The sequence below is a fragment of the Lysinibacillus sp. EB106-09-02-XG168 genome (assembly GCF_058791475.1).
The window spans coordinates 2,593,994-3,516,739 of sequence record NZ_JBYTDN010000003.1 but is presented as its reverse complement, the minus strand read 5'-3'; the positions used below and the strand labels follow the sequence as shown (position 1 = coordinate 3,516,739).

Here is a 922,746-nt window from a genome sequence, read left to right as displayed (position 1 = left end):
TCAATACCTTGCTCTGGATAGCTAAAATGCCATTTCCAGTTAGAAGATGATGCGTAAATAACAAGTGGCTCTTTATTGTCATAACCTTCTGGTGTTTTCTCGACTGTACTTGTTGTTCTTACAGTAACCACTGCCAAGAATGCCACTATGATAATAGGGATAACTGTCCATATTATTTCAAGTAGATGACTACCCTCTTCGTGAGGAGGCTCATAATCTGCAGATGCTTTTGAAGCACGATACTTAGTTAGCATAAATGCTAAAAGCATATACACGACTAGTAATATAAAGGCCATTGTAATAATGGATAAAATAATTGTGTCTGATAATGTTTTGGCATTTGGCCCTTTAGGATCAAAAATTGTTAGGGGTTCACAGCCAGCAAGAATTGCTAGCGCACTAAATGCAACAAACATTAAGCTTAACTTTTTCTTCATGTTTGACTCCTTTCTATAAAACGGCTATTCATAAATTTCATATGCTTATATATAGATTCGAATTTATAAATAGTGGGTAATACGGTCACCTCTTTTAATTGTTGTACCAATCAAATAATCAGAAATACTTACAATGGCATGGTTCACTATGAAACATTGAATTTAGTATTTGATTGGTCTAATGCAAGCGTTCGCAAAGTCATTAATCTGTGTAATCGATTTTCAAACAATGTGTCATAATCGATTGACACAAATGTCGTTGTTTGCATATAGGATTATACGCCCGTTTGATAGAAAAAAAATTATTTTTTTATATTTTTAATAGTAAACAGGGGATAAATATGAACATTTTTTGAACAAAAATCGTTATTTCAATATTAGTATTTTTGTGTTTAATATAATAAACACTGTTTGAACGTTGAAAACACTGAGTTTCTTATTCTTAACTAAGTAAATAGTTTTTTTTGTGAAAATGTCATTTCACATTTTAGACTTCATTTTGTAATAAAATCGCCGTTAAATTAGGCTATTGAATGCTTTATTGTTGCGTTTTTAAAAAATATAAGGAAACAAAAAACAGGGATGTGGATATATCAGGATAAACTTTAAATGTAAGGAATGATTGGAAGGGGGTATTTCGGAAATGGATATAAATTATGTTAATATAATTAACAACTTCCGTTTATTGTATTCTTGATATTTTACTTAAAAAGTAAAAAAAGCAAACTAAGGGGATCCTTAGTTTGCTAAATTTGGTACGGGAACGAAATTAAATGTTTGAAGCAGAAAGAAAGTGAAATTCGCTTTAGCTCGTTTAATTACGCCATACATTTTATGCGCCTAGTTTTAGCCATTTTGCAACTTGTCCATAAATAGTATTTTGCAGATTTGGGGCTAGGTTTTGCATCTTTAAAGCAAAATACAATGTTTTCATTAAATTTAATGTACATGTTCGTCCGCTGAAAAAGGCTTCGTTATAACCTTGAGTCACTAAATGCATTTCAAATTTATCGAATACCTGTTCTGTAAATTCTATTAATGCTTCCTCAGAGTAGTCACGATCTAGTAACGCTTCAATAATATTAACTAAGCGTTCCTCCTCGTCGTTGACAAAAATAGTACCTTTCCAAGTAACAAGTTTTAAGGCGTGCAAGATTAAAGGTGCATGTTGTAAATCAAATTTAGGGTGTTTAATTGTCATAGCCGCTAAATCTGCACCATGTGCAATGCTATGTGCCCAACCTTTATCTTGGACATGTCCTCGCGTATCTTTTTCTAATAATAAATAACGACCGATTTTTTTAAAGAAAATTTGTAAACGGTCATCATTTAAAATTAGTAGTTCAGCATCTTTTGCGAGAATACTGGCTACAAGTAAAGCAGAAAACGAACGAGTGAAGACACTATCCGTCATTTCTTCGCCTATGTTTAAAAATAAATAATCGTCGCCTATTACAGTATCAAATAAATATTGTAGCTGTTCATTGCTCAGTAAATTGTCACTAAGTAGATCAATAAAAGTTCGATAAATTAATTTGTCTCGTAATTTGGCATCTGGTGAACCAATGTGCGTTAACATTTCTTGTAACAACCAATCGCCCTTTTGTAACATAAGTTCTTGTCGTTCTGAAGATGTCATGGTTGAGAATGATTGTAATGTATTTTTGATATCCATATGTAATTCCCCCGAGGTTAAGTTAATTCTCTATAAGAGCATTCTTTTCGAAGTGATTAGTAGAACATAGTAAAAATGCTTATATGGAGCTAGTCTTTTTATTATAACGCTTCAACGACGAATTTGTTGATTTGTAAAGTTTTCTAGTGATATAGAAGTATATTCGCAATGGGAATTCCAGAATCAACAAAAAGTTGATATGATAGACAAGCAACCAAAAGGGAAAGAATTATTCAAGGAGTACACAAAAAAAGACATACCTATTTAAGTATGTCTCTCATCCTAGTTATGATATAAGGGCTGACTTTATACCGAGCGGCCATTCGGTATAAGTATTTTGATTGGTTTTTAGTTCAACAAGAATATTTGCATTTTTAATGGTTTCGATTAGCCATTCGCTATAATGAAGATTCGGTTCATCATGCTGTAAGATTCGTTGCATATCTTTTTGGTCGATACTTAGAAGCTTATAGTTGCATTCAATGTGTACACTTTGGGGAATAATAAAAAGTGACTCATGTTGGTGTCCGATTGAAATAGAACCAGGAATGTAACCTTGGATACTTATAATATGTGTATTTGCTTCTTGCGTGTATATATCAATCTTTGTCCGTGTGAGTATTTCAAATTCAATTGGGTAATCCTTCTGATAAGGATTGTCCGCTGTAGAAAATGAAATAACTTTAATTGGTAGTGCCTCAAACATAGGAGAGATGCTACTACCAAATTCACTAACTGTATCTATTAATTGCATGTATTCCACTCCTTGTGAAGAACTTTTGCCATCAATTATGCTATGGCATAATTGCGTCAGCCTGCAGATGTTTTTTGCGCGAAAGCGAAGCGACAGCAGCACATGTTTTTTTGCGCGAAAGCGAAGCGACAGCAGCACATCTTTTTGTCTGTAGTTAGCTGAAGGCTGAATGCCTGTAAATAGTAATAAATGAAAGGTATTATAATTATAATACAATTTATTACAAAATATGTAATGCTAAAGCAATGATTTTTTTAATAAGCAGGAAGTAAATTTATATTGTCATCGTTGAAAGTTAAAAATGACATATGTTAAAACGTATACTACTATCTAATGAGATTGAATTGGAGTGAATGAGGGGAGCATTACAGATGAGACACTGTTGGGAATCAATAGAGGAACGCACAAGTACAAAGATAACGCTTTTGTGACTAACCCCCAGTAGTTCATCATAATTTCTTGTAAAGCCCTCGTTCAAATTCGTAAATCACCTCCATGATATTGTGATGATTCATATAGAAACTAATGAGTAAAATAGTCGTAAAGAGGTGAGAAAAATGACAAAGCGAAAACGACATGTTATAAAACATGACAATATTGTTGTTTTTCCTGGTGCTGTTCAGACATTAATACGTGAAGGACATATGTATGCGGAAAATTATCAATATGAAGAGGCAGTGGCCAGCTTTGAAAAAGCTTTTTTATATGAAGATGGAGACGAAATGGCATTAAGTGCATACGCGTATGCTTTATATGAATTAAAAGCATACGATAAAGTTAAAAATATTTGTGAGCAATTGTTTGGTATGGGTACGACTTTATATGTGGAAGTAATGGAGCTGTATGTTACTGTATGTATGCAATTAAAGGAATACCATCAAGTAGAGTCGTTAATTTCGACATTAATAGAAGAAAATGTACTTCCATTAGATAAACTTGAGAAATTCGAACGCTTAAGAAGCTTGAATCAAGATGTTGCAAGGAATCTCCAAAAAAAAGAAGATGCAAAACGATTGTTAGAAGAGCAAGAATATGAACTTTCGGAATTTAGTGCCTTAACGGCAAATGAACAATCTATTCGACTGCATCGTTTAATGGAGACGAATGTAAGGCAATTAAAGATAGCATTGAAAGATATTATTGAATGTCCTACAATCCATCCATTTGTTCAGAGTTTAGCATTGATTCTATTAGTGGAACAAGAAGTGTCAATTGAGATTACGGTCTCAAAATTTAATGGAACAAAGATTATTAACCCTATCAATTTAGTCTTGCCAAATCAGTTGCCTCAGTATAGGGAAGTAAAAAAAATAATCGAAAATAAATTAGAGCAAGACCCATCGACGTTGGAAATGGTACAATATTTAATGGCGAAGCATGCCATTGTGACGTATCCGTTTGAATGGCACCAGTATGAAGCAGATGATATTGCCTATAGTTATATTGACTTTGTACAATCTATGCTCGGAAAAGTACAGGAAATGAACTATGAAATCATCGACTTTTTACAAATGTTAGAAAAATTGACTGAACTACATGAAGTATGAAATAAGTTGAAACTATACGCATCTATGTTATACTAAAATGGTTGTCAAAATCGTAGTTACGAATGAATTGTCTAACATTAAACTTGATTATTTATTTGGAGGTATTTATACATGTCAGCTAAATGGGAAAAACAAGAAGGTAATATCGGTACTCTAACAATTGAAGTACCAGCTGTAGAAGTAGACGCAGCAATGGACCAAGCGTTCAAAAAAGTTGTAAAACAAATTAACGTACCAGGTTTCCGTAAAGGTAAAATGCCTCGTAAAATGTTTGAACAACGTTTTGGTATTGAATCTTTATACCAAGATGCATTAGAAATCATCGTTCCTGAATCTTATTCAAAAGCTATCGATGAAGCTGGTATTATGCCAGTAGATTACCCAGAAATTTCTGGTACAGAAAACTTCGCACATGGTAAAGATTTCACATTTACTGCTCAAGTAACAGTGAAACCAGAGCCAAAACTTGGTGAGTACAAAGGTTTAGAAGTTACAAAACTTCCAGTAGAAGTTACTGATGAAGAAGTAGAAGCACAAATTCAAGAACAATTAGCTCGTAAAGCAGAGTTAGAAATTAAAGAAGACGAAGCAATCGTAGAAGGCGATACAGCTGTTATCGACTTTGAAGGTTTCGTAGGTGAAGAAGCGTTTGAAGGTGGCAAAGGTGAAGACTACCCACTAGAAATCGGTTCAGGTTCATTCATCCCTGGCTTCGAAGAGCAACTTGTAGGTATTAAAACTGGCGAATCTAAAGACGTAGTTGTTACTTTCCCAGAAGAATACCATGCAGCTGAATTAGCTGGTAAAGAAGCTACTTTCAAAGTAACAGTAAAAGAAGTTAAAACAAAAGTTCTTCCAGAACTAAACGATGAATTCGCTAAAGAATTAGACCCAGAAGTTGAGGGTGTAGAAGCTTTACGCGCTAAAATCAAAGAGCAAGCTGCTGAACAAAAACTAGCTGAATCAAATGCAGCACTTCGTGACGAATTAGTTGAAAAAGCAGCTGGAAATGCTGATTTTGAAGTACCTGCTGGTATGATTAACTCTGAAACTGATCGTATGTTACAAGAATTTGGTCAACGTTTACAAATGCAAGGTATGAACTTAGACCTTTACTATCAATTCTCAGGTCAATCAGAAGAAGATTTACGCGGACAAATGAAAGAAGAAGCAGAAAGCCGTGTACGTGTATCTTTAACTCTTGAAGCAATTGCAGAAGCTGAAAAAGTTGAAGCTACTGAAGCTGATATCGAAGCTGAATTAGAAAAAATGGCTGCTCAATTTAACATGACAAAAGAGCAAATTACTGGTGCTTTAGGTGGCACAGCAGTTCTTGAAAACGACATTAAAATTCAAAAAACAGTTGAATTTTTAGTAGAAAACGCTAAAATTACTGAATAGGATTTTTTTGTAACTGGATAGAAAAATGAAAACAAGGTACGGCATTAAACCGTGCCTTGTTTTATCACATATTGTGTGTTTAGGTGTAGCTAGATTCCACGTTAGGTTTAGTTTTACGACTACTTTCACCGCAAAAGTATCCTGAAGAGGGGATAGGCAAAGCCTTTACATTTCTCTAATTTTCTCTAATACATAGTGTTGTTTGACTTATCACACGATGCTAAAATTTGACTTTATTCAGCAGAGATAGGGTTTAACTTGACTGATGTCTCAATTCTTTCGAATGAGGAACAACGAAATACATCCTCTTCTGAATGAAGTTAAGCCTCTGGCGAATGTAATAGATTTAAAAAAATGTAACTTGTACTACCGCGTATGAACGTGAAGTCACGAGTCAATACCAACTGAAGAAGGTCAGGTAGTTTGGCTAAACGTAAGGTCTCTGGTCGCTAGAGCTTTCTGAAGAATCAGTTACTTACACTTATATGGTAATAAAAGGTACAATAAGTAGAATTTAGACTCATCCCAAGTAGTGGATAATATTTGTTAAACTACTCGCTATGATGATGGTGAGCTGGAATTTATTAAGTTAATGCAATGGAAACTTTGTGGCAATATTCATGTTTTTGTGCAATGAGTGTCAAAAATCTTGAACCATAAACGCCGTGGTGTAAATGGATGCAGACAATTTATTTGATAATGATTCAATAATCTTGTAAGATTGTTGCTTGAATAGGGGTGAAACATATTGTTCAAATTTAATGATGAAAAAGGCAATTTAAAATGCTCATTCTGTGGGAAACCACAAGAACAGGTACGTAAACTAGTTGCGGGTCCTGGTGTTTATATTTGTGATGAATGTATCGAACTTTGTTCAGAAATCGTTGTAGAGGAACTGGGCGTTGAAGAAGAAATTGAATTCCAAGATATCCCAAAACCGAAAGAAATCTTAACGATTTTAGATGAGTATGTAATAGGTCAAGAACGTGCTAAAAAAGCTTTAGCAGTTGCGGTTTACAATCACTACAAACGCATTAATACGAATAGTAAAATTGATGATGTAGAATTAGCGAAATCGAACATTGTGTTAATCGGCCCAACTGGTAGCGGTAAAACTTTATTAGCCCAAACATTGGCGCGTATTTTAAACGTTCCTTTTGCTATTGCAGACGCTACTTCACTAACTGAAGCTGGCTATGTTGGTGAGGACGTTGAGAATATTTTATTAAAATTAATTCAATCAGCAGATTATGATATTGAGCGTGCTGAAAAAGGGATCATCTATATTGATGAAATCGATAAAGTTGCACGTAAATCTGAAAATCCATCCATTACACGTGATGTATCTGGTGAAGGTGTACAACAAGCACTTCTTAAAATCTTAGAAGGTACAGTTGCGAGTGTCCCACCACAAGGTGGCCGTAAGCATCCTCATCAGGAGTTCTTACAAATCGATACTACGAACATCTTATTTATTGTGGGTGGAGCGTTTGATGGAATAGAATCCATTATTAAACGTCGTCAGGGTGAAAAAGTAATTGGCTTCGGTTCAGATCCTAACAAAATTGATATGGAAGAAAGCTCAATTATGGCAAAGCTGATTCCAGAGGATTTATTGAAATTTGGCTTAATTCCAGAGTTCATCGGTCGATTACCGGTACTTGCAAGCCTAGAGCAATTAAACGAGGCTGCACTTGTACAAATTTTAACAGAGCCTAAAAATGCACTAGCTAAGCAATATCAAAAAATGCTTGAATTAGATGGTGTTGAGCTTGAGTTTGATGAAGGTGCCCTTTCTGAAATTGCAAAAGAAGCAATTGAGCGAAAAACAGGTGCACGCGGTCTTCGTTCAATTATTGAGTCAACAATGCTTGATGTAATGTACGAACTACCTTCACGTGAAGACGTGAAAAAATGTATCATTACGGCAAAAACAATTACGGATAAAGAAAAACCGAAATTGCTTCTTGAAGATGGCACTGAACTCGATGAAGGTAGCGACACTAAAACTTCAGCATAACGAACAGACGTGGCTGTCTATTGTTGTGAGATAAAGAGTAATTTAGCTGACTTCGATTGTGCAATATTCGCACATTCGACAGTCAGCTTTTTATTCATTCATACATAAAGCCAACTGTAATTAAATGAAATTTTTGGCTCAATTGATTAACTAGTGTGAATCAGCTTTTTAGACACATACTAGTAGCGTGGGAGTGAATAAGAAAATTTTGACGGAGGTGAATACCCGCATGGTGACAATACAAAAAACAACAAATGTACCATTATTGCCTTTACGTGGACTTTTAGTATACCCGTCGATGGTGTTACATATTGATGTGGGTAGAAATCGTTCTGTAGCGGCGCTAGAACAAGCGATGTTAGAGGACCAACTGATATTATTAGTAACACAAAAAGAAATGCATGATGAACAGCCTGATGAGCAAGATCTCTACACAGTTGGTACGATGGCATATGTTAAACAGATGCTTAAATTACCAAATGGAACATTGCGTGTTTTAGTGGAAGGTGTAGCGCGTGCAACATGGTCTAATTATCGTGCGTTAGAAAAATATACGGTTGTTGACATCGATGATAAGGAAGAAACAATCGATAAGGATATTGAAACACAGGCTTTAATGCGGACGCTGTTAACGTATTTTGAAAAATACGCGAAAGCTTCCAATAAGATTACTTCCGAAACCATCAGTACTGTAGCAGACATTGAAGAGCCAGGTCGTTTAGCGGACATTATTGCTTCACACTTGCCATTCAAGATTGCTGATAAACAAGAAGTATTAGAAATGCTCAGTGTAAAAAAGCGTTTAGACCATTTAATTATTCGTTTACATGATGAACAAGAAGTACTTGATCTAGAGAAGAAAATTAATACAAAAGTTAAGCAATCGATGGAGCGCACTCAAAAAGAATATTATTTACGTGAACAAATGAAAGCTATTCAAACTGAGCTAGGGGACCGTGAAGGGAAAACTGGCGAAGTCGCTGAATTACGTAAACGTATTGACGCAACGGGAATGCCTGAATCCACTAAAGAAGTAGTGCTTAAAGAGTTGGATCGCTATGAGAAGCTACCGGCAGCTAGTGCAGAGAGTGGCGTAATTCGAAACTATATTGATTGGATTGTAGCACTACCATGGACAAATGCGACAGAAGATCGCATGAATATCGCACTTGCAGAGAATATTTTAAATCGTGATCATGATGGATTAGAAAAAGTAAAAGAACGTATATTAGAATATTTAGCTGTACGTCAATTGAAAGCATCATTACGTGGACCCATTTTATGTTTGGCTGGCCCTCCAGGTGTAGGTAAAACGTCATTAGCACGATCGATTGCAGAAAGCTTGGATCGTAAATTTATACGTATTTCGTTAGGTGGGGTACGAGACGAGTCAGAAATTCGTGGTCATCGTCGTACGTATGTTGGGGCAATGCCAGGGCGTATTATCCAAGGGATGAAAAAGGCAGGGACAATTAATCCTGTGTTCCTTCTAGATGAAATTGATAAAATGTCTAATGACTTCAGGGGGGATCCAGCAGCAGCAATGCTTGAAGTTTTAGATCCGGCTCAAAATAATACATTTAGTGATCATTACATCGAAGAGCCTTATGATTTATCAAATGTATTATTTATAGCAACGGCCAATGATTTAAGTACAATTCCCGGACCGTTACTAGATCGTATGGAAGTGATTTCAATTGCTGGTTATACAGAAATTGAAAAAGAGCAAATTACGAAAAATCATTTAATACCAAAACAGTTAAAAGAACATGGCTTGAAAAAAACGCAAGTTATTATGAAAGACGAAGCAGTAGTGGATATCATCCGTTATTATACTCGTGAAGCGGGCGTTCGAGGACTAGAGCGTCAAATCGCAACCCTATGTCGTAAAATCGCTAAGATCATTGTCTCTGGTGAGAAAAAACGAATAACAGTAAGCTCGAAATCGTTAGAGGAATTACTCGGTAAACATCGTTTCCGATATGGACAAGCTGAGGAAGAAAATCAAATCGGTGTAGCTACTGGACTTGCTTATACAACTGTGGGTGGTGATACATTACAAATTGAGGTATCATTAACACCTGGTAAAGGGAAATTGCAGCTAACTGGGAAGCTAGGCGATGTCATGAAGGAATCTGCTCAAACCGCCTTATCGTATGTCCGCTCAAAAATGGAAGAGCTAAAAGTGGATGCAGAATATTTTGAAACACATGATATTCATATTCACGTTCCTGAAGGAGCAGTGCCGAAAGACGGACCTTCCGCAGGTATTACAATGGCAACCGCAATTGTTTCTGCAATTTTACACCGTCCAATACGCCGTGAGGTCGGCATGACAGGTGAAATTACTTTACGTGGGCGTGTACTCCCAATTGGGGGCTTAAAGGAAAAGACACTCAGTGCGCATCGAGCGGGCTTAACGACAATTATTTGTCCGAAAGATAATGAGCGAGATATTGAGGATATTCCTGGAAGTGTACGCGAACAACTAACATTTAAACTAGTGTCATCGGCTGATGAAGTATTAGCCATTGCACTGGACGGAGGTATTTAAGAAAATGAAAGTCCATAACGTCGAAATGGTCATAAGTGCTGTAAGACCAGACCAATATCCAGAAGATGGACTGCCAGAATTTGCACTAGCCGGTCGTTCAAATGTGGGGAAATCCTCATTTATTAACCGAATGATCGGTCGTAAAGCTTTAGCACGTATTTCTTCTAAGCCCGGAAAAACACAAACGCTTAATTTTTACAAAATTGAAGAGCAATTGTTTTTTGTAGATGTTCCGGGTTATGGTTATGCAAAGGTTTCAAAGACTGAGCGTGAAGCATGGGGGAAAATGATTGAGCGTTACTTAACTGGGCGTCAGGAATTAAAGGCAGTCGTTCAAATTATTGACTTACGTCATCCACCTACAGCTGATGATCGCATGATGTATGATTTTTTAAAGCATTACAATATTCCTTGTATTGTCATTGCAACAAAAGCAGATAAAATTCCAAAAGGTAAATGGGATAAGCACAAAAAAATCGTGAAAGAAACGCTAGACATGGATAAAAATGACCCTATTATTGTCTTTTCTTCAGAAACAGGACTTGGTTTTGAAGAAGCTTGGCGTACTATCGAAAATAAAATGTAATAAGAAAACATCTATTGCGACTATTATTTAGGACAGTAGATGTTTTTTTTATTAAAATGGATGGAATTGCTTGATGAATGAAATAACTGACCGATAAATTAAATAGGAGGTGGACTTAATGGATATAGCAGCTTTATCAATGGCAATGAATCAAGCAACATTAATGCAAAATGTATCTCTAGCTGTAACAAAACAGGCTATGGAGATGCAACAGCAAAATTCAGAACAATTAGTTGAAATGTTAGATGCTCCACATCCAACAGCTGGACATACAATTGACGTTCAAGTTTGATGAAGGAAGGTAGCTTGGAATTGGAAGCTACCTCTATCTTTGCGGTCTAATGGTAGATTTAACTTCTTTCAGCAATCTCTGTTGCAACGATAGTTACAGAAGACACTCACCTCTATAGGTGGTGAGATGAATGTGGTCTTTAAGTCACCTTTCGGCGGGGGTCCAAGCATCCATTGAAAGAAGTTAAGCCTCCGGCGGAAATCGGAAAGGAGTTTACATAGGATGTTAGCCTAAAATCATCGCATCTATGCGATAATGGCTAACTGACCTGCATCGGTAAAAACGCCACGTCCTGTGGCATTATAGAGATGACCGACATCGTGTCGGCCCTCGTGCAGGCCTAAGCGCAAAATTAATTTCGGACGCAATTATGCCCAGGGATAATTGATAAAGTAAGTAAAAGCACTAAAATGTAACTTTTTGAATAGGAAAAACTACCAATAATAAGATATACTATTTATTAATGACATTTTTAAGGAGGCGGGATTTGTTGAAGAAGATTCCATACATACTAATGTTTATGTTACTAGCGGTTCTCGGATTTTCGTCAAATCAAACAGCCCATGCGGCCCAGATGGTGACAGGAACCTTTGTTGATGTAACATTTTCAGAATATGCAAATTCAAACGGAATGATAGAAAAAAAACTTAGTAAAATTACTTTGCAAAATGATAGCGGTCGTGAAGTTACATACAATATAAATGATAATGCCCGTCTGTATATTAATAATACAGTAACAACAATCGAAGGCTTTAAGATGGGGATGAAAGTAGAAGCGGAAATTTCGCTTCGAAGTGTTGTTGAGCTTCGAGGTACTTCTAATTCTACAATAGAAGTAGAATCTCCAACAGTTGCACAAAATACTAAAATACTTGCGGGAGTAGTGACAAGTATTGATCCAAATGGCCTGTTCATTATGCTGAAGCCAGATATTGGAGAGGAAACAACCTACTACATAAATAAAGATACAAGCTATCAAAAAGGCTCCTCTGCAGTCGATATTAGCGCATTATATGTGGGGGATCGTGTTAAGCTTAGCCTTAAAAATCGAAACACATCCATTGTCACAAAAATAGAAATTAGTGAGACAGGTACATTAGTTGAAAACCTATATAAAGGTGAGATTCAAGCGGTTAATGCCAATGCCAATAAATTAACTGTCAAAAACCAACATGCTTTTATAAATTGGCAGTTTGGATCTAATACAACAACGGATTTATCAACGATGAATTTTTCATCTAAGGTTCCGATATATGTTGGAAATACAAAAATTGATAAAGGTCAGTTGAAGAATTACATTGGCAGTGAAGCATATTATGCGACAGTTAAACAATTTGGCAAAGAAGTGATTGAAAAGGTTGTTGTACTAAAAAACAATGAGCGAACTTACTATGAGCCTATGCTTTCTGTGGATACTAAATATCAATTATTAAAACTTAAATCTGCTGGTACATTATACTTCCATGATGGAACGATTTTAATTCGAAATGGTCGTTTAATTGAACCTACTGGCTTATTAGCTTACGGTACAGCTTTTGTTATTTCGGACGGTGCTGCACGTGATCATTATGCCCAAGTTGTGCAAGTAACAGGTGATAGTTTTATGTCGCCAAACTTAGCGGGTCATGAGTTATATTATGGGCGCTTATCACAAGCAGATGGCTATTTAATCGAAATTGATGATGCAATGAAAATCGAGTCAAATGTCTTCAAGAAAACGGAACGTACTGTACTATCTGTTAGTAATTCAACAAAGGCAATAGTAGATGATGGTAAAAAAACATTTAGTGTTATTCCGGATATTGAACTTCATTTATATGAAGGTGAATATGGTTACTTCTATGTGAAAGATGGCCATGTGCAGGCTGTTCATATTCTTAATAAAGCTAAGCCAGTTGCACCATTAATGTTAACGGGTAAATTACAGTCAGTTAAATCGAAATATCCAGCTGTAATTAATGTGAAGAGCGTTAGTCAATGGCAAAATGGCCATTGGTATGAAGCTGGTGAAATGATTGATATGAATATTGACCAAGCTACGCTTATTAAAGCGGGTAAAGTAATTCAAGCATCTGATTTAAAACCTTCAGATCGTTTAGTTGTACTATCAGATCGTTTTGTCAAAGCTCATTTAATATTAGTTGATTAACATATATCTATAAGCTTCTATAAGTATATTTTCAACGAAGATATTTAGACTAAGTGAAGGTAGAGCTTGCTTATAATGAAAAAATTTGTGTTGTACTACGATAGTGGAAGCAAATTTTTACTTTAAATTTCTCAGGTGTGTTGGTTAAGATGGTTAATCAACATACCTGATTATATTGTAATCTTGAAGAAATTATTGACAGCTCCATATGCGGATATGCATGGATTGAAAGAGAGGAACAAAGAAAGAATGCGAAAACATTTATCTAAAATAATGTTAGTGGTTCTTGCTGTATTTGTTATTGGAGCTACTATCCCAGAAAATGCATTAGCGGCTTCATTAGAAACAACAGGTGCTGTAAAAAATGAATATACATATGAGGAAGCTGTTTTCATTACAGGAACACCTATTATATTTAAAGGCACTAGTAAAGACATTAAAATCACACAAAAAGAATCTAAAGGAAAGTTAACGGAAACACATAGTTTGAAGCTGACAGCAAGTAACGGTGCTACACTGACACGAAATATTGCCTATGAATCAGACGTTATGGATTATGCTACGATTGGTCAAAAAACATCGAATGGTGTAGTCAAAAAGTATTCGGAGAAAATTGTTGTCGGAAAAATAACATATACATTGGTAGATTACCAATTTTCACAAGGGACTGTAACAGACAATCGTGCAGCCTCGGATTACTATTCAGGTAATGTTATTTCGAGAAAAACTTATTCCTATCAGACTGGAACTGGAAAAAATGTAGTCAAAAATACGGTAACAATTGATACGGATAGTCGCCTTGCAGGCTATGAAAACTTCTGGGGAGCAACAGAAACACAAATTACAGAAGCTGTTTATAATTATAGCGACGGTAAGACAAGCCATGTGAAAAATCGTTTATCTAAAAGCAAATCACGTGTACTAAACTATGAAGAAAACCTTGGAAGTTTAGGGAGCTTTGATGGTGGGTATGCGGTAGTGAGTGAAAAGGATGTTATTTCTGAATATACGTATGATTTAGCTTCTGGACAAAAAGGTACTATTGATTTAGATAAAGAATACATGCCGACAATTGAACGTTTAATCATTCCGAAGTTCCGTGATTTATCAAATCACTATGCGAAACAAGCAATTGAAAAATTATACTCTTTAGGTATTTACTCAGATGCAAGTAACTTCTTCTCACCAAATACACCTATGAAGCGTATTGATTTTACAACGGCGATTGGTAAGGCAGTTGACTTACGTGTTATGGAAGAACCAAAAAGCAAAAAATCGACATCAAGTACTAGTATTTTTAAAGATGTCAAGCGTACGGTAAAAGATTATGCCTATATTGAGTCTGCATTTAAAAAAGGAATCATTAAAGGTGTAACTCCAGAGTATTTTAAACCGGATAATCAAATTACTCGAGCTCAAGCAGCTACGATTTTTGTACGTGCATTAGGGCTAGAAAATAAGGCGCCAGATCCAGGCTATATGACAAAGTTTAAGGATGATGCGCAAATTCCAGACTATTCAAAAGACGGTATATATATTGCAAATGAGCTAGGCTTAATGTCTGGTGATCCTGTAACAGGTCGATTTAATCCAAATCAACCATTAACGCGAGCACAAGCATCAGTAGTGTTAGAGCGGTTCTTGAATTACTTGGAAAGTGATTTAAAACAAAACTATCGAGATGACATATTGTTCTTTAATTAAAGAAAGGACGGATCAATAAATGACGTATGCTAAAAAAGCATTTCTATCCCTGCTTTGTTTCGTACTAGTCCTAATGACAGCAACTCCAGCTGTGACTCAGGCAGCTACGACAATTAATGATGTACCAACAAATGATAGTAAATACAAAGCTATTTCATGGGCAGTCGATAATGATTTATTCTCATTGAATAGCGCTAATAACTTTTTACCTAATGAACAAATTACTGAGCGAGAGCTTGTTGTCATGTTTGCAAAGCTTGATCGAAACTTTGCATTAACATATAACGACAGTATAGCTTATAACTTCTATAGTGATTTTTATTTACCGTTTAATGGTATCTTTACAACAGCCAATCGTTCAAAAGCTGTTACACGTGGACAATTTGCACGTATATATGCTGCATTTAGAGGTTTAGATTTAGATGAGCCTCAGGCGGTTCAATATTTATACACGAACGATATTTCAACAGGAAATACTGGTAAAAAAACATTTGCTGATTTCCAACCTTCTACAAAGCTAACTCGAGGAGATAGTGCTGAATTATTATACCGCAGTGTACAAAACGGTAATTTTGCTGTACTAGGATTAAAACGTAAGTCTGCAGGACGTGATAACGACAAAATTACATTACCTCCTGGCTTCATGGGCTCAAGCAATACAGAATTTGAAGAGCCAAAGGATAATAACAACGATTTTACTGGACCGGAATATGTTAATAATGCTCTACAAAGTATTGATGTTGAAAAACCAGATTTAATCGCAAATGACCAAGATTCAACGCTCATTACTGTATCTTTAAAAGCTTGTAATGGTGATCCAATACCTGATGATAAATCTTATACATTCCGTGTAACTTCATCATATGGTGCCAAAATCGTTGACACATCAGGTGAAGCTGTTCGAAATGTACAGTCAGATGGCTCTACTGTCTCTGCGATTGTTATAGCACCAAAATTAACAAAATCTGTCCGTGATACAATTTCATTTGAGCTTATTAATAACACGGATCCTGGTATGAAATGTCTTGTAGGTGAAAAACTGAATGCACATGTCCGTTACTCACCTCAGCCGGAAATGCGCATTGATTATCAAGTGTATGATCCAGCGAATACGGATGATGAAAATGGAAATGTAACACCTCCATATGTACCGTATGAAAAATTACCAGAGTACTTTAAAGAAAATATTGTGAACGTCCATTGGATTGATAGAGAAGAAAAGCTATTTAGTATTGGACAACAAACAAATGTAACAAATGCTCTAGGAAATGTTGAAAATATTTATTTACAATATGGTGGCAATGATAAAAAATACCCTGCATTAGGATATGAAAATGCCATTTTACAATTTGAAAACTATAATATTTCCGTTTGGTTGTTCGAAGAGATTATTGAAAAACGTTTGAAGGATTCAATTAATGATAAGATTGAAATTATGTATATGATTTCAGATGATGGGCGTCCAATTTATCGTATTCAAGGAATTGATGATGCGATCGCCTCACAGGTTGAGAATATTAACCCTGTCGGTGCTATTATTCAACTTATGAGCTATATGCCAGATGAAAAAAAACTGACACTCGAGCATTATGATAGTGTCATGAAAATTTATGCTATTTTCACAAGCTTGAGTAACTATGATCGAACAGTATTATTAAAATACCAAGGTGGTAAACTACTAGGTCAAGTAGAAGCTTATAAAAAACGAGTTGAAGCATTAAAGGAAAGCGCAGATGCGGCATCAAGACCATCTGGTAAAGATCGTTACACAAAAGTAATGGTTACTTTAGTGAGACCTGGTGGAGAAATTATTACTGACTATCAAGGAACAGTAAAAATTAAATTTGATGGTGTTGAGAAAACAGCTTCATTTGTAACAAATACTTCGGATTACTTAAATAATACAGGAAGCCCAGGGACAGCCGTTGCGTACTTTGACACTGTTATTTATGGGAAATCAAAAGCTGAAGCAACATTAGTAAATAAAATAGATCCTCGCTATGCAACAATATTGAAGGATCTAAAAGATAAAACATTAACGAAGGAAATTTTTACAAATCCTTACTTTAGTAAAAATTCTTGTTCTTTAGCAACAGAAGTCGCTTACGTAGTTGATTACTCTGCTTCGATGAAAGCTTCTGACCAAACAAATTACCGTGGTAAGAAAATGATGGAAGTCATCAATCAAATTAAGGCAAAAAATAATATTGTGATTGAAACAAATACAAAAGCTTCTGTTCTTGGAGAGGGTACGACAGACAATGTATTGAAAAAAGACCTGTATAAAGCATCGAAAGAGAAAGGTGCCACAGATATTTTTGCAGGTATTGAAATGGCACTGTCTAAATTCTCAAATGACTCAAAAACGTCAAAAGCTATTATTGTCGTGTCAGATGGTAAAACAAGTAAATCTAAGATGACAAAAGTGTTAAACGAAGCGAAAAATAAAGGGGTTAAGGTTTACACTGTAAGTATGGGTAAAAAATCACAAGTCAATGATGCAATTTTAACGCAATTGGCTTCTGAAACGGGTGGTATTTACTACCACGCAATTGATAACTTACAATTACATCAAGTTTTCCAAAAAATTATTGATGCAATTTTATGTAAAACTTCGCCTTCAAGTTGCGTGAATCCAGAAGATATATTTGAAGAAGCGACAGTAACTCTACGCAAAGGCAATATTACTATGAATGCAAGAATCGATGGTAATTGCTCAAATGTTGCAAAGGTTAATGTACGATTCCTTTCTTTAAGTGGAGATGCGCAGTTCGAATTGAAAAAGCGTAGTGATAATGTCTACATGCTAACAAAAACAGTGCAAACAATGCAGGACTTCAAAGTTAATAATGAGATTGAATTTATAGCGTATGATAAAGACGGTAAAATCATAGCTACAAAAACAACGACAATTACAAATTAATAGATTAATACTCAAAATTAAGCTGAACTAATAGACAAAATTAGTTCAGCTTTTTTTGATTTTATATACTTATTAATATAAAGTGGGGTTGATTTCTGTTCCACCTTTAATCCAATCAATTTATCAAAAAAATTAGATCCTAACCTTCGAAATGAAGCGTTATTTAATTAATTTATTAAATATGGCAATAATACACCTAAAGAAATTTTGAGGTGATGACAAATGTACAGAAATATATACTTAGGAAACATATAGTAGAAAGTGAATTTTTCCTTGTTAAAAATAATAAAAATGCAATTTTTTTATACCTCAATAATAATTAAATGAACAATAGAGTTGTAAGATTTGGTTTAACACTATTATTTAATTCGAAAGACATATTTACCTGAAAAAATAAAAAATGATCATCCTTATTCAACGTGAAAGTAATAGTTTGTATGTATAAATAATTAGGAATTGCCTTTAGGAGTCTTCAATATCAATCATCTTTTATTTATTCATCATCGGAAGAAAGGAATGCCTATAATAAAACGTATATCATGTGAAAAGTTGATCTTCGTTACGACTGGGCGACTCCTCGGGGATCAGCAATAGAGGAACGAAGGCTAAAACCATCACATCCTGTGATAACGCCTTCGTGACCAACAAAGCGCCAGTCGGAACGGAAATCAACCACACGGTTGGTAATGAGCCATTAAAGAACATGTTCTGGAAAACATTAAATTTGAAACAGAACGTATAATTTGTTACACTTAGTTTATAATAATTCTAATGTAGATGACGAATTTCAGTTCTTCATGACATGTTCACAAATTATTGATGAACTCTTGTCGAACTGTGCTATAATGAGATTTGTTAATTAGAACGTGAGAGGTGTTATTCATGCATACCATCGTAGTAGGCTTGAATTATAAAACGGCGCCAGTTGAGATTCGTGAAAAGTTATCATTCATAGAGAGTGAACTACCACAGGCAATGGAAGCGCTGCAAAAGGAAAAAAGTATATTAGAAAACGTTATTGTTTCGACATGTAACCGTACAGAAATATATGCAGTAGTTGACCAATTGCATACTGGACGTCATTTTGTTAAACAATTTTTAGCAAATTGGTTCGACCTGCCTGTGGAGACATTTTCTACGTATTTAACAATTCGTGAAGAAGATGAGGCAATCGAGCATTTATTCAAAGTGACAGCTGGTATTGATTCGATGGTACTTGGCGAAACTCAAATTTTAGGACAAGTTAGAAAAAGCTTCTTAAATGGACAAGAGATTGGAACGACAGGAACGGTATACAATCAGCTATTTAAACAAGCAGTGACATTTGCGAAGCGAGCACATAATGAAACGGCTATCGGTGAGAACGCGGTATCTGTTTCTTATGCAGCAGTTGAATTAGCAAAGAAAATATTCGGATCTTTACAACGTAAGCATGTAGCCATTTTAGGTGCAGGAAAAATGGGGGAGCTTGCTATTGAGAACCTTTACGGTAGCGGTGTAGGAAAAGTAACCGTAATTAACCGTACGTTCGAAAAAGCAGAAAGCCTAGCAGCTAAATTTGATGGTGAAGCAAAATCCATGAAGGAGCTACAATGTTCGTTACTGGAAGCGGATATTTTAATTACGTCTACAGGTGCAACAGATTATGTGATTGACTATGAATTGATGCAATTTGTTGAACGTTTGCGTAAAGGTAAACCATTATTTATGGTAGATATTGCGGTTCCACGTGATATTGATCCACGTGTTGGAGATTTACCTAATGTTTTCTTATATGATATAGATGATTTACAAGGCATCGTCGAAGCAAACTTAGCAGAACGTGAACGTGCTGCTGCCGATATTTCTTCGATGATTGGCAAAGAGATTGTGCAATTTAAAGATTGGGTTGCGACTCTTGGCGTTGTCCCTGTCATCTCGGCTTTACGTAAAAAAGCAAATCATATTCAAGAAGAGACAATGATTAGTATCGAAAATAAAATGCCAGATTTAACGGATCGAGAACGTAAAATTTTAAGTAAGCATACAAAGTCTATTATTAATCAATTGTTAAAAGAACCAATTTTACAAGCTAAAGAAATGGCAAATTCACCAAAAGCAAATGAACAGTTACGTTTATTCCAACAAATTTTCGGTATTGAGGATGCTGTGGAAGCTGAAGTTACTGCGATGACAGAACTAGAGCTTGAACGCAAAGAACGCTTACAGTCGTCACAATCTTCCACTGAACCAAAGTATTCTTTCTAAAGTCGCGGTGCAACTTTAGATAAGTTGTCCTTCGAGCTTTTCCCGCGAGCGAGATTTTCTACTGATATTAAATGAGGCGTTTTCGTATCTGTATGGTAAACTAAGGATACGAAAACGTTTTTTTTCTAGGCTAAAGTACACTACTTTAGTACTTTCAATATAAAGAAGGGATGTCTATTGGCTGATTTGACGATGACAAGGCTCTATGAAGTAATGATCGTCTTGTATGCGATCAGTCTAGTATTTTACTTTACTGATTACTTTTATAAGCAAATACGAGCAAGGCGAGTTGCTTTTTGGCTTGTTTCATTCGTATGGGTAATTCAAAGTGCCATTATTTTATTAACTTTTGTGGAAACGAAGCGTTTTCCGATTTTATCCTTGTCAGAAGGGATTCTCTTTTATTCCTGGCTGCTTGTGACACTATCTATTATTTTGCACTGTATTGCACGAGTTGATTTACCGGTATTTATTATTAATATACTAGGGTTTTTATTCGCTAGTATCTTTACTTTTATGCCGAAACGGCCGACAGGAATAGTAAGTGATACTTTAATTTCGGAATTGCTTTTTATTCATATATCATTTGCCATTTTATCGTACGCAGCATTTTCTTTAACATTTGTTTTTGCGATATTGTACTTAGTATTATATCGTTTGCTGAAAAAGAAAAAATGGTCACATGTATGGACAAGGTTGCCATCACTACAGCAGACGAGCAACTGGATGAATGTTTCATTTTACATTGGTATTCCAGTGTTGTCTGTAAGTTTAGTTTTAGGGTTTGAATGGGCACTACTAACGCTAGAGAGTCTTTCGATTTTTGATGCGAAGATTATTGGGTCCTTTATTATTTTAATATTGTATTGCTTTATATTGTATGCGAATCGTAAAAGTAAGCTGACAGGGACAACTTATGCGTGGGTACATATATACGCTTATCTATTAGTTGTTGTTAACTTCTTTTTAGGAAGCAGTTTATCACGATTCCATTTATGGTATTAGAAGAGAGGTTGGAGACTGTTGAGAAAAATTATTGTAGGTTCTAGGAGAAGTAAGCTAGCTTTAACACAAACAAATTGGTTTATCAATGAGTTAAAAGCAGCTGGTGTACCATTTGAATTTGAAGTGAAGGAAATTGTCACGAAAGGTGACCAAATTTTGGACGTGCAACTATCTAAAGTTGGTGGTAAAGGGCTTTTCGTAAAAGAAATTGAACAAGCGCTTTACGACAAAGAAATTGACTTTGCTGTCCATTCTATGAAGGATATGCCTGCAGTATTACCTGAAGGATTAGTCATTGGTTGTATTCCACCACGTGAAGATGCGCGTGATGCTTTTATTTCAAAAGGACATGTGAAATTTGCCGATCTTCCATCAGGAGCTGTTGTTGGGACAAGTTCTCTTCGTCGCAGTGCTCAACTTTTAACTGTCCGTCCAGATATTGAAATTAAATGGATTCGTGGAAATGTAGATACACGCTTAGCTAAACTTGAAACTGAAGAATACGATGCAATTATTTTAGCTGCAGCTGGTCTAAAACGCCTTGGCTGGAGCGATGATGTAGTTACTGAGTTTTTATCTGTTGAGGATTGTCTACCAGCAGTAGCACAAGGATCTCTAGGTATTGAATGCCGTGGAGACGATACAGAACTATTAACGGAATTAGGCAAATTAACAGATAACATTACATGGCAAGAAGCGCATGCAGAACGTGCTTTCCTAGCAGCTATGGATGGCGGCTGTCAAGTGCCTATCGCAGGATATGCAAAGTCTAACGGGGAAGAAATTACATTAACTGGCCTTGTTGCTGCACCAGATGCTTCAGTTGTTTATAAAGAAACAGTTGTGGGCTCTGATGCGGAAGCAGTAGGGAAAGAGCTTGCTGAGATTTTAACGAAGCAAGGTGCTTTTGAATTAATTCAACGAGTAAAGGCAGAGCAAGATGCAAAATAATTTACCTTTAGAAGGTAAAACTATTATTTTGACAGGTACATCTAAGACGACAACTATAATAGATGACATTACAGCATTAGGTGGCCAAGCAGTAATTGCCCCATTGATTGAAACTTGCGAGCTGATCGATAAAAACGATGATGTGCAATTAAAGTTTGCACGTGAATTTGAATGGCTCATTTTTACGAGTCAAAATGCGGTAGAAGCTTTTGCTAACAAGATGCAACGCTTTAATGTAAGCGCAGCGTATTTTCAAAGCAAAATTGCTTCTATCGGTACTAAAACTACTACAGCCTTAGAAAAGCTAGGATTCCATGTGAGCTTTATGCCTTCTATATTTAGTGCAGATGTATTTGTTCAAGAATTTCCTGATGTGGTAGCAGGGAGCAAACCTACTTGTCTATTTATTCGTGGAGAAAAAGCGAAAAATACATTAAAGGAAGGTCTGCCCTTTACATTGAAGGAATGGACAGTTTATGAAACGATTGAGCGACATGATCAAAAACAATTATTGATTGAATGTATCCGTACGAATAGCGATGTCACAGTGATTTTTGCTAGTCCTTCTGCTGTTGATGTATACGCAAAGGATATAGCTTCGGTAGTTGGTTGGGAGGCAGTACATGTAGCAGTAATCGGTCATATTACAGAAGCAGCTATTGTAAATCACGGTGCTATTGTAGATATTATGCCGAGCGTATATACAATGCAAGCAGTCATCGAGGAAATAACGAAAGTAGGAGAAAGAAAATGACAAAATTACAATTCCAAAGACATCGTCGTTTGCGTGCAAATGCTGCTATACGATCAATGGTAAAAGAAACATACTTACACAAAGAGGATTTAATTTATCCGATTTTTGTTATGGAAGGCGAAAATATTAAAAATGAAGTCCCTTCTATGCCAGGAGTTTTTCAATTTTCATTAGATAAACTTGAAGCTGAGATTGATGAAGTTGTTGCTTTAGGTATTCCTGCTGTTATTTTATTTGGCTTACCTGCAGAAAAAGATGCAGTTGGAACTGGTGCTTTCCATGATCATGGTATTGTGCAAGAAGCAACACGACTTATTAAAGCTCGTTACCCGGAACTATTAGTCATAGCGGATACATGCTTATGTGAATTTACAGATCATGGCCATTGTGGCTTAATTGAAGGTGATCAAATTTTAAACGATCCTTCATTAGATGTCTTAGCACGTACAGCAGTATCACAAGCGAAAGCAGGGGCGGATATCATCGCTCCATCTAATATGATGGATGGATTTGTAGCAGCCATTCGTGCGGGCCTAGATGAAGCAGGCTTCGAAAATGTTCCAATCATGTCATATGCCGTAAAATATGCATCAAGCTATTATGGTCCATTCCGAGATGCAGCTGATGGTGCACCTCAATTTGGTGATCGCAAATCATACCAAATGGATCCATCGAATCGTATGGAGGCATTCCGTGAAGCGGAATCAGATATTGAAGAAGGTGCAGATTTCTTAATCGTTAAACCAGCTCTAAGTTATTTAGACATTATTCGTGATGTGAAAAATAATTATACATTACCGATTGTTGCATACAACGTTTCTGGTGAATATGCAATGATTAAAGCAGCGGCTATTAATGGCTGGATTGAAGAAAAAAATGTAGTGCTTGAAACGTTACTTAGCATGAAACGTGCAGGCTCAGATTTAATCATTACGTATCATGCAAAAGATGTTGCACGTTGGTTGGAGGAGAAATAAATGACGCGTTCTTATGAAAAATCAAAACAAGCATATGCTGAAGCAATTAACATAATGCCAGGTGGTGTTAGTAGCCCAGTACGTGCATTCAAATCCGTAAATATGGATCCAATCTTCATGGAATCTGGTCACGGTGCAATTATTAAAGACATTGATGGCAATGAATATATTGACTATGTATTATCATGGGGACCACTAATTTTAGGTCATTCGCATCCAGAAGTTGTACAAGCAATTGCAGAAACAGCAGCGAAAGGCTCCTCGTTTGGAGCACCTAGCTACACAGAAAACCAATTAGCCAAATTAGTATTAGATCGACTACCTGGAATGGAAATGATTCGTTTCGTTTCTTCTGGGACAGAGGCTACGATGTCAGCTTTACGAGTAGCTCGTGGTGTTACAGGGCGCGATAAAATTTTAAAATTTGAGGGCTCTTATCATGGTCATGGAGATTCCTTGCTTATTAAGGCTGGCTCTGGGGTAGCTACATTAGGCTTACCTGATAGCCCTGGTGTCCCAGCAGATATTGCACGCAATACTTTAACAGTAGCGTACAATGACTTAGAAGGGGCGAAACTAGTTTTCGAAAAGTTTGGTTCAGAGCTTGCGGCAGTAATTGTTGAGCCAGTCGCAGGGAATATGGGCGTTGTCCCTCCAAAAACAGGCTTCCTACAAGGCTTACGTGAATTAACAAAGGAACATGGAACATTGTTAATTTTTGATGAAGTTATGACAGGCTTCCGTGTTGATTATGGCTGTGCACAAGGTTATTTTGATGTATCACCAGATATGACAACATTAGGTAAAGTTATTGGTGGTGGACTTCCTGTTGGAGCATTTGCAGGGAAAAAAGAAATTATGGAGCAGGTAGCACCGGCTGGTCCAATCTATCAAGCTGGGACATTGTCAGGGAATCCATTAGCGATGACAGCTGGCTATGAAACATTAACTCGCTTAGATCATAGCTCTTATGAATACTTCAAAAAGCTAGGAGATCAATTAGAAGCTGGTTTCCGTGAAGCAGCAACGAAATACAATATTCCACATACTGTAAATCGTGCTGGTTCAATGATAGGTTTCTTCTTTACGAACGAAGATGTTATTGATTTTGATTCAGCAAAAACATCAGATTTACAATTGTTTGCTGAATACTTCCGTCTAATGGCAGAGGAAGGTATTTTCCTACCGCCATCTCAATTTGAAGGTTTATTTATTTCTACTGCACATACGGAGGAGCATATCGCAAAAACAGTTGATGCTTTCCATAAAGTATTTGCACAATTAGCAAGATAATAGGCTGTTACAAAATAGCATGCTAGAAGTATTTTCTGGCATGTTATTTTTTGTTGTTTACTAATGTAATTTGCCTTTGTCTCAATGGCTTATATTTTTGCGATTCATCACCAAAGTTGTGGATGACTTTTGTTAAAACGTCTACTATGTAAATAAGTTGATCTTCGTTCCGACTGGGCGACTCCTTGGGGATTAGCAATAGAGGAACGAAGGCTAAAACCATCACATCTTGTGATAACGCCTTCGTGACCAACGTCGTGTTGGCCCGAGACCCTGCAGCGAAGCGGATGTTTTCTGTGCGAAAGCGATGCGTCAGCAACACCAAAAGCGGCTCAGCGGACGCCTCCAGCAAAGCGTCCAGTCGGAACGGAAATCAATCACACGTTTTGGTGATAATCCATTTTTACCCGTTAAATGGCAAATGTGTATGATCGTTACCGCTGAAAAAATTTTTATTAAAATTATAACTTTCAGCATAGCCAAATTGTGGGCTAAATCGTATATAATAGAGCTATTCGTAAAAGAAAGTAGTGAATTGATATGGCAACTGGCACACATATGGTCGAAGTACCTGTAGGAATTGAAAATGTATGGGATTTCGTCAGTGATATGGAAAAATGGGCAAAGCTTGTCCCAGGTTATAATGCACATGAAATGATGGATGAAAAACATTCAACATGGACGTTTAAAGGTAATGTTGGTGTTCTGAAAAAAACAGTACAAGTAGAGATTACTATTTTAGAATGGACAGCGCCTTCTAAAGTAACATTCGAATTAAAAGGAATTTCTGATAACTTTTCAGGAAACGGTTATTTCCTAGCAGAAAGTATTGATGCAGAAAATACAAAAATGACAGGCTTCTTGGAAGTAACAGCAGGAGGATTAGCTGGTCCTGTTTTAAATCCAATCTTTAAGCCAATCGTACCAAAAGCAACACAAATGTTAACAGACCGTGTAGCAAATAAAATTAAATTGGTGAATGTATAATAACCGATTGCACCACAAGTAAAAGGCATGCTAGAAAACTTTTTCTAGCATGCCTTTTTTCTGTTACGGCAGGCGCTTTCTTAGAGGCGTCCGATGTGCCGCTTCCTTTGGGCACTATACAAAATCCGAACGCATTGTCTCTTTGCGCGAGATCAAAGAGACAGCTCCATAATATACACCAAGACGAAATTGATTAATCATCCTATAGCATACTATCCTTCGAAGCTTCATATGATGCAAGAGGAGGGATTATTATCGAACACAAAACTTGGAATATGAGTGAAACTTTTTGTTTTCCTGGTTATGGCTGCCCAACAGAAATAGCAGCTGTACAAATTAAGCCACGGTGGCAGACAACGCAGCTAGAAGATTCTCTACGATTAATGGGTATTTATCATATCACAGCACATGTTCGCTTTGATTTTCAAGACATGCAAGCTTACATGGGTGATGATGAATTAGTACAAATCGATACGCTAGATATTCAAGGAGATACTGGTTATTTTGAGTATGCAGTTCCTTTAAATGTAGATTTACCAAAGGATGCAACTATTGAAGATTTAATGGTAAAGGATATTCGACCTGTTCTGACGAATCAGATGTGTCAACTTGAGTGGACGGTTACAAGTGTTTTTAATGAGCCTGAGCTTGCGTTAGAAAAAGCGCACGTTTTTGAAAAACAGTCTGTCAATGCCTCAGCTCAAATTGAGAACGGGGACCTTGCAAAAGAAACGGCACAAGTAAAACAACCTACAACTGCAGTAGCTTCGAATCAAGAAGAAAAAACCATAGCTGCAGTAGCTTCAGCACAAGAGGAAAAATCAAAGACTGTTTCATTTGCAGTTCAAAAGGAAAAGTCTGAAGCAATAGTTGCTTCAGACAAAAAAGAAAAGCCTGCATCAAAAATAATGTTGAGGGAGTCCTCAAGTAATATTGTAGTCCGTGAATCTAGTTCCTGGCATGAAGTGCCATCGATGATCTGGGATTTAACCGAAGACTATACACCGCTAAAGGTTCGTGTTTCAAATGATTTCATTCAAAAGTAAATAGCATATAAGTAAAAGGAGCAATAAGATGATGAAATCCCCAGATGTTGGAATGATGATGACACGTATAAACTGAAAAGCACAAATTGGAACAATTATCGTTTTGCAATAAAAACGAAATTGTCGTAGCCATGGTGGTAAAAGCCAAGGATTATACTTACGTCGTCGCATTTGAATTTTCACTTCCTTTTCTAGTAGTGCTTCCTAAAAAATGACTAAATCACTTGAAAAATTGCACGATTTTGGGGTACAATGTGAAAAAGTTGAATATAAATGCAAATGCTATGACAGGGAAGAGTAAATTATTTGTACATTTTAAGAGAGGAAACGGTAGCTGAAAAGTTTCTATTTGTACCTAGTTGAATGTAGCCCTCGAGCAGCTTTAGTGAACTAACAGTAGTTAAAGCCGGTTAAACACCGTTACCGAATTGAGAGCCAGTAGTAAAGGCTTAAGCAAGTAGTACATTTTTCTGATGAAACGTATGATAGCTTAACTCGCCTCTGCTGGAATTAAAGGTGGTACCGCGAACTTAAACTCCTTCGTCCTTTTTGACGTTAGGAGTTTTTTTATTTTTATTAATCTTTTTGTAAATGTCCTTTTACATGAGACATAAAAACAGAATGATTGGTACTATCTCACCCAAAAAAATTATTAAGTTAACAGGAGGAGTCAAAATGACAGAAAACATTTCAATGCCAACAAAATATGATCCACAGTCCATTGAAGCAGGTCGTTATGAATGGTGGTTACAAGGGAAATTTTTTGAGGCGCAGCCTACAAGTGAAAAGGAGCCTTATTCTATCGTTATTCCACCACCGAATGTAACAGGTAGACTACACCTTGGCCATGCTTGGGATACAACATTACAAGATATTTTAATTCGTATGAAGCGTATGCAAGGTTATGATGCACTTTGGTTACCAGGAATGGACCATGCAGGTATTGCGACACAAGCAAAAGTAGAAGCTAAATTACGAGAAGAAAATATTACACGTTATGATTTAGGTCGTGAAAAATTCCTCGAAAAAACATGGGAATGGAAAGAAGAATATGCTGGGCATATTCGTGATCAATGGGCGAAGCTTGGTCTTGGATTAGATTACTCTCGCGAGCGTTTCACACTTGATGAAGGTCTTTCTGATGCAGTTAAAACTGTTTTCGTTCAATTATATGAAAAAGGCCTAATCTATCGTGGCGAACGCATTATTAACTGGGACCCAGCTGCAAAAACAGCATTATCAGATATTGAAGTTATCTATAAAGATATTCAAGGTGCATTCTATCATATGAAATATCCATTAGCTGATGGATCAGGATATGTGGAAGTAGCAACTACACGTCCCGAAACAATGCTAGGTGACTCTGGGGTAGCTGTTCACCCGAATGATGAGCGCTATCAACACTTAATCGGTAAAACAGTTATTTTACCAATCGTAGGTCGTGAAATTCCAATCGTAGCAGATGACTACGTAGATTTGGAATTCGGTACTGGGGTTGTAAAAATGACACCAGCACACGATCCTAATGACTTTGAGGTTGGTAACCGCCACAACTTAGAACGCATTCTTGTTATGAATGAAGATGGTACTATGAACGAGCTTGCTGGCAAGTATAACGGTATGGATCGTTTTGAATGTCGTAAGCAAATCGTAGCTGATTTACAAGAAGCTGGTGTGCTTATTCGTATTGAAGAGCATACACATTCTGTAGGGCACTCTGAGCGTTCTGGTGCTGTTGTAGAGCCATATCTTTCTGCACAATGGTTCGTAAAAATGCAACCACTTGCTGATGCTTCACTTACTCTTCAAAAAGATGAAGAAGGGCAAGTAAACTTTGTACCATCTCGTTTTGAAAACACATATTCTCGCTGGATGGAAAACATTCGTGACTGGTGTATCTCTCGTCAATTATGGTGGGGTCATCAAATCCCTGCTTGGTATCACAATGAAACAGGTGAAGTTTACGTAGGTAAAGAAGCACCAGTAGATGCAGAAAATTGGACGCAAGATGAAGACGTATTAGATACATGGTTCTCGTCAGCACTATGGCCATTTTCTACAATGGGTTGGCCAGATGAGACTAACGAAGAATTTAAGCGTTACTATCCAACAAGCACACTTGTAACTGGTTATGATATTATTTTCTTCTGGGTTTCTCGCATGATCTTCCAAGGTCTTGAATTTACAGGTCAGCGCCCATTCAAAGATGTATTAATTCACGGTTTAGTACGTGATGGGGAAGGACGCAAGATGAGTAAATCACTTGGCAATGGTGTAGACCCTATGGACGTTATTGATCAGTATGGTGCTGATTCATTACGTTACTTCTTAGCTACTGGATCTTCTCCTGGTCAAGATTTACGCTATACAACTGAAAAAGTAGAGTCAGTATGGAACTTTGCAAATAAAATTTGGAATGCCTCTCGTTTTGCTTTAATGAATATGGAAGGTATGACATATGATGAAATCGACTTAACTGGTGAAAAATCAGTTGCCGATAAATGGATTCTTACTCGCTTAAATGAAACAATTGAACGTGTAACATCTCTTGCAGAACGTTATGAATTTGGTGAAGTAGGCCGTGAGCTATATAACTTTATTTGGGATGATTTCTGTTCTTGGTACATTGAAATGGCTAAATTACCGTTATATGGTGATGACGAAGCAGCTAAGAAAACGACTCGTTCTATTTTAGCTTACGTTTTAGACCAAACTATGCGTCTATTACATCCATTCATGCCATTCATTACAGAAGAAATCTGGCAGCACTTACCTCATGAAGGTGAATCAATTACAGTGGCAGCATGGCCAACTGTTCGTGCGGATCTTCATTTTGCAGAGGAAGCAGACAATATGAAGCTCCTAATGGATATTATACGTTCAGTACGTAATATTCGTGCGGAAGTAAATACACCGATGAGCAAAAAAGTGCCACTATATATTTCAGCGAAGGATGCTACAACGGTTACAGTACTAGAAGCGAATAAAGCATATTTAGAAAAATTCTGTAATCCAGAATCACTAACAATTGGAGAAAACTTAGAAGCACCTGGTCAGTCAATGACAGCAGTAGTAACTGGGGCAGAACTATTCCTACCACTTGTTGGACTTATTAATCTAGAAGAAGAAATTGCTCGACTTGAAAAAGAATTAGAAAAATGGGCAAAAGAAGTAAAGCTTGTGAATGGTAAGTTATCGAATGAAAAATTCGTGTCTAAAGCGCCGGAAGCATTAGTTAATGCGGAGCGTGAGAAATTAGCCGATTACGAAAGTAAACATGCGGTTGTATTAAAACGTTTAGAAGAACTAAAAAATATGTAAGATTGAGACAGCGGATGGCAATTGTCATCCGCTGTTTTTTCTTTCATGCAAGTGTAAGTTTTTACGAAAAGTATGTGTATTAGGCGTTATTTATACTAAAATAGAGATAATGTAGTAAGAGGGAGTGTTTCTTTTGTTTAAAACGATGAAAGAATGTACAGATTATATTTTTACGTTAAAGGCAGTTGATCATAAACGTGCTCCGCTCGTATTGATGCGAGAGATATTAGCTTTTCTTAATAACCCACAGGACAAGCTACGTGTTATCCATTTAGCAGGCTCAAATGGTAAGGGGTCAACAGTGAATGCGCTAAGAGAAATGTTACAACTTACTGGCTACAAAGTAGGCGCCTTTACTTCACCTCATTTAGAGCGTGTTAATGAACGTATGACTATTAATGGTATGCAAATTAATGATGCGCAATTTTTACACTATATGAACAAAGTTGCTGAGATTATAGAGACACATTATGAAGGTGAATTTCCGAGCTTTTTTGAAGTGGTAACACTTATTATGTACCAATATTTTGCGGATGAAGAAGTGGATTTTGCGCTGATTGAAACGGGACTTGGTGGACGTTTAGATGCTACGAATGTCGTTACGCCTCAAATTTCAATTATTACAACGATTTCATTAGAACATACTGCGTTTTTAGGAGATACAATAGCTAAAGTAGCGTTTGAGAAAGCGGGAATTATTAAAGAAAATGTACCTGTTGTAGTGGGCGTTAAAAGTGAAGAGGCAATTTCTGTTATTCGTGAGGTAGCAAATGAGCGTCATGCCCCATGCTTTGTTTTAGGGAAGGATTTTACGGTTGAAAATATTGAACAAGGAACTGATATGCAATATTTTAATTACCGTAAAGCAAATGTGGAGGTGGAAGCTATCCCATTAAAAATGGCTGGTCAGCATCAAATAAATAATGCAAGCGTTGCGATTACGGCGATCTTAATGTTAAGAGAGAATGGGGCCGTTGATATTTCAGATGCATCAATCCGTCAAGCTTTGGCAAAAGCTCAATGGGCAGGCCGTTTTGAGCAATTACCTGGCGCTTTAATATTAGATGGGGCACATAATTCTGAAGGAACTGCGGCATTAATTCAAACTCTTAAAACGGTTTATCCGCACCAAAACTATCGATTTATATATGCAGCATTATCGGATAAAGATCATGCGAAAAGTATTGCTTTAATGGACAGTATTGCTACATCAATTGCATTTACTCAAATTAAGCTTCCAAATGCTATGCCTGCTGATCAATTAGCAGCATTATCTACAAATACGAATAAAATATATAATGCGAATTGGTGTGAAATGGTTCAAATGATGCTAAATCAAAGAAATGATGAGGATGTTATCGTCATTACAGGGTCCTTGTATTTTATAGCTGAAGTTCGACAATGGCTACAGGGGGAACAAAGATGATCCCTAAATGGAATAGCTATAAGGAAAAATGGAATGTTCAAAGTGATGATGTTATTAAACCTGGTTTAACTGCGATTGAAGAAGCATTGGTGCGAGTAGGTAATCCAGAAAACAAATTGCAAGTCGTACATTTAGCAGGGACTAACGGTAAAGGCTCGACACTTACTTTTCTAGAATCAATCGCCAAGGAACATGGGTTACGTGTTGGTAAATTTATGTCTCCTTGTATTTTGGACGTGCATGATCAAATTCAAGTAGACGGTCAAGCTATTACAGAAGCTGAAATGAATCTTGTATTCCAACAAATGCAGGTAGCCGGACTTAGTGGGAAACTAACAGATTTTGAACTTTTAACGGTTGCAACATTTTTACATTTTGTTGCTAGTAATGTTGATATCGCCCTTATTGAAGCTGGGATGGGTGGCTTACTTGATAGTACGAATGTGGTCACACCAATTGCCTCTATCATACCGAGTATCGCATTAGAGCATACGAATTTTTTAGGAGATACGATTGAAAGTATTGCCTACCATAAAGCCGGAATAATTAAGCCGTATTATCCAGTTGTTATCGGCGATTTACCGATAGAAGCGAAAAATATAGTCTACCAGGAAGCTAGCAAAAAACATGCATCTGTTTTTGAGCTAAATCACCAGTTTTATGTGGAGCAAGAGAAAGATGGAGAGAGTTATGTGCATAATGACAAGGGCCTCCGTATTACAAAGCTTACACGTACTATAAAGGGAGCACATCAGGCGAATAATATGGCACTTGCTATTACAGCCTTTTTTGAAGTAGCGACCGCATTGGAGTTACAAGTTAGTGAAGAAGCTATTCAAAAGGCTGTAAAAAACGCAACCATTTTAGGCCGTTTTGAAGAAATTATGCCTTATATTGTTTTAGACGGTGCGCATAATCCAGCGAGTGCTGAGAAATTAGTAGAAACGATTAAGCAGGAGTTCCCAGATGAGCAGATTACTTTTGTAATTGGAATACTTGCAGATAAGGCTGTAAAAGAGATTTTGCAACTATTTGAGCAAGCATGTGATTGTTTTTACTTTGTTGATTTTGATAATCCCCGTGCGATGGCTGCTCACGACATGTTTGAGCTGTCCAACGCCTCACATAAGGCAGTTTTAGAAGATTATGTGCAATTTTTAAAACGACAGTCAGCAAGTAAATCGAGGACGATTGTATCGGGTTCATTGTATTTATTAACGGAAGTACGTAGTAGATTAAAAACAATTAACATGTAGTTAGTATATTTCCAGTATAAATCAGGTACTCATCAAAAAATGAGTACCTGATTTTTTTATTTGGGTATCCTCCCTTTAAGTTCCTTAAGTACTTTTTCCCAATATTTTTTCATTTCTTCTCGTACATTTTGATCAGAAAGTTTTTCTTGATGAAAGCTAATAATAGTTTTATTGCTTGCACCCGGTATAATACGAACTTGTACGGTTGATGCCTTTTCCCATCCTACCTTTTGCCAAGTTAGGCGAAGTTGTTGTAACGGTTTGACTACGCGTATTTCTCCTGACCCTAATTTCGTAATATAATTCTGTCCTGGTTCAAGGATAATGAACATACTCTCTCCTAACCATACGTTTAATCCATCTTGTGAAGTAACTAGCTTCCAAGCTTCCTCTTGAGAAATCGGGAACATCCTTCTAACACCTACTTGAAACCCTACTGTTTTTGTTTGTCCAACAATTTTCGGATTATCCAACTTCTTACCTCTATTTCTAATATTTGTCTGTAAATAATATTATTTCTAGTTCTACTTTCTATTTCCTTGCACACCCTCAAAATTTTTGGATGATATTTTGTTAAACAGTAGAATACTCCTTTGAAAGAGGTACAAAAGTGTAGCATAAAAAATCCACCTCTTTTTTAGTAAATCTTGATACAAAAATATTTAATTTTGCAGTAAAACCTCGAAAATAACTAGTAAATCAAAATGTAGTAAATTCGCATTTACACATCCTTTTGTACATATACTTATATATCAAATTGGTCTTTTCTAAATTTACTTTGATACGTTAAAGAAAGAGGTGATGGTCGAATGAAAATTGTCAGTCAAGTGATGAGAAAACAAATATTTCGAGCGATGATTATTGGAGGAGTAGTAGGACTTTTTGGTGTAGGTATTTTTTTAGGTATTCTTCAAGCAAGCACTCAATTTTCTATAAAAAATGATAGTAATGAGGTAGCTAATAAAAGTAATAGTAATACCAAAGGTGAAACCATTACGACAGCGGGAGGAGCAACGAACGGTCCCATGCTTTTTGCTAGTCAAGCAGGGGTCTACTCAAATTATGAAAGTGCAAGCGCATTTGTATCTGAACACCCTTCATTAAAAGAAAGTGCCATTGTCGAGGTCGATGGAAAATTTCACATTTGGACAAGTGTGGTAACAGATGAAAGTCAACTTGTTTTCTTAAAAGATCCTGCAACATTTAAAAAAGCATTCACTTTGACTGGCGACAGTTGTAAGGAGGCAACTCTTGCAGAGCTTCCGTCTGTGCTAGCTGACAAAAATTCAACAAAATTAAATTTTAAGGATAATTCGAAAGATTCTACGCTACCTGCTGATTGGCAATCTATTGGAGCAGCAGCCTCGTCTATATCAAGCGATACCAGCATCATTCGATTACAAGTTTTGGCCCATTACAAATCGAAAAATGCTTGTCTTCAAGTGAAATTTTAAGCAGAAAAGATAGTGAAATAAGCATTATCTTGATTTTTAGAAAATTTTCAAATGCCAAATTCTCCGTTATGATAACTAATAAGGAGGAATGGTCAGACAATGTTTAAAACAAATCACAAGATAGTGCTTGCTTCTGCTTCACCACGACGAAAGGAATTACTTACTATGATATCCCTTCCGTTCGACATAATAACTAGTGAAGTAGAAGAGACAAGCGTTCAGGTAACTACAATGCAAGATTATGTAAAAGGTGTAGCTCTATTAAAAACACGTGATGTGGCAAAAAAAGCTCCAGATGCAACGGTTATTGGAGCGGATACGATTGTTGTTTATGATGATGAGCTACTCCATAAACCAAAAAATCGTGAGGAGGCAATTTCCCACTTATTGCGCTTATCGGGGAAGTGTCATGCAGTCATGACAGCTGTAGCCATTATTGAGCCTGATGGTCATGAAACTACATTTGTGGAAGAGACAAATGTTGTCTTTCATCATTTATCGCAGGAGCTCATCGAAGCATATGTAGATTCTGGAGATCCATTTGATAAAGCAGGCGGTTATGGCATTCAAACTGCTGGAACCCTCCTAGTGAAACGAATTGAAGGAGATTATAACAATGTTGTCGGTTTACCACTTGCAGCGTTGTTTACGCAATTGGTAGCACGCAATATTATCCAATTTGCGAAGGAGTGAGGCTTTTTTGACGAATGATGTTTTACAAAGGACGATGATACGGGACGTTCATATAGAAGATCGCCCCCGTGAAAGACTACGTAGACAAGGAGCTATGAGTTTATCGAATCAGGAGCTACTGGCTATTTTACTAAGGACAGGCACTAAAGAAGAGTCTGTCCTTGTACTTGCAAATCGCGTACTAACCGTTTTTGAGCGTTTACATCATTTGAAACATGCAACAATAGAAGAAATGGTTGCTATTAGAGGGATTGGTGAGGTTAAAGCGATTCAGTTATTAGCAGCAATTGAACTCGGTAGACGTCTAGCGCAGAAACATAGCGATGAAAAATATACGATTCGTTCTCCACAAGATGCCGCTACCTATTTAATGCCTGATATGACCTCACTGAATCAGGAGCATTTCGTCGTTCTTTTTTTGAATGTGAAAAATCAAATTATTCATAAAAAGACAATTTTTATAGGCAGTCTAAATGCTTCAATTGTCCATCCGCGCGAGATTTTTCGCGAGGCTGTAAAGAGATCTGCTGCTTCTATAATTTGTGCGCATAATCATCCTAGTGGCGTACCAACACCTAGTGATGAGGATATTGAAGTGACGAGAAGAATTATAGAGGCTGGTTATATTATAGGCATTGATTTAATCGATCATCTCATCATCGGTGATCATCAGTTTATTAGTTTGAAAGAAAAAGGATATTTTTAACTCTGCAATACTTTTTGCAGAGTTTTTTTATTTAGTTTAAAGATGACAATCTCTAGCTAAATAAGATTTGTTGAGGTATATAATTAAGATTGTAGAGTGGTCACCGAATCATTTCGTGAAGCCTCACAGTGTTCCTTGTTTCTGAAATTTAGTGAAAATTAAATCTCTCTATTTTTTCACAAAAAAATTTTTTGTATTTTTTTGCGAAAAGCTAATAATGAAAATGAACCTTTTCTTATAGAATACGTTATTGTATTCGTAGAAATGTCTATAATATTCACAAAAATTGGTAGCCTATTACACGTTGTCTTACAAGAATAAAAATTATATGCTAATCTATACGTACTGTTTTTGTTTGGGAGGGAATTAAAATAGTATCTTTTCCGCGAGAAGAGGTATGTGGCACTACAAATTCTTGCGTTTTTCCGTTATAATGAACGGTATGATTTTATTTTTATTCAGAAAAAGACTCTCATTCCAACAGGTGTGAGATAATTGAGTGTGTAGTTTTTTTCAGTAGGTGTCTAACACCGAGTGAATGAAGATAAAGCCTCGGGGTGTAAACGCGCCGGGGTGTAAGTTGATGTCAACGAAAGTATGGCTTAAATAGAAAGGGAGTACACAAATTGTTTGGATTAGGAAGTAAAGATGTCGGGATTGACCTTGGCACAGCGAATACATTAGTGTTTATTAAAGGGAAGGGAATCGTTTTACGCGAACCTTCAGTCGTAGCGAAAAATACAAAAACTGGAGATATCGTTGCAGTAGGTAACGATGCAAAAAATATGATTGGTCGTACACCTGGCTCAATCGTAGCAATCCGTCCTATGAAAGATGGCGTTATTGCTGATTTTGATATTACTACAGCAATGATAGAATACTATTTAAAAGAAGCTTGTAAAAATTCTGGTGGTAATTGGAAAAAACCAAATGTTATGATTTGTGTGCCTTACGGTATTACATCGGTTGAACAACGTGCGGTTATTGATGCTGCTCGCCAAGCAGGTGCTAAAGAAGCATTTACAATTGAAGAGCCATTTGCAGCAGCGATCGGTTCAAACTTACCAGTATGGGATCCAACAGGGTCAATGGTCGTTGATATCGGTGGTGGTACAACAGAGGTAGCGGTTATTTCATTAGGTGGTATTGTAACAAGTGAATCTGTGCGTGTCGGCGGGGATGCAATGGACCAATCCATTATTTCGTATATTCGTAAAACATATAACTTAACAATCGGTGAACGTACTGCAGAAGCAGTGAAAATGGAAATTGGTACAGCATTGGCTGAAGGTCCAGAAGAAAAAATGGAAATTAGAGGACGCGATCTTTTAACAGGTTTACCGAAAACGATCGAAATTTCATCACAGGAAATTTCTGAATCTTTACGTGAAGCGGTAGCATCTATTATTGATGGAGTTCGAAAAACGCTTGAACAAACACCTCCTGAATTATCTGCAGACGTAATGGAACGCGGAATTGTTCTAACAGGTGGTGGTGCGCTATTAACAAACTTAGACAAAGTTATTAGCCAAGAAACTAATATGCCAGTATTTATCGCAGAAGATCCACTAGACTGTGTTGCTATTGGTACAGGTAAAGCTCTAGAACATATTGACTTAATTCGTCAACAACAAGTTAAAGGGTAAGGAGGTTTAGGCAATGCCACACTTTTTTTTCAATAAGAAATTAATTTTGCTGCTCGTGGGCATGGTTTTTCTTGTGGCATTGATTAGCTTCTCATTACGTGAACGGACGAATGCAACTTTACCAGAGCAAATTATTAAAGACACTGTCGGCGTCGCACAATCTATTGTTGCGAAGCCGGCGAATTATATTGCTGGTGTTTTTGATAGTATTGATTCCCTCTTAAACACGTACGAAGAAAATAAACGTTTAAAAGCACGCTTAGATGAATTTGTTGCTGTACAAGCTGAGGCATCGGACTTGAAATCTGATATTAAAAAGTTTCAAGAGCTTATGGACAAATCGGAAAGCTTAAAAGCATATGATCCGATTCATGCCACAGTTATTGCTAGAAATCCTGACCAGTGGGAAGAAAAAATTATTTTAGATAAAGGATCTTCACACGGTGTAGAAAAAAATATGGCAGTTATGACAGCGAAAGGTTTAATCGGTAAAGTTACTTTAGTAACGCCTTTTACCTCTGAGGTAGAGCTTTTATATACAAATAATCCAAACTATCGTGTTTCTGCGATGGTTCCAGGAGATAAACAAGCATACGGTTTAATTGAGGGCTATGATAAAGAGCGTAATGAACTCATCATGAAGCGAATCGATTCAAGTTTAACAGTTAAAAAAGGTCAACAAGTAGTTTCATCGGGGCTTGGCGGTGTTTTCCCAAAGAATGTGCCAATCGGTGAAATAACTGAAGTAAGTACAGATGATTTTGGCTTAACGAAAATGGCTTATGTAAAACCATCTGCTGATTTTTCAATTTTAGATTATGTTGTTATTGCTAAACGTTCATCTACGGTGATAGATGGATCTGATGGCAATGCATCGAACGGAGATTTAACACATCCACCACAGGGTAACGAGGAGGTTGAATAATGGTTCGATTTCTCATTCCCTCTGTGGCAGTTTTACTATTTTTACTAGAACCAGAGTTTGCTATGCTTTCACCGATTGAAGTGAAAGGGCAAATCTATTATTTGGTCCCTAGATTTTTAATCTTATATTTAATATTTATATCCATCTATTACAGCCGTCAACGAGCGGTAATGTATGGACTTTTTTTTGGTGTCTTGTATGATGTGTTTTACATTGATATTATTGGATTATATTCAGTACTGTTTCCGTTAGTATGTTTTTTAGCAGGGTCAATTGTGAAAGTTATTCATCAGCACTTAGTTGTGACAACGACGATTTCAGTTGTGTTAGTAGCAATTTTAGAATTTATACTCTATCAATTCTTCTATCTTATCGACTTTACAACGATTCCATTTTCGGATTTCTTACGTTCACGACTACTGCCAACGATCATTGCTAATGCACTATTTTTAGTGATTCTTGGTTGGGCCTTCAAGTATCTGATTAATGCGCGTGTCTTACAGAGAGCACGTGAAGTTTCTTAACAAAGAGCAACGTGGGGTGAGGCATTCATGAAAAAACAGTTAGTTAATATGAAGGGAACAAAGGATGGATTTGTTCTTCATTTAGACGATCAATGTGCGTATGTCGATTTAGTAGAAGAGCTTAAAAAGAAAGTTTCAGAGAGCGGTATCGATAGTAAAGTAGATGTACAATTATACTTGGGCTATCGATACTGTTCTGATGAACAAATCAAAGAGCTTATTAAAATTGTTCAGGAAACAGAGCAACTAATCGTTTCAAAGGTGCAAAGTGAAGTACTGACTGTCCATGAGAGCAACCAGAAAAGGATTGAAAGTCAACAAGATACATATTTAGGTGTGGTCAGATCGGGTCAAGTTCTTCGTTCGCCAGGCGATATTATTATCGTAGGGAATGTCAATCCGAATGGGCGTGTAGAAGCAGCTGGCAATGTGTATGTCCTAGGTAAACTTAAAGGAATTGCACATGCTGGTGTTCATGGTAATAAGGAAGCAATTATTGCAGCATCTTGTTTTGAAGCCACACATATCATGATTGCTGATCAGGTTCAGGCAATGTCAGACGAACATGTAAAAACGATTAATCAAGAAGAGATGGCTTGTGCATTTATTGGCTATGATGGGCGCATTACGTACGATCAAATTCACGCGTTAAAAAATATTCGACCATTGTTAAATGTGTCTAAGGGAGGAAGCTAGTGTGGGAGAAGCGATCGTCATAACTTCAGGTAAAGGCGGTGTCGGAAAAACGACGACAACGGCTAACCTTGGGACTGCATTGGCTCTACAAGGTAAAAAAGTATGTTTAGTAGATACAGATATTGGCTTACGTAATTTGGACGTGATTTTAGGTCTTGAGAATCGAATTATTTATGACTTAGTAGATGTTGTTGAAGGGCGCTGTAAGATTCATCAAGCGCTAATAAAAGATAAACGTGTAGATGAAAAACTATTTTTATTACCTGCTGCTCAAACGACAGATAAAAATGCTGTTAAACCTGAGCAAATGAAGAGCTTAGTAGAAGAATTAAAAAGAGATTATGATTATGTTTTAATAGATTGTCCAGCGGGCATTGAACAAGGCTATCGCAATGCGGTTGCTGGTGCTGATCATGCAATTGTAGTAACAACGCCAGAGATTTCTGCTGTGCGTGATGCAGATCGAATTATTGGCTTACTCGAACAGGAAGAAATTACAGCACCTAAACTAATTATTAACCGTATTCGCCAGCATATGATGAAAAGCGGTGATACTTTGGATGTGAATGAAATTACAACACATTTGTCTATAGATTTATTAGGAATCATTGTAGATAATGAAGGGGTTATTTCATCGTCCAATAAAGGTGAACCAGTAGTAATGGATCCTGCTAATAAAGCATCTCTTGGCTACCGTAATATTGCTCGAAGAATACTTGGAGAGTCTGTACCACTTATGGCCATTGAAGAAGAACATAAAGGTGTATTTTCAAAACTAAAAGCGTTATTTTCAAAATAATTATCAACCTTTTCGTGCATTTGTACGAGAAGGTTTTTTCTTTGTGCATGAATGGACATGCAAGCTCATATAGTGTGAAAAAAGGATGAGGGCTTGTTTAAAAAATGGAAATGGTTGGTCGCGATATTACTTGTGGCAGCAACTCTGCTAGTAATTCGTTTAGAGGATCAAGGTATATTGGAAACACCGGTGCGAAAACTTGTTACAACATCAGCTGATTTGACTTATTTAAGCGAGCTCGGACAAAGCTGGCTAAATAAAGATGATGCAACAATTTTAGTATCGAGTGATGTTGGACAAACTGAACTATTAACATTTGCCAATGCGGAAGTTTTTAAGGAAGGCTTTTTATTGCAATATGACATGGGCTTACCGGTTTATGCTGGAAAGAGTGGTCTTGTCGTTTTTACCGGCCATACAAAATATACTGGTAAAACAATGACAATCAGTTATGACGATGGTACAACTGTATCCTATGGTATGCTAGATAGTTTAGCACAACTTCCATACACAACAGTGCAGGCAAACGATTTAATCGGCATGAAAGAGACGGGGCAACTCTATATCTCAATTGAGAAAGATAAGGCACAATATAATTTGGAGCAGATTGTACAGTGGCTTGAAACAGCGGAGTCCAATGAAAATTAAACTGCATCTTCTATGTATCCCTCTCGTATTTTTAATGATTTTTACTGGTCAAATTGCTTATTACGCTATTATTTTATCTTCATTATTATGGCATGAAGCAGGTCATTTGTTAATGGCGATGCTTTGTGGCGTTAGTGTAAAATCATGCGTTATTACACCTTACGGAGGGGAAATAGAATTTGAAAATCCAGCGGCTGTGCCAGCAACGTCACTCCTTTGGATTGCCTTAGGGGGACCAATCGCTACAATATTAGGGATTGGCCTCGCTTTTTTTATGCCAGAACTGCTTGCGACCAAGCTTATTAATGTGCAACTTGTGCTATTAGCAATCAATGTTATACCGATTATTCCGTTGGACGGTGGCAGAATATTTTTAGCGTGCTTATTTTTATTCAATCCAAGTGTTCGTGCGTTTGAATGTTACTACTGGCTTTCTCTTATAATTGCCTTTATACTATTCATGATAACTTTATGTTACCTCCCACAATCTATTTTTATAGCAATTTTATGTTTATTTATATGGCTTCAAGTGTTAAAGGAATGGAATTATCGAAAATATCGTTTAGCATTTGAGAAATATGTAATGAAAAGATTGACTTGATAGAAATCGTGTGGTAATATTTTAATGTTATTGTTTGTAGCACCTGTGCTACTACAACCGCACTGGAAAGGTTTAAGTATCGTATGATCACCTTTATAAACAGGCGAGTCTGAGTCTATGAGGAGGTGCAGTAAAATGTACGCAATTATTGAAACTGGTGGTAAACAAATCAAAGTAGAAGCTGGTCAAGAAATCTATGTTGAAAAATTAGGTGTAGAAGCTGACGAGGTTGTAACTTTTGATAAAGTTTTATTCGTAGGTGGCGAAAACGTTAAAGTTGGAGCTCCATTCGTAGAAGGCGCTACTGTAACAGCGAAAGTTGTGAAAGAAGGCCGTGCGAAAAAAATCGTTGTTTTCAAATTGAAAGCTAAAAAGAACTACCGTCGTAAACAAGGTCACCGTCAACCTTACACAAAATTAGTTGTTGAAGCTATCAACGCTTAATTATGAGGTGTAGCGAATGATACAAGTTACGATTCATCACAATGAAAATAGACATGTGTCAGCATTTGAATTTTCAGGACATGCGGAATACGATGAATCTGGTAAGGATTTAGTATGTGCAGGAGCATCTACCATTGCCATAGGTACGGTGAATGCTATTTATGCACTATTACAATTACAGCCAGAAGTCGAACAAGCTGCTGAAGGTGGAGGCTATCTTAAAGTAGACTTACCATCAGATTTAGAGCCTGAGATTGATGCAAAACTACAGTTAATTGTCCAAGTAATGACAGCCCAAGTGTATTCTATGGTGCAAAATTACGGACAATATATCCAAATCAACTACAACCAAGTAGGAGGTGGAACACAATGAAATTATTATTAACTTTAGACTTACAATTTTTCGCATCTAAAAAAGGTGTAGGTTCTACTAAAAACGGACGTGACTCTGAGTCTAAACGACTTGGTGCTAAACGTGCTGATGGCCAATTCGTAACTGGTGGTTCAATTCTTTACCGTCAACGCGGTACAAAAATTTACCCAGGTACAAACGTAGGTCGTGGTGGTGACGATACACTATTTGCTAAAGTTGACGGCGTTGTAAAATTCGAACGTTTAGGTCGCGATCGCAAACAAGTATCTGTATACCCAGCAACACAAGAAGCTTAATCTTTTATAAGATAACATAAAGCGGAGGACTGCATTTATTGCAGTCCTTTTTTTGGCTAAATTTCGATGAAGATTTAAGGGAAAAATACAGCAAAACTTGTTATACTAGTAAGGATAACTTTATTGGAGTGAATGGGATGAACAATCAATCACTAACCATTAGTGAAGTAATACGTTTTGCAAATCATGATTATGTGAATCAGCTTCAGCTTATTCGCATGAATTTAGATTTAGGTAGAATTGATGAATCAAAAAAACTTATTCAAAATTATTCAGAACAGTTACAAGTACTTTCTATCCTTAATCGAATACAATTACCGCAAACAATCGAATGGCTGCAAACGGCAGGTTGGCGCTATCCTTCATTGCCAATGAAGCTTAGTGGTGATATAAAAATGCCTGTCACAAATGCGATTGATTCGGAAGTTGTAGATTACTTAAACAAAACAGTTATGCATGTTTATGATACATTAGATCCATTTACAGAGCAGAGCTTAGCGCTCGATGTACGTGTTGACGATCATACATTTGCCGTGACATTCACGCTAAATGGGCAATGGAGTGCTGATGCATTCACCGAAAAAGGTTTGAAACAATTAGACATTCAGACAATTGAACAGACGAATACGTGCTGGCAATATGTGTTGAAAGCAAATAGGGAGTGAACTAAATGTTTGTCGATCACGTTAAGATTTATGTAAAAGGTGGCGACGGTGGGGATGGAATGGTAGCCTTCCGCCGAGAAAAATATGTACCGAATGGTGGTCCAGCTGGTGGTGATGGTGGACATGGTGGTAACGTAGTGTTTGAAGTTGAAGAGGGCTTACGAACATTAATGGATTTCCGCTACAAACGCCACTTCAAGGCTGACCGTGGTGAGCACGGTATGAGTAAAGGAATGCATGGTAAACGTGCAGACGATTTAATCGTTAAAGTACCACCAGGTACAGTCGTAATGAACGAAGAAACAGGTGCTGTTATTGCAGATTTAGTTGAGCATGGTCAACAAGCGATTATCGCTAAATCTGGCCGTGGCGGACGTGGGAATTCACGCTTTGCAACACCTGCAAATCCAGCGCCAGAACTTTCTGAAAAAGGTGAGCCAGGACAAGAATTAAATGTTATATTAGAGTTAAAAGTTTTAGCAGATGTAGGACTAGTAGGTTTCCCAAGTGTTGGTAAATCAACGCTTTTATCAGTTGTTTCTGCTGCGAAACCAAAAATTGGTGCATATCATTTTACAACAATTGTCCCGAATTTAGGGATGATTGAAACAGACGATCATCGAAGCTTTGCGATGGCAGATTTACCTGGTCTTATTGAAGGAGCGCATGAAGGGGTAGGGTTAGGTCATCAGTTTTTACGACATATCGAACGTACACGTGTTATTGTCCATGTTATTGATATGTCAGGAATGGAAGGCCGCGATCCGTACGAGGATTATTTAACGATTAATGAAGAGCTTAAACAATATAATCTTCGTTTAACTGAGCGTCCACAAATTATTGTTGCTAACAAAATGGATATGCCAGATGCAGAAGAAAACCTAGAGGAGTTCCGCAAAAAAGTGGGAGAAGACGTTCAAATTTTCCCTATTTCAGCTGTTTCACGTCAAGGTTTAAAAGAGTTATTATTTGCTATTGCTGATTTACTTGAAGTAACGCCTGAATTCCCACTATACGAAGATATAGAGGAACAATCTGATGCAACAGTAATGTATAAACACGAAGCAAAAGGTGAAGATTTCGATATTACTCGTGATGATGATGGTGCATTTATCATTAGTGGTTACGCAATTGAACGCCTATTTAAAATGACGGACTTTAGCCGTGAAGATGGTATTCGTCGTTTTGCTCGTCAATTACGTGCAATGGGTGTGGATGAAGCTCTACGCGAACGCGGTGCTCAAGATGGCGACACTGTTCGTCTGCAAGAGTTTGAATTTGAATTTATCGATTAAGACAAGAGTTTTAGGGGGAAGCGTATGAAGAATGTTGCGAATCAGCGATATTATTTAGTTCGTGAAGATGTTTTAACGGATGCTATGCAAAAAACTTTGGAGGCGAAACACTTACTTTCAAGTGGTACGGTAACTTCCATTTGGGATGCGGTAAAGCAGGTGGATTTATCGCGTAGTGCGTTTTACAAATATCGTGATGCTGTATTTCCTTTTCACTCAATTGTGCAGGAACGCATTTTAACAGTCTTTGTACAGCTTCAGGACCGTAAAGGAACACTTGCAAAGCTTTTAGAAACAGTGACAATTACGCATTGCAATATACTGACTATCCATCAAACGATACCGATTCAAGGACGTGCTAATGTTACGTTGTCGCTAGATGTCACTAGTATGACATGTGAACTTGATGATTTAATACAGCAACTTAAACGTTTGGATTTTGTAGAGTCAGCGGAAGTAATTAGTTCGGGTGCATTGTAATGACTGACAGTATGTTTGAATTTTTGACAAAATGTAAATAAGCTGAAAAGGAGCAGTCCCTTGTGAAGTAATTATCACTTCATGGGACAGCTCCTTATTCTATATCGGTAGAGAAAATTCATAGAGAAGAGTAGTAGGATAGACCAAAGAGGCTCCGGAGGGTTTGTGAAGCTTCATATTATGCCTTACCTAATATTTGATGTAGAATAAAAGAAGTTTTTCAGGAATTAAAAATTCCGAATTTTTACATTAGTGAAATTTAAAAGGCTTGTCGCCAAAATCTAGGGATGACATTTGTTAAAACGAATGTCATGTATATATAAGTTGATTTCCGTTCCGTCTGGATGCCCCTAGGAAAGCGCCCGGTCGGAATGGAAATCAACCATACGTTTTGGTGGTGAGCTAATTAAATAAAACCATGAACAGGAGGAAATGTAATGACAGAGCAACAATGGGAAAAGCGAATAGGATATTTAGGACCTGAGGCATCATTTACATACTTAGCAACAAAAGCAACTTTTCCGAATGAGTGGCTTGTCCCTTGTTCTACAATTCCAGAATGTATTGAGGCGGTAGCAAAGGGAAAGGTAGATTTAGCAGTTGTACCACTGGAAAATGCTTTAGAAGGATCTGTATCGTTAACGCTTGATTATTTATTTCATGAGGCGACCTTATATGTTACAGGTGAGCTTCAGTTAAAAATACAGCAGCATTTAATGGTCAATAAAGCGCAGAAGGACAATTGGGAATCAATCATAGGAGTTTATTCACATCCACATGCTCTAGCCCAATGTCATAAATATTTATTTTATCGTTTCAGCCATGCTCCGTTACATCAAACGACATCAACGGCAGCAGCGGCAAAATTTGTATCCGAAAATCCTAACGAGTGTATTGCCGCAGTAGGAAATGCAGCGGCAGCAGAAAAATATGGCTTAGAAATCGTTCAATCTAATATTCATGATTTCCATTTTAACCATACACGTTTCTTCGTATTATCTAAACAAAATAAACGATTACCTGAAGAATTATCAGATGGACAGGCAAAGACAACTTTCATGATTACATTACCAATAGATCGTTCAGGGGCGTTACATCAAGTATTATCAGTTTTCGCATGGCGACAGCTAAATTTAAGTAAAATCGAATCACGCCCATTAAAAACGGGCTTAGGCGATTATTTCTTTATGATTGACGTTTTAGCAGATGAAAAGGAGCCTATGATGCGTGGGGCTATGGAAGAACTAGCTGCACTTGGTTGCAAAGTGAAGTCGCTTGGGACATACTTTACTTATCGAACATCAGACGAGTAATCAATGTCGTCTTCGCTAGGAGGAAATTGTATGGGCGGTATTATTTTATTTGATGGAGTATGCAATTTTTGTGATAGCAGTGTGCAATTTATTATCAAATATGATCATGCAGCATATTTTCAATTTGCATCCTTCCAGAGTGATGCAGGGCAGGCGTTACTTGCTCAATACGAAATACCAGAAAATATAGATAGTGTCATATTAATTGAGCATGGGAAGGTCTATTTTGAATCTACTGCAGCACTTAAAATTTGTAGGAGATTAAATAGTTTTTGGCCTGTCTGCTATGTTTTCATTCTTATTCCACCATTTATACGAAATATAATGTACCGACTATTTGCTAAAAATAGATATCGTCTCTTTGGACGAAAAGAAAGTTGTTTATTGCCAACGCCTTCACAACGAAAAAGATTTCTTTAACTTTGAAGCTATCCAATTTATGTGGATAGCTCTTTTTTTAGAAATTACAATAATAATTTTCACATGAATATTGAACAAATGAAATTTATATGATTTACTACCAGGCGTATTGATTAACCATTTCTATACATTCTAATTCGAAGAGGCTGATTTCCGCTACGGGCTACTCGCTTTCTTGCGGGCGAGTGGGAGTCGAGTACCTTACGCTACAATCAGTTAAAAGGGAGATATATTAGCAAAATTGCAACCAAAAAACCCTTATATATCGCCCAATAAAATTCATTTAAATAGAAAGCTGCTAGTCTTCGTGGAGGCTAGCAGCTTTGAATCAATTATTTGATTTTATACAATATGGAAGGGAAAGTTGTTGACTTATTGGTCGACAACTAAATAGCCCTTTTTTTGTAAAGTAAGCTCAATTAAATCTAAAATTTCCACAGAAGGAGCGGAAATAACATGAAGATGTGTGCCACCTGTTAGTTCGGATAAATAACTTGCTTGTGTTTCGTTGACACGTTGAATAAATTTTTTTACCTCATGACGGTTAGAGACCATAATGGATGCAGTAATTTCTCCATAAATAGGATGTTCAACAATAACATTTTTTACTGTCCCACCGCAATCAACTATTGTTATCAGTTCATCTTCTGCATTTTCTGCTGTATGGAAGCAAGGAATTGTCCGTTCAACGGTCTGCTGTATTTGTTCCTGATGCATATAAAGATATCCTTGGCTAGTAGCAATAATAGGCTCATTCCTAGCCTTTAATAATGTCATATCATTGACAATGACTTGTCTAGAAACATTAGCGAATTTAGCTAGGTCTGTCCCTGTTATAGGTGCTGTGCTGTTTTTTAGTTGTGCTAGAAGTTGCAGTCGGCGTTCTTCGCCTAACATTTTTTTCATAAGAGATCACCTCTGCTTGTAATAAAGGAAGCAGTTTTCCTTAAAACTTAGTGTACCATGAAGCCTTTCTAACATGGGTGAATTTTTTGTATCCAAATGGAACATTGAACATATGATACGAAGAGAGGAAGGGAGGAAAAAATTGCGTATTCATATTGTCCAAAAGGGAGACACGTTGTGGAAGATTGCGAAAGAGTACGGAGTTTCATTTGAAGATTTGAAGCGGCTTAATGCCCATCTCGCTAACCCAGACTATATAGTACCGGGCATGGAAATTATCCTACCTGAAAAAATAAACAAAGAACCACATAGAGAACATCATCGAGAAACAGATCGTGGAATGCATAGAGATGGACATAGAGAGGAGGGACATAGAGACGGACATAGGGAATCACATAAAGAGGGGCATAAGGAACATATGCACAAAGAACATATGCACAAGGAGTCACCTACAAAGCACTTTAAAGAAAAAGAAGTACAGCGACCAATGCCACCACCAATTATTGCACCACCACCACCAATGCCAGAACCACAGATGATTCCAATTCCTTATCCAATGCCGATGCCGATGCCTCAGCCAGCGCCAGTTGAGCTTAGCTGGAATCAACAAGTTGTCATGCCAAGTGTAGAGCAAACTGTATCACCAATTCAAATTCAACCACCACCACAACCTGTAGCCCAACCGACGCCAGCACCAATGCCAATGCCAATGCCGCAACCGATTTTTATCATGCCACAAATGCCAGCAGTACCACATTGTGCAAGCTGTCATCAGCCAGTGCATCATCATATGTATTGGCCAATGCCGATGCCAATGCCAATGGAGCCGCAAGTTGAGGCGTATACAATGCCAGAGCAACCATCATGTGAAATGGGATGCGAAAAAGTTGCTGGGGTAGGGGATTTCTTAGAATCTAGTACATCTCCATTCTTCCCTATGAAACCAGAATTTAAAGCTATGCCGGAAATGGAACAGCCTTGTGGTTGTCATGCTCAGCCAGCCATGATGCCAAATTGGCAAATGGACCCATGTTTCTGTCAACCACCATGTCCGCCACCATGCCCACCGCCATGTCCATCACATTGCCCAATGCCGTATTCGTCAGTAGGACCATGGATGTCACCGCACTTTTTCCCAGGCGGGATGACGCCTTATCGATGGTGAAAAAGCGTATATCATTGAAGAAGTAAAGCCGAATATTTGGAAGTATAAATATCAATCCAATAATTATTTTGTGAAACGGGCAAAGCAGATAGAAATAGCAGAAAAGGTGAGGGCCATTCATCGACAGCTTGGATATCTAGAACCCTCGTTGATTTTGCCTTTAATGAAAAGTGATGACGAGTATTTAATCGTGCAAGATTGGCAAGAGGGAAGTCATGGTGCTAATTTTGCTCGTAAAAAAGATCGGAAGGAATCACTGAAGTTATTAAATTTGTTACATGATACACATAAAAAAATTGCTTGGCAACGTGTACCAGGCTTGCACACCTATTCACAGCTTTTAAAATGGCAAATGCGTTTTATGCGTTTTAAAAGCAGACGGAAAGAGTTTCGTCCATTTTTAACAAAAGAAGAAATCGATCAAATTTTACATTATAGTGAGAAATCATTACAGCTAATCGCACAGGAAGATGTACCTGAAAAAGAAATAACGCTTTTACATGGAGATGTCGTACATCATAATTTTTTATGGTGCTCAGATGGCGAATTACGTTTAATCGATTTTGATCTGGCTCACCTTGGAGAAGCGGATGATGAATATATTTTATGGTTGCATCGTGTACTGCCAGCTGTAAATTATGACCTTGGTAAAATATTTGCAGAGCTACCAGAGATGAAACGATTAGATAAAAAAAAGCTACATCGTTTAAAATATCCAAATGAGCTATTACGTGAATGGCTTTTTGCAGTAGATTTACCATTAGATCAAAAGCTGGTATTTTTAGATTATTTAGTGCCATTTACAAAACGAGCTCTCACATATTGGCCAAAACTGTGGTACGATATTGATAAAATGATAAAGAAATGACCGTCTTTCGGCGGTCATTTTTGTCTGTGAACGACTACTTGTGCTATTTGTTAATGTTTAGATTCTTAATTGTGTATAACCTAGAGCATAGTTTTCGTCTAGGCTAAAGTGCTACATCCTCGAGGTCGCTTCAATCCTTCGGGCAAAAGTGGTGGATCGCTTATTTTTGCCTCGGGCTCTCCAGCGCTTGTCGGATGTAAACGAGCGCTTTAGCGCATTTGTTATAGTCGAGCATTCGTTCGCAATATGCTATAATCGAAGACGATGATTGTGAGGGATTATAGAATGTATGATTATTTAAACGGACAAATAAAGCGTATAACTCCTGAGTATATCGTCCTTGAACAACAAGGGATAGGCTGGCAGCTGAATACACCTAATCCATTTGCGTTCAGGACATCAGCACTTGAACAACAAATATATGTACATTTACATGTACGCGAGGACGCACAAGTGTTATATGGCTTTCCGAATTTAGACCAACGAGAGCTGTTTCGTAAACTTATTTTAGTGTCAGGGATTGGACCAAAGGGTGCGCTTGCTATTTTAGCTACTGGGAATCCACAACAGGTTATCAGTGCTATTGAACGAGAGGATGAATCATTTTTAGTAAAGTTTCCTGGTGTGGGTAAGAAAACGGCACGTCAAATGATTCTAGATTTAAAAGGTAAACTTGGCGGATTGTTAGATACTATTGAGCTACCAAGTACAGAAGATGAGCTACCGTTATTTGGTGTAAATCCATATAAACATGAGCTTGAAGAAGCTATTCTTGCCTTAATGGCACTAGGTTATTCTGAAAAAGAACTAGAAAAAATACGTCCACAGCTCGAAGATAACGACAAGCTTGAAACAACAGATGCATTTATGAAACAAGCTTTACAATTGCTATTAAAGTTAAAATAGTGAAAGGGGGGAAAGTACATGTCTGAACGTATGATGGCTAGTGAGGCAGGTAGCTATGATGAACATTTTGAATTATCTTTACGCCCACAAAGATTAGCACAATATATTGGTCAACATAAGGTGAAGGAGAATTTACAAATTTTCATTGAAGCGGCAAAGCTTCGTCAGGAAAGTTTAGATCATGTGCTGTTATATGGACCACCCGGACTTGGGAAAACTACATTAGCTGCTGTCATTGCTAATGAAATGAATGTCAATGTGCGCATGACTAGCGGCCCTGCAATCGAACGTCCTGGCGATTTAGCAGCTATTTTAAGCTCACTGGAGCCAGGGGATGTGCTTTTTATTGATGAAATACATCGCCTGCCTCGTGCAATTGAAGAGGTGCTTTATCCTGCCATGGAGGATTTTTGTTTAGATATTGTCGTTGGTAAAGGCCCTGAAGCGCGCTCTGTACGACTTGATTTACCGCCATTTACACTTGTGGGTGCAACAACAAGAGCAGGTGCATTATCAGCACCTTTAAGGGATCGCTTTGGGGTATTATTAAGATTGGAGTATTATGATAATACTTCACTTGCAGAAATTGTTGTACGTAGTGCGCATTTATTTGATGTTGATATTGAACAAATAGCAGCTCTTGAAATGGCAACACGCTCACGTGGTACACCTCGGATTGCTAACCGTCTGCTAAAACGAGTACGTGATTATGCACAGGTGCTTGGAGATGGTATGATAACGGAAGGACTTGCTAAGCAAGCACTTGAACTATTACAAGTCGATCCTAGAGGGCTTGACCATATTGACCATAAACTTGTGACCAATATGATTGAGCGCTTCCGAGGTGGCCCAGTAGGATTAGATACGTTGGCAGCATCTATTGGTGAAGAACGCGTTACGATTGAGGATGTGTACGAGCCATATTTGATGCAAATCGGCTTTATACAACGGACGCCGCGTGGACGTGTGGCAACACATTCAGCCTACGAACATTTTGGATATGAATATCCCCAACAAACCTAGAAGAAGGAAGTATTTTTCATGCGTGTAGAAGATTTTGATTTTGAATTGCCAGAAGAGCTTATTGCACAAACTCCACTTTTGGACCGTACAGCTAGTCGATTAATGGTAGTGACGCCAGGCTCAACAAATGTAGAGCATCACCATTTTGCTCATATTTTAGATGAGTTACAAACTGGAGACTGTCTTGTGTTAAATGATACAAGAGTCTTACCAGCACGTTTAATGGGTGTTAAAGAGGAAACAGGTGCTCATATAGAGGTACTGCTATTAAAGCAAATGGCGGGTACGGATGAATGGGAAACACTTGTCAAACCAGCTAAGCGTGTAAAAGTTGGCACAGTTGTAACATTTGGAGATGGCTTACTGACAGCTACTTGTACAGGAGAGCTTGCTCATGGTGGACGTACATTTGAGTTTAAATATAACGGCATTTTTTATGAAATTTTAGAACAACTTGGTGAGATGCCACTACCTCCATATATTCGCGAAAAGTTAGAGGACAAGGATCGCTACCAAACTGTTTATGCAAAAGAGCGAGGTTCAGCAGCAGCACCAACTGCAGGCCTGCATTTTACAGAAGAATTACTAGAGCAGGTGAAAGCAAAAGGGGTAGAAGTTGTTTTTATCACTTTACATGTGGGACTTGGAACTTTCCGTCCTGTAAGTGTAGATTCAATTGAAAATCACGAAATGCATTCTGAATTTTATAGTGTAACGGAAGAAACTGCATCAATCATTAACCGAGTTAAGAGTAATGGTGGTAAAGTGATTGCAGTTGGTACAACCTCTACACGTACTTTAGAAACGATCGGCTCTAAATATGGTGGAGAAGTACGAGCAGAACAAGGTTGGACGTCTATTTTCATTTATCCGGGATATGAATTTACTGTTGTGGATGGTTTAATCACAAACTTCCATTTACCAAAGTCTACCCTCGTAATGCTTGTTAGTACGCTTGCAACAAAAGAAACAATTTTAAGTGCATATCAACAAGCTGTAGAAGAAAATTATCGTTTCTTTAGCTTTGGAGATGCTATGTTTATTCGTCCAAAAGGCGAATAAAGAAAAAATCGGAGTACTGTTTTTACTTTAGATAAGAGAGGAATTTTTATAATATGACACAACCAGCAATTCGTTATGAGCTACTTCATACTTGTAAACAAACTGGAGCACGACTTGGTATCGTGCATACACCGCATGGCTCTTTCGAAACGCCAGCATTTATGCCTGTTGGGACACAAGCAACTGTTAAAACAATGTCACCTGAGGAATTAAAGGAAATGAATGCAGGCATTATTCTGTCAAATACGTATCATTTATGGCTACGACCTGGTAATGATATTGTTAAGGAAGCAGGGGGCTTGCATAAATTTATGAACTGGGATCGCCCGATTTTAACAGATTCAGGTGGTTTCCAAGTGTTCTCACTTAGTCAATTCCGTAAAATCGAAGAAGAAGGGGTTCATTTCCGCAATCATTTAAATGGGGACAAATTATTTTTAAGTCCAGAAAAGGCGATGGAAATTCAAAATGATTTAGGTTCGGATATTATGATGGCTTTTGATGAATGTCCACCTTTCCCTGCGACATATGACTATATGCTGCAATCAGTAGACCGTACTACACGTTGGGCTAAACGTTGTAAAGAGGCACATAAACGTCCAGAAGACCAAGGTCTATTCGGTATTATTCAAGGGGGAGAATTCGAGGATTTACGTCGTCGTTCTGCAGAAGCATTGGTAGAGCTTGATTTCCCTGGTTATGCAATTGGAGGCTTATCTGTTGGTGAACCTAAGGACATTATGAACCGAGTATTAGAGTTTACAACACCATTAATGCCAGCAAATAAACCACGTTATTTAATGGGTGTAGGTTCACCTGACTCATTAATTGATGGTGCTATTCGAGGTATTGATATGTTTGACTGCGTATTACCAACACGTATTGCCCGTAACGGCACATTAATGACATCTGAAGGCCGTTTAGTAGTTAAAAATGCAAAGTATGCACGTGACTTCGGACCAATTGATCCAAATTGCGATTGCTATACTTGTAAAAACTATTCACGCGCTTATATTCGTCATCTAATTCGTACGGAAGAAACGTTTGGTATTCGTTTAACAACTTACCATAACTTACACTTCCTATTGAAACTAATGGAGCAAGTACGTGAGGCAATCCGAGAAGACCGTCTTGGTGATTTCCGAGAAGAATTTTTCGAGAAATACGGCTTTAATGGACCAAATGCAAAGAACTTCTAATATTTAGTAAAAAGAGCATGCAAATTTGTGAGAAATGAGAATGTTTTTAGCAAAAAAATGTCTATCGTAGAAAAAATATTAGTAATATAGAAAAATTTTGGGCTTGTCCATCGCTTTTTTATGGTGGAATAGTCTATACTAAAGTAGAATTGGAAAGGGGGCAAGAATGATGGAACAATATTCTGGCTTAATCATGATTTTAATCATGTTCGTTGCAATGTGGTTTATTTTAATCCGCCCTGCTAAAAAGAGACAGCAGGAAACACAAAATATGCAGGGTAGTTTGCAACGTGGAGATAAAGTTATTACAATCGGTGGCTTACATGGCGAGATTGACTCAATTGAGGACACAGCTGTGACATTAAAAATTGCAGACAATGTGCGCGTTAAATTTGACCGTCAAGCAATTGGACGAGTAGTAAATGGCGACCAATTAAAATAATAATGAGAAAAAGACTTACATTAGTTGTAAGTCTTTTTTTACTTCTTTCTGTAAGGGTTTTTGTAGCGATAGCAAAGCGATAAATACAGAAGTCTCCTCCACGTCTTATGGCATTACCGAAACATAGCGCAAAGCGGATTCAGGACGTAACGCCGCCGGGAAATAATGACGATGTTCTTTTTATTTTAGCTAAGTGCCACCATTTTTAATTTCTTAATTAATTCTGCTCCAGTGTCATTGCCATTTACCGTTATTCTGCTTAAAGCAAATATATTATCGCCAGTAGTGACACCTTTATTTTTAATAACAAAAGCCATTTTAAATCCAGCATTTTTCGCCAATTTCATAGTTGCTAAAATAACCATCGTCAAAAGTTATTAACACAGGATTATAGGTATTCTGTTTTACCGTTCAAGTAATCATATAATTTCTTGGACTGTCATCGAGTTGTACCCATTTTCTTTAAGCGAATTAATTTGTTTATCAAAATTCTCTGGGGAAATGACTGTATTATTATTTATGTGTTTATCTAAATGGTGGTACATTAGAACAGGAATCTGTTTTCATGTTTGTTAAAACGGATCATGATGGATCATTTACTTAATAAGAAAGTGTAAGAAGGACCTTTTAAACAATACCTACATTATTATTGGGTGAGCATTGTGAAACGTCCTGTTTTTTCTACTTGAAAAGCAGGAATTATAGCTCCTTTTATTGTAAACAAACAACTGAGGTTTATTGTTTTGATTTGGTGTCATTTCCTGATTAAAGAGTTGTTGTTTTTTATGTTATTCGTACGTTTTTAGATTTAGCCTTAATTGAAAACACGATTTTCTTATAGGGTAGATGCAAAATAAAGTTAAATCATCAGGGAAATTTCCGAAGACGATAAGTGTTAAAAAATCAAAGCTAAGATATAACATCATCCTGTATAAAAAAAGATAAGTAAGGTCACCTTGAATAGTATGGGGGTGACGATATGGAAGAATATTTAACGATTGTTTTAAGAACCTGCTTTTTATATGTGTTTATCCTAGTCATTTTTCGTTTAATGGGTAAACGTGAGGTCGGCGAGTTATCTGTAATCGATTTAGTTGTATCCATTTTAATGGCTGAGGTGGCTGCCTTTGCACTTGATGATTTCGAAAGTCCTTTATTTAATGTGATTTTACCAATCATCGTGTTGTTTTTCATTCAAATAATAACTGCATATTTGTCACTCAAAAATAAAAAATTCCGTGATCTAGTTGATGGTGATCCAGTATTACTTATAAAAGACGGTGTCATTTTAGAAAGTGAAATGCGCAAGCAACGCTATAACCTAGATGATTTATGTCAACAATTACGCGAAAACGGGAATGCTTCCGTTACAGATATTGCATATGCTTATTTAGAGCCATCTGGAAATTTGTCCGTTTACCAAAAAGATGAAAAGGCATTTGTTTACCCCTTGATTATCGACGGTGATATTCAGGAGAGGCATTTAAAGGTATTGCATAAAGATGCTGATTGGTTAATGGCAGAGCTTGCTAAAAATAATATTACAGATAGTAACACTGTATTTTTTTGTGTTTGGGAGGAAGATCGGCTGCATATTCAACTGAAAGAATCTTAAACTTTCTTGGCCAATTTACGAATGTAGCGCAAATCAGTTATACGTAGTTGATTGGAAACTAGTAAGAATGTAAATAGTAAAAACAAAGTTACACAGCTACTTAAAATAAATGGTAGTGGCATTATTTGAATCAGAAAATACTGGGTACCACAAACAGCAATAAAACAGCCATATGGAACAACAAACATTCTAAAACCAGCACGTAAATTTTTACGTTGCCTTACTGTTGCAATATGCAAAAACGAAGTTAGTAAAACGCCAAAGCCAATCGCCACAACGGCACCTTTTTCTTGTATACCCGGTTGAGAAGCAAGTACGAACATGACAAAGAGCTTACCAAGACCACCGTAAATGGAGTTCATCATTGCTGCGCGTGCTTCACCAATTGCTTGTAAGATAGAGTGCAATGGACTTTGTATATAATAAAAATAAAAAATAGGAGCTAATATTTTCACATAACCACGATTTTCTTGTAAGTGAAAGAGCTTCACAGCTAATTCGTCTCCATGAACGAAAAAGTACGTAGCGGCAACACAGCCCACTAAGGAAGACAGTCGCAATGAAACAGAGATACGTTCCTGTAGGAGCGGTATATGCTGACGTGCAACCGCGTCACTAACAGCTGGTATAAGAACAATTGAAAGTGCTGCAGACACAAAAGCAGGGAATAATAATAGGGGGACTAGTACACCCGAAATAACCCCATATAAAATTGTTGCAGAGGAGGCTGTTAAACCAGCCATAGTTAACGCCTTTAAAAAAATGATAGGCTCTAAAAACCAAGTAAAAGATCCGAATAGCTTGCTTCCAGCAGAAGGAAGGGCAATTCGTAACATTGGGGAGGCAGGATAAGCCTCGATTTTGTTTTTTCGTGTCAATAATTTTTTCTTTGAAACTATATAATGCAACCACAAATACAAGAAAGCAACGACTTCTGCTAGTAGCGTAATACCCATAGCAGCGGCTGCTGTAACGGCAGCATTATTATAGGCAGCCACATAAGGCAGCGTCAAAGTGATAAAGCTAATACGGATAATTTGTTCAATCATTTGAGCCCAAGCTGTTGGTGTGATTTTCGCAACACCTTGTAAATAAGCGCGTAATAACCCTGAGCCAACTGACACTGGTACAGCAAAGAGTGCAATCCAAAGAGTAAAAGTTGTATGTTCATTATGTAAAAGAGTAGTCGATATATAAGGTATAGTTAGTGCAACGATTGGCATAAAGACGATCATTCCAATAAATGACCAAAAAATAGCCGTACGCATAACACCATAGATGCTTTCGCGTTTGTTTTTTGCTAATAACTCTGCTACAATTTTTGCCACAGCAATAGGTAGTCCAAGTTGAATGAGTGAGATGAAGAAAATGAACGCCGGATAGACGGTCATATAAATGCCGACTGCCTCTTCACCAGCGATCCGCATAAATTGCATTCTATAAAAGAAGCCAAAGAGTTTCGATAAAAAAATCACGAACATTAAAAATAGTGTTCCCCGTACAAAAGAACTCATGCCATCCGTCCCTTCTCAAGCCACAAAAATTCATTTACACTATTTGTATGCAAACTTGTCTTACGATACGACTTTGATTGGAGATGATTCAAAATGAGTATGCAGCATGAGCAACTATTTGAAAAAATCCGTCCTGCAATTGATAGTAAGATGGAAGAGTTTAAATATTATCAATACAATGCGATTACAGCAGAAGAACTATGGCGCTATTGTGTAGAGAAAAAATGGCGCAGAAAAAATATTGAACAATTACGCATACATGAAATTATCGCCACTATTTTTGCAGTATCACCGTCCGATATCGTATCTTTTAATCAAGTAGAATTCTTACAAAGCAATGATTGGTTTACAGAATTGAATACGGAAGAGTTAAAAATGCTGCTTGGCCCGGTGAAAACTTAAGAAGAATGTGTGAAATTTGTCAAATAATAATAGAATACTAAAAGTGTTGAATTGACACCAAGCGCAACGTGTTTCATAATGAGTGTGTTGCGCTTTTTTTTATTTGTATAAGTATTTTTACCAAAACCCTCCTAATAGTTCTTTTCCAAATTTGGAGGCAAAAATACAGGGATAAATTTGCGCGTTATGAACGATCGAAATAAGTAGAGCAATCTTTTTTGAAGCACAGGCAACATTATTCTAAAGGAAAAGGAGGAATAAACGCTTCAAAAGGACTTGCTATTATACTTGTTTGTAGTGTAAGGAATTGCCTTACACCAATTCGAGGAGGATTTATAAATGAAACTTAAAAGTCGTATAGTTGCATTCGTACTACTAATGGTTATTTTTGCAGCAACCATCGGTACGACTGTAGGCGACGTCTTAAAGGACATTAAGCTAGGCCTTGACTTACAAGGCGGGTTTGAGGTTCTTTATGAGGTTAATGAATTAAAAAAAGGACAGGAAATTACACCGGAAGTTGTATCCGCAACTGCGAAGGCACTCGATAAACGTATTAATGAAATTGGTGTAAGTGAGCCAAGCATTGAAATTGAAGGTGAAAATCGTATTCGTGTGCAATTAGCAGGTGTTGAAGATCAAGAATCAGCACGTAAATTATTGTCTACGTCTGCGAATTTAACATTCCGTGATGTTGATGACAATTTACTATTAGATGGTGACGACTTAAAACCAGGTGGCGCTAAAGATTCCTTTGACCAACAAAATCGTCCAATTGTTTCACTAACATTAAAGGATGCGCAAAAATTTGCTGATATTACAAGTAAAATTGCCGCTAAACCAGCAGGTCAAAATTTACTCGTTGTATGGTTAGACTTTGAAGAAGGTGTTGATTCATATAAAACTGAATCTCAAAAAGCGAAGCCTCGCTATGCATCTGCAGCAACAGTTAACCAAAGATTAGATACAACAGATGTAATGATTAGTGGTAATTTCTCAGTTGAAGAAACAAAAAATTTATCAGGTATTTTAAATGCTGGGGCACTTCCAGTAAAGCTTAATGAAACTTATTCTACTTCAGTAGGTGCACAGTTCGGTGATGATGCATTGAAAAGCACGGTATTCGCAGGCATTGTGGGTGTAGTAATAATTTTCTTATTTATGCTATTCTACTATCGTTTACCTGGTTTCATTTCCATTATTACACTAGCCATTTTTACTTTCCTAGTACTCGTTGTATTTGACTGGATTAATGCGGTGTTAACACTTCCAGGTATCGCAGCTATTGTGCTTGGTATAGGGATGGCGGTAGACGCGAATATTCTTGCCGCAGAACGTATTCGTGAGGAATTACGTGTCGGTTATTCGGTTAAACAAGCTTTCCAAATTGGCTCGAAGGAGTCTTTATCAGCGATTGTCGATGCACAGCTAACTACATTATTAGCAGCTGCTGTATTATTCCAATGGGGTACAAGCTCTGTTAAAGGGTTTGCCACAACATTAATTATTAGTATTTTACTAAGCTTCTTAACAGCTGTTTGGGGCTCTCGTGTATTACAAGGAATACTTGTAAATAGTGGCTACTTCAACAATCCAGCATGGTTTGGTATTTCAAAATCTAAACAGCATAGCCTGGATGAAAAAATCGGAACATTAGATTTATCAACGAAATTTGATCGTTTTGATTTTGTACACAACCGTAAGAAATTTTATGCATTCTCATTAGCTATTCTAGTAGCTGGTTTAGTAGTTCTTGGTATATTCCGACTAAACCTTGGTGTTGATTTCTCAAGTGGTACCCGTGTTCAAATTGAAGCAGATCAAACGTTGAATAAAGAAGAGGTATCCAAATACTTAGATAGCATTGACCTATCATCGGAAGATATCGTTCTTTCTGGTGAAAAAAGTAACAATGCAGTAATTCGCTATAAAGATGATTTATCTCAAGCGGATATTTTAAAATTACAAAAAGATGCTACTGAAAAGTATGGGCATAAGCCTACAGTAAGTACAGTATCTGACACAGTTGGTAAAGAACTTGTGAAAAATGCGATTAAAGCATTATCTTTTGCGGCTATCGGTATCATTATCTATGTAGCGATTCGTTTCGAGTGGCGCATGGGTATTGGGGCAATTGTTTCGTTACTACATGACGTATTCTTAATTGTTGCCGTATTTAGTTTTATGCGCTTAGAAGTTGACATTACGTTCATTGCAGCTGTACTGACAATTGTCGGTTATTCTATTAATGATACGATTGTTACGTTTGACCGTATGCGTGAAAACTTAGATCGTTATGATACGATTAAAGACCGTGAAGTGTTAGCGGATATCGTTAACAAATCACTGCGTCAAACAATGGGTCGATCTGTTAACACAGTGTTAACGGTTATTATCGTTACAGTGGCACTTCTTATTTTAGGTGCACCATCGATTCAAAACTTCTCAATCGCGTTATTAGTTGGTTTAATCACAGGTATGTATTCTTCAATTTGTATTGCTGCACAAATCTGGTATTCACTTAAAGTTCGTGAAATGAAAAAATCAGATGGTCAAATACACAAAAAAGAGAAAAAACAATGGGGTACTGACGAACCTACTGTTTAACATAAGCATTAAAATGAAGCAGGGAAGGAAATATTTCTTTCCCTGTTTTTGATGAAAAAAGAATCTTCTGGCTTTCATGAGAAAGCTGAAGATTCTTTTTGTTTTTAAGTTTAAATGGCCGTAGTAAGATTGAGGTTGTAGAGCATAGTTACTTAATTCCACAGCTGCCTCATTCACCTGCAGCATTGTTACAGTTTGCTCTTCTACTGCTTCAGTAATAATTTGTGAGCTGCTCGCTGAAATACTCGTAACATTTGATATTTCTGTTACAGAGGCAGTGACTTCTTTCACACTTGCTGAAATTTGTTCTGAAGTGGCTGAAATATCTTCAATTAGCTTAATGAATACTTGTACAAACTCTTTGATAGAATTAATTGCAACACTGTGTTTACCTTCCTTAAATTTTTTTAACACTTTTCTTTTTCTCTGAATTGATTGACAATTATCGTAGTTTAGCATAGAATAAGGCTAACTTTTTTGTTCGGTACAAGGTAGTTGGTCTCGGGAGCGAGGCCAGCCTTAGAACAGATGAGCTGAGTTTAGTTTAGATGAGAATAGCTGAGAAATTGTTGAATAAGAGTAGTAGCATAAGTGTGCAATTTAGAGAGTCAGTGGATGGTGTGAACTGATTTGCAGCTTATGTGAATGGACTTATGAGAGTCGCTAATTATAATAGCGAACGGATTCCCCACGTTAAAGGGGTGCTTTGACTTAGATAAGACAAATCTTTTTGACATAAATTCAAATGATTTGTCAATTTAACTTCTTTCAGCGAGTGTCCAATCATCTGCTGAAAGATCACGAAATCGGAATGGAGTTCTTTGTGCAAACACAAAGCCGATTCCGGACACAATTGTGCCTAGGCATAATTGATCTGGCGAACTAAGCTTAGCATTTAAGGGAGAGCAAATATGCTCTAATATGAGGTGGCAACGCGGTCATGATCGTCCTCTGCAATTAGGAAAAATCCTTTTTGCAGAGGACTTTTTTTGTTTTCAGGGAGATGAATGCTTCGCTTTCGCATAGAAAGCAATTGCCACTAATGCTTTGCTTTCGCGCAAATAACATCTGCCGCTTTGTTGTACTGCGCTATGCACAGAAAACATTTTGTTGCCCCGACGTCCCCAGGAAAGCACCCAGCCGGAATGGAGATCAACCCTACGCTATGATGATCTTTTTTCAACAAGAACTGATTTAGTAACTAAACATTTGTAAGTCTAAAGGTAGTGGATTTTTAAGAAAAGGAGCTTGGTCATTATGCTATCAACGAGTTCAAGAACAAAAATGAAAACTATTAATGCCGATTCATTAACACCGATTTTAATTTTTAGACGACTTCAAGGGAAACATAAATTTTTGCTGGAAAGTTCAGCACAGCATGAAGGAGCAGGACGCTTTTCTTTTATCGGCGCTAATCCAAGAAAAACATATAAAGGCTTTGGAGATGAGATTCAGGAATATTCGTATAAGACTGGACACACCTATACACATAAGGGCGACATGTTTGTTTTATTGAAAAGATTAATGCCACGTATATCCAATACGACACAATTCCCATTTTCAGGCGGAGCTGTTGGCTACGTTGGCCAAGGTACAACAACAAGATTTTCGACAGCACAGGATAAAGCGGAGTTACCAGATGTGCTTTTCCATGTGTATGAGACAGTTATTGTGTTTGATCATGTAACAGATGAGGTTACTTTAATTTATACGAATATTGATGCGGAAAAAAAAGAACCAAATTTAGAAGAGTTGGCAGAGCAGCTTTTAAAAGGTAGAGAGAATGAGGATACGGCTTGTAGCTTTGAACCTTTCGAATCGACTAAGAATGAACAGTTTGCAACATCCCTTGCATCAATCAAATCTACTTTAGATGAAGATATTACTAGGGTTATGTTATCAAAGTGCGTTTTAGCAAATTTACAAGGAGATGCTTTCGCTTTATATCGTCAATTGCGTAAAAAACATCCCGCTCCCTATATGTATTATGTAGAATTTGACGACCATATTGTCTTAGGGACATCTCCTGAAAGTCTAATTCGAGTAAAAGGTGAGCGTGTGATTGCCACACCAACAGAGGGGGCATTTCCTAGAGGGTCCACAAAAGGTGAAGATTTAGAGCAGGAACGCAAGCTACATGAAAACACAAATATTAGGGAGTCGCATGCTGTACTTGTTTCTGGCGTGCAACAAGAGCTACAGTCTGTGTGCTTCCGAGATTCCATTCAAGTCATTGAGGCGATGAGAATTGAGCGTTCCAAGCATGCATTACACATGACATCGAGAGTCGAGGGACAAATACTACCGATGCTTCATGCACTTGATGTATTAGCTACGACATTACCATCCTTTGCATCAACAGGTGTTCCAAAGGGTCAGGTAAAGGATTATTTAGAGGAATCTAATCAAACTACTGGGATATTTAGAGGTGCTCTTGGATTTCTTGGTTTTAACGGTCATCTTGATTTTGCCTTAACAGGGAAATCCATTGTCATAGAAAATGAAACGATGCATATGCAATCGACTGTAATGGTGACCAAATATACAAATGTTGAAGAAGTTTTGAATCAAGTAGAAGAGGATGAACAGGAATTTTTACAGCTACTTGAAAAAGAAGGAGGTTCACACTAGTGGATTGTATTCGTGAAAAAGTACAACGCCGAGAGCATTTAATGTATGAGGAAATGCTACAGGCAGCAAAATGGATGTTTCAAGATGACACGCCAAAGGATCAAATCGCAAGCTTTTTAACGGCATTATCTGTCAAAGGTGAAACTGCACATGAAGTAGCTGCATTAGCCACAATTATGCGTTCATTTGCATTAGACGTACCAGCAAACGAAGGGGGCTATATGGATAATTGCGGTACTGGTGGCGATGGACTTAATACATTCAATATTAGTACAACTTGCGCCTTTGTACTAGCGGGGGCCGGTGTCAAAATGGCGAAGCACGGCAATCGCAAAATATCTTCGGCATCAGGAAGCTCTGATGTTTTGGAAGCACTCGGTATTCATACGAATATTTCTATTGAACAAACTGTCGATCTGTTAGAGAAAGAAGGAATAGCTTTTTTATATGCTCCGAATGTTCATCCGAAATTAAAGCGAATTGGCGAGGTTCGTCGTGCACTTGGCAAGCCAACAATTTTTAATCTTGTCGGTCCTCTTACGAATCCAGTGCCTTTATCGACGCAATTTACAGGTATAAATCGTCCTAATTTTGTCATGGAGTATGCATCCGTATTACAGATGCTCGGGCGAGAACGTGCAATGGTCGTTTCTGGGCCACTAGGTTTAGATGAGGCGTCATTAGCTGGTCAAAATACTTTTGTTTTAATAGATAAGGGAGACTTAATTCCATTTACGTTAACTGCAGAGGAAGCGGGTCTCAGCTATGCCCCAATAGAGGCTATTCGTGGAGGTAATGCAGATGAAAACGCGGCAATTATGCGTACATTATTAGCCGGTGAACAAAGTGCTTATTTTGACACCGTTTTATTGAATGCTGGTATTGGGTTGTTCAGCTACGGAATTGCTGAAACCGTTAAAGAAGGTGTAGAAATAGCGAAAGATAGTATTTTTAGCGGGCGTGCCCTTCAAAAATTAGAGGCAGTCGTTGCTTATAGTGAGCATATTAAAAGAGTGGAGGTTCAACAATGAATATCTTAAATAAAATTCTCGACCAAAAAAAGATAGAAGTTAGTGCTTTACTTGAACAGCCCGACCCGTTAGCTAATTTTACAGAAAAGCTGCGACCGTCATTATTTGAACGATTGAGAAAGGCTGAAACATTACAGGTTATTTCTGAAATGAAGCGTGCTTCCCCGTCAAAGGGGCTAATCGCAGAAGGGGCAGATCCAGTGTCGCAGGCAAAAACTTATGCAGAAGCTGGAGCAGCAGCTATTTCTGTTTTAACAGATAAAAAGTTTTTTAAAGGCTCCTTTGATGATTTAACCGCAGTTGCAAATGCTGTTCAAATGCCACTTCTTTGTAAGGACTTTATGATCGATCGTGTTCAAATTCGTTTTGCAAAGGCATCAGGTGCATCTATTATTTTGCTAATTGTAGCTGCGTTAACAGATGAGGTATTACGCGATTTATATTGCTATGCAACAAGCTTAAATCTGGAGGTCTTAGTGGAGGTGCATGATTTAGAGGAGCTTGAACGTGCTATTGCAGTAGGTGCCAAGCTAATTGGTGTCAATAACCGTGATTTACGTACGTTTGAAGTGAGCTTAGAACGGACACGTGAAATTGCTGAAGCCTTTCCGTTCGAAGAAGAGAAAGTATTAATAAGTGAAAGTGGGATTTGGACGCAAGAAGACGCTAAAGTGGTGGCAGCCATGGGAGCTAGTGGCGTTCTTGTCGGTGAGTCATTAATGCGCAGTGGTGATGCGGGTACTGCGCTAAAAAGTTTACAGGTCAATAAGATGGGGGAATCTGTATGACGAAGGTAAAAATTTGTGGACTGAAGGAACAACAGCATGTGCAGGCAGCAGTAGAGGCAGGAGCGGATGCAATTGGTTTTGTCTTTGCGCCAAGTAAACGACGGGTGACGGTTGAACAGGCACAGCAATTAGCCAAGCATGTGCCAGAGAGCGTTTTAAAAATTGGTGTTTTTGTTAATCCAAATGCAGAGGAATTACGCACAGCGGTAGAAAGCGTGCCATTAGATTATGTGCAATACCACGGGGAAGAATCTCCGGAGTTTATTCGTCAGCAAGGCTATCCAGCTATTAAAGCTTTGACTGTAAGAGGTGTTGAAGATGTTCAAGTTGCTGCCAAATATGATGCAGACTATTACTTATTTGATGCACCGGGGACAGATTTTAAAGGAGGTAGTGGTCATACGTTTGATTGGATCCTCTTAGAGAAAGTAGGGATTCCGCGAGAAAAGTTAATGCTAGCAGGTGGTTTGCAAGCTGAAAATATAGGAGAAGCAGTATCATTTGTGTCGCCATTTATGGTAGATGTATCAAGTGGTGTGGAGACAGACGGTGTAAAAGATATAGCTAAAATAACTGCATTTATACAGGCAGTAAAGAAGGAGAGAGCATAATGGCAAATTCAATTGCAAATAGTGTACCAACAAAGGAAGGGCGTTACGGGAAATTTGGTGGACAATTTGTTCCGGAAACATTAATGACAGCTTTGTTGGAATTAGAGATGGCCTATGACGAGGCAATGAATGATCAAGCGTTTACAGAGGAATTAGCTTATTATTTACAGCAATATGTTGGCCGTGAGACGCCGTTGTATTACGCAGAAAATTTAACAAAAGAGCTAGAGGGTGCGAAAGTTTATTTAAAGCGTGAAGATTTGAATCATACGGGAGCTCATAAGATTAATAATGCCATTGGTCAAGCGCTTCTTGCTAAACGAATGGGTAAAAAGAAAATAGTCGCAGAAACAGGTGCTGGACAGCATGGAGTGGCCACGGCAACTGTATGCGCATTATTGAATCTTGAATGTGTAGTATTTATGGGAGAAGAGGATATAAAACGCCAACAGTTGAATGTGTTCCGCATGGAGTTACTCGGCACCAAAGTAGAGTCTGTGGAAACTGGTTCAAAAACATTAAAGGATGCTGTCAATGCAGCGCTGCGCTATTGGGTGACAAATGTTGAGGATACTCATTATATTTTAGGCTCGGCTTTAGGGCCACATCCATTCCCAAAAATAGTAAGGGATTTCCAGCGTGTAATTGGTGTTGAAACTAGAGAGCAGATTTTAGCTAAGGAAGGACGTTTACCAGATGCAGTCGTTGCTTGTATAGGTGGTGGTAGTAATGCAATTGGTATGTTCCAGCCTTTTGTTGACGACGAGACTGTAGCGCTATACGGGGTAGAGGCAGCGGGCGGTGGTATTGAGACAGGGAAGCATGCAGCAGCAATTTCCGGTGGACAGCTAGGCGTTTTACATGGAGCATACATGTATTTATTACAAGATGAAAATGGCTTTGTACAAGAAGCACATTCTATTTCAGCTGGTCTAGATTATCCAGGGAAGGGCCCGGAACATTGTTATTTACATGATATTGGGCGAGTTCAATTTGATTCGATTACAGATAGTGAAGCACTTGAGGGCTTGCAGTTACTGTGTAGAACAGAAGCTATACTACCTGCACTAGAAAGCTCTCATGCCATTGCCTATACAGCAAAACTCGCGAAGACAATGTCTACAGATGACATCATTGTTGTGTGCCTATCTGGCCGAGGAGATAAGGATGTCCATACTGTCCGAAAAGCATTAGGAGGAGAAGTGTAATGACAACACTACAGCAGGCAATTGAACAAACGAAAATCGCTGGTATTAAAGCATTTATACCTTATATTATGGCGGGGGATGGGGGTCTTGAAACTTTGAAGCCAACGATCCTGAAGCTACAGGAAATGGGTGTAACGGCAATTGAAATTGGTATACCTTTTACAGATCCTGTAGCGGATGGGCCGACGATAGAGCAAGCAGGAGAACGGGCTTTAGAAGAAGGTGTGACATTACGTAAAGTGCTAGAAGTATTAGCTTCATTTAGAGGAGAAATTAAAGTTCCGTTAGTTGTCATGACTTATTTTAATCCTGTTTTAGCTTTTGGATTAGAGGCTTTTGCTAAAGCTTGTATAGCAGGGGGTATTAAAGGGTTAATCGTACCTGATGTACCGCTTGAAGAAAGTGCGATTTTACGTGACACTTTAAATCCTCATGGTATCGACATCGTTCAGCTTGTATCGTTAACAAGTCCTCCTGAGCGAATTGCACGTATCGCGGCTGCTAGTCAAGGGTTTATCTATGCTGTGACAGTCAATGGAATTACAGGGGCACGTACAAGTTTTGCAAATGATTTACAAGATCATTTTGCACGCTTACGTGAAGCAAGCCAAATACCAGTACTAGCTGGCTTTGGAATTTCAACTCCTGAGCAGGTGGTAAGCATGGGGGCACTTAGTGATGGTGTAATCGTTGGCAGTGCAATCGTGACAGCATTGCATGAAGGTAATTTGGAGAAGGTTGAGGCATTAGTATCTGCTTCAAAAGGTGTGTTTCAGAAGTCTACTCTTTAAACGGAGTAGGCTTTTTTCTTTTTTGATTGGTATTGAAGGCTTGGATGGTTCTATCCACGACTCTGAGGGTTCTATCTACGACTTTGGCTGTTCTATCCACGGCTTCGGCTGTTCTATCCACGACTTCGACTCATTTATCCGTCACTCTGACTTCTATCCTTCGGGTAGTTTAGTAAAACGAACGAACGGATTGAACTAACGTTTTGATGGATAAAACTATCATTCTAGCAGATAGTGCGGATAGGCAAGATTTTCGGTATAATAGCTTTCGTGAGGAAGTGAAAAGATGATTCTATCGAAAAAGAGATGGCAAGTAGAGCGTCCAGACGCGAAGCTTGTCCAAACATTACAAAATGACCTACAACTATCTGCGATTGCAGCAAAAATTTTAGCAGCAAGAGGCTGCGAAACAACTGCTGACGCAGAGGGCTTATTAAATATGACAGAAGCAAGTATCCATGATCCGTTTTTAATGCACGGTATGGCAGAAGCTGTAGCACGTATTGAGCAAGCGCTTGATAATGGTGAAAAGATATTAGTATATGGAGATTACGATGCCGATGGTGTCTCAAGCACGACAGTCATGCTGAATGTGTTGCTTGATCTAGGTGCCGATGTATCGTTTAAAATACCGAATCGTTTTATTCATGGCTATGGCCCGAATGAGGCGCTATTTCGTGAAGCACATGATGAGGGTGTTCAGCTAATTATAACAGTTGATAATGGTATTTCAGGCATGGAACCGATTCGTATTGCGAAGGAACTAGGTATGGATGTTATCGTTACAGATCACCATGAACCAGGCGATGAATTACCACCAGCAGATATTATTCTACATCCTCGTATACCAGAAGGACATTATCCATTTGGCGAGCTTGCAGGTGTAGGTGTAGCGTTTAAGTTAGCTCATGCTTTATATGGGGAACTGCCAACACATTTATTCGAATATGTAGCTGTTGGAACAGTAGCGGATTTAGTACCATTAGTTGATGAAAACCGCTATCTAGTAAAACGCGGAATAGAAGAAATGCGTCGTTCACTCAGCCCCTGGGTACAAGCGATGTGTGAAGTAGCAAGTGCAGAGCAAGCTAAAATCAGTGAAGAAACAATCGGCTTTTACTTTGGACCGCGTTTAAATGCAGTTGGTCGACTTGGAGAAGCGGCACCAGGTGTAGAGCTATTAATGGCTGAGGATAATGCTAAAGCAACAGCATTGGCGAAACAGCTTAATACATGTAATAGTGAACGCAAAGATATTGTAAAGAGTATTACAGATGAGGCCATTGCTCTCATCGAATCAGATAAAAAAATAGGGGATTCACTCGTTTTAGTGATCGCTGGAGAAGGCTGGAATGCTGGAGTAGTAGGGATTGTCGCGTCTCGTCTTGTAGAGCTTTATTATCGTCCAACCATTGTATTGTCACTAGACAATGAAAAAGGAACAGCTAAAGGTTCAGCCCGTAGTATTGAAGGATTCCATTTATTTAATGAACTTGCGAAAAATCGAGATATATTACCTCATTTTGGTGGGCACCCTATGGCAGCGGGGATGACGTTACCCATTGAGCATGTTGATGAATTAAGAGCACGCTTAGATATTCAAGCAAGATCATGTTTATCAGAAGAGCAATTAACTCCTGTTCTCAATATTGATATACCACTAAAAATGGATGAGATTTCAGCAGATGCTATTGAAGAAATTTTAACGCTCGGTCCATATGGTACTGATTTTCCGAAGCCTGTTTATGTGCTCGAAGATGTGGAAATATCCTCCATGCGGAAAATTGGAGCAGCAGAAAATCATATAAAAATGGAATTGACGGATGGCTATGAAAAATTGGATAGCGTCGGTTTCAATAAAGGACATTTACACGACGAGTTAACATATGGAATAAAAGTGTCATTTACTGGAGATTTACAAATTAACGAGTGGCAAGGACGTAAAAAAGCACAATTTATGATAGAGGATGTTCAAACGACTGAATGGCAATTATTTGATATTCGTGGTATTCGACAAACATCACGCTGGTTAAATACGGTCCCAAAAGATGAGGCAACATTCATCGCCTTCCGTCCAGAGACGGTGACCTATTACCAGTCGTTAATTGGTGTGCCAATCCTAGCAGTGGATCCTACGCTTTCAAATGTAGAACAAACTAATTATATCGTCCTACTGGATTTGCCACAAAATGTTCAAATGTTAGAAAATGTCTTACGAAAAACAGCACCTTCCCGTATTTATGCACATTTTTACATGCCTGATTCTCAGTATTTTAGTGGATTGCCTACACGTGAGCAATTCTCCTGGTATTATAAGCTTTTGAAAAATCGTCCTGCTTTTCCATTGAATATGCATTTGTCTGAATTAGCGAAGCATACAGGTTGGCCGTTAGATGCATTAAAATTTATGACACAGGTGTTTTTTGAGCTTGATTTTGTTAAAATGGAGAGTGGACTGACGACTGTCAACGTGAATGCACCAAAACAGGCACTTACAGAGGCACCGTCTTACAAACAGCGTTCAGAACAGATTGAAATGGAGCAAAAGCTAGTATATGCCCCTTATATAGAATTAAAACAATGGTTTGATGAACGATTACATTAATATGCGAAAAAGTTTCGTAGGAGGAGCAATAACATGGATTTAAAGCAATACGTAACAACGGTTGAGAACTGGCCGAAAGAAGGTATCAGCTTCAAAGATATTACGACAATTATGGATAACGGTGCTGCATACAAATATGCAACAGATCAAATCGTAAGTTACGCAAAAGAATTAGGTGCTGAAATTGTGGTAGGTCCTGAGGCTCGTGGCTTCATTATCGGATGCCCAGTTGCTTATGCGCTTGAAATTGGTTTTGCACCTGTTCGTAAGCCAGGAAAATTACCACGTGAAGTGATTAGTGCTGACTACGGCCTTGAGTACGGTAAAGATACGTTAACGATGCACAAAGATGCGATTAAACCAGGTCAAAAAGTATTAATCTGTGATGACTTACTTGCGACTGGTGGTACAGTTGAAGCAACAGTACGTTTAGTAGAACAATTAGGTGGTCAAGTTGTTGGCTGCGCATTCCTTATCGAATTAACAGATCTAAATGGTCGTGCAAAACTTGGTGACCTAGACATTAAAACACTTATTCAATATTAATAAATAATTGGATACTAGCTAAATGAATTGGTTGATTGTAATGGAGACTGGATGCCCAGGAAATCTCTTGTCCAGAACGAAAAAACTACTCATTTTGCAGAAAAGCGTCACATTTTTGTGGCGTTTTTTTATTTAGAAAAGATTGTTGCTATTCTACTAACGGTGCAGCATTCCTGTTTGAAGGATGTTCGAGGTCTTGAAAGAAAAGGAGCCCTCTAGTATGATGCATGAGTGTCAACGACCATTGACCCATCATCAAACAAGGAGGACTCCTTTATGCATTTTAAATGGAATAATAAAATTAATCAAGTTACTGAAAATACACTCGTCGTTGGCATGGATATTGCCAAGCATATTCATTACGCATGCTTTGTCGATGAACGCGGGCGAGTAATAGAAAAGACTTTTGCCGTACATCAATCGAAAGAAGGCTTTGAAAACTTGTATGGAAAGATCCTTCAAACGATGAAGGAAGCTAATAAAACTGAAGTAATAATAGGGATTGAGCCTACAGGCCACTACTGGATGAACTTAGCCTATTTCTTAGATCAATACGGAATCCCACTTGTCATGGTGAATCCAATGCACGTAAGACGTTCGAAAGAACTAGATGATAACTTACCGACAAAGCACGATAAAAAAGATGCACTAGTCATCGCTCGCTTATTAAAGGATGGACGTTTCAGCTATCCACGTATATTGAAAGACATTGAAGCTGAGCTTCGTATTGGTTCTACTCTTCGTTCAAAATTGACGGAGGATTTGGCTAGTATCAAAAACCGAATCATTCGTTGGCTTGATCGCTACTTTCCTGAGTTTACTCAAGTTTTTCCTAATTTCGGGAAGATGGCACTTGCAACACTAGAAATGACGCCATTACCAAAAGATATTAAAGAGAAAACAGCTGACGAGCTGGTCTTTCTTTACCGACAGGTAAAGGGAATGAGAGCCCCACAGTTACCGAAAGCCAAGCTTCTTATTGAAGCCGCGAAAAACTCTATCGGACTGACAGAAGGAACACAGATGGCCCAACATGAAATCGCCACGCTCTTACGTCAGTATCGGTTATTAGAAGCCGAAATTGAAACTATAAATAATCAATTAGCAGAAATGGTACAAACGACAATGGAATATGAAATACTGGCTTCAGTTCCTGGTTTAGGAGATGCGACAATAGTTGATTTACTATCAGAAGTAGGAAGTTTCTCACTTTATGAAAATCCACGCCAACTTATTAAACTAGCGGGATTAACATTACGTGAAAGCTCGTCTGGTCAACATAAGGGACAAAAACATATCTCTAAACGAGGACGAAAGAAGCTTAGAAACACTTTATTTAAAGTAATAGTACCGCTAATTCGTCATAATGAAGCATTCAAACAGCTTCATAAATACTACACAACGCGACAACAAAATCCCTTAAGGGGAAATCAGTCAATGGTGATACTCTGTGGTAAATTACTGAAGGTATTACATGGCATATGCAAAAAGAAAGTCTTTTTTAACGAGCAACATATGATGAATGACCTCTACTGTCTCGCAGAGGCAGCGTAATCAATTCTTTCATCGAACTATAAAAAAAGGATGACACGGAGAAGCCAGCAAAATAACTAAACTCAGACTATGAGTCTCCGGTGCAGCATAGCAGGCCTCTGCCTTATGAATAGACCGAACGAAGGAATGTAAGCGCAAATGACGCTAAGAGATATGGGAGGGTACGTCGTCATAAGTATCGCAGAGATCCATTGTGCATCACATAGTGGATTAAAAAGCTAATGATTTCCATTAGTTTTAGCGAAGCGTACACTCGGATTGTAAATTATAACTATAAATTAAAAATACTGTTCATAAATCAAGTGGAAAAATATTTTTTCTTCATCACGAAATGGTGGAAACCGTTGATACATCAATATTTATAGAGGGAGTTTAGTTGAAGAGTGTTGTTTAACTTGTTGTTCAACAATCGGGCAATTTTATTGAATAACATTCTTTTATTATGTTACCAACGAAGGTTTGGGAACAATTTAATTACAATTTATGTCTATATTGAAAAAGGGAGGTGTCATTATGTGGTTAATATTAGGTTTTATTGCTATAGTAGCAACTTTTATAAATCTTTATATGTATACAACAGGTAAAGATTATAAACTTGCGATGGCAATGGGGTTATCATTTACAGCATTGACACTCTGTGCAGAACATAGCCTTGTATCTAATTGGGTAAAAGTTGAAGATTGGGCGGCTTTATTGGATGTTGTACCTACTATGGAAAAGGCGTTATGGTTTCTGACAATTGTTTCTATCTTACTAAATATAGTACCTATACTTTTAGAATTAAAAAATAAAAAATAATTTCTTATTGGGATTCATACGGCATTTCAACATTAAGAGCAAAAAGTCCTCAAATCTCGCTTTGGGGACTTTGAGTTTCAGCATTTTAATATGTGATTGTGTAAAATTTTGGATTATTTATTATTTTCACAGGGTATTTTATATACTAAAACGCACTTGAATTAACACAAGGTTTATTGTTATCTTTGTAGAATCTAATTACTATAATAAATTGCGGTGAAATTCAATTATATAAAGGGAGTGTAAAGGTGGACCTATTACTTTGGATAACTATTGGTTTCATAATAATTGGATTTGTTGTTCTCACTTCTATGAAAAAAGATATGGAAAGTAAGGTCGCTTTTATAAAATCAAATATGGAAGACGAGGAAAATTCATCAAAAGCTAAATCTGTAATTTGGTGGATATGGAGTACCACTGCTTGGGGGATAGTGAGTATGTTTCTTGTTGTTTGGTGTTTTCATAATCACTTTGGATAACTGTTGGCTTCAAATGTGCTTAAAAAAACAGGTACATTTGTATTAATTGTCTGAAGTATTACTGTAATGTCTATTCTTGAATAATAAATACTATATACATTATAAATTCAATAAACGTTCCCAAATGAAAGTTTTGGGACGAAATAAAACACTTAAAACGTTGTCATACCAATGTATTAAGTGTTTTTCTGTATTTCATTCATATACACCTTTTTATGCACTATCGTTTGAACTTAGATACAACAAAGCTTTGAATGCTGTTCAAAAGTCAGCGGATTCCTTAATGTTATAAATCAACCTTTTCTTTTAACATAGCCTTTTTCTTTATTCAACTAAACCAGCTAATAGATTGTCAATAAAAATCTTTTAAATTAAAAAACACTTCATGCTATACTAAAAAGCGCAACCCAAATAACCCTCCGAATTCAATTTGGAAGGTTATTGTTGTATTTGAAAATACTGTCACTACATGATTTCTTGGAATGGTGTTTTCGTTTTCAAAATCGCATAAATCCAATGTAAAAGCTTATTTGCACAAGCAATAATGGCTACTTTATATGGCTTTCCTTCCTCACGTTTTAAATCGTAGAAGGCTCGTAATCGCTTATTTCGTGCGATAGTTTCAGGTGTTGTTTTCTTTTTCCGACTATCTCGAATAGAACAACGAACAGCTGTATAAAGCATGTGGCGAAGCCGAGCCGCGTTTAGTAATGTGATTTTTCGTGCCTTTAAAGCGACCGGATTCAAACACACTGGGATCTAGTCCTGCAAATGCTACTAATTTTTTCGGATGATTAAACCGATCAATTTCTCCGATTTCTGAAATAATCGTTGCAGCGATTTTTTCACCAATACCGGGAATTGATTGGAGTAATTCATATTCTTCAAGTTGTGCCGCTAACTCATCAATCTCACGCTCCAACGTAGAAAGTTGTTGGTGGTACACTTGAAGTAAATCAATATAGATATTCAAACTGACTAGAAGACTTTGATAAAGAGTTGATTGAAATGGATTGCGTTCTGCAGCTCCGATTAATTTTTCCGATCTTTCAAGCGCCCAATTAAACGAACGTGCTTTGCAATGTGTATCAATGAATTGTGCGATCTCTTCTACACCTGCTTCTTTAACTGATTCAGAAGTAGGGTAAGCTTGTAAAGTTTTTATGGAAATCTCAGCGTATAAATCGCCAAAAACTCCTTTATACTCTGGGAATATTTGATCTAATACGGCTTGAAATTGAAGCTTTGTTTGAATCATAATTCCCGTCATATTTTCATGTTGCCTTGTTAGATGCCGAAGGTTTAATAATTGAACACCACGCTTTTTCTGAGGCGCTAAATCCTCTTTGTAATACAGTTCGCCTAAGTGATAAGCATCAATGGCATCTGTTTTGGTTTTTCGCAAGCTAGAACTTTTTGCTCGGTAAGATACCAGTGGATTTACGATAATGGCAATGTATTCTCTTGCTTCTAAAAACTGTACAACTGGGGCATGATAGTGACCCGTTGATTCCAAAACAACAGGTGGCTTCATTCCTGTTTGACGCTCTAAATCTAATAAATAAGAGTGTAACTCTTCCAATCCATCCACCGTATGATCAACTTTCACGCTGCTTTTATAGGGCATTTTTTTTATCCAAGAACATTTGAACCTGACTTTCACCTTTTGCGACATCCAGACCAACTACTGGATTCATAGTTTATCTCCTCCTCAGGTAGTGTATTGACCGGTAACCTCTATCTAGCTTGTTATTCATATCTTCGCTTGTTATACGAGATCGTAATGTCCCAACCAGCCTAATCATGTGTTAACAAGTAGAGGGCGAACAGTTTAGTTGTCGGGATCTAGTCCCACGGGTGCTTCCGTTCGACCCCGGCTACTATCAATCTATAAATTGAATAAAAAATAGTCAACCAGATTTACTCTGGCTGACCTTATAATACGAATGGGTGCTTTAGTTGAATAAGATAGACAATCCAGAAGCAACAATCTTTGAGAAAACAGCCATTTATAAAAAGATTATTTGATAAAGTAAGTATTACAAACATTAATGCTTGTGAAATGGATGATTGTAGTGGAGACGGAGCGGCTCCTTGGGGATCAGCAATCGAGGAACGAAGGCTAAAACCATCACATTCTGTGATAACGCCTTCATGACCAACATCGTGTTGGCTCGAGACCCTGCAGCGAAACGGCTTATATGACGCCCCCAGGAAGCTCTGCCCTGTGCGAAAGCGAAGCGTCAGCAACAAAGCGCTCAGTCGGAACGGAAATCAACTTCTCATTTTGCCGATGAGCCATATTTTAATTAATACGACACCTTAATTTCATTTAAGTACTAGTTATCACAACATGAAGTTGAAGCCAATATTATAACGGCTTCAACTTTTTTGTTTAAATCTAAAATGGTAAATTTTTTTTGACATTGTTCAAACAAAAGTTTATAATGTAAACAAATATAATAAAAGGTGATGCTATGAATGAAAGGGAACAGGCGGTCCTTGCTTTAATTCGCCAGAATCCGTTTATGTCTCAGCAAGAGATGGCAGATAAGATGAAACTATCTCGACCAGTCCTTGCTAATTTAGTGTCGAGCTTAACGAAGCAGGGGAAAATTGTAGGTCGTGCATATATTTTGCCTGAGGAAAATGAAGTTATTTGTATCGGTGGAGCTAATCTCGACCGAAAGTTTCATGTCAAAGGGAATGTCCAATTCGGTACGTCCAATCCTGCTAGCTCTTCATTTAGTGTAGGTGGTGTTGGACGAAACATTGCTGAAAACTTAGGCAGATTAAATCATCAAGTAACATTGCTAACTACCGCTGGCAAAGATGCTGATTGGCAAGTAATCCATGAAGCGTCAGAGCCATTTATGAATTTACGTTATGTAGAGCAGTTACCTGACGCTTCGACGGGTTCCTATACTGCGGTCATGGATGAGCAGGGCGAGCTAGCATTAGCGGTAGCAAACATGGAAGTATATGATCTTTTATTGCCAAGTTTGCTAAAAAAACATGAGGCAATGCTAATGAATGCGGGTTGCTTTATTATGGACTTAAACTGTCCAAAGGAAACAGTGGCTTACATACAGCAGGTTGCGATTGCTCGTGATATTCCATTTGTCATCGTACCGGTATCTTCGCCAAAAATGAATCGATTACCGGATACGTTGCAAGGTGTAACATGGTTTATTTGTAACACAGATGAAGCAGAGACGATCGTAGGTCATAAAATCGGAAACTCTGCACACTACGAAAAGGCTTTACAGCAACTTCTTAAATTAGGTGCAGAGCATGTCATTATTACAGCTGGTAGTAAGGGTGTGTATGCAGCTTCTACTACAACGAAGCCAAGTCATTTCGCAGCTAAAGTTATAGAAAAAATTGAAGATGTGACAGGTGCAGGTGATGCCTTTGTCAGTGCAGTAATCCATAGCTGGCTTACTGGCAAATCCTTTGCAACATGTATTGATGCAGGCTTAACGAATGCCAAAAATACACTTGCATCGCCATATACCGTAAGACCTGAGCTATCAGTTGATTTGTTAAACAGTGAAATGGAGGAATAACAACATGAAAGAATTCATCGTATTATCAGAAGAAGTAAAAGCAGGACAAGCGAAAGGTTTACCAATCGTAGCATTAGAATCAACAATTATTTCTCACGGAATGCCATATCCACAAAATGTAAAAACTGCACGAGAAGTAGAACAAATTATTCGTGATAATGGTGCAGTACCTGCAACTATTGCGTTAATTGATGGGAAAATCAAAATCGGTTTATCAGATGAAGAACTTGAAATGTTCGGTAATTCACAAGGTGTAGCAAAAGCATCTCGTCGTGACTTGGGCTATCTTTTAGCAACAAAAAAATTAGGAGCGACAACTGTAGCTGCAACAATGATTTGTGCGGAGCTAGCTGATATCGAAATTTTTGTAACTGGCGGTATCGGTGGCGTACACCGTGGTGCTGAAACAACAATGGATATTTCAGCGGATTTAGAAGAGTTAGCACAAACAAATGTTGCTGTAATTTGTGCGGGTGCTAAGTCCATTTTAGATATTGGTTTAACTTTAGAATACCTTGAAACAAAAGGTGTGCCAGTCGTTGGATACGGTACTGATGAACTGCCAGCATTCTACACACGTCAAAGCGGATTTGATGTAAACTTCAAGATTGATACGCCAGAGGAAGTGGCAGAAATGCTACGTGCAAAATGGCAATTAGGCTTAAAAGGTGGAGCAGTCATTGCTAACCCAATCCCAGAGTCTGAAGCACTTGAACATTCATTCATTACAGAAATCATTGAAAAAGCTCTAGTAGAAGCAGAAGAAAACGGAATTCAAGGTAAAAACGTAACACCATTCTTACTTGGAAAAGTTAAAGAATTAACAGAAGGTAAAAGCCTTGATGCCAATATTGCATTAGTAAAAAATAATGCAGTAGTTGGGTCGAAAATTGCTGTAGCGTATAATAAATTAAACTCATAAACTTTTGTACAGAAAAAGAGACTTTTTGCGAAATATAAAATTCGCAAAGGGTCTTTTTATTCATTTGAGGGGATATTTTCCCAGTTTTCACATTGTTCACGAGAATAACTAAACAAAATGACACAGTTACTTTACAATAGCCCATTAAATTTTATACAATTAAGTTTATATCTAATCTGAAAAATTTGACGAGCAAGGTGGACATGTTATGGCGAAAGAGCAAATTTTGACTCCCGAGGACGTTTTTGAGTTAGTCAAATCCTACATGAATGATGAAAATGTCGCATTCGTGAAAAAAGCATATGAATTAGCAAGGGATGCCCATATTGAGCAATTCCGAAGCTCAGGTGAACCGTATATTATTCACCCAGTGCAAGTAGCTGGTATTTTAGCTGAATTACAAATGGATCCAGAAACAGTTGCGGCTGGTTTTTTACATGATGTTGTCGAGGATACGGATTTTACGCGCGACGACTTAGTTCGTGAATTCGGCGAAGAGGTTGCAATACTTGTAGACGGTGTAACAAAGCTTGGGAAAATTAAATATTTATCTAAAGAAGCGCAACAAGCAGAAAATCATCGAAAAATGTTTGTAGCGATGGCGCAGGATATTCGTGTCATTTTAATTAAACTGGCAGACCGACTACATAATATGCGCACATTAAAGCATTTACCTGCAGAAAAACAACGCCGTATTTCTAAAGAAACACTTGAAATTTTTGCACCACTTGCGCATCGTCTTGGGATTTCGACTGTTAAATGGGAGCTTGAGGATACAGCACTTCGTTATTTAAACCCCCAACAATATTATCGCATTGTCAGTCTTATGAAGAAAAAACGTGATGAGCGTGAAGCATATTTAGACAATGTCATGACTGAAATGAAGTCGCAGCTTACAGAGGTTGAAATTGAAGCGGATATTTATGGTCGCCCAAAACATATTTACAGTATTTATCGTAAAATGGTGTTACAAAAGAAACAATTCAACGAGATTTATGATTTATTAGCCATTCGTGTACTTGTCGATAGTATTAAAGATTGCTATGCCGTACTTGGGATTGTGCATACATTATGGAAGCCGATGCCTGGCCGTTTTAAAGATTATATTGCGATGCCAAAACAAAACCTATACCAATCACTGCATACGACAGTAATCGGTCCTTATGGTGATCCATTAGAAGTACAAATTCGTACGAAGGAAATGCATAAAATTGCAGAGTACGGGATTGCGGCACATTGGGCATATAAAGAAGGTAAAAAAGTTGATAATGAAAAACAAAATGTCGACCAAAAACTAACATGGTTCCGAGAAATTTTAGAATTCCAAAACGAATCATCGAATGCTGAAGAATTTATGGAATCTTTAAAATTTGATTTATTCTCTGATATGGTCTATGTATTCACACCTGAAGGAGATGTCATTGAATTACCGGCGGGCTCTGTACCTATCGACTTCGCATATCGTGTGCATTCAGAAGTCGGAAATCGTACAATTGGCGCGAAAATCAATGGTAAAATGGTGCCGCTTGATACACCGTTAAAAACGGGAGATATTATTGAAATTTTAACTTCAAAGCAATCATTTGGTCCGAGCCGTGATTGGCTGAAAATAGCCCAATCCTCACAGGCCAAAAATAAAATAAAGCAGTTTTTCAAACGACATCTTCGTGAGGAAAATATCATCAAGGGCAAAGAGATGATAGAAAAGGAAATCCGTGCACAAGATTTTGACGTGAAAGAAACAATGTCAGCGGAAAATTTGAAGCGTGTATGCGAAAAATTTAATTATACAAATGAAGAAGATTTATATGCTGCTGTCGGCGTAAATGGTATTACAGCTCAGCAAGTTGCTAATCGTCTAGCGGAAAAGCGCCGCAAAGAGCGTGAACAAGAAGAAGCTCTTGAGAAAATTGAACAAAAAATGAAAAATCCTATTCCTCAAAAACGGACGGAATCGGGCGTTATCGTAAAAGATATAGACAATATGCTTATTCGACTTTCTCGTTGTTGTACGCCAGTTCCTGGAGATGAAATTGTAGGCTTCATTACAAAAGGTAGAGGTGTTTCAGTACACCGTGCAGACTGCCCAAATATCCAAGTAGAAGATGAGCAGGAGCGTTTAATAGAAGTAGAGTGGGAACATGGACTTACTCCAGAGAGAAAAGAATACCCTGTCGATATTGAGGTTTCAGCTTTCGATCGACCAGGTATTTTAAATGAAATCATGCAAATTGTAAGCGAAACGAAAACGAATATTTTAGCAGTAAGTGGTCGTGCAGATCGCGATAAAATGGCAACGATTCATTTAACGATTTCGATTTCAAATATTTCGCATTTGCATAAAGTAGTGGAGCGTATTAAGCAAACACCTGATATATATTCAGTACAACGTGTTATTAACTAATTGATTTCTATATTAAATATGAATAGCTGGGCAGTAGCAACTTTGTTATGTACCGAAAAATGATACTTCTGGTGCATATAATGAGGAATTGAGGTTTTAAAAAATGAAATTAGTTTTACAACGTAGTAAAGCAGCCTCTGTTACGGTTGACGGAAAAGTAACGGGAGCTATTGATAGTGGCTATGTTCTTCTAGTGGGAATTACACACGAGGACACGCAAGAAAATGTTGAATATTTAGCAAAAAAAGTAGCTAATCTCCGCCTATGGGAAGATATTGATGGAAAAATGAATCATTCCATTTTAGAGCATGGAGGGGCTATTTTGTCCGTCTCACAATTTACATTGTATGGGGATGCAAAAAAGGGGAATCGTCCAAGTTTTACAAATGCAGCAAGACCAGAAGTTGCGGAACCGTTATGGGAGGCTTTTAATAATGCCTTACGCGAACACGGTTTACATGTGGAAACAGGAATATTTGGTGCAATGATGGACGTTGCACTTACAAATGATGGGCCAATTACGATACTTCTAGAGTCTAAATAAATGGTACATTTCCTATAATTCCTTCATACATTTAATAGTATGGTTAGTTTTGTAGGAGGGAAGTGTGTTAATGGTGACTCAGGGAGAACGCATATCAAATCCATATTTATACGAAACGCTAAATATGATGATTGGTCAGGCAATAATAGTGCAAACAGATAAAAATATCCATCAAGGGAAATTAATCTCTGTATTACCTGAAAACATTGTTGTAGAGATTAGTCGCACTCCATTGTTCATTCATATGAAGGAAATTGTATGGGTTACGTTGCCAAAGAGGAAAAAATAAGCGCATTAAGGTCTCTATACTCAGAAAATATGAGTTGGAGGCCCTTTTTGTTTTAGTGTGTAACTAGTAGTAAGTGAATGTCGATATTTATTTACAATATAGTGCCAAAACACCGTGTTTTTAGCTGATTTCAGTTCCATCAGCTTATTTACACTTCTAAAAAGAAAACGTCATATTTGTTTGATAATCAAAAATAAGCTGCAAAGGAATGATAACTTTAGGTTCCTTAGCAGCTTATTTATATTGCCTAACGGACAGTAATTTAGTCGCACCGAAAGCGATACGTCATGCAGTCCCAATAATTCAAGTTTCACTTTATTGATTTTCGTTAAAGTAATCTAAAACGCCTTGGTAGATGCCGAGAGTAGCTTGTTCTCGGTATTTAGCGGTTGTAATAACACGTTCCTCACTACCATTACTTAAGTAGCCCAGCTCAATAAGGACAGCTTTTTGACGATTTTCTCGTAGAACTAAATAATTTCCTTGTTGGGTACCACGATTTTTTAAATCGATTTTATTTAAGAGTCCATTATTTATTGCCTCTGCAAGACCTTGTTGATTACTATTCATATAATATGAGGTGAAACCATTAATGGAGCTATCGTCAGTTGCATCATAATGTATACTGATAAAAGCATCTGCCTCATATTGGTGTGCAATTGATACGCGTTTTCGGAGGTCAACATATTCATCTGATTCTCTTGTCATGACAACATTTGCTCCAGCAGCACTCAACTTTGAAGCAAGAAGAGACGCAGTTTTCAACGTAATTTCTTTTTCGTCGGTTCCACGTTGTCCAGTAGTACCGTGATCATTTCCACCATGTCCAGCATCTACAATAATCGTTAACCCATTTAAAGTACCTTTCTTGCGTGGTTTCGATTTTTCCTTTTTTGTAGGAGTAGCAGCTTTGCTTGAAGAAGAAGTCGTAACGACCCAGTTCGCTACAAAAGCAGTTTTGTCATCTATTTGTATTTCATAAAAATCATTTTTAGCGCCTACAATAGGGTAGGTTTCACCGGCGTCTACGCGTTCAACAACATCAGCAACTGTTGATGCATCTGTCCGTAAGTTTGTCCCATTATAAATGATTGTGACAGATTCAAGCTCTGAGGAAGCTGAAGAAGTTTTTGATGCCTTACTTTTTATATTTGAAAAAGTACCATAAAAGCTATAAACCCAACCTGTTTTTTTATTGTTATATTGAATTTGTACCCAGTTATGTTCTTGAGCTAGCACCTTAAAGTCTTGGCCATTTGAAACAGTTCCTATTTTGCTAGCATTTAAGTCTGGTTTTTGGCGCACATTAAGAGCATCCACTAAAACTGTAAATGTTGTATCTTTGTTGACTTTTTTTGTGGATACTTCGACTTTAGGTTCATCAGTTTCAGCGTTTACCTTTTTTTCAGGTAGATCATTTATTGTCACATAGTCAGTGGATACCCAACCAACTAGCCCATTCCAATCTATTTTCGCCCATTCCCCATTTTTTTCAATAAGGTTAGCTTGGTAGCCTGTTGATAATTGTCCAAGAACTGCTGAAGATATGTCAGGCTCAGTACGGATATTTAGACGATCGACTTGTGAAATCAACGTTTGATCAGCCACTTGCTTATCGTCTATCGAAGCGGTTAGCCAGGATGCTACCCAACCTTCGTACTTGCCTACTTTTACTTGTATCCAATCGCCCTCACGACTAATAGAGGTTAATGGGTCACCCTCATCTAATGTCGTAATAATTGGATAAGACAGTCCAGGTCCCTCACGTAAATGAAGAATCGTTCCAGTTACTTTTAAATCACTGGAGTCGGCTAGTGCTCTTTGAACAGAGTGACTTGGAAATGCAAACGTTAGCACTAGTACGAAGATGATTAGAATATGTAAAAGTTTTGTCCTCATCAGATTCCTCCTATTCTTGTTCTATTTTACCATGCTTTTGTAATAGAATTCGTGGGAAAAAGGTAACGGAATTTGTTATTTTAACGAATGTAGTGTAAAAAAAACAAAAACAGTTGACATTGCCTTTTGTAGTGACTAACATAAAGGGTAATCAAAAAATGATTAACCGCTTATGACCAAGCAAGTAGCGAATACCTCTATTGGAGAAGAGAGGGAAAGACCTAGGCTGAAATCTTTCCTACAAAAATGTATAACGTGAATAACACTTGAGAGGCTTTTTTCTGAAAAGTAGTGCTTAGTAGGAAAAAACGGAATCGGCCGTTATCCGATCAGGAGGAGGACGCATGTATTTGATGCGTCAACTAGGGTGGAACCGCGGAAGCTTGTACAGCTCTCGTCCCTTGCATTACGCAAGGAGGCGAGGGCTTTTTTATTGGACAAATTTTAAGGAATTCATACTTAAAATGACAGAAGTTCAGAAGACAGCTTGCTCATAAGCAATTTACAAAGGAGGTATTTCTATGAGTTTTAAAGTGCCACGAGGGACGCAAGATATTTTGCCTGGTCAATCTGAAAAATGGCAGAAGGTAGAAGCGGTTATCCGTGATATTTGCCGTGTCTATCGTTACAACGAAATTCGCACACCAATTTTTGAACAAACAGATTTATTTGCACGTGGTGTAGGTGAAACAACAGATGTTGTTCAAAAGGAAATGTATACATTTGAAGATCGCGGTGGCCGTTCGTTAACATTACGTCCGGAAAATACAGCTGGAGTAGTTCGTTCTTATGTTGAGCATAAAATGTTTGGTGCACCTGATCAGCCAGTAAAGCTTTCATATTTAGGGCCTATGTTCCGCTATGAACGTCAACAAGCAGGGCGCTACCGTCAATTTGTTCAATTTGGAGTAGAGGCCATTGGTTCAGCGGATCCAGCTATCGATGCAGAAGTAATCGCGCTAGCAATGGATGTCTATGGTTCAGCTGGTTTAAAAGATTTACAATTAGTCATTAATTCACTTGGTGACAAAGATACACGTGATACGCACCGTACAGCACTACTACAACACTTCGAACCACATATTCATGAGTTTTGTTCGGATTGCCAAAATCGTCTGCAAAAAAATCCACTACGAATTTTGGACTGTAAGGTAGACCGTGAGCACCCATTAATGAAATCTGCACCAGCACTAACTGATTTCTTAACAGAAGAATCAGCAGCATATTTCGCACAAGTTAAAACGTATTTAGATACGCTGGGAATTTCATATGAGGTTGATCCAAACCTTGTAAGGGGTCTTGATTATTACAATCATACAACTTTTGAAATTATGTCAACGGCTTCTGGCTTTGGAGCGATTACTACACTTTGTGGTGGTGGGCGCTACAATGGCCTTGTACAAGAAATTGGTGGACCAGAAGTACCAGGTATCGGGTTCGCATTAAGTATTGAACGCTTGTTGCTAGCACTTGAAGCAGAAGGTGTTGAATTAGACACAGCATCAGGACTTGATGTCTACATGATTGCTATGGGCGAAGAGGCGAAGCTAAAAACAGTAGAATTAACAAGTACCTTCCGTGCAAAGGGCATTTCTGCTGAGATGGATTATTTAGATCGCAAAATGAAAGCTCAAATGAAATCTGCAGATCGTTTAGGTGCAAAATATACGATTGTTTTAGGTGAAACAGAGCTTGAAGAGCAAGTAGCTACTGTTAAGCATATGGAATCAGGAGAACAACAAAAAGTAGCGTTCTCAGAATTAGTAAATTACCTTTTAAAACAATAAACGAACACAAACTGTTAAAACATAAATTGATTTAATCATTACAGGATTAACTGTCCAAATGATTCAAATATCTACGTCGTTTTGGACAGTTAATTCATTTAACAATGAACGGATATCTAATTTTCCATGGCATCCAATCTCTACTTAGTAGGAAGTGTATGCTACATATTTAAAATAAACGATTCATCATCATAAGTTAGGGATGACATATTGTAAAAACATATGTCAAGTGGATAAGTTGAAACTGGACGCCCGAGTAAAGCGCCAGTCTGAACGGAAATCAACTTTAAGTTATGGTGATGAGCAAATAAATTTTGGAGGAATTTAATAAATGGCAACAAGAACACATGCTAGTAACGAGCTTTCAGAAGCATTACAAGGTGAAAAAGTCGTATTAAAAGGTTGGGTACAACGTCGTCGCGACCTAGGTGGTTTAATTTTCATTGATTTACGTGACCGTACTGGAATCACACAGGTAGTGTTTAGCCCTGATGTAGCAGAAGCACATGCTTTAGCTGATAAAGTACGTAGTGAATATGTAATTGAAGTAGAAGGAACAGTGATCCTTCGTTCAGAAGACCAAATCAACCCAAATGTACCGAACGGTAAAATTGAAGTAGAAGCAACAAAATTAATCGTCATTAATACAGCAAAAACAACACCATTCCAAATTGAAGATCGCACAGACGTATCTGAAGATTTACGTTTAAAATATCGTTATCTTGACCTACGTCGTCCGGTTATGTTTGATACATTCAAAATGCGTTCTGACGTTACGCGTACAATTCGAAATTTCTTACAAAACGAAGGCTTCTTAGAAGTAGAAACACCAATTTTAACAAAATCATCTCCAGAAGGGGCTCGTGACTATTTAGTACCATCACGTGTTCATGAAGGTGAATTTTATGCATTACCACAATCACCACAGCTATTTAAGCAATTATTAATGGTATCAGGTTTTGAAAAATACTTCCAAATCGCACGTTGCTTCCGTGATGAAGACCTACGTGCTGACCGTCAACCAGAGTTTACACAAGTTGACATTGAAACAAGCTTTTTAACGCAAGAAGAAATTATTGAAATGAACGAACGCTTAATCCAAGCGGTTATGAAAGAAGTAAAAGGAATTGATATCCCTGCTCCATTCCAACAAATGAAATATCAAGAAGCAATGGATCGTTACGGTTCTGATAAACCAGACGTACGTTTTGGTTTAGAGCTTGTTGATTTAAATGCCATTTTTGATGGCTGTGATTTCAAAGTATTTGCTGATACAGTGGCACAAGGCAAACAAGTAAAGAGTATTAACATTAAAGGTGCAGCAGATAAATACTCCCGTAAAGACATGGACGAGCTAACAAAATTTGTTGGGATTTACGGAGCAAAAGGTCTTGCTTGGTTAAAAGTAACCGAAGAAGGCTTAAACGGACCGATTGCAAAATTCTTTGACGATGGATTAGCAGCTGCTTTAATCGAACGTATGAAAGCGGAAGTGGGCGATATTTTAGTATTTGTAGCTGATCAAGCGTCTGTTGTAGCAGCTTCATTAGGTGCCCTTCGTACGAGATTAGGTCAAGAATTAGGCTTAATAGATGAATCACAATTTGCGTTCCTATGGATTACAGATTGGCCATTATTAGAGTACTCTGAAGAAGATGGTCGCTATAAAGCAGCACACCATCCATTCACACGTCCATTTGACGAAGATATTCAATTAATGGAAACTGATCCTTCTGCAGTCCGCGCACAAGCATACGATATCGTATTAAATGGTTATGAGCTTGGTGGAGGTTCATTACGTATTTATGAGCGTGAATTACAAGAAAAAATGTTTAATTTACTTGGTTTCACAGAAGAAGAAGCAAGAGCTCAATTTGGCTACTTATTAGAAGCATTTGAATATGGTGTACCACCACATGGAGGTCTTGCATTTGGTCTTGACCGCTTCGTAATGCTACTTGCTGGCCGCACTAACTTACGTGACACAATTGCATTCCCGAAAACGGCAAGTGCTAGCTGCTTAATGACAAACGCACCTAGTGAAGTGTCTCCTGATCAATTGAGCGAGCTAAGCTTAGCCATCAAACCATTCAGAAAATAATTTGTACTTCTAAATACCTGGATTCCCTAGCGAAATTTGTTGGGAATCTAGGTATTTTTTGCGTTTTCACAAGAATACAGATTTTTTTAAAGAAAATAGTTTGAATTATCAGAAATATAATGTTATTATAACTGTAATACGAATCCTGATGTGTTTGTCTAATTGCTAGCTCTACTTAACAGTTTTGACCGAACACTATAGAATCGGGAGCCTTCATTTTGTAGTCGCAAACAAGCCCCATGCGGAGCGGGACGTTTAAAGCTGCAAAGCGGGCACCCCCCTGCGAAATGCGGGTTCAAAACGAATGTTTCTTGGCATAACGGCACAATCGGGATTCGTCATACATAGTTATTAAGCAAAAAAGGAGCATTTAAATAGCTCCTTTTTTAGTGTTATTCAAAAACACTAGAAGCAGAACAAAAAAATTAGAGGAGTACTGGCGATGATCCTTGGCTTAAAAAAGAATGAAGTGAAAATCGTACCATATAATAGTGAATGGAAAAATGAATTTATGCGAACTCGTTCCGAGATTATCAAACATACAAATGTCCATTTTGATCGTATTCAACATATTGGTAGTACATCGATTGAGGGAATTCAGGCAAAGCCAGTCATTGATATTGTAATGGGCGTGGATGATATTAATAATATTTCAGATCCATTTTTAAAAGCAATGAAAAAAGCTGGTTTTTATAGACTGCGTGTAGAAAGACCAGCAGAAATTGTATTTGCAAAATTTACAGACGATACATTCGAAATCAAAACACATTTTGTACACTTAGTAAATTATGAAGGAGAAAAATGGAGTGATTTACTGTTTTTTAAAGATTATTTAAATGAAAATGAATCAATTAAAAGACAGTATGAAAAGTTAAAATTAAATTTCCTTAACAGCAATTTACAAGGAATAGATAAATATACATCGTATAAAGAGCAATTTGTACAATCGGTTTGTTCAATTAATGAAAGGAAAATTGAATGATATTTATAAAGACATATGCTTTTGTATAAGTTGATCTTCGTTCCGGACGGGCGACTCCGGGGCTCATCGGACGCCCCCAGCCGGAACGGAAGTCACCCCCACGCTACAATGATTTAGCTTAAAAATTTAGAAAATACGAAAAAATCACTTTTTATTTTTGGTAAAGCGTCATATAATTGGTATAGACAACTATACCGAATAAAAAAGTTGCCTGTAGCTTCAGTCAAGCTCCTCAAAAAACGCTAGGGGTGATCTATTGAAGGATACACTTTTAATTTCCAACGTTACGATCGTCAATTATGATGAAGCGCCGTTTAAGGGAGACATTCACATTGATGATGGTAAGATTATTAACATAAGTCATAACTTATCTGATAAAGCTGAGCAGTATATAGATGGCAAAGATAATAATTGGTTCCTGTTACCTGGCTATATTGATATGCACATACATGGCTCTGCCGGGCATGACGTGATGGATGCTACGCAATTAGCACTGCATCAAATGGCACGCTCTTTAGTTCAGGAAGGCGTGACAGGCTTCCTTGCTACTACAATGACGCAATCTATAGAAGCAATTGAAAGCGCTTTAGCGAATGTTGGTCAATTTGAAAATAATGAGGATGAGGCAAGCTTATTAGGTATACATGTTGAGGGACCATATATATCAAAAAAACGGGCAGGCGCACAACTAATAGAATACATTATTTTACCGTCTACGGAGCAATTTGCATACTGGCATAAAGTAAGTAAGCAACGCATTAAACAAGTTACCTTTGCCCCTGAGGTAGAAGGCGGTTTTCCGTTTATTGAATCGTTAAAGGATTTAAATGTTATTGCTTCGATTGGCCATTCTGACGCTTCCATGGAAGAGGTGGATCGGGCAGTAGTATTGGGAGTAAGGCAAGCTACACATTTATATAACCAAATGCGCCCTTTCCATCATCGCAATCCAGGTGTCGTTGGTGCAGTTCTTTTAGATGATCTAGTAAAGACTGAAATTATTGCAGATTTCGTGCATAGTCATCCTCAAGCTATTAAGCTAGCGTATCGTATAAAAGGCGCGAAAGGTATTATTTTAATTACCGATGCGATACGGGCAAAGGGCTTACATCACGGTGATTATGATTTAGGTGGTCAAACCGTTCATGTTTCTAAGGCTGGCGCCCATTTATCTAATGGGGCTTTAGCTGGGAGTGTACTAACGATGGAACAAGCAGTGAAAAATATGAAAGCAATCACCAATTGCTCATTGCAGGAAATTGTCGCAATGTCCTCTACGAATGCTGCTAAGCAATTACAACTTGCAACGAAAGGTCGTATTGCAGAAGGCTATGATGCAGATTTTGTATTACTTGATGAAAATTTAAATGTACAAAAAACTATTTGTCGGGGTAAAGTTGTATTTGAGAAATGAAAGTAAAGAGGCGATAAGGATGGTACAAGGTTTGTTAGATAAAAATTCTCATATACCTATTTATATACAAATAGAAGAGATCATTAAACAACGTATTTATTTAGAAGAATACAAAATCGGTGAAAATATACCTTCTGAGCGAGAGCTTTCTACGCAGTTTGATGTTAGTAGAATGACTGTGCGTCAATCTATCACAAATTTAGTCAATAGCGGATTGCTGTATCGTGAAAAAGGTAGAGGTACGTATGTCGCTAATCCAAAATTAGAACAACCGTTAAAAGGATTAACAAGTTTCACAGAAGATATGCGGGCTAGAGGGATGGAACCAAGCAGTAAAGTTTTACGCTTTGAGAAAATCGTACCACCAGTTGATATTGCTAGAGATCTCATGTTAGAGCCTGGTGAAGAGGTATTCTTCGTTGTACGAATTCGTAGTGCTGATGCCAAGCCAATGGCCATTGAAAGAACATATATTCCAGTAAAAATATATCCTGAATTAGATGAAAAGAAAATAATGGGGTCATTATACGCGTTAATTGAGGCAAAGTTCCATCAGAAAATTGGAAACGCTATTCAGCAAATGGAGGCAGCCATTGTACTAAAAGAAGATAGTAAATTTTTACAAATTAATCATACTGCACCGGTGTTAATTATTAAACGTACAAGTTATTTATCTGATGGAGTTCCGTTTGAGCTTGTGCGAAGTACTTACCGAGCTGATCGATACAAATTCATTAGTGAAATTAAAAGGTGATCTTATGGATGCATATTTTCTAGAAATTCAAAAGATAATGCAGGTCGTCAAAGAGCAAGAATATCCACAAATAAAAGAAGCCGCACAATTAATTGTACAAAGGCTTCAACGCGGAGGAATCGTCCAATTATTTGGTTGTGGCCATTCGCATCTTTTAGCGCAGGACGCATTTTATCGCGCGGGAGGGCTTGTACCTGTACGCCCTATAATTATTGAACCTTTAACATTGCATGCAGGAGCAATGACATCATCAAAAAATGAAAAGGACCCGACGATCATTGAACAGTATAAAGATCATTTTGATTTTCATGAAAATGATGTTTGCATTGTTATTTCAACATCTGGGAGAAATCAAGCACCTATAGATGTAGCATTTTTAGCGAAAGAAGCGGGAGTACTTGTCATGTCTCTGCAATCTCTTACTTATTTCGAACAACCGACACGTCATCAAAGTGGGAAGCGCTTAGAGGATGTTGTAGATAGAGTGATCAATACGCATATACCAATAGGAGATGGTTTACTGCATCTTAACGACATACAGTATGCCCCATCCTCTACAGTTATTGGTTCAATTATATTAAATATATTATTTAGTGAAGTCATTGAGATCATAGCTATATCTGACGAAGTATTACCCGTTTTTAAAAGCAATAATGTTGACTCGGATTCGTCTCATAATGAGTCTATGATTGCCTATTATCAACATCGAATTAAATTTAAATGACAAGCGGAGGGATATCTATGAAGAAAACATATAAAATAACAGCGCCGGAAGGACTACATGCTAGACCGGCAGCTTTACTTGTAACAGCAGTCACACCATTTGAGTGTGATGTACAGTTAACTTATAAAGAGAAATCAGTCAATTTAAAATCAATTATGGGTGTTATGGCACAAGGAGTAGCACCCGGAAGCATTGTAGAAATTTCAGCAGATGGGCCTGATGCTGAGAAACTTTTTCAAACAGTAACAGAATTAATTGTTTCTAAAGGAATTGGAGAAGAATACTAAACATAAAAGGCATTGTTGTCTCTCAGGGCAAACTATAAAGATTCAAGATAATTGTTAAGTGTAACTTTAATTGCAGGAATATTCAGTTTGGAAAGGGGGCTTTTTTCTATGGAAATAAAAATAATCCCACCAAAAGATTATTTACAGGTACATCAATTAAGAGATTATTGTTTTCCTAATAAGTATACTGGTGCGCGTCGAGATGATTTTCATTATTGGGTTGAGCATAGCACAACATTAGGGGCTTACGATGAACATAAAGTAGTTGGACAGCTCCTAATATTGCCACTTAATATGACAATTCATGGTGAAAATTATGATATGGGCGGAATTGGCTTTGTTGCAACTTATCCTGAGTATCGACAGCAGGGGATTATCAAAAAGCTTATGACAGAGGCACTGAAAAAAATGCATGAGAATGGGCAAAGCATTTCTGTGTTAGCACCATTTTCTGTATCCTTTTATCGTTATTTTGGATGGGAATTATTTTTTGAGAAGCTACATTATACGATTCCGCAATCGATGTTTCCTGCTTTTGGAAAGCAATTGGACGTTGTAAAACGTATGAGCTTTGAATGGCCAGAGCGTGATCTTTTTCAGGTGATTAAGGATTTTCATAATGCACAAGCGCTTTTCAATAATGGAAGTATGCTTCGAGATGATGCGTGGTGGAAAAGAATAGAGAGAAGGATGCCTGATAGTCATTTTGCGGCATATTTTAACGATGATAAAATTGCAGGTTATATTCGTTATAAAATTAAGGATGAGACGTTTGAGATTCATGATTTTATTGCTGAGGACTTACTTGCAGAAAAAGCGATATGGCGTTTTATAACGTCGCATGCGGCGAGTGTAAGTAACATTGAGGGAGTTACCTCTAACAACCATCAATTTGGCTTCTATTTTAAAGAATCACAGTTTAAAAAGGAAGTCGTCCAAGATGTGTTGGTAAGGATCGTTGACGCTTTAAGGTTTATGCGACATTATCCGTGGGGTGATATTCAGGAGCCGCTATATATTCAAATTGAAGATACGTTTTGTAGTTGGAATGAACACGTATTTCAAATAAATAAAAGTGGAGATGTCTCGATAATCGAGACTAATTCTATCCCAGAAATGCATATGTTAACATTACCAATTAATCTTTTTTCAGCAATGATGGTTGGCTATTTAACTGTAAAGGATGCGGTTATGTATGCAAATAAACATTTGACTGAAGACATGATTGGTCGATGGCAGCTTGCATTGCCCTCTAATAAACCAGCATTTTATGAGTACTTTTAAGAAAAGCGTTCATGAATGAATAACTATTGGACAATTGGTTCTGAAAATTTAAACTTTTTTCTGGACTATACCACTTAAATGAAACCTTTCAGTAGTCTAGAACAACGATATAGCCCAGTTTTCAAAACCATTTCTTAAGGAAAAAAATAGTGTAAAAAGGATATTGTGGTATATACCAATAGGTGCTATTCTCAACTTAAGAAAGCGATTTCATACGTCTTTCAGCAAATGTCACGGAATTATGCCAAGGTAAAATTGATAAATATAATCGCTAGAAAGACGAACTTAAATCACGAAGAGGAGTGTTTAGATGAAAAACATTATGCTAGTGTGTGTAGCGGGAATGAGTACTAGTTTGCTAGTGTCGAAAATGCAGAAAGCAGCGCAAGAACAAAATATCGAGGCTGATATTTATGCAATTGCTGAAAGTGAGGTCGACAAAGTATTAGCTACTAAAATGGCGGACGTGTTGCTACTAGGTCCGCAAGTCCGTTACTTAAAAGGAACATTTGAAACGAAATATAAGGAAAATTTTCCGATTGATGTTATTAACATGATGGATTACGGCATGATGAATGGCGAAAATGTTTTAAATCAGGCGTTAAAGTTGATTGGTTAAGGGGCTACGGCAATGGAAGAAACAATTTTGATGGAATCTATTATGGGACTGATTGTGCACAGTGGTAATACGAAAAGTGAATGTATGGAGGCGATCCAGCTAGCAAAAAAAGGACAGATTCAGGAAGCAAAGGAAAAAATACAGCTAGCCAATGATTCATTGATTGAAGCGCATCATTCTCAGACGGCTTTACTGTCACAAGAGGCAAGGGGAGAAAAAGTAGAAGTGTCAATGCTGTTAATTCATGCGCAAGATCATTTAATGAATGCCATTACGTTTCGTGATTTAGCAACTGAAATGATTGAATTGTATGAACGAATCAAAGGGGAATAGGGGAATAGCATCAAACCTTGATGTCACAATAAAAAGTAAAGGGAGTGTGTGAAATGTTCCGTTTTTTAGAAGAAAAATTTGTACCAGTAGCGGCTAGAGTAGGAAATCAGCGTCATTTAGTTGCCATTCGAGATGGATTTATTACAATCATGCCATTGACAATTGTTGGATCACTTGCAGTTCTTGTCAATAATTTGCCTATCAAATTCTATCAAAATGCGCTCGATGCCATCTGGAAGCATGAAACTTGGACACAGTGGGGCGGCAATGTTTGGGGAGCAACATTTGGAATCATTTCTCTGTTATTAGCTTTCACAATTGCTTATAATCTTGCGAAAAGCTACGACAAGGATGGACTTTCTGCCGGTGTAATTAGCTTTTCAACTTATTTGACGTTTGGTACATTCGGTGAAGGTGGATTAACAGGGTTAACGACAGGTACAGGTGGTATATTTATTGCCATTATTATTGCGTTGCTGTCAACTGAATTATTTTGTAAATTGACTGGCAATCCTAAGCTGCTAATTAAAATGCCAAATGGAGTACCACCGGCTGTTTCAAAATCTTTCGCCGCATTATTACCTGCAATTATTACAATTGGTTTATTTGCTCTAGTTCGTACAATTATTTCGGCAGGCTTTGATATTCCTGATATTGTCGGTTCATTCTACTCAGCAGTTCAAGAGCCGTTTATGGGCTTAACAAATTCATGGATTGCGGCTTTACTTTTAGCATTCATTCCTACGTTTTTATGGACATTAGGTGTTCATGGTGCCAACATTATTGAACCATTTATGCAAACTATAAATTTACCAGCTATTGAAGCTAATGTAAAAGCGATTTCATCTGGTGAAATAGCACCATACATCGTAAATAAACCATTCTTTGATGCCTTCATTAATATGGGTGGTTCCGGTACGACAATAGCACTTATTATTGCCATTTTCATTTTCGCTAGAAAGAATAAGCAATATAATACCGTAGGGAAATTATCGGCGGCACCAGGGCTTTTCAATATTAATGAACCATTACTTTTCGGTCTTCCAATCGTATTAAATCCAGTGTTATTTGTACCGTTTATTTTGACACCAATGATTAACGTAACTATTGCTTTCTTTGCAACGAAGTGGGGCTTTGTGCCAGCAGCTACGGTTTCACCGCCATGGACAACGCCACCGATTATTAATGGATTCTTAGCAACTCAATCTTGGCAAGGAGCTGCCCTTAGTATTGTCTTAATTGTAATAGCGGTATGTATTTATTTACCGTTCATTTCAATGGCAAATCGTATGGCAAAGCAGAATGAACTACGAGCTGCTGAAGCAGAGTCTCAAAATGAACAGCAAGTTATAAAATTAGAGAATCAAAAAGTAGAAGTGTAATTGTGAACTAATGGAGGTATTTGGATTGAGAAGATTAGGGATTTCACTATATCCTCAGCATAGTACACTAGAAGATATGAAGCGGTATGTTCAGCTCGCTCATGACAATGGATTTGATCGAATATTTACATGTCTTATGTCGTTAAATAACGATCAGGAACGACAAAAATTACAGCAAATAAATAAATTTGCGCAGCAGCTTGGCTTTGAAATTTCTGCTGATATTGCACCAGCTGTTTTTGAAGATTTAGGCTTAACGTATAAAGATATTGGTTACTTTAAAGAACATTATCATTTAGCGGCATTACGCTTAGATATGGGTTTTTCTGGCCAGGAAGAAGCGTTTATGTCGCTCGATGCAAGTAATTTAAAAATAGAATTAAATATTAGTAACGGTACTAAATATGTAGAAAATATTTTATCTTATCAACCGAATAAAGATAATATTATTGGCTGCCATAATTTTTATCCGAGACGTTTCACAGGTTTATCACGTCAACATTTCTTACAAACATCTCAACAATTTAAAGCAAATCATATTCGTACAGCAGCCATGATTTCATCACAGCATGCGATGTTCGGACCTTGGGAAGAAACAGAGCATGGATTACCTACATTAGAAGAGCATCGTCATCTGCCAATTACTGTGCAAGCAAAGGATTTATGGCACACTGGCTTAATAGATGATTGTATAATCGGCAATATGTATGCTTCTGAGGAAGAAATACGTGCGTTAGGTCAATTAAATCGCCATAAGCTAGAGCTGAAAGTTAAGCAGTCTATTGAAACATCTATTTTAGAAGAAGCCATCCTTTTTAAAGAGCCACATTTTAATCGTGGCGATGTTTCGGATTATGTGATTCGTAGTACGCAATCTCGTGTTAAATATAAAAATGGTGACTTCCCTGCACATGATAGCCACCCATTAAAATTGGGGGATGTGACAATCGATAATAATTTAGATGTACGTTATAAGGGTGAGCTCCAAATTGTTTTAAAGGAAATGCCGAATGCCGGATCAACAAATGTTGTGGCAAGAGTTGTAGAAGAAGAGCGATTTTTATTAGCACATATTCAGCCTTGGGCATCATTTGGCTTTACGAAATGATTACAGAAGAAGGGATTAAGCCATTCGTTAATAGTGCTTAATCCCTTTTTTTATGGTTCATCACCTAAAGTCGTGGATGACATTTGTTATAACATATACTATGCAAATAAGTTGATTGGAGTGGAGACAGGGCGACTCCTAGGGGATTAGCGATAGGGGAACGAAGGCTAAGAGCATCACATCCTGTGATAACGCCTTCGTGACCAACATCCTGTTGCCCCGACGCCCCCAGGAAGCTCTGCTCTGCGCGAAAGCGAAGCGACAGCAACAAATGTTTTAACTGTGCGAAAGCGAAGCGACAGCAACAAATGTTTTAACTGTGCGAAAGCGAAGCGACAGCAACAAATGTTTTAACTGTGCGAAAGCGAAGCGACAGCAACAAATGTTTTAACTGTGCGAAAGCGAAGCGACAGCAACAAATGTTTTAACTGTGCGAAAGCGAAGCGACAGCAACAAATGTTTTAACTGTGCGAAAGCGAAGCGACAGCAACAAATGTTTTAACTGTGCGAAAGCGAAGCGACAGCAACAAATGTTTTAACTGTGCGAAAGCGAAGCGACAGCAACAAATGTTTTAACTGCGCGAAAGCGAAGCGTCAGCGGCAAAGCGCCCAGTTGGAACGGAAATCAACCACACGTTTTGGTATGATCCTTTTTTATTTTGATTAACAATGTTTTCGATAGTTACAACTACAATTAAGCCAGGGCGAAATTGAAAGAGAAGAAAGGAGCAAAGAGATATGTATGTATTAGGGATTGACGGTGGAGGAACGAAAACGTCAGCAGTGATTTGTGATGAGCTGGGCAATATTTATGCCAAAGTGGTAACGACTCGCAGTAATCCAACAGCAATGGATGTTCAATATTTTCAGTCAACGATTCATACTATACTGCAAAATTTACAACAACAAAATTCGCAAGTTTTTGCAGCCATCGATAGTTGTTTTGCTGGCATGGCTGGGGTCAAGGAGCTACAGGCTGAAGATGTTGTAGAATCGATAGTACGTCAATACGTTCCTAAAACAACAAATGTTTTTGTTGATAATGATGCTCTAATTGCACTTTATGCAGGCACACTTGGGCAGGCTGGTATTGTGCAAATTGCAGGGACAGGCGCTATTACGATGGGCTATGATCGTGAGCAACATTTTCATAGAGTTGGCGGCTGGGGTTATCTTTTTGATGATGAAGGCAGTGGCTATGATCTAGGTGTTCAAGTGCTGAAGGCTATTTTTCAAAGCTATGATGGACGAGGAGACCCAACAGCATTGACAGATGTAGTATTACGTTATTTTTCTGTAGAAAATGTACCACAATTAATAGAGCGTATATATGGAGAAGAGCATCCTCGGACAGTGATCGCACCGTTAAGTAAATATGTTTTTGACGTGGCAGCAAAAGGTGATCCTGTTGCTATTAAAATCATTGAGGATGCAAGTAAGAAGTATTATGTGGCGATTAAAGCATGTTACGCTCATATGACTTGGGAGGAAGGGAAAGTACTTGTTGTATTAGTGGGGGGCGTTTTTAATAATGAAGCATATTTTTTACCGAAATTACAGCAATTTGCACAAGCTGATGAGATATCATTGCAATTTATGACCCCAGTTTTACAACCAATCGGCGGGGCGGTAATTGCAGCTTTCAAGCAAGTAAATATTCAAATTGCTTCAGATTTTGTAGGGGATTTCCAGAGAAATTATGAACGCTGGAAATAACGAATTCTATTTGAAATACAGAAACCTAGAACATAAATCCATTTTGAAAAATATCAAAATGGATTTATGTTGTTATTTTAATTAATCTAGTATTAGTTTGTCTTTATTAAGTTTACTGCTAATACCATTAAGCCTCCAAGCCATATTTAGAGACTAAAGTATTTTGTTAGGATTACATTATAATTTTCACTTGATGAATATCGTGATAAAATGTAATATAGTTTTGATTTTCTTAGTATATGACTAGGTTTACTAATAAAAAATTCAATAGACGGAGAGTGTAAGGATGTTACATCAATTTTCACGTAATGAGCTCGCAATAGGAACAGAGGGACTCGAAAAATTAAAAAATACAACGGTAGCCATTCTTGGTGTAGGCGGTGTAGGTTCATTTGCTGCAGAGGCATGTGCACGAAGTGGTATTGGTCGCATTATTTTGGTAGATAAGGATAATGTAGATATTACAAATGTTAATCGTCAATTAGTTGCCTACCTTTCAACGGTCGGAAAATCTAAGTCAGGTGTCATGAAAGAGCGTATTGCTGATATTAATCCAGAATGTGAAGTAATTGATATGCATATGTTTTACACAGAAGAAACATATGAGCAATTTTTCGCACAAGGCATAGATTATGTCATTGATGCAAGTGACACAGTGATGTATAAAATTCATCTTATGAAGGAATGTTTAAAACGAAATATACCGATTATTTCTAGTATGGGTGCGGCCAATAAAATGGATCCTACTCGTTTCCAAATTGCGGATATTTCAAAAACGCATACGGACCCATTGGCTAAAGTAATCCGTACAAAATTACGGAAGGACGGTATTCATAAAGGAGTAACGGTTGTTTTCTCGGATGAGAGTCCAATTGTAGTTCGTCCAGATGTTGTAGAGCATGTCGGAAAACCGGATGCAGCTATCCGTAAAGCAAAAATGCCGCCATCTTCCAATGCCTTTGTTCCTTCAGTGGCAGGTTTAATTGCAGCAAGCTGGGTAGTGAATGCAATCGTAAAGGATGTAAAAATTACACGTGTACAAGGCTAATGCACTTTTGATAGAGTTGGTCGATAAATTCAATGATCATCGGTAAAATTAACAATATATATCGATAAAATTAAATAATTTCTCGATAAAAATAAAAATGGTATCTCATTAAGCATCAGTGGAAGAACGAAAATCATTATTAGTTATGGCGATGAACCATTTTATGGAAGCGGCTGTCTCGTTGAAGACAGCTGCTTTTTATATGTTACAATAAGAACATTGTAAAAAAGAGGTCTAAGATATTTGTTAGGTAGTTAATGAGGGAGAGACGGTCGCCTGAACGTTAGGCAGCTTCACATTAGGATTCCTCCAATATTTGCTGTAGAACCTATAAAAGGAGGCATTTTATGATGGAGCAAATCTATCAAATGGAATATAGAGGCTTAAATCTATTCGATGAAATTAGCACAGTTGAATTAGCTATAGATGAAGAAGGGCAAACAATACACATTTTTGATGCTGGACAGGTTGTTAGCCCTATTTTTAATTTTGATGTTTCGGCTTACGAGCTATCAGATGGTTTTTACAAAATGGCGGATATACTTCGGCATAAACGTATATTGACTAATCAGCAACCGGGTAATGAACTAACACTTAGTGAGTGGTTAATTACAAACACTGCCTATTTTTATATACCACAAAAAAGAATAAAAAAATATGCGCAAGGAAGTATAAAAGAAATAATTGATCGAACGAAAGAGCAATCTTTATTTGATGATTATGTTCAAAGAACATAATTTTACCAGAATAGTTCTCCTAACGTGCTCAAAATGCTATTAATTCACGAAATTGTCTTATTTTTTTCATGTGACCACTTCTCTATTTGGTTTATTGCTATAATTTGAATAAATTCCAATAGATAATAGATCAGTTTGTTTGGGATGTACACGACTGCTTAGGGAAGTAGAAATGGCGTTTAGAAAACAAATGAGAACATAGGAGAGTGGTAAAATGGAGATTCAAGTAATTCGTGATCATTTAGATATTGTAAAACTTCAGCAGAAAATGAATGATATTGTATTTGACTATTTGGATACATCTAATAATTATCCAAAGGCTATGAGAGAGCTAAATCCTTTATATACACAAGTTATAACATATTATAAAGAGTATTTAGACAATAGGGCAGGAGAATTACCAAGTGCAAATACATATTGGCATTTATTTATAGATTGCTGTGCAAAGCTTTGCTACTTTTTAGCGGCATCAACTTATTATTCATCCAATGAATTACAAAAAACACCTGAAAAAGTCGAGCAATTATTAACAATTGCAGCCTATTCTTTGCCTAGTATTGATCAGGAGGAGAATGAACAATTATTATCAGCGATTTTCGAACTTTATAGTGAAGTCGTAAAAGATGAAGAGAAAACTGTATCACTGCGAAATGCAGTACTTGAACAAAAAGGTGCAGTCAAACAATGTATGCAGCAATTTAAACTATTTGTTGAGCATGAATTTACGGAATAATGTAGGAGAGAGTTATTATCACTTATAGAAAATAGAATAACTGTTTAGAATCTGCTTACTTTTTGCGGTTAATCCAGCAATCCTTACAGCACGCTACTTTGCGAGGGATGATTGGGTTTTCTGATTGTTAAAGTTTTGCAGATTTTTTTGTTGCTGTTATTAGATTATTGAGAGAAGAACCGAATACTAGTGTTAAAATTTTGTTGTACGAAAATTAAAAAAAGGACTTTTTTCTTAAAAGGTATTTATAAATTTTTGTCGAAATATAGTTAAAAATTGAAAATCTATGCGTAAGATTTTTCATCATTGTTTTGTTAAAAGAAGTGGCGGCACAATTATGCCCCGAGGCATAATTGATTGGAAGGGGGCTGTTCAATGTTAATAAACGGTATTGAAATCGATTTAGCAAAATTAGAGAATCCACTCTTATTAGTAAGTGAGGATGAGGAATTATTATTTCTACGGCTTATACAACAAACACTCGAACATGAGCTTATTCAATGTGAATTAGCTCTCGCTACAAGAAAATCCATCTCATTAGTTAGAGATTTTTGGTTTGCATTGTATAAAGGTGGAGAAAAATTATATATCAACAGTGAACATGCGCTCCTATATCCAATTCGTTTAATCATATTCGAACTTGTTACACAAGCTGAGTACTTTAAACATTTGTCGAAAAAATCTATTGGCGATGAAAGTTTGTCACTTATTGATGCCATTATCCTAGTACAATTTGTCTTACGGTGGATAAAGGAACGGTTTAGTGAAAACAAGGAAGTGAATGAGGCATTAAAATTATTATATAGAACTACAGATGAAAATGCGGAGGAACAACTCTCTCCTTCAAGGGAGCAATCGATCGGTCAAGCGATTGCTGTAAAAGCAATTCGCTTTGAAGTACGGGAGAACTCTCAGGAATTTGCTAGTCTACTTTATCAAACATATAATTTTCTTCATTATTTACATGGTGAGCAGAAAGAGACGACTAAATTATCTGCAATTAGAGATATGGAAGATATATTGAACCGATTTTACAATAACCGTTACACAACAAATAAGGAGACTTTTACAGGATGATTGCTTAGAATCCTCTTGTTTTTGGAAAGTAAGGGAATGAAAAAAGGCACTTCTAGTTCAGATTGAAGCGCCTACTTTCATGAAAAAATAGTATATTATGATTTTCAGTTATGCTAATCAAGTAAAGATATTACTTTTCATCCTTATGAAAAGATTTAAGCTTTTCGTAGATTCCTGCCATTCGTTTTTCTTCACCTGCAATAACAGGTTTATAAAATTCTGTGCCTACTAGATTATCAGGTAAATATTGCTGGTCAACCCAGCCACCAAATGTGCCAATAGGGTTGTTGTGGGGATATTGATAGCCTACATGACCTAAATCTTTTGCTCCCTCATAATGAGCATCGCGTAGATGATGCGGAATATCGCCAGTTTTTCCTTTATGAATGCTGGCAATAGCGGCATCGATGGCTGCGATTGCAGAATTGGATTTGGATGCAAGGCACATTTCAATAACAGCACTTGCAAGCGGGATACGTGCCTCGGGTAGCCCTAAACGCTCTGCCGCTTGTACAGCCGCAAGCATATGTGGTCCTACATCAGGATTGGCAAGGCCTATATCTTCATAAGCCATCACAAGTAAGCGTCGACTAACAGCTACTAAATCACCTATTTCTAATAAATGAGCTAAATAAAACAATGCTGCATTCGTATCACTTCCGCGAACCGATTTTTGCAATGCAGATAGCAAATTATAAAAATGAGATCCCTTTTTATCACCATAAACACCAATTCTCCCGATAAGATGTTTAAGAATATGATCAGCAGCAATTGTTCGACCGTCGACTTCATCACTTGCATAATAAAGCGATTCAAGCAAAGTTAATGCCTTCCGAGCGTCACTATTAGCTGCTTCAGCAATTTGTTCAATTTGAGGATCTGTTAAGACAAATTGATGTTTACCTAGCCCGCGTTTCTCATCAGAAAGTGCATTTTTTATAAGTTCGATGATATTTTCTATCGTTAAACGTTGTAGTTGGTAAATTTCTCCGCAACGTGAGCGGATAGCGGGATTTACATCATGGTATGGATTTTCCGTCGTAGCTCCAATTAACACGATTGAGCCGTTTTCCACATGTGGCAACAAAGCATCCTGCTGTAATTTATTAAAACGATGAATTTCATCTAAAAAAAGAAGGACTTTTCCTGAGATTCTAGCTTCTTGTACAATATCCTCGACATCCTTTTTACCAGCGCGAGTAGCATTAAGCGCGAAAAAGGGAAGGTTCGAGCTTCCAGCTATGGCATTCGCTATTGACGTTTTGCCGATACCTGGCTCACCAAATAGTAGCATGGATGGGACATGCTCATTTTGAATCATTTTATAAAGAGCGGTATTAGGACCGATAAAATCTTGGTGTCCTACAATTTCATCAAGGGTTAAAGGACGCATGCGATAAGCGAGTGGTTCATTATGCATTGAAAATTCCCCCTTTCAACTGTTTTTATTGATTTTCAACTTATTTCAGCGGGTGTCATGTAATCGTGGCATAGTTGATTTGCTGAATGTTTTTTTCCTTAAAATAAAACGATAATAGTATTTTGCCTAACTATACTAAGGCGCAATTAATAGTATATCATAACCTCCTGAGAGTATTTCCGAGTTATACGAGAGGAGATTATGATATACTGTTTGTAGTATTTTTGACTAGACTATTTGAGGGTGATAAAATGAAAATTTCTACAAAGGGCCGTTATGGTCTAACGATTATGATTGAATTAGCAAAGCATTATGGAGAAGGACCTATTCCACTGCGAAAAATTGCTGCAGAAAAGGAGCTTTCTGAGGCATATTTAGAGCAATTAGTTTCACCATTACGTAATTCAGGCTTAGTGAAAAGTGTGCGCGGAGCATATGGTGGATATATGCTAGCAAATCCACCAAGTGAAATTTCTGCGGCTAATGTAATTAGTGTGTTAGAGGGTCCTATTCAACCAGTAGAAGGTATTGAAAATGAAGAAGCTCCTCAGCGAGAATTATGGCTTCGTATTCGTGATGCTGTGAAAAATGTATTAGATACAACGACAATTGAAGATTTAGCACAATATACAGAGGAAAATGTAGCGGAAGGCTATATGTTCTACATTTAAAATATCTAGGCTAAAGAACAGCTCCTTGCTCAATGGAATGGAGATGAATCTTTAGCGCTTTTCGTACAAAGGAGTTTTCAACATGAATTCATATATTTATCTCGATCATGCTGCGTCTTCACCAATGAATGACGACGTAATAAACGCTATGACTACAGCAATGCAACAAGTCTATGGGAATGCATCAAGTATTCATGGGATCGGTCGAGAGGCGCGCAAATATTTAGATGATGCACGTGAAATACTTGCCAAATCTATTGGTGCTCAACCTGGGGAAATTATTATAACAAGTGGTGGAACAGAGGCGGATAATACGGCTATCTTTGGCACTGTTTATGCACAGGCTGCTGAAGGGAAGCACATCATTACTACACAAATTGAACATCACGCGGTGTTACATACTTGTGAAAAGCTTGAGCGAGATGGCTTTGATGTGACATATTTACCGGTAGATGAAAATGGACGTGTTTCTGTAGAAGACGTTCAAAATGCATTGCGTGAGGATACAATTTTAGTAACGATCATGTACGGTAATAATGAAGTCGGTACAATTCAACCAATTGTTGAAATTGGTAATTTGCTACGCGAGCATAAGGCTGTTTTCCATACAGATGCTGTTCAAGCATATGGTTTAGAGTCAATTAATGTTGCTGATTTACATGTTGATTTACTAAGTGTTTCCGCACATAAAATTAATGGGCCTAAAGGTATTGGTTTTCTATACCAAAAAGCCGGAATACCATTCACTAGCTATGCATTAGGTGGCGCACATGAGAAAAAACGTCGTGCAGGTACTGAAAATGTGCCCGCTGTGATTGGCTTTGCAACTGCAGTGCAAATTGCAAATGAGTTGCGAGAAGAGAAGCGTGCGCTATACAATCGCTTTAAGCAAATTATGCTGGATGTTTTCACGAAGGAAAATCTAGCATTTCATGTGAATGGCGAGTTAGAAAATACGCTCCCACACGTTTTAAATGTAAGTTTTTCTGGTATGGAAGTAGAGTCATTCCTTGTAAATCTGGATATGGCAGGTATTTGCGTTTCTAGTGGTTCTGCATGTACTGCTGGCTCCATTGATCCATCACACGTATTAGTTGCGATGTTTGGTCAAGATACAGAGGAGTTACGTAACTCAATTCGTTTTAGCTTCGGTCAAGGTTTAACAGAAGCTGATGCACAACATGCGGCAGAAAAAACAGCAGCGATTGTGAAAAGACTCTCGAAAAAGTAGTTTGCTGAAAAATTCAGGCGTGTTGATTAGGAAAAAACATGTTTATTATTGAGTGATAAAAGGATTTTATTATTGCCAATTTAACTGATTGTAACGTAGGGCTACTCGAATGCTCCTGTCGCTTCGTATTCGTCGCAGAGCAAAGCTTCCCACGGGAAAGCGAATAACCCGTAGCGGAAATCAGATGATCTGAATGGTTAATCAACACACTGTTAATGGAATTTAAATAAAAGAAAAGGTGACCATAATGAAAGAAACACGTGACCCCTCACAAATTCGTGTTGTTGTCGGCATGTCGGGTGGGGTAGATTCTTCGGTTGCTGCATATTTATTGAAACAACAAGGATATGAAGTAATCGGGATATTTATGAAAAACTGGGATGATACAGACGAAAATGGCGTTTGTACAGCTACAGAAGACTATGATGATGTTATTAAAGTATGTAATCAAATCGGTATTCCTTATTATGCTGTGAATTTTGAAAAGCAATATTGGGATAAGGTTTTCACTTACTTTTTAGAAGAATATAAAGCAGGACGTACACCAAATCCTGATGTTATGTGTAATAAGGAAATTAAATTTAAAGCGTTTTTAGAGCACGCGATGGATCTTGGAGCTGATTATTTAGCGACCGGTCACTATGCTCGAGTTGATCGAAGTGGTGATGGCGAAGTAAAAATGCTTCGTGGTATTGATAATAATAAAGATCAAACGTATTTCTTAAACCAATTATCACAGGAACAATTGTCACATGTAATGTTCCCAATTGGACATATTGAGAAAAAGGAAGTCCGTAAAATTGCGGAGGAAGCTGGGTTAGCTACAGCGAAGAAAAAAGATTCAACAGGAATTTGCTTTATTGGAGAGCGTAATTTTAAAGAATTCTTAAGTCAATATTTACCAGCGCAACCTGGTAAAATGGAGACGATGGATGGCGTTGTAATGGGCCAGCATGATGGATTAATGTACTATACGCTTGGTCAACGTCATGGTCTTGGAATTGGTGGCGACGGTGAACCTTGGTTCGTGTTAGGAAAAGATTTGGAGCGCAATGTGCTGCTAGTTGGACAAGGTTTCAATAATGATTCATTATTTTCTACTTCACTTACTGCTGTGAAAATGAGCTATACTTCGACAAAAAAATTGCCCGGGAAATTTTCATGCACAGCAAAATTCCGTTATCGTCAAACAGATACACCAGTAGAAGTGGAAATTTTAGAAGATGGACGTACACATATTACGTTTGCTGAGCCAGTACGTGCGATTACACCTGGACAAGCTGTAGTACTATACGACGGTGAAGAATGTTTAGGTGGCGGTACAATCGACGAAGTCTTTAAAAATAACGAAAAACTAACATATGTAGGTTAATTAGCGAAAAGACTGCTTATACTACTTTTTCTGAAGCCTATAGAAATAAAGCAGTCTTTCGCTACATAGAGGTGAAGAAAAACAATGAATTTTAACGAGCAGGGCATTCAAGCCTTTCAAGAAAAGCGCTACGAGGATGCTGCACAACTTTTTACACAAGCAATTGAAGCAGAACCAGGAAACCCAATTGGTTATGTGAATTTTGGAAATCTCTTAGCGGTTTTAGAGGATACTGAACGTGCAGAACGCTTCTTTCAAAAAGCTATCACTGTTGATGAAACGGCAGCAACTGCTTATTATGGTTTAGCAAATTTATATTATAACGCTGAACGATATGCGGAGGCAGTAAAGCTTTATGAACAAGCGCTAAAGCATAAAATTGAAGGCGCAGATGTGTATTATATGATGGGCAAATGCTTTGAGCGAATGGAAAATCCGAAGCTTGCACTGCCATATTTACAACGAGCTTCAGAGCTTGCACCAGAAGACACACAAATTCGTCTAGCATATGCAATCGTGCTATGTGCGCTAGAAATGTTCGTAGAAGGTAAAAAAGAATTAGATGATTTGATCGAGCAGGATTGGAATAACGCAGATGCACATTATAATTTGGGTGTACTATATGCGGTATCTACTGAGCAAACAGAAGATGCTATGTACCACCTAAAACAAGCCTTTACGTTACAGCCAGAATACGACCAAGCACGTTATCTTTATGATATGATTGCACAACGCTTTAATTAAAATATTAAAAGCTCTTAAAACACGAAAAGGATGCCGAAAATACGTTGGCATCCTTTTGTGTTGCTGAAAAATGAGACAAGGCTGTTTTCAACTAACGCCTCTAAACGTATAAGTACATTTTTTCACAAATCTACCCTATTAATTTCTTTACACCTGTTATTAAAATTGCAATTAACAATACAATCAGGCCATTAATCATCAGAATGTACCCTATTTGCAAACCATAAAAAATTGCAAAGGAATCATTAATAATAGCTATTGCTAATAAACTTCCTGCTCCCCCAAATGCTATAGCTAAACCTAATATAGTTAAGGCGGCAGAATATACACTTTTCTTCTTTAAAAACACAAAGAATCCTATTATGTTAGCAACAATTGTAAGTATAAATATGAGAATTGTGAAGAAATCCATTATTTCACTCCTTTAATAAACTATGTTAATTCCTGTTTAAATTATATAATAATTACAATTTTTTTATAAGAAGCTACGAAATAAAGAAGCCAAGCCCGAGGAAAGCTCCAATGCGGAGTGGTCATGTAGACAAATTGAAAGGATGCCAAAATTATTTCAGCATCCTTGTTGATTTTAGTCTTTATTGTCCTTAGAAGGATAATCAAATGGTAGTTGATAAATATATTGTGCTAAATGTGCAATTGGAGCAGCATCTAACAATGAAGGTTCTGCTTCGTTCGCTTTTAAAATATTAATTTCTTTATTTAGTCGTTCCATCTTTCGATCCAGCTTAGCTACTTGAATAGCAGCTTCCTTCAATTCAAAACGGATATGTTCAGGTACTTCTTTGTTGTATTTGTAATAGATTTTATGTTCAAGACTAGCCCAGAAGTCCATTGCAATGGTACGAATTTGTATTTCTGCATATACCTTCTCCATATGATCAGACATAAAAATAGGGATTTTTATTATAAGATGCAAGCTTTGGTAACCATTTCCTTTTGGCGATGCAATATAATCTTTTACCTCTACAACTTCAATATCATTTTGTGCCTGTATCATCGCACTCACTTTATAAATATCTTCTACAAAAGAGCATGTAATTCTGATACCTGCAATATCACGAATGTTATCACGAATCGTTTCAATAGATGGCTCAAGGTTATTTTTCTTCATTTTCAATAATATACTTTTAGGTGATTTTACTCGAGTTGTTAAATGCTCGATCGGATTATATTCATGAATTAGCTGAAATTCTTCTTGTAAAATATTTATTTTTGTTTCTATTTCCTGCAAGGCGAATTTATAAACTAAAAAGAAGCGTGTTAAATCTGTTTGTAAAGTTTTTAGAGTAGTTGCTTCAAGTTCATTTTTCATATTTTGTTAAATCCTTTCTTAATATTATGCGCTAACGAAGTAATAATATTATTTAACATTTTCAATACTAGCTTATCAAAAATAGCTACTAAATAGAAATAAGTGCTCTGAATCTATGTATAGTATCCTAATTTCATAAATTTACATTGGAAAATTAAAAAAGGGGGATGTTTAGTCCCCTTAGTTAAGCGATAATTTCAATATGCAACGGAAGAGAATGGTCATCCGTATTTACTATCTATAATGCGTTCTAAATTTATTTTTTGAAAAGAAAAACGGTATCCTTTTATATTAACTTCATAATACCCCGTCTCTTTTGCAATAATCCATCACGTCTGAATAAGGTAAATTTCCACCAAAAATTGAAAGAGCGCTACCTATCGTAACGTGAAGCTTACCATTTGAAATATTTTCAAATCTCTTTAAGTCGTCTAAAGATCGAACGCCACCAGCATATGTTGTTGGAATCGTTGTCCAAGTAGTTAAATCATGCACTAAACTTTCCTGCATACCGCCTTTTTTTCCTTCCACATCAACAGCATGAATAAGTAGTTCATCACAGAAATTTTCGATAAATGCAATAGACTCAGCATTTACTTCAAAATCACTAAACTTTGTCCATTTATCAGTAACAACAAACCATTTTCCATCGCGCATACGGCAGCTTAAGTCGATGACAAGATGTTTCATACCAATATTTTGTACTAATTGCTTGAGTCGATCTAAATGGAGCTTACCATCATTGAATATAAATGATGTAACAATAACATGAGTAGCGCCTGCATCGATAAACTTTTTTGCATTTTCTGTCGTGATGCCGCCGCCAACCTGCAATCCTTGAGGATATGCTGCTAATGCTGCTAATGCTGCCTCTTCGTTTCCATCACCTAGCATAATGACGTGACCACCTGTTAATTGATCCTTGGCAAACATTTTTGCATAATAACTAGAGTCATGATCGGAAATAAAGTTCTCGATAACTTCTTGATCTATATGACCTAGTGTGCTGCCAACAATTTGTTTTACTTTGCCATCGTGTAAATCGATGCAAGGTCTAAATTCCATTAGCTTCACAATCCTTCCGTGCAATAACTTCACCTCTATCATAGCATGGAAAGGGTGATAATAACTGTGAATTGTCAGTTATCAGAATATTCTTCCGGCAAGTGTTTTTGTAGCGAACGATAATGGTCCACTAACAGAAGTATCCTGTTGTATCCAAACATTCGCAACTTAGGATAGAACTTCACATCCAGTAAAAACGCCAAGTCCTTTGGCTTTACCGAAATGACCGCATTGTGTCTGCCCTCATGCAAATCAACACAAAGACGCTTTCGGGCACATTGTTTATCTGTGCGAAAGCGAAGCGACAGCAACAATTATGTCGAGGCATACATGATTAAAATTAAGTGAATTCTCTTTTTAAACGATTTTTCACGTTATGGTGTGGTAAAATATATTGATTGAAATGAACACGAAAGGACGAACCGAAAATGGCAGAGAATCTTGATTTATTTGAACTAAATAAATTTTTTATACTCGGACGCCCAATCGTCTCTATCTTCCATAATGCACAAAATATGTATTCGATAGTTCGTGTGAAAATTCAAGAGACTAACTTACAATATGAAGATAAGGAAATAATAGTTGTTGGATATTTTCCGCCGTTACAGATGGATGAACAATATCGTTTTACAGGTTTGTTGAGACAACATCCAAAATATGGTGTGCAATTTCAAATTGAAACATTTACAAAGGAAGTGCCAGCAACAGAGCAAGGAATTATTCATTACTTATCGAGTGATTTGTTTGTTGGAATCGGAAAAAAAACTGCTGAAACAATTGTAGAGAAACTAGGAGCAAATGCGTTACGTCTTATTTTAGAAGACCCTAATGCACTTGATGCTGTACCTCGTTTATCTGCTGAAAAAAAAGAGGTTATCCATCGTACGATTGAACAAAATCTAGGCTTAGAACGAGTGATGATACAACTTAATGAATGGGGTTTCGGACCACAGCTCGGTATGAAGATTTACCAAACATACCGAACAGAGGCCGTTGAATTATTAACTGAAAATCCATACCGCCTGATTGAAGATATAGAGGGCGTTGGTTTCTTTCGTGCCGACGAGCTAGGTGCTAAATTAGGGATTACTGGCAATCATCCAGACCGTATTAAGGCGGCGATTTTACATACTCTAAATACAGCAGCTTTATCAGATGGGCATGTGTATTTAGATGCAGAAAATGTTTTACCACTAGTAAAAGATATGCTTGAGCAAAGCCAACGAGAGGAAATTCCTTTTGAGATCATTTCTAAAGCTTGCATCGAATTGCGCGAGGAAAGTAAAATTTGTGGGGAAGAAACAAGACTATATTTACCATCCCTATATTTCTCAGAAGTAGGAATTGCATCAAAAATATTAGCTTTAATCGAACGAAACAATAAGGCTGATCATTTTAGTAAGGACGAAATACGTAAAGCGATTGGTGAAACAGAAGAGTTTCTTAATGTCACATATGCTGAAACGCAAGCGAATGCGATCGAACAAGCGCTAAACTCCGCCGTTATGATTTTAACTGGTGGACCTGGGACAGGTAAAACAACTGTTGTTCGGGGTGTAGTAGAAGTGTATGCAAAGCTACACGGATTATCATTGAACCCGAAGGAGTATGCACAAAAAGAAGAACCTTTTCCGATTATTTTGTGTGCTCCAACAGGTCGTGCTGCAAAGCGTTTATCGGAATCAACAGAACTTCCAGCGATGACAATTCATCGATTGCTTGGCTTTACTGGTCAGGAGAAGGAAGAAGAAACTGAGCGTGAGGTAACAGGGAAACTTATTATTGTAGACGAAATGTCGATGGTCGATACTTGGCTCGCGCATCAGTTATTAAAATCCTTACATGAGGATGTACAAGTCGTTTTTGTGGGTGATCAAGATCAGCTTCCGCCAGTAGGACCAGGTCAGGTGTTAAAGGATTTGTTAGCTTCAGGGCAAATACCTACTGTAGAATTAACAGAGGTTTATCGACAAGCAGAGGGTTCAACGATTATTGAGCTTGCGCATCAAATTAAACGCGGTAATATCACCAATGATCTAACGTTAAAAACGTCTGACCGTTCATTTATTAAAGCCTCTTCAGATCAGGTAGCAAACGTTGTCACACAAGTTGTGAAAAGTGCGGTTACGAAAGGTCAAGAAATCCGTAATATCCAAGTGTTAGCACCAATGTACAAAGGTCCAGCAGGAATAGACAATTTAAATAAAATGATTCAGGAACTTATTAATCCAAACGATACGGGTACTAGAAAAGAGCTTGTCTTTGGTGATGTCACATATCGCATAAAGGACAAAGTTTTACAACTTGTCAATCAACCTGAAAGCAATGTTTTTAATGGTGATATGGGTGAGGTTATTAGTATTATCAAGGCAAAGGAAACTATTGAGAAACAAGATTTGCTTGTTGTGTCATTCGACGGTATTGAAGTAACTTATCAACGTAGTGACCTCAATCAATTGACACTTGCCTACTGTTGTTCTATTCATAAGTCGCAAGGCTCTGAGTTCCAAACAGTTATTATGCCGGTTGTACGAGGATATTCTAAAATGCTGCGTCGTAATTTGTTATATACTGGTATTACGCGTGCGAAAAATTTCTTGATTTTATGTGGTGAGCCTGATGTGCTAGCAGATGGCTTACAGCGTACAGATGATTTACAGCGCTTTACATCTCTACGTGCAAGGCTCAATCCAATGGAAATTACAGAGGAAATTGTAGAAGTAGAAACGATTCCATTAAACGAAGATTTACAAAATGAAAAACAATCCATTGATTTCAAGCTAACGGTAGAAACAGAACCATATATCCATCCTTTGATTGGAATGGATGGTGTCTCACCGTATGATTATTTAGATGAGTGAGTTAATTTCATGAATTTAAACCCTTTAGTATCGAGGGTTCTGAAACAATAAAACGGGCACCTCCCCAATAAGCTCTTGGAAAATATAATTTATGTAATTAATTCAGCCAATGTAAACTTTTAATGGTTGGAAAATCGTCTAATGATTGAAGTAAAAGAGAATAAAAATTTTTTGAGGTGAATAAAGAGTGAAACGCTTATTAATATTGCTTCTATTCATGATGTTAATACCTTTTGCAGAAAAAGCATATGCAAAAGATACTGTCATCCAGGTGAATGAGGAAGCAACTGTCTTTGATAATCGTTCAGGCTCACTAGTGCAGGTGGGGACATTATCAGCAGGGCAAACTTTTGAAGTAACAAAAGATTATGGAGCCAATTGGTGGCAAATTCGTTGGGGTGGTTATTATGGTTATGTTGAAAAAAGTTATACAACCGTTGTTCCAGCAACAACTTATAAAAACACAGTCCCAACTGTTGCTAAAATAACTGATTATATAGTTGCAACACAGGTTGCACCAATTTACGATAATACTGGCAATAAACTTGTTCAATTTGCTTCATTGTCAGAGGGAGTTCGCTTCCCTATATATAGCGGAATGGGTAATTGGTATGGAATTGCTGTGAACGGACGCTTAGGATTTGTGCATAGTAATTTTGTAGTGAAAGAAAAAGGTCAAAATTCAACAAATACAAATACCTCAACGCCTTCTGAAAAACCAACTACAACTCCTCCTAGTAAACAAAATGGCTATATAGAGGCGTTAGAAAACGTCATTCTTTATGATTTCCGCCGTGACAAAGAGATGGCTATTGCTACGTTAATGAAAGGGCAACAGCTAGAGGTTGTAGATTCAATGGACCCAACATATGTTCAAGTTCGTTGGGGGAAAGCATATGTTTATGCAGAAAAATCAAAGGTGAAATTTTTAAATACTCCTTCATATAAAAATGTTGGTAAGGATAATGCCATGAAAAATGAGTATTTCATCCCTGTATCTGCAAACAGTGAAATTTATGATAAATCATCAAAAATGTTACAGCCATTTGCCAAACTAGATACAAATCGCCGTTATCCGATATTACGGAAAGAAGGGACTTGGTACGTTACAGTACTTGGCGGCCGGGAAGGATATATCCATAGCACTAAAGTAGCGATTGATCGTGGTGTCCCTGTAATGATGTATCATCATTTTCTAAAAGAGCATGAGCTTGGTCGTTTCAAAAATGTAAGTACTACGATGACAGATGTTCAATTTACAAATGAAATGCAGTATTTAAAAAGTAAAAACTACGAAACTATTACTGTAGACGAATTATCGCGTTTCATGCGTAATGAAATTACACTGCCTGCCTATTCAATTGTTTTAACTTTTGATGATGGGCTATTATCGACACGTGAATATGCGTATCCAGTACTGAAAAATAATGGCTTTAAAGCTACACAATTTTTAATTACGTACCGTAATGAAAATTCGAAAGATGGGCAAATTTTTAACTATAATGATTTACAGGCAATTTCGCATCAGGATATGACAAATATGCAAGATGTATTCGCCTATGGATCACACACATACAATTTACACGACTTAGTAGGGAATAAAGGGAAAATGCTTCTAATCCCATACCATGAAGTTGTTCAGGATTTACAACGTAGTATAACAAATATTCAAAATACTAAAGCTTTTGCTTATCCGTTTGGACAATATAATGCAAACATCATTAATGCGGTAAAGGAAACTGGATTCACAATGGCATTTTCAACGAAGTTTGGTTATAACAATCCGTACGATGATGTATATCAAATTAAACGCTTGTCCAGTAATCAGCAAACAACATTCGAACAGTTTCAAAAAATGGTTCTACCATATGCGCAGTAAAATAAGAAACCCGATCAAATCGAATTGATCGGGTTTTTTGTGTTTTAATGACATTTTTTGGAATGTGTGCTGTGTATAGGGCTATGGACCCCTAGGAAAGAATCTAGTCGGAAAGGAAATTCCTCCGGCGGATAGCGAGGAAATCGGAAAGGAGTTCAATATAGGATGTTAGACTAAAATCATCGCATCCATGGGATAATGGCAAACTGACCTGCATCGGTAAAAACCCACGTTCTGTGGCATTACCGAAATAATCGATATCGTGTCTGCACTCAGGCAGGACTAAGCACAAAGCCGATTCCGGACGGATAATTGATCAATATTTAAGTTTAGTGGATACCAACCAGATGATGTTTAACTACTTCATATGCTTGGCAAACATTTTTCAATTGATCCTTTTCTTTGGCGATCATATCTAAAGCGATAGAATATAAAAGATTTTCTTCATTATGGTCTTCCATTTTGTTCATTATAGCAGCTTCCATTTGCGATACGTACGAGATGATTTGTTTATTCATTTATATTCTCCCTTAATAATAAGATGTATTTTGTGTTGGTTACGAAGCAATCTTACACCTACATATATAAAAAAATCTAGCAAATCTGTACTAGTCAAAGGGGACTTTTTTGTGAATGTGTCGCTAAAATGAACTCGTTAAAAAAGTGCTTAATGAAAACGTTTTTATCTAAAATAACTGAAAACTCGTGCAATGGTTGCGGACTTTCAACTGTATTTATAAAGTAATACAGTTTAGGTGGTTTAAGGGTTTTCTATAATACAGTTGGGTGAATCGTAACCTAATATTAGGAAATCTCATATACTAATCAAGTATAAAAACATATGTAACGTTTAGGGGTGACTGCATGCCAGTAATTACAGGACAGCAATATATTGACCGTATTGACGCTTTACAAACCTATATTTCGATTGATGGGAAAGTTGTCACAGGGAAAGTGTCGGAGCATCCAGCATTTAAGGGAGTTATGAAGAGTCAGGCAAGGCTTTTTGATATACAAAATGAAGATGCATTGTTCGAGGAGATGACATATGTTTCGCCAACGAGTAATAACCGTGTAGGTATGTCTTTTCTTCAGGCGGTGGCAGTCGAAGATCTCGTAAAAAGACGCAATGCTGTACGACAATGGGCATTATCCAATAATGGCCTTATGGGTAGAAGTCCGGATTACATGAATACAACATTAATGGCTTTAGCATCGGCTGCGGAGTATTTAAAAGATAAGCAAAATTGTTTTCCTCAGCATTTATTAAATTTTTATGAGTTTGCCCGTGAGAACGATTTAACAATGACACATACATTCATCGAGCCACAAGTAAATCGCCGAAAATTTTATTTTGAAGATGAAGATGTTATTATTGCTGCTAAAGTTGTAGATAAGACGACCGAGGGGTTAGTAATTAAAGGTGCGAGATTACTAGCGACACAGGGAGGAATTACAGATGAACTCCTTGTTATATCAACAAATGGCTATGATGAAGGTAAAGGCTTTGCTTTCTCAATACCAAGTAATGCAAAAGGTTTAAAGTTCTTATGTAGGCAATCATTTGTCGGAGGGGAATCGGCTTTTGATTATCCATTGAGTAGTCGTTACGAGGAAATGGATGCAATCGTTGTATTTGATAATGTTGTAGTACCGTGGGAACGTGTCTTCTATTATGAGAATATGGAAGTTGCCAATAACTTTTTGAACGTAAGTGGTTTTCAAACATATGGTTTACATCAAGTTCTTACACGTCAAATTGTCAAAACAGAATTTGTCTTAGGAGTTGTACAGTCAATTGTAAATACGATAAATATCGGCGAATATCAACATGTACAGCAAAAGGTTGTTGATATTATCGTGACACTAGAAACGATGAAGGCCTTACTGATAAAGTCTGAAGTAGAGGCAAAAAGAGATGATTTTGGTTTTATAAGACCTGACTTTCCTACAGTACAAGTAGCTATTCAGCTGTTCCCTAAAGTGTATCCGATCTTTACAGAAATTATTCAGCTACTTGGCGCAAGCGGATTAATGTCCATTCCAAGTGAAAAGGCATTTACTGCGGATGACGGGGACCTTAAGCATTATTTACAGTCTTTTCAAGATGGTGGAGAGGAGCGCGTCAAAAAATTCCGCTTAGCTTGGGATTTAACGATGAGTAGCTTTGGTACACGACAAACACTGTATGAGCGCTTTTTCTTTGGAGACCCTGTCCGTTTAGCTAGCGCGCTTTATAATTCTTACAATAGGGAAGAGTTAGTTAGTCGTGTAGATAATTTTTTAAAAAATAACAATTAGTTTTCTAGAAGTCAGATTTATCGACACTCTATATTTATCTTATTTGTTTGACAATTGCTTTACTTTACACTATGATTTACAGGAACTATAAAATAACTAAATAACAATCCCTTCGTTAGGTGAGGCTCCTATGCTGGAGATACGCTACTGCCCAAAAATGTCGAGAGACGCCAATGGGTCAACAGAAATCATCGAAATAAGGTGTTTTTTAACGTAGCTGGTGTAATTCCTATGCCGCATAGTGCTAAAACTCAACGTTTGAAGGAAGAAAGCAGAGTAGTGTTTTTAACGATACTGTTCTTTGTTATGTGTATTCAACACGCCTTCATTCGTCGAAGGCGTGTTTTTGTTATTTAAGGAAGGTGATGAGAATTGGATAGTAGCCCTGAACCGAATACGAAAATGTTAAGTAGTAAACAAGTAAGGATTGTCGATTTCTTATCGCCAAAACAAATGGGTATTGATGAGAAATGCTTCTAAAACAAGCTAAATACCAATCAATAACGTCACCTGTTTGTTTTCCTTAAATAATAAAACATGAGGTGAAGAACAATGATTAAAATCAATTATTTAAAAAAAGGAAATAACACAGTACAACATGATTTCGATATTAAAAAATTTAATCATACCCTTCATACAGACGATTTGTTATGGGTTGATTTATATGTATACAACTACAATGAATTGAATGATATAGCCGAAATATTTGGTTTCCACCCATTAGCAGTTGAGGATTGTCTTCATGAAGGCTCACGTCCTAAAATGGATAATTACGGAGAATATAAATTTTTCGTTTTCCATGCACCAATTTATAACGAAAAAAGCAGCAATGAAATAACAACAGTAGAATTAAATATTTTTATGGGTCCTAACTATGTTGTAACGGTTCATAAACAGAAACTTAAATGGCTAGGTCACATAGAGAATGTTTGCTTAAACAGTACAAAGTATTTAGATAAGGGTACCGATTTTCTATTGCATACTATTATCGATGGAATAACGGATGAATACTTCCCTGTTTTAGAAAGAATTAGAGCGCGGATAGATGAGCTTGAAGAAGAAATATATGAGTATGAACCTAAAGAAGTTACGGAAGAATTCCTTGCATTAAAACGAACTATTATTTTAATTCGACAAGCAATTATGCCGCAAAAAAGAATTTTTTCAAATAGTAATGGTCAGTGGAAATTTGAGATTCGTGAGGGAAATATACCTTTCTATAAAGATTTAAATGATCATCTAGAACGAATTGTAGAATCAACAGAAACTTATAGAGATTTGGTTAACAGTACGCTAGATACGTATTTTTCTATTATAAGTGGTAAATCGATTGAAAAGCTCAATTTATTAACTGTCATCTCGACTATTATGTTGCCTTTATCGGTAATTACAAGCTTTTTCGGAATGAATGTTCCGTTGCCATATCAAGATTCCCCAATAGCAACAATAACAATTAGTGTGTTCCTTGTCGTTTTTACTTGGGGAATGTGGGCTTATTTTAAAAAAATGATTGCTTAGTTATGATTAGCAATTATAGTTCCAATTGACAGAAGAACATATTTTTTTTATAATTCTCGTTAGAAAATTGTAAAAAACGATGATGGAATAAGTACGTATTTGTGCGTGTAAAAGAAAGGGATTTCTTGGCTGAAAAAATCCTCACTATAGCGAATACCGAAAGCTACTCCAGAGTGCAGTTAATCCCTGCCGTTCACTTACGTTACAAGTGCTAAAGAGGTAAGTATACTTTTACTTACAACTAGGGTGGTACCGCGAGACAAATTACAAGTCCTCGTCCCTTTTTTGGGATGAGGGCTTTTTTATGTATATTTGCGGATTCATCTCGTAATTTTACAAAACATATAGGGAGGAACTTTTTAAATGAAAGCAGTAGAAATTCGCCGCATGTATCTAGAATTCTTTAAAGAAAAAGGCCATCATCATGAGCCATCAGCACCACTTGTGCCGATCAATGACCCATCATTACTTTGGATTAACTCAGGTGTTGCAACACTTAAACCATATTTCGATGGTCGTATCATTCCTGAAAATCCACGTATCACAAATGCCCAAAAATCAATTCGTACAAACGATATTGAAAACGTAGGTAAAACAGCTCGTCACCATACGTTTTTTGAAATGTTAGGTAACTTCTCGATTGGTGATTACTTTAAAAAAGAAGCTATTCATTATGCTTGGGAATTCTTAACGGATAAAAAATGGATGGGCTTTGATCCAGAACTTTTATCGATTACGATCCATCCTGAAGACCAAGAAGCGTATGACGTTTGGCATAACGAAATTGGTATTCCTGAGGAGCGTTTAATCCGTCTAGAGGGGAACTTCTGGGATATCGGTGAAGGTCCATCAGGTCCTAACTCAGAAATTTTTTATGACCGTGGGGAAGAATATGGTTCAGATGAAACTGATCCAGAAATGTATCCAGGTGGTGAGAATGAACGCTATCTAGAAATTTGGAACTTAGTGTTCTCTCAATTCAACCATAATCCTGATGGCACATATACACCACTTCCAAAGCAAAATATTGATACTGGTATGGGTCTAGAGCGTATCGTATCGGTAGTTCAAAATGTTCCAACGAACTTTGATACTGATTTATTCATGCCTATTATTGAAAAAATCGAGCAGTTAGCAAATCGCAAATACAAACGTCCAGGTGAAGTAGCACTAAGTGAAATCTTCGATTCAGAAGAAGATATCAATACACCATTTAAAGTAATCGCTGACCATATTCGTACAGTGGCGTTTGCTATTGGTGATGGTGCTCTTCCTTCAAATGAAGGTCGTGGATATGTATTACGTCGTTTACTACGTCGTGCTGTACGCTATGCAAAACAAATCGGCATTGAAAAGCCATTTATGTTTGAATTAGTACCAACTGTTGGTGAAATTATGAATGATTTCTACCCAGAAGTAACGGAAAAATGCGAGTTTATCCAACGTGTTATTAAAAATGAAGAACTTCGCTTCCATGAAACATTGGACGGTGGTCTTGCTATCTTTAACGAAGTGGTAGAAGCTCAAAAAGTAGCAGGCCATGACTATATTCCAGGTGCAGATGCATTCCGGTTATATGATACTTACGGTTTCCCAATTGAATTAACAGAAGAATATGCGGAAGAAGTAGGCATGAAGGTAGATCATGAAGGCTTTGAAGTAGCAATGGAAGAACAACGTGAACGCGCACGTGCAGCTCGTCAAGATGTAGATTCTATGCAAGTACAAAACGAAGTGCTAGCAAACTTGACGGTTGCAAGTGAATTTGTGGGCTATGATACATTAACGACAGACACAGAAGTTGCAGCGATCATTGTCAACGGCCAAGTGTCAAAAGTAGCATCTGAAGGGCAAGAAGCATTAGTTATTTTAGCTAAAACACCATTCTATGCTGAAATGGGTGGTCAAATTGCAGATAGCGGTGTGATTGCTAATGATAGTTTTACTGCCATTGTAAAAGATGTACAAAAAGCTCCAAATGGTCAGCCGCTTCATACTGTACTTGTAGAATCTGGAGAAATGCATGTTGAAGATGCTGTAAAAGCGGTAGTTAACCGTGATGAACGTAATTTAATTATTAAAAACCATACAGCAACACATATTATGCAACGTGCATTAAAAGATGTACTAGGCGACCATGTTAGCCAAGCTGGGTCATATGTAGGACCTGACCGTTTACGCTTTGACTTCTCTCACTTTGGACAAGTAACAAAAGAGGAATTACAACAAATTGAACGTATCGTAAATGAAAAAGTGTGGGATGATATAGAAGTCGTTATTGAAGAAAAAGGCATCGATGAAGCGAAAGCTATGGGAGCGATGGCACTATTCGGTGAGAAATATGGCGATATCGTTCGCGTCGTTTCAATTGGTGATTACTCTATTGAACTTTGCGGTGGTTTACACGTAAAACGCTCTTCTGAAATTGGATTCTTCAAAATTGTTTCAGAAGGTGGTATCGGTGCAGGTACTCGTCGTATCGAGGCTGTGACAGGTAAAGTTGCCTATGAAGCCGTAAAAGAGGAAGAAGCTTTATTAAACGAAGCGGCAGCATTATTAAAAGCAAATCCAAAAGATCTTGTGACAAAAGTACAATCGTTGCAAGCTGAATACAAAGATTTACAACGCGAAAATGAAGCATTATCACAAAAAATCGCTAATGCACAAGCAGGAGCTATTGTGGACGCGGCGCAAACTTTTGGGGATGTAACTGTTCTTTCTACTAAAGTTGAGGCGAAGGACAACAATCAACTACGTCAAATGATGGATGACTTGAAGGCTAAAATGCCTAAGGCTGTTATCGTTCTTGGTGCTGTAGATGGCGAAAAGGTTATGCTATGTGCTGGAGTAACAAAAGATTTAGTTGGTGGCAATTACCATGCCGGAAATATCGTAAAAATGGTAGCAGAAGCATGTGGTGGTAAAGGTGGCGGTCGTCCAGATATGGCGATGGCAGGTGCAAAAGAAGCATCAAAACTTGATGAAGCACTACTTTCTGTGTATGATTATGTTAAATCCATTTAACTTCTTTTAGTGAAAAGAAGTTAAAGCCTCCGGCAGATGTCACGGAATCGGAATATAGGATGTTAGCCTAAAGTCATCGCATCCATGCGATAACGGCTAACTGACCTGCATCACGCAGGCCTAAACACAAAGCCGATTTCGGACGCAATTATGCCGAGGCATAATTGATAATACGCCAAAACATGTTATAATAAAGAGAAATTGGAGATGAGCTTTTTTGCACATCTCCTTATTTCTGAAAGCGAGGTGCTGGTCATGAGTTCATTTGATCAAACTATGAAATTTAATTTTCCAGAAGAATCAATGGAACAGGAAGTCAAGCAGGTAATGTTGAAGGTACATTCTTCATTAGAGGAAAAGGGATATAACCCTATCAATCAGATTGTCGGTTATTTACTTTCTGGTGATCCGGCGTATATTCCTCGCCATCAGGATGCTCGTAATTTAATTCGCAAGCTAGAGCGTGACGAAATTCTAGAAGAGCTTGTTAAGTTTTATATTAAAAAGAATAACGAGGACTAGAAATGAGAATTATGGGATTAGACGTTGGGTCAAAAACCGTAGGCGTTGCTGTAAGTGATGCTTTAGGATGGACGGCTCAAGGTATTGAAACCGTAAAGATTGATGAAGCTAACGGTGAGTTCGGCATTGAGCGAATAGCTGAGCTAGTAAAGGAGTATGCAATAACAGAATTTGTTGTAGGATACCCGAAAAACATGAATAATACGGTTGGACCGCGTGGGGAGGCTTCTGAAAACTATAAAAAGCTTTTAGAAGAAACATTTTCACTACCGGTCAAGCTTTGGGATGAGCGTTTAACAACGATGGCTGCTGAGCGTATGCTAATCGAAGCAGACGTGAGTCGCAAAAAGCGTAAGCAAGTCATTGATAAAATGGCTGCTGTGATGATTTTACAAGGCTACTTGGATAGCAAAAATTAATTGATGAGGTGACAATCCATGGCACAAGAGCATAACCATGAAGAAGAACTACACGTACAACACATTACAGTAATTGACGAGAACGGAAATGAACAGCTTTGTGAAGTAATTCACGTACATGAATCAGCTGAATTTGGCAAATCATACGTATTTTACTCTATGGTAGGCGCAGAAGAAGATGAGGATGGCTCTGTTGAAATCTTCGTATCTTCATTCGTTCCATCTGAAAATGGTGAAGATGGTGAGTTAACACCAATCGAAACTGAAGCAGAGTGGGATATGGTAGAAGACGTATTAAACGCTTTAGAGGATGAAAACGAAGAATAATCATCATCGTAGTCTTTAAAAGTGTGGAACAAGGATGGCAACAAGCACTCCTTGTTCCTTTTTTACTTTTGAAAGAATAAAGCTATGTGGTTATAATGACTCGAATCAATATTTGAACCATAGTTAAAAGGAGGAAATTAAATGAACGAAGAAACGCAAGAATTTCTGATTATTGGAGAGAATGGCAAAGAGCAAAAGTGTCGTGTTGTTTTCACCTTCGATGCAGAAGAAAAATCATATGTATTGTTTTCGTTAATCGACGAAGATGGTAATGAAATTCCTGGTGACATTTCTGCTATGACATTTGATTATGATGATAACAATGGAGAAATGATAAATTTACAGCCTGTTGAAACAGAGGCAGAATGGGAAATGATTAATGAAGTAGTCCTGACACTTCTAGACGAGTTTGAAGAAGGGCCACAGCAATTTACAATTACAGATGAGCATGGGGCAGATCAAGTATGTGAGGTTATTCATACATTTTCATCAGAACAATTTGGCAAATCTTATGTACTTTATGTTCTAGCAACGGACGAGCCAATAGAAGATCGAGATATTTTTGCTTCTCAATACGTATCTGGAAATGACGGAACGATTGAAGATTTATTACCGATTGAAACAGATGAAGAATGGGCATTTGTTGAAGATGTATTAAATGAATTGTAATTAGAGCTCTGAGTAGTAACTTGCTACTCAGAGTTTTTTTATTGAATAACGAGTGACGGCCTTTAGAAATATTAATAGAAAATTTCTATCTATTATGCAAAAACATTCTATATAAAAATGATATTTATGTATTTTCGAGCAAATTCATGTGTTTTTCTAGAGATAATTAAATTTCTTGTATTTTATTTTATCTGAATTTTTAAATATCTATAAATAAAACGAGATATCGAACGTTGACCAATCATAAGTAAACAGATAAGATTTGTTTTACATTAAACCAAGTAAGTTTATTTACAAAGGAGGAAATTGAACGTGAGGACACTATGGGGACTGCTAGTCGGTGTATTAGTGATAGGTTTGTTGGTAGGCTGCACAAACAAAGGAGAAGCGAGTAAAGACGAAACAGTAACATTAAAGGTAGGGGCAGCCAATGTACCACATGCGGAAGTATTAGAGTATTTAGCAAAGGATCTTGAAAAAGATGGCGTGAAATTAGATATTTCCATTTTAAAAGATGCTGTTCAAACAAATCAGCAAACGGCAGATGGTGAACTAGACTTCAATTACTTTCAACACATTCCGTTTTTAGAACAAACAAATAAAGAAAGCCATTTAGATTTAGTGAGTGTAAAAGGAATTCATATCGAACCATTTGGTGTGTACTCTAAAAAAATCAAAAATATAAATGATTTACCGCAAAACGCAAAGGTTTCCGTTCCAAATGATGTCGTCAATTTTTCTCGGGCTTTACTACTATTTCAGAATAATGGACTAATCGAATTGAATAAAACAAAGGAAAATGATTTTACAATCGAGGATATTACAAAAAACGAAAAAAATATTCAATTTATCGGTGTTGATTCTCAGTTATTAACTCGTTCACTAGATGATGTAGACGCATCGGCAATTAATACGAACTACGCCTTAGAAGGGGGCTATAACCCTGTGGAAGATGCACTTATTATCGAAGGATCAGAATCGCCATATGCCAATATTATTGCGACGACAAAAGAAAAGCAAAATGATCCAGCAATTCAAACAGTCGTTAAATGGCTGACAAGCGAAAAGGCACGTACCTTTTTTGAAGATCAGTATAAGGGGGCTGTCGTTCCAGCATTTTAAGTCTGGCATATCAAAAATATATGAAATGCTAAGGAGGTAGACGTGAAATGATTGAATTTATCGAAACTACAAAGGAATTTCAGGTAGGAACAACCGTTGTAACGGCATTAAATCATATTAATTTAACGATTCAAAAGGGTGATGTTTTTGGTGTTATCGGCTTTAGCGGTGCTGGCAAAAGTACATTAATACGGACAGTGAACTTACTGGAGGAACCAACGTCTGGTCGCGTTCTTGTGAATGGCAAAGAGCTGACAACATTAAGTAAAAAACAGCTTCGCGAGGAAAAGAAAAATATCGGTATGATTTTCCAACACTTCAATCTTCTTCGTTCTAAAACCGTCTTTGAAAATGTTGCGATGCCATTAGTATTAAGTGGTGTAAAAAAATCAAAGATTGAAGATCAAGTAAGTGAAGTTTTGGCATTTGTCGGTTTACAGGACAAAGCCGAGCGTTATATCGATGAACTGTCAGGTGGACAAAAGCAGAGAGTGGGCATTGCTCGTGCACTTGTCACAAAGCCAACAATTTTATTATGTGATGAGGCGACTTCCGCTCTAGATCCACAAACGACTAAATCTATATTGGAGCTACTCAAGCGAGTCAATATTGAGTACGGCATTACCATTTTAATGATTACACATGAAATGGAAGTCATAAGGGACATTTGCAATCGAGTAGCTGTGATGGAAAACGGAAGAGTTATTGAAACAGGCAATGTACTTAAAATATTTTCTGCACCGCAAAAGGAGACGACTAAAAACTTTGTACAATCTGTAGTTCGAGATGACATTCCACAATCTGTCTACGAGCAACTTAAAACGATAGATCATTCTAAAAAAATTTATAATCTGAAATTTATAGGTGTAGACGTTGGGCAACCAGTTGTCTCTCAAGTAGCAAAAAAATTTGATGTTGATGTCAATGTATTGTTTGGCAATATTACAGAGCTTCAAGGGATTCCCTTTGGTAATTTAATCGTTGAATTAGTTGGCGTAGACAAAGAAATAGAAAAGGCATACCAATTTATTCGAACGAAAGATATTCAAATAGAGGAGGTTAGTGCACATGAAGGTGAGCTCACAAATCATTATCGACGCAGTGTTAGACACGCTGTACATGGTTAGTATTTCGTTATTTTTTGGTGCGATTTTAGGCTTTATTTTAGGGATTACTTTAGTTGTGACGAGAAAAGGGCATATTCTTGAAAATACAATAATTTTCTCAATCATCAATCCCGTCGTTAATACCTTGCGCTCCATTCCGTTCATTATTCTGCTTGTTGCTATCATTCCATTTACACGCTTGCTCGTTGGAACGGCAATAGGTACGACAGCTGCCCTTGTGCCACTCGTCTTGCATATCGGTCCATATATATCAAGATTAATAGAAAATTCATTATTGGAAGTGGATGAAGGCATTATTGAAGCAGCAAAGGCAATGGGTGCATCTCCACTTCAAATTATTCAAAAGTTTTTACTACCTGAAGCTTTCCCCTCTTTAATATTAAGTGTTACGACGGCAACAATTGGGCTTATTGGGGCGACTGCAATGGCAGGGGCAGTTGGAGGAGGTGGCCTTGGTGATGTAGCCATTACTTACGGCTATCAACGCTTTGACAATGTCACGATTTTAGTTACAGTGGTGATTCTAGTAGTACTCGTACAAATCATTCAAAGTATTGGAAATAGTCTTGAACGAAAATTACGCAGAGTGTCATAAAGGAGAATTAATATGAGGAAACTAAATTATTTTTTCGGTTTAATCGCATTACTATTCCTACTAGTTGCTTGTGCAAAAGCAGATGAAAAAGATGCTGTGAAGGTTGGAATCCGTAGCTCGGAATTGAAAACATGGGAGTATATAAAAAAACAGGCTGCTAAGGAAGATATAAATCTCGATTTAGTGACATTCTCAGCACAATATGACCCGAACCAAGCATTGGCGGAGGGGGAGGTTGATATGAATGCATTTCAGCATGTCGCTTACTTAAATTTATTTAATACGAGTAACGATACAGATTTACAGGCAATTGGCACAACGATCATGGCTCCGATAGGCTTATATTCTAACAAATATAAATCCTTGGATGATATGAAAGAGGGCGCCAAAATTGCTGTACCAAATGATCCTTCTAACTGGGGTAGAGCGTTACTGCTATTACAGGAAAATGGATTACTGACGGTTACGGATAATTTTGATGGCAACGGTGGAGAGGATCGGATTAAAGATAATCCGAAAAAATTAAACATTTTACCAGTAGATGGTGCGACGACACCGAGGGTTATGGAGGATGCCGATTTTGCGATCATTAATAATGGGGTTGCTGTCGAAGCAGGACTACTATTGAAAGATGCCATCATTCATGAGAATGAAACGGCGAAACCTTTTATTAATGTCATTGTTGCAAGGTCTGAAGATAAGGACAATGAGACATTGAAAAAAATTATTGACATTTATCAGCGTGAAGAGACAGCTAAATTCATTAAAGATATTTCCAAAGGGAATTATATTCCTGTGAAAATGCCTTTAGATGAATTAGCTACATGGAAGGAATTTTACCTTCATTGACCAACACTATATTGACCTAATGCCTTTGTTTATATATGGATAGTGAAATTGATTCATATGAAAGGAAGATGACGACAAAATGACTAAGAAAAAAGAGTTAAAGCTTGCATTATATTTAATTGGGGCAGGTATGCATGTTGCAGCTTGGAAACATCCTTCAGCAAAAGTTAATGCAAGTATCGATATTAAAGCTTTACAAAAGGTGGCGCAAATAGCTGAAAAGGGTAAGTTTGATATTGCTTTTGTTGCGGATAGTTTAGCAATCAATCATGAATCACATCCACATATTTTAAATCGCTTTGATCCTCTTATACAGATTACAGCTTTGGCAGCTGCGACAACAAAAATTGGCCTTGGTGCCACTGCATCAACCACTTATAGTGAGCCATATGTATTAGCGCGACAGCTAATGTCCGTAGACCATATTAGTGATGGGAGAGTCGGTTGGAATCTAGTGACAACAGCAGATGCCACGGGAGAGACGGCTTTAAACTTTAGCCGTGACAAGCATTGGGAGCACGATCATCGTTACGAACGTGCGGAGGAATTTATCGATGTAGTTCAATCATTATGGGATTCATGGGAGGACGATGCTTTTGTTTACGAACGTGATAATAATATTTTTTATGACCGCAATAAAGTGCATGAGACCGATTTTAAAGGCGAATATTTATCAGTGAAAGGTCCATTGAATATTGCACGTTCCGTTCAGGGGCAGCCTGTTATTATTCAGGCTGGTGCTTCAAAACCAGGGCAAAAATTAGCAGCACGAACAGCGGAGGTCGTTTTTGTGCATTGGGATGATATTGAGAAGTCCAAGGAGCATTATCGCCATTTAAAGGCACAGCTTGCTCCATTTGGACGCACTGAGGAGGAGCTTCTTGTGTTCCAAGGGATATCGCCAATTGTGGGGGATACTGAGGAAGAGGCTATCCATAAGTATAATGAATTACAGGCGTTGATTGACCCATATGAGAGTTTAAAATTTGTTTCGGGCTATATGGGAAATGTAGATTTTTCTAAATACTCGTTAGATACACCTGCAATCGAAGTGGATTTTCCTAAAGTCAACAGTATTCAAAGTCATTTCTATGAGCATTTAGAAATTATCAAAAAAGAAAATTTAAAGGTGGGCGAATTATATGCACGCCTATTTGGTCCTGCGAAGCGCGATGCCTTTGTTGGAACACCAACACAAATTGCTGATGAGATGGAGCGCTGGATTACAGAGGAAGCGGCAGATGGCTTTATGTTAATGTTTCCGTTATTACCACGTGATTTAGAAGACTTTGTGAACAAGGTCGTGCCTATTTTACAAGAGCGGGGTATTTATCGAAAAGAATATACCGGTTCAACACTGAGGGAACATTTAGGACTCAAAAAACCACAAAATCGATTTACGAAAAGTAGGGTGACTCATTGATGAGTGATGTTTATATTCGTAACGATCGTGAGCAAAAGCTAGTTCAATATGCTAGTGAATTGGCACAACAAATTGACAAGACTGCTGATAAATATGATGAGAGTGGAGAATTTCCGTTTGAGCAATTTAAAATTTTAGAGGATGCTGGCTATTTTAAATTAACCGTGCCGAAAAAATACGGCGGTGAGGAAATTTCGCTTTATGAAATGTTATTAGTACAGGAACAATTAGCAAAAGGCGATGGTTCTACTGCATTGTCTGTTGGTTGGCACTTATTAACCTTTTTGAACGTTCGTGAGGCAAAGACGTGGCCCGAGCCAATATTTGCAGAATTAAGTCGTAAAGCAGTTAAAGAAGGTTCTCTATTAAATATTATCAATAGCGAACGAGGGAAAGGTAATATTTCTCGTGGAAGTTTACCTGGCACAATTGCAAAAAAAGTGCCTGGAGGCTATCTCATTACAGGTGAAAAGGCTTTTGCTTCCCTAGCCCCCATTTTAAAACAATTTACGATTATCGCCTATATAGAAGAAGAGAATTTAACGGCTGAATTTTTAGTAACTAAAAATGATCAGGTAGAGGTTGTTAATACTTGGGATGCAATGGGAATGCGTGCAACAGGTAGTCATGATATTATTTTTCATGACACATTTGTTCCGGAGGAGGCATTGCTATACAAGCATCGTCCAAATGAAATAAACCGTTTTTTAGCTGATGGTCGTATCTATTCATTAGAAATTCCAGCTGTTTACTTAGGGGTTGCAGGGGCTGCTAGGGATTATGCAATAGAATTTGCTAAAAATACTTATTCATACAGTTTAGAAAATACAATCGCACACGCAAGTCATGTCCAACAAAAAATTGGTGAAATAGAAATACTTTATCAAACGGCACGTCGAACATTGTATAGTATTGCAGCGCAAGTAGAGCAAAATCCTGCGATAAAGGATCAACTTTCTGAAGATGTTAGCATTGCAAAGTATGTCATTAGTAACAATGCCATTGATATCGTAACAAAAGCAATGCAAGTTGTTGGTGGACGAAGTCTGTCTAAGACTAGTAAATTACAGCGACTATTTCGAGATGTTCAATGTAGCCGCTTTAATCCTCCGGCAGATGATGTAGTTATAACACAGCTTGCAAAGGGATTATTAGTCGATGTCAAACAAGGAGCTTTTCAATTATAGGTATCACTTTATCTTGATGTTTTTCCAACCGTTTTTGTGGAAAAAATATTATTGAGTCTGCTAACAATATTGTTGGCAGATTTTTGTTTTCTATGAAGGGGCTTTCCATACCAAATAATCAAAACGACCCATTATTATCTATCTAGTTTTCTCTAATATGTTATCAATGCTTTAAAACTGTTTTTGTCTCAGCTTTTTTTACTAATTCTAGGGAATCAACTTTTATTAATTATACTCATTCTATTGTCGCAAGCTATTTTTTTATGTGTGCTTTTTCTACTGAATTATCTATTTCTGTTTGTCGTGAAAGTTGATTTCTAGTATGATAATGGAGTGATAGGGGGGAAACCCGTGAATAACGGTTCAAAAAAACAAGAAATGTTTTCAAAAATGCAAGAAAGAAAATCCGAGGTAAAAATTGTGAGAAAAATCGTTGCTATTGTTGCAATTGCTTTGGTCCTAATTTTAGGGATAGTCGGTTTATTTGGCTATAATTATGTGAAGAGCGCATTAAAACCAGTAGATCCAGATGCGACTAAAACAATAGCAGTTGAAGTACCAATTGGTTCAGGTTTAAGCTCTATTTCGACTCTATTAGAGGAAAAAGGGTTAATTAAAGATGCTCGTGTTTTTAAATACTATGCCAAATTTAAAAATGAATCTCAGTTCCAAGCAGGCAAATATGATTTATCACAGTCAATGACATTAGACGAACTAATCAAAAGTTTAAAAACCGGAAAGGTCTACCGTACGCCAGTCTTTGCAATGACCATTCCTGAAGGCTTAACACTTGAACAAATCGGTAATATTGTGGAAAAGAAAACACCTTACACTCAAAAGGAATTTATGGACTTAGTAACAAGCGACACATTTGTTCAACAAATGAAGGCTAAATATCCTGAGCTTGTAACGGATGCGGTTTTAGCCGATAATATTCGTTATGATTTAGAGGGCTATTTATTCCCTGCAACGTATTCTTATTTTGAAGAAAAACCAACATTGGAATCGATTGTAGACGAAATGGTAGGGGCAATGGACAAGGTTTTGAAAAATTACAGCGATGCTCTTACTGAAAAACAAATGTCAGTACATCAATTAATAACATTTGCTTCATTATTGGAAGAAGAAGCTACTGCTCAAACAGATCGAGAAACAATTGCGAGCGTATTCTATAACCGTATCAATCAAGGAATGCCTCTACAAACAGACCCAACTGTTTTATATGCACTAGGATCTCATAAAGATCGTGTACTTTACAAAGATTTAGAAGTAGATAATGCCTATAATACCTACAAAAATAAAGGCTTACCACCAGGTCCTATTGCGGGTGCTGGGAAAACTTCAATTGAAGCAGCGCTTAATCCAAGTGAAACAGATTATCTCTTCTTCTTAGCGGATAAACAGGGTGTCAATCACTTCTCGAAAACATATGATGAACACTTACAGAAAGAACAAAAATATTTGCGCAATGCAGAGTAATTTCTGTTAACTTGTGAGATGTTAAGTTACTTTTCAGCTGGTGTCCATACATCTGCGAAAGCCGAGATATACTGGATATTATTAAAAAATAAATAGTAATAATGTGGATAGAAGGAAAGAAAAATAGCTTTCCTTCTATTTTCATGCTATTATAAGTTGTGATTTTTAATCGATCCGCATGGGAAAAATTCAATCAGTCCGTTAATGCGGAAAAATATACGTGGTGGCAATTGTTTAAAGCTTATAAAAACAATTGCTCATTTTTGTATGACGAAGTACCAAGACATCACGTTTGGTCTTTTTCTTTTTGTTGTTAAATGATGAAGTACAGACAACGAGGATTACTCGTTGCCTTTTAACTTTTTTCAGCAGATGTCTTTTGTAGCGATAGATACAGATGTCCAAGCATCCACTGAAAGAAGTTAAAGCCTCTGGCGTATGTCACGAAATCGGCTGTGTGCTGGCACAAAGCCGATTCCAGACGCAATTATGCCGAGGCATAATTGATATGAGGGTGAACTTAAAAATGGAATTATCAGATGCATATATTCAATCATTTATTCAACCACGTAATGAATTGCTTTTAGAAATGGAAGCATTTGCGGAGGAGAATCATGTACCGATTATGCAGCTTGCAGGCATTGATGCACTAAATCAACTGCTACGTATTCAAAATCCGTCAAAAATTTTAGAGATTGGTACAGCAATTGGTTATTCTGCAATAAGAATGGCTGACGCTTTACCTAACGTGCATATTGTTACAGTTGAGCGAGATACTGAGCGTGTTGCGAGAGCAAAGGCTTATATTGAACGTTCTACAGTTTCAGATCGTATTACGGTTATTGAAGGTGACGCCTTAGAGGTGAATGATGAAGCAATTCATACAACCTTCGATGCAGTTTTTATCGATGCTGCAAAGGGACAATATCAACGCTTTTTTGAAAAGTATGCGCCTCTTGTAAAATCTGGCGGAGTTCTATATATCGATAATATGTATATGCATGGCTTATCAGATTTGGATTTAAAAGATGTACCGCGTCGCAAGCGTACAATGATTCGAAATTTAAAAAACTTTACCGATTGGATTATGGAGCACCCTGATTATACTAGTGCATTTTTACCGGTCGGTGATGGTTTATTACTATGTTTGAAGAGGTGACTATTATGAAAAAACCTGAATTGCTTGTTACACCGCAATCAGTGGACCATGTAAAAGCACTTTTACAGGCTGGAGCAGATGCTTTTGTCATTGGTGAACAACAATTTGGTCTTCGTCTAGCAGGGGAATTTTCTGTTAGTGAAGTGGAAGAAGCTACAAAGTTGATTCATGCAGCGGGTAAAAAGGTTTATGTTGCGGTAAATGCACTATTCCATAATGAAAAAATGGATGCGCTTGCCGAATATTTAAAAGAAATGCAACGTATTGGTGTTGACCGTTTAATTTATGGGGATCCAGCAGTATTAATCATCCGTCGTGAACAAGGTGTTACAATACCGCTACACTGGAATCCAGAAACGACTGCAACGAACTGGTTTACAGCAAATTATTGGGGGAAACGCGGAGCAACTCGAACAGTACTTTCACGAGAACTTTCTTTAGATGAAGTGCTAGAAATTAAAAAAAATGTAGAAATAGAGGTCGAGGTTCAAGTACATGGAATGACATGTATGTTCCAATCAAAACGCCCATTACTAGGCCATTATTTCTTATATCAAGATAAAGCAATGGAAATTGAAAATCGTAAGGAAAATCGCAATATGTTCCTTCATGATGATGAGCGTAATAATAAATATCCAATTTATGAAGATGCTAACGGTACGCATATTTTCAGTCCGAATGATATGTGTATTATTGATGAGCTTGGCGAATTATTCGAAGGTGGCATAGATGCATTAAAAATTGAAGGTGTTCTTCAAACATCAGATTATGTAGTCACAGTAACAGAAGCTTATCGTCAAGCAATTGACACATATTTTGACGAATCAGAAGATGCGTATGAAGATATTAAAGATGATTTACTAGCTAAAATTGAAGAAATTCAGCCTGCCATCAGACCTCTTGATACTGGCTTTATCTTCAAGGAAACAGTTTACTAGGAGGTGGCAAGAACATGGCATTAGCATTAGAACAAAATGACAAAATTCGTGAGAATGTAGACGGGAAACGTGTCATTACAAAAAAACCAGAGCTACTTGCCCCTGCAGGTAGTTTAGAAAAATTAAAAGTAGCAGTTCATTATGGAGCAGATGCTGTATTTATCGGTGGACAAGAGTTCGGTTTACGTTCAAACGCAGATAACTTCTCAATTGAACAAATGCGCGAAGGTGTTGAATTCGCCAATAAATATGGTGCGAAAATCTATGTTACGACAAATATTTTCGCCCATAATGAAAATATGGATGGCTTAGAGCAGTATTTAAAAGATATTGAATCTGCAGGTGTTACAGGCATTATTGTAGCGGATCCACTGATCATTGAAACTTGCCGTACAGCTGCACCAAAGCTTGAAATTCATCTTTCTACACAGCAATCTTTATCAAACTGGAAGGCTGTCCAGTATTGGAAAGAAGAAGGCTTACATCGTGTAGTATTAGCACGTGAAGTAGGCGGCGAAGAAATGAAGCTGATGAAGGAAAAAGTCGATATTGAAATTGAAGCTTTCGTTCATGGAGCGATGTGTATCGCTTATTCTGGTCGCTGTGTACTTTCAAATCATATGACTGCTCGTGACTCTAACCGTGGTGGTTGCTGTCAATCTTGTCGCTGGGACTATGATTTATATGAGCTAGAGGCTGGCGAAGAAAAGGCACTTTTCGATGATAATCACGCACCTTTCGCAATGAGTCCGAAAGACTTAAAGCTAATTGAAGCAATTCCACATATGATTGAGCTTGGTATTGATTCATTAAAAGTAGAAGGCCGTATGAAATCGATTCACTATGTTGCTACAGTTGTTTCAGTGTACCGCAAAGTGATTGACGCTTATTGTGCGGACCCTGACAATTTCAAAATTAAACGTGAATGGCTTGAGGAATTAGACAAATGTGCTAACCGTGACACTGCAGAAGCATTCTTCCACGATGCACCTGGTCACGAGGAGCAAATGTTTGGTGTACATGGCCGTAAAACAACTTATGAGTTTGCTGGTTTAATTTTAGAGCATGACCCAGAAACGAAAATGGTAACAATGCAACAACGTAACTATTTTAAACCTGGCGATGAGGTAGAATTCTTTGGACCGGAAATCGAAAATTTCCGTCTTACAATGGGTGAAATTTGGGATGAGGATGGCAATAGCTTAGATGCTGCACGTCACCCACTACAAATTGTTAAATTTAAATGTGATACACCATTAAAACCACATAACATGATGCGAAAGGGGAATATTTAATGGCAGCAAAGCGTCCAGTCGTCATCGGAATCGCTGGTGGCTCGTGCTCGGGAAAGACGAGTGTGACCCGTGCTATTTATGATGTTTTTCGCGATCATTCAGTAGTTGTTATTGAACAAGATTTTTATTATAAAGATCAAAGTCATTTAACGTTTGAGGAGCGTTTAGGTACAAACTATGACCATCCGTTAGCGTTTGATAATGATTTGTTAATTGAACACATAAAAAAATTATTGGTCCGTCAACCAATTGAAAAGCCAGTATATGATTATGTGCAGCATACAAGAGCTCAAGAAGTTATTCATGTAGAGCCTGTAGATGTTATTATACTTGAAGGTATTTTGGTGTTAGAAGATGCAGATTTACGTGATTTAATGGATATTAAATTATTTGTAGATACGGACTCAGATTTACGTATTATTCGTCGTATAATGCGTGATATAAAAGAGCGTGGACGTACAACAGATTCTGTAATCGACCAATATTTATCGGCAGTGCGTCCAATGCATAATTTATTTATTGAACCGACGAAACGTTATGCTGATATTATTATTCCTGAAGGCGGGGACAATGAGGTTGCAATTGATTTAATGGTAACTAAGATTAAAACTATCCTTGAAACCGACAACGTATTGTAATAAGATAGAGTGGTATTGACAATATTTACATGCATATCTGTACATATTTCAGAAAGGCATGCATACTATTAGGTCAAAGCGTAATTTGAAACCGTTTAAAAATAATAAAATTCGATTAAGTGAATCCTACTAGGCACTTAATCGAGTTTTATGTTTTTATATTGACGAAAACAAGGAGTGAAGAACTTTGGCAAACGAAAAACAGTACCCAATGACAGCTGAAGGTAAAAGAAAATTAGAAGAAGAATTAGTGAAATTAGAAACGGAAACACGTAAGGAAATCGTAGAACGTATTAAAATCGCTCGTGATTTCGGGGATCTTTCTGAAAACGCTGAGTATGACTCTGCAAAAGAAGAACAAGCCTTTTTAGAAGGTCGAATTTCTACATTAAAATCAATGATTCGTAACGCAGTTATTATTTCTGAGGATGAAACAGACAACAGTGTAGTATCACTAGGGAAAACGGTTACATTTGTAGAAGTAATTAATGGAAAACCATCAACTGATGAGGAATCGTATACAATTGTTGGTTCGGCTGAGGCAGATCCAATGGAATTCCGTATTTCAAATGAATCACCAATTGCTAAAGGCTTGCTAGGTCGTGCTGAAGGCGAAGAGGTTGTCGTACAAACACCTGGTGGAGAAATGAAAGTTAAAATTATTTCAATAAAATAATTTTGTACAAGCAGTTAGCTTTCTTTATAAAAGAGAGCTAGCTGCTTTTATCTTATTCAGCACAATGTATTGTATCTACAGCACCGCCAAGGCGATACTGTTCTTGATTCTATCATCTATGTGAGTTTTTACACTTCTTTTAGCAAAAGGCATTTGTAGCGACAGATACAGGAGTATCCCACTTTTATAGGTTGTGAGATGAATGCGGAGTATTGTAGCAATTTAACTGTGCGAATGCGAAGCGACAACAACATATGACTGAATAACCAACGTCGTGTTGGCATAAAGCCGATTCTGTACACAATTACGCCGTTGCATAATTGATTCAATAGCCAAAATCCAATAAATACCTTAAGAGGTCTTTGGTTTTGTCTATGATATAATAGGAGCACAATTATTTTGCAAGTGCTGTTGAACTTGATAAAATATTGGCTAGAGAGGGGGAGACTTCATGAGTGAACGAAAAACTCGAAGCAGTCGTCATTTGCAGCCATCTCATAATAAAAAGCTAGATAAACTATTGAATGTATTAATTGGTATTGTCGTGATATTAATTATTATAGTAGCCACATTTGTGTTTAAATGGCAGGATGATGCAGGGCAAGTTGAGAAAGACGAGCCAATACAGGAGCAGAAGAACGATAAAGAAGACGTGAAGGAAGAGCCTTCTAAAGAGAAAAATAATGATGTAACTGCTAAAGAGGAAACAGAGGGAGAGCCTACAGATGAAACTCAAACATCTGAACAGGATACTACTACTGAAACCACGTCCGACAACCCAATTGTTGATAAGGTTGTAACCAATAAAAGCTGGAAGCCTACACCTACAACACAAACAGGTCAGCATGTGTCTTCTTACGATGATAAATCTGTAGACTGGGCTGAAAAGGTGGCCACAGTTACAGCCGCTACTGGCATCGAAAAGGACAATATGATTATTTGGCGTATACAAAATAACGGTGGCGCTAATTCGGCTATTGCAACAGTTTCAACTAATGATAAGACACAAATGTACCGTGTCAGCATGGAATGGGTCGACAACGAAGGCTGGTTACCAGTCAAACTTGAGCAACTAAATACATTAAATGGTGCCTATTGACGAAAGTAACTCGTTTGATTATTTTTAACTTATATCAGCAGATGTACAAACATCCGCTGATATAAGTTAAAGCCTCCGGCGGATGTCACGGTAATCGGAAAGGAGTTCTTTGTGCAAGCACAAAGCCGATTCCCGGACGCAATTATGCCGAGGCATAATTGATTTGAAGTGCATAAAGAAGGGAAGTAACGAAGATATGAAAATCGCAGTAATCGGGGCAATGGAAGAAGAAGTAGAGCTTTTACGAGCATCTATAGAGAATGCAAAAAGCACAACAATTGCAGGAAGTGAATATACAACAGGAACTTACAAAGGGAACGAGGTAGTTTTATTAAAAAGCGGTATTGGTAAAGTGAATGCTGCAATGTCAACTACTATTCTATTACATGAATTCAAACCTGATGTGGTCATTAATACGGGTTCTGCAGGAGGCTATGATGAAAAGCTTGAAGTAGGCGCAATCGTTATTTCAGATGAAGTCCGTCATCATGATGTAGATGTAACGATTTTCGGTTATGAAATGGGGCAAATGGCAGGTATGCCAGCAGCTTATAAATCAGATGAAAAACTTATGAAAGTAGCTGAAGAGGCAGTAGAGGCTGTTGGAGAGCACCAATATGGTATTGGTTTAATTTGTTCAGGTGATGCTTTTATGAATGATCCTGTTCGTGTAGAAGCAGTCCGTCGCCATTTCCCGCAAATGAAGGCAGTAGAGATGGAAGCAGCAGCAGTTGCACAAGTATGTTACCAATTTGGTACTCCGTTTGTTGTTATTCGTGCTTTATCAGATATTGCTGGAAAAGAATCGAATATTAGCTTCGATGAGTTTTTACCAGTAGCTGCAAAGCATTCAACACAAATAGTACTAAAAGCTATCGAATCGTTATAAAGTCTATTATCCCACTGAGTATTAGTTTTCACCAATCTGCGGAATAAACTACACAAAAAAGTCAAAATGAGTGCCTTTTAGTGTGAGAAAAATCACAGTTTAAAAGTCGCACGAATGCTAAACTGTTGTTAATGAAATCTCTTCATATTCAGATGGGAGGCATGCATAATGCTATTTTTAACAGCAGGTGTAGTCATTATAACAATGTTACTCGGTACACTTATTTCAGCAGAACTTTCAGAATCTGTTGAAATTCATTAAGAGAAAAAGCTCTCTTGCGACATTTTAATGACGCAAGAGGGCTTTCTTTATTTTAGCAAATGTTTTCGTAGCGAAAACGAAACGTCAGCTACAAATGTCTTCTTTTGTACCGATAAAAATACAAGATTCATTGTGGAATATTGTCATAGATTTATTGAATTATTATTATTATCAATTTACAATATATTACTCAATAATTTTTTGATCTCGTTTATATAATTGATAGAGTTTAATAAGTGCTCGCTTTTCAATGCGTGATACATAGCTACGAGAAATATTTAAACGTGCAGCGATTTCCTTTTGTGTGAGTGCATCCTGCTGGTTAAGACCATAGCGAAGTGTAACGATTTCGAGCTCACGTTCATCGAGCATATGCAAATAGTGATATAGTTGTGCAACATGCTCTTTATGTTCAATTTTTTCTGTTGCACTTTCTTCATCGCATTGTAAGAGATCTCGAATTTGTAGGGCGTTACCATCCTTATCTGTACCGATTGGCTCAAATAAGGAAACATCTTTTTGTACTTTTTTCTGTGTACGCAGATGCATTAAAATTTCATTTTCGATACAGCGGGCGGCATAAGTGGCAAGACGAGTTTTTTTGTCAGGCGTATAACTTTCTACGGCTTTCATCAGACCAATCGTACCGATGGAAATATAATCATCAAGTTGTTCATGCTTTGGGTGGAATTTTTTCACAACGTGTGCGACAAGTCTCATATTACGTTCAATTAGGTCAAGACGCGCTTGCTCATCACCGCCTAAAAATCGTTCAATACAAGCAGCTTCCTCTTCTTTTGAAAAGGGTTTATGGAAAGTTTGCCCCTTTAAATAGCCAAGTAATGCTGGGATCTCAAGCCATAACTGCAACATAGATGTAAAAATTCCGCTCATTGAATGATTTCATCCTTTCCCCATTTTTCGACAGTATATGTTTTAAAGCTGTGTTAAATGAAAAAAAGTGCAACAGCAAATGTGCTGTTACACTTTTTTTAACGTGATTGTACTAATCATTAGTAATGCTAGTATAGGGAATAAGAAAAGATAAAATACTGGGTGGAACGTATTAGATGCGAAATACGTTAAAGTTAAGACTGTACCTGCCGCAGTAATCGGTAGCCCTGTAAAATAGCCGTTTGCATCTGAAATGTTGAAGCGAGCTAATCTCATCGCACCGCAGACGATATATAGTACTGTCATTGTCATACCGACAAAACCAAAGTCGACTAAGACAACTTTATACATTAATAATGCAGGTGCCACACCAAATGATATAATATCACTCATAGAATCTAATTGTTTGCCTAAATCAGACACTTGTCCAAGTGCTCTAGCCACCTTCCCGTCATAGCGATCAAGAAGGGCTGCGATAAAGATAAACAAGACACTGTAGCTATAGTATTCGTGTAGTGTAGCCATTATGGCCGCGCCGCCGAAGGACATATTACTGATTGTGATAAAATTTGCTGCTTGCGATTTCATTTTCTTAACCGTGGTATCCACCAACTTGTGATAAAAAAACAAGGGGGATCACTCCTTTGCACTTAAGATATTGTACCATTATACTTCGAATGCGAAAAAATTGACAGTCTAAATTAATCGATAGGGGTTTTGTTTTATGAAAGAAAAACTATATCAACGCTTAATTGAATTAACAAACGGAAAGCAATCTTCCCATCTTTTGCAATCTATTGCAAAAGCAAAGTGGAGTAAACGTATTATCCCTAGTTACATGAAAGTATACGATATTAAACTTGAAGAGGTTGCGAAAAAACAACAACAATTTTCAAGTTTACATGACTTTTTTACAAGAGAGCTTTTAGAAGATGCACGTCCAATTGAACAAAATCCTAGTACTTATGTGAGTCCAGTGGATGCCAAAGTAGAATCATTTGGGCGTATCGAATGGGATATGACATTTCTTGTAAAGGGTAAACCTTATTCATTACAAGATTTACTTGGCAATACAGAACGTGCTTCACAATATGCAGATGGGCATTTTATCGTGTTTTACTTGAGTCCGGCAGATTATCACCGAATTCATAGCCCGATTGATGGAGAGGTGCTACGACAGTATACACTTGGTCAAAAATCCTATCCTGTTAATCAGCTCGGTCTTACATACGGTAAAAAGCCAATATCGCACAATTATCGTTCGGTAACGGAGCTGACAGTGGCAAATAAACAACAGATAGCGTTTATTAAAGTTGGTGCTACCTTTGTAAACTCTATTGTGCTCACTAATACAACAACTCAGTGGCATAAGGGTCAAGAAGTCGGATATTTTTCATTTGGCTCTACAGTAGTTATGCTGTTTGAAAAGGATGCAATAGAATTTACGGAAAATGTTGTACAAGGAAGCCCAATTCAAATGGGTGAAGCCTTCGCAAATATGCTATAATGGTCGAATAATACGTTTAGATTAGGGGTCGCTATTTTGTATAATTTTTTATTACCAAATGAATTTGTCACGAGTATTTATGAAATTACACCGGAAAAGCTTCAAAACTTAGGTATTAAAGGGATTATTACGGATTTAGATAATACGCTTGTGGAATGGGACCGTGCAGATGCAACGGAAGAGCTTATTATTTGGCTTCGTATTATGAAAGAATCTGGCATTCGTGTTATTATTGCGTCGAATAACAAAGAAGCGCGTGTTAAGCAGTTTGCTGAGCCATTAGGTATTCCTTATATTCATAAGGCAAGAAAGCCACTTCGTAATGCCTTTTATAGCGCCATTATTCAATTGGGGCTACGACCGCAGGAAGTAGTAATGGTAGGAGACCAACTACTAACAGATGTAATGGGCGCAAATCGTCTAGGCTTGCATACGGTACTAGTAAAGCCGGTTGCACAATCAGATGGGCTCGTAACAAAATTCAATCGATTTATTGAACGCCGTGTGTTCAATACTTTAAAACGAAAAGGAATCAGTACTTGGGAGGAAAAAGAATGAACGAAATGCCAAATTGTATTGGCTGTGGTACAACAATTCAAACAGAAGATAAAACAGCAGTTGGGTATGCACCCCCATCATCATTAGAAAAAGACGTGGTCATTTGCCAACGTTGCTTCCGTTTGAAAAATTATAATGAAATTCAACCAGTGTCATTAACAGATGACGACTTTTTACGTATTTTAAACGGTCTTGGAACTCAGCAAGGCTTAATCGTAAAAATTGTTGATATATTCGACTTCAACGGGAGCTGGCTACCAGGACTGCACCGCTTCGTAGGAAAAAATCCAGTGTTATTAATCGCCAATAAAGCCGATTTATTACCGAAATCTGTGAAACCGAAAAAAGTGATTAATTGGTTAAAACGAGAAGCGAAGGCTCTAGGTCTACAACCTATTGATGTACTTTTAGTAAGTGCTCATAAAGGAAAAGGGATGGCTGAAGCGATGGAAGCCATTGATGAGTACCGAAATGGACAAAATGTTTACGTTGTAGGCTGTACAAATGTTGGGAAATCCACGTTCATTAATCGCATTATCAAGCAGGCTACGGGTGAAGGTGAAGTAATTACAACTTCTCATTTCCCAGGTACAACTTTAGATATGATTGAAATTCCACTAGATGATGGTAGCTCATTATATGATACACCAGGAATTATTAATCATCATCAGATGGCACACCATATTGACGCTAGCGAATTAAAATATATTATGCCTAAAAAAGAAATAAAACCAAAAGTATATCAACAAAATGCAGGACAAACATTATTTATTGGTGCCCTTGCTCGTTTTGACTTTATTCAAGGAGATCGTTCCGCATTTACGGTTCATGTGGCAAATGACTTACCAATTCACCGTACAAAGCTTGAGAAGGCAGATACATTGTATGCAGAACATAAGGGTGAGTTGCTTGCACCTCCAACTGTTGAATTTATAGAACAACTACCGCCATTAGTGCGTCATGAGTTCTCAATCAAAGAAGCGAAAACAGATGTTGTATTCTCAGGTCTTGGGTGGATTACTGTACAGCATGCTGATGTAGTTGTAGCAGCTTATGCACCAAAGGGTGTACAAGTTTCAATTCGCCCATCACTAATTTAAGTTGTACAAGTAGAGAAGAGGGACTAGGAAATGAAGAAATGGTTTGCGGTTATTGGTGATCCGATCGAGCATTCAAAATCCCCAGCGATGCATAATGCTTGGTTCGAGGAACTGTCGATAGATGCAACGTATATTCCGATTCGTGTATCTTCTGAAAGTTTGGAGTCAGCGGTTGCTGGTCTAAAAACATTAGGTGCAAGTGGTTGGAATGTTACAATTCCACATAAAACAGCGATCATTCCTTATTTAGATGAGTTAGATGAGTTGGCAGAAAAAATGGGAGCTGTCAATACGGTTGTCCGTACAAAAGAAGGAAAATTAAAGGGATACAATACAGACGGTGTTGGTTTTGTGCGCTCGCTTGAAGAGGCTGTTGGCAAGTCACATAAAGACAAGCCAGTTCTTCTGATTGGTGCGGGCGGTGCTGCTCGTGGCATTGCTTTTGCTATGCAGCAGCAAGGTTATACGAATTTAACCATTGCCAATCGCACAGTGGCAAACGCAAAGGCAATTGTCGATGAAATGGGTATAGGTAATGCTATTTCTCTAGCAGATGCAGAAGAATCATTAGCTGATTTCGGCATTTTAGTGCAAATGACATCGGCTGGCCTTGCTACGGGCAATTTTTCAATGCCATTTTCATTAGTACGACTTGCAGAAGGCGCAATTGTGGCCGATATTGTGTATAATCCATTAATGACGCCTTTTTTAAAAGCGGCTGATGAAAAAGGAGCAACCGTCGTTGCGGGTCTTGGAATGTTTGTTCATCAAGGGGCTATTGCTTTTGAGCATTGGCTTGGTGAATACCCGAATACAAATTCAGTGATTGCCCAACTAAAGGTGCAATTAGGAGGATATTAATTTTTATGTTAACAGGTAAACAAAAACGTTTTTTACGTGCAGAAGCACATCATTTAACACCAATTTTCCAAGTAGGAAAAGGCGGCGTTAATGACGAAATGACAAAGCAAATTCGTGAAGCATTAGAAGTAAGAGAGTTGATTAAGGTACGTATTTTAGATAACTGTGAAGAAGACAAGCATGAAGTGGCAGAAGCACTTGCTAAAGGTGCTCATGCAGAGCTTGTACAATTAATTGGACTAACAGTTGTTTTATATAAAGAGTCACGTAATAATAAAAAGCTTGCATTACCAAAAGTAACGAAATAAGGTGAAACGATGAAAAAGGTCGGTTTACTGGGAGGTACATTTAATCCACCACATATTGGACATTTAATGATGGCTAATGAAGTACTTCATGCTTTAGATCTTGATGAAGTTCGCTTTATGCCCAATGCGCTACCACCACATAAGTTTGCACGTCATGATGCTAGTGATGTGGAGCGCCTTGAAATGGTAAGGCGTGCAATAAGTCCATATCCGTATTTTTCTGTGGAGTCGTATGAGGTGGATAAGGGTGGCGTATCCTATTCATATAAGACACTTTCTGCGATGTGTATAAGAGAGCCTAATGTGAAATTTTACTTTATCATTGGCGGCGACATGATTGATTCGCTTCATACATGGTACTGTATTGATGAATTAGTGAAGCTTGTGCAATTTGTAGGAGTAAAGCGTCCAGGAACAGAGGCCACAACAGAGTATCCTATACTAATGGTGGAAGCTCCCCAAATCGATTTATCGTCCACACTGCTTCGTGAACGCCTTGCTACTGGAGGAACGGTTACTTTTTTACTGCCAGAAGCAGTAGAGACGTTCATACGAGAGGAAGGTCTTTATGGAACGCGAACAGTATCTAGCGGCGATTAAGCCACGCATGCCTGAGAAGCGCTATATTCATACCATTGGTGTAATGGAAACTGCCATTGAGCTAGCAAAATTTTATGGTGAGGATGAAAAAAAGGCTGAAATTGCAGCCATCCTTCACGATATTGCGAAATATGCAAATATTGAATGGATGGAGCAAATCATCCTTGCTGAAAAATTAGATGCTCGCCTTATTGGCTGGGGTAGTGAATTACTACATGGTCCAGTAGGTGCTTATATTGCAGAAAGCGAATTTGGCATTGTTGATGAGGATATGTTAAATGCTATCCGTTTTCATACAACAGGACGCGTAGGCATGAGCCGTTTAGAAAAAATTATTTTTGTTGCAGATATGATTGAACCGAATCGTAAATTTGATGGTGTTGATCGTCTGCGAAAAAAAGCAAAGAAAAGTTTGGATAAAGTGATGAGCGCTTGTGTACGCCATACATTGGCATTTTTAATTGACACAAAACAACCAATTTATCCATTATCAATAGAATGTTACAACGATATGATAAAAAGAGAGGACAGTGAAGGATGACTTCAACTTTATTACAATCAGCTTACAAAGCAATTGACGACAAACACGGTGAGGATATTGTCGTTTTAAATATGGAGGGCATTTCACTTTTAGCAGATTACTTTATTATTGCCCATGGTAATTCTGACCGCCAAGTGCAAGCCATCGCACGTGAATTACAAGAGGTAGCAGTAAAAGAGGGCTATGAAATTCGTCGTGTAGAAGGTTTCGATGCAGCACGCTGGGTTCTTGTGGATCTTGGAGATGTTGTAGCGCATGTATTCCACAAAGATGAACGTGCTTATTATAATTTAGAACGTCTATGGGGCGATGCACCGCAATTAGACATGCCAGAGGCTTAAGTGTGAGTAGCTACGAACGATTTGCACACGTGTATGACGAGTTGCAAACGGATATCCCTTATGAACGTTATGTAGGATGGGTTTTGCAGTATGCACCGAGCATTCAATACCCAAATCTTTTAGATATCGGCTGCGGTACAGGCGTGCTTAGCCTGTTGTTTGCGCAGGCAGGCTACAGGGTGAGTGGGGTTGATTTATCGGAAAGTATGCTCTCCATTGCTGCAGAGCGCTTTGCTGATGCAGGATTACATGTGCCTCTCTATTGTATGTCGATGGATGAATTAGATGGCTTTGAGGCGCTTGACGTTGTAACGATTGCTATTGATTCGCTGAATTATGTAATGGACGAAAAAGCTGTTTATTCAACATTAGAACGTATTCATGCTGCTTTACGAGATGAAGGCCAACTGTTTTTTGATGTGCATTCGCTATTTAAAATGAATGATATATTTTTAGACGGTCCGTTTACGTATGACGATGGTGACATTAGCTATGTATGGCATACGGAACCTGGCGATTTTGAACACTCCGTCGTCCACCAAATGACGTTTTATGTGCGTGATGCTGCGAGTGATTTGTATGAACGCTTTGACGAAGAGCATAATCAGCGCACGTTCTCAATCGATCAGTATATGGCATGGCTTCAGGCAATTGGCTTTAAACATGTAGAAGTAACAGCTGATTTTACTGATGAAGGTCCTGAATATGAAAGTGAACGCATTTTTATCCGTGCGGTGAAATAGAAGAACAGCTTGCTGGTAAACTGACCAGCGAGCTGTTTTTACTTTCAGGAGTTTATTTTGTTTTCGCAAATAACACTTTTTTTAAAAATATTTCTGTTATCTTACAACCCAAATAAAGGAGCTGAAATTATGTGGCATTTATCATTGCGTGAAAAAAGAATGTATGAAAATGCGATGAAACTATTTATTTACGAATCTGATGAAGAGTGGACAGAGTATCTTGCCTATACAAAGGAAAATGATATTGATCCATATAAGGAAAAGAAGCAAGAGTTAGATGTAATACGCGATAGTTTAATGAACTATTTACCACTGCGATTTCATACATATATTTTAGATAGTACGTTGAATACACCAGATGTTCCTAAACATGTACGAGAAGATTTTTTAGGATGGAGAAATGAACAGGAGCAGCTATTTGAAAATATTCTCGATGCGGCATATGAAGAAAAGCAGAAAACGTTAGTTTATATGAAACCGAAGGAGAGAGAGGTCTTTGAGCAAAGCCTTCATGATGCAACAATAGTTAGTATTCGCCGTAATTCTACTCAAGTAGAATTAATATTTGATATGGCAGGAGGCTTTACTGCAAAATCAATCATCTCTCTAACGTTTAACAATATTTTAAGTGAAGTAGGCCAATTAGAACCAGAGCAGTTTTATATTTATGATGAGCTCAGAAAAACAGCGAATGGAATTGCACTACGTGTTATTTTTGATTGTCCAGAAGAGGAATGGACGATTGAAGCAGAGGAGTTAGATGCTGAATATTATTATCGCCCAAAAACATATAGTGATTTTGCTGAAAACGGTAATTTCTCTACATACGTTCAAACATTGCAGCTAGACCAAGGTTTAATCTTTATTACACCTCAATTAAAAAAACGAGTAATCGGGATTCAGCAACAAGCACCGTTTTTAATTTTAGAAAATAGCAATCTGTATGAAAATGATCAAGGCGTTTTTGTAGATTCAATATGTGTGACAGAAAAATTAGAAGATTGTATTCATTTTTTACATACAGATACATATGAAGACCCGTATGCACATTTTAGTGAGCCAGTACCAATACAGGATTTGGAGGAGGCTGCCCTCGGTACAGATTTAGAGTTAAAGGTTCGTGCATGGAATACGATGTATGCTAATCCAGTACAGCTCGCGGAGAAGATAAATCATATATTAATGCAGATATAACCCGCTCAAGAGGAAGATATGATGCATTATGTGTTTATTCGCCATTTTTACAATGAGGGAATCTTAACGACTGAGCTCCAAGCGAAATTTAATGACATCTTAGCAGAATAACGCATGTAGACAGTAATGCTGAAAAGATGACAAAACTGGTCGAAACCTTAAAAAGTGCGAGAAATCAATTTAGAAACGTTGAGTTCTCGCGCTTTTTTGATGTGAAATTATACGCAAATTATTAGTGCGGCCAGATAGTGTTGCATGAAGGTAGATGTCGATACTTTTCGAAAGTTGGTAGATAAATTAAAAAAGTTGGTCGATAAACAATCAAAAGTTCTCGATAAAATCTCAAAAGTGACGGATAGAACGTCAGAAAATGAGTTCTTCACCAAAATGTTTGAGAAAGCAACACATTGTGCTCACCTCCACATTTTGATGCATGGCGATCTTACTAAAGTCTAGGGTCGACAGGATCACTTTCGAGTGCTAATGTCCCGAGTACACATTCATGAATACGGGCAGTCGATTCACCTTTAACAAAACGTTCTATTCCTTCTAGTCCGAGTGCGAATTCACGCAATGCATGCTTCATTTTTTTACTTGGATTACGTTCCTTCAGTTTCATTAAATGTGAAGGCTCTAAATAGTCCATACCATAAATAATTCGTAAATACTCACGGCCACGTACTTTAATTGCGGGCTGAATGAGCTTGCCATTATATTTTGTGACAAATATTTCAGGTTTAATAACAATACCTTCATGACCAGCAGCAGTCATTTCCTCCCACCAAGTAATGATCTCTTGTTCAGAAGCTTCATCCGTAATGACTTTAAACTCTGTTTCAATAAATAGCGTTGAATTTTTGGCAAATAGTCGATTCATTTCCATATGCCATATATGCGGTTTATGGAAAAACGTTTCCGAACTATGAGCTAATACATGGAAGGGTGCAATTTGAATAGATGAAGCATCCTGCACATCCCAACAATAATTTTTATAAACAGTTGAAAATCGTTGTGCATTTTCAAGTAACCCCTTATACTCCTGAAGCCATTCTGAAACATCGATTTGTACTGTGTCACGTAGTTTATCCATAAGCTTTGTGCGGTCCATTAGTGCTTGCTCAGCAACATGTGCATACTGTTGATCGATTAGTTGTTGCGCTTTTAAGTTCCAAGGTAAAATTTCTGCATCGAGTAGTACGAAATTTGTATTAAACTGTTCGAAATAATTTTTCTCTATTAATTCTGTATGAAGTTGTTGCAAAATTTTTTGTTCCGTCTCTTTATCGAAAAACCGTCTACCTGCTCTAGTTGTAATTATACCAAGTGTTTCTGTATCAACATATTCCTTTGCAATAAGCGCATCTTTAAACAGCAAAAGAACAGCGCGACTGCCCATATGTTTTTTCTCGGCAATCATTGTCTGGACACCGTGCTTTTTATAATAAGCAAATGCCTCAGAAGGGTGTTCCAATGTATCTGCTAACGAAGATGTTTGTGGTGTTGGGCTCATCGTTGGTGGAATATAAACTAGTTGTTCTAACGGCAGTGCATAATGAGAAACACTGTCGATCGCTGCCTTTGCATGAGCACCGCCTATTTGTACATTGTTAAAGTAGGCGGTTTCCACTGTGAATCCTTCTAAAAATGCCCCTATATTTGGTGGTGCAAAACGTTGAGCTTTTGCCTCGAGTAGGGGATTTCGTTCGATACCAGCATAGTTTTTATACGCCTTCACAAACTCAAATGTCTTTTCAGGATAGCGAAAGGCAGTTAGCTGCCCCCCAAAAACAACTCCTTGATCAATATTCAACGTATTATTTTGCTTTAACGGCTGAATTTTAGGATCATGCCCCCAAATAATAAGCTGTGATGTTTGATGCTCTATAAACCAATCATTACGAATAGGTTTTCCAGATTTATCTTGCCCCTGAACATCACCGTAACGACAGAAATCAGAAATTCTTGTCGATTGTTTGCCTATATAACGGTCACGGATACCTGCGTGTGTAACTACAGCTGAAGAAATGCCATTATTCACTAACAAATAGTGAGAGGGAGCAGCAAGTAAACATTTTGCGAAACGAGCTTTTAAGGCATTTGTTTGCTCCGCTCCGTAATCTTCTTCATAAGTGTTAAATTCAGCTTCAACTAGCTCATCCCCATGATGTAATGTTACTTTGCGTCCATCTAACCAACGAGCGATTTTCCAGCCATGATTACTGTCAGTCATATAGGCAAGCCCACGCTCTATATGGCGATCAAAAAAGTCCATCGTTGCGATTGATTTTGGTCCTCGGCTCATAATATCTCCAACTGAAACAAAGCGTCGACCTTGTGGATGAATATAGTAACCTTCCTCATTTTCTTCGTAGCCTAGCTTACCAAGTAATTCGATAAATTCATCAAAGCAGGCATGAATATCACCAATAATATCAAGTCCAGACTCAACATTTAACAGTAGCGTCGACTTTTGTTTTGATAATGTTAGTCCATCTGTCTCTGTTACAATATAGGTTTTAGTAAACGACTCTTTTTTAATAAATCGTTTTTCTGCTTTTAATAAGCGTACCTGCTGTTTAATACGTTTACTACCTCTTGGGTCTTTGCGCAAAGTATCTCGATGTAACAATTCATCAAGAGGAATGTCCAATACAATTGCACTAACAGGGACATGTAGTTTTTTTCCAAGCGAAATATATTTTTGACGTTCCTCTGATTGTAAATGTGTAGCATCAACAAAGGTACATTTATTTAATGAGCTTCTAGCCTCTAATACGCGTTCCATAACTGCAAAGGCTTGTGCTGAAATAGCGAAATATTCATCATATAATAAATCTGTTTCTTCCTTCGAATGATGTTGAAAATCGATATAATCCGTATCTGAAACAAGTGTCCGATAAGCATCAGAGCTAATAATTTCAGAAGGAGAAAGCATATCTGTATTAACCCATTGTTGTAAAAGAGTAGATTTGCCACTATTGGATGGACCAATTAGCAGAACAATCCCTGCATGTGGAATCTTGATGTTCATACATTCTCCTCCTTGTTCGTATAAATGCACATTTGGGTAGGTTGTCCGTAAATATCATGTTGATCGCCGATGCCAGTAAATGAAAGCTCATATTGTTCATTGCGATTCATCGCATGACACCACTCTTGAAATTGTTGGCGTGTCCATTCAAATCGGTGATCATCATGACGCATTTCATCTAATTTGTAAACAGCATTGTATTCAGCATTTGGTGTTGTCACAATTAATGATTTAGGACTATATTGAGTTAAAAGCAACTCCATTATTTTAGGTAATCGTTCCTCATTAATATGTTCAATGACTTCACATAAAACAATGATGTCTTTATGTTGTAATCGAGCATCGTAATAAAATAGCGAGCCCCATGTAGGTTTTGGGGTTACAAATGCATCCTCTAAGCCTTCAAAACGCTTTATTGCTTTTTTCATTGCAGCTTCACTTGGTTCAACCGCAAGCAACTCGTCTATTCCTTTAACATAGGCAAGTAAACTCGAAAGCTTTCCTTCACCAGAACCAAAGTCAACGATTGAAGATTTTCGAGGCAGAATTTTAATGGTTTCAACAATTTTTTCGTAGCGTAATGTATTGAGTGACCGCGTTACATTTTGTGGTGCTGTGTTACCATCATATAAATGGGAGAAGCGTAGAGCTTTTTTATAAATAAATTCTTTCATTGGATGTGTATCTAACCAGCCTTCTCCGTAGCGTTTAAGCTTATCAACTTCCAAGTCATCGATAAAGTAGTGCTTATAATCATCTAAAACGGGGATCAATACAAAGAGATGTTGTAGTGCTTGTTGTAGCATTATGTCTGCAGATAATGTGAGAAAACGCGCGCGATGGTCGTTATTCAAAGCTTCGATCTTTACAGTGTATCCAAGAGGCTGAAACAATTCTTTTATAGCTTCATTTGTCATAGCTGAAGCGATTGGACCGAATTCAAATGAAAATGAAAATGCTTGAGCTACCCATTCAATATATTGTTCTTTTGGTTTGCCATTTAACGCAGTACCTAAAGCAGAACGGATAAGGGATAAAAAAATACTACTAGCGGCGAATTCACGGTCATTAATATAATGTGTAATATCAAGTGCATTGTCATTTTGAACAAGTGCGAGTGCATTTGGTGTAACAAATATTGTCACAACAAGGCTTGTTTCAGAAAGCTCGTGATAAACAAGTCGAACTAAATGATCCTTTACACGCCGTTCATATAAATTATTCGGATTTTTTGATAGTAAGTAGGAGATAGCATTCACATTTTCTCCCTTTGCCTGTATTGTTAGCTGCATATTCTTCCTCCATTCAGTACGCAAAGGCATAATGTGTCTTTTTTATTGTGGCGCATCACCAAAAGTGATAGATGACATTCTAGTCGATCTCCGTTCCGGCTGGACGCTCCTAGGAAAGCTCTCAGCCGGAATGGAGATCAACCACACGTTTTGGTGGTGAGCCTTTATGATTCCAATAATAACATGATTTAACATCATTATGTCAGTGTCATAATAAGCAAAGGGCAGGGATACCTTCGTATTTGTCTTAATAGATAAATTATCTTTTCAACGCATGAATGATATTGTAAGATGAAATAGACTCCATATGATTACCTTTTGCAAAGGAAAGGATGTTAGTTGATGATCCAATCTTTTTGGCAAAAGTATAAAAAAAGTATGTTGATCCCCGGCATACTTGTTATCAGTGGACTTAGTTACTTCTTTTTTTCGAGTTCTGACTCTTCACCTCCCCAAGAAGAGCTCATCGAAACAATCCAACCTATTGAACAACATGAAATAAAAGAATCTGTTGATGAAGCGGTCATACAGCAGGTATTTGTTGATATAAAAGGTGCTGTTATGTATCCTGGTGTTTATGAGTTACAGCCCGATAAACGCATTATAGATGCCGTACAGCTTGCGGGTGGCTATACCCAGGATGCTGATACGCAACTCATTAATCATGCTCAAAAAGTTGAGGATGAGATGGTTATTTACATTCCTCAAAAGGGTGAAAAGCTAGACGAAATTACCTCCTCTATTTTGGAGATGCCTACTAGCGGAACTTCACAAGGCGACAACGGTATAAAAGATCAAAAGGTCAATTTAAATAAAGCAGATGAAGCGATGCTTACGACATTATCAGGTATTGGTCCATCAAAGGCGCAAAGCATTATTTCGTACCGTGAGGAAAATGGTGGCTTTAAAACAATTGAGGATTTAAAAAAAGTGAGCGGCATTGGCGACAAAACATTTGAGAAGCTAAAAGATTTTATTACAGTTAAGTAATGGTAGCAGGCGTGTTGATTAGGAAAAATAGGTTTATTATTGAGCGATAAAAAGATTTTATGTTGCTATTTTGCTAATATATGCTCATTTTTAACTGATTGTAGCATAGGGCTACTCGACTCCCGCGGGAAAGCGAGACAGACGAGACCCTCCACGGAGCGGATGTTTTCTTTGCGAAAGCGAAGCGACAGCAACAAAGCGGAGGAAGCGGCTCGACGCTCGCCCGCAGCGGAAATCAGTGCCTTCTAATTAGAGTGGATAAAAATGGTTAACCAATACATCTGTAATGGCAGTAAGTTTTGAGATATTGACGACTCTTTTCAAAAAGGGCTACACTATAGTAGAAAAGGACTGTTGCAATAAAAGCACAGCGTAAATAATCAATATAAGTAAATTTTCGGAGGTAGTCATATGGAGCGAATTACTTGGGATCAATTTTTCATGGCGCAAAGCCATTTACTCGCATTACGTAGTACATGTACAAGGCTTGCAGTAGGAGCAACTGTCGTTAGAGATAAGCGAATTATTGCAGGTGGCTATAATGGCTCAATTACAGGTGATGAACATTGTATAGAAAATGGTTGCTATGTTGTTGATAACCATTGTGTGCGCACAGTGCATGCTGAAATGAACGCACTACTACAATGTGCTAAATATGGGACGCCTACAAAAGGTGCAGACTTATACGTTACACATTTCCCATGTCTACCATGTACGAAATCTATTATTCAAGCAGGTATTGAACGTGTGTATTACGCTACGGATTATAAAAATAACCCTTATGCACAAGAGTTATTTGAAAAAGCAGGTGTAGAGATAGTACACGTTCCGTTTGATGAACGTAAAATCGACTTCTTAAGCGACGAAAAATTAGCCTTGTACATAGACATGCTAAACGAACTTCGTGAGAGTGGTATGCCAGCAGAAAAATTGCTTCCATATGAACAGAAGGTGAGTTCATTATTTGGCAAAAAACTTTAAAGCATAAATGGATTTACGTAGCACTAGCTGTACTTGTTGCTTCAATAGCGGCACACAAGTCAGCTTGGCTACTTGCCGTTCTTCTACTTTTCGCATTCTGGCTTAAATGGAAAGGTGAAATACGTTTAATTTCAGCGCTTGTGATTGTCTTTGGATTTCTTTCCTATTTCTTCATCGTTACATTCCAACTGACGGATTCTTCCCCTCTACCGTCAACATTCCCTATAACTTGGTCGAGCGAATATAAAATAAATGGTCAAAAGCTCAGAGGCTTTGTAAAAACTGAAACAGATGAGAAGCTATATGTCGTCTATACTTTTTCGTCAGAAGAAGAGAAAAACTTTTATGAAACTATGTCATTGACAGGTAGGACCTATCTAGTTCAAGGAGAACTAATAGCACCCCTTCCACCCGCACATGAGTATGCATTTTCTATGGAAAAATATTTAATCAGTAAAGGTGCTAGGGGAATATATGAAGTTTCAACCTGGACCTTTATAGAAGAGAAAAAATCCATTCGTTCGTTTCTTGCTAAACAGAGACACTATATGAAAAAACATATTGAAATAACATTCCCGAAGTCGCTAGTTGCAGAGGCACAAGCACTTCTAATAGGATTGCAGGATCAAGTCGACCATAATCTTCAAAAAGCCTATCAAAAGCTTGGCATCACACATATATTTGCTATCTCTGGCTTACATGTGGCGTTCGTCTCATGGTTGTTTTTTGAAGGTCTTCTACGTATAGGTGTAAGGAAGGAAATAGCGACCTCAGTGTTACTCATCATCTTACCTATATATGGGGTGATAGCTGGAGGTGCTCCTTCTGTATGGCGAGCAATATCTGTCGTAGAATTAATCATGTTATTGCGGTACTTTCGGTGGCACGTATCTATTGATGATGCACTAGCCATTAGCTTTGCTTGTTTTGTTCTTCTTGAGCCAGGTGTCATTTATCAGATTGGCTTTCAATTGTCATATTTAGCAGCGGTTAGTCTCGTCTATTCAGCTGTCATTTTTAGACGTTTTGCGAACTGGTTAGCCCGCTCATTTTTCATTACATTCGTGTGCCAGCTACTTGTTTATCCATTATTGCTCCATCATTTTTATGAAATTTCTATTTCTTCATTTTTAGCAAATATTATTTTCGTACCACTGTTTTCCTTTGTTATTCTGCCTTTTAATATGACTATGTTTGTTATAACAATACTATCAAAGCCAGTAGCAAAAGCTTTATTTGATGTGTACGAGCCGCTCCGTGTTTGGCTTACGGAGTTTATTTTATATCTACAGGATTTGCCGTTTCAGCTGTGGTCGCCAGGGAAGCCTGCTATATGGCTTATTTGCGTGGCGTTAATAAGTGTCTTAGCAGGCCTCTATTTTATCGAGATAAAACAGTATGATAAATTTGCAGTTGTGATCTTCATTCCTGCATTATGTATTCATTTTTTGCCGATGCTGTTTAGCGAAACTAAACTGACATTTTTAAATGTTGGCCAAGGTGATTGTACAGTTATTGAATTACCGTTTAGAAGGGCTGTGTATGTTATTGATTCAGGTGGCTTACTAAGCTTTGAGCAGCAGGATATATGGAAGACGTCAGAAAGTCCATATGAGGTCGGGAGACAGGTTGTTGTACCGTTTTTGAAAGGAAAAGGGATACGAAACATTGATATTTTTATCGCCACTCATGCGGATGCCGATCACGTAGAGGGCGCTGAAGAGATTTTGCAAGAGATTAACATGCATGAAATTCACCTCACCCCTGGTTCAATGGACAAGGCAGTAATGGGGGATTTACTGATGGAAGCCAAAAAGAAAAGAGTTCCTGTGAAAGAAAAAATGCAGGGAACAGCGTGGCGCATAGGAAACACTAGTTTTCATTATTTATGGCCCCAAGACACTCTTTATGAAGGCAATGACGATTCAATCGTTTTATATATGCAACAGGGCTCATTTCGGGCATTGTTAACGGGTGACTTAGAGGAGCATGGCGAACAGGAGCTTCTTCATCTATACAATAAGCAGTTAGCGGATATGACATTGTTGAAGGCCGGCCACCACGGTAGTAAAACATCAAGTATTGAGCCGTTTGTAGAGCTGTTACGGCCTGAACTAACCATTTTCAGCGCTGGGCTCAATAATCGCTACCGTCATCCACATGAAGAGGTTGTGGAGCGTTTTACAAGTCGACATTTATCTACATTAACAACAGGAATAGATGGGACGATTGAAGTAAGAATTCGTAAAAATAGTTGGTCTGTGCAATAGGAAAAAGACCTTGTCCAATGAGCAAGGTCTTTTTCCTAGACATAAAATTAATTATCTAGATGCTACTTCTACTATAATTGCGATAAGAAACATAAGCGTAAACATTCCAAATGATACACCGAAGCCAACTGCAGAATCGGTTGCATCGTTACGGCGACATTGTATGTTTTTTCCTTCAAATGGATTCATTGTTATCCCTCCAATTCTGTTATTTATTATAAGACATCAATTTCATAAAAGCTATAAAGAAACGGAGAATTTGCCATATGGCAAGGAATCGACACAATTCGGTCAAAGTCACAAAGGAATATAAATCATGTATACTAGTAGTATTGCTACATGGAGGGAAAATTATGATTTCAACGGTTTGGAATAATATTAAAAAAGGACAGCTCTCACCAGTTTATTTACTCGTTGGTGAAGAAAGCTATTTTATAGACGAAACAGTTAAACGGCTAAAAGAAGTGATAGGACCCGAAGAAGAGATTGAAATGTCAACATTTGATTTGGAAGAAATGCCAGTGGATGCCGTTATAGATGAAGCAGATACAATTCCTTTTTTCTCTGAGCGCAAGCTTATTATTGCTAAAAACGCATCTTTTTTAAAGGCGACAGAAAAGGGAAAAGAAAAAATTGACCATGATATAAAACGTATAGAATCATGGCTCGCTAACCCTTCTGATTTTTCAGTAACCGTTTTTATTGCGCCATATGAGAAATTGGATGAACGTAAAAAAGTGACAAAGATGATGAAGGAGCATGCGTTATTAGTCCAAGCTGAAACACCAAAGGAGCAGGACTTAGCTGTGTGGATACAAAGTCTAGTGAAAGCAGAAGGCAACAGCATAAAACAAAATGCGATTGAGCAGCTTGTCGCAATGGTTGGACCAAATATGCTACAGTTGCAAATGGAAATTGAGAAGCTAACTATTTATGTAGGAGATGGTGGTGAAATAACTGCCACTTTAGTCGAGGATTTAGTAGCAAAAACATTAGAGCAGGATGCATTTAAAATGTTAAATGCTTACTTTGCAAACGATTCTGTTGGAGCATTATCTATTTATCACGATTTATTGCGTCAAAAGCAAGAGCCTATCATGCTTGTTGGATTACTTGCATCAAATGTGCGTACGATGTCCAATGTCTTTTATTTATTAAAAAAGGGTTATCATCCACAGCAAATCGCAAAAAATTTAAAAATACATCCTTATCGTGTCAAGTTAATGGTTGAGCAGCGTAATCGTCCGTCAGAGGAAAGCTTATTGAAGGCTTTATATCAATTAGCAGAGGTCGATTTACAACTGAAATCAACAGGAGGCAATCGTGAGCGTTATTTAGAACTCTTCTTACTGCGCCGACTTTAAGAGGATAACGGTTGTGTAAAATGAAAACAACTATTGATGAGCTGTCCGAAGCAATATGGGCAGCTCTTTTAGGCGTAATTGATTTTTCTTATAAATTAAAAAGATCAGCAACTCTAAATAGAGTATACTGATCTTTTACAACAATTACGCTTTTTTAGCAAGGCGAGACTTTTTACGAGCCGCCGCGTTTTTGTGGATAAGTCCTTTTGAAGCTGCTTTATCTAAAGATTTGTAAGCTGCTTGTAAAAGTTCTTGTGTGTTTTCAGCTTTAGCAGCAACAGCGTTTTCAGCTTTTTTCACTGTAGTACGCATTGCAGATTTAGCTTTAGTGTTAGCAGCGTTAGCTTTTTCGTTAACTTTTACGCGTTTAATCGCAGATTTAATGTTTGGCATATGTTTCACCTCCTAAAATAGGTACGAGATGATATCTTCTCATTAATTTCTTGTGTCAATACAACAAAAATCATTTTAACAAACGCTTGGCCAAATTGCAATAGATAAATGCAAAGAATATTTACTTGACAGTTTGAACAAACTACAGTTGAGGTGAACTGTATGCAAAATTTTAATTGGCAACGTACAGATTTAATCGATGAATCTGAAGAGGTTGTCTTACATCAAACGAAAGAACAAAAAGAAACGCTTGAAGAGTCGAGTGGTGTTCAAATTGAAGATCGGAATGCTGGTCGGGTAAAAATCACTGATGTAGTTGTGAATGCAGAAGGCGAGCAGCAAATTGGGAAAAAGAAGGGGCAGTATATTACCCTCTCTGTGCCTACTTTGACGTTAGAAGATCGAGAAGGTTTTGAGCAGCTTGAGAAAGAATTACTTGTGAATTTTAAAAAAATGCATGAATTCATGTCATGGAAAGAAGATGACAAAATATTAATTATTGGTCTAGGTAATCGTACAATTACACCAGATGCTATAGGACCATATCTTATTGATCATTTGCATAGTTTAGATGTAATTGATGAAAAATTCGTCATGTATGCGCCTGGTGTAACGGGGCAAACAGGATATGAAACTGGTGAATTTGTAGCGGCGATAGCTGAACGATTAAAACCAAAATTAATTATTGTTGTAGACGCACTTGCAACAAGAGCTAGTGACCGCTTATGTAAAACAATTCAATTAACGAATACGGGGATACACCCTGGTTCAGGGGTAGGAAATAAGCGTAAGGAGATCTCATATGAGATGCTTGGCATTCCTGTTACTGCAATTGGTATCCCAACAGTAGTTGATGCGCCTGTACTAATTGCCGATGCTGTAGAGGTAATGCTACGTTCTATAGCTGCAAGAGTGTCAGAGCGGAGTAAACCTTCATCAAAATTGTCATTGTCTTCTTGGCAACCAGATATAAATAAAGAACTAGACATGTCTTTAGTACAGCCGATTTTTGGTGAATGGGCTACGTGGTCTAAAGAAGAGCGTCAGCAATTGTTTGCAGAGACTTTCGCAGGCTCTCATACACAGCTGATGGTTACTCCAAAAGAAGCCGATTATTGGATAGATAATTATGCAAAACTCGTATCATCTATGCTTATGAATTGGGCAAATAATCTATAATTTTTTCCGTTCTAAAAGGCACATCCTCTCCATACGATAAGGGGAGGAGGGTGTGACTTTGCTAAAAAAACTACAGTGGTCATTTGGTTTATTATTGTTCTTCTTCGTATTACCTGTCATTGCTGGGCAACTTCCGTTCAACAAGCAAGCATCGACTCCGATTAAAGAGCCAGAGGATAAACCAGTCGTGTTTGCCGCTACTAATTTACCTGAACAAAGTGTCCTTGAGGAGACAAAAGAGGAAATAAAAGAGGAAATAAAAGATCCATTTAAAGTATTGTTAGTATTTACGCATTCAGAGGAAGCATATCAACCAATAGTGCAAGCTGTTAGCGGGAAAGCGGCAGTTTATGATGACAAAACAAATATTTTTAGTTTAAAAGATACTATTTCTAAGCATTTTAGTATGAATGGTATACAAACGGACGTTTTAGATGTTGATGTGATGAAGGAATTAAAACGTCAGAAAAAGCTTTTTCCGGCAGCTTACAACGTCGTACGTCCTTATCTAGCAAAACGTTTACAAGAGCAATCCTACGATTTAGTGATTGATTTACATCGAGATTCTGCTAGGAAAAATGCGACAACGATAACTCATAATAACGAATCATATGCACGGATTGCAATTGTCATTGGTGCAGAGCATAAAAATTATAGATGGAATACTGCGTATGCAGAAAGTTTATCAGCTACAATGAATGAAATTGTGCCGAAAATTTCTAGAGGTGTTATATCAAAAAGTGGTGATACTGTGGATGGACGTTATAATCAAGATTTAACAAAAGAAATGATCTTAATCGAAATAGGTGGAATTGACAATACAGAAGAAGAATTGAATCGTACAATTGCTGTAATAGGAAAAGCTATAGCAAAATCTTTCGTTACAGAAAAACAATAGTATTAGAGATTATCATAATAGTCTCTCTTTTTGCCAATTAAGCGTTGCATTTACTATTTTTTAAAAAGAATAGTTGTTTGCAAAAATGCTAGAAATTTTTTTTGAAAAAATAGAAGTTAAGCCTTTTAATTATTCGTTTCTTGCCTTATAATTTTCGAGTCAGCACATAAAGATTTGACTTTGAGTTGTAAAAGTTTTGAGGCATATGCAATAGGCGAAATACGCTTTTGAAGCATCTACCATTTTTGGAGATGCTTTTTTGATGGGTAAAATGAACCTTTATCCCAAAAAGGATAAAAGGTAACTATACATAAGAGAAGGATTTCGTGGTGTTTATGTGATAAAATGTAAACTTTTTTAAATACTCATCCGTCAATTATATAAGTGAATGCACTGATTCGATCGTTAAAAGGGGACGATGTAGCTTAAAACTAACGTTTACACTATAAAAATGTCGCAAAGGTTTATGGATTATCGGAAGAAGAGGACGGAATATTATGTCAGGCAAGGCAGTCAATCATCGTTATATCCCTGGGTTAGACGGGATTCGAGCTTTAGCAGTACTAGCTGTGATAGCTTATCATTTTAACTTCAAATGGGCCAGTGGTGGGTTCCTAGGAGTAGATATCTTTTTTGTTTTATCGGGTTACTTAATTACTTCTACTGTTTTACCCTTAAAAGGAAATCAGTTAACGGTAGGATTGGGGGCATTTTGGATTGGGCGATTTCGACGCCTACTACCTGCTGCATACGTAATGATTATTACTTCATTCGCTTGGGCTACCTTATTTCATAAGGAACTTCTAGATACATTGCGTGGAGATGCAATATCCTCTATTTTTTATTCAAGTAATTGGTGGTTCATTTTTCACAAACTCTCTTATTTTGATAGTTTTGGATCTCCTTCACCTATAAAAAATTTATGGTCTTTAGCCATTGAGGAACAATTTTATCTGATTTGGCCAATTGTGTTAATCCTAGGGCTTTATCTTGTTAAAAAGCAAGCTAAATTAGCCATTTTTATCTTTATCGCTGCAATATGCTCAGCTGTGTTAATGGGCATAATGTATGAACCAGGAGCGGATCCAAGTCGAGTATATTACGGGACAGATACGCGTTCTTTTGAATTACTTATAGGCTGCTGGCTAGCGCTCGTTTGGCCGATGAAAAGACTATCTTCTCAAAAATTATCTACTGATCATGTCAATAAACTAAATGCAATAAGTTTGGTTGCTTTTAGTATTTTCATTTTAAGTATTATTTTTGTAGATGAATATCAAACTTTCTTATATAGAGGAGGTATGTTCCTGTTCTGTTTGAATGCAGCTATATTAATAGCCTGTGTTTGTCATCCAATTAGCATTTTAGGAAAAATACTTTCGTTGAAGCCCTTGCGTTGGATAGGTTCAAGATCGTATGGAATTTATCTATGGCATTATCCGATTATGGTATTGGGTACGCCAGTTCATGAGATAGGTAATCCTGCGTATTGGCGAGTTGCATTACAATTAGTTCTTATTTTAATGATTGCTGAATTATCGTATCGATTTATCGAAATGCCAATACGGAAGGAAGGATTCCGCGCCTACTATCGACAGCACCTTGTCATTAATAAAAATAAGTGGAGCAGCCTAACGATTGCTAGAAAAGTTTCAACGGTGCTCGTTCCACTATTCCTGTTAGTATTTTTTACTGGGATGACAGGTGTAGTAGGTGAAGAAAAAACGGAGTCAAAAGAGTCTCAACCAACAGAAATTAAAATCGATGGTGGAGAACAACAACCGTCTAAGCAGAATGATGCCGTAACGGAAAAAGAAGCACCAGAAAGCGACTCAGGGAATGGTGAGAATGAAAAAGCTGAAGCTAGCCCTCCTGACAAAGAAGAGCCTGAGCAAGGAGAAAATGATGCTACTGCTAACCCTGAAAATGAATCCTATAATGGAATATTAGCAATTGGCGATTCTTTAATGATAGATATCGCCTCAAGTTTGCATAATATCTATCCAAACATTACGATTGATGCAAAAATTGGACGCCAAGTTTCACAAGCGATCCAATTGGCACCTAATTATGCTAGTTTTAATCAGCCAAATAAAGCTGTTATTATTCAACTTGGCACAAATGGTTTCTTTACGAATGATCAGATTGATGCACTACTTGAAGCTTTCTCCAATGCCGATATTTATTTAGTGAATACACGGGTACCTCGTGCTTGGGAAGGTAAAGTGAATTATTCATTACAACAAAAAGCTCAAGAGCACGATAATATTACATTGATTGATTGGCATTCGACTGCTATCAATCATCCAGAATTTTTTGCTCCGGATGGCGTTCATTTAGTACAAAAAGGTATTACTACGTTAACGAGCCTCATTCAACAATCAGTCAATATATAATCCAATATTAAAATAGCCAGCAGGCACCATGCTATAGGTGTAGCTGGCTATTTTTTTTTTGTAGGAAAATCTTAAGCACTCTGGCACGCTATTTAGAAGAACCATTGATTTAACAGCATTTATGCCGTTCTAATGTTGTGGGGTTTATAAGGTTCATAGTATAATTCAAAATAATTTGAAGTTTCAAGAAATACCTTTATATCAAGGGTTCAGAGCGTGTGGGACTAGTTGCTAGCCCTAAAATTTGCCCCACTTGCCAATAACTTTGACTAAACAGTGTTACAGACTGCTTCTCTAATTCCTTCAATACATGGTCGTAAATCTTATAGACACAGCCTCCAGTCCAGATACGAAATTTACATTCTACATTGGCGTTCCAATATACTGTACTTTATTGTCAATACATATTTGCATAAAAAAAGATTAATGAGCCTAGTTACAAACCAATTTTAGATGCACAATAAATGACAAAGAAAGTAAATAATACAACTTTATATAAATAGTTGTTTATATCTATTTTTTGGTTAAGGTTCAGAATATTTGGTGAATTACGATTAGGTGAGGGGGATACTGAATGTGTGAGATTTTAGAAATAATCCATTTGACTGCCCTCAATTTATTCTAGTTTGTTTCTTAATAGGAGGTTGAATATTCTGAATAATTTGACATTTATATTTATCTTTGATAATATGAAATCGCATACACCACTTACATAGAAACTGGGGGGGAGTAAATCAAATGGTGAAAACTCTGTACAAACTAGATTTAAGCAAATCAATGGAAGAACAGGCGCATCCTGGTCACAATCGATGGCACCCAGACATACCAGCAGCATTTTCAGTAGATCCAGGCACTTCTTTTAGAATGGAATGTAAAGACTGGACAGATGGACAAATTAAAAATGATGATAGTCCAAATGATATTCGAGATGTGAATCTTGCACGTGTTCATGTGTTGAGTGGACCGGTCTATGTGAATGGCGTTGAACCTGGAGATTTACTTGTGGTAGATATTTTAGATATTGGTACTTTTCAAGATTCGGCGTGGGGGTTTAACGGCATTTTCGCAAGAGAGAATGGGGGGAGTTTCTTAGTTGACGAATTTCCAGAAGCAGCTAAATCAATCTGGGATTTTGAAGGCATTTATACGACTTCGAGACATGTACCTGGTGTGAAGTTTGCTGGAATTATCCATCCTGGCTTAATAGGCGTTGCTCCCTCTATGGAACTTTTGCAAAAATGGAATGAACGAGAAAAAGAACTCATCATGACCAACCCGGCCCGGGTTCCAACATTGGCCAATGCACCTACTCCGGAGAGGGCAGTGCTCGGAACATTAAAAGGGGCTGAGTTTGATCGAGTGGCTAAGGAAGGAGCTCGAACAGTACCACCAAGGGAAAATGGCGGGAACTGTGATATTAAAAATCTATCTAAAGGGTCGAAAATCTTCTTCCCAGTATTTGTGGAGGGGGCGAAGTTATCGGTAGGAGATCTTCATTTTTCACAAGGGGATGGAGAAATCACATTTTGTGGTGGTATCGAGATGGCAGGATGGATTGATTTAAAGGTGGATGTCATTAAAGGTGGCATGGAAATCTATAAAATTTACGAGAATCCTGTATTCCAACCGGGCCCAGTAGATCCAAACTATAATGATTTCCTCGTTTTCCAAGGGATTTCAGTAGATAATAAGGATGGGAAACAACATTATTTAGATGCTAATCTTGCGTTTCGTCGGGCATGCTTGAATGCCATTGAGTATTTAAAAACGCTGGGTTATACAGGTGAACAAGCCTATATGTTGCTGAGTACAGCACCAGTTGAAAGTCGAATCAATGGCATAGTCGATGTTCCAAATGCTTGTTGTACCATTGCAATCCCTACAAAAATATTCGATAAAAATATTATGCCAAAGTGATAGGATAAGGAGGTTTATTCTTGCCTAGTTACACATTTCGTTGCAATGATTGTGGAGATTTTACGTTATTTTTTAAATCAATGGCAGGGAATAAAGACAAATCAACTTGTCCTATTTGCCAATTAGAGTCAAATCGGGTCTATTTTGCACCTAATGTGTATACACTTTCGAGAGCACTTAGTTCGCAAATTGAAAAGGGAATGGAACCGCAAATTATGAGTCGAGAAGAATTAGGGACCAATAAGCCAAGAAAAAAGGCGGGCGCGAATCGTCCGTGGCAATTCGGATAAGCACTTATTGCTTTACTGGATATATTGGATAAAGATGCTATTCTATCATCTAGCCAAGGCGCCTACTGTGATAGGTGAAAATAATAAGACTGACAGTAGTTTTCTGTCTAGTTTATTGAGGGTGGTATTCCCGAGCGCCGAGTAGTTTTTATTTCAACGTATATTAATCATCTCTAAACGACACAAAAAGCTGATTGCCCGTTGTAAAATGGCCAATCAGCTTTTTGTGGAGTCTTGAAGTGCATTATCAAAGCGCCAAGTGGTTTAACAGCTGGATTGGACATAACTTAGACACAATTCTGACAAACGGAAAGGCATAACATTGTTATTTAAAGTAATTTGTTCGATTTCTAATAATAAGTTAGAAGCGTAACATAATCCACGAATATCTTCATCAATCAAAAGTGTATGGATCTTTAACCAATTCCAACAAATTTCACCTAATATGCCGCCGAGGATTTGTTCATTTCTATCTGTTAGGTAGCGGTCCATTTCTGTCTCGTAAATCTTCGGGAAATGTTTTGAATTATACTCGTAAATTTTATTATTAATCGGACAAATATGTGCAGTGCTATTTTTTTATGTAAGTGAGATATACTTATAATTTACCAACAAAAAGGTCGAAGGAATTAGCCTCAATCTTTTTTACTCACGCATTCCTTTACACACGCTCGCCATATTTTATTAGTCCCAATCTAGCCCCGAATATCCTCTAAATCATGCTGTAATATACATTAACCTGCAAAATCTAAAAACCGCATAAAACACTTACAAGTATTGATGTAACAGGCTTTCTAGACTAGTTGTTGTTGTACTTTGCATATCTTTCATAGTATAATTCATTATAGTTTAATTAGGAGTGGAAAAGATGAACCGAGAAGCACGTTTAAAAAGACAAGAGAATATTCGAAATTTCTCTATTATTGCACATATTGACCACGGGAAATCAACGCTTGCTGACCGTATTTTAGAGCAAACGAAATCATTAACATCTCGTGAAATGAAGGCACAGCTGCTCGACTCAATGGATTTAGAGCGTGAGCGAGGCATTACGATTAAATTAAATGCGGTACAATTAAAGTACGAAGCAAAAGATGGCGAAGTGTATACATTCCATTTAATCGACACACCAGGGCACGTCGATTTCACATATGAAGTATCACGTAGTTTAGCTGCTTGTGAAGGTGCTATTTTAGTTGTAGATGCAGCACAAGGTATTGAAGCACAAACACTAGCAAATGTTTATTTAGCTCTTGATAATGACTTAGAAATTTTACCAGTTATCAATAAAATCGATTTACCAGCTGCAGACCCAGAACGCGTTCGTCAAGAAGTTGAAGACGTAATCGGATTAGATGCTTCAGAAGCAGTTTTAGCTTCTGCTAAAGCCGGTATCGGAATTGAAGATATTTTAGAACAAATTGTAGAGAAAGTGCCTGCACCAACTGGTGATCCAGATGCACCTTTACAAGCCCTTATTTTTGACTCTGTTTATGATGCTTATAAAGGTGTTATTATTTCCATTCGAATCATGAATGGTACAGTAAAACCTGGCGATAAAATTCGAATGATGGCTACTGGAGCAGAATTTGAAGTTATTGAAGTTGGTGTACATACACCGAAAGTTGTATCACAGTCTGAATTAACAGTTGGTGACGTAGGCTATTTAACAGCCTCCATTAAAAATGTAGGTGATACTCGTGTCGGGGATACAGTTACATTTGCTAATCGCCCAGCAGCTGAGCCATTAGCAGGTTATCGTCGTTTAAATCCAATGGTATACTGCGGATTATATCCAATCGATACAGCGAGATATAATGACTTACGTGAAGCGTTAGAAAAGTTAGAGCTTAATGACTCTGCACTTCAATATGAGCCAGAGACATCGCAAGCACTAGGATTTGGTTTCCGCTGTGGCTTCTTAGGGCTTTTACACATGGAAATCATTCAAGAGCGTATTGAGCGTGAGTTTAATATTGATCTAATCACAACAGCGCCTTCTGTAATTTACAATGTTCACATGACAGATGGATCTACAGTTAAGGTTGACAACCCGTCATTTATGCCGGATCCTCAAAAAATTGATCGAGTGGAAGAACCATATGTAAAAGCTACAATTATGGTACCGAACGATTATGTAGGAGCTGTTATGGAGCTTTGTCAATTAAAACGCGGTAACTTCATGACAATGGATTATATCGATACTACACGTGTCAGCATTATTTATGAAATGCCGTTATCAGAAATCGTTTATGATTTCTTTGATTATTTAAAATCAAATACGAAGGGCTATGCGTCATTTGACTATGAACTCATTGGTTATCAGACTTCAAAACTAGTGAAGATGGATATCTTATTAAATGGCGAGCAAGTCGATGCACTAAGCTTTATCGTGCACCGTGACTTTGCGTACGAGCGAGGTAAAGTCATCGTTGAAAAATTAAAAGAATTAATCCCACGCCAACAATTTGAAGTACCAATTCAAGCAGCTGTTGGACAAAAAATTGTCGCTCGTTCAACAATTAAAGCTATGCGTAAAAACGTTTTAGCAAAATGTTACGGTGGGGATATTTCTCGTAAACGAAAACTTCTTGATAAACAAAAAGAAGGTAAAAAACGTATGAAACAAGTAGGTTCAGTCGAAGTGCCACAAGAAGCATTCATGGCTGTTCTGAAGATGGATGATTCGAAGTAATTCAGTAATGATAAGGGTTTGTGACGTACTTAGTTAATTTATAAAAGGGTTAAATGGTGGGGTTCCCCACCATAAAAAAATACGTTAGCAATTTTTATATATCTTGAGCGAATGAATCAAAGATGTTTGCAGCATCTCTGGCCATTTTCTCAGTGAGGTGGACATAGCGATCTTCTGTGACGGCAGCTCTGCTATGTCCCAATCTTTTTTGTACAGTTTCAACAGGTTTACCATTTTCTGTTAATGTTGTTGCGTGTGTGTGGCGTAAGGAATGATAGTTAAAACTGATATTTAATTTTTCACTAATTTTTCTGGTATTATATTTGATGACACTTGGCGTACAATGTTCACCATTTTCTTTTTTACATACATAATCATGTTCTGGATCCTGTTTATAAAGCTCACCGCACTTTAAACGATTTTCTAGTTGTCTTTTTTTAGCTCGTCTTAAGATTTCGGTTAGAGCATTACCAAAGGGAATTGTTCGATAACCAGCCTTTGATTTTGGAGGTCTAGGTTGCCACTGTATTTTTCCGTTGCCACCTTTGATACCGATTAGTTGCTGCTCAATTTTCAATGTCATTTCCTCGAAATTTATATGTTTCCATCCAAGCCCACAAACTTCTCCTACACGTACTCCACAATGTAAGCCGATATGAAATGGTAAATAAAAAGGATGATCCTCATTTATAATGTTATTAATACGTCTTAAGTTATCTTTTGTTTGAATTTTTAAATCTTCACGAGTAGGTTTTCTACTTTTATCCTTCATGAGCTCTACATAAAGCATAGGATTTTCTTTGATGTATTTATAAGGATACACTGCGTGATTTAAAGATTTACTTAATATACCTACAATTATGCTTAATGTTTGACGAGCGAAACCTTCACGTGTTTTCAAATTAATAAACTGTTGTAAGATATGAGTGGTTAAAGATTTTACTTTATACTTACCTAGGTGAGGTAAGATGTGATTATTTATTACACCTTCATAATTGTAGTACGTATTCGGTTCTAGTTTAAGGTCAATATATTCCTCCATCCAAAAACTTAAAAAGTCCTGTAATGTAATTTCTTGTGGTTTAAATACAGTTCCAGCATTTTCGTATTCAAATATCTCTCTTCGTAATATCGCTTCTGCTTCTGCTTTTGTATGGGCTCCTTCGGCTGTTGTTGAATACTCTGGGCGAATACGTTTGCCATCCACAGTTCCCATATCAAAGTAGTAGTACCACGTGTTTCCGCGTTTGCGAACTCAGCCTTTCATAAGTTATCTCCTTTTATATTTAGTTTTTTAGATAATTTCACATAACAATCACTACCTTTAATAAGAATGAATGTTCGGTTTGTGATTAAAATTTTTTACCATCTACGCTCTTTAAAGATAATAGTTCAATTGGAACACCATTTTCTTTAATCGCATCATAGATGGTAAAGATAGAATAATCTTGTTCAGAAAATAATTCATCTGGCAACAATAATTCGACAGCAAATGTATTAGTTTCTATTTCTAATTTATCTGTAGAAAAAAGAGTATGTTTTTTCAAAAACGAAGTATTAGTATCAGGATGTTGAACAGCATGTCCTAATTCATGGCCACAAATAAAAAACTGAGAAGCTTTGTCTTTATCTTGATTAATATGAATAATAGGCACTCTGAAATGCTTGCTGTAATATCCTAATGCGTTGCCTAACGGTTCAAATACAATGAGTATCCCCATGCATTTGGCAATTTTGAAAGGATTGTTTGTCCCATATTTTTTAACTAACTGATTAACAATTGACTTTATTGACATCGCATCCAACACTCCCGTTAATCTCTATATTTTTTAGGGGTGAATTTCTGTTTTGCTACACGCTTAGCAAGTCTCAGTGAGTTTTCTAAACTTGATAATAACAATTCTCTATCTTCGATCCTTCTTCATTTAATTCGTCTAGGGTTCTACCATCAAAAGCAGCATGTCCACTTTCAGATAAACCTTCAATCATTCTATAGAGTTCTTTTTGTATATCTTGTTCATCTTTTTCAGTTAAATCGTAATAACGTTTTTTATCAGTGCGGCCTAATAGATAATCAGTACTAACATCGAAATAGTCTGCTACCTTCTCCAAGGTTTCTGATTTTGGACTTTGAGTTTTCCATTTATAAAAAGTGTTTTCGCTAAAAAGGCAACAGGTATTGTACGTAATGTCGATGATTTAGGTCGTGTGGCCAAAAGAGTTACGTCGCACATTAGGGATTAAAGAAAGAGATTCTTTAGAAATCTATACAGATGGTGACAAGGTTATCTTAAAGAAATACAAGTCAAACATGGAATGTGCTGTAACTGGCGAGGTATCTGATGATAATCACATTTTGCTGGGTGGCGGATTAATTCTAAGTCCAGAGGGTGCTAAAAAGTTAATTGCTGAAATTGAACGATTGAAGAAGTAGGTGATTCCATGCGTATAGGCTACACTCACGCTGATGTTTACGAGCGTGAATCGGATTACTGGCAAGACATTGAAGAAGCACAGAATGCACAAATAGAGGCACGAAAAAACTCATCAAAGGGTGCAACCAATGGCGAGCGTGAAAATTTTAAAAATGACAATGGTATTGTACCACAGGAGGATTAGTAATGCGAACTGCTAACCAACTGGAATATCTAGAAGAACAATTGCAAGAAGAAACTGTTGAATTAACAACCGAGTAAATTTCTGACCAATACAAGATTGATAATTTAGATAGTCTTGATTGGGCATTTCGTAAAATCGCTTCATATCAGGATGATTTATCAGAACAAGAAGCATTAGCAAAATCACAAATCGAAAAAATAACAAAATGGATTGAAGGGGAACGGGCTAAAGCTGAACGAAACATCGGTTTCTTTGAGTATCTTATAACAGAGTATCACTCTAGCATTCTAGCCGAAAACTCTAAAAAGAAATCGATCAGTACACCAAATGGTAAAGTGCAGTCGACAACTCGAAACCCTTCAATCGTTAAACCTGAAAATGATGGCCTTCCACAGTTGATTGAGTACGCAGAACAAAATGACTTCAATAAATTTGTGGAAGTTAACAAGGACCTGAAATGGAGTGAATTTAAAAAAGAACTACAACTCAAAGAGTTAAATGGCAAACAGGTTGTAGTTGATAGAATTGTTCCGAATGTACCGATTTCTGAAGGTGGTACAACATTTAAAGTCACAACATAGGAGGCAACTATGAATCGTTACGCAAAAGGCATCATTGAAATTCAACAAAAAATATTCACTCTAACAAATCAACGTACAGACGCTCATTTTGAAATTGACCAAGGCGCACTATTCGTTCCGGAATTTGCGGAATTGAAACAAGAAAACATCATTTACAATGCATCAATCATGGAGTTGCATATGCGTTCATTATAAGGAGGAAACACATTAAATAGATAAGTAGTGTGGAGGGCATGCAAGTAACCGATAGTGTTAGGGAAAAACAAAAATCGTTAGTAGGGTTCATTGGTCCATCGGGTGCCGGGAAAACAGTTGGCGCTATCCTAACTTCTTATGGAATGATGCGTGAAGCGCATCCTGACCTATCCGAACAAGAAGTTTGGAAGAAAATCGGTGTAGCAGATACAGAACACAAACGCTCAATGTTGTATGTAGACCAATAATTTAGTGGTGTTAGCATCGGTTCATTCAAGCATATAAATTTCGAACCACCTTATACAACAGAACGCTATTTACAAGCTCTGTTAATGCTTAAAAATTCAGGTGTAGAAGTGGTAGTATTCGATAGTCTTTCTCATAATTGGAATGGTGATGGTGGCATTTTAGAGCAGCATGGCAATATGTCGGATAATAGTTTTCAGAACTGGAACAAATGAACAAACACGTAACAGATATGATTAAAACTTTATCAAGCAACGACATTCATATTCTAGCAACTATGCGTACCAAGAATGAATATGTCATGGAATTGAATGATAAAGGCAAACACCAACCAAGAAAAGTGGGAACAAAACCTGTTCAGAAAGATGATATGGAATATGAGTTTATGTTGAATTTCAGTGTTGACATGGACCATGTTGCAGTCGCAACAAAAGAAAACACTAACTTGTTCAAAGATGATGAAATTCAGCTTAATGAAGAAGTAGGGCGTAAATTATATCGCTATCTTGAATTAGGTGTCGATGTACAAGCAGAGAAACGAGCTAGACGTGAAGAGGAAGAAGCAAATCGTATGAGCAATGTAGCTAAAATTCGTGAGTTGTCTTCCACAGATTCTGATGTAGCAAAGATCGTTTCAGATTGTGAATTTAAAGAAAATCAACAGTTAGAGCAATTCAATACAAAATTTTTAGAAGCAGTAATTCAAAAATTAGGAGGAAAATTAAATGTTCAAAATTAATCATGAAGAAGAGCAAAAGGCGGATTTGAATTAATAGCAATGGGAGACTACGAAGTAACTGTAGTTAATTATGAAATGGGTAAATCAACAAATGGTAACAACAAAATTACAGTAGATTATGAAATTCGTTCAGATGTTCCACAAAATCATCAAGGGCAGAAAATTTTATACGATAATTTCACAATTACTGAAAAAGCAATGTGGCGTTTACAAGCTATTTCGAAGGCAGCTAAATTTCCTAATGGTATATCGTTCAATTCTTATAAAGAATGGGCAGATACATTATTACACAAAAATTTAGTTGTTACAGTTGGTCATATTGAACGCAACGGCAATAAATATCCGGAGGTAAAAGGATTCAAGGAATCACAAGTAGAAGCTCCAGCACCACAAGGTGGCCCGATTGACGTTTCGGAAGACGAAGTACCATTCTAATAAAAACTTAATAGAGAGGTCTGTTTTTGCGGACTTCTCTTTTTTATACCAAAATTTTGTGGAGAAGATAGGAAAAATGGAAAATCCATCATGAAATTCAATAAGGAGAACGAGGGTGGGAAAGCACTCCCATTAGGGAAAACTAAGCAAATAAAAAAACTGAACGGTCTTTAAGACCGTTCAGTTTCTGTAGTAGTGCTACTACCGTGGAGGACAAATTCACCACTAAAGATAGGCTAGTATTACCCCCACGAGAACACTACTTATATAAGTATATATCAATTTGTTGGAAAATCAATACTATTTTGGAGGGAACTATGAAAGAACATTATGACTTTAACAGCATACCGTCAGAGCTTAAAGCCCTTCCTCAATGGATCCTGTGGAAAGCGGAAGAAAAAGGGGGACGCTATACAAAAATACCCTATCAAGTAAATGGGAATGAAGCACGTTCAAATGACCGTCGTACATGGTCCACATTTGCGACAGCAGCTAAGTTTTATACCGAATCAGATGCAAACGGCATTGGCTTTGTATTCAGTAGGCAAGGCAAGTATATCGGCATTGATATTGATAAATGTATTACGTACAGCGCTGATGATACGGAAAAAATGAATCCGATTATTAACAACTTCGCTCAGGAAGTTATAGATACGTTAGATAGTTATACTGAGTTTTCTGTGGGTGGTACAGGCATTCACATCATCATCAAAGGTAGCCTTCCACAGTCTGTTGTTGGTACTGGACGTAAAAGTGCAAAACACGGATTAGAAATTTTTCAATATGGACGCTACTTCACGATGACAGGTAACCGTGATAGTAAGATTTTGGAGGATATTATAACGAAGGATAAACAAGATTTTATTTTACCTATTGAGATCATGTTTAAAACATATCAAAAGTTAATAGGAATAGGACTATCCAAAGAAATGCTGTTATTGGATTTTGCAGATTATTTAAGAATATATGGACCTGATTGGGAAGATGAAGCAAATAGAATATTTGAGAACGTAGATAAAAAGCAATTAGATCAAGCAATTAAAGCAGCTGAAACAGTTGATTATAATAAATATCAAAACATGTAAAAAAATTAATCTTTTTAAGCCAAAAAGATCACCCCATTATGGGTGGTCTTAATGCTTTTTTTGCACCTTCATGCCACCGCGTTTAGCAAATAAACGTGATATACAAACAGTTATAGAAAAATAAAATAGGGTAAAAATAAACCGACAATCCCTTGATATTAAAAGGATTGCCGGATATAAAATGATATAGAAAAATCAACTGAAATATAGCAAAACTTCAAGAAGAATTCATGGCTGTTCTGAAGATGGATGATTCGAAGTAATTCAGTAATGATAAAGGTTTGTGACGTATTTAGTTAATTTATAAAAGGGTTAAATGGTGGGTTCTCCACCAATTCCCCACCATAAAAAATACGGTAGCAATTTTTATATACCTTGAGCGAATGAATCAAAGATGTTTGCGGCATCTCTGGCTAATTTCTCAGTGAGGTGGACATAGCGATCTTCTGTTACGGTAGCTCTGCTATGTCCTAATTTTTTTTGTACAGTTTTAACGGGTGAGCCATTTTCAATTAATGTTGTTGCATCTGTGACGCGATGAATAATAGTTAAAAAATGGTTAATAGTTCACTGATTTTTCTAGTATACTATTTGATGGAACTTGGCGTACAATGTTCGACCATTTTCTTTTTTACATATATATTCATGTTCTGGATTCTGTTTATAAAACTCACCGTAATTCAAGTTGTCTTTTTTTAGTGGAACTTAAGATTTCAGCAAGAGCAATACCGAATGGAAAAGTTCGATAACCAGTTTTTGATTTTGGAGGTCTAGGTTGCCACTGTATTTTTCCGTTGACATCTTTAATACCGACTAATTATTGTTCAACTTCTAAAGTCATTTCCTCGAAATTTATATGTTTCCATTCAAGCCCACAAACTTCTCCTACACGTACTCCACAATGTAAAATGGCCGATGCACACGCACACGCACGTTTTCAATACAACGGTAATAGCCGTTCAGCTACGGTCACAAAGATTGATTTGCCGTTTTTTAGAGTATGAAAATGTTGGCACTGTATTTAAACCGCATTAAATTGTAGAGCTAATGAAAGATAAAAATAGAAAACCTACTAGTGAAACAAATATAATAGCCGCTGAATAATTTCAAAGCCCAGGTACTCAATTAATTTTGAGCATGTGGTTTTAGTATTTATTCATCATATGGGCAATTTTTTCTTTGAAGAACTTTAGCTACTTCTTTTTCAACTTTGTATTTCCATAGTGGTGAAATTATGTTAATGCAATACAATTTATTTTTGTTAAATTTATCTTGCGTTACGACGTTTTTATTGGTAGAATATTGAAATGTTGGTATGTAATACTAGGGAACTAGTTAAATTTGAGTGGGGGAGAATAATGAAAAAATTATTTATTGTGTTACTAGCAGCATTTGTGTTTGCAGTAGTAAATCCAACAAAATCAGAAGCGAAAGTAATGTATGATGGAGCAGAGGTTGTAAAAGAACAAACAGGAAAAATGACCTTTAAAAAAGACATCAAGGTATACAAGAAAAATCCAAATGGTACATTTGATTCGTTAGTGGTAAAGCGAAATAACTTCTTTAGAACGTATGATATTGAAAAATATGATGGTAAAACGTTCTACCAGATGGGGCAATATCGAGTACAAGCAACGGATTTGGTAGTTTTCAAAGAAGTGCCATTAAAAATTCGTTCATCTTTCTATAACAATCCAACTTATATCTTTATTAATCGTGATAGTATTTATGGTGCCTCATTCTACGGAACGTGGTTAACAGGAAGCGCGCCGGGCATTTCTATTACAAATAATGGACAACAACTTTCTGCTTGCGGTGGTAATGATGTTGGTACTATAGAGTGTTCACAGTACCCTGGTATAGATCTTAAAATCGCTGAGACAAAAATAAGCGAAATAGGCGTGCGTTTTGAGCTAACAAAAGATGCAGATTTTAAACAAAGTCCAATAAAAAGATCTTCAACTTTAAGAACATTGAAAAAGGGAAGTATTTTATATTCAGAAGGTTACGAAATTAATGGTTATCTATACGTAACTTGGAAAAGCGATGACAAAAACGAGTCTACATTTTGGATTCCGGTGAATTTATTAAAGCCAGTTGTTGATAAGTGATAGATTAGGAATTATATAAAGCCCTCTTATTTATTTGATAGGGGGCTATTTTTTATGGTTTGTTTACATACAGATAGGATGTTTGTCGATGTCTTGGGTTTAGCTGAATAAACTATATAATGACCACTCCGTGCAGGGTGGTCTTAATGTTTTTTTGCCACCTTCATGCCACCGTGTTTAGAAATTAAACGTGATATATTAACGGTTAAAGAAAAATATATTATGGTAAAAATAATCCGATCATGTTACAGAAACGAGTAAACGCAGCATAGGCTAGCGTTATTTTTATACCTTCATCCACCTTTTTGTTATGATTAAGTAACATCAAGGAGGGAACAAAATGAAAATATATAAAAGTGATGACGAAATGATTGATGAATTATATACAATCATTCGGTACATTCAATCGAATCACCGTGAGAATTCTGAGGTACTTGAAACATCTTATGAAATAGAAGATGCAGTAATCAAAATAAGAGAATCTTTAGGCGTTTAATTCGTAGCCCCCACAATCATCTGTGGAGGGCTTTTATTTTATGCAAAAAAGGAAAGTGTCAGATGAAAATAGACACATTAAGTACATCGTTTATTGGCGGTATTGCCCACTAAATTAAAGCGTTAGTTATATTCATGACTATCGATTATGTACTAGGATTTATGGTTAGTTTAGTATTCAAGAAAACTGAAAGTAAAAAAATGGTAAAGGGCTAGTAGGGGCATATAGCAAGGCTGTAGAACGATTAAGTAATAAATCGGATAATTCATCATATATAGAAGAAACAGTGAATAGAGAAAGACCTGTACCGTTTTATAACTAGTTAGAAGAACGAGATGATCGTACACAAATTAATAGTAGAACAAACTTAGAAAATTGGCTGGAATGGTAGAGCGGGGAATATAGGGTATGAAAGAACAAAAACAAATTACTATGTATGATTTTATAGAACAACAAATTAAAAAACCTTCCACAGATGTTAATAAAGCTGTTGATGGAAAGAACGTAATAACACCTCGTGTAATAGGGTATATTGTGCGGAGATAAGGCAGAGACCACTCCTGGTGGGTGGTCTTAAAGTTACTTATAATAAACTGTGTAAAATTACCTATTATAAAATAAATCATTGAAGAAGTTGTAAAATTCCTTCTGGTTGTTTATTTGATTGAGCAAGCATTGATTGAGTAGTTTGTAATAAAATATTATTTTTTGTGAATATCATCATTTCTTTAGCTATATCAGTGTCACGGATACGTGATTCAGCAGATTGGAGATTTTCAGAAGTATTTATAACCGACTGTTGGGCATGTTCAAGGCGATTTTGATATGCACCCAGTTTGCTTCGAAAGGCAGAAACAAATTGTATAGCTTTATCAAATATTGAAATGGCAGATTCTGCACTAAGTTTGTTTGAAAGATTAATAGTATTTATATTAAGTGAATTAGTAGTTATTGATTGTAATTGGATACTAAAAGACTGATTTGAATTAGCGCCTACTTGTAATATCAATTCTTTTGTTTTTATATTTGATTGATCATCTGCTAAATAATCGACTAAAACGTTTGTTGATTCTCCGTATGCCATTGCCGTAATGGATCCGTTAGAATGAATAATCATTTCAGAAATAGCTCCATTTAAAGTAGAGTCTTTGAGAGGGATATTTAATTTTTGATTACCATCTGCACCGAAAATATAAATTGTCGAAGTGCCATTGAGGCTTCCACCTACTAAATAATCTCCTTGCAATGATCGTGAAATTGTATCGAATGAAAAACTCGATTCTACTTTTTGTTCCCAAAGTTTATTGCCATTCGAATCTAATTTATATATTAAACCTGAAGATGTTCCATTTTCATTATAGTTACCAACGACAATTACTCCTCCATCGTTAGTAGCTATCACATCTTCTGCTGAGTCATGATCGGAACCACCAATTCTAAAATCCCACAATAGATTTAAATTTTTATCGTATTTTACGACTCAGTTATCTTTATCTGTGTAGCTATTGTTTATTTTTAAACTACCCTTTCCAACCCCTATAAAGTCTCCATTTAAGGTTTCCACTACTTTTAATAAGACATCTTCCCCATAAGCATATTTGTCAGATTGTGGAGAGCCCGAAACGGTAGCTATTAATTGAGTACCTGTAGAACTAAAAACAGCGGTCAAAGCATCTGCATTTTGGATTCCTGAGCCTATGCCTGCTACTAAAAATGACCCATCTTTTGTTTCAATTACTTCTTTTCCCTCAATTGAATATAAACCGGACACAGATGATCTCCACTGTTCGTTTCTATTAGCATCTAATTTAACAAGGATGATTTTATTATTATCTGTTGCATTCGAATCTATATTATTAACTAACATCACATAGCCACCGTCAGTTGTTTCTATTATATCTGCTGTTCGGAGGTTTTCACCTGGAGTAACTGACCATTCTTCTAAACCATCAGTATGAAGTTTGTAAGCCGAACCACTAGCTACACCAAGTATACCTCCATCTCTTGATTCAGTTATGTTAGTTAGTGCATAATTCTGCTCCCATTTAACTTTGTAATTATCATTTAATTGAGTATTGTCTAATATTTCTTCTGGCAACACATTAAGTAAAGGTATACCGTTAAAATGAGTATTACTTGAAATTCGATTAATCTCATTATTAAGTTGGGTTATCTCTAGTTGTAGTTGTGATCGGTCAGAGTTTGTTAAGGTATCGTTACTTCCTTGAATAGATAATTGCCGTCCTCTTTGTAAGATTGAATGAACTTCATTTAATGCACCTTCAGTAGTTTGTATGAGTGAAATACCATCCTGAATGTTTTTTCCTGCCATATTTAAACCACGAATTTGCCCACGCATTTTTTCGGAGATTGCCAGTCCAGCTGCATCATCTCCTGCACGATTGATTTTATATCCAGAAGATAGCTTTTCTAATATACTATCAACCTTTTTTTTATTTTAGGTTAATCTATTATTTATATTTAAAGATGGAATGTTATGCTTTACTATCACAAATATTTTACTCCTTTAAACTACTATGAAATATGATTTCTTTAAGATTATTTTACCATTTTAAACTTAATTTTGTAAATGTTGGGAATGATATCCATTTATATATTAAGACCACCCCGTGAAGGGTGGCCTATTGAAATGCCCATTATAAGGATTTGAGTTGTGTGTTTTTATATTAGTATGGTGGAGATAGCCACCGCCTTAAAATTGTGTCGGCAATTTATAAATCTTTTGTGATGGAATAAAAAAATCGATAGAACCTCTTGCCATTTCATGAGTTAAATGGACATAGCTGTCTTCAGTAGTTTCTGATCTGCTGTGTCCTAATTTTTTTGGACAGTTTTTAAGGGTTGTCCACTTTCAATCAGCATTGTAGCGTGCGTATGACGTAATGAATGCTAGTTATGATATAAATTCCTAATAAAAAAGCCACTCATTTGAGTGACCTAGATCCCTAACAGTTGCTTTTTCTTCGTGTCAAATTCTTCTTGTGTTAATATACCTGCATCTAATAGCTCTTTCATTTTAATAATTTCATCAGAAGCACTTAAAGCTGAAGTTTGAGCAGGAGATGAATTAGCATGACGTTTCAATTCAATCAAATCTACCATTTCGCGTGCTTGTTTTAATTCTTTTTTTATAAACGTGATTGAATTTTCGTCTTTTACAGCTGCCATTGTTCCGCCTTTTGTTTCACTAGACCCTGAATAAGCAAATTGAATATATCCAGTAGTAAGTCCAGGCTCTTTGAATTGAATAGCGGTTATAGATTTAATAGGTATAGATTTCTCACCTTTTGAACCACCTTTGTTAATGAAGTTTGAAAAACCTTTTGGCTTAATTTTTACATTGTAATCATCTACCGTCACTATAAATTTACCATTGGATTTAAACTCAAATATTTGTGTCATAACTAAACTTCCTCCCTTGAAATATATGCCTTTGTAATAAACTATATCAAATCATCCAAAATGTGTCAGTATTAAAAACAGACAACTAATTAGTAATCAAAAAAATTCTTTGTTCGTTTTTATTGCTATTAAGCCAATAAACAACTATTGACCAGGCGCTCATACAATGTAAGTACCTGGTCAATAGTTGTTATCCATCAGACGGAATAAACTTTTTTTGGAGCGATGTAAGTTTATCATTTTTCTCTAGCAGCATGCCTTAAAGTAAGAGATGTTGTTTTTAAACAATATTAATTCCTGCACTCGCATTACCAAGAATAATGTCAACTGTAATTTCTCCTGGTAACGATGAAATATAAAATACCATTAATAAACGATCACCTGCAGTTACTGGTACTGGTGGGATAGTAGCCGATGCAAAAACTAAAAGGCCTACGGGTATAGGTCCTGTAATAGATGGAACTAAATCAACGCTAGCACTTGTACCAGTAAAAGTATTACTACCTACAGGTGCATGAAAAATTTGAGCACGGATTGTCACAGATCCTGATTCCACCTGCCCCGCGAGTGCATTATATGAGGCTGAAATAGCAGTTATCTTCCCGTCACGTGGGACGGTGAAGGCTTCACTTAAAAGTCCGGTTAAATTAATCGTATTATTTGCAAGAGGTACAAGGTCTACAGCAGAACCAAACCCTATGAGACTAGCAAGTCTATTGCCAAGTATATTTTCAACGACTGTTTGTCTTCCAGAGGAGAAGGGAATTATTGAACCACCTTGATTTTCTCCGCCATTCCCAATTTCTGAATTAATACAATTGATATTTGTGGCCACAAATGGTCCTAAGTTATTACAGTCTTTTCTTGCTGATGTACTATTACAATTATTTTTACACACAAATTTCCCTCCTTTCATCGCTAGGATATGTGGAAGAAGGGAAATGAAAAGGGCTATAAACTGGATAAATATTATTTCTTTGTTTTTAAACGATGAAAAAAGCCACTCATTTTGGGGGCCAGGTGTATGCTATCAAAAAGATATCTACATGTCGTAAACGCTACTTGGTAACATTTTTTTATTTATTACCATTTTTCTCTAGACTTTAATGATTAATAGCGCCGAATTTAACTTGCACATTAGCATCCCCACATTCTTTTATTACCAGATAGATAATTTCATTTGCGGAATATTTCGATAGTTCTTTTGCCATCACTGTTACAGAAACTTCTTTGCCTTCTATTCTAACTAAAGTATCAGGATAACCTAGTGACTTAATTTGCATCTCAAGCATTGTTTCTGTAGATTCTACTTTATTGAGAGTATCAATTTCAATAGCTGCCTTATTTTTTTCTTCAGCAAAATACCCATCTGATGTAATTTTTTGAGTTAATTTTTGGCGAAGTTGATTTCGTTCGTTACTAACTTGTAGGCGCGTTTCTTCAAATAAAGAGCTTGGAGAGGAAACTTCCTTTGTCACATTCTGTAAAGTTTCTTTTTGATCTGTATCGTCTGTGAATGTAATCTCCTCTTTTGATTGTTTTGATGAATCTATCAAAAAATAGACTGAAATAACCGCTACTAGAGTTAACAATATAAGTAACCAAGACGATTTATTTTGTAGGTTCATACACTTTCCCTCCATCAAAAGATATAGTGAAATACCATTAAGCATCTTTTCAATGTCTGTTTAATGAGAAATTTATGTAATAGTATCATTTATTATTTTAATGGTAAGAAATACGTAATTAATGAGCCCTCACTTGAAAGAGAGTTAGTAGAGTATTGTCTTCTTACCTTAAATATATTCCTAAGAAGCTCAATTCTTACATAAACCTGGAAAATAAATAAATTAAGTCCACAGATTTGTACAAGTCTGTTATGGAGTGTTGTAAACTTAGAATAAGAAAAAACGATTTAAGGAGGGCACTATTTTGATAATTATGGAAACAGAAAGGTTAGAATTACGAGAATTTAATGATGAGGATATTTCTGTCCTTTACTCAATTTTTTCAGATGCTGAAACAATGAAATATTATCCGGCACCATTTAACTTCTTTCAGCAGAAGTATCCCACCTTTATAGGTAGTAGATGAATGCGGTACCCTTTTTAGGGTGTCCGTATATCAGCTGAAAGAAGTTAAAGCCTCCGGCGGATGTCACGGAATCGGAAAGGAGTTCTTTGTGCAAGCACAAAGTCGATTCCGGACGCAATTATGCCGAGGCATAATTGATTTTAAACTAAAAATTGGATTGAGAAAAATAAACAAAGATATCAAGAAGATGGTTATGGTTTATGGGCTGTCTGTTTAAAAGAATCAAAAGAATTAATTGGAGATTGTGGCCTCGTTAAACAAATAGTTGATGGAAAAAATGAAGTTGAAGTGGGTTACCATATTCATAAAAAATATTGGTCTAAAGGATATGCAACTGAAGCAGCTAAAGGTTGTCTAGAATATGGATTTGCACATTTAGGACAAGAAAAATTAATAAGTATTATTGACCCCAAAAATAGACCTTCTATTCGTGTGGCTGAAAAAAATGGTTTAATGAAGGAAAAGGAATCGTTTATTTTTAATAAAACTCACGATATATATGCATTAAATAAGTTGTAACTGTAAAACATAAGACTAAGTGTTTACAACTACAACTTTTTGATACTTTATATAGAGGATTATTGAATAAAGCACAATATATTATTTTAGTTAGATAGGAAGTTCCTTTAGGAGATTTTTATGAAAGATCCTTTTTTAAATAGTAGTGCTTATAATCCCGTCCAACATTGTCCAATGTACCGTAAACTTGATATCCATGATCTTCGTAAAAATCTAAAGCCTGAAAACTTAAAGTATCGACCTTTATGAAATCACAGTTGTTATTCAAAGCTATTTGTTCGATTTCTACTAATAATTTAGAGCCATAACCTAATCCGCGAATTTCCTCATCGATCATAAGTGTATGTATCTCTAACCAATTCCAACAAATTTCCCCCAATATGCCACCACGGACTAGGTCATTTTCATCTGTAAGGAAGAGGTTGATTTCTTGATACCGACCTCTTAAATCTTTTGGAAAGTGTTTTAAATTGTATTCGTAAAGCTTTTTATTAATTAAAGATTTTTTATGTTCATTTTGCTCCTGTAAGATTTTATATTGCATAAATTTTTCCTCCTCTTTAACTTTCGAATTATATGGTGGCTACTCTCATTCTAATAATGTTCCGTTTTCGATTGTTCACATTTGCGGTGAATTTTAGGTGATAGTAAAAAAGAAAAGAAATTACTATCCGTTATCTATCTTCGATATAATAAAATAGGGTCATCATAAAAAGTTTGGGAAGGCATTCGTTTTGTCACGTATATAAGTTTTGATGATGAACTATACAAGAGCAGGGTAATTTGATAGGTAACGAGGCGGATGGTAAAGTGAATTATATTCAAATGTATGTTGGCCCAATGTCCATTTGCAGTAGGTGTTATAGATGATTTGAAAAATATAGCAGAGAAAAGGGGCATTCCTTTTCATGCATATCAACAATGACGAAAGATAAAGCACAGAATGCACCTATCATATGGACAACCTTTGGACTATTTTACAATGGTCAGCTTATTTCACATGAAATTATGAGCGCAAACAAATTCGAAAAAGTTAAATTACATTATGAGTTGGGAATTTATCACCTTTTGATGAACATTAAAATTAGAGCAAATAAACAAATACCTATAAAAGAACCTAGAGTAAACGACCAAGAAAAATAATCGAAAAAGATGTATGCAATTACGATTGCAAGCATATAACCGAGAACAGTGCCCAACAATTGTTTTTGGATATTCAACGTTCTCACTCCTTACAGCTTAGGATTTTTAAAAGTTATTACTCTTATTTGTATTTTATAGAATTATCAGGTAAATTTCCATAAGAATTAACAATTCAGGTAGATCAGCTTTGGAAATTAGCAAACAGTATACAGAACATTAAATATGGGAGATTAATATGATGGATGGCATTTAATGAAAAATAATGATCTCAGTATTATTTTTGAGCGTGGCTGCTAAAACAGTTTAGGTTAATCATTATCCCCATCATGCACAACAATTTTTCTTTGTGCTATTTGCAACAGCAACAATCGATATTGCTGGAGAACGAATTGTGTTACAAAAAAACGTACCAGATGATAGTAAGTAATGTAAGGCTAACAAGTGCAAAGGAGATGTTTTACGACCGAATCTACTTAAGTGAAGCAAATCCAACAATAGAGGGATATATAGGATTACATCAAACAACTGGCTGGAACGCTCGGTGAGGATGGAGAAAGCTCACCGGAAGGTTTCATTTGGAGTAGTCACAATATATAAAGGAGTTAATTTTTTGAAAGCAAAAAGCATTAAATTATATGAATTTGGAAGCCCTAGGGAAGTTTTGAAGTTTGAAAATAAAATGATTCAACCTCCTCAAGAACAAGAAATTCTTGTTCGAATGCTAGCACGACCTATTAACCCTTCTGATTTAATCCCAATATGGGGGAGTTATGCTCATCGAATTTCTTTGCCAAATATTCCTGGCTATGAAGGAGTAGGTATTGTAGAAGATGTAGGCCAGTGTGTTTCTCAAAATCTTATCGGAAAGCGTGTATTACCTTTGCGAGGGGAGGGAACTTGGCAGGAAATTGTAAAAACAAGCGCAGAATTCGCAGTGCCCATTCCAGATACTATAGATGATTTTACTGCAGCACAAATGTATATTAACCCAATGACAGCTTGGGTAACATGTACAGACATATTAAAATTGCAGCCAAATGATGTTTTAATAGTCAATGCTTGCGGTTCCGCAATTGGACACATATTTGCTCAGCTAGCAAAATTGTTAGGTTTTCAATTAATAGCGGTTACGAGAAATAATAGTCATACTGACGATTTAATTCAGCTTGGCGCTTCCTATGTAATAGATACTTCAAAAGCACCGCTTTATGAGACAGTAATGGAACTAACAAATGGTCGAGGCGCTGATGCTGCTATTGATTCTATTGGAGGACAAGCGGGCAATGATCTTGCTTTTTGTCTGAAATCTGGTGGGAATTTTTTAGCCATTGGTCTTTTATCAGGTGTGCAAGTGAATTGGCAGAGAATCGTTAAAGAGGCAAATGTAAATGCGAATATGTTCCATTTGCGTCATTGGAATAAGCAAGTAACGGTAGAAAGGTGGCAACATACATTTCATCATTTAATCCATCTGGTTAATAGTGGTAAATTAAAGATGATGACGGTGGATTCTCATTATGATTTGTTAGACCTTAATAAGGCGATAACGGCTGTTGAATCGTCTAAAACTACTAAAGGAAAGATTTTTTTAACAAGTTATAAATAAATAGAAAAACCGAACTATTTCGAAACACTTCATGAGCGTTTCATAGGGATAGTTCGGTATGGCTAGCTTAAAAAATCTAAGCTTCTGTAATTCTAGAATAAATCAGTTGATAAATATCGCAGACCAGTATCAGGTAGGATAACGACAATTCGTTTTCCTTTGTTCTCTGCACGTTTTGCAAGAGCTGTGGCGGCAAATATAGCAGCGCCTGATGAAGTACCTACTAATATACCATCTGATTTCGCAACTGCGCGTGCAGCCTCATAAGCTTGTGTAGTTTCTACCTCGAGTACTTCATCAATTATATCTAAATGAACATTCGATGGTACACGGACCTCGTCAGCATCGGAGAAGCGGTGAACACCTGTGATTTCAATGATATCTGGTTTATTAACGGTTGCAATGGAATTAACAGCAGGCTCTACACCAATGATCTGAATAGCTGGATTTTGAGATTTTAAGTATGCACCAGCACCACTTATCGTACCACCTGTACCGATTGCTGCCACAAAGATATCAATTTGACCTTCTGTATCCTCCCAAATTTCAGGACCAGTAGTTAACTTATGAACATTTGGGTTGGCAACATTATTTAGCTGATTTAAAAACACAACATTTTCTTCGTGTTCAACGACCGTTTCTCGAAATACTTTATTCGTTTCAACAAAGTCACCCTCTGTTTCCTCAAAAGCAGCTACCATTTCTGGGACATCTGAAAATGGTACAACCTCCGCTCCGTATGCCTTTACAACCTTTGTGCGCTCTTCACTAACACCATCTTGCATGTAAATTCGAAGCTTATAGCCTTTTGCTGCTGCAATTGCTGCTAGACCAATACCAGTATTGCCACTTGTTGTTTCGATTATTGTTTTATCTTTCGTTAATACACCACGAGCTTCAGCATCTTCAATCATCGCTTTAGCAACACGGTCCTTCACACTATTAGCAGGATTAAAATACTCTAGCTTTACGATAATTTCGGCTTCTAGCTGTTGTTCTTTTATATACTGATTTAATGCTAATAGTGGTGTATGACCGATTAATTCTGTAATAGATTGTTTGATCTTTTTCGTTACAATTTGATTCATCACAATCAACCCCTTTAATTTAACCTACTTAACTTACTTGTTTTGTAGGAATTAATGGAATTTTATCATGATAAATCCATATAAGCAATAAAGCACCTGATAGAAAGATTGAATCTAATGATAGAAAAAAATAATGAATCATTATTGACAATGCTTCTATGCGAAAGTGAGTCGAGTGTGACAAAAATTGACGTCTTATCAGAAAGAAATTCCTGCATTATTTTTAATTAACTATACTTTTTTAATCCAGATGAACTAATAGTGGATATAAAGTAATCTTTAAAGTGCATAAATATATGTTTATTTGGAGGAATTTACTTTAAATTTGCTAATTAATGATATTTTGGAATAATATTTGTTAAAATGTAGCCTTGTATAAAAGTTGGTTAGAGTGGTAACTAGGTGACTACTTGAGATCAACGGTAAAAAAGAGCTATTAAGTTAGCTTGATGTTATTTGGGAGATGAAAGTATGAAAGAAACAATTTCTTCAGTTTGTATAACTGCTGAAACAAAAATTAACATGATGAAGCATAAGTCTGTTAATTATTTATTGTTAGCTATTTTTGGCGGACTTTTTATCGGATTTGGAATTTTGCTCATCACTACAATTGGCGGCTTATTAAGCCCAGCTGAGGTACCAAGTATGAAAATCTTACAAGGATTAGCATTTGGTGTGGCGCTTAGTATGGTTATGATGGCTGGGGCAAATTTATTTACAGGTGATAATCTAGTTTTAACGGTTAGTACACTATCAAAAAAATCATCGCCATTAGAGATGTTTGGCATTTGGTCGTTTAGTTACATAGGAAATTTCTTTGGTTCTCTTTTAGCAGCCGTATTATTTTTTTACTCGGGGTTAGCAGTTGGAGACACAGCAGCTTACATTGAAAAACTTGCTACAGCTAAGATGAATGCTAGTTTCGTTGAGCTTTTATTGCGAGGTATTTTATGTAATTTACTTGTATGCTTGGCCGTATGGTGTACGTATAAATTGAAAACAGAGGCAGGGAAATTAGCGATGATATTCTGCTGTATTTTCCCTTTTGTCACAATTGGATTTGAGCACTGTATAGCAAATATGACATTGTTTTCTCTTGCTCTTTTCATACCTCATGGTGAACTAGTATCGTTTGGTGGAGCCATTTCAAATTTATTGCCTGTAACACTAGGGAATATTATTGGTGGAGCTGTTATTGGTTTTGTTTATTGGGTAAATGGCAGAGATTAATAAATAGCTAAATATTTCTAATGTAGTCAGTTTAAGTAGAGTGAAATACTTCGTGCCATGGCAATTTGAGAAGTGATTGTAAATATCTGTTGACATATACAGGAATTATAAAGCGATGCGATTATATCAAGTGAATTTAACGGATGAATACTTGACAATTTCTCTCTCTTAAAACTTTGACTTTTAGATAAATCGTAGATAGAATGACAGGTAGAGTTGCTTATGTAACTCTACCTATTTTTATTGTGATTAATGCGTGAAATTAATAGATAATGTAATAAATATAAAAGAGCGGAGGAACTCAAAAATGGAACAAGAAGTCAACCAACATACGATTCTTCAAGCAATTTTAGAGCTTTCAAAGCAAATGCAAGACATGAAATCGGATCTTCAACAACAAATCGAGGCAGTTGAGAATAGATTAGAAGAAAAGCTCGAAGCAGTTGAGAATAGATTAGTAGAAAAGCTCGAAGTAGTTGAGAAGAGATTAGAAGAAAAAAACGAAGCGTTGGAAAAAAGATTAGACAAAGTTGAACAAAATTTAATTCGAAAAATTGATCTTGTAGATGCAAAATTTGATATTTTATCATCGGATTTAATAACGACAAAAGCTGAAGTATCTATGCTTAAACAAGTAAAATAGTATCAATTATGCTTCGGCATAATTCTGTGACACATGCTACCGTATCCCTTAAGGTTACGGTATTTTTTTATGGTATAATAAATGTCACAAAGGAGTGAAAATATTGTTAAAAACAGAGGTATTTGAACATTTAAAAAAGGCAATGAAAGAAAAGGATGCATTAGCAAAAGGCGTATTATCGCTTTTAAAATCTGCTCTAGATTTAGCTGAAAAAGAAAAGGGAGAAGCTTTATCGCCAGAAGAGGAAATAGCTATTGTAAATCGTGAAGTAAAGCAAACAAATCAGGCTCTTGAGGGTGCTCAAAATGCAGGTCGAGCTGACTTAATTGAAAAAGAGGAAGCAAAATTAGTTCTGTTAAAATCATTTTTACCGGAGCAATTAACTGAAGAAGAAATTGCAGAAAAACTTGTGGGAGCTGGCGTAGTAAAAGGAATGAACATGGGTGAAGCGATGAAAATTGCAAAACCTTTATTAAATGGTCAAGCTGAAGGCGCTGTTATTTCAAAAGTTGTGAAGGGCCTTATTTAATATCGTTAGAAACAGCCCCTTACACTTAATTTTATTAAAAGTCAAGTTATAAGCTGAAACTATTTTAATTAGTGAATTCTTATTTAATGTCACACATTATATGTATAGGAATTTAAAGGATAGAAGAGCTAAAATGAATTCGCTCCATCTATCCTCTTTTTTATCTCAGATGACTCTATTTACTACAATAATTAAATCAATAATCAATCTAATGTTGCAGTAATTTAAAAGGAGCTTATATCAATTACTAATTGTACATTAAAGCCTATTTCTTAAACTTATAAGTAATAGAAAATATAAATTGTTTTCTAAAAGATTGTTGCAACTAAACTAGCTAATAGTTTGTCAATAATTTTCTGTTAAAAGTTTAATAGGCACGTGCTATACTAAAAAGTGCATGACAAATAACCGTCCTAAAGTTTGTTTTTGGAAGGTTTTGTTTGATTTAGTTGTACCTACTTATCAAGCTAAATCTTGGTACGTAGTTCTGTTTTTTAACAAGGCAAAAATCCAATGTAATAGTTTATTAACACAAGCTATTATCGCTACTTTAAAAGGTTTTCCTTCTTCACGTTTTTTATCATAAAATTCACGTATTTTCTTGTTTCGAGGAATGATTGTATCGTCTGTTTTAGTTTTTCTGCAATCTCGTATTGCACAACGAACAGCCATAAACAAGGCATGACGAAGTCTACTTGAACCTCGTTTTGTAATTCGATTCTTGGTCGCTGAAAATTTACCTGATTCGAAAACACTTGGGTCAACTCCAGCGAAAGCCACAAGCTTTTTAGGGTTGTTAAATCGATCTATTTCACCAATCTCAGAAATAATCGTTGCAGCGATCTTTTCACCGATGCCTGGGATAGATTTGATAATACTATATTCTTCAATTTCTTTAGCGAGGGCATCTATTTCTGACTCTAACTTTGATAGATGCTCTTTGTACTGAAGAAGGATCTTTATATACATATCCAGACTTAAAATATGACTCTGGTAAACTGTTTTTTCAAAAGGATTACGAGCTGCAGCGGCTTTAAGATGTAAGGCTTTTTCATTTGCCCATCTAATGGACCTACTCTTACATAGTTCATATATTTTGTCTGTAATGGATTCCTCACTTGCTTTCAAAATATCTTCTGAAGAAGGGAACTCTGAAAGAGTTAATAGTGAAACATTAGAATATAAATCTCCGAATACCCCTTTATATTCAGGAAATACCTGTTCAAGGACTGCCTGAAATTGCAACTTAGTTTGAATCATTACGCCAGTTATATTTTCATGTTGTCTTGTAAGGTTACGAAGATTTAATAACTGCACACCACGCTTTTTATATGGCTCTAATTCCTCTTTATAGAACAATTCACAAAGTAGATAGGCATCAATGGCATCCGTTTTTACTTTTCTCAAACTCGATCCTCTTGCCTTATAAGAAATTAACGGATTAATAATAATCAATAAATACCCTCGTTCTTCTAAATGATGTATGAAAGGAGCACCATAATGTCCTGTGGCTTCTAAAATGATTGTAGGCTTCATACCAGCCAATATAACAAGGTCATTAAGACCTTCTAAAGTATGAGTCACCTTAAAACTTTTACGATATGGTTTGCCTTTATCTAAGAATGCTTGAATCTGGCTTTCTCCTTTTGAAATATCCAGACCAACGATTGGATTCATTATTAATCTCCTCCTAAATCATAGTTTGCCAGTTACCCCTAATCCTCCATGCAGTGTCATAGCTTCGCTTGTTATACGAGATCTAAGTCCCAACCAGCCTCAAACATGTTTCTGCAAGTAGGGGGCGAACGGTTTAGTTGACGGGGTCAAGCCCCACGAGCAGATACGTTCTACCCTGGCTACTGCTATAATAAAACCATATAAAAAATGGTCAACCAGAAATATCTGGCTGACCTTATAATACGAACGAAGCAGGTTAGTGTAGAGTTAACTCTTTATTTATTGGCTATGTTATTCAAAACGGTTGTTATTTGAATTTAACGAACGATTATTCTACAGAAATCTTAGATGAAGAAGTATAACTGCTTGTTACTCAATTAAAGGGCGGCTTTTTCGTGGGAGGATAAAATGATGATTTTAAGGGATATGGATTTATATAACGCTGACAACAGGGCCTATATAAAGAAAGGACTTTTTTTAGTTTTCAATGTCGGGGAATTGTGAAATTATTTTTACTGCATCTATCGAAATATGTAACAAAAGATGTGAAAAAAATTAATTTTCATTGTGATGAGAACGCCTCACAATATAAAATCACTTTACACGTCGACGGATTTTTAGACGTAACAGTTCCTTATGATGTACCAGCATTTTTTAAGTTACAGGAACAACAGAAAAAGGAAGAAGCGCTCGAGCTTTTACTGCAATCACTTCTATTTGTTGCTAGAGAAAAAGAGTGGAATCCGCAGCCATTTTATCAAGCATATGAAGAAGTTAAAAAGCAGAATTATCGTTGTTTATATACGTGGAAAAAGACGAAAGCAAGTCCAAATCGAAAATACAAGGCGAAGGTCGAATGTGAACTTACAACAACAGAGGCGGTTGTAAAATTAGTTGTTTTAAACAAGGAGCAGACACAGACTTTAAAAGAAGTTATTGTCACGACTACTGAATCAGATGAAGCCTTATTTGATATGTATTTAGGCGAAATAAAGTGGGTTAGTTCCTCTGAGGTATGATTATATCGAAAATACACGCGCAATCCAGAATCGAATTATGCGTATATTCAATTATCGCAAGAATAAAACGACGAATTTAATAAAACGACTCGTTTATTTAATTTCGTATTTCGGAACAATAGAAAAAGTAAGAGTTGACCTATAAATTAGGTACAACTCTATTTTTTACGAAAAGACAACATTATAATTGTAAACATTTGTCTTGTTCAACCCCCATGAAAGAAAGTAATCATCTTTCAAAGGGTTCAATTTATCCCCTGATTCAGGTAGTTTATAAGATCTAATAAAAAAAAGTAAATCACAATATGTATAGTGATTTACTTTTTATTTATTATAATGTGTAACATTAAAGTTAACCTATTGATATTACCAATTTATAATACATTCACTTGTCTTTAATTTTACAGAGTAGTAGTAAGGGGGTGTTTTTTGAATTACTATATTTTTGTGTAGTATTGCCAAAACATGAAAATGCTTTTATACTTATTGTTAACCACTGGTCAATAAGGAGGGTACTATGTCACCACGTAAGCCATCAACAAAAGATTTGACGAAAGAAATGATTATAAATGAGGCTCATAAGCAATTTATCACGAAGGATTTTCAGCAAATATCAATGCGTAGTATTGCTAAAGAGCTTGGTTGTAGTCATGGGGCTATTTATTATCATTTTAAAAATAAAGCCGAAATATTTTATGCAATATTAAGTGACTATTTTTCTGTACTAAATAATACTTTAGATGAAAATATGAACGGTCCTGAAGATCATAACACTAAACTGCTGAATGTTTTTGTAGGCTTTATGGCGTTTGGTTTAAATAATCAAAGTCAATATGAATTAATGTTTATCATGAGGGATAGCGAAATTGATGGGCTATCGCAAGAGGCAGCAAACCTTAGCTATGAAAAATTTGCACAATCTGTACGTTCCTTATCAAAGACAGAACTGTTGATTTCAGATATACATTCTACATTTATTGCTCTTCATGGATTTGTAGCACATTATCGTCATTATGTGAAAAATTATGAGGAAGCGAAAGAAGCAGTAGATGTACATGCAAAATTTCTTATGAAGGCTCTAACATTTAGAGAGTAGCTCTAGAAAAAAATCTAGAGCCTTCTTTTAGCAATTATTTGACCAGTGGTTAATTAAAGGGGGAATATAGTTTGCAAAAAGCATTAGTTATTGGGGCATCTGGTGGTATGGGGTATGCGCTAGTAAATGAACTAGTTAGTAGAAATATACAGGTGAAGGCATTTGCTAGGAATGAAAAAAAGTTAGTTGCACTTTTTCGGCAGCACAAAAATGTCGAAATCATTTCAGGTGATGTATTTAATGAACAGGACATGATGAGAGCATCAAACGGTGTGGATATTATTTTTCATGCTATTAGTTTTCCGTATCAGGATTGGGAAAAGCTCCATTTGCGATGCTTAGATATGGTGATTAACGTAGCCGAGAGGCGAGGAGCGAAGATTGCATTTGTAGATAATATTTATGCATATGGAAGGCAATCGACAAATCCTGTAATTGAGCAAGCTAGAAAAGAACCACAGACGAAAAAAGGAAAAATTCGCTTATCGATGGAAAATAAATTGAAAAATAGTAATGCACCCTCGTTAATTGTACATTTTCCTGATTTATTCGGACCAAATGCAGAGAATACAATACTCTATGAAACGTTAAAAAATGTTGCGCAAGATAAAAAAGCTAATTTTGTAGGGAATATGCAAGTGAAGAGGGAATTTCTTTATACAATTGATGGCGCAAAGGCGATGGTAGAGCTTGCTTTGCGAGACGACACATATAATCAAAATTGGAATGTGCCAGCTGTTCACCCAATTGCAGGGGAAGAACTAGTGAAAATTTTACGTGACATTACTGGCTACAAAAAGGGTATTCGTACAGTTTCTAAAGGCATGATCTGGCTGATTGGAATATTTGTTCCTTCTATGAAAGAAGTAGTTGAAATTTTGTACTTAACAGAAGAACCGATCATTTTAAGTGGGGAAAAATATGAAAAGGAAATAGGTGCTTTACCAAGTACTTCATATAGAGTAGGGCTTGAAGAAACGCTTGCATGGATGAACAAGAGAGCATAAAAAGACTGTTAAGAGTCAATGAAAAAATCCGCATAAACTTCTGTTGGTAGAAACGCACCTACAGAAAGCATAGCGGATTTTTTATTAGTATTTCTTACAGCTGAAATTTTTGTATGATATTACGAAGTTGTTGTGCCATCTCAGCTAAATTATTTGAAGATGCCGTAATCTCCTCAATACTAGCTGATTGTTCCTCAGAAGCAGCAGCCACATTTTGAATGTTTCCAGACGCTTGAACGGCAATTACACCAACTTCCTCTACTGAAAATGCAATGTTGTTAACCCCGTCATTAATGTTAGAAATGATATTATTGACATAATCCATTTCTTGAGTTAATGAAGTAATGTTCGAATATATTTCTTTAAAGGCTACACCTGATTCATTAAAGCTAGTAGAGCTTTCTGCAAGATTATTACTGCTAATCTCCATAGATTTCACAGCTTGAGTAGATTCTTCTTTAATCGTCTCAATACGTGTTCGAATACTATTCGTCGCTGCTAAAGATTGGTCAGCTAATTTACGCACTTCTTCAGCTACAACTGCAAAGCCTTTACCATGCTCACCAGCACGTGCTGCTTCAATAGATGCATTTAAAGCGAGTAAATTTGTTTGATCAGTAATCTCGTTAATTAAAGTGACAATGTCGCCAATCTCATTTGAATAAGTGCTTAAACGTTTCACAACATCTGAAGTCTCTTGAATAGCATTAGATGTTAAGGCCATTTTTTCTGTAGCACTTTGAATCGTTGTATTACCTTTTTCTGAAATAGAAGATGCATTAGATGCTTTAGTAGTGACATCATTTACGCTCGATACAACTTCTGACATCTTTGTGGAGATTGTCGTAATATGAGTTTCTACGTCTTCGATAGAGGAAGTTTGTTTTTCTGATCCTGCAGCTACCTCTTGCATTGAAGATGTAATTTGTTGAATTGATGCACTTGTTTGCTCAGAGCCTGCCGACAACTCTTCGGACATAGCAGCTACTTGCTCAGCATTTTCAGCAATTTGCTGAATTAGTGAGCGTAAGTCTTCTGTCATATTTTCAATGCCATCTGAGAGCTGTGCAATTTCATTAGAACCCTTTATGTTAAGTGATTCAACAGCTAAGTCACCTTGTGCCACCTTACCAACATAACTAGTCATATTTTTAATTGGTTTAATAATGCCTTTACTTATGACATAAGCCACAATGATACCGAATATCAAAAACATCACGGTCATGATGATACAAATCCAAAGAGTTTCTGTTTGAAGCTTAGAAATAAAGGAAGCGTCCATATCTAAACCAAAAAGAATATCAGTATCTTTAAATGGTATGAAAATCGATTTATGAATTCCATATTCATCTTCATAAATATCACTCGATTGAACGGTTTCATTCTTTAGTGCTTTTTTCATGTCCTCACTAAACACATAGTCCTCTTGATAATTATCTTTTTTGCTTAATGCCACAATATGTTCTTTACCATTTGCACGTGAAAGAATGTAAGCATTTTCGATATCATATTCTTTAAGTGTTTCATTTAATTCATTTAATATTTCATTATATTTATCCTTATCGCCGTCATCTGCAGCTTTAACGTCATTTTTGTCTAAATCATCAAAAATTGTATTAGATATTACTTCTAATTCTGACTCAAATTGTGTAATAACAAAATCATCGATGATCCGATAAGATGTAATAAATAATACGATACTAAATATTACAGAAATAATAGCAATTGGAATAGTAAAACTTGCAATATATTTATAGAGTAAAGAGCTTTTAAATTTTTTGACTATACTCAATTTTAGCAGCCTCCAATACTTTCACCTTTTTTTGTAAGAAATGAACCATATCACTAATATGCTCTGTCTCAGTATAAGGAGATATTGAAAAGAATTTTGCAGCAGCGACTGGAATTAGTTGTTTTGTATCGCTAGTGTTGACAGTGCAAACACGTGTTGTATCTCCGAAAAATACTTCGTCGCGACCTTCTCCTATAATTTCAAATAAAGAAGCATTTAGGCCATTAATATATTCAATTTGATCTTGTGTATAGCCACCTGACTGTTCAGAACTCCAATTCAAACCTTCTGGATATAAACGGAAGGCTGTGACTGGTCCAATATTAGACTCATTGACTACTTGTAACATTGGCGTTTTCTCTGCTAACTGCGCACGGAACGCTAAATTTACACGCACATAATTAGCTAATATTTGTTGGTAGCCTTCTTTACCAAACGCCTGTAATGCAGCATAAATAGCAATTGAACTACCCATACGAGAGCACTCTAATGTATAGCCTGTATGATAAGAACCATAGCCTCGATTACCTACATATGGTGTGTCAAAGTCCTCGATATCTAATAGCTGCAAATGTTTCCCTTCTTTTATTAAGAATAAGCTTGTTAAATACGGTGTTTGACCAAGCTTTTGGAAGTCGAAGCAAAGGCTATCTGCAATAGGTAGATATTGCATACGTTCTCTAATTTGTTCAAGTCCTTGTAAAACATCAGTCTCGAACTGAAGTGGGTTTGCCTTAAAATCATAATCGTTGAAAAATGCGTAAAAACCACCTAAAGCTGAATCAGCGTGTATATGTATAGGTTTTAAGGAATGTTTTTGTTCTAGCTCAGTTGTAACATTTTTGATTGCTCGTACATCATCAATAGCAAATTGATCTGTAGCGCCTGTTGTAGCAACTACATACACTGGAATGCCACCATTTTCGATAACCTCAATCATACGTAGGCGTAAGTCTTCGATATCCATAGAATGATCTTGTCCAGCTTTTACACGAATTAAATGCTTGCTACCGATGCCGACTGCTTCAATTGATTTTAATAAGCTGTAATGAGCATTTTCTGAAGCGAAGCAGTATAAATTATTAGGTACGCCATCTTCCTTTGCGTTAGGGAATTGTTTAGCGATTGCAAGACGTAGCCCACTGAAAACAGCCCCTTGTCCACCCCAAGTTGTGTAACCAAAGCTTTGTGTATAGTCGTAGCCAACTAACTTCGACATCATTGCTACTACTTTTACCTCACATTCTGCGGCAGCAGGTCCGTAAACATCCCATAGATTGTTACCATTAAGTAAAGCATTTGTGAATTGGCCCAATATGCCTGGAATGCTTGCCATTGGCAAAACATTTGTTACAAAGTTGCGTGTATGGTAAGGATGTCCTTGCATCAATTTCGTTAATTCATTTACAACTTGATCTAGCCCGACACCTGAAACTGGTACTTGATTTTCTTGCATTAACTCTTTATAAAAATTGTCAGAGCGTTCTTTCATCGGTCCAAGTGTCGTTGTTTGTGGATCTTTTAATTCATCTAATGATGTAACAATTTTCTCTAATAGGGTTAAAAAGTTCTCTCTTTGTTCGATATTTCCATCTTCGCTTTGGAATAATTGCTGGATTTTTTTCATGTTCATCATCCTTTGTAGTTCGTTTTTCCTCTATTTTTTTATTTCATAAAAATAGGTCGTTTTACTAAAATAATGATAACATATTATAACAAAAAATGAATTTATATTTTATTGGAAAATTAATTTTAGACATTTCTAAATAGTCTAATTTGTTTTTTGTGAAACATTTAGAAAAAAATGTAGTGGATTATTTCTGTAAATGGTGATTTTAAAGGGTTTTTATGACGTTTTTTTATGATTTCTTGCAAAGTTTGTGAAGGGGAAATGCTATGAGGAAAATAAACTTTTTATGGTGAATACTATGCAAATAATAATTTTATTTTAATAAATAAATGCGGATTTTTTAATGCTTTATGACTATTAATGAGAAGCGGGTATGCGTTTTATTGTGATAATACAGTTCCTTCATTGAATTAATTAGAAAGGCACATCATACTAGATTATCTGATGTGCCTTTCTAATTTCTTAAGCTCTTCAATAGTGACAAATGTATAACTTATGCAATAAGTGTTTTTGTAAGATCCCTTCAATTACTTGTAATTCATTCCCAGTATCATCATACATAGGATGCATCAAAATTATAGAGCCTGGTTGAATTTTTTCTTTAACATCTTTCATCGGGTGTCCAAACACCCGATGAAAGATGTTAAAGCCTCCGGCGGATGTCACTGAATCGAAATGGATTTCACATAGGATGTTAGCCTAAAATCATCGCATCCGTACGATAACGGCTAACTGACCTGCGTCACGCAGGCCTAAGCACAAAGCCGATTCCGGGCGCAATTATGCCGGGGCATAATTGCGCATACTTGATTTTTTCCTCGACCGATGAGAAATACGAATCAGGCTCCAAATTCCACGTAATGGTATCGCGATTATTTTTACTTAAGGAATAAGGTAAACCAATTAGTTTTTTACCATACCTAAATAAGTAATTCTCTTTTTCAGCATAAACACTCCTAACAATACCGATAATTTTTTAATGTTAAACCATACTAATCGGGAGGTGAAAAAATGTATAAATTGCTATCGCATAATGATTTAGATGGAATAGGTTGCGGAATTTTAGCCAAACTTGCTTTTCAAGATCAAGTGAAGGTAAGGTACAATTCGATTTCATCGCTGGATCGCGAGATTGAATTTTTTTTAGACACGAAAGAACAAGGTACATTTTTATTTATTACAGACTTATCTCCAAACGAGGAAAATGAAAAGAGATTAGATGATTATTATACAGCAACTGGCAATGTTCAACTGCTTGATCATCATAAAACAGCTTATCATTTGAACGATTATGAATGGGGAAAAGTAATAGTAGAAGATGAAAATGGATATTTAACATCAGCAACGTCCTTATTTTATCAGTACCTTGTTTCACATGGATTTTTAGAACAAACAAATGCCATCACAGAATTTGTAGAGTTAGTGAGACAGTACGATACATGGGAATGGGAAAAGAATGATAATCAACAAGCACGTCAGCTAAACACTCTCTTTTTTTTAGTATCAATCGATGACTTTGAAGAAAAAATGCTTGAACGCTTAAAGACAAGCGAACACTTTGACTTTGATGAATTTGAAAAGAAAATGTTGCGTATGGAAGAAGAGAAAATAGAACGGTACATCCGCCGAAAAAAACGGGAGCTAGTACAAACATCGATAGGAGAATACTTTACAGGTGTAGTGTATGCAGAATCTTATCACTCAGAGCTTGGGAATGAATTGGGGAAAGAAAATGTACACCTTGATTTTATAGCTATATTAAATATGGGTGGCAAAAGAATTTCATTTCGTACGATTCATGATCACGTAGATGTTTCGGCTATTGCAGCAGAATTCGGAGGGGGAGGGCATCAAAAAGCAGCTGGTTGCTCTTTAACAGATGAAGCTTATGAGCAGTATGTAACACAAACATTTCATATAGCACCAATACCGGAAGACGCCAAACGAAATCGCTATAATTTAAGGTTTTCTTCGTTTGGGACAATGTATAAAAATCTTGAAGAAGACAATTTTCTCCTATATTCAATAAGTGATTTTGATTGGATAATTGAAAAAAATAAACTTCCATTAGATCAAATCTTTACAAGTTTTTATGAAGCGGAATGGTTTTTAAAAAGAAATTATCAAGCATGGTTAGTGAAAGATGAGTTGTTTGTAGATTATTTAATGGAAGAAGCCAAAAAGGTTCGTCATCAAGAGTAAGGGATATGGACTATTCCTAAAGTAGTGTTAAAAAAATGGTCAAGGGAGTCTTTTAGATTGTGCTACGATTTAAATGAAAGGGTTTCCTCTTACTATCAGTGACGATACTAAGCTGTGTGGTTGATTGAAGTGGAGACTGGGCGACTCCTTGGGGATCAGCGTCACAGATGAGACCCTGCAGCGAAGCGAAGCGGCTCATCGGACGCCCCCAGGAAAGTGCCCAGTCGGAACGGAAACCAACCCCTCGTTTTGCCGAATAGCAATAATACTTTATGTTCATTCAGAATAAAGGAATATACACTATTCCTTTAGAGTACATAGCGAAATCAGCCAAATCAAGACAACGTTAGAGGTTATATAATGTTCAACTGAAAACTACAATAAATAAAAAGCTTTTGTGCAGACATACTTTCTTAAAATGAGGTGTAATGATGTCCGATATGCTTCTAGTTGAGAATCAGCCAAAGGAAAATCGAGGACGTAAAATATGGTTTATTGTAGTATTGCTTTTATTGGTAGCTACTTGTGTCATTGTTTATTATTTTTTATTTAAGAAAGATTTGAATTTTGAAGCATACAAAACAGTTGTCGACAAAACTACTGAAAATGCTCTCGGACGTCTAACGTTAAATGAAATAATCATTGATGATAACCAAATATTATTGAACGCTACTTTTAAGCCAGTTAAGGACTTAAATTTCGACAATCAAATCTTTTTCTTTCCACAAATTTTTGTGAATGGAAAAGAGCTCACGGTTAGAAATGGAGGACAGACAATCCAACTATCCGATAAAAATTATACAATTTATAGTAGTGTGAAATTAAGAGAACTACCAGAAGATAAAATATTAAGTTTAGATATTCGTTATAACGACTGGAATGGGGAAAAAAAGATTGCCGTGCCATGGGAATTTCAAGTGGAAGCTTCGCAAGAGCAATTACAAGAAGATAGAAATACCTTCTCTGTTGAGAAAAAAGTAAAGCTGCTAGATAGTCAGGAAATAACGATAGAAAAGGTTGTTTCGACACCAATATCTACAACGGTTTACTTTCATTCCGAGAAAAGCTTATTAAATGAAGCAATACATTTTAAAATCCAATCATCATCAGGGGAAACTTGGCACATTAACTCTCCGTATCCTTTAAATGAAGATTATACGAAATGGGGTGTCCGCCTCGATGCATTATACTTAACCGGTAATAGCTATGAGCTAATTCCGGTTGCTAAAAATGGAAGTGAACTGGGCTCTGCTATTAAAATTGAAGATAAATAACGAAACCTACATCAGTAAATTTTTAAATTTTACAATATCTTAAACTAAAAAGATGATTACTCAAAGTAATATGAATATATATGACATTGAAAGTAGTTGAAGATATTGCGAAGGTTATGGGGGATTTTTTTAGTTTCACTAAAATTAGGTTGTACATCCTTTGGGGGTCCTACTGCTCATTTAGGGTATTTTCAAAATGAATATGTTCAGAAGCGTAAATGGTTATCTGATAAAGAATACAGTCAACTAGTTGCGCTCAGTCAATTTTTACCTGGGCCAGCATCGAGTCAGGTAGGGATGGGTGTTGGCTTATTAAGAGTTGGTTTATTGGGGAGTGTTGTGTCATTTCTTGGTTTTACATTGCCATCGGCTTTGCTCCTTATGGCATTTGCGTATTTTTCTGCACATATCGGGATGGATATGGGCTGGGTTCATGGCTTAAAATTAGTGGCTGTTGCGATTGTTGCACAAGCGATTTTTGAAATGTCCAAAAAATTAATTCCTAGTATTCGCCATTTTTTAATCGCTTTGTTAGCACTTGTAGTAGTGCTTTTGTGGGTACATCCACTTGCTCAAGTAAGTACTATTATTGTTGCTTCTTTTGTAGGCTATCTCTTTTTTAAGATGACTAATCAAAAAGAAGACCTAAAAGAAACGATTGTGCCGATTTCAAAAATGACTGGTGTATGTTTTTTAGCGATGTTTGTTTTATTACTTATTGGTTTACCAATCGCTAGTCCATTTATTCAATATGAATGGTTTTCGATAATTGAAAAGTTTTATTTATCTGGTGCATTAGTATTTGGTGGGGGCCATGTCGTATTACCTTTACTAGAGGCGCAGTTTGTCCAAAGTGGATTAATGAGTTCTTCCGATTTTTTAGCAGGATACGGAATGACGCAGGCAGTCCCGGGTCCATTATTTACGTTTGCTTCTTATATAGGTATGATCATTGCTGGGGTGCCTGGGGCTATTATAGCGACGCTAGCCATTTTTTTACCGGCATTTTTACTAATAGTAGGGGCAATGCCTTTTTGGCTAACTCTTAATCGTATTGCCGGATTAAGAGGAGCGATGGCTGGTGCAAATGCAGCAGTTGTTGGCATATTAGCTGCAGCTTTTATTCATCCGATTGTTACTCAGACAATTCAAAATGGACTAGACATCATAATCGCAGCCTCTTTTTTATGGTGCTTGATACGTTGGAAAGTCCAACCTTATTTGCTCGTTCTAATTGGCATTTGTGTAGGATTTTTATGTTATTAAGGACAACAAAAATATATTGATTTGCATTTATTACTTTCTCGATGAATCAAACCCACTTGTTGCAGTGGGTTTGATTTTTTTGTGAAAGTTGGTTTTTGAATAAAGTACGTATAACTTTTTAACAATATTTTCCTTTTAAAACATATCCAACAGGATTGGTGTCATGTAATTGTTATAGATAAATAATGTCCATACCATTTAGTTTTGAATTAGTTATTTTAACTGGTTGGATTCATGGCGTTCCATGTCACGATTGTTTATAATGAGGAAATGGAAAAAGACTAACGAGAAAGAAGGGATAGCTATGGCACGAGGTGTTTACATTCATATTCCTTTTTGTCATCAAATTTGCAACTATTGCGATTTCAATAAATTTTATTTTAAAAATCAACCAGTTGATGAATATATAGAAATGCTTGGCAAGGAGATGGAGCTTGCGACTAAAAAATATCCTGAAAGTTTTAAAAAAATCGAAACGATATTTCTTGGTGGTGGTACACCAACAGCATTAAGACCGCAACAAATAGAGAGACTTCTTGAACTTATCCGTACGTACATTCCAATGGGCAGTGTGACGGAGTTTACGTCAGAGGCCAATCCGGACGAGCTATCAGAAGCAAAATTACAGGCATTATTTGCTGGCGGTGTAAATCGCATAAGCATGGGTGTGCAATCCTTTGATCAAGAGTTGTTAAAAAAAATTGGCCGTACACATAGCAACAATCATGTTTATGAAACAATTGACTTAGCGAAAAAGGTAGGCTTTAGAAACATTAGTTTGGATTTAATGTACGGTTTGCCGGGGCAGACGATGGCACAATGGAAGGATACTTTAGAAAAAGCGTTCGCGCTGGATATACCTCATTATTCCGCTTATTCACTGATTGTTGAGCCAAAAACGATTTTTTATAATCAATACACAAAAGGTAAGCTTCATTTACCAACAGAAGATCTTGAAGCGGATATGTACGAGGTGTTAATGCACCAGATGGAGGCACATGGACTTCATCAATATGAAATTAGTAACTTTGCTCAATCTGGTTTCAGTTCTACTCATAACAAAATATACTGGGAAAACGATGAATATGCAGGCTTTGGTGCGGGTGCTCATGGATATTTAGCTGGTTTGCGATATTCAAATCATGGACCATTGAAAAAATATATGGATGCAGTAAATGCAGGAGAACTTCCAATTGTACATGAACATGTTGTAACGAAGAAAGAAAAATGTGAAGAGCAAATGTTTTTAGGATTGCGTAAAACGGAAGGAATTACACACACTGTATATGAAGAAAAATTTAATGAATCCATGCATAGGCATTACTCACATATCATAGAAAAATTAGTTTCAGAAGGTCTATTGGAGCATGATACTAAAGGAATTCGCCTTACTCGAAAAGGTCGTTTTGTAGGGAATGAAGTATTTCAACAATTTTTACTAGAAGATTGAGCGATATCGTTGACATAAAATGTAGGATTTGATAACTTAATAATAGTATTAGCACTCCTCTTAGTTGAGTGCTAACAGAGGTGATGATCATGCTAACAAATCGGCAATTACAAATATTGCAAGCTATAGTAGACGACTTTATTATGTTTGCACAGCCGGTAGGTTCTCGCCAAATCTCCAAAAAGCAAGAGATTACATTTAGTCCAGCCACAATTCGAAATGAAATGGCGGATTTAGAGGAATTAGGCTTCTTGGAAAAAACGCACACTTCCTCTGGTCGAGTGCCTTCGGAAAAGGGTTATAGATTTTATGTAGATCATTTGTTGAGCCCGCAAGGCATTAATTCAAGGGACATTCAGCAAATCCAATCAATTTTCAATGATCGCTTAGTAGAAGTAGAGCATATTATCCGAAAGTCAGCCAATATTTTATCGGAGCTGACATCGTATACATCGATTCTTTTAGGACCAGATGTCCAAAGACATCGTGTTAAACGATTTTCAATTGTGCCACTCTCTAGCGATTCAGCAGTAGCGATTATCGTAACGAATAATGGACATGTTGAAAATCGCATGTTTAGTTTACCTCCTAATTTTACCGCTTCTGATTTAGAGAAAATGGTTAATATCTTAAATGATCGTCTAGTTGGTGAGTCATTAGAGGATATTCATAAAAAACTAGAAGCTGAAGTGCTAACAGTATTACAACAGCATGTTCAATCAGCGGATGATTTTATTCGCTCTCTCGTGACAGCGACGATGCATAATTCGGAAAGTAAAATTTTTTATGGTGGTAAAACAAATATGTTCAACCAACCGGAATTCCACGATTTAAATAAAGTCCGTATGATTTTGGACTTAATGGAAACGACTAGCCAAGTGCAATCGCTTTTCCATCCTAATGAATCGGGCATTCATATTCGTATAGGCTCGGAAAATAAACAACTAGAAATGGAAAACTGTAGTGTCATTACGACCACTTATTCTATTGGTGAAGAACAGCAAGGGGCTATAGCAATTATTGGTCCAACACGAATGGATTATAAACGTGTTGTTGCTTTACTAGATGTAATGCGCATGGATTTAACACAAGCCTTTACGAAGAATCGTAGTGATTGATAATGAGGAGGATTTCAAGTGACGGAAACAACTGAAAACAAAGACCTTGTACAAGAAGATGTACAAGCTGAAAATGAAGTAGAAGAAACAGAAGTTAAAGTAGAAGAACAAGAAGTCGAATTAACGATCGAAGAACAGTACGAAGCAAAACTAGCTGAGTTACAAGCTAAGCTAGACGATGAGGAAAGCCGTCATCTACGTTTGCGTGCTGACTTCGATAATATTCGTCGTCGCAACCAACTTGATCGTGAGGCTGCTGAAAAGTATCGCGCTCAAACTTTACTGTCAGATTTACTGCCAGTCATCGATAATTTCGAGCGTGCCTTACAAGTTGAAGCGACTTCAGAAGAAACAGCTTCTATCGTAAAAGGTATTGAAATGGTGTACCGTTCTCTGATCGAAGCAACTGAGAAGGAAGGCTTGCAAATTATTAAAGCTGAAGGTGAGCAATTTGATCCAAATGTTCACCAAGCTGTTATGCAGGAGCAAGATAGTGAAAAAGAGACTGGTGTTGTCTTACGCGAGCTTCAAAAAGGTTATATGTTAAAGGATCGCGTATTACGCCCAACGATGGTATCTGTGAACGAATAGACTTAGTACTATTTAGTTAATTACAATTATTAGTTAGAAAACGCATCATTCGCGTTTCAATAATAGGAGGAAAATTTAATGAGCAAAATTATCGGTATTGACTTAGGAACAACAAACTCATGTGTCTCTGTACTTGAAGGCGGAGAACCAAAAGTAATTCCAAACCCAGAAGGAAACCGTACAACACCATCTGTTGTTGCATTTAAAGGCGGCGAACGTCAAGTTGGTGAAGTAGCGAAACGTCAATCAGTAACAAACCCTAACACAATTATTTCTATTAAATCTAAAATGGGTACATCTGATAAAGTTCAAGTGGAAGATAAAGAATATACGCCACAAGAAGTTTCTGCAATGATTCTTCAATACTTAAAAGGTTATGCTGAAGACTACTTAGGTGAAAAAGTAACAAAAGCAGTTATTACTGTACCTGCTTACTTCAACGATGCTCAACGCCAAGCTACAAAAGACGCTGGTAAAATTGCTGGTTTAGAAGTAGAGCGTATTATCAACGAACCAACAGCTGCTGCACTTGCTTATGGTTTAGACAAACAAGATACAGATCAAAAAGTATTAGTATTTGACCTTGGTGGCGGTACATTTGACGTATCTATTCTTGAATTAGGTGACGGTGTATTTGAAGTATTAGCAACAGCTGGTGACAACAAACTAGGTGGGGACGATTTCGACGATGCTATCATCGAGTATCTTGTAGCAGAATTCAAAAAAGAAAATGCAATTGACCTTTCAAAAGATAAAATGGCTATGCAACGTCTAAAAGACGCAGCTGAAAAAGCGAAAAAAGACTTATCAGGTGTAACATCTACTCAAATTTCTTTACCATTCATCACTGCTGGTGAAGCGGGTCCATTACACTTAGAAATTTCTTTAACTCGTGCTAAATTTGACGAAATTACATTGCCATTAGTAAACCGTACAGTAGGTCCAGTACGTCAAGCATTATCTGATGCAGGTCTTTCAACATCTGAAATTGATCAAGTAATCTTAGTTGGTGGTTCTACTCGTATTCCAGCTGTACAAGAAGCTGTACGTAAAGAAACTAATAAAGAACCACACCGCGGCGTAAACCCTGACGAAGTTGTAGCAATGGGTGCTGCAGTTCAAGGTGGCGTATTAACTGGTGATGTTAAAGACGTAGTTCTACTTGACGTAACTCCACTTTCATTAGGTATCGAAACTATGGGTGGCGTATTCACAAAATTAATTGACCGTAATACTACGATCCCAACATCTAAATCACAAGTATTCTCAACTGCAGCTGACAACCAACCAGCAGTAGATATTCACGTACTACAAGGTGAACGTTCAATGGCAGCTGACAACAAAACATTAGGTCGCTTCCAATTATCGGATATTCCGCCAGCACCACGTGGTGTACCACAAATCGAAGTAACATTCGATATTGATAAAAATGGTATCGTATCTGTTAAAGCGAAAGACCTTGGTACAAACAAAGAGCAAACAATTGTTATCCAATCTGATTCTGGTTTATCTGAGGAAGAAATCGAACGTATGGTAAAAGATGCTGAGGCAAATGCTGAAGCGGATTCTAAACGTAAAGAGGAAGCAGATCTTCGCAACGAAGCTGACCAATTAGTGTTCCAAGTTGACAAAACAATTGCTGATTTAGGCGAACAAATTACAGAAGACGAGAAAAAATCTGTAGAAGATGCTCGTGATGAGCTGAAAAAAGCGCTTGAAGCTGGCGAATTAGAAGGCATTAAATCTGCTAAAGAAAAACTAGAAGGTGTATTACAACCACTAGTAATGAAAGTATATGAACAAGCTGCAGCAGCTGCTCAAGCAGCTCAAGGTGGCGAAGCAGGTGCAGAAGCTGGCGATGGTAAAAAAGACGACATCGTAGATGCTGACTTTGAAGAAGTAAAAGACGATAAATAATAGTAAGTAATACAGTTAAGTGAAGAAGCCAAAGACCGCTTGCGGCTTTGGCTTTTCTCTTTATATACTGCTATAAGCTATGCACATTTAATTATGTCTAGTGGCGTAGGTTATTTGAGAGAAAAGAGAAAAAACATGTGATGCAACATTTTTAATGAATAATTAGTAATAAAATAGAGGCAGTTTTTTTAACTGCATGATACAATAGATTTTATGCAAAAAGAGCGGAGTGTGAATCATGGAGAAACGCGATTACTACGAGGTGCTTGGTTTAACGAAATCGGCTTCTAAAGATGAAATTAAAAAAGCATACCGTAAATTATCAAAGCAATACCATCCTGACCTTAATAAAGAGCCAGGTGCAGATGAAAAATTCAAAGAAATCGCTGAAGCTTATGAAGTATTAAGTGACGATCAGAAAAAAGCACGCTATGATCAATTTGGCCACGAGGATCCAAATGCAGGCTTTGGTGGTGGCTTCGGAGGCGGCGGCTTTGGCGGCTTCGAGGATATTTTCAGCTCATTCTTTGGTGGTGGCGGTCGCCGTCAGGACCCGAATGCACCACGCAAAGGTGATGACCTTCAATATCGTATGAATATTACGTTTGAGGAAGCAATTTTCGGAAAAGAAACTGAAATCGAAATTCCTAAAGATGAAGTATGTAATACTTGCCAAGGTTCAGGTGCAAAACCAGGTACTAATCCAGAGACATGTTCAACATGTCAAGGAGCTGGTCAAGTAAATCAGGCAGTAGATACACCATTTGGCCGTATGATGAACCGTCGTACTTGTTCAACATGTCAAGGTGCAGGTAAAATCATTAAAGAAAAATGTTCTACTTGTCGTGGTGAAGGAAAAGTTCAACAACGTAAGAAAATCAAAGTTAACATTCCAGCAGGTGTTGACGATGGTCAGCAAATTCGTGTGTCTGGTCAAGGTGAGCCAGGTATAAATGGAGGACCTGCGGGGGATTTATATATTATGTTCCGCGTTCAAGGACATAAAGAGTTTGAGCGTGATGGCGATGATATTTATTTCGAACTAAAACTGACATTCCCACAAGCAGCTCTTGGTGATGAAATTGAAGTTCCGACTGTTCATGGGAAAGTAAAACTACGTATTCCAGCGGGAACACAGTCAGGTGCACAATTCCGTCTAAAAGACAAAGGTGTCAAAAACGTCCATGGCTATGGCACAGGGAATCAATATGTAACAGTAAAAGTTGTAACGCCAGAAAAATTAACAGAAAAACAAAAGCAATTACTACGTGAATTTGCGGAAATCAGTGGTGATATTCCTGAAGAACAAGGAAGCACACTATTCGATAAAATTAAGAAAAAATTCCAAGGTGAATAATTAGAGGAGCTGAAGAGCTACGTGAAGTGGTCAGAATTATCCATTCATACAAAAAATGAAGCGGTAGAAGCAATTTCGAATATTTTGCATGAAGCAGGGGCAAGTGGTGTGGTTATTGAGGATTCTGCAGAATTTGCGAAGCCACGAGAAGATCAGTATGGTGAAATTTATGCGCTAAATGAAGCGGATTTTCCGAAAGATGGTGTTATTGTTAAGGCTTACTTATCCGAGTCTAGTTTTTTAAATGAAACAGTCGAAGAAATTAAGGCGGCTATAACGAATCTAACGAACTTCAACATCGATATTGGTGAAAATCTTGTTTCGATTGTGGAAGTTAATGAGGAAGACTGGGCAACAGCATGGAAGCAATACTATCATCCTGTAAAAATTTCTGAACGCTTTACAATCGTACCAACATGGGAAGAATATGTACCAGTATCAACAGATGAACTAATTATTGAATTAGATCCTGGTATGGCTTTCGGTACAGGAACACACCCTACAACTGTTATGTGTTTACAGGGACTTGAGAAGGTTGTAAAAGAGGAAGATATGGTTATCGATATCGGAACGGGTTCGGGCGTTCTATCTATCGGTGCAGCCTTACTAGGTGCTAAGAGCGTGCATGCACTTGATTTAGACGAAGTAGCTGTACGTTCAGCACAAGAAAATGTTGCATTAAATAAAGTGGATGATAAAGTATCAGTATTCCATGGGAACTTATTGGATACTGTAAAGGAACCAGCTGATGTCGTTGTGGCTAATATTTTAGCAGAAATTATTATGTCCTTTACTGACGATGCATTTTCAATTGTTAAACCGGGTGGATTATATGTCACTTCAGGCATCATTGCCGCAAAACGTGATGATGTAAAAGCAGCACTAGAAGCTTCAGGCTTTGTAATCGAAGAAGTATTATTAATGGAAGATTGGGTAGCAATCATTGCCCGTCGACCACAATAAGTGGACTGAGGAAGCGCCAAATCGGGAGCCGAGTGCTTGTGATTTGGCGTTTTCTCTTCTTTCTAGAAAGGAGTACGGTTAAATGCAGCGATATTTTATTGAGACAGCCATAGAGGAAGCACGAATTAGCGGAGAAGATGCCCGACATATTGAACGGGTAATGCGTATGAAAGAGGGCGACAAAATCGTAGTTGTCGCACAAAATACTGCTCATATTTGTGAAATTTCAGCCTTTGAAGGGGATGAGGTACACGTTCAAGCTACCGGTGAGATCGTTCCTTCACCAGAGTTACCTGTCCATGTAATAGTGGCATGTGGGTTGCCGAAGGGCGATAAGTTAGAACTGATTACACAAAAGGCGACAGAGCTTGGAATGTTTGCCTTGTTGCCATTTGAAGCGGAGCGTTCCATCGTTAAATGGGATAAAAAGAAAGGTGCCAAAAAGCAAGAGCGTCTACAAAAAATTGCAAAAGAGGCAGCTGAGCAATCCCATCGTACACATATCCCAGAAATATATGAACCAATCTCTTTTAAACAGCTAGTAGAACAAGTAGGCAATTTCGACGCCGTTTTTATAGCGGATGAAGAGGATGCAAAAGCAGAACAACGTACAAGGTTTGCAGAGAAGCTAAAAAACGTGTATGACAAGAAGTCGAAATCTATTCTTATTATTTTTGGTCCTGAAGGTGGCATTGCACGAAAAGAAGTGGATGCCCTGCTTCAAGCGGGTGCTCAAACGATGTCTTTAGGACCCCGAATTTTACGAGCAGAAACGGCACCACTCTATGCACTATCTGCAATATCTTATGAATTTGAATGAGACAGCGTTTAACCTTGTTAAAAGAGTTTTTCACACATTGTATGAGTAAACATCATTTAAATTGCGTCTATATGCAGTCGTGCAAAGGTTTAGAAACTAAAAATTCAATGACTATTTTTATAGGTAATCCTATAAGTAGAACCGATTCAAAAAACTTTGAATCGGTTTTTTAGTAAAATCCTATATTGAAGGAACATTGTTAAATCAGTGAGTAGCTGGTATTGTGTCCATTTTAATCCCTGAGCTCAAAAATCCCCTTTATTTAAATGAGTAAAAAACTAGTATACACGTCCATTCATAGATTTAATTGCTACATATTCTTATACAGAGAGCTCTCAAATACTACAAAATGAAAGAGGGGAATTTTTTGAGTGGTCAATCTGAAAATCAAAATCAAATGCCACCTTGTCCAGTAACATCAACTGAACAAATACCATTAAATAGTGAGGCTACTATACTAGCCGCTACACCGGTTACAGCTCCAACTATTAAAATTCCAGTTGTACTTGCAGAACCAACACTTCAAATAGTTGTGGAATCAGATATTACGCTGGATCCTGCTGCAACTGAAATCAAAAGAGTGAAAAAAAATGTTTTCCTAAATCAAGTTAAATTAGTGCCGGTTAGATTTGCGCGTATTGATAACACTGACTTTTTTAGGGTAACAAGAGCTAAATTATTTGTAGCAGGACATATTCGTAAAAATATTGAATATGCTTCAGCAGCATGTAATGGAGCGCTACAAGATAGAATTGCTGATGTTCCGTTTTCTGGTTTTACAGAACTTATTTTCCCACAAACAACTGGAGGCCCTACTCCAATCTTAGGAATTTCTGAGTTTGCCGAAGCGAACTTCCTGAATGAAAGAACTCAAATGGATGCTAGATTAGATAAGGCTTTCTTCCAAAATCTTGTAAAATACAATGAGCAACCATTTGGCGAGTTAGTCGCTGCAAACTTCTTTGAACTTGATTTTTCACCAATTATGGCATCACCTGAAGGTACTTTCAGCACATTGCGTGAAAAAATTGTTCTGGATCTTACAGTAAAAGTACTACAAATTCAACAAGTCCGCCTTGGAGCTGGTAGTGCTGTAATAACTCCTGTTTTACCAGGATTGACTCCACCGGTTAGTCCTCCTGATCCACCAGTTAGACCTGATCCTCCTTCTAATCCTTGTTAATTCATTAGTTTTTAGAGGAGCGAGTAGAGAAAAACAGGTATTTCGAGGGATATTGAAAATCCAATATTTGAGTTTTGGCAGTTGACAGTTTGATTAAATAGAACTGTTAACTGCCTTTTTGCTATATATTATCGCGCTGAAAATAAAATAAAATAATGTAAAGATAGATATTTTCTATTTATGTAATCGTCTTAAATGCATTAATATCGAATTTTCTACTGAGATTTGGAAAGTACTGAGTGGCAAAAGTAAAAGTAATGCATAAAATGAATTGTAATTATAAGTGCAGCACTTAGATCAAAATAAAAGAAAAAGAGTTAAGCTGTTATCAGACATTAGAAAAAGAAAATGATAATCGCTGTCTTTAACCGATCAATATTCATTAAGGTAACGTGGAAATAATAAAAATGAAAAAGGGTTATAGTGTGAGTTTTTCTTGAAGAAACGGATTTCAAACATGTCTCTCAAGAATAACGCATAAAGTCTGACCATTGACCAAAAAGCTGTCGTGGCTGGAAAAATGCTTAGAAGTTTTTTACAGATCAACTGTTGCACGTTATTTGTCAATACATTATTTAGGAGTGAACTAATGAAAACTCCATGGATTAATTTTAGAAAAATGAAAGAAATAAGTTCCAAACAAAAAGTTTTCATCAATTATAATTATCAAATTAAACCCAAGAAAAAGATAGATCATACACCTCAACTAGATACTACATCTGACACTTCATATTCTTTAAATGACGATTTTATAAATAATGACCTTGCTATGGAAAAAGATGAAACCAGCCTTGCGACGCATCTAAATCCCGATAGTGAGCTACTCATTCCTCCTGAAGCTGATGTAGAGGAAGAAATGAACGATCCCCTTAATAAAGAAGAGGCGGATGAAACCAGTCCTGTAGAAGAAGAGATTCTTGCGGCACATTTAGATTCTAATGGCGAGCTACACAACCCTCCTGAAGTTGATGTAGAGGAAGAAATGAATGATCTCCGTGATAAAGAAGAGGCGGATGAAACCGGTCCTGTAGAAGAAGAGGATCTTGCAGCGCATATAGATCCTAATAGTGAGCTACACATCCCTTCTAAAGTTGATGTAGAGATTGATACAGAAGAGGTGGAGAAAAACAATTCTACAGGTGATATTAGTGTATCTACTAGTTCAGCGCAAGGACAAATATGTTCTATTACCAAAAAAAGTCTAATTTCTACTCATATAGAAATTGATAATTTTCTTCATGCTCCTATTTGTGGTGACGTTGTTAAAAATACATTTGATTTTCTTGATTTAAACAATCAACTTACCCCTCAACTTGAAACCAAACTATTTAATACTTCAACGGATTATCCTGAACAGCCTGATTGTCGTTTAGTTCACTCAAAAATTAATGAAATAATATTTTTAATGAAAAATGATACTTATGAAAAAAATATTCAGACGAATAATCCGTCTAAATCAGTTGTAGTTCCTTTACATAACACACAATCAATTAAAAAAGGAGAAACAAATAATCACTCTTACGCTTCCGATGATGTTATGCATATTAGAGTTCCGGTTGTAGTAGGGGAATATAAAATTGAAATATGTCTTGAAGAATTTATTCAATTTGACAAAGGAATTGGGGGAGTAAAAGATATCTCGAATGAGGTAGTACTAACCAATTGTAGATTCGTACCTAGTCAGTTTTCCCAATCATTAAATAATGGGACATGTACAGCGTTAAAGGGAAAATTATTTATTGAAGGCTTTCTAAATCAAAATATTGAATATACTACATTTCAGACTACGAATGCAGTACCTGCACAAGATGAATCATTAATTCATTCAAACCAATTGTGCCAAAATATAGTATTAGAATTAATCATTCATATGCTACAAGTACAGAAAATTCGAGTCCGTTATGACAGTCAAGAGTCTAGAGGGTAATTAAAACTTTTCTCTCAGCTCAAAAATCCCTTTTTTTAATATCAGAAAAAACTAGTATATACGTCCATGCATAGATTTAATAGCTACATATTCTAGCAATATAGAGAGCGCTCTCTAATGAAAAAATGAAAAGAGGGAATTTTTTGAGTGATCAATTAGAAAATCAAATGCTACCTTGCCCTGTAGCATCAACTGAACAAATACCTTTAAATAGTGAGGCTACTCCACTAATCGCTACACCAGTTACAGCTCCGACTATTAAAGTTCCAGTTGTACTTGCAGAACCAACACTTCAAATAGTTGTGGAGTCAGATATTACGCTTACTCCTGCAGCAACTGAAATTAAAAGAGTGAAAAAAAATGTATTCCTAAATCAGGTTAAATTAGTGCCGGTTAGATTTGCACGTATTGATAACACTGACTTTTTTAGAGTAACAAGAGCTAAATTATTTGTAGCAGGACATATTCGTAAAAATATTGAATATGCTTCATCAGCATGTAATGGCGCACTTCGTGATAGAATTGCAGACGTTCCGTTTTCTGGTTTTACAGAACTTATTTTCCCACAAACACCTGGGGGCACTACTCCAATCATAGGAATTTCTGAGTTTGCCGAAGCGAACTTCCTGAATGAAAGAACTCAAATGGATGCTCGATTGGATAAGGCTTTCTTCCAAAATCTTGTGAAATACAATGAACAACCATTCGGCGAGTTAGTTGCTGCAAACTTCTTTGAACTTGATTTTTCACCAATTATGGCAGCACCAGAAGGTACTTTCAGCACATTACGTGAAAAAATTGTTCTGGATCTTACAGTAAAAGTACTGCAAGTTCAACAAGTTCGCCTTGGAACTGGTAGTACTGTAGTAACTCCTGTTCTTTTAGGACTTACTCCTCCTGTTAGTCCTTAATCTAGTTTTTAGTGGTGCAGAACGAACAGTACAAATTAAAGGGTTGTTCTAAGAAAATGTAATTGAAAACACTGCCCAAAACTATTTATAGGCACTGATAAAAATTTACTATCTGAGTTGGCAGTTGAAAGTTAGAGTGAATCTAATTTTTAACTGCCTTTTTGCAATTTATTTTGAGATTGGACTTTTTTTCTTTTATATTATTTGTATTTTTAGTAGAGGAACTCTTATTAGTAAATACTTTTCATTTATATATTTTTTGAAGCCTAGCCAAAAAGCTAGGCTCATTATATTTATTTGTGCTATTATAAGACACGTTGATAATTTAATTTATTGTAGTGTACTCTTGAAAGGATGATATATATTATGAGTAACGAGCGACCAAAAATCGTGAGTTTCCATACTCTAGGTTGTAAAGTAAATCATTATGAAACAGAAGCAATTTGGCAGTTATTTAAAGAAGAAGGCTATGATCGTACGGAGTTTGATCGCCAAGCAGACGTCTATGTCATTAATACATGTACAGTAACAAATACAGGGGATAAAAAATCACGTCAAGTTATTCGTCGAGCTATTCGTCAAAACCCAGACGCTGTCATTTGTGTTACAGGATGTTACGCTCAAACATCTCCAGCTGAAATTATGGCGATTCCTGGTGTTGACATTGTTGTAGGAACACAGGATCGTACAAAATTACTTGGCTACATAGATCAATATCTTACTGAACGCCAACCAATTAATGCTGTGCGTAACATTATGAAAAATCGTGTGTATGAGGAATTAGACGTGCCTGCATTTACAGACCGTACACGCGCATCTTTAAAAATACAAGAAGGCTGTAATAACTTCTGTACGTTTTGTATTATTCCATGGGCACGTGGGTTAATGCGCTCTCGAGATCCTCAAGAAGTATTGAGCCAAGCCCAACAACTAGTGGATGCAGGTTATCTTGAAATTGTTCTAACTGGTATTCATACTGGAGGCTATGGACAAGACTTAAAAGATTACAATTTAGCCCAGCTTCTACGTGATTTAGAGGCAAATGTAAAAGGTTTAAAACGCCTTCGTATTTCTTCGATTGAGGCAAGTCAATTAACAGATGAAGTGATTGAAGTTTTACGTGAATCAAAAATCGTTGTTAACCACTTACACATTCCGATCCAATCTGGCTCTGATACAGTTTTAAAACGTATGCGTCGTAAGTATACAATGGAGTTCTTCGGTGAACGTTTAACTAAACTACATGAAGCTTTACCAGACTTGGCTGTCACTTCTGACGTAATCGTAGGTTTCCCAGGTGAAACTGAGGAAGAGTTCATGGAAACATATAACTTTATTCGTGACCATAAGTTTTCTGAATTACACGTATTCCCGTTCTCTCCACGTACAGGTACACCAGCTGCGCGCATGGAGGACCAAATTGACGAAAACATTAAAAACGAACGTGTTCACCGATTAATCGCTTTAAATGATCAATTAGCGAAGGAATATTCATCTCGCTTTGAAGATCAAGTGTTAGAGGTAATTCCTGAAGAATTCGTGCATGATGAAAGCGGTGAGGCAGGGCTTTTAACAGGTTATACTGATAATTACTTAAAAGTAGTATTTGAAGGTCCTGAAAGCCTAATCGGTCAGCTTGTAAAAGTGAAAATTACGCAAGCTGGATATCCTCATTCTAAAGGACAATTTGTTCGTGTATTAGAAACTATAAAATAACAAAAGAGTACCTATGAATAGAAACACCGTTCAAACTTTGAACGGTGTTTTGCTATATTTTAACTTCTTTCAGTGGATGTCTAAATACCCGCGAAAGCGGAGTCGCGGAGTCGAATGTGCAAGCACAAACTCGATTCCGGATGTAATTATGTTGAGGCATAATGGGTTTGTTTCTAAAATAATTTGAATTCATCTAATTTCATTCAAAATTAGACGGAAACGTTAAAAAATGTTATGATTCCAGAGAGGTACGTACAACTTGTTGATAGAAGGAGAGTCTAATAAAATGGAACAAAATTTCACACGTATGATTGATCATACATTATTAAAGGCTGAAGCTTCAAAAGAGCAAATCGAAAAATTGTGTGCAGAGGCAAAACAATTTAACTTTGCTTCTGTTTGTGTAAATCCAACTTGGGTGAAATATAGCAGCGAGCTTTTACAAGGCTCAGATGTATTAGTTTGTACAGTAATTGGCTTCCCTTTAGGTGCTAACACACCAGCTGTTAAAGCATTCGAAGCAAAAGATGCGATAGCTAACGGTGCAAAAGAGGTAGACATGGTTATCAATATCGGTGCATTAAAGGATAAAAACTATGACCTTGTGCAAGCAGATATTGCTGCAGTTGTTGAAGCGGCAAAAGGTAGCGCACTTGTAAAAGTAATTATTGAATCTTGCCTTCTAACTGATGAAGAAAAAGTAAAAGCATGTGAACTAGCTGTGGCAGCAGGTACTGACTATGTGAAAACATCAACAGGTTTTTCTACTGGAGGCGCAACTGCAGAAGATATTGCTTTAATGCGTAAAACAGTAGGCCCAGATTTAGGTGTAAAAGCTTCTGGCGGTGTACGAAGCTTGGAAGATATGCAAAAAATGGTTGAGGCTGGAGCTACTCGTATTGGAGCAAGTTCTGGTGTTGCTATTATGAACGGATTAATTGCAGATTCTAATTATTAATAGTAATGAAAATCCTTATATAGTAAGGGATACGGGGCTGTTCGTTATGAACTAGCCCCACTTTTAGCCCCAATTTCATTTAAACTTTGACTAAATGCCGCTACGGATGCCTCTTCCATTTCTTTAAGAACATGACCATATATTTCGTAAATCATTTTAGGAGTGTTTCCTAAACGTTCTGCAATGACCTTCACATTCAGACCACGATTCAATAAAATAGTGCAATGCGTGTGTCTTAAACCATGTAAAGTTATTTTGGGAAGCTTGGTACTTTGGATAATCTTATACATGATTTTAGCTGTGTTGTTCGGTGCTATAGGCTCCCCTGACAAATGTGAGATAAATACAAATGTATCATCATTCTCGTATTCATCTTCATCCATCAGTTTTAGTCCATACGACAACAATTTTTGCTTACACCATCTTTTATAGGTTTCTAATTGCTTCATAACAGCTTCTTCCACTAGAATGGTTCTATAGCTGTTAAGTGTTTTAGGCTTATGGGTGCCACCATAATCCCTAGACCGTTCAATTGTTATTGTATTTTCTTTAAAATTAATATTCTTCCACTGTAATCCGCATGCTTCACCGCAGCGCATTCCTGTATATGCAATTGTGAGTAAAAAAGTAAAATTTGTGATGTTTTCATTTTTTTTAGCATCATTCAAAAAAGTTACTAGTTCTGCAGGGGTGAGATAATTTTCTTGTTTTTGTCCCTTTTGTTATTAACTGGTAGTACGATATCAACAAGAGGATTGTGGAGCAATATTCTTTCTTTAATAGCGGCATTAATAATTGTTTTAAAGACATTATGAGCTTGATGTACTGTACTAGGCTTGTACTGTTTCGCTAACACGTCAATAAAGTTTTCTTGATAGATAACATCATCAAGACTTTGGAGCTTATAGCGTCCTAGCAGTGGCTTAAAATAAAGACGTATAGCTTTCTCACGAATCAGAACTGAATTAGCGCTCCATTTTTTCTTTTTACAGTTCTTCTCAAACCATAGATCTACATAATTATTAATAGTTAAATTTTCATTTTCAATATGTTTTGTTTCACCACGCAGCGTTGCAGCCTTCACTTCCAGAAGGGCTTTCAATGCTGCTTTTTCTGTTTTAAAGCCACTTTTCTTCTTTTCTCTCCGCTTTCCGGCAGCATCATAATACTTATGTCGAAACATCCGTGCGATACACTCAATAATAATTTGTGCAGATTAAGATTTCCTATACATTTATGACAAAGAAAAAGCCCCAGATTAAAACTAGGGAAACGGTTTGTCAGGTAAAAATATTATTTTTCTGGATAATCTATATGTAATGGTGGTGGAACTAACCAACCTTTATTTTTATTAAGACGTAGTAGTTTAGCACCGATTAGAGCTTTCGCTGCATGGAATTGACCATACATTAAAGCGATATCTTCTCGAGTAGAAGTTCCCAATGCTTGACTGCATGCAACTAACCCAGCAGCTAGTTCGGCACTAAGAGCAGCACTAATTTCCGGATCATTAAATTTAGCGCCTGCAGGGATATCTTCCATTCTTGCTACTGGTCTTTCAGGTGAGGCAGGAGGTAAACCAATACCATTAGTTTTTAGAATTTTTTCTAATTGTTTTACTTCATCTCTACAAAGTTCGATTATATCTTCAATAATTTTTTTAGATCTTTATCACCGGCATGATTATAAAACGTTTGATAGCCAGAAATTATACCATAATCTGTGATCAAACTTGTCCAAACACTAAATACTTCACCATAATGTAACGGTTCGTCTTTTGGATTTCCACCAAGAATACCCATACTTACACATCCTTTTCTTATTTGTGGCTAAAGCATGGTTAGTATGGATGGAAACAGAAAAAACATTCATTTTTATAATTTTTTTACCAAAATAAAAAAGGACCACTTCCAATTAAGAAAGTGATCACAGTTTTTATTATCCCTAAGGAACATTAGGATTGATGTTCTCAAGGAATAATAGGAGTAACAGGAATAACATTTCGATAGGTCACTTTTATTTTATGTATCAATTTTAAATCAAGTTAGGCGTTCCGGAGTAAAAAAAGCCACAGCGATAAAATCCCTGCAGCTCTTTAAGTAGTTCGCCACTACACATTATAATTTGTTCGGTTTTTATCTATTTATACATTAAAAAAGCCGCAGCGTTTGCAGACGCTACAGCCTAGATTGGTTCATGCCCAGAGTTTGGAGGGGATATGCGATTTTAAAAGAAATAGATTCAAATCATTTACCTTTAACGGAAAATGATTTTGGTGTATCAGAAGATGATTTTGAGCATCCCTAGGTTTTTTGTCTAGAGAAAATTATCTATCCGGATTTTTTAGGGAAGATGATAGAGCTCATTTACACAAGATGGGACCTTCTCTAACTGAAAATTCAATCCCGACCCTGTTTTTTTTTTGCAAATAACCTTTGCGAAATTGGGGTCTTTTTATATGGAATATAATTGGGGAATATCTCGTATTCAGCATATATGATTAGTACACGGATTAATCTATCCATTTCTTTTCTAGGAAAGAAATTACTTGTATTGGTTTTATATCATGAAGCCCTCCTATGCTTATCACCGGTAATCAAGTGGTTAATTTATAGGGCGCTTTCCAGAAGTTTCGCGACTTTTTGGAGGCCTTTATTTCATAGCTATTTCAAGGGGATTTAGAGAACAAATAATCATTTTACTTCATGATAAATTATGTTGTCAATAATAAATTTGTAAATTTATAAAAAAATGTTATAATAGTCTTACAATTATTTTTTTAAAATCGTATTTCGAATTCCGCTGTCCTTTTTGCAGATAGAATTTGGATACGTTTTTTTAATATCCTTTTTAAGCCGAAGAAAAAGTTAAAACAGTTATGTGAGCTTTAAAGGAAGTTAGTTGAATAAAATTATTAATTTACTATCTAATAGTAACCGATTTTTTATTTCATAAGGAGGACTAGAATAATGAATCTAATCAATAAGAAAGTTACACACAAGCGTTTTGGCATGGGTAGTATAGTTAAACATAATGATTCTCGTATTGAAATACATTTCGCATCGGAAAATAAAATGTTTGTTTTCCCGGATGTATTTGTAAAGCACCTAAAATTACATGATAAAAGTGATGCTAAGTCACTTGAAGAAATTTTGCAAAAAAAGGAAAATGGGCGAAAAGAGGAAGAATGGAAGAAGGAAGAGGAAAAAAAACTACAACGAAAAAAACTGGTACTTCGCTTGGAACACGAAAAACTTATGAAAAACCATAAACTTCATCCCGAATCACAAATGGTATTTTGGTGTGACACAGAAGAACAGAATAGTTCTTTTTCAGAGTGGAAAGTTTTTTCAGGCGTATTAAAAAGTGGTAATAACAAAGGAAAGCCAAATAAGCCGAGCCGCTTGCACCAAAATAGCGCTGTCCTATTAACAGCAATAGATTCCGGCATGCCTGAAAAAGACAGACGTATCTTAGGTGTCTATATGGTGAATGAAGATTTTGTCGGTAAGCTTTGTGAAGATGGATATATTCCTGCTCATTCAAAATACAGAATTCAACTTACAGAACAGGAGTCGGATCAGCTGCTTTTCTGGCAATATTATATAAATGAAAAATTCCCCGAAAAAATGACATGGAATACAGGTAAATATCGTTATTTTGAAAATTTATGGATGGCTCAAATTTTGCTTGATATAGTTTCGTTGAAAAGTGACCCAAATGAACGAGAGCTGGCACAACAATTTTTTGAACATTTTTGTAAAATGAATCTGATAACAGCTCAAGAGTTACCAAAGCCTAATGGTGCATTAATGCGTATTTAGACGTTAACCCAATTAAGAATGACTAACACCTACTTTCTTTTTAGCAGTATGTTTGATTGTAACTGCTGGGATTGTTCGTGTCATAGCTAACCTGATTTGGAATTAAAATATAAGGTATGCTGTTGTTTCAAAGGCACCAATTTTATCAAACTTAGATTCAATTGTAGCCATGTTTATGGGGTGGCCATATAATACAAATTATTTTGAGGGTGTAAAATGGGTTGTCCACTTGAGGTAGGGCATTACCAAAGATTAAAGTACCTAGATTAACCAGAAGGTAATACGGGAACAGTCATCCTTTTTAGATGTTGTAAATTTACACTTTTATGGAAGCGTTATATAAAACCTTAATAACAGATAAAGATTGATCAAAATATTCATCTTGCAGATGTAGTAAATTAGGATTTAAAACAGGAAAGACACTAACATTATTTTAGCCATTTCTCAATTGAGATATGGCTTTTATTTGTGCGCCCGGCATGCATATGAACTATAGGGTGTAAGTCCCGAACCCCGAAGACAGAAGTAGAGGTTAGCCAAGAGCAAGGGTGTCCGTGGCGACGCGGAATCTGAAGGAAGCTGGAGGCAAAACACCGGTCCGAGGAACACGAACCTCATAGAAGGCTAGGTATGATTGGATGAGTTTGCAAATCAAAACAAAGTCCTTTCTGTCGAAGGTCATATCGAGTAAATGAGGCGGATAGATGGTGTGAAAGTGCACGTGCTTACCCGGGGAGGTCTGATGGAAACGTGAAGTACCCTTCATAAATTACTTGGTGACAAGTAGCTGAACCATCAGAAGTCAGCAGAGGTCATAGTACGATTGGGTCTAGAACTAATCGGAAGGACCGAACAACTAAGAGAGAATAGCCCTTGGCATTCCATCTTGAATGAATAAACACAGAAAACAGAGAAACCTCACGCTTAGAAAGTAATGGTGAAGTCCATGAGGGTATTTGCGGAGGGTGTAGTTCAGGTGGGCATAAGAAGACAAGCTATTCACGGAAAGGAACGAAATGGTGATGTTGAATCAAATTCTAGCACGTCCGAATATGATACAAGCATTAAAGCGAGTGGAAGCGAATAAAGGAAGCCAGGGAGTAGACATGATGCCCGTACAAACTTTACGTCAGCACATCCTCGAAAACTGGGAATCCATTAAAGCGCAAATTCTAATGGGAACTTATGAACCGCAACCAGTACTTCGTGTCGAAATCCCGAAACCAGACGGCGGTGTGCGTCTATTAGGAATCCCAACCGTGACAGACCGTTTGATTCAACAAGCCATATCGCAGATATTATCAAAAGAATATGACCAAACTTTCTCGGACAACAGTTATGGGTTCCGACCAAAACGGAGTGCTCATGACGCAGTCCGAAAGGCGAAGGGTTATATGAAGGAAGGATATCGTTGGGTTGTGGATATGGATTTAGAGAAATTCTTTGATAAGGTCAACCACGACCGATTAATGGCAACATTAGCGAAAAGAATTCATGATAAATCATTATTAAAACTTATCCGTAAATATCTCCAAGCAGGTGTCATGATAAATGGAGTTGTTTCAAGTACAGAGGAAGGAACACCGCAAGGTGGACCATTAAGTCCACTTCTTTCTAATATCGTGTTAGATGAGTTGGATAAAGAATTAGAGAAACGTGGTCATAAATTCGTTCGCTACGCAGATGACTGCAATATCTATGTGAAGAGTAAACGTGCAGGAGAGCGTACAATAGCAAGTGTACAGCGATTCGTCGAAGGTACATTACGCTTGAAAGTGAATGAGTCCAAATCAGCGGTAGACCGACCGTGGAATCGAAAATTCTTGGGTTTTAGTTTTTCACACCATAAAGAACCAAAAGTTCGGGTGGCGAAAACAAGCCTTCAACGAATGAAGAAGAAAATACGAGAAATTACCTCTAGAAAGATGCCATTTCCAATGGAATATCGTATCGAGAAATTAAACCAATATCTAATTGGATGGTGTGGATATTTTGCGCTCGCAGATACACCTTCAGTATTCAGTAAATTAGACAGTTGGATTAAGAGAAGGTTGCGAATGTGTCTTTGGAAGAATTGGAAGAAACCCCGAACCAGAGTCAGAAATCTCATTCGTTTAAAAGTTCCGTACGGAAAAGCATACGAATGGGGAAATACCCGAAAAGGGTACTGGCGCATTTCAAAAAGCCCCATATTGCACAGAACCCTCGGCAATTCCTATTGGGAAAGCCAAGGGCTGAAAAGTCTGCAAGTTCGTTACGAAACTTTGCGTTATTCATCTTAATTGAACCGCCGTATACGGATCCGTACGTACGGTGGTGTGAGAGGTCGGGAGTTAATCACTCCCTCCTACTCGAATTTAACTTGTATGGAAGAATATTAAAATTCATGTTGTTGTTGTAAGTAATTCGTTCAATTATTGGCCCGATTCTTTATAGGAAAAAGCAAATAACTCCTGAAGAGCCTTAAATGGTCTATTTACATAACAAAAAAAGATTGAAGCCAATGTTTGCTCCAATCTTTCATACTCACCCATTCCTGTACACACGCTCGCCGATTTTTTATTAGCCCCAATCTAGCCCCACTTAGCCCCAAAGCAATACAATTTTATGCTTTACTTTGCATTATTAAAAAATACATAAAGAAGGTATAAAGCTTTGAAATAAAGGGATTACAACCCATTATCTATTGAGTTTGCAATGAAGCAAAACTACAGTCTAATTATTAATAGTAATGAAAATCCTTATATAGTAAGGGATACGGGGCTGTTCGTTATGAACTAGCCCCGTTTTCATTGAAAATTTGATTGAGAGTCTAATAATGGAATATATTTATTTCCTGAAATGATACTTCCATACAAAAAAATGAGCAAATTGATAAATTTCATTACTATTTATGGATGATGATTATCAAAAGTTAACCTATTGAACGATTGTTGTTGTTTTATTCACAATACACCTCTTTTTAATTCATAGTAGATGATGTATTATGAAGAGTACTTGTAAAAATGTGCAGAGAGAAATATTATCATTTTTATGGATTAGCATCAAGAATCTTATAAAAATTTTGATGTTTGGATCATTTTACAAGAACTTTGTATAGATACGAACCGAATTTTTACATAACTTAGTAACATCGATAACATAGGTATTTAAGATTGAAGTGTAGACCATTAGCAGGTCAGTCAAATACTATTATTTAATCTTAATTCCCTCTCTGTTTTTAATAATCCTTCGAGTGTTTTAAATGAAAAAATGGGGGAATATATGATGTTTAATGATATAGGTAACGATTTGTATTAAAAAAGGAGAAACTATTCGTGGAATTCATAAGCAGTTTTATAAGTCAATATGGATATCTGGCTATATTTTTAATCTTATCTTTAGGAATAATTGGCTTACCCATTCCCGATGAGATCTTAATGACGTTTGTGGGATTTTTGTGTCATGAGGGACATTTAAACTTTCTATTGAGTATTATCTTAAGCTTTTTAGGCGCATCCACTGGTATGGTATTTAGCTATGCAATTGGAAATAAATTAGGAACACCATTAATAATAAAATATGGAAAGTGGTTTGGACTAAATAATAGACGGTTTACTAAAGTTGAACGTTGGTTCCATCGTTTTGGACCGTGGACAATAATTATAGGATATTTTGTTCCGGGGATTAGACATGTTACAAGTTACATGTCTGGAATCACACAGATGAAGTTTAGTACTTATCTGGCTTTTGCTTGTTTTGGTGCGATGGTATGGGTAATTATTTTTATTTCTATAGGATATTTTCTTGGAGTAACATTTTAAAAATAATACGCAGTAATTTTATCTGTGCGTATGATGGGTAAAGTGACCCTACCAAACTAAATAATACGAAATAAAACTCGCATTTAAAAAAATGTGAGTTTTATTTCGTGTTCTACATGATACGCGAATTATTTCCTATGATAATAAGGGACTACAGATAAAACAGTTTTCCAACATCCTTTATTTTAGATTAGATCAAGTTTTTACTTGCTAGTTTGAAAACAAATTCGATACATAGTTCCATAACAATGTGACTTTTTCCATATCGTAACAGGTCTGAATAAAAATTAAATCTACCTCATATACTCCACTGATGTAATTGATACAGAAGGGAGGATACAATGTTTACTCAATATAAGTATTGGAAGCCTTATGTTAGTCCATTCGACCCATGTCCACCTATAAGGGTTAAAAGCTTTTCAACACCGCCTCAATTATATATGGGTTTTCAACCGCCTGGGCTACCGCAATACCCAACCCCTAGAGAAGCTCTCAGATCTGGCACGTTATGGCCTCAATTATTTAGCCCCTATCCAAATCCCCAACAAGGAGGGATAAAGAATGAGTAAGGAGATGCCACCTGAATTTTATACGCTACTTGAAGAAATACAAGCCATTGATTTTGTACTAGTGGAATTAAATCTTTATTTAGATACTCATCCTCACGATTTTGATGCTATTCAGCAATTTAACGAAAACACTGAAATCAGTATGCGACTTAAGGTTGAATTTGAACAGAAATTTGGTCCGCTTATGAATTTTGGGAGAAGTTATTCAAATTATCCATTTAATTGGATAGATACACCTTGGCCATGGCAAGTTTAACTTTTTATTAAGAGTGAAACGTCGGCTGCCAAATGTATTAGGAGTTTTTTGTGCACGTCCAAAGCCGATTCTGAATTGCATTTATGCCGAGGTATAATTGATTATGAGTAACTAGGAGGAACTATTTTTGTGGTACTATGAAAAAAAGCTCCAGTATCCAGTAAGAGTTAGTACATGCAACCCTATGCTGGCAAAGTATTTAATTGAGCAGTATGGAGGTGCAGACGGGGAATTAGCAGCGGCACTTCGATATATGAATCAGCGCTATACGATTCCCGATAAAGTAGTTGGACTGTTAACTGATATAGCGACAGAAGAGTTTTCTCACTTAGAAATGATTGCCACGATGATTTATAAACTGACGAAGGATGCTACTCCAGAGATGCTAAAAGAGGCAGGTTTGGGAGAACACTATGTCAATCATGACAGGGCATTATTTTATCAGAATGCAGCTGGATCACCGTTTACGGCAACTTATATTCAGGCTAAAGGGGATCCGATTGCTGATTTATATGAGGATATTGCAGCTGAAGAAAAAGCAAGGGCGACATATCAGTGGATTATTGATTTATCAGATGACACTGATTTAAATGATAGCTTGAAATTTTTACGTGAACGAGAAGTCGTTCATTCTCAACGTTTCAGAGAAGCTGTAGAGATTTTAAAAGACGATAGGGATAGCAAGAAAATCTTCTGAAAAATAACGAAGGCTGTTTCAAGGAGAAAATCATCCTTGGACACAACCTTCGATATTTTGCCTTTTATCTATTCAACATTTGAAAATAGAGTAAGATCCTTTCTATGGCCAATCATAACTAATAGATCGCTTTCTTCAATAATCTGATCAGGAGGGGGTAAGATGGTAATGTTACCATCCCGAACTATGGCAATAACACTGACATTATATTTCGAACGAATGTCTAAATCCCGTAAACTGTGTCCGGCCATTTTAGAAGGAATCATAATTTCCTCTATGCTGTACTCCTTTGATAATTCAATATAATTCAGCAAGTTGGGTGAAAGAAGCTGATTTGCTACCCGCTCACCCATATCTCTTTCAGGGTAAATAACCAAATCAGCTCCAACCTTTTCTAAAACCTGTCCATGTCTTTTTCCGAGAGCCTTTGCAATTATTTTTTTTATGCCTATCTCCTTTAATAATGAGACCGTTAAAATACTTGATTGCATATCAATGCCTATAGCGACAATGACACAATCGAAATTTCTAATTCCAATGGAGTTAAGTGCTTTTTCTTCTGTCGTATCAGCAACTACTGCGTGTGTAACATAAGATTCAGCATCTTCGACTTTTTCCTCATTAATATCGATTCCTAAAACTTCACTCCCAGATTCATATAATTTGCGGGCTACGCTTACACCAAACCTACCTAGACCTATAACTGCATATTGTTTGATCGTCATTGTATGCATCGCTCCTTTATCATAGTTAGCCAATCATAATCTTTCCTTTTGGATGACGGAAAGCCTCCGTTTTTCGACGACTTGTAATGGCAAAAGCAATTGTTAAGGGGCCTAATCTTCCTACAAACATTGTTAATATAATCAGAAGACGGCCGCTGGTTGATAGCTCGGGAGTTAGCCCCATTGTAAGTCCAGCTGTTCCGAATGCAGAGGTAGCCTCAAATAAATACATCATAAAACTATGACGTTGTTCAATAAGACTTAAGACGATGGTAACAAGTACGACAATCATCATTCCACACATTGTAACTGTTAATGCTTTCAAAATCGTTTCATTAACAATTCTACGCCTAAAAAGCACCACATCTTCTTTCCCTTTCATTTGACACCACATCGCAGCAACTAAAACAGCGAAAGTTGTTATTTTAATACCTCCAGCAGTTGATCCAGAACCTCCTCCGATGAACATTAACCAAATGATTAAAAATAATGTTGAATGTGTTAAATCACCAATAGGGAGGGTATTAGAGCCAGCAGTTCTAGGTGTAACGGCTTGGTATAATGAACCAAGAATTTTGCCCCATTCAGATAGTGGGCCAATGGTTTTACTATTGTTGTATTCAAATAAGAAAATTAATAGCGTCGAGCCGATTGTTAAAATAAATGTTGTAGTTAAAACAATTTTTGTATGCACTGAAAGTCGTTTTGTTCCACGGTATTCAAATAGTTCATTAATAACAATAAATCCTAAGCCCCCAATCGTAATAAGTGCACAAATAGTGAATACGACGAAAGGATCATCTGCATACTCTGTTAAGCTCTTAAAGTTACCCATTATATCGAACCCAGCATTATTAAAGTTCGAGATGGCATGGAAAAATCCGAAGTAAAAGGCTTTACCTACAGGCATATCGAACGAAAAACGAATAGATAGAATGAAGCCACCTATTAATTCAATTAAAGCAGTAAATAACAGGATCCTTTTAACTAATTTAACTAGGCCAGCAATTGTAACGTTATTAAATGCCTCTTTTAACAAAAGTCGTTCTTTTAAAGAAATTTTTTTTCCTAATAGTAAAAATAATAACGTCGCAAATGTCATAAAGCCCAATCCGCCAATTTGAATAAGAAAAAGAATAACTAATTCTCCAAATATCGAAAATGTATCGCCGGTATCTACAACAACCAGTCCTGTTACACAAGTAGCAGAGGTAGCGGTAAATAGAGCATCTAAAAATGAAAGACCATTAGCATCGACCGTTGCAACGGGGAGCGTTAAGAAAAATGTTCCGATTAAAATGATGATGGCGAAGCCCAAAACAAGTGCTTTTGGAGGATTTAATTTATTGATAATTATTTTCATTTTATTCTCCTCATTGAACCTATAATTAATAAAATTTATTTGTTTATTGTTGTCCAAAAGTGAGCTAAAAATTCTTAAGGGAATAAAACCAAAAATTCACCAGATTAATTCGTACACTTTCTATTGACCATTTTTAGACAATACGTTATAATTCTTTAGTACACAGCAAATGGTTATTAGCCTATTTGTGTATTGACGTGTGTTCGGAGGGAGGGAAAGAGAGATGTCAAAAACTGTCGTTCGCAAAAACGAATCGCTTGAAGATGCTCTTCGCCGCTTCAAACGTACTGTATCAAAAAGTGGTACAATTCAAGAAGTTAGAAAGCGCGAGTTCTACGAAAAACCTAGCGTAAAACGTAAAAAGAAATCAGAAGCTGCACGTAAACGTAAGTGGTAATTTAATTTCCCATTAAAAATCCCTACGTTCATAACACGCAATTGTATGATTCACTGAGCAGACAAAAATATACCTGAAATTAATCGCATGTCGATTAGTTTCAGGTATTTTACTTTAGCTCAAATTTACGTACATATTGGAGAAGCCGAATGTGATCTTTGTGATTCATTCGGCTTTTATGTTACATACTTATTGTAGAAGTTATATCCGGTTATTAGGGCCACATAAGTTAATAATTCAATGTATAATAAAATTATTAGGATTTATGAAACTTTTTGCATGGTCGGTCGTATATACAGAAGAGAAGCATGTTAGAAGGGAGGGAAAAAGATGCGAAGACGAAGAATCCTCAGCTACTTACTAGTTATTTGGATGACATTTTTGTTAGCGTTTCCATTAACGTCTGCTTTTGCAAGTAGCAAGGTCTACCACATACCAATTCATAATGAAGTAGAAAGAGGACTTCACGCATTTTTAGAACGAGCTTTTAAAGAGGCGGAAGAAAACAATGCAGAAGCGATTATTTTGGACATTCACACACCTGGTGGTTTTGTGAATGCAGCAGGTGATATTGCGTTGCTTATGGATGCAACCGATATACGTAAAATTGCGTACATTAACAAAGATGCTCATTCTGCAGGTGCCTTTTTAGCCTTACATGCGGATGAAATCTACATGGTGCCAAATGGAACGATCGGGGCGGCTGCAGTTATTGATTCAGCAGGAAATGCAGCAGATTTAAAGGCTCATAGTGCATGGGTTGCTCAAATGGAGGCAGCTGCTGAATCAAAAAATCGCAATCCAAAATATGCACGAGCAATGGCTGATGTATCTGTTGATATACCAGAATTTCGAGCAGGAGAAGGGAATTTATTAACGTTATCAGCTTCTGAGGCAGAAAAAGTTGGTTATTCAAATGGAACGGTTACAAATTTCCAGGATCTTTTAAAAGCAACGCAAATAGATGAGCGTGACATCGTTCCGATTGAACCTACTTTTGCTGAAAAACTTGCGCGTTTTATTACCAATCCGATTATCGTTCCGATTTTATTGTCGATTGCAAGCTTGGGGCTTGTAGTTGAGCTATATTCGCCAGGTTTTGGTGTTCCGGGTATAATGGGATTGTCAGCGCTAGGATTATTTTTCTTCGGTCATATGGTGGCGGGCTTGGCAGGTTATGAGACATTACTTTTATTTATTGTAGGTTTAGCGCTTATTATAGCGGAGTTTTTTGTCCCAGGTGGTATTGTTGGTATTTTAGGTGGTGCGCTAATATTACTAAGTCTAATACTGGCAGGTGCAAACATGATGCAAATGATTATAGCGATTTTCATTGCATTTGTTGTAGCGATAATAGGAATGGTGATCTTGATGAAATTTTTCGGTAAAAAATTGCATGTTTTTAACAAGCTTGTCTTGAAGGATGCGACAACGACGGAAGAGGGCTATGTATCTAACGTGAATCGCACAGAGCTGCTTGGAAAAGTGGGTAAAGCGATTACACCACTTCGTCCTGCGGGTACAATGTTATTTGGTAGTGAACGCATTGACGTAGTATCGGAAGGTGGCTATGTTGATGCTAGTAATCATGTAGAAGTTATTAAAGTAGAGGGCTCACGAATTGTTGTGAGACGAACAGAAAAAGAGATGGAGGAATAGCAAATGGGTATTGATTTAGGTTTAATAGGTCCAATTGCAGGGCTAGTCTTATTATTCATTGTAGTCGCGGTATTCTTTACCTTTGTACCAGTGGCGCTATGGATTTCTGCACTTGCTGCAGGTGTCCGTGTTAGTATTTTCACATTAATCGGTATGCGTTTACGTCGTGTAATCCCATCACGAATCGTGAACCCATTAATAAAAGCACATAAAGCAGGATTACCTGTTACAATCAATCAACTTGAAAGTCACTATTTAGCAGGTGGTAATGTTGACCGTGTAGTAAATGCGTTAATCGCGGCTCATCGTGCAAATATTGAGTTATCATTTGAACGTTGTGCAGCTATTGATTTAGCGGGACGTGACGTATTAGAAGCGGTACAAATGTCTGTTAACCCGAAAGTCATTGAAACACCATTTATTTCAGGTGTTGCGATGAACGGGATTGAAGTAAAAGCGAAGGCACGTATTACTGTACGAGCAAACATTGAGCGTTTAGTCGGTGGTGCTGGTGAAGAAACGGTTATTGCTCGTGTAGGTGAGGGGATCGTTTCGACAATTGGTTCGGCTGAGCATCATACAGAAGTTTTAGAAAACCCTGATATGATTTCTCAAACTGTTTTATCAAAAGGTCTAGATTCAGGTACAGCATTTGAAATCCTATCGATCGATATTGCTGATGTTGACATCGGCAAAAACATCGGTGCTGAATTACAAATTGAACAAGCGCAGGCTGATAAAAATATTGCCCAAGCGAAGGCTGAAGAACGTCGTGCAATGGCTGTAGCGAACGAGCAAGAAATGATTGCACGCGTACAAGAGATGAAAGCGAAAGTAGTAGAAGCTGAAGCTGAAGTACCACAGGCAATGGCAGAGGCTCTACGCTCGGGTAATCTTGGTATTATGGATTACATGAACTACCGCAACATTCAAGCAGATACAGCGATGCGAGACTCTATTTCTAAAGTAGGCTCAGATAAATCAGAAACTAATGAATCTAACCAATAAAAAAACTGAAAGGAGCGGTGCTAATAAATGGAACAATTAATTATATTTGTGATCATTGCCATAGTCAGCTCTATTTTCGGTAAATCAAAAAAGAAAGAACAAAAGCCAATGCCTCCTTTTAACAAGGATTCACAAGTAGAGCCTCCTGTTATAAAAAGAGCAGAGGTGACGCAACAGCAACAATCTAAACCACAGAGTTTTGAGGATTTTGCACGTGGATTTTTAGGTGAATGGGAAAATGAACAGCCCCAATTCGAAGAGCCGAAAAAAAATGTCGAAAAAACAGTAATTGAAAAAACACCGAGCTATGTAGCTCCTTCTTTAGTCCCGACTGAGAAAATGGGTCGTACTTCGAATAGAGAAAGTATTGGCCGTTTGGCAGCTGGAAAAAAAGTCGAGGGAGTAGCTGAGCCACAATTGGCTTTTCAATTACCGACATCAAAAAAATCATTCATGCAGGCTGTTGTAATGGCAGAAGTTTTAGGTCCTCCAAAAGCAAAAAGAAAATAACTAGCATGTCCTCCTTTTTCGATGCATATATTGCCGAAGAAGGAGGCATTTTTTTATGAGAAAACTATTTCAATTAACGCCACTACTTGAATTATTACAATATGAAACATTAAAAATCATTGGCCCATATCGTTTTCTACATGCTGATGCTTCATCGTGCTCTTTTATCTATGCAGACTATCATATTACTGTGCGTGGAAAATCAGTGGAAATAAATGCTCTTAAAGAAGATATGCTACATCTTTCTGTAGAGGATTTACAGGAGCTTCAGATGAAAATGACAAAGAATATGGGTGTGAGCGATAATGTGGAATAATCGGCCAATTATCATACGTATAAAGCGCCATGAAAATGTTCATCCTTTTATTCAAGCATTGCATGCGCAACATGTACCATTAAAGCGTGTCGTTTTTCGTGAGCAAGAGGTTGTCTTTGAAACAACTATGCATTATCTACCAAAGATTCGCCGTGTGCGTAGTCGTTACCGACTTAAAATGGCAATCTATTATGCAGATGAACTTCAAGTTTTTCGAGCGCAGCTTTGGACTTTGCTTGGCCTAGCGTTGATGATATTAATACCATTACTATGTGCGCAGGTTATTTGGCGGATTGATATTAAAGCTGCGACACCGGAGTTAGAGGAACGTCTAGGAAAGACCTTTCAAGATACATTTCAATTAGAAACACCCATTTCTAAAAAAAACTTACCCTCAGATGCTGTCATGCGACAGAAGCTATTAGAAGGGCATCGAGACCTTTCGTGGGTGCATATTGAAAAGTACGGTGGACGTGTAATTTTACGACCTCAGGAGTCCCCAAAACAAACTAAACAAACGAATGAAAAGTTAGCGGAGCATTTAGTAGCAACAAAAAGCGGTGTAATTACTCACTTTAATATTCAAAATGGAGAACGGAAAATTTCAGTTAACGATACGGCTTACGAAGGTGATGTTCTCGTAAGTGGCGTTATTGAAAGTGGTGAAGATCAAGTCTTTGTTGGGGCTAAGGGAGAAGTTTACGCAGATTATTGGCTTGAATGTTCATTTAAAATTCCAACAAAACTAACGATGGAAACGCTACAACAAAAGCAGTGGCGTGTATTAGTGAGAGGCATTCATGAAGAAAAAGATAAAGTTGACTATGTGCAAAAGAAAGATTTACCTGATTGGCTCAATCCATATGTTTCGGTTGTTGAGGAGCAGTACACAAAAAAAGTACAAGTAGAGCTTAATGAATCCAAAATAGATTCATTGCTCATACCATTGCTTCATGAAAAGGTAATTCGTTCACTACCTGCGAAAACGGTTATAAAAAAAGAAAACCTTTTACAGGTAAAGTGGGGGAATGGTACAGTTGAAGGGAAAGTTCTATTTTTAGTCAATGAAAACATTGCCAGTCCAATACAAGGCCTACAAGGAGAATGATTATGTCAGAACATTTAACTGTATTACAAGTGGATAATCCAAACGAAGCGGTCATGCTACTCGGAATTTCCGATGCAAATATGAAATTAATCGAAGAGGCTCTAAAAGTCCACATTATTACACGTGGTGAACAAATTCAGCTTGCTGGTGAAGAGGATGCAAAGGAACAAGCAACATTCCTTTTACATGCTCTTTTAAAGGTCATTCGTAAAGGGATTAATATTGATCAGCGGGATGTTGCAACAGCAATTGAAATGACACAAAAAGGAACGATTGAATACTTTGCAGAACTTTATGATGAAGAAATAGCTCGCACGACGAAAGGTAAGCCTATTCGTGCAAAGACAATAGGTCAACGGGAATACATACAAGCAATCCGTCATAAGGACGTTGTTTTTGGTATCGGACCAGCTGGTACTGGGAAAACGTATTTAGCGGTAGTCATGGCAACACAGGCGCTAAAAAACGGGCACGTTAAGCGTATTATTTTAACACGCCCTGCAGTAGAGGCAGGAGAGTCTCTAGGCTTTCTTCCGGGGGATTTGAAGGAAAAGGTTGATCCTTATTTACGCCCTCTTTATGATGCTTTAAACGATATTTACGGATCAGAACAAACACAAAGGCTTATTGAAAGAGGCACAATAGAAATTGCACCTTTAGCATATATGCGTGGCCGCACATTAGATGATGCCTTTGTTATTTTAGATGAAGCTCAAAATACGACACATCAGCAAATGAAAATGTTTTTAACGCGACTAGGATTTGGCTCAAAAATGGTCATTACCGGCGACAAAACACAAATTGACCTACCAAAGAATATGGAATCTGGATTAATCGTAGCAGAACGAACATTAAAGTACGTAAAATCTATACATTTCCAAATTTTAGAACAAGGTGATGTAGTACGCCACCCAATCGTAGCGAAAATCATCCAAGCCTACGAAGAGCAGCAACTCTAGTATAACTGCTAAGCGGCCATATTAAAGTCTGCACCGAAAGTGTAGTGAAACGTAACGACAGGAGCAACAGGCTTTAAAAAGTCTGCGTTAAAAGCTTAGTCACGGATATAAAAGATAGAACAAATAGAATATGGTTTAAAAATGGAAAAATTTGTGACGGCTATACGATGTGTATAGCTGTTTTTTTACTTTCTTATACATTTTTCGGGAAAAATGTTTTTTGAATTGGTATGATAGAAGGTAGATAGAGGAGGTGCAAGATGGAGAAACAATTAAAAAAAATTACAGAACTTATTGGCTTTCGCTACTTTTTAATTGTCGTTCTCATCTTAACAGGAGCCCTACAATTTACTTTTATGTATGGCAATGTTAAAGGTGTTACATATGATTTTAAACCATTACAGTTAGCGCCTGAAACAGTACGATCTACTAAAACGCTAGAAGATACTTATAAAACGCAACAGGAACGAGAAAAAGCAACAAATGCAGTTGCACCAGTCTATCAATTTTCTGCGGATGTTGCTAAACAGCGAGCTTCGATTGTAACGTCTTTATTCGACTATGTTCTTGAGGTAAAGGCAGATGTTGAGAGTAGCAAAGAACCTATTCCTGTTGTCGATCAAGTGGCGCAGCTTCGTAAAAAACTTGAATCTATAGATTCAGAGCAAATGCCCATTGTCTTCACTGATTCACAACTAGAAGGATTGTTAGTACAAAGTGAAGCGGATTTAAAAAGAACAAGTACCCAACTATCAAAACTCGTACAGGAATACTTACAAAAATCCATTCGATCTGAAAATGTGTTTGCGTCTCAAAATGATTTTGAGACAAAAATTCGTGGACAACGAGGATATCCTGATAAAATATTTAATACGGTAGTTTTAATTGGTCGTACGAGTATTATTGAAAACGAGACGATAAACGAGGAACAAACGAAAATTCGAAAGGAACAAGTGAAGGAATCAGTTGAACCAACTCGAATTCTTCAAGGACAAATCATCGTACAGGAAGGGCAAATTATTGATAATGAGGCGTTCCGTCAATTAGAGCTTCTAGGTATGGTAAGTAATAAGGCATCGATGAAACCGATTGCAGGGCTGATTATTTTAATACTTCTTGAAATGATGTTCATGTTTGTTTTATTCGAACGCTGGCATATAGATGAATACAAAAAACGTAATGCCCTGTTGGTGACAGTAATTGTTTATAGTTTATCGATCTTGCTGATGAAATTTATTAGCCTAGTCTCAGGAGGTTTCGATGTTACGATTGCCTTCCTTTTCCCAACAGCTTTGGCAACAATGTTAGTACGGTTATTAGCAGATGACCGTGCTGCAGTTCTTATTACGGTTATGACAGCAGCATCTGCGGGTGTTATATTCCAAGAGGGTTATTCATCTGTTATGCAGATGGAAATTACACTGTATATAATTTTTGGAGGATTTGCGAGTTTGTTCTTTTTGCAAAGTATGGAAAAGCGTTCGCATATTCTACATACTGTAGGTATTATAGGGCTCGTAAATATGTTATTCATTGCATTTTATTTACTGATGACACAATCTTCCTACGGCTTGTCAGAGTTAGTGTTTTACTTTATCGCGGCAATGATATCGGCTTTATTATCAGGAGCTCTTACAATGGGTCTCTTACCATTCTTTGAATCAGCATTTAGCTTATTGTCGTCGTTGCGTTTAATTGAATTATCGAACCCGAACCATCCATTGCTGAAAAAATTACTAATGGAGGCTCCGGGAACATATCATCATAGTGTTATGGTGGCGAACTTAGCGGAGGCTGCATGTGAGGAAATTGGAGCAGATGGATTACTAGCTCGTGTAGGATGCTATTATCATGATATTGGCAAAACGAAGCGTCCTGCCTTTTTCATCGAGAATCAAATGTCTGGTATTAATCCCCATGATTCATTGTCTCCGGAAAAAAGCGCGGAAATTATTATTGCGCATACTACTGATGGGGCTGAAATGCTAAAACGCTATAAGATGCCGCAGGAAATTATTGATATTGCCTTGCAGCATCACGGATCTAGTCTGCTAAAATACTTCTACTTTAAAGCGAAGGAAGAAGGAAAATGCTTAGATGATACAACGTACAGATATCCAGGTCCGAAACCACAAACGAAGGAAGCGGCAGTTATTAGTGTTGCAGATAGCGTTGAGGCAGCGGTTCGGTCGATGAAGGAACCGAATGCAGAGAAAATTCAAAAGTTGGTACGAGCAATTATTGATGATCGAGTACAAGACAGTCAGTTTGATGAATGCGATATTTCGATAAAAGAGTTAAAATGTATAGAGAAAGTACTTTGTGAAACGTTGAATGGAATTTTCCACTCACGAATTGAATATCCAAAGGCAGATAAGTAGGAGGATCTATGATTTTAACAATTGATTTTACAGATGAAACAAATGAAGTGGCTACTGAGCATATGGAGCTTGTTGAAAAGCTTTTGCAGCTAGCTGCGAAACTAGAGAATATTGAGCCGGAAACGGAAGTGTCAGTGACGTTCGTTACAAATGAAGCGATTCAAGAAATAAACCGAGAATATCGTGACAAGGATCAACCGACAGATGTTATCTCATTTGCCCTGGAGGAATTAGGTGAGGGAGAAATGGAAGTAACATTTGAAGGGATGCCTCGTATATTAGGAGATATTATTATTTCGACAGATCGTACAAAAGAACAGGCAGCGGAATATGGGCATACATTCGAGCGAGAATTAGGCTTTTTAGCAGTCCACGGTTTCTTACATTTACTTGGCTATGATCATATGGTGCCAGAAGATGAAAAGGTGATGTTCGGTAAGCAGGATGAGATTTTACAATCTTTCGGCTTAGGACGAGAATAGATGAATGTTCGCAAATTTGTACGCTCTTTTGGGTATGCCTTTAAAGGTATTATTACAGCCTGTGCGGAGCAAAATTTTAAATCCCACTTACTTAGTGCGGTAATAGTTTTGATTGCTGGCTATTATACGGGTTTATCACGTATAGAATGGTATATTATATTGTTATTAATTGCTCTTATGTTTGCACTTGAAATGATTAATACAGCGATTGAACGAGTAGTTGATATAGCTTCACCTACGATCCATCCGCTTGCTAAGCAGGCGAAAGATCTTGCTGCAGGTGCAGTACTTGTATTTGCGATATTCAGTGCTATAATCGGATTACTCATATTTATACCTAAATGGTTTTAATACTACTATTCGGTCATGAAGTAGTAGCAATTGTGCTAAAGAATTTATGATTTATTAGACTCACCAAAAGTTTGGGATGTCATTTGTATGAATTATAATTTGATTGGAGTGGAGGTTGGGCAACTCCTTGGGGCTCATCTGACGCTCTTAGGACATTGCCCAGCCGAAACGGATATCAACCAAGCTTTAAGGTGATGAGCTATTTATCTTCATTAATGAAGATAAAGCCTCCGGCGGATGTCACGGATTTTGAAAGGAATGTACAAAGGATGTTAGCCTAACAACTTTGCATCCTGCGAAAACGGCTAACTGACCTGCATCGGTAAAAACGCCACTTCCTGTGGCATTACCGAAATGACCGACCTCGTATAGGTTTAGGCACAATTCAAAATCCGGACGAAATTACGCCGAGGCGAAATTGATTATGTAGAGGTGAACATTGATGACAATTGATATGCATGCATTACTAGAAGAATCAAAAAAAGCGCGTGAAAAGGCTTATGTACCTTACTCAAAATTTAAAGTTGGCGCGGCAATTTTAACGAAAAATGGAGAGGTCATTCATGGCTGCAATATTGAAAATGCAGGCTATAGTATGACAAATTGTGCTGAGCGTACAGCATTTTTCAAAGCTGTGTCAGAAGGTATTTATGATTTTGAGGCGATTGCTATTGTAGCTGATACGGATGGACCATGTGCGCCATGCGGAGCTTGTCGTCAAGTGATGATGGAGTTTTGCAAGCCGTCTATGCCTGTATATTTAACAAATTTAAAAGGTGATGTCACGGTAACGTCTGTAGGCGAATTACTACCGTTTGCATTTACAACGGAGGATTTAGAGAATGCTGGGAAATAATAATGGCTATAAGTCAGGTTTTATCTCCATAATCGGTCGACCGAATGTTGGGAAATCAACATTTTTAAACCGTGTTATTGGTCAAAAAATTGCGATTATGAGTGATAAGCCACAAACAACACGAAATAAAGTACAAGGTGTACTAACATCAAATGATAGCCAAATGATTTTTATAGATACGCCAGGAATCCACAAGCCGAAGCATAAGCTAGGGGATTTTATGTTAAAGGTTTCTAAAAATACATTGCGTGAAGTGGATGTTATTATGTTCATGGTTAATGCAGAGCAGAAACTTGGAAAGGGTGACGAATTTATCCTTGAAATGCTGGCGGGTAATCCAACGCCTGTATTCTTGGTAATCAATAAAATCGATCAAATTCATCCCGATGAATTAATAGGGATTATTGAAAGTTACAAAGACCGTTATGACTTTGCTGAAATAGTACCGATTTCAGCATTACAAGGGAATAATGTAGAAGATTTATTAACGACAATAACGAAATATTTACCTGAGGGTCCGCAATATTATCCAGCAGATCAAGTAACGGATCATCCTGAACGTTTCATTATTTCAGAGTTAATTCGTGAAAAGGTGTTACATTTAACACGCGAAGAAATACCTCATTCCATTGCTGTTGTGATTGATAAAATTCGTCGTGATGAAGAAAATGAAGATAAAATTCGTGTAGCAGCAACGATTATCGTGGAAAGAGATTCGCAAAAAGGGATTGTCATTGGTAAACGTGGTGCGCTATTAAAAGAAGTAGGGATACGTGCAAGAAAAGATATTGAGATGCTTCTTGGTTCAAAAGTGTATTTAGAGCTTTGGGTAAAGGTGCAAAAGGATTGGCGAAATAAATCAACGCATTTACGTGACTTCGGTTTCCGTGATGATGAATATTAATAGGATATGCTGTTAAGCTATACCTATTTGTCGCTGTAGTTTTAACTTCTTTCAGCTTTTGTACTGAAAGCTAAGCAGCAGGTGATGTTTTATGTAGCGAAAGCAATGCGCCAGCTACAGATGTCTTTTGTAAGGTAAGTGAAACGACAGTTACAGATGTCTCCCACCTCTATAGGTGGTGAGATGAATGCGAATTTAAGCGCAGTGGGTGCCAAGACCCCCGCTGAAATAGAGGAGCTCAGTCTAAGAACGCTACGTCCTGTGGCAACGACTGAGTGACAACATCATGTTGCTGCCGCTACGTTAGCACTGCGCTTTCGCACAAAAAACATCATGTTGCTGCCGCTACGCATTCGCGCAAACAACATCGTGTTGGCCTAAAGCCTCCGGAAGCAGTTATGCCGAGGCATAATTGATATGGAGCTGTCCAATAGCATATTGGACAGCTCTATTTTCATGCGAAGCTTGTAGAAAGGAGGGGAATCTATGCTTCATAAATGGGAAGGGATTGTCCTAAAGGTGCGTGCCTATGGAGAATCAAATAAAATTGTAACATTACTAACAAGAGAAGCAGGGAAGGTTGCAACGATGGCTCGAGGAGCGAAGAAGCCTTCTAGTAGACTAGCGTCTGTGACACAGCCATTTACATATGGCATGTTTATGGTACAACATCATACTGGTATGGGTACGTTGCAACAAGGTGAGCACCTAAATTCAATGCGTCATATTCGTGAGGATATAATGGCAACGGCATATGCAAGTTATATAATGGAACTTATCGAGCGTGTAGTAGAAGAGGGGAAACCTGAGCCACTTGCATTTGATGTGCTCCTTCAAGCATTACAAGCAATTGAGGAAGGTTATGACCCGGAGGCCATTACATTGTTCGTTGAATGGAAAATGCTACCCTATACAGGTGTACAACCTATATTACATGCTTGTGCTGCTTGTAGTGCAGTGGACGGTGAATTTGCATTTTCTTTTGTACAGGGAGGCTTTTTATGTCATCGTTGTTATCAGCATGATCCATATATCATTCGATTAACACCAACCCAACTTAAACTTATCCGAATGTTCTATACTGTACCTATCGACCAGATTGGGAAATTAGAATTAAAAAAGGAAACAAAATATTTTATAAAAAAAATAATTACTACAATTTATGAGGAACAAACAGGAATTCGTTTTAAGACTAAAAAATTTATCGAACAGCTTGAAAGAACGCCTGAATTTCAGTTAAGAACAAGTACTGATCAAGAAAAAACGCCAGAAGACCATTAACAATGATCTTCTGGCATTTTTACTTTTTAATATTCTTCTTCTTCATCATCCATGAATTCGTAATGAACAGCCCATTTATTAGCGATTTTTAGAAACTCAATATATAGGTAAGAAGTTTCGCCATTTTTACCTGAAATATGTAAAATAGCAGGTCCCTCAGTTAATGGTGTAACAATTACTTTCTTGTCCTTTATTGAAGCTTTCACAGCTGCTGGCCCAGGATTTAATTTTTCCAAGGCAACACTTGTTGGCTCGAATGATAGATCGCTACTTGAAAACGTTAACTCATCTGTAACTTGATACAAATCAATACTACGTACGAAATCATACGTATCAACATCAGCAGCCATCGTTTGTTGTTGTGTACCATTAGTGAAAGTTAGGATATATTGCCCGTTTTTATGAATAGAAAGTGTAGCTGAGTTATTGCTTGATTTAAAACTATATAATTCAGGAGATAATGTTTGACCATCTGCAGTTTGAATACTTACCCCAGTAGGAACAAATTTTAAATTGTTTTCCATTAAATTAAGCGGTAAGTTTTCTACATAATCCTCTTCTTTCACCTTTTCAAGTGTAGTTTGTAGCTTTCCATTTACTTTCTTTACATGAACTAAGTAAAAGAAATCCGTGAATTCTTCAGTATCATCCATATAACCTGAAATAACTAATTTTCCTGTGCCTTCTTTTAACGGTTTAATTGTAATGGACTCAGTCATAAAATCTTCTTCATCTTCAACCCATGTAAAGATATCATCTGCTGGATTTATACCGCCATAAGAAGCGAAGATATAGTCTTGCTTATATTGACTAGCATAAACGGTAGCGTTTCCTAAAGCATTTTCAGCACGTACAACAAAAGTTGCTAGCTGGGAACGTTTTACATTCGTTTGTGTTCCAAAGGTAGTTGGAGTCGTACCTTTTGTGATGCTGTTGGCAAATAGTGTTTTTATATATGGTTCATATTCACTGCCTTCATTGACATCATCGAAAGGAATGTTAATGCCGTTTGTGATTGGTAATTTGAAGCCTTTAACAATCATTTTTGACATTTGTCCACGTGTAATATTTTTAGTTGGGTAGAAATAGCCATTAGAACCACTAATAATACCTGCATTTGCTAAAGCAGCAATCGCACCGTAATTTGCATCGCCAGGTTTTATATCCTTAAAATTAGGGTTTTTTACATGAACCGTATCTAGCTTTAAAATACCAGCTAAAATTTTGGCTGCTTGTGTGCGAGTGATTGGATTCGCAGGTTTAAATGTGCCATCTGGGTAGCCTGATATAATGCCGCGTTGAGTCAAGTTAATAATAGCTTTGCCTTCCTCAGTTGACGCATTTATATCGGGGAACACCGATGCTGCATGTGCTTGTGGGGCAATTACAATAGCGCTTGTTGCTAGTGCTGATGCCATTGCAATTTGATAAAAACGATTGGTCTTCAAACTATTTCCTCCAAAGTAAATAAAAAATTTTATAGCTAGGACATTCCTATTACAATCCAGTTGAATGTAATAGGTTGGAACCTCTATGGAATGTTAAATTATTGTTATTTTAACATTTGGGATTAACTATAATACTTTATTTATATCAAAAAGATGAAGATGAGAATAGAGGGAATTTTATACTGTTAAAAATTAACATGGCAAAAGTCTTGTTCATCACATGCAAAGAGATTATTTTAGTTCCAACTGAGCACTTTTAGGGGTGTGTGATGAGCTGATTGGGAATAGGGGTGGATATTTGATAAATACATATTAAACAAATGCCTTACCTGATTTTTAATAGTGATACAAAAGTTGGGTAAAATACATAAAAATAATTAATTACCTTCTAAATTGAAAAATGAGTAGTGATTTTGTCAAAATATTAATGCTATATATTAGTTTAGATTTTTTGCCAATAGCCTTTGGTCGAATTGATTAAACCTTTATAATTTACAGAAATATTATATTTAAGATAAATTCAACAACGAGTTATAAAAATGCCCTTTTTTGTTATTTTATTTAGGTCTTTATAACTTTTATATTAAAAATTAATAGCTGTTCTCGAAATATGATATTAGATATAAAATACCAATTTAGAAATAGTTTTTAACATAAACATAGTATTAACGATTCATTCACGTTCCATATACTAGTTGAAAAGGTATTTTAATCTATGATATTGTAAATAATATAGGTGAAGATGTTTACACTAATATTTATTATTTATACGTTTCGTACCTATTGAAACTAGGCCGATTGATTTATATAAATCTGACATCCATATAAAACACGCCTCTATCAGCAAAAGCGGTTTAACTTCTTTCAGCAGATATTTTATGGAGCGAAAGCAAAGCGTCAGCTACAGATGTTTTATGTAACGTAAGTGAAGCGTCAGCTATAAATGTGAAAAAAATTAAGGCCTCCGGCGGATGTCACAGAAGTGGAATGGAGCTAATAAGGATGTTAGGTTAAAATCATCGCATCCATGCGATAATGGCTACCTGACCTGCATCGCTAAAAACGCACGTCCTGTGATATTACCGAATATGACCTACATCCTGTCGGCACTCATAAAGGCCCAAGTACAAAGCCGATTCCAGACGAATTATGCCGAGGCATAATTGAAGAATAACACAGTCTTATGGGAGAAGGAGGGAGTCACATTATGCTTGAATACTGTGTATGTGGCAAAAAATATGCTAAGAAAAGTGACGTTAAGTATTGATGAAATTGAAGCTAATGATGTTTTAGCTGAAGATATTTTTTCTGAGTATCGTTTACTAGCTAAAAAAGATCTAGTTTTAACGGAACGAATTATTGCCTTACTAAAACTTAGAAAAGTAGATGAAGTATCTGTATATTTACCAACTAATTCAGTCCGAATTGTTCATGATTTAAGTGTTCAACGTACAAGGGATTACGAGGATATATTTGCACCACTAATGGATAAAAACGATGAGGTAGATGAGTATAAAGAAACAGTAAGTAACCTTTTTATGACTACACTAGAGAATGTTGTGCATGAATTGCGCTATGGTCAAATTTTAAAAAGCATCCAAGATACTGCTTATGTTCGAGGTGTGTTTGAAAAAATTCTAGAAAAAAAACATCGCTATGAATTACTCATGAGATTAAAAGAATTGGATGAGTATTCTTTTGTTCATTCATTTGATGTTTTTGTATTAGGTACAATCTTTGCACGTTATTTAGGTTTAACGGATATTGAAATGCTAGCAAGAGGCTATTTGTTCCACGATATTGGTAAGATATTTATTCCACAAGAAATCTTAAATTTAAAACGAAAATTATCGGAAGATGAGTTTGACATTGTTAAAACTCATACAACTAAAGGTTATGAGCTACTCATAGAGAATGGGGAAGAGGATATTGCCTATTTAGCTCGTGATCATCATGAGCGCTTTGCGGGTAAAGGTTATCCGAACCAGCTTTGTGAGGATGATATGTGTAAGGGAGTTCAATTACTGCAAATTATTGATGTTTATTCAGCGATGACATCAAAGCGTGTATATCATTCGGGGTATGCTGCAACAGATGCATTAGCTGTTTTATATCGTGATCGACATTTATATAACGAGAAATTTATGCACAAGTTTGTAGAGTGCTTAGGGATTTATCCTGTCAACTCAGTCGTTCAATTATCTGATAATCGAAGTGCGCGAGTAGAACTTGTCTACGATTTATTCCCGACGTTACCTAAAGTTAAGCTGTTGGATGAACAAAAGTCTTTGATTTTACCTTTAAACTATAGTTTGAAAATTGCGAAAATGATTGATTATCGTGCAAACAGCTTTGAAGAAATTTTTAACTTATTTATAGAGCAATTAATTCGCTGTGACGAAAATAGCTTAAGAGTCTATTTTAATAAATTAATAGATCATTTACATCCTAAAGAAATTGTTTTGAAAATATTTTTACCTGCCTTTCGAATTTTACGTTTATTAACAAGAGAAATTCAAACGGATATTACAAAATATAGGAATTCTATTAATATATTAAAGAAACTATTAGAAGAGCAATTAAACGTATTGTATATGGATTATCAGCATGAGAAAACGACTATATTAGTTGTGGAAACTTCACTTCGTGAAAATTTTTTCATAAAACTTGTGCAAAGTATTTTGTATATTGATAAAATTGTGCCGTTTTTTATTAATCCAGATGATGACCAGCGTATTACACAATTAATGGAACATTGTAACGTAAATGTAGCTTACTTTATTGAGGATGAATTAACAGTCGATAAGAGAGTTCGCCCAATGCGAGAAGGAACGTTTCTTTTTTATTCTCTTGTAGATATTGAGGATTTACTGATTAGCTTAGTAGGCATGAATATGAAAAGGTTTTCATTTGAGGAGAAGATGCAAGAGCGTTTGTTTTCATCATTAAAGATATAAACTAGAGGGAGTCGCTTATAAGCGACCCCCTCTTTAAATACTTATGAATTTAGAATTGAAGATGTTTTTCAATGTATGCTTTAACATCTGTAATTGGCATACGAACTTGAGACATTGAGTCGCGGTGACGTACTGTAACTTGACCATCCTCTTTTGAGTCAAAGTCGTAAGTGATACAGAATGGTGTACCAATTTCATCTTGACGACGGTAACGTTTACCGATTGATTGTGACTCGTCAAAGTCAACTGGGAATGACTTACGAAGCTCTGCCCAAACATCAGTAGCCTCATCCGATAGCTTTTTAGAAAGTGGTAGGACCGCAGCTTTAAATGGCGCTAGAGCAGGGTGGAAGCGTAAAACTGTACGTTTATCGTCGCCTTCAAGCTCTTCCTCGTCATAAGCATCGCAAAGGAATGCTAATGTCACACGGTCTGCACCTAAAGATGGCTCGATGCAATATGGTACATAACGTTCGTTTGATACTGGATCGATGTAAGTGAAATCTTCACCAGAATGCTCCATATGCTGTTTTAAATCGTAATCTGTACGATCCGCTACGCCCCAAAGCTCGCCCCAGCCGAATGGGAATTTGAATTCGATATCAGTTGTAGCATTTGAGTAGTGAGATAATTCGTCTTCTTCATGATCGCGAAGGCGCATAGACTCTTCCTTCATGCCTAAATTTAATAACCAATTTTTACAAAACTCTTTCCAGTATGCGTGCCATTCAAGATCTTCGCCTGGCTTACAGAAAAATTCAAGTTCCATTTGTTCAAATTCACGTGTACGGAAAGTGAAGTTACCTGGCGTAATTTCGTTACGGAAAGACTTACCGATTTGTGCAATACCGAATGGTGTACGTTTACGCATAGAACGTTGTACATTTTTAAAGTTCACGAAAATACCTTGTGCTGTTTCTGGGCGTAAATAAATTTCGTTAGTAGAAGATTCTGTTACACCTTGGAATGTTTTAAACATTAAATTAAATTGACGAATATCTGTAAAATCAGCTTTACCGCAATCCGGGCAAACTACGTCATATTTAACCATTGTTTCTTTCATTTGATCAAATGTCATACCATCGACAATGATTTCATCGCCTTTAGCTAGCGCAGCATCCTCGATGATTTTGTCAGCACGATGACGCGCTTTACATGCCTTACAATCGACCATTGGATCATTAAAGTTACCAACGTGACCAGAAGCAACCCAAGCTTTTGGATTCATTAAAATTGCAGCATCGATCCCAACGTTGTGCTCTGATTCTTGGACAAATTTTTGCCACCATGCTTTTTTAACATTGTTTTTTAATTCAACACCTAGTGGACCGTAATCCCAAGTGTTTGCTAAGCCTCCGTAGATTTCAGAACCTGGGAAGACAAAGCCGCGATGCTTCGCTAATGATACAATTGTTTCCATTGATTTGTTAGCCATAAAAATAGCCTCCTTTATAGTTTTCAAAGTGTGAACTTTGATTTTGTTTTAGCGTATTTATACAATTGATAAATTCGCTAAATATTTTTAATTTAGGTAGGACTAAATTAAAAATAGCACCCGTCTCCGGGCACAATAAATGCCCAGGGACGAGTGCTAAAACCCGCGGTTCCACCCTGATTGTTTTAAACGAATAGTTTAAAACCTCTTTTCAAAAAGTTAGCTCAAGGAGTGCCTTTTCTCTGTTGCTGTGTAGACTTTCACCATCTTCTACTCGCTTTAAAATGGAACAGATACTTTTTTCCCGTCATCGCCTATATAACGCAAATCACTCGAAAATACATCGAGAGCAAGCGTATGTGTCAATATTGTAGCATGTAGTTCTTTTCTTCGCAATAATTATTAAAATAGTATATAATAATTGAGCATAAGTATAACACTATTAGATTTGAGGCGGTGAGTCCAATCGAACTCAATAAACGTCAGGAAGACATTTTACAAATTGTGAAAGAAAACGGCCCTATAACAGGCGAACATATTGCAGAACGTCTCAATCTGACAAGAGCAACTTTAAGACCAGATTTAGCAATACTCACAATGGCAGGCTTTTTAGATGCTAGACCTCGTGTTGGCTATTTCTATTCAGGTAAAAAAACATCCGTTACATTGACGGATAGTATTAACAATTTAAAAGTGAAAGATTTTCATTCAGGACCTGTTGTTGTACCAGAAACAATGACTGTTTATGATGCGATTTGTTTCATGTTTTCTGAGGATGTTGGTACACTATTTGTCGTAGATAAGAATGAATTTTTGACAGGGGTACTTTCTCGTAAAGATTTACTACGTACAAGTATTGGCACGCAGGATTTAAACAAAATTCCTGTACATATAATTATGACACGCATGCCAAATATATCGTACTGTGAAAGATCAGATTCTTTAGTCGTCGCAGCGAATAAACTAATTGATCGAGAAGTTGATTCGCTACCAGTAGTCGAACCACAAGAAGGTGGATTGACGATTGTTGGGCGTCTAACAAAAACGACGATTACACGAGCTTTCTTATCACTTGCACAAAATGACTAAATAGTTGAAGGAGAGCAGTATGAAAAGACTACGGGTTTTTGTTGTATCTGATTCAGTCGGTGAAACTGGTGACCAAGTAGCGAAAGCGGTTATTAGTCAGTTTCGACCTGGTTTGGAAAACACGATAATTCGTCGTTTTCCTCACATACAATCAGAGGAGCTCATTCGTAAAATTGTATCCCTCGCAGCGAAACAGAAGGCATTTATTGTATATACACTAGTTCGACAGGAGATGCGATCGTTATTATGTGAACTGTGTGAGCAAGAAAATGTATATGCCGTCGATATTTTAGGGCCTGCTTTAAAAACAATGGCAACCTTTGTGGAAGAATTCCCATTAGAGGCTCCAGGAATTGTTCACCAGCTAGATGATGATTATTTTAAAAAAATAGAGGCTATTGAATTTGCAGTAAAATATGATGATGGTAGAGATCCACGTGGTCTTTTACAGGCTGATATCGTGCTAGTTGGTGTTTCCCGTACCTCTAAAACACCGCTATCACAATATTTAGCACATAAACGCTATAAGGTGGCGAACGTGCCCTTAGTACCAGAAGTGGAGCCACCTGAAGAACTTTTAAAAATTGATCCAAAAAAATGTTTTGGTTTAATTATTTCTCCTGATAAATTAAACTCAATTCGAAAAGAGAGATTGATGTCTCTAGGATTGAATGATGATGCTATCTATGCGCAGCATAATCGAATATTAGATGAAATCCAGCATTTTGAAAAAATTGTCTCTAAAATTGGTTGTAAAGTTATTGATGTGACAAACAAAGCTGTTGAAGAAACAGCAAACGTCATTATTGAACATATTTTAAACTGTAAATAAGAAACGATGATGATAAACCACCTCGGTTATAAGAGGCGGTTTTTTTGAGTCGGGTTTGAAAATAGTATAGATAAAAATTAATTTATGTTTTATAATAATAAAATTGTGGTAAAAATATTTATTAAGAGAAAAATCCTATTTTTTTGTCGAGAAATAAAGGATTTTTAAATCGGATAGCGAATTGTGTTTTAGAACGTAATTTAAAGATGGTGATGAATTTGGCAGGGAAGATTCCTGAAGAAGTGATTGAACAGATTCGCACACAATCGGATATTATTGATGTCATAAGCGAATACATGCAGCTTACTAAGCGTGGGCGCAATTGGTTTGGACTCTGTCCTTTTCATGGAGAACAAACGCCATCTTTTTCTGTGTCATCAGACAAACAAATTTTTCATTGCTTCGGTTGTGGTGCGGGTGGTAATGCTGTTACTTTTGTCATGGATATAGAAGGTATTTCTTTTCCTGACGCTGTTGTGAAACTTGGTGAACGTATTGGCATACATTTAGATGTTGGGCCAAGTTTACCAGAAGTAACGAAAAAGGTATCTAAAGCAGAAGAAAGGATGAAAGAAGCACACGCTTTTGCAGCAGATTTTTTTCATCATTTACTGTTAAATACGGAAGATGGTGAAGAACCTTTAAATTATTTGCTAGAAAGAGGATTTACAAGGGAACTTATAGAATCTAATAGCATTGGATGGTCTCTTCCAAGCTTTGATGCATTAACGATATTGCTTGAAAGAAAAGGTTATAACTTACAAGAAATCGCGGAAAGTGGTTTAGTGATTAAGCGTGAAGGGGAAGAGCGCTATTTTGATCGTTTTAGAGGGCGTATTATGTTTCCCATCCGTGATGAGAACGGTAAGATTATAGCATTCTCAGGACGAATTCTTACATCGACTGGTGAAGAGGCAAAATATTTAAATAGTCCAGAATCACCGATTTTTCAAAAGAGTGAAGTGCTATATAACCTAGATAAAGCACGAACCTCCATTAGAAAAAATCGTCAAGTAGTATTGATGGAAGGGTTTATGGATGTTTTGGCAGCAACTTCTGTTGGTGTAACGAATGCTGTAGCAACAATGGGCACTTCGCTTACGAATCAGCATATCACAAAGCTAAAGCGCTTAGTAGAGCAGGTTACGGTTTGCTATGACGGTGATAATGCAGGTTTTGATGCGGCAAAAAGAGCGGCACAGTTACTTCAAGTAGAACGTATGAAAGTCAATATTGCGGTGTTACCAGATAAGCTAGATCCCGATGAATACATTCGTAGTTTAGGTGGACAAGCATTTAAAGAACAAATTTTGGAAAACCCTCATGCGTATATTGCTTTTATGATGATGCATGCTAGACGAAATAAGAACTTTCAGTTTGAAAATGATACGCTTCAATATATTCAAGAAGTTCTTGAGCAATTGGTAGGTAGATCGTCACCAGTTGAACGAGATTTGTATATAAGACAGCTATCGAATGAGACAAATATCTCGGAAGAAGCGATTTATGCTCAATTCCGAAAGCTAGAGGCAAATCAGGTGCGTTCTACAAAAGTAGAAATGCCAGTTCAGGCGCCTTCGATGCCGGTCACTCAGCAACATAAGCCTATGGACGCAGCAGAACGTGCAGAACGTTTATTACTGGCTCATATGCTTCATAATATAGATGTAGTGGACAGGGTATTACGTAGTGAGCAAAAAGAACCTTTTGTACGAGATGCCTATTTGGCTGTTTTTGTTCGCTTAGTAGGATTTTATGAGGAATATGGTCATCCTGATTATCAGCGTTTTGTTGAAATATTAGATGACTCTGAATTACGCAAGATAGTAATGGAAGCGGCTTTAACGGAACGGGATCCCGACCAAGCAGAGGCAGAGGTCACAGACTCAATACGTCAGCTGCAAAAATATAGAATTGAGCAAGAAATTCAACAAAAGATGCATGAGTCAAAGGAAGCGGAGAAGATGCACGAGTATGCGCGTGCGCTTGAAATCGCCCAACAGATTATTCATTTAAGAAAATCGTTATCGGCGATTTAACCCGATTCGGTTGTTTAGAAGGAGGAAGGTTTATGGCGGACAAGTCAGAACGTTCAAAAGAGGTAGAAGTAGAAATTACATTAGATGAAGCAAAAAAGCTACTACAAGAAAAAGCAAAAACAGAAGGTGAAATTTCAATGAAAGAAATTTCAGAGAAACTTGCGCCTTATGAATTGGAGAACGAAGAGATTTTCCACTTTGCTGAGGATCTTGAAAAGGCAAAAGACATTCAAATCATTGGAAAAGAAGAGTTTGAAGAAGAAAGCTTAATGAAAGAAGAAGCAAACGAAGAGACTTTCGATTTAAATGATTTGAGTGTACCACCAGGTGTTAAAATAAATGACCCTGTACGTATGTATTTAAAAGAAATTGGTCGAGTTGATTTACTTTCTGCCGAGCAAGAAATTGCTCTAGCTGAGCGTATTGAGCAAGGTGATGAAGAAGCACGTAAACGTCTAGCGGAAGCAAACTTACGTCTTGTTGTATCGATTGCAAAGCGATATGTTGGCCGTGGAATGCTATTCCTTGATTTAATTCAAGAGGGGAATATGGGGCTTATCAAGGCTGTTGAGAAGTTTGACTACCGTAAAGGCTTTAAATTCTCTACTTATGCGACATGGTGGATCCGCCAAGCAATTACACGTGCTATTGCGGACCAAGCACGTACAATTCGTATTCCAGTGCATATGGTCGAAACAATTAATAAATTAATTCGAGTACAACGCCAATTACTACAAGACTTAGGTCGCGAACCATCTCCAGAAGAAATTGGGGAAGAAATGGATTTAACACCTGAAAAAGTACGTGAAATTTTAAAAATTGCGCAAGAACCAGTATCTCTTGAAACACCAATTGGAGAAGAAGATGATTCACATTTAGGAGACTTTATTGAGGATTCTGAAGCTCAATCTCCATCTGACCATGCAGCTTATGAATTGTTAAAAGAGCAATTAGAGGATGTGTTAGATACATTAACTGATCGTGAAGAAAATGTACTTCGCTTACGTTTCGGTCTAGATGATGGTCGCACACGTACGTTAGAAGAGGTAGGAAAAGTATTTGGTGTAACACGTGAACGTATTCGCCAAATTGAGGCTAAGGCACTTAGAAAGCTACGCCACCCTTCTCGTAGCAAACGTTTAAAAGATTTCTTAGAATAAGGTTATACAGGCTGGGGCTATCTAATTAGTGATGACTAATTGGATAGCCCTTTTTATGCTACTATTGAATCAGGAGAATACTCGTATAAACAAAGTCTATCAAAAGAAAATATTGTTTTGAAAATGTTTATATCATGTACTAGAATGTGACAAACTAAATATTTTTGCTACTTTATATAGATGTGTTCGGCAATGTTTTGAGATAAAATTGGAATAACAACCATATAAAGCAATGTTTGGAGCAAAAATTATGACAAATCCTCGAAAAAAAATAATCTTGAATGAGATTTTGTTTTGGAAGCAAAATAAGCTATTACCAGAACATTACTGTGACTTTTTAGCCGCTCTTTATGCAGAGGGGGAAAATTTAGAGGAGTTAGAACCAGTACATCATAAACAAGCTATTTTGCCTTCTGAAAAGAGAAAGCTGCTACTTGTAATTGCAGGTATATGTATTGCGATGATTACTCTGCTTACTTTTTATTTTACAATACCATCTTTCATGATCATATTAACGGTTGTTGTTGGAATAGCTGCTGTAGCGTTATTTCTGACGGCATTTCGAATGGCACGAAAGAATGATTTATTAGCGCCTGTTTTCCATTTGCTAGCCGCTGTTTTATTGTTCAGTATGTCTATACGAATTTACACTACATATTTTAACGGAAATAATATCGCGTTGTTTTGCTTGATTGCAGCGAACTGTGGGGTTTGGCTTTGGTCAGGTGTAAAAATGAAGCTACTTTATTTCACGGTCTCAGGTGTCCTAGGGTTACTAGCACTGATCAGCTATTATATCATAAACTTATTATAAGAACTCATTTTGCAAATTAGTTCGCCGACTAATGACAAGGATCTGTACGCTATTATATAGCTTACAGATTCTTTTGGTATCAAAATGTAATCTCGAAATTTATCCCATGTAAATTGCTGACGATTAAAAATAATAATCTGAGTATTATGTTAACTGTGCAAAAGCAAAGCGGCAGCAACAACAAAGCGCCCAGCCGGAACAGAAATCAACCATACGTTATGATGATGAACCATGATAATAGGACTTATTGCTATGGCTTTTTCTAATAGCAAATATCTATAAGTTATTTTATTTTTCTTGGTATATGAATGAGTAAATAGAGGAAAGATAACAACGTGTAAAGAATCTAAGTTAAACTTCTTCAAGCCGATTATGGAAGCAATTTGGAAAGGCATAATTGATTGCTAAAAAGATAATAGATAGTCCAAATATTGGCGATTTCAAGACATATTTTATCCAATAGATACAGAAATGTCGAATTTGTTACAAACAAAGGAAAACTTAGCGAATGGTCTTTTCGTTTCACGGTTAATGAAGTACAATATTAGATGTTGACTGATTCTATATTATAATAGAAGTAGATTTACAATGAGGAGGGGAAACATATGAAAAACAATCCAGTCGTTCCTTACATCTTAATTCTTGCATTTGGTATTGGTCTTATTTTCTTTATGTCTTTAACAGGTGCAGATAACAAAAAAGAAATTGCTGCTGAAAAAGAGGGCGGTGGCGAAAAGACAGAAGCTACTGATGACGGCTCAGCTTTAGTACAATCTTGTATTGGCTGTCACGCTGCTGACTTAACTGGTTCTGTAGGGCCAAACTTACATGGTTTAGATGAGGCTCATATCGTAGACGTTTTAACTAACGGTATCGAAGGCACACCAATGACACCTGGAATGAAAACTGAAGCGGAAGCAAAAGAAATCGCTAAGTACATTTCAACTCTAAAATAGTTTAACTTCTTTCAGCGGATGTCCAAACAAACATCCGCTGAAATATAGGAACTCAGTCTAAGAACGCCACCTCTTGTGGCAGCGACTGAGTGACCAACATCGTGTTGGCCTAAGCACAAAGCCGATTCTGGACGCAATTATGCCGAGGCATAATTGATAAAAGTAGCTGCACTGAAAGCGTTTAATCGTAATTGGTGCAGCTACAATTTATTTATCTTCAGTAAAATGGAGTTGCTCAAAATTTTTGAGACAACTCCATTTGTTTTTTTTCTCGACATCATACATACTAAGAATGGACACTATTGAAGACAGGCGGTAAAAAAATGAATGCACAAAAATTATCAAAACGATTAGAAACAGTAGCAAGCTTTGTTCCCTCAGGCGCAGTTGTAGCTGATATTGGAAGCGACCATGCATATTTACCTTGCTACTTAATTCATAAAGGTATTGCTTCTTATGCAGTAGCAGGAGAAGTTGTGAAAGGGCCATTTGAATCAGCAGTAGGACAAGTGCAAAAAGAAGGCTTAACAGAAAAAATTACAGTACGACTTGCGAATGGTTTAGCGGCAGTGGAAGAAACGGACCATGTTGATACTGTTACTATTGCTGGAATGGGCGGTCCTTTAATTGTCTCCATTTTAGAGAAGCATCCTGAAAAATTAAATGGAGTAACAAGGCTTATTTTGCAGCCAAATATTCATGCTAAAGTGATTCGAGAATGGGCATTAGCACATAATTGGGCAATCCAGGACGAAGAGATTTTAGAGGAAGACGAGAAAATTTATGAAATTCTTGTATTGCAAAGAAGCACCATGACGTTAACGGAACCGGAAATTTTATTTGGTCCGAGATTAATGCAACGAAAATCACCAGCATTTATTAGAAAATGGGCGCGTGAAAAAGAAAATTGGCAGCGTGTATTACAGTCTATTGAAGGGGCAGATCAAACACCTGAAATTGAAGAAAAACGTGCAGAGTTAGTGGCTCTACTCAATTTAGTGGAAGGGGTTCTGTGAGATGAAAACAGTAAACGGTCAGGAAATTATCCAATTATTCGAATCATGGTCGCCTAAAAAGCTAGCCTGCATGGAAAATGACCCTATTGGTCTTGCGATTGGCACATTAAACAAACCTGTAAGTAAAGTATTAGTCACGTTAGATGTGAATGAAGAAGTAGCAGATGAGGCTATTGCTCAAGGATGCGAACTAATAATTGCACATCATCCACCGATTTTTAGACGACTTTCGAATATTCGTACTGACAATCCGGCTGGGCGTTTATATGAAAAGCTTATAAAAAATGATATTGCTGTTTATGCAGCACATACGAATCTAGATGTGGCTGAAGGCGGTGTTAACGATTTACTAGCAGATGCTCTACAGCTTGAAAACCGTTTTATTCTCGAAGAAACATATGCAGAAAATATGATGAAGCTGGCTGTTTTTATACCGACTGCAAATGCCACTAATTTACGTGAGGCATTGGCAAAGGCAGGAGCTGGTCGAATTGGAGATTATGAAGCGTGTAGTTATACTACAATGGGGGAAGGGCGTTTCCGTCCACTAGAAGGTGCAAATCCACATGTAGGAGCTATCGGTGAATTACATGTTGAAGAAGAAGTGAAAATAGAAGTGGTATTTCCTGAGTCTGTAAAAAATCGTGTGTTAAAGGCAATGTTAAATGCACATCCATATGAAGAACCTGCCTATGATCTCATTCGTTTAGACCAGCAAACAAATGTCATGGGCTTAGGGCGAGTTGGTTATTTACCACAAGAAATGACTCTTCACGAATTCACACAATTTGTCAAGGAGCAGTTAGACGTACCTGCTGTACGAGTTGTTGGAGACCTACAGTCGAAGGTGAAAAAAATTGCGCTTGTTGGAGGGGATGGCAATAAATATATCTATTCTGCGAAACGTGCCGGGGCAGATGTATTTTTAACAGGTGATATGTATTTCCATACTGCCCAGGACGCTCAAGCAATTGGTCTGCAAATCGTAGATCCAGGTCATCATGTAGAGAAAGTGATGATTACCGGAGTAGCTAGAAAGATGGCAAGAATGTGTGAGGATAAAAAATATTCTGTTGAATTTGTACAATCTACTATTCATACAGAACCGTTTTTATTCGTGTAAGAGAGGGGAATATCTATGGCGAATGAAAGACCTGCTGGCAATAAAAGCGGCAAAGTATGGATTATGATTGGTTTACTAATTGCTGTGTTTGGGGTAGGCATGACAGTTATGACAAATACGATGAATGCAAAAAAAATTGATGCGATGACTGAGCAATGTGAATCAGACGGTGGAGAAGCCATAGTGTCAAAAGAAAAGAGCTTTCTATCAACAAACTATTCATTTAAATGTAAACAATAATAATAAAAAGGGCTGAATTATAGAATTAAATATAATTCAGTCTTTTTAATGTAAAAAAACAATATGTTCAAGGGAATCTAGGCGAATGTTGTGCCTTTAAATAAGAGTGATTTCTGTTCTGGGCTACTCACTTTCCTGTGAGCGAGCGTGGAGTTGCTTCCTTTGCTTTTTTTGCTGTTGTCGCTGCTCTTTCGCACAGATATAACCCTATTGCTAAGGTTTAGTTTTATCAGTATAAATAAAAGAGACTTTCTAGAAAATTTATGCTATGCGAAGTAGTTGATTGGAGTGGAGGCTTGGCGACTCCTTGGGGATTAGCGTCACAGATGAGACCCCGGGGCGAGCAACGCGAGTGAAGCGGCTCATCGGACGCCCCCAGGAAAGCGCCAAGACGGAACGGAAATCAACCCCACATTTTTGCCATTGAGCTATATATAATAGACACCTTAACTTCATTGACATATTAGTTTTTCAACATAGTGAATGCTGAATTATAAAATTTAATATAATTCAGTCTCTTTGTGTATGCATGGATTAATTTTAGAGTGTTATGATAGGTGAGTATAAATTGCAATGAGAGGAGATTTTTGGATTGTTTATTCGTTTAACAAAAGAACAACAAGAAACAATAATAGCTGATATTCAACAATTTTTCTACAATAATCGAGATGAGGATATTTCAGAATTTGAAGCAGAAAGAGTATTTGATTTTATAAAGGAAAATATTGCTCCGCATATTTATAATGCAGCTATTTCGGATACAAAATATGTTGTAGAAAGACAATATGCATCGATTGAGGATGAACTTGCAGCATTAGAAAGACCTATTAAATTAAAATAATTTAGTTCAGATGAAATAATTGGAAATTTTCATAAATATATGTTATTTTTATCTTGGATTAAAGATAATTTAAAATGGTTTAATTAACCATATGTGTATTGAATAAAGAAATGGATTCCTGTACAACATGGCTAAGAGAACCGTTTTTTGTAAGTGAATGATTCGGTCACAATTTGAGGGATGAATGAAGGAGGAGTCATATGTTGAAAATTGGGGTTATTTTAGGGAGTACTCGTGAAGGGCGTTTAAGCCCACAAGTTGGCGAATGGGTAAAGGCAGTAGCAGAAAAGCGTCGTGATGCGGAATATGAAATAATTGATATCGCTAACTTTAAATTACCACTGCTAGGTGAGCCAGGAGCAGATACTTCTGGAGTAGCTGCGTGGTCACAAAGTGTTGGTGCATGTGATGGGTTCGTTTTTATCGTTGGAGAATATAACCATTCCATTACCGGTGCACTAAAAAATGCATTAGACTACTTACGCGTGGAATGGAATAATAAGGCCGCAGGTATTGTTTCTTACGGTTCTGTCGGTGGTGCAAGAGCGGCTGAACATTTACGTGGAATTCTTGGTGAATTATTAGTAGCAGATGTTCGCGTACATCCCGCTCTATCCTTATTTACTGACTTCGAAAACGGCACGGTCTTTAAACCGAAGGATGTCCAAGCAGATTCAGTAAATCAAATGCTAGATCAGCTTGTTCCTTGGGCAACAGCATTAAAAACAATTCGATAAGGATCTTTAGCAGTATGTACAGTAAAAGTACATATTGCTTTTTTAATTTGGACTCTGTTTAACTTGATTGTTGTTTTTCTCAAATTAAAAGCGTATTCAAGAATTTTCGAATACGCTGGTTTTCGAGTGGCAAATATAAAAAAATCTACCTTTATAACGTTTCAATCTTTTGAAAAATCTCTTTGTATAAGATATCTAAATCTTTTTCATCTTTTAAATAGAAATACCAAGCATCCTCGCGATTTGCATCTATATCAGATATATAAATTGTCGTATGCGAATCATTATTTAATGCTTCCAAATGAGCTGTTTCATAGGTAAGCTCTTCGTTTGTAAATGGCAAATTACGTTTTCTTGAATCAAAAAAAATAATAGGCATTTTAGAGTTTTTATAAACATTAACAAATCTATCATCTGATGCTTTTTCAAACATCATTGGTGTTATCATAACAGCATCAAAATTTGTTGAAATAGTCAATGTATCTTCAGTAAATTCATCTAATGAAATTGGTTCGAAATGAATTTTTTCGTTATGTTCCTCAGGAATATCACCAACTACTGCAATTTTTAAAGGAGCTCCATCATATTTAACTTCATTATTTGAACACGCAACTAATAAAAACAAACTTACTATAAATAAAATTTTTTTCAAATTTATTAATGCCCCTTTTTTCGTAATTTATTGCTTTTATTAACTGGTATTGCTTATGTTTCTTTCATTATATATTATCATACTACAAATATTACCAAAAGCTTTGTTGAGCTAATATTTTTCTTAATGGTGTCGTTGCGGTAAAAGATTCTGTGCCAATCCTTTTTATTAAAAGTGGAATATTTCATAAACAATCTATGGTTTATAGAATTATGAAACTTTTCTGAATGGTATTCGTCTCCAGTAATGTAATTGAATTAGATTTGAAGGAAAAAGGATTGGGGTGTAAAGTGTGACACAAAAACAAACTAAGAATGATTTTTGGTCATGGTTTAAAGTGATTGGAATAGCAATCATTTTTACAATGAGTATACGTTATTTTATTCTATCTCCTGTAGTTGTAAAAGGTGCTTCAATGGAGCCGACTTTTGAAACTGGAGATAAAGTTATTGTTAATAAAGTGGGACCACGAATTACCAATTATGACCGCTTCGATGTTATTGTCTTTGAAATAAAAGAAGATAAGCATTATATTAAAAGAATTATCGGTTTACCAGGAGATCATGTAGCCTACAAAGATGACGTTTTATTTATAAACGGGGAGGCCTTTGATGAGCCCTATTTAACAGAATATAAAGAAGGTTTACTAGATAAAGGTGATTTTACATATGATTTCACCCTTGAGGAACAATTAGGGGAAATGACTGTACCAGAGGGTCATTTTTTCGTACTTGGGGATAATCGGCGACAAAGCATAGATAGTCGGAGTTTGGATATCGGATTCGTGTCGCAGGATAAAATTTTAGGAACTGCAGGCTTTGTATTGTGGCCGTTTGAAAGGCTTGGTAATACACGGTAGTTAGTGCGGAGTCAAGCTTTGTTGTAAAACATAAATAAAGAAAAGAATATGAAAATGGTGACCGTCCATATTAACAAAGTTAGGAACTTTGGAAGGATGGAAACTGAATATTTCGATTACAGGAACTGCTGTACAAGTGGAGGAACTACATGTGCATATTTAAAAAGGGGCCGCTTACTGTATTTTTACTCCGTAGGAAGTGGCCCTTTTTGATATGCATCCACTTCATTAATGTTTTATTTCTTCAATAACTTGTTCTTTTAAGTCTGCATCCATAGAGGAAAGTTTAACGTTATTTGTAAGACGTTCTTTTAACTCTCTATCTGTCATAATCCCGCGTTCTTCTAGAATCTGAACAAGTAGATTTAATGTCATTAAATTTTTAATTTCTGCTGCTTTTGTATCCATGTTAATGCCTCCGAATGTATAGTATAGTATTTCTACCTCTTTAGTGTACGCCTTTTTTAGAAGGACGGCATAAAATGGTCAAAACAAAGCGAATTTATTTCGTGTCCCGGAATATATTGAATGATTCTAGCAGTAGTGGAAGACGTACACTGGCTTTTATGAGAAATCAACGACAAGTAGTTGTACATGTAATGAAGCTACTTATATATAATTTCTACCCAAAAAACTCCTAGCAATAGGAGTTTTATCGTACATATCTATTTAAACCGAAATTTTATGTATATAAATTGGTGCGAGTCACCGTTTGAGCCTACTTACTACTCATTGAAAATAAAGCCTGATACAGAGTTGCTAGTAAAGCAACAAAGAGCGTATCGTCTGAGTTAAAAAGTTTAAAAGTTATCCCAATACGCACAAGTTCAGTTTCTATAGTACTAGCACTTGCGATTTTTTCATCATTACAATATAAATAGGCGGTTGAAGTAAAATCTTTTTCAAAGCGAAAAACGAGTCCATTCATTGTAAAGGAATAGGAAGATTCAAGTAATTGAACCGTCTTACGTTGTATCGGTAAAATGGATCCATCTGGCATAATAAGCTGATGGCTAACACCCTTTGTTAATGGTGTAAATTGCACTTGAAAAAGCGGTGCCCCTAAAGTAGTACGGGTTTCATAGCGATGTGGCAATGTCTGCTGTGCAGCAACTAGCATTACAGCGTTGATTACTTTTCCAACGGGTGAACGTTCAACCTTTTGTAGTACACAAACCGTCTCATTTTGTTCATTCACAATAGGGATATTTGCAAAGCTTTCGAAAGCTTTAGGGTAGGTAAGGGTAAATGTAGTCATATAAAAAGCCTCCAATCTACTTACTATACGGGGAAGCTTTACTATGGGTTTCACTTTTTTATATTATTATTCCCGTGGTCAACAATAAATTTGAAATACCGTTACGAGAAGGTAGGTTACCATGAACAATAAATTTATAATGACATAGGAAGAAGCAGAAGAGATCGTCTTTAATTTGCATTTGTATATGAAATTGCTGATTAATTTATTTAAAAAACCTTGCATAGACAGCTTGAATTCCTTAATCCATTTCTCTTTCGATAAATGGGATATCATTATCATTTGCAATACGGTAAATAGCACTCTTTTCATCTAAGCCAAATCTCTCAGTCTCATTAATAGAAAATTGATAGTCATCTTGCATTGTAAAAGTGTATTTTCCTAATGCACCATATTCATATAAAACCTCTTGTATTTCGCTCCATGGATATATAGTTTCTTTACTGAAATTTTTAACTACTATTTGTTTTTCCTGAATTGCTGTATAGCTGATAAGTGAAAAATATCCTCCTACTAATGAAAGTATTATAATGAAACTTGCAATGCAATATGTTAAATTTGTTCTTTTGAAACCGAGTAAAACTAATGTTAAAAAAATAATGGCAAGAGAAATTGTAAATAAGTATAAATTTTTAACTGGTGTCAATAATACGACATTATCTCTATTAAAATAAAATGTTTCCGATATAGTTATTGGTAGAAAAAGCACTAATAATATCGATAATAAGAAAAATACAATTGCACTGACAAAAAATTTCCCTTGAATAGATAATGTATTGTTCAATTTTACTCCCTCCTTTTTTAAAAATATAAAAAGTATTAATTTTCAGATATATAATTAATTAAATTAAACAATATTTGATTTTCTTTTTCTCTGTTTATAATCATGAGCCTGTTCACATTCATATGAATAATAGACAAGATAATTTCATCTTTTTAAATTCGGATAATTGAGCGATCTCGAGTTCTTTTGAATACTTTTTTAATATAGACGTTCTGGAATTTGAGATTATTTGTAACTCAAGGATAGCTTTAAATTCATAAATTCTAAATCATACATATACATAATTAAATAAGAATTGAATGATCTACTTTTATTCTAAGTCTGATATGGGGACGTGAATCAATATATCAAATTTAGAAATAAGATGAAATTTTATCTTTCTGTAATAATTCCTTCATTGCTGAGAAAATAACATTTATTAAAATTTATCTTGATAGCATTCTTTAATATATATTTTATAATAAATATACAGCCTACTTCAAATTTAGGCTCTATTTCTGAGGATATAATTCAACAATCCCTAAATAAGAGAAAAAATAATCAAACAGTTATTTTAATTGCTCATAGAATTTCTACTATTTTAAACGCAGACCAAATAGTAGTTTTAAATAAAGGTAGAATAGAAGCTGTAGGAAAGCATAATGAGTTATTGAAGTGTAGCAAAACCTCAGCATAAAGATAAAAAATTTTCTGTGAATTTAAAACTTTCATAAAACTGATAGATGAACTTTAAATTCAAAGGACAATAAACTTGTATCGAAAAGTTGGATTTAAAGATTCAGCTACTTTTATGTGGTAGTGTATTTGATTTTGAAAAAATAGAATGTGACGTTTAACACTGAAAAAGGCTGGTCGATAATGTGAATTTCACACTACCGGCCAGCCTTTCATTTTATTGTTGAATTGTGACTTCTCCTGCAAGGGCACGTTTTTCTTGTTCTGGATCGAATTCTTTTTCCATTTTTGACACGACAACAGTTGCTACACCATTACCAATTAAGTTTGTCACGGCGCGAGCCTCAGACATAAAGCGGTCGACCCCGATTAAAAGTGCGATCCCTTCCACTGGAATCATAGGGAATGCTGCTAATGTTGCTGCGAGCGTAATAAAGCCTGAGCCTGTTACACCAGCTGCACCTTTAGATGTTAGCATTAAAATAGCAAGCAATGTAATTTGATGCCAAACGTCTAAATCAACTCCATAAGCTTGTGCGATAAAAATAGCCGCCATGGATAAGTAAATGGACGTGCCATCAAGGTTAAAGGAGTACCCTGTTGGAATGACAAGACCAACGACCTGTTTTGAGCAACCATAGTTTTCTAATTTTCGCATCATCGAAGGCAGTGCAGATTCTGATGATGATGTCCCAATAACGATAAAAATTTCATCTTTAATATATTTAATAAACTTAAAAATACTAAACCCGAAGTAACGTGAAATAAGACCAATGATTACTACGATAAAGATAAACATTGTAATATACACGGATAACATTAAAAATCCTAAGTTTCCAAGTGATTTAAGACCAAAATTTCCGATTGTGTAGCTCATTGCACCAAATGCGCCAATCGGGGAAACCTTCATGACCATATTAACAATTTTAAAGAATATATCTGCTACTCGTTCGAAAAATGTAATAACCGGTTTAGCTGGTTCACCAATAGCAGCAGCTGCTACGCCAAATAAAACAGCTGAGAATAAAACAGGTAATAACTCTCCATTTGCAAGTGCACCTACAACATTATCAGGTATAATTTGCATTATGAAGGCACCAATACCATGTTCTGTAGCGGCTGCCGCCTCTGTATATTGAGAAACATCTGCACCGTTAGCAGCTGCTGTATTAAATCCTTTTCCAGGTTGTACAATATTGACAACGATTAGGCCGATCGCTAGTGCGAAAGTAGAGACAATTTCAAAATAAATTAATGCCTTCCCGCCAATTTTACCAACTTTTTTTACATCACCCATACTACCAATTCCAATAACAACTGTTAAGAAAATGATAGGAGCTATTAACATCTTGATTAATTTAATAAAAATATCTGCTAATATTTTTAACTTCGCTCCGAACTCTGGGAACATAGCACCTACAATAATACCTAGCACAATAGCAATCAGTACTTGTACAGTTAAATTTTTAAAATTTATACGCATAAAGTTCTCCCCTTACACTACTTATGAATATTATGTGAACGCTTTCATGTGGTTATCATAGCTGAAATTTTCCGACAATAGTTTTTATGACCGTAATGTTTCTATTGTTCATTTTGTTCATTTTTAGTCGAAAGGTTGATAAAACTAGTCATAGTAAGGGTTTGTAGCTGTTTTATAGTAGATTTGCAATTTAGGTATCTATTATAATACAAAAGAAAAAAATCCCCACGTTAGTGAGGATTTCGTCATTAATGAACAAAAGTATTCCCGCATTAAACGATCTGTGAAGAAAAAGACTTCTGAATCAATAATGCGTCGGCAAAAAAATTAAAATTTTATTCTAATTGGAAATAACTTTTTCAATTTCCGATAAAACATCGTTATTTTGTACATTGTTTCTATAAAAATCATAGACAGGTGCTAGTTTTTCTTTAAAACGTTTTCGTTCCTCATTACTCATCGTATAAATCTCAAAATTATCTTGCTGCTCAAGTTTTTGTAAATCTTCTTTGTTCATTTCTACAGCTTGTTCAAATTGCCAGTCTGTTGTTTCTTTCATAGCCTCCATAATCTGTTTTTGGATTTTTGGAGGTAAAGATTTCCAAAATTTATCATTGATTAAAACAGCGTATCCTAAAATGCCATGCTTAGTTAATGTCATATGCTGTTGCACCTTATAGAAACCTTTAGAATAAATGTTTGACGCTGTGTTTTCCTGAGCATCAATAGTATTCGATTCTAAATCAGTAAAAACCTCGCTAAAGGAAATTGGAGTTGGGGTAGCCCCAACAGCCTCGAATTGCTTTTCAAGCGTTTTACTTGGCATTGTACGGACTCGTAGGCCTTTTAAGTCTTCAAATGTATGGATAGGGTGATTAATAGTAGTTAAATGTTTAAAGCCATTATGCCAAAAACCTAGTCCTTTTATATGAAAAGGTTCAAGCTCATTTAACAATTCTTCACCAATCGAACCTGTAAGAACTTCGTGGACCTCATCATCCGTATTGAAAAGATAAGGTAAATCAAGAACCTGCAAATTTGGTATATAGGATGTCATCTTTGAAAAAGTAGGGATAATCATTTCTACTTCTCCATTTTCTAAAGCCTGAAACTCATTTTCATCATTAAACAAAGAAGAGTTTGGGTAGACGTGTACCTTCACCTCACCATTTGTTTTTTCCTGAACAAGCTCAGCGAATTTACTTGCCGCCTGTCCTTTTGGGGTATTCTCAGCTACCACATGACTTAAATGAATCGTAATTTGTGTATCCAAGCCTTTTTGCTCATCATCATAGGGAAGAGGCTTGGCGAATAGTAAGCCTTGTTGAACACCAATCGCTATCGTTAATAGTAAAACGGTTACTATTGTTCCAATAATAAATTTTTTCATCTATTACACCCAATTTATTCGTATTTTCTGATGTTTTTGTTATTCTAACATATGGAGTAAGCTAAAATATAGTAAGAGGGAGGCGTACATCTTGAAATTTCAAAAATTATCGATGAAGAGAAAAATTATGTCTCTAACTTTTTTTATTCTCATGCTCTCCTTTAGTATAGGTGGTACATTTTTGCTAGGGTATGTCATGAATGAACAAAAGGATAAGCTTGGAAATCAGGCTCTGCTTGTCGCAAAAACTGTATCACAGCTTCCTGAGCTAAAAACGTACATTGCAAATAATAATTTTAACGAGGCTACAGAACACATTAATCCTGTAGTGGAAGAAATACGTGATATAAATGGAGCGCAGTATATTGTTGTCCTTGATATGCAAAGGCGCAAGTACTCACATCCAAAAACAGAAGAAATCGGTCAAGTTTCGCAATCAGGTGATCTAAATGCAGCGTTTTCTGAGCATTATTATACATCTATTGCACATGGTGAACATGGAGATATGGTACGAGCATTCGTCCCGATTATGAGTAAAGAAGGAAGACAAATTGGTGTAGTAGTAGTAGGCTATAGTGTTTTAACTATTGCGGAGTTACTACAATCGATTCAAACAGAATTAATCATTACGATCTTATTGTCTCTTTTCTTTAGTGCATGGGGGGCTCATACGTTAGGCCTTCATATGAAAAAGCAAATGTTTGGATTAGAGCCGCATGAAATTGCTAAAATGTATGTAGAACGAACAGAAACCTTTAACGCAATGCATGAAGGGATTATTGCTATAGATAATGAATTGACAATCACAATATTTAATGAAAAAGCATGTGAAATATTAGGTGTACATAAACAACCATCAACATTAATAGGGAAGAAAATTTTTGATATATTACCGGATACACGACTACCGGAAATTTTGGAGCTAGATCAACCTATTTTCAATCGTGAGCTCTATATTAATGATCACAGTATTATGAGTAATCGTATTCCTATACAAGTAAATGGAAAAACGGTTGGCGCAGTGGCCATGTTTAAGGATCGTACAGAAGTAAAAAAGCTTGCAGAGGAATTAACGGGTGTTAAGGCATTTGTACAAGCATTACGCGTACAAACACATGAGCATAAAAATAAATTGCACACAATTGCTGGTCTTTTGCAGCTTGGACATCATGAACAAGCACTTACTTACTTAACGCAAGTAAAAGAAGAGCACGATGAAATTACAAATTTTTTAAATGAACGGATTAAAAATGAAAATATTTCAGGGCTTCTCCTTAGTAAAATTTCCTATGCGAAAGAGCAGGGAATTCTACTGGAAATTGATAGAGAAAGCCGTTTGACAACATTTCCAAACAATTTAGATCATCATGATTTCGTTATTTTATTTGGTAACTTAATTGAAAATGCTTTTGATGCATTAAAGGATGTACAAATTGAAGAAAAAATAATCCATGTTTCTGTTGATGAGGACGAGGATGTGCTTGCAATCCTAGTAACAGATAATGGTACAGGCATGACAAATGAAGTAAAGTCACATATTTTTGATAACGGTTATTCAACAAAAGAGAAAAAAGGTCGAGGCATTGGACTTTATTTAATAAAAGAAATTGTACAAAAAGGAAAGGGAGAAATAGAAGTCATAAGTGAGCCAAATAAGGGAACAAGCTTTTTAATAACTTTTTACCATACTTAATATAGGCGTAGTAGTAAGACGTTCTAGGAAGTGGAAGGTTAAGGGATTTAAGTATTTATAATTGAAGTAGAAGCGAGAAATTCTATGGGAACAGTGCGACTCTCTTAGATTGCTTACTTTAGTGGAAATTTACACATATAGAGATAGAAAAAAGTGTATGGAGGGCTAACAGTGACACAAACAAAGGTTTTATTAATAGAGGACGATCCAATGGTGCGAGAAGTTAATCGCCAATTTATTGAAAAGATATCTGGATTTGAAGTAATTGGACAAGCCTCAAATGGAGTAGAGGGGATTGCTCAAATTCGAAAACTTAAACCGGAATTAGTATTTATGGATATTTTCATGCCAGAGCAGGATGGAGTGACAAGCTTACGGAAAATTCGTGAACTTGAATTACCAGTAGATGTAATTACGGTAACCGCTGCTAATGATATGGAAACTGTCAAACAAGTCCTGCATCTTGGTGTCTTTGATTATATTATGAAACCTTTTTCATTTGAACGAGTGCAAGGCACGCTTGAAAATTATTTGCGCTTCAAAAAGCAAATACAAACAGAGCGTGAGTTAACACAGGGGGAGCTCGATCAATTATTCCATTATCATGATGGGCATAATGAGGTGCAGCAAACAAATGTCGAACGCCCGGAAAAAAGTTTACCTAAAGGTTTTAATCGTGCAACACTAGAGAAAGTTGTGCACTATTTGCAATCTGTAGAAGGAGCATCGGCCGAAGAAGTTGCCAGTGGTGTAGGTATTGCACGCGTAACAGCAAGACGATACTTAGATTATTTAGAAAAGCAAAAGGAAATTACGATGGATGTACATTATGGTGGCATTGGACGTCCGGTCAACTATTATTTTAGTAAATAATGAAAAATCCTGATTGTCGAAACAGACAATCAGGATTTTTCAATTAGTACGGCATAATTTTATCAACAGGCTTTGGCGTTTTAATTTTAGGTAAAATTTTATCTAATGTAACTGTACGCTTAATGTTATGTGTTGATTCATCATTTTCATCGAATTGCTCAAGGAATGAAATAACCTCTTTTACAATTGGTGTTGGCGTTGACGCCCCTGCAGTGACAGCGACGGAATTAATGCCTTTTAACCATTCAATTTTCAGCTCAGAAACGTCTGCAATTCGATAAGATGGCGTACCTGCTATTTCAACAGAAACTTGTGTTAAACGATTTGAGTTATTGGATTTTGGGTCACCAACAACAATAAGTAATTCTGCTTCCCCGGCTTGCTGAGCAACTGCCTCTTGACGTACTTGAGTTGCCAAACAAATCTCCTTATGCACTTCAATATGTGGGAATTTCTCTTTTAAACTATCCATTAAATGAGCGACGTCCCATTGACTCATCGTCGTTTGATTCGTTACTAGTAATTTATCATTCGTTAAATTTAATGCGTCAATATCAGTGGAGGATTGCACTAAATGCACGTGATCTGGTGCAACGCCAATAGCTCCTTCTGGCTCAGGATGGCCTTTTTTACCGATATAAATAATATCATAGCCATTTGATGATTTTTCACGAATTAAATCGTGTGTAACTGTTACGTCAGGGCATGTAGCATCAATGGATACTAAGCCTTTTCGCTTCGCAATTTCACGAATTTCAGGTGAAACACCGTGGGCTGTGAAAATAACAGTGCCAGTTTCAACTTGTTCAATAATTTCTAAACGATTCTCGCCATCTAATGTGATGATGCCATCTTCTTCAAAGGCATCCGTGACATGTTTATTATGCACAATCATACCTAAAATGTAGATAGGTCTTGGTAATGTTTTATCTAATGCGGCGTTTCGAGCGATGACCATCGCATCAACAACACCGTAGCAATAGCCACGTGGATTAATTTTTAATACTTGCATGGTTGTGACTCCTTTCAAGCTTACCTATCTACATTATAACGGACAGGAACGGCGAATACAAAGAAACCTTCATCTACATAGGTGGCTGGAAAATACGAGGCTTAGACGGAAGTGGATTAGCTGGCGTATATGATGTATTTTCTCGAGACGCTTTTCGACTTTTGCTAGAACCACCTCCTCCGCTAGCTGCTGCTTCAGCTGCTACTGCTCCAGCCCCTGCGGCAGCTCCAGCAGAAGGAAGCCCTTGAAATCCTTTATACAATTTTAAAAGTGACGGAATATTTTTCACCATTGGCATTGCTTGCTGAATGTAAGGCGTATATGTTTTCGCTGAGTTAAATAAGTTATTCGCCTGTTGTAGAAATGAACCAACTTTTGACGGCTCCTGCATAGATGGCATTGGCATTTGTCCTCCAAATGATCCTATTCCACTAGACATTGGAAAGCCACCCGGCATTCGTGCTTGATTTGGGAAGCCTCCGGGTGGGAAAAAGGACTGTGGTGACATCTGTGGAGGCATTTGCATGGGCATTTGCATCGGCATTTGCATGGGCATTCTTGGCATCCCCATGCCACCAGGATACATTGGGTACTGATAAGGTGGTCTAAATACCATAACGATCTCCTTTCAATAGTGATTTATCATTGATGACATACCTGATTATAATTATGATATGCAGAAGGGTAAGTTAGCGTTCGACGCACAAACAAATAACTAGGGCGATTGTAAATTTGCGGCCATCAAAAAATTAATGCTGTTGCAAAGTCATTAAATGAAGAAGCGGTGTTTGTACAGGAAGAAATGAATAAAATTAAAGGTTCATCACTGTTTTAAAGCTCACAAAAAAGCAAGGTAGTTCCAATGGAATTTTTACATTTGGAATTACCTCGCTACATTCTCGACAAATTCATTTATGAGAATTATTTCTCAGCTAGAAGGAGAGACACAAGCGTTACAGGAACAATTTTTCTATATTGGACATTACTTCTTTGTAAATGTTAGAAATATATAAATTACAATTTTTAGCAATAGCTTTATTTAATGATTCATCTATTTGCTTCTTTATAGCATCACGTATTGTAGCTAATTGTTCAAAGTATATTCCTTGTCTTCCGAATAAGCATTAACAGCTACATTTCCCAGTTAAAATTGAATGATACATTATCTTATTTGTACTTCAATAATATGCAATAATAATAAGTACCCTATTTAAAACAATAGTGATTAGCAAAGTTAAAGGAAGGTCAAATTTTATTCTTCTTCATGACAACGAAGCATTCTGTAACCAACGCGGACATGTGTTTGGATTAACTTTGAGTTAGTTGGATTATCCTCTATTTTCTTTCGAAGAGTAGCCATGAAAACTCGTAGACTTGGAACATCCGATTGAAGTACATTGTGCCAAATTTCCTTTAAAATAAAATTATGCGTTAATACTTTGCCGACATGCTTTGATAAAACAACCAAGAGCTTATACTCAATAGGCGTCAAATGTACTTCTTTACCGTTTACAAACACAGTATTTGCCGCGTAGTTTATTTGTAACTGACCATTTACAAAGACAGAGGGTTCGTTTTCTAGCTGATGCTCGAACGATACTCTTCTCAAAGCTACTCGAATTCGGGCTAAAAGCTCTTCAACACTGAAAGGCTTTGTAACATAATCGTCTGCTCCAGCATCTAAAGCATTGATTTTATCGTGCTCTTCGTCACGTGCACTAACTACGATAATAGGTGTTTGAGTCCAGCTTCTAATCTTTGTTATTAGCTCAACACCGTCTATGTCTGGTAGTCCTAAATCCAATATAAATACGTCTGGATTCATGGCAAGAGCCTTTTGTAGAGCGCTATTACCATCTCGTGCAATGTCGAATTCATACTGCTGAGTAGCTAATGTCATTTTAATTAGATTTCCAATGGCTACATCGTCTTCTACTACTAGAATTCGTTTATTCATCGAATTTCATTACTCCTTTTTCGGCTCTTCCCCATAACGCGGATGGGAGTTATTTCTGTTGCAATTGGGCGCTTACTAAGGGGGTTAATCAGAATCCCGCCTATGACGCTGATCTTAAGAAGTCGCCCCAATTAATAAATGTTATCCTTAACTTTTGGTAATGAACTTTTTTTCAGTGAAAAATTAAAAATCGTTCCGTTAGGTTTATTATCTGCAACTGTTATTTCGCTTTCGTGTAATTTTAAAATAGTTTGACATAGAGCTAAGCCTAAACCCAGGCCTCTTCGACTATCACTACGCTGTACTTTTCCAGTTGTAAATGGCTCAAAAAGGCTGCTTTTTATAGCATCATCAATGCCAGGTCCATCATCAGAAATGCTGAAATGTACTAAATGTTCAGATTCTTTTACCTGTATAGTAATAACACTACCTGATGGTGTGTAAGTCAATGCATTATCGATAATATTAATTAGAACTTGAATAATAAGCCGCGCATCCATTAAAGCAAATACAAATTCAGGTTCAATATGATAGGTTATTTTATGCGTATTATTTAGACGAACGACATGTGTTAGTGCCTCTTGAATAATTTCTTCTACAAGTTCCATTTGTAATTCTAAAGCAAATTGTCCATCTTCTAACTTAGACACAGCAAGTAAGTTTTCAACCATTTGTACAAGCCATTTTGAATTTTTATAAATATCCTCATATATTTTGATTTTTTCATCCTCTCGAATTTGGGATGCATTCGATAGTAATATATCTGCATTACCAGAAATAGCAGTTAGCGGTGTTCTTAAATCATGAGAAACTGCACGCAAAAGGTTTGCTCGTATTTGTTCCATTTCAGCTTCTCTAGCCACTTCTTCATTGAGTTTTTGTAAATACCATTTATCAAGAGCGAATGAAAAATCATTGATAATGGCATGCAAAATATTTCGCTCAAATGCAGGTAATGGTGATTGCTTTGACAGTGCAATGCCAATAACCCCCTTAACACTCCTGTTGGAAATAACCGGTAAATAATAGGCATTTACTTCAGGGAATATATCAGTGGAAACCCCTGCTACATGCTTGTTATTGATAACCCAGCTTACTACACCATGTTCATTCGGATTCTCAAAGAAGGAAGCTATTTTATTATTTTCAATACTAGATATGATCTCAGTACGGAAAAAAATTGAGTTCGCAATTAAATTGTTTTCTATTTCAAAAAATTGTACGGGTCTTTCTACTAACTTAACGATTTGTGACATGCCTTCTGTAATGATTTCTTCTATAGATTTAGCATGTTGAAGCCTACGATTCGTATCAAGGAGCACTTCCATTCGATAAGATTTACGAACAGCTACAATAGTTTGTTCCTTTATTTTTTTTGTTAAGCTACTTGTAATCACTCCTGAAAGGAACATGATAACAAAGGTCATCGGATAGTCGCGATGATAGGCGTTAAATGAAAAGCGTGGTTCTGTAAAAAAGTAATTAAAAAGCAGTACGGCTATGATGGAGCTAATAATGCTCATCATCCATCCTGATGACCAAATGGCAAGAATTAAGACACCTAAAATGTATATAGTGATGATGTTCGAGTCGCTTACACCAATTTTGTTAAAATATAGCCCAACAACTGATACGATGCCAAATACTACAGCCATTTTTAATAAGTCAAGCCATTCAAATGACAACTTATTTTTTACAGTAGGGAAGTAGAATTGTTCGTTTTCCTGATCAGGCACTATGTGTATTGCTAAATTCGGTACAAATTCGTTGAGTCGATCACTAATTTTCGTACTTGGTCGCCACCATTTTTTTCTCATACTAGTTCTACCGATGACTAATTTGGTAACACCACTAATTTGTGCATAGTTGGCAAGGGCAGCAGCTACATCATCTTCCTGAACTATTACGACATGACCGCCAAGCTGTTCAACAAGCTTTAGATGTTGCTGAAGTCGTTCAGCATTCGCGTTATTTTTATCATGCTCCTGTACATTTTGTACATAAAGAGCGGTGAATTTTCCATGTAATGCCTGTGCAAGTCGAGCGGCAGTTCGAATAACCTTGGCATTGGTAGGAGAGCTGCTAATACCAACTAGTAAATGCTCCTCGATTTGTACAGGATTTTTCATAGATTCACAGCTGTTTACCTGCTTATAGTTAATTGTATCGGCAGCTCTTCGTAGTGCAATTTCTCGAAGTGAGACTAAATTTTGTTTACGAAAAAAAGCTTGCAATGCTTTTTCAGCTTGTTGTTTTACATAAATTTTACCTTCTTGTAGGCGCTGAATTAACTCATCTGGTTCAATATCGACAATTTTTATTTGTGCAGCTTGATCAATTAAATAATCTGGAATACGCTCCCGTACTTTTATTCCTGTTATTTCCTCTACAATATCTTGTAGGCTTTCAATATGTTGAATGTTTACTGTTGTATAGACATGTATACCCTTTGCAAGTAATTCCTCTACATCTCCAAAACGTTTCTTATGACGCATCGTTGGAACATTGGTATGTGCTAATTCATCAATAAGGACAATTTCCGGTTTACGCTTCAGTACTTCATCAATATCTAATTCCTGAAAAGGTTTCCCATTATAAATTATTTTTTTGGTAGGGATTTGCTCAAGTCCCTCAAGTAAAGCTAACGTATCTGGACGAGGATGTGGTTCTACATAGCCAACTACCACATCTTTACCAAGTTTTTGTGCATGATGTGCTGCATCAAGCATTGCATAAGTTTTACCTACTCCAGCAGCATAACCAAGAAAGATCTTTAATTTCCCTACAAATTGTTCTTCCTGTTGAATCCTCGCTAAAAACGTCTCTGGAGTTGGACGTGTATTTTCCATCCTCTTTCACCTCAATTGTATTATAGCGCTATCTTCCATTAAGAAAGTATTAAGATTTTCCTTCTTTATAGTTTCTTAATAGAAAAAGCGATTTCCTAACACTACATTAATTTGAAAGCCAGTATGATGAGAGCATCCAAAAGAGAGAAGGGGTGTTTCGAATTGACGGATTTTTATATGATTGGCTTACTCATCATAAGCTTTGTATGTCTTTATGCGTTAACCGCATGGTGCTTTAAGCTAGTCGAAGAGAAGTAAGGGGTAATAACAGGCGTATTGATTAAGAAAATGTAGGTTTAATTATTGGCTGATAAAAGAATTTTTTGATGATATTTTGCTAGTGTATACCTATTTTAACTGATTGTAGCGTAGGGCTACTCGACTCCCGCTGGAAAGCGAGACAGATGAGACCCTGCAAGGAGCGAATGTTTTCTGTGCGAAAGCGAAGCGTCAGCGACAAAGCGAGTAGCCCGTAGCGGAAATCAGAGCCTTCTAAATAATTAGAGGGATAAAAATGGTTAATCAACACATTAGGGGGAATAAAAATGTGGATTATTATGGGGATTGTACTTGTGTTCCTTTTCGGTTATTTAGGGCATGCATTACTTTATCCTGAAAACTATTAATAGGCTTGTAGGAGGTATTGCGGTATGTGGCAAATCGCCATCGTATTAATTATTTATTTACCGATCGTTATTTTAACTGGGCACTATCTATTTCGGGTAACGATGCAACAAAAAACATGGTTTGATCCAATAATGGATAGATTTGATGCCGTTATTTATAAATTAAGTGGCATTAAGCAAGTGGATATGACTGGAAAACAGTATATACTTTCATTAATTTTGTCGAATGCCTTTATGGTGTTTATTGGATATATTCTATTACGCATTCAAGCTATGCTGTTTTTAAACCCAAATGATATTGACAATATGGAAGCAACACTTTCTTTTAATACTATTATTTCCTTTATGACGAATACGAATCTTCAACATTATAGTGGCGAATCAGGACTTAGCTATTTATCACAAATGTTAATCATTATCTTTATGATGTTTACATCTGCAGCTACTGGATATGCCGCTTGTATGGCGTTCTGCCGTCGCCTTGTTGCTAAAACAGATACTATAGGGAATTTCTTTGTAGATTTTGTTCGTGTTATTACTCGTGTGTTAATGCCTTTATCTATTGTTATTGCCATTATTTTAGTATCTCAAGGTTCTCCGCAAACCTTAAGTGCGAATCAAACTGTTCAAACAATAGAAGGTAAAGTTCAAGATATTGCACTTGGGCCTGTGGCTTCTCTTGAATCCATTAAGCATATAGGCACTAATGGTGGTGGTTTTAATGGCGCGAATTCAACGACGCCTTTTGAAAATCCAACGGTCATTTCTAATATTGTGGAAATGCTATCTATGATGTTATTACCTGGTGCTTGTGTAGTTGCATTTAGTTTAATGGTCGCACATAGAAAAGAGAAAACGATATTTGGCAAACAAGGGCTATCTATTTTTGCGGCGATGAGTGTGCTGTTCCTAGTTGGATTGGTTACTGTGTATGTGGCTGAGAGAGCGGGTAATCCAATCATTAGTGAGCTCGGAATTTCGCAGGAGCTTGGGAGTATGGAAGGAAAAGAGATGCGCTTTGGGGTAGCGCAATCAGCGTTGTTTACAACAGTGACTACAGCTTTTACAACGGGATCTGTTAATAATATGCATGATACATTAACACCGCTTGGTGGTCTTATCCCGATGTTTAATATGATGCTGAATGTTGTGTTTGGAGGCAAAGGAGTCGGCCTGATGAACATAATGATGTATGTGCTACTGACAATTTTCATCGCCTGTTTAATGATTGGTCGAACACCTCAGTTTTTAGGCAAGAAAATCGAAGAGAAGGAAATGAAGTTAATTGCCCTTTGTATATTAATCCACCCTGCTATTATCCTACTATTTTCAGCACTTGCAGTTACAACACCAGCAGGGGTAGCGGGCATAACGAACCCAGGTGCACATGGGTTATCGCAAGTTTTATATGAGTTTGCATCGGCCTCTGCGAACAACGGGTCAGGTTTTGAAGGATTAGCCGACAACTCAACATTTTGGAATGTGACGACAGGGCTTGCAATGTTCTTTGGACGTTATTTGACGATTATTATTCAACTAGCTATAGCGTCTTTACTTGCTAAAAAAATGTTTCATAGGGATTCGGTGGGAACATTGAAAACGGATAATACAACCTTTACATTTTTACTTGTTGCTATCGTTTTAATGATTGGTGCTCTTACGTTTTTACCAGCATTAGCTCTTGGGCCAATTACAGAGCACTTACAACTTTATCTTTATTCAGCTTAAGACTCCTACCTTTAATGTGGTGAGATGAATGTGGATGTGGCTCCTTTTCAGTGGAATACCTACTGAAATAGAGGAACTCAGTCTAAGAACGCCACGTCCTGTGACGACGACTGAGTGACCAACATCGTGTTGGCCTCCGGCGGATGTCAAGGATTTTGAAAGGAATAAATTGTGCGTGCACAATTCAAAATCCGGACGCATTGTTTATCTGCGCGAAAGCGAAGCGTCAGCGGCAATTACGCCAAGGCGAAATTGATTTTTAATAAGGAGAGACACTTATGGAAACAGCAAGAAAAAGTTTTATTACGGGCACTATGTTTAAAAGCTCTATGAGAGACGCTTTAAAGAAGTTTAGCCCAGCATATATGGTGAAAAATCCTGTTATGTTTGTAGTAGAAATAGGATTTATGTTCGTACTGTTATTAACACTTTTTCCGAATATGTTTGGTAACGAGGTAGGAGACCATGACCGATTGTATAATGCGATCGTCGCTGTCATTCTTTTTGTTACCATTCTATTTGCTAATTTTGCTGAGTCGATTGCAGAAGGACGGGGGAAGGCACAGGTTCAAACATTAAAAAAGACGAAAACAGTGACACAGGCTCGTGTTTTGCTTAGTGATGGCTCTGAAATACTTAAACAGGCGCATGAGTTAAAAAAGGGCGATATCGTTTTAGTTCAGGCAGGAGAGGTTATTCCAAACGATGGTGAAGTCATTGATGGAATTGCAACAGTAGATGAATCGGCAATAACGGGTGAATCTGCTCCTGTTGTAAAGGAGCGAGGTGGTGATTTTTCATCAGTGACAGGTGGCACGACGGTTACGAGTGATTGGCTGATGATCGAAATTACCTCGATGCCAGGGGAATCATTTTTAGATAAAATGATTACGCTCATCGAGGGAGCCAGTCGTAAAAAAACGCCAAATGAGGTAGCGCTAAACACACTTTTAGTAAGCTTAACAATTATTTTCTTATTAGTTGTTGTGACACTCTATCCAATGACAACTTATTTAAATGTTCCGATTTCTATCGCAACATTAATAGCCCTGACTGTTTGTTTAATTCCTACAACAATTGGAGGATTATTGTCGGCAATTGGTATTGCAGGAATGGATAGGGTAACACAGTTTAACGTTATTGCGATGTCTGGAAGAGCCGTAGAGGCGTGTGGAGATGTAGATACTTTAATATTAGATAAAACTGGAACGATTACTTATGGCAATCGCATGGCAGCTGAATTTCTTCCAGTAAAAGGGGTGGAAAGTAAAGATTTGATTCAAGCTGCATGGCTTAGTTCTTTAACAGATGATACACCTGAAGGAAAATCAATTTTGTCACTTGCTTGTGAATTAGGAGTGAATACTGACGATGAAGAAAACATTATCAAGTCAAGTGAACATATTCCATTTACCGCACAGACACGCATGAGCGGATTGGATATGAAGGATGGTACAAAAATTCGAAAAGGAGCCTACGATACGATAAAAAAAGAAAGCATGAATGCAGGTCATAACATTCCTACAAATATGGAACAGCTGATTCAGCAAGTATCTTCTGTTGGTGGAACACCGCTTGTAGTAGCGTTAAACGATAAAATTTTGGGGGTTATTTACTTAAAGGATGTCGTAAAGGCTGGACTCAGGGAACGCTTTGATCAGCTTCGTGCAATGGGTATTAAAACGATCATGTGTACAGGAGATAATCCACTAACTGCAGCAGCTATCGCAAAGGAAGCTGGCGTAGATAGCTTTATTGCAGAAAGTAAGCCAGAAGATAAAATTCAAGTTATTAAAGATGAGCAGGCACAAGGTAAAGTTGTAGCTATGACTGGTGACGGTACGAATGATGCGCCAGCACTGGCACAGGCGAATGTAGGGCTAGCCATGAATTCAGGAACGAATGCAGCGAAGGAAGCTGCTAATATGGTCGACTTAGATTCAAATCCAACTAAAATTATAGAAGTTGTAGAAATTGGGAAGCAATTGCTGATGACTCGAGGTGCCTTAACAACATTTAGTATTGCAAACGATATCGCAAAATATTTTGCCATTATCCCAGCTATGTTAATGGTTGCTGTACCTGAGATGAGTGCATTAAACATAATGAATCTCAATTCACCTACAAGTGCGATTATTTCTGCTTTGATTTTTAATGCGGTCATAATTCCATTGTTAATACCAATTGCAATGAAAGGCGTCAAGTATAAGCCAATGAGTGCTGCAAAATTATTAAATAAAAATTTACTTATTTATGGCGTAGGCGGTATTATCGCTCCCTTTATTGGTATTAAGTTGATTGATTTATTAGTTGGACCACTATTTCATACGTTTGGGTTATAGGAGGAAGCTACATGCGAAAATTTTTTGAAAACTCAAAACAAGCATTACTTATCACACTAACAATGTTCGTTTTATGTGGTTTTATATACCCGTTTGCAGTGACTGCATTAGCCCAAGGGTTGTTTCATCACAAAGCAAATGGCAGTTTAATAGAGACGGATGGTGAAACTGTTGGCTCAGAATTAATCGGTCAAGCTTTTACGGCACCAGAATACTTCTGGGGGCGTGTCTCAGCTGTTAATTATAATGTTTATATGAGAGAGGATACGATACCAGACGAAAAGGGTCGGGTGAATTATAGTGGTGTTAGCTCTGGAACGTTTAACTATGCACCATCTAATCCAGAATTGAAAAAACGGATAGAAGCAGATATCGAGAAGTTTTTACTAGCAAACCCATCCGTAAAACGACAAGATATACCGGCTGATTTAATGACCGCTTCAGGTTCAGGATTGGATCCACATATCAGTGTGAAGGCTGCAGAAATACAAGTCGAACGTATTGCCCAAGCAAGTGGGCTCTCGGAGGGGGAGATTGAAAAAATTATAGAAACTAATACGGAAGAACGTGCATTTGGGATATTTGGGGAGAATAAGGTGAACTACCTTATGGCCAATCTGGATATTATGAAAAAAATAGAGGGAAAAGAGGCTCATAAATATAAGTTGGGATGACTTATGTGAAAACGTATGCCATGAAAAGTGATCTTCGTTACAACTGGGCGACACCTATATAGGGGGGAAACAATTTTAATAAATCAAAAACAGGTAGAGAAACTATTTTCTCTACCTGTTTCACTAAATAAATTAAGCTTGTGAATTTACAAGGATTTTAATATGGTTTCGCTCTTTCATTAGTGCTTCAAAGCCTTCTGTTACGACTTCCTCAAGAGCAATTCGTTTTGTCACAAGTTTTTCAGCAGGGAAGTAACCTTGTTTCATTAATTCCATAACTGCTGGGAAAATATCGCGATAAGCAATAATACCTTTTACAGAACGCTCTGTTAGTACGATATTATTAGGTAGAATAGAAGCGTCTGTTTCCCAAATAGAAACGATAATTGTTTCACCTTCAAATGTTGTTGAATCAATCGCTTGTTGCAATACGACAGGAACACCTGTAACTTCAAATGCAACATCTACGCCACCATTTGTTAAATCATGTAGACGAGCTACTGCATCCTCATCTTTAGGGTTAATAACGGCTGTAGCGCCAAGCTCTAATGCTTTAGCAGCACGCTCTGCTGAAAGTTCTACCGCATAAATTTCCGCTGCTCCAGCTGCTCGTAATGCCTCGATAACTAGAAGACCGATTGGTCCAGTACCAAAGACTGCTGCTGTATCGCCAGCTTTTAGTTTACTTTGACGAACTGCATGTAATGCTACTGCTGCTGGTTCAACAAGTGCACCTTGTTCATAGGAAAGACCCTCGGGCATTTTGTGTACCATTTTTTCTTCAACCATTGTATATTCAGAGAAACCTCCGCCACCGCCAGAAAGACCGTGGAATCCTAAATGCTTACAAATATTATATTTTCCTTTTTTACAAGCGGCACATTCGCCACACGCAAGTATAGGTTCTACAACGACAGGATCTCCAACTTGTACCTTTGTAACACCTTCGCCAATTTCTATTACTTCACCAGAAAACTCATGGCCCATAACAATTGGCGCAATATCTTTACTTACATAGTGAGGTTGTTCCACTGGAATGAAAATTGGGCCAGCTGCGTATTCATGTAAATCACTACCACAAATCCCTGTCCAATGTACTTTAATTTTTACTTTTCCAGGTGCGATTACTGGTTCTTCAATATTTTCTACACGGATGTCTTTTGCTTTATACCATCTTGCTGCTTTCATGATAAGTCAACCTCCTCTAATATCTTACATTTTTATCGTAACATATGGTAATTCTTCAAAGCATTAGTTAACAATGAATTGACATAAAAAATACTTATTCATAGCTTCTTTCAACAGCATTATGGTGCTTTCAGCTTGTCGACAAAATAATAAATATAAAATAAAGTGTCAGATGTGTTGATTAACCATTTTTATACATTCCAATTAATTTGAGGAGGCTGATTTCCGTTACGGGCTACTCGCTTCTCCACTACAATCAGTTGAAATGAGGGAATATTAGCAAAATAGCAATGAAAAAATCCTTTTATCGCTTAGTGATAAAAGGATTTTTCCAAAAGTCAGCACAAGTGCCTAAAAAATGTTATTTAAATTCAAGTGATGCATTTTGTAGCATCCACCACTCTTCATGAAAAATCAATGGTTCCTCATCATTAATATGATTAGTTCGAATCAAAATAGTATTAACATTATGTTTAACTGCTAAATAATCTAGACTAAATTGTGATAGAAGCTCACCGTAGAGGAAATGAGACAGTTTTGAAACTCCTCACAAAATGGGGCTTTTGTCTACGAGTTTGAGCGCTTTTTTTATTGCATATTTACTGCATTTCGAGTAACTTTGATAAGGGCTTTGCTACAGCCATGATAAAAATATAAAATGATGTTCATGCTTGAGATAAAAGGACGTTAATATACCTGGAGTTCGAATCATGATACAATGTGAAAGATGTTAGGAGGAACGAATTATGTCAAAATATACTGATTATAATTTTCAGCCATTTTTGCAGGACGCAATTGCAAAACTTGGCTTTACAGAACCAACGCCGATTCAAAAGGAAATCATTCCGCTATTATTAAAAGGAAAAAGTGCAATCGGACAAGCGCATACAGGAACAGGAAAAACACATAGTTTTTTAATTCCAATAGTGCAACGAATTAATGCTGATAAGCAGGAAGTACAAGCTGTTATTACATCACCTACACGTGAGCTTGCACAACAAATTTTTGATGCGTTAAATCAATTAATAGAAGGAACAACAATTCAAGCGAAATTATTTATTGGAGGTACGGACAAACAACGCTCCATTGATAAGTTAAAAACACAACCACAAATTGTTGTCGGAACGCCAGGACGTATTCGTGATCTCGTTTCAGCGCAAGCGTTATTTGTGCATACGGCGCCAATTTTAGTTGTCGATGAGGCAGATTTAGCCTTCGATATGGGCTTTATAGAGGAAATCGATGGTTTTGCTTCCCAAATGCCAGAAAACCTTGAAATGTTTGTATTCTCAGCAACAATTCCAGAAAAGCTTCAGCCTTTCTTAAAAAAATATATGGAAGCACCTGTTCATATCCATATGAACGATAAACGCCCGGTAGCAGAAGGAATTGACTTTGTGCTTGTACCAGTGCGTTCTAAATCACGTAACAAACGTTTGTTGGAAGTTATTGAAGGAATCAATCCATTTTTAGCTGTCATTTTCACTAACACACGTAAAACTGCAGAGCAAGTTGCAGGCTATTTAAATGAAAATGGGATTCGCTGTGGTCAAATACATGGTGATTTAAGTCCGCGTGATCGTAAGAAGATGATGAAGCAAATTCGAGAGTTGGACTATCAATATATCGTTGCAACAGATCTTGCAGCGCGTGGTATCGATATTCAAGGAATTTCACATGTCATTAACTACGAAATTCCAGAGGACTTAGAATTCTTTGTTCACCGTGTGGGACGTACAGCACGTGCAGGTAATAAAGGAACTGCTATCACATTGTTTGAGCCATCAGATGAGGATGCAGTAGTACGTGTTGAGAAAATGGGCATTCCATTTGTTCAAAAAGACGTAAAAAATGGCGAATGGTCTGAATTAAAAGAGCGTCATGCACGTAAAAATCGTGTGAAGCATGAAAATGAAATCGATGCGAAAGCTAAATCATTAGTACGTAAGCCGAAAAAAGTAAAACCAGGCTATAAACGTAATATGAAATGGGAAATGGAAAAAATTAAAAAGCGTGAACGTCGCTTAAAAGCTCGCGGTAAAAAATAAGGAGGCTTTCAAATGCTACTTGGATCACATGTTTCAATGAGTGGAAAAGAAATGCTGCTCGGCTCAAGTAAAGAGGCACTTTCGTATGGGGCAAATACCTTTATGATTTATACAGGAGCACCTCAAAACACTCGTCGTAAGTCAATTGCTGACCTTAATATTATGAACGGTTTACTACACATGAAAGAGCATGGCATGACAAATATTGTTGTTCATGCTCCATACATTATTAATATTGCGAACACAGAAAAACCTGAAACGTTCCGTCTAGGTGTAGATTTTTTACAAACTGAAATCGAACGAACAGCGGCGTTGGAAGCAACACAAATTGTGTTGCATCCGGGTGCCCATGTCGGCGCGGGAGCAGACGCAGGGATTGCCAAGATTATTGAAGGTTTAAATGAAGTACTGTCACAGGATTACCCGGTACAAATCGCATTAGAGACGATGGCAGGTAAAGGGACTGAATGTGGTCGTTCCTTTGAGGAACTTGCAAAAATTATAGATGGTGTAACACATAATGAACGTCTTTCAGTATGCTTTGATACGTGCCATACGCATGACGCTGGTTATAATATTGTAGAAGATTTTGATGGCGTTTTAAATGAGTTTGATAAATTAATAGGTGTTGACCGTATCAAAGTCCTGCATATCAATGATTCTAAAAATGTTCGAGGTGCAGGAAAAGACCGTCACGAAAATATTGGCTTCGGTCATATTGGCTTTGATGCATTAAAGTATATTGTCCATCATCCGCAATTAATGGAGATTCCAAAAATTCTAGAAACACCATTTGTTGCATTAAATAGTGATGCCAAATCAAAATCGGCTCCTTATAAACATGAAATTGAAATGCTTCGTAATGGAGAATTTAAACCAGAGTTAATCGACGCTCTAAGAGGATAGCATAAAGAAGCCCGAAATCAGCTGCATGAGTACTGATTTTCGGGCTTCTTTTATCTTTATACAGCAAATGTAATTATAGCGAGGACAAAAGACAGCTACAATTCTAGCCTAGTCGAAAACGATTATTTCGTAAACAATGCAATTAGTTGTCTGGAACGCTTTCTACCTAAAACAGCTTCAACCTCTACAAGAATATCTTTTGGAATACCTAAAAAGAGCCATGAAAATGAGAATTGCTCCAAATAAGGCCGGAGTTTTTTTACTTCAGAAGTAGTAATTTCAAACCCTTCAGAACGTGCAATCGCAACAATTTCCTTATCACTACTTTGTGTTAATTGCTGTAAAAATTGAATACTCAAAGCTAATCCTCCTTTTAAAGTTGTTTATTTAAAAAAAAAAAATTCTTGTGAACGTCGTGAAAGCTATGAAATCCTTCACAATAAAAATCTTATTATCTGGCCATCACCAAAAGTTGTGGATACCATTTGTTAAAACGTATGCTAAGTATTTAAGTTGATTGGAGTGGAGACTGACGCGCTCAGTAGGGACGAAAATCAACCACACGTTAGGATGATCTTATTTTCTTTACAAAAACTGTACTTTCATTTATACTTACAACTTGTTAAATCGTAATGATTTTGAATTAGAAAGAAGAGAATATACATGAAAGAATCATTAATTGATATTGAAAACGTGTCATTTCAATATGACTATACACAAGTATTAAAAAATATCACTTTCCGTGTGGAAGAGGGAGATTTTTTAGCGCTTCTAGGTCCGAACGGTTCTGGGAAATCTACATTATTAAAAATTATTTTAGGGTTACTCAAACCAATGTCTGGAGAAATTAAACTGTTTGGTGAACCAAGTACGACTTTTAAGCATCGTGAATGGATTGGCTATGTGTCACAAAAATCGAATGCCTTCAATTCAGGGTTTCCAGCAACCGTACAAGAGGTTGTGAAAAGTGGATTATCCAAAAAATTAGGCTTATTTAAAAGACCTGGACGAGATGCAAAGGAAAACGTCTTAGAAGCATTAAAAGCTGTTGGAATGGAAGCATTTATGAATCGTAATATTGGAGAGTTATCTGGTGGGCAACAGCAACGTGTCTTTATTGCAAGAGCATTAGTTAGTGAACCGAAGCTATTAATATTAGATGAACCAACTGTCGGCATTGATCATGAGAATGTGCAGTCCTTTTATGATATGCTGGCGAAATTGAATCGGGAACAGGGAATTACAATGATTCTTGTTACACACGATGTGGATACAGTGTCCAACCGTATCAGTCATGTAGCATGTTTAAATCAAACTATCCACTTCCACGGTTACAAAAATGAATTTGATACAATTTCTCACGATGCGCTTGATGCTTGGTACGGTCATTCCGTGAGAAAGATTCACTAGAAGGAGAAGGCTAATGATTGAAGCAATATTTAACTATGAATTTTTACAAAATGCCTTTTTCTCTGGGCTAGTTATTGGCATTTTGGCACCGCTGCTAGGTGTTTTTATTGTCGTTCGAAGGCTCTCACTTATTGCTGATGCCTTGTCACATGTGACACTGGCGGGTATAGCAGGAAGCTTATATATCAGTCAATCTGTCACAGCCTTGGCAATGCTAAATCCAATTTACTTAGGTATACTGGCCTCTGTCAGCGGTTCCATTTTAATTGAGCGTCTAAGACGTGTATATAAGCACTATGAAGAGCTTGCTATTCCCATTATTATGTCAGGTGGCATTGGTATTAGTGCAATCTTTATCTCGCTTGCAAGCGGCTTTAGCACGGATTTAATGAGCTATTTATTTGGTTCAGTGTCAGCTGTATCACGTCAGGATTTATGGGTAGTAGTAGGAATTGCTGTTGTTGTCGTTATCTTTTTGTTTATATTTTTCAAGGAACTCTTTGTTTTATCTTTTGACGAGGAATATGCAAAAGCTAGCGGTCTTCCAGCACGTTGGATCCATCTCTTATTTATGATTATTACAGCACTTGTTATTGCTGCAAGTATGCGCATCGTTGGCATTTTACTTGTATCTTCACTTATGACGTTACCAGTGGCTGCTGCGATGCGACTTGCAAAGGGCTTTAAGCAAACAATCATCTATGCAATTGTCTTTGGCGAAGCGGCTGTGTTAATCGGTTTAGTTAGTGCTTTCTATTTAGATTTAGCACCTGGTGGTACGATTGTCGTTACTTCTATCTTAATTTTGTTACTTGTTATCCTAGTGAAGAAAATAGTATTTAAAATGGCTGCAAAACAGGAGGAGGTAGCGCAGTGAACGTTTCTAAAGCGTGGGAAATTTTAAAAGAAAACGGCTATAAAAAAACAGATAAGCGGGAGTTAATATTAGATATGTTTGCTGCAACAGATAAATATTTAACTGCTCGAGATTTATTAGGTGTTTTGAAAAAAGATTTTCCGGGTATGAGTTTCGATACGATTTATCGCAACCTTTCAACGTTTGTGAAGCTAGGAATACTGGATGAAACTGAGTTATCAGGGGAGCGGAATTTTCGTATGCATTGTGAGTCTGAACATCATCACCATCATTTTATTTGTATGGATTGTGGCAATGTTAAGGAACTAAATCTCTGCCCTATGGAGATGCTTGGAGAAAAGCTGCCAAACTATGAAATTGAAAACCATAAATTTGAGATTTACGGTAAATGTCCCGAGTGTAAACCTGAAGCTTTGTAAAATTTGAGATGATAATACTTAAAGAAAGGGGTAATTCCAAGTGAGTTTCACTAGGAATTACCCCTTTTATCGTAACTATGTTGTTCTACTAGGAGCTTCAATATCTCTTGACTATTATTGCCCTTATCCTATAAAAAGATATATCATTAGAATTTGACTTCTATTGCAAATATTAAAAAAGACGAATGATTTTTAAATAAATCATTCGTCGATTTTTTTATTATTGATGTTTTTGTTGGAATTCTACCATAAAGTCACGTAATGCTTCACAAGCCTCTAACGGTACAGCATTATAAGTAGAAGCACGGCAGCCTCCTACAGAACGGTGTCCATTAAGTCCAACAAAGCCTGCTGCTTTTGCTTCAGCAAGGAATTGTTTTTCTAGCTCCTCGTCAGCAACACGGAAAGTGATATTCATTAAAGAACGGCTTTCTGGTGTTGCATGGCCTTTATAGAATCCGTTGCTATTGTCAATGGCATTATAAATGACTTTTGCCTTTAACTCATTGTGCTTCTCAATTTCTGCAACGCCACCTTTTGATTCTACCCATTTTAATACTTCACCTAACATATAGATACCAAAAGTTGGTGGTGTATTGTATAAAGAGTTGCTGTCAGCATGCGTTGAATACTTTAAAATTGTAGGTATGTTTTTATTCGCTTTCTCTAACAAATCTTTGCGAATAATAACTACTGTTACCCCAGATGGACCAAGATTTTTTTGTGCCCCTGCATAAATAAGACCAAATTTACTTACATCAACTGGTTTAGAAAGAATATCACTAGACATATCCGCGATTAAAGGTACATTTCCTGTTTCAGGGAATTCCTTCCATTGTGTACCGTAAATCGTATTGTTTGAAGTAATATGCAAATATGCATCCTCTTCATTGAATTGAATATCTGCTAAAGCGGGGATATTACGGTATTTATTTTCTTTTGTACTCGCAGCTTCTACAGGACTACCAAATATTTTAGCCTCTTTGATTGCTTTTTCAGACCATGAGCCTGATAATACGTAGCTTGCTTTTTGATCTGCTTGAAGGAAGTTCATTGGAATCATCGTAAATTGAAGACTAGCGCCACCTTGTAGGAAAAGGACTTCATAGTTTTCTGGGATAGCATAAAGCTTTTTCAATAAAGCAATTGCTTCATTATGTACTTCATCAAAAATGGCACTACGGTGGCTCATTTCCATAATAGACATGCCTGAGTCACGGAAGTTTACTAATTGTTGTTGGGCTTTTTCTAATACTTCTAGTGGTAGGGCAGATGGTCCTGCGTTAAAATTGTATGCACGTTGTGTCAAAGTGGTACACTCCTTGTTTTGTTTTATAAGGTTAAACCTTATTCATAGGTTATTTAGTTCCTACTAATTGGTTGTTGAATCTATCATGCTTTGACAGTCAGTTCTATATCATCTAGCAAACTTTTTCATTTAAGAACTTAGAAATATATACCGACCGTTAAAGCGGATAAAAGCACTTTACTGGATTATAACTCAATTTTCAAGAGAAAAAATAAAATTCTCACTATTCGAGCAAAATAATGACAGGCTCGCAACAAAATGTACAAAATTGAGTTAAATTTATAATAGATATGGAAGATTAAACACGAACAAATAGACATTTAGATATGTTAATATGAGTTAATACTTCGTGATTTAATGCATTGCCTAATCGTTGGAATTACAAAATGTTCGTGTTTGTTTTGTGTGGATTAACTCTTCCCCAAATATGTACTCACTTGCATATTCCTCCTCAGAAGAACACATTTCGTGGGTGAGGTCTGAGCCCAGAGATGGTGTAGATGAAACATCGTGAAGGGGGGCTACTGACAGGACGATATTTTTCTAACCTTTCACAAAACCCAGTAACTTTCGGTATAATGAACTATGAATACGGATATAAGGGGTGTTTTAATGTTTACAATAGAAGAGGTGTGTTTAGTTGTCGTTGATGTACAAGGGAAGTTAGCGACAATTGTTGATGAAAGTGAAGCGGTGATTGAAAATGTGGCCAAGCTGGTACAAGCTATGGAAGCATTGAAGATACCGATTTTATGGCTTGAACAAAATCCTAGTCGTTTAGGTGGGACAGCGTTAGAGATTGCTCAGCATATTAAAGAGCAACAACCTATCGCTAAATTGGCTTTTAGTGCGTGCCAGGAACAAGATTTTGTAGATGCATTGAAGGCAAGTGGTCGTTCTCAATTTATCGTGACAGGTATCGAGACACATATTTGCGTCTACCAAACAGCTCGACAGCTAAAAGAGCAAGGGTTTGAGGTTGAAGTGGTTGCAGATGCAGTGTCGTCTCGTACAAAGGCCAATAAAGAGGTAGGCCTTGAGAAGATGAAGGCTCTTGGAATTTTACCAACAAGCGTGGAAATGATTTTATACGAGTTATTACAGCGTGCAGATCATCCACAATTTAAAACAGTGTTACAACTCGTTAAATAACAAAAAAACTCATCATAACGATGAGTTTTTTTGTTATTAAGCAGGCATGTCAGTCGGTGTTGGTTTTGCGTAGCCTTCTTGATAGTTATTATCAATTGTTTGACGAATTTCTTTGAGGTCCATACCATCTTTATGCATTTTTGCAGACTGTACAGCAATTTCTAGGCAAACGAGACAACGGGTACCGTGATCATCCCAGACAATTGTTCCATCCTCTCGTTTTTCTTCAATAAAGCAGTTTAAATTGCTTTTATGTCCAGCTGATTCGCCACAGCCACAATAGCAGGGCATCCACTCTAAAATTTCTGTAGATTGTCCAGCGATTTGATACACTAAGCGAATATCTTCTGATTTATTGTTTAAAAATGATGGTAAAACATCCGCTGATGCAGTTTCCTCCTGAATATCTCCAGAAGCATGTGCATGTTCTTCGTGTGAAGCTTCTTTTTGTGCTTCACTCGGATTTTTTTCAACAGCTTGTTTATCTTCACCACAAGCACTTAACACTAATAACGACAAAGCAAAAATAGAAAGAAGTTTTTTCAACAAAAGCGCCTCCTATATGTTTACAATACTCCCATTATAACATTGTTCGTTGAAATATTTACAAGGAGGCAAGTGGAAATCAATGAAATATATCTGATCCGCGTGTTTTGTTCATGAAATGTTCCATTTTCTCACTCAGTAATTTTTTCAAGAAGAAACCAAATAGAATGAAAATGAGCCAGAAGAAAGATAAAAAGGCTAGATCAACCCATACCTTTGACCAAATAATACCACCAACTGCCTCGCGCATCATTTCAATTGCATAAGTGAAAGGAAGAAATGGATTTATAATTTGGAAAAAACCGGGTAGTAATTCTACTGGATATGTGCCACCAGAACCTGCAATTTGCAGTACTAACATGACAATGGCTAAAGCCTTTCCGACATTTCCGAATACGGATACTAGTGTATAGACAATTGTAACGAACACTAAACTAATAAATAGCCCAAATGGAATAAAGAAGTAAGGGGCACTAATGGACCCGTTTAACATAACAATATCTCCAATTGTAATAATGAGCGTTTGAATAAATGAAAAAGTTGCAAATGTTAATAAACGTCCAAAGTATACTTGGCGAATACTGTATTGATCATTATTGTGAATATTTACAGATAGAAGAGAAATTAATAATAAACAACCAACCCAGATGGAAAGTACAGTGTAAAACGGTGTCATAGCTGTTCCATAATTAGCAATTGGAAACATTCTATGTTCCTGAAGCTTAATAGGCTCCTCAAAGAAATCTCGTTCTGCATTAACGTCGTTTTTCAATAATTGAACGATTTCTGAAATATCAGCTTCACTTTCTAATGTTCTCAGCTTGTCTGCAAGGTCCTTAATTTTTGTACTTAAAGCAGGGAAATTCGTTTGTACTGTACCAAGCGTCTTATTAGCCGTTGCTAACATATTTTTAGCATTTGTTAAACGATCTGTCGCTTGAGGCAGAAAACGTTTTACATTCGTAAGCATTGTTGATGCATTTGTTAATGTATTTTTGGCAGAAGCTAACGTCGTATGAATTTGTGGCTCTAACTGATCGTTATAATGAGTAAGAAATTGCTGCAGATTGTTAGAAACATTTTGCGCAACGCTTTGCACATCAGCAAGGTCTTTTTTTATCGTTTCGACATCTATCGTATTTAACTGTTGTACTTTACTTGAGATATCCGTTAGTAATGTATTCAGCTGATTTAAAGCGGTTAGAGAGCTAAAAGAATAATCAGTAAAACTAGGATTTGCCTGTAAATCTCCACGTATAGTTTCAAGTTGTTCAATTATTTTATTGTTAGATAGTAAAGTCTTCACATCTTCAGAATTACTTTGCTGTAGTGCGGTCTGGATATTTAGAATCTTGTTTTCAAGCTGTTTACGAGTCGAAGCATCAGCTTGTGTTAATTTTTGAAGTGCTTCAATTGTTTGGATACTAGTAGTTACTTTCTCACGTGATGCATCTAGCTGGTTTTTAATTGTATCTTTTATTTGCGCAATGGTAGCTGAATCTACATTCGCATTTTGAAGCTTCCCTATTAAATCTGTAAATCGTTGAGCAATATTTTGTACTGCTTCTAGATCTTTTTTGATGATAGGGGATAGCTCATTGAACAATGTATCAGCTTCATTAATCAAATTTAAACCTCGATGGATCGTTGTTAGACCATCATTCGTTAATTTCTCAACTTCAGGAACTTGGGTAATTGTGTGGTTTAGTAATGTCTCAGCTTCTTTTCCACCTTTAGCAGCTTGCGCTAAATATGTTTCGATATCTGGGAGATGATGTTCGATTGTAAAAATATAATTTTCAAATTTTCTAAAGTCGGGAATTTCCCGCTCCATTTCAACACCGACCGTATTAAAAATAGAGAAAAGTGTTCCGCTGACAGTTGAAATAAACTCATTAGATACTTGTTGCGTTAGGCCACTTGCACCTTTACTCGTGATTTTAGGAGCGATTGGATTGATTTTTTCATTTACATAATAATCGATATGTGCTTTTGTAGGTACATTTGACAGTATGGAGGTCAACTTTTGTGAAAAATCATTAGGGACAACGATAACCGCAAAATAGTCCCCATTTTTTAAGTTATTTATAGCTTGTTCATGAGAAGTAAACTCCCAAGTAAAGTTTTGATTAGTACTTAAATTGTCTACTACCTCGTTACCAACATTAATATCTTCTCCTCTAACATTCGCGCCTGTGTCTTCGTTGACAACAGCAATTTTCATGTTGGCAGTATGGGCATAGGGATCCATAGAGGCGTAGATATTAAGCCACGCATAAAGAGAAGGTAAAAAAATGAGCCCACCAATAATGACAGCAACTACCCAGTTTGTTAATATATTATGGATATCACTTTTATAAATTTGAAAAATATTTCGGATAGTGTGTTTCATTTTATTTATCCACTCCACATTCGTATTGAGCATTATAGATGTTATATGTATGTTTCCAAATTTAGAGCGAATTATGTTTGAATTATAAAAAAACTCATTTTGAAAGACTAATTAGTTTACTAGGATTTAAAAACCATTTATAATCAAACGCGAATACACTAAAAATAGGGTTTTTTAGTGTGGAAAGGGAGGAATACATTCTCGTGAAAAAATTACTAATTATTGGCTCGGTAATTGTTTTGTTATTTGCAGCAATTATTGTGCTAACTAAAGTCTCGAACAATAGCAAATTAGCAGGTGCAGAGGAACTTTATGGCGACAAAGATCTAAAACAAGAAACAATTGATCAATTGGATGATAAAAATTACCAAAATATTATGTTACCAGACGAACTTGAAAAAAAATTAAAAGCTGGTGAAGATGTAAATGCTTATTTCTTCAGTCCGACATGTGTGCACTGTAAAGCTTTTACACCAGTGTTAATGCCTATTGCTAAGAAGCTTGGTGTTGATATTGCTCAATTAAATGTTTGGGAATACGAAGATTTATGGAATAAATATCATATTAAGGCGACACCAACTTTTATTCGCTTTGAAGGTGGTAAAGAGGTAAATCGTTTTGAAGGTGCATTACCTGAAAAAGATTTACGTACATTTTTAAATAAAGAAGTATTAAAAAAATAAGCAAAGCTGAGACTGTATCAAAAGTTATTTTTGATCAGTCTTTTTTAACTTCTTTATGGAAGTTTTTTTTTTAGCGAAAGTGAAGCGGCAGTTACTGAAGTCTTCCACCTCTATTGTTGAAAGAAGTTAAAGCCTCAACCGATTATGGAAGCAATTATGTCGAGGCATAATTGATTTTGTAGTGTATACTAAATATACTGAAGAGTTGTACATTGGAGGAATAATGAATGACAATGGATGATTATTTTTATAATGGTGAGCTAATGAAGTGCTATGAGGTGGCTAAGCAAGTTACTGATGAAAATGAGAAAAAGTTGGCAAATAAATATATTAAATTATTAGAAGAGTATGATTTTTTGAACTATCCAAAACCTACGCTGTCTGTGGAAACCCAACATGCAGAACGAGCAGATGAAAGCTATCCTGAATCGGATACCGTAGTCGAAATTCGTGCGATAAAAGATGAAAGAGAGTTTTCAAATCGTATTAAAGAACTAGAGGGTATAGCGGCAACAGGCACTCCAAATGAAAGAGCCCATTCATTTTTTTCACAGGGTGAACTGTTTTTGTTTGCACATCATTACAACGAGAGTGTTCATTGTTTTAAACAAGCAGTAAAAGAAAACCCTAACAAGGGGTTATATTGGGGGATCACAGGTCAAACAATGCACCGTTTTGGATGGATGCCATTTGATGCACTTGGCTACTTAGAGCAAGCTATTAACTTAGATCCAAATAATGCGCGGTGGAAATGGAATAAAGCACTTGTTCTTATTCAATTAGCGAAGGATTTGCAGATGGCACCGTTTATGGCAAATGCTGCGATTACATTGGAGGAGTCACTAGCAGCGTGTGCTGAGCATCAACGGTCCTTGAAAGATGCTATCCAAAATACAATAGATAATATGGATAGTTATGTATTTTCGTAGCAAATAGAAGATGTCTCAAAAGCTGAGGCATCTTTTTTATCTTTATTCAGCACATGTTTTTTGTAGCGATACTTTTCGAAAAAAAACCAATTAGTAAAGATTTATAATCAGTGTAGGATGAAGAACCCTTTTTACTGATTAAAATTTCACTTTATTTTATTATTTAGTCCTGAATTTTTATTCTTATTTTGGTTAAAAAGTAGATTTTTCATAATAATTTTATAGTATAATTATCCTAAAACCATCAAATGAAACAGTAGATGGAGGAAATTATTTAGAGCTTAAGAAGGGAGTTATGATGTGGAAATATAATGAGGATTTTTCATTTGTGAAGCAAGGCATTCAATTCATCCTATTATCACTGATTTTATTTATTGTAATTGTTTTGGGCAGTGATAAATTTTATTGGATATTTGCAGAGAACAATTATGTAACGATTCATTTAATGATGGAAATGCTTATTACTGTAGTGACAATGTCTATTTCAATTCAGACATGGTTAATTACACCTTATATTTTATCAAATAGAGTCCTCTATGTTGGGGCATTATTTTTAACAATTAGCTTATTAGAAATGGCTCACGCACTTTCCTATAAAGGAATGCCATTTTTCATTACTGAAAGTACGCCGTATGCATCAACATGGTTTTACATGTTTTGTCGATTACTATTATCGATTGGTTTTCTCATCATTATTTTTATAAAGGAGAGAGAAATAAAATCAATTTATCGTTGGTTTATTTATAGCTTGCCGTTTCTAATCATCACTGGTTGTTTTGTCGTCATCTATGCCCCAACGCCTATATTGCCACCACTTTTAATAGAAAGTGAAGGTCCTACTGTTTTAAAAAATACTTTGCAATATATAGCTGTAGCGATACATTTAGTGGTTATGGTCCTGTTGCTTAAAAGTTTTAAAAAAGCACCTAAAATCGTATTTTTATTATTTGGTAGTTCGATTTATTTAATAATGAGCGATTTTCTTTATACAATTTATCAAGATGTTTATGATATTAAAAACTTCATTGGACATATTTTTGAGTTAGGTGCATCTTATCTTTTATTTAGAGCAATTTATTTTTCATCGATCGAAAAACCTTTTCAGCAGTTAGTTGATACACAAGAGCATTTAGAAAAATCTCGTGAAAAAATGCATTTCATGGCTTACCATAATGAGATTACAAATTTGCCAAATGAACGTTTTTTAATGGAAACTTTAAAAAAAGATTTATACATATCTAAATCACAAAAGGCAATACTTGCGATCGGTATAGAAAGAATATCTGCGATTAAAGCGTCATTAGGTAGTAAATATGCAGACCAAATGATAGGCTTAATCGCGCAAAGATTGAAAAATGTTTTACCGGAGAAGCATTTACTTTGCATGCTGAGAGAAGACTATTTCGTCGTGTATATTGATGAGGTGAGCAATACCCATCAATTGACGCAGCTTAGTCAACAACTTCAAGTTGTCATGGAAGAATCATTCCAAATTCAACATTTTTCTTTAAATAGTCAATTAAATATTGGTATCGCTTTATTTCCAACAGATTCTTATAAAGAAGAGGATCTTATTAGATTTGCACTTTATGCTATGCATGAAGCGCAGAAAACACCAACTCGTATACGATTTTATGAGTCTTCAATCTCTAAAGAAACGACTGAACGTCTTTTATTAGAAAATGATTTACATGATGCTCTAGCAAATCAAGAGCTTTTTTTAGAATATCAACCGCAACTTGATTTACGTACGGGTCAAATTAAGTCGGTAGAGGCTTTAGTTAGGTGGCAGCATCCAAATAAGGGGTGGATTTCGCCGGGAGTCTTTATTCCAATTGCAGAGGAATCGGGATTAATTATTCCTATCGGACAATGGGTACTAGAAACAGCCTGCCAACAAGTAAAGAGGTGGGAAGCAGCTGGATTGCCACCGATTAAAGTAGCGGTCAATCTGTCGTTAGGGCAACTTTTTCAGCAAAATTTAGTTGAAATAATTCATAATGTTCTTGAGAAAACACAATTAGAGCCCCAATATTTGCAACTCGAAATAACAGAAAGTATGACGATCAATATCGATCATATGACGACGATTTTACACAAATTGAAGGCACTAGGGGTTACGATCGCGGTAGATGATTTTGGGACAGGCTATTCATCATTATCTTATTTAAAGGATTTCCCTATAGATTGCTTAAAAATTGACAGGTCTTTCGTTCAGAAAATACAATCGAACTCTACAGATAAAGCATTAGTTGACATGATTCTCTCTATGGCCAAGCATCTACAGTTAAAGGTAGTCGCAGAAGGAATAGAAGAGATAGAACAGCTATCATATCTAGTAGCAAGCCAGTGTGATACTATACAAGGCTTCTTATTTAGTAAACCTGTACCTCCAAGAACATTACAGGAGAACTACCAAACGCTTCACAATGATGCAAAGTATATTTTAGATTCAATTTCTGCGTCTAAAGTACAAGGTGAGCATACATTGGAGACTTAAACGTTAACCGTTTCTTTATATTCTACAATCATGGTATGATAGGAAGGAATTGATTTGTAGATATAAAGGACGGGTTTTTTGATGGCACAAGAAACAGCAAATAAATTTATTGAAAATGTATGTAATCATTTAGTGCGCAACATGAATATTACAAAAGTAGAAGAGCACTTTAAAGCGGCAATAGAGATGCAACGTAAATCAGCACAATCTCAAGTTGATTTTTGGGATATGTTAATGATGAATATGCTGTATTTTACAGAAAATGAGCAAGTTTGGGAAAAAGAATTTTTGAAGATGCTCGAAAAGAAAGAGTGGTTAAAGACCACGGTACTTGAGGAAGAGCTATTGATGCATCAAATGCGTATTCGTCAGCAGGTCGCGGAACAAATGGATGCAGCTAAGGAATTGTTTCATAAACAGTATGTGACAGAAAATATGACAGAGGAAGATATTGTTTACGATTATGCATATAGCTCTGCAGGACATTCCATGCGTGTTGATTTACTAACAGTACTTGTCTCAACACCAGAGCAATCAAAAGTGCTATTTAACGCAGATCCACAAGAAACGATTCGCATAATTAACGGCTATATTGCTTATCACACTGATGGGATTATTAATAAAGTAAAACTTTAAAACGCATTCGTGACCATCATGTGCTTTTGTTGAGTTTTTGTACATAAAAGCATCGTATCTCAAGCGGCTTACCGGACAGGCTCATTCTGTCGTTATGGTGATAAGTCTATTGAAAAAGCTATTTATGATAACCGAGCAATCCTGTTTTTGTCTAGATATATTATGCAGTATAATAAGGTGACACTAAGTTCACCTGAAAGGAATTTTAAAATGAATACACCGTTTACATTTAAACATACACAACCAACAAATATGGATCCAAATAAAAAATATCCAGCGATTTTTTTATTACATGGAATGGGTAGTAATGAAGACGATTTACCACAATTAGTACAGGACTATAAAGAGCAATGCCATGTATTTAGCTTACGTGGCCCTATTACGCAAAAGCCTGGCTATGCTTTTTTCACAATCCAGGAGGTCGGTAAACCAGACCGCGAAGTTTTCGATAAAGTATTAGTGGCGCTACAGCAATTTGTTCTAGAGGCTATTGCTGAATATCAAATTGATCCACATAAAGTGTATGTACTTGGATTCAGTCAAGGGGCAGTTTTGGCACAGTCACTTGCCTTTGCAATGGGGAATTTAATTACAGGAATAGTAGCATTAAGTGGCTACACACCAAAATTCGTTACAGAGGAATATGCAATTCGCCCAGTCAATCATTTACATGCATTTATTTCTCACGGCGATTATGATTATGTCATCCCGTCACAATGGGGCGTAGAAAGTAAAGAAAAGTTTGAGCAATTTGGTGCTACTGTGACATTTAAACAATATCCAGATGGTCACGGTGTTACACCAGAAAATTTACGTGATCTAACTGCATTTTTAGCACAGGAATTACAAGATAATACTCAATAACATTAAAGCCGAGACACGAAGGATGTCTCGGCTACTATATTATTGAAAACAATTATGTGTTAAGTCACCATAATTAATAAAGTGTGGTTCTTCTGCAAAACAACCTCTTTGCATAACAAGTGATTTCTAGCGATTTATTCTCATTAATAGTGATAAAACAAAAATTCAGTAACAAGAGTAGCAACGTAGCGATTCGATGCTTAATCAGGATATCTGGAACGGAACACACCATCGTGAAAAGCCATAAGGTTTACACAATTCTCTTGACAATATTGTTTACGACTACTTAAAAACCGAGACAGTGTATGATGTCTCGGTTTCATTTTATATAATAACCCAATATTATTTTGATAAGCTTCGATCTTTGTTAGTCACGGCAGTTACTGCATCGTGAATCGTTGTTTCAAAATGATTGCTTTGTAATGAAGATACACCTTGGATAGTTGTCCCACCTGGAGAGCATACTCGATCTACAAGTGCCCAAGGATGTTCTTGTGATTGTAAAATCATTTTTGCACTGCCGAGAACTGCATTTGCCGCAATATCAAGCGCCATGTCTTTTGGCATCCCTTCACGTACAGCAGCACGTGCTAAAGCGTCAATATACATATAGGTGAATGCTGGTGAAGCACCACCAATCGTTGTGAATATAGAAAATAAGTTTTCAGGCACCTCGATAATTGTCCCAACTGTTTCAAATAGGGAATTGACAAGCTGAAGCTGCACATCTGATACTTGTTCACTCGCTGTAAAGCAGCTTGTAGATGCACCAATAAGCGCATTAATATTTGGCATTACACGAACAATAGGGGTAACTTCAGATAGGTAACCTTGTAAATATGGTATATTTTTACCAGCAGCGATGGATACAATTACGTGGTTATCTTGTAAATGCTTTTTCACCTCTGGTAAAACATCTGGTAACATTTGGGGCTTGACACCGAGGATAATAACGTCACATTTTGACATAATATCTTCAATAGAGCTTGCGGCTTGAATACCGTAAGAAGTAGTTAATTTTGTTGTTTTTGCTTTGGTACGATTATAGCCATAAATAAAAGTAGGATCAAAATCACCGCTTTTACACATTCCTTTAATAATAGCTGTAGTCATATTTCCAAGGCCGATAAATCCGTATTTCACGTGTTAGACACTCCTTCATATAGTTAAAACATACACCTTAGTATAGAGTAGATTGTTTTACTTGAATAGTAATATGCTAAGAATCAAGTCAATTAGGTTCAAATTCATGTCAGTCGGTGGTATCATAGAAGATGCTGTGAATGAATGTATATCTCTATGTGAAAATATAAAGAGTAAAGAAAATCATGTACTTTATGTGAACATTGAGACAGACTTTATCAAAAGAGGTAGAATAATATTTTGATATGTTTGCTTTTTTCAGCACATATTTTTCGTAACGAAAGTGAAACGTAAGTTACAAGTGTTTTAGGTAAACTAAGCAAAGCACCTGCTAAAAATCTACTACCACTAGTTGGTGAGATGAATGTGGTTTTAAGTTACTTTGCGAAGGGGTCTAGGCATCCGTTGAAATAGAGGAACTTAGGCTAAGAACTTCAGATCCTTTGAAATCGCCTAAGTGCCCCAACATCAATTGGCTTAAAGCCTCTGGAGCAATTAGGACGAGGTATAATTGATTTAATAATGTGTCGCTTTCTATTGGTAAAGCGTGAGAAATTAAGAGAGAAAAGGAATTAAGATGAATGGAACAAAATCTAAAAATGGAGCCTAAACTAAAGTCTTCCAAGAAGTCACTGGAGAAGTCCAAACGCTCTACTATTTTAGCGCAGACAGTGAAAACGGGAATCATTAAATCTAATTTAATTCCTATGTGGGCTGGACTAACGCTAGGTATGTACAAAAATAAAATGACTTTTGTAGAAAATATACCTGAGATTATTTTCGCGACAATTGGCTCTGCGCTTGTTATTGGTGCCGCTGGAGCATTTAATAATGTGTATGATCGCGACATCGATGCTGTAATGCCTCGTACGCAAAGTCGACCAACTGTAACAGGCGAAATGTCAGCTAAATCAGCGTTAATTTTAGCTTTTGCCATGCTCATTATCGGGGCATTTGTGTTGGCACTTGCTTCACCACTAGCTGCAGCATTTGGTCTCTTAGGGGTGTTTTTATATGTAGTACCCTATACAATGTGGACAAAACGACATACGATTTATAACACGGAAGTTGGGAGTATAGGAGGGGCAATTCCAGCGTACATTGGCTGGGCGGCTGTTTCTTCTGATATTACACATCCTGCGATACTTGGCCTATTTTTAGTTATGGTCATTTGGCAGATGCCACACTTCTATGCCATTGCTATTCGTAAGCACGCTGATTATGAAGCGGCCAACGTTCCAATGCTTCCAGTTGCGAAAGGGATGCGCCGTACTTACTATCAAACGAACTTTTATTTAATTTTATTGATTTTATCAAGCTTCTTATTTGGCACCTTAAGTGTTGGCATTATGCTTGTTGCACTATTGTTAAGCATCGCATGGCTTGTTATGAGTATTTACGGTTATCGCAGTAATAAAGATCAAACAAAGTGGGCAACAAAAATGTTTGTTTTCTCACTTATTCATATGACAATTTTATTTACAACAGTAATTGTCTACTCTTTAGTAGGTGTTATTTTTAAATTATATTAAAGCTTTCAATTAGCAAAAAAAGCCAACAGGTTAATCTAACTTGTTGGCTTTTCCTTTTCCACCGAGATTATTTGACGACTTGGCCATTCTAATGCATGTAACTGCCCATCAAAAACTGCTCCACCATCAATGCCAATTATATTGTTTTCTCCAAAGTAGACATTGTAATCTGTTGGATTTTGGTGAAGTTTATAAGTAGGTGTATGGCCAAAGATTACAGTTTTCATCCCTTGATAACCTGCATGAAATTCTTCACGTATCCATAAAAACTCCATAGGATCTGTCTCTGCCATAGCTACTCCCGGTACGACACCGCCATGTACAAAAATGGCATCTTCTAATTCGATGTAAATATCAAAGGTTTCGATAAGTTGTAAATGTTCTTCGAGCTTTGGTAAGGTTTGAATAAAGCTAGGTAATGTATCGTTTTCAATGGCTTCCTTAAAATCGCCTAATTGATAGCCATAGCTTGCAAGTGTTGCATCGCCACCGCAAAGTCCAACCCAATGATTCCACGACTTAAGGTGACCAGAGCGACAAGCTTTAAGCATGATGGCTTCATGATTTCCTAATAGAACACGTGCACCTTTTGTCTGTAATTCCGCCACTAAGTTTAAAACGCCACAAGATGCTGGTCCTCTGTCAATATAGTCTCCAAGTAAAAATAACCGATCTTGCAAAGTATCATAATTAGCTTTCAATAATAATTCCTCAAAAAGTTCTAATTCCCCATGTATATCACTAATTGCTAGTATTCGATCCATAAAAAAGCATCCTTTCCAGTATTAGAGAAGCTACTATTAAGTATAGATAGTGGTGTTGTGAAATTCTACTAATGTAACTTTCAGCCAAAAGATTGATTGTAAAGATATCACTTTAAACGATTGTTTTCTAGTTACCTTTTATCATATGACGAAGTGAATTCATTATCTTATTCGTTCGTCTATCTTGTTGAAAAATAGCTAGGGGAGAGTAATGGCTATAGTCGGTTAACTTTTTTTGTGAAAAATATAGGGCTATCCTTTTCCAGTTATGAAAAGGGTGAGAGGTGAGGGGAAAGCTAGTAAAGAAAGTAATCCAACAAATGCAAAAGGAACATACAAATGAAGAAAATGAGCGAATGGAGAAGGTTAGTAGCGCAAGTATAGCAGCAACTACACTTGTTCTCGCAACTTTCTATACTCCTCGCGCGTAACGTAGGAGTATTTGGTACGTATGCGCGAGTACAGTATTTGATTATTCTTGGAGATTTTTCCATGCTTGATTTGCTACTGACTCGTCGAATGTTGAAAGTAGTCGATAGTTGTCTGTATTTAAAATTCGAAAATGCTGACTAATGACATTTTGTTGTAGACAATAACCGTTATACTCGCTAAGATTTTTCCACCATATGTATCCTCCCATTGTTTTTTCCTTAGGTTGTAAGGTTCCATTATTAGCGATTAAATCGACAACTTCAAGTGGATCTCCGCCAAGCTCATGCTGTAAAATCGAGCTATCTCGACATAATGCACAAACCGCAATCGTTGTAGTCCAGCCAGTTTGAATACGGCCCTTTTCAATTTGAACAAGTGTTTTTTTAGAAAGTCCAAGTAAATCGCTCATCTGATCCTGTGTTAAATCTTTTTCGGTCCGGATTAATTTCAGTTTTTCTGAAATAAGTGTGGTTAATTGTTCACGATCCAAATCCAAAACCCCTTTCTTTCAGATAGTTAATACTATTATACATGAAAGTAGTAAGAGATGTTTTGTTTCGCTGGTGACTGTGATTAAAATTAGCGTTACCTAATTAACAATTGAAACATAAAAAAACAGACTGTCCTAATCGATTCATTGGACAGCCTGTTAGTTGTTTAAATCTCGTATTTTTTCGTGTCAGTAATAACACGGAAATGGATACCTTTAATTTGAGCACTTACTTTATGACGAAGTGTATCAATATCTACTAACTCATCATTATCATTGACACATTCTGCAATCTCTTGTAATAGCTTTGTAAATGCCTCTTTAAAGAGTGTACGCATATTATCAAAATCTAGGCTACGGAAGTTTCCGTCAATATCAAATGCCTCCACGGAATTTAATTGCTTTGAAGCACCAGCAAAACGATCATCGTACACCGTGTAGTTTTCATCCGTTACTACGATGATATATAATACTTCACCTGTAATTGTTTTTAATTCAATATTCGTTTTGTGTTTTTTGACGTCGGTAATAATATGAATACCGTCCGAATGATATAGTTTAAACAATTTCATATGTAATGCCCCCTGAAAATAGAATCATATCCATATATTTATTATATATGGATATGCCTAATAATGGTATGAGACAAAAGTATTTGGAAAAACTAGAAAAGCCCTGTTGAATGTTAATTTTATAGCTAATTTGTTATAAACTATTAATAAAATCGTATTATCAGTATTACGCTTCTAATACGGTAGGTAAAATATTACGAAGGGGACGAACCTCGATGTAATGAATACGATGACCTTGCTGCTCATATATGCTAAATATATAAGGGGTTAGTTCAATGTTTTTAGTTGCTTTAATACCATTATTCACTGTTAAAAACCAACCGCCCAATGTTTCGACTTCTTCTGCTTCAAGCGTTACTTTTAATAGTTTTTCAACATCTTCAATAAGCATTTTTGCATTTAATATATAGTGATTGTCATTTACTTTCCGGATTTCTGCAATTTCATCATCGTCGAATTCATCGCGAATCTCACCTACAATTTCTTCTAAAATATCCTCGACTGTTACAAGCCCAGATGTCCCACCATATTCATCCATTAAAATGGCCATATGAATGCGCTCTTTTTGCATACGCACAAGTAACTCTTGAATAGGGATCGTTTCAATAACTCGTATAACAGGATTAATGAAATCTTCAAGGATTAATGAATCGTCTGTAAGTTGCTCCAGCAAACCGTGTGTAAACAATTCCTTGGCATTGATGAATCCTAAAATATTATCACGATCACCATCATAAATAGGATAACGAGTATATTTTTCAGCTGCGATGAAATGAATCATATTTGTAAAAGTTTCATTTTTTTCAATTCCAGCAATTTCTGTTCGAGGAACCATAATTTCACGAGCAATACGCTCATCAAATTCAAAGACATTATTCACAAATTTTAGCTCTGTTTTATTGATTTCACCATTTTTAAAGCTTTCAGATAGTAGTAATCTTATTTCTTCCTCTGTATGTGATAGCTCATGCTCAGAAGCGGGCTTCATACCAAATATACCAACTAATACTCGTGCTGAGCCGTTCAAGAACCAAATAAAGGGATACATCATTTTATAAAATATCATAATGGGGTTGGCAAAATGAAGTGTAATCGTTTCGGCCTTTTGAATGGCAGCGGTTTTAGGTGCCAACTCCCCGACAACAACGTGTAAAAATGTTGCAATTGCAAAGGCACTACCAATTGTAAATATCGTCATATATTTATCTGAAATACCAACCAAATCAAAAAGAGGATGTAGTATAAATTCAAAGGTTTTTTCACCGACCATCCCGATACCAAGTGCTGTTACAGTTATACCAAGCTGACATGCAGATAAGTACTCGTCTAAATGATTGACAACATACTTTGCAGAAATGGCTTTTTTATTGCCCTCTGCAATCAATTGATCAAGCCTTGAGGCACGTACTTTTACAATGGCAAACTCTGTTGCCACGAAAAACCCAGTTAAAGCTAATAAAATGGTGAAAATCGATAAGTTGAGTATGGTCTCCAAATAGTCGTTCTGTATGAACAGAACGTCACCTCCTAATTATGAATAAGTAAAAGTAAAGACTGCATGAGTGCAATACTTTCGGGGGAAACATTTTTTTTAATCTTTTCGATATCTTTATTGTCTTGTTTGTTTATTTGTTCAAGTAGAGTAGTTACATCCTGCTCTAAGTCCTGCATTTTTACACGTAGCATCTGCACATCGATTTCTTCGTGCGGAGTGATGTTTAGTTCATGTTGTATTTCTATGAGTGAAAGACCATGCTGTTTGCGTTGTTCAATATAGTGAAGTCGTTCAATCATTGTAGGGGCATAGTAGCGATAATTGGATGCAGAACGTTCAGCCTTTAATAAGCCGATGTTTGTGTAATAATCGATTGTTCTTTTTGTAATGCCAGTTTTTTCTGCAAGCTCGCCAATTTTTAATTTCTCTGTCCCAATATAAACACCTCCAAACCATCACGTGATACTTTATTATAACTTGCTCGTATCGTTGTTTTCAAATAGAAGAGCCTAATATTTCTAAATTGTAAGATTTCTTATTGGGAGGATTATTATTATAATGAACGTAAAAAAACTTTTCTAACGACTAAATGTTAGAAAAGTTATATGTTCTTGAAAAACTAATAAGTTAATGAAATTGTCATGTTAAACAAAATACGGCTCTTCGGCAGTGCGAGGTGAGGGGGGTGATTTCCGTTCCAACCGGGCGCTTTTTTTGTTGCTGTCGCTACACTTTCGCACAGATAAAACATTTGTTGCTGCCGCTTCGCTTTCGCTACAGGGTCTCATCTGTGACGCTGATCCCTAAGGAGTCGCCCAGTCGGAACGGAAATCAATCACTTTTACACAACATGTATCTTCAGCCAAGTCACTTAAATTTATAGTGAAAATGAAACAGTAAGTTGTTTTTATGCGAAAAAGCAGCTGACAGTAGATGAATAATCGCTTCATACATAAAATTTATAAATGCTCTATGCTATTGTTGATTGGAGTGGAAGGCTACTCGACTCCCGTGGGAAAGCGAGACAGACGAGACCCTGCACGGAGCGAAGCGAAGGAAGCGGCTCGTCGCTCGCCCACAGGAAAGCGAGTAGCCTGGAATGGAAATCAACCCCCTCGTTTTGCAGAAGAGCCACTATATATAAATTTTTATAATAGGAAAGCTACGAGGTTTATTTTTGTAAATATGTATCATATAGGTGTTGAAGTGCATCTTCACCAGCCATTTCTACAATTGTTTTGTCATTGAAAATGAGTGTTACATTTGTGCTTGCGCTATCAATTTTATCGTTCTTTATAGTGCACGTAACCTTTACTACACCTGTTTCTGCTAATTGTTTTTTCATTGCATCTTCCCATGGTTGCTCAGAAAATAGTGGTGCTAACCATGTGCCTCTCACATGAAGCTCATTTTTTTCAGCGTCATAATCCCAGCGCACGTCACGTAAAATAGTTTTAAATAGGTCATTAACTGTAAAGGATGTATCTTTATAGTCAATGGCAATTGCTCGTATAGCATGTACATCACGACCAACTGCACCGGCTGCAGTTTCGGCTGCTGAATTGATGCCTGAAACCGCTTCTTTAATATCAGATAATCGATCACTACAGCCAGCTAGCAGCGCGCAAAGACATGTTATACAAGTTACCTTTGTCATCCATCTCACATGTAGTCCCTCCAGTATTGCAAGTTGATACTACTATAGTAACGAAAAGAAAACTATGAAAAAAGGGCATGAAAGCTGGAGATTGTGACGGTTTTGCAACGATGCAACCTCCACTAGAATGAACGAGAAACTGGAAGTTTATATATCTGAAAATTCGGTGGATAAATCGACGAAAAGGAGCGGTTTGTGATGAAGATTAATGATGAATTACTTGAGAGATTAGGAACTTATTTCGTGTACCATGCTGTTTATGAAAATTATGGTATTACCTTTGAAAATTTTGTAGAGCGTTGGTTACGGGGGATACTTGTGATATAAAAGAAGAAGAGTCGTGTTCAATGTAAGAACACGACTCTTTTAACTTATTTCAGAAGAAGTTCTACCACTTCAATAATGGTTGAGTTGAATGCGATTATTCGTCAATTTTCAAACATCTACTGAAAGAAGTTAAAGCCCCCGGCGGATGTCACGGAAATCGGAAAGGAGTGCTTTGTGTAAGCACAAAGGCGATTCCGGACGAAATTATGCCGAGGCATAATTGATTTATTTGAAGTAGTTAGTAATAAATTGGTTGGCTTCTTGCCAGTTATAAACGCGTACGACATTGTCAGGAACAGCAAGGCGGTTATATGGAGTGTCAAATAATACGACAGGTATTTTTAATTCCTCCGCAAGCATAACCGCATTATCATGCTTATCCTCAAAAAATGCCTCAACGCCATACTTTTTCGCTGCAGAAATCTTATCGTGACTGCCAATCAGCTCAATATGGTCGTATGGAATAGACTGTGATTTAAACCAATTTGCCGTAACATCTGATACATTCTCACCACGAGCAGAAATGTAATAAAGTTCATAGTTTTCTTTCCATGTATTTAAAATATCTTTTGCATCTTTAGCTGCTTCAGATACTTCGTACATAAACGGCTCATTTTCTTTAAACCATGTATTAAATGCTACACGATCAACGGGATGTGGAAATGCTGATAAAAAATCATATTCGCACACATCGTCAAGCGCAATGTTAACATTATATTGTTTATTGATATGTGGGATGAGTGTACTAGGACATGTTACTGTCCCATCGATATCAATCCCAAAGCGGGGCTTTTTCATGCTAGCACCTCCTTAGGCGTTCGCTTTTTCTGCTTCTTCAGCTGCGCGTTTTTCTGCCATTTCAGCAGCTAATTTATCGATTTCTTTTTTCAACTCTTCTACCATTGTTTCTTCAGGCACTTTACGAACTGTTTTACCCTTCATAAATAGTAAACCTTCGCCACGAGCACCAGCAATACCGATGTCGGCTTCACGTGCTTCACCAGGACCATTTACCGCACAACCAAGCACAGCTACTTTTAACGGTACATTAAGTTTAGAAATATATTCTTCTACTTCATTGGCAATTGAAATTAAATCAATTTCGATACGACCACATGTTGGGCAAGAAATAAGGGTTGCCATATTAGAAGCAAGACCAAATGATTTTAATAGCTCACGTGCTACTTTTACTTCTTCAACAGGGTCTGCAGATAGTGAAATACGTAATGTATTACCAATACCTTTTGATAAAATTGCACCAAGGCCAGCTGCTGATTTTACTGTACCAGCAAATAATGTACCTGATTCAGTAATACCTAAGTGTAGAGGGTAATCAAATGCTTTAGCTGCTTTTTCATAGGCTTCAATTGCTAGATTTACATCTGATGCCTTCATGGAAACAATAATGTCGTGGAAGTCCAAGTCCTCCAAAATTTTAATATGGTGAAGTGCAGATTCTACCATACCGTCTGCAGTAGGGTAACCGTATTTTTCTAAAATATGACGCTCTAATGAACCAGCGTTTACCCCAATACGGATAGGAATACCTTTTGCTTTTGCCGCGTTAACAACAGCCTCTACTTTTTCTTTACGCCCAATATTACCTGGGTTAATACGAACTTTATCGATACCATTTTCAATTGCTTTTAATGCTAATTTATAGTCAAAGTGAATATCAGCTACTAATGGAATATTGATACGTTTTTTAATATCTGCAATCGCATCAGCTGCACGCTCATCTGGTACTGCGACACGAACAATTTGACAACCTGCTTCCTCAAGACGAAGAATTTCAGCTACTGTTGCTTCGACATCATGTGTTTTTGTTGTACACATACTTTGAATGAATAATTCATTACTACCACCTATTGTTAAGTTACCGACACGTACGGGACGTGTATTTGTACGGTGACAAATTTCACTCATTAACTTTCTCTCCTTTTCGGGCCATACTTTCGACCGTCACTGACATTTATTTTAGCAGTGTAAGAAAATAAGGACAAGGAAGAAACGCTAACTTTTCATTTTCCACATTTATTTTCAATTTCAAATGATAGCGGAAGCTTAATTTTTTCACCCGGAACAGGAGCCTGTAATTGTAAGTGTGGATTCAATTCATAAAAAAGCTGTAAACGTTCAGGAAAGGTCATGGGTACTTTTGCAGGATGAAGTGCAAATAAACTGTGAATGCTATCGCCTTGAATAGTCTGTACAGTGATATAATTTGGGTCTCGCTCCTTCTCACACAGGGCGTTTTCTGTTTTTTTCTGAGAAAAGGCAGCAAGTTGTAATGATCCCTCTGTTAAATCTACTTTAATAACAAAAGCAAAAATAATAATGATAGCGGTTAACACTAAAGCACGCAAAAAATCCCCTCCTTTTCTACACTATATTTAGAAGAGAGGGGAATCATGCATATTATTTTGTAATTGGTTGTTTTGGATATTTTGTGATGGCTACGATAAGTAGAGTTACTGTTAAAAGTACAGAAAAAGCAGAGATAATCGTACTGTTGATCGGTAGATAATCTGATAGCATACTTAGTAGAGTTGCCCAAGTCATGGCAAATGTTGTAGTACGCCAAATGTGACGGTATTCTCCGCGACGCTTCATGACGTTCAAAATCAGCAGACCCGCAAAGGCATAGAGAGCAATTTGTGCAAAAATAAGCATCGTTGTAAAAACAAAAAGCATGATGAATGTCACGGGATATAAAACCCATTTAACATCTTCTATGTATTCAGTTATTCCATTTAAACTATTCATATCAAATGTATCAACAGACATACCAGCCGTAAAACGGCCAAAAGAGTAAACTGTAACAACAGTAATTAGCAGAAAAGTATATTGAATGACTTTCCCAATAGGTAATAATCGATAGGCAGCAAGTTTTTTGGGATGAATTAAGCTATCGATAAATAGTTGTGAGTGTTTCATAAGCATATCTCCTCCAATCGCTATTTTATCATGTTCAACTTTGACAAGATATGAAAATAGAAATAATAACTGAGAGTACGATATTGAAATGGTTCATCACCAAAAGTTGTGGATGACTCTTGTTAAAACATATACTATGTAAATAAGTTGATCTTCGTTCTGACTGGGCGACTCCAGGAAGCTTTGCTCTGTGCGAAAGCGAAGCGGCAGCAACAAATGTTTTAACTGTGCGAAAGCGAAGCGACAGCAACAAAGCGCCCAGTCGGAACGGAAATCAACCACACGTTTTGGTGATGATTTATTGAAATGTTAATATTGTGTAAAGAAGTTAAAGGTTATCTTTACTTTTTCTTTATTATCATTTAAAGATTAGAAATAGAGTAGTAGAGATGTAGGAATTGGAGCGAATACAATTGACAATAGATTGGCAAAGTATACTATTTCAATTTTTAGGCGGTTTAGGAGTCTTTTTATTTTCCATTAAATTTATGGGGGAGGGGCTCCAAAAATCGGCAGATGATCGACTGCGTGAATGGTTGAATCGATTTACAACAAATCCTCTAATGGGTGTGTTAGTGGGTATAGTTGTAACGATTTGCATCCAGTCGAGCTCTGCAACGACGGTTATTACGGTTGGGCTAGTGAGTGCAGGGTTTTTAACATTACGACAAGCAATCGGCGTCATTATGGGAGCCAATATTGGCACGACAATTACCGCATTTATTATTGGTATAAATATCGGTATTTATTTTTATCCGTTATTAGCGATTGGTGCAGGGTTGTTATTTTTCTTTAAGAAAGCTACCTATCAGCATATCGGACAAATATTATTTGGCTTCGGGGGATTATTTTTAGGATTAGAGTTAATGAGTGCAAGCATGCAGTCACTTCATCAATTAGCTGATTTTAAATCATTAACGCTTCAGCTAAGCAATCTGCCCGTTGTAGGAATTTTTCTAGGGGCAATTTTTACATTGCTTGTTCAAAGCTCAACAGCGACTGTTGGTGTGCTACAAGGCTTATACGCTGAGCATTTAATTGGCTTAGAGAGTGCTCTACCTATTTTATTTGGTGAAAATATAGGCACGACTATTACAGCAGTATTAGCTTCACTAGGTGCTTCTATATATGCTAAACGTGCGGCAGCGGCACATGTGTTATTTAATATTATAGGTACAATCATTTTCATGATGTTCTTTACACCTTTTACGCAGTACGTTCTATGGATTAGTGGGCTATTCCATTTAGAGCCGAAAATGCAAATAGCGATAGCGCATGGCTCATTCAACATTATTAATATGATGATCCAGCTGCCATTTATCGGAGGATTGGCTGCGCTTGTCACGAAGATAGTACCTGGGCGTGATGGCAATATTGATGTTACAACGAAACATTTAGATCCGTCTTTCATCGATTCCTCTCCAGCGATTGCACTTGGGCAAGCAAAGGAGGAAGTACTGCGAATGGGGGAGCACGCGCTTCGTGGTTTAGAAGAAACATTTTTATATATGAAAACAGGTGAGGCTACTTATATTCCTACAGTTTTACAACTAGAAGTAGCGCTCAATCATTTAGACATGGAAATTACAAATTATTTAGTAATGGTGTCTAAGCAACCACTTTCTCGTGCAGACTCAGTAAGACACCATACACTTCTAACAAATGTACGGGACATTGAGCGTATTGGCGATCATTTTGAAAATATTTTAGAGCTTTTACAATATAAAGATCATCATGAGGTAACCTTAAGTAAGTCAGCACGACAAGATTTAATAGGGATGTTTAGCTTAGCAATTGAAGCTGTACGAAAGAGTATTGCGGCACTGGATACAGCTAGTTTGAGCTTGGCGCAGGAAGTAACTGAGCTCGAAAGTTTGATAGATGATATGGAAGATAAGCTTAGACAAAAGCATATTGCACGCTTAAATACAAATGAGTGTAATGGGGCTGCGGGAATCGTCTATACGGATATCGTTAGCAATCTAGAGCGTATAGGAGATCATGCTGTAAATATAGCTGACTCTATTTTAGGAATTAGAAATTAAGGAAATGAAACCTTCAGCTTTGTAAATCCGTATGAAAGGAACAGCGCGATCAGGCGGGGTAAATAGAAATATTGAGGATTTATTTGTTTGGAATGAGCTATCTATGCCTTGAATAGTTACGAGGAAATAGCTCTACTCTCGCACATAGAGGAAATCAGGACTTCTAATTATCTAACTTGATGCACGACAAAAGGGGAGGTTTTTTATGGAAGTTGTAGGCTGGATATTAGTGATTGCCTGCTTTATCATTTCATTTGTTGGATTGGTATACCCAATCATTCCAGGGGTGCTTTTTTTACTTGGTGGTTTTTTAGTATATGGATTATTTTTTTCATTTGCAGAGTTAAGCTGGTTGTTCTGGGCGAGTGAAATTATTTTTGTTGTCATATTATTTGTTGCTGATTCTGTAGCAAATGCTTTTGGTATTAAGAAATTCGGTGGCTCCACTGCAGGTATGTGGGGCAGTACTATTGGTTTATTAATCGGCCCGTTCGTCATTCCGGTTCTGGGAATAATAGTAGGTCCATTTTTAGGAGCGGTAATTGCAGAGTTAATGATAGAGCGTCGTACATTTGGAGAGGCTGTAAAAAGCGGTGTTGGCTCTCTCATTGGCTTCTTAACATCGACACTTGCAAAAGCTGTGATTCAAATCGTCATGATTGTTGTGTTCTTTATAGCGATATGATTTTCTTCCCTAAGACGTTTAACAATTAATGAAACAGGTTAGGATAGTAATCGTATTGGCTTTTCAGTCAAAAGGCTGAAATCTTTAATTTGAAGTATTTTTCGTTGAATGGTTTGACCAATTTTGATAATCTAAGAATGTATTAATTATTTCTTTACTTTAGGAGGAACTTAACAATGGCTTATGTATTACCACAATTAACTTACGCTTATGACGCATTAGAACCACATATCGATGCAAAAACAATGGAAATTCACCATTCAAAACACCACAATACTTATGTAACAAACTTAAACGCAGCAGTAGAAGGCACTGAATTTGCTGAAAAAGACATTAACGAACTTATCGCAAACATGGATGCTCTTCCAGCTGACAAACAAACTGCTGTTCGTAACAATGGTGGAGGACATGCTAACCATACATTATTCTGGGAAGTAATCGCTCCAGGCGGTTCAAACACTCCAGTTGGCGAAGTAGCAAAAGCAATCGATGCTAAATTCGGTTCTTTCGATGCATTCAAAGAAGAATTTGCAAAAGCTGCTACAACTCGCTTCGGTTCAGGTTGGGCTTGGTTAATCGTTGATGGTGACTCAGTTGCTGTTACATCTACTCCAAACCAAGACTCTCCAGTTATGGAAGGTAAAAAGCCAGTCCTAGGTTTAGACGTTTGGGAGCATGCTTACTACTTAAACTACCAAAACCGTCGTCCAGATTACATCGGCGCATTCTGGAACGTAGTAAACTGGGATGTAGTAGAAGCTAAATTCCAAGCTGCAAAATAATCTCTATATTAGATAGAAGGCTATGCCTCGGTGATGTATCACGGAGACATAGTCTTTTTTGCTGTCTTTTTAGGTTCTATACTTTTCTAGGTATCCTATAAATGGTTGGGGATGTTCCAATACGCCCGCTAAAAAATTGGCAGTCAGTCGGTTAATTGAAAGAGGCTTTCGCCGGACTGTTTGAAGAGGTTTTATATTGTGTCTCCCCCTTCCAATAATTTATGTAAAAACATTTTTCAAGTAATCAATAAAAAACAGAAACTTTTCATCTTAAAATGCCGTCAAAATAAATGATGTTTTCAAACATAAATTCACAAGTACATGCTTTCCTGACGTACCTTCGAATGGTATACTAGGTATCGTGTATTTGAATTGTAACTAGATGAGGAGGGGAATACATATGCGCAAAGTACCGGGAAAAAACCGCGCGACGAATGTTAAAGCAAAACATCACTCTAATTTAACATTTCGTATGAATGTCCTTTTCTTTGCTATATTTATCGTATTTTCGTTGCTAATTTTTAGGCTTGGCTATATGCAGATTGTAAAAGGGGAAGATTATGTACGCGAATTAGAGCGTAAAGAAGAAGTACCTGTTAATACAAGTGTGCCAAGGGGACGTATGTATGATCGATACGGACGTATTTTAGTGGATAACCAACCAGAAAATGCTATTACGTATACGAAAATGCCGACGACAAAAACTGATGAAATGCTGGAAATAGCGGAAAAGCTGGCACAATTGATTGAGCAGCCTATAAACCGTGTCACTTTACGTGATAAGCAGGATTTTTGGATTATTAAAAATCATGACGCTGCCTATGAAAAAGTAACAGAGGCAGAAAAAAAGAAAATTGGAAACCAAGAAAATGTGACGACAAGTCAAATCAATGGACAGATAGATAAACTTGTTCGTGAACGAATTACAAACGAAGAATTATTACAACTGACAGACAAGGATATGGAAGTATTAGCAATTTTCCGAGAGATGGTATCAGGCTACAATTTATCACCGCAAATTATTAAGAGTGAAAATGTATCAGATAGTGAATTTGCACTTGTCTCTGAGCGATTAACTGAACTACCAGGCGTTAATACAACAACGGACTGGAAGCGTTTGAAATTATCATCACTCGCTATTTTAGGACGCACAACCGTGCCAGCAAAAGGGATTCCGAAAGAAAAGCTAAATTATTATTTAGCCCGAGATTATTCACGAAATGACCGTGTTGGTGAAAGTTATATTGAAGCGCAATATGAAGAATTATTGCAAGGACAAAAAACTGTTGTTAAAAATATTACGAATAAAAAAGGTCAAGTAGTCGATACCGTTACGACTTTTGAGGGTAAACCTGGTAATGATTTAGTCTTAACACTGGATAGCGAGTTAACAGCTGAAACTGAAAAAATTGTCGAGGAAGCATTGCTTCAAGCAAAATCACAAGGGGCTTCAGCTTTACTTGACCGTGCATTTTTAGTCATGATGGACCCAAATACAGGTGATGTTCTATCAATGGTTGGTAAAAAAATCGAAAAAAATCCTGAAACAGGAAAGAATGAAGTCGTTGATTACTCGTATGGAACCTTTACAACAGCTTATGAGGCTGGTTCTGCAGTTAAGGCAGCAACATTGCTAACTGGATATAAATTAGGAGCCATTACGCCAAGTACTGTATTAGGGGATGAACCAATCACGTTAGCGGGTACTAAAGCAAAAAAATCAGTTTTTAATCAGTCTGGCTATATTTCAATGGATGGTTTAAGGGCTCTAGAGCAATCTTCAAACGTTTATATGTTTAAAACTGCTTTACTTATTAACGGAACACCATATAGCTATAAGATGCCACTTCGTTTAAATGACGATACATTCCCAAAAATGCGTAATTCTTATGCACAATTCGGGTTAGGTGTAAATACAGGGATTGATTTACCAAATGAAGTTAGCGGCGTGCAAGGTCCTTCTGGTCCAACCTATGGGGGTAAAGCACTCGACTTAGCGATTGGACAGTATGATACGTATACACCGTTACAATTGGCACAGTATATCTCGACAATTGCAAATGGTGGCTATCGCATTCAGCCACATGTTGTGAAGGAGGTACGTGAACCATCAAGTGATGGGCAATCGCTAGGCCAATTAGTAACAGAAATAGGACCAACAATTTTAAATCAGATTAGTAATTCACCAGATGAAATTAACTATGTAAAACAAGGGTTACGTCGTGTTTATACTGGCGCAAATGGTACAGCAAAAAGACATTTTGCAAATGCACCTTATACGGCCGCAGGAAAAACAGGAACAGCTGAAGTAATGTATTACGGGGATTTACGACAGTATTGGGGTCAGTATTCACTTACTTATACACATGTAGGCTATGCCCCTTCTGAAAATCCTGAAATTGCCTATGCCGTAGTTATTCCTTGGGCATCAACAAACCCTAGACAACCTTTTTCGGCTAATAGTGAGATTGCAAGAAAAGCTGTAGATAAATATTTTGAGTTAAAAGCAAAATATAACACTGAAAAAGTGACAGATAGTAATGTAAAACAACCGATTTTACCAGCTACTACACAAGACAAAATTGGTGAAAATGAGCAAAAATAAGAAAAACCGCTAGTGCATTTCAATGCCTAGCGGTTTTTTTACAGTTTCAGAGTATTATTGAATACCTACGAAAAAACCACGGTATGAAAAAATCATAATTTTCATACCGTGGTTTATTTATTCTCCAATAGAAGACCTATTGTACAGATAATTGTTGAATAGCTATTTCAAATTGTTGTTTCGGTTTTATCCCGTAAAGCTCTATATTATTACAAAAATAAGACTCTACCATAAAATCAACGGCTTCCTGTAGAGTATATTCTCGATGATCCATAATAAGTGTTAAATATGTTTTAAAGTAATTGGCATTTTGTACTTTTGCATGTTTAATCACAAAGTCAAACTCCTCTTAGATTATTTCCTGACACAATTGCTTATTATAGCATCTTTCCATTAGGAAGCAAGTTTATCTTCACTTTGAAGAATGCTCCTACCTATGAAGGTAGTGAGAACCATGCAGCTGTGGTCCATTTCAGAGGGGGAGGCACCTAAGTAAATAGAGTCTAAGTAAGTCCCACCCCGTGGCGATTTATTTATAGCGACAGCAACAAAATGTTTTTCTGTGCGACAGCAGCAAATAAGTCAATTGTAAATCCATCTTTACAATCATTTACAAAGCATTACATTCCTTTACATCTCTTTTACGAACTGTTTATACGACTTCAACATTTAGTCATTATAGTAAAGATTGTAAGACAAACAACTATAAAAATGTTAGTGACGGAGGCAAATGAGATGAAAAAGTGGAAGTACTTAACGATGACAGCGGTAATGGGTTCAGCATTAATGCTTGGTGCATGTGGTAGCGACTCTGCACAAAAAGGTAACAATACAGAAACAAACGCACCGGCGAGTTCAGGGCAAGATGCTGCTGACAAAAAACTTCAAGGAGCTGTTTCTGGAGATGGTTCATCAACAGTCGCACCTATTATTGAAGCAGTTGTTGAAGAATATGCAGGGACTCAACCAAATGTCAAAGTATCGGTAGGTGTTTCGGGTACTGGTGGTGGCTTTGAAAAATTCATCGCAGGTGAGACAGACTTTTCAAATGCATCTCGTCCAGTAAAAGATGAAGAGAAAGCAAAACTAGAGAAAGCAGGAATTGCTTTTACAGAGCTTCCTGTAGCATATGATGGTTTATCAGTAGTCGTGAATCCTGAAAATGATTGGGCAAAGGATTTAACAGTAGAACAATTAAAGAAAATTTGGGTTGAGGATGGTAAAGAGAAAAAATGGTCTGATATCGATCCATCGTGGCCAAATGAAAAAATCGTCTACTACTCACCTGGTACTGACTCAGGGACGTACGATTATTTTGATGAAGTCATTTTAGATGGCGCTGATCTAGCAAAATCAGCAACATTATCAGAGGATGATAACATGCTAGTTCAAGGTGTAGCGGGTGACAAAAACGCAATCGGCTTCTTTGGATACGCTTATTACCTAGAAAATAAAGATAAATTAGGCATTGTAAATATAAATGGTGTTGAGCCAACAAATGAAACAATTGAATCTGGTGAATACGAACCGCTTTCACGACCATTATTTGTATATGTGAAAAATAGCGCGATGAAAGATAACGAAGCAGCATACGATTTCGTCAAATTTACACTTGAAAACGCAGGAGATATGGCAGAAGCAGTAGGTTATGTCAGTCTACCAGAAGATAAATATAGTGAAGCTTTAAAAACATTAGAAAGCTTAAAATAAGTAGACATGCAGAGAGGGAAAGAGATGTATGCTCTTTCCCTCTCTTATTTGAAAGGAGCACCCAATGGTTTCTCAAAAAGAAAACAAGACATCATCTGTGCAGCAATTAATTGCAAATTCGCGCAATCAAAAAACGAAGAAAATAGTGGAAAAAGCAATGCCGGCACTATTATTTTCTGCAGCTCTTATCTCAATATTGACGACATTTGGCATTGTTTTCACCCTTATTTTTGAAACGTTTGAATTCTTTAAACGTGTTTCGATTACGGATTTCCTATTTGGTACACAGTGGCTACCGTTTTCAGGAAAAGAACCGTTATTTGGGATTTTACCTTTAATAGCTGGAACATTGAAAGTTACGATAATTGCAGTTGTCGTAGCAGTTCCGTTTGGCATAGCTTCAGCCATTTATTTAAGTGAATATGCAAGTGAAAAAGTAAGACGTACAGTTAAGCCTATTTTAGAAGTGTTAGCGGGTGTACCAACAATCGTTTATGGCTTCTTTGCATTAACATTTGTCACGCCGATGTTACAACAAATTATTCCAGGATTAAAACTTTTTAATGCACTTAGTCCAGGGATTGTTGTTGGGATTATGATTTTGCCAATGATTACGTCACTTTCTGAGGATGCGATGTCATCGGTCCCAAAAAGTATGCGTGAAGGTGCTTTAGCTCTTGGAGCAACAAAGTTTGAAGTAGCTATAAAAGTAGTATTACCTGCAGCATTATCAGGCATTGTAGCTTCAGTTGTTCTCGCCATTTCCCGGGCAATTGGAGAAACTATGATTGTGTCGCTAGCGGGTGGATCAACGCCTAAATTCGATTTAAATGTGACAGACTCGATTCAAACGATGACTGCGTATATTGTACAAGTTGCAACGGGAGACGCTGGTTATGGTACGACAATTTATTATTCTATTTATTCAGTCGGATTCACATTATTTATTTTTACTTTAGTGATGAATTTACTAGCCCACTATATTTCGAAACGCTTCAGGGAGGTTTACTAGCATGCGCTATATGGATGACACGGCCGTCATGAAACGAATGACAAAGCGTATTACATTCAATAAAGTTTGGAAGTCATTTTTTTTCTTAGCAACAACCTTTGCTTTAGTGACACTTGTTATTTTGCTTTACCGTATAGTTACACAAGGTGTCGACTATTTATCCATTGATTTTTTAGCAAATTTTGCTTCACGTTTTGCAGATAAAGCGGGTATTAAGGCAGCTTTAATAGGATCACTTTGGCTGATGGCAGTCGTTGCTCCAGTATCGATACTATTAGGTGTAGGGACTGCGATTTATTTAGAGGAGTATGCAAAGAAAAATAGACTAAATGATTTTATTCGTATGAATATCTCGAACTTAGCGGGTGTTCCTTCTATTGTTTTTGGTTTACTTGGGTTAACAATTTTTGTTCGAATGCTGGGACTAGGAAAAAGTGTTTTAGCAGCCGGCTTAACAATGAGTTTATTAATTTTACCAGTGATCATAGTTGCCGCGCAGGAGGCAATTCGTGCAGTACCGAATGAACAACGAGAAGCTTCTTATGGTATGGGTGCGACAAAGTGGCAAACGATATTGCATGTTGTGCTACCAGCAGCTATCCCTGGGATTTTAACGGGAAGTATATTAGCGATGTCTCGTGCGATTGGTGAAACAGCACCACTAGTAGTTATAGGTATTCCAGTTATTTTACAATTTTTACCTAATGGCTTATTGAGCCAATTCACAGCTTTGCCAATGCAAATATATGATTGGGCAAAACGTCCGCAAGAGGCATTTCAATATGTAGCGGCAGCAGGTATTTTAGTACTTATGACAGTGCTTTTACTGATGAACTCTATAGCCATCTTTATTCGAAATAAATTCCAAAAACGTTATTAATGAGGTGACCTTATGGTACTGGATATTAAAGAGGAAAAAACAATTGTTAAATCCATTCATACGGCTACAAAGCCATCTGCTGATGTTGCCAAAAAAATAGTATATGATACACGTAATTTGAATTTGTGGTATGGTGATCATCATGGTTTAAAAGACATTAACTTAAGCATCTATGAAAATGAAGTAACAGCTATAATTGGGCCTTCTGGCTGTGGGAAATCTACTTATTTAAAAACTTTAAATCGAATGGTAGAGCTTGTACCGAGTGTTCGAACATCAGGAGAAATAGTCTATCGTGAGCGCAATATTTTAGACAAAAGCTATACGGTCGAGGAATTACGTACCCGAGTAGGTATGGTATTCCAGAAGCCAAATCCATTCCCAAAGTCTATCTACGATAATATTGCATATGGTCCACGTATTCATGGTATTAAAAATAAGAAGATTCTTGATGAGATTGTCGAAAAGTCTTTACGAGGTGCGGCAATTTGGGATGAAGTAAAGGATCGTTTAAATCAAAATGCATATGGTCTATCAGGTGGTCAGCAACAACGAATCTGTATTGCACGCTGTTTAGCGATTGAACCAGATGTTATTTTAATGGATGAGCCAACATCCGCACTTGATCCGATTTCTACATTAAAAGTCGAGGAGCTTGTACAAGAACTGAAAAAAGATTATTCAATTATTATTGTGACACATAATATGCAACAAGCAGCGCGTATTTCCGATCGTACAGCATTTTTCCTAAGTGGAGAGGTTGTTGAATACGATAAAACAGACGTTATCTTCCAAACACCAGCAGATCAACGTACTGAAGATTATATTTCAGGTCGATTCGGCTAAGGAGGAGCAGTAAATGGTAGTACGTGAACGTTTTGAACAGGAATTAAAAGAAGTCCAAGAACAATTTATTGAGATTGCTAATAGTAGTGTCAATGCTCTTAAATTAGCATTTGAAGCATTATTAAATCAGGATTTAGAGGCATCTTTAAAAATTCTTGAGGATGACTTAATCATCAATCGTCTTGAAGAAGACATCAATGATCATGTTATTTTAATGATTGCGAAGCAGCAGCCTGTAGCTACTGATTTACGTCGTCTCATGGTGCTTGTCAAAGCGGCATCTGATATGGAAAGAGTAGGGGACTATGCAGTTAATATTGCAAAAGAAACGATTCGTATAGGAAAAGAGCCCCTAGTCTTTCCAACAACAAATTTGCAAACGATGTGTAATAAGACTGTAGAAATGCTAGAAAATATTATTAAAGCTTTTACAGAGGAAGATACTTCTCATGCCAAGGAAATTGCTGAGCTAGATGATTACGTAGATGATTTATATGGAGCGACAGTAACGCTATTGCTACGTGCCGGAGCTGAAAATCCAGCACATATTTCTCAAATCACTCACTTAACATTTGTTTGCCGATATTTAGAGCGCTCAGCTGACCATGCAACAAATATTGCTGAACATTTATTTTACTTAGTCAAAGGTAAACATTATGAATTAAATAATTAGTAACCGGAGAGCCAATTATAGGCTCTTTTTTTCATGTTGTTGGAATACAAATGTTGAGGGAATTTTTGTAAATGTGGTTGCCGAAATAAATAAGGGTGATTCCATGCTTCTAACTTTCCTGTGGGCAAGTGTCGAGCCGCTTTGATAATACTCCGCTTTTGCACAAGTAACCAATGCTTTTGACGCTTCATTTTCACACATAAAAATATCTTGTTGCTGACACTCCGCTTTCGCAGATAAAAAACATTGCTGGAGTTTTGTTTTATCACTATAAATTAGTGTCATGCTAGAAGATACATACTAAGTGAATTAGTTGATTGGAGTGGAAGCTGGGCGACTCCTTCGGGGATCAGCGATATAGAGGAACGAAGGCTAAAAGCATCACGTCCTGTGATAAGGCCTTCGTGACCAACATCGTGTTGGCCCGAGACCTGCAGCGAAGCGGATGTTTTCTGTGCGAAAGCATAGCGACAGCAACAACGAAGCGGCTCATCAGACTCTACCAGGAAAGCGCCCAGCCGGAATGGAAATCAACCACAAGTTCTGCCAAAGAGCCATATTTTATTAATACAAAATAACAGCAACATTTTATTAAAAATAGCGTCAAAATACTACAAGCGTTATTGTATTGTCAAAAAATTATTTTGGTTATACTATAGACATTATCCGAAAAAATGTGCTGAGGTGGTGCTGTTTCGTGAAAGACGCTGTAGAATCACTCATAGAGAAATTTGATCTGGAATTCACACCAGAACAACGAGACTTTTTACGTTTTCTATATGAAAACTTACATCTTGAGGAATTAAGTGACAAAGAACAAAGTTTTTTTATTGACTATTTTTACAAGAGTGAAACATTACGAAATATGGCGGTATTTGCACTTGAATTGGCAGATATCATGCGTGAAATTTGCGAACTTATACCAGCTATTGAGAAAGCCGAACGATTGAACAATGGAAAAGAGCAACGTTTGTATAATGAGCGAAAGTGGCAGATAGCTAGGCGTCAAAAGCTAAGTCGCCAAACAATAAAAAAAGGAAATATTCTATATGTTCCTTTTGATGAATACAAAGAAGAAACAGGTCCGATTATTATCTGTCTTGAACAAACAACAGGTATGGCTGCATATTCTGAGCTTTGTAAAAGCATAATTTTACCGTTATTTATGAATGCGCACCGTGAACGTCGCGATTTATATATCGTTCCATATGACTGTCAAATTCATGTGCATTATCGATTCGAAAACGGTCATTTAAATTTATCCGATTTTAAGGATTTTATTGAATATAAGGCAAAGGGAGAAGCTGCAATTTTGCCAGTACTTCATTTTGTAAAAGGCTTGCTTCAAGAAAATCAGCATAGTACAGAAGCGGATATAATCATTTTTACAGAAGGTACACCAATCGATGGAAAGCATCTCGTTGGAAAACAAGCGAAAGCTTTACTTGAGGAAATGAAGCGTAAGTACCACGCTGAATTTTCGGTTATCGCTATGCATGAACATAAATTTAACGAGCAGCAATTTTGGTTCGCCAACAAGGCTTTTTTTGCGGATGACGCTATTCAATAAAAAGGAGCTGATCGTAGTGTTGATTGGCCTTTTTTTTGTGGTAAAGGAAACTAGAGATTTTTTATCTTGGATAACCTAAGCATAGTCGGCGTCTAGGCTAAAGTGCTACATCTTCGAGGTCGCTCCGATCCCTCGGGCAAAAGTGATGGAGCGTTTCCTTTTGCTTCGGGCTCTCCAGCGCTTGTCGGATGTAAACGAGCGCTTTAGCGCATTTGTTTTGAATATACATAGTAGTTAGAGGAGAATGATATGGATTCATTGAAGTGGTTATTACCTGAGATTACAGCACCAACATGGATGGACGTTATTATGGCCATCGCTCTTTGTGTCGTTGGTTGGCTTTTTCAGCATTTTGTTATAAAGAAAATGATTAATCGCACTGTTACATTTTTGGAAAATCGTCAGCGTAACTTTCAGGCAACAGTGCTCGCGCAATTTAATAAAGCGATTCGCTATGCTTTCATGTTTGCAGTGATTGTACTCAGCTTAACGATATTATTAAAAGAAAATTTATTTACAAATGCAGTCACAAAGAATTTTGTTTTGTCCATAATTGTTTTTTTCCCCTTTAAAGGCGTATATGATGTATTACATTTTTATACAAAGCAGCCATTAACATTGCATAATGATGAAGAACCGAATGTCCTTTTACCGTTTTTTCTTCGTATAGGAAAAGTACTTATCATGATATTGGCAATGTTTACGATTGCTTCATTTTGGCATTTTAACTTGAATGGTTTTTTTACGGGGATTGGTTTAACGGGTGTGGCGATTGCCTTTGGTATTCGAGATACACTAGCCCATGTTTTTGGTGGGATGTCAGTCGCATTAGATAACCCGTTTCAAATTGGTGATTGGGTAGCAACAGAGGACCAAAAAATTGAAGGAACAATTGAGGATATTAATCTTCGAAGTACATTAATTCAAACGGGTGATAAAGGGCTTGTTTATGTACCTAACTCTTATTTGGTAAATCGACCAATCTATAATTTATCAAAAAGGGAAAAACGAAAATGTGAGCAATTTTTATTTGTAGCTGCGGAAAATGAAGAAGAAACATTACGCAGTGCTTTAAGCGCCATTCAAAAGGAAATTTATTTGCATGCTCAAACAGAAAAAGATATGATTCATGTATTTATCGATGAGTTTTATCCAACTTCCTATCGAGTCCTTGTACGTTTCTTTGTGGCAACAAATGATACGGCAGTAATGTTAAATGTGCGACAGGATATTTTGTTTGTTATTCGTCAAATCTTTCAAGAACTAAATATTATAGTAGCTAATCCGGCTGAAGATGAATGGGTTAGCAATAAAAAATAATTTGAATTGTTAGTTTTCTTGTTTTACAATGAATATATGTAATCAGCTTTGATGAAGAGTAGTAGCCATTATTATTTGTTATAGAGAGCTAGTGGTCGGTGGAAACTAGTACAAAAACTTGGCGAATGGACTTCGGAGCTCTAATCCTGAATAAAGTATGGATTAGCGTCTGCCTACGTTATAGGGCATAGAGAGGGTCTTTAAATCTTTCAGCGGCTACCAAAGCATCAGCTGAATGTAATTATGTCGAGGCATAATTGATTAAGACCAATGAAGGTGGCACCACGGCTTTTCCGTCCTTTGTGATGGAAAGGCCTTTTTATATGTTTTGGTGGAACTGAACAGTGTTATACAGTTCAAATTCCTGACACAATGTTTAGTTAAACGAAAGCGAAACGCTAACGAAAGACAGTGTCAAAATGCCAGTGCATAATTGATAGATTTTGGTGTAGAAGAGCAGAGCATAGAGAAGGAGAGAAAGAGTATGACAGTTGAGCTTAGAAAGTTTGCCATGAAGGCATTGCAGGGTGATATGATGACGCCAATTTCCGTTTATCAATCACTTGAAGGGAAGCATAAAATGCTTTTCGAATCGTCTGCCAAGCATGAAGAAAGCGGGCGTTACTCGTTTATCGCCGTCAACCCAATTGCAGAACTGATTGGAGATAGGGATGGTTATTCTTTTACAAAAGAAGGAGAAACAGAAAAATCGAATGATAATGTATTGCTAAAATTACAGCAAGTTATGCCATTTCATAAGACAAAATATCCTTTCGCCTTTTTTGGAGGAGCAATCGGGTTCTTTGGTTATGAAACAGCATTTTATACAGAAAAAATAGGTGAATACTTGCAGGATGATCTAGAAATGCCCGATGTTCATGTCTTTTTTTATGATACATTTATTGTTTTGGATCATTTAAAGCAAGAGGTTACATTAGCAGCAATTGATTTATTTAATGAAGGGCGTTCTCTTGAATCGATGGAATTGGCTATTTCTACAATGCAGAAGCAGCTTCATGCTGGAACAACATTTGACGCCACGACGTTAGGAGAGCTAAATTTCAGACCAATGATTGCCAAAGAAAATTTTGTAGCAATGGTTGATCGCGCTAAGCAGCATATTCGTAAGGGTGATATTTTCCAAATGGTCTTATCACAACGCTTCACTTCACCATATACAGGGAATCCTTTTGCTTTATATCGTCAGTTACGTACTTCTAACCCGTCACCATATATGTTCTATATGGATTTTGGTAAGTATACGATTTTAGGAACATCTCCTGAAAGTCTCGTTAAGGTGAAGGATCGAAAGGTCACGACAAATCCAATAGCAGGAACGAAGCCTAGAGGTAAAACCGTGGAGCAGGATAACGCCATTGCGGAAGTGTTATTAAATGATGAAAAAGAAATTGCTGAACATCGTATGCTCGTAGATTTAGGTCGTAATGATCTTGGGCGTATTGCTAAAGTCGGTTCAGTGAAGCTTATAAAATATATGAATATTGAGCGTTATAAACATGTTATGCATATTGTATCGGAGGTTATCGGTGAATTACGTGAGGATGTACATGTTTTGGATGTTCTTAGAGCTTGCCTTCCTGCTGGTACAGTTTCAGGTGCGCCGAAAATTCGCGCTTTGCAGCTAATCAATGAGCTAGAGCCTGTGAAGCGTGGTGTCTACGCTGGCGCAGTAGGTTATATTTCCACTACAGGTGATATGGATTTAGCTCTAGCCATTCGGACAATGATCATCAAGGATTGTCGTGCGCATGTTCAGGCAGGGGCCGGTATTGTGTATGATTCAGTGCCTTTGTCAGAATACGAAGAAACACTAAATAAAGCTCGCGCACTCTTGGAGGTAAAACAATGATTTTACTAATCGATAATTATGATTCATTCACATATAATTTATTTCAGCAAATAAGTATGCTTGGGAAAGATGTTAAAGTAGTACGAAATGATGAAGTGACAATCGAAGAAATTAAGAAAATGCAACCAGAAGCTATTATTTTATCGCCTGGACCGGGTGAGCCAATAGATGCGGGAATAACAGTGGATGTTGTCAGCGAGCTTTATACGAAATTTCCAATTTTGGGTATTTGCCTTGGACATCAATCGATAGGGCAGGCTTTTGGGGGGAGCATCGTTCAAGCTAAAAATATAATGCATGGAAAATTATCGGCGATTCAATACGAAAAAACAGGCTTATTTTCTCAGTTAGACGGTAAAATAGAAGTAATGCGCTATCATTCCCTCGTTATTGAGCCAAGTACGTTACATGATGATTTTAATATTTTAGCAAAGTCCAGTGTTGATGGGGAAATAATGGCGATTCAACATAAGGAGTACCCACTTTATGGGCTACAATTTCACCCAGAATCCATTGGAACACAAGAGGGTAGCATAATGATGCAAACCTTTATAGAACATATTTCTTAAACGAAATAAAACAGGCTGCCATCAAAAATCAGAAGTTGTGATTTTTGGTGACAGCCATTTTTGTTATATTATTGCTTTTTCCCTGTAATCAATTTCGCAATTTCCTCTAATGACATTGAAGAATTGACATCGTAGGCACCAATTTGTAAGCTTCGGGCGTATTTAGGATTAGCAAGTAAAAGTTCCATTTCAACACTATTTTCGATGACGCCACCATCTTCAAGCTTTTGCGCTACAGTATATGGTTCCATACCGCTATAGATTTGAAGTGTCATAGTGGTAACGTTTCCTTGAGACGCCGATTCATGTTTATCTTTAGCCGTTGTTTTAGGTGCATCTGTTTTCTGTGTGTTTTCCTTCGGTGCTTGTTTAACTTGTTCCTTTAACAATGCAATTTCTTTATTTGCGTGATCGAGCTTTTTTTGCAGCTGCTCTACATTTTCTGTGTTGCTGGAAGCTTTCGTCGGAAGACCGATATTGAGATCAAAACGAACTGCTAAAGCTAGCAATGCTCCGACAAGAAAAAGTGCAATGCCAAATGCGCGGATAGCGGAATTATTCATAGATTACCGACCTCCGTTTGCAATCACTTGGCGGACTTGCTCTTCAGATAAATTGGAACGAATACTTATATCAGCTACAGAAAGACCCTGCTTATTAAGTTCAAGTACTTGACTTATAATAATTTGATGGATAGGTTTCGTTTTAGAAGCAGCTTGTCCTGTTTTCGTTGTCTGAGCAGCCTGTTGAACAGTTTGTATGACCTGTTGGATGTTCGGATTTGGTACCATGTTATTTTGCGCAGATGATGATTTAACTTGAAACTCTGGCTCTAATAACAGCTCCTCCTCAACAATTTTCAGACGACGTTTTAAATTATTTGTTTCTTGAAAAATAGAGATGGATAGCTCCTCTACATCTTGTTCGACCTTTTTCGAGTTATTTTTGAAAAAGAACGACACGATAATTAGGAGAATTCCCACAATCATAAGTATGATGGATAAATCCACTAGTTTCACCTCATTAAGTATGTAATTATAAGGTATTTTACCATATGCAAACTTAATATGAAATGAAGGTAGATTTTTTTTCAGTTTATGTTATAATAGGTTAGTCGTATAAATCATGCTCAAAATTTAAATTCTTGATATAGAGTGGGAGGGTTAATAATGCGCGTAAACATTACTTTAGCTTGCACAGATTGCGGCGAACGTAACTACATTTCTAAAAAGAACAAGCGTAACAATCCAGAGCGTCTTGAACTTAAAAAATATTGCTCTCGCGAGAAGAAATACACTCTTCACCGTGAAACTAAGTAATCGCTCATTAAGCCAAAACCACACGTGGTTTTGGCTTTCTACATTTTATCTTCATTCAGCAAATGTTTTCTGTAGCGAAAGCAAAGCGTCAGCTACAGCGGACTGCCACCTCTGAAGGTGGAGAGATGATGAGGATAAATTTTCTTTTTAATGGGTATCCAAATCACCAACTGAAATAGAGGAACTCAGTCTAAGAACGCCAGGTCCAGTGGCAACGACTGAGTGACCAACATCGTGTTGGCCTATAGCCTCCGGCGGATGTCACGGATTTTCAAAGGAATGAATTGTGTAAGCACAATTCAAAAGCCGGACGCAATTACACCAAGGCGAAATTGTTTAGGAGGTAGCTTAACATGGATAAAACAACTTTACGGAACGAGGTAAAGGAAGCTCTTGGCGAAATGAGCGAAGTAGCTTACCACGATCAATCATTTGCTGTATTAAAAAAAGTGTTACAGGAACCATATATAATAGAAGCAACTACAATCGGTATTACTATTTCCACTAAGCCAGAAATCGACACAATTCAATTAATAGAAGAACTGTGGCAACTTGGTAAAAAAGTGGCAGTACCTAAATGTAATCCAAAGACAAGGGAAATGTCATTTTATGCCATTGAATCATTTGACCAACTTGAAACTGTTTATATGCATTTGCGTGAGCCAATTCCAGAAAAGTGTGAGTTTGTTGACGCAAATGAAATGGATGTCATCCTTGTTCCAGGAGTTGTTTTTGATCCGTTCGGCTATCGAATCGGCTACGGCGGTGGTTATTATGATCGCTATGTATTAAACTATAAAAAGGGTAAGCTTATGTCTCTCATTTTTAACGAGCAGCTATATGAACATATCCCAAGAGAAGCGCACGACTGCCCAGTAGATATCATTGTGACACCGACAAAACGTCTTGACTGTGTAACACAACGAGGAGCGAACTAAAAATGGACAAAATGTTAGATATTTATGAATTACTAAAAACATATGGCACTTATATTTACACACGAGATCCAATCGGTGATTTGATGTTAATGGAGGATGAAATTCGCGAGTTGTATAAAGCGAATGTACTAGATATTAAAGATTACCAAATGGCATTGTTACTAATTCGACAAGAGACAACAAAACTTCGTATGAAAGAAAATAGCCAGTAAGGTTTTAAAATAAATCATTTGGGGTATTGTAAAAATAATGTAACATGTATGTAATAATCATAAAACAGTGGTTTTCCACTGTTTTTATGATTTGTGAAACTTTTTACAATTAAAAACGTATATATTATTGTCCAGAGCGAACAAGGAGAACAGTTTTCCATAAATATATCTATTGATTATCTGTAAAAAATGGATTAAGATATATTTTGTTTCAGTAACAAATTGTAAAAATTATTATTTTTTTTTGTAAGAAAGTAAGGAGGATGTTAGGAATGAAATCAATTAAGTGGCCTAAACATTCATTTATGATACTAGCAATTGTGGCAACTTGGATAAAAACGGTCATTGTTTATCACACAAGCTTTGAGATGAAAATTGAAAATGCAATGCAACAATTTATTTTGCTTATTAATCCATTGAGCTTCGTGCTATTTGCTTATGGTATTTCGTTATTCTTTAAATCACCGAAAGTTAAAAGTCGTTATATTATTACGATTAGTGTTATTTTATCGATTGTCTTATATGGAAATGTGGCATTCTATCGTTTCTACAACGACTTTATTACACTACCGGTATTATTCCAAACAAGTAACTTTGGCGATCTAGGAACTTCAGTAGCGGCGATTGTCAGCCCTTGGGATTTATTATATTTTATCGACGTGCTGATTTTAATTTTAGCGAACAAATATTTGCCAAAGATGAAGGAAGCAGTAAAAGTCAACGTAGAATTCCGTCGCGCGTACTTCGTATTAGCGATTGCGATGACATTTTTAAACTTAGGATTAGCTGAAACTGAGCGTCCACAATTGTTAACACGTAGTTTTGACCGTGAATTACTTGTGAAAAACATTGGTACGTATAACTACCATTTGTATGATATTTATATTCAATCAAAATCTTCTGCACAACGTGCATTAGCGGATGGCAGTGAATTAGTAGAAGTGAACAACTATATTCGTTCTAACCAAGCTGCAATCAACCCTGAAATGTTTGGTAAATACAAGGGGCGTAATTTGATCCTTGTTTCGATGGAGTCTTTACAAAACTTTGTTATTAATAATCAAATGGATGGTCATGAAATTACACCATTCTTAAACTCTTTAACAAAAGATAAAGATACGTTTTATTTTAGTAACTTCTATCACCAAACTGGATTAGGGAAAACTTCTGACTCAGAGTTTATTACAGAGAACTCATTGTTCGGCTTAGGTCGAGGTGCCGTATTCTTCACGCATGGTGGAAATACGTATAACTCAATGGCTGAGCGCCTTGGAGATAATGGCTACTTTACAAATGTCATGCACCCGAATAATAAATCATTCTGGAATCGTGACATGATGTATCAATCATTACACATTAATAAATTCTATGATATAGATTCATATAAGATTGGCGAAGGAGAAGCAGTTAACTGGGGTATGAAAGATGTTCCATTCCTAGAGCAATCTGCAGCTTTAATGAAAGATATGCAACAGCCATTCTATTCCCGACTAATTACTTTAACGAACCACTATCCTTTCACATTGGACCCAGAAGATGTAATGATTCCTGAATATACGTCAAACTCAGGTACATTAAATCGTTATTTCCAAACAGTTCGTTATATGGATGAAGCTCTTAAAGACTTCTTCCAAAGTTTAAAAGATCAAGGTGTATATGATAACTCTATTATTGTAATGTATGGTGACCATTACGGTATTTCAGAAAACCATAACAAAGCGATGGCTCAATATTTAGGAAAAGAAAGCATTACATCATTTGATAATGCAATGCTACAAGAAGTACCATTATTTATCCATATCCCTAACTCAGGTGATGGTAAAGAAATGACAGAGATTGCAGGACAAATGGATTTACGTCCAACAATTTTACACCTTCTTGGTATTGAAACCTCAAAAGATATGCAACTTGGTGCAGACCTATTCTCACCAGAGCATGAAGATTTCGTTGTTTTCCGTGACGGTCGTTTTGTAACAGATAAATATTTATACGTTGGTGAAGCTTGCTATGACAAAGCAACTGGTGAAGAAATTGATGGTGAGCCATGTGAGCCATACGCTGAACGAGCTACGAAAGAACTAGAAAATTCTGATGCCATCATTAACGGTGATTTACTCCGCTTCTATGATCAAAAGACAGGTAATTTGAAGCAAGGGGCAGTTAAGTAAATAAAGAAAGAGATCTCATGTTTAGTGAGATCTCTTTTTTGTTGTATAGTAAGCGTCCATAAGCGAGTTTATTTCTGTATAGTCTGGAAACTTCATTTAACCCTTAAATGGGAGTGTTTGGAAGGGTTTTTGTAAATCCCATCAACTGAAAATGTAAAACGTTCTGGAAGCCATGTAAGCAGCTTAGAGGAGAGGGGGGCATTATCGTGTTAGAATGGGTGAACAATTAATCGTCACTGCTCAAAAGGTCAAAAAGAACAGCTCAAATAGGAAGTAAATAAAAAAAAGAGCAGCCTCGCTATGGAGACCGCTCTTTTTTTGTCTGAATTTTAGTGTAATGTTGGTGGGTATCCGCTGTGAATTACAGTCATAATTACGAACCAACCGAATACTACTGCACTTAATAAGTTGAAAACAACGCTTAAAAGGTTCTTTTCTTTAAGTGCTTGGAATGTACCAACTACAGCTAAAATTGAAACTAGACCAAAAATAACCATTAATAAGTTCATTAAAAATTGACACTCCTTTCGACATCAGAAAATGAATGTCGTCAACAATATTCCTCCTTAATTGTAAACGTTCTACCTGTTTTTGTCGAGAACTAAAATAGCTTAAACTATGAACATTTATCGTCAAATTGTGGTAAAGGCTGTATAATTGATATTGAGGTGATAGTAATGATGAACGTACGAAGTTATTCTCTTGGACCTGTCCAAACGAATTGTTATATCGTATCGAATAAAATTAAAGAATGCATAATTTTTGATCCAGGTGAAGAAGCGGATCGAATTATCAAGGTAATACGTAGTAACGGCTTAAAACCATTAGCCATTTTTTTAACACATGCACATTTCGATCATATCGGTGCCGTAAACGCTGTCCGCGAAGCTTTTAATGTGCCATTATGGATTCATGAAAAAGAAGTAAGCTGGTTAGGAGATCCAACAAAAAATGGCTCTAGTAAATACGCAGCATTACCAGATTATATTGTCGATGCCCCAGCTGAAGAAAATATAATTAAAAAGGAACAGCTATTTAAATTAAGCGATTTTGGTTTTAAAGCAGTTTTTACGCCAGGACACTCACCAGGTAGTATTTCATATATATTTGAAAAGGATGGCTTCGCTATTGTTGGAGATACACTCTTTGAACAAGGTGTCGGTCGTACGGACTTACTAGGCGGATCATCAAAAATATTACTTGCATCTATTCATGATAAGCTGTTGACATTACCTGAAGATACTATTATCTACCCTGGCCATGGTAATTATACAACAGTCGGTGCAGAAATGGAGTCAAATCCTTTCTTGAATGGTTTTTAATAAATGACATCCTAAAATTTTTGGCGATGAACTTGGAGAATGTATCCTATAAAAATTCCCCTGGCATTTTCGTAATGCGAAGGGGGATTTTACTATGCTTTGATTATATTTTATGATTCTAATGAATAAATTTACATAAAAAAAGCATGTCTCATATTGGATGAGACACGCGTTTTTCTTTGTATTAATGACCGCCACCAGGTACGTGAATGAATGTTGTATAGTACGTGAAGCCAGCAAAGAATACAGTTAAATATGCTCCGAAAATGTACATGTACATACGTTCTGAAAGGTTTAAGAAGCCTAATAATAAGAATAAACCTGTATTACCTACGAATAATAGCGATACTTCGTTCATACCACCAAGGTAGAACATGACTGCAAAAATACCTGTCCAGAATGCCATAACTTTATACATATTATCCATGAAGATTTCCCCTCCTTTTGCCCACGACACAATAATCTCTTACTCATTATAAATGATATGAAAGGTATCTGTAAACTGGAACTTCTTCTTCTTTGTGACAAACCATTGGATTTTAAAAGTTAGTTATCAATTTCTGTCACGTTTATTTCATATTTACATAAATCGCAATTATGTACCATGCTATCAATTTGTATAAAATCATTGCTCGAAAATAGTGCGTCAACCTGTCCTTTTAAATACGATTCATGTAAAGAACAAACAAGTTCTGAATGAGTAGTAAGCTGTCCTTGGAATGGACAATTAAAAATGGAGAACGTCACTTTTTTACCGTTTTCTGTTTGTTGAACTTGCGGAATATAGCCAATTAAAGCTGCATTATCAGTTAATAGCTGAAGCTTCTGTTCGAAGGGAAGGTTATTATTTAATTGTAATTCAGCATTTACATAATTCTTCATTTGCTGATAACCATCTTGGTAGCTTATATCTTGGCATCTTTCTAGTGCAGATGGTCCGAATTCTTGAATTAATTGGATTGTCCACTTCAATAGTCGCTCCTCATCACGTCTCGGGAACGTTAGTGATACACCTTTATCCGAAGCTTTATAAACTCGACCAGGTCTGCCGCCTTTCCCAGTTTTAGCAAAATCAGCTGTGATGATATTGATTTCTGATAGCTTTGTTAGGTGTAAACGTGCAACGTTTGGATGTATGCCGAACTTATCAGCGATGTTTTGGACCGTTACAGTTTTCTTCTCTTGCAGGATGTACTCATAAATAGAGTATCTAGTCTCATCGGCTAATGTACTAGTAATTTTTAATGGATGGATCATTTACTTCACCTCTATGTATTTTTGAATGTTATTTAGTTTTACCAAGTGTTAGAAAAAAACCATGTTAATTCTATTATATTGTATTATTTAAAAAGATACAGTTCCTTTAGGCATAAATATTAACTTTTTCATAAGATACAGTTCATTTTTAGTGAAAATTTGCATGTTATTCGCATTTTTATAGCAAAAAACATGTTTGATAGGAAATTTTATAGCAAATTTTTATTTTACGAAATGGGCTTTTTTCGTAATTGGTTATTATCTATACTAGGAAATAACGAATAGAACGGATATTTTCGAATGAACTAGAAGAGGGAAAATAATTTACGGAATTTTTAAATAAATAAGTGTTCCAAGTCTTTCGAGGGATATAGGAATATATTTGAATTATGGGGGATGGGGTTAGTTATGAATCAAAAAGATGAGAATAATGATTATATTCTAGAAGCTTCATAATGTACGCTCGCTTTTGTACTCGCAACTTTATTAATTTGGGGATTCTTTGATGTTTTCAATGCGCAAAATACTGGGTTTGGTTTTCGGTGGTGGTTAATAATTCAAATAGTTTTTGTTTATACTGTCTCAAAATACTACTTTATATTCAAAAACAAAAAAATACTAAAGCTAAAGATGCTATAACCCATATCAGGCTTGAATCTGCAGTAGCGCTATTACAATGTTAGGTTCTACACATATGATTTAAATCAATATAAAATTCTGGTATCAAGATACGTCAGTCAAGGCTACGCAAATCTATGAACATAAATTAAGCGTATTAATTATGAAACGTAGCGAGCGGCAAGCTGATTTTACATGTTTGGTCGATTGATATAATGAACAAATTGTACTACCACTTTACTCCTTTATTTTAAAAATAGTTGCAATGTATATTGCAATGTGTAAAATGTGTATAAAGTGTATATATATTGTGTTATATTGAGGGTTTTACTAGTATGTTCTCAATCAACAAATGAAGAAGAGGGATTAGCATGCAAATCATCATTTCAAATAGTTCAAAGGAACCGATTTATGAACAAATTACAAATCAAATTAAGTCATTGATTTTAACAGGTGACCTCTTGGAAGGGACAGCATTACCCTCTATGCGTCAATTAGCAAAGGATCTACAGATTAGTGTAATCACAACCAAGCGTGCTTATGAAGAATTAGAGAAAGCGGGCTTTATTTATTCCATTGTAGGTAAGGGCTCTTTTATTGCGGAGCAAAATTTAGAGGTAATCAAAGAGAAAAAACTAAAAGTCATTGAAGAGCAGTTGAGTGCAGTCATTAAAAATAGTAGAGAAATAGGAATGTCACTTAATGAATTGCAAGAACTATTGAGTATTTTGAATGAGGAGTGAAGCAATGGAAAATGTCATTGAAATAAGTAATATAAGCAAAAAATTCAAAAGTTTTTCTATTGATAATCTTGACTTGCAAGTGAAGAAAGGATACATAACAGGGTTTATCGGGGCAAATGGTGCCGGAAAGTCGACAACAATAAAAATGATAATGAATTTATTGAAGCCAGATACTGGAGAGGTTAAACTTTTTGGATTGGACTACAAAACACATGAAAAAGAGATTAAAGAGCGTATTGGGTTTGTATATGATGAGAGTGTATTTTTTGAAGGGTTGAACTTAAAGGATATAAGGAAAATTGTTGGTCCAGCCTATAGAAGCTGGGATGATGCACTGTTTTATCAATATGTAAAAAAATTCGATTTACCATTAAATAAACCTATAAAAACTTTCTCAAAAGGGATGCAAATGAAGGTATCTTTAGCGATAGCCTTGTCACACCATGCAGAGCTGGTTATTATGGATGAGCCGACAGCAGGTTTAGACCCCATTTTTAGACGAGAGTTCTTAAATATATTGCAAGAGTTAATGCTTGATGGTAGTCGTACTATCTTTATCTCTACACATATTACAACCGATTTAGATCGTATTGCAGATTATATAGCTTTTATGCAGGATGGAGAATTAGTATTTAATCATTCGGGTCATGATTTAGTCGGAAATTATGCCTTAGTGAAAGGAGGACTAGATCTTCTAGATAGAGATACTGAAAAAGCGTTCGTGGGTGTTCATCGTGCATCAACGGGTTTTGAAGCTTTAACGAAAGATAGAAGAACTGTCAGTGAAACTTTCGGAGACAGTGTTGTAATTGAACGTGCCTCTTTAGAAGATATCATGTACTATTTTAAGGAGCTGAACCATGCTTAACTTAATCAGACGTGATGTTATATTACAGAAGAAGTATTTACTGGTATTTATCCCCTTTATTTTAGTCTTTGTTATTTTTGACACATCACCAGTTTTGGTATTTCTAGTCGCTAGTATTTTTATACCCTTTAATACGTATGGATACGATGAGAAAGTAAAAACGGATATTCTATTAAATTCCTTACCATATACTCGTAAAGAAATTATCTCATCACGTTATATAGGTGCTATTGTTTATATGTTTTTATCTATTGTAGTAACGAGTTTTATTCTGTTTGTTTTTAATAAACCTTTTACAATTGTTGATATTGTAATCAGTAGCGGATTATTTTTATTATTTGTTGCTTTTTCTTTTCCGTTATTCCAACTATTCAAGACAGGCTACCTTACAGTAGTAGTTCTCATTAGCTTTGTTATTCTAACTAGAGTAACAGGGTCTATTGTGCCGTTTATTAGTGATTTTATTATCAATATACCTTTACAAATTTTATATGTAAGCGCGGTAATTACAATCATCACAATCTATGCTATTTCATGGGGAATTACTACGGCTATTTATCAACGAAAAATATTCTAAATATAGTCTTTATTATCAAACATTTTTTTAAAATAAAGGAGCAAATTAACATTGAAAAAATATCGTGGGAAAAAGCGTTATTTTCATAATTTATCGAGAGAACTGGACGTAGCCCACTATGATTTAGATTTTGGGGAAGAAGGATGGTTTAATATTTGGCATACTCATCTTGATTATTATGGACTTGGAGATAATAGTATGAAATTAAGAAGAGAGCATATAAAGGCGCATATAATTTTATACAAAAGCTTATTAGAAAATCTTCAAGTATTTGAAAAACCTTATCAATCTTGGATAGAAGTAGTTGATGAAGACGCAGGATCAGATGCTGTTTATATCCATACCCCTAACCCTAATGATAACAACTTCCCACTTAAGTTAGAAATTATAAAGTGGGATTGTCCTATTCCAAAAGAGTACAAGGATTTAATAAATCTAAATGAGTTTAATGTAGGTCTTTATACTGGAGAATCGAATAATGTCCTCATAATTCAATCAAAAAATAGTAGGGTAAGATTATAGGATTTTATTTAACGAGTGACTACCAATAAAATTTCATGAGAAGAATAAAGAGGCTGCCGTATTATTTCGGTAGCCTCTTTTATTTTATTGAAAACTAAGTCGTGTTGGTAATCATCTTACAGGATGTTTTGATGTGTTTGGATCGGTGAATATAAGGTAGTAATTATAGAGAGAAAATTACTGACTTAGTTTATCATCCTGAATGAACCGTTAGTGGAAATTAGCACGTTATCCACATTTGTATAGCAAAAAACATGTTTGATAGGAAATTTTATAGCAAATTTTTAATTTAAGAAAAGGGCTTTTCTTCCGATAGGTTCCTATCTATACTAGGACATAACGAATAGAGCGGTCATATTCGAATAAACCAGAAGAGTGGTGCGAATATGCAAAATTTTGAAATGGTTGTTGAACGAAAGTGTGAGCAACTTTTACTTAAAGCCTATCATTTCGGTGCATCAGATTTACTTTTAGTTCCGGAAAGTGAGCGGTATCGTATTTATTTTCGCAAATATGATAAGCTACTCCAAGCAGGTGAGTTACCAAACAATCTTGCGGAACGAATGATTTCCTTTTATAAATTTTCAGCTGCATTAGATATTAGCGAGCGGCGAAAACCCCAAAGCGGCTCCTTCCAAAAAGCTATGGAACAAGATCAATATGCCTTTCGTGTCTCGACACTTCCCTCCGTATTTTTAAAAGAAAGCCTAATTATCCGTTTACTTCTACAAAATCATGCATTCCCACTTACTTCCTTATCTTATTCCGAATATGCAGCAAACATGTTGATGGAGCTAGTGAAACATCAACAGGGACTTTTATGTTTCACAGGTGCGACTGGCTCTGGCAAGTCAACATCCTTGTATTCACTAATCCATTACTGTTCGACAGAGCTAAATCGTCATGTCATTTCTTTAGAAGACCCTGTAGAAAATAATCAAGCTAATCTTTTACAGATTCAAGTAAACGAACGAGCTGGCGTTACATATGCTACAGGTTTAAAGGCTATTTTACGCCACTCACCTGACGTTATTATGATTGGTGAAATACGCGATAAAGAAACTGCAAAAATCGCAATCGAAGCTTCTTTAACAGGTCATTTGGTAGTCTCGACCATTCATGCTAAGGATTCGGTAAACTGCCTTTATCGTTTTATGGACTTGGGTGTATCAATAGAAGAACTTCGTCAAACTGTGGTAGGTATAGTCGCTCAAACACTTTTCCAATTACCCATAATACAGGAAGAACGCCGTGCATTGTTTGAAATATTAAGCGATGTTCAACTTCAAATGGCCATTACAGCAATTATGCAAAAAACTAGCTATGAACTGCCACATGATTTAACACTTGTAGGTCAAAAAGAAATGATAGAGAGTCATCACTATGCGAATACGAACGTTTATTGAAAGATTTCGATTGGCTTACAATAAGGCAACAAAATGGCGCGTGAGGGAGCAAGCTCATTTTTTTAGTCGCTTAAGTGTGTTAATGCAGGAAGGTTATTTATTCCCGCAGGCTATTTCCATTTTATTACCTCATCATATTGAAGCGTATGAAGACATGCAAAAGCTAATCGATGAAAAGCTGAGACAAGGAGTCGGTGTTTTAGGAGTTTTTGAAGCATTGCAACTTCCAAAACAGCATTTAATAGCCATTACAATTGCAGAAAACAATGGGCATATGATTGAGACGTTAAAAGGCGTGGCAAAGCAAATGGCTTTGAGTGAAGCGACGAAGAAAAAATTAATGAAGCTACTCCTATATCCTGTAGTACTTATTTTATTTTTGTTGCTGTTGTTTTTAGTGTTTCGTACCATATTCTTTCCTAATATTGAAAAAATGGTGACTAGCCGAACTACCGGCACTGAGGGGACAAGCATTGCTTTGTCAAAGGTATTATTGCATCTTCCTGATGCTTTAATGTTTATAGGAATTGCAGTATTTTGTAGTATTTTCATTTTTTTCCTTACTCTCAAACGACGACCGATTGCTCGCCAGTTAAATATTGTTCTAAAAACACCTTTGATTCGGATATATATACGAATGTCTTTGACGAGACAATTTGCTGCTTATTTAGGGAGTCTGCTACAAAGTGGGTTTTCTTTACAGGCAAGTCTGCAAATTTTAGAAGAGCAGCGGCTTCAACTGTTTCTACAATATCTGGCGCGATGCATTAAGGATCGCGTTGTATTGGGCGATTCGCTAACACAAGCAGTTAAGTTGATGTCAGTTTGGCAGAAGGATTTCTCGACATTTGTTGAACATGGAGAGCAAAGTGGCTATTTAGGAAAAGAGCTAGTATTGTACAGCGAATTATTGACGGAAAAGCAAGAGCAACTATTGCAAAAAATCCTTGCGTTTGTGCAGCCTACCTTCTTTATCATAATTGCGATGTGCATAGTTGCCGCATATGTAAGTTTATTATTGCCAATATATCACATGATTGAACTAGTATAGGAGGTTAATAATGAAACGTATAAAGCAGCAAGCAGGTTTTACTTTGATTGAAATGTTAATAGTTCTCCTAATTATTTCTATATTAATTTTAATTACAATCCCGAATGTTACGAAACATTTTGCCACCGTCGATGAGAAGGGGTGTAAAGCGTATGTGAGCATGGTGCAAGGTCAGGTGGAGGCATATCGAGTAGATTTTATGGATTATCCAACAATTCAAGATTTGGTAGCGAAAGGCTATTTAAAGAAGGATGAAACGACCTGCCCTAATAAAGAAGAGATTATGATCACTAAGGATGGGGAGGTACGATTGAAGAAAACCTCTACCGATACTGGTTCTAGTAATTGATGAATATTAATAAAAATGAGCGTGGTTATACATTTGTTGAAATGCTAATTGTATTGTTTATCGTTATGTGTTTGTCAGCGATTGTCGTCAAGTATTCGTTAAAAGCAGCGGAGACTAGGGAGCTTGAGCAATTTTTCAAACAAATTCAATTAGATATTCAATATATACAAACTTATAGTATGCATCAAAGAGAGTATATCTCGATGAAGTTTGAGAGTTCATCAAAGCGATACATTATTAAAAAGAATATTTTTACAGAATTATATGAACGCCCTTTTCCGAAAGGGGTTGAGTTTATGCCAGCATCAAGCTCAATTTACACGATTATATACAACTATAATGGAAACGTCATGACGCCAGGGACTGTTTATTTTAAAACGCCTCAAGGTATTAAAAAGGTTGTAATTACATTAGGACGAGGGAGATCGAGGGTTGAATGAATCGGGTTATTCATTTGTGGAAACGATATTATCAGTAGTCATTGTCATGTTAGTATGCACGACATTAATACCAATTAGCTATACGATGAAAACGACTCTTTATAACAAGAGGTTAGAGGTTATCGCAGCTGAAACGGCCTATGAAGGCTTAAAGCATTACCGCTATTTACAGCAAACAAAAGGCACTAAAACAATTGATGATATAGAATTTCAGTGGTTTATGAATGGACAAGGGATATGCGTAAGTTTTCAAAATACGCGTGAATTACGTAAAAAATGTATACAACTGACAGGTGAAGTTGATGAATGAGCGAGGCTACACATTATTAGAAGCGATGTTTCAATTAGTTGTTTTTGTGCTTATTGCCCATTTTGTTGTGTTCATTATGGTTTGGTTTGCAGAAATGAAAACAACGATGCTATCTGATGAACAATCAAAGTGGGAGCTTTTTGTTTATGATTTGAATATGTATGTAAATGATATTTCATCTTTTTCAATTCGAAATGATCAAAAGAGAATAACCTTCCAGGCAGCAGATACCATTCATAATATTGATTGTTACAACAATATAATTCGTGATCAAGTAAATGGTGGTCATGTACCAATGCTAGTTGGTATTACAAAATGCCAGTTCCGATATGAAAAAGATATGTTAACAGTAGCTGTTGAACTTCCAAGTGGTAGTATAAAGGAGCGAACTTTCTATGTTCCAGTTTTTGAAAAATGACAGAGGGGCTATTTTTTTAATCGCAATTGGATTATTATTTTTTGTAACTACTTTTGTTCTTACGTATTGTACGTCTTATGAGGTTCAGTTTCGAACATATGATGGCCTAGAAAAGCTGAATGTTCGAGCTACGATAAATTTATTAGGACAAATTTTGTCAGACAGTGTAGAATCGTAGTTATAAGAAGGTGATTCGAATGCGAAAAATATATTTAGTTGGTTTTATGGGCTCCGGGAAAAGTGCGTTAGGAAGACGTTTAAGCTATTTGTTAAAGATGCCCTATTACGATATGGATCATGAGATTGTTCGACAGCAGGGTATGACAATTCCGCAAATATTTGAAAAATATGGAGAAGCACGTTTTCGGGAAATAGAAACAGAATTTTTGAAAAACTTCCGAGACGAAGCTTGTATAATTTCAACAGGTGGTGGAGTCGCAATTAATACTGAAAATCGAAAAATAATGAGACGCAGTGGGCTCGTGTTTTTTTTAGATGCGACATTCGAAGATATATATAAACGAATACAGCATGATCCGAACAGACCGATTGTACAGAGCTCGACGAAAGAGGAGTTAGAGCAGCTGTATCATTACAGAAGAAAGTTCTATCGTGAAGTAGGACATATACAAGTGTTAACCGAGGGGAGAACAATCCGCCAAATTCTTGAGTATTTAGTATTCCAAGTTAAAAGGCTAAAAGGCGAACTATGATTATTTTTCAGTGTTTGAACGTTCGTGTTTTAATATAAAATAAAAAATGATTGCCTTTTCAATGCAATTAATGTTAGGATATAGACAAATAAGTTACTTAATGTTCATTGAATACTAAATAGTACCAAGTTGAAACTTGGGCGGATGATTGTACGGGGAGAGAACGTGTAGACGTCACCGAAGGAGCAAGTAGCAAAGTGTTATGAATCTCTCAGGTAAAAGGACTCGTATAAGACGCAACTCTGGAGAGTGCTGTAGTACTACAGCCACCAAAGGGGAAAGCCGGCTGATTGGCATTGTAGGTATGCGAGCCAGTCTGGTGTAACTTTCAGGTGCAAGGACAGAGAATCCCGAAAAGGGGTTCGTCTGTCTTTTTTTATGTCTAAATGTTTTACCTAATGTTGTTCGTTCTTCTTTATTCGGATGAACAAAAAAGGGAAGCATGACTGTAAAAAAAATAGACGAACTACTACAAGTAAATATGTAACGAACAATAAGGGGGCAAAAACAATGACAGAATTAAAACGCACACCTCTATTTGATGAATATGCAAAACATGGTGGTAAAACAATTGACTTCGGTGGATGGGAATTACCAGTACAGTTCTCTTCTATTAAAGAAGAGCATGATGCAGTACGTAATCGTGCTGGTTTATTTGATGTATCACATATGGGTGAGATTTTAGTAACTGGACCTAATTCACTAGAGTTTTTACAAAATCTTTTGACAAATGATATTTCTAAAATTGCAGTAGGTCAAGCGCAATATAATGCAATGTGCTATGAAGATGGTGGTGTTGTCGATGATTTATTAACGTATAAATTAGCAGACAATCATTATTTATTATGCGTGAACGCGGCAAATATTGAAAAAGATTATGATTGGATGATGGAAAATCAACATCAATATGATGTGACGATCGACAACCAATCAGACGCTTATGCACAAATTGCCCTTCAAGGTCCATTAGCAGAAGAAGTTCTTCAAACATTAACAGATACTGATTTACAAACGATTAAATACTTCCGTTTCCAAGAAGATGTTGAAGTTGCTGGTCATAAAGCATTAGTATCTCGTAGCGGATACACAGGAGAAGATGGTTTTGAACTATACGGCTCTCCAGAAGATATTAAAGTGTTATGGGGCAAAATCTTAGAGGCTGGAAAAGACAAAGGTGTAGTTCCTGCAGGTTTAGGCTGCCGTGATACACTTCGTTTTGAAGCAGGTCTTCCATTATACGGGCAAGAGCTATCAGCGACAATTTCACCTCTTGAGGCTGGTATTGGTTTTGCTGTGAAGTTAAATAAAGAGGGCTTTAATGGTCATGAGGCATTAGTGGCACAAAAAGAAAATGGGTTGTCACGTAAAATTGTGGGTATTGAAATGATTGATAAAGGAATTCCTCGCCATGGCTACAAAGTGTTGAAAGATGGTAAAGAAATCGGTGAAGTGACAACAGGTACACAGCTTCCTTCTTCTAAACGTAATGTTGGTCATGCATTAATTGACAGTCAATTCACAACTATCGGAACTGAATTGGAAATCGAAATTCGTGGTAAGCACTTAAAAGTAGTAACAGTTGAAACACCGTTTTACAAGCGTTCAAAATAAAAGTTGAAAAGAGGGACCTACATTTATGAAACATCGTTATTTACCAATGACGGAGCAAGATAAACAAGAAATGTTAGACGTAATCGGTGTATCCTCAGTTGATGCGTTATTTGAGGATATTCCAGAAAAAGTACGTTTTAAAGGCCTATATGATATTAAAGAAGCAAAATCTGAATCAGCTTTATTAAAAGAATTAACGGCAATGGCTGCGAAAAATAAAGATACAAATGCTAACGTATCGTTTTTAGGTGCAGGCGTATACAACCACTATAAACCGGTTATCGTGGACCATGTTATTTCTCGTTCAGAGTTTTACACAGCGTATACTCCATATCAACCAGAAATTTCACAAGGGGAATTACAAGCAATATTTGAATTCCAAACGATGATTGCAGAGCTTACAGGTATGGATCTTGCAAACTCTTCTATGTACGATGGAGGAACAGCATTAGCTGAAGCAGGTATGCTTGCAGCTGGCCATACACGCCGTAAGAAAATTTTAGTATCTGAAGCGGTTCATCCTGAGTATCGTGATGTCGTTGCTACATATGCATATGGTCAATCCATTGAAATTGTTACTGTTCCACAAAAAGATGGTGTGACAGATGTAGAAGCTTTAAAGGAATTAATAGATGATAATACGGCAGCTGTTATTGCACAATATCCTAACTTCTTTGGTCAAATAGAGGACTTGCAAGTAATTGGCGATATTGCGCATGAGGCAAAAAGTTTATTTGTTGTCTCTTCAAATCCACTTTCACTCGGAATTTTAACACCACCTGGTAAGCTAGGTGCTGATATTTGTGTAGGGGATGCACAGGTTTTCGGTATTTCTGAAGCATTCGGTGGTCCACACTGTGGTTTCTTTGCAGTAACTACGAAGTTAATGCGTAAAGTTCCTGGTCGTCTTGTAGGTGAAACAGTTGATGGTGAAGGTCGTCGTGGTTATGTTTTAACATTACAAGCACGTGAACAACATATCCGTCGTGATAAAGCAACGTCTAATATTTGTTCGAACCAAGCGCTTCTTGCACTTGCTGCTTCTGTAGCAATGACTGCTCTAGGTAAAGAAGGCGTTCGTGAAATGGCAATGCAAAATATTGCGAAAACTCGCTATGCTAAAAATGCCTTTGAAGCGGCTGGCTTCACAGTAGCATTCCAAGGTGCACACTTTAACGAAATCGTTGTGAAGACAAATAAATGTGTGAAAGAAATTAATAAAGGCTTAATTGAAAAAGGTATCATCGGTGGCTATCCTTTAGGTCAAACATATGACTCTCTAAAAAATCACGTGCTAATCGCAGTAACAGAATTACGCACGAAGGAAGAAATTGATGCACTTGTTGCAGAAATGGGGGCTCTTAATGCATAACGAAAATCAATCACTCATTTTTGAAATTTCCAAAGAAGGTCGCGTAGGTTACAGCTTAGAAGCACTTGATGTACCAGAGGTTGATCTTGCCGATTTACTTCCTGGAAACTTAGTACGCGCTGAGGCAGCAGAATTACCAGAAGTATCTGAGCTTGATATTATGCGTCATTATACAGCACTTTCTCGTCGTAACCACGGTGTAGACTCTGGCTTCTATCCGCTTGGCTCTTGTACGATGAAATATAATCCAAAAATTAACGAGGCCGTTGCACGAATTTCAGGCTTTGCCAATGTTCACCCATTACAGGATGAATCAACAACTCAAGGTGCGATGGAGCTTCTTTACGACCTACAAACTTCATTAGTTGAAATTACAGGTATGGATGAAGTGACATTACAACCTGCAGCAGGTGCTCATGGTGAATGGACTGCATTAATGATGATTCGCGCATTCCATGAAGCAAATGGTGAAGGTCACCGTAATAAAGTTATTGTTCCTGACTCTGCTCACGGTACAAACCCAGCATCGGCAACAGTTGCAGGCTTTGAAACTATTACTGTTAAATCAGATGAAGATGGTTTAGTAGATATTGAGGATTTACGCAAAGTAGTTGGTCCTGATACAGCTGCATTAATGCTAACAAATCCAAATACACTTGGTCTATTTGAAGAAAACATTATCGAAATGGCAGAGCTTATTCACTCTGTTGGCGGTAAAGTATACTATGACGGTGCAAACTTAAATGCAGTTATGAGTAAAGCACGTCCTGGTGATATGGGCTTTGACTGCGTACACTTAAACTTACACAAAACATTTACAGGTCCTCACGGTGGCGGTGGCCCAGGTTCTGGTCCAGTAGGAGTGAAAGCTGATTTAATTCCATTCCTGCCAAAACCAGTTTTAGTAAGAACAGAAGAAGGAACATATCACTTCGATTACGAGCGTCCACAATCAATCGGACGTGTTAAACCTTACTATGGTAACTTTGGTATCAACGTACGTGCATATACTTATATCCGTACAATGGGTCCAGATGGCTTAAAAGCTGTAACAGAATACGCTGTACTAAATGCAAACTACATGATGCGTCGATTAGAGCCGTTCTACGATCTACCATATAACCGTCATTGTAAACATGAATTTGTATTATCAGGACGTCGTCAAAAGAAACTTGGCGTTCGTACTTTAGACATCGCAAAACGTCTGTTAGACTTTGGCTACCATCCACCAACAACTTACTTCCCATTAAATGTGGAAGAAGCATTAATGATCGAGCCAACAGAAACAGAATCTAAAGAAACATTAGATGCATTCTGCGATGTGATGATTCAAATTGCAAAAGAAACGGAAGAAAACCCATCAATCGTACAAGAAGCACCACATACAACAGTCGTAACTCGTCTAGACGAAACACGCGCTGCTCGTACACCTGTGCTTCGCTATCAAAAAGCATAATTAACTGCTAAAAAGCGTCCGATAAGTATTTAGATACTTATTGGGCGCTTTTTTAGGGAGATTATAAGCGAAATAGACGAATGGACGGATAGAACGGGCGAAGCGATGGCTAGAACAGGAGAAGCGACGAATAGAACCTCAAAATATGGATAGAATCCTCAAAAAGATGGATAGGACCATCAAAAAGGTGGATAGAATCACCAAAAAGATGGATAGAACCTCAAAGATGGATAGAACCACCAAAGTGATGGATAGAACCATCAAAATGATGAATAGAACGATTAAATCGACCCCACCAAATTGCGCCTAACCCCACCATTCAACGTAGGACCACTAACTACTATAAGATATCTATTTAATATAAAGGTGTATATTGATATACTTACATTAATTTGTATTTTAGTTAAAATAATTACATATTTCGCGTTAAATATGAAACAGGTTGTTTATAGTTTATGTGTTGAAAGGGATGATTGATCGAAAATGCAAGCGACTCAAGTTGAATTGAGCTTACCGATAAACAGTGTTTTGAAAGATACATATAAAATAAAAGAAGTACTTGCTACCAGTAAATTGTCCTTTGTTTATATTGTGGAGAATATTAATGAAGGGAATCAGCTAATTATTAAAGAATTCTTTCCAAATGACTTAGCTTTACGGGATTTAGATAATAAAACAGTTGTTAATCGTGTGCCTTTAACGAAGCAGAAGTTCGAGGATTTAAAAGCTATTTTTCTAAATGAAGCGTTAATTATGCAGCAAATAAATCATCAAAATATAGTCAAGTATATGCACCACTTTGAAGAAAATGAGTCGATTTATATCGTGATGGAGTATTATGAAGGAACTTTATTTGATCAATATTTAAAGGATTTTCCTATTAATGATAGGGAGCATTTGTACACTAGTATATTCCTTCCTCTAATTGGTGCTTTAAGCTATTTACATAAAAAAGGCATACTCCATCGTGATATTAAACCAAATAATATAATGTTAGATCCTGAAGGTAATCCATATCTACTAGATTTTGGGTCCGCGATTTATTATAAAACGGCTAAAGATTATCAAATATTTACGAGTTCAGGATATTCTCCTCTTGAGCAATATTCGACTATATCTGAGCAAGGTGTATATACGGATATTTATAGTTTAGCAGCAACATTTTATTTTTCTTTGACAGATGTTATTCCACCTGATGTGTCGCAGCGGTTAATAGAGGATAAAATTGGAGATGTAAGAACGTATAATAAAAACGTGAGTATACTTTTGTCCAAAACCATTTTGTGGGGTCTAGAAGTTCAAGCAAAAAAACGTTGTTCTTCACTAAAATATATGAAATTGGTAATTACTATTGAAAATATTGTCAATAGGATAATGAACTATTTTAAGGTAAATAATTCTAAATGACCAATAATTTAGGTAAAGTAATTCTTTGTTATCATTTTACAGTTAAAGGTGAAAGCTAATAAGCAGCTTTATAGTGTATAAAAAAATACACTACAAGCTGTTTTTTAATAAATACAAATGAAAAGATACACACTTACTAAAGAAAATGGCATAAAATTCTTAATGTTTATTTTTTACTATAAATACATCTTGATACATATTATTTACATAATGTTCCAATGTAAATATTGACAATGAATTTAGATATTGTATAGTTACTTTGTGATACATAATGTCATCAGTGATGTAGAAGTAGGAGGCTTAGAATATACTCACTAAAAATTTCTTTGCTTTTTATTTACAGTTTATTACTTAAAAGTAAATTTATATTTACTGCACACTTATGACTATGCTTACTCGAAATTCGTTACAAAAAGGAGGGATGGCTGTATAATCATACGGCCGACTGAATGGAGATTATTAGTCAAACAAACAGAACCATGCTTTTTGAGGAAATTAATCCAGAAAAAATGGATTTAATTACGCTTGTTGGAGATGTAAAAGGGATTGACAGCCTTAGCGATGAAAAAATTAAAGAAATGAATGAATATCTTCTTGTTAAAAGCTTCGACGAGTTTTTAGATAAGTTTTCTCCGACGGTTTACTCATTCTATAATGCTGCTAACCAAAAGGTTATGTATACATTAAAAAAACCTGAAGGAATTCAAGATGACTGTATTTCTGAAATAGCAATTGACCAAAATAATGATTTTTTAAAGATGTTATTTACCCTCATTGATACGAAAAGAAGTCAGGGCATTGCGAATGTTGATTTTAAGTTTGAAAATTTGCTCGACATGATCTCTCCTAAAAAGGTTATGGACGACATTCGACAAGTCCGAAAAGAAATCCATTACCTATATGGTGAATATGACAAATTAGATGAAGGCGATCCAAAAAAATTGGATACAGGGGACAAGCTAAACCTGATGTTTGAAGTGGCAAGTAGAAATTACAATAATGTCATGGCGATGCTTCCTTTAGCAATTGAAGATATTAAAACGAGACTACTGTTAGGTGCTAATCAGGATGAAGATGAGTCCGAAAAATTACAAATTGGGACACTTTCTATTGGCGACAATGGTGAATTAAAAATCATTGAGGCACCACAAAATAATAGCTCGGAACTGATGGTTATTGAAGAAAATAGTAACTATGGTTTAAGCACAGTTTTTGAAGAGGACTATGAGGCGATTACAGAATCACCATCCTCTTATGTCAAAGATTTAGTCGTAAGAACGTTCTCTCCATTGCCAGCTGTGAGAGCTGAATTTGATGTAGAGACAGAGGTACAAAACTACAATACTTACTTAGAATTCTATAAGGATGCTAAGGATGAATTTGTAAAAACAGTGAAGCCGTTAGTTGAAAAACTATTAGGCGTAAAAATGTACTTTGATCAGTATGCAACTAAAAACAAAGGTATGCAGCCTTCGTTACTTGTAACGAACACAAAGTTAGATATGCTCGTTAAAAGTAATAATCTACCACGATTACGCACGTATTTAAACACGGTAAACTCCAAAAATGACTTTACAGATACGGTATGGTATGGAATTGTCCCTGCACTAGAACTAGAAGCTTCCGGAAAAATGAAAGTAAGTAGAGCTAGATTTAAAGGAAACGATAAGGTTGCCAAGCAAGATGGCAATACAATGGAATCATTATCCATCCTTCTTGATACTGTGAAAGATTATAAAGTTCAGATTTTCTTCAACTTCATGGCAGAAGAAGAAACGACATTCAATGGAATTGCTACTGCAGGTATTGATCGCTTGATCGATAAATGCTCAGTGCTTATTCGAAAAGATTATAGTGAGTTTGCGATACCATGTTTACCAAACTTCACGATTATTCCTAAAGATAAATCAGGAGTAATCATTGATACAAGAATGCAGACAACAGAAAATGGAGCGAGATTATCTAAAGAAAAAGAAGATATTTTAAAACTTTGGATAGAGGGCGTTTATGTTGGTGCTAGCTATGTAGCGGCAGGTATTGTTTCAGCTTATCAATGTCCGGAATATTTGAAAGATTCTTTCAGAAATGTTCAGAGAAATTATCCTGGTGTACGCTTCGATATTGAAGCGGGTGATAACTCACTAAGAGCCGTTACAACAATGGCGAAAGAAATCTCAGGATTTACTAATAATATTAAAGATGCTATTAACAGTAGAAGCTTTGGCTTTGTATTCTCATCTGAAAATGCACAGCTTCAAGATAAAGAAATTAAACGTATTACAGTGTATAAAGCTAGAAGTCTAGCGATGGAAGAAGATGGATTCGATTCGATTTACAAAACTCAAGTTAGTACGTATATTGAAAGAATTTTACGATTCCAATCAGGTGACTTTAAACATGAAAATATCGTTCGATTCTTTAGTAATAATCCAAGTAGCCAAAAAAGCAAATGGGTTCAAGATAAAGGCTATGTAAACTCCATTATTCACGATGGAGATGACATCGGCTACATTATTGATGAAAAAACAAGCACATGTCAAATTGACCTAGTGTTTAACGGTAATGTGAAAAATCTTGAAGTCATGATTACAAAGGCAAGTAGTGCTGTTAAGGCCTAACAAGTTTACACATACACTAAAAAAAATTTTAAGTCGTATGTTTAAGATTTTTTCATAAATCTTTTAACATAAATAGAATCCTCCATTAATTGTAAGGTGAAAACATTACATATTTCTCCATGCTCCATGTATTTGCATTAGGCGTGGAGGAATGTATACAACTAGTTATACACTTCACCTAAGACGATTTTTTGAGACGATTCAAACAAATTTTAGGAGGTACTGAGAATGGGTTTTGTATTAAAAGTAGAAGGATCAGAAGCAATTGAATTAGGGTTAGATAGCATTATGGCTGTTGAGTATGAAACAGATACTCCAAATGACTCTAACGCACGTTCAACAGATGTAGGAGCAACTTTAAAAGTAAGAGGTAAAATTCTTACTGCAACTGATGGTGATAATTCTGATGATACGATGAAATTAGGATTATGGTCATTAGTACCAGCTGAAAAGGCTGACTGTTACCGTAAAGTAACTTTAGAAGTTGTTTCAGCTGATCAAGTAGTAAGAAAAATTCATTTCCCAAATGCTTTTGTTGTTGACTATACAGAAAAGTATGGTGACACAGAAGGTATTGGTGAATTTTACTTATTCGTTAAGCAAAAGAAAGACAAAACAGACTTGGCGAAAATCGAAGGCGGCTACGCTGTCTAAGATTGCAGCTTGATAGCTACTCCACATTATCTAAGGGACTTTCATAGTTCCTTAGATAATTTTGAATAATCCTAATATTGGGGATGAAAAATATGAAAACGCATTATGAAACTTTAGGTGTCAGTAGAGACGCCACGCAAGCACAAATAAAACTAGCTTACAGAAAACTATCCAAAAAACATCATCCAGACGTGAGCGGTGGAAACAAAGAATCAGAAAAGATTTTTTTAGAAGTGACAGAGGCATACAAAGTACTAAAGGATCCAGATTCAAGAGAAGCATATGATGCTCGACTAGATGGAGCTAGTCAAAGTTGGGGCAAGGGACAGACATCTGAAAAACAGTCTTCACGTCAACAGTCTACTGAAAAAAAGCCAGATTTTAATATGAACAATATTGAAAAGAACTTTGAGCATTTTTTTGGTTTTAATCCTAAAACAAAGGAAACGGGATCAACGCTTAATAAGAATGCAAAGAAGAATCCACTAGATACAACTGATTTATTTGAACGTTTTTTTAACAAGTAAAACGAAGCCATAGCTAGTATGGAGGAGTGTGATACCATGTATGGTCAAAATTCAATGGATGCATACACTGAAGATGCAAAGAAACAAATGATTATAAAAATTATCGATATCATTATTGTCACAATCGCCTTCTTTTTCATTCTATACGTATTTGTCATGAATCAGGATTTTATTTTAAAAACAATTATTGGACTAATGCTGGTCATACTAGCAATAATTTATGGCTCTATCAAGTATGAAGCTAAAGATAAAAATTACAATGTGACAAACAAGAAAATTCGAAAACTAGTTCTCCTCAATGATCGAGGAGCTGAAATAGATGAATGGGAAATCGGTGATCAAACGTCATTACTTATTGGGAAAAGTTCCGCTGACAATAAGGCAGATATCGATTTAAATGGTACTGAATATGAATCGCTTATCAATTATGAACATGCCGTATTAAATAATGTTTCAGGAGTATGGTACATAGAGGATATTGATTCAGTAAATGGTGTTGGTATAAAAAAGGCTAGTAAGCGTGTTAAAAACAGAATAAAACACGAAAATCCTTACCCGATAGGTAATGGAGACACGATATACATAGCAAATACACGGATTTTAGTGAAATAGAGACAAGTAAATTCGTAAACATAGACGGGGGATAGCGAAAATGAGTTTAATTAGATGCACAAATGGTCACATGTTTAGTTCCAGAAGACATAGAAATGTATGTCCGTATTGCAATGTAATGGTGGAACAGGAGCAAAGACCAAGCAGTCAGCAAACAGCTGTAGCAGAACTAGATGATAAAACAATGCCATATCTCGGAGAAATGGATGGCATTGATCCGGTAACAGGATGGCTAGTTTGTATTGAAGGACCTCAAATGGGTCGAGATTATCGAATTTTATCGGAAAAAAACTTTATTGGTCGAGCTGAGGATATGCACATTCGTATTGTTGGAGACAATTCGATTTCTCAACGTAATCATGCTGTGATTGTTTACGATCCTAAAAAAAGGAATTTCTATCTGCTGCCTGGAGATGCATCAGGCTTAGCTTATCTTAACAATGAAGCGGTTTATACGCCAACAGAGCTAGCAGCGTATGATGTGATTCAGTTAGGCGGAAGTATGTTTCTCTTTATTCCCTTATGTGGTGTTCATTTTGAATGGGAAAACAACAACAGTGAGGGATGATGACGGATGGATCAGAAACTACTGCCATACATAATTGCACTTATTTTTATCGTTGTACTCTTTGCATTATTAATCGTTAGAAACATGCTTGCGCAACAAAATGAAAAAACAAAAATAGCAATCGGAAATGGTCAAACGATTGGCAGACGTGATGAGCAGGATGATTATTTCTCTACAGCAGAAACGAAAGATGGAACAATTGCTGTTCTAGGAGATGGCATCAGTGGTTTAGCAAACGGTAGGATGGCAAGTACGGTTGCTGTCAATACATTTATTGAAGAATTTAAAAAGCTGAGCGGACTAAATAATTTAGAAAAATTTTTTAAGGAGGCCGCTTTTACAAGTAATCATATGATTGTCGAAAATTTAAATGGCTCGAATGGCGGTACTACATTAGTGGCAGCCGTTATTGATGATAACGGATTTCTTCACTGGGGAGCCGTTGGAGATAGTGTCATTACCATTTTTCGAAATGGAGAATTTAAGGCCATCAATCAAAAGCATATTTTTGAATCAGTGTTAACTGAGCGATATATATCTGGTGAAATATCTCAGCTTGAGGTGCAGGAAAATCCTTTGAAAAAGAGACTTATCAATTATTTAGGGTATGAAGGCTTTAAAAATATGGATATCGGAAAAAGTCCAATCCAGCTAAATAGAGGGGATAAAGTATGTCTATTTAGTGATGGCGTCTATGATACTTTAACAGAGGTAGAAATGGAGAAAATTCTCTCTCAGCAAGCTACTCCCTATGATATTGCTCAAGACATGATAAAAGCCGTTGAACAAAAACGCTTAAAAAATCAAGATAATGCGACCATCGTTATTTTAGAAAAAACATGGTAATAAATTTTACGTATGTCTATAAATGAGTCAGTAAATGAGGAGGAGTAATCATGAGAAAGGAAAATAGCAGCTTTAAAACAAGCTTTTTATCCGAAGCGGGCTCATTTTTGCAAAATAAAGATTACTTTGCCTATACAGAGCTGGACGATGTTGCCTGCTGGGTAGCTGTAAAAGGGTTAGATTCTGATCAGGAAATTAGTAGTGCAGAGCTTGCTGTAAAGGCAATTTTAGAAAAATTCATGGAAAAGCCATCCATGTCCAGACGTAAAATTAAACATTACTTAAAATATGCACAAGATATTCTTCAAGCTCAAAGCTTAAGGGTGAGATTAAAGGCTAGTATTGTCATAGTCGTCTCGGATTACTCAAAGATGATTGTTGCCGTTGCGGGAAATTCGAGATTATATCATTTCCGTAATGGGACTTTGACGTTTAAAAGCACGGATCAAAGTTTAGCACAAGAGATAGTGAATGATAGGAATCGTTCGCTCGATATTAGCCAGCACGAGGAAAGAACTAATTTACTAAACTATTTGGGCAAACCAAAAGAGTTCCAGCCTTTTGTTTCAAAGAAAATGAAGTTAATGGATGACGATGTTCTGGTGCTTTGTACAGCCGGCTTTTGGGAAGATGTCAATGAAATTGAAATGGCGGATGCGTTGGAAGATGCAAAAGAGCCTGAGAAATACATTGATGTATTAGAAGAGGTCCTGTTAAGCAGGCAAAAGAAAGTGGTCAATAATTACACAGTCGCAGCTATATTTGTGAACAAGGTTTACCAGGAAACAAATAAGAAAAAAATGAAGTACATCAAAATGATTGTAGCTGCATTAATCCTAGCTTTAGTCGTAGGTGGAGGCACGATTTTTTATCAGGCAAAGCAAGCTAAAAAAATGGCTGAATTAACCGTCGAGATGAAAGATCATGAAAAGAGCGGAAACCAATATTTTCAAGATGGAACTTATGATAAGGCACTGCTGGAATATAGTGAGGGCAGAAATGCTGCTAAAAAATTGAAGGATCCAATACATAGAAATGTACTAGCGAGAAAATTAAGAGTTACCGATCTGATTATTAGTGGAGATAAAGCAGCGGAAGAAGGTAAATTTAACGATGCCCTTGAGCATTATGAAAAGGCTAAAAAAGAAGGAAAGCTTATAAAAGACTTTGGGAAAGCAGTAGTTGAACAAAGAATCGCTAATATGGATACCATTGTACAAATCGCTGAAGCTGTAAAAGATGGAGATTTCCGATTTGAGGCAGAAGATTACAATGGGGCTCTTGAAACGTATCAAAAGGCAAGAAAAAAAGCGCTGACAATTGCCTATACTGGCGAACCTGAAATAAAGACAAAAATAGAAGAAACAGAGGCTAAAATTACTGAATTGAAAAAGGCCCAGAAAGAATTAAAGGCTGAAGGCTTAGAAAAAAGCGGAGATCAGAGCTATGCACGCCAAGAGTTTGGGAAAGCAATTGAATATTATACACTTGCACAGGAAATTTATCAGGAGACAGAGCTGCTGTCCAAGGTTTTAGGTCTTGAGCGAAAGGTTATGAACGCCAATGATAAATTAAATCCGCCTCCTCAAGCACAAGCCGCCGATACAGCGCCATCTGATCAGGCAGCGCCACCTACGAATGAAGGGACAGCTGCTAGTGAGCCATCTGATGCTGAAGTGATGAAAGAGGGAAAATAAATTGATAAAAGAGCTCATGATTGAACGGTTACGCAAAATAGAGGATTTAGAGCAACGTCAACTGCTAAAGGATATTGTAAGTGGCGTTTTTGTAAATTTAATCGACTATCAGGATGAAATGAACAAAAGTCTTGAAGACCGCGTATTCAATGAAATAGATGATGCTGAGAATAGGTTTGATATTTATGTGACGTTAAGTTCAAGGGAGGATGTTGACCCTATTCATGAATGCTTATTCCCGATGCGACCAGCTGATTTAGAAAGTAAATCAATCCATATAAAAAAACTGCTTGAAACACTTAAATACAATGAACCTGCAATACTGTTCACTTTATTTTTAGCGTGTGATTCCATACAAATTCAACCGTTACTCGCTGAGCAGAGACTCTTTAATGGAAGGCTAGTAACGACAGAAGGGCAAGTAGAGATTAAGGTCAGCCTTACTCAAAATCTGGACTATTTACAAGAGATGAACAAGCTATATCCGCTCTTCCAAATAAACGGCTTACCGTGGAAAACTATTAATCATCCATTCGTCTATAAATTTTTTAATGTCAATTTAGTAAATTGCCCACCTTTAAATGAGGATGCTGAAATTACTGAAATAATCGTTGATTTAGAAGAGTATGAGGACAAGAAACGTATGAATATGGTTCCACTATGGAACATTGAACGTCATGAGGTCAAAAATGTCGGTTTTCCCGTCCCTGCTATCGATAAGGTAAATTATGAGCATGTCCTTTCTATACGTAAAATCGGAAACCAGCATGGCTATCTTGTTGAGGCCGAAGAGGATAATGTTCGTTACGTAAAACATTCAGACAATGAATTAACCATTGTTTCACCCCAGGATAAATCAGGGATTTGGCAGCTAATCAAAATTGCAAAGATGGAAGAAGAGAAGATCGGGAAATTAAATTACGAGCTTGTATCAAATCGAAGAATTGAGCATTTTATACACAAATTCGCTAACAAGTATACGGCTACTGTTAAAACGAAGGGTGAAATTACTCGTATGATTAACTCCTTTGAGGCAGCTAATCGATTTGAGCTTGTTGATGTGGAAATAGTGGAATCTTTCTCAGGAACAAGCTTTACGCACTCCGCCAACACTTTCTTAACGGAAATGATAGGAGAAAACAATCATAGAAAAACGATGCTGTTAAAGTTTAAGGCGAAAGAGGAAAGAAACTTTATCGCAAACGATATTTTAAGCTTCCTCGTATCAGAAGTGCAACGACATTTCTTCGAATATGAATGTGTAGGTGTGTGGCTATGAACTATATTTGGGATTTGCTCATTAAAGCTGAGGATGAAGGACTTTCTAAAAAGGATATTTATTTTCATCTTGCAGAGGCCTATTCACCTTATATGGAACTAAGTCCACAACTATTAAATGCACAGAATGTTGACCAGCACGTAGAAGTAAATCCGTATTATCGCTATTACGGAATTTTTAATGGTCTTTTCCATCCTGATCATACTTCAGATATAGAGTTTAGGAATTATCTTTTAGATACTGTATTGCATTTTTTAGCTGAAATTGATCGTATGCAGGGCATGAATAAGAGAGAGTTCTATATTCGCTTTATCTTAAGGGAAATCGAGGCCGATGTATTTGGTAAATTGGTACGTGACAATATTCATGCTTTTACGAAAAAGGAGCAAGAAATAGTTGCACTCAACATGCTAAGACTGTACAGGACTGGTGAAGAAATTTACTTATTAAAGGATACGCTGAAAAGGCTCTTTAAAAATTGCATGATTTATGTGAAATCGGAGGACCAGGATGAGCTGCTTTTATACATCCGTCAAAAGCAGACAGAACAGAATGAACGAAAGGTACAGCTTGTACAAGAAATTTTTCTGCCAATAGGCTTTCATATGGAGGTTTATTGGCAATATCACTTTGGCATTATCGATGCAGAGGAAACGATGAAGCTAGATCGAATAGCTCTTTACTAAATAGGGGAAGAGGAGGGATTCCAATGACAACTAAATATTCATATAAGCTGTATGCCAATAAGCGTAATACAGAAAAGAAATATATGACCTATACACGAGTAGAATTAATGGAAATGACAACCTTCCAGCTTAGAAATATTTGCTATAAGGAAAAGCTTGTGACTGGGCTTATTAATACACTGACAAGAGACGAGTTAATTGACAAGATTTTAAGATACCGTGGCTCTGAAGAAAACCCTCTTATTAGAGAAAAAAAGGATGGGGGCTTTGAACGAGTAGAAGCGGCTATGCAAGAGTATTTAAAAACACCGATGTCTGACAATGGTGACATTAAAATTCCTGCCAAAATGAGCTTATATAGCGGGATGAAGATTGATAAACCCGATCAGTATTTCGTGGAAACAGGTGGTTTTCTTGTTGAATCTAACGTACTGCTAGTCAATGAGCAGCTGGAACTTTGTGGTATCCTTAATATCCTTAAAGACGACGAAGTCCCAAATCAATACTATTTCGCTGCTGACCAAGCAATTGGAATTCGGAAGACAAACAATAAAAACTACAGCTTTATTTTTTTAAGAAAGCAAGATTCTGAGTATATCTATAAGACGTATTATCAGGAGACCCCACTTCCGCCAACAAATCTTCATTATTATAAAGTTCCAATACCAGATTTAGAGATGAAACAGCTGGAAACAACGAATGCCATTCTTGCGATTGACTTTGGTACAACCAATACAACGGCTGGAGTTTATTTAGAGAGTGATTATGTGTCCTCTCCTTGCAGTCATGATTTATTAAATGACAGAATCCAGCTAAATAGCATCAATTTTGTCCAATTTCCAGATCCACTTCATCAAAATGAATGGATCGAAGTAGTGCCGACGGTCATGACTGTCGCAGATTGCTCAAATGCTGACCAAGTAAGCTATCACTACGGCTATGAAGCGTTAAAAATGATGAAAAAAAATAGCTATACATCATTGGCTACAAAATTCCAAGGTATTAAGCGATGGGTTAGTAACTATGCCAAGTTGGAAGAGGTGATGGATGCTAACGGGAATACTGCACTTGTTCCACGTAGCCAAATTTTAAGAGAGTTTATGCTTTATATTATTCGAATGGCGGAGCATCAATTTAAATGTCGCTTCAAGCATTTACATATTTCCAGTCCTGTTAAGCTGAAAACACAATTTTTAGATATGTTTCGTGCGATTTTACCCGAATACCAAATCGAAACTGAGCATGCTCTCGATGAAGGGATGTCGGTTCTTTATAATACAATCGCCAATCAAATAGAGAATGATAGTTTTCTAGATGGCAAGGAATATAAAGCGCTCGTGATCGATTGTGGAGGAGGAACAACAGACCTTTCTTCTTGTAAGTTTCGCATAGAGGACGGCCATATTTCTTACAAAATTGATATTCATACTACTTATGAAAATGGAGATACGAATTTTGGTGGCAACAATATTACGTATCGTATTTTCCAATTTATGAAAATCGTTTTTGCCAACTATTATAGTCGAGGAAAAAATGATTATGATATCGATGCATTAATCGATATTCCTGGTAAGGATATTTATCGATATGTCGACGATCATGGCGTCGAAGCGGTGTATGAGCAATTCGAAAAAGCCTTTGTAGATGCCGAATATATTATCCCTACACGCTTTAAGGAATATGAAAATCGCACACGTGATGAGTACCTACGTGTTCGCAATAATTATTATTTCTTATGGGAAATGGCAGAAGAGATGAAGAAGGAATTTTTCCGCAAAACAGGTATATTAAGAAGTCGTTTCTATGCGGATAACGATATGCAGCACGATAGTGATTTAAATGTCACAGCGGTAGATCGCTGGTGCCTGTCGTTGGTAGAAAACAATCAATTTAAAGAAGTTTATGACTTCCCGAATGTCTTTTTTAACATTAAAGAAATCAATCATCTCATAAAGGCGGATATTTATGATATCGTACGAGAGTTTTTAGAGGAATTTTATGAGAGTGGCATACTGAGTGACTATTCCATCATTAAATTGACGGGACAATCATGTAAAATAGACGCATTTCGCGAAGCTTTAAAGGAATTTGTACCAGGACGCAGCATTGAGTTTAGACAAAAGGCTGAAAACATCGGTAAAGTTCCAGAGTTAAAGCTTGCTTGTTTAAGGGGAGCGCTTCGTTATTTAAATGCCAAGAAAATCGGCATGATTGAAACAGAAGTGACGAACCATGCGCCAGTTGTCCCTTATGCTGTCAGTGCCTTTACACATAATCGTCAGGAAAAATTACTGATTAGTAGCTTAGAAAGACTAAATCAAATTCACGGTACGATTTCTCGCCCATGGGGTGTAAAAGAGGTGGAGTTTTTCCTCACAGGCAACGACAATCAAACATCGTATAAATACACTTACTTTAACCGTCAGGAAGATTATGCACCTGTTCTTTATGAGAATATTGCCATGCAATACCAAGATAAAATTCCGCAGGACGAAACGGATTCCATCACGAATGGAGAAGTGAAATTCTTTGTCTTTGCAGGCGAAGATCATTGGGGCTTCCATGTAGTTCCGGTAGCAAGAAAAGACGAGCAGCTGTTTATCGGAAGCAAGGAATTCTTTGCCTTTGAAACCGATTTATCTGAGCTGGATTTCTTTGATGGATTAAAGTAAACAGTGAAAAACAGGAAAAGAGGTGAGTGACAGCTTGTTTGCCAATCAATATCCACATTTTACAAAGGGCCGCATTTTAAAGCGAGAAATGCTGGAAAATTTGCGAGATTACCCAAGAGAATTTTTAGATTTATACTTCCAAAATTATTCGAATGGCATTATTGCTGGTGCCAATATTATCGTAGCAGATACAAGCCTCATCGTAGAGAAAGGCATTATCAAGCATAACGGAAAGCTCTATATGCTACATAGTAGCTACGAGCTTCCTTATGAGGCGACAGGAAGCGAAACGATACTAAAAGTACGATTTGCTGAAGAAGCGAATGAATTAGATTTTAGAAACTTCGCGACAGAAATAGTCCTAGATGATTCATTAGAGCTTGCACATAATGAGCTAGAGTTGGCGCGCTTTAAATTAAAATCGGGTGCAAAACTGCGCTCGGAGTATATTGATTTTTCCGATATTGCGACTGAATACAATACGGTTAATTATCTTCACAGTCAGTATGCAGGTTTTCAAAAAAGCACTTATCATCCAATCATTTTGCACTATTTTGCACGAGAGCTGTTAAAAAATCGACCAGCGAATCCTTATGATATCGCTTTTACTTTAGAGTGCTTAAATCAGGAGCGTGTTCAACGAGATGCAATCGATTTCTATATTTGCAATCGACTAGAGCTTGATTACCAAACATTTTCTAATAGTCAAATTCATAAATACTTGAACCGTATTTTATTGGAATCAAAACGTGGTGGTCGTATGACAGGTCACAGTCAAGGACGACCAAAGCGCATGATTGTTGACTAGCTGATAGTCTGCTGATGAAGAAATGTTCAAGAACGGACAACGTGAAATAGCTCAAAAGGAAGCGGCTTTATAAGAAAGATAAACACCGTATGAGGAGCATCTCCTAGGACTTTGTCAATATAGATGAGCAGTATATGCCGGTCATTGATTCAGCATGTCATGGAAGGAAAAATTTAGTTCCGAATGGCCGAGGCTATTTTCGATCATGACAGCTGAGTTAACCTTTAAAAGGATAGCGAAAAAATACAAGGTCATGAGATAGAAAGACTAATCGAAACAAAGGAGCGAAAACAATGAATTTCATGGATGAAGAAGTTATCGAGATGACGAAACATGCAAGGCAGAAAAAACGGATGGAGAATATCGAAAACCAATTATTAAATACGGATATTGTGAAAGCGATTAAAGATGGTCAGCTCATGATTGAAGATGAAACGATTGAGTTTAAAGAAATGAGTTTTTATGAGGGTCAAATCCGGATGTGTATGCCTGCAGCCTTTGACGTGATGGAGCCAGAATTAATGGATATTAAATATCCATCCAGTCGTAGACCCGATTATATTTATACAAGCGAAAGTACGTCCATTAATGTCACGCTGAAAATCATGGAACAACAGGTAAAAGAAGAGGAATTAGAAGACTTCACAGAGGCCATGAGGAACATCCTTCAAAAAACGCAGCCAACTACAAAAATGTTGGATACCGGCATGAATGAAGTTAACGGTTTACAAATTGGTTACTTTGATTTCATTTCGCCAGCACTAGATAACAAGATTTATAATTTAATGTTTTTGTTTATAGTAGGCGGGAATGTGACGATGGGCTCGGTTAATTGTTTGAAAAAAGAGATGGATATTTGGAAGCCCATTGCTTACGGCATGATGGAATCTATCTTTGTTGAAAACAAATTATTAGATGGAGAAGGTGTTGTTGAATGAGTAAGGAAACAGCCTTGACGTATAAAGATATCATCGTGATGCCCTATAATATTCGCGTTAATCAAATCGAAATTACACAACAAATGAATGAGCATGCTACATTGCATTTAACAGGCGTGATTCCAGATGAATTCGAAGATTCCTATGTGTATATGACGGATGCCGAAACGGCTATTGAAGTCGTGCAAATCGGCAGTGGTGGACAAACTATTCCTATTTTCAATGGGCTGGCGTTAGATGTACAGGTGAAATCGGTTTTGGGCACCTATTATTTGGAGGTTAAAGCAGTTTCGCATTCGTATGTGTTAGATGTGAAGAAGAAAAATCAAACTTATCAAAATGCGAGTATGCCCTATAGTGAATTAATAAATGCTTGTATTGCCGATCAAAAAGGTGCAGATTTCATGGATTATGCCTCAAAGGGCTCTACTATTGGACGCTTTACAATGCAATATATAGAGACAGATTGGGAGTTTCTTAAACGAATGGCATCGCGATTCCATACAGGCCTGGTGCCAGATACGGTTCATCCAGCCGCTAAGTTTTACTTTGGTGTACCGTTTCAAGCTGGGGGCACGACGAAAATGGAGGCCATTAATTATCGAGTTAAAAAAGCAATTGGAAATTTCCTTGTGTCCAGTAAAAATCATCTCGACGGTATTACTGATAGTGACTATATGTACTATGAAGTAGAATCGTTTCAACCATTCAAAATAGGCAATGAAGTGACATTCCAATCAAAAAAATTGTATGTCTATAAAATCTTCTCAACTTTAAAAGATGGCTTGTTCAAGCATATTTATACGTTAACACCTCAGAACGGCTTCAGTGTCCACACTACTTATAATCAAGCTATTATTGGCGCCTCCATTCAAGGGAAAGTAATTGATGTTGCGGGGGACAAAATTCGTATTCATGTCAATTTTGACGAGGGTCAAGATAAAGATACAGCGTATTGGTTTCCGTATTCAACGATCTATGCATCAGAAGATAATACAGGATGGTATTTCATGCCTGAGCTATCTGATAACGTGAGAATTTATTTCCCAGGCAATCGTGAGGATGAAGGAATTGCGATTAGTTCCGTATCAAAAGCACCACCACAATCTAGTTCGATGTTAGCAGCAACAAATCCACCTAGTCCAAGCGGTGGTGGAAGTGCCAGTGCTAGTGGCGGTGGCGGATCTAGACCTGCACCACCTGAGGATAGTCGCCAAGACCCAGCGCGGATGGCGGATCCAGATGTCAAAACACTCAGAACGAAGCACGGTAAACAAATTTTACTTGCACCCGATCGGATTGTCATATCTGGTGGAGGATTGATGATTTCGCTTATGGATGATAATGGGATTTCTATCATAAGTGATAAAAATATTACCTTACAAGCAACAGATAAAGTCGCCATCAATGCGAAGCAAATTATGATTAATGCGAGCGAGAAAATAGAAATGACTTGTAAAGACAGTTCAATCAAGATGGAAGACAAAATGGAGATTAAAGGAACAGAAGTACGAGCAAATTAGTGAGGATGTGAACGCATGAAACGAGAAGAAGCATTACAGCATTTTATGGATGAATGCGTGTCAGTTCATGTCAGCCGATTACAAGAGAAGGTTGATCGACAGTTTCGCCAAGAGAAGGAAGTCTTATTAAAACCAATCATTCACTCGCTTGAACAGCTGTTTGCAAATATTAGAAATCAGCAAGAGCAAGGGAAGTTAGAACCAGTTGCCTTTATTCATTTTTCAATGCTACGAACATCGTTACTAGATAACAAGTGTACGTATTTGCTAGAAGCGTATGGAGAAAAATGGTACTACGATTGGGGAGAATGTACCGCACAGTATGAAGCGGAATGGCTTAGTGAGGCGATTATAGATTTACACAAAACACTTGAAAAAGAAAGAAAGCCATATCTCGCTATCCAAGCGGCTGACGTTCGAGGAATTATTCAACAAACTGTGATTCTGTATCATCAGTATATTATTCAATTGGTGCGTTATCTCTTCCGTTATCAAAAAGAAAGCGTACCTGAAATAGACTTTCAACGAGCTGATTGCTTGCGATTTCGTGTCGGGGAATATAAAGGATTTAGTGAAGATGTTGCGATGCTGGACGAACGGGAACGGGTGGAACAAAATCTTCTCTCGTGGTTAGGGAAAAACGAGATGGATAAATCATATACATTTGAAAATTTCTCAAGCCTACCATTACAGCAAAAACTTTTCGACCAAATGGACTTTTCCTATGCGAATTTCAATGGCAGTGACTTAGAAGGGGCTTCCATGAAACAAAGTGTTTGCGTCGGTACTAGTTTTGTAGATTGTAGCTTAGCGAATGTTGATTTTTCATATGCAGCCATTCAAGATGCAGATTTTCGAAATGCCAATTTAGCAGGCGCTAATTTTACACATGCACAAGGAAAAACGCTAATGCTTCCCGATGACGAAGTTGCGTGTTACCTAGGTACTGATTTCAGTCATGCGAATTTGGAAAATGCGAAATTTGAGTTTGCGCAGATTGCAGGCGCTAATTTTACAGGTGCTAATTTAAAAGGGGCTTCCTTCTTTAAACGCGATCAAGAGAAATGTCTATTTAGCCCAGACCAGATAAAAGACATTCATTGGATTCATTAAAAATCAACAGAAATGAAAGTTACAGGAGGAAAAGATGGAGTATTTTATTGTTCGCCAAGATCAAAGCATTACAAATCCAATTATTCCTTTCAAGACAGACCTCGATGATAACTTTATCTGTTCATCTGTATTCGGGGAAGTAATAGAAAAAGAGAATGCGGTTTATCTCGATTATTTAGAGAAGCCTAGAAGAATCGTGTCCGATGATTTAAAAGGGTTATTGGTGAAATATGAGGATAACTTAGAATTTACAGCCATTGTCTTTACGGATGTGAAGAAAGGAACACAGCGTGTGCATTGGCTTATGGACATTGTCAAGAAGGACTGTATTTCCGAGGAGACGGCTTATTATCCAGACGGACAAATAAAGGAGCTCGTAATTGACCCGAAGAAGGTGGAACTGGATTGTATTTTTCAAGTCGACGGCAAAAAGGAATCGTTCACCATCGTCAATTTAGACGTGGCAGAAAGTATGCTACGACGACCATATCTCGGGATTCAGTTGCAGCGAGTAAAACTACAAGGACGATAGATCATTCTAATAAATCATTCCAAAACACTGTCGTAGTTTGAGACAGTGTTCAATCGATACGAAAGGAAGGATAGTTAATGGCTCAAGTTGTAGAAAGTTTGGAAACAGAAGGTTCGGAACAGGAACAATTTAGTTATGTCGTACATGGAGCAATCATTTCATGTGAACATGGTAGCCACCTCAATTATTTAAATTTACCGCAAGACCATGGTGTTTATATTAAAGAGAAAGCCGTCATGAATGTAGGGGATCGAAACCCTGACAACATCCCAACTTTTGGTGTTTGTTTACAGTTGCAAAAGCCATGTACACCCACATGTTCCATTGATTGGATGGAAGGGATGGAAAATGTCAATATCGAGGGGAAGCAAGCGTTATTAAGCCGCTGCCATACCCAATGCTCAGCAGGTGGAGGCAAAATCGAAATTATTCATGACGGTCAAGAGGAAGTAGAAATACCGAAACAAGGTTTTTAAAAGACGAGGTTGATGGAAAGGAGGTAAGTAATGAAATCGCTAGAAGAAAAAGAAGTACACTTGGTTAGTACGTATGAGGATCTTGTGCTCGAATGGCCGTATCCACTTATACATTTAGATAAACTAACTATCAAACATAAGGCCAATGACCATGCGAGGTTGTACTTTACAGGAATGATTGCTGAAGAGCAAGCGCAAAAGTATATTCAGCGGGTCAATCAAACAGATGAAGTTGTTGTGAAATTTGGGCGAGACAGTGCCATTTTGTTCTCAGGAAGAATTGATAATGCGGAGTTGCAGGCATCACAAGGAGTGCATTATGTTTCCGTTGAGGCTGTATCATTTACGGCAAATATGGATATTGCAAAGCGCTCACGTTCTTTTCAAGATGCGAACATGACGTATGTGCAATTAATAAATAACATTGTGAAAGCCTATCCTAATGGGGATTACATCGACCAAGCTTCTAACGGTCAAGCCATTGGTAGTATCGCGATTCAATACTTAGAAACAGATTGGGAATTTATTAAAAGAATGGCCTCCCGTTTGCACGCCGTTGTTTTTCCTGATTTAAAAGGAAAAGGTGCTCGATTCTGGCTTGGTACACCTCAAAGTAGGAAAAGTATAACGATCGACCATCTGCCTTCTATAGTACGTATGGACGTCGATGCGTACCGATTGATTACTGAAAACGATGGTACGGATGTAAGTGAAGCCGATTATACTTTTTGTGAGTTTGAAAGCACAGAGGCCCATGAGTTGGGCACGTCGGTGCAATTCAAGGGAAGCTCCTATATCGTAACGGCTAGGGAAACCCATCTTGATGATGGCGTGTTGAAGTTTCAATATACTGCCCAACCAGAGAAAAGCATTCGTCAGCGATTAGTACGCAATTTAGACCTCATTGGCGCAGCGTTTACAGGAAAGATCATTGATGTTACACAAAACACCGTTAAAATTCATTTAGATATAGATAAAAGCCAGGATCAAGCAAAAGCACATTGGTTTGCATATTCTGCAGATGCCAACGGTGTTATGTATTTAATGCCTCAAATAGGTGCGCGTGCCCAATTGCATTTTCCAAGTGCAGTTGAAGAAGAAGCCATCGTTATCAGCTCGGTGCGTGTCAGTCCAGCCACACCAGAGGGTGGACAAAAGCAAGCGAAGAAAATGGCGGACACTACCGTTAAATCATTGGCGACCAATGTAGGGAAAGATGTGACATTAGGCGTTGGTGATATTACCTTTAGTGCAGTAGATGGTGTCTTGGACTTAAAGATGGATGATGGAGATGGCGTAACATTTCAAAGTAACAGTACCATCATGCTGGCGGCCGATGAAACACTCGAAATTAGTGGCATGAAAGAGCTAGCCGTAGAGGCGGAAGAATGGATTGCGATATCAGCGAAGGAACAAAGTCATGTGATTATGGCCGCTGACACACAATTAATTAGTACGCTCATTGATCAAGAAGGTATAGAGAAGCAAAGCCAGCCACCGAAATTAAATGAAGAAGCGATTGAAGCTACTAGTAAAGTTGACTTGATTTTCCCACAAAAGGCAGAAGAGAAAAAAGAGAAAAAAGGCTGGTTTAGTAGTGTACTTGATGGCGTAAGTGCAGCACTGGATGTTGCTGGGTTTATTCCTGTCATCGGTACATTTGCAGATATTGCGAATGCAGGAATTAGCTTGGCAAGAGGGAATTACATGGATGCAGCCATGAACTTAGTAGGTGCGATTCCAGTAGTTGGTGATGCCGCCAAGGGAGCCTACAAGGTCAAAAAAGGGGCGAAACTTTTAGATAAAGCTGCTGATGCCGCAAAAGGTGCTGATAAGGCAATAGATGCTTCAAAAGCTTTAGCAAAAGGGATGAAGGCAGCTTATCCGAAAGTATCTAAAACGTTAGATGCAGTAAAGGGACTAGCGGAACTAGCTAACAAAGCATCTAAGGCTGTGAAGACGGCCGCAGATAAAGTCATTTCGTCGATGGATGAATTGCTCGCTGCGTCGAAGGCAGTAGACGGTATGAAAGCTATGGCCAAAGCCGGGCTAACGAAATTTAATCATGGGGTATTAAAGAAATTTAATTGTACAAAAGGGTTAAGTGAAAAATTCTGTAAAAGAGGTTTTGAACCCGTTGATTTAATCACAGGGCGTATGATTTATGAAGGCGTCGACTTTGAACTACCTGGACCTATCCCCCTTTCTTGGGAACGCGCTTGGTACAGTGATAGTAGTCGCATTGGCTTGTCAGGTCATGGTATGCACTTTACATACGATCTAGCCTTAGAGATATTTGAAGAAGATGACCTGATTGGGATTGTTGTGACGGATGGTCGTGCAGTTGGGTTTCCAATTTTACCAATAAACTTGCCGTATTTTAACAAACGAGAAAGAATGACTTTAACAAATACAGGCGAGGAGTATCATTTGTTTGAGCATGATACACGATTGATTTATGTATTTGAACAAACAACAGAAACAAAATATCGATTAAAAGAAGTAAGAAATGAGCAAGACCATCATATTCAATTTGCGTATAACCTTAAAGGGTTCCTATCTCAAGTAACAGACAGTGTTGGAAGAGTGCTCGATGTTACGACTAATGAGGTAGGCAGAATGACAGAAGTTGCCCTACGTAACCAGATGAGTCGTGAAGTCTTAGTTCGCTATGTTTACAATGATGGCCAAGATTTAATTGAAATCCAAGATGCATTAGGGCAAAGTACGCATATTAATTATATTAATCACTTAATGATGCAAAAAACGGATCGCAATAAAAATAGCTTCTTCTGGCGCTATGATGGTCCAACTACAGGTGCAAGAGTCATCAAAACATGGGGAGATGGCAATGTCCTTGCAGGGGAGCTTGCATATCACGATGGCTATAACGAAATTACGAATAGTTTAGGCCATAAGAGTTATTATTATTTCAATGAAGATAAACTATGTACGAAAATTGTTCACCCAGATGGTGGTGAAGTTAATTATCAATATAATGAGGACTTTGAATTACTCCAAACAGTAGATGAAGATGGACGTGTCACGGCATATAGCTATGATGAGTGGGCAAATCCAGTAACGACTACTTTTGCAGATGGCAGTACCGTATCCTCTCAGTATGATGAGAAAGATAGGTTGGTTCAAGTTGTAAACGCAGAGGGCGGAAGTCGTCAATGGATTTATAATGAAGATAGTACATTACAGGCAAATGTTTTAGAAGACGGCACAAAAACTGAATTTTCCTATAATGAGAAATGTTTAATTAAAACGGTGACAAATGCGCAAGACCATGTGGTAAGCTTAGCTTATGATGCTGATCTAAACCTGAGTCAGGTGACATTGCCAGACGGGACGAGTTCCACATGGACATATGACCGTCGTGGTAACTGTACATCAACGACCAATCCGCTAGGGGCTACAGAAAAATTCCGTTACGATAACTTGAATCGCCTTGTACGGGCAAATCTTTCAGATGGAAACGACGTTCAATTAAAGTACAATGCCTATGACGATATTGTTATTGCAAGGGATAACCATACGCAAGTAGCCTTTGATTACACCATTCTTGGCAGTTTAATTTCTCGAGAACAGGGTGGGAAGAAAGTCAAATTCACCTATGATACAGAGGAGCAGTTAAACGCTGTGATCAACGAAAGAGGCGAAACGTATCAGTTTGAACGTGATGCGAAAGGGAATATCATCAAGGAAATTGGCTTTGATGAGGTTGAAAGAACGTATGAGCGAAGTCCAGCAGGATTGGTTCAAAGGATTCAACGTCCAGGTAATCGTTGGACAGCGTATCAGCATGACGGCCTAGGAAATATAATTCGTGCTGATTATTACGATGACACTTGGGAAACGTTTGGCTATGACAAAAATGGTTCGTTAATTGAGACTGAAAATGAACATGTGACTGTAAAGTTTGAGCGAGACCAATCTGGACAAGTAATCAAGGAGTGGCAAAATGACCATTGGATTGGAAGTAGCTATGATGAAATAGGTAATCGCTCACAAATTACAAGTAGCTTAGGTGCAAACATCGATGTCGCTCGTAATGAAATTGGAAATGTGTCGCAAATTACAGCTTCTCGCTCAGCTCAAGACCATTGGACAGCAACGATTCAGTACAATGCTCTTGGACAAGAGATTGAGAAAATCCTACCAGGGGATGTCGTTAGTAAATGGAAATATGATGTAACTGGTAGACCGACACAGCATCGAATATGTAGTCAAAATCGTCAAACACGAAGACGAGTGTACAATTGGGATGCCAATAATCGCTTACGAAGCAAGGTAAATGAGTTAACGGGTGTACAAATGACCTATGGTTACGATGAATTCAGTAACCTAGTTTGGTCCAATCAGGGCGGTCAATTTGACTTCTTACACCGCAGTGTCGATGATGTCGGGAATCTGTATGAAACAAAAGAAAAGACAGATCGTGTCTATGGTGTCGGAAGTAGATTGCTTGAAACGAAAGAGGCAACATTCTCTTATGATGATGAAGGTAATCTGATTCAGAAAGTTGAAAGAACTGGTGATGCGTGGGAGTACGAATACGATGGTAATGGGATGATGTCAAAGGTTGTGTTCTTATCAAAGAACAATTCAACTTTAAACAAAGTGATTACTTTCAAATACGATCCACTTGGTAGACGTGTGGAAAAAAATTGTGAAGGAAAAGCGACTCACTTTGTCTGGGATGGCAATACGACTTTACATGAGTGGGTAGTAAAGGCAAGTACGATAAGTACCCAAGATGCGAATACAAACCAACAGGGAAATCTCGTAACATGGGTGTATGAAGATAATTCACTTACACCATCAGCTAAAATTACCAATGAAGGTAACTTTAGTATTATCAGTGATTATCAAGGTACTCCTGTAGAGGCGTACGATGAGGAAGGAAACCAAGTCTGGTCTATAGAACTTAACATCTATGGACAAGGTAAGGAACTTACAGGATATAAAGGTTTCATTCCATTCCGTTTTCAGGGACAGTATATGGATGAGGAAACAGACTTGTACTACAACCGATTCCGATATTACTCGCCGAACGAAGGGGTTTATATCCAACAAGACCCTATAGGACTTGCAGGAAACAATCCTACACTATATGGATATGTAAGTGATACAAATAGTTGTATTGATCCATTTGGATTATCGAGAGCGCCAAGTACAATACTCTCAGGTAATGTTCAAAAAGGTTTTAAAGGGAGAAACTTTACAGGTTTTCAGGCTCATCATGTGATTCCGACAAATGTTTGGAAGCAATATCAAACATTTTTCAATGATATTGGTATTGGAGGTTTAAGAGATCAAGCTTTTAATGGTATGATGATTCCTAGTAATCCGGATACTTTAAAAGGTAGTACATTTGATTTTATTCATAATACTTCTCATAGTGCTTATAATAAGAATGTAATGAACAGAGTAGCCACTATATATGAAGAATTTGATGATGGTTTTATAAATGAAAAACAAGCTAGAACAAAAGTACGTAAACTGCAAATGCAACTTAAAAATCAACTGCAAACAGGACATTTTAGTAAAGATTATGTACCATCAAAAAAATATCCAACTTGTAAACGATTGGGGTAATTTTATGAAATATTTTATGTTAGTCAATGATAGTGCAAATTCCCCCATCTATTTAGATGGTGTTTTGCACGAAAGCTATACTGATGAGAAATATGACGAAGGAATGAGCTATAATTGGAATCGACCTTTTATTGAACAAATGGATTTCCCAAAAGAACTTTGGTTAATAACGAGAAGCAAAGTTCAATTTGACTACTACGAAAATTTCTTTGGTCATGTAATCTCTGAAAAATTTTTATCTTCAATGGATCAAGTAAATATATTACAGGATTATGGTATAGCTAATTTACATGTTGTTAGTACAAAAGGTAAACCAAAAGTAAAAGATTTATTTTTCTTTATTAAATGTATTAAAAGACATTCATTAGTTGATTATGATAAATCTGAGTACCTTACAAGAGAAGTTCCAAGTAATGCAAAATTAAAAGTTGGTGGAAGTTTCGTTGATAAGTATATAAAGTTGGTGATAAAAGACACTGATCTTGATTTATTTCAATTAAGCGATTTAAAACTGGGAAGGTACCTGTTTTGTTCAGAGAGATTTAAATCATTGTGTGAAAAAGATAATCTTAAAGGGATTCAATTTATGGACTTAGATTCAGTGCCTAACTATCTACAATCTATATTGTAAATAAACACTATTTTTTATTATTTCGATTCGGAAAATAGAAATTATTGATATAAACAAACTATAAAACGGTCTGCATTATATTGAATTATTCGATAGCGACTTTTAGTTCAGTAAGCATAGCAAAAAAATAGTAAAATTCCCCATGGTAATGAAGTGACCTTCAAATGTTAGACAGAGTTATTTCATTATGTAGAGGTTTGGGCATGAGTTCGATATTTTGTATCGGACTCATGTCTTTTAACGTGGCCCTTAATTCGTTTTGTATTCTAATATGTTATGTATTTTTCTAATTCAATTTTAAAATGTGCTACACTTTCAAGCTTTGTAAGGTATAGAAATTCTAACTTCAAAATGCCAAAGAAATTAGATGGTAACGACGTACAATTGAAGTACAATGCCTATGAAGATATTGTTTTTGCGAAAGATAACCATACGCAAGTAGCCTTTGATTACACCATTCTCGGCAGTTTGAAGGCTCGAGAACAAGGTGGGAAGAAAGTCAATTTCACCTATGATACAGAAGAGCAGTTAAACGCTGTCATCAATGAAAAAGGCGAAGCGTATCAGTTTGAACGCGATACGAAAGGGAATATCATCAAGGAAATCGGCTTTGATGAGATGGAAAGAACGTATGAACGAAGTCTGGCAGGGTTGGTTCAGAGAATTCAACGACCTGGTGATCGTTGGACAGCATATCAACATGATAATCTAGGAAATGTGATTCGGGCTGATTACTATGATGACACTTGGGAAACGTTTGGTTATGACAAAAATGGTTCGTTAATTCAGACTGAAAATGAGCATGTGACCGTAAAGCTAGAGCGAGACCCATCTGGACAAGTGATCAAGGAGTGGCAAAATGACCATTGGATTGCAAGTAGCTACGATGAATTAGGCAGCCGTTCACAGATTACGAGTAGCCTAGGTGCAAAAATCGATGTCGCTCGTAATGAAATGGGCAATGTGTCACAAATCACAGCCTCTCGCTCAGAGCAAGAACAATGGACAGCATCCATGCAGTACAATGAACTCGGTCAAGAAATTGAGAGAATCTTACCAGGGGATGTCATCAGCAAATGGCAGTATGACGTAGCGGGTAGACTAACACACCATCGAGTAAGTAGTCAAAACCGCGATACAAGAAGACGCGCTTATAATTGGGACGCCAATCATCGCTTACGAAGCATGGTAAATGAGTTAACAGGTGTAAAGGTTACCTATGGTTACGATGAATTCAGTAACCTCGTGTGGTCCAATCAAAGCGGTCAATTTGAGTTTTTACACCGTAGTGCCGATGATGTCGGGAATTTGTATGAAACAAAAGAAAAGACAGATCGTGTTTATGGTGCCGGAAGTAGATTGCTTAAAACGAGAGAGGCAACATTCTCTTATGATAAAGAAGGTAATCTTGTTCAAAAGGTTGAGAAGAACGGTGATACTTGGAAGTACGAATACTATGGCAATGGCATGATGTCGAAGGTCATCAAACCAGATAATGAAGAAGTTACTTTCAAGTATGATTCGCTCGGTAGAAGAATCGAGAAGTGTTCTGTCGAGAAAACAATGAAATTCATATGGGATGGAAATACTATCCTTCATGAGTATTTCTCACAGTACAATTCATATGTGTTTGAAAATCAAGTTGAATATTCCTCGTCGAATAAGTCTGAAACAGCAGATAATCTAGTCACATGGGTGTTTAATGATGGTTTTGTCCCGTCAGCTAAAATTACGAATGAAGGTAATTTTAGTATTATTAGTGACTATCTAGGAACGCCTGTTGAAGCCTATGATGAAGAAGGTAATAGAGTTTGGTCAGCAGAACTTGATATCTTCGGTAGAGTGAATGAATTTACAGGTGAGAAAGACTTTATTCCATTCCGTTATCAAGGGCAGTATGAAGATGTAGAAATAGGTTTGTACTATAACCGATTCCGATACTACTCCCCAAGTGAGGCGATTTATACTCAACGAGATCCGATTGGGCTGGCGGGAAATAATCCAAACTTGTATGGATACGTAAATGACACAAATAGTTGGGTTGATTTATTCGGATTAAGTGGTGAAATAGTATACCAGTTACTTAATAAGCAAAAAGAAGTCGTCTATTACGGAATAACTAAAAGAGATGCCTTGATCAGGATGGCAGAACACAAGGGGAATGGTAATATTTTTGCAAATATGGAAATATTGGCAGAAAACCTTACGCATGATCAAGCAAGGTCAATAGAAGGTGCCCTAATTAGAAAGAGATGGGTAGAGAATATAGGAAAATATAACTTCGATGACACTATTGAAGAGCAGCTTAATAAATCTGGTTTATCAAATAAGAACAGAGGAAGGGTTAAAGAAAGATGGATTTCAGATGATCCATTAAAAGATCTTGCAGATAAAATGTTTGATAAACCTAAAAAAATTAAATGTACTACTTAGGAGATGATGAAATTGAGAATTTTTGGAATAAAACCTGAAGATAATGATGCGGCGGAAAAAGAAAATGCACGTTATATTATTCTGGCAATTGAAGAAATAAATAAAAGTAATGAATGGTTAAAGAATACGGATAAACCATATCAAGTAATGTTAACACATATTGATATTTTATTAATGCTCGCAAGAAAATTTCCTGTTAATGCAAATTTATTGATTAAACAATATCAGACAAAGGAATGGAGAGAAACATTTAACGAATGGTTTAATAGGTGTGAAAAAAAAATACCATCTAAATATAGAGAAGGCATCAAAGAAAATGCTGATGAACTCTTTATCGAATTGGAGGGATATGGTAATAATCTGCGTTATTAATGCTATTACTAATAAAATAGTATTACTAAAATATATTGATGGGCGAGGTACATCGTGAGCATAAAGAGATGAAAAAATTTTTTGGGGGTGGTGCGTTAAGATGAATTTTGATAATGATAAGCAGGTATTAGCCCCGTTTATTTGGGTGGAACATGATGGAGGCTCTGCGTCCTTATGTTTAGATGTTAGTGAATATAAGCAAGAGCTTTTTGATATACGATCTGAAGAGGGATTTGAGGGGAATGGCTATGATTGGAATTCTCTAGCAGTTGTTTTTCTTGAAGAAAAAATGCCCTATTTAGAAGAGATTGTCAACTTTGATTCCGAAGCCGGTATGTTTTGTGCTTATTCCTCAGATAAAAAAGCGTTAGAGGAGTTTGCTATTTCATTTAAAAATACATGTGAAGATGAATCTATTATTAGGGATTTATTTTCTCGTGCAGAATTGGATTGAAGCTTTTTGTTCAGACTGTTTAAAATTTTCTCAGGCAATTATTGGCTTCAAGAGGACATACACCAATTGCAAATTAGTATACATTACTTTGGTCCTGCATGATGAAGAAAAAAGTAAATAAATGTTTATTCTGTTTCAGAAGAGAAAACAAAGGTAAACATTGTCTTAAAGTTCTAAAAGATAATCATATTAAACAATTAATTAAAATCAAAGTTAAGTGATTAAATTCTTAAAACTAAAATTTATGTAGAGTGTTTTATATATAACAAATTTTTAATTCTCTAAATGGTTGAAAGTTAAATTTAAAAAGGGCAATAAATCCATTTAATGAACTGAACCCGGAATAGTGGACACTTAAAAAAAGTGGACCTATTGAAGTGACCCCTAAAAGTTAGACACGGTTATTTCATTAGGCAGTTTAGGTAAAATGAGTTCGGTATTGCACGAGGTCACTGAAAAAGTCCAACATAATATTAAAACGATTGGAGAAACAGAATTTTTTCTCCAATCGTTTTTTCTTTTCGTTCAATTTCCTCTCAATAGTATAATAAAGAAAAACCAACTCGTGGTGGTGCGACTATTATTTCTAAACAAGAAACATTGAACTTAAGTCCGTATATGGCATTATATAATTTAATCATTCCAAAAGATAATATGCTTCGCCGAATCAATGAACTGGTTGATTTTTCATTTATATTAGACGAACTAAAATCAAAGTACTGTTTGGATAATGGTCGAAATGCGATTCCACCCATTCGTATGTTCAAATATTTACTCCTGAAAGCCATTTATGATTTATCAGATGTCGATTTAGTTGAACGTTCAAAATATGATATGTCTTTTAAATATTTCTTAGAGATGGCACCAGAAGATGATGTGATTGATTCTAGTTCGCTCACAAAATTCCGTCGTCTTCGTTTACAAGATATAAATTTACTTGATTTATTGATTGGAAAAACAGTTGAAATTGCATTAAAAAAAGGAATTATCACAAGTAAAATAATTATCGTCGATTCCACACATATAAAAGCACGTTACAATCAAAAATCACCGAAGGAATTTTTACAGGAAAAATCCGAAAATGTGCGAAAAGCCGTCTATCAACTGGATGAAAAAATGAAAGAGAAATTCCCACCAAAACCAACATCGAATGAAATGATGGAAGAATTAAATTACTGTCGTCAAGTTGTAGAAATTGTGGAAACACAATCTAAAGTTGCACAAATTCCCGCTGTAAAAGAAAAGTTAAATGTTTTAAAAGAAGTAATGGAGGACTACGATTTACAACTAAGCTATTCACCTGATCCGGACGCTCGTGTAGGACATAAATCTGTGGACTCGGCCTTTTTTGGTTTCAAAACCCATATTGCGATGAGTGATGAACGAATCATTACAGCTGCCATTGTCACAATAGGTGAAAAAAGTGACGGACACTATCTTCAAGAATTAATCGAAAAAAGTAAAGAGACAGGGATGGAAATTGATACGGTCATTGGGATATCTCTGGGAAAAATAATTTACAATATGCCAAAGCAGAAGCATTTCAATTAATTTCGAAGTTAAACCCAAACATTAGCGGAGAAACTTCGCATCGAAAAGTAATCTTTGATTTTAATAAAGACACAGGCATGTATGTATGTCCAGCAGGGCACATGGCTATTCGAAAAGTCCGAACAGGAAAGAAAAATCAGGGCGCTAATCAAGCAGAAACATACTCCTTTGACATAGAAAAATGTAAGGTTTGTTCATTACGTGAAGGGTGCTATAAAGAAGGCTCCAAAAGTGAAACATACTCTATCAGAATAAAATCTATGGAACATAAAGACCAAATTATTTTTCAAGAAACAGATGAATTTAAAATACTTGCGAAAAAACGATATAAAATTGAAGCGAAAAATAGTGAATTAAAAAATCCGCATAGCTATAATACGGCTAAAACAGCGGGCTTATTTGGCATGGAAATACAAGGAGCCACAACAATATTCGCCGTCAATCTGAAACGAATATTGAAACTTCTAAGTGAAAAAAAGAAGAAATAGACAAAAAAAACAAGGTGCATTCTGTTCGATTCGAACAAAATGCACCTTATTTTTATCTAAAAAAGTTAAGCCGTCATAAAAAAGTAAGTTTTTCAGTGACCTCCTGTTGCACAGATGAAAGCACATGGAATTGATCCGGATGGAAAATATAATGGTATTTGGTTGCCAGTACGAGATAGTGATAAAGTAATCAATGGACCAGATACCTCTCATCAACAAGATGGGCTACATGGAAAAGATTACAAAAACGAACTATTCAGTAGATTAGATGGAAAGGATAAAGAAACGTTTGAAAATGAACTGCAGAAAATAAAGGAAGAACTAAATAAAGGGCGAACTTGGGAAACAAGAATAACTAAAAAATTAGGGAAGTGTACAAGATGATAGAAAAAGATTACGAGATGATTGTAAAAATATTCGAGGAGTATAGTTCCTCATACAATGTGTTGTATCATCAAGTTGAAGACGTTGAAAATGAAACGATTATTTGGAGCAATTCTTTTCTAGAAATATACCCATATCAATATGAATTAGATCAATTACCAAAACCAAAAATTTATAAAAAGGAACCGAAATCTAAGGAAGGAATTATAGTGAATAAGTTGAAAAACAATGAACTGTATTTTTCTTATGACGCTGAAAATAAAGGGTGGGGAAGTTCTTTCATAATAAATGAAACTGAAAAGAAAATCTGTCTTAGATTTCGTAGTAATAGGACTGGTGAAATGGTTTTAAGCCAAGTACATTGTAGCGAAAAGTAACTATATTCTACTAAATGAATAGAAGAAAGTAAGTAAAAGGGGATTAGATTTCAAAAGAAAAAGCAAAAGATATACTACATCTAATTGTTTTACACGAAACAATTAATCAAATTAACAATACATGTATGAGCTCTAAAATTATCATTCGAAGTATAACGGCTGAGGTCTATTGGAACAACAAGTATTAGTGATGGGAGAATAAACGATCTAATGAATCATAAGACTCTGAAATATTTATTTTTACCTATTAAGAGAGATTACGATATCAAACTAGCTGACTTAGATAGTTTTAACAATAACTAGAAGATTAGTTACTTAATCAGCATACGTATAGTTTAAAAATGTTTAACTAGGAAAGATAAACACTAATAATTGTGATGATTGCAAAATATGTAAAGAAGACTCAAAAGCTCTTCTTTACCCCGTCCCGTATAATTAATGTCTATCCAGGTAAGCCTCTTGGAAATCCAACATATAAGTTTGCAACGCAAGATGCTGAAGTTCTCATACAGGTGAAAAACCTAAAAGTGCTTATACTATTTATAAAAAAGGAGGGTGTCGTTAAATTATTTGTTATGAAAATAGATTATCCAAGTGAAATCGACAAAATTAGAAATTCTTTAAAGGACTACTACAATATGCAATTCAAAAGTGAAGAGGAAGATTACGTTGAAAACAAAAAGAGCAAAGAACAAATAAAAAAATTAATGATTCAAGTTTATAATGATAGTACTCTGTCTAAAGCAGACCAAGGGTATATAATAAAAGTAGGGTTAGAACTTCTGGCAAAAAATACAGGTAGTGCAGAAGATGGAGAGATTGCTGAAGATATTCTTGATAGTCTTTTTTACGATATGAAAATACTAAGTCAGGAAGATATTGATAATTATTACGAGCAATTTTCAAACAGAAGATGGGATTAAAATACGTTTATAGAAGATGGAAAAGTGTCACGGTTGTTTTGATAAGGAAAGTATGAAATATATACTCCAATAGAAGATCACTATGATATTAGCCTTGAAGCCCTTAGCGAATTTGATACTTTTGGGACAATTGACAATTGTTAACTTATATAGAGAGAAAGTATAAAAGTATAATAGAAACTAGTTGAATTTTCGGAAGATACTTATACGCTAATAGTTTTTCATTCTGGATCGTAATTTAAATTCTTACACTGTTGTGGTAAATCAGCAATGAAATGTTACATGTTTTAAACACCACAATATGGTTCGTACAAATTAAAACCTTAGTGACTATAGTAAAAAAATTTATATTTACATCTAAAGAGTAGCATAAATCCTGACGGGTTTATTGCTACTCTTTTTTTAAAATGAATATTAGGAAATGATTGATGAAATATTTAGCATTTGAACGAATAAGTAAGAGCAAAAAAAAGTTAAAGAATACAGGCCACAGAAACCTGGGAAACGTTTAGCTATGTCAAAAATGGTTCATTAATGGAGACTGAAAATGAGCATGTAACAGTAAAGTTCGAGCGAGACCCATCTGGACAAGTAATCAAGGAGTGGCAAAATGACCATTGGATTTCAAGCAGTTATGATGAATTAGGCAACCGCTCACAAATTACGAGTAGCTTAGGGGCAAAAGTCGATGTCGCTCGTAATGAAATGGGCAATGTGTCACGAATCATGGTCTCGTCTAGAGCAAGAATATTGGGCAGCATCCATGCAGTACAATGAACTTGGCCAAGAAATTGAAAGAATCTTACCAGGGGATGTCATTAGTAAATGGCAGTATGATGTAGCAGGTAGACCAACACACCATCGAATAAGTAGTCAAAACCGCGATACACGAAGACGTGTGTATAATTGGGATGTCAACCATCGATTACGAAGCATGGTAAACGAGTTAACAGGTGTAAAAGTTACCTATGGATACGATGAATTCAGTAACCTCGTCTGGTCCAATCAAGGCGATCAATTTGATTTCTTACACCGTAGTGTCGATGATGTCGGGAATTTGTATGAAACGAAAGAAAAGACAGATCGTGTATATGGCGCCGGAAGCAGATTGCTTGAAACGAGAGATGCAACATTTTCTTATGATGATGAAGGGAATCTCGTTCAGAAAGTCGAAAAGAACGGTGATACGTGGAAGTATGAATATAACGGCAATGGCATGATGTCGAAGGTCATTAAACCAGACAACACAGAAGTTACTTTCAAGTATGACTCGCTAGGTAGACGGATAGAGAAGTGTTCTAACGAGAAAACTATGAGATTCATATGGGATGGGGATACTATCCTACATGAATATTTCACGCAGAATGATTCAGATGAATTTGAAAAAGTTGAGAGTTCTTCACAGTCTAACTCCGAAATAACAGATAATCTAGTCACATGGGTGTTTAATGATGGATTCATTCCTTCTGCTAAAATCACGAATGAAGGTAACTATAGCATTATTAGTGATTATCTTGGAACGCCTGTTAAACCATTTCCCTGTGTTCTTAAAATGTTAAGTGAGTTTGGTGGACTAAAATGTAATTTCCAACGTCAAAATGGAAATAAGGATTCATTTCATATAATTCCAGAAGAGGCTTATGGTGATTATTATGAAAAAGAGGATTTTGAAGAAATTGAAATGCGATTAAATGAACCGATAATAGCAATTGGGGAAGCAAGAAATACTTATATGTTGATGTTTATGTCTAAATCGGGGAAAGTATTTGGAGAAATGAATTATTGCTTAGTGAAATATGGTGATAATATTTTCGAAGCATTAGAATTATTGTGCCAAGCCCTACCTGGAGAAGAGATAGAATAGTTCTATGAAAATAATTTTAATAGAAAGGAGTTAATATGAAAAATCTTAAGAAAGTCGAACTCTCTCAATTAAGTGATATTCAAGTTGATTATTATTTTGGGGTTTCAGAAGAAATAGAAATATTAGTAATAAAGTATTCTGGTAAATACGGGTTCGGATCTGCTGGAAATACTGATGCTATTTATATGAATGCTATGGGAAAGGCTGCAATGGAGGCATGGGATCCTGATGCCATTATTATTGATCTACAAGATTTAAATTATGAATGGGGAGATATGCTAGAATTTGTGTTTAATATTAGTGCAGATAAATACCCAAATGACGCATTACCAGTAGCTGTTATCGTTGGAATGGGCTGTGAAGAGGCAGTAAGAACATTATTATTAGGAATTGATAGTAAAGAACCTATAGATAAGATTGGATGGATATATAAAGATCTCAAGTCGGCTTGTAATTATATTAATAAGAAATTCGAGGAGAATTTATATATGCAAAGCTATCCAGAGTAAAGCAAAACTGTGAGAATGTATCCTGTTTTCTGTAAAGGAGTGAGTAGAGTGATTGATAACAATTTACCTATTGTTCCTTGGGTAGGACTTGGAGGGGTTAAGCTTTATAGTCATATAAGCCAGTTCTACGATTTAATCGCTAATATGGATGAGAAGTCAAGGTTGGTTACGAAATTTTTTATTAGATATGAAATTAAAGATTCTGTAGAGCTGTGGTTTAATTTGATGAATGGGAAGCTCTTTAAGATAACGGCATTGAAAGATTATAGAGGGTTATTATTTAACAAGATACAAATACCGTATTGTGGATATCGGTATTTGTTAAAGAAATAGATAATGATGATTTTGAGAGAGGGAATTGGTAAAAAGTGCTTTTGGAGAATTTGTCGGTAAAAACGAGAGACATACTATTACAGGCAGGCTGGAATCCAAATAATAATATTGACGTAACTAAAACCGTAATGTTTTTGGAAGCGATGGGATATCAAGTGTATGATTCTGTGATTGATGTATTAACCGTTTTTGGTGGGATGACATATAAATTTAAACACGCTGACGGAAGTATAGAAACATTTCATTTTAGTCCTGAAGAAACTGTAGGGGATTATTATGAAAAAGAAGACTTTGAGGAATTTGAAGCACGGATAAATGAGCCTCTTGTTGTAGTGGGTGAAGCACATCGGGGTTATTTAATTATGCTTATCTCTCAATCGGGTAAGGTGTTTGGAAAAAATGCAAGCTCATTATATAAATTCGGCGACAATATTTTTGAAGCATTAGATACTCTTTGTTTATTTAAAATACCGGAAGAAATCAATTAAAATAGGTGATATTTTCAACTTGGTCTAATCGTGTTTGCGGTCTTTATTTCAGGATGAAAGTAGTGTATTGAAGATATATGGAATCTTTATAATCATAAACAATAGTCAAAGGAGTATTAATACAAATGGCCAAAGAGTGGTATGAAGAAACAGTAATTCTAAAAAAGATTCCCAATTTCACTTCAACGAATGTTAACTATATTAAAGGTTTCAATTATTATATAGGATACAATCCATATTATGATGAAGTTTCCTATTTAGAAGTAGATTTTTTAGTAGTAGTGGATAAAAGAAAGTATATGTTGAGGATGAAATTTAATGAAGTTTCTGTCCTTGATTTAATAGGATTTGGAAATAGTTACAACCAATTAATGGGCTTTACAATTCATAATTTAAGTAAAAATGGTTTTGAATTAGATAATAAATATTTAGTAGAAGATTATGAAGATAACATCATTAAATTTTACTGTGCTAGTTTTGAAGTGCTGTCTTTAGTTGAAATTTAGGTGGAAACAATATAGAAGGTACTATAGGAGAAATTAGATGATTAACTATGGAACTCTTTACTTCGATCATTACACAAAATTTTTAGGAAGTCCAATCGATCGGGAGGTGTATAAATATAGTGAAGAAATGCCAAGTATCCAAATTTTGAAGTATGAAAATGTCTTTGAAGAATGTTTGGTTTATACTACACTTGGTTTGAGTAAATATTCAGAAGTAGTGGGCGATTATTTTGAGATTTCTATGGTAGTTGATGGAGCGTTTAGTAGTTCGGGCTATATTCTTGCAAATACGTTATTTTACTGTGTCCAAAATCAAATGCAGATAGGGAGAGGCTTAGCGATCAGTGTAATAGAGAACATTGATGCTGCTTTTGTTCATAAATATAATAAAAGTGCTGTCTATTTTACTGAGCTGTATGCTTTTCCAGAAGAATATAGTACAGCCCATACAGACTCTTACGAAAGGGATGGGAAACTGCTGTTAGCATTTTTCATTTCGCAGTCTGAATATGATTATTTTGCAAAACATGGGGCAGAGAAATTTGAGGATCAGTTAGAAGAAGGGAACGTGGATCCATTTAACGTTAAAAGAGCTTCAGAGGTGTAATAGGGAGTGTCTGCCTATTACATAGATTAATAACAAAAGTATATACATAAAAAGGTAAATGAATAGATGAATCTAAAAGAAGTTGGAAATTTACCAGACAGATTAGCAACAGAAACGATAGCATTGATTTTTCAAAAAACTTTAATTGAATTTGGAGAAGGAAAAATTGCAAAGGGTGAGTTTTTGCTTATCATTAGTCAATTAACTGATCGACAAGTTATGACATACGAATTATTAGAAAATACTATAAGAAATAAATTGGATTTAACGATTTTGAAAATATGGAATACTAATTCTTATGAAGAGGTTGATATCATACTTTCTATAGTTGTAAATCTTGGACTGGTAAAAAGTTACCGAAAAATAAGAGACACTATAAATATGAATAAACAGATAAATCAAATAATACTCACTGAAATAATAGAGACAGTTGAAGAAGTAGGGGATACTATTTCGAATCCATATTATAGTTTAGAAAAGTTTAAATAGCTGTGTAACTTTAACAAGAAAGATTCAATCGGGATTCTAAAGGGGAATTGTTATGATTAATATCGAACAATTTAGACAGATCTCCTTCAGAGGGAGAGTAGCTTTTGGTGTTAGTTGTTTTGAGAACGCACTAATAGCATTAAAATATGATAGTAACGATTGGAAAATAGTTTTAAACTATTTATGGGAATTTACAAGCATAAAGTATTTAGATGATTGGAATGATGTAGTAGTCGAATTAATTCCAAAAAATTTATTGGAATTTAAAACATACGAAGAAGAAGAGTTTGAGCGTTTAAGTAAAGATGAATATCAAGTTGTTGAGGACTCTATCAATGTGTTATTTCGACATATCTATAATCTAGGAATCAGTCATGTGTATACAATCATTGAGGAATACGGTGAAGACAGTCTTTTATCCTTGGAAGTACTCATAAATTTTATGATTGAAAATAAATTCCCGTTGCCAAACATTGAACCGTATCTAAAATTCTCTATAGTAGAAAATAGAGGATGGAGGAATAAATTTATTGGTACAGAACTATCAAAAATTCTATAATCCAGCAGATAATTTAGATTATAAGGTGGTGAATAATGTTTCATTTAAATAATATTTCCGATTTAATTAAAAATGCCCCGGCAAGTGAGAAGGAAATCGGTCGTCTAGAAGAAAAAATGAACATTAGACTACCTGCTCCATATAGAAGCTTACTAAAAAACACTAATGGCTGTTCCAATGCAGGTGGTGTATTGATTTATGGTACTGAGGATCTTTTAGAGCGAAACGAAACTTGGGAAGTAAATGAGTATGCAAATGGTTATGTTGCTATTGGCGATGATGGTGGCGGCAATGTCTTTTTGATGGAACTAAATGCTGAAGAGAGTAAGATATTTGTCTTGGATTGCGGAGATATGAATCCACAAAATGCAACTATTATTGCCTTAGACTTTCACAGTTAGATTGGTAGCGGTTGTGCTAGTGAGATAGAGGAGTTAGATGACTCTATTGAAACTTGTAGCATCGTGTTAACAGCTTCACCCATTGGGGGATTAAAAGATTTGGTCAAAATAAAAAATGTTTTGCACTTAAAAATATCTGCTTTAGATATACTAAAATGTTCTAAAACAATTCCATGTGAACTTGTTAATGAATACCCTTACTATCAAGCTATAGGGCAAATTGAATTATTGGGGAAAATTGGACAAGTACTAAAAGTAGTTCCTTTTAAAAAAGATAAATTATAAATGGCTTATTCCATCTTTAAAAGAGTAGAGGAATAAGCTTTTTTATTTTTGAAATGATATCAAGTTATGGAAGGTTAAAATAGTGTTAAAACAAAATATTTAGAAAATTAGTACATTTCGTGAAAATAATACATAATCTATCTTTTATTTATCGAATTGTAGAAAATATTGTTGATTAAAAGTAAAACAATAGTATAATGGAGGAGTAGTTACATTTATGGTTATTAATTCCTTGGTAATTTATTGGTAAAAATCATTAGACTCAGGATGATGGATATTCCATAAAATGTAACTATAAAAACTAATGAAATGAGGAGATTTTATGATTAACATGATTCAATATTTGGAGCAAAATCCGTCGATGGTAACTTTGTTAAAAGAAAAAAAAGCTTCTCTGCTTGGTGTTACAGAAACTGAACAAAAGGCAATTCTGGATTCTTTTGACGAAGATATTTGCTTGGAAAACGGAATTTGGTACTAAAATTTATTAGAGACAAATGGTTTTGGCTTGCTATAAGTATTTATTTAACTCTCGGTATTATTGTGCTTTTCATTACTTACAGCAAGCCATTTATTAGTATTCAAGTACATGAAGAAAATGAACAATGGGTAATAAAACAACCTTATTATAAAGATTGGGCAACAAAGCAAGGAATCTCAAACGGAGACATTATTCTATATGTCGATGATATTCAAATTGATCAAGTCCCTAGTATTACTTATGACTCATTTATCCGAGCAGCAAATAAATTGACAATATTAAAGCAAAATGGTGAGAAAATTGATGTTCAAATAAATCACTTAGATATTCCTCAACAATTTTATTATTTATTGATAGTCCCTGCATGTTATTTTTTACTTACCTTAGTTATCACTTTATATCTATATTATAATCAAAATAAAACGCCTCTTTTTAATTTGCTAATCTTATTTATATTAGCTATATCATTAGCTTATGTAAGTAGTGGAGCATCTGGACGATTGAATAGTATGGGGCTAATTATAAACCGTAGTAGTATGTTATTATGTCTAGTGTTATTATTACATTTTTTGAAGAGTTATTTCTCCTTTTTACATTTAAAATGGCTCTTTATTAAAAATACGAATTTTTTATATTTTTTACCCGTTATCGCAATTTTATTAAGTGTTTTCAGCACTTTTTATCCATTGATTAATCCACTAATTTCAAATGTGGTTTTGTGGATGTTTTTTTTACTATTAATTTTAAATTTAGGGATTTTGATAACAGGCTATTATAAATATCACTCATCACAGTTAAAGATATTATTAATAAGTATTTTAATCCCATTCCTACCATTTCTTTTTCTTTACGCATTGCCAGTAATTTTGTTTAAGCAATATATACTCTCAGCGGATGTATGTTCCTCTTTTTTAATGCTAATACCATACAGTTTTATTTGCACACAGCTCACTGAACGTATATTTGATATGGAGTACTTTATTACCCGTTTACGCCATTATTTTAATTTTTCATTTGTTTTTACTAGTTGGCTGTTAATGGGGCTTTATTGGCTTACTGATTTGTCTATTTCAAGAATGACGGAAATTTTCTTTTTTACGTTCTTTTCTTTAATAGCACTTTTCTACATTAAAGAGAAAATAGATTATCATAAGCGAAAGATTCTTTTTTCAACAAAAGGGGATTATATCCATCGATTGTATACGACAGTTGATAGTATCGGAAGGGTCGTAAAGATTGAAGACTTGCTTGAGAAATTTGTTCGAGAAATTGCGTTACACCTTGAGATTAAACATGTTTACATATTAACCTACGATTTTCAAACACATCAAATTACTTCCACAAGGACATCCAAAGAATATACTCAAAATCAAATGAACGAAATAGAGCTTGAGCAACTCCGTTTGGGAGATATAAAGAAGACAGAGCATTTTTATATTGCTTTTATTCACCAAGATATGAAATATAAAAGAATACTAGTCATAGACCACAATAAATCTATTCATCTAAAGGATGAGGAATTATTATGGCTTGAATTATTGCTTTTATATGTAAATAATTTTATAGAAAATACGAAAATGGTGGAAGATTTATTAGAGCAGTTAAAGCATATGAAAGAGGCTGATAAAAGTCAGTTACCGTGGCTTAATAAGCTACTTTGGCTACGGTTTGAACAAGAAAAATATCAATTAGCACAAGAGCTTCATGATACGGTTTTACAAGAGCAACTCCATATTGCTAGGGAGATGGATGTATTTATCCACGCGAAGAAAAAGTCGGATATTCAATCGGGTCTTGCTAAGATTCATGAACACATGATTACATCTTTAAATGATTTAAGAGGCTACTGTGAAAATTTGAAGCCACCATTATTAGATACATTAGGCTTAAATGCTGCGCTAGAGAAGCTTATACAAAAAGTTCATAAGCGTGCTGATTTTGGTTTAATTTACACAATTGATCGACTATATTTAGAGGATGAGCGTTTAAACTTGATGATTTATCGGCTTTTCCAAGAGTTAATGAACAATGCCTTGAAGCATTCACATGCCAATACTGTCGAAATTCACCTATTAGAAACAGAAGACGGTTTTGAAATCAATTATTCTGATGATGGTGTAGGATGTAAAATAGATGAAATCATTCTTGCTGATTCAATGGGTATCAGGGGGATGCAAGATAGAGTACAGGCCTTTAACGGACAGTTTTCTATCAATACCAATGTGGGAGAAGGAATGTCTGTTCGAATTAAAGTAATTGAAGGAAATCATACCCATTCCTATGACTACGACATGTATTATAAAAGGCCAACTCATAGTAGAGGATAATATATGAATAGAAAGAAAGACATGAGCTATTTTCGTACCTCCTAATCTTTTCGTATTGTGTAAAATTCACAGTATGAGTATGGATTGGGAGGTTTTGCTTTGAAGTACATTTATATAGAGAGGATATAATATCTTCACGGATTTAGAAGAAATGATCCTATGGTATATATCACAACAAATCAAATTGATTGAAAAGGCTTTGGCTACTCAAATTCGGCGTATGCGTTGTTAACGGCTATTATTGAAAAAGTTTCAGACATGTCTTATGCGGATTATATACAGCAGCATATATGTCATCCATTAGGTATGTATCATACAGGCTGTGATGATGGGGTGAAGCTTGTTTCAGGTTTAGCTTCTGGTTATTCATTTTGGGAAGAACCCATTCATTCAGCTTATGCAGATATGTCATTCCCATTAGGTTCCTACGGTTTATATTCAACAACGGAGGACTTATTTATTTGGGATCAGGCATTAACATTATCCAAAATCCTTCGCAAGGAATTAACGGAGAAAATGTTGACTCCAAATCTTGGCTCCTACGCGTGTGGCTGGATGGTCTCTGAAGTAATGGGGAAAAAATGTGTGCATCATTTTGGAGATATTAGCGGTTATTCAAGTGATCTCCTTAGATTTGTTGATGACCAAGTTACGATTATCTTTTTAAGTAATATGAATGTTACACCTGTCATGTACTTAAGTAGAGAGATTGCAAAGATTGTTTTTGCTAAAAATGTATCTTCACCGGCAGCTGCAGTTCCGAAAACGTTCACAAAGAAAGAATCCATCTTGGGAAAATATTTAATGGAAAATAAAGTACTTACAATTTCTATTAAAAATGAAGAGCTTTATCTAACGGTCCCTAAGATGTATGGAGCAGTATATAAATTTAAACTTATACCAATTAGTAATGACGCCGTGAAAAGCGTTTTTTTAACAGAGATGATTTATGAACGATTGATATTTTATTATTCATTATCAGGAGAAATAGAGCGAGTGCAATACATCGATTGTTATGAAAAATCTTATAAGCTTCATAAGCAATAGATGGAGCATCAATAAACTTAGAAAGAGGCAACTCGTAGTTGAGATGCCTCTTTGATTTTATTCATTAAATGCGCTTTCTGTGAATACGAAGATCTTTTCAACATCATTGTAAAGTCATGCTTGGTTTGCGTATTTCATGTGTTTTTTGCGGTATGCAGCCACTCTAAAGGTTGATAAAGAAGCTCTATACTACCTTATTAAATATGGTTATTTATGTAACGTGATAGTATATTTATATAGAGAGGAGATGATATCTTCATGAAAATGGAAGAAATGATCTTGAATTATACATCGCAACAAAATGAATTAAGGAAGCGTATTTCACTAAAAAATAATTTTTCAACTGATCAAATTAAACTCGTTGCAGGGGTAGATATTGCCTATTGGGGTGAAAATAATAAAGAATATGGAGCTTGTTGCATTCAAGTTATTGATTTTAATTCCAAAAAGATAATTGAACAAATTGAGTACATAAATGAAATTACAATTCCATATATTTCTGGGTTTTTAGCCTTTCGTGAATTGCCTCTTGTATTAGAGGCTGTTAAAAAGGTGAGAACGAATCCAGACCTTTATATGTTTGATGGAAATGGGTATTTGCATAGTCGTCATATGGGCATTGCTACCCATGCCTCATTCTTCTTGGAAAAACCTACAATTGGAGTTGCCAAAACTTATTATAAAATAGAGAACACAGATTTTAAAATGCCGGAAAATATAGCTGGAGCGTTTACTGATATTGTGATTGATGGGGTAGTGTATGGCCGTGCTCTAAGAAGTAGAAAGGATGTTAAACCGATATTTGTTTCATGTGGTAACGAAATTGATTTAGATACGGCAACCAATATAACGATGCATTTTATTGAAAAAGATAGCCGTTTACCAATCCCCACAAGATATGCGGATTTAGCAACTCATCAGGCAAGAAAATTACAACGAGATTATTAAAATGAGAGGGATAAAATTGAAAAGTGAAGCTGAAATTCTATGGAATCGTATCATTGAAAAAAATTCGAAGTTAGAAATGAATGGTAGAGAACTATTAAATCTTCAGCCTGGCGCAACAGCTAAAGAATTTCAACTAATCGAAACTACATTAGGTATTGCTCTCCCAGAAGAGATGAAAAGTTTTTATCGTATATTTAATGGGCAAGACTGGTCGCAAGGAGTACAGCCCTTTGTTAGAAATTTAACCCTTTCTCCTATTTCTGAAATTATTGATAATTGGGAGTTTCTACAGGAGGAGATTGATCCAGATGATTTGCTTCCAGATTTAGAGTATGGTGTTGAGGTTAAATCAACTCTTTGGAATAAAAAATGGATTCCGATTGCTGAAAATGGTGGAGGCGATTATCTTTGTCTTGATACAGATCCAACAGAAGAAGGAGTAGTGGGTCAGGTGTTGTATTTTTGGCATGATTGGGGAAATCGAACAATTGATGCAAAGGGTCTTTTTGAATTTATAGAAATCTGTTTAAATGAAAAAAATGATTCTGATATTTAAATAAGGAGATAAACGACGATGATTCAGTTGATAATGAACAAATTAAAGGTTCAATTAGACCAATTATTTTCACCTTTTTTAAATCCACCAGCGTCTGAGGAAGAGATACAGAAGGCTGAAATTGAGATGGGTATTAAATTTCCTGATGAATTAAGGGTGCTTTATCTTTTGCATGATGGAGAAAAGGAAGACGGGCCAGGTTTATTTTTTGGCATGCCGTTTTTACCATTAAATTCCGTTTTGCAGGAATGGCATGTATGGGCACAGCTAGAAGAGAAATTTGCATTGGAAGGTGCTTCTTATTCAGTCCCAACTGGATACATAAAAGAGAGGGGTATCAATCGTTATTGGATACCTATTAGTAAAGATTTTGGTGGCAATAATATCGGCATAGATGTCGATCCAGATAAGAAAGGGCGAATAGGGCAAGTTATAAATTTTGGGCGTGATGAGGAAATAAAGTATGTGATAGCAAATCAATTATCAGAATTTCTACTATTTATTTCTGAAACGATATTACAGGGTAATTATCAAATTGAACAAGAAGAAGATTATATCTACTGGAATTATGAAAATAGCACCCATTTTTTAGATATACTTAAAGCCATTGAATTGCCTGTTCTAGACCCTGTGCCGAGGCAAAATTGATATTGACATAATAGTCAAAGAGGCAAATCAATCTATGGAGATGCCTCTTTGATGTCATTCTTTAAATGCGTTTAGCATGGGCACGTAGATATTTTTCAACATCATTGTATAACCCTGATTGGTTTGCGTACTTTACGTAGTTTTTTGCGGTACGCAGCCATTCTAATGTTGATGGTTGAGCCTCTTCTAAAACGTGTAATAAGTCATTAGTTGTGATTGGACGCTCGTTACCAGTTGTTAAAATTTCTTCAAGGACATTTTCAGTAGCTAATTCAATTACATTTTCAATGTCTGCCCCTGAGAAAAATTCTGTTTGAGCAGCTAGCATTGCTACATCTATTTCTTCAGCATATCTTCCTACTAGCTTCAATTTAAAAATTTGCTCTCTTGCTTTCTTATCTGGTGGAGCGACAAAAATGAGACGATCGAATCGACCAGGACGCTTTAAGGCATTATCAACATCCCATGGTGTATTCGTCGCAGCCATTACAAGAACTTCATCTGTGCTAGTATCGATCCCTTCCATCTCAGTAAGAAATGTATTGATTAAGCTTCTAGAGTTTGCTGAAGAATGGGAACGACTATATCCAAGGGTGTCTACTTCATCAAAGAACATAATACTTGGTCTTTGAAAACGTGCTTTATCAAAAAAGCTTTTTAAATTTTGTTCACTTTCTCCCGTATAGGAGGCCAAAATATCTGTAATATGGACAGGGTAGAAATTAGCCTTACATTCACCAGCGGTTGCCTTGGCAATAAATGTCTTACCGCAACCAGGGGGACCATAGAGAAGAACGCCGCCGCCTACTTTTTTTCGAAACTTAGCAAAAAGTCCTTTGTTATAAAATGGGCTAATAATACGTAAATTAATGGTCTTTTTTAAGTCATCAAGGCCAGCAACATCCGCAAAAGTGATTTGCTCCTTACCTTTTTCACCTGTTTTTTTAGGGGCTTCACCATCTAAAACTTTTAACCTAGGTGTAAAATCTATTAATTGACCCGACTCGGCTTCTTCACTATCGACTACTTTTTCTAGCAATTCTTCTGCTGAAGCGGCAATGGCTTCTTCAGTCTCGATCCTTCCATCTATGTCATGACTTTCCTGCTCAATAGCTGGTGAATGGAAGTCCATTGAATTTGTTTGCTGAATTTGTACACTCGCTTTTGTTAATTCATGAATGATTTCCATACGTAGAGTATCATCTGTACAGAGTGAAATTCCTGTTGAATACGCTTGCACAGCTTCTAGCCAACGACCGTTTTCAGTAAGCTCTTTTCCAAGCCAGTAGTGTGCCTGAGGGTCGGTTGGGCTTTGTTCCACCATTTGCTGTAACCATTTAATTTTATCCATATCGATAACCCCTTATTTTTCTTAGTCCCTTTGCTAATGGAACTGATATCCATGTATAAAGTGCAAGTACTACATAGAATTTTAAAAACAGCATGGCTATAGTATCAAACCCTAATGCTAGTAACAAAAAGGTTAGCCCAATCCCCACGAGCCAAATGATAGATGGCCCCCCTAAACGCTCAATAAAACGATTAGGCGCTAACAGAGGGTGGGTTGTTATTTCCATCTCTTCTAAAATAGATAGCAATGTTTGATCCTCGGGATTTAAAAGAAAGGCTTGTCTGTAATATTCTTTCGCCTCTTTTTCATTATTTCGGAAGGAGGCATTTATTCCAAGGTGCAACAATTTTGCCACTTCGCTATCTGCTGAATTCATATATTGTTCTAATGCAAGGATTTGTTGTTCTTTATTTCCATGTACACCTTGCAAAATAAAGTTTTTACGTAACACATATGAATTTTCTGGATCTAATTCTAATGCTTTATTGATTAATAACTTTGATTTTTTTCGATATCCCGTTTGTTTCATTAAAACAGCATAGCCTGCATGTGTTGCTGCATTATTTGGATTTAAACGAAGTGATTCAAGAAAGGCTTCTTCTGCTTCGTGCCATCGCTCGGTTTCCATGTATAAATGGCCGAGAAAATATAATATGATTTCCTCAGCATATCCTAATCTCATGGCTTCATGAAATTGTTCTTCAGCATCATCAAATTCGTTTATTGTATAGTTACTATAAGCTAACATATACCAAAGCCGACTATTTTCAATATTGTCATGTAGTTCCTCATTAATAAGGTCAATAACTTGTGGATATTTCCCTATATCAAAATAATGCTCGATAACTTCAAAAGATGGTTCTTCATATTCTTCGAATTCACTCATAATATATCTCCTTTCCTAAAGTGCTAGTAAGAACAACGTAGCTAAAGCATCGATAAAGCCATAGAAGATAATTGCGATAAACCCTGGCTTCCATAATGATTCAGCAACACCGTCTACTGCTAAATGTTCTTTATATGGCTCGTCTAAAAATGCGAAGAAAATGAAAAAACAAGCAACCCCAAATAGTCGGCTGACAAATTTAATATACTTTTCATCTAAAGGGATTAGTTGTTGACCAATTGCGTAAACGACCGCAAGCTTCACAATAATAAGTACAATACTAATAATCGTTAACAACTGTATGTATTTCTTTTCAATTTTTAGCCATTTAGCGTTTTGTATTCCTAGTATGGCAATGGCAAAAATACCACCAAGCATAGCAACAAAAAATAGACTACTAATCTCGTAGCTTCTTGTCCTGTCTACGTCATGGCTTGTTAAACTAGGTTTATAAATATTTTCCATAATTCGATTAAGCTCCTTGTATCCTATTAATATCCTAATAACAGTTGTATTATACATATATTTCATTAAACTGGAAACATCTTCTTTTGAAGACTAATAATGCAGTTATTATAATCCTTAGTTCTCATTAATAAAATGCTTACTGTTGCTCAGGTAAATATTTGAATTAAATTCATTAGATGACGTCTTTTGTGTGTCGTTTAGGAGCTCATTAACTCAAGTAAATGATATTTACTGTAACAATACGAAAGGGGGAATGAGTAATTAATCAACGTAAAATCAAAATAGTATTATTTTTTATTTTGGAATAGGAGGAAATACACTTTTTAGAATTAATCTATAAAATAAAGCGAATTATTAAGAATGTAGCCGATATAATCCAATAGATGATAGAGGAGGTATGGAAATTTGAATAAAAAATTACTTTTCACAGCAGCAGCTATTCCAGCAGCTCTATTTGTACCAACGGTTGCAGGGGCGGTGGGAGCTGATACCGTTACAGTCACAGGGAAAAATACAGTAAATGAAACGTTAAAAGCTTCTATCGAAAACTTACCAGCAAACTCAATTGTTAAAGGTTATCAATGGTACTATGTAGGTGGTTCTAATGATCCAACGAATAAACCAATCTCTGGTGCCACAACAGCGTCATTTACAGTACCAGTAGAAGCGGCAGGCAAAGCAGTTTTCGTGGAAGCGACTACAACAAAAGGCGATAAGTATAAGAGTGAACCCTTTTCGATTAATGAACTAAAACTTTCAATAACTAAGCCAAGAATTGATAGTAGTTCAAATTATGCAGTACCCGGTGAATCGGTACAAGTAGGAGGAGCAATTGTAACCGATGATGCTGGGGCGAAATTACAAAGCAATCAAATTACATATAGCTATCAATGGTTTTATAAAGTTGGTGAATCTTTCACAATAATTGATGGAGCTACTAAAGATACATACAGAATCCCTAATAATGCTTTAACAGATGGCGTTACAGATATAATGGTCAAAGTACAGGCAAAGGTAGGAATTTCTTTGGCAGAATCTGTTGAGTCTGATGTGATAACAGTATCTAATGAACCATCCGAGTCGATGATTGAAGAAATTAAAACTTTATTAATAAATGACAACAAATATAATGTAACAAGTTTAGAATCTTTTAAGGCAAAAGTAAAGGAATTAGAAAGTAAATATGAGGCACTGTCTGCTGCAGCGAAGGCGAATGTGAAAAATTATGATGTATTAAAGCGAGCAGCTGCGGATGTAGATTTAATAAGCAAGTTAAATGAGAAAGTAGATAAGGTAAAAGAGATTAATGAAAAAGACCTACCGAAATATTTAAAAGAAATCGATGAGACCTATGACAAGTTGGATTTATTACAACGTAGCTTAGATCTAAACGATGCCTTATACAATAGCATTAAAAACATTTTGAAAGATCCGACAGATATCGAAGACTTTAAGGAAGTAAGAAGAATAAATCAGGCAATTGTTGCATTATTAGACTATAAAAGTTCTTTTGTTACGTATGTACCTACTAGCATCGAATCCTTACAATCAGCAATAGAAACGATAGAAAAGGATATAGCAAAATTATCTCAAAGTTACCGAGCGACGGTTCAAAATCAAGTAATTTTAAGTGATGCTAAATCGGATATCAAAAAGGTCGAACAATTTATTAAACTTTTCGATAAGCTGTCACCTAAAGATTTACCTAGCAAACAGGTGACTACAGCAAAATCGATACGTACGGCTTATGAAAAGTTAACTTATAAACAACTTAAGCTTGTACCAGCGAAATCTATGAGTACATTACTTCAAGCTGAAAACGCAGAAAACAATCAAATAGACAACTTAAATAGAGAGATTGAAAGTTATGTCGGCGATGTTGATGACACTTACCCTATAGATCCATCAAAAGATTCTTGGCAAGGGCATGTCAATAATGTAAACCGTATTATTAATGAATATAAGGGTTTAACGAAAAATTCAGCGGCTAAAATTGTCGGATATAATAGCATACTAACTTTACAAAAGGATTTTAAAGCAGCAGAAAAAATTGTTAAGGACATGGACGCTTATCAAAAGCTTTCAGAAACGCCAGGAGTAGCTGAGAGCAAGTTAAAAACGAACTACACAAATGTATTGAAAGCATATAATAAGTTAACTAGTTTACAACAATCACTTGTTTATAATGCAAACGATTTTTTATTGAATCCACCGACTATTACAGTTGATGTAAATGGTAAGGAACCTGCTGATAAAGCGGCTGCATTGGCTTTAAAAGCCGATGTTGAGAAGCTTGCTAATGTAACGAAATATACATTTGAACAATTCGAAAGTGCTGTAAATGCGGCAACAACAAAATATAAAAACCTATCTTCAGGTGGACGAAAATATGTTACAAACTATTATTTATTAACAGCTGCGAGTAAAGATCTTTCTGGTGTTAAGTCATTCCATAAAAAAGTACAAACTGCACGACAAGAAACAGATGCTACGAAACAAGCAAAAAAAATTCAAACCGTACAAACTGCATATGCTAAGCTACCAGCAAATCAACAGCATTTAGCCAAACAGCAATATGAAGATTTGCTCAATAATCGTCTAGAAGACGGTAATGCACCAAATATCACAACATTAAATAATGAAATTGCAAAAATTGTCTCAAATGATACGTATACAGTTTCAATAGAAAAAATTAATGAGCTTTCAACTCAATATAAAAAGCTAAGCTCTAGTGATAAAAAACGTATTACAAATGCGTCGATCTTAACAACAGCGGTTTCCGATGCTAAAAAAGTAGAATCATTTATGAAGACGTATGAAAAATCATTTATTAGTAACCCAACAACTGTTATTAAAGCTTTTAATAAGCTAACTTCAAAACAAATGAGTTTAGTTAGCCCAGAAATACGACAATCCATTATCGATAAGGATAAAGGTCAACAACAGTCTAATGAAAGTGCTTTGAAATTAGTTGAATCAATTAATTCATTGCTCGTAAATGGTGAATATATTGATGACTTGGAAACGAAAGTAAAAGAAATTCGTACAGCATATGATGGCCTTAGTGCTTCAGAAAAGAGCGTCGTAAAAAATTATTCTAAACTAACACAGGCCGAGAGTGACTTGAAGAAGGTAGCTGATGTACATGCGCTTTACGTACCTTCGACAGACGATAATGCAGCAGCTCGTAAAGCTTGGCAAACTGCTTATGGTAAGCTCTCGAAAAAATTAGAAATTTTATATAAGAAAATGTATGCAAACGATTTATAAATAATTGTTTAACCAAAGCCCCGAATAAAGAAAATTTATTCGGGGTTTTCATGTTGTTGAAAAACAAAATGGTCAAGGGAAACTGCAATTTAAATGAGAGGGATTTCTGTCTAGATCGGGAGTCGAGTTGCTTTCTTCGCCGCTTAGCTTTTATTTAGATACAATGCTAAACATATAAATTTGAGTGATATGTAAGAATATACATGCTATGTGGAGTGGTTGATAGAAGTGGAGACCGGACGCCCCTAGGAAGCTCTGCTCTGCGCGTCAGCGGCAAAGCGCCCGGTCGGAACTGAAATCAACCTCTCGTTTTGCGTAAAAGCTATACTTTATTCATAAATCACCCTTAATTTCATAGATATAATTGTTCTTCGGTAGAAAAAGGTACAGGTTAAATGTATCTTTTTTATTTGTGTAGAATATCAACTCTTAGATATACTATTTATAGTTAATCTGCATAATAATTGAGAATTTTTTGTCATAACCAAAGTAGTTTGACATAGAAGGTAGGAACTAAAGATGTATAAAATAGGTGTTGTTGGCCCAATAAAATCCGTAAAAAAAATTATCAAATTAGCACATGAAATCGAACAGGATATGGAGTTTATCCCATATATTTATTCGATTGCTACAGAAACGAAACATCTTGTGGAAACCTACAATCGAGATGTTGATTTTTGGCTATTTTCGGGATACATACCTTATAAAATTGCTAGTCAGGCAAGTGTCTCACAGGATAAGCTGGCACATATCATCTTTTCTGAGGCGGCCATTTACAAAGGTTTTTTTGAGCAATCCTATAAAATAGGGAAAGTTATTGAGAATGTCAGTATTGATATTATTTCATCACCTGCACAAATGGCATCAGAAGGATTGGCGGAAATCGAGAAGAATGTAAGGAACATGTATGTAAAGGAATTTGATGTGGCCATTGATCCGAAAGAATTATTTGATTTCCATTATGACCTATGGCTGAAGGGGAAAATCGATTTTGCGATCACATGTTACCCATCTGTCGATGAAGAGCTGAAAAAGAGAGGGGTTCCCTCCTATTGGGTGTCGCCTACAAAAACAGAAATTTACCATACCGTTCAGCTATTTACCGAAAAAATTAAAACTTCGTATTATAAAGAAACGCAAATAGGTGCTGTCATGCTCGAAATAAAAGAATTCGATTCATTGAAGGAAAGAATGAAACAAGGATATCGTATTCAATATTTAGAATTGCGCATGAAGGAAAACTTACTGCAATTATGCGAACAGATTGATGGCTCCTTAATAGAGGAAGGGAATGGGAGATATACTGTTTTCAGTACGAGGGGAGCAATCGAAGGGCAGATTCAATTCATCAAGGAAAAGATGTACCAGCTGTCCATTGAGATGGAGGCAAAGGTTACAGCAGGAATAGGCTTTGCGCAAACGGTATTTAATGCCGAATTAAATGCGCATAGGGCTTTACGTCAAACGAAAGAACATGAATCGATTGATATTGTCATGATTCAAGATGATGGTACAATGATTGAATCTCTCGGAAATAGCGAGGAGCTAACATATTCCTACCGAGCTGATGATCCTACTATCCTTGAAAAATTAAAAAAAGGCAATGTTAGCATTAAAAACTATACAAGAATACAAGCGCTAGTTCAAAAAATGAGCTGGAAGCACTTTACGACAAAAGATTTAGCCGCACAGCTTCAAATGAGTGAACGAAATGCACAGCGCATCGTGGCTGATTTATGTAGTGTAGGTTTAGCGGAAATTTGTGGAGAAGAATTACAGCATACACGTGGTAGACCAATAAAAATATACCAGCTTGTGATGTAGGTCAAGCATTTGAAATATAAAATGCCCTAAACCAATGAATGGTTTTTAGGGCATTTTTTGTTTGGCGGAAATTTTCGTAAATAGAAAAATACAAGTTTTTTAGTTATTATTCGTTTTCGATGAATATTTAACAAGTGTAGATAAATCAACGGTTTCCTAGTTTTAACGACGTATGATAGATACCATTTTTCATGCGATTATCTATTAAAAATTTTCAAAATAATATTGTCAATTCATAAAAAGTCTATTATTATACGAATATATAACGAAATCGTCGCTATATAGGGGTCTATTTTAATAAATAGGGAGAGATGAAAAATAGTATAGAAAAGTTGTAAAAGATAACGAGATGGAAGAATAAGAGTTTTAGTTGTCGCAATATTCGAGTAACTGGATGTCTTTTTCCTTTAATACTATCAATTGCAGCAACGCAGTTTAAACATGGGAGGGATAGTAATGACAACGAATGAAGTAACAAAAAAATCCAGAAATTTAATCCTTGCACTCTTATTTTTAGGATGGTCATTAGGAAATCTAGATCGTTACATCATGAACTATGCAGTAGTATCAATTACGGGTGATTTAAATTTAGATGCTTCTTCTACTGGAATTATTTTAAGCGCTTTCTTTTTAGGCTATGCAATTATGCAAATACCTGGCGGTTGGTTGGCTGATAAATTTGGCGCTAAAAAAATCTTACTTTTTTCAGTAATCATGTGGTCGATATTTACAGGTTTAACGGCAATAGCTTGGTCTTTAGTTGCGATGATTGTCATTCGATTTTTATTTGGCATTGGGGAAGGTGGGTTCCAACCATCGAGCTCTAAAATTATTGCGACGATTTTTCCGAGGGAGGAACGAGGGCGAGCGATGTCAATTATGCTTTCCTCTGGCGGCATTGTTTCGTTAATCGTACCTTTACTCGCAGCTTATTTGTTAGGAACAATTGGCTGGCGTACGATGTTTGTTGTAATTGGTGCGATCGGAGCCATTATTGCATTTTTATATTGGAAATATATCAAACTTCCACAAGAGGAAGTAGTGGAAAGTAGTAATGGTAAAGAAAATACTTCTACGAAAGTAAACTTTAAGGAACTTTTTAAGACACCGCTTATGTGGAATTTAATGATTGCATATTTCTGTATTTATGCGGTGAACTGGGGATTAGTTTCTTGGATTCCGACATACCTTCAAAAAAATCGTGGACTCGATTTAATGTCGATTGGTTGGGCGCAAACAATCCCAGCTATCACTACTATTATCGGTATTTATGGAAGTGGTTATCTCATTGATAAGTTGCCGCGAGGAATGGACAAAATCTTAGGTTCAATTTCATGTGGAGTAATTGGTATTTTATTGTACTTCATGTTTACAGCGGAATCGGTAACGATGTTTATTGCTTATCAAACGGTTGTTACTTTATTTATTGCATTTGTTATTACATTATTACCTGCCATTGTGTTAAAGAAATTACCTTCTTCTATTACAGGTTCCGCAATGGGAGTTGCTAATACAGGCGGGCAATTAGCTGGATTTGTAACGCCAATGGCAATCGGCTTTATGGTAGATGCTTTTAACGGTTCGTTCGATGCAGCATTTTGGATGTTGATTGGATTTGCAGTTATTTGTATTATTTCGCTTTTAACGTTAAATGATCAAAAAGGAAGTCTTTTGAATTCATAATAGGGGGTATAAAAAGATGAATGTACATGAAAAAATTTCTTCATTAGTTGAGTCAAAAAGGGATGCTTTTATTCAATTAAGTGATGCTATCTGGGCAGTACCTGAACTTCACTTTCAAGAAAAGAAATCTGTTCAATATATGAGGGACGCTTTAGAAAAAGAGGGCTTTACAACAGAACTTGGCATCGCAGGACTTGATACAGCACTAGTAGGAACGTATGGATCGGGAAAGCCGGTTATTGCCTTTCTCGGTGAATATGATGCACTCCCTGGCTTGAGTCAAAAAGGTGGGGCTACTCATTTCGAACCATTAGAGGACGGAGAAAGTGGCCATGGTTGTGGGCATAACTTATTAGGTACAGGAGCATTCTCCGCTGCTGTTGCGGTGAAAGACTATTTAGAGCAAAATAATCAATCAGCGACAATTCGTTTCTACGGTTGTCCAGCAGAGGAGAATGGTTCAGGAAAAGCTTATATGGCGAAGGCTGGTATTTTTGATGATGTCGATATTGCAATATCTTGGCATCCTGGTACTTTTACAACTGTAATGACTTGCAGCTCTCTAGCAAACTATGCTGTTACGTTTAAGTTTACGGGAAAAAGTGCACATGCAGCAGCAGCTCCACATTTGGGTCGGAGTGCATTAGATGCAGTTGAACTCATGAATGTTGGGGTAAACTATTTACGCGAACATATTATTCCAGAAGCGCGTGTGCATTATGCAGTTACAAACACAGGTGGATCATCACCAAATGTCGTTCAACCATATGCAGAGGTGACATACTTAATCAGAGCACCTAAAAAGCATCAAGTACAAGAGATTTATCAACGTGTTGAAAATATTGCTAAAGGTGCAACTTTGATGACTGAAACATCGTTAGAAATCGCCTTTGAGGGAGCAGCGTCCAATCTTATCCCAAATAAAACACTTTATGATGCGATGCAAAAACAAATAATTGATCTAGGAATGCCTACTTATACAAGAGAAGATGAACAGCATGCCCAAGCTATTTTTAATACATTTACGCCTGAAATCCAGGCATCAGCATTAGTAGGTCTAAAAAAAGATGATGCTATGCGGTTACAAGGTAAAGTTATTGCTGACCACATTCCAAGTGTCCTACCTGAATTTATATTAGGCGGATCAACGGATGTTGGAGATGTAAGCTGGAATGTCCCGACTGTTCAATGTACAACTGTATGTATGGCACTAGGTACACCGCTTCATACTTGGCAGGTTGTATCACAGGGGGTTATGCCAATAGCACATAAGGGAATGTTACAGGCAGCAAAAATAATGGCTTGCACTGCTGTGGGTCTAATTGATAATCCATCACTGATTGAAGAAGCTAAAAAAGAATGGAAGGAACGTCTGGACGGGGAGACTTATGCTTCGCTAATTCCAGAAGGTACTAAGCCTCCGAAATTTTAAAAAAGTATACCAAAAAGAGTCTTCGTAGGGTAAACTATGGAGGCTCTGTTTTTGCCTATTATTAAGTTTTTTCTTAGTTAAGTGTACTTATTGAGTAGTTATGGCGTAAAATGCCGTTTTTTGAAAGGAGATTACAAAATGCCGACAGAACATAACAATCATAATAATAATCAACTTGCGGCAGAATGGGTGGAACAGTTTCGTCCTTTTGCTAAAGAGGGGCAATGCGCAAGTTATATTCCTGCTTTAGCTGAAAAAGATCCAAATCAATTAGCGATTTCGATTATCGGCACTAATAATGACGAAATGAAAGCCGGAGAGACAACTGAACTATTTACGCTGCAGAGTGTTTCAAAGGTCGTTACATTTATTTTAGCGTGTATGGAACGAGGATTACCTTATGTTTTAGAACGAGTAGATGTTGAACCTACAGGTGACACCTTCAATTCAATCATTCGTCTAGAAAGTCATCAGCCTGGAAAACCGTTTAATCCAATGATTAATGCAGGAGCCATTACAGTATCCTCTATGCTTGACGGAAATTCGCCGCAAGAAAAGGTTTCAAAAATCCTTTGTTTTTTAGAGCAAATGGTTGGCAAGAAATTAAAAGTGAATGAAGAGGTTTATCAATCTGAATGGCAAACTGCAAATCGAAATCGTTCATTAGCCTATTATTTAATGGATTCTGGCTTTTTAGACTGTCCTGTAGAGGAGGCATTGGAGGTTTATTTAAAACAATGTGCGATTGAAGTAAATGTTTCAGATTTAGCGATGATTGGTTTAGTAATCGCCAATGATGGTTATCATCCACTAACAAAAACACAGCTTTTTCCTAAGCAAGTAGCAAAATTAGCAAAGGCATTGATGGTTACTTGTGGTATGTATAATGCTTCTGGCAAATTTGCTGCATTTATCGGGTTACCCGCTAAAAGTGGTGTTTCCGGAGCGATTTTGGCGGCAGTGCCAAGTCATGCAGGCTTAGATTCGCCTTTTCCAGCTGGGTGTGGTATTGGCATTTATGGACCAGCAATTGATGACATCGGGAACAGCGTAGCTGGCGTGAATTTACTTAAGCATATCGCTACCGAATGGAATATGAATATTTTTTAACCAATGAAAGATGACTTCAGTATATGGAGTCATCTTTTTTACTTCTTTCAGCGGATTTTTAAACATTCGCCAAGATTATACCGGTTAATTTGTAATAAAAAAAGCCCTGAATAGCTTCACTTTGCTTAAAGTGTCACTATCCAGGACAATATAATTTAGCGTATTACTTTCTTTTTTTCTTATAAAGAATCAGCAGCAATATAAACCAAATTGGTGTCAATAGTAATGCGGTACGAGTTGCTTCTGAAATGAACATCACTACTAATAGAAATGCAAAGAAGGCAAGTACTAAATAGTTCACGAACGGAGTAAAAGGTGCTTTGAAAATTGATGCTTCATGAAGTGCACGATTTTTACGTTTATAGATGATATGAGAGATTAATATAATACTCCACACCCAGATAAAACAAATGGCACTAATCGTTGTCACAACACTAAAGGCGTTTTCAGGCATTAATTTACTTAGTAATGCACCAACAGATACAACAATTGCAGATACAACAAGTGCGTTGCTTGGTACACTGTTTTTATTTAGCTTTGCAAACGTTGGCGAAGCTTGCTTATTGTTTCCAAGATTAAAGAGCATCCGACTTGTAGAAAATAAACCACTATTACCAGCCGAAGCAGCAGATGTTAGAACGACAAAATTAATAATCCCTGCAGCAATTGGAATACCGGCTAGTGTAAATACTTGTACAAATGGACTACTAGATGCAGACATTTCATGCCAAGGATTAATGCATAAAATAACAAATAACGCCCCTACGTAGAATAATAAAATGCGTAATGGAATTTTGTTAATGGCAGAAGGAATATTTTTTTTAGGATCGGCCGTTTCAGCAGCAGAAACCCCTACTAATTCGACACCAACAAAAGCGAAAACAACCATTTGGAATGCCATTAAGAACCCATGTAGACCATTCGGGAATAACCCGCCATGTGCCCAAAGATTTTCAACAGAAACTGTGCCAGAGCTAGTTTGAAAGCCTGTAAATAACATGAATAATCCAATCACAATCAGTGCAACAATTGTAATGACTTTTATAAGTGCAAACCAAAATTCTAGTTCGCCAAATAGTTTTACAGTTAATAGATTCAACATTAGCAACAGGACTAAACAGCCAATTGCAGGCACCCATTGTGGAATATCAAACCAATATTGTACATAAACGCCGACAGCGATAATATCTGCCATAGCGGTCATAATCCAGCAGAACCAGTATGTCCAGCCAGTAATGTAACCTGCCCAAGGTCCTATATATTCGGACGCAAAATCAGTAAATGATGTATAGCCAGCATTCGATAATAACAGTTCACCTAAAGCCCGCATAACGAAAAATAAGGCGGTTCCGACAATTAGATAGGCGAAGATGATGGAAGGTCCTGCTAAAGCAATGGCTTTTCCGGAGCCTAAAAATAAACCAGTACCGATTGTTCCGCCAATCGCAATGAGCTGCACATGGCGATTTTTTAATTCACGTTTTAATTGTTGTTGTTCCACGTTGCTCCCCCTCAAAGATACGTAAAAACTATGACTGGAAATAAAAAAGAGACTAGTAGTGACACTAGTCTCGTAAACGACAGAATAACAAATACCGATCGTGAATGTTGTATGTAAAAAAGAAAACATTCGCGTGGTATAGCTTTCATGATGAAAGTTAATATTACTCCTCTGTCCTTTTGCCTGAGATAGTGAACCCTTCGGCGACGCAAAATGCGCTCTCTCCAGAACTGCTCCTGCTATAGTTTTATCCATAGCATTCATAGCTTGTATTGTATGTCTTGATGACATTATTTTAAGATATTATACATCCTATCAGTGCTACCATAATTATTCAAGGGTAAATTTCAGTCTTTTTCAGAAAAAAAGAAGATTGGAGTTCGTCTAGGGAAAAATTATACGAAACATAGTATTTTTAGACATACGTTAAAATATGGATGATGTTTAATGTTTAGTATAAGGGGGTAAACAGGCTAGGCACGAGTGGGGAAGGAGCTAGAATTTAGGTAAAGGAAGTTGAATGTGATGTGAGCAGTATATTGCAACACACTCTACTTTTTTCTGTTCAATAAGTTGTCAGACGTTAAACAATAAATATAATATAGTAGAAACTCAGAATTTTTTGCAAAAAGTAAACCATCTCATAGTCATTTGAGATGGTTTCTTCCTGTTGAAAACAAAGTGAGATAGGTATATAAATAAATTTACTTAGATTTCACGAGATATTTATTTAGAGTAGTCACTTATGCCTTAACGATATTTTGAGATTATTTTTTAGACTTTATTTTACCTGTCCAAGTACGGAAGCCACCTTGAAGTTGGTAAATTTGGTTGTAGCCACGTTTTGTAAGAAATAGAGCAGCACGTGAGCTACGGCCTGTATTTTGACAGTATAAATATACTGGTAAATCTGGGCGAATTTCTTTATGACGTTGACGTAGAGTTGTTGAAGGAACATTACGTGCACCAAGAATGTGACCTGCATCAAATTCTTTTTGCTCACGTACGTCGATAAGCTGCGCTTTACGATAGCCTTCAATAAATTGTTCTTGTGTTAGGTTTGTTACGGCTTTTTTTAGTCGTAGGGCATTGATGCCGATATATGCAATTACGACTACTAAAATAACACCGATTGTGATAAGTATGTTTAACAAAATTTCTTACCCCTTTCTATCTTCTTTATTATTATAAAAGATGCGCTAGCGATAGTCCAATGAGTTTGATAAAATTAATTAGATTGTGGCTAGAATTAATCTATCTTTTGTATATGAATGTTTTAGTGAAAGGCCACAGAATCATCCACTACTTTCTTGGTTTAGTGTGGGATTACTTAAATATAGAAAAAAAATTAAACGAAAAGTGTCAAAATTTGAGAAGCACTATTTTTGGCTCATCATTTGGAGTAGGATGAAATTTGTTAAAATGTATGCCCTATATAAGCTGATTGGAGTGAAGGCTGGGCCACTCCACGGGGATTAGCCTCACAGATGAGACCCTGTAGCGAAGCGAATGTTTTCTGTGCGAAATTGTAGTACTAATGCAGCGGTAGCAAATGTTTTATCTGTGCGAAAGCGAAGCGACAGCAACAAAAATGTTTTATCTGTGCGAAAGCGAAGCGACAGCAATAACATAGCGCCCAGCCATAACGGAAGCAACCAGGATGAGCCTTATTTTGTACACGTTCGCAAAAGTTTAATTTAATATTTGTAGGAGATGAAAATATGACAACTTGGTATTTTCTAAATTCAGGGAAATGTAGCCCATCTTTCAATATGGCATTAGACGAAGCATTACTTGATTGGCATAGTGAAGGTTTAATTCCACCGGTTATTCGTTTTTATGAGTGGGAGCCAGCAACTCTTTCGATTGGCTATTTTCAACAAGCGAAAAGAGATATTAATCTAGAAGCGGTGCGAGAACAAGGGTTAGGCTTTGTTCGTCGTCCAACAGGTGGTAGAGCCGTTTTACATGAACATGAATTGACATATAGTGTCATTGTTTCAGAAAGCTATCCCGATATGCCTGAATCAGTGACAGAGGCATATAGAGTGTTAAGTGAAGGGATATTGCAAGGGTTTCATAATCTAGGTATGGATGCTTATTTTAGTGTGCCTAATACTGAAGAACAAAGAGCGGACCTAAAGAAACCTAAAAGTGCAGTTTGCTTTGATGCACCAAGCTGGTATGAGCTTGTAGTAGAAGGTAAAAAAGTGGCAGGTAGTGCACAAACTCGTCAAAAAGGTGTTATTTTACAGCACGGAGCTATTTTACTTGATTTAGATCAAGAAAAATTATTATCTGTCTTCAATTTTTCAAGTGAAGAGGCGAAGGCACGCATGCGTAGAAAGATGCCTGAAAAAGCGGTTGCTATCAATAACCTTGTTAAAGAACCTGTGACTATTGAACAATGTGTGACAGCTTTTAGAGATGGTTTTGCAAAATCGTTGCAAATTGATTTAAAACCATTTACACTTTCTGAGGAGCAATTAGAATATGTACATGCACTAGAAGAAAAAAAATATGCATGTGATGATTGGAACTTCAAAAAATAAAAAGAAATAGTATTAAATATTGTTTTGTTATTAAGCGGTAAAAAGATTTTTTGTTGATATATTGCTTATAAATGACCATTTTTAGCTGATTGTAGTGAAGGGCTACTTGACTCCCGCGGGAAAGCGAGACAGACGAGACCCTGCACGGAGCGGATGTTTTCTGTGCGAAAGAGAAGCGTCAGCGAAAAGCAAGTAGCCCGTAACGGAAATCGACGTCTTCTAACTAAAAGTTGAGTGGATAAAAATGGTTGTTTGACATAGCTGAAAAGTATAAGAAAAATATTTTTTTATCGTTCGACCCTTGTGATAACAAGCAGTTCGCATTCTGTTCGAAATTGCAAGAGTTGAATTAAAAAACTATATATAGTATCTTTTTAAAAGCAACATACACAATATGTAGTGTTTGACGACACATGATATTGTGTATTTATATTTGTAAAGCAGAAAATAAGGGAGGCAAAACGATGGTACTCACAAATCATCAACCCGAAGTAAACAAATTTGAACAGTTAAACAAAGATATTGAACAATTTCCACAGGTTCATCCTGTAACACCTGATATGCACATTACGCATAAAGGTGTATCAAGACTTGTAATGATCGATCGCTACTCGTTTAAAGATACGGAAAAGAAAACGTTAAAAGCCGGTGATTTCGTCGTATTAACAGTAAAGTCAGATCCAAAATTCCCTGCACGTGGTTTAGGGACAATCCAAAAGCTTGATATGTCTACAAAAACAGCAGAAATTTTGATTGAGGAAGATTACCGTAGTGCTATAGATGATCCGAAAGAGCAAGAAACGGGTGTGATTACGCGTTCAATTGACGTGCTAGAAAAGCCTCTTGAAATATTTTATGAACAAATCGCAAAACGAAATGCAACAGGGCTTGCTGCTGTTGAAAAAACACAAGAGAAACGCCAAGAATGGTTTGATAAGTTTTATGAGCAGCTAGTCTCATTAAAGTTCATCCCAGCTGGACGAGTTATTTACGGAGCTGGATCTGAAACGGATGTAACTTTCTTCAATTGTTACGTAATGCCATTTGTAGCAGATTCACGTGAAGGAATAAGTGATCACCGTAAGCAAGTGATGGAAATTATGAGCCGCGGTGGTGGTGTAGGGACAAATGGTTCGACATTGCGTCCACGTAACACTTTAGCACGTGGTGTAAATGGTAAATCATCAGGCTCTGTATCATGGTTAGATGATATTGCGAAGCTGACTCATCTTGTCGAACAAGGTGGTAGCCGCAGAGGTAAGCATAATCTAGGTGCTTCTGCGTAAACAAACCTCGTGAATTGCTGGGAACTCTTTAACGGAAATATTGTCACTTTAATCGAGGTGGGAATTATGGATGTTTATGATGCGAAACAGCCACAAACTTGTTAATATGTGGTTTTACAATAGATCATAATAAACAAGGAAGGTTTACGTCTCATTTGAAAAATGAGCATAACTTAAAAAACGCATTATAAATGCATTGCTAGCTACAACGTAACTGGAAACGGTAAGCGTGAATGCTTGAAAATAGCAGTGGGATAAAGACAATCAGCAGCCAAGCCTCTTTCAAAGGGGAAGGTTCAACGACCATCGAAAACACGCTAGTTCGCGGAAGTGAGTAGAGTAGGAGTGAAGCCACTCCGAAGTGCGAGGACATCTAAATAAGATGTAAGATATGGTCTCAACTTCTATGGTGACATAGAGAGTGGGTATAGCGAACCCGCGTAAGAAATAGGCACAAATGATTATGCTGGCAGATTGGCATCCTGATATCGTGGAATTTATTATTTCGAAAATGCAAAATCCACGTATTCTACGATACCTAATCGAAAATACAACGGATAAAACGATTATTCGTCTAGCAAAAGAAAAATTAAACTTTAAACCTCTTTCAACTCAAGAGGAAGCTATGTACCAAGGTATTGTTAACTATAAAGGTATTGAAGGCTTAGGTGGTTTTGATACAGTTATTATTCGCGAAGCGGAAAACAAACTACGCGATGGCGGTACTTATACAGTTCACAATCCAGAGTTTTTAACTGGTGCAAATATTTCTGTAACATTAACAAAAGAATTTATGGAAGCAGTTGAAAGTGACGCTGAATTCGAGCTTCGTTTCCCAGCTGTTGAAGAATATACAAAAGAAGAAATGGCTATTTACAACAGTGAGTGGCATAAAGTTGGAGATGTGCGCGAATGGGAGAAAATGGGCTATAAAGTACGCACTTACCGCACGATTAAAGCGAAGGAATTATGGAATTTAATCAATGTTTGTGCAACGTACTCTGCAGAACCAGGTATTTTCTTCATCGACAACGCCAATGACATGACTAACGCAAAAGCTTATGGTCAAAGCGTTGTAGCGACTAACCCATGTGGGGAACAACCACTTGCACCATATTCTGTGTGTAACTTAGCAGCTGTCAACTTAGCACAGTTTGCGAATAAAGAAGATCAAACAATTGATTACGAAGCATTACGTGAAACAGTTCGTGTTGGTGTCCGTATGCAAGATAATGTTATTGATGCTACACCATACTTCTTAGAAGAAAATCGTGTACAAGCTCTAGGAGAGCGTCGTGTTGGCTTAGGCGTAATGGGCTTAGCGGACTTACTCATTTATTGTGAGAAAGAATATGGTTCAGAAGCGGGTAATGAGCTAGTTGATGAAATCTTTAAAACGATTGCAGAGACTGCTTATGAAGCGTCAACAGAACTTGCAAAAGAACGCGGCAGCTTCCCATTCCTTGTAGGAGCAACAGAGGAAGAAACAGCCCGTTTACGTAAAGCATTCACTGAAACTGGCTTTATGCAAAAAATGCCTGCGCATATTAAAGAGCAAATTTTAGCAACGGGTATTCGCAACTCACATTTACTAACAGTAGCTCCGACTGGTTCGACTGGTACGATGGTTGGCGTGGCAACGGGTCTTGAGCCATACTTCTCATTCACATATTACCGTTCTGGTCGCCTAGGAAAATTCATCGAGGTAAAAGCAGAAATCGTACAAGAATATTTAGAACGTCATCCGGAAGTAGATGAGAATAATCTTCCTGATTGGTTCGTTACGGCGATGGAATTAAAACCAGAAGCACATGCTGATGTACAATGTATCATCCAAAAATGGATTGATTCATCTATTTCAAAAACTGTAAACGCACCAAAAGGGTATACAGTACAACAAGTTGAAAAAGTATACGAGCGTTTATATAAAGGTGGCGCTAAAGGTGGTACGGTCTATGTAGATGGTAGCCGTGATTCACAAGTACTAACACTAAAGGCTGAAGAAAATGATATGGATCAACTGTCATTTGAGGAAGATTTAGTAGAAGTACCAACGAAGCGTCCAGTTGTATTAGTAGATACGATTCAAGCATTAGAATCGACAACAGTTATTGGTTCGGATGTAGGGAATACTTGTCCTGTATGCCGCAAAGGAACTGTAGAAGAAATCGGTGGCTGTAATACATGTATAAACTGTGCAGCACAGTTAAAATGTGGCCTATAAACCGTTTATAAAAAAGATGCGGTGTTTAAAATAAACTCCCGAAGCTTTGCCCCTTTGGATATGATTATCTAAAGGGGTGTTTTTGTGTTGAGTTGGTTTAAAGAGGGGCAAGGAACAGGGCAGTGGGGCAGATTATCCGCCTTGGTTTAAAATTAAAGATCAGTAAAGGACACGCCATAAATAAAAGGTAGCATATGATTCCCAGTTTTCCCATGGAAGCGATAATTCTAAGATTTCATCTTTCGTAGGCTTTCGGTCCATATTACGTACTATTTTTATCGAATTAATAAGACCTACATCATCAATTGGAAAAGCTGTCTGGAACCTGAGGCAGCGCATTAAAACATAATTGGCTGTCCAAGGACCGATTCCTCGTATTTTAATTAATTTTTTTTCAGCATCTTTAAAGTTCATTTTTATTAGTTTTTCCCTCGATAATTCTCCGCTTGCCATTAATTTAGCTATTCCAATAATGTATTCACTTTTTTTTATCGTCATTTTAATATCAGCTAGGTCGATAGGCGTTAACTGTGCAATTCGTTCGTACGTTGGGAACACCCAATACTTTTTACCATTCCATTCGATGGAATCGCCAAATTTTTCTACAAATTGCTTCTTTAAGGAGTACGCGAAGGTTAAGTTAATTTGTTGCCCTAAAATTCCCCAACATAAAGCTTCAAATAAATCGGGAATGCCGATAACTCGCAATCCATAAAATTTTTGGGCAGGCATTTTAAGTAATGGGTCTGCTTTTGCCATTTCATAAAATGACGTTAAATCATTATCAAGATCAAACCATTCATAAATGTATTTTACAATTTCTTCCCGTTTCCACTTTTCAATAGGTCTCGTATCATTTAGGAATTGAACAACCATTTGTTTATTGATTACGCTTACCTGTACTAAGGACCGAATTTCCTCAATGGCTATAACTATTGTAATGGTATCATTCTCTATTTCATACATGCATTCATTTTTTTCCCTTGTCAAATAGCCTAGGTTTGCATTCATGTCGAAATTTTCAGGTAATGTGATTGCAATAACTTCATTGACTTCATGCCATGTCATTTTTTCATTCTCCTCATCTATTCCGATTTTTTATACGATTGAAAACTTACACTAACTGTAATTTTACTTTATCACAAAATAATCTTACCTAATTTTGTTATCTTGCTATTACATTCTAAACACCTTATTTTTTTTTATTTATGCGGTTATAGTGTTAGTTATCAAGAATGCAAAATAGGAGTTGATAAAAATGGTCCAAAATATAAAAACACGTGTCGAGAGCTTAAATTGGGATTCAATTCAACATGAATTAGATGAGCAAGGATTCGCAAAGCTTCCAGTGATTTTAACAATAGAGGAATGTGAATTCATCAAAGAATTGTATTGTGAGGAAGAGCCATACAGAGCGACAATCAATATGACGAGATATCGCTTTGGAAATGGGGAGTACAAATATTTTTCCTATCCATTACCTGAAATCATCCAAAGTTTAAGGGAGTCCTTTTATGTAGAGTTGGCCAAAACAGCTAATCGATGGTTGGGTTATTTAAAGAAAACAGCACAGTTTCCAGATCACCTACAAGATTTTTTGAACACCTGTGAAAAATATGATCAAACAAGACCGACACCTTTACTATTAACGTATGAAACAGGCGGGTTTAATTGTTTGCATCAAGATGTATATGGGGACATATTTTTCCCGTTTCAAGTAGTATTTGTATTAAATGAACGAGAAAAAGACTTTTGCGGTGGAGAATTTCTATTAGTGGAACAAATTCCTCGTGCTCAGAGTAGGGGACATGTAATTACTTTAGAACAAGGTAGTGCGCTGATTTTTCCTACTAACTATAGACCTGTTCTAGGTAAAAAAGGATATTATAAAAATACGGTACGTCACGGAGTAAGCACGGTTACTTCTGGAGAACGATACGGTCTTGGGATTATTTTTCACGATTCTAAGTGAAACTTTGATCAGTGGGAATTTTCTTCATCCCCTACTGTTAGGTAAACCAATAGGGCTTTCACGGGCTGTATATTTCCCACCTTAACTTCTCGGATTTCTCTAAGTGTTAGAGGGGGAGTCTTACAGCCCGTTATGCGGGATAAAAAATTAGCTTCAATATATTGCTATTCCATTCCCAGAACTATACATATTGAATTTAAAGGGAGTATATTGTAAGGAGAGGTGAGGTCAATGCCAGATAGTATTAATAACGGACATAGAATTTCAAATGATGTAGAGATGATACCAGATGAAAAGTGGCAAGCAATTATAAATAATGATGCAGCGTTCAATAATCAATTTTTCTACGCTGTAAAGTCGACAGGGATATTTTGTAAACCATCCTGTAAATCTCGCGTTCCGAAAAAAGAAAATGTATGCATTTTTCCAAACGCAGAACAAGCTCTCCGCGCAAATTTTCGTCCTTGTAAACGTTGCAAGCCCACTAATGAAAATCTACCTGATAGCGAGTGGGTTGATTTAATTACGGAATACATTGATAAAAATTTCACAGAAAAATTAACGCTAGAATCTTTGGCAACTATTTGTCATGGGAGTCCGTATCATTTGCATCGAACATTTAAAAGGATTAAAGGCATTACGCCGGTTGAGTATATACAACAAGTTAGAGTACACGCGGCTAAAAAGTATTTGATTCAAACGAATAAAGCGATTGGAGATATCGCCATATGTGTGGGTATGACTAACACACCTTATTTTATTACTTTATTTAAAAAGAAAACTGGACAGACACCAGCGCAATTTCGTCAAATGAGTAAAATGGAGGAAAAGTACTATGGAAACAAAGAATAAACCAACTCTTTATTGGTCTTTACTAAAGTCTAAGGATTGGAATTTTTATATTGCTTCAACTTCAAAGGGGCTTGTGTTTGTAGGTTCACAGAACAAACCATTCGAGGAATTGTTCGAATGGGCTAAGAAACGCTATCCAGGAAGTCCTCTTGTCGAAGATGATGAAAAGCTTGAACCCTATGTTGTTGAAATCACTCAGTACCTAGAAGGGAAGCGGAAAACCTTTACTGTTCCATTTGAGTACGTAGGTACGCAATTTCAGCTAGCAGTTTGGAATGCACTTTGTGAAATTCCTTATGGGCAGACGAAATCCTATTCAGACATTGCAAATGATATAAATAAACCAGCAGCCGTTCGTGCTGTAGGAGCGGCTATTGGGGCTAATCCGGTATTAATTACTGTACCGTGCCATCGTGTAATAGGGAAGAGTGGCTCATTAACTGGCTATCGGGGTGGATTAGAAATGAAGACATTGCTACTGGATCTAGAAAAGCAAGCTTCATCAAGCAATGAGTAATTATTGCCGTACAATGAATGGAGGTTTTGTCATGACAAGTGAATTATTTTATAAAAATCCGAAAACGATTCTGAATAAAGGGACGGGCTTCCTTTCTGGTTATACGCATTCACTAAATCCTTATACAGGCTGTTCATTTGGGTGTTCCTATTGTTATGTACGCGAAATGCCTGTATCTCTTTTTCGAGAAGGGGAATGGGGAAATTGGATCGATGTTAAAAATGGAGCTGCGAATTTATTAAAAAAGGAGCTTCGGCGCGCCAAAGCCAAAGGAAATGTAACCATTTTTATGTCATCAAGTACTGATCCGTATCAACCAATAGAGCATAAGGAAAAAGTGACGCGATCTTTACTAGAAGTTATGGTAGAAGATCCTCCTGACTTCCTATTAGTACAGACTAGAAGCCCACTTGTCAGTCAAGATATCGATTTGCTGCAACATTTTAAAGATAAAGTTCGAGTAAGTATGACGATTGAGACAGATTCGGAAACAATCCGTAAACATTTTACGCCAAAGGCACCTCCAATCCAGGCGCGCTTTAAGACATTGGAACAATTAGCGGCTGCTGAAATACCAACTCAAGTTGCTATAGCCCCCATTTTACCGAGTGGAGAATATTTCCCTATGAAATTGAAGCCATTCGTTGAACGGATTTGTATTGATGACTACTTCATGGGTGATGGCAGTGGTGGAAAACGCACAAGAAAACTTGGTATTGAGAAAAAGTATGCCCAACTTGGTTTAGAAGAATGGTATGGACCACATGTAATTAAAGAAGTATATAACCGATTCATTGAAATCTTTCCAGAAAATCACGTTTATGTGAGTCAGGCTGGGTTTGAGCCGTAAAAAAATAGGAAGTGATTACATGTATAAAGATAATGAGAAAAGTGCTGAAAGTAGAAAAAAGACATTCACCCTGTTGGGTGCCGATATGCATCCATATCAAAGTGATACACCGGGTATTTTGGGTGGGTATCGACCGAGTAAATTATATGGAAGATTAGATTGTCCCTCAGCACTAAGAGCTATAGCAAAAGGGGGATACATTAAACATCGCGTGTTTTTTGCCGATGAACAGACGGCTATATCAGCAGGTTTTAGGTCATGTGCAGTTTGCATGTCTGAAAAATATGCACAATGGAAGAAAAAGAAAAGAGGGAAAAAGAAAATGTATAAAATGCATGATGAAATTTCTGAATATTATGATATTTTGTTAGTTCTGTATTTTTATAAATATGAATTAATGGAGGTGTATTATGAAAAATAAAAAACATTTTAATTTTTACAAGCTTTGGCTAGGACAGTCTATAAGTTTGTTAGGTACCCAGTTTACAGTAGTGGCTTTGCCTCTTTTTGCATTAGAGGTACTAGAAACAAGTGAGGCAAATGCTGCCATGCTTCGTGGGATTATATTTATACCCTACCTACTTTTTGGATTAGTAGCCGGTGCTTTGATAGATATCCTTCATAGAAAAAAGGTTTTGCTAATTTGTAGTATATGTCAAGGCGTTTTATTTTTATTAGTTTTCATACTGACTGGAACAAATATACTAACGTTCCCATTATTGGTTTTTCTCATGTTTCTAAATGGAATATTTACTACGTTTTACAACATTGCCATTCCTTCTTTCTTACCCGAAATAGTAACAGATAAAGACAACTTAAAAAAAGGGAATGCTCAACTTGCCCTTTCGGAGTCTCTTTCTATAGTAATTGGTCCTATGCTGGCAGGAATCGTTATTACTCTAATTGGATTAACAGGCTCATTCACTGTTGACGCTGTAACGTACTTTGTTTGTTTTTTGTGTGTATTATTTATTTCAAGGTTTGAACCGCATACAGAAGGCACTTTAAAAAACGTAAATCTAAAATCGCTATATAAAAACATATATGAAGGTTTGATATTTTTTAAAAACCACCCTGTATTGGAACCAATTGTAAGCTGTGGCGCTGTTTATGGTTTTTTTAAATACATATTAAATAGCATTTTAGTAATATTCCTTTTTAAGGTAATGGGTCTATCTGAACTTGAAATAGGCTTTGTTGTAGGTTCGGCAGCGATAGGATTTTTGATAGGCAATACGATACTCGTCAAAAAAAGCCAACAAATTAATAATACAAAAATGCTTATTTATAGCGCTACTGTATCAGTTATCGGTCTGTGCTTAATACCGATAATGGGATATTTGGGAACCGTATCCGGTATAGTAGCTGCAAGTATCATACATGGTATGGGAGAAGGTGTATTCGGTCCTTACGCTGCAACCATACGACAACTTGCCTCACCAAATCACATGCTGGGCAGAGTAAATGCTGTACAGCGTACCCTTAATTGGGGAGCTTGGGCATTGGGAAGTTTTGCTAGTGCTTTTTTAGTTTCTATATTTGGGCTTCAAACAACGTTATTTATAGGGGGCTTCGGAACAACATTGTGTTTAATAGTGTTGTTAAGGCGAGGCATATCAAAAGGAGTCAACATTGAATATACGAGTTCAATTTAGAGGAGATGATTATAATGTTTAAGATATCAAAAGGAACTGTCATAGAAAAAACACCACACGTTTTATTTATAGGGGGATGGACAAAGCCTATACAGGATGCTTTAGATAGGGGGTATACTGTTTCGTATATAGGGTCTTACACTAAACACATATATTTCGATGGAACTATCTTAGAAAAGTGTTTCTATAAAAAAGAAATAGACACAACAAACATACCTGTCTGTGTGTACTATGCTGAAGAATTGTACAAAGAGAAACCGTTTGATGTGGTTGTATCTTTTAACGAAGTAGCCCTAGATACGGCTTGCATAATTGCAAAGATTTTTAATGTTAAAGGAGTTTCTTACAACGCTAATATGATAACCCGTAATAAAGACATGATGCGTGAAATTCTAGCAGGCAAAGACTTTTCGATAGATTCGATAGTTTGCAACAACATAAAAGACATTGATGAATTTTTAAACAAAAAAGGTAGTATTATAGTAAAGCCCCCGATTGGCGCAGGTGGTCAAGGAGTATCTAAGCTAGACATAGGAGATGACGTAGAGCTATTTATTAAAGATAACGGTATTCAATTACCAATTTTAGTGGAAGAGTACGTGGAAGGTGACGTAGTTTATACGGTCGAAGCCGTTTCTTATAACAAAAAACACTCTATACTAGCTCTATCAGCTGAAATATTTAAAGAAGATACATTTTTAATAAACTATACTATTATGCCGGCACCTATAGATGAATATCAAAAAAAATTAATCATTGAGAAAGTAATGCTATTTTTGGACGACATGCAACTGGAAGCCGGTATTACTCATACAGAGGTAAAGATAGACAAACAAAATAAGCCAATAATCATAGAGTCTCAAGTGAGGATAGGTGGCGGTAACATTTGGAAAATGGTAGAACTAACAACCGGCATATCTCAATTTGGATACTATTATGATGCGTTAGCTACTAATACTATAGATGAATTTAGATGTGTACCTTCAAATTGTCAAGCTATGTCTTTAAGCTTGATTCCCAAACCAGGTAGCTTAAAAGAAATCAAGTATAAAGGGTTAGCTAACATATCCGAGATCGTTTTAATTGATCTATTAGTAAAAGAGGGCGACACTATACCAAATATTGTAGACGGTACAGGGCGCAAAGGATATATATTGTTTACGGCTAATGATATTAAACATATGTACGAAGTTGCAGATAAAATATGTGACAATATAACGTTTGTTTATCAGGATTTGTCAGAATGGAAACCTTCTTTTAAAAAAATTTTTAAAAATGTGGCACATGACTGGTCTATATCAAAAAAAGGACAATTATAACCCCATGTGTCTAACAGTATATATTGAATTAGCGGAATTCATAGTACTACTGGACTTTATGTCTAGTAGTTTTTTTCGTTCTTCACAGGATTAAGAAAGTGAATTATTAGAAACTGTGTTTTTGAAAATCTTACGGATTATAAAAGAGGAATCGTTAAGCTAACAGTACACAATAGAAGAAAAAGAAAAGATAAGGAATAAAAAATGTATAAAAAGCATGACAAATTCATGCAAACTTTTTTCAAGTTGTTCCAATTTCATTAACCTTTTTACTTCTCCTTATACTGCGGATAAGACTTTATGTTTCTTTATCCACACGATTAGATTCTGTTATTCTTTGCAAGGCTTTAACATTATCCAGAGGTTAAGCACCCTTTTGAAGCAGTCTGCCTGTTCAAATTAGCTGAACTTGTAAAACAAGTGCTGCCACAGGGAATCTTGTTGACAGTTAGGAATAAAAATAGAACACCTAAATCAAATACTTTGGACATCTAAGTATAGAGGAGCACATTGTATGCATGGAATGAAAAACAGTAGAATTCTCGAGTTATAGTATGTATGTAAATTAGGAGGGTGAACCATGCAGGATTACAATGTAAAGGTAGAAAAATTAACTAAGAACTATGGGAAAAAAGCTGTTCTAAAAGGGATAGACTTTACTGCTAAAAAAGGTGAAATTATTGGTGTAATCGGTAAAAATGGTGCTGGGAAATCTACATTCTTGGAAATTTTAATGACGATTAAAGATTATAATGACGGCAAGGTAGCTGTTTTTGGTAATAACTTAAAGGAAATTGATCAAGCTCAGCTGGAAGAAATCAAAAGTAATATATCTGCTGTACTTCAGCCTACACAGTTTTATAAAAAATTAAAAGTAAAAGAATTATTAAATCTTTTTCGTGCCTATTATGGTAGCAAAGTAGATTTGAATGAAATTATCGAAGAGTTTGAATTGTCGGAGCATCTAAATACGTTTTTTGATAGTTTATCTGGAGGCTGGAAGCAAAAGGTTAGCCTAGCAATTGCTTTTTCTTCAAAACCGCGTTTGATTATTTTGGATGAACCGACTACTGGTCTGGATCCCCATATGCGGAACGTATTATGGGAAAGTATCACAGGATATATTGAAAAAAATGACAGTACAGTGATTTTATCGACTCATTACATGGACGAAATCGAACTCTACTGTGATAAAGTTCTATTCATTAACGACGGTGTAACCGAAGTATATGATACGCCAGAAAATATACTGAAATCAGGTTATAAGTCTATTAATAGCTTTTATCTTGATAAAATTTCTAAATAAGGGGAAGAAAAGATGTTATTAACACAAATTAAATATGACTTAATCATGTTTTTTAGAGAGTTATTTTATTTAGTTTTCACAGTTGTTGTACCGCCAGTAACATATATTTTAATGGGACAAATGTTCAGTAATGCAACCTATAGCGGAGGAATGAACTATGTTCAAATGTATACTCCATCGTTTATTGTCCTAATTAGTTTTTCAGTAGTATTTTTTGCCTTTGGTTTTGATCAGGTAATGAATCGCGCGGAAGGAATTGAAAAAAGACTTTTCATTACGCCTATAACGGATAAAATTCTTTTGATGTCCAGTATTGCCAAGTCATTTATTATTGCAACTGCAGGATTTGTCTTCATAACATTGATTAGCATACTTATTTATGATTTGCAACTTTCTATTGTTAATTTCTTAGTTTCATATTTAAGTTTGTTGCTTATTAATGCGATAATGTTAGTTTATTCTCATGCGATTTATTCAAACTTCAAGGAAGTAAAAACAGCACTAATTATGTCTATTGTTTTGTTTCAAATTGTTATGTTCACTGGCGGCTTTTCTGTACCTGTAGAGACTCTTCCGAATTTTGTGAAATATGTATCCTATGTGAATCCGTTCTATCATTTAAATAAAATGTATATTTCAATTTGGAATCAGACATTTGAATTTAATCAAGATATGCTGATTTCAATCGGGTACACATCGTTTCTTCTAATTATTTCATTAGTTGTTATTAAGCTCAAAAAAAGAATTTAATGAGTTCCAACGATTTGGTGAGAATCGTTATAAGTAGACATTGCCTGCTTCACCATTTGATAATGAGCTGTTGTTTTAAATGAATTTTTTGAAAGAGCTTTGTAAAAGTGATAGCTTTAAGAGTTAGAATATAAGTTTGAATTTTGGTCAGGTTTTGTCTTTCTGTTAATTTCCTATCTTCCGCTAACACGCCTTCCCTGATTCCTTTTGTTTACTTATCTATAGTATACTATATAGTGGAGTTACTATATAGAAATGAGGGTCAGTGAGTGGCTATATTAGCATTCATTCAGGTTTTATTTTATTGTATTTTGGTAAGTTTCGTTATAGGTAAACGTTTTTTTCGAAAGGAATATATTATTGCGGTCATATTGTTTAGTTTAATTATGGCTGGGCTATATTCTTATTTAGATATTTTTGGTTCGTTATTAATATTTGCGTTTGTTCTTGCTATGTTTAAATATACCTATCTAAAGTGGATACCTGCATTGTACTACGCATCAACAATAATGATTGCTACGATTCTAATTGATCATATAACAACTTTCATTATGGTAAAAATCTTTGGGATTAGTACTACCTTTATAGAAACAAACGGAATCATTTCTTCAGCGACATTACTTCATCAATTTATTACACTGATTATTGGCTTAATATTTATAGCCTTTTGGAAAAAAGTTACTATCAGAATTTTTGAGAAGGATGCAGATGATAGGAATTTAACGCGAATTGCTGCTTTCTTCGGTCTTTTTACATATGCGATTTATTTTACAATAATTGTTTATGTACGATTAACAGGAAATCAAAATAAGCTTGTATTGATGAATACGCTGTACTTATTAATCTACTTTATTATTTTTGCTGTTAGTTTGTCATTCCTAGTGTATACCTTTAGAAAGCAGTTTGAGATGAGGGAAAAAGAAATTGAGCTAAACAGTTTACAAATGTATACCGAACAGTTGGAAAAAAACTATAATGAAATGCGAACTTTTCGCCATGATTACATCAATATCCTGTCTTCTATGTCAGAATACATCACCAATCGTGATATGACTGCTTTAGAAAGCTATTTTAATGACAATATTATGCGCGTCAGTCAAAAGATTCGTGACAATGATTTTAAAATGAGGGGATTGTCCCAAATTAAAATCCCAGAAGTGAAAGGTTTGGTATCTTCCAAACTGATTACAGCACAGGAAAAGGGGATAGATGTGGTTTTTGAATGTCCTAACGAAATTCATTATCTGAATATGGATAGTGTACTGTTGTGCCGCTGTATCGGAATTATACTAGACAATGCCATTGAAGCAGCAGAAGAAGTAGAAAAAGGTACGGTTCGAGTGGGGTTTGTGGAATTTGAACAATCCGTGTCTTTTGTTGTTTGGAATACGTTTAGCGATACTGGACATAAGCTCTTTCATTATTTCGAAAAAGGTTTCTCAACAAAAGGAGAAAATAGAGGGTTGGGGCTGACTAGCCTGAAGAAAATGGTTGATCAAGAAAATAACACACAGTTGGATACAGTTATAGAGGATGGATTTTTTAAACAGGAAATTGTAATTTTAAAGTGAGGGATTGAGATGATTGATGTTTTTATTTGTGAAGATCAAAAGGAACAAAGAGAAAAGATAGCCAGGTATGTTTCAAATTACATAATGATTGAAAATCTTGATATGCAACTGATACTAACAACTGCAGATCCAGAAGAAATATTAACCTATATAAAGGAGAGTAATCGACCTGGTTTATATTTTCTTGATATCGACTTGAATCATGATATGAATGGTATCACACTTGGCTCGGAAATCAGAAAAATTGATCCAATAGGTGATATTGTTTTTATCACAACCCACTCAGAACTTACATATTTAAATTTCATTTATAAAGTAGCTGCGATGGATTTTATTATTAAAGATGATGTCGATTCTGTACAGAGCAAGATTGTTAGCTGTTTGAAGGTGACAAATGAAAGAAAGCAAGTAATGAACAAGACATCCAATAAAAAATTCGTTCAAAGAATTGCAGATAAAATTATTAGTGTCAACTATGATGATATCATGTTTTTTGAATCCTCCCCATTACATAAAGTTGTTTTACATTTGGATAATCGTCAAGTGGAGTTTTATGGGAAACTGAAAGATATAGAAAAAGAGTATGAAGGCTTCATTCGTTGCCATAATTCTTACGTTGTAAATATCGACAATATTCAGGAAGTGGACTTTAAAAAGAAAGAAATTCTAATGGAAAATGGAGAAACTTGCTATGGATCTGCTCGAATGATTAAAGCTGTACAGAAAAAATTAGAAATAAATGTTATTGAATAAGGAAATTAAAAGGTTGGTATGAACTATAAATAACACTCATTATAAATAAAAGGAAGCTATCGTTTTGATCAAACTTATTCAAAACGATAGCTTTTTAAATGCGATACAATCAAACTTTAAATAAAGGTGGGTAAGTGTAATTTTCCATTGACTTTCTCTCAAAGTCTTTATACGATAAATATCGTACCATTAAAATGTAAGGAGGATTATTAAAAATGATACCTAGACTATGGTCCCTAACTTTGAACCAGTAATTCAATACGGTCAAAGACTCTGTTTGTATAACACAGAGTAAACGGGATAAGTCTGTCCTTTTTTAGTAATCTTCATTTTAAATATAATTATCTAATTTGAAGAAAGGGATTGTTCTGCCTTTCTTTATTTTTGTGTAATTTTCCTTTACTAAGAGAAGGCTTATTTGGTGACATTTACCTTCAAGCCTCTATTTCAATGAAGATGGGCAATTCCTATTACTCTAAATCACAGACAGGACGTCTGTGATTTTTATTTTATTTAAATGTAGGAGGGATTTTGAATGGGGATACTACTTTTTTATTGATACGAGCTTAGTTTAGAAGCTCGTATCGATCCTTGCTATCGATACGAAATGATAAAATTTCGGGAGGTAGCGAATATGGAAAAAATTTGTTTTGAATTAGAAAATGTTGAAGTAGCCTATTTAGATAAGGAAATCTTAAAAATAGACCGGTTAGCCATTCACCAATTTGACCGTATTGGGATTGTTGGTAGTAATGGTGCAGGAAAAAGTACACTATTAAAATTATTGTCAGGTAAGGTTCAACCAACTAAAGGGAAAGTGTATCGTCATGTTGAGCCCGGATGTTTTGAACAACTTGAAGCACCAACATCTCTTGGAGCCGATCCAGTATTACTTGGAAAATTAGATATACCAAAAGATTCGGTTTATTTAAGTGGCGGCGAGCAGACAAGGATGAAGCTTGCTCAATTGTTTACCAACTATTACGATGCATTACTAATTGATGAGCCGACAACGCACTTGGATCAAGAGGGGATTTCCTTTTTATTAGAGGAACTTCGGTATTATTATGGAGCGTTAATATTAACTAGTCATGACCGTGCTGTACTAGACGAACTAGTCACGACAATTTGGGAAATTCATGAAGGCGAGGTCCGAGTTTATTTAGGAAATTATAGTGAATATGTGGTTCAAAAGCAGTTAGAACGTGAGCAACAACAGCAAGCCCATGAACAGTTCGTGAAAGAAAAGAGCCGGCTCGAAAAAGCAGCACAAGAAAAAATGAAAAAAGCTCAAAAGGTTGCTCAAGCTGGGAGGATGTCTAAAAGGGAAGCGAATGCCTTACCGAACAAGTCGTTTATGACGAAGTCCAAAGGTACGAGTGCAAAAGCGATGCAACGTGCAGCTAAAGCTATTGAAAATCGAATGGAAAAACTTCAGGAAGTCGAAGCTGTAAGAGAAAATAGACCTATTGTTTTCCGTCAATCTAAAGCTACGGAATTATATAACAAGTTCCCGATTATGGTTGAGCGATTTACACTTCAAGTTGAAAATAAAATATTATTAGAAGATGTTAGTTTCCAACTGCCACTTGGTAAAAAAATTGCGATTACAGGGTGCAATGGCAGTGGAAAAAGTACATTGCTAGACTATATTGCAAAGAAGGATGATAACTTAATAATTTCTCCGAAAGCAAAAATAGGATACTTCGAGCAAATGAGCTACCATTTCACGCATGATGCAACAGTTATGCAATTCGTGAAAAATCGCTCAGGATACGATGAACCATTTGTACGAAGTGTTTTACATTCAATGCAGTTTGTCGGTACAGATTTACAAAAAAGTGTAAAGTCTTTAAGTGGTGGAGAAGCTATTCGACTCCAACTATGTCTGTTATTCTTAGGTGAATATAATATTTTATTGTTAGATGAACCAACTAATTTCTTAGATATTTATGCTATAGAAGCATTAGAAACTTTTATTGCTGGATATGAAGGCACTATTCTTTTTGTTTCACATGATCAACAATTTATAAAAAATGTAGCAAATTTACAATTGATTATTCGTGAGAAAAAATTGATACAAAATTGAGTGATAAAAATAAGCCGCCGGATTTCGGCGGCTTTTTAATTAGTTGAAACGACTTTCGAATAGGCAATTTTTTATCGTCATTTAAACAAACTTAAACCTCCTTTGGGAGTGGAAGAACAGGTAGGGGGTATCTTTGCGATATTTGTCAATTTATCAACTTGGTTTAGTGGTACGTGGTTTGAGCCTAATATGCTAGGTGGTACATTTCAATCTATCACGTAATTTTTGCCATTTGTCCATGCTGTTCATGCGGCGCGTGCAGTACTAAGTGGAGCATATTCAGGTGTTTTCGTGCCACTTGCTATCGTTTTAGGGTATACGGTCTTTATTTTTATAATCGCTACTCTGTTATTTCAACGGAAGATGTAAGGTCAGAGCTGAAATTTGAATTTATTCAGGAGGATTTTCAGGAAATCTCTCGAAATGTTATAAGGATAAAGGGGGATGTTGTATGTCTAGTTTACCAATTATAGTTGCTCCGATGTTTTTAGTTTCTACTCCAAAGATGGTTATTGAGGCTAGTAGAGCAGGGGCTATCGGTTCATTTCCGTTATTAAATGCAAGACCGGCTTCAACTTGTGCAGAGTGGCTTGAAGAAATAAAAAAGGCGCTACCTTCTGAGCTATGGGCAGTCAATTTTATTTGTCATCCTGTAGCGAATACACGTTTTGAAGAAGATTTACAGTTAATTGAACAATTTCAGCCACCAATTGTCATTACTTCACTCGGCAATCCAAAGAGAGTTATGGAAATTGTGCACAGCTATGGTGGGAAGGTCTATGCAGATGTTGCGAACGTCAAGCATGCCGAAAAGTCTGCTGCAACGGGTGTAGATGGTCTAATTCTTGTATGTGCAGGTGCTGGCGGTCATGGTGGGCAACTGAATCCATTTGGCTTTGTATCTGCGGTTAAGAAATTTTTTACGGGAACGATCATTTTATCTGGCTCTATCTCTAGCGGTGCGGACGTATTAGCTGCTCAAATAATGGGAGCAGACTATGCCTATATGGGTACTCGATTTTTAGCTTGTGATGAAGGAGATGCACCTGAGGAGTACAAAAACATGGTAATTGAAAGTGGCACTTCAGATATTTTATATACCGATGCTTTTAGCGGTGTTCATGTCAATGTGTTAATTCCATCCTTATTAAAGGAGGGGATTGATCCTGCGACATTGAAGCCAAGAGAAGATGTTGATTTAACACATCTTGTTAATATCAAGGCATGGCGAGATATTTGGTCAGCTGGTCATGGCATTACCAATATTGACAAACGGGAGTCCGTTCATGAAATACTCATAACATTGGAGGCAGAGTACGAGAAAGCAAAGCAACAAATAATTTCTGTACAGCCATTATAATAACGAATCTCTAACATAAAAGGGCAAGTCCAACGAAAAATATCTGTTGGACTTGCCCTCTAATTTGTTAATCGTGATTCAAAGTAGCTGCGATTTCTGGTTGCTGCTCAACTTGAAGTAGCATATTGAATGATGCGATGGCTACTTCTACTTGGTCGTCTTTCGGCTCACGTGTTGTCAGTAATTGTAGCCATAAGCCTGGATAGCCAAGGAAGCGTAACACGGGAATATTACGGCACGCATTTGTAGCTTGAAGTACTTCAAATGAAATCCCTAGAACAACTGGAATCAATAGAATGCGGTCTAAAATGCGTAACCAAAGCGGATCAGTTGGCACGAAGAAATATAAAAACATGCCGACAAACACAGTAAACAGCATAAAACTACTACCACAACGATAGTGTAAGCGTGACTGTGCTTGCACATTTTCCACTGTAATTTCCATGCCAGCTTCATAGCAATTGATCACTTTATGTTCTGCACCATGATATTGGAATACGCGTTTAATAAGTGGTGTTAAAGATATAAAATATAAATAGGTAAGTAGTAAAAGTAGCTTTATGCCACTTTCAAGTAAAATTTGGCCAGTTTTGCCTTCAATCCATTTCGAGAAAAAATCCGCAATAAATACTGGAATTAAAGTAAAGGCAAATTTACCAAATAAAAAGGAAAGGATACCTACAACTGCAACCCCTAAAATCATTTGCAGTCTTGAGCCTTCCTCTTTATGCTCTTCTTCTTCGCCAGGTGTAACGTCGTAACGGTCCCCTGAAAATTGCATATGACGAGAGCCTAAACCAGCTGATTCAATCAGCGCTACTACGCCTCGTACCAATGGAATTTTTTTTAGCTTTTGTAAAATAGGGTTTTGAACTTTTTTAAAATGATAATAATCGATGGAATCATCGTTACGGCGAATGGCAGTAATCGTATGTTCCTTTCCTCCGAACATTACACCCTCTAATTGTGCTTGTCCCCCGTATACAGGTGAATTGCTCAAGGCTAACACCACTCTCTTTATATATTTCAACTGTACCATTGTACTAAATTTAGTGAAAAACCTCTAGAGTTACGCATAGTAAAATTTCTATATGGATACACTAATCGTACAGTTTAGGAAATGATTAACGTTTAAAAATTAACTCGTAGTACAAGTTAGGAGGATTTTTCTTGAGAGTAGCTAGTATAACATCGCTTGTCGGTGCGCTTGTTTTAGCATTGTGTTTAAAGGGGCTTCATTACTTTCATCTTATTAAATGGAATCCAATAGGTTTTTATAAGAAGTGGGATTTATTCGAAGACAGTTCAAAACTATTTCAATGGAGCTTTTTCATTTTAGTCTTATTCATGATTGGGTTTTTATTATACATTACGTTGAGATATGTTTATATTATCCCAGCTGTGCTTTCATCTTTCTTGCTCGGCCTTATTGTGTCAATCACATTAGAATGGATTGTTCTTGATTTGCCTTTACAATCTTCTTCCTTTAAAAAATTATCGATTCCTTTTATGGTCATTGTTATTTGTCTATTACGTTTCTTGCTTGAAACTGCAAATTTTCATCAGAAGGAGCATACAGCACAAAAAGGAAATTAGTTGCTGTATGCTCCTTGTATGATAAAATAATGGCAAGTACATAGAAAGAGGCGAATATGCGTGAAGTTATTATGTTTGAATGGACCTAACTTAAATCGACTAGGTAAAAGAGAGCCCCATATTTATGGTTATGAGACATTGGAAGATGTGAAAAATAATGTTCAGAATCTTGCGGCGTCTTTAGGTGCTACTGTCGAGTTTCGTCAATCTAATCATGAAGGGGTACTTGTTGATTGGGTGCATGAGGCGGAGGACGAAAAATATGATGGTATTATCTTTAATCCCGGTGCATATACCCATACAAGCATAGCTTTACATGATGCAATTGCGGGGATTTCTGTGCCGATCATAGAAGTACATATTTCAAATATCCATAAACGTGAGGCTTTCCGACATCATTCTTATCTCGCTCCGGCATGCCTTGGTCAAATCTCTGGACTAGGTACGAAAGGCTATGAACTGGCACTACGCACATTTATTGAGAGGGAGAATTGATTATGTTGAAATTACAAAAGCTACGTAAGACACTTCAAGAACAAAATCTCGATGGCATTTTAATTACGAACGGATACAACCGTCGTTATATGACTGGTTTTACAGGGACAGCGGGCGTGGCAATCGTGTCTCAAAATGATGCTGTGTTTATCACGGATTTTCGTTACACAGAGCAAGCAACCGCGCAAATACAAGATTTCCGAATTGTCAAACATGAGGCGACGATCATTGAAGAAATTGCAACGCAAGTAAAAAACATGGGTATCAAATTATTGGGCTTTGAGAAAGATACTGTTAGCTATGGCACATATGAGCTATATAAAAATAAAATTCAAGCTGACTTAGTACCGATTTCTGGGCTAATTGAAAAAATTCGCTTGATTAAGACGCAACAAGAGATTAATATTATTAAGGTTGCGTGTGAAATTGCTGATCACGCATTTACACATATCTTAAACTTCATCAAGCCGGGTAAAACAGAGCTTGAAGTTTCGAATGAATTAGAATTTTTCATGCGTAAACAAGGAGCAACTCAGTCTTCGTTTGATACAATTGTTGCGTCTGGTCTTCGCTCAGCTTTACCACATGGTGTAGCAACGAATAAAGTGATTGAAAAAGGCGACTTTGTCACATTAGACTATGGAGCATTGTACAATGGCTATATCTCGGATATTACACGTACTGTAGCAGTAGGCGAGCCATCTGAAAAATTAGTGGATATGTACAACGCAGTACTTGCTTCCCAACTTTTAGCACTTGAAAAGGTTGGCCCTGGCTTAACAGGGATCCAAGCAGATGCGGTTGCACGTAACTACTTAAAAGAAAAGGGCTATGGCGAGGCATTTGGTCATTCATTAGGACATGGAATTGGTCTTGAAGTACATGAAGGCCCTGGCTTATCGATACGTTCAGAAGCGATTCTAGAGCCAGGTATGGCCGTAACGATTGAACCAGGAGTGTATTTACCAGGAATCGGTGGTGTTCGTATCGAGGACGATATTTTAATCACAGAGACAGGTAATGAACTGCTGACTCATTCGTCAAAAGAACTTATTATTTTATAAACTATGGAGGAACACAAATGATTTCAGTAAACGATTTCCGTACAGGTCTAACAATTGTTGTAGATGGCCAATTATACCGCGTGTTAGATTTCCAACACGTTAAACCAGGTAAAGGTGCTGCGTTCGTACGTTCTAAATTACGTAATCTACGTAACGGTTCAGTAAATGAAAAAACTTTCCGTGCTGGTGAGAAAGTTGAAAAAGCACAAATTGATAACCGTAAAATGCAATACCTTTATGCACAAGGTGACGAGCATGTTTTCATGGACTTAGAATCATATGAGCAAACTGAACTTTCTTCAGCTGCTATTGAATATGAATTAAAATTCCTAAAAGAAAACATGGAAGTGCATATCCAATCATACCAAGGTGAAATGTTGGGTGTTGAATTACCAAACACTGTAACGCTAGAAGTAACAGAAACAGAGCCTGGTATTAAAGGCGATACAGCTTCAGGTGGTACAAAACCTGCAACTCTTGAAACAGGTCTTATTGTACAAGTGCCATTCTTCGTTAACCAAGGTGACATGTTAGTAATCAATACTGAAGAAGCTTCTTACGTTTCTCGTGGGTAATGAATAAAAATATCCGACCTACTCTTTTTTAAAAAGGGTAGGTTTTTTATTATACATATAAGGTAGAGATAGTTCCCTTTTACTAATAGAAAAATTTGTTTCTATTATTTTGTGTGGTCATAATTGGTAGATTTGTTTACAATAAAAGTAAGGAGTGAATGCTATGCTACAAACAAATTTTGACATACCCTATCCAATAATACAGGCGCCGATGGCTGGTGTAACTACGCCAAAATTTGTGGCTGCCTGTGCAGAACAAGGTGTTTTAGGCTCGATTGGAGCGGGCTATTTAGATGGTGAGCAAACAAAAAGCTTTATTCAGGAAGTTAAAAAGCTAACGAAAAAGCCATTTGCGATTAATTTATTTGTACAAGAAGAACCACGTATTGATATAGATGTTCTTCAAAAAGCTCGAATGGCTTTACAACCGTTTTATGATGAACTTGGACTATCACCTGTACAAAGTGTCATGTCCAAGGAAGTATTTGAAGAGCAGGTACAAGCAGTTCTTGATGAAAATGTAGCCATTTGTTCCTTTACATTTGGTATTCCTTCAGAAGATGTCATTCATCGTTTAAAGGACAACCAAGTTTATGTTATTGGTACAGCTACTACACTAGAGGAAGCAAAGCTTGTAGAACAAGCAGGAATGCAAGCTGTTGTTCTTCAGGGTGGCGAAGCTGGAGGTCATCGTGGTTCCTTCACTGAACCTATGCAATTAATTGATTTGCATGATTTATTGCAGCAAGTAGTAGGACAAATTTCCATACCGATTATTGCTGCTGGAGGCATTGTTACAAAGGAGGATGTAAGCAAAGCGCTAGCAATGGGTGCACAAGCGGTTCAAATTGGTACAGCCTTACTAGTAGCAGATGAGTGTGAAATTTCACCTCTTTATAAAAATGCCTTACTTCAATCGGAAGCACATCAGACGACGATTACACGTGCTTTTTCTGGGAAACCAGCAAGAGGCTTAGCAAATGGTTTTACGGAACGTATGAAGGATGCTACGGTAGCCCCTTATCCATTGCAAAATGATCTAACTACAACTATTCGTAAAGAAGGCGCAAAACAGGGCAAAGCCGATTATTTATCGATGTGGATGGGCGAAAAGAGCTATTTAGTGAAACAACCAGGTACTGTGAAAAGCATCATTGAAAAGCTACTTTAACTTCTTTTAGTAAATGTTTTCGTAGCGCAAGTGAACCGGCAGATACAAAACGTTTTCCTTTTATAGGTGGTACTGAAAGAAGTTCAGCTTACGGGTCTTTGGGCTGCACAAAGCCGACCCTGAACACCATGGTGACGAGGCGTCATTAATTTCATAAAAATACTAAGGTCTCTATACGTAAGTATGGAGGTCTTTTTTTTGTGGTAGCGACATATATTGCTGTACACGAGGGGGCGTATGAAATGGAATTACAAGACGTATTAAGAGTCGCGGGAGTGGGACTAGTAGTTGCGCTTCTTCATGTCTTCTTTGATCAAACAGGAAAGAAAGAATTTTCATTTTTCCTATTTTTCATTGCCTATTTATATATGACAGCGGAATTACTGCGGTTTTTACGTCTATTTTTTAATGAGATCCTTACATTCTTTCAATGGCTGACCTCATCAGGGTAGGTAAATGGAAATTGTCATCGTTGCTGTTGTCATGCTGCTTTTATTATTGCTTATAAAAGAAGTCATACGGCCACTCCATGCGCTAATTAGTGTAATGTTTTCGTTTTTGCTTTTCGGTATGTTGTTTTCGACACTCTTATTGCCATTCATCAAGCAATTACTTGAGACATTAGCATTTTTGCCTTATGCAAAAGCCATTGTGGTAAGTGCTAGTCTTTTTTATATCGGGCAATGGGTGTCGATGTTACTAGTAGAACAAAACTATAAAGTACTCGGGCACATCGTCTATGATGGGGTCAAAATTGTTATTTTGTTGTACTGGTTTAAGGAGTTTTTGGCTGTTTTACAGGAGGTGTCGGCCATTTTACAACGGCTAAACTAAGGGGCGAAGACAGTGCTAGAGCAAATATTTTCGTTTTTAACGGATCCATTCTTTCTATTGCTAAAGATGACGCTTATTTTATGTGGCTACGTTATTATTATTTTGATTATCAATATGATTTTACCAGAATTTGAAAAAGGGACAAGGATACTTTTTTTTCTTATAGTCCTTGCAACAATAGGACCTGTCGTTGTGGATTCATTTAAATTAATAGACGAAATCGCAAAGGGACTTGCTCATATTTTTACTGCATTTTATCCCATTCTTACTTCAAGTTTTCTTTTATCAAGCAGCATTACAGCGATTGCTTCTTGGCAGCCTTTTTTACTTTTTTTTGTACAAGTATTAACGATTATTAGTAGTAAATGGCTTATTCCGGGAGTTCTTCTTGCCATTGTTTTTGATGTTTGCAGTGTTATCGTTAAAGAAATTTCGTTTACGAGAATTGCTGAATTGATTCGTTTTACCATTATGAGCATCGTCTCTGCATCAGTTATTTGTTACATCATTTTAATGTCGGCGAGTGGTGTTGCGGCTTTTAGTGTCAACGCAGCTGTTGCAGAGCCTGTGAAAAAATTAATAGAGGAAAATATTCCAGTTGTCGGTTCCTTTATAGTAGATAGTTTCTCAATGTTCCAGCATATGACACAATTTTCTTCTTCTATTAGTAGTATTACTGCGTTTATAGCGGTTATTACTGTGTCGTTCATTCCTACAGTGCAGCTTGTTGTTGCAGCCTATTCGTTGAAAATGTTAGCTGCTATTTTAGAGCCAATCGCCTTTGATGATATTTGTAGACTTCTAGATCATGTTAGTAAATCTCTATTTACATTATGTGCTGTATCATTTCTAATTGCTTTTTCGTTTATGTTTTCTTGTTTATTCCTCATCGTTTTTGTGCAAGTCATGGCTGGAGGGAGATAAATTGATTCTTTTATTAGCAATTCTCTTTATTTGTCAGATATTCGCGTTTCTAACAGACGATAAAGAAATAATTTCACTTACAAAGCTTGTCATTACGTTAGTATTTTTGCAATTGCTATTAAAGATTCCATTTATCAATTCATAGGAGGAAACAAGCGTACATACACTTGAAAAAGAGAAGAGATGAAAGGAGGCAATGTACAAGTGATGTGGAAAAGAAACCAAAAAAAACAACGTCATTTTTAGTCTTAATGCTGATCGCTGCCTCCGTGGGAATTTTCATCATTTTACCAATGTATCAAACGAATACAACGAATGGGCAAGTATCACCGAAAACCAATGAAGAAAAACTTGAACAGACATTGAAGGCTATGAAAGGTGTTGGGGAGGTAAAAGTCTATTTTTATTACGGAGATATGACAGATGAGAAGGATGACAATCAACTTTTCAGTCAATATTTTCGAGGGACTGAACAAGGCACGAAAGAAGTAACTGGGATACTAATTGTTTCAAAAGGAGCATCAGATATCTTTGTTAAAAATGAAATGCGTGCGGTTGTTAGTCAAGTAATGCAATTACCGATTCATCGAATTATTATCGTTCCAATGGAAAATAAGGAGGAAAAGTAAATGCGCGTACGTAGAAGAACAGTTTGGTTTATGACATTATTAAGTTTAGTAGCGGTTATTTCAGTGTATTATTTGGTTGATCCAGCAAAACAATTTAATGGACTAACTATTTTCACAGATGACGCATTACAGCAAACTGCAGTAACAGGCGTGACTGATCAAGAAGCAACGAAAGATGGAGAGACGAAGGAAGTATCTTCTCCAAGCCATTTATTTGAAGAGATGCGCATGCAAGTTAGTGATGAAAGAAGCCAGCTTCGTTCGCAATTAGAGCAGAAAATCGGTTCGCAAGATTATACAGCAGAAGATAAAAGTAAAGCTTATAATGAGATGGATAGCCTTATAAAACAAGAATCCTCTGAAGCAATGTTAGAAATGCTTATTAAATCTTTAGGTTATTCCGATGCATTTGTACGAGCAGACGGTGATAAAGTACAGGTAACTGTTATGGCGGAGGAGCTATCAAAAGCTCAAGCAAATGAAATTATTTATTTAGTGAGAACAGAAATGGAAGGCGCAAATGACGTACTAGTAAAATTCAGTGCAAATAGTAATAATTAAAAATAACAAGAAAAATACTAATATTCTGTTTATTTTAAATCATTGTTATATATCAGTATAATGAAAAGGCTTTCGTTTAGTAAAAGAAAGCCTTTTGTTTTGTTCATATTTACTTAATTTGCATTAAAGTATTTCAAATTGTTCGAAAAAAATATAGAATAGTGCTTGTAGTAGATTTTATTTCATAAGGAGAGTTAGGAAAATGTTCAAAATTCAAGAAATTCGTGAAATCATTAAATTGGTAGATTCTTCTTCAATTGACGAGTTCGTTTATGAAGCAGATGGGGCAAAAGTTAAATTAAAAAAGAATGGTGTTGTTGTTACTGAAACTGTAGCACCTAAAAAAGAAGTAGTGGCACCTGTTGTACAACAATCTGCACCAGCAGCGGCCTCTGTAGCACCAGCTACTCCTGCTCCAGCAAAAGCTGAAGAAGCATCAGCTGCAGCACTAGTAAATAACGACCCATCGTTACATAAAATTGTATCTCCGATGGTCGGTACTTTTTATCAATCTCCAAACCCAGATTCACCAGCTTACGTTAAAGTGGGGGACAAAGTTGGTAATGAAACAATCGTATGTATCGTAGAAGCTATGAAACTATTCAACGAAATTGAAGCAGAAGTTCAAGGGGAAATCGTTGAAGTACTAGTTAAAGACGGTGAATTAGTAGAATACGGACAACCATTATTCCTTGTAAAAGCTGAGTAAGGAGTGCACAATATGAAAAAAGTTTTAATTGCAAACCGCGGCGAAATCGCTGTGCGTATCATTCGTGCTTGTAAAGAGTTAGGCATTCAATCTGTTGCCGTATACTCAGAAGCAGACGCAGACGCATTACATGTGAAATTAGCAGACGAAGCATATTGCATCGGACCAAAGTTATCAAAAGATTCATATCTGAGCTTCCCAGCTTTACTGAGCGTAGCAGAAAAAACAGGTGCAGACGGTATCCATCCAGGTTACGGTTTCGTATCTGAAAACGCTGACTTCGCTGAAGCTTGTGAAAATGCAGGCATTAAATTCATTGGACCTTCATCAGATTCAATTAAAATTATGGGTATTAAAGATGTTGCACGTACAACAATGGAAGCAGCAGGTGTTCCACTTGTTCCGGGGACTGGTATTGTTCCAGATATCGAAACAGGTAAAGAATGGGCTGCTAAAATTGGGTACCCAGTTATCATCAAAGCAACTGCTGGTGGTGGCGGTAAAGGTATCCGTGTAGCGCGTACAGAAGAAGACCTTGTAAAAGGCATTGAAATTACGCAAAAAGAGGCTGCTGCAGCATTCGGTAACCCTGGCGTATATTTAGAAAAATTCATCGAGTACTTCCGTCACTGTGAAATCCAAGTATTAGCGGATGGCTATGGTAACGTTGTACATTTAGGTGAACGTGACTGTACAGTTCAACGTCGTATGCAGAAATTAGTAGAGGAAGCTCCGTCTCCAGCGCTATCTTCAGAGCGTCGTGCTGAGATGGGTGCGGCTGCCGTTAAAGCTGCACAAGCTTGTAACTATGAAGGTGCTGGAACAATCGAGTTTATTTATGACTATAGAGAAGATAAATTCTACTTCATGGAAATGAATACTCGTATTCAAGTAGAACACCCAGTAACTGAAATGATTTCAGGTGTTGATCTTGTACAACAACAATTAAAAATTGCATCTGGTGAAAAACTTCCTTTCACTCAAGATGATATTCAATTAAATGGATGGGCAATTGAATGCCGTATTAACGCAGAAAATGCTTATAAAAACTTCATGCCATCAGCTGGTACTGTAGATACTTATGTAACTCCAGGTGGCTACGGTGTACGTATTGACTCTGCAGTATATGCTGGTTATACAATCCCACCATACTATGATTCTATGGTTGCAAAATTAATTGTTCATGCCAATACACGTGAAGAAGCGATTGCGAAAATGAATCGTGCGCTTAGCGAATTCGAAGTATCTGGTCCTGGGATCAATACAACAATTCCATTCCACCAAGCATTGATGAACAATGACGTGTTCAAATCAGCACAATTCAATACGAAGTTCCTAGAAGAGAATGATGTATTGGGGACAAGCAAGTAAGGCGTATCAACGGTTTAACCGTCGCGGCTAATAGTCGGAAAGCTTGCGAAATAGTTTTGCGATATTTGTCAGCGGAATAGAATTAGGAATAAAACAAAACGGAATATCCGATTTTTAGACCCTTTAACGAAACCGATTCGTTAGGGGGTCTTTTTTGTGCGTAAAAATAGTCAACGTACCGGTATTTTCGATTTAGAAAATATGAATCCGATCGAACTAAAAATGATTAAATGAAAATAATGAGCCGCTAATTGCAGCGCCGACAATTATGATTGATGTTAATTCAGTTCGTTTAAAAGGTAATCGTATTCGTACGTATTCGGCGCTAATCATCGTTAAAGAACAAATGCGCTTATCGGGTATACGCAAACAAACGATTAAAGAATACGACTACAATTTTAGGTGGTAATTAACGAATATGAATGTTGAATATTTAGACGAAATAACAGCGGAAACATTATTCGGATTTATTTCATCATTAGGCAAGGCAATGTAAAAGACGTTACAAAGCAAAGTAAATTAAGCGTGATAAAAGCGATATTAAATCGCATGTTCGATAACGATTGGATTGAGCGTTTTTGGAAAGAGTGCAAGCGGTTAATAGCAGAGTATACGAAAAAAGTAGCCGACCAAATAACGGAAATTGTTATTGCAGATAGTAGTGACTACTTAAATAACTACGAGGCTGTATCCACGGAGAAAGGTGCATGGAGAACGATTGTAATGCGTCTATCAAATACCGCACTTAAAACAATTCCGATTTTCGATCATATGCATGTAGTTTGTTCAGACTTTTATCGTGCTTTGATAGTTGATGGTCAGGAGTTAGTGATTGGAGGTATTCCAGCATGAACAAGGAGGTGCGCGTAAAGCGTAAGTACAGCCGTTTGAGCGTGAATATAAGAAGGCGTACATTAAGTTACTAACGAAAGTAGCAGCCAATTCAGCAAAGCAAGTAGACGCATATTTTTTCGGTGAAGAAGGAGAGGAGGGTGAACTTTGAGTGTGGTACTACGGTACGACAGCGTTTTCTATCGCAATAGCTTTGTTTATATATGTAAATGATGTATTAATCAACATTCCGAATAAACATCTATTAAATTGTTACGCATTTAATAGATGAAAAGTCAAATGGTCCCTCGGGCCAACTAGTAGAGTCATATATAACGCTGATCCTGCGCCAACAGGACCGGCAAATATTCGCTAGAGCTTGTGCCAACAAGCGATAGTAGAGGTCTTTGCACAAATATTGACCAAAATAAAACTAGAGGCGGCTAAAAACGTCTCTAGTCATTTTTAAATATTAGTTTTCGTGATTTTACATCATAAATTTCATAACCCATATTAAACATATTGTCTTTTGTAACTGTCAACCTACAATAGTAAGGAATTGACTTACCATAAGCATTCATTTCAGGGATATCGAAAGAGGTATATTGTTCACCAGTTTCGATCATTTCAAAAGTTGCTGATGTACGGTGTCCGAATGAACCAACTTCAATTGTACAATCTCCACTAATAACGTCATAATCTTTTTGAATAACTGACTTTAGACTTGGTAGGGTAATCGCTAACAACGCAACACCTACTAAAAAAGCCAGAAGAGACTTAAATCCATCAAAGGATAGAAGTTCTTTGTCTTGATACATAAAAATTAATAATATACCTTGCGAGAGAGCAAGTATTAATCCTATTGAGAGTGCTAAATAATACAATTCTTCACTTCCTGTATAACTGTTGAATATTCCCTTGTAGCAAATTTAAAGTTAGCCTAACATATTTTATCGTTTTATTCCTTTCAAGGTAAACAGGATTATTATTCCATTAAATATTATTATTAATATTTAATTTGAATAAAGGGGTCCGAAATCGGGATATTGTTCGGGTACAGATATTAGAGGAGTTTAGCGCCTTTATTTCGCCTTTATAAAAGTGGATAAAAGCGGTTTTAAATCGCAAGTCGACATATTTATCACGCATATGTTAGAACGTCTAAAATAAAGGAGGATTGAACGTTTAAGTAAAAAGGAATTAATTTTTTCGAAAAGTTGTCTCAAAATAGGACGTTTTAGTGTGCAGTATATAGTAAAACGAAAATTTTATAAAAAGTGATATCGATTTTTAATTTTGATCCCCTATGTACTGTGTAGAGAGAAATTTATCGGAAATATGTCCGAAACTGAATTTTTATTCGGGTATACAAGGTAGAAGGCAATGCCATCGATCAGTCGGCGATCATATACCAAATAAAAACTAATTAACTAAGGGAGAGATTTATATGACAGAAACTCAAAAGCAACAAAGACCGTTGCCCTACGAATGGGATGTCGGACGGATAGTATGCTCAGTGACGGCCTGTGTTTTCGGTAAAAATGTAAAAATAAATATAAAGCAAGTAAGTATGAAGATAACCGTATTTTTCTTCATGAATACACCTCCTTTTAATTTTTATATTGTTCTTTTTCAAATTCTTCCTCTAGCTCTCCTGTTACTGCGTTAAACGCTAAATAAATCATATTTTCCTTGTCCTTATCCCAACCGATAACCATCACAATCGGAATGTTTTTTTTTAGGGCTTTAGTGAAACTAAAATTATATCCCTTAGCAAAAGTGTCACCTGGGTATATTTTGGTGATTTTTTGTCCCTTTTTTAGTAATTCAGGCGTGTCATACTTAAATTCTTCCACTTTAGCGATAAAGTAACTTTTGGGCATAACTTCTAATCCAGTAGGAACATGCGCCTTTTCATTTACCTTTCCGTCTCGTATAGTTACTAGATAAAAATCTGTTTTACCCGGTATTCCAAATTCGATGTTCCAGTGTTTTCTTTTGCCATCCATTCCTGTTGGAGTATTATCTTTGTCAACACTATTTCCGCTAAATAACATTGCTTCTTTATTCCACTTAAGTGCCTCTTTTTGAGCGATCTCAATTGCTTCTTTTAATGTTAAGCTTATTTCAGTGTCAGGGAAAAAAGCAACTTCGGATTCTATGTTCGAATCCATCGGAGTATCCTGTATATCTTGTTCTGTACTTTGTTGACAACTAACTAAAAATAATACACAAATAAAAAGAAATAAAAAAATTTTCTTCATTAATACCTCCCTCCCATAGAAAATCAAGATTAGGTGTTATAAGAATGAATTCTACAATATTTTCCAAATACCTTCTTTTTTTAAAATTGTAACAAAGGCTCTTGTCTATTGAATTATTGAGATGTTTTTAATTTAATAGTGTCATAACTCAACAGTTTCGACCCCTTTTTGAAGCATATTATTTGAATATGTTATAATCAAATTTATGGAGAAATGTACACTATCGTGCTGTTAAAAGAGATAGGAGGCAGATGATGAATAACGAATATTTCGTAGGTTGGGGTACATTGGCATTGATAAATGCTGCACTTGCACAAGGGAAGAATAGAACGGGGTTAAATTGGTTTTTACTTTCTCTTTTATTAGGTCCATTTGCAACACTAATTTTGTTATTTGTTGAAAAGAGACAGTAACGCTACATATTCATAATTGATATAAATAATAAAGCGGAAAGCGTAGAAATGTAGACTTACGCATATTCAATTATTTGGTTTTTTAATAAATGTAAGTCGATTTTAGATCGGCTTATTTAATAGTGTCATAACTCAAACCTTCTAACTTTTATTAGTTAGGAGGTTTTTTTTATGTCCAAAAAACGGAGAATAGAGATAAGTCTTTTCTAAGAGTTTGCTACCGTTGTTATAACTTTAAGCTTAATCGTATTGCCTGTACCCAAAAGTCAAATTCATTGTTGCGCAATTCCCATTCCTTCGCCAATTCATGATTTTCTATGTTACAATGTTTGATAGATGGAATTTTCAGTTATTTAAGGAGTGGTTTAAACGGCAATGAAAAAATTGTTATTTTTAGCACTTTTGTCAGTGTTTCTTTTAACAGCGTGTAATTCACCAACGTTAAGTATTAGTGAAATTGAGATTGTTCCAGATAAAGTGCGTGAGGTAATTGATGAAAAATATACACTTCAAAAAATCAATGTAGTAGATAAGGAAATTTTTTATATCGTTTTTCGGTCAAAAGGAACAGTTACATCAGACCTTGAAACGCAAGGTCATACATTAATAATAAAGTTAGATGTTACGAATCAACAGGATAATGCAATAAAACAACATGTTTATAAATTAACGTTAGATCCGAACCTTGATACGATTGATATTCACATCAATGGTAAATCTACATCTATTGATAATGTAGCAGGGATAAAAGAAGGCAATTAAGGACTTTTCAACAGCCATCACAAAAAAATAAAGAGCCGTTTACAAATAATAGGGAGATTGTATGGAGGGATTTGAACTTTCATTTAAAAACAAAGCAGTACGAGTTTGGTTTTGTACGATGCTACCTGCAATTATTTTAACTATTGTCCTTAATATTGTTTTGCCCAATGAGCAAAGTAGATATGTTTCATTAGGTTTATCACTAGTTACAATCTTATACTTTGTCTGGTTTATGATTTATTCTAAAACGAAACGCAAATAAAATGGCGAATAAAAATATTCATAGTCTTCGCTTTTTATTTTTATCGATAAACTTTGTTAATTTATCGAATAAGATTTTGGAATTATCGCCCAACTTTCTTAATTTGTCGACATAAACCAGATCCAAATAAATTAAAGCGTCTTTACGAAGCCAAACTTTCCTTTTTATAGTATAATAAGCGTAAGAACAGCATTTATTTGTGATGTGTAAGGGAAAGGATGATATTTGTATGGCAGAGAAAGTAGGACAATCTTTCGTACAACCAACACCTTCTGGTAAAGAAGAACTTGGGAAAATTGAAGTAGCAGCGGAAGTAATCGAGGTTGTTGCTGGAATCGCAGTGAACGAGGTAGAAGGGGTCGCTGCAACTCGCGGTAATATTGCTACGGGCGTAGTTGAACGCTTCGGTAAAAAAGTTCACAATAAAGGCATTAAATCGGGTGTTACTGAAACTGGTGAGATTGCCATTGATGTATTTTGCTCTGTAAAATATGGTTATACAATCCCAAAAGTGGCGAAGGAAGTTCAAACTCAAATTCGCCAAGCGATTTTTAATATGACTGCACTTGAAACAGCTGAAGTGAATGTCCATATTACTGGCATTCTCTTTGAAAAAGAAGAAGTAGCTGTGCAAGAATAAAAAGAAGGGTTGCCTTTTTCAGGGCAACCCTTCTTTTTTACGTTATTCACGGAAATTGTTCAGCAGTGATTAGTATAGCTATTTTATTATATTTCAATATGCTTTGGCTTTCTCCAGAACAAAGCAAGGATAACGCCGAGTGTTAAAACAATTGTTGCAAAGTAATACGGATAGTTCAAATTGATATCGAATAATACCCCACCTAAAATAGGGCCGAATATATTTCCAAGACTTGTAAACATGGAGTTCATGCCACCAACGAATCCTTGTTCATTACCAGCAATTTTAGATAAATAAGAGGTAACGGCAGGACGAATTAAATCGAAGCCGACGAAAATAAAGAATGTGACAAATAATATTGCGAAATAGTGGCTTACAAATGTCATAGCAAATGTTAAAACAGCAGATAGGACGAGTGAATAACGGATAAGATTAATCTCGCCCATTTTCTTTGTCAGCCAATCGAATAATACTAGCTGAGCAAGAGCCCCAACTACTCCGCTTCCCGTAATAATAATCGCTATATCTGAAGGTGTAAATGCGAATTTATGATCTACAAATAGACTAAATAACGATTCAAATGCAGCTAAACCAAATGATAGTACGAAAATAAGCACGAATGGAATTAGGTATAGTGGGCTAAAAATACGCTTTACACTGCCTAAAATTGATGGTGCAGACTGTTCATCATCATCAGCGCGTGTCGGTTCTTTTAGTAAAATAAATGACAAGAGCGCTGCTAAAAACCCGAGTATACCAGCGGCATAAAATGGTATGCGCGTTCCGAATTCGGCTAAAAATCCACCGATACCAGGTCCGATAATAAAGCCAGTACTAATCGCTGCACTCATATAACCCAAAGCCTTTGGACGTTGTGACAAGGTTGTAATATCAGCGATATATGCAGTTACCGCAGGCATGATGAAAGCAGCACTGATACCACCTAACATACGTGAGATAAAGAGTATTTCAACTGAGCGTCCAAGACCAAATAATAGCTCTGAAAAACCGAATATAAATAGACCCGCAACGATCATAATTTTACGGCCAATGGTGTCCACCATTTTACCAGAAATCGGTGAGACGATAAGTTGAGTGATAGCAAACGCGGCCACCATATAACCAACGACAGAGCCTGAAATTTTTAGCTCATTCATGAGTGTTGGTAGTACAGGTATAACTAAACCAATACCTAAAAAGGCAATGAATAAATTCGATAATAAAATACTTAAGGTTAATAGTTGTTTCTTATTCATACTGTTCTCCTTCAATCTTTCACGATACATGAATCAAAATCTACTAGAATATTTCCACGTAATACAATAAACCCTATAGTAACTATAGGGTCAAAAGATTTGTTTTAACTTTTTTCAACCGGTTCGGGACGCAATTACCTATGCTCCATTAATTTTTATAGTGTGGAAGTATTCGTTCGCAGTTATACAAAGTGTTTTATTTCTTTCATGCTACGATGTTAATGGAGCATGCATAGTTATTTTTCTAAGTTCATTTATAAAATGCCTTTACTAGTAAGAGCTAAAGAAATTTCGGATCGCATCAAAACGAATTTTATGTTTACAATCATCGCAGGAAAATAGGTGTGATTTGCGTTCTTTGAATTGTTTATATTGTTCCTCGCCTTCATATAACTAGAAAGTTCTTTTGCAGCTTGTACATGTAACTTCATATTGCATAATGAATACCTCAAAAGATAACAACTAATTTTCTTAATTATAACATTCTTGGTATTTAAATAATAAAGGTTGATTTTAAATTTCAATATATTTCTTAGTAAAGTTAATTGCAGGGTGTTAAAATAAGCAAAAACTTGCTTGAAAAAGGTATCAGATTATTTAAAACTTGCTTGAATTCGTGTTTCTCTTACGAATTTATGCTATTATAAACCTTAATGCCACTTAAGAAGGAGAGCTTTACATGAAACGACATGAAGCACGCGAAAAAGCGTTGCAAGTTTTGTTTCAGCTAGACAATACCGATCTAACAGTAGAGGAAGCAATGGGTCATATTAAAGGCCAACCAACAAACGTCTTCTATGAAAAGATTGTTACTGGAACAGTTGAACATTTGGAGGAAATCGATGCTGCTTTAGAACAGCATCTTGAAAAGTGGTCGCTTGCCCGTTTACCTAAAATTGAAAGAACGGTTTTACGTCTAGCTGTATACGAGATTTTATACATGCCAGAAACACCAAAAAGAGTAGTACTTAATGAAGCAATCGAGTTATGCAAAACATTTGGCGACGATGGTTCGTCTAAATTTGTTAATGGCGTACTTTCTAAATTTACAGAACAATAACATGTGTTGAATTGGAAGGAGTAACTAAGGTCTATGTCAAGTGCAATTATTAATGGTAAAGAAATTGGTCAAGAAATTCGTAATTCAGTAGCAGAGCGAGTAACGCGTTTAAAAGAGCAAGGATTAACACCAGGCTTAGCGGTTGTTCTAGTAGGAGACAACCAAGCCTCGGCTACATATGTGAGAAATAAGCAAAAATCTTGTGAAGCCATCGGTATGTTTTCAGAGCTAATCAAACTACCTGAAGAAACTACACAAGAATCATTATTAGCACAAATTGAATTATTAAATAATCGTGAAGATATTCATGGTATTTTAGTACAATTACCACTCCCAAAACAAATTGATGAGGATATTGTTATTGCCACAATTGCTGTTGAAAAAGACGTTGATGGCTTCTCACCAGTAAGTGTTGGGAAAATGATGCTTGGCCAAGAAACATTTTTGCCTTGTACACCGTTTGGCGTAATGAAGCTTCTTGAATTTTCAGGAATCGAAATAGCAGGAAAGCATGCGGTCATCGTAGGGCGTAGTCATATCGTTGGGAAGCCAATGGGACAACTTCTACTACAAAAGGATGCAACTGTGACATATACGCATTCCAAAACACCAAATTTACCTTCATTCACTAAGCAAGCAGATATTTTAATTGCGGCAGTTGGACGTGCAAACTTTATTACGAAAGAGCATGTTAAAGAAGGCGCAGTTGTTATAGATGTTGGAATCAATCGTGATGAAAACAACAAGCTTTGCGGTGACGTAAACTTCAATGAGGTTGATGGAATTGCGTCTCATATAACACCTGTACCAGGCGGTGTAGGACCAATGACAATTACGATGTTACTATTCAACACAGTTCAAGCAGCAGAAAATAAGCTTGAACATATAGTTAAGCTATAATTTTGAATGACTCTTTATAAGAAGCTATCTCAATTTTTTGAGATAGCTTTTTTGTATGATTAAGTATTCCAAGAACTTTCATGTTTTTTTTACGTCTAATATAACGTTTGGGTCATACATATGAATAGGGAGGTTTTTATGGAAAACATAGATTTAATACTGATTATCAAACATATTATTATCGGTCTTGTACAAGGATTTACCGAGCCAATTCCTGTATCATCAAGCGGGCATGTTATGATTGCAAGTGAAATTCTTGGTCTTGGTGAGCAAGGATTTACTTTTGCTATTTTAACGAACACAGCATCTTTACTAGCTATCGTCTATATTTATCGAGAGGATATTATCCGACTCCTCACAAATTTTTTCCTTTATCTTAAAACTGGAGAGAATCGTTATAAAGCGGATTTTCGTTTTTCCATATTCATTGTGATCGGTTCAATTCCAGCGGGCATTTTAGGTGTTTTATTAAGTGATGTTATTGCGGATAATGTTAGTATGACAACGATTGCACTTATGCTATTTGTGACAGGTATTGCCCTATGGCTAATCCGTAATATGCGTGGTACGAAAAGAGATGCGGATTTGACTACGAAAGACGCAATCATCGTAGGCCTTGGTCAAGCTGTAGCATTAACACCTGGTATTAGTCGATCAGGAGCAACGATTATTTCAGCCATTGCAGTTGGTATGAAACAGGAAACCGCTTTACGATTTTCCTTCATGCTTTATATTCCTGTAAGTCTTGGTGGGGTTGTCCTTGGAATTTCTGATTTTTTAGATGAGCCAAATAAAAGTGCATTAGCAATCCCTTATGCTGCGACATTTATTGCGACATTATTTATGACTTATTTTGCAATGCGTTGGTTTATGGGAATCATGAAAAGTGGCAAGCTTAGCTACTTTACATATTATTGCTTTTTTGTAGGTACGCTTCTTTTAATATTTTATTAATTTAAAATGCCTCATAACTTTAATTAGTTGTGAGGTTTTCTTGTTTGTTGAGAAAATGAAAAAGTAGGTATTTGACTTCTATCCATCATTTCGACGATTCTATCCGTCTTTTCAATTTCATACCGTCGTTGTCGCATTTCAATCCGTCACTTCGCCTCTTTTATCCGTCGTCCAAGCTACTTTAACCCTCATTCCGTCTTCATACCGTCGCTCTGGCGTTTCCCTCCGCTACTCCGCACCTTCTATCCGCTGTCCAAGCAAAGCACTTAGTCGAAACGCAACCCAACCCCTCATTTCGTCTAAAAGGCATACTTTATCTAATACGAGATCTTAAGATATGTTATAGTAAGGTTTTCAATTCTATGAAAGACAGTCGTTTTTTCAAGCGAAACTGTATTTTGGCACGTCAGGCACAATAAAAAATGTTATGATAGGTGTAGTTTTGTGAAAAACTTGATTTTAGTAAAGGAGCCGGAAAAATGACATCTGCTTCTTATTTAACTGTAAAAGCATTAACAAAATATATTAAACGGAAATTTGATGCTGATCCGCATTTACGTGAAGTTTATGTAAAGGGAGAGCTATCCAATGTCAAGATTCATCAATCGGGGCATATTTACTTTACATTAAAAGATGATGGAGCACGAATTGCGGCTACAATGTTTAAATCAGCGGCCGGAAAGTTGGCGTTTGAACCTAAGGAAGGTATGCAAGTATTTATTCGTGGGGATGTAAACGTTTACGAAGGCTACGGTACATATCAATTATATGTACAGGAAATGCAACCAGATGGAATCGGTAGCTTGTTTGTTGCCTTTAACCAACTGAAAGAGCAGTTACAAAAAGAAGGGCTTTTTAAACCTGAATGGAAACAACCAATTCCGAGATTTCCTGAAAAAATCGGTGTTTTAACGTCGACAACAGGTGCAGCCATTCGAGATATCTGTACAACATTAAAGAGACGCTATCCACTTGCTGAAATTTTTATTTATCCTACCCTTGTACAAGGAGCACAAGCAGCGCCAAATATTGTTCGCAATATTGAGAGCGCAAATATTGATGCGAGTTGCGATGTACTGATTGTTGGACGAGGTGGTGGATCGATTGAGGATTTATGGGCATTTAATGAGGAAGTTGTTGCAAGAGCGATTTTTGAAAGTCGTATCCCTATTATTAGTGCAGTGGGTCATGAAACAGATACAACTATAGCGGATTATGTAGCTGATTTGCGGGCACCTACACCAACAGCAGCGGCTGAGATGGCTGTACCTGATCAACAGGATTTATTTCAGCGGGTACTTACACAAAAATCACAGCTCCACCAAATTGTAAGAGCGCAACTTATTGCAGAAAGGCAACGTCTAAATAAGCTCCAACAATCTTACCCGCTGTCAATGCCAGAACGTCTATATCGACCTTTTACGGAAAGGCTAGCACAACTTGAGTCGGGATTGCAAAAAGCAATGCAGGTCGATTTAATGAAGAAAACAGCGCAGTTTCAACAATTACGTAGTACGGTAGAGCAGCACTCACCGAAAAAAGCATTAGCTTTCCATCAACGAGAGCTAGAAGCACATGTCCAACAATTAACGCGTGCTACGACGCATTACGTAACGAAGCAAAAACAACAATTTGAGGCAACCGTCAGGACTTTAGAAGCATTGAATCCGCTTGCCATTTTAACAAGAGGCTTTACGGTAGCTTATAAAGATCAACAAATGTTGAAATCAGCAGCTGATGTTAAGCCACAGGATCAATTAACACTTTCTTTCCATGATGGAAAGGTAATTGCTGATGTGGTAAAGATCTTGCCTAAAAATGAGGGGGAATAATTGTGGCAGAGAAACAACAAACTTTCGCAGAAGCAATGACGACACTAGAGGAAATTGTCCGTCAGCTAGAGCAAGGTGATGTGCCGCTAGAAAATGCGATTGATTTATATAAACAAGGCATGGAGCTTTCGCAATTTTGCCATAGCAAGCTACAAAATGCTGAAGAGCAGCTAATTTCAATTGTCCAAGAGACAGGTGAAACGACAGCATTTGATCCACTAAAGGGAGAGAATTAAGAAATGAACGAGCAATTAAAGCATTTTATTGAAAGCAACATACCACAAGTTGAAGCTGAAATGTTTGCACTTGTTGAGAAAATTGACGCACCAGCCAATTTAAAAGAATCAATGCTTTATTCATTAAAAGCTGGAGGTAAACGTATTCGCCCGCTTTTCGTTTTGGCTGTTCTTGAACTATACAATCAAAATTTAAAGGATGGTTTAACTGTAGGATCGGTCATTGAAATCATCCATACGTATTCGTTAATCCATGATGATTTACCAAGTATGGATAATGACGATTTCCGTCGTGGTAAGCCGACAAACCATAAAGTTTATGGCGATGCATTAGCGACACTTGCAGGTGATGCATTGAATACACTTGCGTTTGGCATTTTAGCACGCATGAATGTATCAGCTGAAAAACGTATTGAACTTGTCAGTCTGTTAAGTGAAGCAGCTGGTGCAGAAGGTATGGTTGGGGGTCAAGTACTCGATATAGAAGGTGAAAAGCGTCAGCTGAACTTAGCTGAGCTTGAGCATGTCCATATTAATAAAACGGGTGCTTTACTACGATTTAGTATTGAAGCGGGAGCAGTGTTAGCTGATGTATCGCAAAAAGAGCGCGAAACTTTAAAAGTATATGCGCATCATATCGGCCTTGCCTTCCAAATCCAAGACGATATTTTAGATATTGAGGGAACTACAGAAGAACTAGGGAAAACTGCAGGTAAAGATGTAGCAAGTGATAAAAGCACATACCCAGCTCTGCTAACTTTAGATGGGGCAAAGGAAAAGCTTGCTGAGCATTATCAGCATGCCAATAACGCACTAGATAAATTGCAAGTGGATGCCAGCTTATTACGTGATTTTGCAGCCTATATTGTTCATCGTAAAAACTAGGATAAAAACGAGGCGTTAAAGGCATAGAGTATGCTAGAATAGGTGAGGGCGTTTGCCAATGTGCAAACAATAAAGTGTTCGTACTTTTAGCATATTGATAACACTGTTATAATGGTGGAAACACAATTACGGTGAATAATTTATTGAAAAGGTGTGTGAGAAAGGTGGATTTAAATAAGATAACTAGTCCAGCCTTTTTAAAAAACTTAGATAAGAAGGAGCTTGAGCGACTTGCGCAAGAAATTCGTGCCTTCTTAATCGAAAAATGTTCTGTCACAGGTGGTCATATCGGGCCGAACCTAGGTGTTGTGGAGTTAACGATTATGCTCCATAAAATGTTTGACAGTCCACAAGATAAGTTTTTATGGGATGTTGGCCACCAAGCTTACGTGCACAAAATTTTGACAGGTCGTGCAAGTCAATTTGACACATTACGTCAGTTCAAAGGACTTTGTGGTTTTCCAAAGCATGTGGAGAGTGAACATGATGAGTGGGAGACAGGTCATAGCTCGACATCTTTGTCAGCAGCTATGGGTATGGCAGCAGCACGTGATATTAAAAATGAAAAGAACTTCGTGATACCAATTATTGGAGATGGAGCTTTAACAGGTGGTATGGCACTAGAGGCATTAAACCATATAGGTCATGCTGAAACGAATATGATTGTCATTTTAAACGATAATGAAATGTCAATCGCTCCAAACGTCGGAGCGTTACACAATGTACTGGGACGTCTTCGTACAGCCAAGGAATATTCAAAAGCAAAAGAAGAACTGGAATCACTTATGAATAAGATTCCTGTGCTAGGCGGTAAGCTTGCTTCAACTGCTGAACGCTTAAAGGATAGCTTAAAATATTTAGTGGTATCAGGAGTGTTCTTTGAGGAGCTAGGCTTTAAATATCTAGGACCGATTGATGGACATGATTTCGAAGCTCTTGAGGCAACTTTATCACAAGCTAAAAAAGTAAAAGGCCCAGTGCTCGTTCATGTGATTACGAAAAAGGGCAAAGGATATAAACCAGCTGAAGATGATACAATCGGTAATTGGCATGGGACAGGTCCTTATAAAATTGAAAACGGTGCTTTTGTAAAATCAGAGGCGAAAGGTCCAGCTTGGAGTAGTTTGGTTGCAGAGACTGTTCGTAAAATTGCTCATGAGGATAAACGAATTGTCACAATTACACCTGCAATGCCGGTGGGCTCGAAACTACAAGGGATCCAAAAGGATTTCCCAGAACGTTTCTTTGATGTGGGGATTGCCGAACAACATGCAGCCACGATGGCAGCAGGTCTAGCGACGCAAAAAATGAAACCATTTTTAGCCATTTACTCAACATTCCTTCAACGTGCCTATGACCAAGTACTACATGATATCGCACGTCCAAATTTAAATGTCTTTATAGGAATTGACCGTGCAGGCTTAGTTGGCGCAGACGGTGAAACCCATCAAGGCGTATTTGATATTGCATTCCTTCGTCATATCCCAAATATGACAATTATGATGCCGAAAGATGAAAATGAAGGTCAACATATGGTGAAAACAGCCATTGAATATGATGGCGGTCCAATTGCGTTACGTTATCCACGAGGTAATGGTATAGGCGTTCCGTTAGACGATGAGCTTAAATTGTTACCAATTGGTAGCTGGGAAGTGTTGCGTGAAGGTAAAGATGCTACGATCTTAACCTTTGGTACGACGATTCCAATGGCAATGGAAGCAGCCGGTATTTTAGCACAGCAAGGTGTAGAGATAGAAGTAGTCAATGCTCGTTTCATTAAACCAATGGATGAGAATATGCTTCACCGTATATTATCAAGCCGTAAACCGATATTAACGATTGAAGAGGCGGTTCTACAAGGTGGTTTTGGGAGTGGTGTATTAGAATTTGCCCATGACCATGGCTATTTAAGTGCACTGATCGATCGTATGGGTATACCGGATCATTTTATTGAGCATGGTAATGTAGACCAGCTTCTCGCTGAAATTCATATGACAGCTGAAGATACAGTGGCACGAATGCATGTGTTACTTCAACAAAAACAGCAAGTAGGTTTGAATAAATAATGACAAAACATCCAAAAGAACGTGTAGATATTTTACTTGTAGAGCGTGGACTATGCGAAACGCGAGAAAAAGCAAAGCGCTCTATTATGGCAGGGCTTGTTTTTTCAAATGAAATTCGCATTGATAAGGCGGGGGAAAAAATCGCTATTGATGCACCGCTACAAGTAAAAGGCTCTGATTTAAAATATGTTAGCCGTGGCGGCTTGAAGCTAGAAAAAGCGCTACAAATTTTTGATATGTCTGTAGAGGGGAAGCTAATGCTAGATATTGGCTCCTCTACAGGAGGATTTACCGATTGTGCATTACAAAATGGTGCAAGACATTGCTATGCATTGGACGTTGGTTCCAACCAACTAGCATGGAAAATCCGTTCTGATGAACGTGTAACTGTCATGGAAAAAACAAATTTCCGTTATACGACAGCCCCAGATTTAACAGAAGGCTTACCAGACTTTGCAACAATTGATGTCAGCTTTATTTCATTATCACTTATTTTACCTGTCTTAAAAACATTGTTAATGCCAGGTGGCGATGTAATGGCACTTGTAAAGCCTCAGTTTGAAGCTGGGAAAGAGAATGTCGGTAAAAAAGGTATTGTTCGTGATAAAAAAGTACATTTAGAAGTTTTAGAAAAGACAGCTGCAATGGCGACAGAGGTTGGCTTTGTCGTTAAGGATGCTTCGTTTTCGCCAATTACAGGTGGTGAAGGGAATATTGAATTTTTATTCCATTTAGTGAATCCTATTGGTGATGAAGATGTCTCTGCATATACAGCTTTTAATACACTCGTTGAAGAAGCGCATAGTGCACTAAAATAACACGTGCTCGTTTACAGAGCCGTGTTTTTTCTTGTGCTTTTATGTTTTAAATGGTAGTGTAAATATACAAATATTCAACTATTTATAAGAGGTGACCGAGATGAACAAAGGACAACGACATATACGAATTCGGGATATTATTGCCAATCATGAAATCGAAACACAAGATGATTTAGTCGATTTTTTAAAAGATGCAGGCTATAATGTGACACAAGCAACAGTATCACGTGACATTAAAGAACTTCATCTTGTTAAAGTACCTTTACAAGATGGACGCTATAAATATAGCCTACCCGCAGACCAACGATTCAATCCTATACAAAAATTACATCGTGCATTAGCTGATGCTTTTGTCAGCATTGATGGTGCCTCACACTTTTTAGTTATGAAGGCTCTTCCTGGTAATGCCAATGCTATTGCATCATTACTTGACCATTTAGATTGGCCTGAAATTTTAGGGACTATTTCTGGAGACGATACTATTTTAATTATTTGTCGTAATGAAGATGAGCGTGAAAATACTAAAAATCGCTTATTAGAAATGCTATAAAATAGCAGGGTAATTTGATACAGAGGTGACATTTTGTGTTAAGAGAGCTAAGTATAAGAAATTTTGCCATCATCGAGGATTTAACTGTTAGTTTTTCAGGTGGTTTAACTGTTTTAACAGGTGAAACAGGAGCAGGAAAATCCATTATTATCGATGCAGTGCATTTACTTGCTGGCGGACGAGGAAATACCGAATTTATTCGTCATGGAGCTAAAAAGGCAGAATTAGGCGGTTTATTTCAAATTTCAAGTTCTGGACATCCTGTTCATAAGAAACTTGAAGAGGCAGGCATTGAAATTGAAGAAGATACCATTATTTTACGTCGTGATTTAAATGATTCTGGAAAAAGTGTTTGTCGAGTAAACGGTAAACTTGTGCCATTATCTGTTTTACGTGATATTGGGGCTAGCCTTATCGATATTCATGGTCAGCATGAAAATCAAGAATTAATGGATGAGAAGCAGCATATCTCTTTACTTGATCATTTTGCCGAGGAACAACTTACACCAATTCAAGAGGCCTACAGTTCTCAATATGATGAATATCGTTCACTAAAAAAAGAATTAGCTTCGATTTCAATTGATGAACAGTTAATGGCGCAACGTATTGATTTGTATCAATTCCAAATGAAAGAGCTGGAGGATGCCAATTTAAAACTTGGCGAGGAAGATGAGCTTCTTGATGAACGCCGTCGTCTAATGAATTTCAATAAGATTTTTGAACGCTCCAGTGCAGCATATGAAGCCATTCAAGGTGAATCGAAAGGCCTTGACTGGATTGGCAATGCAATGGGAGCCTTAGAGGATGCTGCCACTATTGACGAACAATTCAAAGAGGCATCCGAATCTGTTACTACTGCATTTTATGCGTTACAAGATGCTGCGTATCAGGTTAAAAATGTGTTGGACGAATTAGAATTTGATCCCGCCCGTTTAAATGAGGTTGAGCAACGTTTAGCCTTATTACAAAATTTGAAGCGCAAATATGGCTCAACAGTAGAAGAGATTTTAGCGTATTACGATAAAATTAAAACAGAGCTAAATGAGCTTTTAAATCGAGACGAAATTTTGCAAGTGAAAGAAAGAAAAGTGCTGGAAATGGAAACGGTACTTGAGGAGCTTGCTGCAGAACTTTCTACTGTTCGAAAAGAAGCTGCACATAATTTAAGTGAAGCTATTATGGCCGAACTGCGTGAATTACATATGGAAAAAGCAAAATTTATTGTGAATTTTGATGAATTACCTTTCTTTGATGCAAACGGAAAAGACCAAGTAATTTTTTATATTTCTACGAATGTAGGCGAGCCGCCAAAATCTTTGCCGAAAATTGCTTCTGGTGGAGAATTATCGCGTATGATGCTTGCGTTAAAGACGATTTTCTCATCGTCTAATGGTATTACATCTATTATTTTTGATGAAGTAGACACAGGTGTAAGTGGTCGCGTAGCGCAAGCAATCGCAGAAAAAATTGCAGCAGTATCCATTAACTCTCAAGTTTTATGTATTTCGCATTTACCACAAGTAGCTGCGATGGCTGATCATCATTATTTTATTAAAAAAGAAGTTGAGCATGATCGAACATTTACGTCATTACTGGAAATAGACACGAATGCTCGTATCGAAGAAGTCAGTCGTATGATATCTGGAGCGGAAATTACAGATTTAACATTGCAGCACGCAACAGAGCTTTTAAAAATGGCGAATGAACGAAAAAAACAAATGAGATAGCAAAAGAATCCAGAAACAGCTCTTTGTTTCTGGGTTTTTTCTTTTTGCGCAAATATTTACCGCTTATAAGAACGCCACAACAACACATAGTATAAAGACAAAAATAAAAAGGAGGTGTCGTATGTATCGTCGTTGGCGTCAATTTGTCATTTTGCCTATGCTCATCGTTTTATTATTCATGCCCGTAAAGGTTTTTGCCGCAAAAAAGCTAATTCCGATGGGCGAAGCAATTGGTATTCAACTTCAACTATCACATGTATTTGTAGCACATGATGTGCTATTAGCTTCCAATCAGTGGATGAAAGGAGGCGCTGTAATTGAAAAAATAAATGATATTACAGTAAAAACACTTGCAGATGCCAAAAAAGCTGTTGCTCGACAAGGACAACAGAAATGGACGATAAAAAATGAAGGAAAAGAAGTGACACTTGAATTACAGGAGCAAGAAGCTGAACATGTTATTTCCTTTCTAAAAGATGAAACAGATGGAGTAGGAACATTGACATACATTGATCCAGAGACAAAAAATTACGGTGCGTTAGGCCACCAAATCGTTGATTCAACCTTACAAGAAGCCCCTAATTTCCATGCTGGCTCCATTTTTTTAGCTTCGATTCAACAAATTCGTAAAAGTATACCTGGCCAACCTGGCTATAAAATATCCTCCATTGAAAAACAACAGGATCGATTAGGAAGTATAGATAAAAATACAGTTTATGGAATTTTCGGCCGTTGGGAAGACGGTTATCAACAAAGTTTGCCTAAAGCAATTGAAATTATGCATGAAAAGGATATAAAAGCAGGAAAAGCAGAAATCTATACTGCGATCAAAGGCAGTAAGGTGGAGACTTTTTCAATTGATATTATAAAGGTTGAAAATGAACGCCTTGAATTCATAGTCACTGACAAAAAGCTCATTGAAAAAACAGGTGGTATTTTGCAGGGAATGAGTGGCAGTCCTATCATTCAAGATGGTCGTTTTGTAGGTGCGGTCACGCATATGTTTGTGGAGGAGCCGAAAAAAGGAGCAGCAATAACTGTAGCGGAAATGTTAAAAAAATCATCTTAAAAGAAGGAGCTGCCAAGAGGTAGCTCCATTCTTTCATGAAAATATATTGTTCACCATGTATTTCGTTTATTTATGAAGCGATTAGCGATACTTAAAAAAAACTGTAGTTTTATCTTCATTTTTTCACTAAAATAAAGGGTATAAGCATTCGAAGCTTTGTCAGTTATTTATCATAACTTGTCGATATTAAAAGAAAGTATCAGACTACATACTCATTTTTGGAAATTGAAAAGGTTTTTAAAACAAAAATGTCGAAAATTCCACAGTGTGCAAAAAAAAGCATTGGGGTAGGTAACGGGATATTCGAAGCACAGTTCATAAGGAGGAATTTTAAATGACAAAGGTTAAAGTAGCTATTGCAGATGATAATCGTGAGTTATTAAAGACGATGGAGCAGTATTTTCAAGGACATCCAGAAATTGAAATCATTGCAACTGCTTCAAATGGGAAAGTTTGTTTACAAATGCTTGAGGAATTCACACCAGATATTTTGCTGCTAGATATTATTATGCCACATCTTGATGGGCTAGCTGTTTTAGAGTCGATGTATCAAAATGAACAAATGTCATCAATTCAAGTTATAATGTTAACTGCATTTGGTCAAGAAGACGTGATGAAACAAGCTGTGGACTTAGGTGCGTCCTATTTCATGCTAAAGCCATTTGAATTTGATCAATTGGTTCAAAAAATCTTACATTGTGCTGGACAGAAAGCAACACTTCCTAAAAAGACAAGTGTTTTACAACCGACGGCACCTCAAAAATTAAATCAACATCAATTAGATAGCACGATTACGGCCATTATTAAAGAAATTGGCGTTCCTGCACATATAAAAGGTTACTCTTATTTGAGAGAAGCTATTCAGATGGTATTCGAAGATATCGAGTTATTAGGATCTGTGACGAAAATTTTGTATCCAGAAATTGCTAAAAAATTCAATACAACGCCATCACGAGTTGAACGTGCGATTCGTCATGCCATTGAAGTCGCATGGAACCGTGGCAATTATGAATCGATTTCGTCGATGTTTGGTTATACGGTACATCATTTGAAGTCGAAACCGACAAATAGTGAATTTATCGCCATGATCGCTGACAAGATTCGTATTGATATGATGGCGAGCTAAGGTTAGAGCTACAAAGGATTACAGGACTTATTTAGAGAGAATTCATTGAATTTATACAGACTAACTACAGAGTTCATAGTTCAAATCATAAAACTAATGTTAATTAATTGAATTAATTTATGAAACACATTCATTTATGGGGAAAATCCCGTTCATGGAGGTGTTTTTTTTTGACTGATATTGTAATAGACTGTTTAATGCTTGATTGTGCGGCTAAAGGATTTGCTATAAAAACAATGAAGTTAAACCTTAAAGTTTACGTAAAATGGATGATTGATACAGGGGAATATTAGTGTATATGGTTGTGGAGTTAAATTACTCTAGTGGAAATTGAGGATTATTTAGGATAGTTGTTGATGGATAAGAACAATCTCGGTTGGAGAAAATATTTGTGAACCTAAAAAAATGTTCAAATTTCAAGGATTGGGAGGACTAAATATGTCATCTGAAATGGGAGATATACATCGTACTGGTCAAGACATTAACGACGTAATAGTACACTTTGGTGGGCAAGCTGAGAGTGTTTTTAGTTCATTGGCTGAACAAGGTCGAGTTTCAATACAAAAGAAAGCAGACGAATTAGCTGCACAGTATCTTGAAAGTAATCCTAACCCAGACTATTATGATTGTGTTCAAATTGTAGCAGAGGGAGTTTTTAAAGCAGGGAACGAAATAAAGGCTAGCAGTGGTTCATGGGGAGAATCAGTAGATGCAGCACTTGATGCTGGTGTTGGAACGCCAGCGGCAAAAATAGCTTGTAAAAGAATAACGATGTCACATTAATGTCTGATAAAGCATAGGCGTAAAAAGCCTATGCTTTTTGATATTTATAATTTCTTTTATCCTCTCCCCAAACATAAAAAAGAAGAATCGATTTCTAAATTCTTTCAATAGTGAATACATAGAGAATAGAATTTGACTTGAGTTACTTTTTATGGTGAAAAGTGCGTAATTTTGCCTTCCATATAATTCGTGGTTGGCATTTCAAACAAGGGAGATTGTTCTAAAATGACCAAGCTATTCGTGGTAAATCGTGGTTGACTGGTTGAGAAGGAGTATTTTTTATGCTTTTTAATCCATTTTATCTAGATTAACCGTTATATATTGAAGTGTTTCGCAAAAGCTCCTTCGCCGCATGGTGTCTTTTAGTTAATGTAGGAATAGATAACGTTAAAAGTGATAAAATAGAGCATATACGAACTTAAATTCATTCTGTCGAAAGAAGAGGTAAGTTCGAGATAAGTGCTGCAAAAACACCCGTAAACCACCCAGAACGACGTAGCGATTTTGGCATCATGGAAGAATAAGGACATTAAATTTTATTTAATAAAATTTTGAAACAGTCTTACAATATTCTTCTAACTCACGCAATGTAAATAGCAATGTAATAGGAAATTCGCTGGAAGTTTCTTTTGAGAATGTTAAATGAACTACAGCATATTTATTTAGCTTTTTAATCCAAAAAATAACATCATCGTTATCTTCTCTTCTAGCTACTGCTATTGCATTTTTTCCGTATAGAATGTGTTTTAATGGAAGTTCTTTTTCTAATTCCTCGGTTAAGTACTCTGACATACCTTTTGGAATCAACCACCACGGATCGTTCATGAAACTTTTTAATATTTCTTGCATTTTAGATATCCACTTCCAATCATTTACTTAATTCAACGTTATATTCTAATATCCATTCTATTCAATACAGTGAGTGGCTCAGAGAATGACTACTCAGCAATTACTGCTTTGATTCAGTAAGACAGCAGGTAATAGGCTTTTACCATAACATGTTTTCGATAATGATGGTGTACATAAAAAATACGATTCGTTCAAACGAAGAAAGATGTGGAATGGCGAACCAATTTTGGCAACCAGTTAGCGACACGACCATTGCGAATAACATGAAAGAAATATATTCGCAGTTTACGCTAAACATCGTGTCGTCTCACATGCGGGCTTAATCACAAAGTTGATATCGGACGCAAATATGTAGAGGCATAATTGATCGGTCGTAGGTTGAATTTATGGAAAAATATTCTCATATTCTAAATGAAAGATGGACATTTGGAGGGGGAGTTCAGATGGGGTTATTTGATGGGATAATAGGTAATGCAAGTGAAGTTAATCTAGAAAAATTAAAGGAAGAAATTAAAGGCTTATTAACACCTAATGAAACAATTAAGAATGCTTACAAAATAATAAGAGACACATTTATTTTTACGGATAAAAGACTTATCTTAATTGATAAACAAGGAGTGACTGGAAAGAAGACGCAATACCATTCAATTCCATATAAAAGTATTCTTCATTTTTCGGTTGAAACGGCAGGGACATTTGATTTAGATGCAGAGTTGAAAATTTGGGTTTCAGGTAATGAATTACCAATACAGAAAAGCTTTAATAAATCAACTAACATATATAAAATTCAAAGTGTATTAGCGGAACATGTATTAGGAAAGTAATAAATTAAACGATCAACAATACTGTTGATCGTTTATAACTTCCTTTCAGTTTGTGTCCAAACACCCGCTGAAATACAGGAACTCAGTCTAAGAACGCAATGTTCTGTGGTAATTTATCTGTGCGAAAGCGAAGCGACAGAAACAACACACGACTGAGTGATCAACATCGGATTGGCCCAATGCCTATTCCGGACACAATTATACCGAGGTATAATTGATTTGGGGTGATAAAAGATGAAAAGCGTAAACATACAGCTTGACGAAAAAAACTCGTTAGAAATAACGCAGATAGAAGATAATTTATTTGAAGTGCGACTTGGAATGAATGGAAGCATAAGCGTTTACTATATGACACGTGAGCAGCTCTTGAATTTTGATCAATTAGACGCCCATTTGCGCATTGAGTCTATTATGGAAAAAGATTAGGAACTATCATTCGACTTTGTATAAATGGTTTCCGAGGGATGTTTGTTAGTATTGAAGTCCTAAGTAAGATTATGAAAATTATGACAGATATATTATCAGTTTTTCGAGTTGGTTGAAGATTTAATAAATTTCCTGATTGTTAATAGTGAAATTCATACAATTTGGACAGTGAAATTTTAAAGACTGAGTAAAATATTACTTTTGTATAGTATAAATCACCTAATTATCATATTAAAATGAAAATATTGGATATGAATATTACTTATAAAGTATGTGTATCTTCTTTCTGAGTAGTGACAATTGTCTCTAAACAAATGTAAATAGATTGTATATACTTACAGTTAGAGGGAAGGAGGAGGTAGCTTGATTCTAGTTCGAAATGATAAATTCGAAATAACGGAAGAAAATGGAAAGGTGTATATACTTACTTACAGTGCCGGTTTTCCATTAAAAGAATTTGATAGTATTTTACGAAGTCATCCCCGACTCAAATTATCAAATTTTTCAATATTAAAAAATGTCTTAGCAGCTGAAAGCACAAGCCCTGTTGAAATTGGACGCTGGCTTCCTAACGTTGAAGCTGAAGTTGCAAGAGATAAAATGTCTGCCTCAATATTTATCTATGAAACACATGACTTTATTCTAAAGAATAAAGAGAAATTAACGGAACAAGTTTTGGAAACTATCAAAAATGAAGGAATTGTTCACGGCATATTAGATTTTGATATTTCTAACATTGAGACAGGAAAAGCATTTTTAATTGCTCAAGGTACACAACCAGTAGCAGGAACAGATGCACAAATTACATATTTACCTAAACCAGAGAGAAAGCCAGTAATTCGCGAAGATGGCAAAGCTGATTATTATGACATGAACTTTATTTCTGAAATATCCGAAGGTTCGTGGCTAGGCGAGAAAATCCCTGCGACGTTAGGTAAACCAGGGGAAAATGTACTAGGTGAAATAATGGCTGCAGTACCGGGTCGTGATTTTCCTATAAGATATGATAAAAAATCGGCTTATGAGGTGGAAGAGGATGGCAAGATTGTCATCCGTTCAAAAATAGCTGGTGTATTAGATGATGTCAAAGGCATGATCGGTGTTAATAGGCATTTGCCAATTAATGGAGACGTTGGCGTTGAAACAGGGAATCTCGAATTTAATGGCTCTTTAAGTATTAGAGGAACAGTTACATCAGGCTATACAGTCATTGCTACTGGAGATATTTCCATCGAGGGTGCCGAAGGTGTAAGCGGTGCCAAACTGATTAAATCCCTTGAAGGCGACGTCTATATTCGCGGAGGGATTTTTGGACTAGGGTCAACGCTTGTAGAGGCAGGTGGCAATATTTTCGTTAAGCATGTCAATGAAGCAAATCTAGTTGCAGCTGATAGCATTCATATAGGATCTTATGCATTGGGTTCCCAGCTCACTGCCCATTCTATCTTTGTGGACGAACGAAAAGGAAAAATTATTGGGGGCCGTGCAGTAGCCAAAAATACAATCGTTACGGCCATCTCAGGCAATCGTTTAGAGCGTCGAACTGATTTAATTATTGAAAGCGTCAATAAACAAGAAAGCTATTCTATTATGCAAGAGAAGGCGGGAAAGCTTAAGCAACTCCAATCAGAAATCGCTGAGCACGAGGGAAAAATTAAAAGCTTACTGCCACTCCTTAACCAAATGACTAAGGAGCAAATAGCTACATTTGAGGGTACAAAACAAATTTTAACAAAATTGAAAGCGGATGCAGTGACCATTGATCGTGAGGTTAAACTCATAATGGATGAAATGCGCCATGCTGGAAAAGAGGAGATTACTGTTACGAAGGAAGCGCATCCTGGTACCTATATTCAAATTGGCAAAAAATCTTCCTTATTAAGTAAGATTAAAAAGGGTAAATTTCTTATTGAATTTGGTGAGTTAAATGCTTAGTGAATCTTTTATTCCTGTATTTGCTCATCGTGGGGCATCTGCGTATGCACTTGAAAATACTTTGAAGTCTTTTGAAAAGGCGTTAGAGCTAGGGGCAGATGGAATTGAATTAGATATCCAGCTTTCAAAAGAGGGCATTCCAGTAGTGTTTCATGATCCACAGCTATCAAGATTAGTCGGCATCAATAAGCTTGTGAACGAATGTACGAAAGAGGAGCTAATAAGCTTTAAACTTGGGAAGCCGTGGAGACGATTATTTTCAACGAATAAAATTCCGACGTTTGAAGTTGTTTTAGCATGGGCAAATTCTCAACAGATCCCACTTAATATTGAATTAAAATCAACACTCCTTGATAATAAAAGCGCACTTATTCAAATGCTACATGGGCTTATTTTGCCTGTTGGCAGTCATTTTTCATCGTTTCACTATGAGCTTTTAGAGATTGTGAAACAATATAAGCCAGACTTTGAAACAGCACTTATAGCAACTAAAAAAATAAAATGGGATTTGCTTCGTGATTACAAAGCAATTGATAGTGTTCATATGCATAAAAGATATTATAAACCAAGATATTTAGAGGCTTGTGTAGCGAGTGATAAAGCATGTCGTTTTTATGCAATTGATGGGAATGAAGCGTTTTTAACAAATCCCCATCCTTCTGTAATTGGTTGGATTTCTGATTTTCCAGATAAAGTGATTAAGCGACAACAACGTTAATCAATGTCGCCTCGGTAAAATCGTTGCTCTCGCGCTTCGCTTTCGCTACAGATAAACAGTGTGGCAGAAGATTTTGAATGAAGAAAAAAATAGCTATCCAATAAGTTGTTGAGACTTATTAGGATAGCTATTTTTATTTTTTTTGGAAGCGCGGAGCCACTTTTCCATTTTTCCGATCGCGGTGAAGTAAAAAACCTGCGAAAAAGCCAAAGCCTATAACAAAAAGAATAATGCCAACGACAAATTGTAGCCATAAAAATGGGAAAGGTGAAATGAGCTTACCGAATAATGTATCACGCATAAATTTAATGCCACCTGCAGCCATAAGACCGGGAATAAGCATTACTATAAATGCAGCAAAACGAGCCATGCATGTCCCTCCTTATTCCTAAGTTTAATTGTACCTGTGGATATTGGAATGTCAAGAAACGTTATAAAACTATGGAACTGAGGAACCCAAAAACAAGTAAGACAAAACGCGATGTTTGTAACTGAATCTTTAGAAAATTCTTACTTAAACAAGAAAATGTAATAATAGTTGCTAAATTGTGAAATTGTCAGTATTGTAAAATTAAATGGAGCAATATTATCCATTGTTAAACAATTTTAAATTCTTTCAGCAGGTGTCTAAATACCTGGTAAAAGAATTTAAAGCCTCCGGCGGATGTCACAGAATTGGAAAAAAATTCAATATAGGGTGTTAGCCTAAAATCATCGCATCCATGCGATAACGGATAACTTACCTGCGTCGGTAAAAACGCCACGTCCTGTGGTATTACCGAAATGACCGACATCGTGTCGGCCCTCGTGCAGGCCTATGCACAAAACTGATTCTGGACGAAGTTATGCCGAGGCATAATTGATACACTAATTATACTGAATTGGAATGGGCATTTGGGGATGTACTTTCCAAAGCAAAGGGGCGAGTTTTCATGGAAATCTTCAAGTATATGGAAAAGTATGATTATGAACAATTGGTATTTTGCCAAGATGAAGCATCAGGGTTAAAAGCGATTATCGCTATCCATGACACAACACTTGGACCAGCATTAGGCGGGGCACGTATGTGGACATATGCATCAGAAGAAAATGCGATAGAGGATGCATTGCGTTTAGCAAGAGGGATGACTTATAAAAATGCTGCAGCTGGTTTAAACCTTGGCGGTGGAAAAACGGTTATTATCGGTGACCCATTTAAAGATAAAAATGAAGAAATGTTCCGTGCACTAGGACGTTTTATCCAAGGGCTTAATGGTCGATATATTACGGCAGAAGATGTAGGTACAACAGTGACAGATATGGATTTAATGCATGAGGAAACAAATTATGTAACGGGAATTTCCCCTGCTTTTGGTTCATCAGGAAACCCTTCACCAGTAACTGCATACGGCGTTTACCTTGGAATGAAAGCAGCAGCAAAAGAAGCATTTGGATCTGATTCATTAGAGGGACGTACTATTTCTGTACAAGGTTTAGGAAACGTAGCCTACAAGCTTTGCGAATATTTACATAATGAAGGAGCAAAACTTGTTGTTACAGACATTAATCAAGTGGCAATTGATCGCGTTGTGAATGATTTTGATGCGACTGCTGTAGCACCGGAGGAAATCTATTCACAGGAAGTTGATATTTTCGCACCTTGTGCATTAGGGGCGATTTTAAATGATGAAACGATTCCGCAGCTAAAAGCAAAGGTTATCGCAGGTTCTGCCAATAACCAATTACAGGATTCTCGACATGGTGATTATTTACATGAATTAGAGATAGTTTATGCACCTGATTATGTAATTAATGCTGGTGGAGTAATAAATGTAGCTGATGAATTATATGGATATAACCGTGAACGTGCAATGAAACGTGTCGAAGGTATTTACGATAGCCTTGAAAAAATCTTCGCGATTTCTAAACGTGATGGTGTACCGACGTATGTAGCAGCTAATCGTTTAGCAGAAGAACGTATCGCTCGAGTATCAAAGTCTCGTAGCCAATTCTTAAAAAATGAAAAAAATATTTTACACGGTCGTTAATAACCGCTTATTCGTTGAAAGAAGTCGCATTGTCGACTTCTTCTAACTTTATTGTAAATTAATAGATTACACGAATGATTAGCATTTTTCTCACAAGGGGGAATCTATATGGCTCAAAACTATGATGTTGTCATTTTAGGCGGAGGTACAGGGGGCTATGTAGCTGCAATTCGAGCTGCACAGTTGGGCTTGAAAACAGCTATTGTCGAACGTGAACGACTGGGTGGAACATGCTTGCATAAAGGCTGTATACCAAGTAAGGCCTTACTTCGAAGTGCTGAAGTGTATCGTATGGCAAATAAAACTGCGGCTGAATATGGTGTTGATATAGAAGGGGTTACATTGCAATTCGACAAAGTGCAAGAAAGGAAGCAAGCTATTGTTGAGCAATTGAGCCAAGGTGTGAATTCACTGATGAAAAAGGGCAAAATAGACGTTTATCAGGGATTAGGGCGAATTTTAGGTCCATCTATTTTCTCACCGATGCCTGGCACTATTTCAGTTGAAATGAGTAATGGCGATGAAAATGAAATGCTAGTTCCAACAAATGTGGTCATTGCTACAGGATCAAAGCCAAGAGGAATGGCGGGACTAACGGTTGATGGTAAATATGTGATGAACTCTGATCATGCATTGGAAATGGAAGAACTGCCAAAGTCGTTGTTAATTGTTGGAGGAGGAGTTATTGGAATTGAATGGGCCTCGATGCTTTGCGATTTTGGGGTTTACGTAACGGTTATTGAATATGGGCCATCCATTTTACCTGCAGAGGATGCGGATATTGTCAAAGAAGTAACGAAGCAACTTGAAAAAAGAGGCGTCCGCATTGTGACGAACGCTCGCTTAGATTCGGGATCCTTTAAAATTGAAAATGATAACGTTTTCATTTCTGCAAAAGTAAATGATAAGGATGAATTATTTGAGGCAGATAAATTATTGCTTTGTGTTGGACGTGAAGCCAATACACAAGGTATTGGTATAGAAAATACAGAAATAGAAGTAGAAAATGGATTTATCAAAGTCAATGATTCGTATCAAACGAAGGAATCACATATGTATGCCATAGGGGATGTTATCGGTGGCTTACAATTAGCACATGTTGCATCACACGAAGGGGTGTCTGCTATTGAGCATATTGCAACGGGTAAAACAGAGGGACTTGATGTTCTAAATGTTCCGAAATGTGTTTATTCATACCCTGAGGTCGCAAGTATTGGCTTAACAGAAAGAGATGCACAAGAGCAAGGTTATTCATTGAAGGTTGGTAAGTTTCCGTTCAAGGCGATCGGAAAAGCACTAGTTAATGGAGAGACAGATGGTTTTGTAAAGATTGTTGCTGATGAAGAAACGAATGATATTTTGGGTATTCATATGGTAGGACCACATGTGACTGATTTAATTGGAGAAGCATCGCTTGCTAAATTATTGGATGCAACGCCTTGGGAAATAAGTCAGGCCATTCATCCACATCCGTCACTGAATGAGGTGCTAGCGGAATCGGCGTTAGCGGTTGATCATCGCGCCATTCATTTTTAAGATTCGTAGTTTTTAACTAAAGTTTAGGGTCAAAACAAAAATCTGTTCTTGATTAACAGGTAGATTGATATAAGTGCTCATAGAGGAAGGTGACGTCGTTCGTGGAAAACGTCCTTTCTGGAGTGGAATGTACAATCAAGTACATATTTTGATGAAGAGCCATAATTGCTTTAGTTATTTGTATCCAGAAGGTGTTTTTGTAGCGAAAGCGAAACGTTCGAAAGGGGTGTTTGTATGCAAGATGTTCAGATTAAGCATGAGGATTTAGGGTTAACAAATGAAGATGTGCTTGCAATATTCGAAACGATGTTAATGGCAAGAAGACTAGATGAACGAATGTGGTTATTAAATCGTTCTGGTAAAATTCCGTTTGTTATTTCTTGTCAAGGTCAGGAGGCAGCGCAAGTAGGGGCAGCCTTTGCTCTTGATCATAACAAAGATTATATTGCACCTTATTATCGTGATATGGGTGTTGTTTTACATTTTGGTATGACACCGAGAGAATTGATGTTATCTGCATTTGCTAAAGCAGAAGATCCGAACTCTGGTGGGCGCCAAATGCCAGGTCATTTTGGACATAAGAAAAATCGTATTTTAACAGGTTCTTCGCCAGTTACGACACAAGTTCCACATGCGGTGGGAGTAGCTTTAGCAGGGCGCCTACAAAAGGAAGAGTTTATTACTTTCGTTACACTCGGTGAAGGTTCATCTAACCAAGGTGATTTCCATGAAGGTGCGAACTTCGCAGGAGTGCATAAACTTCCAGTAGTAATAATGGTAGAAAATAATCAATATGCAATTTCCGTGCCAGTTGAACGTCAATTAGGCTGTGCGAAAGTGTCAGATCGTGGTATTGGCTATGGTATGCCAGGTGTTACAGTTGATGGGAAATGTCCGTTGCAAGTCTATAAGGTTGTGAAAGAAGCGGCTGATCGTGCTCGTAGAGGTGAAGGACCAAGTTTAATAGAGACCGTGACGTATCGCTTAACGGCCCATTCTTCGGATGACGATGATCGTCAATATCGAACTGCTGAGGATATAGCTGAAGGAAAGGCAAAGGATCCAATTTTGTTATTTGAAAAGTATCTAATGGATACTGGAGTTATGACGGAAAAACTTCGTTCTGAAATAGAAGAACGTGTCATGGCAGAGGTGAATGAAGCAACAGATTATGCAGAAGCTGCTCCATATGCACCACCAGGCCATGCTATGAAATACGTATATGCACCAGTGGACGGAGGTGACGTGTAATGGCAGTAATGTCTTATATTGATGCGATTACATTAGCGATGAAGGAAGAGATGGAACGTGATGAGCGTGTTTTCATTTTAGGAGAGGACGTTGGTCGTAAAGGTGGGGTTTTCAAAGCGACAGCAGGCCTTTACGATCAATTTGGTGAACATCGGGTACTTGACACACCTCTTGCAGAGAGTGCTATTGCAGGTGTTGGTATTGGTGCTGCGATGTATGGAATGCGTCCAATTGCCGAAATGCAATTCGCTGACTTCATCATGCCTGCAGTTAACCAAATTGTTTCTGAGGCAGCAAAAATCCGCTATCGTTCAAACAATGATTGGTCTTGCCCGATGGTTATACGTGCACCATTTGGTGGAGGTATTCACGGAGCGCTTTACCATTCGCAATCTGTAGAGGCGCTTTTTGCAGGAACACCAGGGTTAAAAATTGTTATACCTTCAACACCGTATGATGCTAAAGGCTTATTAAAAGCAGCGATCCGCGATGAAGATCCAGTGCTATTTTTTGAGCATAAGCGTGCATATCGTCTTATTAAAGGCGAAGTCCCAGTAGACGATTACACATTGCCGATTGGTAAGGCAGATGTTAAGCGGGAAGGGGAGGACGTTACTGTTATTACGTATGGTTTAGCAGTCCATTTTGCATTACAAGCTGCAGAGCGTCTAGCAGCAGATGGTATTTCAGCGCATATTCTTGACTTACGCACGGTTTATCCACTTGATAAAGAGGCAATCATTGAGGCGGTAAGTAAAACAGGTAAAGTTTTACTAGTTACTGAGGATAATAAAGAAGGTAGCATTATGAGTGAAGTTGCAGCAATCATTGCAGAGCATTGTTTATTTGAACTCGATGCACCAATTCAGCGTCTTGCAGGACCAGATGTTCCAGCAATGCCGTACGCACCGACGATGGAAAAATATTTTATGATCAACCCGGATAAAGTAGAGCGTGCGATGCGAGAACTTGCCGCATTCTAATATAAATGGATCTATTTCTGTTATCCACGCATGTGGTAATAGAAGCTTTTAAAAGAAAGTTTATTAATATCACAGGTATTTTAATACTCTTCATCGAAAGTTCGGGATGACATTTCTTAAAACGTTATGTCGTGTATATAAGTTGATTGGAGTTGAGACTGGGTGACTCCTCCTTGGGGTTTATTGGACGCCCCTAGGAGAGCGGTAAGTCGGTACGGAAATCAACCCCACTTTATGGTGATAGTATAGTATAAATATGATAGTAATTTGATAGAGACAATTACACCTAGGCATAATTGATGGGGGGAATAGATGATGGCTATTCAAAATATTACAATGCCACAGCTCGGCGAAAGTGTAACAGAAGGTACGATTGAAAAATGGCTTGTCAAACCAGGTGATACAGTAAAAAAATATGATCCGCTAGCAGAAGTTGTTACAGATAAAGTAAATGCAGAAATCCCATCTTCTTTTGAAGGAGTCATATCAGAGCTACTTGCAGAGGAAGGGCAAACGTTACCGGTTGGTGCAGTTGTTTGTTCCGTTGAAATAGCAGGTGACAGTGAGTTACCTCCACCACCTCCAACTAAAAAATCAACGGTAAGTACGGCCATTTTAAATGCAGGTGTACAAAAGAAACAAGAGACTCAACAACCACCTACTGCTACAAAAGAATCGCAAAAAACAGTTCGTCAGGATAAAGTACGTTATTCACCAGCTGTTCTTCGACTTGCACAAGAGTATGAAATTGCCCTTGATCAAATCACAGGTACTGGTGAAGGTGGACGTATTACAAGAAAAGACTTAATGAAACTGATTGAAACGAGGAATGTGCCAACGCCTCTAGTGGAAACATCGCCTGTAGTCGATGAAAAAGTTCCACAATCAGCACCAGTTACAACACATGCAGCACAAGAAAATACGAAAGCGGCCACATTTACACAACCAATTCAAGCAGGCGATATTGAAATTCCAGTAACGAAGGTGCGCCGTGCGATCGCCAATAATATGGTACGAAGTGTTCATGAAGTGCCACATGCATGGATGATGATGGAAGTGGACGTCACAGATTTAGTAGCATATCGTGATAGCATAAAGGCTGAGTTTAAGCAAAAAGAAGGATTTAATATTACGTATTTTGCTTTCTTTGTAAAAGCTGTTGCCCAAGCTCTAAAGGAATTTCCGATGATGAACTCTATGTGGGCAGAGGACAAAATTATTCAAAAGCATGACATCAATATTTCCATTGCAGTCGCAACGGATGATGCGTTATTTGTTCCTGTTATAAAACACGCTGATGAAAAATCGATTAAAGGCATTGCGAAGGAAATTCATGAGCTTGCAGGGAAAGTCCGTGCTGGAAAATTGTCGATGGATGATATAAAAGGTGGTACATTTACGGTTAATAATACGGGTGCATTCGGCTCTGTTCAGTCGATGGGCATCATTAATTACCCACAAGCGGCCATCCTACAGGTGGAAAGTATTGTAAAAAAACCAGTTATTTTACCTGGTGGAATGTTCGCAGCACGAGATATTGTGAATTTATGTTTATCTTTAGATCATCGAGTTCTTGACGGACTTGTTTGTGGTAAATTCCTAAATAGAGTTAAAGAAATACTCGAAAATACAAATAAATCTTCAACGTCAGTCTACTGATGACTTCTCGGAAGCCTGTTATATAACGGTTTCCGATTTTTTTTTGCTTTGCGAGTCGCAATTTGTCATGTAGAATAACAAATAGAAACTACTAAGGGGGGAAGCTGATTAAGCGTCCGCATGTCAAACAACATGAAAAATATTGAATTTGAAAAGCCGTCCTATTCAGAATGGCAAGATGCAGCAATCAAGGCTTTAAAAGGGAAACCATTCGAGTCTCTTTTAACGAAAACGAGTGAAGGTATTACATTAGAACCTCTTTACACCCAAGAAAGTTTAGTAGCAAAACTTGGAGAAGAACTTGATAAACAAGTTGCTACGATCCGTTCCCTACAAAATAACGAAGCATTTCGAGTGGCACAGCAAATATATGCTGAAACAAGCGATGCATTTTTCATACAGCTTGATGATAGCTTAGCTCGGGGCAATGAAGTAGTAACAATTGATAGCCGTGTGAATTTTGAATGGACTGAAGAAGTAGTGGCACAATTATCGACTTATTTCTCTGAATATTCGTTTAAAATATCGGTTGAAAATTCAAATGACCCATTATTAGCAGTATTCGACAAAATAGCAGATAACCAGCGAGAAGCTGTAAAAGGCTTCATCGTATCGAAAAATCCTATCTCTTTAAATAGTTTCCCGAACGTGCGCTCAGTCGGTGCGGACACAACGGTTTATCATAATGAAGGCGCAAACGCAGTGCAAGAGTTAGCTTATGCACTTGCATTAGCCGTAAAATACGCAAATCAAGAAGAAAGCTTTGAAGCGTTTGCGAAGAAGTTTTATGTATCATTTGCAGTGGATACACAGTTCTTTACAGAGATTGCTAAACTCCGTGCTTTTAAAGTACTTTGGAAAGCGTTCTCATCTGTATATGGAGTATCTAATTGCGTAAAAGTTCCAACGATTGCTGAAACATCGTTAAGAAGCTTCTCAAAGCTGGATGTTTATGTAAACTTATTACGTTCTGCAAATGAAGCTCTTTCTGGTTTAATTGGTGGCGCGGATGTCTTTACAGTTCACCCTCATGATGCATTAACGAAACCAACCGATCAATCGATTCGTATTGCACGTAATGTATCTTTAATCTTAAAAGAAGAAACAAATGTTTTAAAAGTTATAGACCCAGCTGGTGGCTCCTACTTTATTGAGTCATTAACAGCAGATTTTGTGACAGAAGCTTGGGCATTATTCTTAGAAATTGAAGCAGCTGGAGGCATTGATGCTTACACTGCGTCTGGAAAGCTTACTGAGGAAATAGAAAAATCCTATAAAGCTCGTATCAATGCTGTACAAACTCGTAAGCAATCATTAATAGGTACAAATATTTATGCTAATCCGGCAGATGTCCTTGAAAGCGAAACAAACCCAGCATTTGCAGAAATTAAGCGAATTGCTAAACCTTTTGAGCAGTTACGTGCGGAAATGACAGCGGCAAATATGAAAACAGGAATCTTGGCATTAGGAACACTAAAAAGCTCAAAACCACGTGCTGATTTCGTGTCAGGTTTCTTAAACACAGTAGGGCTTGTGCCAGAAAAAAGTGAACCAATTGCTACAGCTGAAGAAGCATTAGCTTGGTTAAACTCTACAGAAGCAACATATGTGGTGATTTCAGGTAATGATGACGATACTAAAGAATTAGTACCAGCCATTTTAGCAGGTAAACCAGCTAACGTAATTGTTGACGTTGCAGGTAAATTTAAAGACGAAGAAGAAGCTTGGTTAGCAAATGGCTTAAACGGCTTTATTTTCGCAGGACAGAACATCATCGAAAAATTAAACTCAGTGTTCGCTAGCATGAAGGAGGTCCAACGATGAGCAAGCCAAATTTTAGTGCAGTTGAAATTGAAAAAGTTTTAGCTGCCGAAGCACCTCAAGCGTCAGAAGAAAAATTCATGACCAATGAAGGTATCGAAATTAAAGATATGTACACAAAAGAAGATATTAAAGAGGCAAAACATTTAAATGATGTAGCTGGTATTGCGCCGAATACGCGCGGTCCATACCCTACTATGTATGTAGCTCGTCCTTGGACTGTTCGCCAATATGCTGGTTTCTCAACAGCTGAAGAATCAAATGCATTCTACAAACGTAATCTAGCAATGGGTCAAAAAGGTCTTTCAGTTGCCTTTGACTTAGCAACTCACCGTGGCTATGACTCCGATCATCCTCGTGTAACAGGGGATGTTGGTAAAGCTGGAGTAGCGATTGACTCCGTAGAGGATATGAAAATTTTATTTGACCAAATTCCTTTGGATCAAATGTCAGTTTCTATGACAATGAATGGTGCTGTATTACCAGTTCTTGCATTCTATATCGTTGCTGCTGAAGAGCAAGGTGTTACACCAGACCAATTAGCGGGTACGATTCAAAATGATATTTTAAAAGAATACATGGTTCGTAACACATATATTTATCCACCAGCAATGTCTATGAAAATTATTGCAGATATTTTTGAATATACAGCGAAATATATGCCGAAATTTAACTCAATTTCGATCTCTGGTTACCATATTCAAGAAGCGGGAGCAACAAATGACATCGAGCTTGCTTATACACTAGCAGATGGTCTTGAATATGTTCGTACAGGGCTAAAAGCTGGAATCGATATTGATGCCTTTGCACCGCGTCTATCATTCTTCTGGGCAATCGGTATGAACTATTACATGGAAGTTGCGAAAATGCGTGCTGCGCGTCGAATTTGGGCACAAATGATGTCAACGTTTAATCCGAAAAATCCTAAGACATTAGCACTTCGTACACATTCACAAACATCTGGTTGGTCTTTAACAGAGCAAGATCCATTTAACAATGTGGCACGTACATTAATTGAAGCAAATGCGTCTTCAATGGGGCATACGCAATCTCTTCACACAAATGCACTTGATGAAGCGATTGCCCTACCAACTGATTTCTCTGCACGTATTGCACGTAATACACAGCTGTTCCTACAAGAAGAAACGGCAATGACAAAGGTCATTGATCCGTGGGGCGGTTCGTACTATGTGGAGAAATTAACAGACGAGATTACAAAATCAGCGTGGGCATTAATTGAAGAAATAGAAGAACTAGGCGGTATGGCGAAAGCGATTGAAACAGGCCTACCAAAAATGAAAGTCGAAGAGGCTGCGGCAAAACGTCAAGCGAAAATCGACTCTAAAACAGAAACAATCGTTGGGGTAAACAAATACCGTTTAGAAAAAGAAGAACCTATCGACATTCTTGACATTGATAATACATTAGTTCGTCAAAAGCAAATTGAACGTTTAGATGCAATGAAAGCAGCTCGTGATGAAGCAGAAGTACAAAAACATCTAGCTCGATTAACAAAAGCGGCGCAAGATGGTGAAGAAAACTTATTAGCGGTAGCTGTAGATGCAGCGCGTGCTCGTGCTTCTTTAGGTGAAATTTCTGATGCAATCGAAGTTGTTTCAGGTCGCCATAAGGCAGTAATCCGTTCCATCTCTGGCGTTTACTCTGCAAACTTCTCAGATGAAGAGCAAATTGTTGAAGTGAAACAAATGACAGAGGAGTTCCTTGAAAATGAGGGTCGTCGTCCACGTATTTTAGTAGCGAAAATGGGACAAGATGGACATGACCGTGGTGCAAAAGTTGTAGCGACAGGCTATGCTGACTTAGGCTTTGACGTAGATATTTCACCATTATTTATGACACCTGCTGAAGCAGCTCAAATGGCTGTGGAAAACGATGTTCATGTCATTGGTGTTTCTTCATTAGCAGCCGGTCATAAAACACTAGTTCCTGAATTAGTAGCAGAGCTAGAAAAATTGGGCCGCGGAGATATCATTATTATTGTTGGTGGTGTTATTCCAGCACAAGATTATGAATTCCTTTATGACGCTGGAGCAGTAGCAATTTTTGGACCAGGTACAGTTATTCCTGTATCTGCGCAAAAGATTATTGAAGAGATTTACAAACGTTTAGGCTATGAGGAAGTGTCTGAATAATGGACAAAAACAAAGGAATGCCTGAAAGTGCGCTATTTGTTATGGACGGAGTAGAGGCAACTCACGACGGAATGCAATATGGTACACCGAAAAAATTTCGAAAGAAAAAAGCAGACAGATTAAACATACAGGAGCTTGCACGAGAAGTACGTGCAAGCTCTCGTACACACTTGTCAAAAGCTATTACACTCATTGAAAGTTCAAATGCAACACATAAAGTGCAAGCACAAGAACTCTTACAAGAGCTTCTACCACATACAGGGAACAGTGTCCGCATTGGGATAACAGGTGTTCCTGGTGCAGGAAAGAGTTCGTTCATTGAGGCTTTCGGAACGATGCTTTGTGAGTTAGGGAAAAAAGTGGCAGTCCTTGCAATCGATCCGAGCTCTTCTTTATCTGGAGGAAGTATTTTAGGTGATAAAACTCGAATGGAGGAGCTCGTGAAAAAACCTAATGCTTTTGTTCGTCCCTCTCCATCAGCTGGTACCCTAGGGGGTGTTCATAAAAAGACGCGTGAAACGATGCTTGTTTGTGAAGCGGCTGGCTATGATGTCATTTTAATAGAAACAGTTGGTGTTGGACAAAGTGAAACGTATGTCCGAGGGATGGTTGATTTCTTCTTGCTGTTAGTTTTAACAGGTGCTGGAGACGAGTTACAAGGCATGAAGAAGGGCATTATGGAGTTAGCGGATGCCATTGTTGTTCATAAGGCTGATGGTGATAATGTTCGTCTGGCTAAAAAAACGGTATCCGAGTACAAGCAAATTTTACATTTCTTACAGCCTGCAACACCAGGTTGGATGTCCACAGCTATGCCGGTAAGCTCGTGGGAAAAACGTGGTCTCGAAAAAGTCTGGAATACAATAGGGGAATTCAGACAAATCGTTGAGGCAAATAATTACTGGTCAATCAGACGTCAAAATCAGACAAGAGATTGGTTCCAATCGATGATCACCGACCAGTTAATCGATATGTTTTATGGTAATCCAGAACGGAAAGCACAAGTGCAGCTTTTAGAACGTCAAATTTTAAATGGGCAGTTGACAGTTACACAAGGTGTAGACCGTTTATTTAGCGATGAACAATCACAGAAATAATATCATCTAATATATGAGCAAGTAGGTGCACAAATTCGTCACTAACTGCTATGATAGGAGATGTATGAGCGTCGAATATCTAAAGCTAGTAAGTTTCACTACTTTCAGCTGAAAAAAATGAAAGCCTCCGGATGTAATTATGCCGAGGTAGATTGATGATGATCACGCGAATTTGAAAGGAGCTATCGCTTTATGAATATGGATTACGATTTATTTATGCAAGAAATTTTAAAAACAGCACGTGCAGAAATTGAGGCTGCTGGTTATGAGCAGCTTCGCACGCCTGAAGCTGTTGAAGAGGCGTTTGCTCGCCCAGGTACAACATTAGTTATGGTAAACTCAGTATGCGGCTGTGCAGGAGGTATCGCACGTCCATCAGCAGCACAATGCGTACATTACGATAAACGTCCAGATCATCTTGTAACGGTGTTTGCTGGTCAAGACAAAGAAGCAACTGCAGCTGCTCGTTATCACTTCGGTGAAGATCATTTACCATCTTCTCCATCATTTGTGTTATTAAAGGATGGACAAGTAGTAGCAGAAGTTGGACGCTATGAAATTGAAGGTCATGACCCAATGTCAGTAGTAACAAACTTACAAGCAAACTTTGAGGAATACTGCGACGAACTTTAATTTTATTCAATTATAGAAAAGCTATTCATTTACCAGAAAACTCCGCAGGCTATAAAATGTCTGCGGAGTCTTACTACTAAAAAATTCTCCGAATTAGCATCGTTTTCTCCACTGATTTCAGTAGAATTGCATTTAGAATTTTTGTAATATTGGCTAAACGATCAGCTTATAGTTTTCTTTAAATTGAATAAAATAAGTAGAGTACTAAAAGATAGGAGGCAGTCGACTTGAAGAAGTTTTCAATCGGCTATCGTACATTAAAAACGGCATTTGGCGCAGCACTCGCTATTGCCATTGCCCAATACTTTGAATTAGCTTCTTATGCATCTGCTGGTATTCTAACAATATTATGTGTACAGCCAACGAAGAAAAAATCCCTTCATGCTGCTTATACACGATTTGTCGCAAGTATTATCGCAATGTTTTATGCATTTTTGAGCTTTGAGCTATTTTCCTATCATCCACTTGCGTTAGCAGGTATGCTACTCATTTTTATACCAACAATTGTGTCATTAAGGGTAGCGGATGGCTTTGTCTCTAGTGCAGTTATTATCATGCATATATATGCAGCTAAAAGCTTTTCATTAGCACTTGTATATAATGAATTCGCATTAATGGCAATTGGTTATGGTACGGGAATAGCTATAAATATGTATATGCCAGACATTCAAAAGGAATTAAATTACTATCGAGTTAAAATTGAGGAACTTTACAGTAAGATCTTTTTAGAAATTGCCAACTATTTAAGAGAAGGCGATACTTTGTGGGATGGGCAGGAAATTATTGAAGCGATTAAAGTATTGAATAGTGCAAAATCCCTAGCATTTAAAGATGTTGAAAATCATTTTACGAGGCGAGAAAATGACTACTACGTGTATTTTGATATGCGTGAACAGCAGTTAGAAATTATCGATCGAGTTCTTCCTAAAATAACGGCACTTCCTGTTATAGTACAAGAGGCTGTGATCGTTGCTGACTTTTTACAAGACCTCGGTGAACATGTTCATTCAGGAAATACGGCTAGTCATTTTAGAGAAAAATTAGAGCAAGTAAAGATAGATTTCGCTCAATTACCATTGCCGAAAAATCATGAGCAATTTTTAGCACAAGCGGCACTTTATCAATTTATTGAGGAAATGGATCGATATTTAGAAATAAAGCAGTCTTTTAAGGGATTAAAGGTAAAGAAAAAGCGCCCGCAGTAATGCGGACGCCTAACCTTTCATTAAACTATCATCGATAAGCCGAATGCTAGAGTTGAAATTACCATGATCGCAACCATCGTATAAACTACGATTTTTTGAAATTTTTTATTACTCATATGCTCGTTCGCTCCTTCTTTTCTTATAAATAGTTTAGCAAATCTGAAAAATTTCTCAAGTAGTAGAGTTTTGACGAAAAAGTCTGTAAAATAGATTATGTACCATAACAGAAGGAGATGTCACCATGGAGAGAGTAGATCATATTGGGATTGCAGTGCGTGATCTTGATGAACGCATTACATATTATACAGAAACTTTAGGCTTAAAGCTGCTAAAAGTGGAAGAAGTAGAATCTCAACAGGTTCGTGTTGCATTCATAGATGCGGGTAATGTAAAAATTGAGTTATTAGAACCGATGAGTGAAAAAAGTACTATTCATGGATTCATCGAAAAACGTGGAGAAGGTATTCACCATGTAGCTTTCGGTGTAACGGGGATTCGTGAGCGTATGGCGGAGCTTCGTGAAAAAGGCGTACGTCTTTTATCAGAAGAGCCAGGACCAGGTGCTGGTGGTGCAGAGGTTGCTTTTATGCACCCGAAATCATCTTTCGGTGTGTTATATGAGTTATGCGATAAAAGTGGAAAAGGGGATAAGTGATCAGTATGGATATGTTCGACAAAATTAATGAGTTGTATGACCGTAAGACAGTAATTGAACTTGGTGGCGGCTATGAGCGCATCGAGAAGCAACATGATAAAGGCAAATTAACTGCTCGTGAGCGTATTGAATTATTACTAGACGAAGGTACATTTTTCGAGATCAACCCATTCATTACACACCGTACAGTAGACTTCGGCATGGACAAGATGGAAGGTCCTGGTGACGGAGTAGTAACTGGTTTCGGTAAAATTAATGGACGTCCAGTATACTTATTCTCTCAAGACTTCACAGTATTTGGTGGAGCACTTGGCGAAATGCACGCCAAAAAAATGGCAACAGTAATGGATCTAGCAGCAAAAAATGGTACACCATTTATCGGTATTAATGATTCAGGTGGTGCTCGTATTCAAGAGGGCGTACTTTCACTTGATGGTTATGGTCATATTTTCTATCGAAATGCAATCTACTCTGGGGTAATTCCGCAAATCTCAGTTATCATGGGACCATGTGCTGGTGGGGCGGTATATTCTCCAGCAATTACAGACTTCATTCTAATGGTTGATAAAACATCTCAAATGTTTATTACAGGACCTAAAGTTATCGAAACGGTAACAGGTGAAAAAATCTCTGCTGAAGATTTAGGTGGTTCTAAAGTAAACAACGCTATAAGTGGTAACGCACACTTCCGCGCACCTTCTGAAGAAACAGCGATTGATCAAATTAAGAAACTATTAAGCTACTTACCACAAAATAATAAAGAAAAAGCTCCACGTCAGGCACGTCCAGAGGGTGATGACTATCGTCCAGAAATCGTGGATACGGTACCAATCGAAACAACTCGTCCTTATGATGTTCGTAAAGTAGTTGAGCAAATCGTGGACGAAGATTCATTTATGGAAGTGCATTCAGAATTTGCGAAAAACGTAGTAGTTGGTTTTGCGCGTATTGCTGGTGAATCAGTTGGTCTAGTATGTAACCAACCTAAAGTATTAGCTGGTGGGTTAGATATTGATTCTTCAGACAAGGCTGCTCGTTTCATTCGTACTTGTGATGCTTACAATATACCAATCATCACATTTGAAGACGTTTCTGGTTTCTTCCCAGGCGTTAAACAAGAACATGGGGGTATCATCCGTCACGGAGCGAAAATCCTTTATGCATACTCAGAAGCAACTGTACCAAAAATTACAGTGATTCTGCGTAAAGCATACGGCGGTGCGTACGTAGCGCTTAACTCTAAATCAATTGGGGCTGATTTAGTATTTGCTTGGCCTAACGCAGAAATTGCTGTTATGGGTGCGGCAGGTGCAGCTAATATTATCTTCGCACGTGAAATTGCCAAATCAGAAGATCCAGAAGCAACGCGTGCTGCGAAAATTGAAGAATATAAAGAAAAATTCGCAAACCCATACGTTGCTGCATCTCGCGGTATGGTAGACGATGTTATCGATCCACGTGATACACGTATTAAGCTAATTCAAGGGCTAGATATGTTAGCGAACAAACACGAAACACGTCCAGAGAAAAAGCACGGAAACATTCCTCTATAAAAATTGTACAAGCCTAGTATCCGTTCGGATTGCTAGGCTTTTCTTTTTGACTTGTACTAACTTTAAATAATAAAAGATTTTATTAGAAGTGACAGGTAATTGAAACGTATTTGCATTTCATCCGTATATATATGTAAGAGGAGTTGAGATGAATGGAATGGAAACAATTACAAAAAGAGCAAGGAATAATACATGCGCAATTAAGAACTGCCAGTAGATTAAGTGAACAAAAGGTTTTAATTGAACAGCAAATCGGGCATGCCCAACAGGAAATTGACAAACATTCTAAAGCACTCAATCAAATTCGTTTAAGACTCGATAAGTTAGAAGGCTTTTCTTTTAGGAATATGATTCGTACGTGGACAGGGCAACAAGATGAACTACGTGCAGAAAAAATTGATAAAGCAGCTATTCTTGAACTAAAAATAAATGAAGCAAAGAAGATGGATGCTGATTTGACGCATGATTTGGGGCAAATAAACACCAAGCTTTCTCAAATTAATGAACAAGAGTTACAAGAAGCGCTAAGCCAATTAAATGCTAAAAAGAAAGGTTACTTACAAATCCATGAGCCTGAACAGGCAAAAAGGCTTGAACAATTGGCTCAGGAGGAAATGCTTACGAAACTATTACTGATTGAGATAAAGGAAGCAGAAGCGGCTGGTGAAACAGCACTTACAGAGCTTGGACAAGCAGCGGAGTCCTTGCATTCCGCTAATGGATATTCAACTTGGGATACGTTTTTTGGTGGAGGATTCTTTGTTACGCATTTAAAGCATGATGCACTGGATAAGACCGAAAATTATCTTCACAATGCTCAAATTGCGTTACAACGCTTCCATAACGAACTGCTGGATGTACATGATATGTCAACGAAATCATTACAAGTTGATACAGATGGATTTGTAAAATTTGCTGACTATTTCTTTGATGATATTTTTTCAGCTTGGTCTGTCCATTCTAAAATATCCACTGCAAGAGATCAGGTTTCTCGTGTACAAGATGATGTACATAATACAATTTTGCGTCTACAGGATAAACATAATAAGGCAGATGATTATTTGCAGTCTTTGCAAAAAGAAAAAGAAGCGATCTTTTAAATCGTAGATGTAAAGTAAAATGTGAAAAGATTTTCCCTGTTTCTAACGGGTTTGGTTCATCGGGAGAAAAACAGTAAAAGTAAAGTAAATAACAACCTCATTAAGACTTATTTTAACAGCAATTTAGTAAAATAAACGGCACAAAAAAACGCTCAGTAATCTGAGTGTTTTTTTGTGTAAAGCCCTAGTTTACTGACGAAGGTTATTAAGTATCACCGTAGTACTCTGCAAAATGTAAAAAGCCGAATTTCCTCACAAGAAAGTTTCTTAATTCGCCATGAGTAGCTTTTTCTATTGGAGGATTTGTTAGGGTGTATGCTTTGGCATTTAATTCGGCAAATTTATCTTTATCTACTTCATTATGTTCTTTATCTTCAATAATTCCTGAAGACATTGCGGCTTTTGGATAACCCATAAAAAATATATGTGTTCTTAATGCTATACTTGGTGTTGAATGCAACAAAATAATTACAATCAACAAAGAAACAAAATTATAACTTTTTTCTTCAAGTCACCACTCTCCCCAATTAAAGGTTAATAATCTATAAAATATTTTAACGTAATTTTCCATTACAAAGTTCGCTTTAAAAGCTAACTACCATAAATAAATAATACTTATTAAATCTTGGTGATTTACATTTCAGCTATTCGTTTTCCTGAGGTAAGCAGTGTTAATTCTTCATGGACGGTTCTGTCCTGTACAATTAAGATAACTAAAACTTGAATTGTCATGTTTGTCATCTAACCGTCCAGTCTAAATTGTTCAGCCATTTTCGTATATGTTAAGTGCTCTCCTTTCCTTACAAGCTGAAAAAGGTGCTTTCACAAATATCGGTACTTTTACCCTTCTATAATTTGCGAATCAAATAGAAGCGGATAATTGCAACCATCAATTGAAAAACAATGTAATCGTTTTATTTTCCCAAACGCAGCAGTATGCTAAAATATAGAAGATAACTATGACGTGGAAAAACACGTAAACTAAGGGAGTCCTACAACATGACAAGTCGTTTAGTAGAAGAGTTTTTTGAGCTCGTACAAATCGATTCAGAAACAAAATATGAACAAGTGATTGCGCCGGTTTTAGTCGACAAACTAACAGCGCTTGGTTTTACAGTCGAACAAGATGATGCGCATACTAGAAACGGGCATGGAGCAGGTAATATACTTGCTACGCTAAAAGGTTCATTAGATATCGAACCAATTTATTTTACTTCTCATATGGATACAGTTGTCCCAGGTAAAGGGATTAAACCATCTCTTCGTGAAGATGGCTATATTGTTTCAGATGGTACAACTATTTTAGGTGCTGATGACAAAGCTGGTATCGCTGCATTATTTGAAATGGCTAAACGCTTAAAAGAGCAAAATATCGAACACGGTGATATTGAATTTATAATTACAGCTGGCGAGGAAAGTGGCCTTGTTGGCGCTAAAGAGTTAGATCCATCTAAAATTAAGGCGAAATATGGCTTTGCGGTAGACAGTGATGGTAAAGTAGGAGGAATTGTCACAGCAGCTCCATTCCAAGCGAAACTTTCCGTTAAAATAATTGGTAAAACAGCGCACGCTGGTGTTGCTCCAGAAAAAGGAATTTCAGCGATTACGGTTGCTTCTAAATGTATTGCAAAAATGAAGCTAGGTCGATTAGATGAAGAAACAACAGCAAATATTGGTCGCTTTGAGGGTGGTCAGGCAACAAATATTGTGTGTGATGAAGTAACGATTCTTGCAGAAGCTCGTTCAATCGATAAAGCGAAGTTAGATGCACAAACTCAGCATATGCAGGAGACGTTTGAGCAAGTTGCTGCTTCATTAGGAGCAAAGGCAGAGGTTGAAGTAAAGCTAATGTATCCTGGATTCCGTGTAACAGAATCAGATAAAGTTGTTCAAGTAGCGATGGCAGCAGCACAGAACATCAATCGCACACCAAAGCTAGGTATTTCAGGCGGAGGTTCTGATGCTAATGTTATTGCAGGTTTTGGCATCCCTACAGTCAATCTTTCTGTTGGATACGAGGACATTCATACAACAAATGAAAAGATCCCAGTAGAAGAATTAGAAAAATTAGCAGATTTACTTGTTGAAATCGTAAAAGAATCTGCGAAAAAATAACAACAGAATCGAAGGATGTGACCGCATGGAAAGTGTGAAGGCAGTAGTTTTTGCTTGTGGTACAGAGGAATATGCAGTGCCTGTGGAGCAAGCGATTTCGATTGAAAAGTTAGAGCAAGTAACACCGATTCCTCATTTGCCTAATTATCTTCTAGGTTTCACAAGGATTCGTGGTGAGCTTGTACCAGTGCTTGATTTTGAGCGTATTCTTTATAATCGTTCCTCTAATGCTGCAACAGCACGTATTATTGTGTTGAACACGGATGTTGTGAATTATGGATTACTTGTCACAGAAGCTCGTGAAATTCTTGATTTTGATGAGTCGGTATTAAAACAGATGGGACTAGTCAATTATTCAAAAACACGGTACTTTACAGCTGTGGCAAATCTAGAAAATCGTATGATTACTTACGTTGACCCAAAAATACTTGTGAATTCATTAGAAGGTATACGTGAAATAATTAATTATTTGCACAAAATGCTTGAAAATGAAAAAGAAAATGTAGAGGCTTGAGTATTTTAAAAAGCTAAATATTAATTCAATAATACACATCAAAGTTAGTGGTCTAGACAGAATTACAATTATGTGATTCTGTCTCTTTTTTAACTTCTTTTTGTGAGTGTCTTGAAGTACATCACCAAAACAAGGGGGTTTTCCGTTCCGACAGTTACTGAGGGTGTCCAATGAACTGAGCTCTTAGTCTGCGGTTCTCTATCTACAGGATCCCATCATCAAAAGATATCTTTCATATAAATAATTAACTATTAATTTTGGGAGGTATTCGTCACATGGATTCGAAGAAAGAGGAAACGCCAGAAGAAAAAAGAGAACATTTAAGACAAAGTGAATTAAAAAACAATCCTACGGGTGCTTAAACGATGGTGTAAATAGGGGAAGTAGTGGGAATTTAAATGGTATGGGTTGGAAGGAAACGCTAGTATTAATTTTAGTGTTATTTTTAGGATACATTACGTACAAATTGTTTTTCAGTTAAAGGAATATTTATAGATAATCTCTTCTACGTTTGTATGTTGATATAGTAAAAATAACCTGTGTTCTTTTTTTCTAGTTGAAAGTTGTTATTAAAATTTATGCGTAATACCTACAGACATCTACATTTTAACGTCGTATTATGTAAGGAAAGAAAACTACTGTAAAAGGCAAACTTCACCGAAAGGGGAGGACGCAAAGCCGTGAGTCTAAACACTATTATTAGTGCATGATCGTCAGGTTGCCAGGTTCTATTCTACGAGCCACGGCAAATAGAATGGAGATGTGTTTATATGGTAAGTCGTTCACTATCAAAAACAATTATTGTTTTTATAGTAACAATTGTAGGTATGCTAGGATTAACAATGGGAAAGGTAGACGCAAAGTCCATGCAAGATAAGGCTACTTGGTTATGGGATACGACAAAAATCGTCGAAGATGAATCAGGGGTACTCTCATTTTTAGAAGGAAAACAAGTAAAGAAATTATATTTACAAATTAATAGAGATATAGCAAGTAATGATTACAAAAGTTTTATTAATAAAGCTACAACAAAAGGAATAAAAGTATATGCGTTGGATGGTTCTGCAAGCTGGGTATCAGCAGATGGCTATAAAATGCAGGATCAGCTGTTTGATTGGATACAATCATATAATGAAAATGCAGTAGCAACAGAGCGATTTTCTGGAGTTCATCTCGATGTGGAGCCTTACTTAAATCGTGGTTGGAGCTCGAACCAAGAAAAATCGATTGAATCCTATCAAGCGCTCATTACTAGAGCGAAAGGAGATACTGAGCAATTACAATTGCCTTTAGAAGTAGATATGCCGTTTTGGTTTGACGAAGTTTCATACAATAACCAATTTGGTCAAGGTTTATTAGCGGACTGGGTTATTGACCAAGTGGAAAGTATCTCAATAATGGCTTATCGAAATGCTGCTAAAGACATTATTAAAATTGTTGAACATGAAATAAACTATGCAATCAAAGTAAATAAATCAATTGTTATTAGTGTGGAAACAGGAGCCTCTGATGAAGGGAAAAATATTACCTTCTATGATAATGGAGAAACCTATATGAATAAACAGTTAGCACAAGTTCATAAACAGTATGCAAATAAGACAAGCTATAATGGTTTTGCCATTCATAATGTTGATAGTTGGATGAATATGAAGCCGTAAAAAAATCCTCTCCAGCGATAGGTTGGAGAGGATTTTCTTTGGTATTATGAAAGTCGGCCGCTATAGTCTTCAAATTTAAATTTACGAATGACTTTAATGCCTTCTTCATCGTTATAAGAAACGATGGATGGAAGGTTTACACCATTAAACATATGATTTTTCACCATTGAGTAATGCGCCATATCTGTAAATACTAGTCGATCGCCTGGTTGTAAAGGTTGTTCAAATGAATAATCGCCAATTACATCACCTGCAAGACAAGTAAGCCCTCCTAAGCGATATGTGTGAGCTAGCTCATTTGGTTGACCTGAGCCGAGAATCATTGGGCGGTATGGCATTTCTAGAACGTCTGGCATATGGCATGTTGCCGATGTATCTAAAATTGCTAAGTCCATACCGTTTTTCTGTATATCAAGGACAGTTGCTACTAAATAACCTGTATTAAGTGCAACAGCTTCACCTGGCTCTAAATATACGAGAAGGTTATACTTGTCTTGAATGTAATTAATGATGTTCACAAGCTTTTCGACATCATAATCCTCACGAGTAATATGGTGTCCTCCACCAAAGTTTAACCATTTCATTTGATGCAAGACATCACCAAATTTTTCTTCGACAACTTGTATAATACGCTCTAACGTATCTGAGTTTTGCTCACACATCGCATGGAAGTGTAAGCCATCAATACCGTCAAGCTTTGACTTGTCGAAGTTGACTAAAGTTGTGCCAAGACGAGAATTTGTGTAGCAAGGGTCGTAAAGTGCTGTTTCAATTTCTGAGTACTCAGGATTGATACGAATACCACATTCAATTGTTTTACCAGCAGATTTTACTTTGTCCTTATACTGGTTCCATTGGTTAAATGAATTAAACACAATATGATCAACATAGCCAAGTAGCTCGTCCATTTCATGCTCCACGTAAGCTGGTGCATAAACGTGAACTTCTTTGCTCATTTTTTCATAGCCAAGTTGCGCTTCAAATAATGAGCTAGACGTAATCCCTGCTAAATATTCACCCACTAAAGGGAATGTTGAATGCATAGAAAACCCTTTTAAGGCAAGCAAAATACGGCAGCCTGTTCGATCTTGAATCGATTTTAAAAGTTCTAGATTTTTTGTTAATAATCGTTCATCCACTACGTAAGAAGGGGACGGAACTTTTGAGAAATCAATTGGCTTCATCGACTTACTTCCTTTGCATCTAACTCTAGGTCAAGTAATTCTGGGTTATGGCTTTCTTGCCATGGTAGACCCCATTTATTTAGTGCATCCATGAATGGATCTGGATTGAAATCTTCGACATTCCAAACGCCAGGTTTACGCCATTGACCGTTCATCACAAGCATTGCACCAATCATTGCTGGTACACCAGTTGTATAGGAAATTGCCTGTGAACCAACTTCGTTATAGCATTCTTCGTGGTCACATACATTGTACACATAATAAGTTTTTTCTTTACCATCTTTTAGACCGCGAATAATACAACCGATGTTAGTTTTTCCCTTTGTACGTGGTCCAAGCGATGCTGGATCAGGTAGTACAGCTTTAAGGAAGTGAATTGGTTGAATCATTTGTCCTTCAAATTCAATAGGCTCGATAGAAGTCATACCAACATTCTCTAATACTTTTAAGTGAGTTAAGTATTTTTCAGAGAATGTCATCCAGAAACGGATTTGCTTTAAGCCTTTAATGTTTTTAGCAAGTGATTCTAGTTCTTCATGGTATAAAAGGTAAATATCTTTTGGTCCGATTTCTGGTAAGTTATAAACCTCTTTTTTCTCAAGTGGTGCAGTTTCAACCCACTCGCCTTCTTTCCAGTAACGACCATTCGCTGTAATTTCACGAATGTTGATTTCTGGGTTGAAGTTTGTTGCGAAATGGTAACCGTGATCACCAGCATTTGCATCCACAATATCAATGTAGTGAATTTCATCAAATTCATGTTTTTGTGCATGAGCTGTGAAAACGCCCGTTACGCCTGGGTCAAAACCACTACCAAGTAAAGCAGTTAAGCCAGCTTTTTCGAACTTCTCTTTATAAGCCCATTGCCATTTATATTCAAATTTTGCCGTTTCAGGTGGCTCGTAGTTTGCAGTATCCACATAGTGTACACCCGTCGCTAAGCAAGCATCCATAATCGTTAAGTCTTGATAAGGTAGTGCCACATTTATAACAACTTCTGGTCCAAAGGCTTTAATAAGCTCAATAACCTCTTCTGTATTGTCTGCGTCTACCTGTGCAGTATGAATCTTTGTTTTTCCGCCGTCTAGTTTTTCTTTTAGAGCGTCACATTTTGAAACAGTTCTACTTGCGATACAAATCTCCTCAAATACGTCCGAATTTTGAACACACTTGTGTACCACAACACTGGCTACTCCGCCAGCTCCTATAATCAATGCTTTACCCAATTGTCTACCCCCAAGTTCAAATAAGTATTGTCAAACAAGCTGATTATACAGAAAATTGAATTACTACTCAATCATTCTTTTTAAATTTTCTACAAAATTTTTTATTTTTCAACAATAATAAGTCGTATTCATAAGGAAATACCACAAAAAAACAAGCTTTTCATGAAAAAAATCCCTAAACTACTAATGTAGAGAAGGGGAAATTTGTTCAACAGGCGTTTTAAAAAATAGGATCATAAAATTTAAAATCACCCGACTTATTTAGAAAAACGATTCGAGATTTGTTGTTTTTCATCCCCCCATAAATAAAAAAAGATTAGTAGTGATGTGCTCAAGAACCCCATTACAAGGGCATATGTGCTGAGGGCCACATCCACTTGACTTTGTATAGCATAAATGAAAATAACTCCTAGTGTTAACAAATTTCCGATAATAAGAGATACAAAATGAAATCGTCTATTCAGAGTAAGCCCTCCTATTTACAGTTTACATGCCCTCAAAAATGAAAACATGCTTCAATTATCTCATAATTCAGAACTTTATCCAATGTTTTTTCATTTATCGTAATTAAAACACAAATCAACGCTCGTTATGTGATGAACCACAATATAATAATAGATTCTGAATTAGTTATAAATTGATGGAATTATAGAAAAATTATTGCTATTTAGTTTGTTTTAGATTTAAAGATGGTAAAATACTAATAAGATTTTTCTTTTGTGAAGGTGAGGATTTATATAGTGATCAATCAATTTGATGAGCAAGTTCAACAGATTAATGAATTTTTTATAAATGGTCATGTGAAAGAAAGCTATCAATTAGCCAAATCACTTTTAGCTAATAGTGCGTTTTCAGAACATGTATCATGTTCAACTATTCAACAGCATGTCGCCTTGTTGGAAGCGAATGGATATGCAAATATGCCTATTCCTACTGCTGAAAAAATGAAGCAAAGTGTTGAACGAACAGATGGCTCTTATCCAGAGCTTGATGTACTCACTGCATACATAAGAAGTGAGGATGAAAAGCAATTTGGTAAAGTAGTAGATGAATTGTTGGCTGGATCGGCCGAGGTACAAGCGAATGCATACTATACAATGGCCGAATATTTTGCTCTTGCTAAGGAGCATAACAAAGCACTTGTGCAATATGCGGAAGCGATAAAACTCCAACCAAATAAAGCACTTTACTGGGGAGCTTTCGCACAGTTTTTGAGCCGTAATGAAGGCAGTCCGTACTTGGCGCTACGTCTTATTGAAGAGGCAATTCAACTAGATAGTATGAACCCTCGCTGGTACTATATTCAAGGGAATATTTTTTTACAGCTTGTCGCAGCTACAAGAAATTTAAGCTATTTACCTGCTCTAGAAGAAGCTTGGGAAAAGGCTAAGAAACGTTGCTCAAATAAACAGATTTCATTAAAAGTGGACATTGCGAAATCGAATGACGTGCTGTCACAATGGAAAAAACAAATGCTATAAGAGGGATGAGAAGAGAAGTTGTCCTAAAAGTTGCATGCTTAAAAAATAGATTTATTGAAGTAAAGGTACAATTCAAGCCTGTTAGGTGGATTTACTGTAACGGGTGGGGAAATGATTATTAAATATCAATAGAAATAGCGTAATTAGATAATAAACAAGGTAGAGATTGATCATGAAACCTTTGCCTTGTTTATTATTATTTAATTGAATCATATCAAATATGTCTACTGATGAAAATTCAGCTCTTTGTTCAGCAGTATTTTGGTAAAGCTGATGGCAGTTCCAGAAGAATTGGATTATACAATTCAAGGTCAGCTAAACCCTAAAAATGTCTATGTTCTTACGGATGTAACCTGTGGAAGTTCGGGTGATACATTTTTACAGAATGTTAAGAAATCACCAAAAGTTACCGTAGTTGGACGCCCTACAATGGAATTATGGACTTCTTTAATGTCGTAACTGTAGATTATGACCATTACGAATTTGTTTATAGCATTTCTAAAATGCATGAAAAATATCATTACAATGATACAGGCGTAAAGCCACATTCTGTATACATTGGACATCACAACATTTACATGAAGATATTGATCTCAATTATGTTTTACGTTTATGTCATCAAAATCAAGAAAAATCACTTTAAGGAGATTGCGATATGTGTTACACAATAAAAAGAATTTATCCACCCGAATTAAAGGAGGTTGCCCATTTTATTGCACAGCTAAATATCGAAGAACAACATAACATTGGGTATTGTGGTCAAAATGAACAAGAACTATTGAGTACATTACAGGAAGATTTTATCGATGGTGAATTTACATCGATTGTAGCTGCTTACGATAATGAACATATGCAAGCACTTATTGGATTAGACATAGACGGCGATTCAACTGAAGTGTGGGGACCATTTTCTATAAATGAAGATTTGCACATTGCAGCAGATATATCCACAAATTTCGAACTTTTATTTCTTCATTAATGAGCTGAATACACGACAGTTAGCATTTCTGGGGCAAATAAACGCCAATAAAACAGGTGAGCATTTATTACTTGGAGTTTCGAAAGATTCTTTTGAAAATGTAGTTGCTATTACTAGTCGTTATTATAAAACATCTGACTATGAGCAATTTAAAAAGATTCATTCAAATGCATTTTTAAAAACGTATTACGATGCAGATACAATTTTAAATAGAGTTCAATTAAATAAAGAAAATGTTTTAAGAATTATGGAAATGGATGGGGTCGTTCAAGGATATGCTTATTTTGAGATGGACTTAACGGCAAAAGAAGCCCATTTAGAATATATAGCTATCAATCCTGAATACAGAGGCAACGGAATAGGCACCAAGCTACTAAAAGAAGTTTTAACAGAAATGTTTCGATTTGATGAAATCACTCAAATAACATTAAATGTAAATAATCAAAATGATCAGGCAAATCAAGTTTATTTTAAAGCTGGATTTAAAAAGAAAGCGACTTTATGGAGTTATTGTTTAAAGAAATAAAGTGAATTTTTAAAGTCTAAGTCGAAATTAATAGTAGCATAAGATTTTCGAGCTTTGAGCAAGTTTTAAAACTTCTCCCTGACTTTGTTACGTTGGAGATAGTTGGATTTGGAAGATTCGTTTCAAAAAGAACCCCATAGAACATTGTCACGACAACGTTCTATGGGGGTTCTATAATAGGACAAATTCAATGGAACAGTGATTTAGCCACAAAATATCAAGTTCCAGGAAATGTCTCCGGAGCACTCTGGGGTCAAGGACTTTAATCTTAAAAGATCTGTTCCTAACTGATGGCCATTGCGTTATTTGAATACGGGCTTACTAATGAACTTCCATGTTATCTATTGTAAGTAGTTAATCATACATATGCCAATAGTAAAAAAACAATCAAATCGATGCCGAAAGTTATAGGTAAACTCAAATGAAATCAATATAACACTTTTATATAAATTGGATATTCAAACTAAATAGTTGAAAGGGTTGGTGTAAATGTGTTGGTAAATATATCGCTAAGAAATTGGCAAAGATATACTTAATTTTATTTTAGGCAAGGATATACTTAAAAAGTAATTACGTTATCAAATTTGTGCCGTAAAGTATAAAATTTGTATTTGGAAATTTAAGGTTTATCGAGAAAAATGGTTGAATTTGAATGGGATCAAATAATTTGAGAAGATACCGATTCATCCCTTATATGAATTTACTGTTTACTTTACTGAACGTTTATTCCTATTAGAAAACCGTTCGTTTTATAAACCTATATTTGAATAACATCAAAAGCAAGGAGGCAAGCTCCTCAGCCACCACAAGCGATTTTGTTCGAGCTCGCGCAGAGGCAAGGCGGTGGAGTCTGGAAAAAGAATCCCTTGTAGAAAGTAATCCTCATGCAATAGATTTTATTATTTCTTAAAGCATAAAAAAAGCGTAAAAGCTTATGCCCTTACACCCTTACGCTTTTTGTATGAATAATTATTTACTTTCTTCTGTTGATGTATCTGCATCTTCAGACGTTGTATCTGATTCAGTTGGTGTTTTAGTAGCAGCTAAAAACTTATCAAATGCTGTTTTTATATCTTTATCTTTAATCTTGATATCAGCATCTTTCATCATTTTCGATATTTTTGTTAATATCTTTGAAGTATCCGCTTTTGCTAGCTTTAATTGCTTTTCAATCTCGGCTTTTTTATCTTCGTATGATTCTTTGATCTCACGCTTGTCCGTCACTTCGATGATATGATAGCCAAAGCTAGATTGAATTGGATCGCTGATAACATTTTTCTCCAATGCGAAAGCACCTTTTAAAAACTGTTGATCCATTTTAGTTGCTTTATTAAACCAACCTAAATCCCCACCAGTTGTTTGTGCTGATTGTTCAATAGAATACTTTTTTGCAACTTCTACAAAAACTTTTCCAGATTCAAGTTCCGCTTTCACCTTTTTAGCAGTCTCTTCATCTTTTACTACTATATGACGAGCTTGGATTTCATTTTTGATATTTTCGAATTCAGCTTTAATTTCATCTTCTGTTACTTCCACATCTTCAATTAATGCCTTTTCTTGCATCAAATTAAGTTCTAGGTTTTTTTTGTACGAAGATTCTGTATAACCTCGTTGTGCAATGAAGGTTTCGAAGTTATCGCCAAATTGCTTTTTGTCAGCTTCTAATTGAGCGTTTACTTCATCTTCGGTCACTTTATATTTCGCTGATAGTACTTTTTTAATCATTAGAAGTTGAAATGCTTGATCTCCCATAGATGCTTTCATTCCTCATATAAATCATTTTGAGTGATATCACCAACTTTAGAAGTAGCGATTACTTCGTCATTAGTTGCTGAATCATTACTACAAGCGCCTAATGCAAGAACTGATGCTGCAAGTGTGAATGTTAATACTGTTTTTTTCATGGAATTCTCTCCTAACTTCTTGTTGTTGCAGTTGTATAACAAAAACCTAGCTAATTATACTTCAGGACAACCATTTAAAATTACCAAAAATTATACGATTTTACATCCGAAAAGGTTTCTTATAAAAGATATTTTAAGGTTATTTTAAGATTACGGGGTTAGGGAAAGTTCAAAAGTTTAATAGCAGAGGAATCTTGATGGATGAGAATTCTAAGACTGGATGGCAACACATTGACAAAAAGGCATGTGTCAGGAACTGCTGCTACAAAAGGAACAACACTATTTTCATCGCTAATTATTCCAGTGAAGTGAATCCTACAATTAACTTCGAGACAGATACAATATGTTTCTAGAGATCTCGTCTGTTTATTGACATAATGGGGATTTTATTTTGTTCGATGCCTACAATTGATTAAAATTGTAGGCATTTATTTATTTGATTTTCTACATAATGAACTGACTTGTTGTCTATTGTAAATCGTTAATCATACATGTGCCAAAAGTAAAAAAATTGATCAAAACAATGCCAAGAGTTATAGGTAAATTCAATTGAAATCAATATAACAATTTTAAATACATTGGGTATTAAAACCAAGTAGCTTGAGAGGGTTGGTATTACTGTGTTGGCAAATATACCGTTAAGAAATTGGCGAAGATATACTTAAAATCACAAAATTGAAGACCCCATCTTAAGTTTAGTTCTACGCTTTGAGCTCGGTGTACTATAAAGCTCCACAAAAATTACTTAAAAGCATCAAAAAAGTGAATAGCAATTGGAATAGGTTTCCCAAAAACATCATACAAATAATTAATAAAAAAATAGTATGGAAATGAATAAATATTAGTATAATGTTCTATTTATGTATTTTTATGCTATAATACAACTATAAACGGACGTATGAAACATATTCTATTGCATGAAAGAAGTGTTTATTTGAGTTTATATGTAGCGTATGTGTTGGTAGGACTTGCGATCGCCATGCCTGTTGGGGCCATTACTGTAGAAATGACAAAGCAAGGACTAAAAAATGGATTTATGCATGGTTGGGCTGTCGGACTTGGCGGTATGACAATTGATATTGTATTGGTTTTTGCATTGTATATGGGACTAGCTTCCATTTTAGCAATGCCTATCATTCAAATCCCTATGTGGATTATTGGAGCTGGATTTTTATTCCTTTTAGGACTAGATTCTATTAAAAATGCTGATCATGATATTACGCTTGCAGGAGAGAAAGTGACAAAATCATTTTTTACTTCTTATTGTAATGGTTTACTAGTTGCAATTTCACCTGGAAATCTAGTATTCTGGGTTAATGTTTTTGGTGTTGTACTAGCCAAATCATATGGGCAAGGGGAGTCATCGAACTTTCTAGTGATTGCTGCAGGTGTTCTGAGTGGCATATTGTTACATGATATAAGCTTGATGGCCATTGTTTCGGTTACCCGAAAAGCGATGAGTCGTAAAGTCATTAAGTCGCTAACAATGGTAGCGGGCGTACTACTAATTGGATTTGCTGGATATTTTATTTATGAATTTATACAAGCTATTAAGAGCTATATATGAGAAAGGTGCGATCCCTAAAGATCGCGCTTTTTCATATTTCTCGTATAAACGGACAGTAATGAAGAAGACCCCACTGAGTAAAGTCTCACTATGCCGAAATCTCGGTTTTTTCATGGATACAAGCTAAAATTTCTTCTGCTACTTGATGTGCTAAAGAAAGTTCAGAAGTGAATCCTACACATGAACAATTCATTTCCCCTAAAATATAGCAATCTTCTCCAGCTTCATTTGTATCAAGCATGAAATCGGCCGTCCATATGAGTGGTAATTCATAATAACCCAGTAAACTAGTTACGAGTGGTAGTTGCGTTAAAAAGTTTTGGACGAGCTCTTCCCAGTCATCTGGTGCGTCATAGCGATTGTGCACCAGAGAATAATGTTGCACTAAATGCGTCCTCGGAATCCACTGGTTTTTTATGTATTACGTGAATGGGTTTATCACGTAACATAAATAAGCGAATTTCGCCTTCAGTAATACGAGGAAGGAATGGCATATCAATTAGCATGCCATTCGGACCTGTAATATATTGCTCACAGAACGTCATGAAATCGCTAAGCTTCCAATATTCCACATGATTATCTTTCGCCTCTGTACATTTAATCTCCGCATCAAGTGGCACTTCGGTAATTCCTTCAACAATGGGTTCAACCAACTTAACTCGCCAAATACCTTCGCCCGTTGAGCCACGATTTTGTTTTAGGACGCGTTCAGTCATAGCAAGGGAGGTAGGGAATTGAGCTTTAAATGCTTCTGATGTATAGTAAGCGAATGTATCATTAGGTACTAAATTTGTAGAGGACAGCTTTGACAATACATCTTTAGATCCATAGCCAATCATCGCATCTGGGTGTGGCATACCGATGACACCCGCATTGCATAGCTCACGCAACATATCAAAATACTCTTGTTCATGCTGTAAGTTTCCTGGATTAATACGTGAGACATAAGCAATACCTTGCTTTTTGACATAATTAAAAATTTCTTCTTTTTTCGTAACATCAAAAAAGATGACCTCTGCATCCTGTCCACGTTGTTTTAGCGCACTCACCATCGGCATTGTATCCGTTCGATAGCCGTCAAGTCCCTTATCTGTGCCGCCACGAACCTCGAAAAAAATAACCTTTTTATCCATAAAAATACCCCCCTTTTTTAATGATTGAAGATATTTTCAGTATAATGTACAGAAGAGGGGGAAGATGTATTAAATATGTAAATTTTATATAATTATTCATAGTTTATCGGATCGGTTAAAAGTGTTTATGACTAATAAATTTAGATTTATCTTATTTTAGTTAAGTCTTCCTATGATTGTTTTCTCTGAAAAACTGTAAGATATAAAATCATGCAGAGAATAAGGATTGTCCCAATAAATTGAAAACCTCCAAAGGTAATTTTAAGCCAAAGTACACTTGTTATAACTGCTGTTAGGGGCTCTAGACTACCAAGTAAACTAGTCTCTTTAGGCGATAAATAATTCAAACTAGCAATATAAAACCAAAATGCTAGCATTGTCCCAAATATAACGATAAACAAAAAATAAGCGATAGTCGACAATGCCCAGTTTGACACGTCAATTTGCCATGGCTGATGGAAGAGGCTCATTACAATCCCGCCAATAAGCATTGACCAGCCTACAACTAATAATGAATGAAATTGCTGTAAAAGTGGGACTGCATATAACGTATAAAAAGCGGCCGAAAGACCAGATAAAATCCCCCAAAACACGGCCATCGCTGGTACAGAAAGTGTAGACAACGAGCCATTTGTTAGTAATAAAAAAGTACCAACAAGTGTAAAAGTTACAGCGATTCCATCCTGCCTTGTCAATTGACTGTGCTTCGTTATTAAATAATAGGCCATAATAAAAAGTGGTGCTAAATATTGCAATAAAGTCGCAACAGCCGAGTTACCTATAGCAATTGACATCATATAAGTATATTGAACAGCTAGCATTCCTAACAAACTAAATAAAATTTGTCTAAAAGCATTTTGCTTTGTACGCCACATTACAAAAATAGACTCTTTGCGATGTGTAAGTTTATAGGCAGTAATAAGCAATAGGCCAGCTACAAGAAGACGACTGGAAACGAGCCAGCCAACCTCTATATTCTCCTGCTGAAAAAGCTTTTGAGCGACGGTACCACCAATACCCCAAAAACTTGCTCCTAGAATGACAAGCATAAAACCAAGCGTACGATTTTTCTGTGCTGATTGATTCAACTTAAAACATCTCCTAAACTATCAATATAAAGAAATTATAAAGAATGTTTGACATAAAAAATATCGATTTAAATGGTTGATAATATCAATATATTGAGGTGAGCTAAGTAGTGGTGTTAACACATATTAAAATTGCGAAGGATTTACAAGAACTTACGTTACATGGGACGAAGGAATTTCCAGTTGCACTATATGAGACGGTTTTGCAATTAGATAGTTTAGATTTTTTACCGTTACATTGGCATAAGGAAATTCAATTTGTCTATGTGAAAAGTGGTCGTGTGGAATATCGTGTAGGAGCGGATGTTTTTGTACTTGAGGCGGGGGCGGGACTATTTGTCAATGCATCAGGCTTACATGAAGCAAAGCCTTTTCAAGTAGAACAGGCTACAATCTTGTGTATTAACGTGGACCCGTTGCTATTAGGCGGACATAAGGATAGTATTTTTGCCACTAAATATGTACTACCTTATATAACGAACAATAGATTGCCTTATGTAAAGCTTTCTGGCCAATTGGCGCAAAAAGTAGACATCGTGGCCAAATTACTACAAGAACAAGCCGTTTTTTATGAGCTAAAGGTATGGAGAGAGCTATTAGTCATTTGGGAAACTATTTTGTCACAATCAATGCTAACAGAAGAAATACTGGATCCAGCAATTATTGTCCAGCATGAACGAGCGAAAGTTATGCTTGATTATTTACATACTCATTATCAGGAAAAGATATCTTTAGAAAGTTTAGCTTCACATGTTTTTTTAAGTCGTGCAGAATGTAGTCGCTTTTTCAAAAAAATGGTCGGAATGACACCATTCACATATTTACTACACTATCGTCTTCGTAAAAGTTTGGAGCTATTACGTGATAGTGAGCAATCCATAACTACAATTGCTACAACTACAGGCTTCAGTACAGTAAGTTACTATATTGAAAAATTTAAAAAATATACAGGACACTCCCCATATGTTTATCGTAAACAGTTTTTTGAAAAAGGATAGTATAGCATAATTGCTCAAAGCAAGAGGATATCCGCGGAAGAGACCTGCGAAATAGGAGCGAAATTCCGCGCTTGCAATTAATCGCTCCATTTAGAAATGATTGGAATAGACTGCGCTGTATACGGTTGGGCGTATTGACAATAAAAACCATGTGTAATAAAGTAAAGTTAATAGTAAAGATACCTTTACTATTAACTTCGCTTAAAGGAATGAATGAGTTATGGCAAATGATGAAGAACTTATCTATAGGCTTGTGGAAGAAATAAATGAAGCTATTTATTCGATGGATAGTCATTTCATAAAGCTACACCAAAATTTAATAAGTGATGAATTATCCCCTAAACAAATAATTCTTTTAGATTTTATTAAAAAAAATAGTCAAGTGACGATTGGACAGATTGCAAGTTATATGAATATAACGTCTAGTGCTGTGGGACAGCTGGTTAGTAAACTTGAAGAGAGGCATTATGTATCTCGGAGCATTAATCCTGAAAACCGACGTGAAATATTTGTAAGTCTCGATACATCAGGCATTAAGTATTTTGAAAGAGAGGAAGAAATAAAACGATTTATTATTTCGAGATACTATTCAAAGCTTGAGTTAAGTGAGATTGTGCAATTAAAAGAGGTTGTTCAAAAGCTTAATCAAATTGTATTAAAGGAAGGAATTATACATGAAATAAATGATATTTTGAAAAAGGGAGAGATTTGACATGGTTGCATTAAAGAAAAAGCAAAATCTATGGCTAGCATTTTTGTTAGTCTTACTTGCTAGTAATTACACGCTTTATAACACTGGTTTTGGTTTATCGATTTTACCTTCTGAAACAAATGGAGTTGTTATTGGCTCATTACTTGATTTTGTTCTTGTTATGCCTGTTTTATTTCTGCTGTATAAAGGAAAATTTTCAATAAAACAAGCGATTATTTTAGCAGCGGCAGGTTGTATTGCAGCTCGTTTTATTATACCAATAGAACATCTGCAACCATTTGTTGCAGTGACTTGGACTGGGTTTGCGATTGAAGGTACGCTTATATTATTTGAAATTTTACTAGTTGCAACGCTTGTTCGTTATATGCCGAGAATTCTAGCGGATGTACGATCAACTACTTTACCCGATTTGTTTTCATTTCCAAAAGCAGTTGAAAAACATGCACCGAAGCATCCTATTATTCAAGTGTTTTGCGCAGATTTTGTAGTATTTTACTACGCTTTTGCAAGTTGGAAGAGAAAAGAGCGACCTGGGTTAACCTTGCATAGAAATTCGAGTTATATTGCCTTTATCATTATGCTAATCCATGGAATAGCCATTGAAACAATAGGGATTCATTGGTGGCTTCATGAGAAATCACTTGTTCTTTCTATTCTATTGCTTATTTTAAATATATACTCTGTCCTCTTTTTTATAGCGGATATGCAGGCTATTCGTTTAAATCCTGTTCATGTAACATCGGATAAAGTGTATTTGTCATTAGGGTTGATGAAACGAGCAGAAATTCGCTTCGATCAGATTGAAGAGCTTGTTGAGGATAAGGAACAGTTGGAAGGAAAGTTAGCTAAAGATACAATTGATTTTATAGCGCGTGATTTTGAAGCGGTATATCCACAGTTTATATTAAAAATGAAGGAGCCTGTGGAAGTGACTTTTATGTTGGGGCTTAAAAAACGTTATAACAAAGTAGCCATTAAAGCCGACCAAGCACAGGAATTTAGAAAAATGCTTCTACAAGGAATGGAGGATAATGGATAATAAACATCAGGTGCTAGCAAACTAAGCTGGCACCTGTTTATAATCAAAAAAATGGACATCAAGATAACGCTTTAAGAAAAATACTTATCAATTTCAAATAAATAAAAGTTTATCCTACAATCATATACTAATTGTGTTCGTTAGTTTGATATTTAATATACCTTAGTTTTGGTTCCAATCTCTTTTTAACAATGAAAAGGAATAATGGTCATAAGATTTTCCCTTAAATAAATGCTTATCTCTATATATTCCTTCATTTACAAATCCTAATTTTTCCAACAATTTCATAGAGTTCATATTATCTAAAGCAACATAAGCATTAACTCTATTCAATTTCATATGATTAAAGCCACTATCAATTGCACTAGCTAAAGCCTCTTTCATATATCCCTGTCCCCAATATTCATGCCATAAATCATAGCCTATTTCTGCAATATTGTTCATTCTGTCCCAATTATCATATCCACAGGTTCCAATTGGTTCTTGGTTATCACCTTTTTTGACTAATACCCAACGATTATGTCCCTTTTCTTCTGGATCTTTATTCCATTCAACAAACTCTATTGCATCATTTCTACTTATAAATAATTCTTCATCATATAAAAATTCGCATACTTTTTCATCACTAAAAAGCCTATAAATAAAATCGACATCCTCAATATTTACATTTCGCAATAACAACCTATCTGTTTCTATATTCGGAAATTTTTTATGTTCAATCATTTTAACGACTCCTAATCATTTATTAAATTTATCCTCCCCAGATAACTGAATAAGATTTTCATTCCTCTTGTAAGATTGCATAATAAAACTCATCCCACCATTCGTTTCCATGTGGTATAAACCTTTTAACGTTTTGAGCCTTAAATTACAAGACTAATAATAAAAATAATAAGGATACATAATAACGGAAGATCTACAAATCCCTTAAGTAATCGCCTGCTAGCTGCATGAATTTGTTCATTGGATACTTGAAAGATTGACCAAATTTTGTGCTCTAAAATTTGCTGGATTACCGATTGCATCATTGACCTTAAAGTGAAATAAAGAATTCCAAGCATAATCATTTTCGCCCATGCTGGCACAATAATGATGAGCCCAATACCACTCAATAAAAAACGAAGATAGCCAAAGAGATATTGTTTTTGGCGAAGCATCGTTTTGCATACTAATTCCTCTATTAAATAATCGGAACGTCGAAACATTCGCTTAGAATTTTTCCATAGTAGGCGAGGCTTTTTTAATTTCGGTACAAGTTGACTTCGAAGCTCAGGAGCAATTTGGAATAAAAGACTTTGCCATTTATAAAATGCTACTTGATCGAGCTCCACTTGTTGATCAAAAAACTTAGTGCTATAGACATAATGTTTATTATAATAGCTAATGCAATAAGCAAGAAGAATTAGATAAATAAGTGAAGTAATAATAGGTACATACAAAAAGCAAACTGTACCGAGAATGCACATAAACATGTTGCTTACTAGTTGCTGCCATTTACGAAGCTTTAATTGGAAAAGTAACTTCATAAAATTAGTCGTAAATAGTAGCAGTAGTAAAGAAAGCAATTCCAATATTGTTATTTGATGAACGATTATAAAGACGGGTGATAATAAAGCAAGGCCAGTACCTAGTAAAATTAGGTGTTTACTTAACGTCCAATAAAGGCCAGCTCGTTTTAAGCGTATCATTTGTTTTCGGTTTTGGATTAAAAAAAGACGATCGGCTCGCTGCAAATATGTACGAATAGTTCCAATACGTGTAATAATAAATAACAGTACGATAAACAAAACTAGCGGCATATGTACGATCCAAGATGTACTTATATTTAAAATAAAGTCTTTATAAAGGAAAAAGCCAATGACGAGAGCAGGCACAACAACATATAAGGCGACTGTCCAATCGATAACGCTTGCCAGTATCTTAACATTTTGGGAGCGCTCTAATTTTCTTCGGTGCTGCAATATTTTAGTCATGGCGATTTTCCTCAAGCAGTGTGTCGAAAATATCAAGAAGAGACGCTTCGTTCTGTTTCACCGCTAAACGTAGCGATGCGAGTGTACCTTGCTGTAAAATTCGCCCATGATCAATCAAGATGAAACGATCACATATTTTCTCTGCTGTATCGAGTGCATGTGTACTCATTAAAATGGCGGCACCTTGGGCTTTTAATTCTTCTAAAATCGTTAAGAGCTTCCGCATTGCCTGTGGATCTAAACCCATAAATGGTTCATCTAAAATATAGGTAGAATGCTTATCAAGAAAAGCTAAAATAAGCATCACTTTTTGCTGCATACCTTTGGAAAAAGTTGTTGGATAATCGTGTAGCTTATGGTCCAGTTGGAAAATTTTCAGTAATTCATTCGCACGTTTTGTTAAAGAATTCTCCTTACCACCTACACGCATATAAAAATCAATATGCTCCCACAATGTAAAATACTCATACAAAATAGGTCTTTCTGGTACGTAGCCATACGTTCCTATAGTCACATGACCATCCACTATTGGTAGTACACCCATCATTGCTTGTAATGTTGTACTTTTTCCTGCCCCATTGGAACCGATTAATCCAACGAGCTCACCACTATTTACTTGAAATTGAATGTTTGAAATAACGACTTCTTTTTCTAAATAGCCGCCTTTATGTATGTTAATTTCTATTGTCTTTCACTTCCTCTCTTTGTTTATTTACGAACAGGAGAGGAAAATGTTTCAAGTTTTGACCTATTATTTTTTGGAAAAATAACATATGAGATGCTAGTTGCGGCATCAATCCCAAGTACAATTCGCCCCTATTTCATTATTTGAAATAGGGGCGAGGTATCAGAATTTGAACCACGAAAAGAGACATGGCATACAATAATCCAGCACCAATTATAAAGGCGCCATAAGCATTTTCATTTCATGCTTACCTTTTTTTACTCCAGTTAATGGCTCATTTTTTTGACCAGATTTTAAAAACCATTTTTGGAATTTTTCATCGGCCCATGTAATCATTGTTTTACCAAAAGCTATAGAGACACCAATATAAATCACCGCTATTCCGTGAGATGTAGACGCAGGAGTACCAGCTTTTAAATCCATAGCAGTAAGGATGACAAGTAACAAATCAATAACAGGTGTTAATGCAAAAAAGAAAATGCTCAGTTTCGGTATTTTAAAAAAACATTTCTGCAAATAAGCCCAATAATAATAACAATCCAAAAGGTAATTTCCGCAGTAATAATCCATGCAATCATTAAAAACCTTCAAACGTATTCAACATATGTCTGTTGAAAAACGCCACACATTATTAATTATTACAAGTTTATTAAAATAGATTTATGCCAAAAATAGTGAATGCTGGGGAAAGAAAGGTGACTATTGCAAGTGGAGACCATTTAAATGCATTTTTCGATGGTCTTTAGCTTCATGTCGTAATGGGCTTAGTACCGATGGATAAGGGGAAAATCCTAGAAAAGGAATTTGAGCAAATTATGAAAGAATAGTCCCTTGCAATTGCTCACCTACTTAATCTAGGTGGGCAATTGCATTTATAACGTCCTCACTCACTGCATCCCAAAAATGTTGCTGTACAGCATCACAATACATATATAGGTCTTTATTTTGGACATGCTCATATAGCTCGGAAATAGCTTCTTTATGAAAAAGAAGTCGATGATTTAATGCCTCCCGTTCTTCCTCGATACAAAACGATTTATACGTATCTGCGAGACGTTCAAGCTTTGCTAACTTTTGTTTAGTTTCCTCGTATTGTGTTTGATGAAAGCGTCCTACTGCTGTAGTCATCGAAATTTTTGCTCGATGCTCTGTATTTAATGTGCGCAATTCTTCCTGACGAATAGCTACTCGATACCAAAATTCGTAGCGAACAGGTAAGTCTTTTAGCTCGTATGTGAGCAAGGATTTTAAAATAAAACTAACATGCTCAAAAGTATCTATAATCCTCTCTGACTCTTTAAAAATACCAAACATACAGCCACCCCCGTTTAGTTTAATACTACGAACGAAGAGTAAAACCCTTTAAATTTTTGATAATATTCGGAGCAGTAAAAATAAAAGTTAATAAATTTGGTTGGTATAAATATAGATAGATTTAATTGTGGGTTATAAAATAAAAATCTTGCTACACAATACTAATGTAACAAGACTTTTAAAGTTGTTTAATAGATTTAAATTGATGTTATATGTTGAGGTTTAGCTTTCTTGAATATATCCACTAACAACAAAAACTATAATATCCCATTTCTATTAGAATAGGTTGCAAAAGAAGCCCATGTTGAATTGGTAAACTGGGCGATCCATGGGGCAAGAAACATGCTAGGTAGCATATTGATAAAATGCCACTTCAGACATGCATGAACAACCCAAGTCCAATTCCCGAAAATCTCTTGCTGGATAGGAAGGAAAAAACCTCCCCACATGACTTCATCACTTAGCATAGCAAAGGTGTAAGGGAATAAATATGATTATCATTTTCTAATTCCTATAAAGTGTAACACCAAAAAATTCAGACGGAGGTAATTCCACATTCCTAGTCGGATCAAAAATCAATCAATAATATTAACCTACTAACACTAGTTTTTACCTCAAGGTAAGAGTCCAGTGTTTTATTATTGAAGAAAAAAAGTCGTCGAGTTATCTCAAAATTCCCTATTTTTCGTAAAGAAATAGACTGTTTTTGAGAAATAGCATTTACAAAATAAAAATAAATGTGTTAACTTAAACTTTGTAAACAGTTAACTTAAAAAGAGGGGGTAGGTTAACGATGCAACATTTTTGGGTTGTAGGGACAGATACCGACGTCGGTAAAACGATTGTCACTACATTGCTAATGCGTCAATTACAAAAGCATGGCCTACAAGTCACGCCTTATAAGCCTGTGCAAACTGGCGAAGTTTGTGAGAATGGCTATTGCTATTACTACGATACAGCAATGTATGAAAAGTATTCATTACAAAGTCTAAAGCAAGAAAATTTAAATGGTTATTCGTTTAAGGAAGCTGCATCACCACATTTTGCTGCACAGCTGGAGGGTCAGCAAATTAATGTGGAGTTTTTATTACAGCAAATTCAGGCGTTACAGCAAGCATACGATGTCGTGATTTGTGAGGGAGCAGGGGGACTTTTTGTTCCGATAGATACATATGGAGAACATACACTGCTTGATGTCATCGTTCGAAGTAAGCTTCCAGTCGTTCTTGTCACACGAACAACACTTGGAACAATTAATCATACATTGCTTACTCTTGAGGCATTACGAGCTCGTAATATTGATGTTCTTGGCCTTGTATTTAATGGAGATACAGGCAGTCAGATAGAACAAGATAATGTAAAAATGATTTTACAACGTCATGATTTGGCATATGCGAAGATTCCTAAGCTTCGGGATATTTCACAGATTGTTGACTTCTCTATTTCACATACATCTTTGTTTGAAAGGTTGGTCAAATATGAAACAATCTGTAACTGAATTGCAGACGAGAGATTTACAGCATGTTTGGCATCCTTGCTCACAAATGAAGGACTATGAGCAATATCCGCCTATTGTTATAAAAAAAGGACAAGGTGTATGGCTGTACGATGAGCATAATAATCGCTATTTAGACGCCGTATCTTCCTGGTGGGTAAATTTATTTGGTCATGCTAATCCACGTTTAAGTCAAGCATTAAGTGATCAAGCGTTTACATTGGAACATACGATATTTGCGAATTTTTCACATGAACCTGCCATAAAGGTGGCAGAAAAATTAGTTGCCTTAACGCCAGACGGTTTAAATAAAGTATTTTATGCAGACAACGGCTCGTCGGCGATAGAAGTGGCACTCAAAATGAGTTTTCAATATCATATGCAGACGGGAAAAACTATGAAAAAACGCTTTTTAGCTTTAACGGATGCTTATCATGGTGAAACACTTGGTGCCTTGTCTGTTGGTGGGGTAGGGCTATATAACGAAGTGTATCAGCCGCTGTTATTGGATACTATACGTGCACAAGGACCAGATTGCTATCGATGTCCTTTTCAAGAGAATCCAGGAAGCTGTCAAGCCCAATGTATACAATTTGTTGAAGACGAGCTTCGTCAGCATCATGAAGAAATTACAGCTATTATTATTGAGCCGCTCATTCAAGCAGCTGCTGGCATGAAAATGTATCCTCCAATTTATTTGAAGCGATTACGAGAGCTTTGTACAAAATACGATGTTCATTTTATCGCAGATGAAATTGCAGTAGGTTTTGGACGTACTGGTACATTGTTTGCTTGTGAGCAAGCTGGTATTGTTCCAGATTTTATGTGCCTATCAAAAGGTATAACGGGTGGTTATTTGCCACTATCCGTAGTTTTAACGAATGATGATGTATACAACGCTTTTTATGATGATTACGGAACAATGAAAGCTTTTTTACACTCTCATAGCTATTCTGGTAATACACTTGCTTGTCGTTTAGCACTTGAAGTTTTGACGATATTTGAAGAAGAGCAAGTGATCGACATGATAAAAAACAAAGGTGAACGTATGCGAAAGCTTGCTAAGCAGGCATTTGAAGAGTTGCCGTTTGTTGGTGAATATAGGCAGGTTGGACTAGTTGGCGCTATTGAATTAGTCGCCAGTCGTGAAACAAAGGAGCCACTTCCAAGTGAGGAACGTATCGGTTATCAACTATCTAAACGTGCCTTAGCAAAAGGTTTACTAATTCGTCCTCTTGGCAATATATTATATTTTATGCCTCCATACATTATATCTGATGAAGAAATGGATTTTATGATTGATACAACAAAAGAGACGATTATGCAATTGTTTGAGGAGCGGGAGGGAGTAAGTTGTTCAAACGACAATCAACACTGTCACTTGTGATGGTTGCGATGTTTGCCGCTTTAACCGCAATCGGGGCATTTATTAAAATACCGCTACCAGTAGTGCCCTTTACATTACAAATTGTTTTTGTTTTTTTAGCAGGTAGCTTGCTCGGTAGTCGTAATGGATTACAAAGTCAGCTCGTCTACATAGGGGTTGGTTTAGTTGGTTTGCCAGTTTTTACACAAGGTGGGGGGATCACCTATGTATTGCAACCGACATTTGGCTTCCTAATTGGCTTTGCACTAGCCGCCTTAGTTATTGGTTTCATGATTGAAAGAGTGGATACGCCAACGAAAAAACATTTTATCGGCGCAAATATTGTCGGGCTTATTATTATTTATGGGATGGCGGTTCCGTATTTATATGTAGCATTGAATTTCTGGTTACACGTGAAGACGAGCTGGTCACATATTTTCGTAGTTGGTTTTTTAAACAGCATTGTGGCTGATTTTTGCTTAGCTATAGCTTCGGCATTTTTGGCCGAGCGACTATACAAGGTATTTAATTCAGCAAATTCTTTGAAAATCGTAAAAGTAGAGAGGGGAATGTTTAAATGAATTGGTTACAGTTAGCAGAGGAAGTTATTGCAGGGAAAATCATTAGCAATGAGGAGGCTCTTGCCATTTTACATAGTGATGATGATGAGCTTTTAAAGGTGATGGACGGTGCTTTCGCTATTCGTAAGCATCACTATGGGAAAAAAGTAAAATTAAATATGATTATGAATGCTAAGAGCGGTTATTGTCCTGAGGATTGTGGCTATTGTTCACAGTCATCTAAATCAACAGCACCGATTGAAAAATATCCATTCATTACGAAAGAGGAAATTTTAGCAGGGGCAAAACGAGCATTTGACAATAAAATTGGCACTTATTGCATTGTGGCAAGTGGTCGTGGGCCGACTCGAAAGGATGTCAATGTAGTTAGTGAAGCGGTTACAGAAATTAAAGAGAAGTATGGCTTAAAAGTTTGTGCTTGTCTTGGCTTATTAAAAGAAGAACAAGCACAGCAATTAAAAGAAGCGGGGGTGGATCGTTACAACCATAACTTAAATACATCTGAACGACATCACTCTTATATTACTACGTCTCATACATATGAGGATCGTGTGAATACGGTTGAAATTGCGAAAAAGCATGGAATCTCACCTTGCTCAGGAGCCATTATAGGTATGAAGGAAACAAAAGAGGATGTCGTGAATATTGCGCGAGCTCTTCATCAATTAGACGCGGATTCTATTCCGGTTAACTTCTTAAATGCGATTGATGGCACGAAACTAGAAGGGACGAAGGAATTAGATCCACGCTATTGTTTAAAGGTTTTAGCGTTGTTCCGTTATATTAATCCAACAAAGGAAATTCGTATTTCTGGTGGTCGTGAAGTCAATCTTGGGTCACTTCAACCACTAGGCTTATATGCAGCAAACAGTATCTTTGTTGGGGATTATTTAACAACTGAAGGACAGGAAGCAAACAGTGATTATCGTATGCTTGAGGATTTAGGCTTTGAAATCGAATTATCAGAAAAGCAAGAAGCAGCATTCTGCTAAGTAAAACGTATCTCGCATTAACGGACAGTAATGAACTGCCCGTAAAACCACGATTGGTGAAGACGAATAATCAGTGGGGATATAGAAACCCCACTGATTAAAGTTTCACCTTATGAAATAAAATCTACTACTACTTAATTATCATCGAATTTGGAAAGCCGTATGTGCGTCGTGGAAAAGGCGTACATACGGTTTTTCGTCTTGAATGTGGGAATGCGGCGGGACGGTATGAAGATTGTTTTTATGCCTTAGAAAATCCGGTTTTCACAAATTGTTCAATGAAAGCGTTTTGAAATTGAACAGTTTGTGAAGGGCTTCACATAAGGCTTTAATTTTTTAAAAAACCGGCGTAAAATAAGAATCAAGTAAGAAATTGTTGTAAAACAGTTGGAAAAAGTATCGCGGTTTTCGGTGGGTGTTATATTACAAAAACAAATTGGAAGGGAGCTTTTATGATGTGGGTTATTACAGTATTTGATAAAAAGGACGTTCGAATTTTTGAATATGCAAACAAAGACGAGGCAACACAGGCTTTAGAGAAATTTAAGAAACATGCCGTTTTAACGTATACAAAATAATTTAGATTTGAACGAAGCACCCCTTTTCGACGCTATAGCGCACGAAGAGGGGTGCTTTTTATTCTATTAATGAAGGAGCATTGAAATCGCGCTGTATATTTATAAAAGAGCCATCACGATATTAAACGACCAAATTGCGCAGGATAGTTGCATAAGGCTTCTTTTGAAAAAGGATATTTATCATCCCAAAGATAATTTAGAAAGAATGAATTTTTATATGGAGGATAAAAAGAATGAATAACTATTTTAATCGAATTTCTCAAGACTTAGTGAATGCGAATTTGGATAAACTTTATAAACGTAAGAATTAACAATGAAGACTATCTTGTACAACAACCTGTTATTGCCTATTGTAAGGATGGACTTCAAAATATAATTAAATTACATCTGATAGTAAAGAATAATCCTATTGAAGATGTCGATTCGCTTAAAATTGATGGAATCGAAGTAATAAAGGGAAGGTATGAGAAACAGGAAAATGTTTTGCATTTATATGTGAATTAAGACCATTTCTTCTACAACGAACGGAGTGCTTTTGTTGAAGAAGATACGAAACCAGAAGTAACAATCTTTGAGGAAACAGTCTTATTTACAGGTGGAGAGAAGAATTTATTTAAGGGATAAGATATGTTGAATGAACACGAAAACAGCTTAGAATATTTCTAGGCTGTTTTTGATCTTAATCCGATATAATTCGTATAAAAAATATCGAGTAAAAAATCAATGGATACAATATGATGTAATTGTTAAGGAGGGAAATGAAATGTTACAAGAATTCAATCAATTAATGGATTACATCGAAAAAAATTTAACGGAAGAAATATCTGGAAAAGAAATATCAGAAATAGTTGGTCTATCTGATTATCATTTTAAAAGGATGTTTTCTTATATGGCAGGAATGTCATTGAATGAGTATATCAAAAACAGGAGATTATCTGTAGCGAATGTTGAATTAATAAACGGTGCGAAGGTTACGGATGTTGCCTATAAATATGGCTATCAATCAATCGAGGGATTTTCAAGAGCCTTTCGTGAATGGTGTGGCTTCTTACCTTCAGAAGTAGCGAAAAATAAAATTCAAAAATCATTTCCCAAATTTTCATTCTTTATAGATATTAGGGGAGGAATTTCCATGGAATTCAAAATTGAAAAGAAAGAGAAATTTAATATAGTTGGAGTATCGAAAAGGGTACCAATACAGTTTGAAGGTGTCAATAATGCAATTTTAGAACTAGCCCAGTCCATTACTGAACAACAAAGATATGAGATGCATCAATTAGCTGATTTATATCCTCATCAAGTCTTGAATGTATCTTATGATTTTGATGATGGTTATTTAGAAGAAAAAGGTTACTTAACTCATATGATTGGTTTTGCAACAACAAAAGAAAATCAATTAGCTCATTTAGAACAACTTTCTATTGAAGAAAGTTTATGGGTAATTTTCCCTAATCAAGGACCATTCCCTGTTACCCTTCAAGAAACGACCGCGAAAATTTATTCTGAGTGGTTGCCATCTTCAGGTTATGAAATAGCCGACCTACCTGGAATTTCTTTTACAAAGCATGATGGTACTTATGAAAATGTTTATAGCGAAGTTTGGATGCCAATAAAGGAAAAAAGTAAACGTTAGTTATAACAATGAGGGTATAAGAGTTGTTTTCGAGTAGATGAACTGGTGTTCAGATTACTTCACAAAGAATAAAGGGTCATATGTATAAAACCTCATTTAGAAAGGTCACGGTGAACCGTAACGGGTGCTTAAGTGAAAAAAGTAGTACAAAAATTATCTAATACTAAATAAAAAAGGTTAAACTCCATTTTAATTAATGTTTTTCAGAATGGAGTTTGTATAAATTAGCTACTTAAAAAAAACTGATTTCAAATCAAGTATTACTCAATAATAGAAAGGCTTAGGAGTTGTTCCTAAGCTTTTTTGAGGTTTTAAATGAAAGAAATGTAATGAATATAGTATTGGTTTTATGTATTTAAAAAGATTCTTTTGTTAGCCTTCGGTACACCGGAAGTATGTATCAAAGGAATCTATTTTGTATATAGGGATGTTCTTTTTTGATATAATGATTCGCCGTATTAAATATGTATAATATTGATTTCTTAGGTAATTGTAAAAAGAGAAGAAAAAATAAAAAAGCAGCTAATTTATCTTTGAATAGCTTAGCAACTTTTATATGGAACCTACATTACAAGTGGATATTTCTTTTTGATTAGCCTTAATAGGCTCTGTCCTTATTTATGAGAAATAAGAAAAAATGGTGTGAAATTTTCACACCATCTCTTATTACTAACTTTCTTTATTTTTAAACGACTTTTATAAAATGCTACCTAAGCGTTTAATACCTTCTCGGATGACTTCTGGTGTTGCATTTGTATAATTTAGGCGCATTGTATTAACACCCGTTTTAGATGTGTAGAATGGATCACCTGGTACGAAGGCAACTTTTTGCTCCATCGCTTTTTGGAAGACGTCTAATGATGAAGTTCCATTATTCATTGTAGCCCAAATGAACATTCCGCCATCTGGTCGTGTGTAGTCCACATGTGCTGGGAAAAACTCCTCCATTGCATTTAGCATAGCATCGGCTTGATTTTTATATAACGCTATAATGTTCTGAACGTGCTCCGTATAGTCATTGTTTGCTAAATAATCATAAATGACATATTGAGAGAAAATATTTGTGTGTAAGTCAGTTGCTTGCTTCGCAGTTTCGATATGCTGCATTAATTCTTTGTTTTTTGTAATGATAAAGCCAAGTCGCATTCCAGGTGTGACTGTTTTAGAGAAAGAACCTAGCAAAATACTATTTTCTAATTTACCAGCACCAATGTATGGTAGTGGCTCACCTTGGAAGCGTAACTCTCCATACGGATCATCTTCAATTAACGCTACATCATATTTTGATAGGATTTCGAAAATTTGCTGCCGTTTTTCTTTAGAATACGTAAGACCTGTTGGGTTTTGGAAATTTGGAACTGTATACACGAATTTTACATTTGGTTGTTGTAATGCATTCTCTAATTCTTCTAAGTTTAACCCATCATTTTCGAGTGTTACACCATAAAAGGTTGGCTCACTTAATGTGAAGGCTTGAATAGCACCTAAGTAACCAGGCTCTTCGATGACGATACCATCGCCTTTGTTAATAAGTACTTTCCCAATTAGTTCAAGAGCCTGCTGTGATCCTGTTGTAATAAATACATCGTCAGCATGGACATCTAGTCCGTGTACTCGTCGGTATTTTGCAGCAATGTACTCACGTAAAGGTGCATAACCTTGTGTACCTGAGTATTGGAATAGACGACTACCGTTTTCCGAAATAGCTTTGTTCGCAGATGCCTTTAACGCTTCAACTGGGAAAGAGATTGGGTTTGGAAGCCCCCCTGCAAAAGAGATGACATCCTCTGATTCAGTTACTTTCAAAATATTTCGGATGAATGAAGATGGGGTATTTAGTATCTTTTCTGAAAATTCCATAATTTATCGTTCCTTTTTTCTGATTTTTTAAAAATTATATCATTGTCATCATATGCATACAATATTATCATTGTATGCAAGACAATTAAATATTGTATGCAAAAAATGAGAGAGAAGGAGCTTAGCTTAGAATATGGCAGTTAATTCGTTCGAAGAATATCCAATGAGTTGGAAGCCGAATATTAGCGAAAGTCCGGCTCCGTTATATATAGCAATTGCTGAACAGCTGGAACAAGATATAAAAGATAGTAAATTATTGCCAGGCACAAAGCTACCTCCTCAGCGTGAGCTAGCAGATTTTTTAGATGTTAATTTAAGCACGATAACAAGAGCTTTTAAACTTTGTGGGCAGAAGGGGCTTATATATGCTTCTATCGGAAGTGGAACGTTTGTTTCATCAGATGCGGCGACTAATAAAATTTTATTACCGACAAGTAATTCTTCACAGATGATCGAAATGGGCTCTGTACTGCCAGAAAATCATGCGAATGAAGATATTACACGTTATATGAAAAAGATGATGAATGACCCTAATTTTAGCAAATTATTCAAATATGGACGACCAGAAGGAAATGCGAGACAAACGGAAGCAGCCATGAAGCTTTTGGAAAAGGTCAACTTTCAAACGGATCAACCAGTATTACTTGGGGCAGGGGGACAAAATGCCATTGTTGGCACGTTAGCGGCATTGTTTCAGCCAGGAGATCGAATTGGTACAGATCCCATTACTTATGCAGGTATAAAAACAGCAGCAAATATGCTTGGTATCCAACTAGTAGCAATCCAACAAAGAAATGGAGAAATGACAAGGGAGGGGCTATTATACGCTTGTAAAAATGAGCATATAAAAGGTCTTTATGTTATTCCTGATTTTCATAATCCGACTACCCATACAATGTCGATGGAAACAAGGAAAATGATAGCGGAAGTTGCGAGGCAGAAAAACATAATCGTCATTGAGGATGCGATCTATAGTTTTCTTAAAGAGAAACCACATGCACCAATAGCCTCCTATGCACCAGAGAAAGTCATTTATATTGCCAGTGTTTCCAAAACTATTTCACCAGGCTTACGACTATCCTATATCGTTACACCGCCAACACTACGTAAAAAAATAATGGAAACATTGTATAACATAAATATTTCAGTGTCTTTAATGATGGTGGAGCTTACGTCAAGGATGATTCATGATGGCGTTGCGCAAACCATTTTAGAAAAGCACCGTTTGTATGCCAAGCAACAAAATGCCCTTGTCGATCAATATTTAGGGGAATATAACATTTTAGGAGAAGAAGAATGTATTTTCAGATGGCTTATACTTCCCGAAAAATTCAGTAGCGTTCAGTTTGAATTGCTAGCAGCAAAAGCGGGTGTGCAAGTGTACGCAGCTGAACGTTTTGCCGTAGGAAATGCGAAGCTAGTAAATGCAGTTCGTTTGGCCATCACTGCACCTGAAAATCAACTTGAACAAGCACTGATCATTTTGAAGGATTTACTTGAAAGTGATGGGGATTATACATTTGTTGATTAAACTAAGGAAGGTTTATAATAAAGTTATGTAAAGAAAAGTGGCGATACGATAGCGCATACAGAGTAAGACAAAGTAAATGAGGAGATAGAATATGAATAAAGGAAGAATCATTTTACATATTGACCTTAATTGCTTCTATGCCTCTGTTGAACAAATTTACGATGCCTCATTAAAAGGGAAACCTGTGGCAATCGCAGGTAATCCAAAAGAGCGTAGAGGTATTATTATTACTTGTAGCTACGAAGCAAGAGCAAGTGGTGTTTATACAACTATGAATGTCGGAGAGGCGCGTCGAAAGTGCCCAGAGCTAATTGTACTACCTCCTAATTTTGAACGATATAGAGCTGCCTCCAAGTCATTTTTTAATTTGTTAAAAGAGTATAGCGACATTCTCCAACCAGTTTCAATCGATGAAGGATATTTGCAACTTCCTATAGTTGAAGGCCAACATGTATTGCAACACATACAAAATATGCAAGATAGAATCTGGAACGAACTGCAACTCCCTTGTTCAATCGGCATTGCACCGAATAAATTTTTAGCGAAAATGGCAAGTGATATGAAAAAACCAATGGGTATTACCATACTCCGAAAGCGCGATGTTCCCGCAGTATTGTGGCCGTTGAATGTCATTGAGATGCATGGGGTAGGTAAAAGTACAGCGGAGAAATTAGGGAATTTAGGTATTAAAACAATTGGAGAACTAGCTGTAGCTGATGAATATGTATTAAAGCAAAACTTTGGCATTAATGGTCTGCGCATGAAGCAAAAGGCAAATGGCGAAGATGATAGACCTGTTGATCCAGAAGCAATATATGATACGAAAAGTGTAGGGAATTCAACAACACTTTCCCATGATACGACAGATAGAGATGAACTATATAAAGTAACCGCAACACTTTCTGAAAAGGTAGCGGAAAGATTAAAGGCCAAGAAACTAGCTGGAGTAACTGTAAGTATTATGATTCGTTCAGCTGATTGGGAAACGTGTACACGAAGTAAGTCTATCAATAACGCGATTCATTCAAAAGAAGATATCGTTGAGCATGCCTGGTATCTTTTTAATAAGCATTGGGACGAGGAACCAGTGCGATTATTGGGTGTTACTGTATCGAATGTCAGTGATATTAAAGAAACGACACAGCAGCTAACGTTATTTAACTTTGAAGAGCATGTAAAAGATGAACCCATCATTAAACTGGTTGATCAAATCGAGCAAAAGTTTGGAAAAGGAACAATTTTGCGAGGTTCAGATATTGCCAAACCAGCTGGGAAATATCAAGCAAATACGAGTTTCAGTAAGGACTTTTGGGATGAGCATAAGTAGAATAAATGATCAAACTTTAAAATCAAACAGAAAACCGTCATTTCGATCAACCTTTTTTTGAAATGACGGTTTTCTATTTGTTATTAGACTGAAAGCGGCTTATTTAAGAGGAAATATTATATCTTCGTAGAAAATTCATTTTCCTTTTGTTCATAGTTTTCACGGCGATTTTTGATTTTTTGTAATACACTATCTAGCACATTCCGTTCAGCCAGCGTTTGATAAAGGACATTCTGTACTTGTGCGGCTTCCTTATTTTCTTCTTGAGTACTTAGAAATTCACTGAATGTCCCCATATAATCATGATAATCTATATTGGAAAGTGTTTTAGCAGCTACTTGTTTGTGCTCAGTTAACGCAGAAGTAAACTGTTTGCGTGCCTCATCTGGTTGGGCAGGTATTAGTTTGATTTTACCTTTTGTATCTGAGTCTCCTGTGAAGTCAAGGAATTGATAATCGAACGCCAATGGTTTAGCAAGAGCGATATGGGCGTGAAGAGCAACAGCATGGTCAGGAAGTTTTTCAGTTATCTCACGAAGGATATCGTTTCCTTTGTCAAGATAACGACTGCCATCGAATGCAAGAACACGGCCGACTTCTTCAGAGAAATAGTCTTGAGCAAGGAATTCCTGGTCGTATCCCGTAGGTGGTAAAACTCGAAGTCTTAAGTTATTTGATACGATGTTATGGCCGTTTATTTGCATAGCTACTTGAATGTTATAAAACCCTGGGTCATCAATTAACCAGCCATTTTTCCCTACGGACGCGAAAATAGTTTCGTACAGTGATTCACCAGGCATTATTACCTTATTTTCTTTGTTCCATAAATATTGAACATGGGGTAGCAATCGACGTCCTTGTTTTTTATCTTTTTTAACCATTACAGTCATTCCGTATAAATCGGACAATATATGTTTATTGATTGACTGAGGTTGATTCGAAGTATTTGTTAATTTGATTTCAATAACTGCAGGCTCTAACCATTGGAATATAGATGTTTTACGGTTAACCCTCAATTCAAGATTAAAAGAAGGGTGAATAGAAGTAATCGGTTGCTCAAAACCATGATCTACAGCCCAATCAGCATTCCCCATTTGTACGAAGCGCTCAGGAGCGTGGCGCAAAAACAAAAGCTCTTGATCACTAAAACGATACTCAAAGTTTTTAAAGAACGCCTTGCCATTAGTTTTACTATCAAAATTGTAAGGATAATTCATAAAGCTTAGAGCCTTAGGTTCTGGGGTAAGCGGACGATCCAACGGTTCCCAAGGATGACCTAAGTGTTTTTGCCAAGAGTGCAGGAGATTGAAGGCATGTCCCATCTCATGGCAAGCACACCAAAAACGATATCGCTGTACCCAAGCTTCTGGGAAGGGGTCACCTTTAGGTGGATCTGAAATAAATGAATTATTAAATATGGCTGTCCCTTGACGATGATTCGGACCTAAGCTATCAAACATAATACCGCCCAAACCATGGCCCTCTTCAGCTTCCGAATTTGCAAAAAATGTCCACATGGACCATTGGGGCTTATGATCAAAGTGTGACCAATATACTTGCATGGCATCATGCATCTCCTGAGTGTTCCACTTTTTATCAGTCCCTGTATAGTCTTTGGAAACAATATTATTACCGTCTGATATTTTTACATCAAACCCAGTGCGTTTAAAAACTTCTGAAATTGACAAAGTCTCATCCGGCAAAGATGCTGGCTTGTCTGGATGAGCGTGTGTTTGATAGGTTGTGACTGGCGTTGTACCTTCTTCACCATCAAATTCAAATTCCACAGGATGGAAGTAAGGAGATTGAAACTTGAACGAGCTAGTTCTGTCTGTCTCTCCTCCAATCAGAAATGCGACTTCCGCAGTATGCTGTTCAGGTATTGAACCGCGTGTTACTTTTATTTTTACATTTGTATAAGGAAATGATTGTATGTCGTCTAAGTATTTATTTCGAATATTGCCTGTCCAAGTATCTGGACCATTAGCTGTTAACTTGGCAATCCAATGAATAGTAGAAGACATGTTTGAAATAATAGTTCCGCTTGCTACCATTTGTGGGTAGTATCCGTCTACATCGATGCGAAGTTCCTCACTGATTTGCTGTTCACTCCATGCATATAAGCCACTAATTGGTGCGAGGGGAAATTCTCCTAAACTGGAAGGGCTAATGGCTTTGACTAATTCTTTTGCTTCGTTCGTTTTGTTTTGATCCATCTTTATTACCTCCATGTTTGTTATTTTTTGTCTTTCTTCCTCAATCCCAAGAGCTACAATGTTTCATCAAAAATGCTAAATGTGTTTCAAGTATTATATATGCAGGAGTAAATATAAATATGACACATAAACACTATAAATTGGTAAAATAAATACAATGTGTAAAAATATAACCTATACCCTTAACGTGTGGTTGATTTCCGTTCCGACTGGGCGCTTTGTTGCTGACGCTTCGCTTTCGCACAGTTAAAACATTTGTTGCTGACGCTTTGCTTTCGCACAGTTAAAACATTTGTTGCTGACGCTTCGCTTTCGCACAGTTAAAACATTTGTTGCTGACGCTTTGCTTTCGCACAGTTAAAACATTTGTTGCTGACGCTTCGCTTTCGCACAGTTAAAACATTTGTTGCTGACGCTTCGCTTTCACACAGAGCAAAGCTTCCTGGAGGCGTCCGAAGAGCCGCTTCACTCGCGTTCCTCTATATCACTGATCCCCGAGGAGTCGCCCAGTCTCTACTCCAATCAACTTATAAACATGGCATACAATTTAACGAAATTATCCACTTCTTTTGGTGATGATTCAAAATGTGTAAGAATAATCTGTTTATTTCCTGGGGAATACAAGAACAAAGAAAGAAGGTGTGGTAATGAATTATAAGGAGTACGGTGATTTACATAAGCCACTCATATTGTTTATTCATGGGGGTGGTGTTGGAGGGTGGATGTGGGATAATCAAGTCCAATACTTTTCCGATTTTCATTGCGTTGTACCAGAATTAATAGATAACGAGGCTACCTCTGATTTTACAATTGAAGATAGTGCAAAAAAGCTTCTATCTTTAATAGAAGAAAAAGCCAAAAATAAGCGTGTCATAGTAGTCGGATTTTCACTAGGAGCTCAAATTGCAATTCAAATGGTTAGCTTAAAGCCACAATTAATAAACTTTGCCATCATTAACAGTGCTTTAGTGACACCTTCCCTAATTGCAGAAAAATGCATTAGACCATTGATAAAACTAACTTTTCCCTTAATAAAAAATAAATCATTCGCCAAGCTTCAAGCTAAAACGTTATATGTAGATCAAGAATATTTTGAGCAATATTATGAAGATAGTTCAAAGATGAAAGTAGATACCCTTGTTAAGTTATTGAAAGAAAATATGTCGTTTGCCACCCCTCGTGATTTTCCGAAAGCTCAATGTAATATTTTGGTAACTGTTGGTGAAAAAGAGAAAGGCAACATGAAAAAATCTGCTCTCCATCTTGTGAATAGCAATTCCAATTGTCGAGGTGTTTTGCTATCTAATATCGGCCACGGTGTTTCATTAGCGAACCCTGAGTTCTTTAACCGTTTTGTAGAAGAGTGGATTAAGGATGGTAAGTTACCAGATGGGGAGGTTATCAAATAATACATAGTGCAAAAAGGAATCTATTTTACTTTTTGTCGGAGGTGTTGTGAGAGGTTGGCTAATCAAATAATGATTAGCCTCCTACTCGATTTCATTTTTTTCCATGCATTCTATACTTACTTTTTAACTAACTATTCTCGTCGTTATATGATTGAGGATGATAAGGAATTGAGGAGATTTCTAAAAGATGATTTAGACGCCATTTTTCACTCGAAATTAGTGAAAAATCGTTAGAAAAATGGGTGGGAATGTAATTTTTTATAAAGTAAATCGGATTTTTTTCTGTAAAGAAAATATATGAAAAATTAAACAATGACATTAGTCATAATATTTAATTACTTTTGATTTAAAAATATATAGTATCGATATAATCCAAATTAAAATTCCACATAACAACATTAAAAGCGAAATAGATAGGTTTATGAATAGTGATAATGAAACAAATGCATAAGACAATGGAACTAGTCCGTTAGATGAAGCATTGACAATACTCATCACACGCCCTATTTTATCTTCGTGGCTGTTCTCTTGTATTGATGATATTAATAAGACATTAATTGTAGAGGAAAAAATACCCATTAATAATAATAAAATTACGCCTTGCCATACAAAATTAATCTGACCTAAAGTGGCTAGGGCTATGCCGAGAAGGCTAATCAGAATAAGTATAACCAACCCCTTTCTTTTTGTAAGGTTTAAGATGCCAATTAATACAGCCCCTAACAACATCCCAATTTCATATGATCCTTGAAGAATGCTAAGGTCGATGGCTTCGCCAGAGAGAACATTATTTACTAGAAGAGGTATGCCAATTAATAAAGGGCCAAAAAAGAAAAAATTAATAATTATTAAAATAACGATCATATTTTTCAAGAAAGGCATGTTCCAAACATAATTCAAGCCTTCTTTTAACTCTAATTTAGTAGAGGTTTGGTGTGTATTATTTATTTTTATTTCTGGTTGATTTTCTCTAATAAACATTGAAAATATAAATGTGATAAATAGGAAAACTGCTACTACTAAAAAAAGAACTTTGAAAGAAGCAGAAAGTGTTATAATTAGCCCGCCAATCATAGGACCAGAAAACATTGCAATTTGATTAGAACTTTGAATGAATGAATTAGCTCTTGTGAGTAGATTTTTTGAAACTACTATAGGCAATAGAGAGGAATTAGCTGGAGAAAAGAAAGCATCAACGCATCCAAAGAGTACGGCAAAACAAATTAAAGGCCATATTTGTAACCAGCTTAATTGTAAAAACAATATCATGATAAGAACTAAAATACATCTAGTTAAACTTGAAAATAACATTATCTTCGAACGTTTTATTCTGTCTGCCCATACTCCACCAATGGTCATTAAAAATATTCTAGGAATCATTGTAACCATCAATACAATTCCTAATACAGCCTCTTGTTTTAATACTCTTACGATGTACCATTGTTCTGCAAAAAGATAAGTTGATAGAGCAAGAAAAGAGAAAGTACTTGAAAGCCAAAGAAAAAGGAAAGCTCTATTAAGAAGTAAACGTTCACTTGGATTAACAGGTTCTTCGGGTTTTATCAATTTTTTGGACATTAATGATATACCTTTACTTCCCATACTAACACCTCTATAATTCTATGATTTTTCAGAAAAAATGAACTCATCAATTTTAAAGGCAGTAATCATGACATAATAATTATTTTTTTCTGCTATTTCGTCATTCGTTACAAGTTCATTTATCAATTCTCTATACTTCTTTGTAAATTCCAAAAATTTTTCCTTAGTCACTGAAACTTCAGTTTGTAATGATAAACTATCCCATTCTTTAACTTCTGAAGAATTGATTTCAAATGATGAATTCGGGGCTGTCAATACCCGAGTTTTTGCTCGATTTAATACTTCTAAATAGGATTGTCGAGTAGCTTCTTGAGATTCTACAAAATTCAATAGATCATCTGCTGGAATAAAGCCTCTTGCAACCGCTTGGTAATATTTAAGTAGATTCCCTCCTTGTTCGACTTTTTTCACCAGTTTAATAAAATCATGTTTTTCAAGTTCGCGTAAATGATATAGGATTTTAGCACGAGTTAAGTTTAATTCTTCAGCCAATTGGTGACATGTAAAAGGCCTCTCTACTAAATACATAAGTATTTTTGTACGTAAGGGGTCACTTATTGCTTTTAATTGTTCATATGTTTGGATTATTTTAATTGTTTTCATTTTTAATCCCCTTTTTAACCAGTTAATTTTATTTAACTACATTACCAAAAAAAGCTAATTTTGTAAATGCGAATATTTATATATGAAATTTTTGGAAAATGTATCGTTTGACAAATGTAAAAATATGTATCATATTAGAGTTACATTCGATGTAATTTTTTGTAAATTGTTGTTTTCGAATGTATTTATGTTTATTATTACCATTTATTCTATTTTGAAAGGGAGAGAAAATTGTGAATAAAATTTTAAATGAGTTCCAATTTCCGGAATTTTCAACTAACTTTATTTCTAATTTTAAATCAAAAGAAAAAATTCCTCTTGATGTAGAAATAATCAATAATAATGTACTTCTTACTGCTTGGATTGCTTTGATTTACAGATATACAAAACAAAAGGATATAGTCATTGTATGCGAAAATGAGAAAAACGTTTCTGAATTATCACTAATTAAAATAACTATTGAAAAGCTAACTTCCCTTAAGGATATTTTCAATAAAATTACTAGTGATTTAATTTATAACAAAACGGATTTATCTAAAGAAGACTTTATTAAAGAGATGAAAAAGGAAAAAAGTTATTTCGTAGGATTCTTCCAAAAGGACCCTATGTTAGAAGCGAAAAGATTCTTGTTTATAACTAATGAAAGACCGAATTTATATAGCAATTTTATTAGAGAAGAATTTGCAAAACAATTATCGAATCATTTGTCTGAAATAATAAAAAAATTTGAATTAAATTATAGTATACCAATAGATAAAATAGACTTTTTAACAGAAGAAGAGCGTAAGGATATTTTTATAAACTTTAATAACACTTACAAGAATTATGAAAAAGCATGTATTCATTCCTTATTTGAAAAACAAGCTGCGAAAACACCTAACTTGATCGCTACAAAATACGAGGGAGAAACATTAACATATAAAGAACTAAATGAAAAGTCTAATCAGTTGGCAAGATATCTTCAAAAAAATGGGGTTGGGATAGGTGATTTTGTTGCGATAAGTGTTGAAAGATCTCTTGAAATGATTATAGGTCTACTTTCTATATTAAAGGCAGGAGCTGTCTATGTACCCATCGATCCTAGCCTACCAGAATCTAAAATTAACTATATATTAGATGATACAAAAGCTTCAATTATTTTAATAAATAAAAATTGGAATTATAACAATTTAGAGGTTAATACTCTCAGAATTGACACTATTGATTACAGTAATGAGTCAATTTCTAATCTTGATTTACTGATAAATATTGAAGATTTAATGTATGTTATTTACACATCAGGCTCTACTGGAGATCCTAAAGGCGTAATGGTGCAACATGGTGCGGTAGCAAACAGATTAATATGGATGGGAGAATATTATGGAATTGATTCTAAAGATATTATTCTCCAAAAGACTCCATTTAGTTTTGATGTATCAGTTTGGGAGTTATTTTTACCTTTAATAACTGGTGCAAAAATTGTTTTTCCAAAGCCTGAGGGCCATAAAGACAGCCAATATTTGATAAATACAATTAAAAAGGAAGCTGTTACAACTGTGCATTTTGTGCCCTCCATGCTGAATGCTTTTTTAGAAAACGAGGAAGTTGGAACTTGTATAACTTTAAAGAGAGTTTTCTGTAGTGGGGAGGAATTAACAAAAAATCAGCAAAGAAAATTCCATCAAACGCTAAATAGTGAACTCCATAATCTTTATGGACCTACAGAAGCAGCTATAGACGTAACTCATTGGACTTGCCATAGTACCGATAATTTTAACTATGTTCCTATTGGTAACCCAATAAACAACATGCAAACTTTAATTTTAAATTCAGAGCTTACTCCAGAACCAAAAGGTGTAACAGGGGAGCTTTACTTAGCAGGCGTTGGATTAGCAAAAGGATACTTAAACAAACAAGAACTTACTGCTAAATCTTTTATCGATAATCCATTCTCTGTTATAACGTCTAAGAAATTATATAAAACTGGAGACTTAGCTCGGCTAACTTTAGATAATCATATAGAATATATTGGAAGGAATGATAAGCAAGTTAAGATAAGAGGAAATCGAATTGAGTTAACCGAAATTGAAATAGCTCTTAGAAATATTCCTGATATTCAAGATGCTGTAGTTATGACAAAAGAGAGTAATAGTGGAAAAAAATTAGTTGCTCATATTCTAAAAAATAAAAAAGCTCAGTTGAGTTCTGAATATATTAGAGGTCAATTAAATCAGTCTCTTGCTCATTATATGATTCCTTCTATTTTTAATATTTTAGATGAATGGCCTAAAACCCATAATGGGAAATTAGACAGGAAAAAATTGATGAATTCTAGTCCTTTTATTATTGAACAGAGTAAGGAAAAATATTATGAGACACCTTCAAAAAATGAAGTCCTTTGTAATATATGGAGTGACGTATTAGACATACCAAAAGTAAATATATGTGATGATTTCTTTGAATTAGGCGGAGATTCTATTTTAGCTTTGCTTATTGTCGCCAAGGCTAAAAAAGAAGGAATTCACCTTGAATTGAATGATTTACTAGAGAAAAGGACTATAGAGAATATAGATACTAGCAAAAAAACAATTCAATTTGAGATCAATCAAAATAAAATTACTGGAGAAATATCTAAAACGCCAATCCAAAATTGGTTCTTTAATAAGGATTTGAAAAAACCAGAACACTGGAATATGTCTTTAATATTAGATACACCAGCTAATATAAATATCGCAGCAGTAGAGAAATCTTTACAGGAAATTATACATCATCATGATGTTCTTCGAACTAGGTTTTACAAACGAAAAAATGAGTACGTTCCAAAAATAGAAGAAAATATTGATTTATTATTTGAAGTAAAAGATTATGCAAGATTAACTATTAATGAGCAAAACGAAGAAATACAAAAGGATCTAATTGAAGTTCAATCTAGCTTAAATTTGGAAGAAAATTTACTAAAAGCATTATTTATAAAATTATCACCCGCTCAATCTAATAAATTAATATTGGTATTTCACCATTTAATTATGGATGGAGTATCTTGGAGAATTTTCATAGAAGATCTTACGCAAGTTTATAATCAATTAATTAATGATCAAGAGGTTATCTTACCAGAAAAAACAACGTCATACAAAGAATGGGCTAAGAAACAACAAGACTTTTTCTATGCGCAACAATTGGATATAGATAAATACTATTGGACTGAAAAGTTTGTTGCTAATGAAATGAATGTTCCATTAGCTTCTAATAACGGACCGATGAAACGAGCAGATGTAATAGTAAAATTAAGTCCAGTTTCCACTCGTAAACTTTTAAAAGATTCATTAAGAACAGGGCAATTTAAAATAAACGAATTATTATTAACACCCTTATACTTAGCTTTAAATAATTGGAATAATGAGAAGCACCTTCTAATAGATTTAGAGGGACATGGAAGAGAGAATATCGATGGTACTTCCGATTTATCTAGAACGATTGGTTGGTTTACAAGCATTTTTCCTGTTAGTTTTACAATAAATAATTTAGAAAATAAATCGAATATTGAGGTATTAACAATAATAAGTGACAAGCTAAACGAAATACCACATAAAGGTGTGGGATTCGGTATTTTAAGAGATTTCTCAGATGAAAATACGCAGTCACTGTTAAAGAGCCTAGCTAAACCAAAAATAAAATTTAATTATTTAGGACAATTTGATAACGGCAATAATAAATCTATTTTCAAAATTAATAACGATGTTCCTTTAAGTGATACAAGTGTAACAGAAAATAGTGATTATATTTTAGATGTGGTGGCAAAGGTTATTAACGGATGTTTGGAAGTTAGATTTGAATATTATGAACAAAATCTTGAGGAAAGTATAATTGAAAGCATTGCTAATATTTATCTGAATGAACTTAATAAATTGTTAAATGATTTGTCAAAAAAACAAGATATAGAGAAAATTAAAGATTCTAATTTAAAAGAAGAAGACTTAAATAAAATTTATAGTTTATATAAATAGAGGAGTGTTTTCATGGAAAATATAGAATCAATATCAAAATTGTCTCCAGTTCAAGAAGGGATGTTATTTCATACTATTTATGAACCTGAAAAAAAATATTATATCGTACAAAAAATACTTGATTTTGAGGGGAAGTTAAATGTAAATGCTTTAAAAGAAAGTATTATCGTTGTTCAAGAAAAACATGATATTTTAAGGAGTACTTTTCAGTGGGACAAACTTACTGAACCTTTAAGAGTTACTCATAAAAAAATTAATATATCTTGGAAAGAACACTTTTTAGGAGAAGAACTAGATATTAATTCAATAGAAGAAATTATCAATAATGACAAATCTGAAATTTCAGATTTGAGCAAAGAACCACCTTTAAAGTGGTCTCTTATTCATTTGAGTGAAAATAAATATAAATTAGTTTTTACTCACCATCATATTATTTTAGATGGATGGAGTTTAGAATTGCTATTTGAAGAAATAATGGAAACCTATAACCTATTAAAAAATGACAGAAAACTAAATAAAATTGATGGAGAATCTTTCAATGAATATGTTGATTGGTTAAATCAAAAAAATTTATTAGCAGATGAACTTTTTTGGAAAGAAAATTTACGAGGGTTTGATACGCCAACTCCTATCCAATTCTTCTATAATCATGACACAAAAGAAAATATTGAAAAAACTGAAAGAGTAATAAGGTTAAACAAAGAGTTGGTTGAAAATATTGAAGATATTAGTAAGAAAAACCACCTTTCTATCAACTCCATTCTTCAAGGAGCATGGGGGTTATTACTCCATAGTTATACTAGTGCTGAAGAAGTGGTTTTTGGTTCAACATTTTCCGGAAGAACAGCTGACTTAGATGGATTTGAGCATAGAATTGGCATGTTTATAAACACATTACCAATTAGAGTGGATTTTAAGAAATCAACAACATTGGAATATTTGAAGAATATTCAAAAAATATCGCATAGCATTCAACAACATCAGCATATAGCTCCCATATCCTTAAAACAACTTAGTGAAATAAATCAAAAGGACAATATATTTAATAGTATATTGGTTTTTGAAAAATATCCTAAACTATCTAAAGGAAACTGGGAGGACCTAATAATTCTAAACGATGAGACAAGAGAAAATTCTCATTACCCAATATCAATTATTGTTACTCCTGACAGGAATAATAATTGGCATATAAAAATAAAGTACGATAATTACTATTTATCAGATCGGAATGCTCAACGATTATTACAACATTATCAAACGCTAATCCTTAATATAATCAGTAATCTTGATAATAATTTAGAAGAATGCAGTTATATGTCTAAAGAAGAATTACTTTATATAATAAATGATTTGAGTAAAGGAAAAGATAGTAAAGAAGATATCAAACACATTTATGAGCTTTTTAAGGAGAACGTTTATAGAAAGCCTAATGCATTTTCTGTAGTGGATGGGAATTCAAAATATACGTATCAACAGTTATTTAATAAATCAAATACTATTGCGGCTTCGCTAATGGAGAAAGGAGTAGATTCTGAAGATGTGATAGGTATTTATATGGATAGGGAATTAAATTTACTAAGTTGTATACTTGCTACATGGAAATTAGGGGCTTCCTTTGTTCCGATTGATACTATGCTAGGAAAGGAAAGAATTCGTTACATTGTGGAAGATGCCCAAATACAGACTGTAATAATAGGCGATAATGGTTTATATGAAGATTTATCAGATATAAATATCCATATCTATTCTACTAATGAATTATTATCAGCAGAAATTAATAAGAGTACTGAAAATGAAAAAATAACACTGCAAAGTACGGCTTATACAATTTATACCTCAGGGTCTACAGGTCAACCAAAAGGAGTGATGATTAGTCACGAAAATTTTGGTAACTATATACAACATGCAGTAACTGACTATGATAACGAAGGAGAAGGAGCTATTCTCCATAGCTCCATAGGATTTGATTTAACTCTTACAAGTCTACTAGTCCCTTTAGCCCAAGGGAAAACAGTATTCATGAGTCCATCTAAAGAAATTAATAATTTAAGCAATCAAATTAACATTAGGAAAGTAAGTTTCACTAAATTAACACCTTCACATTTAAAAATGCTTGAGTACGACTTAGATATTAAAGAAGTATCCCATTATTGCGATAAATGGATTCTAGGTGGAGAAGCTTTAACTTACGAGACGATTAAACCATGGCTGCAAGCTTCTTCGAAGAATACGTTTACTAATGAGTATGGTCCTACTGAAACGACTGTTGGATGCACTACTTATAAAGTGAAAAAAGACTACATTAATCGACAAGATGGCATAATACCTATTGGAAAACCTATTAATAACACTCAAGTTTATATACTAAATAAATATATGCGTCCTGTTCCTATAGGAGTATTAGGTGAGATATATATTGCAGGTAAAGGAGTTGCAAAAGGCTATCTTAACAAGCCTGAACTCACTAAAGAGAAATTTCTAGATAACCCATTTTCTAACGATAACCAAAAAATTTATAAAACAGGTGATATTGGTTATTATTTAGATGACGGAAATATGGTATATATAGGCAGAAATGATGATCAAATAAAAGTTAGAGGGCATAGAATTGAACCCATAGAGATAGAGAAAATACTTATTGAATATGCAGGAATGAGTGAAGCAAAAGTTCTCGCTTCAAAAGATAATTTAAATAGTGAACGTTTGATAGCATACGTTGTTGATAAAACTGCTAATAAATCTGAAAATCTAAAAAGTATTTTAAGAGAACATCTTCCAGAATACATGGTACCAAGTAAAATTATTCGATTAGAATCGTTACCACTAACAGTAAATCTAAAAGTAGATATTAAAAAATTACCAGATCCAAATTGGAATTATGAAGAACCTGAAGTGGCTGCAGTGACAACAATATTAGAAGAAAATATATCTAAAATATGGAAAGAAGTTCTTGATATTGAATATATCAATATATATGATGATTTTTTTGATATAGGAGGTCACTCTTTATTAGCAATAAAGGTTATTGCTGCATTGAGAGAACAACTAAATATTAACTTAAAGGTAAGCGATATATTTAAATATCCAACTATTTCCAAACTATCGATATATATAGAAAATTCTAAATTTAGAGAAGCGAAGCATGAAACTACAAGTATTAAACCTATACGTAAAAAAAGAGTTAAAAGATAGGAGGAATACAAAATGGATAATATAGTGTCATCTAACTTACCTTATAAACCTAATGAAGAAGAGTATATTGCTAAAACTTCATTTTCTCAGCAAAGAATGTGGTTTCTAAATCAAACACTTGAGCAAAAAGAGGCATATCATATTCCATTTGTAATTAAACTTCCAAATAATTTTAGAAAAGATTATTTAGAAAAAGCATTTAATGATATTATTTTACACCATGATATTTTTAGAACTACATTTGAAATTGATAATGAAGAGTTAATTCAAGTAATACATCCTTACTCTTATTATAGTATCAAGACAGTGGAATATTTAGATACTTACAATAAGAATATGGAATCAATAGTATTTAACTTCTCCAATATAGAATTTGATTTAGAAAATGGTCCATGCTTTAGAGCAAAAATAGTTAATTTTAGCGATGGACAAAATATTATGATTTTAGTTTTTCATCATATTATTTTTGATGGACATTCTTTGAAGATTTTTTATAAGGAACTTTTAAAAAGATATGAAGCGTTATTAAATTGCCGAATGCTACCATTCCCTGAGCTAGAAATACAATATGGAGATTACTCAGAATGGCAAAATGAATGGATTACTTCTGCTGATGCTCAACGGCAAATGGAATTTTGGAAAAGTAAAAGCAATAATATAAGCACGGAAATAAAGCTTCCCACTACTCTAGAAATAGAATCAAATGATGGGGTAGTAAAGAAAAAGTTTTCAAAGAGGATTTTAGAGCAGGTTGACTTATTTTGCAGAGGTACGGGTATTACGCGATATATGTTTATACTTACTTCATTCATTGTTCTTATTCAACGATACACTAGAAATGAAAACATGATTGTTGGGATGCCTATAGCTGATAGAGATAAATCAGAGACAGAAGAACTAATAGGTTTATTGTTAAATACAACTGTTTTACACGTTCAAATTGATGAGGTAATGACGTTTAAAGAGATATTAGACATTGTCAAAAATAATTTAATAGAAGTATATGATAATTCGAATATTCCATTTGAGAAAATTACGGAATGTTCAAGAAACAAAGAATTTCCTAAAGAAAATCCGTTTGATATTTTTGTTAATTATGAAATGGCTGATATTGAAAGCAATCAAGAGTTTGAATTAATTCAATTTGATGAAGTTAATGCAAAATTTCCAATCTCTTTATACATTGAAGATGGTTTTAATGAAATGAAATTAAGAATTTCATATCAATCTAATAAATATTCAAGCAGTATGATTAGAATCTTGTTACAGCAACTTGAAAATTTAATAAAAGATATTTTAAAAAATCCAAATATGAAGATATATGAATATCGTTTAGTAAGTGAAGAAGTTAAAAATGTATTGCCTGATCCTACAGTGAGATTACAGGAACCTTGTCAAAAACTTTTACCTGAATTATTATATGATACATTTAAACAAAATAGTGATTTTATTGCTATAAGTCAAGGAGATATACAATGGACGTATAGCACGTTTTACGAAAATATTTCATTTTTACAATCGGAAATAGCTGCTGCACAATTAAAAAAAGGTACAGCTATCGGAGTATTTGGAGAAAGATCGATAGAATATATTTGTTCTATGCTAGCGATTATATGTTCAGGTATGGTATTTGTTCCTATTGATAAAAAACTCCCAATCAAAAAAAGAGAGGGAATTTTATCTCAGATTGGTATTGAAAATATATTTTATACAAATGACAGTTATAAAATAAGTGAAAAAACTTTCTATCACGAATTTATTGCAGAGGAAATTATACAAAGAAATGCAAATAATATGAATCGAAATAAGGTAAAACTGGATTACTTATTCGATATAGATCCTGAGGATGCTGCCTATATTTATTTTACTTCAGGTACCACAGGTAAGCCAAAGGGGATAATTGGAAAACACAAAAGTCTGGCACACTTTTTGAACTGGCAAGTTACAGAATTTAATGTAAAAAGAGGAGACCGAGCTGCACAGTTAACTAATGTTTCTTTTGATGTTTTTTTAAGAGACAGTTTATTACCCTTAGTATCTGGTGCGGAATTATGTATCCCGGATGATATTTATGATATGAGCGGGGAGTATTTAATGAGATGGCTTACAGAAAATAAAATTACTATTATTCATTCTGTCCCTTCACTTGCTAATTCTTGGATACTAAAAAATAAAACATATGATTTAAAAGATTTAAGATTAATATTTTTTGCAGGTGAACCATTAACTAATCAGATAATTTATACACTAAGAAATAACCATTCCTATTCAGGCGAAATAATAAATCTTTATGGTCCATCAGAAACTACCTTAGCTAAAAGTTTTTATAAAGTTCCTATTGATACAAAACACGCTGTTCAGCCAATTGGATTTCCTATAAATAACACCCAGTTATTAATTTTAAAGAATAACCAATTAATGTGTGGTATTGGTGAAATTGGTGAAATCGTAATTAGAACACCTTTTCTAACTAAAGGATACATTGATAAAGAAACTTTTAAATTAAATCCTCATACTAGTTATGAAGACGATTATCTATATTATACAGGAGATTTAGGTAGATATAACATTGAAGGATCAATTGAAATTTTAGGAAGAATTGATGATCAAATAAAGATTAATGGAATTAGAGTTGAACTTGCAGAGATAACAAATATTATTTTGGGCCACCCTGTAATTGATGAAGCAATAGTAATTAAAAAAGAGAAAAATTCCAGAAATTATTTAGTGGCGTATTTTGTGAAAAATTCAGATACACCGATTTCAGAAATAAAAGACTATTGCAGAAAATATTTGTCAACTTCTTTAATACCGACAGTTTTTATTGAGTTAGACAAATTACCATTAAATAAAAATGGAAAAGTTGACAAAAGTATATTGCCGGAGCCTAAAGTAATCGATTCTAGCGACCAAAACTATATTCCTCCTACAACTGTTAATGAAAATAAATTATGTAATATATTGGAGTGTATTCTGTCAGTAAACGATATTGGTCTGAATGATGATTTTTTTGAACTTGGTGGTCATTCATTATTAATTACTCAACTAATTAGTAGAATTTCCAATGAATTTAATGTAAAACCGACAATAAAAGATATTTTTAATAATTCTCGCATTAATGAAATGATTTTAATCATTGAAAGTTTATTAAAACGGTCAGAAAATCAATTTGATTATGATTTAGATATCAATGAAGATTATGAAAAGAATTTTGATATAGAAGAATTGTCTATTGAAGAAATGGAACTTTTGTTAGAACAAATGCTACTTAGAGAGGATTGAAGCTATTATGACAAAATTAAAGAGTTTATCTGAAATAGAAAAGAAACAACTTCTAAAAAAGGTTATGTCTGGACAAAGTGATAAGATCGAACTTGCATCTCTTGGTCAAACACGTCTATGGTTATTGAATGAGCTGGATAATAGCTCTCAATACAATATAAATACAGCATTACATATAGAAGGGAAAATAGACAAAGAAATTTTACAGTCTTCTATAACAGAAATAGTTAAACGTCATGATTCGTTAAGAACAACGTTACCGAATATTAATGGTAAACCACATCAAGTAGTTACACCTAACGTTAAAAAATTAAGTGAGATTGAGGAATTTGATTTCAGCAATATAGGTATGAATTCTAATGAATTTCTAAATGTTATTAAAAAAGAGGTAAATGTACCGTTTAATCTTCAAGAAGGTCCTTTATTTAAAACAAAACTTTTTAAATTTATAAACAATCATTTTGTTTTGGTTTTTATAATGCATCATGCAATATCAGATGGATGGTCGACAGGTATCTTGCTAAGAGATTTTATAGAAATATATAACAAAAAAATGATTAATATTAATGCTTCATTGACTCAGTTGGAGTGTAAATATACTGATTTTTCCAGATGGCAACGTAAGACTTTGCAACAGAATAGTTTTAGAGGGAAAATTGAATTTTGGAGAAAAGAGTTAAGTGGAGATCTACCAATTTTACAATTACCAACGGATTATCCAAGACAGTTAAAACAAACTTACAATGGTAAACAAATTGAATTTGTGATAGAAAAGGATATTTTACGACATATTAAGGAGTATTGTCAAAACTATAATATTACTCTGTTTATGTTTTTACTCGGTGCATATAAAAGCATACTTTATAAATATACAAATCAAGAAGATATCATAATTGGAATTCCAGTAGCTAATCGAGAAAAAACTGAGTTTGAGGAGATAATGGGCTACTTTGGAAATACGATTGCTCTAAGATCGAAAATTCATGGAGATATGTGTTTTGATGATATTTTAAAATTAGTTAAAGATACTAGTCTAGAGGCATTAGAAAATCAAGAAGTACCATTTGAGAAAGTAGTAGAAAGTGTAAAACCTGATAGGAATGATGCTTATCCACCAATTTTTCAATCAATGTTTGTCTTACAGAATGACCCTATTAATATTGGCGAATTGAGAGACTTAAAATATGATATTTTAGACATTCATACAGATACTGCAAAATATGATATTACATTAAATATGACTGAGAAAAAAGGCTACTTGATAGGAAAGGTAGAATATAACTCTGATTTATTTAAAGAAAGAAAAATAAATACTCTTATTGATACCTACGTTAGTCTTATTCAGGAGATTTTAAAAGATTCAACACAATTATTAAAATCATTCTCCATTTTAGATAAAAGTGAAATTAATGCTATTCAAGATAAACAGCATAATGTAACGGAATTCCCAAGAATGAAATCGGTTCAAGATGTATTCTTAGACATAGTAAATATGTATGGTGCTATGACGGCCCTACACTCTCAGGAAAGAACTTTAACTTATAGTGAATTGGAGGAACGAAGCAATAAATTAGCTAATTATTTAATAAAAAATGGGGCTAAAAAAGGTCAGAAAATTGGAATGCTTCTAAAAAGATCTAGTAATTCTATAGAAGCTATATTAGCTATTTTAAAAGTAGGATGTTGTTATGTACCTATTGATCCTGATTATCCAGAACAAAGAATTAAATCAATGTTAGAAGATTCTAATGTGAATTTAATCCTATCTGATTCAAATAGCTTAACTTATAAATCAGATGAAATATTGACAATTGATATGGATTTTAACGCTAGAGAAATAGCCTCTCAAAGTTTACAGCGTCCTAATATAAGTTCATCTAGTGAAGATATAGCTTATGTAATGTATACATCTGGTTCAACTGGCACCCCTAAAGGAGTAGAAATAACGCACAAATCCATTACACGACTTGTAAAAAATACTAATTATCATGATTTTTCTAAAGATGAAGCATTTCTATTATTTTCTACATTATCATTTGATGCATCTACGTTTGAGATATTTGGAAGTTTGTTGAATGGATGTAAGCTAGTGATTTTCCCACCAGAATTACCAACTTTAGATGATTTGTCTATATTTATTAAAAATCATAAAATAACAACAATTTTTCTAACTGCAGGTCTATTTCAACAACTTAATGATGATCATATAAATAATATGAAAGGTTTAAAAAAGCTTTTAACGGGTGGAGATGCTATCGCCTTAGCAGTTGCAAAAAAATTTAAAGTCATGGCTCCCGATACAATTTTAATGAATGTTTATGGACCGACTGAAAATACAACATTCTCAACATTTTACGAAGTAAGTAAAAATGAAGATTGGAATTCTCCTCTTCCTATCGGTAAAGCAATTTCTAATACCACTTTATATATTTTGGATAAAGATTTGAATTTGTTACCAGATGGAGTGCCAGGAGAACTTTATTTAGGTGGAGATGGAGTTTCGATTGGCTATTTAAAAAGAGAAGAATTAAACCAAGAAAAATTCATCAAAAATCCATTTGAAAATTTTGCTGATCCAATTCTTTATAAAACGGGAGATAGAGTTCAAAGAGTGGAAGATGGAAGTATAGAGTTTTTAGGAAGAATAGACAACCAAGTAAAAATCCGTGGTTTTAGAGTAGAGTTAGGGGAAATAGAGCATGTATTATCAAGACATAAAGATATTAAAGAAGTTGCCGTTACTATTAAACAGACTATTAACTCAGGCAAGCAGCTAATCGCTTACGTTGTTAGTGATATTCCAACGCAAACTATTAGAGAATATTTAGTTGAATCCGTTCCGAATTATATGATTCCTTCTTATATTATTAATATTAATAAATTTCCTTTAAAAATTAATGGGAAAATTGATATAGACGCATTACCTGAGCCATCTATAGAATCAAAAATAGAAAATTTTAATCTTGATAATTATACCAATAAACAATTATGGTTTGCCGAAATTTGGAGTGAATATTTAGGGATTAATAAAGAGGCCGTAGGGTTAGATAATGATTTCTTTGAACTTGGAGGAGACTCCATTCTCGCTATTCAAATTATTTCAAAAATAAATAAAGGAGGATATAAACTTTCTCCTAAACACCTCTTGGAAAGTAGAACCATTAGAAAGTTAGCGAACATATCTCAACACTATATAGGGGAGAAAATAGTACAGAATGATTTAGCCGAGGGTGATATAAATCTAACACCTATTCAAAAATGGTTTTTCAATCAAGATTTACCTAATAAAAATCATTTTAATATGTCTCAACTATATGAGGTAAATGTAGATAAAAAACATCTAGAAATTGCATTACAAAGAGTGATAAATAATCATGATGCATTTAGAATTAGATTTAAAAAAGCGGATGAGGGATATAAACAATATTATAAAGAAACCAAAGAAAAGTTTACATTGCAATCTCTAGATATAAGCAATGTAAATAAAGATAAACAGGAAACTATTTTTGCTAAAAAGACTTTAGAATTACAAGAAGATATTGATATATATAATGGACCTCTTATTAAATGTATTTATTTCAAAAGAAACACTAAAGAAAGAGATTTACTTTTTGTAACTGCACATCATTTAATAATGGACGGGATATCTTGGAGAGTATTTACAGAAGATTTAATCAGTGAATATGACAATTTAAAAGAAGGGATAGCGCCAAATTTATTAAAAACTTCCACATTTAAAAAATGGGCAGAGTACTTAAAAGAATATGCTCAGTCAGCACAGATAAAAAAGGAAGCAAACTATTGGCTAGAAGGATTAACTGGAAAATCTGGCTCTTTACCAACTGACTATAATAAAAATAATACGAGAGAATCAGTGGACATGATATCGAAAGTCATGAGTGCTAAATCCACAAAAATATTGTTGAGTGAAGTTCATAAAAAGTATAACACACAAATTAACGATATTTTAATAACAGCTCTGACTAGTGTTCTGAGAAATTGGACTAAAAATAGTAACGTATTAATAAATCTAGAAGGCCATGGTAGGGAAAATCAGTCAACATTTACTGACATATCACGGACAATAGGTTGGTTTACAAGTATTTTTCCATTAGAAATTTCAACAAGAGGCTCCTTTGATAACGACTTGGGAGCTGCTATTAAAAGTGTAAAAGAACAACTCAGAAGAGTTCCACAAAAAGGTTTTAGTTATGGCTTAGCTCGATATCTGTTAGAAGATGAAAAAGTTCAAAATGCATTAAATAGTAAACAGAAAGCTGAAATTAGTTTTAATTACATGGGGAGATTTTCAAATGGGACAAATGAAAATTCTATTACTCCTTCTAAATACCATGTTAATTCTGATAGAACCAATCTAGGTCTCCGTGAACATTTAATAGAAATAAACTGTAGTGTTCAAGATGATCAGTTAGTAATGAATTGGACTTACAGTAAAAACAAGCATAGCTTTGAAACTGTTGATAAGATTGCTTCGCATTATATTGATATACTTGAAAAGCTAATTAGTCATTGTAAAAATAAGTTAGTTTCAGAAAATACACCATCTGATTTCCCATTAGCCACTTTAAATCAATCTGAGTTAGAATCTATTGAAAAAATTTATCAAGGAAACATTGAGGATATTTGGAATCCAAGTCCTATGCAAGAAGGTATGCTGTACCATACTCTTTATGATGAAAAAAAATCTATGTATTATGTTCAATCATGTAGTGAATTACATGGGGAACTTGATATATCTTTATTTAATGAAGCTTGGAACATTGTTATAAATAAAAATGATATATTAAGAAGTCATTTCATTTTTGAAAATATCAAAAGACCATTGCTGTTAGTAAATAAAAATACTCCTTTTGATATTGAAGTTTATGATAGAACTAACTATTCAATACAAGAAAATGATGAATTTTACAATAATTTAATAGCGGTTGATAGGGAAGAGAGCATAGATCTTCTACAAGCACCACTAATGAAAATTAAGTTGGTTAATTATAATGAATATCTAACTAGAATGATTTGGGGATATCACCACGCCATAATGGACGGATGGACATATACTCTAATAATAAATGAATTGATGAGTATATATAAGAATCTTAAAAGGAAACAGAATTATGACAAGTCCAAAAAACCATCGTACGGTAATTACCTATCATGGAGAAATGAGAAAGAAAATCAGAATAAAAGTAAAGATTTTTGGTCTAGAGAGTTAGAAGGAATCATGGAGCCAACTCTGTTGAATATAGAAAAAACAAATAATGAAGGGAATGTTCATACTAATAACTCAATATCATTGATACTTTCAACAGAAGAAACTCAAAAGTTATACAACTCAGCAAAGTTAAGAAAAGTGTCTTTAAACACTTTATGTTTAGGTTCTTGGGCACTAGTATTAAGTAAATACAGCAAGCACGATGATATTATTTTTGGAGTTACTGGATCTGGTAGATCTACTGAAATTATTAATAGTGAAAATATAATTGGTCTATTTATTAACACCCTTCCTATAAGAATAAAAGTTGGGAAAGAAGCTGAAATAGGATTATGGCTCAAATCTATACAGAACAAACAGTGGGAATTAAGAGAATATGAACATTCTTCACTTACTGATATAAAAGAATGGAGTGACATGGAAAATAGTTCTCCTCTATTTAATCAGATATTTGTTTTTGAGAACTATCCTTCAATAAACGAAGATAAAGAACAGAAAAATGAATTATTGATGAAGAATAGATATTCTCTCGAACACACTAATTACCCTATGAGCATAACTGTTAAGCCCGGTAAACAAATAGAATTTGAAATCAGTTACTTGGAGAGCGTTTATTCGGAATTTTCTGTTCGTAGTATTTTAGAGCATTTTAAAAACGCTGCATTAGAGCTATCTAATGTTGCTAATTCCTTCCTTAGTGATATAAACATACTTAGTGAAGAGGAAAAATATAAGATAATTAATGAATTCAATCACGAAATAAAATTACCGGAAAATGGGTGCGATATTATTTCGATATTTGAAGAAGCAGCTAAACAAAACGCATATAACATTGCTGTAAGAGCAGGATGCCAAAGTATTAATTACCAAGAGTTAGAGGGAAAAGCAAACCTACTAGCATATTCTTTAATGAGCAAAGGTGTTAAAAAAAATGACCTCATTGGACTATCAATGAATAAATCTATCGATTTAATTGTTGGTCTCTTAGGAATATTAAAGGCTGGAGCAGCTTATGTTCCCATAGATCCAACTTACCCGCAACAACGAATTGCGCATATGATAAATGATTCAAATATTGAATTAATAATATCTAATGATGAAGTTATTAATAAACTGAAAATTTATCAGTGCAACATACTTACTGTTGATGAATTAACTCAAGAAAATACATCTAATAAAGTTATGCCTTTACCATTTATAGAATCTAGTGATGTATGTTATGTAAACTATACTTCTGGCTCTACTGGTAAACCAAAAGGTGTTATGATCACGCATGGAAATTTGGTAAATATGTATAAATCGTGGGAAGCTGCTTACAAATTAACTGAAACAAACGCACATTTACAAATGGCTAATTTATCATTTGATGTTTTCACCGGAGATTGGGTTAGAGCTCTTTGCTCAGGTAAAAAGTTAGTTTTATGTGAATCGATTCAATTATTGGATTCTAAAAAACTTTATAATTTAATGAGTGAAGAAAAGGTAGACATTGCTGAATTTGTTCCAGTTGTTCTACGAACATTAATTAGTTATTTAGATAATGAAAATAAATCTTTAGATTTTATGAAATTGGTAATTTGCGGATCAGATAGTTGGTATACAAGTGAATATAATTATTTTCTAAAGTTTATGGGTCCAAATACAAGATTGATAAATTCATTCGGTTTAACTGAAGCTACTATTGATAGTTCATTCTATGAAAGAAATGAGTTATTTGGTGATGAAGAGAAACTTGTTCCGATAGGAAAACCTTTTATGAATCAACAATTATTAATTTTAGACGAAAATCAAGAGTTGTTACCAATCAATGTTCCTGGTGAATTATATATAGGTGGCGCAGGGGTTTCAAAAGGGTATGTTAATAATGAAGAAATGAATAAAAGGAACTTCCTTATAAATCCATATGATAATAATAATGTATCATATATGTATAAAACAGGAGACATGGCAAGGTTTTTAGAAGATGGAAATGTAGAATTATTAGGCAGAGCAGATAGCCAAATTAAAGTTAGAGGTTTCAGAATTGAGATAGGTGAAATAGAGTTAGCTCTAAAAAAACATCCTCTAATAAATAAGGCAGTAGTATTAGTTCATTCGGAAGCAATGGACAATAAAGTAATTGTAGGGTATATACAAGCGTACAAACCATTAAGTAAAAATGATTATATAGATATAAAGCAATTTTTGGCGGAGTATTTACCTTGGTATATGATTCCAGCGTTTGTTGAGGAATTAGAGAAGATACCTGTAACTCCTAATGGAAAAATAGATAAATTATCTTTACCGTCTTTAAGGGATATTAAGTCAAATATGCAGCCATCTTCTACTCCTCCTTCAACAGAGAATGAAATGATACTACAACAAATTTGGGGAGAGGTCTTAGATATGGATAACCCGGGCATAGAAGAAAATTTTTATGATCTAGGCGGAAATTCTTTATTAGCTATTCAGCTTACCTTTAAAATTAACAAACATTTTAATACTGATATTACTATCAAAGATGTTATAAGTAATCCTACAATAATTAGCTTTGCCAAACTTTTAAATTAAACAACAAATTTTAAAGAAGAATCCTGGTTAGCATCAGGATTCTTCTTAAATTTACAATATAAGATGAAAGGGATGTGAAATTTGGAAATTAAGTCAGGTGAATGTCATATTTGGTGTTTCGAATCAAATGAAGTAACACCAGATTTAGTTAATATATTAAGCAAAGAAGAAAAAACAAGATATTCGAATTATAAATTCATTAAGGATAAAAATCGATTCCTAAAATCCGCTTCTATGCTGAGAATATTACTATCTCTCTATACAGGAATTTCTTTAGAAAACTTACTTATTTCTAGGAAATGTAATGATTGTGATAAGAATCATGGTAAGCCAACATTAATTAACTGTAGAGAAATTAACTTTTCAATATCATACTCAAAGAATATAGTAGTTATTGGTATTTATAAAAATTTCGAAATAGGAGTGGATATTGAATGGATTGATTATGATTTTCCCTACGAAGAAGTAATTCAAAGCATCTTAACTCCTGAAGAACTAAAAAAACATAATGGTATGGGTCCGAATGAGAAATTAAAAAATTTCTATTTTCATTGGACTATTAAGGAATCTCTTACAAAGGCAACGGGTCAAGGTTTAAATGAAAGTTTTAATAACATTTCAATTGAACAAAATACTAATTATGAAGCCATTGAAGTCGTAAATTATCCTGGATATAACAATGTTTTTCAAACAATTACCATAAAATCGATGATGTTTAAAGAAAATTATATGTTATCGCTAGCAGTGTTTGATTCATTAAAGACAATAAAATTTTATAATGAGAATGAGATAAGCGAATATACTAAAGCCCTAGGTTATTATTCGCATATAACATAATAATCGGTATTTGTGGAATGTCTGTTGTTATTAGAGTATATATTCGACGAATTATCTTAATTTACTTTTTATTTCCTCGATGAAATTAATTAACAGACGAGATGATGTCACAGACCTAAAAACAAATGTTTTAAATTTCTTTAGTGATAGTAAAGATGTTTAAAAATCAAATTTTCGTTGCATACATCTTTCATATTGTTAATATCAATAATTTAGCAATTAAATAGTATTAGACGGGAACACCACGCATTTTACATGATTTTACTTATAGTGACGGCTATAGGTAAGTTGAGTCGTGTTTAAAGCGGGGTGTTATTGCCGTTGGAAGAAACAATTGTCATTGAAGATGAATTAGGTCTTAAACATCCTACAGACCCATGAGCCAGTTGTGATGACAATGGATTTTTTATTAACAGTAGATTAAGGTGAAGGATTAGCTAGCAGAAATCGCAAGTACAATCAAGATGAAGGACGAGCTTTTAAAGGAGCAAGTTATTGAAAAATTTGAAATAGTACGGGTTTGCTGGGAACGCCGACAAATCAAGGATTTGAGGTACTTCCTTTTTCTAAGAATACGTTAGAAAACGAAAAGTTTCTACACAAATTCTACACAATGAAACGGAAAATTAAAGTGAATAATTGTAGATAGCAAATATAAAAATGTACATCATTTCGCTACGTACGACGAATTGCTAGCTATCTGAACTTTTTAGGATAGCTAGCTATTTTATACAGAAGTGTTGGGAGACGTGTATAAATTCAAAAAGAATTTAACCTTTATATTGAACATCGAGCAAGCATTTCAACCAAATTCAAATCATAAAACTACTATGGAAAACAGGTTTTTAACGTTACCTATAATTCATATATATATAGTAAAAGCTAATAGGGGTAGAAGCCATTGGACAAACAAAATAGCAGATATAGATGGGTTGTATTTGTTTCTGTATTATTTTCTTATTTGTTAATGGCGAGTCAACGAACCGCCCCAGGACTGATTACAGACCAATTGATGCGAGATTTTAATGTAACAGCATCAACGATTGGGTTATTGACGAGTATACAATTTTTTGTCTACACGAGTTTGCAAATTCCGATGGGGATTTTAGCTGATCGATTTGGGCCGAATTTTTTTCTAATTATTGGTGCTACTCTTACAGGTTCAGGGACAATTATTTACAGTATGGGTACACATGAATTCATCCTGTTTTTTGCCAGAATACTAACTGGGGTAGGGGATGCGACCATATGGGTTAACATGGTACTAATTTTGGCCCAATGGTTTCAACCAAAGGAATTTGTTCGATTAATTGGCCTGGCGGGCATGACAGGAAGTCTTGGTTTCTTATTGGCGACAGTACCATACTCCACGTGGATACTTTTATTTGGTTGGAGGGTAACATTTTTCTCAGTAGGACTACTATTATGTTTGTGTGGCCTCATCCTTTATTTTGTACTTGTGAAAAAAACAAAACAAGTTTTTGGGGATGAGCTAGAAGTAGATACAGCAGAAGTGCAACGTGAAAAAACATCCGTTTTACTACGAAGAATATTTTCAAATCCGCAAGCATGGGCTCTATTCTGTTGCCATTTTGGGGTAGTCGGCGGTTATGTAGGGTTTATCAGTTCTTGGGCAGTACCATATGGGATGAATATGTATGAAATGACTCGTTCAGATGCAAGCCAACTAATTATGATCGGTCTTATCGGGGCACTTATTGGAGCACCTCTAGCTAGTTGGATTTCAAGTCGGTTAGAGACAATTAAAAAACCGTATATTGTCGTTCATATCATTGTTTTATTAGGATGGTTATCTTTCCTTTTATGCAATGGGCATCCTTCCTTTTTCTTTCTACTTATTATTTTCTCTATCATTGGTTTTGGATATGGAGCAAGTGCATTAACCTTCGCAGCTGTACGTCAATCTTTTAAACTTGAAGAATCAGGAATTGTTTCAGGGATTGCGAATACGGGCGGCTTTCTAAGTGCTGTATTGCTACCCATCATTTTTGGATATATATTGGATCATTTTCAATCAACTTCAGGCAATCTATTGGATGGATATTACTATGGTTTCATCACGCCAGTTATCTTCTCCATCATTGGTTTAATTGGAGTGACTTTATTTAAGGAAAACGTAAATAAGAATAACAAACAGGGGTGAAGAGCATGGAAGCAAAGCAACCGTTCTCTGCTCCTGTTTTTTTATTCCTTTATCAACCTGATTTATAGGGCATAGGCTCATGTTGTGGATGACATTTTTTAAACGTATACCTTGTATATAAGTTGATCTTCGTTCCGGCTGGGCGCCCCCAGGAAAGCCCCCAGTCGGAACGGAAATCAATCACACGTTTTGGCGATGAGCCAAGGTATATAAAAATAGTAAGGTATTAGGTATAATTAAAAATTAAGAAAAGAAAAAATTATGATTAGATTAAATCTAGTATAGAAGGGGGAGAAAACTTACATTGACAAATAATAATAAAACGGTTATCCGTTCTATGGATATATTAAATTTATTTATCGATCATACTGAACTCACATTTCAAGAAGTAATTGAGTTATCAGGAATCCCTAAAACCTCTGCTTTCCGCATGTTGAAATCTTTTGAGGAAATGGAATTTTTAGAGAAGGGAACTGATGCAAAATATAGGTTAGGTATTCTCTTCCTTAAATTTGGACATCTAGTATCAATGCGCCTAGATGTGCGAAAAATTGCAGAACCAATTATGAATGAGTTACATAATGATGTAAAAGAAGCGATTAATTTAATCGTTCGTGATGGTGACGATGCTGTTTATATAGAGAAAATAGATACGAAGCAAAAAGTTCGACTCTACACAGCTATTGGTAGAAAAAGTCCTCTTTATGCAGGAGCATGCCCTCGTGCTGTATTATCCTTTTTACCGGATGCAGACATAAAGGAATATCTCGAAGCGGTAGAACTTAAATCATTTGCAATGGGGACGATTACGGAAAAGGAAAGGCTTTTTGAAACGATTGTGCAGGCTAGGGAACTTGGTTATACAATCAGCCATTCAGAATTAGAAAATTATACATCTGCTGTTGCAGCGCCGATTTACGATCATAAAGGAGAGGTCGTTGCAGCAATGAGTATTGCGGGGCTAGAAACTAATTATCAAGGGGAAAACGTTAAAATCTTCGTCGATAAACTGAAGAAGGCTACCGCACAAATTTCTAAACAATTAGGGTATGAACAGCTTTAAAAAATGGGTAGTCTCAGAAGTCATTTGAGATTACCCATTTTACGTTGAAGTTGCTAATTTTTAGAAGCTGTTATTATCTAAATATGCTATAACCTTTTTAAACGGAGCCCAAATGCTAATTCATTTCGTTTTCTTTCTTGTTGTATTAATGCCAATTGAGCCTCTTTTAGAGTGACCTCTTTAAAATAGACTTTACCATTAGCTTGCATTTGTGCTAATGATGATAAATCGGCAGAAATCACTTGAGCTATTTTAGGATATCCACCAGTTGTTTGACGATCAGCCATTAAAATAATAGGTTGCCCATTGGAAGGCACTTGAATCGTTCCAAATGTAACTCCTTCGGATAATAATTCAAATGGCTCTTTTAATTGAATAGCTTCTCCTTCTAATCGATAGCCCATTCGATCTGCGTGTGTTGTAATGGTGTAAGGTGTTGAAAGGAATTTTTTTAAACTCGCCTCATCGAAATGCTCATATTCAGAGCCTCTTATAAAGCGGATTGTTTGCGTTTTTTTAAATGTAACAAAGGATGTGTAATCAGCTGACCAAGGAAGGTAATTTGGTTCTTTTTTTAATTGTTCAAAAAGATCCTCTCCTAACTCGGATCGTCTATCTAATTCAAAGACATCATTTTTCAGCAATTTTCTTCCTTGGAATCCTCCAATTCCAGCACGTATGTAGGTACTTTTACTGCTCATCATTTCAGGCACTTGAATTCCGCCACTAAACGATACGTAGGCTCGGCAACCACTAATCGCAGTATTAAATTTTAAAACAGATCCTTTTTGAATTAAAAGTGGTCGCCACATCGGTGCTTCTTTTCCGTCTATTGTAGGTTGTAAATTGCCACCTGTAATTGCGATCAGTTCATCCGTTTCAAATAAAAGGGATGTTCCATAAAGTGTCACCTCAAGAGCGCCTTCTCCTTCCGAATTTCCAACAAGTAAATTCGCAATCCGTAAGGAATTTGAATCCATTGCTCCTCCGACGATAACACCAAACTTTTGTAGCCCATATCTTCCTAGGTCTTGAATGGTTGCCAGCATACCTGGCTGTAATACTTTTATGCCCATGTTTTCATCCCCCAGTCGCTCTTATATTCTTCCAACGAAATTGGTACAAACTGAATTCGATCACCAGGTTGTAATAAGGTTGGAGGAGATTGTTCAGGTAGAAACAAACGAGAAGGTGTTCGTCCGATGATTTGCCATCCCCCTGGGGTTTCTAATGGGTAAATACCTGTTTGATTTCCAGCAATTCCAACAGACCCCGGAGTAATCGATAACCGTGGAGTTTCTTTACGAGGTGTTGCTATTTGTTTGTGCATTCCTCCCATAAACGGAAAACCTGGAGCAAAGCCTATCATATAAACAAGATATTCTACAGAAGAGTGAATGTTAATAACTTCATTAGGTGTTAAACCATGATAAGAGGCTACAAATTCTAAATCTGGTCCCATTTCACCACCATATACTACAGGGATTTTTACGACACGTTCCTTCGTTGTTTCAACTATGTGAGATTGATTCATTAAAGAAAGAATTGTTGCTTTCACCTTTTCGTAAGGCATTTCGCCTTTTTTTCCTATATTTGAAAAGTATACTTCAATCGGATTGTAATAAACCGTCACATTATTATAGGCAGGCACAACCTCGATGAATCCTTCAAATGGATTTCTCTCTAATAAGTTCAATATATTTTTAACTTTGTTGTGAATTGCCTCACTGATTCCTTCACCTACATGAATGACTAGTGCAGAATCACTCAAAGGTCTTATCTGTACATTTTCTTTTAAATTCATCATAAAAACCATCTCCTGAAGTTTCGTAATTCGGTATGTAAGTTTTAAATAACGGATTATTAATATTATATTTAAACAATAAACGAAAACAAGTTTAATTTAAATGAAAATTTCAAAAAAAAAATTCTTTCTCAAAATTTTAAATTTATACTTTTCAGTAATAATAAAATATGATAATATTTTTTTAAATTTCAAAACTCAAGTTCCGAATATCGGTACAAAATGTTTGTAAACGTATTCAGTGTAACTATTTTAGTGGGAAGAAAATGGGGGAAGAAGATGTTTCGAGTTGATTTAAACTGTGATTTAGGGGAAAGTTTTGGTCGTTATCGGCTTGGAGAGCAAGAAGAAATCTTAAAATATGTAACCTCTGCTAATATTGCTTGTGGATTCCATGCTGGAGATCCAACAGTCATGCGAGAGACAGTTAAGCTAGCCATTGCTAATGGTGTGAAAATCGGGGCTCACCCAGGATTACCGGATTTAAATGGCTTTGGACGACGTGAGATGAACATCACACCACAGGAAGCCTATGATATGGTTATTTATCAAGTTGGAGCATTGCAAGGTTTTCTAACGATTTACAATGAAACTATGCAGCATGTTAAGCCACATGGAGCACTTTATAATATGGCTGCTAAAAACCAAGCAATTGCTGAGGCAATCGCAAAAGCCATTTATGATATTTCACCTTCACTTGTATTATTCGGTCTTTCAGGTAGTGAATTAACAAAAGCAGGAGAAAAAGTAGGGCTTCAAACAGCCCATGAAGTGTTTGCAGATCGTACTTATCAGAATGATGGTTCTTTAACATCTCGTAAACAACCTGATGCATTGATTACCGATAAGGAACAAGCTGTGATTCAGGTTGTGAGAATGGTGAAAGAGGGAATTGTGCTGTCACAACAGCAAATCGATGTCCCATTACAGGCAAATACTATTTGTATTCATGGGGACGGGGAACATGCTGTAGAATTTGCAGAATATATTCATTCAAGATTAGTAGAACATCAAATTTCAGTACGTGCAATCAAGGAGGGGTAAGCCCATGGTAGCAAAAAAATCGGAAGTTAGTGAAGCGGGAATCGAGCAAGAGAAAAAAGATAAATTTGTTAAGAAAACAGCAAGTAAAAGTGTCTTAATAGGAGCTGCCTTTTTAATGGCTACCTCATCTATCGGACCCGGTTTTTTAACACAAACGACAGTATTTACACAGCAATTAGCGGCAAGCTTTGGATTTGTAATTTTAATTTCATTAATTCTAGATATTGTCGCACAAGTAAATGTTTGGCGAATCATTGCTGTATCCGGCTTACGAGGGCAAGAAATTGCCAATAAGGTGTTACCTGGATTAGGTGTTATCCTTGCAATTATGATTGTTATAGGTGGTTTAGCATTCAATATTGGGAACGTTGCTGGAGCTGGATTAGGGTTAAACGCAATGCTTGGCGTAGATCCTGCTATGGGTGCCATTATAAGTGCACTTTTTGCTATTTTTATATTTATCTATAAAGAAGCAGGGAAGGTAATGGACAAGGTTGCACAAATTGCTGGCGGTGTCATGATTCTACTTATGCTATTCGTTGCTTTTAAAACGTCACCACCTATAGGAGAAGCGATTGTGAACACTGTTTGGCCTAAAGAAATTAGCTGGTTTGCGATTGTAACTTTGGTTGGTGGATCAGTTGGCGGTTATATTACTTTTGCTGGTGGTCACCGCCTTTTGGACGCAGGCATCAAAGGACAAGAATCCTTGCCAGAAGTAACAAAAAGCTCTGTGACAGGGATATTGATTACTGGCGTAATGCGTGTTGCTTTATTTTTAGCGGTTCTTGGTGTTGTTTCAAAAGGTTTAGTTATTGATCCTACCAATCCACCTGCATCTGTTTTCCAACTAGCTGCTGGTAATATTGGATATCGCATGTTTGGTATGATTATGTGGGCTGCAGCGATTACTTCTGTTGTAGGTGCAGCTTATACATCCGTTTCATTTATTCGTTCATTCCACCCTAACATTGAGAAATATCATAATTGGGTGATTATAGCATTTATCGTCATTTCAACAACAACTTTTGCCTTGGTTGGAAAGCCTGTTAATGTGTTAATTTTGGTAGGTGCATTAAATGCACTAGTTTTACCATTATCACTTGGCATTATACTAGTTGCTGCACACAAAAAAGAAATTGTTGGTACATATAAGCATCCACGTTGGTTAACTGTAACTGGAGCAATTGTAGTTGTACTTATGGGATATCTCAGCATTATTACATTAATTGAAGAAATTCCAAAAATTTTTAGTTAATCTAACAACCAACCATCCATTCATGAGTATCTTTTCATGGATGGTTATTTTATAAGGAGTGAATGGATGATGACAACATATAGTGCTTTAGAGCCGAATGAAATCCGTAAACTTATTCGCAATCAAGAAATTTCTGGACCAACTTCTGGCATGTCGATTGGGTTTACACAAGCAAATTTAGTGATTTTGAAGAAGGAGCATGCCTTTGACTTTCTACTATTTTGTCAGCGAAACCCAAAGCCATGCCCATTATTAGACGTGACAGAACCTGGATCATTTATACCTTCAAAAATTGCAAAAAATGCAGATATTCGCAAGGACATTCCGAAATATCGTATTTATCGGGATGGTATTTTAACTGAAGAAGTATTAGATATTACAGATTATTGGGAAGAGGATATGGTAGGTTTTTTAATAGGGTGTAGCTTTACATTTGAAACACCGCTTCTTGAAGCGGGTATTCCAATAAGACATATTCAAGAAAACTGTAATGTGCCAATGTATAAAACAAATATCGCCTGTGAAAAAGCAGGTGTGTTTGAAGGACCAGCTGTTGTCAGTATGCGCCCTATGACTCCAGAGGATGCAATTCGTGCAATCCAAATTACTTCGCGCTTTCCAAATGTACACGGTGCACCAATTCATATTGGTAGTCCAGAACAAATTGGTATTACGGATATTTCAAAACCAGATTTCGGTGATGCTGTGTCCATTAAGCCAGGGGAAATACCAGTATTTTGGGCTTGTGGCGTAACCTCTCAGGCAGTAGCAATGGAAAGTAAACCTTCTATTATAATTACCCATGCACCGGGTCATATGCTAATTACTGATATAAAGGAAACAAGCTTGAGCATACTTTAAGGTATGTTCGAGGACATCTATTTATAGTAAGCGTCAAAAGGATGGGACAAAACCAATTTCTGAAATCTAAAAAAGCTGGTGAAATTTTACGACGAGTAAAATTCCATCAGCTTTGATTTTTCTTGATAAAAAGGCCGCCGCAAAGATGTTCAATTAATGGATCTTGAGGGTGAAGAAATATGTGTCGTGACAAGTTTAATGGATGTCGCTGCTGAAGAAATTGCCAACATATATAAGTCTCATTGGGCGATGATGAATTTATTAAATTGATATATTAAATGTTAAAATATTTCCTTTACATCAAATTATTTGAAATACTTTTCATAGCAAATACACTGATGTTTGCGGGTAATAGTATTGAATTCTTCAATATCATTGCTGACATAGTGAGCGAATGTTGAAATAGGAAATAAATTTGAAACATTCGTTGCTATTCTATTATTCATTTCATTTCCTTCAAAATAAAGATGATAATATGATTCGACTTGATTAAACCCCATTTTTTTATACCAATCTTGTACCCATTCATCGTCACGAGTCCATGCTTCAAAGCGATTTAGATTTAATTCAGTTGCTCGTTTTTCAGCATATTTTAATAAATTTTCACCTATACCTTTTCGTGCATAATCAGGATGTACAGCTATATGCCAAATCATGCCGCCTAAACCATTTCCTCTTGAACAAACTGTGCCTTCTTCTACTTCGTATTCAACATCAATTAAGCCTACAATTATTCCATCTATTTCAGCTATTAACTCAATAGAAGGATGTTCGTAGACTTCTTTTTTATTTAGTACATTGTCATAATAAGCAGTATTTAGAAAAGCAAGAACTCTACAGCGTAACCAACCTTGTTCATCTTCTTTTTTAAAGTCTCTGATTATCAATTTATAACATGCCTCCACTTAAATATGAATGTTCGAAATTGATAGAATATTACACCTATAAAGAAATTATATCATATTGTAGTTTGAGTTGGTAGAGAAGTGGAAAGGTTGAATCAAAACACATAGGTTCTCTAAAGGAAGCTACAAAATCATGTGTGTAGGCGACAGTTGCGCTCTTATGAAATTGTGAAAGCATAACATAAGGACTTGCAATTAATTTTACTCACAAGTCCTAGATTGATATAATGCTATTGCTTCAATAACTACGCTCCAATTATATATTTGAAAGTAACCATCTTTTCATGGTTTTTGCTGCATTTGTTTCTTGTGGCATCCTTATAAAAAATTTAGTTAAAGGTTCTTTGTCTGTATCAAAGAAAAGAATCTTTTCATTTGAATCTTTTGCATAATAACAGTATCCCTCATATTCAATATTATCTATAAATGCAACAGGATGTTCATGTTGCATTGTGCAAAGTACCATTTCGGAATTCAGACTGCCATAGATAGACAGAACTTGATATAAAAAATCTTTGTGTACAGGAATAACAGGACAATATATAAATTCTCGTGGTGCATCTCCAAAATAACGTTCTTCAATAATTATTTCATAATAATCAGATTCGTTAAACGCTTCTTTTTCTCGTTCCTTAAGGAACATATTGATAAACTTATTTGATAGTTTATGCAAATGTCTATGTGGAGGAATTTTTTGTCCAAATAATAATAAAGTTAATAGTTCCATTAAGTGCTTCTAACTAATTTTTTACCTTTTTCAACTAACAGAAAATCTAAAACCCTTTCAGTGTTTAGATTGTAGCACAATAGTGGAGAAGTTAGTAGTGTGTGGAAAAAGTGTACATAATATAGCAGAACGTGAGTTAGAAGAAAGAATAGTAAATATTAAACTTGATTGACTGTAGTTATGAAAGTGGGGCAGAGTATTCATTTACACAAGTTGTACGTGAAGCTACTGATCTATGTATGGAGCTACAAGAGTGATTGAGGAAGCAAAACAAAAAGACTTGCAAAAAAAGAAACCCGTTCTATTCTCTTGTGGTACAAATCCTTCTTTAACGGACATTTTTTCCACCATTTTTTGTTCCTCTACAGTGATTAAAGTGGTAATATCTCCTTTCTTTCAGTTGGCACACCTTTATGCAAGTTTGATCAGATTGGCACATCACTAATTGATGTGCTTTTCTTTTTTTAGCCCCACAGAAGAGCCCTTAGACTATTCAAGATTAAGATAGATGGATACTAGGTTGAATAGATCGCTCTATGAACGGTTCTAAGTTCTAGTGTATTTGCTCTACATTATGCCAAGTCATAATTGATTTCACGCTCATTGTAACATAGGTTATAAAATTGAAAATGAGGATTGGTTTTTTAAGTGGATGGCTAAAATAACAATAAAGTGGATGGTTAATTACAATTGAAATAATATTAATATATAATTTTTTATTAGGAATAACATTGCTAAAAGAAGAAAGCGAAAGTTTTAAAGGACATAATGAGGTGTGTATATATGGATTGGAAACCTGATAGAAAAGCGAAAAAAGCTATCTATAAACAACTCGCGGAATATATTGAAAAGGGAATAGCAGATGGTACATTTCCACCTGATAAACCATTGCCTTCAGAGAGATATTTAGCGAGTAATCTAAATTTAAACAGAAGTACTGTCGTTCATGCATATGACGAATTAGAATCGATTGGGCTAATTGAAAGGACTAGAGGAAGCGGTACTACCATTAGTAAAGATATATGGGGTATAACAAAAAAACGGATTCCTAGCTGGAATAGGTATATTGAGGCGGGTTCTTTTCTACCGAGTCAACCTGTCTCGCAAAAAATAAGAAAAGAAGCTGTTGAACATAAATTAATAAATTTAGCTTCCGGTGAATTGTCAGAAGAACTTTTCCCAAAAAGATTTTTAAGCGAGATAACGTCAACACGTTCTTTTATTGGAAGCTTAGGATACGATCATCCACAGGGAAATGAAATCCTTAGAACTACCATTGCAAAACACGTAAAAAAAAGTCGGGGAATCGAAACCAATCCTTCTTCCATACTTATAACATCAGGAGCGCAACAAGCATTACATTTAATTGTACAATGTTTGTTAAAGCCTGGAGATTCAATAGCAATAGAAGATCCTTCCTACAATTATAATCTTCCAATTTTCAGATCGGTAGGTATACAAATACATTATCTACCTGTCGATAAGGATGGAATAAACCCAGAAGATTTGGAGTCATTATATAAAAAGCACCGAATTAAAATGGTTTTTTTAAATCCATATTTTCAAAATCCAACGGGCTCTTTATTGAATAAAAAGAAAAAAGAAGCGGTTTTAGACATATCCTCAAAGCTTGGAATTCCAGTAGTAGAAGATGATCCTTATAGTTTAACAGCTTATTCAGGAGATAAAATCTCTACCCTAAAATCAATGGATAGGAATGGCAACGTATTATATATTAGTTCTTTGTCCAAAATTGTTGCTTCAGGATTAAGAATAGGGTGGATAATTGGCCCAACATCGGTCATTGAAAGATTATCCGATGCGAAACAACAAATCGACTTCGGTCATTCTAGCTATACACAATGGGTAGCGAATGATTTTTTAGAATCAGAAAATTTTCATATTCATATAAAAAGTTTAATTAAGGAATTAGAAAAAAGAAGAGATAAAATTATAAAAAGCCTTGATACTTATTTAAAGGATCAGGTGGAATATTCTATTCCTCAAGGTGGTATTCATATATGGTGTAAAATACTTAAAAATTATAATGAAACCCAATTGCTTGAAGAATCCATTAAAAGAGGCGTCATTTATGTTCCTGGTTCTACACTGGGATCCAAAGACGGTTTTGTTCGATTTACTTTTGCAAAGGAAGATGAAGACTCAATCGATGAAGGAATCAAAAGGTTTGCAGAAGCCCTTAACTGTATATAGACAATTGGATGACTAAAAATGTGTTAGATAGGATGGCTAAAATATTTACAGGTGTATTTATTTGGTAAAAATAGGTTTTTTGAGCGGAAATCAGCCTCTTCGAGTGTATAAAAATGGCCAATCAACACACCAGATATTTTTATCCCTAGGGTAAATGGATGGTCAAAAAAGCATCAAATTGGATGGTTATAAAAAATATAAATCCCTTATCATAGAGAGGTAGATGTTAAAACATCGATATAGTTTAATTACTAATTATTCTTTATGAAACAATGTACAATGAAGATAATAATATAGTAATTGCTACTAAAATGCTTAAATTATTGAAAGAGTTGATATGATATGACAACAGGTATGATTATTACGCTAGTGATTGGATCTATTCTTAAATTGATAATGAGCCCTCCCAGTATAGCTGTGGGATGGGGGGTAGGTAAATTTGAACTTCATAAAAAACTTGATTCAAAAGATGTTACGGTAACATTTAATGGAAAGAATTTAGAAGAGGAAGAAAAAAATAGATTTACAGACTATTTTAATAAAGCTTCCTTTTTGAAAAAACACTATATATTTCCAGGTAATGAAAAATTATTTTTACAGCCAGAGACTAATGTTACTCCATTTGTCATGAACGTAAAAAGAGGTAAAAAAGAGTTTGATTTCTTTGTTTTTAGTTACGACAATCACGTTGATGTAGTCAAGAAGTACAAGGAGAAGGTTGTTTCATATAGTATTAGTTCTGAACATCTACAAAATTTCACCGTTTTAACTACAAATGCAAACCATTAAAAAAATTGGGGATTCGGTCACTGACCTAGAATCCCTTTTTATTACCCTGAAGATTACATTAATATATTACCGAAATTATCTTCCAATTCAATTGAATGGAGGATTTTTTGATGTCCAAAAGTCAAGATAATATTACCACTTATCCCAGGACTTAATACTGGATGAACGACTTCCTTTAACTTCTTTTAGCAAATGTTCGTAAATAAGTTCTAAGAGGATGTAGTCTAAAACCTTCGCACCCATTCGATAACGGCAAACTGACCTGTATCAGTTCAAAAGCTACGACGTGTAGCATACCGAAATGACCGAAATTGTGTCGTCCTTCATGCAGGCCTAGGCAAGAGTTTAAGGTCCAGCAATCGAAGTCATACAGATGGAGTTTGATATCAAATGGTAAATTTATTTATAATTGGAATAAAAGTTAGTTTGGAACGTATTAAAGTAAACGGAGGCTTTCTAAAATGACATTAATCATTTTTATCATTGTAGCACTTGCAATTGTTACGTATTCCTTAAGCCTAACTACAAGGAAAAAGAAAAATAGAATAATAACGGGAATCGTTTTGTTGTTATCTGTTTTGACGTATCCTCTTACTTTACCTTTGTTACACGAAACGAAGATGATTCATGGTTTAGAAGGAACCGCTTCTTTAATTGTTTTTCATTTTCTTATATCGTTAGGTGGAATAATCACAATCATTGCAGGTATTTTCACTAAGACGGAACCAATTGAAAATAATGAATAATATTTCTATTAAACTAACTAGGGATTTACTTCTATGACAAGGGCTATAGATGAATGTGGATTTAAGCTCCTTTTCAGCGGGTTTCTAAACATTCGCCGAAAAGGAGCTTAACATCGTACTGTTGTTGTTGCTGCCGCTACGTAGGCACTACGCTTTCGCATGAAAGACATTTGTTGGCCTAAAGCCCCAGGGGGAATAGAAGCGGAAATAGAAGTAAACTACTGATTTTTGGGATAATCCTCGATTCATCATTCATCTTCCTAAAAGCTGGTAGTATAATTGTAGAATCAGACATTTATAAAGGAGAGAAATTGATGACAGCTCAACAACAAGCAGCTATGCAATCCATGATCGAATGGCTAGCAGATGAACACGAACTTGGGCAAGAACCCAAGAAAATAGAAATTGCAGCAGAATTTGATTTATATGATATGCACTACTATATATTCAAGTATAAAAAAACTATTCTCGGAAAATGGCTCCTTGGCGTATGCGGAGGCTATGAGGATCCGTCTGACACTGAGCATTGCGGCCATGTGTTCAGTGAGATGCAACCTTATGACCCTGCGACTGCAGAGCAAGAAGCTGTAAAGATGGTAGAATTAATCCGAGAATACTGGATGCAGCAGGCTGCAGCATATGAAGCTGCCCAATCCATGGAGGACGAGACCGAAACGCAAGATAATGGTTCTGGTATTTTTAACGGGTTCGTTCTGCTTAACTCTGCAGAATGTGATATTGATCAGATAAAGGCTAACCTTTTGAATGATTGGAACATCAACTGTTCGTCAGTAGAGGATGAGGAAAACGCCGAAGAAACAGAGGAAGGAACCTTGGTCTTTGAAGTGGACGACTGTATGTTAGCGGTTAGTTTTGTCGATGCTCCCGTACCAGATGGTGAGGCTGAGTATTATGCACAGGGAAATTACATGTGGAAGGAAGCCGTGGAGGTTACTCAAACGCACGTAGCTCAAATCATCTTGGCTGCATTTACCCGTTCCGGCTCTCCGCTGGACAGTGGCAGGCTATACACAAAGCTGGCTGCCAGTTGTTTAAAGCTTCCTAACGCAATAGGGATTTATACATCTGGCACCGTATTCCAGCCGGAACTTTTTCAGGATATGGCTGAAGTCATGAAGAATGACGACATCTTCCCTTTAATGAATCTTGTTTATTTCGGCCTGGTCGGAACGGAAAAAGGGGTTGATGGATATACTTATGGGCTAAAAGCCTTTGGCAAGGATGAAATTGAAATTCTGGACAGTCAAGCAACCCCTGCCGAACTGCGTGATTTTTTGATTATGATTTCCGGATATATTGTAGAAGAGAATGTCACTTTAAGGGATGGAGAAACGATCGGCTTCTCAGTAGAGCAAAAGTTGCCGATTTCCCGTTCCGAGGCAGTTTATGTCGATGGGGATACTCTCAAAATCAAATACTAGTTTCATGACCAAAAGACACCGTACAAGGTGTCTTTTTTTACATTTTTATAGCCTAACAAACTATTGGTCGTTTCGGATGTTGTGCCTACTTAAGCAATCTTGTTCGCGTATGATTCATTTAATAAAATATTTTTATATTGTATAGCAAGGTTAACCATATTAAAATAATAGTGATTTTCTTTATCTTTACCTTATTTTGGATCGAGATACCTTCACTTTTTAAATCAACTAAGTTTTCTAATATGGTTTTATTTTCATCTATTCCTAGTGTATAGTACTTGATTGCTAAATCATCATTATTGTCTAGAATGAATTTTGAAATTAAAATAAAAAAAGCTGTGACAAGCAACCACCGCCACAGCCTATATAAAGTGCGTGCATAATACACTCAATAATAATGTGTGCAAATTAAGGATACATACACTTTCAAAAAAAGCCACAGCATCGTCACATGCTATATGAACAACAATATAAAGATTAGAACTATTAATAGGGACACTCAGACGAAAGTGATCCTGTAAAGGAGAACGTAATAATCTTTCATTTTCTGTGGTGTAGCGCTGATTTTTGCGCTACATGGATGGCTAACGGAGCAGTTTAGCGTAAGTAGGATTCTTTTGTTATTTTGAGGATGGTGCCTGTAGTAGAATCCGATTCTCAATCAGGTTTTTCAAGCTGATAAGGGACTTGGACGGTCCGAACTTTATAATAGAATCTTGAAATTGACTAATATCCTCTATGGAAGCAGTCTGAATCTTGATCATGTAATTGTATTCACCACTAATTCGAAACATATCAGTTACAACGGGATTTCGTTCGCAAAAATCCACCAGTGCTTGACATTGCTCTGTTTTAATAAGAAAGAATGCCGTGGTCCCTAGGTCTAGCGCCTGATGGCGAAAGGTTGCCGTATAACCCGAGATGATATCTTTCTCCTCAAGCCTTTTTATTCGTTCCCTTACTGAGGGGTGGGACATGGACACATCTTTACTTATTTGTGAAATGGAAATACGTGCATTCTGCTGAAGAAGACGCATGATGTGGTAATCAGTTTCATCCATCCAATGTTCCATATATAATTCCTCCTAATGCATTTTCTAAAATGAATAAAATCAATCGATTTTCGTTATTTTTGGAAAGCGTAATGCGATAATCTCCTTTTTTATTGTATGTATTTACTTACAACACTATTCTATACTAAATTCATCAGAAAGGGGAAATGATATTTGAATATCAAAGGTCTTGCTCATATTGCAATTCAGGCAAAAGATTATCCGGCAACAATCCGGTTTTACATTGAAGCATTGGGATTTAAGCGTGGACATCACTGGAGCCTTCCTTCGTTTCAAATCAAGGAAGCTTCGATGTTGATCTCTCCCGACGGCCGAACATGTCTCGAGGTTTTTGATGACGATGCTGTCATTCCAGTACAAGGGAAGAAAGCGCGGTCGGAAGAGGAAGTTGCTTACGGCGCTATGCTTCACCTAGCGTTTTATGTGGTAGATGTCGACAAAGCGTTTCAAACGGCACTAGCCCATGGGGCAAAACCTTATGTGGAAGCAGACAATCTAACTCTCGGAGAGCCTCCTCTTATTATCAGAAACGCTCTAGTCCATAGTCCTAATGGAGAGGTTATCGAATTTATTGAGGATGTGGATTTTGACATAGAGTCCCATAGTTCAGTGCAGTAGTTCAAAAAGGTAGTGGCATTCTAAGACTTTTTCCTATCCTAGATTGCTGCTTAAAGATCATTGAGTTGCATAGCCAGCTCTTTTTTCCTTTATTGAACGAACGAGGCAGGTTAGTTCAACAATCGGGCCATATTGTTTAGTAAGAAAAATGAAGTTTGTAAAGAAATGTACCTGTTAGTGAAAGAAGAGGGTATTGGAAAAGGTGATAAAACTAATATATTAAGGGCGAATAAAAACCATTCAAATTAAATAAATCTCGGTTTAAGTGAATGGTTTTTATCTAATTTACTTCATGTATGAATCTTTAGTTATTATTAATACAATGTTTCAATATTATCGATTAACGTTCTTATCTCTCCATCCAAGTAACGCAATAAACATGAACATACAAAGAACAATCATTAATACAAATACTTGCTTTTCATTTGCAATATAATCTCTTGTTAATCCTGCGATAATGGGAATGACTCCACCAAGCATATAACCAAATCCTTGCATCATTGAAGTCCAAGAACTTGCTTCCCTTGACGAAGAAACTGCGTTTAATGGAAGTGCCATTGTAAGAGGGAATAATCCACCAAGTCCTAAGATATTCATGTGATTTTTTGTATGGATTAAATCATTAAATTTCCTAAAGTTGAAATATAAAGCAAAACACTTCCTAAAGTCGAGATATCTTTTGAGAAAGTTTCTTTAAATTTACCTATACATATATAATTTCCAACTTTTTATTGCTATAAATCCTTACTACTCTAAGCATGGAAGTTTTATGGTTTATTTTTCTGAAATTTTATTCTTTAGGTCATAGATAAGTCGGTTAATGTTACAATCTGCCATCTATCCATTTTAAATAAGTTACTTACCCTAATAGAAGAAGCGGCTTAGATCAAAAAAATAATCTTGCCGCTTCTTTTTATATACAGAGTTACATTTAAATGTTAAGAGTGATGCTGTCTCCGTTTATGAGATTATACACGGAATTGAGCTGCCAAATCCCTTAACTCTTCTGCCAAGTTTGCAAGTGCATAAGCAGATGATGAAATTTCCTCCATTGATGCCGTTTGTTCTTCAGTCGTAGCAGAAATACTCTCTGTGCCTGCTGCGTTAGATTTAGTTATGGAGTGGATCGTATTCACACTACCAACAATTTCTTCGGTGCCTGCTGCCATTTGTTCGACTGCTGCAGATACTTCTTCTACCTGCATCGTAACACTTTGAATGGCACCTTGAATTGAAGCGAAAGTAGTACGTGTATTTTCTGTTGTTTTAATTCCTTCATTAACTCCCGCTGTTACTAACTTCATTGATTCAACAGCCGTTTGAGTATCTTTCTGTGTCTCTGAAATCAACACTTCAATTTGGTTTGAAGAAACAGCAGACTGTTCTGCTAATTTTCTAACCTCATCTGCAACGACGGCAAAGCCCTTCCCATGCTCTCCAGCACGTGCGGCTTCAATTGCGGCGTTCAGGGCAAGGAGATTTGTTTGTTCAGCAATTGCTGTAATCGAATCAATAATTTGACCGATTTCATTAGAACGTTTTCCTAACAAGTCGACAACATTGGATAAGCCTTTTACTTGTTCTGTGATGTCTATCATTTGTTGATTCATTTGATTCGCGGCATTCATACCATTTATCACTAGGGATAAAGAATCCCCTGAAAGTTCGCTTACAGCTTGAGCATTTCCAGCCACTTGTTGAACACCTGTCGAAAGCTCATTAACTGTATTGACTGTGTTGGAAACACTATTTAGTTGCTCTACTGATCCATGAGCGATAGTTTCCATCGTATTTGCAACCAACTCTGTTGCTTTTGTAGTTTCTGCTGCATTAACATTTAACTCTTCAGATGCTGAGGCTACATGATTAGCAGTTTCAGTCACTTTTGTTACTGTATTACGAATATTATTAATCATCGTGTTAAATGATTGTGTTAATTGACCGATTTCATCTTTGGATGAATATGTACCTTGGGCAGTCAAATCACCGTTGCCTGCCTTTAACATATTTGCCTGTAACTCTTTAACTGGATTCACAATTAAACGTGCAATCCAAGTTGCCAATGTAATAAAGAAAATAATGGCCACAACAGAGAGAATGGAAGAAATAAGCATAGTAGTGAATAGACTTTGTTTATTTTCTTCATTCAGTTTATTGGCATCTTCAGAACTTTGAGTCATAAGATTGCGTGCATCACTTGCCATATTCTCAGCAAAATCATCTAAAATTGTGGTGTAAATAGAATAGGCTTCTGCGTTTCGGTTCTGACTAGCCAAGTCAATAACATCTTCCATAGTGCTAAAATAACCATCAACATTGGATTTAAGAGATTTTAACAGTTTTTGTTCATCTTCATTTCCATTGTAAATAGCTTCAAATTTCTCGATTGAGTCTTTAACACTTTCAGCTCTCTCTGAGATCATTGTCTTTAGTTCAGCATTATCATTTGCATCCGTAGTAATCATGAGTTCTAAAACGAAAGAATCCATCGCACGAATATCAGTTCGAGCTTGACCGATATGTTGAATTGGCAAAAGTGATTCGTCGTACATTTCACTAGATTTTTTTGCCATATCGTTAATGTAATAAAAACTACCACCAGAAATAATCAGCAAAAATATAACAGCGGACGTAATAAGTGTTAGAAGTTTCTTTTTAATCGATAAGTTTTTCAAAATATTTCCTCCATCATCTCAATTAACTTCAAAAAAAGTGGGATATAGTAATAACATTGGATATAATGAGTAATTTAGATCTTGTAATACTATAGCACATTAAAGATTTAAATAAGAGAAGAGAGAATTATGGGATATTTATGAAAGATGAAGTGTTACAGCTTATTGCAATCGAGTTCACTCGGAAAAAATCCAAAATAAGGGGAACGAAATTCACCGTATTTGTAGGGCGCATAGTTGAATAGGAAAGTGACTAAATCATCATCTGTAGAGGCCAAATCTCACATTAAGTGTGTTGTACTAATCTATAAGGAAATAAGAAAGGGGTTAAATCCCTAAATCATTGTTTAATGACTTTTAGGATAACCCCGAATTTATACTGTTTAATGTTGTGGAAGGTGGTCTTGGCCGTTTATCGTTACTTTAGAAGCTGAAATAAGAATTTCTTTATTTGCTTCAAAATATGGTTCTAAAATATTGTAAAAAGCTTCCCATGTTTCTTCGCTTTTTTCTTGTTCTCCTTTTTTATCAAGTGCTTGGTATTCTTCATAAAGTTGTTTTAATTTCTTGCTATCTGCTTCACTAACTTTGAATTCAAAGTCAGCCATGTATTCTTCATATGTTTGAGGCTTTTCAAACTGATTAAGGAGTCCATAGAATTCTTCGTGTAACTTATCATATAACTCATCATTTTCATCTTTTAATGCTTTTTGTAAATCCCCATGAAGAGTTTTTAGTTTGGCTAAAGTTTCAGCTGGGATATCTAAAAATTCCGTGACTTCCTTATAGCTATCCATAAATTCTTCAAATGTTTCTGGTGCATTTAGCGCATCTAAATATGGTTCAAGGATTTTATCAAACTCTTCATATTTTTTGTTAGCTTTTTCCTCATCTCCACTTTTTTTAAGCTTTATCCATTCTTCATAAATAGCTTTAAGTTGTGCGTTATCGTTTTCTTTAATAATAATATTTTTCTCATTAAATCCGTAATCTTTCATATATTCTTCAAATGATTGAGGTTGCCAATTAGCTAATGTATACGGCTTTGTGATTTTATGTATTTCTTCGTAAATTTTTTCTAGTTCCTCATGTTTCTTTTCTATTTCTTCATCTGTTAATTTTATCTCTTTTGAAAATCCTTTTTGCAGCTGCTTCATTTCATTGAACAATTTTTCTAATCTTGTTAAATCTTCTTTTGTCATCTCCTTAGGGAAGTATTTTTTAAATACTTCAAATGTGAAGAAGTCTGAATAACTCTCTACAGTGTTACCTTCTACAGAGATTTCCTGTCCTTCTACTAATTTCATTTTTTCTATTTGATCATCAGAAAATTTGTGGAAACTGATAAAGTAATTTTTACCATCTTTTCCTTTGATATTCATTCCATCATCGTAAATGTCTTTAATAGTTCCTGTAATTTTTTGTTCAAGTTGAACAGTAATGCTACTATTATCTTTTGTTTCTACTGACGCAGCCCCTGCTTGAAGTGGTGTCAGAACAGCCATTCCTATTGTAAGTGATGAAGCAATCATCCAAGTTTTTTTGATCGGTTTTTTCATATGTATTTCTCCTTTTATTTAAAAAATCAGGCGTTACCAATAATTAGACGATTTACCATCTAAAAAAGTTCGTTGTTTTAAGAATAAGTTAGTTTTTTAATTAAAAAAGAGAACTAAATGACCACTCCGTGATGAACTGCCCCGTAAAAGTTAGACATAAAATCTAACTTTTACGAGGTGTTTTCATGAGCGAATTTACATCAGATGAAAAAAAGAATCGTATTACGTTATATAAATGTACCAAGAAAGTATCCATCACATTGCTCGAGAAGAAGGGGGAAGGAAACAGAATTAAGGACTTGGATCAGCATGGTATTTTTACTGTTAATAACAAAGACTTTATATACTTGTACCTAAAGAAAAAAACTTAACTATCTGCTCAAACTGATTAGTGATTGTAGAGAGAACAGTCGCATCATAAAACAGTAGTACCTAATGCACTTCGTAATAACGTGATGTGCATTTGAAACTAGGAGAGGTACAGCTTATTGCAATCGAGTTAACTCGGAAAAATTCCAAAATAGGAGGAACGAAATTTACTGTATTTTTATTTGTAGGGCATAGAAAGGCTGTTTGAATAGGAAAGTGCTAAATCATCATCTGATATCTTCTATTGAGTTTTTATGGCATATATCGATATACCATTGAATTATTTTCTCCGTTAGCATTAAACATAGTAGTTACAGAATGGTTTTTTAAGAGGAAATATCGTTGTAACCATACATAGCCGTTATCAACCATACATAGGTTTTTCTCTTCATAATTCACGAATAAAGGTTCAGTAACTAGGACTGTTTTTAATAAAGTTTAAAACCCTTGAATACTCTAGTGTCAAGGTATGATTGACTATACTTTCTTTCGATAACTCGTGGCCATTCAGAACGGTCACCGAACTTTCTTTTAAGCATACTGAACCTCCAAACTCATTTAAAATAATGGGGATACAAATTTTTATGCTGCCATATCCAGTTTCTCATCTCAAGGATCATTTCTTCATAGCTCGGTACGGTAAATGAAAAGTCTTTTCTTGTGTTGACTAGTGTTTTATCAATGTTTACGAGGGGATATGGTTGGATCATACCTTTATTTTCTTTGAAATGCGTATTGAATAATTGCAGTAACTCAAATTTTGAAATACTGCTATTGTTGACGAGGTGGTAGAGGCCCGTTGTACCTTCAAGTGATGCACGTTCAATTGCTTTAGCTAATGTTAGGGTTGTAACTCCGGTCCATATTGCACCAGTATAGCCGCGAATAGTACTATGTTGTTTCATAAACCAATTAAAAAGGCCAATGCCATCCTCCTTCAGATCAGGACCGATGATAGAATTACGAAACGTTAGATGTTGAGTGCTTTCGATCTCTCCTAGTCCCTTCGTACGATCGTAAAAGGTTTCCCCATCGCGAAGGCTTTTTTCATGATAGGGAGCGGCTTTTCCTGAGAATACACAATCTGTACTTAAATGAATAAGCTTAGTGTTACTGTTTGTTAATAAAGACTCAATGGCATGAGGCAAATAACTATTGAGATATACACTTTTCCCGCGGTCTGTTTCACATGCGTCATTTAATACACCGATACAATTGACTACAACATCATAGTCGTGATCTAAAATTAGTGATTTTAAAAAATTTGTATCTGTAATATCTCCCATAATATTATTTCCGCATGAAAAGGCTGATCGCGAATAGGTTGTTACATCATGACCCTGGGCGTACAAATAGAGTGAAATTGTGTGACCAGCCATTCCAGTAGCTCCAAGTACTAAAAATTTCAAGGTTTTCCTCCCATCCAATTTTGTAATTCTTCTTGAATGAGTGGAAGTTTTAATAATTTTTCTTTTATTTCAGCGACGGAAAGTATTTTCGTATTAGTAGAGTTGTATTCGTCGGTCAACGTAATTTTAGGAGAGCCCTCATCAAGATATTTTCCATAATTTAAATCACGGTTATCTGCAGGGATTCTATAAAAATTCCCCATATCAATGGCCTTCGCAGCTTCTTCCTTTGTTAATAACACTTCGTAAATTTTTTCGCCATGCCGTGTCCCGATAGTTTGTATTTTATTTTGAGCTTGAAAAATTTCTAGTAATGCCTGTGCTAAATCCTCAATATAAGCAGCTGGTGATTTTTGCACCATAATGTCCCCGTTGTCAGCGTGTGAGAAGGCGTATAAAACTAACTCTATCGCCTCATCAAGACTCATCATAAAGCGTGTCATTTTAGGATCGGTAATCGTTAACGGCTTGCCAGCTTTAATTTGTTCGATAAATAAAGGAATAACAGAGCCCCTTGAAGCCATGACATTTCCGTATCGTGTTCCGCAAATTAATGTTTTCTCTGGATGAACCATTCTAGACTTAGCAATAAAGGTTTTTTCCATCATCGCCTTCGAAATTCCCATTGCATTTACTGGATAAGCAGCCTTATCAGTAGAAAGGCAAATAATTTTTTTTACACCTGCTTGAATAGCCGCGGTTAAAACATTATCAGTGCCTAGGATGTTCGTCTTAACTGCTTCTAGTGGAAAAAATTCGCAAGAGGGGACTTGCTTAAGAGCGGCTGCATGGAAAACAAAATCGACATCATACATTGCATTATGAATGCTTTGGATGTCACGTACATCGCCTATAAAAAATTTGATTTTCGGATGTTGATAGAGTTTACGCATATCATCTTGCTTTTTCTCATCTCTTGAAAAGATGCGTATTTCCTTAATGTCGGTATTTAAAAACCTCTTTAATACTGCATTACCAAAAGAGCCGGTGCCACCAGTAATGAGAAGAACTTTATCTTTAAACATTGTATTATTAATTACACCTCCTGCATGCATGGAAATAAGGGCGTTATTTTAATCCTCTTCGATGTAAATCATATTCAGAATTTTCCCTTGGGAAGTTATACCAGTACGCCAATTCATTTGTATATTTACTTGTCGGGTTTTTATCCATTAATGCACAATTAAAATCCCAATCCCCGGCAATGTCTTTTCTTATGGTAAAGGTTGCATCACCTATAAAACTTCTTCGAATAATTTTAAATTGTCCAGGTAATGTGTATCGGTTTGATTCATCTTTGATAAATGCATAGCCTGCCTTCGTTAACATGTTGTAGTAGTAAATATCAAACTGACCATCTACTTGTGCTAAGACGTTTCGAATAGCGGGTAAGTAGTGATCATCACTATCTATGATAGCTACATAATCACCAGTAGCTTCTGCGATACATCGATTATAGGCTACACTAGCACCTAAATTAGTTGGATGGGTAATTATTTTTAAGGCTGGACAGTTTTTTTGATAGTCCTCTAAAAGAGCTAACGTATTATCGGTTGAGCCGTCATCGCAAACGATAATTTCATAGGCATATTCTTTAGGAATACTTTCTAACAATGTCAATATCCACTCTTCACTATTGTAGGCTGGTGATAAAAAACTAATTTTCATATAAAACCTCGATTCTTTTATTGTTAGTAGAAATGTTCATTAGGCGTAAGTAGAAGTTTTATAAATTCTATTCTGTTTACTTTGATTGACATAAAGGATTCTTTATTACAATATGCGTTGCGAGAGTGGTTCTGTAGGCAATTGCTTACATTCGTTAGTTATTTAAAAGAGAGATAAGTATTTTAAAATAAGGTGATTTTACTAGTGTGATAATGGGACTTATACTAATCTTTTCACATTATTGAACAAGAAATCATAATTTAATGAAACGCTTCATTTAAAAAAGGGGGATGTTATGTCAAAAAAGATAGCCTTCATATGTAGTGTGGAATCATATAAGCTCTCCGACGCACATATTTTCAAAGATTTATGCCTTGTTCCTATTTTGTTGGGTGAATACTTAGGCTATGATGTCACAATTTTAACGACTGAAATGAATGAAGCATTATTGAAACAAACCTTTCCTTCTGTCACTTTTCAACATATTCCTTTTGAGGATGACTATGTTGTTAATATGAATAGTTATTTAATAGAACATGCGGCGGACATCGATATTGCATTTGCGATAGGGCCTTATCCATCGTATTTATCGATCTTAAAAACTTATAAAAAATTTAATCCAAACGGAAAAATTTATATGAAATTAGATGTTAATCGGTTTTGGTTAAGTCGATTAAAAACTTATCCGTATTTTACGGAGTTACTCCAGCTTTGTGATGTGCTTTCGTCTGAATGTGAATCCATTCAAAGCTCTATTCATGATTTTTTGAATTTGGATATTAAACATATTCCTAATGGCTTTTATGAACTGTTTCAAACAGAGCCAGTTCCGTTTAAAGAGAAAGAAAATAGAATAGTAACGGTAGGTCGTTTAGATGCTCCTGAAAAACAAATTCTTCTAGCGGTAAAAGCATTTTTAGAAGCACAGCTTGCAGAATGGGAGTTTCGGTTAATAGGTCCAATGTCAGAGGCGTTTAGACAGGAGCTGTTGAACGTGCTAGATGGAAATCCATTCGCAGCACAGGTCATTATGTTGGGACCGATTTATGATAAGGTCCGATTGGAGGAGGAGTATAGAAAGGCTAAAATTTTTTGCCTTACCTCTGTCGTAGAATGTTACGCACATGTATTTGCTGAAGCCGCAAAGAATGGTTGTTATATTGTTACGACTGATGTCGATGGGGCTACAGATATTACCCATAATCAGCGCTTCGGGACAATTCATCCGACACATGATTGGCAAAGTGTTGGGCGGACATTGCAGCAGGTAACGAAACAGGAAGATTTATTGGCTGATACTTGCGAACACCTTCAAGCTTTTGCAAGAGAGGAATTAAATTGGAAACATATTGTACAAAAGGTAGCCGAATATTTAAATGAAAAGTCAAATTAAAGTGTATATATTTACTCGAATAAGAGGAGTGTTTTTTAAAAGTTAAGGCTGATGTTAGAGGCCAAGGTGGGCAAAGTATTAATGCTAAGGTCTTTCAATATTGTGAGCAGTAGCATGCTCGTTATGTAACGTTGCAAACGGCAACAGACAATATGTAAAATCAATAAAAAATCCCCTAGATTTTTCACATCTAGGGGATTGTTCTGTTATCGACCTTCAGCTGAAAATACTATCCTTCGATTAGATTCATTTTTTTAGTCCAAGGAGATGTTAGTTCTTATTTTATTTCAAGCGTATAAGGTTGTGTACTTGCTCTGCCGTAAGAATCACTTACTTCAATATAGAAAGTTCCTTTATCCAGTTCGATTGTACCTACTTCAGCATCTCCAGTTCCATAAAGATCTAAAGTTTCTACTGTTTTTCCTTTTGCATCGATGATACGGATGACACCATCTAGTGCTTTTTCTGTTTCAAGAGAGAAGAACACATTGCGTTTGCTGTCGTTTTTGAATTCAAAATAGTCCTTATCACCAAATGGAACACCAGCATTTAGATATTGAGTAGCTACCCATTTATCGTCTTTTTTCGTAAGTGTTGTTGGTTTTGTCGGTATACCGTTAACTAACTTAGAATCTGCATCTTCATCTACTCTTTTATGATCAAACAAAGTTAAATTATATGGTTGGATGGATAATTCTCCAACATTATTTCCGTTAATAACTATAAAATACCCGTGATCTTTTTTAGCTTTAAAAGAAGTATTTACATCTGTTGTTCCTCCAAGGCCCAGTAGTATTTCAAGGAGGTTTTCACCTTGTCCAAATTGAATTTCTGTTGCCATTTCTTTTGGATCAATATCCATATTACCATTTGTATCTTCAATAATGGAGCCTGTAAACTTTAAGTCTTTTTGAAGCTCTTTAGGTAATTGATCTAGCTCTTCATTTGTAAATGGTATAGAAGAAACGAGAAGACTCATGACTTCATCTTTGCCCTTTTGTTTATAATAGTAGAAATCAGTATCATCTTGATAGATGAGATGATTTTTATAAGTTGTATTTGGTCGAATCGTTTGAGCTGCTAATGGTGTATTATTATTTCTTTTATCGTCTTCTGGAATAGCTGCCATTTTACTTGTTTTAAGTGTATATGGTTCAGAAGAACGTTCACCAATATTTTCTACTTTTACAACATATGTTTTGTCCTTTTTCAATGCAACTGTTTTAGCATCGTTTGGATCACTTGTTGATCCAAAAAGTAGACTGAGTAATCCCATATCATTACTTAATGAAGTAACTGGGATTAATTCATTTGCTTCCTCATCATATTCAAATATAGTACCAGCTGGTGATTGGTTCATACCTTTTTGAATTTTGAAACCGTAAACGGCATCTTCTTTAGTTGTAAATGTGAAGTAATCTTGATCGTCTTCTGTTTGGAAGTAAGCTTTTTGATCTTGACCAATATCAAAACGAATCGCTTGGTTCATAATTTGGTCAACGTCTTCTGGTTGTCCCATAGCATCTGGATTCATGAATATGTTCATAAAATCATTTAATTGATTACGTTTTTTAGCTTTATATTCAGTTAAAGGTAAAATATCCGTTTGGACATTGTTATTTTCTAGCATTCCTTCGTTTAATGGAAGACCGTCTTCGTCTTTAGGAAGGCTAATGACTTCACCTTTTAATGTGTAAGGAATGATTGATTCACTAACAGTTTGCTCAGTTTCAATACCGCCGCTAAAGAACATATCAAGTGAAAAATTGGTACTGTTTACATTAGAAACGCTAATTACATACTCTTCTTCAGGCATAGCATCGATAACCAAGCTTAGGCCATCGCCTTTATCCGCACCATATGATGCTCGGATTGGATATGCCTCATATAAACCTTCAGCATCGTCTTCCTCTGTCGGCACATTAACTAAGTCTTCTTTTAGATAAAGCTCCATGGAAGCAGTAACACCTGGAGTACCAGTTAAATCAAATTTCAGTGTCGTTGGTTCATTCACTGAAAATGTAAAATAATCTTTATCACCTAGGTGATCTTCAGAGAGTAGGGTATAGTTTTTTCCCGCAGTACTGAATGGGAATTTTTGAATCTTCTCCATATGTTCCATATCTAATGGATCAACTGGTAATTTTTTAGTTGTTTGAGCTGTGAAGACGTAGTTAGACTCGCCCTTTGAGCTATAGCTGCCATTATGATCTTTAACTCCAATAAGAAGAGTTCCCTTTTGATCTGCTTTATATAGGTATCCTTCTTGCTTACCTACCCGAACATCATTAACGTTAATTGGTTCTACCTCTTCGGTGCTTCCTTCAGGGTAGAAGTATAAATCAAATGCATAATCGTATTTGTTTGCACCTTTTAATGTCAATTGAGCATGTTCATTTGCTTCTAAATCAACCTTGTACCATTTCTTTTCGTCTGGTTGCTTGAATTCACCTTTTTCAGTATTAAGTGTATCTTTTTTAAGAGCTTTTGCGTTTTTCATACGCTCTTCTTTTGTTTCTGAATACTGTTTTGGTAGATTTTTAATATTAAACTGTAATGCTTTTACAGGATCTACAAGACCATGACCATAAGTAAGATCAAAGCCCTTATCACCTAAATCCTTTGCGGTCATTTCGAGAATAGCTTCTATTTCATGTGGCTTTAAATCTGGATATTTTGATTTTAGTAGGGATGCCACACCTGCAACAACAGGAGATGCCATCGATGTTCCACTAAATTTTACAAATGATGCTCCTTTTTTCTCATCATGAACTGTACTGTATACTTCTTCACCTGGAGCAACTAGGTCAACTGATGGACCATAATTTGAATAGCTTGATAGTTTGTTTCTTTCATTTGTTGAACCTACACTAATAACGCCTTCGTAAGAAGCAGGGAAGGAGTAATTATCTGTCGATTCATTTCCAGCAGCAGCTACAATGGTAACGCCTTTATCGATTGCTTTCTGAACGGCTTCCTTCATTAATGGAGATTCACCATAACCGCCAAGGCTCATATTGATAACATCAGCGCCTTGCTCAATCGCGTAAAGGATTCCTTGTGCAATGACGAAATCATTAGCACCATCTTTTCCGTTGAATACATCGATTGGAAGAAGCTTGGCATTTGGATTAATCCCATGTCCTCCAATACCATTATCTTTTGCAGCGCCAATAATTCCTGCTACATGCGTTCCATGATCACCAGGATAAGAAGTATTGGCTGGTGCTGCAGCATTATATGGTGGGAGCACTTGAGATTTTAAATCGGGATGTTTAAAATCTACACCAGAATCGATAACGGCTACTTTTACATCATTTTTGCCTGCTAATTCTAGTGCTTTATCAATTTGAAGTAAACTCAAATGGTACATATCCTGTTTCTTTGGATCTACTTCTGTACCAAAGGAATGATACACATAGCTTGGAGATACACTTTTAACCCCTTTTTGCTTCGCATAATATGAAACTGCTTTTTCTAAATTTGTTCCCTTGTTAATTTGGATAACATCGTATCCTAATGAAGGAATAGAGCGAATCACTTTTGCGCCAATTTTTTTGTGCACATTCTTATCAAGACCGGAATGTTTGACGATAATAGTATCCTGACTAACCCATTCTTTTTGATTCTTAGATGATTGATCCTTATTGCTAGCTACTTTCACTAACTCTTGATTCTTTGCTGTTTTTTGCGGTGCTTCTGCAAAGGCAGAAGTAGCAGGAACCATTAGTGCTGCAGATGCTACTAAAGCAACTGATTTTTTCTTCCAGTTTTTCAACTGTTTTCCCTCCTTGAGTGTTCCAAATATTTGTGACATCTATACTATTACGTATGAGTGATAGAAAAGTTTCGTAATAAGTATATATTTTTCCAAAAGAACCATTCTATATTTTACCATATTCAAAGCCGTTATAAAAATATGTAGAAGGGAGGTCGAAAATCCTCCCAGGACCAAGGGTAAAATTTACTCGATTTGTGAGATTGGAGTAGTAGTGGGATTCAACCACAATGGAAGAGTACCAACTATGGACAAATTGTCTTAAAGCTGCTCAATAAATCTGTGTAAATCTTTCTTCGAACGAGGCATTTTAATATTTTTCTCAAATAAATTTTTCTTTTGTAAGGCAATGGCTATTTCAAAGACCCATGGGCGTTCAAGATGGGCTCTTTCAAGCAAGTCCTCTTGGAAGAACATTTCAACTGGATCCCCATTATAAATAATTCTTCCAGCTTCCATCACAACTATTTGATCTGCCCATTCATAGGCTAATGGAATATCATGCGTAGCTAGTAAAATTGTTCGTTCACCGTTCTCTAGCGTAGCTAAATACTGTAAAACTTGTGCGCTATAATAATTATCTAGTCCAGCTGTCGGTTCATCTAATAATAAAACGGAAGGTTCCATTGCAAGTACTCCTGCCATCGCGACACGTTTTTTCTGTCCAACACTTAAAAAATGGATCGGTTTATCTAGCAATGCATCGACTTCGGTTTGAGCGACAGCCCACGCAATTTTCTCTTCAATTTTTTCTGCTGTCCAGCCAAGATTCAAAGGACCAAATGCAATATCCTGCTTAACTGTGCCAGAAAAAAGCTGGTTGTCTGCATCCTGAAAAACAATACCAACCTGTTGGCGTAATTCTTTTAATGCTTTTCTACTATAGTTCAGTTCATTGCCACAAAAGGATATACTTCCAGAGGTAGGCTTCAAAATACCATTTAAATGCTGAAATAACGTTGATTTTCCAGCACCATTATGACCAAGTAAAACGATTTTTTTCCCCTTTGGAATTTGAAGTGTAATATCTGTTAAGGCATGAGTTCCATCTGCATAAGCGTAGGATAAATGTGTTAAGTCAAAGTATAAATCAGTCATCAGAAAAGACCTCCATAAATGATGAGGAGTATAAAAATAGCAGCAATACCTACCCAATTTTTCTTGTTATAGATAATATCATCTTGCCAATAGACAGTTTCACCACCACGCGCTTCCATCGCATTGTTTAGCTCACGACTGCGTTGGAACATCTCGACAAATAAAGCAGCAATCAGTATAGAGACCGAGCGAAGCCATTGCATAGGAGAGCTGTACCCTAGACGAGCCTGCTGAGCAAGATGAATTTTTTGCATACTATCTAAAAAGATAAAAATAAATCGATACGTTAGTTCTACTAGCTCTACGAATAGGGTAGGGAGTCGCCACTGTCGCAGGACATAACAAATAGACTGGACTGATGTCGTAAGAATTAAAAAATACAAACAGCTTATACTGCCAAGGACGATGAAAAAAAGTTGTTGCGCTGTCACTAAGCTCGCACTGCCAATAAATATTTTCCAATGATGAATAGAAAATGACCAAATAATTGGAGGAAGCGTGCTTGTTGATGGCGCTATAGAAATTAAAATGGATGCTAGACTCGAAAGTAAAAAAAATCCGGGTAGCAATAGTAATTTTGCGTAATATTTAGCTGGGATTTTCGCACCTAAAATGATAAAAGCACTCATCACAATAAAAGTAATGAGTGAGATTCGTTCATCTCTCATGATAAGCGACAATAAAAGCAGTCCAAGGGAAAACGTCATTTTTTCTAGCGGATGAACAGACGCTAGTTTATTCATATAAGCATACTTATCAATGAGTAACATCGCTTAACCCTCTTTATGTTTACCGCGCATTAAGCCGATGAAATAGCCAATAAATCCGGCGCCAATAGCAGCTTGGAGTGCGAATAATAAGCTTTCTATTTCACCACTTGGTGGCTCCCATAAGCTTTCAAACCAAGGCTCGTAGTTAGCATCTATTTCACCAATTGCTGCCTCCGCTTCGCCATCAGCACCTTCAAAATCTGCGCCTTTTTGAATGAAGAGGGGTATGATTGCTAACAACACAACAATTGCTAATAGCAGTAAATTTTTTTTCATGTTAGTGAGCCTCCTTTGCCGAGAAAACGCGTAAAGCTTTTAATTCACTCACATTGTATTTTTTCAAGAAATTCATAACGATCACTGTTAAAATACCTTCACTAACAGCAAGAGGAATTTGCGTGAACGCAAAAATGCTAGCAAACTTTGTGAATGAAGCCATAAAGCCTCCAACCTCAGAAGGGAAGGCAAGAGCTAATTGTACAGAAGTGACAATATATGTACCTAAGTCACCAAGCATTGCTGCTAAAAAGACGGCGATGGAAAAAGATAGTCCCATTTTTTGAGAGCCATGGAAAACGTAATAAGCAATAATAGGACCAGCAATTGCCATAGAAAAGGCATTAGCACCTAAAGTTGTCAGCCCGCCGTGTGCTAAAAGTAGAGATTGAAATAATAATACGATTGTCCCGATAACACTCATCACTAATGGTCCAAAAAGAACTGTTCCAAGGCCAACTCCTGTCGGATGTGAACAACTTCCTGTTACAGAAGGGATTTTTAAAGCTGATAGCACAAAGGCAAAGGCACCCGATAGACCTAAAATCATTTTTGTTTCAGGATTTTCATCAATGGTTTTACGAATAGAACGTAATCCTAAAATAATAAATGGAATGGATAAGACCCACCAAAAAATCGCCCATTCAATTGGCAAATAGCCCTCCATAATGTGCATCGCAAATGCACGATCTGGCACGAATAAAAATGCTAATAAGAAATAACTAAGCTTCCAACCTGAGAATTTCAAAACCTCTCCTCCTCACATTAAAATAGTTCGAATTAGTATGCGATGCGAAAACAAAAAAGCACTTCTCCAATTGTGGAAAAGTGCATAGCTAAAAATGCAAATAAAATTCTAATTTGCTCAGCCGCACACCTATCCTCGTAGGTTCAAACGATCACATATTTTTCGGCAGGTCTCCTGGCTTTAGCTCAACGTTTTATAGGCCTTCCCATCCCTTGGACAGTGGCATAATCTATAAAACTCCCTATTACAGTGGCGGGACCGCGCCGGAATTAAACCGGCTTCCCTTTTAAGCGAATTGATGAACAATTCACACCGAAAAAAGATGAAATTGTGATTTCATGCCAAAGTGTAACATAATTTTCCATATAAATGCTATACTTTTCAAGTAAAAATTTTTAATTGAGTGTCTATGTCGAAAATTCAGATAAACAGAAAAGGAATGTCATATTTTTCATTAAAAAATTACTGAAAATGTCACAAATTTAGAAAGAAATATTGAAATTTTAAAAAAATAAGCTATGATAGAAACAGTTTTTAATTTTATAAAAAATAATAATTTCATATAAAACATCCATAAGTGCTTGAATATTTTCAAGATAATAGGGAAATCGGTGAGAATCCGATACAGCCCCCGCTACTGTAATAGCTGATGAAATCGCGGATGCCACTAGTGAGAACTAGGAAGGCGCGAAAGTAAAAGGAAGCTTAAGTCAGGAAACCTGCTTATGTGATGATGCATGCAAACTTTTCGGAGGGAGAAGTTGAAGCGAGAGCGAGTACCTGTATATATTCGTTTTTATTTGGCTTCTACTAAACCTTTACTCTTCGTCTAGAGTAAAGGTTTTTCTTTTTCCTAAAAGCAAATGAGGGGAGAAAAACGATGACAACTTGGAATTTAGAGGGAATGAAAACACATCTTTTTATTTGCAATGGTAGTAGCTGTATGAAAAAAGATGCTGAGGACATTACTCAGGCAATTCGTGATGAAATACAAGTACTGGAACTTGATAAGGAAATACATACGACAAGGACTCGCTGTAATGGTAGGTGTAAGGATGCTTGTGTTGTCATTGCATATCCTCAAGGAAATTGGTACCGTGTGCCGACAACAGAGCATGCGAAGGCACTCGTACAAGATTTAAATCATGAATCTTTACATAATGAGCATGTCTTTACTTTACGTGAAGGATCTTTACAGCGTACAGCACAAACAACAGCCATTAAAGGTATTGAAAAAGTGAAAGAGGGGTAACAAAATGGCGCAAAAAGGTAAGATTTTCGTAGTTGGCTTTGGCCCTGGAGACTTTAAACATATTACGACTCGTGCTGTAGAGGCACTACAACAAAGTCATATGATTATTGGTTATAAAACCTATGTTGAGCTTATTCAAGATTTAGTTAGTGCAAAGTCGATTATTAGTACTGGTATGACAGAGGAAGTTTCACGTGCACAGGAAGCGGTACGTCAAGCAGAGGCTGGAAGTATCGTATCGGTTATTTCTAGCGGTGATGCCGGTGTTTATGGGATGGCAGGATTAGTCTATGAAGTATTAATCGAGCTAGGCTGGACAGAAGCCACTGGTATCGAAGTAGAAATTGTTCCAGGTATTTCTGCTATTAATTCGTGTGCAAGTTTACTAGGTGCTCCTATTATGCACGACGCTTGTACCATTAGTTTAAGTGATCATTTAACACCTTGGAATTTAATTGCTAAGCGGGTAGAAGCAGCGGCAATGGCAGATTTTGTTATTGCACTTTATAACCCTAAAAGTGGACGACGTACGAGACAAATCGTAGAGGCTCAACGAATTTTATTAGAATATCGTTCGCCAGATACACCAGTTGGACTTGTGAAAAGCGCGTATCGTGACCGTCAGGAAATTACGATGACGACTTTAGCAGAAATGCTTGAACATGATATCGGCATGTTAACAACAGTTATTATCGGGAATTCAACAACATTTTTCTATGACAATAAAATGATTACACCACGTGGTTATCAGCGTAAATATACACTTGGAGAAGAAAAACAACCGTTACGACCACATCAACGACTGAAGGAAGAAAATGAACCATGGGCAATGAATCAAGAAACTGGGGCAGCGCGAAATGATTTTGCAACCGATCCGAATGCCAATCGTATAAAGCCCAGTTTAGCTATAACACCACAACCAAAGCCTAAAAAGTCATCGCTTGAAATGGCAACAGCAGCTCTGGCAAAGGTGAAGGGAACTAGCGCTGTGAAAGTAACACCTAAGCTCGTTCAACAAAAAATCGAATCTGTTTTTGAATTAGCTGTTAGTCCTGGGGTAGCCAATAAGTTCTTTACTCCTCAACAAATGATGACATTAGCTGAGGTAGTTGGTGAGGAAGGAACGATGGAGTATACACCAGACCACCAAATTCATTTAAAAATTCCTACGTCTGAGCCAGGAGAGATTACAGCAAAGCTTCGTGAAGTGGGCTTTTTACTAACACCAATTGGTGACGTACTTTCGTTAAAGGCTTGTGATTTCTGTTACGGAGAAAAAACCGATTCGATTCCATATGCGGAAGAGATTCAAGAGAAGCTTGGTGGCATGTCGTTACCGAAAACATTGAATATTGGCTTTAATGGTTGTGGTATGGCGTGTTATCGAGCCGTATTTGATGATATTGGCATTGTTTATCGTAAAAGTAAATTCGATGTTTTTATTGGTGCCAAGCCTGTTGGTCGGACAGCACATGCGGCTCAGCCTGTTGTTGAGGGATTAGAGCCTGAACAGCTAATACCGCTTATTACCGACATTATCGAAGAATATAAAGCAAATGCACATCCAAATGAACGTTTGTTTAAATACTTCAAGCGTGTGAAAAAGATCCTACATTTTACGTATCAGGATATGTCTTCAAAAATAAAAGTTGAGCCAGCTCCATGCGGCGACTAGTGAGGGGTAATGAGATGAAAGCAATTTTATTTGTCGGCCACGGGAGCCGTTTAGAAGCAGGAAATGAAGAGGTACGCACGTTCATCGAGCAAATGAAACCTCGTATTGATGAGAATTTTTTAGTAGAAACATGTTTTTTAGAGTTTGCCTCGCCGAATATTGAAGAAGGTATTACTAACTGTGTGAAGAAGGGCGCTACAGAAGTGCATGTTATTCCGATTATTCTACTTCATGCTGGACATTCAAAAATGCATATTCCAGCAGAAATCGAACATGCGCGTGAGCATTATCCAAATATTACGTTCACATATGGTCAAACAATCGGTATCCATGAAGAAATATTTGCGATTTTAGAAGATCGTTTAACAGAAATCGGCTTTAATGCTGAAGAAGAACATAAGGATACTGCGGTTTTATTAATTGCACGAGGCGGCAGTGACCCATATGCAAATGGTGATTTTTATAAAATTACACGCCTGTTATGGGAGAAACTCCCGGTTCAATATGTAGAAAGCGCATTTATGGGGGTTACAGATCCTCGTGTTGAAGAAGGCATTGAGCGATGTGTGAAGCTAGGTGCTAAAAAAATCATTATGCTACCGTACTTTTTATTCACTGGTATCTTAATGGAACGAATGAATGGTATGTGTAAGCAATTTAACGAAAAATATGCTGACTGTGATATTCAAATTGCCAATTATTTTGGCTATCATGAGCGTTTACAAAATGTGTTATTAGAGCGAATTGAACAAGCTGTGAATGGTACATCAACAGGTATGCAAGATTTAGAAAATTATCGTGCTTATGCGGCGGTTCATGGACATGCGCATCATCATCACCACCATGAACATGATCATCACCATCATGATCATCATCATCATGAAGAGGAGCCAGTGCAATGATCTTCATGTTAGCGGGGACGAGCGACGCAAGGAGTCTAGCACTTGAATTACAGTCAGGAGGGTACGCTGTGACAGCAACGGTCGTTACTGATTCAGCAGCCTCAAGCCTTGCAGAAGTGGACCTACCACATTTGGTCGGTCGATTAACGGCTGAAGAAATGGCGACGATTATTACGGAGCAAGGATACCGATTAGTTGTAGATGCCTCTCATCCATTTGCTGAAGAAGCTTCAAAAAATGCGATGGCAGCAGCCGAGCAAGCAAATGTACCGTATATTCGCTATGAACGTGCCCACGAGCATTATGCACATCCACTTATTACGGTTGTGAAAGATTACGAGGAGGCTGCTCACTTAGCAGCTGAAAAACGTGGTGTGATCATGCTAACGACAGGCAGTAAAACGCTAGCGACCTTTACAAAGGTATTACATGGCTTAGAAAATACGCGAGTGATCGCGCGCATGCTTCCTCGACTCGATAATATGGAAAAATGCGAAGCACTCGGTGTGGCACAAAGAGATATTGTTGCCATACAAGGTCCGTTTTCAAAGGAATTAAACGAAGCACTGTTTCGTCAATATGATGTGACATTGATGATTACGAAAGAAAGCGGCAAGGTTGGCTCGGTGGATGAAAAGCTGGACGCAGCTCTTGCATGTGGCATTGAAACGATTTTAATCGCGAGACCAAATATCAAATATGGACAGCAATATTCTACATTTAAAGATGTATTACAGGCTGTACAAAACATATTTTAGGAGGCAATTCAGATGGACTTTAAAACAGATTTCAAACCATTAACAGTAGACCCAGATAAAATTTACGATTACAGTTTCTCAATTATTGCAGAGGAAATGGGCGAGCATAATTTCTCAGAAGATGAGTGGAAAGTTGTACGTCGCATCATTCACGCTTCTGCTGACTTTGAACTAGGGCGTAGCGTAATTATTACACCAGGAGCGATTGAAGCGGGTATTAAATCAATTCTTGCAGGTCGCCATGTCATTGCAGATGTACAAATGATTGAAAGTGGTTCAGGGAAAAAACGCTTCCAAAAGCATGGTGGCGATCTACACTGCTATATTGCAGATGAAGACGTTTCAGTTGAAGCGAAAAAACAAAACACAACACGTGCGATTATCTCTATGCAAAAGGCTGCTAAATTACATGAAGGTGGTATTTACGCAATTGGTAATGCGCCGACAGCATTGCTTGAATTAATTCGTTTAATTAAAGAAGGTTTAGCGAAACCAGATTTAATTATCGGCATGCCAGTTGGCTTCGTTTCTGCTGCTGAATCGAAGGAAGAACTATTAAAAATAGAAGGTATTCCATACATTACAAATGTTGGCCGAAAAGGCGGTAGTACAGTGACGGTTGCCGCATTGAATGCAGTCTCACTTCTAGCGGATGAACAGGCGAAAAAATAATGGAGCGGAAGCCTAAAAAAGATCCTAAAGACATGCGTCACGGTTATACAACGGGATCCTGTGCAACTGCAGTAACAAAGGCTGCTTTACTCGCCTTAATTACAAAGGAAGAGCAAGAAACAAGTACCATTCATTTACCGATTGGGCGAGATGCAACTTTTACAATAGAAAAATGTACATTTCAGAACAATGCAGTAAGCTGTGAAACGATTAAAGATGCTGGTGATGACCCAGATGCAACCCATAAAGCACTTATTGTTGGCACAGTAAGCTGGGCGGATCTACCAGGTATTCATCTTGACGGTGGAATTGGTGTCGGGCGCGTAACAAAGCCCGGCTTACCAGTACCTGTCGGAGAAGCAGCCATCAATCCTGTGCCACGAAAGATGATTCATAGTACTGTACAAGGCGTACTTGATGAATTTCAAATTAAACGAGGCGTTAACGTAGTTATTTCCGTCCCTGAAGGTGAGGAAATTGCTAAAAAAACGTTAAATGGGCGCCTTGGTATTATTGGAGGCATCTCCATTTTAGGCACAAGGGGAACCGTCGTGCCTTTTTCGAGTTCCGCGTATATGGCCAGTATCGTCCAAGCGATTAGTGTTGCAAAAGAGGCTGGTTGTGAGCATTTAGTTGTCACTACAGGTGGACGCAGTGAAAAGTATGCAATGGCACAATACCCTGATTTGCCAGAGGAAGCGTTCATTGAGATGGGCGATTTTGTTGGCTTTACATTAAAGCATTGTAAGCGACTTGGTATGAAGAAAGTATCGCTTGTTGGGATGATGGGGAAATTCTCGAAAGTGGCACAAGGTGTCATGATGGTGCACTCCAAAAGTGCTCCTATCGATTTTAATTTTTTAGCTCAATTAGCAGTGGATATAGGGGCAGATAAAGAAACCGTAGCCGAGGTACAAGAGGCTAACACTGCTTCACAAGTTGGTGAAATTATGGCGGGAAAAGGTTATGATGCATTTTTCAACCGTTTATGTGAGGCGTGCTGCTATTCATCCATACATCACATTAGAGGCGGTTTAACGCTTTCCACATCGATCTATTCGATGCAGGGACAATTATTAGGAAGGGCTGATGACATTGCATCAATCGATGAAATTGATTGGGATCGGGGATAACGGACAAGAAAGCTTACTACCGCAATACGTGCAGTGGATTGAAGACTGTGAGGTGCTTGTTGGTGGAGAGCGTGTTTTAGAATTTTTCCCGAACTTCACCGGTGAAAAAATGTTGATTAAAGGTGGTCTTTCAGCGCTAGTTGAAAGATTGTCTGCAGAAACGAGAGATACAGTTATTTTAGCGTCAGGAGATCCATTATTTTACGGGATCGGTGGGTATTTAGCGAAAAAGCTAGACATTGATGTTTATCCATATATGAGCTCAGTGCAGCTTGCTTTTTCTAAGATGGGAGAAAGCTGGCATGACGCGTATGTCACAAGTATTCATGGGCGCTCGATGAAAGGATTAGCACAACGTATTGATGGTAAAAAGAAAGTGGCACTGCTAACAGATGCAGAGAATAATCCAAATGAGTTGGCACGTTATTTAAAGCATTTTGGTATGACAGAATACCGTGCATTTGTGGCAGAAAATTTACAGGGCACAAATGAAAAATTCGGCTGGTATTCGCTTGATGAATTAGAAATGGCTGATTTTTCTCCTTTAAATGTAGTCATTTTACAGCAAACTTCAGTGCCGAAACGCTATGCACTCGGTATTGATGATGAAGAATTTTCGCAGCGCAAGCCCGATAAAGGTCTAATTACGAAAAAAGAAATTCGTGTCTTAAGTTTACAAGCAATGCAGCTACAAAAGGATAGTATCATTTGGGACGTTGGTACATGTACTGGTTCGATGGCTATTGAGGCCGGTAAGCTTGCACCAGAAGGTCAAATATTTGCAATAGAAAAAAACGCACCTGATTTGGACAATTGCTTGCAAAATCAGCAAAAGTTTCGTGTAGATATTACAGCTATTCATAGTAAAGCGCCAGCAGGACTTGAAAACTTCCCTGACCCGAATGCGATATTTATCGGCGGCACAGGAGGAGAAATGGTGGAGCTCTTACAATTGTGCTGTTCACGCATAAAGCCAAATGGTCGTATTGTATTGAATGCTGCAACTATTGAAAATTTATATAAGGCTGTCGAAGCGTTTAAATCTTGCGGCTTTGCCGTTGATATATTGCAGGCGCAACTTGCACGCAGCAAACCAATATTAGATATGACACGTTTTGTCCCATTAAATCCGATTTACATTATTTCTGCATATCGAAAGGAAGAAAATCATGAGTAATCTTGGTATTTTATATGGCTTGGGCGTAGGTCCTGGCGATCCAGAGTTAATTACAGTTAAGGCATTCCGTGTCATTCAGGAATCGCCTGTTATCGCATATCCGAAAAAACTAAAAGGCAGTAAAAGCTACGCACATCGTATCGTAGATGTCTACATTAACCCGGAAGAAAAGGATATGCTTGGCTTAGTATTTCCAATGACAAAGGATGAAGCTGTATTAGAACGTGAATGGACGAAATCAGTTCAACTTGTCTATGAAAAATTAAAAGAAGGGAAGGACGTCGCATTCGTAACAGAAGGAGACCCATTATTATATAGTACGTTCATCCATATGATGAAGCTTATGCAGGATATGCACCCTGAAGTTGAAATTCGAACAGTTCCTGGTATTTCTTCGTTCAACGGTTCAGCATCACGACTTGGAATTGCGCTGGCAGATGGCGATGACCGTGTTGCCATTGTACCTGCTCATGATGACTATGAGGCTATGCGTGAAGCGATTGAAAGTCACGATGCAGTAGTATTCATAAAAGTAGCGAAGGTTATTGATTTAATGCTTGAGGTACTACGTGATTTAGACTTACTTGATAAGGCATCAGTCGTAACGAAGGTAACATCTGATGAGGAAATCATTTGGGATGTACGCGAACTAGACGGTGTCGATCTAGAATATTTAACGTTAATGGTGGTGCGTAAATAATGAAGAAAATATATATTGTCGGCGCTGGTCCTGGTGATCCAGATTTAATTACAGTTAAAGGCTTACATATGCTACAAACAGCAGACGTTGTTATGTATACAGATTCTTTAGTGAATGAAGACCTTATTGCAAAGGCAAGACCAGATGCAGAGGTTATTCGCACAGCAGGTATGCATTTAGAGGAAATGGTAGCGGTCATGGTAGATCGTGTTAACGCTGGTAAAGTAGTAGCTCGTATGCATACGGGAGACCCAGCTATGTATGGCGCAATCATGGAGCAGGTGGCTCTATTAAAAAAAGAAGGCATTGGTTATGAGGTTATTCCTGGTGTAAGCTCTGTCTTCGCTTCTGCAGCGGCAATCGGGGCAGAATTAACAATTCCTGACTTAACACAAACACTTATTTTAACGCGTGCCGAAGGACGTACACCTGTGCCAGAATTCGAAAAGCTACGCGATTTAGCGAGTCATCACTGTACAATCGCATTATTCCTGAGCGCAACGCTAACAAAGAAAATAGTAAAAGAATTACAAAGTGCTGGCTGGGCTGATGATACACCAGTAGCTGTTATTCAACGAGCTTCTTGGCCAGATCAAAAAATCGTACGTACAACATTAATTGAACTGGATGAAGCAATGCGTGTGAACGGTATTCGTAAGCATGCGATGATTTTAGCTGGATGGGCATTAGATCCAACTATTCATGATAAAGATCAATATCGTTCGAAATTATATGATGCTACTTTCACACATGGCTTTAGAAAAGGTGTGAAGACAAGTGATTGAGTTACAAGAGGGCGTCTTACCAGAGGTTGACCAACGAAATTCATATGCAGTTGTCGCCATTACAAAGCATGGTGTTCAAATTGGACGTCGCTTGCAGCATACATTTGCTGCGAGCGACTTGTATTACATGAGCAAATTTGAGCAGGGGGATGAAGCAGAAAAGCATATTCAAATGTTTACAGGTACTGTGCGTTTACTGCTCCCTACTCTTTTTAAGCAATATAAAGGCTTAATTTTAATCATCTCACTCGGTGCAGTTGTCCGCATGATAGCACCGATTTTAAAGGATAAAAAGACAGATCCAGGCGTAGTGGTAATTGACGACCGTGGTGAAAATGTAATTAGCGTTTTATCGGGACATCTTGGTGGCGCCAATGAGTTAACACATGAAGTTGCGGCAGCGCTTGGAGCAAATCCAATTATTACGACAGCTTCAGATGTGCAAAAAACGATACCGGTTGATTTATTTGGGGCACGTTTTGGTTGGGTATGGGATAGTGCTGATAAACTGACACCTGTAAGTGCCTCTGTTGTAAACGAGGAGCATGTTGCAATCGTTCAGGAAACGGGAGAACGTGACTGGTGGATGCGTGACACAGCGATGCCAGAGCATATTAAAATTTATCCGACAACAAATGCAGCGATTGAAGCGAAACCACATGCGACATTGCTCATTACTGATCGCATCATTGAACAAGAAGAAGAAGTGCTCCTTGAAAATGGTGTAGTTTATCGACCGAAATCGGTCGTGCTTGGCATGGGCTGTAATCGCGGGACATCTGTGGAAGAAATTGAGCAAGTTATCGATGAAGCGCTTGCTGAGCTGAAGCTTTCGAAAAAAAGTGTCAAAGCGTTATGTACGATTGATTTAAAGAAAGACGAGCAATGCTTCCTTGAAATAACGAAGAAATACGATTGGGAATTTGTTACGTATTCACCGGCGGAATTAAATGAAATTGATTTCCCATCACCTTCGGAAACCGTTTTTAAATATACCGGAGCATACGGTGTGAGTGAGCCTGCTGCAATGCGTTATACGCAAGTGGAGTCGCTTGTACTAGAAAAGAAAAAATCAGGCAATGCTACTATTTCTGTTGCTAGATTAATATTTTAAGGAGGAAGCCTATGCAAACAAATCGCTTTGTACTTGCCGGTACTGGCAGTGGAGTTGGTAAAACAACCTTTACTATTGGACTCATGAAAGCATTACAAGAAAAGGGCAAAATTGTGCAGGGCTTTAAATGTGGTCCAGATTATATTGACCCTACTTATCATACTGCTGTTACAGGACGGATATCACGTAATATCGATAGCTGGATGTTTTCACATGAAGCAGTGCGTGATATAGTTGCGCGCGCAAGTGAAGATGCTGATGTTTCCATTATTGAAGGAGTAATGGGCTTTTATGATGGTAAAAGTCCACTATCGGATGCTGGCTCTGCAGCAGACATTAGTGTTGTAACAGAGAGTCCTGTTATTTTAATTGTCAATTGTGCGAGTATGGCACGAAGTGTAGCGGCAGTTGTGAAAGGCTTCCAATTGTTGTCCGATCAACCGAATATCGTTGGCGTTATTGCCAACCAAGTAGGAAGTGTCGGCCATTATGAAATTGCGAAAGCTGCTATTGAGCAGGAGTGCGGTATTCCTGTGATCGGCTATTTGAAGCGTGAGCAAGGGATTGATATTCCTAGTCGCCATTTAGGGTTAGTGCCAGCGATTGAACGAGGAGAACTCGATACATTTTTTGATAAGCTAGGCTCTTTAATGGCGGAAACGATTGATTTAGAGCTATTGCTTGAATTAACAAAGGCTCCTGTTCTACAAGAATCAGGGCAACTATTTACGGAACAACCATCACAAAATATTTGCATTGCCGTAGCAAAGGATGCTGCGTTTAACTTCTATTATGAAGAAAATTTAGCGCTGCTACGTGCAAAAGGAGCAGAGCTGCAATTTTTCTCACCACTTGCGAATGAGCCTGTCCCCGCAAAAGCAGACGGTTTGTATATAGGTGGGGGCTTCCCAGAAGAATTTGCAGATATTTTAGCGGAAAATTTAGAAGTCAAAAAGTCTATTCGTGAAGCGGTTGCTAAAGGTCTACCAACTTTAGCTGAATGCGGAGGCTTCATGTATTTGACGGAGGCTATTACGAATAGTAATGGTGACCGTTATGACATGGTTGGTGTTATTCCTGGAGAAGTAGCGATGCAAACAAAGCTAGCAGCTCTGGGTTATCGTGAAATTTTTGGCACACAACATAATTTTTTAATTGGTACGGATGAAGAAGCGAAGGGACATGAATTCCACTATTCAAAATATAGTGGCTCCCACAATACGCCTGCCTATGAAACGAAGGGACGCTTTGGTAACAAACAAGAGGGCTATCAAGTAGGAAATTTAGTAGCTGGCTACACTCATTTTCATTTTGTATCGAACCCAAAGCTAGTTGACAATTGGTTAACAGCTTGTAAGAAGGTGAAAAAACATGACTAATTATTTTCCTATTCACATTAACATTGAATATAAAACCGTAGTAATTGTTGGTGGGGGGCACGTTGCAACACAAAAGGTTGCATCACTACTACCGGCTAAAGCGAATATTGTCGTTGTAAGCCCTACTTTAGATAACTCATTGTTGCCACTTGCGGAATCCGGTCAAATTACGTGGCATGAAAAAGAATTTGAACCGCGTGATTTAGATGATGCATCGCTCATTATTGCGGCAACAAATGATACGTCCGTAAATGAGGCTGTACAAGAAGCAGCCCAGCATTGGCAGCTCATCAATCGCGCTGATGCACAGGCTGAAAGCGATTTTATAACGCCTGCGACAGTGCGCCGTGGTCCTTTAGTGTTAACTGTTTCAACGTCAGGTGCCAGTCCAGCACTAGCGCGTAAAATTAAAGATGACCTCGAAGAGCAATTTGATGATGTTTATGATGACTATGTATGCTTCTTGCAGCAAGCACGTTTAATGATTGCTGCGAACTTTGAAAAAGGTCCAGAAAGACGCAACGCTTTACAAGCATTACTGGAACCAAGCTTACTAGAATGGACACGCAATGGAGAGATTGATAGACGTGAAGCATTTTTACAACAAATACTGATGGGAGTAACGCGATGAAAGACGGAAAAGTGTATTTAGTTGGAGCTGGACCAGGAGATCCGAAGCTTATTACAGTGTACGGGCTCGAATGTATTCAAAAGGCGGATGTCATTGCATATGACCGCCTTGTGAACCCGAAATTACTAGAGTTTGCGAAAAAAGATGCTGAGCTTGTGTACTGTGGTAAATTACCTGGAAAGCATCACTTAATTCAAGATGAGATTCATACATTACTCGTCGAAAAAGCGCAGGAAGGCAAGATTGTCACACGTTTAAAAGGTGGCGATCCATTCGTTTTTGGTCGCGGTGCAGAGGAAGCGGAAATCTTAAAAAATCATGGAATTGCTTATGAAATTGTACCTGGTATTACAGCAGGCATTGCTGCACCGGCATATGCTGGTATTCCTGTAACACACCGTGATTTTGCAACAAGCTTTGCTCTTGTAACAGGGCACGGTCGTGAGGAAAAAGGACAGGACTTTTTAAATTGGCCTGCACTTGCAACAGGTATCGATACAGTTGCCTTTTATATGAGTGTCGGCAATATCGCTTATATTTCTCGAAAACTTATCGAAAATGGTCGTAAGGCAACAACTCCAGTCGCCGTTATTGAGTGGGGAACAACAGATCAACAGCGTACCATTACAGGTCAGCTTGATGAAATAGCTACTATTATTGAACGAGAAGGTTACCATAACCCGTCCATGATTGTCGTTGGCGAGGTTGTCAATGTACGAGAGAAAATTCAATGGTTTGAAGAGCAAGGACTTGCCTTTACATAAAGGAATAAAACGTATTTGCGCTTAAGGAGGAAATATATCATGACAGTAATCGAGGCTTTAAAAAATCGTCGAGCGATTCGCAATTACACGACACAGCCTGTTGAAAAAGAGAAAATCGAACAAATTTTACAAGCTGCCACATATGCTCCAAATGACCGTATGCGTGAGCCTTGGCATTTTTATGTTATTCAAGACGATGCGATGAAACGCTATGAGGAAATGGCAAATGCTTATTTACAGGAGCGATTCCCTACAAAGCCCAATTTAGTAGAAAGTTCGCTAAAGGTTGTTCAAACAACGCCAGTGGCCATTGTTGTTACAGCAGATGTTGTAGAAAACGATGCTGATGCAACAGCAGATAATGTCTTTGCCGTATGCAGTGCCATCATGTCTATGTGGCTTGCTGCAGAGGAGCTAGGGCTTGGTTTTGTATGGCGAACACGCGGTGTAGGGCTAGTTCATGACCCACGTATGCATGCATTTATAGGCGCAAATGAATCACAAAAAGTAATAGGAACAATCTTTATTGGCTATCCAGAAGAGCAAGAGCTTAAAGACAAGAAACGAAGCCCAATCAAAGAAAAAACAACATGGCTTTAAGGGAGGCTTAAACAATGGCTAGAAAAGGTTTGTTTTTAGTTTATACAGGTGAAGGAAAGGGCAAAACAACAGCTTCCCTAGGTGTCACATTACGCGCAGTTGGTCGAGGCCTAAATGTCCGATATATGCAATTTATAAAATCACCTGAGCGCACATACGGAGAGCAAATTGCTCTTCGAAAGCTTGGCGTAGAAATGGAGCAAATGGGCATCGGTTTCACTTGGACAAAAACACCCGAGGAACATCGTGCCGCTTTAGCAAAAGCATGGGAAAAAACAAAGTCCGCCCTGCAAGACGACAGCATTGATTTACTCGTATTAGACGAACTCAACAACGCACTTGCTATATCAAAATTCCCAATCGATGATGTGCTCCCATTAGCAGAAGTCATCGAAGCCATTCAAAAACGCCCAACTACCATGCATTTAGTAGTAACCGGACGTAGCGCCAACCCAGCGCTTGTGGAAATGGCCGATTTAGTATCAACAATTGATGCGACTAAGCACTATTATGAGGAAGGCATACCAGCAGTTAAAGGTTTAGAATTTTAATTGATGCACGTTGCGTCGGAGGGATACCCGCGATATGGAGAAATATCCGCGTTTCAAAAAAATAAGGGAGGGAAAAGACTATGCCAGCAAAATCTATCATGATTCAAGGAACGGCTTCTGATGTAGGGAAAAGTATGATATGTACTGCGCTGTGCCGTATTATATCTGATGATGGGCTAAAGGTAGTACCTTTTAAATCGCAAAATATGGCCCTTAATTCGTTTGTAACTCAAGATGGCGGGGAAATTGGTCGTGCACAGGGTGTACAAGCAGAGGCGGCACGTGTTGTCGCTACTACGGACATGAATCCGATATTGCTAAAACCTAAGCAGGATATGGTATCGGAAGTGATTGTTCATGGTAAGCATTTTTTAAATATGGACGCTAAAAGCTATCGCAATCAATTCGTTCAAGAAGCGATGCCGATCGTTGAAAAGTCAGTGCGAACTTTACAAAATACATATGATGTCATTGTTCTTGAAGGTGCGGGAAGCCCGGCAGAAATTAATTTGAAAGACCGTGATATAGCTAATATGCGCATGGCTCATCTAGCAGATGCTGCGGTTGTGCTAGTTGCAGATATCGATCGAGGTGGCGTGTTTGCATCGATTGTTGGAACGCTCGCATTACTTGACGATGCAGAACGGGCACGTGTAAAAGGGCTGATTATTAATAAATTCAGAGGAATGCGTGAGTTACTTGATGATGGCATTGAATGGGTAGAACGTGAAACGGGAATTCCTGTCCTTGGAGTTGTACCGTATGTAGAGGTCAATATAGAGGCTGAAGACTCACTAGCATTATCTTCATTACGCTTTAAAAAGCCTAAGCCTGGAGAGTTTGCAGTGGATGTGGCCATGATTCGCTTGCCGCGTATTTCAAACTTTACAGATGTTGATCCATTTTTCGATGAGCCAGAGGTTGGTGTACGTTTAATCGGCAATATCAATGAGCTTGGTACTCCCGATTTACTTATATTACCTGGAACCAAAAGTACAGTAGATGATTTAGCTTGGTTAAAGGCACAGGGCTTCGATCAAGCGATTGCTAATTTACGTGCACGAGGGACAAAAATTATTGGCATTTGTGGTGGCTTCCAAATGCTTGGTGAAACATTACTAGATCCTGACGCAGTAGAAGGAAATGGCGAGTCAGCGCAAGGCTTAGCATTATTGCCAATGGAAACTGTATTTGTTGGCGATAAAAAGACAGTTCAAATGACAGGAAAAAGAGGGGATGATACGTTTACTGGTTATGAAATTCATCTAGGACGTACAAAAATTTTGCGTGATGAAGTATCGCCATTTTTACTGCTTGCAGATGGGCGCGTAGATGGGGCAGTAAGTGCAGATGAATTAGTAATCGGAACATATTTCCATGGCTTATTCCATAATCGCACCTTTACACGACAGCTCATCAACGACATTCGCGTGAAAAAGGGCCTCACTGCTTTACCAAGTGATGTAAAAAGTGACGCAGAACGTAGAGAAGACGCATACAACATGCTGGCAAAGCATGTGCGTGCGAATCTTGATATGAAAAAAGTATACGAAATTATGAATTTAGAGGTACCTGTATGACGAGAAAAGGTCCGTTAGCCATTGATTATGAGGCGCTATGGCAGGAAGGTATGAAAGACTGGCATGGCCAAATGCCTGAAAGAATGGTCAATGATCAATTAGAGGAGCAGTTTTGGGCACAGTCCATCGCCCGTAAAAAGGCTGGACAAACAGATCCTTATGCTGCAAAAATATTTCATGAAATTAAAAAAAGTATTCAACCCGAGCAATCGGTATTGGAAATTGGTCCAGGCTGGGGCAATTATACATTTCCGCTTGCTAATCATGTGCGAAAGCTTACTTGTGTAGATAGCTCAGCAAGTATACTTAGCTATTTAGAAAATTGTCTGGAAGATAGGCAACATGTTTCTTATCTTCACGCAAAATGGGAAAACCTTGCTGAGGATGAAGTAGAAGCGCACGATATCGTCATCGGTGTCAATTGCTTTTATCGTATGTATGACATCAAATCAGCACTTTACCATATGAATCGTCTAGCTAAAAAGCGTGCAATTATTGGCATGACAACAGGGCCGATTCAACCCCATTATGAAATTTTATACAAAAAGTATGGCTACGATATTAAATTTCCACGAAGAGATTATATAGAATTTTTAAACTTGCTGTATGAAATGGATATTTATGCCGAATGCAAAATCATCCCATTAGAACGAGTATATGAATATGACAGCTATGAGCACCTTGTAACAACACAAAGTAAAAAAATATTGAATGATACTTTTATTAGTACACATGTTGAAGAGTCGCTTTTGCCATTTATTGAGGAAAAGAATGGGCGTTATTATTATCGTCATGATTTCCACGCTGCACTCGTATCATGGGAGCCGAAATAATTACGAAACCTTTGGACTGACTAATCACCAAAGGTTTTTCTTATTGTGCACGATAAGGTACAATAAAGCGATAGAAATAGAAGTGAGGTGGCATATGTGCAACTACATTTTTTAGGAACCGGCGCAGGAATGCCTTCAAAGGAACGAAATACAAGTGCCTTAATGGTAAAGCTTTTAGATGAATTGGGGGAAATGTGGCTTTTTGATTGTGGAGAGGCGACCCAACATCAAATTTTGCATACATCGTTAAAGCCACGTAAAGTAACGAAAATATTCATTACACATTTACATGGTGACCATATTTTTGGACTACCTGGCTTTTTAAGCTCTCGTTCATTTCAAGGTGGGGATGAGCCATTAACAATATTTGGCCCTCAAGGTTTACAGCAATGGATTGAGCAAACCTTAGCATTATCAAAGACACATTTAACATATCCATTACAATTTGTTGAAGTCCATGAAGGTGTTATTTATGAGGACGAACACTTCACAGTAAGTGCAAGTGAATTGCGACATGTAGTTCCATGCTTTGGCTACCGTATTGAACAAAAAGATCTACCTGGTGAACTGTTAATGGAAAAAGTACAGGCTCTAGGTGTTCCTAAAGGCCCGATGTTAGGGCAATTAAAAGCTGGAAAAGATATTGAGCTTGCAGATGGCACTCTTGTTTATGCAAAAGATGTCGTTGCTCCGCCGAAAAAAGGCTTTACGCTCACGATATTAGGCGATACGAAATACTGTCCAGAGGCTGTTTCATTAGCTAATGGAGCAGATATCGTTATTCATGAAGCGACCTTTGATGGCACTACGACAGATTTAGCAGCGAGCTATGGACACTCTACAAATGTCGAAGCAGCTAAGGTGGCACAACAAGCAGGCGCTAACTATTTACTTCTGAACCATTTAAGTGCACGCTTTTTACCACAAGATTTACCGGAATTTTTAGCAGATGCACAGGAGATTTTCCCACAAACCTTCCTTACATCCGATCAATCAGTATTTACATGGAATAACAATAAGCTAATTTAATCAAAAACGTAAAGAACCTTTTAAATGCGCGTCATTTAAAAGGTTCTTTTTTATCATACAGCAAATATTTTCGGTAGCAAAAGCGAAGGGACATCAACAATTACGCCAAATAGAAATTGAAAAGGTGAGTTGCGAATAATTATCGATATAATTCAACAATTTGATTTGCTATATACTCGGAGCTAAAATGAACCCCATTTCTGAGCCACCACATAAGGATCCCCAGTGTTGAAGAGGCGAGAATATCCATTGATAGTGTACTATCAGCACCTTCACTTTTACGTTGAATGACAATCAAATCCTTTAATGTCATATGCATTTTTTTATTGAAACCGGGGTGCTCAAATAACACAGCTAAAATTTTTCTATGCTTATAAAAGTAATCTAAAAACGTAATTAGCTGTTCTTGATTATTTAAATTATCAATTTGTAAAGTTGGAGACGTTTTCGACAACAAGTCGTCGAAAATATCGTAAACTACTTGCTTTAATAAATCATTTATATCGATAAAATGTAAATAAAAAGTTGCTCGATTTAGCTCTGCACGTTGGGCTATTTTTTGTACTGTAAGTTTCGAAATATCTGGGTTTTCGATTAATATATCTACGACTGCTTCTTTAAATACCCGTTTAGAGCGAATAGATCGTGGGTCTTGCTTTTTATGTGTGGTCAATTTCATTCTCCTTTATCTATTAAATACACATTTAATTAATAGTATTTTTACTTTTGTTGTTTAATTGACACTTCTTGAAAAATTGTAAATAGGAATCAAAAAATAAACGTGTTATTATCTATTTTATTGACATAGTGTTAATAAAACAAGTAGAAAGAGGCAGAATGAAATGTCGGAATCAATAAATAAAAAAGTACTATTAACAGTTCTAATTTTCGGGTGTTTTTTATCTACTCTAAATCAAACGCTGTTAAACGTTGCATTAAGTAATTTAATGGATGTATTTTTCGTTTCTGCTACTACCGTTCAGTGGTTAGCTACTGGTTTTATGTTAGTAAACGGGGTGCTAGTTCCTATAACAGCCTACTTAATGAAACGTTTTTCAACACGCCAATTATTTATAAGTTCAATGCTGTTTTTATTAGTAGGCTCTATTTTTTGTGCAGTAGCTCCGAACTTCACAACCTTACTAATAGGTCGTATGATTCAAGCGGTTGGAGCAGGAATTATTATGCCATTACTAATGAGCATTGTAATGTTTATTTTCCCTCCTGAAAAAAGGGGCAGTATGATGGGATTAATTGGGCTTGCTATGATTTTCGCTCCAGCCATTGCACCAACTTTAGCAGGCTTCATTATCGATTATTATTCATGGCGTTGGTTATTTATCGGAATAATTCCATTTGTCGTGATTGTGATATTCATGGCAATGAAATATTTAATTAATGTTTCAGAAACAGCAAACACAAAGTTAGATGTAGTGAGTGTTATTTTATCAACGATTGGCTTTGGTCTTATTTTGTATGGTTTTAGTAATGCAGGAAGCCATGGCTGGGATGATACAGTTGTAATAGTTTCTATCCTGGTGGGGATATTGACTACAGCAATATTCTGTCTTCGCCAAATTAAATCTTCTGATCCACTTCTTAACTTATCCGTTTTTAAAAATAAAGTATTTACGCTAACGTCCATCATCAACATTATTGTCACAATGATGATGTATGCGGATATGATTTTATTACCGATATATTTACAAAACGGAAGAGGGTTTACGGCATTAGATGCTGGTTTATTATTATTACCGGGTGCTCTAGTAAATGCCTTTATGTCTCCAGTGACAGGAAAAATGTATGACCGCTTTGGTGCAAAGCCGTTATTTATTATCGGTTTGATTTTCGTCATTCCTTCCATGTGGGTTGTAACAGATTTAACAGAAACAACAACATTTAGCTTTTTAATGATACGTACCATTTTTCTACGTATAGGGTTGAGTTTTATCACAATGCCATTGAACACAGCTGGTTTGAATGCATTACCTAAAACACTTGTCACACATGGTACAGCAGTGAATAATACATTACGACAAATTGCAGGTGCCATTGGTTCTGCTGTCGTCATCACAATTTTCACAGCACAAACGACAAACCATGCGAAAACATTGCTAGTAGAGACACCAAATGCGACGGCTGAAGGTATACGTACGCTTGCTTCCATTTTAGGTTCAAGTGATGCTTATTATTTCATGACAACCTTAGCAATACTCGCATTTGTTTTAACTTTATTTGTACCATCTAAAAAAAGTGTAAACAATAGTTAGTGAATGCCAATATTTCAACGAATGGAGTTTAGTTAAGTCAACGAAGTGACGAGGAGATGGAAGCCAAGTCTGCGGAAAGCGCCAACTCGGAGTGAAAATCAACCTTTGATTATTTATACGTATTAATTTATATTCATTTGCCGACAAGCTAAAGAGCCTTACTACAATTAAGTAGCAAGGCTCTTATTTTTATAATTAACTTACATTATCTCGACTATCAATTGAAAAAAGACCATATACAATGTGGCGAATAATATATATGAAGATTTAGAATATTGAAGAAAAATAATGCAGTAAGTAGTAGATTTTCGTATAATTGACTAAAGGGGAGTGGGTTAATATGAATCAGCAAAAAATGCCACCAGCACTATTGCGTTTAATTGTTATTTTTCCAAATGTGCTGAGCTATTTATTATTATTTGGACTTATCTTTTTTGTTATCTCAAATTATGACACGCTAAAAGCTACGGACAACTTAACGGTTTGGCTTATTTTTATTTTTGTGCTTGCGCCGGCTGCTGCCTACACGACATTTAGCATTATTAAGAAAATTCGAGCTGGCCAAATGTAAGGTAAAAGAGTGTATTCATTAGATAAGCTAATGGATACACTCTTAGGGCTTTTTAATTCTGAAAAGTATAACTGCAATTACAAATAAAATAACAACTGATATGAAGTAAATGTTAGAAATTACATTCATTATGTGAAAAGGGGCTTTATGAACAAAAACAGCTTGCACCCAGTGACGATCTTCTTTTACTGCAATTGCGGTGGAAGTTGATATCCCTTTTATTTCGTAATAATACGTCCCTTTTGGATAATAGTTTGAAGCATCTCCGTAATAATTTCCAGTCATATTATTTGGCTTGGTCTTTACTTCCCCTAAAACTTTTCCGATTTCATTATCTTCAATTAATTCTTCTTTTTTAACTTCATAAACGTTTCCTTTCCAAACGACAAAAGGATAAGCCCAAGATAGTGCTTGCACAGAGGGAGAAATCATAAGTAAAAGTAAAAACGACAACAACGGAATTCGTTTCAAAAAGCACCTCCAATAAGTAATCATTTTATGTTAATTATAAAATAAAAAAATGGAAATATTGAATGGATTTGAAAAATCTTTGAAAAGTAAAGTTAATTACACGATTCCTCATTATATTTTGGAAAACAATTATTTTAGAAAAATTGACATAATGAAATCCAAAACGAATAAAATAATTCCATTTAGAGAAACTAAAAAATAAATACATAATAAATTTGAAAAGCGGGGTGTTTTTTATGGATCCAACAAATTGCGATTTTTCACCAATGAAACAAACATTAAAGGAAGAGCTTCTGCAGGTCATTGAATCATTACAGCAAAGTGTAGAAGCTATGGATACTAATACAAACTGTCTTCTGGGGAATTTTGAAAAAATAAAAGAGAAATTTGTAACGATTGAGATGAAGGCTGCAACGTTTTATTTGAATTGCTATCTTTCTCCGTTTACTGAAAAATATCCTGAGCTTTCGCATAGCGTACAAAATATGTCAAAAAGAAGACACGGCGGGCTAATTGTTATTGAACGGGAGGATTCTGTATCATCCATTTTAAAGCCTGGTATTCATATTGGCGCTGAAGTGACGCATTCCTTATTAGAATCTATTTTTTTTCCTGGAAATCCACTGCATGATGGCGCTGTGTTAATAAGCAAAAATTTAATTAAGTCAGCAGCAAATGTACTGCCACTTTCTGAGAGATATACGGGGGAGAAGAAATTAGGCACTAGACATCGCGCAGCATTAGGGTTAAGTGAAGTAAGTGATGCGCTTGTCATGATAGTGTCTGAAGAAACAGGAAGAATTTCCTTTGCCTTTAAAGGAAACTTATATCCAATTACGACGCATGGCATTATATAGTGTGAGTCTTCACACTGAAATATATCTCGAATTCAAGATTTTTTCCTTGCTTGTTCATCACTTGCGTGGTAAAGTGACAAATAAGAGGGGGAGTAAGCGATGCAAAAACACACGCTCGGATCACTGACATGGATTCGGATGATGCGCTTTACTAATCAAAGCAACCAGTTATCCAATGAGTTTTTAAAGCGCTTTGATTTAACGACTGCACAATTTGATGTCCTGATACAAATAAAGACATATGCACCGTTAACTCAATCACAACTAGCAGAGAAAGTGACAGTGACACAGGGAGGTATGTCTCGGATGCTTGCTCGTCTTGAAAAAGATGGACTCATTGAACGCAAGCAAAATTGGAAGACCAAAACAATTTCGCTCACAGCTAAAGGCGAGCAGATGCTTGATGAAGCAACACCAAGCCAGCTACAGTTTCAATCTTCATTTTTTGAAGAAGTATTAACAGAAGAAGAAATGAAAAATTTAAATATACTAATGTCAAAATTAGAGAAGCATAGTCGTGAAAAAAAATTACCACCAGCGTGATTTTTTTTGTAACATCACTTGCTTAATCAAGTGAAAATGAGGAGGAAACATTCATGAACAAATTAAGTGGACATCATCATATATCAATGTTAACTAAAAACGGCAAACGTAATAATGATTTTTATACAAAAATTCTCGGCTTACGCCGTGTGAAAAAAACAGTCAACCAAGATTCACCTTCCATGTATCATTTATTTTATGGAGACTTAACAGGAGCTGCAGGTACAGAATTAACATTTTTTGAAATGCCCGTAGCAGGACGGACAGTTCGCGGAACAAATGCCATTACACGTATTGGACTACTAGTGCCAAGCTATGACAGTCTGCAATATTGGAAAAATCGTTTTCAACAGTTAGAGGTTGAACATAGTGAAATAACAACATATGCAGGTAAAGATGCTTTATTTTTTGAGGATCATGAAGGGTTAAGAATGGTCCTTTTAAACAACCATGGTCACGAAACACTAGCTCATTGGCAACCATGGGACGGCTCTGATATCCCTGCAGAACATCGCATTTTAGGGATGGGTACAGTTGAAATTACAGTTCGTTACCTACAACGGACAGTGAACTTATTAAAAGAGCTATTTAATTACACAGCTGTAACTGAAAGTGAAAAAGAAGCAGTATTGCAATCCATTCCTGGTGAAGTGCTTGGAGAAATCGTCGTTCAAGAATTAGAAGGGCCAAGTGAGAAACCTGGACGTGGTAGTATTCATCATCTTGCACTACGTGTCGGAACAGTGGAGGAATTGCAACAGTGGGATCTCAAAATTAAGGAGCAGGGCTTTGATAGTACTGGTGTCGTGGACCGTTATTATTTCCAAAGTCTTTATTTTAGAGATCGTAATGGAATTTTATTTGAAATGGCGACAGATGGTCCAGGGTTTACAGTTGATTCAGCAGTAGAGGATCTTGGCAAGGAACTTGATCTCCCACCGTTTTTAGAAGAAAAACGTGCAGAAATCGAAGCTATTTTAGAACCACTAGATTAAGGAGAGGTTTAATCATGGAAAAATACCGCATTGATCAATCGAAAGGGATCGAATTTGGCCTCTACTCATTAGGGGATCATATTCCAAATCCATTAACAGGCGAACGTATTTCAGCTCAGCAACGAATCAAAGAGCTAGTTGAAGCAAGTCAGCTTGCAGAACAAGCAGGTATTAATGTATTTGGTGTTGGTGAAAGTCATCAATCGTACTTTACAACACAGGCACACACAGTTGTTTTAGGAGCAGTCGCTCAAGCTACATCTAAAATTAAATTAGCAAGCTCCGCAACAGTTCTGAGTGTCTCTGACCCAGTGCGCGTATATGAAGATTTTGCGACGATTGATTTAATTTCAGATGGTCGTGCAGAAATAGTCGCAGGGCGTGGCTCTCGAGTTGGTGCATATGATTTACTAGGCGTTGATTTAAAGGATTATGAAGAAATTTTTGAAGAAAAATTAGAGTTACTGAAAAAAATAAATGACAACGACCTTGTTACTTGGGAAGGACAATTCCGTGCACCACTTCGCAATGCGCAAATTTTGCCACAACCTAAAAATGGATCTTTGCCAATTTGGCGAGCTGTTGGTGGACCACCTGCAAGTGCCATTAAAGCAGGCTATATGGGCATTCCAATGATGTTAACGACATTAGGTGGCCCCGCTGTGAACTTTAAGCCATCAGTAGATGCCTACCGAGAAGCAGCGGAGCGAAGTGGCTTTGATCCGAAAGAGTTACCGATTGCTACAACAAGTCTATTTTATGTTGCTGATACGACGAAAGAGGCACTACAAGGGATGTATCCGCATTTAAATGGTGGATTCCAAGCTATTCGTGGCGCGGGTTATCCAAAGCAACAATTTGCACAAGCGCCAGATACACGAGACGCCCTAATGGTCGGAAGTAAGGAACAAATTATTGAAAAATTACTGTACCAATACGAGCTCTATGGCATGCAACGATTTATGGCACAAATTGATTTTGGCGGTGTGCCATTCGATAAATTAATGAAAAATATCGAAATTATAGGGAACGATATTTTACCTGCGATTAAAAAATATACAGTAAAATAAGGAGTGTTCAGCATGAAAATTGTTGCACTAGCTGGTTCAATTGTCGGTTCAAAAACAAAAACAGCCATCAGTAAGGTGGTTGAAATCATACAAAATAAATATCCAGAGCATGAGGTAGTGTTACTAGATCTTGCTGAATACAAAATGGAGTTTAGTGATGGACGAAATTATTTTGAATATGATGGGGATACAAAATATGTGACCGAAACAATTATGGCAGCAGATGTGATTGTCATTGGAACACCCACATTTCAAGCATCGATTCCGGCAACATTGAAAAATATTTTTGACTTACTACCTGTCAATGCTTTTCGCGATAAAGTGGTGAGTACGGTTGTTACAGCCGGCACATCGAAGCACTACCTAATGATTGAGCAGCAGTTAAAGCCTATTCTTGCTTATATGAAAGCTCATATCGTTCCAACGTATGTATTTATAGAAGAAAAGGATTTTTTACGGAAGGAAATTGTGAATGATGACGTCTTATTCCGCCTTGAGCGTTTAGCTGAGGATACAGTGATGGTAGCTGATGCGTTTGCAGAAATTCGTGCTAAAAAAGATGCGGAATATGATTTTTAGAGATTACTAACTTAATAAATTTTAGACGCTGTATAAGGGGGCAATCTTATACAGCGTTTTTTTCGTGTTTAGTTAGACCACTTGAACCATCGAGCATGGCCATCAGGGCGTTCCATTGTCCGTATAGAGTCTATTTCTCCTAGATCAATAAAATCTTGATGCATTTGCATATCAAATAAATTGTTATAGCAATGGTAGAGAGGTCGTTCTTTGCTAATCTCTTTTAATTGCTCTATTAATTCATGGCGTAACTCCATTGGGATTTGATTGGCCACATGTGTATGGTAAACAACTAACATTGCTTCTTTATTAATTTCTCTACTAATATCTTTAATAAGTTTAATGGCATCTCCTTTTATCAGCTGTAAATCGAGCTCTTTTAAAATAGGGAGCGCTTGATTTAACAATAGTCTACGTTCTTGATGCTCTGGCCAAATTAAGGCTTGGAGCCATTGGAGCTCTTCCTCATTATGAATATCAATAGGATTTAAATCGATGCCCACTCGATTACAAACAACTGGTGCATTTGAAATAGAAGTTGGAAGCGGCTGACCCTGATTTTCTGATGACAAAATAAAATCATTATTAGAATTGTTTATGTGAAGCTGTTCATTATAGCAGTAATTGTATTGATCCATCCCAAGTTGAAGCCCTGCACTTGCACCAATTTCTATGAAGGCTAATGGTTTTTTGTGGCGTTCATAAATTTCTGTCATCATCGGATAAAGGTAAGAACAACGGCGAATTTCATTAGTCTGAACAAGTTTTTCTTGAAATAAAGTCTTCAATTCGTCTGAATGAGACAAGAAGAATGCTTTAAAAATAGGATACACTTCATTAATTGTTTTAGGTGTTGTCGTTAAAGAAGGATAAAAATGAACTAAATCGTCTTCTGATGATGACAGCAAATACTGAACACTAGCTAATAATAAATTGGGTACAGGTTGTCCTTGAGGTATAAACGCCGCAACTTTTAATAGTTCATCGTCTCCAGCAATCTTATTCGCTAAATGTTCGTACAGTGGACTTGAGTTTTCACATTCATTTTTTGCAAAAGTACGGAATTGTTTACTTAATTTAGCTAACATACGATTCTCCCCTTTGTATAAAAATAATCGATCTACTTTAAAGTTTATTGTTATTGGATAATATAGTAAATTAAATATAGATAATGAGGTTGATTAAAAACATTAATTGAAGGGGATGAGATATTGGAATATAAATGGCTACAGTCTTTTGTAGTTGCAGCTAAATCCTGTAATTTTCGAATGGCAGCAGAAGAACTACATTTATCGCAGCCAAGTATCACTGTTCATATTCATCAATTAGAGCAATCTTTGAACGTTAAATTATTTAAACGTGAAAAAAAACGTGTGCAATTAACGGAGGCAGGGCACCTTTTTCTATTAGAAGCTCAGCAAATCATTCATCAATGGGATAAAAGTATTGAACGTTTTCAGTTAGCGACAAAAGGAATTGAAGAAAAGCTAATTATTGCAATGACTCCTTTAATGGTGGAAACGATATTACCTCATGTAATTTATCAGTTTATCAATGAACACCCGTCCATTGAAATATCGATTCTAGTGGAGGATTCAGCAAAAATTGAGGATTTAATCAATAGTGATAAGGCGCATATAGGTATTTCTTTATTGCCAACTCGTTATCGGCATTGGCACGAAGAGCTTCTCGTAGAGAGCCCTTTAGAATTGGTTATTCCACTAGATGCTTTCGATGATGAGACGGGAGCTTATATTGATTATGAGGAATTATTTCAAACCTACATGTTATTCACACACCATCATCCAATTATTTGGGAGGATTTATTACATAAGCTACAGGAAAAATATGTAGTTACCAAGCAAGTGTCCATATCTCAATCCTATGTGGTAAAGCGCTTAATAAAAGATGGGCTGGGTATGTCATTTTTACCACGGATGATTGTTAGAAGAGAGCGGATGGAAGGTCGGTTTAATATCGTTCCCTTCGATGAGATAGCTTTGCCAAGCGTTCCTGTATATCTTTTTTATAAGGACTCGGTAAAGGTTCCTGAAGAGTTATTATGCTTATTTCAGACGAGGGATTATTGGTGATTATCGTCACAGATGAGACCCTGGAGCGTAAGCGAAGCGGCTCATCGGGCGCCCCCAGGAAAGCGCCCAATCGGAACGGAAATTAACTCCCGTTATGGTGATAGCTTTTTCATTTAATGTTGAATAACATAATTTTATATAATAAGAACAGGAATTTTTTGGCGAAGGTGTGATTGTATTGAGAATTTTAATGGTTGAGGATCATGAAGATGTAAATGCAATGTTAACCGAATTGTTTGAGCAAGCAGATTATCAGGTAACAAGTGTGATGGATGGTGTAGAAGGTCACCGGGCATTTTTACAAAATGAGTTTGATCTTGTGCTTCTTGATATTATGCTTCCCTATAAAAGTGGGGATGAATTACTAAAAGAAATTCGCGCTATTTCGAATGTACCTGTTGTTATGATTTCGGCTAAAGATTTAGTATCAACAAAAATTGATTTGCTTCGATTAGGAGCGGACGATTATATTACAAAACCTTTTGACCTTGGTGAGGTTCTTGCCCGTATTGAATCTATCTTACGTCGTGTTAAAAAACAAGGTACACCAATGAAGCAGTTACAATACAAGGATATCGTACTGGATGATGTCGCTAAGCGAGTGACAGTGAGTGGTGATGAGGTCTTGCTTACTGTAAAAGAATATTTATTGCTTGAATTGTTTATGACAAACAAAGAGAAAGTATTCACGAAAGCTAATTTATATGAATCCATTTGGCAGGAAGAATATTTAGGGGATGAACATATTATTAAAATCCATATTAGTAATCTTCGACATAAATTAAAGACAAAAAATCCACAGGCGGATTATATCGAGACGCTTCGAGGGCTTGGTTATCGTTTACGTCCGTAAATTATCCGTAATCTATACGCTATCTTTACTTTATCTATACCTTTCATGAGTAATCTATGAATATGAAAGGGAGGTGCTTAATATGGGGGAAACCATATTAAAAACGAATCAATTAACAAAAACATATAAAAAGTACACAGTACTTCACGACGTATCTATCGAATTAAAAGAGGGACGTATATATGGGCTTATTGGTGAAAATGGTGCGGGTAAATCGACCTTAATGAAAATTATTTCTGGGATTAGTTTTCAAACAGAAGGTTCATTTGAGTTATTCGGTAAATCAACTGACAAGGAAATACAGCAGCAACGAAAACGTATTGCTAGCATGATTGAACAACCAGCTATTAGCCCTGATATGACTGCTAAAGGTAATCTTAAATATCATCGTTTAATGCGGGGGATTCCGAATGAAGAGCTGGAGGATGAAATACTGCAATTGGTCGGATTGAAGAGTACAAACAATAAGAAAGCCAAGCATTTTTCACTAGGCATGAAACAACGTTTAGGCATTGCCATTGCGTTATTAACGAACCCGGAGCTTTTAATTTTAGATGAGCCAGTGAATGGGTTAGATCCTATAGGTGTTGTAGAAATTCGTCAGCTTTTAACACGTCTTTGCGAAGAGAGACAGATGACGATTTTAATTTCGAGTCATAATTTACCAGAACTTTATCAAACAACAACGGATTATATCATTATTCATAAAGGGAAAATTATGAAACAAATGACGCAACAACAGCTCGACGAAGAATGTAGACATTATATTCGCATTGGTTGTACAGTTCCCGAACAATGTGCACATGTATTAGAAACAATTCTTAAAACACAAAACTTTCAAGTCATGCCAAATAAAACGATTAAATTGTATGATTTCTTAGAGGATCTTGGGGACGTATCAACCGCCTTATTTGAACATGGGGTAACACTTACGGAATTTAGCCTACAGGGAGATACATTAGAGAACTACTTCCTTACGTTAATTGGAGGTGAGCGACATGTTTAATTTAGTACGTGCTTACCTCTATAAAACAACTAAATCCAAAATATTTTGGGTCTTACTGGCTCTTACAACATGCTCTGCAATCGCAATGTTTAGTATTGCCTATGGTATCGGCAATAACTCACTAGATGAAAGTATCAGCAACATCGGTTTTTTATTATCTGATATGAATATGATGACATTAGTAGGCGCAGTACTTGCCACTACACTTATTTGTTCAGATTTTGATACAAAAAATATCCATCATCCAATTATAAGCGGGTTTGCAAGAATCCAAATTGTCATAAGTAAAGCGATTGTTTTCTGGATCTTACTTATTGTTCTTGTAAGTCCTTTTATCATCGTGACTATCATTGGGCTATCAATGGACAGCACGTTTAGTATGGGCGGAAAAGCAGCAGGGTTTTTAAGCATTCTAACTTTGAACACTAGTGGTAGTTTTGTCGAATACACAACAATAATAATCACTATGATAATTGTCCATCTTGCACAGTTAACGATTTGTATTTTACTGGCGTTTGTCTTAAGAAAATCGGTGCTTGTAGTAGCTTCGTATTACATGATGTCCATGTTCTTTGGGCAGGTAGCGAGTTTCCAAAATTCATTTGAGATGATGAATAAAATATTATCCTTTACACCTTATTCTGTGGAGTATATTACGCTTAATTTAAGAATGAGTAAAGGGGATATAATTTCGGCGGTTTCTATTTGTGCCATCTTTATAGTAGTAATTTTGTATTTAACATTTATGACATTTAGAAAAGCAGAAATCAGGTAAGGGGATGTAGGGAATGTGGATCGTGGCAATTGTAGTTATTGTAGGATTACTGTTTTATATTTTTTATATACAAAGGCAACTACGATTGATGAACATACAATTGTCACAACGTCTACATGAGCAATATACGCAGCCAATTAGCGTAGAGCTATTAAACAAAGAAGTAAATGAACTCGTGGCAAATATAAATCGCGTATTAATAGAATCACAAAAATCAAGGATGTATATTAAGCGGGAAGAAAAATACTATAAGGAAATGATTTCAAACATTTCTCATGATTTTCGTACGCCGCTAACTGCGATTAAGGGCTATCAACAAATGCTATTAAAAGAACCATTAACAGAGAAGCAGCTCGCAAAGCTTGAAGTCGCACAAAAACATGTTGGAAGACTGGAGCAATTAGTAGAAACATTTTTTGAATATTCCTATTTGCATAGTAATGATGAGAAACCTAAAAAAGCTCGTATTAATATATCAAGTATTGTATTTGAAGAGATCGCAGGTGCATTTGCACAATTTGAAGAAAAAGGAATAGTCGTCAACTTGCCTAAATTTGAGCCTCTCATCATTCATTCTGATGAAGAAATGCTCTTACGTATTGTGCAAAACTTAGTACGAAATAGCATCATGCATGCGCAAGGTGATGTAACTATCAAGCTGTGGTTAGAAGAAGAACACGCCTATATCTGTTTTCAAAATCCGATTGACGAAAATATTCAACTAAATCCTAATCAGCTTTTTGATCGATTTTATACGTCCGACAATTCCAGACGTAAAAATACGGGACTAGGGCTATCTATTGTCAAACTGCTAGCGGAAAAATTAGGTGGAAGTGCAACAGCCAAAATAGAGGATGGCATGATTGAGTTTTTAGTGTGCTTAAAAAAGAATATGTAATAATAGTAGCCAAGAAGCTTGTTGCATCTTGGCTACTACAATACATAAACGTTTATATCGAAAAGCTGGAAAAAAACGATGACATAATCCTTATGGAAAACTATAGTTATTTATGGTAATTATAGTATATGTTGTGGTGGTTAATTAGGGATCAATAATGATCCTCAAAATGAACAAACTTGAGCAGCTTATTTAAGGTGTATGGCAATATCTACGAAATGTAGAAAAGGTAAGCTTTATAGCTTGAAGAGATAATAGATTAGGTATAAATAGCTTAGAAATAAAAGGAGGAAACATTGTGAAGAAACTTGATTCTGAATTCAACTATTTAGAGGATATGTATGAAGATTCTTTCTTTCCATCATTTTTAGTAGATAAACTTAAATCTCATATTGTTAATGTAGTACATTTTATTGAGGAGAACACTTATACAATAGAAGAAATTCAAGAGAAATTAGACGAAATGACTATAGCGATCAATGAGCTACAGAATGAGTTTTATGAAAATGACAGTGAAATTGAAACGTTTGCACGAGATTCAATCGGATTAACAGTAGAGAAGATTTTACAATACTTTGAGATTGATATCGATATTGAAGAAGCACTTAGAGAACGAGATTGGTGAAAAATTTATATGTGATTCAAACTTCCTTCACAAACATGGTAGTTTGAGTTAGCCTCTGTTAGTTATGTGTTTTTTTAATTTATGTAAGCTGTCTATACATGCTATAGGTCTTATTGATTCTTCAAATGATATGAAGCATTTAGAAAGGGTAATAGAACCATTAAAAGGGTTTATTGCCCTTTATTTTTTGATGCTCGATATGGAGAATACAACTTGAACCAATAAACTCTTTAGAGAGATGAAAGATAAGTTTTATTAGAACTCATAGGGGAGTGGACTTATGGATACAGAGGAAGTAATCGCTTTAATTTATGATGGTTTAGTAAGTGAAAATTCAGTACCAGTAAAATTAAGAACGAATAGGGAATTAGATTCTGATATATTAGATCAAGTGAGAGAGGCACTAGATGTTTTAACACAATACTATAAAGACAAAGAGACAGTTCCTAAAAAGTTAGCACTTGCTATGGTCGATATCAACGGTGCATTTTCATTTCGAGCAGGTTATTTTGACGATGAGTTTTTGGAGGAATTAGAGGGAATCGGTATTGAGTTACAAGGAAAGGCCATAGAGCTTTTTTTAAATGATTTATTTCGCAATGGGTATTTGAAAAAGTTTATGTAATAGTGTTGAACCAAAACTTATTCTTGATAAATAGATTACGTGTATTGTCAGATAGATCGTTTTCTGAAGTGTGCAAAGTATTTATTTGATTTTAGGAGTGCATAGTATGGATTTTTCAATAGTTTCGGACACTGCAGGTGCGAGAGTTGATGAATTAGCTAGTGAATTAGCACACGCATTTGAATCTAATATAAATTCAAAATATAGGAACGTCGATATTTCGATCGGGACCGCCTTTAGATGCTTACCTGAATCCTATAGAAGAAAATCATTTATTAGATATACGAAAAAAGATAACTATTTGACAATCGATTTGGCAGTTACGGTAGAAGAATATGAAAAAATGTATAAAGTAGAACAACGGTATCATTTAGGGAACCTATTTTTAGAGTTTCTAAACAGGGCGTTAGAAAAATACAACTTTGAAGGGCTTGAAAAAGAAATGTTCATAAACGACATTAAATTGTGGGCAAGAGAAATCCCTTTGAAAATGAATAATGGTTCAACTAAATTGTGTAATTGGTTTAATGAAGAGATTGATTGGTTTGTAGATCTTGATAAGTAAAGATTGTTTTATGGTAGGTTGAACACTTCCAGAGAAATTAGAAATGGATATTGGAATAATTTTTTGAAATGATCTTTATTTATTTTACCATAGTACTCACCTAACAGTGGAGGAGGCCGTAAAATCCATTGAAATACCTAGCTCATTCAATAATAAAAAATGAAAATGATAGTAAGATTAGGTTTCTAGAAACATCTGAAGAAACGAAACGGGAGTTAGAAGAAAATTTTAAACTCCCCTTTTTAAATCAAGCACTTTTGGAATGGTACAATGACTTACCTAAATCTAAAGACATAATGTTTTATTGGACCAACGACTTCTATGTAATCGGTAAAGAAAATCTAATGATTGCTTTAGAAGGTTATAGATTTATTAAAGAAGCTAGAGGTTGGGAAGACTCCGCGAAGAAAATGAAGTGGAATCAAAATTGGATTATTATATCAAGTTGGAGCGGGAATCCTGTGATTGCAGATATAAGTAAAGAGGAAACGCCAGTTTATTTTGATTATGTTGGAGAAGAATTTTCCCCAAAACTACTAGTGGATTCACTGGAAAAGTTCGATTATTTTTTATCTATATGGCTGGATAAACACGATGATCAGTACTATAGAAGCGGTGAATATCAAGCTAATTTTTATGAGTTAATGGAGAATGAGTGGAAAACTAAATTAAATAGTGATGAAATAAAAAATATATGCAAATTTCTTCCTATTGCAAAATCAAAAGAAAATTTTACACCCATTGAGCAACGGATTAAAGAAAAAGTTAGAAAATATTATGTATATCTGGATGATCCAGGTGAAAATAAATCAAAAGTGCTCTTAGCAGTAAAAAAAGAGACAGGTTTATCATTCGATGAAATACGAAACCGATTTAATAGTAATGGATTTCTACTAGCTGAGGGATATGGGGAAAATACTTTAGTTTTGGCTGACTATTTTATTTCGTTAGGTACAAAAGTAAGAACTCAGCAGAAATGAAATATTCTAATGGGTTTTGTGTCGGTATTACATAAACAAACAATATGAAATGGAGGCTTTATGAGAAAATTGAATCCTAGTCAAGAAATGTTTTTTAGGACATTACATGAAATTCAAGAAGATGTGGTTCAGGTTGCTCTTAGCAAATGTAAATGTAGTTGTGAAAATATTGAAACATTATTGTACGAGGTAACCTCTGACACCATTTTCAATATAATGGAGCTTTTTGATGGCTATACAATAGATGATTTACAGTTAGATATTTTTGAAAAAGATAGCAAAAAATCTTTGAAGGAAAATATTCAGCTACATGATGTATGTGTAGATTTCATCAAAGCGTGAGTTTCAAATTTTAAAACATTATACATATGTCTATCCGTATATACCAGAAAAATTGGTTGCCCGATGCAAATAATAATTTCTAGAAGAGGTAATAGAATATGAATGATATAAATGAATTACGAAATAAATATATTTCCTTGTATGATGATGTTGATGGAGTATCTAAAGATTACTTGGATAAAATTGAACAGGATCTTCAAGTAAAACTACCTAATGACTTTCGTGAAATATCTTGTTTCTATAGTGGAGGAGACATTGGGGGGAAAAGTATACATTCTTTTTTATTTTCTGATCCAACAAATCTTCTAGGAGAGACTTTGAGGATTAGAGAGGCGGTTGGTTTACCGAATAGAATGGTTGTTATTGCTGAACAAGATATGAGTGTTATTGTTATGGATACGGAAAACAAGCCTTCAATCATATGGATAGATTCTGTAGAAGTAACTAAATTAGATAAGCAAGATTTTGTTTCTAAGCCAGGTGTTTGGGAGGATTTCTCTGATTTTTTTGATTACTTACTAAATGAAGAAGAGGAAGAACGTAACTATTAAGAGATAATGTAGAAATTATTGTCCAATTTTATTTCATATATAGGGGAGAAATTATGTTAAATGAAGAACAGATTATTTTGAATATTTATGAAAGAAAATGTTATGACCGTTATTATAAATACTACAAATACAGTTTAGATGGTACAAATATATGGAATTGTACTCAATTAAGTGACTTTCACTATATGGTCAAGAAGAAATATTAGACTTGAGTAAGTAGAGTGCTTTGAGTGGTTAAAGTGCTGCCGTGATACAAAGTGAATAAATTGGAATATAATTACAATTGATTTTCCGAATTTGCTGAACAAACAAGATTTTTGAGGGGGCCAGAAAAGCGATGATGTACATTGATAAATGGTGGAGAGAATATATCGGTGGAACCGACGATACATGCACTTTAATCGACTATTTAGTTGACAGAGAATTTGAGTCGGATATTCCAACAGAAATAAACATGAAAAATATTTTACAAGACTTTCAACTGAATAATGCTCGGGAAATAAAGGACTTACGCCAAACGAAAGGCATTTACCTTATTATAGAAAAAGAATTTTTTCAAGATATAGGCTGTGTGATCAATTTGTTGATGGATATTACGGCTATTATTCTGGAATGTCAAAAAAACGGTAAGGTTCATCTAACGGAATTAAGTGGCAGCATCATGGACAAAAATGCTGTTATTACTTTAAAAGTTGAAAAAGAAGAAATGGCTTTTTTGAGGAGAGTATTGAAAGACTTTATTCATCACCCTTTAAGTTATGATTTGGCTGAGTTTTGCCCGGAAGATGATATGCGAGAAATTACACAAATATGCAAGGAGATTATAGCAGAACTAAATATGTAAAAAATCACAATTAAACTAGAGAGGCGAGAACGAGCAGAATTCTAATTCCTGAAGAGGTGTTACTATGAGTATTGGATTGAATGAAATATGGGATGGAAGAATCCCTGTAGATGAAATGAATTTAGCGGAATTATCCGATAAAATATGGGAGATCGGCGAACTGGATGCCATCCAAGAGAAGGTGTCGCCAGAGTTATTTCAACTTCACATCGCCATCAATACGATTGGTAACTGGCAGTGTGATGGCTGGGACGGTATCATCGCGTATCAGCCGCATCTTGTGCCGTTTATTTCCGAGGTTTTAGCGAAATTTAGCTTGCAGCATTTGCAGCATGCTTTTGATGAAGTTATTGCGATTTTCCCAGATTTTATTACGTTTGAGGATGATTCACTTTATTGTGACATGATCAACTTCCTGCATAATATGCGACTAAAGGTAAGTGACGTACGTTTGAATGCGTATACGCAAGAAGAGCGTGAAGCCATGGTAATACAATATCAGGGGAAGCTCAGTCAATTGGATAAAATGACGGGACCTCTATTGGGATATGGTAGCCCTATGGATGGTTGGGCCATGATCTTTGATTATATACAAAAAATAGAAGCGTTATATAAACAGCGCTTCGGGAAATGAAAATAGGGTGATGGGAATAATCACGCGCGATATGTCTTTATCTTAATCGGATGAAGCAGTTGACTAAATAGCATTGGATACTTTGGAAGAAGTAATTAAAAAAGTAATTGATTAAAATGAAGAGCTTACCGATGGAGAACGGTGTCCCACATACGAAATAAATATAGATACCAAGGGGGATTTTTAGTTTATGAAAGAATTTTTTGATGAGCTTGGAAAAAGGTTGATCAAGGCAGTTAGAAATGACTATAAAGAATTGTTGAAAGTTATTGGAAACGAAAGGATATATGCTGTTTGTTTAGTAACTGACAGTGATGCTATGACGGTATTTTTTGCGATAAATACATATGAAAAGATGGAAAGCAACTATCATAAGTATACTCAAATGAACCGATCAGAGAATTTGAGTGATGAATTTTTATACAAAACAGTAAAATGGGTTCCTGCTGAGTGGGGATACGATGATAGCGATCTTGAACAAAGTGAGATAGTTTTAGTTTCAGATTATTTGGCTGAGAAGAGGGAATCTATTGAGGACAGTAGATTTCGCGAGTTTGAGGAGGAATTTTATAAAACAATGACTGAAACATTACTTACATTACACAATGAGGCTTTGTTTTGTCATGAAAAAAATGACATAACAATATTTATATCTATTTTTGATGATGACCGAGCAGAAATGATTGAGAATTATTCAGCGGGGTTGCTGAACTCAGAAAATGTAATGAGTAACTTCAAGAAAAGATGGGATTAAAGCCGTTAATTTTTCTAAGTTCTTAATATAGTATTAGTCCTGTAGTGCGTTTTGTGACTTGATGGCTCTGTTTGATTAGGACTGGTTAATTTAACAAAGTAAGTGTAAAAATTGAAATTAGGATTGATATATGGAGCTATCCTTAAATAGGGATCGGAATTCTATCAAATCAACAAGTGTAAATGAGGGATTTAATATGGGAAATAGATTTGAAGCAAGTCCAGAATTTAAAGCCATGATAAAAAAATCAGCTAAAGATCGATATATTTACTCTGTAAAAAGAATTGCAGACTGGGAAGAGGCGTGGTCTTTAAAATTAAATGAGGGGTTTGTTACTACTTCAGATAAAGAAGGAAATCTTTCTATGCCTATTTGGCCATTTGAAGAATATGCTATGAAATGTATAGGAGGTGAATGGGAGAACTCAAAACTAAAAAAATACATATAAATACACTTTTAGATGAACTATTACCTAACCTGTCTGAAGAGGGAACGCATGTAGTTGTATTCAAAGTTCCAGAAGATGATGAAGTTATATGCGTATCTGCGGATGACTTTAAAAATAATTTATTATATGAATGTTCTCAATTAGAATAAGGGCCTGTAAAAAATGGATGCCAATAAGACTCTAGTAATATTTGTAGAGTTTAGTGAAAAGTGTTTGTGTAAAAACATCTAGAACTACAACGGTAAAGCTTCTTACCGACTATTCTTTTCCAAGATGAAGCAGCGTTAAATCAGTATAATCGTATCGGTTTGGGATGGATATCTGCAGTCACACAATGTTGGCTATTTTGGGGAAGTTATAGATAGGGAAGTACAATCACAAAAGCTTTTTCAAACGTAAATTGGCGGAAAATATGATGTCAGGTGGTTGGAACACGTTTGATGGAATCTGACCATAATTAAATTAATGGGTAAGATAACGTATAAGAGAGGGTTATATGAGTATATACAAAACACAATTTGGAAGAGAAATGTCACTAAAGCTTTATGATGCTCAATTGAGGAAGTTGGATTATTCATGTAAGGATGTTTACGTTCATACCCGTTTCGGAAGAACACATATTATTGAAACTGGCAATTTATCGGGTGAACCATTGTTAGTATTTCATGGAGGGAATAGTACGACTGCCTATAATTTATTAATGTACAGATTCCTGCTTAAGGATTTCCATATCTATGCGGTTGATATTATTGGCCACCCTGGAAAAAGTGATGAGGTTAACCTTTCCCCTCGCAATTATGATTATGGAAAGTGGGCAAGTGACGTTATAACAGCGCTTGGATTTGAGAGAATAGCTTGTTTTGGGACTTCGTTTGGAGGCGGGGTTCTGGCAAAACTGATGTGTACCAAACCAGAGAAAGTAAAAAAATCCGTATTAATTGTGCCATCGGGTATTAACAATGCCTTTCCAATCAGTACTGTAAAAATGATGATACCACTACTAAAATATAAACTAACAAAGAAAGAAAAATATATAAAAAAAACTGCTTTATTTATGGCTATTAACGAAGAAATTCTTGATAAAGATACTTTGGATATGGTGAAAGATAGTTTTGATCATGTAAAAACAAAAATAGGGATGCCATCCAATGTGAGCGAACAATTAATGCAACAGTGTAAAGCTCCGACGCTTATTATGGCAGCAGAAAAAGATTGTCTATTTCCAGCGAAAAAAGTATTACCAAGAGCCCAAAGAATCATACCAAATAACACGGCTCATTTGTTAAAAGGGTGCGGACACATGCATATGATGCCGGAGCGGGAACAGAAAATGATCGTTGATTTTTTAAGTGTTGAGTAACTCTAATTTATGCAGAATTTAATGAACGACTTTATCTTTGTTATAAGTTTGGGAAAAAACGTAGATCCTTTAAAAGATTTGATTTTTGGTAGACCAATTCCATTAGAATATAAAGAGTATATAGATATAATTTTTTCGTAAAAACGCTATTGAACGGGTTTACTGATTTTTGATACTATGAAGGTGTTATTTGGAAGGTGTACTTATGGAGCACAAAAAGAGTAGCATAAATCCTAAGATTTCGGATTATAATGCTACTCTTGATTTTTTACTTTTTGGAAAACGTTCGAAAAGGGCATCTATATATCAGAGGTGAAATTAATGAAAAATATGGCTTTGTGGTTGGAACAAGGTTATTGTTCCAGTCGTTTAAAAAATGCACAACTGCAAACTAAAGGTTTAACACTAGAAATCCCTTTTACTGATGCTTTAAGTGAATACGAAATTTGTAGGCTAAAATTGATTGTTGAAGAAGTGAGCGATGATAAACAATACCTGTTGGACTCCGCTATATTAGGTGAAAACTTATCAGAAACAACATATAAAAATGTATCATTTTTGGAAAAGGATTTTATTCGCTATACATATGAAAATGACTTCGAGTTACTTAAAAATAGCGAAAGTGAGGCTATTCAACAAGCTCTTAGGGATGGGGTATTACAAGGGGTAAATTCTTATCAGAAGGATTGTATAGAATTGAACGGGAAATATGATATGAAGATTCAAGTTTTTCGACAAGGTATACATCAGCCTGATTTTTTATCATCTGAAGCCCCTCAGTATTTTACGGATTATGAACAAAAAATTGAAACAATTACGGTTTATGTGCTGATATTTAGAAACGCTATTGAAATTCAAAGAAACAAAAAGCTTGCTAAGTCTTCAGTATACGGAAGCTTGGGGAATTTAGGTTTTTTTATGGTCGATCTTAAGCTCTTTAGTGAATTTATAAGCAATGAAGTTGGAAATGGGCCAATTAATCTTGTTGATTTATTTACTACAACCGATTTAGTTGATAAATGTTTTGAAGAAGGTATGCTGATTATTACTTGGGGTATTAAACCTTGGCATTATTATATTCAAGCGATGAATAAATCAATTATTTTTGATGAATGCATAGTCAGTGGAACATATAAGATTAAAAAAGAGATAAAAGAGTTATCAATTATTCCTGGCGATGAATTGCTTACATGGCCAGCGTGTCTAGAAAAAGAATGGCCTAAAATACAATTAGAAGGTGCTGGTGAAAAAATTGATCTTTCGCTATGTACTTGGTCAGGTGCTCTCGGAAACGAAATGATTCCAATGTATATTCTTCAGAGAAGTGAAGAAAAGGTAGAAAATATCGAACCGATTATTAACTATAGTTTCTTTTAAATAATGGAGTTGCGTTAAATGTATATCCTGCAACTATGCTGCTATCGATTGGGAGCGGTCGTTTAGCATATAAATTGAAATTTAGAAAATCAGCTTTAGTATAAGATATCGTTGACATATTTGAGTTTGACGAGTACTTGAAGTTTGTAGAAATCAAACAGTTCGGTCACTATACTAACTGGTTTAAAAGTTATAAGGTTAGGTTTGTTAGTTGATGAAGAATTTTCACTATATAATTTTAATTTTTTTAAGGCAGCATTATGGAAAGCTCTTTTTTAAAAGCATATGCGAGAAGGTATTAAATCCTTCTTTTGCATATGTTTTTTGTTTTTACAGCGGCTTCAGAAATGTAAAAAGCCTTGAAACTTTAGTTTTTGATTCAGAGATTTCCTTTCACTGGAATTACAACTTAAGTGATTTATAGTATTATTAGTAATAATATGGGTGTGAGCGTTTGGGAGGCTGGATACGGACTATGTCTTGCTAGATGTAAAAGATTGTTTGGCCATGTGCCCAATCACTTTTTTGCTATAAATTAGGGGTTCTTAATGAATCAAGAAAAATAATAAATAAGTAGTTACTAAGGAGTGAAGAGGATGTTTATAGAATGTTCTACTCAACTAACAATAAGCGATTTAAACGATGTAGAAACGAAATTAGGATTTAATTTACCAGAACAGCTAAAAAAACATTATTTACAATATAATGGTGGCGTTCCAGTTAAACCTTGTTATTATGCGCAAGATATTGACTTTGAAACGGAAATTGCCACTTTTTCTTCAATTAAATATAAAAAGAGCTCAAGTTTACTAGAAGAAAGCTACCTAGATTTCATAAATAGAGGTGCACTTCCAGAAAAATATCTGCCGTTTGCAAATGATTGGGGTGGTAATTTATTTTGCATGGATCTAGAAAACGGTAGTGTCGTTCTTATCTGGATGGACTTGGGGGAGGTTACGGAAAGATGCATTAATTTTTTATCAAACAGCTTTGTAACCTTCATAAATAATCTTGAAAAATGTGAAGATGATTAATTCCAGAAGATGTGTAGGGAAGATGTAAAAACTCTTTTCTTAACAAAATTCTCTCCGTGTAATGAGGAAACAATCTCAATCGCTGGAAGCCCCTTAAAAAGTACTTTTGATAGATTTTGTTATGATGACTGAAAACCTACCTTTAACTCATAAAATACGGAGGGCAAAATGAGAACCAAATTTATTGATACAACAGTTGGTGTAATCGATGCTAGAGATGCGTTGATTTTAAAAAAGGTAATAATGGATCGTTATCCAAGAGAAGTTGAACTCTCGTTAAATTTAGCAACAGCGTTGGTATCAAATAATTCTACAGCAGAACGATACATTGATATCTCTTTTATTTTTAAAAATGTAATCAAGTTTGGACTTTGTAGTCTAGATTATTTTAACGAAAATTTATTGGATACGTGCTTTTGTGAAGCGATTGATTCCGAATTTTTGAATAAGGAAAAGACACTGATTCAAAAGGGGTTTAAGCATTATTTTCTTGAATGTTATGATGAAGTTATTGAAGTTGTGGCTCAAGAATACAATCTTATTTTGCCAGATGGAATTAGAATAGCTGATGAAAAAGAGGATAAGAGCAATTAATAAGACAGTTAAGTGAAGATCTAGAATAAAATCAATGGAGATGGATTTATATAAATAATGAAAACACGAATTCCAATTAAAAGGGACTCGTTCTTTATAAAATTTTATAATTAAAAGTTATTTCTACGATATGTTGTGATTTGTCCTCTGACTAAACTTTTTGCACGTGATACGAAGGGAAATATCATTAAGAAAATTGGCTTTGATGAGTTAACAAGAACTGGTGCTATTATAAATAATGACCTCCATAAATAACAATATCGATTACTAAGAAAAAAATGGTTCTGGACTTTTTAGGAAGAATTAAATTGTTTAAATTCGGGAGGTTTTAAGAATGATAACTTTAATGCCCTTAAATTTTATATACAAAATATCTACTACTGATTTAGAGTTAGTTTATACAGAATCGGGTAGCGTGAGAATTGAGGTTGGTGCTATACCATTAAAGAGCATAGATAATGAGAAATGTGTTAACATAGAAATTATTTTTTCAATTGTAGCCGAAGTTAAATGCGTAACGGTAAATTTCGATGAATTCAATTATAATGATTTTTCTATTTCTGAGGAATCATCTATCGGAAATCACTTGGAGAATGATGAAGAAAGACTTCATCATCCAGATTCACGATTTTATGAGGTGATAGATTCTAAACATTTACAGGAAAATATAAAGAAGTACGACCCCAGAAATAGGTTCAATTTGAAGCATTATATTGTTAAGGGATATGATAGCTTTATTGAAATAATAGCATCGACATATTCTGTCAACGAGCTAGATTGATTTGTATTATAGTCCTACCGGTGGACACGATCCAATTGGTTTGGAGCAAATAATCCAACATTGTATGGATATGTGAAAGATTTTAGCTTATCGAAGGTTAAAATTAAATGCCCAAGTTAAGTAGGAACTTTGCGCTTAAATATTATTCTATTTATAAAATATCATGTTTATCTGAAAACGAATTAAAGGATATACTTTATACTGATTATTTAGATGATAACGGAGATTCTATTGAATACAGTGATTTATATTCTGATGAGGTACAAAATTTTTTAATTAACTTCTATTGCCAAATAGTTTTTGCTGGTGTTTCAAATGAATTTTTAGAAAAATTTATTAAAGACTGTTTCAAAGAAAAATTACACTGTTATAGGCAAAGAAAAGGAGGTATTCAAATGTCACTGCTGTGGGTACTTAACATTAGACTCACGTGGTAAATATGATGTTTGCCCAGTATGTTTTTGGGAGGATGATGGCAAATCAGAAGCCAATCAAGACAAATATAGTTATGCAAATCATTCAACACTCAGGAACTACAGAGAGAGCAAGCTCATAGAAATTGATATAAATTTAATTCCTTTTAAGAAAGGAAATGAGAATTCAAAGTAGTAATGATTAGCTGGATTGTTGAATGATTTACGGTTGAACATAAACTCCGGAAACATATGCAAAGAAAATGTTATATCGGTATATCATAGAATAAATAGTAGACTGTCTGCCGTAGATGATGAAATCATGAAGATAGGTGTAAATTAATATGGGTATTGAGTACAGTATAGTTCTTGAAGAAAAAGAAAAAATTGATTTGGTAATCGAAGAGATATTCTCTGTCCTAAAGTCTAATGAAATGTATAAAGATGTAATTATGGATCAAAAAGTAATTGTATTTCCATATGACGATTTTAATTGGAATCGATGATGTACTATAGAAAATGACAAGGGTGAGATATACATCTGGACTATTGGTAACAGAAGCGTTCAAGAAAGTAAGTTATTAGAGGAAGTTTGTAAAGTGATTGTAAACCTAAGTTTGCAATATGAGCTGGAAGAGATGTAATATTTACTCTCTTTTCTCTTCTTAGACTAGGATTTTCAGCTATGATGAGTAGGACCTCTTGATTAAGAAAACAGAACCGAATGGCGATGTATGGAAGTAAGAATACTTTGGTAACGGAATGATGTCGTCTGAAAGACATGGATTAATCTGTAGAAAGTAACTAAATCCAAAGGGGGAAATCCGAATTAAGTTATTTGGATAAATAATATGGAGAATAAAAATAACATATTAGTTGAGCGAAAAGAAAGTATTATATTTCAGTTAGACAAGAACCAGAATGTAGGTAATGGATGGATTGGTGGAAATGCTCCAGCGTATTTCGACGATAAAAGTGAACTTTTTAATGAAACTGAATCTGAATATCGCTTCTATCTTTGTTTTGTAAGTCCGCTAGATAATAATAATATGATTTCTATCTTTATACCAAAAGAGTACGAAAATCGTGTTTCAAAAAATATCTATCCAAACTGCTCATTGTACGCGTTCGAACATCCGAATTCGGAAGAAAGTTTGGCTTCTACTTATACCGAATTTGGAATAGTTAAACACTATATATCAGAAGGGATTATTGTGAGTGAAGAACAAGCTTTCAATACACCTTTTTTTATTAAATATGGGGGTAATCCCTTCCTTATCCAAGAAGAAGAATATTATTACATAGAATTAGAAAAAGATACATATAGTTTCTTGTGTCAAATAGATGAGGACGGTTATCCAGATGGGGTTTTCGATTCAAGAACTAGTCTTCCATTTGGGTTTGGTGCTGTATATTTGTATGCAATTGTGACGGAGGATTCGATAAAGAATCCGATAGTAGGATATTGGCAATATTCATAGTTGTTATAAGAGATAGGATTCAAGCACAGGATATAAAACTATATAGGAGTCTATTCCGTGGCAAAATCATCCGCCGACTTGTATCTGAATCTTTAAATATCTTTGGACTTCATATTTTATGAAAGCTAATTAAAAAATCCGAAAACATATGTAAAGAAGATGTCATAAAGTCCTTTTTTTACATATGTTTTTTTGTTAGAAATAGAATTCTAAATTTGGTGTTTTATACCTTATATATAATATAATTGTATAAAATAGTATTGTATAACACGTTCTGTTATGTTCCGAAGTAGAAACGTTTGGCTAGAACAAAAATGGTTTGTTAAGTGGGACTGAAATAAGCATGTAACTGTAAAGCTAGTACAAGACCCATTTTGCCAAGTAATCAAAGAGAGGCAAATACCATTGGATTGTGAGTAGCTAGGATGAATTAGGTTATCGTGTGTTGAGAAACTTGTCATATATCACTGCTTCTCGTTTTAGAGCAGCAATGTAATTAATAAACGAGAGGATTGATCTTTTGTGAAACAAATAGAGGATTCAGTATTTAGATTTATACAGACATTGAATAAATATCCGCAAGAAGAATCCCCAGTTGTAAAGAACGGTGGTGTACGTTATAGGTCGGCATTAGTAACTCTACAGGTAGATGAAAAAATTTATCTTTCTCCTGAATTGAAGTTTTTTTATGAACATTGCGAAATAATTTGTGATGTTCGTCATGATGGTCACAAGCTAAAAAGCACGAGCATCGATTTAGGGAACGCACCTCTTTATCTTTGGTCTCCTGAAAACCTTATCTATAGGCAAGAGGGGTTTCGTTGGATTGGAACGGATCTGAAAGAAGATCCAAAATGGAGTCCATTTTGGCTTGTCATTGCAGATATAAATGATGATCCTGTTGTGGTTGTAACTGATAGAGAAGGCTCACCGGTTATGGCATCTTATGAATCAGGTACTCTTTTTCCGATTGCAAATTCTTTTTCTGATTTTCTGGATTATCTCTCCATTACATTAGAATTAATACAGGAAAAGTATAATGGGGAAATAATAGATGACGAATCTTGTGAATTGCTCGAAGGCTTTATAGAAGATTTAAAAGAGATGCTAAGTAAGATAAACCATAACGATGAACTTATTGAAAATTATATCGAATATTTATATGGCTAATAAATCCAAAATTGCTTGAGTTCATTTGGAAGTAAAGATTTTGAAACAAATGTAGAGAATACGTGAAAAGGGGTGTTGTTAATGAAAGTATATAGATTTGAAAATGACTATGATTATAAAGATTTAACTTTTTTGAATAAGGAGGATGTTCGTCTTTTTTCAACTTTTAAGGGACAGAAAATTACTCTGGAGTGGAATGCAGAGGTTTTTGGTATTTCAGAAGATAAACTTGATAAAGGGAAATTGTTAGATTTTGATTCACGTTGTTTTGGAGCTACATTTATAGTAAAAAAGAAATTTGAAAAGCTTTTTATCAAGGAATTTTCTGACAGTTTAGAAACCTTTCCAATAAAAATAAAAGGGATTTCAGAGGAATATATTTATATAAATGTAACGAATGTATTGCCGGCAATTAATTTTGATGGTTTAGATATCCAAGAATCTCTTGCCATGTTGCGAGAAGAAAACATCAAATTTAATTTAGACAAAATAGAAAATGAAACTTTATTTAGAGACAGTAAAATTAGCTTTTATTTTTGTACACAAAAATTTAAAGATTTTATTGAAAAAAACGGAATTAGTGGATTGTATTTTAAGGAGGTAGGGAGAGCTAGGAGGGAACCAGAATAGAAAAACGATTTGAAAGTTATATACATAGAAAATAAGGGTGGTATTAAATAAAATGTCAATTGAAGTTATTTTTAATGATGTAGATAATGAATCTAATCTAGCTCGTCTTGGCGGATATAGCTTCTTGCCTGAAAATATTGATTGGCCATTAAATCCAGATGGAGATAAATTAACACTTATATTATGTTTACCAACGGATTTTCTTAATGAAACTCTACATGTAAACTTACCAAAAGAACAGGTGCTATCCGTTTTTACAACGTATAAGAAAGATGATTACTTTTTAGATTCAATCACTTTTCATGGAGATCAAGAAGAGTTGAATAATATTAAAAAAGGTTATACAAAAGTATTATTACACAAAGCTGGTAATATTCGAAATGAATCAGATTTTCTAATTCCAGCACAAAAGTTCATTTTGGGTGAAGATATGGATTTTGATTTTGAAGAAGTTGATGAAGAAGATTTAGATGATATAGAGATTTACTGTGGTTCGTTGATTGGCGATAAACCATCTCTGTTACAAGTAGAAGATATGGGTTTGGATGATTATCAATTTTGTCTACAAATTTATAGCGGTGATTTTCCTGAAGGATTCCATGATGTGTTTAGCCTTAGTGACTCGGTCGGATATTTGTTTTTAAATATAAATGTTGAACAAAATCATGCAGGTGTTTTTTTTACACAATGCACTTAGAAAGATGACTTGAAATTTTATTTTTAATGGAGGGGTAAGATGAATTTGAATAATAATAAACAGATAATAGCTCCGTTTTTTTGGGTGGATCATGATAGGGGCTCTGCGTCGTTATGCTTAAATGTTGGGGAATATAAGCAAGAGATTTTTGATACACGAGCTGAAGAGGGATTTGAAGGAGGAGGCTATGATTGGGAATCGTTGGCGATTGTCTTTCTTGAAGAAAAAAAGCCTGAACTAAAGGGTATTGTCAAGTTTGATTCCGAAGCTAGCATGTTTTGTGCTTATTCCTTCGATAAAGAAGCGTTAGAGAAGTTTGCTATTTCATTTAAAAATACATGCGAAGATGAATCGGCTATTACGGATTTATTTTCTCGTGCAGAATTGGATTAAAGGTGTTTTTTTCAGTTTGTTTGCGAAACATGCACCATTTTCATTTTCGGAATTTGCATAAAATAAATTTTTGGAATTGTAAAAGTGGAGATTTATCACCATTGTTAGAATGTCCATCACTAAGAGAGGTTGCATTTCACCCTAAAAAAAGACATTACTCTCACAAAAAAGATGAAATCAATAAGTTGTTACAAGAAAGGAAGTCCATTTAACTTGCAGAATGAAAGGACGACTGCTCAATGAAATTTTCATTTTTTAAAGATAACCTTGGTCTTCAGTTTTCCAAAATAAAAAATAATGAAATTGAACGAGTGGAAGATGAACTGGGTATTGTTTTTCCAAAAGAACTAAAGCTATTTTTGACGGAGATCGGTTATGGGTCTTTTGTGGGCGAAGAAGAGCTTGACGAAAATTGTGTATTGAGTCCCGCATCAATTAGGGATTTTCGGTTAAGGCAAGGTTTTTTTGATGCTTATCCAAGCTACGATGAAGAAAGTAAATTAGTCTTCTTTATTGGGTGGGAATCAGTGCCTTTTTCAATCGGATTAACGGATGGAGAACAAAATGCTGTCTATGATAACGAAAGAAAGATTGCAAACTCTCTTGAGGAATTTTTATTTAAGATTATCGAAGATCCCGAATACTACCAACAGGATTAGTGCGAAAGGATAAAAATGGCGTGAAAATATTGCCGTTGTGTATCGTAAAAAGCTGTTTTTAATTCAAATAGAACGCAGGCACTAAAGCTAAAATAGAAAGGTGATAATATATGGAAATATATGAGAAAATCGAACAAGTAACTACGAAGGATGAATTTTTAGAGTTTTTAAATATGCTTTCAAAGGATTTTAAACTTAATGTAGACGAATGGGAAAATAAATCTATTAATTACTATCTTGAAGCAATTGAATCATGGATAGAGGATATGAAGGGCTACTATATGAATAGTGGTTTACCCGTACCAAATAACATTGATTGGAATTTCTTAGCTACCATATTCTATGTCGGTAAGATCTATGAATAACAATATGCTTTAACAATCAATGTAATTTTATATATGTGAGAATTGGAGTTTTTTTGTATAGTTATTGTTTATTCCTCTTCTGGGACGACACGAGGACCAAAACAGCTAGCAGTCTTGAGCTGAGAGAATGTATGAAAGAAAATTATTTCTGAAAAAATTATAACTAAAACCTTGAGTGGTAGATTAACTTAAATGAAAGGAATGGCGTTTTAAATATGGGAAATACATATGCGATTTTTAAAAAAGAAGGTATTTTTTGTCCTACTTACCTAGAAGGGATTATGCATACAGAATTCTTTGAAAAAGATCCTTTTGAAGCGAGAGACTCTGATGCTGGGGAATGGAGAACCACAAGAAATATTATGACAGAACTGCCTGAAGAATTATGGTTTATTACAAAAGATATAAAATATGCATTTGATTTGAGATGGGATAGTCAAGGTTTTTTCATCTCTACAGAATTTCTAAATCTATTATTAAAATTTGAAATCAATAATTTTCAATATACTAAATTACATATGGTTAACAAGAATAAGGAAAGTATAACTTCAAAGGAATATTATTATGTGCGATTTTATGATAGGTTAGAAGATGTAATAGATATGGAAAAGTCAAATATTGAATTTTATAAGCAAAATGGACGTATAAAAAAAATATGGGATTTACAACTGAAAAAATCAAATATTCTTCCAGATGTTTTTCTAATTAATAATACAAAGCTTTTAAATATAATAATTTGTTCAGAAGAATTTAAAAAAGAAGCTGAAAAACTTAAATTGAAAGGTATTTCCTTTGTCCCTTCAAATGAAGCAGATGTGTATAAACCTTAACATTATAGCGATTATTTTTCAGAAACAGCGACTGTCAGTCAATTTGTTTAAAAACATTTGGATGAGAGAGTAGGAGAGATCAAAAGATGGTGTTTTCTCTTTTTAAGAAAAAGAAAGAGCCGCAGCAATTAAAAAATAGAGTAGAGTTTTGTATTACAAACTTATCCCTAGGTGCGGCAGATGCCTATGATGTACTAGTTGAAAGATCCAATATTGAAATTGAGGAATCCGGCTGTACATCACATTGTGAAATTTGTGAGCAAGGGATCTTCGCCATCGTCAATGGAGAAGTCGTCACTGCAGATGATGCAGAGACGTTAGTGAAGGCAATTGATGAAGAAATTACACAAAATCCTCTTTATTGAATGAAAACAGCTTGTTAACATAAATCAACAAGCTGTTTTTTACTTTATAGTGAATAGCGACTACCCCGTTATTTTTACCAGCCACGTACGTATTGCACTGGAGGTTGAACTTCTTCTCCTAATTCCTTGGCAGCATGAAGTGGCCAATAGGGCTCACGAAGAAGAACACGTGCTAGGAAAATTAAGTCAGCACGATTGTTTTGCAAAATTTCCTCTGCTTGAATGGCTGTCGTAATAAGGCCGACCACTCCTGTTGGAATATCAGCACCATGCTTTATCGCTTCAGCATGAGGCACTTGATAGCCTGGAAAAACATTTATATGAGCTTGCACGACACCACCAGTAGAAACATCCACTAAATCAACACTTTGTGATTTCATCCAGCGACTGAAGACGATAAAGTCATCCATTGTTGTACCATCTTCTGCATAGTCTTCAGCGGAAACACGCACGAGTAAAGGACCTTCCCAAACACTGCGAATAGCATCGATGACTTGACGTAGCAATCGATAACGATTTTCTTGAGAACCACCGTATTGGTCATTACGTTTATTCGTTGCTGGTGATAAAAATTCACTAATTAAATAGCCATGTGCACCATGGATTTCGAGAACATCAAAGCCTGCTTTAGCTGCTCGGACAGCTGCTTGTTTAAAAGCTTCTACAACATACTCAATGTCTTCTAATGTCATCTCAGTAGGCGTTTTATATGCATCGCTAAATGTAATGGCTGACGGTGCGAATATTTCACCATCTACAGTTGCTTTACGTCCCGCGTGACCAAGCTGTATGCCAGTTTTTGCTCCGTATGCCTTCATTCCTTGAACTAATTGACGCAAACCTTCGATATGAGCATCATCCCAAATTCCGAGGTCGTTACTAGATATACGACCTTCTGGTACAACACCTGTAGCTTCGACGATAATTAAACCAACTTGACCAGCAGCCCGAGTTGCATAATGTACTTGATGGAATGGTGTGACAAGCCCATCATCCTTCGCTGAGTACATACACATCGGTGCCATCACAACACGATTTTTTAATGAGATATTTTGTAATTGATAAGGTTCGAATAATTTAGCCAAAATAAAGCCTCCTAATCCCTAGTAATATACTTTTATTTTGCACCCATTATTTACTATTTGCAAGTGAACGAGATCGAGCTTCTGCTTCTTTAATACATGCTTCTATCGCTTCATTAAAGTGATATTGTTCAAGGGCCTTTATTCCAGCTTCTGTTGTACCGCCAGGACTTGTTACTTTACGGCGTAATACATCAGGCTCATCGACGGATTGTTTTAGCATTTCCGCAGTACCAGCAAGTGTTTGCGTCATTAATAGTCGTACTGTATCCTTTGGGAGACCGACCTTTGTACCTACCCGTTCAAATGCCTCCATTAAATAATAAATATAAGCTGGGCCACTCCCTGAAAGAGCCGTTACAGCATGTAATTGATCCTCATCCACCTCAATTACTGAACCAACTGCCTCTAATAGCTGTAAGAAAGTGGAGCGCTGTTCTGCAGTCACTTTGTCATTAAATGCAATCCCACTTGCAGACATCCCAATAGTAGCGGAAGTGTTAGGCATAACGCGTGCGACTGGACGAGCACCTAAATGTTCTATAATAGTCGCAATAGCGATACCGGCTAAAATAGAAAGAACGGCTGATTGCTCTGTAATTTTAGGTTTTAGTTCACGCATTGCTGCGATGGCATCTTTAGGCTTCATCGCTAAAATGATTAAATCAGCGTTCTGATAAATAGCATCATCAAAATTGCTATTTACACCATATGTGTCATGTAAAAAATGTAAACGGTCTTTGTCTGAGCGATTGGTGACGTAAATTTCTTGCGCGGTAAATACCTTTTGTTTAATCCAGCCCTGAATCAAGGCCTCCGCCATAGAGCCTGCACCTATAAATAATATTTTTTTCATGATAAAACCTCCAGTTTAAAGTCAATTTCGCCTTGGCGTAATTGTAGCTTTCGCTTTGCTTTCGTTACCAAGCATTCTTAATGAAGATAAAAAAAGCGCTCTCGTCCTTATAAAGAAGGACGAAAACGCTGTAGTCTCCGCGGTACCACCTTTGTTTGCCATTTGGCACAACTCATAGCCCTTTTATCGCAAGGGAAACGGTTATGTTTTCATAACTGCTCAGAAGTAGGTTCGGTAATGGGAGTGGGTGATGTTACTTTCAGCAAATGTAACACTCTCTAAGACACCTTCACCAATTACGTACTTGGCTTCATCAACGCGTAAAAATAATTAGATTATTCAAAATTATATTGGTAAGACGTCAACCTGTCAACAGGAGGGTGACGAAAGGAAGAAAAACTTGTAAAATAGAATGAATCGGTGTTCACTAGTTGCATAAAAGGGGGAAACAGCTTTTGTCTACATACAAAATAGAAATACCAACACCCTATGATGTAGGAGATGTAAATGCATTTGTTGTCAAAGGCGATGCATTGACAATTTTTGATGTTGGTCCAAAAACAATGGAAGCCTATGATGCGCTAAAATGGGGGATTCGCGCAGCGGGCTTTGACATGCGAGATATTGAACAGGTTGTGTTAACCCATCATCATCCAGATCATGCAGGTTGGGTGGATGCCTTTCCAAACGCAGAAATTTTAGGGCATGCCTATAATGATAAATGGCTTCGTCATGACGAGGATTTTTTACGTTACCATGTGCAGTTTTACAGTGAACGCTTATTTGAGCACGGTGTTCCTCAACAATATATTCAACCGAGTGTACATGTCCGCCGTGAAATAGAGCTTGTAGGTGAACGACCATTAACACAAATTCTTAACGATGGGGATGAAGTGCCAGGACATCCTGGATTAAAGGCTATTGAAACATTAGGACACGCACAAAGTCACTTAATCTTCTGGGATGAAAAAACGCATCATGTAATTGGTGGAGATTTATTGCTTGAAAAAATAACGCCGAATCCGTTAATTGAGCCACCACTAGACCGTACATTAGGACGTACGAAATCGTTACTACAATATAATGAATCGCTAGAAATATTACGACGATTACCAGTTAAAACAATGTATACAGGACATGGTGCAGAGTTGCACAATATTCCTGATTTAATTGATAAACGATTAGCACGCCAGCATCAGCAAGCTTTGAAGGTTTGCGAATTATTTGGTGATGAATCATTAACTGCTGTACAAGTAACGAAGCGCTTTTACCCAGCAATTTTTCAACGTCAGCTTGGTCTGACACTGTCTAAAACGCTCGGTTATTTAGATTACTTAGAGGCCAACAATTTGATTACATCTACAAAATCTGAAGAAGGTATCTATTTATTTCATAGAAAGTAGGTGTAAACATGAGCGTGAATAAAAAGACTATCTTTGTGACCGGTGCAACAAGTGGTGTTGGACTGAAAATAACAGAATTATTAGTAGCACAAGGCCATTCGGTTTATGCGACAGGACGCAATACAGTAGCATTGAAAACATTAGAACGCGTAGGGGCAAACGTGATCCAAGCAGATTTAACTGATATAGCTACTATTGATGAAGTATGTGCACAGCTACCGCCTCTCGATGTAGCTATTTTATCTGCCGGGGTAGGTAAATTCGGTATTGCACCTGAATTACCAGATGAAGCTATTAGACAAATGGTAGAGCTAAATGTTAGTGTACCGATGTATTTAGCAAAACGTCTAGCAGCGCCTATGATACAACGCCAGCAAGGTCAGCTCATCTTCATCGGCTCGCAGGCAGGAAAGGTAGCGACACCTAAGGCAAGTGTTTATGCTGCTACAAAGCATGCGATTGTTGGCTTTACAAATGGGCTTCGCATGGAACTAGCTCCGTATAATGTGAAAGTCACAGCGATACATCCAGGTCCAATCGATACACCTTTTTTAGACAAGGCGAGTGATGAAAGTGGCTATCGAGATTCTCTAGGGAGATTTTTATTAACAGCTGAAGAAGTTGCACAAGCTACGATAAAAACAATCGAGCGCCCTGTTCGTGAAGTTAATTTACCACGGATCATGGGGTTAACGAGCAAGCTATATGCAATGGCACCTGCAACCGTCGAATTTTTAGGTAAATCATTTTTTAATAAAAAGTAAGTAATTAACTGTAGGCATACTCAAGTGAAAATTGAGCGTGTTTACAGTTTTTTTAATTAAATTCCCTTTTTATTGACAAAATAATTTATATAGATTAACATTTTAGTTAACTAAAATATTAAGGCTGGTAAAGATGAATATAAAGCAAATTGTTGATGACATTAATCAATATACTTATGAAATGAATGTAAAATTAGCGAAGGCTCAAGAAGCTCTATTTCAAGATGATTTATCGATGAAACAAACGATGGTAATCGATTTTGTACATAAGCATAAAAAGTGTACAATGGGCGAAATCGCTCACTTCATGGAAATCTCCCCGAGTGCTGTGAGTCAAATAGTAGCGAGACTTGAAAAAGAAAACTACCTAAAACGCGATATTAATCCTAACAATCGTCGGGAAGTGGTTGTCATGTTAGCTGAAAACGGAGAGGCGTATTTTCATCGTGATGAGCAAATTAATGAACTCATTATTGATAAAATTTATAGCAAAATGCCTGTGGAAGATTTAGAACAATTGCGTTGCTTAATCCAGCGCCTAAATCAAATTGTTGAGGAGGAAATTTCAAATGGATTGGAATAAAGTGAAAGAACAGCTTAACGATACGTTTAATGGTACTGTGCTGCTCGCACAAGATGAGACGGTTTTATTACAAGGAGCTTACGGTGAAGCCTCGATTCAAACACACGCACCTATGGAACTACATCAACGTTTTAACTTAGCTTCAGTATCAAAGCCGATTACAGCATTGGGAATTTTACTTTTAGTACAAGAAAAGAAATTAACATTTGATGATGATATTAACGAATGGTTTGAGCATTTACCTTACACAAATATAACTGTACGCCACTTACTACATCATACATCAGGTTTGCCTGATTATATGGCATTGTTTTCAAATTGGGATGAAACTACATTTGCTACAAATGAAGACGTGCTGCAGCTATTAACTCAACAGGCGCCACCTCGACTTTTTGAAGCAGGAGAACGAATGGAGTACAGCAATACCGGTTATGTCTTATTAGCTCTTTTAATCGAGCGTGTGACCAATAAAACTTATACTGAATATATGGATGAAGCTATTTTTAAACCGCTAAAGATGATGAACACAACTGTAACATCAACTACTTTTACTGAACAATATAGGAATGAAATTGCACAGGGCTATGTGTTTGATGTATATGCTGGACAATATGTGGACCCTTCGGAATTTGAGGAAACGAAAGGTACTACTTGTTTGAATTATATTACTGGCGATGGCGGGATCTATTCAACGGTAGAGGACTTATGGAAATTAGGGTGTGCTGTTATTCAGTCACAACTTTGGGAAGAAGCTTTACTTGTGCAAGCCTTTAAGCCCTCAACTCTTACAGCGGAACAACCTTTTTCTTACGGGATGGGTTGGATTATATCCGAGGATGAACACCTTGGGAAATGTATATGGCACAATGGCGGTTGGCCAGGGTATGCAACTACATTTAAAATTTACCCGCAGTCTAAGACAATCTTTGTATTTTTACGCAGTAAAGAGCAAGAATTGGATTATGAAATAGCGATCGGTGAAGCAATTGAAAAAGCAATAACGACATATGAGTTCCATTTGCCGAAAAAGCCTGAGCAATATAAAGCTGTGCATTTACCAGCCAACGTTTTATGGGGCTATGTAGGGAAATACCAACTTCAAGAACATCCTGAACATGCAGTGGAAATAGCGTTACAAGAGGATCGATTATACATTTTCCTACCAGCTACAATGCCACTTGAGCTACATGCGATAAAAGAAGATGAATTTTTCTTACGTGGTATCGGCGTTTTAGTAACGATAAAGCAAGACATTTTAACAGTTATCAATGAAGGTCAAAAAACGATCGCTAGAAAAATAAACGACCACGTGCTTAAAGGGGAATAACTATTCTCGTAGTTTTATAATTTGAGAGAACAAATAAAACAGTTGTGCATAATAAATTCACAGATGGTAGACGTTAGCTTTTTTAGCAATCAAGGAGATTGAAGACAAACCAGAGGAATGCGCCAACTCGGAATGAAAAATCAACCTTTGCTTATTTATACACATAAATTAATATTTATCTTTTTGTTGTCATAAGAACTCATTTTACACAATGGGTTCTTTTTTAATAGCGTTTAAAAAGCAAAGAATTATAGAGACATGCAAGAATATACACGCTAAGTGAAGCGGTTGATTGGAGTGGAGGATGGGCGACTCCTCAGGGATCAGCGTCAGCAACGAAGGTTTTATCTGTGCGAAAGCGAAGCGTCAGCAACAAAGCTTCCATCTGGAACGGAAATTAGATAAACCTTTAACAATCCCGAAATTAATACTATATACATTCATGTTGCGAGTAAAAAATCGTTTTTCCGAGTAAAAATATTCATAGTTTGTAAAAGCACTTAAAGTATTGGAATGACACACTTTTTACAATAAACACAAAAGTCTATTAATTTATAAAAATACACTTGTTTTTATTTTTATAACATGATACTATTCGTGTATAAACTTTTAGTTGAGTGTATAAACATACATATCTTATAGATTAATTGGAGGCGCATTTTTTATGGGAAATAAAAAAGTAGTATTAGCATATTCAGGAGGTCTTGATACTTCTGTAGCAATTCCTTGGTTAAAAGAACAAGGCTGGGACGTTATTGCAGTATGTCTTGACGTTGGTGAAGGTAAGGATCTTGAATTCGTAAAAAATAAAGCTCTACAAGTAGGAGCAATTGAATCATATATGGTAGATGCGAAAGATGAGTTTGCGGAAGAATATGCATTAATCTCATTACAAGCTCATACTTGGTACGAACAAAAATATCCATTAGTATCGGCGCTTTCTCGCCCATTAATTTCAAAAAAATTAGTAGAAATTGCGAATCAAGTAGGTGCGGACGCAGTAGCTCATGGTTGCACAGGTAAAGGGAATGACCAAGTTCGTTTCGAAGTTTCCATCAAAGCGTTAAATCCTGACTTAGAAGTTTTAGCACCTGTACGTGATTGGGGCTGGAGCCGTGATGAGGAAATCGAATATGCCATGAAACATAATGTACCGATTCCTGCAACATTAGATTCACCATTTTCTATCGACCAAAACTTATGGGGCCGTGCAAATGAAGCGGGCGTAATGGAAGATCCATGGGTATCTCCACCTGAAGAAGCATACGGTTTAACAGTTTCTGTTGAAAACGCTCCAGATGAAGCGGAATACGTAGAACTTGAATTCGTAGCTGGTAAGCCAGTAGCTTTAAACGGTAAGGAAATGAAGCTAGCTGATTTAATTCAAGAGCTAAATGCAGTAGCTGGTGCACACGGTGTTGGTCGTATCGATCATGTAGAAAACCGATTAGTTGGTATTAAATCTCGTGAAGTATATGAAATTCCAGGAGCAAAAGTGCTATTAACAGCTCATAAAGAGCTTGAAGACTTAACACTTGTAAAAGAGTTAGCGCACTTTAAGCCAGTCATTGAGAAAAAATTATCGGAATTAATTTATGATGGTTTATGGTTCTCTCCGTTACGTGTAGCACTGGAATCATTCCTAGCTGAATCACAAAAATTTGTGAACGGAACTGTGCGCGTGAAGCTTTATAAAGGTCATGCGATCGTGGAAGGACGTAAATCCCCAAATTCACTTTATAGTGAAAAACTTGCAACATACTCTAAAGAAGACCAATTCAACCATGCTTCAGCAGTAGGCTTCATCGAACTATGGGGTCTGCCAACAGTGGTTAACTCTTCTGTAAATAAATAATAATTAATTTTGACAAGCAAGGTGTAGTATAGACTTGTGCTGTGCTGCACCTTTTCAAAAAGAAATGAAGGAAAAGGTGAGCTGTTATGACAAAACTTTGGGGTGGACGTTTCCAAAAATCAGCAGAAGCATGGGTGGACGAGTTCGGCGCATCGATTGGCTTTGACCAACAGCTTGTTCTAGAAGACCTTGAAGGTAGCGTTGCGCATGTTACGATGCTTGGTGCAACAGGAATTTTATCAGCAGCTGACGTAGAGACAATTCTCGGCGGACTTGCACAATTACAAGAGAAAGCTATCGCAGGGGAGCTTGAATTTACTGTTGCTAATGAGGATATTCACTTAAACCTCGAAAAAATGCTCATTGATTTAATTGGTCCTGTCGGCGGTAAACTTCACACTGGTCGTAGCCGTAATGACCAAGTAGCAACAGATATGCATATTTTCTTGAAAAAACGTGTGAAGGAAGCAATCGGTTTAATAGAGACATTCCAAAAGACATTGCTAGAAAAGGCTGAGGAGCATGTGGAAACAATTGCTCCAGGCTATACACATTTACAACGTGCACAACCAATCTCATTTGCGCATCACTTAATGGCCTATTTCTGGATGTTAGAGCGTGATAAACAACGTTTTATGGAGTCACTTAAACGTATCGATATTCTGCCTTTAGGTGCAGGTGCCATGGCGGGGACAACTTTCCCAATCGACCGCTTAAAATCCGCTGAGCTTTTAGGCTTTAGCGAGGTATATGCGAATTCTATGGATGCAGTGAGTGATCGTGATTTTATCGTTGAGTTTTTAAGCAATTCATCTTTATTAATGGCGCATTTATCTCGTTTTGCAGAGGAAATTATTTTGTGGTCGACAGATGAATTCAAATTTATTGAATTAGATGATGCCTTCTCAACAGGATCTTCTATTATGCCACAAAAGAAAAATCCTGATATGGCGGAGTTAATTCGTGGGAAAACAGGGCGTGTTTACGGGAACTTAATGGGCTTATTAACAGTTCTTAAAGGAACACCGTTAACATACAACAAAGATATGCAGGAAGATAAAGAAGGTATGTTCGATACAGTCCATACAATTCTTGGTTCATTAAAAATTTTTGAAGGTATGATTCGCACGATGACTGTCAATACAGAGCGTTTGCACCAGGCAGTACACTCTGACTTCTCTAATGCTACGGAGCTTGCAGATTATTTAGCAACAAAAGGTATGCCTTTCCGTGAAGCACATGAAGTGACAGGAAAGCTTGTATTCACATGTATTCAAAAGGGCATCTACTTATTAGATTTACCGCTTGAAGACATGAAAAAAGAAAGTGAACTTATCGAAGCGGATATTTACGATGTATTAGCACCTGAAGCTGCCGTTCGTCGTCGTCATTCATTAGGTGGTACAGGATTTGATCAAGTAATCATCCAAATCGAAAAGGCAAAAGCTTGTCTAATTTAACAATTATTTTAGCGTGCATGTCCTTGTGACTTTTGCATAGATATTCATTAAAGCTGTCCAGCGAGGCACTATGATAAACCATTTTCCTTTTTCGTTAGAGCCAGAGGGTGAAACGCAAAAGAGCCCCTTACATAGGTGAAGGACAATCCCCAATTCTGGAGACGCGGAATTGGGGTTTTTGTGTAATTAAATGATAATGGGAGGTATTTTCAATGAATGAGCGTTTTTCAAAGGGATACGAAACAATTAAACAGTATGTGACTACGGAAGAAGCGGCAAGAATGATTGAGGCGGATGCACTAGCTGACATCGCACCAGATTTACGCAAAATGATTATTGAATTTGCCTATGGTGAAGTGTATTCTCGACCAGGGCTAGATGCAAAAAAACGTGCACTGGTTGTCATCACAGCAGTAGTAACTCAAGGTGCTGCCCCACAAACAAAAACACATATTAAGCGTGGTTTACATGCAGGTTTGACACAAACAGAAATTGTAGAAGCATTATTACAATTAGTGCCATATATAGGTTTTCCCCGTGTGCAAAATGCTTTAACGATTGCGCAACAAGTCTTTAAAGAAGACACCTAAAATAAAAACTCTGCATTTTCGTGGGGATTTATTCTTGAACAATCCACTTTTGATAAAAATGCTTTTCACATGAATAAACACTTGCGAAGCGGTTCATATTAAGTGAGGATCACTTATTAATCTAATATGATGAGGAGGATGTAGAATGAGTAGTCAAACACCCAAAGACCAGGAATCTCAGGAAAGTCCGCCACAACTGTATAGGGTGAGCTTCTAAAATCTTAATGAATCGGTGAGGCAGAGGATATTCTGTTTTGCTGTATCTTAAGAAGAAGCAAGAACCGATACAGATCAAATCAAATAGAAATAAGTGTTCTTGGATCCAGAATTTTTCTGGGTCCTTTTTTTTATCTCGCATTATTATCATAAAGCCAGAGTAATGAAGTAGAAACTCAGATTAATTTTCATTTTATAGAAAAAATTGACTTTTTTAAAAAACTGTATTACTCTAAGTATGACAGATTTCTGTTTGGTGATAAACGATACAGATTGGAGGAATAAGATGAATATTCATTTAGATCCAAGCAGTGAATTACAGCTCTATAAACAGTTAGCAAATCAGTTAATTGAGTTAATTGCTAAGGGAGAGCTAAAAAATGGTGAAACATTACCTTCAGTTCGTTCAATGGCTGCAGATTTAGGGATTAATGTCAGTACGGTAAGTAAGAGTTATCACGAACTCGAAGAAAAAGGTTTAATTGAATTAAAGCCGAAAGCAAAGGCTCTCATTATCGGTGGTCAAAAAAAAGAATTAAAAGAGACGGAAGTTGAAAAAGTAGAAAATGCATTAAAACCAATTATGGCAGAGGCCTTTGCACGTGGCCTCGAAAAAGATCAGATGACAAATTTGTTTCATCGGATTCTAAAACAATGGAAGTAGGGGAAATATGCTTTTTATAATAAGCATCTTCATCTTTGTAGGCGTACTGGAAACATTAACACCATTTTTGTCTAGAAAAACAACAGTGTTTGGTGTTTCGATTCCTGAGCCCTATGTGCAACATCAGCAATTACAATTATTTAAAAAGCATTATTGCATGCTGGTAGGGAGCATAGCAGCTGCATTTCTTTTAGGCCAAATTTCACTACTATTTACGTCCATTCAGGAAGAAAAATTTGTTTTACTATCCTTTATATTGTTATTTGTTACCCTACTCATATCAGCAGCTCTTTATATGTTATATCATATAAAAATAATAAAACTAAAAAAACATGAAAATTGGGAAGCACATGTCAAAACTGTTTATGTGACAGATCTATCTATACGTGATCGAGATGAAGTACTCTCACCTAAATTTTTCACATTACCAATTATTATTACTTTAGCATTGATCACCTTTACCTATATGAATTACAATTCCATCCCAAATGTATTTGCTACCCATTGGAATGCAGCAGGTGAGGTAGACGGTTGGACTGAAAAAACATGGATTTCAGTAATAATAATCCCACTTATTTTACTAGGAATACAAATTAGCGTTTTCATCATGAGTTTTGGAATGAAAAGTGCCAAAATACAATTGAGCGCACAGGCGAAAGAAGCTTCTGCCAATAGAGAGCTTGCACAGCGTAAATGTGGTAGCTGGTACTTAGCGGTGATGAATTATAATATGACCATTCTTCTTGTTGTTTTACATTACACGACAATGATATTAAAAAATCAAACAGTTCCTTACTTCTTCCCTCTTTTTATTGTTTATATGATCGTCTCTTTAGGGGGACTTATCCTCTACATTTGGAAATTAAGTAAAAGTAATGAGCGCTTTGATGATTTACATACAAAAGAAACAGCTGCAGCCGATGATCGCTACTGGAAATGGGGTATTGTTTACATCAATAAAAATGATCCATCACTATTAGTGCAAAAGAAATACGGTGTTGGTTGGACTGTGAATATGGCGAATAAATGGAGCTATATCATTTTACTTGTCATGTTATTACCAATCTTGTTGTTCATTTCCTTATAAAGGGAGAGATAATATGAAAAAACTATTATTTTTATGTTGTGCACTTTTATTATTAGTAGCATGCGCACAGAAGGAAGACAATACAAAAGGGAGAGAGACGAAAGGGGATAATAAAATGAATGAACAATTAATCGGAAAATGGGAAGGGAATATTGAAACACCAAATGGAGCATTTCCGATTATCGTTGATTTGCATAAAGATAACGGGAAATTGTCAATACCTGCTCAAGGGAATTATCCATTTAATAGCATTACTTATAATGGTAATCAAGTGAATGTTTCCATCAACTTAAATGGCTCTGCCATTGAAATTAATGGCACATTAAAAGATGGGCAAATTGAAGCAACATTCCAACAAAATGGTGGCAAATTCCCACTTGTCTTAAAGCCATTCAAAGAACAGTCAGAACAACCAGTAACGTATGAAACGTTGAAGATTCCCGTTCAAAATGGTGAGTTAACAGCGGCTCTTCAAAAGGCTAGCAACGAACCATCTCCAGTTGCGCTTATTATAGCAGGCTCTGGCCCAACTGATAAGGATGGAAATTCAGCCTTAGCTGGCAAAAATAATAGCTTAAAAATGATAGCAGAGGGGTTAGCGAAAGATGGTATTGCAACTGTCCGCTATGATAAACGTGGAATTGGCGATAATCAATCCCTTTTAACAAAGGAAGAGGATATCACTTTTGACCAATACGTAGATGATGCAGTTCAAGTAGTTAATACCCTTTTAGCCGATAAAGCATTTTCAAGTGTTCATATTATTGGCCATAGCGAAGGCTCACTGATCGGTTTGCTGGCAGCACAAAAAGCACATGTAGAGTCCTTTGTTTCCATAGCAGGCACTGGAAGACCAATAGATGAAGTTCTGTTAGAGCAATTAAAAGGTCAGTTAACACCAGCCCTTCTAAAAGAATCAACAGATGCTCTTACATCTTTGAAAAAAGGTGAGCTAGTGAAGAACGTTTCGCCAGAGTTACAATCTTTCTTCCGTTCTTCGACTCAACCATATATGATTTCATGGTTAAAATATAACCCTGCAAGTGAGTTAGTAAAAGTGAATAGCCGAGTTTTAATTCTTCAAGGTACAACTGACTTACAAGTAGTTGCAACTGATGCGGAAGCGTTAAAGAAATCAAAACCAGATGCTGAGCTTGTATATATGGACGGAATGAATCATGTGTTAAAAAATGCTCCAGCAGACCGCGCGAAAAATTTTGCGACGTATTCAGACCCAACATTACCACTTCATAAAGAATTGTTACCAGCCATCCAGCAATTTATTCTAAATGAAAAGTAGAGCTATATTTATGGGCAGGTAGATATCCGCCGAGGCAAGGTAAATACCCGCGGAAACAATGTAAAACTCATATGAAGCAAGTTAGTATAAGACGAAAAGAAGTATGTTCAAATCATGAGCACACTTCTTTTCGTTTGTAGGCATCCTTTCACCTTTTGTATTTGTCCAAGTTATCGTTGATAGTTATTAAAACGTATACGGTGATTATACATTATTTGAGTGAAAGCTGATTGATGAGACTTAAAGCAGGGCGTTCATCACCTCACTTACATTAAAATTGAAACAATTACTACAATTATATCGTACAATAACTATGCAAGGAGAGGTTTATTTCCATTCATTCAAGGTGAATGAAATAGCACGATGAATCGAAACTAAATTGAAAAGAAGGTGCTTTTATGTATAGCATTGGGAAATTTTCAAATCTATGCAATGTTCCTGTAAAAACCATTCGTTACTATAGCGATATTGGGTTACTCGAGCCATCTTTTATAGATGAAGTGACCGGCTATCGTTATTATGATTACGAAAAAATGAAAGAGTTGAATACTATTCAAGTTCTAAAAGATTGTCATTTTTCATTAAAAGAAATTGAACAGGTTATAAAAGGGGGAAATGATAAGCAAGATTTAGAGCTAAGCTTACATAAAAAAGTTCAGGAATTAGAGCACCAACAAGAAATAATTGCTGAACAAATTCAAAATATTGTCCAAGTGAAAAATTCTATTAAGAATGCTGAGACATTTAATCCAAAGCCAACATTATCAAGTTGTTACATAGAAGAACGACCAGAAATACAGGTGCTTTTCATTCGGAAAAAAATCAATATTATTGAAATAGATAGGCTAGTACAAAAATTATTTGAACGAATTTATGCTTATCATTTAGAGGTAGATGGGGACCTTACTGCAATTTTTCATCAACACGATAGGAAGCAAAATATAGCAGATGTTGAACTACTGTTGCCAGTAAAAGCAACTCAATCAGCAAATACTATTAAACTAATACCAGAAGGCAGATATGCTTGTATAAATGTAAAAGGACCATATCCAGAGTTGAATTTTGGTTATAGTCGCTTGCAGGAATGGCTTACAGAGCAATCCCTTCATGTAGAAGGACTATTTATGGAGCAATACATAAAGGGGCTAATCCCATCAGAAGTAGTTAACCCAATTAATATCAAACCAAATATTGAGATCCATCCAAACGATTTTTTGACAACAGTGTTTGTGAAACTAAGAAACTAGCTAAACTCTCCAGTAAATGGAGACTTTATTCTGTAATTAGCAAGGTAACAACGTCTTTCTAGTAACATACAGAATGGAGTACATCAATGACAACAAATACAGGACAGTTTGCATTTCTTAAAGGTAGTTCGTATGAGATTGGAAAACATCAAGCGCGAGAATTTCAAAAAAACCCTTTTGTGAAATCGCTATTCTTTACGGAAAAATTAACTTCGGACAAAGCTTATTTTCAAATGAAAGCACAAATAGAGCAGTATTGCCCAAGTTTAAATAAAGAATTAGAAGGCTTTGCGGAATGCTTTGGCTATAAGCCCGAGCAACTACATTTCTATCAAAATGCGTGGTTAATTCCTGGAGGATGTAGTTTGGGAGCTGTTTTGCCTGGAAAAATGGTGGATGGTAAAACATATGTCATAAGAAATTATGATTTATCGCCCGCTATTTCAGATATGCGTTTATGTACAACGGTCGTCGAAGGGAAATATACTCATACAGGATTTTCTGTTTCTACATTCGGCCGGAGCGAAGGCTTAAATGAGAAGGGGCTATGTGTTGCGTATGCATCGTGTGGCATGCCCATTGGCAAATATCCTGGTATGAGACCACCAGTAGTACCTGGGTTACAGTTTATGGTTATTGTCAGAGCTCTATTAGAAAATTGTAAAAATGTAGAAGAAGCTATTTATATGGTAAATAATATGCCAGTAGGAACGAATATGAATTTACTGATAGCTGATGCAAATGGCGCCGCAGCCTTGATTGGAACATATGACGGGATAAAAGAAGTGAAACGTGCAGAACTAGATTATCTTATTGCCACTAACCATGGTCTATTTTCTTCAATACAAAAAATGGAGCCGGGCAAACTTGAGCATTCTCAATTAAGATATGATATTTTAGAGGGAAGATTTACGGAAAGTGGTAAAAGATCTATTGAAGAAATCAAAGAACTTCTATTAACGGAGTTTCCTAAAGGACTATCTGTTCATAACTACAACGAAAGCTTTGGAACCGTCCATTCAATTTTGTTTAACCTTACTGACTTAAAACTGGAATTTTCATTTGGCTCACCATTACAAAATCAGGTAAACAAGATAGAGGTCGGCGAAAACTTTGCAAAAACACAAATACCTGTTGGATTTACTAATATAAGCTATGGAACGGAATTTTGGAAAATTATAAATCCTAAATATCAAAAAGGCCTCCCACGGTGAGAGGTCTTTTTGCGTATACCCGAAAGGTAAGGCATATTGTGTTTAACTGAAATATCACTCGCCAATTACACACTTATTTAATAACTTAATTCGTTCGTTACTACTTCGATAAATTTATCACGATCTTGTGATTCAAAAATAGTAACCCCTTTATCTCTAGTGAGTTGTAGTAACTTTTGAATATTAGCTTCATCTTTCTCCATAAAGGCTTTTTCTACATATTTTAAATCTTGCAAGATATGATGAATAAATGTATCTCCTTCTCTTTTTATATCTATAGCAATAAAGTCGAAAGATAATTTTGTTATAGGTGGAGTAATAATTGTATCAAATAAATAGTTTAAAGCTTTAAAGGGGACATAAGGGATACCTTTTTTATATTCATATTTCTCTATAATAGGTAAAACCTTATCAATAAATTTTTGTATTTTATCAATATTGTAAAGCTTTGTATCTTCTAAATTATTTTTCTTAATAATTTGTTGTATTTTTTCATATTGCTTTTGTTCTAACAGTTCTTTCATATATAAAAGTTCTTTTTTGAAGTTGGATCGTTCTTTTTTACTTAATTGTCGATGTTCAATAACAGCGTATTCGATTAGCTCCCATCCTATTTTCAAACCAAAATGAGGTTCTAAAAAATACTTAAGTTCTTCAAAATCGCGCACTTAGGTAACTCCTTTTAAGTTAGTATTATTAATCTTGTAGGAAAAATAAGATAAAAATTTCTTGCCTAATCGCTCACATCAAACATCTTTCGTCAGAGCCATAATAAGATGATATTCCTCTTTATTTACTTAATTCCCAATAATTTTGTATTTTACATAAAAAATAATTTTATAGAAATATATAATTTTATTTCATTTTTTTAAAAATAAAATGAACCTTTTCCATTTGTCGTTTGTATAGTCAGTGAACATAGAAATAAGGAGGGATTTATTTTGGAGCTTATTGTGAAGGATATTGTGAAAAAATATAATGGTGTGAACGTTTTGGATGGTGTGTCGACTACATTTAAAATGGGGTATTGTTATTTATTATTAGGTCAAAATGGAGCGGGTAAATCTACATTATCAAAATGTATAGCAGGAGATGTAAAACCTGATGCAGGTACTATTGTATTCAATGAAGCGTCTCAACATGTACAAGAACAAGTTGCGCTGCAATACCAATTTTTTTCAAGTTATCAGCATCTTAAAATTCGTGAAGTGATTGCTCTTTTTACTACTTTGACGAACAATAAAGCTGATTTGGGAGAACTTTATGAAATATTAGGATTACCGACTTATGACTACATATTATTGAAAAATGCGTCAGGCGGTCAGCGAAAAGCAGTATCGATCTGCCTTTCTTTTTTATTAAATAAACCGATCATCATATTAGATGAGCCATTTGCTGATTTAGATTTAACGAAGAAAAAGCAACTGATGTTTTACTTACAGCATGAAATTCGTCAACGTAACAAAATGATTATTATTATTAGTCATGAGGTAGCAGGATTAGAACCGTTATTTGATTATGTAGTGATTTTAAAAGACGGAAAACTCATTGAAAATAGCACACAGGATGAGCTATATCAAAAATACACAGAGGCGAAATTGCCGGGAATCGAAGGTCTCTACTATGAAGCGACAGGCCAAATTTTAGGAGGGAAAGCAGGATGATGAAACAAGTTGCACATATGTATATGTTAGAAAGTATCCGTAATCCAGGAATGGCTATTGGAAATTTGTTGCCAGCATTTATATTTATGATTACTTCAGTGATTTGTAAAAATATAGTGACCGGAGATGGGATAGATTTTGTGATTATAGGTCAGTTTTTACCAATTTCGATTTTAATGGTAATTTTCTCATTTGCATTTTCTAGCGCTACTATATATTTGGCAGATTTGAAGGCTAATAAAACGTTCCAATGGATACAGCGAACAGGCGTTAAGCCACACACTTACTATATTGGTATGGGAATGGGTGTCTTTACATTATTAAATGTATTTTTAGTGTTACTACTCATTGGCTATTCCTTCATCATTGACATTTCACTTTCATCATATAGTATGATTGTTTTAATTAGTAATTTTGTTTTACTGGCATTATATCCATTGAGTTTTATATTAGCAGGTCTATTTAAAAACGAGAAAGTAGCTCAAAGCATGTTAACGCCAATTATGATTTTATTCATGTTTTCAGTAACGATGACAACGATGTTTTTAACGCTTGCAGAGAAAAACCCGCAGGATTATTTTATTTTCATAATCTGGAATCCGATGTTATATTTATTTGATAGCTTGCAAGTGTCTTTAAATGTATTGGACGAAACTTGGCTCCCACAATATCAGTATTTTATAATTTTAACAGTTCTTAGCTTGGTGCTAGCAGCCATCGCTAAAAAAGTATATATAAGTAAGTAGGTGATTTTATGGGAATTGGATTTATTGTATCTTTAATTGCCGTTGGCGTTTGGACTATTATTATTTTGGGAATTACAATCCCGATGAATAAAAAATATGTTGTTCGTGAAAATGGAAAAATTAATTATAAAAAAACAACCATTTATTTACGATGGAATGTATTTGATACTTTAACGCTCGTATTGGCCATATATACAATATTTTGTGTGCAGGCATTAAATATTCTCTTGTCTTTTCGTCAAACAATAGAGAATCCTTATGTACAGTTTTTTACAAATCAATCGCAAGCATGGGTCATTGTAATAGTCTTATACTTAGTTACACGTGTATCCATGACATTAAAGTCCATTAAGGCTCATTGGGGGGATGAGCTAGATGATGAGTAATGAAGAGTGGATGGAGGCCTATAAAAACGGCGAAGTCGAGGGTTTTGAACAGCTCTATAGTCGTTTGTATGAGCCATTATACTGCTTTTTATTTCGCTATACTCGGGAAGATCAGCTAAGCATTGATATTGTGCAAGATACCTTTGAGCGTTTACAATATATAAAAGAAGATTTTGATGAGCAAAAGGGAACGGTAAAAGCTTTTTTATTTCAAATCGCTTATCGCTTAATGATTAATAAATTGAATCGGCGCAAAAAATGGCGCACGCTATTCCCGTTTTTAGTACCGACGCCCAGTCATCGAATGTCTGCTGATGAGAAATTAACGATACAAGAGGCGATACTTCAATTACCGGAAAAACAACGAGCGGTTATTTTGCTCGTTTACTATCATGATTTGCCACAGGAGGAAATTGCACAAATTTTGTCCATTCCACTTGGCACAGTCAAATCAAGGCTACATAATGCGATAAGGACCTTAAAGGAAAAGCTAAAGGAGGATTTCGATGCTTAAGGATGAATTTCAAAAGGAACAATGGTTAAAAGACAGCTTAGATCAAGATAAAGTGGAGATTCCAAAGCAGCTAATGACATACAAGAAAAGTCGCTGGCAACGTTTTCTTCAATATTTAGCTTCACCAACGAAGGATCCGTTAGAGCCAATATGTACATCTTCAGTCGGCTATACCTCTTTAAAAATAGTGCCCATTGTTGCGGCTGTATTTATAACAATTCTCCAAATTTTATTGCAATAATTTTTATCAACTATTAAATTTCTCACTGCCACAATCATTCGGTTGTGGTATTTTTAATGAGTAAAATACTATTTATTGCCCATTTTTAGGAAATATTTAGATTAATTTGGGGGTTAGTGCTTTGAGGGTTTTGAAAAAATTTCCACGACCAAACACGATAAAAGGTCAGCTTCATCGAGCGCTTTTATGGATTACTTTTATTATTGGTCTATGTATTTTTATTCCAACGCTTTACATTGAATATCGGCAAACTATTCAGCATCAGAATGAAGAGATGACGCATTATTTGGATGCTCAAACATATTTTTTTGAAAGCTGGTTATTAGAAAGATCCAGTGATATACATACAATAGCTAATTTAGATTTTGTAAAGAATTATAATTATGAAAAATCGCAAGCTTTTTTTCTAGATTTTAAAGAAAAGACAGACTTTACAGACTTAATATTCGTTAATAAAGAAGGCATCGTACAATTTGATACAGTTACTGAATATAGTACAACTGGTGTTGGTGTTGGAATGGACGTAAAGAATCGTAAGTATTTTCAGGCTGCTAAAAAAACAAAACAACCATATATAACAGATATTTTAATTAGTAAAGTTACGAATAAGCCTATTCTTGCATTTGCTTCACCGATTTTAAATGCACAACAACAATTCAATGGTGTAGTTTTTGGTGCAGTAAATTTAGACACCATCGATCAACTGCTACATGGATCAAGAGTTGGCTTTTTAGGAAAAGCTTATATTATAGATCAGAAAGGTACTATGCTCACAGAATTTAATAATAAACAGCAACGGACTTCTAGCAATTATTTAGTGGATGAGCATATCCTTAACGCAGCTAAAAAAAATACAATAAGTGACCTAGAGCTTTATAAAGATGCGAATAATAAGCGAGTTCTTGCAAAAAGTAAGCCTATAAATGAAGGAAAGTGGTATATCATCTCAGAAATAGGTCTGTTTGAGGCGTATCAACCATTAATCATTAGAATTTTATTGATAACCTTTTGTTTAGTCGTAGGTTCGTTTTTTACGATTAAAATGATGTTACATCTTTCTAAAAGAATTGAAGAACCAATCCAACAGCTTCTTACAGGCGTTAGAAAAGTAGAACAAGGATTTTATGATTATCAAATAGATGAACAACTGCTGGCACCTTATGCACATGAATTTCAGGTGCTCTGTTCGTCCTTCAACGAAATGAGTGCTAAGGTGAAAACGGATACAATCTTACTGAAAGAATTATCTGTTACTTGTCAGTTGACGAAGCTGTATAATCGCCGTTATTTGATTGAACATGGGGAGCTTGTTTTTCAGAAATGTTTAGAGGAACAAAATCATTGTTCATGTATAGCGATTGATATTGATTTTTTCAAAAAGGTCAATGATACATATGGGCATTTAATCGGTGATGAAGTTCTAAAACACGTCGCAAATATCATTACAAATGCTGTGCGAAGAATCGACATTATTACAAGATATGGGGGAGAGGAGTTTGTCATTTTATCTCCAAATACTACGTTAGAGAGCGCAGTAAAGATAGCGGAAAGAGTTCGAAAGCATGTTGAACATCATCCTTATTATACGGATGATGTTCAGATCAATGTGACAGTGAGTATTGGCATCGCAGGGTATGGTCATTCAACATTTTATGAGTTACTTGACAAGGCGGATCAAGCACTTTATATTGCAAAGGAGAGCGGTCGAAACCAACTGAGAGTATGTGATCATACAGGTAAAGTTGATACAAACCAGATGCTTTAAAAGACTAAATTTGGAAAGTGGTATTTATATGAAGGAAATTATACTAAGTAAATTAAAAGAAATTGAAAAAGAGTATCAAGTGAAAATTTTATATGCTGTAGAATCAGGTAGTCGTGCTTGGGGATTTCCTTCCAAGGATAGCGATTATGATGTTCGTTTCATATATATTCATCAACCTCAGTGGTATCTTTCAATTGACCCTCAAGGAATTGGTGCTAAGAGGGATGTGATAGAAGTACCTATTAATGATTTATTGGATATTAGTGGTTGGGAAATAACAAAGGCATTAAGGTTATTTCGCAAAAGTAATCCACCGCTATTAGAGTGGTTACGAAGCAATATTGTGTATGACCAGCAATATTCGTTTATTGACAATGTACTATTACTGGAAAGTGAAGTATTTTATCCAAATGCAAGTTTATATCACTATTTAAACATGGCTAAAAACAATTATCGAGAGTATTTACAAGGATCAGAAGTGAAAATAAAAAAATATTTCTATGTCCTTAGACCAGTTTTAGCATGTAAATGGATAGAGAAAAACAATACGGTTCCACCAATTGATTTTCAGGAATTGTTAAATGCAATTATTTCTGAAGGTCCTTTAAAAACCGAAATTGAGCAACTTTTGCAGAGGAAAATGGCTGGTGACGAACTAAATATGGAGCCACGTATTAATAGTATTAATGAGTATTTAGATAAAGAAATAGAGCATATTGAGTCATACTGTAAAAATCTCCACGTTAAAGTCGATGATCCTACACAAAAATTAGATGCGTTATTTAGAAGTACATTGCAAGAAGTATGGGGATAGAAAACTGAATAATTTTAAATCGCAAGGTCATACTAAAAAAGGTTTCACTTATGAAATCTATATTGATGAGGAGGATGGCACGAATGAGTAGGTTCGAACATTTAGACCCAAAATCTCAAAAAATCCACCGCAACTGGTCAAGGATTAAGCATTCAAAATCGCAAGTTAATGGTGAAACGGAGATTACTCTCCATAACCGTATCTTGAGAAGTGAAGCAAAAGCCCGACAGTTTTAATCATGCTAGAAAAGTAAGTGTCATCAAGCCCAGAACATATTCTGGGTTTTTTTATTTGCTGTTAATTTATAGGGTTTTTCATGCTTGTTCTGATAAAATGAATATATGAAAAAATAAATACAATTTTAGGAGGCGAAAGTAAATGAGCAGCGTAGAAAAAATAAAGAAGAGATTAAAGGAATTTGGCTTAGAGCAAAAAGCGGAGGAATTATTACCTCTCGCAAAGGAATCTATTCGAATGATGGCAAATCAAATACCTGAAGAAAAAATACAGATTGGCGGCTCAAAAGTTGGTGGCTGTCCGGATCTACCATCTGATTTCTCATGGCCACATACAAAAGACAATAGACCGTTGTATTTTCTTTGCCAACTAAATCTAATAGAAATCAAGGCTTATGATACAAACAGTTTATTACCAGCGGATGGTGTGCTTTCTTTTTTCTATGATGCTGTCGAGCAACCTTGGGGATACGACCCAGAAGATCATGATGGATTTAAAGTTTTCTATTTCTCTCAAGAGACTAGTAGCCTGAGTAGAATGGAAATTCCTGTATTATTACTTGAGCATGGTAACATCGACAGCGCGACGCTACAATTTAAGAATGAATTGACACCTCCATCATGGGATTCGCCATACTCGATGTATTTAGAAGAGATATTAAGTGAAGAAGAAGCTGATAGATACAGAGATTTTGAATACGAGTGGATGGAGGAAGATGATTTGTCTATGGCTACTCATCGCATAGACGGATATCCAGATGCGATTCAAGGTGATATGTATTTAGAATGTCAAATGGTGACAAATGCTATTGTGGAGACTCAACAGGATATAGCGATCCTTTACGAAAAGAGTTAGAGGCAGGCGCAATTGATTGGCGATTATTACTCCAATTTGATACGGAGGATGATCTAGGGCTTATGTGGGGCGATAGTGGCAGATTGTACTTCTGGATACGTGAGGAAGATTGTAAAAATAAACAATTCGATAAAGCATGGGTAGTTTTACAGTGCTTTTAAAGGAGAGTGATGGAATGCGAGATATTACATTTATTCAAAACTATTTATCAAATCTTGATGATGAAAAATTAGCGGAACACGTTTTTTGGATTGACTGGTGTGAAGACAATGCTGATATTGTTCATTATAGCGAGAAACTATTAAACACAGGGAAGCTAACGTATGAGCATGTTGTAAACAATGAGAGAGGTGTTGATTTATATATTATCTATGGTGATAAAAAATCCCTTGTGGTGATGGAGTCGGATGATAGCTGTGATCCAACTATCATTGCATTAAACGAGATTTTACAGCCTGATTATGAAATACGTATGTGGATGGAATCAATAGGTTCAGATACACTAGGCTTTGTTTTCTTAACGCCTGATGAATGGTCAGCCCTTGAACAGCAATTCGGATTAGAAAACGTAAAAGTGTATTTTATGAGTATTACGCCTGACACAAAAATATTCCGACTTACCTATGATGATGTCGAGCAGCTATTGTAGAATCGTAAAAAATAAATTGGAAAGAAAGCTTTGAAAAATAAACTACATGACAATGAATATATATACGATGATTTAATGTATAAAATGGTTCGCAAATAATAATTTTGGCTATCAATAAGAAAAAGGAGCATGTAAATTACATAAAAAATATAATTTCTCACAAGAATTGTCCAATCAAATCAATAATTATCTATCAATAGATGCTTTTTATACGAAAATCATGAAAACTGCGGAGCCTGCTAATATTGGCTTCATTTATATAGAACCTGGTGGTGTTGTTGGGATGCATGAGGCACCTGTACCACAGTTGTTTATTGTAATCCAAGGAGAAGGATGGGCTTGTGGTGAGGATCATGAGAAAATAATTTTAAAGACTGGGGAAGGTGTTCTTTGGCAAACAGGAGAGGCTCATGAATCTGGGAGTCATTCAGGCTTAACAGCACTTGTCATCCAATTCGAGCAAATCCATATTGCCTAGATTACATATAAAATGTGTAACGGAGTAAGTTTTAACTCCGTTGCACTAAGCAGTTCGTGTTAAGCTTAATTTAACTGTTTTCAATAAGTGGCCATCAAATAACTCGTCAAAATCCTCTGTTTTTTTAAAGTCCTTTGCCTCGTAAAAGTTCATACCAATCGTATTTTCCTTTTCTACACATACTAAAAGTGACGTTAAATCTGGAAGCATTTTGATCCCTTCCTGTAATAAGGTTGTACCAATTCCTTTACCCTGAGTTTCAGGAAGTAAATATATCGAGAAAAGCTCTGCCTCTCCATTTACAACATTTGAAAAATTGGCAAAGCCTACAATCGATTCTCCAATTATAGCAACTAAAAATAAACTTTTTTCTAAACGACCTTGCAATCGGTCTCTACTATAAGCGGCTTGTAAAAAACGATCTTGAATCTCATAGGGGATAATTCCTTCATATGTTTGTTGCCAACTCTTTTTGGCAATTTCTTGCACAGAAATGATGTCATTCTTTTGCATATGTCGTATAATTGAACTCAATACTTTTCGCCCGCAATTCCAATTTTTCTATTTACTGTAACATAAATCACGAGAAGGGGGATGACTTCATGCAAGTTGTTGAAAAAGCATTTGGCTATATTACGAGAGAGCATGAGGGTCAGTTACAAGTGCTAGTATTTGAGCAAAATACAGAAGGAGCAGGGATTCAAATTCCGAAAGGCACGGTAGAAGAAGAGGAAACACCGCTAGAAGCTGTAACACGGGAGATGTTTGAGGAGACGGGTTTAGACCATTTAGTAGTGAAGGGGTTAATTGCCCAAGATTATTTTAATCATCATTCAGGAGTATTACAAAAGCGCTATTTTTATCATTTAACGGCAAATGAAAAACGAGATTCGTGGAAGCATTGTCCGACAGGTGTAAACGAGTCAGACTTAGAGTTTTCTTTTTACTGGATATCAGATGAACAAGAAGTAACACTAGCGAAGGGACATGGAGATTATTTATATCGAGTACTAGCTCGTGTGAACAATTAAATCATCTGGAAGGTTATAAATAAAACGCGTTTCCAAATTTGGGAAACGCGTTTGTCCTATTATATTGCCTTAGCGGCAACCTCTAATGCTTGAGCGAAATCCGCAATCAGATCGTCAACATGCTCAAGCCCTACTGAGAAACGTAATAAACCATCAGTAATACCACGTTTTGCACGTTCCTCAGGTTCCATTGCTGCATGACTCATTTTAGCAGGGTAGGATAAAATCGATTCTACGCCACCTAGAGAGACAGCGAACACTGGAATTTTCATCGCTTCTACAAGTGCTTTTGCAGCTTCATAGCTAGGGAGGCGGAAGGATAATACTGCACCTGTACTAGTTGACTGACTTTGATGAATCTCATAACCAGGATGTGATGCAAGCCCAGGGTAATATACTTGCTCGACAAGAGCGTTTGTATCTAAAAACTCTGCAATCTTTTGTGCCGATTCAGTAGATCGACTAAAACGCACATCTGTTGTTTTCATGTTTTGCAATAAAGTAAAGCAGTCCTGTACACCTAATATATTGCCGAATGAATTTTGGATAAAGTAAAGGTCCTGACCGATCTTTTCATCAGCAGTGATTGTTAATCCTGCAATAATATCGGAATGCCCAGATAAAAACTTTGTAGCACTATGAATAACAACATCGACACCTAGCTCAAGTGGACGTTGGTGTAAAGGTGTCATAAAAGTATTATCTAAAAACGTTAAGCAATTATGCTGCTTGGCAAGTGCTACTACTCCACGGATATCTGTGATGCCAAGTGTTGGATTCGACGGTGTTTCCATATAGAGTAGCTTTGTAGCTGGTGTAATGGCAGCTTCTACCGCAGCTAAATCTGTGAAATCGACGAAAGTATGAGAAATACCGAAGCGTGGTAAGACTTTTGAGACGAAGCGGTATGTTCCTCCATAAACATCCTCTGTAATGACTATATGATCACCCTGAGATAATAGCATTAATGCTGCAGATACTGCCGCAATTCCAGAAGAGTATGCATGGGCTCTGATCCCACCTTCAAGCTCCGCTACTGCTTTTTCTAGTGCATCCCGCGTAGGGTTGCCAGAACGTGCATAATCATATTCGCCGAATTCATCGATACGCTCCTGATGGAAAGTAGATGATATATACATAGGCACATTGACTGCACCTTTTTTATTTTCATAGCCGTCACGAACACCAGCGTGAATTAAACTTGTTTCAATATGCTGCTTCATCATTAAGCCTCTTTTCTAAGGATATCGAATACTTGTTTTAAATCCCCAATTAAATCGTCAGCTTCTTCAACGCCAATAGAGAAGCGGAGTAATCGGTCACAAACACCACGTTCAATGCGTTCTTCATATGGCATATCCGCATGTGTTTGAGTAGCAGGATATGTAATAAAGCTTTCAACACCACCAAGACTTTCAGCGAATGTAATTAACTTCAAGTTTCGAAGGAATGGGTCAATCCACTCGGCTTTTTTCAAGCGGAATGAAAGCATACCACCTTTTCCTGTGTAGAGCACGTCTGTTACAAGCTCTTCTTCCTCTAAATAGGCAGCAATTGCTTTTGCATTTGCATCGTGCTGCTTTAATCGAAGATGCAATGTTTTTAATCCACGAATAAGTAACCAGGAATCCATCGGACCTAATACCATACCGCTACCATTGTGAATAAAGCCAATGCGTTCTGCTAATTCAGCACCCTTAGCGACAACTAAACCAGCTAACACATCATTATGACCACCAATATATTTAGTTGCTGAATGAATGACAATGTCTGCACCTAATTCAATTGGACGTTGGAAATAAGGTGTATAGAACGTGTTATCGACAATTAACCATGCCCCATGCTTGTGAGCTAATTCCGCATATAATTGCAAATCAAATTCCTGCATAAGCGGATTTGTCGGCGTTTCAATGAATAGGGCACGTGTATTGTCGGTGATTAATGCTTCTACCTGCTCAACCGATTCGAATTTTGAGTAGACAGGCTTAATATTATATGTTTCTTCAAAGAAATTAAAAAGTCGATATGTACCACCATATAAATCATCAGGCACCACTAATTCATCACCAGGCTTAAACAATGATAAAACTAATTGAATCGCCGCCATACCAGAGCTACAGGCAAAGCCCATATCTCCGCCCTCTAAGTCCGCAATTCCGGCTTCTAATAGTGCACGAGTTGGATTTTTTGTTCGTGTGTAATCAAAACCAGTGGATTCACCGATACCTGTATGTTTGTAAGCTGTCGATAAATGGATGGGTGGGTTAACAGCACCTGTTAACGGATCACTTAAATTGCCAAGTTGTACAAGTTTTGTTTCAATACTTCTGCTGTTTGTCATGTCGTCACTCTTTTCTTCATCATAATAATGGGGAGTCAAAATATCTAAAAGATTAGAACTTCTTGTCCCAATATTCTCAATAATAGTTACCAATTTAACATGTATACTAAAGAAGAACAAGATAATTTCAGAAAATTAGAGAGATTATTTAAATTTAATCATCTAGGAATAGTAGGAGATAAGTGAGGGAGGAAAATAAAATGAAAAATTGGTTAGTGATAGGTGGGACAGGAATGCTAAAGGATGTTTCTTTATGACTTATACAGCAAGTTAATCAGGTAACCGTTATCGGTAGACAACAAAAGAAAATGCAAAATTTGATAGATGAAGTTAAAAATGAATCGAAATTGTCACCTATATTAGTTGATTATACGAATTACAATCACTTTAAATTGGCAATAACAGAGTCTCAGCAAAATAATGGAACATTTGATTGTATTATTGCTTGGATTCATGGCTCTGATAAAAGAGTTTGGGAGTCACTTTTAGAAGCAATTCCTACTACAAACAATATGATTTTATACCATATAAAAGGAAGTAGCTCTTTCATAAAAAATGACGGTATCATCGAGAAGTGAAACTTGGATTTGTCATAGAAAAGAACAATTCTTCAAGATGGCTAACAAATAGTGAAATTGCAAAAGGAATTATTGATGCAATCAAACAAGAAATACCGGAAAAACATGTGGGCATATTTGAACCATGGAATTTACGTCCATAAATAAATCTCTTCAATAAAAAAGAATCTGCCCATTACTTCGGCTTATCCGTTGCAATGGGCAGATTCTTTTTGAATATGGTTTAAGCTTGTTCTTTTTTTAGTAAATCCCGAATTTCTTTTAGAAGCTCTTCTTTAGAATCCAATTCTGGTGCTGGTTCTTCCACAACAGCCTCTTCTTTTTTACGAGATAGTTTGGTCATAACTCGTAATGCCATGAAAATTGCAAATGCTATTATTAAAAAGTCAAGAATCGACTGTAAAAATACGCCTAATTTTACTTGAGCATCACCTGAGCCATACTTAAAGCTTTCTGTTAAATCAATACCACCAGTTAAGACACCGACTAATGGCATAATGATATTTTCAACTAAGGAGGTAACAATTTTACCGAAAGCACCACCGATTACTACTGCCACTGCTAGATCGACAATATTGCCTTTCATAGCAAACTCTTTAAAGTCTTTCCACAAAACAAATTCCTCCCTATAATTATCCATATAAATTAACCGAACTATATTCTACTATATTTTTCTCTATCTTTTCAACTGCTAAAATAGTGGTAATTATATTCAGAAAAATCTACTACAAATAACGGTAATTTTGGTAAAATAGAAATAGTATTTGAGAGATTAGGTGTGACATATGGAGAATAAAAAGAAGAAAGAACAATCGAAGCTATCGCCTTCCGTTCAATTAGGCATGATAGCTTTACTAATACCAATTGCGATAACTGTTTGTGTTTTCGCCTTTTTTGCATGGAAGGAGCTACAAACATTAACTATATTTGAAAAATTAGCAAAGCAAAAAGAACTCGAAGAAATTCAACAAAATTTCGATATGAACATCCCTGAACAATATATTCCCATCTATGTAGCAGCGGAAGAGAAATACGGTGTACCTTGGACGTTGCTTGCCGCCCATCATCGAGTTGAAACACGATTTTCCTCAATGAGTTCGCTCGTTTCACCAGCTGGGGCAGAAGGACATTTACAATTTATGCCTTGTACATTTGTCGGATGGAAACATTCATCTTGCTCTGGGTTAGGAAAAGGGGATATATCGAAGACTGAATTAATGAATCCAGAAATCATTCAAAAATATGGTGGATATGGAGTAGATGCAAATGGAGATGGTGTAGCAGATCCTTATGATATTGAAGACGCTATATTTAGTGCCGCGAATTATTTATCGAAAAATGGTGCAGCAGATGGTCATATTCAGGAGGCGGTCTATACATATAACCACAGTGATGAATATGTTAATAAGGTGTTACATTATTTCAATTTGTATAATGATTATCACGATGAATTAAAGGAAGTAATCCTATATAAGGAAAAGTAAAAGAAATGGCTCATTAATCATGTTTTTATTTCGGTAAAATGAATGGTTGATTTCCGTTCCGACTGGATGCTTTGTTGCTGACGCTTCGCTTTCGCACAGCTTCCTGGGTGCGTCCGATGAGCCGCTTCACTCGCGATGCTCGCTCCATGGACACTCGGGCCAACACGATGTTGGTCACGAAGTCGTTATCACAGGATGTGATGCTTTTAGCCTTCGTTCCTCGATTGCTAATCCCCAAGGAGTCGCCCAGTCTCCACTCCATCAACCACTACATTTTCCTCAGGGCAACTCATTAATTAAAGTGAATCCAAACACAACATTTCAGGACTCGACTCCCATAAGCAAGCGAGAGCAAATGATCTCATCATTTTCTTGAAGTGTTTTTTTACAACAAATAAAGAGCCATCAAAAATGATGGCTCTTTATTACATATTTAGGTTGCTTTACGCATACCTTTTAAAATAAGGCTTACGATGAAGATCAGCACGACAGCACCAATTAATGCTGGGAATACGTAAAAATTACTAACTCGCCAACCCCAGTTGCCAAGAACCATACTACCAATCCACGAACCGACAACCCCAGCAACAATATTTCCAATAATGCCGCCAGGTACATCTTTACCTAAAATTACGCCAGCTAACCAACCTAATACTCCGCCGATGATTAAATACCAAATGAAGCTAATCATTTTTTTCATCTCCTTAAACTAAGATATAATGGCGATTGCTTAGTTATGCCCTGAATGGAGTATATTAAACGCTCCTCGCTTCTTTAGTAATTATTACAAATTCACTAAAAGGTTTTATCTATGTTTAGCTTATGCTGATACCTCACTTTTGTGAAAAAAACATCTGTAAGTGTTTTCTATAGTGAAGAAACTACATTACTTCAACGCGAAATGGATTACTTAATAACAGTTGCACCTAATGTATGTTCAAAATGACGCAATGCCCATTCATGACCTGCAGCATCAAAACTTGCAACACCATCTGCATAAATGAGCGTTGAAATGCCCAAATTATAAGCATCAACCGCAGTGTGTAAAATACAAATATCAGTACAAACACCAACTAAATGAATTTCTTTAATCCCTCGCTCATTCAATAAAATCGATAAATTGGTTCCGGCAAATGCGCTATAACGCGTTTTATCGAGCCACATCACTTTATCTTTGTGAAGGTTATACAGTTCACCAACTTGCCCGTATAAATGGCGTCCTTTAGTGCCGCGAATATTATGAGGAGGAAAGAGTTTGGTCTCAGGGTGGAATGGGTCATCTTCCTCATGTAAATCATTCGCAAAAACAACAAATTCTTTTTCAGCAATAAATTGTTGAATTAAAGAAGAAATTTTTTGATCTAGTGCTTGACCGGGCTCCCCACATGTTAGTTTTCCGTCAGAAGCGACAAAATCATACGTATAATCAATTACTAATAAAGCTTTTTTCAACCTTTTCACACTCCTTATAGGTATAATTTCACTTATTATCATGCCATATTTGGGCCTGTTTGTCAGAAAAATGAATCAAATTTAATATTATGAATAGTTTGAAAATTATTTTTTCTGAGCGTATAATGTGAAAAAGGAGAGTGGTCTATATGAATATGACAGCTATGAAACGTTTAAATCGCCAAGGATTTCTTATTGCAGGCTTGCATCTGCTAGTGTTATTAAATTTAGCAGCGGATTTTATATTCTCCTCGTAATCTTTTAAAAAATAGAAAGGTGAGTTAAATGCTTGTCCATTATTAAAACAACCGTGAAGGCATATTTTATTACATGTCCACGGTTGTTTTTTATTTGTCCTCATAGAATTTGCATAGAATTAAAAGGAATTTCTACGGTAAATGTCAAAGACAAAATACAAACAAAGGAGGGGTAAGATGACCACTAGATTTGATCGAGCGTTCCATGAACTAGAGCGTCCTTTTGCTTGGCTGGACTTTGATGCATTGGATCACAATATTGCGACTGTACATGACTCCTGTGGGCAGAAAAATATACGTATTGCTACAAAATCGATTCGTTCTGTCGAGATATTACGCTATATACAAAATAATCTCCCCAATGTGAAGGGATTTATGACGTTTACTGCGGCAGAAACAATATTTTTACTTCAACAGCATTTTGATGATGTATTGCTAGGATATCCGGTGTTGGAAGAGGCTGCTGTACGTCAGTTATTACACTTCGTAAAGGCAGAGAAGACTGTCACTTTTATGGTCGATAGGTTAGAACATGTTCGATTTTTGGCGGAATTAGGGCGAGAGCTAGGCGTTCGTGTGCGAGTATGTATTGATATTAATGTATCCACTGATTTTAAGCTGCTTTATTTTGGTACAAAACGCTCTTCGCTCCATTCACTTGAGTTACTAACACCATTCCTCGAATATATTAAAAATCAAGCTTTTATTGAGGTAGTTGGAGCGATGGGCTATGAGGCTCAAATTGCAGGAGTTGGTAATCGCCCAGCTAATGCTGTGAAAGGAAAATTGATTGAAGTTATGCAATTGCAAGCTAAAAAGCAAGTTACTCAGTTTCGTAGATTAGCCATTGCACATATAAAAGCATATTTTCCAAGTTTGCACTTTGTAAATGGTGGTGGCTCGGGAAGTATGGCATACACAGCACAACAAAAAGAGGTAACAGAAATTACGGTTGGCTCTGCATTTTATGCACCTGCTTTATTCGATCAATTTATGCATCTACAGCTGGAAAAGGCAGCTGGATTTGCTTTAAGTGTCACAAGAAAACCAGAAAAAAATATTGTTGTTTGTCACGGCGGAGGCTATACGGCGTCAGGGGCAATTAGTGCTGATCGCTTACCGGTATTCTATGACCCAACCTTTTTTTCATATCTTAACCTAGAAGGCGCAGGAGAAGTTCAGACACCGGTTAAGGTAAAACATAAAAATGTTCATGTAGGGAACACGCTATATTTCCGACATGCAAAGGCTGGAGAACTTTGCGAAAGATTTCAAGAACTACATGGAGTTAGAGGGGACAAGTATGTGGGAGTTTATACAACCTATAGGGGGGATGGACAATGTTTTCTATAGATAAATGGAAAAATGGTGAGAAGTGGACAAACTGGGCAGGTAATGTAATCTCTTATCCATCTGAGATGTACTTGCCTCGGTCTATTGAAGAGGTTACAAATATCGTGGGGCATGCACGTGAATTTGGAAAAACGATTCGTGTCACAGGTGCAGCTCACTCCTTTAGCGCTGTTGCGATGCCTGAGCATATAGCATTGTCTTTACATAATATGCGTGGGCTTATAGCGGTGAATGAGGAGAAACAAGAAGCGACTCTTTGGGCCGGAACGTATTTATATGAAATAGGCCCACTACTTGCGAAGCATGGCTTTGCTCTAATAAATATGGGAGACATTCAAGAGCAAACGATTGCAGGAGCAGTGTCAACAGGGACCCATGGAACGGGCGTAACACTCGGGTCGCTATCCTCAGCTGTAACAAAATGGGGGTTTGTAGATGGTACAGGTACTTATAGGGAGCATATGAGAGGAATGGATGATTTATCGGAAGCTTTACATGTTTCATTAGGTATGCTTGGTGTGCTTGTTAAAGTGACGATCAAAGTAATCCCTCTTTACAGTTTACATTATGTAAGCACAAGAGATACTTTAGCAAATGGGCTGGCTAAATTTGCTGATGATATTCGACAGCATCGACATGTTGAGTGGTTTTATTTCCCTAGTAGCGAAACAATTCAAGTAAAGCGTATGAACGCTATAGCGCCTGTTTATCAGAGTGAATGGAGTAAAAGAATTGAAACATTGAAACTTCAAATAGTAGAGAACGGTGCTTTTTTTGCTATGTCAGAACTTTGTAAATGGAAGCCATCGTTTAGTGGTGCTATGAGTAAGTTAGCGGCAGCAAATGTTGTAGAAGGGGAGAAAATGGGGATAAGCTATGAAATTTATCCGTCTCCACGAAGCGTAAAGTTCCAAGAAAGTGAATATGCTATTCCATTAACGCAATTTGAGTCATGTATCGAGGAGATTCATGCAACTTTTAAAAGTGGAATTTTTAATGTGCATTTTCCGTTAGAATGTCGGACGACAGCAGGTGAAGCAGGTTTTTTAAGTCCTACCCAAGGTCAAGAATCAGCGTTTATTGCCTTTCATATGTATAAAGGAATGCAGGAAGGGCCTTATTTTGAATGGGTCCACACGATGATGAAGAAATATAAGGGACGACCACATTGGGGCAAACTAAATCATTTAACTGCTAATTATGTATACGAGCTATACCCGGATGTTGAAAAATTTTTAGCCATTCGAAGTCACTGTGATCCTGATAATGTGTTTTTGACAGGGTACTTAAGAAAATTATTTACAATATAAGCGCTATCTCTTTAATTGCAGTTCTTCTCTTTTGAAAGATTAAGTAAAAATATTAAAAGATTATTAAAAAAATTAAAATTTGAACGAAATGTCAAAATATTCACAGGAGCGAGATAAAAACGATAGTTAGTCAGCATGAAAACGATTTCAAATTTTGCGGATTTTTTAAACTGTTTAGACAATTCAAAAAATACTGTTGACGAGACCTTTTTTTCGTACTATGATAACAACAATTTAACAAGTTCGTTACAGCAGTTAGTTGTCATAGGCGATAAACATATACGCAAAAATAAAATAGACAGAACATTTCGTATATAGCAACGAACATAGCAATAAATGAGGGGCGTTTAAAATGAGAAGTGACATGATTAAAGTAGGCGTAGATCGTGCGCCGCATCGAAGTCTTTTATATGCAACAGGCAAAGTAAAAGCGAAAGATTTAGGCAAGCCATTTATCGGGGTTTGTAATTCTTATATCGACATTATACCAGGTCACGTTCATTTACGTACATTTGCTGATGTTGTCAAAGAGGCCATTATTGAAGCGGGTGGAATTCCATTCGAATTTAACACAATCGGTGTAGATGATGGTATTGCAATGGGGCACATTGGTATGCGTTACTCGTTACCAAGCCGTGAAATTATCGCAGACTCTGCTGAAACAGTTATTAATGCACATTGGTTTGATGGCGTATTTTATATTCCTAACTGTGACAAAATCACACCGGGGATGTTAATGGCAGCAGTTCGTACTAACGTACCATCAATTTTCGTATCTGGTGGCCCAATGGAGGCAGGTACTTCTGCTACTGGCAAGCAACTTTCGTTAACTTCAGTTTTTGAAGGTGTAGGAGCTCTTAAATCAGGCAAAATGTCATCTGAAGAGCTGTTAGATATTGAAAACAACGCATGCCCAACATGTGGTTCATGTTCAGGAATGTTTACTGCAAACTCTATGAACTGCTTAATGGAAATGCTAGGAGTAGCTTTACCTGGTAATGGAACAATCGTAGCTACTTCTGATGAGCGCCATAAGCTTATTAAAGAAGCAGCTAAACAATTAGTCCGTATGGTTAAAGAGGACATCAAGCCTCGAGACATTATTACTAAAGAAGCAATTGATGATGCATTTGCACTTGATATGGCGATGGGTGGTTCGACAAATACAGTCCTCCATACATTAGCAATCGCCAATGAAGCTGAAATCGATTATAACATTGAAGATATTAATAAAGTAGCAGAGCGTGTTCCGTATATAGCGAAAATTATGCCTGCTTCAGATATTTCAATGGATGATATAAATAAAGCAGGTGGCGTTAGTGCCATTATTAATGAATTAGTATCTATTCCAGGTGCTATTCACCCAAATCGACCAACTGTTGCAGGAGTAACAATGGGCGAACTTGTAAAGGATTATCATATTACAAATGCTGAAGTTATTCGTACGAAAGATAATCCTTATAGCCCAGTTGGTGGTTTATCAGTTTTATTTGGTAATATCGCGCCAGACGGTTCAGTTATTAAAGTAGGCGCTGTAGACCCTTCTATTAAAGTATTCAAAGGTGAAGCAATCGTCTTTGATTCACAAGATGCAGCACAGGAAAATATTGATAACGGAACGGTAAAAGAGGGTCATGTAGTCGTCATTCGCTATGAAGGACCAAAAGGTGGCCCTGGTATGCCTGAAATGCTAGCACCAACCTCTGCAATTCAAGGTCGTGGTCTTGGTACAAAGGTTGCGTTAATAACGGATGGACGTTTCTCCGGTGCATCTCGCGGTATTTCAATCGGACATATTTCACCAGAGGCAGCAGAAGGCGGTCCTATCGCTTTAGTAGAGAATGGCGATGTGATCACAATTGATCTACCAAATCGTACGATCAATTTAGAAGTTTCAGATGAAGTATTAGCGGAGCGCCGTGCAAAATTACCGGTATTTGAACCGAAAATTAAGCGTGGTTGGCTAGCAAGATATTCAAAATTAGTAACAAACGCCTCTACAGGTGGCGTAATGAAAATTTAAAAAGTTAAAACGTTGATGAGGTTAAAGGTTCTAGAGCCTTGTATCTACCAGAGAGCCGGTCGTGCTGGAAGCCGGCGATACAACTAGATCCGACATCCCCTCGGAGTGAGCTATTAAACGCGTGTACGCAATTAGATAGCTCCGGGCATAATCGAAAGTGCTCGTTATTAATGAATAAATGATTTATGACATCGTTTTGGATGCGAGTGATTTCTCAGAGGTGCATAAATACTTACATTTATTCGCGAGGTAGCAATTATTTGCTATAAACAAGGGTGGTACCATGGAAAGTCTTTTTCATCCCTACGCAAGGTAGTTCTTTGCGTGTGGAGAAAAAGGCTTTTTATTTTTTAACGACGTTTGAAAGGGGATGTTATCTCTTTTCAAGGGGAGAACCAGCTAGTGACACTTCAATGATGCGCATTACTGATATGTAAAATTGAATGATAAGAAGGAGGCATATTTGATGAGTACGAATGTTTCTATCAATGAAAAAGAAGAATTAGCAACATCAGCAAAAGCTGAACAAACCTATCAAGCGAAAGATGGTGCCGACGTATTAGTGCAGGCACTACATGAACAAGGTGTTGAAATTATTTTTGGTTACCCAGGTGGAGCGGTACTACCAATTTATGATGCCATTTATAAAAATCCGATTCGTCATATTTTAACTAGACATGAACAAGGTGCAATTCATGCAGCGGAAGGTTATGCACGTGTTTCCAATAAACCGGGTGTTGTTATTGCAACTAGTGGACCGGGGGCAACGAACTTAGTAACTGGTATTGCTGATGCGATGATTGATTCTATTCCATTAGTTGTTTTTACAGGTCAAGTTTCAACGGCTGTAATTGGTACAGATGCTTTCCAAGAAGCGGATATTATGGGGATTACGACACCAATTACGAAGCACAATTATCAGGTGCAGGATGTTAATGATATTCCGCGTATTGTTAAAGAGGCATTCCATATTGCGAGTACTGGTCGAAAGGGCCCTGTTGTAGTTGATTTTCCGAAAAACGTTTCTCAAATGCTATTTGATGTAGAGAGCCCACCACAGGCTCCTGATGAAATATATTTACCAGGTTATCAACCAACGTACAAACCAAATTATTTACAAATTCAAAAGGCAATACAGGCGATTTCATTGGCCAAAAAACCAGTTATTTTAGCTGGTGCTGGCGTTCTTTTCGCAGATGCTAAAGAAGAGTTAACAGCATTCGCTGAAAAATACCGAATTCCAGTAGCAAACACTTTACTAGGACTTGGTTCAATCCATGGAGAGCATGAATTATTCATCGGCATGGCAGGAATGCATGGAACTGTAACAGCGAATACAGCTATTACAAAATCAGACTTATTGTTGAATATCGGAGCTCGCTTTGATGATCGTTTAACTGGTAATTTGGCGACATTTGCTCCGAATGCGACAATCGTACACATCGATATTGATCCAGCGGAAATTGGAAAAAACGTGCCAACAGACATTCCGATCGTTGCAGATGCTAAAGAGGCTTTAAAAGCATTATTGAAAAAAGACTTCGATGGTCCGGATACAGCAGAATGGCTAACATTCTTAAATAATCATACAAAGGAATATCCATTGTGGTACAGCAAGGAGCCGGGGGACAAAGAAGTATTACCGCAGGAAGCATTAGAGCTTGTGCATAAAATTACTGAAGGTGATGCAATTGTCACGACCGATGTTGGTCAGCATCAAATGTGGGCTGCACAATATTATCGATTAAACAATGATCATGGATGGGTAACGTCTGGTGGACTTGGTACGATGGGCTTCGGCTTCCCAGCTGCAATTGGCGCCCAGTTTGCGAAGCCAGACAAAAAAGTTGTTTCCATTGTAGGTGATGCAGGATTCCAAATGACTGCGCAAGAGCTCTCTATCCTGCAAGAATTCAACTTACCGGTAAAAATTGTGATTTTAAATAACAGCTGTTTAGGAATGGTACGCCAATGGCAAGAAACATTTTATGAAGAGCGTTATTCATCTTCACTTATGCCGATCCAACCAGATTTTGTTAAATTAGCAGATGCATATAATTTGAAGGGCTATCGAATTAACACTATCGATGAAGCAGAGAGTGTTTTCCGCGAGGCACTACTTTCTGATGAGCCAGCGTTAATTGATTGTCGTGTAAAACAACTTCAATGTGTTTACCCAATGGTAGCACCAGGCAAAGGCTTACATGAAATGATTGGGGTGAAAAAGAATTGAAAAGAGTAATTACAGTAACAGTGATTAACCAAAGCGGTGTTTTAAACCGTGTAACAGGGTTACTTATGAAGCGCCAATTCAATATTGAATCAATCACAGTTGGTCATACTGAACAGCCAAACTTTTCGAAAATGACTTTTGTTGTAAACGTAGAGGATGAGCGTAAAATTGAACAGCTAGTGAAGCAATTATCAAAGCAAATTGATGTGTTAAAGGTCAATGACATAACAGATAAATCAATCGTGCTACGCGAGTTAGCGCTTGTAAAGGTAATTTCACCACCAAATTTACGTCTGGAAATGAATTCAATTGTTGAACCATTCCGTCCACAAATTATTGATACAGCGAAAAACGTTGTCACCTATCAAGTTGTAGGAGATCCAGATAAGATTGATGCCTTTATTGAACTTATTCGACCTTATGGTATTAAAGAATTAACGCGTACAGGGGCTACTGCATCTGTTCGTGAAACACAAAAAATCTCAAATTCGCAGCTCTCTATTTTAAAATAGTTTGCATATAAAATGGATACCTTTGGATACATAGCCCTTAGTGGTTTACTGGCATCCGAAGTTTTAAAAAAACAAACCAAAAATTAGGAGGAAACAACAATGGCTACTATGTATTATGATCAAAACATCAACGAGGAAGTATTAAAAGGGAAAAAAATCGCAATCATCGGTTATGGTTCACAAGGTCATGCACATGCCCTAAATCTTAAAGAATCAGGATTCGATGTAGTAGTAGGAGTTCGTCCAGGCGGATCTTTCGATGCAGCAAAAGCGGATGGAGTAGATGTTAAGACTGTTGCTGAAGCAGCGCAAGAAGCAGATGTTATCCAAATTTTACTTCCGGATGAGCGTCAAAAAGCTGTATATGAGGCTGAAATCGCCCCACATCTTGAAGCAGGTAAAGCACTTATGTTTGCACACGGCTTCAACATTCACTTCGGTCAAATTACACCACCAGCAGATGTGGACGTATTCTTAGTTGCACCGAAAGGTCCAGGACACTTAGTTCGTCGTCAGTTCCAAGAAGGTGCTGGTGTACCAGGCTTATTCGCAATTCATCAAGATGCAACTGGTCAAGCAAAAGATTTAGCTCTAGCTTACGGTAAAGGAATCGGCGCAGCTCGTGGCGGTTTACTTGAAACATCATTCAAAGAAGAAACTGAAACTGATTTATTCGGTGAGCAAGCAGTACTTTGCGGTGGTGCTACACAATTAGTAAGAGCAGGTTTTGAAACATTAGTAGAGGCAGGCTACCAACCAGAGTTAGCATACTTTGAAACTCTTCACGAACTAAAATTAATTGTTGACCTAATGTTTGAAGGTGGTATGGCAACGATGCGTTACTCAGTATCAGATACAGCTGAGTGGGGTGACTATGTTGCAGGACCACGTATTATCGACGACTCTGTAAAAGCTCGTATGAAAGATGTTTTAACGGATATCCAAGATGGCAAATTCGCTCGTCGCTGGATTCAAGAAAACGAAAACGGTCGTCCAGACTATACAAAATTCAAAGAAGCTGGTGCAAATCACCAAATCGAAGAAGTTGGTGCTAAATTACGTGCTATGATGCCATTCATAAATGAAGGCAAAGAAAAAGTTGTGAGAGAAGTGGCTACAAGTGCGAAAAATTAATATTTTCGATACAACACAAATTGCCAAGTAACTGAGCGCCTAGGAGTGACAATTATTGAAGCAGGTTTTCCTGCTTCGTCACCCGGTGACTTTGATGCGGTACATCGTATTGCAGGAACGGTAAAAAACTCTACCGTAACAGGATTAGTCCGCTGTTATAAAAAGATATCAACACAACTTGGGAAGCAATCGGCAAAAGCTTATTTAAATGCCATTAACCGTTATTTGATACAAGTAAACCTTCGTGCACAGCCTGTAAGTAAATCGATCTTCAAGCTTCTGTTTAATGTAGCAGGTTTTGATGGTAGTGAATGGAATCAGCATAATGCGCATTCCAAACGCAATTATGCCAATAACGTGTAGTCGTAATATTGATGACCTCACCTTTTAAAATAGGTGAGAGTATTACTAAAATAGCGTAGTCAACGCTATACAAAGAAAGGTGTTTTGACGATGGAGAAAAAAATTACAGTACTTCCTGGTGACGGAATTGGGCCAGAGGTTGTTGCTTCTGCTGTACGTGTATTACAGGTGATTGGTAAGCGATTCAACCACACATTCCATTTAGGTTATGCAACAATCGGAGGCGCTGCCATCGACCAACACAATAATCCACTACCAGATGAAACAATTGAGATGTGCGAAAACAGTGATGCAGTTTTACTTGGAGCGGTAGGTGGTCCGAAATGGGATAATAACACTCCTGAATTACGTCCAGAAAAAGGATTACTACGTATTCGTAAACATTTTGATTTATTCGCAAATCTTCGTCCAGTAAAGGCGTTCCCGAGCTTACTAGATGCTTCCCCATTAAAGCGTGAAGTAGCTGAAAATGTCGATTTAATAATTGTACGTGAATTAACAGGTGGCGTATACTTCGGGGAACCACGTATGCGTACTGAAAATGGCGCGATCGATACAACAGTTTACTCAACTGCAGAAGTTGAGCGTATTGTTGAAAATGCCTTTGAATTAGCACGTTTACGTGGAGGCAAATTATGCTCTGTTGATAAAGCAAATGTACTTGAAACAAGTCGTTTATGGCGCGAAGTAGTAGAAGCGAAGAAAAAGGATTATCCAGATGTGCATGTAGAGCATAATTTAGTTGACTCAGTTGCTATGAAATTAATTACAAATCCTAGTCAATATGATGTGTTAGTTACTGAAAATATGTTTGGAGATATTTTAAGTGATGAAGCATCTGTTATTACAGGCTCTTTAGGCGTACTACCTTCAGCATCCATTCGAGGAGATAATTTTGGTCTATATGAACCAGTACATGGCTCAGCACCAGAAATTGCAGGTCAAGGTGTCGCTAATCCAGCAGCAACAATTCTTTCAGTTGCGATGATGCTACAATATTCATTTGGCTTAAAAGAAGAAGCGGCAGAAATTGAACGCGCTGTGAGTGCAGTGTTTGATGATGGTTATTTCACTGCAGATCTTGCACGTGACGGTGCTCGTATACTGTCGACAAATGAATGGACAGATAAAGTAATTAACGAAATAGATACAAGCTTTGTTTCAGAAAGCATTATGACAACATACATTTAAGAAATGAGTGAAGATAATGGGAAAAAATATAATTGAAAAGATTTGGGATAAACATATTGTTTATCAGGAAGAGGGCAAACCGGACCTGTTATATATTGATCTCCATTTAATTCATGAAGTCACTTCTCCGCAAGCTTTTGAAGGTCTACGTTTGAACGGACGTCAAGTGCGTCGTCCAGATTTAAGCTTTGCGACAATGGATCATAACGTGCCTACAAAAAATCTACCGACGATTCATGATCCAATTGCACGTAACCAAATTGAAACGTTAGCTAAAAACGCTGAAGAATTTGGCGTCGAGCTTGCAGGAATGGGGCACCCTGACCAAGGTATTGTTCACGTAATTGGACCTGAGCTAGGTTTAACTCAGCCTGGTAAAACGATTGTTTGTGGGGACTCTCATACGTCTACACATGGTGCGTTCGGAGCGATTGCCTTCGGTATTGGTACATCTGAGGTAGAGCATGTATTGTCAACACAAACCCTATGGCAAAACAAGCCAAAAACAATGGAAATTCGTGTAGAAGGTGAGCTTTCTGTAGGTGTAGCTGCAAAAGATATTATTCTAGCGATTATATCTAAGTTCGGGATTGGTATCGGCACAGGACATATTGTGGAATTCACTGGAGAGGCTATCCACAAACTTTCTATGGAAGAACGGATGACAATTTGTAACATGTCGATTGAGGCGGGTGCAAAAGCAGGGTTAATTTCTCCTGACGAAACGACTGTTGATTATATTCGTGGACGTAAACATGCACCTCAAGGAGAAAAGTTTGAGGAAGCGGCAAATTATTGGTTAAGCTTAGCATCAGATGAAGATGCGACATATGATACAATTCGAATCATTCAAGCAGAAGACATAGAGCCAATCATCACTTGGGGAACGAATCCATCAATGGGTTCAGGTGTGTCAAGTCATGTTCCAACACAAGCAGATTATGAGGATGAATCAGATAGAGCTGCTCTTCGTAAAGCACTTTCTTATATGGGCTTAGAGGAAGGTCAACCATTAACTTCAATCGATATTCAACACGTATTTATCGGTTCCTGCACAAATTCACGCATTAGTGATTTACGTGCAGCAGCAGATGTCATCAAGGGGCGTAAGGTGCATGAAAATGTAACAGCGATTGTTGTACCTGGCTCCTATTCGACGAAACAACAAGCAGAAGCAGAAGGATTAGATAAAGTCTTTACAGATGCTGGATTTGAATGGCGTGAGACAGGCTGCTCAATGTGTCTGGCGATGAATGATGATGTAGTACCAGCTGGTGAACGATGTGCATCAACATCAAACCGCAACTTTGAAGGACGCCAGGGAGCGGGTTCTCGTACACACTTAGTTTCACCGCCAATGGCAGCAGCGGCAGCAATTGCTGGTCATTTTGTGGATGTTCGTGAATTCGTAAAGGAAACTGTGTAAATTCCATTTACACGGAAGGGATGATTGCAAATGGAACCAATTAATATCGTAAAAAGTGTGATATCACCACTTGATCGTAAAAATGTCGATACAGACCAAATTATTTCGAAGGAGTTTTTAAAGCGTATTGAGCGTACAGGGTTTGGGCAGTATTTATTTTACCATTGGCGCTTCGACGCAGATGGTAATGAAATAAAAGACTTTGTGTTAAACAAACCTGAATTCAAAAACTCTAAGATTTTAGTAGCTCAAGATAACTTCGGCTGTGGATCTTCGCGTGAACATGCACCGTGGGCAATACTAGATTACGGCTTCAATGTAGTGATTGCACCATCATTCGCAGATATTTTCCATAGTAACTGCTTCAAAAATGGGATATTACCAATCAAACTGGCTGAAGCAGAGTGTGATGAAATTTTAGCAAAAGGCTTAGAAAAAACGTACACGATGGAAGTCAATTTGGAGGCACAAACAGTAACGGGTGAAGATGGTGTAGTTTATAAATTTAACATCGACCCTTACTATAAAAAAACATTGCTGAATGGTTGGGATGAAATTGCTCTTACCTTTAAATACGAAGAACAAATCGCTGCTTATGAAGCAAATCGTATTGCATTTTAATAGCTGAAGGGATTTCCTTATGACTGAAGACAGACTTGTTTGTCTTCAGTTTTTTTTATTGCTTAATTTAGGAATTGTTCGGGTAGGAGTGGGTAATGAAAAAAGCTCTTTGACAGGTAAATGTCTAGTCCTTATCACATTGCATAATAAAAATATGTTATTTTAATTCGTCATTTATTTGTAAAAAATGTATAACGAATTGAAGCAATATTTTGATAATATATAAATAGAGTTATGGTAAATAAATGAAATGCTATCCAGTTTATTGATTCATCACTAAAGTGCCCAGTCCAAAACTGAGACAACTACATGTTTTAGGAATGAGCTAGTTTATATAAATGTTTACAGAAAAAACGCAAGTGAAAAATAAAGGGGGGAACAACATGAAAATCTTTCGAAAATACAGCTTGTTAATTGGGGGCTTAGGTTTTTCTAAATTAGGGGATTGGATTTACCTTGTAGCGCTCAATTTATTTGTATGGCATTTAACAAAATCGCCTGCAGCGATGGCTGGAATTTTTATTGTCGGACCAGTTGCAAGAGTTTTAACAAGTTTGGTAGCTGGCTCTTTCATTGATCGTATGAATAAACGCAAGCTGATGATTACAACGGATATGATCAGAGGCTTGATCGTTTTTTTTATGCCGTTTATGGAATCTATTTGGCTCATCTATATGCTGTTATTTATAGCGAATATAGCAAGTAGCTTCTTTGGACCTAGTAGTACATATTATATTACAAAGTTTGTTCCTTCAGAAGATAAACAACGTTTTAACGCAATACTTGGCACGTTCAATTCAGGCTCGTTTTTAATAGGTCCAGCACTAGCAGGACTCCTCATCATTCTTTTTAATACGACAGTGACGATTTGGTTCAATAGCATTACATTTTTTGTTTGTGCTTTGATCATTTTCTTTTTACCAGATGTAGATGATCTGAAGGAAACTTCACGGCAACGTATTACGTGGCAACTATTAAAAAGTGACTATTTAGCTGTACTAGCTTTCATTCGACAAAATTTATTATTTATAACGATTTATTTACTCTTTCAAAGTGCATTAATGATTGCATTTGCGCTTGATTCTCAAGAAGCCACATTTATCAAGCAAGATTTAGCTTTATCTGATAGTTTATATGGGACCTTTGTGAGTAGTGCAGGAGCAGGAGCAATTTTCGGTGGGATAGTTGCCGCAAGCTTCGCCCAAAAATGGTCCACTCGATCATATATAGTTTTTGGTTTGTTTCTGACAATGTTGTTTTACACTGCCTTTTATGCCTCTACATCAAGTATTTTGGCATTTGTAAGTTTAGTTTTTCTAGGATTTTTTATGGCATTTAGTAATTCTGGCTATGAAACATTTTATCAGCAAAATGTACCGCCTGAACTAATGGGTAGATTCGGTAGTTTTGCGAATATATTTCAAAATGTTTTGCAAATATCCTTAACATTACTATTAGGACTATTTGCAGAATTATTTACTCTTCAAATGACTGCAATTATTTTCGGTATTATTAGTATTTTATTTTCGATTTCATTATATTTTGTTCTATATTCTCAAAAAAACTATATCGGCTTAAAGGAGGAAATATTATGATTAGCTATTCGCTTCGTTGTATTTTTTGTAAGAAAACATTTGAGGTTGTAGAAGGATCAAAAAAATATAGACTGTATAAACAAAATATGGAAGGTAAATTTTCTTGTGAAGATTGTGATAGAAAAATTGAATTGGAGTCAAGGAAAGGTTTATTGGGAAAACTTTAAATTGAAGCTTGTGCTGAATTGATGAACATCAATAAGAAGATTAGTACTCCACAATTTTCTAATGGTATGCCCTGTCTTTCTACGGATTTCTCAGTTAAAATGAAAAAAAGATGGAAGGCAGGGTATAAAGATGATTACAGTTATCGGTAGCATAAATATGGATTTAGTTGTACAAATGGGAATTTTTCCAAAGCAGGGAGAAACGGTACTTGGTAAAGATTTCCAAACAATTCCAGGGGGAAAAGGGGCTAATCAGGCAATAGCTGCGGCACGTCTTGGAAGTGAAGTCACAATGATCGGCTGTGTGGGCTCCGATAGTTTTGGTGAAACATTGCGCACTGTTTTACAACAAGAGCATGTTCAAACTGAAGCTATTACAAGTGTATCGGCACCTACTGGGATTGCTAATATTTTACTCTATAATAATGATAACCGTATCATTGTAGTGCCTGGCGCTAATTATGAATTAAAGCCTGCACATATAGAGGCAGCGAAAGAAATCATACAAAAAAGTCAGATGGTCATTATGCAGCTTGAAATCCCAGTGGAAACGACTGCGTATGCAATAAAACTTTGTAAGGAAGCGAATGTACCTGTTTTATTAAACCCAGCACCAGCGGCAAATTTTGATGTGCAATGGATGGAGGATATTACCTATATCACACCGAATGAAACGGAGTGTGTTGAAATTTTTGGAGATAAAATAGAGCAGGTTTTAGAAAAATATCCCAATAAAATGATTATGACGCTAGGTAGTGATGGCGCACGCTATTTTGATGGTGAATATCCTATTCATATTCCGGGCTATATGACGAGAGCAGTAGATACAACAGGAGCAGGTGATACGTTTAACGGTGCACTCGCTTATGCTTTAGTTGAAGGGCAATCATTAGATCAGGCAGTGTATTTTGCCAATATTGCTGCTTCGTTATCAGTGGAGAAATTCGGTGCACAAGGTGGTATGCCAACACTTGGAGCAGTATATGCACGTATGGCTGGGGTTGAAGAATAAAGAGAAGATCAACTCACTACAAATATTTCCTAATAATTATTATTTCTTTTAGTCTGAATGAGGAATAATATCTGTGATTGAAGGTTTTGTATAATAAGATTTTTTACCTATTTGTGACAGCTGATCTTAAGTATATTGTCCTTTTTTATCGTTAATTCTTAGTACTATGTATTAATAAAGGAATCTTTTCATTTATAATAACTTTAGATACATAGAAAAGAGGTATTGAGGATGACAGATATTGATAATGTGCCGATCGAATATACAGCCTCAGCGAATAATATTTTGCCACAGCTTGTGGATCATTTGCGACAATTACATGGCATTATTGTACAAAATACATATGTAAAAGATACAGCTAAACACTTAAATCGTATCATTCAAGATGCTGACAACGAAACAATGATTCTTATTGTTGGGAAAGAGCGTGTCGGAAAAACAACATTGGTAAACGGATTACTAGGGCGTCAAGTTTTGCCTGTTAGTGAGCATCATCCAACTGGGGTAAATACATTTTTGCGATACGGTGAACATGAAGAAATAAAGGCGTATTTTTTAGATGGTGTTGTAGCTGTATTCGATATGAGCAAGCTAGAATTATTAACGACTGGCGATACTTTCGCCTCTCAAATACTACGAGAACATTTAGATTATCTAGAAGTATATTTAAAAAATGATTTATTAAAATCAGTGACAATTATTGATTCTGTTTCATTGGAAGCTGGGGGAGGAGAAATGGCCTACTTCCCAGAAACACTGATGAACCGTGTGGACGAAATATTTTGGGTGCTACGTTCAGGTTCGATGGCTATTTATCCAGAAATATTATTAATGGAAACGTTAAAAAGTAAAGGTGTTGAGCCTCTTTGTGTCATCAATGCCATAGATTCAAATGAAAATACGAAGGCTTTTATTGATGCTGAGAGAGAACGATTTGGTCATTTAATAAGTGATTTTGTTGCGATCTCTGCAAGAGAAGCAACTGAAGCTAAACAGATTAATAGTGATGAGCTTTGGCAAAAAAGTGAGTGCGAGCAATTAATTTCAGAAATTCATCGAGTTGCAGAAAATAGTGATAAGAAAACGTATGGCATTTTAATTCGCTTCTTGCAATGGCTTGAACGTTTCCGCTTCGAATTAACTGTTATTCCACAAAGAGACCCATTCCAATCCGCTGTTAAGAACATTGAAAAGTATACAGGTGATACACAATACGAATTTTCGCGCTATCAACGTGATTTAGCGATTGTGACCGAATATGAGCAAGAATACGAACAGGTTGCCAATGTATTTAAAAATGTTCAAACATTATACCAACTTTTACAAATCATTTCACAAACTGATTATTTGCAGGATGAAATTGTAGAAAGCTTTACAGAAAAGGCTGTATCTTATCAACAAGTGTTACGTGAATATCGAAATATGCATAGTGAGTATTTACGTGAATATGATCGATTGGACGCACAGCATAAAAAAATTCACGGAAAAGGTCTTATGAAGGCTATATTTGGTCAGCATACACAAAATGGATTTTTCAAGGAACGTGTTAACAAGTTAAATGAGCAGCAATTGGATTGTATTGCGCAATATGAAAAAGTGCAAGAAGCGGAGGAATTAATGCTTCATTCCATTCATTCCATACAAAGTTATCTTATGGAGTTAACGAAAATACGTTTAGCACGTATTGAGGAAAAAGTACTAGAGCTAAATCAACAACGTTCAAAAGAAAAGTCTCAATTACAATTATACGCAAATAAATTGAATGAATTTTCTTGTTTGATGGAGGCGCAGGGCTATATTAAAGACAATATTCAACCGTTTTTAATGGACGAACAAATGCCGCTTAAAGCAAAGGATATTGAAATGCTAAAAGAAACGGTTAACAGTATTATGAGCATTGATCTGTCGAATAATGGCCTACTTGCGCGTAGTCAGATGAACAATAAAATGGAGAATGCTGCAATTCCTTTCGATGTTCAGAAGAAATATCCATTTCATCCGTTAGCTTTAGCAGAAGTAGATGTAAAATCAAACGATATACCAGAAATTCCGAAAAAGTTAGATATTCAGTATGAAGATTAGAAAATAAAGGAAATGTTCTAAAAGTAATTTAAACTTTTAGAGCATTTTTTTAGTATTTCGTTTTTTGCTCATCACTCAAAGTTGTGGAGGACATTTAGAGGACGTCCCGTGAAAGCGCCCAGTCGGAACGGAAATCAACAACAAGTAATGATGATGCCCCTTGATTTTTAAAATTTGGGATTAAATTGAAACGAAATGAATTGTTTTTTCGTATAAATAGAAGGAGGGGTTAAAATGATACGAATTAATGGACGTTTTACGGAAGCCAAAATTTATTCAAATACAGCATTACAATCAGCTATCGATCAAATTAAAGAATTGGCAAATCAGGCTTTTATGGAAGGAACAAAAGTACGAATTATGCCAGATTATCATGCAGGTAAGGGCTGTGTTATTGGCACAACGATTCAGCTTCAAAATCGTGTAGTGCCTAACCTTGTGGGCATTGATGTTGGTTGCGGTGTATTTGTAGCTGAGTTAAATGAAGCGGATATAGATTTTTCTAAACTCGATGCTACAATTCGAGCACATATACCAAGTGGAAAGGATATTCATCAGGAAGTATCTCCTGCACGCTATTTTGCTGAATTCGAGGGGAGACAGTTTGTAGCAAGTGGCTTAAAGGATGACTATACAAATTTATCGCTTGGTCACTTGGGGGAGGCAACCATTTTATAGAGCTTGCAAAAGATGGAGCAGGTACACATTACTTACTTATCCATACTGGCTCGCTTTACGTAGGAGCTAAGGTAGCAAATTGGCATCAAAAAAGAGCATTTGAAACATTGCAACGGGAAGATTTAAAAGTGAAAATAGCCGAACTGAAAGATCAGGGGCGCGAAAAAGAAATTCAAGCGATGATTAAAGCTCATAAAGAGCAAAATCCAATTGTACCAAAAGATTTAGCTTATTTAGAGGGCGAGTATTTCCATGATTATATTCACGATATGAAAATCGCTCAGCAATATGCTCGGATGAATCGCTGGACAATTGCCGAAACAATTGCCAAGCATATGAACTGGCATTTTAGTGAAACGTTTGATACGATCCATAACTATATTGATACGGAAACAATGACGTTAAGAAAAGGGGCCGTTCGAGCAAATAAAGGGGAGAAGCTCGTTATTCCTATGAATATGCGAGATGGTTCGCTCATTTGTATGGGGAAAGGGAATGCAGATTGGAATTACTCAGCACCACATGGGGCAGGTCGTATGTATTCTCGACGTGCAGCAAAAGAAGCACTAAACATGGAAGATTTTAAAGAGACGATGCAAGGTATTTGGACAACATCCGTAAACGAAGAGACATTGGATGAAGCCCCAATGGCATATAAACCGATGTCAGAAATTACATCTGTTCTAGAGGAAACTGCGGATATAATAAAAGTAATTACACCTGTTTATAATTTCAAAGCTAGTAAAGCAGCTAAGCCATATGAGCGGAAAAAATAATTCCTAATAATTGAAATTAGTGATACTTGTACTTACCCTTATCTATTAACATTATATCTGTAATAGTATAAAATAGGCTTACAAAGATGAAATGGGTGGTTTTTTGGTATCTTCAAAAGATGTGGCAAAGTATGCGGGTGTCTCTCAAACAACAGTTTCAAGAGTGTTAAATACTCCTGAACTCGTAAAGCCGAAAACTATAGAAAAAGTGATGAAGGCGATTGAAGAATTAAACTATATTCCAAATGATATTGCAAGGTCACTTGTACAGAAAAAAACAGGCATTATTATATTGATTTCGGGGCCATTACATAATCCTTTTTTTGTCGATACAACAACTGCAATCGTTAATTTTGTTAATGCTCGGGGCTATAAAGTAAATGTTTATTTTGGTACGGAAGATAATTTAGATTCTATTTATAATGCAGTTTTGGAAACGAAGGCTGATGCGATTATTTTATCGTCTATGTTATATGAAGACGACTTATTTTTTAAGCTTGAAAAATTAGGCATCCCATTTATTATGTATAATCGCAAGCATCAGGAAAATAGGCATTTTGTAGAAATTGATAATGTGAAAGCTGGTTATATAGCGACGAATCATATTTTATCTTTAGGTCATCAAGATATATGCTGGATTGGTGGTCCACACGAAATAAGTACTTTTTATGGAAGGTACAAAGGCTTTAAAAATGCATTAAAGGACAGCGGTATAGATGCGAAAACAGTGCCAGCGTTTTTAACAAATACTAACAAAAGCGATATTAAACGAGCATTTGAAGAAATACTTGAGCTTCCTAAAAAGCCTACAGCTATTTGTGCTGCAACAGACGCTATTGCCATTGAAATATTAAATCTTTGTTTAGAACGGGGCTTTCAAGTTCCTAAAGATTTTAATGTTATTGGCATTGATAATGTGGAGCTTAGTAAACACCATTCGATAGCGTTAACAACAGTAGGACTAGAATCTGAGAAAAGCCTCGGATTTATTGCTATTGAAAAATTATTTGAGGTAATGGAGAAAAAAAGCACTTGCATCCAACAAACAGAATCTGTTAAACTTTTCCCAAGAAATACTACGAGTAAAAAATGAACTGATGAACATCAGTTTGTTTTTTACTCAAAAATGGTTACGTATTCATTTTTGTTTTCTAAAATAAATACGTAACCATTTGGAGAGAGGAGTGAGTGAGGTCTTGAAAAAGGGCTTATTTATTAATGGACACTGGCAAATGACAGAAGAGTATATGGAGGTTCAAGCCCCCTACTCAAAAGAGGTTGTAGCACAATTTGCGATGGCAACTGAAGATGATGTACAGCATGCAATTGAAAGTGCTCATGCAGCAGAATCCGAAATGGCGGCATTAACAGCATTTCAAAGGGCAGAGATTTTAGAACAGTTATCTGATTTATTTACAGAAAATCGAGAAGAGGCAGCTAGCATTATTTCGCTAGAATCTGCAAAGCCGTTAAAGTATGCCTATGCTGAAATTGATCGAACGATTGAAACCTACAAATTTGCAGCAGAAGAAGCGAAGCGACTATCTGGTGAAATGATTCCGATGGATGCATCTAAAAGCGGAGAGGGTAGATTTGGTTATACAATTCGTGAACCATTGGGCGTTATTGCGGCCATTACACCTTTTAATTTTCCGCAAAATTTAGTAGCCCATAAAGTTGGACCGGCATTAGCATCTGGAAATACGATTGTTTTGAAACCCGCGACACAAACAGCTTTATCTGCTCATTTTCTAGCAAACTTATTGGCACAAACTAATTTACCAACAGGTGCATTTAACTTAGTTACTGGGCAAGGAAAACTAATAGGGGATGCATTTTTAGCACATCCAAAAGTGAAAATGATTACGTTTACCGGGAGCCCAGCTGTAGGTATTTCCCTTCGCAATCGCGCTGGTTTAAAGAAAGTCACATTAGAACTTGGTTCGAATGCTGGTGTTATTGTGGATGAAGGGGTTCAACTCGATAAAATTATGGACCGAATTGTTATGGGTGCTTTTTCAAACCAAGGTCAAGTTTGCATCTCACTACAACGTATATATGTAAAAGAAAATATAATGGATGAATTTTTAGAGCAACTAAAAGCAAAAGTAAAGCGCTTAACAATAGGGGACCCACTTGATGCAACAACAGATTTAGCGATGATGATTTCAGAAACTGAGCAGCAGCGTGCTGTCACATGGATCGAAGAGGCGGTAGCAGAAGGTGCTGAAATACTGACAGGTGGTCGTATTGAAAACAATATATTACTTCCAACAGTGTTATTGAATGTATCTTCTACTAGCCGTGTATCTTGTGAGGAAATATTTGCGCCTGTAGTTATTGTCAATACTGTTTCATCAGTAGAAGAAGCCATTGACGCGGTTAATGACTCAAATTATGGCTTACAGGCAGGGATATTTACACCTTCCATTGAGACGGCCTTTAAAGCTTCAAAAAAATTACAAGTCGGGGGTGTCATTATAAATGACGTTCCGACATATCGTGTAGATCAAATGCCATATGGTGGTGTTAAAGAAAGCGGAACCGGTCGTGAAGGAATCAAATATGCAGTTGAGGAAATGACAGAAATGAAGCTAGTGATTTGGAATAATAATTAACTTCTATCAGCAGATGTTTGACAACCGCTGATAGAAGTTAAAGCATCCGGCGGATGTCAAGGAATCGGAATGGAGTTCACAGTGGATGTTAGCCTAAAATTATCGCATCCATGCGATAACAGCTAACTGACCTGCGCCGTGCGGGCCCAGGCACAAAGCCGATTCCTGACGTAATTATGCCGAGGCATAATTAATCACGAATGGAGATGGTTGTAAATGAACACTATCAAACAACACCCGAAATTGTATGTTATGGACAATGGAACAATCCGAATGGATAAAAACTTTTTGATTGCCATGCATAATCCTGCAACTATTGATTATCCAAACAAGCCAAATGAATTTGTAGAGCTTCCAATTTATACAGTATTAATTGACCATCCAGAAGGGAAAATATTATTTGATACAGCATGTAACCCAAATTCAATGGGATCTGAAGGGCGCTGGGGTGAATTTACTCAGAAAGCATTCCCAATTAATATGCCAGAGGAATGCTATTTACATCATCGATTAGAAGAGTTAAATGTGCGTCCCGAAGATATTAAATATGTTGTAGCTTCACATTTACATTTAGATCATGCAGGCTGTTTAGAGCTTTTTACGAATGCAACGATTATTGTACAGGAAGATGAATTCAATGGAACTTTACAAACATACGCAAGAAATGTAAAAGAAGGTGCCTATATTTGGGGTGACATTGATATGTGGATAAAAAACAATTTACAATGGCGATTAATTAAGTGTGGTGAGGATAATGTGAAACTTGCAGAAGGAATCCAAGTTTTGAATTTTGGAAGCGGCCATGCTTGGGGAATGCTAGGTTTGCATATTAATATGCCAGAAACCGGGGGAATTATTTTAGCTTCGGATGCCATTTACACTGCCGAAAGCTTTGGTCCACCTGTCAAGCCGCCTGGTATACTATATGATTCTGTTGGCTATAATTCTACAGTTGACCGAATTAGAAAATTAGCAAATGAAACAAATTCGCAAGTGTGGTTTGGCCATGATCCAGTCCAATTTAAGTCATTTAGAAAATCGACAGAAGGCTATTATGAATAGATAGGATTAGAAAAATTATGCATAAATTAACCTTTACTCCTGCGAGTTATACAGGCTGGGGTTGCTTAAATCAGCTACTACCGGAAGTAGAAAAATTGAAAGCAAATAATATTTTAATAATCACAGATCCATTTTTAAAAGAGTTAGGTTTAACAGATCATCTTGAAAAGCCTTTACTTGAAAATGGCTACTCTACAACTATTTATACCGATATTGCTCCTGAGCCACCGCTCGCAATTGGTGAAAAACTAGTTGAGTTTACAAGAAAGCATCATTTTGATTTAGTAATTGGTTTAGGGGGAGGAAGTGCATTAGACTTAGCGAAGCTTGCCGCGGTTTTAGCAACACATGGTGGGAAAGTAGCAGATTACTTAAATTTAACGGGAACAAAAAATCTTGAAAATAAAGGATTACCTAAAATTTTAATTCCAACTACATCTGGAACAGGCTCGGAAGTGACAAATATTTCAGTACTGTCACTTGAAACGACGAAGGATGTTGTGACACATGATTACTTATTAGCAGATGTCGCTATTGTAGATCCTGCGTTAACAATTTCTTTACCACCTAAAGTGACTGCTGCTACGGGTGTAGATGCTTTAACACATGCAATTGAGGCCTATGTTTCCGTAAATGCAAACGAAGTAACTGATGCACTTGCACTACAAGCTATAAAATTAATTAGTGGCTCTATCCGAACTGCTGTGCATGACGGTCAAAATAAGCAGGCACGCTCGGATATGAGTTATGGCAGTTATTTGGCAGGCTTAGCCTTTTTCAATGCTGGTGTTGCAGGAGTACATGCTTTAGCTTATCCACTTGGTGGCCAATTCCATATTGCTCATGGAGATTCCAACGCAGTGCTATTACCATATGTCATGGGCTATATTCGTCAAAGTTGCGAAAAACGAATGAAAGATATTTTAGATGCAATGGGTATTTCATCTGCGTATTTATCGCAAGAAGAGGCTTCCTATAAATGTGTAGATGCATTGAAGCAACTTGTGCAGGATGTTAATATTCCGTCAACATTACAAGGATTTAATATACCTGAAATTGCACTGGAACAACTAGCGGAAGATGCGACAAAGCAAACAAGAATTCTAGCACGTAGTCCGATGCCACTTAAGCGAGAAGACATTTATACTATTTATCGTGCTGCATTTGATGGAGAAGTTCTAGAACCTCAGCCATTATAATAGAACAGAGAAACGTTGAATGCCGGCGTTTCTCTGTTCTTTCTTACATGTTTTTATGTAGCGAAAGAAAAGCGGTACATGAAGCTGCTTATCGAAGCCTAAAATCATGGCAACTTATAGATGGAACTCAAAAAATTGATTTTCCACTGAAATAAACAAAAAAAGAATCTGCTCATACAGATTCTTTTTTTGTTTAAAATTATATTTTATGCTTCAGCATCAGGTGAAAATGAACGTGTAGCCAATTCTGCGTCAAGCATAAAGATTGCATTGGAGTCATTTTCAATGCGTTCGATTTTACGAATTAACGTGTCAAACGTTGATTCTTCCTCTACTTGCTCGTCAATGAACCATTTTAAGAAAGCCATAGTCGCGTGCTCGCGTTCATCTAAAGCGATATCCGATAAATGATAAATACGGCGCGTTACTTCTTTCTCGTGTGAAAGGCCAGTTTTGAAGGCATGTAAAATAGACTCGAAATGATTATCTGGACTATCAAAGCCATGGATAGTTGCGCGGTAGCCCATATCACTTAGGAAATTATAAAATTTCATCGCATGGAAACGTTCTTCTTCAGCCTGAACTAAAAAGAAGTTGGCAAAGCCATCGTAATCTTGATCTGTACAATATGCCGCCATCGCCATATAAGCATGCGCAGAGTAAAATTCAAAATTCATTTGTTCGTTTAGTGCTGTGTGTAGTTTTTCAGATAACATAAATATTTTCCTCCCTTTACAGTAAATATTTACTGTTCTCCTATAGTATACAGCGAAAAATGGTAGTATGGCAAAGTTTAATTGATTTTTATTCTCAATTAGGAAATTTAATCAAATTCATTCTTTAAACGCCAAATTACTTCTAAAAGATTGACAAATAAATTAATGAAATCTAAGTATAGATTTAAAGCCATACCAACGACTTCAGCATCTGAAACGTGATTATGTCGGATTTTGTTAAAGTCATAGACCGTATAGAGACTAAAAAGTAGTACAGTAATTCCCGCAATAATCAATGCGACCAAGTTGCTAACAGGGAAAAACATAAAGACTAATGAAAATACAATAACGACAATTAGGACAGTGAATAAATAGCTTCCCCAATTGGAAATGTCTTTATTCATCATCATACCAATCAGTGCTAGCACAATGAAAATAGCTACGGTCGCTACGAATACAAGTAAAACAAGCTGTTCCCCTAGTTCCGCAATGTAAAATTGTGTTGTCCAAAATAGTGTAATTCCCATTAAAAAGGGGATTGTATACATAATGGAATTAGCAAGCTTTACACTTCGCACAAAGCAAACGATGATAAGAAGTACCAGAGTAATAATAGATAGCGGCATGACAACCGCTGGTGGTAATAATGTTGCTATGTACATGCCGACAACTGTCAATACCCACATAAAAGCAAAGTGTTTTAAAATTTTGTTTAAGTTTTGATTTTTAGCATACGCCATATAGAAAAATCCTTTCTTTTGTAAAATAACTTTTATATTAACATACGAACCAATTTCGGAAAAGATTCAACTATAAAAAAATTTGTATCACCATATCGAGGGGTGATTTCCGTTCGGGAATTACCTCGGTTGGTGATACAAACACTAACCTGGTCTTCGTAAGGACCAAGTAATATTTTTACGTTTTAGTTTGCATTTTTCTTTTGGTTTTTCAAACCAACTAAATAACCACCAAGGGCAATTCCAATTAAGACAATCCAGAAAATAGCCTTCCATATCGTTGAATGTGGAAATTCATGTGGAATTATATCCAGTTTTTCGTGTGCTAATGTTAAAACAGCTAGTTTTACGCCAACCCAACCAACGATTAAGAAGGCAGCTGTTTCAAGTGATGGAAATTTATCCAGAACTTTTACGAACCAACGAGCAGCAAAACGCATCATTACAACACCAATAAGACCTCCTAGGAACATCACTGAGAATTGACCAGCGTTAATGCCGCCAACATCAAAATTTCCGATATGAGGTAGTGTCACTGCGATGGCAACAGCTGCTAAAATTGAATCAACTGCAAAGGCAATATCGGCTAATTCTACTTTTATGACGGTCATCCAGAAGCCAGATTGCTTTTTAGGCTCATCAACTTCTTCGGGATTTTGCGCGGCTTTCCGTGAATCATAAATATGCTTACCAGACATGATTAATAAGTACGCAGCACCAATCGCTTGAATTTGCCAAAAATTAACGAGCGTAGTAATAAGAAATAATGCAGCAAAGCGGAAAACAAATGCTCCTACCAAACCATATAATAGTGCTTTCTGCTGTTGTGCCTTTGGTAAATGTTTAACCATAACGGCCATTACAACTGCATTATCAGCAGCTAATAAACCTTCTAGAACAATTAATACGACGAGTACCCATGCGTATTCGAGTAAGATTGCCTCCAAATTTATTTCCTCCTTTAATTAGTACTGAAATGAATAAACTGCTTTTAACGTAGTCTTTGCTATTTTAGGCAAAATAAAAAGACCTCTGCCTAAAAAATAGGCAAAGGTCTTGCTAAGCGATCACTGTTATACAGAAAATATCTTGTACGCCAAGATATGCCTTCACACCCGATGGTTAATAACCATGTAATGACGAATGTGAAATCAGATGCTCGTTCACATCTGCTAGCTACTCCCCTTTGACATAATTGTCAAAAGCTATTCAATTCTTTATACATGGATTATAGCATGGTAATCGTCAATTGCAAATGAAAATGTGAAACTATGTTAAAAAATTTTAAATGATGATTGTTCTCATGGAAAGACCATTATTATACAAATAATTTTTTGTTAAGAAATTAAGCAGGATATTTCGAAGGTTATATGAACAAAAGTCGTTTTAAGTTGGTTGGGCTAGAGAATAGGCAACTCCTTGGGGGATACTACAACGAAGTGAGTAGGGGAACAAAGACTATTTACATCATGTGAACTATTAGCCTTCGTGTTGAGTCGATAAATTGAAAGAGGAAAAGAATAAATCCCTAATCCAGATTTAATCAATAAAATAAAATATCCTCTCAAATAGATAAGGTGCCTTTCGAGGGGATATTTTTAGATTATTCATTAATTGTTCGTGTAAATGTTTTACGACCGGATTTTAATTGGTTAATGTTTATTTCTAATTTACTAATAGAACTAGGTGTTAATGGGATCTTCCCATCCTCCTCAAGTTTTTTCCACACTTTTACATTTTTCCGATATAAATGTTCAGAGAGGCGATAAATATCAATATCTTTCGCTAATGCTTCTTTATATGTTGTTCTAATTTCTTTTTTTACTTCTTTTATTAATTTTTTTCTTATTTCTTCTTCTGAAACCTTAGTTTTGAAACCGTTTATCCTTGCATTTAATGTTATCTCTACATCAAATGTTACTTGATCATTTTTAACTATTGGTTTGATATTTACCTTGATTTTTTCCAATGTTGTCGTTAAATAATCATTTTCCTCTAACTTAAAGGTTGTTTCACCTCTTTGTGTTCTATCGTGCATCCATTGCGTTCCTCTTGCAGCATCGTTCTTAATAAAGCCTTTAAATCCATCTTTGGAAAGTACGCCAATCCCTATAAAGGCAGTTTCTTGTTCTTGACGATCTTCAGTGCCCCAGTCTTTGTTAATGGTTACATAAGGGATGCCAATTTCGTAGTTCGGCTCATTTAAGCCAATAACTAGATTTCGAAAATTAACGGGTTCGACGAACGTTTCTTTATCTTCGGTATTTAAAGGATTACTAAGCTTTGACGTTGTAAGCGGCTTATTCAAAATTGGCGTTACTAGTAGAATGTCTTTAATAGGGTCTTGTGTACAATAGGTCCATATTTGATACCTTGTTTCCCTATATCTCAATACAGTGTCTATAATGGGGACTGTATTTTTATCTTTCATCGCTTCTTCAGAGAAAATAATGTAGGTCATATGCCCCCAAAACACTTTTTGGTCGATGGATCGAAATAATTTAAAAAGTGCTTCTTCCAGCGTCTTTCCTTTAGATTGTCCAACCTCAGCTGGTGCCGCCTGAGGAGTAAAATTTTCGGATTTTACAACATCAGAGAAACTAATTAATTGCAAGTAGATTTCATACTGACCATCTTTATAATCGATACCGAGTCCATCAACATAATACATTTTTTGAGGTTCGGTAACATCCCAGCAGCCTGAAAGAATTAGTGAAGTAAGTAAGCTGGATAGTAAAACAATTTTTTTCTTCATTGCTGCTGCTTCTTCCTTGTAGAGGTACGAGTACTATCTTGGGGTGCAAGTGCTTTATTACGTTCAGTGTAGCCTTTTGGTGATAAGCGGAATATCGATTTTTTAATAGTCATCCAATTTAAATCTGTTGCAAGATTCATGTAAGAGTAACCATAAATCCGAATATTACACAAGTAAAGAAGTGTAAAGTATAGTGATATAAAAAATCCAAATAAACCAAAAAAAGCACTGGCAATAATGAATGTAATACGCAATAAACTGATGGTTGTGACAAGTGATTGGTTCACAAGAGTGAATGATGCAATTGTAGAAATCGCAATGACTACAATCATTTCTGGGCTTGTTACACCTGCGCGAATGGCCGCATCACCAATAATTAAACCGCCAACAACACTTATCGTTCCACCAATAACAGAAGGCAGACGTAACCCAGCTTCTCGAAACAATTCAAACATGAGTAGCATTATTAGCATCTCCAGAGAGGAGGGGAGAGGTAAACCTGTTTTTGCTTGGACAACTGTTGCTAAAAGTTGGAATGGTAGCTGATTCTGGTGATAGGTCGTCAGTGAGAGCCAAAATGCAGGCAATAGCAACCCAATTAAAATGCCAAGAATCCTCAAAAGTCGTTCTATAGAACTGAAAATGATAGGGTACTCATTATCTTCAGCGGATTTTAATAATAAAAATAAATTGACCGGAGTGATCATGGCATAAGCTACACCGTCGACGAACATGAGAAAACGTCCTCTAACTAGAGCTTGAATAGCATAATCGGGTCGTCCTGTGTAATCGAATTTCGGGAAAAGCTTAGAGTTTTTATTAATTCTCTCCATTAAAACATCTCCGCTAAAGACAATATCTGTATCTACTGCAGCAAGCTGTTTTTTTATTCCGTGTAAAATATCCATATCGACAATATCGTCAAAATAAAGAATAGCCACGCTTGTCTTTGAACGTTTTCCTAACTCCACTTTCTCAACGCAAAATGAATTCGTAGGTAAACGTTTTCTCAATAGTGCAATGTTGACGCGGATGTCTTCAATAAAGTTATCTCTTGGCCCCTTAACGAGAACTTCCATCCTAGTTTCTTCAGGATTTCGATTAGGCTTTTTAGCAATACAGCTAGCATACAAAAGTTCTTCCTCTTCAAAATAAAGCAGTAGGAAACCAGTATATACAAAGTTCATGGCTTGTTCTATATCATTAACTTTTTCAAGCGTCGGAATATGAAGTTGATTTGTAATATTTTCTTCTAAGGATGTATCAGCTAAATTGTCATAAAGATATTGAACACGCCGAACAATTACTTCATTGAGCATTTGCTGGTCTACCATTGCATCACAGGTAATGAATTGAACCTTTTTTTGATTAAATGCATATTCCTGAAATTGAATATCTGCTGATTTTTGAAATAGTTTTTTTAAGGTGTTTAGGTCTATCGCCTTCTCCTGCTGAGGCATTATGATTCACCACTTTCCATTTCTTGTTTTTCAGGTTGCCCCTTTTTAGAAGACTTACCTGAAAAGAAAGCTACTAGTAAGAAGAAAATTGACAAAAGAAAAAAGAAAACAAAAGTAACTGTTAATATATAGTTCCCTTTCACCTTCAAAAATATGTTTTCATTTAAAATAATTAGCGGCAGACATAAAAGAAAGAAGGGTGGAGCTATCATTCTCCATATTTGCTTTGGATCACCAGTCATCTTAAACAAATCTGCTATAACATATAAGAGGAAGCTAACTCGTATAAATGTTCCAGTTAGCCATTGGTAAATTGAGAAAAAGTCAAGATGCTCAATATAGCGACCAATTGATACTAAGCCCCATTCCTCGTAGGCAGGATACCTTTGCTTTGCAGCCTCGGTTGGACCAAATTCTGCAATTGCGCCCATGAGTGGTCCTAAAGTAAGCCCCATTAAAATGAAAAGCATGATGCCAAAATGATACCAACGAATGCGGTCTTTAAATTGGTGCTGTAAAAATAAGAGTATTAATAGTTCAATAAATCCTGATGCAGGATAAATCATTCCTTTTATAACAGGTTGGAAACCATGCTCGAAAAAAGGGCGTAGTAGTTCGTATTCTTTTACCTGTAAATTTGTAAATGCTACAAAAAAGCCAAAGACTACTACACCGAATAATACAAAGACATTTAAAATAACAATGGTTTGTAAACTTGTTGTAACGAGAAAAATACAAAGAATTGTATAAATAAGTAATAATATAGTGACCGGTGTTTGAGGTAAAAATGTTGTGTTTACCCATTGCAATGTTTCAACCATTGTAAAGGCAGCAAGAATGAATAAAAAAATAGCTATAATATATATGACAATTGTAGAGCCAGTTTTTCCAATTTTCCCATCTAACCAGTCTCGAATAGGTTCCTGATTTGTCTTTTTTTGAATATAAACTAAAAAAAATAGCCAGAAGAATATAATAACTGCAGACATTATGACAGATACCCAACCATCTCTCCCAACAACATCTAGTAGCGGGGGAATAATGGTCACGTGATTTTTTAAGCCAATAACAGTCATAGATAAGAAGATAACATGTAAAATACTAATTGATCCTACACCTTTCATATGAAAACCCTCTAACGTTAATTGATACACTTTAGCTTAGACAAAAAGTGAGAGGATTATAAGCATGACAAACTACTTGTAAAAGAAGAATTTAAATCTGTATTCCATCACATTCATGAAAAGTTTATCACCGAAAAAAACGAGTTATTTGACGAATGAAATGTCAAATAACTCGTTTTTGGGAAATGTTTTTATTCTCGCACCATAATGGAGTGCGTAAAGCCCAATTGGTGTAGACGAATAATCCGTGGAGGATAAAGAAAATCCCACACGGATTATAGGTTTACAATATTAATGAATATAATTAGAGCTTACAAGGTCATTTTTCAAGACATCTGTTGGGATTTCAAAATCCACAACACCCATATAGCCAGGAGCTACTTCGTATTTATCGAAGGAGATAACAAGCTTTCCTTCATCGGAAATATAGAATTGTTGATCAGCTTTAACAGCTGTAAATTCATCTGAAACTTCTTCATCAGGAAGACCTGCTCCTTTTAACCAGTACACTTTTTCTTGGTTAGATGCAGCAGCTTGTTCGCGCATTTGTTCCTTAATGTTTTCACTGATAGTGTTAATATAACTATCGTCTTTAAATAACATTGGTAGTGTAATTAAAATTTCATTTTGTTTATCAATTGTGTCGTATTGCATTACTGTAGAAGAAGATCCAACAGTATTGACAGTATAACGACCAATCGACAAGATTTGGTCATTATCTGTTTTTATCTCATAACCACTATCTATGCCTAAATGACCGCCACCATTAGCCTTGATATCACCTACTTCGGCAATAAAGTCATCATAAAGAGCTTTACCTTCTGAACGGTATTTTTCATTTAAAGTAGTAGCAAGATCTTTATTGTTTAGGTTATTGATAGAAGGTACTTTTATGTCAGCATCATATGAGTCATCTGCTACTTTATATTCAGTCCATGTTAAGACCTTTACGACACTACCAACAACAGGAATATCTGATAGTGTTCGTGCCATTGCAGGACTGACATTTAAACCTGCTGTAAAAAGCATTGCCGCTGCCGCAGATCCTAGTATCCATTGTGGTGCTCGTTTTTTTCTTTTCTTTTTACCTTGTTTTAATGCGTTTTCAACCACAAAATCAAGTTCCTTTGGAATAGATACCTCATTATATTGTTTTTCTAATTCTTTTATTTTTTCATCCATGTGCTGTTTCTCCCTTCACATCTTGTAATTGTATTTTCAATAGCTTTAACGCTTTATAAAGACGTGATTTAGCGGTACTCAGCTTAATGTTAAGGATATTTGCAACATCAGCGAGCTTTAAGTCTTCAAAATAGTGTAAAATGACAACTTCACGATACATAATTGGTAATTCATCTAACGCATGCTCTAAATCAACGTTTTCGTAAACATCTTCTTGTGCAGGGGTTAAATATTGCAATGTATCATCGTCTGTCACGTGTAAGCGTTTATGCTTACGTAAAAAATCAATAGATGTACGTACGACGATTTTATAAAACCAGCTTTTCATATATTCGACATTTTCTAGTCGATCGAGAGAAAGCATTGCTTTTTGAATACTGTCTTGTACAACATCAAGTGCGTCCTGTTCATTTTTCGTATAGCTATACGCGAGCAAATAAAAACGCTCTTTCTGTTCACGAATTAACTGGACAAATATCTCTTCATGTTGAAATGCATTTCTTGTTTTCATGTCCAAAGAAGCTCCTTTATTAACATTTTCAAATTGTATACAACTACTAGACGTATGAAAGGGGAAAAAAAGTTGATAGCATCAAAAAAACTTATCTTTTTCTGTTAATTTCAAAGATAAGTCATTGATACCTGATAATTTATCCCGTATTAAATTCTGTGAAAATCATCAGTGGGGATGAAGAAATCCGCCACTTGTTAAGTTGCCCTTTTCTGTACATTTTATTGTGATGAAAAATCATAGCAAATTATAAACCATTTATAATTGCTTAGAAAGGGAAAAAGGTAAATTGGTCACAATTACAAATAAAATCGCCCGGGGAGGATCTAAAAAACTGGCATTGCAATCAAGGGAAATATCCTAAAATAGTATCGAACTGAGAAAGTGTCAACGGTACTTTTTCTACATGAACCATCCCATACATATAGTAGATTGAAAATACAAGCAAGTAAGCTATACTTCTTAAAATCAGATTTGAAGTGGAGGAATGCTTATTGAAAAGAGGGAGTTTAAATCACAATTAAATGGCACCATTCCTTGATGTAGGGCAGCACCCATCTTGTATATAAAGGCTATTTTGCATAGAAATTTGTGATGAATTAAAAGCGTTGTTTTGTGGCTTTTTTGGCAGGTTATATTTTCAGTATGATGATTGTATATCTATTCACAATTATAAAAACAGAAAGGAGCATTAGGTATGAAAAAGTCAAGCGACGCTAAAGATTTAATTGCTAGTTTAATTCCATTGGGAATGATTTTTGGAAGTGCTCTCGGTGTGGTTTTTGGCATGTTTTTCAAACCAAACTTTCTAGTATTTACAATTGTTTTAGGGGCTGGAATAGGCTATGTATTTGGAGTTATTGCTTACGGAATTTTTAGGAAGCAAGAATAATTATAGACGGAGAATTTTGGATAATAAAATTATGATAGAAGCATGTTGTATTTTTAGCATGCTTCTATTTAGTCGATATATTGATAAGTACGAAGACGACGTAATATCTTTATTGAAAATTGCCAAAGATGAGTGGAACTCAGTCTAAGAACAACAATGTCCTGTGAAAAAGACTGAGTGACCAACATCATGCAGCTGTCGCTGCGCTTTCGCGCAAAACACATTATGCCGAGCGTAATTGACTTGCATTAAAAAAATGGTAGATATAATGAATCAATCATGAAAAATAGTCATATGTATTTTTCAAAAGTAATAAAATTGTCACAACGATAAATAAATTACGTACATACCCGCTGCCACGTTTAATGGCAAACCTAGAACCAACAATTGCCCCAGCAATTTGTGCAAGTCCCATAGGTAAACCATAAGCATAATTTATTTGCCCTAAGTATATAAACATAAGAAGGGCTGCGATATTACTTCCGAAATTTAAAAATTTAGCATTCCCTGCCGATTTTAAAAAATCGAAGCCAACTATTAAAAAGGCAAACAGTAGAAATGAGCCTGTACCCGGACCTAAAAAGCCATCATAGAAGCCGATTAATGTAATAATCGCCACAAAAAATGCGTAACGTTTAGGTGTCAATTTTTTATAGGTAGAAATGCTACCCCAGTCTTTCTTGAAAATAGTATAAATAGCCACAGCTGCTAGCATGACAAGCATAAGTGGCTTTAGAACACTAGGATCCATAAGATGGACAATCCATGCACCGATCATGGAGCCTATAAAAACAAAAGGGAACAGTTTGTAAACGGCTTTAATATCCAATTTACCAGAGCGATAAAATGTTATGGTGCTCGTTAATGAACCCATAGTGCCTGCTAACTTGTTCGTAGCCACGGCTGCAGATGGTGGAAGACCAACAAACATAAGAGCTGGTAAAGAAATAAGCCCACCGCCTCCTACAACAGAATCGATAAATGCGGCTAGAAAGCCAAAAAAAATAAGGATGAGTAAAATGTTTACATCTAAATCAAAAGGCACAGCAGTTCATCTCTTTTCTATAATAATAATCTGATAGTAGCGAAATGAAAAGTAACTGTAAATAGCTTCAATAATTTTTTTCTGTTAATTTCGAGGATTCGATCTCTTTTGATATTTTTAAATTCTGCAAAGAGTTGAAATATTCTACTTTGTGTATGTATTTTGATGTATTATGTAGGTGATAGTGTTTTTGCGTAAAGGGGACGTGATGACATTTGAGTTTAGGAAATCATGTAAGAGTATTTGTTTGTGTTGTATGTATGGGGCTACTTGTCGGATGTGTGTATAATGCCAAAAAAGATATAACTGATAATGAGTTTATCGATACTGTAAAAGAAGGGTATTTGGGGAATTTTTCAGATGTATCTGTTCGTAATGCATTTAATTACGCATTTTTTGAACCATATTGGCGCTATTACCAGGCAAAAACTGGCGAGCATGTTGTCGAATTATCAGGTGATATTACTTTTGAAAATGAAAAAGGACATGCCATTTTACAGTTTGTAGTGGATGAACAAACAAATCAATTTTCTATTTATGCAATGAAATTTAATGATGTTGTATTGAGTCCCGAACAAAAACGGTTCCTTATTGGCATGGTTTATGACACATGGCATGCAAAGCGGCTTGCCTATGAGTAAGGTCTTTTACTTTGTATAAAGAGCTTACTATATTACAGTAGAGAGGAGTGCTTAGACAGAGAGGGTGTTTTCAATGAGAGTAAGTATATTAGATCAAATGCCTATACCAAAAGATCATACTGCTGAGGAGGCCTTTCAGCGTACAGAACAAATAGCGCTTTTAGGTGAAGAGCTTGGCTATCATCGAATGTGGTTAGCAGAGCACCATAATAGCCATTCACTGGCAAGTTCAGCTCCAGAGGTTACAGCTGCTTTCCTAGCGGCGAAAACAAAACGTCTTCGTATCGGTACTGGAGGCGTAATGATGATGCATTATTCTCCATATAAGCTGGCAGAGGTCTTTAAAACATTAAGTGGCTTAGCACCGAATCGTATTGATTTTGGCGCCGGCAGAGCCCCTGGTGGTGACCATGCCTCTGTTTATGCACTAGCAGAGGGACGAAGACAACGATTTACAGAGCAATATGATAAGCTAGAGATCATTTTAAAACTGATGAATAATCAAAAAACAGGGGAAGATGTCTATGATCAAGTAATTGCGGCACCAGTGAATATCCAATTACCTGAAGCTTGGTTACTTGGGTCAAGTGGTCAAAGCGCTATGCAGGCAGGTCGATTTGGTGTAGGGTATTCATATGCACAATTTTTCACTGGCAATATGTCAAAGGATATATTTGATACGTATAGAGATTACTTTATACCTTCCTATTATATGGAGAAGCCACAAATAATCGTTACTTATGCTGCGACAGTTGCAGATACGTTAGAGGAAGCGGAATATTTGGCGAAACCGATTGATATTACACGTCTTCATCTCATGAAGGGTCAAATTATTCAAGCGATGTCACCTGAGGAAGCAAAGGATTATCCACTTACAGAGATGGATAAAATGACAATCGCCAATAATCGAAAAGCCAATCTGGTTGGAACACCGAAGGAAGTTGCTGAATTTTTAGTAGCAGAGCAAGAGCAATATGGATTTGACGAAGTGATGCTAAACTGCAACCAATACGCACTAGAAAGTCGCTTAAATACTTTTAAGTTAATGGCAAAGGAGTTAATAAGAACACCATAGTTTTAGTGAAAGAAGAATTGCTTAATTAGTATATTGAATCTACTAAACAACAGAAATAACTACGAATTTGCTAGTAAAAAAATCTATTATTCATGTAAAAGGAAGTCAAATAAGAGCTTAAACAAGAGCAAATACAGTTAGTGAAAAAATTATTAACATGTCATGAACCGATTGAAGAAATCATGGATTTATTAGGTTTATCGAGAGATGAAATTGAAAGATTAAAAAGTTTAAATTTACCTCAGGAATAAAAAGAAGCAACAGATAATAGCTTAACAAATTGTTAAGGCGAAAATTTCATAAATCCTATAAAAAATGTCCAATGCAATGTAATGCATTGGACATTTTTCCTTTTACATTTTGGCTGAGCCACTAACAAACTGTGTATCTTTATAGTACATATTTTTAACGAGAACGTTAGGACCTAAGCATTTTACGGCTGGACAGTGGCAGTTTAGTGATTTAGCTAAAACTGTTGCCATCCATTTATCAAAAATTGCTGGTAATTCGTCGTTTTCAATATTGCCGAGTGCTGGTGTATCGCCAAAGTCTGTCACAATAACATCACCTGTAAAGATATTGACATTTAAGCGAGAGCGACCATCTGGATCATTACGCATCGTAACGTTCTTTTCTTCTCGTAGTCGTTTTAGGAGTTTTTGATCTTCCTCATTCATGCTACATGGATAGAAAGGTAGCGTACCAAAAAGCATCCAAGTATTTTCATCTCGAACATCAAGTAGATGATGAATCGCATCACGAGTTTCTTCAAGTGATAAAGACGTAAGGGCACTTGCGAAATCTGAAGGATACATTGGATGCACTTCATGGCGTGCACATTTCATCTCATTAATGATTTGGTTATGGATATGTTCTAAGTACGGTAAAGTTTTTTTGTTTAACATTGTCTCAGCTGATACCATAACACCGTGTTCTGCAAGCATCTTTGAGTTATCAATCATGCGTTGGAATAAAGCTGCACGCTGATCATAAGTTGGTTTTCGCTCCATCATAGCAAAGCCTGTTTCAACGAATTCATCGATCGTACCCCAGTTATGTGAGATATGTAGTACATCTAAATACGGTGCAATCAGTAAATAACGTTCAGGCTCCAATGTTAAGTTGGAGTTGATTTGCGTTCGCACGCCTCGTCCATGTGCATATTTCAATAAAGGCAATACATAGTTTTGAACGGATTTCTTAGACATCATCGGTTCTCCACCAGTAATCGAGATTGTTTTAAGGTGTGGTATTTCATCAAGACGCTTTATAATTAGCTCAATTGGCAGTGCATCTGGATCTTTAGTTTGTAATGTATATCCAACTGCGCAGTGTGCACAGCGCATATTACAAAGAGTTGTTGTTGTAAATTCAATATTAGAGAGGGTCATATGCCCATGTTGTTCAACATCTAAATACGCTTCCCAAGGATCAAAGGCAGGCGTAATTTTTTGTAGAGTCGTCATAATTCGTACATCTTCCTTTCTAGCATTCTATTGTCTCATATTCGCTGTTATTTTCAAATATGAAATTAACGAAAGGGCTATTTTTAGGCAAGATGATCATTTTTATTACGCAATGAAGTAAAATTTTTTTAGGTTTTATTTGTGAGATTATTCCTAAAATTCCGCAAAGTTGACAGGTGGGTAAATTTACTGTTATTTTTCTAAAAAAGCGCTATGATAGTAGGAATGATATGGTAATACAGCACCAAAGAAAGTAGGAAAAGACATGACTAAGTATGAAACACTATTGTTTGACGTGGATGACACATTATTAGATTTTGACTTGGCTGAAAATGCAGCACTTGACCGTTTATTTAAACAGGAAAATATTGCAGCAACTCAGGCGATGATTGCGCGTTATAAAGAGATTAATGAATCTATGTGGCGTGCTTTTGAACGTGGTGAGGTGTCTAAAAATACATTACATAACACTCGATTTTCGATTGCATTAAAGGAATTCGGCTTAGATGTAGATGGGGAGTACTTTGAAGCGGTCTTTCAAAAATATTTGAAGGAGGCACATCATTTTGTAGATGGTGCCTACGAAGTAATCGAACAGCTTGCCGATAACTATGATTTATATGTCGTTTCAAATGGTAAAACAATGACTCAAAATAAACGTCTAGAGGATGCAAATTTAGCACAATTTTTTAAAGCTATTTTTATTTCAGAGCAAACAGGCTATCAAAAACCAATGCCGGCTTTTTTCGATTATGTTTTTGAACGTATCGAACATATAAATAAGGATAAGACCCTGATTATTGGTGATTCCTTAACATCTGATGTTAAAGGCGGACTACAAGCCGGAATTGATACATGTTGGTTTAATATACGTGATATTGAAAATACAAGTGAAATTCAACCACATTTTGAAATTAAAAAGCTTCATGAATTACACTTATTGTTAGATAATAAAATTACAATCGTATAAGTACATGTTAGAACTACACTTTTAGACCTGTTATTGAAGTGTAGTTTTTCGATAGAACAATTAGTCGGAAATGGTATTCTTTTACATAGTTAAATTCGGTATGATAGTGTTAGATTGAAAGAAGGGAGCAATAAAATGAAAGGGAAATTATCAAAGGGTCTATTGGTAGGATTACTAGGAATATCATTGGTCAATCCAATGCAGGCACATGCCTATCAAGAGCCAACTAATTATGTACATATGAAAACGCCAAATATGACGGTGTACTCTTCATATGGTGCCACAATTAATGCATCAGAAAAAGGAGATATTTTTAGTGTTAAAGCAAATATTGTCAATAACCGTCAGCCCTTAGAAGTAGAAATTTTTAAAAATGGTCAGGATGGGGTCTTAAAACAAGTTGCTAAAAAAGGAGCAATGGAGCCGGTTGCTTATCGAGATTTAAAGGACCGAGTAATTGCAACGATTCACAATAATGTAGAATTAAAATTTGATAATTCACAGCCAAATCATTTTCGTGATATAGGAAGATCATCATATAGTTCGTATATTACTACTTTATCAAAGAGGGGCATTGTTCAAGGCAAAACAGCCGATAATTTTGGTGTCAATGATTCTTTAACACGTGCCCAGGTTAGTGCATTATTAACTCGTGCATTCAGTTTTCAACAAATACCGACAAAACAATTCAAAGACATTGATGTCAAAAAATCTTGGTATAACGGTTATGTAGGCGCCTTACATTCTTTAGGAATCATAAACGGTAAATCGCCAACTACATTTGATCCAAATGGAAAAATTACACGCCAGCAGGCAATTTTAATTCTTGGTCGAACATTAGATGCTGTAGATTTTGTCCAAGAGGAGGAATATGTGATTTTACCTTATCAAGATGGCTACTACCTTCAAGGGGAAGCATTGCGTCATACTGAGACTTTGTATGCGATCGGTGCCCTAAACGACAATACAAATTTATTACCAAATCAATTTATTACCCGTGGTGAGTTTGCTAAAATGCTAGCGATGACATTGGATGCTGCAGGTAGAATATAATATTAGTCAGTATAAGTCGAGGACATTGTGTCTCTCGACTTTTTTTGTTGTTTTTTTCAGCGAATGAATTTGTCACTATTAGCATGAATTTTTTTAGCATTACGTATTATACAAAAGAGGTACCCACATACAATCTATATTATGACCTAGATAAGTCATACAACAGTAAACAGGCTAGTTATAAATTTGGGGGTGCCAGAGAGAAATCAAAGGAATAATTTGAACTTTAATATACAAGCATTGGAAGTGACAAAAGTGAAAGAGCCAGTAACCTTATTAAATAAATTACATTACTTTGTTTCTAAGCTTGGGTTTTTAATTGACAAACATAATCAAGATCAAATGGTAGGTTATTATTCAGAACTAGAGGAAGTGATTGATGATTATTCTTCCTTTATAACTAACAGTGAGAATGAAAATCAATGGCATAATGTAAAACAAACATATGAAATCTCACTATTAATCGAGAAGTTAAGAAAAATGTCTGCTGATTGTGTGAAAATAATGGAAAAATATTGGGCTTTGAAATACTTACATGAAACCGAAGAGATGACGGATTATTTTCGCAATATAGAGGGCTGCATTGAAAAAGAACATAGTGGCTTTCCTATTACCAATAAATCAAAGGTGTTAGTAGTTGGGGCAGGTTCGTTTCCAATAACACTATTATCGATTTCTAAACGTACAGGAGCAGAAGTTTTGGGTATTGATATTGACGATGAAGCTATTCTGTTGGGGAGGCAAGTGGCTGCTAAACTTGGAAATCATACAATTCAGATTGAAAATAAGTCAGTGAATGAACTCCAATCCATTCAACAGATTAGTCATATTATTTTTAGCTCAACAGTCAACTGTAAATATGACATATTAGAACAATTACATGGTTTAACAAATAAGGACGTGATGATTGCGATGCGTTATGGGAATGGATTAAAGTCTCTTTTTAATTACCCAATGGAAACAGTGGATGCAACAAAATGGCGTATAGTCGAGCAAATTGCAGCCCCTCAAGGCGTATTTGATATCGTTTTATATCAAAAAGTATAAATACTAAATTATAAGGAGAATGATATGACATTTTTCAAAAAGGTTTTATTATTAGGAACAGGGCCAACATCTGTTCAATTAGCTGTTAATTTTAGAAATCATTTCGATAGCAAAGTGGGGATTGCTGGTCGAAAATCTTCACGTTCAAATATGTTCTTTGAAAAAACAATCAAACAACAACGTACACTTAAAGCACATATACAAAATAAACAGCATCAGTCTGCAGCTGGAGAATGTGTGATTGATTGTCTTTTTAAAGGATATAATACAATATCAGGAGATTGGGATACCATTGTTCTCAGTGTGACTACAGATGCCTATATAACTGTATTATCACAAATTGATATCCAAGTTTTGAAGCAAGCCAAGTGTATTATATTGATTTCTCCTACATTTGGCTCGAATCAATTAATTTCTAACTATTTAAAACAGATATCTTCCTGTGCTGAGGTGATTAGTTTTTCTACATATTATGGTGATACTAGATGGTTAAACGGTGTGCCATCGAATGAAGTGTTAACAACTGGGATAAAGAAAACAGTTTATATTGGATCGAATCAAATAAAATCGGAACATATGGCAAAGCTAAGCAATTTATTTTATCAGTTAGGAATTCAAGTGAAAGTTTTAGCATCACCATTAGAAGCAGAGACAAGAAATATTTCTTTATACGTACATCCAGCACTCTTTATGAATGATTTTTCGCTAAAGTCAATATTTGAAGAGCAAGAGACTATAAAGTATGTTTATAAGCTTTATCCTGAGGGGCCAATTACGTACACAATGATTCGCCATTTACTGAATCACTGGAAAGAGATGATGAAAATAGTAAGGCATTTCAATATTCGGCCTCTAAACCTTTTGAAATTTATGGTAGATAATAATTATTCATTACAACCGTCAAGTATAGCACGACAAGATATCGAAGATTTTGAAAAACTGGAGTCTATTCATCAGGAGTATCTGCTGTATATACGTTATGCATCGTTATTGATTGATCCATTTTCTAAACCCGATCAGGAGGGAAGATACTTTGATTTTTCAGCTGTGCCTATAAAAAAGATATTTATGAATCATGAAGGTATATGGGATATCCCACGAATGCCAAAAGAGGATTACTATCGTCTGAAAATTATTCAAGGGGTAGCTAGAGCCTTAAAACTTGAATGTCCAACGATTGATCAATTTATATTTACGTATGAACATAAGCTCCAGCAAGTTGTAACATCATCTGAGAAAATGAATTTTTCCGAAGCATTTAGAATAAAAACCTTTTCAGAAGATATTAATCTGATTTGTAACGAATTAATATAAAAATCTGTGTATACTGGTGAACATTTTGGTGGCAACCTAATGTTTAGGGGATGGTATACGAATGAAGGACATATGTTACGTTTTATTTTAGTGTCATTTTACAGGGCGATGTTCTGTTTTTGAATGGAGTAGGTGTTTACAACCCACAGATATTTATTGAACAGTAGATTCTAAAGGTATAAAAATCATAAGAACGGGCAAAACCTTTTATGAGACTAGTTTCCATGAAAGGGGAAAAGACGATGAATACTGTTTTAACTGTTAAAAAACGCGATAAAGGGCGTAATTCATCATTAACTCAACTTAGACAGAACGGTGCTATTCCGGGCGTTGTTTATGGCTACCAAATGGAATCCACAGCGGTATCACTGGATGCCAGACAATTTGCAAAAATGTTAGCTCAATTCGGCAATAAAAATGTCTTTCAATTAGATGTAGACGGTAAACGGGTCAACGCAGTATTAACAGAAGTACAACGCTGTGCGTTAAAGGGCAATGTTAAGCATGTAGATTTCAAGTCCATCAATATGGCCGAAGAACTAGAGGTTGATATTCCAGTAACGGTTACGGGTCATGCTATTGGAGTTGCTGATGGTGGATTCCTATTACAGCCTAATCGTGAAGTTCGCATAAAAGTAAGTCCGTCAGAAATTCCTGAAACAATAGAGGTGGATGTGACTGATGTAGCAATCGGGACATCACTTTATGTAGGAGATATTCGCGAAAAGTTCTCTTTTGAAATATTACAGGAAGATGACTATACATTAGTGACAATTACTCCTCCTGCCGCTGAAAATGTACAGGATGACGACATAGTGGATGGGACCCCTGAAGTAATAGAGGCTACTGGGAAAAATCCATCTGCGTCAGAAGAATAGCAACAAAAAAGGAGCCATCTTACACGTGCTGTAAGTGGTTCCTTGCTGTTTATTGCATAAACTGCTGTAAAGATTTGCGATAACGGAAATATGTCACTACATACAAAAAAGACAATGCATTTTTGCATTGTCTTGTAAGCCTATACTACAGCGCTTTTCACGCCAGTCCATCTCATAAATAATTTTTCATTATACGTTAAAGCAAACTGTACAATAGGTCCGAGTCCGAAAGCCATTAGCACAGTACCAACGCCGATAGGTCCACCTAGTAAAAAGCCGATTAAAGCGACAGTTACTTCCATAGTTGTTCGAGAGCGTGTGACACTCCAGCCAAGCTTATGAACCATTAGAAGCATTAATGAATCACGAGGACCAATCCCTAAATTTGCCACCATATACATACCGCAACCCCAGCCAAGTAATAGTAAGCCACATACATATGAAAGAAGTTGCACCCAAAAACCATCTATATCAGGAATCAAATAGTTAAAAATATCAATAAAAATTCCTGCTAAAAACATATCTATAAACGTACCCGGCAGTGGAAATTTCTTTGTAATTACTATATCAAACGCTATTATGGCTAGTCCGATGAGAATGGACCAAGTACCAATAGTTAATCCCAATGTTTTAGCAAGTCCAATATGTAATACATCCCATGAACCAACACCGAAAATCTGACCTTTAATTGTCAATGTTATACCTAAGGATAAAAGCAAAATACCCGTTAAGAAGAACAGACATCGTGTGAAAAATGCTTGCTTCATTATTATAACCCTCATTCTAAAAATTCATGTTGTTCAACAAATTATTATAACAATAGATTTAAAAATAAACCGAATATTGTCAATTCATATTTTTCAAAAAAATATGATTAGGTAAGCTAAATAAGGACAAAATAGTATGGATAAGAAAGGATGAGATAATATGACCTCTGTGCGAGATGAAATACTAGAAGTTTTAAATCGTGAAAAAATAGGAACGATGGCAACCGTTGAGAATGGCAAACCGTACTCACGCTATATGACATTCCAACATGAAGATTTTGTATTGTATACAGTTACAAATAAACATTCTGAAAAAATGGAAGAGCTTCGCAAAAACCCGTATACACATATTTTATATGGATACGAAAATGGAGGCTTTGGTGACACGTATGTTGAAATTGAAGGAAAGCTAACAGAAATTCTAGAGGAAGGAATAAAAAATAAGTTGGCTGAGATTTTTACAAGCATTTTCGTTGGAAATCAAGATGAAATGATTACATTAAAAATCGAGCCGATCCGTATGCGCCTGATGAATAAAAAAGGCGATCCACCTAAAGAGCTAGAATTTACAAACGACCATTAAGCTGTGGTCGTTTTTTGATTGCTGCCTGATTATTGATTCTGTACACATTATTTTTTTGTTTTTTAGTTAAAAACTAAAGGTGGGATAAATAGTGATTCTTCGAAATCATTGTCCAATCATATTAAATTTTCTTGTCTATGTTTCAAACGTTTATAAAAACCACTACGAATAGAGTGATGAACCAAAAGTGGTCCCTGCTTGCATTTAGAGCAAAATACACTTTTATCAACCACTCGTTTAGCTGAAGGGAGACTTTTAATTGGATGCATTAATTCTCACTAAGATTTCCTCGATCATTTTGTTTCAACATAGTGAAATGACCTAAAAGCGTAATGCTTTCAGGTCGTTTTTTTAATGGGATAGATACGTGCTTTTAACTGCTTATTTAAAATAGAAGCCTGCGCCAGTGCTTGTTCATCGTGACGTATCTCACCGGGCTTGTTTGCTTCTCCAATAATGTACGAGGAGAACGGCATCTTTAAGAAGTCAAAAATATACTGGAATTGCTGAATCATTGGTAGCCCCTTTATATATGGGGCATCACCACCGACGGCAAGAACAATCGCCTCGGTAGTTTGTAGCTTTTCTTTTAGTTGTGGAAAACGCTCATCTCGAATAGCATGACTCAGTCGATCCACCATGTTTTTCATTATTCCTGACATGCTGTACCAATAGATCGGTGTGGCAAAAATAACGACGTCACTTGTTAAAAGCGCATGGATAATTTGATCATAATCATCATCTACAAACTGAAAGCCATTATCATCATGGCGCAAATCGTGAATAGGCTCGATCGATAAATTTTTTAGATCTATTTTTTTATGATGTAAGCCCTCTAATACATAATCAGCCAATTGTTCACTATTACTATCGGCTCTAGAGCTACCAATAAATACGGTAATGTTCATAAAAATCCTCCTCTGTCCCTCAGGTTATAACTAGTGTAAACTTATGTTTATTATCGATAAAGCTGAATGTTTCGATGGAATGTATCGAAAAAAACGATTTAGGGGTGGAAAAGATGGATATTAAACAGCTGCAAACGTTTTTAACGGCCTCAGAAACGTTAAGTTTTACGCAAACAGCACAGCTACTAGATTATGCTCAATCAAGTATTACAGCACAAATTAAATCGCTTGAAGAAGAGCTTGGCGTAGTCCTTTTTGAGCGGCTAGGCAAACGCATTACCCTTACGGAGGAGGGCCAGCGATTACAACAGTATGCCCAAAAAATGCTAGATTTAAATATGGAAATGAAAAAAGCTGTATTAAATGAACAAACACAAGCGGTGTTAAAAATAGGGGCACAGGAAAGTCAATGTGTATACCGTCTGCCGTGTGTTTTACAACAATTTCAGAAATCTCATCCACAAGTAAAAATCATTTTTAAGCCGGTACATACAACAGAAATAGCTAAAGATTTATTACAGTCAGGCAATCTAGATATAGCATTTATTACGGATGCCTATAAGGAAACACCTATGTTACATCGTGAGCGACTTATTCAAGAGCAATTAGTTTTTGTCAGTGCACCTACTGATAGTAACGAGGAGAGTCCAGTATTTTCTTTACAGCAACTTTCAAATGAAACGATGCTTCTGACGGAGAACGGTTGCTCCTACCGTAATCAATTGGAAGTACAACTACGGCAGGAAGGTGCGCTCCCAATACAAATGATTGAATTTGCAAGTATTGAAGCTATTAAGCAATGTGTGATGGCAGGTTTAGGTATTTCATTTTTACCTAAAATGGTGGTGGAGAAAGAGCTGAAAAATCACCGTTTACAAGAACTGATTACATCAACGGAATTAGCAGACATTTTTACGGATATAGCTTGGCATAAGGATAAGCATATATCTCCGTATCTCGCTGATTTTATAGAGATTGCTATGAAGATGTATAAGAAGGTTTAAGGGCATATATTTTGTACCCGGACTTCTATAATAAAAACAATTGTAGGATCCATTTTGAACAATTCTTTTATCAAAATGGTTTCTTTTTGTTTACTGACTAAGTAATCTCTTTCTACAATACTTTAGCTGTATCAAAAAAAGTGTAGATCCTATTCTTACATTTATAGAAAAGGGAAAATCATCGTGTTAAAAGGCAAAGACGTAAATTCAAAAAAGTGCGAATGAATTTTTTAATCCATTTCGCACTTTTTAGTTCTTTTCACAATTGAAGAGTATTATTGTGATTTATAAAGGTCCTTCCAGTTGAATTTATTGTTTCTTCAAAGTCCCAGAAAAATTCGTTCCTTCATCATGCTCTTTGGGGCAGTCTACCTCGGTAATTTTAAGCGCATTATTAAGACGTTCAAATTCTAATACACATCGATTGCCGTTTGAAGATTGATTCATCACGGCCTTAGTGTTAGACGTAATCGTCGCTGTCCCATCGACACTCCCTGCAGCTGTCCCATCATTGGCAGTAATGAAAATAGTAAAGCTTTTGCTTGTTGCGTTTGAAATATAGGCATCACGGCGATTAAAATCAGTTGAGCCTGTCCCCCATTTATAGTGATACGAATAGGTTCCATTCCAAGCACTATTGGAAGGTGTTGTCAACTGCATTATTTTATCTAGCTGATTTTGGCCATTTTTTGCTCGTGTATTTAATGAAGCATTACTCGTATTTTCGTGAATTTTTTGTGCGTCCTCCGAAATTTCATAAAAATTTCTTTCATCCATACGGTGGAGCATTGTAACAACTTGAGCTCGCGTCATATTGTTTGTCACGCCAAAAAACTTCTGTATATTACGGTTTTCATACTGTAAGTTTTGACCAGTAGAAATGTAATAATCGAGTAAAAACTGTATGGATTGATCTAATCCACTTTTTCCATTAGCTAAATGTGTAATAGCTTGTGCCACAACACCGCGCTTCACATTAGCTCCTCGAATAGTGTTATCGAAATATCCGTTTAATGGAACACCATAGCTTGCAAGTCGATTGTAAAACTCATCAGACCAGTTTGCTAGAGGGGTTTGTTTTTTTAGCTCATCATAAGGTGATTCGAGCTCGTAAAAATTAGTAAGTAGTTTAGCGAATTGTTGCTCTGTGATTGTTGCATTAGGCTTAAATGTACCATCTGCATAGCCATTAACGATATCATATTCCTCTGCCCACAGGATGGCTTCATACGCATAGTGATCTTCTGGCACATCTTTAAAACCAGCAGCTTGAACAGTGTATCCACTTGCCACAACAAGTATGGAAAGCAATAAAGCGAACACTAATTTTTTCAATTGTCTCTGTCATCCTTTCTTTCTAGTACTATTAATAGTTTGAAGGATATGGCTAAAAACTGCAAATTTTTCTAGTTTATTTTAAGTAGAAAGAATGAGAGAGCAATCCTATAAGAGATTCATTTAGGAAAGAAGGAATAAAAAGAGATGTTGAATAGTTTCTTTGGAGGGGTATAAGTATTATTACAATGTTCTTTTTTACAGGAGGGATGCGCAATATTGCTGTAGGAGTAGTCGTAGCTACGACATACTTTCGATCATGCCAGTAGTGTTTGGTATGTTATTTCAGCAAGTTTTAGCCTCGTTCTTTAGCCGAATAGTTGGTCAGTATCAGTTGAAAGTTACGAAAGGCTAAATATGTTAGCAATTCTTTTGTGAAAGTGAATATTTTTTATAAGACTTACGCTATCAAATGTTACTGAAAGGCTACATCGATTGTGGTGAAGGTGTTGAGAAGGAGAGGCACTAAATAATTGGGATGTAATATCATCAAATGAAAATAGCGAAATATGAGGTTTCCATTATGCTTCCTTCAGAATATGATGAAGATAAGCAGTATCCATCGTTATGGAGATATTCTATTTTAAAATTTTACAATAATAATAATTTGAAAGTAAGTATCAGTTGTACTTGCGAAAGTATTATGAATGCTAATTATGTCTCGTAAGAAAGAAGAGTGCGCGCATGAAAGAATTGGATGATTTGAAGCTAACGATTCTTCCGTTAATTATTTTGCTGATTCTTATACTTTTTTGGAAACTTACCGAGTCTGTCGGAGCGGGTATGTTGATTATTATTTTCTGGATAGGATGGCGGCGCCTTATTAGAAAATCATTATAAATTAAATATGAGTTACCGTCAGCTTTATTCAAAAAAGCTAAACATCGTTTGATACTGGAATCAAACGGTGTTTTTTGCATTTGCCTCTAAACTTCTGCATAGTTCTTACTTATGAAAAACGACTATGTACGATTATTTATAATTTTGTTACTATGTAGTAATTAATAAATGAAACAACAAGGAGATACGGCATGTGGCATAATCGGAATGTATGGATTATTTTATTGGGTGAATTTGTTGTTGGTCTTGGCTTATGGGCTGGAATTATAGGCAATCTAGCTTTTATGCAAGAGGTCGTTCCCTCTGACTTTCACAAATCATTAATTATTTCTTGCGGTATATTGGCGGGCTTAATAGTAGGTCCGTTGGCAGGACGTATTATTGATAATTCGCAGAAAAAAACAGTTATACAATGGGCAAGTGTAGGGCGAATTATAAGTGTTTTATTTATGTTTATGGCACTTTTTACAAATTCGGTTGTATGGATGATTCTTTTTTTAATTACGCTTCAAATAGCAGCAGCCTTTTATATGCCTGCTCTACAATCTATTATTCCAATGATTGTTAAGGATAAGGATCTAATCACACTTAATGCTTGGCAAATGAATGCCCGAACGATTTCAAGGATTATTGGTACGGCTGCAGCGGGATTCATGTTAAGTTTCTTTGAGTTGAAATGGTTGTACATCATTTCATTTATTGTCTATATTCTGATGTTTGTTATTACGAACTTCCTACAATTAGATGAGATGGTTAATCACTCATTAGCAACTAAGGAAAAGGGCAGCTTTAAAGAAGTGTTACCGATGGTGAAGGATCACCCAATTGTTTTAATGACACTTGTTTTAATGTTAATTCCAACATTATTTTTAGGTTCCTTTAATTTAGTTATTATGAAAATTTCTGAGATTCATCATTCAACGACAATATCTGGATTATTGTATACAGTTGAGGGCATTGGTTTCATGCTTGGTGCAGCTGGTTTGAAATTGATTACGGAGCGGGTGAAAATTGGAACACTCCTCTTTACTTTAGCGTTTATCATCGGTTCGATGGAGCTCATGCTACTTTTATCAGATATTAAATTTTTTGCATTAGTAGCTTTTGGCGTTTTTGGTTTTTCAGTAGGCTGTTTTTTCCCAACGACCATGGTGATTTTTCAAAAGCAAGTGCCAAAAGATTTTCATGGCCGATTTTTCTCATTCCGTAATATGATTGATTCTGTCATCTTTCAGATCGTCTTATTGTCAACAGGCATGATGCTAGATTTAGTTGGTTTAAGTGGACTAGGACTAGTTTTTGGTATAATCAGCTTAAGTTTAACGATCACTTTTTTACTATTCTCAAAGAAAAAGAATGTTGTAATGCAAGCGCATTAATTAAAAAAGAACTGTCAAATCTGTATTCTACTTTGACAGTTCTATCTTCTTATTAAGTTTTATATACATTTTACATAGAAATATATTTAGGATGCGATCTACGGAAGGTAACTTTTGCTAAGAACTTTATGACTAACGAGGACAGGTTTGTTGAATGGAAAAGTAATAGATGGTATTTTTATTAAAATTCTAAATAGTATTGCGATTTCTTGATAAAACATCTACGTCGAATGGGCTGACAAAATGGTTATGTTTTAATCATTAAGATAAGTAGAAAGAAGGTATTGAAAGATGTTTGGAAAAACACAAGACCCGATAGAGACTTATATAGAATCACCTGAAAAGCTAAAGAGTTTATATAAGCGTGTGCTACTCGTTGTTAGTCTCTCACAAGTTTTTGGTGGGGCAGGGCTTGCAGCAGGTATTACGGTAGGGGCTCTTTTAGCTCAACAAATGCTGGGAACGGATGCTTATGCAGGGGTACCTTCCGCTGTATTTACTTTAGGGTCGGCGGGTGCAGCTTTAATTGTAGGAAAAATATCTCAACGTTATGGACGTCGTACAGGTTTATCTACAGGTTTTATTGTCGGAGGACTCGGTGCAATTGGTGTAGTGATTGCTGCCATGATAAATAGTGTCACTTTATTATTCGTTTCTCTACTAATCTATGGCGCAGGAACTGCGACAAATTTACAGGCTCGATATGCAGGGACAGATTTAGCCAATAATAAACAACGAGCAACGGCTATCAGCACAACAATGGTGATGACAACATTCGGGGCTGTCGCAGGGCCGAATTTAGTAGAAATTATGGGGGAAGTTGCTGTTTCCATTGGTGTTCCGGCGCTTGCGGGCCCATTTATCTTATCTGCAACAGCATTTATCTTAGCAGGTCTTGTCCTTTTTATTATGTTACGTCCGGATCCATTAGAAATTGCAAAAATGATAGAAGCGGACAGAAGAGAGACTGAATATGGAAATATGACGGAATCTCTTAGTGAAAAAGCTATCAATAAAAGAGGTCTTACAGTCGGTGCAACGGTTATGGTACTTACTCAAATTGTAATGGTTGCTATAATGACGATGACACCTGTACATATGAAACATCATGGTCATGGTTTATCGGAGGTTGGGATCGTTATAGGATTTCATGTAGGTTCCATGTATCTTCCGTCGCTCGTGACTGGTATTCTTGTTGATAAAATTGGACGAACAACCATGAGTATTGCTTCCGGAGTGACTTTGTTATTTGCTGGTCTACTAGCGGCATTCGCACCAAGCGATTCTATGGTTCTATTAATCGTTGCTCTGACTCTACTTGGGTTAGGCTGGAACTTTGGTTTAATTAGTGGTACAGCACAAATAGTAGATTCGACAGAGCCTTCTACACGTGCAAAAACGCAAGGGAAAATAGATGTTTTAGTTGCACTAGCAGGAGCTTCAGGTGGTGCTCTTTCGGGTATGGTAGTAGCTAATGCGAGTTATGCGACACTATCTTTAGCAGGGGGGCTTTTATCCTTAATTCTTATTCCAGTTGTCATTTGGTCAAAAAAAGCTTGAGATAAATTATATGATACTAGAAATAGTTACTAAATAGTTTAAAAGTAACCGGTGTAATCTTTTTTAAAAACATAGTTTGAAATCAAGAATTAAGAGTAAACTTAAATAAAACTGTATTAAAAAATAACTTAATTTAAGGTTCTTTTGTTTGCATTGGGTACTCCGAAATGTTAATTAAAAGAACCTTTTCCTTTTAATATAAATAAATAACTAAGCTCTTTTTTTCTTTATTGTACTGACGGTGCAGCATTCCTGTTTGAAGGATGTTCGAGGTCTTGAAAGAAAAGGAGCCCTCTAGTATGATGCATGAGTGTCAACGACCATTGACCCATCATCAAACAAGGAGGACTCCTTTATGCATTTTAAATGGAATAATAAAATTAATCAAGTTACTGAAAATACACTCGTCGTTGGCATGGATATTGCCAAGCATATTCATTACGCATGCTTTGTCGATGAACGCGGGCGAGTAATAGAAAAGGCTTTTGCCGTACATCAATCGAAAGAAGGCTTTGAAAACTTGTATGGAAAGATCCTTCAAACGATGAAGGAAGCTAATAAAACTGAAGTAATAATAGGGATTGAGCCTACAGGCCACTACTGGATGAACTTAGCCTATTTCTTAGATCAATACGGAATCCCACTTGTCATGGTGAATCCAATGCACGTAAGACGTTCGAAAGAACTAGATGATAACTTACCGACAAAGCACGATAAAAAAGATGCACTAGTCATCGCTCGCTTATTAAAGGATGGACGTTTCAGCTATCCACGTATATTGAAAGACATTGAAGCTGAGCTTCGTATTGGTTCTACTCTTCGTTCAAAATTGACGGAGGATTTGGCTAGTATCAAAAACCGAATCATTCGTTGGCTTGATCGCTACTTTCCTGAGTTTACTCAAGTTTTTCCTAATTTCGGGAAGATGGCACTTGCAACACTAGAAATGACGCCATTACCAAAAGATATTAAAGAGAAAACAGCTGACGAGCTGGTCTTTCTTTACCGACAGGTAAAGGGAATGAGAGCCCCACAGTTACCGAAAGCCAAGCTTCTTATTGAAGCCGCGAAAAACTCTATCGGACTGACAGAAGGAACACAGATGGCCCAACATGAAATCGCCACGCTCTTACGTCAGTATCGGTTATTAGAAGCCGAAATTGAAACTATAAATAATCAATTAGCAGAAATGGTACAAACGACAATGGAATATGAAATACTGGCTTCAGTTCCTGGTTTAGGAGATGCGACAATAGTTGATTTACTATCAGAAGTAGGAAGTTTCTCACTTTATGAAAATCCACGCCAACTTATTAAACTAGCGGGATTAACATTACGTGAAAGCTCGTCTGGTCAACATAAGGGACAAAAACATATCTCTAAACGAGGACGAAAGAAGCTTAGAAACACTTTATTTAAAGTAATAGTACCGCTAATTCGTCATAATGAAGCATTCAAACAGCTTCATAAATACTACACAACGCGACAACAAAATCCCTTAAGGGGAAAGCAGTCAATGGTGATACTCTGTGGTAAATTACTGAAGGTATTACATGGCATATGCAAAAAGAAAGTCTTTTTTAACGAGCAACATATGATGAATGACCTCTACTGTCTCGCAGAGGCAGCGTAATCAATTCTTTCATCGAACTATAAAAAAAGGATGACACGGAGAAGCCAGCAAAATAACTAAACTCAGACTATGAGTCTCCGGTGCAGCATAGCAGGCCTCTGCCTTATGAATAGACCGAACGAAGGAATGTAAGCGCAAATGACGCTAAGAGATATGGGAGGGTACGTCGTCATAAGTATCGCAGAGATCCATTGTGCATCACATAGTGGATTAAAAAGCTAATGATTTCCATTAGTTTTAGCGAAGCGTACACTCGGATTGTAAATTATAACTATAAATTAAAAATACTGTTCATAAATCAAGTGGAAAAATATTTTTTCTTCATCACGAAATGGTGGAAACCGTTGATACATCAATATTTATAGAGGGAGGATAGTCGAAGAAGGAATTAATGTAACGGAACAGGACACACTAATCCTAAATATAATTTAGGGTGATGAAATTGAATAAAATTATTCCACTTCTATTGGTTTTATTTAGTATATGTATTTGTGGGTTGAATTACGGAATAGTAAATGCAAATCCGAACGACACTTCACCTTCTTTTGAGGAAAGATTCACAAAAGCTGGATATAAATCTGTAAAAAAAGCAGTAAAGGAATTTGAAAATCATTTTAAATGTGATGTAAAGTTGCCCGAAATGTTGCCTTCAATTTCTTTCACACATCAATTTGGAAGGTTTTTTGAAGATAAGAACTATAATGTGAATGATTCCTTAGAAATTAGGTTTGTTAATAAAGATATAAGAGAAAATATTTTTAAAATTGACATTCGTCCCGAAAAAAATAAATTGAACTTCAAAAATAAACTGGACTTAAATGGTAAGGAGTTTACACTTCGAGATGGTACCAAAGGTATTTATTTCGAAGACCGATTATTTAATTTTTTTGTTTTTGAAAAGAATAATTTACAATATATGTTGGGGGTATATAATAAAGTAGCCAATACAGAAATACCTGACATATTAGTAAGAATAGCTAATTCAATTGACTAACTCCTTCATTTAAAGTCCTTTAGTTGTCTTCTGCTTCAATTAACGGGGTATCAATTAGTTGCTTTGGCAGCTCTTTTCTTACGATTAGTCAAGTATCTATAATAACTTTCTTAACTCTCTGATATTATTTTGATAAATTGGGCCATGCTGAATAAGCCTAGTGATTTTTCGATTTTTCATAAGGCTTTAGTATGTTAAACTGATGCTACGACTGTACTAGGGAGCCAACCTGTAGTCGTAGTTTTGATTATGTGTGACAAGAAAGAAGATCGTTTTCAATAACTTGTTTACACATGCGACGGAGGCAACCTTATGACATTTGTTATAGGGTTGCGTTTTTAATTTATCGTAGTACTCAACGATGTGATTTCCACCAAATCGTCGCTGTCTAATCATGTTCTGAACGGTTAGATACATTATTTTACGTAGGTGTTTATTGCCGCGTTTATTAATCTTGTCTTTAGCTATAAACTTCCCGGATTGATACCGCCTAATATCAATACCTGTATAGGCATTCAACTGTCTGTTGTTGTCAAACCTCTGAATGTTCCCAATTTCTGCTATGATTCTGACAGCTGAGTTAGCTCCAATAGCCGGAATACTACGTATTATGCTATACTCTTCAAGCCTTTCGGCTATCGACTCCATTTTACTGATACATTGTTCTTTCTGAAGGAGAAGCTCTTGAAACCGTTTAGCATATACACGAACTTGATCACAAACCACATCTGTTGAAGACGCGGCGGGGTAAGATTGCTTTGCGGCCTCTATTAATTCAACAGCTTTTTCCTCTGCTTTGTTTACTGCCATTCGTTTATTTGTGTTTGCGAGTATTCGATTTTTAATGATTGTTTTTGAATGATTCAAGACTAGATCTGGATGAGGGTATAATTGTACTACGTTTAGGAACAGTTCAGACTTGGTCGTGAAGATATTCTCGAGTTCAGGAAATGTTTCCTGGACGACCTTATGCAATCGACTGCGGGTGACGCTCAATTCATCATCCAATTCGCTGTAGTGTCTCGATAATCGTTTTAACTGACGGTAAACATCATTGGAATCTGTTTCAATCCGTCTTTCGTGCGTAAAGTGTGTGAGTGCCAATCGATGTGCATTACTTCGGTCCGTTTTGTGAATCCGTAAGGAATCACATTGGAGTTTTGCTTCCAAGGGATTTAATAGGCAATAACTATAGTTGTTCTCTTGCATGAAACGTTCCAGTGTTCTTGAATAGACTCCTGTAGATTCAAATACGATATGAGGTTGCTCATCATATCCTTCAATTAAGTCATCAATTAACTTTTTAAGGTCCATAAATCCCGGACGATTGTGCGCAATTTCCTTTTCCAACTGACATTTTTTCAGCGCGTTATAGACAACCATATAACTCTTTCCCATACTAATATCAAAGGCGATGACATGTTTCATGTTCTCCCTCCCTATGTGTTTTGAAGTCTTCACATTAGCCTTATTGATTCCCATTTCTTATACACGATCTCAAAGGATCCAACATACTTAAACCTGATTCAAATAAGGTTGTGAAGTAGGTCAGTTTTTTTTACGGATTCAAGATCCAAAGAGCTGCCCGACCTATTCTTCACCTCTACTATATAAAAAAATAGTAGTACGAACCAATGCCTTGGTCTGCACTACTAATCTTAGTATGTTTTTCTTTATTAAACTAAATCAGCTAATAGATTGTTTTTTCTCAATTCTTATAGTTTTTTTATTATTGATGCAAATGTTATTGGATTTATATTTTAGAAGAAAAAGAAAAATCTATACTTTTTGGCTTTTACAATATTATTTTCAGCAGTTTTATTTTGGTCAATCGGAGGTGTATTAGCACTTTTGGTTATTCGTGATGCTTTTGCAATATTTTACGGCATCCAAGTAGTCTTCAATTTATTAATAAATAGTGTTATTGTTCTTTTTATTGCGATTTTAACAACTGTAATAAAAATATATAACAACAGAACAACCTAATTCGCTATTGTAACAATGATTTATAAAACATATAAAATACAATTTAAATAACGTTCCTAAATGAAAGTTTGGAAAGCAACCGAAATTTAAGAAATGCTGTTAAACCAACATTTCTTGGATTTCCTTTAAATATTGTTTATACAGCTTTTTATACAAAGGTACATAGATACAATAAAACTTTTCAAGATTTTGTAGCGTATGTTATCTGAATAATATCCTGTATATAGAGACAATTTATTAACGCTGTAAACCTGCATTTTTTATTGTTCCTATACTTAGGAGCTTTAGTTGAAAACGATCATCAACAATCGGCGCAATTCTTGAAAAAGAATAGGCGCCAATTTTTCATTTAAGAGCCATTTAATTTAATAGAGAAAGAAGATATTATACCTGCAAAACAAACATCTACATTTTTATTTCTTTTTTTCTATGATATTTTTTAATGGCTTTTGAAGTACGTCCATAATGGCAGCGATGATAGCTGTTGCTAATATCCCTATTAGTCCAAGTGCTATTGGACCTGCTGGGTCATCACCCGTTAACATGGCAAACACCCTTAAGTAAACTATTACTAATAAAATTAAGAAAATAATTGTAAAAGCGCATTTTTTTATAACCTTCAAGGATTTAAGGGATAACTCGGAAAAAGCGTTGTTACTATCGATATAACACAGTAGTTTATATGCTTGATACAAAGCTACAGAAAACGTAATGCATACTCCATACGTACATATTAACAATGGATATATCGAGTAATCTCCTGGACGCACTATAGCATCTCTTCTGGCTGCTTCAGGCAACAAAAATATACATACGGCAAGTACCGCCAGTCCAATAAGAAAAACAACAACCTTTAAGAAAAAAGTTGAACTTAGTTTACCATTCATTTAAAGCACCTCACTGATGTAATGATTATATGATATTAATATAGTTTTTATCGATTATCAATAAATTTATTTCGTTTTTTATTATATTTTTATTGTTTTAAAAATACAAAGATAAATGCCTTATGAAATTAGCGAGGCAAAATGAAGCCGAAGAATGTTTTTTTGAAGCATTGAAATTAAGAAAAACAAAAGAAGATTTCTCATTGATTGACTCAACTCAAAAAGCATTGAATCTGTTAAAGGAAAACCTCTAGTGAAAATCCAGATGTATAAGAATAAAAGAAGAGTATAGGTTTATTTAACAATCCAGCGCGTTTGATGAATAAGAAATATTACACCTATTATTCATTTTTTAAGGGATATATAATTATTGAATGTAAATTGAAACAACTTAAAGTGCTTGCTACTTATAAATTGTAGTAAGGCTCTTACCTTTTTAATTTAAATTAAATAACTTTAATAACCCAAATCAAAAGAGAGTGAGTTATAAAACAAATAGCGACAGAATTGGATGTTGATCATTCAATGGTAAGACATTGGGTTTCTGACAAAAGACTACAAAAGTGCAACAACAAAAGAATTTTATTACTATTTATAATATGGTTATTAAGTAACAACACTTGGGATAGTTTCAGAGTAATCAATGGCTTTAAGTGCTTACTTTGTGAATGCAGTCAAAGGAGGAGTAAGTAAAATTTAAAAGTTAACTTTCACAAGTTGTAAATCCATTAACTCCAAATTTCTTTTTCGGTTAAGGCTGTTTTCGTATAGATTGTTGCTCTCTTGAAAATACTGAATGGTTGAATATAATGCATTTTCAGGATGCGTTCAATAATGTGGAGATATGTATATGAAGCAGTCGGAGAATTAGGAAAAGCAGATCAACTAGCCTTATTTAAGGCAATGAAACAAGACCTATATCCCAAAGAAGAAAATAAAATGGAAAAATTACTTCCAAAGATCAAGGAGTCTCGTTTTTCGTCTGGTTTAGGTTGTCTTCATTGCGGAAGTACTGCTGTAAAACGTAATGGTAAATATCGTTCAAGACAAAGATATTTATGTAAGGATTGTGGAAAAACATTTAATGATATGACAAATACGCCTTTTTCAGGTTCGCGATATCCGGAAAAATGGATTAAATACATTAAAATGATGATAAACGGTGTTACATTACCGAAGATTTCAGACTCTTTAGAAATTCATATATCTACCGCATTTTATTGGAGACACAAGATTTTAAACGCTTTAGGAAGTCACGGCTTCAACTAATTATCTGGCATCATTGAAAGTGATGAGACTTTCTTTCGTGAATCTTTAAAAGGTCGTAGATTTACACATCGTAAACCCAAAAAACGAGGAATTTCAAATCAAAAAATTGCTGTAGTGGTAGCACAAGATCGAAATAACAATATTATTGCGAGGATGGTGGGTAGAGGTCATGTGAAAGCAGAAGAAATTGATGGGGTTATCGGGGATTATATAGCCTATTCTTCTTTGTTATGCACGGATACAGCTACCAACTATAAAAAATTTGCAGCAGAAAAAAATCTTAAACACGAAACAATTAATCTTAATCAAAATCAACGAGTAAAAAAAGGGATATTCCACATACAACACGTTAATACCTTCCATCGCCGTTTGAAAGGATGGATGGAACGATTTCAAGGCGTTGGTACGTATTATTTGGATAGTTACCTCTACTGGTATCGTTTGCTTGAGTTACATAAAAACTTGGCATTTGAAAATCGGGTAGAGCACTTATTTCAACTTGTCAACAATCAAACTATTTCACAATTTAAGCAATAAGAAAAGGCAAAGAGCACCATTTATCAGATGCTTTTTAAGCGGATTCAGTGGTTTACTGTTATTCAATTAGCGAAGCAAAAAGAGGTTTTCGTTGAATTAATATGGTTAATTTGATAAAAGTTGGAATTTTTTATTGTTTCTCCTTATAATATTCAATATATAAGCGTGTGTTTTTATACTACTAGATTTTTTGTAAGTAAAAGTATGGGGTGGTTAATTGAATTTTATTACTTGGTCAATTATTGCAGCAGAAATTGGGTTTTGGATTGTTATAATACTCGGTCTAACTTTACGTTATGTTTATAACTATAAAAAAATGGGATCGTTCTTTTTACTTCTAACACCCGTGATTGATTTGTTTCTGTTAATCGTAACTGCTATGGATCTATTAAAGGGTGGAAATGCAACTACGTCTCACGCAATTGCTGCTATCTATTTAGGTGTGTCAATTGCTTTTGGAAAGAGTATCGTTCGTTGGGCTGATGAAAGGTTCTTATACTACATAAAAAAAGAGGGAACAAAACCTGAAAAAAAGACTGGTTTCGCATATGCTCGTAATTCTTTGAAAGGGTCTTTTCAGCATTTATTTGCATATATCATCGGAGCAGGATTTTTATTAATATTGATATACCTTGTAAATGATGCGGACCGTAGCTCTAAACTTTTTGAAACACTAAAAGTATGGTCTTTAGTACTGGGAATTGATTTTATCATATCTATTTCATATTTCATTTGGCCACGAGGAAAATAGTTATTTTACATAGAAGTAAGTAAAATATTTTAAAAATAATGAAAGTTTTTTCTTCAACTAACCAGAGCTTTCGTTAAATTTTCGATTCACGAAATATCAAACCGAAAAGACAGATTTATCCTACACATTTTGTAGATTAAATCTGTCTTTTAGTTTTACAGCAACAATCTTTGAGAAAACAGCCATTTAAAAAGATTTTAAGATTTTTGTAACGAATTACCTTTTAAAGCTATATATAAGTATACAGTAAAAATTATCTTAAATTTTTTTGCGACAAATTACCGTTCAAATCTATATAAGTAAACAGAGAGGGGGAGGAGAGTGGAGGACTTAAGCGAGATGTACAAGGCTAATGCAAAAGAAGTTAAGACATTCCTTATTTCTTTTAACATCGAATGTAGATTTAGCTGAAGAACTAACTCAGGAGACCTTTTACCAAGCAGTAAAATCTATTCATCGATATAACGGTAACTGTAAGTTGTCCGTTTGGTTATGTCAAATTGCAAAACATACATATTACAACCATTTAAAAAAGGAGAAAAACAACAAACATTTGAGTGTTGAAAATATAATGCAAATGGGTTTGGATAGCCCATCAAATGTTGACGGGCCAGATGTCGAAGTAATTAAGCGCAATACACTTATTTCGATACACAAAAAAATACATCTTTTAAAAGAACCTTATCGTGAAATTTTTTTACTAAGAACATCAATTAATCTTAGCTTTAAAGAGATTGGAGAGATATTTGATAAAAGTGAAAACTGGGCTAGGGTAACTTATTACCGTGCAAAAACTACTTTAGCAGAAAAGATAGAGGGTGATTATTATGAATTGTAATGTTATTAAAGATTTATTGTCATTATACATTGATGGATTTTGTAGTAAGGATACTATCGAAATTGTTGAAGAACATTTAGAATATGCGAAGGATGTAAGGCATATTTAAGAATAATGCAAAATTAGCAGAAAGGATACAAGGTGGTCATTATGAAATGTAATGTTATTAAAGATTTATTGCCATCATATGTTGATGGGATTTGTAGTGAGGATACTATCGAAATTGTTGAAGAACATTTACACAGTTGCAAGGAATGTAAGGCCCAATTAACAATGATGCAAACTGATTATGTCGAGCCAATACCAGAGCAAGTTAGCAATGCAATCGCGCCCTTTAAAAAAGTGAATAAAAAGCGCCGAATCCAAGTCGTAACAGCTACTTTTTTAACTTTTATTTTAACGGTTATAGGTGCATTAGCTATTCAAGAAGTAGGGCCAGTGAATAAATTCTTTTTCCCAATGGTAAGTGCAAATGTAGTTGTAGATTCTGAGGGCGGTAAGGAAGAATGGGAAGGCTTGGACTTCGAGGATCAAAATTACTTGATATACGATAGCGTTTTTTGGAAAAAAGAAATTACTAATGCTGCAAACAATCCAAATGAAATATTACTAAGAGTAAAAGATGAAGAGGGTAAAATTGTAATAGATGAATTGGAAATATCCCCTGGTACAAGTGCGAAATTGGAACAGTTAAAAAGAAATGAGAAATATTATTTTGAATTCAAAACTAAAAATGGCCTTTATCTGATAAATGCAACATAACTAAATCAAGAACAACTCTAAAAACTAATAATATATTCGGGCTGACACATATTTCAGAATAATGTTAATATCGATTTATAATAATAATTAATACATAATTAGTATTTATTACAAATCATGCAAACATAGGGGTGTTTTTTTATGAAACTTAGTAAAATTGCATTATCTTCCATGGCGGCACTTGCACTAGCATTAGCAGTAAGTAGCGCACCACAGGAAAAAGCAGCTATGACTGAAAATACAGATGCGACTGAAATCACAGATGTTATTGAAAGTCCTATCAACGATAATATTGCGATTACACCAAGAATTAATTGGACAGATTCTGCTGCCTTAACAAAGAATGTTTGGGGTAACGTGATTGGGTCTAATAATATTTTCAGGGACACACCTACAATAACTAACTGGGCTGGTAATCCAGGGGAAGCTGTTTTTAGAATTGTGGATGGTAGCGAAAACATAATTGCTGAGAGTGACTATGTTAAGCCAGGGAAATCTACTAAGCTAGGTTCAATACCAGCATTCTCGGGAACTTACACTCTACAGGCTATGGTTGAAAAAACTGGAAATTACACTATTGAAATCGATTAGTGCTTATTTAGAATAATAAAAGTGGAATGACCATCCAGCCATCCTGGTATGTCATTCCGCTTTTTTGCTGTGTCAGTCTCTAAAAACATAAGGCTGTTTTCGAAAAGATTGTTGCTATTCAACTAACGAGGCAGTTTAGTGAAATAAGAACATCGAAATCAATATTATGGATAGGGAAAATTTCTAACCCTTCATTAAGTTGCTATAGTAAAATGAATAGTGACTATAAAATAACGGGAGATGTTAATTATGCATTCAACATATGTTCTTTACAATATTGTTCCCTTAGCATTCTTAATTTTGTTAGTATATATTTTTATTGATGTATTACTTGATTATTTTAGAAAAGTAGAAAAAAGTGCTAAGAAACGAGTTATGTTATATAGCTCTATTTTTTACGTAATAAGCTTAGTTCAAATTAAATTGGGTGGATTCACGCTTCATCAAAATCCAGCAGACAATAATAGAACATTTATTTCAACGAATGACTGGTTTGGAATATTTCATACGATGCACTTTAATATTTCTATTTGGAGTTATTCAGCTTTATTTTATAATGTTATTTTATTTGTACCGTTTGGGATTTTCTTATTACTCCTTTTCGATTTAAAAAGTAACACAAAAGCAATTTCTATTGTTATTTTAAGTTGTTTAGTAATAGATGTCGCCCGTCTTTTACTTGGGTGGTCTGGTTTTACTATGAGCAACTTTGGTAATAAGGATATGATCTTTTTCTTATTTAATGTTTTGGGTGGAGTCTTAGGAATATTTTTAGTAAAGTATGCAGTAAATTATATTCACTCTTATAAATTAAAAAACCAAACAAAAATTGTCGAATAAAATATACACATATATACCTAAAAACGTTCCCAAACGCAAGTTTGGTAGCACGGCAGTCAGGACGGAGAGGGCTCTCCGACTCAAGGGGTGTAAGTTATCTGCTTGGCCCCATAAACGGAGCCAGATTGTTTAGGAGGAGAACATTATGCGATAAAAAAAGTACTTCGTTTTATTTTTATTTTATTTGGTTTGATACTTATATTCTTGAATTTTAGTAGTGGCATTGATTCAACTCGTGACTGGTTGAATTTAGGTAATGGAGTATTTATTGCAGTGCTTGGTCTTATTGATCCAATCAATGTTTTTAAATACAATAAATCAAAGCAATCGTAGTAGTATTTTACATGAACCTCGCAATCGGGCGTTTTAGTGAGAAAGAGGATCGTCAATGGACGGTCTTTTTTCTTTGTCTATAGGTTCCGTTAGAGTTTAGTCTATAGGTAACGTACTAACAAGAACTTTAGTTGAAGAAGCGTCGCTGTTCTTATTAAACGAACGGGGTGCTTTAGTTGAATAAATCCATTAGCAACAATCTTTGAGAAAACAGCCTCGGTTAAAAACTTAGGAATTCGCTTTCCGACTTTTGGTTGGATTCTATGGTTCTATTAATCGTTGCTCTGTCTCTACTTGGGTTAGGCTGGAACTTTGGTTTAACTAGTGGTACTGCACAAATAGTAGATTCGACAGAGCCTTCTACACGTGCAAAAACGCAAGGGAAAATAGATGTTTTAGTTACACTAGCAGGAGCTTCTGGTGGTGTTCTCTCAGGCATGGTAGTGGCTAATGCAAGTTATGCGGTATTATCTATAGCTGGAGGTCTATTATCCTTAGTACTTATCCCTGTTGTTATTTGGTCAAGAAAAGCTTGAAATACGTTATATGTACTAAAATTTTTAATGGTACTAAAAAAGTTTCAATGTAACAAATGTCTCATTTAGATTTACATTTACCTTTGAATTAAGAAAAAATAGAACAACTGAGAGAAATTTTGCAAGTGAAATGGATAAGAGTTTTACGGAAGCTGTAGAAACAACACTTATTGCTTTAAGACAGCGTTTTCCCAACCTGTGGATTAATGTTTCCGATTTTATTCTATTTTTTTAAAAAATAATTACAATTAAAAAACTTGAAAATTTTGGTTTGTCATGTAAATATAAGGATTGTATTTCAAAATCGAAAGGGGATTTGATATGAAAAACACAAAGCACGTTATTAATCCAAAAGGTTTTCGATTTAATGTATTAAGTTTAGCTGTGGTTTTAATGCTTACATTTTGTACATTTTTTGTAAGCGGTACTACTACTACTTTAGCTGCTACACCTGTATCTGTGCAATTAAGTGATGAGTTAACTCCAATTTCAGTTACAGGAGATATAGAGCAAATGACACCTAATTATTTTTCTTATAATAAAAACGAATCGTTTTATAAAACACAGTTATCTATTAATGGTGTGAAATATGAAAAAGGGATTGGATCGCACTCAAATAGTTCAATTAAGTATAATTTGAATGGACAGTATACTAAATTTACAGTTGATGTAGGAATAGATGATCAAGTAGCGCCGGGTTATGGTTCTGTGAATTTTGTGATAATCGCTGATGGTAAAATTTTATATATAAGTCCGGTTAAAAAATCGAACGAACCAGCTGAACATGTAGAAGTCAATATTGCAGGAAAAGATACACTTGAGTTAGTTGCGTTTGATGCTAATGATAATATTGACAATGATCATGCCAACTGGGCGGATGCCAAATTGTTTATTCAATAAAAGTCATTAGATAAAGTTATATCTTTAATAGACTAGTATGCTTAATAAAATGTGGAACATTATAATAGGATTTTTTTAAACTGAACTAATATTTATAATATTTAGTTCAGTTTTTATTTATAAGCAAAGTCTACTCTCAAATTTTAAAAGGAATACTACTGTCGCGCGCCTATCCATGTTTAGTTCTTGCTATTGAATTTTACCTTTTATTTACTTTGTTTTTCCTTTAATTTGGTTTTACTTATGTATACTGGTTAACAAGGACAACAAGGAGATACCTTTGTTCGAAATAAGCAATGAAATCGATCACTTTTCTAAGGAGGCAATTTTTTTATGAAAAATAAACTATCTGGGGTGTTAACTGCTACATTAGCGTTAACGATGAGCTTACCAACAGGGGCGATGGCGTTTTCTAGCAGTCAGACTACGGTTGTAGCTAGCCAAGAAGTAGCTAGCCAAGAACTGAAGAGGATTGCGGCAGAGAAGGCTGCGCTACTCACTAAGTCCTATGAGACGACTAGTGTGCAGTATGCGTTAATTGATAATGGCAAACTTATTTTGTCGGGTCAGACAGGCAAGAACGATATGAAAGGGAAACAGCCACTAACCAAAGATACCCTATACGGGATTGGTTCAGTCAGTAAAATGTATGCAGCTGCAGCTGTGATGAAATTGGTCGACGAAGGAAAAGTCGATTTGGATGCTCCTGTCTTCCACTATGTTCCTGATTTCAAGATGAAGGATGAACGGTATAAACGCATTACGCCACGTATGCTGTTGAACCACTCCTCCGGCTTGCAAGGTACTGGGTATGGTAACACATTTTTATTCAAAGATAATGATACCTATGCCCATGATAACTTGTTACGACAATTGTCCAATCAGCACTTGAAGGCGGATCCTGGCGCGTTCTCGGTATACTGCAACGACGGCTTTACGCTAGCCGAAATTATGGTGGAAAGAGTCAGTGGTATGAGCTTTACCGAATTTATACATCAACGGTTTACAGAACCCTTAAAGCTAAATCATACGAAAACGCCGCAGGACAAATGGAAAGACGATAAACGGGCTGGACTTTATTTTCCTACTTACCAAGGGCAGCTTCCTACTGAATCGGTGAATGTAATCGGTACAGGAGGGATCTCTTCCACAGCAGAAGATATGGTTCGATTCTCACAATTATTTATGGGGCAGGGAAAAGGAATCCTCTCTGATAAGGCAGTCAAGGCGATGGAGCAAGAGGAATATAAAAAAGGAATGTGGCCGGGGGATGGAGATAATATTTTCAACTATGGTCTTGGCTGGGATAGTGTGAAACTATATCCATTCAGTGAATATGGGATAAAGGGCTTGGCTAAAGGCGGCGACACGGGACTACAACATGCATCACTGGTCGTGCTTCCGGAACAGAAGATGGCAGTGGCTGTGCTGTCATCCGGCGGTAGCAGCAATACAAATCAACTGATGGCGACTGAATTATTGCTCGTCACGCTCAAAGAGAAGGGCATAATTAAGGATATCAAGCCGAACAAATCTTTTGGTAAGCCGGTCAAGGCCGAGATGCCTCAAGACGTAGCGAAGAAAGCGGGTTTTTACGGCAATAGTTTCAGTCATTTCAATGTAGAAATCAAGAAAAATGGGGAACTGTTCTTACCTTCTAATCCAGAAGAGAAATATGTATATACTGCGAATGGAAGCTTTATTAATGAGAAAGGTACCTCCAAACTCAACTTCGTCACAGAGAAGAATAGACGAACATATTTGAAGGAGAGCTCATTTATATCGACGCCTGGCTTAGGGCAAGCGGTGGTTACTCACTATTTAGCCGAGAAACTAGAAGACAACGTGCTAACGAAGGAAACCGCTGCCGCATGGGCGAAGCGGGAAGGCGTCAAGTTCTATCTCGTAAACGAGAAATATAGTTCTGCTCAATATCTCATACCAATGATGCTTACAAAACAAATTAATCGCAATGAAGGTCTAGAGGGCTATTGGGACGGCAGAAAAATTACAGGACCAAATACGGCTGCGCATCAGCTCCAGATCCCTGTGATGACAGGCCGTGATACGACGGAATCTCGTTTCTATACAGAAGGCGGTAATGAATATATGGAGATGTCCGGATTGTTATACGTAAGTGAAACTAACGTAAAACCGCTTGATGCAAGCAAATCATCCAAAGTTACGTTACAAACAAATGGGCATGCGAGATGGTTTACGATCCCGCAAGCGGTAGCAGGGAAAACGATGAACGTGGCGTTGCCAGAGAATAGTGCGTTCGCGGTGTATGATGAGAAGGGGGTATGCGTCAATTTTACCGTTGTGAGTGGCGATAACAAAGTAAAAATGCCGAAGGACGGTACGGTTGTATTTACTGGCGTGCCGAACTCGGAATTTGAAATCACGTTGAACTAGCAACAATTCAATTTTAAGGTTTAAATTTTAATAAAATCCATGAAAAAAAACGAGATACTTCATTTATAAATGGGGTACCTCGTTTTTTTGTTGTATCATACAAGCACTATAAAGCGGCAAAAATAGGTTATTAGCCATTAAAACAAAACAATCTAGGGATTTTTAAGATTGTATTAGAGATAATAGCGGATACATATCTAGATATTTTACATAAGTTAATTTAGATTAAAAATTTAGGTTAATAAGGGAGTGTGTGTTCATGACTCAACCATATCGGCGAAGTCCAGGTTCAACCCAACCACAGCCACGTCAAATAAGTCCAGGTTCAATACAGCCACAGCCACGTCAAATAAGTCCAGGTTCAATACAACCCTTTATAAGTCCAGGCTCGATACAACCACAACCGTACCCACCATATCCACCATATCCGCCACAGTACCCACTATATCCACCACCATACCCACCATATCCTCCACAACAAACTGGTGGATGTATTCAAAAATGGGCTAATATGAAGTTAAGAGACGGAAGAACTTTAAATGTATTTGTGACTTCTATTGATGAAAAAAGTTTAGGTGGTTTCCTTCCTAGTGGCCAACAGGTTGCAATAGATTTAAATGAAATTACATTTATGACTTGTTAAAACTTCAAATTACCTAATAAATAAAAACATCTTAGATATTTTATTATAAGCCAATAGGTAAAGTAGTATTTTAAATGCATGGGTCCCCTTAATAAAATGTTACATTATAATACATTATTTTTGTGCTGAACTAATTCAAACAAATTAGTTCAGCTTTTAATTATGAGAAAAAACGGAGAATAACCTACTGCAGCTGTAGATCCCATAGTGTTGATGCGTAGTGGTAAATCTACAGATACTGCTAGGATGGTAGGTAGAGGTCGTGTAAAAGCAGATGAAATTGATGCGGTTATCGGGAATTATATAGCACATTCTTCTTTGTTATGGCATGGATACAACTACCGATTGTGAAAATTCGCAATAAAAAAATCTTAAATACGAAACAGTTAATCTTAATCAAAATCAACGAGTAAAAAAAGGGGATAATCCATATACAACATGTTAATAACACTCATCACCGCTTGAAAGGGTGCATGGAACGATTTCAAGGCGTGGGTACGTATTATTTGGATAATTACCACTAGTAGAATCGGTGGCTTGAGTTACATAAAAACTTAGCATTTGAAAATCGGATAGAGCCGATGGTTCAATGTTCGTTAATAACAAAAAAATCCAAATGGCTACTGACTGCAAATTTTTATTGTAGAATATGCTTTTTTTAAAGAAAAGGTTAGGAACCATGTTGACAACCTAATATTTTTTTATTATCATTTAAAAAAATAAAATTCCGTATAACCCCAATAATATGGTTTGGGGGTCTCTACCAGGAACCGAAATTCCTGATTACGAAGAAAGTACAAAACTTGTATTTTCTTTGTAGTCAGGAATTTTTTTGTATTTTAATCTAAAACTTTATTTCAGGAGGACAAAAATGAACTTTTTAGCATTGCCAAAAATTGAACTTCACTGTCATTTGGATGGAAGCCTAAGGGGTGAAACTATTATCGATATTGCTCAGAAGGAAGGTATTCAGTTACCCTCTTTTGATAAGGACGAACTGCAAAAGGAGCTAATTGCTCCGTTAGAATGTGAATCCCTTGATGAGTATTTAAAAAGGTTTTCTCTTCCTAATATGGTCATGCAGTCCAAGGAGAACCTTAGAAGAATTACTTTTGAGCTATTTGAGGATGCAACAAGAGAAAATGTTAAATATTTAGAAGTTAGATTTGCCCCGTTACTTCACATATTACAAGGTCTTGATGTTGAAGAAGTTATTCAATCTGTTATAGAGGGGATGAGGGACGCTGAAAGCCGCTACGAAATAAAGGGAAATATAATCTTGTCCTGCATGAGGACAATGTCTGTAGAAAGCGCATTTGAAGTAGTTGAAAAGGGGAAAAAGTTCCTTGGAAATGGTGTAGTGGCAATTGACCTATGTGCATCCGAAGAAGAAGGCTTTTGTGAAAAATTCGTTGATCCAATCGCATTAGCTAAAAAATATGGCTACAGAGTTACTATTCATGCCGGTGAAACAGGAATTGGTAAAAACGTTTTAGATGCTGTTGAACTGCTCGGTGCTGAAAGAATAGGGCACGGAGTATTTATTAAAGATTGCGCCGAGGCTTATAAGATTGTGAAAGAAAAACAGGTAGTGCTTGAAATGTGTCCAACAAGTAATGTCCAGACGAAAGCCGTTCATAATTATTCTGAACATCCGATTTATAAGTTTCATAAAGATGGAATAAAAGTGACATTTAATACGGATAACAGAACAGTATCAGATACTACAATGGAAAAAGAAATCTATTTAGTTGACAACGAATTTAATCTAAGTGAAGAAGATTATCGACAAATTTATTTAAATAGTGTAGAAGCATCCTTTGCTGATCAAGAAACTAAAGAATGGTGCTTGGCACAATATTAAAGAGAATTGGCAACACAAACTATCCCAAAACTCGAACATATTGTTAAGGAATAAATAATTATTAATTTAAATGAAACAACATAAAGAGCTTTGCTACTTACAATTTGTAGCAAGGCTCTTATCTTTTTGAGTAAAATTAAATAACTTTTTAATTCTAATCAAAAGAGATACTAGTACATACACGGTTTATCAGAGGTTGGAATTGTTATAGGATTTCATCTAGGTTCTATGTATCTTCCGTCGCTCGTAATAGTAATTCCTGTGATAAAATCCCACGAACAACCAGGAGTATTATAAGTATTGATAATATAATAATGTCTATTCTTCACACCACCTTCCTTTTCGTCCAAACAACTTTATTCGATATGAATAAACTTAATATATGAAGAGGAGGTGAATATAAAATGGCATCATTTGAAATTGGCTCGAGAAGTCTTTTCAATTTTCGAAACGAACGATTTTTCCTATTAGTTGAAGATGAAATTACAATTCCAGAAAAAGGTGTGGAGATTGATCCAGTTAATATCTATGAGATTGACCAACAAACTTTCAATTTTATTAGAGATGAAGGAGATACACCTGTGATTCGACCGGTTATTAATCTTCCAATTGTACCACCTGGATTTGAATTAGAACGAAAATGTATTTTTACAGTTGATAATGCATACTACGTAATTTATGATTTAGAGAATGGTACTGATACCAATGTTTTATTAAGAATCGGTGCAGCTTTATTTAACTCCTTGAGAAATTCAGGTGTTCGTGAATGTATTCCTCAAGATTTCATTAACTAATTGTTATTGCTTTTTTTATGTATGGGTATGAAAAACAAGCGTCCAATTTTATTGGGTGCTTGTTTTTTTTGTGTGCGCCCGGCATCCGAATCTAATAGAGTTCTAGGAATCATTCGATACCAAGTCCTTTCTGTCCAAGGTCATTTCGAATAAATGAGGCGGGTAGAAGGTGCGAAAGTGCATGCGCTTAACCTGGGAGGTCTGATGGAAGCGTGAAGTACTCTTCCTAACCATTAGAAGTTATTCTCAAGACCTTTTTCAATGAAATTATAGCTACAGGCAAGAGATTACTAAAAGTGTCACAGCAGATTATTATCTGGATATTTTGGACATAACGATGTACCTCTAATTTTTTAAGTATTTTTTGTAAAAATTAAATTCATTTTATCTATATCTCATTTTGATACAATGAATTTAAAAGAAATGCATAGAGAAATTTATGAATTGAAAAGTATAGAAATAAAAAATAATGTAATTATAAGAGAAAGATTGGAGCAAATAATGCAAAAAACAATTTTAATTGTAGAAGACGAAGATATTTTACGTGAAATCGTTAAAGATTATTTATTAAATGAAGGTTATGATGTGTTAGAAGCAGCAGATGGAAAAGAAGCTTTAACGATATTTGAAGAACACGAAGTACATTTAATTATTTTAGATATTATGTTGCCAGAGTTAGATGGATGGTCTGTTTGTAGAAGGATTCGTAAAACTTCTAATGTACCCATCATTATGTTGACAGCTCGTGTAGATGAGGATGATACATTACTTGGTTTTGAGCTAGGGGCAGATGATTATGTTACGAAGCCCTATAGTCCACCAATTTTATTAGCAAGAGCGAAACGATTAATTGAAAGTCGATATTCTTCAGCAAATGAATCAAATGAAGATACATTATCCAGTAGTGGCATCTATGTACATTTTCCCTCACGTACAGTAACTGTAGATGGAGAAACTATTACACTAACACATACCGAATTTGAAATATTAACGTATTTAATGCAAAATCAAGGGATTATTATTACGAGAGAACAATTAATAATTAAAATTTGGGGTTATGAATTTGCTGGGGATGATCGTACAGTCAACAGTCATATCCGTAATTTGCGTCATAAATTAGGACATAAAGCAACTTGTATTGTAACTGTTGTCAGGGCTGGATATAAATTTGAGGGGAATGTATGAAAAAAGGAATTGTATTCAAATTATTTTTGCTAACAACAGCATTATGTACACTTATTTTAGTTACTATTTTTATTGGACAAACCCTTTTTTTTAAGCAATATTATGCGAATAGAAAGGTCAATGAAATCAAAACAAGTATTGAGTCTTTTGAAAAAGCATATGTAAAGGCCGAGAATGATTCAAAAACAATTCAAGCGTTGGAACAAAATTTTTACCAAGAAAATACATCATGGATTACAACATTAGATAGTATAGGAAATATTAAAACTGCAAATGATTTTTCTTTAGAAATACAATTAGATCCTTCTAAAAACAAGAATTTTTCTAATCGTGTCATTCATATCCCATTGTATAGTTTTATCGATATAGAAGATATACATCGAACGGCTTTTCTTTTAGAGCAGGGTAATCGAATTACTATTGATGGCGTACAAAAAGGTGAAACAATTGTTCCAGCAATTTTAACAGTTGAAAATAATAATGTTGCTCTAGAAAATAAGCAACTATCAGAAATGTTATATGGAAAACAAACTGCAGAACCTACACCAAAAACAGACTCACAAATATATGTAGTAGGTAGTATTAAGAAAGTACAACTACCACTACCACAGGGAATTGTAGGAACAAATTTTATTTATGCCAATCGTGTGTTGATTAACAGGATAAAACAATTTCAAGTGAATTTAATTATGAATGACAATCATACTAAGTTTGATTCTAAAGAAATAATGGATTATGAAGAGAATGGTGTTAAATATAAAATAATCATTAAACCGATAAAAGATTCGAATGGTAATATAAATTATATTTTTGCTATGACATCATTACAACCAGTTGATGAAGCTGTACAGATGATACAAGATTATTATGTATATTTAATTATATTTGTATTGCTTCTTATTGTTTTAGTATCATTCTACTACTCCAAAAAAATTGCTAAACCATTGTTACAAATAAATAATACGACAAAAAAAATTGCGGATTTAGATTTTTCGGAAATGATACCTATTACTACGAATGACGAAATTGGCAATTTATCGCACAATATTAATACGCTTTCAAAAACTTTGCATTCGTATATTATTCAGCTACAGGAAGATATTGAGAAAGAAAAACAATTAGAAAATACGCGTAAAGAGTTTATTGCTGGTGTTTCACATGAATTAAAAACGCCTTTAAGTATCATGAAAAGCTGTATTTCAATTTTGGAAGACGGAGTCGCTAGCAATAAAAAAGATTATTACTTTAAGGCAATGTCAAAAGAAGTAGAAAAGATGGATACGCTTATCATTGATATGCTGGAGCTAGCAAAATTTGAGTCCGGTACGTATAAAATGGAAATGGATGTATTCTATATTGATGAGATTATAGAGTATGTATACGAGCAAGTAGCTTTAGACATAACTAATAAGCAATTGCATGTCCATAAATATCTTTCTAAAATTGAAGTAGTTGCAAATCACAATAGAATTGAACAGGTAATTACGAACTTTATTACCAATGCTATTCGTTATACGCCAGAAAAAGAAAATATTATTATTTCAACTATTGAAGAAGAAGAACGCGTAAAGGTATGTGTAGAAAACAAAGGGGCACATATTGCTCCAGAACATTTAGAGAAAATATGGGGTCGTTTTTATAGGGGTGATACTTCCCGTCAACGTTCCAAAGGTGGGACAGGATTAGGGCTTGCTATTTCTAAAAATATTTTAGAATTACATGGCGTACAATATGGTGTATCAAATACTAAAGATGGCGTATTATTTTACTTCTATTTAAATAAAAACGTGTAGATTTAAGTTCTACACGTTTTTAATTTTAAACAAAATCGATCTTATCTGCATTTTATCTTTATCAGTATTCATTAATATTTTCATTAGAAAATGAGTTGAAAGCTGATAGGAGATAGTTGAAATGAACAAAAGAGCGATATTGTTTTTAATGATTATGTTAATAGTAGGCACAGGCTTTAGTTTAGTAGGTGCTAAAGGACAGAAAAATATATCACAAGAGGATTTCCGCTTGAGTGGAAAAACGATTGTCATTGATCCTGGGCATGGTGGAAGAGATAGAGGGACTACAGGAAAGCTCCTAGGAACAATTGAAAAAGACCTAAATTTAAAAGTAGCTCAAAATATAAAAAAAGAGATAGAAGATAGAACGGATGCAAAAGTTATTTTAACACGTGAAGAGGATACTAGTTTACTTCCAGAAACTGATCAAAAAGAAGTATTACAAGCACGTGTCAAAGTAGCGAAAGACCATTCAGCGGATCTATATATTAGCATTCATCATGATGCTTTTGAGGATACAAATGTTAAAGGAATAACAACTCATTATGGAGTTAATAAAAGAAAAGACAAGCAATTAGCTGAAATCGTACAAAGATCTATTTTTAGTAAAAAGATAGATACTCGTGATAGAGGTGTCCAAGGTAGTGATTTTCTTGTTTTAAGGGAAAACTCTTCGCCAGCAATTTTAATTGAGTTAGGATTTACATCGAATGAGGATGATGAAAGAAGAATGAATTCAGCAGAATTCCAAGCTAAAACACAACAAGGTATTGTTGATGGCATTATTGAGTATTTTACTAGTTAACAAAAAATAAATTGAAAATACAATTCTTTCTATTACTTAATCAGAGGGAATTGTATTTTTGTATGTTGAATTTACTAACGGGACTCTTAGTAAGATGTTTGTTTTTCATTTAACGATAAAAATCAATATAAAGTATTAAAAGCTTTACATTGACATCACGTAAAGGACTAAGCTATCAGAAAAGGAGGAGATAATGTGGAAATAATAAAAATCAACTTAATCAATAGCTTAGTATTCTATGATAAGTGTTTAGTAGGAAATGGTAATGAAGATTCATTCCGATATGAATTGATGCAACCAATGAAAACAATGTGGGATTATCTAAATGTACCGTTAAAAGCAACACAATCTAATGGATACGATATTGTAATGGCATCAGAGATGTTAGGGATTTGGACTCCAAGAAAATCTATTCAACAGGTTAAGGATAATTTGCCAGAACTTATAGAGTCAAAGATTTTTGAAACTATCAGGAAGTAATTTCAAAAGGAATTGATGAATTTGAAAAGATAGGTTATTCTATTCCGCTAGAAGAAATCGTCGTAAATATTCTTTTAGGGGATGAAGATAGTCAAGAAATGAAAGTAAATAAAGGATATTCAGGTTTTGGTGGTATACCAGGATATATTATACTAATGGTTGTTCCAAATGACTTTAATAAGAAACGATTAAAATCAGCTTTAGCACACGAGTTTAATCATAATGTTCGTTTTACATTTGAACCATTTAATCATGGTGACGTGACTGTAGAAGAATATTTAGTATTGGAAGGTTTAGCCGAATGTTTTGCTGAAGAAATGTATGGGAAAGAATTGATAGGACCTTGGATTGTAGATTTTGATAAAGAAGAGATGGAATACTCAGTCGAAGTGATAAAAGAAGGACGGAAGACGAAAGGTTTTGGAGAAGTTTCAGCTTATATGTTTGGTGATGAGGTTGCTAAGAAACAAGGGTGCAGTCCTGTTGGTTTATCAGCGAATGCAGGTTATACGATTGGTTACCACTTGATTAAGCAATACTTAGCCAACAGTAGCAAGAGTATTGCCGAAGCGACACTGACTCCTACTGAAGAAATAATAAGAGTCTCTAAATTTTTCGATTGATAATTTTTAAGTTTGACGTTAACTTCATTTATAACTCATACAATGAATTGTTAAGTTAACGGGCAACGCGCTTTACTTCAATGAGGAGTAGAGCCTTTTTCTACTTAAACTAACGGTACAGGATAGTTAAACGTATTGAGGATATATGTGGTAAATTAAATAATAAATAAATGCTTGGAGAGTGAATGTAGTGAGGGTACTATTAGAATTCATAGAATTTTTTTTTACTCATAATCTTTTATTTGATTTCAGGGAATATTATTGTTTATATCTACCGAAAATTAGGGATGAAATATTCGAATACTTATGGAATTATGATGGTAATCTCAATTTTAATTATATTTACTGTATTATATCGAAATAAACTACAATTTAGTGGATGGTATAAAGGAGATGTTAATGACAAACTCCCAAAAACATTCACAAAATGGCTGATTTCAATTGCACCATTATTATTGTTATCACCGCCTATACTAAGTTTCTTATTGCAATAACGAGGAGCTTTAGAGCAATAAGGGGTTCAAAAATAATCAATCTTTTATAAATAAATTAATCTTCCATATTAAATAAGAATATGTTTTGATTAAACGTGCTCTTTAGATTGTTCTGAAATATAGATTGATAAAGTTAATTTAATCAAACTTTATTACAAATCTACGCCTTTGATACTGATGGATAGAAGAAATACCATTAAAAGTAGACGATTAAAAAAGAACTCAAGTGATTAGGGAAGTATAGTAAAAGAAGTAAAAGTGAATGGCTATATAAGCATTTAAATACATTCGTTGTAGTTTAATACAAATAAAAAATAGAGAGTGGGGAACACTCTCTATTTTAGTTATTTAAGGGCTTTATCAAATGTTTTTTCTATTTCATCAGAGTCTTTTGAAATTGCTAAGAGAAGATAGTTATCTTTTGTTTTCAATACATGTGTTTCTATTAGGTAATATTCTTCTGGTAAATAATCTTTAAAGCTTTTTGATTTTTTTTCGATTCTTTTTGAAATCTTCTCTTTCATGTTGTCTACATTTTTCATATCTTTCACTTTAATCACAGCAATTTCATCAGCTTTAATGTTTGTAGGGGCAGGAAAAAGAACAAAACTTTCCACTTCATCAGCATTTATATTGTATAACTTTTGAAGTTTTTTATGATCTCCTTCTTTCATTTCTTCTATATTTGTAGTTTGTTTTATTTGTTTTCCTATTTCTATAGCGGAAGGATTATCATGTGTCTCTTGTTTTCCAGAACAGCCACTTAAAACTACTAGTGTAATTGTGCAAACAAAAATAGTAATAACAGATTTTATATTAAAAGGTTTTATTTTATTTCTCATAGGTTTAATTCTCCTTGTCGTTTAAATCAGTTATAGATGAATCCTCAAAGAAAGTATTTGCATTGTAAAGTAGTAGCATTTCATCGATTTTGTTTTTTTGTATGAACATATTTAGGTTATCGGTATAGTATCTAAGATCAATTATATGAATTTCACTAAAATGTGATAGTAAAAAGGGAAGTAAGGCATTTGCATAAGAATCTTTTACAACTAATATTTTTTTTCCATTCATATTTTCAGTTGTTATCTTCACGAATGGATGATTTCCGTTGAAAAAGACAGTATATTTATCTTTTTTCTTGATGTTCTTCATCTCATAAAGCGATTGAGAAGTTTTAGCTTCATCGACATACTCCACTTTGTATTGTATAGATTCCTTAGGCTCATATAATTCAATGCTATCCGAATCTATATGTCTAAAACCTGCTTTGGAATATAGTGAACCATAGAAACTATTCGTAATTTTTTTTATGTTGAATGACTCTTTTTGGATAGGAGTAAATTTCATATTTTTACTCAACTCTAGGTAGGCATAATATGCGCCTTTAGTAGTCCAATGATGGTCGGTTTTATAAAATATATATTCATTCTTTTTTGAACTCAATATAGGATATACATCAATAAAATTAATTTCATTATCCAAGGATTTCTTTACTTTATCAATATACGTATCCTCATCAACTCGTGAAACATAATTAGGAAGTTTATTTTCTAAAATACTAATTGCCGTAGGTACCAACATTACGTGCTTTTGCACATTTGGATTTTCAAGATGAAAATTATTGATTGCTTCAATTTTATTTTTCACATCTTGATCTTCAGGTTTAGTAAATTTTTGAAATAAAAAGCCATTTTTACCGATATACACTCCGTTATTTTCTTTCTTTCCGATTGTGCGGTCTATATCAGATTTCATACTTATCCAAAATTCTCTAAATGCAAATTGGTCGGAAATATATTTTTCAAAGTTAGGAGTGAATTTTTTATCTAAAAGATTTTGAATAGAGAACGCGGGTAACTGTTCTAAGTTTCTATTTTCTGAATCTGAAAATGATTTGTTTGGAGTTAATAAATTAATAGTGAACATTCCACCTATAAACAACGTCAACAAACATGCCATTAAACGTTTGTATATTTTTTCATAAGTCTTCAAGTAACTCACCTCTTTCAACTAAAAATGATATCTATGTTATATAGATGAAAATTAAAATCTAAAATATAGGAATGGATTATAAGTGTCGTTTACTAAATATGCAGTTGAAAGAACTACTAATATTACATAAAAGATGGGCATGCAAATAGCGCCTGGCAATTTCAATTGTTCTCTTATATAGACAAGTGCCTTTTTGGGGAATGGTGTTGAACAAATAGCTAAAATGCAAAAAAGCGTAAAATTGGTTGTTAAATAATAGAGTGTATTATTATCCAAGAAAGCGGTTTGATTAAAGCCAAACATTGTACCGATGTATCTAATTGCTACTGATAAGTTATCAAATTCAAAAAATACCCATCCAATTAATACGATAATAAGTGTGTACATATGGGCAATAATACGCATTCTATTTTTAAGCCATTTTAATAGAAACAACTTTTCTAGTGTTACAAATAATCCAAAATACAATCCCCAAACAACAAAATTCCAGCTAGCTCCATGCCATAATCCTGTTAAGAACCAAACTATAAACAAATTTCTAAGCTGTTTGAGTAAACCTGCACGATTTCCCCCAAGAGGAATGTATATATACTCTCTAAACCAAGATCCTAGTGATATGTGCCATCTACGCCAAAACTCAGTGACACTTTTAGATATATAGGGATAGTTAAAGTTTTCCGGAAAATCAAAACCAAACATTTTCCCTAAACCTTGAGCCATAGCTGAGTAACCTCTAAAATCAAAATAAATTTGGAAGGCAAAAGCAATAATCCCAAGCCATGCTGTTAGAATAGTAAGTTCAGATATAGAGGTTGTTTTAACACTTGTCCAAAGAAGTCCTATATTATTTGCTAAAAGTACTTTTAGTGCAAGCCCTCTAATAAATAGTTCCATCCCTTCGCCAAAACGATCTAATGTAACTTTTCTATCTTGTAATTGTTTATCAATTTCGCTGTATTTCACAATAGGCCCTGCGACAAGTTGTGGGAACATCGTTACATAAGTACCGAAAGCAATAATATTTCTTTGCGCAGACACTTTACCTAAATAAACGTCTATTACATAAGACATCGTTTGAAATGTATAAAAAGAGATTCCAATTGGAAGAGGGAGAGTCTCAACGTGAATATTTAAGTTAAAAAGGGTATTGATATTGTCCACTACGAAACCATAATATTTAAAGAATCCAAGTATTACCAAATTCGTTATAATTGAATTAATGAATATAGCTTTAGTAATACCCTTGTGACTTCTATATTTGTCTATAAGTACTCCATTCACATAGTCAAATAGGGTGGAGAATATCATAATGACTATATATACTGGTTCACCCCATGCGTAAAAAATTAGACTGACTACAAATAAAACAAAGTTTCGAAGAACCTTAGGGGATATATAATATAAAAGAATTGCTAACGGCAAAAATACAAAAAGAAAAATTAAGCTACTGAATACCAAGATTCGTCACCTCCTAAATAGTTAAACTTTACTTTTTAAAAAATTTACAGTCCTTCTATTAGGACTGTAAATTTTTTAATATGGACACTACTTAATAGAAATTTTTAAAAGGTCGAGTAGCTGCGTATAATAATTAGCTTTAAAGTGGACTCCATCTTCATCATGTAAATCTGTATTTTTGTCAAAAATCGGAGATAAATCAATGTATTCTGCTTTTTCAGCTTTTGCTAACTCTTTAAGTTTTGCATTATATTCATCAATGTGTTTATATTGTGGAAACTCCTGTAATGCTTTATCTGTAACAGGTGTTACAGATAAAATGTGTATTTTTACATTAGGAAGCTTTTCTTTTACTTTTTGTATTAGTTTGGAATAAGTATCTATTGAATACTTGACTGGATTATCGATAGGGTTACCTTCAATATCCATTGGCATCAGTAAATCATTAATACCAAAACTCATAAAAATGTGTTCAGGGTTTTTTCCTACTACTTTTTCAACATCTTCTTCTATGGCCATAACTGTGACTTTACCTGCATCAGCGATAACATTTGTATCATCGATTAATTCTTGATAATTAAGTCCTTCTGTAATAGAATCTCCAAAAAATAAACTATTTTTAAAAATAGATTTATATATGTCTTCTGATTTTTTTTCTTGCGCAGTATTTTGTGTAACTGAAGTTTTTTCAGTCCCTTTATCTACACAGGCAGCAGAGGTTAGTGCAATAGCCCCCATTAGTAAACAAATACATACTTTCTTTAACATTTTTATCTTCCTCTCAAACCATATATTTTGTAAGTGATAGTCGCTCACATAAGCATCTGTCGTTTACAAAATATAGATTAATGGTTAGGGATAAAGATAAGATGCAGATAAGATATAAATTATTTAAAGAAAAGACAAAGTGAAAAAATGAAAATAGTTATAGTGAATGGCAAAATAAAAAATACTATTCTTTCTAATTTTTTAATCAGGAAGAATAGTATTTTTATTTTGTTTGTTTTGATGACAAATTGTAATGACATGAAAATATGTAAGTGTAAATAAAATTATTCTTTAACTTACTTAGATACTATCTGCATTTTATCTTTATCTATCTTCAATAGACTATTTATTGTAATAAACGCTTGAAAATAATAAATCTAACAGAAAAGGTTCAGCTTTATAACAAATAATAGTTATTAGAGAGAGGGTAGACAAATAATGGAAGAATCAAAGAATAAAATAAATGTAATAAAGGCGGTAAAATCCCTAGGAATTGTTCTAGCAATATCTTTTTTCATATTCTTTTTTATTGGGAAGTTCAACTCTATTCCAGCGAATACGCAACAACATGAAAAAAAACTATATGAAGGATCACCAAAGAAGCAAGAAAGCCCGGATAAAAAGCCAGTTGGGAAAGTTGTTTATTTAACATTTGATGATGGCCCTCTACACTAACAAGTCAATTTTTAGAAGTACTAAAGGAACAAAATATTAAGGCAACATTTTTTATGATAGGAAGTAATTTGCAAAATACAAATTATCAGGAAAGTGTAAAACGAGCAGTAACAGAGGGACATTATATTGGTGCACATAGTATGTCACACGATAGTGGTAAGCTATATAAAAAACGTCAATTCGTACCGGAGATGAAAGAAACGTTAGCGCTTATATATGATATTACAGGTACAAATCCTAAACTAGTTCGCCCGCCGTATGGGTCTACACCAGGATTGGAGAGTAAAAAAATTCGCAATCAACTTGCAGAATCTGAAATAAGGGTGTGGGATTGGACAATTGATTCTCGTGATTGGGAATTAAAAGATAATCCCAATGAGATTATAGAAAATGTAAAAAGACAAACAACAGAAGATGTAGAAGTTGTTTTGATGCATGAAAAACTACAAACGTTACAAACTCTTCCTGAAATCATTAAATTTTATAAGGAGCAAGGCTATGAATTTGGAGTATATAACGATGCTAACCATTTTTATCTAAACTTCCAAAAGGATCATCGACTATAATAGATAAATAATATTATTAGACTGTAGTTTTTTCTAATAAAAAAGGAGAACTTATATTAAATTTTTAAAAGCTGATAATCAAGCAAGATGCCGATCTTTCATATAGAAAATCGGCTTTTTTCATTTCTATTATGCTTAGTGAGGGAAAACAAGATTTTAAGAAGGTCTTGTCTTTAGGTCATTTGGTTAACGGACTCCACGTCAGCAGCAGATTTTATTTCTGTCTATAGTGGAGAGCAGACATTCCTTATAAACGTTTCTAATGTGCAATAAAAAGAACAGCTAACTGTTCAAATGGTCCTTTAAAAGTCAATTATTATTAGTTGTTCATATCAACAGATTTTACTTGATATTTTTTTTTAGAAGTATCTACAACAGCAGAGATTTTCTTATTCTCATTTCCAACAACATGACCTTCTAAATACACTTCATGTGTTGCATATTCACCTGAAGAACTAACTTCATTTATTGTAACATCAATATTGTTTTCATTTTTTAAATGCTCAACTGTAGTTTGTATTGCTTTTTCTTTCGTATCAAACCAGTTCTCTTCGGTAAATTCCTTAGGCATACCTTGGTCGATAATAAAATAAGCCGATAGAGCTAGAGTAATAATTGTAATACCACCAAAAATAGATAAAAATTTTATTAGCTTGTCTTTCATTAAAATTCTTCCTCATATTGTTTTCCAACAAAAGTAATTTTAAAACACAATTTAAGTTTTAACAATACAATTTGGTGACTTGAAACTTATAATATTGTAAGCTTTAGTTTCAATATTATTACTGAACACCTAGGGAAAGAAAATATAAAAAGGGTCACTTGGGATAGGAGTGACCCTCAGTAACAAAATTCGGAGGTGTAAGGCTAAATTAGCTTTACATTACTATTTATATGTCGTGATAACGTTGTTTGTATAGTTCATAGCCTGTGAAACTAGATTTAAATAAAGTTGCAGCGTCGTTTCACGCTACAGCTAAGAAATGAAAATCGAATTTTAATCATTTTTAAGCCTTAACCTTTAATCCTAACAATGAAGCAAACCCAATCGCTTGTTCCGAGGATACTTCACAGCCATTCAAGCTTTCCAAGGTAACATTCAGTTTTTCAAATTTACATGTGCTAATATCAATGCCTTTTAGTGACGTTTGCGAAAAATCAACATTATTAATATCACTTTGAGAAAATATTACCTTATTAAATGAGCATTCATAATAGTTCGCGCCTTGTAGAGTTGAATTATCGAATATTACTTGTTTTAAACGTGTCTCAGAAAAGTCACATAAATTTGCAATACAATTTTCAAAAGAAACGTTTCCTAAATTAGATTCTGAAAAATCTAACCCTAATAATTTACAGTTTTCAAATTTGACTCTATGTATGATGCCTTCACAAAAACTGGAATTAGATAAATCACAGTTTTCAAATATTACATCAGTCAAATCAATTTTTCTAAAAGTAACATTTATGAATCTTACACTTTTAAAAATAACTTTTGATAAAATTAGTCTTTCGACATCCTCGTTGTCAATTACAGTGTTAGAGATCATGCAGTTTGATAAATATGGTTCTTCTTCATGAAAAATATCTTGAAAATTCGCTTTTTCTAAATGTAATGGTAATTTTGGTAATTCAATTTTGAAACCTTTTGCCACAATAGCACACCTTTCAAATACAGTTATTTACTACTAATTTAAAAGTTTAAATAAATGGCCTTAATTATTTAAGACTATATTTTTACGTAAAAGTGTGTGCAACATGATTGCTTCATGATTGTTTGAAAAGATAAATTTATTAGTATTTTTTTAAAAAAATTTGTGTTCCAAAAATAGCCAACCAGAAATATTTTCTGACTGTATAATCCGAACGGAGCGGTTTAGTTCAATACCGCATGATGTTATACTTTAAAGGAATTGTAAAAATTCGAGGTTCATCTACTTAATTAAAACCTAAGAATATGTTAGTGAGGTATTTAAAATAATGATGAAAATAGTACCCCCTAAGCCTTTTTTCTATAAAGGTGGAAAGAAGGCCGTTTTACTATTGCATTCTTTTACTAGCAATACTATTGATATGAAGAAGTTAGGGAAGTATTTACAAAAGAACAATTATTCCTGCTACGCACCATTATATAGTGGACATGGTTTAACAGCAGAAGAACTTCTCACATATAGACCATCTGATTGGTGGCAAGATGTACTAAACGGTTACCGGTTGTTGAAGGATGAAGGTTTTGAAAAAATAGCTGTGATTGGTCTTTCACTTGGTGGTGTGTTTGCATTAAAAGTTGGTCAAGAGTTGGAGATTAATGGTGTTGTGACAATGTCAGTACCAACAAATAGGGAAGCTGCTTTTCTACAAAAGCGTGTCTTTCATTATGCAAAAAGATACAAACAACTTGAAGGGAAAAATGAAGAGCAAATAAATTTAGAAATGAAACGTATTCAAAATATGTCTATCGATTCATTAGTTGAGTTCCAACAGCTAATTAATACAACGATGAATAAATTAGGACTTTTAACCTCACCAATTCGTATATTATATGGTGAATTAGATGAACCATTGTATAAAGAAAGTGCAGAGGTAATTTTTCAATGCGTTACAACGAATCGAAAATCAATAAAAGGGTATCCGAACTCTAAACATTTAATGACAATAGGCACCGACATTAACGACGTGAACAATGATATTCTTACATTCTTAAATGATTTAACGTGGTAACTTTATGAAAAATCAACAAGTCTTAATTAAGAACAAATATTTTTTATATTGAGGTTGATTGGAGAGATAATATTGGGGAATACTGAAAAGTTTGAAATGATAGCTAATATATATGACACTCCTGAAAGAATCCAAATTGCAAAGGTTTCATCAGATGCCATCCGTAATTATTTAATTGACCCTAAAAGTAAGAATGCTATTGATTTTGGGTGTGGAACAGGTCTGGTCGGTATGAACTTGCTAAACGAGTTTAATTCTATACTTTTTCTGGATACATCTCAAAACATGGTTAATCAAATGAATCAGAAGATAACTGATTTTAATATTCAAAATGTAGATACATTATGCTTTGATATTGAAAAGGAAAGTTTATCGGATTTACATGTACAAGCAGACTATATTTTTATGGCTCAGGTTTTACTCCACATTTATGATGTTGAATTAGTTTTATCAAGATTATTTGATGTTCTAAATGAAGGAGGACATTTACTCATCGTAGATTTTAATAAAAATGAAAAAATAGTATCAGATATTGTTCATAACGGTTTTAATCCAGAAGAGCTAGCCGACACTATGACTAAAATAGGAAATAGGGATATTCAATTCAAAACTTTTTATACAGGAAATAAAATATTCATGGGACAAGATGCGTCTATGTTTATTCTTGATTCAAAAAAGGGATATTGCGACCAGATTTAGTAGATAATATGGGTGAATTTGCAGTTTCTATTGGTATATCGGCGCTTTCGTGGTCATTTTTCTTATCAGGTCCGATCCTTTTTATTATGTTGCGTCCTGATTCATTAGAAATTGCAAAAATGATAGAAGTTGTATCCGCTATAGATACATTCATCTGTACCTTTAAACGGGCTACAACATTTATAGAAATAGCGTAAGGATAATTGCAATTCTGTCATCTGATGCATCAAATTATATTCTCGGAGAAATTATTAATGTAAGTGGTGGAGATAATTTTTAATGTGGGAATTTTATAAAAGGAGAGTAGAAAAGCGTTCCTGAAATAACAGGAACGCTTTTCTACATCTATCTGTAAAGATACGTTGGGATGAGGCTAATTCCTTTAGAAAAAAGTGGTGAAAAGCAAAAAATAGACGATCACTTGACAATAAAATCGAGGGATATAAAAAATCGAATAATTTAAAATGACAAATGTGTTTTTACCATTAATGGATTTATTATCAAAATATTTGCGACTAGATTTTTTTAACCTTTAATGTTCAGTAACACTTGTTTAAATTTATTGAATTAAAACTTACAAAATTATAAGGTACATGTCATCAAAATTAATTGTTAAAACTAAAATTGTGTTTTAGAATTACTATTGTTGAAAAATTTATTAAAGGTCACTCGTCCTAAAATGAACCGTAACTGCACAGGAAAAGGCAAAGCTAAATAATTATATTTTGCATTTGAAGAATGCAATCCATGACGAATGTAATAGTTAAAGTGAAAGACTGGAAAAAACAGCCAGCTCAATGTTTCTTTTATTTCCAATAAATACTGTATATTTAAATTGGTGAGGTATTCCTATATACCCCGTAAATGTTAGTTGAAATTAACATATGCGGGGGGTTTTTATGAAAGAGGTTTACAAAAATAGGTAGTAATGTACTCGCTATCTTCAATTATATTTAACAACTTGACAGAATTCTAAATGGGGAGTAAGCTACATTAGCTGCGAAAAAAGCTATTGTGAAGTAACATTTTTTAAATGCAATACTTATAATATAAGTTAATGTATATCTAAATTGAATTTCTTTCAGCTGAAAGAAGTTTAATATAGGATGTTAGCCTAAAAACGTCGAATGCGATAACGGCTACTGACCTGCATCGGTAAAAACGCCACGAACTGTAGCATTCCCGAAATGACCGACATCGTGTCGGCCCTCACGCAGACCTAAGCACAATGCCGATTCCGGACGCAATTATGCCGAGGCATAATTGATATTTAAGTAAGTAAAAGAGGTGTAAAAATGAAAAATTTATTAAGTAAAAAAGATGGCCTTTTAAATAAATTTTTAGGGATATATTTATTAGCGGTTTTAATGTTATGGATGAAAACATACATCGCTCAAACAGCACAATTTAAACTAGGAGTAGAAGGAGTACTTCAACAATTCCTTTTACTAATAAATCCACTAGGTTCCGCAATGCTATTTCTAGGATTGTCATTTTTATTTAGTGGAAAGAGAAAATATACATCACTAGTTGTCGTATACACTCTGATGTCTATTGTTTTATATGCCAATATTGTTTATTACCGATTTTTTAGTGATTTCATTACATTACCTACTGTTACCCAAACGCAGAACTTCGGAGATTTAGGTGGTAGTGTTCTTTCTTTACTAAAGCCTTATGATATCTTGTTCTTTGTAGATGTATTTGTAATGTTTTACCTACGATTCTCAAGAAAAATACAAAAAGAGTCTAATCGTTTTGGATATAAAAAAGCAACGGCAATCATTGCATTTGCATTGGCAGTATCCGTCCTAAATTTAGGACTAGCTGAAGCTGATCGTCCGCAATTATTATCTCGAGGTTTTGATAGAAACTATATTGTGAAATATCTAGGAATGTATAACTATACGATTTATGATTCAGTAGAAACGATGAAAGCATCTTCACAGAGAGCTTTGGCGGATAGTAGTGATATTACAGAAGTGATGAACTATACAAAATCTAACTACGCAAAACCTAATGCTGAATATTTTGGTGAAGCAAAAGGAATGAACGTCGTCTATTTACATTTAGAATCATTCCAAAACTTTTTGATCGACTATAAATTAAACGGTGAAGAAGTTACACCGTTCTTAAATTCATTAGCAAAAGATAAGAATACAATGTATTTTGATAATTTCTTCCATCAGACAGGTCAAGGTAAAACTTCTGATGCAGAATTTATGCTGGAAAATTCTTTATTTGGTTTACCACAAGGATCTGCTTATATTACAAAAGCACAAAATACGTACCAAGCAGCTCCAAGTATTTTAAAAGATTATGGTTATTCATCAGCTGTATTCCATGGTAACAACGGAAGCTTCTGGAATCGAAATGAGATTTATAAATCATTTGGATATGACAAATTCTTTGATGCTAGTTATTATGACACTGGTTCTACAGATAACATGGCTGAATACGGTTTGCTAGATAAACCATTCTTTAATCAATCTGAAAGTCTTTTAAGTTCGTTACCACAACCTTTTTATACGAAATTGATTACGGTAGGGAACCACTATCCGTATAAAATGAATCAAGACTTAGTAACAATTGATAAAGCTAATACTGGAGATCCAAGTGTAGATAATTATTTCCAAACAGCACGTTATGCAGATGAAGCAATCAAACAAGTATTCAATCAATTAAAAGAATCAGGCTTATATGATAATACGATGATTGTTCTTTATGGTGACCATTACGGTATTTCAGATAATCATAATGATGCGATGGAGCAAGTCATTGGTAAAGAAATTACACCTTATGAAAATGCTAATTTACAACGCGTACCTTTATTTATCCATGTTCCAGGAATGCAAGGTGGAACTAACCATACTTATGGTGGTCAAATAGACCTTCTTCCAACATTATTACATTTACTGGGGATTGATACGCAAAAATTCGTTCAATTTGGTTCAGACCTATTATCAGAAGAGCATGAGGAAATTGTACCGTTTAGAAATGGCAATTTTGTCAGTCCTACAATTTATTCAATTAATGAAAAATTTTATGATAATAAAACAGGTTTACTACTAGATGATAGTCAATTAGAGTTTGCGAAAACTATCAAAGATAAAGTAGACCGTAAATTGGAATTATCTGATAAAGTCGTGAATGGAGATTTATTGAGATTCCATACGCCAACAGATTATACGCCAGTTGATCGTTCTAAATATAATTATTCCAAAGATGAGGATGTAGAATCTAATTAATTGATGCAATTTGCTGGACAGTTCAAGAGGATATGTTTGATATCAAAGGTTCTTACCATTATCTTGAATTGGATGGGACATACATTTAAAGAAAAATTGGAAAATTTCACATCAGAAAAGCGCGAGAAAATCAACGTTTCTAAAATTGATTTCTCGCGCTTTTTATAGTTTTGAACCAGTTTTATCCTATTATCTTAACGGCGAGTTATTACAATTAGGTAGTGAGGATACTACGCATAATAAGAATTATTTTAAGCATATTAAAGTTAAAATTATTTGGGTAATTAGGGAATGCTGATTATCAACTATTTTGTACTGTTTTTGTTTGCAAATTGACCAGAAGCTTGTTTTTTGTTAGCTTCAGCTTGCTGGATTTGTTGTCTAATTTGATTAACATCAGTCTCATTCCCGAATTCTTCGTTCATCGAGTTTATTGAACCAGAAGCTTGTTTTTTGTTAGCTTCAGCTTGTTGGATTTGTTGTCTAATTTGTTGAACATCAGTCTCATTCCCGAATTCTTCGTTTGCATTTTGGGTTTTTGGGTTATAGTTTTGGTTGTTCATGGATTTCACCTCCTGAAATTATAGTCTGTACAGAAGATGCTTTATTATTCGAAACAGAGTTAATATCAGCTGACATTAACTAAAAGCCCCAGCAAAATATCGCACCATTTCCTCGTAATTTATTAGTTAAACAGTTAAAAAACCCCAGCAATAAACTGGGGTTAATCGCCGTATCCAAATTAACGATGACAAGTGTAAGATACGGCAGAAACTTTGTTCAATAGGTCTCTTTTGGAGTAAAATGGCCGATTCCTTTTAATTCAAAGTCAAAAAATTTAAGAATTAGTTCATTTTCAGTTTCAATACAGTAAGATTGATCAATATCGGCTTTTCCTCCCTGTATAATATTTGCCAGTATAGGAGAGAAAAAAGGTAAATCAGTCAAGCTTAAATGTTTTGCCCCTTGAATATGAACAGTATGTGCTTCTTTGAAGTGTTCATTTTTGAGGTTATTTGCTATATAAATGGAGTTACTCTCGAGCTGTCTCCATACATCGTCAGAATAAATGTTAAGAAGTGGAGTTGTAAAGTCTTTGCTACTAGCTACAAAATCATCTATTTCTTTCTTATAAACAAGCTCACTAAAAAACGTGGCATCAATATTTACAACTGCACTAATATCATTACGCTCTCTGCCTAACCACACACTTGCAGCACCGCCCATAGAATGCCCGAATACACCAATTTTCTCTGTATCGATTTGTCGATAAAGGGGGTCATTGTCATTTTTTGATTTTTTAAGGATCGTATCAATGACAAAATTCATATCGTCTGTTCGTAATTTCATCCATTTTTGAATGAGATTGTATTTTTCTTCATTCGAGTAAACGCCTTTATTTTTATTTGTGACTTCTTGACTAAAATCTGAATTGACCATTACTACTGTTCCATCCTCTGAACGAGTGTAGAAGGAGTGATAGGGATGATCGATTGAAACGACTATATAACCGTGGCTTGCCAGCTCAGTATAGGTGGAACTGTTGCTTGTCTTGATACCATATGCTCCGTGTGAGAACACTAATAAAGGGTATGTTCCATCTGCATTTTTGGGATACCAAAATTCTACATTAACGAATCTGTTTTCCCCGCTGTCAGTAAATTCCTCAATACGATTCTTGTCAACGTAAGTGTCAGTAATGGTTGCGACTTCATATCCTCCTGTTACTTTTGGTAATGGATGCTGTGGAAAGATAATTGCAGGTGAAAGTGCTAATGCAAATGTCAATATCATCATAATGGACTTCCACACAATGGTAGAAGTTTTGTATGGATTGATATTTGTTTTGTTAAGGATTAGAGAAACTGCCCCATTTATTGCTAATAAGAAGAGTAGTATAGCAAACATTATCCAGAACAAACTCCAGTCAATTAACGATGAAACAGTAAGTAGTACAAATACAATAAATACAACAATTCTCATCCAATTCTTTATTTTTTTGTGATTTTGCTTAGTTGATATGCAATAGATGGCAAAGGTAATCTCGAAAATCAAAGCGACTAATAAAAGTAAAATTCCTATATTCATAACTCCACCTCATTGGAAAAAATTTTTTATAAAATTATCATATGAAACGGATGGATGGATGTATATGGTAAAACGGTATGCTGTATTCACAGGCCAATAAGATGCAAAAAAACGGCAAGCTCTAATGCTTACCGCAAAAATAATTTGTTATAGAAAACTACATCCTATTATTTTTTTGACTAAAAGTCCTTCTTAATTGCCTCCAGTTTTTCATTGATTTTTTTTGCATCTTTTTTATCATTTTGCCATGATAGTAGACGAACAATAACGTAGATTACAGCAATTTGCAGTGCAAGAATGATTACTTCTGATGTGCTATTTACAAGCTTAATAGCACGGCCAATGGCAATCAATAAAATCTCCAAAGTGAAGAAATGAATAATAATCCTTATTTGCATTTTCTTCTCGCTTAGCTCGTTAGGAGAATATAAAATAAATCTGGTTAATGCACCTAAAAATGCAAATGCCATAATGACATAAATTGATTTCAAATCAAAGGCCATATCAGGATTAAACATTTGACGCAACAAAGTAATAATCATGATTATGGATGCGAAGATGATAAAGAAATTCTTAATTATCTTTTGCAGAAATTCAAAAAAATTCATATGTATCCCTCTTTACAAACCAAGCATTTTTTTTAGGACAGGCACATACTGCCTTGAAATAACAGCGCGTTCTCCGTTATCCAGCACCGCTTCGAATCGACCACTTATGGTCGGATAAACAGATGAAATCTTAGTGATGTTCAATATGGTTGATTTCGTTGCGCGAAAACAGTTTTTTCCGGTACATAATTCCTCTAACTCGTATAGTTTTTGTTTTACTTCAAAAACGTTGTCCCTACAGTAAATAAAAACTTTTCCCTCGACTGCCTCGAAATAATAAATATCATTAAGCTGAATGCGGTGAATACGATCATTTTGATTCCCAAGTAAAATAGGGGGTTCAGTGTTCAACTTGCTAATAATTTCATTTATTTCGTCATCAACCTCATGACACCTAATAAGAATCTCTTCTTCGAATTCTTGGCTTATTTTTTCTATTGAAATCTTCAAATGATCACCCACGAAAACTCAAATTTCAGTTCGACTACGAATCTTTTCTCAGTTAATAAATTTGCAAATGAAGAACGACTAAATAGATTCGATTATCTGAATGATACGCCTCCATATACAATCTTTTTATTATTTTATCAGATTACAATTCGGGATAGTAGCTAGAATTATCCAATTTAAGACTGTGAGAAATTTGTAACCGATAAAAAAATAGCAAAGAAGAAATGGATATAAAATCGAAGGAAATAGAAAACACCTCTGTAAATTGTTTGAATTTCTTAACTTCATGGATAAACTAATAAAAAAACTGAGGTGATTAGGTTGACCATATTAAATAAGAATGAAAGAAATAATCATAAACACGAAAATCGTTTTCATTATGGGCAACAAAATATGTGGACGGGCTTATTATTTGGTCTCGGTGTCGTGGCATTTATAGATGAAGTACTTTTTCATCAATTATTACATTGGCATCATTTCTATGATAAATCTACAGCTAATATTGGATTAGTCTCTGACGGACTATTTCATGCCTTTAGCTTTTTTGCCACGATTGGGTCAGCCTTTTTACTCGCTGATCTTCATCGAAAACATGGATTTTGGTTAAAAAGATGGCTTGGAGGGATTTTTCTTGGAGCAGGAGCGTTTCAACTATACGATGGAATCATTCAGCACAAGTTCATGAAGTTACATCAAATCCGCTACAACGTCGATATTCTTCCCTATGATTTGGTTTGGAATATATTAGCAGCAATTTTAATAGTGATAGGTATTGTTTTACTAATACAAACTAATCAACAAAAGTATTAGGAGGATTCAACTTTGCATTCACATGAAACTCACATCCAAAATTTCTCCATTATTGTACAGCTGCTATTAGTTTTGCCGTTTCTTATTTCCCTTATCTCATACATTGTTGCGGTTATTTATTCTAATCAGCATAAAAAAAGGTGGTCACGTTTTCGTATATTAAGTTGGATTCTAGGACATTTATGCGCCATCATTACATTAATCGGTCCATTTGCAGAGCTCACTCACGTTAATTTTTCAGCACATATGATCGGTCATCTATTGCTTGGAATGCTAGCTCCGCTCCTTATTGCTCTGGCGGCTCCGATGACTCTACTGTTGAGATCAATCCCCGTGAAAAGGGCTCGTCTTATTTCCTCTATATTAAAAAATTCTTACTTTAGTTTTGTACGCAATCCTATTGTAGCGTCTATTCTTAATGTAGGTGGTTTATGGTTGCTTTATACTACACCACTCTTTACCATGATGCATGAAAGCTCGCTATTATTTATTTTGATTCACATTCATATTTTTCTAGCAGGTTATTTGTTTACTATTGCCTTTATCTATATCGATCCAACTCCACACCAAGTATCTTATGTCTTTCGCTCAATCGTGTTATTAGTAGCTGTAACGGCTCATTCAATATTGTCCAAACATATTTATGCGTATCCTCCTAATCATGTACCTATTGAACAGGCAGAACTAGGAGGTATGATTATGTATTACGGCGGGGATGCAATTGAAATCGGACTCGTTTATTTACTATTTTACCAATGGTTTAAAAGGTCAAGAAGTTCTATTTATTCACCAGAAACGTTTAGTAATTGATCCTCTTTACTTTGAACATTTTCAAACATGCATAATATGGAGGGATATGATAATTCACACCTCTTAGAAATTTTAAAAGGGTCACTTGGGATGGAGTGACCCTAAGAAGGAATTCGGAGTGCAAAGCATATTTGCTTTACCTTACTATATTATGATTAGGAAGTTATGTTTCGTAGTTTATTATCTTGAGATTAGAAAAAACATAAAGACGAAGTAGATACAGATTTAAAAAGTAGTATGTGAGAAATACTTATAACTGGGATATTGAAATAAGTAGAAATATACTGAACACGATATGTAAATTTTGAAACAACTAAATTGGCAGTATTTACATACTTCGAAGTTTGGCACAATCAAAAGGGCTATAGGCTTCTAGCACCCAACGACTGCGAAAGTATGTGCAGAGCTACGGCGCTGAAAATTTTGGATAAATAATATTAACGCATCAGGCTTTACAGCACCAAAGGATCTTTTCGCTTTGACTGGCTGCACGACACGTGGAACACTCCATAAATGGTCGTTACCACAAAACAAAAATTTAACTTTTGTGTGTCCAGAATTTCGCCTTAGCTCCAGTATTTAAAAATAAGAGATCCGAACAATTAAAGAAAGCTAAATATGATAAAGTCACATATAACTAAGTGTGGCTTTTTAAATTGCCTTTAAAGGTTAAATTTGTCATCGGAAGGGGGAATGTTTAAAGGGTCACCGGAGGATAGTGACCCTTAGTAAAAATATAAAAGGTTAAATTAGTATTACCTTACACTAGTTATGAGCAGTATAGGTGGCGGTATTAGGTATTAATATCTCATGAAACTAGCGCCGACGATAATTAGAAGGATGAATAAAACAACAATTAACGCAAATGCTGAGCCATAGCCATTACCATTACCATTACCATAGTATTCAGACATAGTAATCCCTCCTTTCTTATACTTTATATTATGTATAGTTGTCAAAAAGAGTTGCGATATTTATCTTAGGATGCCTTAATAAAATGTGTGGAATAATAGATTTAGATGATTAAGAACGTAACTTTAGGCACTGAACATTGGATGAGGAAGTATAAAAGGGCCACTGGAGGATAGTGACCCTTAGTACAGATTAGAAGTTTTAAGGTTAAATTAGTTATGAGCATTAGTGGCGGTATTAGGTATTAATATTTCATGAAACTAGCGCCGACAATAATTAAAAGAATGAATAGAACAACAATTAGCGCGAATGCTGAACCTGTACCATAACCGCCACCACTTCCACTACCGCAATTTTGAGACATGATATATTCCCCCCTTTCTTTAATTTATTCTATGCATCGTAATCAAAAGGGATATTGATTATTAACTATACAATGTTTAAATATTTATAGAAATCGACGTGATCACACTTGAAATTAAAAGGTGATTAGGAATCATTTCATTTTAACAATATAGTAAATCTAATCGAATTGAATGCTCTTACATGAACTTAAAGAGGACAGAGGGATGGATTTTTTCTGAATTCCACAGGCAGGTTAACATGAAAAGGATCACTTTGGTAAAAGTGACCCTAGAAGAAGGAGTTGTAAGGTTAATTTGCTTTATCCTACTTTTTCTATGTTGTGAACAAAAAGGTTCTGAAGATTAATACATGAAACTAGCGCCGACAATAATTAAAAGAATAAATAGAACGACAATTAGAACGAATGATGAGCCGCCATAGCCGCCTGAAGAGCCACCGCAATAGTATCCCATGAAATATTCCTCCTTTCTATTTCTATAATATGTATGGTTGTAGAATGTAAGGGGGTGATTATCCTATTAAAGCTTTTTTTGAAGTAGGAAGGTTGCTTCTTTTATGTGAAATTAAATGTTAATTAAAGTCATGTTCAGTTGGAAATGGCTTTAGATCATAGGAGGCGGCCGTGTATATAAAAGACAATGGGCGAGGTGTGATTAAGATTTGGACTATGCAGGTGGTCAATAATTGAATACCCTTTCATTCGTATATAAATGTATTACGTAGTAAATTAAGGATAATTCTATTTGGATGGAAAGGATACAGGAGAACACGTATGCCAAACGTTACTTTGTAATGATCAATAAATTGGATAGCATACCCCTCAAAAAACATTTTTTTCAAGGGGGTAGTATGCCCATTTTTCTCATTACAAAGGAAGCGAGCAACCCTGTAGTCTCAATGTGACAGGAGGTCCTTGTGCAGGATCTTCTTTTTTATTTATTAAATAAATTTTATATTGAACTGCGAGATATCCAAATAGATGCTTGCGTACCTTTATCTTAAGAGGTGAAGGATACATGTTAAATAGTACATTTCGCTGGAAGCTTTCTCAATTACCAGAACGAACTGTCAAGAAGCACTGTAAAATGTGTGGATCAATATCTGTTTTTACGGATACAACTGTACGAAGGCATAACGCAAATGGAAAAAATATTTATCAATATGCAATTTTTAAATGCGAAAAAAATCATACTTGGAATAAAAAGTTAGCTATTTATAAAACGTTCTCAGAGCATGTTGCTGGAATGGAAGACCAGAAAGGGGAATTTTCAATATTGTCAACGATTGTGATATCTAGCTTAGCGGAACAAGGAATAAAGATAATACACATTGTACTAGATGATGTGGCAGGAAAACATCGAATTGATAAAGTGCTTGCAAACCAAATTGAGGATTGGAGCCGATCACAGATCATCAAAAGAATTGAAAAAGGTAGGATCCAATTAAATGATCAAACCATTAAACCTAGTTCTAGATTGTCTAAGGGTGAATGTATTTCTATTTTCATGGACTAAATAAATTTCTTTCAAGGTTGCAACATGTGTAGATAAACACTCTCTACACGGTTGCGACCTTTTTGTTTGAAGTAATATAAGAGAAGAAAAACACTCATGATATTAGCGGAACAGATAAGTAATTGGTTAGGGACACACGATCTTTGTTTGAATGGTTTAGTGTTAAATTTTTTAATTGCTATCCTAATCGAAGTGTGTGGCTGATGTCTAATTGGTTGGTATGATAATCGCTATGAATGGAATTGTAGGAGGTAATACAAAAGATCACTGTAAAAGGAGTGATCTTCTGTACCTTTTAATCCTTCAGAGAGGCGATTGGACTTTGCCGATTAATATCTCTATTAAAAATTTCTTATCTGTTTTAATAAGGTATTGAGTTCATTAGCATCTTTTTTAGTTTTAATAAGTGTTATGATCCAAGCAAATAAATATATTAATAAAAAACCACCAAGAAAATCTGCACTTAGAAAATTATCTGTCCACTTGTTATATAAAGATATAGAAGAGATTACTAGAAACATCAAGATAAAATGGCTGACTAAAGCAAATAAATAGTTAATTCTTTCAATTTCAAAAATGATTGTAAAAATACCTGCGCAAGCTGATATTATTAACACACCAATAATCTCAGCTTCTGAAGAAACAATGTTTTTTCTCGATAGTAAAACTATCAAGTATATAAATGCTCCAGTTCCTAGACCTGAAAAAAATCTGTTTTTTAATTGCAATGGAATGTCTTCCTCTCAAAATTTTTATGGAAGGATAGGTTTGTTTAATTCTTTTAGTACAAAATTTGTATAAAGTATTCCACCAAAGAAAAGTCCGATAGATAGTCCACTTACCGCAGAATAAATGATATCAAATGAAATGTCATTATAAAATGATGGAGAGATGCCCAAAGTTACATTTAAGATATATTTTACAAAAAAATTTATCAAGATAATAATTAATGGAAGATAGCACTTCTTTCTGATGAATACTGATTCCTGTTTGAAAAAATTTTGATATTTTTTATACAACCAATAACCAATTAAAGTCCCTGGAAAAATGAAAAGGAAATAGCTTATTAAACAAAATTCTAAGTGTGAAAATTGAGTAATCATTTTTTCAAGTCCCCATATGATAAATATGAAAGGAACTAAAAACATTTTAGATAAATTGATTGGCCTTTCCTGGGAAATAGCAATACCTCTTTTGGTTAAAAAAAACAATAATATCCATACTGACAATGGCGTTCTTAAAAGTACTTCTTTAATAATGGTATACATGTTTATTGCCTCCTTTGATGTTATTCATAATGGCATCAAAGAGGGAATAAAGAAATACGTTTAAACATATGTGGTGAAAATCAATACATAAGTGGACTTTTAGAATATTTTGTTAGTGCTTTTTTTAAAGAAGGTACATATTTTCTTGATATAATTACTTTTTCACTACTCGAGAGAATTGCTTCAAGATTACCATTAGGTTTAACCGTAAATTTATTTAAAAAATATATATTGATAATAATAGTTTTTGAAATTCTGATAAAGTTATTCGGAAGATCATGCTCTAATTTATATAAAGGGCTCTTTGTTTCAAAAATAGTATCATTTGTGTAAATGAATATTTTTCGTTCAAGATATTCTAAATAAAATATATTGGAATAAGGAATTTTTTCTTGTTCGTTTTTTGATGTAGACTTTGCTATTAAATAGTTGTCAGAGCTTTTTTCAAGAGTTGATACGATATCTTGAACAAAAGACGTTACTTTGTGAATGTTAAATGTACATGTTTCTTCTTTAAGTTTTTCAATAATTTTAATGTTTACCTTCATTTAAGACATATATTCCTTTCAAAGTTGATTATTAGTAATTTAATGTGAACGTTTATGCGATATATGTAAAGAGTATATCAAAAAACTTCTCTGATTATGGGTACTCTTCGTATATTTGTAGATTAGTTTTTACCATGATGTTGTATACAATTGAATAATAAATTTTATGAACCAAGCCATTTCTAAGCGTAGACGAATCTGTCCATAGAAAATGGCTTTTTTGTCTGTAAAATTTGTTTGAAAAATTCAGACTCGTATCATTTTTAAAACCTAGAATGAAGATAAAGGAAAGGAGTGTTATAGATGAGGATGAAAAAAATTAGCCTTGTTGTAGTTCTTATATTAGCGGGTTTTGTTACAAATGATGTTGTCGTACATGCAGACGATCATAAACATGAAAATAAAAAACATGAAAAGTATAAAGAATATAAGGACTATAAAGACGACGATGACGATGACGATGATGACTATTACTATGACGATGAAAAAGAAGATGAAACTTACTATTTTCAAGATGCAGTAAGTGCAAGCGGGACTTGGAATATTTGGACACGAATAGTTGCAGCAGATAAAGAAGTATTACCTTTTACAAGCTCTCAAAAGGTTACGTTCAAGGTAGAAGGTACAAATAAGGAGCTGAGCTTTTTTGTAATTCCAAAAGACGGGGAATTTTTTGTGCCAGGAAAAGCAGTAGCTCAAGTTTTAGGAGCAAAAGCAACCTTTTACAAAGCAAGTAAGATTTTAAATATCCAACATCAAAAAAATGAATTGATTTACCGTGCAGGAACTAACGTTGTTTATGATAACAATGTGAAAACACCATCCCCTGCACAAGCGTTTTTTGTAAATGAAGAATTATATGTACCTATTAGTACTATAACGAATGGCTTGGGGTATATAGCTGATTGGCAAGAAAGTAACCAAACGTTTGTATGCCAGCCAATTACGAATTAGGGGGAAAGCATTATGAAAGATCCAAAAAAGGCAAGATGGGTATTAGGGGCGTCAGGGATACTTTTATCTGCAGCGATATTAACCCAAATTAACAGCCCAACAGAGGCCGAAACTACACGTACAAATAATATTCAGGCAGTAGATCAGGGAAATATGACAAAAAAAGAAAAAGAACTAGTACAGCTAGATTGGACAAACTTTGAAGTGACAATGCAACCTTTTGTCAAAAGTGAGCGCAAAACGAAAAGAACGTAATGGAGTGGGTCGTGTGGATACACTAACTTTACACATAATGAATACTGAATTTTATATTGCTTTGCCAAAAGGGGCTCATTTCGTCTGGAAAGAAAAAGCAGAGAAATGGCTTCAATACGTAGCAAAAGAATGGTCGAGATTTCAATCAAATAATGAATTATCACAACTTAATAGTTTAGAGGTCGGAAAAACGCTCCGCATTAATTCGCGCTTATATGATTGTTTAGTGCAAGCGGATCGGTATTATCACCTTTCTAATGGTTTATTTTCTCCATATCTTAAACGTCAATTAGAACAGCATGGCTACCATCGAACTTTCCCATTCGATACAGCTAAAAGAAAGGCATTTCGAAACAAATCGTTAATGGCAGAGCGATCATTTGAATTTCTAGGTGGTGAGCAAGTACTGAGGGTAGCACAGCAGGAAATTGATTTGGGTGGATTTGCTAAAGGATATGCGATTGAAAAATTGGCAAATTGGCTTGAGCAAGAGGTATCGCCTGATTTCGGACTAATAGATGGGGGAGGGGATATGAAAATGTGGTCTTCTGGGGAAAAGACTTGGACAATCGGTGTTGCAGATGCCTTAGATATCGACAAGGAAATTAGCTCGATTAAACTGAAAACAGGTGCCATTGCTACATCCAATCGGGTTTATCGAAGCTGGATGCAAGGGACAAAGAAAAAACATCATGTATTAAATGGACAAACAGGTGGAATCGCCAATACAGAAGTATTACAAGCTTCAGTCGTAACGTCCTCTTTATGTGATGCAGAGGTTGGAGCGAAACTTTGCTTTCTTATGGATGAGCGTGAATTGCAGCAATGGTTCGAAAATAATTGTCAACAAAGTGCCCGCTTCATTGTTAAAGAAGGGCAAGCAGCAAAATGGAAAATGACAGGGGTGAAATAAATGATCATAAGTACGTGGGAATGGATTCGGTTATTAGGGTTGTTAGCGTATTTTTACTTCACAATTTCCATTATATTTGGTTTGTTGAGAAAATCCTCATTTATCAAATCACATAAAAATTTAATTTATCATATCCATCAAAATGCGGGATGGCTAGGGCTAATCACCGTAATCGCGCATATGTTAGTACTTTTAATTGATCAGTATGAGCCGTATAGTATAGCTGGAATTTTAAATCCTTTCTCAGCTAATTATCAGTCTCTACTATCGGCCCTTGGAACAATCGCATTTTATTTATTTTTAATGGTTATCATGACATCGGATTTATGGATTCGAACAATGAATCGTACCTTATGGAAAAAACTTCACTTTCTTGTGTTACCAGCATGGGTATTATCACTTATTCACGGGGTGCTTATAGGAACGGATACAGAAAATACGTTGATTATGATATTTTATGTAATTTCCGGGGGGGTGACCGTGTTAGTACTGGTTGTAAGAACATTAAGCGGGTTAATGAAAAAAGTTAATATTTCAACGTCACTCAATAATTAAAAGGAATCGGGGCTGTTTGAGTAGCCCCGATTCCTTATTAAATAGGGAATTCAATATGAATTGTAGTGCCTTTATTTACTGTGCTTGTGGCGTAAATGTTTCCATCATGTTGTTCCACTATTGCTTTTGCTATGGCAAGACCTAAACCAGTGCCATTTCGTTGTCGAGCAGCATCACTTCGGTAGAACCGCTCGAATACTAAAGGTAATTCTTGTTCAGTTATACCGACTCCACTATCTGCAACAGTAATTTTTACAGTGTCTTTATTTTTTAAGAGAGTTAGTGTTATGGTTCCGCTATTTGTATATCTAATCGCATTGTCTAATAGAATATATAGCATTTCTTGTATTTTTGAAGCATCGCCGAGCAGTTCGATGTTTTCTTGGATATCAGTAGAAAACTGTATTTCAGGAGGCATAATCCTTTGAAATTTCGAGCTTACTTTTTTAAGTAAAATAGATAATGGTACCATTTCTTTTTGAATAGAAACTTGCTGCTGATCGTGTCTTGCTAAAAACAGCAGTTTCTCTATGAGCTCTTTCATTATTTCAGCCTCATCTTTTAACTCTGCAATCAATTCTTTGCCAAAAGGACTTAATTGCTGGGCTTCTTCAATTTCTAAAATTTCTAGGGAACTATAAAAAATACTAAGTGGTGTTCGTAATTCATGAGAGGCATCGGATACGAACTTTTTTTGTTTATCGAACGACCATTGAATAGGAATCATTGCTTTACCGGCCATATAATAGGCCAGTAGACCGATTAAGACCGTAGAAATACAAGTTAATACTATTAGTAAATACTTTGTCATTTGGAAAAAGTGATGCTGTGACGTCACAGATTTACCAACGATAATATAGCCTGCTACTGTATCGTCGTTGAAAATGGGCTTCTTTAGAAGTAGAAATTGTTCTTCCTGCCATTCATAGTGCTGTACAAGTTCCTCACTTGGATCCCTGTTGCCAAATGCTTTTTCGATCGGATTCTTCAGTCCTTTGGAAGATTCGTCACCATGGACAAACTTATGATCCTTTGTGTAAATATAGTAAAAAAAATTGCGATTGGGGTCATAGCTTAAAGTTTTAGTGTTTGCATAAACATGTTCAAAGAAATCGTGCTCTTGCTTAACATAAAAGTCTTCTAATTCGTCTATTTGTTGATTTTCCATTAATTTTACGAGTGAAAAGTATAGAACAATAACGAATAGTGAAAATAATAAAAAGTAAAGCATTGCATACAAATAGGATAATTTTTTTTTCGTTTTATGAAACATTAGCCTTCCCTCAGTTTATAGCCAATACCTCTGACATTTTGAATACGTGATTTAGATTGACTATCATCAATTTTTTTTCGCACAAGTTTAACTAAAACATCTAAGGAATTATTGGAAACATCATAATCGTAGCCCCATATATAAATACAAATTTGTTCCCTAGTTAGTACACGTCCTTTATTGATAAATAAATATTCTAACAGTAAAAATTCATTTTTAGTAAGATCCACTATTTCATTATTGTACAAAATTACTCGGGAATCTACATTCAGTTGTAATTGATCAATCTGAATGACCTGTTCTATTATTTTATCTTTTCTTCGTAGTAATGCACGAACTCTTGCTAACAGTTCCTCTATTTTAAATGGTTTTATTATGTAATCATCGGCGCCACTATCAAGTCCTTTAATAAGGTCCTCTGTGTCGTCCTTCGCAGTTAGCATTAAAATACTACCATTGAATCCAGTGCTTCGTAGCTGTTGGCATACTTGAATGCCACTAATGTACGGCATCATCCAATCTAAAATAACGAGATCATATTTCTCAGTAAGCGTATGGTCTAGCGCTTCCTGCCCATTCTCCGCTTCCGTCACATTGTGAAATTCTTTCTTTAATATATGAACGATATTTCTTCTTAATCGTGCATCATCTTCTGCTAGTAATATTTTCAAGGCAGCTTCCTCCTAATGATTATATTCAGCTAAGTATACGCATAAAAAATGAAATGAAACTGAAAATGTTCCTTTCGCTTTTACTTTATAAAAAATGATTTATTTCATACTTCGATAAGAGTTGAAGTTTTTCCTGTCTATAATGTCCTTAGACAAAGATCATCACAATAACGTGGGTTTGTTTTCTGTTTTAATAAATGTCATCCTAGACTTTTAGTGATGATCAATAAACAAAGAAATAGGGGGACAACAATGAATATTTATAAATTCATAGCATTATTAGTTTTGACAACATTTCTAATGGGGTCTTCATTTGCCGTTGTCAAATTGGGGTTGCCGTATTCATCGCCACTGTTGTTGGCTGCACTCCGCTTTATACTAGCAGGGATGATAATGGGTGTCATCGTGATCGCTTTAAAAAGACCTCATCCGACCACGAAAGATGGCTGGATAAAAATTTTAACGATAGGGGCGTTTCAAACTTCTGGCGTAATGGGCTGTATTTTTTTAAGCTTACGTACAATTACGGCGAGTGAATCCTCTATTTTAACATTTACGAATCCTTTGCTTGTAGTCATATTTGCTACTATATTTATGAAGGTGCGTTACCGATTGTATCAATGGTGTGGTGTTTTGTTGGGGATTATTGGTGTTATGATTACAATGGGCGCACAAGTTGAAATTAAATTTGGAATTATTTTCGGCATTCTTTCGGCCGTATTTTGGGCTATTGCGACATTACTAGCAAAAAAATGGGGTGTGTTATTTGATACATGGGTGCTATCAGCCTATCAAATGCTTTTTGGTGGTATATTACTTTTAATTGCGAGTTTCGTGTTAGAACAACCATTTATTACTGTAAATGTTCATTCTTTATTTATTTTATTTTGGCTCAGTATTTTCTCGTCAATTGTTCAATTTGCGGGCTGGTATTATCTTTTACAAAATAGTGACCCTGGAAAAACGAGTGCCTTTTTGTTTTTAGCTCCTTTTTTCGGCGTGTTAACAGGTTGGGTACTATTAGATGAACCTTTAAAACTAACGTTAGTTGTCGGAGGGCTGTTTATTATTGCTGGTATCTATTTAGTGAACCGTAACTTTACAGCTAAATCTAATAAAAATATTCGCGGAGAGACTTTGAATGTTAGCCTTCCCGCGAAAGAAAATAGATCATTTTAAATTTCAATTTTAAAAACTTCTTTAAAGCCTGCTCGTCCTTTTTCAGTCACTTTAATGGCACGAATAGATGGGACACGAGTCACCCATCCCAAGCTTAAAAAATGTGTCAGCATTCCTTCACCAAGTGCGCCAGCTAGATGATAACGTCGTTCACTCCAATCTAAACATGCATGGGAAAATGATCGACGCTTTCTTTTTAAATCATCTAAGTCAAGACCGAAATCCATAAAAAATTGTGCGCCTTCAGCTGTTATGAGAAACTGTTTTACTTCTAGTTTTAGAAAACCAGCGTTAAGCAATGATTCAGTTAATTGAACGCCTAGTTTACCAGCTAGATGGTCATAGCAAGTTCTTGCATCCTGTAGTAATTTCATTTGACTTGATTGTTTTAAAGAGCGTACTTCAGGTGGTGGTGAAATCGCTAGGAAGGATTCTAGTAATTGGGCAATTTCTTCGCCTGCTAATTGAAAATATCGATGACGACCTTGTTTCTCTACTCTAACAAGCTTACCTTCTACTAACTTAGCAAGATGAAAACTAGCAGTCTGAGGTTTAATAGCAGCCATATAGGCTAATTCACTGGCAGTATGAAAACGACCATCCATCATACTAGCAAGCATCGTAGCTCTTGAAGTTTCTCCAAGGAGAGAACCGATTTCAGCCATGTTTGGATTAATACCCATTCGTCACGATCCTTTCTGCATTCGACATTTCGATATTCATAAAAGTATTTATCATTTACAATAATACATATTTAGGAAGGAGTAAATAGTTATGAAAACATATTATGCTGTTATTTTTACATCACAACGAACAGACGAGGATGGAGAAGGCTATGCCAAGATGGCAGAAGTTATGGATGAATTAGCACAAAAACAGCCAGGTTTTCTTCATATAGAAAGTGCTAGAAATGCCGAAGGAAAGGGGATTACTGTATCGTATTGGGAATCACTAGAGGCTATTCAGGCATGGAAAGAAAATTCAAAACATCTAGTTGCACAGCAATTTGGAAAAGAAAAATGGTACAAGCAATATAATGTGGAAATTTGTAAGGTCATAAAAGACTATTCTTTTCTAATGTAATTAAAGTAGGAACGTCAAAACTATTATTTCAAGTATAGAAGGAATTAATTGAGGAGGAGGAGAATTGGACAATTTTTTTCAACGATATATTGATTCGTGGCGTTTAATGGTTGGCTAGTCCATGATATCTTCTTAGGCATTGTCATTGGCGTTGGACTTTTATTAGTATTGTATGTATTGTTTAAACGCCGACTAAAAGCTGCGTTTGTCATAACTTTTATCCTTTATGCTTTTTTAGGTAATCTTTTAATGTTTGTTTTCGGCTTAGCTGGTCGAAGCTTCCCAATTAATTCCGAGTCTCCTATTTATACAGATGATGCACAGAAAATCGCTGTCCAAATGGTTGAAGGATCTGAGAATAACGGTACAACTAATGGGATTACGCAAATTATTTCACATCATCAAATTGTAGCAATTAATTTGCAAACAGGTGAAAAACAATGGAGCAAATATTCTTCAAGTAAAGAGACACTAATTGGAAATTTCTTAGGAGGACTTCTTATTCATCATCGTGACGGTGAGTACGGGAGTCTTTCATTATTAGATATACACACGGGAAAAGAAAAACTCTCTAAAAAGGAATTTGCGAAAAAACACAAACAGTTAATAGATGTTTTAAATAATGGTTCGCATAACATAGTCTTGTTGCAAAATATTCTTTATTTAGAGGGCGTCGATGGGAAATTTTATCGCTTTGATGGCAACAAATTAATGGAAGATAATAAAGCGGAAAAATATCTTTCTACAATGTTTTTCATAGAATCCGATATTCCAGGTTATTTTGCTTCACATAATCAACCGTTGGAGAATTATGAAGAGGTTAGAGAATTTAGTAGTCTTGTATTGACTGAACCTTCTATTCAAACATACAAGAACCTAGAGCCGGCTGTATTAGATGTGGATTTGCAACAACAAACTGCCATTGTATCCTATCGACAAATGAAGCGGGAAAGTGCAGACCGTGTCGTATTACTTTATGATATGAAAAACCATCGTATTATGTGGGAAGAAAATATAGGTGTTGTGAATACTGAGCAAAAAAATCCGGGTGTTCGTACATTAGAGAACTATTATGCGATTCAAGCAGGAGATGAGTTTCTTTTGTTAGATAAGGATACGAAAAAAGAAATGTTCAGATATCATCTACGGTGGAATCGCCCAGTTCGGTGAAAATTAAAGAGCATGTATTATTTATCCCCACCAAGTAATGGCTTGCGGGGATTATTTATTTTAGATCAAGGTTGCTTGATATATCATAAAGTGATATATTATTTAACGATATATCACTTTTTGATATATTGGAGGTGTAACAATGAAATCATTAGAGCAGTTAACAGATTCTGTTTTTTATATTATGGCTGCCTTAACTGAACCAAGACATGGCTATGCGGTCATGAGTTTAATTGAGGAGACTACAAAGGGGACTTTTGTAGTTGGTCCAGCATCCCTTTATACAATTATAAAAAAACTAGCAGCTGAACACCTTATTCAGCTACACGATGATTCGAATTCTCGTAGAAAGGTCTATGTCTTAACGGATAAAGGTCGCGAAATATTGCTCGAAGATATTGAACGAAGAAAGATCATGATTCATTTGGCAGAGCAGGGATTACAAAGGGGGCAAAAATAGTGCGAAATAAGAGATATATGGCTTCAATTGGTTTAGCATTTTCTGAGGAGCACGATATGAAAAAATTAAGCGAAAAAGCGGCAAAGGGCTGGCATTTAAAAAAATTCCGACTTGCTGGATACGAGCTAGAAAAGGGTGAACCAGAAGAATCCATATTTAGTATTGATTATCGTAAATTACAAAAAGATGAAGAAGAGGAGTATTTTGAATTATTTGCTTACGGTGGCTGGACACATGTATGTTCAAGCGCTAACATGCATATTTTTAAAGCAGCTCCAGAAACGACACCTATTTACAGCGATGCAGAGTCTTCTATTGATAAATTAGCTCGTCTTGCAAAGTCTGTAAATCTAGTAGCATCAATTGCTCTTGCTATCACTATAGTATTTTGGGTATTTATGACATTTGCCTCTGGGGCAATTCAGCACATTGCAGAGCAAGGATTTACATATTCCATTATATTTACTGTCCCGGCGCTCATGACCTCTGGTGGAGTTTACTATCATATGTGGAAAAACCTACGATTAAAATCAAAGCATATATAAAGTAAGAGCAGTTGATGCTTATCAGCTGTTTTTTTTATAGCCGTAGTATAGGAATCTCAGAGCGGCGGAAAGTAAGGTCAAGTCGACGGATAGAAGTCTCGGTGTAACGTAAAGAACTCAGGCACCGACGGATAGAAGTCCCAAAGTGACGGATAGAAATAGCGTAGACGGAAAATAAGGGAGAAATAGCTGACCGAACTACAGGAAAAACTGATCTGTTGTCGAAGTATTAAGTTATCGCATTTTTGTGGAAATGAAAGTCCCTACAATGGCCTATACACCATATGATGATGGCATGGATGGAGGAGGAAAACATGACAATCGAACTTTTAAGTGAGTGGTTACAATCTTCAAGTAACACGGTCATTTTAACGGGTGCAGGCATGTCAACCGAAAGTGGAATTCCAGATTTTCGATCGACATCAGGCTGGTGGAATAATATTGATCCTCGAACAGTAGCTACTACAGAAGCATTGGCACAAAATTATTCATTGTTTCATGAGTTTTATAAAATGCGCATAGACAATTTGGAAAAGGTGGCACCGCATGAAGGACATCAAATTTTAGCTTATTGGGAAAAGCGAGGAATTGTATCGTTAGTTGCTACGCAAAATGTTGATGGTTTTCATCAGCTAGCAGGGAGTCAAAGGGTAGAGGAGTTACATGGCTCGATACGTTCCATTCGTTGTCATCACTGCGAAAAAGCTGCTACAATGGAAAGTTTTTTACACAAAGAGAGTTGTGTACACTGTGATGGTAAACTAAGGCCAAATGTAGTGCTTTTTGGAGAAAACTTACCACAAGTAAGCTGGAACAATGCAATGGAAGCAATTAGAGCAGCGGAACTTGTTCTTGTTATCGGTACAAGCCTGGAAGTGTATCCTGTCAATCAACTTCCAATGATGACGAAAGGAAAAACTGCTTATATTAATTTAGATATTGCGCATCATGCAGTACAATTTGATTTAACAATTGAAGGAAAAGTAAAAGAAGTGTTGCACCAATTGCAACTTTAGAAGGAGGCGCCCTTGAGACATCGAGAGGCGCCTAAAACATTTGTGGTAAAAATTCGGTCATAAAGCGTTGATTTTTACGTAGCCATATTTTTAAAATCATACGGTGTGTTAGTAGTCGTTGTCTTTTTTGTGGTCTTGCCTTTGCCTCTATTAAACTTTGTAGTAGAGTGCAAGTTTCTGTTGCCAATGCTTGAGGATCAACGAGGACGTCAAGTTTATAATCAATTAACTGAGCAGCCTGAACCTTTGCAAGTAATTGAGCAAAACGGATATTCATTTCTGGAAAGTTTTCTTTTAGTTCTAAGTCGATTAAAGTAAATAATGTTTGTTCAATTTCAGCTTCGAGCGCTTCTAATTGTTCAATAGATGGCTGTGTCAAAAAATCACCTCTAGTATGTCATAAATTCTACTACACAAGGAAAAAGCCAAGTGTAGCGAAAAGTAAACCGAATAAAACGGTAGTGCATATATAAATAACCACTTGCTTCCATTTTTTCTGTTCCAAAAGCTGCAAACATTCAAAGCCAAATGTTGAAAATGTCGTATAGGCCCCTAAAAAACCAAGCCCTATAAACTGCCAAATCCAATCACTTGGCTGTAATGCAAATAGAAGGCCCAGTGCAAAAGAACCTGTTATATTAATAAAAAATGTTGCCCATGGGTATGGATGAGCAATCAATTTTCCAAGATAAAATCTCGTTAGTGCACCAAAAAATCCACCTATCCCAATAACTATCATACGCTGCGCCCCTTCGCAAGTCTAAAACCTAGCCATGCACATGCTAAACCGCCAAAAACACTTGCTAAAATATAAAAAATAGCTAGTAGCCACTTACTATCTTGCAAAAGTAATAGCGTTTCTAAAGAAAATGTCGAAAATGTCGTAAAGGCACCTAAAAAGCCAGTACCAATTCCTAAAATAATAGAAGTACGCTTTGTAAACATTGTAAATAGCCACGCTAAACAAAAGCAGCCAATTAAGTTTATACAAAGTGTTGCAATTGGAAAACCACCTGTATTTTGAAGTGCTTGACCAAGGTTATATCGACAGATGGCACCCAAAAACCCGCCGATTCCAACAGCTAAAAATGATTTCAAAGTAAAGACTCCTTACTAAAATGTCTATATTGAAAAGTGTATCATGAGAGAATCAATTTAGATATATTTCTATAAGTTATATGGAATCAAATATATTAAAAAGAGTAGATACAACATGATTTTGACCTCTTGAAGCGATAAATTGATTTGGACCTCATCGTACTAGCTTTGTTCAATAAAGTCTTCCTGCATTTTTCAGCAGGTGTCAAACTTTCGCTGAAATAGAGGAACTCGGGCTAAGAACTTCACATTCTGTGAAAAAGCCCGAGTGACCGACATCGTGCTATCGCTACGCTTTCACGCAAAGTCTGTTGGCCAAAAGCCTTCGGACGCAATTAGGCCTAGCCATAATTGATATGTAGGAATTCATTGCTTTAAAGCGCTAATTATTTCCTGAAAAACGTAAAAAATAACAGCAAGTTGGTTGACAAATATTTCAAAGATGTGATAATCTTCAAGAACACTATAACAATCTTAAGAAAAGGAGGGCATGACGATGTTAATTTTACCAGTATCATTTCAAATCACAACTGCATACATTGTCCATGTCTTCTAACATTTTATTTTACATTGCAATAAAAGGCATGGGTTACTCCTTGCCTTTTATTAAGAGACACATGCTCTTTTTTGGGTATGTGTCTTTTTTGTTGCAAAAAAGTGTTGTAGTGAACATGAAGAAGGAGTGTATGTGTATGCGAAACGAAGTACAAAGAATGATTTTCATCAAGGTATTTCTGGATAGTGGGTAGCAAAGCTTTAACAGCACTAGAGAAAGAAGGTTATAACGTATGTTTGATGTTTTAAGTAAATTAAGCTGGTTTTTTAAGAAATATTGGAAACAATATACAATAGCTGTCGTGTTATTAATGATCGCGAGTGGCTTAGAAGTTGTTCCACCGTATTTGCTAGGGTCAATTATCGATTTATTGACTGCTGGTGAAATGACACCAGCTCTTTTAACGAAGTATATTTTGATTTTCGTATGTATTATTATTGGGGGTTATACTCTTAATTTTGTGTGGCAATTCAGACTATTCGAAGGGGCTATTAACCTCGAGAAAATTTTGCGTCGAAAGCTTATGCAGCATTTTTTGCGTATGACGCCAACGTTTTATGAAAAAAATCGTACCGGAGATTTAATGGCTCGTGCGACGAATGATTTAAATGCAGTGTCGATGACTGCCGGGTTTGGGATTATGACATTGATCGATTCTAGCATCTACATGGGCTTTATTATTTTTGCAATGGGTTATATGATTTCGTGGAAACTTACTTTTTTTGCAATGCTACCAGTACCGATCATGGCCATCCTTATTCAATATTTAGGGAAAATAGTGCATGAACGCTATATGAAGGCGCAGGATGCTTTTGGTGAACTGAATGATAGTGTTCTAGAGTCGGTTGCAGGTGTGCGAGTTGTACGGGCATACGTACAAGAAAAGAAGGACGAAGCAAATTTTGCAGAGATGAGCGAGATCGTGTATGAAAAAAATATGCATACTGCAAAAATTAATGCCTTATTTGGACCGATTACAAAGGTCGGTACTGGGATTAGTTATGTTGTAGCGCTTGGCTATGGTGCTCATTTAGTAGCAATTGAAGCTATGACAGTTGGGCAACTTGTAACATTCAATGTTTACTTAGGGCTAGCAGTTTGGCCAATATTTGCAATTGGGGAACTTATAAACGTGATGCAGCAAGGTAACGCCTCGCTTGATCGCGTACAGGAAACACTAAACTATGAGGCGGATGTTCGAAATATTGCAAATCCACAAACAATTGCGACACCGAATGCGATTGGTTTTGATGATTTAACCTTTCAATATCCACTGAGTCAGGTGAAAAACCTTCAGCGAATTTCTTTGTCGTTGAAAAAGGGGCAAACACTTGGGATTGTTGGTAAAACGGGGGCGGGAAAAACGACCTTCCTGCGACAGTTATTACGTGAGTATCCAATCGGCGAGGGGCAGCTATCGATTGATGGAGTAGATATTGCTGCACAAACGAAGGAGCAGTTACTCGATTGGATTGGTTATGTTCCACAAGATCATGTTCTATTCTCACGTACTATTCGTGAAAATATTTTATTTGGGAAAGAAGATGCTACACAGTCTGAATTGCATCAGGCGATTCGTTCTGCATACTTTGAAAAAGATTTAAAAATTTTACCAATGGGCCTTGAGACACTTGTTGGTGAAAAGGGTGTATCTCTTTCAGGTGGTCAAAAGCAACGTGTTTCCATTGCGCGTGCTCTTATTAAAGACCCTGAAATTTTAATGCTTGATGACTCGCTTTCTGCTGTAGACGCCAAGACGGAGGCAAGAATTATTGAAAATATACAGCGAGAACGACAAGATAAAACGACGATTATTACTACGCATCGTTTATCAGGAATTCAGCATGCCGATTTAATTATCGTGCTAGATGAAGGCCAAATTGTAGAGCAGGGAACGCATGAGCAGCTTCTTTCACAACAAGGATGGTATAAAGAGCAATTTGACCGTCAACAGCTTGAAGGAGGTGCCTCATGAGTACGAGTCAACGTTTAACACGTTATGCAATGTATTTTAAAAAGACGATTCTACTAGGATTATTTTTCTTAACAATTGCCGTCTTTACGGAGCTTGTCGGGCCGTTTATTGCAAAGCATATTATTGATAATTACATGACAATTGGTCACATTGAATTAAAACCAATCACTTGGCTATTACTTGTCTATTTACTTTTAGCAATAGCTACAGCTGTTTTACGCTATTTTATGTATATTTATTTACAAATGGGTGCCAACCGTGTTGTACAAAAATTACGTAAGGATGTATTTGAGCATATTCAAACGTTACCAATTCAATACTTCGATAATTTACCAGCAGGGAAAATTGTAGCCCGTGTAACGAATGATACCGAGGCTGTTCGTAATTTATACGTTCAAGTACTGTCAAACTTCGTTACGAGTTTTATTTCTATTGTGGGTGTTTATATCGCACTCTTCATTTTAAATTGGAAAATGGCATTGTTAGCATTGACTATGATACCAGTCGTTTATTTATGGATGATTTTATATCGTAAAGTGGCCTCGAAATATAATGATGTCATCAGAACGAAAATTGCCGATATTAACGCAATGATTAATGAATCGATTCAAGGCATGACAATTATTCAAGCATTCCGTCGTGAGCAGCAAATGACGAAGGAATTTGATGATATGAATAATGAGCATTATGCATATGAACGCAAGCTACTTTTCCTTGATTCTGCAACGTCCTTCAACCTTGTTAATACATTAAGACTAATTATGTTTACGGTCTTTATTTTCTACTTTAGTACACAGTCATTTACGGCCACGGAAGTTATTTCTGCGGGGACACTATATGCCTTTGTCGATTATTTAACGAGATTATTTAATCCAATCACGAATATCGTCAATCAATTTTCTCAGCTTGAGCGCTCACTCGTTGCAGGAAAGCGTGTCTTTGAAGTGTTAGATACGAACGGGGAGCCAGTAGCTGAAAAAAGTATGCCTCGATATAAAGGAAATGTGGTGTTCGAAGATGTTTCCTTTGCCTATAAAAATGATGATTACGTATTGAAAAATTTATCATTTGAAGCACACCAAGGTGAAACAATTGCCTTAGTAGGCCATACAGGATCTGGGAAAAGCTCTATTATGAACTTATTGTTCCGTTTCTATGACCCATCTATAGGGAAAATTACGATTGATGGAATCGACATCACTTCGGTTCCTCGTCAAACAATGCGTGAACATATGGGTATTGTTTTACAGGACCCATACTTATTTACAGGTACTATTGCTTCGAACGTTAGCCTAAATAATCCTAAAATTTCACGAGAAAAAATAGAAGCTTCATTAAAGGCTGTTGGTGGGGAACGTGTTTTAGCGAACTTGCCAGATGGCTATGATGAGCCTGTTATTGAGAAGGGGAGCACATTGTCATCTGGGCAACGCCAGTTAATTTCCTTTGCGCGTGCCCTTGCCTTTGACCCGGCAATTTTAATTTTAGATGAGGCTACTTCGAATATAGATACGGAAACAGAGGAGATTATTCAGCATGCGATGGATGTACTGAAAAAAGGACGTACAACATTTATTATCGCTCACCGACTTTCTACTATTAAAAATGCCGATCGTATTCTTGTGTTAGATCGAGGCAAGATTGTGGAGCGTGGCACACATGATGAGCTATTAGCACAGGGTGGCATTTATGAAAAAATGTATCAAATGCAGGCGAATTCATTGCAATAATACTTAAACTCCGACAAGCTGAAAGCCTCACTTTGTGAAAAAGTGAGGCTTTCTATTTGTGCGCCCGGCATGCATATGAACTATAGGGTGTAAGTCCCGAACCCCGAAGACAGAAGTAGAGGTTAGCCAAGAGCAAGGGTGTCCGTGGCGACGCGGAATCTGAAGGAAGCTGGAGGCAAAACACCGGTCCGAGGAACACGAACCTCATAGAAGGCTAGGTATGATTGGATGAGTTTGCAAATCAAAACAAAGTCCTTTCTGTCGAAGGTCATATCGAGTAAATGAGGCGGATAGATGGTGTGAAAGTGCACGTGCTTACCCGGGGAGGTCTGATGGAAACGTGAAGTACCCTTCATAAATTACTTGGTGACAAGTAGCTGAACCATCAGAAGTCAGCAGAGGTCATAGTACGATTGGGTCTAGAACTAATCGGAAGGACCGAACAACTAAGAGAGAATAGCCCTTGGCATTCCATCTTGAATGAATAAACACAGAAAACAGAGAAACCTCACGCTTAGAAAGTAATGGTGAAGTCCATGAGGGTATTTGCGGAGGGTGTAGTTCAGGTGGGCATAAGAAGACAAGCTATTCACGGAAAGGAACGAAATGGTGATGTTGAATCAAATTCTAGCACGTCCGAATATGATACAAGCATTAAAGCGAGTGGAAGCGAATAAAGGAAGCCAGGGAGTAGACATGATGCCCGTACAAACTTTACGTCAGCACATCCTCGAAAACTGGGAATCCATTAAAGCGCAAATTCTAATGGGAACTTATGAACCGCAACCAGTACTTCGTGTCGAAATCCCGAAACCAGACGGCGGTGTGCGTCTATTAGGAATCCCAACCGTGACAGACCGTTTGATTCAACAAGCCATATCGCAGATATTATCAAAAGAATATGACCAAACTTTCTCGGACAACAGTTATGGGTTCCGACCAAAACGGAGTGCTCATGACGCAGTCCGAAAGGCGAAGGGTTATATGAAGGAAGGATATCGTTGGGTTGTGGATATGGATTTAGAGAAATTCTTTGATAAGGTCAACCACGACCGATTAATGGCAACATTAGCGAAAAGAATTCATGATAAATCATTATTAAAACTTATCCGTAAATATCTCCAAGCAGGTGTCATGATAAATGGAGTTGTTTCAAGTACAGAGGAAGGAACACCGCAAGGTGGACCATTAAGTCCACTTCTTTCTAATATCGTGTTAGATGAGTTGGATAAAGAATTAGAGAAACGTGGTCATAAATTCGTTCGCTACGCAGATGACTGCAATATCTATGTGAAGAGTAAACGTGCAGGAGAGCGTACAATAGCAAGTGTACAGCGATTCGTCGAAGGTACATTACGCTTGAAAGTGAATGAGTCCAAATCAGCGGTAGACCGACCGTGGAATCGAAAATTCTTGGGTTTTAGTTTTTCACACCATAAAGAACCAAAAGTTCGGGTGGCGAAAACAAGCCTTCAACGAATGAAGAAGAAAATACGAGAAATTACCTCTAGAAAGATGCCATTTCCAATGGAATATCGTATCGAGAAATTAAACCAATATCTAATTGGATGGTGTGGATATTTTGCGCTCGCAGATACACCTTCAGTATTCAGTAAATTAGACAGTTGGATTAAGAGAAGGTTGCGAATGTGTCTTTGGAAGAATTGGAAGAAACCCCGAACCAGAGTCAGAAATCTCATTCGTTTAAAAGTTCCGTACGGAAAAGCATACGAATGGGGAAATACCCGAAAAGGGTACTGGCGCATTTCAAAAAGCCCCATATTGCACAGAACCCTCGGCAATTCCTATTGGGAAAGCCAAGGGCTGAAAAGTCTGCAAGTTCGTTACGAAACTTTGCGTTATTCATCTTAATTGAACCGCCGTATACGGATCCGTACGTACGGTGGTGTGAGAGGTCGGGAGTTAATCACTCCCTCCTACTCGAATTAAGATTTTACATTTTTAAAGACATTGACAAAAAAGAACAGTACTGAAATTGTTACTGCGATACCGCCACCAGATACAAAGAGCTCAAATAACCAGTTTGGTACATCTATATGAACCATCATCATACCGACCAAGAGGAACGGCAATCCGAGATTGTAGAACCAAAATTGTGCTTTGGCCAGTCCTGTCTCGGCTGCATCTTTATAGATTGAATAAATTAAACCGATAAAACCAGTAGTCAGCCAACCTACCACACCGATGTGTGCGTGTGTCGCCGTCCATTCGAGTTGAATTGTATAATGCATAAACAGTCCAAAGGCCAAAACAATGACTAAATATAAGATTGAAATCTTTATCCATTTAGCACCCATTTATAAACAACTCCTTTCCCGAAATGATTTAGCTAGCTATTACAGTTTATTCTTGTCGAATAAAAAAGTTGACATATTATTTTTTTGTGAAAAATGCTGATTTTTCCTGCGGAATAAAGTGTTGGAAGTATAAAATTGCCAATTGGAGGGTCTATGAAAAAGAAAATTATTTTTTTTATGATTATTTTAATGGTTTGTTGTTTGCCAATCACCTTTGTTGTGAAGGAAAGAGCTCGAAAGCAAACGATGACAACAAAAGTGAATAGCATCATTGCTGAAAATTGGAAGAACAATGAGTATAGTATAACGGTACGAGATATAGAAACTGGGGAAGTACTTTACAATAGAAATGGAGATAAAATGATACGCCCTGCTTCTTCGCTCAAGCTTTTAGTTAGCGCCGCTGCTTTGGATTTATTAGGGCCTGACTATCGCTTTGCTACGAAGACATATGTCGATGGCACAATTGAAGATGGTGTTCTTCACGGTAATATTTATATACAAGGCGGGGGAGATCCAACGCTTTTACCTGTTCATTTAGAATCGTTTTCGAATGAATTGAAAAAGATGGGTATCTCGAAAATTTCGGGTTCCTTAATCGGGGATGATACTTGGTTTGATGCAGATCGTTTACCAAAGGGAATTGTACCTGAAGAAGAGGATCAACCATATGCTTCGCGCATTTCAGCATTAACGATTTCGCCAAATGATCAATATGATATTGCAACTGTGCAAGTGAAAGTGACAGGCTCAAAGGTTGGTACTACAGGTAATGTTCAGCTTGTTCCGTTTGCAAGTACTATTCCGATAGTCAACAAAACAAAAGTTGTGAACAAGGACGAGAAAAGTACAGTGAAAATTACAAGAGAATACGGTACAGATCAAATCATTGTAACGGGTAACTTACCAGCATATTCACAGGTAAGTACAAATGTAGCTGTCTATCATCCAACGCTATATACACTTGACGTATTCCGAGAAATATTAAGCTCGAAAGGTATCCAAACAATGCCTATTGAAACAGGAAAGGTACCTGAGAATGCACAACAAGTAAGTATTTCATATTCAAAACCATTACAGGATATTAACTTTATGTATTTAAAGTTAAGCATTAATGGGATGGGTGATATGTTTACTAAACAACTAGGGCGAAAGTTACTTGATGAAGGCAGCTGGTCCGCTGGCATTAAAGCGATTCGTACGTATGGTAGTGATATTGGGCTTAATATGGAGCATTGGTATATTGAAGATGGTTCAGGTTTAAGTCATCAAAATCGAGTAAGCAGTATGCAAGTAAGTCTATTATTATATAACGTTCGCAATAAATCCTGGTATTCCACATATTTAGATTCATTACCGCATGCAGGAAGAAAGGGCAGCCTTGTTGGTGCGACTTTAGAAAATCGTATGGAGGGCTATAGTGTATCTGCTAAAACAGGCTATATTGCTGGAACATATGCTTTGTGTGGCTATGTAAAAGGAAAGAGTGGCAAGTGGTATATCTTTAGTATTTTGACACAGGCCAATAAAACTTCAGCTATCCCAATTATTGATGAAATTGTTAAACAGGTTGCAAATGAAATGTAAGAATGTTGAACAATGTGGTTTAATTTATTTCAGCAGGGTGTTTTTTTAGCGAAAGAAAAGCATCAGCTACAGGTGTAAAAGGGTCAGGGCAATGTAAAGGTGTCTTGACCCTTTTTCTATCCCTTTTTGTAAATAGAAAGCAAAGGCTAGTCTAATCTCAACCTCAATAGGTCATGGGCTGAATGCGGATATAGAGTGCTAGTTTGTATAAAACATAGTGGCATTATGAGTTTCTTGTTACTGGATATTAAATAATCAAATTTTATTTTACAAATAAAGTATTATTATGTGTTATTAGTAAATATAGTGTACGTCTTATTTTCGTCCGATATGCATATAATTAGACTATATTAACTTTTTTCCAACTTAATACGTCAAAAAGTAGGGTAAATTTTTGCATGAGAGGACTTATGTATGGAAAAAAACACAAAACGCACTAAAGAAAAAAAGAGCAAGAAGAAAATTTGGATTTGGATAGTAGGTGGCTTATTAACGATATTTTTAATTTTTATAGGTACTGCTTATTACACTATCCAAAAAACAATGAATAAAATAAATACACCATTAATTGAAACAACAGATGAAAGTAAAGAACAAAAAATAGTTACGAAAAAAGACCCGTTTTCCGTGTTAATGCTTGGAGTTGATGAACGAAAAGAAGACAGTGGCCGTTCTGACACGATGATTGTCATTACGGTGAACCCTCAAAAACAAACGATGAAGATGCTCAGTATACCTCGAGACACTCGTACTGAAATTATTGGACATAATACCGTCGATAAAATCAATCATGCCTATGCATTTGGCGGCGTCCCAATGGCAGTGGATACGGTGGAGCATTTTTTAAATATACCTATTGATTATTATGTGTTTGTTAATATGGATGGCTTCCTGCAAATTATTGACACGATTGGTGGGGTGACCATTGATAATGACATGGACTTAACATATGATTCCTATCATTATCCGAAAGGTGAGATAACTTTAGATGGTGATAATGCACTGATCTTCTCACGTATTCGTTATGAAGATCCTCGTGGTGATTTTGGACGTCAAATTCGCCAACGACAAATTATTGAAGCGGTTTTGAAAAAAGCCTCGTCAACATCTTCTATATTATTAAAGGCTACAGATATGCTTGATGTAGTAGGAGATAATGTTCGTATGAATTTTACGATGAAGGATTTAATTCAACTACAAAGTATTTATAAAAATATGGATGGTAATCTTGAGCAGTTGTCGTTTAAAGAGGGAGATGGCAAAAGAATTGACAACATATGGTATTTCATCCCTGAAGAGACCGAACTAGAAAAAATAAAAGCGGAATTAAAAGCTCATTTGCAATAAAAGAGTGACAATTTGAGTACGATAGTTGTAAATCTTTGGACAATGAGGGGAGGGAGATACATGAATGGAAGGACCCAGGTGCTTAGGTATACAGCTGTAAACAATTGCATGCAAAGCTATGTGCCTAAGCGTAAAGTTCAAAAAAATTCATTCAGTTCAGCTATGCGTCATCTACAACTATTGTGCTTGAAAATTTTCATGTGAAACATAAAAAATCATTCAGGTAGGGTGCATGCCTAGTTGAATGGTTTTTTTATTTTAACTACTTTCAGTGGGTGTCCAAACACATGTACCTGCCGCTACGCTTTCGGTACAAAAGAGATTTGCTGAAATAGAGGAACTCAGTCTAAGAACGTCACGTCCTGTGGCATTCCGAAATGACCGACATCGTTCCGGCCCTCACACAGGCTTAAGCACAAAGTCGATAACGGATGCAATTATTGCTGAGGCATAATTTATTTATTTTTTTATTTATTTGAAATATCAGAAAATTGATGTATAATTGTGTTAGAAATGGCTGAAGGAGTGATTGTGATGATTATAGGTACATTTTTTTTAGCAGTTGCACTACATGTAGGTATTGTTTTAACAGTAGACTTATTAACTAATCAGCAACACTCTACTACTACGTAAAGTAACCACTCATAATTGAAAAACAAAAGAATAGAATGTATCTAGGCAAAGTTATAAATTAGCTTTGTCTATTTTTTATGAACATGAAACAATTTATGTGAAAATTCGTCCATATACTGTAGAAAATGTTATACTATAAAAAAACAGTATCGGGGAATGAGCATGCAAGAAGAGAAAACAAGTAGTTTCAAACAGGAAATAATATCCTATCTTAAAATTATTGTAATTACCGCTATAGTTGTTTTAGGCTGTAAGCAATTTTTATTTGCACCGATTAAAGTACAAGGAGCTTCTATGTACCCAACTTATCATGATAAGGATATTATTATTGTAAGTAAAATGAGTAAAATTGAACGCTTTGATCAAATCGTCTTTCAATCACCAACAGAGGATGAGCTATATATTAAACGAGTAGTTGGCCTACCAGGTGATACAGTTGAAATGAAAGACGATGTTTTGTATGTAAATGGAAAAGCTTATAAAGAAGATTATGTGAATCGTCAAACAGATGATCCTAAGCAATTACGAATTACAGAAAATTTCACGTTAGAGCAATTAGTAAATGAGAAAAAGGTACCTGAGGGTAAGTATCTTGTACTCGGGGACAACCGTTTAAGAAGTTCTGATAGCCGCCATTATGGCTTAATTTCTAAAGATGCCGTCTATGGTGAAGCTAAATTAACAATATATCCGTTTAATCGTTTCCATATTGGTTCAAAGTAAATTAAATAGGGACTTGCAGTGAAAAAGAGGCTACTCAACGTAGCCTCTTTTTTAGTTCGCTGATAAATCTTTGCAAACTTTATAAGTGGAGTAATAGGTACAAACCGTTGAATTTTCAACCGTTTCTTTTATCGGGATTTGCTGTTCGCTCAGACTAGGAGAATTGATTGCTTGTTGATTGATTGAGAGCTCTTCTGTTACTGGTTCTACACCATAAAACAACAATAAAAAGTAGCATACTAAACCTACTATACGCAAACAATCACCTCACAATGTTCTGTTATATTAGTATGTATGGTCAAACTTGAAAAAATATAAGTAAAATCTGAAATTTCTTTCTTTTAATATGATTTTTTAGTAGGTAAGTGGTTGCACTTTAATGAATAAGAGTGCTATAGTGAACTAAGTTTATGGATGACAAGAAAGAAATAATAAAAAAATGTTGTCATGCAAAATTCAATATGCTAATATAGCTAACGTAAATATTTGATATGTATAACCTCAATGATATGGATTGAGGGTCTCTACCAGGAACCATAAAATCCTGACTACAAAAATCGTGCTTCATTTTTGTAGTCAGGATTTTTTTTAACTTCTTTCATCAGTATCCAAACATTGGTAGCTGACGTTTTGCTTTCGCTACCAAAAACATTTGTAGCTGACGCTTCGCTTTCGCTACCAAAAACATTTGTTGAAAGAAGTTAAAGCCTCCGGCGGATGTCACGGAATCATAAAGGAGTTCTTTGTTCATGCACAAAGCCGATTCCGGACGCAATTATGCCGAGGCATAATTGAGATCTCCCTACAAAAATGAAAGTGTAACAGAAGGGTGATAATTATGAATTGGAGAGTTTACATTCTGGCCGTTACTACCTTTGCGGTAGGATTGGTGGAATTAATTGTTGGTGGTATATTACCAACAATTGCAAAAGATTTAAAAGTGTCCTTATCAACAGCGGGACAATTAATTACAATATTTGCTCTCGTCTATGCGATATCTGCGCCTGTGCTTTTATCATTAACCGCAAAAGTGGAACGGAAGCGCCTTTATCTTATTTCTTTATTTATTTTTACTTTAGGTAATCTTATGACGTATTTTAGTACGACATTTTTGATCGTCATGATTGCTAGAATTTTCACGGCGATGAGTACTGCATTGGTCATCGTCTTATCCTTAACGATTGCGACAAAAATTGTTGAACCAAGACATCGTGCAAAAGCGTTAGGGTTTGTTTTCATAGGTGTTAGTTCGGCACTTGTCATCGGTGTGCCAATTGGAATATTTGTTTCGGAAGCATTTGGATGGAGAGCTATATTTTTAGGAATCGCGCTTCTTTCAACTATATCTATGATTCTTATTGCGTTATTACTTGAAAAAATGCCAGTTGTAGAAATTGTCCCATTAAAGGCTCAAATTAAATCATTGTCGAATTTAAAAATCTTAAGTGCACAATTAACAACACTGTTTATGCTGGCTGGTCATTATATGCTTTATGCATATTTAACGCCATTTTTAGTAGAAGCATTTGATATGAGTGCCTCTTGGATTAGTATCTGTTATCTAATCTTCGGAATAGCGTCTGTCAGTGGGAATGCTCTTGGTGGTTGGCTAAGTGACAAAATTGGTACTGGTAAAGCCATTCTAATTGTTGTCTCTACATTTGCCGTTGTATTATTTAGTATTCCTTATACAATTGTTGCTTTTCCACTCTTTTTAGTCGCGACAATTTTATGGGGTGCACTTAGTTGGGCACTTACCCCTCCATTACAAAATTATTTAATAGAAACTGATCCAAAAACGTCTGATATTCAACAAAGCTTAAATACTGCTGCTTTACAAATCGGTATATCTATCGGATCAGCTGTTGGTGGGGCTATGTTTGCTGTTATAGGGTCTGCTAAGCATTTAGCTGGCTTCGGTGCCATTTTAGTTTTATGTGCACTAGGCTGTGCGATTTTTTCTCTAAAAAGAGCGCCAGTTTCACATGAGGCTGAGCTAGGGCTGAAATCGGCTCACAACAATTTATAGTTTAGAGTTGCTCATCGAACGCCTCCATGAGAGTGCTCGGTCGGAACAGAAATCACATTATGGTAATGGCTGGAATTTCTGAAAAAAATTGGACCTATCATTGAAAGCTAGGATAGCATTTTGCGAAAATGTATGTCATGTGAAAAGTTGATTGGAGTGGAGGCTTGGCGAGTCCTTGGGGTCAGCAATAGAGAGAAACAAAGGCTAAAACCATCACGTCCTGTGATAACGCCTTCGTGACCAACATCATGTTGGGGACGCCCCCGGGAAAGTGCCCAGTCGGAACGGAAATCAACCACACGTTATGGTGACGAACTTTTATAGTGGATTTTTGGTTTGAATATCCAGAAAATACTACTGTAAAAGAAGGACAATCATATAGAGGTAAATACATGCAGATAGATTTAACGAAATTTAAAGGGTCAAATGTGAAAGTTGTCGCAACAATTGACCAGACGCTTTACCGAAATGTGGGTGCTATTATTTTATATGAAGAGGATTCACACACTTTATCTGTACGAAAACTAAAACGAAAAATCGCTGATCAATATATACCAACAGACGAACTCGGAAACTTTCTGTTCGACTCTTAAGCAGATGCTATAAAATTTACTCTTAAGCTTACTAGAATGAGTGCACTCGATTATTTATTAGTATCGAATAAAAAGCTAAATGATATAAGGTTAATTGGGATTGTCCATAATTTAAAGAAGAGTTAGATACTATCGTTAATTCAACAATCCAGAAATATACAAAGGGCATTTTGAATAATTATATTCAAATGCCCTTTGTATATTTTGATTCATAATAAATTATTTTACTAACCAATTGAAGTGATAGACTTCTATTAGCTTTTTTTAGTGAAAATAGTTAATAATTTTGAACACTCCATACTTTACATTTCTTGAAGCGTTTTCCCCTATGTAATTTATCAAATGATTTCCCTTAAGAACTAATTGTTTAAAAAGAAATTTATTTAAATTTCCTTCTAGTTAACTTCCAAATAAAAAGAACTTTCTAATAATATTTTATTGAATGTTCATTAAATTTTTATGTTTGAATTTTTTGGGTTTTAGATATATATTTAATATATAGAATTTTTTGACATATTTAGCTTAAAATATATAATGCGTCGATTTGTTGTCTAATTTCACTATTTTTATTTAACCATTTAATTATTAACGAGGTGTTTTATGACAATATCAATTGTATTTCCAGGACAAGGCTCTCAATTTCCAGGGATGGGAAAAAATCTATTTTACCAGCATCAAACTGCACGAACTATTTTTGAAGAAGCAAGTGATTCCTTACAACTAAATTTAAAAGAATATTGCTTTGGTAAGCATACTGATCAATTAATGCAAACAAAGTATACTCAGTTGGCTGTATTTGTGGTCAGCTATGCTACATTTCGTGTTTTACAAGAGAATTTGGATCTGCATCCCCGTATTTTATTAGGACATAGTTTAGGGGAATTGACTGCTTTAGTTTCTGCTAATACATTTTCTTTTACTGATGGATTGGAAATTGTCCGGACTAGAGGAGAATTAATGCAAGAAGCGTCTATTGGTGACTATAAAATGGCTGCGATTATAGGATTGGACTCTTCTGATGTTCAAGCCCATTGTGAAAATATATCTAGAAAAGATAATATCGTAGAAATTTCTAACTATAATTCAAGAGACCAAACTGTAATTTCAGGTCATGAAGATGCTGTAAAGCAAGTGGTAAAACAAATACAAAAAACGGCTGGAAAGGTTATTTATTTAAATGTGACATCACCATTTCATTCTTCAATTATGACAGAACCTGCCACTTTATTCGGTGAATATATCAAAAAATTCAGAATTAAAAAGCCGGAAGTTGATGTATTGTCCAATGTAACGGGTGACACACATGAAGATATTTTAATTCATGAGATGCTCTCTCGTCAAATTGTTCAACCAGTTGATTGGGTTGCTTGTATGAATTTTTTACATCAACAAAATATTACGGACATTATTGAAGTTGGCCCTGGAACGTCATTATCAAATATATTAAAAAGTCACTTGCCAATTGCTCAAGTGTATTCAATTGGCGAACTTACGGAGTTGGAACAAGTAAAGCGACAATTAACACTGATTTATCCACATTATCGCTTTTTAAAAAAATGCATAAGTATTGCGGTTAGTACGCAAAATAAAGGTCTTCAAAATTCAGAATCGCAAAAAATGATATTACATCATTATAAAGAATTAGTCGAGATGTATGAAAAATTACGTAAAGATGTAATTTTGAATGGGATGCAACAAATTCTATTTCATTTTACAGAAATACTAAAGTTAAAGTTTATTTCTAATGAAGACTGGCAAGAAAGACATAAACAATTAGCTATCATTGCAGAGAATGATAGATTTTTAGTAAATATTTTAATAAATATTAATGAGGAAATTATGAATTCTATTTATTCAAAAAACTAATTTTTAAGTTTACTTGTTTATGATTGGAGGGGCCAGCTTGGAGAAATATAATAATTTAGTTGAGGTTATACAAAACGCAGCACAAACAAATAACGGAATTCGTTTTATTGAAGGACAGCATATAGACCAATATATTCCTTATGTTGAATTGTATGAACGATCTTTAAGATTGCTGCATAGCTTACAATCACATGGAATTGAACCAGGAGATGAATTAGTCTTTCAATTTAATGATAATTGTAAATTCATTGAAACGTTTATAGCTTGTTTGTTAGGGGGCATTGTAGCCGTACCTATACATCTTGTACACACCAAAAATGAACGAAAGAAACTACAAAATGTATGGCAAATATTAAAAAATCCCAAAATTATTACGGAAAGTCCTTATATAAATGAAATAGCAATGACGTTATCTCTTCAGCCTACAATTATTTTAAACTATGAATACTTAAGCCGTGAAATGCAGCGGGGCATAATTTATAAGGTTGAAGCGGATGACATTGCTTATATTCAATTTTCATCTGGTTCCACAGGTGCACCTAAAGGATGTATTTTAACACATCACAATTTGATTACTAATATTCAAGATATGATAACGGCTTCTCATATTACTACAGCAGACCAAACATTTAGTTGGATGCCATTAACCCATGACTTAGGTTTAATTGGTTTTTTCTTAACACCTCTCTACTTAAATATCACACTAAACATTATGTCCACGGCGCTCTTTATTCGACGACCAATGCTTTGGATGCAGAAAATTTCTGAATATAGAGTAACAATAACCGCATCACCCAATTTTGGTTATCGATTTTTTATGAAACGCATGAAGGTTGGAAAGATATTCGATTGGGATTTATCTTGCGTTCGTTTAATTTTTAACGGCGCAGAACCTATTTCACTAACCACAATTTTACGGTTCATTAATTCTTTAAAACCCTACAATCTTAAAGAAAATACCATGTATCCAGTATACGGAATGGCTGAAGCATGTTTAGGAATAGCTTTTCCTAAGCCTGGATCATATATCCAATTTGGTTATTACAACAGAGAACAATTAGCAATTGGGCAATCAGTGCAAATTTGTCAATCTTCAGATGAAAAAGCCATTGCACTTATCTATGAAGGTTATCCTTTAGATTCTCTGGCTCTTAAAATATGTGACGATAAGCAAGTAGAAGTAGGGGAAGGTGTTGTCGGTCATATATTGATTAAGGGTAACAATGTAACAAAGGGATACTATCAAAATCCAAAAGCCACTGAGAAGGCACTTACAGGTGATCTTTGGTTAAAAACTGGAGATTTGGGTTTCAAAATTGATGGCAAAGTTGTCGTTGTAGGACGTTCTAAAGATGTAGTGATTGTGAACGGACAAAAATTTCATTCACATGATTTAGAAAATCAAATAGGAGAAGCGATAGATATAGATTCGGAAAAAATCATTATTGTAAGTATTAATATTTCAAATGATTATGAACAGATTATAGCCTTTATTCAGTATCATCCGGATAAATTATTAGAATTTTCGAATATTGTTGAATTAGTTCAAAAAACAACTATGGAACATTTTGGATTTTCGTTTGATGCGGTATTCCCAATTAGAAAAATTCCTAAGACAACAAGTACAAAAAAACAACGTTTCCTAGTAAAAGAGCAATATCAACTTGGACAATTTGACGAGATTCAAGAAGAGCTACAAAGTTTAATGATCAATGAATGTAAAGGACAAGAGAGAGCGGTTTCTGAACTGGAAAAAACGCTATTAGTATGCTGGGAAACAATACTAGAAACAACTAACGTTGGAGTTGAAGATCATTTCTTTGAAGTAGGAGGAGATTCATTAAAAGCAACACAATTGGCTATTGAAATTGAATGTCAAATGGGCTTAGATGCACCTCTTTCATTAATATATTCACATCCAACAATTCGCGCACAAGCCACTCAATTGCAAAAACAGCCGAAAGCATCTGTATGTACAATTCCTATTGAAAATAAGCAACCTTATTATCCTTTATCTCCTTCTCAAAAGCGAATCTATATACGAAGTAAATTTAAAGATAGCGACACAGCATTTAATGTACCTGTTGCAATTCAATTAGATGGAAATATGAACATTCAAAAATTCGAATCTGCAATAAATAAACTGATTACACGTCATAGTATCTTACGAACATCATTTTTTGAAATTGATGGTATTCCTTACCAAAAAATACATGGACAATTAGACTATCAATTAGAAACAGGATCTATAACTCTTAATGAAATAGAACATACAATTCAATCTTTTATCCGATCATTTGAATTACAAAAGCCTGGTCTTTTTCGTATTGGTTTGTATCGTATAGAAGAAACAACTCATTTATTAATTTTAGATATGCATCATCTTATTTCGGATGGTACTTCTATCAGTTTAATTATGGAAGAATTAGATGCTCTTTATGCAGGTGAAGTCTTGGAACCTTTGGAAATCCAATATAAAGACTATGCATTATGGAAGGATCAAACTTCAAATATAAGTGAAGAAGAGCTTGTTTTCTGGAAAAAGAATATGAGAAAAATAAAGAAATTAAATTTGCCACTGGATTTTCCAAAAACGTTGGAAAATAGATTTGAGGGTAATCGTGTGTTTTTTGAAATTCCACCAAAACTTGTAGATGGTCTTCAAGAAATAGCACATCAATACGATGTTACGCCATATATGGTTCTATGTTCTGCTTACCAAGTTTTCCTTTATCATTATTCAGGTCAGAACGATATAGTATCAGTTGCCCCATTTGCTGGAAGGAAAATTTATGAATTACAAAAAATGATTGGACCACTCCTAAACGTTGTACCTATTTGCAGCCAATTGGAAGAGGAAATGACTTTTAAAGCAGTTCTTGAACAAATGAAATCTTTTTTAATTGGGGCTTATGCGTGTCAAGATTTCCCTTTCGAGAGGTTATATGACGAACCAGAAATAGCAAATGAAATACTAAGTTTTATTTTTCAAGCAAATATGTTTGTATTTCAAAATTTTAAAAAACCAACTTTTAATAAATGGGAATATAAAATCCTAGACATACCTAATCAAACTGCACAATACGATTTATTGCTGTCGATTACCACAAATCGAAAGCAAATGAGTGCTTTTTTTGAATATTCTAAAGCAGCTTACAAAGAAGAGACAGTTTTACGTTTCATTGATAGCTTTCATGAAATTCTTAATCAGTTAGTTTCAAATCCATTATTACCACTAAATGAGATTCTAGTTAGTGAATTACAGGTTGAGGATAAAATTGAGATTCTTTCATTTGAATTTTAAATAATAGGGAGGCATCAACAATGAATAACGGGATTATACTAAATTCAGTTAGAAAAGCAAAAGTTTATTGGCTGGAACATTTTTCTGAAGAATCAACAATCAACTCATTTTCAAGAAAAAGCATTTCTAAGATAAATAGAGCAAGAGTAAGAAAATCTTTTTATTTACCAGATGACCTTTCAGAGGAAATGATGAAATTAACTGAAGGCAGTACACAAAAATTATTTGTTTTTATAAATGCTTTCATCATGATTGCTTTAAAAAAATATACCTCTGAGGATTTCATTACAATTGGTGTCCCAATTCAAACCGCTTCTACTGAAAAAATAATCCCTCTACAATTATCTATTTCTGAAGGAGATACTTTTGTAGATGTATTAAATAAGTTCAGTCAACAATATGTCAATGGGATCGTCAATCAAAATTTTTCTATCCGTCAATTAAGTCAAGAATTACAATTAGAAGCAGATGCTCCTGGTTTAGGGGTTTTTGATATAGCTGTTTCACTTTCAAATTTATATTCAGAGCAAAGCATACTGGAAACCAACCCTACACTGTTTATTGAGTTTACTTATGAAAGTTCGTCTGAAATTAAAGTTTGTTTTAATTATAACTCAGCTTACTTTATGGAAGATGAGATTCAAACTGTTTTTATAAATATCATGTCCTTAGCAAATCAGTTGATAAAAAATCTCGATATGCCCTTAGGTGGAATTTCTTTCTGGGATGAAGAAGAAACTGCTGTATTTTTAAACAAAAGAGAACAATTGAATTCTCCTATACTATTACAAACTGTCCTATCGCAATTTGAAGAACAGGTAAGTCGAACACCAAATCACGTTGCCATTAAAACAGGTGAATATCATTTAACATATGAAGCTCTACATGCGCAGGCTGAACAAATTCGAACGGGTCTACAAATGCAAGGAATTACACCAGGTATGCGTGTAGGGGTGCTGATGGGGCGTGCACCTGAAGTCGCTGTAGCGTTATTTGGTATTTGGAAAGCGGGTGCTGTTTATGTTCCACTAGATGGGACCTTACCAGCAGAACGTCTTCGATTCATTATTGAAGATGCAGACATAGCACTCATTTTAACGAAGGAAGAAAATCTTGAAATATCTTTACCTGTCCCAAGTATGACACTGGATGAATGTCGAAATACATCTTGGTCAGGTGGCTACTTAGAGGAAAACACGGTTGCCTTATCTGATCTTGCTTATATCATTTATACGTCAGGGACTACGGGCCAACCAAAAGGTGTAGTAGTATCCCATGAAGGGATAGCCAATTCAATTACATGGCGAAAACAAGAATATGCCTTTACGACAAAGGATTGTATTTTACAATTGTTTGCACCTGTATTTGATGGCTTCCTGACAAGTTTCTTAGCCCCAATCGTGGCTGGTGCAAAGGTTATTTTTGTTGATGACATGGTTGCGAAAGATGTCTTAGTCTTACAACGTTTAATTAAAGAAGAAGCTGTGACACATTTTATCGCGGTTCCAGCATTGTTTGATGCGATGTTAGAAGGAATCAGGGCAGAAGAATGGTCTAGCGTTCGAATAGTGACGCTTGCAGGGGATCGCGTAACAGAGAGAACGTTACAAGTAGTGAAAAATACATGTCCACATATAGAAATTATTAATGAATATGGGCCGACTGAAGGTAGTGTTGTAGTAACTTTTAAACGAGATATGACAGCTGAAACAGTAGGCAATATCGGACGAGCAATCCTCGGAACACAAGTTTATATTATGAATGAACATCTTCAAATTCTTCCAGCCGGTGTGCCTGGTGAAATTATTATTGGAGGAAGTGGATTAGCGCAACAATACTTGAATCGTCCGCAATTAACAGAAGAAAAGTTCGTCATTCATCCTAATGAAGCTATTGGACGTATTTATCGAACTGGGGATAAAGGGGTATGGCAAGAAAATGGTGAGATAAACTTTTTAGGACGAATGGACAACCAAGTTAAAATCCGTGGATATCGTGTAGAGCTGGGCGAAATTGAACGGGCATTTGAAAAAGTTAGGGATATAAGCGAAGTAGTTGTTCATGTACATGAGAATGATTTAGTCGCCTTTTACGAAGCTGATGCTCAAATAGAAAAACAAGTGATCATCACAACTTTATCTGAGAAGTTACCGCACTATATGATACCGACAGAGATTCATTTTTTAAAAGAAATCCCAAGGCTAAGCAGTGGGAAAATAGATCGGAAATCTTTACTTGCTCTCTATTCATCTTTATCGATATCAACAAAACAACTAATGGAAAATATGTCAAGAACGGAACAAATTGTGCGAGAATATTGGACTGATATTTTACATGTCCAGCCATCTAGTAATTCGGAGCATTTTTTTGAAAATGGTGGGCATTCGTTAAAAGGCTCAGTTTTACTTGCTAAGCTATCTAAGCGTTTTAATGTTGATTTAACTCTTAATGATTTATACCAAAATCCAACTATTAAAGAACTAGCGTATAAAATTGATCAATTAGAACCAGGTTGTCCTCAGGAAATTACACCTTATCCAATACAAGATCGCTATCCGATTAGTTTACTTCAAAAGCAATTATTCGTCATTTATCAAATGGACCCGACATCAATTGCTTATAATGTACCCATCTTAGTAGGGCTAAAAGGATCATTGGATGTTCAAAAAACAACGCGAATTATGCAACAATTAGTGAAACGACACGAAGTATTTCGAACATCGTTTCATTTAAATGAAGGTGAACTACACCAAGAAATTTGTCCTACTACATCACTTGACTTAACGGTTGAAGAAGGAACAGCCGAAACAATTCATCATATTATGGGATCATTTGTGCAACCATTTCAGTTAGAAACAGGTTCACTTTTGCGGATCAAATTAGTTGCCTGCAATGAACAAGAATGGTATCTATGTTTGGATTCTCACCATATTATAGTGGATGGTATTTCTATGCGTATTTTCTTACAAGAATTTATTGCTATTTATAATGGACAAGCCTTACCGGAGAAAATGATTGATTATAAGGATTATACGCTTTGGAGTTTAGAAGAGTCTCAACAAAATTTAATTAAAAACAACACTCTTTATTGGCAATCTAAATTCGGAAATGACGTACCACTTCTGAATTTTCCAACAGACTATGAACGTCCACGGATTCAAACATTTAATGGGGCTACTCTTTCTAGTCAATTGAGTAATGATGAAACAAACAAAGTGCATAAATTAGCAAAAAAATATCAAGTTTCAACCTCTCACGTGTTCTTGAGTTGCTATAATATCTTACTTCATAAATATACTAAACAACAAGATTTAGTAGTAGGTGTACCGATTTCTGGAAGAATGCGACCAGAAGTGGAACACACAATTGGGATGTTTGTACATACATTGCCTATTCAATCAAAACTACTAAGTCATCAGCCATTCAACACGTATTTACAAAATTTAAAAGATCAATTTTATGAAGATTATAAGCATCAAATGTTTGATTTTGAGGAATTGATAAACTCTGTACATGTAATTAAGGATTCCAGTCGAAACCCGTTATTTGATACTGTTCTAACGGTTCATCATAATGAACTAGAAGAATTAGTATTAAATGATTTTTCTTATACAATTGAAACATTTGAACAGCAAATGTCAAAATTTGATTTTTCATTGGATATTGAAGAAGTAAAGGGGAAAACAGAACTTATTTTACGTTACAACACTGATTTGTTTGCACAAGAAACAATGGAAACTTTCTTGAGTAGTTTCCGCTATTTAATTGAACAAATAGTTGCATCCCCTGAAGAACCTATTCACAAATATTCTCTTTTAAATGAAAAGCATATAACAAACTTAATGGTAGAAGTTAATAATACAGCACGTAGTTACCAAAATTACCGACCTATCTATCGTCTGATAGAAGAACAAGTAGTGAAAACACCACATTATACAGCAGTTGTTTGTGGAGAAGAAAAAATCACATATGAAGAATTCAATCAAAAAGCTAATGCTTTAGCATCGAGATTGCGTGAAAAAGGATATGGAAAAGGCGATTTTATTCCAGTAATTATGAATAGAAGTATTGAAATGCCTTTAGTCATGTTTGCAATTTCAAAAATTGGGGCCGCTTTCTGTCCGATGGACCCTAGTTGGCCAATCAAACGTATCGAAACTATTATTCGTGATCTGAATGCATCAATTCTCTTAACTAATGCGATAATACCAATTAATCAGTTGAATATTGAAACAATGTTTATTGAACACTTGCAGCTACCGTTAGTAAGTGAAAATTTAAAGGTTTCATTGAAAAACGATCATATTATGTGTGTCATCTATACTTCTGGGTCAACAGGTGTACCTAAGGGTGTAAAAGTGTTGAATCGGGGAATTTTAAATCGTTTTAATTGGATGAATGATGAATTTGGAGAATATGCTGCAAAATCCGTACTTAATACAACAAATTATGTGTATGACAGTGCATTGTGGCAGCTATTTTGGCCAATGATTAATGGAGGGAAAACGGTCATACCGCTACCAGAAGAAAGCTTAACGGCAGAATATGTAACGCAAATTATTGAACAAGAAAATATCACACTAACAGATTTTGTACCATCAGTTTTTGATGTAATCGTCCAGCAGTTAAAAGACGATTCCCAGTATCAAAAGGGTTTACGTAGTTTACAAACAATTATACTTGGCGGGGAAGCACTAACCCCTTCCACTGTATTAGATTTCTTAGCCATTTTCCCACACGTGAAACCATACAATTTATATGGACCAACCGAGGCAAGTATTGGATGTATTTATCATCAAATTACAGGTAAAGAAAAGGGCAGAATTCCAATAGGTCGTCCAATTGCTAATACGAAAATCTATCTACTAGATGAACAGCTGCACATAGTACCAAAAGGAGTTACAGGAGAGATTTATATTAGTGGAATTTGCTTAGCAGAAGGGTATTTACATGATGAAGAAAAAACAACTACTGCATTTATAGAGAATCCCTACGCTGAACAAGGGTATGAAAAATTATATAAAACTGGGGATTTAGCCAAAATCCTACCTAATGGAGAAATCGATTTTCTAGGTCGTGTTGATTCACAAGTGAAAATACGAGGGCTAAGAATTGAGTTGCAAGAAATTGAAAGGCAGCTTCTCCTACACTCTTTTATTAAAGAAGCAGTAGTACAGGCAGTGACAATGGTTCAACAAACACATTTATGTGCGTATATTACATCCAATGAAGAAGTTGATGTCCATGTCTTAAGAAAGAAACTAGAAGAAATTTTACCATACTATATGGTTCCGACCTATTTCATTCAAATAAATAGTATACCAATTGCAAATTCAGGCAAGGTGGACAAAAAAGCATTGCCACTTCCAACGATACAAAAGCATAAACGTTCACAGAATATAAGCCCATCAAATGAGCTAGAAGTAGCAATTTATGATATATGGAAAAAAGTTATTGTTACGGATGATTTTGGTGTGCATGATAATTTCTTTGAATTGGGTGGCGATTCAATTAAGGCATTACAGTTGATTTCACATTTAAAAAGTATCCATTTAAAGTGTACTTTACAACAGGTATTTTTAAATCCAACTATTGCCGAATTATCAAAGATAGTCAAACAAGAGAAAACAAAAGTTATAGCGCAAAAGCCAATTGTTGGTGAGGTGTCATTAACACCAATTCAAAGACGTTTCTTTACGGTACAAGATCCACACTTACATTTTAACCAAGCGATTTTATTAGAAAGTAAAGAAACAATAGACCTTACAATTTTACAACGCGTGTTAGATAAATTAATCACTCATCATGATGCGCTGCGTCTCCAATTCAAGTGGACATCTTCTGCAATACATCAAGAAAATTTACCGATAGGAGAAGGGTTTTATAGTATCGAGCAAGTAGACTTACAGGATGTAACAGCTCTGGCCACGCAATTGGAACAAGAAGCTAGCCGTATTCAACAAAGTATTTCCTTGACGACTGGACCGCTAATGAAAGTAGCGGTGATGAAAGCACGAGAAGGGGATTTTATCCTCTTTGCAATTCATCACTTAGTTGTCGACGGAGTGTCCTGGCGTATCTTAATGGAAGATTTTATTCATTTATACGATCAAGCAATGCAAGGTCAATCACTTACACTGCCAGAAAAAACGGTATCGTATCAAGAATGGGCTGAAGCTCTTCAAGCATATTCAACAAGTAAAAAATTATGGAAAGAAGCACGATATTGGGAAGAGCAAGAGTTAACGATTGTTCCAGCATTGCCAAAGGATAAAGATATACCATTAGGTACTTATGCGGAAATGGGAAGTGTCTCCATGCAGTTAGATTCAGAGTGGACAGCACGTCTTTTACGTGAAGCACCGAAGGCGTATCAAACGGAAATCAATGATTTACTACTCGCAGCGTTAGGACTTGCAATGAATAAATGGAGTGGAAATGATTCTATTCGTGTGGATTTAGAAGGACATGGTCGTGAAGAATTAGACCAGGCTTACGACTTATCGCGAACTGTTGGATGGTTCACATCAATTTATCCAATTTTGCTTGACTTCACAAAAGTGGGGGATCTTTCCTACTATATTCGCTCGGTCAAAGAAACATTGAGAAAAGTACCGAGTAAAGGACTAGGATATGGGCTCTTCAAGTATGGAATGGCCGAAAAGCCTCAATGGATGCGTTCAACCGATGCCGAAATTAGCTTTAACTATTTAGGGCAAATTGATATACCGCAAGCGGATGAGATAAGTGGACTCTCTCTTTCACAACAATCACTTGATGGCTATCGTTCTGAAAAAGCTGATAATCTATATACTCTTGACATCAATTCGCAAATATTACAGGGAAGATTAGTCTTCAAAGTCGATTATGCGTCTATGCAATATGAAGAATCAACAATGAATTCGTTTATCTCGTTGGTTAAATCTTCTTTACAAGAAGTTATTTCTCATTGTATTTCCGTCGATAGTGCAACTCTAACCCCTTCAGATGTAGGGGCTACAGCATTAACTTTAGAAGAATTTAAACTTATTGAAGAACAAGTGCATGGAGTAATCAAAAAAGTATATCCACTTTCTCCGATGCAAGAAGGTATGTTATTCCATCATGTAATGAATTCGAAGGCAAGAAGTTATTTTGAACAAAACCGCTTACGTATTCATGGAACGATTGATGAAGACATCTTTAGAAAAAGTTATCAATATTTACTAGATCGGTATGATATTTTTAAAACGGCATTTATTTATAATCGCTTACGTCAACCAATGCAAGTGGTATTAGATAAGAGGCAAGGTGAAGTTCATTATCGTGATATATCACATCTTTCGCCTTTTGCACAACAAGCTGAAATGGAGGAATTAGTTGCTGCTGATAAAACACGTGGATTTGATTTAGAAAATGAGGTATTACTACGTGTTTATATTATAAAATTGGGCGAAGATGCTTATGAAGTAATTTGGAGTGAACATCATATCCTCATGGATGGCTGGTGTTTAGCAATAGTCATGAAAGAGTTTATGACTATTTATAATGCTTTTGCTCAAGGGCAATCACCGATTCTCGAGGATGTTGTCCCATATGAAGTATTCATTCATTGGCTGTCTGAACAGGATCAGGAAGAGGCAAAGAGTTACTGGAAAGAGAAATTAAATGATTTTACAACACCATTAGTTGTTTCACATTCTACAGCAAATAGCAATCAGCCAGAATATATTCAAGAAACTGTCAAACTGATTCTGTCAAAATCCTTGACATGTAAGTTAGAAGCAATCGCAAAGCAATATGGCGTAACAGTTAATACAATTTTTCAATCAATATGGGGTATATTTTTACGCAAGTTAAATCAAACAGATGACATTTTATTTGGGACAGTAGTATCCGGAAGAACAGCTGATATTGCAAAAATCGAAACAATGGTAGGGCTATTTATTAATACTATTCCTCTACGCCTTACAATTAACAAGGAGCTTTCATTTAAAGATTTAGTTCAAAAAGTACAACACGAAATCTTGGAAGCAGAGGAGTATAGTTATTATCCACTAGCATCTATTCAATCCGAAACGTCTTTAGGGAATGCATTATTCAACCATATTGTCGTATTTGAAAACCATCCATTGCAAATGGAGATGCAACAGTTAAAAGATAATTCATCAATACCGTTTCAAATTCAAGAGGTTGAGGCCTTTGAGCAAACAAACTATGACTTTAATGTAGTTGTATTACCAAACGAAGCATTTGAAATAAATTTCGTATTTAATGCTAATGTGTACGCTAAAGAGGACATGGAGCAAATTCGAACATCGCTACACTTACTTATTGAATCAGTTACTACATGTCAAGATACGTTAGTACGCGATTTAAACATTGTATCAAATGAGCAATACGAGCAGATGTATTCATTATTAAACGATACAGAAGCTACATTCCCTATAGAAGAGACAATACTATCAGTGTTTGAAACACAGGTAAAACTACATCCTAGTGCAATAGCTATAGTTGAAGGTGAACAACAACTCACATATAGCGATTTAAATGCAAAAGCGAATCAAGTAGCAAGGTTTATGACGCAAGCACATGTGAAACCTCAAGAAATTGTTGGGATTTTATTAGATTCATCAATTGATATGGTAATTTCTATTCTTGCGACGTTAAAATGTGGAGCAATATATTTACCTATTGATCCAACATATCCAAAAGAGCGAATTACCTACATGATGGAAGATAGTCAACTGAAAGTCGTGCTAACAAAAGAAAGTTATAGCTCTTCTTGCGCGGCTAATGTAAATATACTGCTTGTGCATGATTTGGCTATCAATCAACAATCTAAAGAAAACTTTGGTTGTACACTAAACTCATCGGATGTTGCCTACATTATCTATACATCTGGTACAACTGGACAACCAAAGGGAGTAGAGGTAACACACCAAAATGTGGTGAGTTTACTCTTTAATTCATCTATGCAGTTTGATTTTTCAAATAAGGATGTTTGGACTGTTTTCCATTCCTTCTGTTTTGACTTTTCTGTATGGGAAATGTATGGAGCTCTATTATATGGCGGGAAATTAATTGTCATCCCTAAACAGATTGCACGAGATACAGAAGCTTTTCATCAGCTACTCATAAATGAAAAAGTGACGGTTTTAAATCAAACTCCAACAGCCTTTTTAAGTTTATCTCGAATAGAGATGGAACAAGCATCAGCAAAACTTTCACTTCGTTACATTATTTTTGGAGGAGAATCCTTAAAACCAATTATTCTTAAAAAATGGGCAATGCGTTATTCTAACACTAAATTCATTAATATGTATGGTATTACGGAAACAACGGTCCATGTTACCTACAAAGAAATTGGCTTAGAAGATATTGAGAAAAATGAAAGCAATATTGGTAAGCCAATTCCTACCCTCCGTGTTTATATTTTAGATCAAGATATGCAACCAGTACCTGTAGGGGTTCCAGGAGAGCTTTATGTAGCTGGAGAAGGTGTTACTAAAGGTTATTTAAATCGTCAAGAGCTAACAAATGATCGATTTATCTCTCGTTCGATGCCTATATCAACGAATAAATATCGAATCGAACGTCTCTACCGTTCAGGAGATATCGTAAAAGTGCTACCAAATGGTGAGTTGTCGTATATTGGACGTCGAGATGAACAAGTAAAAATTCGTGGTCATCGAATTGAAATAAATGAAATCATTTTAACACTGCTAAAACACCCAGAAGTAGAAGAAGCTGTTATAGCTGCAATACAACTTCAAAATAATCAGTTAAGCTTAGTAGCCTACTATGTTTCTTCATCTGGGGCAGATATTCAAGATTTACGTGATTATCTCAAACTACGTCTTCCATTCTATATGTTGCCTAATTACTTTATGCGACTTGACGCTTTACCTTTAACTTCAAATGGGAAAGTGGACAAGAACACTTTGCCAAATCCAATCGAGCATATGCAGCTATCTCATTCGTTGGAAAAACCAGTAGATGAGAAAGCATCCAAACTTGTAATGATTTGTGAAGAAGTCTTAGGTATTCCTTCTATTGGTTTAGAAGATAACTATTTTGCCTTAGGGGGCGACTCTATAAAGGCATTACAAATTTACTCTCGATTGCGTCAACATCACTTAATGCTTGAAATCAAAGATATTTTTGAAAATCCAGTTATAAAAGATATGTCACGAAAAATTAAAGAAGAAACATATGTAATATGTCGTGAGGTTGTTAAAGGTGAAGTGCCATTAACACCAATTCAAAGACGTTTCTTTACGGTACAAGATCCACACTTACATTTTAACCAAGCGATTTTATTAGAAAGTAAAGAAACAATAGACCTTACAATTTTACAACGCGTGTTAGATAAATTAATCACTCATCATGATGCGCTGCGTCTCCAATTCAAGTGGACATCTTCTGCAATACATCAAGAAAATTTACCGATAGGAGAAGGGTTTTATAGTATCGAGCAAGTAGACTTACAGGATGTAACAGCTCTGGCCACGCAATTGGAACAAGAAGCTAGCCGTATTCAACAAAGTATTTCCTTGACGACTGGACCGCTAATGAAAGTAGCGGTGATGAAAGCACGAGAAGGGGATTTTATCCTCTTTGCAATTCATCACTTAGTTGTCGACGGAGTGTCCTGGCGTATCTTAATGGAAGATTTTATTCATTTATACGATCAAGCAATGCAAGGTCAATCACTTACACTGCCAGAAAAAACGGTATCGTATCAAGAATGGGCTGAAGCTCTTCAAGCATATTCAACAAGTAAAAAATTATGGAAAGAAGCACGATATTGGGAAGAGCAAGAGTTAACGATTGTTCCAGCATTGCCAAAGGATAAAGATATACCATTAGGTACTTATGCGGAAATGGGAAGTGTCTCCATGCAGTTAGATTCAGAGTGGACAGCACGTCTTTTACGTGAAGCACCGAAGGCGTATCAAACGGAAATCAATGATTTACTACTCGCAGCGTTAGGGCTTGCAATGAATAAATGGAGTGGAAATGATTCTATTCGTGTGGATTTAGAAGGACATGGTCGTGAAGAATTAGACCAGGCTTACGACTTATCGCGAACTGTTGGATGGTTCACATCAATTTATCCAGTTGTGCTTGACTTCACAAAAGTGGGGGATCTTTCCTACTATATTCGCTCAGTCAAAGAAACATTGAGAAAAGTACCAAATAAAGGACTAGGATATGGGGTCTTCAAGTATGGAATGGCAGAAAAGCCTCAATGGATGCGTTCAGCAGATGCCGAAATTAGCTTTAATTACTTAGGGCAAACTGATTTGCCTTCAACCGAATCCAAATGGGAAATGTCAACATACCCTCTGGGAGAGGTAGGTAGTAAAAAGTTAGAAAGGCTCTACGCCATTGATATCAGTGGGAAAGTTATAAATTCTCATTTGACGATTACGATTGATTATAGTCAGCCACGATACAATGAAGAAACTATGACACAATTACTCACATATTATCAAGAAAGTTTACTGGAAATTCTCAATTGTTGTATTGACGAGTCCAGACCTAGAAGAACTCCTAGTGATATTGGAAACCTAGCGCTATCACTTGAAGCATTTGATGAATTAGAACAGAAAATTGAAGGATCAATTGTACAGATTTCGAACATGACCCCGATGCAACAAGGGATGCTGTATCATGCCAAATTGGATCCTTCATCACATGCTTATTTTGAACAGGCTTCGTTAAAGTTAGTGGGGCACGTTCAATTTGACAAACTTGAAGCTTGTTATCGTTTATTAATTAATAAATATGAAACTTTCCGTACACTATTTATCACAGAGCAGGTAGATCTACCTTGCCAAGTGATAGTACAGGAGGTAGAGGATACTATTCGTTTCATCGATTTACAACATTTGCAAGCAGATTTACAGCAAGAAGCGCTACACCAACTATTGTTGGATGATCGAAATGCCTTCTTTGATTTTAAAAAGGCACCGTTAACAAGAATGATGCTAGTTCAGTTAAATGAAAATCGCTATCAGTTAATTTGGAGCTTCCACCATATGGTACTAGATGGATGGAGCATGGGTATTGTCATGAAAGAGTTTTTCGAAATGTATGAAAAGGCGTTGCGAGAAGAAAGTTTACCATCAAGTATTTCATCTAATGTTCTTTATATAGATTGGATAAATGAACAGGACCCGAAGGAAGCCCAAGAATTCTGGCAAGAATATCTAGATGAGTTTGATACGCTTTCAATTTTACCATATGAAAAATCGGCACCATCTTCAGTAGTTAAGGGCAAAGAATGTGTCTTCACATTTGGAAAAGAGCGTACGAATCAATTAAAGGCATTAGCAGAAACAGCAGCTGTCACACTTAATAGCGTAATCCAAGCCGGATGGGGAGTGCTCCTACAGAAGTACAATGCTACACAAGATGTCGTATTTGGTTCTGTGGTTTCTGGGCGCCCACCTACGATTGAGCAAGTAGAGCAACTGGTTGGATTGTTTATTAATACCATTCCAGTACGTGTGAAGGGATCAGAAAAAATCACATTTAATGAACTGGTACAGCAAATACAAAAATCATTTTTACATGCAGAGCCATATTGCTACTATCCGCTTTATGAAATTCAAACACAACAAATGAACGGGAATCCCCTTATTCATCATGTTATCGCATTCGAAAATTACCCGGTTGATAAGGGAATCCAGGAAATTAGTGACCAGAAAGCATTAGGGTTTGAAGTGGAAGAAGTAAAAATGTTTGAACAAATAAATTATGCATTCGGTATTGTCGTCATACCATCAGTGGATGATATGACAATTAAGTTTACGTACAATGGGGGAGTATTTACAGATCAGGCTATTGCTAACATTCGGAAACATTTTATTTATATATTGGATCAAGTTATCCAGAAGGTAGATTTCCCGCTCAATAGTATTGAGTTACTTTCATTAAATGAACAAAGTCAACGAATAGATGGACAGAAAGAAAAGTCAATTGCGTCATTACAAACTGTCCTATCGCAATTTGAAGAACAGGTAAGCCAAACGCCAAATCACGTTGCCATTAAAACAGGTGAATATCTTTTAACATATGAAGCTCTACATGCAAAGGCTGAACAAATTCGAACGGGTCTACAAATGCAAGGAATTTCACCAGGTATGCGTGTAGGGGTGCTGATGGGGCGTGCACCTGAAGTCGCTGTAGCGTTATTTGGTATTTGGAAAGCGGGTGCTGTTTATGTTCCACTAGATGGGACCTTACCAGCAGAACGTCTTCGATTCATTATTGAAGATGCAGACATAGCACTCATTTTAACGAAGGAAGAAAATCTTGAAATATCTTTACCTGTCCCAAGTATGACACTGGATGAATGTCGAAATATATCTTGGTCAGGTGGCTACTTAGAGGAAAACACGGTTGCCTTATCTGATCCTGCTTATATCATTTATACGTCAGGGACTACGGGCCAACCAAAAGGTGTAGTAGTATCCCATGAAGGGATAGCCAATTCAATTACATGGCGAAAACAAGAATATGCCTTTACGACAAAGGATTGTATTTTACAATTGTTTGCACCTGTATTTGATGGCTTCCTGACAAGTTTCTTAGCCCCAATCGTGGCTGGTGCAAAGGTTATTTTTGTTGATGACATGGTTGCGAAAGATGTCTTAGTCTTACAACGTTTAATTAAAGAAGAAGCTGTGACACATTTTATCGCGGTTCCAGCATTGTTTGATGCGATGTTAGAAGGAATCAGGGCAGAAGAATGGTCTAGCGTTCGAATAGTGACGCTTGCAGGGGATCGCGTAACAGAGAGAACGTTACAAGTAGTGAAAAATACATGTCCACATATAGAAATTATTAATGAATATGGGCCGACTGAAGGTAGTGTTGTAGTAACTTTTAAACGAGATATGACAGCTGAAACAGTAGGCAATATCGGACGGGCAATCCTCGGAACACAAGTTTATATTATGAATGAACATCTTCAAATTCTTCCAGCCGGTGTGCCTGGTGAAATTATTATTGGAGGAAGTGGATTAGCGCAACAATACTTGAATCGTCCGCAATTAACAGAAGAAAAGTTCGTCATTCATCCTAATGAAGCTATTGGACGTATTTATCGAACAGGGGATAAAGGGGTATGGCAAGAAAATGGTGAGATAAACTTTTTAGGACGAATGGACAACCAAGTTAAAATCCGTGGATATCGTGTAGAGTTGGGCGAAATTGAACGGGCATTTGAAAAGATCAGTGGTGTAAATGAAGTTGCAGCACTTATATTAGATGAAAATAATAAAATGCTAGTTCTTTCTTATACCGGTGATGCCAAGCTTACAGAGGAGTATATGCGACATTTTGCTATGCAGCATTTACCAAACTATATGATACCAAGTGCTTTCTATCACTTAGAGACGCTTCCTTTAACAAAAACAGGGAAATTAGATCGTGAACCATTAAAACATGTGATAAATCAAATAGCCAACTCTATTGAGCAAAACGACCAGCATGCGATGAGTGAAACTGAAGAAAGACTCTCAATCATTTGGGCAGAAAAACTAAATCATCAATACTTTAATCAATATGATCATTTCTTTGAAATCGGTGGGAATTCTATCAAGCTGATGCAAGTGCAAACAGCTATTAAGCAAATATTTGACAAAGAAATTTCTGTAGCGGACTTATTTGCTCACCCAACCATTTCACAACTAGCTACTTTTATTGAGCAAGGAATCCCAGAAGTAATCGTAGAAAACATAGAAATAGAAATAGAAATGGAAGAACAACTTACTGATATCATTGAAGCTTTAGATCGTGGAGATTTAAGTTTCGAACATGCTCTAAAGAGTTTAGAAAAGTTGGAGGATGATTATGACAAATGAAACTAAGTATGTCCTTGAAAACACAAAACAGGGAAAAATCGATAAAGAAGTAGCGGTTCAATTACTCAAAATTTTGATGAATAAATCAGCAACCCAAATAGATGAGATCGCGATAATTGGCTTGAGTGCAAAAATGCCTCAAGCCGAGGATTACGATACATTTTGGGGGAATATTGCGTCTAAACAAGATTGTATTGTGCCATTTCCGAAGAACAGACGACAAGACGTAAAACATTATATGGAATTCATGGGGAAAGAAGTCCAAGGTGAATTTGCTCAGGCAGGTTACTTGGATCATATTGATGAATTTGATTATGATTTTTTTCAAATTTCCCCCAAAGAAGCAGAGTTAATGGATCCAAACCAACGTTTATTTTTACAGACAGCAATGAGCGCTATTGAAGATGCTGGTTATGGCGGAGAGAAACTGATAGGTCAAAATGTAGGAGTATATGTTGGTTATGACAATTCAACTGTCAATGCTTATCGTCAGATGATTTCAGATGTGCAACCATCTCTACTTGCTTTAGCAACAACAGGAAATATTTTACCTATAATAGCGAGTCGAATTTCGCACATTTTAGATTTGAAAGGACCAAGTATGTTAATTGATACAACTTGTTCTTCTTCATTATTAGCTGTCCATCAAGCAGTTAAGGCTATTCAAAATGGTGATTGTAACATGGCAATAGCGGGTAGCGTTAAAATCAACATGTTTCCTATTTTACCTAAAGAAAAATTAGGGGTGGAAGCAGGGAATCAACGAACGAAAGCTTTTGACAGTCGAGCAGATGGAACGGGTATTGGCGAGGGAGTTGGAGCTGTTTTATTAAAACCTTTAAAGCAAGCATTAAAAGATGGGGATACAATTTACGCCGTTATTAAAGGGAGCGCTGCAAATAATGATGGAAAATCAATGGGCATTACTGCACCTAATGTACTTGCTCAAGCAGAGGTCATTAGGAAAGCTTTAAAGGTTGCAAATGTTCCAGCAGAATCCATAGCATATATTGAAGCGCATGGAACAGGGACTAAGCTAGGGGATCCTATTGAAATTGAAGGGATTACACGGGCTTTTCGAAATCAAACAGCCAAAACTCAATTTTGTGCAATTAGTTCTTTGAAATCAAATATCGGGCATTTAGATCATGGGGCTGGTGTTGCTTCATTAATTAAGGCGGTACTTGCAATTAAAAATCAACAAATTCCCCCAACAGTTCATTTTGAAAGTCCGAATACGTATATTAATTTCATTGAGTCACCTGTATATGTTAATGATCTATTAAAATCTTGGCCAGAAAGTGAATATCCTAGGAGAGCAGGGGTCAGCTCATTTGGTTTAAGTGGAACAAATTGTCATTTGATTTTAGAAGAGGCGCCTAAAAAAAGCGCTTCTTCTAAACCATCTGTTTTAGGCCCATATATCTTAGTGCTTTCGACTAAAAATGAGGAGCTGCTATATACATTAGTAAAAAAATATTTAGATTTTTTAAAGAGAGAAAGCGATGTTTCATTAGAAAGTCTTTGTTATACAGCAAGTGTAGGGCGAGGACATTATCAATATCGTTTAGCCTTTATTTTCGAAGACGTAGCAGAATTAACACAGCAGTTACGCTCTTTATTACAGCAACCCCTTAAAACGAATGAAAAAACAGGTATTTTTTACGGGACTATAGAAAGGAAGTCATTAATCGTTCAACCTACATTCAATCCTAAATCTCATACGATGAATGAAGAACCGCAATTGCGAACTTTTATTTTGCGTTGTGAGCTAGTCAAAAAAATAGCTGTGAAATACATTCAAAATGAAGCAGTGGATTGGAGCGAGTTGTACAATGGACAAACAATCGAGAAATGTAATTTACCTACCTACCCATATGCAAAGCATCGATGTTGGATAAATGTCCCAGATAAAATTGTGCAAAGAACTGCAAAACAATCATTAGATTTGGCAGAAGATGAACTTGAATCCATCGTTATTGAGGGAAAAGATATAGCTAGTGAACTAAATAACAGAATTTTGGAAAAGATTGCTAATGTATGGGGGCATTATCTGGGCTTGAAGGTAGTTCATGTAGATGACAATTTGTTTGAGCTTGGTGGCGATTCGATCTTTGCGGCGAAAATTGTCAGCCATTTGAATACTTGTTATAAACTAAACTTAGCTATTTCAGATATTATGCAAGCACCTAAATTGAGTTTATTCGTAGAAAAGGTACAAGAGAAACTTTATTCACTTCAATCTTCATGGAATCTAGAAGAGCAAACGTTACCTCCATTGGTACCAGTGTTGAAAGAACATTATCCATTAACCTCTTCCCAAAACCGACTTTATTTATTTTCAAAACTTGATGAAGCGTCAGTGGTCTATAATATGCCAAGTGTATTTATGATTGAAGGGGAAATAGATTTAAAAATTCTAAACCAAGCTTTTAACAATGTTATTCAGCAGCAAATGAGCTTCAGAACATCGTTTCATCTTGTAGAGGGAGAGCCTTTTCAAGTGGCTCATCCAGACGTGGAGTTTGAACTTGAAGTTGTAACGGATGAAAAAATGGACATAAAGCGTTTTATTCAAGAGAGAATACGACCATTTTCTTTAGAGCAAGCGCCATTGGTACGGGCAAGTGTTCTTCTGTTAGAGTCGGATAAGTATGTATTTTTCTTTGATATGCATCACATTATTAGTGACGGTAAATCGACAGAAATTTTACTTCATCAATTACTGAAGGCATATGGGGGACAGGTTTTAGAGAAACTTCCAATTCAATTTAAGGACTATGCTGTTTGGACACAGAATTTCAAAGTGACAGAAATTTATCAAAAGCAATTGAAGTATTGGAAGGAGAAATTGAGTGGAGAACTCCCGATTTTAGACTTACCAACCGATAAAGTACGACCAAACATTCAACAGTTTCATGGAGCTAAAATCAGTTTCACAGTAGAAAAGGACCTATTAACGCAGCTAAAAACTTTAGCAAATCAAGTAGATGGTACGTTATTTATGGTGCTTTTAGCAGCTTATCAGGTGCTTTTAGCTAGATATTCAAGACAAGAAGATATCATTACTGGCATACCAGTATCGATTCGTAAACAACGGGAAGAAGATGAATTGGTAGGGATGTTTGTCAATACAATCCCATTAAGAAACAGTCCCAAAATGGAGCTTAAATTTATCGATTTTCTTTCTAATGTTAGGGCTACAAGTCTCGAAGCCTTCGCAAATCAAGATATTGCTTTTGAGGACATTCTCAATGAATTAAAACTTCCTGGAGATTTAAGCCGAAACCCTATGTTTAATGCTATGTTTATGATGCAAAATGTAGGGGTGAAGGAAATTCAACATAGTGGCATGGCATTTACACCAATCCATTTTGATAGTAATACCGCACGAACAGATATTACATTAAACGTGATGGAAAAAAACGATACCTTAGCAATCGATATAGAATACGCTAAGTCGTTATGGAATCAAGTGACCATAGAAAGAATGGCCAAAAATTTCCTTACGCTGTTGCACCATATTGCTTTAGAGCCTACAACGTGTATAGGTGAGCTATCCATTATTTCTAAAGAAGAAGAGCAATTGGTTTATAAAATTAATGAAACGTATCTTCCTATAACAGACGTTTCCATCATTGAAGAACAGGTAGATATTTTACGACAATCACCTGCAGTTATTTTTAATCAAGTTGCTTATAACTATAGTGATATACAAGAAAAAGCAGAACGTTTGGGACAATTCCTACTTGCAAAAGGTCTACAACCAAATGAATTTGTAGGTATTATGATGCCTCGTTCAGAAGCAGTACTTTATAGTATGTATGGCATTTTAAAGGCTGGTGCTGCATATTTACCAATTGATCCAACGTACCCATCCAAGCGAAAAGACTATATGTTACTTGATAGTCAAACACGCTTTGTTCTTTATGACGATGATGTTGAGTTACCAAGTATTCCTAATGGGATAGAATTCATTCATATTCGCGAGGTGGATAAATGGGGAGGACCTTCTATTCCTTGGCCATTGGTGATGCCACATCATTACGCATACATGATTTATACATCGGGTTCTACCGGTTTACCAAAAGGAGTCATTGTGAATCATCAAAACGTTCGCAATTTTATAGAAGGAATGGCGAACGAAATTGACTTCCAATCCGGCAAAGTATTAATGTCTTTAACAACTATTAGTTTTGACATTTTTGTTTTGGAAAGTCTATTAGCATTAACTAAAGGAATAACCATTATTCTTGCGACAGAAGATGAGCAAATGAATCCTAGAAAAATGGCAGAGTGTATATTGCAGACAAAAGCGACAATGCTGCAAATCACGCCATCGCGGTTGAAGTTATTATTGGATACTGAAGAAGGAAGACAAGCTTTACATCATATAACAGAATTATTAGTCGGGGGTGAAGAGTTTCCAACGACACTTCTTCAATCGTTACAAAAATATAAGCAATTAAAAATTTATAACATGTATGGTCCTACTGAAACAACGGTCTGGTCAACAATTAAAGAATTAACGAATGCCTCACATGTTACTATTGGTAAACCCATTGCTAATACACAGGTGTATGTAGTGGATGAACAAAATCAATTACTTCCGATGGGAGTTCCTGGTGAATTGCTTATCGGAGGACTTGGGGTAACAAACGGTTATCATCAACGACCAGATTTAACTATGAGTAAGTTTATTGAACAGCCTAAACTAGGTACCGGCAGACTCTATCGAACGGGGGATATGGTCCGTTTACTAGACAATAATGAGTTATTGTTTATAGGAAGAAAAGATCATCTAGTGAAGGTACGTGGATATCGAGTTGAACTTTCAGAAATCGAGAAACAACTAATTGCTTTACCAGAGGTAGCTGATGCTGCGGTTATCACAACAACAGATGAATATGAAGATACACAATTAGCAGCCTACATTATATTAAATGTTGATGTACCTTTTGAAGTGTTGAAGAAGCAATTAAGTGCCGTTTTGCCTTCGTATATGGTACCAGATTATTTTTATCAATTAGAAAAACTCCCATTGACCCCTAATGGAAAAGTTGACAGACAAAAATTACTTAATTATTCATGTAAGCTTGCAAAAAAGGAAGAGAATATTATTGAATCCCACTCGGAATTACAAATGCAACTATTGACTATTTGGCGAGATATTTTGCAACAAGAGACTATTTCTATATTTGATAATTTCTTCTTGTTAGGGGGGAACTCTATAAAAGCAATTCGTATGATTTCTAAAGTGGAAGAGCTTGATATTCAACTAGTGATTAATGATATTTTTAATCACCAAACGATTGCTGAATTAGAGGATTATATTAAAAAAACTGGAAAAAACAATACGAAATTGACAAATATTCAACTTGCCGAAGAAAAAATACAGAAAGAATTGAAACAGTCTGTAAGGATCTATCAATTCATGATTAAAGACAAGCTAAACAATGTGTATAGCGTAGAGCAGCTAAATGATCAGGTGAAAAAACATTTGCATGTATGTGTCAATCAGTGGATTCACAATGAGTTATTGCCAAATTATATTTTGGAGGAAAAATCTTTACGGGCTGTTTTCACAGATGAACACGAATTACAAAAACAACCTTTAGCGGTATCAGATGAAATTTTTAACCGTATGATTGGCCTACGCAACTTATCAAACGAGCAAATTACAGGAGAAATTTCAATTCTTGTTGCAGCTCATGAAAGATTTGAACAAACAATTCTTACACAAGATGTTGTCAAAGAATATAGACTGGCACCGATTGAGTATTACTTTTTAGGAAAAGAGCGTTATTCAGGAACGCTTTTAAAGTTTACAACGGGCTTAAAAATGGACACATTAAATCGAGCTATTCACTATGTTTTAAAGCAACAAACAGTTTTCCGAAATGTATTGCATGAACGAGAAGGTGAGTTGTTCTGGAAAGAGTATGAAGCACCTGAATCAGTTACAGTTCCGTACGTCGATATCTCAGAGTATACAAAAAAGACGGGTAAAAAAGTAATGGAGAAGATCGTCTCGGATTATTTCTTCAAGCCTTATGAAGAGTACGAGAAGCTTTATTATCGAATGGCTTTAGTTAAAGAAGATGAAAAGAACTATTATCTCTTCTTACCTGTTAATCACTCGATCTTTGATGCAATGAGTGGGGAGATAGTGAAACGGAATATTTTAGAGTACTACGAAAAAATTGAAAATGACGAGTGGATTGATATTGATGTAGAGAAGAACTATGCAGCGTTTGTTGAGCAAGTTCGGATGGGGCCAGTTCATATAACAGATGATGAAATTGTAGACATTCTTGCTTTAAATCAATACCTGGAGGGGACAAAGCAGCTTCATCAGAGCATTAAGAAATTTGATAAATCGAATGCAACATATTTAAAATTTGAAATTCGAACAGAAAATCAACATGAGGAGTTTAATGAGGATAATGCCTGGGCGACTGCTTTTGAATTATTGGAGAAATTTATTTACAATTATCTCCAAAATCCGTCATTACCTGTATCCATCTTTTATTATGGCCGAAATTATAGAGAGAAAAAATTCTTTAATACTGTTGGAGAGTTTATTGATTTAATCCCTGTTTATATGGACCCAACGAAGCTAGCAAATAAAGAAGCAACAGAATATATTCAAAGTAACATAGACCTTATTGAACGGTATAACTTAAATTTTTCTAATTTTGCAATGAATGAGAAAATAGCAAAGCGCTATCCTAAAGTAGCCACTTTTACGGAGAGAATGCAACAAACGACATCGATAATTTTCAATTTCCAAGGAAAAATGGAAGATCAAGAAATGGATGTTTTCGAGGAACTTTTGTATAAACGCTTGATGCATGAATTGAATATGGAAGAGTCCGTAAATATTTATTTTGCCACTCGCTATTCGAATGATGTCATTCAAATTGATTTGTCATTACCATTTGATGATTCAAAAGAGAATCTTTTTAACTTCTTTAAACAAGAATGTGCCATCATAAGTAATATTGAGGTGGAAAAATATGGGAAATAATACGGCTTTTGAAAATGGTTTTCCAAGATCGAATTTCTTGTTATTGTTCATAAGTCGTCTGATTAGCGACTTGGGTATGGCTGTATTTAAATTTTCGTTGAGCTTATATATTTTAGACGTAACAGGTTCAGCAGCCTATTTTTCATTAATTTTAACTTTTACCATTTTACCTGGGGCTATTATGAATGTCTTTGCTGGTGTAATTGTCGATAAATACGATAAAAAGAAAATCATTATTATTTCAGATATTTTATGTAGCCTTCTGGTGTTCGTGATTTTCTTTTTATTACAAGATACAAACAATGCTAATGTAATGTTATTTAGTGTTTATGTCATCTGCATAAGCATTATCCAAACCTTTTTAAATCTATCCATTAATTCTTCACTTTCGAATCTCTTAGAGGAAACGAATGTACCTAAAGCCAATTCAATGTTTCAATCAATGGGTGCCATTATTAATATTCTTGGCCCACTTATCAGCAGTGCTTTATATGTCATTTTAGGAATCAAATTCATTGTATTGATTAATGCTATTACGTATTTAATTGGTGCATTTGCTTCGATGCTCCTGCAATTTAAATATAACAATCAAAATGTAGATGATGTATCTTCTACAAAGTATATAGAAAATTTGAAGTTTGGTTTCTCTTATATAAAGAAGAAAAAAATCATTCAATTTTTCTTAATTAATTTGTTAATGCTTAATTTTGTCTATATGCCTCTGACGATGCTAGTTGTCCAATACATCACGTATAAAGTGTTAGAAGTAAGTGAATTCCAACTATCAATTATTCAAGCATTTTTAGGGATAGGGGTCATTTTAGGCGCAATTTATATTAGCGTGAATAACTCTATTGAAAAATCTATTCATCGATTTCCTTTATATTTAGGAGCTTTAACTATTGGAGTTGGTTTTTGGATGTTTCCATCACTCACTCATTTAGGAGTACTTTCAAAAAGCCAGTTGGTTATCGGTTATAGTGTGGCGTGTTTATTAGTAGCAAGTATCTATACGATTTCTATCATTCCAATTTATACGTACTTCCAAACAAGGGTTCCTGAAAATATACGAGGTCGCATATTTGGTGTTGCGACATCTGCGCTAAATATCTCAATTCCAATTGGTGTGTTAATTTATGGATTCTTGCTTGAACAAGTACACTGGTTATATGTGATGGTGATTTCTATGCTAATTTTATTAATTTTATGCTTCTATAGCTGGCGATATCTACTTATTCATAAAAATTCATTCATTTCTTCAACTACTGACTGGAAAGGGGCTGAGGAGCATTGAAACTATTTTTAATTCCTTTTGCTGGAGGTAGCGCAGTATCTTACTTAAAGTGGAAATTACATTTTAGTGATGAGATTACTATAATACCGCTTGAATTAAATGGACGGGGAATAAAAAGTGGGCAACCATTTTGTAAGAATTTCCAAGAAGTTGTAGAAACACTCTCAAATGAAATTAATCAGTACGTTAATAAGGATGAAAGGTATTTTATTTTTGGACATAGCATGGGTGCATTGCTTGCTTTAGAAATTTACTATGAACGTTTAAAGAAGAAAGAGGGGCTTCCAAATGCCCTTTTTCTTTCTGGATGTAAACCACCCTTTCTTTTTGAAAAGAGAAATGTAATATCAAATCTTCCAACCGAAGAGTTGAAAAATGAGTTACGAATAAAAGGAGGGACACCAGAGGAAGTACTAGCTTCAAATGTGTTGATGGATTACTTTTTACCTATGATTCGGGCGGATTTTAAATTACTTGAAGAATATCAATTTAATTTAGAGTATACAAAAGTACATTGTCCCCTTGTAATTTTAGGAGGAACAGAAGATAAGATCGAAAAAAGTGAACTTTTACAATGGCAATCTCTTGCACATGACCCTATCACTTTACACATGTTTAAGGGAAATCACTTTTTTATTCATTCCTATCCAAAGGAAATTACTAAGCTAATAGAAGAATATTTATTTTCTGTTATTCATTGAATGTACTTAAATATAAGGAAGGAGGGAATTTACTAGATGACAATTTTTTTGAAGTATTTATGGAGAAATATATGTGAAAAGAAGTTTAGAAGTTTCATAATGCTTGTGGCGCTTTCTCTGACCACTTTTTTACTATTTATTAATTTAGGAATCAGGGATTATTTTGAGGCGTCTTATACATCGCATATTCAACGCGCATATGGGGATATTGACATTTCAATAATGCCAAGTGAGGACCAAGAAAACCCCTTTTTAAATGTTGATTCTCTTAATGCAGTGCATAAAGATATAAAGAGTACTTTAGATGTTTTCTATAGCATTAATAGCCTCGAAAGTTCTAACACTATTCTTAAAGTTAATACGTTCGGCCTTATCCCTAAAGAAGCGGAAGCATTAGGGCTTTTGCAAATTGACTCACGACTATCAGGTGAATCATTTTCAGAACAACAAGTTATTATAAGTGAGGATATGGCGAAGAAGGAAGGATATTCAATAGGTGATACAATCCTATTAAATGTTAACGGAATGGATGAACAGTTTACAATTTTTGCTGTAGCGAAGAAGGTGGGCTTCTTTGCTCAAGAAAGTGAATTAACGAAATCAGTGGTGATTCCACTTAAAACAGCAAACGACTTATATGGGGTATCTAATGCCGTAAATGTACGCTATGTAGAGATAACCGATCACATAGCAGTAGAGAAAGTGGTAAATGAATTAAAAGAACATAATCCTTCACTTTCTATTGCATCTGTGTATGACAATCAAACTCTTGAAGATCAAACGAATACGATTCTTCTCGCATTATTTTTTGTGTTACTTATTGTAATTGTCATTAGTTTTTATATTATTTCCTCTTTATTCAATGTTATTATCAAAGAGAGAATTACAGTTATTGGAACATTTAAAAGTATCGGTGCGTCTAAATGGCATATACGCCTTATGCTCTTAGCAGAAAGTCTCTTTTTTGGAATCATAGGCGGAATCGTTGGTATTGGCACTGGATTAGCGGTCAGTCCTATTTTATTTGAAGTGTTGAATAGTTATGATGAAACAATCTCAATTTTTTCGAACCCAAACCAATGGATATATATTGGATTGACCTTAGTCTTTACTATTGGTGTCTCGATATTAAGTAGCTTTATCCCTGTTCTTAAATTAAGCAATGTTTCCATTAAACAAATCCTTATGAATAATTTTAAAACGAATACTGGCTATTCAAAGTTCGGGTATTTATGGGGAATAGGTTTTATGGGAACTGCACTAATAATAAGCTATTTCAATACTAATTATAACTTGATTATGGGGCTTATTAGTATTTTGATGGTATTTGTTGGGGGAATTCTTTTTGTTCCGTATCTTGTCCGATGGTCTGTGTTTCTAGGGACTAAGATTTTACGTTCGCTCGTATCATATAATCTACAATTTGGATTTAAAAACCTAGAAAATAATCGTTTGTTACGGAATAATATTACGCTGATTACGGTTGTTCTGACCCTTATCATCACAATTTATACTGTTATTATTGGTGTTCAAAATTACATGACAGGTATCTCTAATGCTAATGATTTTGACATTTCTATTACCTCGCTGGAAAAAGACCAAAATCTATACGATTTTCTAAAGAGTGAGACTGGTGTATTAGAACCTTACAAAGAATATTTAGGCTTTGAACAAATTCAAACAGGAAAAGGGCAAACTGGCCATATCACTTATATTGGGTTAGATCCAAATAAAGTGTTCAAGGAATTCCATAAAGATGGTGTTAAATATAATGAAGTTGATAGCAAGAAACTTTTTACAGGGAATTATATGATTGTTGATAAATTTATTTTAAACCTCTATAACCTACAGATAGGGGACAAGGTAAAGATTGTAGTAAAAGGGAAAGCAATTCAAGATTACGAAATCATTGGTGTTATGGATGCTGCTAATTTTTCGACAAACCGAAGTGTAGCCATGATTAGTTTGGAGAATTTTCAAAAGGATATTTCAACTCAACCGTTTCAAATATTGTTGAAAACGGATGGCAATGTTCAAGAAGTAAGTAAAAGTATCTCACAGAGGTTAATGAATACGTCATCTCAAGTAAGAACATTGGAAGAAAACATCGAACAAAGTATGCAAGGTGTCGATAACTTGTTTATGGTACTAAAAATTTTAATTATTTTGGCAGTATTATTAGCTGGATTTGGAATCGGTAATAATTTGCTTATTAGTTTCCTTCAAAGGCAGCGTGAATTGGCAATCTTACATTCAGTCTGTATGAGTAAGATGCAACTTGTTCGTATGTTCACAGTAGAAACAATCGGGGTATGCCTGTTTGCGAGTTTCCTAGCATTCTTCTTAAGCTTTATAATTGCCAAAATGCTTCCTGATTTTTTATGGGGCGTAGGCATTGCCTTCTCCTTTGATTATCCATATCAGTTTGCTAGTTATTTAATAATCTCTTTATTCTTACTATTTTTATGTACCATCTTCATCCCAATCTTTAAACTCTATAAGATGCGTGTTGTAGATTATCTTCGTTTTGATTAAAACTGTTCTTTACTGAAAAAGGTATGTGTAACACAAACGGTGGTAAGAGAGGATGTTTTGATGAATAAACCAATATTAACAGTTAACAATGTTTCTAAACTATTGACAAAAGAAAAATTAGAAATTCCAATCTTAAAAGATATTACATTTAGTGTGAATGAGAGTGAATTTGTTTCGATTATGGGCCCTTCAGGCTGCGGGAAAAGTACCCTTCTATATTTGTTAGGGGGGTTAGACAATCCTACATCGGGTACGATTCATTTTAATAATGAAGATTTGCATGTATTAAAGGATAAACAAATTAGTAAATTGAGGAGAGCTGAAATAGGATTTATTTTTCAATTTTACAATTTAATTCCTAACTTAAGTGTTGAAGAGAATATTCTTTTGCCCGTGTTGATGGATGGAAAAAATGCAAAAGAATATAAGAATACATTGGATGAATTACTTCATATTGTTGGTTTGGAAGATCGTCGAAGATATATGCCTAATGAGCTTTCTGGGGGGCAACAACAGCGCGTAGCTATTGCTAGAGCGCTGATTAATTCGCCAAAGTTATTATTAGCTGATGAACCAATTGGTAATTTGGATAGCCAATCGGGTACAGGCGTAATGGAACTTTTCAAACGAATAAATCAAGAAAAGAATATTTCTATTATTCAAGTAACTCATTCACAAGACGCGGCCTTATATGGTAATAGAGTCATTCGTTTATTAGATGGGGAAATTGAATCTGAACAATGGATTGAAAAGAATAACATCACTCATGAAAAAATTGGTGGATAATATGAATAGCTTTGCAGTTAACATCACAAAGCCTTTATCAGAAGAAGTGTATACGCTCTTTTTAGACACTTTAGACGAAGACATGCAGCAGAAAATTTTAAGATATAAGAGAAAAAATGATCGAGACTTAAAATTGAGCACACATGTCTTACTTAGGGTGATGTTACATAAATTGTATCGAATGAAATTTGAGGAGATGTATTATAAAACAAATCAATTTGGAAAACCCTTCTTACCTGGGTCATCTATTCATTTTAATCTTTCTCATTCTGGTAGTTGGGGTGTGTGCGTAATCGATCAAACGCCTATTGGGGTTGATATTGAAGAAATCCTACCTATAGACATTAATGGTATGAGTACGTTTTTTTCAAAGAAGGAGCAATTGCTCCTTCTTCAAACACCTAAAAGGGAAAAGATAGAATTGTTTTATCGATTGTGGACATTGAAAGAAAGCTATGTAAAAAAATTAGGACTAGGTTTATCTAAATCTATAGATTCGTTTACTTTTCACATGAGTTCGGGAGTGATTAAAGTTGAAGACAAACATCAAGCTTTATATGATCAACCACATTTTTTTTATGAAGAACAAATAGAAAAGCCTTATAAGATGACAATTTGTGCACAGCATGAAAAGTTTCCAAAAGAAACTACTGTAATATCAGTCAATTATTTGTATCAATATCTTGTTAATTTAAAGTAGGTGTTAGATTGTGCGAAAAAAACATATTTTTATTATTTTGTTCATCATCGCAATACTGCTGCTTGTAACAAGGATTACGTATAAAATGGAGATGAATAACATGAGTAATTACCCAATACCAGGAGAGATGGTAGAAGTCAATCAACATAATATTCATGTTTATAAAACGGGTGAATCATCGAAAAGTAATTCCAGTATCATTTTGCTACCTGGAAGTGGAACTACTTCTCCTTATGCTGATTTCTATCCTCTATATAGTAAGTTAAAGAACCAATATGAAATTATTTTATATGAACGTCCTGGCTATGGCTGGAGCGATAAAACAGCTGACGATCGCAATATTGATACAATGGTAGATGAATTACGAGAAACGCTTCAAAGAGTAAATGAGGCTCCGCCTTATGTGCTAGTGGCCCATTCTATGGGGGCCTTAGAAACAATACGTTATGCACAGCGTTACCCACAAGAAATAAAAGCGCTTGTTTTTATTGATGGCATTAGTCCAACATACGCAAAGAACTTTAAATATACATTCACTAAAAAAATTAGTTGGAATACGATAAAGAGTATCGGTGAAATAGGACTAATTAATGCAATATCTAAAACAGGAGTCCTAGATAAGGTTTTCATTGATATTGATAATTTACCAAAGGACTTACAAGATATAAAAAAATTCATGGCCATAAAAAATATGAACAATTCTACAATGGAGAACGAAATACAAGAAATGAGCTCTAATGGAGAAATAATATTACAAAATGGTACCCTAGGGGATATTCCATTACTTTTGTTTAGTGCAACAAATAATGGCTATAAAAATTGGTCACAAACACAAACAGAATTATTGGGGTTATCTACAAATACGAAGCAAGTAGTCTATGAAAACACTAAGCACTACATTCATCATGAAAAAGCTGAACAAATGGCACAGGAAATTCAAATATTTTTAGAACAACTCGATTAAAAATTTTTCTTCAATTGTATTTAATTAAACTCTTAATTTTTATGTAAAGTTTTATTGTAAAATGTGTAACTCAAAATCGCTTTCTGTACGTGAAATAATTAGAGAATCAAAATGCGTCTTCTAAAAATTCATATTAATAATATCTAGAGAAAACAGTTTGTAATCGCAAGCTGTTTTTTTATTGTGCGCGCCTAGTATGGACGTAATCTATAGGGTACCAGTCAGCTACAAAGACAGAAGTATTGTTACTCAAGTGCAAGGCACCTTCTACTCGATTAAGGAAAATATAGATTTTTAAGTTGTGGATAATCAAGGGCAGAGTTTTGTCTAAGCTAAGATATTACATCCTCGAGGTCACTTCAATCTCTCGAGTGCTTTAACGCATTTGTTCTTTGTCCTTCAACTTTTGATGTATTAAAGATTCTTAATTCTTAGTAGTATGAGTACTGCTGTTCGAAAATTGATGAAATTTACATAAATGTAATACAGAATCTATTTTATATGTTCACCTATCAAATAAATATTTAATTTCTATATCGATTATTATCATACTGGAATAGGGCAAGGAATAGATTGTTGTAGTTAAAGTATTTTAGGGGCTCGAGTAGATAGAGAGTCTGATGATTCAATACTATTTTTAGGATATAAAAGTTTATCTCTGCCTAAGATAGATAATTCAAAGGGGTCTACTGTTGGGAATCTAACTTATTAACTAATAACAGCATTTTATCCTGAATTCAGTCAGTAAGAAGGAATTCGGGATAGGGTGGCTGCTGTGAGTTACTTAATAATTTCAAATGGAGGGGGAATCGAATGTCAGAATATCATCAACAATCATCAGCTGAAGTTATGAAAAATTTGAACGTGACAGATCAAGGATTGAGTGATTATGACGTTCAAAAGAGGCAGGAAGTATACGGCTATAATGTATTAGCGGAAGGAAAAAAAACAAGTGCATTTGCCGTTTTCTTTGGACAGTTTAAAGATTTATTAGTCATTATTTTAATCATTGCTGCTTTCGTTTCATTTCTATTAGGAGAAGTGGGAAGCACCGTTGTAATTATGGTTGTCGTTATATTAAACGCTATCCTAGGTACTGTTCAGCATGTCAAGGCAGAACAGTCTTTGGATAATTTAAAAGCCTTAACCTCCCCAATTGCCAAAGTAATGCGAAATAATCAGCTAATAGAGATTGCTTCAGAAGATCTAGTCGTTGGAGATCTTCTTTATTTGGAGGCTGGCGATTATATTAATGCAGATGGGAGATTATTAGAAAGTCATAATTTGCATATCAATGAAAGCTCGCTGACAGGTGAATCAATCGCTGTAGGGAAAAGTGTTGATGCCATTAAGGAAAGTAATGTAACAGTTGCTGATAAAAAGAACATGGTATACTCTGGAAGCTATGTGACAACTGGTCGTGGTATTGTCATGGTTACAGCTATCGGTATGCAGACTGAAATCGGCAAAATTGCAAATTTACTAGATACTGCCAAAGAGAAGAAAACACCGTTACAAGTAAGTTTAGATCATTTCGGAGAAAAATTAGCTTTAGGGATTACGTTAATCTGTCTAGCTATTTTCGTGATTGACCTTGTTAGAGGACGTGCGCTTGTAGAATCGTTTATGTTTGCTGTTTCACTTGCCGTGGCAGCAATTCCAGAAGCGTTAAGCTCGATTGTTACTATTGTGCTAGCTTTTGGTACACAGAAAATGGCAAAGGAAAATGCCATTATTCGAAAGCTTTATGCTGTTGAAAGTCTTGGAAGTGTATCTGTCATTTGTTCAGATAAAACAGGAACTTTAACTGAAAATAAAATGGTTGTTCAAGAGGTTTATGTGGATGAAAAAGTGATTCCACATGATCAGCTCTATACTGAAAATGTAGTTGAGAGAGATCTTATGTTAAAGGCAATATTATGCAGTGATGCAGTGGAAAGGGACGGTAAGGAAATCGGTGATCCTACTGAGGTTGCACTCGTAAAATTAGGGAAACAATATGATTTTGACGAACTATTAGTAAGAGATTATTATCCAAGAGTGGCTGAAATCCCTTTTGATTCAGATAGAAAGCTCATGAGTACTGTGAATACTATCAATCAGCAATCTATTATGATTACAAAAGGAGCATTAGATGTCCTTCTCCCTAAAATTGCGAAAATTGAAACTTCAAAAGGCGTATTTAATATTACAAAACAACAACGCCAAAAAATCGAAGCAGTAAATCGTGATTTTTCTATGAAGGGGTTAAGGGTACTAGCAGTTGCCTACAAAGAGGTAAAGGGACATCGAGCAATCGATGTAAGAGCCGAAAAAGATTTAATCTTTGTTGGTTTAATCGCGATGATGGATCCTCCAAGAAAAGAATCTGAAGGTGCGGTTAAAAAATGTATAAAAGCTGGTATCAAGCCGGTGATGATTACAGGTGATCATAAAATTACGGCAACGGCTATTGCCAATCAAATCGGGATTTTAAATGATCCCTCTGAAGCGATTGAAGGGCATGAAATTGAAGGCTTAACAGATCAGCAGCTTCAAGAAAAGGTTAACGATTTTTCTGTTTATGCCCGAGTAACACCGGCTCAAAAAATTCGTATCGTGAAAGCGTGGCAAGAAAAAGGGCATGTCGTCGCCATGACAGGAGATGGTGTTAATGATGGTCCTGCGCTAAAACAATCCGACATTGGTGTGGCAATGGGAGTTACCGGCACAGAAGTCGCGAAGGATGCCTCTTCTATGATACTAACGGATGATAATTTTTCAACGATTGTAAAGGCTATTGCAAACGGTAGAAGTATTTATACGAATATTAAAAACGCTATTTTGTTCTTATTATCGGGAAATGCGGGTGCCATTTTTGTTGTTTTATATGCAACAATATTAGGATTGCCAGTTCCTTTTGCACCTGTGCATCTATTATTTATTAACTTACTAACGGATAGTTTACCGGCGATTGCAATTGGTTTAGAGCCGAATAATAAAAAAACAATGAAGGACAGGCCTCGAAATATTCATGCACCATTATTAAATAAAGCATTTACTACTCAAGTGGTGCTCGAAGGAATATTAATTGCCATTTCGACAACGATTGCCTTTGAAATTGGATTGTCAACGGGTGATACTTTAACGGCGAGCACGATGGCATTTACAACATTATGCTTGTCTCGATTAGTGCATGGCTTCAATTCCAGAGCTAAAGAATCTATCTTCGCCATTGGACTATTTTCGAATAAATATACTTGGCTTGCATTCTTAATCGGTTTTTTAAGTTTACACGCAGTATTGTTTATTCCAATGCTCACAGGTGTGTTTGAAGTTGCTACATTAAGTACCGCACAATTAGGCTTTATTTATAGCTTGTCTGTACTACCGTTCATCGTGAATCAGTGGTACAAGCTGTTGTTCGTGAGAAGTCGATAATGAGTAATAAATATTGAAGCTCTCGTTTTGTTGAAACGAGAGCTTTTTAGTGTTAAAATCAGAATTTTTGTGAATGAGGCGCTTAAAAAGCTATTGTGAAATGAAATGAAGATATCTTACTTAAATAAGGTATAGACTTGGGCAAAATGAGGGGTTAATTTCCGTTCCAACTGGACGCTTTCCTGGGGGCGTCCGATGAGCCGCTTTTATTGCTGCCGCTACGTTAGCACTACGCTTTCGCACAGAAAACATCCGCTGCGCTGTAGGGTCTCGGGTCAACACGATGTTGATCACGAAGGCGTTATCACAGGACGTGATGGTTTTAGCCTTCGTTCCTCTATTGCTGATCCCCGAGGAGTCGTCCAGTCTCCACTCCAATCACCCAATTCACATAACATGTATCTTCTGACATGGCCCCCTACTTTATAGTGATAAAATGAAACTTTAACAATAGAGTTTTGTCTGTGCGAAAACGAAATGTCAGCGGCAACATAAGCGGGCGAGCAATTCGACGCTCGTCCACGGGAAAGCGAGTAACATAAAATAGGAACCTCCCTCATTTAAAGAGAAACATTAAATTGTTGTAGGAGCTAGTAGCCAGCCTTTATCGTTACTGAGCCGTATTAGCTTAGCGCCAAGTATCGCATACCTCATATGAAGCTCTCCGTATTTTGCTGTATGTTTCTTCTTCACAGACATTTCTAAAGCCTGACTGACTGAAATAACTGAAGAAGCTATATTCATCGATAAAACGGTGCTGATTTCTGTATCATTAATAGCTTTTTTCCCTCGTATATTTTTCATTTTCAATTTTCCATAGTCGATCGATGTAGTAGGGGCAAGTACTCCATTTTCCTTTAATAACGCTGTTAGTTGTTTATTTTCCTCTTTTAAACATTGCACAAAATCCACAATAATAGCCTTCAGTTTTTTATCAACAGCGTGCTTGAAGAATGCATGATTTGAAGCTAGATAGCCATTATTAACGCCAATCTGCGTCCAAATCTTAAAAATCTCCTTATATCGTAATGATGTTAAATTTCCGTTTGCCAATTCCATAATTACACATCCTAACTCATGTTCTCGTTCATTTATTTGAGATTAGGATGTGTTTTTAAATGAAATTCTAATCATTTTTTACAATAAAAGGGGGGTTATAACGTAGAGTTGATTTCTGTTTCGACTGGGCGCTTTGTCGCTGACGCTTCGCTTTCGCACAATGGCATGGGATTTTTTTGTTTTAATCAAAATTATAATATTGTTTTGGCTCTAGCTTATTTATTCAAACTAATGATGAGGAGTTGTTGATTTTTCACGGAGAGTGGCGACTCCTGCGGGATGAGCTTGAGCTGAAAGCGCCAACTCAGAGTGAAAATCAACCTTTATTGATTGTTACATATTATTTGTATAAAAGCTGAGAGGTTTTATTCCTTTAATTTCTTGCTTTTATAGCTATTAATAGTTGTTTTTAATGCAGCAAAGTTTCCGATAGCTGCATAACCATAAAAAAAGCCCATAAATATTCCAGCAATAAGATTATGTCTATGGCTAATGAAGATAGAAATAATCAAGCCAATAACAAGGGCGATCGCAGGAACATATTTAGGCTGAACACGCATAAATACCTTAATTAGCTGTGTAATAAGTAACACTGCTGGAACGGCTATTACAGCATCCCAAAAATTTGTATGGATCACTGGAAATAATTCCATCTTCTACACCTCTTTTAGTAATAACGAAGCTATGACTTAAAATATAGATTTTCCTTTTTATTTAATTTTATGCAATGAAAGGTGTAGAGCTTATGATGTCGAGTCATACTATTAATTAATAATATGAACCATAAGGATTTGAGCCATAAGGATTCATATAAGGATTCATATTTGGATAGCGATATGGTGGATATGGGTTCAAAGGCATATATTTATTTTTATGTTTATGATGAGGATCTTTTTGCTGCTTTTGATCTTTTTGATTTTCAGTGGTTGATTTTACACGGTTACAATCTTTAGGTGGACCGATATATGTTGATGGTACAACAGGCGCAATTGTTTTCTTCCACTGAGTTTCATCTAAACAGTACGCGTGGGCCATGATATTGGAAGGTGTAAATTTCAATATATCTGAACCTAAAATTACATCAGGAGTTGGAGCATCAAAAATAGCTAGTAAATGCGTGTCATTCTCAGTAGCTATTTCATAATGCCACCATCCTTGCGGTACATTGGCGACTTGGCCAGGCTCGATCGGATAGTTTTTAATCTCTTTTGTAAAGGGATTTAATATAGAAACAATGGCAGCACCGGAAATACAATAAACAAGTTCTGCTGCATTTTGATGATAGTGAGGCTCTATCATCTTATTCTTACTTAGAAAAATATCAAGCAAAGATGTATTTTCTAACGTATTTAATTGTTCTACACCTAGAATGTTTATAAAATTCCGATCATCTCTTTTAAAAAGAGTGTTGTCATTGACATCAGAGGTGAACTGTGTTGACGGTGAAGTATAGTCAATATTTGAGCTAATACTTACATCCTTTCTCTAGTTAATTTTCAATACATGTCTTAAGCACAGAATATGTACAAAGCTATTTTAGGCTTACGCAAACGCCCATTATCTGCTTTCTTACAAAAAACATGTTGGCCAAAGCTTTCGAAAGTGGGCTCCGGTTGATGAAAGAACCACTTTAGGCGTAGCCTCATTAAAAACTGGGAAGAAATGAGTGGGCTTTCAATAAAGAACTCTATAACTTTATGTTAGCGTTTTACATCCTCGAATTGGTTTTTTTTTGAAAAACAATGAAACTCATTGTAATAAATTCTCGTCTAATAATTGAATTAGAATTTTAGGAGGTAAATAAGGAATTTGAAAAAATCCTTAGTAGTTGTAACAATGTATTATTTTGCGGATCAGTTTCAGGATTAAATTTGACTGAGTCGCTATTAGACACAGTAAGGTTCAAGAGTAAGTATTCTCCCTTATAAGATAGGAGAAGATTCGACATCAAACAAATTCTCAGTAATGGTTATTTTGATAAAACGCTCACAAAGAAGATTATTTGACTATGAAAAGTCGAAAAGAAAATTGATGAATTTTCGAGAATAAATGTTTATAATAACAATTACCTAACTAATTTAGTTAGGTAATTGAGTTCTATAACTTTAGGGTAGCGTTTAATACACTTGGATTGGATTTTTAAAAAAATCCAATCTTATTCTCGTCTATTAACTGAATCAAATTTTAGGAGGTAAATAAATGAATATTAAAAAAAGCTCATTAGTAGTAGCAACAATGTTAGTATTTTGTGGATCAGTTTCAGGGTTAAATTTGACTAAACCGGCATTAGCAGCACACAGTAATGTACACGATGTAAATATTCTCCCTTATAAAATATCAGAAGAACTAACTCGAAAGATTGAGGGAGCTTCGACATCGGATGTATTCTCAGTAATTGTTAATTTTAATAAAATGCTCAACAATGAAGACTATGCGAAACTTGAAAAGGAAATTGGCGAATTTTCAAGAAGATATACTTATGATAGCATTATCAGTGGTTTTGCTGGAGATTTAACCAAAGAGCAAATTTTATTGTTAAACAAAAATGCGTTTGTCACACTTATTGATTTAGACCAGATAGTAACAAATTACGATGATATCATTGTTGAATCAACTTTTAGCAAGGATAAAAATGGATGGATCGGTGGATTTTCTGACTATCCATATAAAGATAAACTTCGTTATAAGCTCCGATTTTCTCTTAAGTCACTACCTAAAGAAATAAACAATAAACAAAAAGGTCTTTACTTAAGTGGATATAATGGAAGTGACGATTTATTTATGTTTGTTAAGAAGAAATTGGATACAAATAATCGATTAAAACCAAATACAAAATATAGTGTGACGTTTGATTTCGATATTGCCACTAATGCTGGAGATAAAATAGGTGTAGGTGGATCGCCTGGTGAAAGTGTATTTGTGAAAATTGGTGCAACCAATACGGAACCAATCCCAGTTAGAGATAAAACGGGATTTTATTTGATGAATATTGATAAAGGGAATCAAAAAGAAGAAGGTAAAGATGCATTTATGATTGGTGACTTGGCAAAAACGACAATAGATAAGAAGTATGAGTTAAAACCTTTTAATAATAAACAACGCCCGTTTATTGTTGAAACTGATAAAAAAGGAGAACTGTGGTTATTTATTGGCACCGATTCCGCGTTTGAAGGTGTTACGAGTATCTATTATCCTCGTATTAAAGTGACCCTAAAAGAAGTGAAAGAATAGATTAACCTCCAGAAGAAACAAGTGAGATTTCACATTTAAGAACTCTAATTCCATTAGTGGTAATAACAACGTCAGTATTTTGTGGTTCAGTTGATGACAAAGCCATTCTTCGTTTAAGGCTTAAAAATGAAAGACAAGAAGATTCTTGATAAGTTTGTTTTTCTAAAGGCAAAGAATGAGGAATACACTATGCACGGTCAAAAGTTTAATGACTTGATGAAATGAATTAATGTGGTTAAATAACAAAAAGTTTCAGTTGATTAAGGACAGGAAGAAAAAATTAGGGGGCTAATGCCATGAAAAAAATACTTTTTATCTCCATACTTTTAGGTTTCAGTATAATAAGTGCATGCTCTGATAAAGAAGAAAAACCTAACGTGCCGAACAGGCCACAAGAGGAACAGGAATCTAACATGCCGAACAAGCCACAAGAGGAACAAAAATCTAACGAGTCAAACAAGTCACAAGAAGAGCATCAATCAAACGAAAATCAGGAACCTTCTAAAACAAGTAAGGGAAACACAGAAGCACCTCTTACACAGGCTGGTGTACTAAAAAATATTAAGAACCAGCTTAAAACTAATTTATCTATAACTTTACCAAAAGGGCTACCGATTACAGAAGGTACATTTTTAACTGCAACAACTAAGGTTGAAGCTAACCAAGTTGAAATACTATTTTTTGAAAGTAAAAAGTATTTGCCAATCAATGATCCAAAGCTTAAAAATTCACAGTCAGCTACTGCTATTGCAAGACTAGTAGTAAAACAATATCAGAATGCTAAAGAAGCAAATGAGCAAATCGCTTTTGTGAACTTTAGTCAAAATGGTGGTCAAGAGGTTGATCTTGGCTATAGCATTAAAGGTTATCAGGATGCAGGAGCTGGTTCTTTATGGACTGGTTGGAATGAGGGAAGATGGGCAATTACGACACATACACGAACAGACAATCCAGAAGCAGGTATGAAACTTGCAAAACAGGCAGTCCAATTTCTAGAAACACATATGCTCCCAATTCCAAAACAAAACGGTTTTGCGCGCTTAGATGTTTATGAATCAGGGAATTCGATAGTTTGGCAGGACGACAAACTGGTCTATACGCTTGATTCAATCAAAGAGCCACTTAAAGCTCTTGAAATTGCCACAGCTTTTTACCATTAACGAATTTTAATTAGAACGATGCTATAATCTACCTAACCTAACTAGTTAGGTTAGGTAGATTACGACAACATGGTAAGGACAATGGAATCCCATTGGCGCCTAATAGTAGGATGCACTCCTATTGGACTCCGCCCATAAGATCCCTTCGGAGGATATTCTTTTTTCGTTAAAAGTATGGCGTTGAAGAGCATTTATAAAAATCTAATAAAGAAACTCCATTTTGATTAAAATTTTTTCAAAATGGAGTTTTTTTTTGAGTCGCTGTTGAAAATTAAGATTGTTCACATTTACAAAAGCACTTACAATCGGAATTCTTCCTACAAAAAGCGAACTGCTATTTTGAAAATGTTTATTCTTACTAATGAGTAAGAATAGAGAATAAATAGTAAGACAACAGTTATTCAAATATAAAGTATATCTAGTCTATAATTTAGACATTAAGAAAAAGGAGAAATATATAATGAAAAAAATTATAGGATTAGTCTTAGTTATCTCCATTTTTTTAGGTATAGGATACGGAGTAAAACGTTATGTTGAAGGTCCACCGCAATCGGCCAATGGAATATTAGTTATCGGCACAGAAAAAGATGTGAGTAAAGTTAAGCAGGAATATAAAAATAAAACCGAACGAACTGTTGATTACAAAGTGAAGTTCGTAGTAACAAAAAAAGGTGAATCCGAAAGGAAGTATATTGTTATTAACAAAAATACAGCTGAACAATTTATTAGGAAAGGAATTATTAGAGCAAGAAAAGAACCAGACAGTGTGTCTACCATTTCAGAACCTGTTCATGAAATTAAAGAATTATCTGGTTCACTAAATTTGTTCTACTCTTTAGATGATTTTGATATGGTAGATCACCATATAGATTTGAATGGACAAATGATACCTGTACATTATGTTAAGAATCAAATATGGGTCGGGTATAGCCCTATGGATTTTGTTATTCTAAATGACCAATCTTATGATGAGTTAACGGAACCAGATTCCGTTATTACACTGCTTTCCCTGGATAATAAATTTGATTATAAAGATAAAGAAAAAGTAGAGAGGATTTTTGAAACAATTAAGAAAGTTTATCCAGATAGCAAAGACAAAGTGAATTTTGTAGATATACAGGATTGAGTTTTAATGTTGAAAGGATGGGTTATATGGAAGTCGTACGTATGGAGAATATAGTGAAAAGTTATGGGGAAGGCAATAACAGGGTAGATGCGTTAAAAGGAATTGATCTTTCTATTCAGCAAGGCGAGTTTGTCTCAATTGTCGGTGCTTCTGGTTCTGGAAAAAGTACACTGCTACATATTTTAGGTGGGTTGGATCGCCCTAGTTCAGGGAAGGTACTAATTGGGGAAAATGATATTTATGAATACTCGGATAATGAGCTTTCAGTATTCAGAAGAAGAAAAGTTGGGTTCATTTTTCAATTCTTTAATTTGATACCAGTATTAAATGTCCAAGAAAATATTGCTTTACCTACGTTATTGGACAGTGAATCTATAGATATGGAGTATTTAAATGAAATTATTACTATCCTGGGGCTTCAAGAACGTAAGAACCACTTGCCATCTGAACTTTCTGGAGGGCAACAGCAACGGGTTTCAATTGGCAGGGCGCTTATTAATCGTCCACATTTGATACTTGCTGATGAGCCTACAGGTAATCTGGATACTCGAAATACGAAAGAAGTTATGGATCTATTAAGATTAACTGCAAAAAAATACAATCAAACCATTGTAATGATTACCCACGATCTAACGATAGCATCAGCTTCGGATCGAATTATCACAATACAAGACGGTGAAATCATTTCTGACCAACGACTGACTGCGAAAGAGTCAATGACCGGGGGGAATGATTTTGATCAATAGTTATAAGCAACTAGGTACTAAGTATTTAAAGGGGAATATGAAACGAACAATTTTGACCTTGGTTGGAATCGTGCTCTCTGTGGCGCTAATTTCAACTATTGGTCTGTTTATGAAAGGAACACAACTGTCTCAAATTGAAGGCACCAAAAAGTTAAACGGAATTTCTTTTCACGTTGGCATTTCAAACTACGATGAGGCGATTTTAAATAAAGTCAGATTTAATCCCCAAATTGAATCGTATGGTCTGATGTCTCAGGGTGACACCGTTCCGGTTGGAGAGGTATCTGTGCGTATGAATTTCGCGGATCATCACGCCTTAAACTTTCTGACTTACAGCCTTTTAGATGGAAAATTACCAGCCACTGCTCATGAAGTAGCTATCGATTCCTGGTTAATTCCTTATATTAAAGAAGATCTTCAAATCGGTGACTCATTTGAACTGGGCGGAAAAACATATCAACTGGTTGGTTTACTGAATAATAGTGGGTTTACACAAAAAAATAAAGAGGGGAGATTATTAACATATAAAAGTGAGTTTGCTATTGGAGAGGGAAGGATATTAATTGAAATTAACGAGAAGGCAGACTTTAACGAAGTTTTAGACGAATTTAAATCAATTACTGAAGATAATAACATTGTTATTAATACTCAATTGATTCAAGCTTTGAAACCGGAAACGAATCAATCGCTTCTGATTATGCTAGTTATCGTCGTCAGTATTGTTGTAATTTCTACAATTGTTGTTATTTACAACGCTTTTCAAATCAGTGTCGTAGAGCGAATGAAGCAGTTCGGCTTGTTGAGAAGCATCGGTGCTACACGAAAACAAATTCGACAAATTGTCATGAAAGAAGCTGCCGTGCTTGCTTTCATAGCCATACCAATTGGGGTTGTATGCAGCTTATTGGCGCTGGCTATTCTCCAAGCCTTTTTGGTGATTTTATTAGACAAAGGTTCAGAGGTTTCCTTTTTCAATATAGATTGGAAGATATTATTGACTAGTTCGATTCTAACTCTGATAACTGTATTAGTGTCCAGTTATTACCCCGCATTTTTCGCGGGCAGGATATCACCTTTGTTGGCAATTAGTAGTAGATTGTCAATAAAAAAAGAGAAAATCAAAAAACAAAATAATAAGGTGCTAAGAAAGCCTTTTTCATTCCCATTAAGCATGGCAATTAAAAATGTAAAAAGAAATAAAAATCGTTATATCGTTACTATTTTATCAATCATTATAAGTAGTGTATTGTTTATTACTTTTTCATCTCTAATGAACATCGCATTTTCATCTAAACTTGTAACCGATCCATCCGAATCGGACCTTACAATCTATCTACAAGAAGAAAATAATGTTTCTTCTAAGAATCTGGAAATTTTAGAACATTTAAAGTTGATTAAAAATGTATCCGAGGTTTCCGAACAAGACTTAAGTTTTAAAGTTGAATTGAAGGATACAAATCAATCTATCGCGACTGTTGAAGACATTCAGAAGTCTATTGGAAAAAAACATGATATTTCAGTGGTCAATAACTTTGAAGAGAATAAAGCCAAAAATGAAGAAGCTCTCACAATCAAAGTTCTTGTATATGCTTTTATTGTGGTCATTTCTTTAATTGGCAGCGTAAATATACTTAATACAATTACTATAAGTATCATGATTAGACGGAAAGAATTGGCTGCATTAAAATCCATAGGCATGTCCCAAAGGGATTTGAAAAAAATGATTATTTATGAAGCACTGTTTTACGGTTTTTCTGGAAGCTTGCAAGGTATTTTTTATGGTTGTATACTTTCATATATTTTGTACACTGCTGCATCCGGTCTCTTTAAAGTTGAATGGTCGATTCCCTATAATGCTTGTATCATTACGTTTGCTGCAGCATTGTTAATCAGTTATTTATCTGTTCTGCTACCGCTGAGAAGAATCCAACAGGATAATATTATAGATACGATAAGAGAAGAGTAATACCTATGGCCTGGCTACTTATAGTCAGGTTATTCTGATTTGATGGTAAATGTTAATATGGAGTGAGAGGAAGGAGAAGATATATTTGAATAAAATATTACTTGTAGAAGACGATGAAGCACTCGGTCTAGCCATTGAATTTTCATTAAGAAATGAAGGGTATGAGGTGATTAGAGCTACTAGTGTGAAAGAAGCAAAAAGCCAATTTAATGATAATACTTTTGACTTGGCTATTTTAGATATCAACCTTCCAGATGGAAGTGGTTATGACTTATGTTTACACTTCAAAAACCAAAATAATGCAACAGCTATTATTTTCTTAACGGCTCTTGATGAAGAAGCAAATGTGGTAATGGGTCTAGATATTGGCGGAGATGATTATATAACAAAACCTTTTCGAGTCAGAGAACTTATGTCTAGAGTAAGAGTACAATTACGCAAACAAGTTAGGATAGAAGAAATTTCAATGATTTTAATATCTGAAAATATAAAAGTGGATATGAACCAAGTAAAGGTATATAAAAATCAAGGAATGGTTCCATTAACAAGCTTAGAATATAAGCTTTTGTTAACTTTTATGAAAAACGCTCACAAAATATTAGAAAGAGATGAAATCCTACTGAAAATAACAGAAGAAGAGGATGTTTATTTTGGGGAAAATACGTTATCTGTATACATTTTGCGATTAAGAGAAAAAATTGAAGACGACCCCAAAAATCCACAGTTTATCATCACTAAGAGAGGATTGGGATATCATTGGAATAAGGATGTGAACCGAGAATAGATGATGAAAAATACCGAATTGAAAGGCTATATGATAATACTGATGGTTTTATTTTCTCTATTTATGGTTTATCAGCTAATTGCACACCAAATATTTTACAATCATTTAAAAACGGATTCTATTACAGCCTGGGGGGAAATTACCGCTAGATTGATTGAACAAAATCCTGAGAATGAAGCAGAAATTATGAAAATCTTAACAGGTAATTCTTCTGATTCGAGTGAGTATCAGGAAAAAGGGCGAGAGATCTTTAGACAGTATGGATTATATGAAGATTTGGAGACAAAACTGTTTCCACTTTTAAATAACCATATTTTTAGCTTTAATCAAACAATATTTTGGGGATTGATTTGTTTCGGATTTATACTGTTTTTGGCAAACTATATGCAATACAAGATTATTTTCAATAAAATCAAGCAACTTACTTCAACTGCCAAGAAAATAATTGATGGTGATTACTCTGTTTCAATAAATGAAAATAAAGAGGGGGATATCGCCAAATTAGCGGTTTCATTTCGCTCTATGAAAGACATAATTAGAAAAAATATGAAGGATTTACTTGGTGAGAAGGAATTTTTAGGACAGATGTTGCAAGACATATCCCATCAATTAAAAACGCCCCTTTCAACTATATCAATCTATAATGAAATGTTATTGAATGAAGACTTGCCCCGTCAGCAACAAGTTCAATTATTGCAAAATAATGAAATTCAAATCTCCAGAATGAATGTCTTGATTCAAAACTTATTAAAAGTAGCGAAAATAGATGCCAAAGCTGTTTCATTTGATAAAGAATCATTAAATTTGGTGGAGACCATTCGCGAAGTTTTGAACCGTTTGGAAAATATAATCAATGAAAGGAATTTGTCAATTGACTGGGACGGGACGGAGGAAGTAGTGGTTACCCACGATAAATTATGGATGCAAGAAGCTTTGATGAACGTGCTAAAGAATGCGATTGAGCATTCCAAGCCTGGTGATACAATCACACTTCAAGTTAATGATACACCGATTTATACAGAGCTCATAATTCAAGATTTTGGAGAAGGGATTGCAGCTGAAGACTTACCACATATCTTTAATCGGTTCTACAAAGCAAGCACTTCTAAAAAACATGACTCGACTGGGATTGGCTTGGCTTTAACAAAAGCGATTATTGAAGCGCATCAGGCCTTGATTAAAGTTGAAAGTGAAAAAAATGTTTATACAAAGTTTATAATTACCTTTATAAAATTCTAAATTTTTTTAAATAGGTTATTTTTTATATCATATCGGGGAGTCGCCCCTTTGATAGATTCCATATCACCTTGTCTGATACTCCAGAAAATAGTATTTTTGAGAAAAAAGCCGTATGCAATGTAGATGGTAGAGTTAAGGTGTTTTGTTCAACTAAGGGGTGGTTAGTTGAGAAGGTTCATTTAATTGATCAAACTTTTTAAGGAATGTTCATTCAAAAAGAAAAGAATCCATTTTGATTAAACTCTTAGTTAAAATGGATTTTTTATTTACTGTAAAATCTACGTTTGCACAATTTTGTAATAATTTAGAAAAAACTACATTCAATAGCTTGATAATTTGTATAATATGGTTTATATTGATATCAAATGATATATTTATCTATCAAAAATAATTACTTTATACAAATAAGGGAGAGATTGATAATGGGAAAAGGCTTGTCAGCGTTGAAGGAAGCGAGATTTAATGCAATTCTTGATGCGGCTACAATATTGCTTGTTGAAAATCCTACTGCTTCGATGAATGAAATTGCGGAATATGCGGGTATTGGCATTGCTACACTTCATCGCTACGTCGAAAGCAGAGAGAAATTGATGCTGTTTTTGGGCCATCGGGCTATACAACTGGTAAGTGATACCGTAAACCAGATTCCACTGGATGAGGAAAGAAGCGAAAACTATATCCCGGAACTCATTGAAGCGTTAATCCCTTTAGGTGACAAAATCTATTTTCTAGGTCATGATGCATCTGTATTTAACAACAAAGAATTAGGTGAAGCCGAAGAGAAGTTGAGGGAACCCTTACGACGAGTTATTGAGCTGTTACAACAAAGAGGTTACTTTCAGCAAACGGTTAGCAGCGAATGGATTTTGAATACGCTTTATGCCCTGCTTTTCCATACTTGGGAACAGGTACATGAAGGTAACGTGGCTAAAAAATCAGCTTCAGCGCTTGTTTTAAATACGTTTTATTATGGTTTCAAAGCTAAGGAGAATAATTAACATTAATAATATAAAAAGAGAAAAGGAGTGCTAGGAAATGAATCAAATCTCTATTGTAAAGGCTGATCATCGATCCATGGTCAGCGCTAAGCTAAATGTAATGGCATTGGAATACATGGCGTTTTCACTTGCAGGATCTGAGGAGGAAAACACGGTTGAAGGGACATTTCATACGCTATGGCAGCAGGAGAACAACCGCTTTAGTCATCAATATGCTTACGAAGCTCAAATTGACGGGAAAACTTTAGGGATGATTACTTGCTATCCCATACCTGTTTTAAATCGTCTTGCATGGCCCACTTTTAAACAACTGCTTTCATTCCGAAAGCTAGGCCTTGTTGTTTATAACATTCTGAATATCAAAATGTTTTATTCAATGATCACTATGAAGGAGGGAGAAGATGACGAGTTTCACATTGGAACAATCGCCTTATTGCCCGAAAGCCGGGGAATGGGGGTAGGTACCAAGCTGCTTGAGTTTGCCGAGGAACAGGCCTGTCTACAAGGCTTTACCAAATGCTCTCTGACGGTAAAGAAAGAGAACAATCTCGCCATTAAATTGTATCAGAGGATAGGCTACCAGATTACAGGTGAAATCAATAAACCAAAGTTATCGTTGTACAGAATGGTCAAAAATGTAGAACCTTGCAACCGTTTATAAAAAAAGTTGTACCGTATTACCCCTTTGATTAAAGATTAAGTGAGTTTTATTCAAAAACAACACAATATTCAAATATCAGCAGTGTACCAGAGACTCTTTACTATGAAGGGTACAATATGATTATTGGTTTAAAGGTAATCTAAAATTAAAGAGTGTTATAGTCAGGCGCAGACGCATAAAAGAAACTGGGAAGAAATGAGTGAGATTTATAATAACAATTACCTAACTAATTTAGTTAGGTAAACCGAAATTCTTCACCATCATACTCTTCTTCTATAGTTACAATTTAGTAAGATTATATTTCAAATTGTAAGGGAACAGTTATTCATTTAAATAAAGCAAATGTTTATCTTTAAGGTAATAATAAACAATTAGACAAAAGCGAGGTAAATAATATGACTTTTGAAGAAAAATTACAAGCTTATGCAGAACTTGCGGTAAAAGTCGGTGTCAATATTCAACCAGGGCAATATTTATTAGTCAATACATCAGTGGATGCATTGGATTTCGCCCGTTTAGTTGTGAAAGAAGCTTATAAGGCTGGTGCTGGACGTGTTCATGTTAATTTATCGGATGATGAAATGGATCGTGCTTACTTTGAACATGCCTCAGATGAAGAATTTAATCGTTTCCCAGAATGGATAGTCAAAATGAATGATGAATTGATCGAACGTAAAGGAGCACTATTAATGATAGATGCTGCAGACCCTGATAAATTTACAGGTATTTCAGCCGATCGTCTAGCTACTTATCAAAAGGTATCAGGGGCTGCTCTGAGAAACAATCGCAACGCGGTAATGAAGGATTTAATCGCTTGGTCGATGGTAGCAGTTCCTTCACCAAAGTGGGCATCGAAGGTGTTCCCGAGCTTAGCTGCTGAGGAGCAAGTACCAGCATTATGGGAGGCTATTTTTAAAGCTGTTCGTATCGGTGAAGGCAACGCTGTTGAAGACTGGCGTGAACATGTAACAAATTTAGAAGCTCGTGCAGACCTTCTGAACAATAAAAAATATGCGAAGCTTCACTATAAAGCGCCAGGTACTGATTTAACAATTGCATTAGCGCCACAGCATAAATGGATTACTGGAGGTGGTAAAACACCAGATGATACGATCTTTATTGCTAATATGCCGACAGAAGAAGTTTATACGTTGCCGATGAAACAAGGTGTAAATGGCTATGTAAGCAATACAAAACCATTAGTTTATCAAGGGAATATTATCGATGGCTTTAAACTGACATTTGAAGAAGGAAGAATTGTTAAAGCTGAAGCACAGGTAGGACATGATTTATTACAGGAACTTATGAATGTGGATGAAGGCTCTTGCTATTTAGGCGAGGTAGCACTTGTACCACATGAATCACCAATTTCAGCATCAGGGATTTTATATTTTAATACATTATTTGATGAAAATGCATCGAACCATTTAGCGATTGGTAAAGCTTATCCAACTTGCTTAGAGGGTGGAAGAGATTTAGAAAACGATCAGCTTGAATCGTTAGGTGCAAATATTTCAGTAACACATGAGGACTTTATGATTGGTAGCGGTGAGATGGACATTGACGGTATTTTACCAGATGGAACTGTTGAGCCAATTTTCCGTAAAGGTAGCTGGGCATTTTAAGCTTTTGATAGGAAGAAAGAAGTGGGGCAGATGAAACGATACCTGAGCTTCACTAGTAGCCATACTCACAAAGGTATTTAGGTTTCATCTGCTTTAGCTCAGACTGAAAACTGCCTGTCAATTGGAGATTCCTTGGCGGCTGGTCAAACACCTTATCAACAGAAATGATACAGGCTACAGTGATTTAACCGCCATGAGCTTGGAGATGGCCGGTCAATTGAGTTTCTAGGTTATCCACTAATAATGCTATAAATATATATTTATATTAGGAGTCTTGGAATGAATAAATTAAATTCTTATACAAGAATAGATACTATGGATTATTTACGAGGATTTGCCTTGTTGGGGGTACTTCTTGTGAATAGTTATCAGGTAATGAGTTATTTGTCTAATACTAATGAGTTACATCAAGTATTATATGATATATTTAACAGAAAATTTTATCCTATTTTATTCTTTTTATTTGGATTCGGGTGTTATCTTTTTATGAATCGATCCAAACAAAAAGTAAACAAGAGAAACCTTTCGTTTTTACGCAGAATCTCTTTTTTATTTGTAATAGGGCTTATCCATACATTTTATGCACCACCAGGAATTAATGATGTATTAATGTTTTATGCTGTACTTGGCTTGTTTATTATAATATTTTCCAAAACAAATAAATGGACCAACTTAATAGTAACGATTACACTAATAGCCTTATCTATAGTTACTGCTTTTTGTCAACCGTTTTATGGTGAGAGAATCGTATGGCTGGAATTGCTATCTAACATAAGTAAATGGTTTGTATTAATGATGCTAGGTTTTACGATGGGCCAATTTAAATTTTTTGAGAATGTCTATGGAAAATTAAAGTATATTTCGATTTTTTTAATCGTTAATATTTGTACTTATGTATCTTTATTTTATGTAAAGGGGTCAGGGTTATTTAACATTCCCCCTTCAGGAATTGAAATGCTAGAAGATTATATTGTTGCCTTTATGATGACTAGCATTCTTCTTATTATTTTACAATGGGATAAGGCAAAAATGATAGTAACTCCATTAAAGTTCTATGGACAAATGTCTTTAACAAATTATCTTGCACAAAGTGCTTTACTAATTGTATTTAGTATCATAATTGGTTTTACACCTATTAATTCATTAATAGTGTGCTTCATAATCCACGCTATTTTAATTACTTTTAGTATGGTTTGGTTAAGGTATTTTAAAATAGGACCAGTTGAATGGTTATTAAGATATTTTACATATTGGAGTGAAATTCCAAATAGGAAGAAATCAGTTAGAAACGATTTAGAAAGTGTTTAAATGTTTAATCACTTTAATTAGAAGTAAAATGCATTCAAAGGAGATAGGCCAATGAATTTATGGGAAGTTGTTTTATTAGTTGTAAATTTTAGTCTATTAAGTTGGATTTTGTTAGTGAGTGGGGAAACGAAAAAGTGGTCTAAATTCGCATCTTTGGTTGCTATTGGAATGGTGATAATGCAGCTATTGGCAGAAGGTTTTAGATGGCAGATGATTCCAGCTTATTTATCCCCAGTTATCTTGATTATATGCTATTTATCAGCTGAGCGGAAAAAGGGGTTCAGAAACAGGAGTATATTCATTGTTAAGTCTTTGTCGTTGTTCATCTATATTTCTGTAGCAGTTACGTTACCCTTACTTATGCCAGTATTTGCATTTGAAGAACCAACTGGCCCACATACGGTCGGTACGAAACTATATCATTGGGTCGATCATCAGAGAAGTGAACCATATTCAAAAAATCCAACCGACCGACGTGAACTGATGGTGCAAATTTGGTATCCTGCAGCTGAAAAAAGCAATCGGAATCAAGAGCCTTATATTGGGAACATGACAGAGCTTGCTAAGGGACTGGAAAAAGCATTGTCCATTCCTGCATTTGCATTCAGCCATCTGGGTTTGGTAAAATCGCATTCGTTTAAGGATTTACAACTATCAGACTCAGAGAACCATTATCCCATATTAGTTTTCTCCCATGGTTTAAGTGGTTTTCGTAATCAAAACACGTTTGAAGTTGAGGAGTTGGCTAGTCAAGGATATATTGTTCTAGGTATCGATCATACATTTGATGCTGCAGCTACCGTCTTTCCAGATGGTAGAACTGCTTACTTACAATCCGTCAATTTAATTGATTTTGACGAACGCGATCGCCACATCAAATTATGGAAAGAAGACGTCACTTTTGTACTTGACCAGTTAGAGAAACTTAATCAAAACGATGAGACCGGCTTCTTTACAGGAAAGATTGATACCTCGCGTATTGGAATGTTTGGGCACTCTTACGGCGGGGCTACCGCAGCACAAATACTTGCAGAAGACTCTCGTGTCAAAGCAGCTATTGATATGGATGGTACATTGTATGGGGAAGTATTACCTGAAAGTGGGATTGGAAAACCGTTTCTTCTCATGAGTGCAGACATAAATGAAGATTCTGATGAAGATTCCTATAAAGACAAGGTTCGCAATGAACGTGGGTTAGCTGGCGGTGGTATGTCAATGGTCATTCCCAATACGGATCATACAAGCTTCACTGATTTTCATTTGTTCTCCCCTCTGTTGCGGAGCCCAGGTGAAAATCCAAAGGAAGTTCATCGCATTATCAACGAATTCAGCCTGGCATTTTTTGACCAGTATATAAAACAGAAGGACGACGGCTCTACCCTTAAAAGGCTGAAGACCAAATACCCGGAAGTGAATTTTAAAGTAAACCGATAACCTTATGCAGAAACTAACTTCATCTGTTGAAGAAGTCATTTAGGATTTTAACCAATCTGTTTGGGTTGTAGTATCTCTTACCAAATAAGTTTCTGTGACCTCAGAAGAAATATCCATATTCAGAGGAGATTACAACAGGTGTAATGGAAACAACAAATAAGGCTGCAAAGGCACAGAAAGTGTAGTAGCATACGATGGTGCAAGAAATTTACAATTAAGATAGCCTTGAAAATTCTACCATTATGTAATGCTGCTATCGATTATCTTTTTGAGGGTGGGATTAGAAGAACACTTTTCAATGTTCTTTGTAAATCCCATTCCAATAAATGTTCCAAACTTGCTCGGCGTGCCTTCTAAATTTTTCTTCTGTATAAAAAAGTAATTCCAAAAAGAGCCCATCCATCAAACAATTAAACGAGGCTATTAAGTCATCAACTGGTTGATCCTTTATTATGCCTTGCTCTATTCCTTCTGAAAAGATTGTTTCAAGCACCTCAAAAAGTATTTCTTCCATCTCATTAAAAATGTTTTTCACTTTATCATTTAAAGTTGGAGGAAGGTAAAAAGCTAATTTTGTATATGCTGCTGTTTTTTCAGGTTGACTTAAATAGTAATTACAAAGTTCTTTCACTATTTGGTAGAGCTTTTCTTTAGCCGACCCATTTTTTAAATTGGCAATTGATCGTTTTATGTGAAGGTAATACTCTTCGAGCAGATCTTTATATACGGCCATAAACAGGTCCTCTTTGTTTTTAAAAAAAGCATATATCGATGGTGTTTTAATGCCAACTTCTTTAGCAATACTAGAAAGAGTTGCCTGATCGTAGCCTTTTTCAGCCAATTGTTTATAAGCAACTTCTTTAATCCTATTTTTTGTCATAAATATCACTTCTAACTTATTTTTTATTGTTAACTTTACTATGTGTATTTAAAAACAAGGTGCAAAAATACACACTTCCTAGGAGTATTTCTTTATAATACTCCTCTATCTATAATACAAAACATTTGAGTAAAACAAAAATAAAAGTTAGGAATATTGTTAAGCAATAAGTTATAGAGAATACTAAATATGAAGTGTTTTCTACAAAAAAATTTCTTCTATTTATTTTTGCTATTTCTCTTTTTGCCGTTTGGTACTCCGAGTATATGTCAGACATATACGTACCCCATAAGCTAGGGATTACCTAAAAGTTCCATAGCAGAAGATTTAATTTCTATTTGGTTTTGATCAAACTAGTATTATCCCCTTTAAGTAGACAATGTTAAAAAACTTACAGTACGCTGTTAATCACATTTAACTTAAAAGGGGTTTTTTGTGTGTTGAAAAAACGAATGATGATATAACGCCTCCAAAAATAACTCACTGGCGCCGATAGAATATCGATACCAAATGATTAGTTTAAGTACAATTCTACACAAGGTAAATTCAATCATGACAATCATAAGTATTAAAAAATCACCTCAGAAATACTAAAGAGAGGATTTTAATTAAACTTTATTACAAATTATCAATCTTAATTATAATCGATGAATCTTTTTTACAAAGCTACAATAAGAAACAATGACATGTATAAAGCCTGTTTTTTATTAAAAAGTCACTTGTTTGTAGTGAGTGACTTAGTTAAAAGTGCTTTTATCTTGGATGTTTTTAAGTTCAAATTTTCTTAGTATATGATATTGCCTATACTTATTAACTAACACTATCGATTAAAGTAAGAAGATATGTGTTTAAAGTTTGAAGTCAGTAATTTAGTGACTTTTTAGATAATACTAAATATAAATGCTTTTACGTAAGCGGTAATAGGGGTGGTCCCTACTATTTCGAAAAAAACCGTTAGTTGTAGTAACAACGTTAGTGTTTAGTAGATTCGTTTTAGGGTTAAATTTGATTAAACCGGTAGTAGCAGCACTTTATTAAACAATTACAATATTGATTTTTTAAGGGTAACTACAGATGGTGATAATTTTTTGTTGCGAATTAACTCATTCTTTGTCTCTTGTTCGCTAAATCAGTAAGTGACAGATAAATGAAAATATTTGTTTTTTTTAAACTATTTTCTTATAATAGATTAGCTGTTACCTCAATGATCTCATTTAACTGTCGAACCCATTTATTTCTAAAATAGTTAAGTTTCGAAAGATAATTCCGAATGTAGGGAAAGGAGAGATTGGAATGAAGCTATCATCTGTTGAACAAGAAAAATTATTCCTCCATGTGGCAGGAGAACTTGCGCAGAAAAGAAAAGCTCGTGGACTAAAGTTGAATTATCCAGAAGCTGTAGCACTCATTAGTAGTTTTATTATGGAAGGTGCCAGGGATGGCAAAACAGTTGCACAATTAATGAGTGAAGCGAAGCAAGTGCTCACAGTAGATGATGTTATGGAGGGCGTAGGTGATATGATTTCAGATGTACAAGTTGAATGTACATTCCCAGATGGAACGAAGTTGGTAACTGTACACCGCCCAATTCAGTAAAGGAGGATTTGTCTATGATTCCTGGAGAAATTCGCCCAGCTAAAGGCGAAATCGAAATGAATGTAGGACGAGCTACTAAGACGATAGTCGTTGCTAATACTGGTGATCGTCCGATACAAGTTGGTTCGCATTTTCATTTTATTGAAGTGAATAGATTTTTAGAGTTTAATCGGCAAGAGGCATTCGGAATGCATCTAAATATTCCTTCAGGTACAGCAGTTCGCTTTGAGCCAGGAGAAGAGAAAGAAGTTGAGCTTGTCGAGTTTGGTGGTAAAAGTCATGTGTTTGGTTTGAACAAACTAACAGAAGGCTCTACACATCATAAGGACGAAATTTTAGACAAGGCAATTGAAGGTGGTTTTAAAGGAGCTGAGGAAAAATGAGGGTGACACATGATGCGTATGCAAAAATGTTTGGACCGACAGTTGGAGATAAAGTTCGATTAGCGGATACCGATCTATGGGTTGAAATAGAGAAGGATCATACAAGCTATGGGGATGAGGGTGTATTTGGTGGCGGAAAATCGCTACGTGTCTCTATGGGGCAAAATGGTAAGAATACACGAAATGAGGGTGTGCTCGACACGGTTATTACCAATGTAGTCATTATTGATTATACAGGTATTGTAAAGGCTGATATTGGTATTAAAGATGGCCGAATTATTGGTATTGGAAAAGCCGGAAATCCGAACAGTATGGACGGTGTCGGTCAGGATATGATCATCGGTGTTGGAACAGAGGTATATGCTGGGGAAGGTTTAATTGCAACGGCTGGGGCGATCGACACACATATTCACTTCATCAGCCCAGATCAGGTAGAAACAGCATTACTAGCAGGTACGACTACCTTTATCGGGGGTGGTACAGGTCCAGCTGCTGGCTCAAAAGCGACAAGTTTAACTCCCGGTGAATGGCATTTACATAGAATGCTTCAAGCAGTTGAAGGATTCCCAATCAATGTTGGATTACTAGGAAAGGGTAGTGCATCTGATCCAGAACCGATTATTGAGCAGGTTCGAGCTGGTGCAATCGGCATGAAAATTCATGAGGACTGGGGCGCAACACCTACAGCGCTAAATCAAAGCTTATCCGTTGCAGACGAGTATGATATTCAAGTGGCACTTCACTCCGACACGTTGAATGAGGCTGGGTTTGTGGAAGATACGATCAATGCTATTGATGGACGTGTTATTCATATTTTCCATACGGAAGGTGCGGGTGGGGGACATGCTCCTGACCAATTAGTCATGGCTTCCTTACCTAATATTTTGCCAGCATCTACGAATCCCACGAAACCATTTACAATCAATACGATTGATGAGCATTTAGATATGCTAATGGTGTGTCATCATCTTAAACACGATGTCCCAGAGGATGTGGCATTTGCTGATTCACGTATTCGTCCAGAAACAATTGCTGCAGAGGATATTATGCAGGATTTAGGGATTTTAAGTATTATGTCATCCGATTCCCAAGCAATGGGGCGTGTCGGTGAAGTGACAATAAGAACGTTCCAAACGGCAGACAAAATGAAAAAACAACGTGGCTCCCTGCCACAGGATGAAGGCAAGGATCATGATAATTATCGCGTGAAGCGCTATATGGCGAAGCTTAATATTAATCCAGCGATCGCTCATGGAATTAGTCATGAGGTAGGTTCACTGGAAGAAGGAAAGTTAGCAGATATTGTCCTCTGGGACCCAGCCTTCTTTGGCGTAAAGGCAGAGATGGTCATTAAAGCAGGTATTGCCGTTTATGGTATTACAGGTGATCCTAATGCATCGATCCCTACACCACAGCCTATGAAAGGGCGACGTATGTTTGGCTACTATGGACAAGGGCCAAAAAATTGCGGAATGACATTTTTACCAAAGATTGCTGTAGAAGAAGGATTACCAGAAGTATTAGGGTTAAATCGAATGATTGGTACGGTAAAAAATTGTCGGAATATTGGTAAAGCTGATATGAAGCTTAACAACGCTACCCCAAAAATTGATGTTAATCCAGAAACGTACGAAGTGAAAATCGATGGTGAGCTAGCAATTTGTGAGCCAGTAGATGTACTACCAATGTCCCAACGGTATTTCTTATTCTAATTGTAATAAAAAGATTTAATTATAAGAAAAATGAAGTTTCTATATGAGATTTATAGAGGAACAGCCATTTAATTCCATTAAAATATGAGGTGCCTATACTATGTTAATAGAAAAAATTATCGGTAATATTGCCAACGAGGAAGAACATACTCACAAATCCACAGAATGGATTGAGCTTGAATGGGAAGAGTTAAGCAAACGTATTATTCGCACAGAAACGGATAAGGGAACTGACATTGCTTTACGTATTGATGGAGAAGAACCTTTACTATATGGAGATTTATTATTTGAAGATGACAACCGTCGTATTGCTATTCGCACAAAATTAGAGCCTGTGATTGTTATTACACCAAAAGATATGGTTCAAATGGGGAAATCTTCATTTGAATTAGGGAATCGTCATACACCTTGCTTGATTGAAAATAATGAAATCATCGTACGTGCAGATCATACGATCAATCCATTATTAGATGAAATAGGAGTAAACTATGAAACGACAGAGCGACGTTTTAAACAACCGTTCAAATACCGTGGACACTCTCACTGATTTATCCATATTGCATTTATTACAAATTCATGATTCCGCATTTCCGATTGGGTCCTATACGCATTCATACGGAATGGAGACCTATATTCAAAGGGATTTAATTCGCACAAAGGAACAGTTAATTCAGTTTTGCAAAGCGTACTTAATGCAAAACTTAGTATATGGTGATGCCATTATCATTCAGGAGTCGTTTCATGCAGCAGTAAGCAAAGACGAAGCGCGTTTAAAGAAGCTTGATGAGCTTTGCGGGGCTATGAAACTTGCGAAGGAATCGAGAGATGCTAGTGTCAATGTCGGAAAGCAATTTGTTCGAACAGTAGCACCTCTTGTAGAGCACCCTTTTATAGAGCAATGGAAGGAAAAAATAGAGCGTGAAGAAGTGAAGGGACATTATGCAGTTCTTTATGGTATTTATTGTGAGGCATTTGGTATCGATGTCTATCATGCTATCTTGACTTTTATGTATGCATCCATAAGTGGCTTAGTGCAAAATGCGGTACGTTCTGTTCCATTTGGACAAAATACAGGGGTACAAGCATTACACGAACTACTTGCTTATGTAGAGCGAGCAGCCAAAAAGGTGATAGATTTAACCATTGATGATTTAGCCAATAACGCATTAGGGATTGAGCTTGCATCTATGAAGCATGAATTTTTATTTTCAAGATTATTTATTTCGTAGAAAGAGAGTGAAGATTGATGAAACCAATAAAAATCGGAGTCGGTGGGCCAGTTGGTTCAGGAAAAACAGCGCTGGTAGACCAATTAACACGCGCTATGCATGAGCAATACAATGTGGCGGTTATTACTAATGATATTTATACACGAGAGGATGCCCAATACCTGATTACGAATGGTGTTTTAAATGAGGAGCGTATCGTTGGCGTAGAAACGGGTGGATGCCCACATACAGCTATTCGTGAAGATGCGTCGATGAACTTTGTGGCCATTGATGACTTGAATAGACGCTTTCCCGATTTAGATATTATTTTCATTGAAAGTGGTGGGGATAACTTATCGGCTACATTTAGTCCTGAGCTTGTTCATGGTTATATTTATGTTATTGACGTAGCAGAAGGCCAGGATATTCCACGAAAAGGTGGCCCAGCTTTAACACGTTCAGATTTGTTGTTAATAAATAAAACATCGCTTGCTCCACATGTTGGTGTTGATTTAGAGCTGATGGATCAAGATGTGAAAAAAATGAGAGGTGGGCGTCCATATATTTTTGCTGATGTTCGCTCTCAAACGAATGTGAATCAGGTTGTCGCATGGATTCAGCATCATATGTTACTAGAAGGGGCAGAAGCAGTTGACGGCAATGTCTAGTCAGGGAAAAGTAAATCACTTTGGCAAGCTAGAGATGGCATTTGAGCTTAGAAGAGGATACACAAGACTTGTTCATGTGTACCAGCAGCCCCCATTGAAGGCAAGTCGAGAATTATATGAAGGAAATAATCCAACAGCTACTGTTTTTATTATGGAATCCTCAGGTGGTATGGTGGCAGGTGACCGAAATGAAATCAACGTTAAACTTGCTGCTGATAGTCAAGTACGCTTGAAACAACAATCAGCATTAAAGATATATCCGTCCCATACAGGAGAACGATGCACACAGTCAATTTCTGTTGAATTGGAGGAGCAGGCTCGCTTAGAATGGATGCCTGAGGTAACCATTCCATTTGAGAGGGCGAAATTTCAGGTGGATACAACGATTCGCATGAAGGAAAGCGCGACACTAATTTGGGGAGAAATTATTGCACCAGGTAGGGAAATGCGCGGAGAAATCTTTGATTATCAGGCATTTCGCTCAATATATCAGCTATATGTGGAGGATGCATTAATAGCATTTGATACATTACTATTCAAGCCACAAGAAATGGATTTATCATCCATGGGCTTGCTTGAAAAAGCGCTATACATCGGATCATTATGGATTGTTTCACCACAGGTTAAAAACCTTAACATAAGAGACTTACAGGATATGATACTACAGGAGAGCTCAATAGAAGCAAGCGTAACGCGGCTTACGGATCATGCGATTCATTGTAGATGGCTTTCTAAAGAGCAACGCATTCTACATAAAGAAATCAATCGAATGTTTGTACATGTTGCCTCGCTAATTTAAAGCGCTTGTTTGTTTAAAGGAGAAAGTGAATTGAATTGAAAAAGTTTTTAGTAAGTTTGCTAGGAACAACACTGATGCTAGGTCTTATGGGGTGTAGCAAATTGTCTAGCGAAGGTGCAAAACAGCAACAATCTGCTGAGGCGACATCACATGCGAATGAACTTATATATGCTTCAGAATCTGAATTTGCAAACTTAAACCCTATTTTAGAGGAAACAAATTTAGATGCTTTATTATTTCGTGGATTAATGCGTTTTGATGAGCACAATAATCCGGTGAATGACATTGCAGAAAATGTTCAAATATCGGATGACCTGTTGATATATACGATTACTATAAAAAATGATGTCAAATTCCACGATGGGCAGGTTTTAACAGTTGATGATGTCATTTTTACAATCGATAGTATTTTAGACGATCAAAATGCCTCGTTTTTAAAGTCTGATTTTATTCATGTAAAAGCAATGGAAAAAGTGAATAACTCGACTATGAAACTCATTTTAGATGAACCTTTTACGCCAATGCTCGATAAGCTGACAGTACCGATTTTGCCGAAGCATGCATTTGAGGGGCAGGACATGCGAACAACTCCGTTTAACCAAGAGCCTATTGGTGCTGGTCCATATATGTTTGCTAAATGGGATCGTGGCACGAGCTTAACACTGCAAGCATTTCCAACATTTTTTGGTACAAAAGCTTCTATTGAAAAGGTCATCTTTAAGTTTATTCCAGACAGCAATGTTCGTGCATTACAGTTAAAGTCTGGGGAGGTTGATATTGCGTTACTTGACCCTAATCAAGTGGATGAACTTTCTAAAGTAGAGCATTTAAAAATGTACGAGGTTGAATCAGCGGATTATCGTGGCATTTTATTTAATATGAAATTTAATCTTTGGCAGGACGTGAATGTGCGTAAAGCAATGAGCTTTGCGGTAGATCGTGGAGGAATTGTAAAAGGCATCTTACATGGCTTTGGTACAGAAGCATATTCGCCACTACAGAAACACGCTTATGTCAACGACAGCATGGAGCGCTATGAATACGATTTAGATAAAGCCAAGCAGTTACTTGAGCAATCCGGCTGGAAGCTAAAGGATGATGGCTTCCGCTATAAAGATGGCAAAAAACTTGGTTTTACCATTACTGCCCCTGCTACAGATACAGTACGTGTAAATATGGCAAACTATGTAGCCGAGGGTTATAAAGTGATTGGCGCAGATGTGGAAGTGGCCGCCTTAGATTGGAGTAATATTGTCATTGAAGATACAGAAGCGTTTATGGTTGGCTGGGGAAGTCCTTATGATGCAGACCACCATACCTATAGCCTATTCCATTCAAGTGAGTCTAGCTTAACAAGTGCTGGCTACAATTACGGAAGCTATGCTAACGCAAAGGTCGATGCGTTGTTAGGGGAAGGGCGTTCAACGGTTAATCCCAACAAACGTAAGGAAGTTTATAGGGCATTACAAAAAGTGCTAGCAGAGGATCCACCGTTTGCTTATTTTGCTTATGTAGACGCGGTTTATGGCATTAATAAAAATATTAGTGGTGTAAAAGAACGTATTTTGGGTCACCACGGAGCGGGCTTCTTATGGAATGTTGAGGAGTGGAAATGGAATGATCGCTAAGTGGCTTGGGAAGCGATTGATAATGGGGACACTTGTCCTCATTATCGTGAGCTTCCTCTCTTTTTTTATACTACAAGCCGCTCCTGGCAATCCAGCAACGGCTTATTATGGAGGCAATGCACAAACATTAACTGCAGCCGAGCAAGAGCGCATTGAAAAAGCTTTTGGCTTAGATAAACCCATCATCTATCAATACGTAACATGGCTTCATGAAGCCGTTCAAGGCAATTTAGGATATTCCGCAAAAGAAGGAAGACCGGTTTTAACGATTTTACTAGAGCGATTACCTAACACCCTACAGCTAGTGGGTATCACCTTGTTTATTGTAGCGCTTACCTCTATTTGGTTAGGACTTTATGCAGGCTTAAACGAGGGTACACTATTAGATCGTGGATTATCCATTTTTAGTGTGGCTAGCTCAGCTGTGCCACCATTTTGGATAGGCATTGTATTAATCATTGTATTTTCCGTACAGCTTGGCTGGCTCCCGTCATCAGGAATGAACGATATACGTGGTGATGGAGGATTAATAGATAGAATGCGCCATCTCGTCTTGCCTGTGATTGTACTTGTTGTTTCACATATAGGGATATTCGCACGCTTTTTACAGGATTGTGTGAAGGTTGAAAACTCAAGTTATTATGTACAGGTTGCTCGTGCAAATGGTGTGGCACATCGAGAAATACGTAGTGCTATTTTACGGAATTCCATTATTCCATATCTCAATTACGTAGGGGTTACGATTCCATCATTCTTTGGTGGCTCCATTGTTGTAGAATCATTATTTGGTTGGTCAGGCTTAGGGCAGCTTCTAGTGAAATCGGTAATGGTTAAAGACTTTCCGGTTTTAATGGGAGGCATTCTTATTATTGGGGTGGTCGTTATCTTGTGCCTATTTGTAATCGATATCATCATGATTGTTTTAAATCCTAAGCTAAAAAGAGGTGCTTGGCAATGAGAAAACAACGGAAAATATCAATCTTTTGGCTTGTGATACTGTGCATTATTTTCACTGTCACTATTTTTTCTTCATTCCTTGCGCCCTATGAGCCAAATGCAATGAATATGAATCATACTTACGAAGCCCCTACTCCGACACATATACTTGGAACAGATCAGCTAGGCAGAGATGTACTTTCACGTTTACTTGTTGGTGGACAGGTAACACTTTTAATTGCGATTGTTTCAGTAGTGATTTCCAGCTTAATTGGCATACTATATGGTGGTATAAGCGGTTATTTTGGCGGTGCTGTAGATGCAGTCATGATGCGAATTCTTGAAGCTTTGTTAACGATTCCTTCGTTAGTTATCGTTCTTGCCTTCCAAGCGATATTGCAAGGCAATGTCTGGAGTATGGCGCTCATAATGGGGGCAACAGGGTGGTTTGTTACGGCACGTATTGTGCGCTCTGAATTTATTCGTCTGAAGGAATCAGAGTTTGTACAGATGGCAATCATGTTCCGCACACCCATTTGGAAGATTTTTGTTGGGCATTTATTGCGTAATATCTACCCAGCAATTTTTATCGTGATATTGTTTAATTTTGCTGGGGCCATTTTTACAGAAGTTTCATTGAGCTTTTTAGGAATTGGCGTACCACCCGCAACACCTTCTTGGGGAACCATGTTGAATTCTGCTCAAAATGATTTACTGATTGGTGCATGGTGGATAGGGCTTTTCCCAGGCATTTTAATATTTGTGACGATTTTATGCGTACAAATGATTGGTGGAGCTTTCAAGCAAGGAGGAGAGCGTTCACATGCTTAAACTAAAAAACGTTTCTGTTAGCATAAATAATAAGAATTTAATCCAACATATTTCCTTCACTGTCCCAGAACATAAAATTACAGCTGTTATTGGTGAAAGTGGCAGCGGTAAAAGTACTACAATATCCGCAATTCTAGGTATATTACCTGCTCAGGCGAATATTCACGGAGAGATATTTTGGCAAGACAGCAATGTCCTAGCAATGTCGTCAAAGGAAAGGTCGACGGTAGGGAAAACGAATTTCTTCACAATTTTTCAGGACGCAGCAAACAGCTTTTCACCAACAACAAAAATGAGGAAGCAATTATATATGTTTAGCGGACAACGCTTAGGTCATAAGGAAGAGCTGTTTCTCTCAAAGATGTCCTTGATTTTTAAGGACCTAGATTTAAGCGAAGATATTTTACAACGCTATCCCTTTGAACTTTCAGGAGGCATGCTTCAAAGGTGTATGCTAGCTTGTGCGTTTTACAATGAGCCTGCATTACTAATAGCTGATGAACCAACATCGGCGCTAGATATGCTTCATCAACAAGAGTTTATTAAACTATTGAAAAACCTCAATAACCGACTTGGAACGACGATATTATTGATTACGCATGATTTAGAAATGGCCGTTTCGACTGCCCATTCCATTGTGGTAATGAAAAGCGGCGAGGTTGTTGAAACTGGACAAGCGTCGGAAATTTTTGAGGCGCCAAAACATCCGTATACAAAGCGACTTGTCGCGAATCATTTTTAGAAGGAGTGGTTTTGTTGCTTCACGTTGAAAATATTAGTAAAAGCTACACAGGGCAGCAAGTACTACACCATATAAATATAAACGTTGGACATGGAGAAATGGTTGGGCTTGTTGGTGAAAGTGGCAGTGGAAAAAGTACGTTGGCTAAAATCATCATGCAGCTTGAGCAGGCAGAGCAAGCCCGAATTCGCTTTCTTGGAACCTATATTACAAAGAAAAATCGTCTATCTTTATATGAAAACTGCCAAATCATCATTCAAAACGCGACTGCCGCTTTCAATCCAGTTTGGACGGTCAGAGAAATTTTAACGGAGCCATTACAGCAACAAAAGTCAGATTGTTATTGGCAAACAATGCTCGAAAAGGTCAAGCTATCAACGAATATATTAGATTCCTTTCCACATGAACTAAGTGGTGGTGAAAGGCAAAGGGTAAATTTATTAAGAGCCATTCTAATTCAGCCCAAATTGTTAATATGTGATGAAATCGTTTCAAGCTTAGACCGTTTGATTCAACGTGAGATTATTGATTTATTAATTTCATTGAATAAAGAGCACAGCATGGCTATTTTATTTATCTCACATGATTTAAAGGCTGTTTCATATTTATGTCAACGCATTTATGTGATGAAATCTGGCGAGATTGTTGATGAGTGTTGTAAAGGGAGAGATGGCTTTACATTCACGGATAGCTATGCGCAAAAACTGTTTCAGGCAATGAAAAATTGAATTTTTACAATCGATAAAAGAAAGTCTGTGAAGGGGATGGAATAGCATCTACTTTTCAGACTTTCTTTATATGTATCCTACGCCTAAATTATATTTTAACTCAATTGATTAGTGGTTTGAAAATTTAGATATTTAGAGGGAGGGTGCTAGGACAATAACCTTGGCAAACAGGAAGATTGACTATTTCTTTTTTCTCTCAGCCTATCTATATTTCCTATACATATGAAAGATTTGTGCAGTGAATAAAATGGGATTTCGCGTCTGAAGGTAGCCATTTTGTAGATAATTCCATCATACTGAAAAATATCAGCATTAGTATTTAATGTTAAAACTTCTTCGGCATCAATATTATCAATTGATATTGTTGTAGGTTCACCCTTGAATATTGCATCCAGTAATCATAAATAAAACTAATGCAATCAAACCATTGAATAACCTTTTTACTTTCAATCCACTCACCTTTTTATCAAAAGTTACATTGTGATTTTTTATTTCCAAAAATTTAATATTGCTAAAAAGCAAGCGTTTGTTCTAATATGTATACAAACAAGTGTTCTTGCGTATGATAAGTAAAAGGGAAAATCATTGTACCAATAATAAATAACTGTAGTAGGAGATATTTCGCTTCAAATTGGACATAAAAGGTTTAAAAGTCCGGATGCGATTCAAGTTATGGAAGTTGATCCTTTACCAGTAAGTACATCGGTAGAATTTGAAAGTCTAGATATAGTGATTAGCCAATTTAAAAAAATGCGAGATGTAAGGAGGAAACTACGATGAGAGAGCAACTGATTAAAGCTATGCAACGCAATCAATTAGTGAACATTATGTACGTAGCAAAAGATGGATCCATAACAAAAAGGCGTGTAAAAGTCATTAAAGTTGTTGGTGATTCATTTCAAGCATTTTGTTTTACAAGATATGCAAAACGTACTTTTTTGATCAGTAACGTTCTAGCCGTTATTCCTTTTGTTAGTAGGGGACGTGAAGTTGTATGAATTATGAGAGTATGCCCAATAGACCTATTATGTGTATCGATATGAAATGCTTTTACGCGAGTATCGTAGCGATGTTACATGGGCTAGATGTTTTAAAAAATCCAGTTGCAGTAGTAGCAAATTTTGACCAGCCAGGTAGCGTAGTGCTTGCTGCATCTCCCTTAATAAAAGAAAAATTTAGTATCAAAACTGGTAGTCGCCGTTATGAAATACCTAAACATCCTGACATTAGATTGTTTGAGCCTAAAATGAGTTTCTTTATTCAAATGTCGATGACTATTACAAAATTAATTTCTAATTACGTCCCGGTTGATGCTATACATGTGTATAGTGTAGACGAAAGTTTTGTTGATTTAACCGGCACGGAAAAGCTTTGGGGTTCACCAGAAGAAACGGCTAAGGAAATACAAAAGGCTATTCTTGACCAATTTAATATACCTAGTGCAGTAGGTATGGGACCAAATATGTTAATAGCCAAATTAGCTTTAGACCTTGAAGCAAAGAAAACAGGCTTTGTTAAATGGACTTATGAGGATGTCCCAAAGAAATTATGGCCTGTACGACCTCTATCGGAAATGTGGGGCATAGGAAAACGAATGGAAGCAAATCTAAATGCTATGGGAATACAAACAGTTGGTGGTTTGGCTAATACAGATCTAAAAGAATTAGAAAAGCGCTTTGGTGTAATGGGCAATCAACTCTATTACCATGCATGGGGAATAGATCTATCCAAATTAGGGGAGCCGTTAATAACAAACGGAGCTTTAAGTTTTGGGAAGGGACAAATGCTGATGAGGGATTACCATACACGAAAAGAAATCTCTGTAGTGCTCCTTGAAATGTGTGAGGATGTAATGAAGCGAACGCGGGATGCAGGTTATGTGGGCCGTACAATTAGTATTGGTCTTTCTTATAGTCGAAACGCCATGACCAAAGGGTTCCATCGGTCTAAAACAATTGCAGTGCCGACAAGTGAAACTCTTGTGATGTATAAAACTTGTCTTGAATTACTGGATGAACACTTTGCAGGGGAGCCAGCTCGTCAATTATCTGTCCGAATAACGAACCTCGAAAGAGAGCATAGTATCCAATTAGATTTATTTGACGAACGCAAACCACAGCGTCAAATTATAGGACCTACTATGGATGCCATACGCAATCGGTTTGGAGCAACATCAATATTAAGAGCAGTTTCTTTCACAAAAGCTGGTACAGCTATTAATCGAGATCGCTTAGTTGGTGGTCATTTGGCATAGGAGTGATTTATTAATGATACAAGACAGAGGTAATATTAAATGGGCATCGATGATGTTGCCGGAGCATTTGGAGCTTCTTAGAGAGTACAAACAAGAGTGCGCGGAACAGCCAAGAGAATTGACTGAATGGGAGCTGGAAGAACTACAGAAAACAATTGATCAAGCTTTTAATCAGCAATTGGACATAAAATTAGAAGTATGGAAGGACTACAAAATCACACAATGGACTGGAATAATTAAATCGATGAATACTAATGAACTCATACTTGAAACACTACTTAAAACGAAAAGTATTCTAATCCAAAGTATTCAATCAGCCCAACTGGATGCTGATTATTATGATTAAAGCCGATGAAAGACAGTTACTTCATAAGTATCTTTTGTTAGAGCTAGCAGTTAAATCATTGCAGGTTGACTATTGTAAATTAGAGCAGTTTAAAATGAAAATGGTATTTCTTCCAATGATGGATTCATTGCTAAAGGATCTAAGACAAGAATATTTTAGCCTAAAACGAGAACTTGCACAGCAACGTATACGAGTAGTAGGTTGGCAGCCAGTAGATGAATACTTTAGTGACGTGCAAGTTGCTACTGCAGGTAATGATGTAGTACTCCGTTATGCTAATCAAGCTCTTAAATCACAGGTGGAAAAGTTGTTGGCTAATCATATACGTGTAGCTTTAGAATAAAGATTTTTTCCTTCAACCCTTATTTATCAGCAAACGCAAAAACACTCCATTTCGAAAAAAATTAACTATGATAGTTTGTTTGGAAGGAATTTGTAACTTTTTAATAGAAGATCAGATAAATAAATTTTTACACATAAGGAGATAAGACTATGGCAGAAAACAAATTACTAAGAATGGACAATGTCGGCATCGTTGTAGAATCCCTTGATGATGCAATCTCTTTTTTCGAAGAGATTGGCTTGAACCTTGAAGGGCGAGTTACTGTCGAAGGTGAATGGGCTGGTCGCGTAACCGGATTGGGTTCTCAGTGTGTAGAGATTGCTATGATGGTTACTCCAGATGGCCACAGTCGACTTGAACTTTCGCGATTTCTCAGCCCACCTACTATATCAGATCACCGGACTGCTCCTGTAAACGCCCTCGGTTATCTACGCGTCATGTTCGCCGTTGAAGACATTGACGAAATGGTATCCAGACTCACAAAGTATGGTGCTCAACTCGTTGGCGAAGTGGTTCAGTACGAGGACTCGTATCGGCTCTGCTACATTCGTGGAATCGAAGGACTTCTAATTGGTTTGGCGGAACAACTCGGAAACAAATAAGTAAGTGGCGTTTTATAAAAAGCCTTCACTGAAATATTTGAAGAAAATTCTTATTAAATAAAGGGCGCATTTGTTGGTTTATACGACTTTATTGTCACATCTACGAGTACTTATTCGGCACTTGTACCAAAAATTAAACGACTTTATTTTTACACCGTCCGCAAATGTGGACGGTGTTATGCGTTTTTTAGCTTCAAAATTAAACAACAGTATTGTCATTACTTTCATATACTTATTCCCCTCCAATCACTCCTCTTACCGCTCTCCTAATTTTCTATAAGCAACTACACCACTGGCTGTACCTCGAACTGCTGGCTTGATAAGATTAATTGAAAAATCTATGAATTATTGTAGGTCATTTCTCATTCGAGTTCTCCTTTTTTGTTAAATTACTAGGAATATAGATTTAATTTATATTTGATAAAATGATACAAATTATCAATATTTTAAAATGTTAGAATATTTAGATATTCGTATTAGTTTATTTGTGATAAATTGGAAATGTCACACTAGACTGAAAAGTGTGACAATTAAAAACAAAGGGGGAAATGAGATTTGAAAAAGTTTAAGTTTACGAAGTTCTTAAGTAGTATTCTAGCTTTCGTTATGGTGCTTTATCTATTGGTTCCATTGTCGAGTGCTAGTGCTGAAGAATTGAAACCATTCAAGCAGGATGGTCAAAGTGAAAGCATAATTCAACTAAAAGGGGCTATTGCTGAACAACTAAGCTTGTCTAAAGATGGTCCAACTCTTCACGAAAGCTTACAAAATGTATCAGGCAATCAAAAAGTTGCAGTCATCATTCATTTATCTGAAAAGCCTGTGGCACTTGAGCAAGGAATGAGCGAAGTCAAAGGCGAAGAATTCTCTAAAGCCCAAGCAAATGAAGTTCGCTCAAATGTAAAAGAACAACAAGCAGAAGTTAAAGAAGAGTTAGCTGCTAAAAATGTTCAGATGACTGAAGGATACACATTTGATACTGTTTTAAACGGTTTTGCGGCAACTGTGAAAGCAAATGATCTCCCGAAACTGCTTACAGTAGAAGGAATTACATTAATCGAACCTGATGCAATTGTTTCCGCATCAGAAGATAATACGATGAAATCATCGGAACTTATTAAGGAAGATCAATTAGAAGCTCAAATGAATACAAGTAATTCATTCCTTGGCATCGAACAGCTTTGGAAAGAAGGACTTGAAGGACAAGGAATAAAAGTAGCGGTATTAGATACTGGTATTGATGTAGATCACCCTGAATTTGCTGGAGTTTATAAAGGTGGAAAAAACTTCATTCCGAACTCAGCAACTTACACGAAACCTCGGACAGATGACGATGCATCGGAAACATTGCCTTCGGAGCGTCCAACTGGGACACCTGAATTTAATGAAAAGGGAAGCGCGTTCTATACTTCTCACGGTACACATGTTGCTGGAACAATTGCAGCAATCGGAGCTAACGAATTCGGTATTAAAGGCATTGCTCCAAAAGTAGACCTTTATGCTTACCGTGTTCTTGGGGCATATGGAAGTGGAGCTACATCTGGTATTGTTAAAGCAATTGAAACTGCTGTAAAAGAAAAAATGGACGTTATTAACCTTTCACTTGGCGGGGGAGCTAACTCTGAAACGGATGCTGGTTCATTTGCTATTAATAATGCTATGATGGCTGGAACAATCGGAGTAGTTGCAACAGGAAACGAAGGTCCGAATCGCGGAACAATAGGCACGCCTGCAACTGCTCGTTTAGGAATTGCTGTTGGTAACACAACAAATCCTGAAACAATGTATAACGGGGAAGTGAATGTTACAGTTGGCAACTACAACTTAACAAAACAGCTTCCAGTAATGGGAACGACTTTTGGAAAAAATTTAGCAACACAGCTTCAAGGAGAATTTGATCTAGTTGCTGTTCCTGGAAACGGGGAAGTAAAAGACTTTGAAGGAATTGATGTAAAAGGTAAAGTGGCATTGATTTCTCGTGGTAGTATTGCATTCGTTGATAAAATTGCGAATGCAAAGGCAAAAGGAGCAGTCGCAACAATTATTCATAACTTTGCAGGTGGAACGAATGCCCCGAACATTTCAGGCACATACCTTGGTGATTCATTTGAGTTCCTGCCAACATTTGATATGTCCCAAACAGATGGCGCTGCAATTCGCGCTGCATTAGCAGGCGGAACCGGAAAAGTAAGCTTTAGTAAATTTGCTTCCACAAAGACACTGGGAGATGATGTCAACGATTCAAGTTCACGTGGACCATCTACACCAAACTTTGATATTAAACCGGATGTAAGTGCACCTGGAACAAACATTATGTCAACGATTCCAATGTATAAAAAAGATTTCCCTGATGCAGATTATGGGGAAGCATATGATCGTAAAACAGGAACTTCTATGGCAACACCGCATATTGCAGGTATTGCTGCATTAGTTAAACAAGCAAATCCTGATTGGAACGCGTTCGATGTAAAAGTGGCGCTTTCTAATACAGCAAAGGTTATAGATAAAACAAAATACGATGTATTTTCTCAAGGTGCAGGGCGTGTAGATCCTTATGCAGCAGCTCATCCGGAAATTCTTGCCTATGCACTTGATAGCGCAATTTTAGATGGAACTGGTGCAGTTACAGAAAACTTGAAAGGTACAGTTACTTTCGGTCCGCAATCACTTAAAGACCGAGATATTTCTGTAACGAAACAAGTTTTAGTAAAAGATATTAAAGGGAACGGCGGCAATTATAACGTATCAATTGATGTGACAAAAACATTTGGTGATGCAACTGTTACAGTAGATCAGCCGACATTTAATCTAGCTGGTGAGCAAATTTTAAATATTACATTAACTGCTTCACAAGCTACGGCACCAAACGGCTCTGAAATCCTAGGGTATATTTACATCAACGGTGAAGATACAGAAATTTCATTGCCATTCGCAGCTGACTTTGGCAGCGCGGCAGCAACTGAAATTAAAGATTTTAAGATTACAGAAACAGACCTATCCTTTAACGGAGATGGAGTGAAAGACTCAGCTGTACTTTCATTCACATTAACTGGAGAAGTAACAACTAACTATATCGAGCTTTGGGATATTATGAATCCTGAAGGTGGAGAATACGGAGACGGCTACATTGGTTATCTACATGCAGGTACTGCGCTAGGAAAAGGCTCTTATACGCTGAATATTGGTGGGCAGTACAAACCATGGGGAACAGCACCTGCCACAAAGATTCCAGATGGACTGTACACAATTGACTTCACCGGTCTTGCAGCATCAGGAGTAGTTTCCGATTATGTTGGACCAATTATCGTGAAAACGACTAAACCAGAAATTACTGGTTCAGTAGCTAATGGTGTCGCTACAGGACAAATAACAGATAAGTATATCGACTACAATGAAGAGTTATATTTATACGGTTTAGATTACAATTTAAATGATAAATTAAATGCTTCCTATGTTTCGACGGTAAATGGCGAAGTACAAGCTCCAGTTGCTTTTGAATTAAATCAAGACGGTAGCTTCACATTCCCAGTAACAGCAGAAACAAATGCTGTATCAGTAATAATTAAAGATGCTGCTGGGAATGTTGGTGAAGCGAAGATATATGAAAAAGAAGTAGTAGAACCAGTAGTAGCACTTTCTGTAAATCCAACTAAGCTAGACCTAACAGCTGGAGAAACTGCACAAATTAAGGTAACAGAAACGACAACACCTGTAGAAGGTGCTGCAACAGAGGAAGACGTAACTTCAAAAGCTACTTATGTTGTTGGAGATGAAAACGTTGCAAAAATAGTAAATGGATTAGTAACTGCAGTAGGCGAGGGCACAACTACAATTACTATTTCATACGGTGATAATGAAGTTACTTTAAATATTACAGTTAAAGCACCTGTTGTAGAAACACCAATAGTAACACTAGAAATTGATCAAGCTCAGGTTGAAACTAGAATAGGTAAAGAAGTTCCAGTTAAGATTACTGAAGTAACTACTTTTGATGGTAAAACAACAGAAAAAGATGTTACAAATCTTGCAACCTACGAAGTAGCAGATGATAAAATAGCTACTGTAAAAGAAGGGGCTGTAAAAGGGAAAGGTCAAGGTAATACAACGATTACGGTAACGTATGGTGAGAACACACTAACATTTGATGTGTTGGTTGTAAAGCCAGGGAATGGGAATGGTAACGGAAATGGCAACGGGAACGGCAATGGAAACGGAAATGGAAACGGAAATGGAAACGGAAATGGAAACGGAAATGGAAACGGAAATGGTAATGGTAATAAAAATAATAATGAAGTTACCGAGGGTTAGTTATAATTAATTTCAGTTCAAGCAAAAAGAGAAATTGCACAGCGCAATTTCTCTTTTTGGAATTGCTTGATTAGTTCGTCTTAGGTAAAACGAAATCAGTCCTGTTTTTTTGATTAACAAAGTTAATAAGCAACTCTTCACCTGTAAGCTCCGTTTAAGTATATAAATGGTTAAAAACATTAAAAATTTGCAAAAAATATAGGGTTTAATAATGTAACAATATTACGATCATGTATATTTCCACTTACTTTAACTTGTATTGACTCCGCTTTATTTAAATTAATTTCGACAGGTATAACAGAATCAGATGGTGATAATGAGAATGTTTTTACAATACTACCATCTATAATAAATTCAAATTTGAAGGTACTATCATTAGCCCAAAGGCGTTCTTCTCCTGGTGGAGCATAAGAAAGAATTGTTTTAAATAATTTGGAGTCAACAACACCTCGATAAGAAATACCACCTTTCGGTTCAATTCTCAAAGTAATTGAACGTTCTGCATTTTCTTCATTATTTTGTGGTGCATCAAAATTAATAAATAAATACTTTTGATATTTTCCATTCCCAAGATTGTCCGTTTCATATTCGTTGCCTAAATTGACTTTTTTATAATTAATTGTTGGACTAATCATATTATTAGTAGATTCTACTTCTATAAAACTAATATCTGTTTTCTCTTTATCTAAATAATCTGATTGCCCTCCGTTTAATAATAGTGTAATTGCATATGCAATTAAACCAAATACACGAAGAATTAATATAAATCGATGAAAAACGAAATAAACAAATAACATTTTTGATTTGTGATTTAAGATCTTTGAAATTTTCGTTACGATGAAATAGGCGATTATCAAAATTCCAATGTGAATCCAATACTGTCCATCCCAAGCAATTAATAAATCAAAAGTTGAAGGGAACAGTATTATTTTTACTAATACGTGATCATACAAATCCAAAAAAATATAATTTACCTTTGGAAAATATCTAATTATAGACATTAAAATAAATCCAATAATTGAAAGGATGATATACAAAAATAAACAACCACATCCGCCTGTTGCACAACCATTATTTTCGTTATTATTTCTACTATCTGCCATCCCAAATAGATAGCCTGTCCAAAAACTATTGGAATTCCACATATGTATCTTTCCACCTTTATAAATTAATAATTAAAGAGAAAAATAAAATTTTTCTCAAATCAAATGGCCTATAATTTATGTTTAAGGAATCACCCTATCATTGTATTTTCGCTTTTCGGCCACACGGACCTCGGAAATAAAAAACAGGTAGTATAGTAAGATACTATTGTTTATAAGTCCTCTTGCTGATTTATTAGGCAAACCACATACCTATAGCAAATTATATACTACAAATATAACAAATTATGCTTAATATTGGGAGTGTAAGATGTATTCTGTTATAAAAAGGGTAATATTTCACTTGATTTTGAAACAAGGATAACTGGATGGCCTTGAAATAAAGGTCGATAATTTTAAAAAGTATGACCGTCAATTACGGAGGCATAGTATACATACTATAATCTTGAGAGGTTAAAGTGATTTTCGAAATGACTACTCAAGTATGAATATCTAATATCGAAGACAGGCATTTGTGGTATGAAACACTGTTAAAGAAGAAACCGGATTTCATACCACAAGATGGTTGTGTAGAATGGGAATTTATACCTGATTGTTGGTTGCAAGTAGCAGGGGGTAATCACTTAAAATTGATTGAAATTTACTCAGGATCAGAATTTTAGTTAAATGAGGAATATTTATAATCGAAATGCGCGAGAAATCAATTTTAGAAACATTGATTTCTCGCGCTTCTTAAGGTTTTGACCAATTTTGTCCAACCCTTATTAATCACTTAATTTCCAAGAAGTTATTAAATTAGCTGCTATGACTTGTGTAGTTTTTCTATGAGAGTTGGGAAATATTAAAAAAGTTTCGACAGAATTCATCGTTGAAGCGGAACGTTCTTCGAAATTACTTGATGACCTTGCAATGAGTAGGTTGATATTTCCTTGAACGCTGATATCATTAAATTTATACATAACTATTAATATATTAGAAAATATTGGGGGTCTTTGATATGTTAGCAAAGATAAAAGGAGTTAAGCTTCTAACGGAATACAAGAATCCAAATTATAAAGTAAAATTAGAATGTGAAGATGGAAGTGTACTACTCATTAGATTTGATTATACGTATGCAACGAAGAGCTATATGCCTTTAGAGGTTTATCATAATGGTGTTTCTAAAGGAGCTAAGTTGGCATGGTATACAAGTGAGGTTGAGAAGATGACAGTAAGTGAGTTTTTAGACAAAATTGCTACTAAAATAAACAAGAAATATAATTTCGAATTGAAGAAGTAAATAATTTTATAATTAGAGGGGTTTAAGGATGAATATTTTTAAAGTATTATCTTCTAATGATGGTTCTATCAATGAGCCTAATGTAACTTCGTTTCTTGCTTATTTGTTAGACCCTAATGAAAATCATGGCTTAGGATCAAGGTTTGTTGAGAGTTTTTTAACACCAATTGTATTAGCAAATAAAGAGCAGTATAACGAGCTTATATACAATAATCGGATTCGAGATTTATCTCGAAATTCGAAGTATGAAGTAAGAGTTCAAGCTGAAGTAAAGGTCATATGTTCAGAGAGTGAAATTGCTAAAAAAACAAGGGATATAGATATTGTAATTGAACTTTTTGACCAAACATTTTCTGATAGTCTTCCAAAATTTTCGTTTTGTGTGGAAAATAAAATTAACGATGGAGCTATTCAAAAAGGAGATAATCAGCTTTTTGAGGAAATCATTGGATTAGTTAATTTTTATAAAGTTTCATCATTAGAGAAAGAACAACCTTTAGTTTCCTTTATATTCTTAACACATACTGGAAGTAAGAGAGCTTTAAATGAATTTAATGAATTATTATCTACTATAGAAGTAGAAAGGTTATCAGTACCTTGTTATCATCTGACTTGGGGTGGAGAAGAATTAGATGACTTGGAGAATACTATAGTTGATTTGCTCAGTAAAATTCTTAAAGAAGAAGCCATAGGAAAGATTGAACCGATTTTTGATTACACGAAGCATACAATTAAGTCATTTATCTCTTTCATTTACTCAGGCTTTAAATCATATAAAGAGGAAAAAAATCTTTTATTCGAGAAATCCGACTATGGAAAACCAGTCATTCAATACATAAAAGACTTTTATGAAAGCTCACAGTTTGAAAAAGACATAAATCATGAGGATTTAAAAAAATGGGTAAGTGATATAGTGAAAGTGGCATCAGGAAAAACATTAAAAAATGCAAACTTTGACCGTTCGTACATTGTAAACGATCGAAATAGAAAGCACTACGGTGTGAATAGCGCACATAAAGAATATAAAAATTTATTTTATTATCCAGATGAAAACAATAAAAAAGTAATTAGAAAGTTAGACCTTTCTAACCCTCCTAAAAATGTGATGATTTATTGGAAAGACGGCAACAATCTGGATGGTATGGGATGTGCTTTGCTCACGGAGATATTTGTTGAGGGAGTTTAATGAAAAAGAGATTAATTAATCATTATTAGTTAATATGAAAATGAAACCTGTATATCAATTAATTTGCAAATTAGGACTTTGATGAAAATGGTCTTAAAGTACAGAAGAAAAGCTATTTAGTGTTAGATGAATTAGAATAGCGTGATACTAAAAAGATAGAAAATCCCGATTATCGGTATCATTAGGTGTTTTTTAGTTAAGTTAAGTTAAGAAATTTTTAAAGGCCTACAAACGTTGATATACCAACGTTTGTAGTTTTTTCTATTTTAATGGACATGATAGAAAACGATAACATTGAATTTATATTACACAAACTTTATACAAGAAAGAACTATGATAACACTGCAATCATTAGCTAAAAGCAATGTAGTTTTTATACAAAAATGTTCTTAAAGCTTTTATAAGGACCTTAATCCAGGACGTGTATTTGTAAATGATACGAATATACCAAATTAGGACTAATTTGGTTAGGCAATAATGAAAGTATGGTAAATTGGTAAGGGTTAAAGCGTGGCATTGTAAGCTGTTGTGTGGTTGGAGAGAATTAACCTACTTAAAGCATAACTATAATTAAAAATTTATATATTTGTGTTTTTTTATTGAGTACTAAAAAATACCTTTAAAATTTTACGTCAATAATCGACATATTGATTGTACTCATTGCAAAACTTTGTAAATTAATAGTGCATGTTGTTACTGTCTTGTGAATATAATAGACCAAATGCCACATGCAATTTAAGCTTTTAATTGATTTATAAAGGAATTAGGATGAAACGAAGGAGTGTAAAATTGTCGATTTCAAATCCTCAATACGCATTTTTAGAGGTTGATTTTCATAATCCTAATTTAACTCAAGCAGAACTTAAGGTTGAGAATATTTCGGAAGGGGTACGAAAAAATAATGAACTCGTAGGAAATGCAAAAATATCCTTGAAAATAATACCACCTAATGTATATATAAAATTAAACTGGATGATAGGATGGCTCTTATGGATACCAGTAGATATTTATTGTGCCGCGGCTTTGGTAGTAGATAAATTCATATCATAAAAAGGTGAAACCACCATTCAATGGAAAGGAATTATCAAGCAGAATAAAATCTCATACTTAGTGAGAAAGATTAACTCCATTTTGATCAATCTCTTTTCCCAAAATGGAGTTTTTGCATTTGCTGATAAATAAATTAATCTTTATTCTAAAGCACAGCACAAGCTGCGAATAGATCCAATGATTGATTGTATAGTTTCACAATTTAAAAAACATTCGTAACAGGCATAACATTGGGGACCAAAGGAACATATTGATTTTTTTCAAAAAAGCGTATAAGAAATAATAATTAATCTATACTATTAAAGATTTTCACTTCAACCAATATGACTGGGAGGGTTAACCCGATGAGTACGATTGATCATTTACTCTGAATAACCATCAACTGAAAGCTAAAGCACGGTTGTCTTAGGTTATTCTTAAGATCGAATGCGAAAAGCGAGACAGTATGTGTCATGGAGGAAAAAAGTAAGTGGTAATTAGCCCGGAATTATTTCCGGGTTTTTTGTATTTTAAGAAATCGAAAGAGATGGATCAAGGTCGATGTTTACATAATAAAAAGCCCCAATACACATCTTTTTCTAAGGTGAATATTGGGGGTTAAATTAATTAACGTTTATTTTCATTTTGAATACTACTGAAATCGACTTCCTCAGCGAACTCTTCTCTGTTTTCATTTTTACGTTCTCTGTTAGCATTTTGATTTTGATTCTGCTGTTTTTTGTTGTCTTGAGTTTTATTATTTTTATGTTTATTACTTCCCATGATTATTTCACCTCCACCATTAGTGTGAGAGAAAGATGATTTTTTATCCGCAAAACTTACAATTAATTAATGAAATATATGTGATGAAAAAACAAAAGGTATGGATATAGTAACATTTTCAATTCCGCAACAAGTTTGCTGTGCTCGATTACATGAGGATATGATGGGAAGACGTGAGAACTGTCAAGTGACGAGTTAAAAGTGGTTCAGAAAGATAAGACAGAATGAAGAGGAGATGATTAAATCGAGCGGCTCCATTTAAACTTCTTACGGAGTGAAAGCAAGAGAGTTACTATTAGAACTTGCCAAATAAAGGGGTAAACCAATAAAATTATTATGTAAACTATGTCAGAGGTTTGAAATGAAGTGGAATAATTCGATCAGAACATCCAAAAGAATATGTAATCCTTTACACATTTCAGTGAACTTTCTTCTTTAAATAGTCGATTGTCAAAACAGTCTATCCGCAATAACAATCATATGTAGGCTCAGATTCCATTTATCCTGATGCACAACAGTAAGGGGAGAACAGAAAAAATCACTCATTGTCATGACGAGTGATTTTTGAAAATTCGTTTCTAAATTATTAAATGTTTAAGTTCATAACAATTTGCTCGCCAATACGTCCCATTCTTCTTTCCCCATTATCGACAAAGCCAACTTTTAAATACAAATTTTGAGCCGGAATATTTTTATGATTAACGACTAAAACAACTTCATTACAATCTTTAAATTTTCTTTTAATAAATTCAGGCAGTGCTAGCATCCCTTTTTTGGCATACCCATTTCCTTGTTGTTTATGGTCAATAGATAATGCAGTAAGCAGCATAGCTTTTGGATTATTAGAGTACTCTTTTACTCTTTCTGTTGCGTGCAGGACAAAAAATCCTACAGGTACATGCTCACTCAAAATAACAATCGGATACTGACCAACCATTTCTATAGAAATCTCTTTTGGAAGGGCAGTAAATTGACTTTGTTCGTCCGGAAGGTCAAAGTCATTCAAACTATCTACATACTCTTCAGAGAAATGTACTAATTCGATGGTGTTCGTTTTTTGCATAAAATTCCCCCCTTTCTATCATTTTAATATTAGAACAAACGTTCGTCAACAGGCTTGATTTATAAATGGCGAATAATCATCTTTAATTTGATGATTAAATATAGTTAATCAACACTAAAAGAATTAAAAAATTAGGGGGACTGAAAATGGTTTTACTTAGGTATGACGTAGAGGAAAACGAGCTAACAATGTTAAAAGAAGTTTATCAATCGGTAGGGTGGATGAAACATGACGAAGCATGATAAGAAAAGTTTTCAATGCAAGTACACATAAAGTTTTCGCAGTAAAAGATCATCAAATTATCGGATTTGCGAGAGCTCTTTCAGACGGTTTAACTTCTTTCAGCAAAAATCCCTCATTTCTAGAGGTGGTAGATGAAAGAGGTTTGAAGTTGTTTTTCAGAAGATGTCCAAACATCAGCTGAAAGAAGTTAAAGCCTCCGGCGGATGTCATAGAATCGGCAAGGAGTTCTTTGTGCAAGCATAAAGCCGATTCTAGAGGCATAATTGATTTGCTGCTGCTATTTATGATGTTGTCGTACATAGAAATTTTCAAGGAAGAGGGATTGCTAGAACTCTTATAGATGAGAGCATTCAGCAATTAGGGATGTATCTTGTATTCAGTTAATTGCAACAACAGGAAATGAACCTTTTTATGAAAAGGTTGGCTTTAAAAAGTTGAAAACTGGTATGGCTATATACAAAAATCCTCAACTAGCCGAGGAGTATTTGGACAGTAATAATCCTTGAGGAGGAGAATGATTTTAGTAAGTCTTTATTCATTACAAAAAAAGCTGTAGCGTACGGCATCGCTACAGCTTAATATTGTCTTGCTTAGGTTAGTCAGTAAATGAATTATATCATACAATACGGAAAACTAAAAATAACAACAGCTATTTATTACATATGAATTATTTAATGAATTTGTCCTTGAATCTCTAGTAGCGTCACCTTTTATGATGAATTTAGTTACTCAATTCAAAAGGTAACAATCAATACGCTATTGGAGGAACGGCACAATGAAAAAAGAAAGTTTATTAAATAGAGGATTGGCAAGTTTAATGCATCTGTTCTCACTATTATTAACCTTTATTTTACCAATATTGGTATACTTAGTATCGAGGAATAAGAATAAATACTTTGCTGACCATGCAAAAGAAGGGATGAACCTTCACTTTACTTTCTTCCCGATTTTTTTGTTATTAACTTTTATTTCTAAAAAATGGAGCGCGGTTTCAATGATTTCTTTTGCACTTATTATTCTTGAAACAATACTAATTTTAGTTGCTGCAATTTATACTTTAAATGGAAAAAAGTTTTCTTATCCCGTTATACGTTACTTTAAAGTCAATCATTAAGGAGAGAATAATTTGTGGGGAAAGGTATATTTACGATAGGTGAGCTTGTGCAAAAGTCTGGTGTTAGTATTAGAACACTACGCTATTATGACAGTATAGATCTACTGAAACCAAGTGATTACACAGAGGGTGGACATAGACTATATTCGACAGAGGACCTATCTACTTTACAAAACATTAAGTCATTACAGTTTCTAGGTTTGCCGCTAAAGGAAATTAAAGATATGTTGCAAAAAAAGAAGATTAAAGGTGAAAATATCTTAAAATCTTTAAACGATCAAAAACAGTTGTTTGAAGTTAAAAAACTTGAAATCATAAATATATTATCCGATTTAAACCACCTTATTGAAACAGTGAAAGACGATGAAATTATCAATATCGAGATATTTTGTGCTATGCTACAAAAATTAATGTTTGCTGAAAACACCGAAACATGGTTTAAAGAACACTTTTCAAAAGATATAACTGATGAATTATTTAGTATAAATAAATCTGAGGAACTCGATTTAGATAGAAAATGGACTAAAGTTTTATCAGAAATTAAACATTTAACGATTACAGACGCTATACCTTCTTCAAAAGAAGCTCAAGAAACGGTTAGAACACTTCTACAACTTATGAATGAAACCTTGAAAGGGAATTTAGATTTAGTTGAGAAAAAGCTACCATTTACAGAAACATTCAAATTTCCAAATCCTTTTACAGAACAGGAGCAACTATTTTTAAAAGAAGCAATAAGTATAAATCAAAATAATTGTCAGGAAACAGTGAAGAATTAAAGTATAATCAAGCATGAAAACGCAGATTGAAAAAATGGATAGCATGGGAATTGCACCCCACTTGTGACTAACAATGGGGGTGCAGACCATTACTAGTTATCTGCTTTACTCTTTCTTTAGTTATCTAATAAACAATTAGCTCTCAAACTTTCATCACACCCTTCTACAATCACATTTAACATCATATCCTCTCTTACATACATATACCCAAGTACTCAGTGACATACATAAGAATACGATTCAAAACATATAAATAAAGGTGGTTTAAAAAACTCTAAAAGCATTTACGAAAAATTAAGAAAATATTCAGTTTTTACTAAGAAAAAATATAGTATCATAATATATACTTATAAAAAAAGGAAATTAATGAAACCGATTGAATATTTAAAACGTATTGGTAGTAGGAAAGAATATTGAAGTAGGTGAGGACATGGCACACACCATTTACATAGTATTAACAAAAACAGGTACATTATTATCAAAAGCTATAGGTATGTATACTGGAAAAGAGATGAATCATGCGTCCATTGCTTTTGATGAGGAGCTCTTTGAAATGTATAGCTTTGGACGTCGACAATTAAACAATCCTTTAAGTGGGGGATTTTTACGAGAAGATGCAGTCAGAGGGCTATTTGAAACAGCTGATTGTGTCATTTATCGTTGTAAAATATCCCATGATCAATACTTAGAGATGATGAAGATCGTACATTATATGTATTGGAATCGCGATCGTTATAAATATAATTTTATTGGGCTCTTTGGCGTTATGATGCAAAGGGAGGTTCGAAGAGAGCGCGCCTATTTTTGTTCACAATTTGTGGCGATGCTTTTAAAGGTTGGAGGGCTGAATGTTTATCAAAACCCAGCATTAATGACACCCCATTGCATCTCACAATTACCTTATTTAGAAAAAGTATATGCAGGGAAGCTTGCAGACTATTTACAAAGTGTGCGTTCACCAGCAATGTTATACGGTTAAGGACAATCCTCGAATCATTTTAATTATTTTTTACCTTCCTATTGATAACGCCTCGGCATATTTAGATATCGTCGAGGCTTCATTTGATGGCCACTCTAGGCCAAGGTCGATACATATTGTCATTGGATATGATTCTTAAGTCCTGATAATTTACTCGACATTCTTCGTCAATAAATGAACATAAAACTATTCTGTTATAAATTTAAAGGTCTTCAAGTTGGGTATTATTCTCTTTGGAGTGTATTATATACTTTAAAGTAGAAGCTGAAGCGAATATATTAGTAACGAAAGTGAAACGTCAGTTATAGAAGTCTTCCATCTCAATAGTTGGGAGATGAATAGAGTTTAAGTTACTTTTCAGCGGGTGTCCAAACATCCACTAAAAGGAAGTTGAAAAATACATAAGGGGGCGTTATGGATGAGTGAAGAATTAAATGCATCTGGCTGGGATGAGATTGATGAGGAATTATTAAAAATTTATGGGGAGCAAGAGCCGAAACATTATGGAACTGTTATTCCCTATTTATTAGGGGGCGAAGATCCGCTTGAAGGAATCAGTGCCTATAAGAGTGAGACGCCAGTTCCACACTGGCATTTTGTCACTTATGGATTTTCCGAGTTATATGAAAAAGAATCAGAAAATGCTGAATACAGCGGATATGGGTTTGAGTTAACATTTCGTCTTGCCCGAAAGGAAGATGAGGAGGAGCCACCTGCGTGGGCATTAAATTTGCTACAAAACATGGGAAGATATGTGTTTAACAGTGGCAATGTTTTCAGATCAGGTGATTACTTGGATGCTAATGGACCAATCTGCGAAGGCGCGGACACGCTTTTAACGGCACTTGCCTTTACGATAGATCCCGAGTTGCCTGCTATTGATACACCAAATGGACAAGTGGAGTTTATTCAAATGGTCGGTATTACAGGTGATGAGCTTGAGGCGATGCAAACGTGGAATACAATGGGCGTGCTAAATGCAGGTCTTGAGTATATCCCGAGCTATGTTACTGATTTATCTCGGGCCTCTCTTTTACAGAGTCCATCCGTTGCAGAAGCGGTAGCAAAAGGAATGGAGAAAGGGGGCTCTAGTACCGGCTTTTTATTCGTAGACCAACTAGCTTGGGAGCAGGGTAAAAAGGGATTATTCAGCAAACAACCTAATAAGTTAACGCTGGGGGCAAAGCAAGCAGGAATAATCGGTAAGCTATTACGCGGAAGGATTTTAAAAGGGAAAAGCCTGACTTTAGTTAGTCAAGAAATCCGTGTTGTATTTGAACCGGGTGAAAAATGTGGGTATAACGTGGAGGAAACGGATGTTACCATTTCTTTAAATGACAAGACAGTTAAAGAACTCAATCAAAGTTTGATGCCGCAAGAACAAGAGTTTGAAGTATCCTCTATACCGGGGCTTTCCATCCAAATTGCAAAAACATATATTAAAGATCAACAAGGAAACGTTGTGGAAACAATCGGATGATAAAATATAGTCTCCCACTAGAACGAACTGAAATTCAAATGATGTGCTTTGGATTCGGAGTGGGAGATTTTTGTTTATGTTTCTAGCTTCTCTCCTAGTTATTAAAGACGCAATGGATAAGAAATTTGTAGGGATTGTTATTATTTAAAATATGAAAGGGGCTTAATATGGGAGCATGGGGATATAAACCATTAGAAAGTGATGAAGGCTTGGATGTAGTCGATTTTTTAGAGGAATATATACAAAATAATGTAGAATCAAATCATATAGAGCTGTCGGAGATTATTCATGCGATGAAACAAGAGGGTTTTTTTGGAGAGAGCTTCGATGAAATTGATTTCCTTTTCGATATAAGTGCGATGGCGCTTGCAGAGCTTTATGTAATGTATCTTGATACAAAGAAATTATATGATGCAGAAGACGAATTTGAAAAAATACACTCAATAAATGCGGATGAGGAATCATTAAAGTTTATATTAAGATATTTAACTGATATTAGAGCTGAAGTTCCAGATGTTGATGGTATTAGGGAAATCGTTGAATTATGGCGTGAATCAGATTGCTGGATTGAATGGAAATCTAATTTAGAGTTTCTATTTAGTAGAGTTGAAAAAGAAATGATCCATTCTTTAAAGTGATATTAGAATGGGCATTTCATTTTTATGTAAAGAGCTTATTTCTCTTTTGAAATCTGGTATTTATCAAGAGAGGACAAGCTTTTTACTTTTACTACAAGGGAATAGAGCTACGCAATAGCTTATTTAACTCGTCTTCAGAAATGATTTTATTTCCCCCGTATACGATGTCATAATGAAATCCCCATTCTCCAAACGCAATAAGATGGTGACGCTCATTTTTCTTTTTGATGAGAGCCCATGTTCCTAAATCGCTTTCCGTACTTGCACTTATCAATATCCATTCGTTGTAATGTAACACATATATATCCCTAAACATCAGAAAAGAATCCAAATGACCAGAACCGTTTGAATCAAACCAAATATCGCAAGTTTCTTTTAAGAGAACAACATCCAGAATTCTGATTTCAATCCACGCACATTCATCATTTTTAGACAAAATCTGCTCAAAGCTGCAATGTACAAATGCTGAGGAATTGATTTCACTAGGATGCTCTTCCCATCCATTAAAGTAGGAGAGGGCAGGCATAAATAACATCCAAAAGCTTTCACCTACTGTCATCTGAAAGGGATAACAGACCATTACGATTCTTCTACTTCCTTTAAGAGGAGGATTGCTTGATCGTGCCCATATTTTTTCATCAAGAGAAGGTAAATTACTGGCTTGAAAATCGGACCACTCAATGCCCGCCTCAAATCCTACGACTTCGAAATCATTTTTGATTAATTTTAGTTTATCAGGTATTTTATTACATGCGGAACATGGAAAAGCTATACCGTTATCATTCATTATAAATCACCATTTCTTTTTGTTTTATTAATTGTAAAAGGAGGATTAAATTTGCATTATGAATTTTGGATTATGACATCGATTTCAGAACTAGTTCATTATCCCGACGAATGGAAAGATGAATATATACCTCATCCGAACTTTAAAACGATTATGGATGCGATTGGTATTCGCGCACCAATTGAGGAAATTTACGAACGTTATCTTAACCAGGCTGTACATACCGGTCATGTACTAGTGTTTTCCGATAAAAATGAGCCTGGAACATGCATTGTTTTTGACACCTATCGAGACGCATTGGACCAGCTCGATATGATTAGATTCGGATGGAGAATCCGTGGGAAAGAAACTATTGAATCAGTAAAACAATTATCACGGCAATTTTATGATGATTGCGTAGATGCTACCGTATTCTACAAGGAAGGTCAATCAGTTCTTTACGAGGTACTGAAAGAAGAAAACTATCCACGTAAAATTTATGATAAAAAGGAATTTAAACAGCAAATCAAAAGGTACATGGTTTGAGATAACTGTCCTATTATCTCAAACTATACCATATATGTATGATTATTATCCTTGATCTACGGGAACGGGGCATATGTTTTCGGTAAGTAAACCAAATACCCAAAGCAGGTCAGTTAACGTGTTCGACGACTGGAACTAAGGATAAACCATAGCACTTTATGAAGATTGCTATGAATTTTCTTTAACTCCGGTTAAAGCGTACTGCATTGTTCAACCTTAAAGTTCAACCTTTTTCTGCTATAATTAATGACAGTTGAGATAAGGGTGACAAAGATGCAATTTACTATTAGAAAACTTGAAAGTAAAGAAGGACTCATTTGTTTATTAGCAGTAGAAAATAGAATATCATAGGATTTAAACTAGGATACATACATCCGGATGGAGTTTTTTATAGCTGGTTAGGTGGTGTCCATGGTCACGGAATTGCCAGTCAATTAATGAAGCGACAGCATGAACATCTACTGGCACTTGGTTTTAACTTCTTTCAGCAGAAGTCTCCTACCTCTATAGGTGGTGAGATGAATGCGGATCTAAGCTACTTTTCACCGGATGTCTAAACACCCGCTGAAAGAAGTTAAAGCCTCCGGCGGATGTCACGGAATCGGGAAGGAGCTCTTTGTGCAAGCACAAAGCCGATTCCGGACGCAATTATGCCTCGGCATAATTGATAAAAAAGTTCGTACATATGGTAGAAATGAGCGAAAGCGATGCTTATCACAAATCTTAAACACGGATTTGGTATTATCTCAACTTTTGTGGATAAAAAAGATCGACATAAAAATAGTGTTTGAAAAAATATTGGAATAGGAGTTTTAACATGAAGGCATACTTAGCAAATGGATTATTTTCTTTAGGAGATCGTTTAGTCAACGAACAGCTCGCTGCGGCAATTAGAGAGGCAGTACCTGGTATTGAATTATATGTACCACAGGAGAATGATGCGATAAACGATAAAACGGCCTATGCGGATAGTTTGGCGATTGCACAAGCAGATTTAAAAATGCTGCAAAAAAGCGATGTATTAGTAGCTGTTTTAGATGGTGTTGAGATTGATTCAGGTGTAGCAGCAGAAATAGGTGCATTTGCGATGTTGGATCGTCCAATCGTAGGTGTCTTTACAGATGTTCGTCAACAAGGTCGGGACAATATGATGAAAATAGAGGCACTTGTGCGGGACGGAATTGAAAATCAGTTTGTTTATCGTAATTTATTTGTTATTGGTTTGATTAAGCGCACGGGAGTGATTACGACTTCCATCGCTGAAGCTGTTCAAGCTGTCCAAAAATATAAAAAATAGAAGGAGACCTGTATGCTATTATCAACAACAAATATTGTGGCGGGAAAAGAAATTGTAGAAACGATAGGTTTAGTAAAAGGTAATTCGGTACAATCAAGAAATGTTGGTCGTGATATGATAGCTGGACTTCGCAATATTGTCGGAGGAGAGATGAAGGAGTATGCAGAAATGCTCGTTCGCTCCAGAGAAATTGCCACGCAAGCTATGGAGGAAGAAGCAAGACGACTAGGGGCAAATGCTATTGTTGGCGTAAGATTTTCCACATCATCTGTGATGGATGGCACATCAGAGGTATTAGCATACGGAACAGCGGTAAGAGTAAAAGAATAACGGATAAGGGCTTCAATCAACAAGGTTGAAGCTCTTTTTTTATTTGCCACTTCGGAATTCATTGGTAAAAATAAAGTTAATTATAACAAAAGTATAGTATGTTTAGTCTGTATAATGGTTATTGTTTCTAATTAGTATACACCAATTATACCTATATTATAGAAAAAATATAGTTAAAAGGACTAATAGTGTCCAATTAATTTTGTATAATAGAGTTGTAACTATGAAGAAAGAGTGGGATATACGGTGGATTCACAAAAAAACAAAGGCTATCGTGTCATTTCGATGTTTGACAGACTGATAGTTGGTCAAGGAATTAACAAAAAACAAGAAGCATTTACACATAATGTTGGCGAAAAAACAATACAACGGGATTTGAATGAAATTCGAGCGTATTTGGAAAAAGCTAAATTGGATAGCCATTTAGAATATGTTCGGACCGAAAATGTGTACAGGTTGACAAATACAGGGGAAAGTATTTTATCGAAGGAGCAAGTTTTAGCGATTGTAAAAATTCTGATCGAATCAAGAGCGCTGCCAAAATCAGAAATGAGCGATATTATAGATAAGCTTATTTCGATTGTAGCAGCCGATAAGCAGGAGTTTATTCGCAATATTATTTTAAATGAAAAGCATTTGTATGTAGATTTACATCATAAAAAGTCGCTATTGCGTTTAATTTGGGCTCTGTCAGAGGCGATTCACAAAAAGAAAATCATTAAAATTGATTATTTACGTGAAGGAGAAGCGATTCCGACAGAAAAGATTTTAAAACCACTCGCCGTTATTTTTTCAGAATACTACTTTTATTTAATTGCTTACGATAATAAGGTCGAAAAGGATTTGCCTATTGTCTATAGAGTGGACCGTATACAACATTTGCAAGAACTCGAACAAAAATTTCAAATACCCTATACCGAACGTTTTCAAGAAGGAGAGTTCCGTAAGCGTATTCAGTTTATGCATGCTGGCGAGCTGTTGCGTATGAAATTTATCTTTAAAGGAACATCCCCGCAAGCGGTATTAGATCGCCTACCAACAGCAAACATAGTATCCAAAAAAGATAAGCAATATTTATTTGAAGCAGAAGTTTTTGGCCTTGGCATTAAAATGTGGCTGCTGAGTCAAGGGGCAAACATTGAAGTGCTAGAGCCAATTGAGCTTAGAGAAGAGATCATTGAAACGATTCAATTGATGCAGGAAAATTATCGCTATATATAATAAACAAAAGCAATCCACAAAAAAACGATAAAAATCCGCGTAGAATCTAATCGAAGCGGATTTTTACCGTTTAAGAATGAATATATTTAAAAAAGATCCTCAAAAAAGGTCATATTAAAATGATCTAAAAGCTTGTAATCTTTCATATAGTTTTCTTCATACAAATAAACGAATAAATGCTTTGAGTTATCTAATCGTATGCCTATTTCTAGGTGATCTTTATTACGCAATGTAAGCCAATAAGCCTCGTCGTAATCTGAATTGGAAAAATAGACTTTTCGAAGCGACTGATCTTCAAATTGCTGCATTATTTGATTGATTGTAGCTACATCTGTAAAAGTGATTGTTTTGTTATCAGAGGAACGGATCAATTCAATTTCATTAATTTGTTCAATATCAAATCGTTCAATTACCTCCTTTTCGAATGTTGAATCGCGAGTTAAAAATATGGTTGAAGCATATAAGGTGAGAAGAGGTAATAGGATGCCGATTACTATTTTGTATCGTTTTTTCATGTTAAACTCCTTAATTTCTGAAAATTTGTACATATATATTCTTTCGCACGCTATAATTGAGCATATACTGAATGGATAAAGGATGGCAACCAAATGACGCATAATCATGAAGAAAAAGAGATATTGTATCCAGATGGTACATTAATGTATCGTGGCGGTGTGAAGAAAAATGACTTTGGTCATGACATTTATGATGGAAAGGGGTACGCTATTTGACCAAGAAGGTGAGCTTTTATTCGAGGGAGAATTCATCAATCATATGAAGCAAGGTAACGGCATCATGTATTTAAAAGGCCAAATTATATACCAAGGAGAATTTATTCAAAATAAAAAACAAGGTAATGGTATTTTATATAAGAGCGGTCACGTATATTACGAGGGGCAATTTCGTAATGATTTAATGGAAGGTTATGGGGTTTTATATTATGAGGAAGATGTAATTGCCCCATTTAAAGAGCTTCGTGAACAGTATCCGCATTTAAATCAACCACAATATGAGGGTGATTTTGTTCATGGTATGAAGAAGGGCAAGGGAAAGCAATACTATCCAAGTGGTTTTTTACAATATGAGGGTGATTTCATATGGAATCATATGCAAGGGGCAGGAAAGCTGTATTATGCAACAGAATCGTCAAGTGCTGAGGAGCTTGCAAAGGGTGTAACATCCCTTCTGTACGAGGGCTATTTCTTTGAGGATATGAAGCATGGAAAAGGTAAGAACTATTCCAGACAAGGTGTACTTGAATCGGAGGGGCAATTTAAAGAGGATGCGATGACAGGACAGGGTACTCTTTATTATGCTAATGGACAAGCTTCGTATATTGGGGAACTTGTAAATGGAGCAAAGCACGGCCGAGGAGATTATTTTAATAAAGAAGGAAAAATTATTTATAGTGGTGAATTCATTAACGATGAACGTTTACGAATAACGCCAGAAATAGAACGAGAGATTGAAAAATTACAGAAGCAGCTTGATGGACTTGTAGGACTTCCTAATGCTAAGAAAGAGTTACATAATTTAATCAATTTCATAAAAATTCAAAGCTTGCGTGTCGACCATGGTTTAACAAGCTTCCCAATCACATATCATCTAGTGTTCTCTGGAAATCCAGGTACAGGAAAAACAACAGTGGCGCGCATTATAGGCCAAATATATAAGCATCTTGGTGTACTCTCTAGCGGTCATTTTGTGGAAACGGATCGTGCCGGCTTAGTAGCAGGGTATGTTGGTCAGACGGCTTTGAAGGTCCAGGACGTTGTGAATAAAGCAAAGGGTGGCGTGCTATTTATAGATGAAGCTTATTCACTAATTCATGATAAACAGGACGCATTTGGTAAAGAAGCAATTGATAGCCTATTAAAGGCAATGGAGGATTTACGCGATGATTTAGTTGTGATTGTTGCTGGTTATACAGAGCTCATGGAGGAATTTTTGCTTGCGAATCCAGGGTTCAAATCGCGCTTCAATCATTTTGTGCAGTTTGATAATTTTAGCACAGATGAGCTTTATGATATTTTTGCCATGCTATGTAAAAATAATGATTACCAGTATGGGGACGTATTTGCATACCATATGAGGGAGCAATTGCATCAGATTCCGGTCGAATCCATTCCAAACTTTTCGAACGGTCGTTACATACGAAACTTATTTGAAAAGCTCGTGACTATTCAATCAAACCGTCTTATTCAACAGAAAGACATTACAAGAGTAGAATTAATGGAATTTACAGAGCAAGATATTTTGCTTGGTATAGCAGAAAATCTATTTGATAATACATTTTAACTTATTTCAGCGGGTGCCCAAACACTCGCTGAAATAAAGGAACTCAGGATAAGTGGCATCTACTGAGTGACCAACCTCGTGTTGCTGCCGCTGCGTTAGCACTACGCTTTCGCACAAAAAACATCTGTTGGCCCAAAGCCTCCAGCGCGGATATCACGGAGAATCGGAAAGGAGTTCTTTGCAAGCACAAAGCCGGTTCGGATGCATTTTGCCGAGGCATGATTGATAAGGTATCGTTGAGGCCAGGAATAAATGAAAATTTAGCCTCAGCTATTTACAAAAGAATAAATATGATCAATAAAATGAAAAAGGAGAGAAAGATGAAAAAACTTTTAGCTTTTATATTAATATGCGCTTGTATTTTACCAAGGGTAATGAACATAAATATTACGATCAACCATAACATTAAAGTACATAAACAGAATGAATAATTGACAAAAAAATGAAAGTAGTGGTAATCTAACTAAAAAACATACGCAACCGTATCTTACTGGGGAGATAACATGCAATTAACGAGGGAAGATTGGATAAAAGCAGGGTTACAACAATTAGCCGATGAAGGAATACATAAAGTTCGCATTGAAGCACTTGCTCGATTACTAAAAATAAGTAAAGGGAGTTTTTATCACTATTTTCGTGACCATCAAGAGCTGTTAGATTCTATGCTCGACTATTGGGAAGTACATGCAACAAAGCTCATTGTTCAAAGTATGGAGCAACCGGATAGCTCATTAGAACAGCTATTACAAATTAGTTTTAATCGAGATAAAAAAATAGAGATTGGTATTTATACTTGGGCAAAATATGATCCTGTTGTTGCAGAATGCTTAGTGAATATTGAAGAACAAAGAATTTCGTGTGTTGCGAAATTGTATCAAAAAAAGGGCATAGACAATGCTGAATCGATTGATAGAGCGAGACTAGCCTATTTAACGTATGTAGGATGGATGACAAGGTTTGAAGAAAATCCTAATTTTGATATTGACAAAATGGTTGAGCTTTTAACTTCTTTCAGCGGTTGACCAAATATCCGCTGAAAAAGAGAACTCAGTCTAAGAACGACATATCCTATGGCATTTATCTGTTGCTACCGCTACGTTGGCACCTACGCTTTCGCACAAAAACATCATGCCGAGGCATAATTGATTATTCGATAATAAATGTCCCTAATAAGGTTATAAAACTTGAAGGGACAAAATTTTTACTGTAAACATACGTTTGTGTATGTTTTGTTTGAATTAAAACATTGGGGGCGGAAAATGAAAATACTTTTAATATTAGTAGCTGTAGGGCTTCTATGGTTTATCGGTTTGTTGCATATTTATTGGGCTTTTGGAGGTCGTTGGGGTTCTGCCGCTGCTATCCCTGTAAAAGAAGGAGAGCAAAGACCTGCTTTTACTCCTGAAAAATGGGGAACATTATTCGTGGCTATACTTATTCTACTGGCTAGTGTCATTATTGTTGTTCAAGGAGGTTATATGAAGGGGTTCCAAGCAAATGGTTTATCTAAAATCGGAAGTATTATTTGTGCTTTCGTTTTCATTATTAGAGCAATTGGTGATTTTAAGTATGTTGGGTTTTTTAAAAAAATAAAACATTCTCAGTTTGCTAAATACGATACTTGGTTTTATAGTCCATTATGTTTATTTTTTGGAATTGTCTATATTATTCTATTGTTTTAACAAATATAAGTTTTATATGGCAACTAGTTTTAAATCCCTCATTTAATGTTACTTTTATAGATGATTTTAGGGCTCATGGGACGCCCCCCAGGAAACTTTACTCTGCGCGCCAGCAACAAATGTTTTAACTGTGCGAAAGCGAAGCGACAGCAACAAATGTTTTAACTGTGCGAAAGCGAAGCGACAGCAACAAATGTTTTAACTGTGCGAAAGCGAAGCGACAGCAACAAATGTTTTAACTGTGCGAAAGCGAAGCGTCAGCAACAAAGCGACCAGTCGGAACGGAAATCAACTCCAAGTTATGTGGTGAGGATAATTTAGAATCATATTGATATATTTGGTTTTTTGTAAATATATTCAATATAATTAATAGAGATTGACTAATATGTGGAGGAAGTTATCTTTGTGCTTCTTCTAAGATGCATAAATTCTAAATTTCATTTCACAGTGGTCGTAATATTGAACAAGTTGTTTAAGAAAAAGAATAACAATCGTGTAATACGGGTTCTTTGCGTGAACACGCAAAAATGATGCGTGTGTAAACCTGAAATTGACGGAAAATACGGATTCTATTGACAGTGAAGTCCGCTATGATCAAGGAGCGTACTAAGAAATTAACGCTCATTTTGAGATTAAATGGAGGGGTTTTGTTATGTCCGTGGTTTACCGTAAATTCGTCGATTTTTTCAACTTGTCCGATCCGACTTACGTCCAGTTCGTCCGTAAGTTTGAAGCCAAGAAAAAGAAAGAAATCGCTTTCTACTTGTTTCTTGGCCTGTTGCCTGGTCTGATTGCATATGTGTTCATCTATCCGCTTCGCGAGTCGATGATGGCATGGACCGGTTTATCGGCTCATTATGTGCAGTTATATGTGCTCATCCTATTGAGCGCCGGCTGGCATATGCTCGTTCCTTTCCTGATGCTGCGTTACAAGGACGGACTTTCATTCAAGGAATCGCTCGTATACTTAGGCTTCGCCAAACTTGATCTGAAAGGGCTGCTGCTTGTATTTCCGATTTTGACGATTCTGTTCACGCTTTTATCGTTGCCGTATGTAAAATATGTCTATCCACCATTGTTTGAATGGCTGAATGGTTTCCCAGCTTTCCATATGGGTGAATGGCATGTTTTTTATCAAGGATATTACGACCCGAACTTTCCATTGCTATTATTGCTAATGGGACTAATAGGCAACTTTATCGGAGAGGAAATTTATTTTCGAGGCTATTTGCTACGTAAAGTTGGGCGCCTCAAACATGACTGGCTATGGATTGCGATCATTTTTCAGTTTTATCACATGTGGCAAGCACCAATCAATTGGGCGTACGTTCCGTTAGCCGTAATTATCCCGGAAGAAATCTTAGTTAAGTTGCGCAAAAATATTTATGGCGCTATCCTATTACATCTGTTCGTGAATTTTTTGTGGGGGATGATTAATATGTATTTGGTCGGCGTGCGATAAACCCTAGCGTATCATTCACCTTAGCTTTGATGCTGAACATATTGATTTTTTAGAGTAACACACTCGAGGAGAGGTGATGCAATTTGCCGGAAATTGCACGGAAATACAATTTGGCGGTATACAGTTCAGCTTTGTTATTCCTGCTTGTTGCGGTTTATATTCACACTATTACATTAAAGAATCCATATACTGGTTTAATGTTCTATGAAGATAGGGGCATCTGGGTCGTCGCATCCATTGATCCGGCGGGCAAGGCGAGAGGATGGGACGTCAACATCGGCGACAAACTCCTGTCGGTTGACGGCCAACAGCCAGAAGTAATGAAGCTCGGTGATCGTGCTTATCTGAAACGATTGGGGGTACTTCAGTTCGAGCGGGAGGGCTGGGTTCGCTTTGAATTGCGCAGCGAACCCGGGATGATGGATGTGTATAAGAGTTTGTTTGCAGCCTGCGCGGAGCTAGCTTTGCTCATTATTGGACTGGCCGCTTATCGGAACAAGCCCGAGTCCTATATGGTTCGCCGCTTTTATGCGCTGAACGTATTCATGGCGACGACGCTACTATCGGTCTATTCGACAGAGACGGCGCTTACTGGATTGATATTGCCTATCGTTGCTAGTTGGTTGCCTTACCAGTTGTTTGCTTTCTTCGTTGCATTCATGTTCCGCACGGTCCCAGGGTGGATTGATTCAGCGATGGCTGTCTACAGGGTACTGGCTGCCTTGTTCGCCATATACGTCTTATTTGTCTTCTCGCTGGGATCCATCCCGGGGTGGACCCGGAGCGCTCTTCATACGACTCTGCTTGGCACATTACTTGCCATAGTTGTCATTGCTGTCGTATATTGGCGCGCGATGGATAGCGCCGAAAAAAACCGGCTGCTGACATTTGTTACCGCGCTGACATTTGGTTTGTTACCATACCTGTTTCTATATGCGCTACCTGACCTGCTATGGGGGGAATACATAGCGTTGCCTGAAATGACATTGGGAGGTCTCATTGTATTACCTGCTTCCATACTATCGTTGTGGGCCAGACAGAAGCTGCTTGACATCCGCTTCTATCTTCCTAGTTTAGCTATTCATGGTTTGTATGGAGGGCTTGTGATAATCCTAATTGCTGCGCTAATCCGTTCTAGTGCTTCTCTAGCAACACTTACATTGTGCGGCGCGTTCGTTCTCCTTACACTGTTGCATCGACTCGGCCTTGACAGCTTCAAACGGCAGCGGGAGAAACGGGAAAATCGTCTGGATCGGCAGCGGCTGGAGATGTCGATTAGGCTCGCCGAATATCGCAATAGCCGCGATCTATTGCGTATGCCAGCAGAGCTTGTCCATAACGTGACAGACATTGAGGGGCTTTGCTTCGTCTGGAATCGGGGAAATGAAGCTATTATGTATGGAACAGGGCCATTTGTCGAGATGCAGGAATTAACCAATTTCCGACAACTTGCACCGTATGTTTTTACACAAGTGATGGATCTTGTGCAGCCTGACGGAACGGTCATTGGCTATTTGGGACTTGGTTCAAAAAAAAATAATACGGTCTTTACACCGGAAGAGTTGGGCTTAATCGACAAAGTAAGGCTGGAAACCGTTTGTTTGCTGATGGGCGCTACCTTACTCGACGAACTAAGAGGAGCGAGGAATGGGTTGCCAAAAGAAACCTTGGAATACAGATTGCTAGAGGCACAAGAGGCTGAGCGAGTTCGCATGTCATATTACTTGCATGATCATGTTTTGCAGAATCTAATCTTTCTTGCACGCGATTTGGAAGAATTACACGATACCGAACAAAGTGACAAGCGGTTGACCACCGTCTGGTTAAAATGTTTGTACGATACGCAACGCGACATCCGAATGCTGTGTGATGATTTATACCCGCACATCATCGATCAGGCAGGGTTAGATGCAGCGCTGCTCTGGCTCGCGCGTACAGTTAAGGAGAACGGTGGCCCATCCATCAAGCTGGAAAATGAACTGCCAAAGACATTGCCTTCGTTATACAAAATGACGCTATTCCGCATTGTACGAGAGCTTGCCAATAATGCGGTCAAGCATGCAAGGGGACAGAAGCTGGAGATTCGGTTATGGGAAAATCATGATGTGTACTACGGGCTGATTAGCGATGACGGCATTGGATTCGATCCAGCGAATGTGAGCGGAATTCGGACCGATTCTCAAGGATTCGGACTTGTCACGATCAGCAGTCAAGTAGCCCAATTTGGAGGCGACATCAAAATTGACTCGGAAGCTGGACGTGGAACGATTGTCCGCATTAGACTACCGAAACAGTGAGGTGAAGTAAAATATGGATCGACCGATCAAGGTGCTGCTATTAGATGATCATCCGCTTGTCATGGAGGGCTTGAAGAATAGACTAGAGCGAGAGCAAGATATGCTGGTCGTAGGGACATTTAGTGAACCTCACGAGGTGCTTAAACGTATCGGTACACTGAAGCCGGACGTCGCCGTTATTGACATTTCAATGCCAAGTATGACGGGCTTTGACTTGGCGATAGAAATAAAGCAGACTTACGATATGGCAATCAAATTAATCGTACTGTCAGGTTACGTCTACGATGAATATGTGCACAAAGCTTATGAGATAGGAATTCACGCTTATTTATCCAAACAGGCGACTTATCCGCAAATTATAAATGCCATTCGGCAGAGTATGCTAGGGTTGCGGCTCGTACCGGAGAAAATGACTACATTACCGAGAGCTGACCAATTGACACCGACAGAGAAGGAAGTACTAATGCAAATCGCACTGGAGAAGACAAATAAAGAAATTGCTAGGGAGTTAGCGATGAGCCAGCGCACGGTAGAGTATCATATGGCGGCTATTAACCGAAAGCTTGATGTTAAGACGAGGGTCGGGGCAGTCGCAAAGGGCTATGAGCTGGGATTGCTAGAACGCTTATATGAATGAGGTTGAGCATCGTGGGGAAGCGCTCCTCATATTTTGTAGGTATTGGGGATTGACAGTGAACCCATTTATATAATTCTACATCCATATTTTTTAAAAGTATGTTCAAGCAATCGCCAGTTGTCACAAAAGTGATGCTGGCGTTTTTTTTATAACCGAGGGCCAAAATATTTCCGTCTTTCACAACAGGCGCAATAACATATCAATCTTTCATTTACCTTACAATATAAACATCTAAAAGGAATTGAATGTTAATAAATAGAATACATTAAAGGATATGTGAAGGAGGATAGACTATGCCCAAAACTATATTGATAGTTGATGATGATCCCGATATTGTAGACTTGTTAAAGCTTTACTTACATGCAGAAGGATATATTACATTAGAAGCGTTCGATGGCAAAACAGCTTTCAATCAGTTGAAAAATCAGGCGATTGACCTTGCCATTCTAGATATTATGATGCCAATCATTGATGGTTATCAACTGCTGCAAATGATCCGTCAGCAATATAAAATTCCAGTTATTTTACTTTCCGCCAAAAGCCAGGATTACGATAAAATAACAGGATTGAAATTAGGAGCAGATGATTATATTTCGAAACCATTTAGTCCTTTAGAAGTGACAGCTAGAATTCAAGCCCAATTACGGAGGTCTTATGAATTTAATGACTCATTATCTGCTCAACAACACTCTCAGCTGAAATTGGGGGATTTACTTTTATCGCACCACGAATGTGTGCTATATATCAAAGACAAGCCGATTCCACTCAGTGCACGAGAATATGAACTGTTAAAACTCTTGATGAGTGAACCGGGACGCGTCTTTACAAAAAAACAAATTTTTGAACGTGCATGGAATGAGTATTTTATTGCTGATGACAATGCAGTTATGGTCCAAATTAGCAGACTTCGTGAAAAAATTGAAGAGTGTCCAAGGAAACCAGTATATATAAAAACCATTCGCGGCCTCGGTTATCGGTTTGCCAAGAAAGATGAGCTGATTCCATGAAATCTCCGAATCGGCTTCGGCGCTTATTAATTATTACATATAGTTATTTCTTCATTGCAATTGCATGTATTGCAGCCTTTTCATTGTTTATATTAAATGAGCAGATTCTTAATTATTTTGCAGACATTGTCGGTGAAAACGGTACAGTCCTATCATCTGAAACGAATAAGACCATGGATGGCAAAGATCATCAAAACAACGAACAGATCTTTTACAAAATGCTTTTGCAAACTCTTCTGCTTTTTCTCTCTTTATTAACCATTGCTGTTTATATTTTTGGAAAATGGACGGCCTCCAGACTTACCACTCCACTTCGTTCAATTGCAGATGGTATCCAAGATATTGCTCGAGGTCAATATAATAAGCGACTAAAATTTAAAGCAAGTTATGAGCTTGCCCAAATCCAAGACGATTTTAACGACATGGCAGAACAACTGGAACGAATGGAAAAGGAAAAGCAGCACCTAGAAGAGAACAAGCAACGAATGCTTGTGGATCTATCTCATGATCTAAAGACACCGATTACTACAATTAGAGGGTATATTGAGGCGATGGAATTAGGACTAATTAATGATGAAGAGCAAAGACAACGAATTTTACGCATAATTTCAGATAAGGCTGAGCTTGTATCAGAACTCATTGACGACATTTTTGAATTATCTAAACTGGATAGCCCTAATTATCCTTTTAACTTTCAATTTGCTGATATAGCCGAATTCACGAGAGAAATCGCTGCAGAGTATTACGAACTATTTGCAGAAAAAAAATTTATGTTTCAATTTGAGATTCCTAAAGGTGAAATCATCTTTCCATTCAACTATACATGGTTATACCGAGCTGTATCTAACATTCTCTCAAATGCATTAAAATACAATCCACCAGGAACAACCGTGAGATTGAAGCTTTTAACAACGGAAAAAGGACTTGAAATTCATATTCAAGATGACGGGATTGGCATTCCACAGGCAATTAAAGAAAACATATTTGAAGCTTTTGTGCGTGGGGATCAATCGCGCAAGAGTGATGGTGGTTCAGGGTTAGGACTAGCGATTGCCAAACAAGTTATCGAAAAACATGATGGTAATATTACACTGACAACGAATGACGAGACGAATTTTATACTCTTCTTGCCAAAAAAAGTTCTGACATCTAACTAATTTATTCTTCAAAATGTACTTGAGTGGAATAGTAAGATTATTGAAAGAAAGATGAAAGCTGGCTGAAAGAATCATCCTGTAACCTACAATAGAATATTTATGAAATAGATTGTAGGTAGGGGGATTAAAAATTGGAAGTAATAAAAAGGAAACTCAAAAATTTTGTTAGAAAGCTATATGCAAATCGAAAGCGTATTGAGCCATTGTCATTAGGTTGGAAAGGTGCAGCTACCGCTTTAAGTACGATGGCATTTCTAATGATTTTGATTCAAGGTAAGTTTTTATTAGAGCAGCGTAGTTTTTTTGATTACACTATTGGAATGTTCGTATTTATTTTTTTCGTAGTGTTAATAAGTGGTTTTATTACTCTTCTATTGCATGGAGTGAAAAAAATTCCTAGTCGATATATATGGATACTCTTTAGTTCACTTATATTTCTGTTGTTCTGCTTTTTCGCTTCTTCTTTGGAAGTAACTAGCCTATTTCTTCTATTAATAGCAGTTGTTGTTTCTTTGTGGGGGGCGTTATTATACAAATGGTTAAGGGGTAGCTATAAAAATGCAAAAAAATATCAAAAAGTTAGCGTCCTCACATGTTTTTTTATATTGACTATTGGGATTGGAGCATGGAGTTATTGGTTGATTCATCCCGGGGAAGCGAACACCCCAGTAGTTGTATTAAAGCAACTGAAATCATCGAAACGGTATGACAATACATTGCTTAGTAATCCAGCGAAACCGGGCAGCTATTTAATTAGAAAGCTCACATACGGCAATCTGAATACTTATCGGGAAGTCTTTAACCAAAAAAATTCTTTGGCAACTAAAACAGTAGACGCTTCCGATTTTATAGAAAAGTGGTCTTCTGTTCGCACGAAAACACTTGGCTTTGGACCTGATGCAATGCCGTTAAATGGTCATGTTTGGTATCCAGAAGGGAAAGGAGACTTTCCGTTAGTAATGATTGTTCATGGAAACCATGTAATGACTGATTATTCTGATACAGGTTACGAATATTTAGGTAACCTTCTTGCGAGTAGGGGCTATATAGTTGTATCCGTAGATGAAAACTTTCTAAATGCGTCTCCCTATGATGATATGTTTTTGGTCAGTCCGCTAAAGAATGAGAATCCAGCGAGAGGATTAATATTGCTGGAGCACTTAAAGCTGTGGGAAGAATGGAACAATACTGAAAGCAATCCATTTTATCAAAAAGTGGATATGGAAAACATTGCACTGATTGGGCATTCCAGAGGTGGAGAAGCTATCGCGATTGCAGCTGCTTTTAACGAAATGCAACACCCGCCTAGTAATGGAAATATTCAATTTGATTATAATTTCTCAATCCGCTCGCTTATTTCTATTGCTGGAATAGACGGTCAATATTTGCCTGCAGGGAAACCACTTCCATTAAAAAACGTAAATTATTTGGCACTACAAGGGGCACATGATATGGATGTAAATAGCTTTGATAGCTCTAATCAGCAATATCGAATTTCCTATACGAATAAAGATGATTATATGAATGCGTCGGTCTATATTTATGGAGCCAATCATGGGCAATTTAATGAAGGGTGGGGGCGGGGCGATCTAGCCGGTACGACTAACCAACTCTTTAACCTTAAACAAATTATGCCTCGCAATCAGCAAGAAACCATCACGAAAGTATTGATATCTGCTTTTTTAGATAGTACGTTGAAAGAAAAGAAACGATACAAGGAGATTTTTAAAGATCTAGGTTATGCTAAAGAATGGCTTCCTGATACACTATATATCAATAATTACTACGATTCGCAAACATCTTTTATTGTTACGTTTAATGAAGATATTGATTTAAACACGACCACTGTCCCAGGTGGCAAACTGTTCGGCAAGAATTTAAAGGAATGGAAAGAGGAAAAAGTCAAAATGAAAAATGACGAAGCAGATTATAGTGCCGTTCGTTTAGGTTGGGATTCAAAAGACAAATTTTCTCAAGCTTTTTATACATTAACTCTTCCCAAGAATGGATTAGAGATAGGGCAAAACAATTCTATCGTATTTTCACTTGCAGATAATAGAAAAGAAAAAAAGGAGAAAAATCAGGAGGAACTAATTGATTTTACAGTTACTGTAGAAGACAGCAATGGCAATCGGGCGAGCTTGCCTCTTAGCTATATAGCCAAATTGACACCTGCTATAAAAGGAAAGTTACTGAAAAAACCTTTTTCCAATATAGGTAATACGTCGGAACCAGTGTTTCAACATTATGGATTTTCATTGAACGATTTTAAAGAAGTAAATCCACAGTTTGATCCATTGAAGCTAAAGAAGATCCATTTCCAATTTAATTAAACCAAGCAAGGGACGATACTAATGAACAATATTGGGATTAGAAATGAAAATATATAAAAATATTAGTAATAACTAGGGAGAAATTAAAGGGGGAAACAATATTGAAGAACCAAACGATTTACTTAATCCGTCATGGGGAAACGGAATTTAATACACAAGGACGATACCAAGGAGAGCTTGATTCTCCATTAACAGAAGCGGGTGTACAACAAGTACAACAAAATGCACAAATGCTGAAAAGTTTAATTGGAAATCCTAATGAATGGAAAATTGTGTCGAGTCCATTAGGAAGAGCGATGCAAAGTACTGAAATCATTTGTGAAACAATAGGATTTGATGTGAAAAAGGTTGAAAAAGATGACCGATTAACTGAGGTTGCTGTGGGACAATGGGCTGGGTTAACAACGAAAGAAATTGAAGGGTCTTGGCCAAATCTTTTTCAAAATACAGATGTGTATAACTGGTATTTTAATGCGCCTAATGGAGAAGCTTATGACTCGGTAGTGTGCAGACTAAGTACTTGGTTAAAAGACATTCAACATGTACCAAATGTGATTGCCATTTCCCATGGTCTAACAGGTCGTATTTTACGAGGGATTTATGCAGATTTAAAAAAGGAAGACGCGCTGAAGCTAGAAGTGTCTCAAGATGTATTTTTTAAATTAACGTATAACACTATCACTAGAATATGTTCAGATTTTAATGAAGTTTATTTTCATTCATAATGTACGAAAACGTAGCGACAGGGGCAGAAGACTCCCACCTTTGAAGGTGGAGATGAATGAAGATAAAGTCTCCTGCCGCAATTACGCCAAGGAGAAATTAATAAAAAAACCTTAAGAATTTCTTCATAAATTTCCTACAGGAATATTCATAAATGCCTCCTATTATAATGAGTAGGGGGCGTTTTTCATGAAGAAATTTGTCGTATTTTGTTTTATATGTGCAGTTGCATTCTTTTTTTATTATACAAATAACTCAACGGAACAAACCGAAATAGAGTTACCTTCGTTGCATAGTAAAAATGCGTTGTTGCTGAATGCAAAAGGAGATATATTGTTCGAAAAAAATGCCGATGCCATTATCTATCCTGCATCATTAACGAAAATTATGACAGCGATTGTTGCCATTGAAATGACTACTGATCTGCAGAAGCAAACAATCGTTGAACCACAAACGATTTCTAAATTTACTGCTCAAAATGCGTCCATGGCTGGTTTTAAGGCAGGAGATTTTGTGACGATAGAGGATTTATTATATGGTACATTACTTGCTTCTGGGGCGGATGCTACAGGAACACTTGCGGATGCGATTGCAGGAAGTGAAGAATCATTTGTGACATTAATGAATAATAAAGCACATGAATTAGGGTTGAATGATACACATTTTGTGAATGCCAGCGGATTACATGATCCTTCTCATGTCTCCAGTGTACGGGATATTAGCAAGCTGTTTCGTTATGCTATTGAAAATTCTATCTTTTATCAAATTTTGACTTCAAAAAGCTATAGCACGCATGTGCCTAATGCATTAACGATAACAAGCTCACTTTTGACAAAAATACCAGGCGGAGAAGGTGCAATATTGGGTGGGAAAACGGGCTATACACCTGAAGCGGGTCTTTGCTTAGCGTCAATAATCGAAAAAGATGGTAAACGATATATATTCGTGACGACGAATGCAGATGGGCAGGCCTGGACACCACCATTCCATATTGAAGATGCTCTGACAGCGTACGATTCGCTGTAGGGAAAAATATGAAAAAATAACAACTTTTTAATCGTTTCAACCGTCTTCTTAATAGGGAGCACGCATAAACACATGAAAAAAAGCGTCTTGGGAGCGTTTTTTCGACACATATGAGATAGCTATCACGGTATTAAGCTTGGGGATACAATCAATCAGTTTGATTTAAGAGGGAAGGTGTTATGTGATCATTGAAAGTTTTTTAGAAAAGAATAAGCAAACAATTCAACAATATGCCGTATTTATTACTTGATTGGAGTGGAGATTGGGCGACTCTAGGGAAGTGCCTAGCCGAAACGGAAATCCATCCTACGTTATGGCGTGTTCCATTTTTATTCACAAAAACTAGTTGATTCCTACTATTTCCTGGCACAATCTATTAATCTATAATTAGAGTCGAATTCTATACTTTAATAGAAAAAACACATGAGAAAAGACATCTGTGATGAAAAGGGCGGTGTAGAACAATGAAAAAACTTTTACCCTTTGCAATTATTTTGACATTTTTAATTAGTTTTGTGTTTGTAGATAATGAAGCTGCAAACGCTGGGGGTACATCTGTTATTCAATTAGTAGCTAAAGACACAGCAATTTATCAAGAACCTTCCGTAGAAAGTACCGAAATCGGTCAAATAACGAAAGGTAGTTATGTAACAGCTACACCTGTAAGTGAGAAATGGACTCGAATTAAAGTCCAACAGCTAGAGGGATATGTTGAGACGGCAGCATTAGTAAGCACTACACCTGAAATTTATTTAGTGACACAAAAAGGCGGAACATCTTTATTTACATATCCTAGTCCAAATGCACAAAAAACGGGACTGCTTAATGAAAACAATATTATCTTTGTATATGGATCAGCACCTGGAGGTTGGTCATTTGTTCAAGATGGTCATCAAACAGGCTATGTTGCAACAAATTCTTTAAAGAAACCTGTTGCGACAACAAAACGAGTAAATGCTGCTAATGGTGCTGTGCTTCGTTTAACTGCTAGCCCAAATGGCGAGATTCTTGGTACGATTGCTAATAAAACAGTCGTTCAACAGTACACAACGCTAGTTGGCTGGGCCTATATAGAAGCTGGTGAACAAAAGGGCTATGTGAAAGCTTCTGAGTTGGCGAATATCCAAATATCTGGTAATGAAATATATAATAAAGGTGTGCCAGTAGCGAAAGGGGAAAAGAAGCGTGTAGCTTTAACGTTCGATGATGGGCCAGATGCAAAAGTTACCCCACAAATTTTAGCGACTTTAAGTAAATATAATGCAAAAGCAACATTTTTTATGGTTGGGACAAACGCCTCTAAAAACTCAGCAATCGTAAAGAAAGTTTATGAGGCTGGTCATGAAATAGGTAATCATACATGGAACCATCCAAAGTTAACAGGCTTATCGACAGCAAATGTTAAACAAGAGGTTGATCGAACTAGCAATGCTATTTATGCATCCATCGGTCAAAATCCAACAGTTTTCCGTCCACCATATGGTGCAGTGAATGATAAAGTTCGTTCTGTCATTACAATGCCTTCTATTCTATGGTCAATTGATACATTAGATTGGAAGCATCGCAATGCTGATAAAATATTAGCATCTGTGAAAGCATCAGTGAAAGATGGCAGCATTATTTTAATGCATGATATTCATCAAACGACAGCAAATGGTTTGGAAAATGTAATTCTTTACTTGCAAAAGCAAGGGTATGAATTTGTAACTGTTAGTGAAATATTACAATAACCTATAGGTAATAAAATAAGGCCGTGTAACTGTCTAATAAAGACAATTGCACGGCCTTATTGATTATTTAAATAGATTAATAGTCGTAATAATAATTGGAATACCGAATACGTCGATTAAAAACGCTCCTACGATTGGTACGACAAGAAATGCTTTTTTCGATGGACCGAAGCGTTGGACAACCGCTGACATATTAGCCATCGCATTTGGCGTTGCCCCTAAGCCGTGTCCGGCAAAACCGGCAACCATAACTGCAGCATCGTAGTTTTTACCAAGAATCTTAAATAATACAAAGATACTAAATACGACAATGAAGAATACTTGCGCGAAAACAATAATGAATAATGGAAGTGCTAAATCAGCAATTTCCCATAATTTAATACTCATTAGTGCCATAGAAAGGAAGATCCCTAATGTTACATCGCCGATTAAAGAAATGCTTTTCATGTTAATCGCTTCAGGGTTTATTTTATCCATAATATTGCGCACTAGTACAGCTACAAACATTGCACCAACATAGCCAGGTAGTACGAAGCCAGTAGCTTCTGAGAATAACGTTCCAACATATGTACCTACTGCCATACAGAACGTGATGAATAATACTTGTGTAAAGAATGAATCAGATGTAATTTGTTCATTTTTATTTTCAAAATCAACTTCTTCAGTTTCTTGTTCATCTGGCGTTAAATTGTATTTACCAACTAAGTACTTTACAATAGGACCACCGATTAAGCCACCAGCAACTAAACCACATGTAGCTGCCGCCGCACCGATTGTCATGGCGGAAGAAATACCTAAGTCTTCTAATGTTTGTCCAAATGCTGCGGCGGCACCATGACCGCCTTCCATAGAAACAGCGCCAGCCATCATGCCGATTAATGGATGAATCCCCATTAGTGATGCAAGTGACACACCAATAACATTTTGCATTAAAGCTAAGAAACCACAAGCTAACCAATAAATAACTAATAATTTTCCACCAAGCTTCACTAGTTTAAAGCTTGCCCCTAAACCAATTGTTGTGAAAAAAGTAATCATAAATAAGCTTTGTAACGACGTATCAAGCGAAATTTCTATGACGTCTGTTGTCTTTAGAATAGTTGCTAATGCGGCGAATAGTAAGCCACCAACAACAGGCGCTGGTATACAAAACCTTTTTAAAAAACCGATTTTATTGATGAGCCAGCTGCCCAATGCGAATAGGGCAACCGCTAGAAATACTGTTGTAATTTGATTAAATTCGATCATTAACCTTGCCCCCTAAGTAAGTTATTAAGTGCTTCATAAACAAAATAAGCACCTAATTTAACTGTGTGTCCGTTTTCATCCAATGAAGGATTTACCTCACAAATATCAAAAGAATGTGTATTTGGGTGCGAAGTTACTGTTTGAAGTATTGTGCGCACAATTTTTGGATCTAGTCCAAACGGTGATGGAGCGCTAACTCCTGGTGCAAATGCAGCGTTTAGCACATCCATACATAACGTTAAAAGGATATAATCATGATTATCCATAAATTGCTGAAGATCATTTAAAGTTTGCGCCATATTTTCTGGTGTCAGGTTATCTTCTAACACATAATTTACATTCAACTCATTGGCTTTATTAAATAGCTCTTTTGTATTACCGTAACGTTGTATGCCTAGAACATAGTAATCGGCATTTGGATCCTGCTCTAAAATCTGACGGAACATTGTGCCAGACGATGGTTGTTCATCATATGGTCGTAAATCGAAATGAGCGTCGATATTGACGATTCCAATTTCTGCATATTTAGGTAACGCTGAGCGAACGCCTAAGTAATGTCCATATAGTGTTTCGTGTCCACCTCCAAGCACGACACATTGTATTTTTTTATTTAGCAATGTTTTGACAATTTCACCGAGCTCACGCTGTGCTTCTTCTAATGCGTGATTTAGACAAATAACGTTGCCGACATCTATAATTTGCTGTTCATCATCAAATGTCCAAGGTAGGCTAGATAATGCCTCACGCAGAGCATTAGGTGCACTTGCTGCGCCTATGCGTCCTTGATTACGACGTACACCTTCATCACAAATAAAGCCAACAATTCCGGCATGGTGATTATCTGAGGCACTGATATCATTAATAGGAATTCTTTTTACTTTTTGATGTAAACGAAAACTACTCGTATTAGTAGTTGAATCTATACGACCTTTCCATTGTTTTTGATCTGTCATTGTATACATATCAGTATCAACTCCGTTTCCAATATTATTGTGGTAAAAATATTGTTATGAATAAATTATATATTCGCATAATTATAATATCTAATATATAATTATTATTAATCTATAGCTTTAAACTATAAATGGGGAGAGATATTGTTGTGGATATTAAACAATTGCAATATTTTATAGCAGTTGCGGGGCAAATGAATTTCTCGAAGGCTGCTGAAAAACTGCATATTTCTCAGCCTTCTCTAAGTAATGCTATAAAAAAATTAGAGCAAGAAATTGGTTCACCGTTGCTTGAAAGGAATACGAGAAATCTTCAATTAACAGAAGCAGGTGAGCTTTTATATGAACGAGCAAAAGTTATATTGAAAAACATGGAAGTTTTAAAAATAGAAATGGATGAGGTCATCGTACGTGGCACGAGCGAAATAACGATCGGCATTATGGAGTCGATTAAGCATTGGCTCCCAAAAGTCATTACAGAGTATAAAAAAGAGTATCCCCAAATGATGATTCATCTAGTAGATATTTTAGGAAGTAAGCGTGTCGAAAAATCGCTAAAAAGCTATAAAACACATTTAATTATTACAAATCAAATCATGGAAGATGAGGATCTCGAAGTTAAATGTTTGTATGAAGAGCGACTTGTAGCCGTTTTACCATTAAATCACCCTTTAGCAGAGAAGGAAAGATTGACGATCGCCGATTTAAGTGAGGAGCCATTTATTATAAGTACAGAGGGCTTTCAAACGAGACAAGATATTTTAGATGCATTCGCAAGGGCTAACAAAAACATTAATATACAATTTGAAATTGAACGTTTTGAAACAGCTGTATCTCTCGTTCGCGAAAATTTAGGGATTACCATTCTACCTGAAAATTATTTAAAAGGTCCTACAGCTAAAACGATTGTACAAAAAGAAATTGATTGTCCTAATTTACGACGAAATGTGTATGTAGTGTATTTAAAAAACCGTCATCTACCATTGGCCATTCGTCAATTGCTTACTGATATTATGACAGTAGGCAAAATGCTTTAAAATGAGAAAGACTAATATAATTGGGAGAGTAACTTCTTTGAATGAGAAGTTACTCTTTTTTATCTACACTTACTGATTTTAAAACGAAGCTATTACAATTTAATTATACATATTATGGCAAAATAGTTTTTTGCTTGTATTTTATTATCGTAATGTGATGATTTATTTGCTTGAAATATTGCCTCGAGTATGAATTTTCTCTATAATTCAAATTTTTGATTAATAGCCATTGATTTACAATAAATATAACGGTAACATTTAATGTAGGAATAAAAATGAATATTCATTCATTTGTCATTTTGAGTTCAAACAAAGGGGGCTTTTTTATGAACTTTTCTTATAGCGAAAAAGTAGTAGAACTGCAAGAGAAGCTGACAAATTTTATGGAGCAATACATTTATCCGAACGAGGCAGTGTTTGCTGCACAGGTAGAGGCAATGGAGGATCGTTGGGGAGCGATTCCACCAATTATGGAAGAATTAAAGCAAAAAGCAAAAGAAGCGGGCTTATGGAATTTATTTTTACCAGATAGCGAATATGGAGCAGGTTTGACGAATTTAGAATATGCACCTTTATGTGAAATAATGGGACGTTCTTTACTTGCACCAGAAGTGTTTAATTGTAATGCACCCGATACGGGAAATATGGAGGTACTTGTGCGTTACGGCTCAGAACAGCAGAAAAAACAATGGCTAGAGCCGTTATTACGTGGGGAAATACGTTCCAGCTTTGCAATGACTGAGCCAGCAGTTGCCTCTAGTGATGCAACAAATATCGAGGCAAGCATTGAACGTGATGGCGATTATTATATTTTAAATGGACATAAGTGGTGGACAACAGGAGCTGGGGATCCACGCTGTAAAATCGCCATTTTTATGGGGAAACATAAAGATACTACAGCGCCTATCCATGAGCAACAATCGATGATCTTAGTGCCGATGGATACTCCTGGAGTAAAAATTGAGCGTATGCTTACTGCATTTGGCTATGATCACGCACCAGAAGGACACGGTGAGGTGACGTTTACGAACGTTCGAGTGCCTGTTGAAAATATATTGTGGGGAGAAGGAAAAGGCTTTGCGATTGCACAAGGTCGTTTAGGGCCAGGTCGTATCCATCACTGTATGCGTCTTATTGGAGCTGCTGAACGTGCATTAGAGGAAATGTGTGTGCGTGTAAGTGAGCGACACGCTTTCCATCGAGCGCTCGCAGACCAAGGTGTGATGCGCGAGCGTATTGCGGAGTCCCGTATTGATATTGAGCAGGCAAGGCTCTTAACGTTAAAGGCTGCGTATATGATGGACACAGTAGGGAATAAAGAGGCGAAAGCAGAAATTGCTATGATTAAAGTAGTGGCTCCAAATATGGCATTAAGAGTGATTGACCGAGCGATTCAAGCATTCGGTGCTGCTGGAGTAGGACCTGATACGACGCTTGCTGCACAATGGGCAAATTCCCGTACATTACGATTAGCAGATGGACCGGATGAAGTGCATCGTAACACAGTTGCTAAGATGGAGCTAAAGAAGCATGCCAAAAAACAAGAGGAGCTGGTTAAATGACGGTACTAGATTTATTTAGCTTAAAAGGGAAAACGGCCATCGTAACGGGTGGAGGACGTGGTCTTGGAGCTCAAATCGCACAAGGCTTTGCCGAAGCAGGTGCGAACGTTGTACTTTGCTCAAGAAAGGTTGAGGCATGCGAAGAGGTAGCGGCAGAATTAGCTGATTTAGGTGTACAAACTTTAGCTCTTGCCTGTGATGTAACAAAGCCAGAAGATATAGCGAATGTAGTGTCAGAAACGCTGGAAACATTCGGTCAAATTGATATTTTAGTCAATAACAGCGGGGCGTCTTGGGGTACTCCTGCCGTTGAAATGCCATATGAAGCTTGGCAAAAAGTCTTCGATGTTAACGTCAATGGTACATTTTTAATGAGCCAAGCTGTTGGCAAAATAATGCTAGAACAAAAGAGTGGAAAAATCATCAATATCGCTTCAGTTGCAGGGCTTGGTGGTACACTACCTGAATTCATGGATACAATTGGTTATAACGCTAGTAAAGGTGCGGTCATTACGCTTACAAAAGATTTAGCTGTAAAATGGGGACCATATGGCGTTAATGTAAATGCGATTGCCCCAGGATTTTTCCCAACAAAAATGTCAAAGGTTTTAATTGAGCGCGGACAAGATTATTTACTGGGCGTGACGCCGTTAAAACGATTAGGAACAGAAAATGACCTTAAAGGTGTTACATTATTTTTAGCCGCGGCTGCCTCAGACTATATTACGGGAGATGTTTTAGTTGTGGATGGCGGTATGAGCTCAATCATTTAAGGGAGGGGTACAATGGATACGATACAAGTAAGGGCGAGTGAACGTATAGATGAAGTGAAATTACACTCATTTTTAAAGAGTCAATTTCCGGAATTACCAGAGGAGAAACTAGAAATTTCACAGTTTAGTGCTGGACATTCAAATTTGACTTATTGCCTAAAAGTAGGCGAATTTGAAGTGGTTCTTCGACGGCCTCCACATGGACCAGTCGCCAAAAAAGCGCATGATATGAAACGTGAGTTTACGATTATATCGGCATTACATCCATTTTTATCTGCAGTACCTAAACCGTATGTGTACGTTGACGATCGAGATATAATCGGCAGTGATTTTTTTCTAATGGAACGCAAAAAGGGTATCGTACTAGATACTCATTTCCCATCCGGCACTGATAATACGGAGGAATTAGGACGTCTCGTTTCGGAAAAGATGGTTGATTCACTTGTAGCTCTTCATGCAATACCATATAAGGAAACTCAATTAAAAGATATGGTGAAGCCGGAAGGATTTATGGAACGGCAAGTACAAGGGTGGATTGAGCGCTATGACAAATCGAAAACGGCAGATTATGCTGAAGTAGCAGCCTTGACTAATTGGTTAGAGGACCATGTACCCTCTAATGGTGAAGCTACTATTATTCATTATGATTACAAGCTTAATAACGCTATGTTTTCCGGCGATTACTCTGAAATGATTGGTCTTTTTGATTTGGAAATGACAACTGTAGGGGACCCATTAGCAGATTTAGGGGTAGCTATGAGCTATTGGATGCATGCAGATGATCCAAAAATGCTGCTATACGCATTTGGAGAACCACCAATAACGACTTTACCAGGGTTTTACACACGTCAGGAATTCATAAACCGCTATGCTGAGAAAAGCGGACGTGATGTTTCGACAATCGATTATTATATTACATTTGCCTACTTTAAATTAGCTGTAATTTGTCAGCAAATCTATTATCGATACGTCAACGGTCAAACAAAAGACGATCGTTTTGCACAAATGGATAAAATGGTAGCTGCTCTAATTCATCAGGCATGCAAAGCACTATAGGTATAAAAAAACGGTTGCTTGTCAGAGCAGCCGTTTTTTTATTGTCAAAAAAACAGATTATCCGACATTAGTTTTCATATTATTAAGATGTATTCTCGCACCCAATTTATTTTTATAACAAAATATTCCCGTGATGAAAATCAAGGGAGTGCGAATATACGTTCTTATTTTATCATATTTCACTAATTAAACAAGCATTTTGGCTAAAAAGGGGAAGATATATGTAGTTACAATAATTATTTATTGTTTTACGATAAATAATTATTGACTTGGGATGAATGGCAAGATAATATGTCATTAGCAAGTTATGAAACAAAGAGAATTTTCAAAATGGTTAAAATTGATAATTGTTTGTGCTTTATTTGGTTTATTATTCTGTATTTATGCAGCGCCACAAACAGGTAAGAAAGTTTTACTAGATACACAGAAGAACTACAAGCGCTGTATAAACCATTTATTTGGATATCGGGGATTCCGTTTTTTATAGAATTAGCTTTAGGATGGAAAATATGTACGGATATTGGCTCCAATCAAGATTTTACGGTCGCGAACGCAGATAGATTAAAAATAATAAGCGTGTTAGCCGTGATTGAAGGTGTTTTATATGTAGCTGCGGTATTTTATATTTTTTCGGTTTGGAGCTATCACACGAATGTCCTAGATTTTAAAATGCTTTCTTAAAGCGGGATAATGATCTAACAATTTGGGGTGTGTAAACGATGGTTATCCTAGTAAATCTCGATGTCATGCTAGCCAAAAGAAAAATGGTGTGTTACAGAATTATTAGAAAAACTAGGCAATACAATGGCGAATGTTTCTATCTTGAAAAATGAAAGGCAAAAGCCGCTAAATTTTCTACATTAGAAAAAATATGCGAAGTTTTAGACTATTAACTAGGTGACATTTTGGAATATAGAGAAAATGAGGATAATAAATTATAGGAGAAGAACGATGAAAAAATATATACTTGCAACTTTACCGATTTTAATAGGCGTTTTATGTTTATTTACGAAGGGAATTATCGGGGATAAAATACTGCCAGATGGAACACTCATAGAAAGAAACTTCTTTTTAATTCCTTTAAGTTATTTATTTTTCTTTAGCGGTATAATTTCATTATTATTTGTTACAATTATTTCTACCGATAAAAAAACAAATATTGTGAAGTAATATGAAAAGATCAGGTTACCAAATAGGAGCCTGATCTTTTCTGCGTTTATTTTGCTATTCCCACGTTTGATCAAGTTTATCACTGTAAAACTTTATAGCTTTACGATAGTCTTTTATACCTTCATCATTAGTAGTGTCAGCTACTGTATTTAATAAAATTTCCATTGCTTTTGAATGTTCCTTGAGATTATAGAGAGTCATAGCATAGAATACCTTTACATGTTCGGCATCTGGAAACTCACTAAAAGCTTGGTCAAAAATACGTTTTGCCTGTTCATATAGACCTAACGTACGATAAGTGCTTCCTAACCCTACATAAGCATCTAGTAAAATTTCTGGTTTGAGTCCTAGCTGAATCGCTTTTTCATAGTGGGGGATAGCATCATTTTCCTTTCCTAATGAATCATATGTCCATGCACATTGAAATTGGTAATATCCATTTTCAGGCTCTTCTTTAACTAGTGCTACCATTAATTGATTTGCTTCTTCCAATCGACCATTCTCCCGCAAGGTTATGATGTGTTGTAATCGTTTATCCATATTCTTCCTCCTTATAACTTCTGTATTTTTCTTTTTCTAATCTATAAACATTTTATATTTACCATTATAAGAATACTAGAAATATATGTAAGTTTATAATTTATTATTGTATACTTGGAAGTTAAGTGACTCATCACCAAAAATTGTTATGACATTTATTAAGACATATAACTTGTATATATGCTGATTGGAGTAGAGGCTGGGCGACTCCTCGGTGTTCAGCGATATAGAGGGAGCGAAGGCTAAAAACTTCACGTCCTGTGATAACGCCTTCGTGACCAACATCGTGTTGGTACGAGCCCTACAGCGAAGCAGCAGCGGCAAATGTTTTCTGTAGCGGAAGCAACTAATGTTTTAACTGTGCGAAAGCGAAGCGACAGCTACAAAGCGCCCAGACGGAACAGAAATCAACCACACGTTATGGTGATGAGCCAAATAAGTACTTATTTTAAAAATACCACTTTATGCCAAAATATTACATATGAAATAATAATGAGAGGTGAGGTAGGATGCTGGAGCGTTCTATGGAGAAAACACGGGAACGTAAAATAGAAGGGGAGTGATAAAAGGAAGAGCATTAAATGATAGCTCTTCGATATAAAGAGAAAAGAGGACGATTATAATGAATAATGATCAAAGCATTTTAAATGAAGGAAATGAATTAAAATATTGTGTGAAGGGACAAGGTAAGCCGATAGTGGTAGTGGGTAGCAGTGTATATTATCCACGCTTGTTCTCGGAAAATTTATATAAACATTTTCAATTTATCTTTTTAGATCATAGAGGCTTTGTTAAGCCATCACGTACTTTAAAGAAAGAAGATTATACTTTAGATAAAATTATCGAGGATATCGAAGCAGCAAGACAATTATTAAAGCTTGAGGATTTTATCATTTTAGGACATTCTGGACATGCATTTATGGCCTTGGCGTATGCTGAAAAATATTCTCAATATGTTCAGAAGGTCATATTATTAAATTCAGCACCGACAAACAGTCAAGAGAGACAGCAGCAAAGTTTTTCGTTTTTTAATGAGACGGCCAGTGCTGAACGAACAAAGCAATTCGAGCATGATATTGCTTTCTTAGAGAATGATATTCACAATGATCCAGAGAGACGATTTGTGCATATGTGTATTCGTATGGGAGCGCATAGCTTTTATGACTATACGTTCGATGCTGCTTATATGTGGGATGGTGTCTATACAAATATGGATGTTATTGATTATCTTTGGGGTGTAGCTTTTGCTGAACGAAATCTAATCCAATCTATGGCTCATTTAGATAAACCTATTTTTGTAGGGTTAGGAAGATATGATTATTTAGTCGCTCCTGTTTCACTCTGGGATATAATTGACGATTCATTTGAACATGTGAAGAAGCTTATTTTTGAAAAAAGCGGACATAACCCTATGTTTGAAGAACCGGATATTTTTGATAAAGAATTAATCAATTGGATTAAAGAATAGATGATGCCCCATTCCTCATATTAGTTTGTAATAAAGATTGATCATTTATAATATGGTTCATTAATATTAACCCAAAATATAAAATCGCTAGAGACTTAATATAATTCTCTAGCGATTTTCCATGTAACTTCGAAGCGTGAATTTAATTGCCGACGTATCCAAAAAAGTAGCGATTATGATCCCCGCTATATATCGAATCAAATCCTCTACAAGAAAGCCTTTGCCAAGTATCAAAGCCCCGAGCGTAGTCCCACGAATCTGATTAATCCAATCTTCCTGATATAACTGGCTAAATTCAATGCCGAAGCTAAACAAAAAACTAAGCAAAATAGCTGTGAGCGCCCTTTTACGCACTAGTAACAATCGAAATCCGAAATAGACCATCATAGCCCATAGTATGTCCCCTGCATTCTGCGCTACAAATGATGGGAGTAGGGTACTCCAATTTCTTGAAGCTAAGCCGAGTAAAATGGTGATAGCAGTAGCTATCAAATAAGTTATTCGCATTTTACCGTATTGTAAATTGATAGGTTTATGCCCATTAGTCAATAGAATCACTCTTTTTCGCGTATTGATGTAGTATTCATTAATTTTCATTATATCTCAAAAATGGTGTCAGCAAGAATTATATGTTTATAAGCCTTTGAGGAAATGATCGATTTGTACTATAAGGTGAAACTAGGTAAAGGCTTTCTTGCAATGAGAAGGGAGAATAAGTCAAAAAAGCATCTTTAAAGATTAATTTGATATTATAGATTTACCCAAATTATGTTATTGTTAATTTAATTAACTTAAGGAGGATAAGATGAATATATATTGTAAAAGCGCATTACATCAAATTAAATTCGCTATAACGACAATAGTTGAGATGATAGAAAAGTTAGCAGAACATGACTTGCAAAAAAGACCTACATCTAGCAAGTACTCCATAGGAGAGCTGTTAGAACATATTGCTATTATTTGTGTAGCTGATTCACTTATTTCAGACGGGGCATCTCAAGACAAGATGAAAAAATTTTATTTAAGTGTTTCATATAAGAGTTTAAATGAGATGAAAGATGCATTGATAAAAAATTATCAATTATTAGAAGATAAATATATGAATTATACAGAAGTCGAGCTTCATGAGAAAACGACTTCTTATTGGGGTGTAACATACTCACGATATGAATGGTTATTAGAGATCCTAGCTCACGTTTATCATCACAGAGGGCAATTAAACTCTATGCTTGTTCATTGTTATGGGATAGAACCAAAAGTTCCATTGTTTGAATAGAAATGAACTACTTAACAAACGGGGGCCTTTTATGTAGGAACGTTCTTTTATATTCTATATAGTATAAGAAATTCATTCAAAATTGTTTCTAGTACAGTGAATTAAAGTAAGACATCCTATTAGTTGAAGCATTTAAAGAGCATACTTTTCCTTTAAATACCTAATTAATCATAGTAAGAAATCCAATCAGCTATAAGTCATCGTTGATTTGTAATATTAAAATTCAGCTAAGCCATCATTACTATCACAATAACCAGAAATATCTAAAGATCATTTCATAAAATCAATCACCTTAAAAACAAACGTTTTTAACCATAGAAAATATTTCATCTTGTTCCCTCAAAGCATACATATTTGGTCCATATTTTTGATTGATGTACAATTTTTTAAAATCACCACCATGAGAAGCAGAGATACTAGACGTTTGCCTAACCTGTTCATCACCTAGCAAACCCCATTCTCCGCACTAAATGTTACAAAACCATTATCTTTGAAAAAACAGCTTTTCTTTATTGAATGAACCTTGCAGGATAGTTAAAGAACATTTAGGGTACTTTACTTTTAAAAAGGAGTAATCTAAATGAAAAAACTTTTCTTAATTAGTTTGTATATGTTTTTATTTTCGTTCAGTCTTTCCATGTTATTAGGAAATACTGTTTATTCACAAAATATACCTTCAGATAAAATTGAATATTTATTTCCTGCAAATAAGGAAAAAGTTATTGATGAAACTGTAGATGAATTTTACCAGGCATTAAGAGATCTAAAGTATCCTGTACATCAGGAACTTTATCGAAGACATAAGCAGGAGCATCGACAGTTGGACACGGTTCTTTTTAAAGAAATGCCTGATGCATCTGTAAACATTAGAAAAAAGTTATTGTTTAATGAGGTAGAGCGATTAAATTATATAACTTTTGATGGAAATATACTTCGGCTCTACCCTGATGTAGATATTAACTTCCATCAGACCGTTAGCCCGAATAGGCAGGTTTATTTCTTTTTTTCTTTTAAAGACACAGAAAACGAATTTAGAGGTAAATATGCAATTTATGATGTTGAAACAAAAGAAACGGTAGCAGGCGGATACACTTATATGCCAAAGCTCCAATTTACAAATAATACTTATGATAAATAAGGATAATTTAAGTAAAATGGAAAAAGGTTGGATACATCTGGTTCATTAACGTGGTGCGATTGTTCAATTAGAGCGATCGCTTCTTGTGCTAATGAAGCAGTTTAGTTGATCTAGAAAGAGTAGAGAGTTAATAAATATGGTGGTCAGCTTTTTATTGTGAGTATGTGAAAAATTGAGCCGAAATTTAAGACTTAAACACACAAGCTTTATGAACCTCACCCAATTATTTATCTACGATGTATTCTTCTTTAAGCAAACCGTATATTTCTAAATCTACAACACCTTTACCAGACCACACTTTAGCTTGTCTCAAAAGTCCTTCTTTTAGAAAACCATTTTTCTGGAGAACCTTTTTAGATGCTTCATTTAACGGCATTACTTCGGCCTGTATTCGATTTATATTAACTTCCTCAAATAAAAATTTGACAAGTATGTTAACCGCATCGGATGCAAGACCTTTACCCCAATAGTTCTCTGCTAAATAGTAACCAATCGTCACCATATTCACTTTTTGATTAAATTCCATTGCTTCTATAATACCTACTAATTGATCGCTATGAGATTTTTGAAAAATGCCCCATTTAACTATGCTTTCCTTCTTGTAATCTCTATCAAAATGCCCAATCATTTTACTCACTGTTTGGATATTATGTTTAGGGATTATCCCGCAGTATTCAAATACTTTATCATTATCATAAATCGCAAATAGTTCCTGTAAATGTGCATCTTCTATTTTTTTTAGTACTAGCTTTTCGGAATTTAATAATGGGAACTCTAGAAACACTTTTTCTTTTTTCATAGTATTCTCTCCTTATTTTTAATTGAGCACAAAACCAGCTGTGAGGTTCTCCTTACCATTCTTCGTAGTAATTAAAAGAACTATTTGTTAAAATTAATGTAATTATGTATAATTTTACTATATTCTTTACGAAAGTGAGTGATTAATTATGAAAGTCAGCTCTATTTTTTCATCAAACATAAATAAGGTGTGGAAGAACTAAGAGTATAATAGATTCTTCTGCAAAAAAATCGGAGGAATTACTTTGTATAGTTATTACGGTCCATTATGTACAGAACTTTATGATATGACAAAACCAGTAGGATATTCTATTGGTGGGGATATTGAATATTATCTTGAACGACTAAAGGGAACTAAGGGAAAAGTGCTTGAAGCGGGGGTTGGTTCGGGACGCTTCTTAATTCCTTTACTTGAAAAGGGATATAATGTTGAGGGAATTGATTACTCACCTGAAATGTTAGATTTATGCAGAAAACGTTGTGAAGAAAGAGGATTCATGCCAAATCTATATGAAGGTAACTTGAGCAATTTTTCAATAGACTCAAAATATGAAGCGATTGTTATGCCTACAGGTTCTTTCTGCTTAATAGAGAATTCAAAAGATGCAATGGATGCATTAAAATGTATGTATAATCATTTGATACCTGGAGGACGCTTAATCGTAGACTTGCTTTTCCCTACAGACTGGCGAACAGGGGAAACATCTTCATCTTACTATGAAATTTCGAAAGAGGAAGGAATTGCATTAGAAAGAAAAGCCGTTGAAATGAACTGGATCGATCAATATACTTTAACCGTTTTGAAATATGAAAAATGGAGAAATGGTAAATTAATAGATTCAGAATTGCAAAGATTTTCGTTGCGATGGTACGGAATAGAAGAATTCCAGCACATATTAACAAGCTTAGGTTTTTCTGATATTACTTGTTCAGCTGAATATATTTATGACAAAAAGCCTTCAAAAGAGCATTCAATAATTACATTTGAAGCTGTTCGCAAATAAGTAAACCTGCTAGATTTTAGCTAAGAAAGAAGCTAAATATCTAGCAGGTTTTTAGATTCCTTTTTTTCTCATACCTTGTTCAATGTTACAGATTCCTGTGCCGTGGATCGCTTAATGTTAAATTCATTCCAAATCGAGTCCTTTTCTTCTAATAATTCCTTTCCCTTCCAAATGATATCGATAATTTTACCCTCATAAGCAATGGCTCGGCCAAATGCAAATGAAATAAAATAGTCATTCCAGGATTGGAAGATAGGGCTGGCAGCATCAGCAGCTCTCTCTATATAGCCCCATGCCTGTTCTTCGGTAATATAACCAACTATGTAGCTCCATCTTGCAATATTTACAGCACGGTCAAAATCCCATGCAGCAATGGTGTTCACCTGGTCAAAATCGGATTTTGTAAAGGAAAGCCTCTTCATCATACCCTCTTGGGCTGATTCATAGCATTCCTGCGATTTCCCCACTTCCTCCTCTGTAAAAGACTGGCCAGCTTTTAATGCGAGAAGCAGCTCATCAAACTTCGTACGATGCCCTTCCGATATCAGCCATTCCAGGGTTTGCACAGCCTCCTCTGTATTATTAACCTCCCAGGCAGCGGATAGGCCGTCCTTCAAAATTTCATGACTTTCCATCACCTGCAATACCCGGGGCGACTCAAGTCTGTAAAGTGCGAGGATGGCACCATAGGCAAGCATATGCTGTTTCTCCTTCGGTAAAGGGTTAACCTTCTCCATTTCTGCTCGCTGTTTTTTATTTTTTTTATTAAATCCATTGCCGACTATAATCAAACCCACGAAAATTAAAATCAAAATCCCTACAATAATAAGAAAAATCTTCAAACCATCACGTTCCTTTTCAAATTTTTATTTGGTGCAGTCTAATTCAAAATCACTCACTTTCGCTAGGAGATAGTAAAATTATACATTTACAGGTAACTATATACAATATGGCTATTTTATTACTTATCGCCAAGCGTAATGATAATATTTGTTGATTGGCGTAGAGGCATTTGCACGAGTGATTGAAAAGAATTTAAGGAATGGGACATACAGTATGAGTTGGCTCTTGAAGTTTCTAAATCACTTACTTTTTGAAAAGGAATATATAAAATTGAATCATGCCGACAAGCTAGTTGTGTATAATGGAAAATTGCTATGGGTAAATATGGGGAAGTTGATAGTTTTGAATTATAATCCATTTTTTTCTTGCTATATCTTTACTGTATAAAGGAAAAATATGATTGTCTACAATTCAATGAGGAAGAAGGGATTTCCATGCATGAAAATATGAACTATGGTAGCGACTTTAAATATATTCCTGCGACATCAATTTGGAGTGGTGATGGTGTAGAAGTTTTACCTGATTTATACCAACATACGATTCAAATTGTTAATATTGTACTCTACGGTGAACCTCATAAGGGAGAGTTCGTATTAATTGATGCAGGCATGCCAAAAAGTGCAAAGGAAATTATTTCGATAGCCGAAGAGAGATTTGGATCAAATAGTCGACCTAAAGCGCTAATTTTGACGCACGGTCACTTTGATCATGTTGGAGCGATAATTGATTTAATTGAACACTGGGGTATGCCAGTTTATGCACATTCTTTAGAATTACCTTATTTAACGGATATAAAAAACTACCCTAAACCTGATCCTAGTGTAAATGGTGGCCTACTAGCAAAAGTTTCATCCATTTTTCCGAATGAAGCGATTAACTTAGGAAACAGCGTTGAGGCACTTCCTTCTGATGGTAGTATTCCATTTATGGATGGTTTTCGTTGGATTCATACTCCGGGTCATACGCCAGGGCATATATCTTTATTTCGCGAAGAGGATCGAGCATTAATTGTTGGAGATGCTTTTGTTACGGTTAAACAAGAGTCGCTCTACAAAGTTTTGCTACAAAAAAAGGAAATTAGCGGGCCGCCGCGATACTTTACGACGGATTGGCAAGCAGCTTGGGATTCTGTAAAAAAATTAGAAGCTCTAAAACCTTCAGTTGCTATTACAGGCCATGGATTACCAATGAAGGGGGAAAAGCTTACTAGAAATTTGCATAAGTTAGCAACTGAATTCGAGCAGATTGCTATACCTAATCACAGCAAATTTCTGAATTAACATAGTGAAAGAGTCAAATGATGTAAGTATACCTTTGATGTCATGATTCCGTAAAATGCTTTTTGTTATATCCCCATAAAAAACTGCATCTCCAGTTGTTAGATGGTCTAACTTTTGGCGTACAATATACACTGTGTTTGTCTTATGAAGTTAAAGCTTCTGAACGCATTTATGTCGAGTCTTAATTGAAAATATAAAAAAACTGTAGCAAATAAATTTGCTACAGCATGAATTGGTACATGCCCCTTTGATGGCGCAATATCATATATTTTATCATAAAATAATTTATTATAGCGAATTTAGATTTTTCCAACATTAAAAAAGAATACTAAAGTCAATTGACAAAAAAGTCAAAAAACAGTATATTCAACTTATTCAACGTTGAATATAAAAAGGTGATTATTATGACAAGGCTATTAGTTCTTACAATGTTGGGGCTAAAACCAATGACTGGGTATGATATTAAAGTAATGCTTGAATTAAATGACGCAGAACGATGGGGTGGTGTGCTAATCGGCTCGATCTATAATGCTTTAAAGAAGCTTGAAAAAGATGGCTATATAGAGGTAGCTAGTATAGAATCCACGGGTCATAGACAAAAGGCAATTTACCAAATTACTGAAAAGGGCAGGGAGCATGAGCAAGAATTAATTATCGAGGCTCTTGAAAAATCTTCTGTAGTTTATCCAACAACTTTGTATTCTGGTGTATCCTTTGCATTTAAACTGCCAAAAGATAAAGCTGTGGAAGCATTAGAAAAGCAGAAAAAAATTTTAGAGCAAGAAGAGCAAGCTATCAATGCTGGCTATGAGGCGAAATTAATTGCTATGCAAGGAGAACTGCCAGCATTAACTCAACTAGCATTTGATAATATGCTAGAAATTGTGAAAGTGCAGTCAAAATTTGTGCATCAAGCTATTGATATTATGGAAAAAAATAACTCCCTTGAATAAGGGAGTTAAAAAATAGCTATATGTTCAACGTTGAATATACAACGATTATCAAAGAGGGAGAAAATATGAAAAAGTTAATTAGCGCTAGTCAATTAATGAAAAGTTATAAAACTAGATGTGTCGTTGATCATATAGATGTTGATATTAATGAGGGGGAGATTGTAGCTTTAGTGGGCACAAATGGTGCTGGTAAAACAACAACTATCGGTATGCTTCTTGGCATTATTCCTCAGGACAGTGGAACAATTAAATACTGGACATCTGATTACAAAAAGGAAATAGGTGCGCAGCTTCAAACAACACCTTTTTTCGAAGGCTATTCTGTAGAGGATAATCTGAAATTATTTGCTGCATTTTATGGGGTTTCGCTAACAAAAATGCTGATAGATGAAAAACTTGCAGCTTTTGATTTATTGCAGGTGAAAAAACTGCCTGCTATTAAACTGTCATTAGGACAGCAAAAGCGCTTGGCAATTATCGTGACAACTTTGCATAATCCTAAACTTGTGATTTTGGATGAACCTTCTGCAGGATTAGACCCAAGAGGACAACGAGAAATTCAACAAATCATTAAACGTTTAAAAGATAGTGGGGTTTCCGTCTTATTTTCTTCCCATGATATGTTGGAGGTAATGAATGTAGCTGACAGAGTATTGATGATGCATCATGGAAAAATATTTGCAAATGGCTCGCCTGATAGTTTAATGGAGCACTACCAAACTCAAAATTTAGAAGAATTATTTTTTGAATTAACAATGTGAGGAGTGAGAAAATGAAGGCAGTTTTCGTATTAAATTTGAAATCGAGTCTAAAAGATATGTATTTACTATTTTGGTCAATATTAATGCCATTTGCTGCGATAATTGCGCTAAGGTTATTTGTACCGAACTACGCAGAAAATTATGTAGAAGGAATCATTGCCGTGAGTGTATTTTTTTATTCATTTATGACCACTGCTTTTATAGCGTTATCGCAAAGAAAAAGAGGTGTATATAATTTACTTCACGCTACACCTATGCCTTTATGGAAATATATCATTAGTATTTCGAGTTCATGGGCAATAGTTGCCATTATTTTATCTTATATAGTACTTTTATTTTCTATCGTTATCAATCGTCTAGATGTATCTTTTAACATCATCTTATATATGACACCGATTATTTTAATAGCCTCATTAAGTTTTGTATTTTTAAACTTTTTTTTATCAAGTCTCGTGAAGAACGAGGGACATTTAAGTATGACTGCTAATGTACTGATGATACCAATGTTACTTTGTAGCAATGCATTTTTTACAATGGAAAAGTCGCCAAACTTTATACAATATATTAGTCTGATAAATCCATTTGAATGGTTTTTAAATGGGATTAAAGCTGCATTTATAAATAACTTTAGTACGTGGGGAGAATCTTTACTCCTTTTAATAGGATGCTTAGCATTGACACTTATTATTTCATTAAAAACATTCAAGTATAGTGACCAATAAATGTTCAAAGAAAAGTATAAATAAATGCAAAAGAAGGAATGACCAGAACTCAAGATGGAGTCTGGTCATTTTGTCGTTTGCTCCAATATGCATAACAGCTCGGTGGTGGAGTCCACTACAGGCAGGTTACTTCAATACGTTTTTTGCCTAATAGGGGGCTTTGTTAAAAGTCAACTTTATCTACAATTTTTTCTGTAGCATGTGATTTGTTATATTTCTGAAGGAATGTTTTGAGCTTCTCGTACGTAATTTGGGTATTCAAACTACCTAGTACTCCATCATAAACATGTTCAGCTTTCGGAAGATAATAGATCTCATGAGGAACATGATTCATGGAAAGTTCCTTGCCCAATATTTTAGCTTGTTCTGTTGGGACAAGACTGTCGCTCGTGCCTAAAAACATAATGGTAGGTGGTGTATGCTCTCCAATATAATTGATAGGAGAAAGCTTTTGATAACGATCAGGAAATTGTGAAGGTGTGCCCCTTATATACTCCTTCATAACATTTTGCACATAGCCTGGACTCGGGTTATTCTCATAAAATTTTGTCATATCTGACGGTCCATAAAAGTTTATCACAGTATTAATAGGTACTGATGGTACATTGGTGGACGGTGGTAAAGTTGAATCTCCCATACTATATGCAGCGAGCATAGCTAGATTTCCACCTGCTGAATCACCCATTAAGTTAATTTTTTTAAGATCAATTTTGTAAGTATCCGCATGCTCAACTACCCATCCAATTGCTGATTTCACATCAGCTACCTCGTCTTTCCATCCTGCTTGGGGAGGCATGCGATAGTCTATATCAAAAACAGTAAATCCTAATTCGCTTAACCATTGATTTAAATAAGGGGCATTCGCTTTACTGCCCTCAACCCATCCACCTCCATGTACTTTTATAACAGCTGGGGTAGTTGTGTTTTTCAATTTTTCATTAGCTGGCCACACATCAAGCTTTAACTCAAAGCCATCTGTAGTTTTTCCAAATATAATATCTTTTGTAAACTTTGATGATATTTCTTTTTTGTAAAAAAAGTGAGAGTAAAGTGAAACGTGAATATTTTCTTTTTTAGCATAGTTCTTCATTTCGATAATTGGCTCCACATTTAGAAATACATTTATTAGCAATAGCGAAATCAACATGAGTTGAGCGATTTTAGCTTTGTTCCATAAAGCAAGTATTAATAGCACTATGATAAAAAATGTTAATATTAATAAAAACCATGGCGTGTACAATGCGACCGATCCAAGGAAACCAATTACACTAAGGATATTAGTTGTATGAAAAATGGCATACGTTATCATGGCAGTAAGAAGTGTTAGCACTACAGAAATGCCTGTTAATAGCCACTGTAAAAAACCTTTAGGGCGCCAAAAGGTTAATTGTTTTTGTTTCATATTTCAAAATTCCTCCATAAAGAATATATTTTATCTCCGACAGCACACATCTTTCTATGAATCAAATACACATGGATAATTCTCTTTCTATATAATATATAGAATCAATTTTTTATTTGTAAAGTTAATCTACAGAAGAGGGCATACTCATTCGAGTCAATGTATGGGGACAATCTTTACTGTTTTTATTGGGCTGCCAAACTTTGACACCTACCATTTCATAATGACCAGAACTCGAAATTGAGTCTGGCCGTTTTAGACTGTAAACCAAATTTAGCATTTTGTGAGGACAAAATTGTAACATAGGCTTAAAAGGGATATAAAGGAAGAGCATGGAATAATTTACTAGAGACATTGGAGAGGGTGAGTAGATGTGTGAAAAGTTAATTAGAATAGGAACTACATATATGCCAGTCAGCAATGTAGAACGTTCATGTGAATGGTATGTAAGTAAAAGCAGGTATCCAAACACCCGCTAAAAGAAGTTAAAGCCTCCGGCGGATGTTACGGAATTGGAAAGGAGTTCTTTGTGTAAGCCCAAAGCCAATTCCGGACGCAATTATGCCGAGACATAATTGATTGATAGAGGAGTTAAAGTTGGAGGCATTGAAAATAGGGGCCATACGTGAAGAAATTTTGTTTTTTATGATGTAGACGGAAATAAGTTTGATGTGTGGAGTAAGCTGAGCCCTATTTTTAAAGAAAACTACAAGGAGGGAAAATATGAGTAAACCTATATTAAAAGGTGTAGAAGCAATATTTATTCCAATTAAGAACCCAGAACTATCTGCAAAATGGTATGAGGAGAAACTTGGGTTTTCACCTCTGTATTTAGAAGAAAGCGCTGCAGTAATGAAAATTGATGCAGAATCTCAAACTGTTGTTTGTTTAGTAAAAGCAAAAAATCATATACCACTAAATTTCCCAGATAATTATTTTGGGGTCGGGAAGTTCTTTAATTTTATTACGCAAGACATTGAAGAAACTTATCGATCATTAATTGAAAAGAATGTGAAAGTTAATGAAATAGATGGAGAAGGTGAGACGAAATTTTTTACCTTTTATGATTCAGACGGAAATCCACTGGGAGTTTGTCAATAAATTATATAGAAACACTATTGATAGAATAGTAAATTTATAGAGGGTCACCTATAATAATAAGTGACCCATGGTAACAAAGCTTGGGAGGTGTAAGACTAAACCATCTTACATTACTAAAATATGATAAGATGTTATTTTTGCATAGTTAATTGCCTGATGAATACTCAGAAAATATCGATAATACCCTTTGTAGGCATAAACGCTGCGGGATTTAACTGTTCAGATTCTATCACGATGCCAGTTAATCCTTTATCCGATTTTGTTTCATGCCATTCGTCCTTCTCCCAAAAAATTACGTCACCAGGCTGGACTTGAAAATATAGCTCTTGTTCATTTCTTACAAATCCTTCTCCTTCTATAATTAAAAGAAGCTGGGGAACTACTGCTTGATGATAGCCAATTACACCGTTTTCTTCTAAATACATACATCCGATACTAGCTGATGTTTCAGTGTTGATAATTCGAGACATAATAAAATTTGACTTAAATTGTGTTATATTTTTGCCGTTTTCTTTAGACAATTGATAAATTTTCATTTGCCTCCTCCAAACTTCAATTCATTTTTTCACAGCATGAATGTAGTGAATTGTTTCAAAGGCTGTTAAATTATCTTCTCGATTGTCAAAATAAAGTTCATTAATTGTATTTGGAGATAAATGCTCATAAATTAGCAAGCCTGAGTTTTCTAACATTTTTTCCATTTCTTTATAAGTAAAACATGATTTCATCGGTTCACCACTAGCTGCAGCCATTTTCACCATATTATCTACTCGATTTGAAATTCCTTTTTCAGTAAATAATTTTTCATCTGCATAATCTAAGACGATGGAACTTCCAGACGGTACATGGGCAAACAAATGATTAAGTAAGCTTGACGTTTCCTCTTTCGTTAAATAATAGGAAACACCTAGCAGACTAAAGAACGTTTTTTTATTGTCAAAGCCGTTATCCATTAGATGTTGATAGGAAAACTTTTTTGTGAAATCCATCGAAATGTAATGTACATTACTTGGAAGCGTTATTTCAACTTCAGCCAATCTTTTCTTTTTAAATTCCTGTGTAGCAGGGTGATCAATTTCAAAGACTTCTAAAATGTTTACAAATTCAGGGTGTCTTAAGCTAAATGTGTCTAATCCTGCTCCGAGTATGGCATATTGCTGTAAACCTAACATGACTTCATTGTGCACAACTTTTTCACAATATGCTGCACGTGCCAAGGGCGTAGGGGAGAGTTGAGTTTGCACAATCCATTTTAATAGCTCTTCATTTTGTCCATTTAGTTTTTCTGCGATTTCTTTGTTAAAAAACTGGATGCCTTGAATCATGTTTGTTTGAATGTCATGTAACTCTTTTTGGGTGATTAACTCTTTTGCTAGATAGTCATCAAAAATTTTAGGGGTATCGAATTGACTATGATAAGCTCTACTAAAAGCTGAGATTAATGAAGTTAAGCTGGATTCACCTTTGTTCATGCAAATACACTCCTTCAAAAAAAAATAGGATTCCCCTGGCCAGGAGAATCCTATTGTACAAATAAATATAATAAAAGTAAATTATTGCATAAAAAAATTTTTTTGTCAAGTTTTAGGTGCTGGAAGCAACTGAATAAGAAATTCTTCTTAATCAATTTTTTGGATAAATATGTTTCCGTCTGGTTGAATTTCTGCATATAAAACTTCTTGGATTGTTTTAACATTTGCCTTTTTTAATTCGTTATCTAGCCATTTTCTACTTTTTCCAACTTCCAGTAAATTTCGCGGCAATAGCTTCCCATCTGTGATGATTTCAATAGGGATAAATGCCGGAGATGATGGGGCGATTTTTAAATCCATCTTTTGTAGGCTTTGAAATTCAGGCTTTTTCAAAATACTAAGCATGCCGTTTGGTTCTAATATAGCATAGTCAATTTCTGTAATCGAGAAAACTTGATACTGTCTAATCATCATCGTAAGGTCATCAATATTTATTTTTGTGCTTGCTAAAGCTGCTCTATCTATTTTTCCTTTTTTAATGACAATTGTTGGTTGTCCATCAAGTATTGTTCTTGCTTTTCCGGATTTTAGAGCCATGTAACTAATCAAACTAGTAAGCGCGCACCAAACAATTAAGCTTACTAAAAATTTTGTGAATAGAATTGTTTTTAAAATTACCATATTGGCTGCAATAGAACCAATTGTAATACCAGTTACGTAGTTAAAGAAGGTTAAGTGACTTAGTTGTTTTTTACCTAAAAACCTCGTAAGTGTAAGCAGGACAAAGAAAGTAATAATTGTTTGAACAACTATTTGTAAATAACTTGAAAACAAATTCCCCACTCCTTATCTAATCCCTAGAATACCCAATGAATTTTTAAAAGATACTCCATATTAGCTCTTCATCAAAACGTAGGGTTGATTTCCGGTTCGACAGCATGCTTTTCTATGGACTTCTAGTTGGAGCGAAGATCAAACGGGCATAAGTTTGAATAAATTACATCTCTGATTTAAGGTGATAATTACTTTATTATCAATAATTGTAAATATGGTAGTCGTTTTGGTAATATAAGTATTATTTGATGAAAAGGAGAGTTTTTATGGATACTAGAATTCCTAATCCGGTTCAAACTGTTATAAATGAATATTTAACCTTATTTCAAAATAAAATACCGAATATAATTGAAGGGTTCTATTTACATGGTTCAATTGCTCTTAACGCTTACATAAATGGGTCTAGTGATATCGATTTTATTACTGTTGTAAACAGAACCTTAACAGAAGAGGATGCGAAAATAATTTCCGACCTTCATATAGAATTAAATCGAAAATATAAGGAAATAGGGATGGATGGAAGTTATATACAAGTTGGAGATGTCGGAAAGAAACAGAGTGAGGCAAAAGGCTGTTTAAAGGTAAATGAAGGCAAAACAAATTGGGGTAATGATGATATTAACCCAATCACTTGGTGGGTTTTAAAAAATAAAGGGATTCCCGTTTTAGGGCCGGATATAGCTACCTATAACTTCAGCGTAGATGAAAGAGTGCTGACTGATTATGTTTTGCAAAACATGAACAGTTATTGGGCGAATAGATTGAAAACGATGGAAAAATATAAAACTATGGCATTTGTGATACCAAATAAATTAGTTGATGAAGAAGTAGAATGGTCAATTACTGGGATGTTACGACAATTTTACACATTAACAGAAAATGAAATTGTTTCAAAAGTAGATGCTTGTAAATTTGCGATACAGCATTTACCTGAAGAATTTCATGAAATTATTAACGAAGCTATTAGTATTCGAGAAGGTTCAAATATACGTTATTATAATTCGAAAAAACAACGCATTGCTGATACGGTTCAATGTATGACATACATACTAAATCATTGTAATAGTATCAAGGTATAGTGAGATGTGGCATCATGATTAAAGTTGGAGGATGACATTTGTTAAAACTGAATAGAGTGAAGACGGACGCCCTCAGGAAAGCGCACAGTTGGAACAACCATCGTTTTGGTGATGAGCATGAAAAGTTCCATTTTATCAGCTATTACCTTTTTGGAATAAATGGTAAAATTAATTAGTCTTAAATGACAAATTCATTTAGGAGGTAGATAGTATGGAAAAAAATTATGTTAGCGTGATAAACAAAAAGGGGAAACCGTCTAACTAATAATTATATAGCGTTTTCTCAGATTGAAAGGGGAAAATTATTTGAATCAGGCGTTGCTTATTATTGATGCTCAGGAAGAATTATTGGATGGTAATGAGAAAGAAAAAGCTGTTTTTAATAAAGAACAACTTATTAGGAATATCAATTTAGTCATTGATAAAGCAAGGAAGACAAATGTTCTAGTTGCATTTGTAAGAGATCTTGATGTTGCGGAAGGTAAAGGAAAAGGATTTGAAATTCATAATGGCATTAATGTTCCTCAAGAAGCAAAAATTTTCGATAAAAAAGCAACGAATTGTTTTCATGGGACTGAACTTCTAAATCATTTGCAATCACAAGAAATTACACATGTTGTTGTGATGGGCTGCTCGACGCAACATTGTATAGATAGTGCAGTAAGAACGGCGACTATTAGTGGTTTTGATGTCACATTAGTTGGTGATGGGCATTCAACTGCGGACAGTGATGTATTAAGTGCAGAACATATTATAAAGCATCATAATCATACTCTTCATGGTCATTACAATGTTGATCATTTTTCTGTTGTTAGAAATTCAGAAGAAGACTTGTTTCAACCTACACATGATTCTTATCGATAAGATAAAATGTATATGGACACTCATTTTATGGGTGTCTTTCTTTTTTTGAAAATATTATTATTCTAGTAGATAAGCCTTAGAAGCAATATAGGGTTATTTTTAGTAAATAAAAAGTAAATAGAAAGTAAATAGAAAGGCGAGATAGTATGACCATATATATTGCGCTACTAAGAGGAATTAATGTAGGCGGGCATAATAAAATAATTATGGCAGAATTAAGAAAGTCTCTTCAGCAATTAGGATTACATAATGTGAAGACGTATATCCAAAGTGGAAACATCCTTTTTGAATCAGACGAAACCGAGGAGCTTTTGCAAACAAAAATTCACGATAAAATTAAAGGGGATTTTGGGGTATCTAGCGTTGTTGTCATTAGAACAGCAGAGGAAATACTGAAAATTATTAGTCAATCTCCTTTTTCAGATGAGGAGATTTCAGAAGCGAATCGTTCATGTAAAGGGGAATGTTTGCATGTTGCATTGCTGCCAACAGCTCCTTCGATGGTCAATAGTGAAAAGTTTTTATCTTATGCAAACGAAAGAGAACTCAGTGTCATAAATGGAAGGGATGTGTATCTATTATTTTATGACAGCATTCGAAATTCCAAACTAGGCAATAATCTAAAAAAGCTTGAGATTCCAGCAACTGTCCGTAATTGGAAAACGCTCATAAAGCTTTCGAGTATGGTCGAAGAAGTCAAACATATGAAGAGTGAATAAGAATAAAAGTTCTATGTAAAAACTAATAAGGCAAATAATTTTGATTTGAATGCTTAACATTAACTATATCGCATAAATCGAAAAACTTCATAGTATGTTTAGACATAATAAGAATAATATGGTAAACTAGTAATGTCATGGTTAACAAATGAACACGCATAAAGAAAGCTAGGTATTCACAAATTTTTTGTGAACCTAGCTTTTTTGTTTAGATGAATGGAGTCAAAAAAATTATTATCGCTGTACCCATTTCGAAACAGTTTACTATAAAGGTTTAAGTGGAAATAAAAAGTATCTTGACAAATTATGTTTTTTAATTAAAAATAATTATGTTTAAAAATTTAAACATAGGGGAGGTATTATGGAAAATTTTAATTGCGATAACAAAGAACAAGTTTTAGAGAAGTTTAAATTATCAACCCCCATTTTTCAAGCACTTGGTGATGTTAATCGTCAACAAATCATCATGCTTTTACTCACACATGATAGCTTAAATGTAAATCAATTAACAGAAAGAATAGAGCTTTCTAGACCAACTGTTTCCCATCATTTAAAAATTTTAAGACAAGCAGGTTTAATTACTTTTAACCGAAATGGGAATGAAAAATATTATTCATTGAGTTCTAATGAGTTTTTAAAACAAATCAAAGAGTTAATTCAATCTATTGAACAAAGCTATTGATTTGTTCTTTTTTATAAATAAAGTTCATATGTTTAATCTTTTAAACATATGAACTTTATTAAGAAGATTAGGAGGAATAAATAATGAAGAATAAGAACAAAAATCAATCAAAAAACATGTATTTATTAATGCTGCTCGTTCCTTTGTTTTGGGGTGGAGCATTTGCGACAGCGAAGCATGTCATTACGGAAGTTCCACCACTTGTTGCAGCTACGCTACGTTTCGGCATAACAGGAATAATACTTGTTACAATCATAACAATTCAGAAAGAATGGCAGTGGCAAGAAATCCGAGGTCGATGGAAAGGATTGATCTTTATTGGCTTTATTGGGATTTTCGGTTACAATGCTTTCTTCTTTACGGCATTGAAGTATACTTCTGCGACAAACGGTGCGTTAATTATAGCTGCTATGCCTGTATTTACAATGCTAGGGGCCGTCATGTTAGGTAAAGAAAAATGGAACACTAAAACTGGAGCAGGTTTAACTTTATCGATGATTGGTGTAATTATTGTTTTAGTCAAAGGGTCACTTTCTGATTTGTTTTCTCTTTCTTTTAACTTAGGAGATTTGCTTTTTGTTGGGGCTCTTTTATGCGGAGTTATTTATGCACTAATGGGTGAATCTATGCTTAAAGGTATACCAGTGATGTTATCGAATACTATGATGATGTTATCTGGTGCTGTTTTCTTAGCAATCAGTACAGTATTTGAAGGCGGTTGGGGTCAAGTAGTCAATATGTCAATTCAAAGTTGGATTGAAATGTTTTATATGGTTGTATGTGGGACATTGATTGGCTATGTTATTTTTAACAAGGGTGTAGAGAGCTTAGGAGGTAGTAAAGCGAGCGTATATTTAAACTTGACGCCGATTGTCGCAACATTGATTGCAGTAATTGTGTATGGTAGCCCAATTACGTTGATACAAATCGTTGGGATGGTATTGGTGCTGGTAGGTGTTTATATTGCTACTAATAAAACAAATAACGTATTCAGTACACAGTCAGATAAAAGCATAATAGAGAATACATAATCATTTTGAATTGGGAAAAGAAACATAATACTTCTGGATTAACAAATAAACTGACTTCAAATGCTTTATTTAGAACGATGTGGTATTCAATAATTGTAAGCTTTTCAATGTCATAAGGTAAAACCAAGATACTAGGTACTCATTAATTTGAGCCTGGTATTTTTTATTAAATAATTTCTCTTGCTATAAAACGGTCATAACAAATTAAATTAGCAAAATTAGAACTGTTTTCCAATCGTATTAGTTTATTACAATTAATAATTTTGTAAGGAATGAGTAAGAAAAAAGAGATGATCGATTCGTACAATTAAAGTACATGAAAGGGGGATTTTAATTCGGATTAAGAGTGTTAAAAGGATATCAATTAATGTCAGCTACTCTTAAAAAACATAGCTCTTTAGAGAAGTATTTCTTAAATAAACGAACGGAGAGAAAATCTATGCTTAAACTGATGGAATTAGGATGGAAAAAATATCGATTAACTAAATATTTTATAAAAATAATCATTTGTATTGTGGCGATCTCCTGTCCTATTGAACTTGTGTCGTGGGGATTTAAAAATGGAAGCGGACTAATGCCATTATCGGATATTCTTATTAAAACAACAGTGACTATTGTTTTAGCTATTATTTTATTACGTTTATTAATTGATAAATACAAGAATAGTTATGGTCTACCACTATTCAACATAATGAGTGTTGTTTTTATTATCATGCAATGAACAAACTAAAGAGGAGAGAGAGTTCTATGTTACATTTACTGAAGCTAGAAATGAAGAAATTTAACTTAGGTTGGTATGTAAAAGGTGCGATAATCGCAAATATCATTATAACTGCAATAGTGTGTTCCGTAATTTTTATAGCACAGAGAGAAGGGGATATACCCATTTCAACGTATGAAGATGTTAATGTACTGATTGGCGCAAGCGTGAAGGCTACGTTTATTGTGTTTGCCTCTATATTAATTGCGAAACTAGTTATTGAGGAATATAAAAACAGAACAATTTTGATTATGTTTACCTATCCTGTTAGTCGCAAGAAACTGATTGCTAGTAAATTGATCTTGATCGCTTTATTAACATTCATGACTACGATGATGTCGAATAGCATAGTTTCGGGTCTATTTTCGATCATTAATAATTATTTTCCTATCGTTCCATTTTCAATAACTGCAAGCCAGTTCATAGGTGAAGCCATAAACATAGTACCTTTTGCTATTGCTACAACAGGAACAAGCTTAATTCCATTATATTTTGGAATGCGTAATTATTCTGTCTCGGCCACTATTGGTTCATCTCTTCTTGTGGTGACAATTGCTTGCGCTTATAACCCAGAAATTTCATTGGTGACTTTCATTCCACTGCAATTAGGGCTTGCAGCTATGGGAGTAATCATTGCGTACATAGGTATTCGTAAAATTGAAAATGTGGATGTGATGTAATTTTCAGTATGTTGAAGGATCAAAAGACATGTGAAAACGGAAGAGTTTAGTAATATATATATGGGTGCTTACAATAAAAAATAAAAAGAGAGAAGGTACAAGAGATGGGAATGTTTATTGGCATTATTTCAGGTGCAGTTTTAGGTGTCATTTTATTATTAAGTAGCCTGTTATTATTTTGGATAAGCAAGTGGAAACAAGAAGAGAATTGCTATGTTATATGGATTATGGTTGCGGGTCTTCTGGCGTTAATTACATCTGGCAGCAATGCGCTACGGTATTTTTTATAAGGACTATTATTTTTGCTTAAGACAATGTTGGTGGGATTTTTGCAAGACTTTGTGTGATAAGAAAAAATTATGGGTGTATATGCAAAATCATAAATTTATTTTATGTTCTGTGTTTGATAATGTATAAGAAAGGGGGCGGTAAGATGAAAATTTTTGATACACACTTTCATATTATTGATTTTGATTTTCCGATTACTGAAAATCAAGGGTATGTACCACCTAGGTATGTTGTAGAAGATTACCGAAAAGAGACAGCGACTTATCCAATTGTAGGTGGGGCGATTGTATCTGGTTCTTTTCAAGGTTTTGACCAAGCATATTTGGTGAATGCTTTAGAGAAAATGGGATCTGCATTTTGTGGTGTTACACAGCTTCCATTTTCGGTGACAGATGATGAGATTATCGATTTATATAATAAAGGTGTACGCGCACTCCGATTCAATGTGAAGCGCGGCGGCTCCGAAGATTTATCGAAGCTTGCTTACTTTGCGCGACGTGTTTATGATTTAGCTGGCTGGCATAGTGAATTATACATTGACGCGAAAAATTTGCCTGAAATTGCACCAACGATTGAAAAATTACCGGCGATTTCAATTGATCATTTAGGACTCTCTGAGGAAGGCTTACCCCATTTATTGCGACTCGTAGAAAAAGGTGTACGAGTAAAGGCGACTGGTTTTGGTCGTGTAGAGCTCGATGTAGAACAAGCTTTGAAATCTATTCATGCTGTTAACCCAGAGGCGTTAATGTTCGGCACAGATTTACCGTCTACAAGAGCGAAAAGACCTTTTGCTTATGGAGATATTGAGCTTATTCAAGAGTTATTTGATCCAATTTCAGCGGAAAAAATTCTTTATCAGAATGCGATGAATTTTTATTTTAAGTGAGTTTTTAGATAGAAAACTTTTTTCTCTCGTTACTAGGATAGATTAAAAGGCAAATATTGGTTCTTTACAGATTTTTGTTAAATAAATGGATGGCTTTAATAAATAATAAAAAACTATAGGGGGCGCCTCATGAAACTTTTAGATAGTAATTTCTTTATTTTTATTTTAGCTTTTGTAATTGTTATAGCGTTTGTTAACCCGCCTGTAATAAGGGATTTTAAAAGCATAATGTATGTTTCAACTTATTTTATTATTTTAGTTTCAGCGGGATTTGTGACAATAAAGCTTTTATTTAAAATATATGATTTAGCTGTTTTGAAATTAAGTAAAAACTGAATACTCAAATAAAAAAGTCAACTCAACATTTTTAAGAGTTGACTTTTTGTTATGCTAGACCCATTTATTTGAACAAGAAGATAAAGTAACACGTCAGTTAGTTTAAACTTTGAGCGTTCTTAGTTTCTATTAAAATATCTTCTTTCTTAGCAATAAATACACCTACTAAAGTAATCAAGCCGCCTGTTATGGAAGAAAAATGTGGAACCTCGCCAAGCCAAATCCACGCAATAAGAAATGCGAATACAGAAGTTAAATAAAGTGTACTCGTTGCTTCAGCTGCTCCTGTTTTTGATGTAACATAGGCTAGCATAAAATAGGGAATGATTGTTGGGAAAATGCCGAGATACAAAGCGACGAATGTTGTATTTAACGGCGCATCCAAAATGGCTTCACCTAGGCCAGGTAAAAATAGTAACATAAAGATAGTACCTGACCAAATTGCGTACATCGTAAATGGAAGAGCCCCGTATTTTTCTACATAACGTCGTTGAAAAACAAAGTATATACTTTCTGAAAGAGATGCTACTAAAACTAGGATAATCCCCGTATTAAAAATAAAGTCTCCGGTTGAACCTCCTACAGAAATAAATGCTACACCACAAAAACCAACAACTGAACCAAGCCATCCCCATAACCCAAGCTTCTCACGAAAAAAGAATACAGCTATCAAGGCGGTGAATATAGGGGTTGTTGAAACAAGTAAACTTGCAACGCCAGCACTAATCGTTTGCTCCCCATAATTAAGTGCTACTTGATATACAGTGAATCCTAAAAAGCCAAGCAATAAAATAATTGGGATATCTTTTAGTGAAGGTAAAGGTGTTTTAGTAATAACTGCGATGATGATTAATACGAATGAGCCGACTAATAATCGTAATAGTGAGATATGTTCGGGTGAATAAGCCGTCAATGCGACTCGGATTCCTGGAAAAGCTGATGCCCATAAAATAATCATTAGGAAATGAGCAGAAATAATTTTAAAATTTAATGTTTTAAACATAATTACACCTCGTTCTACTTTTATCATCCAACCGGTTAAATTGATATTTTTAATGTTAATAGGACTTTGATAAAATTTCTTCAACAGGTTAAAATAAAAAAAAACAACCAGTTCATTTAAGGGAGTACATATGAAAAAGCCGAAATACCAAGTAATTATTGATTTTATAAAAGAAAAAATTGCGAAAGGGGAGTGGGCGATTGGCAGTCCTATACCAAGTCAACGTAATCTGGCAAAACAGTTCGAGGTTAATCGGAGTACAGTTATAACAGCTTTAGAGGAACTAATGGCAGAAGGACTCATTGAAGGAAAAGCAGGAAAGGAAACTCTCGTCACCAATAATACTTGGACACTGATGGGGGCAAAATCCTCGACGAACTGGAATGAAAATGTCACGTTAGGCATTCATAAACCTAGTGTTTCTATGGTGCAGGAGATTAACGAAGCGGAATCGAATGCGAATCTTATTCAATTGAGTAAAGGGGAGTTATCACCAGAGATGTTCCCTTTAGAAGAGATGAAAGCCGTTGTTCAAAAGGTTTCGAATCAATTGACCACTTTTGGCTATGAAGAGCCGAAAGGAAATATAAGACTACGCCAAGCCATTAGTGACTATTTAAAAGTAAGAGGAATTGAAGCATCACCGTCGTCCATCCTTATCGTTTCTGGTGCGCTCCAAGCGTTACATCTAATTTCAATTGGTCTCCTAAAAAGAGGTTCATCGGTATTGTTAGAAATGCCGTCCTACCTTTACTCATTGACTGTTTTTGAGTCTGCTGGGATGGCGTTGCAAGGATTAACGATGGACAATGAGGGGATTATTATAGATTCCATTTATCCGACTAATGAAAAAGGCAAGAATATTTTATATACGATTCCAACCTTTCACAATCCAACAGGCGCACTAATGCAAGAAGAGAGACGACAGAAATTAATGGCATACTGTGAGAGAGAGCAACTTCCAGTTATAGAAGATGATGTGTACCGTGATTTATGGATTGACAATCCACCACCTAAACCACTGAAAGCGATGGACCATTACGGGAATGTATTGTATGTTGGAAGTTTATCCAAAACCATTAGTCCAGGATTACGAATTGGGTGGGTAGTCGGTTCGGAGTCAGTCATTAATCGATTAGCAGACTTAAAAATGCAATCTGATTATGGATCAAGTACTCTTTCCCAGCTAGTGGCAGCAGAATGGCTATCAAGTAATTTATATGAGGATCATCTTGATAAAGTAAGAGAACAACTTAACATTCGTAGAAAAGTTGCTTTAGATGCATTGGATAAATATTTGAGTCCTTACGCTACGTGGGACATCCCAAAAGGTGGATTGTTCATATGGGTTAAAATAAAACCAGAATATAAAGTAAAAAGGCTGTTTGAGAAAGCGTTATCCAACAATATTCTTCTAAATCCTGGTAGTATTTATGCCGAAAAATCAGGATTATTTATACGAATTTCCTACGGGTATGCTTCACTCGAAGAAATTAAAGAAGGCATTTTCCAATTAAGTGAAATTATTAAACATCAATAGATTGTAATGGAGGGGTTAAATGAATTTACGAAACAAATTGCCGAAAAGTGACCCGAATTTACATGTAGAATTAATTAAAAATGGCTGGATTCCTATGAAAGAACCTAAAAATTTTGTAAGTGCTATTTTGTTATCGATCCCTTTAATGATGATCGCTTCAATGATTTCTATTGGGGTAATAAATATTTTCTCCAGTATTTCTTTGAATGATTTTGGATTTTCAGAGGGTGCAATAACTATAACAATTAACTTTACTATTATTTTGGGGCTAGTCTTACTAATGATTATTCATGAATTACTTCATTTGATGTTCATTCCTAATTTTGTGAAATCAGAAAAAACTTTTGTGGGTCTTACTCTGTTCGGGGCTTTTGTTATTACGGAAGAAGAGATTTCAAAATCAAGATATATCTTCATTACGGTTGCTCCTTTTATAATACTGTCAATAATTTTGCCACTAATTTTAAGTGTAGTTGGACTCTTAACAACGACATTAAAGTTTTTGGTCATACTAAACGCAATGGGGTCGTCAGTTGATTTACTAAATCTTATTCTTATAATGAAACAAGTACCAATAAACGCAACTTTAACATGTAATGGGCCAAATACATATTGGAAAAAAGTTCAGACTGAACGAATAGGGTAAAGATTTCGTAAGTCACCTTAATAAGAATAATACCTTATGATTAAATAAGAACCTTATTAAATGCTCTTGATATAAAACTCATTAGAACAGCTACAAAGAACCACACTATAAATTTAAGACTTAAAAAAAAGAAATACTTTTAGAACATTTAAAAAATCACTCAATCGATAAAAGATGAGTGATTTTTTTGATAAAGACTTTATTTCTATATGGCATGAGAAGTACAGAGTATAAGAAGAAGGCCTATTTTATATTTTTATCTCATAATAATAAATATACTATTAATGTTAACTGGTTAACAATTTTGATTGACTTGCGAAAATTAATAACATATAGTTAATGTTAACCGGTTAACAATGTTGTTTTGAAAAATATTTAGAAAAGATTGGTGGAAACTAATGGATAAGATAAGTAAAAAAGAAGAAGCCTTGGAGTCTCTACAACATTTAATTACAGAAAGAGAAGCAGCTCAAAAAAGGAGAAGAGTAGATAAATCAGGCAAAGAAGGAGCGTTCGTTTTAGATTGGACACTTACTCAATTACATATCGTTGCAACAATCAAAGAAAAGGGAATGGCTAATAACACCTATCTATCTGAAAATTTAAAATTATCTAAACCAGCAATTACAAAAGCCGTTAAAAAGTTGTTACAACAAAATATTCTTATGAAAATACAGCAAGAAGATAATAAAAAAGAAGTTTATTATCTTCTTACAGAGTCGGGGGAGAAACTTGCTTTAGTTCATAATCAATTACATGAAAAAGCAAGAATACGCTATTTAAGTATTTTGGATAATTTTAATATAGTCGAATTGGAGACTATTATTAAGTTTTTAAATGCTGTTACCAAGAATATAAAGTAAAATTAAGGAGAGCGTATATGGCAAAACGAATAGCTCAAAATAAATTATTGGTTTTATATTTGTTAAGTATAAGCACCTTTTTTGCCTCTTTAAATCAAAACATTTATACACCAATTATTCCTCTTATTCGGGATTTTTTCAGCGTCTCAATTAATTGGGTGAACTTCACGGTGAGCAGTTTTATATTTATTATTGCTATAATTCAAATTATTTTAGGTGCAGTTATTGATTCTAAAAATCAAAAAAAAATATTATTAGTTAGCTTTATTCTTATCAGCATTTCAACGATATTTTGCGCTTATACAACTAATTTTATGCTTTTTTTGATTGCCAGGATAGTCCAAGCTATTGGTGCTGGAATGATACCTTTAGTTACGATCAACATGATAGCACAACTGTTTGAAGGTGAAGCGAGAGGCAGTGCAATGGGTACATATCAAATATTGCTTACACTTGCGCCAACGATTTCGCCTCTATTAGGAGGATTACTCGGGCAATATTATGGCTACCGAGGAATTTTCCTATTCCTTCTTGTTATATCTGCTATATTATTTATTTTGGTTGCTTACATACTACCTAATAATAGAGGAAAGGAAACCCAAGGAAAACCAAGTAGCTTAATTAAAAACTATATTGCTGTTTTTTCTAATTATATAGGTGTAAGCACAATGATTGTAAGTTTCTTTGTATTTTTTGTATATTTTTCAATTCTTGTGTACATGCCGATATTACTTAACGACCAATATCACGTATCATTGCAAATCATTGGTTTAATCTATTTACCCTTGACCGTTAGTATGATTTTGGGAAGTGTATTATTCAAAAACTTACAGAAAACAATACCTTTAAATGTGTTGTTTATTGCTGTTTTACTGTTAATGCCCTTACAAGTAATATTATTTGGTTTACTGCATACCAAATCAATAATTGGCGTCACTATCATATTATTTGGCTATGGCATGACAGTGGGATTCTCACCTCCTTTATTTTCAACTATGATAAGTAACGAATACCACGAAAATAGAGGAACAGCTTTAGGTCTTTTTAATTTCATCCGTTATTCAGGTATGGCAATAGGAGGCATGTTCACTGGATTATATAAAATCCTACCAAGTGATATCGTATATGTTTTTTTAGGTGTCTTTCTTTTTTTTGCTTCAATATTACATTATCGAAGTTTGAAGAGAAGACATTTGTAATAGAATGGTTTATTCCTAAATGCATTTGACTGAAAACATTAATAATTAAAGTTTAAAGAGAATTTTATTACTTGTGTGTAGTTAGATAGGTTCCTGAGGGTTATGAAAGTAGAAATCATAACCGGTATTTACTGTTGCGAATTATTAGACACAATATTAAAGTGTAACACGGTCAATAAAAAGGTCCTAAAAGCTCTATTTTACCAGGCTTTTAGGACCTTTTATGACTCTTTTTTAGGCTAGATTTTTTATAAATTTCGTAACATTCCCTAAACAACAACTACCTTGGGGATTGTTTACCTCACAGCCACAACGATTCTCTTTTATATTTTCACGAATATGTTCTAACGGATTTGGAGTAAGTTTATTTTCGACATTTTGTTTAATTTTCTCTTTAGTCCAATTAAAACAATAACAAACCGGTGTACTTAATGAGTCATCCTTTTGATGCACAGATATCTTTATATCAGAAAGTGTGTATTCCTTATTACTCGTATCAAAATAAACGACCTTACAATTTTTGGTAGAACGAAAATGGTATTTTTCCATAGCATTTATTGATTCTAATACAGATGGTTTAAGCATGGAATTAATTGTCATTAGCTGTATGTTTTTAGCTTTATTTTTGCAAGACGGATAAATAATAGTGTTTGTATTACTATTTTCTTTAGGACTACTACAACAATTTTCCATCTTTGATTCACCTCGTACAATTTAATTTCTACCGCTAAAGTTTCAAGTAGTAGAGCATTGGTTTGGACTCATAATACACACCTATAATAAGGAGGGGAGGAATTGTTTCATTATCAACAAGACCGTGAATAATCATAAAATAATTAAGGGCCAACAGCTTTTTTGAAAGTTGTTAAACATTATATTAAAATGTAAATTAATTCCGATAAAATACGTGAACTTTTTTTAGGCGCTCATAAATAAACTGCATCTTAGTTCGTACTAACTGGGATGCAGTTCTAAATGTCGTTTTGGCTTTATAAAAGAAAATAGTAAAGGTGATAAATTTTATGTTAGGATTTGAATGGTTCCCTAGAAGATGGGGGAAAAGAAAGGTTTCTGAACGTTTTCTTCAAGCAAAATTTACTGAAGAAGGTAAAGGGATTACGATTACTACATATGCAGTAGATTTGTATGTGCTATCAATTCCTTTAGAAGTGAAAAAATATAAATCACTGTGATTTATGAGTGTCAACAAATTTTGTTGACATTTTTCTATTTGAAAGACATGTATTCAAATAGGTTGTGTTTGACTTAAAATGTGAAAATAAATAACATCCTAAAATAACAATCAATCCTCCAATCCCTTGAGTCCAAGAGATGCTTTCTCCTAAAATTAAAAACGCTAAAAGTGCAGTGAAAATCGGATTGAAATTAAGGAAAACACCGGATGTTGTAGCCCCTAATTTTTGAATACCAATACTCCAAAGTACCATACAAACAACAGTGGAGATAAGTCCTGTATATAAAAGTGAAAGAATAAAAGAATGATTTACATTGAAAATGGTAAAATCCTTAAGGTTAAACGGTAATAGTACAAGAAGTCCGAATATTCCTGAATACAAAGTAGACATTAGTGGCGAGGTAGTCTTCATTGCCCATTTACTACAGATGGAATAAATTCCCCAAACACATACTGCTGCAATCATCCATAAATCACCCAAATTAAATTGAAAAGACAATAAAAAATCGATATTACCCTTTGAAAGTACGAGAAGCACACCAAACAACGAAAATAACATCGAAAGTGCTTGAAGTTTATTCATTTTTTCCTTTAGAAAAACAAATGAAAAAAACGCAATAGAAATTGTATTTAATGATGAAATGAGACCAACATTTGTCGACGTAGTTTTTTCTAATGCTAAAAATTGAAAGATATTGAACAATACCACACCTGAAATACCCATTAAAAATAAAGGGAGAAGGGCGGCTCGAGAGGGAAGCAGTTTTTTCTCTTTCCACCATACCATTGGAAGAAGGGCCACTATGGCAATGAGCCACCTTAAGCTCGTCAGTGTTAACGGAGAGGCATGGTCAACAAGAGATTTGGCCACTACAAAATTGCCACCCCAAAGTAAACTAGTTAAAAGCATTAATAAAACATAGACATTCTTCAAATCATTATCTCTCCTTTGATTGTCTTATATACAATCAGGTTACATTTAATAAAAGAATCATAACACTTTTGCTAATTTGGCAGTATAATATTTTGTAAGAAAGATGAAAATCAAAACAATGGAAAGAAAAATAAAGTTCTTGCAGAATAAAATTAAAAATAGCTGTCAAATATGGTTGGAATTTCGAATAAAAAAAGGAGAGAAAAAAGCATGAGAGATGTGGAAAGAAAATTACTAGATCGTGTTGATACTCAAATACTAGATATTTTGCAGAGAGAGGTTCAGATAAGTAATGCAGAGATAGCGAGACGAGTGAATTTGTCTCCGCCGGCAACCCACACAAGGATAAAACGTTTAGAAAGTGAAGGATTTATTGACAAACAAGTTGCCATTTTAAATCCTGAGAAACTTGGATTCGATTTACTGTGCTATGTTTTCATGAGTACCAATATTCATCAAGCTAAGGAATTAGAAGCTTTGGAAAATAGCTTAAAAACAATGACCGAAATATTAGAATGTCATTGTTTAACGGGAGAGTATGATTATCTTTTAAAGGTCATAATTAGAGATCGAAAAGAATTAGATAGCTTTATTAGAAAATTAAATAGGATGGGCATATCCCGTATTCAAACTAACTTATCTTTAAGAGAAATTAAATATTCAACAGTCTTACCGATATCAGAAGATAAACAGTAGAAGTTTTTTAGAGCAATATGGTTTTTAGCTTCGTCCCCAAAATGGTTTAGGTCAAAACTCAATTTTAGGAGGTATTATGAAAACATTCATATATATGGTGCGACATGGAGATTCACTAAAAGACGGTAATGAGAGAACGAGAGAATTGACTGAAAAAGGTAGGTTAGACGCTCAACGAATAACTGATATTTTACAAAAAGAAGGCATTGATACTGTTATTTCAAGCCCGTATAATCGTTCAATCCAAACTGTTCAGGAAGTAGCTAATCAAATAGAAAAAGAGGTAATTATATTTGAAGATTTAAAAGAGCAACTATTTATTGCGGGAGATAAGCGAATTGCTGACGAGGAATTATTCCCTTTTTTACAAAAGTCATTTTCTGATCCAACCTATGCATTAGAGGGAGGCGAGTCAAATGCTGACTGCCAGAAACGTGCTATAAAAGTTTTAGAAAAAGTAGTAAACACATATCAAGGTCAGAAAGTAGTAATTGGCACACATGGGGCTGTAATGACTTTAATGATGGGGTTTTATGATAGTAGATATGATTTGAATTTTTTATTACAGACAACGAAACCAGACATTTACAGAATGGAATTCAATGGGCAAGTATTGGTCGATGTAAAAAGGTTATGGGGGATATAGGGAGAGGTTTTTGAAGTAATTCAGCATATAAAGTTAGGAAACTTTGGTATTTGAGATAATGTTCATTACACTAAAAGAGAAGAATGATTAAACTGAAGACGAAACAATGTTTGTAGGGGTGAAAATTAAATGGAGGACAAACTAAATCAGAAGTATGAAATAAAAAATTATTTGAACAAACAAATTAATAAAAATCAATATATTTTAGGTGTTGCAGCAGGTTCTGGAATGACAGCTAGATATGCAGAACAAGGTGGCGCTGATTTTATTCTGGCGCTAAATTCAGGGCGGTTTAGATTAATGGGGGTAAGCTCATTAGCAGGCTTTTTACCGTATGCCAATAGTAATGATGTTGTAATGGATTTTGCATGCAAAGAGATCATTCCTACGATAAAAAAAATTCCAGTTTGTTTTGGTTTATGTGCAACAGATCCAATAATTGAATTAGATAGCTATATCGATTTGATTCAGAAGAAAGGATTTGCAGGTATTAATAATTATCCAAGTATTGGCCTGATAGATGGGCTTTTTAGAGAAGCTTTAGAAGAACAAGGGATTACATACGAAAAAGAGATAGAAGCTATTCGTATCGCTAGTGAAAAAGGTTTGTTTTCAGTAGCTTTTGTATTTAATGAGGAGCAAGCTATAAGTATGGTAGAAGCGGGTGCAGATATTATTTGTGTTCACTTAGGTTTAACGAATGGGGGATCACTAGGCGCTAAAAAGATATTATCTTTACATGCTGCCAAAAAGATGGCTGTAACTATTTTTAATAGATGTAATGAACTGAATCCAAACATTATTAACATGATTTATGGAGGTCCGGTTAATAAACCAATAGATGTTCAGTATATGTACGATGATACTACTATTATGGGGTATATAGGGGGTTCCGTTTTTGAAAGGATTCCAAATGAACAAGCACTTATACATATTACGAAATCATTTAAGCAGACGAACGATTTTCAGTTGGATGAATTAATCAGTAAAATTACTGATGGTTTAGGAAGTCGAGATGATTATATTAATTTTGCAAAGAAGTATATCAGCCTACATTATATGGACGAAATTTCGTTGAATGAAGTCGCCGAAATATTAAGTTTGTCTCGCTCTTATTTAAGCACTTTATTTAAAAAAGAGATGGGTATTTCATTTACTGAATATCTGATTAATTTCCGGCTTAATCGAGCTATCGAAATACTGAAATTTGAAAAAATACCCCTAAATAATATCGCGGAAATGGTAGGTTATCCAGATTACACTCAATTTAGTAAAATATTTAAAAAATATAAAGGTGTGTCACCTAAAAACTATTTAACTTCTTTTCAGCAAGATTTTGAACACCCGCTGAAATAGAGGAACTCAATCTTGGCAACGTCCCGTGGCAAAGACTGAGTGACCAACATCACGTTGGCCCAAAGCCTCCGGCGGATGTCATGGAATAGGAAATGAGTTCTAAGAGGATGTTAGCCTAAAATCATCGCATCCTTGCGAAAACGGCTAACTGATCTCCAGCCTGTTGTTGCTGACGCTTCGCTTTCGCATAAAAAACATCTGCAGGCCTAAGTACAAAGCCGGTTCCAGACGCAACAATGTCAAGGCATAATTGATAATATAACAAAGAGACAATTTTATAGAACAAAAACACATTAACTCTCCCAAAAGAAAACGTTATTATGGAATGGAGTAATAAATGTAATCGCTTTCTTATATGATTATTTTGACGATTTAAAGATCTAGAAGGGAGAGAGATGATATGAAAACAATTGCTTTGGCTGGAACATTTGATTCAAAAGGAAAAGAATATTTGTATGTAAAAGAGTTGATTGAATTGTTAGGTTTCAATACTTTTACGATTCATACTGGAGTTTTTAACCCAGCGTTTGAGCCTGACGTATCAAATGCTGAAGTAGCAGCTGCAGCTGAAGAAGATATACAGGACATTGCGACAAAGAGAGATCGAGCAAATGCAACCGCAGTTCTTGCAAAGGGGATGGAAGTGCTTTTGCCGAAACTGTATGAAGAAGGTAAATTTGACGGTGTACTTTCCTTTGGAGGTACTGGAGGCTCATCTATCGTAACAACTGGTATGAGAGCACTACCTATTGGTGTTCCAAAAGTGATGGTTTCTACAGTTGCTTCTGGTAATACGGAGCCATATGTAGGAACTAGTGATATCATTATGATTCCATCAGTAGTAGACGTTGCTGGTTTAAATGTAATTTCGACAAAAATATTTACGAATGCAGTATTTGCGATTGCAGGTATGCTGAATTTTGACAATAAAACGATCGTGAAAAAAAAGCCACTTATTGCTGCAACTATGTTTGGACTAACAACACCTTGTATTAATCAGGCTAAAGATTTTTTAGAAGCTAAAGGATATGAAGTATTAATATTCCATGCAACAGGTGTTGGTGGTCGTACAATGGAGAATTTAATAGCTAATGGATTTATAGATGGAGTCCTTGACATAACGACCACTGAATGGGCTGATGAGTTAATTGGCGGTGTATTGAAAGCTGGACCGAATCGTTTAGAAGCAGCTTCTAGAAAACAAATTCCTCAAGTTGTATCGGTTGGTGCAATAGATATGGTTAACTTTGGTCCATTTGACTCTGTGCCTGATAAATTTAAAGGTCGAAAATTTTATCAGCATAATCCAACAGTTACTTTGATGCGTACATCCGTTGAAGAGAATAAACAAATAGGTGAAGTAATTGCAGAAAAATTAGCTTTAGCGAAAGGATACACATCATTATTATTACCACTAGAAGGGCTCTCTGGTCTAGATGTTGAAGGGCAACCTTTTTATGGTTTAGAAGAAGATAGAATGTTATTTGAAACATTAAGAAAAAAAGTTGACCAAAGCAAAGTGGAAATGATTGAAATCAATGCGGATATTAATAGTGAAGAGTTTGCACTAGCTGCAGCGAAAAAATTGATTGAATTAATAGAAAATAAAGAGAGGGATAGCAATCATGTCAAAGAGACAAGAAATATTGAATCGTTTTAAAGAAGAAATTAAAAAAGGCAATATTCTGCTAGGTGTTGGAGCTGGTACAGGAATTACAGCTAAAAGTAGTGAAGCCGGTGGAGCTGACATGTTAATTGTCTATAATTCTGGCCGTTATAGAATGGCTGGTCGTGGTTCTCTAGCTGGATTATTATCTTATGGTGATGCCAATCAAATTGTTGTGGAGATGGGTAATGAAGTATTACCAGTTGTAAAGGATACTCCAGTACTAGCTGGTGTTAATGGAACAGATCCTTTTAAAGTCATGGAAGTTTTTTTAAAGCAGCTGAAAGAACAAGGGTTTAGTGGGGTTCAAAACTTTCCTACAGTTGGGTTAATTGACGGTGTATTTCGTCAAAATCTAGAGGAAACAGGAATGGGCTACGATTTAGAAGTAGATATGATTAGAAAAGCAAATGAATTAGACTTACTAACTACACCTTATGTCTTCGATGAAGAGCAGGCAAAGAAAATGGCTGAAGCGGGTGCGGATATTTTAGTAGCCCATATGGGATTAACAACAAAAGGAACGATTGGTGCTCAAACTGCATTAACTTTAGATGGCTGTGTCGATCGAATTCAAAAAATTATTAATGCTGGTAAGTCTATAAATCCTGAAATATTAGCAATTTGCCATGGAGGTCCAATTGCGGAACCGGAAGATGCTGCTTATATTATTGAAAGAGTAGATGGGATTGTTGGATTCTTTGGTGCTTCTAGTATTGAGAGATTTGCTGCAGAAAAAGGAATCAAGGAGCAAACTGAAGCTTTCAAAGGTTTATAATTGAAAGTGTATTCTTATTAGAAGAAAAAACAAAGTACCGGTTATAACATTAAATAATAGTTTAATTTAAATAATCTAAATAAATAAGACGAATCCATTTTGAAAAAAAATTGTTCAAATTGGATTCGTCTTTTGATCTCTTTTTATTTGAAATTTATTATTTTTTGGTATCTTTGTTGCGCTTTTTCTTAGCATAGTCTGCTTCAATTCGGATAGTTTTTTACTGTTTTGTTACGATTAATAATTATTGTTAGTGTATTTAATAGATTTGAAACTAAAACAATTAGGGAGATGGTGTAGTGAGCGAAATAGATAAACGAAACAGATTAAGCGAAGAACCATTTGCTTATCAAATAACGAAAAAAGGAACGGTAGTAATAGAATACGAGGGTAAACAAATAAAAATTGTAAAGGATAGGGAGGCCGTGCGACTTATCGCAAGAATCAAAGAAGTTGAAGACAATATAACAGCGGTACAGTTAATGCTAGCTAAAATTACAGGTAATTTTAAATGGGGTAACGAGAAAATTGGAAAAAATAAAAGAAAGTAACCTACGATTTCGTAGTTTCACATTTTCTCTTACCAGTTTCCACACCTACTTCATAAATAAAGAGGATCATAATAAAGAAAAGGACAATTTTTTGAGTAGAGCTTGCTGACCAAAAGCCCAAATAATACATGAACACAAGAAAGATAGCTAAAAGAGTTTTAACAATCTTTAGCGTCATCCAGATACCTCCTATTAGTCGGATTGATAGATTTCAAAATGATCATATAGTCAGGCAGTCTTGCTGAACAAGCTTTTAAATATGATGAATAATTATTTTACTAATCCAAACCGCCAAGATAACCCAAATAATAATAAAAAGAATACCAACAAACCAATTCTTTTGTTTTCCAGATTGTTTTAACTTTTCCGCAGCTTCTTTATGATCATCAATCACACGTTGTGGAATTAATTTTAAAGCGAAGATTATTCCAAAAGGAACAATTATCAAATCATCAAGATACCCTAGAATTGGAATAAAATCTGGAATTAAATCTATTGGGCTAAAAGCATAAGCAACTATAAGCATAGTCACAAGCTTTGCATACCATGGGGTTCTTGGATCTTTATAAGACAAGTATAGTACAAATAAATTTTGTTTTAATTTTTTAGCAAAGGCTTTAAACTTGGATAGTAAATTTATTCTCATTGAAAAATCTTCCCCCATTCCTAGAAAGTATATATCATAAAAATACATCGGGGGAAGAGAAATACTTACTGTACATCCAATGATAATATAGAGTTAGATTTTAGTATTTATATATTCCATTAGCAAAGCACTTTCATTATTAATTGTTTTAACTTTTGTAAACCCGCATTTTTCGTAACATCTAATAGCCCTTTCGTTAGAAACTTCAGGGTCTACTATTATAATTTCAGCGTCTGTAATTTTAATTATGAGTTCAATAAATTTACAAACCATAATTGTTCCATAGCCTTTATTAAATAAATTTGGATTACCGATAAATTGATCAATTCCAAAAACCACTTCATTATTTAAATAGCCTAATTTTTTTAATTCTTCCGCTTGAAGTTTATAGTATTGCATAAATCCTATTGGGGAACCGTCTAACTCAACAATGAAGGGAAGAACTAGAATTTCCCCACGAACGCGTGGTTCATATTTTTTCCTAACTTGTTCTATTGAAAATGGTGAATTGATATCCCCGTAAAATTCTAAAACTTCTCTCGTACTCAACCATTTAGCCATTAAACCATAATCATTATCTGTCATTTTTCTGATGTGTATTTTGTTGATATCCAAAAAAGTACCCCTTTCAAAACAATAAGTATAGATAAAAATATTATTCCCTACCTATTTTAACATCTTTCAAAGGGTGTCCAAACATCCAAGTATCCTGCCGATTCCGGAAGCAATTATGTCGTGGCATAATTGATATTTGGTTCATCCACTTTATCTGTGGTTGGGAAGTTTCTACATGATATCAGACCGACGATTGACTTTCCCAGCCAATATTTCTTTGTAGTACTATATTCACATGAATGATGTTCCATACATGCCATAGAATTTTGTTTACAAACTAAGCTTTCATCTTAGGTCACTGAATGTCGTTTTTGAGATAGTAAGAAAACAACTTTTTACAGCCAGTTGTTACTATTTAACAGGCGACTGGTTGTTTAGTTTCGTTTGAAAACAGATAATTTGTTAGTGTCGTCGAGAAAATGATGGGGGAATTGATAAGGGTCTTAATTGCCCATTTTTATACATCTGTGTTGGTGGGGGAAGAGAAGATTTGAAAGAAAAATGTGCAGAAATAGAACTAATTTTAATTAAGAAACAGTCCCTTCACATTTGAAAGGACTGTTCATTAGGGGGGCATTGTGGGATCGACTAATAAAAGAATTAGCAGAATTCATGGTGATTGCGAAGAAAGTTGTAATAATAAAAATGTTCAACGAGGAATACAAGTCCCTCAAGAACCTTTAGGTACAGGTCTTCCAGGGTTTGCTTATATTTATGATACAACTGCTCAACCAGGTATCCCGAATAATGGTTCAGTTACTTTCAATACAAATGGCAATATTACACCTGCAGGGTTTGTAACACATGTACCAGGAACAGCACCTATCATTATAAATCAAACGGGGATTTATCTTATTACCTTTGAAGTGTTCGTTACAGGTGGCCCTTTTGCATTTTCCCTTTTCAATGGCGACAACCAAATAGCAGGTTCCAATTACGGAGGCAATGGTGGTTCCGACCCGCAAAATGGTCAAGTAATCACTACTTTAAATGCATCGGATGTTCTTACATTGAGAAATATTCATCCAAACCCAACAGCTTTATTAAATACAATTATTGGAGGCACTCTGGTTATCAGCGCGTCTATTGTCATTTTAAGATTAGCTTAAGGATTTTAATTTGAGTCACATCTAATAAGGTGTGGCTTTTTACATTTATAGATTGGTTTTGAAATTCGAAAGGGATGGTTATCATGTGAACTTCGTCCACTTTCCATGATTCAGTTAAACTTACTAAGCAACAAGTGCACGGAAATGCACTATAAAACTAAAACACTTTTCTGCTTTACAAAACATGTCCGGCTCAACGAGAAATGAGCCAACTCGACAAAAGAAGACTTACCGCAGAACAAAGCCTTATCTTACATGGTAAGGCTTTTTATTGTTAGAATTTCTCTTTTTTACCATCTTTGTTCGGTCCTTGTGTATAATGAAAATAATCCTAAATAAGAAGGAGTTGGATAGAGAAATGGCAGATGATCTCTTTACTGCATTTATTTTTTTATTTCCAGTTTTACTAATAGCAATAACACTATGGATTAGAATCATAAAAGTAAATAGCAATATTCAAGTTGAACAAAATAAAGAAATTATCGAGCTTTTAAAAAAGAGCAGTCGCGATAAAGATGAAGTCAAAATAAACGATAATACATATATAGATTAATTTAATGTTAGTTTAACATCCTTCGGGGTGTTTTTTCTTTTGCTTTAGTGAAAAGATAAATAGAATTTACGTGCAACCTACAAATAAACGACATGGATATTTTAAAAGCAACCCATATGTTAATTCTGAAATGAATAAAGAAATATCAAGGTTATTCAGATTATTACTTAAGAATAACATTAGCAAAGACGCTTAATTTAAATTAAATGACTTACTGTGGACTTCTAAATTTTCAACACTATTTTTGACATCAAAAATATTAAAGGAAGGTGCGTAAGCATGGATTTAACAAACATTTTTATTATTGCGATGGCAATCGCTGCTATCGTTTTTGCAGTTTCGGAGGTACTTAAAAAGACATTTAATATAAACGCTCGTTACATGCCGATTACGTCTCTTGTAATCGGTATTTTAATTGGATTAACTTTTACACCACTTTCTGAATACGACGCCTATGTCATGGCTGTAGCAGGTGCAATAGCTGGTTTAACTGCCTCCGGCACATTTGATCTGGCAAAATCACTAACTAAAAAGGATGGTGCTCAATAATGGTAGTTATTCGTAAAAAATTAGTCACTGATGCACAAGCAAACAAAGTCTCTTATGGCAAAGGTAATGCTAAAAAATTCATCGTTGTCCATGAAACAGATAATACACGATCAGGAGCCGATGCAGACGCGCACGCAAGATTACAATATAACGGTAATAGCCGTAATGCATCATGGCATTATACAGTTGATGATAAAGAGGCAGTACAATCTTTTGAACATACTTGGAGATGTTGGGCTGCAGGAAGCACGACAGGCAATAACCAAGGGATACAGGTAGAGTTTTGCGTAAACAGTGACGGTAACTATCAAAAAGCAATGCAAAATGCTGCAGAGCTAGTTGCTAAAATCATGAAGGATGAAAACATTCCTATTCAAAACGTTGTTCAGCACAATTACTTTAGCGGTAAAAACTGCCCTCGAAATATGCGTGAAGGTAAAATTACATGGTCACAATTTATTGCTATGGTTAAAAATACAAGTGGCAATGTACAGCAACCTGCACCTATTGCAGACAATAATAAATACCGAGTACTTACTGGAACATACAGCACAAAACAAGCTGCAGAAAATTCACAAGATGTACTTAAGCACCGTTTTGGTTGGGTAGCTTACATTGAGCCGGACGGATCGAAATGGCGTGTTAAAACAGGTACATTTAGTGGAATTGCCGCAGCACAAGCTGGGGCAAATAAAATTAAAACAGCCAAATTAGCACAAGTTGCAAATATTATTACTGTTTAATAGTTAAAAATTATAAGCTAAGGATTTTACTATGATTCAATCTAAATAGTTTTAAAGAATATTATTCTATGGTTGTTTTTTACTGTTTAATAATCCCTTTAATTTATGAGAGGCGAATAACTGTCTACAAAAATTAAAGGAGGTAATTCTAATGGCAAAATTAGAATTAAGATTACGCACTTTTATTCCGTTTGATAAGGTGCATTTCAGTAACACATCAGGTGGTGGCGGAGAAACTTACTATGGTGGCGATAACCGTAGTGAGAAATGGGAAGGATCTTATCGCACGTCACAACGATTTGTAATCGATACTTCAAAAAAGGATTATTCAGTTAAAGATTATAAAGATACAGGAGTAACTAAACAACTTCTTTATCTAAATGGTAAATTGAAAAAAACAAATACCAAAAAAGCTCCTACTACTGGTATTACTTATACTAAACGAGTAGTGAATGATGATCTTTATCTTGATTGTCAAGTGGATTCAGCCATCCCATTCATCCCACTTGCTCCAGCTATTAACTATGAATTTACAATTAAAGTCACACGAGCAGGTAGTGTGCGTATTACAGGTAAACATGATGGATTCCCTGCTTATGAATGCTGGCGCAAGCTAAATGGTAAGTCTCCACAATTAGTGTATTTACATGATCCGCGTAAAACTGGACATGAACTTAAATCATTGTTCCCGCCTATGGATATTACAGGCGTGGATAAAGGATTATCCTTTGACGCATAAAAACATACTAAATTATTAGGCCATAGCATTATGCTATGGCTTAATTTTTTTCTCACAAAAAGAACATATGTTCTTGAAACAGGAGGCTAATATGAATTTTCATTTTGATAACAAAATGCTTAATAGTTCTTTGTTTAAGAATTTTATAAAAAATGACGAAAATAATAAATTATTTACTAGTTATATAAATGATCCAACAGATAAGAACAAGTTTTTATTGGATCAAGCATTTCAAAAGTACACTAAAAAAGCTCTGGCAGTATCTTATATAAAAAAAGTTATTCATTATGAATCACGCAGGTTTGACATAAATATTAGAAAATTAGAGAAAAATGAGCCATTAATTATAGACAAATCAGACTCGTCCTTAATTGATTCTTTAAAAGATATAGAAGCTGAAAAAAAGTTAGATCAAGTAGAAGAAAATTGTATGAGTAGCTTTATAACTGGTGATTTATTAAAACAAGCTATCTACACTTTAACTAAACGACAACAAAAAATACTGTATTTCTATTATGCATTAAAGCTTAGTGATATTGAAATTGCAACTAGATACAATGTATCACAACAAGCAATTTCCAAAAGTCGTAAACAGGCAATTTCGAAGTTGAAAAAGTTCATAGTAACAAGGAGATAATTTGATGAAAAATAAAAATTTTGAAGAGCAAGAAATAGAAGAAATTATTACAATAATTGAACCGATGATTAATTATGCCTTATTACAAACAAGTCCAAAGCATAGAGAGGAATTAAAGCAACATTTGTATGAACTGTCTCTAAAATCCTTGGCTAAAGTCAAATTTAATGAACCGAAAGGACTATTTATCAATTAATAAAATAAATATTTCTTCTGAGTTAAGATATTGTATAATAATTTTAACATCTAGATTCCCAGAAAAAGGAGAGTTTTGTATGAAAGCTAAAGGTATTTTAAAAGGAATTACTATAGGTATTTTTTGTTCAATTTTTATTCCATACCTTTTTTCTAGTGTAGGGAATACTTTAGCAGGAGGTCGTATAAGCTACTGGGGAGAAAGTTGGTTATATATAGCATTTTCTATTCCCATGATTCTATCCATGGCCATAATAGGATATTATCTATCTACTCAAAAGAATATCCCAAATAAAAAAATGTGGTGGATTAGTTTCTTTGTAACTTTAATTGTCAGCTTATTTACTGGCACATTGGGTATTTTAATTAGTGAAATGGTATTGCGCGGTAACTTAAATACATTTAATCTAGAAGATTCAATGATATGGGGCGTCATTTATAGTATTGTATTTCTTCCAATAACTGTACCTTCAGGGAAGCTTATTTTAAATTCTTTGCAATATTGGATTCAAAAACCTTCAGTTTAAAAAGTATATAATATCAAGACCAAGATGAAATTAATTATTTTGGTCTTTTTTGAGCCATATAAGTGATGTAGAAGATACAACAATGAGGTACTTTATGGGGGACCCCACCGAAAAAGTAGGCTCTATGACAAACGGAGAGGCTTTAGGATTGCTGATATCAGTAGTGAAACGCACAATATAATCAATTAACTATGACCAGGTAATCACAAATTTTTGTGAGCCTGGTCATTTTTTTATTGCTAAAAACAGAACGTTAGTTCTATAATATATACAAACAAACGTTCTGTTTATAAAAGGAGAATTAACATGGCTACTAAGACAAAAACACCAACAAAAAAGAAAGAACCTAAACACTTAGACCGTGATGAGTTTGAATTAGAGGAAATAGCATATACATTAACTGAATCGATGCAAGAATCAAAGAACAAAGTATTTTCAGTTTACAAAAAAGATGAACAGTTAACAGGTATGGTCACGAAAATGGATGCAAACACTAAATTAATACATATCAAAGATAAATACATGGATATTCATAAAGTGCATTTCTTAGATATTTTAAACGTATCAGAATGTGATTATTAATGGAGAGTGATTTGTATGTTGCATGACCGAAATAATATTAAGTGGACATCAATGATGTTGCCAGAACATCTTGTAGAGTTAAAAAAGTGGAAAGAAGAGCAATTTTACGATAAAAAAAGAGAATTAACTGAGTGGGAACTAGAGGAGTTACAGCAAACAATCCACCGTGTAACTGTAATGAAAAAACTTGTAACACTTACTTTGTGGGATAATAACCACCTACATGATGAGACAGGTTTAATTACTGCAACAGATACAAATAAGAAAGAATTGCTGTTGGAAACCGAAACGGCTATTAAAAGAATAACAATTGATAAAATCCAAAATGCGAAATTGGTGGATACTGATGATTAAACCTGAGGACCGTGAAATACAAGACAATTCTTCTCTTGAAAAGTTAAAAATGGCCAAAGTGGGGTAGCACCAACAAAACGCGAATTTCGTACGCTAAGCAAATTGCAACCTAAAAAAAGTCGATTCGTGAACGCTAAGGAACCGACTTTTTAATTTGGGTGTTTTTGCCCATCCCCTCGAAATGGGGGA

At 36.0% G+C, this 922,746-nt stretch carries 852 protein-coding genes, 1 other RNA gene, 24 pseudogenes, 8 riboswitches and 6 other annotated features (1 of these 891 running past the window's edge); of the genes and pseudogenes, 677 read left to right on the top strand and 200 right to left on the bottom strand.

The window, feature by feature from the left end; all coding sequences use genetic code 11:
• From qoxA to AC3WSO_RS17940, 3 genes are all read right to left on the bottom strand, one after another.
• A protein-coding gene (gene qoxA, locus AC3WSO_RS17950; RefSeq protein ID WP_492532699.1) for a cytochrome aa3 quinol oxidase subunit II crosses the window boundary here: on the bottom strand, positions 1-437 show its start. Its footprint begins 523 nt before the window's first position; only the first 437 of its 960 coding nucleotides appear in the window; it begins with the start codon at positions 435-437; the stop codon falls past the left edge of the window.
• 832 nt (positions 438-1,269) lie between these two features.
• The gene (locus AC3WSO_RS17945) at positions 1,270-2,112 is read right to left on the bottom strand and encodes a DUF2785 domain-containing protein (RefSeq protein WP_492532697.1); all 843 of its coding nucleotides are present in this window, start codon (positions 2,110-2,112) and stop codon (positions 1,270-1,272) included.
• Positions 2,113-2,398: 286 nt separating this feature from the next.
• The gene (locus AC3WSO_RS17940; protein WP_492532695.1) at positions 2,399-2,866 is read right to left on the bottom strand and encodes a hypothetical protein; all 468 of its coding nucleotides are present in this window, start codon (positions 2,864-2,866) and stop codon (positions 2,399-2,401) included.
• Between the two features lie 557 nt (positions 2,867-3,423).
• Between AC3WSO_RS17940 and AC3WSO_RS17935 the strand changes: the two genes are divergently transcribed.
• The 17 genes from AC3WSO_RS17935 to AC3WSO_RS17855 all read left to right on the top strand — a co-directional run bounded on the left by AC3WSO_RS17935 (position 3,424) and on the right by AC3WSO_RS17855 (position 27,302).
• Entirely contained in the window at positions 3,424-4,413 is a 990-nt protein-coding gene (locus AC3WSO_RS17935; RefSeq protein ID WP_492532693.1) for a hypothetical protein, read from the top strand.
• 111 nt (positions 4,414-4,524) lie between these two features.
• Positions 4,525-5,814 (top strand): trigger factor, encoded by a 1,290-nt coding sequence (tig, locus tag AC3WSO_RS17930; protein WP_492532691.1) that lies wholly within the window; start codon positions 4,525-4,527, stop codon positions 5,812-5,814.
• Between the two features lie 748 nt (positions 5,815-6,562).
• Positions 6,563-7,834, top strand: coding sequence for an ATP-dependent protease ATP-binding subunit ClpX (clpX, locus tag AC3WSO_RS17925; protein WP_492532689.1), 1,272 nt, complete (start codon positions 6,563-6,565; stop codon positions 7,832-7,834).
• Between the two features lie 229 nt (positions 7,835-8,063).
• Complete coding sequence (lon, locus tag AC3WSO_RS17920) at positions 8,064-10,388, top strand: endopeptidase La (protein ID WP_492532687.1); 2,325 nt, start codon at positions 8,064-8,066, stop codon at positions 10,386-10,388.
• 4 nt (positions 10,389-10,392) lie between these two features.
• Positions 10,393-10,974, top strand: coding sequence for a ribosome biogenesis GTP-binding protein YihA/YsxC (yihA, locus tag AC3WSO_RS17915; protein WP_079563115.1), 582 nt, complete (start codon positions 10,393-10,395; stop codon positions 10,972-10,974).
• Positions 10,975-11,092: 118 nt separating this feature from the next.
• Positions 11,093-11,266 carry a YjfB family protein gene (locus AC3WSO_RS17910; protein WP_079563116.1) on the top strand — a complete coding sequence of 58 codons (174 nt, stop codon included), beginning with the start codon at positions 11,093-11,095 and terminating at the stop codon, positions 11,264-11,266.
• 487 nt (positions 11,267-11,753) lie between these two features.
• Positions 11,754-13,415, top strand: a complete 1,662-nt coding sequence (locus AC3WSO_RS17905; protein WP_492532685.1) for a hypothetical protein — start codon at positions 11,754-11,756, stop codon at positions 13,413-13,415.
• Positions 13,416-13,664: 249 nt separating this feature from the next.
• The gene (locus AC3WSO_RS17900) at positions 13,665-15,119 is read left to right on the top strand and encodes an S-layer homology domain-containing protein (protein WP_492532683.1); all 1,455 of its coding nucleotides are present in this window, start codon (positions 13,665-13,667) and stop codon (positions 15,117-15,119) included.
• A gap of 19 nt (positions 15,120-15,138) precedes the next feature.
• Positions 15,139-18,042 (top strand): VWA domain-containing protein, encoded by a 2,904-nt coding sequence (locus tag AC3WSO_RS17895; protein ID WP_492532681.1) that lies wholly within the window; start codon positions 15,139-15,141, stop codon positions 18,040-18,042.
• Between the two features lie 882 nt (positions 18,043-18,924).
• Positions 18,925-20,289, top strand: a complete 1,365-nt coding sequence (gene hemA, locus AC3WSO_RS17890; protein ID WP_492532679.1) for a glutamyl-tRNA reductase — start codon at positions 18,925-18,927, stop codon at positions 20,287-20,289.
• 177 nt (positions 20,290-20,466) lie between these two features.
• Positions 20,467-21,294 carry a cytochrome C assembly family protein gene (locus AC3WSO_RS17885; protein ID WP_079563123.1) on the top strand — a complete coding sequence of 276 codons (828 nt, stop codon included), beginning with the start codon at positions 20,467-20,469 and terminating at the stop codon, positions 21,292-21,294.
• 18 nt (positions 21,295-21,312) lie between these two features.
• Positions 21,313-22,245, top strand: a complete 933-nt coding sequence (gene hemC, locus AC3WSO_RS17880) for a hydroxymethylbilane synthase (RefSeq protein WP_492532677.1) — start codon at positions 21,313-21,315, stop codon at positions 22,243-22,245.
• The gene (locus AC3WSO_RS17875) at positions 22,235-22,999 is read left to right on the top strand and encodes a uroporphyrinogen-III synthase (RefSeq protein ID WP_492532675.1); all 765 of its coding nucleotides are present in this window, start codon (positions 22,235-22,237) and stop codon (positions 22,997-22,999) included. Before hemC ends, AC3WSO_RS17875 begins: the two co-directional genes overlap by 11 nt.
• Entirely contained in the window at positions 22,996-23,976 is a 981-nt protein-coding gene (gene hemB, locus AC3WSO_RS17870) for a porphobilinogen synthase (RefSeq protein WP_386827682.1), read from the top strand. The genes AC3WSO_RS17875 and hemB overlap by 4 nt, the downstream gene beginning before the upstream one ends.
• Positions 23,977-25,269: a glutamate-1-semialdehyde 2,1-aminomutase gene (hemL, locus tag AC3WSO_RS17865; protein ID WP_492532674.1), complete on the top strand. Its 1,293-nt coding sequence runs from the start codon at positions 23,977-23,979 to the stop codon at positions 25,267-25,269.
• Positions 25,270-25,809: 540 nt separating this feature from the next.
• Complete coding sequence (locus tag AC3WSO_RS17860; RefSeq protein WP_492532672.1) at positions 25,810-26,256, top strand: SRPBCC family protein; 447 nt, start codon at positions 25,810-25,812, stop codon at positions 26,254-26,256.
• 275 nt (positions 26,257-26,531) lie between these two features.
• On the top strand, positions 26,532-27,302 hold the full coding sequence (locus tag AC3WSO_RS17855) for a valyl-tRNA synthetase (RefSeq protein ID WP_492532671.1): 771 nt from the start codon (positions 26,532-26,534) through the stop codon (positions 27,300-27,302).
• Here the strand turns inward: AC3WSO_RS17855 and AC3WSO_RS17850 are convergent.
• Complete coding sequence (locus AC3WSO_RS17850) at positions 27,279-27,473, bottom strand: YszA family small membrane protein (RefSeq protein ID WP_490390921.1); 195 nt, start codon at positions 27,471-27,473, stop codon at positions 27,279-27,281. The genes AC3WSO_RS17855 and AC3WSO_RS17850 overlap by 24 nt on opposite strands.
• 104 nt (positions 27,474-27,577) lie before the next feature.
• Positions 27,578-27,853 (top strand) — a binding site (T-box leader).
• A gap of 124 nt (positions 27,854-27,977) precedes the next feature.
• Here AC3WSO_RS17850 and AC3WSO_RS17845 point away from each other — a divergent pair.
• The 3 genes from AC3WSO_RS17845 to AC3WSO_RS17835 all read left to right on the top strand — a co-directional run bounded on the left by AC3WSO_RS17845 (position 27,978) and on the right by AC3WSO_RS17835 (position 33,305).
• Entirely contained in the window at positions 27,978-30,623 is a 2,646-nt protein-coding gene (locus tag AC3WSO_RS17845) for a valine--tRNA ligase (protein WP_492532669.1), read from the top strand.
• 133 nt (positions 30,624-30,756) lie between these two features.
• A complete protein-coding gene (locus AC3WSO_RS17840; RefSeq protein WP_492532668.1) occupies positions 30,757-32,049 on the top strand; it encodes a bifunctional folylpolyglutamate synthase/dihydrofolate synthase in 1,293 nt (430 codons plus the stop codon).
• On the top strand, positions 32,046-33,305 hold the full coding sequence (locus tag AC3WSO_RS17835; RefSeq protein ID WP_492532667.1) for a bifunctional folylpolyglutamate synthase/dihydrofolate synthase: 1,260 nt from the start codon (positions 32,046-32,048) through the stop codon (positions 33,303-33,305). Before AC3WSO_RS17840 ends, AC3WSO_RS17835 begins: the two co-directional genes overlap by 4 nt.
• Positions 33,306-33,361: 56 nt before the next feature.
• On the opposite strand, the gene AC3WSO_RS17830 is transcribed toward AC3WSO_RS17835, so the two are convergent.
• Entirely contained in the window at positions 33,362-33,778 is a 417-nt protein-coding gene (locus AC3WSO_RS17830) for an SRPBCC domain-containing protein (RefSeq protein WP_492532665.1), read from the bottom strand.
• Between the two features lie 336 nt (positions 33,779-34,114).
• On the opposite strand from AC3WSO_RS17830, the gene AC3WSO_RS17825 reads away from it, so the two are divergent.
• The 18 genes from AC3WSO_RS17825 (at position 34,115) to AC3WSO_RS17740 (ending at position 47,283) form a co-directional block, all read left to right on the top strand.
• Positions 34,115-34,759, top strand: a complete 645-nt coding sequence (locus AC3WSO_RS17825) for a hypothetical protein (protein WP_492532664.1) — start codon at positions 34,115-34,117, stop codon at positions 34,757-34,759.
• A 99-nt stretch (positions 34,760-34,858) separates the two neighbouring features.
• The gene (locus AC3WSO_RS17820; protein ID WP_492532662.1) at positions 34,859-35,452 is read left to right on the top strand and encodes a Maf family protein; all 594 of its coding nucleotides are present in this window, start codon (positions 34,859-34,861) and stop codon (positions 35,450-35,452) included.
• 34 nt (positions 35,453-35,486) lie between these two features.
• Complete coding sequence (gene radC, locus AC3WSO_RS17815) at positions 35,487-36,158, top strand: RadC family protein (protein ID WP_492534409.1); 672 nt, start codon at positions 35,487-35,489, stop codon at positions 36,156-36,158.
• A 626-nt stretch (positions 36,159-36,784) separates the two neighbouring features.
• Positions 36,785-37,804 (top strand): rod shape-determining protein, encoded by a 1,020-nt coding sequence (locus AC3WSO_RS17810; RefSeq protein WP_197144832.1) that lies wholly within the window; start codon positions 36,785-36,787, stop codon positions 37,802-37,804.
• A 13-nt stretch (positions 37,805-37,817) separates the two neighbouring features.
• Positions 37,818-38,729, top strand: a complete 912-nt coding sequence (mreC, locus tag AC3WSO_RS17805; RefSeq protein ID WP_492532660.1) for a rod shape-determining protein MreC — start codon at positions 37,818-37,820, stop codon at positions 38,727-38,729.
• Positions 38,729-39,253, top strand: coding sequence for a rod shape-determining protein MreD (gene mreD, locus AC3WSO_RS17800; protein ID WP_492532659.1), 525 nt, complete (start codon positions 38,729-38,731; stop codon positions 39,251-39,253). Before mreC ends, mreD begins: the two co-directional genes overlap by 1 nt.
• A gap of 27 nt (positions 39,254-39,280) precedes the next feature.
• Positions 39,281-39,949, top strand: a complete 669-nt coding sequence (gene minC / locus AC3WSO_RS17795) for a septum site-determining protein MinC (protein ID WP_492532658.1) — start codon at positions 39,281-39,283, stop codon at positions 39,947-39,949.
• A 1-nt stretch (position 39,950) separates the two neighbouring features.
• Positions 39,951-40,748 carry a septum site-determining protein MinD gene (gene minD / locus AC3WSO_RS17790; RefSeq protein ID WP_492532656.1) on the top strand — a complete coding sequence of 266 codons (798 nt, stop codon included), beginning with the start codon at positions 39,951-39,953 and terminating at the stop codon, positions 40,746-40,748.
• A gap of 93 nt (positions 40,749-40,841) precedes the next feature.
• Positions 40,842-41,396 carry a peptidoglycan DD-metalloendopeptidase family protein gene (locus AC3WSO_RS17785; protein ID WP_492532654.1) on the top strand — a complete coding sequence of 185 codons (555 nt, stop codon included), beginning with the start codon at positions 40,842-40,844 and terminating at the stop codon, positions 41,394-41,396.
• Positions 41,386-41,997, top strand: a complete 612-nt coding sequence (locus tag AC3WSO_RS17780; RefSeq protein ID WP_492532652.1) for a zinc metalloprotease — start codon at positions 41,386-41,388, stop codon at positions 41,995-41,997. The genes AC3WSO_RS17785 and AC3WSO_RS17780 overlap by 11 nt, the downstream gene beginning before the upstream one ends.
• Before the next feature lie 45 nt (positions 41,998-42,042).
• Positions 42,043-42,118: a sequence feature (ribosomal protein L21 leader region), on the top strand.
• A 14-nt stretch (positions 42,119-42,132) separates the two neighbouring features.
• Positions 42,133-42,441 (top strand): 50S ribosomal protein L21, encoded by a 309-nt coding sequence (gene rplU, locus AC3WSO_RS17775; RefSeq protein ID WP_036124117.1) that lies wholly within the window; start codon positions 42,133-42,135, stop codon positions 42,439-42,441.
• A gap of 16 nt (positions 42,442-42,457) precedes the next feature.
• Positions 42,458-42,814 carry a ribosomal-processing cysteine protease Prp gene (locus AC3WSO_RS17770; protein ID WP_079563574.1) on the top strand — a complete coding sequence of 119 codons (357 nt, stop codon included), beginning with the start codon at positions 42,458-42,460 and terminating at the stop codon, positions 42,812-42,814.
• On the top strand, positions 42,811-43,110 hold the full coding sequence (gene rpmA / locus AC3WSO_RS17765) for a 50S ribosomal protein L27 (RefSeq protein WP_079563575.1): 300 nt from the start codon (positions 42,811-42,813) through the stop codon (positions 43,108-43,110). Before AC3WSO_RS17770 ends, rpmA begins: the two co-directional genes overlap by 4 nt.
• A gap of 137 nt (positions 43,111-43,247) precedes the next feature.
• Positions 43,248-43,775 (top strand): Spo0B domain-containing protein, encoded by a 528-nt coding sequence (locus AC3WSO_RS17760; RefSeq protein WP_492532651.1) that lies wholly within the window; start codon positions 43,248-43,250, stop codon positions 43,773-43,775.
• A gap of 5 nt (positions 43,776-43,780) precedes the next feature.
• Complete coding sequence (obgE, locus tag AC3WSO_RS17755) at positions 43,781-45,070, top strand: GTPase ObgE (protein ID WP_492532649.1); 1,290 nt, start codon at positions 43,781-43,783, stop codon at positions 45,068-45,070.
• A 24-nt stretch (positions 45,071-45,094) separates the two neighbouring features.
• Positions 45,095-45,550 (top strand): ACT domain-containing protein, encoded by a 456-nt coding sequence (locus AC3WSO_RS17750; protein WP_492532647.1) that lies wholly within the window; start codon positions 45,095-45,097, stop codon positions 45,548-45,550.
• A 437-nt stretch (positions 45,551-45,987) separates the two neighbouring features.
• Entirely contained in the window at positions 45,988-46,863 is an 876-nt protein-coding gene (gene pheA / locus AC3WSO_RS17745; RefSeq protein ID WP_492532645.1) for a prephenate dehydratase, read from the top strand.
• A gap of 30 nt (positions 46,864-46,893) precedes the next feature.
• Positions 46,894-47,283, top strand: a complete 390-nt coding sequence (locus tag AC3WSO_RS17740; RefSeq protein WP_492532644.1) for a thiol-disulfide oxidoreductase DCC family protein — start codon at positions 46,894-46,896, stop codon at positions 47,281-47,283.
• A 372-nt stretch (positions 47,284-47,655) separates the two neighbouring features.
• Here the strand turns inward: AC3WSO_RS17740 and AC3WSO_RS17735 are convergent, their stop codons facing one another.
• The gene (locus AC3WSO_RS17735) at positions 47,656-48,189 is read right to left on the bottom strand and encodes a transcription repressor NadR (RefSeq protein WP_492532642.1); all 534 of its coding nucleotides are present in this window, start codon (positions 48,187-48,189) and stop codon (positions 47,656-47,658) included.
• Between the two features lie 142 nt (positions 48,190-48,331).
• On the opposite strand from AC3WSO_RS17735, the gene AC3WSO_RS17730 reads away from it, so the two are divergent.
• The 7 genes from AC3WSO_RS17730 to yajC all read left to right on the top strand — a co-directional run bounded on the left by AC3WSO_RS17730 (position 48,332) and on the right by yajC (position 54,854).
• Positions 48,332-49,354 (top strand): LysM peptidoglycan-binding domain-containing protein, encoded by a 1,023-nt coding sequence (locus tag AC3WSO_RS17730; protein ID WP_492532641.1) that lies wholly within the window; start codon positions 48,332-48,334, stop codon positions 49,352-49,354.
• A gap of 70 nt (positions 49,355-49,424) precedes the next feature.
• Complete coding sequence (locus AC3WSO_RS17725; protein WP_492532640.1) at positions 49,425-50,222, top strand: phosphotransferase; 798 nt, start codon at positions 49,425-49,427, stop codon at positions 50,220-50,222.
• A gap of 285 nt (positions 50,223-50,507) precedes the next feature.
• Positions 50,508-51,128, top strand: a complete 621-nt coding sequence (ruvA, locus tag AC3WSO_RS17720; protein WP_079563583.1) for a Holliday junction branch migration protein RuvA — start codon at positions 50,508-50,510, stop codon at positions 51,126-51,128.
• Between the two features lie 18 nt (positions 51,129-51,146).
• Positions 51,147-52,151, top strand: a complete 1,005-nt coding sequence (gene ruvB / locus AC3WSO_RS17715; RefSeq protein ID WP_492532639.1) for a Holliday junction branch migration DNA helicase RuvB — start codon at positions 51,147-51,149, stop codon at positions 52,149-52,151.
• A gap of 18 nt (positions 52,152-52,169) precedes the next feature.
• Positions 52,170-53,213, top strand: coding sequence for a tRNA preQ1(34) S-adenosylmethionine ribosyltransferase-isomerase QueA (gene queA / locus AC3WSO_RS17710; RefSeq protein ID WP_492532638.1), 1,044 nt, complete (start codon positions 52,170-52,172; stop codon positions 53,211-53,213).
• Between the two features lie 53 nt (positions 53,214-53,266).
• A complete protein-coding gene (gene tgt, locus AC3WSO_RS17705; protein ID WP_079563586.1) occupies positions 53,267-54,412 on the top strand; it encodes a tRNA guanosine(34) transglycosylase Tgt in 1,146 nt (381 codons plus the stop codon).
• A gap of 169 nt (positions 54,413-54,581) precedes the next feature.
• Positions 54,582-54,854: a preprotein translocase subunit YajC gene (gene yajC / locus AC3WSO_RS17700; protein WP_492534407.1), complete on the top strand. Its 273-nt coding sequence runs from the start codon at positions 54,582-54,584 to the stop codon at positions 54,852-54,854.
• Positions 54,855-55,039: 185 nt separating this feature from the next.
• On the opposite strand, the gene AC3WSO_RS17695 is transcribed toward yajC, so the two are convergent.
• Entirely contained in the window at positions 55,040-55,201 is a 162-nt protein-coding gene (locus AC3WSO_RS17695) for a hypothetical protein (protein ID WP_492532636.1), read from the bottom strand.
• A gap of 632 nt (positions 55,202-55,833) precedes the next feature.
• Here AC3WSO_RS17695 and AC3WSO_RS17690 point away from each other — a divergent pair.
• Positions 55,834-56,469: a DUF421 domain-containing protein gene (locus AC3WSO_RS17690; protein WP_492532634.1), complete on the top strand. Its 636-nt coding sequence runs from the start codon at positions 55,834-55,836 to the stop codon at positions 56,467-56,469.
• Here the strand turns inward: AC3WSO_RS17690 and AC3WSO_RS17685 are convergent.
• Positions 56,466-57,983, bottom strand: coding sequence for a putative polysaccharide biosynthesis protein (locus AC3WSO_RS17685; protein ID WP_492532633.1), 1,518 nt, complete (start codon positions 57,981-57,983; stop codon positions 56,466-56,468). The genes AC3WSO_RS17690 and AC3WSO_RS17685 overlap by 4 nt on opposite strands.
• A 93-nt stretch (positions 57,984-58,076) precedes the next feature.
• Here AC3WSO_RS17685 and AC3WSO_RS17680 point away from each other — a divergent pair, with 93 nt between their 5' ends.
• A complete protein-coding gene (locus AC3WSO_RS17680; RefSeq protein WP_079563591.1) occupies positions 58,077-58,385 on the top strand; it encodes a post-transcriptional regulator in 309 nt (102 codons plus the stop codon).
• 339 nt (positions 58,386-58,724) lie between these two features.
• On the top strand, positions 58,725-60,992 hold the full coding sequence (gene secDF, locus AC3WSO_RS17675) for a protein translocase subunit SecDF (RefSeq protein ID WP_492532631.1): 2,268 nt from the start codon (positions 58,725-58,727) through the stop codon (positions 60,990-60,992).
• Here secDF and AC3WSO_RS17670 read toward each other — a convergent pair.
• Positions 60,930-61,406: a hypothetical protein gene (locus tag AC3WSO_RS17670; RefSeq protein WP_492532630.1), complete on the bottom strand. Its 477-nt coding sequence runs from the start codon at positions 61,404-61,406 to the stop codon at positions 60,930-60,932. The genes secDF and AC3WSO_RS17670 overlap by 63 nt on opposite strands.
• 146 nt (positions 61,407-61,552) lie before the next feature.
• Positions 61,553-61,947 (top strand) — a binding site (T-box leader).
• A gap of 302 nt (positions 61,948-62,249) precedes the next feature.
• Here AC3WSO_RS17670 and AC3WSO_RS17665 point away from each other — a divergent pair.
• The 11 genes from AC3WSO_RS17665 to AC3WSO_RS17615 all read left to right on the top strand — a co-directional run bounded on the left by AC3WSO_RS17665 (position 62,250) and on the right by AC3WSO_RS17615 (position 74,034).
• Positions 62,250-63,623 carry a chorismate-binding protein gene (locus tag AC3WSO_RS17665; protein WP_492532628.1) on the top strand — a complete coding sequence of 458 codons (1,374 nt, stop codon included), beginning with the start codon at positions 62,250-62,252 and terminating at the stop codon, positions 63,621-63,623.
• Positions 63,623-64,654 (top strand): anthranilate phosphoribosyltransferase, encoded by a 1,032-nt coding sequence (gene trpD, locus AC3WSO_RS17660; RefSeq protein WP_492532627.1) that lies wholly within the window; start codon positions 63,623-63,625, stop codon positions 64,652-64,654. The genes AC3WSO_RS17665 and trpD overlap by 1 nt, the downstream gene beginning before the upstream one ends.
• The gene (gene trpC, locus AC3WSO_RS17655; protein WP_492532626.1) at positions 64,651-65,442 is read left to right on the top strand and encodes an indole-3-glycerol phosphate synthase TrpC; all 792 of its coding nucleotides are present in this window, start codon (positions 64,651-64,653) and stop codon (positions 65,440-65,442) included. The genes trpD and trpC overlap by 4 nt, the downstream gene beginning before the upstream one ends.
• Positions 65,439-66,053: a phosphoribosylanthranilate isomerase gene (locus AC3WSO_RS17650; RefSeq protein ID WP_492532625.1), complete on the top strand. Its 615-nt coding sequence runs from the start codon at positions 65,439-65,441 to the stop codon at positions 66,051-66,053. Before trpC ends, AC3WSO_RS17650 begins: the two co-directional genes overlap by 4 nt.
• Positions 66,053-67,261, top strand: coding sequence for a tryptophan synthase subunit beta (gene trpB / locus AC3WSO_RS17645; RefSeq protein ID WP_492532623.1), 1,209 nt, complete (start codon positions 66,053-66,055; stop codon positions 67,259-67,261). The genes AC3WSO_RS17650 and trpB overlap by 1 nt, the downstream gene beginning before the upstream one ends.
• A complete protein-coding gene (gene trpA / locus AC3WSO_RS17640) occupies positions 67,261-68,052 on the top strand; it encodes a tryptophan synthase subunit alpha (RefSeq protein ID WP_492532621.1) in 792 nt (263 codons plus the stop codon). Before trpB ends, trpA begins: the two co-directional genes overlap by 1 nt.
• A gap of 286 nt (positions 68,053-68,338) precedes the next feature.
• A complete protein-coding gene (recJ, locus tag AC3WSO_RS17635; protein WP_492532619.1) occupies positions 68,339-70,657 on the top strand; it encodes a single-stranded-DNA-specific exonuclease RecJ in 2,319 nt (772 codons plus the stop codon).
• 33 nt (positions 70,658-70,690) lie between these two features.
• A complete protein-coding gene (locus AC3WSO_RS17630; RefSeq protein ID WP_492532617.1) occupies positions 70,691-71,203 on the top strand; it encodes an adenine phosphoribosyltransferase in 513 nt (170 codons plus the stop codon).
• A gap of 276 nt (positions 71,204-71,479) precedes the next feature.
• Positions 71,480-72,757: an IS110 family RNA-guided transposase gene (locus tag AC3WSO_RS17625; RefSeq protein ID WP_492532616.1), complete on the top strand. Its 1,278-nt coding sequence runs from the start codon at positions 71,480-71,482 to the stop codon at positions 72,755-72,757.
• A 513-nt stretch (positions 72,758-73,270) separates the two neighbouring features.
• Positions 73,271-73,555 carry a hypothetical protein gene (locus AC3WSO_RS17620; protein WP_492532614.1) on the top strand — a complete coding sequence of 95 codons (285 nt, stop codon included), beginning with the start codon at positions 73,271-73,273 and terminating at the stop codon, positions 73,553-73,555.
• A 248-nt stretch (positions 73,556-73,803) separates the two neighbouring features.
• Positions 73,804-74,034, top strand: a complete 231-nt coding sequence (locus tag AC3WSO_RS17615; RefSeq protein WP_492532613.1) for a hypothetical protein — start codon at positions 73,804-73,806, stop codon at positions 74,032-74,034.
• Positions 74,035-74,499: 465 nt separating this feature from the next.
• Here AC3WSO_RS17615 and AC3WSO_RS17610 read toward each other — a convergent pair.
• Positions 74,500-75,731, bottom strand: a pseudogene (locus AC3WSO_RS17610) (IS110 family RNA-guided transposase).
• Between the two features lie 296 nt (positions 75,732-76,027).
• Here AC3WSO_RS17610 and AC3WSO_RS17605 point away from each other — a divergent pair.
• The 6 genes from AC3WSO_RS17605 to AC3WSO_RS17580 all read left to right on the top strand — a co-directional run bounded on the left by AC3WSO_RS17605 (position 76,028) and on the right by AC3WSO_RS17580 (position 81,762).
• The gene (locus AC3WSO_RS17605) at positions 76,028-76,192 is read left to right on the top strand and encodes a hypothetical protein (protein WP_492532611.1); all 165 of its coding nucleotides are present in this window, start codon (positions 76,028-76,030) and stop codon (positions 76,190-76,192) included.
• A 319-nt stretch (positions 76,193-76,511) separates the two neighbouring features.
• Positions 76,512-77,603 carry a carbohydrate kinase gene (locus AC3WSO_RS17600; protein ID WP_492532610.1) on the top strand — a complete coding sequence of 364 codons (1,092 nt, stop codon included), beginning with the start codon at positions 76,512-76,514 and terminating at the stop codon, positions 77,601-77,603.
• A gap of 4 nt (positions 77,604-77,607) precedes the next feature.
• Positions 77,608-78,525: a pseudouridine-5'-phosphate glycosidase gene (locus tag AC3WSO_RS17595; protein ID WP_079562818.1), complete on the top strand. Its 918-nt coding sequence runs from the start codon at positions 77,608-77,610 to the stop codon at positions 78,523-78,525.
• Positions 78,526-78,733: 208 nt separating this feature from the next.
• Positions 78,734-80,929 carry a RelA/SpoT family protein gene (locus AC3WSO_RS17590; RefSeq protein ID WP_079562819.1) on the top strand — a complete coding sequence of 732 codons (2,196 nt, stop codon included), beginning with the start codon at positions 78,734-78,736 and terminating at the stop codon, positions 80,927-80,929.
• A 103-nt stretch (positions 80,930-81,032) separates the two neighbouring features.
• On the top strand, positions 81,033-81,473 hold the full coding sequence (dtd, locus tag AC3WSO_RS17585) for a D-aminoacyl-tRNA deacylase (RefSeq protein WP_492532608.1): 441 nt from the start codon (positions 81,033-81,035) through the stop codon (positions 81,471-81,473).
• Positions 81,474-81,543: 70 nt separating this feature from the next.
• Entirely contained in the window at positions 81,544-81,762 is a 219-nt protein-coding gene (locus tag AC3WSO_RS17580; protein ID WP_492532606.1) for a DUF2642 domain-containing protein, read from the top strand.
• A gap of 315 nt (positions 81,763-82,077) precedes the next feature.
• Here AC3WSO_RS17580 and AC3WSO_RS17575 read toward each other — a convergent pair whose 3' ends face one another.
• Positions 82,078-83,661: an N-acetylmuramoyl-L-alanine amidase family protein gene (locus tag AC3WSO_RS17575; protein ID WP_492532604.1), complete on the bottom strand. Its 1,584-nt coding sequence runs from the start codon at positions 83,659-83,661 to the stop codon at positions 82,078-82,080.
• 163 nt (positions 83,662-83,824) lie between these two features.
• Positions 83,825-84,066, top strand: a binding site (T-box leader).
• A 116-nt stretch (positions 84,067-84,182) separates the two neighbouring features.
• Here AC3WSO_RS17575 and hisS point away from each other — a divergent pair.
• The 18 genes from hisS to AC3WSO_RS17485 all read left to right on the top strand — a co-directional run bounded on the left by hisS (position 84,183) and on the right by AC3WSO_RS17485 (position 101,747).
• Positions 84,183-85,448 carry a histidine--tRNA ligase gene (hisS, locus tag AC3WSO_RS17570; protein WP_492532602.1) on the top strand — a complete coding sequence of 422 codons (1,266 nt, stop codon included), beginning with the start codon at positions 84,183-84,185 and terminating at the stop codon, positions 85,446-85,448.
• Positions 85,449-85,779: 331 nt separating this feature from the next.
• Positions 85,780-87,549 carry an aspartate--tRNA ligase gene (gene aspS / locus AC3WSO_RS17565; RefSeq protein WP_492532600.1) on the top strand — a complete coding sequence of 590 codons (1,770 nt, stop codon included), beginning with the start codon at positions 85,780-85,782 and terminating at the stop codon, positions 87,547-87,549.
• A 139-nt stretch (positions 87,550-87,688) separates the two neighbouring features.
• A non-coding RNA gene (gene ssrS, locus AC3WSO_RS17560) (6S RNA) lies at positions 87,689-87,888 on the top strand.
• 103 nt (positions 87,889-87,991) lie between these two features.
• On the top strand, positions 87,992-88,531 hold the full coding sequence (locus AC3WSO_RS17555) for a GrpB family protein (RefSeq protein WP_492532598.1): 540 nt from the start codon (positions 87,992-87,994) through the stop codon (positions 88,529-88,531).
• Between the two features lie 256 nt (positions 88,532-88,787).
• A complete protein-coding gene (nagA, locus tag AC3WSO_RS17550; protein ID WP_492532597.1) occupies positions 88,788-89,945 on the top strand; it encodes an N-acetylglucosamine-6-phosphate deacetylase in 1,158 nt (385 codons plus the stop codon).
• Positions 89,946-89,976: 31 nt separating this feature from the next.
• On the top strand, positions 89,977-90,699 hold the full coding sequence (locus AC3WSO_RS17545) for a GntR family transcriptional regulator (protein WP_492534405.1): 723 nt from the start codon (positions 89,977-89,979) through the stop codon (positions 90,697-90,699).
• Positions 90,700-90,703: 4 nt separating this feature from the next.
• Positions 90,704-91,423, top strand: a complete 720-nt coding sequence (locus AC3WSO_RS17540; RefSeq protein WP_492532595.1) for a sugar isomerase domain-containing protein — start codon at positions 90,704-90,706, stop codon at positions 91,421-91,423.
• A gap of 17 nt (positions 91,424-91,440) precedes the next feature.
• Positions 91,441-91,710, top strand: coding sequence for an HPr family phosphocarrier protein (locus AC3WSO_RS17535; protein ID WP_197145025.1), 270 nt, complete (start codon positions 91,441-91,443; stop codon positions 91,708-91,710).
• 108 nt (positions 91,711-91,818) lie between these two features.
• A complete protein-coding gene (locus tag AC3WSO_RS17530) occupies positions 91,819-92,994 on the top strand; it encodes a GNAT family N-acetyltransferase (RefSeq protein WP_492532593.1) in 1,176 nt (391 codons plus the stop codon).
• A 310-nt stretch (positions 92,995-93,304) separates the two neighbouring features.
• Positions 93,305-93,613 (top strand): PTS sugar transporter subunit IIB, encoded by a 309-nt coding sequence (locus tag AC3WSO_RS17525; RefSeq protein ID WP_197145023.1) that lies wholly within the window; start codon positions 93,305-93,307, stop codon positions 93,611-93,613.
• Positions 93,614-93,625: 12 nt separating this feature from the next.
• The gene (locus tag AC3WSO_RS17520) at positions 93,626-93,946 is read left to right on the top strand and encodes a PTS lactose/cellobiose transporter subunit IIA (RefSeq protein WP_492532591.1); all 321 of its coding nucleotides are present in this window, start codon (positions 93,626-93,628) and stop codon (positions 93,944-93,946) included.
• A 53-nt stretch (positions 93,947-93,999) separates the two neighbouring features.
• Positions 94,000-95,328, top strand: a complete 1,329-nt coding sequence (locus AC3WSO_RS17515) for a PTS sugar transporter subunit IIC (RefSeq protein ID WP_492532590.1) — start codon at positions 94,000-94,002, stop codon at positions 95,326-95,328.
• Positions 95,329-95,353: 25 nt separating this feature from the next.
• Positions 95,354-96,436: a DUF871 domain-containing protein gene (locus AC3WSO_RS17510; RefSeq protein ID WP_492532588.1), complete on the top strand. Its 1,083-nt coding sequence runs from the start codon at positions 95,354-95,356 to the stop codon at positions 96,434-96,436.
• Positions 96,437-97,174: 738 nt separating this feature from the next.
• Positions 97,175-98,152, top strand: a complete 978-nt coding sequence (locus AC3WSO_RS17505) for an N-acetylglucosamine kinase (RefSeq protein ID WP_492532586.1) — start codon at positions 97,175-97,177, stop codon at positions 98,150-98,152.
• Positions 98,153-98,438: 286 nt separating this feature from the next.
• On the top strand, positions 98,439-99,200 hold the full coding sequence (locus AC3WSO_RS17500; protein ID WP_492532585.1) for a tRNA threonylcarbamoyladenosine dehydratase: 762 nt from the start codon (positions 98,439-98,441) through the stop codon (positions 99,198-99,200).
• Positions 99,201-99,547: 347 nt separating this feature from the next.
• Positions 99,548-99,937 carry a hypothetical protein gene (locus AC3WSO_RS17495; protein WP_241747222.1) on the top strand — a complete coding sequence of 130 codons (390 nt, stop codon included), beginning with the start codon at positions 99,548-99,550 and terminating at the stop codon, positions 99,935-99,937.
• Positions 99,938-100,151: 214 nt separating this feature from the next.
• Positions 100,152-100,670 (top strand): hypothetical protein, encoded by a 519-nt coding sequence (locus AC3WSO_RS17490; protein WP_492532583.1) that lies wholly within the window; start codon positions 100,152-100,154, stop codon positions 100,668-100,670.
• Positions 100,671-101,045: 375 nt separating this feature from the next.
• On the top strand, positions 101,046-101,747 hold the full coding sequence (locus AC3WSO_RS17485) for a hypothetical protein (RefSeq protein ID WP_492532582.1): 702 nt from the start codon (positions 101,046-101,048) through the stop codon (positions 101,745-101,747).
• A gap of 130 nt (positions 101,748-101,877) precedes the next feature.
• Here AC3WSO_RS17485 and AC3WSO_RS17480 read toward each other — a convergent pair whose 3' ends face one another.
• A complete protein-coding gene (locus AC3WSO_RS17480; RefSeq protein ID WP_492532580.1) occupies positions 101,878-103,167 on the bottom strand; it encodes a replication-associated recombination protein A in 1,290 nt (429 codons plus the stop codon).
• Positions 103,168-103,418: 251 nt separating this feature from the next.
• Here AC3WSO_RS17480 and cymR point away from each other — a divergent pair, with 251 nt between their 5' ends.
• The 4 genes from cymR (at position 103,419) to AC3WSO_RS17460 (ending at position 107,185) form a co-directional block, all read left to right on the top strand.
• A complete protein-coding gene (cymR, locus tag AC3WSO_RS17475) occupies positions 103,419-103,838 on the top strand; it encodes a cysteine metabolism transcriptional regulator CymR (RefSeq protein ID WP_053484768.1) in 420 nt (139 codons plus the stop codon).
• An 82-nt stretch (positions 103,839-103,920) separates the two neighbouring features.
• Complete coding sequence (locus AC3WSO_RS17470) at positions 103,921-105,069, top strand: cysteine desulfurase family protein (RefSeq protein WP_492532578.1); 1,149 nt, start codon at positions 103,921-103,923, stop codon at positions 105,067-105,069.
• Between the two features lie 247 nt (positions 105,070-105,316).
• The gene (gene mnmA, locus AC3WSO_RS17465) at positions 105,317-106,441 is read left to right on the top strand and encodes a tRNA 2-thiouridine(34) synthase MnmA (RefSeq protein ID WP_427486960.1); all 1,125 of its coding nucleotides are present in this window, start codon (positions 105,317-105,319) and stop codon (positions 106,439-106,441) included.
• An 84-nt stretch (positions 106,442-106,525) separates the two neighbouring features.
• Positions 106,526-107,185 (top strand): tetratricopeptide repeat protein, encoded by a 660-nt coding sequence (locus AC3WSO_RS17460; protein ID WP_492532576.1) that lies wholly within the window; start codon positions 106,526-106,528, stop codon positions 107,183-107,185.
• A gap of 130 nt (positions 107,186-107,315) precedes the next feature.
• Here the strand turns inward: AC3WSO_RS17460 and AC3WSO_RS17455 are convergent, their stop codons facing one another.
• From AC3WSO_RS17455 to hisA, 3 genes are all read right to left on the bottom strand, one after another.
• Positions 107,316-107,597 (bottom strand): 3-isopropylmalate dehydrogenase, encoded by a 282-nt coding sequence (locus tag AC3WSO_RS17455; protein WP_492532575.1) that lies wholly within the window; start codon positions 107,595-107,597, stop codon positions 107,316-107,318.
• Positions 107,598-107,771: 174 nt separating this feature from the next.
• Positions 107,772-108,515, bottom strand: coding sequence for a GTP pyrophosphokinase (locus tag AC3WSO_RS17450; protein WP_492532573.1), 744 nt, complete (start codon positions 108,513-108,515; stop codon positions 107,772-107,774).
• A 297-nt stretch (positions 108,516-108,812) separates the two neighbouring features.
• Entirely contained in the window at positions 108,813-109,580 is a 768-nt protein-coding gene (gene hisA / locus AC3WSO_RS17445; protein ID WP_492532571.1) for a phosphoribosylformimino-5-aminoimidazole carboxamide ribotide isomerase, read from the bottom strand.
• A 428-nt stretch (positions 109,581-110,008) separates the two neighbouring features.
• On the opposite strand from hisA, the gene recD2 reads away from it, so the two are divergent.
• Together recD2 and AC3WSO_RS17435 are read left to right on the top strand one after the other, a co-directional pair.
• Complete coding sequence (gene recD2, locus AC3WSO_RS17440; RefSeq protein WP_492532569.1) at positions 110,009-112,441, top strand: SF1B family DNA helicase RecD2; 2,433 nt, start codon at positions 110,009-110,011, stop codon at positions 112,439-112,441.
• A gap of 187 nt (positions 112,442-112,628) precedes the next feature.
• Positions 112,629-114,320 carry a polysaccharide deacetylase family protein gene (locus tag AC3WSO_RS17435; protein ID WP_492532567.1) on the top strand — a complete coding sequence of 564 codons (1,692 nt, stop codon included), beginning with the start codon at positions 112,629-112,631 and terminating at the stop codon, positions 114,318-114,320.
• A 329-nt stretch (positions 114,321-114,649) separates the two neighbouring features.
• Here AC3WSO_RS17435 and AC3WSO_RS17430 read toward each other — a convergent pair whose 3' ends face one another.
• On the bottom strand, positions 114,650-114,838 hold the full coding sequence (locus AC3WSO_RS17430) for a hypothetical protein (RefSeq protein ID WP_492532565.1): 189 nt from the start codon (positions 114,836-114,838) through the stop codon (positions 114,650-114,652).
• A 346-nt stretch (positions 114,839-115,184) separates the two neighbouring features.
• On the opposite strand from AC3WSO_RS17430, the gene hpaB reads away from it, so the two are divergent.
• The 21 genes from hpaB (at position 115,185) to mtnN (ending at position 137,576) form a co-directional block, all read left to right on the top strand.
• The gene (gene hpaB / locus AC3WSO_RS17425) at positions 115,185-116,621 is read left to right on the top strand and encodes a 4-hydroxyphenylacetate 3-monooxygenase, oxygenase component (RefSeq protein WP_492532563.1); all 1,437 of its coding nucleotides are present in this window, start codon (positions 115,185-115,187) and stop codon (positions 116,619-116,621) included.
• A gap of 104 nt (positions 116,622-116,725) precedes the next feature.
• Positions 116,726-116,891: riboswitch (M-box (ykoK) riboswitch) on the top strand.
• 282 nt (positions 116,892-117,173) lie between these two features.
• Positions 117,174-118,139, top strand: coding sequence for a magnesium transporter CorA family protein (locus AC3WSO_RS17420; RefSeq protein ID WP_492532562.1), 966 nt, complete (start codon positions 117,174-117,176; stop codon positions 118,137-118,139).
• A gap of 70 nt (positions 118,140-118,209) precedes the next feature.
• Positions 118,210-118,424: a binding site (T-box leader), on the top strand.
• Positions 118,425-118,502: 78 nt separating this feature from the next.
• Positions 118,503-121,163, top strand: a complete 2,661-nt coding sequence (alaS, locus tag AC3WSO_RS17415; protein WP_492532561.1) for an alanine--tRNA ligase — start codon at positions 118,503-118,505, stop codon at positions 121,161-121,163.
• Between the two features lie 255 nt (positions 121,164-121,418).
• A complete protein-coding gene (locus AC3WSO_RS17410) occupies positions 121,419-121,685 on the top strand; it encodes an IreB family regulatory phosphoprotein (protein ID WP_004226839.1) in 267 nt (88 codons plus the stop codon).
• Positions 121,686-121,687: 2 nt separating this feature from the next.
• The gene (ruvX, locus tag AC3WSO_RS17405) at positions 121,688-122,104 is read left to right on the top strand and encodes a Holliday junction resolvase RuvX (RefSeq protein WP_197145001.1); all 417 of its coding nucleotides are present in this window, start codon (positions 121,688-121,690) and stop codon (positions 122,102-122,104) included.
• An 18-nt stretch (positions 122,105-122,122) separates the two neighbouring features.
• On the top strand, positions 122,123-122,431 hold the full coding sequence (locus tag AC3WSO_RS17400) for a DUF1292 domain-containing protein (RefSeq protein WP_049667728.1): 309 nt from the start codon (positions 122,123-122,125) through the stop codon (positions 122,429-122,431).
• Positions 122,432-122,572: 141 nt separating this feature from the next.
• Positions 122,573-123,100, top strand: a complete 528-nt coding sequence (locus AC3WSO_RS17395; protein WP_492532560.1) for a DUF1292 domain-containing protein — start codon at positions 122,573-122,575, stop codon at positions 123,098-123,100.
• Between the two features lie 312 nt (positions 123,101-123,412).
• The gene (locus AC3WSO_RS17390) at positions 123,413-124,222 is read left to right on the top strand and encodes a MetQ/NlpA family ABC transporter substrate-binding protein (RefSeq protein ID WP_492532559.1); all 810 of its coding nucleotides are present in this window, start codon (positions 123,413-123,415) and stop codon (positions 124,220-124,222) included.
• A gap of 47 nt (positions 124,223-124,269) precedes the next feature.
• Complete coding sequence (locus AC3WSO_RS17385) at positions 124,270-125,349, top strand: methionine ABC transporter ATP-binding protein (RefSeq protein ID WP_492532558.1); 1,080 nt, start codon at positions 124,270-124,272, stop codon at positions 125,347-125,349.
• Positions 125,291-125,944, top strand: a complete 654-nt coding sequence (locus AC3WSO_RS17380; protein ID WP_492532556.1) for a methionine ABC transporter permease — start codon at positions 125,291-125,293, stop codon at positions 125,942-125,944. The genes AC3WSO_RS17385 and AC3WSO_RS17380 overlap by 59 nt, the downstream gene beginning before the upstream one ends.
• Before the next feature lie 12 nt (positions 125,945-125,956).
• A complete protein-coding gene (locus AC3WSO_RS17375; protein WP_492532554.1) occupies positions 125,957-126,793 on the top strand; it encodes a MetQ/NlpA family ABC transporter substrate-binding protein in 837 nt (278 codons plus the stop codon).
• A gap of 79 nt (positions 126,794-126,872) precedes the next feature.
• Positions 126,873-128,216: an LLM class flavin-dependent oxidoreductase gene (locus tag AC3WSO_RS17370; RefSeq protein ID WP_492532553.1), complete on the top strand. Its 1,344-nt coding sequence runs from the start codon at positions 126,873-126,875 to the stop codon at positions 128,214-128,216.
• Positions 128,216-129,403, top strand: a complete 1,188-nt coding sequence (locus AC3WSO_RS17365; RefSeq protein ID WP_492532552.1) for an acyl-CoA dehydrogenase family protein — start codon at positions 128,216-128,218, stop codon at positions 129,401-129,403. Before AC3WSO_RS17370 ends, AC3WSO_RS17365 begins: the two co-directional genes overlap by 1 nt.
• A 351-nt stretch (positions 129,404-129,754) precedes the next feature.
• Complete coding sequence (gene mltG / locus AC3WSO_RS17360; protein WP_492532550.1) at positions 129,755-130,882, top strand: endolytic transglycosylase MltG; 1,128 nt, start codon at positions 129,755-129,757, stop codon at positions 130,880-130,882.
• 526 nt (positions 130,883-131,408) lie between these two features.
• Entirely contained in the window at positions 131,409-132,041 is a 633-nt protein-coding gene (locus AC3WSO_RS17355; protein ID WP_492532549.1) for an O-methyltransferase, read from the top strand.
• Positions 132,042-132,046: 5 nt separating this feature from the next.
• A complete protein-coding gene (locus AC3WSO_RS17350) occupies positions 132,047-132,979 on the top strand; it encodes a peptidase U32 family protein (RefSeq protein WP_492532547.1) in 933 nt (310 codons plus the stop codon).
• Positions 132,980-132,993: 14 nt separating this feature from the next.
• On the top strand, positions 132,994-134,274 hold the full coding sequence (locus AC3WSO_RS17345; protein ID WP_492532545.1) for a peptidase U32 family protein: 1,281 nt from the start codon (positions 132,994-132,996) through the stop codon (positions 134,272-134,274).
• Positions 134,274-134,912: a uridine kinase gene (gene udk / locus AC3WSO_RS17340; RefSeq protein WP_386827614.1), complete on the top strand. Its 639-nt coding sequence runs from the start codon at positions 134,274-134,276 to the stop codon at positions 134,910-134,912. Before AC3WSO_RS17345 ends, udk begins: the two co-directional genes overlap by 1 nt.
• 187 nt (positions 134,913-135,099) lie before the next feature.
• Positions 135,100-135,588: a transcription elongation factor GreA gene (gene greA, locus AC3WSO_RS17335; RefSeq protein ID WP_049667741.1), complete on the top strand. Its 489-nt coding sequence runs from the start codon at positions 135,100-135,102 to the stop codon at positions 135,586-135,588.
• Positions 135,589-136,039: 451 nt separating this feature from the next.
• A complete protein-coding gene (locus tag AC3WSO_RS17330) occupies positions 136,040-136,687 on the top strand; it encodes a YrrS family protein (protein ID WP_492532544.1) in 648 nt (215 codons plus the stop codon).
• Between the two features lie 196 nt (positions 136,688-136,883).
• The gene (gene mtnN, locus AC3WSO_RS17325; RefSeq protein WP_079562864.1) at positions 136,884-137,576 is read left to right on the top strand and encodes a 5'-methylthioadenosine/S-adenosylhomocysteine nucleosidase; all 693 of its coding nucleotides are present in this window, start codon (positions 136,884-136,886) and stop codon (positions 137,574-137,576) included.
• Positions 137,577-138,023: 447 nt separating this feature from the next.
• Here the strand turns inward: mtnN and sigK are convergent, their stop codons facing one another.
• A complete protein-coding gene (sigK, locus tag AC3WSO_RS17320) occupies positions 138,024-138,731 on the bottom strand; it encodes an RNA polymerase sporulation sigma factor SigK (protein WP_049667745.1) in 708 nt (235 codons plus the stop codon).
• 87 nt (positions 138,732-138,818) lie between these two features.
• Positions 138,819-139,319 carry a CDP-diacylglycerol--serine O-phosphatidyltransferase gene (gene pssA / locus AC3WSO_RS17315; protein WP_492534403.1) on the bottom strand — a complete coding sequence of 167 codons (501 nt, stop codon included), beginning with the start codon at positions 139,317-139,319 and terminating at the stop codon, positions 138,819-138,821.
• Positions 139,320-139,455: 136 nt separating this feature from the next.
• On the opposite strand from pssA, the gene AC3WSO_RS17310 reads away from it, so the two are divergent.
• The 10 genes from AC3WSO_RS17310 to AC3WSO_RS17265 all read left to right on the top strand — a co-directional run bounded on the left by AC3WSO_RS17310 (position 139,456) and on the right by AC3WSO_RS17265 (position 146,484).
• Entirely contained in the window at positions 139,456-140,238 is a 783-nt protein-coding gene (locus AC3WSO_RS17310; protein WP_492532542.1) for a phosphatidylserine decarboxylase, read from the top strand.
• Positions 140,239-140,274: 36 nt separating this feature from the next.
• Positions 140,275-140,796 (top strand): YqeG family HAD IIIA-type phosphatase, encoded by a 522-nt coding sequence (locus AC3WSO_RS17305; protein WP_349660068.1) that lies wholly within the window; start codon positions 140,275-140,277, stop codon positions 140,794-140,796.
• Positions 140,793-141,896 (top strand): ribosome biogenesis GTPase YqeH, encoded by a 1,104-nt coding sequence (gene yqeH / locus AC3WSO_RS17300; RefSeq protein WP_492532540.1) that lies wholly within the window; start codon positions 140,793-140,795, stop codon positions 141,894-141,896. The genes AC3WSO_RS17305 and yqeH overlap by 4 nt, the downstream gene beginning before the upstream one ends.
• Before the next feature lie 30 nt (positions 141,897-141,926).
• Positions 141,927-142,757 carry a shikimate dehydrogenase gene (gene aroE / locus AC3WSO_RS17295; protein ID WP_492532538.1) on the top strand — a complete coding sequence of 277 codons (831 nt, stop codon included), beginning with the start codon at positions 141,927-141,929 and terminating at the stop codon, positions 142,755-142,757.
• Positions 142,758-142,762: 5 nt separating this feature from the next.
• A complete protein-coding gene (gene yhbY, locus AC3WSO_RS17290) occupies positions 142,763-143,065 on the top strand; it encodes a ribosome assembly RNA-binding protein YhbY (RefSeq protein ID WP_492532536.1) in 303 nt (100 codons plus the stop codon).
• A gap of 9 nt (positions 143,066-143,074) precedes the next feature.
• Positions 143,075-143,665 carry a nicotinate-nucleotide adenylyltransferase gene (locus AC3WSO_RS17285; protein WP_492532534.1) on the top strand — a complete coding sequence of 197 codons (591 nt, stop codon included), beginning with the start codon at positions 143,075-143,077 and terminating at the stop codon, positions 143,663-143,665.
• Positions 143,634-144,206 (top strand): bis(5'-nucleosyl)-tetraphosphatase (symmetrical) YqeK, encoded by a 573-nt coding sequence (yqeK, locus tag AC3WSO_RS17280; RefSeq protein WP_492532532.1) that lies wholly within the window; start codon positions 143,634-143,636, stop codon positions 144,204-144,206. The genes AC3WSO_RS17285 and yqeK overlap by 32 nt, the downstream gene beginning before the upstream one ends.
• Positions 144,203-144,547 carry a ribosome silencing factor gene (gene rsfS, locus AC3WSO_RS17275; protein WP_386827608.1) on the top strand — a complete coding sequence of 115 codons (345 nt, stop codon included), beginning with the start codon at positions 144,203-144,205 and terminating at the stop codon, positions 144,545-144,547. The genes yqeK and rsfS overlap by 4 nt, the downstream gene beginning before the upstream one ends.
• 2 nt (positions 144,548-144,549) lie before the next feature.
• Positions 144,550-145,290: a class I SAM-dependent DNA methyltransferase gene (locus AC3WSO_RS17270; RefSeq protein ID WP_492532530.1), complete on the top strand. Its 741-nt coding sequence runs from the start codon at positions 144,550-144,552 to the stop codon at positions 145,288-145,290.
• Between the two features lie 129 nt (positions 145,291-145,419).
• A complete protein-coding gene (locus tag AC3WSO_RS17265) occupies positions 145,420-146,484 on the top strand; it encodes a DUF4085 family protein (RefSeq protein ID WP_492532528.1) in 1,065 nt (354 codons plus the stop codon).
• A 445-nt stretch (positions 146,485-146,929) separates the two neighbouring features.
• Here AC3WSO_RS17265 and AC3WSO_RS17260 read toward each other — a convergent pair whose 3' ends face one another.
• Positions 146,930-149,515, bottom strand: a complete 2,586-nt coding sequence (locus AC3WSO_RS17260; RefSeq protein WP_492532526.1) for a polynucleotide kinase-phosphatase — start codon at positions 149,513-149,515, stop codon at positions 146,930-146,932.
• On the bottom strand, positions 149,512-150,807 hold the full coding sequence (locus AC3WSO_RS17255; protein WP_492532524.1) for a methyltransferase domain-containing protein: 1,296 nt from the start codon (positions 150,805-150,807) through the stop codon (positions 149,512-149,514). The genes AC3WSO_RS17260 and AC3WSO_RS17255 overlap by 4 nt, the downstream gene beginning before the upstream one ends.
• A gap of 342 nt (positions 150,808-151,149) precedes the next feature.
• Here AC3WSO_RS17255 and AC3WSO_RS17250 point away from each other — a divergent pair, with 342 nt between their 5' ends.
• From AC3WSO_RS17250 to AC3WSO_RS17240, 3 genes are all read left to right on the top strand, one after another.
• Positions 151,150-151,797 (top strand): helix-hairpin-helix domain-containing protein, encoded by a 648-nt coding sequence (locus AC3WSO_RS17250; protein WP_492532522.1) that lies wholly within the window; start codon positions 151,150-151,152, stop codon positions 151,795-151,797.
• 411 nt (positions 151,798-152,208) lie between these two features.
• On the top strand, positions 152,209-152,778 hold the full coding sequence (locus AC3WSO_RS17245) for a ComE operon protein 2 (RefSeq protein WP_492532520.1): 570 nt from the start codon (positions 152,209-152,211) through the stop codon (positions 152,776-152,778).
• 434 nt (positions 152,779-153,212) lie between these two features.
• Entirely contained in the window at positions 153,213-155,048 is a 1,836-nt protein-coding gene (locus AC3WSO_RS17240) for a DNA internalization-related competence protein ComEC/Rec2 (RefSeq protein ID WP_492532519.1), read from the top strand.
• Positions 155,049-155,099: 51 nt separating this feature from the next.
• On the opposite strand, the gene AC3WSO_RS17235 is transcribed toward AC3WSO_RS17240, so the two are convergent.
• A complete protein-coding gene (locus AC3WSO_RS17235; RefSeq protein WP_492532517.1) occupies positions 155,100-155,237 on the bottom strand; it encodes a YqzM family protein in 138 nt (45 codons plus the stop codon).
• 164 nt (positions 155,238-155,401) lie between these two features.
• On the opposite strand from AC3WSO_RS17235, the gene holA reads away from it, so the two are divergent.
• The gene (gene holA / locus AC3WSO_RS17230; protein WP_492532515.1) at positions 155,402-156,412 is read left to right on the top strand and encodes a DNA polymerase III subunit delta; all 1,011 of its coding nucleotides are present in this window, start codon (positions 155,402-155,404) and stop codon (positions 156,410-156,412) included.
• Positions 156,413-156,556: 144 nt separating this feature from the next.
• Here holA and rpsT read toward each other — a convergent pair whose 3' ends face one another.
• Complete coding sequence (gene rpsT, locus AC3WSO_RS17225) at positions 156,557-156,805, bottom strand: 30S ribosomal protein S20 (RefSeq protein ID WP_079562884.1); 249 nt, start codon at positions 156,803-156,805, stop codon at positions 156,557-156,559.
• A gap of 162 nt (positions 156,806-156,967) precedes the next feature.
• Between rpsT and gpr the strand changes: the two genes are divergently transcribed.
• From gpr to lepA, 6 genes are all read left to right on the top strand, one after another.
• Positions 156,968-157,984, top strand: coding sequence for a GPR endopeptidase (gpr, locus tag AC3WSO_RS17220; RefSeq protein WP_492532514.1), 1,017 nt, complete (start codon positions 156,968-156,970; stop codon positions 157,982-157,984).
• Positions 157,985-158,036: 52 nt separating this feature from the next.
• Entirely contained in the window at positions 158,037-158,882 is an 846-nt protein-coding gene (spoIIP, locus tag AC3WSO_RS17215; protein WP_492532513.1) for a stage II sporulation protein P, read from the top strand.
• A gap of 497 nt (positions 158,883-159,379) precedes the next feature.
• Positions 159,380-161,278 (top strand): acyltransferase family protein, encoded by a 1,899-nt coding sequence (locus AC3WSO_RS17210; RefSeq protein WP_492532512.1) that lies wholly within the window; start codon positions 159,380-159,382, stop codon positions 161,276-161,278.
• A 738-nt stretch (positions 161,279-162,016) separates the two neighbouring features.
• Positions 162,017-163,195, top strand: a complete 1,179-nt coding sequence (fmdA, locus tag AC3WSO_RS17205) for a formamidase (RefSeq protein ID WP_492532511.1) — start codon at positions 162,017-162,019, stop codon at positions 163,193-163,195.
• 20 nt (positions 163,196-163,215) lie between these two features.
• A complete protein-coding gene (locus AC3WSO_RS17200; protein WP_323647411.1) occupies positions 163,216-163,485 on the top strand; it encodes an FmdB family zinc ribbon protein in 270 nt (89 codons plus the stop codon).
• Between the two features lie 868 nt (positions 163,486-164,353).
• Positions 164,354-166,180, top strand: coding sequence for a translation elongation factor 4 (gene lepA, locus AC3WSO_RS17195; RefSeq protein WP_492532510.1), 1,827 nt, complete (start codon positions 164,354-164,356; stop codon positions 166,178-166,180).
• Positions 166,181-166,274: 94 nt separating this feature from the next.
• On the opposite strand, the gene AC3WSO_RS17190 is transcribed toward lepA, so the two are convergent.
• The 3 genes and pseudogenes from AC3WSO_RS17190 to AC3WSO_RS17180 all read right to left on the bottom strand — a co-directional run.
• Positions 166,275-167,396 (bottom strand): tyrosine-type recombinase/integrase, encoded by a 1,122-nt coding sequence (locus tag AC3WSO_RS17190; protein ID WP_492532508.1) that lies wholly within the window; start codon positions 167,394-167,396, stop codon positions 166,275-166,277.
• 136 nt (positions 167,397-167,532) lie between these two features.
• Complete coding sequence (locus AC3WSO_RS17185) at positions 167,533-167,976, bottom strand: ImmA/IrrE family metallo-endopeptidase (RefSeq protein ID WP_492532507.1); 444 nt, start codon at positions 167,974-167,976, stop codon at positions 167,533-167,535.
• Between the two features lie 17 nt (positions 167,977-167,993).
• Positions 167,994-168,340 (bottom strand): annotated as a pseudogene (locus tag AC3WSO_RS17180) (transcriptional regulator); the annotation flags it as partial.
• Here AC3WSO_RS17180 and AC3WSO_RS17175 point away from each other — a divergent pair.
• The 7 genes and pseudogenes from AC3WSO_RS17175 to AC3WSO_RS17145 form a co-directional block, all read left to right on the top strand.
• Positions 168,326-168,614, top strand: a pseudogene (locus AC3WSO_RS17175) (AbrB/MazE/SpoVT family DNA-binding domain-containing protein). The pseudogenes AC3WSO_RS17180 and AC3WSO_RS17175 overlap by 15 nt on opposite strands.
• An 8-nt stretch (positions 168,615-168,622) precedes the next feature.
• Positions 168,623-168,799 (top strand): hypothetical protein, encoded by a 177-nt coding sequence (locus tag AC3WSO_RS17170; RefSeq protein WP_492532506.1) that lies wholly within the window; start codon positions 168,623-168,625, stop codon positions 168,797-168,799.
• 77 nt (positions 168,800-168,876) lie between these two features.
• Complete coding sequence (locus AC3WSO_RS17165; protein WP_492534401.1) at positions 168,877-169,380, top strand: host-nuclease inhibitor Gam family protein; 504 nt, start codon at positions 168,877-168,879, stop codon at positions 169,378-169,380.
• A gap of 9 nt (positions 169,381-169,389) precedes the next feature.
• Positions 169,390-169,575: a hypothetical protein gene (locus AC3WSO_RS17160; protein WP_492532504.1), complete on the top strand. Its 186-nt coding sequence runs from the start codon at positions 169,390-169,392 to the stop codon at positions 169,573-169,575.
• Positions 169,576-169,613: 38 nt separating this feature from the next.
• A pseudogene (locus AC3WSO_RS17155) lies at positions 169,614-170,560 on the top strand (AAA family ATPase).
• Positions 170,561-170,599: 39 nt separating this feature from the next.
• Entirely contained in the window at positions 170,600-170,995 is a 396-nt protein-coding gene (locus tag AC3WSO_RS17150; RefSeq protein WP_492532503.1) for a DUF669 domain-containing protein, read from the top strand.
• A gap of 317 nt (positions 170,996-171,312) precedes the next feature.
• Positions 171,313-171,816 (top strand): annotated as a pseudogene (locus AC3WSO_RS17145) (phage/plasmid primase, P4 family); the annotation flags it as partial.
• A gap of 630 nt (positions 171,817-172,446) precedes the next feature.
• Here the strand turns inward: AC3WSO_RS17145 and AC3WSO_RS17140 are convergent.
• Positions 172,447-172,623, bottom strand: a complete 177-nt coding sequence (locus tag AC3WSO_RS17140) for a tyrosine-type recombinase/integrase (protein ID WP_492534399.1) — start codon at positions 172,621-172,623, stop codon at positions 172,447-172,449.
• An 815-nt stretch (positions 172,624-173,438) separates the two neighbouring features.
• Between AC3WSO_RS17140 and AC3WSO_RS17135 the strand changes: the two genes are divergently transcribed.
• From AC3WSO_RS17135 to AC3WSO_RS17120, 4 genes are all read left to right on the top strand, one after another.
• A complete protein-coding gene (locus tag AC3WSO_RS17135; protein WP_492532501.1) occupies positions 173,439-174,191 on the top strand; it encodes a hypothetical protein in 753 nt (250 codons plus the stop codon).
• Positions 174,192-174,531: 340 nt separating this feature from the next.
• Positions 174,532-174,687 carry a hypothetical protein gene (locus tag AC3WSO_RS17130; protein WP_492532500.1) on the top strand — a complete coding sequence of 52 codons (156 nt, stop codon included), beginning with the start codon at positions 174,532-174,534 and terminating at the stop codon, positions 174,685-174,687.
• Between the two features lie 113 nt (positions 174,688-174,800).
• The gene (locus AC3WSO_RS17125; RefSeq protein WP_492534397.1) at positions 174,801-174,902 is read left to right on the top strand and encodes a phage holin family protein; all 102 of its coding nucleotides are present in this window, start codon (positions 174,801-174,803) and stop codon (positions 174,900-174,902) included.
• A 193-nt stretch (positions 174,903-175,095) separates the two neighbouring features.
• Positions 175,096-175,233: a hypothetical protein gene (locus AC3WSO_RS17120; RefSeq protein WP_492532499.1), complete on the top strand. Its 138-nt coding sequence runs from the start codon at positions 175,096-175,098 to the stop codon at positions 175,231-175,233.
• Positions 175,234-175,309: 76 nt separating this feature from the next.
• Here AC3WSO_RS17120 and AC3WSO_RS17115 read toward each other — a convergent pair whose 3' ends face one another.
• From AC3WSO_RS17115 to AC3WSO_RS17095, 5 genes and pseudogenes are all read right to left on the bottom strand, one after another.
• Positions 175,310-176,137 carry a flagellin gene (locus AC3WSO_RS17115; RefSeq protein ID WP_492532498.1) on the bottom strand — a complete coding sequence of 276 codons (828 nt, stop codon included), beginning with the start codon at positions 176,135-176,137 and terminating at the stop codon, positions 175,310-175,312.
• A gap of 30 nt (positions 176,138-176,167) precedes the next feature.
• A pseudogene (locus AC3WSO_RS17110) lies at positions 176,168-177,133 on the bottom strand (flagellin N-terminal helical domain-containing protein); the annotation flags it as partial.
• Between the two features lie 512 nt (positions 177,134-177,645).
• On the bottom strand, positions 177,646-178,110 hold the full coding sequence (locus tag AC3WSO_RS17105) for a DUF4429 domain-containing protein (protein WP_386827591.1): 465 nt from the start codon (positions 178,108-178,110) through the stop codon (positions 177,646-177,648).
• 280 nt (positions 178,111-178,390) lie between these two features.
• Positions 178,391-179,008, bottom strand: a complete 618-nt coding sequence (locus AC3WSO_RS17100) for an exosporium glycoprotein BclB-related protein (protein ID WP_492532497.1) — start codon at positions 179,006-179,008, stop codon at positions 178,391-178,393.
• A gap of 205 nt (positions 179,009-179,213) precedes the next feature.
• Positions 179,214-179,738 carry a SpoIIIAH-like family protein gene (locus AC3WSO_RS17095; protein WP_492532495.1) on the bottom strand — a complete coding sequence of 175 codons (525 nt, stop codon included), beginning with the start codon at positions 179,736-179,738 and terminating at the stop codon, positions 179,214-179,216.
• Positions 179,739-180,042: 304 nt separating this feature from the next.
• Between AC3WSO_RS17095 and AC3WSO_RS17090 the strand changes: the two genes are divergently transcribed.
• Both AC3WSO_RS17090 and AC3WSO_RS17085 read left to right on the top strand, forming a co-directional pair.
• Positions 180,043-180,204 carry a GNAT family N-acetyltransferase gene (locus tag AC3WSO_RS17090; protein WP_492532493.1) on the top strand — a complete coding sequence of 54 codons (162 nt, stop codon included), beginning with the start codon at positions 180,043-180,045 and terminating at the stop codon, positions 180,202-180,204.
• Between the two features lie 144 nt (positions 180,205-180,348).
• Positions 180,349-180,723, top strand: a pseudogene (locus AC3WSO_RS17085) (GNAT family N-acetyltransferase); the annotation flags it as partial.
• 118 nt (positions 180,724-180,841) lie between these two features.
• On the opposite strand, the gene AC3WSO_RS17080 reads toward AC3WSO_RS17085, so the two are convergent.
• Entirely contained in the window at positions 180,842-181,267 is a 426-nt protein-coding gene (locus AC3WSO_RS17080; RefSeq protein WP_492532491.1) for a GNAT family N-acetyltransferase, read from the bottom strand.
• A 377-nt stretch (positions 181,268-181,644) separates the two neighbouring features.
• Here AC3WSO_RS17080 and AC3WSO_RS17075 point away from each other — a divergent pair, with 377 nt between their 5' ends.
• The gene (locus AC3WSO_RS17075; protein WP_492532490.1) at positions 181,645-181,866 is read left to right on the top strand and encodes a YoaP domain-containing protein; all 222 of its coding nucleotides are present in this window, start codon (positions 181,645-181,647) and stop codon (positions 181,864-181,866) included.
• A 610-nt stretch (positions 181,867-182,476) separates the two neighbouring features.
• Positions 182,477-183,472, top strand: a complete 996-nt coding sequence (locus AC3WSO_RS17070) for a zinc-dependent alcohol dehydrogenase family protein (RefSeq protein ID WP_492532488.1) — start codon at positions 182,477-182,479, stop codon at positions 183,470-183,472.
• 92 nt (positions 183,473-183,564) lie between these two features.
• On the opposite strand, the gene AC3WSO_RS17065 is transcribed toward AC3WSO_RS17070, so the two are convergent.
• Positions 183,565-184,560 carry a PLP-dependent cysteine synthase family protein gene (locus AC3WSO_RS17065; protein WP_492532487.1) on the bottom strand — a complete coding sequence of 332 codons (996 nt, stop codon included), beginning with the start codon at positions 184,558-184,560 and terminating at the stop codon, positions 183,565-183,567.
• Positions 184,561-185,031: 471 nt separating this feature from the next.
• On the opposite strand from AC3WSO_RS17065, the gene AC3WSO_RS17060 reads away from it, so the two are divergent.
• The 3 genes from AC3WSO_RS17060 (at position 185,032) to AC3WSO_RS17050 (ending at position 186,962) form a co-directional block, all read left to right on the top strand.
• Positions 185,032-185,790, top strand: a complete 759-nt coding sequence (locus tag AC3WSO_RS17060) for a formate/nitrite transporter family protein (protein WP_492532485.1) — start codon at positions 185,032-185,034, stop codon at positions 185,788-185,790.
• A 307-nt stretch (positions 185,791-186,097) separates the two neighbouring features.
• A complete protein-coding gene (locus tag AC3WSO_RS17055; RefSeq protein WP_492532483.1) occupies positions 186,098-186,433 on the top strand; it encodes a hypothetical protein in 336 nt (111 codons plus the stop codon).
• A 103-nt stretch (positions 186,434-186,536) separates the two neighbouring features.
• On the top strand, positions 186,537-186,962 hold the full coding sequence (locus AC3WSO_RS17050) for a GatB/YqeY domain-containing protein (RefSeq protein WP_492532481.1): 426 nt from the start codon (positions 186,537-186,539) through the stop codon (positions 186,960-186,962).
• A 462-nt stretch (positions 186,963-187,424) separates the two neighbouring features.
• Here AC3WSO_RS17050 and AC3WSO_RS17045 read toward each other — a convergent pair whose 3' ends face one another.
• The gene (locus tag AC3WSO_RS17045; RefSeq protein WP_492532479.1) at positions 187,425-188,639 is read right to left on the bottom strand and encodes an IS110 family RNA-guided transposase; all 1,215 of its coding nucleotides are present in this window, start codon (positions 188,637-188,639) and stop codon (positions 187,425-187,427) included.
• 500 nt (positions 188,640-189,139) lie between these two features.
• Between AC3WSO_RS17045 and AC3WSO_RS17040 the strand changes: the two genes are divergently transcribed.
• The 3 genes from AC3WSO_RS17040 to AC3WSO_RS17030 all read left to right on the top strand — a co-directional run bounded on the left by AC3WSO_RS17040 (position 189,140) and on the right by AC3WSO_RS17030 (position 191,761).
• Positions 189,140-189,658, top strand: coding sequence for a hypothetical protein (locus AC3WSO_RS17040; protein ID WP_492532477.1), 519 nt, complete (start codon positions 189,140-189,142; stop codon positions 189,656-189,658).
• A gap of 517 nt (positions 189,659-190,175) precedes the next feature.
• Positions 190,176-190,754: a TetR/AcrR family transcriptional regulator gene (locus AC3WSO_RS17035; RefSeq protein ID WP_492532475.1), complete on the top strand. Its 579-nt coding sequence runs from the start codon at positions 190,176-190,178 to the stop codon at positions 190,752-190,754.
• Positions 190,755-190,825: 71 nt separating this feature from the next.
• Positions 190,826-191,761, top strand: a complete 936-nt coding sequence (locus AC3WSO_RS17030; protein ID WP_492532473.1) for an SDR family NAD(P)-dependent oxidoreductase — start codon at positions 190,826-190,828, stop codon at positions 191,759-191,761.
• A gap of 94 nt (positions 191,762-191,855) precedes the next feature.
• Here the strand turns inward: AC3WSO_RS17030 and AC3WSO_RS17025 are convergent, their stop codons facing one another.
• Positions 191,856-193,553, bottom strand: coding sequence for a methyl-accepting chemotaxis protein (locus AC3WSO_RS17025; protein ID WP_492532471.1), 1,698 nt, complete (start codon positions 193,551-193,553; stop codon positions 191,856-191,858).
• The gene (locus AC3WSO_RS17020) at positions 193,531-195,180 is read right to left on the bottom strand and encodes a pyridoxal phosphate-dependent decarboxylase family protein (RefSeq protein WP_492532469.1); all 1,650 of its coding nucleotides are present in this window, start codon (positions 195,178-195,180) and stop codon (positions 193,531-193,533) included. The genes AC3WSO_RS17025 and AC3WSO_RS17020 overlap by 23 nt, the downstream gene beginning before the upstream one ends.
• Positions 195,181-196,194: 1,014 nt before the next feature.
• Between AC3WSO_RS17020 and AC3WSO_RS17015 the strand changes: the two genes are divergently transcribed.
• The 15 genes from AC3WSO_RS17015 (at position 196,195) to deoC (ending at position 214,836) form a co-directional block, all read left to right on the top strand.
• Positions 196,195-197,385 (top strand): DHH family phosphoesterase, encoded by a 1,191-nt coding sequence (locus AC3WSO_RS17015; RefSeq protein WP_492532467.1) that lies wholly within the window; start codon positions 196,195-196,197, stop codon positions 197,383-197,385.
• A gap of 431 nt (positions 197,386-197,816) precedes the next feature.
• Positions 197,817-198,659: a DUF4179 domain-containing protein gene (locus AC3WSO_RS17010; protein WP_492532465.1), complete on the top strand. Its 843-nt coding sequence runs from the start codon at positions 197,817-197,819 to the stop codon at positions 198,657-198,659.
• A 105-nt stretch (positions 198,660-198,764) separates the two neighbouring features.
• On the top strand, positions 198,765-199,925 hold the full coding sequence (chrA, locus tag AC3WSO_RS17005; protein ID WP_492532463.1) for a chromate efflux transporter: 1,161 nt from the start codon (positions 198,765-198,767) through the stop codon (positions 199,923-199,925).
• Positions 199,926-200,229: 304 nt separating this feature from the next.
• A complete protein-coding gene (gene hemW, locus AC3WSO_RS17000; RefSeq protein ID WP_492532461.1) occupies positions 200,230-201,375 on the top strand; it encodes a radical SAM family heme chaperone HemW in 1,146 nt (381 codons plus the stop codon).
• Positions 201,376-201,464: 89 nt separating this feature from the next.
• A complete protein-coding gene (hrcA, locus tag AC3WSO_RS16995) occupies positions 201,465-202,493 on the top strand; it encodes a heat-inducible transcriptional repressor HrcA (RefSeq protein WP_492532459.1) in 1,029 nt (342 codons plus the stop codon).
• 18 nt (positions 202,494-202,511) lie between these two features.
• Positions 202,512-203,084 (top strand): nucleotide exchange factor GrpE, encoded by a 573-nt coding sequence (grpE, locus tag AC3WSO_RS16990; protein WP_492532457.1) that lies wholly within the window; start codon positions 202,512-202,514, stop codon positions 203,082-203,084.
• Between the two features lie 78 nt (positions 203,085-203,162).
• Entirely contained in the window at positions 203,163-205,001 is a 1,839-nt protein-coding gene (gene dnaK / locus AC3WSO_RS16985) for a molecular chaperone DnaK (RefSeq protein WP_492532455.1), read from the top strand.
• A 238-nt stretch (positions 205,002-205,239) separates the two neighbouring features.
• Entirely contained in the window at positions 205,240-206,358 is a 1,119-nt protein-coding gene (gene dnaJ, locus AC3WSO_RS16980) for a molecular chaperone DnaJ (RefSeq protein ID WP_492532453.1), read from the top strand.
• 21 nt (positions 206,359-206,379) lie between these two features.
• Positions 206,380-207,321 (top strand): 50S ribosomal protein L11 methyltransferase, encoded by a 942-nt coding sequence (prmA, locus tag AC3WSO_RS16975; protein ID WP_492532451.1) that lies wholly within the window; start codon positions 206,380-206,382, stop codon positions 207,319-207,321.
• An 82-nt stretch (positions 207,322-207,403) separates the two neighbouring features.
• A complete protein-coding gene (locus AC3WSO_RS16970) occupies positions 207,404-208,141 on the top strand; it encodes a 16S rRNA (uracil(1498)-N(3))-methyltransferase (protein WP_492532449.1) in 738 nt (245 codons plus the stop codon).
• Positions 208,142-208,538: 397 nt separating this feature from the next.
• The gene (locus tag AC3WSO_RS16965; RefSeq protein ID WP_492534396.1) at positions 208,539-209,324 is read left to right on the top strand and encodes a CsxC family protein; all 786 of its coding nucleotides are present in this window, start codon (positions 208,539-208,541) and stop codon (positions 209,322-209,324) included.
• A gap of 589 nt (positions 209,325-209,913) precedes the next feature.
• Positions 209,914-211,251 (top strand): BC_2427 family protein, encoded by a 1,338-nt coding sequence (locus AC3WSO_RS16960; protein ID WP_492532447.1) that lies wholly within the window; start codon positions 209,914-209,916, stop codon positions 211,249-211,251.
• 143 nt (positions 211,252-211,394) lie between these two features.
• The gene (locus tag AC3WSO_RS16955; RefSeq protein ID WP_492532445.1) at positions 211,395-212,162 is read left to right on the top strand and encodes a CsxC family protein; all 768 of its coding nucleotides are present in this window, start codon (positions 211,395-211,397) and stop codon (positions 212,160-212,162) included.
• Positions 212,163-212,528: 366 nt separating this feature from the next.
• Positions 212,529-213,878 (top strand): tRNA (N(6)-L-threonylcarbamoyladenosine(37)-C(2))-methylthiotransferase MtaB, encoded by a 1,350-nt coding sequence (gene mtaB / locus AC3WSO_RS16950; RefSeq protein ID WP_492532443.1) that lies wholly within the window; start codon positions 212,529-212,531, stop codon positions 213,876-213,878.
• Positions 213,879-214,164: 286 nt separating this feature from the next.
• On the top strand, positions 214,165-214,836 hold the full coding sequence (deoC, locus tag AC3WSO_RS16945) for a deoxyribose-phosphate aldolase (protein WP_492532441.1): 672 nt from the start codon (positions 214,165-214,167) through the stop codon (positions 214,834-214,836).
• Positions 214,837-214,880: 44 nt separating this feature from the next.
• On the opposite strand, the gene AC3WSO_RS16940 is transcribed toward deoC, so the two are convergent.
• From AC3WSO_RS16940 to AC3WSO_RS16930, 3 genes and pseudogenes are all read right to left on the bottom strand, one after another.
• Positions 214,881-215,504, bottom strand: a complete 624-nt coding sequence (locus tag AC3WSO_RS16940; protein ID WP_492532439.1) for a site-specific integrase — start codon at positions 215,502-215,504, stop codon at positions 214,881-214,883.
• An 8-nt stretch (positions 215,505-215,512) separates the two neighbouring features.
• Positions 215,513-216,019, bottom strand: coding sequence for an Arm DNA-binding domain-containing protein (locus tag AC3WSO_RS16935; protein ID WP_492532438.1), 507 nt, complete (start codon positions 216,017-216,019; stop codon positions 215,513-215,515).
• 110 nt (positions 216,020-216,129) lie between these two features.
• A pseudogene (locus AC3WSO_RS16930) lies at positions 216,130-216,638 on the bottom strand (DUF3231 family protein).
• A gap of 1,167 nt (positions 216,639-217,805) precedes the next feature.
• On the opposite strand from AC3WSO_RS16930, the gene AC3WSO_RS16925 reads away from it, so the two are divergent.
• From AC3WSO_RS16925 to AC3WSO_RS16900, 6 genes are all read left to right on the top strand, one after another.
• On the top strand, positions 217,806-218,660 hold the full coding sequence (locus AC3WSO_RS16925) for a malate synthase (RefSeq protein WP_323653473.1): 855 nt from the start codon (positions 217,806-217,808) through the stop codon (positions 218,658-218,660).
• 1,019 nt (positions 218,661-219,679) lie between these two features.
• On the top strand, positions 219,680-220,942 hold the full coding sequence (ltrA, locus tag AC3WSO_RS16920) for a group II intron reverse transcriptase/maturase (protein ID WP_492531680.1): 1,263 nt from the start codon (positions 219,680-219,682) through the stop codon (positions 220,940-220,942).
• A gap of 1,035 nt (positions 220,943-221,977) precedes the next feature.
• Positions 221,978-222,463: a DedA family protein gene (locus AC3WSO_RS16915; protein WP_492532436.1), complete on the top strand. Its 486-nt coding sequence runs from the start codon at positions 221,978-221,980 to the stop codon at positions 222,461-222,463.
• 341 nt (positions 222,464-222,804) lie between these two features.
• Positions 222,805-223,032 (top strand): spore coat associated protein CotJA, encoded by a 228-nt coding sequence (locus AC3WSO_RS16910; protein ID WP_492532435.1) that lies wholly within the window; start codon positions 222,805-222,807, stop codon positions 223,030-223,032.
• Entirely contained in the window at positions 223,025-223,288 is a 264-nt protein-coding gene (locus AC3WSO_RS16905) for a spore coat protein CotJB (protein ID WP_492532433.1), read from the top strand. The genes AC3WSO_RS16910 and AC3WSO_RS16905 overlap by 8 nt, the downstream gene beginning before the upstream one ends.
• Before the next feature lie 127 nt (positions 223,289-223,415).
• The gene (locus tag AC3WSO_RS16900; RefSeq protein ID WP_079563480.1) at positions 223,416-223,985 is read left to right on the top strand and encodes a manganese catalase family protein; all 570 of its coding nucleotides are present in this window, start codon (positions 223,416-223,418) and stop codon (positions 223,983-223,985) included.
• Between the two features lie 68 nt (positions 223,986-224,053).
• Here AC3WSO_RS16900 and AC3WSO_RS16895 read toward each other — a convergent pair whose 3' ends face one another.
• Positions 224,054-224,710, bottom strand: coding sequence for a potassium channel family protein (locus tag AC3WSO_RS16895; protein ID WP_492532431.1), 657 nt, complete (start codon positions 224,708-224,710; stop codon positions 224,054-224,056).
• 25 nt (positions 224,711-224,735) lie between these two features.
• Entirely contained in the window at positions 224,736-226,073 is a 1,338-nt protein-coding gene (locus AC3WSO_RS16890; RefSeq protein ID WP_492532430.1) for a TrkH family potassium uptake protein, read from the bottom strand.
• A 223-nt stretch (positions 226,074-226,296) separates the two neighbouring features.
• Here AC3WSO_RS16890 and rpsU point away from each other — a divergent pair, with 223 nt between their 5' ends.
• The 13 genes from rpsU (at position 226,297) to recO (ending at position 238,285) form a co-directional block, all read left to right on the top strand.
• Positions 226,297-226,470 (top strand): 30S ribosomal protein S21, encoded by a 174-nt coding sequence (gene rpsU / locus AC3WSO_RS16885; protein WP_004227078.1) that lies wholly within the window; start codon positions 226,297-226,299, stop codon positions 226,468-226,470.
• A 330-nt stretch (positions 226,471-226,800) separates the two neighbouring features.
• Complete coding sequence (locus AC3WSO_RS16880) at positions 226,801-228,129, top strand: NfeD family protein (protein ID WP_492532428.1); 1,329 nt, start codon at positions 226,801-226,803, stop codon at positions 228,127-228,129.
• Between the two features lie 3 nt (positions 228,130-228,132).
• Positions 228,133-229,137 carry a flotillin-like protein FloA gene (gene floA / locus AC3WSO_RS16875; protein ID WP_492532426.1) on the top strand — a complete coding sequence of 335 codons (1,005 nt, stop codon included), beginning with the start codon at positions 228,133-228,135 and terminating at the stop codon, positions 229,135-229,137.
• 27 nt (positions 229,138-229,164) lie between these two features.
• A complete protein-coding gene (locus AC3WSO_RS16870) occupies positions 229,165-229,647 on the top strand; it encodes a YqfB family membrane protein (RefSeq protein WP_492532424.1) in 483 nt (160 codons plus the stop codon).
• A 55-nt stretch (positions 229,648-229,702) separates the two neighbouring features.
• A complete protein-coding gene (locus AC3WSO_RS16865; RefSeq protein ID WP_079563475.1) occupies positions 229,703-229,963 on the top strand; it encodes a hypothetical protein in 261 nt (86 codons plus the stop codon).
• Positions 229,953-231,071: a sporulation protein YqfD gene (locus AC3WSO_RS16860; protein WP_492532422.1), complete on the top strand. Its 1,119-nt coding sequence runs from the start codon at positions 229,953-229,955 to the stop codon at positions 231,069-231,071. The genes AC3WSO_RS16865 and AC3WSO_RS16860 overlap by 11 nt, the downstream gene beginning before the upstream one ends.
• Before the next feature lie 2 nt (positions 231,072-231,073).
• Positions 231,074-232,030 (top strand): PhoH family protein, encoded by a 957-nt coding sequence (locus tag AC3WSO_RS16855; RefSeq protein WP_079563473.1) that lies wholly within the window; start codon positions 231,074-231,076, stop codon positions 232,028-232,030.
• 260 nt (positions 232,031-232,290) lie between these two features.
• On the top strand, positions 232,291-234,411 hold the full coding sequence (locus AC3WSO_RS16850) for an HD family phosphohydrolase (protein ID WP_492532420.1): 2,121 nt from the start codon (positions 232,291-232,293) through the stop codon (positions 234,409-234,411).
• Between the two features lie 8 nt (positions 234,412-234,419).
• Positions 234,420-234,893: an rRNA maturation RNase YbeY gene (gene ybeY / locus AC3WSO_RS16845; protein WP_079563471.1), complete on the top strand. Its 474-nt coding sequence runs from the start codon at positions 234,420-234,422 to the stop codon at positions 234,891-234,893.
• Positions 234,894-235,244 carry a diacylglycerol kinase family protein gene (locus tag AC3WSO_RS16840; protein WP_492532418.1) on the top strand — a complete coding sequence of 117 codons (351 nt, stop codon included), beginning with the start codon at positions 234,894-234,896 and terminating at the stop codon, positions 235,242-235,244.
• A gap of 442 nt (positions 235,245-235,686) precedes the next feature.
• On the top strand, positions 235,687-236,100 hold the full coding sequence (locus tag AC3WSO_RS16835; RefSeq protein ID WP_142509859.1) for a cytidine deaminase: 414 nt from the start codon (positions 235,687-235,689) through the stop codon (positions 236,098-236,100).
• Positions 236,087-237,004: a GTPase Era gene (gene era / locus AC3WSO_RS16830; RefSeq protein ID WP_492532416.1), complete on the top strand. Its 918-nt coding sequence runs from the start codon at positions 236,087-236,089 to the stop codon at positions 237,002-237,004. The genes AC3WSO_RS16835 and era overlap by 14 nt, the downstream gene beginning before the upstream one ends.
• 486 nt (positions 237,005-237,490) lie before the next feature.
• A complete protein-coding gene (gene recO / locus AC3WSO_RS16825; protein WP_492532415.1) occupies positions 237,491-238,285 on the top strand; it encodes a DNA repair protein RecO in 795 nt (264 codons plus the stop codon).
• Positions 238,286-238,311: 26 nt separating this feature from the next.
• Here recO and AC3WSO_RS16820 read toward each other — a convergent pair whose 3' ends face one another.
• Entirely contained in the window at positions 238,312-239,733 is a 1,422-nt protein-coding gene (locus AC3WSO_RS16820; protein WP_492532413.1) for an S-layer homology domain-containing protein, read from the bottom strand.
• A gap of 1,220 nt (positions 239,734-240,953) precedes the next feature.
• On the opposite strand from AC3WSO_RS16820, the gene AC3WSO_RS16815 reads away from it, so the two are divergent.
• Complete coding sequence (locus AC3WSO_RS16815) at positions 240,954-242,690, top strand: HD-GYP domain-containing protein (RefSeq protein WP_492534395.1); 1,737 nt, start codon at positions 240,954-240,956, stop codon at positions 242,688-242,690.
• Between the two features lie 49 nt (positions 242,691-242,739).
• Here the strand turns inward: AC3WSO_RS16815 and AC3WSO_RS16810 are convergent, their stop codons facing one another.
• Positions 242,740-244,125, bottom strand: coding sequence for a glycine--tRNA ligase (locus AC3WSO_RS16810; RefSeq protein WP_492532411.1), 1,386 nt, complete (start codon positions 244,123-244,125; stop codon positions 242,740-242,742).
• A gap of 456 nt (positions 244,126-244,581) precedes the next feature.
• On the opposite strand from AC3WSO_RS16810, the gene ccpN reads away from it, so the two are divergent.
• From ccpN to AC3WSO_RS16755, 11 genes are all read left to right on the top strand, one after another.
• A complete protein-coding gene (gene ccpN, locus AC3WSO_RS16805) occupies positions 244,582-245,214 on the top strand; it encodes a transcriptional regulator CcpN (protein WP_079563877.1) in 633 nt (210 codons plus the stop codon).
• 19 nt (positions 245,215-245,233) lie between these two features.
• On the top strand, positions 245,234-246,046 hold the full coding sequence (locus AC3WSO_RS16800) for a pyruvate, water dikinase regulatory protein (protein WP_492532409.1): 813 nt from the start codon (positions 245,234-245,236) through the stop codon (positions 246,044-246,046).
• Positions 246,047-246,252: 206 nt separating this feature from the next.
• A complete protein-coding gene (dnaG, locus tag AC3WSO_RS16795) occupies positions 246,253-248,085 on the top strand; it encodes a DNA primase (protein WP_492534393.1) in 1,833 nt (610 codons plus the stop codon).
• A 32-nt stretch (positions 248,086-248,117) separates the two neighbouring features.
• The gene (rpoD, locus tag AC3WSO_RS16790) at positions 248,118-249,245 is read left to right on the top strand and encodes an RNA polymerase sigma factor RpoD (protein WP_079563872.1); all 1,128 of its coding nucleotides are present in this window, start codon (positions 248,118-248,120) and stop codon (positions 249,243-249,245) included.
• Positions 249,246-249,495: 250 nt separating this feature from the next.
• Positions 249,496-250,059: a hypothetical protein gene (locus AC3WSO_RS16785; protein WP_492532407.1), complete on the top strand. Its 564-nt coding sequence runs from the start codon at positions 249,496-249,498 to the stop codon at positions 250,057-250,059.
• A 605-nt stretch (positions 250,060-250,664) separates the two neighbouring features.
• On the top strand, positions 250,665-251,015 hold the full coding sequence (locus AC3WSO_RS16780; RefSeq protein ID WP_349660383.1) for a c-type cytochrome: 351 nt from the start codon (positions 250,665-250,667) through the stop codon (positions 251,013-251,015).
• A gap of 323 nt (positions 251,016-251,338) precedes the next feature.
• Positions 251,339-252,031, top strand: coding sequence for a tRNA (adenine(22)-N(1))-methyltransferase (locus tag AC3WSO_RS16775; RefSeq protein ID WP_492532404.1), 693 nt, complete (start codon positions 251,339-251,341; stop codon positions 252,029-252,031).
• A gap of 1 nt (position 252,032) precedes the next feature.
• Positions 252,033-253,154, top strand: a complete 1,122-nt coding sequence (locus tag AC3WSO_RS16770) for a Nif3-like dinuclear metal center hexameric protein (protein ID WP_492532403.1) — start codon at positions 252,033-252,035, stop codon at positions 253,152-253,154.
• Positions 253,155-253,169: 15 nt separating this feature from the next.
• Positions 253,170-253,394: a hypothetical protein gene (locus AC3WSO_RS16765; RefSeq protein WP_492532402.1), complete on the top strand. Its 225-nt coding sequence runs from the start codon at positions 253,170-253,172 to the stop codon at positions 253,392-253,394.
• Between the two features lie 592 nt (positions 253,395-253,986).
• Complete coding sequence (locus AC3WSO_RS16760; protein WP_492532400.1) at positions 253,987-254,235, top strand: DUF2164 domain-containing protein; 249 nt, start codon at positions 253,987-253,989, stop codon at positions 254,233-254,235.
• Positions 254,236-254,435: 200 nt separating this feature from the next.
• Positions 254,436-254,972 (top strand): NADPH-dependent FMN reductase, encoded by a 537-nt coding sequence (locus AC3WSO_RS16755; RefSeq protein WP_492532399.1) that lies wholly within the window; start codon positions 254,436-254,438, stop codon positions 254,970-254,972.
• Between the two features lie 151 nt (positions 254,973-255,123).
• Here AC3WSO_RS16755 and AC3WSO_RS16750 read toward each other — a convergent pair whose 3' ends face one another.
• Complete coding sequence (locus AC3WSO_RS16750; RefSeq protein ID WP_492532397.1) at positions 255,124-255,624, bottom strand: amino acid oxidase; 501 nt, start codon at positions 255,622-255,624, stop codon at positions 255,124-255,126.
• Between the two features lie 292 nt (positions 255,625-255,916).
• Between AC3WSO_RS16750 and lepB (AC3WSO_RS16745) the strand changes: the two genes are divergently transcribed.
• Positions 255,917-256,483, top strand: coding sequence for a signal peptidase I (gene lepB / locus AC3WSO_RS16745; protein ID WP_492532396.1), 567 nt, complete (start codon positions 255,917-255,919; stop codon positions 256,481-256,483).
• Positions 256,484-256,711: 228 nt separating this feature from the next.
• Here lepB (AC3WSO_RS16745) and AC3WSO_RS16740 read toward each other — a convergent pair whose 3' ends face one another.
• From AC3WSO_RS16740 to AC3WSO_RS16720, 5 genes are all read right to left on the bottom strand, one after another.
• On the bottom strand, positions 256,712-256,891 hold the full coding sequence (locus AC3WSO_RS16740) for a hypothetical protein (RefSeq protein ID WP_492532394.1): 180 nt from the start codon (positions 256,889-256,891) through the stop codon (positions 256,712-256,714).
• A 310-nt stretch (positions 256,892-257,201) separates the two neighbouring features.
• Positions 257,202-257,741: a tubby C-terminal domain-like protein gene (locus AC3WSO_RS16735; protein WP_492532392.1), complete on the bottom strand. Its 540-nt coding sequence runs from the start codon at positions 257,739-257,741 to the stop codon at positions 257,202-257,204.
• Between the two features lie 241 nt (positions 257,742-257,982).
• Positions 257,983-258,525 (bottom strand): hypothetical protein, encoded by a 543-nt coding sequence (locus AC3WSO_RS16730; RefSeq protein ID WP_492532390.1) that lies wholly within the window; start codon positions 258,523-258,525, stop codon positions 257,983-257,985.
• Positions 258,526-259,417: 892 nt separating this feature from the next.
• Positions 259,418-260,683 carry a dicarboxylate/amino acid:cation symporter gene (locus AC3WSO_RS16725; protein WP_492532388.1) on the bottom strand — a complete coding sequence of 422 codons (1,266 nt, stop codon included), beginning with the start codon at positions 260,681-260,683 and terminating at the stop codon, positions 259,418-259,420.
• A 340-nt stretch (positions 260,684-261,023) separates the two neighbouring features.
• The gene (locus AC3WSO_RS16720) at positions 261,024-262,073 is read right to left on the bottom strand and encodes a TRAP transporter substrate-binding protein (RefSeq protein ID WP_492532386.1); all 1,050 of its coding nucleotides are present in this window, start codon (positions 262,071-262,073) and stop codon (positions 261,024-261,026) included.
• Positions 262,074-262,185: 112 nt separating this feature from the next.
• On the opposite strand from AC3WSO_RS16720, the gene AC3WSO_RS16715 reads away from it, so the two are divergent.
• Together AC3WSO_RS16715 and AC3WSO_RS16710 are read left to right on the top strand one after the other, a co-directional pair.
• Entirely contained in the window at positions 262,186-263,766 is a 1,581-nt protein-coding gene (locus tag AC3WSO_RS16715) for an ATP-binding protein (protein ID WP_492534391.1), read from the top strand.
• Positions 263,767-263,937: 171 nt separating this feature from the next.
• Positions 263,938-264,639, top strand: coding sequence for a response regulator (locus AC3WSO_RS16710; RefSeq protein ID WP_492532385.1), 702 nt, complete (start codon positions 263,938-263,940; stop codon positions 264,637-264,639).
• A gap of 43 nt (positions 264,640-264,682) precedes the next feature.
• Here AC3WSO_RS16710 and AC3WSO_RS16705 read toward each other — a convergent pair whose 3' ends face one another.
• The 4 genes from AC3WSO_RS16705 to AC3WSO_RS16690 form a co-directional block, all read right to left on the bottom strand.
• Positions 264,683-265,651: a 4-hydroxy-3-methylbut-2-enyl diphosphate reductase gene (locus tag AC3WSO_RS16705; RefSeq protein ID WP_492532383.1), complete on the bottom strand. Its 969-nt coding sequence runs from the start codon at positions 265,649-265,651 to the stop codon at positions 264,683-264,685.
• 73 nt (positions 265,652-265,724) lie between these two features.
• Positions 265,725-266,267 carry a VrrA/YqfQ family protein gene (vrrA, locus tag AC3WSO_RS16700; protein WP_492532381.1) on the bottom strand — a complete coding sequence of 181 codons (543 nt, stop codon included), beginning with the start codon at positions 266,265-266,267 and terminating at the stop codon, positions 265,725-265,727.
• A gap of 636 nt (positions 266,268-266,903) precedes the next feature.
• Positions 266,904-267,608, bottom strand: coding sequence for a response regulator transcription factor (locus tag AC3WSO_RS16695; RefSeq protein ID WP_492532379.1), 705 nt, complete (start codon positions 267,606-267,608; stop codon positions 266,904-266,906).
• 131 nt (positions 267,609-267,739) lie between these two features.
• Positions 267,740-270,457, bottom strand: coding sequence for a DUF4118 domain-containing protein (locus AC3WSO_RS16690; protein WP_492532377.1), 2,718 nt, complete (start codon positions 270,455-270,457; stop codon positions 267,740-267,742).
• A gap of 650 nt (positions 270,458-271,107) precedes the next feature.
• Here AC3WSO_RS16690 and kdpA point away from each other — a divergent pair.
• The 3 genes from kdpA (at position 271,108) to kdpC (ending at position 275,827) form a co-directional block, all read left to right on the top strand.
• Positions 271,108-272,811 (top strand): potassium-transporting ATPase subunit KdpA, encoded by a 1,704-nt coding sequence (kdpA, locus tag AC3WSO_RS16685; RefSeq protein ID WP_492532375.1) that lies wholly within the window; start codon positions 271,108-271,110, stop codon positions 272,809-272,811.
• A gap of 278 nt (positions 272,812-273,089) precedes the next feature.
• On the top strand, positions 273,090-275,153 hold the full coding sequence (gene kdpB / locus AC3WSO_RS16680) for a potassium-transporting ATPase subunit KdpB (RefSeq protein WP_492532373.1): 2,064 nt from the start codon (positions 273,090-273,092) through the stop codon (positions 275,151-275,153).
• 11 nt (positions 275,154-275,164) lie between these two features.
• Entirely contained in the window at positions 275,165-275,827 is a 663-nt protein-coding gene (gene kdpC, locus AC3WSO_RS16675; protein ID WP_492532372.1) for a K(+)-transporting ATPase subunit C, read from the top strand.
• A gap of 132 nt (positions 275,828-275,959) precedes the next feature.
• Here kdpC and AC3WSO_RS16670 read toward each other — a convergent pair whose 3' ends face one another.
• The gene (locus AC3WSO_RS16670) at positions 275,960-277,015 is read right to left on the bottom strand and encodes a 2,3-butanediol dehydrogenase (protein ID WP_492532371.1); all 1,056 of its coding nucleotides are present in this window, start codon (positions 277,013-277,015) and stop codon (positions 275,960-275,962) included.
• Positions 277,016-277,761: 746 nt separating this feature from the next.
• Between AC3WSO_RS16670 and AC3WSO_RS16665 the strand changes: the two genes are divergently transcribed.
• Positions 277,762-279,063 carry a DEAD/DEAH box helicase gene (locus AC3WSO_RS16665; protein WP_492532369.1) on the top strand — a complete coding sequence of 434 codons (1,302 nt, stop codon included), beginning with the start codon at positions 277,762-277,764 and terminating at the stop codon, positions 279,061-279,063.
• A gap of 12 nt (positions 279,064-279,075) precedes the next feature.
• Positions 279,076-279,969, top strand: a complete 894-nt coding sequence (locus AC3WSO_RS16660; protein ID WP_492532368.1) for a deoxyribonuclease IV — start codon at positions 279,076-279,078, stop codon at positions 279,967-279,969.
• Positions 279,970-280,091: 122 nt separating this feature from the next.
• Here the strand turns inward: AC3WSO_RS16660 and AC3WSO_RS16655 are convergent, their stop codons facing one another.
• Entirely contained in the window at positions 280,092-280,328 is a 237-nt protein-coding gene (locus AC3WSO_RS16655; protein WP_079563463.1) for a Nif11 family protein, read from the bottom strand.
• Positions 280,329-280,632: 304 nt separating this feature from the next.
• Here AC3WSO_RS16655 and AC3WSO_RS16650 point away from each other — a divergent pair, with 304 nt between their 5' ends.
• The 3 genes from AC3WSO_RS16650 to AC3WSO_RS16640 are packed head-to-tail and all read left to right on the top strand — an operon-like array spanning position 280,633 to position 282,675.
• Positions 280,633-281,379, top strand: coding sequence for a metal ABC transporter ATP-binding protein (locus tag AC3WSO_RS16650; protein ID WP_492532366.1), 747 nt, complete (start codon positions 280,633-280,635; stop codon positions 281,377-281,379).
• Positions 281,380-281,392: 13 nt separating this feature from the next.
• Entirely contained in the window at positions 281,393-282,256 is an 864-nt protein-coding gene (locus AC3WSO_RS16645) for a metal ABC transporter permease (protein ID WP_492532365.1), read from the top strand.
• The gene (locus AC3WSO_RS16640; RefSeq protein WP_492532363.1) at positions 282,253-282,675 is read left to right on the top strand and encodes a Fur family transcriptional regulator; all 423 of its coding nucleotides are present in this window, start codon (positions 282,253-282,255) and stop codon (positions 282,673-282,675) included. The genes AC3WSO_RS16645 and AC3WSO_RS16640 overlap by 4 nt, the downstream gene beginning before the upstream one ends.
• 220 nt (positions 282,676-282,895) lie before the next feature.
• Here AC3WSO_RS16640 and serC read toward each other — a convergent pair whose 3' ends face one another.
• Complete coding sequence (serC, locus tag AC3WSO_RS16635) at positions 282,896-283,984, bottom strand: 3-phosphoserine/phosphohydroxythreonine transaminase (protein ID WP_492532361.1); 1,089 nt, start codon at positions 283,982-283,984, stop codon at positions 282,896-282,898.
• 612 nt (positions 283,985-284,596) lie between these two features.
• Between serC and AC3WSO_RS16630 the strand changes: the two genes are divergently transcribed.
• Entirely contained in the window at positions 284,597-285,136 is a 540-nt protein-coding gene (locus AC3WSO_RS16630; RefSeq protein WP_492532359.1) for a hydrolase, read from the top strand.
• Between the two features lie 36 nt (positions 285,137-285,172).
• Here AC3WSO_RS16630 and AC3WSO_RS16625 read toward each other — a convergent pair whose 3' ends face one another.
• A complete protein-coding gene (locus AC3WSO_RS16625) occupies positions 285,173-285,682 on the bottom strand; it encodes a PCYCGC motif-containing (lipo)protein (protein ID WP_492532358.1) in 510 nt (169 codons plus the stop codon).
• A 79-nt stretch (positions 285,683-285,761) separates the two neighbouring features.
• Positions 285,762-288,074 (bottom strand): YhgE/Pip family protein, encoded by a 2,313-nt coding sequence (locus AC3WSO_RS16620; protein ID WP_492532356.1) that lies wholly within the window; start codon positions 288,072-288,074, stop codon positions 285,762-285,764.
• Between the two features lie 203 nt (positions 288,075-288,277).
• Between AC3WSO_RS16620 and AC3WSO_RS16615 the strand changes: the two genes are divergently transcribed.
• The 5 genes from AC3WSO_RS16615 to AC3WSO_RS16595 all read left to right on the top strand — a co-directional run bounded on the left by AC3WSO_RS16615 (position 288,278) and on the right by AC3WSO_RS16595 (position 293,686).
• A complete protein-coding gene (locus tag AC3WSO_RS16615; protein WP_492532354.1) occupies positions 288,278-288,757 on the top strand; it encodes a thioredoxin family protein in 480 nt (159 codons plus the stop codon).
• A gap of 227 nt (positions 288,758-288,984) precedes the next feature.
• Complete coding sequence (locus AC3WSO_RS16610; protein ID WP_492532353.1) at positions 288,985-289,686, top strand: O-linked GlcNAc transferase; 702 nt, start codon at positions 288,985-288,987, stop codon at positions 289,684-289,686.
• A gap of 298 nt (positions 289,687-289,984) precedes the next feature.
• Complete coding sequence (locus AC3WSO_RS16605) at positions 289,985-292,186, top strand: bifunctional diguanylate cyclase/phosphodiesterase (RefSeq protein WP_492532351.1); 2,202 nt, start codon at positions 289,985-289,987, stop codon at positions 292,184-292,186.
• 81 nt (positions 292,187-292,267) lie between these two features.
• Complete coding sequence (locus tag AC3WSO_RS16600; protein ID WP_492532349.1) at positions 292,268-292,822, top strand: hypothetical protein; 555 nt, start codon at positions 292,268-292,270, stop codon at positions 292,820-292,822.
• 210 nt (positions 292,823-293,032) lie between these two features.
• Positions 293,033-293,686, top strand: a complete 654-nt coding sequence (locus AC3WSO_RS16595) for an alpha/beta hydrolase (RefSeq protein ID WP_492532347.1) — start codon at positions 293,033-293,035, stop codon at positions 293,684-293,686.
• Between the two features lie 342 nt (positions 293,687-294,028).
• Here AC3WSO_RS16595 and proC (AC3WSO_RS16590) read toward each other — a convergent pair whose 3' ends face one another.
• On the bottom strand, positions 294,029-294,829 hold the full coding sequence (proC, locus tag AC3WSO_RS16590; RefSeq protein ID WP_492532346.1) for a pyrroline-5-carboxylate reductase: 801 nt from the start codon (positions 294,827-294,829) through the stop codon (positions 294,029-294,031).
• 581 nt (positions 294,830-295,410) lie between these two features.
• Between proC (AC3WSO_RS16590) and cyoE the strand changes: the two genes are divergently transcribed.
• Positions 295,411-296,361 carry a heme o synthase gene (gene cyoE, locus AC3WSO_RS16585; RefSeq protein WP_492532344.1) on the top strand — a complete coding sequence of 317 codons (951 nt, stop codon included), beginning with the start codon at positions 295,411-295,413 and terminating at the stop codon, positions 296,359-296,361.
• 35 nt (positions 296,362-296,396) lie between these two features.
• Here the strand turns inward: cyoE and AC3WSO_RS16580 are convergent, their stop codons facing one another.
• From AC3WSO_RS16580 to AC3WSO_RS16555, 6 genes are all read right to left on the bottom strand, one after another.
• Positions 296,397-297,125 carry a metallophosphoesterase gene (locus AC3WSO_RS16580; RefSeq protein ID WP_492532343.1) on the bottom strand — a complete coding sequence of 243 codons (729 nt, stop codon included), beginning with the start codon at positions 297,123-297,125 and terminating at the stop codon, positions 296,397-296,399.
• Positions 297,126-297,597: 472 nt separating this feature from the next.
• Positions 297,598-298,047 (bottom strand): helix-turn-helix transcriptional regulator, encoded by a 450-nt coding sequence (locus AC3WSO_RS16575; RefSeq protein ID WP_492532341.1) that lies wholly within the window; start codon positions 298,045-298,047, stop codon positions 297,598-297,600.
• A gap of 167 nt (positions 298,048-298,214) precedes the next feature.
• Entirely contained in the window at positions 298,215-298,619 is a 405-nt protein-coding gene (locus tag AC3WSO_RS16570) for a hypothetical protein (RefSeq protein WP_492532340.1), read from the bottom strand.
• A gap of 166 nt (positions 298,620-298,785) precedes the next feature.
• Positions 298,786-300,114: a hemolysin family protein gene (locus AC3WSO_RS16565; RefSeq protein WP_492532338.1), complete on the bottom strand. Its 1,329-nt coding sequence runs from the start codon at positions 300,112-300,114 to the stop codon at positions 298,786-298,788.
• 32 nt (positions 300,115-300,146) lie between these two features.
• A complete protein-coding gene (locus AC3WSO_RS16560) occupies positions 300,147-300,530 on the bottom strand; it encodes a MerR family transcriptional regulator (RefSeq protein ID WP_492534389.1) in 384 nt (127 codons plus the stop codon).
• A 755-nt stretch (positions 300,531-301,285) separates the two neighbouring features.
• Positions 301,286-301,771: a hypothetical protein gene (locus AC3WSO_RS16555; protein WP_492534388.1), complete on the bottom strand. Its 486-nt coding sequence runs from the start codon at positions 301,769-301,771 to the stop codon at positions 301,286-301,288.
• 198 nt (positions 301,772-301,969) lie between these two features.
• Here AC3WSO_RS16555 and AC3WSO_RS16550 point away from each other — a divergent pair, with 198 nt between their 5' ends.
• Positions 301,970-302,098, top strand: coding sequence for a hypothetical protein (locus AC3WSO_RS16550; RefSeq protein ID WP_276207774.1), 129 nt, complete (start codon positions 301,970-301,972; stop codon positions 302,096-302,098).
• A gap of 225 nt (positions 302,099-302,323) precedes the next feature.
• Here AC3WSO_RS16550 and AC3WSO_RS16545 read toward each other — a convergent pair whose 3' ends face one another.
• The 4 genes from AC3WSO_RS16545 to AC3WSO_RS16530 all read right to left on the bottom strand — a co-directional run bounded on the left by AC3WSO_RS16545 (position 302,324) and on the right by AC3WSO_RS16530 (position 305,035).
• On the bottom strand, positions 302,324-302,896 hold the full coding sequence (locus tag AC3WSO_RS16545) for a 5' nucleotidase, NT5C type (protein ID WP_492532336.1): 573 nt from the start codon (positions 302,894-302,896) through the stop codon (positions 302,324-302,326).
• A 12-nt stretch (positions 302,897-302,908) separates the two neighbouring features.
• Positions 302,909-304,024 (bottom strand): flavodoxin-dependent (E)-4-hydroxy-3-methylbut-2-enyl-diphosphate synthase, encoded by a 1,116-nt coding sequence (ispG, locus tag AC3WSO_RS16540; RefSeq protein ID WP_349660340.1) that lies wholly within the window; start codon positions 304,022-304,024, stop codon positions 302,909-302,911.
• A gap of 95 nt (positions 304,025-304,119) precedes the next feature.
• Positions 304,120-304,464 (bottom strand): hypothetical protein, encoded by a 345-nt coding sequence (locus tag AC3WSO_RS16535; RefSeq protein WP_492532334.1) that lies wholly within the window; start codon positions 304,462-304,464, stop codon positions 304,120-304,122.
• Positions 304,465-304,516: 52 nt separating this feature from the next.
• A complete protein-coding gene (locus AC3WSO_RS16530; RefSeq protein ID WP_492532332.1) occupies positions 304,517-305,035 on the bottom strand; it encodes a DUF1189 family protein in 519 nt (172 codons plus the stop codon).
• Between the two features lie 413 nt (positions 305,036-305,448).
• Here AC3WSO_RS16530 and AC3WSO_RS16525 point away from each other — a divergent pair, with 413 nt between their 5' ends.
• From AC3WSO_RS16525 to AC3WSO_RS16510, 4 genes are all read left to right on the top strand, one after another.
• Positions 305,449-307,080: a Na/Pi cotransporter family protein gene (locus tag AC3WSO_RS16525; RefSeq protein ID WP_492532330.1), complete on the top strand. Its 1,632-nt coding sequence runs from the start codon at positions 305,449-305,451 to the stop codon at positions 307,078-307,080.
• Positions 307,081-307,285: 205 nt separating this feature from the next.
• On the top strand, positions 307,286-307,765 hold the full coding sequence (locus AC3WSO_RS16520) for a DUF456 domain-containing protein (protein ID WP_492532328.1): 480 nt from the start codon (positions 307,286-307,288) through the stop codon (positions 307,763-307,765).
• 176 nt (positions 307,766-307,941) lie between these two features.
• Positions 307,942-308,547: a superoxide dismutase gene (locus tag AC3WSO_RS16515; protein WP_349660335.1), complete on the top strand. Its 606-nt coding sequence runs from the start codon at positions 307,942-307,944 to the stop codon at positions 308,545-308,547.
• Positions 308,548-308,947: 400 nt separating this feature from the next.
• Positions 308,948-311,152 (top strand): peptidoglycan D,D-transpeptidase FtsI family protein, encoded by a 2,205-nt coding sequence (locus AC3WSO_RS16510; protein ID WP_492532326.1) that lies wholly within the window; start codon positions 308,948-308,950, stop codon positions 311,150-311,152.
• 136 nt (positions 311,153-311,288) lie between these two features.
• Here the strand turns inward: AC3WSO_RS16510 and AC3WSO_RS16505 are convergent, their stop codons facing one another.
• Positions 311,289-311,486, bottom strand: coding sequence for a hypothetical protein (locus AC3WSO_RS16505; RefSeq protein ID WP_349660333.1), 198 nt, complete (start codon positions 311,484-311,486; stop codon positions 311,289-311,291).
• A 401-nt stretch (positions 311,487-311,887) separates the two neighbouring features.
• Here AC3WSO_RS16505 and AC3WSO_RS16500 point away from each other — a divergent pair, with 401 nt between their 5' ends.
• From AC3WSO_RS16500 to phoU, 5 genes are all read left to right on the top strand, one after another.
• Positions 311,888-312,862: a PstS family phosphate ABC transporter substrate-binding protein gene (locus AC3WSO_RS16500; protein WP_492532324.1), complete on the top strand. Its 975-nt coding sequence runs from the start codon at positions 311,888-311,890 to the stop codon at positions 312,860-312,862.
• Positions 312,863-312,926: 64 nt separating this feature from the next.
• Complete coding sequence (pstC, locus tag AC3WSO_RS16495) at positions 312,927-313,874, top strand: phosphate ABC transporter permease subunit PstC (protein WP_492532323.1); 948 nt, start codon at positions 312,927-312,929, stop codon at positions 313,872-313,874.
• Between the two features lies 1 nt (position 313,875).
• Positions 313,876-314,754 (top strand): phosphate ABC transporter permease PstA, encoded by an 879-nt coding sequence (gene pstA / locus AC3WSO_RS16490; protein ID WP_492532321.1) that lies wholly within the window; start codon positions 313,876-313,878, stop codon positions 314,752-314,754.
• 12 nt (positions 314,755-314,766) lie between these two features.
• A complete protein-coding gene (pstB, locus tag AC3WSO_RS16485; RefSeq protein WP_492532319.1) occupies positions 314,767-315,600 on the top strand; it encodes a phosphate ABC transporter ATP-binding protein PstB in 834 nt (277 codons plus the stop codon).
• A 13-nt stretch (positions 315,601-315,613) separates the two neighbouring features.
• A complete protein-coding gene (gene phoU / locus AC3WSO_RS16480; protein ID WP_492532317.1) occupies positions 315,614-316,273 on the top strand; it encodes a phosphate signaling complex protein PhoU in 660 nt (219 codons plus the stop codon).
• A gap of 15 nt (positions 316,274-316,288) precedes the next feature.
• On the opposite strand, the gene AC3WSO_RS16475 is transcribed toward phoU, so the two are convergent.
• Positions 316,289-316,558 (bottom strand): hypothetical protein, encoded by a 270-nt coding sequence (locus AC3WSO_RS16475; protein WP_492532316.1) that lies wholly within the window; start codon positions 316,556-316,558, stop codon positions 316,289-316,291.
• A 412-nt stretch (positions 316,559-316,970) separates the two neighbouring features.
• Between AC3WSO_RS16475 and AC3WSO_RS16470 the strand changes: the two genes are divergently transcribed.
• The 4 genes from AC3WSO_RS16470 (at position 316,971) to AC3WSO_RS16455 (ending at position 321,602) form a co-directional block, all read left to right on the top strand.
• Entirely contained in the window at positions 316,971-317,843 is an 873-nt protein-coding gene (locus tag AC3WSO_RS16470) for a vWA domain-containing protein (protein ID WP_492532314.1), read from the top strand.
• Positions 317,844-318,092: 249 nt separating this feature from the next.
• Positions 318,093-319,163 (top strand): mechanosensitive ion channel family protein, encoded by a 1,071-nt coding sequence (locus AC3WSO_RS16465; RefSeq protein ID WP_492532313.1) that lies wholly within the window; start codon positions 318,093-318,095, stop codon positions 319,161-319,163.
• A gap of 39 nt (positions 319,164-319,202) precedes the next feature.
• Positions 319,203-319,467, top strand: a binding site (T-box leader).
• Between the two features lie 180 nt (positions 319,468-319,647).
• Complete coding sequence (trpE, locus tag AC3WSO_RS16460) at positions 319,648-321,033, top strand: anthranilate synthase component I (protein ID WP_492532311.1); 1,386 nt, start codon at positions 319,648-319,650, stop codon at positions 321,031-321,033.
• On the top strand, positions 321,030-321,602 hold the full coding sequence (locus tag AC3WSO_RS16455; RefSeq protein ID WP_492532310.1) for an anthranilate synthase component II: 573 nt from the start codon (positions 321,030-321,032) through the stop codon (positions 321,600-321,602). Before trpE ends, AC3WSO_RS16455 begins: the two co-directional genes overlap by 4 nt.
• A gap of 68 nt (positions 321,603-321,670) precedes the next feature.
• On the opposite strand, the gene AC3WSO_RS16450 is transcribed toward AC3WSO_RS16455, so the two are convergent.
• A complete protein-coding gene (locus AC3WSO_RS16450) occupies positions 321,671-322,165 on the bottom strand; it encodes a hypothetical protein (RefSeq protein WP_492532308.1) in 495 nt (164 codons plus the stop codon).
• Between the two features lie 3 nt (positions 322,166-322,168).
• Positions 322,169-322,612, bottom strand: coding sequence for a hypothetical protein (locus AC3WSO_RS16445; RefSeq protein WP_492532306.1), 444 nt, complete (start codon positions 322,610-322,612; stop codon positions 322,169-322,171).
• 159 nt (positions 322,613-322,771) lie between these two features.
• Between AC3WSO_RS16445 and rpmG the strand changes: the two genes are divergently transcribed.
• From rpmG to AC3WSO_RS16425, 4 genes are all read left to right on the top strand, one after another.
• Complete coding sequence (gene rpmG, locus AC3WSO_RS16440; protein WP_008408521.1) at positions 322,772-322,921, top strand: 50S ribosomal protein L33; 150 nt, start codon at positions 322,772-322,774, stop codon at positions 322,919-322,921.
• A gap of 353 nt (positions 322,922-323,274) precedes the next feature.
• The gene (locus AC3WSO_RS16435) at positions 323,275-323,859 is read left to right on the top strand and encodes a 5-formyltetrahydrofolate cyclo-ligase (protein WP_492532305.1); all 585 of its coding nucleotides are present in this window, start codon (positions 323,275-323,277) and stop codon (positions 323,857-323,859) included.
• Positions 323,860-323,861: 2 nt separating this feature from the next.
• On the top strand, positions 323,862-324,071 hold the full coding sequence (locus tag AC3WSO_RS16430) for a YqgQ family protein (RefSeq protein WP_079563422.1): 210 nt from the start codon (positions 323,862-323,864) through the stop codon (positions 324,069-324,071).
• Between the two features lie 272 nt (positions 324,072-324,343).
• A complete protein-coding gene (locus AC3WSO_RS16425) occupies positions 324,344-326,239 on the top strand; it encodes an LTA synthase family protein (RefSeq protein WP_492532304.1) in 1,896 nt (631 codons plus the stop codon).
• A 329-nt stretch (positions 326,240-326,568) separates the two neighbouring features.
• On the opposite strand, the gene AC3WSO_RS16420 is transcribed toward AC3WSO_RS16425, so the two are convergent.
• Positions 326,569-326,748, bottom strand: a complete 180-nt coding sequence (locus AC3WSO_RS16420) for a DUF2759 domain-containing protein (RefSeq protein ID WP_079563420.1) — start codon at positions 326,746-326,748, stop codon at positions 326,569-326,571.
• 168 nt (positions 326,749-326,916) lie between these two features.
• On the opposite strand from AC3WSO_RS16420, the gene AC3WSO_RS16415 reads away from it, so the two are divergent.
• Positions 326,917-327,561 (top strand): MBL fold metallo-hydrolase, encoded by a 645-nt coding sequence (locus AC3WSO_RS16415; RefSeq protein WP_492532302.1) that lies wholly within the window; start codon positions 326,917-326,919, stop codon positions 327,559-327,561.
• A gap of 184 nt (positions 327,562-327,745) precedes the next feature.
• On the opposite strand, the gene AC3WSO_RS16410 is transcribed toward AC3WSO_RS16415, so the two are convergent.
• Both AC3WSO_RS16410 and AC3WSO_RS16405 read right to left on the bottom strand, forming a co-directional pair.
• Entirely contained in the window at positions 327,746-327,988 is a 243-nt protein-coding gene (locus tag AC3WSO_RS16410) for a DUF2626 family protein (protein WP_024361272.1), read from the bottom strand.
• A gap of 119 nt (positions 327,989-328,107) precedes the next feature.
• Positions 328,108-328,818 (bottom strand): helix-turn-helix transcriptional regulator, encoded by a 711-nt coding sequence (locus AC3WSO_RS16405; protein ID WP_492532301.1) that lies wholly within the window; start codon positions 328,816-328,818, stop codon positions 328,108-328,110.
• Between the two features lie 989 nt (positions 328,819-329,807).
• Between AC3WSO_RS16405 and AC3WSO_RS16400 the strand changes: the two genes are divergently transcribed.
• The 34 genes from AC3WSO_RS16400 (at position 329,808) to AC3WSO_RS16235 (ending at position 366,463) form a co-directional block, all read left to right on the top strand.
• A complete protein-coding gene (locus tag AC3WSO_RS16400; protein ID WP_349660316.1) occupies positions 329,808-330,179 on the top strand; it encodes a GntR family transcriptional regulator in 372 nt (123 codons plus the stop codon).
• A gap of 4 nt (positions 330,180-330,183) precedes the next feature.
• Positions 330,184-331,047, top strand: coding sequence for an ABC transporter ATP-binding protein (locus AC3WSO_RS16395; protein WP_492532299.1), 864 nt, complete (start codon positions 330,184-330,186; stop codon positions 331,045-331,047).
• Positions 331,040-331,624: an ABC-2 transporter permease gene (locus AC3WSO_RS16390; protein WP_492532297.1), complete on the top strand. Its 585-nt coding sequence runs from the start codon at positions 331,040-331,042 to the stop codon at positions 331,622-331,624. Before AC3WSO_RS16395 ends, AC3WSO_RS16390 begins: the two co-directional genes overlap by 8 nt.
• A gap of 51 nt (positions 331,625-331,675) precedes the next feature.
• Positions 331,676-332,146 carry a hypothetical protein gene (locus AC3WSO_RS16385; RefSeq protein WP_492532295.1) on the top strand — a complete coding sequence of 157 codons (471 nt, stop codon included), beginning with the start codon at positions 331,676-331,678 and terminating at the stop codon, positions 332,144-332,146.
• 386 nt (positions 332,147-332,532) lie between these two features.
• Entirely contained in the window at positions 332,533-333,552 is a 1,020-nt protein-coding gene (gene comGA / locus AC3WSO_RS16380) for a competence type IV pilus ATPase ComGA (protein WP_492532293.1), read from the top strand.
• On the top strand, positions 333,530-334,603 hold the full coding sequence (comGB, locus tag AC3WSO_RS16375; RefSeq protein WP_492532291.1) for a competence type IV pilus assembly protein ComGB: 1,074 nt from the start codon (positions 333,530-333,532) through the stop codon (positions 334,601-334,603). Before comGA ends, comGB begins: the two co-directional genes overlap by 23 nt.
• 10 nt (positions 334,604-334,613) lie before the next feature.
• Positions 334,614-334,952 carry a competence type IV pilus major pilin ComGC gene (comGC, locus tag AC3WSO_RS16370; RefSeq protein ID WP_492532289.1) on the top strand — a complete coding sequence of 113 codons (339 nt, stop codon included), beginning with the start codon at positions 334,614-334,616 and terminating at the stop codon, positions 334,950-334,952.
• Positions 334,952-335,392 carry a competence type IV pilus minor pilin ComGD gene (gene comGD / locus AC3WSO_RS16365; protein ID WP_492532287.1) on the top strand — a complete coding sequence of 147 codons (441 nt, stop codon included), beginning with the start codon at positions 334,952-334,954 and terminating at the stop codon, positions 335,390-335,392. The genes comGC and comGD overlap by 1 nt, the downstream gene beginning before the upstream one ends.
• The gene (locus AC3WSO_RS16360) at positions 335,385-335,702 is read left to right on the top strand and encodes a hypothetical protein (RefSeq protein ID WP_492532286.1); all 318 of its coding nucleotides are present in this window, start codon (positions 335,385-335,387) and stop codon (positions 335,700-335,702) included. Before comGD ends, AC3WSO_RS16360 begins: the two co-directional genes overlap by 8 nt.
• Positions 335,695-336,120 (top strand): competence type IV pilus minor pilin ComGF, encoded by a 426-nt coding sequence (gene comGF, locus AC3WSO_RS16355; RefSeq protein WP_492532284.1) that lies wholly within the window; start codon positions 335,695-335,697, stop codon positions 336,118-336,120. Before AC3WSO_RS16360 ends, comGF begins: the two co-directional genes overlap by 8 nt.
• A complete protein-coding gene (locus AC3WSO_RS16350) occupies positions 336,098-336,298 on the top strand; it encodes a hypothetical protein (protein WP_492532282.1) in 201 nt (66 codons plus the stop codon). The genes comGF and AC3WSO_RS16350 overlap by 23 nt, the downstream gene beginning before the upstream one ends.
• Positions 336,299-336,317: 19 nt before the next feature.
• Positions 336,318-336,833, top strand: a complete 516-nt coding sequence (locus AC3WSO_RS16345) for a shikimate kinase (RefSeq protein ID WP_492532280.1) — start codon at positions 336,318-336,320, stop codon at positions 336,831-336,833.
• A 144-nt stretch (positions 336,834-336,977) separates the two neighbouring features.
• A riboswitch (glycine riboswitch) is annotated at positions 336,978-337,070 on the top strand.
• Between the two features lie 273 nt (positions 337,071-337,343).
• Positions 337,344-338,444 carry a glycine cleavage system aminomethyltransferase GcvT gene (gene gcvT, locus AC3WSO_RS16340; protein ID WP_492532278.1) on the top strand — a complete coding sequence of 367 codons (1,101 nt, stop codon included), beginning with the start codon at positions 337,344-337,346 and terminating at the stop codon, positions 338,442-338,444.
• 25 nt (positions 338,445-338,469) lie between these two features.
• Positions 338,470-339,816: an aminomethyl-transferring glycine dehydrogenase subunit GcvPA gene (gcvPA, locus tag AC3WSO_RS16335; RefSeq protein WP_492532277.1), complete on the top strand. Its 1,347-nt coding sequence runs from the start codon at positions 338,470-338,472 to the stop codon at positions 339,814-339,816.
• Entirely contained in the window at positions 339,809-341,272 is a 1,464-nt protein-coding gene (gene gcvPB, locus AC3WSO_RS16330; protein WP_492532275.1) for an aminomethyl-transferring glycine dehydrogenase subunit GcvPB, read from the top strand. The genes gcvPA and gcvPB overlap by 8 nt, the downstream gene beginning before the upstream one ends.
• A gap of 483 nt (positions 341,273-341,755) precedes the next feature.
• Positions 341,756-342,679, top strand: a complete 924-nt coding sequence (locus AC3WSO_RS16325) for a serine/threonine-protein kinase (protein ID WP_492532274.1) — start codon at positions 341,756-341,758, stop codon at positions 342,677-342,679.
• A gap of 449 nt (positions 342,680-343,128) precedes the next feature.
• Entirely contained in the window at positions 343,129-345,297 is a 2,169-nt protein-coding gene (locus tag AC3WSO_RS16320; protein WP_492532272.1) for a transcriptional regulator, read from the top strand.
• A gap of 228 nt (positions 345,298-345,525) precedes the next feature.
• Positions 345,526-345,951 (top strand): membrane-associated protease 1, encoded by a 426-nt coding sequence (locus AC3WSO_RS16315; protein WP_492532271.1) that lies wholly within the window; start codon positions 345,526-345,528, stop codon positions 345,949-345,951.
• 92 nt (positions 345,952-346,043) lie between these two features.
• The gene (locus AC3WSO_RS16310) at positions 346,044-346,478 is read left to right on the top strand and encodes a J domain-containing protein (protein WP_492532270.1); all 435 of its coding nucleotides are present in this window, start codon (positions 346,044-346,046) and stop codon (positions 346,476-346,478) included.
• Between the two features lie 36 nt (positions 346,479-346,514).
• Positions 346,515-347,090, top strand: a complete 576-nt coding sequence (locus tag AC3WSO_RS16305; protein WP_492532269.1) for an FHA domain-containing protein — start codon at positions 346,515-346,517, stop codon at positions 347,088-347,090.
• A 40-nt stretch (positions 347,091-347,130) separates the two neighbouring features.
• Positions 347,131-347,658 (top strand): FHA domain-containing protein, encoded by a 528-nt coding sequence (locus tag AC3WSO_RS16300; RefSeq protein WP_079562902.1) that lies wholly within the window; start codon positions 347,131-347,133, stop codon positions 347,656-347,658.
• Positions 347,659-347,664: 6 nt separating this feature from the next.
• Positions 347,665-348,504, top strand: coding sequence for a PP2C family protein-serine/threonine phosphatase (locus tag AC3WSO_RS16295; protein WP_492532267.1), 840 nt, complete (start codon positions 347,665-347,667; stop codon positions 348,502-348,504).
• A gap of 50 nt (positions 348,505-348,554) precedes the next feature.
• On the top strand, positions 348,555-350,201 hold the full coding sequence (locus AC3WSO_RS16290) for a serine/threonine protein phosphatase (RefSeq protein ID WP_492532265.1): 1,647 nt from the start codon (positions 348,555-348,557) through the stop codon (positions 350,199-350,201).
• 1 nt (position 350,202) lies between these two features.
• A complete protein-coding gene (locus AC3WSO_RS16285) occupies positions 350,203-351,480 on the top strand; it encodes a normocyte-binding protein (protein WP_492532263.1) in 1,278 nt (425 codons plus the stop codon).
• Complete coding sequence (locus AC3WSO_RS16280; RefSeq protein ID WP_492532262.1) at positions 351,471-352,166, top strand: iron-dependent peroxidase; 696 nt, start codon at positions 351,471-351,473, stop codon at positions 352,164-352,166. The genes AC3WSO_RS16285 and AC3WSO_RS16280 overlap by 10 nt, the downstream gene beginning before the upstream one ends.
• A gap of 23 nt (positions 352,167-352,189) precedes the next feature.
• Positions 352,190-354,838 (top strand): molecular chaperone, encoded by a 2,649-nt coding sequence (locus tag AC3WSO_RS16275; RefSeq protein WP_492532260.1) that lies wholly within the window; start codon positions 352,190-352,192, stop codon positions 354,836-354,838.
• Between the two features lie 34 nt (positions 354,839-354,872).
• Positions 354,873-355,646 (top strand): DNA and RNA helicase, encoded by a 774-nt coding sequence (locus tag AC3WSO_RS16270; protein ID WP_492532258.1) that lies wholly within the window; start codon positions 354,873-354,875, stop codon positions 355,644-355,646.
• A gap of 293 nt (positions 355,647-355,939) precedes the next feature.
• Positions 355,940-356,584, top strand: coding sequence for a hypothetical protein (locus tag AC3WSO_RS16265; protein WP_492532256.1), 645 nt, complete (start codon positions 355,940-355,942; stop codon positions 356,582-356,584).
• Entirely contained in the window at positions 356,581-358,107 is a 1,527-nt protein-coding gene (locus tag AC3WSO_RS16260) for a phage baseplate assembly protein V (protein WP_492532254.1), read from the top strand. The genes AC3WSO_RS16265 and AC3WSO_RS16260 overlap by 4 nt, the downstream gene beginning before the upstream one ends.
• 15 nt (positions 358,108-358,122) lie before the next feature.
• Complete coding sequence (locus tag AC3WSO_RS16255; protein WP_492532253.1) at positions 358,123-359,220, top strand: pentapeptide repeat-containing protein; 1,098 nt, start codon at positions 358,123-358,125, stop codon at positions 359,218-359,220.
• 34 nt (positions 359,221-359,254) lie between these two features.
• Positions 359,255-359,752, top strand: a complete 498-nt coding sequence (locus AC3WSO_RS16250) for a hypothetical protein (RefSeq protein ID WP_492532251.1) — start codon at positions 359,255-359,257, stop codon at positions 359,750-359,752.
• Between the two features lie 77 nt (positions 359,753-359,829).
• Positions 359,830-360,228: a DUF4280 domain-containing protein gene (locus tag AC3WSO_RS16245; protein WP_053596527.1), complete on the top strand. Its 399-nt coding sequence runs from the start codon at positions 359,830-359,832 to the stop codon at positions 360,226-360,228.
• A gap of 30 nt (positions 360,229-360,258) precedes the next feature.
• Positions 360,259-365,832, top strand: coding sequence for a DUF6531 domain-containing protein (locus AC3WSO_RS16240; RefSeq protein WP_492532250.1), 5,574 nt, complete (start codon positions 360,259-360,261; stop codon positions 365,830-365,832).
• A 4-nt stretch (positions 365,833-365,836) separates the two neighbouring features.
• Complete coding sequence (locus tag AC3WSO_RS16235) at positions 365,837-366,463, top strand: Imm43 family immunity protein (protein ID WP_036124943.1); 627 nt, start codon at positions 365,837-365,839, stop codon at positions 366,461-366,463.
• Positions 366,464-366,648: 185 nt separating this feature from the next.
• Here AC3WSO_RS16235 and AC3WSO_RS16230 read toward each other — a convergent pair.
• A pseudogene (locus AC3WSO_RS16230) lies at positions 366,649-366,849 on the bottom strand (IS3 family transposase); the annotation flags it as partial.
• Between AC3WSO_RS16230 and AC3WSO_RS16225 the strand changes: the two are divergent.
• The 23 genes and pseudogenes from AC3WSO_RS16225 to AC3WSO_RS16115 all read left to right on the top strand — a co-directional run.
• Complete coding sequence (locus AC3WSO_RS16225) at positions 366,815-368,896, top strand: RHS repeat domain-containing protein (protein WP_492532247.1); 2,082 nt, start codon at positions 366,815-366,817, stop codon at positions 368,894-368,896. The pseudogene AC3WSO_RS16230 and the gene AC3WSO_RS16225 overlap by 35 nt on opposite strands.
• A 12-nt stretch (positions 368,897-368,908) precedes the next feature.
• Positions 368,909-369,268 carry a hypothetical protein gene (locus tag AC3WSO_RS16220; RefSeq protein ID WP_492532246.1) on the top strand — a complete coding sequence of 120 codons (360 nt, stop codon included), beginning with the start codon at positions 368,909-368,911 and terminating at the stop codon, positions 369,266-369,268.
• A 100-nt stretch (positions 369,269-369,368) separates the two neighbouring features.
• Positions 369,369-369,722 carry an immunity 51 family protein gene (locus AC3WSO_RS16215; protein WP_492532244.1) on the top strand — a complete coding sequence of 118 codons (354 nt, stop codon included), beginning with the start codon at positions 369,369-369,371 and terminating at the stop codon, positions 369,720-369,722.
• A 579-nt stretch (positions 369,723-370,301) separates the two neighbouring features.
• Positions 370,302-371,761 (top strand): annotated as a pseudogene (locus AC3WSO_RS16210) (IS1182 family transposase).
• A gap of 114 nt (positions 371,762-371,875) precedes the next feature.
• Entirely contained in the window at positions 371,876-372,145 is a 270-nt protein-coding gene (locus tag AC3WSO_RS16205) for an AHH domain-containing protein (protein ID WP_492532243.1), read from the top strand.
• Positions 372,142-372,522 carry a hypothetical protein gene (locus AC3WSO_RS16200; RefSeq protein WP_492532241.1) on the top strand — a complete coding sequence of 127 codons (381 nt, stop codon included), beginning with the start codon at positions 372,142-372,144 and terminating at the stop codon, positions 372,520-372,522. Before AC3WSO_RS16205 ends, AC3WSO_RS16200 begins: the two co-directional genes overlap by 4 nt.
• 374 nt (positions 372,523-372,896) lie before the next feature.
• Positions 372,897-373,445: a hypothetical protein gene (locus AC3WSO_RS16195; RefSeq protein WP_492532240.1), complete on the top strand. Its 549-nt coding sequence runs from the start codon at positions 372,897-372,899 to the stop codon at positions 373,443-373,445.
• A gap of 534 nt (positions 373,446-373,979) precedes the next feature.
• Positions 373,980-374,222 (top strand): hypothetical protein, encoded by a 243-nt coding sequence (locus AC3WSO_RS16190; RefSeq protein ID WP_492532238.1) that lies wholly within the window; start codon positions 373,980-373,982, stop codon positions 374,220-374,222.
• Positions 374,134-375,309, top strand: a complete 1,176-nt coding sequence (locus AC3WSO_RS16185) for an SUKH-3 domain-containing protein (protein ID WP_492532236.1) — start codon at positions 374,134-374,136, stop codon at positions 375,307-375,309. Before AC3WSO_RS16190 ends, AC3WSO_RS16185 begins: the two co-directional genes overlap by 89 nt.
• Positions 375,310-375,344: 35 nt before the next feature.
• Complete coding sequence (locus AC3WSO_RS16180; RefSeq protein WP_492532235.1) at positions 375,345-375,818, top strand: hypothetical protein; 474 nt, start codon at positions 375,345-375,347, stop codon at positions 375,816-375,818.
• A 48-nt stretch (positions 375,819-375,866) separates the two neighbouring features.
• Positions 375,867-376,151, top strand: coding sequence for a hypothetical protein (locus AC3WSO_RS16175; protein WP_492532233.1), 285 nt, complete (start codon positions 375,867-375,869; stop codon positions 376,149-376,151).
• Between the two features lie 35 nt (positions 376,152-376,186).
• Positions 376,187-376,639: an SUKH-3 domain-containing protein gene (locus AC3WSO_RS16170; protein WP_492532231.1), complete on the top strand. Its 453-nt coding sequence runs from the start codon at positions 376,187-376,189 to the stop codon at positions 376,637-376,639.
• Positions 376,640-376,764: 125 nt separating this feature from the next.
• Positions 376,765-377,145, top strand: a complete 381-nt coding sequence (locus tag AC3WSO_RS16165; protein WP_492532229.1) for a hypothetical protein — start codon at positions 376,765-376,767, stop codon at positions 377,143-377,145.
• A gap of 37 nt (positions 377,146-377,182) precedes the next feature.
• Positions 377,183-377,752, top strand: a complete 570-nt coding sequence (locus tag AC3WSO_RS16160) for a suppressor of fused domain protein (RefSeq protein ID WP_492532228.1) — start codon at positions 377,183-377,185, stop codon at positions 377,750-377,752.
• 66 nt (positions 377,753-377,818) lie between these two features.
• The gene (locus AC3WSO_RS16155) at positions 377,819-378,241 is read left to right on the top strand and encodes a hypothetical protein (RefSeq protein ID WP_492532226.1); all 423 of its coding nucleotides are present in this window, start codon (positions 377,819-377,821) and stop codon (positions 378,239-378,241) included.
• 52 nt (positions 378,242-378,293) lie between these two features.
• The gene (locus AC3WSO_RS16150) at positions 378,294-378,800 is read left to right on the top strand and encodes a hypothetical protein (RefSeq protein WP_492532224.1); all 507 of its coding nucleotides are present in this window, start codon (positions 378,294-378,296) and stop codon (positions 378,798-378,800) included.
• A 35-nt stretch (positions 378,801-378,835) separates the two neighbouring features.
• Positions 378,836-379,486: pseudogene (locus AC3WSO_RS16145) on the top strand (SMI1/KNR4 family protein).
• Positions 379,487-379,808: 322 nt separating this feature from the next.
• On the top strand, positions 379,809-379,967 hold the full coding sequence (gene comX / locus AC3WSO_RS16140; RefSeq protein ID WP_492532222.1) for a competence pheromone ComX: 159 nt from the start codon (positions 379,809-379,811) through the stop codon (positions 379,965-379,967).
• Positions 379,958-382,294, top strand: a complete 2,337-nt coding sequence (locus AC3WSO_RS16135) for a sensor histidine kinase (protein WP_492532220.1) — start codon at positions 379,958-379,960, stop codon at positions 382,292-382,294. The genes comX and AC3WSO_RS16135 overlap by 10 nt, the downstream gene beginning before the upstream one ends.
• A gap of 207 nt (positions 382,295-382,501) precedes the next feature.
• Positions 382,502-383,341 (top strand): annotated as a pseudogene (locus AC3WSO_RS16130) (serine hydrolase domain-containing protein); the annotation flags it as partial.
• A 258-nt stretch (positions 383,342-383,599) separates the two neighbouring features.
• Complete coding sequence (locus AC3WSO_RS16125; RefSeq protein ID WP_492532218.1) at positions 383,600-384,289, top strand: endonuclease V; 690 nt, start codon at positions 383,600-383,602, stop codon at positions 384,287-384,289.
• A gap of 76 nt (positions 384,290-384,365) precedes the next feature.
• A complete protein-coding gene (locus AC3WSO_RS16120) occupies positions 384,366-384,845 on the top strand; it encodes an SMI1/KNR4 family protein (RefSeq protein WP_492534386.1) in 480 nt (159 codons plus the stop codon).
• A gap of 18 nt (positions 384,846-384,863) precedes the next feature.
• A pseudogene (locus AC3WSO_RS16115) lies at positions 384,864-385,475 on the top strand (SMI1/KNR4 family protein); the annotation flags it as partial.
• Between the two features lie 79 nt (positions 385,476-385,554).
• Here AC3WSO_RS16115 and AC3WSO_RS16110 read toward each other — a convergent pair.
• Genes AC3WSO_RS16110 through AC3WSO_RS16100 form a run of 3 tightly spaced genes read right to left on the bottom strand, consistent with a single transcriptional unit; the run spans position 385,555 to position 388,195 of the window.
• Positions 385,555-386,844: an AAA family ATPase gene (locus AC3WSO_RS16110; RefSeq protein WP_492532216.1), complete on the bottom strand. Its 1,290-nt coding sequence runs from the start codon at positions 386,842-386,844 to the stop codon at positions 385,555-385,557.
• On the bottom strand, positions 386,837-387,730 hold the full coding sequence (locus AC3WSO_RS16105) for a tetratricopeptide repeat protein (protein ID WP_492532215.1): 894 nt from the start codon (positions 387,728-387,730) through the stop codon (positions 386,837-386,839). The genes AC3WSO_RS16110 and AC3WSO_RS16105 overlap by 8 nt, the downstream gene beginning before the upstream one ends.
• Positions 387,731-387,745: 15 nt before the next feature.
• Complete coding sequence (locus AC3WSO_RS16100; RefSeq protein ID WP_492532213.1) at positions 387,746-388,195, bottom strand: hypothetical protein; 450 nt, start codon at positions 388,193-388,195, stop codon at positions 387,746-387,748.
• Between the two features lie 408 nt (positions 388,196-388,603).
• Here AC3WSO_RS16100 and AC3WSO_RS16095 point away from each other — a divergent pair, with 408 nt between their 5' ends.
• The 5 genes from AC3WSO_RS16095 (at position 388,604) to AC3WSO_RS16075 (ending at position 397,517) form a co-directional block, all read left to right on the top strand.
• On the top strand, positions 388,604-391,468 hold the full coding sequence (locus AC3WSO_RS16095) for a hypothetical protein (protein WP_492532211.1): 2,865 nt from the start codon (positions 388,604-388,606) through the stop codon (positions 391,466-391,468).
• 519 nt (positions 391,469-391,987) lie between these two features.
• Positions 391,988-393,292, top strand: coding sequence for a hypothetical protein (locus AC3WSO_RS16090; protein ID WP_492532209.1), 1,305 nt, complete (start codon positions 391,988-391,990; stop codon positions 393,290-393,292).
• A gap of 456 nt (positions 393,293-393,748) precedes the next feature.
• The gene (locus AC3WSO_RS16085) at positions 393,749-394,975 is read left to right on the top strand and encodes an MFS transporter (protein WP_492532208.1); all 1,227 of its coding nucleotides are present in this window, start codon (positions 393,749-393,751) and stop codon (positions 394,973-394,975) included.
• 16 nt (positions 394,976-394,991) lie between these two features.
• Positions 394,992-396,407, top strand: a complete 1,416-nt coding sequence (locus AC3WSO_RS16080; protein ID WP_492532206.1) for a M20 family metallopeptidase — start codon at positions 394,992-394,994, stop codon at positions 396,405-396,407.
• Positions 396,408-396,545: 138 nt separating this feature from the next.
• Positions 396,546-397,517: a glutaminase gene (locus tag AC3WSO_RS16075; RefSeq protein ID WP_492532204.1), complete on the top strand. Its 972-nt coding sequence runs from the start codon at positions 396,546-396,548 to the stop codon at positions 397,515-397,517.
• Between the two features lie 163 nt (positions 397,518-397,680).
• On the opposite strand, the gene AC3WSO_RS16070 is transcribed toward AC3WSO_RS16075, so the two are convergent.
• Both AC3WSO_RS16070 and AC3WSO_RS16065 read right to left on the bottom strand, forming a co-directional pair.
• The gene (locus tag AC3WSO_RS16070; RefSeq protein ID WP_492532202.1) at positions 397,681-399,018 is read right to left on the bottom strand and encodes an amino acid permease; all 1,338 of its coding nucleotides are present in this window, start codon (positions 399,016-399,018) and stop codon (positions 397,681-397,683) included.
• Positions 399,019-399,179: 161 nt separating this feature from the next.
• Positions 399,180-399,256: riboswitch (glycine riboswitch) on the bottom strand.
• Positions 399,257-399,785: 529 nt separating this feature from the next.
• Positions 399,786-400,172: a rhodanese-like domain-containing protein gene (locus AC3WSO_RS16065; RefSeq protein WP_492532200.1), complete on the bottom strand. Its 387-nt coding sequence runs from the start codon at positions 400,170-400,172 to the stop codon at positions 399,786-399,788.
• 567 nt (positions 400,173-400,739) lie between these two features.
• Between AC3WSO_RS16065 and AC3WSO_RS16060 the strand changes: the two genes are divergently transcribed.
• The 3 genes and pseudogenes from AC3WSO_RS16060 to AC3WSO_RS16050 form a co-directional block, all read left to right on the top strand.
• Complete coding sequence (locus tag AC3WSO_RS16060; protein ID WP_349662110.1) at positions 400,740-401,570, top strand: lipoate--protein ligase family protein; 831 nt, start codon at positions 400,740-400,742, stop codon at positions 401,568-401,570.
• Between the two features lie 464 nt (positions 401,571-402,034).
• Positions 402,035-402,829: pseudogene (locus AC3WSO_RS16055) on the top strand (ribonucleotide reductase barrel domain-containing protein); the annotation flags it as partial.
• 478 nt (positions 402,830-403,307) lie between these two features.
• Positions 403,308-405,080 (top strand): annotated as a pseudogene (locus AC3WSO_RS16050) (vitamin B12-dependent ribonucleotide reductase); the annotation flags it as partial.
• 159 nt (positions 405,081-405,239) lie between these two features.
• On the opposite strand, the gene AC3WSO_RS16045 reads toward AC3WSO_RS16050, so the two are convergent.
• Positions 405,240-406,148, bottom strand: coding sequence for a DNA glycosylase (locus tag AC3WSO_RS16045; RefSeq protein WP_492532198.1), 909 nt, complete (start codon positions 406,146-406,148; stop codon positions 405,240-405,242).
• 190 nt (positions 406,149-406,338) lie between these two features.
• On the opposite strand from AC3WSO_RS16045, the gene AC3WSO_RS16040 reads away from it, so the two are divergent.
• The 13 genes from AC3WSO_RS16040 to AC3WSO_RS15980 all read left to right on the top strand — a co-directional run bounded on the left by AC3WSO_RS16040 (position 406,339) and on the right by AC3WSO_RS15980 (position 420,074).
• Positions 406,339-407,052 (top strand): 2OG-Fe(II) oxygenase, encoded by a 714-nt coding sequence (locus tag AC3WSO_RS16040; protein WP_492532197.1) that lies wholly within the window; start codon positions 406,339-406,341, stop codon positions 407,050-407,052.
• Positions 407,053-407,283: 231 nt separating this feature from the next.
• Positions 407,284-407,904, top strand: coding sequence for a bifunctional transcriptional activator/DNA repair enzyme AdaA (locus AC3WSO_RS16035; RefSeq protein ID WP_492532195.1), 621 nt, complete (start codon positions 407,284-407,286; stop codon positions 407,902-407,904).
• Complete coding sequence (adaB, locus tag AC3WSO_RS16030; RefSeq protein ID WP_492532193.1) at positions 407,888-408,421, top strand: methylated-DNA--[protein]-cysteine S-methyltransferase; 534 nt, start codon at positions 407,888-407,890, stop codon at positions 408,419-408,421. Before AC3WSO_RS16035 ends, adaB begins: the two co-directional genes overlap by 17 nt.
• Positions 408,422-408,452: 31 nt before the next feature.
• Positions 408,453-409,271 (top strand): SPL family radical SAM protein, encoded by an 819-nt coding sequence (locus tag AC3WSO_RS16025; RefSeq protein ID WP_492532191.1) that lies wholly within the window; start codon positions 408,453-408,455, stop codon positions 409,269-409,271.
• A gap of 19 nt (positions 409,272-409,290) precedes the next feature.
• Positions 409,291-409,692: a hypothetical protein gene (locus AC3WSO_RS16020; protein ID WP_492532190.1), complete on the top strand. Its 402-nt coding sequence runs from the start codon at positions 409,291-409,293 to the stop codon at positions 409,690-409,692.
• Positions 409,682-410,926, top strand: coding sequence for an MFS transporter (locus AC3WSO_RS16015; protein ID WP_492532188.1), 1,245 nt, complete (start codon positions 409,682-409,684; stop codon positions 410,924-410,926). Before AC3WSO_RS16020 ends, AC3WSO_RS16015 begins: the two co-directional genes overlap by 11 nt.
• Before the next feature lie 14 nt (positions 410,927-410,940).
• Positions 410,941-412,245 (top strand): ATP-grasp domain-containing protein, encoded by a 1,305-nt coding sequence (locus AC3WSO_RS16010; protein ID WP_492532187.1) that lies wholly within the window; start codon positions 410,941-410,943, stop codon positions 412,243-412,245.
• A gap of 580 nt (positions 412,246-412,825) precedes the next feature.
• Positions 412,826-413,551 carry an ABC transporter ATP-binding protein gene (locus AC3WSO_RS16005; RefSeq protein WP_492532186.1) on the top strand — a complete coding sequence of 242 codons (726 nt, stop codon included), beginning with the start codon at positions 412,826-412,828 and terminating at the stop codon, positions 413,549-413,551.
• Positions 413,552-413,563: 12 nt separating this feature from the next.
• Positions 413,564-414,301 (top strand): ABC transporter permease, encoded by a 738-nt coding sequence (locus AC3WSO_RS16000; protein ID WP_492532184.1) that lies wholly within the window; start codon positions 413,564-413,566, stop codon positions 414,299-414,301.
• Positions 414,302-414,570: 269 nt separating this feature from the next.
• Complete coding sequence (locus AC3WSO_RS15995; protein ID WP_492532183.1) at positions 414,571-415,872, top strand: sensor histidine kinase; 1,302 nt, start codon at positions 414,571-414,573, stop codon at positions 415,870-415,872.
• Positions 415,873-415,881: 9 nt separating this feature from the next.
• Positions 415,882-416,625, top strand: coding sequence for a LytR/AlgR family response regulator transcription factor (locus AC3WSO_RS15990; protein WP_492532182.1), 744 nt, complete (start codon positions 415,882-415,884; stop codon positions 416,623-416,625).
• Positions 416,626-417,259: 634 nt separating this feature from the next.
• Complete coding sequence (locus AC3WSO_RS15985; protein ID WP_492532181.1) at positions 417,260-418,714, top strand: Msr family ABC-F type ribosomal protection protein; 1,455 nt, start codon at positions 417,260-417,262, stop codon at positions 418,712-418,714.
• Between the two features lie 451 nt (positions 418,715-419,165).
• Positions 419,166-420,074: an NAD(P)H-dependent flavin oxidoreductase gene (locus tag AC3WSO_RS15980; protein WP_492532180.1), complete on the top strand. Its 909-nt coding sequence runs from the start codon at positions 419,166-419,168 to the stop codon at positions 420,072-420,074.
• A gap of 67 nt (positions 420,075-420,141) precedes the next feature.
• Here the strand turns inward: AC3WSO_RS15980 and AC3WSO_RS15975 are convergent, their stop codons facing one another.
• Positions 420,142-421,113, bottom strand: a complete 972-nt coding sequence (locus AC3WSO_RS15975) for a DUF1385 domain-containing protein (RefSeq protein ID WP_492532178.1) — start codon at positions 421,111-421,113, stop codon at positions 420,142-420,144.
• Between the two features lie 131 nt (positions 421,114-421,244).
• On the opposite strand from AC3WSO_RS15975, the gene AC3WSO_RS15970 reads away from it, so the two are divergent.
• From AC3WSO_RS15970 to AC3WSO_RS15900, 15 genes are all read left to right on the top strand, one after another.
• Positions 421,245-421,670 carry a hypothetical protein gene (locus tag AC3WSO_RS15970; protein ID WP_349662092.1) on the top strand — a complete coding sequence of 142 codons (426 nt, stop codon included), beginning with the start codon at positions 421,245-421,247 and terminating at the stop codon, positions 421,668-421,670.
• Positions 421,671-421,730: 60 nt separating this feature from the next.
• Positions 421,731-422,165, top strand: a complete 435-nt coding sequence (gene aroQ, locus AC3WSO_RS15965) for a type II 3-dehydroquinate dehydratase (protein ID WP_492532177.1) — start codon at positions 421,731-421,733, stop codon at positions 422,163-422,165.
• 2 nt (positions 422,166-422,167) lie between these two features.
• Entirely contained in the window at positions 422,168-423,229 is a 1,062-nt protein-coding gene (locus AC3WSO_RS15960) for a M24 family metallopeptidase (RefSeq protein ID WP_492532176.1), read from the top strand.
• 17 nt (positions 423,230-423,246) lie between these two features.
• Positions 423,247-423,804 (top strand): elongation factor P, encoded by a 558-nt coding sequence (gene efp, locus AC3WSO_RS15955; RefSeq protein WP_492532174.1) that lies wholly within the window; start codon positions 423,247-423,249, stop codon positions 423,802-423,804.
• Positions 423,805-423,967: 163 nt separating this feature from the next.
• Positions 423,968-424,975, top strand: coding sequence for an NAD(P)H-dependent flavin oxidoreductase (locus tag AC3WSO_RS15950; RefSeq protein ID WP_492532172.1), 1,008 nt, complete (start codon positions 423,968-423,970; stop codon positions 424,973-424,975).
• Positions 424,976-425,217: 242 nt separating this feature from the next.
• Positions 425,218-425,427 carry a hypothetical protein gene (locus tag AC3WSO_RS15945; protein WP_012295089.1) on the top strand — a complete coding sequence of 70 codons (210 nt, stop codon included), beginning with the start codon at positions 425,218-425,220 and terminating at the stop codon, positions 425,425-425,427.
• Between the two features lie 4 nt (positions 425,428-425,431).
• Entirely contained in the window at positions 425,432-425,809 is a 378-nt protein-coding gene (locus AC3WSO_RS15940) for a hypothetical protein (protein ID WP_492532170.1), read from the top strand.
• 12 nt (positions 425,810-425,821) lie between these two features.
• A complete protein-coding gene (locus tag AC3WSO_RS15935; protein ID WP_492532169.1) occupies positions 425,822-426,733 on the top strand; it encodes a stage III sporulation protein AE in 912 nt (303 codons plus the stop codon).
• Between the two features lies 1 nt (position 426,734).
• A complete protein-coding gene (locus AC3WSO_RS15930; protein WP_492532167.1) occupies positions 426,735-426,878 on the top strand; it encodes a hypothetical protein in 144 nt (47 codons plus the stop codon).
• 22 nt (positions 426,879-426,900) lie between these two features.
• Positions 426,901-427,362, top strand: a complete 462-nt coding sequence (locus AC3WSO_RS15925) for a SpoIIIAG-related protein (RefSeq protein WP_492532165.1) — start codon at positions 426,901-426,903, stop codon at positions 427,360-427,362.
• Positions 427,363-427,923 carry a SpoIIIAH-like family protein gene (locus AC3WSO_RS15920; RefSeq protein WP_492532163.1) on the top strand — a complete coding sequence of 187 codons (561 nt, stop codon included), beginning with the start codon at positions 427,363-427,365 and terminating at the stop codon, positions 427,921-427,923. It begins immediately after the preceding gene.
• Positions 427,924-428,125: 202 nt separating this feature from the next.
• Positions 428,126-428,632 carry an acetyl-CoA carboxylase biotin carboxyl carrier protein gene (gene accB / locus AC3WSO_RS15915; protein WP_492532162.1) on the top strand — a complete coding sequence of 169 codons (507 nt, stop codon included), beginning with the start codon at positions 428,126-428,128 and terminating at the stop codon, positions 428,630-428,632.
• Positions 428,633-428,644: 12 nt separating this feature from the next.
• Positions 428,645-430,003, top strand: coding sequence for an acetyl-CoA carboxylase biotin carboxylase subunit (accC, locus tag AC3WSO_RS15910; RefSeq protein ID WP_197141074.1), 1,359 nt, complete (start codon positions 428,645-428,647; stop codon positions 430,001-430,003).
• Between the two features lie 268 nt (positions 430,004-430,271).
• A complete protein-coding gene (locus tag AC3WSO_RS15905) occupies positions 430,272-430,412 on the top strand; it encodes a hypothetical protein (protein WP_492532160.1) in 141 nt (46 codons plus the stop codon).
• Between the two features lie 116 nt (positions 430,413-430,528).
• Positions 430,529-430,855 (top strand): hypothetical protein, encoded by a 327-nt coding sequence (locus tag AC3WSO_RS15900; RefSeq protein WP_492532158.1) that lies wholly within the window; start codon positions 430,529-430,531, stop codon positions 430,853-430,855.
• A gap of 434 nt (positions 430,856-431,289) precedes the next feature.
• On the opposite strand, the gene AC3WSO_RS15895 is transcribed toward AC3WSO_RS15900, so the two are convergent.
• Positions 431,290-431,718 (bottom strand): hypothetical protein, encoded by a 429-nt coding sequence (locus AC3WSO_RS15895; protein WP_492532157.1) that lies wholly within the window; start codon positions 431,716-431,718, stop codon positions 431,290-431,292.
• Between the two features lie 726 nt (positions 431,719-432,444).
• On the bottom strand, positions 432,445-433,098 hold the full coding sequence (locus AC3WSO_RS15890; RefSeq protein ID WP_492532155.1) for a hypothetical protein: 654 nt from the start codon (positions 433,096-433,098) through the stop codon (positions 432,445-432,447).
• Positions 433,099-433,352: 254 nt separating this feature from the next.
• Here AC3WSO_RS15890 and AC3WSO_RS15885 point away from each other — a divergent pair, with 254 nt between their 5' ends.
• The 4 genes from AC3WSO_RS15885 to AC3WSO_RS15870 all read left to right on the top strand — a co-directional run bounded on the left by AC3WSO_RS15885 (position 433,353) and on the right by AC3WSO_RS15870 (position 435,175).
• Positions 433,353-433,511: a hypothetical protein gene (locus AC3WSO_RS15885; RefSeq protein ID WP_492532154.1), complete on the top strand. Its 159-nt coding sequence runs from the start codon at positions 433,353-433,355 to the stop codon at positions 433,509-433,511.
• A 375-nt stretch (positions 433,512-433,886) separates the two neighbouring features.
• A complete protein-coding gene (locus AC3WSO_RS15880; protein ID WP_492532153.1) occupies positions 433,887-434,273 on the top strand; it encodes a putative periplasmic lipoprotein in 387 nt (128 codons plus the stop codon).
• A gap of 61 nt (positions 434,274-434,334) precedes the next feature.
• Entirely contained in the window at positions 434,335-434,535 is a 201-nt protein-coding gene (locus AC3WSO_RS15875) for a hypothetical protein (RefSeq protein ID WP_492532152.1), read from the top strand.
• A gap of 229 nt (positions 434,536-434,764) precedes the next feature.
• Positions 434,765-435,175, top strand: a complete 411-nt coding sequence (locus AC3WSO_RS15870) for an Asp23/Gls24 family envelope stress response protein (RefSeq protein WP_079561806.1) — start codon at positions 434,765-434,767, stop codon at positions 435,173-435,175.
• 86 nt (positions 435,176-435,261) lie between these two features.
• Here AC3WSO_RS15870 and AC3WSO_RS15865 read toward each other — a convergent pair whose 3' ends face one another.
• Positions 435,262-436,431: an MFS transporter gene (locus AC3WSO_RS15865; RefSeq protein WP_492532151.1), complete on the bottom strand. Its 1,170-nt coding sequence runs from the start codon at positions 436,429-436,431 to the stop codon at positions 435,262-435,264.
• 679 nt (positions 436,432-437,110) lie between these two features.
• Here AC3WSO_RS15865 and nusB point away from each other — a divergent pair.
• From nusB to AC3WSO_RS15795, 14 genes are all read left to right on the top strand, one after another.
• The gene (gene nusB / locus AC3WSO_RS15860; protein ID WP_053483714.1) at positions 437,111-437,491 is read left to right on the top strand and encodes a transcription antitermination factor NusB; all 381 of its coding nucleotides are present in this window, start codon (positions 437,111-437,113) and stop codon (positions 437,489-437,491) included.
• Positions 437,492-437,524: 33 nt separating this feature from the next.
• Positions 437,525-438,391 carry a bifunctional methylenetetrahydrofolate dehydrogenase/methenyltetrahydrofolate cyclohydrolase FolD gene (gene folD, locus AC3WSO_RS15855; RefSeq protein ID WP_492532150.1) on the top strand — a complete coding sequence of 289 codons (867 nt, stop codon included), beginning with the start codon at positions 437,525-437,527 and terminating at the stop codon, positions 438,389-438,391.
• A gap of 138 nt (positions 438,392-438,529) precedes the next feature.
• The gene (locus AC3WSO_RS15850) at positions 438,530-439,345 is read left to right on the top strand and encodes an undecaprenyl-diphosphate phosphatase (RefSeq protein ID WP_492532149.1); all 816 of its coding nucleotides are present in this window, start codon (positions 438,530-438,532) and stop codon (positions 439,343-439,345) included.
• A gap of 479 nt (positions 439,346-439,824) precedes the next feature.
• Positions 439,825-441,177 carry an exodeoxyribonuclease VII large subunit gene (gene xseA / locus AC3WSO_RS15845; protein WP_492532147.1) on the top strand — a complete coding sequence of 451 codons (1,353 nt, stop codon included), beginning with the start codon at positions 439,825-439,827 and terminating at the stop codon, positions 441,175-441,177.
• A 2-nt stretch (positions 441,178-441,179) separates the two neighbouring features.
• Positions 441,180-441,413, top strand: a complete 234-nt coding sequence (xseB, locus tag AC3WSO_RS15840; RefSeq protein ID WP_492532145.1) for an exodeoxyribonuclease VII small subunit — start codon at positions 441,180-441,182, stop codon at positions 441,411-441,413.
• A 3-nt stretch (positions 441,414-441,416) separates the two neighbouring features.
• Positions 441,417-442,298 carry a polyprenyl synthetase family protein gene (locus AC3WSO_RS15835; RefSeq protein WP_492532143.1) on the top strand — a complete coding sequence of 294 codons (882 nt, stop codon included), beginning with the start codon at positions 441,417-441,419 and terminating at the stop codon, positions 442,296-442,298.
• A 164-nt stretch (positions 442,299-442,462) separates the two neighbouring features.
• Positions 442,463-444,364: a 1-deoxy-D-xylulose-5-phosphate synthase gene (dxs, locus tag AC3WSO_RS15830; protein ID WP_492532142.1), complete on the top strand. Its 1,902-nt coding sequence runs from the start codon at positions 442,463-442,465 to the stop codon at positions 444,362-444,364.
• A complete protein-coding gene (locus AC3WSO_RS15825) occupies positions 444,364-445,182 on the top strand; it encodes a TlyA family RNA methyltransferase (RefSeq protein ID WP_492532140.1) in 819 nt (272 codons plus the stop codon). Before dxs ends, AC3WSO_RS15825 begins: the two co-directional genes overlap by 1 nt.
• Positions 445,183-445,282: 100 nt before the next feature.
• Positions 445,283-445,732, top strand: coding sequence for a transcriptional regulator AhrC/ArgR (ahrC, locus tag AC3WSO_RS15820; protein WP_079561797.1), 450 nt, complete (start codon positions 445,283-445,285; stop codon positions 445,730-445,732).
• A gap of 35 nt (positions 445,733-445,767) precedes the next feature.
• Positions 445,768-447,459 (top strand): DNA repair protein RecN, encoded by a 1,692-nt coding sequence (gene recN / locus AC3WSO_RS15815; RefSeq protein WP_349660591.1) that lies wholly within the window; start codon positions 445,768-445,770, stop codon positions 447,457-447,459.
• Positions 447,460-447,580: 121 nt separating this feature from the next.
• Positions 447,581-448,528, top strand: coding sequence for a SpoIVB peptidase S55 domain-containing protein (locus AC3WSO_RS15810; protein ID WP_492532139.1), 948 nt, complete (start codon positions 447,581-447,583; stop codon positions 448,526-448,528).
• Positions 448,529-448,862: 334 nt separating this feature from the next.
• Complete coding sequence (gene spo0A / locus AC3WSO_RS15805) at positions 448,863-449,654, top strand: sporulation transcription factor Spo0A (RefSeq protein WP_079561794.1); 792 nt, start codon at positions 448,863-448,865, stop codon at positions 449,652-449,654.
• A gap of 170 nt (positions 449,655-449,824) precedes the next feature.
• A complete protein-coding gene (locus AC3WSO_RS15800; protein ID WP_492532137.1) occupies positions 449,825-449,947 on the top strand; it encodes a hypothetical protein in 123 nt (40 codons plus the stop codon).
• A gap of 145 nt (positions 449,948-450,092) precedes the next feature.
• A complete protein-coding gene (locus tag AC3WSO_RS15795; protein ID WP_492532135.1) occupies positions 450,093-450,437 on the top strand; it encodes a hypothetical protein in 345 nt (114 codons plus the stop codon).
• A 540-nt stretch (positions 450,438-450,977) separates the two neighbouring features.
• Here AC3WSO_RS15795 and AC3WSO_RS15790 read toward each other — a convergent pair.
• On the bottom strand, positions 450,978-451,286 hold the full coding sequence (locus AC3WSO_RS15790; protein WP_492532134.1) for a hypothetical protein: 309 nt from the start codon (positions 451,284-451,286) through the stop codon (positions 450,978-450,980).
• Positions 451,287-451,729: 443 nt separating this feature from the next.
• Here AC3WSO_RS15790 and AC3WSO_RS15785 point away from each other — a divergent pair, with 443 nt between their 5' ends.
• The 4 genes from AC3WSO_RS15785 to AC3WSO_RS15770 all read left to right on the top strand — a co-directional run bounded on the left by AC3WSO_RS15785 (position 451,730) and on the right by AC3WSO_RS15770 (position 455,189).
• The gene (locus tag AC3WSO_RS15785) at positions 451,730-452,110 is read left to right on the top strand and encodes a PH domain-containing protein (RefSeq protein ID WP_492532132.1); all 381 of its coding nucleotides are present in this window, start codon (positions 451,730-451,732) and stop codon (positions 452,108-452,110) included.
• A 234-nt stretch (positions 452,111-452,344) separates the two neighbouring features.
• Complete coding sequence (locus AC3WSO_RS15780; RefSeq protein WP_492532130.1) at positions 452,345-452,536, top strand: hypothetical protein; 192 nt, start codon at positions 452,345-452,347, stop codon at positions 452,534-452,536.
• 363 nt (positions 452,537-452,899) lie between these two features.
• Positions 452,900-454,471: a flagellar assembly protein A gene (locus AC3WSO_RS15775; protein WP_492532128.1), complete on the top strand. Its 1,572-nt coding sequence runs from the start codon at positions 452,900-452,902 to the stop codon at positions 454,469-454,471.
• Positions 454,464-455,189 carry a glycerophosphodiester phosphodiesterase gene (locus tag AC3WSO_RS15770; RefSeq protein ID WP_492532126.1) on the top strand — a complete coding sequence of 242 codons (726 nt, stop codon included), beginning with the start codon at positions 454,464-454,466 and terminating at the stop codon, positions 455,187-455,189. The genes AC3WSO_RS15775 and AC3WSO_RS15770 overlap by 8 nt, the downstream gene beginning before the upstream one ends.
• A 133-nt stretch (positions 455,190-455,322) precedes the next feature.
• Here the strand turns inward: AC3WSO_RS15770 and AC3WSO_RS15765 are convergent, their stop codons facing one another.
• Positions 455,323-455,559 carry a DUF2627 domain-containing protein gene (locus tag AC3WSO_RS15765; RefSeq protein WP_079561768.1) on the bottom strand — a complete coding sequence of 79 codons (237 nt, stop codon included), beginning with the start codon at positions 455,557-455,559 and terminating at the stop codon, positions 455,323-455,325.
• 562 nt (positions 455,560-456,121) lie between these two features.
• Between AC3WSO_RS15765 and AC3WSO_RS15760 the strand changes: the two genes are divergently transcribed.
• The 10 genes from AC3WSO_RS15760 (at position 456,122) to AC3WSO_RS15715 (ending at position 469,554) form a co-directional block, all read left to right on the top strand.
• Positions 456,122-457,216 carry a Leu/Phe/Val dehydrogenase gene (locus AC3WSO_RS15760; protein ID WP_492532124.1) on the top strand — a complete coding sequence of 365 codons (1,095 nt, stop codon included), beginning with the start codon at positions 456,122-456,124 and terminating at the stop codon, positions 457,214-457,216.
• A 108-nt stretch (positions 457,217-457,324) separates the two neighbouring features.
• Positions 457,325-458,752: a dihydrolipoyl dehydrogenase gene (gene lpdA, locus AC3WSO_RS15755; RefSeq protein ID WP_492532122.1), complete on the top strand. Its 1,428-nt coding sequence runs from the start codon at positions 457,325-457,327 to the stop codon at positions 458,750-458,752.
• A 234-nt stretch (positions 458,753-458,986) separates the two neighbouring features.
• Positions 458,987-460,003 (top strand): thiamine pyrophosphate-dependent dehydrogenase E1 component subunit alpha, encoded by a 1,017-nt coding sequence (locus AC3WSO_RS15750; protein WP_492532120.1) that lies wholly within the window; start codon positions 458,987-458,989, stop codon positions 460,001-460,003.
• Positions 460,003-460,986: an alpha-ketoacid dehydrogenase subunit beta gene (locus tag AC3WSO_RS15745; protein ID WP_492532118.1), complete on the top strand. Its 984-nt coding sequence runs from the start codon at positions 460,003-460,005 to the stop codon at positions 460,984-460,986. Before AC3WSO_RS15750 ends, AC3WSO_RS15745 begins: the two co-directional genes overlap by 1 nt.
• Before the next feature lie 315 nt (positions 460,987-461,301).
• Positions 461,302-462,645, top strand: a complete 1,344-nt coding sequence (locus AC3WSO_RS15740; RefSeq protein WP_492532117.1) for a dihydrolipoamide acetyltransferase family protein — start codon at positions 461,302-461,304, stop codon at positions 462,643-462,645.
• 132 nt (positions 462,646-462,777) lie between these two features.
• The gene (locus AC3WSO_RS15735) at positions 462,778-464,469 is read left to right on the top strand and encodes a methylmalonyl-CoA mutase family protein (RefSeq protein WP_492532115.1); all 1,692 of its coding nucleotides are present in this window, start codon (positions 462,778-462,780) and stop codon (positions 464,467-464,469) included.
• Complete coding sequence (gene scpA / locus AC3WSO_RS15730) at positions 464,466-466,619, top strand: methylmalonyl-CoA mutase (RefSeq protein WP_492532113.1); 2,154 nt, start codon at positions 464,466-464,468, stop codon at positions 466,617-466,619. Before AC3WSO_RS15735 ends, scpA begins: the two co-directional genes overlap by 4 nt.
• Positions 466,619-467,716, top strand: a complete 1,098-nt coding sequence (gene meaB, locus AC3WSO_RS15725) for a methylmalonyl Co-A mutase-associated GTPase MeaB (protein ID WP_492532112.1) — start codon at positions 466,619-466,621, stop codon at positions 467,714-467,716. The genes scpA and meaB overlap by 1 nt, the downstream gene beginning before the upstream one ends.
• Before the next feature lie 192 nt (positions 467,717-467,908).
• Positions 467,909-468,349 (top strand): BrxA/BrxB family bacilliredoxin, encoded by a 441-nt coding sequence (locus AC3WSO_RS15720; RefSeq protein ID WP_197141043.1) that lies wholly within the window; start codon positions 467,909-467,911, stop codon positions 468,347-468,349.
• Positions 468,350-468,576: 227 nt separating this feature from the next.
• Complete coding sequence (locus AC3WSO_RS15715; protein ID WP_492532110.1) at positions 468,577-469,554, top strand: aromatic acid exporter family protein; 978 nt, start codon at positions 468,577-468,579, stop codon at positions 469,552-469,554.
• Between the two features lie 20 nt (positions 469,555-469,574).
• Here the strand turns inward: AC3WSO_RS15715 and prli42 are convergent, their stop codons facing one another.
• Positions 469,575-469,670: a stressosome-associated protein Prli42 gene (gene prli42, locus AC3WSO_RS15710; RefSeq protein WP_323647026.1), complete on the bottom strand. Its 96-nt coding sequence runs from the start codon at positions 469,668-469,670 to the stop codon at positions 469,575-469,577.
• A gap of 125 nt (positions 469,671-469,795) precedes the next feature.
• Between prli42 and mce the strand changes: the two genes are divergently transcribed.
• The 3 genes from mce to AC3WSO_RS15695 all read left to right on the top strand — a co-directional run bounded on the left by mce (position 469,796) and on the right by AC3WSO_RS15695 (position 472,862).
• Positions 469,796-470,209 (top strand): methylmalonyl-CoA epimerase, encoded by a 414-nt coding sequence (gene mce / locus AC3WSO_RS15705; protein WP_100544426.1) that lies wholly within the window; start codon positions 469,796-469,798, stop codon positions 470,207-470,209.
• Positions 470,210-470,214: 5 nt separating this feature from the next.
• On the top strand, positions 470,215-471,762 hold the full coding sequence (locus AC3WSO_RS15700) for an acyl-CoA carboxylase subunit beta (RefSeq protein ID WP_492532109.1): 1,548 nt from the start codon (positions 470,215-470,217) through the stop codon (positions 471,760-471,762).
• A 152-nt stretch (positions 471,763-471,914) separates the two neighbouring features.
• A complete protein-coding gene (locus tag AC3WSO_RS15695; RefSeq protein ID WP_492532107.1) occupies positions 471,915-472,862 on the top strand; it encodes a hypothetical protein in 948 nt (315 codons plus the stop codon).
• 205 nt (positions 472,863-473,067) lie between these two features.
• Here AC3WSO_RS15695 and AC3WSO_RS15690 read toward each other — a convergent pair whose 3' ends face one another.
• A complete protein-coding gene (locus tag AC3WSO_RS15690; protein WP_492534384.1) occupies positions 473,068-473,340 on the bottom strand; it encodes a hypothetical protein in 273 nt (90 codons plus the stop codon).
• A gap of 521 nt (positions 473,341-473,861) precedes the next feature.
• Between AC3WSO_RS15690 and AC3WSO_RS15685 the strand changes: the two genes are divergently transcribed.
• From AC3WSO_RS15685 to AC3WSO_RS15670, 4 genes and pseudogenes are all read left to right on the top strand, one after another.
• The gene (locus AC3WSO_RS15685) at positions 473,862-474,977 is read left to right on the top strand and encodes a M20/M25/M40 family metallo-hydrolase (protein ID WP_492532105.1); all 1,116 of its coding nucleotides are present in this window, start codon (positions 473,862-473,864) and stop codon (positions 474,975-474,977) included.
• 25 nt (positions 474,978-475,002) lie between these two features.
• On the top strand, positions 475,003-475,491 hold the full coding sequence (locus AC3WSO_RS15680) for a chemotaxis protein CheW (protein ID WP_053483746.1): 489 nt from the start codon (positions 475,003-475,005) through the stop codon (positions 475,489-475,491).
• 275 nt (positions 475,492-475,766) lie between these two features.
• Positions 475,767-475,972: pseudogene (locus AC3WSO_RS15675) on the top strand (DUF6366 family protein).
• A gap of 155 nt (positions 475,973-476,127) precedes the next feature.
• Positions 476,128-476,217, top strand: a riboswitch (cyclic di-GMP riboswitch).
• Between the two features lie 44 nt (positions 476,218-476,261).
• Positions 476,262-477,149, top strand: a complete 888-nt coding sequence (locus AC3WSO_RS15670) for an amidase (protein ID WP_492532103.1) — start codon at positions 476,262-476,264, stop codon at positions 477,147-477,149.
• Positions 477,150-477,193: 44 nt separating this feature from the next.
• On the opposite strand, the gene nspC is transcribed toward AC3WSO_RS15670, so the two are convergent.
• Positions 477,194-478,333, bottom strand: coding sequence for a carboxynorspermidine decarboxylase (gene nspC / locus AC3WSO_RS15665; RefSeq protein WP_492532102.1), 1,140 nt, complete (start codon positions 478,331-478,333; stop codon positions 477,194-477,196).
• The gene (locus tag AC3WSO_RS15660) at positions 478,330-479,559 is read right to left on the bottom strand and encodes a saccharopine dehydrogenase family protein (RefSeq protein WP_492532100.1); all 1,230 of its coding nucleotides are present in this window, start codon (positions 479,557-479,559) and stop codon (positions 478,330-478,332) included. The genes nspC and AC3WSO_RS15660 overlap by 4 nt, the downstream gene beginning before the upstream one ends.
• Before the next feature lie 740 nt (positions 479,560-480,299).
• Here AC3WSO_RS15660 and AC3WSO_RS15655 point away from each other — a divergent pair.
• The 4 genes from AC3WSO_RS15655 to AC3WSO_RS15640 all read left to right on the top strand — a co-directional run bounded on the left by AC3WSO_RS15655 (position 480,300) and on the right by AC3WSO_RS15640 (position 482,545).
• The gene (locus AC3WSO_RS15655) at positions 480,300-481,040 is read left to right on the top strand and encodes a tetratricopeptide repeat protein (protein WP_492532098.1); all 741 of its coding nucleotides are present in this window, start codon (positions 480,300-480,302) and stop codon (positions 481,038-481,040) included.
• Positions 481,041-481,313: 273 nt separating this feature from the next.
• Positions 481,314-481,499, top strand: a complete 186-nt coding sequence (locus tag AC3WSO_RS15650; RefSeq protein ID WP_492532097.1) for a hypothetical protein — start codon at positions 481,314-481,316, stop codon at positions 481,497-481,499.
• Between the two features lie 196 nt (positions 481,500-481,695).
• Positions 481,696-482,019 (top strand): hypothetical protein, encoded by a 324-nt coding sequence (locus tag AC3WSO_RS15645; RefSeq protein WP_492532095.1) that lies wholly within the window; start codon positions 481,696-481,698, stop codon positions 482,017-482,019.
• Complete coding sequence (locus AC3WSO_RS15640; protein ID WP_492532093.1) at positions 481,973-482,545, top strand: GNAT family N-acetyltransferase; 573 nt, start codon at positions 481,973-481,975, stop codon at positions 482,543-482,545. The genes AC3WSO_RS15645 and AC3WSO_RS15640 overlap by 47 nt, the downstream gene beginning before the upstream one ends.
• Positions 482,546-483,514: 969 nt before the next feature.
• Here AC3WSO_RS15640 and AC3WSO_RS15635 read toward each other — a convergent pair.
• Positions 483,515-484,309, bottom strand: a complete 795-nt coding sequence (locus AC3WSO_RS15635; RefSeq protein WP_492532091.1) for a peptidylprolyl isomerase — start codon at positions 484,307-484,309, stop codon at positions 483,515-483,517.
• Positions 484,306-484,449, bottom strand: a complete 144-nt coding sequence (locus AC3WSO_RS15630) for a hypothetical protein (RefSeq protein WP_492532090.1) — start codon at positions 484,447-484,449, stop codon at positions 484,306-484,308. The genes AC3WSO_RS15635 and AC3WSO_RS15630 overlap by 4 nt, the downstream gene beginning before the upstream one ends.
• Before the next feature lie 934 nt (positions 484,450-485,383).
• Here AC3WSO_RS15630 and AC3WSO_RS15625 point away from each other — a divergent pair.
• Positions 485,384-486,016: a LysE family transporter gene (locus AC3WSO_RS15625; protein ID WP_492532088.1), complete on the top strand. Its 633-nt coding sequence runs from the start codon at positions 485,384-485,386 to the stop codon at positions 486,014-486,016.
• Between the two features lie 88 nt (positions 486,017-486,104).
• Here the strand turns inward: AC3WSO_RS15625 and AC3WSO_RS15620 are convergent.
• Both AC3WSO_RS15620 and AC3WSO_RS15615 read right to left on the bottom strand, forming a co-directional pair.
• Positions 486,105-487,149: pseudogene (locus tag AC3WSO_RS15620) on the bottom strand (Cj0069 family protein).
• A gap of 170 nt (positions 487,150-487,319) precedes the next feature.
• Positions 487,320-488,237, bottom strand: a complete 918-nt coding sequence (locus AC3WSO_RS15615; RefSeq protein ID WP_492532086.1) for an EamA family transporter — start codon at positions 488,235-488,237, stop codon at positions 487,320-487,322.
• A 110-nt stretch (positions 488,238-488,347) separates the two neighbouring features.
• Between AC3WSO_RS15615 and AC3WSO_RS15610 the strand changes: the two genes are divergently transcribed.
• From AC3WSO_RS15610 to AC3WSO_RS15600, 3 genes are all read left to right on the top strand, one after another.
• Positions 488,348-489,235 carry an AraC family transcriptional regulator gene (locus AC3WSO_RS15610; protein WP_492532084.1) on the top strand — a complete coding sequence of 296 codons (888 nt, stop codon included), beginning with the start codon at positions 488,348-488,350 and terminating at the stop codon, positions 489,233-489,235.
• A gap of 220 nt (positions 489,236-489,455) precedes the next feature.
• Positions 489,456-489,947 (top strand): MarR family winged helix-turn-helix transcriptional regulator, encoded by a 492-nt coding sequence (locus AC3WSO_RS15605; protein ID WP_492532082.1) that lies wholly within the window; start codon positions 489,456-489,458, stop codon positions 489,945-489,947.
• Position 489,948: 1 nt separating this feature from the next.
• The gene (locus AC3WSO_RS15600; RefSeq protein ID WP_492532080.1) at positions 489,949-490,986 is read left to right on the top strand and encodes a beta-carotene 15,15'-monooxygenase; all 1,038 of its coding nucleotides are present in this window, start codon (positions 489,949-489,951) and stop codon (positions 490,984-490,986) included.
• Between the two features lie 162 nt (positions 490,987-491,148).
• Here the strand turns inward: AC3WSO_RS15600 and AC3WSO_RS15595 are convergent, their stop codons facing one another.
• The 5 genes from AC3WSO_RS15595 to AC3WSO_RS15575 form a co-directional block, all read right to left on the bottom strand.
• On the bottom strand, positions 491,149-491,709 hold the full coding sequence (locus AC3WSO_RS15595; RefSeq protein ID WP_492532078.1) for a GNAT family N-acetyltransferase: 561 nt from the start codon (positions 491,707-491,709) through the stop codon (positions 491,149-491,151).
• Positions 491,710-491,849: 140 nt separating this feature from the next.
• Positions 491,850-492,959 carry an ABC transporter permease gene (locus tag AC3WSO_RS15590; protein WP_492532076.1) on the bottom strand — a complete coding sequence of 370 codons (1,110 nt, stop codon included), beginning with the start codon at positions 492,957-492,959 and terminating at the stop codon, positions 491,850-491,852.
• Positions 492,952-493,587 carry an ABC transporter ATP-binding protein gene (locus tag AC3WSO_RS15585; protein WP_492534382.1) on the bottom strand — a complete coding sequence of 212 codons (636 nt, stop codon included), beginning with the start codon at positions 493,585-493,587 and terminating at the stop codon, positions 492,952-492,954. The genes AC3WSO_RS15590 and AC3WSO_RS15585 overlap by 8 nt, the downstream gene beginning before the upstream one ends.
• A 270-nt stretch (positions 493,588-493,857) precedes the next feature.
• Entirely contained in the window at positions 493,858-494,235 is a 378-nt protein-coding gene (locus AC3WSO_RS15580) for a hypothetical protein (RefSeq protein WP_492532074.1), read from the bottom strand.
• 258 nt (positions 494,236-494,493) lie between these two features.
• A complete protein-coding gene (locus tag AC3WSO_RS15575; protein WP_492532072.1) occupies positions 494,494-494,958 on the bottom strand; it encodes a hypothetical protein in 465 nt (154 codons plus the stop codon).
• A 793-nt stretch (positions 494,959-495,751) separates the two neighbouring features.
• Here AC3WSO_RS15575 and bioD point away from each other — a divergent pair.
• From bioD to AC3WSO_RS15545, 6 genes are all read left to right on the top strand, one after another.
• Positions 495,752-496,456, top strand: a complete 705-nt coding sequence (bioD, locus tag AC3WSO_RS15570; RefSeq protein ID WP_492532070.1) for a dethiobiotin synthase — start codon at positions 495,752-495,754, stop codon at positions 496,454-496,456.
• Positions 496,437-497,840 carry an adenosylmethionine--8-amino-7-oxononanoate transaminase gene (gene bioA / locus AC3WSO_RS15565; RefSeq protein WP_492532069.1) on the top strand — a complete coding sequence of 468 codons (1,404 nt, stop codon included), beginning with the start codon at positions 496,437-496,439 and terminating at the stop codon, positions 497,838-497,840. Before bioD ends, bioA begins: the two co-directional genes overlap by 20 nt.
• Positions 497,807-498,400, top strand: coding sequence for a biotin transporter BioY (locus tag AC3WSO_RS15560; RefSeq protein WP_492532067.1), 594 nt, complete (start codon positions 497,807-497,809; stop codon positions 498,398-498,400). Before bioA ends, AC3WSO_RS15560 begins: the two co-directional genes overlap by 34 nt.
• Positions 498,397-499,392, top strand: a complete 996-nt coding sequence (gene bioB, locus AC3WSO_RS15555) for a biotin synthase BioB (RefSeq protein ID WP_492532065.1) — start codon at positions 498,397-498,399, stop codon at positions 499,390-499,392. Before AC3WSO_RS15560 ends, bioB begins: the two co-directional genes overlap by 4 nt.
• Positions 499,393-499,844: 452 nt before the next feature.
• Positions 499,845-499,970, top strand: a complete 126-nt coding sequence (locus AC3WSO_RS15550; protein ID WP_349660606.1) for a hypothetical protein — start codon at positions 499,845-499,847, stop codon at positions 499,968-499,970.
• A gap of 763 nt (positions 499,971-500,733) precedes the next feature.
• Positions 500,734-501,603, top strand: coding sequence for an AraC family transcriptional regulator (locus AC3WSO_RS15545; protein ID WP_492532064.1), 870 nt, complete (start codon positions 500,734-500,736; stop codon positions 501,601-501,603).
• 696 nt (positions 501,604-502,299) lie between these two features.
• Here AC3WSO_RS15545 and AC3WSO_RS15540 read toward each other — a convergent pair.
• Positions 502,300-503,463, bottom strand: a complete 1,164-nt coding sequence (locus AC3WSO_RS15540; protein WP_492532062.1) for an aminotransferase-like domain-containing protein — start codon at positions 503,461-503,463, stop codon at positions 502,300-502,302.
• A gap of 133 nt (positions 503,464-503,596) precedes the next feature.
• On the opposite strand from AC3WSO_RS15540, the gene AC3WSO_RS15535 reads away from it, so the two are divergent.
• Both AC3WSO_RS15535 and AC3WSO_RS15530 read left to right on the top strand, forming a co-directional pair.
• Positions 503,597-504,994 carry an aminotransferase-like domain-containing protein gene (locus AC3WSO_RS15535; protein ID WP_492532060.1) on the top strand — a complete coding sequence of 466 codons (1,398 nt, stop codon included), beginning with the start codon at positions 503,597-503,599 and terminating at the stop codon, positions 504,992-504,994.
• 91 nt (positions 504,995-505,085) lie between these two features.
• Positions 505,086-506,321, top strand: coding sequence for a DNA polymerase IV (locus AC3WSO_RS15530; RefSeq protein ID WP_492532058.1), 1,236 nt, complete (start codon positions 505,086-505,088; stop codon positions 506,319-506,321).
• 116 nt (positions 506,322-506,437) lie between these two features.
• Here AC3WSO_RS15530 and AC3WSO_RS15525 read toward each other — a convergent pair whose 3' ends face one another.
• Positions 506,438-508,537 carry a hypothetical protein gene (locus tag AC3WSO_RS15525; RefSeq protein WP_492532057.1) on the bottom strand — a complete coding sequence of 700 codons (2,100 nt, stop codon included), beginning with the start codon at positions 508,535-508,537 and terminating at the stop codon, positions 506,438-506,440.
• Positions 508,538-509,178: 641 nt separating this feature from the next.
• Between AC3WSO_RS15525 and AC3WSO_RS15520 the strand changes: the two genes are divergently transcribed.
• On the top strand, positions 509,179-509,946 hold the full coding sequence (locus tag AC3WSO_RS15520; RefSeq protein WP_492532055.1) for an alpha/beta fold hydrolase: 768 nt from the start codon (positions 509,179-509,181) through the stop codon (positions 509,944-509,946).
• 318 nt (positions 509,947-510,264) lie between these two features.
• Here the strand turns inward: AC3WSO_RS15520 and AC3WSO_RS15515 are convergent, their stop codons facing one another.
• Together AC3WSO_RS15515 and AC3WSO_RS15510 are read right to left on the bottom strand one after the other, a co-directional pair.
• Positions 510,265-511,548 (bottom strand): MFS transporter, encoded by a 1,284-nt coding sequence (locus tag AC3WSO_RS15515; protein ID WP_492532053.1) that lies wholly within the window; start codon positions 511,546-511,548, stop codon positions 510,265-510,267.
• A gap of 18 nt (positions 511,549-511,566) precedes the next feature.
• Complete coding sequence (locus tag AC3WSO_RS15510; RefSeq protein ID WP_492532051.1) at positions 511,567-512,151, bottom strand: ArsR/SmtB family transcription factor; 585 nt, start codon at positions 512,149-512,151, stop codon at positions 511,567-511,569.
• A 233-nt stretch (positions 512,152-512,384) separates the two neighbouring features.
• Here AC3WSO_RS15510 and AC3WSO_RS15505 point away from each other — a divergent pair, with 233 nt between their 5' ends.
• The 8 genes and pseudogenes from AC3WSO_RS15505 to AC3WSO_RS15470 all read left to right on the top strand — a co-directional run bounded on the left by AC3WSO_RS15505 (position 512,385) and on the right by AC3WSO_RS15470 (position 534,452).
• Entirely contained in the window at positions 512,385-516,134 is a 3,750-nt protein-coding gene (locus tag AC3WSO_RS15505) for an amino acid adenylation domain-containing protein (RefSeq protein WP_492532049.1), read from the top strand.
• Between the two features lie 12 nt (positions 516,135-516,146).
• Positions 516,147-519,326 carry a non-ribosomal peptide synthetase gene (locus AC3WSO_RS15500; protein ID WP_492532047.1) on the top strand — a complete coding sequence of 1,060 codons (3,180 nt, stop codon included), beginning with the start codon at positions 516,147-516,149 and terminating at the stop codon, positions 519,324-519,326.
• Between the two features lie 12 nt (positions 519,327-519,338).
• Complete coding sequence (locus AC3WSO_RS15495; protein WP_492532045.1) at positions 519,339-522,608, top strand: non-ribosomal peptide synthetase; 3,270 nt, start codon at positions 519,339-519,341, stop codon at positions 522,606-522,608.
• A 7-nt stretch (positions 522,609-522,615) separates the two neighbouring features.
• Positions 522,616-530,388: an amino acid adenylation domain-containing protein gene (locus tag AC3WSO_RS15490; RefSeq protein WP_492532043.1), complete on the top strand. Its 7,773-nt coding sequence runs from the start codon at positions 522,616-522,618 to the stop codon at positions 530,386-530,388.
• A gap of 81 nt (positions 530,389-530,469) precedes the next feature.
• Positions 530,470-531,225 carry a 4'-phosphopantetheinyl transferase family protein gene (locus AC3WSO_RS15485; protein WP_492532041.1) on the top strand — a complete coding sequence of 252 codons (756 nt, stop codon included), beginning with the start codon at positions 530,470-530,472 and terminating at the stop codon, positions 531,223-531,225.
• A gap of 312 nt (positions 531,226-531,537) precedes the next feature.
• A pseudogene (locus AC3WSO_RS15480) lies at positions 531,538-531,761 on the top strand (TnsA endonuclease N-terminal domain-containing protein); the annotation flags it as partial.
• Positions 531,762-532,126: 365 nt separating this feature from the next.
• Complete coding sequence (locus AC3WSO_RS15475; protein ID WP_492532040.1) at positions 532,127-533,389, top strand: MFS transporter; 1,263 nt, start codon at positions 532,127-532,129, stop codon at positions 533,387-533,389.
• Between the two features lie 304 nt (positions 533,390-533,693).
• Positions 533,694-534,452, top strand: a complete 759-nt coding sequence (locus tag AC3WSO_RS15470) for an IclR family transcriptional regulator (protein ID WP_492532038.1) — start codon at positions 533,694-533,696, stop codon at positions 534,450-534,452.
• An 86-nt stretch (positions 534,453-534,538) separates the two neighbouring features.
• Here the strand turns inward: AC3WSO_RS15470 and AC3WSO_RS15465 are convergent, their stop codons facing one another.
• Both AC3WSO_RS15465 and pxpB read right to left on the bottom strand, forming a co-directional pair.
• Positions 534,539-535,528, bottom strand: a complete 990-nt coding sequence (locus AC3WSO_RS15465; RefSeq protein ID WP_492532036.1) for a 5-oxoprolinase subunit C family protein — start codon at positions 535,526-535,528, stop codon at positions 534,539-534,541.
• Positions 535,519-536,259 (bottom strand): 5-oxoprolinase subunit PxpB, encoded by a 741-nt coding sequence (gene pxpB, locus AC3WSO_RS15460; RefSeq protein WP_492532034.1) that lies wholly within the window; start codon positions 536,257-536,259, stop codon positions 535,519-535,521. Before pxpB ends, AC3WSO_RS15465 begins: the two co-directional genes overlap by 10 nt.
• Before the next feature lie 276 nt (positions 536,260-536,535).
• Between pxpB and AC3WSO_RS15455 the strand changes: the two genes are divergently transcribed.
• The 3 genes from AC3WSO_RS15455 (at position 536,536) to AC3WSO_RS15445 (ending at position 539,419) form a co-directional block, all read left to right on the top strand.
• Entirely contained in the window at positions 536,536-537,300 is a 765-nt protein-coding gene (locus tag AC3WSO_RS15455) for a LamB/YcsF family protein (protein WP_492532032.1), read from the top strand.
• A gap of 40 nt (positions 537,301-537,340) precedes the next feature.
• Positions 537,341-538,558, top strand: a complete 1,218-nt coding sequence (locus AC3WSO_RS15450) for an NRAMP family divalent metal transporter (protein ID WP_492534380.1) — start codon at positions 537,341-537,343, stop codon at positions 538,556-538,558.
• A gap of 69 nt (positions 538,559-538,627) precedes the next feature.
• Positions 538,628-539,419, top strand: coding sequence for a putative hydro-lyase (locus AC3WSO_RS15445; protein ID WP_492534378.1), 792 nt, complete (start codon positions 538,628-538,630; stop codon positions 539,417-539,419).
• Between the two features lie 305 nt (positions 539,420-539,724).
• On the opposite strand, the gene AC3WSO_RS15440 is transcribed toward AC3WSO_RS15445, so the two are convergent.
• Both AC3WSO_RS15440 and AC3WSO_RS15435 read right to left on the bottom strand, forming a co-directional pair.
• Positions 539,725-540,306 carry a GNAT family N-acetyltransferase gene (locus AC3WSO_RS15440; protein WP_492532030.1) on the bottom strand — a complete coding sequence of 194 codons (582 nt, stop codon included), beginning with the start codon at positions 540,304-540,306 and terminating at the stop codon, positions 539,725-539,727.
• A 274-nt stretch (positions 540,307-540,580) separates the two neighbouring features.
• Complete coding sequence (locus AC3WSO_RS15435) at positions 540,581-541,051, bottom strand: hypothetical protein (protein WP_492532028.1); 471 nt, start codon at positions 541,049-541,051, stop codon at positions 540,581-540,583.
• A 783-nt stretch (positions 541,052-541,834) separates the two neighbouring features.
• Here AC3WSO_RS15435 and pdxR point away from each other — a divergent pair.
• The 4 genes from pdxR to AC3WSO_RS15415 all read left to right on the top strand — a co-directional run bounded on the left by pdxR (position 541,835) and on the right by AC3WSO_RS15415 (position 546,242).
• Entirely contained in the window at positions 541,835-543,265 is a 1,431-nt protein-coding gene (pdxR, locus tag AC3WSO_RS15430) for a MocR-like pyridoxine biosynthesis transcription factor PdxR (RefSeq protein WP_492532026.1), read from the top strand.
• A gap of 342 nt (positions 543,266-543,607) precedes the next feature.
• Entirely contained in the window at positions 543,608-544,054 is a 447-nt protein-coding gene (locus AC3WSO_RS15425) for a YfmQ family protein (protein WP_492532024.1), read from the top strand.
• Between the two features lie 461 nt (positions 544,055-544,515).
• Complete coding sequence (locus tag AC3WSO_RS15420) at positions 544,516-544,800, top strand: hypothetical protein (RefSeq protein WP_492532022.1); 285 nt, start codon at positions 544,516-544,518, stop codon at positions 544,798-544,800.
• A 314-nt stretch (positions 544,801-545,114) separates the two neighbouring features.
• The gene (locus tag AC3WSO_RS15415; RefSeq protein WP_492532020.1) at positions 545,115-546,242 is read left to right on the top strand and encodes a DUF4261 domain-containing protein; all 1,128 of its coding nucleotides are present in this window, start codon (positions 545,115-545,117) and stop codon (positions 546,240-546,242) included.
• Between the two features lie 620 nt (positions 546,243-546,862).
• On the opposite strand, the gene AC3WSO_RS15410 is transcribed toward AC3WSO_RS15415, so the two are convergent.
• Positions 546,863-547,315: an Lrp/AsnC family transcriptional regulator gene (locus AC3WSO_RS15410; RefSeq protein ID WP_492532019.1), complete on the bottom strand. Its 453-nt coding sequence runs from the start codon at positions 547,313-547,315 to the stop codon at positions 546,863-546,865.
• Between the two features lie 153 nt (positions 547,316-547,468).
• Here AC3WSO_RS15410 and AC3WSO_RS15405 point away from each other — a divergent pair, with 153 nt between their 5' ends.
• Positions 547,469-547,933, top strand: coding sequence for a VOC family protein (locus tag AC3WSO_RS15405; RefSeq protein WP_492532017.1), 465 nt, complete (start codon positions 547,469-547,471; stop codon positions 547,931-547,933).
• A 333-nt stretch (positions 547,934-548,266) separates the two neighbouring features.
• Here AC3WSO_RS15405 and AC3WSO_RS15400 read toward each other — a convergent pair whose 3' ends face one another.
• The 6 genes from AC3WSO_RS15400 to AC3WSO_RS15375 all read right to left on the bottom strand — a co-directional run bounded on the left by AC3WSO_RS15400 (position 548,267) and on the right by AC3WSO_RS15375 (position 555,613).
• Positions 548,267-548,530 carry a hypothetical protein gene (locus tag AC3WSO_RS15400; RefSeq protein WP_492532015.1) on the bottom strand — a complete coding sequence of 88 codons (264 nt, stop codon included), beginning with the start codon at positions 548,528-548,530 and terminating at the stop codon, positions 548,267-548,269.
• Between the two features lie 371 nt (positions 548,531-548,901).
• Positions 548,902-550,608: a methyl-accepting chemotaxis protein gene (locus AC3WSO_RS15395; RefSeq protein WP_492532014.1), complete on the bottom strand. Its 1,707-nt coding sequence runs from the start codon at positions 550,606-550,608 to the stop codon at positions 548,902-548,904.
• A gap of 383 nt (positions 550,609-550,991) precedes the next feature.
• On the bottom strand, positions 550,992-552,167 hold the full coding sequence (locus tag AC3WSO_RS15390) for a hypothetical protein (RefSeq protein WP_492532012.1): 1,176 nt from the start codon (positions 552,165-552,167) through the stop codon (positions 550,992-550,994).
• A gap of 923 nt (positions 552,168-553,090) precedes the next feature.
• Complete coding sequence (locus AC3WSO_RS15385; protein WP_492532010.1) at positions 553,091-553,945, bottom strand: SDR family oxidoreductase; 855 nt, start codon at positions 553,943-553,945, stop codon at positions 553,091-553,093.
• The gene (locus AC3WSO_RS15380) at positions 553,942-554,970 is read right to left on the bottom strand and encodes a polysaccharide biosynthesis protein (protein WP_492532009.1); all 1,029 of its coding nucleotides are present in this window, start codon (positions 554,968-554,970) and stop codon (positions 553,942-553,944) included. Before AC3WSO_RS15380 ends, AC3WSO_RS15385 begins: the two co-directional genes overlap by 4 nt.
• Before the next feature lie 43 nt (positions 554,971-555,013).
• Entirely contained in the window at positions 555,014-555,613 is a 600-nt protein-coding gene (locus AC3WSO_RS15375; RefSeq protein WP_492532007.1) for a glycosyltransferase family 2 protein, read from the bottom strand.
• A gap of 295 nt (positions 555,614-555,908) precedes the next feature.
• Between AC3WSO_RS15375 and AC3WSO_RS15370 the strand changes: the two genes are divergently transcribed.
• Positions 555,909-557,006: a glycosyltransferase family 4 protein gene (locus AC3WSO_RS15370; protein ID WP_492532005.1), complete on the top strand. Its 1,098-nt coding sequence runs from the start codon at positions 555,909-555,911 to the stop codon at positions 557,004-557,006.
• Positions 557,007-557,283: 277 nt separating this feature from the next.
• On the opposite strand, the gene AC3WSO_RS15365 is transcribed toward AC3WSO_RS15370, so the two are convergent.
• The 5 genes from AC3WSO_RS15365 to AC3WSO_RS15345 form a co-directional block, all read right to left on the bottom strand.
• Positions 557,284-560,784 carry a S8 family peptidase gene (locus tag AC3WSO_RS15365; RefSeq protein WP_492532003.1) on the bottom strand — a complete coding sequence of 1,167 codons (3,501 nt, stop codon included), beginning with the start codon at positions 560,782-560,784 and terminating at the stop codon, positions 557,284-557,286.
• 261 nt (positions 560,785-561,045) lie between these two features.
• Complete coding sequence (locus tag AC3WSO_RS15360; protein WP_492532001.1) at positions 561,046-561,882, bottom strand: energy-coupling factor ABC transporter ATP-binding protein; 837 nt, start codon at positions 561,880-561,882, stop codon at positions 561,046-561,048.
• Positions 561,882-562,652 carry a cobalt ECF transporter T component CbiQ gene (gene cbiQ, locus AC3WSO_RS15355; RefSeq protein ID WP_492532000.1) on the bottom strand — a complete coding sequence of 257 codons (771 nt, stop codon included), beginning with the start codon at positions 562,650-562,652 and terminating at the stop codon, positions 561,882-561,884. The genes AC3WSO_RS15360 and cbiQ overlap by 1 nt, the downstream gene beginning before the upstream one ends.
• A gap of 3 nt (positions 562,653-562,655) precedes the next feature.
• Positions 562,656-562,928, bottom strand: coding sequence for an energy-coupling factor ABC transporter substrate-binding protein (locus tag AC3WSO_RS15350; protein ID WP_079561978.1), 273 nt, complete (start codon positions 562,926-562,928; stop codon positions 562,656-562,658).
• 1 nt (position 562,929) lies between these two features.
• Positions 562,930-563,676: an energy-coupling factor ABC transporter permease gene (locus tag AC3WSO_RS15345; protein WP_492531998.1), complete on the bottom strand. Its 747-nt coding sequence runs from the start codon at positions 563,674-563,676 to the stop codon at positions 562,930-562,932.
• Between the two features lie 147 nt (positions 563,677-563,823).
• Positions 563,824-564,008, bottom strand: a riboswitch (cobalamin riboswitch).
• A 226-nt stretch (positions 564,009-564,234) separates the two neighbouring features.
• Positions 564,235-564,418, top strand: a riboswitch (cobalamin riboswitch).
• A 138-nt stretch (positions 564,419-564,556) separates the two neighbouring features.
• Here AC3WSO_RS15345 and AC3WSO_RS15340 point away from each other — a divergent pair.
• The 18 genes from AC3WSO_RS15340 to rnz all read left to right on the top strand — a co-directional run bounded on the left by AC3WSO_RS15340 (position 564,557) and on the right by rnz (position 581,211).
• A complete protein-coding gene (locus AC3WSO_RS15340; RefSeq protein ID WP_079561980.1) occupies positions 564,557-564,928 on the top strand; it encodes a (2Fe-2S) ferredoxin domain-containing protein in 372 nt (123 codons plus the stop codon).
• A gap of 4 nt (positions 564,929-564,932) precedes the next feature.
• Complete coding sequence (gene cobJ, locus AC3WSO_RS15335) at positions 564,933-566,603, top strand: precorrin-3B C(17)-methyltransferase (RefSeq protein ID WP_492531996.1); 1,671 nt, start codon at positions 564,933-564,935, stop codon at positions 566,601-566,603.
• A 14-nt stretch (positions 566,604-566,617) separates the two neighbouring features.
• A complete protein-coding gene (locus AC3WSO_RS15330) occupies positions 566,618-567,505 on the top strand; it encodes a sirohydrochlorin chelatase (RefSeq protein WP_492531994.1) in 888 nt (295 codons plus the stop codon).
• On the top strand, positions 567,502-568,263 hold the full coding sequence (gene cobK / locus AC3WSO_RS15325; RefSeq protein WP_492531993.1) for a precorrin-6A reductase: 762 nt from the start codon (positions 567,502-567,504) through the stop codon (positions 568,261-568,263). The genes AC3WSO_RS15330 and cobK overlap by 4 nt, the downstream gene beginning before the upstream one ends.
• 12 nt (positions 568,264-568,275) lie before the next feature.
• A complete protein-coding gene (locus tag AC3WSO_RS15320; protein WP_492531991.1) occupies positions 568,276-568,935 on the top strand; it encodes a precorrin-8X methylmutase in 660 nt (219 codons plus the stop codon).
• Entirely contained in the window at positions 568,935-570,068 is a 1,134-nt protein-coding gene (locus AC3WSO_RS15315; RefSeq protein WP_492531989.1) for a cobalt-precorrin-5B (C(1))-methyltransferase, read from the top strand. The genes AC3WSO_RS15320 and AC3WSO_RS15315 overlap by 1 nt, the downstream gene beginning before the upstream one ends.
• Complete coding sequence (cbiE, locus tag AC3WSO_RS15310) at positions 570,025-571,245, top strand: precorrin-6y C5,15-methyltransferase (decarboxylating) subunit CbiE (protein ID WP_492531987.1); 1,221 nt, start codon at positions 570,025-570,027, stop codon at positions 571,243-571,245. The genes AC3WSO_RS15315 and cbiE overlap by 44 nt, the downstream gene beginning before the upstream one ends.
• The gene (gene cobI / locus AC3WSO_RS15305) at positions 571,238-571,945 is read left to right on the top strand and encodes a precorrin-2 C(20)-methyltransferase (RefSeq protein ID WP_079561987.1); all 708 of its coding nucleotides are present in this window, start codon (positions 571,238-571,240) and stop codon (positions 571,943-571,945) included. The genes cbiE and cobI overlap by 8 nt, the downstream gene beginning before the upstream one ends.
• Positions 571,945-572,730, top strand: a complete 786-nt coding sequence (cobM, locus tag AC3WSO_RS15300; RefSeq protein WP_197143132.1) for a precorrin-4 C(11)-methyltransferase — start codon at positions 571,945-571,947, stop codon at positions 572,728-572,730. Before cobI ends, cobM begins: the two co-directional genes overlap by 1 nt.
• Positions 572,723-573,844 (top strand): cobalt-precorrin 5A hydrolase, encoded by a 1,122-nt coding sequence (locus tag AC3WSO_RS15295; protein ID WP_492531985.1) that lies wholly within the window; start codon positions 572,723-572,725, stop codon positions 573,842-573,844. Before cobM ends, AC3WSO_RS15295 begins: the two co-directional genes overlap by 8 nt.
• A gap of 11 nt (positions 573,845-573,855) precedes the next feature.
• Positions 573,856-575,223, top strand: coding sequence for a cobyrinic acid a,c-diamide synthase CobB (locus AC3WSO_RS15290; RefSeq protein ID WP_492531983.1), 1,368 nt, complete (start codon positions 573,856-573,858; stop codon positions 575,221-575,223).
• Entirely contained in the window at positions 575,216-575,854 is a 639-nt protein-coding gene (locus AC3WSO_RS15285; RefSeq protein WP_492531982.1) for a precorrin-2 dehydrogenase/sirohydrochlorin ferrochelatase family protein, read from the top strand. The genes AC3WSO_RS15290 and AC3WSO_RS15285 overlap by 8 nt, the downstream gene beginning before the upstream one ends.
• Complete coding sequence (gene cobA / locus AC3WSO_RS15280; protein ID WP_197143128.1) at positions 575,851-576,618, top strand: uroporphyrinogen-III C-methyltransferase; 768 nt, start codon at positions 575,851-575,853, stop codon at positions 576,616-576,618. The genes AC3WSO_RS15285 and cobA overlap by 4 nt, the downstream gene beginning before the upstream one ends.
• 39 nt (positions 576,619-576,657) lie before the next feature.
• Positions 576,658-577,218: a nitroreductase family protein gene (locus tag AC3WSO_RS15275; RefSeq protein ID WP_492531979.1), complete on the top strand. Its 561-nt coding sequence runs from the start codon at positions 576,658-576,660 to the stop codon at positions 577,216-577,218.
• Between the two features lie 14 nt (positions 577,219-577,232).
• Positions 577,233-577,769, top strand: coding sequence for a cob(I)yrinic acid a,c-diamide adenosyltransferase (locus AC3WSO_RS15270; RefSeq protein WP_492531978.1), 537 nt, complete (start codon positions 577,233-577,235; stop codon positions 577,767-577,769).
• Positions 577,770-577,849: 80 nt separating this feature from the next.
• Positions 577,850-579,349, top strand: a complete 1,500-nt coding sequence (locus AC3WSO_RS15265; RefSeq protein ID WP_492531976.1) for a cobyric acid synthase — start codon at positions 577,850-577,852, stop codon at positions 579,347-579,349.
• A complete protein-coding gene (locus AC3WSO_RS15260) occupies positions 579,346-580,182 on the top strand; it encodes a class I SAM-dependent methyltransferase (RefSeq protein ID WP_492531974.1) in 837 nt (278 codons plus the stop codon). The genes AC3WSO_RS15265 and AC3WSO_RS15260 overlap by 4 nt, the downstream gene beginning before the upstream one ends.
• 96 nt (positions 580,183-580,278) lie before the next feature.
• Entirely contained in the window at positions 580,279-581,211 is a 933-nt protein-coding gene (gene rnz, locus AC3WSO_RS15255; RefSeq protein WP_492531972.1) for a ribonuclease Z, read from the top strand.
• A 139-nt stretch (positions 581,212-581,350) separates the two neighbouring features.
• Here the strand turns inward: rnz and AC3WSO_RS15250 are convergent, their stop codons facing one another.
• A complete protein-coding gene (locus tag AC3WSO_RS15250; RefSeq protein WP_492531970.1) occupies positions 581,351-581,884 on the bottom strand; it encodes a TetR/AcrR family transcriptional regulator in 534 nt (177 codons plus the stop codon).
• Positions 581,885-582,053: 169 nt separating this feature from the next.
• On the opposite strand from AC3WSO_RS15250, the gene AC3WSO_RS15245 reads away from it, so the two are divergent.
• Positions 582,054-583,481 carry a DHA2 family efflux MFS transporter permease subunit gene (locus AC3WSO_RS15245; RefSeq protein ID WP_492531968.1) on the top strand — a complete coding sequence of 476 codons (1,428 nt, stop codon included), beginning with the start codon at positions 582,054-582,056 and terminating at the stop codon, positions 583,479-583,481.
• Positions 583,482-583,821: 340 nt separating this feature from the next.
• Positions 583,822-584,052: an acyl-phosphate glycerol 3-phosphate acyltransferase gene (locus AC3WSO_RS15240; protein ID WP_349661459.1), complete on the top strand. Its 231-nt coding sequence runs from the start codon at positions 583,822-583,824 to the stop codon at positions 584,050-584,052.
• Between the two features lie 42 nt (positions 584,053-584,094).
• On the opposite strand, the gene AC3WSO_RS15235 is transcribed toward AC3WSO_RS15240, so the two are convergent.
• Positions 584,095-584,523 carry a hypothetical protein gene (locus tag AC3WSO_RS15235; protein WP_492531966.1) on the bottom strand — a complete coding sequence of 143 codons (429 nt, stop codon included), beginning with the start codon at positions 584,521-584,523 and terminating at the stop codon, positions 584,095-584,097.
• A 236-nt stretch (positions 584,524-584,759) separates the two neighbouring features.
• Here AC3WSO_RS15235 and cdaS point away from each other — a divergent pair, with 236 nt between their 5' ends.
• From cdaS to AC3WSO_RS15210, 5 genes are all read left to right on the top strand, one after another.
• Positions 584,760-585,380 (top strand): sporulation-specific diadenylate cyclase CdaS, encoded by a 621-nt coding sequence (gene cdaS, locus AC3WSO_RS15230; RefSeq protein WP_492531964.1) that lies wholly within the window; start codon positions 584,760-584,762, stop codon positions 585,378-585,380.
• Positions 585,381-585,479: 99 nt separating this feature from the next.
• Positions 585,480-585,923 carry a MarR family winged helix-turn-helix transcriptional regulator gene (locus AC3WSO_RS15225; protein ID WP_492531962.1) on the top strand — a complete coding sequence of 148 codons (444 nt, stop codon included), beginning with the start codon at positions 585,480-585,482 and terminating at the stop codon, positions 585,921-585,923.
• 53 nt (positions 585,924-585,976) lie between these two features.
• Positions 585,977-586,918 carry a ring-cleaving dioxygenase gene (locus tag AC3WSO_RS15220; protein ID WP_492531961.1) on the top strand — a complete coding sequence of 314 codons (942 nt, stop codon included), beginning with the start codon at positions 585,977-585,979 and terminating at the stop codon, positions 586,916-586,918.
• 14 nt (positions 586,919-586,932) lie between these two features.
• Positions 586,933-587,988, top strand: a complete 1,056-nt coding sequence (locus AC3WSO_RS15215; RefSeq protein ID WP_492531959.1) for an LLM class flavin-dependent oxidoreductase — start codon at positions 586,933-586,935, stop codon at positions 587,986-587,988.
• A gap of 12 nt (positions 587,989-588,000) precedes the next feature.
• Positions 588,001-588,567: an NADPH-dependent FMN reductase gene (locus AC3WSO_RS15210; protein WP_492531957.1), complete on the top strand. Its 567-nt coding sequence runs from the start codon at positions 588,001-588,003 to the stop codon at positions 588,565-588,567.
• A 68-nt stretch (positions 588,568-588,635) separates the two neighbouring features.
• Here the strand turns inward: AC3WSO_RS15210 and AC3WSO_RS15205 are convergent, their stop codons facing one another.
• Positions 588,636-589,655, bottom strand: coding sequence for a DUF2332 domain-containing protein (locus tag AC3WSO_RS15205; protein ID WP_492531955.1), 1,020 nt, complete (start codon positions 589,653-589,655; stop codon positions 588,636-588,638).
• Positions 589,656-589,778: 123 nt separating this feature from the next.
• On the opposite strand from AC3WSO_RS15205, the gene AC3WSO_RS15200 reads away from it, so the two are divergent.
• The 31 genes from AC3WSO_RS15200 (at position 589,779) to AC3WSO_RS15050 (ending at position 612,709) form a co-directional block, all read left to right on the top strand.
• Positions 589,779-590,660 (top strand): LysR family transcriptional regulator, encoded by an 882-nt coding sequence (locus AC3WSO_RS15200; RefSeq protein WP_492531953.1) that lies wholly within the window; start codon positions 589,779-589,781, stop codon positions 590,658-590,660.
• Between the two features lie 178 nt (positions 590,661-590,838).
• Positions 590,839-591,513, top strand: a complete 675-nt coding sequence (locus tag AC3WSO_RS15195; RefSeq protein WP_492531951.1) for a response regulator transcription factor — start codon at positions 590,839-590,841, stop codon at positions 591,511-591,513.
• Positions 591,514-591,595: 82 nt separating this feature from the next.
• The gene (locus AC3WSO_RS15190) at positions 591,596-592,519 is read left to right on the top strand and encodes an ATP-binding cassette domain-containing protein (protein WP_492531949.1); all 924 of its coding nucleotides are present in this window, start codon (positions 591,596-591,598) and stop codon (positions 592,517-592,519) included.
• On the top strand, positions 592,512-593,294 hold the full coding sequence (locus AC3WSO_RS15185; protein WP_492531947.1) for a hypothetical protein: 783 nt from the start codon (positions 592,512-592,514) through the stop codon (positions 593,292-593,294). Before AC3WSO_RS15190 ends, AC3WSO_RS15185 begins: the two co-directional genes overlap by 8 nt.
• A 13-nt stretch (positions 593,295-593,307) precedes the next feature.
• Complete coding sequence (locus AC3WSO_RS15180) at positions 593,308-594,192, top strand: sensor histidine kinase (protein WP_492531946.1); 885 nt, start codon at positions 593,308-593,310, stop codon at positions 594,190-594,192.
• A gap of 298 nt (positions 594,193-594,490) precedes the next feature.
• Complete coding sequence (locus AC3WSO_RS15175) at positions 594,491-594,817, top strand: DUF5713 family protein (RefSeq protein WP_492531944.1); 327 nt, start codon at positions 594,491-594,493, stop codon at positions 594,815-594,817.
• Between the two features lie 280 nt (positions 594,818-595,097).
• Positions 595,098-595,442 carry a hypothetical protein gene (locus AC3WSO_RS15170; RefSeq protein ID WP_492531942.1) on the top strand — a complete coding sequence of 115 codons (345 nt, stop codon included), beginning with the start codon at positions 595,098-595,100 and terminating at the stop codon, positions 595,440-595,442.
• Positions 595,443-595,548: 106 nt separating this feature from the next.
• The gene (locus AC3WSO_RS15165) at positions 595,549-596,007 is read left to right on the top strand and encodes an Imm44 family immunity protein (RefSeq protein ID WP_492531940.1); all 459 of its coding nucleotides are present in this window, start codon (positions 595,549-595,551) and stop codon (positions 596,005-596,007) included.
• A 128-nt stretch (positions 596,008-596,135) separates the two neighbouring features.
• Positions 596,136-596,987, top strand: a complete 852-nt coding sequence (locus tag AC3WSO_RS15160; protein ID WP_492531938.1) for a hypothetical protein — start codon at positions 596,136-596,138, stop codon at positions 596,985-596,987.
• 60 nt (positions 596,988-597,047) lie between these two features.
• Positions 597,048-597,329, top strand: a complete 282-nt coding sequence (locus tag AC3WSO_RS15155; RefSeq protein ID WP_492531936.1) for a hypothetical protein — start codon at positions 597,048-597,050, stop codon at positions 597,327-597,329.
• Positions 597,330-597,427: 98 nt separating this feature from the next.
• Positions 597,428-597,880 (top strand): SMI1/KNR4 family protein, encoded by a 453-nt coding sequence (locus AC3WSO_RS15150; RefSeq protein WP_492531934.1) that lies wholly within the window; start codon positions 597,428-597,430, stop codon positions 597,878-597,880.
• A gap of 337 nt (positions 597,881-598,217) precedes the next feature.
• Positions 598,218-598,724: an imm68 putative immunity domain-containing protein gene (locus AC3WSO_RS15145; protein ID WP_492531932.1), complete on the top strand. Its 507-nt coding sequence runs from the start codon at positions 598,218-598,220 to the stop codon at positions 598,722-598,724.
• A 64-nt stretch (positions 598,725-598,788) separates the two neighbouring features.
• Entirely contained in the window at positions 598,789-599,358 is a 570-nt protein-coding gene (locus AC3WSO_RS15140; protein ID WP_492531930.1) for a hypothetical protein, read from the top strand.
• Positions 599,359-599,548: 190 nt separating this feature from the next.
• Positions 599,549-600,112, top strand: a complete 564-nt coding sequence (locus tag AC3WSO_RS15135; protein ID WP_492531929.1) for a DUF4303 domain-containing protein — start codon at positions 599,549-599,551, stop codon at positions 600,110-600,112.
• Positions 600,113-600,308: 196 nt separating this feature from the next.
• Positions 600,309-600,560: a DUF2750 domain-containing protein gene (locus AC3WSO_RS15130; RefSeq protein WP_492531927.1), complete on the top strand. Its 252-nt coding sequence runs from the start codon at positions 600,309-600,311 to the stop codon at positions 600,558-600,560.
• Positions 600,561-601,056: 496 nt separating this feature from the next.
• Positions 601,057-601,920 (top strand): alpha/beta fold hydrolase, encoded by an 864-nt coding sequence (locus tag AC3WSO_RS15125; protein ID WP_492531925.1) that lies wholly within the window; start codon positions 601,057-601,059, stop codon positions 601,918-601,920.
• 321 nt (positions 601,921-602,241) lie between these two features.
• Entirely contained in the window at positions 602,242-603,297 is a 1,056-nt protein-coding gene (locus AC3WSO_RS15120; protein ID WP_492531923.1) for a hypothetical protein, read from the top strand.
• 596 nt (positions 603,298-603,893) lie between these two features.
• Positions 603,894-604,331 (top strand): SMI1/KNR4 family protein, encoded by a 438-nt coding sequence (locus AC3WSO_RS15115; RefSeq protein WP_492531922.1) that lies wholly within the window; start codon positions 603,894-603,896, stop codon positions 604,329-604,331.
• A 168-nt stretch (positions 604,332-604,499) separates the two neighbouring features.
• Positions 604,500-604,925, top strand: coding sequence for a hypothetical protein (locus AC3WSO_RS15110; RefSeq protein ID WP_492531920.1), 426 nt, complete (start codon positions 604,500-604,502; stop codon positions 604,923-604,925).
• Positions 604,926-605,259: 334 nt separating this feature from the next.
• Positions 605,260-605,706, top strand: coding sequence for a hypothetical protein (locus AC3WSO_RS15105; protein ID WP_492531918.1), 447 nt, complete (start codon positions 605,260-605,262; stop codon positions 605,704-605,706).
• Between the two features lie 369 nt (positions 605,707-606,075).
• A complete protein-coding gene (locus AC3WSO_RS15100; protein WP_492534377.1) occupies positions 606,076-606,315 on the top strand; it encodes a CPCC family cysteine-rich protein in 240 nt (79 codons plus the stop codon).
• 148 nt (positions 606,316-606,463) lie between these two features.
• Positions 606,464-606,625, top strand: a complete 162-nt coding sequence (locus AC3WSO_RS15095; protein WP_492531916.1) for a hypothetical protein — start codon at positions 606,464-606,466, stop codon at positions 606,623-606,625.
• Positions 606,626-606,970: 345 nt separating this feature from the next.
• Positions 606,971-607,600: a hypothetical protein gene (locus AC3WSO_RS15090; RefSeq protein ID WP_492531914.1), complete on the top strand. Its 630-nt coding sequence runs from the start codon at positions 606,971-606,973 to the stop codon at positions 607,598-607,600.
• A gap of 522 nt (positions 607,601-608,122) precedes the next feature.
• Positions 608,123-608,770, top strand: a complete 648-nt coding sequence (locus AC3WSO_RS15085) for a hypothetical protein (protein ID WP_492531912.1) — start codon at positions 608,123-608,125, stop codon at positions 608,768-608,770.
• Between the two features lie 81 nt (positions 608,771-608,851).
• On the top strand, positions 608,852-609,400 hold the full coding sequence (locus AC3WSO_RS15080) for an imm11 family protein (protein ID WP_492531911.1): 549 nt from the start codon (positions 608,852-608,854) through the stop codon (positions 609,398-609,400).
• Positions 609,401-609,452: 52 nt separating this feature from the next.
• On the top strand, positions 609,453-610,097 hold the full coding sequence (locus tag AC3WSO_RS15075; RefSeq protein WP_492531909.1) for a DUF1963 domain-containing protein: 645 nt from the start codon (positions 609,453-609,455) through the stop codon (positions 610,095-610,097).
• A gap of 39 nt (positions 610,098-610,136) precedes the next feature.
• Positions 610,137-610,490 carry an immunity 51 family protein gene (locus tag AC3WSO_RS15070; RefSeq protein ID WP_492531907.1) on the top strand — a complete coding sequence of 118 codons (354 nt, stop codon included), beginning with the start codon at positions 610,137-610,139 and terminating at the stop codon, positions 610,488-610,490.
• Between the two features lie 239 nt (positions 610,491-610,729).
• Positions 610,730-611,149 carry an SMI1/KNR4 family protein gene (locus AC3WSO_RS15065; RefSeq protein WP_492531905.1) on the top strand — a complete coding sequence of 140 codons (420 nt, stop codon included), beginning with the start codon at positions 610,730-610,732 and terminating at the stop codon, positions 611,147-611,149.
• Positions 611,150-611,259: 110 nt separating this feature from the next.
• Complete coding sequence (locus AC3WSO_RS15060; RefSeq protein ID WP_492531904.1) at positions 611,260-611,514, top strand: DUF7660 family protein; 255 nt, start codon at positions 611,260-611,262, stop codon at positions 611,512-611,514.
• Between the two features lie 215 nt (positions 611,515-611,729).
• On the top strand, positions 611,730-612,344 hold the full coding sequence (locus tag AC3WSO_RS15055) for an Imm43 family immunity protein (RefSeq protein ID WP_492531902.1): 615 nt from the start codon (positions 611,730-611,732) through the stop codon (positions 612,342-612,344).
• 86 nt (positions 612,345-612,430) lie between these two features.
• Positions 612,431-612,709, top strand: coding sequence for a YuzB family protein (locus AC3WSO_RS15050; RefSeq protein ID WP_492531900.1), 279 nt, complete (start codon positions 612,431-612,433; stop codon positions 612,707-612,709).
• A gap of 74 nt (positions 612,710-612,783) precedes the next feature.
• On the opposite strand, the gene namA is transcribed toward AC3WSO_RS15050, so the two are convergent.
• Together namA and proC (AC3WSO_RS15040) are read right to left on the bottom strand one after the other, a co-directional pair.
• A complete protein-coding gene (namA, locus tag AC3WSO_RS15045) occupies positions 612,784-613,794 on the bottom strand; it encodes an NADPH dehydrogenase NamA (RefSeq protein WP_492531898.1) in 1,011 nt (336 codons plus the stop codon).
• 46 nt (positions 613,795-613,840) lie between these two features.
• Positions 613,841-614,647 (bottom strand): pyrroline-5-carboxylate reductase, encoded by an 807-nt coding sequence (proC, locus tag AC3WSO_RS15040; protein WP_492531896.1) that lies wholly within the window; start codon positions 614,645-614,647, stop codon positions 613,841-613,843.
• 455 nt (positions 614,648-615,102) lie between these two features.
• Here proC (AC3WSO_RS15040) and AC3WSO_RS15035 point away from each other — a divergent pair, with 455 nt between their 5' ends.
• The 12 genes from AC3WSO_RS15035 (at position 615,103) to AC3WSO_RS14980 (ending at position 628,357) form a co-directional block, all read left to right on the top strand.
• Entirely contained in the window at positions 615,103-616,050 is a 948-nt protein-coding gene (locus tag AC3WSO_RS15035) for an MBL fold metallo-hydrolase (protein WP_492531894.1), read from the top strand.
• Between the two features lie 8 nt (positions 616,051-616,058).
• Positions 616,059-616,814 (top strand): SDR family NAD(P)-dependent oxidoreductase, encoded by a 756-nt coding sequence (locus AC3WSO_RS15030; RefSeq protein ID WP_492531892.1) that lies wholly within the window; start codon positions 616,059-616,061, stop codon positions 616,812-616,814.
• A gap of 133 nt (positions 616,815-616,947) precedes the next feature.
• On the top strand, positions 616,948-617,397 hold the full coding sequence (locus tag AC3WSO_RS15025) for a MarR family winged helix-turn-helix transcriptional regulator (protein ID WP_492531890.1): 450 nt from the start codon (positions 616,948-616,950) through the stop codon (positions 617,395-617,397).
• Entirely contained in the window at positions 617,384-618,724 is a 1,341-nt protein-coding gene (locus AC3WSO_RS15020; RefSeq protein ID WP_492531888.1) for a serine hydrolase domain-containing protein, read from the top strand. Before AC3WSO_RS15025 ends, AC3WSO_RS15020 begins: the two co-directional genes overlap by 14 nt.
• Before the next feature lie 664 nt (positions 618,725-619,388).
• Complete coding sequence (locus tag AC3WSO_RS15015; protein ID WP_492531886.1) at positions 619,389-620,579, top strand: argininosuccinate synthase; 1,191 nt, start codon at positions 619,389-619,391, stop codon at positions 620,577-620,579.
• Between the two features lie 86 nt (positions 620,580-620,665).
• On the top strand, positions 620,666-622,039 hold the full coding sequence (argH, locus tag AC3WSO_RS15010) for an argininosuccinate lyase (protein WP_492531885.1): 1,374 nt from the start codon (positions 620,666-620,668) through the stop codon (positions 622,037-622,039).
• A gap of 212 nt (positions 622,040-622,251) precedes the next feature.
• On the top strand, positions 622,252-622,629 hold the full coding sequence (locus AC3WSO_RS15005) for a carboxymuconolactone decarboxylase family protein (protein ID WP_492531883.1): 378 nt from the start codon (positions 622,252-622,254) through the stop codon (positions 622,627-622,629).
• A gap of 502 nt (positions 622,630-623,131) precedes the next feature.
• Positions 623,132-623,509 (top strand): GntR family transcriptional regulator, encoded by a 378-nt coding sequence (locus AC3WSO_RS15000; protein ID WP_492531881.1) that lies wholly within the window; start codon positions 623,132-623,134, stop codon positions 623,507-623,509.
• Positions 623,510-623,516: 7 nt separating this feature from the next.
• Positions 623,517-624,596 carry a DUF1648 domain-containing protein gene (locus AC3WSO_RS14995; protein ID WP_492531880.1) on the top strand — a complete coding sequence of 360 codons (1,080 nt, stop codon included), beginning with the start codon at positions 623,517-623,519 and terminating at the stop codon, positions 624,594-624,596.
• Positions 624,597-624,609: 13 nt separating this feature from the next.
• Complete coding sequence (locus AC3WSO_RS14990) at positions 624,610-625,896, top strand: alpha/beta hydrolase (RefSeq protein ID WP_492531878.1); 1,287 nt, start codon at positions 624,610-624,612, stop codon at positions 625,894-625,896.
• A gap of 398 nt (positions 625,897-626,294) precedes the next feature.
• The gene (locus tag AC3WSO_RS14985) at positions 626,295-627,143 is read left to right on the top strand and encodes a MerR family transcriptional regulator (RefSeq protein WP_492531876.1); all 849 of its coding nucleotides are present in this window, start codon (positions 626,295-626,297) and stop codon (positions 627,141-627,143) included.
• 86 nt (positions 627,144-627,229) lie between these two features.
• Entirely contained in the window at positions 627,230-628,357 is a 1,128-nt protein-coding gene (locus tag AC3WSO_RS14980) for a C45 family autoproteolytic acyltransferase/hydrolase (protein ID WP_492531874.1), read from the top strand.
• A 77-nt stretch (positions 628,358-628,434) separates the two neighbouring features.
• On the opposite strand, the gene AC3WSO_RS14975 is transcribed toward AC3WSO_RS14980, so the two are convergent.
• Positions 628,435-629,025, bottom strand: coding sequence for a hypothetical protein (locus AC3WSO_RS14975; protein ID WP_492531872.1), 591 nt, complete (start codon positions 629,023-629,025; stop codon positions 628,435-628,437).
• 273 nt (positions 629,026-629,298) lie between these two features.
• On the opposite strand from AC3WSO_RS14975, the gene AC3WSO_RS14970 reads away from it, so the two are divergent.
• The 12 genes from AC3WSO_RS14970 to AC3WSO_RS14915 all read left to right on the top strand — a co-directional run bounded on the left by AC3WSO_RS14970 (position 629,299) and on the right by AC3WSO_RS14915 (position 636,706).
• Positions 629,299-630,021: an ATP-binding cassette domain-containing protein gene (locus AC3WSO_RS14970; RefSeq protein WP_492531870.1), complete on the top strand. Its 723-nt coding sequence runs from the start codon at positions 629,299-629,301 to the stop codon at positions 630,019-630,021.
• A complete protein-coding gene (locus tag AC3WSO_RS14965) occupies positions 630,018-630,767 on the top strand; it encodes an ABC transporter permease (protein WP_492531868.1) in 750 nt (249 codons plus the stop codon). Before AC3WSO_RS14970 ends, AC3WSO_RS14965 begins: the two co-directional genes overlap by 4 nt.
• Positions 630,768-630,775: 8 nt before the next feature.
• A complete protein-coding gene (locus AC3WSO_RS14960) occupies positions 630,776-631,153 on the top strand; it encodes a group-specific protein (RefSeq protein WP_492531866.1) in 378 nt (125 codons plus the stop codon).
• Positions 631,154-631,163: 10 nt separating this feature from the next.
• Positions 631,164-631,667: an RNA polymerase sigma factor gene (locus tag AC3WSO_RS14955; RefSeq protein WP_492534375.1), complete on the top strand. Its 504-nt coding sequence runs from the start codon at positions 631,164-631,166 to the stop codon at positions 631,665-631,667.
• On the top strand, positions 631,660-631,908 hold the full coding sequence (locus AC3WSO_RS14950) for a hypothetical protein (RefSeq protein ID WP_427489580.1): 249 nt from the start codon (positions 631,660-631,662) through the stop codon (positions 631,906-631,908). The genes AC3WSO_RS14955 and AC3WSO_RS14950 overlap by 8 nt, the downstream gene beginning before the upstream one ends.
• Positions 631,909-632,029: 121 nt before the next feature.
• Positions 632,030-633,673: a sensor domain-containing diguanylate cyclase gene (locus AC3WSO_RS14945; protein WP_492531864.1), complete on the top strand. Its 1,644-nt coding sequence runs from the start codon at positions 632,030-632,032 to the stop codon at positions 633,671-633,673.
• A gap of 28 nt (positions 633,674-633,701) precedes the next feature.
• Positions 633,702-634,487 carry a nucleotidyltransferase domain-containing protein gene (locus tag AC3WSO_RS14940; RefSeq protein WP_492531862.1) on the top strand — a complete coding sequence of 262 codons (786 nt, stop codon included), beginning with the start codon at positions 633,702-633,704 and terminating at the stop codon, positions 634,485-634,487.
• Positions 634,488-634,537: 50 nt separating this feature from the next.
• Positions 634,538-634,723, top strand: a complete 186-nt coding sequence (locus tag AC3WSO_RS14935; RefSeq protein WP_430982176.1) for a YpzG family protein — start codon at positions 634,538-634,540, stop codon at positions 634,721-634,723.
• Between the two features lie 142 nt (positions 634,724-634,865).
• Entirely contained in the window at positions 634,866-635,579 is a 714-nt protein-coding gene (locus tag AC3WSO_RS14930; protein ID WP_492531860.1) for a YwqG family protein, read from the top strand.
• Positions 635,510-635,740, top strand: coding sequence for a DUF1963 domain-containing protein (locus AC3WSO_RS14925; protein WP_492531859.1), 231 nt, complete (start codon positions 635,510-635,512; stop codon positions 635,738-635,740). Before AC3WSO_RS14930 ends, AC3WSO_RS14925 begins: the two co-directional genes overlap by 70 nt.
• A gap of 14 nt (positions 635,741-635,754) precedes the next feature.
• Entirely contained in the window at positions 635,755-636,228 is a 474-nt protein-coding gene (locus AC3WSO_RS14920) for a hypothetical protein (protein WP_492531857.1), read from the top strand.
• Between the two features lie 166 nt (positions 636,229-636,394).
• Positions 636,395-636,706, top strand: a complete 312-nt coding sequence (locus AC3WSO_RS14915) for a cupin domain-containing protein (protein WP_492531856.1) — start codon at positions 636,395-636,397, stop codon at positions 636,704-636,706.
• Between the two features lie 45 nt (positions 636,707-636,751).
• Here AC3WSO_RS14915 and AC3WSO_RS14910 read toward each other — a convergent pair whose 3' ends face one another.
• A complete protein-coding gene (locus AC3WSO_RS14910; protein WP_492531854.1) occupies positions 636,752-637,240 on the bottom strand; it encodes a GNAT family N-acetyltransferase in 489 nt (162 codons plus the stop codon).
• 68 nt (positions 637,241-637,308) lie between these two features.
• On the opposite strand from AC3WSO_RS14910, the gene AC3WSO_RS14905 reads away from it, so the two are divergent.
• Positions 637,309-637,737 carry an NUDIX hydrolase gene (locus AC3WSO_RS14905; RefSeq protein ID WP_492531852.1) on the top strand — a complete coding sequence of 143 codons (429 nt, stop codon included), beginning with the start codon at positions 637,309-637,311 and terminating at the stop codon, positions 637,735-637,737.
• Positions 637,738-637,796: 59 nt separating this feature from the next.
• Here the strand turns inward: AC3WSO_RS14905 and AC3WSO_RS14900 are convergent, their stop codons facing one another.
• On the bottom strand, positions 637,797-638,960 hold the full coding sequence (locus AC3WSO_RS14900) for an aminotransferase class I/II-fold pyridoxal phosphate-dependent enzyme (RefSeq protein WP_492531850.1): 1,164 nt from the start codon (positions 638,958-638,960) through the stop codon (positions 637,797-637,799).
• Between the two features lie 2 nt (positions 638,961-638,962).
• A complete protein-coding gene (locus tag AC3WSO_RS14895) occupies positions 638,963-640,078 on the bottom strand; it encodes a methionine biosynthesis PLP-dependent protein (RefSeq protein WP_492531848.1) in 1,116 nt (371 codons plus the stop codon).
• Between the two features lie 308 nt (positions 640,079-640,386).
• Here AC3WSO_RS14895 and AC3WSO_RS14890 point away from each other — a divergent pair, with 308 nt between their 5' ends.
• Positions 640,387-640,656: a Rossmann-fold NAD(P)-binding domain-containing protein gene (locus tag AC3WSO_RS14890; RefSeq protein WP_492531846.1), complete on the top strand. Its 270-nt coding sequence runs from the start codon at positions 640,387-640,389 to the stop codon at positions 640,654-640,656.
• Positions 640,657-640,879: 223 nt separating this feature from the next.
• Here AC3WSO_RS14890 and mscL read toward each other — a convergent pair whose 3' ends face one another.
• Complete coding sequence (gene mscL / locus AC3WSO_RS14885; RefSeq protein ID WP_492531844.1) at positions 640,880-641,269, bottom strand: large conductance mechanosensitive channel protein MscL; 390 nt, start codon at positions 641,267-641,269, stop codon at positions 640,880-640,882.
• A 172-nt stretch (positions 641,270-641,441) separates the two neighbouring features.
• On the opposite strand from mscL, the gene AC3WSO_RS14880 reads away from it, so the two are divergent.
• Positions 641,442-642,140 carry a lytic transglycosylase domain-containing protein gene (locus AC3WSO_RS14880; protein ID WP_492531842.1) on the top strand — a complete coding sequence of 233 codons (699 nt, stop codon included), beginning with the start codon at positions 641,442-641,444 and terminating at the stop codon, positions 642,138-642,140.
• Between the two features lie 433 nt (positions 642,141-642,573).
• Here the strand turns inward: AC3WSO_RS14880 and AC3WSO_RS14875 are convergent, their stop codons facing one another.
• A complete protein-coding gene (locus AC3WSO_RS14875) occupies positions 642,574-642,831 on the bottom strand; it encodes a GlsB/YeaQ/YmgE family stress response membrane protein (protein WP_079562065.1) in 258 nt (85 codons plus the stop codon).
• Positions 642,832-643,046: 215 nt separating this feature from the next.
• A complete protein-coding gene (locus AC3WSO_RS14870; RefSeq protein WP_492531841.1) occupies positions 643,047-643,592 on the bottom strand; it encodes a cysteine hydrolase family protein in 546 nt (181 codons plus the stop codon).
• A gap of 434 nt (positions 643,593-644,026) precedes the next feature.
• Here AC3WSO_RS14870 and AC3WSO_RS14865 point away from each other — a divergent pair, with 434 nt between their 5' ends.
• From AC3WSO_RS14865 to AC3WSO_RS14770, 20 genes and pseudogenes are all read left to right on the top strand, one after another.
• Entirely contained in the window at positions 644,027-645,202 is a 1,176-nt protein-coding gene (locus AC3WSO_RS14865) for an amino acid deaminase/aldolase (RefSeq protein WP_492531839.1), read from the top strand.
• Positions 645,190-646,512 (top strand): D-arabinono-1,4-lactone oxidase, encoded by a 1,323-nt coding sequence (locus AC3WSO_RS14860; protein ID WP_492531837.1) that lies wholly within the window; start codon positions 645,190-645,192, stop codon positions 646,510-646,512. The genes AC3WSO_RS14865 and AC3WSO_RS14860 overlap by 13 nt, the downstream gene beginning before the upstream one ends.
• 352 nt (positions 646,513-646,864) lie before the next feature.
• Positions 646,865-648,535, top strand: coding sequence for a dihydroxy-acid dehydratase (ilvD, locus tag AC3WSO_RS14855; RefSeq protein WP_492531835.1), 1,671 nt, complete (start codon positions 646,865-646,867; stop codon positions 648,533-648,535).
• A 466-nt stretch (positions 648,536-649,001) separates the two neighbouring features.
• Positions 649,002-650,768 (top strand): biosynthetic-type acetolactate synthase large subunit, encoded by a 1,767-nt coding sequence (gene ilvB / locus AC3WSO_RS14850; RefSeq protein WP_492531833.1) that lies wholly within the window; start codon positions 649,002-649,004, stop codon positions 650,766-650,768.
• Positions 650,765-651,280 (top strand): acetolactate synthase small subunit, encoded by a 516-nt coding sequence (gene ilvN, locus AC3WSO_RS14845; RefSeq protein WP_079562071.1) that lies wholly within the window; start codon positions 650,765-650,767, stop codon positions 651,278-651,280. Before ilvB ends, ilvN begins: the two co-directional genes overlap by 4 nt.
• A 99-nt stretch (positions 651,281-651,379) precedes the next feature.
• A complete protein-coding gene (ilvC, locus tag AC3WSO_RS14840; protein ID WP_492531832.1) occupies positions 651,380-652,414 on the top strand; it encodes a ketol-acid reductoisomerase in 1,035 nt (344 codons plus the stop codon).
• A pseudogene (locus AC3WSO_RS14835) lies at positions 652,401-652,605 on the top strand (hydroxymethylglutaryl-CoA lyase-like TIM-barrel protein); the annotation flags it as partial. The gene ilvC and the pseudogene AC3WSO_RS14835, both read left to right, overlap by 14 nt.
• 262 nt (positions 652,606-652,867) lie before the next feature.
• Positions 652,868-653,968: a 3-isopropylmalate dehydrogenase gene (gene leuB / locus AC3WSO_RS14830; protein ID WP_492531830.1), complete on the top strand. Its 1,101-nt coding sequence runs from the start codon at positions 652,868-652,870 to the stop codon at positions 653,966-653,968.
• Between the two features lie 16 nt (positions 653,969-653,984).
• Positions 653,985-655,394, top strand: coding sequence for a 3-isopropylmalate dehydratase large subunit (gene leuC / locus AC3WSO_RS14825; protein ID WP_492531828.1), 1,410 nt, complete (start codon positions 653,985-653,987; stop codon positions 655,392-655,394).
• A gap of 30 nt (positions 655,395-655,424) precedes the next feature.
• Positions 655,425-656,015 (top strand): 3-isopropylmalate dehydratase small subunit, encoded by a 591-nt coding sequence (gene leuD / locus AC3WSO_RS14820; RefSeq protein ID WP_492531827.1) that lies wholly within the window; start codon positions 655,425-655,427, stop codon positions 656,013-656,015.
• 383 nt (positions 656,016-656,398) lie between these two features.
• Positions 656,399-657,610, top strand: coding sequence for an MFS transporter (locus tag AC3WSO_RS14815; protein ID WP_492531825.1), 1,212 nt, complete (start codon positions 656,399-656,401; stop codon positions 657,608-657,610).
• Complete coding sequence (locus tag AC3WSO_RS14810) at positions 657,607-657,777, top strand: hypothetical protein (RefSeq protein WP_197144535.1); 171 nt, start codon at positions 657,607-657,609, stop codon at positions 657,775-657,777. Before AC3WSO_RS14815 ends, AC3WSO_RS14810 begins: the two co-directional genes overlap by 4 nt.
• A gap of 130 nt (positions 657,778-657,907) precedes the next feature.
• Positions 657,908-658,789, top strand: a complete 882-nt coding sequence (gene rbsK / locus AC3WSO_RS14805; RefSeq protein ID WP_492531824.1) for a ribokinase — start codon at positions 657,908-657,910, stop codon at positions 658,787-658,789.
• 231 nt (positions 658,790-659,020) lie between these two features.
• A complete protein-coding gene (locus tag AC3WSO_RS14800; RefSeq protein ID WP_492531822.1) occupies positions 659,021-660,871 on the top strand; it encodes a dynamin family protein in 1,851 nt (616 codons plus the stop codon).
• 234 nt (positions 660,872-661,105) lie between these two features.
• The gene (locus AC3WSO_RS14795; RefSeq protein ID WP_492531820.1) at positions 661,106-661,549 is read left to right on the top strand and encodes an RtcB family protein; all 444 of its coding nucleotides are present in this window, start codon (positions 661,106-661,108) and stop codon (positions 661,547-661,549) included.
• Entirely contained in the window at positions 661,513-662,325 is an 813-nt protein-coding gene (locus AC3WSO_RS14790) for an RtcB family protein (RefSeq protein ID WP_492534373.1), read from the top strand. The genes AC3WSO_RS14795 and AC3WSO_RS14790 overlap by 37 nt, the downstream gene beginning before the upstream one ends.
• Positions 662,326-662,428: 103 nt before the next feature.
• On the top strand, positions 662,429-663,418 hold the full coding sequence (locus AC3WSO_RS14785; RefSeq protein ID WP_492531819.1) for a LacI family DNA-binding transcriptional regulator: 990 nt from the start codon (positions 662,429-662,431) through the stop codon (positions 663,416-663,418).
• A gap of 103 nt (positions 663,419-663,521) precedes the next feature.
• Entirely contained in the window at positions 663,522-664,943 is a 1,422-nt protein-coding gene (locus AC3WSO_RS14780) for an aldehyde dehydrogenase family protein (RefSeq protein WP_492531817.1), read from the top strand.
• A gap of 216 nt (positions 664,944-665,159) precedes the next feature.
• Positions 665,160-666,005, top strand: coding sequence for an AhlS family quorum-quenching N-acyl homoserine lactonase (gene ahlS / locus AC3WSO_RS14775; protein ID WP_492531816.1), 846 nt, complete (start codon positions 665,160-665,162; stop codon positions 666,003-666,005).
• A 17-nt stretch (positions 666,006-666,022) separates the two neighbouring features.
• Positions 666,023-667,204 carry an iron-containing alcohol dehydrogenase gene (locus AC3WSO_RS14770; RefSeq protein ID WP_492531814.1) on the top strand — a complete coding sequence of 394 codons (1,182 nt, stop codon included), beginning with the start codon at positions 666,023-666,025 and terminating at the stop codon, positions 667,202-667,204.
• 206 nt (positions 667,205-667,410) lie between these two features.
• Here the strand turns inward: AC3WSO_RS14770 and AC3WSO_RS14765 are convergent, their stop codons facing one another.
• From AC3WSO_RS14765 to sigV, 8 genes are all read right to left on the bottom strand, one after another.
• Positions 667,411-667,920, bottom strand: coding sequence for a ferritin (locus AC3WSO_RS14765; protein WP_349661388.1), 510 nt, complete (start codon positions 667,918-667,920; stop codon positions 667,411-667,413).
• A 107-nt stretch (positions 667,921-668,027) separates the two neighbouring features.
• Positions 668,028-668,660 (bottom strand): Bax inhibitor-1/YccA family protein, encoded by a 633-nt coding sequence (locus AC3WSO_RS14760; RefSeq protein WP_492531812.1) that lies wholly within the window; start codon positions 668,658-668,660, stop codon positions 668,028-668,030.
• A 185-nt stretch (positions 668,661-668,845) separates the two neighbouring features.
• Positions 668,846-669,607, bottom strand: a complete 762-nt coding sequence (locus tag AC3WSO_RS14755; protein ID WP_492531811.1) for a TerC family protein — start codon at positions 669,605-669,607, stop codon at positions 668,846-668,848.
• Between the two features lie 656 nt (positions 669,608-670,263).
• Entirely contained in the window at positions 670,264-671,415 is a 1,152-nt protein-coding gene (locus tag AC3WSO_RS14750) for a Ger(x)C family spore germination protein (protein ID WP_492531810.1), read from the bottom strand.
• Positions 671,412-672,875, bottom strand: coding sequence for a spore germination protein (locus AC3WSO_RS14745; RefSeq protein ID WP_492531809.1), 1,464 nt, complete (start codon positions 672,873-672,875; stop codon positions 671,412-671,414). The genes AC3WSO_RS14750 and AC3WSO_RS14745 overlap by 4 nt, the downstream gene beginning before the upstream one ends.
• Positions 672,875-673,999, bottom strand: a complete 1,125-nt coding sequence (locus AC3WSO_RS14740) for an endospore germination permease (RefSeq protein ID WP_492531807.1) — start codon at positions 673,997-673,999, stop codon at positions 672,875-672,877. Before AC3WSO_RS14740 ends, AC3WSO_RS14745 begins: the two co-directional genes overlap by 1 nt.
• A gap of 291 nt (positions 674,000-674,290) precedes the next feature.
• The gene (gene rsiV, locus AC3WSO_RS14735) at positions 674,291-675,181 is read right to left on the bottom strand and encodes an anti-sigma-V factor RsiV (protein WP_492531806.1); all 891 of its coding nucleotides are present in this window, start codon (positions 675,179-675,181) and stop codon (positions 674,291-674,293) included.
• Positions 675,174-675,692, bottom strand: a complete 519-nt coding sequence (gene sigV / locus AC3WSO_RS14730) for an RNA polymerase sigma factor SigV (RefSeq protein ID WP_492531805.1) — start codon at positions 675,690-675,692, stop codon at positions 675,174-675,176. The genes rsiV and sigV overlap by 8 nt, the downstream gene beginning before the upstream one ends.
• 697 nt (positions 675,693-676,389) lie before the next feature.
• Here sigV and AC3WSO_RS14725 point away from each other — a divergent pair.
• Positions 676,390-676,584, top strand: a complete 195-nt coding sequence (locus AC3WSO_RS14725) for a hypothetical protein (RefSeq protein ID WP_492531803.1) — start codon at positions 676,390-676,392, stop codon at positions 676,582-676,584.
• Between the two features lie 277 nt (positions 676,585-676,861).
• Here AC3WSO_RS14725 and AC3WSO_RS14720 read toward each other — a convergent pair whose 3' ends face one another.
• Positions 676,862-677,629, bottom strand: a complete 768-nt coding sequence (locus AC3WSO_RS14720) for a TSUP family transporter (protein ID WP_492531802.1) — start codon at positions 677,627-677,629, stop codon at positions 676,862-676,864.
• Between the two features lie 215 nt (positions 677,630-677,844).
• Here AC3WSO_RS14720 and AC3WSO_RS14715 point away from each other — a divergent pair, with 215 nt between their 5' ends.
• On the top strand, positions 677,845-678,270 hold the full coding sequence (locus AC3WSO_RS14715) for a hypothetical protein (protein ID WP_492531801.1): 426 nt from the start codon (positions 677,845-677,847) through the stop codon (positions 678,268-678,270).
• A gap of 73 nt (positions 678,271-678,343) precedes the next feature.
• Positions 678,344-679,345 carry an LLM class flavin-dependent oxidoreductase gene (locus AC3WSO_RS14710; protein ID WP_492531799.1) on the top strand — a complete coding sequence of 334 codons (1,002 nt, stop codon included), beginning with the start codon at positions 678,344-678,346 and terminating at the stop codon, positions 679,343-679,345.
• Between the two features lie 353 nt (positions 679,346-679,698).
• Here AC3WSO_RS14710 and yfkAB read toward each other — a convergent pair whose 3' ends face one another.
• On the bottom strand, positions 679,699-680,811 hold the full coding sequence (gene yfkAB, locus AC3WSO_RS14705; RefSeq protein WP_492531797.1) for a radical SAM/CxCxxxxC motif protein YfkAB: 1,113 nt from the start codon (positions 680,809-680,811) through the stop codon (positions 679,699-679,701).
• 265 nt (positions 680,812-681,076) lie between these two features.
• On the opposite strand from yfkAB, the gene AC3WSO_RS14700 reads away from it, so the two are divergent.
• From AC3WSO_RS14700 to AC3WSO_RS14680, 5 genes are all read left to right on the top strand, one after another.
• Positions 681,077-681,781 (top strand): YjjG family noncanonical pyrimidine nucleotidase, encoded by a 705-nt coding sequence (locus AC3WSO_RS14700; protein WP_492531796.1) that lies wholly within the window; start codon positions 681,077-681,079, stop codon positions 681,779-681,781.
• Between the two features lie 135 nt (positions 681,782-681,916).
• Positions 681,917-682,834, top strand: coding sequence for an S-layer homology domain-containing protein (locus AC3WSO_RS14695; protein WP_492531794.1), 918 nt, complete (start codon positions 681,917-681,919; stop codon positions 682,832-682,834).
• A 255-nt stretch (positions 682,835-683,089) separates the two neighbouring features.
• Positions 683,090-683,881: an SAM-dependent methyltransferase gene (locus AC3WSO_RS14690; protein ID WP_492531792.1), complete on the top strand. Its 792-nt coding sequence runs from the start codon at positions 683,090-683,092 to the stop codon at positions 683,879-683,881.
• A gap of 24 nt (positions 683,882-683,905) precedes the next feature.
• Positions 683,906-685,195 carry an opine metallophore biosynthesis dehydrogenase gene (locus AC3WSO_RS14685; RefSeq protein ID WP_492531790.1) on the top strand — a complete coding sequence of 430 codons (1,290 nt, stop codon included), beginning with the start codon at positions 683,906-683,908 and terminating at the stop codon, positions 685,193-685,195.
• Between the two features lie 242 nt (positions 685,196-685,437).
• Positions 685,438-686,073, top strand: a complete 636-nt coding sequence (locus tag AC3WSO_RS14680) for a 50S ribosomal protein L25/general stress protein Ctc (RefSeq protein WP_492531789.1) — start codon at positions 685,438-685,440, stop codon at positions 686,071-686,073.
• A gap of 140 nt (positions 686,074-686,213) precedes the next feature.
• On the opposite strand, the gene AC3WSO_RS14675 is transcribed toward AC3WSO_RS14680, so the two are convergent.
• Positions 686,214-686,840, bottom strand: a complete 627-nt coding sequence (locus AC3WSO_RS14675) for a YczE/YyaS/YitT family protein (protein ID WP_492531787.1) — start codon at positions 686,838-686,840, stop codon at positions 686,214-686,216.
• A gap of 160 nt (positions 686,841-687,000) precedes the next feature.
• Between AC3WSO_RS14675 and AC3WSO_RS14670 the strand changes: the two genes are divergently transcribed.
• On the top strand, positions 687,001-687,423 hold the full coding sequence (locus AC3WSO_RS14670) for a pyridoxamine 5'-phosphate oxidase family protein (RefSeq protein ID WP_492531786.1): 423 nt from the start codon (positions 687,001-687,003) through the stop codon (positions 687,421-687,423).
• Between the two features lie 338 nt (positions 687,424-687,761).
• Here the strand turns inward: AC3WSO_RS14670 and AC3WSO_RS14665 are convergent, their stop codons facing one another.
• Positions 687,762-688,331 carry a flavodoxin family protein gene (locus AC3WSO_RS14665; protein WP_492531784.1) on the bottom strand — a complete coding sequence of 190 codons (570 nt, stop codon included), beginning with the start codon at positions 688,329-688,331 and terminating at the stop codon, positions 687,762-687,764.
• Positions 688,332-688,444: 113 nt separating this feature from the next.
• Here AC3WSO_RS14665 and AC3WSO_RS14660 point away from each other — a divergent pair, with 113 nt between their 5' ends.
• On the top strand, positions 688,445-689,335 hold the full coding sequence (locus tag AC3WSO_RS14660; protein WP_492531782.1) for a LysR family transcriptional regulator: 891 nt from the start codon (positions 688,445-688,447) through the stop codon (positions 689,333-689,335).
• Between the two features lie 309 nt (positions 689,336-689,644).
• On the opposite strand, the gene AC3WSO_RS14655 is transcribed toward AC3WSO_RS14660, so the two are convergent.
• Positions 689,645-690,670: an S-layer homology domain-containing protein gene (locus tag AC3WSO_RS14655; protein WP_492531781.1), complete on the bottom strand. Its 1,026-nt coding sequence runs from the start codon at positions 690,668-690,670 to the stop codon at positions 689,645-689,647.
• Between the two features lie 1,031 nt (positions 690,671-691,701).
• Between AC3WSO_RS14655 and AC3WSO_RS14650 the strand changes: the two genes are divergently transcribed.
• The 4 genes from AC3WSO_RS14650 to AC3WSO_RS14635 all read left to right on the top strand — a co-directional run bounded on the left by AC3WSO_RS14650 (position 691,702) and on the right by AC3WSO_RS14635 (position 697,076).
• Positions 691,702-692,889 (top strand): MFS transporter, encoded by a 1,188-nt coding sequence (locus tag AC3WSO_RS14650; protein WP_492531780.1) that lies wholly within the window; start codon positions 691,702-691,704, stop codon positions 692,887-692,889.
• Positions 692,890-693,180: 291 nt separating this feature from the next.
• Positions 693,181-694,449, top strand: coding sequence for an MFS transporter (locus AC3WSO_RS14645; protein ID WP_492531778.1), 1,269 nt, complete (start codon positions 693,181-693,183; stop codon positions 694,447-694,449).
• Positions 694,450-694,804: 355 nt separating this feature from the next.
• Positions 694,805-696,082: an IS110 family RNA-guided transposase gene (locus tag AC3WSO_RS14640; RefSeq protein ID WP_492531776.1), complete on the top strand. Its 1,278-nt coding sequence runs from the start codon at positions 694,805-694,807 to the stop codon at positions 696,080-696,082.
• 436 nt (positions 696,083-696,518) lie between these two features.
• The gene (locus AC3WSO_RS14635; protein WP_492531774.1) at positions 696,519-697,076 is read left to right on the top strand and encodes a carbon monoxide dehydrogenase; all 558 of its coding nucleotides are present in this window, start codon (positions 696,519-696,521) and stop codon (positions 697,074-697,076) included.
• 216 nt (positions 697,077-697,292) lie between these two features.
• On the opposite strand, the gene AC3WSO_RS14630 is transcribed toward AC3WSO_RS14635, so the two are convergent.
• On the bottom strand, positions 697,293-698,504 hold the full coding sequence (locus tag AC3WSO_RS14630; RefSeq protein ID WP_492527757.1) for an IS110 family RNA-guided transposase: 1,212 nt from the start codon (positions 698,502-698,504) through the stop codon (positions 697,293-697,295).
• Positions 698,505-699,475: 971 nt separating this feature from the next.
• On the bottom strand, positions 699,476-699,949 hold the full coding sequence (locus tag AC3WSO_RS14625; RefSeq protein WP_492531772.1) for a DUF2975 domain-containing protein: 474 nt from the start codon (positions 699,947-699,949) through the stop codon (positions 699,476-699,478).
• Between the two features lie 834 nt (positions 699,950-700,783).
• On the opposite strand from AC3WSO_RS14625, the pseudogene AC3WSO_RS14620 reads away from it, so the two are divergent.
• From AC3WSO_RS14620 to AC3WSO_RS14530, 19 genes and pseudogenes are all read left to right on the top strand, one after another.
• Positions 700,784-701,748, top strand: a pseudogene (locus AC3WSO_RS14620) (IS1595 family transposase).
• A gap of 224 nt (positions 701,749-701,972) precedes the next feature.
• Positions 701,973-702,506, top strand: a complete 534-nt coding sequence (locus tag AC3WSO_RS14615; RefSeq protein ID WP_492531770.1) for a hypothetical protein — start codon at positions 701,973-701,975, stop codon at positions 702,504-702,506.
• A gap of 352 nt (positions 702,507-702,858) precedes the next feature.
• Positions 702,859-703,344, top strand: coding sequence for an RNA polymerase sigma factor (locus AC3WSO_RS14610; protein ID WP_492531768.1), 486 nt, complete (start codon positions 702,859-702,861; stop codon positions 703,342-703,344).
• Entirely contained in the window at positions 703,334-703,453 is a 120-nt protein-coding gene (locus AC3WSO_RS14605) for a zf-HC2 domain-containing protein (protein WP_492531766.1), read from the top strand. Before AC3WSO_RS14610 ends, AC3WSO_RS14605 begins: the two co-directional genes overlap by 11 nt.
• Positions 703,454-703,494: 41 nt before the next feature.
• Positions 703,495-704,106, top strand: coding sequence for a zf-HC2 domain-containing protein (locus AC3WSO_RS14600; protein WP_492531764.1), 612 nt, complete (start codon positions 703,495-703,497; stop codon positions 704,104-704,106).
• Between the two features lie 141 nt (positions 704,107-704,247).
• On the top strand, positions 704,248-704,697 hold the full coding sequence (locus tag AC3WSO_RS14595) for a hypothetical protein (protein WP_492531762.1): 450 nt from the start codon (positions 704,248-704,250) through the stop codon (positions 704,695-704,697).
• Positions 704,698-704,946: 249 nt separating this feature from the next.
• Entirely contained in the window at positions 704,947-705,537 is a 591-nt protein-coding gene (locus tag AC3WSO_RS14590; protein WP_492531761.1) for a VanZ family protein, read from the top strand.
• A gap of 590 nt (positions 705,538-706,127) precedes the next feature.
• Positions 706,128-706,406: pseudogene (locus AC3WSO_RS14585) on the top strand (MFS transporter); the annotation flags it as partial.
• Positions 706,407-706,727: 321 nt separating this feature from the next.
• A complete protein-coding gene (locus AC3WSO_RS14580) occupies positions 706,728-707,306 on the top strand; it encodes an NPCBM/NEW2 domain-containing protein (protein WP_492531759.1) in 579 nt (192 codons plus the stop codon).
• A gap of 333 nt (positions 707,307-707,639) precedes the next feature.
• Positions 707,640-709,721 (top strand): serine hydrolase domain-containing protein, encoded by a 2,082-nt coding sequence (locus AC3WSO_RS14575; RefSeq protein ID WP_492531757.1) that lies wholly within the window; start codon positions 707,640-707,642, stop codon positions 709,719-709,721.
• Positions 709,722-709,980: 259 nt separating this feature from the next.
• Positions 709,981-710,364 (top strand): hypothetical protein, encoded by a 384-nt coding sequence (locus AC3WSO_RS14570; protein ID WP_492531755.1) that lies wholly within the window; start codon positions 709,981-709,983, stop codon positions 710,362-710,364.
• A gap of 249 nt (positions 710,365-710,613) precedes the next feature.
• Positions 710,614-710,882: pseudogene (locus tag AC3WSO_RS14565) on the top strand (IS1595 family transposase); the annotation flags it as partial.
• A 189-nt stretch (positions 710,883-711,071) separates the two neighbouring features.
• Positions 711,072-711,170, top strand: a riboswitch (purine riboswitch).
• A 65-nt stretch (positions 711,171-711,235) separates the two neighbouring features.
• Entirely contained in the window at positions 711,236-712,228 is a 993-nt protein-coding gene (gene add / locus AC3WSO_RS14560; RefSeq protein ID WP_492531753.1) for an adenosine deaminase, read from the top strand.
• A 404-nt stretch (positions 712,229-712,632) separates the two neighbouring features.
• Positions 712,633-713,022: a spore coat protein gene (locus AC3WSO_RS14555; RefSeq protein WP_492531751.1), complete on the top strand. Its 390-nt coding sequence runs from the start codon at positions 712,633-712,635 to the stop codon at positions 713,020-713,022.
• Positions 713,023-713,523: 501 nt separating this feature from the next.
• On the top strand, positions 713,524-714,207 hold the full coding sequence (locus tag AC3WSO_RS14550) for a response regulator transcription factor (RefSeq protein WP_492531749.1): 684 nt from the start codon (positions 713,524-713,526) through the stop codon (positions 714,205-714,207).
• Positions 714,204-716,000, top strand: coding sequence for a sensor histidine kinase (locus AC3WSO_RS14545; RefSeq protein ID WP_492531747.1), 1,797 nt, complete (start codon positions 714,204-714,206; stop codon positions 715,998-716,000). Before AC3WSO_RS14550 ends, AC3WSO_RS14545 begins: the two co-directional genes overlap by 4 nt.
• Before the next feature lie 121 nt (positions 716,001-716,121).
• Positions 716,122-716,805: an N-acetylmuramoyl-L-alanine amidase family protein gene (locus tag AC3WSO_RS14540; RefSeq protein ID WP_492531745.1), complete on the top strand. Its 684-nt coding sequence runs from the start codon at positions 716,122-716,124 to the stop codon at positions 716,803-716,805.
• Between the two features lie 195 nt (positions 716,806-717,000).
• Positions 717,001-717,285 (top strand): hypothetical protein, encoded by a 285-nt coding sequence (locus tag AC3WSO_RS14535; protein ID WP_492531743.1) that lies wholly within the window; start codon positions 717,001-717,003, stop codon positions 717,283-717,285.
• Positions 717,285-717,908, top strand: a complete 624-nt coding sequence (locus AC3WSO_RS14530) for a DUF2268 domain-containing putative Zn-dependent protease (protein ID WP_492534372.1) — start codon at positions 717,285-717,287, stop codon at positions 717,906-717,908. The genes AC3WSO_RS14535 and AC3WSO_RS14530 overlap by 1 nt, the downstream gene beginning before the upstream one ends.
• Before the next feature lie 838 nt (positions 717,909-718,746).
• Here the strand turns inward: AC3WSO_RS14530 and AC3WSO_RS14525 are convergent.
• The 4 genes from AC3WSO_RS14525 to AC3WSO_RS14510 all read right to left on the bottom strand — a co-directional run bounded on the left by AC3WSO_RS14525 (position 718,747) and on the right by AC3WSO_RS14510 (position 722,623).
• Positions 718,747-719,244, bottom strand: a complete 498-nt coding sequence (locus AC3WSO_RS14525; protein WP_492531741.1) for a DUF4358 domain-containing protein — start codon at positions 719,242-719,244, stop codon at positions 718,747-718,749.
• A 4-nt stretch (positions 719,245-719,248) separates the two neighbouring features.
• Positions 719,249-720,397 (bottom strand): DHHW family protein, encoded by a 1,149-nt coding sequence (locus tag AC3WSO_RS14520; protein ID WP_492531739.1) that lies wholly within the window; start codon positions 720,395-720,397, stop codon positions 719,249-719,251.
• A 51-nt stretch (positions 720,398-720,448) separates the two neighbouring features.
• Positions 720,449-721,855, bottom strand: a complete 1,407-nt coding sequence (locus tag AC3WSO_RS14515) for an MBOAT family O-acyltransferase (RefSeq protein WP_492531738.1) — start codon at positions 721,853-721,855, stop codon at positions 720,449-720,451.
• Between the two features lie 87 nt (positions 721,856-721,942).
• On the bottom strand, positions 721,943-722,623 hold the full coding sequence (locus AC3WSO_RS14510; RefSeq protein WP_492531737.1) for a GDSL-type esterase/lipase family protein: 681 nt from the start codon (positions 722,621-722,623) through the stop codon (positions 721,943-721,945).
• 438 nt (positions 722,624-723,061) lie between these two features.
• On the opposite strand from AC3WSO_RS14510, the pseudogene AC3WSO_RS14505 reads away from it, so the two are divergent.
• Positions 723,062-723,864 (top strand): annotated as a pseudogene (locus AC3WSO_RS14505) (polysaccharide deacetylase family protein).
• A gap of 319 nt (positions 723,865-724,183) precedes the next feature.
• Here AC3WSO_RS14505 and AC3WSO_RS14500 read toward each other — a convergent pair.
• Both AC3WSO_RS14500 and AC3WSO_RS14495 read right to left on the bottom strand, forming a co-directional pair.
• Positions 724,184-724,528, bottom strand: a complete 345-nt coding sequence (locus AC3WSO_RS14500) for a hypothetical protein (RefSeq protein ID WP_492531735.1) — start codon at positions 724,526-724,528, stop codon at positions 724,184-724,186.
• Positions 724,529-724,871: 343 nt separating this feature from the next.
• On the bottom strand, positions 724,872-725,519 hold the full coding sequence (locus AC3WSO_RS14495; RefSeq protein WP_492531733.1) for a pentapeptide repeat-containing protein: 648 nt from the start codon (positions 725,517-725,519) through the stop codon (positions 724,872-724,874).
• Positions 725,520-725,844: 325 nt separating this feature from the next.
• On the opposite strand from AC3WSO_RS14495, the gene AC3WSO_RS14490 reads away from it, so the two are divergent.
• From AC3WSO_RS14490 to ltaS, 4 genes are all read left to right on the top strand, one after another.
• Positions 725,845-726,585: an alpha/beta hydrolase gene (locus tag AC3WSO_RS14490; RefSeq protein WP_492531731.1), complete on the top strand. Its 741-nt coding sequence runs from the start codon at positions 725,845-725,847 to the stop codon at positions 726,583-726,585.
• Between the two features lie 72 nt (positions 726,586-726,657).
• Entirely contained in the window at positions 726,658-727,284 is a 627-nt protein-coding gene (locus AC3WSO_RS14485; RefSeq protein ID WP_492531729.1) for a class I SAM-dependent methyltransferase, read from the top strand.
• Positions 727,269-727,481, top strand: coding sequence for a hypothetical protein (locus AC3WSO_RS14480; protein WP_492531727.1), 213 nt, complete (start codon positions 727,269-727,271; stop codon positions 727,479-727,481). The genes AC3WSO_RS14485 and AC3WSO_RS14480 overlap by 16 nt, the downstream gene beginning before the upstream one ends.
• A gap of 1,098 nt (positions 727,482-728,579) precedes the next feature.
• The gene (ltaS, locus tag AC3WSO_RS14475; RefSeq protein ID WP_492531725.1) at positions 728,580-730,532 is read left to right on the top strand and encodes a lipoteichoic acid synthase; all 1,953 of its coding nucleotides are present in this window, start codon (positions 728,580-728,582) and stop codon (positions 730,530-730,532) included.
• A gap of 305 nt (positions 730,533-730,837) precedes the next feature.
• Here ltaS and AC3WSO_RS14470 read toward each other — a convergent pair whose 3' ends face one another.
• From AC3WSO_RS14470 to AC3WSO_RS14455, 4 genes are all read right to left on the bottom strand, one after another.
• Positions 730,838-731,104 carry a gamma-type small acid-soluble spore protein gene (locus AC3WSO_RS14470; RefSeq protein WP_492531724.1) on the bottom strand — a complete coding sequence of 89 codons (267 nt, stop codon included), beginning with the start codon at positions 731,102-731,104 and terminating at the stop codon, positions 730,838-730,840.
• A gap of 208 nt (positions 731,105-731,312) precedes the next feature.
• Positions 731,313-732,620: an alpha/beta hydrolase gene (locus AC3WSO_RS14465; protein WP_492531722.1), complete on the bottom strand. Its 1,308-nt coding sequence runs from the start codon at positions 732,618-732,620 to the stop codon at positions 731,313-731,315.
• Between the two features lie 179 nt (positions 732,621-732,799).
• Positions 732,800-733,228, bottom strand: a complete 429-nt coding sequence (locus AC3WSO_RS14460) for a DUF3021 family protein (protein ID WP_492531720.1) — start codon at positions 733,226-733,228, stop codon at positions 732,800-732,802.
• Between the two features lie 12 nt (positions 733,229-733,240).
• Positions 733,241-733,678 carry a LytTR family DNA-binding domain-containing protein gene (locus tag AC3WSO_RS14455; RefSeq protein ID WP_492531718.1) on the bottom strand — a complete coding sequence of 146 codons (438 nt, stop codon included), beginning with the start codon at positions 733,676-733,678 and terminating at the stop codon, positions 733,241-733,243.
• 393 nt (positions 733,679-734,071) lie between these two features.
• On the opposite strand from AC3WSO_RS14455, the gene AC3WSO_RS14450 reads away from it, so the two are divergent.
• Positions 734,072-734,488, top strand: a complete 417-nt coding sequence (locus tag AC3WSO_RS14450) for a DUF2243 domain-containing protein (RefSeq protein WP_492534370.1) — start codon at positions 734,072-734,074, stop codon at positions 734,486-734,488.
• 12 nt (positions 734,489-734,500) lie between these two features.
• On the top strand, positions 734,501-735,298 hold the full coding sequence (locus AC3WSO_RS14445) for a cytochrome c oxidase assembly protein (RefSeq protein WP_492531716.1): 798 nt from the start codon (positions 734,501-734,503) through the stop codon (positions 735,296-735,298).
• 800 nt (positions 735,299-736,098) lie between these two features.
• Here the strand turns inward: AC3WSO_RS14445 and AC3WSO_RS14440 are convergent.
• The 3 genes from AC3WSO_RS14440 to AC3WSO_RS14430 all read right to left on the bottom strand — a co-directional run bounded on the left by AC3WSO_RS14440 (position 736,099) and on the right by AC3WSO_RS14430 (position 737,028).
• A complete protein-coding gene (locus AC3WSO_RS14440; protein ID WP_492531715.1) occupies positions 736,099-736,212 on the bottom strand; it encodes a YjcZ family sporulation protein in 114 nt (37 codons plus the stop codon).
• A gap of 242 nt (positions 736,213-736,454) precedes the next feature.
• Positions 736,455-736,574: a YjcZ family sporulation protein gene (locus AC3WSO_RS14435; RefSeq protein WP_079561272.1), complete on the bottom strand. Its 120-nt coding sequence runs from the start codon at positions 736,572-736,574 to the stop codon at positions 736,455-736,457.
• 343 nt (positions 736,575-736,917) lie between these two features.
• Positions 736,918-737,028, bottom strand: a complete 111-nt coding sequence (locus tag AC3WSO_RS14430; RefSeq protein ID WP_079561273.1) for a YjcZ family sporulation protein — start codon at positions 737,026-737,028, stop codon at positions 736,918-736,920.
• Between the two features lie 564 nt (positions 737,029-737,592).
• Between AC3WSO_RS14430 and AC3WSO_RS14425 the strand changes: the two genes are divergently transcribed.
• Complete coding sequence (locus AC3WSO_RS14425; protein WP_492531713.1) at positions 737,593-738,090, top strand: S4 domain-containing protein; 498 nt, start codon at positions 737,593-737,595, stop codon at positions 738,088-738,090.
• Between the two features lie 341 nt (positions 738,091-738,431).
• On the opposite strand, the gene AC3WSO_RS14420 is transcribed toward AC3WSO_RS14425, so the two are convergent.
• The 3 genes from AC3WSO_RS14420 to AC3WSO_RS14410 all read right to left on the bottom strand — a co-directional run bounded on the left by AC3WSO_RS14420 (position 738,432) and on the right by AC3WSO_RS14410 (position 739,906).
• A complete protein-coding gene (locus AC3WSO_RS14420; RefSeq protein ID WP_492531711.1) occupies positions 738,432-738,818 on the bottom strand; it encodes a DUF3021 family protein in 387 nt (128 codons plus the stop codon).
• 24 nt (positions 738,819-738,842) lie between these two features.
• The gene (locus AC3WSO_RS14415; protein WP_492531709.1) at positions 738,843-739,358 is read right to left on the bottom strand and encodes a hypothetical protein; all 516 of its coding nucleotides are present in this window, start codon (positions 739,356-739,358) and stop codon (positions 738,843-738,845) included.
• 80 nt (positions 739,359-739,438) lie between these two features.
• Positions 739,439-739,906 (bottom strand): LytTR family DNA-binding domain-containing protein, encoded by a 468-nt coding sequence (locus tag AC3WSO_RS14410; RefSeq protein ID WP_492531708.1) that lies wholly within the window; start codon positions 739,904-739,906, stop codon positions 739,439-739,441.
• 303 nt (positions 739,907-740,209) lie between these two features.
• Here AC3WSO_RS14410 and AC3WSO_RS14405 point away from each other — a divergent pair, with 303 nt between their 5' ends.
• The 4 genes from AC3WSO_RS14405 to AC3WSO_RS14390 are packed head-to-tail and all read left to right on the top strand — an operon-like array spanning position 740,210 to position 742,583.
• On the top strand, positions 740,210-740,860 hold the full coding sequence (locus AC3WSO_RS14405; RefSeq protein WP_492531706.1) for a copper amine oxidase N-terminal domain-containing protein: 651 nt from the start codon (positions 740,210-740,212) through the stop codon (positions 740,858-740,860).
• Between the two features lie 12 nt (positions 740,861-740,872).
• Positions 740,873-741,115: a hypothetical protein gene (locus AC3WSO_RS14400; RefSeq protein ID WP_492531705.1), complete on the top strand. Its 243-nt coding sequence runs from the start codon at positions 740,873-740,875 to the stop codon at positions 741,113-741,115.
• Between the two features lie 13 nt (positions 741,116-741,128).
• Entirely contained in the window at positions 741,129-742,028 is a 900-nt protein-coding gene (locus AC3WSO_RS14395; protein WP_492531704.1) for an FAD:protein FMN transferase, read from the top strand.
• Positions 742,029-742,583, top strand: a complete 555-nt coding sequence (locus AC3WSO_RS14390) for a ferric reductase-like transmembrane domain-containing protein (protein WP_492531703.1) — start codon at positions 742,029-742,031, stop codon at positions 742,581-742,583.
• A 37-nt stretch (positions 742,584-742,620) separates the two neighbouring features.
• Here the strand turns inward: AC3WSO_RS14390 and AC3WSO_RS14385 are convergent, their stop codons facing one another.
• Positions 742,621-743,856 (bottom strand): sensor histidine kinase, encoded by a 1,236-nt coding sequence (locus AC3WSO_RS14385; protein ID WP_492531702.1) that lies wholly within the window; start codon positions 743,854-743,856, stop codon positions 742,621-742,623.
• The gene (locus AC3WSO_RS14380; RefSeq protein WP_492531700.1) at positions 743,856-744,527 is read right to left on the bottom strand and encodes a response regulator transcription factor; all 672 of its coding nucleotides are present in this window, start codon (positions 744,525-744,527) and stop codon (positions 743,856-743,858) included. Before AC3WSO_RS14380 ends, AC3WSO_RS14385 begins: the two co-directional genes overlap by 1 nt.
• A gap of 252 nt (positions 744,528-744,779) precedes the next feature.
• Here AC3WSO_RS14380 and AC3WSO_RS14375 point away from each other — a divergent pair, with 252 nt between their 5' ends.
• The gene (locus tag AC3WSO_RS14375) at positions 744,780-745,706 is read left to right on the top strand and encodes a DMT family transporter (protein ID WP_492531699.1); all 927 of its coding nucleotides are present in this window, start codon (positions 744,780-744,782) and stop codon (positions 745,704-745,706) included.
• Here the strand turns inward: AC3WSO_RS14375 and AC3WSO_RS14370 are convergent.
• Complete coding sequence (locus tag AC3WSO_RS14370) at positions 745,703-746,389, bottom strand: ArsR/SmtB family transcription factor (protein ID WP_492531698.1); 687 nt, start codon at positions 746,387-746,389, stop codon at positions 745,703-745,705. The two genes, AC3WSO_RS14375 and AC3WSO_RS14370, sit on opposite strands and share 4 nt — an antisense overlap.
• A gap of 91 nt (positions 746,390-746,480) precedes the next feature.
• Here AC3WSO_RS14370 and AC3WSO_RS14365 point away from each other — a divergent pair, with 91 nt between their 5' ends.
• The 5 genes from AC3WSO_RS14365 (at position 746,481) to AC3WSO_RS14345 (ending at position 749,980) form a co-directional block, all read left to right on the top strand.
• Positions 746,481-746,789 carry an antibiotic biosynthesis monooxygenase family protein gene (locus AC3WSO_RS14365; protein ID WP_492531696.1) on the top strand — a complete coding sequence of 103 codons (309 nt, stop codon included), beginning with the start codon at positions 746,481-746,483 and terminating at the stop codon, positions 746,787-746,789.
• Between the two features lie 96 nt (positions 746,790-746,885).
• The gene (locus tag AC3WSO_RS14360) at positions 746,886-747,959 is read left to right on the top strand and encodes a PA2928 family protein (protein ID WP_492531694.1); all 1,074 of its coding nucleotides are present in this window, start codon (positions 746,886-746,888) and stop codon (positions 747,957-747,959) included.
• 142 nt (positions 747,960-748,101) lie between these two features.
• The gene (locus AC3WSO_RS14355; RefSeq protein ID WP_492531692.1) at positions 748,102-748,419 is read left to right on the top strand and encodes a PadR family transcriptional regulator; all 318 of its coding nucleotides are present in this window, start codon (positions 748,102-748,104) and stop codon (positions 748,417-748,419) included.
• Entirely contained in the window at positions 748,419-748,964 is a 546-nt protein-coding gene (locus tag AC3WSO_RS14350; RefSeq protein WP_492531691.1) for a DUF2812 domain-containing protein, read from the top strand. Before AC3WSO_RS14355 ends, AC3WSO_RS14350 begins: the two co-directional genes overlap by 1 nt.
• A gap of 314 nt (positions 748,965-749,278) precedes the next feature.
• Positions 749,279-749,980 (top strand): SIR2 family NAD-dependent protein deacylase, encoded by a 702-nt coding sequence (locus AC3WSO_RS14345; protein WP_492531689.1) that lies wholly within the window; start codon positions 749,279-749,281, stop codon positions 749,978-749,980.
• 31 nt (positions 749,981-750,011) lie between these two features.
• Here AC3WSO_RS14345 and AC3WSO_RS14340 read toward each other — a convergent pair whose 3' ends face one another.
• From AC3WSO_RS14340 to crcB (AC3WSO_RS14330), 3 genes are read right to left on the bottom strand one after another with little or no spacing between them, the layout of a single operon-like run.
• A complete protein-coding gene (locus AC3WSO_RS14340) occupies positions 750,012-750,359 on the bottom strand; it encodes a hypothetical protein (protein ID WP_492531687.1) in 348 nt (115 codons plus the stop codon).
• Between the two features lie 30 nt (positions 750,360-750,389).
• Positions 750,390-750,719, bottom strand: a complete 330-nt coding sequence (crcB, locus tag AC3WSO_RS14335; protein WP_492531686.1) for a fluoride efflux transporter CrcB — start codon at positions 750,717-750,719, stop codon at positions 750,390-750,392.
• Positions 750,716-751,078, bottom strand: a complete 363-nt coding sequence (gene crcB, locus AC3WSO_RS14330) for a fluoride efflux transporter CrcB (protein ID WP_492531684.1) — start codon at positions 751,076-751,078, stop codon at positions 750,716-750,718. Before crcB (AC3WSO_RS14330) ends, crcB (AC3WSO_RS14335) begins: the two co-directional genes overlap by 4 nt.
• 788 nt (positions 751,079-751,866) lie before the next feature.
• Here crcB (AC3WSO_RS14330) and AC3WSO_RS14325 point away from each other — a divergent pair.
• The 3 genes from AC3WSO_RS14325 (at position 751,867) to ltrA (AC3WSO_RS14315) (ending at position 757,211) form a co-directional block, all read left to right on the top strand.
• On the top strand, positions 751,867-753,609 hold the full coding sequence (locus tag AC3WSO_RS14325; protein WP_492531682.1) for an ABC transporter ATP-binding protein: 1,743 nt from the start codon (positions 751,867-751,869) through the stop codon (positions 753,607-753,609).
• On the top strand, positions 753,606-755,339 hold the full coding sequence (locus AC3WSO_RS14320) for an ABC transporter ATP-binding protein (protein ID WP_492531681.1): 1,734 nt from the start codon (positions 753,606-753,608) through the stop codon (positions 755,337-755,339). Before AC3WSO_RS14325 ends, AC3WSO_RS14320 begins: the two co-directional genes overlap by 4 nt.
• A 609-nt stretch (positions 755,340-755,948) precedes the next feature.
• Positions 755,949-757,211, top strand: coding sequence for a group II intron reverse transcriptase/maturase (gene ltrA / locus AC3WSO_RS14315; protein WP_492531680.1), 1,263 nt, complete (start codon positions 755,949-755,951; stop codon positions 757,209-757,211).
• A gap of 74 nt (positions 757,212-757,285) precedes the next feature.
• Here the strand turns inward: ltrA (AC3WSO_RS14315) and AC3WSO_RS14310 are convergent, their stop codons facing one another.
• Positions 757,286-757,657, bottom strand: coding sequence for a hypothetical protein (locus AC3WSO_RS14310; RefSeq protein WP_492531679.1), 372 nt, complete (start codon positions 757,655-757,657; stop codon positions 757,286-757,288).
• 153 nt (positions 757,658-757,810) lie between these two features.
• Here AC3WSO_RS14310 and dacB point away from each other — a divergent pair, with 153 nt between their 5' ends.
• The 4 genes from dacB (at position 757,811) to lepB (AC3WSO_RS14290) (ending at position 761,947) form a co-directional block, all read left to right on the top strand.
• On the top strand, positions 757,811-759,244 hold the full coding sequence (gene dacB, locus AC3WSO_RS14305; RefSeq protein ID WP_492531677.1) for a D-alanyl-D-alanine carboxypeptidase/D-alanyl-D-alanine endopeptidase: 1,434 nt from the start codon (positions 757,811-757,813) through the stop codon (positions 759,242-759,244).
• A 414-nt stretch (positions 759,245-759,658) separates the two neighbouring features.
• A complete protein-coding gene (locus AC3WSO_RS14300; RefSeq protein WP_492531675.1) occupies positions 759,659-760,591 on the top strand; it encodes an LCP family glycopolymer transferase in 933 nt (310 codons plus the stop codon).
• A gap of 534 nt (positions 760,592-761,125) precedes the next feature.
• A complete protein-coding gene (locus AC3WSO_RS14295) occupies positions 761,126-761,224 on the top strand; it encodes a transcriptional regulator (RefSeq protein ID WP_386830290.1) in 99 nt (32 codons plus the stop codon).
• A gap of 162 nt (positions 761,225-761,386) precedes the next feature.
• Positions 761,387-761,947: a signal peptidase I gene (lepB, locus tag AC3WSO_RS14290; RefSeq protein ID WP_492531673.1), complete on the top strand. Its 561-nt coding sequence runs from the start codon at positions 761,387-761,389 to the stop codon at positions 761,945-761,947.
• A gap of 51 nt (positions 761,948-761,998) precedes the next feature.
• Here lepB (AC3WSO_RS14290) and AC3WSO_RS14285 read toward each other — a convergent pair whose 3' ends face one another.
• Positions 761,999-762,205, bottom strand: coding sequence for a hypothetical protein (locus tag AC3WSO_RS14285; RefSeq protein WP_492531672.1), 207 nt, complete (start codon positions 762,203-762,205; stop codon positions 761,999-762,001).
• Between the two features lie 213 nt (positions 762,206-762,418).
• Positions 762,419-762,518, top strand: a riboswitch (purine riboswitch).
• 30 nt (positions 762,519-762,548) lie between these two features.
• Positions 762,549-762,698: a hypothetical protein gene (locus tag AC3WSO_RS14280; protein WP_492531670.1), complete on the bottom strand. Its 150-nt coding sequence runs from the start codon at positions 762,696-762,698 to the stop codon at positions 762,549-762,551.
• An 87-nt stretch (positions 762,699-762,785) separates the two neighbouring features.
• On the opposite strand from AC3WSO_RS14280, the gene AC3WSO_RS14275 reads away from it, so the two are divergent.
• The 13 genes from AC3WSO_RS14275 to AC3WSO_RS14215 all read left to right on the top strand — a co-directional run bounded on the left by AC3WSO_RS14275 (position 762,786) and on the right by AC3WSO_RS14215 (position 802,027).
• Positions 762,786-763,976, top strand: coding sequence for an MFS transporter (locus AC3WSO_RS14275; protein ID WP_492531668.1), 1,191 nt, complete (start codon positions 762,786-762,788; stop codon positions 763,974-763,976).
• 323 nt (positions 763,977-764,299) lie between these two features.
• A complete protein-coding gene (locus tag AC3WSO_RS14270) occupies positions 764,300-764,569 on the top strand; it encodes a hypothetical protein (RefSeq protein ID WP_492531666.1) in 270 nt (89 codons plus the stop codon).
• 600 nt (positions 764,570-765,169) lie between these two features.
• Complete coding sequence (gene fabD / locus AC3WSO_RS14265; protein WP_492531664.1) at positions 765,170-766,435, top strand: ACP S-malonyltransferase; 1,266 nt, start codon at positions 765,170-765,172, stop codon at positions 766,433-766,435.
• Between the two features lie 37 nt (positions 766,436-766,472).
• The gene (locus AC3WSO_RS14260; RefSeq protein ID WP_492531662.1) at positions 766,473-769,739 is read left to right on the top strand and encodes a condensation domain-containing protein; all 3,267 of its coding nucleotides are present in this window, start codon (positions 766,473-766,475) and stop codon (positions 769,737-769,739) included.
• A gap of 20 nt (positions 769,740-769,759) precedes the next feature.
• Complete coding sequence (locus tag AC3WSO_RS14255) at positions 769,760-784,597, top strand: amino acid adenylation domain-containing protein (RefSeq protein ID WP_492531661.1); 14,838 nt, start codon at positions 769,760-769,762, stop codon at positions 784,595-784,597.
• Positions 784,587-791,627 carry an amino acid adenylation domain-containing protein gene (locus tag AC3WSO_RS14250; protein WP_492531659.1) on the top strand — a complete coding sequence of 2,347 codons (7,041 nt, stop codon included), beginning with the start codon at positions 784,587-784,589 and terminating at the stop codon, positions 791,625-791,627. Before AC3WSO_RS14255 ends, AC3WSO_RS14250 begins: the two co-directional genes overlap by 11 nt.
• The gene (locus AC3WSO_RS14245; protein ID WP_492531658.1) at positions 791,617-792,921 is read left to right on the top strand and encodes an MFS transporter; all 1,305 of its coding nucleotides are present in this window, start codon (positions 791,617-791,619) and stop codon (positions 792,919-792,921) included. Before AC3WSO_RS14250 ends, AC3WSO_RS14245 begins: the two co-directional genes overlap by 11 nt.
• The gene (locus AC3WSO_RS14240) at positions 792,918-793,622 is read left to right on the top strand and encodes a thioesterase II family protein (protein WP_492531656.1); all 705 of its coding nucleotides are present in this window, start codon (positions 792,918-792,920) and stop codon (positions 793,620-793,622) included. The genes AC3WSO_RS14245 and AC3WSO_RS14240 overlap by 4 nt, the downstream gene beginning before the upstream one ends.
• Positions 793,623-793,658: 36 nt before the next feature.
• Complete coding sequence (locus AC3WSO_RS14235) at positions 793,659-796,157, top strand: ABC transporter permease (RefSeq protein WP_492531655.1); 2,499 nt, start codon at positions 793,659-793,661, stop codon at positions 796,155-796,157.
• Positions 796,158-796,217: 60 nt separating this feature from the next.
• Complete coding sequence (locus AC3WSO_RS14230; RefSeq protein WP_492531653.1) at positions 796,218-796,943, top strand: ABC transporter ATP-binding protein; 726 nt, start codon at positions 796,218-796,220, stop codon at positions 796,941-796,943.
• Between the two features lies 1 nt (position 796,944).
• Positions 796,945-797,643, top strand: a complete 699-nt coding sequence (locus tag AC3WSO_RS14225) for a 4'-phosphopantetheinyl transferase family protein (RefSeq protein WP_492531651.1) — start codon at positions 796,945-796,947, stop codon at positions 797,641-797,643.
• A gap of 10 nt (positions 797,644-797,653) precedes the next feature.
• On the top strand, positions 797,654-798,607 hold the full coding sequence (locus AC3WSO_RS14220) for an alpha/beta fold hydrolase (protein WP_492531649.1): 954 nt from the start codon (positions 797,654-797,656) through the stop codon (positions 798,605-798,607).
• 813 nt (positions 798,608-799,420) lie between these two features.
• The gene (locus tag AC3WSO_RS14215; RefSeq protein ID WP_492531648.1) at positions 799,421-802,027 is read left to right on the top strand and encodes a cation-translocating P-type ATPase; all 2,607 of its coding nucleotides are present in this window, start codon (positions 799,421-799,423) and stop codon (positions 802,025-802,027) included.
• A 573-nt stretch (positions 802,028-802,600) separates the two neighbouring features.
• Here AC3WSO_RS14215 and AC3WSO_RS14210 read toward each other — a convergent pair.
• The 3 genes from AC3WSO_RS14210 to AC3WSO_RS14200 all read right to left on the bottom strand — a co-directional run bounded on the left by AC3WSO_RS14210 (position 802,601) and on the right by AC3WSO_RS14200 (position 804,556).
• Positions 802,601-803,086: a DUF3231 family protein gene (locus tag AC3WSO_RS14210; protein ID WP_492531647.1), complete on the bottom strand. Its 486-nt coding sequence runs from the start codon at positions 803,084-803,086 to the stop codon at positions 802,601-802,603.
• Positions 803,087-803,451: 365 nt separating this feature from the next.
• Entirely contained in the window at positions 803,452-803,739 is a 288-nt protein-coding gene (locus AC3WSO_RS14205; protein ID WP_476426872.1) for a hypothetical protein, read from the bottom strand.
• Between the two features lie 115 nt (positions 803,740-803,854).
• Positions 803,855-804,556, bottom strand: a complete 702-nt coding sequence (locus AC3WSO_RS14200; protein WP_492534369.1) for a cupin domain-containing protein — start codon at positions 804,554-804,556, stop codon at positions 803,855-803,857.
• 729 nt (positions 804,557-805,285) lie between these two features.
• On the opposite strand from AC3WSO_RS14200, the gene AC3WSO_RS14195 reads away from it, so the two are divergent.
• The 12 genes from AC3WSO_RS14195 (at position 805,286) to AC3WSO_RS14140 (ending at position 819,364) form a co-directional block, all read left to right on the top strand.
• Positions 805,286-806,317 carry a protease inhibitor I9 family protein gene (locus AC3WSO_RS14195; protein WP_492531645.1) on the top strand — a complete coding sequence of 344 codons (1,032 nt, stop codon included), beginning with the start codon at positions 805,286-805,288 and terminating at the stop codon, positions 806,315-806,317.
• A gap of 296 nt (positions 806,318-806,613) precedes the next feature.
• Complete coding sequence (locus AC3WSO_RS14190; protein WP_492531643.1) at positions 806,614-807,477, top strand: hypothetical protein; 864 nt, start codon at positions 806,614-806,616, stop codon at positions 807,475-807,477.
• A 460-nt stretch (positions 807,478-807,937) separates the two neighbouring features.
• Positions 807,938-808,603, top strand: a complete 666-nt coding sequence (locus tag AC3WSO_RS14185) for a lipoprotein BA_5634 family protein (RefSeq protein WP_492531641.1) — start codon at positions 807,938-807,940, stop codon at positions 808,601-808,603.
• A 26-nt stretch (positions 808,604-808,629) separates the two neighbouring features.
• Positions 808,630-809,349 (top strand): ABC transporter ATP-binding protein, encoded by a 720-nt coding sequence (locus AC3WSO_RS14180; protein ID WP_492531639.1) that lies wholly within the window; start codon positions 808,630-808,632, stop codon positions 809,347-809,349.
• The gene (locus AC3WSO_RS14175) at positions 809,339-811,315 is read left to right on the top strand and encodes an ABC transporter permease (RefSeq protein ID WP_492531637.1); all 1,977 of its coding nucleotides are present in this window, start codon (positions 809,339-809,341) and stop codon (positions 811,313-811,315) included. The genes AC3WSO_RS14180 and AC3WSO_RS14175 overlap by 11 nt, the downstream gene beginning before the upstream one ends.
• 85 nt (positions 811,316-811,400) lie before the next feature.
• Entirely contained in the window at positions 811,401-812,099 is a 699-nt protein-coding gene (locus AC3WSO_RS14170; RefSeq protein WP_492531635.1) for a response regulator transcription factor, read from the top strand.
• 3 nt (positions 812,100-812,102) lie between these two features.
• Positions 812,103-813,338 carry a sensor histidine kinase gene (locus tag AC3WSO_RS14165; RefSeq protein ID WP_492534367.1) on the top strand — a complete coding sequence of 412 codons (1,236 nt, stop codon included), beginning with the start codon at positions 812,103-812,105 and terminating at the stop codon, positions 813,336-813,338.
• Between the two features lie 422 nt (positions 813,339-813,760).
• The gene (locus AC3WSO_RS14160) at positions 813,761-814,336 is read left to right on the top strand and encodes a TetR/AcrR family transcriptional regulator (protein ID WP_492531633.1); all 576 of its coding nucleotides are present in this window, start codon (positions 813,761-813,763) and stop codon (positions 814,334-814,336) included.
• 37 nt (positions 814,337-814,373) lie between these two features.
• Positions 814,374-814,997, top strand: a complete 624-nt coding sequence (locus AC3WSO_RS14155) for a GNAT family N-acetyltransferase (RefSeq protein ID WP_492531632.1) — start codon at positions 814,374-814,376, stop codon at positions 814,995-814,997.
• A 395-nt stretch (positions 814,998-815,392) separates the two neighbouring features.
• The gene (locus AC3WSO_RS14150; RefSeq protein ID WP_492531630.1) at positions 815,393-816,622 is read left to right on the top strand and encodes an aminopeptidase; all 1,230 of its coding nucleotides are present in this window, start codon (positions 815,393-815,395) and stop codon (positions 816,620-816,622) included.
• Positions 816,623-816,901: 279 nt separating this feature from the next.
• Positions 816,902-817,930: a DUF418 domain-containing protein gene (locus tag AC3WSO_RS14145; protein WP_492531628.1), complete on the top strand. Its 1,029-nt coding sequence runs from the start codon at positions 816,902-816,904 to the stop codon at positions 817,928-817,930.
• 51 nt (positions 817,931-817,981) lie between these two features.
• Positions 817,982-819,364, top strand: coding sequence for an alpha/beta hydrolase family protein (locus AC3WSO_RS14140; protein WP_492531626.1), 1,383 nt, complete (start codon positions 817,982-817,984; stop codon positions 819,362-819,364).
• A 295-nt stretch (positions 819,365-819,659) separates the two neighbouring features.
• Here the strand turns inward: AC3WSO_RS14140 and AC3WSO_RS14135 are convergent, their stop codons facing one another.
• Entirely contained in the window at positions 819,660-820,244 is a 585-nt protein-coding gene (locus tag AC3WSO_RS14135) for a TetR/AcrR family transcriptional regulator (protein ID WP_492531625.1), read from the bottom strand.
• 1,293 nt (positions 820,245-821,537) lie between these two features.
• Here AC3WSO_RS14135 and ureA point away from each other — a divergent pair.
• From ureA to AC3WSO_RS14045, 18 genes are all read left to right on the top strand, one after another.
• Entirely contained in the window at positions 821,538-821,840 is a 303-nt protein-coding gene (gene ureA, locus AC3WSO_RS14130; RefSeq protein WP_492531623.1) for an urease subunit gamma, read from the top strand.
• A 14-nt stretch (positions 821,841-821,854) separates the two neighbouring features.
• Positions 821,855-822,223, top strand: coding sequence for an urease subunit beta (locus AC3WSO_RS14125; protein WP_492531621.1), 369 nt, complete (start codon positions 821,855-821,857; stop codon positions 822,221-822,223).
• Entirely contained in the window at positions 822,220-823,935 is a 1,716-nt protein-coding gene (ureC, locus tag AC3WSO_RS14120; protein ID WP_492531620.1) for an urease subunit alpha, read from the top strand. Before AC3WSO_RS14125 ends, ureC begins: the two co-directional genes overlap by 4 nt.
• 100 nt (positions 823,936-824,035) lie before the next feature.
• Positions 824,036-824,482: an urease accessory protein UreE gene (locus AC3WSO_RS14115; protein WP_492531618.1), complete on the top strand. Its 447-nt coding sequence runs from the start codon at positions 824,036-824,038 to the stop codon at positions 824,480-824,482.
• Positions 824,424-825,164, top strand: coding sequence for an urease accessory protein UreF (locus tag AC3WSO_RS14110; protein ID WP_492531616.1), 741 nt, complete (start codon positions 824,424-824,426; stop codon positions 825,162-825,164). The genes AC3WSO_RS14115 and AC3WSO_RS14110 overlap by 59 nt, the downstream gene beginning before the upstream one ends.
• Positions 825,165-825,181: 17 nt before the next feature.
• Positions 825,182-825,811 carry an urease accessory protein UreG gene (gene ureG / locus AC3WSO_RS14105; protein WP_492531614.1) on the top strand — a complete coding sequence of 210 codons (630 nt, stop codon included), beginning with the start codon at positions 825,182-825,184 and terminating at the stop codon, positions 825,809-825,811.
• Positions 825,804-826,610, top strand: a complete 807-nt coding sequence (locus tag AC3WSO_RS14100) for an urease accessory protein UreD (RefSeq protein ID WP_492534365.1) — start codon at positions 825,804-825,806, stop codon at positions 826,608-826,610. Before ureG ends, AC3WSO_RS14100 begins: the two co-directional genes overlap by 8 nt.
• Positions 826,611-826,645: 35 nt before the next feature.
• Entirely contained in the window at positions 826,646-828,238 is a 1,593-nt protein-coding gene (locus AC3WSO_RS14095) for an ABC transporter substrate-binding protein (protein WP_492531613.1), read from the top strand.
• Positions 828,228-829,196, top strand: coding sequence for an ABC transporter permease (locus AC3WSO_RS14090; RefSeq protein ID WP_492531611.1), 969 nt, complete (start codon positions 828,228-828,230; stop codon positions 829,194-829,196). The genes AC3WSO_RS14095 and AC3WSO_RS14090 overlap by 11 nt, the downstream gene beginning before the upstream one ends.
• A complete protein-coding gene (locus tag AC3WSO_RS14085; RefSeq protein ID WP_492531609.1) occupies positions 829,193-830,005 on the top strand; it encodes an ABC transporter permease in 813 nt (270 codons plus the stop codon). The genes AC3WSO_RS14090 and AC3WSO_RS14085 overlap by 4 nt, the downstream gene beginning before the upstream one ends.
• The gene (locus tag AC3WSO_RS14080) at positions 829,998-830,747 is read left to right on the top strand and encodes an ATP-binding cassette domain-containing protein (RefSeq protein ID WP_492531607.1); all 750 of its coding nucleotides are present in this window, start codon (positions 829,998-830,000) and stop codon (positions 830,745-830,747) included. Before AC3WSO_RS14085 ends, AC3WSO_RS14080 begins: the two co-directional genes overlap by 8 nt.
• Before the next feature lie 5 nt (positions 830,748-830,752).
• Positions 830,753-831,475: an ABC transporter ATP-binding protein gene (locus AC3WSO_RS14075; RefSeq protein ID WP_492531605.1), complete on the top strand. Its 723-nt coding sequence runs from the start codon at positions 830,753-830,755 to the stop codon at positions 831,473-831,475.
• A gap of 776 nt (positions 831,476-832,251) precedes the next feature.
• Positions 832,252-832,473, top strand: coding sequence for a transcriptional regulator (locus tag AC3WSO_RS14070; RefSeq protein WP_492531603.1), 222 nt, complete (start codon positions 832,252-832,254; stop codon positions 832,471-832,473).
• Complete coding sequence (locus AC3WSO_RS14065; protein ID WP_492531602.1) at positions 832,470-833,729, top strand: Y-family DNA polymerase; 1,260 nt, start codon at positions 832,470-832,472, stop codon at positions 833,727-833,729. The genes AC3WSO_RS14070 and AC3WSO_RS14065 overlap by 4 nt, the downstream gene beginning before the upstream one ends.
• Positions 833,730-833,742: 13 nt before the next feature.
• The gene (locus AC3WSO_RS14060; protein WP_492531601.1) at positions 833,743-834,075 is read left to right on the top strand and encodes a YolD-like family protein; all 333 of its coding nucleotides are present in this window, start codon (positions 833,743-833,745) and stop codon (positions 834,073-834,075) included.
• Positions 834,068-834,418: a YhjD family protein gene (locus AC3WSO_RS14055; protein WP_492531599.1), complete on the top strand. Its 351-nt coding sequence runs from the start codon at positions 834,068-834,070 to the stop codon at positions 834,416-834,418. Before AC3WSO_RS14060 ends, AC3WSO_RS14055 begins: the two co-directional genes overlap by 8 nt.
• Positions 834,419-834,567: 149 nt before the next feature.
• Positions 834,568-835,020 (top strand): VOC family protein, encoded by a 453-nt coding sequence (locus tag AC3WSO_RS14050; protein WP_492531598.1) that lies wholly within the window; start codon positions 834,568-834,570, stop codon positions 835,018-835,020.
• Positions 835,021-835,575: 555 nt separating this feature from the next.
• Complete coding sequence (locus tag AC3WSO_RS14045) at positions 835,576-839,328, top strand: S8 family serine peptidase (protein WP_492531596.1); 3,753 nt, start codon at positions 835,576-835,578, stop codon at positions 839,326-839,328.
• A gap of 179 nt (positions 839,329-839,507) precedes the next feature.
• Here AC3WSO_RS14045 and AC3WSO_RS14040 read toward each other — a convergent pair whose 3' ends face one another.
• Entirely contained in the window at positions 839,508-840,473 is a 966-nt protein-coding gene (locus tag AC3WSO_RS14040) for a hypothetical protein (RefSeq protein WP_492531594.1), read from the bottom strand.
• Positions 840,474-841,428: 955 nt separating this feature from the next.
• On the opposite strand from AC3WSO_RS14040, the gene AC3WSO_RS14035 reads away from it, so the two are divergent.
• The 3 genes from AC3WSO_RS14035 to AC3WSO_RS14025 all read left to right on the top strand — a co-directional run bounded on the left by AC3WSO_RS14035 (position 841,429) and on the right by AC3WSO_RS14025 (position 843,946).
• Positions 841,429-841,710 (top strand): hypothetical protein, encoded by a 282-nt coding sequence (locus AC3WSO_RS14035; protein WP_492531593.1) that lies wholly within the window; start codon positions 841,429-841,431, stop codon positions 841,708-841,710.
• 28 nt (positions 841,711-841,738) lie between these two features.
• A complete protein-coding gene (locus AC3WSO_RS14030; RefSeq protein WP_492531592.1) occupies positions 841,739-842,896 on the top strand; it encodes a PD-(D/E)XK nuclease family protein in 1,158 nt (385 codons plus the stop codon).
• Positions 842,897-843,685: 789 nt separating this feature from the next.
• Positions 843,686-843,946 (top strand): hypothetical protein, encoded by a 261-nt coding sequence (locus AC3WSO_RS14025; protein ID WP_492531590.1) that lies wholly within the window; start codon positions 843,686-843,688, stop codon positions 843,944-843,946.
• A gap of 606 nt (positions 843,947-844,552) precedes the next feature.
• Here the strand turns inward: AC3WSO_RS14025 and AC3WSO_RS14020 are convergent.
• Together AC3WSO_RS14020 and AC3WSO_RS14015 are read right to left on the bottom strand one after the other, a co-directional pair.
• The gene (locus AC3WSO_RS14020) at positions 844,553-844,708 is read right to left on the bottom strand and encodes a hypothetical protein (RefSeq protein WP_476426911.1); all 156 of its coding nucleotides are present in this window, start codon (positions 844,706-844,708) and stop codon (positions 844,553-844,555) included.
• A gap of 586 nt (positions 844,709-845,294) precedes the next feature.
• Positions 845,295-845,771, bottom strand: a complete 477-nt coding sequence (locus AC3WSO_RS14015) for a GNAT family N-acetyltransferase (RefSeq protein WP_492531589.1) — start codon at positions 845,769-845,771, stop codon at positions 845,295-845,297.
• A 522-nt stretch (positions 845,772-846,293) separates the two neighbouring features.
• Between AC3WSO_RS14015 and AC3WSO_RS14010 the strand changes: the two genes are divergently transcribed.
• The 6 genes from AC3WSO_RS14010 to AC3WSO_RS13985 all read left to right on the top strand — a co-directional run bounded on the left by AC3WSO_RS14010 (position 846,294) and on the right by AC3WSO_RS13985 (position 851,004).
• Positions 846,294-846,398, top strand: a complete 105-nt coding sequence (locus tag AC3WSO_RS14010; protein WP_492534363.1) for a GNAT family N-acetyltransferase — start codon at positions 846,294-846,296, stop codon at positions 846,396-846,398.
• 391 nt (positions 846,399-846,789) lie between these two features.
• Positions 846,790-847,128 carry a DUF4870 domain-containing protein gene (locus AC3WSO_RS14005; RefSeq protein ID WP_492531588.1) on the top strand — a complete coding sequence of 113 codons (339 nt, stop codon included), beginning with the start codon at positions 846,790-846,792 and terminating at the stop codon, positions 847,126-847,128.
• 14 nt (positions 847,129-847,142) lie between these two features.
• Positions 847,143-847,907: a MerR family transcriptional regulator gene (locus AC3WSO_RS14000; protein WP_492531586.1), complete on the top strand. Its 765-nt coding sequence runs from the start codon at positions 847,143-847,145 to the stop codon at positions 847,905-847,907.
• Positions 847,908-848,337: 430 nt separating this feature from the next.
• A complete protein-coding gene (locus AC3WSO_RS13995) occupies positions 848,338-848,886 on the top strand; it encodes a hypothetical protein (protein WP_492531584.1) in 549 nt (182 codons plus the stop codon).
• Between the two features lie 418 nt (positions 848,887-849,304).
• A complete protein-coding gene (locus AC3WSO_RS13990) occupies positions 849,305-850,366 on the top strand; it encodes a suppressor of fused domain protein (RefSeq protein WP_492531582.1) in 1,062 nt (353 codons plus the stop codon).
• A 167-nt stretch (positions 850,367-850,533) separates the two neighbouring features.
• A complete protein-coding gene (locus AC3WSO_RS13985) occupies positions 850,534-851,004 on the top strand; it encodes a DUF4259 domain-containing protein (RefSeq protein WP_492531580.1) in 471 nt (156 codons plus the stop codon).
• A gap of 91 nt (positions 851,005-851,095) precedes the next feature.
• Here the strand turns inward: AC3WSO_RS13985 and AC3WSO_RS13980 are convergent, their stop codons facing one another.
• Positions 851,096-851,791 carry a hypothetical protein gene (locus tag AC3WSO_RS13980; protein WP_492531578.1) on the bottom strand — a complete coding sequence of 232 codons (696 nt, stop codon included), beginning with the start codon at positions 851,789-851,791 and terminating at the stop codon, positions 851,096-851,098.
• A 51-nt stretch (positions 851,792-851,842) separates the two neighbouring features.
• Here AC3WSO_RS13980 and AC3WSO_RS13975 point away from each other — a divergent pair, with 51 nt between their 5' ends.
• From AC3WSO_RS13975 to AC3WSO_RS13960, 4 genes are all read left to right on the top strand, one after another.
• Complete coding sequence (locus tag AC3WSO_RS13975; protein WP_492531576.1) at positions 851,843-852,316, top strand: hypothetical protein; 474 nt, start codon at positions 851,843-851,845, stop codon at positions 852,314-852,316.
• 817 nt (positions 852,317-853,133) lie between these two features.
• Positions 853,134-853,613 carry a nucleoside 2-deoxyribosyltransferase gene (locus tag AC3WSO_RS13970; RefSeq protein ID WP_492531574.1) on the top strand — a complete coding sequence of 160 codons (480 nt, stop codon included), beginning with the start codon at positions 853,134-853,136 and terminating at the stop codon, positions 853,611-853,613.
• A gap of 12 nt (positions 853,614-853,625) precedes the next feature.
• Positions 853,626-853,943 (top strand): YbjQ family protein, encoded by a 318-nt coding sequence (locus tag AC3WSO_RS13965; RefSeq protein WP_492531572.1) that lies wholly within the window; start codon positions 853,626-853,628, stop codon positions 853,941-853,943.
• A gap of 246 nt (positions 853,944-854,189) precedes the next feature.
• A complete protein-coding gene (locus tag AC3WSO_RS13960) occupies positions 854,190-855,164 on the top strand; it encodes a helix-turn-helix transcriptional regulator (protein WP_492531570.1) in 975 nt (324 codons plus the stop codon).
• 86 nt (positions 855,165-855,250) lie between these two features.
• On the opposite strand, the gene AC3WSO_RS13955 is transcribed toward AC3WSO_RS13960, so the two are convergent.
• Positions 855,251-855,679 carry a hypothetical protein gene (locus tag AC3WSO_RS13955; RefSeq protein WP_492531568.1) on the bottom strand — a complete coding sequence of 143 codons (429 nt, stop codon included), beginning with the start codon at positions 855,677-855,679 and terminating at the stop codon, positions 855,251-855,253.
• Positions 855,680-855,772: 93 nt separating this feature from the next.
• Here AC3WSO_RS13955 and AC3WSO_RS13950 point away from each other — a divergent pair, with 93 nt between their 5' ends.
• The 13 genes from AC3WSO_RS13950 (at position 855,773) to AC3WSO_RS13890 (ending at position 871,516) form a co-directional block, all read left to right on the top strand.
• The gene (locus tag AC3WSO_RS13950; RefSeq protein ID WP_492531566.1) at positions 855,773-855,895 is read left to right on the top strand and encodes a hypothetical protein; all 123 of its coding nucleotides are present in this window, start codon (positions 855,773-855,775) and stop codon (positions 855,893-855,895) included.
• Positions 855,849-857,462, top strand: a complete 1,614-nt coding sequence (locus AC3WSO_RS13945; RefSeq protein WP_492531565.1) for an AAA family ATPase — start codon at positions 855,849-855,851, stop codon at positions 857,460-857,462. Before AC3WSO_RS13950 ends, AC3WSO_RS13945 begins: the two co-directional genes overlap by 47 nt.
• A gap of 503 nt (positions 857,463-857,965) precedes the next feature.
• Entirely contained in the window at positions 857,966-858,484 is a 519-nt protein-coding gene (locus AC3WSO_RS13940) for a TetR/AcrR family transcriptional regulator (RefSeq protein WP_492531563.1), read from the top strand.
• Between the two features lie 237 nt (positions 858,485-858,721).
• Complete coding sequence (locus AC3WSO_RS13935) at positions 858,722-859,144, top strand: DUF3995 domain-containing protein (RefSeq protein WP_492531561.1); 423 nt, start codon at positions 858,722-858,724, stop codon at positions 859,142-859,144.
• 652 nt (positions 859,145-859,796) lie between these two features.
• The gene (locus AC3WSO_RS13930) at positions 859,797-860,606 is read left to right on the top strand and encodes a CPBP family intramembrane glutamic endopeptidase (protein WP_492531559.1); all 810 of its coding nucleotides are present in this window, start codon (positions 859,797-859,799) and stop codon (positions 860,604-860,606) included.
• Positions 860,607-860,689: 83 nt separating this feature from the next.
• Positions 860,690-862,903 carry a sensor histidine kinase gene (locus AC3WSO_RS13925; protein ID WP_492531558.1) on the top strand — a complete coding sequence of 738 codons (2,214 nt, stop codon included), beginning with the start codon at positions 860,690-860,692 and terminating at the stop codon, positions 862,901-862,903.
• Between the two features lie 13 nt (positions 862,904-862,916).
• The gene (locus AC3WSO_RS13920) at positions 862,917-863,540 is read left to right on the top strand and encodes a response regulator transcription factor (RefSeq protein ID WP_492531557.1); all 624 of its coding nucleotides are present in this window, start codon (positions 862,917-862,919) and stop codon (positions 863,538-863,540) included.
• A 293-nt stretch (positions 863,541-863,833) separates the two neighbouring features.
• A complete protein-coding gene (locus AC3WSO_RS13915; protein ID WP_492531555.1) occupies positions 863,834-864,547 on the top strand; it encodes a response regulator transcription factor in 714 nt (237 codons plus the stop codon).
• A complete protein-coding gene (locus tag AC3WSO_RS13910) occupies positions 864,544-865,704 on the top strand; it encodes a sensor histidine kinase (RefSeq protein ID WP_492531553.1) in 1,161 nt (386 codons plus the stop codon). Before AC3WSO_RS13915 ends, AC3WSO_RS13910 begins: the two co-directional genes overlap by 4 nt.
• Positions 865,705-865,835: 131 nt before the next feature.
• Complete coding sequence (locus AC3WSO_RS13905; RefSeq protein ID WP_492531552.1) at positions 865,836-868,037, top strand: MFS transporter; 2,202 nt, start codon at positions 865,836-865,838, stop codon at positions 868,035-868,037.
• 101 nt (positions 868,038-868,138) lie between these two features.
• Positions 868,139-868,762, top strand: a complete 624-nt coding sequence (locus AC3WSO_RS13900) for a histidine phosphatase family protein (protein ID WP_492531550.1) — start codon at positions 868,139-868,141, stop codon at positions 868,760-868,762.
• A 187-nt stretch (positions 868,763-868,949) separates the two neighbouring features.
• Positions 868,950-869,786 (top strand): D-alanyl-D-alanine carboxypeptidase family protein, encoded by an 837-nt coding sequence (locus AC3WSO_RS13895; RefSeq protein WP_492531548.1) that lies wholly within the window; start codon positions 868,950-868,952, stop codon positions 869,784-869,786.
• A gap of 464 nt (positions 869,787-870,250) precedes the next feature.
• Positions 870,251-871,516 (top strand): polysaccharide deacetylase family protein, encoded by a 1,266-nt coding sequence (locus AC3WSO_RS13890; RefSeq protein WP_492531546.1) that lies wholly within the window; start codon positions 870,251-870,253, stop codon positions 871,514-871,516.
• Between the two features lie 63 nt (positions 871,517-871,579).
• Here AC3WSO_RS13890 and gltS read toward each other — a convergent pair whose 3' ends face one another.
• Together gltS and hutG are read right to left on the bottom strand one after the other, a co-directional pair.
• Positions 871,580-872,764 carry a sodium/glutamate symporter gene (gltS, locus tag AC3WSO_RS13885; RefSeq protein ID WP_079561337.1) on the bottom strand — a complete coding sequence of 395 codons (1,185 nt, stop codon included), beginning with the start codon at positions 872,762-872,764 and terminating at the stop codon, positions 871,580-871,582.
• Positions 872,764-873,726: a formimidoylglutamase gene (gene hutG / locus AC3WSO_RS13880; protein WP_492531544.1), complete on the bottom strand. Its 963-nt coding sequence runs from the start codon at positions 873,724-873,726 to the stop codon at positions 872,764-872,766. Before hutG ends, gltS begins: the two co-directional genes overlap by 1 nt.
• A 140-nt stretch (positions 873,727-873,866) precedes the next feature.
• Between hutG and AC3WSO_RS13875 the strand changes: the two genes are divergently transcribed.
• From AC3WSO_RS13875 to AC3WSO_RS13845, 7 genes and pseudogenes are all read left to right on the top strand, one after another.
• Positions 873,867-874,754 carry a LysR family transcriptional regulator gene (locus AC3WSO_RS13875; protein ID WP_492531543.1) on the top strand — a complete coding sequence of 296 codons (888 nt, stop codon included), beginning with the start codon at positions 873,867-873,869 and terminating at the stop codon, positions 874,752-874,754.
• A gap of 326 nt (positions 874,755-875,080) precedes the next feature.
• Complete coding sequence (locus AC3WSO_RS13870) at positions 875,081-876,316, top strand: acyl-CoA dehydrogenase family protein (protein WP_492531542.1); 1,236 nt, start codon at positions 875,081-875,083, stop codon at positions 876,314-876,316.
• A complete protein-coding gene (locus AC3WSO_RS13865; protein WP_492531540.1) occupies positions 876,313-877,089 on the top strand; it encodes an SDR family oxidoreductase in 777 nt (258 codons plus the stop codon). The genes AC3WSO_RS13870 and AC3WSO_RS13865 overlap by 4 nt, the downstream gene beginning before the upstream one ends.
• Before the next feature lie 12 nt (positions 877,090-877,101).
• The gene (locus AC3WSO_RS13860; protein WP_492531538.1) at positions 877,102-878,145 is read left to right on the top strand and encodes a phosphotransferase family protein; all 1,044 of its coding nucleotides are present in this window, start codon (positions 877,102-877,104) and stop codon (positions 878,143-878,145) included.
• Positions 878,146-878,586: 441 nt separating this feature from the next.
• Positions 878,587-878,826 (top strand): DUF2975 domain-containing protein, encoded by a 240-nt coding sequence (locus AC3WSO_RS13855; RefSeq protein WP_492534361.1) that lies wholly within the window; start codon positions 878,587-878,589, stop codon positions 878,824-878,826.
• Between the two features lie 38 nt (positions 878,827-878,864).
• Positions 878,865-879,038 (top strand): annotated as a pseudogene (locus AC3WSO_RS13850) (helix-turn-helix domain-containing protein).
• Between the two features lie 58 nt (positions 879,039-879,096).
• The gene (locus AC3WSO_RS13845) at positions 879,097-879,315 is read left to right on the top strand and encodes a DUF3955 domain-containing protein (protein WP_492531537.1); all 219 of its coding nucleotides are present in this window, start codon (positions 879,097-879,099) and stop codon (positions 879,313-879,315) included.
• A gap of 54 nt (positions 879,316-879,369) precedes the next feature.
• Here AC3WSO_RS13845 and AC3WSO_RS13840 read toward each other — a convergent pair whose 3' ends face one another.
• Entirely contained in the window at positions 879,370-879,855 is a 486-nt protein-coding gene (locus AC3WSO_RS13840) for a tetratricopeptide repeat protein (protein WP_492531535.1), read from the bottom strand.
• Positions 879,856-880,477: 622 nt separating this feature from the next.
• Here AC3WSO_RS13840 and AC3WSO_RS13835 point away from each other — a divergent pair.
• On the top strand, positions 880,478-881,323 hold the full coding sequence (locus tag AC3WSO_RS13835; protein WP_492531534.1) for an alpha/beta fold hydrolase: 846 nt from the start codon (positions 880,478-880,480) through the stop codon (positions 881,321-881,323).
• A gap of 108 nt (positions 881,324-881,431) precedes the next feature.
• On the opposite strand, the gene AC3WSO_RS13830 is transcribed toward AC3WSO_RS13835, so the two are convergent.
• Positions 881,432-881,881, bottom strand: a complete 450-nt coding sequence (locus AC3WSO_RS13830; protein WP_492534360.1) for a ribosomal maturation YjgA family protein — start codon at positions 881,879-881,881, stop codon at positions 881,432-881,434.
• Between the two features lie 247 nt (positions 881,882-882,128).
• Here AC3WSO_RS13830 and AC3WSO_RS13825 point away from each other — a divergent pair, with 247 nt between their 5' ends.
• Positions 882,129-882,599: a DinB family protein gene (locus AC3WSO_RS13825; protein ID WP_492531532.1), complete on the top strand. Its 471-nt coding sequence runs from the start codon at positions 882,129-882,131 to the stop codon at positions 882,597-882,599.
• A 292-nt stretch (positions 882,600-882,891) separates the two neighbouring features.
• Here the strand turns inward: AC3WSO_RS13825 and AC3WSO_RS13820 are convergent, their stop codons facing one another.
• Entirely contained in the window at positions 882,892-883,050 is a 159-nt protein-coding gene (locus AC3WSO_RS13820; RefSeq protein ID WP_492531530.1) for a hypothetical protein, read from the bottom strand.
• A gap of 129 nt (positions 883,051-883,179) precedes the next feature.
• Between AC3WSO_RS13820 and AC3WSO_RS13815 the strand changes: the two genes are divergently transcribed.
• Positions 883,180-883,737: a hypothetical protein gene (locus AC3WSO_RS13815; RefSeq protein WP_492531529.1), complete on the top strand. Its 558-nt coding sequence runs from the start codon at positions 883,180-883,182 to the stop codon at positions 883,735-883,737.
• A gap of 223 nt (positions 883,738-883,960) precedes the next feature.
• Here AC3WSO_RS13815 and AC3WSO_RS13810 read toward each other — a convergent pair whose 3' ends face one another.
• Complete coding sequence (locus AC3WSO_RS13810) at positions 883,961-884,536, bottom strand: GNAT family N-acetyltransferase (protein ID WP_492531527.1); 576 nt, start codon at positions 884,534-884,536, stop codon at positions 883,961-883,963.
• 244 nt (positions 884,537-884,780) lie between these two features.
• Between AC3WSO_RS13810 and AC3WSO_RS13805 the strand changes: the two genes are divergently transcribed.
• Entirely contained in the window at positions 884,781-885,539 is a 759-nt protein-coding gene (locus AC3WSO_RS13805) for a class I SAM-dependent methyltransferase (protein ID WP_492531526.1), read from the top strand.
• A 68-nt stretch (positions 885,540-885,607) separates the two neighbouring features.
• Here the strand turns inward: AC3WSO_RS13805 and AC3WSO_RS13800 are convergent, their stop codons facing one another.
• Complete coding sequence (locus tag AC3WSO_RS13800; RefSeq protein WP_492531524.1) at positions 885,608-886,381, bottom strand: DUF1266 domain-containing protein; 774 nt, start codon at positions 886,379-886,381, stop codon at positions 885,608-885,610.
• Between the two features lie 435 nt (positions 886,382-886,816).
• Between AC3WSO_RS13800 and AC3WSO_RS13795 the strand changes: the two genes are divergently transcribed.
• From AC3WSO_RS13795 to AC3WSO_RS13780, 4 genes are all read left to right on the top strand, one after another.
• Positions 886,817-887,662 (top strand): MBL fold metallo-hydrolase, encoded by an 846-nt coding sequence (locus tag AC3WSO_RS13795; RefSeq protein ID WP_492531522.1) that lies wholly within the window; start codon positions 886,817-886,819, stop codon positions 887,660-887,662.
• A 404-nt stretch (positions 887,663-888,066) separates the two neighbouring features.
• Positions 888,067-888,615: a PadR family transcriptional regulator gene (locus AC3WSO_RS13790; RefSeq protein WP_492531520.1), complete on the top strand. Its 549-nt coding sequence runs from the start codon at positions 888,067-888,069 to the stop codon at positions 888,613-888,615.
• A gap of 65 nt (positions 888,616-888,680) precedes the next feature.
• A complete protein-coding gene (locus tag AC3WSO_RS13785) occupies positions 888,681-889,376 on the top strand; it encodes an ABC transporter ATP-binding protein (RefSeq protein ID WP_492531519.1) in 696 nt (231 codons plus the stop codon).
• Positions 889,377-889,387: 11 nt separating this feature from the next.
• Positions 889,388-890,098 (top strand): ABC transporter permease, encoded by a 711-nt coding sequence (locus tag AC3WSO_RS13780; protein WP_492531518.1) that lies wholly within the window; start codon positions 889,388-889,390, stop codon positions 890,096-890,098.
• A 163-nt stretch (positions 890,099-890,261) separates the two neighbouring features.
• Here AC3WSO_RS13780 and AC3WSO_RS13775 read toward each other — a convergent pair whose 3' ends face one another.
• Positions 890,262-891,500 (bottom strand): alpha/beta hydrolase fold domain-containing protein, encoded by a 1,239-nt coding sequence (locus AC3WSO_RS13775; protein ID WP_492531517.1) that lies wholly within the window; start codon positions 891,498-891,500, stop codon positions 890,262-890,264.
• Between the two features lie 723 nt (positions 891,501-892,223).
• Here AC3WSO_RS13775 and AC3WSO_RS13770 point away from each other — a divergent pair.
• On the top strand, positions 892,224-892,601 hold the full coding sequence (locus AC3WSO_RS13770) for a VOC family protein (RefSeq protein ID WP_492531515.1): 378 nt from the start codon (positions 892,224-892,226) through the stop codon (positions 892,599-892,601).
• 164 nt (positions 892,602-892,765) lie between these two features.
• On the opposite strand, the gene AC3WSO_RS13765 is transcribed toward AC3WSO_RS13770, so the two are convergent.
• The 3 genes from AC3WSO_RS13765 to AC3WSO_RS13755 all read right to left on the bottom strand — a co-directional run bounded on the left by AC3WSO_RS13765 (position 892,766) and on the right by AC3WSO_RS13755 (position 894,907).
• Positions 892,766-893,137 (bottom strand): cupin domain-containing protein, encoded by a 372-nt coding sequence (locus tag AC3WSO_RS13765; protein WP_492531513.1) that lies wholly within the window; start codon positions 893,135-893,137, stop codon positions 892,766-892,768.
• 21 nt (positions 893,138-893,158) lie between these two features.
• Positions 893,159-894,073 carry a class I SAM-dependent methyltransferase gene (locus AC3WSO_RS13760; protein WP_492531512.1) on the bottom strand — a complete coding sequence of 305 codons (915 nt, stop codon included), beginning with the start codon at positions 894,071-894,073 and terminating at the stop codon, positions 893,159-893,161.
• Positions 894,074-894,220: 147 nt separating this feature from the next.
• The gene (locus AC3WSO_RS13755) at positions 894,221-894,907 is read right to left on the bottom strand and encodes a DUF421 domain-containing protein (protein ID WP_492531510.1); all 687 of its coding nucleotides are present in this window, start codon (positions 894,905-894,907) and stop codon (positions 894,221-894,223) included.
• A 266-nt stretch (positions 894,908-895,173) separates the two neighbouring features.
• On the opposite strand from AC3WSO_RS13755, the gene AC3WSO_RS13750 reads away from it, so the two are divergent.
• The 10 genes from AC3WSO_RS13750 (at position 895,174) to AC3WSO_RS13705 (ending at position 902,235) form a co-directional block, all read left to right on the top strand.
• The gene (locus tag AC3WSO_RS13750; protein WP_492531509.1) at positions 895,174-895,986 is read left to right on the top strand and encodes an aminoglycoside adenylyltransferase domain-containing protein; all 813 of its coding nucleotides are present in this window, start codon (positions 895,174-895,176) and stop codon (positions 895,984-895,986) included.
• Positions 895,987-896,292: 306 nt separating this feature from the next.
• A complete protein-coding gene (locus AC3WSO_RS13745) occupies positions 896,293-896,850 on the top strand; it encodes an isochorismatase family protein (protein ID WP_492531507.1) in 558 nt (185 codons plus the stop codon).
• Positions 896,851-896,996: 146 nt separating this feature from the next.
• Positions 896,997-897,569, top strand: coding sequence for a DUF1697 domain-containing protein (locus tag AC3WSO_RS13740; protein WP_492531505.1), 573 nt, complete (start codon positions 896,997-896,999; stop codon positions 897,567-897,569).
• Positions 897,570-897,930: 361 nt separating this feature from the next.
• Positions 897,931-898,251 (top strand): ArsR/SmtB family transcription factor, encoded by a 321-nt coding sequence (locus AC3WSO_RS13735; protein WP_492531503.1) that lies wholly within the window; start codon positions 897,931-897,933, stop codon positions 898,249-898,251.
• Positions 898,252-898,334: 83 nt separating this feature from the next.
• Positions 898,335-899,282 carry a DMT family transporter gene (locus AC3WSO_RS13730; RefSeq protein ID WP_492531502.1) on the top strand — a complete coding sequence of 316 codons (948 nt, stop codon included), beginning with the start codon at positions 898,335-898,337 and terminating at the stop codon, positions 899,280-899,282.
• 439 nt (positions 899,283-899,721) lie between these two features.
• Positions 899,722-900,003 carry a hypothetical protein gene (locus tag AC3WSO_RS13725; RefSeq protein WP_492531500.1) on the top strand — a complete coding sequence of 94 codons (282 nt, stop codon included), beginning with the start codon at positions 899,722-899,724 and terminating at the stop codon, positions 900,001-900,003.
• 26 nt (positions 900,004-900,029) lie between these two features.
• Entirely contained in the window at positions 900,030-900,722 is a 693-nt protein-coding gene (locus AC3WSO_RS13720; protein ID WP_492531499.1) for an ABC transporter permease, read from the top strand.
• Positions 900,723-900,826: 104 nt separating this feature from the next.
• The gene (locus AC3WSO_RS13715; RefSeq protein ID WP_492531498.1) at positions 900,827-901,012 is read left to right on the top strand and encodes a hypothetical protein; all 186 of its coding nucleotides are present in this window, start codon (positions 900,827-900,829) and stop codon (positions 901,010-901,012) included.
• Positions 901,013-901,155: 143 nt separating this feature from the next.
• A complete protein-coding gene (locus AC3WSO_RS13710) occupies positions 901,156-901,899 on the top strand; it encodes an amidohydrolase family protein (protein ID WP_492531497.1) in 744 nt (247 codons plus the stop codon).
• Between the two features lie 129 nt (positions 901,900-902,028).
• Positions 902,029-902,235 carry a hypothetical protein gene (locus tag AC3WSO_RS13705; protein WP_492531496.1) on the top strand — a complete coding sequence of 69 codons (207 nt, stop codon included), beginning with the start codon at positions 902,029-902,031 and terminating at the stop codon, positions 902,233-902,235.
• Positions 902,236-902,332: 97 nt separating this feature from the next.
• Here the strand turns inward: AC3WSO_RS13705 and AC3WSO_RS13700 are convergent, their stop codons facing one another.
• Positions 902,333-903,238, bottom strand: coding sequence for a DMT family transporter (locus AC3WSO_RS13700; RefSeq protein WP_492531495.1), 906 nt, complete (start codon positions 903,236-903,238; stop codon positions 902,333-902,335).
• Between the two features lie 130 nt (positions 903,239-903,368).
• Here AC3WSO_RS13700 and AC3WSO_RS13695 point away from each other — a divergent pair, with 130 nt between their 5' ends.
• The 4 genes from AC3WSO_RS13695 (at position 903,369) to AC3WSO_RS13680 (ending at position 907,486) form a co-directional block, all read left to right on the top strand.
• Positions 903,369-904,778, top strand: a complete 1,410-nt coding sequence (locus AC3WSO_RS13695; RefSeq protein ID WP_492531494.1) for an aminotransferase-like domain-containing protein — start codon at positions 903,369-903,371, stop codon at positions 904,776-904,778.
• Positions 904,779-904,797: 19 nt separating this feature from the next.
• On the top strand, positions 904,798-905,424 hold the full coding sequence (locus AC3WSO_RS13690) for a DUF3267 domain-containing protein (RefSeq protein WP_492531493.1): 627 nt from the start codon (positions 904,798-904,800) through the stop codon (positions 905,422-905,424).
• Between the two features lie 398 nt (positions 905,425-905,822).
• Positions 905,823-906,287, top strand: a complete 465-nt coding sequence (locus tag AC3WSO_RS13685) for a MarR family transcriptional regulator (RefSeq protein WP_492531492.1) — start codon at positions 905,823-905,825, stop codon at positions 906,285-906,287.
• A gap of 17 nt (positions 906,288-906,304) precedes the next feature.
• On the top strand, positions 906,305-907,486 hold the full coding sequence (locus AC3WSO_RS13680; RefSeq protein ID WP_492531491.1) for an MFS transporter: 1,182 nt from the start codon (positions 906,305-906,307) through the stop codon (positions 907,484-907,486).
• A gap of 234 nt (positions 907,487-907,720) precedes the next feature.
• Here the strand turns inward: AC3WSO_RS13680 and AC3WSO_RS13675 are convergent, their stop codons facing one another.
• Positions 907,721-908,179, bottom strand: coding sequence for a putative iron-sulfur cluster-binding metallochaperone (locus AC3WSO_RS13675; RefSeq protein ID WP_492531489.1), 459 nt, complete (start codon positions 908,177-908,179; stop codon positions 907,721-907,723).
• A 329-nt stretch (positions 908,180-908,508) separates the two neighbouring features.
• On the opposite strand from AC3WSO_RS13675, the gene AC3WSO_RS13670 reads away from it, so the two are divergent.
• Positions 908,509-908,679 (top strand): hypothetical protein, encoded by a 171-nt coding sequence (locus AC3WSO_RS13670; RefSeq protein WP_492531488.1) that lies wholly within the window; start codon positions 908,509-908,511, stop codon positions 908,677-908,679.
• On the opposite strand, the gene AC3WSO_RS13665 is transcribed toward AC3WSO_RS13670, so the two are convergent.
• Entirely contained in the window at positions 908,671-909,591 is a 921-nt protein-coding gene (locus AC3WSO_RS13665; protein WP_492534358.1) for a DMT family transporter, read from the bottom strand. The two genes, AC3WSO_RS13670 and AC3WSO_RS13665, sit on opposite strands and share 9 nt — an antisense overlap.
• Positions 909,592-909,825: 234 nt before the next feature.
• Between AC3WSO_RS13665 and AC3WSO_RS13660 the strand changes: the two genes are divergently transcribed.
• The 6 genes from AC3WSO_RS13660 (at position 909,826) to AC3WSO_RS13635 (ending at position 915,308) form a co-directional block, all read left to right on the top strand.
• Positions 909,826-910,311, top strand: coding sequence for an Lrp/AsnC family transcriptional regulator (locus tag AC3WSO_RS13660; RefSeq protein WP_492531486.1), 486 nt, complete (start codon positions 909,826-909,828; stop codon positions 910,309-910,311).
• A 76-nt stretch (positions 910,312-910,387) separates the two neighbouring features.
• Complete coding sequence (locus AC3WSO_RS13655; protein WP_492531485.1) at positions 910,388-910,957, top strand: histidine phosphatase family protein; 570 nt, start codon at positions 910,388-910,390, stop codon at positions 910,955-910,957.
• 129 nt (positions 910,958-911,086) lie between these two features.
• Complete coding sequence (locus tag AC3WSO_RS13650; RefSeq protein ID WP_492531483.1) at positions 911,087-912,313, top strand: phosphoenolpyruvate hydrolase family protein; 1,227 nt, start codon at positions 911,087-911,089, stop codon at positions 912,311-912,313.
• A 400-nt stretch (positions 912,314-912,713) separates the two neighbouring features.
• Positions 912,714-913,973, top strand: a complete 1,260-nt coding sequence (locus tag AC3WSO_RS13645) for a Tm-1-like ATP-binding domain-containing protein (protein WP_492531481.1) — start codon at positions 912,714-912,716, stop codon at positions 913,971-913,973.
• Positions 913,939-914,757, top strand: a complete 819-nt coding sequence (locus AC3WSO_RS13640; protein ID WP_492531479.1) for a phosphoenolpyruvate hydrolase family protein — start codon at positions 913,939-913,941, stop codon at positions 914,755-914,757. Before AC3WSO_RS13645 ends, AC3WSO_RS13640 begins: the two co-directional genes overlap by 35 nt.
• A gap of 299 nt (positions 914,758-915,056) precedes the next feature.
• Positions 915,057-915,308: a hypothetical protein gene (locus tag AC3WSO_RS13635; RefSeq protein WP_492531478.1), complete on the top strand. Its 252-nt coding sequence runs from the start codon at positions 915,057-915,059 to the stop codon at positions 915,306-915,308.
• 1 nt (position 915,309) lies between these two features.
• Here AC3WSO_RS13635 and AC3WSO_RS13630 read toward each other — a convergent pair whose 3' ends face one another.
• The 3 genes from AC3WSO_RS13630 to AC3WSO_RS13620 all read right to left on the bottom strand — a co-directional run bounded on the left by AC3WSO_RS13630 (position 915,310) and on the right by AC3WSO_RS13620 (position 916,569).
• Positions 915,310-915,486, bottom strand: coding sequence for a hypothetical protein (locus AC3WSO_RS13630; protein ID WP_492531476.1), 177 nt, complete (start codon positions 915,484-915,486; stop codon positions 915,310-915,312).
• Positions 915,487-915,561: 75 nt separating this feature from the next.
• Positions 915,562-915,954, bottom strand: coding sequence for a YkvA family protein (locus AC3WSO_RS13625; RefSeq protein ID WP_492531474.1), 393 nt, complete (start codon positions 915,952-915,954; stop codon positions 915,562-915,564).
• 93 nt (positions 915,955-916,047) lie between these two features.
• Entirely contained in the window at positions 916,048-916,569 is a 522-nt protein-coding gene (locus tag AC3WSO_RS13620; protein WP_492531473.1) for a GNAT family N-acetyltransferase, read from the bottom strand.
• Positions 916,570-917,147: 578 nt separating this feature from the next.
• On the opposite strand from AC3WSO_RS13620, the gene AC3WSO_RS13615 reads away from it, so the two are divergent.
• From AC3WSO_RS13615 to AC3WSO_RS13570, 10 genes are all read left to right on the top strand, one after another.
• Positions 917,148-917,678, top strand: coding sequence for a hypothetical protein (locus AC3WSO_RS13615; protein WP_492531472.1), 531 nt, complete (start codon positions 917,148-917,150; stop codon positions 917,676-917,678).
• A 358-nt stretch (positions 917,679-918,036) separates the two neighbouring features.
• Complete coding sequence (locus AC3WSO_RS13610) at positions 918,037-918,231, top strand: hypothetical protein (protein WP_492531471.1); 195 nt, start codon at positions 918,037-918,039, stop codon at positions 918,229-918,231.
• Between the two features lie 279 nt (positions 918,232-918,510).
• Positions 918,511-918,780, top strand: a complete 270-nt coding sequence (locus AC3WSO_RS13605) for a holin (protein ID WP_492531470.1) — start codon at positions 918,511-918,513, stop codon at positions 918,778-918,780.
• On the top strand, positions 918,780-919,523 hold the full coding sequence (locus AC3WSO_RS13600) for an N-acetylmuramoyl-L-alanine amidase (RefSeq protein WP_492531469.1): 744 nt from the start codon (positions 918,780-918,782) through the stop codon (positions 919,521-919,523). Before AC3WSO_RS13605 ends, AC3WSO_RS13600 begins: the two co-directional genes overlap by 1 nt.
• Before the next feature lie 151 nt (positions 919,524-919,674).
• Positions 919,675-920,262, top strand: coding sequence for a DUF3238 domain-containing protein (locus tag AC3WSO_RS13595; RefSeq protein WP_492531467.1), 588 nt, complete (start codon positions 919,675-919,677; stop codon positions 920,260-920,262).
• 91 nt (positions 920,263-920,353) lie between these two features.
• A complete protein-coding gene (locus AC3WSO_RS13590; RefSeq protein WP_492531466.1) occupies positions 920,354-920,899 on the top strand; it encodes a sigma-70 family RNA polymerase sigma factor in 546 nt (181 codons plus the stop codon).
• A 4-nt stretch (positions 920,900-920,903) separates the two neighbouring features.
• Positions 920,904-921,095, top strand: a complete 192-nt coding sequence (locus tag AC3WSO_RS13585) for a hypothetical protein (RefSeq protein ID WP_492531465.1) — start codon at positions 920,904-920,906, stop codon at positions 921,093-921,095.
• A gap of 79 nt (positions 921,096-921,174) precedes the next feature.
• Positions 921,175-921,621, top strand: coding sequence for a hypothetical protein (locus AC3WSO_RS13580; protein WP_492531464.1), 447 nt, complete (start codon positions 921,175-921,177; stop codon positions 921,619-921,621).
• A gap of 306 nt (positions 921,622-921,927) precedes the next feature.
• Positions 921,928-922,203 carry a YolD-like family protein gene (locus AC3WSO_RS13575; RefSeq protein ID WP_492531463.1) on the top strand — a complete coding sequence of 92 codons (276 nt, stop codon included), beginning with the start codon at positions 921,928-921,930 and terminating at the stop codon, positions 922,201-922,203.
• 15 nt (positions 922,204-922,218) lie between these two features.
• The gene (locus tag AC3WSO_RS13570; protein ID WP_492531461.1) at positions 922,219-922,557 is read left to right on the top strand and encodes a YolD-like family protein; all 339 of its coding nucleotides are present in this window, start codon (positions 922,219-922,221) and stop codon (positions 922,555-922,557) included.
• The last annotated feature ends 189 nt before the right edge of the window (positions 922,558-922,746 follow it).

Bases quoted from the DNA above. Each gene is read 5' to 3' on its own strand.
- AC3WSO_RS16905 (WP_492532433.1), top strand. From the start codon at position 223,025: ATGAGTAAGGAGATGCCACCTGAATTTTATACGCTACTTGAAGAAATA.
- AC3WSO_RS16425 (WP_492532304.1), top strand. From the start codon at position 324,344: ATGAAATCAATTAAGTGGCCTAAACATTCATTTATGATACTAGCAATT.
- AC3WSO_RS16035 (WP_492532195.1), top strand. From the start codon at position 407,284: ATGCCAGATAGTATTAATAACGGACATAGAATTTCAAATGATGTAGAG.
- AC3WSO_RS16660 (WP_492532368.1), top strand. From the start codon at position 279,076: ATGCTACTTGGATCACATGTTTCAATGAGTGGAAAAGAAATGCTGCTC.
- AC3WSO_RS17760 (WP_492532651.1), top strand. From the start codon at position 43,248: ATGAACAATCAATCACTAACCATTAGTGAAGTAATACGTTTTGCAAAT.
- ahlS (WP_492531816.1), top strand. From the start codon at position 665,160: ATGAACACTATCAAACAACACCCGAAATTGTATGTTATGGACAATGGA.
- comX (WP_492532222.1), top strand. From the start codon at position 379,809: ATGATTAACATGATTCAATATTTGGAGCAAAATCCGTCGATGGTAACT.
- AC3WSO_RS17530 (WP_492532593.1), top strand. From the start codon at position 91,819: ATGGAAATAAAAATAATCCCACCAAAAGATTATTTACAGGTACATCAA.
- AC3WSO_RS14890 (WP_492531846.1), top strand. From the start codon at position 640,387: ATGCAAAATTTGATAGATGAAGTTAAAAATGAATCGAAATTGTCACCT.
- AC3WSO_RS15525 (WP_492532057.1), bottom strand. From the start codon at position 508,537: ATGGATCAAAACAAAACGAACGAAGCAAAAGAATTAGTCAAAGCCATT.
- AC3WSO_RS16455 (WP_492532310.1), top strand. From the start codon at position 321,030: ATGATTTTACTAATCGATAATTATGATTCATTCACATATAATTTATTT.
- mreD (WP_492532659.1), top strand. From the start codon at position 38,729: ATGGTTCGATTTCTCATTCCCTCTGTGGCAGTTTTACTATTTTTACTA.
- AC3WSO_RS16965 (WP_492534396.1), top strand. From the start codon at position 208,539: ATGCCACCTTGTCCAGTAACATCAACTGAACAAATACCATTAAATAGT.
- AC3WSO_RS15545 (WP_492532064.1), top strand. From the start codon at position 500,734: ATGTTACAAGAATTCAATCAATTAATGGATTACATCGAAAAAAATTTA.
- cbiQ (WP_492532000.1), bottom strand. From the start codon at position 562,652: ATGTTACTCATTGATAAGTATGCTTATATGAATAAACTAGCGTCTGTT.
- yajC (WP_492534407.1), top strand. From the start codon at position 54,582: ATGGAACAATATTCTGGCTTAATCATGATTTTAATCATGTTCGTTGCA.
- AC3WSO_RS15135 (WP_492531929.1), top strand. From the start codon at position 599,549: ATGAAAGAATTTTTTGATGAGCTTGGAAAAAGGTTGATCAAGGCAGTT.
- mtaB (WP_492532443.1), top strand. From the start codon at position 212,529: ATGAGTAACGAGCGACCAAAAATCGTGAGTTTCCATACTCTAGGTTGT.
- AC3WSO_RS17285 (WP_492532534.1), top strand. From the start codon at position 143,075: ATGAAAAAGGTCGGTTTACTGGGAGGTACATTTAATCCACCACATATT.
- mtnN (WP_079562864.1), top strand. From the start codon at position 136,884: ATGAAAATCGCAGTAATCGGGGCAATGGAAGAAGAAGTAGAGCTTTTA.
- AC3WSO_RS14145 (WP_492531628.1), top strand. From the start codon at position 816,902: ATGAATAAATTAAATTCTTATACAAGAATAGATACTATGGATTATTTA.
- pstC (WP_492532323.1), top strand. From the start codon at position 312,927: ATGGTTTCTCAAAAAGAAAACAAGACATCATCTGTGCAGCAATTAATT.
- leuB (WP_492531830.1), top strand. From the start codon at position 652,868: ATGGAGAAAAAAATTACAGTACTTCCTGGTGACGGAATTGGGCCAGAG.
- AC3WSO_RS17350 (WP_492532547.1), top strand. From the start codon at position 132,047: ATGAAAAAACCTGAATTGCTTGTTACACCGCAATCAGTGGACCATGTA.
- AC3WSO_RS15370 (WP_492532005.1), top strand. From the start codon at position 555,909: ATGTCAAAAAAGATAGCCTTCATATGTAGTGTGGAATCATATAAGCTC.
- yfkAB (WP_492531797.1), bottom strand. From the start codon at position 680,811: ATGACGACTCTACAAAAAATTACGCCTGCCTTTGATCCTTGGGAAGCG.
- AC3WSO_RS14410 (WP_492531708.1), bottom strand. From the start codon at position 739,906: ATGAAGGTAAACATTAAAATTATTGAAAAACTTAAAGAAGAAACATGT.
- AC3WSO_RS13890 (WP_492531546.1), top strand. From the start codon at position 870,251: ATGAAAAAACTTTTACCCTTTGCAATTATTTTGACATTTTTAATTAGT.
- AC3WSO_RS15215 (WP_492531959.1), top strand. From the start codon at position 586,933: ATGGAAAAATACCGCATTGATCAATCGAAAGGGATCGAATTTGGCCTC.
- nusB (WP_053483714.1), top strand. From the start codon at position 437,111: ATGAAACGACATGAAGCACGCGAAAAAGCGTTGCAAGTTTTGTTTCAG.
- AC3WSO_RS15530 (WP_492532058.1), top strand. From the start codon at position 505,086: ATGAATAAAGGAAGAATCATTTTACATATTGACCTTAATTGCTTCTAT.
- AC3WSO_RS15590 (WP_492532076.1), bottom strand. From the start codon at position 492,959: ATGACTAAAATATTGCAGCACCGAAGAAAATTAGAGCGCTCCCAAAAT.
- AC3WSO_RS15150 (WP_492531934.1), top strand. From the start codon at position 597,428: ATGAATGATATAAATGAATTACGAAATAAATATATTTCCTTGTATGAT.
- AC3WSO_RS16515 (WP_349660335.1), top strand. From the start codon at position 307,942: ATGGCTTATGTATTACCACAATTAACTTACGCTTATGACGCATTAGAA.
- AC3WSO_RS16255 (WP_492532253.1), top strand. From the start codon at position 358,123: ATGAAACGAGAAGAAGCATTACAGCATTTTATGGATGAATGCGTGTCA.
- AC3WSO_RS15540 (WP_492532062.1), bottom strand. From the start codon at position 503,463: ATGGAATTTTCAGAAAAGATACTAAATACCCCATCTTCATTCATCCGA.
- AC3WSO_RS17190 (WP_492532508.1), bottom strand. From the start codon at position 167,396: ATGGGAACTGTGGATGGCAAACGTATTCGCCCAGAGTATTCAACAACA.
- AC3WSO_RS17825 (WP_492532664.1), top strand. From the start codon at position 34,115: ATGAAAATTGTCAGTCAAGTGATGAGAAAACAAATATTTCGAGCGATG.
- AC3WSO_RS16410 (WP_024361272.1), bottom strand. From the start codon at position 327,988: ATGGATAATATGTATAAAGTTATGGCATTCTGGACAGGTATTTTTGCA.
- AC3WSO_RS15275 (WP_492531979.1), top strand. From the start codon at position 576,658: ATGACAGTAATCGAGGCTTTAAAAAATCGTCGAGCGATTCGCAATTAC.
- AC3WSO_RS13980 (WP_492531578.1), bottom strand. From the start codon at position 851,791: ATGAATGATAACGGTATAGCTTTTCCATGTTCCGCATGTAATAAAATA.
- mnmA (WP_427486960.1), top strand. From the start codon at position 105,317: ATGAAAGAAACACGTGACCCCTCACAAATTCGTGTTGTTGTCGGCATG.
- AC3WSO_RS14740 (WP_492531807.1), bottom strand. From the start codon at position 673,999: ATGAAAGGTGTAGGATCAATTAGTATTTTACATGTTATCTTCTTATCT.
- AC3WSO_RS14745 (WP_492531809.1), bottom strand. From the start codon at position 672,875: ATGCCTCAGCAGGAGAAGGCGATAGACCTAAACACCTTAAAAAAACTA.
- AC3WSO_RS15870 (WP_079561806.1), top strand. From the start codon at position 434,765: ATGGCAGAGAAAGTAGGACAATCTTTCGTACAACCAACACCTTCTGGT.
- AC3WSO_RS17500 (WP_492532585.1), top strand. From the start codon at position 98,439: ATGTTACATCAATTTTCACGTAATGAGCTCGCAATAGGAACAGAGGGA.
- AC3WSO_RS14680 (WP_492531789.1), top strand. From the start codon at position 685,438: ATGAATACTGTTTTAACTGTTAAAAAACGCGATAAAGGGCGTAATTCA.
- AC3WSO_RS17910 (WP_079563116.1), top strand. From the start codon at position 11,093: ATGGATATAGCAGCTTTATCAATGGCAATGAATCAAGCAACATTAATG.
- AC3WSO_RS15515 (WP_492532053.1), bottom strand. From the start codon at position 511,548: ATGGGAAGTAAAGGTATATCATTAATGTCCAAAAAATTGATAAAACCC.
- AC3WSO_RS16395 (WP_492532299.1), top strand. From the start codon at position 330,184: ATGGAAAATGTCATTGAAATAAGTAATATAAGCAAAAAATTCAAAAGT.
- tgt (WP_079563586.1), top strand. From the start codon at position 53,267: ATGACACAACCAGCAATTCGTTATGAGCTACTTCATACTTGTAAACAA.
- AC3WSO_RS14900 (WP_492531850.1), bottom strand. From the start codon at position 638,960: ATGAAGCAGCATATTGAAACAAGTTTAATTCACGCTGGTGTTCGTGAC.
- AC3WSO_RS15000 (WP_492531881.1), top strand. From the start codon at position 623,132: ATGAATATTCATTTAGATCCAAGCAGTGAATTACAGCTCTATAAACAG.
- AC3WSO_RS14610 (WP_492531768.1), top strand. From the start codon at position 702,859: ATGCAAAAGAAGTTAAGACATTCCTTATTTCTTTTAACATCGAATGTA.
- AC3WSO_RS15270 (WP_492531978.1), top strand. From the start codon at position 577,233: ATGGCTAGAAAAGGTTTGTTTTTAGTTTATACAGGTGAAGGAAAGGGC.
- AC3WSO_RS17235 (WP_492532517.1), bottom strand. From the start codon at position 155,237: ATGAATCCATTTGAAGGAAAAAACATACAATGTCGCCGTAACGATGCA.
- AC3WSO_RS17400 (WP_049667728.1), top strand. From the start codon at position 122,123: ATGGCACAAGAGCATAACCATGAAGAAGAACTACACGTACAACACATT.
- AC3WSO_RS16755 (WP_492532399.1), top strand. From the start codon at position 254,436: ATGTTGAAAATTGGGGTTATTTTAGGGAGTACTCGTGAAGGGCGTTTA.
- AC3WSO_RS16325 (WP_492532274.1), top strand. From the start codon at position 341,756: ATGCAAGCGACTCAAGTTGAATTGAGCTTACCGATAAACAGTGTTTTG.
- AC3WSO_RS14440 (WP_492531715.1), bottom strand. From the start codon at position 736,212: ATGTCTGAATACTATGGTAATGGTAATGGTAATGGCTATGGCTCAGCA.
- AC3WSO_RS14685 (WP_492531790.1), top strand. From the start codon at position 683,906: ATGACATTTTTCAAAAAGGTTTTATTATTAGGAACAGGGCCAACATCT.
- AC3WSO_RS15765 (WP_079561768.1), bottom strand. From the start codon at position 455,559: ATGGCTCGTTTTGCTGCATTTATAGTAATGCTTATTCCCGGTCTTATG.
- AC3WSO_RS15960 (WP_492532176.1), top strand. From the start codon at position 422,168: ATGTTGAAATTACAAAAGCTACGTAAGACACTTCAAGAACAAAATCTC.
- hpaB (WP_492532563.1), top strand. From the start codon at position 115,185: ATGCCAGTAATTACAGGACAGCAATATATTGACCGTATTGACGCTTTA.
- AC3WSO_RS13790 (WP_492531520.1), top strand. From the start codon at position 888,067: ATGACAAGGCTATTAGTTCTTACAATGTTGGGGCTAAAACCAATGACT.
- AC3WSO_RS14465 (WP_492531722.1), bottom strand. From the start codon at position 732,620: ATGAATATAGGAATTTTACTTTTATTAGTCGCTTTGATTTTCGAGATT.
- AC3WSO_RS16890 (WP_492532430.1), bottom strand. From the start codon at position 226,073: ATGAAAATAATTATCAATAAATTAAATCCTCCAAAAGCACTTGTTTTG.
- AC3WSO_RS17060 (WP_492532485.1), top strand. From the start codon at position 185,032: ATGAAAGAAACAATTTCTTCAGTTTGTATAACTGCTGAAACAAAAATT.
- AC3WSO_RS14015 (WP_492531589.1), bottom strand. From the start codon at position 845,771: ATGCAAAAAACGAACACCATCGAATTAGTACATTTCTCTGAAGAGTAT.
- AC3WSO_RS14815 (WP_492531825.1), top strand. From the start codon at position 656,399: ATGAAAATCTTTCGAAAATACAGCTTGTTAATTGGGGGCTTAGGTTTT.
- AC3WSO_RS14510 (WP_492531737.1), bottom strand. From the start codon at position 722,623: ATGTTAAAGAAAGTATGTATTTGTTTACTAATGGGGGCTATTGCACTA.
- folD (WP_492532150.1), top strand. From the start codon at position 437,525: ATGTCAAGTGCAATTATTAATGGTAAAGAAATTGGTCAAGAAATTCGT.
- AC3WSO_RS16705 (WP_492532383.1), bottom strand. From the start codon at position 265,651: ATGCAAGTATTAAAAATTAATCCACGTGGCTATTGCTACGGTGTTGTT.
- AC3WSO_RS14635 (WP_492531774.1), top strand. From the start codon at position 696,519: ATGAAATTGAATAAAATTATTCCACTTCTATTGGTTTTATTTAGTATA.
- AC3WSO_RS15390 (WP_492532012.1), bottom strand. From the start codon at position 552,167: ATGAAAAAACCGATCAAAAAAACTTGGATGATTGCTTCATCACTTACA.
- dnaK (WP_492532455.1), top strand. From the start codon at position 203,163: ATGAGCAAAATTATCGGTATTGACTTAGGAACAACAAACTCATGTGTC.
- AC3WSO_RS17695 (WP_492532636.1), bottom strand. From the start codon at position 55,201: ATGAAATTGGCGAAAAATGCTGGATTTAAAATGGCTTTTGTTATTAAA.
- AC3WSO_RS14355 (WP_492531692.1), top strand. From the start codon at position 748,102: ATGAAATCATTAGAGCAGTTAACAGATTCTGTTTTTTATATTATGGCT.
- AC3WSO_RS16530 (WP_492532332.1), bottom strand. From the start codon at position 305,035: ATGAAACACTCACAACTATTTATCGATAGCTTAATTCATCCCAAAAAA.
- cobM (WP_197143132.1), top strand. From the start codon at position 571,945: ATGAAGAAAATATATATTGTCGGCGCTGGTCCTGGTGATCCAGATTTA.
- AC3WSO_RS14030 (WP_492531592.1), top strand. From the start codon at position 841,739: ATGAATATTTTTAAAGTATTATCTTCTAATGATGGTTCTATCAATGAG.
- AC3WSO_RS17625 (WP_492532616.1), top strand. From the start codon at position 71,480: ATGCATTTTAAATGGAATAATAAAATTAATCAAGTTACTGAAAATACA.
- sigK (WP_049667745.1), bottom strand. From the start codon at position 138,731: ATGAGCGGAATTTTTACATCTATGTTGCAGTTATGGCTTGAGATCCCA.
- AC3WSO_RS14235 (WP_492531655.1), top strand. From the start codon at position 793,659: ATGACAATTTTTTTGAAGTATTTATGGAGAAATATATGTGAAAAGAAG.
- AC3WSO_RS17495 (WP_241747222.1), top strand. From the start codon at position 99,548: ATGATGGAGCAAATCTATCAAATGGAATATAGAGGCTTAAATCTATTC.
- recD2 (WP_492532569.1), top strand. From the start codon at position 110,009: ATGGCAGAGAATCTTGATTTATTTGAACTAAATAAATTTTTTATACTC.
- AC3WSO_RS16580 (WP_492532343.1), bottom strand. From the start codon at position 297,125: ATGGATCGAATACTAGCAATTAGTGATATACATGGGGAATTAGAACTT.
- AC3WSO_RS15780 (WP_492532130.1), top strand. From the start codon at position 452,345: ATGAAAAGCGTAAACATACAGCTTGACGAAAAAAACTCGTTAGAAATA.
- AC3WSO_RS17770 (WP_079563574.1), top strand. From the start codon at position 42,458: ATGATACAAGTTACGATTCATCACAATGAAAATAGACATGTGTCAGCA.
- rpoD (WP_079563872.1), top strand. From the start codon at position 248,118: ATGGCGGACAAGTCAGAACGTTCAAAAGAGGTAGAAGTAGAAATTACA.
- AC3WSO_RS15070 (WP_492531907.1), top strand. From the start codon at position 610,137: ATGAATTTGAATAATAATAAACAGATAATAGCTCCGTTTTTTTGGGTG.
- AC3WSO_RS17735 (WP_492532642.1), bottom strand. From the start codon at position 48,189: ATGAAAAAAATGTTAGGCGAAGAACGCCGACTGCAACTTCTAGCACAA.
- AC3WSO_RS15885 (WP_492532154.1), top strand. From the start codon at position 433,353: ATGAATAACGAATATTTCGTAGGTTGGGGTACATTGGCATTGATAAAT.
- AC3WSO_RS17095 (WP_492532495.1), bottom strand. From the start codon at position 179,738: ATGAACCTACAAAATAAATCGTCTTGGTTACTTATATTGTTAACTCTA.
- AC3WSO_RS14770 (WP_492531814.1), top strand. From the start codon at position 666,023: ATGCATAAATTAACCTTTACTCCTGCGAGTTATACAGGCTGGGGTTGC.
- AC3WSO_RS13950 (WP_492531566.1), top strand. From the start codon at position 855,773: ATGACGCATAATCATGAAGAAAAAGAGATATTGTATCCAGATGGTACA.
- AC3WSO_RS16545 (WP_492532336.1), bottom strand. From the start codon at position 302,896: ATGAAAAAGCCCCGCTTTGGGATTGATATCGATGGGACAGTAACATGT.
- AC3WSO_RS15225 (WP_492531962.1), top strand. From the start codon at position 585,480: ATGCAAAAACACACGCTCGGATCACTGACATGGATTCGGATGATGCGC.
- rpsT (WP_079562884.1), bottom strand. From the start codon at position 156,805: ATGCCAAACATTAAATCTGCGATTAAACGCGTAAAAGTTAACGAAAAA.
- AC3WSO_RS15770 (WP_492532126.1), top strand. From the start codon at position 454,464: ATGCTTAGTGAATCTTTTATTCCTGTATTTGCTCATCGTGGGGCATCT.
- AC3WSO_RS17665 (WP_492532628.1), top strand. From the start codon at position 62,250: ATGCTATCAACGAGTTCAAGAACAAAAATGAAAACTATTAATGCCGAT.
- AC3WSO_RS15075 (WP_492531909.1), top strand. From the start codon at position 609,453: ATGTCAATTGAAGTTATTTTTAATGATGTAGATAATGAATCTAATCTA.
- sigV (WP_492531805.1), bottom strand. From the start codon at position 675,692: ATGAAAACAAGAAATGCATTTCAACATGAAGAGATATTTGTCCAGTTA.
- AC3WSO_RS14935 (WP_430982176.1), top strand. From the start codon at position 634,538: ATGAAATCTATATTGATGAGGAGGATGGCACGAATGAGTAGGTTCGAA.
- AC3WSO_RS14325 (WP_492531682.1), top strand. From the start codon at position 751,867: ATGTTTGATGTTTTAAGTAAATTAAGCTGGTTTTTTAAGAAATATTGG.
- AC3WSO_RS15030 (WP_492531892.1), top strand. From the start codon at position 616,059: ATGAGCGTGAATAAAAAGACTATCTTTGTGACCGGTGCAACAAGTGGT.
- AC3WSO_RS14225 (WP_492531651.1), top strand. From the start codon at position 796,945: ATGAATAGCTTTGCAGTTAACATCACAAAGCCTTTATCAGAAGAAGTG.
- AC3WSO_RS13780 (WP_492531518.1), top strand. From the start codon at position 889,388: ATGAAGGCAGTTTTCGTATTAAATTTGAAATCGAGTCTAAAAGATATG.
- AC3WSO_RS17535 (WP_197145025.1), top strand. From the start codon at position 91,441: ATGAAGAAAACATATAAAATAACAGCGCCGGAAGGACTACATGCTAGA.
- AC3WSO_RS14370 (WP_492531698.1), bottom strand. From the start codon at position 746,389: ATGGGTATTAATCCAAACATGGCTGAAATCGGTTCTCTCCTTGGAGAA.
- AC3WSO_RS13860 (WP_492531538.1), top strand. From the start codon at position 877,102: ATGGATACGATACAAGTAAGGGCGAGTGAACGTATAGATGAAGTGAAA.
- ruvB (WP_492532639.1), top strand. From the start codon at position 51,147: ATGTCTGAACGTATGATGGCTAGTGAGGCAGGTAGCTATGATGAACAT.
- AC3WSO_RS15340 (WP_079561980.1), top strand. From the start codon at position 564,557: ATGACAACTTGGAATTTAGAGGGAATGAAAACACATCTTTTTATTTGC.
- AC3WSO_RS13815 (WP_492531529.1), top strand. From the start codon at position 883,180: ATGAAAAAACTTTTCTTAATTAGTTTGTATATGTTTTTATTTTCGTTC.
- hemW (WP_492532461.1), top strand. From the start codon at position 200,230: ATGGCACGAGGTGTTTACATTCATATTCCTTTTTGTCATCAAATTTGC.
- AC3WSO_RS15120 (WP_492531923.1), top strand. From the start codon at position 602,242: ATGAAAAATATGGCTTTGTGGTTGGAACAAGGTTATTGTTCCAGTCGT.
- AC3WSO_RS13725 (WP_492531500.1), top strand. From the start codon at position 899,722: ATGCTTAAACTGATGGAATTAGGATGGAAAAAATATCGATTAACTAAA.
- AC3WSO_RS14605 (WP_492531766.1), top strand. From the start codon at position 703,334: ATGAATTGTAATGTTATTAAAGATTTATTGTCATTATACATTGATGGA.
- AC3WSO_RS14060 (WP_492531601.1), top strand. From the start codon at position 833,743: ATGATACAAGACAGAGGTAATATTAAATGGGCATCGATGATGTTGCCG.
- AC3WSO_RS16960 (WP_492532447.1), top strand. From the start codon at position 209,914: ATGAAAACTCCATGGATTAATTTTAGAAAAATGAAAGAAATAAGTTCC.
- AC3WSO_RS15105 (WP_492531918.1), top strand. From the start codon at position 605,260: ATGATAACTTTAATGCCCTTAAATTTTATATACAAAATATCTACTACT.
- AC3WSO_RS16465 (WP_492532313.1), top strand. From the start codon at position 318,093: ATGGATTCATTGAAGTGGTTATTACCTGAGATTACAGCACCAACATGG.
- AC3WSO_RS13625 (WP_492531474.1), bottom strand. From the start codon at position 915,954: ATGAGAATAAATTTACTATCCAAGTTTAAAGCCTTTGCTAAAAAATTA.
- AC3WSO_RS16245 (WP_053596527.1), top strand. From the start codon at position 359,830: ATGGCTCAAGTTGTAGAAAGTTTGGAAACAGAAGGTTCGGAACAGGAA.
- AC3WSO_RS14005 (WP_492531588.1), top strand. From the start codon at position 846,790: ATGAAAAAAGAAAGTTTATTAAATAGAGGATTGGCAAGTTTAATGCAT.
- AC3WSO_RS17185 (WP_492532507.1), bottom strand. From the start codon at position 167,976: ATGTCAATAAAGTCAATTGTTAATCAGTTAGTTAAAAAATATGGGACA.
- AC3WSO_RS13990 (WP_492531582.1), top strand. From the start codon at position 849,305: ATGAGTGAAGAATTAAATGCATCTGGCTGGGATGAGATTGATGAGGAA.
- gcvPB (WP_492532275.1), top strand. From the start codon at position 339,809: ATGCATAACGAAAATCAATCACTCATTTTTGAAATTTCCAAAGAAGGT.
- AC3WSO_RS13730 (WP_492531502.1), top strand. From the start codon at position 898,335: ATGAAGAATAAGAACAAAAATCAATCAAAAAACATGTATTTATTAATG.
- lepB (WP_492531673.1), top strand. From the start codon at position 761,387: ATGCAAGAAGAGAAAACAAGTAGTTTCAAACAGGAAATAATATCCTAT.
- AC3WSO_RS14035 (WP_492531593.1), top strand. From the start codon at position 841,429: ATGTTAGCAAAGATAAAAGGAGTTAAGCTTCTAACGGAATACAAGAAT.
- dacB (WP_492531677.1), top strand. From the start codon at position 757,811: ATGAAAAAGAAAATTATTTTTTTTATGATTATTTTAATGGTTTGTTGT.
- AC3WSO_RS17860 (WP_492532672.1), top strand. From the start codon at position 25,810: ATGGCAACTGGCACACATATGGTCGAAGTACCTGTAGGAATTGAAAAT.
- AC3WSO_RS14500 (WP_492531735.1), bottom strand. From the start codon at position 724,528: ATGAAAGACAAGCTAATAAAATTTTTATCTATTTTTGGTGGTATTACA.
- AC3WSO_RS14765 (WP_349661388.1), bottom strand. From the start codon at position 667,920: ATGTTATCTGAAAAACTACACACAGCACTAAACGAACAAATGAATTTT.
- AC3WSO_RS13915 (WP_492531555.1), top strand. From the start codon at position 863,834: ATGCCCAAAACTATATTGATAGTTGATGATGATCCCGATATTGTAGAC.
- AC3WSO_RS14345 (WP_492531689.1), top strand. From the start codon at position 749,279: ATGACAATCGAACTTTTAAGTGAGTGGTTACAATCTTCAAGTAACACG.
- AC3WSO_RS13610 (WP_492531471.1), top strand. From the start codon at position 918,037: ATGGCAGATGATCTCTTTACTGCATTTATTTTTTTATTTCCAGTTTTA.
- AC3WSO_RS13575 (WP_492531463.1), top strand. From the start codon at position 921,928: ATGGCTACTAAGACAAAAACACCAACAAAAAAGAAAGAACCTAAACAC.
- AC3WSO_RS13770 (WP_492531515.1), top strand. From the start codon at position 892,224: ATGAGTAAACCTATATTAAAAGGTGTAGAAGCAATATTTATTCCAATT.
- kdpA (WP_492532375.1), top strand. From the start codon at position 271,108: ATGTGGCAAATCGCCATCGTATTAATTATTTATTTACCGATCGTTATT.
- AC3WSO_RS17370 (WP_492532553.1), top strand. From the start codon at position 126,873: ATGACTAAGAAAAAAGAGTTAAAGCTTGCATTATATTTAATTGGGGCA.
- AC3WSO_RS15005 (WP_492531883.1), top strand. From the start codon at position 622,252: ATGAATGAGCGTTTTTCAAAGGGATACGAAACAATTAAACAGTATGTG.
- AC3WSO_RS16435 (WP_492532305.1), top strand. From the start codon at position 323,275: ATGGATAAAACAACTTTACGGAACGAGGTAAAGGAAGCTCTTGGCGAA.
- AC3WSO_RS16185 (WP_492532236.1), top strand. From the start codon at position 374,134: ATGTCGCTCGTAATGAAATGGGCAATGTGTCACGAATCATGGTCTCGT.
- AC3WSO_RS13995 (WP_492531584.1), top strand. From the start codon at position 848,338: ATGGCACACACCATTTACATAGTATTAACAAAAACAGGTACATTATTA.
- AC3WSO_RS15495 (WP_492532045.1), top strand. From the start codon at position 519,339: ATGGATAATATAGTGTCATCTAACTTACCTTATAAACCTAATGAAGAA.
- holA (WP_492532515.1), top strand. From the start codon at position 155,402: ATGATTTCAACGGTTTGGAATAATATTAAAAAAGGACAGCTCTCACCA.
- AC3WSO_RS15825 (WP_492532140.1), top strand. From the start codon at position 444,364: ATGACAAAACATCCAAAAGAACGTGTAGATATTTTACTTGTAGAGCGT.
- AC3WSO_RS16180 (WP_492532235.1), top strand. From the start codon at position 375,345: ATGAAAAATCTTAAGAAAGTCGAACTCTCTCAATTAAGTGATATTCAA.
- AC3WSO_RS17580 (WP_492532606.1), top strand. From the start codon at position 81,544: ATGGTGACTCAGGGAGAACGCATATCAAATCCATATTTATACGAAACG.
- trpE (WP_492532311.1), top strand. From the start codon at position 319,648: ATGACAGTTGAGCTTAGAAAGTTTGCCATGAAGGCATTGCAGGGTGAT.
- AC3WSO_RS16105 (WP_492532215.1), bottom strand. From the start codon at position 387,730: ATGAGTGAATTCGAAGAATATGAAGAACCATCTTTTGAAGTTATCGAG.
- AC3WSO_RS14400 (WP_492531705.1), top strand. From the start codon at position 740,873: ATGAAAGATCCAAAAAAGGCAAGATGGGTATTAGGGGCGTCAGGGATA.
- cobK (WP_492531993.1), top strand. From the start codon at position 567,502: ATGATCTTCATGTTAGCGGGGACGAGCGACGCAAGGAGTCTAGCACTT.
- AC3WSO_RS14310 (WP_492531679.1), bottom strand. From the start codon at position 757,657: ATGGGTGCTAAATGGATAAAGATTTCAATCTTATATTTAGTCATTGTT.
- AC3WSO_RS16880 (WP_492532428.1), top strand. From the start codon at position 226,801: ATGCGAAGACGAAGAATCCTCAGCTACTTACTAGTTATTTGGATGACA.
- yhbY (WP_492532536.1), top strand. From the start codon at position 142,763: ATGTTAACAGGTAAACAAAAACGTTTTTTACGTGCAGAAGCACATCAT.
- radC (WP_492534409.1), top strand. From the start codon at position 35,487: ATGATACGGGACGTTCATATAGAAGATCGCCCCCGTGAAAGACTACGT.
- AC3WSO_RS14750 (WP_492531810.1), bottom strand. From the start codon at position 671,415: ATGAAGAAAAAAATTGTTTTACTATCCAGCTTACTTACTTCACTAATT.
- AC3WSO_RS15745 (WP_492532118.1), top strand. From the start codon at position 460,003: ATGGCAGTAATGTCTTATATTGATGCGATTACATTAGCGATGAAGGAA.
- alaS (WP_492532561.1), top strand. From the start codon at position 118,503: ATGAAAGCAGTAGAAATTCGCCGCATGTATCTAGAATTCTTTAAAGAA.
- AC3WSO_RS17130 (WP_492532500.1), top strand. From the start codon at position 174,532: ATGAAAATATATAAAAGTGATGACGAAATGATTGATGAATTATATACA.
- AC3WSO_RS13740 (WP_492531505.1), top strand. From the start codon at position 896,997: ATGACCATATATATTGCGCTACTAAGAGGAATTAATGTAGGCGGGCAT.
- add (WP_492531753.1), top strand. From the start codon at position 711,236: ATGAACTTTTTAGCATTGCCAAAAATTGAACTTCACTGTCATTTGGAT.
- kdpC (WP_492532372.1), top strand. From the start codon at position 275,165: ATGCGAAAATTTTTTGAAAACTCAAAACAAGCATTACTTATCACACTA.
- AC3WSO_RS13705 (WP_492531496.1), top strand. From the start codon at position 902,029: ATGAAACTTTTAGATAGTAATTTCTTTATTTTTATTTTAGCTTTTGTA.
- AC3WSO_RS14365 (WP_492531696.1), top strand. From the start codon at position 746,481: ATGAAAACATATTATGCTGTTATTTTTACATCACAACGAACAGACGAG.
- AC3WSO_RS16260 (WP_492532254.1), top strand. From the start codon at position 356,581: ATGAGTAAGGAAACAGCCTTGACGTATAAAGATATCATCGTGATGCCC.
- AC3WSO_RS15865 (WP_492532151.1), bottom strand. From the start codon at position 436,431: ATGAATAAGAAACAACTATTAACCTTAAGTATTTTATTATCGAATTTA.
- AC3WSO_RS17875 (WP_492532675.1), top strand. From the start codon at position 22,235: ATGCAAAATAATTTACCTTTAGAAGGTAAAACTATTATTTTGACAGGT.
- AC3WSO_RS14405 (WP_492531706.1), top strand. From the start codon at position 740,210: ATGAGGATGAAAAAAATTAGCCTTGTTGTAGTTCTTATATTAGCGGGT.
- AC3WSO_RS14185 (WP_492531641.1), top strand. From the start codon at position 807,938: ATGAAAAAAATTATAGGATTAGTCTTAGTTATCTCCATTTTTTTAGGT.
- AC3WSO_RS16250 (WP_492532251.1), top strand. From the start codon at position 359,255: ATGGAGTATTTTATTGTTCGCCAAGATCAAAGCATTACAAATCCAATT.
- AC3WSO_RS16770 (WP_492532403.1), top strand. From the start codon at position 252,033: ATGAAAACAGTAAACGGTCAGGAAATTATCCAATTATTCGAATCATGG.
- AC3WSO_RS14390 (WP_492531703.1), top strand. From the start codon at position 742,029: ATGATCATAAGTACGTGGGAATGGATTCGGTTATTAGGGTTGTTAGCG.
- AC3WSO_RS14090 (WP_492531611.1), top strand. From the start codon at position 828,228: ATGATCGCTAAGTGGCTTGGGAAGCGATTGATAATGGGGACACTTGTC.
- AC3WSO_RS13640 (WP_492531479.1), top strand. From the start codon at position 913,939: ATGTCAAAGAGACAAGAAATATTGAATCGTTTTAAAGAAGAAATTAAA.
- mce (WP_100544426.1), top strand. From the start codon at position 469,796: ATGGAGAGAGTAGATCATATTGGGATTGCAGTGCGTGATCTTGATGAA.
- AC3WSO_RS14860 (WP_492531837.1), top strand. From the start codon at position 645,190: ATGTTTTCTATAGATAAATGGAAAAATGGTGAGAAGTGGACAAACTGG.
- AC3WSO_RS14375 (WP_492531699.1), top strand. From the start codon at position 744,780: ATGAATATTTATAAATTCATAGCATTATTAGTTTTGACAACATTTCTA.
- AC3WSO_RS15695 (WP_492532107.1), top strand. From the start codon at position 471,915: ATGGAATGGAAACAATTACAAAAAGAGCAAGGAATAATACATGCGCAA.
- AC3WSO_RS14695 (WP_492531794.1), top strand. From the start codon at position 681,917: ATGAAAGGGAAATTATCAAAGGGTCTATTGGTAGGATTACTAGGAATA.
- AC3WSO_RS15245 (WP_492531968.1), top strand. From the start codon at position 582,054: ATGTCGGAATCAATAAATAAAAAAGTACTATTAACAGTTCTAATTTTC.
- rsfS (WP_386827608.1), top strand. From the start codon at position 144,203: ATGACTTCAACTTTATTACAATCAGCTTACAAAGCAATTGACGACAAA.
- rpsU (WP_004227078.1), top strand. From the start codon at position 226,297: ATGTCAAAAACTGTCGTTCGCAAAAACGAATCGCTTGAAGATGCTCTT.
- cobI (WP_079561987.1), top strand. From the start codon at position 571,238: ATGAGTAATCTTGGTATTTTATATGGCTTGGGCGTAGGTCCTGGCGAT.
- AC3WSO_RS15890 (WP_492532155.1), bottom strand. From the start codon at position 433,098: ATGAAGAAAATTTTTTTATTTCTTTTTATTTGTGTATTATTTTTAGTT.
- AC3WSO_RS17150 (WP_492532503.1), top strand. From the start codon at position 170,600: ATGGGAGACTACGAAGTAACTGTAGTTAATTATGAAATGGGTAAATCA.
- AC3WSO_RS17035 (WP_492532475.1), top strand. From the start codon at position 190,176: ATGTCACCACGTAAGCCATCAACAAAAGATTTGACGAAAGAAATGATT.
- AC3WSO_RS17630 (WP_492532617.1), top strand. From the start codon at position 70,691: ATGGATTTAAAGCAATACGTAACAACGGTTGAGAACTGGCCGAAAGAA.
- rbsK (WP_492531824.1), top strand. From the start codon at position 657,908: ATGATTACAGTTATCGGTAGCATAAATATGGATTTAGTTGTACAAATG.
- AC3WSO_RS14990 (WP_492531878.1), top strand. From the start codon at position 624,610: ATGAAAAAACTATTATTTTTATGTTGTGCACTTTTATTATTAGTAGCA.
- AC3WSO_RS17080 (WP_492532491.1), bottom strand. From the start codon at position 181,267: ATGCAATATAAAATCTTACAGGAGCAAAATGAACATAAAAAATCTTTA.
- AC3WSO_RS14230 (WP_492531653.1), top strand. From the start codon at position 796,218: ATGAATAAACCAATATTAACAGTTAACAATGTTTCTAAACTATTGACA.
- AC3WSO_RS15720 (WP_197141043.1), top strand. From the start codon at position 467,909: ATGAATATGGATTACGATTTATTTATGCAAGAAATTTTAAAAACAGCA.
- AC3WSO_RS14665 (WP_492531784.1), bottom strand. From the start codon at position 688,331: ATGAACATTACCGTATTTATTGGTAGCTCTAGAGCCGATAGTAATAGT.
- AC3WSO_RS15090 (WP_492531914.1), top strand. From the start codon at position 606,971: ATGGAGAATAAAAATAACATATTAGTTGAGCGAAAAGAAAGTATTATA.
- AC3WSO_RS14760 (WP_492531812.1), bottom strand. From the start codon at position 668,660: ATGGCGTATGCTAAAAATCAAAACTTAAACAAAATTTTAAAACACTTT.
- bioB (WP_492532065.1), top strand. From the start codon at position 498,397: ATGAATTGGTTACAGTTAGCAGAGGAAGTTATTGCAGGGAAAATCATT.
- recJ (WP_492532619.1), top strand. From the start codon at position 68,339: ATGATTCTATCGAAAAAGAGATGGCAAGTAGAGCGTCCAGACGCGAAG.
- AC3WSO_RS14110 (WP_492531616.1), top strand. From the start codon at position 824,424: ATGAAACGACAGAGCGACGTTTTAAACAACCGTTCAAATACCGTGGAC.
- queA (WP_492532638.1), top strand. From the start codon at position 52,170: ATGCGTGTAGAAGATTTTGATTTTGAATTGCCAGAAGAGCTTATTGCA.
- AC3WSO_RS15950 (WP_492532172.1), top strand. From the start codon at position 423,968: ATGCTACAAACAAATTTTGACATACCCTATCCAATAATACAGGCGCCG.
- AC3WSO_RS16695 (WP_492532379.1), bottom strand. From the start codon at position 267,608: ATGAATAAACGAATTCTAGTAGTAGAAGACGATGTAGCCATTGGAAAT.
- lon (WP_492532687.1), top strand. From the start codon at position 8,064: ATGGTGACAATACAAAAAACAACAAATGTACCATTATTGCCTTTACGT.
- AC3WSO_RS17895 (WP_492532681.1), top strand. From the start codon at position 15,139: ATGACGTATGCTAAAAAAGCATTTCTATCCCTGCTTTGTTTCGTACTA.
- AC3WSO_RS15645 (WP_492532095.1), top strand. From the start codon at position 481,696: ATGTGTTACACAATAAAAAGAATTTATCCACCCGAATTAAAGGAGGTT.
- AC3WSO_RS15025 (WP_492531890.1), top strand. From the start codon at position 616,948: ATGAATATAAAGCAAATTGTTGATGACATTAATCAATATACTTATGAA.
- AC3WSO_RS15945 (WP_012295089.1), top strand. From the start codon at position 425,218: ATGGAATTACAAGACGTATTAAGAGTCGCGGGAGTGGGACTAGTAGTT.
- AC3WSO_RS17265 (WP_492532528.1), top strand. From the start codon at position 145,420: ATGTGGCATTTATCATTGCGTGAAAAAAGAATGTATGAAAATGCGATG.
- AC3WSO_RS14725 (WP_492531803.1), top strand. From the start codon at position 676,390: ATGAAAAAGTCAAGCGACGCTAAAGATTTAATTGCTAGTTTAATTCCA.
- ahrC (WP_079561797.1), top strand. From the start codon at position 445,283: ATGAACAAAGGACAACGACATATACGAATTCGGGATATTATTGCCAAT.
- AC3WSO_RS14865 (WP_492531839.1), top strand. From the start codon at position 644,027: ATGACCACTAGATTTGATCGAGCGTTCCATGAACTAGAGCGTCCTTTT.
- AC3WSO_RS15810 (WP_492532139.1), top strand. From the start codon at position 447,581: ATGTATCGTCGTTGGCGTCAATTTGTCATTTTGCCTATGCTCATCGTT.
- AC3WSO_RS14670 (WP_492531786.1), top strand. From the start codon at position 687,001: ATGACCTCTGTGCGAGATGAAATACTAGAAGTTTTAAATCGTGAAAAA.
- ureC (WP_492531620.1), top strand. From the start codon at position 822,220: ATGAGGGTGACACATGATGCGTATGCAAAAATGTTTGGACCGACAGTT.
- AC3WSO_RS16305 (WP_492532269.1), top strand. From the start codon at position 346,515: ATGTATGGTCAAAATTCAATGGATGCATACACTGAAGATGCAAAGAAA.
- AC3WSO_RS17945 (WP_492532697.1), bottom strand. From the start codon at position 2,112: ATGGATATCAAAAATACATTACAATCATTCTCAACCATGACATCTTCA.
- AC3WSO_RS16295 (WP_492532267.1), top strand. From the start codon at position 347,665: ATGGATCAGAAACTACTGCCATACATAATTGCACTTATTTTTATCGTT.
- AC3WSO_RS14215 (WP_492531648.1), top strand. From the start codon at position 799,421: ATGTCAGAATATCATCAACAATCATCAGCTGAAGTTATGAAAAATTTG.
- argH (WP_492531885.1), top strand. From the start codon at position 620,666: ATGACAAAACTTTGGGGTGGACGTTTCCAAAAATCAGCAGAAGCATGG.
- AC3WSO_RS13585 (WP_492531465.1), top strand. From the start codon at position 920,904: ATGAAAAATAAAAATTTTGAAGAGCAAGAAATAGAAGAAATTATTACA.
- hisS (WP_492532602.1), top strand. From the start codon at position 84,183: ATGAGTTTTAAAGTGCCACGAGGGACGCAAGATATTTTGCCTGGTCAA.
- AC3WSO_RS14280 (WP_492531670.1), bottom strand. From the start codon at position 762,698: ATGAACAAAGAACTCCTTTATGATTCCGTGACATCCGCCGGAGGCTTT.
- AC3WSO_RS13700 (WP_492531495.1), bottom strand. From the start codon at position 903,238: ATGTTTAAAACATTAAATTTTAAAATTATTTCTGCTCATTTCCTAATG.
- AC3WSO_RS13600 (WP_492531469.1), top strand. From the start codon at position 918,780: ATGGTAGTTATTCGTAAAAAATTAGTCACTGATGCACAAGCAAACAAA.
- AC3WSO_RS17505 (WP_492532586.1), top strand. From the start codon at position 97,175: ATGTATGTATTAGGGATTGACGGTGGAGGAACGAAAACGTCAGCAGTG.
- AC3WSO_RS15155 (WP_492531936.1), top strand. From the start codon at position 597,048: ATGAGAAAATTGAATCCTAGTCAAGAAATGTTTTTTAGGACATTACAT.
- AC3WSO_RS16005 (WP_492532186.1), top strand. From the start codon at position 412,826: ATGCAGGATTACAATGTAAAGGTAGAAAAATTAACTAAGAACTATGGG.
- fabD (WP_492531664.1), top strand. From the start codon at position 765,170: ATGACAATATCAATTGTATTTCCAGGACAAGGCTCTCAATTTCCAGGG.
- AC3WSO_RS17900 (WP_492532683.1), top strand. From the start codon at position 13,665: ATGCGAAAACATTTATCTAAAATAATGTTAGTGGTTCTTGCTGTATTT.
- AC3WSO_RS17045 (WP_492532479.1), bottom strand. From the start codon at position 188,639: ATGAATCCAATCGTTGGTCTGGATATTTCAAAAGGAGAAAGCCAGATT.
- AC3WSO_RS15315 (WP_492531989.1), top strand. From the start codon at position 568,935: ATGGAGCGGAAGCCTAAAAAAGATCCTAAAGACATGCGTCACGGTTAT.
- AC3WSO_RS14570 (WP_492531755.1), top strand. From the start codon at position 709,981: ATGACTCAACCATATCGGCGAAGTCCAGGTTCAACCCAACCACAGCCA.
- deoC (WP_492532441.1), top strand. From the start codon at position 214,165: ATGGAACAAAATTTCACACGTATGATTGATCATACATTATTAAAGGCT.
- AC3WSO_RS16045 (WP_492532198.1), bottom strand. From the start codon at position 406,148: ATGACATGGCATGAAGTCAATGAAGTTATTGCAATCACATTACCTGAA.
- AC3WSO_RS16800 (WP_492532409.1), top strand. From the start codon at position 245,234: ATGAAAAGACTACGGGTTTTTGTTGTATCTGATTCAGTCGGTGAAACT.
- phoU (WP_492532317.1), top strand. From the start codon at position 315,614: ATGGTAGTACGTGAACGTTTTGAACAGGAATTAAAAGAAGTCCAAGAA.
- crcB (WP_492531686.1), bottom strand. From the start codon at position 750,719: ATGATAGTTATTGGGATAGGTGGATTTTTTGGTGCACTAACGAGATTT.
- pssA (WP_492534403.1), bottom strand. From the start codon at position 139,319: ATGAAATCGCAAGCAGCAAATTTTATCACAATCAGTAATATGTCCTTC.
- AC3WSO_RS14950 (WP_427489580.1), top strand. From the start codon at position 631,660: ATGCTTAAGGATGAATTTCAAAAGGAACAATGGTTAAAAGACAGCTTA.
- AC3WSO_RS15330 (WP_492531994.1), top strand. From the start codon at position 566,618: ATGAAAGCAATTTTATTTGTCGGCCACGGGAGCCGTTTAGAAGCAGGA.
- AC3WSO_RS17255 (WP_492532524.1), bottom strand. From the start codon at position 150,807: ATGCAGCTAACAATACAGGCAAAGGGAGAAAATGTGAATGCTATCTCC.
- AC3WSO_RS17250 (WP_492532522.1), top strand. From the start codon at position 151,150: ATGATCCAATCTTTTTGGCAAAAGTATAAAAAAAGTATGTTGATCCCC.
- ruvX (WP_197145001.1), top strand. From the start codon at position 121,688: ATGAGAATTATGGGATTAGACGTTGGGTCAAAAACCGTAGGCGTTGCT.
- AC3WSO_RS17375 (WP_492532554.1), top strand. From the start codon at position 125,957: ATGAGGAAACTAAATTATTTTTTCGGTTTAATCGCATTACTATTCCTA.
- AC3WSO_RS16020 (WP_492532190.1), top strand. From the start codon at position 409,291: ATGTATAAAGATAATGAGAAAAGTGCTGAAAGTAGAAAAAAGACATTC.
- AC3WSO_RS13865 (WP_492531540.1), top strand. From the start codon at position 876,313: ATGACGGTACTAGATTTATTTAGCTTAAAAGGGAAAACGGCCATCGTA.
- AC3WSO_RS17855 (WP_492532671.1), top strand. From the start codon at position 26,532: ATGAGTGAAACTTTTTGTTTTCCTGGTTATGGCTGCCCAACAGAAATA.
- AC3WSO_RS16110 (WP_492532216.1), bottom strand. From the start codon at position 386,844: ATGGATAAAATTAAATGGTTACAGCAAATGGTGGAACAAAGCCCAACC.
- fmdA (WP_492532511.1), top strand. From the start codon at position 162,017: ATGGTGAAAACTCTGTACAAACTAGATTTAAGCAAATCAATGGAAGAA.
- AC3WSO_RS16200 (WP_492532241.1), top strand. From the start codon at position 372,142: ATGATAGAAAAAGATTACGAGATGATTGTAAAAATATTCGAGGAGTAT.
- AC3WSO_RS15650 (WP_492532097.1), top strand. From the start codon at position 481,314: ATGGCAGTTCCAGAAGAATTGGATTATACAATTCAAGGTCAGCTAAAC.
- rplU (WP_036124117.1), top strand. From the start codon at position 42,133: ATGTACGCAATTATTGAAACTGGTGGTAAACAAATCAAAGTAGAAGCT.
- AC3WSO_RS14960 (WP_492531866.1), top strand. From the start codon at position 630,776: ATGGGAATTGGATTTATTGTATCTTTAATTGCCGTTGGCGTTTGGACT.
- ilvD (WP_492531835.1), top strand. From the start codon at position 646,865: ATGAGAAGTGACATGATTAAAGTAGGCGTAGATCGTGCGCCGCATCGA.
- AC3WSO_RS15490 (WP_492532043.1), top strand. From the start codon at position 522,616: ATGACAAAATTAAAGAGTTTATCTGAAATAGAAAAGAAACAACTTCTA.
- hemB (WP_386827682.1), top strand. From the start codon at position 22,996: ATGACAAAATTACAATTCCAAAGACATCGTCGTTTGCGTGCAAATGCT.
- cobJ (WP_492531996.1), top strand. From the start codon at position 564,933: ATGGCGCAAAAAGGTAAGATTTTCGTAGTTGGCTTTGGCCCTGGAGAC.
- AC3WSO_RS14155 (WP_492531632.1), top strand. From the start codon at position 814,374: ATGAATCAAATCTCTATTGTAAAGGCTGATCATCGATCCATGGTCAGC.
- AC3WSO_RS17395 (WP_492532560.1), top strand. From the start codon at position 122,573: ATGAACGAAGAAACGCAAGAATTTCTGATTATTGGAGAGAATGGCAAA.
- AC3WSO_RS16610 (WP_492532353.1), top strand. From the start codon at position 288,985: ATGACAATGGATGATTATTTTTATAATGGTGAGCTAATGAAGTGCTAT.
- AC3WSO_RS16350 (WP_492532282.1), top strand. From the start codon at position 336,098: ATGTTCCAGTTTTTGAAAAATGACAGAGGGGCTATTTTTTTAATCGCA.
- AC3WSO_RS13935 (WP_492531561.1), top strand. From the start codon at position 858,722: ATGAAAATACTTTTAATATTAGTAGCTGTAGGGCTTCTATGGTTTATC.
- AC3WSO_RS14205 (WP_476426872.1), bottom strand. From the start codon at position 803,739: ATGGAATTATTTCCAGTGATCCATACAAATTTTTGGGATGCTGTAATA.
- AC3WSO_RS14955 (WP_492534375.1), top strand. From the start codon at position 631,164: ATGGAGGCCTATAAAAACGGCGAAGTCGAGGGTTTTGAACAGCTCTAT.
- AC3WSO_RS15210 (WP_492531957.1), top strand. From the start codon at position 588,001: ATGAAAATTGTTGCACTAGCTGGTTCAATTGTCGGTTCAAAAACAAAA.
- AC3WSO_RS13695 (WP_492531494.1), top strand. From the start codon at position 903,369: ATGAAAAAGCCGAAATACCAAGTAATTATTGATTTTATAAAAGAAAAA.
- AC3WSO_RS13675 (WP_492531489.1), bottom strand. From the start codon at position 908,179: ATGGAAAATTGTTGTAGTAGTCCTAAAGAAAATAGTAATACAAACACT.
- AC3WSO_RS16810 (WP_492532411.1), bottom strand. From the start codon at position 244,125: ATGGCTAACAAATCAATGGAAACAATTGTATCATTAGCGAAGCATCGC.
- aroE (WP_492532538.1), top strand. From the start codon at position 141,927: ATGAAGAAATGGTTTGCGGTTATTGGTGATCCGATCGAGCATTCAAAA.
- dtd (WP_492532608.1), top strand. From the start codon at position 81,033: ATGAAATTAGTTTTACAACGTAGTAAAGCAGCCTCTGTTACGGTTGAC.
- AC3WSO_RS14880 (WP_492531842.1), top strand. From the start codon at position 641,442: ATGGAGAATAAAAAGAAGAAAGAACAATCGAAGCTATCGCCTTCCGTT.
- AC3WSO_RS14100 (WP_492534365.1), top strand. From the start codon at position 825,804: ATGTCTAGTCAGGGAAAAGTAAATCACTTTGGCAAGCTAGAGATGGCA.
- AC3WSO_RS14905 (WP_492531852.1), top strand. From the start codon at position 637,309: ATGCAAGTTGTTGAAAAAGCATTTGGCTATATTACGAGAGAGCATGAG.
- hisA (WP_492532571.1), bottom strand. From the start codon at position 109,580: ATGGAATTTAGACCTTGCATCGATTTACACGATGGCAAAGTAAAACAA.
- AC3WSO_RS16015 (WP_492532188.1), top strand. From the start codon at position 409,682: ATGAAAAATAAAAAACATTTTAATTTTTACAAGCTTTGGCTAGGACAG.
- AC3WSO_RS17010 (WP_492532465.1), top strand. From the start codon at position 197,817: ATGTCCGATATGCTTCTAGTTGAGAATCAGCCAAAGGAAAATCGAGGA.
- AC3WSO_RS15680 (WP_053483746.1), top strand. From the start codon at position 475,003: ATGGAAAGTGTGAAGGCAGTAGTTTTTGCTTGTGGTACAGAGGAATAT.
- AC3WSO_RS14165 (WP_492534367.1), top strand. From the start codon at position 812,103: ATGAAAAATACCGAATTGAAAGGCTATATGATAATACTGATGGTTTTA.
- AC3WSO_RS16415 (WP_492532302.1), top strand. From the start codon at position 326,917: ATGATGAACGTACGAAGTTATTCTCTTGGACCTGTCCAAACGAATTGT.
- AC3WSO_RS13630 (WP_492531476.1), bottom strand. From the start codon at position 915,486: ATGACGCTAAAGATTGTTAAAACTCTTTTAGCTATCTTTCTTGTGTTC.
- AC3WSO_RS13650 (WP_492531483.1), top strand. From the start codon at position 911,087: ATGGAGGACAAACTAAATCAGAAGTATGAAATAAAAAATTATTTGAAC.
- AC3WSO_RS13660 (WP_492531486.1), top strand. From the start codon at position 909,826: ATGAGAGATGTGGAAAGAAAATTACTAGATCGTGTTGATACTCAAATA.
- cymR (WP_053484768.1), top strand. From the start codon at position 103,419: ATGAAAATTTCTACAAAGGGCCGTTATGGTCTAACGATTATGATTGAA.
- AC3WSO_RS17310 (WP_492532542.1), top strand. From the start codon at position 139,456: ATGAAAGAAAAACTATATCAACGCTTAATTGAATTAACAAACGGAAAG.
- aspS (WP_492532600.1), top strand. From the start codon at position 85,780: ATGGCAACAAGAACACATGCTAGTAACGAGCTTTCAGAAGCATTACAA.
- hemL (WP_492532674.1), top strand. From the start codon at position 23,977: ATGACGCGTTCTTATGAAAAATCAAAACAAGCATATGCTGAAGCAATT.
- AC3WSO_RS14150 (WP_492531630.1), top strand. From the start codon at position 815,393: ATGACTTTTGAAGAAAAATTACAAGCTTATGCAGAACTTGCGGTAAAA.
- AC3WSO_RS15260 (WP_492531974.1), top strand. From the start codon at position 579,346: ATGACGAGAAAAGGTCCGTTAGCCATTGATTATGAGGCGCTATGGCAG.
- AC3WSO_RS16165 (WP_492532229.1), top strand. From the start codon at position 376,765: ATGGCCAAAGAGTGGTATGAAGAAACAGTAATTCTAAAAAAGATTCCC.
- AC3WSO_RS13715 (WP_492531498.1), top strand. From the start codon at position 900,827: ATGGGAATGTTTATTGGCATTATTTCAGGTGCAGTTTTAGGTGTCATT.
- AC3WSO_RS15145 (WP_492531932.1), top strand. From the start codon at position 598,218: ATGATGTACATTGATAAATGGTGGAGAGAATATATCGGTGGAACCGAC.
- AC3WSO_RS14985 (WP_492531876.1), top strand. From the start codon at position 626,295: ATGTATAGCATTGGGAAATTTTCAAATCTATGCAATGTTCCTGTAAAA.
- AC3WSO_RS17490 (WP_492532583.1), top strand. From the start codon at position 100,152: ATGGAGATTCAAGTAATTCGTGATCATTTAGATATTGTAAAACTTCAG.
- AC3WSO_RS17260 (WP_492532526.1), bottom strand. From the start codon at position 149,515: ATGAACATCAAGATTCCACATGCAGGGATTGTTCTGCTAATTGGTCCA.
- AC3WSO_RS16630 (WP_492532359.1), top strand. From the start codon at position 284,597: ATGTTTACAATAGAAGAGGTGTGTTTAGTTGTCGTTGATGTACAAGGG.
- AC3WSO_RS15920 (WP_492532163.1), top strand. From the start codon at position 427,363: ATGCGCGTACGTAGAAGAACAGTTTGGTTTATGACATTATTAAGTTTA.
- AC3WSO_RS17015 (WP_492532467.1), top strand. From the start codon at position 196,195: ATGTATAAATTGCTATCGCATAATGATTTAGATGGAATAGGTTGCGGA.
- comGF (WP_492532284.1), top strand. From the start codon at position 335,695: ATGAATGAGCGAGGCTACACATTATTAGAAGCGATGTTTCAATTAGTT.
- AC3WSO_RS14275 (WP_492531668.1), top strand. From the start codon at position 762,786: ATGAATTGGAGAGTTTACATTCTGGCCGTTACTACCTTTGCGGTAGGA.
- AC3WSO_RS16300 (WP_079562902.1), top strand. From the start codon at position 347,131: ATGAGTTTAATTAGATGCACAAATGGTCACATGTTTAGTTCCAGAAGA.
- AC3WSO_RS15790 (WP_492532134.1), bottom strand. From the start codon at position 451,286: ATGCAAGAAATATTAAAAAGTTTCATGAACGATCCGTGGTGGTTGATT.
- AC3WSO_RS15875 (WP_492532152.1), top strand. From the start codon at position 434,335: ATGGAGGGATTTGAACTTTCATTTAAAAACAAAGCAGTACGAGTTTGG.
- AC3WSO_RS14595 (WP_492531762.1), top strand. From the start codon at position 704,248: ATGAAACTTAGTAAAATTGCATTATCTTCCATGGCGGCACTTGCACTA.
- AC3WSO_RS14050 (WP_492531598.1), top strand. From the start codon at position 834,568: ATGGCAGAAAACAAATTACTAAGAATGGACAATGTCGGCATCGTTGTA.
- AC3WSO_RS15785 (WP_492532132.1), top strand. From the start codon at position 451,730: ATGGGGTTATTTGATGGGATAATAGGTAATGCAAGTGAAGTTAATCTA.
- AC3WSO_RS14795 (WP_492531820.1), top strand. From the start codon at position 661,106: ATGATACGAATTAATGGACGTTTTACGGAAGCCAAAATTTATTCAAAT.
- AC3WSO_RS17515 (WP_492532590.1), top strand. From the start codon at position 94,000: ATGTTCCGTTTTTTAGAAGAAAAATTTGTACCAGTAGCGGCTAGAGTA.
- bioA (WP_492532069.1), top strand. From the start codon at position 496,437: ATGAAACAATCTGTAACTGAATTGCAGACGAGAGATTTACAGCATGTT.
- AC3WSO_RS13845 (WP_492531537.1), top strand. From the start codon at position 879,097: ATGAAAAAATATATACTTGCAACTTTACCGATTTTAATAGGCGTTTTA.
- AC3WSO_RS17540 (WP_492532595.1), top strand. From the start codon at position 90,704: ATGGATGCATATTTTCTAGAAATTCAAAAGATAATGCAGGTCGTCAAA.
- cobA (WP_197143128.1), top strand. From the start codon at position 575,851: ATGAAAGACGGAAAAGTGTATTTAGTTGGAGCTGGACCAGGAGATCCG.
- pheA (WP_492532645.1), top strand. From the start codon at position 45,988: ATGACAGAGCAACAATGGGAAAAGCGAATAGGATATTTAGGACCTGAG.
- pdxR (WP_492532026.1), top strand. From the start codon at position 541,835: ATGGATTGGAAACCTGATAGAAAAGCGAAAAAAGCTATCTATAAACAA.
- AC3WSO_RS17555 (WP_492532598.1), top strand. From the start codon at position 87,992: ATGATCCTTGGCTTAAAAAAGAATGAAGTGAAAATCGTACCATATAAT.
- AC3WSO_RS14575 (WP_492531757.1), top strand. From the start codon at position 707,640: ATGAAAAATAAACTATCTGGGGTGTTAACTGCTACATTAGCGTTAACG.
- AC3WSO_RS15445 (WP_492534378.1), top strand. From the start codon at position 538,628: ATGACAACATATAGTGCTTTAGAGCCGAATGAAATCCGTAAACTTATT.
- AC3WSO_RS16555 (WP_492534388.1), bottom strand. From the start codon at position 301,771: ATGACAAAGGTAACTTGTATAACATGTCTTTGCGCGCTGCTAGCTGGC.
- AC3WSO_RS16100 (WP_492532213.1), bottom strand. From the start codon at position 388,195: ATGGAAAATATTTATAAACCTAGTTTAACAAGCCATGACGTAGACAGG.
- AC3WSO_RS17135 (WP_492532501.1), top strand. From the start codon at position 173,439: ATGAAAAAATTATTTATTGTGTTACTAGCAGCATTTGTGTTTGCAGTA.
- AC3WSO_RS15060 (WP_492531904.1), top strand. From the start codon at position 611,260: ATGGAAATATATGAGAAAATCGAACAAGTAACTACGAAGGATGAATTT.
- AC3WSO_RS15575 (WP_492532072.1), bottom strand. From the start codon at position 494,958: ATGTTTGGTATTTTTAAAGAGTCAGAGAGGATTATAGATACTTTTGAG.
- AC3WSO_RS16215 (WP_492532244.1), top strand. From the start codon at position 369,369: ATGAATTTTGATAATGATAAGCAGGTATTAGCCCCGTTTATTTGGGTG.
- AC3WSO_RS14490 (WP_492531731.1), top strand. From the start codon at position 725,845: ATGATGAAAATAGTACCCCCTAAGCCTTTTTTCTATAAAGGTGGAAAG.
- AC3WSO_RS14135 (WP_492531625.1), bottom strand. From the start codon at position 820,244: ATGACAAAAAATAGGATTAAAGAAGTTGCTTATAAACAATTGGCTGAA.
- AC3WSO_RS14295 (WP_386830290.1), top strand. From the start codon at position 761,126: ATGATTATAGGTACATTTTTTTTAGCAGTTGCACTACATGTAGGTATT.
- AC3WSO_RS15635 (WP_492532091.1), bottom strand. From the start codon at position 484,309: ATGAAAGCATCTATGGGAGATCAAGCATTTCAACTTCTAATGATTAAA.
- AC3WSO_RS15735 (WP_492532115.1), top strand. From the start codon at position 462,778: ATGAAAAATATTGAATTTGAAAAGCCGTCCTATTCAGAATGGCAAGAT.
- AC3WSO_RS14895 (WP_492531848.1), bottom strand. From the start codon at position 640,078: ATGACAAACAGCAGAAGTATTGAAACAAAACTTGTACAACTTGGCAAT.
- AC3WSO_RS14540 (WP_492531745.1), top strand. From the start codon at position 716,122: ATGAACAAAAGAGCGATATTGTTTTTAATGATTATGTTAATAGTAGGC.
- gcvPA (WP_492532277.1), top strand. From the start codon at position 338,470: ATGAAACATCGTTATTTACCAATGACGGAGCAAGATAAACAAGAAATG.
- AC3WSO_RS13685 (WP_492531492.1), top strand. From the start codon at position 905,823: ATGGATAAGATAAGTAAAAAAGAAGAAGCCTTGGAGTCTCTACAACAT.
- AC3WSO_RS15940 (WP_492532170.1), top strand. From the start codon at position 425,432: ATGGAAATTGTCATCGTTGCTGTTGTCATGCTGCTTTTATTATTGCTT.
- ureG (WP_492531614.1), top strand. From the start codon at position 825,182: ATGAAACCAATAAAAATCGGAGTCGGTGGGCCAGTTGGTTCAGGAAAA.
- adaB (WP_492532193.1), top strand. From the start codon at position 407,888: ATGGAAACAAAGAATAAACCAACTCTTTATTGGTCTTTACTAAAGTCT.
- AC3WSO_RS14430 (WP_079561273.1), bottom strand. From the start codon at position 737,028: ATGGGATACTATTGCGGTGGCTCTTCAGGCGGCTATGGCGGCTCATCA.
- AC3WSO_RS15190 (WP_492531949.1), top strand. From the start codon at position 591,596: ATGGGGGAAACCATATTAAAAACGAATCAATTAACAAAAACATATAAA.
- AC3WSO_RS17940 (WP_492532695.1), bottom strand. From the start codon at position 2,866: ATGCAATTAATAGATACAGTTAGTGAATTTGGTAGTAGCATCTCTCCT.
- AC3WSO_RS15535 (WP_492532060.1), top strand. From the start codon at position 503,597: ATGGCAGTTAATTCGTTCGAAGAATATCCAATGAGTTGGAAGCCGAAT.
- AC3WSO_RS15465 (WP_492532036.1), bottom strand. From the start codon at position 535,528: ATGGGCATAAAAGTATTACAGCCAGGTATGCTGGCAACCATTCAAGAC.
- hemA (WP_492532679.1), top strand. From the start codon at position 18,925: ATGCATACCATCGTAGTAGGCTTGAATTATAAAACGGCGCCAGTTGAG.
- AC3WSO_RS14995 (WP_492531880.1), top strand. From the start codon at position 623,517: ATGCTTTTTATAATAAGCATCTTCATCTTTGTAGGCGTACTGGAAACA.
- AC3WSO_RS15510 (WP_492532051.1), bottom strand. From the start codon at position 512,151: ATGAAAACAATTAAAATAATCCAAACATATGAACAATTAAAAGCAATA.
- AC3WSO_RS15095 (WP_492531916.1), top strand. From the start codon at position 606,464: ATGGGTATTGAGTACAGTATAGTTCTTGAAGAAAAAGAAAAAATTGAT.
- AC3WSO_RS17210 (WP_492532512.1), top strand. From the start codon at position 159,380: ATGTCAGGCAAGGCAGTCAATCATCGTTATATCCCTGGGTTAGACGGG.
- meaB (WP_492532112.1), top strand. From the start codon at position 466,619: ATGGACAAAAACAAAGGAATGCCTGAAAGTGCGCTATTTGTTATGGAC.
- AC3WSO_RS13760 (WP_492531512.1), bottom strand. From the start codon at position 894,073: ATGAACAAAGGTGAATCCAGCTTAACTTCATTAATCTCAGCTTTTAGT.
- AC3WSO_RS13645 (WP_492531481.1), top strand. From the start codon at position 912,714: ATGAAAACAATTGCTTTGGCTGGAACATTTGATTCAAAAGGAAAAGAA.
- AC3WSO_RS15630 (WP_492532090.1), bottom strand. From the start codon at position 484,449: ATGAAAAAAACAGTATTAACATTCACACTTGCAGCATCAGTTCTTGCA.
- AC3WSO_RS15605 (WP_492532082.1), top strand. From the start codon at position 489,456: ATGGCAAATGATGAAGAACTTATCTATAGGCTTGTGGAAGAAATAAAT.
- AC3WSO_RS17160 (WP_492532504.1), top strand. From the start codon at position 169,390: ATGAATCGTTACGCAAAAGGCATCATTGAAATTCAACAAAAAATATTC.
- AC3WSO_RS17780 (WP_492532652.1), top strand. From the start codon at position 41,386: ATGAAAATTAAACTGCATCTTCTATGTATCCCTCTCGTATTTTTAATG.
- AC3WSO_RS15080 (WP_492531911.1), top strand. From the start codon at position 608,852: ATGAAAGTATATAGATTTGAAAATGACTATGATTATAAAGATTTAACT.
- AC3WSO_RS14660 (WP_492531782.1), top strand. From the start codon at position 688,445: ATGGATATTAAACAGCTGCAAACGTTTTTAACGGCCTCAGAAACGTTA.
- floA (WP_492532426.1), top strand. From the start codon at position 228,133: ATGGGTATTGATTTAGGTTTAATAGGTCCAATTGCAGGGCTAGTCTTA.
- AC3WSO_RS14545 (WP_492531747.1), top strand. From the start codon at position 714,204: ATGAAAAAAGGAATTGTATTCAAATTATTTTTGCTAACAACAGCATTA.
- AC3WSO_RS16075 (WP_492532204.1), top strand. From the start codon at position 396,546: ATGCCGACAGAACATAACAATCATAATAATAATCAACTTGCGGCAGAA.
- AC3WSO_RS16720 (WP_492532386.1), bottom strand. From the start codon at position 262,073: ATGAAAAAATTTATTATTGGAACAATAGTAACCGTTTTACTATTAACG.
- AC3WSO_RS14065 (WP_492531602.1), top strand. From the start codon at position 832,470: ATGAATTATGAGAGTATGCCCAATAGACCTATTATGTGTATCGATATG.
- AC3WSO_RS16320 (WP_492532272.1), top strand. From the start codon at position 343,129: ATGGAGATTATTAGTCAAACAAACAGAACCATGCTTTTTGAGGAAATT.
- AC3WSO_RS16600 (WP_492532349.1), top strand. From the start codon at position 292,268: ATGGCACAAGAAACAGCAAATAAATTTATTGAAAATGTATGTAATCAT.
- AC3WSO_RS14180 (WP_492531639.1), top strand. From the start codon at position 808,630: ATGGAAGTCGTACGTATGGAGAATATAGTGAAAAGTTATGGGGAAGGC.
- AC3WSO_RS17170 (WP_492532506.1), top strand. From the start codon at position 168,623: ATGCGTATAGGCTACACTCACGCTGATGTTTACGAGCGTGAATCGGAT.
- AC3WSO_RS16620 (WP_492532356.1), bottom strand. From the start codon at position 288,074: ATGAAACACACTATCCGAAATATTTTTCAAATTTATAAAAGTGATATC.
- AC3WSO_RS17525 (WP_197145023.1), top strand. From the start codon at position 93,305: ATGAAAAACATTATGCTAGTGTGTGTAGCGGGAATGAGTACTAGTTTG.
- AC3WSO_RS15400 (WP_492532015.1), bottom strand. From the start codon at position 548,530: ATGAATATCTTAGGACTTGGTGGATTATTCCCTCTTACAATGGCACTT.
- AC3WSO_RS14160 (WP_492531633.1), top strand. From the start codon at position 813,761: ATGGGAAAAGGCTTGTCAGCGTTGAAGGAAGCGAGATTTAATGCAATT.
- AC3WSO_RS16570 (WP_492532340.1), bottom strand. From the start codon at position 298,619: ATGAAATTGTTTAAACTATATCATTCGGACGGTATTCATATTATTACC.
- AC3WSO_RS15290 (WP_492531983.1), top strand. From the start codon at position 573,856: ATGCAAACAAATCGCTTTGTACTTGCCGGTACTGGCAGTGGAGTTGGT.
- AC3WSO_RS16860 (WP_492532422.1), top strand. From the start codon at position 229,953: ATGTGGAATAATCGGCCAATTATCATACGTATAAAGCGCCATGAAAAT.
- accC (WP_197141074.1), top strand. From the start codon at position 428,645: ATGAAAAAAGTTTTAATTGCAAACCGCGGCGAAATCGCTGTGCGTATC.
- AC3WSO_RS17420 (WP_492532562.1), top strand. From the start codon at position 117,174: ATGATTAAAATCAATTATTTAAAAAAAGGAAATAACACAGTACAACAT.
- pstA (WP_492532321.1), top strand. From the start codon at position 313,876: ATGCGCTATATGGATGACACGGCCGTCATGAAACGAATGACAAAGCGT.
- AC3WSO_RS17065 (WP_492532487.1), bottom strand. From the start codon at position 184,560: ATGAATCAAATTGTAACGAAAAAGATCAAACAATCTATTACAGAATTA.
- era (WP_492532416.1), top strand. From the start codon at position 236,087: ATGCTGGGAAATAATAATGGCTATAAGTCAGGTTTTATCTCCATAATC.
- AC3WSO_RS15455 (WP_492532032.1), top strand. From the start codon at position 536,536: ATGTTTCGAGTTGATTTAAACTGTGATTTAGGGGAAAGTTTTGGTCGT.
- AC3WSO_RS17680 (WP_079563591.1), top strand. From the start codon at position 58,077: ATGAGTATGCAGCATGAGCAACTATTTGAAAAAATCCGTCCTGCAATT.
- leuD (WP_492531827.1), top strand. From the start codon at position 655,425: ATGGAACCAATTAATATCGTAAAAAGTGTGATATCACCACTTGATCGT.
- gcvT (WP_492532278.1), top strand. From the start codon at position 337,344: ATGACAGAATTAAAACGCACACCTCTATTTGATGAATATGCAAAACAT.
- AC3WSO_RS16780 (WP_349660383.1), top strand. From the start codon at position 250,665: ATGAAAAACAATCCAGTCGTTCCTTACATCTTAATTCTTGCATTTGGT.
- AC3WSO_RS13710 (WP_492531497.1), top strand. From the start codon at position 901,156: ATGAAAATTTTTGATACACACTTTCATATTATTGATTTTGATTTTCCG.
- AC3WSO_RS14195 (WP_492531645.1), top strand. From the start codon at position 805,286: ATGAATATTAAAAAAAGCTCATTAGTAGTAGCAACAATGTTAGTATTT.
- AC3WSO_RS15500 (WP_492532047.1), top strand. From the start codon at position 516,147: ATGGAAAATATAGAATCAATATCAAAATTGTCTCCAGTTCAAGAAGGG.
- AC3WSO_RS14210 (WP_492531647.1), bottom strand. From the start codon at position 803,086: ATGGAATTGGCAAACGGAAATTTAACATCATTACGATATAAGGAGATT.
- AC3WSO_RS14435 (WP_079561272.1), bottom strand. From the start codon at position 736,574: ATGTCTCAAAATTGCGGTAGTGGAAGTGGTGGCGGTTATGGTACAGGT.
- vrrA (WP_492532381.1), bottom strand. From the start codon at position 266,267: ATGGTATTTAGACCACCTTATCAGTACCCAATGTATCCTGGTGGCATG.
- AC3WSO_RS17600 (WP_492532610.1), top strand. From the start codon at position 76,512: ATGAATGAAAGGGAACAGGCGGTCCTTGCTTTAATTCGCCAGAATCCG.
- ruvA (WP_079563583.1), top strand. From the start codon at position 50,508: ATGTATGATTATTTAAACGGACAAATAAAGCGTATAACTCCTGAGTAT.
- AC3WSO_RS16400 (WP_349660316.1), top strand. From the start codon at position 329,808: ATGCAAATCATCATTTCAAATAGTTCAAAGGAACCGATTTATGAACAA.
- tig (WP_492532691.1), top strand. From the start codon at position 4,525: ATGTCAGCTAAATGGGAAAAACAAGAAGGTAATATCGGTACTCTAACA.
- AC3WSO_RS16235 (WP_036124943.1), top strand. From the start codon at position 365,837: ATGAAATATTTTATGTTAGTCAATGATAGTGCAAATTCCCCCATCTAT.
- AC3WSO_RS14675 (WP_492531787.1), bottom strand. From the start codon at position 686,840: ATGAAGCAAGCATTTTTCACACGATGTCTGTTCTTCTTAACGGGTATT.
- AC3WSO_RS16690 (WP_492532377.1), bottom strand. From the start codon at position 270,457: ATGGAAAATACACGTCCAACTCCAGAGACGTTTTTAGCGAGGATTCAA.
- spo0A (WP_079561794.1), top strand. From the start codon at position 448,863: ATGACAAAGGTTAAAGTAGCTATTGCAGATGATAATCGTGAGTTATTA.
- AC3WSO_RS15850 (WP_492532149.1), top strand. From the start codon at position 438,530: ATGGAAAACATAGATTTAATACTGATTATCAAACATATTATTATCGGT.
- AC3WSO_RS16835 (WP_142509859.1), top strand. From the start codon at position 235,687: ATGACAATTGATATGCATGCATTACTAGAAGAATCAAAAAAAGCGCGT.
- AC3WSO_RS16240 (WP_492532250.1), top strand. From the start codon at position 360,259: ATGAAATCGCTAGAAGAAAAAGAAGTACACTTGGTTAGTACGTATGAG.
- AC3WSO_RS13910 (WP_492531553.1), top strand. From the start codon at position 864,544: ATGAAATCTCCGAATCGGCTTCGGCGCTTATTAATTATTACATATAGT.
- comGA (WP_492532293.1), top strand. From the start codon at position 332,533: ATGCAAAATTTTGAAATGGTTGTTGAACGAAAGTGTGAGCAACTTTTA.
- AC3WSO_RS14645 (WP_492531778.1), top strand. From the start codon at position 693,181: ATGTTTGGAAAAACACAAGACCCGATAGAGACTTATATAGAATCACCT.
- AC3WSO_RS15905 (WP_492532160.1), top strand. From the start codon at position 430,272: ATGATTGATGTTAATTCAGTTCGTTTAAAAGGTAATCGTATTCGTACG.
- AC3WSO_RS14450 (WP_492534370.1), top strand. From the start codon at position 734,072: ATGTGGACGGGCTTATTATTTGGTCTCGGTGTCGTGGCATTTATAGAT.
- AC3WSO_RS14070 (WP_492531603.1), top strand. From the start codon at position 832,252: ATGAGAGAGCAACTGATTAAAGCTATGCAACGCAATCAATTAGTGAAC.
- AC3WSO_RS17355 (WP_492532549.1), top strand. From the start codon at position 131,409: ATGGAATTATCAGATGCATATATTCAATCATTTATTCAACCACGTAAT.
- AC3WSO_RS15050 (WP_492531900.1), top strand. From the start codon at position 612,431: ATGGTGTTTTCTCTTTTTAAGAAAAAGAAAGAGCCGCAGCAATTAAAA.
- AC3WSO_RS16160 (WP_492532228.1), top strand. From the start codon at position 377,183: ATGATTAACTATGGAACTCTTTACTTCGATCATTACACAAAATTTTTA.
- ilvB (WP_492531833.1), top strand. From the start codon at position 649,002: ATGAGTACGAATGTTTCTATCAATGAAAAAGAAGAATTAGCAACATCA.
- ltaS (WP_492531725.1), top strand. From the start codon at position 728,580: ATGAAAAATTTATTAAGTAAAAAAGATGGCCTTTTAAATAAATTTTTA.
- AC3WSO_RS15990 (WP_492532182.1), top strand. From the start codon at position 415,882: ATGATTGATGTTTTTATTTGTGAAGATCAAAAGGAACAAAGAGAAAAG.
- ilvC (WP_492531832.1), top strand. From the start codon at position 651,380: ATGGCTACTATGTATTATGATCAAAACATCAACGAGGAAGTATTAAAA.
- AC3WSO_RS16190 (WP_492532238.1), top strand. From the start codon at position 373,980: ATGGAGACTGAAAATGAGCATGTAACAGTAAAGTTCGAGCGAGACCCA.
- AC3WSO_RS16850 (WP_492532420.1), top strand. From the start codon at position 232,291: ATGGAGAAACAATTAAAAAAAATTACAGAACTTATTGGCTTTCGCTAC.
- AC3WSO_RS17820 (WP_492532662.1), top strand. From the start codon at position 34,859: ATGTTTAAAACAAATCACAAGATAGTGCTTGCTTCTGCTTCACCACGA.
- AC3WSO_RS16060 (WP_349662110.1), top strand. From the start codon at position 400,740: ATGACAACTTGGTATTTTCTAAATTCAGGGAAATGTAGCCCATCTTTC.
- AC3WSO_RS13965 (WP_492531572.1), top strand. From the start codon at position 853,626: ATGCTATTATCAACAACAAATATTGTGGCGGGAAAAGAAATTGTAGAA.
- AC3WSO_RS14800 (WP_492531822.1), top strand. From the start codon at position 659,021: ATGACAGATATTGATAATGTGCCGATCGAATATACAGCCTCAGCGAAT.
- AC3WSO_RS16715 (WP_492534391.1), top strand. From the start codon at position 262,186: ATGAAGAGAAAAATTATGTCTCTAACTTTTTTTATTCTCATGCTCTCC.
- AC3WSO_RS17845 (WP_492532669.1), top strand. From the start codon at position 27,978: ATGACAGAAAACATTTCAATGCCAACAAAATATGATCCACAGTCCATT.
- AC3WSO_RS17245 (WP_492532520.1), top strand. From the start codon at position 152,209: ATGGAGCGAATTACTTGGGATCAATTTTTCATGGCGCAAAGCCATTTA.
- lepA (WP_492532510.1), top strand. From the start codon at position 164,354: ATGAACCGAGAAGCACGTTTAAAAAGACAAGAGAATATTCGAAATTTC.
- AC3WSO_RS14055 (WP_492531599.1), top strand. From the start codon at position 834,068: ATGATTAAAGCCGATGAAAGACAGTTACTTCATAAGTATCTTTTGTTA.
- hutG (WP_492531544.1), bottom strand. From the start codon at position 873,726: ATGTATACAATGACAGATCAAAAACAATGGAAAGGTCGTATAGATTCA.
- AC3WSO_RS16645 (WP_492532365.1), top strand. From the start codon at position 281,393: ATGATTGAAGCAATATTTAACTATGAATTTTTACAAAATGCCTTTTTC.
- AC3WSO_RS16265 (WP_492532256.1), top strand. From the start codon at position 355,940: ATGAATTTCATGGATGAAGAAGTTATCGAGATGACGAAACATGCAAGG.
- AC3WSO_RS15685 (WP_492532105.1), top strand. From the start codon at position 473,862: ATGACAAGTCGTTTAGTAGAAGAGTTTTTTGAGCTCGTACAAATCGAT.
- AC3WSO_RS14245 (WP_492531658.1), top strand. From the start codon at position 791,617: ATGGGAAATAATACGGCTTTTGAAAATGGTTTTCCAAGATCGAATTTC.
- AC3WSO_RS16765 (WP_492532402.1), top strand. From the start codon at position 253,170: ATGGCGAATGAAAGACCTGCTGGCAATAAAAGCGGCAAAGTATGGATT.
- leuC (WP_492531828.1), top strand. From the start codon at position 653,985: ATGGGAAAAAATATAATTGAAAAGATTTGGGATAAACATATTGTTTAT.
- AC3WSO_RS15180 (WP_492531946.1), top strand. From the start codon at position 593,308: ATGTGGATCGTGGCAATTGTAGTTATTGTAGGATTACTGTTTTATATT.
- obgE (WP_492532649.1), top strand. From the start codon at position 43,781: ATGTTTGTCGATCACGTTAAGATTTATGTAAAAGGTGGCGACGGTGGG.
- AC3WSO_RS16430 (WP_079563422.1), top strand. From the start codon at position 323,862: ATGGACAAAATGTTAGATATTTATGAATTACTAAAAACATATGGCACT.
- AC3WSO_RS15700 (WP_492532109.1), top strand. From the start codon at position 470,215: ATGGATATGTTCGACAAAATTAATGAGTTGTATGACCGTAAGACAGTA.
- AC3WSO_RS16310 (WP_492532270.1), top strand. From the start codon at position 346,044: ATGAAAACGCATTATGAAACTTTAGGTGTCAGTAGAGACGCCACGCAA.
- minC (WP_492532658.1), top strand. From the start codon at position 39,281: ATGAAAAAACAGTTAGTTAATATGAAGGGAACAAAGGATGGATTTGTT.
- AC3WSO_RS14125 (WP_492531621.1), top strand. From the start codon at position 821,855: ATGATTCCTGGAGAAATTCGCCCAGCTAAAGGCGAAATCGAAATGAAT.
- AC3WSO_RS15320 (WP_492531991.1), top strand. From the start codon at position 568,276: ATGGACTTTAAAACAGATTTCAAACCATTAACAGTAGACCCAGATAAA.
- AC3WSO_RS16010 (WP_492532187.1), top strand. From the start codon at position 410,941: ATGTTTAAGATATCAAAAGGAACTGTCATAGAAAAAACACCACACGTT.
- AC3WSO_RS13590 (WP_492531466.1), top strand. From the start codon at position 920,354: ATGAATTTTCATTTTGATAACAAAATGCTTAATAGTTCTTTGTTTAAG.
- AC3WSO_RS13655 (WP_492531485.1), top strand. From the start codon at position 910,388: ATGAAAACATTCATATATATGGTGCGACATGGAGATTCACTAAAAGAC.
- AC3WSO_RS13945 (WP_492531565.1), top strand. From the start codon at position 855,849: ATGACTTTGGTCATGACATTTATGATGGAAAGGGGTACGCTATTTGAC.
- lpdA (WP_492532122.1), top strand. From the start codon at position 457,325: ATGGCTCAAAACTATGATGTTGTCATTTTAGGCGGAGGTACAGGGGGC.
- AC3WSO_RS13920 (WP_492531557.1), top strand. From the start codon at position 862,917: ATGGATCGACCGATCAAGGTGCTGCTATTAGATGATCATCCGCTTGTC.
- secDF (WP_492532631.1), top strand. From the start codon at position 58,725: ATGAAACTTAAAAGTCGTATAGTTGCATTCGTACTACTAATGGTTATT.
- AC3WSO_RS14115 (WP_492531618.1), top strand. From the start codon at position 824,036: ATGTTAATAGAAAAAATTATCGGTAATATTGCCAACGAGGAAGAACAT.
- ureA (WP_492531623.1), top strand. From the start codon at position 821,538: ATGAAGCTATCATCTGTTGAACAAGAAAAATTATTCCTCCATGTGGCA.
- AC3WSO_RS15020 (WP_492531888.1), top strand. From the start codon at position 617,384: ATGGATTGGAATAAAGTGAAAGAACAGCTTAACGATACGTTTAATGGT.
- AC3WSO_RS16775 (WP_492532404.1), top strand. From the start codon at position 251,339: ATGAATGCACAAAAATTATCAAAACGATTAGAAACAGTAGCAAGCTTT.
- AC3WSO_RS15015 (WP_492531886.1), top strand. From the start codon at position 619,389: ATGGGAAATAAAAAAGTAGTATTAGCATATTCAGGAGGTCTTGATACT.
- AC3WSO_RS13835 (WP_492531534.1), top strand. From the start codon at position 880,478: ATGAATAATGATCAAAGCATTTTAAATGAAGGAAATGAATTAAAATAT.
- AC3WSO_RS13605 (WP_492531470.1), top strand. From the start codon at position 918,511: ATGGATTTAACAAACATTTTTATTATTGCGATGGCAATCGCTGCTATC.
- AC3WSO_RS15740 (WP_492532117.1), top strand. From the start codon at position 461,302: ATGGCTATTCAAAATATTACAATGCCACAGCTCGGCGAAAGTGTAACA.
- AC3WSO_RS17075 (WP_492532490.1), top strand. From the start codon at position 181,645: ATGACGAAAGATAAAGCACAGAATGCACCTATCATATGGACAACCTTT.
- comGB (WP_492532291.1), top strand. From the start codon at position 333,530: ATGCGAATACGAACGTTTATTGAAAGATTTCGATTGGCTTACAATAAG.
- AC3WSO_RS16125 (WP_492532218.1), top strand. From the start codon at position 383,600: ATGAAAATGGAAGAAATGATCTTGAATTATACATCGCAACAAAATGAA.
- AC3WSO_RS14020 (WP_476426911.1), bottom strand. From the start codon at position 844,708: ATGGGAAGTAATAAACATAAAAATAATAAAACTCAAGACAACAAAAAA.
- AC3WSO_RS16605 (WP_492532351.1), top strand. From the start codon at position 289,985: ATGTGGAAATATAATGAGGATTTTTCATTTGTGAAGCAAGGCATTCAA.
- AC3WSO_RS14040 (WP_492531594.1), bottom strand. From the start codon at position 840,473: ATGTGGAATTCCAATAGTTTTTGGACAGGCTATCTATTTGGGATGGCA.
- AC3WSO_RS15125 (WP_492531925.1), top strand. From the start codon at position 601,057: ATGAGTATATACAAAACACAATTTGGAAGAGAAATGTCACTAAAGCTT.
- AC3WSO_RS14940 (WP_492531862.1), top strand. From the start codon at position 633,702: ATGAAGGAAATTATACTAAGTAAATTAAAAGAAATTGAAAAAGAGTAT.
- AC3WSO_RS16120 (WP_492534386.1), top strand. From the start codon at position 384,366: ATGAATGGTAGAGAACTATTAAATCTTCAGCCTGGCGCAACAGCTAAA.
- AC3WSO_RS13825 (WP_492531532.1), top strand. From the start codon at position 882,129: ATGAATATATATTGTAAAAGCGCATTACATCAAATTAAATTCGCTATA.
- AC3WSO_RS16840 (WP_492532418.1), top strand. From the start codon at position 234,894: ATGAATGTTCGCAAATTTGTACGCTCTTTTGGGTATGCCTTTAAAGGT.
- AC3WSO_RS17460 (WP_492532576.1), top strand. From the start codon at position 106,526: ATGAATTTTAACGAGCAGGGCATTCAAGCCTTTCAAGAAAAGCGCTAC.
- AC3WSO_RS15750 (WP_492532120.1), top strand. From the start codon at position 458,987: ATGCAAGATGTTCAGATTAAGCATGAGGATTTAGGGTTAACAAATGAA.
- rpmG (WP_008408521.1), top strand. From the start codon at position 322,772: ATGCGCGTAAACATTACTTTAGCTTGCACAGATTGCGGCGAACGTAAC.
- AC3WSO_RS13840 (WP_492531535.1), bottom strand. From the start codon at position 879,855: ATGGATAAACGATTACAACACATCATAACCTTGCGGGAGAATGGTCGA.
- AC3WSO_RS13765 (WP_492531513.1), bottom strand. From the start codon at position 893,137: ATGAAAATTTATCAATTGTCTAAAGAAAACGGCAAAAATATAACACAA.
- AC3WSO_RS16935 (WP_492532438.1), bottom strand. From the start codon at position 216,019: ATGTTTCGACATAAGTATTATGATGCTGCCGGAAAGCGGAGAGAAAAG.
- AC3WSO_RS14700 (WP_492531796.1), top strand. From the start codon at position 681,077: ATGACTAAGTATGAAACACTATTGTTTGACGTGGATGACACATTATTA.
- AC3WSO_RS17450 (WP_492532573.1), bottom strand. From the start codon at position 108,515: ATGAAAAATGAACTTGAAGCAACTACTCTAAAAACTTTACAAACAGAT.
- AC3WSO_RS17120 (WP_492532499.1), top strand. From the start codon at position 175,096: ATGAAAGAACAAAAACAAATTACTATGTATGATTTTATAGAACAACAA.
- AC3WSO_RS15285 (WP_492531982.1), top strand. From the start codon at position 575,216: ATGACTAATTATTTTCCTATTCACATTAACATTGAATATAAAACCGTA.
- prli42 (WP_323647026.1), bottom strand. From the start codon at position 469,670: ATGAGTAATAAAAAATTTCAAAAAATCGTAGTTTATACGATGGTTGCG.
- kdpB (WP_492532373.1), top strand. From the start codon at position 273,090: ATGGAAACAGCAAGAAAAAGTTTTATTACGGGCACTATGTTTAAAAGC.
- ybeY (WP_079563471.1), top strand. From the start codon at position 234,420: ATGATTTTAACAATTGATTTTACAGATGAAACAAATGAAGTGGCTACT.
- AC3WSO_RS17345 (WP_492532545.1), top strand. From the start codon at position 132,994: ATGGCATTAGCATTAGAACAAAATGACAAAATTCGTGAGAATGTAGAC.
- AC3WSO_RS16420 (WP_079563420.1), bottom strand. From the start codon at position 326,748: ATGAACTTATTAATGGTTATTTTTGGTCTAGTTTCAATTTTAGCTGTA.
- AC3WSO_RS13570 (WP_492531461.1), top strand. From the start codon at position 922,219: ATGTTGCATGACCGAAATAATATTAAGTGGACATCAATGATGTTGCCA.
- AC3WSO_RS15065 (WP_492531905.1), top strand. From the start codon at position 610,730: ATGAAATTTTCATTTTTTAAAGATAACCTTGGTCTTCAGTTTTCCAAA.
- AC3WSO_RS15110 (WP_492531920.1), top strand. From the start codon at position 604,500: ATGAGAACCAAATTTATTGATACAACAGTTGGTGTAATCGATGCTAGA.
- AC3WSO_RS16345 (WP_492532280.1), top strand. From the start codon at position 336,318: ATGCGAAAAATATATTTAGTTGGTTTTATGGGCTCCGGGAAAAGTGCG.
- AC3WSO_RS15415 (WP_492532020.1), top strand. From the start codon at position 545,115: ATGACAGCTCAACAACAAGCAGCTATGCAATCCATGATCGAATGGCTA.
- cyoE (WP_492532344.1), top strand. From the start codon at position 295,411: ATGGAACAAAATCTAAAAATGGAGCCTAAACTAAAGTCTTCCAAGAAG.
- AC3WSO_RS14930 (WP_492531860.1), top strand. From the start codon at position 634,866: ATGAGCAGCGTAGAAAAAATAAAGAAGAGATTAAAGGAATTTGGCTTA.
- AC3WSO_RS16735 (WP_492532392.1), bottom strand. From the start codon at position 257,741: ATGACTACATTTACCCTTACCTACCCTAAAGCTTTCGAAAGCTTTGCA.
- efp (WP_492532174.1), top strand. From the start codon at position 423,247: ATGATTTCAGTAAACGATTTCCGTACAGGTCTAACAATTGTTGTAGAT.
- nspC (WP_492532102.1), bottom strand. From the start codon at position 478,333: ATGAAGCCAATTGATTTCTCAAAAGTTCCGTCCCCTTCTTACGTAGTG.
- AC3WSO_RS13940 (WP_492531563.1), top strand. From the start codon at position 857,966: ATGCAATTAACGAGGGAAGATTGGATAAAAGCAGGGTTACAACAATTA.
- scpA (WP_492532113.1), top strand. From the start codon at position 464,466: ATGAGCAAGCCAAATTTTAGTGCAGTTGAAATTGAAAAAGTTTTAGCT.
- AC3WSO_RS17380 (WP_492532556.1), top strand. From the start codon at position 125,291: ATGAAGGTGAGCTCACAAATCATTATCGACGCAGTGTTAGACACGCTG.
- AC3WSO_RS17575 (WP_492532604.1), bottom strand. From the start codon at position 83,661: ATGAGGACAAAACTTTTACATATTCTAATCATCTTCGTACTAGTGCTA.
- AC3WSO_RS15055 (WP_492531902.1), top strand. From the start codon at position 611,730: ATGGGAAATACATATGCGATTTTTAAAAAAGAAGGTATTTTTTGTCCT.
- AC3WSO_RS16870 (WP_492532424.1), top strand. From the start codon at position 229,165: ATGGAACAATTAATTATATTTGTGATCATTGCCATAGTCAGCTCTATT.
- AC3WSO_RS14920 (WP_492531857.1), top strand. From the start codon at position 635,755: ATGCGAGATATTACATTTATTCAAAACTATTTATCAAATCTTGATGAT.
- AC3WSO_RS16865 (WP_079563475.1), top strand. From the start codon at position 229,703: ATGAGAAAACTATTTCAATTAACGCCACTACTTGAATTATTACAATAT.
- AC3WSO_RS17240 (WP_492532519.1), top strand. From the start codon at position 153,213: ATGGAAAAATATTTAATCAGTAAAGGTGCTAGGGGAATATATGAAGTT.
- AC3WSO_RS14250 (WP_492531659.1), top strand. From the start codon at position 784,587: ATGACAAATGAAACTAAGTATGTCCTTGAAAACACAAAACAGGGAAAA.
- AC3WSO_RS14630 (WP_492527757.1), bottom strand. From the start codon at position 698,504: ATGAAACATGTCATCGCCTTTGATATTAGTATGGGAAAGAGTTATATG.
- AC3WSO_RS14320 (WP_492531681.1), top strand. From the start codon at position 753,606: ATGAGTACGAGTCAACGTTTAACACGTTATGCAATGTATTTTAAAAAG.
- yqeH (WP_492532540.1), top strand. From the start codon at position 140,793: ATGAACGAAATGCCAAATTGTATTGGCTGTGGTACAACAATTCAAACA.
- AC3WSO_RS17690 (WP_492532634.1), top strand. From the start codon at position 55,834: ATGGAAGAATATTTAACGATTGTTTTAAGAACCTGCTTTTTATATGTG.
- xseA (WP_492532147.1), top strand. From the start codon at position 439,825: ATGACATCTGCTTCTTATTTAACTGTAAAAGCATTAACAAAATATATT.
- cdaS (WP_492531964.1), top strand. From the start codon at position 584,760: ATGGATCCAACAAATTGCGATTTTTCACCAATGAAACAAACATTAAAG.
- AC3WSO_RS17685 (WP_492532633.1), bottom strand. From the start codon at position 57,983: ATGAGTTCTTTTGTACGGGGAACACTATTTTTAATGTTCGTGATTTTT.
- yihA (WP_079563115.1), top strand. From the start codon at position 10,393: ATGAAAGTCCATAACGTCGAAATGGTCATAAGTGCTGTAAGACCAGAC.
- AC3WSO_RS17020 (WP_492532469.1), bottom strand. From the start codon at position 195,180: ATGAAAAAAATCCAGCAATTATTCCAAAGCGAAGATGGAAATATCGAA.
- AC3WSO_RS17740 (WP_492532644.1), top strand. From the start codon at position 46,894: ATGGGCGGTATTATTTTATTTGATGGAGTATGCAATTTTTGTGATAGC.
- AC3WSO_RS14460 (WP_492531720.1), bottom strand. From the start codon at position 733,228: ATGAATTTTTTTGAATTTCTGCAAAAGATAATTAAGAATTTCTTTATC.
- AC3WSO_RS16785 (WP_492532407.1), top strand. From the start codon at position 249,496: ATGACAAATCCTCGAAAAAAAATAATCTTGAATGAGATTTTGTTTTGG.
- comGD (WP_492532287.1), top strand. From the start codon at position 334,952: ATGAATATTAATAAAAATGAGCGTGGTTATACATTTGTTGAAATGCTA.
- AC3WSO_RS17480 (WP_492532580.1), bottom strand. From the start codon at position 103,167: ATGCATAATGAACCACTCGCTTATCGCATGCGTCCTTTAACCCTTGAT.
- AC3WSO_RS14590 (WP_492531761.1), top strand. From the start codon at position 704,947: ATGCATTCAACATATGTTCTTTACAATATTGTTCCCTTAGCATTCTTA.
- AC3WSO_RS14580 (WP_492531759.1), top strand. From the start codon at position 706,728: ATGAAAAACACAAAGCACGTTATTAATCCAAAAGGTTTTCGATTTAAT.
- AC3WSO_RS14710 (WP_492531799.1), top strand. From the start codon at position 678,344: ATGAGAGTAAGTATATTAGATCAAATGCCTATACCAAAAGATCATACT.
- AC3WSO_RS15980 (WP_492532180.1), top strand. From the start codon at position 419,166: ATGTCTAGTTTACCAATTATAGTTGCTCCGATGTTTTTAGTTTCTACT.
- AC3WSO_RS16000 (WP_492532184.1), top strand. From the start codon at position 413,564: ATGTTATTAACACAAATTAAATATGACTTAATCATGTTTTTTAGAGAG.
- AC3WSO_RS17835 (WP_492532667.1), top strand. From the start codon at position 32,046: ATGATCCCTAAATGGAATAGCTATAAGGAAAAATGGAATGTTCAAAGT.
- AC3WSO_RS15435 (WP_492532028.1), bottom strand. From the start codon at position 541,051: ATGGAACTATTAACTTTATTATTATTTGGACAAAAAATTCCTCCACAT.
- AC3WSO_RS14980 (WP_492531874.1), top strand. From the start codon at position 627,230: ATGACAACAAATACAGGACAGTTTGCATTTCTTAAAGGTAGTTCGTAT.
- AC3WSO_RS16155 (WP_492532226.1), top strand. From the start codon at position 377,819: ATGAATCTAAAAGAAGTTGGAAATTTACCAGACAGATTAGCAACAGAA.
- AC3WSO_RS15975 (WP_492532178.1), bottom strand. From the start codon at position 421,113: ATGGTACAGTTGAAATATATAAAGAGAGTGGTGTTAGCCTTGAGCAAT.
- AC3WSO_RS16520 (WP_492532328.1), top strand. From the start codon at position 307,286: ATGGAAGTTGTAGGCTGGATATTAGTGATTGCCTGCTTTATCATTTCA.
- AC3WSO_RS13970 (WP_492531574.1), top strand. From the start codon at position 853,134: ATGAAGGCATACTTAGCAAATGGATTATTTTCTTTAGGAGATCGTTTA.
- AC3WSO_RS15670 (WP_492532103.1), top strand. From the start codon at position 476,262: ATGGTAAGTCGTTCACTATCAAAAACAATTATTGTTTTTATAGTAACA.
- rsiV (WP_492531806.1), bottom strand. From the start codon at position 675,181: ATGGATGAAAAAATAAAAGAATTAGAAAAACAATATAATGAGGTATCT.
- AC3WSO_RS15380 (WP_492532009.1), bottom strand. From the start codon at position 554,970: ATGTTTAAAGATAAAGTTCTTCTCATTACTGGTGGCACCGGCTCTTTT.
- AC3WSO_RS17430 (WP_492532565.1), bottom strand. From the start codon at position 114,838: ATGAATAAACAAATCATCTCGTACGTATCGCAAATGGAAGCTGCTATA.
- AC3WSO_RS15240 (WP_349661459.1), top strand. From the start codon at position 583,822: ATGAATCAGCAAAAAATGCCACCAGCACTATTGCGTTTAATTGTTATT.
- trpB (WP_492532623.1), top strand. From the start codon at position 66,053: ATGGCAAATTCAATTGCAAATAGTGTACCAACAAAGGAAGGGCGTTAC.
- hrcA (WP_492532459.1), top strand. From the start codon at position 201,465: ATGCTAACAAATCGGCAATTACAAATATTGCAAGCTATAGTAGACGAC.
- AC3WSO_RS15410 (WP_492532019.1), bottom strand. From the start codon at position 547,315: ATGGAACATTGGATGGATGAAACTGATTACCACATCATGCGTCTTCTT.
- proC (WP_492531896.1), bottom strand. From the start codon at position 614,647: ATGAAAAAAATATTATTTATAGGTGCAGGCTCTATGGCGGAGGCCTTG.
- dnaG (WP_492534393.1), top strand. From the start codon at position 246,253: ATGGTGATGAATTTGGCAGGGAAGATTCCTGAAGAAGTGATTGAACAG.
- AC3WSO_RS14925 (WP_492531859.1), top strand. From the start codon at position 635,510: ATGTCAAATGGTGACAAATGCTATTGTGGAGACTCAACAGGATATAGC.
- AC3WSO_RS17520 (WP_492532591.1), top strand. From the start codon at position 93,626: ATGGAAGAAACAATTTTGATGGAATCTATTATGGGACTGATTGTGCAC.
- AC3WSO_RS17750 (WP_492532647.1), top strand. From the start codon at position 45,095: ATGAAGAATGTTGCGAATCAGCGATATTATTTAGTTCGTGAAGATGTT.
- AC3WSO_RS17485 (WP_492532582.1), top strand. From the start codon at position 101,046: ATGTTAATAAACGGTATTGAAATCGATTTAGCAAAATTAGAGAATCCA.
- AC3WSO_RS17365 (WP_492532552.1), top strand. From the start codon at position 128,216: ATGAGTGATGTTTATATTCGTAACGATCGTGAGCAAAAGCTAGTTCAA.
- AC3WSO_RS15760 (WP_492532124.1), top strand. From the start codon at position 456,122: ATGGAAATCTTCAAGTATATGGAAAAGTATGATTATGAACAATTGGTA.
- trpC (WP_492532626.1), top strand. From the start codon at position 64,651: ATGAATATCTTAAATAAAATTCTCGACCAAAAAAAGATAGAAGTTAGT.
- AC3WSO_RS15425 (WP_492532024.1), top strand. From the start codon at position 543,608: ATGACAACAGGTATGATTATTACGCTAGTGATTGGATCTATTCTTAAA.
- AC3WSO_RS13580 (WP_492531464.1), top strand. From the start codon at position 921,175: ATGAAAGCTAAAGGTATTTTAAAAGGAATTACTATAGGTATTTTTTGT.
- gltS (WP_079561337.1), bottom strand. From the start codon at position 872,764: ATGATCGAATTTAATCAAATTACAACAGTATTTCTAGCGGTTGCCCTA.
- AC3WSO_RS17470 (WP_492532578.1), top strand. From the start codon at position 103,921: ATGAATTCATATATTTATCTCGATCATGCTGCGTCTTCACCAATGAAT.
- AC3WSO_RS16390 (WP_492532297.1), top strand. From the start codon at position 331,040: ATGCTTAACTTAATCAGACGTGATGTTATATTACAGAAGAAGTATTTA.
- AC3WSO_RS15420 (WP_492532022.1), top strand. From the start codon at position 544,516: ATGACATTAATCATTTTTATCATTGTAGCACTTGCAATTGTTACGTAT.
- AC3WSO_RS14415 (WP_492531709.1), bottom strand. From the start codon at position 739,358: ATGTATACCATTATTAAAGAAGTACTTTTAAGAACGCCATTGTCAGTA.
- AC3WSO_RS16405 (WP_492532301.1), bottom strand. From the start codon at position 328,818: ATGATCCATCCATTAAAAATTACTAGTACATTAGCCGATGAGACTAGA.
- AC3WSO_RS16205 (WP_492532243.1), top strand. From the start codon at position 371,876: ATGAAAGCACATGGAATTGATCCGGATGGAAAATATAATGGTATTTGG.
- AC3WSO_RS13785 (WP_492531519.1), top strand. From the start codon at position 888,681: ATGAAAAAGTTAATTAGCGCTAGTCAATTAATGAAAAGTTATAAAACT.
- accB (WP_492532162.1), top strand. From the start codon at position 428,126: ATGTTCAAAATTCAAGAAATTCGTGAAATCATTAAATTGGTAGATTCT.
- AC3WSO_RS16090 (WP_492532209.1), top strand. From the start codon at position 391,988: ATGTATAAAATAGGTGTTGTTGGCCCAATAAAATCCGTAAAAAAAATT.
- AC3WSO_RS15550 (WP_349660606.1), top strand. From the start codon at position 499,845: ATGATGTGGGTTATTACAGTATTTGATAAAAAGGACGTTCGAATTTTT.
- AC3WSO_RS17620 (WP_492532614.1), top strand. From the start codon at position 73,271: ATGTGGTTAATATTAGGTTTTATTGCTATAGTAGCAACTTTTATAAAT.
- AC3WSO_RS16970 (WP_492532449.1), top strand. From the start codon at position 207,404: ATGCAGCGATATTTTATTGAGACAGCCATAGAGGAAGCACGAATTAGC.
- ispG (WP_349660340.1), bottom strand. From the start codon at position 304,024: ATGAGTGAAATTTGTCACCGTACAAATACACGTCCCGTACGTGTCGGT.
- AC3WSO_RS16450 (WP_492532308.1), bottom strand. From the start codon at position 322,165: ATGAATAATTCCGCTATCCGCGCATTTGGCATTGCACTTTTTCTTGTC.
- AC3WSO_RS14085 (WP_492531609.1), top strand. From the start codon at position 829,193: ATGAGAAAACAACGGAAAATATCAATCTTTTGGCTTGTGATACTGTGC.
- AC3WSO_RS14255 (WP_492531661.1), top strand. From the start codon at position 769,760: ATGAATAACGGGATTATACTAAATTCAGTTAGAAAAGCAAAAGTTTAT.
- AC3WSO_RS16085 (WP_492532208.1), top strand. From the start codon at position 393,749: ATGACAACGAATGAAGTAACAAAAAAATCCAGAAATTTAATCCTTGCA.
- AC3WSO_RS16670 (WP_492532371.1), bottom strand. From the start codon at position 277,015: ATGAAAGCAGCAAGATGGTATAAAGCAAAAGACATCCGTGTAGAAAAT.
- AC3WSO_RS16025 (WP_492532191.1), top strand. From the start codon at position 408,453: ATGACAAGTGAATTATTTTATAAAAATCCGAAAACGATTCTGAATAAA.
- AC3WSO_RS16500 (WP_492532324.1), top strand. From the start codon at position 311,888: ATGAAAAAGTGGAAGTACTTAACGATGACAGCGGTAATGGGTTCAGCA.
- AC3WSO_RS17455 (WP_492532575.1), bottom strand. From the start codon at position 107,597: ATGGATTTCTTCACAATTCTCATATTTATACTTACAATTGTTGCTAAC.
- AC3WSO_RS14555 (WP_492531751.1), top strand. From the start codon at position 712,633: ATGGCATCATTTGAAATTGGCTCGAGAAGTCTTTTCAATTTTCGAAAC.
- AC3WSO_RS13870 (WP_492531542.1), top strand. From the start codon at position 875,081: ATGAACTTTTCTTATAGCGAAAAAGTAGTAGAACTGCAAGAGAAGCTG.
- AC3WSO_RS14650 (WP_492531780.1), top strand. From the start codon at position 691,702: ATGTGGCATAATCGGAATGTATGGATTATTTTATTGGGTGAATTTGTT.
- AC3WSO_RS16895 (WP_492532431.1), bottom strand. From the start codon at position 224,710: ATGACGATCAAACAATATGCAGTTATAGGTCTAGGTAGGTTTGGTGTA.
- AC3WSO_RS17330 (WP_492532544.1), top strand. From the start codon at position 136,040: ATGAGTGAACGAAAAACTCGAAGCAGTCGTCATTTGCAGCCATCTCAT.
- AC3WSO_RS15350 (WP_079561978.1), bottom strand. From the start codon at position 562,928: ATGAAAAAAAATTTACTGCTATTAGCAATTGTTGTGTTGTTAGCAATC.
- AC3WSO_RS16150 (WP_492532224.1), top strand. From the start codon at position 378,294: ATGATTAATATCGAACAATTTAGACAGATCTCCTTCAGAGGGAGAGTA.
- pstB (WP_492532319.1), top strand. From the start codon at position 314,767: ATGGTACTGGATATTAAAGAGGAAAAAACAATTGTTAAATCCATTCAT.
- AC3WSO_RS15795 (WP_492532135.1), top strand. From the start codon at position 450,093: ATGTCATCTGAAATGGGAGATATACATCGTACTGGTCAAGACATTAAC.
- AC3WSO_RS15600 (WP_492532080.1), top strand. From the start codon at position 489,949: ATGGTTGCATTAAAGAAAAAGCAAAATCTATGGCTAGCATTTTTGTTA.
- AC3WSO_RS15880 (WP_492532153.1), top strand. From the start codon at position 433,887: ATGAAAAAATTGTTATTTTTAGCACTTTTGTCAGTGTTTCTTTTAACA.
- rpmA (WP_079563575.1), top strand. From the start codon at position 42,811: ATGAAATTATTATTAACTTTAGACTTACAATTTTTCGCATCTAAAAAA.
- AC3WSO_RS16725 (WP_492532388.1), bottom strand. From the start codon at position 260,683: ATGCGTATAAATTTTAAAAATTTAACTGTACAAGTACTGATTGCTATT.
- AC3WSO_RS15595 (WP_492532078.1), bottom strand. From the start codon at position 491,709: ATGATTGAACATAAAAAATTTCCGAATATAGAAACAGATAGGTTGTTA.
- AC3WSO_RS13595 (WP_492531467.1), top strand. From the start codon at position 919,675: ATGGCAAAATTAGAATTAAGATTACGCACTTTTATTCCGTTTGATAAG.
- AC3WSO_RS14625 (WP_492531772.1), bottom strand. From the start codon at position 699,949: ATGAATGGTAAACTAAGTTCAACTTTTTTCTTAAAGGTTGTTGTTTTT.
- AC3WSO_RS15165 (WP_492531940.1), top strand. From the start codon at position 595,549: ATGGATTTTTCAATAGTTTCGGACACTGCAGGTGCGAGAGTTGATGAA.
- AC3WSO_RS15375 (WP_492532007.1), bottom strand. From the start codon at position 555,613: ATGAAAATTAGTTTTTTATCACCAGCCTACAATAGTGAAGAGTGGATA.
- AC3WSO_RS15205 (WP_492531955.1), bottom strand. From the start codon at position 589,655: ATGTTAGCTAAATTAAGTAAACAATTCCGTACTTTTGCAAAAAATGAA.
- AC3WSO_RS15835 (WP_492532143.1), top strand. From the start codon at position 441,417: ATGAACGAGCAATTAAAGCATTTTATTGAAAGCAACATACCACAAGTT.
- comGC (WP_492532289.1), top strand. From the start codon at position 334,614: ATGAAACGTATAAAGCAGCAAGCAGGTTTTACTTTGATTGAAATGTTA.
- AC3WSO_RS17850 (WP_490390921.1), bottom strand. From the start codon at position 27,473: ATGCGACGACGTAAGTATAATCCTTGGCTTTTACCACCATGGCTACGA.
- dnaJ (WP_492532453.1), top strand. From the start codon at position 205,240: ATGGAGAAACGCGATTACTACGAGGTGCTTGGTTTAACGAAATCGGCT.
- AC3WSO_RS17105 (WP_386827591.1), bottom strand. From the start codon at position 178,110: ATGACACAAATATTTGAGTTTAAATCCAATGGTAAATTTATAGTGACG.
- AC3WSO_RS13690 (WP_492531493.1), top strand. From the start codon at position 904,798: ATGAATTTACGAAACAAATTGCCGAAAAGTGACCCGAATTTACATGTA.
- AC3WSO_RS15985 (WP_492532181.1), top strand. From the start codon at position 417,260: ATGGAAAAAATTTGTTTTGAATTAGAAAATGTTGAAGTAGCCTATTTA.
- AC3WSO_RS16275 (WP_492532260.1), top strand. From the start codon at position 352,190: ATGACAACTAAATATTCATATAAGCTGTATGCCAATAAGCGTAATACA.
- AC3WSO_RS13955 (WP_492531568.1), bottom strand. From the start codon at position 855,679: ATGAAAAAACGATACAAAATAGTAATCGGCATCCTATTACCTCTTCTC.
- pxpB (WP_492532034.1), bottom strand. From the start codon at position 536,259: ATGATGAATTTAAAAGAAAATGTACAGATAAGACCTTTGAGTGATTCT.
- AC3WSO_RS15360 (WP_492532001.1), bottom strand. From the start codon at position 561,882: ATGACTGATTTATACTTTGACTTAACACATTTATCCTACGCTTATGCA.
- AC3WSO_RS13775 (WP_492531517.1), bottom strand. From the start codon at position 891,500: ATGAAACAAAAACAATTAACCTTTTGGCGCCCTAAAGGTTTTTTACAG.
- AC3WSO_RS16740 (WP_492532394.1), bottom strand. From the start codon at position 256,891: ATGGATACAAAAGCAGCAGAAATTAAAAATTTAATGACATTAAATCTA.
- AC3WSO_RS13750 (WP_492531509.1), top strand. From the start codon at position 895,174: ATGGATACTAGAATTCCTAATCCGGTTCAAACTGTTATAAATGAATAT.
- AC3WSO_RS16925 (WP_323653473.1), top strand. From the start codon at position 217,806: ATGAATCTAATCAATAAGAAAGTTACACACAAGCGTTTTGGCATGGGT.
- AC3WSO_RS14300 (WP_492531675.1), top strand. From the start codon at position 759,659: ATGGAAAAAAACACAAAACGCACTAAAGAAAAAAAGAGCAAGAAGAAA.
- AC3WSO_RS13735 (WP_492531503.1), top strand. From the start codon at position 897,931: ATGGAAAATTTTAATTGCGATAACAAAGAACAAGTTTTAGAGAAGTTT.
- AC3WSO_RS14875 (WP_079562065.1), bottom strand. From the start codon at position 642,831: ATGATTAGCTTCATTTGGTATTTAATCATCGGCGGAGTATTAGGTTGG.
- AC3WSO_RS13985 (WP_492531580.1), top strand. From the start codon at position 850,534: ATGGGAGCATGGGGATATAAACCATTAGAAAGTGATGAAGGCTTGGAT.
- AC3WSO_RS15130 (WP_492531927.1), top strand. From the start codon at position 600,309: ATGGGAAATAGATTTGAAGCAAGTCCAGAATTTAAAGCCATGATAAAA.
- AC3WSO_RS13720 (WP_492531499.1), top strand. From the start codon at position 900,030: ATGTTACATTTACTGAAGCTAGAAATGAAGAAATTTAACTTAGGTTGG.
- AC3WSO_RS14140 (WP_492531626.1), top strand. From the start codon at position 817,982: ATGAATTTATGGGAAGTTGTTTTATTAGTTGTAAATTTTAGTCTATTA.
- AC3WSO_RS16315 (WP_492532271.1), top strand. From the start codon at position 345,526: ATGGGTTTTGTATTAAAAGTAGAAGGATCAGAAGCAATTGAATTAGGG.
- AC3WSO_RS14525 (WP_492531741.1), bottom strand. From the start codon at position 719,244: ATGAGAAATAAAATAAAACCTTTTAATATAAAATCTGTTATTACTATT.
- mreC (WP_492532660.1), top strand. From the start codon at position 37,818: ATGCCACACTTTTTTTTCAATAAGAAATTAATTTTGCTGCTCGTGGGC.
- AC3WSO_RS13670 (WP_492531488.1), top strand. From the start codon at position 908,509: ATGTTAGGATTTGAATGGTTCCCTAGAAGATGGGGGAAAAGAAAGGTT.
- AC3WSO_RS14600 (WP_492531764.1), top strand. From the start codon at position 703,495: ATGAAATGTAATGTTATTAAAGATTTATTGCCATCATATGTTGATGGG.
- AC3WSO_RS16910 (WP_492532435.1), top strand. From the start codon at position 222,805: ATGTTTACTCAATATAAGTATTGGAAGCCTTATGTTAGTCCATTCGAC.
- AC3WSO_RS17410 (WP_004226839.1), top strand. From the start codon at position 121,419: ATGAGTTCATTTGATCAAACTATGAAATTTAATTTTCCAGAAGAATCA.
- AC3WSO_RS17595 (WP_079562818.1), top strand. From the start codon at position 77,608: ATGAAAGAATTCATCGTATTATCAGAAGAAGTAAAAGCAGGACAAGCG.
- AC3WSO_RS14190 (WP_492531643.1), top strand. From the start codon at position 806,614: ATGAAAAAAATACTTTTTATCTCCATACTTTTAGGTTTCAGTATAATA.
- AC3WSO_RS17935 (WP_492532693.1), top strand. From the start codon at position 3,424: ATGACAAAGCGAAAACGACATGTTATAAAACATGACAATATTGTTGTT.
- bioD (WP_492532070.1), top strand. From the start codon at position 495,752: ATGCAACATTTTTGGGTTGTAGGGACAGATACCGACGTCGGTAAAACG.
- AC3WSO_RS16290 (WP_492532265.1), top strand. From the start codon at position 348,555: ATGAGAAAGGAAAATAGCAGCTTTAAAACAAGCTTTTTATCCGAAGCG.
- AC3WSO_RS16595 (WP_492532347.1), top strand. From the start codon at position 293,033: ATGAATACACCGTTTACATTTAAACATACACAACCAACAAATATGGAT.
- AC3WSO_RS15170 (WP_492531942.1), top strand. From the start codon at position 595,098: ATGGATACAGAGGAAGTAATCGCTTTAATTTATGATGGTTTAGTAAGT.
- AC3WSO_RS16225 (WP_492532247.1), top strand. From the start codon at position 366,815: ATGCCAAAGAAATTAGATGGTAACGACGTACAATTGAAGTACAATGCC.
- AC3WSO_RS17385 (WP_492532558.1), top strand. From the start codon at position 124,270: ATGATTGAATTTATCGAAACTACAAAGGAATTTCAGGTAGGAACAACC.
- AC3WSO_RS14810 (WP_197144535.1), top strand. From the start codon at position 657,607: ATGATTAGCTATTCGCTTCGTTGTATTTTTTGTAAGAAAACATTTGAG.
- AC3WSO_RS14965 (WP_492531868.1), top strand. From the start codon at position 630,018: ATGATGAAACAAGTTGCACATATGTATATGTTAGAAAGTATCCGTAAT.
- AC3WSO_RS17055 (WP_492532483.1), top strand. From the start codon at position 186,098: ATGGAACAAGAAGTCAACCAACATACGATTCTTCAAGCAATTTTAGAG.
- AC3WSO_RS14385 (WP_492531702.1), bottom strand. From the start codon at position 743,856: ATGTTTCATAAAACGAAAAAAAAATTATCCTATTTGTATGCAATGCTT.
- AC3WSO_RS16510 (WP_492532326.1), top strand. From the start codon at position 308,948: ATGCGCAAAGTACCGGGAAAAAACCGCGCGACGAATGTTAAAGCAAAA.
- AC3WSO_RS14640 (WP_492531776.1), top strand. From the start codon at position 694,805: ATGCATTTTAAATGGAATAATAAAATTAATCAAGTTACTGAAAATACA.
- AC3WSO_RS13930 (WP_492531559.1), top strand. From the start codon at position 859,797: ATGTCCGTGGTTTACCGTAAATTCGTCGATTTTTTCAACTTGTCCGAT.
- gpr (WP_492532514.1), top strand. From the start codon at position 156,968: ATGCAAAATTTTAATTGGCAACGTACAGATTTAATCGATGAATCTGAA.
- AC3WSO_RS13895 (WP_492531548.1), top strand. From the start codon at position 868,950: ATGAAGAAATTTGTCGTATTTTGTTTTATATGTGCAGTTGCATTCTTT.
- udk (WP_386827614.1), top strand. From the start codon at position 134,274: ATGGCAGCAAAGCGTCCAGTCGTCATCGGAATCGCTGGTGGCTCGTGC.
- recO (WP_492532415.1), top strand. From the start codon at position 237,491: ATGCTTCATAAATGGGAAGGGATTGTCCTAAAGGTGCGTGCCTATGGA.
- AC3WSO_RS15140 (WP_492531930.1), top strand. From the start codon at position 598,789: ATGAGTATTGGATTGAATGAAATATGGGATGGAAGAATCCCTGTAGAT.
- AC3WSO_RS13665 (WP_492534358.1), bottom strand. From the start codon at position 909,591: ATGCTTTTAACTAGTTTACTTTGGGGTGGCAATTTTGTAGTGGCCAAA.
- AC3WSO_RS16475 (WP_492532316.1), bottom strand. From the start codon at position 316,558: ATGACACTAATTTATAGTGATAAAACAAAACTCCAGCAATGTTTTTTA.
- AC3WSO_RS16665 (WP_492532369.1), top strand. From the start codon at position 277,762: ATGTCAAAATATACTGATTATAATTTTCAGCCATTTTTGCAGGACGCA.
- AC3WSO_RS15115 (WP_492531922.1), top strand. From the start codon at position 603,894: ATGTTTATAGAATGTTCTACTCAACTAACAATAAGCGATTTAAACGAT.
- AC3WSO_RS17590 (WP_079562819.1), top strand. From the start codon at position 78,734: ATGGCGAAAGAGCAAATTTTGACTCCCGAGGACGTTTTTGAGTTAGTC.
- AC3WSO_RS15265 (WP_492531976.1), top strand. From the start codon at position 577,850: ATGCCAGCAAAATCTATCATGATTCAAGGAACGGCTTCTGATGTAGGG.
- AC3WSO_RS17650 (WP_492532625.1), top strand. From the start codon at position 65,439: ATGACGAAGGTAAAAATTTGTGGACTGAAGGAACAACAGCATGTGCAG.
- AC3WSO_RS14550 (WP_492531749.1), top strand. From the start codon at position 713,524: ATGCAAAAAACAATTTTAATTGTAGAAGACGAAGATATTTTACGTGAA.
- AC3WSO_RS14080 (WP_492531607.1), top strand. From the start codon at position 829,998: ATGCTTAAACTAAAAAACGTTTCTGTTAGCATAAATAATAAGAATTTA.
- AC3WSO_RS15185 (WP_492531947.1), top strand. From the start codon at position 592,512: ATGTTTAATTTAGTACGTGCTTACCTCTATAAAACAACTAAATCCAAA.
- AC3WSO_RS16550 (WP_276207774.1), top strand. From the start codon at position 301,970: ATGAAGATTAATGATGAATTACTTGAGAGATTAGGAACTTATTTCGTG.
- AC3WSO_RS15220 (WP_492531961.1), top strand. From the start codon at position 585,977: ATGAACAAATTAAGTGGACATCATCATATATCAATGTTAACTAAAAAC.
- AC3WSO_RS13795 (WP_492531522.1), top strand. From the start codon at position 886,817: ATGCATGAAAATATGAACTATGGTAGCGACTTTAAATATATTCCTGCG.
- AC3WSO_RS16855 (WP_079563473.1), top strand. From the start codon at position 231,074: ATGTCAGAACATTTAACTGTATTACAAGTGGATAATCCAAACGAAGCG.
- trpA (WP_492532621.1), top strand. From the start codon at position 67,261: ATGACAACACTACAGCAGGCAATTGAACAAACGAAAATCGCTGGTATT.
- yqeK (WP_492532532.1), top strand. From the start codon at position 143,634: ATGGAACGCGAACAGTATCTAGCGGCGATTAAGCCACGCATGCCTGAG.
- AC3WSO_RS14425 (WP_492531713.1), top strand. From the start codon at position 737,593: ATGTTAAATAGTACATTTCGCTGGAAGCTTTCTCAATTACCAGAACGA.
- AC3WSO_RS13680 (WP_492531491.1), top strand. From the start codon at position 906,305: ATGGCAAAACGAATAGCTCAAAATAAATTATTGGTTTTATATTTGTTA.
- AC3WSO_RS16040 (WP_492532197.1), top strand. From the start codon at position 406,339: ATGGTCCAAAATATAAAAACACGTGTCGAGAGCTTAAATTGGGATTCA.
- AC3WSO_RS13810 (WP_492531527.1), bottom strand. From the start codon at position 884,536: ATGAAAAAAGAAAAAGTGTTTCTAGAGTTCCCATTATTAAATTCCGAA.
- AC3WSO_RS16080 (WP_492532206.1), top strand. From the start codon at position 394,992: ATGAATGTACATGAAAAAATTTCTTCATTAGTTGAGTCAAAAAGGGAT.
- AC3WSO_RS16650 (WP_492532366.1), top strand. From the start codon at position 280,633: ATGAAAGAATCATTAATTGATATTGAAAACGTGTCATTTCAATATGAC.
- cbiE (WP_492531987.1), top strand. From the start codon at position 570,025: ATGACATTGCATCAATCGATGAAATTGATTGGGATCGGGGATAACGGA.